The following is a 922,746-nucleotide window of genomic DNA, read 5'->3' on the forward strand; positions in this document are numbered from 1 at the left end:
GAAAAAATGGCAACCAGACCGCAACAGATCGAACTTCCACCAAAATACTACCTTGATTATTTTCGCTACCTGACCGGTTTTGTCCGTCGCATGTACGGCCATTTGCTGAATGAAGCGGAGCAGGAATTCATTCGCCGTTTCGACGAACTGACCGAAGATGCGCAGTGCCTCTATGTGCGGTTCAGCAACCGGCGGGGAACGTTTTTTCGGGTGCAGAAACTGCAATACAAGGAAATTGACGACCTCCCGGCGGCTGTAGGCGAACTTCTCATCAACGGTTTTATCGAACGGCTGAACCCGCACCACGAAGTGCTGGGCGACGAGGTGCTGAACACCTTTACCAAACCGGAGTTGCTGGACTTGCTGCCGCTGGAACCGGAGGAAATCAAACCGCTGGGGAAAGCCAAGAAAGAAAACATCGTCCGGTATGCCCTGCACGAGCTGGATTTTACCCGGATTGTTGAAAGCCTGACCCGGCTTGAAACGGTGGTGAAACCGCATTTCGACGCGGAGGTGATGATGTTGAAGTACCTGTTTTTCGGAAACCGTTCTGGTGACATGACCGAGTTTGTGATTCGGGATCTGGGTATGGTGACCTTTGAACGCTACGACGAATCGAAGCTGACGGCCCGGTTTGTGAACCGCAAAGAGGTAGAAGACAAGCTCCTGATTTCGCTTACGAACGAGGAATTTCGTGAGCTGCGCGATTCTGTAACGCCACCGGAAGATGTGTTCAACTGGTTTATGAACTGGGACGACACCCGGCCTGAACTCAGCGAAATTGCCAAACCCGGTTATGCCAAACTGGTGGCCCACGTCGGCGGTTTTCTGGAACGGCAGAAAATGCCGGAGCAGGCCATGCAGGTCTATTCCCTGACCGACCGGGTGCCGGCCCGCGAACGGCGCGCGCGGCTGCTGTTCCGGTCGGGGCTGACAGACGAAGCGCTGGCCCTCTGCGACGAAATTGCGCTCAATCCACAGAACGCCGATGAACGGTATTTTGCCAACGATTTCCGGGAGAAAATTCTGAGTGCCGGGGAGAAAAAACGCAGCCGGAAAGCCACCACCCGGTTTTTGTCCGATGCCGAAAGCGTCGGTATTCCGGCCATCTACCGGCACCACGTCGAAGCCGGGGTTATGAATCACTTTCTGGAAACCGGTTGGGAAGCGTCGTTTACGGAGAATTATCCCTGGCGCGGCTTGTTCGGGCTGGTGTTCTGGGACATCATTTACGATGCCAACGTGCAGGCTATCCACCACCCGCTGCAACGGACACCCTCGGATTTTTACCTTCCCGATTTTTACGTCAAACGCGAAGAGTTGCTCAAAAAACGCCTGGCCGACCTGAAAACCCGCGATGACTGGAAGAAACACATTGAGACGGTTTTCTTCGAAAAATACGGAATTACGAATGTGCTGGTCGACTGGAACGAGGAATTGTTGAGCCTGAACTTGCAGATGGCGGACTTGCTGGAACCGGCGCAACTGGGTCTGATCATGCTCGAAATCTCGCGCAATCTCCGCGAAAACACCCGCGGTTTTCCCGACCTGCTGATCTGGAACGAACAGGGTGCGTATGAATTTGTGGAAGTAAAATCCCCAACCGATCACCTCGGTGCCCAGCAACTGCACTGGCTGGAATTTTTCCAGCTCATCGGCGTCCGGTCGCGGGTGTTGCGGGTAATTTGGACGGTTTAGTTGCCCCCAACCCCCTAAAGGGGGCTTAAAAAAATCCGGGTTTAAGCCCCCTTTAGGGGGTTGGGGGCAACTAAACCGTCCCCGCGCGCAGAAAAACCGGAAACCGGACTTCCCGTTCGCCAGCGCCCCACACGGTTTTCAATTGATCGGCCATCCAGAGAACCGGGTCGTTTCCGTGTTGGCGAATGTATTTCTGCACACTCGACCACGTTCGGAGATAATTCAGGAAGCGATCCAAATCCCAGTTTCGCCGGATGGTAAAGTTCTGATGAACAACCCCATCGAACGGAAACGGGATGCTGGCGTACGCTTCATCAACGTGTTTTCGCTTGTTGTCCCAATACGGCCCGATGATGACCTCGTAGAAATGGTAGAAAACCGGATCGATAACGGGATTAATCTGCGCGTTTCCGTACCCCCACTCGGCCAGAACCGCCCCCGGTTTTGCCACCCGCCGAACTTCCCGGTGAAACGCGTCGGTATCGAACCAGTGCAGCGCCTGGGCGACGGTTATAACATCGAAAAACTGGTCCGGAAAAGGGGTTTGCTCAGCCGCACAGAAGGTATAGGTAATATTGGCTTTCTGAACGGCTTTCTCCAGTTGCTGCGCGCTGATGTCCGTAGCTTCCACCTGGTCAAAATGAGTAGACAACACGCTGGCAACCTGTCCGTTGCCCGTGGCGCAATCCCACGCTTGTTGACGACCGCCGGTTAGAGAAAACAGAAAATCATAGAGTTCGGGCGGATAATCGATCCGGTATTGCGCATACAGATCGGCGTGGCCCGAAAAAAGGTCGATGGTGGCCATAGTTGAATTCAGGAAAACAGGATTCTCATTTTTTTTCTTCTTTTTCTGCCATTTCGGCGGTAGCCATTAAACTTTCGGTTTTCTACCTTGTCAAACGGGCAAGATATTTATGGAAAAAGCCGGTAGAGTGTTGGCGTATATTAGCATTGCCGTATAACTTTGTTGGCCCAATCACAGTTTTTAGTCTTAACTCATTAAGCTTTTAATCGAATTTACATGAAAAAAACGTTTGGAATGCTCATTGCGGTTGCCCTGACCGCCCTTATTTCCGTCAGCAAAGCGCAAGCTCAGACCGTAATACCCGACGACGTTAAAGCTTTACTTCAGAAAAACATCTGTCTGGCTTGCCATAACCCGGACACCCGTCTGGTGGGCCCTCCTTATAAAGAGGTTGCAAAGAAGAAATATACCGATGCGCAGATTGTCGAATTGATCTATGAACCAAAGCCGGAACACTGGCCAGGTTACCCCCCGATGGCTGCGTTGAAAAACGTTCCGAAAGACGAAGCACTGAAAATTGCCGCCTGGATTAACTCTCTGGATGGTGGTGCGAAAAAAGCTCCGGCGAAAAAACCGGCTGCGAAGAAAAAGGCGTAATGTTCGCTACAATAAAAAAACGGAATCCCTGCTTTTGGTGGGGATTCCGTTTTTTATGACGTGTGTTTTTGAATTATTTTATTCCAGATTGCGATGATGCGTTGTGATTTGCGATTCGCGAATTGCAAATCATACGAAAACAGCATAGAATAAAGGGCTTTCACTTGCTATTCGACAACAATCCCCTTCTTCACCAGGAAAGCCCCAATGTTGAATTCCTGCCCGTTCATCAGCTCAATGTCTTTATCCCAGTTAAAGGTCTCCATCCGCTCCTTGGTGGCAACCAGTACAACCTGTGCTTCGGTAAGAACCCAGATGACTTTTTCAACACCAAAGTCCAGTAATTTGCCGGTTTTCTTGTAAATATAACCGGTTTCAGTAAGTTCTGAAATCGCAATATTGATGTCAACTTCAATGACAATTTTTGGTGGGACATTGGTGTATTTTTTCGAAATCTTAGCCGGTGTCAGAATAGCCTGATCATAAATACCGATATCATTAGATAGATTATCCCGGTTATTAAGATGAACACCTGGTTCACTAATGAGAACAAAGTATTTCTCATCGTCAATAAATGAGAAGATAATTTTTGCTAAGTACGAAATAAGCAAGGCTTGTAAGCTACTTGAACCCATAATTTCTTCCAACGTTTTTTTTCCGGCCAGCACGTCTTCATAGCCCCTGTAATACAGGGGTTTGCCATCCAACACCTCACAAATCAGGTAGTCCGGAATTTTACGTTTTGAACGGGAAACCGGTGTCTGCCGGGCTTGTCCTATCGCTACTGCCATTGCTTTAGTCTATTAATACTCAAATCCCTTCATCAACCGGCGGCTCGTTGTCACTGAAAATCCTTTGCCGGACCGCTTCGTATAACACCACGCCCGTGGCCACCGACACATTCAGCGACTCGACCTGCCCCACCAGCGGAATGCGGGCGTGGTGGTCGGCCAGACGGAGTAATTCTTCCGAAATTCCGTCGTCTTCCGAACCCATAACAATGGCTGTCGGGCCGGACATGTCAATGTCGTACAGGTAGTTATCCGTTTTTTCGGTACAGGCCACGACTTTAATGCCCGACTCTTTCATGTATTTTAACGTCTCTTCGAGATTGACTTCGCGGCAAACCGGCAGGTGACTCAGAGCGCCCGACGAGGTTTTCATGGCGTCGGAATTGATGAGCGCAGCCCCCCGTGCGGGAATCACAATCCCCTGCGCACCCGCACATTCCGCCGTCCGGGCGATGGCCCCGAAGTTGCGCACGTCCGTAATCCGGTCCAAGACCAGCAAGAGCGGCACCTGCCCTTTTTCGTAGACACCCACAATTACGTTCGAGAGTTTGGCGTAAAAAATCGACGACACGAAGCAGATGGCCCCCTGGTGGTTTTTCCGCGTAATGCGTTCCAGTTTCTCAACCGGCACGCGCTGAATGGTCACCCGGCGCTCGAACGCGAGTTGCTGAATTTCGGGAAAGCTGCCTTCCTTGACCAGATACAGCCGGTCGATGTCTTTCCCGGAACGCAGAATTTCGGTAACAGATTGAATGCCAAACACCATCTCATCGCTGGAGTACTGTTTGGGCTTTTTGGTATGAAACGTATTTACTCGCGAATTGCTCCGGTTCTCCATGCTTCGACTACGGGATACCAGACGGGTTGATATTCGACATATCGCACCAGTTCATAGTGATCCTCAACAAATTGATTAGGTTTTCGATTAAAGGTAAAGTTAATTTCCGAGACATTCGCACGTTGGTTATACACCCACACCTCCCGGTCGCGGCTGCGCTGAACCCGGTCGGGCGGTCCCAGCACGATGTAGATCATCCCTTTGTCAGTTTTCCAGCCTTCCTTGTAGGTCGTAAAAAGGCGGTTGGCTTCTTCTACACGGCCATAATACGCCCGAATGGCTCCTTTTGCCAGACTCTGATCACCGGCCATCAGCGTCAGCCAATACCGGTCGAGTGCTTTTTTATAATCCGCAGCCGTATTCAGGCTATTGATTTCGGTATTGGTGCTGACGTACAAAATGGGCTTGATCAGTTTTTCGGGCCGGGTCATTTTCGGAAAGCGATTGTCGGCCACGACCAGACCCAGACCGAAGGCATCGGCGGTATCTTCCACGAAATAATACAGGCCTTCGTCGGGCAATGAAAACGGCTGGTTGGTCATCACCGTCATGGCCGAATCGACGCCCATCACTTTGGTCGGCGCGCGGGGTGTCGTGTTCATCGGCGACTGCGCCGGATCGAAATCATGCCGGTACCGGAATAAATGCAGTGGTTTGGAAACTGCCCCCAACACATCCCGCACCACCACCGTATCGCCGGCATTGACAAAATGGTGCTGCTGGGGCAGGTTGGTTTTCGGATCGAAAAAAGCAAACCGGTCGCTCAGTTTGACGGTCTTAAACCGGATGGGTAAATCGTTTAACACCTTGCGTCCCGTACTGATTTCGGTAATTTCGAGCAACATAACCCCGTTGACGGTGTTGGCCGGTTTCTTGGCGTCGAACGCGACCGTCAGCACGTCGCCCGCTTCGGGGGAAGCTTCCCGGATCACCGACTCGGCCGTCAGCGGAACGTTGCCGTAAGCCAGCCGTTCGCGGCTGTTGTAGTCCGGATAAACGACGTAATTCAGCATAAACCGGGAAGTAAAATCCTCGACCGTGGCATGTTCACTCCCCTTCCGAACCATCAGGTTCATATACACCCGAATCGATGACGAATCTTTCCCCAGAAACCGTCCTTTGGTCGAAACCACCCGCCAACTGGTTTCCGTCGGTCTGGCTGGTGCCGAAGCACTGACCGGTGCCGACCTCGGCGCCGACCGATCCGCCGGTCGTTCGGTCTGGCTGGTGCTGCTTTCCGGATTTTTGGTACGCTTGCCGGAAGCACAGGCTCCCAGCAAGGCCGCACAGAGTATGATAATGACTAGTCTCATATGGCTTAAATTCTATTCATACCTAAAACGAACAAAACGCCCAATCCCATCAATTCCAATTCGTTTTTTCAAAGCTACCGCAAATCAAGTAACTTTACCGAAAAAAAGAACGATGAAGGCCCGGTTTATTCGAACGCTATGGCTTTAAGCACGCGTTCGTTTTAGCCGAATCCTTCTTCCAACTACCCGAGTCACCGCTCAGGCATCCTATGTATAAAACCACCGAAATTACCTCCGCCGAAATTGCATCCGACAATCCCGTTCATCAACGGTTGTTGTTTCCGTACGTCGAAGCCGCCAGAATCGTGCGCGGCAAGGTGCTGGAAATCGGTTGCGGTTGGGGACGCGGACTCGAATTACTAACCAAAGCGGCTGACCACTACACCGGCATCGACAAAAATGAGGAGTTGATTCAATCGCTCCGTCAGGAATATCCACAATCTACGTTTATTCAGGCCAATATCCCCCCATTGAGCGGATTAGCCGACAACAGCTTCGATTATATTGTCACCTTTCAGGTTATCGAACACATTCAGAATGATGACCTCTTCATTAAAGAAGCGTTCCGGGTTCTGAAACCGGGTGGAACGCTGCTGCTGACCACTGTCAACCGCCTGTTTTCGCTCACCCGCAATCCGTGGCACGTGCGCGAGTACACCGCCGACGAGTTGAAAAAATTGATGCTGCGGTATTTTCCAAAAGTCGACACCCAAGGCATTCACGGCAACGGAAAAGTGATGACGTACTACGAGCAGAACAAGAAATCGGTCGAGAAAATTACGCGCTACGATGTGCTGAACCTACAACACCGTCTACCCCGCTGGATGCTTCAGGTGCCGTATGATCTATTGAACCGGCTGAATCGCAATAAATTACTGGAACAGGACGGTTTGGCCGCCGAGATTCAGTACACAGATTATGAACTGACCAACACACCCGCCGGAAGTCTGGACTTCTTTTATCTGGCCCGGAAATAAGTTTCGCCCCCCACCCCCTAAAGGGGGCTTTCAAAAACCGAATGCAAAAAGCCCCCTTTAGGGGGTGGGGGGCGAAACCGCTACTCCTTCCCAGCCCTATTAGATTCCTTGATCGCCTGTCCGATTTCATCCCATTGTTCGGGGGTCACGCTTTCGAGGTGATTGAACTCCCCCGCCGACAGCACTTCCCCGCCGTCGATGGTAATGCACTCGCCGGTGATGTACGCCGAATAATCGGACAGTAAATAAGCCGCGACGTTCGCCAGTTCCTGGTGTTCGCCCACCCGTTTGAGCGGGATGCGGCTAATGGGATCCATCATCTTAACCAGCGGTTCGGGAAAAAGCCGGTCCCACGCCCCTTTGGTGGGAAAAGGGCCGGGCGCAATCGCATTCAGGCGTATCCCGTATTTTGCCCACTCAGCCGCCAGCGATTTGACCAGGATCAAAGCACCCCCTTTGGCGACGGCAGAGGGAACAACGTAACCGGAACCCGTTGTGGCATAAGTCGTTGAGATATTCAAAACCGTTCCCGGAATCTTGTTCTCTATCCAATATTTCCCCACCGCCAGCGTGAAATAATACGTCCCGCGCAACACGATATCGACCACTACATCGAACGCTTTATAAGATAAGCGTTCGGTTGGGCTGATAAAATTTCCGGCGGAATTGTTCAGCAGCGCGTCAATCCGCCCGAAACGTTCGACGGTTTGGGCAATCACCTGCTCGATTTCCAGCGGTTTGCGCACGTCACAGGCCAGCGGCAACACCTGCCCGCCCGTTTCGTCCATCAATTCAGCGGCAGTGGCTTCCAGAACGGGTAATTTTCGGCTACAAATCACTACGTTTGCGCCCAGTTGCAGAAAATACCGGGACATTGATTTCCCCAACCCTGTACCTCCGCCCGTAACAATAATTGTTTTATCTTTCAACGCGCCTTCGCGCAGCATGCCTTCCGCTTTGATCATAATTAGTTGGACAGTTTAAGGTCTACCATGTCGGTTTAGCGTTTCAGAAGGGACGCATCAGGAATGAGCGTCCGGGCCTGCAAACCTACACGTTAAACTATAAACCAACATTACTTATTTTAGCGCATAAACCAAAACCGTATGCATCCCGAAACACTCGCCATCTACCAAAACCGGATGGCCGACGCCAACGCCGGAGCTGTCGTCCCCCCTATTTCGCTCAGCACCACTTTCGAACGGGAGGCCGATGGCTCGTTCCCGCACGGACATATTTACAGTCGGGCCAGCAACCCAAATCGCGACCTGCTCGAAACCGCCCTGGCCCAACTGGAAGGCGGTTTTGCCGGACTGGCTTTCAGTTCGGGACAGGCCGCCACGATGACACTGCTGCTGGCCCTCCGACCAGGTGATCACGTCATTCTCGGCGATGATGCCTACCACGGAACCCCGGCCCTGCTCGAAGAACTTTTTCATCCCTGGGGGCTGACCTACACCCGCGTCGATTTTACGGATCTGGAAGCCATTCGCAGTTCCATCCACGAAAACACCAGCCTGATCTGGATCGAAACACCCTCCAATCCATTGTTGAAAATTGCTGATATTCGGGCGATTGCCGATCTGGCGCACCAGGCCGGGGCTTGGTGTGCCTGCGACAATACGTGGGCAACGCCGATTCTGCAACGCCCGCTCGATCTGGGCTGCGATGTGGTAATGCATTCCACGACCAAGTACATCGGCGGCCACAGCGACGTGTTGAGTGGCGCGTTGATTTTTAGGGAAGACGGTGATTTCTACCAGCGCGTTCGGCGGTATCAAACCCTGGGCGGTGCCGTGGCGGCTCCGTTTGATTGCTGGATGCTGTTACGTGGCATCAAAACCCTGCCCACCCGGGTGAAGGCGCAATCGGCGACGGCTTTGCAACTGGCGCAGTTCCTGCACCAGCATCCCGCCGTTGAAGCGGTTCATTATCCGGGTCTGGAAAGTCATCCGGGCCACGCCATCGCGCAGAAACAGATGACGCAGTTTGGGGCCATGCTGTCAGTTCAGATCAAAGGCGGTTCCGACGCAGCCATGACGGTGGCAGCTCGCGTCCAGCTTTTCACCCGCGCCACCAGTCTCGGCGGAATCGAAAGCCTGATCGAACACCGGGCGTCGGTGGAAGGCCCCAATACGACGACACCCCAGAATTTATTACGGATTTCGGTTGGTCTTGAACACGCCGACGATTTGATCGCCGATCTGGAACAGGCGTTGAATGCAATGACTTAAACCGTTATCTGGTGCTTTTTTAAATGGGTCAACTGTTCACTCAGCGTCCAGAGCTTCGTGGCGTTGAACCGGCTTTGAGCAGCTTCACTGGGCAGCTTGGGGCGGTTTTTGGCAAAATACAAACCCGTCACTTTGTCCACTTCGGCCGACGAGGCCAGGTAAATACCGGTTCTGGCCCCTTCTTCCGGGCTGATGAAAAAAGGACGCGCCAGGTTAAAAAGCAGACCTTTCAGGTTGCTGTAATTCTGGGCAAAATTGGTTTTCACCACACCGGGGTGCAGGCTGTTGGACGTGATACCGTCATCGGCCAGACGTTCGGCTAATTCGTTGGCAAAGAGAATATTACACAGCTTCGAGGCTCCGTAAGCCTTCATGCCTTCGTACTGCCGTGGTTGGGCCAGTTCATCGATTATGAAACCCCGGTCCCAGCGGTGCGCTTCGGAAGAGACCGTAATGACGCGGGAATTGGTTCCTTTCCGAAGCAGGTCTATCAACAGGTTGGTCAGCAGAAACGGACCCAGGTGGTTGGTGGCAAAGGTTAGCTCGATGCCTTCGGGCGTATATTGTTCTTTCTCAATGTATAAACCGGCGTTGTTGATCAAAACATCCAGTCGGTCGAATCGGTCGATGACTTCCCGGGCGGCCTGAATCACCGACGACTGGCTGGCCAGATCGCACCAGAGCAGATCGACATACCCGGTTTTGCTGACGCTCTTAATCTCCTGACGAACGGGCCGGGCCTTTTCCAGATTCCGGCAAAGCATGATGATATTGAAACCTTTTTTAGCTAATTCTAATGCGGTTATTCTCCCGATGCCAGAATTGGCACCAGTAATCAGACACGTTCGGGACTGCATGGTGGTTTGTTTGGGTTACTTCTCCTGTAAACCGCTGAGGAAGGAAGAAGTTTTGGGAATGGGGTAATAACGAATATTGAATGTTGAATAACGAATAACGAAGTGATGCCTCCTCGCTGGTCAGCGTCCCTTCTTTCGATATTCAATATTCGTTATTCAGTGTTCGACATTTACTTTAATAATAAATGTAAAATGGTGAATATCAAATGTAAAAGTTAGAAGAACCAGCCACTTTTACATTTAATATTCACCATTTTACATTTATAATTCCTTATTTCACAACCGCCTGCTCGCGTTTGAACAACTCGACCAGCGTATCAACGGCGTAATCGACTTCTTCGACGGTATTGTATTTGCTGAACGAAAACCGGATGGCTCCCCGTTCGGCATCGTTGTGGGGCAGGGCCGAAAGCACGTGTGAGCCAAGGTTAGAACCACTGGTGCAGGCGCTGCCGCCCGAGGCCGAGATGCCCGCAATGTCGAGGTTGAACAGCAGCATATCGCTCATTTCGGACGATGGCAGACCGACGTTCAAAACCGTATACAAACTTTCGGAAAGACTGGCCGACAGCCCGTTGAACGATACGCCCTCCAGCCGTTCGCGCAGTTGACCAATCATGCGGCTTTTCAGACTTTCGATATACTGCCGGTGGCTTTCCATCTCGGCATACGCAATTTCCAGCGCTTTGGCCAGCCCCACAATCCCGTAGACATTTTCGGTTCCGCCCCGCATGTTGCGCTCCTGCGAACCGCCGTGAATAAACGGATGAATCGGGCCGCGACCGGATTTGGTATGGGCATTGACATATAGAAAACCGACGCCTTTGGGGCCGTGGAATTTATGGGCGGCTCCGACGATGAAATCAACCGGAAGCTGTTGTAAATCATGCCGGTAATGCCCCATCGTCTGCACCGTATCGGAATGAAAAACCGCTTTGTGTTCCTGACAAAGATGGCCTACGGTTTCCAGATCGAGCAGGTTGCCGATCTCGTTGTTGCCGTGCATCAGCGACACGAGGGTGTTGGGATGCGCCAGGAGCAACTCTTCCAGATGCGCCAGATTGATGCGTCCCTCCTCATCTACTTCCACCAGATTCAGCTTGACCGCGCCCTGCTTATGCAGATGTTCGAGCGTGTGCAAAACCGCGTGGTGTTCGAGTGGCGATGTGATGGCGTGCGTCAGTCCATAGGTTTCGATGGAACTGCGGATGGCGGTATTGTCGGCTTCGGTGCCGCCGGAGGTAAAGAATATTTCGGCCGGGGATGTGTTGAGCAGCGTAGCGACGGTTTTCCGGGCCCGCTCGATGGCCGTCCGGACTTTCCGTCCGTGGGAATGAATCGAAGAAGGATTGCCGAATTCCTCAGTCATGAGCGGAAGCATGGCTTCCAGCACCTCCGGGTCGAGTCGGGTGGTGGCGGCATTGTCAAAGTAAGCGCGCATTGTGATGTTGTGTAATACACCACAAAGGTACGAAATTAGAAATTGCCCCCAACCGTGCGACGGACCGTCGCACGGTTGGGGGCAATTTCGATTATAACTTGGCGGCAATCACCTCTTTAATGTCTGAAATGATTTTATTGGCCAGGTAATCTGCCGTTGAAAGCGTATCGGATTCGGAATAAATCCGGATGATGGGCTCGGTATTGGATTTGCGCAGATGCACCCACTCTTTGTCAAATTCGATCTTGACGCCGTCGATGGTATTGATGGGATTTTTGGCATATTTGGCCTTGATCCGGTCCAGCACCGCGTCGACGTTGATGTCGGGCGTCAGTTCAATTTTGTTTTTGGAAATGTAATAATTTGGATACGTCCGGCGCAGCATCGAAGCCGATTTGCCAAATTTGGCCAGGTGCGTCAGGAAAAGGGCAATGCCCACCAGCGCATCACGACCCAAATGCAAGTCGGGATAGATAATACCGCCGTTGCCTTCGCCCCCAATGGCCGCGTCGACTTCCTTCATCATTTCCACCACATTGACTTCACCAACCGCCGAAGCCGAGTGTTTGCCGCCGTATTTCTGCGTCACATCGCGCAGGGCCACCGTCGACGACAGGTTCGAAACCGTATTGCCCGGTTTTTGATCCGCCGACCGGTTTTTCAGCACATAATCCGCCACGGCTACCAGCGTATATTCTTCGCCAAACGGAGAACCGTCTTCGCAAATGAGCGCCAGCCGGTCGACATCCGGATCGACCACAATGCCGAGGTCGTATTCATTTTTCTCAATTTCGACGATGATGTCGCGCAGATTTTCGGGCAGCGGTTCCGGATTGTGGGCAAACTGTCCCGTGGGTTCGCAGTGCAGTCGTTGAATCGACTCCACGCCCAGGGCCTCCAGCAACATCGGCACGACAATTCCGCCGGTTGAATTAACAGCGTCGACGATAAGCCTGAATTTTCGGGCCGCAATGGCTTCCTTGTCCACGAGCGGCAGGGCCAGAATGGCGTCGATGTGCTTCTGGAGCCAGGATTCGTCGGTTCGGTAAGAACCTAACTTTTTGACGTCCACAAAGTCGAATGATTCTGAATCGGCCATTGCCAGTACATCGGTGCCGTTTTCTTCGGAAATAAATTCCCCTTTTTCGTTCAGCAATTTGAGTGCATTCCACTGAATCGGGTTGTGGCTGGCCGTCAGGATAATCCCCCCGGCGGCTTTCTCACCCGTTACGGCCAGTTCAACCGTCGGTGTAGTCGATAAACCCAGATCGATCACATTCAGCCCCAGCCCCTGCAGGGTGGCGGCTACCAGTTTTGAAACCATTTCACCCGACAACCGACCATCCCGCCCAATCACGACTGTGCGGTTATCGGGATGGCGTTGCCGTACCCACTGTCCGTACGCTGCTGCAAACTTCACTACATCCAGGGGAGTAAGGCCATCGCCACTACGCCCACCAATGGTTCCACGAATTCCGGAAATTGACTTTATTAATGCCACGTTGAAAGAAATAATGAATATACTGAATGGTTTACGTACAAATGGTTTTATTTATTGAACGGCTTGATTATTAAATGATTACTCAGTAGTAACGAATGTATAATCCTTTTAACCATCCACCCATTTCCAACCACTCAGCCATTGAAACAAAGATAACTCCTTTTTCCGATCCTCAGTCTATTCCGTTCCGGTTATCGAAACGGTAGTCGTCATGGTCGAGCGGGCGGGCCCCCGAAAGATACCGGCTAAAGGTGCGAGCCGATCGTGGAAAAAGGAAGCTGCCAGAAAAACATGGTGATTGATGACCACCGAGCCTTCTGTCGGATCGAAACCGCGCCAGCCTGCACCGGGCAAATACACTTCGGCCCAGGCGTGTAGCTCGTGGTCCTGCTGCGGATTTCCGTACAGATATCCACTGACAAACCGGGCGGCCAGTCCAATGCTCCGACAGGCCGCAATGTACAGCACGGCATAGTCACGGCAGGAGCCTTTGCGCGAGATCAGCGTCATCTCGGCGGACGTCGCCGGTCCTTCATCGCGGGTTTCATACACAAAATTATTGCAGATCGTTGTGCAGAGGTGCGACAGAAACGGTACGGTTTGCCATTTGGCTTCCGACGCGATCTGCCGGGCATACTGCTCAACGAGCGTGGTAACGGCGGTTCGTTCGAGATACGGTTCCAGCATTTTCCGGTCGGCGTCCGAGTAATTGAACGGAATGCGCTGCGTTTCGAACGGAAAAAGAAAAAAGTCGTAGGCGTTGTACAGATCCGATTCAATTTCGGTTTCGGCCCTCACGACCAGCGAATCGGTCTGGCTGGTGAAATAGATTACCTGCTGCGTGTTTCCTTCGATATCGACATTGCTGACCAGCTTGCTGGGCAGCGGATCAATATGCAATTCGTAGCTATTTAACCGTTGGTGCGGGTAAATTTTGGGGTATAAATACAGCGTATGCGGTTCCAGAAATACCGCTGCGGAGTAGTCATACCGGAGTTCATGCCTTACCCGAAGTTTCATTGGTGCGTAGAGGTGGTTAACGCGTGGCTTTCCGAATTACAGGATTTTGTCAAATATGGGATTCATCCAGGCCGTTGGGAGTTTACGAACTGAATTGTTCAGTAACGCACTCCACTGGTTCGACACGCCTTCCATATCTTCCTTTTCGAGTCGGTGCTCGGTCAGATGAAAACTATCTTTCGCGTAGACCACCACATCGAGCGGGTAATCCACGTCGTTGGCGCTGACCCGCGTGGCATCGAACGCCAGAAAACCCATTTTCAGAGCATCCTGCAGGGAGGATTCGTAAGTCAGATTCCGGTACAACAGCGGTTTTCCATAACCCGAATTACCGATGATTTTGAACGGAGAACCGTGGTCGACTTCCACCCAGTTTCCCTCCGGATAGAGCAGAAAAAGTTTGTGTTCTTCGTCGTCTTCCAGTTGCCCGCCCACGATGGCGTTCAGGTTAAAGTGCATGCCCGATGCTTCCAGCGCGGCTTTATCTTCAATGGCCACGCGCCGGACCTGCTCACCAAAGGCATTCACCGCCTTATACAGTTTGTTGAAAGACCGGTCTTTCTCCCCAATCACCTCCCGAAAGTAGGTGATGGCCTTGTCGCGGACGGAGCGCAGACCGGAGGTCATGATAAACAGAGAGTGATTTTCCAGTTCGTGAACCGAAATCTTACGATTACTCGAAACTTCGGAGCCGGAGGTCAGTCGGGTGTCGGCAATGGCGACTAAGCCGGAGGCTACTTTGATACCTAAACAATACGTCATTGAATCAGTAAACTACAAGCTATGGCGAATGGCAAATATACACGTTTCCGAAATTTGCCCCCCGATTTAAACCGCTTTTTACAAAAACAACTCGTTTTTGTTTTGACAAGGCGGTAAAAAACAGCAAAAGATCTGGTCTGAATTAAAATTTGCCGGACTTTAAAAAAGGGTTTGTTACTTGCATATCGGATGCGGTACGGGCACTTTGCCGGGCCGCAATAACCGAAAACAATCCCTGCAAAACGAATAAATATGAAAAAAGAATCGCTTGCTGATGCGCCCAAATACCGGTTCTGGAAACAACAGGCCGAAAACAACGGACTGATCATCAATAAAATAGATGAGTTTTACATCCGCCGACGCCACAACGGTGAGGTGCTTTTCGCGATGCTGGAAGTGGATGCCAACACGCCGGAAGGCGACAAAATACCGCCCGCACTGTTTCTGAAAGGGCATGCAGCCTCGGTGCTGGTGTGTCTGATCGACCAGGAAACGAAAGACAAATACGTGGTGCTGGTGCGCCAACGGCGGATCTGCGACGGCTCGCACACCTACGAACACCCGGCGGGCATGGTCGACGCGGCCGATGACCCACAGGAGGTGGCCGCCCGCGAGGTGGGCGAAGAAATCGGTCTGGACGTCAAACCGGAAGAGTTGACCAGACTCAACAACCGGCTCTGGTTTCCCAGCACCGGCACCAGCGACGAAGCCATGCACTATTTCTTCGTGGAGCGCGAACTGCCGCGCCAGCAAATCATGGATTTTCACCACAAGGACATGGGCGTGGCCTCCGAATTTGAACGCATCACCACCGCCGTGACGACCCTGCCCGAAGCCCACAAGCTCATCACCAACATCAACGGGCTGCTGATTCACTTTTTATACCTGCACGCGGTGGGTGATTATGACACCATGAAGTTGCTGTAAGTGAGGGAGAAAGGTGCCAACGCACCCAAAAAAAGGGGCAAATGAATAAAAAAGAAAAAGCCGGGCTTGCGAAAAAGGCGTAACAATCACTATATTTGCAACCCGAAACGGGCAGTAGCCCGCGAATGGACCCGTAGTTCAATGGATAGAATTTCGGTTTCCGGTACCGACGATAGGGGTTCGAATCCCTTCGGGTTCACGAACTAGTATAAAAACCGCCAAATTAGCTCAATTTGGCGGTTTTTTTGTTTCACAGATATTTCCTAAAACTTGATCCATTTTACGGGATCAAGTGCAAAAGTTGTGGAGGGCGTAGGATTTTTTGGATCAAGTGCAAAAGTTGTGGAGGGCGTAGGATTTTTTTAGGTTTGTGTTTTTAATCAAACCTGACCGTCTTGGAGAGTTTCTTACCTTTAGTCGAATACCTGTTACCTGATTTTATCGTAGCCTATTATGAACTGACCCGTGTCGAGAAGTCTTCGGATCTGCTTCATGTTTATCTGGAAGAGAAAAACTACCCGGAGTCCGATCCCGCTAAAGCATTTCTTTTATCGAAGGGTTTCTTACCTGAAATTACCATCCAGGACTTCCCCATCCGTGATAAACGGGTTTTTCTTCATATTAAACGTCGTCGCTGGCCACCGTGGCGCGGCTCAATACCCAGACCGGTCACATCCAGCAAAGAGATTGGTCACAGGTAGCAGAGGGAACGCGAATGACGAAAGAATTCGCGCTTTTTTTAAACCAGCTTGACGGATTTATCCCCCCACAGTACCAATAGCCTGGGTCGTTTATATGGCGTTGACGGAAAACGTTTGTCCCGCCAGTATCGGACCCATTTGAGCCATTTTCAGAACTGGTCCCAGCTAAAACATGCTAAACAGTGGCTGTTATATCCCCAAAATATAGGAACGCATTTGTCAATTGATGAGACTAGCCTTTCGCATGGCGAGTTATATACGATTCTGACCAATAAAGCAGCCAAAGGCCAAAAGGGCAGTATTGTAGCCATTATCGCCGGTACAAAAGCGGAAACCGTGATCGCTATTCTCCGGAAAATCCCCGAAAAGCTCCGCAAAAAGGTGACCGAAATCACCCTGGATATGGCGGGCAATATGAGCCTGATCGCCAAAAAAAGCTTTCCACGCGCCACTCAGGTCACCGACCGGTTTCATGTTCAGCAATTAGCCCTGGAAGCCGTCCAGGAGATGCGTGTCCAGTACCGGTGGGAAGCTCTGGATGCCGAAAATGCAGCCCTTGAACAAGCCAAATCAGCTCAAAACACGTATGAGCCGGAGCTGCTTTCCAATGGCGATACGCTCAAACAATTGCTGGCCCGCAGTCGGTATGTGCTCTATAAAAAACCGGGTGATTGGACTGAAAGCCAACGGGAACGGGCTGAACTGCTCTTTGATCGTTATCCTGCTCTAAAACAAGCCTATGAACTGAGTCAAAGCCTAAGCCACATTTTTGAGAACACCACCGACAAACTCTATGGCTTGGCCCGCCTAGCCAAATGGCATGAAAAGGTCCGGCAATGCGGTTTTAAGGCTTTCAACACCGTGGCCCGTTCGATTCAAAATCACTATGACACGATCCTGAACTACTTTGACAACCGCAGCACGAATGCCTCGGCCGAATCTTTCAATGCCAAAATCAAAGCGTTCCGAGCTCAGTTCAGAGGGGTAAGAAACGTTGAATTCTTTCTTTATCGATTAACGCAGTTATATGCTTAATCCAACTTGATCCACAACTTTTGTAATTGATCCATTTTACGTCGGTCAAAAGGTATCGTATTGTCCCTGCCTGCACAAGCCCCTCAACAACAAAGCCCAGGCGCTCATCGAATCAAAAAAAGGGTTATTGCTGGATTGTATGAGTGATCAGAAAATGAATGATCACCTGAAGGAGATCGCTATGCGGACGAATGTGGAGAAAAATCTAACGATGCACGTCGGCCGCCATACGTTTGCAACTCGACTCCTGTCGAAAGGAGGTAAACTGGAGCGGTTGAAAGAGCTACTGGGGCATTTGAAGATTGAAAGCACCATGATATACGGGAGTGCTCGCTGAACTGTGTCAGTGGGTTTAATCAAAGCGATGTGGCTGAATTCGTTCAGTAAATATAATAGAAACTTGGGCTAAGATCTCCTTCCAATTATACGTGGTGGTTTCCCACTTGATTTGCAGATTTTGAATCACCAAATACACCAGTTTTTGTAAAGCGATATCGGAGGGAAAAGCCCCTTTCGTTTTGGTTACGTTACGCAATTGACGATGGTAGCCTTCAACTGTATTGGTCGTATACATGACCTTGCGGATAGCCGCCGGATAGTCAAAGTAAGGCGAAAGTAACTCCCACTTGTCCAACCAAGGCTGAATGGCTTGTGGATAACGCTGCCCCCAGGTTTCCTGTACCAGCAATAATTGCTCCATAGCTTGCTCACGATCCGATGCCTGGTATACCCCCTTAATATCTTTAACAAAGCTCTTGAGGTATTTGTCAGGGATAAACCGAAAGGAATTACGGAGTTGATGGACAATGCAGAGTTGAACGGTGGCGGCTGGAAAAACGGTTGCAATAGCCGTATCAAACCCTTTGAGCCCATCCACACAGGTGATCAGCATGTCTTCGACCCCGCGCTGCTTAAGGTCAGTTAGCACTGAGAGCCAAAACTTGGCCGATTCACTCTCCGCTGTGTAAATCCCTAGTACCTGCTTACGACCCGCTAAACTCAGTCCAATGACGCTGTATAGGACGCGGGTCACGACCCGGCCTTCATGACGAACTTTGTAGTAGATACCATCCAACCAGACCAATACATACAAGCTCTCCAAAGGTCGATTTTGCCACTCCCGCATGGCCGGGATTACTTTGTCGGTAATGGCTGTTAACTCGCTGTCGGATAGCGAGTAGCCATACATCTCTGAAAGATGTTGGCTGATATCCGCGTAGCTGCTACCCATTCCGTAGAGCGAGAGAATTTTCTGTTCCAGTTGTGGAGTCAGTACAACTTGCCGTTTAGGGACTAATTGGGGCTGATAACTACCGGTGCGGTCTCGGGGCGTTTGCAAGTCCAGCAAACCAGCACTGCTTTTTACTTTTTTGCTGGTTTTACCATTGCGTCGATTTTGCTCAGGCAGACGAGTTTGAACCAGATGGTGGCTCATTTCGCCTTCTAAAGCTGATTCGAGGAAGTGTTTAAGTAAAGGGGCAAACAGCCCACCTTCGCCTGTTAAGGGTTTGCCTTCGTAAAGGCCTTTGATAGCGGCCTGTTTGAAGGCCTCGAAATCGAAGTCGTTGTTCATGATAGTGAAAATAAGGTTTTTTCCTTTTTATTCACCCTTGACACAGTTTAGCGAGCAGTCTCTGATATACGTCCACGTCTCGGAAACGGATTTGCAATATGATGTGAATTTATTGTAGAAGTTTATGTTTAAAACAACTCAGGAACTCTCAATATCTTTCAAGAGTCTTATGTTTCTCTGCATCATATAGAAGTTTTGCACCATCAGGTATTTCAGACAAATCTGAAACATGTGTAAAGTCGACACTTTTTAATTTTTTTCTAACATTCAAAAAGATTCCTAGTGGATAATAAAAAATATAAAAACGGATTTCAGTTCCAATTGTATAATCTGTCGATGACAATAACGATACTGCACTAGATTCTTCCCTGAGTAAATGTCTTCTTTTTTCGTAGGGGAATAGTGGGGGTTGGCTTTTGTGGTATCCCATTTGAAAAAGTATTTTGCCCCAAGCATTTAAGACATTAATCATTACCTCTAATAAGTCCCTTATTGAACCATCTACTAAAAAAATAGTGATTTCTTTTTCTTGATTTGAATAAGATCCTTTGTGATCTCTGAATTTCGAGCTGACAATATACTCTCTAATATCTTTTCTACCTGAAATCAGAGGTTTCCTTTTTTTGTATTTTTTTTGATCCAGTACAGTATGCTTAAATGAATTGGCTACATCTTGTAGTAAGGTATAGTCGGGACAGATTTTTAAAATGTCCTCATGTATTTTTTCAGGATTTGAAAATTTCTCTTTAAAATGATAAAGGTTTAAAGTAGCAATTTCTGCCGCTATCATTTCTTTCCCCGTCCAGTTTCTTTAACACTTTTAATTTTTTTATATTCAAGCAACGGCAATACTAGTTTATGATAGTAGTCTTTTACAATGTTATCATTGAACTTCATACCAGAATTTGTTTATTAATTTACGTTTCGAAATTTAAGATAGTTATAAACTGTTGTCCGATTAATTGACAATTGCTTTGAGATTTCGGCTACTGATACATTTTCGTTAAATAATGATTCGACAATACGAGCCTGTTTTTTCGCTTCGAGAGACAGTCCTTCTGGGCGACCTAATACAACTCCTTTTGCTTTGGCAGCGGCAACGCCGGCCAACGTACGTTCACGGATGACATCGCGTTCAAATTCAGCCAGGCTCGCAAAGATTCGGAACACTAATCTTCCCTGGGCGGTGGTCGTATCGATTGGATCGTTCAGACTGATCAGACCGACTTCACGCTTTTCCAGATCGCCCACTAAATCGATAAGATGCTGGACGCTTCTTCCGAGTCGATCTAATTTCCAGAATACAATAGTGTCTCCGGCGCGAACATGCTCCAGCATTTTGCTCAGCTGCGGCCGATCTTTTTTTGTACCACTGATCTTCTCTTGGTAGACTTTTTCACAACCTGCTTTCTGGAGCGCGCCTAACTAGAGGGAAAGGTTTTGGTCCAATGTTGAGACCCGTGCGTATCCGATCTTCATGAAGTAGAATCATTGTGATTTTTTCACAATGTCCAAAAAATGGGTTTAAATAGAAAATAACTGAACATAATTTATTGAACAGCTATTTTGAACATTTTTGTCGCTGATATGAAAGTTGCCCCTATTGAAACGGAGTGTGCATTTAAATGGTCAATTTATTTAACTATTTCTCGACAGAAAGTGCTCCTAGCAGATTATTTCTGAGTAAATTCCACATTTTATGGCTCGTATCTTCCAACTTTTGAACATATATTAGGGTCATAATTTCAGTCTATTCGTTGTCAACTATTCGCTAAAATGTATTCCCTATGAAACTTCTCTTTACCCGCTTTGCCATCCCTGGAACCTTTTTATTTCTATTTGGTTCCTGCTCGGTACAGGATCACCTGGTACCCGCTACCAGTCAACACTGTAAAGTTGTGGATATAGTTTACCAAAGCTCTACGATTAACCTGAAAAATCCGGACGAGAACCTTGAAATCGATGGGCAAAAGGTTGAAATAGGAATCTATGCTCACGAGCAGTATGAATACGATGACCAGGGTCGGGTTACAAAAGTGAGTTACTTGCCAACCCCAACACAATTGAAGGATATTCGGACAGACCGCTATGAATACCCCCCCAATCAAGTCGTCCATACAATAACGTATCCCAACGGAACAGAAAGCAAATCTACCGTTACGGTTAATGAGCACGGTAACACTGTAACTCCTACATCTTCCTATCAATACGAGTATAATTCTGAGGGCTTTATAGTAAAATCCACTTTCCCTTATTCCTGGAACAAACAATCGTTTGGTGATGGCGTAGCGGAGTATTCAATAGAGAATGGTAACATCGTCAAATATACCACCTTTCAACCCCAGTCTGGTCTCAAAAGTACCACCCTATATGAATATGATCTTTCCAGACCCAACCTTCCGTCGATTTATTGGTTTAACAGCAAAGAAAGCACAAACCTTCTTACCAAAATCACGCTGTATTACGGTTCCAGCCCGTCGGAAGGCTACAAAGTTTTCGAATACCGTTATACATTCGACAGCAATGGTCAGGTCAATCGTAAAATTGAAGTCGGTTATGATTACGCGGCTGACGGTGCGAAAAGCCGGACCTCGGTTCAGGTAATCGATTATACAGTTAACTGCCAAAAGTAGGCTTACTAGTTAAGGATAAAATAAAAACCGGTTGTGTCACAACCGGTTTTTTCGGACCATTTAAGTATATGCCCCCTGCAATTACTCATCACGGATTACCTTTTAAAGGTCTATCACCACCTCATTTATAATACCCCCAGACCTCCCGGTTTTTTGCTCCATCTTTCCCCATTTTCTGGTTCACCACAAACTCACTCAGAACCGTACGTCCTTTTAAAAGATCAGCCGACAACGTGTTCACCGGCACGAATTTATCCGAAGCCGTAGTATACGTAAACGTTACTGGTAAAGCATATCGACCCGCGTATTCCGGTTTGGTCTTAGGTAGCTTGCTTAAAGCGTTTGTAACCTCCTGCCCAAATCCATACCCCACATTTTCAGGACTTAGTAACTGGATAGTAGCCAGTTGTCCCGCTTCCGTGATCTCAAAACCGACGTACACCCGAGCGTATACCTGCGCATTCCAGGCCTGAACGGGATAGGTGATTTGTAACCGAAGCCCCTCTCTGAAAGCGGCATCCGTGGACAGGGAGGTTGAATGGAGCTGATTTGATACCGTCAAAGAATCATACAGGCGAACGACTTCAATCACCTGTTCGACGGTAAGCTGTCTGTTTGGCAATTTGGAATCAATGATTTCTTTTTGATCCCCCAAAACCGACAATAGGGCGTTTTTTGTCAAATTTATGGGTTGCGGGACCGCATCCCCTTTTTGAAGGTAATAGCGCTGATCGACTTGGTAATAACCGGCAAATGGTCTGTCTTTATCATACCCATTGTTGATTGGTGTTTTAACGAAACGGCCTTTCAAACTTTTTAAAAGCTTTGTTTGCCCGCTGCTAAGCTCCGTCGTATACAACGTATAATTGATGCCCATCGCGCTCTTTGACTGACGAATGTACTCAATCCCATTGAGGACGAATGCGTATGGGACAACCGTTTTTACTGTCAAGTCGTCGGCGAAGCGATACAAAACTTCGTGGCTGACGACATTATAGGCAAGCTGGCAAGCCAGTTCCTGCCCCGACTGGTCTAATCGAATCCGGCCTTTCTGAAAGGCAGGAAAGCTGATGTATTCACTCCCCAAAAAGGTAACCTGTTTGTTGAGCGGGGCGTTTCCCGACGCATACTCATTGACCTGACAAGTCGTGATTACCTGACCATATCCATCTTTAGTCACCGTACATTGCCCCAGCGTAGTGACAGCACTACCAAACAGAAGGCAGGTAAAAAGGGGAAAGAATTTCATCGCTTTGGGTTATTAGAACCATAAAGTCCTTTTAGACAGAATGTTACTCAAGTCACCTTTGAAAAACGAACCCATTATCCGGGGTGGGGCAAGCGAACGGCAACCTTATTGCACCCGAACCAACTGAACACCCAGCACCGGCCGACCATCGGCCGTAATGCCTTGTATGACCACGCGTACCGTCCGGACAACGTCCGATAACGGAAACCGGAGCTGGCTGTGCCCCTGACCATCAGTTTGTATCATGGGTTTCCAGTACAAGACGTCCCGGTGATCGATGGGGCCGGAAACCGGGCCGGCCGCTGCATCCGCATCATAGCGGGGTACATAAAATTCGCGCTGCACCGACGGATACCCAATGAATTGAATTGGCGTCATGCCAGCCTGAGGTTTGGCTTTGCCCTGCATCGAACGTTTGCTTTTGGAGTAAAAAGCAATCACGCCATTCCCGCCCCGAACCCCGTAGATACCGGATGTACCCCCGTTTTTCAGCAATTCGACCCGTTCAATATCCCCGGAATTGAACTGCATCAACGCGGTTCCATCGGGGTCCTGAACGGGAATCCCGTCGATCAAATACAAGGGCTGCATGCCACTTTTGAAACTGTTTACACCCCGCATAAAGACCTTATAGCTACGCGCCTGCGCGGCTCCTTCCCGTGTAACCGTCACACCCGCCAACCGCCCCTGAATCATTTCGTACAGATTTGAATAGGTTGGCGATTTATCGTCAAACACCAGAACGGCATCCGCTTTTGTGTGCAAACTACGCTGTTGAATATCGTCGGGTCTTTCTTCGGTTTTTTGCGCCCGAACCGTTACTTCTTCCAGCACTTTCGTCGTTTTATCCCGGTACAAATCGGCGTTTGCTCCCTGCCGAATGCGGGCCGCTTCCAGTTGAGCGCGCAACATCGACCAATTGGGTGCACTCGTTAGTTGACTGACTTCCCATTGTTGGCCGGGCCTTTCCTGAACCAGAAAGCCTTCTTTGGGAGAAAGAATATTTCTCTTACGGTCAGCGAGTTGCGTCATTAATTGAATGGTATCCGTAATGGCCAGCCCCGCCAATCGAAACCGCCCCTGCTCGTCAGCGCCCGTCGATTTTACGAACGATTTTCCGGCTCCTGTCGACGCTACGGTAAGCTGCGCGCCGGGAATGGGCTGATTTTTCGCATTCAAAATGCGGCCCCTGATCGATACTCTGCCCAGCGAATCCGTTCCGGGCGTGCCACTCACCCGTCGCCAACCCTGGGTCAGCAGCAGGTCGTCCAACGCCCGGCGGGTTTCGGCCGAGTGGTTCACGACGTAGTCGTTGGGGTTTTCGATGCGTCCCCGAAGCTCTCCCGTTAGCAACAAGTGGGTCTGTAAGGTAGCATCCACGGTATCGTCCGGCACCTGGCCAGCATCGGTAATCGATGCCGACAAAGCGCCGGAGGCCGGTGATCCATTGTCGGTCAGATTGATGCTCAGGGTAACCAGTTCGCGGGGCTGATAGCGGTTTTTGTTGAAACCCATCCGTACACGAATCGGCGCAGTGAACTCAGACACAAACACCAGTCGCTCGGCTTGGGGCCGGGCGGTGGCATCGTACAGGGTGATTTGCGCCAGACCAGGCAGCCAGGTCATCATCGGTAAATTCACCTTCGCCACTCCGTTTTGCAGGAGAATTTTTCGCTGATCGACCAGTTGGCCGCGTTGCTGAATCAGAATATATACTGAGTCGCTAACGGCCCGGTTGGCATTCATGATGGTCAACGCCAGATGGGTTGTATCGCTGATCGCATCGGCCGAGAGCAACAGCCCTTGTGTTTCGGGTTTGGGCAACGGAACGCGTTGCGGCTGGTCGTTATCCATTACCTCGGCATAATACGTCCGCTGCGGTTTGGGCTCCATCGACACGCTGGTCATGCCCTGTTGATTGGTCTTGAAACGAACGATTTCAGCGCCTGAATCATCCACAATCCGTCCTGCGATGGACAAACCGTGCCCGTTGGGCCGAACCACCTTTACGCCCAGACGCGCCGGAAATCCCGCAATCCAGCGACCGCCTTCGGGCAAAATCTGAACGTCTAATGGCTGAGAAACAGAATCCCTACGGATAGAGACCTCGTTCCGAACCAGATTATAGACCGCGACAGATCGCTCGAAAGCGGGGCGTCGCTGGGCATCATCTTCATCAGTATAGGCACGCAGTTGATACGCTCCCGTCGTGAGGGTATCCGACAGGCGGAAATGACCCTGGCCACGCCCGTCCACGATCCGTACCCACTGGTGCTGCACGAGTTTCCCGCTTGCCGTCAGCAGGTCGACCTGCAGGGCGGTTTCGCCACCGGCTCGCTGGTGACTGGCCGCGTCGAGTAAGTACGTACTCATCCAGAGCCGGTCGCCCGTAGCGTAAAAGGGTTTATCGATGTGTACAAATACGCTGGGAGCCAGAAACTTAAATCGCTCATTGAAAGCCGCCGTGATCCCTCCCAGGCAAGAGTCGGGTGGGGCTAGTTTCCCCTGGGTAGCCAGGGAACCGTTTGGTAGAGATTCCTTCTCACTGCCTTCAGGTTTCCAGTCGGCGGGCAACATTGTCGACAGCCGGTCATTCCCCATCGACCCTTTCGCTTCCATCCCTTCCGGCATCGTAATCACCCCGTCGACAGTCATTTGAAGTTGACCGCCAGGTAGTCTCATTTCCGTATAGGCGTAACGGGCGTCGGGATAGGGCGAAAAGTTCGAAACCGCATTCGTATAGAACACGATCAGTTTCATGGGGGAAACCAACCGGCGTTCGGTTGCTAATCGGCCGGGTTGAATCAACGCAGAAGCCTGAACGGGAATCAGACGCTTGTAGTCGCCAACCGCAGCGGCCAATGTAATGGTCCGGCGTTCGGGGGGGATCAGCCGGGTGACATCTTCCTGATAAATCTTAAAACCGGCCTGCTCGAACGTATTATCGATCAGGCTGGCCATCAGGTGCCTGATCGATCCCTGGTAAGCCATCAGCCGGTTCCGCCGAAACCGGCTGGCCTGCCGCTCGTTTTCGGCTTTTACTTCTTCAAAACGGGCCGTACCGGCCGAAACAACATTTCCGGACGGAGCGGCATCGAAATGTTGCAAGGCATAAATCAGCCGATATCCTAACGCCTGATTCTCAATAATCAACGGTTCACGCGCTGTTGCATACAAATGACCTTTGTCCTCTTTAAAATCAAGAACCTCGCCGTTTACCAGCAAACATTGTCCGCCAAATGGTTCGCCGAAGAGTAACTTCTTAAACTGACGCAGGTGCCGCTCCCAGCCCTTTGGATTGCCCCGTACGGTGACGGCGTCCAGCAGTTGTTCACTTTCTTTTAGCTGAAAATTGCCTTTTTGCGGAGATGCATTTTCAAATCGTATTTTTTGCGAAATAGGCTGGTAACCAACGAAGGAAACGGCGATTTCGGTCGTACCCAGCGGAATTCCGGTCAATGTATAATAGCCCTTTTCGTCGGTGACTGCCCCCCGCGTCGACCCATTGACATAGACGTTGGCCAACGGCATGGGTTTTCCCGTCGTGGCATCGGTGACATAACCAGTCAGTACAGCAGTCGTTTGTCCATGAGCCAGCCGGGGCAATCCCAGAAGCAGAACGGCTGCGATCCAGCCGATAAAGAACGAGCCACGCATAGTTACTAAATTACCTTGTCTGTCTATAAGTTAACGCAGGGCTAGTATTGATTAAAACTAAATACCCCCGGATTCATCAGCCCACTGCTTTAGCTGTGGGTATAGCAAAAAGTTCTACCTACTGCAAGAACCGTTTTAACGGTTTTATCGGCCAGAAAACCGTTAAAACGGTTCCGGGACGATTCGGTTTCGTTTCAACTTCCCACAGCTAAAGCTGTGGGCTGATAACCGTTCAATCCGGGGGTACTTTTTTTAAATCAATTATAACCCTGCGGTTTCCGTTTTATACCATAACTCACGGCCACTACCAACAACAGCACGGCCAGACAGCCCAACGCAATACGCAACGAAGCATGTTGCGCGATAAAACCCAGTAAAGCCGGACCAGCCAGCATACCGGTATAGCCCATGGTCGTAATGGCTGGTAGACTCACCGTTGGCGAAATCCCCGGCAACCTGCCCGCCTGGCTGAAAAACACAGGCACAATATTGGCGGCTCCCAGGCCTAGCAGGACGAAGCCAATTAGCGCCCCCACAACCCACGGACTCAGGACGGCGATGCCCAGGCCCACGGCCCCGATCAGACTACCTCCCACCACGACCGCTTTTTCGTTCAAACGGGCCACCAGCTTATCCCCCACCAACCGCATCGTCGCCATGGCAATCGAGAAGGCCGAATAGCCCACGCCCGCAAACTCCGCTTCAATCCCTTTGTCATCCCGCAGAAAAATGGCACTCCAGTCCAGCACGGCACCTTCGGCCAGAAAAATTGCAAAGCACATCAGCCCCAGAAAAATGACCCTGCCGTCTAGCCAACTAAACCGCTGCTTAACCGCCGTTGGTTTCTCATCGGTTGCCGAGAAGCGGGCAATCGCCTGTTGCTCTACTTCCAAAGGAAATAAGGACTGGAATTGAGTCAGCGTAATCAGGATCATCAGGGTGGCAATACTGAGGGCGGCATAAACGGGGTTGAGTCCCAGCTTAATCAAAAAACCCAGGCCGAGCGACCCCAGCAGGCCACCCACGCTGAAGAGACCGTGTAGGGACGACATGATGGGCTTTCCGTAGAGGTTCTGCACCTGAACGCCATGTGCATTCATCGCAACGTCAATGGTGCCAATGCTGGCCCCGAATATGAACAGCGTTATGGCGATCGCCGATGTGGAGGGCAGAATGACCAGCAGCGGCAAAGCCAGCGCCATCACCAGCGCTGAACCGGCCATAACGATGCGGCTGCCAAAGCGTCCTACCAGCCAGCCGGAGACGGGCATCATCAGCATAGACCCACCGCCCAGCATCAGCAGTAAAAAGCCCAGGTTGGCGTCATTCAAGGCCAGGCGATCTTTGGCAAAGGGAACCATCGGTGCCCAACTGGACATGCCCAAACCGCAAACCAGAAAAATCAATTGAGTGGCCAGACGGGCTTTTAACACCTGCCCTGACGGTAGGGCTACATTCATGGAATAACTAGAAAAAATAACGACGTCATCGGTTGGCTTTTGATCGAATTATAAAGTCATTTTGGGCAGATTTTTACTCAGGATGCGAGTGCAAGGCGTTGATCAGAAGCGATACGGGAGGGGGTGCCGACCGGAAAGAAAATACAGCAAAAAACCGCTCTAAAAATGGTGGCCATTTCCGGAGCGGTCTCATTAGCAACACCTTTGCCGCTTTTTATCGGGACGTATCAGCGCATTTATACTGTTGCCAGTGGATGGCCGTCGTAATCCGCAAGCTCGTGTTATTTTCAAACGGTTCGATCAGGTTCCCTTTGTAATAACATCCGTCTTCCCCACTCATAATATCACCCGGCGCAATCACCAGCGGGGTGCCCGTAGCGGAAGTGGCATTGCCTGTTGATTTAACAATTTCAGCAAATAAAGTAAAGCCGTTCGGACATCCTTCGATCAGCGAACTTACCGCCAGGCAGTTGTCCGGCCGGTGATCAGGCCGGGAACAGCTTCCAAACAAACCAGTCAAAAGTATAACACTGAGGCTGGCACCGGCGACACGTGTAAAAGTTTTTTTCATTTGATACAGAAAGGGGAGTTTAGTTGCGCTATTAAAAACGGAGTTTAACCACTAAAGTACTTATTTTTATATATAAATTACTAAATACGGTAACTTAGCTCGTAAAATAAGATGGCTCCCCCCTCAAACCCGTTCCGTTCCTTTCTACCTCAACGAATCCGCTCTTTCCATTGAAAATTTTTCCGCATTTTGAGTATCTTAAGGCTGGAAATTAAAACCGCTTCGTTTATTCCTGTGACCCTTTTCGGCTGTTCTTATGATGTATCGTTCTCTGTTCCTGATTGGCTTGCTGGGTAGTCTTTCTCTTCGTGGCCACAGCCAGTGTGTCGTTACGCAGGATGCACAAAAGCGGGTGATTACCACCTGCCGGTATTATGACTCCAAAGACGGGTTTCTTATGAACCGGCCGGATCGCAGTCAGAGCATGACGCAGGTGACCTACCTGGGCAGCGAGTATTTAACTTTTCCAGTATGGCAACCCGGTACGCTGGAAACCGGTGATTCGAAGAAGCCCATCCCGTGCCTGATCGCCTTTAACATCGCTACCAACGTGGTTAAATGCCGGTTTGAGGGCGATGAGCAGGAATACGAGGTTCAGCCGGATGCGTTTACGGTCAATGACATGCGGTTTATCAGTCAGGTCAGCGAGAAAGGTGTCCAGACCAGCCGGATCTATTACAAGGTTTTATATGCCGGTAAAACCCGGGTGCTGAAACAGCTCCGCTGCAACCTGATTGTGCCGAAAAGAGAAGCATACACCCTCGATGATCCGTTCGACGGGACGTTCCGGCGCCAGAAAACCTATTTTATTCAGCGGAACAACGACAAGCCCCGGACGGTGAATTTGTCCCGAAAATCCGTTCTCAGTGTGCTGGACGATCCAACCACCCGGCTCAATCAGTATCTCACCCAACGGAAACTGGATGTCTTACAACTCGTCAATGCGGTTGCGTATTATGACGGATTTCAGTGAGAAAGTGACAAAGATAAATAGCCAGGACAACCCCGAGTTTTCCTGGCTTCTCTCAATCATCTATCAAAAATGAAAAAACTGTTTTTCTTTCTGCTGATCGGGTTTCTGGCTTGCAAGCATGATGTTGATTGCGAAACAATGAAGGATGAAACAACCGGGATTGTTACCGCCGTTTTGTCTGAGCGTGTTGCTTATGATCAGAAAATTGGCGATTTGGGCCGGTTTGGCCTGCGGATTTCAACAGCGGAGGAATTCCAGCGGGTATTTGACCGTTGCTGTGCCGGGCGTCTGGAAACCATCGATTTTTCCCAAAACGACGTCCTCGGCCTTTCGACCGTCAATCGGGGATGCAAAAGCACTTATCAGTTGGATGTGCAACGTGACGACGCCACCAAACGCGTCATCTACACGGTGACCGAGCGGTATTGCAGACGCTGCTCCCCCTCAGATGGACGCGGGAACTACGTGGTGATTCCGAAAGTGCCGGAAGGATATGAAGTGAAATTTGTGCGGAAAAATTGATTTCAATCACCGGTTTCAAACAACTCTACATGGTTCACCGCCCATTCGCCCGCAATCATGGGCATACCCCGCAGAACGCCCCGGTTATTCGTACAAATCAGGTAGAGATCGCCGGATTGAAAAATGGCCACAATCGTTTCGCCGGAAGTCTCAGACGGTTTGCCCACAGTTTCCGTAATCCGCATTCCATTATCATCGAACGTGATGGAATAAATGCGTAAATCAGTGGTTTCGTACCGGTGTTTCAGCATGGCTTTCCGCAAAATGTCATGCACTTTTTCGGCTTCTTCCGTATTCTTGGTGGCGGGAACAAAAAATTTCATCGTTTGAAATAAGTTTACGGTTTTCAGTATACGGTTTTCGGTAGGCTGGCGCACGAGGGCTAACGCGTCAGCCCCCGAAAACCGTATACTGAAAACCGTAAACCTTAATCAGGTTTCTTCCACGTCAGCGTACTCCGTTCCTGGTCGACAAAACCGGCGGACTCGTACAACAGTTTGGCACGGGGGTTGTACTTCTCGGTTTGCAAATGGATGACCGACACACCCAATTCGTCGGCGGCTTTTTGCAGATTTTGTAAAACCTGTCGACCCTTCCCGCCACCCCGGTGGCCTTCTTCAATGAACAGTTCGTCGACCAACGCGGTTTTTCCGCCGAACTCGTAAGCAAAACCGTAGGTCAGGGCCGCGTAGCCAACTGGCTCCTCTTCCGGCCCAATCAGCCAAAGCGATCCGAATGACGGATTTTCCAGGACTTGCCGGATGAGCATCTGACGCAACGGCCGGTCAAACGGGTAGTTGAAAAGCCCGCAAAACGTTTCCATCATCCGCAGAACGGCATCGGCGTCGGCGGGTGTTCGGGCAAGTCGGATCAGGTCCGGAACGGGTGTCTGGGTTTCCAAGTCGTTAAAAATACGGGAATAAAATTAATTTTTGCCCTTAAATCCCGAAACACCAGCCTGAACTAAAGCGGGGTTGGGCTTAAAATAGCCGGATGCAAGAACTCCCCTTTAGGGGTCGGGGGCAAAAATACTTCATTTTTTTCTTGACTCTCCCCTTGCGTCATAGCCTACCTTTACAACGTCAACATCGGCAACGTCCTGAAAATGAAAACGTATTCGGTCAAAAAACTGGCGGGTCTGGCGGGTGTCAGCGTGCGCACGCTCCACCACTACGACCGCCTGGGCCTTCTCAAACCGTCCGTTCGCACGGAAGCCCGGTACCGGCTTTACGGCGAAAAAGAGCTCATCCGACTGCAGCAGATTCTCTTTTACAAGGAACTGGATTTTCCGTTACTGGAAATCCGGCAGGTGCTGGAAGACCCCGACTTTGATCTGGTCACCGCGCTCAAAAGTCACCAAAACGCGCTGAAAGACCGACGCGACCGTCTGACGACCTTGCTGAGTACGATTGACAAAACCATTTCTAAACTAAAAGGAGAATCCATTATGCTAACAGACAAAGAATTATACGAAGGTTTCCCGAAAGAAAAAGCGGAAGCCTACCGACAGGAAGCCGTCGACACCTACGGCGCCAAAGTCGTGGAAGAATCGGAGAACAAAATCCGTCAACTCAGCAAAGCCGAATGGGCCGATGCCAAAGCCGAGGGTGAGGAAATTGCCCGAAAACTGGGCGAGCTCATGCACAAAGACCCGGCTGATGCGGCTGTTCAGCAACAAGTCGCCCGGCATTATGCCTTTATTGAACGGATGTGGGGCAATTCGGTTTGCAACGGCGACAGGCTATCGGCTTACCGGGGACTCGCCCAGTTGTATGTCGATGACCCCCGCTACACCAGCCACAACGGCGTCTCCAACCCCGACTACGCCCAGTTTCTGAGCAAAGCGATGACGCATTTTGTGGACGGGAGGTAGTGGGCGGTTTACAGTTTTCGCTAGGCCGAAAACTGTAAACCTTACGAGCTGTTTGAGTTAACCGGGGAGAGCCCTGGAAGGGCGGTCTGTCAATAGTCCACAGCAGATACAACGCGTGGTAGCTCCGGAGGAGCGGTCCAAAAACATCTTCAGGCCGCTCCTCCGGAGCTACCACGCGTTGTATCTGCTGTGGACTATTGGCAGGACAGGCCTCCGGCCTTCATTCAAACAACTTCTTAGCTTACCCCTTCCGATCGAAATACATCCGCATGAACAGAAACTGGTAATGAACGGCGCTGTTCCAGTAATTCCAGTTGTGAGCGCCGGGGCGGGTGATATAGTCGTGGGCGATGTTCATGTCCAGCATTTTCTGGTGCAGGTTGGTATTGACCCGAAAGAAAAAGTCGTCCGTGCCGCAGTCGATGATCAGCGCCTGCGAACCGGGCGTCAGCAAATGAAGCAGGTTGATGACAGTATGCTGTTCCCAGCGTTCCGGGTTTTGGGCGTAGGTTCCCAACCACTTCGCCATGTCCCAGTTGTTCGGAAACGGCCGGATGTCGACGCCCCCGCTCATGCTGCCCGCGGCCCCAAACACATCCTGGTGCTTGAAGGCGAGGTATAACGCGCCGTGTCCGCCCATGCTTAGCCCCGTGATGGCCCGGCCCTTGCGGTTTTTGATGGTTTTGTAATGACTGTCCACCCAGGCCACCAGTTCCTTCGAAACGTAAGTTTCGTATTTGGAAGACGGATCGACCGGGCTGTCGAAATACCAGCTTGAAGCGTTGCCATCAGGGCAAACGATAATAGCCTGATAGGTGTCGGCCAGACTGTGTGTAGCGGGAGCCTTTTTGACCCAATCGCCGTAAAAACCGCCGTGCCCGTGTAGCAGATACACCACCGGGAATTCCTTGCCAGCCGCATACGAATCCGGCGTAAGCACCACCGCCTTGATGGTTTTCTTCATGGAGGGGCTGTAGGTTTCGACAGTATCGACTTTGGACGCTCGAACGGATTGGTGGAGACAAACAAAACTGGTCAGCAGGAATAAAAAACGGGAAACGGTCATGTTGTAGCTGGTTCGATATGGGAGTAGTTTCATTCGTTAAAAGGCTGCAAAATAAAACCATTTCCAAACTTTTTGTATCTTCATGGGCTGATTCCTCTTCAAGACAAACGCATGAAGTCTATTTTCTTTCTTTGCCTGCTGACCGGCACGGTTCTGGCGCAGTCGCCCGCCAAACGCCCCATTGTTCCTTCCGACATCCTGAGGTTGCAAAACATCACCGACCCGCAGGTTTCGCCCGACGGCCAGTGGGTGGCCTACACGCTGTCGTCGGTAGACAAGGAAAAAGACAAACGCAATTCCGACATCTGGATGATTAGCTGGGACGGCAAACAGTCGGTCCAACTGACGAGCAGCCCCGACGGCGAATCATCCCCCCGCTGGAGTCCCGACGGACGGTTTCTTTCGTTTGTGGCCACCCGCAATGGCGACAAAGACAGCCAGTTGTGGCTCCTCGACCGCCGGGGTGGTGAAGGCAAAAAACTCACCGACCTGAAAGGAGAACTGGAAGGATACGAATGGGCTCCCAACGGCAAAACCGTTGCGCTGGTCATTCGCGACAAAGACTACTCGGATTCGGCGAAGACCAAAATCCGCACCCCATACGTCATCGACCGCCATCATTTCAAAGAAGATCGGAAGGGGTACCTCGACCGCCGGACCGCTCACCTCTATTTATTCGACGTCGAATCCAAAAAAATCGATACGCTTACGGCAGGCACCTACAATGAAACCGCCCCGGTTTGGTCGCCCGACAGCAAGCAGATTGCCTTCGTCAGCAACCGCACTGCCGATCCTGACAAAAACGAAAACACCGACCTGTTCGTGATCGAAGCCCGGACCAAAGCCCCGATGAAGCAACTGACGAACTGGCCCGGTGTCGACAACAACCCGGTCTGGAGTCCCGACGGCACGCAACTTGCCTACCTGCGCTCGACAGCTTCGACCAATTTTATTATGTATGACCAGCCGGTTCTTGCGGTTATTTCGGCCGACGGCGGAGAACCCAACCTGATTTCGGCGGCTTTGGATCGCCCGGTTTGGAACCCACGCTGGTCGGTCGATGGAAAATCCATTGCGGTTCTGGTGGACGACGACCGCCGGACCTACGTCGGCGCGTATGAACTGGCGTCCGGCAAACTCAACCGCGTGGCCCACGACGATTGCGCCTACGCCGATCTGGAGCAAAATCCGAAAGGCGGCTGGGCAACGCTGATGAGCAAACCGCAATTACCCGCCGAACTCTACGCCCTTGAAAACGGAAACGTCCGGCGGCTAACCACCATCCAGGATGCGTTTGTCGCTCCGCTTCAACTCGCTACGGTAGAGGGATTTACGTCGCGCAGTAAAGACGGAACGCAGGTCGAAAACATGCTATTCAAACCCTCCGGCACGTCGGCGGGTCAAAAATTGCCGACAATTCTCTTCATTCACGGTGGCCCGGTGGGTCAGGACAATTTCGGTTTCGACCTTTCGCGGCAAATTCTGGCGGGGGGTGGCTACGTGGTCGCAGGCGTGAATTACCGGGGCAGCAGCGGACGCGGACTGGCGTTTTGCAAGGCCATTTACGGCGACTGGGGCAACAAAGAAGTGGCGGATATTCTGGGAGCGACCGATTACCTCGTTGCCAAAGGCATCGCCGACCCGGCGAAACTGGGCATCGGTGGCTGGAGCTACGGCGGTATTCTGACCAACTACACCATCGCCACCGATCAACGGTTTAAAGCAGCCGCCAGCGGGGCCGGAAGTTCGTTGCAGATGACGATGTACGGTTCCGACCAGTACGTCAATCAATACGAAAACGAGTTGGGAGCACCCTGGAAAAATAATGATAAATGGCTGAAAGTCTCCTACCCGTTTCTTAAAGCCGACCGCATCAAAACCCCGACGCAGTTTATGGGGGGCGAAAAAGATTTTAACGTGCCGATTGCCGGCAGCGAGCAGATGTACCAGGCCCTCAAGTCGTTGGGTGTCCCGACGCAGCTCATTGTCTATCCCGGCCAGTTCCACGGCCTTTCGATTCCGAGCTACCAAACCGACCGTTTCGACCGATATTTAAAGTGGTTCGACCAGTATCTGAAGACGTCGGTAGCGGTTTTAGGAACCGGTAAGTGATTTGCACAGGGGTATTTTTCAGCCCCGTCAGGGGCTTCACAGCGCAGCGTCGGTAGAAAAATGATAATTCCTACCGCCATCGCGTGCCTTTGGGCACGCAACCGTGCCGGGATTTGTCGCGTGCCTGACGAGGTAAAAACCGCCACCCCATGATTTGAATTGTAAAGGCGTATCCTTCTTCCCCGTTAGGGGCCGAAAAGAAATCGTCCATTTATCAACCCATCCTTAAAATCACCAAAGAACACTACCGGCAAAATCCAAAATATCAAATTGTAATGTACTCCTTAAAATTAGTACAAATTCAATAAGCTAGCCTTCAAATTGCCAGGTTTGAGCAAAAACTCCTAAGTTCGGGCGGATTTTGCCAACTAACAGGAAATCTGTCGTATGAAAACTTTAGACTCTTACAATTTTTCCGGTAAACGCGCCCTGATTCGGGTCGATTTTAACGTTCCGCTGAACAGTAAATTTGAAATTACGGACGATACCCGGATGAAGGCTACATTGCCGACCATCTCTAAAATTCTGAAAGACGGCGGTTCGTGCGTGCTGATGTCGCACTTAGGCCGACCCAAAGGCGGTCCTGAAGATAAATATTCGCTGAAACACCTCGTGGGACCATTGTCCATCATGCTGGGCGTTTCGGTAAAATTTGCCGACGATTGCATTGGGGAGTCGGCCAAAGAAATGGCGGATTCGCTGCAACCGGGCGAGGTGCTGCTGCTGGAAAATCTGCGGTTTTATAAGGAAGAAGAAAAAGGAGACGTGGCTTTTGCGGAAAAGTTGTCGAAACTGGGCGATGTCTATGTGAACGACGCCTTCGGAACAGCCCACCGCGCGCACGCTTCCACGGCAGTGATTGCCCAGTTTTTCACGGACAAAGTTTGCGGTTATGTCATGCAGGCCGAACTCGACAACGCCCAGCGCGTGCTCGACAACGCCGAACGGCCCTTCACTGCCATCATGGGAGGAGCCAAGATTTCGGATAAAATCCTGATCATCGAGAAACTCCTCGACAGTGTCGATAACCTGATCATTGGCGGAGGAATGTCGTATACATTTACCAAAGCCCAGGGCGGTAAGATCGGTAAATCACTGCTCGAAGCTGATAAGCAGGAACTGGCGCTGGAACTGCTTGAAAAAGCAAAAGCAAAAGGTGTTCAGGTGTATTTACCCGTCGATAATGTTATTGCCGACGGTTTTTCGAACGATGCCAATCGCCAAATCGTTGCAACCGGCGAAATCCCGGACGATTGGGAAGGGTTGGACATCGGCCCCGAAACCATTGCACTGTTCAGCGATGTTTTGTCCAAGTCGAAAACCATCCTCTGGAACGGCCCGATGGGTGTGTTCGAATTCCCCAACTTCGCCATTGGCACCAACGCCATTGCGGATGTGGTCGTGAAAGCCACGGAAGACAATGACGCGTTCTCGCTCATCGGCGGTGGCGACTCGGCTTCGGCCGTCAACAACGCCGGGTATGGTGACCGGGTGAGCTACGTTTCTACGGGCGGAGGAGCTTTGCTGGAATACATGGAAGGCAAAGTGTTGCCGGGCGTGGCGGCTCTGGACTGAGAACCCGCAATTAATTGAATAACAATTATCATTTAGGAAATCACAAAAAAGGTCACCAAAAGTGACCTTTTTTTATGACATTTTAATTAAAAAACCGCATATAATGCAAATATATTAAATGTATATACATCAGGTCGCCAAATGAAATTTTGAAATGGGTGAACGTTGCCGTACTTTTAAGCATCAAAAAAGCCACTCCTCAAAGTGGGAATGGCTTTCTGCTTTCTTAACCTAAACTAATTATCTATTAAAGTAACGGCGGACGGACCAAATACCGTCCGCCGTTTGCTTTATTTAACTTTTATTTAATTATTGCCCCCACCGGCCCGGTTGCGCTCGGCCTCTGTGCTGGTGCTGCGTTGACGGGCCGCCTTCACATTCTGGTTGCCAAACCGGTACGTAAACGTCAGACGGGCAATGCGGCTTTCCCAACGGGCCCGCACCCGGAAATTAATATCCTGATAGACCGCTCTTCCTTCAAACTTATTCAGCCAGAACGGGTCGTTCACGTTCAGTTTCAGCGTCGCCTTCCGGTTCATCAGCGTTTTCTGAACACCCAGACTAAAGGCTCCCTGCGGCTGGGCGCGGTAAAAACCATAGACGCTTTTCGAGTTATACCACCCGGCAATTTCGGCACTGAACCCTTTCGGCAGCACAAAGTTCTGGGACGTGTAGATGTTATACGACACAAAACTCACGTTGTACTGCGCTCCCAGGTAAGGCGAATCATACTGGTTGTAATTGACGCCGATGTTGTTCTGCATGTTCCACCACTTGGTCACCGCCACCGGAAAGCTCGCCGTCAGGTTGACGTTGTTCTGCGTGGCCAGGTTGTCGGTCGTCACGTACGTGATGTTCTCTTCAGCAATCTGCCCCGGTACTTCATTTACAATCACATCCGTTGTCCGGCTATAGCCCAGCGTCGTCGAAAACTTGCCCTTGTAAACGTGCGTCAACTGGAACGAATTCGTAAACTGCGGTTTCAGGTACGGATTCCCCTGCTGGTAGGTGTAGGGATCCAGATAAAACCGGAACGGGTTCAGATTCTGGTAGTTCGGACGGTCGATCCGGCGGCTGAACGAAAGATTCAGGACGTTGTTGGTATCGATTTGTCGGGAAATAAACATCGTTGGAAACAAATTCGTGTAATTCCGGTCCACAATTTTATTAAGCGTAACGGAATTGCCCCGGGAGTGCGTGTTTTCCAGCCGCAAACCGGCCTGAATGCTGGTTTTGCTGTTCAGTTTGCCCGCGAAATTGACGTAAGCCGCGTTGATGTTTTCGGTGTATTTGAACTGGTTACTTTGCTTGGCATTAAACACCCAGCGACCGTCGATGTAGTCTTCATACGTCAGGTTATTGTCCGAGTTCACAAAGCTGGTTTTCACCCCGGTTTCCCATTTTCCGATTTTGGAAGGATGCACGTAATCCGACTTGAACGCCCAGATTTCGATGGTCGACGGCATGTCGTTGCGAACCTTGGCCGTGGGCTGAACGATGCTGTCGTTGGCGTTGGTGTAGGTTGTGCTGAGGTTGTTGTACGAATCTCCATTGAAGCGGGAATAGTCGAGGTCGGTCGTCAATTCACGGCCCTTGCCGTCGAAATCATACTTGTAGTTCAGGTTCCCCGTTACGTTCGACCACTTGTTTTTTACCGAAACATCGGTAGTCGGTTTCAGCGTGATCTGGCCCAGTTCGTTCCGGATAATCGAGTTGTTGATCCCGTTGTCCTGTCGCCAGTCGTTGATAAAACCGGTCGCCAGTACGCCAATCGTGCTTTTCTTATTGATGAAGTAATCGACACCCGTCCTGAATGTATGTCCGTCGAAGCGGTTGGGGCGGAAGGAAGACTGGTCGAAATAAGTAATTTTTCCGTCGAAGGGAATGATCCGATCCAGGCTGTTTTCCTGGAAACGCCGGTTGTGAAAGTAGCTGTAATTGCCGAAGGCATTGATTTTGCCGACGCGGTGGTTCAGATTCAGGCTGGCGTTGGCTTTCTCATACCGACCGTAGCCCACCCCGGCGATGGCCGTTCCGTTGGTGCCGAAATTTTTATTTTTCTTCATCCGGATGTTGATAATTCCCACGTTTCCGGCGGCATCATATTTGGAAGAAGGATTGGTGATGATCTCGATTTTTTCGATGTTATCGCTCGGCGTATTTTTCAGCAAATTGGACACTTCCTGACCCGACAGGTAGGTTTGTTTACCATCGATCAGAACAATAACACCTGCTCTCCCTTTTAACTGGATGTTGTCATTCTGGCGGTCAATGGTAACTCCCGGTGCTTTTTCCAACACTTCCAGGGCCGTGCTGCCACTGGCGACGATGCTGTTTTCCACGTTGACCACTGTCCGGTCGATCTCTTGTTCGATGAACGGTTTTTTGGCCACGACCTTCACTTCGTTCAGGCTTTTGGCTTCTTCCATCATCGTCAGCGTTTTCACCTGCACCTCCGGATTGGCGGCATCGATCACGAACGGTTCTGAATATACTTTCCTGAAACCGACCAGTGAAGTGGCCACCCGGTAGCCGCCCTCGGCTACGTTGTCGAAATCGTACTGCCCTTTGTCGTTGGTAATCACGCCTTTCACCAGCGTCGAGTCTTTGGCTTTTACCAACAGAATGGTGACGAATTCAGACGGTTTTTGAGTGGGGTCGATAACAAGCCCGCGAACTTTGCCTTTCGTCGGAGCCTGGGCGATTGCCGCCGTCATAACCAGCCACGCACACACAGCGGTGATAAACGTTTTCATAGTGATGTATTAGTAGGTTGTTGTTTACGTAGTACGCTTCAAAAGTGTTGTTTACAGTTCGGATCAGATCCGGGGTACGTGGCAAAGTTAAGTAGTAGGTATTACATAGAACCTTATCTTACATAGATGGTTATTTTTTGATGATGACTGGTTCGGAGAGCCCTTGTATGTTACCGGCTGTGATTGAATGATGCAAAGATGAGCCGGGAGGTTGCATTCCCCAATCAAAAAGGTGCCAACGGGCGGTTTTCTGGTTTAAACGGGTGTATTCTGCCACACCGGTCTGGGCTCAGCCCGTTGTCCCAACACCCGATCGGGGTGCGGTTTTATCCTATAATGCAAACGCTTTTAAAAATCAAAGGCTGAGAGTGACCTGACGACGGGTTCTGCGTCAAAATGAAACAAATGGTTACATGCGTCTTACCGGCGCCTACTGATATGGCTCTAAACAGTTCCCGAAACAAAATGCACCCCCTGGGTGTGTCGGCGGTCGTAGCCTTTCTTGCCTTCGTTGGTTCGATGTTCTTCAATTATGTACAGCAGAAAGCGGCTGTTCAAAAAGAGTTGAACCGACCGAAAATAGAAACGGATTCTCTTCGGCGGTAAAATTCATTTTCTCCGTTTCAGGGTGATTACACCGGTGAGTGCGCTCCTCCCGGCAGCCTATTTCTTCCCAAACTGGCCGTCCGACGTGCTTCGTCGGCCCAAAGCAGTCGGATTACCGGCTAAGCCTGCCCTCATCCGATCCGGAAAGCACGCACCCTGCTTTGCTGAATTGCGCCATTCCCTTTACTTTGCGGTTCTACGCTAAAATCACACCAACTTAAGTGCGATACAACGTGTTCATTCAGTAACCCCTGACACGAAGCTAAAAAGTCGTAGGGTACCCGATCTAAAATTCGTTCAACAGAAAGCCCCATTCATGAAACTGATAAAAGTTGCTGCTGGTGTTGTCAACCAGATCCCCATGGCCTGGGAACACAACCGCCGAAACATCATCGACGCCATCGAGGAAGCGAAAAATCAGAAAGTCAGCATTTTATGCCTCCCCGAATTGTGCATTACGGGCTACGGCTGCGAAGACATGTTCTTTTCCCACGAGCTGCTCGAACAAGCCAAACAAAGTTTGCTGGAAATTGTGCCGCATACCGACGGAATCATCGTGGCCGTCAGTTTACCGCTGCGCCTGGCCAACAACCGGACCTACGACACGGCCTGTCTGATTGCTAACAAGCGCATTCTGGGCTTCGTCTGCAAGCAGGTGCTGGCCAACAACGGCATTCACTACGAAACCCGGTGGTTTCAGCCCTGGACGCCCGGCGTGCGCGACGAAATCCAGATCGGCGAATTTTCGTATCCCGTGGGCGACCTGCTGTTCGACGTTTCGGGCGTAAAAATCGGCTTTGAAATTTGCGAAGATGCCTGGATTTCGAACCGGCCGGGCCGCAGTCTCCACGAGCGTGGCGTCGATATCATCCTGAATCCCAGCGCGAGCCACTTTGCCTTCTACAAATCGCATGTTCGTGAACGGTTTGTGATCGACGGATCACGGGCCTTCGGGGTAAGCTACATTTACTGCAATCTGGTGGGCAACGAATCGGGCCGCGCCATTTTCGACGGCGATTCTATGATTGCGTCCAATGGCCAATTGCTGGTGTCGGGAACGCGCTTCAGCTACGCCGACCACCTGATCATTACCGCCGTCATCGACGTGGACGACACGCGGCTGAGTCAGGCCCAGAACAAAGTCAACCTGGCGTATCTGTTTCCCAACCTGCGGGTGGCGGCCCAGTTCGATTTTCCGTACGTCAAACCGGTGGTGCAGAGAGCGGAACTGGAATACTGGGAACACGGCAATCATTTGAAAGAAGAGGAATTTGCGCGGGCCGTTGCACTGGCGCTGTTCGATTATTTGCGCAAAAGCCGCTCCCACGGTTTTGTGCTGTCGCTGAGCGGTGGAGCGGATTCGTCAGCCATTGCGGCCCTGGTGTCGCTCATGATCCGGATGGCCGACGAAAGCATCGGTCTGGACGCTTTCAAAAAGAAACTGGGGTATATTAAAAGCATTCAGAAGCTAAAAACCGTGGAAGAAATCTGCGGGGCCTTGCTGACGACCATCTATCAGGGAACCCAAAACAGTTCAAAAGACACGTATGAGTCGGCGGAATCGTTGGCCAAATCGGTGGGTGCCACGTTTTACAACATCAACATCAATGGGCTGGTCGAAACGTACACGAAGCTGATCGAAGACCAGTTGGGCCGTCCGCTGACCTGGGAAACCGACGATGTGGCTCTGCAAAACATTCAGGCGCGGGTGCGGGCTCCGAGTGCGTGGCTGCTCGCCAACATCCAGAACGCGCTGCTGCTCTCGACCTCCAACCGCTCGGAAGCGTCGGTCGGTTACGCCACGATGGACGGCGACACGGCGGGCAGCATCTCCCCCATCGCCGGCATCGACAAACACTACCTGCGCGGCTGGTTGCGCTGGCTCGAAACCATCGGCGTCGGCGGTAAAATCAAGGTAGAAGGCTTGCAGAAAGTGAACAATTTGCAACCCACGGCGGAGCTACGACCGCTCGACAAAAAGCAAACCGACGAAGAAGATTTGATGCCGTATGACGTGCTGAATGCAATCGAGAAATTCGGAATTCGGGACAAATTGTCGCCGAAAGAAGTGATGCAACAGGTGGAAGTGGTGTTTGAAGGCCAGTATGACCGCGACAAACTCTACACCTCGGTCGACCGGTTTTTCCGGCTCTGGAGCCGCAACCAGTGGAAACGCGAACGGTATGCGCCCTCCTTCCACGTCGATGACGAAAACGTAGACCCCAAAACCTGGTGCCGCTTCCCGATTCTGAGCAGCGGTTTCGAAAAAGAACTGGCCGAATTGAAGGAATACGTCGAAGGCAACGAAGGCCGGGGACGGAAGGGGAAAATTGGGTTTTAATCACCAGCAATCAATTGCAGGATAATTCTGTATTCGACGTTCATCTTGCCCTGTATGCTAAATTCCCACGAACAATCCACTTAAACAGAATGTAAAACAAATAGCTGGATCAACCTTGTTACATGTTCAGCGGTAAGGAGCGCTTCATTTAACCCGTTGGTATGAATTCAGATTCGGTTGAGCATTTTGATGCGATTGTGATTGGAGTTGGCCAAGCCGGAAATCCGCTGGCGACGGCCCTGGCCGGAAAAGGCTGGAAAACCGCGGTCATTGAACGGAAATACGTAGGGGGTACCTGTGTCAACGACGGTTGCACGCCCACCAAAACCCTGATTGCTTCCGCGCAGATGGCCCACCAGGCCCGGCGTTCGGCCGAATTCGGGATCGACACCGGTCCCGTTCGGGTTGATCTGAAACAGGTCATGGCCCGGAAAAACTGGATGGTGGAAACCTCCCGCAAAAACATCGAAACGAATTTTGCGGAGACGGAAAACCTGACCCTTATTTTTGGAGAAGCGCGGTTTAGCGGCAAGAAACAGATTGACGTCCTGCGGCCCGACGGAACTCAACAAACCCTGACGGCTGACTCTATTTTTATCAATACCGGTTGCAGCCCGACAAAACCGGATCTGGCGGGTCTGGATACGGTTCCGTGGCTGACCTCGACGTCGATCATGGCGTTGGAGGAAGTCCCCGAACACTTGCTGATCCTCGGTGGCGGTTACATCAGTCTGGAATTTGGGCAGATGTTCCGGCGATTTGGTAGTGAAGTCACGATCATCGAACACGGTTCGCAATTGCTGAGCCGCGAAGATGCCGATGTGTCCGACGAAATGACCAAAATTCTGGAAAAGGAAGGCATAACGGTTTTTCTGGATACGGACGTTCACCGGATAAGTCGGGCGGAGAACAACCTCATCGAGTTGCAGGTATCGACGGATAAACTGGCCAGCCGACTCCGCGGCACGCACCTGCTGGTGGCCGTTGGCCGAACGCCCAATACCGAAGCGCTTCATTTGGAGGTGGCCGGAATTGAAACAGACGAAAAAGGGTTTATCCAGGTAAATGACCGGCTTGAAACCAGCCAACCGGGTGTTTATGCGCTGGGCGACGTCAAAGGCGGGCCGGAATTTACCCACATTTCGTACGACGATTACCGGATTGTGAGCCAGAATTTGCTGGAAAAGGGCAACGCCAGCAAGGCCGACCGCCCGGTTCCGTATACGGTTTTTACGGACCCGCAACTGGGACGCATCGGTTTGAGCGAAAAAGAAGCCCGGCGGCAGGGAAAAACCATTAAAATTGCCCAAATACCGATGTCTTTGGTGGCTCGCGCCCAGCAAATGAGCCAGTGCGAGGGTTTGATGAAAGTTGTCATCGACGCTCCCACCAGCCAGATCCTCGGAGCGGCTATTGTAGGCCCGGAAGGCGGTGAAATCATGACCATTCTTCAGGTTGCCATGATGGGTCATCTACCCTATCAACAACTCCGGGATGCCATTTTTGCCCATCCGACGCTGGCCGAAGGACTCAATACATTATTCACGAGGATGGACTAAATGATGTTACAGGAACCTGTTTTACCCCAAACCGTTACCCTGACTGAAGCCTACCAGCGCGTCCGAAGCTGGACGGAACAGCTCTGCGCTTCGCTGGAAACGGAGGATTATGTTGTCCAACCAGCCGCCGATATCAGCCCGCCCAAATGGCATCTGGGCCATACCACCTGGTTTTGGGAGCACTTTATTTTGACACCACACGCTCCCGGTTACCGCATTTTTCACGACGATTTCAGCTTTGTTTTCAATAGCTACTACGAATCGGTGGGTCGGCGGGTGCTGCGGACCCAGCGCGGGAACCTGAGCCGCCCAACGGTGGCCGAAGTTTACCGGTACCGGGCCTATGTCGATGAAGCCATGACCCGGTTTTTAGAGGACGGACTCGTAAACGCTGAACTCGAAAACCTGATCGAACTGGGCCTGAACCACGAGCAGCAACACCAGGAATTGCTGATCACCGACATCAAGTATATTCTGGGCCACAATCCGCTCTTCCCGGCCATCCACATGCCAGTCAATGAGCAGCTCGCGGATTTGCCAATTCCGGCGGTTAATATACCGGAAGGAGTCTATTCCATTGGTTTTCAGCCAGAATCGGGCGGTTTTTGTTTTGATAATGAGCTGGGTTCCCATCGGGTTTACCTGAACGAAACCACTCTCGACGGCCAACTGGTTACCAATGCCGACTACCTGGAATTCATCGAAGTGGGCGGTTACCGTCAGTTTCAGCACTGGTTATCGGACGGCTGGGGCTGGGTAAAAGCGAATGGGATCGATGCACCCCTGTACTGGCACCGAGTCTACAATCAATGGCATACCTACACATTTTCCGGCCTTCAACCCGTCGATCTGACGTTGCCGGTTTGCCACGTCAGCTACTACGAAGCCGATGCGTACGCCCGATGGCGCGGTCGGCGTTTGCCGACCGAAGCGGAATGGGAAACGGCGGCCCTCCTGCCCACCAATCAGCGACTGGCCTGGGGTCTGCGCTGGGAGTGGACGGGGTCAGCCTATCTGCCCTATCCCGGCTTTAAAACCGCCGAAGGCGCTGTGGGTGAGTATAACGGCAAATTCATGAGTGGTCAGATGGTCTTGCGCGGGGGATCTATCGCCACGCCGGAAGGACACAGTCGCCCCACCTACCGAAATTTTTTCCAACCCGACAAACGATGGCAGTTCACCGGCATTCGGCTGGCAGCCTTCTGAATGCTCAACGCATCATGACCAAAATAAATCCATTATTGAATGACTCGCCGGTGCTGCAAAGCGACCTCGCGAATGAAGTGAGCAGTGGCTTGACCAAAACGCCGAAGCGGTTGCCGTCGCGCTTCTTTTATGATGACGAAGGAAGCCGCCTGTTTGCGGAAATCATGCACCTGCCCGAATACTACCTGACCCGCTCCGAATACGAGATTCTGGATACGAACCAGGCGGAACTGCTCCGGCTCTTTGCCGCCGACGGACGGCCTTTCGAGTTAATCGAACTGGGAGCTGGCGATGGTCTGAAGACCAAAATTCTGTTGAACCATTTCTGGTCGGAACAGGCTGATTTTACGTACGTTCCGGTCGACATTTCCCAGGCTGCCATCGACAACCTGACGGCTGACATTCGGAAAAAGTGGCCCCAAATGCCGATTCAGCCGCGACACGACAACTATTTCAACGCCATCGAACAGTTATCGAACCGCTCGGAAACCGCCCAAAACCGTCCCCGGCTGGTGGTGCTGTTTCTGGGATCGAACATCGGCAACTTCTCCCCCGCCGAAGCCCGCGATTTTTTTCGGCAAATCAGCCAGTCGCTGCAACCGGGGGATCTGGTGCTGACGGGTTTCGATCTGCAAAAACATCCGGCGGTCATTCATGCCGCTTACAATGACCGGCAGGGCCTGACGCGCGCCTTCAACCTAAATCTACTTCGACGAATCAACCGCGAACTAAACGCCAATTTTGACCTCTCGGCCTTCGATCACTACGAAATGTATCATCCCGAAACCGGTGAGGCCCGGAGTTATCTCGTCAGCCAGAAAGAACAAACCGTAGCGATTCGGGATCTGAATCTGACCGTTCCGTTTGGATACGGCGAGACCATTCACACCGAAATTTCACGCAAGTTTACCCGGGAGGGCATTGCGCAACTGGCCGAACAAAGCGGTTTTGAACTGACCAACTGGTTTACGGATTGCAAACACTATTTTGCCGATGTCATTTTCAGGAAATAAAACACCCCAGGAAGCGACGGTTTGCAATCGTCTCCGGGGGTGTTACGGTATCAATTATACGCAGCTCATCAGACCAATTCAGCCGCACGACGGAACGCACCCGCGTGCTCTTTGACGAAATCCCCATACGACCGGGGCGCTCTTCCCAGCAGTTTAGTCAGCACATCGAGTTGATCCGCAGATGCTTTCAACCCTTGCGTTTGGAAAAGATCGTACATCTGAACCCAATCGTCTACCAACCAGCCCGGCAACCATTGTTTCGCCTGGGTGGCCCACGCCTTAAGGTCATTGCCCGCATATTGGACATCGTATCCGAGGTTTTCTGTCAGAATCCCGGCGGTGGATTCTCCCGTTAAAATTTCCGGCCCTGCCAACGGAATCCGCTGGCCGTCGTATTCATCCGTCAGCAGCACCCGGACGGCTGCCTCCGCAATGTCGCGCACATCGACCCGGCTCAATCCACCACTTCCGTAGGGCTGGGTATACAATCCGTAGTTCGTGATGCCGTCTTTGAAAAAGAAATCGTTCTGGAAAAAGTTATTGGGGCAAATGAAAACATAATTCATATCCGACCACAGAATGGCTTTTTCAATGGCGATTTTCGTGTGAAAGTGGGGAATGTGTGCGCCTTCGTGAACATTGTGAATGCTTTGGTACACGATTTTTTTTACCCCTGCCCGCCGGGCTGCGGCCACAGCGTAGGAGCCTTGCGCGATTTCAGTGTGACCTTGGCGGTTGAGCAAAAAGACGCGGTCGATGCTGTCAAACGCTTTGGGCAAAGTGGCGGGTTCGTCCAGATTTCCGATGACAGCTTCTACGCCTTCGGGCAACAAAGCGGCTTTTTCGGCGGAGGTAACCAGCACGCGGACGGCTTGCCGGTGGCGCAGGAGTTCGTTGACAATCTGGCTTCCGACGGTTCCCGTTCCGCCGATGACTAAGGTTTTCATGGTGTTTGGCTTGTGTTGTTTACGGTTTCAAAGGTGGGCGGTTTTGCCCGCCAGCCCAATTAGCAAACCCACGAAACGGAAAAAGCCGGGGTTGAAGCGTCGTTCTATCCCGGCCGGTTATCCCGAATACATCCTGTATCGGATCGAAATTAAAAAGGTTAGCTGGCACAAGCGAATGCTTCGCCGTACCTTTGCGGCATGAAATTTCTCCTGCCCGGCCTGCTGTTTGCCGCTTTGTGGGCTTCCGCTTCTGCGGCCACCAAATTTGGCGTTCTATCGGCCGACCCGCTCATCCTGGCCAACGTCCGATTCCTGATTGCCGGGCCGCTGATGCTCCTCGTAGCGCACGGTCTTCAACGCAAATCGCTTCCCAACCGCACCGAATTCGGGCGTTTGACGGTTTTTGCCCTCCTGAACACCACAATCTACCTCGGTGCTTTCGTGCTGGCCATCAAACAGGTTTCTGCCGGAATCGGCAGTCTGTCGACGGCCACCAGTCCGCTGTTCATCACGCTGCTTTCTGCGGTCTGGCTCCGGCGACCCATCCGCTGGTACGAAGCTGCCGGTATTGTGTTCGGCATGGCGGGGGTTTGGGTAGTCACCTATCCGCTTCTCCAGAACAGTTTTGCCACCATTCCGGGTTTGTTGATTCTGCTGGGGGGAATGGTTTCGGTGTCAGCGGCAACGGTTTATTACGCGCGTTTTACCTGGACGCTCCCGAGTCTGGTCATCAATGGCTGGCAGGTGCTGATCGGCGGACTGTTGCTGCTGCCTTTCACGCTTCTTTTTGCCGACTTCGGCCAGTCGCATTTCGACGCCCGATTTTGGTGGTCCATTTTCTGGCTGATCATTCCGGTTTCCGTCGTTGCCCTGCAACTCTGGTTCTATCTGGTCCGGCAGGATGCCGTTCAGGCGTCGCTCTGGCTCTTCCTTTGCCCGATTTTTGGTTTCGGTTATGCCGCCGTTCTGCTGAACGAACCCCTCTCGATTTACACGTTGATCGGCACGGGACTGGTATTAATAGGCTTGTATCTGGGGCAGCGCGACAAATTCAAGCGGCCCTGACAGCACCGGCCCTGACAGCGGTCGCAGAACCTGTCAGCGGCCGAAACCCCAACAGTGGTTAAGCAGATTTGGAACGGGCGAAGTGGCGAACAAAATGTATAACCCTGTCAGGGTCTCCGACCGCTGACAGGGTTGTGATCCCCGCTTTTCCAGAAAAAAGCGGGATCAAAACAAAACCCTCTTATTCCCTAAAAAATCTCTGACAATCAAATACTTACACTCCTAAAATAATTACAAACCCAGGAACACCAAACCGTCTTTTTTTGTTCTTAATGTATGAACGAGAACACAGAAAAAATGACGACTCAAGAGGGCAAACTGGTGTCGTTTGTGCCAGCCCAGCCCGTGGACGAAACCTGGCGGAAATCCATTCCGGCGCAGGTATTTCTGAACCACTTCTTCGCGATTGATTTTCACATTCAACGACAAAACGATCTGTTCGATCTGCGTCGTTTTCCGCTGTTTCAGGACTTTGCACCCGCTATTTCCGACGAGCAGCGCAAGGCACTGGAAAAGTTGTTACTCAATAGCTGGAGCGCCGAATATGCGCTCCGGATCACGCCGGTGGTGAATGACAACCAGTACCTGCAAAGTTCGCTGCACTGGACGTTCCCGCAGGCCTATTACAGCGTTTTGTTCAGCGTGAGGGCTTTCCTGCACACGATGGGCGAACCGGTCAGCAACGAAGAGATCATTCGCCGGCGCATCGGAAACATGGTCGTACGGGGCTATTACCCGGCTTCGGTGGGTTTCTACGCATCCGGTCCCTTGAATGGTTACCGGACGATGCGGTTGCCGCTGGCGAAGTTCGACATTGCGAAACCGGATCTGACGCTGCCTTCGCGCGAGTCGGCCGCCCAGATCGAGATTGCCCAGTTTCTGAAAACCTCCCGCGACCGGCGCATCAAAGCCCTGCGGCAGGCGATTCAGAATAACCCAAAAACCGCCTTGCGGAGTGCGCGGACGGGCAAGATTCTGCAAAAATTTGGCGTTGACCAATACAAGCAACTGGGAAAGCAGATTGGCTATACGACCTATTTCGATGCGCTGAGCCGGTTGCGGATTTCTTCGAGCAATCGCGAAATCGAGCGGTTTGTCGAATCGGAGATTGACGTTCGGTTGTTTCACGAGAGCCTGGTCAACATCGTGTCGCACATCAATGCCGTTCACGAAGCCTACATTGCCAAAGCGCTCGGTATTCAGGGATACAAAAATCTGATTGCCAAGCTGCCCTCCTACCTTCAGGAAGGGTTCCTGCGTGATCGGCTGAACACGGTTATCGAACCGATGCTGCGGCCTGAACAACAGGAACTGCGCATTGCGGCATAATGTAAATATCGAATATTGAACAATGAATGTTGAATAACGAAGGATTGCTATTTCAAAATTCTGTATTCGTTATTCAATATTCGATATACTTTCCTTCATGATCCAAAAGCCCCAACTTCTACATTGGGGCTTTTTATTTATCAACGGTTTTCCAGATACGTCTTACATATTTTCAGATACAGCTCCACCGGCGGCATGTCAACATCCGTTTCCTTGGCCAGTTCATCCCAGCCGCGGACCTGCAAAATACCCCGGAAATACGGATTGGCTTCAAACGCCTGGGCTTCTTCCGCCGACATCGGCCCGCCCTGAAATTCCAGCGTTTTCAGGCTGGCTTCCGAGAGCTTGTTGAAATACGCCGGATTTTTATACGTCAAATAGCGCTTTGCATTGACGTGATGCTCAATCAGTTGGGCGACTTTCTCCGAAAAACCGCGTTCCCGCAGCCAATCCGCGCCCAGCTTTTCATGATCGACGCGACCGTAGTCATCCATATGATCTTCCGCCAGATCCGACGGCAACAGATGACCAATATCGTGCAGAAAAGCTGCAATGATCGTTTCATCGTCGGCCCCGGCCCGCTCGGCCAGCATCGCCGATTGCAACATGTGTTCCAGTTGCGAAACGGGCTCCCCGTAATAATCATCCGACCCATGTTGATCAAACAGTTCGGTGATTTCAGTAATCGTCTGCTCGGTGTTCATTTTTTGAATGATAGAATGAGTGAATGATAGAATGAGTGAATAACCTGCCGGATTCTCGGCACTCTATTCACTCATTCTATCATTCACTCATTCAAAATTAATCATTTGTCCCACCACACGGCGGTGTTGATATCGTTAACGCCCTGGCGGGCGATGGCTGCTTCGACGGCGGCTTTGTTCAGACTCAGTTCCGAACTTGGATACGGAAACCGGACCGGAACCTTGTTGCCGTTCAGATTCGACGGACCGGGCGTAATGGTGGGATAACCCGTCCGGCGCCAGTCGAACCATCCTTCCAGACCGCTGTAAAATAACGCAATCCATTTCTGAGTTCCAATCAATTCGAGGGCTTTTGCATCATTGAAAGCCACATTTGCCTGGGCCAGATAACCTGCCGGAACCTCCAGACCGTAATAGCCGAAGGAAGCTGCAATGCCTTTTTCGTAATAGCTTTTGGCATCACCGGTGATCAGTTTTTTCTGGGCGGCTTCGGCCAGAATGAACTGCAATTCGGCGTAGGTCATGATGATGCCTTTGGCGATGTTCAGGTTGGCCTCGGTCGGCGTACCAAAACCGTCGATGTAATAGGTGGATCCTACCCGCGAAACGTTCTGAGCACCACCGTTATAGGTCAGCGCCGAGTTATCGTCCAGCCCATTCGGCACGCCGACGTAGGCCGGTTTTCCGGCGGCTACCGACGCCACCGTCGGGCGGGCAAACACTGCCAGACGCGAATCATTCAACTGGGTCAGTCTGTCACCCAGCGTTTTGCTCAGCCGAAACTCATCGAACGAACCCACCCGCGCGGTGTAGAGCGGAAACTGGTTCGGAACCGTCGGCAAATAGCGCAAAGCCGCATTGTCCGTATTGCTCGTAAAAACCGGCGTTGTCGTTGGGTTGCTCACAATCGCCTGCAAATCCGCCTTGATGTCGCGCTTGTTTGAAATCCGCATCAGATACCGCACCCGGAGCGAGTTGGCCATTTTCTTCCATTTCGTCACATCACCACCGAACAGAATATCCCCGTTGACAACGCCATTTTCCGGGGCCAGCAACGCACTGGCGTCGGCCAGGTCTTTCAAAATTCCGTTGTAAATCGTTTCCTGGGTGTCATATTTCGGAAAATAGGCCATGTCTTTGCCTTTGGTGGCTTCCGTATAGGGCGCATCGCCGTAGGCATCCGTCACCAGCGACATCATCCATGACTTCATGATCAGCGCAACGGCTTGGTAGTTTTTCTGAACCGGCGTCGTACTGGACGCGATGTTGTACATATTCTGCACTTCGCGAAGCGTCGAGTATGTCGTGTTCCAGATTCCGTTCTGTTCACCCCACAGATACCGGTCTTCATTTACAAACTGAATTTTGGCCGTATACTGCATCACGCTGTTGCCGATGCCCCAGGCCGTTCCCATATTCTCGTTGACCGTCGACCGGATGATATTCGGCAGCAGCAGATCCGCCGTGACGGTATTCGGAACGTTGGGGTTGGTATTGATCTCTTCAAACTCGTTGTCGCAGGACGTGCTGCCGACAATCAGCAGGGTCAGGCAGGCGACTAATTTTAGATATGTTTTTTTCATAAGAATGTTATGGTTGAATGGCTGAATGGTTTTAATGGCTGGATGGTCAAATGGTTAGAATGGTTAAATGGCTACCGGAATCGTAAACTATCCAACCATTTTTAACCATCTTAACCATCTAACCATTCTTAACCATCTAACCTTGAACAGCTTACAGGTTGAAAGATAAGTTTACACCGTAGTTACGCGCCGACGGAATGGCAACCGATTCCGAACCCGGAATGATGGTTCCACCCGATACCGAAGCGGTTTCCGGATCGATGTGCGGCACTTTGGTCCACAGGAACAGGTTGCGACCCACCAGCGAAACCGTCACGTTCCGGAACGGCAGTTTTTTGCCCATGATCGAGTTCGGCAGCGAATACCCCAGTTTCACTTCGCGCAACTTGGTGAACGACGCATCGAAAATCGCGTCTTCCAGCACCCGGCGACCCAGCGTAAAGGCCGAATGCCACTCGCGGGCCGAAATCCGGCGGGCATTGGCGGCAAACTGGCCTTCCCCGGTTTTCACCACGCCCGGCACCACATAATACGTACCAGCCGGTGCATTGGTAAACGTCTTGTCAACCGAGTTGTCGTAATAGCCATTTTCGCGGCCCTGCAGGGTTTCAACCAGTTGACCTGCCTCCCGGCCCACAACGTAGGTGTGCGAATAGACCTCTCCGCCTTTGCGGATGTCGAACAGGAAGCTCAGGTTGAACCCTTTGTATTTGAACGAGTTGTTGATCCCCGCCAGCCAGTCCGGGTTGTAATTCCCAAGTTTTTGCAGGGACGTCGTTGAAATCGGCCGACCGTCGGCGGTGATCACCATCTGGCCCACATTCTGGCCGGTCGGATCGTAATACGGGCTTTTCGGATCGCTGCTGACGCGCTCGTAGGCGTATCCGTACATGTCGCCCATGCGCTCGTTGACGCGGGCCTGCACCGAGAAATACCGGCTGGCCAGTTCATAGGTCGAAACGCCGTTGGCCAGTTCGAGCACTTTGCTGCGGTTGCGCGAGAAATTGACATTCATGTCCCAGCGGAAACCAATGTTGTCCATCCGGATCGGCGTCAGGTTCAGCATCACCTCAATCCCGTTGTTCTGAATCCGGCCCGCATTCTGCACAATCTGGCTGTAGCCCGTCGTACCCGAAAGCGGCAGGAAGATGATCTGGTTTTTACTGATCGTGTTATAGTAGGTGAAGTCCAGGCCCACCCGGTTTTTCAAAAACCGCAGATCAAAACCGTATTCCTGCGAACTGCTGATTTCCGGTTTCAGGCTCAGGTTCGGAATCCGCGTCGATTCGCTGAAGGTTGGCGTCGTACCCCAGGGCGTTCCCGGATTGAAGGGCTGCGAAAACTGGTACGGTTCAGTGTCATTACCAACCTGCGCATAGCCCGCCCGAACTTTGGCGAACGATACCCATTCCGGCAGTTTTACCCAGTCGCTCACCACCGCGCTCAGCGTTCCCGACCAGTAGAAATACGAATTATCAGCCATACCAGCCACACCCTGTGGCAAGGTCAGCGTGCTCGACCAGTCGTTCCGGCCCGTCATTTCCAGCGTTAATTTATCGAGGTACGTCAACTGGGCCGACGCAAACATACTGTTGATCCGGCGATCGGAACGGTTTTGCGAATATTCGAGCGGAACCCGGCTGTTGTTCAGGCTATACACGCCCGGAACCGTCAACTGGGGCGCAAAATTGTCGATGTAATCGTACTTGTTCAGCCGTTGATTACCACCCAATGTGCCGCTGAGTGTAAAGGCATCGTTGAGTCGTTTGTCCACCAGAAACAACAGGTCGGTGTTGCGTTCCATCGTTTTCACCGCTTCGCGCCGGTACGAACCATACGGATACCGCTGCGTGCTGAACGCCCGCTGGCGCACCCGCAGTTCATCCTGGTAATCGACCTGCGTCCGGCCCTGCACCGACAACCAATCCGTCAGTTGATACGACAGCGTGACGTTTCCGATCACACGGTTGATGTCCTGACCGTTGGTGTTTTCGTACATATTAAAATACGGGTTGTCGTGGTAGTTGTAGTTGAAGTTGAACTGCTGGATGCCTTCCAGACCCGGTTGCCAGTAGTTCCGCATCGACGCCATGTCAATGTGGCGGCCCCACCAGCAGTTGAGCAGATACATGATGTTTTCGGTTCCGTAGCTCAGGTTCGGGCGGTTGTCGCTGTGGTTGCGGATGTAACTCACATTCGTCCGCGCCGTGAAGCGGTCGGTGAGTTTGTAACCGGCATTGACGTTGAAGGTGTTCCGCGTCAAATCCGTGTTCGGAACAAAGCCTTTCTGATCCAGGTTGGTAAACGACATCCGGAAATCGCCCTTGTCGTTGCTGCCCGTTACGGCAACGTTATTGGTTACAATGCGACCGGTTTCGAAGAAATCACGGATGCTGTTCGGGTGGGCAATGAATGGCGTAGGTGTTGCCACACCGGGACCACCCGGCACTTTGGTATCACCGGCGCGGTAGCCTTTGTCGGTGGGCGAATCGTGCTGAACGATCAGCCGACCGTCCATTTTAGGCCCCCAGCTTTCGTCGACACCATCGCGCAAACCACCACCGGAACCGTCTTTAAAGGAAAATTCGCCGTTCAACCCCTGACCATAAACATTCTGGTAATCAGGCAGTCTCAGAACGGATTCAAACGTCACGTTGGAGTTGACACTGACGCCGATGCCTTTGGTGCCCTTGCCGGTTTTGGTCGTGATGACCACCACACCGTTGGCCGCCCGCGAACCGTAGAGCGCCGTGGCGCTGGCTCCTTTCAGAACCGTCATCGTTTCAACGTCGTCCGGATTGATAAAACCGGCCCCGTTTCCGTAGTCGGCGTCCTGGTTATTCCGCCCCGATGAACCGACGAAGTTGTTGTTGATCGGCAAGCCGTCGATCACAAACAGCGGCTGGTTGGCGTTGATGTTCAGCGACTTTTCGCCCCGGATCGTGATCCGCGACGAGCCGCCGATCCCGGATGGGCTGTTGACGACGGTCACCCCCGCAATTTTCCCCGCCAACTGGCTGACCAGGTTGGTTTCGCGGGCCTGCGAAAGCGCCGAATTGTCGATTTTCTGGGTCACGTAGCCGAGGTTGCGTTGCTGTTTGGAAATCCCCAACGCCGTCACGACCACTTCGTTCAGGGCTTGTGTGGAAACCGTCAGCGTAACGTTGATCGTCGTTTTGGAACCAACCGGTACTTCCTGCGCTTCAAAACCGATAAAAGAATAAATTAAAATCGACGAAGCGTTCGGAACGCTTAGTGTATACGTCCCATCGGTGCGGGTGGTCGTACCGGACGTGGTGCCTTTCACCAGAATCGAAACGCCCGGTAGCGCCTGCCCGCCTTCCGACGATACAACCTTGCCGGTAATGGTCTGGGCCAGCATTGGCAAGCCCATCAATAAAATAGCCAGAGTCAGGACGGCCCGACGAGAACTGACCCTTCCTGACCGAATCGAAGAAGGTAGCTTTTGTGTCATAGTGTAGTTTGGATGTTCCGGTTTTTCGGAAAGTTGAACGATGGATGAGAAACGATGGACCCTTTTACGAAGCCGCAAAAGTACCCGGCACTTGTGTCGGAATTGTTACCGAATTATGAACTTTATACTACCCAGGGAAAGAATAATACAAAATTTGCTATAACCCCTGATTAGCAGCATAAATAAGGGGTTATGTTTTAAAATTAAAAATAGTATATCGAATTACTAAAAAAAATATTTGAATAATTCGGAAAAGCCTTTGGCGTAAAATGACCGCTTAATTAACGGTTTGCCGTTAAATAAATGCTTCATGGGTTCTGAGCGGCAGGATGAATACCTTTCTGCCCGGTCCTAAACCTCTGTCGTGCGATGGTCTATGAAGCGTTAGAATTGATCCGCTCCGAACTGGAGACGTACGTAAAACCGCTCGCGGATGGCATAACGGTCAATCTGGGCAGCATTGCCGCGGTGGCCGGTACGCAGGCCAACACGATTCTGATCGGTTTGGTCCATCTTGAAGAAGAAGCAACGCTCAAAAATACCAGCCCCTACCAGCGCAACAGCATCACCGGTGGTTTCGACGTTCGGAACCCGCCCGTTTTCCTGAATCTCTATGCGTTGATCAGTGCCAATTATTCGGGAATCAGTGACTATGAAACCGCCCTGAAACTGCTCTCGCGAACGGTTCAGTGTTTTCAGCAAAAAAATCAGTTTACGATTGCCAACACCCTCACGGACAAAATTTTCGACGACCCGCAGGCCCTGATGCTGCGCATGACCGTCGAGTTGTACAGCCTCTCGTTCGAGAAACTGAATCAGCTTTGGGGAACTCTGGGCGGCAAGCAGGTGCCATCGGTCGTGTATAAGATCCGGGTCGTGGAAGAACAGGCCGAAGGGCAACTTGGTGCCGGAACCCAAATTCTGTCGATTGAAGGCATCCGAAAACCGATCCCGATTTCTTCAGAGTGAACGTTCTTCCCCATCCTGACTCCTTTACGTCCTCACCTCTTCACGCTATTTTCCGATGAAACCGCTTCTTCCCGAGTCGTTTGGCATCAGCTACCAGGTTCTGTTCTCCGTCCGGGTGCTGCACCGGTATTTCCTGGATTTTGGCACCACCCCTTTCGATACGAATGCGCCATCGGATGAAGCCCGGAAAAAAATTGAGCTGATTCGGCAGGTGTATGACGTCTCCCAATTTCTGGCTTTTCTGCCCGATGCCCCGACCCAACAACGCCTGAAAAACCAGCGGATGCTCTTCAAGAAACAGGCTGACGGGTTTGTGGTGCTGGCGGCTACCGACAATCCCCGCAGTCAAACGCCTTTTTTGCCCCTTCCCGCGGGCCTCAAGTTCGTTTTTGCCGTCTATCCGACCGATCCGTTTTTCATGCTCTATACGAACCTAACGCCCGAAGTCATGAACGACTTGAAACGACCGACGCGCGGTTTCCGGCTCAAAAACCGCAACGCATCGGCCGATCCGTTGAAAAACCGATTGAATACCGGAGAAACGATCCGGATGGCCGATCTGGAAGACCAGCCTCCGGAACACGCGGTGGCCGGGCGGCTGGACCGACCCCTGGGCTTTATCGAAATCGAGCATGCCCCGGCGAACCGCAGCCTGCTGACGGCGGAGGATGTGCTCCAGCCCACGCTCACCTACACGCTGACGCTGGGAAACCGCACGACCCGCTGGCGATTGAAAACCGATGCGCCCGGTGACTTTGCGGGCGAACACCAACTGGTGAAAAACGGATTGATTCCCGCGGTGAAAGGAACGACCAAACTAGTCAATCCGACACCCGCGACCACCACCTTCGAAAACGACGGACACTTTTATTCCACCATTTACTAAACCCCAGTCAAACCTCTTCTGCTCATGGCAAGTACACTCAATTTAGCGACGCTGAAAACCCCGGGCGTCTACATCGACGAGGTGTCGCTGTTCCCGCCATCCGTGGCCCAGGTCGAAACCGCCATTCCGGCGTTTATCGGCTACACCCGGTTTGCCGAAAAAGATGGCAAAGACATTACCGGGAAAGCACTGAAAATCAAGTCAATGGTCGATTACCGGACGTATTTCGGCGGTGGGCCGGATCGGAAAATCACGGTCAGTCTGGGTCCGGCCAATGCCGTAAAAACGGTCGACATGCAACCGGCCTGGTACCTGCACGACAGCCTGATGCTGTTTTTTGCCAACGGCGGGGAGAAATGTTACATCCTTTCGGTGGGCGGATACGACACCAACCCGGTTTCTCAGACTCACTTTTCGGACGCCATCGACGAACTGAAAAAACACGATGAGCCGACCCTGCTCGTCATGCCCGACCTGATGCTGCTGACCAACCCGGCTCACATTGCCGCGGTTCAACAGGCAGCCATCGACCATTGCAACAAATTGCAGGATCGCTTCGCCATTCTGGATGTCAAGGTAAATGATCTGACCAAAACCGCCGTTGACGATGCCGATATTACGGCCTTCCGGGGCAGCGTTTCCAACTTTCTGAAATACGGAGCGGCCTACTATCCCTGGCTCAAAACCTCCCTGCCGTTTGACATGAGCTTCGCCGGTCTGACGATCACCAAAGGCGGAAATCCAACCACACTGGGTGCGCTCCTGGACCCGGGCGCCCCCAACAATGCCCTGCTGACCGAAGCAAACACCCTGGCGACCGATGGATTTGCCGACGCAAAAGCCATTCAGAATGTGGCCGTTCCGGCAATCGTGGACTACCAGGCTTCGACGGACAAGGAAGCAAAAAAGACGTTCATCTCGACCGCCATCACCGCTTTCGATGGCATTGATGCCGACACGGTTTTTAAAAACAAACCCGTTCAGGATGTGTTGAAAGCCTTTACCGATGCGGGCAATGCCGAATGGCTGGCGATCCAGAACGATACCACGGCACTGGTGGTTACGGGCGATCCGGGTACCCATTCCACGGATGCCGCCATCGACGCGGTTTTTAACCGACTGGTTGCCTACATCACGCGATTCAAAACCGAAGCCAAAACCGCCCTCCCGGCTTTGCTGACGGCCAAGCAGCTCGAAATCCAGCAAAAAATCCCATTGTTTGCACTGGCCCGCAAAGCCGAGACCCTCGTCGCCGATCAAACGATTGTCAATGATTTGGTGGAAAGCAGCACGACGGCGTATGAAGCGGCCGGCACAACGGCCACCAAAAAAACGGAACTGCTGAAGGCACTTAACGCCTTTATCGGCTCCCCTAATGCGCTGGCCTTTACGAATACTGACGTTCGGATGAGCTATCAGGACTACACGGATCAGGCAACGCCTTCGGCCGCCGGAAAAAAACTGACCGATCTGCTGGCCAGTGCAACGGCTCTGGCGGGTTCCAATGCGTCGGCCTACGACGACAAATTTGCGGAAGTGATGGTTTACATCGCTGAATTTCAGTCACTCCTGACCGCGCGACTGAAATCGCTGGAACTGGAAATGAAGTCGAAAATTCCGGTGTATGCCGCTATCGTTGCCGCCACCGAAGCGCAGGGCATCATCCTGCCGCCCAGTGGTGCCGTGGCCGGGGTATACGCCAGCGTCGACGAAAACCGGGGCGTTTGGAAAGCCCCGGCCAATGTGGGCATCTCCAGCGTCGTCGGGCCAACGGTTTTGATCACCGATTCCGACCAGGAAAGCCTGAACGTCGATGTCGATGCCGGTAAATCCATCAACGCCATCCGGTATTTTACGGGCAAAGGAACGCTGGTCTGGGGCGCGCGAACGCTGGCGGGCAACGACAATGAATGGCGCTACGTCTCGGTTCGGCGGTTTTTCATCATGGTGGAAGAGTCGGTCAAGAAAGCGTCCGGCCAGTTTGTTTTTGAACCCAACGACGCCAATACGTGGGTGAAAATCCGGGCCATGATCGAGAATTTCCTGACGCTGCAATGGCGGGCCGGGGCATTAGCGGGGGTCAAACCAGAGCACGCGTTCTACGTCCGCGTTGGCCTGGGTCAAACCATGACCGCCCAGGACATCCTGAACGTTTTCTGATTGTCGAAATCGGCATGGCGGTGGTTCGTCCGGCCGAATTCATTGTCTTACGCTTCTCCCACAAAATGCAGGAATCTTAACGCATAACCGATCATGGCAGCAGTCTATCCATTACCCAAATTTCATTTCCAGGTTGAGTGGGGCGGAGTCCGCCTGGGATTCTCGGAAGTAACCGGTCTGAACGTCGAAACCGACGTGATCGAATACCGTGAAGGCGCATCGCCCGAGTATCACAAAATCAAAATGCCCGGTTTGCAGAAGTTCCCCAACATCACCCTGAAACGCGGGACGTTCAAAGCCGACAACGAATTTTTCACCTGGTGGAATACCGTGGCCCTCAACACCATCGAACGGCGCAACCTGATTATCAGCCTGCTCAACGAAAATCACGAGCCGGTGGTGGTCTGGAAAGTCAAACAGGCCTGGCCGTCGAAAGTGATGTCGGGCGATTTGAAAGCCGACGCCAACGAGGTGTTGATCGAGAGCATCGAGCTGGTGCACGAAGGGTTGACCATCCAGAACGAATAAGGTATGGCGGGTCAAGTCTATCCACCGGTCGGCTTTCATTTTGTGGTGGAATTCGAACTATTCCCGAAGACGGATCAGGACACCCGGTTTCAGGAAGTTACGGGGCTGAACGTCGAAATGCAGATGGAAAGCATTCGGGAAGGGGGCGAAAACCGCTTTGAACACCAGTTGCCGGTGCGCACCAAATACAGCGACCTGGTGCTGAAACGGGGTCTTTTCGTGGGATCAGACGTGTACCGATGGGCGAAAGACGCGTTCGAAAACTTTCAGTTTCAACCCGTTAACCTGTTGGTAACGCTGCTCAACGAGCAACACGCTCCGCTGGTTTCGTGGCATGTGGTGCATGCGTTGCCGAAAAAGTGGGACATCTCGGCTTTTAATGCCGAACAGAACACCATTGCCATCGAAACGCTGACGCTCACCTACCGCTATTACACCACCATCCCGAACTGAACCATGCCCATCATTATTCGTGAACTGGTCATCACGGCCACCGTCGACGGCAATGCCACCCGACAAGTCACCTCAGCCGCCACCCCACCCGCCGACGCGCAGCAGCAACTCGTCCGCCAGTGTGTCGAGCAGGTGCTGGCTATTTTAAAGGAGAAAACCGAACGATAAGACGGTTTACGGTTTTCAGTTTACGGTGGCTGACGCATTAAATGGCATAAGCGTGCGTCAGCCACCGTAAACTGAAAACTGAAAACCGTAAACTGAAAACCATAAATAGCTTAACTATGCTGGGGGAACTGGTTAAAATGAAGCTGACGGGTTATCACGATGTCGGTTTTAAAGAACGAACGGGTGAGGAATACACGGCGGTGGTTAACCCCGAAACCTACACGCTGAACTACGAAATTCAGGCGAATCAGGAAAGTGCGGGCGGCACGAGCGCGAACCAATCAACGTTCAACAAAATCGCCCCCCGCAAACTGGAGTTTGAATTTCTGTTCGATTCCACGGGTGCCCTGACGCCGACGGGAGCCGCCCCGCCCCGGTCGGTCGGCACCAGTCAGGGCGTTTGGGAGCAGGTGGAGCAGTTGAAAAAAACGTCGTTCGATTTTATCGGTGAAACCCACCAGCCGCCGTACGTCGAACTGGCGTGGGGCAAGCTGATTTTCAAGTGCAAAACCGAAAAAATCAACATTACCTACAAACTGTTCAAGCCCGATGGAACGCCCGTCCGCGCCATCGCCAAGGTCAGTTTTGTGGAGGTGATCAACGACGAGCTTCGCACCAAAAAAGAAAAAACCGCATCGCCGGACCTAACCCACCTTCGTACCGTTCAGGAAGGCGATACGCTGCCGCTGATGTGTCACCGGATCTACGGCGATTCGACGCTTTACCGGGAAGTCGCCCGCGTGAATAAACTGCTGAATTTCAGAAAGCTACCGACGGGGATGCGGCTCTTTTTTCCGCCCATCGACAAACAGCAAAAGCCAAAAACCGTAAACCAAAAACCGTAAACTGTAAACGATACACCGTCCCCATGCCTGAGAATCCGCGCATACTCGAAACCCCCGCTCCCCGCGACCTGCCCACCTACACCCTCTTCCTGGAAGAGCAGGCGCTGGAAACGTCGTTTCAGGTGTTGTCGATCCGGGTTCAGAAGGAAGCCAACCGGATTCCGACCGCCTACCTCACATTGAAAGACGGCGATCCGGCGTCCGGGAATTTTCCGGCCAGCAACGACAACCGGTTTGTTCCCGGAAAAAAGCTGGAGATCAGGGCGGGGTATCACAAAACGGAGAAAACGATTTTCAAAGGCATCCTGGTTAGGCAGGGAATCGAAGCGCAGTCGACCGGAACCACCCGGCTGAACCTGCTCGCCAAAGACGTCTGGGTTAAAACGACGCTCGTACCGAAACGCCGGTATTTTACCGAAAAGAAAGATTCGGAAGCCGCCGAAGAAATCGCGCAGACCTATCGCGGGCTGGAAATCGACGCCGAAGACACCGGCTTTCAGCACGAAGAACTGATTCAGTATGACGCCACGGACTGGGATTACCTCGTGATGCGGGCCGAAATCAACGGCAAATTGTGCCTGACCGACGACGGAAAACTGACCATTCAAAAACCGGATCTTGACCAGGAACCGGTAGTCGAATTGCAATTCGGGGCCACCATGCTGAACTTCGACGCCGAAATGGACGCCCGCGACCAGGTCACGACCCTGAAAACCACCACCTGGAATTACGCCGACCAGGAACTGGCCGAAGCCGAAGCCGCCGAACCGGCCGGGACGGAATCGGGAAACCTGTCGGCGCAGGATCTGGCCGAAGCTTTGACCGCCGAAGCGGTTTTTCAGCACGGCGGAAAACTCGATGCAGAGGAGTTGCAAACCTGGGCCGATGCCGCACTGCTCAAACGCCGGATGGCCAAAATCCGGGGTCGGGTGCGGTTTTACGGCAATGCCGACGTCAAGCCGGGCCTGATGATCAGCCTCGGCGGGCTGGGCGACCGCTACAACGGCAAGGTGTTCGTAACGGGCGTCAGTCACCAGTTGGCGGAAGGCAGTTGGGAAACGAACGTTCAGTTTGGGCTGAGTCCGCAGTGGTTTGTGTCGGAAATGAACGTCGGCCAGCCGCCAGCCGCCGGGTTGCTGCCCGCCGTGGGCGGTCTACAAATTGGCGTGGTGGCCGGTCTGGAAGGCGATGCAACGGGCGAGGAGCGGATTCTGGTGCGCCTGCCGGTAATCGATCCGGCAGCCGAAGGCACCCGCGCCCGCGTTGCCAGCCTGGATGCGGGCCAGGAACGGGGCTTCTTTTTCCGGCCCGAAATCGGCGATGAGGTGGTGGTGGGTTTTCTGAACAACGACCCACGCGAAGCCGTGGTGCTGGGCGGTTTGCACAGCAGCCAGAAGGCTTTGCCGGCCCCCTTCACCACTACTGACGATAACCACCGGAAGGGCTACGTTTCGCGCAGCAAACTGAAACTAATTTTTGATGACGAGAAGAAAATTCTGACCATCGAAACCCCCGCCGGAAATCAGTTCAAACTGGACGAGGATGCCAAAAGCATTACGCTGCAGGACCAGAATGGCAACAAAGTGGTGATGAACGACCAGGGAATTCAACTGGAAAGCAGCAAAGACCTGACGCTGAAAGCCGCCGGTAACGTCAAAATCGAAGGCGTTGGCGTGGAAGCGAAGGCATCCGCCCAGTTTAAAGCAACCGGTTCGGCGGGTGTGGAAATGAGCAGTTCCGCAACGGCGGTTTTGAAAGGGTCAATCGTACAGATCAATTAACGAAACGATGGTATCGGAAAACGATTTTTTAGGCCGGGGCTGGAGCTTCCCACCGGCATTCAACCCGCAATCGTCGCCCAAAAGCGTGGCGATGACGGCGGGGCTGGCCGACATCGAGTGCAGTCTGCACATCCTGCTGACCACCCGGCCCGGCGAACGGCTGATGGTGCCCGATTTCGGTTGCGACCTGCAGGATATGCTCTTCGAACCGATCAGTACGGCTTTGCAGGCGCGGGTGAAAGACCGCGTCGAAACGGCCATTCTGTATTTCGAACCCCGCATTGATCCGCTTGATGTCACGATCGAAGAACCGCCCGAACAGCCTGGCTTGCTGCTGATTACGGTCAACTACCGCGTTCGCAGCACCAATACCCGGTACAACTTTGTGTATCCGTTTTACAAAAACGAAGGAACCGAACTTTCGAATTCAGCCGACGCTTCCAGTCTGCCATCCTTTAGCCGTTAACGAACCGCCCCCATGCCGCAGCCGTGTCCCGACAAAAATCCGCTCCAACGCAGTGGAATCAGTCAGCCCCAGCGCCGACTCCCCGCGTTGCAACCGGAAAATACGCTCCTCGATGAGCGCAAGCCGGAAGACTTGCTGCGGTTTCTGGCTTTGTATGCCCAGGAAGCCCGAATCCGGTTTTTCGACGCCACCAACACGCCCGACAATGGTGCCGTCTGGGCCGACCTGATGAATTTTGAGCGATATTTTACACTGGATGAACTGGAGACCCGCCACGACATCGAGCCGCATTTTGCGCTGGTTCTCGCTTTTCTACACCTGTTTGAAAAACTCCAGGCCCACCAGAATACCTTAACCAAACGACACCTCGACTTTTATTACCGGGAGGTATTGCAACTGAGTCCGCTGGCTCCGGTTCCCGACCGCGTTCACGTTCTGTTCGAGCTGGCGAAAAACGCTGCGGAGCAGATTGTTCCGGCAAAAACCGAACTGGATGCCGGAAAAGACAAAGAACCACCGAAACAGCCGCTGATCTACCAAACTGCCCGCAACCTGACCGTAAACCGGGCCAGAATCAGCCATTTGCGGACGGTTTTTCGGTCGGGTTCGAAAGTCTATTACGCGCCGGTTGCCAATACCGCCGACGGCGTCGCCGAAGCCCTCTCCCCCGAGAATCCGGGCTGGAACGGATTTGGTCCCAGGGGCGGTGCCAGCAAAAACCGGTTTCCCGAGGCCCGGCTGGGGTTCGCGCTGGCGTCGCCCGCTCTGCGGCTGGCGGAAGGTTTCCGTGAAATTACGGTGCAGATTTTTCCACTGACGGACTTCATTTTCAAGAAAAAGACGTTGAACCTCCGCGTTCAACTCAGCGGCACCCAGGCGTGGCTCGACGCCAGTGCGGTAACCACGGAGGTAAGTGAAAAAGTCATCACGCTGGTGGTGACGGTATCGGCCACCGTAAAAGAGGCCGTTGTGGCTTTCGACCCGGCGAAACTCGACGGCGGTTATGCCACCGATGCGCCGGTTATGCGCTGCTGGCTGGCAGACGATGAAGCATATGGCGACTGGAAACACCTGAGAATCCGTTCCGTACAAATCGATGTCAAAGTCGATGGCTTGAAAAAGACGCTGGCGTTGGAAAATGACCTCGGTCCGGTCAGTGCCGAAAAACCTTTCATGCCCTTTGGCCCCACACCCGCTGTTGGCTCAACCCTCTCGGTGCGCAGCGACGAAATCCTGGCCAAAACGCCGGAAACCGTTACCGTTCATCTGACGGAATGGGTTGGGTTGCCCGCGAATTTGGGCAGCTATTATGAAGCCTACGGAACGCCGTATACGACACCAACCGCCTTCACGGTAACCGGAGATATTCTGGCCGTTCCGAAAAAAGGACGGGTTTTGTTCCCGGCAGGAAACGCAGAATTCAAACTAACCACCTCTCTAACGGGCACTTCAATAACTGAAAACAATCCCGACAACCTCCTGAAAATCAGCTTGGAATCCGATTTTGGCCATACTGTTTATCCGCAGAAACTGACCCAGGGGGTGATCGACCAGGCCAAACCGGCACCCGGTCCGCAGAAAATTCCGAATCCGCCGTATACGCCGGTTCTGAAAAGCCTGACGGTCGATTATACCGCGACGACGGGGCGGGTTTCGCTTCTGGAGTCTGAATCCGGCAATGCCAAAGCGTCGTTTGCCACTCGCGCCCTGCAATGGTTTCATCTGGCGGCATTCGGGCAGGCCGAAGAACACGGTTTTTTAAAGCAGTCGCAAGCCGTTTATTTGCTGCCGCAATATGACCGCCACGGTGCGTTTTTCCTGGGCTTACAGGATGTCGGTCCACAGGAAGCCGTCGCTATTCTGTTTCAGGTGGAGGAAGGAAGCGCCAATCCGGAAAACCAGGTCCCAACGGTGGAATGGAGCGTACTGACCAAAAATCAATGGCGTTTGCTGACGAGGGACGAAATTCTTTCCGACACCACCAACCACCTGCTGACGTCCGGCATTATTCAATTTCTCCTTCCGAAAGAAACAACAACCGACAACACGCTGTTGGAAACCGGTTTTGTCTGGCTGCGTGCCGAACTGAAAACCAGTTCGGGAGCCGCGCCGATCGACAGCGTGTGTAATTTCGTGGGCCTGCACCCCCAGGCCGTTCTCGCCAATTTCACCGACCAGAACAACGATCCGGCGCACTACGATTTGCCACTGGCGGCCGAAACCATCCAGAAGTTGCGCCGGAGCCTGGCCGCCGTGAAAACCATCAAACAACCGTATGCATCGTTTGGCGGTCAACCGCAGGAATCGGACGCAGCGTATTATACCCGCGTCAGTGAACGGTTGCGACACAAACAACGGGCTGTCAGCATTTGGGATTACGAACACCTGGTTTTGCAGACATTCCCCAACGTGTATAAAGTCAAATGCCTGAACCACACCAAAGTGAATGCCGATGGTCAGACCTTGACGGAACTGGCCCCCGGTCATGTCACCCTCGTGGTCGTGCCGGACCTGCGGAATTTGAAAGACGTAAACCGGTTTGAACCCCGGGTTGACCTGAATACACTGAGTGCGATTGCCCGATTCCTGCAACACCGGGCGGGTAAACCGGTAACGATTCAGGTCACCAACCCCCGCTACGAACGGGTGAAGCTCCGATTTCAGGTGGCCTTCCGACCCGGTTTTGAGCCTGCGGTTTACAAGAAAATACTCCAGCAGGATCTGATTGCCTACCTGACGCCCTGGGCGTTCGATACGCAGGCGGAAATCGCTTTTGGCGGAACGATTTACAAAAGCACCCTTCTCTATTTCATGGAACGAAGAGATTACGTGGACTTTGTCACGGAACTGAAAATGCAGCATTTCGTGGGCGACACCAGCAGCGGGGAAGATCAGGACGTCATTTCGGCATCGGATGCCCGGGCGGTTTTGACCTCATTCAGCGAACATGACATAACCGACTTTACGGGCTGTTAAGACCCACCAACGACCGATGACCACCGCTTCCATCACGATATCGCCCGCTCCTCCCCTGCAACCGGCCTCCGATTATGCGGCCCTGCGCGAAGCCGGATTGGCCTACATCGAACGCTATGCGAACGCGAACTGGACGGACTACAACACCCACGATCCGGGCATTACGCTACTGGAACTGCTTTGCTACGCGATTACCGATCTGAGCCTCAGGACTTCGCTGGACATGAAAGACCTCCTGGCGTCGTCGTTTGGCAGCGGGGACGCGATGCAGGCGAGTTTTGTGACAGCCGGAAAAGCCCTGCCGACCAGCCCGGTTTCGGACCTGGATTACCGCAAACTTTTCATCGACATCGACGGCGTCCGAAATGCCTGGATCGAATCGGCTTCGCCAACCGTTTTTGTGAATTGTCAGGCAAAAAATGGGGAAGTCCAGCTAAGTTACCACCCCTTCCCGGCGGTTTTGCCCAATCACCAGACTTCGTTTGCGCTGAAAGGACTCTACGACATTCAGGTGGATTTCGATGCTTTTTTCATTCAGCAGCAGGTGCGCACCGGGGCGTTTGCTGATGAAGACACTGGCCGTCAGGCGGTTTTAAAGCAGGTGCGGGAAACTTACCTCGCCAACCGAAATCTGTGTGAAGACGTGATGACGATCGGCGCGGTGCCTGTTCAGTACGTCATGTTTTGCGCCGACATCGGCTTGGACAATGAAGCCAACGTCAGCGAAGTCTACGCCGAAATTCTGTTCCAGGTTCAAAACTACCTGGCTCCGCCGGTCCGGCGGTATTCGCTGGCAGAACGGCAAAACCATATTGACGCGGCCGGAAACCGCCTGACCACCGACCAGATTTTTGACGGTCCCCGGCTGGTAAACGGATTCATCGACGACGACGAACTGGCGCAATCGGAACGGCGCAGCCGGGTGTATGCCTCCGACCTGATCAACCTCATGATGCGTGTAAAGGGTGTGAAAGACGTCAGGAAAGTGCTGATGAACAAGTGGAAAGCGGGCGATGCCTGTCTGAATGGCCCTCCCCTTGCCAACGGCGAACAACGCTGGTGTTTGCACATCGATCCGCTCCATCAGCCGCAACTCTGTGCCGAAAACGTCGCCCTGTCGTTTTTTAAAGACATCATTCCGGTTGGCAGCCTGCGGGATAAAACGGCGGCATTGAGTCGGTTTCAGGAATTGCAGGAAAAAGCGTACCGGGAAAACCGCAAAACCGTGGACGATCTGCCGGTGCCAACGGGTGAACTGTACGACCTGAAAGCCTACTCGTCCATCGCCAACGACCTCCCGCAAAACTACGGCGTCGGGCGGTTTGGGCTACCGGCCTCCGCTTCGGCCGAACGCCGGGCGCAGGCCCGTCAACTGAAGGGCTATCTGCTTTTTTTCGATCAGATGCTGGCCAATTATCAGGCGCAGCTCGCCAATCTGAAATCGTTTTTCAGTGCCGATCAGGACGTCCGGACCTATTTCGGACAAGCGGTTACGGACCTGGCCGGGATTGACGAACTGTATGTCGACCCGGCCGGATTACCCGATACCATCGATACCGTGCTGGCAAAACTGGAAAATTTTGAGGACAATCCCGTTCGGAAAAACCGCTTTCTGGATCACCTGCTGGCCCGGTTTGCCGAAAATTTCAACGATTATGCGCTCCTGATGCATTCCCTGTTTGGGGAGCGGGGAAGCGAAGAAATTCTGGAAGACAAAGTACATTTTATCCGGGAATACGGCGAAGTCTTCCGCTCGAAAGCCTATACGTATTGCAAACCGGCCTGGGAAACCGAGAATGTCGCGGGCATCACCCGCCGACTCGCCCGGCTGACCGGTATTCGCGGCAACAATTACCAGACATACGCAGCCTCTTCGGTGACCGTAATGACCGCTTTGCCTTCAGTCGATAACCCCGCGTTGTTCCGATTTCAACTGGAGTCCCCGGAAAACGACACCCAATACCTCATCTCGACGAACGAATTTGACAACCTGGCACTTGCCGAAAAGGCAATGAAAACCGCCTTTCAGAAAGTGCCTGCCAAAGGCCGTTTCAGGATGGAAACCGTCGATAACCGCTTCACCTATGCCTTGCTCGATGCGGTGAACCAGCCGATTGCGCGTTGTCCGCGAACGTTTCCGACCCGAAAAGGGGCCGACCAGGATCTCGAAACCGCCCTGGAGACGCTGATTTACAGCGGAGAAGCCCTGTTTCTGGTTGAACACGGCCTGCTCCGCCCGGCCACAGACCCGTCGGATGCCTGGATGGCGGTTTGCGTGGAACCCGGTTGTGACCACTGCGAACCGCTCGATCCGTATAGTTACCGGGTAAGTATCGTTTTGCCCGGTTACACCATGCGATTCCGCAACATCGACTACCGCCGGTATATTGAAAACCTGATTCGCTCGGAACTCCCCGCCCACGTGCTGGCCCGCATCTGCTGGGTGAGCCGCGAGCAGTTGCACCATTTCGAGGCCGTCTATCAACCGTGGCTTGATGCCCAAATGGCCACCTGCGCAGACCCAACCCTGACCAACGACAAAACAAAAGCGTTGATCGAACGACTGGAACACCCTGACTTTCACACCATTTATGAAACGGGTGTGCTACACGATTGCGACAACGAAGACGAAGAAACCCCAATCATTCTGAACCGTACGGCTCTGGGTACGCTACCCCTGTCCAAACCGGAAGACCCTCCAACCCCCGACTCCTAACACCATGGCGAATCCTTATTTTGACGAGGTATATCCGGCAACGGGCACCCAACACTTCGATCTCAGCCAGTACGGACTGACCATTTTTCGGCCGGATTCCATTCTGACCGCCGAGCAATTAAACCTGTTGTTTGGCTTTTTGCTCAATCAGGAACAACTGACCCGAACCCGGCTGCTGGGCGTTGGTGTGGTGTGCGGCCTGAAACCCAACCTGAATCCGGACAACACCATCACGGTTTCGGCGGGCTATGGTGTCACCACCGACGGCGATTTGCTGAGTCTGGAAACGACGGTTTACACGAAGGCGGTCGATTACGTCCTGACCGACCATCCGGACTACAAGCCCTTTGACGACATTCCGGATTTGAATCTCTGGGAAATTTTTCCGGCGGACTACACGAACAGCACGCAAACGATCCGGCCCCTGACGGACCTTGATTTGTCGGATAAAGTAGTCGTTTTGTACCTGGAAAGCGAAGCGAAAGTTGACGACAAATGCACCGGTGTAGCCTGCGATGCAAAGGGGAAAGTGTTTCAGAACCAGCTTCGGGTGATGCTCGTTCGAAAGTCCGACGCTAACGCGTTGATTTCGAGCAGTCTCCGTCAGGCAGCCGCTGCCTGCACCCGACTGCCGGTTTTGACCATGACGCGCGTGCGGCTCGACGACCGGCCCTATACGCCGTCGCTGCAACGGTTTCAGGTGTTTCTTCGCAGAACCGCCGTTCGACTCGCAGACGGTTTGCGCGACGCGTATGAACTGATCCGGGCGGTTGATCCGATCAACCTCACGTCCATGACTGCTCCAGCCAACTCTTTGCTGACGTTGACGCGCAAGGTCAGTGCCAATTACAACAGCCAGTATGTCTACGACTGGCTGAAGGATCTGCACGAAGCCTACATGGAGTTTCGTGAAGCGACCTGTCACTGGCTGGTGGCCTGTATGCCCCTGAACGACTCGTTTCCGAAACATTTGCTGGTCGGCGAACTGGTCACCGAACCGGGCCTTGGCCAACCGCAATTCCGGCACGAATGGATCCGGTCGCAGGCCATTGCTCCCGCGGCCGATTCGCGCCGGAAAGCCTTCTGGCTGTATCAGCGAATTCTTAAAATGATCGAGCGGTTCGATGTTCCTGAGACCCGCTTCGACCGGTTTTCCATCAAAGGCCGTGGCACCGTCACCTCGCTTATCTCTCTGAAAATCACACCCGATCCCTACCGAAAATCGCCGATCGACCGGCGGGCCATGCCATTTTATTACCAACCGGCCATGCGGGAATTCTGGAGTTATGAGCAACACAAACACGGCCGGACCGGGTTCATCCACTCCTATCACCGCCCCCAGCCGGCACTGCCCGAAATCCAGAATCCGTTTGCTTACGCCCTCGAAACCTATTCGTTTTACCGCATCGAAGGATTTGTTGGCGCCGGAGTTTTGACCACGCTGAACGAGATTTTATCCCAGCGACGCACCCATAACCTGGCGTTCGATGTGCTGGCGCTGCGGCTGGATGCGGAACAAATGCTCGTGACACAAAACGAGCCTTTCACTTTTAACGACTTAAGCATTGATTTTGAGGACATTCTGAGTCAAATTCATTGCCATGAAGAAGAAGCGGACGGAAGACCGGTTTCGCTGGAGATTGCCCTCAAGATGACGCCGTCGGAATTTACCAAACGACTGAAAAGCTATGAACTACACATCAGGCGTTTGCAAGGCCAGCGACCGATCAAGTGCATTCTGACCAAGCTGCCTTTGTTGCTAAATTTGAAAGAGACCTACGAAAAACGCAAAGCCGCTTTTGAGGCTAACCTGACGTTTGGGCCGTTTTTACTCCAAAATCCGGGTCTGGAACACGGTGCGGGCGTTCCGCCCGGCGGCACGTTTGTGCTGGTCTATAAAGATCCGGTGATCGTCAGAAAAGACCTTCGGCTGCGCAAAGGTGGTGAATCCATCGTGGTGGCCGATTTTTACCTGCCCTACCGCTGCTGCAGCTCCGGCAACGGCGTGCAGTTCATCCTGCCCGAACCGCCCCCCACCGTCGAAATGCGGGACTCGTTCTGTTTGAATTCGCCCAAAGAGAAAATTGACGTCTCGCCCGACACCGGCTCGTTCGACAGCCCGCTGGTCACGAAAGAAGACGGGACATTCTTCTTCAATCCGACGACGGTTGGTACGCACAAGCTGACTTACACGGTGCCAAACCGGATTCCGGTTTTTGTTGAGGTGCGGGTGCTGGCGCTTCCTACCGTCAGTTTCAATTCGGACAGACTAGCTAACAATGAGGTTGTATTCGTCTACCAATACACCGATGCCAACGTGCTGACCTTCGACTTTGGCGACGGTTTGGAACCGGAAAAAATAGCGGTAAACGGCAGCGGTGAAGGCCGGATCAATCACAAATTTGTACTGAGAGAAGACGGTTCCGGGGAGTTTATCGTCACGCTGAAGGCGACCAACGGACGCTGCGAAACCACCGAGCCAGTCACGAACCGCGTCATTTTTGAACCGGCTCCGCCAGAACCGATTGAACTCAAAGCCGAGGAGTTTGTCTGTTTTAGTAAAGAAGTTAAACTGAAAGTTACGGGGAAACCGGCAGGGGGAAAATTTACTTCTGACAGCCTGGAAATCAGCGCCCGAACGGGTTCGTTTGTCCCCAATGTCGAAGGGCCACACACCGTTCAGTACACGCTGGGGAATCAGACCGAAGGGGTCAAATTTTTCATTTTACCGGAAACGTTTGCCATTGAAAACATCAGCAGACCGGTCGTGAATGTGTCCGTCACCTTCGATGTCGTCGTTCTCAGTCCACCAGCGGGCGTCACCTACCAATGGAAACTGGATGAACGGCCAATCGAACCCAGTGAAAAATCGCCCGATCGCACCAACATGACCCGCTTCAAATTTGGCCGGGCCGGGCGGGGTGGCCGTCAGATGACCTTACAGATTCTGGTCAATCAAAATCCGGTCTGTGACCTGAAAACCGTGTTGTTAAATGGATAAATAACCATCAACTCCCATCCCGTGGCCCAACCCGCTTCCCATATCATCCAGCGCCAGACCGTCCGGCTGCACCTCCGCGAGCAGACGGATAGCTGGGCTGTGCAGGAACGGGCAAGCCGAATTCTCCGACAAGCCGATCTGCTAACGGCCCTCGATGCGGTGCTGTCTGCCTTCGGTTCAGCAGATGAATGGATCGAACTGGAACGGGTTGAGGTGGATCTGGGCGTGCTGCCGGTAGCCGGTTTTGAGGACCAGATCGCCCGGAACCTGCCGGATTTGCTCCGTCGGCAATTGGCTGAACTGATCCCGGAAGCTCTTTTTCACCACCCGAAAACCGCCGTTCGAAAAACCGGCGAGGTGGTTTTTGAAACGTTTCTCTATTTTCTGGAAACTGGTTTGCTCCCACCCACCACGCTCTGGCCCGAATCGAATCCGGCCTTTGAACAGGAGATTCGATCCGTCCTGTCGAGCCTGAATACCCCGCAAAGAGAAACATTACGGGCGGTTTTGGTTCATCCCGCAACCCGGTCTCGGTTGGTAAATCAGTTTTCGGAGGACGTGCTGGCTGCGGTTTTCCGGGCATTGGGTTCTGGTCAGGAATCCGTGAGTCTACGGCTCTTGAAGCATTTGCAGGCCTGGCGCGACAGACTCCCGGCGAGTCACTACCGGGCGCTGCTGATGGCGCTGACCGAAAAAACCGTTCAGAACCCGGAAGCGGTTTTACCCGCGATCGAAAACCGCTGGGTCCACCTCAAACCGTCGGACCCGGCGTTCAATGCAGCCCTCGAACTCCTCCTTCCTGCGTTTCAACAATCGGATTTCAAGTCGGGCAATTCCCACCTGAACAGCCCGGGCTCAGGAAATCAGCTAGTCGAAAACGTTCCGGAAAGAGCGAAAAGTAGGTCCGAAAAGTCTTCTTCAGATCACCCGAATGCGAACGAAAACCGCCGGGAATCACCGACTGAAGCTCCCGCTGATGCGTTTTTTTACGTTCGAAATGCGGGCCTCGTGTTGCTGCACCCGTTCCTGCGGTTTTGTTTCGAAGCCTGTGGCTGGACGCAGGATGCGGTTTTCAGCAATACGGAAAGTCAGGAAAAAGCCCTGACCATGCTCCATTTTCTGGCAACCGGCGAACCCATAGCGGCCGAATATGACCTGTTGCTGCCTAAAATCCTCTGCGCGATGCCCTGGAATTCGCCCGTTTCCGGAAAAATCAGCCTGACCGATGCCGAGCAGGAAGAGGGCGTTGGTTTGCTGAATGCAGCCATCGGGCATTGGGCGGTTTTGAAAAATACATCACCCGACGGGTTTCGGGAAGGTTTTCTGCAACGGGAGGGAAAACTGGCGCTCCTGCCGAATGGGCTTTGGGAACTGACCGTTGAGTCGAAGGCGCAGGATGTTCTTCTGAATCGCTTGCCGGTCGGTTGGGGCGTCGGGACGGTTTTGCTCCCGTGGATGAAGAAACAACTGACGGTCAACTGGGAATCATGAAAGCGACACGCCAACACCAGCCCCTCGTTCAGCCGAAAACGACCAGCTCGTCGTCGAATCACGCGACGACATCCCAACCTTTTTTTGCCAAAACCGGCACCCCGTCGTGGAGCCAGCCGGAACCGTTTTTCAAATCGTCCGTTCAGACCAAACTGGCGGTGGGCCGCGCCGACGACCGTTTTGAACGCGAAGCCGACGCCACCGCCGACCGCGTGATGCGGATGCCTGATCCCCAATCTTCCACCCGCCCGTTCTTTCCCGCTTCCAGGGTATTGCAACCGAAATCTGAGGAAAAAGAAAAGAAGGACGTTCGGCGCAAGGAAGCGGATACGCCAGTGATTCAGTTGAAAACCGAGGAAGATGACAAAAAGAAAATCCGGAAAAAAGGCGACTCCGCCACCCCGGCCGTCACTGGCGGTTTCGAATCGCAGCTTTCGGCCAGCCAGTCGGGCGGGCACCCGCTGAGTGCCAACACCCGGCAGTTTATGGAACCCCGCTTCGGTGCCGACTTTTCGGGGGTCCGCGTGCATACCGACGCGCCAGCCGTTCAGATGAGTCAGTCCATTGGTGCACAGGCCTTTGCGTACCAGAATCACGTTTATTTCAACGAAGGAAAATACAGCCCCGGCACCAGTTCGGGGCAGCATTTGCTGGCGCACGAACTCACCCACGTTGTGCAGCAGGGGGCAGCCGTACAGCGAAAACCCCTGATTTCAGCGGCAACGCCAACGATTCAGCGGCTGTTCGGGATTGATGTGGCCGGTACCATCGACGGCTGGCTGGCCAACTTGCCCGGCTGGCGTCTGCTGACGGTTCTGGCTGGTTACAATCCGGTGCTCCAGCGTGACGTTCCCCGCTCGACGACCAACCTCATCGAAGGGTTTCTGACCCTGGGCGGTCCCATCGGAGTATTGCTCTTCAACAAACTTCGCACGGAAGGCATCGTTGGCCGGATGGCCGACTGGATCGATACGCAGGTAGCCGCGCTGGGTATTTCGTATGCCTACATCCGGGGGCTGTTCAGCCAGGCCTGGGACGCAATGGGCATTACGCTCGGCATCAGCGGCAATCTGGACATCATCCGCCGGGTATTTGCCCCACCCTTTGGCCGAATCGTGGCCTTTGTCGGACGGGTGATCAGCCAGGTTGTTACGTTTATCAAAGAAACGATTGTTCGTCCTCTGAGCAACCGGGCCAGGCAAATGCGCGGTTTTACGCTGCTGACGGTCATTATCGGCAAAGATCCGTTCACCGATGAGGTGGTAGAACGCAGCCCGACCAACCTCGTGCGCGGTTTTATGAGTCTGATGGAAAATGGCGACGAACGGTTTCTTCAGATGCAGCAATCGGGAGCCTTGCAACGGGCTTTTACGTGGTTCACTGTCGAAACTACCCGCCGAAACCTGACCTGGGAGCGTATCAAGGGCATTTTTACCGCAGTCTGGGATGCGCTCACGCCCGAAGCGGTTTTGCATCCGCTGGAAACCATCAGCCGGATTGCGGGTCTGTTTTTCGGTCTGGCTGCCGACATCGCCGGTTTTGCGGGAGCCGCCCTGCTACAAATGCTGGAGTTCATTTTTGAAGCCGTTATGGGTGCGGGCGGGGCGCGGGTGCTGGCCATTCTGAAACGGGCGCGGGCGACGTTCCTGATCATCATCCGCGATCCGGTACGGTTTGTCGGCAATCTGGTGCGGGCGGGGGTGCAGGGGTTCCGGCAGTTCATGCAAAATGCCCTTACGCACCTTCAGCGCGGATTGGTGGGCTGGCTGCTGGGTGCGCTGGAAGGGGCCGGACTTACGCTCCCACAAACCTTTGATTTGCAAGGCATTTTATCACTGGTTCTGCAAATTCTGGGGCTTACCTACCAGAACATCCGCGCCAAACTGGTGCGGGCGACGAGTGAGCAATTCGTCGCCCGAATGGAGCAGGTGTTTGATTTTCTGCGGATTCTGATCACGCAGGGACCGGCAGCGGCCTGGCAAAAAATCGTGGAATACCTCGGCAACCTGCGCAACATGGTCCTCGACGGGGTCATGGCCTGGGTTCGGCAAACCGTGATTGGTCAGGCCATTATTCGCATCGCCAGCATGTTAAATCCGGCGGGAGCGGTGATTCAGGCCATTATGGCGACCTACAACACGGTGATGTTTTTCATCGAGCGCATCAACCAGATTGCCGCCGTGGTGGAGTCCTACGTCGATTCGATGGCAGCCATTGCTGCCGGCAACATTGCCGCAGCCGCCAACCGCGTGGAAACCACAATGGGGCGAATGGTACCGGTCATGATCAGTTTTCTGGCGCGGCTGCTGGGGCTGGGCGGCATTTCCAACACCATCCGGAACACCATCGCCCGCATCCGTCAGCCGGTCGACCGGGCGTTGGACCGGGTCGTGGATTGGGTCGTAGCGCAGGGACGGCGGCTGGTGGGGGCCGGGCAACAGGCCGTGGGAGCCGTTTTGGGCTGGTTGGGATTGCGTAAATCATTCACAGATGCCACCAATCAAAACCACTCGCTCCATTTTGAAGGTCGCGATCAAAATGCCGAACTGATCGTTGCTTCTCGCCCACGTCCGGTACTGGAGTTTCTCAATGAAGTCGCACAAGCCGAACCGGCCAAGCGTCCGATTGTGGAACAGGCGCGGGAGAAAGTCCGCGCCGTTAGCCGTATCAAGCGGGATACAACCCTAAATGATGCCCAAAAGCGAACCCAGATAGATACCGAATTAACCGCGCTGGCTGGTATTTTACAGGGTCTAAGTGCGGGGGATGATTTGTTTGCTCCGCCCATCCCGACCCGACGGAATCTGCCACCGGGTTTCGATGTCCGAAATGACCTGTACATAAATGGGAGTGGTTTTGGTAGTGCCCGCACAACCGTATCTTCGCATAGTAAAACCGCCATCATCAATGATCTTAAAATCATGCGAACCAACGGTTCGGAGGCCATCTGGCAACGATTGGTTCGAGATGGGCAGGTTATGGAAGTACCGGGCGAAAAAGCCCGGTATCGGGCCATGACCGACGCCCAGATTACCTCCGATATCAACGGACGTGCTTATGATGTTGACCATACCGTGCCTCTGGCTAAACATTGGAAAGATACCGGTTTTAATTCGGACGATGGCGCACGACAGCGGACAGCCGGGAACCCTTCCAATCTGAAACTGATGCTTGCATTTTATAACCGGCAGGCCGGGGCGGATGGTCACCATTACGCCGACAAATTCTACGTTGGCCCTAATTTTACCAGTGTCTATAACAACAGCGTCGCCGGAGCGAAGAAAATAAAAGGACAGGCTTTCGCGAGTACAACGTAGTTTTTCAGTATGAAGAAAGAGACGCTTTTGCGCTATCAATCGGTTTCCCACACACCAGCCAATGCAGTAGCACTGGATGACACGGGGCAAGCGTTCGCTATGGCGCAGGATTACCGGAAAGCAGGCAAGCCAACTCTGACGGTTTTCTCGCAAAAAATGCCTGATGAATCACGGGAAATCGTACAGGGTGAACAGCGGGCCAATAGTGTGTCTTCGGTCTATTTTCTTGAAAATAAGGCACTGGTTTATCTGGTGAATAATCCCGATGATACCTGGAAACTGGTGATTTATCTGCTCGATAAGGATTTAAAATCGGTTGATTTACCCCTCTCAACAATACCACCCCACCTGTTTAAGAGGAATCAGCAGCTTTGGGTAATTTTATCAAATGAAGTTCGCCTTTACAACGTAGCGGACTTACAACTGGCAAACACCTATTCACTTCCGAACCAGACCCGCCCGGTTATTACTGATGGCCATCAAATATGGTGGGCTAATGAGCAGGGCCTTTGGGCAAGGTCTCTTACTGCGACTGAGCCGATCCATGTAGCTACGGACCTGATTTTGAGTCAGCTTCAGGTATCGGCCAACTTCATTTGGGGCGTTGGCGAATTTGGCCAGGGATTGTTTGGCTGGCAGAAAACCGGTCAACCTTTGCCGGCCAATACCGTTTTGAATAATCCGGAAACCACCCTTACGGCTTTTGCCGTAAGCCCCGACGAAGAGTGGATTGCGTTCGGTAACACGTCAGGATATGTAGTAATAGTTGAGCGGGAAACAGGCACCCAACGCTGGGGAAACCGCCTGCACAAAGGCCATGTATCAGCTATTACCTTTAGTGCCGATGGAAAATGGCTCGCTACCGGAGGTAATGCTGGCGATGGAGCCCTACTAAAATTTGAGCATGACTAAAACTACCTATCCACAGACAACGCCTTTTCCGATGCGGCCGACTCCACTCCATCTGGCCCTTGATTTTTTATGCGCGTTTGTTCACTGGCGGCTCAATTCCATAGCCGATTCTACCGATTCGCGCCCGGAATTCCCTGATCTCAATGCCGGGACTGTGGTTCCACTCACGCAATTTATTGTAGAAACTCAGCTCGATGAAGCCGAATTACTTTTTCTCCTGCTCGCCCTCGCCCCCCACCTTCAGCCCGGTTTTTTCGATGCCCTCATCCGCGAACACCTGCCCGACGGCGGGGATTTTCCGGAATTCGGCGGGGTGCGCGGCTCCAACCACCGGGGGATTTTGCCCACCGGCGAAACCGCCCTGTTTGTGCTGGCGGGGAATGACATGGAGAAACGACTGGCCCTGTATGACCTTTTCAGCCCCGACCATTTTTTTGCCCGCGAGCGGATTCTGTCTCTCGAAGACGTCAAACCCGGCGAACCGCGCCTGAGTGGACGGCTGATTCTTGATCCTGACTATGTGGAATTGTTTACCACCGGACGGGTGTCGGCCCCGGCCCTGAGTATGAATTTCCCGGCGCAGCGCATCCGTACCGACATGGAATGGGAAGATCTCGTGCTGCCCGCGCCAACCTTTACCCAAATCCGCGACATCGAACACTGGATTCAGCATTCCGACACGCTGCGAACGGACTGGAAGATGGGACAACGGCTGAAACCCGGCTACCGCGTGCTGTTTTACGGCCCACCCGGCACCGGCAAAACCCTGACCGCTACCCTGTTGGGAAAATACACGAACCGGGAGGTCTACCGAGTGGATTTATCCCTGGTGGTTTCCAAATATATCGGCGAAACCGAGAAGAACCTGGCCAATCTTTTTGACAAAGCCCACGCCAAAAACTGGATTCTGTTCTTCGACGAAGCCGACGCCCTCTTCGGCAAACGCACCGAAACCCGCGACGCCCACGACCGCTATGCCAATCAGGAAGTGGCGTTTCTGCTCCAGAAAATCGAGGAATTCGACGGGCTGGTCATTCTGGCATCCAACCTGAAGAGCAACATCGACCCGGCATTTGCCCGGCGGTTTCAGGCCATGATTCATTTTCCGCTGCCCAACGCGGCCGAACGCTTGCTGCTGTGGCAGAAATGCCTGCCACCCTCTGCCCGGCTGGCTCCCGAACTTCCGGTGGAGCAACTGGCGGGTCGCTACGAACTTTCGGGCGCGTCCATTCTCAACATCATTCAGTTTTGCGCCCTGCGCGCACTCAGTCGAAAAACCGACATTCTGGCAACCGCCGATGTTGTGGAAGGCATCCGGCTGGAATTTCAGAAAGAAGGCAAACTGGTCTGATCGACAAAACCGCCCGGAATTTCGCCCGCAACCGTTGAACCGCGAATGATCAACCGCGTTGGCAACACGACCAGCTCCGGTTCCGGGCGTTCGTCGTCGGCGGCCAACTGATTGAGCAACAGACGGGCCGCTTCCCGGCCAATTTCGTCGACCGGTTGGGAAACCGTTGTCAAGCCGGGTTCGATGAGGGCCGAAATCGGGTCGTCGCTAAAACCGACAATGGCAATGTCCTCCGGAATGCGCAGCCCCCGGCTTTTAATCACTTTCAACGCTTCGATAGCCGTGGGGTCGTTGATCGCAAACAGGGCGTCGGGCGGCTGGGGCAGATTCAACAGGTGATTCACGTAAATATTGGCCTTGTCAAGCGTCAGGTCGTAGGAAATAATCAGCGCCGGATCAATCGGAATCTGGTGGTTCGTCAGGGCATCCCGGTAGCCGTTCAGGCGCGAGCGGCTGTTTTGCAGCGAATCCGGCCCGGAAAGGTGCGCAATCCGCCGTTTGCCGGTTTTGATCAGGTGTTCGACAGCCTGGTAAGCGCCTTCATAGTCGTCGACAGCGACTTTCGACACGCTCATTTCCTCGACAATCCGGTTGAAAAAAACCACCGGAATTCCTTTGCGCTCGAAAACCTTGAAGTGTTCAAAATTCCGGGATTCTTTCGTGTGCGATACCAGAATACCGTCTACCCGACTGGCCAACAGCAGTTTGGTGTTAACAATTTCCGTTTCATACGACTCATTCGAGTGGCAGATCACAACATTGTAGCCCGCTTTGGCCAGAACCTCCTGCGCACCGATAATCACTTTCGGAAAGAAAGCACTCAGAAACTCCGGCACCATGATACCGATGGTCTGTGTCCGGTTAGTTAGCAGCGAAATCGCCAGTTGGTTACGCTGGTAATCGAGTTCGGCCGCCAGTTCCAGCACCCGCTCCCGCGTTTTTACTTTCACGTTCGGATGCCCCGTCAACGCCCGCGAAACCGTCGACTTCGACAGATTGAGCGTGTTGGCAATATCGATAATGGTAATCTGATGATTCTTCATAAATAGTACTATTCAAATAAACAGAGCCTTTTCAGGGCAATAATCCAACATGATTCCCGCGAATTGCGCCTTCTTTTTGGGAATGTTCCCATGATTTTGGGAACATTCCCAAAAATATAATTCAATTTTTTCTTTTCAAAATTATTATTCAGTCGTAATATCAATCAGGAAAAGCAAAAAAACCAGATTTAGTTGGTTTTAACCCGGCAAAAGACTTATTCAACGGTCAAACCGCCTTCTCAAGCTAAACTGGCTGGCTCTTTTTCTTAAATTGTAAATTTTCAATACCACCTTTAACCATAAGGACAATGTCCAGATTTACGTATGCGGCCTCTTAAACCAAACTGGCTGGCAAGCGGGCTTCTCTGTCTTCTCTTGCTGCCCCTCTCGTTCTCATCTTTTGCTCAGGCTGGCCGGGGTGCCGCCATCCGCGGTCGGGTCACGTCCGGTACGGAAGCGTTGCCGGGTGTTAACGTCATTTTGAAAGGTACCCAACAGGGTACGACCACCGATGTCAATGGCCAGTATTCGCTGACCCTGCCGGATGGGGCTGCCGAATCGGCTACGCTCACGTTTTCGTATATCGGCTACGCTTCGCAGGAAGTGAAAGTCGGAAACAGCACCACCATCGACGTATCCCTGGTGTCGGACGACCGGGCGTTGAGCGAGGTCGTGGTCGTTGGGTACGGAACCCAGCGGAAAGTGGAAACCACCGGGGCTATTGCATCGGTGAAAGCCGCCGATCTGGTGCAGACGCCAGTCGCCAACGTCGCGCAGGGTTTGCAATCGCGGGTGGCCGGGGTTCAGGTTAACCAGAATACCGGCGCGCCGGGTGGGAACATCAGCGTCCGGATTCGGGGAACGAACTCGATCAATGGCAATTCCGAACCGTTGTATGTTGTCGACGGTATTCAGATTTCCAACAGTGGCGGCATCAACGACGTCAGTCCGCTTTCGACCATCAACCCCAACGACATCGAGTCGGTGGAAATACTGAAAGATGCCTCGGCGTCGGCGATTTATGGGTCACGCGCGGCCAATGGCGTCGTGCTGATCACGACCAAGCGCGGAAAAACCGGTGCAACCCGGGTTACCGTCGACAGCTATTACGGTGTTCAGAAGGTGAATAAAACCCTCCCGGTTTTGAATGCGTCGCAATTTGCGCAACTGGAAAACGAGGTATTCAAGAACAATTATTACCCCAACCCCTCCTCGCTGGGTGAAGGCACCAACTGGCAGAACCTGATTTTCCGCGAAGCACCCATCCAGAATCACCAGTTGTCGATCAACGGAGGAACAGAAAAAACGCAATTGGCGCTGTCGGCCAATTACTTTGATCAGGACGGGATTATCATCAATTCCGCTTTCAAACGTTATTCGTACCGGTTGAACGTGGATCACAAAGTGAGCGACCGCGTCAAGATTGGCACCAGTATCCTGGGCAGTTACGCGATCAACTCCGGCATCACGACGGGTTCACAAACCATCGGCGACGCGGGTGTCGTAACGGCTTCCATCCTCGGCGCGGCCATAGGCGCTCCGCCAACGCTGGTGCCATACCGGACCGATGGCACCTTGTTTCCGTTCGGCGAGCAGGCCGGGGGGCAATACCGGGAGGTGACCAATCCGCTCAACTTCGCCAGCGTTCTGAACCGGAACGCCATCAAGCGGACGCTCGTTAACTTCTACGCGGATTTCAACATCCTGAAGGGACTGAACTACCGGGCTTCTTTTAACGCTGATATTCAAAGCAATTTGCGCGACGGCTACACGCCCCGCTCCATCGTCAACCGGTCGGATCTGAACGACAATTCCGGTTCCGGGTTTAAAGTCAACGGTAACGGTCTGGCACTGCTCCACGAAAGCATTCTGACCTACAGCACGAGTTTCGCCACCAACCACACCTTTAAAGCCACGGCGGTGATTGCGTCACAATCGGAACAATACAATTCCAACCAGATCAACGCCAACGGGTTTCCGAACGATGCCACCCAGAATGAAGCCCTTCAACTGGCTTTGAACCGGACCGTTACGAGCAGCCGGGACCGGCAGCGCCTGGATTCCTACCTCGCCCGGGTCAATTATGGCTACAAGGACAAGTTCTTTCTGGATTTGACGGCGCGGGTCGATGGATCGAGCAAGTTTGGCGCCAACCACAAATACGGTCTGTTCCCGGCAGTTTCGGCCGCCTGGCGGATCATCGAAGAACCGTTTGCCAAAGACCTTTCCTGGCTTTCGGATCTGAAACTGCGGGGGAGCTACGGAATAACCGGGAATGCCGCCGGGATCAATCCCTACCAATCGCTGGCGACAGTGGCGGCTTCGGGCAGTGATTACAACCTGAATCACCTGTTCGTCACCGGCATCAACCCGTCGGGTATTGCCAACCCCGATTTGCGCTGGGAACGTTCGGCTCAGGCCGACATTGGCCTCGACATCAGCCTGCTCAACAACCGGATCAGCTTCATCGTCGATGCGTACCAGAAAACCACGAAAGACTTGCTGTACGTGAAAGCCCTGCCGTTGAGTTCGGGCTACAGCACCATTACCGGTAACTTCGCTTCACTCGAAAACAAAGGATTGGAGTTCGCAGTGAACGCCCGGATTCTGGACGGACCCGTAAAATGGTCGGTATCCGGTAACATGACGTTCAACCGCAACAAGGTGGTGGATCTGGACGGTGGCACCACGCAGGAACGGTTCATTACGGCCTATTCCGTGCTGAAAGTCGGTGAACCGCTCGGCTTATTCAAAACCTATGTGTATGACGGCATCAACCAGACCGGCGAAACCATTCTGCCCGGCTACGACGGTCGGCTGGGTGGCCTGAAAGTGAAAGACATCAACGGCGATGGCGCCATTTCGGCCGCCGATCAGATGATTACCGGCAATCCGAACCCGGATTTCATCTACGGTTTTTCCACCAATGCCTCTTTCAAAGGCTTTGATCTGAGCATGTTCCTGTCGGGTTCACAAGGCAATGACATTTACAATGCGGCCCGGCTTTCGTTCGAGATGCCGCTGGGACAACGGAATCAATTTGCGGGGCTTGCCAATCGCTGGTCGGCCACCAACCCGAGCAATACGTACGTGAGTGGTGCCCAGGCGGGTCGTTTGCCGGTCACCAGCCAGGTGATTGAAGATGGTTCGTATTTGCGCTGCAAAAACTTGACGCTCGGCTATACGGTGCCCCGCATCAAGGGAATCCAGCAGATCCGGGTGTATGTGAGCGCCAACAACCTGTTCACACTCACCAACTACAGCGGTTTCGATCCGGAAGTGAATACGTATGCCGGTTCAAATACCGCCATTGGTATCGACAATCTGGTGTACCCACAAGCGAAATCATTCCTGGGCGGTTTACAGGTCACGTTTTAATCGTTGCCCCTAAATCCCCTAAAGGGGACTTGGACACAGAACTCCGTATCTAAAGTCCCCTTTAGGGGATTTAGGGGCAATAACCCACAAATGAAATTATGAAGAAGATACTCATCCCGATACTAGCCGCCCTCTGTCTGACGGGCTGCGAACTGGACGAAACGATTTACTCGTCCATCTATACCGAAGCGTTCTACAAAACCGCTGCCGACGCCGAGAAAGGCCTCATTGCGGCTTACGATCCTTTTGCGGATATGTACAGCGGCCCGGCCGGAACCCTGATTGCGGATTTCAGCGACGACCAGACCTATCCACGGGGGGTGGTGGGCCGAAACACGCTGACCCTCTTCACCTACGACGTCAATTACACCACGCAGAAAAGCAATTCCCGGACCAACGAATCGCCCCAGCAAATCTGGGCGTCGGGCTACGACGGGATTGAGAAAGCCAACTGGATCATTGCCAAGGTTCCGGATGCGGTGATGGACGAAACCCGCAAAAAACAGATCATTGGTGAGGCCTATTTCCTGCGGGCATTCTACCACTGGATGCTGACCAAAAACTTCGGTGATGTGCCCATCAAAACCACGCCCAGTTATTCGGAAGCCGACGCGGTGGTGGGAAAAAGCCCGAAAGCCGAAGTTTACAAACAAATTTATGCCGATCTGGACCTGGCTTTTGCCGCCGGTTTGCCCTCCTATCCGGCCGTTGACAAAGGTCGCCCGGCCAAGGAAGTGGTGAATGCGCTCTACGCCAAAGCCGCTTTGTATAACGAAGAATGGGCCAAAGCCCTCGAAAAAGCGCAGGCCGTGATCACATCGGGAAAATATTCCCTGATGCCGGATGTGCGAAACGTCTACAAATACGACCAGGAAGATGCCGCCCGCATCGAAAACATGTGGGCCTATGAAGTCGATCCGATTTCGCCGGGCCGGTCGCACCAGTTGGTGGGTCTGTGCGGCCCGGCCGCCAGTGCCGGTGCGGAATACGGCCGGACGACTTTTGGGTCGATGTTCGCCTACCAGAAATTTTATAACTCGTTCAATCCTGCCGACAAACGCCGGTTATTACTCGACACTACGTTTGTGGACAGAACGGGCAAAACCGTCCCGCAACGCAGCGTAACACCCATCACAACCGAAGGTGTTTTGATCAAGAAATACCAGGACCCGATTTCGACGCAAAACCTGATTCCGAACATTCCCATCCTCCGGCTGGCCGACATGTACCTGATTGCCGCCGAAGCCGAAGCCCGGCTGAACGGCGCAACACCGGCTGCTTACGGCTACATCAACACCGTTCGGAAACGCGCGGGCCTGGCCGATCTGGCGACGGGTTTGAGCAAGGACGCGTTTATCGAAGCGGTTTTGCAGGAACGGGCGTGGGAGTTTTTTGCCGAAGGCGACCGCTGGTATGACCTCACCCGCACCGGCAAATTCCTGACGGTGATTCCGAAAGCGGTCAACCCGGTGTATCCGGTTCGGAACGTCACGGCGAAGAACAAATACTTCCCGATTCCGCAGGATGAACTGAACGCCAATCCGAAACTGGAGCAGAATCCGGATTGGAAATAGTGGCGGTTTACGGTTTTTGCCCCCAACCCCCTTAAGGGGGCTTAAACATCCAGATGGCGAAAGCCCCCTTAAGGGGGTTGGGGGCAAAAACCGTAAACCACAAAAAAACACAACGTTAATATGAAAGGATTGGGTGGCTTGTTTTTCGGAGTAGTGGTCTTTCTGCCGCTTTTTCGGTTTTCGGACGTTGCTTCTGCAGCGATGCCGAAACCGGAAAACGTCCGGGAATTTACCATCACCGAAAACGACACCACGACGTATACGCTGAAACTGGCGTTGGATGAAAACGACCAGCCGTCGTATTTCTTCCGGAATATTTTCACACCGGTTTGCCTCACGGGCGAGTGCAAACCGGTGTATATCAATTTTTACTGGGATCTGCTGGGCAATTACACCCGCTTCGATTTTCCAACCGGCGAGGTGCTGACCAAAATGGATCACCGGGAATTCAAACAGGAAGACTACGACAAGTTGCAGGACATTCTGAGCCGTCCGAACTCGCTGCTCAAGGATATTGCGATGGAAGATCTGGTCGGGAAAGGCACCGAAAACCTGGCCGATTCGGTGGATGCCAAAGCCGGAGCGACCCTGAAAACCGTGAAGAATGAAGTGATCGACGGAGCGGTTTATACCTGCTATACGCTCTGGCACATCGCCCACGGCAACGTGGTCGATGAAATGCTCAAAATTACGGAAAGCTACAAAAGTGAGCCGTTGCTGCACCGGTTTCTGACCGGCACCAACCATTTTTACCAGTATTGGGCGATGGAGCGGGTGATCGACAAAACCGGAAAACTCGCGGAACCATTCAGCGCGGATGTGCTGCGGATCATTCGCGGGAAGAACGTTTTCACGGCGCGGTTTGCGTTGCAGAAGATCGGCGATCCGTATTTTTTCGACCCGAACCGGCAAGTTTGGTTGTGGGAAACGTATCGAACGGCCCCCTACCCTTTGCAACTCGTGATTCTGAAAAAGCTGGCAAAAATCCCGTTCCGTGCGCCATTGGCCGAAATGACGGCGAAAGAGTTGACCAAAACCAATTCCGAGCAGTTTGCTTTGCTGTTGAAACTGCTGGCCGCTCAACCGAAATTATCGGAAAAAGCACTGCAAAATCTGGCCGCTCATCTGACAAATCAGAATGCTGACTATACCACCGAAATTTACCGCGTCCTGGCATCTTTCCACCCGAAAAACCGGGATGTTGTTGCAAAGATGAATGCCTATAAAATCGCTGGTCGGGATTTGCAATCCCGACCCTAACTGTCTCGGATTTATAATCCGAAAACCTTAACTGTTGTGGATTTGTAATCCGAAACCCTGAATACTCAATAACACAAGCAAAAACCGTATGAAAACCCTATTCCGAACCCTCCTTTTCCTCCTGATCTCCCTGCAACTCGTTGCGCAGGACCACGTTTTCGTCGAAACGGAATCGTTTGAAAACAAAGGCGGCTGGGTCATCGACCAGCAGTCGTTTGTGGTCATGGGTTCCTCCTACCTGATGGCGCACGGCATGGGTCGTCCGGTGAAGGATGCCGCCACGACCGTTCGACTCCCCAAAACCGGCAAATACCAGATCTGGGTTCGCACCAAAGACTGGGCGCCGTTTCCAAAAGGGCCCGGCAAATTTCAGGTCGTCGTGGATGGAAAACCGCTGAAAACCGTTTTTGGCGAAAGTGGCTCGGATGCCTGGAAATGGTATTCTGGGGGCGAAATCGATGTAAAAAGTGATCAGTTAAAACTGGCGCTGCACGACCTGACCGGTTTCAACGGACGTTGCGACGCCATTCTGTTCACCAACGCACCGAAGTTTACGCCGTCGGACAAACCGGAAGAACTAACCGCTTTTCGAAATAAACTACTGAACCTGACCGGCAAACCCGCCGAAGCCGGAAATTTCGATCTGGTGGTCGTGGGCGGTGGCATTGCGGGAACCTGTGCGGCTATTTCGGCGTCGCGGATGGGACTGAAAGTCGCCCTGATTCAGGATCGGCCGGTGTTGGGCGGCAACAACAGCTCCGAAGTTCGGGTGCATTTGCGGGGCGATGTCGATAAAAACCATTATCCGAAACTGGGCCGGATTGTCCGGGAAATGGACAACGGTGATCCGGGAAATGGCCACCCCGATGGGCTGGAATACGGCGATGCGCGGAAAACGGACATCATCAAGGCGGAACGAAACATCACTTTGTATCTGAATACCCACGTTTATAAAATTGAGAAAAAAGGCAATACCGTTGCCGCCGTCATCGGGCGGAACATTGCCACCAACCAGGAAGTCCGGTTTACCGGCACCTACTTCTCCGACTGCACCGGCGATGGCACGCTGGGCTATCTGGCCGGGGCCGACTACCGGTTTGGCAGGGAAAGCAAGGCCGAAACCGGCGAGTCGCTGGCGGCCGATAAATCCGATAATTTTACGCTCGGCACCTCGAATTTGTGGGCGTCGCTGGAACGGGACACCGCTTCGTCGTTTCCCGAAACACCCTGGGCACTCCCCTTTTCGGACGAATACCACATTGACGAAGCCCGCGCCGACTGGCAGTGGGAAACCGGTTTCGGGAATCTCAACACCATTACCGACGCCGAGAAAATCCGGGATCACAACCTGCGGGCGGTTTACGGCAACTGGTCGTATCTGAAGAACAACAAGAAAGCCAAATACGGCAAGCGCGAACTGGCCTGGGTGGCCTACATCGGCGGCAAACGCGAATCCCGGCGGCTGCTGGGCGATCACATTCTGACCCAGATGGATATTCAGGACGGCAAACAACACCCGGATGGCACCGTCACCGCCACCTGGACGATCGATCTGCACTTCCCGGACGCCAAAAATAGCAAGTATTTTGAAGGTCAGGAGTTTTTTGCCGGAACGAAACACATCAAAGTGGCTCCCTACACGATTCCGTACCGCTGTCTGTATTCCAAAAACATCACGAATCTGTTCATGGCGGGCCGGAACATCAGCACGACGCACGTCGCGTTTGGCAGCACCCGTGTCATGCGAACCTGCGGCATGATGGGCGAAGTGGTCGGTTTTGCGGCTTATGTGGCCAAAAAATACAACACGACACCGCGTGGCGTTTACCAGGAACACCTGCCGGAATTTATGGCGATTATCAAAGACGAACCGACCGCGGCAAAGCCGTAAAATGACGATTGACCACTGACCATCGACGATTGACGATGGTCAGTGGTCAATCATCAATCATCCATAGCTCCTCCACGCAACGATGCTTTCAACGTTCCCCAACATCCCGGTTTACCTGCGCATGCTCACCCTGACAGTGGTGCTGCTTTTGCATCGCGATGCAGTCCAGGCTCAGTTGGTCAATCTGGCCAAAGGGAAAGCGGTTTCGGGGTATCCGGTGATTGCGGACAACCCGTTTCAGCACCTGGTCGATGGAAACGACGCGACGGTTTGGAATACCTCACCAGCGGCTCCGGTCAATCATTTTGAAGTGAATCTGGGAAAACCGTATGCCATCGACCGGGTGTTGCTGCGCGGGTTTCGCGGGAAAGACAAGGTGCGCATCCAAGTTTTGACCGGCGGAAGCTGGAAAGAGGTGTTCAACAATCCCCAGCCCGATAAAGCCCTGATTGCATTCGAGCCCGTTACGGCGGATCAAATCCGGGTAGAGTATTCCGCCAAACAAGCCACCGGTTTTCCCGAATTTGAAGTATATGCCTACGATCCGCAGCCGGTTTTCGTCAATCAGATTGGCTATAACCTGAAAGCGCCCAAACGGTTTACGGCCCCACTGGCGGTGGATGGCACGGCGTTTTCCGTCTTGGATTCGGAGGGCAAAAAACCGTTTTCCGGAACGATTAAAGGGCACATCGGGGATTTTACGGCCTTTCAACCGACAAACGCCGGCCCGTATACCATTGTGGTGGATGGCGAGAAAAAAGGCAGCTCGTTTCCGTTCGACATTGCCCCCTATGTGATCGAGCAGGCTTCGTATGGGCCCGCGCTGGCGTTCATGATCGACGATCGTTGCTGGTACGGAAATTCGGACGGGTATTCGCCGACGGACAAAAGTGCGGACTGCCCGTCGCTGGGTGTGGCCTGGCGCGACAGCCACCAGTTTTCGTTTGAACTCCCGGCCCTGATCGCGCTGTATTCCGCGAATCCGGAAGCGTTTTCGACCGAGCGGATGCCCGTCGAGGGAATTTATACGGGGGTACGTGAAAAACTCCCTGAGAATACGCCCGAGATCGTCCGGCTGATTTACTGGGCCGTCGACGTGTATCTGCGGGGTCAGGTGAATCACACGTTGCTGAAAGAGCAACTGGCGTATTTTGTCTATGCCTATCCCGACTTGAGTCCGTATATTCCGCAAAAAGTGTATGTCGAAGCCCGCGATTACCTCTTCAAAATTTGGGGGAATGACAACAAAGACCGCTGGCATTGGTATGACCTCGATCATTCGGCCAACCTGTTTCAGACCTATACATTGATCGGAACCGGCAAGGGGCAGTTTCCGCCGGGGCATTCGATTGTGCCGAATCTGATGCTGTATGAAGTGGCCAAACGCGAAGGCCGGAAGGATGCCGATGCGTATTTCAATGCCGCTTTCCAGCAAACCGACTGGCTCATCAAAAACCTCGACTGGCAGGACCCAACCTCCACCAAAGGCCAGCGGATGAACGAGTACGTCACGATGGATGCCCTGGCCTATTTCCTGAAAAAATATCCCCAAAAAGCACCGAAAGGTTTGTCCGAAAAAATTCAGGAATGGGCGAAAGTCGCGATTTCGCGATCAGACAACCTGTGGGATTACCGCAAATACGCCGACAACAAATGGGTGATTGCCGACATCAAAGCCACCTCTGATCCCACCTACAACCCGACCGGGAGTTTCAACGAACCCGGTAACATCGCCGGTTTTCCGGCTCCGGCCCTGGCCGCTGCGTCGGTGCTGACGGATGCAAAAACCCGGAATCGATTGCACGAACTGGCAACGGCGCAATTGGACAACGTCTACGGTCGCAACCCAACCGGGCGGCATTTCTGCTACGATGCCCTGACCGATTTCAAAGGGGCCGATTTGGGCTGGTTCAAGGAACTGGAAGGCGGAGCCGCTTTGCTTCAGACGGTTCGCGGTGTGTTGGATGGCTCACCGAAAGAGGGTGTTTATCCCTACGATCCGTATTCCGGTGACCCCGGCCACACGGAAGGCTGGGTTACGTTCAATACCGCCTGGATCGCCGGACTGGCGTATCTGGCGGCTGATGTCACGAACGTCGAGTTCTATGACGCGACCTTCACAAACCGGATTCAGGAAGCCAAAACGGGCCAGAAAGTCGGTGTTCGGTTGACGGCTCCGCTCAACCTGGACCCGCAGAAAGCCGAACAGGCAGCGGTTGTGTTGACCGACGGAAAAGGAAAGCAAAGCCGGTTTACGCTGGACGAGCAGGGTGCGAACGGTGTGGCGTTTCAAGAGGTGATCGATCTGGCAAGTGGCCCGGTTTCGGTTGGTAAAAACGAGGTTCTCCGGGTTTCGTACGGATTGGGCGCGTTTAAAAAAGAAGCCGTTTTGAAGATTAAATAAGTGTCAAAAAACCAGCCCACGATTTCAATCGTGGGAATGAATGAAAATCGCAACCCGGGTTTCAAACCGTTTCAACGGTTTTGTTCACGGATTTCAAAACCGTTAAAACGGTTTCCGGGGATTGGGTTTCTGGCGGGTTGTCCCACGGTTAAAACCGTGGGCTGTTGTTAATTCAAAAATCGTAGGCCGCTTGCTTTTACCCGCAGGCGCAGTCTTAAACGAATTTCCATAGTATCATGAAATACAGCCTTAGTGTAGTCCTTGGATTAATCAGTCTGACCGGTTTTGCCCAGACGGCAAAGCAACTCAGCCTGTCGAACGGGAAAGTTCAGTTGGTGTGGGAATCGACGGCTGCGGGCTGGCGGTTGCAGAAAGTGGCCGCTCAGAAAGGAAAGCAATGGCAGACTTTCGCCCAGGCGTCCGGTGAAAACACGGTGTTGTATGCCGCCGAAAAACCGTCGGAACTACCCCAGCAAACCTTCAAAACCATCACGGGCGAAGAGTTTCCAGGTGAACACTACCATTATCAGACGAAACAATGGGCCGAAAGCACGAACCCGGTTTCGCTGAATACCGCCGGACAGGCCACCCATTTTTTTCCGAAAGAAGGCAAACAGGCCGGTAAAAACAGCCTGACTTTTCGGCAGGAAACGGAAACGGCCACGGTCAGCACCGAATGGAGTCTGGACCCGAAATTCCCGCAGGACATTGTCGTTAAGCAAACGCTGGTCGCGAAAAAAGGCGGGTATTTCTCGCTGGCGAGTCCTTCGATTGCCACGGTTGCCGAACCCAATCTGGCGTGGGCGACGGTGCCGGGGTATTTTCAGGGGAATGCAATGCAGCCGAATTTTGTGCTGGCCTACGCCTACGGACACGGCATTCCGAGCCTGCCCGTCGTCTACCGCGAACGTTGTGCCAGTACGCTCAGTCCGATGATTAGCACCAAAAACGGGTTGACGCTTTCAGTGATTCCGGAACCCGGTCTGGCCCGCGATCCGTGGGCGAACGACAAAATCACGCAAATCGACTGGAACATCGGCCTATCGCACATGAACCGCAAAGCCCAGCTTTCGCCGACGCTGTATTTTCCGGTTTTGGGCGAACCCAAATCGTCGCTGAAACCGGGCGAAAGCATCAGCTACACGTTCCGCTACAGCCTGACCAACGGCGACTGGTTCAAGGCGCTGAACCACACGGTTTACGATATTTATCAGTTTAAAGAATCGCTGGCGTTGCGGCAAAGCAAACAATCGCTGACCGACCGCATCCAGAAGATGCACCACTACCTGACCGACCCGAAAACGTCGCTCTGGAATGTGGAAGAATTTGAAGGCAAGAAAATCGGAGCACAGTCGTATCTGGGGGGCGTGGTTGGCTCGAACAAAGACGCCATGAAAAACTCCGATTACGGCGCCATGTGGATGCTGGCAACGGCCACCGGCGACTCGCTGCTGACGAAAAATGTGCTGCCCTACGCCGAAAATTTCAAGCTGGTTCAGCAGGAAACCAACAACGGTTTTTTCAAAGGAGCCGTTGAGGGTCAGTATTATCTGGCCAAATCGAAAAAGTTTGTCGAAGAGTGGGGCGCGGTGGTTGAACCGATTGCGCTGACGTATTACACCTTGCTGGACATTGGGAACATGCTGCTGTTCGAACCAGAGGATCAGGAATTGAAGGAGCGGTTGCGGTTTGGTGCCGAGCGCCTGCTGACCTGGCAAAAACCGGATGGCAGTTGGGCGGTGGCCTACGACAAGAAAACGGAGCAGGAAATTTTCAAGGATGTGCAGGATGTTCGACCCACGTTTTACGGAATGATTGTCGCCCATCGCATCCTGAAAGACCCCAAATACCTCGCGGCAGCCCGGAAAGGAGCCGATTGGCTGATCAAAAATGCCGTCGAAACCGGGAGCTTCCTGGGTGTTTGCGGGGATGCCCGATACGCGCCGGATTTTGCCACCGGCCAGTCGGCGCAGGCGTTTTTGGATTTGTATGATCTGACGAAGGACGAGCGGTACAAAGCAGCCGCCATCACGTCGGCCAAGCTGTATACCACCTCGATTTATACGCACCCGATTGCCAGCCACAAACTGAAAACCGTGAATGGCACGCAAAAAGAAGATTGGGAAATCAGCCAGGCGGGTTTGAGTTTTGAACACGGCGGTATTTTCGGCTCGGCCACGCGGCTCGGCCCGATTCAACTCGCCAGCCACGCCGGGATGTTCATCCGGATGTACGGGTTGACGAAGGAACCGATTTTTGCCGATATGGCCCGGGCCGCAGCCATTGGCCGCGATGCGTTTGTCGATCCCAAAACGAGTGTTGCTTCGTATTACTGGCAGGCCATGAACCGGGGCGCAGGGCCATATCCGCACCATGCCTGGTGGCAGGTGGGCTGGCTGACGGATTATTTACTGGCCGAAGCCGAGCTGCGTTCGGAGGGAAAAGTGGTTTTTCCGCGCGGTTTTGTAACGCCCAAAGTGGGGCCGCACCAGACGTACGGTTTTGCGCCGGGGATGGTGAATGGCGAGAAGGCCAGTTTGCTGATCGACGAAAAGCTGGTCAAAATCAATAACGCGTCGGTGGATTACATTCTGGCGAAATCAGAAAACAAGGTGTTTGTGATTTTGCTGAACAACAGCGCCCAGCCTTCCGATTTTCAATTCACAGCGGGAAGTCAGAAAACCGTGTCGAAAAAATTGCCGCCTTTTGGGCTGGAAGTGGTGACGCTTGAGAACAAGAAATACTAAGCAGAACGAAGCAATGTCCCGACTCTATTCTTTTGTGGGAAACTTAGGAAGTCCAGATTTCTTGAGTACCGCATTGACTCGTTCTAACTTTTCAGCGAAGAGTGGTTTTCCATCTTCTCTGATTCTGGTTACAACAGTTTCTGTTCTGTTATCCACCGATTGATCTTTCGTTTTCATCGAACCGTTTTTAAGTGAAATTAATGATTATTTCTTCTGTACCAAAAAAAACTCGTACGAACGATTGGGTTGAAAAACCTCCCATTCATCATTTTGAAATCCAAACAATGAAAACAATTCAGAAAGTTCTTGAAAACTATGATTGATTGACATTCGATAAAGTCGGTTACGAGCCATCGAATTTCCGGAAAAAACTATCCATCGTTCCGGAAACTGTTCAAGGTATTGGTTGACAATTTGAAAAATAGTAGCCAGAATTTTGATGGTATCTCCATTATCACTTATGCTACGATCATCAAATTTTCCTGTTAACGTGTTGAAATCGGCCAAAGCGAGATTGTATATGTGCTCAACACCTGTTGGTGTGAATGATACCAATTTTTGAATGACGCCTTTTACACCGATACTTTCAAAGAAAAATTCAGAAACGGTGAGGCTTTGCCGGAACGAATAGCTTGGATAATGCATCAATTGAATTTTTACATACAAATATAGGAAATCTTGAATACAACCATTGATACCGCCGTCATCCTCGTTTTCTCGGCTTTTGTGCTGGGCATCGGGATGCTGTTTGCCCGCACCGGACGAAACCTGAAATCGTTCTTCGCGGGTGGCGAAGCCGTGCCGTGGTTCATCGGCGGCTTGTCGCTGTTCATGAGCTTTTTCTCCGCCGGAACATTCGTGGCCTGGGGTTCCATCGCCTATAAACACGGCTGGGTGGCCATCACCATTCAGTGGACCATGTGCATCGGGGCGTTGATCACCGGTTTGTACCTCGCCCCCCGCTGGAAAGCCGCCGGAGCGTTGACAGCCGCCGAGTTCATCCGTGAACGGCTGGGGCTGACGGTCCAGAAAGTGTACATTTTCATTTTCACCCTCGTATCGGTTTTCATCAAAGGATCGGTGCTCTATCCGGTGGCCAAGCTGGTCAGTTCGTCGCTGAACCTGCCGCTCGTTCCCTGCACCATCGGACTGGGAATTTTTATGATTGCCTACACCGCCGTCGGCGGACTCTGGGCGGTGATGGTGACGGATATTCTGCAATTTGTGGTGTTGTCGGCCGCCGTGTTCATTCTGTTACCGCTTTCACTTGATAAAGTCGGCGGTTTTGACGGTTTTACGAACGCGGTTCCGGACGATTTTTTCAACCTCCTGAACGGCGAATACACCTTCGGGTTCGTGGCGGCTTTCGTGATTTACCACATCTGCTACATCGGCGGCAACTGGACATTCGTGCAACGCTACACCAGCGTCGACAGTCCGAAATCGGCCCGGAAAGTGGCCTTTCTGTTCGCGGGATTGTACCTCGTCAGCCCGGTCATCTGGATGTTACCGCCGATGATCTACAAAGCCATCAACCCCTCGCTGACCGGTCTGGATACCGAAAATGCGTACCTGATGATCTGCAAACTCGTGTTGCCACCGGGACTTTTGGGGCTGATGCTGACGGGCATGTACTTTTCCACCTCCGCCAGTGCCAACACGGCCTTGAACGTGGTTTCGGCGGTTTTTACCAATGATATTTACAAAGGACTGATCAATCCGAAAGCGTCGGACAAACAACTCATGCGGGTGGCTCGCGGGTCTTCGTGGTTTTTCGGTGTCGGCATGATCATCATTGCGCTGATGGTTCCGGCGGCTGGCGGCATTGTGGAAGTAGTCCTGAGTATTTCGTCCATTTCGGGCGGTCCGCTGCTGGCTCCGCCCCTGTGGGCCTTGTTTTCCAAACGCCTGACCGGAAAGGCGACACTCTGGATTACGGGTATTGGCCTGACCGTCAACCTGTTTTTCAAAGCAGTTTCGCCCTGGCTGCTGGATTTCAAACTGACACGTGGAGCCGAAACGATTATTGGCGTCGGCTTGCCGCTGCTGCTACTGCTGGGGTATGAACTCTGGGCAGCCTCCCGCAACCGGATAGCCGACGAAGAACTGAATTACCGCGCGGTTGGCAAACAAAAACGGATCGATGCCGCCGAAGCCGTCAGTGAAGAAGAAGCGATTGAAGTGAAAAAACAAAACCGCTTTGGCTTGCGGGTGATTGCGGTCTCGCTGGTTTTCACCGCCGTCATGCTGTTCGGACTGAGTTTCCTGACAACCCAAGGGGCTGGCATCACGGCGGTCATTTCCGGCGTGGTTCTGGCGGGCTCGCTCATTCCGTGGCTGGCGTCAAGACGGGTTCAAATCCCTTCAGGGCTGCAACAACCGGAGAAAATCATCAAAACACATTGATTCCTCACATGAGACACCCTCTGATCATTCTATTTTTAGTACTCCAGTTCGCCACGGCTTCATTCGCCCAATACAGCATCCGCGACCCGAAAGCCATTCCGCTGCACGGCGAATGGGTGTTTGCAATGGACCCCAATGACGTCGGCGAAACCGGGAAATGGTACCGCGAAGACGCCCCGCTCAACCGCTGGAATAAGGTGACGGTGCCGCATTGTTTTTCGGTCGATCCACGCTACCAGTTTTATACCGGCACGGCCTGGTACCGCCGGACGTTTCCGTGGCAACCGACTACCGGAAAACGCGTGTTGCTCCACTTCGATGCCGCGTATTATGAAACCGTCGTCTGGCTCAACGGGCAGAAAGTCGGCACGCACGAAGGCGGGTACACGCCGTTTCACTTCGATGTAACGGATTTCCTGAAAGCAGGTACCAACACCATTGCGGTTTCGGTCGATAACAACACCTGGAAGGTCGGCACCATTCCCGGCTCGAAAGACAACAACGAACCCAACGACCCGTTTCCGGGCTGGGTCAACTACGGGGGCTTGATTCGTCCGGTGTACCTGACCGTCGAACCGGCCGTATATGTCGAAAATGTAAAAATCGAAGCGATGCCTGACTTGGCGAAAGGAACCGCCACGCTGAAGATCAAAACCAGGATTCGCAACACCACCGGCCAAACGAATGCGCCCAAACTGGCATTCCGGGTCGAGCAGGCCGGTAAAGTGATCCCGCTTAGCTGGAAACAGCAAGCTGGTAGCGCTGCGAATCAAACCGTGGTGCTGGAGGCCGAAACCGCGCTCAAAGCCGCCGATGTCAAACTCTGGAGCCTCGACCAGCCGACTTTGTATGACGTTCAGGTGATTGCCGGAACCGATACCGTCCGGACTCATTTTGGCATTCGCAAAGTGGAAGTTCGCAATGCGCAACTGTTGCTGAACGGCCAGCCGATCAAGGTTGCGGGTGGCAACCGCGTGGTCGATTACCCGGCCCTGGGATCGCTGGAACCGGACTGGCTGGTTGAAAAAGACCTGCGGCTGATGAAGGAAGCCGGGATGGAACTCCACCGCCTGACGCACTACACGCCCTCCGAAACCGTCTACGACTGGGCCGACCGCAACGGGATGCTGATCATCACCGAAGCCGGCAACTGGCAGATTACCCCGCGATTGATGGACAACGATACCATCCGCACCAAATTCCGCCAGCAATTCCGCGAGATGGCCGAGCGCGACTGGAACCACCCCAGCGTCATCGCCTACAGCGTGGGGAACGAATATCTGTCGGAGCAACCCGCCGGGCAGCGCTGGACCAAAGACATGATTGCCTACGCCCGCGAACTCGATCCAACCCGGTTGTACACCTTCGCGTCGATGCGGCTGAACATTCTGCCAAAAAAACCGGAAGACGAAGCCAGCCAGTACTGTGATTTCATCTCGACCAATACGTACGGCAACCACCTCAACGTCCTGAAACATATTCACTCGCTGTATCCCGACAAACCGATTTTCATCAGCGAATACGGCACCCGGGCCGACGGCAACAATGGCGAAGCGGGTCAGGTGACGCACCTCGAAAAATTCCTGAACGATGTCCGGCCACTGCCTTACGTGATCGGTGCCTCCTGGTGGTCGTTCAACGATTACCTCAGCCGCCACGACGGCACCAACCCCGACGGCACCCGGCCCTGGGGACTCGTCCGGCACGACCGCTCGAAACGGCCGCTGTATGCGACCCACCAGACCGGCATGGCTCCGTTGACGATTGAAAAAATACGCTGGAAAGCCGGCCCCGAAGGCACACACACACTCACGATCCGGCTAACGGCCCGGCCCGATTTTCCGGCGTATGCCCTGAAACAATACCGCCTGAAAACCGGTGCAGCCACCCAACTGATTCCCGATTTACAACCGGGCCAAACCACTGATATTATACTTACGGTAACCGGTTTTGATAAAACAATGACCGTTGAGGTTACAAAACCCACGGGCTTTTCAATTCTTACGCAAACGATTGATCTGACGAATGATACGCGAACAAGCAACCGATAAACGAAGTCCGAAAACCGTCCGGTATGAGGCTGATTTGGTGGTGGTAGGCGGAGGACTTTCCGGTACCTGTTGTGCCATTACGGCGGCCCGGGCGGGCATCCGGGTTGTGCTGGTGCAAGACCGGCCCGTTCTGGGCGGCAACTCGTCCAGCGAAGTCCGGCTCTGGGTGCTGGGAGCCACCTCGCACATGGGCAATAACAACCGCTGGGCGCGCGAAGGCGGTTTTATCGACGAACTCCTGCTCGAAAACCTGTACCGGAATCCGGAAGGGAACCCGCTGATTTTTGACACGATCCTCCTCGAAAAAGTCGTCAACGAGCCGAATATCAAGCTCTTGCTGAACACCGCAGTTTACGAAGTAGAGAAATCTGCGGCCGGCGCTCCGGATGCCGAAACCATTACCGGACTGAAGGCTTTTTGCAGCCAGAACAGCACGGCCTATGAGTTGGTGGCTCCGCTTTTCTGTGATGCCTCGGGCGACGGCGTCGTGGCGTTTCAGGCCGGGGCCGCGTTCCGGATGGGCGCCGAGTCGCGGGAGGAGTTTGGGGAGAAGTTTGCACCCACCGCCGAATATGGCGAACTGTTGGGGCATTCGCTCTATTTCTACTCGAAAGACACGGGCAAACCGGTTCGGTTTGTGCCGCCTTCCTACGCATTGCAGGACATCACCCAGATTCCGCGCTACCGGCGATTCAATACCAAAGAATTTGGTTGTCAGTTGTGGTGGATCGAATACGGCGGTCGGCTCGACACGGTTCACGAAACCGAAACCATCAAGTGGGAACTCTGGAAAGTGGTTTATGGTGTCTGGAATCACATCAAGAATTCCGGGCAGTTTCCTGAAGCCGAAACGATGACCCTTGAGTGGGTCGGGCAGATTCCCGGCAAGCGCGAAAGCCGCCGGTTTGAAGGGGATTACATGCTGAAACAACAGGACGTGGTCGAGCAACGGACGCATCCCGACGCTGTGGCATTCGGTGGCTGGTCGCTGGATTTGCACCCCGCCGATGGCGTTTTTTCCGAAAAACCGGGCTGCAACCAGTGGCACAGCAAGGGGCTTTACCAGATTCCGTACCGCTCATTTTACAGCCGAAATATCAAAAACCTGTTCATTGCCGGACGGATCATCAGCGCGTCGCACGTTGCGTTTGCTTCCTCGCGGGTGATGGGAACGAGTGCGCACGGCGGACAGGCCGTGGGGATGGCCGCAGCCTTGTGTACGCGCGACGGCCTGCTACCCCGCGACCTGACCGAACCGGTGCGTATGCACGAACTGCAACAGGAACTGCTGAAAACCGGTCAGCACATTCCGGGTTTAGTACTGCACGACGAGCGCGATTTAACCCAAAAAGCCACCCTTTCGGCTTCCAGCGAACTGGTTTTGAATGTGTTGCCAGCCGACGGGCCTCTGGTGCCGCTAACGGCCTCAGCCGCTCAGATGCTGCCATTGCCCGCCGGGCCGGTTCCCGGTGTGACGGTTTGGGTCAGTGCCGACCAGGCCACTACCCTGACGGTTGAACTGCGTCGCAGCAACAACCCGGACAACCACACGCCGGACGTCACCCTTCAAACCCTGACCCTTTCGGTACCCAAAGGCAAACAGGAACTCGGTCTGAATTTTGAAGCCGCACTGGAAGAAGCGGGGTATGTTTTTGTAACCTTTTTGAAAAACGAGCACATCCGGCTGCAATACAGCACCCTACGGGTGACGGGTGTTCTGTCGGTATTCAACAAAGTCAACGCGGCTGTTTCCAACTTTGGCAAACAGGAACCGACGGAAGACATTGGGGTAGATGCATTCGAATTCTGGACGCCCGAGCGACGGCCCAAAGGACAGAACATCGCTTTGAAAATTGCTACCGGGATTGCGCTGTTTGGCGTGCAGAACCTTCGCAACGGGATTCAGCGACCAACCAACCAACCCAATGCCTACGTGGCAGACCCGAATGATCCGAATCCGACGGTTACCTTAAGCTGGCCAACGGCCCAGCGCATCGGTCGTGTGGAGTTGTTTTTCGACGGTGACTTCGACCATCCGCTCGAAACCGTGATCATGACGCATCCGGAGACGGAAGTGCCGTTTTGTGTTCGCGGTTATCTTCTTTGCAACGACCGGAAGGAGCGTATTTACCAGGAAAATGACAACCACCAGACCCGCAACACAATCCGGTTTGAGCAGGCCGTTGAAACCCGTAGGCTGACCATTCACCTGAAAGCCATGAATGGGCCGGTTCCGGCTGCCTTGCTGGAAGTCCGGTGTTATGCCGACTAGCCAACCGCTCTTTTCCATTTCCCGGTTATTCCCGGATCGGATTAGGCGGTTCGGGAATAACTCTTTATAAATCAGCTAAAAGAAATAAGTTGTTTTCGTAACTAATAAAGCCTATCTAGCGTTATATCCAGTATATGGTGCCGCTTCTCCATCATCGATTTTGGCTTCCTGATTGACAAATACCTGTAGGCAGCCACTCTTCTTTTTTGTAAAGCACTGTATTTCAGAGTATATACTATGATTATCGAGTTGGTCTGATCATGGTAAAACGACCGCCTGGTACCTTTATCAACCGGTTTGTTGACCGCTCTTTCACTATTAAACAACATAGAGAAAATGGTACATGCGATTCAATTGCTGAAAGAAAAAATTAAAACGATCGGAGTAACGCAATGGAACAACCTGCTTCATCGGGTTTTCCGGCCGGTAATCGGCCCCTCACAATCCATTTACAATTCAGTGGGAAACGGCCTGTTTGGATTTGATCAGGCACCTGCTAAAAGCTATCAGATGATTCCCGTCGCAACGCCTAAAACCGCTTTTCAACCCCGGCAACCGAAGCGCTATCTTCTGGAAGATATCCGCTAAACAACCGACCGTGTGTTGAAAACGATTTCGGTAGGCGATTCTCCATTGAAGAAATCCGCCTACTGGCTCATTTGTCTCGAAAATTCGGGCGAATGCAATAATTTTTATTTTACGAGATGAAGGAATTAGCCACCAAACTCCAGAAAATGCAGGAATTTGGCACACCCACCGTCGGTGGTTATGTCATTACAAATTTTTACCGGTCGAACGCTCACAGTGGGCCGACTACCTATCGATTGCATTTTAAAAGAGAAAAAGACCTGACTCCTCCTTCGTTTGACGTTGTTATTCAATACATCGAATCATTTCAGGTAGACTACAAAGATCCGGGGCACGATACGGAGCGGTTTTCGTTTCCTAATTATGAATCCGTAATGGCCTATCTGGCGGCTAAGTAAGAACCCCATCCATACAATTTACGAACGCGAAATGGAGTCGTGGCAAAATGATCGGATCGTTTTGCCACGATTCCATTTCGCGTTTCTTTTTCAAATCATCCACTAAATCATTGTTATATTTATATTTTCTCCTTATTGTAAATAATATAATTTTTTATACAATTCTACTACACCATTCAAATATCTCTTGAAAACGAAGGAGTTAAAAACCGCATTGATTTTATCTATACCGCATCAATAAATCGAATTTACATCCTAGCCGGTTTTTTTGCATTTTTGTATTGAATTTAGATTTTACAACCTGTATAAATATTTGAAAACTATGAAAAATCAAATCGTTTCCGTCGGATCGACCTTTCCGGACTTCAAGAAACTGGCCGTTGTATCGCTGGACAAAGGCAACGAATTTTATGAAATTTCTTCCGACGATCACAAAAACGCCGGCAAATGGCTAGTGATGTTCTGGTGGCCGAAAGACTTTACGTTCGTATGTCCCACCGAAATCGCCGAGTTCAACAACAAGTTCGAAGATTTCGCCGACCGGGATACGATCGTGATTGGTGCTTCGACCGACAGCGAATTTGTTCACCTGGCGTGGCGCAAAAACCACGACGATCTGCGTGGTCTGAAATTCCCGATGCTGGCCGACACCTCGAAATCACTGGCGGAAGAGCTGGGTATTCTGGAAGCCAACGAAAAAATTGCTTACCGCGTCACGTATATCGTTGATCCTCAAGGCATCATCCGGTGGGTTTCGGTAAATGACCTCTCGGTAGGCCGGAACGTAAACGAAGTCATCCGCGTTCTGGATGCCCTGCAAACCGACGAGCTTTGCCCCTGTAACTGGGTAAAAGGCGAAGAAACGCTAACGGCTTAATTTTAATTGTGAATGATAGAATGAGTGAATGAGTGAATAGCTCCGCCAAATCAAACTCCCTGCGGAGCTATTCACTCATTCTATCATTCACGCATTCACGCATTCAAAAAATGACCACGTCCATTCAAAACGAAACCATACTGTCGCTGCTGACCAATCTGGGATTGGATACGGCGGCTTCCTACCCGGCGCTCGAAACGCTGGGGCAGGTTGACCACCGGTATTTGCGCGATCTGAAGATTAACATTGGCAATGTGCTGAACAGCAGTCAGCATCTGTCGAAGAAACACGCCTATCTGCTGGCGTTGTCGGTTGCTGCAAATGAAAAATACCAACCATTGATCGACAGTTTTTCAGCCATTGCCCGTCAGGAAGGCGCCACAGACGCCGAAATCGCCGAAACGCTAGCCTGTACGTCGCTGTTGAGTACCAACAATATTTTTTACCGCTTCCGGCATTTCACCGGCAAAGACTACTACCAACAAACGCAACCCGGTATTCGGATGAGCATCATGATGAATCCGGTGCTGGGGAAAGAATTTTTCGAGTTGGTTAGCCTCGTTGTCTCAGCCGTCAATGGGTGCGAATTGTGTGTGCGTTCGCACGAAGAAAGCGTCTTGAAACATGGTGCCACGGAGGCCCGGGTATTTGATGCCATCCGGCTGGGATCGGTTGTAAAAGGACTGATTACCATTTTATAACGCATTACCTACACTTCATTGACCAACCTGCGGGACTTTAAAAGTCTCGCAGGTTTTTTTTTGCCAAATAATAAAACAAGCTCCTTAATGTAACCACTTCCCGCACATTTTAAATAAGTTTACCTGTCAGAAATACCTATTCCCTCCTAGATCACTATAGCATGAAAAAGTTACTACGAATTTTATTAATCGCCGTTGGCGTCATTGTACTGATCGGTATTGGCGGTTTCGCCTATGTAAAACTGGCCTTGCCCGATGTCGGCCCGGCACCGGAGCTAACGGTTCAGACCGACTCGGTGCAAATCGCCCGGGGCCGCTATCTGGCCAACCACGTGGCGGTTTGTGTCGATTGCCACTCCGAACGCGACTGGAACATCGTGAGCGGCCCGGTGATTCCGGGAACTGAAGGCAAAGGTGGTGAAGCGTTCACCCGCGAAATGGGTTTTCCGGGTGTTTATTATGCCCGTAACATCACCCCGGCCCACCTGAGCGGCTGGAGCGACGGAGAAATCTACCGCGCCATTACGGCCGGTGTCAGCAAAGACGGCAGTCCGTTGTTTCCGGTTATGCCCTACGGTAATTTTGGTCAGGCCGACCCCGAAGACATCAAGGCCATCATTGCGTATGTGAGAACCCTGAAACCGATCGAAAACAAGTCCATTCCGAGTCCCGAGTCGGACTTTCCGATGAGTTTGATCATCAACACCATTCCGACTAAAACCGAAGGTGGCAAGCGTCCTGATCCGGCCGATTCTGTCGCTTATGGAAAATACCTGACAACATTTGCCAGTTGTGGCGACTGCCACACGCCCGTAGACGACAAGGGGCAGCCGCTTCCGGGGATGGCATTTGCCGGTGGGCGGCAATTTCCGATGCCCGTCGGAACCGTTCGCGCGATGAATCTGACGCCTGATGCAGAAACGGGACTGGGTTCGTGGACAAAGCAGGCTTTCATTGCCCGTTTCAAAGCTGCCGAAAAAGATTTCAAACACCCCTCAACCGGCGAATTTGAAGGGTTCAACACCATCATGCCCTGGATGATGTATGCCGGCATGAGCGAAGAAGATTTAGGCGCTATTTATACGTACCTCAAAACCGTCGCACCGGTGAAGAATGCCGTTGTGCGGTTTACACCGAAAGGCAAAGAAGTCGCCAGTCGGTAAATCACATCGGTTTATTTGTGTTTACTGAGCCGAAAGGGCAGTGTAGTTGACAAAAACGAGTGAAGGCCCGCTGTTGAGCGGGCCTTCGTTATTCCGGGTCTTCCTGAACATCGACGCCCAGGTAAATTTCGCTCATGGGAATCTCCGCATCGACGGACTCCAGCCGGACGGTATCTGTTAGTCTCCAGTAGGTAGCGATTCGCCAGAGATCATCTTCCACTTTGGTAAATACATCCACCAGAACGCGATCGGGGCTTATTTGAACGTATTGTTGAAACGACGGAATCTGGCGGTACAACCGAAATTTCCAGCGTTTATCGTATCCTTTCGTGGATGGCGAAAATACCTCAATGATTACGATGGGGTTATTAGCGGCATTCTTGTTAATCCCAAAAGTCTGCAACGGGCCGCAGATGATGCTGGCATCGGGATAAACATATTGACTCTCCGACAGGGCGAGGGCCAGATCAGAATTATAGACGCGGCACGGTTTCCCTTTCAAACTGTTTCCCAGTTCACGCGTTGTGTTCGTTCCAACCAAACTGTGAGCGGGAGTCCCACCCGCCATATCATAAATGACACCATTGATGTATTCATGTTTGACATCTGATTCCTGCTCCAATGCAAGGTATTCCTCGACGGTATAATGAGTTTTTTCAACTACCTGACCCATAGTTTATTTGCTCTAAGATGTCAATATACTAATAATCTGGCATTAGGCCGTCCGCTTCACCAGGTCGACCAGCGTTTCGATCCAGATGGGGCTGTCGTTCAGGCTTTCGACCAACTGCCAGCGTTCTCCGCCGTGTTTTTCAAACAATTCCCTGTATTCAACGCCCACTTCAATGATGGTTTCCAGACAGTCGGCAACGAAAGCCGGGGAGAAAGCCAGCACACTCTTGACGCCTTGTTTGGCCAGTTGCGGGATCACATCATCCGTATACGGCTGAATCCAGGGATTTTTTCCCAGTCGGGACTGGAAACAGGTCGTGTATTTCCCTTCCGGAATACCCAGTTCCTTCACCAGTCGCCGGGTGGTATCGAAACACTGCGCCCGGTAACAATACTGGTTCATGGCGTGCAGTGAATCGCAGCAATCGCCCAGTTTACACACCTTTCCCGTCACGTCGCCTTTCAGGATCTGGCGTTCAGGCAAACCGTGGTAGCTGAACAGTACATGGTCGTAGTCTTCCTGCGCCAGGTATTTTCGACCCAGCCGGACAAATCCTTCAATGAATTTGGGGTGATCGGAAAACCGGTTGGTAAACCGGATCTGCGGAATTACCTGCCATTTCCCAACAATTTCCATCACTTTCTCGTACACCGAACCCGTGCTGGCCGACGCGTATTGCGGAAAAAAGGGAATGACAATGATTTCCGTCAAACCCAGTTGCTGAAACGCCGAAAGACCGGCATCGATGCTCGGATTCTGATACCGCATCGCCAGTTTCACCACGTAATCGTCACCCAATGCTTTTTGCAATTCCCGCTCCACCACCTCACCGTAATATTTTAAGGGAGAACCATTTGCGGTCCATACTTCCCCATATACCTTTGCCGATTTGGGAGCGCGAAACGGTGCAATAATCCCATTGACCAGGAACGTGCGGGAAACCACCGGAATGTCGATCACCCGACCGTCCATCAAAAACTCGCGGAGGTATTTACGGACATCCGGCACCGACGGGCTGTCGGGCGTGCCGAGGTTGACAATCAGAACGCCGGTTTTACCGGGCTGTTTCTGAACGGAAATTGATTGCTGCAAAACAGGCAGGGCCTGACCGGGTACTTCCATAGTGAATAACTTGATTGACAAATCAAAATTACAACGGAATTGGTATCAACTCAATCACTATCTTTTATTTTTGTATCGAAATTATTGATAAAGAAGGGTTGTGATGGTTGTGATGGCTTGAATGGTATAAAATGGTTAATAAACTGTTTGAGTTAACCGGGGAGAGCCCTAAAAGGGCGGTCTGTCAATAGTATCATCCGTTAGTAGTAGCTCCGGAGGAGCGGCCTGAAGTTGTTTTTAGACCGCTCCTCCGGAGCTACTACTAACGGATGATATTATTGACTATTGACAGCACAGGCCTCCGGCCTTAATTCAAACAACTTTTAAGAGTTACTTGCTGCGAAAACCGCCTGAGCCATTCAAACCATCACAACTGTTTTTAACCATCACAACCATTTAATCATTCAAGCCATCACAACCATTTATGACCCTTTCACAGTTAGAATACATTGTTGCCGTTGATACCCACCGCCATTTTGCCACTGCCGCCGATCATTGCCACGTTACCCAGCCGACGTTGAGTATGCAAATCCAGAAACTGGAAGACGAATTGGGGGTGTTGCTTTTTGACCGGTCGAAGCAACCGGTGGTGCCAACGGAAACCGGTCAACTCATTCTGAATCAGGCGCGTGACGTATTGCGAACCGCCCGGCGGATTCCGGAAATTGTGAAAGAGTCGAAAGAAGATTTTAGTGGCGAGCTACGATTGGGCATCATCCCGACGCTGGCACCTTATTTATTGCCGTACTTCATTGGCCAGTTCATCGACCGCTATCCGGCCGTGACGGTCCACATTCAGGAGATGATGACGGAACAGGTGCTGGAACGACTGAAAAACGGACTGATCGACGTCGGGATTGTGGTTACTCCACTGGACGAAAATGGTCTGCTGGAAATTCCGCTGTTCTATGAGCCTTTTGTCGTCTATACTTCCGACTCCCATCCGCTATTCCAAAAAACCGCTATTTCGGCAACGGACTTAAAAACCGACGGTTTGTGGTTGTTGACCGAAGGCCATTGCTTTCGAAACCAGGTCGTTAGTCTGTGTGGAAACGACAAGCGACTGAACGGCAGCCAACCGTTGCGCTACGAAACGGGGTCGCTCGAAACACTCATCAAACTCATTGACAAACAGGACGGTTTTACGCTTCTCCCCTACCTGGCGACCCTTGATATGGACGCTGTCCGGAAGGCCCGCACCCGGCCTTTCGAGGCTCCACAACCGGTGCGGGAAGTCAGTCTGGTGATGCACCGCAGCTTTCTGAAGCGGAAGCTGATCGATGCACTGAAGCAGGAAATCGTCACCCACTTGCCCGCCGAACTGACCACGAAGAAAAAAAATACGATCGTTAGTCTTTAACGCCGTCCAAACCGCCGGCGGCTACCACCCCGAACATGAGTACCGGCACCTTCGCTCCGGCTTCCGTTGGAACTGCTGCCCGTCTGCGTCCGCAATGACTGCCCCGTTCCGGACGAAGCCGCAGCGGTTTCCATTGGATACGGATGGTTATCAACCACTGGTATAGACTTGGTAATCAACTTGTTAATGTCACGCAAATATTCTTTTTCTTCCGCATCGCAAAACGACAGCGCAATCCCATCGTGACCCGCCCGACCCGTCCGGCCAATCCGGTGAACGTACGTCTCCGGGACGTTGGGCAGTTCGTAATTGATCACGTGCGACAGTTCATCAACGTCGATGCCCCGCGCGGCAATGTCTGTAGCGACCAACACCCGTGTTTGCCGGCTTTTAAAGTTCGTCAGGGCGCGTTGGCGGGCGTTCTGCGACTTATTCCCGTGAATGGCTTCCGCCTGAATACCGGCTTTCAGCAAATCTTTGGCCACTTTATCGGCACCGTGTTTGGTGCGGGCAAACACCAGAGCCGATTCGATGGCTTTGTCGTTGAGCAGGTGGATGAGCAGTCGTTTTTTGTCGGTTTTGTCCACAAAATAAACCGCCTGCTTCACTTTCTCTGCTGTCGAAGAAACCGGTGTTACTTCCACTCTGACCGGTTTCCGCAGAATTGTATCGGCTAATTTGGAAACGTCCGGCGGCATGGTAGCCGAGAAAAACAGCGACTGGCGTTGGGCCGGTAATTTGGCAATCACCTTTTTGACATCGTGAATAAAGCCCATGTCGAGCATTCGGTCAGCTTCGTCGAGCACGAACAATTCGATATTTTGCAAATGCACGAACCGCTGGTTCATCAGATCCAGTAGACGGCCCGGCGTGGCAATCATGATGTCGACACCGGCTTTCAGGGCGAGTGTCTGCGAATGTTGCGGAACTCCGCCGAAAATAACCGTATGGCGCAGGTTCAAATACTTTCCGTAGGCGGCAAAACTTTCACCGATCTGGATCGCCAACTCGCGGGTAGGCGTTAGAATAAGGGCTTTGATGGGGCGGGGACCGCGTTCCGGACCTTTTCCGGCTTCCAGAATTTGCAGGATGGGAATGGCAAAGGCGGCCGTTTTTCCGGTGCCGGTCTGGGCGCAACCCAGCAAATCCCGGCGTTCCAGCAAAATGGGGATAGCCTGTTCCTGTATGGGGGTGGGGGTAGTATATCCTTCGGCGCTCAGGGCCTTCAGAATGGGCTCGATGAGCGCTAATTTGGTAAAAGACATGTGTTGAATTTAATACTTGTACCTGTACAACCCTACCAGGACAAATAAAGTGCCATTACACCATCAACAACCGCCAAATGCCTTTATTCGCTCCAGTTATCGACAGATAATCCGGGTATCCTGCCGAAATGATTAACATTGTTTGTCACTAACACCAAATCATTTACAATAGCCGTACCGGCAATCAAAACATCATTGTGGCCAATGATCTGTCCTTGTTTACGCAATTCTGCAAAAATTTCAGCCGCACGCTGGGCACAGTTTGGCGTGAGAGGAAGAACTGTATTCAATTTAGCAAACTCCAAAAACCGATCCAATTGCTTTCTGGTATCCTTGTAGTAAAGTCCATTAAGAACCTCATAATACGTGACTACACTTAGATTCAAGCTGCCATATTCTTGTAAATACGTATCCAGTTTAGAAACGACGACAGGATGATTACGAAAAAATAAGAGAGTGTATCCGTGTCAATAATAGGCTGTTTCATAAATCAACCTCCCGGCTGAACAGTTCATTCCCGGCTTTTTTAGATTCGCTGCGAAATTCATTGAAATCCTGCTCCGACATATCGCCCCAGGAACCTGCCAGGCTTAAAACAGCCTTTCGGTGCTCCTCTATTGCCTGTCTATTATGACTGAACTGGGCCAGGAATTCGTCAACCTGTTCCAGATGTTCAACCGGAATAGCACTCAGTTTCTGGAGGATTGACTGGTATGTTTTTTCAGTTGTGGTCATGGCAACACATTTTTCATTGAACAAACTTGATCACCTTATTGGTTGCATACTGCGTTTATTTACATACTCATACCATCAACAACCGCCAGATACCCGAAATCAGCAGCAGAATCAGGCCAATGGGCGTCAATACTTTCCAGCACAGAAACATCATCTGATCGACCCGAACGCGGGGGAATGTCCAGCGCACCCACATCTGTACCAGCACCGCCAGCATAGCTTTCGAAAATAGCCAGAATACGCCGGTGATGTTGCCCCAGGCGGTTCCGGGCAGGCCGCTCGTCCAGTCGGCCAGGCGCAGGGGGCCGATGTTGGGCAGGGGCGTATTCCAGCTTCCCAGAAATAAAATGGCTCCCAGAAAGGAAACCAGCAGCATCATGGCGTATTCGGAGAGCATCAAAAGGGCAAACCGCATCCCGCTGTATTCGGTATTGTAGCCACCGACTAATTCGGATTCACCTTCGGGCAAGTCGAACGGGGCGCGGTTGCTCTCGGCCAGCGTCGTGATGAAAAAGACGATGTAGGCAATCAGCAGAAATGGATTGCGGAGAATATTCCAGCTAAAAATACCGCCCCAGTTTGTCACCTCGACGCCCAGTGCCTTCAGTCCGAACAGGTAATTGGTTTCTTCGGTGTAGATGCCCTGCTGAAAACTGATGGTCTGTAAATTCAGCGTCTGGCAAATCATGACCGCGCAAAGAATGGTCAGGCCGAGCGGTATTTCGTAGGAAACGATCTGCGCCACCGAACGCATGGCGCCAAACAGCGAATACTTGTTGTTGGACCCCCAACCCGCCATCATAATACCGATCACATCGACGGAAACGATCGCCATCAGGTAAAATACGCCCACTTCCGTTGCCGAGCCCTGCAAGTCGGGGGTTAGCGGCATCACGGCATAGCCCGCAAAAACCGAGGCAAAAATGATCAGCGGAGCCAGCAGAAACAGCTTCCGGTCGGCGGCTTTCGGCACAATATCTTCTTTCTGAAGCAGTTTCAGCAAATCTGCAATCAGTTGCAGCAGCCCGTATTTGCCCACTTCCATCGGCCCCAGCCGGTCCTGAATGAAAGCCGAAACCTTCCGTTCGAGGTAAACCCCAACGACCACAAAACTAACTGCAATGACTAAAAATATCGGAAGAGCGAGCATACTATACCCACGGACTTAAATCCGTGCTTGAATCCTAAAGGCAGCCCCCACCCCCTGAAAGGGGCTTTCTCTGGATGCTTTAAGCTCCCTTTCGGGGGTGGGGGGTATTTAATTTTTCAAATATAGGCAGGACTGGGTTATTATTACCGGCTAAATTCTGCGGCTCCGCTAAACATTTCCGTTCAACCAGCCGTTGCCCAGAAAAATCTTTGTATGTCAAAAACCTCTTCTGACCCCATCGCGCTGTTCTGGTACCGCCGGGATTTGCGCCTGAACGACAATGCAGGCCTCTATCACGCCCTCCGCAGCGGTTTTCCGGTTTTGCCCGTTTTCATTTTCGACCAAACCATCCTGGATGCGCTCGACGACAAGCACGACCGCAGGCTTGAATTCATTCATAACACCATTTTGGAAATGCAGGAGGAGTTTCGCGAGATCGGAACCTCACTCCTGGTGCGATATGGAAAACCGCTGGAGATCTACCGTGACCTACTGAAAGAATTTAATATTCAGGCGGTTTTTACGAATTATGATTACGAAGGCTACGCAAAAGAACGCGATAAAGCGGTGGCCGAATTGCTCTCCGAAAACGGGGTGGAGTTCCATGCCTACAAGGACCAGACCATCTTCGACCGCGACGAGGTGCTGACCGGCAGCGGGTCACCCTACACGGTTTTTACGCCCTACAGCCGCAATTGGCACCACAAACTGACCGACTTTTTCCTCAAATCGTATCCCACCAAAAAATATTACGCCAACTTCCTGAAAACCGCTGCGCTGCCCATTCCAACCCTGGAAGAACTGGGTTTCAAACCAGTGAAAGAACCGTTTCCGGGAAAAACCGTGCGGGCCACCCTGCTGGACCACTACAAAGAAAACCGCGATTTTCCGGCCGTTAAAGGCACGAGTGAGTTGAGCATTCACCTCCGTTTTGGCACTATCAGCATCCGCGAACTGGCCCGGAAAGCTCGGGAACACAATTTCACATTTCTGAATGAACTGGTCTGGCGGGATTTCTATTTTCAGGTGCTTGACCATTTTCCGCACGTCGAAAAAAACTCGTTTCGCCGGGAATATGACCACATTGAATGGCGCACCAAGGAAGACGAATTTCAACGCTGGTGCGAGGGCCGAACGGGCTACCCGATTGTAGACGCCGGGATGCGCCAACTAAACGAAATTGGCTGGATGCACAACCGCGTCCGAATGATTACGGCCAGTTTTCTGTGTAAACACCTGCTGATCGACTGGCGATGGGGCGAAGCCTATTTTGCCAAAAAACTGCGGGATTACGACTTGTCGGCCAACAACGGCGGCTGGCAGTGGGCGGCTGGTTCGGGAACGGATGCGGCACCGTATTTCCGGGTTTTCAATCCCACGCTTCAGGCCCAGAAATTTGACCCGAAAGGCGAATACATCCGTCGGTGGGTTCCCGAATTCAATTCACTCGATTATATGGAGCCAATGGTCGAACATACGATGGCGCGAAACCGGGCCATCGAAACCTATAAGAAAGGGCTGGCGGCCGCGAAATAGCGCAAAAATTGCATTAATAAAATTGTATCCTGGATGATTACAACCTAATACCTGGTTTTGGTGTCTATATGACTACAACTTTTTGCTGTGCATGCCGAACCGTTTCTTTTTCTGCTTTGCGTTTTTTCTGCTTGTTTTTCAGGAACTTATTGCTCAACGGGTGACTCTTAATGCCACCGTCATGCGGGCCGACACGGCGCTTCCCATTGTGGGAGCCAGTGTGTTCGTAACCGAATCCGGTGCGGGAACAACCACGGATGAGCAGGGCCGTTTTTCCGTTTCGTTGCGGCCCGGTTCCTACCACATCAGTCTTTCCGCCGTCGGGTTCAAATCAGATCGTCCGTTTATCGTCGTCAATGCAAACCGGACGGCGGTTTTCCGGCTGATTTCCCAAACGTTTGAACTGGATGAGGTGGAAGTCCGCGACCGGCGCGCCGATCAAAACGTGAAAGATGTCCGGATGAGCCAGATTCAACTGGATGTCCGGCAATTGAAGAAAATGCCGGTGGTGCTGGGCGAACCGGACATTCTGAAAGCCCTGACGTTGCAAGCCGGTGTTTCGACGGCGGGCGAAGGCGCGGGCGGTTTCAACGTGCGCGGGGGACGAACCGACCAGAATCTGGTGCTGCTCGACGGCGCACCCCTATACAACACCTCGCATTTGCTCGGTTTTTACACCAACGTCAGTTCGGATGTAGTACAGGATGTCAACCTCTACAAAGGCAGTTTTTCATCCCAGTACGGCGGCCGGATTTCGTCCCTGCTGCTCGTCAACACCAGAGCCGGCAACAGCGAACGCTGGCGGCTTTCGGGCGGCATCAGTCCCATCAGCGGACGCGTGGTAATCGACGGCCCGATCGCCAAAGGACTGACACTGATGGCCGCCGGGCGGGTGGCCTATCCCAACTGGATTCTGCAATCATTTCCGGAACGCAGTGCAGCCAAAGAAAGCCGGGCTTTTTTTTACGATGGCAACCTGAAACTCAACTACGCGCCCAATGCCGCCAATACGGTTTCATTGTCGGCCTACCGCAGCGCAGACCGCTTCAAATTTCCGGGCGATACGACCTACGGCTGGCAGTCGAACATGGTGTCGGGTCGCTGGAGCAGCTTGCTGCGCCGGAACCTGCAACTGAATATCAATGCGTTATACAGCGGTTATCAATACCATGTCGATGGCGAAACCGAGGGCTACACCTTTCGGCTGACGTCCTACATCCAGCACCGTGAAGCCAAAGCCGACCTGTTTTACACCCTCTTCGATAAACACAAACTACAGGTGGGCGCGAACGGGATTCTGTACCGGATTCAAAAAGGCAACCTGATGCCAACTGGCAGTAATTCCAGCATTAACCCGAAAACGCTGGACCCCGAAAACGCCCGCGAACTGGGTGTTTATGCCAACACAGAATGGATTCTAACACCGGCGATCACGCTCCAGGCCGGGCTGCGGTATTCGACGTTTAGCCAATTGGGGCCGCAGACGGTGTATCGCTATGCCGAACAGACTCCCCGAACGCCCGAAACCGTGGTCGATTCAACGGTTTTTACCGGTGGAAAACCCATTCAGACCTATGGCGGCTGGGAACCCCGGCTGGGGGTGCGGGTACAACTTTCGTCCAGCCTGTCCCTAAAGCTTAACTACAGCCGAAACCGCCAGTACATCCACCTGATTTCGAACACCACGGCCATCACGCCCTCGGATTTCTGGAAAGTCAGTGACTCATACGTGCCCGCTCAGGTGGCCGATCAACTGGCCATTGGCTTTTTTAAGAACCTGAACGACAACACCATCGAACTCGCCCTGGAAGGCTATTACAAGACTATCGACAACCTGGTGGAATACCGCAACGGAGCGACCCTTCTGTTGAACGAACGACTGGAAACCGATCTGCTCCAGGCCCGGGGCAAGGCGTATGGCGTAGAGTTGAGTGTCGCCAAAAACAAGGGAAAACTGACGGGGCAGTTCAATTATTCCTATGCCCGGTCGCTCGTGGCGGTTCAGACGGTGTTCAGCGAGTTGCAGGTCAATCAGGGCGACGATTACCCGTCGAATTTTGATAAACCGCACAACCTGAACATTCAAACCCGGCTGGCAATGCGCTACAACTGGACGTTTACGACCAATTTCGTCTACAGCACCGGCGTTCCGGCAACCTACCCCGACGGGCAATACGTGTTTGCCAACCAGCCGACGCTTAACTATTCCAAACGAAATGCTGACCGGATTCAGGATTACCACCGGCTGGATGTGGCCTTCTCGAAAGACACCCGGTTGAGCAACCGCCAGACGCGTTACAGCATCTGGACCATCGGCATTTACAACGTCTACGCCCGCAAAAACCCGTATTCGGTGTATTTCAACCGCTCCAATTCCCGAACGGACGCGTATCGGCTGGCCGTGTTTGGCACCCTGATTCCGTCGATTACCTATAATTTCAATTTCTGATGAAGCAGTTGGCCCTTGTATTGGTGATTTTGAGCGGGTTGTTGTCCTGCATCGATCAGGTTTCGTTGCCCATCCGCAATGAAGCTCCGCAACTGGTGGTCGATGGGCTGATTACGAATGAAAAACCGCCTTACAGCGTCCGGCTTTCGTATTCAGGCAGCTTTACATTCGATCAGGAAAATCCGCAGGACCAAAAGGTAACGGATGCAGTCGTGACGCTGAGCGATGACGCGGGGCATACGACGCCAATGGCGCACGATGTACTGAATGCCGGTTTTTACCGAACAACGGACGCTGCGTTTGTTGGGCAACCGGGCCGCAGTTACACCCTGACGATTCGTTTGGCCGACGGAAAAACGTTCGTTTCGGCACCCGAAAAAATGCCCGCCGTTCCCGGGATCGACAGCGTATACGCCCGGTTTACGCCCACCAAAAGCATCACCCTACCCTACCAGTATTATTTTTACCTCGATGCGACTGACCCCTCTGCGCAGCAAAATTTTTACCGCTGGACGGCATACGCCTACACCGCCCGACGCTCGACCGGGGTGCCGTGTTGCCTGGGCTGTACGGCCATTTGTTTTGATCGCTGCTGGGTGCCGTATTCCAGTCAGGATATTAACATTTTGGCCGACAATGGCATCAATGGAAACCGGCTGCGCCAACAGCTCGTCATGCGTACACCCATTTATACGCCCGGCCCCACGCTGGTCGAAGTGCAGCAGTACAGCCTGACGTCGGCGGCTTTTCAGTTCTGGAAACTTTTCAAGGAGCAGCAGTCCCGAACCGGCACCATTTTCGACCCCTTACCTGCTTCGGTAATCGGGAACATTTCCAATGCCAGCAATGCGGAAGAGAAGGCACTGGGTTATTTTGGTGCATCGGCAATAGTCCGGAAGCGGTTTCGGGAGCGCGGGGATGCGACCTACGGCACGGCCATTTACGGATACATCAGTTCCGTGATCGTTCCGCAGGGTGACTGTCGACAAACCTACGGCTGGCTTACTCCCGTGACCGAGCCCAGCGGCTGGTGATTATTACAGGACTTTCCAGCCCACCATCCAGGTTCGGCCTCCCGGTTTGAGCTGGTCGGCTTTCGGGAGCGGCACCCCCGCCAGCCCGGTTTGCGGATTGAGGCAGATCAGCGTGAGTTTATACGCTTTTTTATCGGCATCGGCCACCAGTTTGGTCGAGCGCAGGAAAATCTGGCCCGACTGACGATCCACATCATCTACCGTCGCATAGAGCACATCGTTCTTGCCCAGTTTCTGATCACCGATTACCACGTCTTTTGTCAGTTTGAATTCCCAGGTTTGCCCGACAGCCACTTTACCCGGTTTGGTCAGTTCGGCTTCAACTTCGCCCCTGAACAAAACCGCATTCGACGCTTTCAACTTCGTCAAAGTGCCCAGCAGGCTATCGACCGAAGCGGTTTCGAACCGCAATTCCAGGCTTTCTTTCGGCTCGATGGCCAACCCAACCGGTTCCGGTTCTTCGGCCGGAATCAACCCTTTTGCGATGGCTTCGGCCCGTTCCCGTTCGTACGAATTGCCCGCCGATGCCATCAGGTTATTGGTCAAGTATTGACCGGGGAATTGGAAAAACTCCTTAACAGCCACGATTTTGTAGAGGTAATCGCTCGTCTCGGCGTTCATCGACAGAAAGTAGTAGTTGCTCTCCTGCTGCTTTTTCATGTGCGATTGCATCCGGCCAATCCCGCCGTTATAGGCAGCGGCCACCATCGTCCATGAGCCCAGATTTCGGTACAAAATCCGCAAATAGCGACAGGCAGCATCGGTCGATTTAAGCAGGTCTTTGCGCTCGTCCACTTTGTCGTTCCGTTTCAAACCCAGTTCATCGGCGGTTTCGGGCATGAGTTGCCAGTAGCCCGTCGCGCCCTTGTGGGAAACCGCATCGGCTTTGAGGCCACTTTCGACCACGGCCAGGTATTTGAAATCGTCGGGAATGCGGTGTTTTTTCAGAATCGGCTCAATGATCGGAAAATACTGGGCAATGGCCCGACGGCGGAAATTGATCAAATGATTTTGAGACGCCACATTCCGCATCAGCGCCATCGACAGGTTGTGCGCAACCGCCCCGCTTTCCACCGGAACCGGCTCCCCGCAAAAGTTTACGCCCATTGGTTTGGGTACGGCCACCGACCGGGCGGGCAATTTACGGGCCATTTTGCGGGAAGACCGTTGGGCAAAAACCGTCGTTGCCAGCGTAAAGCTGAAGAGACTAATCAGGGTAATCGAAAAAAAGAATCGTTGTTGATGCACGCCTATAACCTTGGTTGTCAATGGATAAAACGATCACATACGGCTTTGTGTTCATTTTAGACGCGGTTTTTAGTCAAAGGTTACAGTCTGCTGGTCGAGATTTAAATCTGATGCTGGTCAAGACCGGGCGGCCGACGCCGTTGCAATCTTGACCTACCCTGTAGCGGATTAATTGATTTAAACATTCAATACGGTGGTTATTTTATCCGCAGCGCACTGAGGCCATTTCAACCGGAATAAGTCAATATCTCAACCCATCGCCCATCACACCTTCTGCAAAAACTGCGTTTTCAGCACCATCACCGTCCGGTCCACCTTTCCTTCAATCTCCTCCGCATCGTCCGTAAGCCGGATATTTTTCACGACCGTTCCTCGTTTCAGCGTCGTTGAACTGCCCTTCACTTTAAGATCTTTGATCAACTTCACCGAATCACCTTCGGCAAGCGTTGTTCCATTGCTGTCTTTTACGTCCATTTCGTTTCCGTTTTGAATTGTGGCCGCGAAGATAGGACTTCTACGTTCAATCATTTCCTGACCAAGTAGAAAAAGACCATCCAATGATTTTTAATACATTCGTGTTTTCCGGCGGTTTTGAACGTTTCTACGCCGAAATAGCACCCAACCAACCATACGTGTTAATGAAGAATCGATTTACCGCACTTTTTTTTCTCAGTTTACTCCTTTCCGTTGCCGGACATCCGGTGCAGGCGCAACGACCTCCCGCCTACCCGTTGGTCACCATCGATCCGTATACGAGTATCTGGGCGTTTACCGACCAGCTCAACGAATCGCCAACCCGCCACTGGACGGGCAAAAACCAGCCGCTCGACGGCCTGGTGCGCGTCGATGGCCGGGCCTACCGGTTTATGGGTGCCGAAATGACTACGCTCAAAACGGTGATTCCAACAGCCCTAACGGCGGGCTATGCATTGCAGTATACTTTTCAAAAACCGGGTGACGGATGGGAAAAACCGGGTTTCAAACCCTCCGGCGACTGGAAAACCGGTCAGGCACCCATCGGCGATGGAGCCTCCAGCAATCCCGTCAAACCCGCCACACTCTGGAAAACCAAAGAAGTCTGGTACCGCCGAACGGTTTCGGTATCGGATCTGAACTTCGAAAACCCGGTTCTGTATTTGAGTCATGACAACGATGTGGTCGTTTATATCAATGGTGTGAAGGCGTTTGAAAGCGGCCCCGGTTACATCGGTGATTACAAGACATTCCCCCTGTCTCCGGCGGCCAAAGCGGCCTTAAAAAAAGGAACGAACCTGCTGGCGGTGAGCTGCATCAACCCCGTCGGCGGTGGGTATGTCGATGTGGGTTTAGTAGATCAGCGGAAAGTAAATCTGGGTGCGCCGGTGATGCTCGCTCAACAACAGAGCGTGAAGGTTCAGGCCACCCAAACGGAATACCGGTTTGCCGCCGGACCTGTGGCACTCACCGTCAATTTTACGACGCCCCTGTTGCTGGACGATCTGGATGTGGCCACCCGCCCGGCTTCGTATCTGACCTACACCGCCCAATCGACCGATGGAAAACCGCATACCGTCGAAGTCTACACGGCGGCTTCGGGCCTGTTGAGTGTGAACCAGCCCAATCAGGAAGTAGTCGGCAAACGTTCCTCGGCCGAAGGGTTGACGGTTTTGTCGATCGGCACGACGGAACAGAACATTTTGGGGCGGAAAGGCGACGATGTCCGGATCGACTGGGGCTATGCGCTCCTGGCGGCTCCAACGGCCTCGACCACGCAGACCGGCATCGGCCAACCGGCGGCTCTTTTCCGCAGTTTTGTCCGTACCGGAAAAGTGATCGATGAAGCCAACCAGCCGACCGCAGCGGACAACCGGTCGCTGGCGGTTTCGCAATCGCTGGGCTCAGTGACGCAAACGCCGAAAACCGCGCACGTGATTCTGGGCTACGATGACCTGTATTCCGTTCAATACTTTGGAAAAAATCTGCGGGCGTGGTGGCGCCGGGACGAATCCATGACCACGGAAAAAATGCTGGCTGCGGTGGAGAAAGACTATGCCCAACTCACCGAAAAATGCCGTCAGTTTGACCAGAAACTACACGCCGAAGCCGAAAAATCGGGCGGAAAACCGTATGCCGATCTGTGCCAGTTGGCCTACCGGCAGGCGATTGCGGCCCATAAAACCGTGGCGGGTCCGAAAGGTGAAGTGCTGTTTCTGTCCAAAGAAAATTTCAGCAACGGTTCCATCGGAACGGTGGACGTAACGTATCCGTCGGCTCCGCTTTTCCTGATCTACAACCCGATCTTGCTGAAAGGCATGATGGAGCCAATTTTTCAGTATTCCGAAAGCGGGAAATGGACCAAGCCCTTTGCCGCCCACGATGTGGGAACGTATCCGCTGGCCAACGGCCAAACCTACGGTGAGGACATGCCGGTGGAGGAAAGTGGCAACATGCTTATTCTGACGGCCGCCATTGCTGCCTCCGAAAAGAATGCCGACTATGCCAAACAACACTGGCAAACGCTGACTACCTGGGTCGATTACCTCAAAAAAGACGGTTTTGATCCCGCCAACCAGCTTTGCACCGATGATTTCGCCGGTCACCTCGCCCGCAACGCCAACCTCAGCATCAAAGCCATCATGGGTATTGCGTCGTATGGGCATCTGGCAAAACAACTGGAACAGCCGGAGGTCGGTGAGCAACACCTGAAGCTCGCCCGCGAGCTGGCGCAAAAATGGGTGCAGATGGCGCAGGATGGCGATCATTTCGCCCTGACATTCGATAAACCGCAGGGAAGCTGGAGTCAGAAATACAATCTGGTGTGGGATAAACTCCTGGATCTGAACATCTTCCCGAAGGACGTGGCCGAAAAAGAAATCCGGTATTACCTGACCAAACAACAGCCCTTTGGTCTGCCGCTGGACAGCCGCAAGACCTACACTAAATCCGACTGGATTATCTGGACGGCCACCATCGCCGACCAACCGCAGGACTTTCAGCAGTTGGTACTGCCTGTTTTCAAGTATGCCGACCAGACCCCCAGCCGGGTGCCGCTGGGCGACTGGCACGAAACCACCAACGGCAAGCAGGTCGGGTTTCAGGCCCGTTCGGTGGTGGGCGGTTATTTCATTAAACTGTTACACGATAAACTCCATTAATTCACTTTTTAACTAGACCCATGATGAAAAACCGATTTTCCCTTGTCTTGATTACGGCCCTGCTGCTGGATTTCAGCAGCGGTTTTGCCCAAAAGAAAATCTACACCTTTCCAATTGGTATTCAGTCGTATACGTACCGAAACAGCTTCCCGAAAGGCGTGGCTGCCACTCTCGATACGATTCAGTCGCTGGGCATTACGGAAATGGAAGGTGGAACTCCGAAAGGCGTGACCACGGAAGAATTCAAGAAGATGCTAAAGGACCGAAACATTTCGATTCCGGGCACGGGCGCGGGCTATGAACAACTGGTGAAAGACCCGATGGAAGTGGTGAAGAATGCCAAAGAACTGGGATCTCAGTTTGTGATGTGCGCCTGGATTCCGCATCAAAAAGGCAATTTCACGCTGGAAAACGCAAAGAAAGCCGTGGAAGATTTCAACCGGGTGGGCAAAGTGCTGAAAGAAAATGGTCTGACATTCTGTTACCACAACCACGGTTTTGAGTTTCAGCCGTATGAAGACGGAACGCTGTTCGATTACATGGTAAAAAACACCGATCCCCGCTACGTTTCCTTCGAAATGGACATTTTGTGGGCGACCCACGGCGGGGCTGATCCGGTCAAGTTGCTGAACAAATACGGCAATCGCTGGAAACTGATGCACTTGAAAGACCTCAAAAAAGGCGTTAAAGGCGATTTCACCGGCAACACCCCCCAGGAAAACGACGTAATTCTGGGAACGGGCCAGATCGACATGCCGATGGTGTTGAAAACCGCCAAAAAAGTCGGTATCAAGCATTATTTTATCGAAGACGAAAGCAACATCTGGAGTCAGCAGGTTCCGAAAAGTATCGCGTATTTAAAGAATCTGACGGAATAACGTTTTTCGGTACCGGTGAAAAGGACAGGACGAAGTGGCGCAGGCGGCTTCGTCCTGTCCTTTTTTATGCCTGCCGTCTTTTCACAGAGATACTCTTATTTACTGACCGGTAACCGCTTGTTATTTATTGGTGACAATAACTCCATAATTGCCTTTACTTTTGTTTCAGACATCAAAGCGCTGTTTTACCACATCGCTCAGTAGTTCTTCCCTGAAAAACTTAATAATAACCGCTAAATAAGTACAAAAACGTCCTGCTTCACGTTTTTAACCACGGAACGCAGGTGACATATTGTTACTAAAATCACAAGGCCGGGAAACAAATGGCACAAAGTTTGAGATTAAATAGCTATCTGTCGCAGGACGGTATACGCTATACTTAGAACGATCTTATGATTACGAAAGCTGTTTTCAACGAAGCCTTTAATCAAATCGGGGTAAACCGAGTCGAAGCAATACCGGATACTCATAAAATGGCAAAATACCGTAAAAAAACGCCTTACAGACTCAGTGTACAGAAGGCAGCCCTCTGGTTTGTGATTCTTTCTGTTGCTGCGGGTTTTGCGTTTTTGTGGTATAAATTGATTGCCCGGATGATTATGGCGATTCTGGAATAGACCGAATTTTTTGGCCTGAATCTTGCTAGACAGGCACACGCTGTTTTCTTAATCGGCCTCTTCAACCGCTCCCGGTATTTCTACTGCTACCAATTCCTCCGCGTAATACATATCCAGTGCTCCTTTATTTTTCACGGCAATCTTCCCGCGGTAGCTGCACCGAATCTGCTCTTTCACGAGACGAAAGGTGGTTTCGGAAATGTTGACTTTTCCCGCTTCGCCATATTGCTCCATCCGGGCTGCGGTATTGACGGTGTCGCCCCAGATGTCGTAGGCAAACTTGCGATCGCCCACAATGCCAGCCACCACCGGCCCCGTATGAACCCCGATCCGAAACTCGAAATGCTGCTGCCCCCTGGCCTGCCGCTCGTGCTGGTTTTGAAGCAGAAACGCCCGCATTTCCAAAGCCGCCCGAACCACCTCGACCGGATTTTCGGGGTACACCACCGGCAATCCCCCGGCACACAAATAGGCATCGCCGATGGTCTTGATTTTTTCGATGCGGTACTGGCTCAGAATCGCGTCGAATGAGCGGTAGTAATAATCGATTTCACTGACCAGTTCTTCCGGCGAAAGCCGCTCGCCCATGCTCGTAAAATTGACGATGTCGGTGAACAGCACCGTGACCCGATCAAACCGGCGCGGCTTCGAACGTCCGGTCTGTTTCAGTTCGTCGACCACCTCCGCGGGCAGAATGTTGAGCAACAGTTCCTCCGACCGCTGTTTGGCCACCTGAAGTTCTTCGGTGCGCTGCTGCACTTTCTGCTCCAGGATTATATTCTGCTCGCTCACCAGTCGCTTGTTCTCGACCAGCAACCGAATTTTCTCCTGCTCGGCCTCCTGACGCCGTTTTTTCAGCAGATTAACGCTATACGTAAGGGCTAAGGCAAAGAAAATGATTTCAATACCAACCCCGAGGTGAATACTTTCGTACGTCCAGAAACCATACGCCAATTGACCGAATGAATAAAGGAGAAAAACAAAAATACCAACATAGAAAAACACATTGCCAACAATGTAAAACAAAGCGGGACGAAACCCTTTGCGCAACACAACAATCCCGGCGATAACACTAAAAACACCTTCCATCAAAACGATTACAGGCACGATGTCGAACTGTTCACCCAAACTATGGTTCAGGCTCACATTCAAGGAATTGATTACGAAACTAACCAGGTAAAGCACCAGAATACCAATGCCAATTTTGTAATACCGGGACGCCAGTGACCGCAGTTGAAGAAAGGTGAGTGTGAATAGAATGTGTAACACCCCGGTAACCGACGCCAGGGCTGTGGCATATCGCTCGATGGACGGGTTTGATGGCCAAAGAAATTCACTGGTATGCCCGCGAAACAACGCCATCTGCAATCCGATAAAGAATACCCAGATGGCATACCGTAGATTGCTCGCTTCCTGCAAACGAGCATACATGATTAGACTGTAGACGATAATAATTAGAATAATACCATAATAAATTCCGTAAAATAAATCGGAGTGGTGCTGGCTTTGTAGGAGCCTGGCCGTGGAAAGTACATAAATTGGCAAAGCTGTTGTATTGATACCCCGCATGTACACATAAACCGTGTGCGTTTGCCCATTACGGGCCTGAATCGGGCAAAAGAGAATGCTTTTACGAAAAGGTTCTACCGTTTCAGGCTGAAGAGTCCCTAGTTTGTGAACACCTAGTACCCGGTTTTCGACCGTTTCAAACACCTCAATAAACTCCGTTCCGGCGTAGATAAATTGCAAAAACAGCTCCCGATCGGTTTCATTCGTAATCTGAAACCGGAGCCAATAGCCAACCTCATGAACCTTAGGTTTGATTAAACGGTTTTCAGTAGTAACAAATTGGTATTTGTTTGAACTTTGAAGTAGATCATTAATGGACACCGTTCCCGTTTTCACCTCCAAAAGATCGCTGGCTTCAAATGCATTGTAGGCCTTGGCCAGGTTGCTGATCCGAATCGGTTCTGCTCCGGCCCGACAAAAAAACATCGCACCCAGTAAAAATATCAGGATAAGTCGGTTCATAGTCTGACAGATTACCATTCATTGAACGGTCGGCAAGAGGGCTGTTCGTAACATCACATCGACTTTATGGGCCGTCGTTCCAAATTCTTTCCGGGCAACATAGGTCAGCGGCAATCGCAGAAACCAGGGTGGCCGGGCAACCAGGTTTCCCATTTTTGCCGAATCGGCTTCCAGCTTAGTCAAAAGCAACTGTCGTTCGGCTTCATTATTAGCTTTATGCAACCCAACACTTTTTTCCCAGGCCAAATCACGTCCCTGCTTCATAACCGACCGTTCGATGTTTTTAATTTTGTCTGAAAAATAGGTTACCAAGGTTCCAAACGGACGGAAAACGCGGCCTACATTATCATTCATCTGATCGTACATGTCGTCAAACAATTCGTTCATCTGCGCGAAATCGTTCTTGAACAAATCGATATCTTTTCCTTTATAAACTTCCGCAACCACAATCGGCAAATCGAACGAAATATGAGCATTGGCTGCCGAAAAGATGTATTGATCCGTAGTAATTACCGTTCGGGCGGCATCGAAAGACAATTGCCAGGGTGCCGAAGCGGGTTTGCCATCGAAATACTGGTTGATAGCCTCAAAATACCGATTGCCAAAACCGACATCGACCCGCTCCATTTCCTCCGGATTTTCGAACAACCCCAACCGTATTCCTTCAGCAACCCGCTCTGTGACCAGTTTGTAAATAGCGGCAAACAACCCGACCGGATTGTTCTGTGACCGCAGGTGCCGGGCCACTTTATCCAGGTAAAAAATCACTTCATCAATGGTCTGTGCGGGCGGAATCCGGAAGTCCGGAGCCTCCGACTGCCAGGTGTCGGTGAGGGCCGAGGGCAGGTAAAACTGCTCGCTTTTGGCCCCGTTGTGATACGACATCACGAGATCGATCATCTGGTTGCTGAACGCCCGGCCCACCGCACCCATCAGCAAATGACGGTCGCCAACGGAGCGAAACCCTTTGTCGAGCCACTGAATGGCGTTGATCACCGCCGAATCATCCTTGTCATCGTTTTTGGGAACCTCGAGCAGATCGGCGTAGGGGTCGCCAATAAAAAACCGTACAAACAGAGGTGACAGGTTTTTGAGTGGTCCAAACGACAACCGGGAGTTCATCAGGTCGATGCACGCATCGGTCAGTTCGGCGCCTTCACGCCCCCCATCGGGCGACCGACCGGACTGCTGCGCCAGAATCGCGTTCATCAAATGGCGGCAGTCGTCCTCGTTTTCCGAATTCAGGTCATCATCGACGCCGATCATGAACCCCACCACTTTCCAGAGGTGCAGATAGGCTTCACTTTCCTCGGGCGTCAGTTCGATGTCCATCTGCTTCAGCCCGTCGATGATCACGACGCCAAACGACAGCAGGGTGCCAACCAGATCCTGCTGATTGATTGGAATCCCGTAATTATCGACGTCCCAACGATGTTGCTGGGCATGATACCGGATTACGGCGTGAATTAGCCGGACTTTCTGGATGGAAACAACGGCCAGGCCATCATGTTCGAAACTGTTCAGCGTCAGAATATTAACCACAAACTGAGCGGTTTCCATCAGCCGCCGGGTAAACGAGTCGAGCGAACCGTCGTGAACCCGCAGACGGCCGGTTCGGTATAGCACCTTGGCCCCCCGCCAGCAGGTGTAGCACAGCGGCAGCGATTTGCACAGCAGCAACAACAGAATTTTGGGGCCGTACTGTTTGAAAACATCGGCCGCCACCATGAGTTTAAACGGTTCGGCCCAGTCGGGAAGCTGGCGGGTTTTGACAAAATAATCTTCCACGATCTGCTTCAGCCGATCCGGCAACACATCGAAAGCCGGATTGGGGAAGTTGCGGTTTTGTACCAGCATCTGAAAGATCTGATCGATCTCCCCTTTCTGATTGTCCAGCAAAATGGCGGCAATGGTTTCGTCGGCGAGCGGGTCGCCCATCCGTCGTTTACTCCACAGAAAATCATCGGTCCAGGTAGCAATGGAAGGGGTATTCATCAGGAGGAAGGACAAACGTTAACGTTACCACAAATAACTATATTAGTAACTCATTTGCAATTTCTCCGGCACATTCACGCTTTCTACCGCAAGCATTTTCACCCGGTTACGGTGTTTCGTAGTTTAGGCTGAAAATCAATTCCATGAAACGAACCATTCCGCCCATCCTGATTCATATTCTGCTTGGTCTGGCCTTTCTGTCTCTTCCTTATCTTTTTGCGCCCGACGGTTTTTCGGGCCTCACCAAACTGACCAGTAACCCGCACGAACGAACCAATTTTCTGTCTTACCTCTTCATGCTGGTTTTCTTTTACGCCAACTATTATTACCTGATTCCAAAATTGTATCTGGAAGGAAAATATATCCTTTATGTTGCCAGCCTTGCGGGAAGTTTTTTGCTTCTGATCGGGGCCATTGTGCTGGTCGATCGCGGGGATTTGCTTTCTGCTCCGGCACCGGGTCCACCCCATCACTCCCAGGCTCACGGTCCGGGTCCGGGTGGCTCGAACCCAAAACCGCCTTTCGGATTCGAGCTGAGTCATGCCCTGTTTCTGTATCTGGTCGGCATTTTTGTTTCCCTGTATCTCCAGATCAAAAACCGCTGGCGACAAACGGAGCAGGAAAAACTATCCACCGAATTGTCGTACCTGAAAGCCCAGATCAACCCGCATTTTCTGTTCAACACGCTCAACAGCATCTATTCGCTGGCCATCGAAAAGTCGGACAAAACCGCCGACGCCGTCGTAAAACTCTCGTCATTAATGCGTTATGTAATTCGGGATGCCGGAAGCCACGCGGTACCGTTGGCGAAAGAGGTGGCCTACATCAGTGATTACATCGCCTTACAGCAGTTGCGGCTGGACGATACCGTCCAGATTGAGTACGCGGTCAGCGGCTTTTTTAATGGGAAACAGATTGCACCTCTGATTTTGATTTCGTTTATTGAAAACGCGTTCAAGTACGGCGTCAATCCGGAAGAAAAATCGATCATTCACATCACGATTTCGCTGAACGAGAACACCTTGCGCTTATATGTGTTCAACAAAAAAGTGCGGTTATATCACAATGACGAAACCTCGGGCGGAATTGGCATCGACAACACCAAAGCCCGGTTGAAACTGGTGTATCCCAACCAGCACGTCCTGACCATCAACGACGACCCCACCGGGTTCGCCGTTGACCTAACCCTGAACCTGGCATGATCCGAGCCATTGCGTTAGACGATGAACCCCCTGCGCTGCGGGTATTGACCCATTTTTGCCACCAGCTCAACACCATCGACCTGCAAAAGACATTTTTGCGCCCCGACGAAGCACTCACGCATCTGCACGAGGTACCTACCGATCTGCTTTTTCTCGACATCAACATGCCGTCGGTATCCGGCATTGAATTTCACAGGGCGATTCCGGAACAGATGCTGGTGATTTTTACCACGGCCTACGCCGAATACGCCGTGGAAGGGTTTACGCTCAATGCCGTCGATTACCTGTTGAAACCGTTTACGTTCGAGCGGTTTCAACAAGCCGTTCAGAAAGCAACGACGCAGCAGAAATTCCGGCAGACGACCGATCCGGCGAAGGAAGCCTATCTCTACATCCGCGCCGATTATACGCTGCACAAAATTGCGTTGTCAGACATTCTGTTCATCGAGGGATTAGACGATTACCTCAAGATTCACCTCCATCAGGTCAACCGCCCGATTGTGGCCCGGATGACGATGAAAACCATGCTGCAAAAACTCCGGGAAGCCGACGAGGGAAGCGAGCGGTTTATTCGCGTTCATCGCTCCTATATTGTGGCTTTCAACCGGATCGAAACCGTCCGCAACCGCATGATCACCCTCGCCGGGGAAGAAATACCGGTCGGCATGAGCTACGAAACCGAGTTTTTCAAGCGGTTTCAGGGCTAACTCAGGCGCGTTCTTTCTCCATTTTCCCGATCAGTTGGGCGTATTTGGTGGCAATGCTCAGAAACCCTTTGTCGTTCGGGTGAAATTCATCGTACCAGTATTTCAACTGGCTGGTGGCCGGTCGGATACTCCCGCGCAAGTCGATGTAAATCACGTTATCATACGCCGATGCGGCCCGTTGCAATCGCTCGTTGAACCCGTCGATCATAAACCGGATCAGGTTTTTTCGTTCCACGGCGCCGGTTATTCCCTTTTCAGTCAGGCACTTCTCCAGATTCCCCGGCTTCCCGGATTGCGTTTCACTGGCGTCTGGCAGGAGGTAATCATAGCCGTGGACCAGCACCCGAACTTTCGCATTTTGCAACCGGATCAGGCGAAAAAGTCGTTGAAAATCCGTTTCCAGTTCGTCCAGCGCAGCCGCGAATCCGTCGGCTACATACCGCTGTGGCGCGGGCAGGCTTTCCGCTGCCTGATCCCGGATGTAGGTCGGAAATTCGTCGCCAAAGAAATGCGTTCCTCCGCCACTCAGCAAAAAATACCGCGGACTGACCTGCGCAATGGTTTCCAGAAACTGCGATTTTTCAATGTAATTCTTCAGCGATTTTCCCACCGCCGGGGTGCAGTTCACCGAATACACCCGCGCCAGGTAATCGACAATATCACTTAGAAGCGGGTATTGAAACCACGAATCCCCACCCGCCACCAGCCGAACCCGGTCCGGGTATTTGATCAGATTCTGCATGTACTGCCGGTTTCGGATCTGGTAGGCAATCTGGTTGCTCACGAACGTTTTCACATCGCCCCATAGCCCGCGCTGTTCCTCGCCCGTCACGGTCAGATCGTCCCGCAAAACCAGCTCCGAATCGATCGGGTCCGGCTGAAAATACAGTCCGAGCGCGAAATCAGCCATCGGATTAGCCACCGGCACGCCATCGACCAGCACCGGTTCCAGCATCCGGTTCAGTTCGCCCAGATCGATCCGGTTGAAAACCGGATTCGGAATGCGGAGCGTGACCAGTTGCGTGCTCCAGTCCGGAAACTCCTCCTCGTCTTCTTCGGTATCGAAAGCCGACGCGCGGTTCTCGTCAGAATCCAATTTTTCACCCAGCGTGTGGGGCGACGGCAAGACATCCAGCGCCAGCATTGCCAGCGTCGATTCGGAAAGGGGATTCACGGAAACGATGACTTTAAAGTATTCCGTCACCTCCGGCCAGTTGTATTGCCGAACGGTTTCTTCCAGGCTCATTCGCACAAAATCATTCCGCCCCGTCAGCGATTTCCGGCTGGGCAATCCCAGCAGTTCCGATTTTCCCGGTTCGAGTCGGTAGTTTCCCGCCTGAAGCCGCTCGTTCACCGGCAAAAAATCCTTCATCGCAATGAAATCACGGGAAAGGTATAACACCGTGCAATACAGCACCTGAGCCGTGGGATTGATCAACTGGATGCTGACTTTATTGGCCCAAACGGTTTTGCCGGACGGCGTCGTGCTCTCCTGCAACGGAATCGTGACCGGCGTCGGTTGTGCGCCTTTCAATACCTCCGTTTGCGCAGTTTCGGGCGTTACGGCAATGGTCAGAATCGGTTCAGGGGCTTCGGGATTGCGCAGTTCTTTCAGATATTTCCAGGCGGCCAGGTGCCGCAAATACTGGGTCAACTGCTCATACGCCCGCTCCAGATTATCTGCCGGAACGGTGCGGATGAGCGGACGGTTTTCGTCACCGGGCCGGGAAAAGTACAAAAGACCGTTGCGAACGTGCAGCGTGTAATCCGCTTTTTGTTCGTCTTCTTCCGGGATGAAAAATGCCCCGGCTTTTTCGGTCAGCGTTTTCAGCAACAGCGCCTGCTCGGCCACGTCGCCGTTGTGGTTGATGAAATGGAGTTTGATGGGTTCGGTGAGCAGGCCTTCCACTTCGGCCCGGTAGGCCTTGCCCCGGTCGAGTCCGGCTTCCTGTTCCGCACCGATTTTCAACAACGTGTAATCGGCCCCGATTTTCAGCGGTGTCACCGAAAAAGCCGGTTTTCCGGTGTCGTCCAGCACCTGAATGGATTTCGTCGTCCGCCCTACCCCATGAATGGCTCCGACATCGAGCAGCCACTGCCGTTTGTCCGGATTGAAGGTAATTTCGGCGACGGCGGTTTGGGTATCGATCGGTCGGTTCAAAAAACCGGTCAGCAAGAGCTTGTCCGACGCATCGCCCGCGGCCGAAATGCGGGGGCGTTGTTCGTAGGCAAACCGCATATACTGCCGCACGCGGTTATGCAGGGCCTGGTAGGAAATGGCTGAATTGGCGGCTTTCAAAACCGCCACCAGATTTTTGGTAAAAACGCCCTCCTTGTTTTCCCGGTCTTCCACAGCCGCTTCGTCCGATTCACAGGCCGCTAGCTGAATATGGGTTCCCAATGGGATGAGCTGGTCGAGTCCCTGTTGGCGGAAATCGTTTTCTGTAAATTGCTCCTGAAAAATAAAACCGGCGTAGGGCCGCATGGGAGCTGATTGCGACAACCGGCGCTCCTGCATTTTCTGCCCTTCGGATGTTGCCGCGAGCAGATCAAAAAACCGGGTGTTATCCCCGGAATGGCAACAATCGAAGATCGTAACGACGTGCGCCCCGGTCTGGCTCAGGTCCGCAATCAGATACCTTAACTCCTTGTCGGTCAGCAAATAATCCCAGGTATGGGCCGCATCGCCGTCAAAACAGACAATGCTTTCGAGTTTCCCGTCGGCTTCGGTTGGCCAGAGCGTCGGGTCGGCGGCTTCCTGCGCACCGTGGCCCGCGAAATAGAACAAAGCCGTATCATTCGGTCCCGCTTTTTTCAGGTGCGTTCGGAAACCCGCGACGATGGCGGTTTTGGTGGCCTCCTGATCAGTGAGGTGGAGCGGAACGTGCTCCAGATCGGTGAGGCTTTCGAGGTAGTGTTCGATGGTGGCCGCGTCCTGTACGGCACCGCTCAACGGGCGAACCTGCTGGTAGGCGTTGATACCCACCACGAAAGAAAAAAGTTTAGGCAGAACTGCGGAAGGCACAGAGGTTGAAGGGTTCATCGTCAGAGTTTGGAGGAATTTCGTGGTACCACGGCCTAAACCGGTGATCGCCAGAAATATAGGAAAATAATCACAAATCCCGTCTTTCCGAAAAAAACCGCTTGAAAACCAAGCCGGTTTTTCCGGAAAGACGGGATTTGCCCAACGATGCCTTCTATCATAAAGGCAAGATGCTCAGTCAAATACGGGACAGAGACCCTTATTTTTTATCGATTCGATACAGCCTTCCCTGGTCGGTAATCGCGTACAAAGCGCCGTCGTTGCCCTGTGTTACATCCCGGAAACGCTGCGATTCACCCGAGAGCAGCCGCTCTTCGCCTACCACTTTGTTGTTTTCAATTTTCAGCCGCACGATGTGCATGCCACTCAGCGAACCCACGAAGAGGTTGTTCTTCCATTCCGGAATGCGGTTACTGCTGTAGAACGTCATCCCGCTTGGCGAGACGGAAGGGTCCCAGTAATAGACCGGTTGTTGCAGGCCTTCTTTTTGCTGAATGGCCTCCCCGACTTGCTTGCCACTGTACTCGATGCCGTAGGTGATGGTCGGCCATCCGTAATTTTTTCCGGGTTCGATCCGGTTGATTTCATCCCCTCCTCTGGGGCCAAATTCAGCCTCCCACAGATCGCCGGTAACCGGATGGAAAGCCAGACCCTGCACGTTGCGGTGTCCATAAGAATACAATTCGGGCCGGGCATCGGCCTGTTTTACAAACGGATTACCGGCGGCAGGTTTGCCCTCTTTCGTAATGCGGATGACTTTCCCTAGTCCTGAATTGACCGACTGGGCCTGGGGCCGGGTGACCAGATCCGACCGTTCGCCGGTGCTGATCACCAGATTACCGGCTTTGTCGATCAAAATCCGGCCACCGTAGTGCAGATTTCCTTTGTAGGCGGGGGTAGCGCGGTAGATAACCGTCGCTCCTTCCACCGTTTTTTCATCGGCCGACAGTTTCCCCTTGCCAACCGCCGTCAAATTTCCTTCTTCCAACGGTTCGGCAAATACCCAGTAGATCATGCGGTTGGTCGCAAAGGCGGGATCGACCCGGATGCCCAGCAAGCCACCCTGTCCTGCGGAATTTACCTTTGTCAGACCCGTGATCGGTTCACTCAGCTTGCCGTCGACGGTGGCGATGCGCAGCGTTCCCTTCTTTTCCGTGATGAGCAGCCGTCCATCGGGCAGGCTCGTAATGCCCCAGGGGCTCTTGAGGTCTTCCGTCAAGACCTTGCCTTCGTAAGGGGTGGCGGATTTGATACCGGCAACCCGAGTTTGTCCGGCAAAAGCCGATTTGTAGGCCGAATTGGGTTCTTTGGTTTCTACCGGCGCCTGTGCAGACGATGCGGTTTGAGCGGATACACTTGAACCACAAGCTAAAAAAGCGAGTGAAGTACCCGTCAGGATCATAATAAATCGATTGCTCATGTTGGTTTAGCCCGAAGGTTTCTTTCTGTTCTAATATAATTTACTACAATATTAAACCTGGTAACGCTAAACACCTAATTTGGTTTCTTTCCGCTGAACTACTTCCTGTAGACCTGGGCTTGCAGGCCTTTAAATTTCTCTTTGGTAATCATAGTGGCGGCTCATGTCAACCCAAATTAATTAGAGTGGAGCATCCGGTATTCGTTGGGGGATTGCCCAACCCGCTGTTTGAACAGGCGGTTAAAGTGCTGGGGATACTTGAAGCCCAATTCAAAGGCAATTTGACTGATGGATTTGGCAGGATCAAACACGCGTTCTTTTGCTACGTCGATCACCTTCCACTGAATGTATTCCTGCGCGGTTTTGCCGGTTTCTTTCTTGATCAGGTCGCCAAAATAGTTCGCCGACAGATTTAATTCACTGGCACAATAGGCGACTGAAGGCAAGCCAATCGTCTGGGGTTTATCGGTCTGAAAATACGCGTTCAACAAATTCTCAAACCGTTCGATAACGCCCTTATGTGCATATTCCCGGGTAATGAACTGGCGCTCGTAGAACCGGACGCAGTAGTTCAGAAACAGTTCAATAGTGGAGACGATTAAACGCTTGCTGTGCTTGTCGATGGCATGTTCCAATTCGTAGTCGATTTTGGAAAAGCAATCCAGCACAATTTCCCGTTCCCGTTTGGATACATGCAGGGCTTCGTAGAACTGGTAGCCAAAGAAGGTATACTCCTGAATGTGTCGTCCCAGAGCCGTACCGTGGAGAAGATCGGGATGAAAGACCAGCGCATACCCTTTGGGCTGATAGGTTTCGCCATTGCTGTTCACCCCGGCGACCTGTCCCGGTGCCAGAAAAACCAGGGTTCCTTCCTGGTAATCATACGTATGGCGACCATATACCAGATCCCCGCATTTGACCTCTTTTAAAAAGATGGTGTAGAAGCCGAAAAACATCCGGGAGCCTTGCCGGGGATCGGACCTGGACAAGTCCACCACGCTCACCAACGGATGACGGGTTTCGTTGTTGTTGAATGTATTATAATCACTGATGGTCTCAAACCGGCGCAGCGTGTCCATATCATGATTGGTTTAGTTACCTAAAATTACCGCTTTATTCACCCTTCACCAATTGGCATGCTCTAATCAGGAATATTGGTAGATAAAACCGTAATCTGTATACCATTCGGAAGAAGAAATGCAGAGACCTTTGCGAAACCAACTGAAGCAACCGATGCAAGCGGTTCGATTTACAAATGGGTGACTTACCCATTAAATCACGTAAACAATAAACGCAATTAACAACCCTAAACGGATCAAAACCGGTATGAAAGCCTCAATTCTCGGATTGTTTTTCTGTGCCATTGGCCTCCTGTCGTCCTTCTCCCAAACCAGTCAAGTCACTTCTTCGACAACAACCCCCACAAAGGCCGGGCAGGAAATCATTGACCTTTCGAAGCAAAAGTGGCAATGGATGGCCGACAAGAATGTGGATAAACTTTACGCTGGTGGCCATGGTTCGGGGCAGTGAGGTAAAAACAGAGTTTACGGTTACTGAAGTCTATAAAAAACAACGGAATGCCTGGAAACTGTTAGCCTTGACATTCAGCAGTGTACGGGATACGCACAGTATCAAGCACTAAAACCAGTGAAAATGGTAGAAAAATCCGTAATTTGTATACTACCCTATTCCAATGTAAACAAGACCTTTGCCGTTAGTAAACGCATCCTGTCACCCGTAAACCCTATTCACTGTGGCCACCTATAATCTCAAAATTAACGGAAAAATCAGGCAGGTGAACGTCGACCCTTCGACGCCCCTGCTTTGGGTACTACGCGATCACCTGGACTTACCCGGCACCAAATACGGCTGCGGTGTCGCCCAGTGCGGGGCCTGCACCGTGCATTTGGATGGAACGGCGGTTCGCTCCTGTCAACTGCCCGCTTCGGCAATTGGCAAGCAGGCCATCACCACGATTGAAGGCCTGTCGGCCAAAGGCGACCACCCCGTCCAGAAGGCGTGGCTGGAACACGACGTGGCCCAGTGCGGCTACTGCCAGGCGGGACAAATGATGAGTGCGGCTTCCTTGCTGAAAACCAATCCGAAACCCACTGATGAGGAAATCGATGCCTACATGAGTGGCAACATCTGTCGATGCGGCACCTACCTGCGCATCAAAGAAGCCATCAAATCAACGGCAAAGAAGTAATCCTCGTCCACGCGTAAACCAGACCTTGACCATGAACACGACCAAAACAACCCATAACCGGCGTTCTTTCTTAAAAACTTCCCTCCTTTCGGGTGGCGGCATGATGCTCAGCGTTAGCTGGTTATCCAGCTTCAAATCCGCCGACAAACGACAGATCCTGAACCTGCCTGAGCAATCGGCCATGCTCAATGGGTATATTCAGATTACTGCCGACAACGTGGTCAAACTCCTGTGCCCCAATCCTGAATTTGGGCAGAATGTAATGACGGCACTGCCCATGATCGTCGCCGAGGAGTTGGATGTGGATTGGAAAAACGTGGTCGTTGAAATGGGTCCGCACGACAACACGAAGTTAGGTCCCCAGTTTACGGGGGGCAGTAATTCGATTCGCATGTACTGGAAACCGCTCCGGGAGGCCGGGGCAGCCGCCCGATATCTATTGCGCCAGGCAGCCGCCCAGACGTGGAATGTGCCGGTCGGGGAAGTGACCACGAAAGCGGGGGTTTTGCATCATGCCAACGGGAAATCGGCGAACTACGGCGAAATGGCCGGCAAAGCCGCCACCCTGGAGGTGCCGAAAGACCTTAAACTGAAGTCCCCGAAGGATTTTACGATTGTCAGAAAATCGAAGAAAAATGTTGAGGGCCAAAAAATAATCACCGGCAAACCGCTCTTCGGATTGGATTACCGGGTCGACGGAATGCTGATTGCCATGATTCAGCATCCACCGGCCTTCGGCATGAAACTGAAATCATTCGATGCGTCGCAAACCCTCAAAATGCCGGGCATCAAAGAAGTTTTCAGCCTGAAATTGTATGAAGACGGTTTTGAGCAAGGCGGTTTCGACACGCGGACCTTCAACGATTTGCTGGTCGTGGTGGGCAAAACCACCTGGGAGGTGATGAATGCCCGTAAGAAGCTCGTTGCCCAGTGGGAACCGGTCGGCGACACCAAAGATACGATGAGTGGTCGGGGCGGAAAACGGGAGGTTGTGGTTCCGGGCGGACTGGAAAGCACCAGCACCCAGCTTGAAAAAATGCAGGAACAGGCCCAAAAACCGGCGCAGCAATTACGGAAAGACGGCGATCCCGAAGCAGCTTTCCAGCAGGCTGCTCAGGTGATCGAACGCACCTACAACGCTCCGTTTCTGGCCCATAACTGCATGGAGCCGATGAATTTTTTCGCCCATGTGACGGAGGAAAAAGCGGTATTGGCTGGTCCTTTGCAGGCTCCCGGCTGGATCGAACCGACGCTGTCGAAAATCCTGAACCTGCCTGCCGACAAGATCGAAATCCAGATGACGCGGATGGGTGGGGGCTTTGGTCGCCGGGCCTATGGCCATTACCTGACTGAAGCAGCCCTGATCTCCAGAAAAGCAAAAGCACCCGTTAAACTCATCTACACCCGCGAAGATGACATGACCTACGGCATCTACCGCCCGATGTACACGGCGACGTACCGCGCGGCTCTGGATGCCAATAAAAACCTGATCGCGTTTCATGTAAAAGGGGGCGGCATTCCGGAACATGCGATCCATGCCAACCGGTTTCCGGCCGGGGCCGTGGAGAACTACCTGGCCGAAGGCTGGCAGATTCCGTCCAACATCACCATCGGGGCCTTCCGGGCTCCGCGCTCCAACTTTAACGCAGCCGCCGAGCAATCGTTTCTGGATGAGGTGGCCGAAGCCATGGGCAAAGACCCCATCGCGTTTCGGCTGGAACTTTTAAAACGGGCGAAGGAAAATCCGGTGGGCAAAAACAACGAGTATGACCCCGACCGGTATGCGGGAGTCCTCACGTTGGTGCGGGACAAGTCGGGCTGGAACAAGCCGGGAAATGAGAAATATAACCGGGGCGTAGCCGCTTATTTCTGCCATAATTCCTACGCGGCCCATGTGGTCGACATCGTTACCCGGGACGGGCAACCGTATGTCGAGCGGGTATTCAGTGCGATGGACTGTGGCATCGTGATCAACCCCGATGCGGCCACGAACATGGTGCAGGGAGCGGTGGTCGACGGCATCGGCAATGCATTTTACGGGGCTTTAACCCATAAAAACGGGGCCGCTGAGCAAAGCAACTTCCACAACTACCGCCTGATTCGCCATAACGAAGCGCCGAAATCGATCGACGTCCACTTTGTCGAAAATGACCTCGACCCGACTGGTCTGGGAGAACCGCCCTTCCCGCCGGTTTTTGGCGCCGTGGCGAATGCGTTGTATAAAAACAAGGGGAAACGGTTTTACAATCAGCCCTTTCAGAACGAGATGGATAAGCGGATGTAGCACGAATCTTTCTTCACCCTTCGCCAATGGGCCTGCCTTAATCATGAATATTGGTAGATGAAACCGTAATTTGTATACCATAGCTGAAAATACCATGAACAAAGAAAAAACCGTTTTCAAAGCCAAAGCAGCGAAGGCAATCATCTCTTTTTTAGCAGTTGTGTACCTTTTAGTTCGCTATCATCCTGCTTTAGCGCAGCAACCAGAGAGGATGGTAAGGATTTCGGAAATAGAAATCGATCCGGCATTTCTGGAAGAATATAAAGCCATCCTGACCGAAGAATCGGCGGCATCCGTAAAACTGGAGCCGGGAGTCATTGCCATCTTTCCGATGTACCAAAAAGAAAATCCCACATCGGTACGGATTTTGGAGATGTATGCCAGCAAAACCGCCTACGAGCAACACCTGAAAACACCGCACTTCCTGAAATACAAAGCCACGACTCTTAAAATGGTAAAATCACTAAAGTTAGTGGATATGGGCGTGATCGATGCGGCCACAATGCCCCTGTTGTTTAGAAAAGTAAAGGAAGATAAATGATGAAGATTCATGACCTGTTGGGAACACGGTGCGACAGCCTCGTTGAGCGTGATTCCGGGTAAAATGGTCAGAACCGGGTAAGTACGTCTCCAACGAATGGAATGGTTTTCAATAAAACCGTGTTAAGCTGTATCTTTGCAATCAACCAATCAAACCAGTTATCACAAGGCTTTGAATTTTGTGACGTCGTATCAAATTTACTTCGTAATAAATTGACGGACAAGCACTTAAATATCCCATTTACTTCTAATTATTTTTTTGGGTACAACATAGGTACAACATTTTATTATATAGGTATTAATTTCACAACACTTTTTGAAATAGTATAAAGCCAATGTTTCTGTTTGAAATGAATTAATAAACAATTGCTCTTCAATTCGTTTAATAATAATTGAGAATCTTGCTAATTGTATATTTATCCTTTGTATTATTATCCTCGAAATACAATCAATGGCGATTGATTAGTTCGACATCAATATCTAATTAGGAAAATATTGAAATAGTTATACAAATGATTGAAAAATTACTATCTAGAAGAATGCTCAATTCGTTAGTTATACCCCTTGTAGTGCTCGGCACCCAGCTATTCTTCAAATTTTTGCTTGACAAAGAGATTGCCTATATTGGCATTAGTTTGGCTGCAATTTCCTTTGGGCAAATCTATCCATACATATCCTACGATCATTTTTTCACAAATAAAATTTTGGTTCTTAAACCTGTTCATAAAGGCATTAGAAACGTTTCTACTCGCTATGTCCCGACCAAAATTGTTGAAAACCACAATGTTGATAGATATAAGAGTTATACAAATTTTATGGTTGTTATAGTATTTGTTCTTTTTTTAATAACTACTGGCCTTGGTTTGAAAGGCGAAGAATGCCTACATAACATTTTCGGTGTCTCAGCCGTTATTTTAAGTACAATTTATCAAGTATGGCTTTAATCGTTATCATTTTTGTAGCTATCGGGGTTATTTCAGTTATTGCTTTTTTGATTTTATTATATAAATCAGCAAAATTGAAATTAACTGAACCTCAAAAAATATTCAATTTTTCAATTGAGGAAGAAAAACCGTTTGACCAATATCCTATATTATATGACACAACCTATGCTAAGAAAAAATATTCTGGCCCTAAATTTCTTTTATTAAACGAAAATTACAATGAGTATTATATACCAGCACAAAATCAACATTTGATTTCACTATTTGGCTCTCCTTCTGCTGGAAAAAGCTCTCTTATAGCTTCAATGCTATACTACATGCATGAAGATTTGAATTTAACTATAAATGATTCAAACTTAGAAAAGAAATTTGAGACGATTTTTGAAAAAATTAGCCATAATCAATATCAATTAAATAAAATTGATCAAGAATTCCGTCTCTTAAATTTAAAATTAAAACCGAAAAAAAAACATTCTTCTTCAATAGATATGTTATTATCAAATTTTGAAGAACTTAATTTATCTACTCTAAAGCGAACAAATAAAAGTTTTAGTTTTATGTCAAATTTTTTTGACTGGAATCCAAAATCAACTCACTTACTTTTCACCTTTGATTACCTCACAATGAGTGAAGAAGATAAAGCCGTTTATAATTTTTTAAATTTTTATAATAGCAAAGTATCAAATAGGATAACAAAAATAATAATTATCATTATTGTTGATTCTGAGAGTTATATCGAAAATTTCGACATAGAAGAACTAATAAAAAATAAAATACCATTGACCTACGAATTTTCAAAATGGAACGATCAGTTTTCAATGTTTTCATTTTTGTTTTATCCATTTGAAAATAAAATAAATCAAACAGATTCAATTAACCTTCCTGCTGCAAAAAAACTCATTGGGAAAATATATAAAGATATTACTGATACTAATATAAACTAAATATTAGTAATGCTTTTACTTTAAAATGATTTGAAGTTTATTAGAAATTTATTATTATGCAAGTTATATGCCTTGAAGACGCGGCTTTTTACGCTTTAGTTGAGAAAGTTGTTGCAAGACTCAAGGATAAAAACAGCGTCGAAAAAGATAAATGGATAGCTGACGAAGAGGCCATGCAGCTTCTCAACATCAAATCCAAAACGACTTTGCAGAAGTTACGGGACGAGGGGAAAATTCGGTTTTCTCAGCCCCAGAAAAAAATTATCCTTTACGATCGGGATTCTATTAATTCGTATCTTGAAAAAAATGCCAAAAATCCCTTTTAGAGATGGAATATGAGGAAAAGGTTGAGCCCGAATATCTGAAAGGCTTCAATGAAGGCTATATCATGGCTCAACATGAACCGGAGCTGGCTAAGAAAATTGCTAGTATCGAAACTGATTTCATCCGTGCAGTTGCTTTTCGGGAAGGCTACCAACAATTTGAAAAGGAAAAAAATCGAGAACGCCTGCCTTCCTGGTTAAAACAAGACCGGCTTTCAAAAGATAAACCATCGCCCGATAAAAATAAGGAGCGAGATATTGATCTGGATAAAGAGTAAGCAGCCTGTCAGTCTCTATCTTTATCTAAAGTGCGGTTGTCCTTAGTGGGTGGTTTTGCCGTTATATCAGTTTTGTTATGATGAAATTTCCCCATGAACCGTTGCGTTAATGATAAATCCTGTTGTCGTGGGCCTTTATCATTCTCCGGCTTATTTTTTTCCTGAGCAGATTTTTTCGTCACGAAGTCCATATACTCTTGTGACTGTTCAATATCTTTTGGTGCCTTGCGAAAATCGGCTCGCTGCTCAGCCGTCATCTCTTTAACCGGGTTCGGATAAAAGCTTTCTAAGGCCGCTTCACGTACTGTTCTTGCGGTCTTGGGGTCGGCTTGCCGAATATCTTTTTCCACCTGGTCAAGCACCTCTTTCCTCAGGTTCTCGATCCCCTTATTCAACGATGCTATCCGTTGATCGTGACTTCCCGGTTGTCTTGAGCGGAGAAAACCAGGTGTATTGTAGGCAAGGGTCGGGCCAGCATCTTTTGGGACGGTCTTGGCTTGCTCCTGCATTCGATCAATCTGTTCTTTTGCCTGACGGACTTTATCTTCGACATGGCTATATTCAGGAGGAAAGCGCGTCTCCTCATCTTTTTTGTGATCCATACCTCCTATACTATTTTGTCTTGATTTTCAGCGTTGTTATGCTAATATAAGCAATTATCACCTGGTTTTATCCGGGAGCGTGCTATGACGGTGTGGCAATCGATCATTGAAGAACAGTACGATGGTGATCCCAAAGCGTTTCAAGAAGCCTGGGACCTGGCTACTCTGGAAGGTCGCTTATACGCCATTGACTGGAACGCTCTTTCGAAAGCCAGCGTAACGCTTCCCCATTTTGCTGAAACTGGCCGAAGCCTGATCGAACAGCGTTTAGGCTATCTGCCCCATGACAGTGTCATTCTTCACTATGAACCACAGGTGCGTATACTTGTTCGTGCTTATCAATATGAGCTTATGAGCCAGAATGAGTTTGAAACTGAGACGGATGCTGTCATCAAGCAAATTCGTAACCGTGACATGCGATACAATACCGGCCTAGACTATGACGCCAGGCTATACGAGAATTATTATAACTATTTTGTACCCTACGGTTATGCCGTTCGTGACCGGCTGAGTAACTTCTTAAGTTATATACCCGACATCAAGCATTCAGTTGTCGCCGAGCTGTGGATGAGGGACCTTATTGCCCGCGATGACATTCGCTTACCACCCTGTTTAACGGCGGCTGATTACAAAGCAATCACCTTGATAAAGTATCGGGAAGTCCTGTTGAAAAAGGGTAAGGACGCAGCCGATCAATCACCGTTGGTTACATCAATTTTATAGGTGGCGTCTTTGACGGCTTTCGACTTTAGGATGCCTACTAATCAAGCAATTGCAGCTTTCCTTTAATAGTATTCCTAGCATTTCTGATTTTCTGCAATCGCTTCCGTCATATTCCCCAACGAGGGTGAATGATCCTCATTTCAAAAATTCTCATCCCAAATTTGTTCGGAAGTAATCGATCGTAAACTCCTGAACACCACAGCTTCTTTTTTATGATCGCGTCGTCTTTAAGCCCTTATCTGTCAGCGTCTTTTTAGCCGGACTAACTAAATTTTAAACGAAATCTGTTCGAATATAATCGATCGTTTACTGCTGAACAAAAACGTGGTTAACCCGCTATGAAACAGGCTATTGCTTACTACCGCGTTTCCACGCACCGGCAGGGACGGAGTGGATTAGGGCTGGAAGCGCAACAATTGGCCGTCGCCAACTATTGTCGGCTCAATGGCTATGAGCTTGTGAATGAAGTCGTAGAGGTTAAATCCACGCGTAAACAACAGAATAGGCTCTTACAGGCTCTGGAGCAGTGCAAAGGCTTAAAAGCTACGTTGATGGTGGCTCGGCTAGACCGCTTAGGACGCGATGTTGAAAAAATTGCCCGACTGGTCAAATCCGATGTTGAAATCGTAGTGACTGACAACCCGCATGCCACTCGGTTTACCATCCATATTTTGGCCGCGGTCGCCGAAGAACAACGGCAGCGCATTAGCGAAACCACCAAAGATGCGCTGAAAGCCGCTCGGAAACGTGGAGTTGTTCTCGGAAAACAGGGAAAGATATTGGCTACCCGAAATAAAAAGGCCGCCGAAGCATTTGCACACCAGCTTTCGCCGATGCTTCGAAAACTAAACCATCGAGGAATTACCACCGTGCGAGGCATTGCTCAGGAACTCAACAAACAAGGCATTCCCACGTTTCGCGGGGATAGCCAATGGCACCCCAGTACGGTTTACACGATTTTGAATCGACTCAAAGAAACCAAAACCATGAAAACAGAATCTGCTATGATCCCGACCAATGAATCCGACATCCTGTTCGATGATGGCTCCTTCTTTGAACAAGCATTTGGCAAGAATGCCTTGAAGGTTTCCTCGATCAACGCTAATTGCGATTGTTCCTCTTATTATTCGACTGAAGATGATGACGCCGTTGATTCCGGTCAAATCACCGTATCTGCTGCTGAGGCCTATTGAGCCGGGGTACTCTTATGCCGTCAATTGCGCGTATCCGCATTCGCTTCGTCTTCTCACGCAGACGCAAGCGGATATCCTGTCGGCTATTGATGGCTATTCCACGATCTCCGTGCTAAGCGACCGACTAGCCATTCCCCCGACGGTTTTAGAAGAATTTTTAAAACTCCTGGCTCAAACGGACCTCATTCGGTTTGATGCTGCGTTTCGCAAACCTGAAAAACCTACTACCCCTCAATCGCTCAATTTTTGGATTCACACCACCAACCGCTGTAATCTGGCTTGTAGCTACTGCTACATTTCGACCTTGAACACGACCGAAGGTATGCCAGATAGCACCAAACAGCAATTGTTGGAGAAGGTGGCGGAAACGGTCGTCAAGCGAAAGCTCAAGCATATCAAATTTCGGTTGGCGGGTGGCGAGCCGTTAACCCAGTTCAAATCCTGGAAAGCCTTTATCCCAATCATTCGGCAACGATTGAGTGAATTGGGCTGTCGTTTTGAAGCCTCTTTCATCACCAATCTGACTATTCTAACCGACGAAATCATCGCGTTTTGCCAGGAGCAGGCCATTGGCTTTGGCATTTCATTGGATGGACTGGAAGCCAATCACGATGCCAGCCGACCGTTCAAACAAGGCGCGGGAAGTTTCCAACGCATCGACCGCAACTTGCGGACGTTACTGGCTCACCACATTCCGGTCATGGTCAACACCGTGGTCAGTAACCAGAACGTAAAAGGACTTCCCGATTTAACCCGCTACTTGATCGCGCTGGATGTACCGTTTCGCTATTCAATTGTCAAAGGAGAAACCATTGACGCGGAGCTTTTAGAAAACAGCCTGTTGGAATCCTATGCGATCATGCAGGAAGCCATCCAAGGCGGTTGGTCCTTCTCCTGCCGGCATCAATTCTGCGATCTTAAGCCCCAGGAGTTAGGGTTTCAGACCTGTGCCTCCGGGTTTTCCGGGGGAGCTATCTATGTCGATGGGACCCTGAATTATTGCCATGTCCACTTCGGCGATGCACGTCAAGCATCCCACTCAATATTCAACCCCGATTTAGATCTGGTAGATATGATCGAGCAGGGCAGTCACGAAGAAGACAACCGGTCGAAGGATTGTCAGGCTTGCCGCTACAGTGCGGTTTGTACCAGCGGTTGCCCGGTTTACCGGGTGAATGGGAAAGACCCGCAATGCAGTCTGTATCACCGCATCATTCCGCTCTTATATGACTTGCAAGCCCAGGAACGGTTGAAATCCCTGCGGGATTTAAAACCCGTTAACCCCTGATCGGTATCCTCTTTTCAGACAGGAAAGGCTGGACTGAATGACAGGGTATATTGCGGTGCTGGTTTCGTGGCTTGCCTTATTAGCCACGCTTTATCAATTACGCCTTCAGCGAACGCACAACGAAAAATCACTCCAACCCTTAGGGCAAATTGATCTGGAGGATCGACAGGGCCATCTCTTCATTCATGTCACGAACAACGGCATGGGCCCGATGATTATCGAGAAACTCCTTTTTTGGAAGGATGGTAAGATGCATACCACGATAGAAGCCTGTTTGGATCTGGCTCCCCAATCCTATACGGCCATTGGCGTGAATGAATCCGTGCGAAAAGTGATTTTGCCCAATGGCCGGTTGGTCATTTTTGAAACCCGCTTTGAAAACGGGGAAGAAGACCCGCATCGGGTCCGACAGCAACTCAGCCCCATTCGTTTGCAGGTTGCGTTCCGCGACATCTACGGCAACAAGACGACAATCGAGCGCGACTTTCAATGGTTCGCCAGATATGAAATGAAAGAGGGACAGCAGTAAGGGCTATTTTGGTGACGATTCATCGCTCATTAGAGCAGATATTTTAATGATTGTCCTGACATTATGAATAGATTTGACACGAAAAACTAATTATGGTACAACACAAAAAACTAATTTTAGTACGACATAAAAAACTAATTTTGGTCCAGCATGAAAAACGAATAGAAGGACGTTATGGCAACTCCGACGGAAAAACTGGCTCAATCGCTTGAAGCGTTGCACACTCTACAACAAACCGAAAAGACAGTTGCCATTCGAAGCACCGATTTGACCCGGACCCACAGGGAACGGCTGCTTAAACATGGCTTTTTGAAAGAGGTCATAAAAGGCTGGTACATTGTGTCCCGGCCCGATGAACGGCCCGGTGACACGACCGGTTGGTATGCGTCTTTCTGGCAATTTTGCGCGTCCTACCTTCAGGAGCGTTTTGAAAAGCAGTGGGTACTTTCGCCCGAGCAGTCGTTATCCCTGCACAGCGGCAATTGGGTAGTCCCGGGACAACTGCTAGTCCGGTCTCCCGAGGCCAACAATAATGCCATCAGGCTTCTGTTTGGCACCTCGCTGTTTGATATACAGGCTACTTTACCCGCCGATGACGAAATCGAAATCAAAGAAGGGCTGCGAATTTACTCTTTAGCGGCTGCGCTGGTGTTCTGTTCACCGGTTTATTTTACGCGCTCGGCGATGGATGCTCGCAATGTCTTATCTCTGGTGCGGGATGCGTCCGATTTGTTGGCAATCCTGCTGCGGGGAGGGCACACGGTGGTGGCCGGACGACTGGCTGGTGCCTTTCGTAACCTGGGCAATGACCGCCTAGCCGATGATTTAATCCAGACAATGCGATTGGCCGGATATGATGTCCGGGAAGAAGATCCCTTCACCTCAAAGCTGCCCACGATTTTATCGTTTCGGGAAACTTCGCCATATGTGAACCGGATTCGGTTGATGTGGCAGAGCATGCGTGAAAACATCCTGGAACATTTTCCGGCGGCTCCGGGACTGCCGCCGGACACCGATGCGTACCTCAAACAGGTGGACGATGCCTTTGTAACGGATGCGTATAACTCGCTTTCGATTGAAGGCTATCAAGTTACTCCAGCCTTGATCGAGCGCGTGCGCCAAGGGCAATGGAATCCCGATCAGGTAGAATCCGATCAAGATCAAAAGAATGCGCTGGCGGCCCGAGGCTATTGGCAAGCCCACCAGGCCGTCAAACAAACAATTCAGGCTATTTTACAAGGTCAAAACGCCGGGGAAGCGGTCGAAAATGACCACCGCACCTGGTATCGGGAATTATTTGCTCCGAGCGTCAGCATTGGCCTGTTAAAGGCCAGTGATCTGGCGGGTTATCGCAATGGGCAAGTGTATATCCGGGGCTCCAAACATGTGCCGCTGAACCGGGATGCAGTGCGGGATACAATGCCGGTGTTTTTTGAATTACTTCAGGCCGAACCGGAACCGGCTGTTCGGGTGGTGTTGGGGCATTTTATTTTTGTCTACATTCATCCGTACATGGACGGCAACGGACGAATTGGGCGTTTTTTGATGAATGTAATGCTGGCTTCGGGCGGTTATCCCTGGACGATTATCCCCTTAAGTGATCGGAGCCGCTATATGCAAGCCCTGGAAAAGGCCAGTGCGGAACAGGAAATTACCGATTTTGCGGCTTTTCTAGCCGATCTGGTCAGAAAAAGCGAAACGAAATAAAACGGATTTATTGGGCTGGTTCAGTAGTAGTCAATCGTACCATACCGGTTATAACGTATAGATTTTTTCATTCCGATATAATTGATGTCAGACTAACCAACGATTGAGCTAACGTAAAAATGACTTTCGTTGCCTAGAAAATAGTTGCATAATGCAACTTATTCCAGGCTTATTAATTCATCAGTGTGAACGTGGAGGAGGGGCAATGCTGGGGTATATTTCGATACTGATTTCGTGGCTCGCCTTGTCTGCAACGTTCTATCAATTACACCTGCAACGAACGCACAACGGAAAATCGCTCCAACCATTAGGGCAAATCGATCTGGAGGATCGACAGGGCCATATTTATGTTCGCATAACGAATAATGGCATGGGGCCGATGATCATCGACAAACTCATTTTTATCAAAGACGGCAAGCAATACATGACAATTGTAGATTGCATGGAACTCAGTGCACGGTCTTATACCCAAATTGGTGTTAGCGAGTCCATACAGAAAGTCGTTTTGCCCCATTCCCATTTGACTGTCTTCGAAACCAGAGTTGAAGAACAGGATAGTGAGGATCAGGTTCAGCAGATTAGACAGCAGCTAAGCTCTATTGCATTGAAAGTAGAATTCCGCGATATATATGCCAACAAAACTACCGTGGAGCGTGCCTTTCATTGGTTTTCCCGGTAACCTCCAAAAGAGATATTAAGCAAGAATCCGCAATCGGAAATAAGTAGACTCGCAATTGTAAGCTTCCCGTTGAGGCTGTAATTAGTTAATATGGAATCAGATTGGCAGGCTCGAAAATCATCTCCACTAAAACTGTCAAGAATTACAAATCAATTTAGGGTACTTCTGTCAGATGCATTTAAATGTTGGTCCACGATATCTCTAATCGTTAGAAACAGCTTTTCTGCAGCCACTGAAGCAGTTTCAATGTTAAATTTTATTCCTAGCCAATCGTATGTTGTCCCATCCCATACAGCTACTTCCAATTGTTGCCTCTCAATCCAGGTATGTTTACCATTATCTTGGGCATAATCATCAATATGTTCTAGAACGTCACGCATATGAGTAAGGTTTGGTACCGCATTTTCGAAGTCTGTGATAGCACGCCTAATGACTTTTTTAACAGATGGCGCTTTAGTGGCTATCTCTGCGGATTTACGCAGTCTCATGAGAGCGGTAATAAAAAATTGAAAATCCGCCAAAACGCGAAACATAAAGTTTCCATCTTCCGGCTCCTCTATTCGCATACGTCTGTACTGTAAAACGACTAGGAAGCTGGCAGTGGTGCAAAGCCGCTTGGCTCTTTCAAGAGTAGATATCTCAGTAGGTTTAGTGATATTCATTTAGGCAATTGTAATGTAAATCAGCAGCATATTAGTTTTATCAGAATGGCAAGTTTTTTAGCCCCTATGTTAAGTTAAAATTCCGATATTTGGAACTATATGTTTATTCAATTCATAAATACTAAGTTGCTTTATGGCTTTTAAATATTTACAGTTGTTTCTGGACGCACGGCTTTTTACCATCGCTGAAGAAAATTCAAATTATCAGTTTTTAACAGCGACCATTCCTCTTTTTGAAAAAGCGATCTCTAAAAATAAAAGTAAGATCATCGCTGCAACCTTAGTAGCTCTGGATCAACACATTCCTCAGGATGAGCCTATCCTTGATGAAGTGGAAGAATTATTAAAAAAGAAATGGCCTTTGGTTCGTAACAAATATACAGATAGGCCATCTACCTTATTAAGGGCGATAATTCTGGAATCGTTATACAATCTGAGGCAGGAAAACAAAGTCACCGCAAATTTGATATGGCTTACCGGCAGCAATTTTTTCCCTTTTGTTAGCGCAAGTAATGAAACGCCAATCTTGCAAGAATGGCTTAGGGAAGCCGGAGAGCTAGCGGAAAGCAATGCCACATCAGAATGGGAACTGAGCACCAATATTAAAGCCATTAATATTCCTGAATTTACATTGGGAAAAATATCGCTTCCGAATGTTAAATTCGAAAAAGAAGCATTGAAGAAAGGATTGGGCGAGGCTGTGATGAACGGCGAGCAACAAATACAAATTGTTAACCAGGGTTATAGTAATGCCCACAGTAAATTACGACAGGAATGGGCCACAGAATTTTCAACTAAAGCTGCTGAAAGTTTTTTTACTGTTTTTTCAAACGCGTACACCACCTTAACGGCCTCCTTGAACGCGATGAATATCGACAAGCCGATCAATGAATTTTTCACCAGTTTTAAAAATGACTTAGCAAATACCTTAGAAAGTTCTTTGAAATCAGGTGAAAAGCTGCGGCTAAGGAGTCAAATTCTATGGTGGAAAGAAGCCTTATATTCTGCCTCCAATCAAAAGAGTTACCGTGACATGGACGCAGCTCAGGTTTCACTAGCAATGGCTATTGATCTGGCAGCAAGTACCCAGGCTGTTTACCCAATAAGTATCGATTACATTTTAAAGGAGACGGTATTGTCATGCCTTGGTACCGATGAGACCGATAGAAGCATAGCCAAGGTATTAAGCGAACTGATAGACGCTTCCAGCAAAATGCCAAACAGTATTGATCTACCAGAACGGGGACGCGTTTCGTTTGGTGCATTTGTAGTTGGGATGGTTTCAAAAAAAATTACTCCTGATGAGTTGTTAGCTAGAACTGGCATTTCTCCCGAATTAAAAATCAGTTATAGGCAACTGGCAACGCTACTCTTTCATGATATTCAGGCATCTCAAATCAACATAAAATAATGAAGGACTGCCAACAAGAAGATTGTATGCCGGAAATTATGGGTTGTATGCATGGCTATCCCCTAAAAGCGATCAACAAATGTAAATTTTATAATCCGGAGCGAACACAAAAAGATAAACCGGAAAAAATGCAGGAAACCGCCCAACTCATACCATGGGCCGGTGTTAGCCTGGGACAACGAGACATTGCTGACTTGGCCGCCAGCCGCTCCCTTTCTGTATTCGGCATTATTGGCGTTCAAAATTCGGGTAAGACGACTTTATTAACCGTTCTATACTGCTTGTTAAGGCAAGGTCATAAAATTAGGAATTACCGTTTCGCTGGTTCGCTAACCCTTCCTGCTTGGGAAACCTTGGCCTATTATATGACTTGGAAAGCCGGAAACCACATTACTTTTCCACCCCATACACCCGGTACAGTTGGTCGGATCCCAGGTCTTTTACACCTAGCCTTAAAAAACGAAAAGGGGAATCTACGAGATATCTTGATTACCGATGCCAAAGGAGAATGGTTTAAAGATTGGGCGGTAAATGAGGGAGCAGAAACCGCTCAATCACCGAACTGGATTCACCAGTACAGCAGTGCCTTCGCTTTGGTTGCGGATTGTGATGAGCTTTCTGGTTCAAATAGAGGTACAGCACGGGATGAGATTAAAGACCTGTTTAATAGACTTGTCAATAAGCTGAATAATCGACCTGTCGTGCTGGCTTGGACAAAATCGGATATTCCAGTTCGCCCGGCAATGAGAGAAAATCTACTTGACCATTTGCAAATAAACGGTACTCCCATTCCAGATTTTAAAGTCAGCGCCTATAAAAATGCGAGGCAGCCCACGGATTTTTGGCAACAGCAAGTTCTATCGCTGTTCGCCTACCTGCTGGCAGCAACAGAAGGTAAATTAGTTGACTTGCCGGTCATTGGTCTGCGTCAACCAAAAGACCTGTTCCTTTCTATAAGAACGTAGTCAGTATGGAAGAAAATATATTAGTACTCGGCGATAAGGATACAGGGAAAACACATTTTGCGGTTCAGCTATTCGGACGGTTGTTCAAATCTCCCAAAGCCAGTTGGAAGCCAAAATCCACACCAGAAAATTTGGAAATCTTTAAAGCCGGATTCGAGCGGCTTTCCAAAGGCTTGGAAATCGAACATACCCCGTCTGCCTTTCACCAAGATATTGCTTTCTGCGTGGTGAATGGGCAAGGTACCGAAATTAATTTCACCTATCCTGATTATGCAGGAGAGCAACTTCGAAACTTAGTCACCGAACGTCGTTTGAATGATGCTTGGCAACAACGAGTTACCCAAAGCACATCCTGGCTTTTGTTGATTAAAATAAATAATATCAAAGAGATTGAAGATATTATCACGCGCGGAATGCCAGAATACGGTGAAATCAGTAAAATTCGTGCTAAAGAAAACCAAGATAGCTTTCAAATTGGTGATCAGGCATTTTATACCGAACTCTTACAGATGCTGGTTCGAGTAAAAGAAGCAAGTTTTTTATCCCCAAACTATCTGCCCCAATTGACCATCATGCTATCGTGCTGGGACGAATACAAGGCAGCCAATCCCGAAATGCAAGAGCCGGATAAGGCTTTAATGCAAAAGCTACCCATGTTTCACACCTTCTTGCATGCCAATTGGCCAAATAAAAACTTGACGATCATCGGTTTGTCATCCACCGGCAAAAAACTCGATGAAAAAATACCCGATGAAGACTACCTGGATTATGGTCCTGAAAAGTTCGGTTACTGGGTCAATGAAAACGGACTGGAGGATACAGACCTGACGGGTATCATTTCCCTAATACATCATGGATGAAGGGACATTGATTACCGCAGAACAGTGTTATTTTGGGGAAATGAACCGCGGACATGGATTGTTAAGCGTCAGTTTTGACGATAAACGTTTGCTTGCCTTTTTATCAAGGGTGACGGATATGCCTGTTAGCAAGCCGGCAGATGTCAATCCCGGAGTTTTTTACGGTTGTCATACTTATGAAAGCTTCGTGATTTTCACTAAGACTTTTCCAGATTCGCAAACAAGTCGTTCAGGTATGGTATTTACCCATGCTATAATCGTAGAAGCAAAATCGTTGGCGAAGCTTTGCAATCTGGAAGCAATTTTTTCTCTGTTTGTAGCTGAGATACCGGCGGTAAAGCCGATTAGGCTTCAATCGTTGCAAATTTCCGAGGCCTCCACTCCCTCATTATTAATCAAAGACAGCCAGGACGCGCTTTTGCCAATTCTAGAATTCTTATTATCCGCAAAAGCGGATCAGTACCTCGTTATTCCGTTGGATCATCAAATGCCTGCCCTATACATCAGCCTATGGAATACTATAATACCCTCGCTCAGGTACCTGCTCACGTTTCGTTTATCATTTAATCCCAATGATATCCAGACTGCTAATTACCAGCTTTATTTTACACCAATTGCTTTATTGCCCCGATGGCCACAGAAATTTCTCTACGATAATAATAAATCTGCTCATAACCCTACACCACATTCAATCAAGCTTTTGCTGCAAGATGACGAAGCTGCCCCACTTGCGCTTTTTCTGCAACAATTAAACTATACAATCAATGATTTCAAGAGCTTTCAGCTTTGCGAATTGGCCTTTACCAATTACGTTAATTTGACGCATATTAGTAATAGTAAATTGCTACAACTTTTGCGGTTGATCATAGTTTTATCGCCTTCCAAAACAGACGGTGAGCCGATAAAAAAAGCAGTTATCACAAAATTAATTCAACAATTAGATCAGCCTCAGGTCGACAATTTCCTTCTGTTATCGCTTGCAAATATTGATTTTAAGGCTCTTCACATTTCCCCATCAGTACTAAGCTCAAAAGTGACTTTCATGCTGACTTCCTGGTGGAAGGATGAAAAAGCAGACCTATTACAGGAAACGTTACAAAGAAGGTTAGAAACTCAGGAGAGTTCCTGGTGGATCACTGCCATTGACACCAGTGTTGAACAACAGTTCAATAAGATCAGCGCTGCTGATGCGAAAATGAGCTGGATACTGTGGCAGACAATCGAAAAAGCAATTGCCTATTTTTGGAGATTCATCAAGCGTGACCAATCCGCCGAGAATAAATTCATAGACACTCTACCTAAAAAATTGAATAAGCAGGTTAGAGTACAACTGCTGCCATTAGTTAAAAAACAAAACTGGTTTCGACTTCATGCCTCACTTATTGTTCAATATCTGCGGCCAGAACAGGCTATAGAAGAACAAATCGCGCTGACCAGCACCGATAAACCATCACTTACAATTATCGCTAACCAATTTTTACCGACTGCATTTATTCAGTCCGCCATTACATATAAAAATCAAATACTTATTGAGATTGCCCTGGGCTTGCCGGTCGAGATGTCTGAGCTGGAGCGAGATATAGAAGTGGAGAATCCTCAATGGCAGGAATTCATATTAGCAAAGCTAAATCAGGCGGCCAAACAAAAAAGGAGTATCAGCGAGTTTCAATCCATTTTAACACGTGTGCTAGACAGTTTAGTTGATGGAGTCCCCATGTCGGACATGCTGCTGTCAGGGTTTGCGGAGACAACCTTAGCCGATTTGAGCAATTATAATCAACGGGCAAGTGTCTGGGAAAAACTATCTGTATCTGTTAGGGAAAAGTTTTTAAAAGCGACGGGCAGCTCACTGCTTGAACATTTGATCACTACTGCTGATCTAGAACCGGTATTGAAAGAGGCAATACTTTCGCTCAATATCGCAGAAGATTATATGCGCAGCCATGCTAAAAGCTGGCAAGATATTCTGCGTATTTTTGAACTTTTCCCTTCATTACCCGAACAATTTCTTATCGATCATATAAATTATTCGCGTCAGATCGATACGAATGTCAATGCAATCCGCCTAGGGAATCTGATCAAGCGAAATAACTGGCGCAATTGCGCAACAGTAGTTTATCAAAAGGCGGGCTATAACGACAGCTATAAACCGGCTCTAAGCCAATGCTTGGACCTACTGGATCTTTGGAAAAGATTAAAAGTCAAATATACCTTTTCTAATATGCCAGGAACTTGGTCTATGACCGAGTTGGAGTGGTTATCTCATTTTGAGAATTTGTGTAGTGAAATTTATGAAGAAGAAACCGAGATCCGGATCATTTGGAAGAAAGCTGGAGGTGACTTAGCAGAATTAAGAAATAAAGAAAGTGCAAAGGTGATCTGGCATTATGCCTTGCAAGATTTGAAAAAAGGGAAAATGAAAAGCATAACTTTTGAAAAACTTGTACAGGAAATGATAATCAACGTGCCTGCCAAACGCGAACAACTCCGAATACTACTTAGTGAGCTGAGCGCGATAACCACTATTAGATAAAATGGATCTAACAAGTATTATCAAAGATGGTTCCATTATGGAATCCCTTGAAAACTATGCCAAAGCCGACCAACTGGTGGGAAGCGGAGTAGTAGATGCCGAACCTCAAATAGAGCAAAGGTTTCATAGCAGCTCTCAGTTTTGGCGTCGAGTGATCAATGCGCCGGAAAATTATTGGAATAGATCATTGCAATTTTACAAGTTTGCTTTTTCAGATTGGGTGCCACGCGTTCCTGGCCTTGGATTTACGCGCGGAGCTAGAATAATTAGTCGTCAACTAAGTAATACTACTCCCTTAAACATTGATCGACGCATTTACAGGCCTAATGATAAATCAGGTTTTGTATTGAGCGGGGCCGGAAGTTTAAAACTTCCGCCCGATTATGATGGCTATTCATTAGCTTGTATTACTTCATCTTCTATTAGTTCTGAAGGTATACCGTTGCTTATCAGTCCTGAAGTTGCCTCTCACCATCACTTTAAAAATGGCGATCTGCTGAAATCTGTTCAAGGGGTCTGGCAAAAAATGACAATCGATTGGGTTAAACATTTTGCTATCACCGACCTGTTGCCCCGTGGATATCTTGTGGTGAGACATCCTAATCAGGTAAAGAAAGCGAACCGGTTTTCAGATCTTTATTATGATCCCTGTTCCATCATGGAATATGAACAGGATGATACACTGAAATGGGACTATGTATTTTGTAATGTTCCGGTCAGTGGTAAGAATCAGCAAAAAGGCATTCAGGATTTTTTCGAGGACTATCGAACTATGGAAGGCATTCACGGCAAATATTTAATTAATCCAGATGTTGGCGAGCCACTATTTGATACGGTATATCAAACGCCAGCCGATCTTAAATCCGACTATGCTAGGGCACAATTAGCGTTAATTAAGGAGAGGATGAACCAAACGGCCGTTGAGAACCTGAGGGTTGATCAGCTGACTGCTAAAATTGCCGCAGCTTATCAAGATCCCTACAGCCTGCGCGTCTTTGCCCAGAAATGTGGAATAAACATGGGCTTGATTATAGAAGATGCCCCAGTAAAAATGGCGGTGCAGATTGTTCATCTATCCATCACATCCAATTTGCTATTAGAACTTACGCAAAGATTATTAATCGAACAATCCGATATTTATGAGCTGGAATAAAAACCTTACTCAATTAAATGATGCCCTTAGTATACTATTACCCTTCAAAGAAGATGTTTTACCTTTTCTGGCACAAGCCGGCATCAATGTCAGCCAGATCAGGTTTGATTCAAAATCTGCAAATCTTTGGTTCAGTATACTTGATACTGCTGACCGGAACGGAAAATTAGAGGCATTAGTCAATGCATTAATAGCAGCCTTTCCAGAAAACCCCTATTTGATATCATATAAATCAAATGCTCTATATGATCTTGGAGTTGACATTAAAACGGCTCCTTGGCATAGAACTCTTCCGGATGCGCAATTCGAGAAGATACTTGGAAATACTTCCACTTTATTACCTATTCATTTTTTAACAGAAGGTATCGAGGCAGCTAAATGTGTAGTGAGAATTGTGCTTCCAACAGCCAAAGGCACACGGCTAGGGACCGGATTTTTAATTGATTCAAATTTGATAGTGACCAATAACCACGTAATATCTAATGAACACGATGCCAGCAATGCGGCTATCGAATTTGATTATGAAGAGATAAAACCCGGACATCTTAAAGAAGTAAGGGCTTTTAAACTGTCTCCGCAGTCTATATTTCTTACTTCTGAAGCTGATGACTGGACTATTGTAAAGATTGATGGAGATGCAAATAAAGAATTTGGTTCTTTGAAGTTACAGGCTGAGTCATTACAAATAGGCTCCTTTGTCAATATCATTCAGCATCCCGGAGGCCGTTATAAGCAAATAGGATTGTACCGAAACATCGTAACCTATGCGGATGACCGTACGATCCAGTACCTGACCGATACTGAGCCAGGCTCCTCAGGGTCGCCAGTATTTAATAGTAAGTGGGAGGTAGTAGCCTTACACAACAGTTCCGGTACTGCGAAAGAAACCGTTAGTTCCAATGTTTACTTACGCAACCAAGGCATTAACATAGAAAAAATTATAGTAGCTTTAAAAGAGATCCAGCCAGACAAATTTTGATTAACAATCTTTAGCTCTCGAAAAACGATTAAGTTGACTGGAATATTATTATGACCAAAAACAAAGTACAATGCAGTAAGTAAATGACCGCCTATATTTAAAGAGGCCATCTTTAGTATAGAAAATAATATTTTTCAAGTCAAAAACGCCACATGTAAAAACTTAAATAATATGGAAAGCAATAATTTTGATTCATTTGATCCACTAAAGTATAAGTCAGTTGCAGATACTGAGGCAGCGACAAAAGCATTAAGAAGAGAGATAAAGGAAATTTTAGGTTCATATGTTGGCTGGTATGATCCATTTAGTGAATTAATTCAGAATGCACTTGATTCAGTTGAATCAAGAAAGAAAAAGAATGAAATAAATTATGAGCCTAAAATTCGTATAATTATAAATCTTCAAAAACAAAATATAACAGTAACTGACAATGGAATGGGCTTAAATAAGTCTGAGTTTAACCAGTTTTTGATTCCATTTTATTCTTTTAAATCAGGCGAGACTAGGGGACATAAAGGTGTTGGTGCTACATATCTTGCATATGGTTTTAACTATATTCAAATCGCGGCCAAATCAGATGATTTTTCAGTATGTGGCAAAATGATTAATGCGAGGAATTGGCTATTTGACGAAAATCCATCTGGAAATCCTGAGGTAGAACATGACAATAGCGGCCCGAATGATAATGAATTCAGTAGTTTTAGTCAAGGCGTATCAGTAACGTTACATGTCGATTCGACAACACATCCTAAAGATTTAACATGGATTGGTATTACCTCAGCAGCCTCCTGGTTTTCTGTCCTTTCTATCAAAACCGGCCTAGGAGCCATTTTTGAAAATAAAGGAATCGAAATCTATTTAGAAATTATAGACCCAAATGATGTATCAGACACATTGATAAAGAAAGGTATAAGTTATTTATACACCGAATATTTACCTAATGTAAAAAGATCCATTAGGATAAGAGATTTGCAACAAAAGACTGATGAATACTATAAGAAGAAGGGATTACAGGCTAGGTTACCAAGCGCTCTCCAAAATTTTGATTGTATTTTTGAATATTGGAAGACAGATGAGATAAATAATATTATTGAATTAGACGAAGATGATAATGCTATTATGCGAAAGCATATGCCAACTATTTATTGTGGCTATACATATTCAGCCCGTATTTTTTCAGATTTCAATGATTCCTTGGGTTTAAGATCAAATTATAAAATTATTAGCGGAGGGTTTCAAATCGCTTCAAATAATATGCCACAAGGCGAAATATTTACCATTCCTCTCCAACGTTATATAGGAAGACAAAATCAAATTCATTTTTTACTTCATTTTGTTAATTATAGTCCTGATTTGGGTAGGAAGGGTTATAAGAAAGATATTGTTGATTTTTGCAAAAATGTTACTGAGAAAATAAGTACAAAATTTTTAAATAAATTTAAGCCGTATCTAAAACCATCCACAGGAACTGTGACAGATATAATAAAAAGTAAGAAAATATCTGATTGGAAAAATGAGATGAATATTTATGAAGAAAAAAACCCTCTAAATTTGTTAAATGATAAGTTTTTTCTACCTACAAGAAAAATAGGGATTACATCTAAACCAACTCGTGAACAAGATGTAATAGCGTTATTTAATCAGCTAATTGCTGGAGGTGTTATTCGGGGTATTAGGTTAATGTCAACAAATGAGCGATTTACTTATGACGGTCTTTATAAGATTATAATTGATAAACCTGTACAACATCATATATATGAATTTAATGAAAACCCTTTAGGAATTTTATCTGAAAAATTTAGTGAGAATGATCTTCCATTTTACTCTAATCCGGAAATATTAGAATACAAATATTCATTAGATGGCCTTATTGAAGATATCTCTGATGAAACAAAAAACTCTAATGATATAAGCTTGGTGATTGTTTGGGAGACAGGTAATCTTTATAAAGGCAACTTTCATATTACCTCCTTATTGGACGATTATAATATTCATTATCGCCATTATCATGGTGTAACACATGTTGTAACCAATGTTACAACTGATCAAAAAGAAATGGATTTAATAGTTTTGTCAGAACTTATTTCATTTTTAAATGATCCTACTTTAGAGATAGAAAATCAAAGGAGAAAATATGAAGAGTAATCACATATACTTTATTGAACTATAGGATACCCCAACTTTCTACATTTGCAGGTTTCGACCAATAACCGAATTCCGGTTGCTACGCTTGTCCAGGCGGCATCTCGGTCATTCCAGGCAGTAATTGGTTTCATGTCTTTAGGGAATCCTTGTAGTTTGCTAAAGGGCGTACTTTGCCAATCACACGCCCGTAATAGAATAGGAATGATTGTAGTCTCACCTTGCTCGTGCCGCTCTAAAGCTTAATGCATATAAGGAGCAGCGCCTGGAATTTTACTAAGCGCTGCTGCGTAAAAATGTCAATCTATTAACTTCATCAGCCGATTAATCCCGGTTTGCTGTTTACCTTGTAACTTGGCTGCCAATCATCACCAGATTCTTAGCCATTGGACGATTTGCCGATTCAGCTCGCTGGGGAGGGGAATCTTCTTGCCTGTGTTAGCCTAAGGCCGATGCCTGCGCTGTATATTGCAATAACTATTTTCAACTTCAGGCGGCTTATTAGGCTGGGAAAAGAATCGAAAAATGTAAGTGATTTTTCATAACGCCCCGGAAACTAACCATCACCAGCATTCCCAGTCCGACGGCTTTGCTGCGCGACCGTTTTCGGGCTAAAAAGCAGCGCAAATACCGCCTGCCATCGCTCTCGTCGATTTTATTTAAACTAATAACAATTGGGAATAAATGCTTCTTCGTTACAAACCTGTAATGGGCATTCCTGGTTTGTTACTCTCTTTCCATGATAAGTGTTACAAACCTTTAAAGAAAACATCCAGCATAATATAGTCATAAAATGTAATATCGAAATATTTTTATTATACACTTGGCGAAATTTTTACACTTACCTTTAATTCTCCTTGATTATCACCTTGCTCACTGTCATTAATTTGAAATATTAAATACCCACTTTCCTTTGCAATAAATTCATTTTTTGATCCTACTGCAATCCAGGAATCATTGTTACCAATTCTATACATTAAAACACCAAAATTAAATTCTGATACAATCCTGTAGCTGTTACTAATAGGAAGACCTAAAACTCCTGATTCTATACCATTAGGCCCTGAAGCACCAGTAAATTTACCCAGTTCTATTACTCCAGTAGCTTCTAAAGAAACTTTGTCATTTTTATGAACAAAGAGTTTGGTTATATAAATACCTCGTATTTTAAAATTACTTTTAATCACATATCTATTATTTTCTTTATTTAATGATGCTAATATAAGTAGAAGGGAATCTCTTTCGTTTTTAATACGTTCTGTTTGATCTAACAAAATCTTCTTCACTTCCATTTTAGCACTATCGGCTCTCATTTTCTCTTGAAAACTTTTTTCCTTCTGAGCAAGGGCCATTTCTTTTTCGTTTACTGCCTTTTCCTTATCTATATATTGAAGAAATGCTATTATTAAAGCAATTACAGCTGTAAGTGCAGAAATTGAACTAGAAAAGAAATTACCCCATGCATGAATTACATGTACTTTTTCATTAGTTATCTCATTTTTAATCTGTTTTGATATTAAGCTATTAGTTATAACAATCTTGCCTTGTATCGTTGCGTTTCCAGCAAAAATTGATTTTGCTCCATTCGAGCTTTTTTTTAACCCTAACATCATCTTTATCCTTCTTCTTAAGCAACTCATTTCGATATTTTAAGATCTTATAATATATATTATAATTACAATTTTAATAACATAAATAATTATGCAGAATTAACCTGGGTATTATTCAGTGTATTTTTGGTAATAAGCTCACTGAAATTAATCGTGTGTACTGCTGGATGCGTCGCCACGAATAATTATTTTTTTAAAAAGCGTTTCACCGTGTCTGAACTTATGGGGTGGTCAATTCTTTGACCAAGTCCGCTTGAATAGCCTTTATGTTTTGAGCGTGGGCTTCAACTGCATTCTCTAAATAGCGAGTATGTATTGCATTGTTGATATTTAAAATCGGAGCACGCCCTTGTCCTGTTTTCCGATTTAAATCAACAATACCGACGGTCTGCCATATCTTGATCCAACTACCCACTGTATTTGATTTACCGCTTGATGGATGACTATTTGTTTAAGCGTAACCCCGACCTGATTCAGCAGGAGCGCCCGGCATTTTTCTCTAAACTAGGTTTAGGATGATATTTTGATCCTTCCCGCAAGGTAACAATCTCGGCTTCAGTTAGATCAATATGTTTTTCTTTACGGCCCATTCCGCTAATATAAAAAATCTAATATAAATTTGCTTAACTACGTTTCATTAAACGACAGTGGGGTATAAATAGGGGTATGATCCTGATTTAAAATTATCATCACTATATAAATCAATTGTTTAAATTTTACTTTAGAATCCTAGCACCCCAGCCATTTAACTCTCTAAGACAATCTAACCAAGTCTATAAAAGCCTTGAAATACAGGCGTTTTTGCTGTTTAATGGTCTAACGTAATCCAACGTAAAATAACTAAATCTGACCGTTTTGGGGGTAAATTCTGGGGTATCATTTGAGTGCCCCAAAATTATACCCCCAGATTCAGGAGGAACCATGTCACTCTCCGATCTGGCCTGTCGCCAAGCTAAACCGAGTCCTTCGGCTTATCGGCTATTCGATTCTGGTGGGCTGTACCTGCATGTCATGCCTACCGGCAAGAGGGTCTGGCGTTTGAAATACCGATTTTACGGAAAAGAGAAACTCTTAACGCTAGGCACTTACCCTGGTGTAACGCTCATTCAGGCCCGGGAAAAAAGAGACATCGCGAAACAAACCCTAGAAACGGGTGTCGACCCCGGCCAACAAAAAAAAGACGAAAAAGTGCTCGCCCAATTCAAACAGGCACAGACCGTGCAATTAGTCGCCATGGAATGGTACAACCGCAATTTACCGACCTGGTCGGCCAGTTACGCTAAAAATGTGCTCAGTCGTCTGCAACAAAATATTTTCCCCTTTATTGGTCAGCAGCCGGTTGCCTCGCTTACCGTTCAGCAACTTCTGACGTGCCTGCAAAAGGTCGAAGATCGAAACCGTAATGATCTGGCCCACCGCGTCCTACAGATGATGGGGCAGATCATGCGCTACGCGGTGATTACCCAGCGAGCTGATCGCGATATGACTGCTGACATGAAAGGGGCTCTAAAGAAATACATCAAAGGGCACTTTGCCTCCATTGAAGTCGATGAATTGCCGAAGTTGTTAAAAGCAATGGAGGTCAACGATGCCCGACTTTTTAAACAAACTATCCTAGCCCTCAAACTGATGCTGCTCACTTTTGTCCGAACCAGTGAACTCATCAACGCAACGTGGGAGGAAGTTGATCTGGTGAATCACGTGTGGCGTATTCCACCTGAGCGCATGAAAATGCGCAAAGCTCATATTGTTCCTCTGTCTCATCAGGTGATTTCGATTCTTCAAGAACTCAGCGAACTCTTTGGAGAACAAGGCTATCTCTTGCCCAGCGCCTTTCGGAAAAATAAGCCCATCAGCAACAACACGCTTTTAAAAGCCTTAGGGCGGTTAGGGTATGAAAAAGTGATGACCGGGCATGGGTTTCGGTCATTAGCCATGAGTACCATCAAAGAGAAGCTGGGTTATCGCCATGAGGTGGTTGATCGTCAACTAGCTCACCAGCCGAAAAGCAAAGTCGATAAAGCCTATGATCGAGCACAATTCCTGGCCGAGCGTACGCAAATGATGCAGTCGTGGGCGGATTATATCGATTCGGTTTCTGCTTCAGCGAGAGTTACCAAAATTGAACAGCGTGTTTTTGCTAGCCGCCCAGCAGCCTTAATTCGTTCTTGAAGCCTTCGAATTCTCAACCTGTTCGATCCATTGGTGAATATCACTGGCTTTCCAAGCCGTGATGCGCGGAGCCAATTTAAAAGGTGGTGGAAAGCGACCCGATTTGCAGCCGTTCCACCAAGTCGCTTTGCTCACCGGAATGAGTTGGAGGACCTGCTCCAGTCGTAAAAAACCGGAAAGCGATGGAGGATGCGTGGTCAACTCGTTCATGCTGATTCCTGAGATTAGAATAGGGTTTTCAGAAACGTTCTATAAAACGCTTCTGACAAGGATGGACAAAGGAACGCGTTTCGTTAACGGGCATTAGCCAGCAATAAACTCCAAAAAATATAGATCGACTCAAATCGATACATCCAGCAGTAGTGGTGAGACTAGAATGAAAATTTGCGGGAGCGTGAGACATAATTTCAACCCGAGCATAAACCGAATTTATCATTTATTAATCAACCTATAATTAAATTGACAGGCTCTCCTAAAATGCTTTAGCTGTCGGGTCTGTCATCAAAACCGGTGCAGATTCCCGATCAAAAGGAATATTAAATGCCTCATAAACCGCCCGAGCCGCTTCTGGATCGAAAAAGTGCCGCTAAATACCTCCGCGTTTCTCCCGGCACCCTGGCCGTCTGGGATTGTACCAAACGTTATGATCTCAAACCCATTAAAGTAGGCCGTTCCGTTCGGTATCGGTTATCCGATCTGGACAAGTTTCTCGAACAACGCCTGAGGGCGTAGAAATCAGATCATGAATCGTTCGCCTTAAACGGTTCATAAGATTCGGCAACCCACATTATCCGTCATTGAGAGATCGCATGAATATAGAACAGGCGAATAGAATACCTATGCCCGAAATTCTGGACAAGTTACAGGCAGTGAGAAAAAGGATTACTCAGCATACCGCCTGGTATCTGTCCCCATTACGAGTTGAAAAAACGGCCAGTTTCCAGGTCAATCTGCAAACCAACCAATGGCACGATTTCGGCGAAGGCATAGGGGGTGATCTAGTTGATTTTGTCTGTGCTTACCTAAAAGCTACGCGTGAAGAATATACCGTATCAGATGCGCTACGCTGGATTAACAACATGGGTTTGGTTCCCTATGTCGGTGCGCCAATCTATCGACCAGAAGACCTCAACAAAGACAGTAAAGCTTTAATCCTTAAATCGAAAAAGCCGATCCAGCATGTGGGACTGATGCACTATCTCCAAAAGCGTGGCATTCCGCTTGACATCGCTTGCCGCTATTTGAAAGAATTTCGCGTTCACAATACACGAACCGGCAAGTATTTCATTGCGCTCGGCTTTCCGAATGAAGAAGGTGGCTTTGAATTGCGTAATCCATTCTTTAAAGGCTGCTTACGTCCCAAAGCTATCAGCTTTGTACGTGGTCAGGTACCGAAGCCCGAAGGAATCCATCTTTTTGAAGGCTTCATGGATTATCTGTCGGCCGTTTGCCAGATGCAGAGAAACGGCTTGACAGACGATGCAATCATTCTCAATTCGTTGTCCTGTCTGAAACAGGCCATATCATATATCCAGAATTACGGCTACCAAGCACTTTATAGTTGGATGGACCATGATGAGGCTGGCACCAAAGCCACCGCTGTTTTAACGGAGTTCTGCCAGACGCAGTCGGGTTTGCGCCATATAACAATGAATAAGGTCTATGCCCCGCATAAGGATGTCAATGCCTGGCATATGCATAAACTGGCTTTGATGTTGTGAGGTGATGATGTCTCAACTTGATATTCAATCGCTCTTTACAGTCAACGAAGTTGAAATCAGCTATCGCAACAAAACACCGTATCAGGATCGGATTCAGATTACCCGTTCCGCTACCGCTTACGAAATTCTCCGCCAAGCCTGGGATGAAAACAAGCTGGAATTGTTGGAACAGTTTAAAATTTTGCTGTTGGATCGGAAAAATAACTGTCTGGCGGTTTCCGACATTGCCACGGGCGGTATGGCCGTTTGTATTGTCGATCCCAAAGTGATTTTTGTGACAGCTCTCAAAGCCAATGCTTCTGGTATCATTCTGGCGCACAACCACCCCTCCGGTAACCTGCAACCCAGTGACCAGAATTTGGTCCTGACCCGCAAACTGTCCGAGGCCGGAAAGTTGCTCGTCATTACCATTCTGGATCATCTGATCGTCACACCGCGTAATTACTTCTCCTTTGCCGATGCGGGCTGTATGCCCCGCTAACGGTGACTGGTTCAATTTTCATTCTGCCAAGGGTTGGGTTGCTTTTGAGTATATACCCGACGCCACTTGCTCACCAACTACAATTTTCCCCGGCCTGCGGCCTTCCTCGCGAAACAAAATTCTAGCCGGTTCGCTCGCTAAGCCGCCGTGTTTTTCAGTCCCTATAACCCAAACCATTGGAGCATAACACATGACCAAACCGATTATCCGCAGAACTGCATCAACATCAGTCAAACAGCCTCAACAAGATATTTACGCCCGGGTCACGGCCAAGATTCTGGCCGATCTCGAACAAGGCAATCTCTCGTGGCGTAAGCCGTGGAATTCCGGACAATTAGCCGGTCAAGTCATGCGCCCACTACGCTGGAATGATATTCCTTATTCCGGAATTAACACGCTCATTCTCTGGAATGCCGCCAGTGAACAAGGCTATACGTCGCCCTATTGGATGACCTTCAAACAAGCTTCTGAGATGAAAGCAAAAGTCCGCAAAGGCGAAAAGGGCACTCAGATTGTCTATACCGACAAATTCACCAGGGAAGAGGAAGATGCCAATGGCGAAGTCAAATCCAGCCAGATTCCCTTTCTCAAATGTTACACCGTTTTCAATGCGTCTCAGATCGAAGGGCTCTCCGATGCCTTTTATAAAACCCCGGAACCGGCTGTTATGCAACAGAATTGGCGTGATCCGAAACTGGAATGTTTCTTTGCGCAAACGAAAGCCGATATTTATACTGGCTCCAAAGCGTGTTACATACAAGCGACCGACCGGATTCAAATGCCGCCATTCGAAAGCTTTGAAACGGCCATGCGATTTTACGCCGTGTTAGCGCATGAAATTTGCCACTGGACGAAAACCCCGGCGCGGTTGAACCGGGATTTTGGCAAAAAACGCTATGGTGATGAAGGCTATGCCAAAGAAGAACTTGTCGCTGAACTCGGAGCCTGCTTCCTGGCCGCTGACCTTGGTTTTGAACCGCAGCCGGAAACGCATCATGCCGCTTACATCCAATCCTGGCTGCACGTGCTCAAAGACGATAAACGCTTTATCTTTCAGGCCGCATCCCACGCACAAAAAGCTGTTGAATTCATTCACCAGTTACAGGTATCTTAAATGATTATTTACTCAACAAAACCAGTGGGTGAACATCGAACGGGTTCGGCTTCAGTAGAAAATTCGCGTCAGAACTGAAATAGGACTGCTCTTGCCCAAAATAATCTGCCTAATAATCCCTGCTCATGAAATAAAGATAGAAAATATGCAGGGCCAATTCATTATCTTTAATTGTTCAAATAGACTGTTTTAACAGCTAATTTTCACCTTATCGATTGGATTAATGCGGACTATTCGATGATATTTGGCCCGCTTGGTAGTTGAAACTATCTATTTTTAAGACTGGGTTAGCTAATTATAAGCATAAGCTTCGTGATAGCCCAACAGCATTGGCCCAATTCCCGTCATACATTAATAAAAAATATGTTGAGCAATTAAGAGATATTCACCCAAGTTTGTATGACCAGACTATAGCGGAATTTAAAAGCAGAAAAAGTTAAACAAACTAACAGTTATTCACAAATATTATGATATCCATAAATTGGGTCTTTATAGCTTTTTTATTCATTATTTTATTTATAGTATCTATCTATATTATTACAAATACACGTAGAGATAAATTTTTTATAGAAATACTTACATATTTAATGGGGGCTTTTATAGCTTTTCTATTTTTTACTATTTCAAGCTATTTAATGTATAATTTTATTGATTCTTCAAAAACACAATTCGAAAAGTTAGAAAAATCTTTACAAGTTGGAGTTTCAGTGGCGGGCTTTCTATCATTGATTGTATCTATCAAAATTTTTAGAGACACTGATAGAAGGCAATTGAGTCAGGCTACATTAAATTTATTTGAAAAATTCACAGATACAAAATTTGCTGAGATAAGATACGCAGCGTGGGAAGTTCGACGAAAATGGTTTCACGAAAAAGGTTACAAAGAAAAGTACATCGCGTCTGCTTTTCCGCCTAATGATGTTGAATCAGAAATGTCTTCAGATAATGATTTCCGAGAAGATATAAAAAATGTTCGAGATCTCTTTGACTTCTTTTCTACCTTAGTGGCATATGAAGATAGTAAAGAGACTATAAGAATATGTCGGTTATTTTATTATGGTTGGTGGCGCAATTTTTTATATGAAATAGCGAAGGTTAGTGATCAATATTATACGCCAAACATAGAAATCAAACAAAAATATAAATATACATTTAACTACAGCTTATATGCAAAAACAGTATCCTACGTAGCCATACTAAAAAAACTCGATATCATTTTTGAATTTGAAGGGGTAAAAGAAGAAGAAATTTTTCACAAATATTGACAGCAGACGATATTTTCTATAATCTTTTGTTAAAATGATCTTTACAAGGATGATAGAAATGACAGAAATTATAACTGAACACATCGATAATAATCATAAAATCATAAAAAAATATTATAATAATGGGCAATTAGCGTGCGAAATCCCGTTTACTGGTAAAGATAGAGATGGTTGGGTTAAAAGTTATTATGAAAACGGTAATCTACATAGCGAATGCTCTTATAAGAATGATCTAGAACAAGGTATTGAAAAAATATATTTTGAATCAGGTGATTTATCGAGTGAGACCCCATTTATAAATGGGCAAAAAAACGGGCTTGCCAAACACTACTATGGTGATGGAATATTGTCCTCAGAAATAAACTATTACAAGGGTTATGAACATGGGTCATACAAAAGATATGATGGTGATGGTAAACTCATAGAATATACTCACTATAATTTTGGTGAAGAAGTTGATTTTTTTTCCCACCTATATAACGCTTTTAAAGAAAATATCGAGGTTGTAAAAAGAGATTTGTCTACATTTTGTCAAAACCGAATATCGATATCAAGATTAAAATTTTAATCTTGATATCGATGAATTAACCGTTGCATATGAGATGTTGGTAGAAGTGGATTATCATCAAAAAATATCGTAAAAAAATTATTTTTCTGCCAAAATTCTGTTGCCCCCTTTAAAAAAGGATGTGTGTGTAAATAAAGTATTTGGTAATCGAATTTCTCGGCAATTTTAAATATGTGCTCGAATAACTTATTTCCCAAGCCTTTCCTTCTGAAAGATGGCTCTACATAAAGCCTAACGATTTCGGCTGTTTTAAAATTAGAATAATCAAACATAGCAAACCGATTATTATAAGGAATACAACCAATTGTCCCTATAATTTTATGTTTGTCTGTTGCAATTAAAAAAGCTGATTTCTCATTACTTATGTATGTGTCTTCAAAATACAATAAATCATTTGGTATTATATTGCGGGGTAGCATTGGATATAATATATTTCTATAGCTCAAAATATAATCAACAACCTCTTCTTTATCTTCTGCTTTTGCGTTCCTTATTTCCAACATTGTTTTTTTAAGATTATTCATTATAGTCTAATCATGCCAACTATCTCAGGACTTTATATTTTTGACTTATGCTTATCGTGCTAACGCCAGTTTTCGGCCCTCAACGATGTATCATATACATTGTGAATGGGCTGTGTGGTGTTTCTGAATACCACTGTTGTCCGTTAACGTTCAGCCAGTGGCATCGCTGTCCAAAGTTCATTTAGATTTTTGCGATCTGGATAATGGATTTCCATCGTGCCGATGGAGTAATCGAATGACACTAGGCTATCGGCCTTCATCCTCATTTTCGTTGCAAATACCAAGCGGGCCAAATATCATCGAATAGTCCACATTAATCCAATCGATAAGGTGAAAATTAGCTGTTAAAACAGCCTATTGAACAACTAAAGGTAATGAATTGGCCCTGCATATTTTCTATCTTATGTCATGAGCAGGGATTATCAGGTAGGTTATTTTGGGCAAGAGCAGTTTTGTTTTCATTCCTAGCGCGAATTTTCTACTGAGACCGAAGTCCGCAATTTTGTGAACGCCTGTTATTTTGAGGATAAGACGACGAGTTGCCTCAGAGCGTGGCCATTCTTTACAAAACCAGCTTCTCCTCGACGGTCGACTATTGGGCTTAACTAGGTGCAACAGCTTTAACAAGTGGAAGCCTACATTTCCGTTTGCCTATAGAGTAACGCAAAAGGGAGGTTTACCCCTACAGGCCGTTTTTCCAGTCACTGAGTTGGTTGAATCACTTTGGGAGCTACAGCGCGTTCAAGCCATTTCACAGCTTTAAAAAACGGCATAGCGTGATACGAAGATCTAGCGCCCCAGTTCGATCACATCGTCTTCTGATTAATCCAAACCGTAATCAATGAACTTTTGCAGATGCACATTAATTTTTAGGATAGAATGAGTATCTTCCTGATAGGAAGCAAGATAGGTGTTCAGCAAACAGGTTGACGTTACTCCACAATGACAAGCATTTCATTTTTACGGCGGGCATACTAGGCACAAAAAGTGGTTGAATTCATCGGTTACAAGTGCCTTAAGCGGGGATTTACTCAACAAAACCAGTGGGCAAGTATCAAACGGTTTCGGCTCGATCAAAAATACTCCTTTGGGTTGTCCGTTGAATCCTGCTGTCAGCGTAGCTCAACCGGCTGAGTAACGCTCATCCCTCTTTTTTACGCTGTAAAAAAGATCTGCGACTTCGGCAAAAAATAGACACTGCGTATCGATTTTTTGCCTTCGGGGAGCTATCTCAGCCAGTTGAGCTAAAGTCGCTGCCATCATCAACACCAACCAAAGGAGATTTGCTGATGACAACACCAAACGAAACCCCTTCCAAAGCTCCAACCCACCAGATTAATGTGGTAGTCCCCAAAGAGGGCACTGATAAATCCGATTGGTTCAACGTGGGAGTTGCCTGGGAACACAGCGACCAAAACGGCTTAAACTTATCCATTAATCCGGTCGGAGTCGCTTATTTATCAACTAAAGGCGCGGAAACAATCTTGAAAGTCCGTCGAAATAAACCTCAGGAATAATCCAACGAAGCCGGGTGGAATTCGTTCTACCCGGCTTTTTTATTGAACCAATTGATCAAAAATCTAATTGTCATTTTTCTCAATGACCATTTCTACTACAATCGCTTCTTTGCGATCGTTTTCTAAAACATAGCGTTCATCGACGGCATAAATCAGCCGGGGCAAGTGATCCAAAAGTGCCATAAATAGGGATTCGAGGCTGTACCCTTGGAGGTTCGCAGTATGCGACGAGAAGCTTAGCCGGATGACATTTTTCTCATGCTCCGGGTCAAACTCTCCCCCGACCAGATACGCATAATTAAGAAAAAACCTCCGTCCATCAGGCCAAATCAGGCACAAATTCCGGGTATGTCCTGGCGACGAGTAAAAATTTTCACTATCTGGTATTTGACCAGGCGCGGAGTGATCCGTGGGATCGTTTTCCCGAAGTTGATCAAATCGGAGCTTAAATCCGTGGCTCATAATCGCGCTCTATTTTACGAGTTGGCTGTGCTTTCTCTTTTGGCTTATCTTTATTGATCGGTGCTCGCTGCATATCCATGCGGATTTTCTGCTGCACCACGTCCGACGATTGCTTCTTTTGATTGACCAGTTCCAGGGCCGATTGCCGGTCGCCCAATCGTTGGGCATAGGTCATCAGTTCCTCTTTGTCATCCGTATAGATACGGGCACGGTCTCGCCCGCGCGAGACAGACACGTAAAACTGTTTGGCGTCAGTCGCTGGAAACGTCGCTGCCGGTTGCCAGATCAAGATCTCATCCACTGTTTTCCCTTGAGATGCATGTGAGGTCATGCAGTAGCTGTGGGCAATATGTCCGAAATCTTGATTTAGCCGGTATTCCGTTTTGCTGATGTCATTGCGCAGAACAAGCGGCCCGTTTTTACTCGCCTTGGCGACTTCCAGCATTTGGCCGTTATTGAGCCGGTTTTTATCCAGATCAAACCCATTGCGGGTAATTCGGATTTTATCTCCTTTGGCCAACGCAATTTCGTTTTTTTGGAACACATCAAAGTGGTTGGATTTATCCATTGGCAGGAAAACCGATTGGTTTTCCGCGTTTTGGATTATGATGCCATCTTTGGAGCTGGCTTCAACCTGCCAGACACTACCCCGTTTGATACCCGGCAAATTTTGATTGAATTGAACAACGTTGCCTACTTTGATATTGCGCCAATCGCCCCGTTCGGCTTCCGTTAGGTTAAGGTTCATTAGACGTGTAGCCTGAATTTCTTTCTGACTTAAGAGACGGTCGGATTTCAGCTTTTCACGAATACTTCGCGTTATGGCATCGCTTTGTTGATGGGTGGGCGAAACAACCAGGGCCGTTTTGCCTTTTCGCATGGCGTCCGTATAGGCATTGACTAAGCCCGCATGCGGTTTCTCCGGATCGACAGTTTCAATGAAACCGATTCCCTCCAGCTTAGAAATCCCCGAGGCTATATCCCCTTTCGCCAAATCTTCCACCGCCTGGCGATAATCTTGATTACGCTGGCGGTATATCTTATTAACCTCAGCGGTCTGAATACCGGCAACTGTGTTCAATATACGCAACGCATCTCCACGGACGACCGCTGAATGTTGGCGAGTGTCTCCCCCTAAAATTAAACGTGCATTCTGCTGGTTCGCTAGATCGAGCAGGGCGGTCATATCTTGCGTACCCAGTAACCCCGCTTCATCAACCCATATGATCTGATTTTTCAAGGCTTCCTGACGGTGTTTGTCGGTTAGGAGTTGGGCCACAGTCTCAGCCTGCCCAAATCCTTCCTCCCGCAACACGCCCCGAGAAGCTTGGGAGGTCGGCGCGACAACACTAACCTGCATTCCTGCTTTTTCCATCTGAGCAATGGCTTCTTTCATCAGGGTAGTTTTACCCGAACCTGCCGCCCCGCGAATAATGGAAACGCGGTGTGTTGTCGTTAGAATATGACTGACCGCATCAGCTTGCTGCCCCTCCAAAGTTAGCTCTGGCGCTTTCGTATAAAGCGGTTTAAGCTTACCCAGACCTTGACGAGCCAGATTGACCATACGTTGTTCCTCCGCCAAAACCTGTTTGGTGGTCGAGAGCGTTTTTCCGTTATCAGTGACATGGATAAGTCGGTTGTCGTCTGCAAATGCTTTGGTAATATCATCAATCGTTACCGACCGATGGCCGATAGCATGTCGATACGATTGAGCCAGTAACCGTCGATCCTGAACAACGGAGGATCGCTCAAACCCATGGTCCAAAGCGTGATCGACACACAATTGCGGAGTCAAATCGTCCTTACTTTTGTCTTGGGAAAACCGGACAATCTGCTTTCCATCTTCGTGCCCGTCTTGGCTAAGTTCGCTAACCTGTCGCCGCCAGTCGGCCTTAAGCTCCGCCATCGTATGGCCTTTCTGCTTTTTGGCGCGGGTGCGGGCCCCCAATTCGCTGAGTTCTTTGGCGTTGGTAATGCCTTTTTCTTCAGCGACCCGTTCGATTTCTTCAGTCCGTTTGGAGAATAGGTCGATGACTTTTTGCGGAACGCCCACCACCTCAAATGATTTTGCGGTCCGCTGGATCTGGTACCCTTCGTCCATTAATCGGTCTGACAAACGTTTAAAATATAGCTCCTGATAGTAGGGCATATCCCGTTTGATATCGGTAAACCGAGCAGCTTTAATCCGATCTTCAACAGGGTCAAACGTCGCGTTCTGCACAAAACAATGCGCATGAAGCTGGGGATCGGGCAGGGAGCCGTCCTTTGGGCGACTGGTCTGGTGGACGAATTCCGACCAGATCAGTTCGCCAGTCTGGCGGTCTTCATCCAGACCGTTGCGACGGACCCGCGTTTTGCTGTCCCGTTCGATGTCCTGCATGGTCCGCCGGACGGCATCCTGAAAGGCTTTCAGGATATGCTCGTCATTGGAGAACGCATGCAGGATCGAAACGGATTTCGGACAAGAAAAGGAAATATCATAACCCGTGATCCGGTTCTTGTCATGACGCGGGGTAAGGGGCCCGCCGGTTGCTGGGTTGATGTTATCACACAGTTTGTGAAACACCTCCTTCTCAACGGGACCGGGCAGGCCTAACCGATCCGCTAGCTTTCCCATCATCCGTCCGGCCAGTTCCTGGTCGTCCAGATAATAGTCAGCCTTCGAAAGCGCTTCGTTAAAATACGCCTTTGCGTGCCCAGCACCGTTTGCCTGAATCATTCTAATCATACCCGAAAGTGTATAGTCGAATGGCTTACCGGAGTGCTTGTTTTGCGATTGATTAGCGTCTGTAAGGCAGGGATAAACAGAATGAAGCAGTGCAAGGGCAGATGGGTCCGGCTTAGCGACTTTTTGTGACAGGCATCTGCCCTTAGCAGTGCTGAGGTGTTTACATTGCTTCCACTATTTCCTCTTCTTCGAAGAAGGTTTTTACAATTTGCTCCCGCATTTCAGGATTGGCAGGCCTGTGCCCACGGAATTGAAAACCAAGCGATTCATTGGCATTGCGTCCCTCTAGAAAAGCAGGTGCCAACACCCTGTTGCAGATCCATTCGTCCGTTTTATCCCATATATAGTGATCGCCCCTTCGGTAGGCGGCTCGGTAACTCAAGGAATAAAAGATGCTGCATATGGCTAAAAGATGGCCTAAGGGTTGTCCAAATATCCACAGATTGAAACCGATTATAAAGAAGAAACCGGGTTCCAGTACCGTTTCAATTGTCCGGGGAGTAACCTGTTTTCCTCGAAAATGAAAATTCAAAAATCGGGGATGAACGAACCCACTTGATTTGGTAAAGTAGGTTAGATCCAAATTGCCATGCCTTTTCAATTCCTGGCGCCGCTTTATGGACATATAGAGGAAACCAGCTAAATAAGCGTACCATGTACTGAATAACCCAAAAAATAATACTGTACTGTATTGCGGCAAATAATCTCTGAAAAATAAAAGGGCTATTAGTGGCAATGTCGCTAACACTAGAAAAAGGAACATCGCGCTTGAAAAACTGAAATACCTGCGACCAAAATCACGTCGGATAAACACTTCCAGAAGTAAACGCGGATAAGCGCAAAAGGCGATAAAGAAATTATCAAAAGCATCTCGAATGGGATGTTTCCGCATAAACATGTAGCGGAAATACAGATTTTTTCCTGATTTCATGATAGTTAGAATTAAAGTGAATTGAATTGATTAAGGTTGATAATCCTGATTAAAAGCCATCTTAATATGGTTCTTTCCATAGATGAGCCAACCTCCTTGGCGATGAAGATAAGCTTCTACCCGAAGGTCGTTTTCAGGTCCGCCCGTACGTAGGCTCTGAAATTGTTCCGGACGAACGATACGTTGCAGTTTAAGCGAACGACCACTGGTTTGGCTAATATTAGCAGACACTGTAGTACTTTCAGATCGATCTTCGAAATATGCTTCGCCAATCAATTCCGAAGCATATTTATTAGTGTCCTGGTCGGAATTTGCCATGAACCATTTTGATGCTAATGTGCCCAAAAATGATTTGACACGGGATTCACTTTTTGGCCCTCCCATAGCAGCAAAAAGATTTGATATGTTTTGAGTGATGTACACCGTGGCTATTCGACTACTGCGTGCTGTGGTTTGGACCTCCTGGTCAGTAGGGTGAATCATCAAGTGTGCTTCATCCACAAAAATGAAGACCGGCTTCCCATTTTCCCTCACGTTCCGGGCTTCCATGGCTTTTTGCCACAGGAACTTAAAAAGGATTTGCACGTCAATTCCAACCCTGTGGAAGATCTTCGCTGGAAGATTAAGGAGAATGATTTTTCCGCGCAAGCTATCTTCTGGAGTGAATGTGGGGGGATGCTTGCAAAAGAGTGAATAGATAGGTTCACGGAGAAGCCGAAAAAGCAAGCCAGAGAACGAGAAATCTATTATACCTCTCGTCTTGTCACTTAAAGGTATAAACGTATCGAAGAAGAAGCTATCGAGCATTTTAAGCAATCTGGCATCGGGCACAGTCTGTAACAACTCTGCTTCGAATAGAGCCTCATCTTTTAATCGGCTTTGTTGTTCCAGCGTCCAAGACTCAACCCATGTTTCAATTTTTGCTGTTACATTGGTGCGAGCAGCTTCAAAAGCCTTCTGAAAAGCTTTAAGCTCACTTCCCTCAGGTTGAGGGTGTACGTTTCCTTTGGGTATCGCTTGTACAATGTCATACATCAAAGGGATTGACACCTTGCCATAGGCCAATTTGCTGAGATCAATGACATTGAAAATCAGCATCTCGAGCGCATTTTGCCAAAATGGATCTGTGTTTGAGCCACCCTCCTGTAAGGCTCCGGCATTTATGACCGTAGAGAAGACATCTACGATATTCTCTGTAACGGACCGGGCATCAGATGATACCGTTGACAAATATTCCAGAAAATTGAAGCTCTCTTTACCGCCAGGCTCTAGAATGATCAGATCTTTCTCACGACCTGTCATTTTACAGTAGGATTGCCATGTTTCCTTTTCATCCGGTTTTACGGTTAATACCAGCCCACCCCATTGGGCTGCCAAATACTTTAAAGCCAAAAAACGGCCTGGTCCGCTGGATTTCCCCGATCCAGTTCCGCCGAATAGCATGCAGCCCTCTACGGCCATTCTCCACGTAAATTTGCCATTGCCTGAATTGGCGTTCAGCTCAATCAAGGGCTGATCAAGATCAAATGAATTCATAATATTTATATGAATGAAGTGAAATTCTAACTGAATAATGATAATGTTTCAGGTGCAGGTAGGTGATCAATCCACCTGCTCGCTGAAATAACCGGCAGAACATAGCCGGGACTAACAGGGTGATCATTTCTGTAAGCCGGAAGCGCAAACGTTAAACGGGGGCCCAATAGGTCTGGCCGTTAACGGGAACGTAGGTACGTCCGTTGGAAGCGACCACGGATACAGGAGAGCCATTACTGTATTCTACTTTGGCAACAGTTTGGATATTTCCTGCATTATCTCTGATCTCTCTCATGTAGCTTGAGGTTAGAGGGTGAAGCCAGAATCTTACCGGTGTCTGACGTGACCTATCTCATTGACGTGGTTAATGAGAATATCAATTGGGTTATGACTTGCAGGCCGACCCATTTTCTTAAATGGAAAAGTAAAATCCTTCTGGATTACGCTGAAAAATCCCTAAGTGGGTTGATACCAGAAAAGGACCACTCCTATCCTCTCCCCATTCAATAACAAAACCCCATACTTTTCCGTAAATCGTCTCAATTTGAACCATCATAATATTTAAGATTTAAGCTGTTTAATTAACTTTTGATTTTATATACTTCAAAAATTTTACTTGACAATAAACCAGTCTATTATTATGTATTAGGTAACAGACAGGGGGATATTATGCCTACATTTAATGACTTTAATGAAAATGGTAAACTGGTTAGTACACGCCAAGAACCGCTAAATTCTAGAAATATAGATCGGTATATATCTGATCATAATGTGGATAGAGTTAAAGGTTATATTGACGCTTTATCTGACTTCTTGCATGAATTAGGTCCTGTAATCTGGACAGATTTCAATCCTGAAAAGGATGCTAATAGGCAAAACTCTACACTGCGTCGCAGTATGCTTCCTGCTATTGATTTAATCAAGGACAAGGAAAAACTCATCAGTTATTTAAATAAGGTTATTGAAGAACCTCCAAAGCCAAATGGTATAACGCCTTGACGAAGGTAGCGCTAAAAAAACCATTGATCGACATAACTTTATAAAAATAATTATATGCATTATATGTATAATTATACTGTTATATTTGCAGTATATACAGTGTAGATGTAATTTTATACTGTATGATTCATCTTCTCTAAAAAGAATGGAAATTTCTGCTGCAGAGTATCAAGTATTCTACAAAGTCTTTGCCAAGGCATTTACTTTAAAATATCACCGTGAAGAAGGCAATAGAAAACGAAATTTGTGGCCTAAAGATAAAGAGGTGTTAAAAACTGAAGTTTTCAATAATAGAAATCCACCTAATCATGATTACTTTTATCGACTGCAAGTCAGTATAAATCTAGAAAAAGTAATTAAGGCAAAAATTGAAGATGAGCCATTTTACTTTGCTCTGAGATATATAGGTTTTGACGAATTGAATTTGCCAGAAATTACCACAATTCCACAAATAAGAGTAGAGCTTCCCATTCTATACGAAGCATTTCAGAAAAAATATGCGAAACTGATTGAAAATGAGATTGATGAACAAATACAGACTTATATCCAATATACTAATGAATTAAAAAATAAGATATACTTGAAAGAAAGATCAAACAATTTATTCCAGACAATTGAAAATGCAAGCAGTAATATTGCACAAGCAGAAACGAATTTAATTCAAGAAGACAAAGCAATAAAAATAAACTATATTTCTAGTCAGCATTCGAGTATTCTTATGTCGTCACCTTTTTGGTTTTATTTTCATTCATTCAACAGATACCCAAACCTTAATGATCCGACAAATGATAATTGGAAGCTCATGAAGTTATTAATTGAATTTACAGGGGAGCCTGGTGAAGATTTTTCTGTGAAAATTTCAAATTTAGGATATCAGCCTTACGATGATTATTTGGGAAAAACAAACTTTTATGAGTCACGAGAGTCAGTTGTTGTAATTGATTGCCAAACTGTCAACGTGGCAAAATCCCGGCATTTAGATGTAATGCTTCAGGTGACCACAGGGTCCCTTCTTTTTGGGCAATATCTAAACGATAATCGATCTGGGGAAATTGTTAGCGGGAATATGATTTTGGAAAGAGTAAAAAATGGAGAAAAGCTTGAGCCAGCCATCTACTACATACCTAAATTAAAACCAGGGGAACATGAATACAAGGAAGATATTAATGGAATAAGCAAACATATTCTTCAGTTTTTGCATGATGAGAGTTTGAGTCATAGGCGCATCCCATCTTTTGAAATACCTAACACTGATATTTTAGGCGAATGGCTTAAGTTCAATAGAAGATAAAATAAAGACATTGTCAGTAAACAACTTCTTGCATTACCTAGAGGGTAAGATACAAAAATCCCATCATCTATACACAGCTACGCATGACAATAGATAATTTATTGCCGTTATGCTTTTTGAGGAACAGTCGCACATAAGCATTGCAAAAAACACAATGCAGGTTATTTCGTACTTGGTCATTTTATGAAACTTGGTGAAAATTTTACATTAACTGTTTAGCAACAGTCCAGTCTTACACACCATTTATCTATATTCAAATTGAAGAACTGAGAGATTGGGATGATAGGGCCATGTAATTGCTGGCAAAAATTCATTGACAATGATACTTGATAATTTCTTAATTAGTATGCTTGCAAAACTGTTAGAAGAGATAGTATACTTGTGGGACATTAAGATAAGAGTATTAGAGCAAAATGATCTGACATCCATTGTACAAAAAAATGTTGTACCTATGTTGTACCAAAAGAAAAAGGCAGCTACAACATTTTGTCGTAACTGCCTGATTTGGAGGTGGTGATGGACGGAATCGAACCGCCGATACAAGGATTTTCAGCCTTTGCTGTACAAGTAAGGCTATTAGTTTCCAAGAACTACATCAAGTGCATCATCAGCGTCTTTGTGAATGAAATGCCCTTGATAACCAATCGTCGTCGTAATAGACGTATGGCGATATAGTTTTTGTAAAAGTTGAATAGGAATTTTGTCGCCGGAAAGGTTCCCAAAAGTATGCCGGGCGATATGCATCGTCAGCTTTTTATTGATACCTGCAAATCTTGCAATCTCCTGCAAATTCCGGTCGAGTCGTTTTACGGCAAATGAAATCTTGCGCTGTACTTCAAATCGATTGTCAAAATCATCCAGTTCCTGTAAGTCCGGAAATACCAAATCATGTTTGCCGCCCTTTGGGTATTGCTCAATGATACTAAGTACCTTTTCAGATACTTTAAGCGATCCTGTTTTGGCGTTCTTTCCCATTGTGTAATGGAGTCGATCATTCTGGAAGTCAGCCTGCTTTAGCCGCAATACATCTGATACCCTCGCTCCTGCTAGGTAAAACGAAATCAGCCATATGTTACGTGCATGTGTCCAATACGTTGGAGAAGCCGATAGGTCAAGAGTTTCGAGCAATTTCACTTCTTCAGCATTCAGGCCAATTTTAACAGACTCCGGAATTTTGATGCCAGTTTTCCCTTTGCCAAATGGGTAGTATTTCTGGTCAACCAAGTTATCGGCAATAGCCTGGTTGAAGATAGTTCTGATTAAAATGAGGTGATTTGCCACGGTACGTTCACTTATACGCTGCACACCTTTCAAATAGGCTTTAAACTTATTCAGGAGCGACACTGAGATCTCAGCGAATGTAATATCTCTGCCATCCAAAAAAGCTCGGAAATGATTGATATAAGGCTGTTCCGCTGAAACGCGATTATACTTCCCTTGCTTGCGCATATTTTCAATAAAAATATCAGCTTGCGAAAAAAATGAACTGCTGGCTTTCGATTTTATCTGTTTACGAACGACGTTTGAGGAGACATCTTTTTGCTGGGAAGCCATATCCAATAGCTTGTCGTTAGCCTCGGCTCTTTTTTGAAGAATGAAGTTATTCAGGCGCGTGGAATTTGGATGAGACTTTTTGACTTTTTGTTGAAGTGCGTCCCAATCTGACTCTCGTAAACTTTGGCCTAAATAGATATAAGATGATTTCCGGTCAACGGTGACACGAATAGCCAGGGGGAAGGTGCCATCCTGATTTGCTTTCATTCGCAGGACGACTTTCAGAGACGATGCCATGAAATTGTGAGATTATTCCTGAATGGATTTCGCTAAAGAATTGTTAGACTGTATCTTTGTGCATGTTTCAGCCAATACAAAGATACGAAATTGGTACAACATAGGTACAACAAATGGCGGTTTTACTTGATTTTTCGTGGTTTGATCTATTCTGTAAAACACTGATTATTAAGATAAATCAATACAAACAACACTATATAAAACCAGTTATCGCAAGGCTTTGAACCTTGTCTGATACGTCATGAGCAAACACGGACGCATTTTGGTCGCCATGAGTGGCGGCATCGACTCCTCCCTGGCAGCGGTTCTGCTGCACGAAGAAGGCTACGAAGTTATCGGCATGACCATGAAAACATGGGATTATGCCTCTTCCGGTGGCAGTAAAAAAGAAACCGGCTGTTGCAGCCTCGATTCCATCAACGACGCCCGCAACATCGCCGTCAACCTCGGATTTCCGCATTACATCCTCGACATTCGGGCCGAATTTGGCGATTCCGTCATCGACCACTTTACGGGTGAATACCTGGAAGGCCGCACGCCCAATCCGTGTGTGCTCTGCAATACCCACATCAAATGGGATGCGCTGCTGCGCCGGGCCGACCGCCTTGATTGTGAGTCCATTGCGACCGGCCATTATGCCAACATCCGGCAAATCAATGACGACAGTTCCGCCAACGGTCGGTTTGTCATTTCCCGCGGCATCGACACCCTGAAAGATCAGTCGTATGTACTGTGGGGCGTTTCGCAGGATAGCCTGAGCCGGACCAAATTACCGTTGGGGCACCTCCGGAAATCCGAAATTTATGCGATGGCGACCGAACGTGGTTTTACGGAACTCGTCACCAAGTCCGAATCCTACGAAATCTGTTTTGTGCCTGATAACGATTACCGGGGCTTTTTGAAACGGCGCGTTCCAGGACTCGAACAGGAAGTGGCCGGTGGCAATTTCATTCTCGAAGACTCCTCGACCGGCACCCGCAAAGTGGTGGGCAAACACGAAGGCTACCCGTTTTATACCATCGGCCAACGGAAAGGGCTGGGCATTGCCTTCGGATACCCGGTTTTTGTCACCGACATTCGGAAAGATACCAACGAAGTCATTCTCGGAATTGATAAAGATTTGTACCGCGACGGCATGATGGTCAGCCGGTTGAATCTTCAAAAATACACCTCGATCGAAAAACCGCTCGAAACCGTTACCAAAGTTCGGTACAAGGACCCCGGCACACCGGCGGTTATTTCGCAGGACGGTGACAAAATCAAGGTGCTGTTCGAGCAGGGCGTTTCGGCCATTGCGCCGGGCCAGGCTGCGGTTTTTTACGAAGGCGACGACGTAATCGGCGGTGGCTGGATCATGAAAAGTTTCCGCCAATCCGACGCAAATCAGGAAACGGCAGAGGTGGCTTTCCCATTGTTTGCTTAAGCCGCTCGCTGTCTTATAATTCCGAAAAACCGTTCCTGATCAGGAACGGTTTTTCGGTTTTCACCAGTTCAGTTGAATGTAACAATCGGATCGTGGCGCGGCCGGGGCCTGCGTGGTGACCGGGAACTTTGTTTTCGTCACATCATTTTCCAGTAACAACTCGCGCATGCTCCCCGCAAAACCGCCGGTTGTAGATGCCCTCATGAGTTCAACCGGAATGGTAAACTCCTTGCCCACGGTTCCGTCAAGTTGCAGACCCGTTACCATCGGAGGGTGCGAATCGACTTCAGCGTTAAAATCCGATCCCGACTGCCCCCACATCACCTGATACCCTTTTTTAACCGCGTAATTTGGTTTGTGGATTCGTTTGACAATCCATCTGGCGTCAAAAACCACATTGGGTCCCACGGTTTTCTTGGCTTCCTGATCGGCAATCTTGATCGGCGCACCTTTCACTTCGCTGGTCTCGTACAGCACGTTTCCATTTTTTCCCAGAATCTGGAACCTGACGGTTTGAAACTCGCATGGAATCGGTCTGATGACCTCGAATTTTACCGCACAAGTGTTTGCCAAAATCGCCGACATAGGAATCGCTACCCGGACCGCATCGTGTGGATACACCTCGGTCGTACTTATTTTTGGCGTTTTCTCGCCGGGTTTGAGCTTGCCAATCACCTTTTCGGTTCGCCCGATCCGGTATTCGAGGTGGGTGGCATTCATCGAAATCGGCAAATCAGCCAGGCTGGTGGCAGCGGAATTTTTGTTGATCGGCAGGTGTGTCGTTTGCAACACTTCGGTTTTTCCGTCTTTGACCCGTAGAACCTGCCGCCGAACAAACCAGTTTCCCTGCGTGGGTGGTTTGGTAATCGGATTGGCGGGCTTGAATGTCGGGTTGACCTGCACAACTTCCTGATAGAAAAGGATTTGATATTCTACCTTCTTCGGATAAACCAGAGACGGCATCGTGAGGTTGGTAACGCCAACGGGAACCGGGGATGCGCTGGTTTGCTTATCAAAACCGATCCAGGTGATGGTGGTTACTCCCGTGAAGGGCGCTTTGGGGGCAATTTCCGGTTTTCCGGCGAAACCGAAGAGGCTAATAAGCAGCAAGCCATAGGCCAATACGTTCATGTGCGAAGCAGGATTTAGATTTTAAGGATACACGCAAGAAAGCATACCGTTCCTATATACGTTCTGAAAGGATTATTTAACGGTTGTTAGGCCATTGAATCGGAAACTTCCCTCCTGTTTTCGGCTCCCCTGTTTTCCCGTAGACCATTTACGACTTGCAATACAAGAAACACGTTTACCGTTCTGAATCAGACAGTTGCCTGATAGACTATTCTTTCCCAACAAAATGGATTCTGTCTGGTTAATCAGGAGATACAAGTAAAAGTCAATGAGGTGTGGATGAAAGTTAAAAACCGTGCAACTTTGTACGTCAAACCAAACACGGTCGATAGCCCAGCCGTGGTCCATCCATTCCATGCTGTATCTGATTTGGACTTTACTGAACATTGCATTAGGTGTTTATTTCATTATTTTGTGTTTTCAGGCCGCCCGCTTACTAAAAGAACGAATCGGTCTGTACGCTGCCGTTATTTTCACACTCGGGCTGATATGTTTTGCTGGTAATTCAGGCAAAAAAAATGATAGTTTCAGTACAAATCCGGATGTAAAAAAGTGGACTTACGTTCCAAGAGACAGCATTATACCAGGTGGTTTAGAATTTGCTCATGCCACGATTGATAAAACCTGGATTTCCGAAATTGATTTGACGGTTTTGTATGGGGCTAAAAAATCGTCGAACCAAACCGTACCTGTCGAAGCTACTTCGGTCTGGTCGGGTTTTGTCTCGGGTTATGACTGGAAACCAACATCTATTTCGGTTCATGCAACAACAGGCCAGCAATACGCGTATACGGTAACAGGGATTTTGCAGTGGAAATTGCTGGGAATCCCACTGTATTCGCAACCAAAAATGTATGAGGGGCGTATTGAATTAAAGTAAGTGACATTATCCATCCTGAAAAAAGCCGGGTGGAAATGATATACTGAATCGACGTATGAAAAAAACCGTACTTCTCCTGCTTATTCTGGTCACCATCGGATTGTCGGCCCAGGCCCAAACCCGCAAATACCTGATCCTGCTGAAGGATAAAACCAACACGCCCTATTCGATCAACCGACCGGAGCAATTCCTTTCTCAACGAGCGATTCAGCGACGAAGCAAACAGGGCATTTCGGTTCAGGAAAAAGATCTGCCCGTCAATCCGGCTTACGTCTCCGCTCTTCAGCAAACCGGGGCCAGAATCTGGTTCAGTTCGCGCTGGGCCAATGCCGTGCTGGTCGAAACAACCGAAACGAACCTTGCCACGATTCGGGCGCTGGCCTTTGTGCAGGGCGTCGAGGGCAACCGTTCCATTGGCAACGCCCGGGTTGGCTATGTCCAGTTAACTTCCAATCCCCAAAAGAACAAACTCGAACAGGCCGATCCGAGCGTCTACGGTATTTCGAGCGAGCAGTTGATACAGATTGGGGTCGATAAAATGCACGCGCAGGGCTACCACGGCGAAGGCATGATGGTCGCCATTCTCGATGCCGGTTTTCGCAATGCCAACCAGGTGCCGTTTCTGAGCCCTTTATTCCAGCAAAACCGCGTTGTTGGTACTTACGATTTTGTTCGGAAAGAAACCAGCGTTTACGAGGATGACTCCCACGGTCTGAATGTGTTATCGATCATGGCCGGGTATCAGGCCAATCAGTTGGTAGGCCCGGCTTATCAGGCATCCTACCTCCTGCTCCGGACCGAGGATGCCGCCAGCGAAACGCCGGTTGAGGAAGCGAACTGGCTCTTTGGGGCCGAGTATGCCGACAGCACCGGGGCCGATGTCATCAACTCCTCCCTGGGCTACACCACCTTCGACGATCCGACGCAAAGTCATACCTATAATGATTTGAACGGACAAACGACGCTGGTCAGCCGGGCCGCCCGCTGGGCCGCTGAAGCCGGTATGCTGGTGGTCAATTCGGCTGGTAACGAGGGCAATGACACCTGGCGTTATATCGGTGCTCCCGCCGATGTGCCTACGGTTCTGGCCATTGGCTCCGTCGACCGGAATGGCGTCAAATCACCGTTCAGTTCGTTTGGCCCCTCCGCCGACGGGCGCGTCAAACCGGATTTGGTCGCCCTGGGATCCGGCACAGTTTTAGGGTCGCCCGGTGGCACCGTAGCCACCGGAAGTGGAACGTCCTACTCCGCCCCCCTCGTTGCGGCTTTGGCAACCGGTTTCTGGCAGGCCAATCCACGGCTGACCGCCCAACAGGTGATTGCCTGCCTGCGCCAGTCGGGCAGTCAGTTTGCCCAACCCAATAGCGAATTAGGCTACGGTATTCCCAACTTTGAACGGGCCTCGGCCATTGCTGCCACCGACTACTCCCTGCTGATTTATCCTAACCCGTTTACCAACGCCGACCGGCTTACGGTGCAGTGGAATGAAATTCCGTTGAACCAGACCATCGATGCGATGGTGACCAATTCGGCGGGTCAGGTGGTCTGGCAGCAGAAATACTCGTCCGACCGAATGGCTACCTTTTCCTTGCAGTCGCTGAGTTTATCGCCCGGCCTGTATTTTCTGACGCTTTCGAGCGAAAGTACCAAACGAACCGTGAAATTGATGAAGTACTGACGTGCACGGAACGGTTAACGGCCAAACCGGTACCACTGCAATTCGTCGGCTTTTTTGCCCTGCAACACATCCCGAATCAGTTCAGCCGCCGTTACGCTGAACGTGATGCCGTTGCCGCCAAAACCGAGTGCAAAATAACTGTGCGGAAAAGCCGGATGTTCGCCAATGTAGGGCAAGCCGTCTTTGGTTTCACCGAAGGTTCCCGCCCACGCCAAATCCGGAATAAACGGCAGATCCGGGTACAATTGCCGCACTTTTTCGGTTAGCATTTCGCGTTTTTTGTCGATCAGTTTATCGCGCAGCAACGCATTTTTGAACGGTTCGTCACCCCCGCCCACCAACACCCGATTGTCGTCGGTAGTCCGTAAATAGAGGTAGGGACTTTGCGTGTCCCAAAGCAAAACCGACCGCAGTTCAGGGGGCAGTTCAGGAAGGGGTTCGCTCACGACAGCGAAGGTACTTTTCAATTTGACCACTTTTTCCGGCAACATTTCCTGGGCTTCGTACCCGGTACAATACACCACTTTCCGGGTTTCGATCAATGCCAGATCGGTGGTCAACACCCGAACGCCGTTGGGCTCATAATCCGTGGCCTTGATTTCAACGTGGTCAAAAACCCGCAAGCCTTTGGCGACAGAAGCCCGCAGCAGATCATGGGCGAAGTGATAGGCATCGATCTCGGCCGCGTCTGACGAACAAATGGCCGCAACGGCCGCCAGTCCAAACCGTTTCCGCAGACTGGCCCGGTTGAGCCACTCCACCTTAAAACCGTGTTTCCGGCGGGATTCAAACTCTTTTCGCAGAAATTCTTCATCGTCCGGGATGGCCGCGAGGTAGATACTTTTCTTCGGTTTGAACCCGGAGCGGCTTTTGAGTTTTTTCACCAACTGGTCAATTTTACCGATTGCATCCCGACACGATTCGTAAGCCCGGAGGGCTCCCTCCTCGCCAATCATCGGAATCAGTTCGTGCAAAGCCGTGTCGATTTCGTATTGCAGCATGGCCGTGCTGGCCGATGTGCTGCCCGTTGCCACATCCCGTTTGTCGATCACGACTGTATCGAAACCCGCCTGAACGAGAGAATGGGCCATAAGAGAGCCCGTAATGCCGCCCCCCACGATGAGTACATCGCACGAAATGGGTTGGCGTAGAGATGGATACGTGTGTAACAAGCCGTTTTTCAACAGCCAGAAAGGTTCCTGAGAATGAACGTCCATAAAAGGGAGAAATGAGAGAATAGACGAGAGAAATGAGACAACGTCTCTATTTTTCCTGACCTAAGGCATAACCGCTTGAGAAGGCTTAGGGTTTAAAGAAAAAAGCCACCCCGTTTCGGAGGTGGCCTGGATTCGGAAGGTTCATCTTAATTCCCAACGCTTTCGTCGGCTTCAGCCCGGTTGGCAACTTCCGGTTTGTTGGCCGGTGGGCTGACCATCAAGTTCTGCTGCTTATAATTTCGGTTGGCCATCGAGGGTTTCGCCGGAATGGCAATGGCCGGGTCTCCAATGCCGCCCCGGCGCTGCTGCTCGCGGTAACTGGCGATGTTCTGCGGCTGGCGTTTCCGAATCCGGAAGGAGATTCCCGACTCGGGTTCCCACTCGCGGGCGGCTTTCGCTTTATTCGGATGTTTGTAATTACCCGTTGAGTAAGTTGGGTCTTTTTTTAGTTTATCGTTATCCTGTGAAGTTGCTGGTATAGCCAAAGCTATCGCCAGCAGGCCCAGACAGGTCTTCCATATCGTCTTCATAGGAGTTGTGGTTTTGTTGTACCGGGAAAACAATAAAGTTGTTTTCGTTGCCAATATAACACCACAAACAATAACTATATTTTTCGTTATTCTATTTTTTCTTACTATTCATCCGAATTATCGATTTTTCAGTTGTCAATTTATCAATTTCATCCTCTTTTACCCATCGACCCCCTTTCGTTTCCGCTGTCTGAACGAAAGGCTGGTCTGTTGTGGCTTCCAGCAAAAACCGGATGTCGTAGTGAAGGTGTTCAGGCTCCGAAGCGCTCGCGGGAATCGTGTGAACGTCGACATCATAAATGGCCGGGCTAACCACTTTTATAGTGTGAAGACCGGTTTCCTCTTCGGCTTCCCGCAGTGCCACCCCGAGTAAATCCGGATCACCATCGGCATGTCCGCCGGGTTGAAACCAGCGGTCGAGTTTGGCATGATGCAGCAGAACCACCTGCCGCCGGTCGGGGCTGACGATCCAGGCCGAACCGGTTACATGGCCAATGGCCAGATGTCGCTCGAAGCAGTCGCTGTGGCTCTTGACAAACTGAATAATTTGTTCCAGCATGGTGCCTTCTTCCTCATTAAAGGGCTGGTGACGCTGTAACAATGCTAATAAAGGATGACGGTGCATATTTGAGAATCGAGTTGGCAATGAAGAGAAAAAACTGCAATTTCGTCCTGATTTTACTACGACATACAATTAACTGAAACCATGAAAAAAATTTCCTTTCTAGCCACACTGACGCTTATTGCCCAGCTAGCCATTGCCCAGATTAAATTGCCGCAAGCTAGTCCGGGTGCAACGGTCATCCAGACGGTTGGGACCACAGATTTTACGATAACCTATTCGCGGCCCAGTTTAAAAGGACGGGCAGCCCTGGGTGCGCAAACACCCCTGGCGCCATTTGGCCAGCTCTGGCGGACGGGTGCCAACGGCGCTACCAATTTTAAAACGACAACGGACGTAGTGGTGCAGGGCCAGAAGTTGCCCGCTGGTACCTACTCCGTTTTTACGATCCCGAACCAGAGTGACTGGACGCTGATCTTCAATAAAAACGCGACCGCCAGCGCGGAAGAAGGCATTCCGAACGGTTACAAAAAAGAAGAAGATGCCATTCGGGTGCAAATAAAAGCAGAAAAAGTGTCCCGCCCCCGCGAAACGTTCACCATCGACATCAGCGACCTGACCGACAGCACCGCTAACCTGAACTTCTATTGGGCAGATACCCGGGCTATCGCCAACCTCAAAGTCGATGTGATGGCCAACGCCCAGGCTAACATTGAAAAAGCCGTTGCCGACAAACCCGAGGATGCCGGTATTTTGCAAGCGGCTGCCAACTGGAACCTTTCCAAAAACCGCAACCTGGACCAGGCACTGGCGTGGGCCGATAAGTCGATCGGGCTGAAAGAAACTTATTCAAACCTGTGGATTAAAGCCCAAATCCTGTCAAAAATGGGCAAAGTAGCCGAGGCATTACCCCTGGCTCAAAAGGCATTGACGGTAGGCGAAGCGTCCAATGATCCGGTTTTCAGATTCTACAAAGAGGGTATCCAAAAAGGAGTTTCCGATTACCAGGCTCTGATTCCGGTGGATACCAAAGTCCTGAAAGGAAAGAAGAAAAAAGCGTAAGATTTTGACAATCAACACCCATAAAAAAAGCTTTCAATCACCAGGATTGAAAGCTTTTTTTATTTTTACATACAACTATACATCAAAAAATAGTTTTGAGTATATTTGGTCATGCCAACTGAACGCGTCCGTATTCAACAACTAGAACATCTCGCCACCGAGCAGGGACATGCCATCGAGAGTGTGGCCCGGGGTTTAGCCAATCTGACCGTTACGGTTAAACAGGAATTCGCTCAGGTTAACAACCGGCTTAATAGAATAGAAGGTGATGTCGCTGTTCTAAAAACAGATGTCGCCGTTCTAAAAACAGACGTCGCCGTTCTAAAAACAGATGTCGCCGTTCTAAAAACAGACGTCGCCGTTCTAAAAACAGACGTCGCTGTTCTAAAAACAGACGTCGCCGAACTGAAAACAGATGTCGCCGAACTGAAAACAGACGTCGCCGGATTGAAAATTGATGTCGCCGAACTGAAAACAGACGTCGCCGGGTTGAAAACCGATGTCGCCGAACTGAAAACAGACGTCGCCGGATTGAAAACTGATGTCGCCGGATTGAAAACTGATGTCGCCGAATTGAAAACAGACGTCGCCGGATTGAAAATTGATGTGGCTGAAATAAAAACCGATGTCGCCGGATTGAAAACCGATGTCGCTAGTTTAAAAGTTGGACAGGGTCGTATGCAACTGACACTCGATATGCTCTTGGCGTACCTTCGAGAGCGTCTTTAGCCCCCCAAATTAAGAGGGAGTCGCCGTTTTCTTTAAAGGCATCACCTGTTCCAATACCCAGGCAATCCCGATTAACAGGACGCAACCGATCACATTCAACCACAAAAATGCGGTCAGTTCAGCCAGCCAGCACCAGACGACGAGCCCCTCCGTAATCACCGCAGCCCAGAAGGTGGCCTTCCCGCCTATGGATTTGACGTAAAAAGCCACCAGAAATATCCCCAGAATAACGCCGTAGAAGAGCGACCCCAGGATATTGACGGCTTCGATCATGCTCCCTAATTTGCTGGCAAATTGGGCCACAATGATGCAGAACACCCCCCAAATGATGGTCGCCACCTTGGACGCCTTCAAGTAATGCCCATCGGAATAGTCTTTGCAAAATAGCCGTTTGTAAATATCGACCACGGTGGTGGATGCGAGCGAGCTGTAGGCCGCGGCAATCGACCCCATCGAAGCGCTGAAAATAACGGCAATCAGCAACCCAATCAAACCGTGGGGCAGAAAGTCGAGAACGAAACGGAGAAAAACATAATTGACGTCACTCGTATCGCCCACCGGATTGTTCTTTTTAATGAGATCGACCACCTGCCCTTTCACCGCTTTGGCTTCCTCATCGGTTTTCAGAATCATCGCCTTGGTTTGCTCAACGGAAGCGTCGTTTTCTTCAGAAAGTGCCTTATTTAATGTCAAAACCGCCTTTTGGCGACGGGCCGCAATGGTCTGGTGTTCCGTTTCCAACTGCCGGTATTGATCCGCATATTGACTTTTCAGCAGTTGATCGGTTTCTACTTTATTGAAAAAAACCGGCGAGGGGTTGAACTGGTAAAATACAAAGACCAATACGCCCACCAGAAGGATCAGGAACTGCATCGGAACTTTCAACATCCCGTTGGCCAGCAGCCCCAGTCGGCTTTGGCCAATCGATTGCCCGGTTAAATACCGTCCCACCTGCGACTGATCGGTACCGAAATAAGAAAGCTGTAGAAAAAAACCGCCAATCAGTCCTGACCAGAGGTTATAGCGGCTATCGGGGTCGAATTTGAGGTCGATGGTATTGAGCCGCCCGGCTTTTCCGGCCACTTCCAGGGCATCCATAAAACCGACATCCGCCGGAAGCAGATGGACCGTCATCCAGCCCGCAATAAACATGGCCACCGTCACAATCAGCATTTGCTGGAGGTGGGTGTAAGAAATGGCTTTGGCCCCACCCGTCACGGTATACACCAGCACAATGCCGCCCATGATGATGTTGGTCCAGAAGATGTTCCACCCCAGAATGGTCGACAGAATGATGGACGGCGCGTAGATGGAAAGGCCCGTCGATAACCCGCGCTGCAGCAGGAATAGCAAAGCCGTAAAAACGCGAACCCGGGCGTCGAACCGGGATTCGAGATACTCGTAGGCAGTAAAAACTTTCAGCCGGTGAAAAATGGGAACGAACGTGACGGCCAGCACCACCATCGCCAGCGGCAAGCCGAAGTAAAACTGAACAAACCGCATGCCGTCCGTAAAGGCCTGCCCCGGCGTGGAGAGAAAAGTAATGGCACTGGCCTGGGTGGCCATCACAGACAGGCAAACGTGGTACCACGGCAATGACTGGTTGGCCAGCAGATAGTCGCCCATATTGCGATTTCCCCGGCTACGAACCACCCCATAAACAATGATAATTGCCAGTGTGCCGGCCAGGATGAGCCAATCGAGACTGCTCATGAAAAATACCGCATAAATCCGTAAAACAAGATTATTTCGAGCAGCAAACTGCCAATGACAATGCTGTATAACTGGCGCCAGGAACGCACGAAGGGAGGTAAATCCGTAGAGTTTTGGGTCATTGCAGAACGGTGGTTGGTTCTTTCTTCTTTATGGCAACGAAAATAGGCAAATCTCTCGTATACAACTTACCCATCCAATCATTAAAACTATCCTACCTTGTTTTTGAATTATTCAATTTTAAAGATAGTTTGCAGACAGACTTTCCTCGATCACCCCACAAGATACGGTCAAATATGGCAAAACTACCCGGAAATGACGCAGAGAAATCCGTTTTTGGTTTGGACGGCAAAGTGGCACTGATCACGGGAGCCAGCAAAGGAATCGGCGAGGCCATTGCCCGCATTTTCGCCCGGTTTGGAGCCAAAGTCGTGATTAGCAGCCGTCGGCAAAGCAGCCTTGACGGCGTTGTTGCCAAAATCCGGGAAGAAGGTGGAGAAGCCTGCGGCATTGCCGCCCATGCCGGTGACCAGGACCAGCTTCGGCACCTCGTCGACAAAACCGTGTCGGTATACGGCGGCATCGACATTCTGGTCAACAACGCGGCTACCAATCCCATTTTCGGACCAACCATCGACTGTGATCTGACGGCTTTCGATAAAATCATGCAGGTGAACGTCAAGGCTCCTTTTGAGCTGAGTAAAATGGTGTACCCCATTATGAAAGCCCGGGGCGGAGGCAGCATCATCATGATGAGCAGCATTGCCGGCGAAACGCCCGACCCCGGTTTGGGCATGTATAGCGTCAGCAAAGCGGGTCTGAACATGCTGACCAAAGTTCTGGCGAAAGAATGGGGACCCGACCACATCCGTGTCAACGCCATCTGCCCCGGTTTGATTAAAACCAAATTTAGTCAGGCGCTCTGGCAGGACGAAGCGATTCTGGCCCATTTCACCCACCGTTTGCCCATCGCCCGCATGGGAACCACCGACGAAATCAGCCCCCTGGCCCTCTTTCTCGCATCCGACGCATCGGCGTATTGTACAGGCAGTCTGTTCCACGCGGATGGCGGAACGTTGATTTGAAACATGATTGGGTTACCCCCTTCCGAATATCCGAAAACAGGCATTACACCATTAACCTTTACTTTCCAACCGCTTCGGGACGATTGCCCTGAACCGACACAATCTTGAACTCCGTTCTTCGGTTTTTCTGGTGTTTACTTTCGGGACAGGCTACATCATCCGTACAGCCATTCAGGATTTCGGTTTCACCATACCCCTGAGCATCCAGCCTTGAAGGGTCTATCCCATGGTTAACCAGATAATCGACCGTGGCTCTGGCCCGGTAAGTCGACAATTGCAGGTTGTAAGCATCGTTGGCGCGGCTGTCGGTGTGCGACCGAAGTTCAATTTTCATTTCCGGGTATTTTTTCAAAAGCGCGGCTAAATGGTCTAGCTCCCGGGCGGCATCCGGGCGGATGAAAAACTTGTTGTAGTCGTAATAGATGTTCTTCAGCTCAAATACATCGCCCTCACCGTAGATTCCCTGCTGCTTTTCAATCAGTTTGGGATTTTTTCCGGCCTTCATTTTCGGGATCTGTTCGCTGTTGGCCGTATAGCGGTTTTTCTGGGTTGTCAGCGTGTAGGGAGCCCCCGGTTTCATCTCAAATTCATATTTCCCATCCGTTCCGGTCACAACCTGCTGTTCCGATTTGTCTTTATCGTTCCGCAAAGTCACCGTTACGCCCGGAGCGGGTTGCTGGTTTACTTCGGTTTTCACCGTTCCTTTCACCAGCGTATTTTCACTTTTTTCCAGATAAATCGACACCGTCATCACCGGTCTTTCCGACTGTGTCATGGTCGAAAACCGGATGCTGTTGGGCGAATACCCTTCCTTGATGGCCTTAAATTCATAATCGACGTTGGCATCGAGACAAAAGCCGGTTTTGCCATCGACCCCGGTAAAGCGTAAATCCTGATTCACCCCGGCTTTGATCACCCGAACATCCGCCACGGCAATGGGCTCGCTTGTTTTGGCATCGTACACAAAAATGTTCAGTTGCTTACAGGTTCGGCGGAAACTGTAAATATTGTCGTCACTAACCCCCCGTTTCCGATTGCTGCTGAAATAACCGGACGTCCGGTTTCTGGTGGTAATCAGGCCAAAATCATCCTTTTCAGAATTAATCGGATACCCCATGTTCTGAACACCTTTAAAAGCGATTCCTTCCCGCAGTTCGGCATAAAACAGATCGAGACCGCCCAAGCCTTCGTGGCCGTCCGAGGAGAAATAGAGATTGCTGTTTTCGTCAACAAACGGAAACATCTCGTTACCTTCCGTATTGATTTCCTTGCCCATGTTTACCGGCGGCGACCACTGCCCGTCCCTGAACTCGACCACATAAAGATCGGTTCCGCCAAAACCGCCCGGCATATCCGACACAAAATACAATTTGGTATCATCCGGTGATAAAGCCGGATGTCCGACCGAATAATCATTGCTGCAAAACGGAAGTTCCTCAACCTTCTGCCAACTCCCTTTATTGTTTTCAGCGATGTATAGTTTCAGTTTCCGGATGCCATCGTTACTTTTTCCGCCTTTCCCTTTTACTGTGTTGTTGCGGGTGAAAATGATCCGGCTCTGGTCTTTGAAAAACGTCATCGGTCCCTCGTGGTATTTCGTGTTGAGCGTCCGGCTGAATAATTCGGTTTTAGAAAGCGACTTTTCCTCCACAGGTGCTACCTCAACCGCGTCAGCCGTCGCATTACTTCCGCCCAGCGAAGCCGCCCGGGCCGCGAGTTCCGCGTTATTTTGCAATTCTGCCGTATCGGGATAAAAATACAAGTCCAGAAACGGGGTTTGATTCCAGCCAAAAACCCGTTTGACCGGTCCCGTTTCGTCGCGTGCTGATACAAAGGCCAGGCCGTTCTGGTAATACATGGGGCTAAAATCGGCCTGGCGGGAGTTGACCGGCAGAAATTCAACTTTATAGGAAGAAGAATCCTGAAAAAACCGGCTCATGTCCATGTAGGAAACCGTGAATTTCCGGCCCCGCACGTCCTCATTCTGCTTTTCTCCGTATTTGCTATAAAGTTTTTGCGAATCGCGGTATTTACCATTGGCGGCCAGTGCCTGTGCGTAGTAGAGGTAATTTTTGGAGTCAGTTTCGGGGAATTCCCGAATCAAATCGGCGTAGATTCGTTCGGCATTTTTCGTATCCTGCAACGCGCGATAACTATAGGCCAGTTTGGTGTAAGCCTCCTGCACTTCGGCGGGGTCTTTCTTTTTATCGAGCCGCAAAAAATCCTCATACGCCCGGGCCGCATTCACATAGGCCAGATTCTCAAACTGTTTGTTAGCCGCTTTCAGTCGTGCACTTTGCGCCTGGACGGCAAACGCCACGACACTCAGGATGGCACTCAGCAGGAAAAGTCGAACAAATTTCATAAGGAATGGAAAGGGTTACCCGGATGGAGCATCAAAACAAGTGCCAAAAATTGCTTGTACATCACATTAAAATATACTAAAATCGCATTCCACCGTAATCGTGGGCAAAAAACAGAGACGGTTTTTGAAGAATAAAAGGGTTATTGACCGACAAGCCGACGCTCAATTTTCAGAATTTTCCGGGTCTGATCGGTGACCCGAAACCGGTCGTCGGGCCGGTATCCAATGAGCCAGGCGATGGCATCACCCGCCACAATGACCCAGGCAGAACGCCGGTCGGTCAGGGAGACTTTCTGGTTGGTGAGAAAATTGCCAACCGACTGTTTGCCTTTCATACCCAGCGGCTGGAAGCGATCACCGGTTTGCCAGCGCCGGATGACCAACGGCCAGGAAATCCGGTCGGCATCCAGACAGGCGATCTCGTGATTTGACGGAATCTGAAAACCGTTTAAAGACGCAATGATTTCGAACCGCAAAGAAAAGTGGTCAGAAACTGACAGATCGCCAGACGGCAGCTCAACTAATCGAATCTCCTGATTGGCAACTGCTTGTAATGATGAAATCACCAAATAGTCACGGTCGCGAAGCACCTGATGGGTAGCCGACTGGAACTTTTGCCCAAACCCATCGGCCCGAACGGCTTCAGCAAGCGGGGCAATCTGAACATACTGAAAACCGTATGGTTTCAGCCATTCGGACAACCGAAACACCCACTCCCGCTGGTTGAGGAGTTGTTGAAGCGAAAGAAAGACGCCTTCCGGACGGTTTTCGGCCATCTCCTCCCACGACCGGCGCATTTCCTCTGCAAGCAATTGGTCCGCTGATTGCAAGCGCGCAACGGTGGTTTGCAGGGTTTGCAACAGGCTGGGATTCATCTCTTTCAGAATGGGAATCACCTGATGGCGAAGGCGGTTTCGACGGTATTTGTCGGACACATTGGAACTGTCTTCGCGCCAAACCAAGTCCTTTTCCCGCGCATAGTCGCCAATGGTTTCACGATCAGCAAACCACAGCGGCCGGATGATGCGTCCCTGCCGGATGGGAATTCCCCGCAACCCGGTCAGGCCCGTACCCCGAACGAGGTTGATCAGGATCGTTTCCAAAACATCATCCTGGTGGTGAGCCGTCGCAATTCGGGCGTAGCCAAACTCGTCAGCCAGTTGTTCAAACCACGCATACCGCAGGTGCCGGGCCGCCATTTGGGTCGAAATCCCCTGCTCTTCGGCCTGCTGCTTTGCCGGTAAACGAGTGGTATGAAACCGGACGCTATGCTGCTCCGCCAGGGCTCTCACAAAGGCTTCATCCTCATCGGATTCGGTCCCGCGCAACTGAAAATTGACGTGAGCGATCACGTATTGAAGACCCGCCGTTCGAAACAACTCCGCCATCACCACCGAATCCAGCCCGCCACTAACCGTCAGCAGGATGCAATCAGTTTGGCTAAAAAGTTGTTCTGTGTTAATAAAGCTTAAAAACTGGCGTTCTATCGCCCGGTTTTGCGCTAAAGCCATAATTTTGTATCCAAAATGGTCTGAAATGCCGTTACGTCGGTAAATAAGAAAAGGATTCCTAGTTAATCATTTAATCCGCGTAATCCCAGTTCAGATGATTCAGAAGATTTTTTTCCATGCATCGCAACCCTTTGAATAAAACGAGCGTCTATAGCCATAGAATGAGTTACAAGCTTCTGGTAGTGCTTCTGTTTTTGCTGGCCGGTTCAGCAAACGCCCAGATTGGCAGTCCGGCAGCGGGTGGCGCAACCGATATTGTGATTCTGAAACGGGCCGACCAACTGGAAGGCGTGCAATCGGGAACCGAAGAGATTCGTAAACTGACCGGTAACGTCGAGCTTCTGCACAAAAATACGCTGATGTTTTGCGACCGGGCGGTTCAGAACCTGACCACCAACGTCATTGAAGCCTACGGCAATGTGCGGATGATTCAGGGCGATACGCTGAGTGTCAGAGGGGATACCTTGTTCTATTACGGGGCCAGCCGACAAGCCAACGTCACGGGTCGGACGGTGGTGTTGAAAGACCGTAAAATGACTTTGACCACCCGCCGGCTGGATTATGACATGGCCAACGGAATAGCTCATTATCCGGTAAAGGGCCGGATTGTTGACCGGGAGAACATTCTGACGAGTCGGGAAGGCTATTACAATACGCAGACGAAACTGTTTACGTTTCATGAGAATGTCAAACTGGTCAATCCACAGTATACCCTGACCGCTGATTCGTTGCTTTACAACTCGTTGAGCAAGATTGCTACGTTTCAGGGGCCAACCAAAATTGTGAGCAAGGAAGGAACGCTGCTGGCCAAAGACGGCGATTACAATACCGTCTCGCGCCTGTCGAACTTCCAGCGCCGGGCCACGATTGAAACGGAGAAATATACGCTGACGGGTGATACGCTGTTCGGGAATAATGCCAATGATTATTATACCGCCCGTGGCAACGTCGTTCTGTTTGCGAAGGGAGATCAAACGATTTTGACGGGCGATTTCGGTCGATACAATCGAAAAGCCGGTGTAGCCCGCATGATTGGGCACGCCCTGGTCAAAAGCATTTCGAGTTCGGATACCTTGTTCATGCGGGCCGACACGCTCTGGTCGTTTGAACTACCGAATCCGAAATACAAAAAGGGGAGGATCAACACGGATTCAACATACCGTCGGTTGATCGGGCAGCGGAATGTGCTGGTTTTCAAGAATGATTTGCAAAGTAAATGTGACTCAATCGTGTATGAAACCGCAGACTCGACCATCTACTTTTTCAAAGATCCCATTGTCTGGAGCACAAATTATCAGATGGAAGGTGACTCGATAACGGCATTGATGAAAAATAATCGCATCCATAAAATGTTACTTCGGGGCCATTCTTTCGTCATATCACAAGATACCCTGCTCAACTTTAACCAGGTGAAAGGCCGGACGCTGACCAGTTATTTTGCGTATGACAAGCCAAGAGACCGCTCCGACATCGATCATGTGGTGGTTGAAGGCAACGGGGAGAGTCTGTATTTCGCCGTCGATGACAACAATAAAATGGTGGGGATGAACCGGGTATTGTGCAGTAAAATGACGATCCGGTTTGCAGACCGGAAGGTTAATAAAATTAGCTTTTACGGACAACCGGACTCCAAACTGGTTCCTCCCCAGGAATTGAAGGAAGCCGACAAACAACTGGACGGTTTTAACTGGCGGATGGCCGAAAAGCCAACCAAAGCCCGGATTCTGGGATTACCGGAACCAACGACGCCAGCCTCAGCAACCGTTTTAAGTGCAAAAAACGTCAAAAAAGCGGCAGCTCCCATTTTACCCGAAACGTCGGCGACGACCAAACGGGAGATTCCCGTAAGTGAATCGAAGATGAAGGGGATGATCCGGAAAACAACAGAAAATTCTGTTGGAACCGCACCCGTCAAAGAAGCCGTTTCGGTGAACAAACCGGCACCCGTTCCGACGGTTGAACCGAAAAAAGAACTGGAAAAAGTGAAAACGGCGGCCGTTCAGCCCGTTGATAGCGCGACCACCGAAGCCGTAAACCCTATACCGGTAAAAACGACACCTGAGGTAACGAAACCAAAAAAAGTGATGGCTGTCGAATCAAAAAAACCGACCGTTGTCAGTACGGAGAAGCAAGCGAAACCGGTGGACAGTTTATCGACAGAAACCTTGAAAAATACCATTACAAAACCGGCGCTTCGTACCACACCAGCGCCGTTGGAAGAGAGCGATCTGGAAAAAGAACTCAATAAAAAACCGGTTCGGAAAACCGGTAACTGATTGGGTCTCCAGCGGTTTACAAAATAATTTTTTGAATCTGTTTTAAACCTTTGGGGTATCATCCGGTTCTAACTGACAAAAAAGAGTTTGAATTGCAATTTTTTGAGGAAGTGGTCGTTGACTTTCTCGTTTTTTTAAATATGTTTGTGATGGGGTATTATATCCACCCAGTTACCGAATGAAATTATATGAAACAACCTGTACGTTTATATGCCTGGTTAACCGGATTGGCACTTCTGGTATCGCAGAGCCTGATGGCTCAGAGCGATAGCAGCAAGCCCAAAAGCCGGTTGGAGTTGGGGCAAAAACCCGCACCGACGAGTCGTGTGATTCACTCCCGCAACTTCCCTTTCCTGAAGCACCCCAGCGTTTCCAGTCTGGATCGTGGCGTCACTGCTCAGAAAAATACCGCCATCAACCAATTTTACCGCAACCAGCTTTTACAGACTTCGGCGGGTAAAACCCCGGCTCGCAACGCCAGTTCGGATACCGGCAACCTTTCAACCCCTGAAGCCCGCGTGTCGGCGGAAGAAACCCGGAAAGTAGATGATTGGATGTATGCCAATGAACGGATCACGGTTTCGAATATTTACCCGAATCCAGCCAACGAAAGAGCCGAAATTGATTACCAGATATTTGGTGGCGTAAAAGACGCTAAGCTCATCTTCTACAATGTGTTAGGCGCTCCGGTGAAAGAGTATGTACTGGACCGAAACGAGCGAAAAATTCGGATCGCAACCAGCGAAATGAATTCCGGTATGTACTTTTATCAACTGTCTCTGGAAGGACAGAAAATTGCAACCAAAAAGTTAATGGTCAGTCATCAATGATTGTTAATGTAAAGTTTGATAGGCAGTAGGCAGTTTTTCTGTTTACTGCTTATTTTTTTGCCAGACAGTACCCTCAACGTCAGCACTATTTACGGGGAATGATCGTTAGTCTTACAGAGATTTTTATTAATTTTGCATCCTTATGCAGCATTGTTTGAAAGCAGGTACATTAGCGGTTGTGTTGTTGGTGATGATTACGTCATGCAGCCCATTTCAGAAATTACAGAAAACGGGTACGGATGATCAGAAGTATCAGGCGGCCGTCACGTATTTTAAAAAGGGCGAATTTTACCGGGCGGGTCTGTTGTTTGAAGAACTGATTCCCATTCTGAAAGGAAGCACGGAATCGGAAATGGCGCAGTTCTACCGGGCTCACTGCGAATACCAGCAGCAAAACTACCAGTTGTCATCGTTTCACTTCAAGCAATTTTACGAAACCTTTGCCCGAAGCGATTACGCCCACGAAGCGATGTATTTCTACGCCCTTTCGCTGTATAAAGATTCGCCGAACTACAACCTGGATCAATCTAATACGCTGACGGCCATGGCCGCTTTGCAGGATTTTATCAATGCCCACCCGCAGAGCCCTTTCCGGCAGGAATGCACGCAGTACATCGCCGTTCTACGCGATAAACTGGAACTGAAGGCCTACGATAAAGCCAAACAATACTACAAAACCAGTTCCGCCAACATTGCCAATTACCGGTCGTCGGTGGTTTCCATTACCAATTTTCTCCGCGAATACCCGGATTCGAAATACAATGAAGAACTGGCCTACCTGCGCGTGGATGCGCAGTACAACCTGGCTAAAAATAGTTTTGCCGACAAACTGAAGGAGCGACACCAGGAAGTGGTGACCTATTATCTGGCATTGGTGGACAAATTCCCGAAAAGCCCGGATCTAAAAAAAGCCGAACGGATGTATGAAGACAGCCGTAAAGAACTGGAAACCATTGCTAATCAGGAAAAAGAGAAATTGAATCAGCAACAAAAACCGGCCAAAGTCACGGCGACAACGGCCAATTAAACAATACCGGCGGGCCGAATTCACCAGCGTTCGGTGGCTGAAATTTGAGAATAGAAAACCAAAAAACTATGGCAAATAATCCTTCGATCATCACCCGCGATACCGATAAAATTGCGGCAGCAACGGGTAATCTGTACGAATCAGTATCGATCATTTCAAAACGGGCGCGGCAGATTTCGAGCAAAATGAAAGAAGAACTGAGCAACAAGCTTTCAGAATTTGCCTCGGCTGTCGACAACCTGGAAGAAGTGTTCGAAAACCGGGAGCAGATTGAAATTTCAAAATACTACGAACGTCTTCCTAAACCGACCACGGTGGCAACAGACGAGTTCCTGGAAGGGAAACTGCAATGGCGCACGGTTGAAGAAGACACGAATAGCTCGCTGTAATTCTCTGCATTAGATTTAAAACGAACCGGAAAAGCACAGAGACCACGGAGAAAATCGCACCGGCGACCTCTCTCTGTGTCCTTTGTGCTTCTTCGGTTCGTTTTGTTTATCCTGTTTATCATGTCCCAATTGACCGGAAAAAAAATTCTGCTGGGTGTAACGGGGAGCATCGCTGCGTATAAAGCCGCCCTGCTGATCCGGCTTTTGATCAAGTCGGGAGCCGAAGTGCAGGTGGTCATGACATCCGCAGCCAAAGACTTCATTACGCCCCTGACGCTGGCCACGCTGTCGAAACGACCCGTTTTTTCGGAGTTCATCCAGGTTGGCGGGCAGGGCGAAGGGCAGTGGAACAACCACGTCGAACTGGCTCTTTGGGCCGATTTGCTGGTCATTGCACCGGTGTCGGCACACACGCTGGCGAAATTGGCCCACGGGTTTTGTGATGATTTGCTGTCGGCGGTGTATCTGTCGGCGAAATGCCCGGTTTTTCTGGCACCCGCCATGGATCTGGACATGTACCGCCACCCTACGACCCTGGAAAACCTCCGGCGGCTGGAATCCTTTGGCAATCACCTCATTCAGGCCGAACACGGCGAACTGGCGAGCGGACTGGTGGGCGAAGGCCGGCTGGCAGAACCGGAACACATTGTGAATGAACTGGAACGACATTTTGCCCACCGCCCGGTTTTCAGACACAAACGAATACTGATTACCGCGGGACCTACGCAGGAACCCATCGACCCGGTTCGCTTTATCAGCAACCATTCGAGCGGCAAAATGGGCTATGCCATTGCCCGCGCTTTTGCCCAGGCCGGAGCCGACGTTACGCTCGTCAGCGGCCCCACGGTGCAACCCCTCCCCGATCCAACCATCCGGCGCATAGCGGTACGCTCGGCCCGGGAAATGTTTGAAGCAACGGCGGAAGAATTTCCGAAAGCGCACGTGGTGGTGCTGGCAGCCGCTGTGGCCGATTACACCCCATTGCAACCCGCCGACCAGAAAATCAAGAAAAAGGAAGCGGTTTTTGGGTTGGAAATGACCAAAACCGTCGATATTGCCGCCACCCTGGGACAGCAGAAACGCCCGGATCAGATTACAGTCGGTTTTGCACTGGAAACCAACGATGAACTGGCCAATGCGCTGGGAAAACTTCGGGCCAAAAATTTCGATCTGATCGTTCTGAATTCTTTGCGCGATCCGGGAGCCGGTTTTGGGCACGATACCAACAAAATTACCGTTATTGACAAAGACGAGCGGATGTATGAATTTGATCTGAAATCGAAGGACAAAGTGGCCGAAGATTTGCTCAATCTCGTTCAGGAACAGCTATCGATGGTATGAAATTTCAATCCTTATTACGAAGTGTTGCGGTATTCATCGGCCTGTCGACCCAAACCGGTCTGGCCCAGGAACTCAATTGCCAGGTAACGGTGAATTTCAACCAGGCGCAGTCGACCCAAATCACCGACCGTCAGGTTTTCCCCCAGCTTCAGAGTTTCATTACGGATTTCATCAATACCCGCCGTTGGACGACCGATGCGTTCAATCCGGAAGAACGCATCAACTGTAAACTGATCATTGATATTCTGAAAGTTCCCGCTCAGAATGTTTACCAGGGTCGTGCGCAGGTCATTGTCACCCGCCCCGTATATGGCACTAATTATGAAACCGTTACGCTGCGTTACATCGACAATTCGTTTGATTTCCCTTACCGCCCGAACGATGCAATGTTTTTTAACGAAAATACCAATTCCAGTGAATTAACGTCTTTGCTTGCTTTTCACGCGCTCATCATGCTGGGTGTCGATTACAATACGTTCAGCAAGCAGGGCGGGAAACCGTTTTTTCAACGGGCCTATAATGTGATGACCCTGGCCAATCAACGGGCCGACGCCGGCGGGGCGTGGGCGGCCAAGGGGGACATTCGAAACCGATACTGGCTGATCGAAAATCTGCAAAGCCAGCAGTTTATTCCCTACCACGAAGCCTTGTATACCTACCACCGCCAGGCGTTGGATACCTTCACAACCAACCCTGCGGGAGCGCGCCAGCAGGTTTTAGGCGTTTTATCGACCCTCCAGCAGGTCAGCCAGCAGCGGCTCAATTCCGTGGTGATCAACACATTTTTTGACGCCAAGGGCGAAGAACTCTTTAACATCATGAACGAAGGGCCGCGCGATGAACGGCAAAAGGCCTTCACGCTTCTTTCCACCCTCGACCCGGCCAAAACAGAAGTTTACCGGAAGTTACTCAGATAATTCATGGGTAAACGTTTAATTCGCATTCGGGCTACGGAGCTTCTTAACCAGTGGACATCCGAATCGGCCACCGGACTCGTAAATGCCGAAATCAATGTGGTTTTCCTTGACGGGCGAACCTTACACGGTCGGCTGATCGACATCCGGGGGTCTGAATTATCGATTCGAGACAACATTGGCCACGGTCATACGGTCCTGATCCAAACGGTTGATGAAGTCATCCTGGATGAAAAAGCTCCTTTTTAGACTCTTACCATGCTTTCGCATTTACTGATTAAAAACTACGCCCTGATTGAACATCTGGAAATGGATCCCGATACCGCCCTGAACACCATTACGGGTGAAACGGGGGCGGGAAAATCCATCATGCTGGGTGCCATTGGTTTGCTGATGGGTAATCGGGCCGACACCAAGGCACTCTACAATCCGGACGAAAAATGCGTAATCGAAGGTTTTTTCAAGGTATCAGGCTACCTCATCGAGAATTTATTTGAAGAGGCTGACCTCGATTACGATTCAACCTGCGTGGTTCGGCGGGAGATTAGCCCGAGTGGAAAATCCCGCGCTTTTGTGAACGACACACCAGTGACGCTCGATATTCTCCGGCGGGTGACGAGCCATTTAATGGACATTCATTCGCAGCACGATTCCATTCTGCTGGGATCAAATGAATACCAACTGGAAATCGTCGATACCTACGCCCAAAACGACGCCCTGTTGCGCCAATACCGCATCGATTACCGCACGTATCGACTCAAACAGGAAGCTTACGAGCGCCTGCTGACCGAAACGGCAACCATGAAAAAGGAGTTTGATTACAACAGTTTCCTGTACGAAGAACTTCACAAACTGGAGTTGCAAGCCGACGAACAGGAGTTGCTGGAACAGGAACTCACGATTCTGGAAAATGCCGAAGACATCAAAGAGCGGCTTCAGCTCTCGTCTGATTACCTCGACAATGCGGAGCAATCGGTCGTCGTTTACCTCAAAAATGTGGTTAACAACCTGAACTACGTCACCCGCCTGACGGACCGGTTCAGCCAGCTTCGGGACCGGGCGCAAAGTGCCCTGATCGAACTGCGTGACCTCGCCAATGAAATAAACACCGAAGAAGACAACATCGAGACCAATGATGCGCGGGTCGAGGTCATTCGGGAACGACTGAATCTTATTTATCAGTTACAAACCAAACACGCGGTAAAAACCGTCGCCGAACTGCTGGTTATTCAGGCGGATCTGGAGAAAAAAGTTAGTAAAATTCTGAATTCCGATGCCGAACTGGCATTGGCCAAAGCCGAAAGTGAAGCGGCTTTTGAGCAACTCATGACGAGTGCCGATGCGCTTTCGGCCTCCCGCCGGGAAGCAAACCCCGAGATTGAGGAGCGGGTGGGCAGTCTGCTGGCCGACCTGGGCATGCCGAATGCCTCGTTAAAGATCAGCCAGGACACCGGCAAGCCGACCGACACGGGTGTCGATACGGTTTCTTTCCTGTTCAGTGCCAACAAAGGCGTCAAGAACCAGCAATTGAAAAATGTCGCTTCAGGGGGTGAATTTTCCCGGTTAATGATGGCGATTAAATACATTCTGGCCAGCAAACGTTCGCTGCCGACGATTATCTTTGACGAAATTGATACGGGCGTCTCCGGCGAAATTGCGATCAAAATGGGAAACATGATGCGCGATATGGCACACAGCCACCAGATCATCGCCATTACACACCTGCACCAGATTGCCGCACAGGGCAAAGCCCATTACTTTGTGTATAAAGACAATTCCGGCAATCGTACCGTGAGCCGGGTGAAAAAACTTAGTTTTAACGAACGGGTTCAGGAAATCGCCCAGATGATCGGCGGAAACAATCCGTCGGCCAGTGTCCTGAAAAATGCGAAAGAACTGCTTTCGCAGAAAGCGTCGTCCTGAATGAAAACCCACCGATTTAAAATACGCCATCAATACCATGAAAAAACTAGTGATTTGCCTTGTTGCACTGGCGGGTTGTCAGTCATCCAACGATAAAAAAAGTATTGAACAAATGCAGGACCAGGTTATGGTCGTTCATGACGAGATCATGCCCCGCACCGATGATCTGATGGATTTGAAGGAAAAAATAAGCCATCAAATTGATAGTCTTTCCAAAATCACACCCGCTTCAGCCAGCGTCAAGGCCCGTCAGGAAGAAGGCCTGACTATCAATAAAAACCTGACCGAAACCGACAGCCTGATGTTTGCCTGGATGAATCATTACAACGCCGATACCGTCAAAGGCATGGATGAAACGCAGGCAAAAGCATACCTGGATCTGGAATTGAAGAAAATCAGTGAGGTGAAAGCCAAAATAAACAGCGGAATGACACAGGCGAAGAAATTTCTGGGTAACTAATTCCGGACGCGGGCTGTTGATTGAGTAGGCCCCTTTGCTGTCTGGTTTTTTGCAATTAAACTAAATTTCAGAATGTATTCAGTGCTAAAAAGCAGCCTGTCGCTGGCCGTTTTCCTTTTTTTAGCGGCTTGCTCATCCACCGAATCCCGGTTGCCCATCATGGGCGAACGGGATGTCATCACGAAAGAAGTAGACGGTAAAACCGTCACGGATACGGCCTATTATCAGATACCGGGTTTCCAGTTTACCAATCAGGACAGCCTGCCGGTAACGGATAAAACCTTTGATGGAAAGATCTACGTTGCCGACTTCTTCTTCATCACCTGCCCGACGATTTGCCCGAAGATGAAAACCCAGATGAAACGGGTTTACGACCAATTCAGGAACAATCCGGACGTGATGTTGCTGTCATACACCATCGATCCGAAACACGACACCCCGGCGGTGCTGAAAGAGTTTGCGACCAGTCTGGGCATCACCGGATCGCAGTGGCAATTTGCAACCGGCCCGAAAGAAGAGATTTTTAAAACCGGCAAGAGTTATATGGTGGTGGCTCAGGAAGACGCCGGAGCGCCAGGCGGTCTTCTTCACAGTGGTCACTTTGTGCTGGTAGACAAAGAGAAACACGTTCGGGGCATGTATGACGGCACCACGGAAGAAGGTGCAGACAAACTGATGGCGGACATCGACCGGTTACTCGCCGAATATAAAACGAAATGAGAAGACGAACGCTGGGATGTTTGCTCGTACCGCTTCTTTTCCAAACCGCTTGCCAGAGCCAGGAGGAGTTAAAGCAGGAGAAATATTTTGTGGAGGGCTACCAGCTTTACACCGAACATTGTGCCAATTGCCACCAAACTGACGGTAAGGGTCTTGAAGCGCTGTACCCGCCCATCAACGGGTCCGACTACCTGAAAAACAAAGAAAAGGTCATCTGTCTGATTCGATATGGGCAGAACGAACCCATTGTGGTGAATGGTCGGCGATTCAACCGGCCGATGCCCGCCAATCCGCAATTAACCGACATCGACGTGGCGGAAATTACGACTTATATTTACAACAAGTGGGGCGGAGAAACCGTGATTACGGATGTAAAGGAAGCCAGCAAAGTGCTGGATACGTGTCGGGTGCAGCGTCAACGCTAAGCGGGTGATTCAGCATTAATTCCCACTGCCCGACATCTGGAAGACTCCTGACGGTTTTCGAATAAAATAGTGGGAGAACGTTTGATCCGTGTCCAGGCCCACCCCTTCCAGCCGTTCGTTTGAGTTTTTGCTCAGAATTTTGACCTTTTTTTCGGTGTAAACCTTCTTGGTGGTCGGGTTCCAGTTGAGTTCCGGCGTGTAGAGTTCCTGATTTTTTTTCTTGTTGACCACCACCACATTCCCCATGACGCGGTAATAATTCTGGGCTTGCACGTAGCGGCCCGAATCCGCCCGCAAGGTGGTCTCGATCTGCTGATCGGGACCATAGAACTCGATGTTGACGGTTTTGGGGTAAACGCGGTCGTTGGATTGGTACTTGTACTGCAAGGGCGTTTTCATCTTGACCTTCAACAGCCCCATTTCGCTGTACAGAATCTGAACGTCGTTGATTTCTTCCAGCGGGCCGGTATACGGTTTTGATTTTTTCGCAGCCGGTTCTTCCGTACAACTCATCAAGGCACTCCCAAACAGGCCCAAAAGGATGGCCCGAAAAATGTACTTACTCATCATGGTTTTCAGTGTGAATCATTCCAACTCTTAGAACGAAAGTCTGAGGGCCCTGGTTCGCAGCTTTGACTAAACGGCAAGGCTACGCAGTGAAACCATCGGTTAATCGATTTTCTGCCGCTGGAACCAGGGCTGATTGAGCGACAGACCCAGGCCAATTTTGAAGTACCGTTCCTGAATCTGACCATTCGTAACCGTTCCCCGCTGACCACCGATCAGGGAGATGCTAACCGAATTCACGTATTGGCCTACGGGCAACGAAACGCCTAAACTGACGTTTACATCGTTGGGTTGTTTTCCGCCTACCGAATACGGCAGCTTGGAATAATTGAACCCTAACCGGTAGGGAATGAGGTCCAGGTAACGCGTCGATCGGGTTTTCGGCGTGTATTCCAGCCCGGCGCCAATCGAATAACTATCTTGTAGACTCCCAGAATTACCCTCCAGATCCGAAAATTTCGACCAGGGCTGGTACCCAAACTCAACCCCAACCGCTAGTTTTTGCGATTTTTCCAGCACAATACCGCCCCGGAATTGAGTAGGCAGCGTAACCGAACCGCCACTGCGGGTGCTCACCGTATCTGGATTTGAAATCTGCGTGCCACTGGCATCGATTTGCTGGTACGTATCGATTGAATTGCCGCCCAATTTCGTCATCGGATCGATGGTGGCACCGATGTTCAGGAACCAGTCATTTTTCAGTTTCGGTCGCCAGGCCGCTCCAAATCGCCACACCACATCGCTGTAACTCGTTTGTGTCGAACGCTTTACGGTAATATCATCTCCACCAATCAGCAGGCGGGAATCGGAATCTTTGGTGGTGTTGCCAAAAAGAAAAGCGGCTTCAAAACCGAAGAAAAGGCTCTTGGTCAGGCTAAAGCCGTTGGTAAACGTTGCCTTGTTGAGCCCACCCCGTCCCCGGTAAATGTATTCGGATTCGTAAATGGTGCCCGGCACTTTCTGGTATTGCGTGGTTTGGTAGTCCACGTAGCTGTAGGGCCGCAAGCCAATACCCGTCGACCAATAGCGGGTGACGGGAAAGGTAAACGTCAGGTAACTGAGGTTGGCCCCAAAATCCTGTTGTTTTTGTCCACGGCCATCGGTAAGTCCTTTGCTTTGTCCCAGCAAACCCACTTCAAACAGGGTGTAGCGGTTCCGAACCAGCAAAGCGGGGTTGACACTATTCAGAAAAAAACTGTTGGCATACGCGGTTCCCATGCCGCCCATGCCCAGGTTGGTGACGTTGCTGTTGCCGTAGATTTCACCAATACCCAGCGAAGAATAAGGAGAATTGCCTAAACCTTGTGCCTGAGCGGTCAATTGAGCCGTTCCAAACAGGAAAAGGCCGGTAAATAAGACGGAATACCATCCGTTACGAGAGGTCGACATTATGTTGTAAAATACGATTCAATCCGATCAGTACCAGTTCCGGTACTGCAAAGATGGGTGGTTTCAGGCTACTTTCAAAAAACGGAGCGTCTCCCCCGCAGATTAGTACCTTCACATCGGGGTGTTCCCGGCGATGCGCATCGATAATACCGTTCAATTCGGCCAGCAATCCATTGACCACCCCGGCCTGCATGGCCTGCCGGGTATTTTTTCCCAAGAGCGAGGGCCTCAACTCATCCGGCTCGACCATCGGTAACCTTTCTGTAAACGAATGCATCGCCCGGAATCGCATACGGAAGCCGGGAGAAATCATTCCGCCGTGAAAGACCGAAGCTTGATCGACGTAGTCATACGTGACGCAGGTTCCCATATCGATCACCAGACAGGCATCGTCTGGAAACCGGACTTTGGCCCCAACAGCCGACGCAATCCGGTCGGTTCCGAGCGTGTTGGGCGTGTCATACCGCTTTTCCATCGGCACCGGCGTATAACCATCGACCGCCAGCCAGAACGTTCCCGGTTTTAGCGAAAGTTGGTCCCGCAATTGGTCGGCCGGGCGGTTGGTCGACGAAACGACGACCGCATCGGGCGGAGCATTCTGAATCAGGATTTGCAGGTTCTCGACCGATAATTGCGAATAGACTCCCACAGGCTTTCCCTGCTCGAAAATTCCGGCTTTGATGGCACTGTTCCCCCAGTCGATGGCGATGTTCATTCCTGCAAAAATTGCAAATTGAGACCAGATTCCTCACGCTTGTGTGTTAAAAATGCTTAAAATGCGGCATGGAATCGGTAAAAACGTGGTTTGAGCAGCAGTTGATGGGCAATTCCGTCGGCAATCTGGTCCTGTTCGCTCTCCTTATTCTGTTGGGTTTGTGGTTAAAACGCATGCTGTCGATGCTGCTGAGCCGGTTTTTCTACCGGCTCGTCAAGCCCGAATCCAACTCCATTCCGATCAGCGATTTTCTTCGGTTGATGCGCCAGCCGATCGAATTCCTTATTCTGCTGATCATGCTTTTTCTGGCTTTCGACCGACTGGCCACTCCCGAACAATGGGAATTTGTGCCCCGCACCGAGTTTGGCTACCGCCTGGTGGTGATTCGGTTATACCAGACGACGCTGATGATCACGCTGGCCTGGATTGCCATCCGGTTTGTGAAGTTCGTGGGCCTGATTTTTCAGAAACGGGCCGAACAAACGGAAACGAAGCTGGACGACCAACTGGTGCCGTTTGTTCGTGATCTGATGATTCTAACCGTTTCCGCGATTGCGTTTTTTTCGATTCTGAGTGTTGTTTTCGACGTCAACGTCATTGCGCTCGTAACCAGTCTGGGCATCGGCGGTTTGGCCATTGCCCTGGCGGCCCGCGAAACGCTCGAAAATTTATTTGCCTCGTTTGCCATTCTACTCGATCGTCCTTTTGTTACGGGCGATACCGTGACCGCCGGAACCGGCCCCAATCAAGTTACCGGCACCGTGGAGAAAATCGGTTTCCGAAGCACCCGTCTCCGCACCGACGACGGCAGCCGAATCGCCGTTCCCAACCGCCTGATGATTTCACAGTCTCTCGATAACCTGACCCAGCGAAGCCAGCGCCGGGCCAAGTTCTACCTCCGGCTTGCCCTCGACACACCGGCCGGGACGCTCCGGAGCATTGTTGACGATACCCGCCAATGGCTTGAAAACCAGCCAAAAACTAACCAATCTCCTCCCCTTATTCAGTTTGATACCTTTGGCGAAAACTCGCTGGATATTCTGATTCAATATTACGTGGCGACCAGCGACTACCGGGAATTTAACGCAATAAAGGAAGAAGTGAACTATCAGTTGATGGCTATTGTTGAGAAACATAGCGGACGGTTTGCATTTCCATCAAGAATCGTTTATCTTCGATCACAGGCTGAGTTCCCGCTCGAAAATCAAAAATAATTCCTGGCTACTTTTGAATACTTTCTAAAACATTTGCATCTTTTGGTCGTTCTTGTTGACAAAGCGGGATTAATCTATTAACATTGTGGTCATATAGGTTCTGACCCGATATCACAGGTGTTCTGCCTTTATCCATGTAATCTGAGGCCGCAAGCCAAATCCACCTGAACAAACTGTCCTGTTGTACCCTACCACGCACCAGCGTAGTTGTGTTACTACACTAAACAGTTGCTGCAAGTGCATAGGTCAAGCAAATATCTGACTTGTAATCAATCGTATCATTAAAGCACTACTTTTCCTCATTTGGATTCATTCATCCACGGCTTGCCGTAGCGACAATTATCTCACACATTTTCAAGTAAAGCCCCCTTTGCTTACTCTGGCTTTTTATGTACAATAAGGAAGAACTCGATCTGAAACTCTTATCAGAATTGAAAGCGATTGCTGAATCATTCAGTATTCGTGACATCAGTAAATTCAACAAAAAGGAATTGGTTTATAAAATTTTAGACCAGCAATCCTTACTCCCCGACCCCGTTCCCGCTCCCACTGAAAACGGCAAAAGCGCGGAAGCCACCCCCGTGGTGGTCGCCGAAGCCCCGCGCCGTGGACGGCGTCCACGCCCGGAACCAACACCGGCAGCCGAGACGGCTCCTGCTGCGCAACCCGCTCCTGCTGACCTGGAAACGCCGGCTTCGGCTCCCGAACCCGTTCAGCCCGAAATGGCAACCCCCACGCCGGAAGCCCGAACTGAAGAACCGCGCGTATCGGTCGTACGGCCCAATCGCGACAATACGGCCCGAAACGGCCGACCTGCCGATGCTGCTGCAGGCACCCGCCCGCAAAACCGGCGTGGTCCGGAACAAACCGGCCCCATTCGCCCCGCCCGAAACGAAAATTCAGATTCTCACGATCCACGGCGCGTGCGTCAACGAATTCGCAAAGACGAAGAGGTGGGCGAAGATATTATTCCCGCAGCCCCTTCTGCGGAGAAATCCAATGAAAAAAAGGGACTTCCCAACCAACCCCAGCGCCCGGAACAACTCCGCAACCGCAAAGGAGAACTGGAACAACCCGCACTGGATCTGTCGATTGAAACCGACACCGACGACTTTTTTACGGCACCCGCCGACGGCGAACAGCCTGATGTAGCCGCTGTTAGCCCGGCCACGCCGGAAACCCCGGTTCAGGCCGATCAGCCCGAAGCAACCCAAACCCCGGCACAGCAACCCGAACGCCAGCAGCGTGACGTGGTGCGCCCGGATGAGTATACCAACCGCATTCGCCGGCAGTATAACCAGCACGTTCGGGAATTTGACGGGATTATTGAAAACGAAGGCGTTCTGGAAATTATGTCCGATGGTGGCTACGGCTTCCTGCGCTCGGCCGATTACAATTACCTGGCCAGTCCGGACGACATATATGTATCACCGTCACAAATTAAACTCTTTGGTCTGAAAACCGGGGACACGGTACGCGGTCAGATCCGTCCACCCAAAGAAGGTGAAAAATATTTTGCCCTGCTTCGTGTTTCATCGGTCAATGGCAAAACGACCGAAGAAATCCGCGATCGGATTCCCTTTGAATACCTGACTCCGCTTTTTCCGGAAGAAAAACTGAACCTGAGCTACCGTTCCGATCAGTATTCGACCCGGATTGTAGACCTCTTTGCGCCGATTGGAAAAGGGCAGCGGGGGATGATTGTGGCCCAGCCCAAAACCGGTAAAACCGTGTTGCTGAAAGACATCGCCAACGCCATCACCAAAAACCACCCGGAAGTTTATCTCATCATTCTGCTGATCGACGAACGCCCGGAAGAAGTGACGGACATGGCCCGGAGTGTGAACGCAGAAGTCATTTCGTCCACCTTTGATGAACAGGCCGAACGGCACGTAAAAGTGGCCTCGATGGTGCTGGAAAAGGCGAAACGGATGGTTGAGTGCGGTCACGATGTGGTTATTCTGCTCGATTCGATCACGCGTCTGGCGCGGGCCTACAACACGGTAGTGCCTTCGTCCGGGAAGATTCTGTCGGGTGGTGTCGATGCCAACGCCCTCCACAAGCCGAAACGTTTTTTCGGAGCCGCCCGAAACGTTGAATTTGGCGGCTCGTTAACGATCATTGCCACGGCGCTGATTGATACGGGTTCGAAAATGGACGAAGTAATCTTCGAGGAATTCAAAGGGACCGGTAACATGGAACTCCAACTCGACCGGAAACTGTCCAACAAGCGCGTTTATCCGGCGGTCGACGTTCTGTCGTCCGGCACGCGTCGGGAAGACCTGCTGCTCGACAAAGAAACCCTGCAACGCATCTGGATTCTTCGCAAGCACATGGCCGATATGAACGCGATGGAGTCGATGGACTTCCTGCTCGACCGCATGCGCGGAACCCGCAACAACGAAGAATTTCTGGTGTCGATGAACCGCTAACGTTCATCTTCCGTCCTTCTTTTTATACACAAAAACCGTGTTGCACCCCAAAAGGGTCGCGACACGGTTTTTTAGTTACCAGACAATCCCGTCGCATCTGAGAAAGACACAGCCGCGCAAGGCGTTTCTCAAAAAATAATTTCGGGTTTGCATGACTTCACGGCCCTTTTCGAGTCTCAATGAAGGAATATAAACTTCAAACCCGTCGTTATTTCATGTTCACCAATAAAACACCCTGGGTTGTGCTGCTCCTTGTCTGGATGGGCGGTTCAACCTATTGGCACGTCTGCCACATCAAACAATTGTGCGCCGACGACGATACTTCCCAGTCAGCCCTTTCTGCGGATTCAAAAACAACTCCTGCCTTCACAGTCCCCGGTTTGCAGTTTGCGGATGGCACAACCGCATCCTTCCAGTCAGCGGGTCATCTGGCGTTTGCCAAATCCGGGGCCGAAGTCAACCCGGCGGGCGTTCAGTCTTTGCTGGATTCCCTGGCACTCTATATGAAAGCAAACCCCGGCAAACGCGTACAACTGACGGGTTTCTATGATCCAAACGAGCAAAACCCTTCGACTGATGCCAATCTGGGACTAGCGCGTGCCAACAGCGTCCGCACTTATCTCAAAACGCTGGGTGTAGCGGATACGCTCTTCACGATACAAGGCGAATCGACCACCGATCTGGCCTTTACGCCAGCCGGTGATTCGCTCTACGGCGGGATTCGGTTTGCATTTCTGGAAGAAGTACTGGTGAAAGCCCCCAAACCGGCCGAAGAAAAATTAGCTGACAGTCAGAAATTTGCATCCATTTTTGAGCCCATGGACTTGTACTTCAACACCGGCAGAATCGATTACATCAAAACCGCCGGTACCCGTGAATTTCTGGAAAAGACCCGGACCTATCTCAAAGAGCATCCTGATCAGAAACTGGTCATTACCGGCCATACCGATGATGTCGGCCCCGATGCACTCAATCTGGCACTGTCTAAAAAGCGGGCCACCGCCGTAAAAATGCAATTGGTGAACGAGGGTATTTCGGCCCGGCAGGTGGAAGTCCAGGGCAAAGGCGAAATCCAGCCCGTCGGCACCAATAAAACCGAAGACGGTCGCCGGGCCAACCGCCGGGCCTCGATCGTTGTGAAACCCTAATGTCCTCCGCTACCAAAAACGCATTACCACTATGTTTGAAATGAATCCCCATCAGTTGCCCGACGCCGTTCTGCAACACTGGATTATGTTACTAGTTTGTGGAACGCTAGGTTTCATCATCGGTTACATCGGTCGAAAAGTTACGATTCGCCGGCTCGAAAGTCAGATCAATGCCACCGAAAGCCAGGTGGAAGAGTGCCTGAAATCCAGTCAGGCCCAGCAGGAAGACATCGTGCTCCAACGCATTTCTTCCCGGGCAAATGAACTGAATTTCACACGAATCGGCCATTCCTCACTCGCTAAAGCCGATGACTTGAAGGAAATTAACGGAATTGGCCCGTTTTTCGAGAAAAAACTGCACAGCCTCCGAATCTATACGTTTCAGCAGTTGGCCAATTGTACGACGGAAGACACCAACCAGATTGCCAACATCATTGAGTTCTTCCCCGACCGCATCGAACGGGAAGACTGGATCGGCCAGGCAAAAAAGTTACACCGCAAAAAATATGGCGTTTAGAATTCAACTGTTCGACCTAAAAAAGCACAGACACTATGTTCAATTTAGATCCGTTTAGCCGGGGCGTTGCCATTACTGAAATTCTGATCTTGCTGGCCTTTGCCGCCCTTGTGGGTTATTTCCTCGCCCGGTTGATCACCAACAACCGCATCAGCGAATTAAAAGCTGCTTTGGCCGATCAGGAAGCGGCCCTGGATGACTGCCACCGCAAGCGGAAAGCGACGGTAGCGATGGCTTCCTCTCCAGCAACAAAAACCGTCGAGTATACAAGCACCCGAACAGTTGCACCGACAAGCAATGGTAACATAGCAACAGAAAGCGATGAAGAAACCGTTTTCCGTAAAATTGCGTCACGTGCTTCGGAATTGAATTTTAGCCGCATTGGCTACGCCACCCTGAACGATGCAGATGATCTGAAAGAGATTGTGGGCGTCGGTCCGTTTTTTGAACGCAAACTGCACACACTCGGCATTTTCAGCTTCCGGCAACTGGCCAATTTTACGACCGAGGATGTAGAAAAGGTGAGTGATATTATTGAATTTTTCCCCGACCGCATCGAGCGCGAAGACTGGGTTGGACAGGCTAAACAACTGTATAAGAATAAATACGGCCGGGAGGTTTAAAGACGGTATTCGGTATTCGGTGGCTGACGCATTCAGATGCACGCGTCAGCCACCGAATACCGTATACTGAAAACCGAATACCCATTTTACAACGTCTCGACCGTGCGACGGATGAACGCGGTCAGGTCGGAGCCGGAAAGCATGCCCTGTGCCAGTTTGGCCAGATCCAGGCTTTGTTTAACCAGTACCTTTTGCTCGTCTGCATTATCCAATTTCAAAATGCGGTCGGCCAGCGGGTGGTTGGCGTTCACGGCAATGTTGTAACTATCCGGCATGGCACCGAACATACCCCGTTCGCCACTCAGCGCGGACATATCTTTCATCCGGCGGAAAAACTCGGGCAGGGTGATGATCACCGGCAGTTCGTCGGTTGGCATGGCTTCGACGGAAACCGTACCGGTTTTGCTCTCCAGCGCTTCCTCAAACAACGTTTTCAGTTTCGTTTTGTCGTCTTCCGACAGCACACTTTCGTTGTTGATCCCCTTGTCGATCAGCTTGTCAAACGTATCGGCATCGACGCGTTTCAGGCTGGTTTTTTCGAGCTTGTATTCCAGTTGATTGATGAAATGGCTGTCGATCACCGTATCGAACAGCAAGACTTCATACCCGCGTTTCCGGGCCGATGCGATGAAACCGTCCTGTTTTTGCAGATCGTTCGTATAAAGCCAGACAACCGAACCGTTTTTATCAGTCTGATTTTCCTTAACGGCTGCGCTAAACTCCTCAAAGGTGAAGTATTTCCCGTCTACGTTTTTCACCAGACAGAAGTCCTTGGCTTTTTCGTAGAATTTCTCATCGCTGATGATACCGTATTTGACAAACAGGCCGATGTCATCGAATTTCTGTTCAAAACCGGCGCGGTCGTTGCGGAACAGTTCTCCCAGTTTATCAGCAACTTTCCGCGTGATGTACCCGTTGATTTTCTTGACATTGCTGTCGGCTTGCAGAAAACTCCGCGACACGTTGAGCGGAATATCCGGCGAGTCGATTACGCCGTGCAGCATCATCAGAAAGTCCGGCACGATGTCTTTGACCTCGTCAGTGATGAACACCTGGCGACTGTACAATTGAATTTTTTCACGCCGGATCTGAAAATCATTTTTAACCCTTGGGAAATACAGCACGCCCGTCAGGTTAAACGGATAATCGACATTCAGGTGAATCCAGAACAGGGGCTCTTCCGACATCGGATAGAGTTCCTTGTAAAAATTCAGGTAATCTTCGTCGGTCAGATCAGAAGGCGACTTGGTCCAGATCGGGGCAGTATTGTTGATGGTTGCGCCATCGAATTCGATGTCGATGGGCAGAAACCGGCCGTATTTATCCAGAATTGACCGAAGGCGGTCTTTATCCAGAAACTCTTCCGAATCAGCGGCAATGTGCAGAATGATGTCCGTTCCGTGTTCCGCGCGCTCGGCTTCCGTAATTTCAAACTCAGTCGAACCATCGCAAATCCAGCGGGCGGCTTCCGAGCCTTCCCGATACGATTTGGTGATAATTTCGACGTGATCAGAAACCATGAAGGCCGAATAGAAGCCCAGGCCAAAATGACCGATGATCGCGCCTTTTTCGTCCAGCTTGTCTTTGTATTTTTCCAGAAATTCAGAGGCACCGGAAAACGCAATCTGGTTGATGTACTTCTTGATTTCTTCCGCCGTCATCCCAATGCCCCGGTCGCTGACGGTGATGGTTTTGGCTTCTTCGTCGAGGGTGACGGTCACTTTCAAATCGCCCAGCTCACCGTTAAATTCGCCGAATCCGGCCAGTTTTTTCAGTTTCTGGGATGCATCGACGGCATTAGAAACCAATTCCCGTAAAAAGATCTCGTGATCGGAATAGAGAAATTTTTTGATGATCGGAAAGATGTTTTCCGTATGAATCGAAATTTGACCTTTTTCCTGAATGGTCGAGCTCATGACAATAAAAATTAGAGTATGATTGACGCAATAAACTGATGCCCACCCGGCACCAACAACTGTTCCAGAGCATCAGAATGTGACAAGTTGGCAGTAAAAAGCCGGGAAAAGGTCAAGGGAAAATAAAAGATTGCGGTTCCTCTACTATTTTCCGGCCTGAGAAAACACCCTTTCCTATTTTTGTGTTTCGTATGCAATGACACCGCATGAGCCACCCATCTACACCGCCCTATCGCCTGTGAACCCGAAAACATATACCGACATTACAACGGAAGAAATGGAGTCACTGGTGATGGAACCGGAAACCGTCATTGTCGACGTGCGCGACGAATGGGAATTTGAAGAATTCAACATCGGCGGCCTGAACATTCCACTGGCCGAAATCCGCAGCAAACGGCATTATCTCCTGCCATATGACAATGTCATCGTGGTCTGCACCAACGGCGTTCGAAGCCGGGTGGCGGTGAAGGATTTCTGCCGCCATCCCGAAATGGAAGAAAAACAGTTGTACCACCTCAAAGGCGGCATTCTCGGAGCCGAAGAGTGATTGTTTAAACCTCTACCGAACCGGTGAATACCCGAACCGCAGGGCCGATTAAATAAAGATTGCTAAAACCGCCGTCGGCAGTGGTAACGAAGGATACCCGCAAATTACCGCCCAGCGTCTGAATTGAAACCGGACTGCTCATGCCGAGTTGCTGGTGTGCAACCAAAGCCGAAGCCGTCACGCCCGTCCCGCAGGAATAAGTTTCGTCCTCAACACCCCGCTCGTAGGTTCTGACAAACAAGGCATTAGCACCGATGGGTTGCATAAAATTGGCGTTGGTGCCACCGGGTGCAAACCGACTGTCATAGCGAACCGGCCGGCCTTCCGCTACGACATCCATCGACTCAACATCTTCCACCACTTTCACGTAATGCGGAGAACCGGTATTCAGAAAAGCATAATCCGCCTGCTGGTCGATCCCGGCAATTTCATTCATTTTCAAGGACACTTCCGCTTCGGTGACCGAAGCCTGGTGTTCACCATCGACGGCCAGAAAACGGGTTTCTGTTTCGAACAAGCCTAAATCGTGCGCAAACCGAACAATGCAGCGTCCGCCATTGCCACACATGCTGCCTTCCGCGCCATCCGCGTTGAAATAGATCATCTGGAAATCATACTCCGGATGATTACGGAGCAGAATCAAGCCATCGGCGCCGATTCCGAACCGACGGTGACAAAGCCGGGCAATGCGTTCCTGCGAAACCGGGAAGGTTTCGGCACGGTCGTCGATCAGGATGAAATCGTTGCCCGTTCCCTGGTATTTGAAGAAATCGATCATTTCGTGAGTTAAGAATTAAGAGTTGGCTGACGCATACAAACTCTTAACTCTTTTTTTGGGGTACAAAAAAAGCCGTCCGGACAGACAGCTTTCTTACTGAGAAGAGGGGCAGTACTACGCCTGTGGCTGTCTAACTTTAGCCTTGCGTTCCTTGATCCGTGCTGCTTTACCCTGACGACCACGCAGATAGAACAAACGTGCCCGGCGAACGCGGCCCAGACGAACCAATTCAACTTTGTCGATATTCGGCGACAGAATCGGGAAAATCCGTTCTACACCGATACCATTTGAGATCTTGCGTACTGTAAACGTTTCTCCGTTGGTGTTCGGATTCCGGCGTTGGATCACCGTTCCCGAATAAACCTGAATCCGCTCTTTGTTTCCTTCACGGATTTTAACATGTACATTGACTGTGTCGCCTGAATTGAAGTCCGGAAAATTGTTCCGCCGACCTGCATTCTCAGCTTCGACCAGTTTAATTAATTCACTCATGACCGTAGATATCTTCGGGGGTATGAAATTTCCTAATAAGCCGCAAATATAGCCAAAAGATTCCGTTTTATAAATAGTTGCCCTTAAAATAAATTGATTGCCACCCGAACCGTGGAAAGTTAACGGGTTTTTAGCTAATTCGCCATCGAAGACCTGAACTCGTTAGTCCCAGTTGATCCAGCCTGATGAAAATTCTAACCGTTGAACAAACCCGCACCCTCGATCAATATACCATTGAGCATGAACCCATTGCGCCCATCAACCTCATGGAAAGGGCTGCTCAGGCATTCACCGACTGGTATACGGCCCGGTTTGACAAAACCCGTCCCGTTCGGGTTTTCTGCGGATTAGGCAACAACGGCGGTGACGGTTTGGCGATTGCGCGTTTGTTGACCCAGTTGGAATATGCCGTTCAGACGTATGTGGTCCGATACGCTCCCCGCGAATCCGACGACTTCATGCATAACCACCGGCGGATGAAGCTGATTTCGTCTATCAATTACATTGAAAATGAACGCGATATACCGATTATCCGAAACCGGGAAGTGGTGATCGATGCCATTCTGGGATCGGGGCTTTCCCGAACCACGGAGGGGATTGTTCAGGCCGTGATCGACGCCATCAACCACAGTCCGGCCACAGTCGTTGCGGTTGACATTGCCAGCGGTCTTTTTGCCGACACGGCCAACGGTCCCAATTCGACCATCATTCAGCCGGATTACACCGTCGCGTTTCACCTGCCAAAACTGGCTTTCCTGCAACCGACTTTGGGGCTTTACGTGGGCGAATGGCACTGGGTCGACATTGGATTGAGCCGGGTATTCATCGAACGGACACCGACGACCTATTTTTACACCACCGAACAGGAAGCCCGGCATTTGCTGCGTCCGCGTAAGCGGTTTTCGCACAAAGGATCGTTCGGGCACGCCCTGTTGCTGGTCGGCAGTTACGGGAAAATAGGGGCTGGCGTTCTCGCGTCCAAAGCGTGTTTGCGGTCGGGGGTTGGATTGCTGACGGTACAGATGCCCCGTTGTGGCTACGAAATCCTGCAAACCACGGTTCCGGAAGCCATGTGCCTGCCCGATGGCCATCTGCACATCCTGTCGGGACAGTCGGAACTGGAAGCGCCCGAGCCAGGCAGCTATTCGGCCATCGGTGTTGGCCCCGGCATTGGCACCGCTCCCGAAACGCTGACAATGTTGCGCAAATTGCTGTCGGAAGCCCAAAAACCGATGGTGATCGACGCCGATGCCATTAACCTGATTGCCCGGAATCGCGACCTGATCGATAAAATTCCGAAGAACAGCATTTTAACACCCCACCCTAAAGAGTTTGAGCGCCTGACGCGACGCTGGACGAGTGATTATGACAAACTGGGAATCCTGCGGGATTTTGCCCAGCGCAATCAGTTTGTCGTCGTTTTGAAAGGTGCCCATACGGCAATTGCCACGCCGGATGGCACTACCCATTTCAATTCGACCGGGAATCCAGGCATGAGCACCGGCGGAACGGGCGATGTTCTGACGGGTATTCTAACGGCCCTGATCGCTCAGGGCTACGACCCAGTAGAAGCGGCAGTACTGGGTGTTTTCGAACACGGGCGGGCGGGCGACCGCGCGGCCGAACAACGCGGCCCCATTGGTCTGACGGCTTCCGACATCATCGAAGCCCTGCGGTGGGATTAACACCCGTGGCGGTTTTTGATGGTAGAAATACCCGCCTTTAAAAAAGATTTCTTCCAGTCCATCGATTTTCTTACAACCATCGTAGATACGAGCGGGTCTAACGCTGTGTAATACGTTCCCAATGGGTGTAGAAAAAAATCTACACTTACCCATCAGCTCTTGTGTATGAAAAACTAGAAAAATGCTTTCCGGCTTTTTTTACAATACATAATAGACTGATAATCAGACAAATTTTCCTTTTGGTAAGTCAAGTCAAAAAAACGGTATTCACTGGAATAGTATTTGACTGAAGATTAAGTAGTCCACTACAACTTGAAATGTAGAAACTACCTGTTTTGAAAATCGCGTAGTTGTACGCATTTCAGAACCACCCGAATTGCCGAATTTTGTAGCCTATATCCAGCATATCCTATATCAACACCATAATTGACCATTGCCATGAGAAACGTTGTCCCAAAAGAATGGAGAGCAAATCGTACAGGAGGCCGCCGTGCTCGATTTGAAATTGACCAGATTTCATTGTTAGGCGTCTTGACCGTTATGATATTTGCCTATATTCTCTTCCACTTCGTTTACCCAATCATCTCGAAAGGGTTATTCTGGTAATGTAAACCGGGTAATCCACACCAAAGAATCATCCACACCAAAACAGATTTCATTAGGAAAAGCGGATTTCAAAACCGGCTGCTCCCGATGAAATCTGTTTTTCATTTCATCAGTTGGTAAACTAAAAAAGCGGCCCCATACGCCAGAACGCTCATGTAGGCCAACTGGATCATGGGCCACTTCCAGCCTTTGGTCTCGCGGTAAACGGTTGCAATCGTGCTCATGCACATCATTGCGAATACGTAAAAAACCAGTAACGAAAAGGCAACCGCAGGCGTATACATGGGTTCGCCCGTCTCCGGATTGATTTCTGCCGCCAGTTTTTCCCGAATCGTACTGTCGTTCCCCTCGTCGGCACTCCCGATGCTGTAGATGGTGGCAATGGTTCCAACGAACACTTCGCGGGCCGCAAACGAACTGATGAGGGCGATGCCAATTTTCCAGTCGTAGCCCAGCGGTTTGATCACCGGCTCCAGAATTTTCCCAAATCGACCGGCATACGAGGCTTCCAGTTTCCCGGAAGCGACCCGGTTTTCCACCTGTTCAGCCGGCAGGTTGGCATATTCGCTCCGAACCCGGTTTTCGGCCTGCTCCAGCGCATCACCGGGGCCGTAGGAGGCCAACACCCACAACACAATCGAAATCGCGACGATGACCCGTCCGGCTTGCCAGACGAACGACGTGACACTGTCCCATACCGTGATGCCGACGTGGTTCCAGAGCGGCCATTTATAGGTTGGTAGTTCCATCACAAACAGGCTTCGTTCTTTGGCTTTGATGATGAGTTTGAAAGCATAGGCCGCCACCAGAGCCGCCACCAGCCCGAGCAGATACAAACCCATCATTACGATTCCCTGTAGATTCAGGAAACCCAGCACGGTTTTTTCCGGCACCACCAGCGCGATCAGAATGGTGTAAATGGGCAATCGGGCCGAACAACTCATCAGGGGCGTCACCAGAATGGTAATCAGTCTCTCGCGCCAGGAACCGATGCTGCGGGTGGCCATAATAGCCGGAACGGCACAAGCCACGCCCGAAATCAGCGGCACCACACTCCGGCCATTTAGTCCAAACTGCCGCATGATGCGGTCCATCAACACCATCACCCGCGACATATACCCGGATTCTTCGAGCAGCGAAACCAGCAAGAACAGAAAGGCAATCTGCGGAATAAAAACGACGACTCCGCCCACCCCGGCAATGATTCCATCCGTTAACAAATCTGTAAGCGGACTGTCGGGAAGTTGATCGTGGAGAGTGCCATTGAGCCAGGCCACACCCGCGTCGATGCCATCGACAAAGGGTTGCGCCCAGGCAAAAATGGCCTGAAAAATCAGGAGCAAAACCGTGGCAAAAATGGCGTATCCCCAGACCGGATGCAGCAGAATTCGGTCGATTCGCTGGCTCCAGGTCGACTGGTTGAGGGGCCGTTTGTCCGTCACGACGGTTTTGACCACTTCGCCAATGCGCTGGTACCGCCCAATGGTTTCTTTCGCCTGAAAATCGACCTCGTCGAACTGGTATTTTTCAATCAGACCGTCCAGTTTAACCCGTTGCGGTTGTCCGAGAAATGAAAAACCGTCGTGTTGGATGAGGTATTGCAGCGCGACGTAGTTGTTAGTAAGCTGGTATTGTTGCCGAACATCGGAAATCAGCCCCTTCATGTCGTGTCCGGCTAAGACCGTCGGCTGGGCGGGATCGAAAAAAAGCGTTCCCGAAACCGTCGGCTGGCCAACTTGCTGCTCGATGGCTACCTTCAACAGCTCCAGCCCCTCTCCGATACGCGCATTAATTTTCACCACCGGAACGCCCAGTTGCATCGACAATCGCACGGCGTTTATTTCCAGGTGCTGCTGCCGGGCAATGTCCAGCATATTCAACGCCATGATAACCGGCACGCCCAAATCCTGAATCTGACTGAACAACAGCAGGTTGCGGTTTAGATTGGACGCATCGACCACCACCACGGCCACGTCCGGATAATCCGGGTGCTGCGGGTTGGCCAGAATATCCGTTACGACCTGTTCGTCGACGGACTTGGGATAAATACTGTAAACACCCGGCAAGTCGATGACCGAAATTTCGGTGTTCTCATTCAGAAAAGCCGTTCCCGATTTTTTGTCGACGGTTACACCGGGAAAGTTGCCCACTTTCTGGCGAAGGCCGGTTAATTGATTAAACAGCGATGATTTTCCGGAGTTCGGATTGCCCACGAGGGCGATGACAGGTTTTGATTTCAAGGAAACTATGGAATGAAAAAGCCGGGAACTGTCGTACAACACCCGGCCCCCTGACGATATTATTGTTCGATTAATATGGTAGCCGCTTCTGATTTCCGCATCGATAAACAGTACCCGGAAACATTCAGACAAATGGGATCTCCCAACGGCGCTTTGCAGTGAAGACACACTTCCGTGCCGGGTAAACATCCCATTTCAAGCAACTTCAGCGACATCCACTGGTCACTAAATGACTCGATTACCGCTTTTTCGCCAACCTTTAAATCGGCGACACTGCGCTTCTGTATTTTTCGGTGGGGCATTCGCGTACGATATTTAGACTCATTACAAATTAATGCAAGTTAACGGATATCCGTTCGTTTTTACAAGAAATGTTTCAAAAAAACCGGGCTTTTCTGGCAGAGTGCGTAAACGAAAAAACTAGTTCCAATGGGTGGATTACACAAACCGGACAAATTTTGGGAGCCTTCTTCCCTGTCCGTGAAAAAACCACCTTTGTATCAAGCTGAACTGGGGTTTGTGTTGTAATTTTGTAGAATCTGGTACAAACACTCGAAATTCATACATTTTGACCGGATGACGGAGGGTAAAATCCCTCAGGCAATAGCGCGATGCAACAGCTCAGAGTATTAATCAGCAAAGAATTTCGGTTGGAATGGCGTCAGCGATATGCCCTGAACGGGATGCTGCTCTACATCGTCAGCACGGTTTTCGTCTGTTTTCTGAGCTTCAGCCTGCGCCGGAACCAACTGACGCCAATGGTCTGGAACGCTTTGTTCTGGATTATTCTGTTGTTTACGGCCATCAATGCCATTGCCAAAAGTTTTGTTCAGGAACGCGCCGGGCGGCTTTTATACTACTACACGCTGGTCAGTCCGCAGAAAATCATCCTGTCCAAAATTGTGTATAACACCCTGCTGATGCTGGTGTTAGCCGGTTTGGGCTTCGGGATATACACGCTGGTGATGGGCGTTCCCGGTGAGGGAATGGACATGCCGCTGTTTGTGGTCAATCTGCTGCTGGGTGCCATCGGCTTTGCGGCCTCGCTGACGCTGGTTGCGGGCATTGCCTCCAAAGCCGAAAATAGTGCGACGCTCATGGCGGTTTTGAGTTTTCCGGTGGTGCTTCCTATGCTGCTTATGCTGATTCGGGTGTCGAAAAATGCACTTGATGGCTTAGACCGTAGCGTTAGTCTGGACGAAATCGGAACTTTGCTGGCGATCGATGCCATTGTTTTGGTGTTGTCGGTGTTGTTATTTCCCTATCTGTGGAGAAGTTAAAATGACTATGAAAAAAAACTGGTGGAAAGCCCTGGCCGTCGTCATCATGACGTATGTGATCTGGGTCGGCCTTCTGGGAACGGTTCCCCGTCAACCCATTCTGAATGAGAGCATTCGCAACGTCTATTTTCACGTTCCGCTGTGGTTTTCGATGATCATCCTGATGCTGACATCGATGATTTACTCGATTCGGTATCTGCGAAAAGGACGAATGGACGACGATCATATTTCGGTGGAGTTTGCCAATAGCGCCATTTTATACGGTATTCTGGGCTGTGCCACCGGTTCACTCTGGGCCAGCGTCACCTGGGGAGATCCGTGGCCCAACGACCCCAAACTGAACAGCGTCGCGGTCGGCATGCTGATGTATTTTGCCTACCTGATTCTGCGGAACTCGTTCGACGACGAACTGCGCCGGGCCCGGATTTCGGCGATCTACAACATTTTTGCCTTTGCGGTTTTTGTTCCGCTCATTTTTATCCTGCCCCGGCTCACCGATTCACTGCATCCGGGCAATGGCGGCAACCCGGCTTTCGGCAAATACGACATGGACAGCGGCATGCGGCTGGTGCTGTATCCGTCCGTAATCGGGATGACGTTGCTGGGCGTCTGGATTACCCAACTGCGGGTGCGGCTGCGTCGGTTGCGCGACCGGCTGGATCATGTCAACGATGCCCTACCCAAAGCCCATTCCACCGCGGAATGATTACCTGTTGAAACGTGTTACCACTTTACACTACTCACTACTATGATACCTAAATTCCTAGTCTTTTGCTTTTTGGTATTGCTGTCGTTCAGCAGTCAGGCACAGGAAATTGAGATGGCTGACCGGCTTCGGGCCGATGGTAAAATCTGGGTTGTTGTGGCCGTCTTTCTGGTCACCTTTGCGGGGGTCATTGCGTACCTCATCCGACTGGATACGAAAATTAGTAAACTGGAAAAAGAGATTTCTAAATAGACAAGAGAGCCGCGACGGCGGACCGTTTAGACAAGAGAGTAAAGAAAAACCGGATGCGTTTTTGTCTTTACTCTCTTGTCTAACCTCTTTATTCTCAATCATGAAAAAAACACATATTCTCGGTATTGTCGTGATTGCCCTGGCAATCGGTATCATCATCTCCACGGCGGGGGATGCCAGTTCCTACGTGACTTTCACCCAGGCGGCTGAACTGGCGAAAAGTGGCGAATCCGACGGCGTTCACGTCGTGGGCACGCTGACCAAAGACGCGCAGGGCAAGATCATCAACATGGTGTATCAACCCCAGGTCGACCCCAACCGCTTTGAATTTACGCTGGTCGACACCGAAAACCACCTTCAGAAAGTGGTGTATAACTCGCCCAAACCGCAGGATTTCGACCGTTCCGAACAGGTGGTGGTCATCGGCAGCATGCAGGGCGATCATTTCCGCGCGGACAAAATCCTGCTGAAATGTCCGTCGAAATACCAGGATAACAAGCTGGAAACCAAAGAATACGAAGCGAAAACGGCAAAGTTATGAATGAATGGTTCTGCTGGCTGAATAGGGTTGAATGGTTAAAAAACCGTCAACCATTCAACCATCAGAACCATCTAACCATCCCTTTAGCCATTCGAACCATTCAATCATGATTCATACAACCGTCGGTAATATCGGCCACCTTTTTGTCATTATCTCATTCGTTACGGCGCTGATGTCCACGTTTGCGTACCTGCGGATTTCGCTGGCGGGTAACGAGCTGTTGCAAAACAAACGGGAAATCACGCAGTGGCGCTGGCTGGCCCGGGGTGCTTTCTACCTCCACGGCGTGGCCATTTTTGGTATCGTCGCCTGTCTGTTCTACATCATTTCCAATCATTATTACGAATACCATTACGCCTGGAGTTACTCGTCGCGCGCGTTGCCGGCCGAATACATCATCTCGAGTTTCTGGCACGGACAGGAAGGCAGTTTTCTGCTGTGGCTGTTCTGGAACGTCATTCTGGGTATCGTTCTGATTCAAACCAACCGCGACGACCGGGCGAAAAGCCTGAGTTCACGCCAGTGGGAAGCGCCCATGATGACGGTTTTTGCGCTGGTTCAGGCGTTTCTGGCATCCATGATTCTGGGTGTGGTCTTTGGCGATACGTTCAAGATTGGCAGTTCGCCGTTCCTGTTGCTGCGGGATGCGATGGCCGATGCGCCGATTTTCACCAGCAATCCGAATTACATTCCGGAAGATGGCAAGGGTATGAACCCGCTGCTGCAAAATTACTGGATGGTCATTCACCCGCCGACGCTGTTTCTGGGCTATGCCACGACGCTGATTCCGTTCGCTTTTTGCATCGCCGGTTTGTGGAAAAACGAGCCGAAAGAATGGATGCGGCCCGCCCTTCCCTGGGCGTTGTTTTCGGCGATGGTGCTGGGCGTCGGGATTCTGATGGGTGGCTATTGGGCTTACGAAACGCTTAATTTCGGGGGCTACTGGAACTGGGACCCGGTCGAAAACTCGGTGTTGGTGCCCTGGATGGTGCTGATTGCCGCCATTCACGCCATGCTGATTGCCAAAAAGAGTTCGACTGGTTTGAAAACCGCCATCATTCTTTCCGTAGCGACGTTCCTGCTGATTCTGTATTCGACCTTCCTGACCCGCAGCGGTATTCTGGGCAATGCCTCGGTTCACTCGTTTACGGATCTAGGACTTTCCGGCCAGTTGCTGGTTTACATGCTGGTTTTCGTGGCCATGGCCGTGGTGTTAATCAGTTTCAAGTGGAAATTGATCGAGAAAGACGAAGAAGAAACCTCCGTGTATTCCAAAGAATTCTGGCTTTTCATCGGTGCCATCGTGCTCTGTCTGGCCGGTTTTCAGGTTCTGAACACCACCTCGTTTCCGGTTTATAACAAAATTGGCGAAGCTTTCGGATTTAGCCCCAACATCGCCATGCCCGCCGATCAGGTGGCGCACTACAACAAATTCCAGATCTGGTTTTTCTCGGCCATTGCGCTTTTGACAGGAATCGGACAATTCATCTGGTGGCGCAAAGTGGGCAAAGGCAACCTGAACGCCCTTATCACTTCCGGCATCCTTACGATGTTCATCAGTGGCGGTTTGATTGCTTATGGTGATATTACCAAACCGGCCTTCATGGTGTTGCTCACCACTTCGGTTTTTGCCATTGTTGCGAATTCCAGCATTTTTTGGGGCGTCGTTCGGGGGAATTACAAGCTGTCGGGTGGCGCGGTGGCCCACATTGGTGTGGCATTGATGCTGGTCGGGATTTTGTTTTCGTCGGGCTATTCCAAAATTGTCTCCCTGAACAACACCGGTTTGCTGATTTCGAAAGGGGACGATTTTACGAAAAATGATAACAAGGAAAACAAGGAAAATGTCATCCTGTGGCTCAATCAGCCGCAGAAAATGAGCGGTTATTTGCTGACCTACCGGGGCCAGCGGATCGAGATTCGCGACGTGCCGGACTACGTTCCCCGCAACTGGGTCGAGCCGATTGTGGGCGCCACGCCTGAACTGAGTTTCCACGGCATTGCGACACGGGATATTGAACAAAACGGTAAGCTGTACCACAAAAAAGGCGATACCGTTGCCCTGCACCCCGAAAACACCTATTACGAAGTGGAATACCGCGAACCGGGGGGCAAAATTTTCACTTTGTACCCGCGCGGTCAGATCAACGAGCAAATGGGCGCAGGCGGTTTTCTGCCTTCGCCGGACATTCGCCGGATGCCCGACAAAGACCTGTATACTTACGTAGCGACCGTTCCGGACCCCAGCAGCGAAGGCACCTGGAGTCCGACGGAAACTTACCGGATTGCGCCCAAAGACACGTTCTTTGTGAACGATTACGTAGCGGTTTTTGACAATGTGATCCAAACCCGCGAAATTGAAGGAACGCCCCTCGGACCGAACGATGCGGCCGTCAAAGCCGTGGTTCGCGTGCTGGACAAAGAGCGGGAATATACCCTGTCGCCAGCCTTCATCATCAAAGACCGTATGGTGGGCCGCAAAGCAGAAACCAACGAAGAACTTGGTTTGCGGCTCCAACTGAACGAAATCGATCCGCGAACCGGCCTGTTTACCTTCACGGCCAACACCACCCAGCGCGATTACATCGTAATGAAAGCCAAGGAAATGCCGCTCATCAACCTGCTCTGGATCGGGACGTTTGTGCTCGTGATCGGTTTCTCAATGGCTGCAATCCGTCGCTACCGGGAATTCACCAAGATGCGGGACAAAAAGAAGCCGACGCTGGTGGGCAGTTCACAGTAGGCACTTTATGAAAATCAGAGAAACCGTTCTTATTTCCCTTTCCATCGGCTGCCTCATTCTCTGGGTTCTGGAGTTCCGGCGGACGCGTACGTTTGGCGAACATTACTGGCTAATTATGCTGTGTCTGGCGTTTTTGCTGGCTTTTATGTATGTTCGTGGCGTACACCTGAATTCGGTCAAACAAAAACCAACCGTTCCGGTGAAACCAACCCGAAAAAAGAAGAAAAAGTCTTGAACTCGGATTACCAGGATTAAAGGATTAACCAGGATTGCTGACGCGGTCTTTTAATCCGCGTAATCCAAGTTCAGAAACCTTATGGAATCCTACAGTATTCTCCTCGGAGCATTCGTGGCACTGGTGCTGGCCGGTTTTTTTTCGGCGGTCGAAATGGCCTACCAATCGGTGAACCGGCTTTATTTTGAGCTACACAGTAAACAGGGACCGCTGGGCGAGAAGCTGGTGTCGGCCTTTCTGAAACAACCCATTCTGTTTGTTGGCACAACCCTGACCGGGAATACACTCTTTCTGGTTTTATACGGTGTGCTGGGTGTGACGGCGCTCAACCCGTTTCTGTCGGCCTATCTCCCGGAAGCGTTTAACCACCCCGTTACTCTGATCGTCATCGAAACGCTGATTCTGACGGTTGTCTTCATGCCCTTTGCAGATTATGTACCCAAAAGTCTCGCCCTGATTCATCCTGATGCGTTCATGGAAAGACTGGCGATTCCGATCTGGGTCATCTACAAAGCCATTGCCCCCATCGTCCGGCTGATGGTCTGGCTCACCAAAGGCATCGTCAAGATTATTCCGGGAAGTCAGTACTCCGAAGTTCGGCCGGTTTTTGGCCTGATCGACCTGAACCATTACCTCCAGCAGTTCAACCAGCAGAAACAGCAGGTCGATTCGAGCCAGGAGGAAATCGACATCGATACCGAAATCCTGAACAACGCCATCGATTTCCGCAATGTGGCCGTGCGGGATTGCATGATTCCACGGACGGAAATCACGGCGGTGGATGTGGAAGACAGCATTGAGGAGTTGAAAAACTGTTTTCAGGACAGCGGTCACTCAAAAATTATCGTATACCGTGACAACATCGACGACGTAATTGGCTATTGCCACGCCCTCGCCCTGTTTCAGAAACCACAAAGCATCGAGAGCATCCTGACGCCCATTCGGGTCGTGCCGGACAGTATGCCCGCCCGGTTGTTGCTCGAAAAGTTTCTGGCCGAACGCAAAAGCCTTGCTTTGGTGGTCGATGAGTTTGGAGGGACATCGGGCCTGGTTAGCGTCGAGGATCTGGTCGAACAGATTTTCGGGGAGATTCAGGACGAATACGACACCAACGAAGACTGGGACGAACGGCAACTGGACGACAATACCTGGCTCCTGAGCGCCCGGCACGAGATTGAAAATTTGAATGAAAAATACGGCTGGGGCATCCCTGAAGGCGATTATGACACGCTGGGTGGCTTGATTTTATCGATTAACGGCGAAATTCCGAACGTAAACGATGTGATCGAAATGCCGCCGTTCACGTTCACGATTCTGTCCATGACGGAAGCCCGGATCGATCTAGTGCGGGTTCAGATTGTTCAAAAAGAAGACTAGATGCAAGAGTAAAGACAAGAGAGTAAAGACATCCTCTGAAATTCCGTTACCACCTCTCTATTCTCACTTCTCTATTCTAAAATCACCCCTGCTCAAACCACTCCCGAAACACGGCGGCTTTTTCTTTGCTGATGGTCAATTCGGTCGTAGCCGGTTTTCGGATTGTAACAATCAGCTTGCCGCTGTAATGCGATTGATAACCCGCAATCGCATTCAGATTGACCAGACACTGGCGGTTGGCGCGGATGAAAACGCCCGGGTCGGTGAGTTCCTCCAGTTCGTCCAGCGAGCCGTAATCCGTCACCAGTTTCTGGCCGTCCATTGTGTAGAGGTAAATCAACTCATCCCGGCAGAAATACGCCACGTTTTCTTCCAGAACCGGCACGATGTTTCGGAGGTAATGCGCCATAAACCGGTGTTTGTACTTTTTGCTCGGTGCCGACACATCCGCCAGTAAATCCCGGATCTGATCCCGAAAATCGGTCGAAGTACCGCCCTGCCGCCAGCGGTGGTATTTGTCGAAGGCAGCTTTCAATTCATCCGGTTCGACCGGTTTCAAAAGGTAATCGATGCTGTTGAGTTTGAACGCCCGAATGGCATACTCGTCGTAGGCCGTCGTAAAAATGATGGGACACTTTGGATTTATTTCACGGTAGATGTCAAAACTGACGCCGTCGGAAAGTTGAATATCGGACAGGATCAAATCCGGCTCCGGAAGATCGGTGGCGCGGTGGCGGCCAAACCACTCCATCGCCATCTGCACACTCTCCAGCGGGCCTTCGAGATGAGCCTCCGGCTCCAGTTGCCGAACCAGTCGGGCCAACGTTTTGGCAACCAGCGGTTCATCTTCGATCAGTAAAATAGTCATGCCTTTTTTACGCTCAAAATCGCTTTTTGTTAAACATTCGCTGAATGATCCAGTTAAAATAGGTAATAATCAACACACCTTGCAATCATGACAAACGACGAAATAGTTGACTCTCTGAACGATCTGGTTAAAATAAACAACGACCGCATTAATGGCTTTGAAAAAGCCGCCGAGGACATTGAAGACGCCGAACTGGCTTCTCTCTTCAAGAACCTGACTTCACAGAGCCGGAAATTCCGGAGTGAACTGGCCGACAGCATCGTTCGCATTGGCGGAGTGGTTCCCGGCGTTGACGAAACCAGTACTGGCAGCAAAATTCACCGCGCCTGGATCGACATCAAATCGGCCTTTACGGGAAAAGACCGTAATACGGTTCTCGAATCCTGCGTTTTTGGCGAAAATGCTGCGGTTGAAGAATACGAAGAAACGCTGGAAGACGAAAGCATTCCATCCTACATCCGCCAGACCCTCAGCACCCAACTCGACGAACTCCGCCAGACCCGCGATCAAATCGCGACGCTGCGGAACGTTACAGAGTAATATTTAGCAAATAATGAATGTTGAATAACGAATATCGAATAATGAAAAAAGAAGGCTCATGCGTTCAAGACTTCATTATTCGATATTCGTTATTCAATATTCATTATTATCCTTCTTCTTTTATTTTCCTTTTCTTCCCAATCCCGTCGAAACCGCATCCAGCGTGGTCGCCAGTTCCTGAAGTTTTCCTTTCATCTCCTCCTCCGCATTTTCCAGACTTTTCCGGGTCAGCTTCGCCAGTGAATGCAGCGACTCGGCAATCAGCAAGCTTTTTCCGGTGGCCAGAGCGGCTTTCAGTTGCTCCAGTTCATCCGAAATATCATCCAGAACCAGGTGTCCCGATCCCAGCGCCCGGACCCATTGATCAATAAAGCTGTTGGCCATCGGTTGCAAATGAACCGGATCGGTTGTCAACTCCCGGAGCGTGATGTCCAGCAGTTGGTCGGCATTGTGTGCGTGCGTCATAGTTTTTTACGAAATGATGATTGCGCACAATGTACGACGATTGGCCATTCATTTGTTATTTTTCAGGGTTCATTTTTCATTAAACCAAGGGAACGCTCACCCGAAACCGGTCTTCATGCTCTTCCACTTTTACTTCCTTCTCACTCAAAAAATGGTATAAGGCTTTCAAATTCGTCAACCCTTGCCCATTCGACGTTTCAACCCGCGGTTTTCGCTGCAGGTTATTTTCGACGGAGATGTAGTCTTCATCCACCACGATCTGAATGGTCAGCGGCTGCCCGGCATTGGCGACATTGTGCTTGATGGCATTCTCAATCAGAATTTGTAAAGTTACCGGCACAATGGCTTTGTCAGCGTAGGCTTGTGGAATTTTTACCTGAATATCAAGCGATCCGTTAAAGCGGGTTTTCAGGAGCAGAATATAGTTATTTATAAAGTCGGTTTCGGTGGTTAAACTCACCAGATCCTTGTCTTTGTGCTGGATGACATACCGGAATACTTTCGATAACTGCCGCAAAAACTGAGAGGCTAAATCCGGGTTTTCATGAATCAAGCCGTCCAGCGACGACAAACTATTGAAGAGAAAATGCGGGCTGATCTGATTTTTTAAGCTATCGAGCTGCACCTGAACTTTTTCCTTTTCAAGTTGCGTCGCCCGAATGGCATTCTCCTGCCATTGTTTCAGAAAATGGCTGGCGATAAAGCCCAGACACACCACCGTATTCGCTAAAAAAACTGTCATCCCAATGATAATGACACTGAACCGGTTGAGTAAGGGAATGCTGATTAGTTTAGCCGATAAAAACTCGGTATAAACGAAATAACTAATTACCAGATACACGGTTTTTACAATGCCCCAGCCACCAATGATCTGAATCACAACGCGTAATTTGATATTTTTCTCAAAGGGTAATCGCTGGTTCAGGTAGTCGTTGAACCAGTAATGAAAAAGCCAGATGGCGTTCAAAACAAAAAAAGACAAAAAGAATAATTCAATCTGAACCTGCCACGTAATATCAGGCATCAGCCACTGGCGACCCACCACGCCACCCAGCGCTCCCCACAGCAATAGCAGCTCGACGTATTTGTTAAACTTGATTTTCATGGCTGGAAATAATCATGCCGTCCGACATCTCAATAACCCGGTCGCAACCAGCCGCAAAGTCGGGATCATGGGTGACTGCAATTATGGTTTGGTGGTTTTCCTGCGCAATTTCGCGGAAAATATCGAAAACAATCCCGGTATTGGTCTTGTCCAGGTTTCCCGTTGGTTCGTCGCCCATCACGATGGTCGGATCGTTGATCAAGGCGCGGGCAATGGCCACGCGTTGCTGCTGTCCGCCCGATAACTTGCTCGACAGCTTGCGGGCGTGGTCTTCCATCCCGATCATTTTCAGCTTTTCGTAGGCCCGGTGTTCCACTTCTTTTTCTGAATATTTCCCCAGTTTTAAGGCTGGGAGCATTACGTTTTGTAAGGTGGTGAATTCCGGCAGCAAAAAGTGAAACTGAAACACAAAACCGAGGTGTTCATTGCGAAACTTCGACAGATAATCCTGACTTCGCCCCGTTAACGTCTGCCCATTAATTTCCAGCGTTCCTTCATACTCCGTATCCATCGTCGACAGCAAATACAACAACGTCGATTTGCCACAACCCGACTTGCCAACGATCGCCAGAAATTCACCTTTATCGACCTCGAACGTCACATCTTTCAGCACCTGAAATCGATCGGGTTCGGTGAAGTACTTATTGAAATGGGACGCTTTTAATACCTTTTCCATCGTTATCCTCTTAATATCGAAACCGGGTCCACTTTTGAAGCTTTGCGCGAAGGAAAATAACCGGCTAAAACAGTCGTCATCAACCCGAAGAGCAGCCCCATTCCATAGTATTTCAAATCAAAAATAACCGGGAACGTTTTGAGGCTTACAAAGCCTCCCGTATCGAAGGGGGTGATTGATAATAAATAACTGAGCGTAAAACCAATGGCTAATCCCATAAAACCGCCCAATAAACCAATAAAAACCGCCTGGAACAGAAAAATCAGGACGATATCTTTTCCCTCAAAACCGGTCGCTTTTAGAATGGCGATGTCCTTTATTTTATTGATGACATTCATGTTCATGATGTTATAAATGCCAAACCCAGCCACCACCAACAGCGTCATCGATACCACAAACGTCATGACATTCCGGATTTTTTCGCCTGCCAGGATGGCCGAGTTTGCCGTGGCCCAATCTTCTGTATAATATCCGTACATGGCCCGCAGTTTTTTACCCAGTGGCAGTGCCCGCAACGGATCGAACATTTTGATGTGAATATCGGTCACGTAGCTGGCATCTTTCTGCAAAATCTCCTGCACCGTCGACAGATTGGCGTAACTCTTGGTGTTATCGACCGTTCCGATGCCAAACCCAAAGGTTCCGACCACCCGCAGAATCATCGTCCCCCCCGTCGGCGTGGTCACACTCACCTTATCCCCCTCGCGAACGTTGAGCTTCCGGGCCAGCACATTGCCCATAATCAGGCCATTCGGGTTGCTCCGCAAGGCTTCAATGGTTCCGGATTTTAACCGGCTTTTCAGGTTGTACAGGCGGTTTTCACGATCAATGTCAACCCCGGAAATCGTGCCGGAAATCTGAATGGGACCATTGTTATAGAACGCCTGCGTGCTGAGTTGGGGCGAAACCCCCAGCACGCCCGGTTCCTGCTCAATCCGGCGGGCGATCAAAAAACCGTTTTTCAGCCGTGACAACTGTTCCTTCGGTTTCTGGTGGTGGATGACGTTGAATGCCGAGTCGCTCCGATTCAACTGGTCGATCAGGGCGGGGCGTTGCGTGTTCACCTCGTTGTACATCCGCACGTGCGGACTGGCGTCCAGCGCCGAGTCTTCCAGAAACTGGTTGACGCCCTGCATGAACGAAATCATGGTGATGAACATGGCAATCCCGAACGTCACGCCCAGCATGGCAACGAGGGTTTGCCGCTTCTTCGACAGCAGGTGCGTTTTGGCAATCTGGGTGGTGATGCTGAGATTCATGAAATTTAAAGGTGGTTGTTGCACAGAGTTAATCAGAGGGTATCAGAGAAAATCGTTGATTAACTCTGCTATCCTCTGATTAACTCTGTGTAATTACTTCATTCTGGATTAACCACAACAGACTTCTCGTTCAAACCGCTTTTCACCTGAACCAGATCGAAATTTTCGGCGCCCTTCACGATTCGAATCTTCTTTTTTTCGCCGTTCTCACTCACCCAAACGCTATCATTTCCAACCACATACGACTTCGGAATCGTCAGTACCCGGTTGTTCTGGCTGATGATGATGTTGGCTTCGACCGTCAATCCGTAATACGCATCGGGCCGTTCACCGACAAAATCCGCATCGACCCGGAACGACTGATCGACCCGGTTCAGCTTCGGATAAATCTTCCGCACCCGGGCTTTGAACACTTTATTGGGATAGACATCCGCTTTGACGACCACGTCCTGCCCCTGCCGCATCTTTCCGAAATCGCTTTCATCGACCGCCAGTTTCACATACACATCATGACCGCTTCCAATCAGCGCAAGCTGGTCGTTCCGGCGGATGACTTCGCCCGGTTCTTTCAAAATCTCGTACACCTTACCATCCACAAAACTCCGGACGCGGGTATTGCCCTGCTCCTGCCCGCTGGCCACGTACTGACTCCGTGAGTTTTGCAAGTCGACATACAACTGATTCCGGGTGCGTTGCAGCGAACTTCGCCGGGCGGTATAGTCGTTTCGGGATGTCTGGTAGGCCAGTTGAACCCGCTCCAGTTCGGCTTTGGAAGTCGCGTTTTGCTGGTACAAATCCCGGTAACGGGCATAGTTGACCGAGTCGTTGGCCAGGCGGGTTTGCGCCGTGCGAACCTGCGCTTCGAGTTCGGCTAAAACCGGCGAGTTGTCGCTCAGGTTGGCCTGCGACTGCCGGTAAATGTTGGCCGTAGCCTGTTCACGTGCACCCTGCGTAATGCCTTCCAGCACAAACAGCAACTGACTGCGTTTGACCGAATCGCCTTCGCTGACGAGCTTTTGTTGCAAAATACCGTCGGCATTGGCCAGCACTTTGTACTCATTCCGCGGGTAAATACCGCCCGATGCATAAACCGCTTCCGTCAGGTCTCTATAAGTCGGCGAAGTGCCTTCTTCTTTCCGGTTACAGCCGGATAAAACCGCTATAGCCAGCAGAATGAGTCCCTTTCGCTTTCCCGCAACGGATGAAAGCAGGCATCTGTGTGCAGTTCCGGGGTGTGCTTTATTGTCCATTTCTGATCTGCAAAATCGTCTGATTAATAAACACATTCGACAACGTATTCAGGTAGCGGTTCTGGGCGTTCAACGACTCATTGAATACGTTCAGATACTGGTCGTATGCAAAAACTCCCGCCCGGTATTTCACCAGGGCAATCTGCGTATTCTGCTCGTTCAATTCGAAATTCTGCCGGTTAAAAACCAGCGAACGAACGGCCTGGTTATACGCATTCAGAATATCCTGATTGTCGACTTCCGCGCGCATTTGTTCATACGCCAGTTCGGTCTGGGCCTGCTCGATCCGCAGCCGGGCGCGGCTCAGGTTAGCCGTTCGCAAGCCGCCCGTATACAGGGGAATATTGAGTTGTAAACCGGCTACACCAATAGGAAACCACTTTTCGCTAAAATCCAGAAAGTCGAACTGTTTCCGTTGCGCCTGGGCCGAATACCGGGCATATACCGACAAAGTTGGCCATCGTAAGGCATTTTCCCGGTTCAACTGCTGTTGAAACAGCGCCAGTTGCGAACGGCGAACGATGATCTGTGGGCGTTCGACGGTTCCGTTCAGGGCCGCAAAACCGGTTTGCGCAGACGACCCAATAAGATCCTGCTCCAGCACCAGCGAATCCTGCACGGTAAGCCCCAGCAACACTTTCATCTGGTTTCGGTTGCGGACATAACTCAGTTCATTTTGCCGCAGCACATCCTCGGCCGTCAGCCGGATGGATTGCAGGCGGTTGTATTCCAGCGGTTCGATCTGGCCTTTTTCCAGCCGATACCGGGCAATGGTCGCGACAGTATCGGCGTTGGCCACGTTTCGGCGGGCAATGTCGATGGCCGAACGGGTCAGCAGCGTGGCGTGGTACACCCGCGCAACCTGCGTCGCCACCTCGTCCTGCAACACCAGATTCTGGTCGTCGATGATCCGTAAATTCTGGTTGGTCAATCCAACATCCAGGCGGTTCGGGCGACTCAGCAAGGGCATCGAAACCTCCACGCCCGCCGTCAGGTTGAATGGGACGCCAAATTGCAGTGACCGGAATTCGCCGGGCTGACCACCCAGAAACTCCGCCGGAATCAACTGCGTCGGCAGGGCATAATTATAGTCGAGGTTGGTAAATGCCCGGGCCGTTGGCATCAGGCCGGCGCGGGTGGCGGCCCGTTGCTGCTCCTGCGTGATGCGGTTTTGCCGGGCAATTTTCAGATCGGGATTTTGCTGCCGGGCCAGTTGAACGGCCTCCTGCACCGTCCGAACGACGGTTTGCGCCCCTCCTTCACGGCAGACTAACAACAGGATGACGATGAACACCTTTTTCATACACGAATCGAAATTCCTGTACAAATCAAAAAAAAAGGTTTCTCCTTGTCTTTTTTACCTCCGCGAACCGGAAGAATAAAGCCCCAAACCGGACATTTAGGCGAGCGAATGAATCAAAAAAGGCAACCCGCTGCGGATTGCCCTCTGGTTCGGTTTTATTTTGCGAAACCGGTCTTCAATACGTATACCGGATAATTCCTGCAATCATCACGCACAGAAAGGGATTGTTCACCTTGGTTTCTTCGGTTAAAATCCGCCCCTGTTTATCGTAGATCTTTTCAATTAGCGCAATTTGATCGCTGCTGTTGGGTAAATGTTCGCTGATTTGCCGGCGGTTTCCGGCGAACGTATGCGTAAACAAGCGAAATGCTTTATCGGTATCCAAATACCATGTTTCGCGGATCAACACATTCTCCTGATATTCATAGACCACTCGCCGACTCAGTTTTTGGTTGGAATCGAACCACTTTTGCTCTGTTTTTTTTCCGTCTTTATACGTGTATTCGACCAGACCGGTCAGCACGCGTTGCTCCGGATTACGCTGGTTGAAATAATTTCGCTCGGTTTTCAGCACCCCATCGGCGTACTCATACTCGGTTTCTTCGTAAGCGACCCATTCGGAAGCACTGCCGTATTTGCCAAACCGGGTTTTTCCAACCAACTGACCATTCGAATTATAACGGTATTCATAGTACGAATACGTCTCCATTTTCCCGCTGGCGACCCGGCCAACGTAATCGATTCGTGTCAACTTTCCGGCCGAGTTGTAGGAGTACTTTTCAATGTTGTTGGGGTTATCACAGTTGGTGCCGTTGCAATAGAGCTTTTGGGTCGGCGACGCTTCGTCGTTGTAGGTATTGCCGCCGGGTTCGATGCCAAATTCAGAAGAGTCACCGGGCTGACAGGCTAGCCACAAGGATGCCGAAAGCAACAGAAGTAGTCGGTTTTTCATAAGAGAACGGGGTTTGGTCATTTGGAGGGTAGACCCGATAGTCACCTGAACCGTTGGAAGTTACCCTCAAATTATTATCATCATCACACGTATCGTAGCCCAACGGGCTACCATCACTAGCCCCGGACATCGTCCGGGGAACCCGGGGCGTCGTTCGGGGAACCCGGGGTGTCGTTCGGAGAATCCAGGGTGTCGGGAAATTCGGGCATCCGAAACAGGTACGATTAACCGCCTAGCACCCTGAAAAGATATATTCCAATTCTATTCAACCCTTTCAGGGTTCTACTCAGACCAGCATAAGCCATTAGCCCCGGACGATGTCCGGGGTTAATGATGAAGAGCCCTTCGGGCTATATAATCGCCCCTCACCAACAGCCCAACGGGCTGTCATCATTAGCCCCGGACATCGTCCGGGGAATCGGGATGGTCGGGGCGTCCGGGTATCCGGAAAATCCGGGGCGTCCGGGGAAATCCGGGACGTTCGGAAAATCTGGGGTATCCTGGAAATCCGGGAAATCCGGGGCGTTCGGAAAATCTGGGGTATCCTGGAAATCCGGGAAATCCGGGACGTTCGGAAAATCCGGGGTATCCTGGAAATCCGGGGTGTTCGGAAAATTCGGGGTGCCCGGAAAAATCCGGGGCGTCCGGGAAATTCGAGGAATCCGGAGCGGTTTTATTCAAAAAAATCCTCCAAACAAAAAATGCACAGATGGTGTATGGTATTACACCGATGCTGTAATTTCCGGAACGAATACCGGCCCAATTGCCTATACTTGACCCCATGAACCAACCCCTGCAATCCCAGATCAGTGAGGTCCTACAAAAACTGGAAACCTTGCTTGATCGTGTCCCGGAGTCTGTCGCCAAAGACGTCCGCCAGGAAATCCGCGAATTCCGCCAGTTGCTCGTTGAAACGCGTTCTCCCCGTTTTGCCCTCGTCGGACGGCGGGGCAGCGGCAAGTCATCCCTGATCAACGCGATTTTTGGGCGGAAGGTCGCGGAAGTGGGTCACGAAAAAGCCCAAACCGGCGAAGCCACCTGGTGGCCGTATTCGAGCGACATGGGAACCCTCGACATTCTGGACACCCGCGGTTTACAGGAGGGTTCGCGCCCCGACGAAGCCGATGCCGCAGCCTCTCCCATCGAGTCGATCCTCAACGCCTTAAAAGAGAAAGCCCCGGATTTAATCCTGTTTCTGATCAAGGCCACCGAAGCCGATGCCGGGATCAACCCCGACCTCGAAGCGCTCACGGAAATCAGTAAAACCGTTGAAAAAGTCCACAATTACCGCCCGCCCATTCTGGTCGTCGCCACCCATTGCGATACGCTCGAACCCAAAAATGTGCGGTTGCACCAACCGGAAGACGAAGACCCGGACGACCTGAACGAAAAGCTGGAACGGGTCAAGGTCATTGAAAATCTGCTCAAAACGAAATTCGAAGCCGACCCGTATCTAAAAGAATCGCTGATTACGGTACTGGGCGTCTCATCGTACCAGTCCTGGAAAAATGACGCTCTTCGCTCCGACGAGCGCTGGCGGATCGATGAATTGCTGGATTATATTTTCAATGAACTGCCGAAAGAAGGCAAACTGGCTTTTGCCCGGCTGAGTCAGGTTCGTACGCTCCAGGAGTCGATTGCCAACCGGCTCACCAAAGTGGTCGCAGCCATTTGTGGAGGCATTGCCGCCGTTCCGATTCCATTGGGCGATATCATTCCGATCACTTCGTTGCAGATCACGCTGATCATCGCCATTGCCTACGTCGCTGGTCGTCAGTTGAGTCAGGATACCGCGAAAGAATTCCTAACCGCCATCGGGGCTACAATCAGTGCGGGTCTGGTGCTGCGCGAACTGGCCCGGGCTTCCGTCAAAATCTTCTTTCCGGGGGTGGGCAGTGCGGTTTCCGCCGGTATTGCGACCACCGCAACCCTGGGCATCGGCAGAGCGGCAACCACTCACTTCATTCAAAAGAAAAGCATTGAGAAAGCCAAAGCGGTTTTTGAAGGGGAACGAAGCAAGGCATAAGCCCCTAAATCCCCTGAAGGGGACTTGGACTCGCCAATTTAGGATGCAAAAGTCCTCTTTAGGGGATTTAGGGGCGTTTTCACTTCCGGTCGATTCCCTCCAACACCCGACGGATCTGGTTGGCTTTGGCCATAAATTCAAATGAATCGTCCAGGTTCTGATCGTCGATAATGGCTTTAAACTGCTGCAAAAATTCGATGTAATCGGCAAGAGCCTGGGAGACATTCGTCCGGTTCTGGTCGAAAATGGGGGCCCACATTTGCGGAGAACTTTTCGCCAGCCGCACCGTGGAGCTAAAACCGGTGCTGGCCATGTCGAAAATGGCCTGTTCGTCTTTTTCCTTTTCCAAAACCGTCAGTCCCAACGCAAAGGCACTGATGTGGCTCAGGTGCGAAACGTAGGCCAGGTGCAAATCATGCTCCTGTGGGTTCATGTAAAAGAGCTTCATGCCGATGTCGCTGAACAAGGCCTCCACCAGTTTCAGACTGTCATGGTCGCTTTTCTCCCGGTCGCAAATGATGAGGTTTTTACCGGGCAGCAACTCCCGGAAAGCCGCCCCCGGCCCCGAATTTTCGGTCCCCGCCATCGGGTGAACAGGCACAAACTGCGACCGTTTCGGATGATTATCAACCAATTGGCAAATCAGTTCTTTCGTTGATCCCAGGTCGGTGACGGTGGCTCCTTTCGGCAATTGATCCAGAATCCGGGGCAGCAATTCCAGAATGCTGTTGACGGGTGTAGCCAGCACAACCAGGTCGCTGATGTCCACGGCCTCGTCCAACGGTTTCATTTCGTCGACGATGCCTTTAGCCAATGCCAATTTGCCATGCACAGGAGACGCATCCACGCCGATAAATTTCGCCTTCGGGTATTTCTCCCGAACCGCCAGCGCAAACGACCCACCCAATAAACCCACTCCAATGATTGTGATTACCATATTATTTTGCTCCGCTTCCCTCTGATGTACTCTGATCAACTCTGTGTAATCGTTGTTTCACAGAGTTGATCAGAGTACATCAGAGGGAATCAGGGTTTATTTAGAGATTCTTTGAACAGCTTCCCAGATTCGCTCTTTGGGCATACACAACGACACCCGGATGTAACGGTTTCCTTTCGGGCCAAAGATAAAACCGGGGGCAATGAAAATGTGCTTGTTGTAGAGCAGGTCATCCACCAGCGTTGCGGCCGATTCAATAGAATCCGGCAGTTTGGCCCACAAAAACATGCCCTCCTGATCGTTGGTGTAGGTGCAATTCAGGGCTTCCAGAAAAGCGGTAGCGGCTTCCAGACGGCCTTCATACACCGCGTTTCGCTCCGCGTGCCAGGCGTCCGAATTGGTCAATGCTTCGGCGGCCGCGTCCATAACCGGTTTGAACATCCCCGAATCGACGTTACTTTTGATCGACAAAACCGCATCGATGTACGGTTTCGACGACGCCATCCAGCCAACCCGCCAGCCTGCCATGTTGTGCGACTTGCTCATCGAGTTCATTTCAATCACCACCTCCTTGGCCCCGTCAATGGAAAGCAGGCTGATGGGCGGTTTTTTATTCAGAACCAGGCTATACGGATTGTCGTGGCAAAGCAACAGACTATAGTCGTAGGCAAACCGAACAGCCTGCTCGAAGAGTTTTTGCGTGGCCGGAGCGCCCGTTGGCATGTGCGGGTAATTGAGCCAGAGAATCTTGGCATTGTCAGACACCAGTTCTTCCATTGCTTCCCAATCCGGTTGCCAGCCCCGGTTTTCCAAAAGCGGATAGTTGCGCACATGGGCACCCACCATTTTGCTCACGGCGTTGTAGGCCGGATAGCCCAGTTCCGGCACCAACACTTCGTCTCCTTCGTTCAGGAAGGTCAGCGAAATGTGCGTAATGCCTTCTTTTGATCCCAGAAGTGGCAGGATTTCCGTTTCGGGATCAAGCGAGACGCCGTACGTATGGGCGTAATAACCGGCAATGGCGTTCCGAAAACCGGGCGTTCCTTTGTAAGACTGATACCCGTGTGCATTCGGTTGCTGCGCCGATTGCGTCAAGGCCTGAATCGTATTGTCGGACGGCATCATATCGGGATTACCGATGCCGATGTTGATCACATCGTGCCCGGCAGCCAGCAGTTTACGAACTTCGGCCAACTTGACCGAGAAGTAATATTCCTGCGTTTGTCCGGCACGGTGGGCTAATGGAATAATCATTGGTTAATTCGGGTCGCCAAAGCGATCATTACACGGATAAAATAACGAGACCGCAAAAGTACGCTATTTCCGTGTAATTACTCGCTCCGCAACGACTTCACCGGATTCATCAGGGCCGCCCGGATGCTTTGGAAACTGATCGTCAACAGAGCGATGAAAACCGCCAGGAGACCGGCCAGGGCAAAGACCCACCACTCGATGTCTACTTTGTAGGCAAAGTCTTTCAGCCATTCGTTCATGGCCCACCAGGCCACGGGCGCGGCCAGCATCAGGGCAATGAACACCAGTTTCAGGAAGTCCTTCGACAAAAGGGCAACAATGCCGGCTACCGACGCGCCCAGCACTTTCCGGATGCTGATTTCTTTGGTGCGCTGCTCGGCAGTAAACGTCGCCAGACCAAACAGTCCCATGCAGGAAATCAGGATGGCAATGGCCGTTGCGGTATTAACTAATCGACTGGTTTTCTGTTCCTTTTCGTAGAGTTGAGCAATCCGGTCGTCCAGAAAATCGTACTCGAATTTTTTATCGGGATGCACGGTTTTCCATTGGGCTTCAATGCTTGCCAGCGTCGCTTTCAAATCGTTGGCGGACTTGCCTTTCGTCGTCATTTTGACACCGATATTTCGGGCTTGCGGCAGGAGACCGATAAAAGTCGGATCAATTTTGTAGTGAAATGACTGCTCATGAAAATCGGCCACTACGCCGACAATGGGGTATTTTTTACCGTCAAAATCCAGGAATTGATTTAGCGCATCTGCCGGTTTTTGGAAACCCAATCGTTTTGCGAATGTGGCATTAATGACCAGTTCCCGGAGCGAATCGCTTTTGTGGAAGTTTCGGCCAGCCAGTAACCGAAGGTTGTAGAGCGGAATAAAATTCGCATCGCCCACTTTAGCTGACACATCCAGTTCAATTTCTTTTTTGTAGTGGTACTTCATTTTGGTCATCATGTAGCCCATGCCCATCGGCGGAAACCACTGCTTCGTCACCCGTTCGACGCCGGAAAGCTGTCTGATTTTTTCGGCCAGCAATTCGGTTTTTCCCACCCGCGCGGTCTTTACTTCAATAATGGCGTCGGTCGAAAAGCCCAGGTCTTTATTCCGGACGTAATTGAGCTGGCGTTCAACGATCAGCGATCCGCTTATAAAGGTCAACGAAACCGAAAACTGAAAGACAATCAATCCTTTGCGCAGATATCCTTTATTTCCACCTTTCAGCGCACTTTGCCCTTTGAGCGTCAGCGCGGGCAAATAAGACGATAGAATCAGCGCAGGATAAAAACCGGCCAGCAAAGTCGTTGTAATCGTGACGATCAATAAAAACACCAAGGTTTGCAGACTGAATAAGTCGAAAGTCAGGCCTCTGGGCGTGAGCGATTGAAATGCGGAAAGGATTGGATTGACAAGCACCAACGCAATACCAACAGCCAGAAGGGTCAGTAAAGTTGTTTCGCTCAAGAACTGAAAAATCAGGCTTTTCCGGCTACTTCCCAGCACCTTCCGAACGCCCACTTCCTTCGACCGCTGCACCGATTGCGCCGTTGCCAGATTGATGAAATTGATGGCGGCAATCAGCAGGATAAAAACTGCCACGCCCATCATGCCATATAAAGTGGGTAGGTGGGCTTTCCGGGCATAATTATCGGCATAATCCGCATTAAAATGCAGATCGGAAAGCGGTTGCAAGCCAGGTACAAATTTGAATTTATTCTGAAAATGACGACGGGAAAATTGTTGAAAAGAAGTCGAAAACTGCTCGGGTTTCGCGCCTTCGGGTAATTTTACAAATGCCTGCGACGCCGACCAGAGGGCCTCCCACTGATCGAGGTCAATGCTCCCTTTCATCATCTGGTTACTGCGAATGGTTGCGAAAGAAATGAAATCCGTAAACGTGAAATCGGTCGGTCTGTCCCATTCCTTCACAATACCGCTCACCCTGACCCGAAGCGAATCCCAATAAATGACATCTTTCCCAATGATTTGTTCGAGTGGCAAATCGCCGAAGTATTTGCGGGCTTTTCGCTCAGAAAGCACGAGTTGATACGGTTCTTTCAAAGCGGTTTTCGGATCACCGACCAGCCATTGGTACTTGAAAATGTCGAAGTACTGGGGTTCGGCAACGATAATCTCCTCATTGTCGACATTGTGTTTTCCGGCTTCAAACCGCTTCGGCTTTTCCTGCCCATTCGGAATTAAAACCGCTGAGTTGATATTGTGAAAAGCCGCGACCGTTCCCAGTCCCGTAACCTCGTTCCGAACCGCCAGCGGCATGCCATTGGGAACGAAACCCGCCGGTCGGGTTTCTCCTTCGGGGTCGGACTTTTCAACCCCAACCAACCGATAAATCCGTTCCCGGTCGGGGTGAAACGTATCGTAGCTCAATTCATAATTGGTAATCAGGTATATCACCAGACAGGCGGTTACGCCCAGACTCAGGCCGAAAAGATTGATCAGCGAACTAACCTTGTTTTTGGTCAGGTTTCGGAACGAGGTTTTGAGATAATTGCGAATCATGACAGGATGCAGAAAAGAGGGTGACGGATACTGATTGGTCTGACGTTTCAGCGCAAAAGGCTTAATAAATTTCAACACATTAGCCACATACCGGTGGTTGGCTTTTCGGACGCCCACCTCCGCCAGATCCCGCCCGTAGCGTTCGTACAAATCGCCCTGCACCTCCTCCAGCAAGTGAGGAGCGCAAAAGAATTGCAACAATTTATCAGCATATCCAGGCGGCTTCATATCATTTTAATATCGAATACTGAATGTTGAATAATGAATATCGAAGTAATCGGACCGCACTTCGATATTCGTTATTCAACATTCGATATTCAGTGTTACTTTTCATTCCGAACGCAGACTCTTCACCGGATTCATCAACGCGGCTTTGATGCTTTGGAAACTGATGGTGAGCAAGGCAACGCCGACCGCCAGCAAGCCCGCCAACGCAAACACCCACCATGCGATGTCGACTTTGTAGGCATAATCCTGCAACCACCGGTTCATGGCATACCAGGCTACGGGCGTGGAAAAGACGATGGCGACCCCTACAAGTTTGAGAAAATCCTGCGAAAGCAGACCCACAATGCTCGTCACCGAAGCACCCAGCACTTTCCGGACACCAATTTCTTTCGTGCGCTGTTCGGCCATGAAAGCCGCCAGCCCAAACAAGCCTAAACAGGAAATAAAAATGGCCAGAAACGCGAAGGAGTTGGCCAGCGTGCCGACCACGGTTTCGCTGCGGTACAATCGCTGAAAGGCCTCATCAGCAAACTGGTAGGTGAACGGAAACTTTGGATTCAGTTGTCGCCACATCATTTCCAGACTCGCCAGGGCTTGTTTGGTTTGGCCCGGCTGGGTGCGAATGATGATGTTTTTCCCCCCGGCGGCCGGACTCAATTTAGCAATGAACGGTTCGATGGCCACGTGCATGGAATTCTGGTGGAAATCGTCGACCACTCCGATGATCAAACCGGGTTTGCCCCACAAAGTCAGCGGTTTTCCGATCGGGTCCCGGTAGCCAATCCGGCGGGCTGCGGTTTTGTTGATCAGATAACTGACCGAGTCGGTGGCAAAATCGCGTGAGAAATCGCGCCCGGCAACCTTGACTTTCAGGGTCTTCGTGAAATCATAATCGACTTGTGAAAACTGAAACTGGACGTTGGTGGCCGGATCTTTACCCGGCCATTGGACGTTGCCCGTCGTGCCGAAACTGGTAGTTGGCGTTCCGTTCATGAACGTTACGGTCTGAATGCCCGGCATTCGGAGCAGTTCCTGTTTGAACGTTTCGTATTTGGCGGCCAAATCCCCCTCAGCCTGGAGGTAAATCATTCCCTCCCGGTCGTAGCCCAGGTTTTTGGTCTGGATAAAATCGATTTGCCGGTAGACCATGATGGTTCCGATGATCAACAGCATCGACAGGGCGAACTGAAAAACCACCAGGCTCTGCCGGAAAAGTCGCGCCCCGGAACCAAACCGGATGCTTCCTTTCAAGATCCGAACCGGATTTAGTGACGATAAGAAAAGGGCGGGGTAACTGCCCGCAATCAAACCCGTGGCCAGGGTCATGACCAGCAAGGTTACCCAGAACGATGGGTCCGTAAACTGGAACGTGATGTGCTTCTCGGTCAGTGTGTTGAAGGTTGGCAATAGCATCCAGACCACGCCCACGGCCACCACCAGTGCCAGCGACGTCAGCACCATTGCCTCGCCAATGAACTGCCCGATCAGCAAGCCCCGACCGGCGCCAACCACCTTCCGAACGCCTACTTCCCGCGCCCGCTTCACCGACCGGGCCGTGGCCAGATTCATGAAATTGATGCAGGCAATCAGCAGGATAAAAACCGCCACGACGCCAAACAACCGGACGTATTCGATGCGCCCGCCATCCTGATAGCCGTTTTTGAAATTGGAATAGAGATACGCTTCCGGGTAGGGTTGCAGAAAAAGCTGAATATCCAACCCCTCCTTTTCCATTTTCGGATTGTACTTTTTCAGAAAAGCCTTCATCTTGGCTTCCAGCCGACCGGGATCGGCGGCTACACCGTTGCGGTCAGTTCGAAGTTGGATGCGGGTTTGAAGCGCGTTGGTGCCCCATTCTTTGAGCCATTCATTGTGCCGCATAAAATCGGCCCAACTCAGCACATAATCGTAGGTTTCGGAGCTGTTTTTCGGCATCTCATAAACCGCACTGACCTGATAATCGTCTTTGTTACCGAGTCGAATGCTCTGTCCCATAGCCGCCTGCGGGCTACCAAAATAATTCTCCGCGAGTTTCCGCGAAATGGCAATGTTTGTCGGCCCGTTTAAGGCGGTTTCGGCCGTTCCGGCTAACAAGGGAAGACTGTACATTTTAAACCAGTCGGCACCGACAGCCCGGCCTTTTTCCTTGTTCAGCTTTTCGCCCACCGAAAACGTCAGTTCCTGCTCCCAGGAAAGGCCGGACGCGTAGACAATTTCCGGGAATTCTTTTTTCAGTTCATCAGCCAGCAAAGCGGGTGTTCCCGGGCTTGCCTCCACTTTGCCGTCGTAGAACTGGCGTTCCATGACGTTGTAAAGCTGCGGGCCATTGGCGTGATAGGCGTCGACGCTCCATTCGTCCTGAATCCAGAGCAGAATGAGCAGGCTGCACGCCAGGCCAAGCGCCAGGCCCAGAATGTTGATGGTCGAAAACGATTTGTTGTGGGCGATGTTCCGCCAGGCGATTTTCAGATAATTGCGAATCATACCAGGATTCAGGAAAGAGATGGATGGATGTTCGTTCGCTTGTCGTTTGAAGAAAAAGGGCAATCCAGCCCGGGGTTTTAGAAAACTCAGCACTTCCCGCGCATATTGCCGCCGGGCGTAGGGGAGTCCAAATAGCTTCGCATTTCGCAAAAACCGCTCGTATAAATCCCCCTGAATCTCCTCAAAAAGATGAGGAGCGCAGAAGAATTGTAACAGTTTATCAGCGTATTTTGGCGGTTTCATGTGGTTTTAATATCGAATACTGAATGTTGAATAACGAATATCGAAGTAATCGGGCCGCTTTTCGGTGTTCGATATTCAACATTCAATATTCGTTATTCAGTGCTATTTTTCACTCCGAACGCAGACTCTTCACCGGATTCATCAACGCGGCTTTGATGCTTTGGAAACTAACCGTCAGCAGCGCGATGGCCAGCGCCAGCACCCCCGCCGTGGCAAACATCCACCAGTGGATAGCAATGCGATACGCAAACCCTTCGAGCCACGAATCCATCGCATACCACGCCACCGGAACCGCCAGAACGATGGCGATCAACACCAGCTTGACGAAATCTTTGGCCAGTAACCCGATGATGCCCGGCACGGTGGCTCCCAGCACCTTGCGAACGCCAATCTCGCGGGTGCGGACCTGCGCCGTGTAGGCAACCAGACCGAACAAGCCCAGACAGGAAATCAGGATGGCAATGGTGGCAAACACGTTAAAGAGTGTGCCGGTGCGTTGCTCGGTCTTGTAGAGGTCATCGAAGGTTTCGTCCAGAAAAGCGTAGTTGAAGGGAAACTCGGCATTGTATTGCTTCCACAACCGTTCGGCCGAAGCAATGGCCGAAGCAGCATCCTTTCCCGTCGTTTTTATAAAAATCCGTCCTTCATCGTTGGGGTAATAAAAAAAGATTGACGGCTCGATTTTTTGCTTCATAGAAGCGAAATGAAAATCTTTTACGACGCCGATAATGGTTCCTTCTTTGTTCCAGAGTTTAAAACGTTTTCCTACCGGATTGGTAAGACGAGCCGCTTTTACGGCCGTTTCATTTAAAATAAAATGCGTTGTATCCGTTACGGAACCGGTGAAGTTTTCACCCACCTTTAGCTTCATTTTAAAGAAGGAAATAAAATCCTTATCGATGGCCATGGGTCGCATCATCATGGTCTCGCCCGCTTCTTTTCCATCCCATTCATTGCTACCGGTTTGCATACCAATCGACACAATATTACCATTTGATCGGGTCACGTCCGATATGCCCGGCTGATTCAGCAAATCGGCTTTTACCACCTCATAATGGCGTTGCATATCCCGCATATAAAAAGAAAATACGTAACTTTTATCATAGCCTAATTCCTTCGAGCGGATGTATTCCAACTGATTGCCGATGATCAAGGTCCCGGAAATCAGAATGACGGTGAACGCAAACTGCGTTACGACCAGAATCTTCCGAAAAACCGCATCGGTCAACCGCGCCGAGACTTTCCCTTTTAAGGCTTTCAGGGGTTCGAATGAAGAGAGCAACAGGGCCGGGTAGATGCTCGACACCAGCAGGGTGGCCGTGATGGTCAACCCGATTACCAGCCACATCCGAAGGTCTGTTAAATCGATGACGAGCTGTTTTCCCGAAAGCTCGTTGTAGAAAGGCATCAACACCCTCATCAACCCAATGGCCAGCAGTGCCGAAAGCATGAAAAGCAGGGCGGTTTCAATGATGAACTGCAGGAATAACTGCCCTTTGGCCGCGCCGACGATTTTCCGCATACTCACCTCCTTGGAACGCAGCATGGAGCGGGCGGTGGAAAGGTTAACGTAATTGATGCAGGCAATGACCAGAATCAGCAGGGCAATGATGGTAAACATGCGAACGGTCTCGATACCGCCATCACTGCCGTCCGACTTGTACAAATGCATGTCGGGCAGGGCTTGCAGCAGATACGTCAGATCGGTATCATCCGCTTTGTTCCGCAGGTGAATGTTCCGCAGTTTGGTGGCCAGAACCTCCGTGGAAACGCCCGGTTCGAGCAGTAAAAACGTGACATAGTTGAATTCATGAAAATCGTTATCCTTGTTTCGGCCATCCTTCCGTTCCGCATAAATGGTTTTAAACCAGAGCGAAATCGGTAACAGCAGATCAAGTTCTCCGTTAAAAGCGGTGTTTTTCGGAAAATTCCGGATCACGCCGGTGACAGTAAAGCGGTTTTTTCCGTCGGCCGTAATCACTTTTCCAATGGGTTCGGCATCGCCAAAATACCGCCGGGCGGTGGCTTCCGTCAACACAACCGACTGGTCATTCGGGAACGGATTCGCCGGATTTCCTTTGATCAGCCCAAAATCGAAGATTGAAAACAGGGAAGGATCGACAAAGGCCGAGCGTTCGCTGGTGAAGGTCTTTTCCTCATACTTGTATAGGCTGTAGAGACTGCTTTGGGTGATGCGAACGGCATCTTTTATTTCGGGCAGTTCCCTTCTTCCCATTTCAGCGATGGGCGCAACGGTGGACCGCCAGATTTGCTGGCTGCTTCCCGTTCCCACCCGGTTTTCAAGCCGGTAAATCTGGTCGGCTTTGGCATGAAACCGGTCGAAGCTCAGTTCGTCCTGCACCCACAGCAGAATCAGCATTCCAACGGCCAGCCCGACCGTCAGGCCGGTCATATTGATGAGGGAGTAAAACCGGTTTTTCAGCAAATTACGCCAGGCGGTTTTGAAATAGTTACGGATCATAGCAGGTTGAAATAGATATACTTGTGAATACGCTAATGACGTTTTTTTCCGGATTACGCCCGACGTTCGGCCCGGTCGCCGTCGCACAAACCCTAGCACTTCCCGGACATACTGCCGACGGGCGTACGGTTCTCCGAACAGCCGGGCATTCCGCAAAAACCGCTCGTACAAATCGCCTTCCATCTCCTCCAGCAAAGGAGGAGCGCAGGCCATTTCCAGCAGTCGGGTAGCCCAGCGGGGCGGTTGTTTGGAGTTCATACGTTAAAATATCGAACAATGAATATTGAATAACGAAATGATGTCAGTAACGAACGCTGATGGCTGGCAGAGCCACTTCGTTATTCAATATTCATTGTTCGATATTCGTTATTCAGTATTATTCCTTATTCAGAGCGCAATGACTTCACCGGATTCACCAAGGCGGCTTTGATCGATTGGTAACTCACCGTGAGTGCAGCAACGACAAACGTGACCAGTATGGCAATCAGGAAAATCGACGGTCCAATCTGAATGTGGTAAGCGTATTCCTGAAGCCAGGCATCCATGCCATACCAGGCCAGCGGGGCGGCCATGACGAAGGCAATCAGCATCAGCCACACAAATTCCCGCGAGAACAACACGACGATGCTACCCACCGATGCGCCCAGTACTTTCCGAATACCGACTTCTTTGGTCCGCTGAACGGCCATCAGTGAAACCAGCCCGAACAGGCCCAAACCGCCGATGACGATGGCAATTCCAGCAAACAGCCGGAACGCGTTGTACATTTTTTCTTCCTGCGTATATAATTTCGCAATGTGCTCATCCACAAACTCATACCGAAAGATCGATTCCGGATTCAATTCAGTCCAGTCTTTCTCGATAGTCGCCAGTGTTTCACGCAGGTTCTGCGGACGCAGCTTGACGCTCACCTGCCAGAACGCCCGCGAATTGTAGGTCAGCACACAGGCGCGGATTTTTTTATGCTTGGATTCGCTCTGAAAATCCCGGACCACACCGCGAATCAGGGCCGGTTCGCCCGCGAGCCGAAACCGCTTGCCAATGGCCTCGGTTTCGTTCTGAAAACCCAGTCGTCGTATCAGTGTCTGGTTGACAATCACACTACGGGCCGTATCACCCTCCGCCGTTTTGATAATCGGTTCGCCTGCCAGCAACGCCAGCCGATACATCGGAATGTAGTTTTCGTCCACCATTTTAAACTCGACCACATCGTTTTCCGGCATCCCGAGTTCAGGCGCCGAAAAAGGAGCAAAATTGAAATTATAGGCTGGCCCCGCTGACGCAAAACTGATTTGCTCAACGCCGGGATTATTCTGTAATTTCTGCCGGAGAACATCGGCCTTCCCACCCGTACCGAATGATACAATGGCCTCTTTGTCGAAACCCATGTCCTGGTTCTGGAAAAAATCCATCTGGCTGGCCACCACCAGTGTACCGATAATCATCACCTGCGTGATGGCAAATTGCAGGATGACCAGTCCTTTACGGACGGTCATTCCGCCAAACGATGCCTCCGTAGAGCGGGCTTTCAGGGCTTTGATGGGCTGAAATCCGGACTGAACAAAGGCCGGGTACAAACCCGCCAGCAGAATCGTTGACAGGACAACCCCAAAAATAACCACGATCACCTGGGGTTCAATCAGTTGGCTGGCATCGATTCGGATGTTCAACAGCGGTTTGGCCAGAGGCAGAAATGCCCAAACCGCACCCAGGGCCAGAACCGTTGCCAAACCCACCAGCAGGGTGGTTTCACCCAGCACCTGACCCACCAGTTGCCGCCGAAAGGCCCCCAAGGCTTTCCGGATGCCCACTTCCTTCGACCGCCGAACGGCCTGGGCCGTCGCCAGGTTGACAAAATTGATGCAGGCCGTCAGGATAATGACCAGGGCGACACCCGCCAAACCGTAAATGGTTTCTTTGGAACGCGGCATCGTAATCTGGGTGAGGTAGCGTTTATCGAAATGAATTTCCCGTAACGGTTGCAAAATCAGTTCTCCCTTGTCGCGTATCAACTGATCTCCCCAGTTTTTCTGAACAAAAGCTGGCAATCGGGCTTCTACACGCTCAGCCCGTACTTTCTCCGGTAACACCACATAAAGATAGCCGCCATTAATCGACCAGAAATTATTGGTATTAACCTCTTTTCGGATGGTTTCCCACGACACCAGAAAATTAAAAACCAGGTGCGTATTCGGCGGCAGATCTTTCATAATGCCGGTTACGCGTAGATCGTGTTCGTTGTCCAGCCGGATGGTTTTACCCAGCGCGTCCTGATCACCAAAATATTTTCGGGCGATGGTTTCCGTCAAAACGACGGTATTGGGTTCCTGCAACGCGGTTTTAGGGTTGCCAGCCAGCCAGTTAAAATCGAAAACCTGCGGAAAATTTTGGTCGGCATAGGCATAACTTTCTTCCAGATACCGTTCGTTGCCAACCTGAGTCTGGCCTTCTCCCCGGTAATAATATTGGGAAACCTGCTCCATTTCCGGGAAATCAGTGCGAAAAGTCGGCGCAATGGCAAACGAAACGCTTGGATTGTAGTCTAAACCATGAACCGTTACGCGGTAAGTCCGGTCGGCTTTCCGGTTAAACGCATCGTAGGTCAGTTCATTCCGAACGACCAGAAAAATGACAATGCAGGCCGACAACCCCAGGGCCAGGCCCATTACGTTGATGAAAGCGTAACTTTTCTGCTGAAGAATGGTCCGGTAAGCAATCGTAAAATAGTTGCGTAGCATAGCAATCGTTTGCGGTTTTGGAGAATAATCCGGTTTCCTTTTCAAAAATTGGGGTTGCATAAACTTCAGCACTTCCCAGGCATACTGCCAGCGGGCATCCCGCTCCCCAAACAGCCTGGCCCGGCGGACAAACCGCTCGTGCAGATCTCCCTGGATCTCTTCGATCAGGTGCGGAGCGCAAAACCAGGCCAGAAGTCGGCTGGCCCATTGTGGCGGTTTTGGGGGGTTCATAATCGCGGGAATATCGAATAATGAATGTTGATATTTCGAATAATGAAGGAATCGACCCACCTTTCGATATTCGATATTCGGCGTTCGACATTCATTATTATTTATTCATTTCTTCTTACAAACTCACTGCCGGCAGCCCCTGCGGAGAGATCGAATCCCAAAGCTGATCGCGGACGGCGCGGATGTCGTGCAGCGTCCGGCTTCCCAGCACCGTGACCGAAAACAGGCGCTTTCGTCGCCCACCCCGTTCGGCCGTGGCCTCGCCGAGGTGTGACTTTAACATGCCTTTTTCTTCCAGCCGGTGTAAAGCCGCGTGAACGGCGCTGATGCTGACGGCCCGGCCCGTCTGTCGGTCCAGTTCGTCGGTGATGGCCACGCCATAGGCACCGGTTCCTAAAACCGCTACCGTCAGCAACACCACCTCTTCAAACTCGCCTAAATACGATCGTCTCATGGCAAAGAGATATAATTAACTTCTGTAGAACAAATCTGCTGCCAGAAACAAAAAATGGCCCAATCAGGCCATTTAAGCACTTTCCAAAAAAGAACCTGTCCGAATTCGTACACTCCGGTTGTCCGAACCCGAACAGGTTTACGGTTTTCGGTATACGGTTTTCAGTTTACGGTTTTCGGTGGAAGACCGTAAACTGAAAACCGTATACCGAAAACCGTAAACCGCTCTACTTCTCTGCTTTCAGCTCGTAGCGCTGATACGGTTTGTCGATGGTCAGCCAGTAATTCATCGTTTCGCCAGCTCCTTTTACCTGAAGACGGTATTTGCCACTCAGCAAGTGGGTTACATCAAAATAGCGGTTGTAGCCCGCCTGCCGGTTCAGTTCGCGGTAATGAATCAGGTTGGTCGACTCGTCGGTCAGTTCAATAATAACCTGCTTCCGGTCGGGATTGGCAAAATTGATGCGGAGTTTGCCGTACGAATTTACCAGCGGGTTGACCAGAAATTTCGCATTGAATTCCGGCATAACCGACGGCGAATGATCTTCGTAGGCATACACCCGGGAGGTTTTTGACAACCCGGACTCATTGGAAGCCAGCAACTCCGACGAACGGACCTGCGATGCCAGCAACTGGTTGTTCACGACCCGATCCAGCATTTCGTCGAACAGACGAATATTGCGTTTGGTCAATTTGACATACTGGCCCCGCAGCGTTTCCTGATAGACCGGTTCCTGCCGGGCGTTGAAAAACCGGATGACCGTGCTGCGGGTGTTGTAATCAGTCTGGATTTTCCAGTATCCTTTGCTCACATCCGGGCCGGAATGATAATCCGGCTGGGCATAACCGACAAGCGTGCTGAACAAAAGAAGCAGAACCAGGAGGGTTTTGAATCGGTTGGCGGTTTTTTCTTGAACAGTTTTCATGGGAATTGTGCGTGTTGTTTACAGGTTGTTAAATTGGTTGACATTTATTCAATCTTTGCAAAACAAATCTCTTACCAGAATCTAAAACGCCGTTTTGAATGAATAGAGGCCCTTTTTAGATAATCGTACTGTCCGAAACCGTACAAAGTCTGTCCGGTTTTGCGGGCAGTGATTTCTTTCTGCAAAGCAGCGAAATTGCCGGTAAACACGTCAATGTAAGTGACGAATGAGGGGAAAAGTGGGACAGAAAGCCTGTAGAGCCTTTCCAAGCTTTTGGTGTGTCCTCAGGGAATTGCCCGTAGCTGATACGACTGCGGATTGGCCTGAATGATTAACCGGTAGGCATACCGCTTTTGTGTTCCTTCTACTTCAAACCGGAACTTTCCTTCCGGCAAACGGGTCAGATTCAGCGTCCGGTTGTAGGCTGGAACCGAGTTTTTTTCCTTGAACACATATCGCCCCTGATCGTCAAGCAACGCAATGAGCATCGGCTCCTGCCGAAGATTCACGACGTGAACTTTTAGCCTGCCGGTGCTGCTGATGGCGACATCGGAGCGCAACGGATTGACTTCCAGGGTTTCTTTAGGTGATGCCAGTATGTAAAATGTAGAAACCGGAGTTGACAACGGCGTCGACACAACGTGATAAGGCTCACTGCTGCTGGTGGCCACTAACTCATGACTTTTGACTTCGGCCGACAGCAATTGGTTGGTCGACAGCCGCTCCAGCATCGTGTCGAACAAGCGGATGTTCCGATTCGTCAGTTTTACATACCGGTTCGACAGCGATTCTTCATAAATCGGTTCATGCCAACGGTTAAAAAAACGGATCCTGGTTTGCTGGGTCGTGACGTCGGTCTGAATTTTCCAATATCCCCTGGCCGAGTCGGTTCTGGCATAATAATCGGACTGGGCGGTCGCCGTCAAACCGTACAGGAAGAGACTTACAACCAGCCAATTCTGGCATCTGCGGACTGTTTTTTGAAGGAGGGTTTTCATGATTTGTGCATTTGTTGTTTACGAGAGATAAAAGGGCAAAGTATTATTTCAATGTTTGCAGAACAAATCTGTTGCCAAACCTGATAAAGTCTGCTTAATCGATCAAAATCACGGTATTTGCGTTTAGGTTGAAGGCGACGCGTCCATTAGTGGACACCTTTTGTCCCGGAATGGACAGTAGAGCAAGGTTCTCCGGGCCGGTTTGATGCGTATACCCCATAGAGGAGCAAAAAGCGGTCACCGTTGCATGAACAACGTCCGGCCTTTCTGATTTTCGCGTAAGTTTGCAGCATGAAGATCCTTTCACTGACCGAATTAAATCAGGAACAATACCTGGCCGCTCAGGCTCTCGAAATAAAATGCAAGGCTGATGATGGGTTGATGGGCCACATTCACTGGGATAAATCCATGAATTATTTCCAGTCGATGTGCCACTGGTTTCTACTCTACAAAAATGACGTGTTGATGGGCCTTTTATCGGCTTTTGCTCCAACGACCAGTGTGGTTGAATTTTGCGGCTATACGCTTCCCAAAGCCCGGCGGAAAGGTTGCTTTTCGACCCTGCTCGAAGTGGCTGCGGACGCAGCCCGAAACTACGGCTACGAGCACATGCTGCTGATTACGGAACGGGCTTCCGAATCGGGACAGGCCTTCGTCAGGCAGTTGGGAGCCACCTATTCCAACACCGAGTATCAATTGCGCTGGGAACCGCTGCCGTCGGTGGTGCTTCCGGTTTCCGCGCCGGCAATTCACCTCGTCAAGGCCGGTTTGGCGGACCTGGAACCGTTGTCGAAATTGAGTCAAACGATCTTTGGGGGCACCGTAGACGAAGCCCGTAAGCTCCTGGAAACCACCATCACAACGCCCCATCTGACGCAGTATATTGCCACGCTGGACGGAAACCCGATCGGCATGGTGGCCATTAATTTTGTGCAGAACGACGCCTGGATTATTGGTTTAGGCGTTTGCCCGGCGTTTCAGGGGCGGGGAATCGGCAAAACCATTTTGTTCCGTATTTTGGACATTCTACAGGAGTCCATAGCCGAAACCATTCTAATCGAAGTAGACTCCGGCAACGAACCGGCCCTCAATCTGTACCAGAAATCCGGTTTCACGATTCAGATGGGCCAGGATTATTTCCGGTTACCGCTACGGTAACGATGCTCTTACACAGAGTTGATCGGAGGACATCAGAGGGAATCAGAGTTTACAATAATTTCTCTGATTCCCTCTGATGTCCTCCGATCAACTCTGCGAAACAACTCCTCTCTAAAACTCACTGATTCGCGTCTTTGCCCTCTTCCAGTTTCTTGATCATCGCCGTGACGCCATTCTTATTCAGCTCGTTCGGTGCCTGGGGCAGAGCCGCCTTCAGGTAGGGCAACGCTTTTTTGAAATCGCCGAGGGCCGACAACCCCCTTCCCATTCCGACGTTGGTCGTAAACTGGTTCGGGTTCTTGTCGTAGTTCACCTTAAAAACCGCGTATGCATCTTTCGTCCGGTTTTGCTGAAGCAGCGTGCGGGCATACTGATGGAGTTCGTTCAGGTTGCCCATCGGAACGGCTTCCTTCATCACCGCATCGGCGTTGGCCTGCTGGTTGAGAGCCGTCAAAACCAGGGCTTTCGTGCTGAGTGTCTGGAAGTTTTTCTGACCAATGAACGGCAAACCAACGGCCTGATCGGCCCAGACCAGCGCCTGATCCAGATTGGTTTTGTTCTGGAGGCAATACGTAGCCGCCTGAACGTACGACTGCCACGTAAAGCCCTGCGAATTGCGCAATTCGTTTTTAAAAGACGCTAACTGAATCTTCACCACATCGGCTTCAACCTTAAATGGGATCTGGCGTTTTTCCCACGAAAGTGCCACCGTTGCCGCGTTGTCCGTTTGGTCGATGAACTCGTATTTGAGCCACTCCACGCTCTTTTCCAACGGCTGGTTTTTGACCGTTACACGCAGCGCGTCCTCCGACGGTTCGTAGAAAAAGCTACCCCAGGACGTCGAATTTTTGGAGAAAATAACCGTTGTTTCGGCCTCGCCCAATATCATGTGCAGCCCGTACGTTCCGGCGGGGAGGTCTTTGCCCTCGACTTTAACATCATTCGAAAACGAAATGAGGGTATTTTCGTTGGCACCTGCCCGCCAGGGAGCGGCTTTGCTGGTGCCGAAACCGAGGTCCACCAGCCCGTAATGGGCTACCGGTGTTCCCCAAACTTTTCCCTCCCGCCCTTTCAGACCGGGGCGGCTGTAGTGAATGGCGATTTTTGTCAGACCAATTTGCTCCGAAACGGAGGCTTTTCGGTTGCCACCGTCGGGGATGGCGGTGAGTTGCTGGGCGGAAACCAGCGTTGCATTGAGAGCCAGAAGGAATAAGATAAACCGTGCTTTCATGGTGTTGTCGATAAAGTGTTTACCGTCAAAATAAACGCATGAAAACCGGGTGTAGCTCCCGCACTCTGGGGGATTTTAAAGCGCGTTACACAGGGTTGATCGGAGGACATCAGAGGTAATCAGAGTTTTAAATTATTTCTCTGATTACCTCTGATGTCCTCCGATCAACCCTGTGTAACAACGCTTTTTACTCTGAAACCTCCCGCTCCACCAACCGCTCGGCCATCGGCAGCAACGTTTCTTCCAGCGGCAGACGACGTTTCGATTCCACCATGAACGTGGCCGGGTTGGGCAGGAACGGCCGACGGCGGATCAGTTCCAGTTTCAGCGTTTCGTAGGTCCGCCCGACGCCCTTCCGCACGGAGTCAATGTAGCGCGTCCGGATTGGCTGACGGCCGGTTTGCGTCGTCGACAGGGCCAATCCCGGCAGGGCCAGGCCCGTCCAGGTCAGGTTGAAATAATAGATATGGGTCTGGGAATGCGACGACCAATGGAGGAAAATGTAGCCTTCATCCCGGCGCAGCGGCAACATGCCGACGGGAGTCAGCGTTAAAGTCGCGGCCAGTTCATCGGCCATTTCCTGCCCTTTCGTCAGGGTGTGACCAAACCGGGGCAGGGCGAAATTCATGATGGAGTCGATTTCTGACATATACTCATCGTCTTCCTGCCGGGACTGGTACCGTACCGTAAGACTTTCGGGGTCAATTCCGGTGGCGTCCTTGGGGAATGAAGCAGAAAGCGTACCTTTGCGGTTCCGAAAACGGAGACCGGTCTCGTAATGATCCCGCAATTCCGTCAGGTCAGGGTATAACTTTTTGTCAGAGAAGTGTTGCTGAACGTTTTGCAGATAGGCCAGAACGACAAATTTTTTGTACTCTAAATCAATCAGTCCTTGCGTCAACCAGTCTTTCTGAAGTTTTTTCATAGTGAAAACGAATGAAGAACAGACAGTCTTGTTGTTTAGTAAGTTAACGAAAAATCCCAATCTGCCAAATAGTGTTTGGCGTTTTTTTTCTCCGACCAAAAAGGCTTTGCCCTAACCCATTGATTACCAAACTGACATCATAAATCGGAAATTTTGTCAGTATTACCAGAAAAAAGTGGTCTGGCACAATAAGTGACCAAAATCGACCGTCAGTTCGACAGTATGCGGTTCGCCGTTGCAACGGTTTGCCGATACCGTCGAACATCTAATCAAGCATAAAACAATTTAACTTCTAAAACACAAGCCCATTATGGAAGCACTAACGGAAAGTAAAGTAAACGTAAGACCGTTGGCTGACCGGGTGCTGGTTGAACCAGCTCCTGCTGAAGAAAAAACCGCATTTGGTATCATCATTCCCGACACCGCCAAAGAAAAGCCACAACGCGGAACGATTGTCGCCGTTGGCACGGGCAAGAAAGATGAGCCTCTGACCGTTCAGGTTGGCGATACCGTTTTGTACGGTAAGTATGCCGGTACCGAAATCACCGTTGAGGGCAAAGAATACCTCATCATGCGTGAGTCGGACATTTTTGCCATTATCTAAGGTTCTCCCGCCAGCCCCGATTCAGTTTAATCTGACACTGGCTGCCCGGAAACCCGTTTGCATTACTCGTTAAAACCATTAATTCCTTTTCACTCATGTCTAAGAAAATATTTTTTGATATCGACGCCCGCGATCGGATCAAGAAGGGTGTTGACACCCTCGCCGACGCTGTTAAAGTAACGTTGGGACCCAAAGGCCGGAACGTTATTCTGGATAAGAAATTCGGCTCACCGGCCATCACCAAAGATGGTGTTACCGTTGCCAAAGAAATTGAACTGAAAGACGCCATCGAAAACATGGGCGCTCAGTTGGTGAAAGAAGTCGCTTCCAAAACCGCTGACTCAGCCGGTGATGGAACGACGACCGCTACCGTTCTGGCCCAGGCGATCTACTCGATCGGGGTGAAAAACGTAGCGGCCGGTGCCAACCCGATGGACCTGAAACGCGGTATCGACAAAGCGGTTATTGCCGTTGTCGACAACCTGCGTTCACAATCCCGCGCCATCGAAACGTCGAAAGAAATTGCTCAGGTAGCAACGATCTCGGCCAACAGCGACGAGGAAATCGGCCAGATGATTGCCGATGCCATGGAGAAAGTGGGCAAAGAAGGTGTGATCACCGTTGAAGAAGCGCGTGGTACGGAAACGGAAGTAAAAACCGTTGAAGGGATGCAGTTTGACCGCGGTTATCTGTCGGCTTACTTCGTGACCAACACCGACAAAATGGAAGTTGAACTGGACCGTCCGTTTATTCTGATCTCGGAGAAAAAAGTTTCTTCGATGAAAGAATTGCTGCCGGTTCTGGAGCAGGTTGCTCAAACTGGTCGTCCGTTGCTGATCATCGCTGAAGATGTCGATGGTGAAGCACTGGCTACGCTGGTTGTCAACAAAATCCGTGGTGCCCTCAAAGTGGCCGCTGTGAAAGCTCCGGGCTTTGGCGATCGCCGGAAAGCCATGCTGGAAGACATTGCTATCCTGACGGGTGGCCAGGTCATTGCCGAAGAGCGTGGTTTCAAACTGGAAAACACTTCTATTGAATTTTTAGGCACTGCCGAAAAAATCATCATCGACAAGGATAACACAACTGTTATCAATGGTGCAGGTGAGAAAGAAGATATTACGGGCCGTGTCAACCAGATCAAATCACAGATCGAAAACACGACTTCTGATTACGACAAGGAAAAACTGCAGGAACGTCTGGCGAAACTGTCGGGCGGTGTAGCGATTCTGTACATCGGTGCTGCGACCGAAGTAGAAATGAAAGAAAAGAAAGACCGCGTTGATGATGCCCTGCACGCAACCCGCGCTGCGGTTGAAGAAGGAATCGTGGCCGGTGGTGGTGTTGCTTTCATCCGGACCATCAAGGCTTTGGATGCGGTTGAAACCCGCAATGAAGACGAAAAAACCGGTGTAAACATCATCCGTGTTGCGCTGGAATCTCCGCTGCGGACGATTGTTTCCAACGCCGGTGGCGAAAGCTCCGTGGTTGTGAACGCGGTGAAAGCCGGCGAAGGCGACTACGGCTACAATGCCCGCGAAGATCGTTACGAAAACATGGTGGAAGCCGGTATCATCGACCCGACGAAAGTAGCCCGTCTGGCGCTGGAAAATGCCGCTTCGATCGCTGGCCTGTTGTTGACCACCGAATGTGTGATCGCCGACGAACCGGAAGAAGCACCGGCTGGTGGTGGTGGACACGGTCACCCAGGTGGTATGGGCGGCATGATGTAATCATCCCTCCCCTTACGCATACCAAAGCCCCCGGCAGTCTGTCGGGGGCTTTTTTGTTTTTTTTCTTCTGCCAATCGCACATCCAGGCGGTTCGATGACGCATTTCAAACAAAAGAATACAAAAACAAACTAGCACCCTAAACCCTAAAATGATATAATTTTCCGGCTATTAAGTTTTAAAATGCCGACCTATTTTTACGTTTACTATTTTTTACTTTCGTTTATTTTGTAAATTGCTTCGATTTATAAGATTACTGGTACCCGAAAACCGGTAATTCCCTCAATCATTGCCCTTACCTCACTATGAGCAAAAAAGAAAGCGCCCCCATCAGTCTGGGTGTTATTATCGGAAACCGTGACTTTTTCCCGGATCGGCTGGTGGCCGAGTCGCGGGTTGAAATCATCGACATCCTGAAAAGCCAGAACGTCAATCCCATTTTACTGGAAACGGAAGAAACCAAACTGGGCGGTGTCGAAACGTTTCAGGATGCCCGGAAATGTGCGGATTTGTTCAAGAAACACCGCGACGAAATCAGTGGCATTCTGGTTATTCTGCCCAATTTCGGCGATGAACGGGGCGTTGCTGAAACCCTGAAACTGGCCGGCTTGAGCGTTCCGGTGCTGATTCAGGCCTACCCCGACGATCTGAACAAACTGGATGTGGCCCGCCGACGGGATTCGTGGTGCGGAAAGATTTCGGTTTGCAATAACGTCTACCAGTTCGGCATCAAATACACGCTGACCACCAAACACGTCGTGCATCCAACCGATCCGAGTTTTACGCAGGATTTGCAGAATTTCATCGGGGTTTGCCGGGTCGTGCGGGGTTTGCAGAAAGTCCGGATCGGTGCCGTGGGTGCCCGGCCCGGCGGATTCAATACCGTTCGTTACAGCGAAAAAATCCTCCAGCGCCACGGCATTTCGGTGGTGACCGTCGATTTGTCCGAAATTCTGGGCAATGCCAACAAACTGACCAAAGACGACAGCAGCGTCAAAAACCGCCTGGAGGCCATTAAAGCCTACACACCAACGGGCCGCACCCCGGATGAGAAGCTGGTGCAGATTGCCAAACTGGACGTGGTGCTGAACGACTTCGTGGAACAGAATTCCCTCGATGCCACCGCCATCCAGTGCTGGACCTCCATTCAGCAGAATTACGGCTGCAACGTCTGTACCAGCATGAGCATAATGAGTGAAAACATGCTGCCGAGTGCCTGCGAGGTCGACGTGACGGGAACCCTGAGCATGTACGCCATGCAACTGGCCTCCGGTTCGCCCAGCGCCCTGGTCGACTGGAACAACAATTACGCCGACGACGAAAATAAGTGCGTGCTGTTTCACTGTGGCAACTGGGCGAAGTCGTTTTTACCGGACATTGAAATTAGTACCGCCCCGATTCTGGGAACCAGCGTCGGGGAAGAAAATACGTACGGAGCCCTGTCGGGTCGCACTCCGGCCTCTCCCCTCACCTTCGGCCGCATCAGCACCGACGACTCCAAAGGCATCATCAAAGCCTACATCGGCGAAGGCCGTCTGACCGACGATGCGTTGAATACGTTCGGAAACCGGGCGGTGGCCCAAATTCCGAATTTGCAGGGACTCATGCAGTACGTTTGCCGTAACGGTTTTGAACACCATGTGGTGATGAATGCCTCCAAAACCGCCGGGATTTTGAAAGAAGCCTTTGAAAACTACCTGGGTTGGGACGTGTATGAACATTGAGAAACCATGACTGAACAGGAACTAGCCCGCAAGTCCGTCGACTACCGCCGGAAGATTCTCAAGTACATCGTCGAAGCGAAAGCCGGGCATACCGGAGGAAGTCTGTCGTGCGTGGACATTCTGAATGTGCTGTATAACCACGTTCTGAACGTCGGCCCGGACAACTTCAAGTCGCCCCTCCGCGACCGGTATATTCAGAGCAAGGGCCATACGGTGGAAGCCCTGTACGTCGTATTGGCAGACAAAGGTTTTTTTCCGGAAGCGGATTTGATGACCCTGTGCAAATACGGTTCGCATTACATTGGTCACCCAACCCGCAAAGTCAACGGCATCGAGCAGAATACCGGTTCGCTGGGACACGGCCTGTCGCTTAGCGTCGGAACCGCCCTAGCTGCCAAACTGGACGGACTCTCCTACCGGGTTTTCACAATGCTCGGCGACGGCGAATTGCCCGAAGGTTCCAACTGGGAAGGGGCGCTGTTGGCGTCTCATTACAAGCTTGATAACCTCTGCGCCATCATCGACAACAACGGTTTGCAAATCTCGGGAGCCACGACCGACGTCTGCAATACGGACCCGATCGACCGGAAATTTGAAGCATTCGGCTGGGAAGTCCGGCACGTCGACGGACACGATTTGGGAGCGTTGAAGGAAACCTTTGCGGTTTTGCCTTTTACGGTCGGCAAACCCAGCCTTGTGATTGCGCACACGGTCAAGGGTCGGGGCATCAGTTACATGGAAAACCAGTTAAAATGGCACCACGGTGTGCCGAATCCCGATCAATATACCCACGCGCTGGAAGAATTGGCGGAGGCTGAGGCTGTTCTCCGCTGAGAAACGAACGATTGATAGATTATGGCAGAAATCACGCAAAACGAACTGGTTACGTATAAAGCCAACCTCGATGTTTTTTCGGGAACGCTTCAGGAACTGGCCCGCACCGACAAAACGATTCTGGTGGTGACCAGTGACTCACGGGGTTCGGGAAAGCTGGTACCTTTTGGCCAGAAATTCCCGGCGCAAATTGTCGAAATCGGAATTGCCGAGCAAAATCTGGTGGGCGTCGCGGCCGGTTTGGCTTCGACGGGTAAGAAAGTGTTTGCGGTTTCTCCCGCCTGTTTTCTGACGGCACGTTCGTTTGAACAGATCAAAACCGACGTGGCTTATTCCGACAACCCAGTCAAACTCATCGGCATCAGTGCTGGTGTGAGCTACGGTGCCCTGGGCTCGACCCACCACAGTTTGCACGATTTTGCGGCTTTACGGGCGGTTCATAACCTAATGATTGTTGTTCCGGCGGATAATTTTGAAACGGAGCAGGCCATTCGATTAGCGGCCCAAACCGAACATCCGATTTACATCCGGTTCGGCAAAAAAGCGATGCCCTTGCTGACCGAAGAACCAAACCGCAGATTTGAATTCGGGAAAGGCAGTGTAGTTCGGGAAGGGAATGATCTGGTCGTTATCGGAACAGGCGAAACCGTCTATCCGGCCGTTCAGGCGGCCCGGCGGCTGGAAACATTGTACGGAATTCGGTCGACGGTGGTCAGTATGCACACCATCAAACCGCTGGATTACGAACTGTTGGCGCAAGTTGCTTCAAGCGGTGTTCCGATTGTTACGGTGGAAGAACACAGTGTTTATGGGGGCCTGGGTGAAGCCTGCGCTTCGTTCCTGATGCAAAACGGCTTTCGTAATCCATTCAAAATCATGGGCATACCGGACGAATACACCGTTACGGGTTCCCAGATCGAGATCCTGAATCACTACGGTTTGTCCGAAGAAGGCATTGCCGAAACCGGGCTTAACCTGGTTCGCAAAACGGCTTAACCTTTCCTACCCATGAAAAAAGTATTCCTACCCCTCCTCTCCTTCATCGTATTGCTATCGTCAGGCATTGCTCAGGCGCAGGACGCCAAAAAACTCCGGGTGCTGGTATTGACCGACATTGAAAACGAACCCGATGACGCCCAGTCGATGGTGCGGTTTCTGACCTATTCCAATCAGTGGGATGTGGAAGGGTTGATCGCTACGACTTCAGTGCATCAGCGAAACCGGGTGGCACCCGAGCGGATTCAGCGGATTGTTCAGGCCTACGGAAAAGTGCGGAACAACCTGCTGCTCCACGAAAAAGGCTATCCCGAAACCGACTACCTGCTTAGTCGCATCAAACCGGCGATTCCCAAATATGGTATGGACGCCGTTGGGCCGGGCAATGACTCGGAAGGTTCGGAACACATCATTGCCGTGGTGGACCGGAAAGACAACCGCCCGGTCTGGATTCCGATTTGGGGTGGAGCCAATTGCCTGGGACAGGCCCTCTGGAAAGTCAGACAAACCCGCACCCCCGAAGAGGTCGAGCGGTTTGTGGCCAAAATCCGGGTCTACACCATTTCCGATCAGGACGACGCCGGGCCGTGGATTCGCAAGACCTTTCCAACGCTGTTTTACATCATCAGCCCCGGTTTTCACGCCCGGGGCGGCTACCATTATTCCACCTGGCGCGGCATCAGTGGCGATGGCTTCACGCGGGGTTTCGATGGCGCGGATTCCAACCTCGTCAACAACCGCTGGCTGGACGAAAACATCCGGAAAAACCACGGGCCGCTCGGTGCCGAACATCCGCACACGGATTTTATCATGGAGGGAGATACGCCCAGCTTTCTCGGGCTGATTACCAACGGCTTGAGCGACCCAGAACACCCCAACTATGGTAGTTGGGGCGGCCGTTACGAGTTGTATACACCCCGCACCCGCAAGTGGTTTCTGGAACCCGAAACCCGCCCCATCTGGACGGACACCGAAGACGAGGTGGTGGGCATCGACGGAGCCTGGCACAACAGCAACAAAGCGACCATCTGGCGCTGGCGGCAGGCCTACCAACACGACTTTGCCGCCCGCATCGACTGGACCGTCAAACCGTACAAGGAAGCCAACCACCCACCGGTGGCGGTTTTGAAACACGCCAATCAAATGCGGGTAAAAAGTGGGGAGAAAGTGGTTTTAAGTGCGGATGGATCAACTGATCCCGATGGAAATTCGCTCTCGTATGAATGGATTTATTACCGCGAACCGGGGACTTTTGAAAGCAACCGGCCACTCGAAATTCAGGATAACCGGCAAAAGTCGGCTTTTTTGACGGCCCCGAAAGTGACCCAACCGGAGACACTGCATGTCATTCTGGCCGTAACCGATAATGGCAAACCGGCTCTGACGCGCTACCAACGGGTTATTGTGACGGTATTTCCGTAATTTTTTGCCCCGTTCAAGGCTGTTAAGTTCTTCCGCTTTTGCCCCGTTCCCCTAAAGGCCGGGCGGCCGGTGCCGGGCTTAAACATCCGGATTTCGAAGCCCGGCACCGGCCGCCCGGCCCTTAGGGGAACGGGGCAAAAGCGGAAGCGCAACGAATTATCAGACATAAGTCCTAATGAAAAAAGTTTTCAATTTCAATCCAAAAGGAATTCCGGTAATTCTACTGGTGATGGCCCTTCTCATCGCTGGTGGATGTCAGAAAACGGCCAGCGAAAACCAGCCTAAACAGGTTGCGGTTATCATTTCGACGCTTAACAATCCCTGGTTTGTGGTGCTGGCCGAAACGGCGGCTGCTCAGGCGAAATCGCTGGGATACGAAGCCAAAATCTTTGATTCCCAGAACAATACGGCGCTGGAAACCGATCATTTCGAAAACGCCATTGTCTCCGGTTTCGACGCCATTCTGTTCAATCCAACGGATGCCGACGGTTCGGTTGTGAATGTTCTGAAAGCCAAAGAAGCGGGTATTCCGGTGTTTTGCATGGACCGTGAAGTTAATTCGAGCGGGGCGGCAACCTCCCAGATTCTGTCCGACAACTACGCGGGCTGCGTGGCCATCGGGAAATATTTTGTTCAAACGATACCGAAAAAACCGTCGGGCGACGCGATCAAATACGTCGAAATTCTGGGTCTGGTGGGCGACAACAACACCTGGAACCGGTCGAAGGGATTCCACAGCGTCGTGGATTCGTACCCGGCTTTCAAGATGGTAGCCCAGCAAAGTGCCGATTTCGACCGAAACAAAGCCCTGGAAGTGGTCGAATCGATCTTGCAGGCCCACCCCGACATCGACGGGATTTTCTGCGGGAACGACGCGATGGCGATGGGCGCTTACCAGGCGGTGATGGCGGCCGGAAAAACCCGCGACATCAAGGTCTACGGTTTCGACGGCGCACTGGATGTAATCGAGTCGATCAACAATGGAAAAATCATGGCGACCGGTCTGCAATCACCCGAGACGATGGCGAAAACCGCTGCGCTCTATGCCGGCGACTATTTCAAGGGAAAACGGAATTTTCCGCAAAAAATGCCGGTGGCCGTCGAGCTGGTTTCGCAGGCTAACATCAAGGATTACAGCGCATTGATAAAATAAAACTAAACCATGAATAGACCGGGGTTAAAGTACGGAGCGTTGCTTTTGCTGCTGGCGGTAGTGGTGTACAATTCCGTTTATTTCAAAAAACTGGATGAAGTAAAGGCCAAAGGTGCCCGGACGGAGTTCGATGCCGCAGCCTACGCCGATGCCTTCTGGAAAACCAAACTACTGCCCGCAACCACCAAAGCAGTCGATCTGTCCACCTTGATTCAGGCCTTGAAAACCGACAAAGACCAGGCGTTTGCTGCGCATTCAAACGCGATGAGTATCGGCAACATCCGGTATTTTCTGGTCAAAGGGCAGGGTAAAATAACCGCAGTTCGCGATCAGGACGTCACCGTTTCGCTGACCAACGGGCCTGACATCATCGTGGCCACGGAATACATTTTCGGGAATGCCGCCCGCGATGCGTCGGGGCTAATCAGCCTGACGGAATTTACCAATACGATGGATTTGAACAACGTCTCGGCGGAAATCAACCAGATCATTCGGAAGCGGGTGGTGGCTCCGTTTAAAACCCGCGCCAAAACCGGTGTTGAAGTGGAATTTACCGGAGCCATCGAACTGAACCGGACTCATCTGCATACCGAAGCCATCGAAGTTATTCCGATTTCTATCCGGTCCGTGGGTACATGATATGCTAAGAGCGGAAAACATAACGAAGCGATTTTCGGGGGTAACCGCGCTGGACGCCGTTTGCCTGGAATTTCAGGCCGGAAAAGTGACGGCGGTGATTGGTGAAAACGGTGCCGGTAAGTCCACGCTGATGAAAATCCTGTCGGGCGTTTATCCAGACTACGAAGGTCAGATTTGGTATAAGGAAAACCCCGTTCGGTTTGCCTCTCCCCGCAACGCGCAGGACTGCGGCATTGCCATCATCCACCAGGAACTGAACCTGATTCCGTACCTGACTATTACCGAAAACATCTTTCTGGGCCGCGAACTGACCACCCGCTGGGGAACACTCGACAAGAAGGCTATGCGACTGCGGACCGGGCAACTGCTCGACCGGCTAAATCTGTCCATCAGCCCCGACACGCTGGTTTCGGAGCTAAAAGTGGGACAGCAGCAGGTGGTCGAAATTGCCAAAGCGCTGCTGATCGACTCGGAAGTGATCATCATGGATGAACCCACCTCGGCCATCAGCGAAAGCGAGGTCGACGTGCTGTTCAGAATCATCGCGGATTTAAAAAAGGAAAAGAAAGCCATCGTTTACATCTCGCACAAACTGGACGAACTGTTCAAAATGGCCGACCGGTTTGTGGTGCTGCGCGACGGAAGATCCATCGAATCCGGCGAAATGCAGGGCATGACCCACGATGACATCATTCGAAAAATGGTTGGGCGGGCGGTTCACACGATCCGTCGGCAAGCCGGTTTTCTGCCTCCCAAACCGCTGCTGTCGGTGGAGAATCTATGCCTGAAGCACCCCGAACGAACGCAGGAAAACCAGCTCAAAAACCTTTCCTTCACGGTGGGGCGGGGCGAAATCGTTGGCATTTTCGGGCTGATGGGCGCGGGACGAACCGAATTGCTCGAAACGCTTTTTGGTCTGCATCCGAAGCGAACCACCGGCAAAATCTGGCTGGATGAGCAGGAAAAGCATTTTAAATCGCCCGGCGACGCCATTGCAGCGGGTTTGGCGCTGGTGCCGGAAGACCGCAAAAAAGACGGGCTGGTGTTGGGGCTGGATGTGCGGACGAACATCAGTTTGACCAACCTCAACAACATCGAACGGGGCGGTTTTCTCAGCAAATCGAAAGAGTCCAAACTGGCGAATAAGTATATTTCCGAACTGAAGATAAAAACCTCGTCGGAAAAGCAAACCGCCCGGAATCTGAGCGGGGGCAACCAGCAGAAAATCGTTCTGTCGAAATGGCTGGCGACCCAACCAAAGCTCCTGATGCTGGACGAACCCACGCGCGGCATTGATGTCAACGCCAAAAATGAAATCTATAAGCTCATTCTGCAACTGGCCGACGAAGGCATGGGCATTCTCGTGGTTTCTTCGGAACTCCCGGAAATTCTGGCGATTTCCGACCGCATTCTGGTCATGAGTGAAGGAAATTTGACGTCCGAACTGTCTGCCAATGCCTCGGAAGACGAGATTCTGAAAGCCGCTATTCCTCAAACCCTTTAACGAAGGCCCCCATGCAAATCTCCTTGCAAACCTACCGACCCGTTATTCTTAAATTTCAATCACTGATTGCCCTGCTCCTGCTTTGCATCGTGATCGGTTTACTGTCTGACAAGTTTTTTACCGTGGCCAACGGCTGGAATGTTCTGCGGCAAATCTCAGTCAACGTCTGCATTTCCGTCGGCATGACGCTGGTGGTGCTGACGGCCGGCATCGACCTCTCCGTCGGTTCGGTGCTGGCCCTTTCGGGGGCCATTGCCGCCGGTTTGCTGCGGAACGGAATTGAACTCCCCGCCAATAATCTGTACATCGGTTTTACGGTTTTCGGAGCCATCGTCGCCGGAATCCTGACCGGCAGTATGCTCGGCTGGTTCAACGGCTGGGCGATCACCCGGTTTAAACTGCCGCCGTTTGTCGCTACGCTCGCCATGCTCACCATCGCCCGGGGCTTAACGATGCTCTGGACCGAGGGATTTCCCATCACCGGTTTGGGCGATTCGTTCACCTTTCTCGGAACCGGCTGGTTCTTAGGTATTCCGCTCCCGGTCTGGATTTCCGGCGGAATTGTCCTGGTCACGGTTTTACTCATGGATCAGACCCGGTTTGGCCGGTACGTCTACGCCATTGGCGGCAGCGAAAGTGCGGCCCGGCTTTCGGGTGTCAACATCAACCGCATCAAAATAGGGGTCTACACCCTGGCCGGTGCGCTGGCGGCAGTCGGTGGATTGCTGGTGACGTCCCGGCTGGATTCGGCGCAACCCAATGCCGGAACGAGCTACGAACTGGATTCCATCGCGGCTGTGGTGATTGGCGGCACTTCGCTGTCGGGCGGACGGGGCAGCATCCTCGGCACGGTGCAGGGCGCGGTCATCATCGGCGTGTTGAACAACGGTTTGGTGCTACTGAATGTCTCGCCGTTCTGGCAGCAGGTTGTCAAGGGAATCGTCATCCTACTGGCCGTTATCATCGACAAATCCAGCACCAAAGGCGAATAAGGACATGGAAAACCGCTTTATTCTGGCAATTGATCAGGGCACGAGCAGTACGAAAACGCTGCTCTTTAACGAACACGGAGAAGCCGTTGCGCGGGCGTCGGAACCGCTCAGAACCCGGTATTACGGCGACGGCTACGTCGAGCAGGATCCTGAACAGCTATTCGCCAATGTGCTGGCTTCCGTCAGAAAATGCATCGAAACGTTTGCGGCTCAGGGTGGTGATCTTCAAGCCATTCGGGCGTGCGGCATTTCAAACCAGCGCGAAACCTTCGTGGTCTGGGATCGGGCCGGCGTGCCGCTCTACAACGCCATCGTATGGCAGTGCAAACGCTCGATCGACGTTTGCGAGCGACTCAAATCCGAAGGGCTTGAAGAGCAGGTAAAAGCCAAAACCGGCCTGTTCATCGATCCTTATTTTTCGGGAACAAAATTGATCTGGCTCTACGAAAACAACGAAAAAGTGCGGCAGGCCGTCGATGCCGGAAACGCCTACTTCGGTACGGTCGATACCTGGCTGCTTTATCAATTAACCGACGGCCAGGCCTATTTTACCGACTACACCAACGCTTCCCGAACGTTATTTTTCAACCTGAAAACGCTGGACTGGGACACGGAACTGCTGGCGGCTTTTGGTTTGTCCCAACTGAATCTTCCCCAACCCAAACCGTCGGCTTTTTTGTTCGGCGCGTCGAACTTCAACGGCTTGTTCGATCATCCCCTTTCAATTACGGCTCTCATTGGCGATTCCCACGCGGCTGCATTTGGCGAGGGCTGTTTTGAACCCGGCACGGCCAAAGCGACCTTGGGAACCGGCTGCTCCATCCTCATGAACATTGGTTCGGAGCTTCAGGAGTCGAAACGCGGAATGGTTTCCACGGTTTGCTGGAGCACCGAAGACCGGGTAGATTACGCCCTGGAAGGCGTCATCGTCACCTGCGGAGCCACCATCGAATGGCTAAAAAACAGTTTGAACCTCTTTGTTGAAAGCCAGGAAACCGAAGCGATGGCTACGGCCGTCAGCGACAACGGCGGGGTTTACATCATTCCGGCGTTCAGCGGTTTGGGGGCGCCCCACTGGCAGATGGCGCGCAAGGCAACCATTTCCGGGCTCACCTTTGGTTCCAGCAAAAACCACCTGGTGCGGGCGGCCCTGGAGTCGATTCCCTACCAGATTAAGGATGTCATCGTGGCGATGGAAGCCGACACGGGAATCCACTTGCATGAATTGATGGTGAACGGCGGGATGACCGCCAACGGGTTTCTCCTGCAATTTCTGACCGATTTGCTCGGCAAAACGGTCGGCCACGGCGGCATGCCGGATGTGTCAGCCCTGGGGGCCGCTTACCTCGCGGGGTTGAAGGCCGGTGTTTATCCAAGTCTGACCCACCTCAAAAGTCTGAATAGCGCGAAAAAGTCGATCCACCCGGAAGACTCTGCTACCACACAACTTTATTATGCTGGCTGGCTGGCTGCTTTGGGCGAAACACCAAACTGATCCTTTCTTCTCTTCGTCCAGAAACCAGCCTGCTGCCAAACAGAAGTGGGTACTATTTTCTACACTATGACACCAATTTGTGTCATTTATGGGTACAACTTTCCGCTAAAAAAGTTAAAAACAGCCGTTTTCTGCTTAAAAAACGCCTTTTTCACAATTGGCACGCATTTTTCTAATGCTTAAACGTATCACAATTACATTCAACCAAAACAGGAAACGTCATGGGAAATTTGCTTTATGTCATTGCGGTGATTTTAATCATCATTTGGCTGGTAGGATTATTGGGCTTTGGTAGTTTTGGTATGGGTAACATCATCCACGTTCTGCTGGTGATTGCCGTCATTGCCATTATCTTACGATTGATTCGCGGAGACCGGGTTGTGTAGAGAGCCGAAATCAACAGATTATATAGGTAAAGCCTCCGGAATTTTCCGGGGGCTTTTTGCTTTTCCATCTATTTTACATTCCCCATTAAACCTTCGCTGCCGATATGCATCCAAAACACATCAACGAACAACAATTCGATACGAACATGAAAAAGATACTGATCATGGTAACGGCTGTGGCCCTGATGATTGGCGGTTGTACGACGCAAAGGCCCACCGTGAACGACCGCTACGACCGCAATGATGACCGCTATGGACGAAATGATGATCGCTACGGCCGTTACGATAACCCCAACGTTCGGGAGATTCCCCTCGAAAATAAACTGGAACGCTGGCAGAACGAACTAAACCTGACCAATCGCCAGAAACGCGAAATCAGGAACATTCAGGATCGCTACGAGCGCCGGGGCCTGACCCGCAACGAACGCAACGACCGTCGTGAATACCGGCAGTTGCAGCAACAAAAGCGGAAAGACTTGCTCTCCGTGCTGACCTCCCGGCAACGCGACCGGCTTTATCAACTGGAACAACGAAACCGGAGCTAAAAACCGGCACAGACTGATGAACGCAGGGCACCCGAACGGTGCCCTTTTTCTTTTTTCGGGAAATGAATACCTTGCTGCCCAACTCCGTTCCTGAACCTTCATGAAAAACCGTCCCTTTGCCCTCTTGTCAGCCTGTGTTTTGTTTGTTTTCTCCCGCACTGGTCGGCCGGGCAATCCAAACCGCCCAAACGCAAAACGACGGTTTCCATCGTGGGCGACCAGTTCTACATCAACAGCAAACCCACCTTCCAGGGGCGCACCTGGAATGGCCACAAGATCGAAGGCCTTTTGCCCAATTCCCGCATGGTACAGGGTATTTTTGACGACCGCAACCCGGAAACCCGCTCCAAATGGGCCTATCCCGACACGAAAACCTGGGACCCCAACCGCAACACCGCAGAGTTTGTTGCCGCCATGCCGGTTTGGAAAAAACACGGTTTGCTGGCGATAACGCTCAATTTGCAGGGCGGCAGCCCGGAAGATTACTCCAAAGACCAGCCGTGGATCAATTCGATGTTCAACTCCAATGGCAGTTATGAACCCTACTTTGCAAACCGGCTGAAGCGAATTCTGGACAAGGCCGACGAGCTGGGCATGGTGGTTATTCTCGGTTTGTTCTATTTCGGGCAGGATGAGTACTTAAAAAATGAAGCGGCTGTCGTCAATGCCGTTGACAATACAATGGAAATTTTGGCAAATGGCGGTTATCGGAATGTGTTGGTCGAGATCAACAACGAGTGTGACATCCGGTATGACCACGACATTTTGAAAGCGGAGCGGGTTCATGAACTGATCCGGCGCGTGAAAGCACAGAAACGAAACGGCCACCGGTTTCTGGTTAGCACGAGCTATAGTGGCGGAAAAATCCCACAAGAGAACGTGGTGCGGGAAGCCGACTATCTGATTCTGCACGGCAATGGCGTGAAAGAGGCCGTCAAGATTGCCGACATGGTTCAGCAAACCCGCGCCGTGGCCGGGTACCGCTCCATGCCGATAGTCTTTAATGAGGATGACCATTTCGATTTTGACAAACCCGCCAATAATTTTCAGGCCGCCACCAGCGCCTATGCTTCCTGGGGGTTCTTCGACTACCGCATGAAAGACGAAAGCTTCAACGACGGTTATCAGTCGATTCCCGTCAACTGGCAGATCAGCTCACCCCGAAAGAAAGCGTTTTTTGATTATTTGAAGGAAATTACGGGCGGTTTGCCCTGAAAACGGATGGTTCCAAAAGAAATCACAGCCGTTTCAAAAAATATATTCTTTGGCTTTTAATCGGTCATCCCTACGGGATTCTGGACACACCTCATTAATCTTACCCTACCCGGTTGAAACCGGGGGCTACAAGATGATTCATCCCTACGGGATTGCGGGTTTTGATCATCCGCGAAGGGGTAAAATCCCGTAGGGATGATCCATTTTTGTAGCAATGGGTTTTAACCCGCCGAATCACAGGCAACCAATCCCGCAGAAAATCCCGTAGGGCTGAAACATCTTGTAGCGGTGGGTTTTAACCCGCCGAATCATCAACGATCAATCCAATGGAAAAATCCCGTAGGGATGAAACATCTTGTAGCGGTGGGTTTTAACCCGCCGAATCATCAACGATCAATCCCGCAGAAAATCCCGTAGGGATGATCCATTTTGTAGCGGTTTTAACCCGCCGAATCATCGGCAATCAATCCAATGAAAAAATCCCGTAGGATAGAAACCTGATCAACGGCGGGATAACTCAATCTTTACTAATATCAATGATACTGCATTCCAATGGACCGCACGACCCCGTAGCCCTGTTTTTCACCGAAAACGCTGAGGCCGACGCGCGGGGCACGATCCCAGCGGGGCAGGTAGCCGCCATTGACCGGCATCGTTAGCAATGGTTCGGGCTTCCCTCCTTCCGTCGACCAGGAAAAATCATAGAACTGGCCGAAACGGCTTTTTAGCTGCAAATGAACCACAGCGGTCGTTGTCGGCAACGGTTGCGATTTCAGGATTTGCCGGACACCCTCTTTCACCTGCCAGAGTTCCAGCGTTCCCTGGCGAACCCCGAACCCCAGTGCATTCGCGGCATCGCCATACAGCGTGATGCTTTGCAACACATCCGGTTGCGGTTCAACGGTAGTTGAAAACGTGTAAGTGCCTTTTTTGAGGACGAATCCCAGAAAATTTCCGGTTGGCGTAGCAACGTTGTTCTGCATTTTGAACGAACCATCCGCCACGCTAAACGCCGGTTTTGGCAAACTGACATCCCAGACCCAGGGCAAATCACCCACCGGTTTTCCAAAATCGACGGCTAAATTGACATCCGTTTTCTGCCCCATTCGGGTGGGCGATTCGGCCTGCGCGGGCGTCGTGGTTCCGTAGCGGAAAACCGGCCACTGCGTTTTTTCGTCCCAAACCAGCTCACTCAGAACGCCCTGGCGGCCCGTAAACGTAAAATCGGTGCCGTTATAGGCGTGATGCAAATAGAAATAGCGGTTGTCGGGGGTCGTCACGACGGTTCCGTGTCCGGGACATTTCCAGGTGTCGTCGCCCACCAGCACCGGGTTACCGGCATATTTTTGCCACGGCCCCTGCAGTTTTTCGGCCCGCGCAAAACCAACCTGGTAGTTACAATGGGCTCCGCAACAGGTATTACCCGAATAGAGCATGTAGAAATACCGCCCCCGTTTAAACAACGCCTGCCCTTCCGCGCCACCTGCTTCCCAGTTGTCGCGTTCTGCCGTTAATAAGGTGAATTCTTTGCCGGTCACCTTCAACCCATCAGGCGACAGTTCGGCGCCCAATAGCTCGATGGCCTTTCCTTTGTCCAGCCCGTAGGCTTTCCAGGTGATGTAAAGTTTCCCCTGATCTTCCAGCACAAAGGCGTCGATGGCTTCGGATGTCCATTCGAGCAGAACGCCATGATCGGTGAAGCCTTTCCGCAGGTCGCGGGTGGTGGCCACGCCGATGAACGAGCGCTGGTCTGATTTCCGGCGGGCAGTGTAATAGACGTAAAAAATGCCGTTGCGGTGGTACAGTTCCGGTGCCCAGAAACTTCCCATCGTCCACTCGGGCAGGGCGGTAAAAACCGGCCCGACATAGGCCCAGTTGACCAGATCCTTCGACGAATAAATCGGGTAGGCAGGCGCCCATTCGGACGACGTACCGGCCGCGTAATAGGTATCGCCCACGCGAATGACCGACGGATCGGCAAAATCACCGGCAATGACCGGATTGCGGTAGGTAACCGTCGGACCGGGTTGTGGACGCGACTGCGCCAGACCCTGAAAAAATAAAAAAAATGTAGTAATGGTTATATAAATGGACTTCATGCGTTATTTTTAGTTACTGAATGAACTGGCCGACCCGATTCCCTTGAACAAAAGTACGCGTTCGCAGCTATATAGTACGTGAAAAGTAAAATCCATTCCGCGCCCGATGAACAGCTTCTTTCTTATAGCCCTGGCCACCTTGCTGGTCGCCCAGCCCGACGACGAAAACAAAAAAAGTCGCCGGATGAAGAACCGGATCGAACGCCGGGAATTACAGAATTCGATTGAGGAAGTCACCTACCACGATCGCTGGAAACGCGTGGCTACCTTCCGCGTGTATGACAAAGCCAACCGGCGGCTTTTAGAAGAACATTACCGGGATTTTCAGCTCCGAATCCGCCACGGACAAACCCGCGCCTGGTATCCGAACGGGCAGTTGCACTGGACCTGCGATTTTAAAGAAAGCCAGATCAACGGGCCTTATTTTTCGTATTATGAAGATGGCTCCCCGAAACGCCGGGAATTATATAAGCTGGGAACAGCCCGGAAAGGCGAATGTTTTACGCCCGAAGGAACCCCGGTCGAGTGCCAGCCGCTGATCAAAAAAGCGGAATTTGAAGGCGGTAAGAAGCAGTTTATCACGGTATTGAAGGAGCGGCTTCGTCACATTCAGCCCACCGAACCCTCGGTTTTTTTCACCCTGGAAGGAACCCTGTCGGAAGAAGGCATTCTGTTTGGACTCAAGCCGCTGGCCTACATCCAGAACCGCCCCCCGGCCGAACGCGAACTGGCCCGTCAACTCGTAACGGCCCTGCGGGATATGCCCCGCTGGCAACCCGTTATCGTCGATGATCAGCCCATTGCCAGCGATTTGCTGATTAGCATCTACTTCAGCAATGGCAAAGTTTTTGGCGGCAGTTACGACATCCAGTAATGCCTGTTCTGTAAGGACAACCGCCCAACCCGTTCAACCTACTTTCGTGGGTTATATGCCTTTTGCAACTCAGCTTGAATTTCCGGAATTTGAACACCTGACCGACGATACCAGCAAACTCACAATGCACATCGTCTGTCGATCTGTGGCCCTAAAACCATCCACCCATAATGAGTACTAAAACCGAATTGTCGCCCGAACAAAAGGAAGAACTTCTTACCCTGTTAAAAGCCCGTTTTGAGAAAAACAGAAACCGCCACGCCGGGATTGACTGGGCGAAGGTGCAGGCCAGACTGGAAGCGAATCCGGCTAAATTATGGTCGCTCGACGACATGGAAACCACGGGTGGTGAACCGGATGTGGTGGGCTATGATCAGCAGACGGACGAATACATTTTTTACGATTGCTCGGCAGAAAGTCCCAAAGGCCGCCGAAGCCTTTGCTACGACCATGCAGCGCTGGAATCCAGGAAAGAATACAAACCGGCCAACAGTGCAGTTGAGATGGCGTCCGATATGGGCATCGAGCTTTTAACGGAAGAACAATACCGGGCGTTACAGCAATTGGGAACGTTCGACACCAAAACATCGAGCTGGATACAAACCCCTGCCGAGATCCGAAAACTCGGCGGTGCGCTCTTTTGCGACCGTCGCTACAATACGGTTTTCGTCTACCACAACGGTGCCGAATCGTACTATGCAGCCCGGGCGTTCCGCGGCTCGCTGAGGGTATAGCCAGCCTACAAAACCGCCATCATGCACTAGTCGCCCAAAACCGGCAGCGTCATCTGAATCTCGGTATACTCCCCTTCTTTCGAGTTGATTTCGATTTTTCCCCGGTGGAGTTGCACGATGTCTTTGGTCATGAACAGGCCGAGGCCAGTGCCTTTGGAGGTAGGCTTGGTCGTAAAAAACGGGTTGAAAAGGTTGGCGATTTCCCGCTGCGGAATGCCTTTGCCGTTGTCGCGGATGCGTAAAATGACCTGATCATCTACCCGACTCGTGACAATCCGCATCTCGGGCATGAAATCTTTGGTAAGCTTACTCTTTTCGAACAGGGTATAATACGAATTGCTCACAATGTTCTGGACCACCTGCCCGAATTCGTTCGGCAACAGGCTGGTTCGGACGGGCTTCTGGTCCAGATTCAGCACCAGATTGATGGCAAAATCCGGGTAATCGCCTTTCATTTCGCGCAACGCAAAACGGGCTTTGGTTTCGACAAACTGGTTGAGATCGGTATCCTGAAAGTCCCGGGATTTCTCCCGCAGCAACACCTGCATGTCTTTCAGAATCCGGGTCGTGCTGGCGCTATGTTCCTGAATTTTAGCCAGGTTCATCTTCAACACGTCCAGATCATCCATGATGTCGTCCCGCACATTGGCACTGAGCGAATCCTGTTCCTGCTTGAGCCGGTCGGCAAATTCGTGGATGATTTCTTCCGACAACTGGGAGAAATTGCTGACGTAATTGAGCGGGTTCAAAATCCGGTCCACGATGCCTTTCGTCAACTGTCCAACCGACGCCAGCCGCTCCTGGCGGATCAGTTCGTTCTGCGTATTTCGGAGATCGTGCAGGGTATTTTCAAGGTTTTCCAGCAGCCGGGTTTTGATGAAAGCCGCAATCAGGTGTTCCCGCAGATTCCCGATCATGCTGATGTCGCGCTGGTCGAACGCACCCGACCGGGTGGTATTTTCGAGCGTAATGAACCCTTCGATGTGGCCTTTGTTTTCAATCACAATGGTAATTAACGACTTGGGTGTATCCAGATCATCAATCGGGCTGTTTAGCGGTTCGTAATAAACGTCATTTTTCAGGTAAATATCTTCAAAGATTTCGACGGTTTGCGACAGGTAGCGGTTTTCGGCCTGTTCGCGCGTAAGCCCAACGGACGCAACCTGCGCCAGCTCCAGATTACTCCGCAACGCCTTAAAACGGTATGAATCCGTCGGTTTGTCATACACCAGAAAGCTCGCACTGGTCATGTTCCGAATCACCGAAAACTTCGTCAGAATGGTCTGAAAAAGGTTAGCAAAGTCGATTTCGGCATTGATCGACTGCACAATGAGGTCAATTTTTTCGAGCTGATCGTTCTTGATCGCCAGTTCCTCCGACTGCTTTTCCAGTTCCGATTTCTGGCTGACTACCTCTTCCGTCCGCTCCTGAATCAGGGTTTCCAGCGCCTGCTTTTCCCGCATCAACACCTTCAGCCGCCACCGCACCAGGAGGTAAATGAGCAAACCGGCAGCCAGAACAAACAACGTGATCACCCACCAACGACCATACCAGGGCGGAAAAACCCGGAAGGAATAGGTCGCTTCCCGACTCGGGGTTTCGTAAATATTCCGGGCGCGCACCCGAAACACGTAGCGGCCCGGCGGCAGGTTGGTATATTCTTTCTTGCTTTCCGACGTCCAGTCCGACCATGCTTTGTCGTAATTTTCGAGCCGGTATTGAAAATTCAGGCCTTTTGCAATTGGAAAACTGGCCGCTGCATACTCGAAACTCACATCGCTGAACCGGTTTTTCTCGTCCAGTGTCTGCACGTTCCGAATCAGAGCCTGATACGGCAACGCGTATTTTCTGGCAATGCCCGCATTGTAGCGAATCACGCCATCGCGCCCGCCAAACCACACCAGCCCCTGCTGATCCAGGTAAATAACGTTGACCGGCGAGGTGGAAATCGGCAGAAATGGCGTCGTGAATTCCTTGAAACCGTTGCCCTGTTTTTGATAGAGCGTCACGCGTTTTTTATCGCCTTCCACCGTCCAGATATTCCCGCTCCGGTCTTCCATCAGGTTATTTTTCCAATACGCCGTCCCCGGTTTATCCGTTCCAAACGGATTATAAGCAGCAAAGCGATTTTGCTGCGGATTGTACCGAAAAATGCCTTTTTCATTGAAAACCAGCACACCCTGCGTCGTAACCGCAACGCGGTTGTAAAACAAGGTAGGCAAACCCTGCTGACTTTCCACCACCTGAACCCCTTTCGTCGTAGCGATCAGCCGGTGTAAACCCGCCGTCAGTGTTTCGAGCCAAACCGTGCCGGTCTGATCTTCGTGAATCCCCACCACGCGCTCCGAAAAACCGGAAATGGGCCGGTAAGACGCCGGTTTTCCGCGGGAAACCGTCAGCATGCCCGCACCGTTTTCCGTTCCAACGTACAGACGCGACGGATCTTTTTGGGACACCGACAGGCTGAGTGCATACGCCTGCGTCAGAGCCTGTTTCTGATTACCGGTCAGTTGATAAACGCCTTTGCTGGTGGCCACAAAAAGCGAACCGGCAGCTTCGGCCAGTGAAAAACAGCTCATGTTCAGGCCCGGCACCGGACGAACGACCGAATTGGTCAGTTGAAAAAGACCGTTCACCGCAGCCAGATAAACCGTGCCGCCTACCCGCCGGATGTCCATGATTTCGCCCGTCAGCCGCGACGACGTGCCGAACAAAGTCAGTTGCGAAGGCACCTCCATCTGCGCCAGGCCGTTGTTGAGGGCCAGCCAGACGTTCCCTTCGCGGTCAGTAAACATCGCATTGACAAGCTGGTCGGTCAGCCCCTCGATGCCCCGAATGGCCTGTTTGAGTTGTCCGTTGGGGTCAAGAATCAACATGCCGCCCCGCAACGTGCTGATGGCTATGGTGCGATCACTCAACACCACGCCACTGGTGGCCTGGTTAGCCGAAAGAAAGGCGTTGACCGGGCTGCTGAAAACGTCGATGGTGTTGTCAGACAACTGAAACAATCCCTGGTTGCTGGTGATTAGCAGCGACTTATCCTTACTCAAGGGCAGGATGTCAAGCAAGTCAAACAACAGCGGCACATTCCCGCTCTGGCTGACCGGGCTGATCGAACCGTTCCGAAACACGCCTAAACCGCTTTGTTTCCGAAACAGATAGAGCGATTGATTGACCTCAAACGCCGACAAAACTGCCTGCTCCACCGCCCATTCGTTGACGGTTTTTCCGTTCCAGCGAAACACCCGGTTTTGGGTGATGAAATAGATTCCATCCGGCATTTCGAGCACCGACAGAACCTCGTTAAACCGGCTTTTGACCCGCTGACTCAGACTGACAAACCCGAGTGTTCCGGTGCTGTCGGCTTTCAGAACGCCAAATTCACCATTGGCTCCCACATAAAGGGTTCCGCTTTTGGCCCGCAGCAGCGCCGACACTTTCGTGATGTTGGCGGTGGGGATGGTCCGCCAGTTCAATCCGTCGTATTCGAGCACCCCGGCAAAATTACCGACGTAAATGACGCCCCGCTGGTCCTGCGTTACGGCAAAATTTTGCCCGTTCGCGTTGTACTGTTCGGGCAAATACAGTCGCGTCGGCGGCACTCCTTCATCTGCCCCGACAGACTGGCCAACCGCCATCCCGGCATTTACCAGCATGAACAGGGCAATCCAGCAAAGGCATGATCCAAACCGACTCATTGTTTTCAGCAATTGATCCTATTAAGTTACACTCACTTCCTCCACCGCAACGGTTTCGTTCCGGCTTACCAACAGTTCGGCTTCCGACCGAAAACCGGCTACCCGACTGGCAAGACGGCCCCGTTCCGAACCGGGCTGTAGCTGCAACAGTCGGTACAACTCCCCAAACCGCGTCGGGTTCAGCTCTTTCAGGACAAAGAAAGCCGTCTCGGCGATCTGCTCGGCCGATGACGAGACATTGGCCACCAGAATGGCCGTCGGATCGGTTTCGTGCCAGACCAGCAGTTCGCGAATGGCGACGGCTTTGAGTTCCGGCGTAATTTTGTTAAAATCCTTGTTGATGATGTCGTGCAGCCGGGCTTCCACCATCAACTGTTGCTGCGGGTGATTGACCGCACTTCTCCGCAGTCGCTCGGCGAACGAGATGTCCGAAAAGAGTGGTAACACGCTGCCTTTCACCTCTTCCGGTAAAGCCGTACTGAGCAATTCGATCAGGTAGCCCTTGATTTCGTCGTTTTTTTGCGTGATCAACTGACTGATCAGATCGAACCGGTTGTCGCCGTAGAGCGTAGCCAGCAGGTTGAAAACGGTGGGAACAATCCGGTTTTTCTCGTTCCGCAACGCATTGATAATCGGCGCATTGCGGGGGTACGCGTCCAGATCAAGCCGGGCCGCCGTTAGCCAGACCAGCAAGCCCACCTGCTCGTCGAGTTGCAGCAGCACGTGGGGACGTTCCAGAACGGTGGCGCGGTGGTTCAGGTGATTCAGTCCTTCAAACACTTTGTCGCGCACGATCTGAACGGGGTGGTTGATCCGCGCCCGCAAAAACCGCAAAGCCGCGTCGCCCCCCATTTCGTTGATCATCCCGACGATGTGTGCCTGTTGTTTTCCCGACAAATTGGCCTGACTGAAAAACCGCGCCAGTGCCGGAATCACGGCATCGCCAACCGATAAAATCGCCGAGGTCGCCGTGTCGCGGTAGGTTTCATTGAGTAAGTGTTCGAACAGACGGGGCCACAATTCCGGTTTTCGCAGTGCCCCGGAAGCCAGCAAGGCCGCCTTCCGAACAGCCGGATTTTCGTCGTACAACAAGGTCTGTAAATGCGTATAGGCATAATACCGCCCCGAATAGCCCAACTCCGTGGCCGCCAGCGCCCGGTCGTCGGGGTTGTCCGATTCGGCCAGCCGCACCATGCTGGAGAACGCCTGGGCCGAACTGAGGGATCGCTCGGCTTTGGGCCGAATCGTCGTGTGATCGATGGTATTTTTATACGCCAGCGTGGCCGACCGGATCACGGCGGCATTCAGAGTGGCCCGGTATTCGGCTTGAATCCGGAAGGAAACCACCGCCCAGAAAACCAGAATGGCCAGAAATAGATAGCTCAGGTGAACGAGCGTAATGGCGCTGAAGCTGGTCAGAATCAGCAGCAAAACGCCCGGCAGAATGCTTCCCAGGGCCTTCGGACCACCTTCAATCCGGCTTTGGATCAGCGTCCGTTCGGCCGACGGGATGGGTTGAAAGAGCACCTGAAAAGCCGGTTCGCTGATCGACCTCCGTATTGAACTCAGAAAAAAGCGACTTAGGGCAATCAGCGCAAAAAACAAGGAGGTCGTTCCGTATAGGGTGCCATAAACCGCTCCAACGGTGTAGCTGATCAGCAAAGCAATGGGTAACAGCACAATGCCGGCCCGGATGGAATACGCACTGATCAGCCGGTTATACAGAAACGACTTGATAATCAACTCAATAACCGCACAAATCCCGAAGAAGGTCCCCAGGAAACCGGCAAGCAGTTCCTTGTTGGGGAAAATCTCTTTCGACAGTACCGTGAACATGAATTCGACGTAAATCAGGCCAAAAACCGTGAGCAAGGCAATGATTGCCAGCATCGACTCATACGAGCGACTCGCCATCGCACTGGTTTCGACTGGCTGAGTTGCGGCAACGGGCGAAGACGGGGCCGTTGTCAGCTTGGGCTGGAAGCGCTTGTAGATGTAGGTCATCAGCAAGGCGCAGAGCACCAGCAACACCAGGGCCAGCACCAGCAAATCGTCGGTTGAAACGAACGTCAGCAGCAGCGGAACCGAAAGATAACTCAGGATCGACGCAATGACATCACCCGTCGTGATGAAACTGAGCAGTCGTTTGCTTTGCCCAAAATTAAAAACCCGCCCGGCGGTGGCCCAGAACGTGATGCCGTGGATGAACACGAAAACGCGGTTCCAGAGATACAGCACAAAATAGACCCACTTGTTGTGCAGGGTGCTGGAGGCCAGCAGCAAACCGGCAACCGACAGGAGCATAAACGCCAGCAAATAGCCGTTGACACGCAGGAAAGAGGCTTTTCGCCGGAGGTAACGAACGCCCAGGCCGAGGGCATAGACCAGCGATCCACTGGCAATGAAGGCCATCGGCAATTGATTACGGTCGAAATTGACCAGAAAAAGAGAGGTGGTGCTGGCAAAAAACAGGGCGACCGCTCCTCCCATCAGCAGGGAGTAAACGACGAACAGCAACACGGTTTTGCCTTCGCCCGACTGGAGGTTGAGAAATCTATAGACTGCGTCCCGCCGGAACATCCGCAAAGTGTTTTTTAAGGTCGTACTGCATGAAATACAGGGGCCAGTCGGGTCGTTCGGGGGCATTTTTCAGTTCGCAAACCGTCGAAAAACCCAGTTTTGTCAAGGCTCTGATCCGAAAGTTGAGCTGTGTCGAAGCCACAATCACATCGACATTTTTCTTTTCGGCCATCCGGATGCGCGCCCGGTCCAGTTGTTCGGCAAATCCGTTCCCGCGAAACTGCGGGTCGATCACCATCCGGCTAAACGACGCAATGGTCTGATTTTCAAACCGAAACCGGCTTTCGTTTTTGGGCAGCAGAAACGAATACGGAGCGGTTTCGATGGTTTCGTGAATATTCATCCGGGCGGCCGCCACAACGACGCCATTTCGGGTGATGACCCAGTGGTAAGCCGTCTGGTCGAGGGGTTCGATCCAGGTTCGTTTGGAAAAGAAAAGAGGATTGGCACCCGGTTCGTTGATCCAGGCCCGCACGCGAAGCACACCAATTTCGTCCATCCGATCCGGATACGTTACCTTTTCCAGACAGTACTTTTCAGCAATCATTGATTCCATGACACAGGGCCCGACTCCTTGGGTTTGAGGGTGTAAAAAACCGCCAGCGACAGAATCCGGCGATCCATCAGGAAACGGGAAGCGTACGTAAAATTATCGGCTTCCCGGATTCCCGGAACGAAATATTCCTTGTTGAGCAGGTTGTTCACCGACAGTTGCAGCGACAATCCATTCAGCAAATTGTGGTACGTAAGGTTCGATTTCAGCACCAGAAACGGATCGAAACGCCGGGCCGGGTTGTTGCTGCCCGCCGTTCCCGCACCGGTTTTCCGCGCACTGACGTAGTTGCCCGCCAGGTAGAAACTCAGCCGGGGCGTTAACTGGTAATCGGCACCGGCGTTGGTCATAAAATCGGCGATGTCGCTGATGCGCAACTTGGCGTCTTCGTCATACGGATTCGTGTACGTAAAATTCCACCAGATGTTCAGTTTGGCAGACCGGTAGTTGCCTTCGCCCTGCAACCCCCAGATCCGGCGTCGGCCGATGCCCTGAAACTGCTGCGTCATGCTGCCATTTTCCTGCATGACCTGGGCGGTTCCAACGGCGTTGCTGTAGTTGGCAAAATAACCAACCACATTGAACGACATCTGCTTCGTGGCCTGGAGGTACGCGCTCATTTCCAGGTTGTTCACCCGTTCGGGCAGAAGCGTCGGGTTCGGGAGCCGCCGGGTGGCCGTGGTGCCGTATTTCTGCAAAAACGACGCATCCTTGAAGGCTTCGGCATAAATGGCCTTGAAAATCACTTTACCCCGGTTATAGATGGCCGCCAGCCGGGGTGTCGCCACGGTGCCGTAGCCCCCGTTGCTCCGGATCCGGTTGTTATCGACCCGCAAACCGCCCACCAGTTTCAGGTCTTTGAGCGGGCGGTAGGTGACCTGCGAATACACCCCAATGTCATTGGCTTTGAAGTTGTTGCCCCCCGCCAGCCCGGACGCGTTGGCCACCGAACCGGTTTCGTCGGCAAAGGCCAGCGTCGAGGTGATATAATTGCCCTGAATCAACCCGCTCCGCAATTCAATGCCACCGCTGACGTCGAGGTTGAACAAAGGACTCCAGAACAACCGGAGTTCGTTCCGGAACTGGGTCGAAATGCGGTATTGATACGTGGCTGTCGCTTTCGGAACCGAGTCTTTTTCGAGTTCCAGAAAACCGAGTCTCCCGTTGAAATAACCGTTGTAGGTCACCAGGTTCGTGCTGCCCTTAATCTCGTGCAGGAGGTACGACGAGATGTTCATGATCTGAAATTTATCGCTGAACGCCTTGTTGTAGGTAATCGAAAACGCCCGGTCCTGCGTTACCCAGCGCGGGTTTTTCTCCGTCGAAATCGTGGATTTGTTGGTATACCAGGGCGTTCCGCCTTCGTCGGTTTTCCAGTTCAGAAACGAAATGGTCAGGTCTTTGAACTCCAGTTTTCCCCGAAAAAACCAGTCGCGTTTGGTATTACTGAACCCTACTGCATTGCCGTTCAGGGCGTTACCGAACAGATTGTTATCCAACCGGGCGGCTCGTTGAGCTCCTTCGGGTGTCAGGCGCAGGGCCGTGGCCTTGCCATCCGGCGCGTAATCGACTTTGTATGAGGTACTGTTTGGATAGAGTTTGGTCAGGTTCGTTCGCTGGAGGTACTGCTGCGCCCGGTAATTACCGCTGGCATCGGTGCCAATCTGATCAAATTGTCCGGTGTAATCCCCCGCCGTCCGGGCATCGAAATTCCATTCCGGATAGTCCGACAAATCGAGTTCGCTGGCCTGGTAGACGCGGCCCGTTACCGACAGGGCGACGTCCGCGTTTTTGGCCGTCAACACGCCATCGACCTGATTCCGACCGAGCGCACCCGACCGGGCATGCCCATTGAACGCCACCTGTTTGGCCGGTCCCGGCAGATTCCGGAAGTTTTTGGTGATGATGTTGATGACGCCCATGAAGGCATTGGCCCCATACAACGTCGAAGCCGGGCCGTAGATCACCTCCACCCGTTCGATGTCCGACAAAGGATACTGCGGAGCGATCAAAACCGTATTTGAAACCAGGTCATTCTCCTCCACTCCATCGATCAGAATCAGCGTCCGGTCGTTGGAGGTGGAGCGATACCCCCGCTGGTAGAAATTGGTCGAGCCGATACCGTTGCCCCGAATGACGTCAAAACCGGGCAGATCGTGCAGAATGTCCTCCAGCGATTTGTAGCCCCGCTGCGCAAAATCCTTGCTGTTCAACACCGCCACCGTGGCCGGTACATACAACAGATTTTCCGCTTTTTTGGAAACCGACGTCACCTGCAAAATCTGCTCTTTCGATTCCCGCACCTGCTGAAAAAGCGTTTTATAGCGCGGAGAGGCCGAGAAATCGGGTTCAAACTTCGGATTAAGTGTGAGAAGCTGGCTGATCGACCGCGCACTTTGCGGCAGGGAATCGATGGCCAGATAGGTCATCGACAGAATCTTGTAGGCCTGCACACGGGCGTATTCGCTGAACCCCTTCTCGACGCAGGGATTCAGGAGCGCAAACACCTCATCGAAATTACCGGTCGCATACCGCTTTTCGGCTTCCGGGATCACGGCCGCTTCGTCGCAGTTGGCCTGCGCCAAGGTTGGCAGCCGAGCCCATCCCAGCAGCAAAAAACTCAGTAGCAGACCAATCGGGTAAATTTTAGTCATGTACAGTTAATCAGGCTTCGTTTTTTCGTAGGGAATATCCTTCCCGATGTACTTCTCCCACTCTTCCGTGCTCAGGTTGCGCTTCACTTTCCGGGCCAGCTCGGCATACAAATCCGCCGGGTCGATGTTGCGGATGCGCACCGTCCGGTCGGCCCCGCAGGCAATCAGCCGTTTGCCGTCGTTGCTGAACCGGATGGCCATCACCCAGGAGTCAAAATCGTTGATGACGATGGGTTGCTGCTGTTTAATCAGGTTGTTGTAATCCCAGATGTGAATCGACCAGTCGGCGCTGCTGCTGGCCACCAGTTTGCCGTTGGGCGAGAAAACAATATCGCTGACGGTGGACGAATGCCGCCCCGACAAGAGGCTGCCCACCGCTTCGGGGGCATTTCCGGTCAGTTTCCAGGCATAGAGCAGGCCCGTTGAGGTGCCGGTCAGAAGCTGCGTTCCATCCGGGCTGAACGCCAGAGCCGTTACCCGATTGCCAAACTGCCGCCGGGCAATGACTTCCGGTTTTTTCGTCAGATCGGCTGCGTCGAAACTCAGAATCTGCCCGTTGTTCGACCCACACACCAGCCGTTTGCCGTCGCGGGTGAGCCTGGCGCAGTAGATCGCAAAACCGGAATGTGTATTTTGCAACGAATCGAGCCGGTTGGCCGCTGGTTTCCAGCTCCGAACCTGCCCATCGCCACTGACGGAAATCAGCCGGGATGAGCCATCGGTCGGCAGCAACGCCAGCACCGGAACCGCATGAGCCTTGATGGCCGATGGAATGGCCTCCGGTTTATCCGTATTCCAGCCATACAGCCAGCCGTTTTCACTGCCACCAAACACGGTTTTCCCATCGGGACTAACCGCCACGGAACGGACGCCATTGGCACTTCGGCGGGGCGTTTTCAGGGATATGGGCGCACGGTTTAGTTCACCGTTTGCCCACAGTTTAACCGTACCATCGTCGCTCCCCGTCGCCATGAGCGGTCCGTTGGAACCGGGTTGCATCGCCACCGTTCGCACCACATCGGCGTGAGGGCGCAGCACGGTATTGGCATCCGACGATTTGGATAAGGCGTTGAAAATGTCCGGATTATCGGGCAAACCGCCATTTTTCACATTCAGGCGGTAGGCTTCCAGCGCCAGCAAAGCCGGCAGATCATCCTGCGTGTTTTCGTTGAGTTGATACGACTGAATCGCCACCGTCCGGGCCACGGCCTTTCCGCGTTGCTGCTCGGCAAATTGCTGGGCCGTCTGCGCCACCGACCGCTGTGATTCGGCTTCTTTCTGCGAGCCTTCGGCCCGGCTTTTCTGCTGTTCGGCTTCTTTTCGGGCTTCCTCAGCCTGATGACGTTGCCGCTGCGCATCATTCCGGGCTTCTTCGGCGCGTTGGGTCTGGGCCACGGCCAACTGGCGGGCGGTTTCAGCCTCCTGGCGTTTTAGTTCAACGGTTTGCTGTCCACGCACGGCAATCACCCGCTGTTCTTCGGTCAATCGCTTCTGCTGCTCGGCCATGATTTCCTGCTGCTCGGCGATTTTCTTCTGCGTGATGGCTTCCCGGGTCTGGGCTTCAGCGCGGTTTCGCTCAAAAAGGGCAATCTTTTTCTCGGCAATCGCCGTTTCTTCGCTCTGGAGGGCTTCGGTGCGCAAAACCGCCGAAACAATCAGGAAAAAGAGCGAGATCAACGAACCCACACCCAGGAAAGCCGCAAAAAACCGCGCCCGTTTCAGTTCCCGTTTCTGCCGTTCTTCCTTGTTTCGGATCTCAAATTCGTATTGATTCCGGCTGTACTCCAGAAAGTTGACCGCCCGTTCGAGATACGGGTCGTAGCGATTGGCCCAGGCCGGTGTCGGGCGGTTTTCGGCCAGCCACTTCAGGCCAATCTGTAGCTCGGGATTGACCCACAACCCGGTTTTTCCTTCGTGGTATAAGGTCGCCGATCGGCTGACCTGCTTGTAAAATTTCGCAGAATCGGTTTCTTCCTTGACCCAGGTTTGGAGTCGTTCCCACAAAATCATCAGCCGTTCGTGGCTAATATCAATGATCAGTTCGGGGTCGGCGTGCAGGGCAATCGACGGCGTTAAAAACGCGACATCCCGCTCCCGAAACCGGTTCAGGACATCGATCAACAGGTATTGATTAACGCCCGAAATTTCGCTGATGGTGCCTACGGGAATGGGCCGGATTACGCTCGTGTTGCCCGCTCCCAGCACGATCAGGGCTTTGAACAGCTTTTCGGTTGCCAACTGGCTTTTTTCATCCGGCAGATTCCCGTACACCTCCTCGGCGTGCACGGTGATGGCCTTCTGCATCGTACCAATGGCTTCGTAATCAGACAGATCAATGGGATTATCGGTATTGCGATTAAGCTGCCAGTAGTTCCACGTCCGCATGAGTGCGTGTTGCAGAATCGGCAGTTGATCGGCCCGGTTTCCAAGGTCGGAGAGCAGCCGGGTGGTAAGTTCTTCGGAAATACCGGCCCCCATCACCTGAATCGGCGTCACGATGGCCTTCCGGATTTCGTCCCGGTTCATTTTGGGCAACAGATACGAACCGTGGTTGATGGCTTCCGTCAGCCCTTCATAATCCGTGCAATCGTCCAGATAATCGGAGCGCATCGTCAACACGACATACACCGACTCACTTTGACGGCGGCTCAACCCCAGAATCAGGTTGATGAAACCCGTCACTTCTTCGTGGCCCTCATCGGTTGCTTGATAGCGAAACACGTCCTCAAACTGATCGATCACGAGCAGCAGGTTCGCATTTTTGCACCATTCAAAAAGGGTTTCGGGCTTGGCTCTCAGCCACGTCTCCACATCTTCCGGCGAAAACCGTTCGGCAAACGGGCGGTTTTGGCGGCCAAAAGTCTGGTGAAGTGCCAGGGCAAAATTCCGGTTCGGTGTTGCTTCAGGATTGAACGAAATTACCTGCCAGGTCTTGAACGGGGCCGATGGCAGGTTGTTCGTCAGCAGGCTCGGAACCAGACCGGCCTTGACCAGCGACGATTTCCCGCTCCCGGACGAACCCACAATGGCTAAAAAATGCGCATCGGCCAGCCGCTCTTTCAGGTCGTGAATCTGGTTTTCACGTCCAAAGAACAGCCGGGAGTCTTCCGGCTCGAAACTTCGTAAGCCCGGAAACGGGTTTGCAAAAGCAACTTGATGGTACGTTTCAATCATTCCCAGTCACAGCGGACTCCTGACAGCCCGGTTGTCATTTTAGTGTCGGCCTTCAAAACGGCCATTCGCTTTCGTCCCAGGTGTGTGTTTTGTTGTCTATGGCCGATGGAAATGCTGTTTGAAGCAAATGTAGGGGGCCTTTTCTAAAAAGAGTATCGCAATTCTCCCAACCACTATCGTATTTGTACCAAAAACAACTCAATTTACGTTCAGAGCCGATTGTTACCAAAAAAATGTATGTTTTTACTTAGTAATCTATCATTCGGTAGAAATCAGGCAAAAATCTAAGTAAAAACCGCTACCAGTCGTTCTCCTTTCCAATCTAAGAATTAGACAATTTCGCGGATCGTCGTTGCGAATAAAAAAGCAACTCTTTATACTCAATGTTACCACAAATAGCGTACCAGTAAACGGATTCAAAAACCGGGTAGTTTCGCGGAGTTGAGCGGAGGCCGAGTAGAGTTAAGCGGAGTTTATTACTTCTCCGCTCAACTCCGCGAAATAACTCTTTACGCTTTACTCAGCCTTTACGCCTTCAGATTGGTTCTACCAAGATGAGTCTACGAATAGTTGGGTGGGTATCGGTATTCTGGCTGGTGTCGATGGTCAGTTTTGGTCAATCAAAGCGCGTCATTGACCGCAACGCCATCGGTTGGTTTGTTTACAATGGCGATTACAAGCTGAGCAAAAAATGGTCGCTCCACACGGAATATCAATGGCGTCGCATCCAGTACGTGAAAACCTGGCAACAGTCGCTGGCACGATTGGGAGTCAATTACAAGCTGACCGACAAAGTCCAGCTTGGTGGCGGTTACACCCATTTTGTAACCTTTCCCTACGGCGATCACCCGGTGGCGGATCAGGGCGTGCCTACGCCGGAACACCGGTTGTATCAGGACATTCAACTCAACGACTCCGTGGGTCGGTTCCTGCTCTCCCACCGGTTCCGGTTTGAGGAACGCTGGCTCAGCCAGATTGCCGAAACGGGTTCCCGGCGCATCAGCGGCTGGGAATACGAAAACCGGGTGCGGTATCAGATTATGGTCGAATTACCCCTGCAGGGCGTCACTATTGATGACAACGAATTTTACCTGACGTTTTTCGATGAGCTATTCATCAGCTTTGGTAAAAACGCGGGGGTCAATATTTTCAACCAAAACCGGATTCTGGGCGGGCTGGGCTACCAGTTCCGGGACCATTTCAAGCTGGAAATGGGGTATTTGAATCAGATCACGCAGCACGCGGAAACCGACCCGATGTCTGGCAATCCGGTTTTTGAGTTCAATAAGGGTTTTCGGGTGAATGTGGTGTTTGAGTATTGATTTATTACACAGAGTTGATCAGAGAGAATCAGAGGTACGCAGAGAAAAATTTCCTCTGATAACCTCTGATCAACTCTGTGTAACAACTATCACTTGCCCGGTCCGGAGATCACCCCCAGATACCGCCCCATCCAGTACGGCAACAAAAACGAATCACCGGCGCTGAGTTCGCTCATGCCGTTGCCGCCGGGCCGGTCGAGTTTGAAGAGGTTGCGGTTGTGTTTGAGTTCCGGGCGCTCGTCGGGCGGCAGAACGGAGGTGGTGGTTTGTTCGCGGAAGTTTTCGGGCACGAAGTCCAGGTCTTTCCGGTGGCTGTTCACGACGCTCCACTCGATCATGTCCAGCGGAAACTCTCGCAAATGCCATATACTTTCGTCCAGATCGAAGGCGTTGGCTCCTGTCGATGCATAAATGAAGTTCCAGAGGCTGTTTTTCTCGGGCCGTTCAAATTCCCAATGCTCTTTGATCGTGGCCCCGAATTGTGTTTTCAGTTTTGAGTCAAACGCGTAGCGGTATAGACTCCCGTACGCCAGAAAATACATTTCGTCGTCGGAGTGATTCCACTCTTTCGAGAGCATTTTGGCCCAGTCGCTGGCGTTGGGCGGGGTTCTGCCAATATCACCCATCGGCCGCAGCAGGTTTTCGAGGTAGCCGTGTTTCTGCATCAGCTCATATGCTTTCTGCCTGTAGAGCGGTTTTTGGGTAAAGTGATAAGCTGCCTGCAAAAACGCAATGATGTTGGAGGAGTTGATTTTTCGGTCGCCCACCATCGTCGGGAAACCGTTGACATAATCCGGATGCCACTTTCCCCAAAGCGTCGGTTTGCCGTCAAAATCAATCAGATACCAATCGTTGTTGATGATATTCGTCATCAGTTTATCAATCAGATCGATGGCCCGTTTGCGGGTATCGCCGTCCGTTAATTCGGCAATCTGGGTGAGGGCAAAGAACTGGCCGACGGTCTGGTCGCTGCTGGTCGTGCCGCGCCAGTCCCAGTTACCATCTTTGGCGTGGGTCCAGCCGTTGGTCAAACCGCCGTCCCACTGTTCCGGTTTGAACTTGAAATACCCTTTCCGCTCGAATCCCCGGGCGAAGTAGCCTTTCATGCCGGTGATGGTAAAGAGCCGCTCCATGGCGTCGAACGACTCCATCCAGTTTTGCTGAGCCTCGGGGTCGCCGGTTACTTTATGGCGATACAACTGGCTGACCAGATACATGGCTGTCCAGAGGTTGTCGCTGTCGCGCTGGCCCATTTCGAAGGTGGATAAATCGCCGTTTTTGAGCGTCGAAACGTCGCAGTTGAAACCGTAACGGATGTGTCGTTGACGCACCTGTTTTTCATAGACCAGCGATTTGTCGTACAGCGTCATCGGCTTGAACCGGATCTCGCCCAGCCCTTTGTTCGTCAAAATCAAGACACCGCTTTCAGGCCCTTCCGAAATATGAATAATCCGATTTCCCGGCACCCAGCGTTCGCCATAATAATAATTAAATTTTCCGTCCGGGCGCAGCATAAAAGCACCTAATTTGGTGCCAAACCAGAGGTTACCGTGCGCATACGACATGGTGGTCAGATCCGTCACCGGCAGTTTCTTCTGCATCGGCCCAACGGTTTTATTCAGGGCCGGATCGAAAACCAGGTAGCCGTCGTGCGTTCCGAGGTAAAGCTGGTTTTTCACGATTTCAAAACAGGTCAGTCCAGGTTGCCGGAAGACGGTTTTCAGGGATTTGTCCGCCAGCGAAAACGCACTCACGGACTGTTCACCCAGAATCCAGAAGCGGTTTTGAGCCGCTTCGAACCGGATCTCCCTGACCTGATCCGCGGCCAGTTTTCCCGTCCAGATCACCGCCGAATCCTGAATCATTTTCAGCGTGCTACCATCCGAAACCAGAAACGAAAACCGGTCGACGCCCGGACAGAAAATCCGGGCATTCGGCAAACCGTGCCGCGACAGTAGCTTCCCGGCCCAGGCATTGCTCAGGACGGTTTGATCGTCGAGGTACACGAATTGCTCCTGAACGATGGCCAGACTCGCCAGCTTTTTATCGGCCATGGGGCGGTAGGCCCGAACCGGTTCCAGCGTTCCCGGATACTGAAACTGACCGCCATTGGGTTGCAGTAATCCTTTGGCCGAGAGCACCTGAATGATGCCATTTCGGTCCGCAAAAACCCGGGAGAGTTCGAGCGTCGTGTCTTTCAGGTAGTGCTTGACGCTGTAGTCCTGATTATAGGGAATATCCTGATAAACTGACTGTTGTGCATTCGCTTTAAAGACAACTAAAAGAAACAAGAAGTAAAAACCTTTCATAAATCTTGCGTTAGGGTTAAAGAGTTATTTCGCAGAGTTAAGCGGAGGAAATCAGAGTTTATCAGAGTTTTTTTTCTCTGTGTAACTCTGATTTCCTCCGCTTAACTCTGCGAAACAACCCTTTTTTATCTATTTCACCGGCGCAGAAATCACCCCCAGATACCGCCCCATCCAGTAGGGCAGGAGCCAGATATCACCCGCGCTGTGTTCCGAGCCACCAGTCCGGCCTTTGCGGTCCAGATTGAACATGTTGCCGTTGTGTCGTTGGATGGGCCGCTCGTCGGGGGGCAGCACTTCCTTCGTCGTTTGCTTGCGGAAGTTGTCCGGCAGCAGTTCGATGTCTTTGCGGTGGCTGTTCTGAATCGACCAGTCGATGAGGTCAAGCGGGTGTTCGCGCAGATACCAGGCGGCTTCGTTCAGGTCAAATTCCTTCGTGCCGGTCAGGGCCGTGAAGATGTTCCAGGCACCCTCCTTTTCGGGCCGTTCCGCCTGCCAGTGGTCAATGATCTGCTGTTTGTATTTGGCTTTCAGGGTGTCGTTGAGTGCATACCGATATAGTCCCCAGTAGCCAACGAAATACATCTCGTCGTCCGAGTGATTCCAGCCATCGGACATGTGTTTGGCGTGTTCGTCGGCATCCGCCGGGGCTTTCCCGATTTCGTTCATCGACCGCATCTGGTTGGTCAGATAGCCGTGTTTCTGCATCAATTCCAGAAGCTTCTTTTTGTACTTTTCCTTTTTCGTGAAATGGTAAGCGGTTTGCAGCATCGCCGTGATGTTCGACGAATTCAGCTTCCGGTCGCCCACATTAGTCGGGAACGAATTGACGTAGGTCGGGTTCCATTTGCCCCACATCGTCGGTTTTCCGTCGAAATCGATGAGGTACATATCATGGCTGATGATGTGACTCATCAGCGTGTCGATGAGCGTGATGGCCCGGCTTTTCAGGTTTTTATCCGGAATCAGTTCGGCCATTGCGCCGAAGGCGAAAATATGCCCAATCACCTCGTCACTGCTCGTGGTCGATTTCCAATCCCACTCCTTATCACTGGCGTGTTGCCACCGATCCGAATCGGATAGTTCCTTCATGTGTCCACTGCGTTCGAACGAGCGGGCCGGAAAACCCGGCACCGGCGTGATGGTGTAAAGCCGCTCCATCGCATCGAGCGACTCCCGGCAATTTTGCAACGCTTCCGGATCTTTGGTGGCCGCATAGCGGAAAATCTCCCCGCCCAGATACATCGAAGTCCACAAACCGTCGTTGTCGGAATCGTCCAGATACCCCGTCGCCAGATTGCCTTTTTCCATCCGGTCCAGCGTCGAATTAAATCCCACCCGGATGTGACGGCTCCGAACCTGATTGTCAAAAAAGACGGCTTTATCATAAAGTGTCATCTGCTTGAAACAGATTTGTCCCAATCCGGCTTTAGTCAGAATCAATACCGAATTTTTGGGACCTTTCGAAATGTGCGTCACCTCATCGCCCGGTAGCCAGCGTTCACCGTTGTAGTAATCAAACTTGCCGTCCGGGCGCAAGGCAAACGCGCCTTTGGTCGAGCCAAACCACAATTTACCGTCCACTTCCGCCACGGCGGTAATTTCGGTCCACGGCAATTTCCGGCGAATGGCTCCCAATTGCTTTTTCGTGGCCACATCGAATTCCAGGTACCCATCGTTCGTTCCAACAATGACTTTTTTACCCTGACTTGTCACATCGAAAGCCGTAAAACCGGTTCCGCCCAGCACTTTCATCAGTTTTGTACCCGAAACCGACAGGGTGTACAACGATTTTTTTCCCAGAATCCAGAACTGATTCGCGCCAGGCTGGTAGCGAATCGCCACGGTTTCATCACCTGGCAAACTGCCTTTCCAAAGGCTTTTAGCGTCTTTTACCAGATTTAGAGAAGAGCCGTCGGATACCAGAAACGTAAAATCCGGCCCACCCTGAAAGAATTTGGCATTCGGGAGATCGTGTGCGGAGAACAGCTTTCCCGCCCAGGCATTGGCAAATACCACCTGATCACTGAGGTAGACAAATTGCTGCTGGTAGCTGCCCAAGGCCACAAGTTTTTTATCCTTCATAAACCGGTAGGTGTTGTCGGGTTGCAGGGTGCCGGGATAGAGAAACTGGCCGTCGTGCGGGTGCAGCAAATCGCCTTTGGACGTCAGAATCTGAATGGCGCCGTTGCGGTCGGCCTGCGCTTCCATCAGGTCGCCACTGGGCTTGTCCGCATAAAATTTAATGCTGTAATCCTGCCAGTAGGGTTTGTCCTGGTAAACCGGCTGCGTCTGAGCGGAACAAACGCTGGAGAAAATGACAAAAAGAAAACTGTAAAGTGGTGTTCGCATGAGGATTGTGATTTTGTCCACCCCGTCAGCGGTCGGAGACCCTGACAGCGGTGATCGTAGAGGGGTGGTATTAGTTTAAAAATCTGCTTGATGCTTCCACCGCTGTCAGGGTCTCCGACCGCTGACAGGGTGCGTTACTTGATCGCTTTCCGACGTTGCATCATTTCGCGCCAGGTCGTCAGCACGATGCCTTCGGACTCGATAAATGCTTTCAGTTCGGGGTCCATCATCGACAGCATGTCGGCATACCGCGAACCGCCGGAACCGCTGATGTATTTGAAGGTTTCGTTCAGGTCGTTGCTGTGGATGATAATCATGGCCACGCCCGGCTTCATTTTTGTCAGAATTTCTTTAAACCGCTTCGTTTTGTATTTCCCCCAGACTTCCGGACTCGGGTCCTTCACGTCTTTCGGTTTCCACTGTCCGGTATCGGCGTAGAGATCATCGAGGACGGGCAAGCCCGATTTCCAGATTTTTTCGCCGATGGCCGGAGCCTGTTTGAGCGACTCCGGAATGGGCAGATTCATGCCTTCCCGGTATTTCCCTTCCGCTTTCAGTTTGTCGATCACCGGCTGAATTTCGCTGTCGACCAACAATGTGTTGTTACCACCGGGAAACATGATCGGAATGCCGTAATCGACGCCCACTTTGATGTATTTTTCCAGAAAAGCCGGGGTGGCAAACAGCGTTCCCATGTGCGAATCGAGGTGCGTCGGTTTCAGGCCCATTTTGATAGCCCGGTCGATCTGCGCCCGCATTTCCAGTTCCAGTTCGTCGGGCCTGGCATGCTTCACCACGTCGGCTACTTCCGGCCACAGAGCCCCTTCCGAATCGGTCAGGCTCGGCACCTGCTTGATACCCGCCAGGGGCGACCAGCGGTAGTCTTTCCATTCGGAGGTGAGTGTCAGGTGAATACCGGCATCGACCGTCGGATTTTTCAGGGCGTATTTGATAAAACTGGCCGACCACGCACACGGCATCATGATGCTCGTCGAGGTCGCCACACCCTGTTCGATGGACTTGATGGTTCCCTGATTGGCCGACAGAAACATGCCCGCATCATCGACGTGGAAGATGACGATTTTCTTGCCCTTCGGGTAGCCAAGCTGCTCGGCGTAGGTGGTTTTCGGCTGTGCAACCCCGTAGGAACTAGTTACCAGAACGAGGATGCTTGTTAGTAATTTGTTCATATCGTTATTTAATTGTTTCACAGAGTTGATCAGAGGAAATCAGGGTTTATCAAAGTTTTTCTGGTAAACTCTGATTTCCTCTGATCAGCCCTGTGTCATAACCTCTCATTCAATCATTTTCAAATACCGCCCCATCCAATACGGCAGCAACCAGAAAACCGGTTCGCGTTCGATGCCGGGATCGCCGTTGATGGCCGACCACGGGTTTTTGTCCCAGCGAACGACGGTTCGGATGCTGGCGGGCGGCAACTCATTGATCTGCAATTCATCCAGAACCGGGTGTCGCGAAATCCGAACGTCTTCCCGCTTCGTGTGATCGAACGGCCAGTTGACCAGATCCAGGGGCGTATCGACCAAAAAATCCACGGATGCCGCCAGTTCGGTTTTCTTGTTCCGGGAAAAACAATAAAAGAAATTGACCAGCGGATTGTGGTCACCCCGGCGTCGTTCCATCCACGCGTCCATGTGTTTTTCGTAGAACGCCCGCAGCTTGGGATCTTTCTCGCACCGGATCAGAATCGGATAGACATATGCCTGCAACATGACATCGAAATAGATGAACCAGGCCGGATTCTGCTGCGCAATCTGCGCCATGTTGTCGAGGTAATGCTCCTGATCAATGAGCCGCCGGTATTCTTTTTCGTACTTCGCCTGACCCGTGACGTGGTGCGCCAGCTTCAGAAACGACAGCATTTCCATCGAATTCTGGCTGCGGTCGGGCGTCCACTCCGGGTCGTGGTTCAGTTGCTCCGGCGACCAAACCGCCCAGCGCGTCGGCTTGCCGTCGACATCGACCAGGTTATAATTGTGTTTGATCAGGTAGTCCACAATCCGGGCAATGTGCTGGCGGACGACGGTTTTTTCGGCCTCATCCGCCACCAGTTCATAATAAAGGTAGTAGCCAATCATGTGGCCGCACAGTTCATCGCTGCTCGTGTCACCTTTCCAGAGCCACTTTCCGTCTTTCGATTTCCGCCAGCGGGTTTCCACCGGTTTGAAACGCGGTTCTTTCACCAGTTCGTCGGCCCGTTCCCGCGCCGTGAAGGTGCGGTTTCCGTCGTGAACGCTGGTCCAGTTCACCGGCACAAGGGTTCGGGCAAAAAAACCGTCGGTGTCTGTTACTTCCTGCAACAGTTTCAAAAACCCGAAAGCTTTGGCGGCCTTCGCCTTCGCGTCCGGGCTTTGGATGGTGGCATACCGGAAGCATTCCATTGCCAGGTAGTTGCCGGTGTATTCGCCGTCGTTGTCGTCGTCATCGGGTGCCCAGGTCGTGGTGTCGCCGGGCGTCAGCAGCTTACACTGCCCCGCAATCCACGGTTCGCGGATGTGGCGTTTCATCAGGACGTCGTAGAAATAATTGTTCTTTTGCGCCAGATTCATCTTCCGTTTTTTGATCGCACTCACACCTTTCGCCGTGGCAATCCAGGCATTTCCGGCGGCATCGAACGCCAGGTCGTTGACGTGATCGTCGAGCAACCAGCGTCGGCTGAACCGCAGCGAATGACGACCATCAGGTTGATACCGCACGACACCCACCTCGGTTCCCACCCACATCGACCGGTCGGGCGCTTGTTCGACACAAGTCACAAAATTGGATGGAATGCCTTCCTCCTGCCGCAGTGTCTTTACTTTCTGATGCTGGTTCACAACGGTCACCCCACCCAGTCCGCCCGCCCAGAGGTTTTGCGCCGAATCGAAGGCAATTCCCTTGATGTAAGCACTGATCAGCCGATCGGTTTTGTACAGATGGACGGTCGAGTCGGCCTGGCTGTGGTATAAACCGACATCAGTGGCCACCCAGATACCGCCCTGCCGATCCGATACCACATCCCGAATCGAGCGGGCTATCGGGTATTTTTTGGGTTGCCAACCCGCAGCCGTATGCAGCCAGACGCCGTGGGGACCGAGGGCATAAATGCCTTCGCTGGCAACGCAAAGGGCCGAAATGGGCGCGACCGGCCCGTTCATCCGTTCCAGTTTCCGTTCTTTAAACCGGTAAACACCGTTCCAGGTCCCCAGCCAAACCGCCGAATCGGTAGCCACTTCAACGGCAAAAGCCGGGCCTTTGTCGGCTTCCGTCATTACAGGAGTCCAGGTGTTCTGGTCGGCCGGTTTTCTGAAGATCCCGGCGGCTGTAGCGACCCAAACCGTCGATTCACGGTCGACGGCCACACTCCGTACCTCGTTTTCGTCGGGTCGGGTGCCGATCGGATACGCTTCGTGGTATTCCTGCCAGAAAGCCGAATCCTGGTAAACGGCTGCTTCTTCCACAACCCGATTGCCCGATCCACACGACCAGAACAGGCCGAGCAGCAGGTACAGCGGGAGTGTATAGAGACTTCGTTTTGGGTGCATGAACGATCCGGAACGGTTTCTGCTGTAGTATACTCCGCAATCGGAATTCCGGGCTATCGGGCCGGGGACGCAAATTTCAGGTTTTCCGAAAACGAAAAGATTAACGCAGCGGTAATAGTCCTTTTCGCAATTTTGGCAGTATTTCCATTGGTAAAAATGAGTCCCTATGAAATTTCACCTGCCGTTTACGCTGCGTTCTGCTTCTTTTCTATTCCTTTTCCAATCCTTCCTGCCTGCTCAGGCCCAGGAACATAAATCGTATCTCCCATCGGTTTACCCGGACCGGTTAACGTTGGGATGGCAGGACAATCCGGCCACCTCGCAGTCGGTCAACTGGCGAACCGATTCAACCATCACCAATGCCGTGGGTATGATTGCGGAGGCTGATCCTTCGCCCGATGTGGCCGCGAAAGCCATTACTGTTCCCGCTACGACCCAGGCCGTCAAGCTGGATGGCACCACGAAGCTGTATCATACCGTTCATTTCAAAAACCTGAAACCAGCCACGAAATACAACTACCGCGTGGGCAACGGAACCTATTGGACCGAATGGTTCCAGTTTACAACGGCCAGCGACAGTCCGGTTCCGTTTTCCTTTATTTACTTTGGTGATGCGCAGAACGACATCCGCTCGCTCTGGTCGCGGGCCATTCGCGGGGCGTATTCCACGATGCCGAAAGCCGCTTTCATGATTCACGCGGGGGACCTGATCACGACATCCAACGCCGACTGGCAGTGGGGCGAATGGTTCGAAGCCGGTGGCTGGATCAACGGCATGGTGCCGACATTGGCTACGCCCGGCAATCACGAATATTTTAAGGATGACGACGAGCAGCGGAAGGTGTCGCGGCATTGGCGACCATCGTTTGTGCTGCCCGAAAATGGCCCCGAAAAACTGAAAGAAACCGCCTATTACGTCGACTACCAGGGCACCCGGTTTGTTTCGCTGGATTCGCAGGGCGCCTTGCTCGACTCGACGGTTTTGGATCAGCAGGCCGACTGGCTCGTGAAGGTGTTGACCAACAACCCCAACCGCTGGACGGTGGTAACGCACCACCACCCGATTTATTCGACCAAAAGCGGGCGTGACAACCAGGAATGGCGCGACAAAATGGAGCCTCTGTATAAAAAATACGGCGTCGATCTGGTGTTGCAGGGGCACGACCACACCTACGGACGCGGATTGAACATGCCCCTGGGAAAAAGCCGGAAGTACCCCGACGGGCCGGTGTATGTGGTGTCGGTGAGCGGGCCGAAGATGTATGACATCGGTTTGCAGGACTGGATGGACCGGGCAGCTTCCAACACGCAGTTGTACCAGATCGTTTCCATCGACGGCGGGAAGCTTGCTTACCAGTCGTTTACGGTAACGGGCGAACTCTACGATTCGTTTGAACTGGCTAAAAATGCCAAAGGCAAGAACCAGCTCACCGACCGGTCGCCCGCGCTCAAACCCGAGCGGCTCGACCTGCCCATTGAATACCAGAAGCGATTCAAACCGGAACAACTGGAAGAATACAACCGGAAATACAAGGAATATAAAGCCCGAAAAAACCAGTAAAATCACCTAAAAACCGCCTTGCGCAAATTGAGGATAGATTTACGTATTTTGCGACGGATCTATCAAAAAAAATGACCAATTTTAGCTTAACAACAGCCAGTTGCTGAACAGGTCACACCACTGAAGAGAACGAGTACCCAATCGCCCGTAATTTTTAACGTTTCCTAATCACCCACGACAATGGATTGTCTAAATGAACGTATTCTCCGCAGAGTGATCCAGGGCGATCAGGCTGCTTTTGCGGAGTTATATAAGTACTACCGGACACCGGCTCTTAAATTCTGCATCACGCTTCTGAAGGATGAAGAAGAAGCCGAAAACATGATTCACGAAGTTTTTATCAAAATCTGGGATCGACGCTCGCAAATTAACCCTACCCTTAACTTTACCTCGTATCTGTTTACCTGTCTGCGGAATATGGCCTTCGACCATCTGAAAAAGATGGAGAAGAACAACCAGCTTAAACAGCAGTATATGGAAAAAATGGCAGCCGCCCGCGACGAAGAACTGGAAGATAAAGAAATGAAGTTCCAGCTTCTCTACACGGCCGTAAACCTGCTGTCTGAAAAACGGAAGCAAATTTTATTTCTCAACATCGAGGAAGGAAAATCTTACCAGGAAATTGCGGAAATGTTGATGATTTCAAAAAATACCGTTAAGAACCAGTTGGTAAAAGCGAAGCAATTTCTTCGCGAAAAGGTTGACATGGCGGCTTTATAATCCGGCTTACTCCTATTCCCGGTTTTTGTTCAGAAAGCCATTCGACTCCCACCGTTCGAATGGCTTTCGACTTTTATAAGCCCCCGATTCCGACCGGTTTTATCAAAAATATTTCTCTGATCAATAGTCTTTTACCAAGTCGGCACAGTATTATAGGCAACTTACCAAACTACCGATAGAATGGTACGGTCCCGCGCCGAATATTTGATTAACAAACTCATCAGCAACACGCTGACGGGGAAAGAATTGGATGAATTGCTGGAGGGGCTGGGAAAAGATGAGACACTACAGGAGTATTCGCCGATTCTGGAAAACTATTTCAATGAACTGGTTGAAGAAGAACGTTCACCTTCCAACTCAGAACCAACTATAAAACCGGATGATGAGACCGCCCTCACGCGGTCGAAACGGCCGTCCCTGCCAATTCGAACATTCTATACCGATTACCGGGGCATAGCCGCCTTCGTCACCCTTTTGTTTAGCCTGGGTACCTTATACTACTTTTTCGCCACCGGCAATTCGACGCTCCCGATTGCCCTAAACCAACCCAAAACCGCCACTTTTGCACCGAACACACCTACCAAAGAAGAAACCGTACCACGCGGAAAACGGAAAAGTCTGCGCCTGAGCGACGGCAGTGTGGTGAAACTCAATTCGGACACCAAAATACGGTTTCCAAATGCCTTCGGTCAGGCCGTCCGGACGGTTGCTTTGCAGGGAGAAGCTTTTTTTGACGTGGAACGGGACGAATCAAAACCGTTTGTCATTTCGGTGGGTAATCTTCGTATAAAAGTACTCGGAACGTCTTTTAATGTAAAGAATTATGACGACGAAAATGAGGTAGAAATAACCGTCCGATCCGGCCGGGTTAGCGTCAATTTAAATGCCCAATCATCGACACCCATTATTCTGATAAAAGATCAAAAATTAATCTATTCCAAATCGACTGAATCGTTCCGGATTACCGATGTCAATGCTGTGCAGGAAAGCAGTTGGGTAAACGGCTCGCTGCAATTCAATAACACGCCCATGATTTCCGTCGAGCGGACGTTGGAAAAGTGGTATGATGTCGATATTATCATTGAAAACAAAACACTTTATCAGACATCATTTACGGGAGTTCATCTGAACGAAAGTCTCGATTCTATGTTAGAATCAATCACTTACGCAATCGATGCACAATACGAAATAAACGGCAAAACCGTGATCATTCGAAATTAACAATATCATAAAAAGGGAAACAATGAAAATGAACGAAAACACCTCTTAATTTGATGTGGCAAGCGACCTTACGGATAAAATTAAATTCATTTTTATCTACAGATAATTCCTACTTAATTAATACTTCTATGAACTCGAACTCTATTATTCCACGAATGCTAAGGCATTTGTGTACAGTAGCACTGTTGGCGGGGTTGTGTTTCTCGGCAGCATGGGCAGATCGACCGGAAATCGATCTGGAAAACGTTAAAATATCCCTGGTCCGGGAAGAAGGATCGATCCAGAAAATCATCGGCAAGATCACCAAAATCACCGGTTATGTATTTCTGTATGAAGACAACCTGAAAAGTGAACTCGAAAAGCGTGTCAAAATCGAGAATGGCAACAATCTACAAAGCATCCTGGCCAGCATTTCCCAACAATCGGCGCTGGAATTCAAAGCGGTAAACAAGAACATCGTCATTCGGAAACGTTCCGGGCAACCATCGGAACCGACTGAGATCAAGCAAGGCCGCAAAGTCAGTGGCCGGGTCACCTCCAGCGTCGACGGCGCTTCCCTGCCCGGTGTGAACGTGGTTCTGAAAGGCTCACAAACCGGTGCCAACACCGACGGAAACGGCCAGTATACCATTGATGTAACGGGTTCAAATCCGATCCTGGTTTTTTCGTACATCGGTTTTGAGACCCAGGAAATTGCCGTCGGAAGCCGCAGCTCGGTTGACCTGACGCTGACCGAAAGCGGTGTAACGTTGAATGAAGCCGTTGTGACGGCCCTCGGTATCAAACGCGAAAAACGGTCCCTGGGCTATGCCGTTCCTGAATTGAAAGGAAACGATCTGACCAATGTAACCCAGGAAAATGCCATGAACTCGCTGGCGGGCCGGGTGCCGGGGGTTGCCATCAACCAGACCAGCGGGGTGGGCTCTTCCATCAGCGTCGTGATCCGGGGTGCCAAATCGCTGACGGGCGACAACCAGCCGCTGTTCGTCATCGACGGAGTGCCGGTGGCCAACGGATTGAACAACCTCCGTTCGATGGGCGACCGCAACAACGTCGACTACGGAAACGCCATCTCCGACCTGAACCCGGAAGATATCGAAAGCATTTCGGTGCTGAAAGGCCCCAGTGCAGCCGCTCTGTATGGCTCACGCGCCGGGAACGGGGTTATTCTGGTGACGACCAAAAAAGGCACCAAAGGCAAAGGCGTTGGCATCACCTTCTCAACCAGCAATGTATTTGAACGGCCTTACCGCTACCTGGATTTTCACTACAAATACGGCAACGGCGACCGCAATAACCGCCTGGACGAAAGTTCGGCCTACTGGGGTGGCCCGGCGCTCGATGCCGGCATCAACGCCGTTCAGTGGAACAGCCCGGTGGGTGCCGATGGCAATAAAGTCGCTGCGCCACTGGTGTCGTATAAAGACAACATGAAGAACTTCCTGGAAACCGGAATTACCTCAACCAACAACATTGCGCTGGCGGGCTCAGGGGACAAAACAACCTACCGGATTTCGTTCAATAACATGACGAACAAGGGCCTGATTCCGAACTCGGACTTGTTCCGGAATTCGCTGGCAACGGCGGTGGCGTTCGACATCAGCAAAAATTTCAAACTGAGCACGAACCTCAACTTCGTTCGGTCGAAATCGAACAACCGCCCTTCCACCAACAACCGGGGTGCTAACCCACTCGAAGCGGTTTACCTCTATCCACACGTCGATGTTCGTCAATTGACCAACTATTGGGTGCCGGGGAGCGAAGGCATTCAGCAACGGTCGGTTTCTTCCAACGGCGATAACCCCTATTTTCTGGCCTACGCCCTCAACAACGGCTTCGTCCGCGATCGCGTTTTCGGAAATATCAAACTCGACTGGACCATTTCGCCCGAACTGTCGGCCTACGCCCGGGTTTCGCACGACCAGTTTGCCGAAAACCGGGAAACCAAAATTCCCTGGAGCTACTCCCGGGGCCGGAATGGTGGCTATTACCTGCAGGACATTGCCCGGTATGAAACCAATGCCGACGCCATGGTGACCTACCGCAAGAAAATCAGCGATTTCGACTGGAGCATCTCCGGCGGTGGAAACGTCATGAAGCAAAATTACCGCGATTCCTACATGGGCGGAGCCATCCTGACCATCCCGAACCTGTACCGGATTTCCAACATTCCGAATACCGCCCTGCAATTCTCCAACAGCACGTATGAAAAGGCTATTTACAGCTTGCTGGGAACGGCCTCGCTGGGATTCAAAGACCAGCTTTACCTGGATTTGACGGCCCGTAACGACTGGTCGAGTACTTTGCCTGCCGCCAACCGCTCCTATTTCTACCCCTCGGCATCGCTGAGCTGGCTGGCCAACTATACCTTCAACCTGCCGTCGGAAATTTCGCTGCTGAAATTCCGGGCCAACATCGCGCAGGTCGGGAACGACACCGATCCTTATCGGCTGGTTCCGGCCCTGGGAACCGGTTCGTGGGGAAGCCTGATTACGACCAATGTATCGGGAACCCTGCTGAACCCGCAACTGAAACCGGAAATTCAGACCTCGACCGAATTCGGGGTGGAATTGAATCTGTTCAATAACCGCCTGCGGTTCGACGGAACGTATTACAACGCCGAGAACAAAAACCAGATTCTGACCGTCACGACGCCCGCGTCCTCGGGTTTTGGCAGCAAGCTGATCAACGCCGGGGCGCTGGTGAGCAAAGGCTGGGAAATCGTGTTGGGCGGAACCCCCATCAAAAGCACCAATGGCTGGAACCTGGATCTGAACGTCAACTTCACCCGCAACCGGACGACCATCAAAGAACTGGCACCGGGCATCGATTTCTACCAATTGTGGGACGACAACAACGGGGGAGCCTTCTCCTTCGTAGGTGAAGAAATCGGAAACCTCTACAGCCGGGGCTTTGCCACGGTGCAAGATGCGTCTTCGCCCTATTACCGCTGGCCAATCCTGACCCGCAACGGCGAATGGACGGCCGTCAACGACCGGGACAAGCGGGTGAAAGTCGGCAACTTCAACCCCCGGTTTATGATGGGGATGCAGGCATCGCTTTCCTACAAACGCTTTACGCTGAATGCCAGCTTCGACTGGCGGAGCGGAGGCAACTTCCAATCGTATACGTACCGCTACGGCGAGTCGGACTGGCGGTCACAACGGCAGCTTGACAACCTGATCCCGGGCGGAACGATGTCATCGACGGACCTGGTGAACCTGCTCAAGTCGGACCCGGAAAAATACATCATCCCGCAAAACGGCAACTTCCCGCGTGTCGGGGGGCATACGCAGGCGACGGGTGGTATGGGCTTCGATTCCAACGGCGACGGTGTGCTTGAATACGACGGCGGTTTTATTCCGGGCGTCATCCAGAATGCCGATGGCACGTATACCGAACACCTGGGCGGCACGGGAACCAACATTTACCCGATCACCGACACCTACCCGTGGAGCTTTAACCAGCAGATCACCTTCGACGCTTCGTTTGTCAAACTGCGGGAAATCTCCCTGGGCTATAACATTCCGAAACTGTTCGGACTGCGCAATGCCAACATTTCGGTCTATAGCCGGAACATCATTCTGTGGACGGCGGCTAAAATCGGGATCGATCCCGAACGGGCTTTCCAGGCCGATGGTGGCCGGTTCCGTCAGGGCATCGAATTGCAGAACGTCATGCCCTGGACCATTCCGGTTGGCTTTAAAGTAGGCTTCAGTCTGTAATCGTACCAACATTCTACTTACCATGAAACGATTTCATCTTTTTTCCAAAGCGGCTTTCATTCTGGCGCTGTTCCTGTTCTCCTCCTGCGAAGAGCAACTGACCGAACTGAACGAAAACCCCAATGTGGTTGACCCCGCTACGGCCAACCCAAATATGTTGATGCCAACGGTCACTACCGGCCTGGCTACCAGTTATCTGGGACTTGGCTACGGCGATATTGCCGGGGTTGTACAGCACACCCAGAAAGACGGCTGGTTTGGCGGACATAACCACTACGACTGGACGCCCAATGACTGGAGCAACTATTACAACCTGCTGCGTAACAATGCATTCCTGCAACAGCGGGCAACTGAACTAGGTTTTAAGTTCCACCAGGGTGTGGCACTGACCATGAAAGCCTACATTTTCGGGCTGATCACCGACCTCTGGGGCGATGCGCCCTACACCAATGCCTTGAAGGGCGACGTGTCCAACGACTACATCCTGCCGACGTATGACAGCCAGGAGGTCATTTACAAGGGCATTATCGAGGATCTGAAAGCCGCTTCGGCCCTGTTTGCCACCGGCGAAACAACGGGCTACCTGACCAACTACGATGTGTTCTACAAGGGCAATGCGGCCAACTGGCACAAGTTTGCCAACTCGCTGCTTCTGCGGTATTACATGCGGATTTCGGCCAAATTGCCGGACATTGCCAAAGCCGGGATCGAGAGCGTTTACAGCTCCGGTGTTTACATCAAAAGCCCTAGCGAAGATGCTGTCATGGACTACATTGGTGCCACTGCCGCCAACTCCTGGCCCGGTGCCGTTGCGTTTGAAGCCGACCCCTCGGAATACCGCCGTCGGAAACCCGCTAAACCGCTGGTCGACAAACTGCTGCAACTCAACGATCCGCGTCTGAAAGTATGGATTGCGCCGGTTTACGTGCAGTGGGTGGCTGATCCGACCCTTGCCACCCCGGTCGATCCGTTTATCCGCCGAAACGGGGTGATTCAGACGGGTACGGTTTCGCTGACCGATGCCGCCTTCCTGCCGCTGGTGAAAGCCGGTACAAAGTTTACCCGGAACTTCAACCCCAACACCTTTTCCGTAGCGATCGACACGCGTGAATACGTGGGTGTTCCGCCCGGTTTGATTGACCCAAGCTCGTACAACTACAACCCAACTACGGGACAAGTTGTTCAGAATCAGCACGTTTCACAACTTGCCGAACTCTATCGCGGAAGCAGTGGCGGTTTGTTGAAAGCCCGGCTGATGTCGGCTGCTGAAACTTCGTTCATTCTGGCCGAAGCGGCCATGAAAGGCTGGGCAGTCGGAAGTGCCGAAACCCACTACAATGCCGGGGTGAAAAATTCACTCGAAACCTGGGGTGTGGGAACGCAATACAACACCTACATCGCCACCACCGGTGTTAAATTTGACAACACCCTGGCCCAACTCATGGATCAAAAATGGATTTCCAGTTGGACGGCGGCTCCTGAAGCCTGGTTCGATTACCGCCGGACCGGCCTGCCCGCCTTTAAACCCGGCCCGGCTGCGGCTGAAAATGTGTTGCCGGTTCGTTTCATTTACGGCGATAACGAAACCAACTACAACAACGCCAATGTGACGAGCGCGCTGAGCAAACTGGAAGAAAACTCCCATACCAAAATCCGGGGCAAAAACAGCCAGTGGGCCAAACCCTGGGTAATTCAGGGAACCGGTAAACCCTGGTGATGAAATTACCTTGAACAAGTTGAAAAGGGTGGACCGTATTCCACCCTTTTTCACGTAAATTATTTATATTTCAGCACTTTATTTTTATAAACCGTATACTCAATTTAATACCTCCTCTTTTCTCCTTTTCTGTAAACTCTTATGCAAAAACTATGAACCGAACCTCTATTTTTTCGAAAACGCTTCGGTGTTTGTTTGTCACCACATGGTTGCTGGGAATGGTTCTCGCACCAGCCCGGGCGCAGCAATCCCGCCGGGTAAGCGGCACCATCAAACTGGGTACCGACAACTCCCCCATTCCCGGCGTCAATGTGCTCATCAAAGGTTCCACGCTCGGAACTACCAGTGACAACAATGGCCGGTATTCGCTGGAGGTCAGCGGAGCCAATCCGGTTTTGATTTATTCCTTCATCGGTTACAAAACCGAAGAAGTGCCCGTTGGCAATCGCAGCACCATCGACGTGACGATGACCGAAAATGCGGAAATGTTGCAGGAAGCCGTGGTGACGGCCCTCGGGATCAAACGCGAAGAACGCTCGCTGGGCTACGCGGTTGGAAAAATTGACGGCAAAGACCTCACGCGCGTTGTTCAGGAAAATGTGCTCAACAGCATGGCCGGCAAAGTGGCCGGCGTCAACATCAGCGCCACCGGCGGAACCGGCTCGTCGGTCAGCATGGTGATCCGGGGTGCCAAATCGCTCAGCAGCGACAACCAGCCGCTGTTTGTGGTCGACGGCGTTCCGATTGCCAACACGCTCAACAACGTCAGCCAGGTCGGCAACGACAACCGGGTCGATTATGGCAATGCCATTTCGGGCCTGAACCCCGACGACATCGAGAACATTTCGATTCTGAAAGGCCCCAGCGCAGCCGCACTCTACGGTACGCGCGCGGGAAACGGCGTGGTGCTGATCACGACCAAAAACGGCTCCAAAGTCAAAAAGCTGACGGTAACGATTACCTCGAACACCGTGTTCGACAAACCGTATAAGTTTCTGAAATGGCAAACCAGTTTTGGCTCGGGCCAGTTTTCGGCCATTCCGGTTTCCATCAGCAAAAACCCGCTGACCAATCCGTTCGGCAAACTGATTCAGGAGGAAATTGGTGCCACCTACGGCGCAGCCCTGGACAAAGGCTACGAAGAAGTGCAGTGGAACAGCCCGCTGGATGCCAACGGCAAACCGATTCCGATGCCGCTGGTATCCCATAAAAACAACGTCAGAAACTTCGTTCAGACCGGCATCACCACCACCAACGGGATTTCCATCGCTAACAGCACCGACCAGATTACGTACCGGATTTCGTATTCGAACATGCAAAACCGGGGGATTATTCCCAATTCGGATCTGTTTAAAAACACGCTGAATTTCAGTTCGTCGCTCAAACTCAGCGAGAAACTGCGGATGAGCACCAACGTCGACATCAGCCGCAACAACTCCAACAACCGCCCCGCCGGAAACCGGGGTTCCAATCCGTTGCAGGCGGCTTACAACACCTCGCCCCACATCGACCTGCTCGAACTGAAGAACTACTGGATGCCGGGTCAGGAAGGATTGCAACAACGTACACAGTATAACGGTATTTACAACAACCCGTATTTTCTGGCGTATGAAGTCAACAACGGTTTCACCCGCGACCGCGTTTTCGGTAACCTGCGTGCCGACTGGCAAATCACGAAGGACATCAGCTTCATGGGCCGGTATTCGCTCGACACCTACCAGGAACAGCGGGAAACCAAGATCGCCAACAGCTATACCAATGATCCGCGCGGAGCCTACGGTCTGATCAACATCGGGTCCTTCGAAAGCAACGCCGACTTTCTGGCCACCTACAAAAAAGACATCGGCAACTTTGGCCTATCGGTTTCGGCGGGTGGGAACTACCGCCACCAGAAAGGCTCGAACCTCACCAACGCCACCCGCAACGGCACCGGTTTGATCGTTCCGGGTGTTTTCACGATTCAGAACATTGCCCCGGCCAACCTCGACTACAGCAGCACGAAATTTGAACGCGGCATCTACAGCCTATACGGCCTGGCCAACCTGAGTTTCAAAGACATGGTGTACCTGGATTTGACGGCCCGCAACGACTGGTCGAGCACGCTGCCAGCCGCCAACCGGTCCTACTTCTACCCCTCGGCGTCGCTGAGTGTGTTGCTGAATGAAATTCTGCCGGTTTCCAACACCATCAGTTTGCTGAAACTGCGGGGTGGAATTGCGCAGGTGGGGAACGACGCCAATCCGTATATGCTGCTCAGTACGCTGGGCAACGCCGGAAGCTGGGACGGAATTCCGCGCCTGAACGTGCCGGGAACCCTGCTTATTTCAGACCTGAAACCGGAAATTGCCACCTCCACGGAGTTTGGCCTCGATGTGAATCTGTTCCGAAATCGCCTGAGGGCCGGTGCCACGTATTACGTGTCTGAAAACCGCAACCAGATTCTGAGCACCAAACTGCCGCCGTCATCGGGTTATACCCTGAAAAATATCAACGCTGGATTGCTGGTCAGCAAAGGGATAGAGCTAACACTGGGCGGAACACCCCTGGAAAAGAACGGCTGGCGGCTGGACCTCAACGCCAACCTGACCCGCAACCGCACCACCATCAAAAAACTGTCGGACGACCTCCCCTACTTCACGCTCTGGACCGACGCCAAAGGCGGTGCCTGGACGTATGTGGGTGATGAAATCGGCGATTTATACGATGCCAAAGTCGTGACGGTGGAAGACAAAAGTTCGCCCTACTACGGTTATCCCATTCTGGATCAGACCGGCAAGTGGCAGTCTATCGACGCCATCAATACCAAGAACAAAATCGGAAACTTTAACCCCCGGTTTATTCTGGGTATGCAAACGTCGCTCAGCTACCGCGGTTTCAGCCTGAACATGACGTTCGACTGGCGGAATGGCGGGGATTTTGTCTCGCAAACCTACCGCTACGGCGAAGAAGACGGCCGCTCGCAATTGTTTCTGGATAAACTCATCAATCCCAACGGTTTGACCGGCGACGCGCTCCGCAACTACCTCGTGGCCAACCAGGACAAAATGATTCTGATCAATGGCAACAACTTCCCGCTGGTGGGTGGCCCAACGCCCGACTACAACGGTTATCCGTTTAAATACGGCCCCTACACCCTTCCCCACGGCGGGGTGTTTATCCCGGGCGTGGTGGCAACCGGCTACGACGAAAATGGCAAACCGACCGGCTATAAGGAGAACCTGGGCGGCCCCGGCACCCTGATGCTGCCGTTTGCCGGTTCAACCTCCTGGGCCTTCTCGCGGGCGGTTACGTTCGATGCGTCGTTCCTGAAACTCCGCGAAGTGTCGTTCGGCTATGATCTGCCGCAGAATTTTGTCAAACGAATCGGGCTGCAAAACGCGAACGTTTCGGTCTATAGCCGGAACATCATTCTGTGGACAGCCGCCAAAATCGGCATTGATCCCGAAATGGCGTTCCAGCTCGAATCGGGGGTTCAAAGCTCCGGCATTCAGTTTAAGCAGGGCATCGAACGGTATAATGTCACGCCCTGGGTTATTCCGGTTGGCTTCCGGCTTGGTTTAACATTTTAAGCAACCCGATCTTTCCAAAAACCATGAAAATCGTCACGCATAAAGTTATCGGTCTCATTGTTCTGTTTTCCCTGACGGTATTTTCCTGCAAGGACTTAACGGACCTGAATGTCAATCCCAACGGGGTCGAGCCCACGACGGCGCACCCCAACCTGGTGCTCTCGACCGTCCTGACCGAAGCAGGCAAAGCCTTCGTAAACCTGGGCTATCAGGATATTGCCGGGGTGATGCAGCACACCCAGAAAGACGGGTGGAGCGGTGGCCACAACGATTACGACTGGGGTGGCAGCCAGAGCTGGAGCAACTATTACGATGTTCTGCGGAATAATCAGTACGTCTACGACCGCTCGGTTGCGCTCAATTTCGAATTGCATCAGGGCATTGCACTGGTTATGAAATCCATGCTGTTCGGGCTCATTACCGACCTCTGGGGCGATGCGCCCTACAGCCAGGCCCTGAAAGGGGAAGTGGGTGGCGCGGCCAATACGTTCCCGGTTTTCGACACGCAGGAAGCCATTTACACCGGCATCCTGGCCGATCTGGAAAAAGCCAACACGCTGTTGTCGAAAGCCAAAAGTGCGTATACCAGCACCGCTGACGCAGCCGATGTGTATTACAAAGGCGACCCGACCAAATGGCGGAAACTCGCCAACTCCCTCGCCCTGCGGTATTACATGCGGATTTCGTCAAAAAAACCGGATGTAGCCAAAGCCGGTATCGAAAAAATCGTCGCCAACGCCACGCAATATCCGATCATTACGGCTTCGGCCGACGATGCGGCCATGGCCTTTGCGGGCAACAGCAACGACGATTCTTGGCCGGCCAACGCGACTTACGACGCCAGCGAAAGCAATTACCGCCGGTTGAAAATGAGCGATACCTTCGTCAAAGCCCTGCTGGCAGTGAACGACCCCCGGCTGGCGATATGGGCCAATAAAGTACAAATTCCGCTGGTGGTCGATGCTACACTTCCGCCGAAAACCGACAAAATTGTCGATGGCAAACGGTACCTCTCGCCCGACATGGTGGTGGGGAAAGAAGTCAATACCAATCCCTTGTATGTCGGTCTGCCCACATCGATTGTCGGCGGCTCGGCCTATAACCTGAGCCCGACGGCCGAACAGGCCGCTAAGAACCCGCACGTTTCTTGGCTGAACGACATCTACAAAGCCGCCAAAGGGCCTTTGCTGAAAGCACGTTTGATGTCGGCGTCGGAGGTGAACTTCATCCTGGCCGAAGCCGCCCAGAAAGGCTGGGCCGCCGGTGATGCCAAAGCCCGCTACGAAGCCGGGGTGAAAACGTCGCTGGAAACCTGGGGATTGGCCAGTGCCTACCCGACCTACATTGCCCAGAAGGATGTGGCCTACAACGGAACCCAGAAGCAGATTATCGAGCAGAAGTGGATTGCCAGTTGGACAGCCGCCACCGAAGCCTGGTTCGACTACCGCCGGACCGGTTTCCCCGAACTCAAAACCGGCCCCAATGCCAAACGCAAAGTGTTGCCCGTCCGGTTTTATTACATGCTCGATGAGCGGAATCTGAACAAAGCCAACTCGGATGCCGCCCTCAGTCGACTGGAGTTGACGCCCAACTCGGAAGCCGACGGCAAAAACAGCCCCTGGTCGAAACCGTGGGTTCTGCAAGGCACCGGAAAACCGTGGTAGTTTTTTGAGAAGAAAGAGAGGAGACAAGCGGTATGGTTTTACATAATGACGGAATTAGCGAATTCCAGCCCACCGTTTTAACGGTGGGTTTGCGAAAAAAAATCGGGGAGAATTTTAGGAACCGTTTCAACGGTTTAAGGGCCTTGAAACCGTTGAAACGGTTCCTAAAATTCTCCTTTCCGTTAGACCCACGGTTTCAACCGTGGGCTGGATTTTCTCGTCTCTGATTTATAAAAAACACGCGCAATGAAGAAAAACCATCTCGCTGCCCTCCTGTTCCTGTTTTTTGCCATCACCACACACGCACAGCAATTCCGGGCGGGGGCGGCTTTGCGGGTGATTACGCCGAATCCGCTGTTGCCCATTTCCGGCGGGATTGGCACGCCCAAGAAAGCGACGGAGAAAAAGGGCGACCTGTTTGTTCGGGCGTTTGTGCTCGAAAAAGGCCCCACCCGGATTGCCATCGTCAGTGTCGACAACCTCGGCTGGCCATCGGTTTTGGGTAATAAATCCCGGGCGCTGATCAGGAGTGTTCCGCCCGGTAATGTGCTGATCGGGGCCACCCACACCCACAGCGGCCCGGATGCCTACGGTTTTCCGGATCAGTCGGGCAAGGCGCTGGCGGATTTGCCGTATCTGGAGAAATGCGTGGCCCAGATTGCCGAAGCCGTTGAAGAAGCCGTCAGGAAACTGCAACCGGCGAATTTGAAAGTGGCGGTGGGTGAAGCGAAAGGAAAAATTGCGTTTAATTATTACGCGGCCGACTTGTACGATCCGCGCTGCGGAGTTATTCAGGCCATTGCTTCCGCGGGCGCTAACAAAGGCAAACCGATTGTGACGCTGGTTAATTACGCCATCCACCCCGAGGTGATCGGGTCGGGACGCGGCATTCTGAGTCCGGACCTGTGCGGCCCGTTGTACGACAAAATCGAGTCGAAAACCGGGGGCATGGCGATTTTCATGAACGGTGCGCAGGGCGGTATGGTCACGGCCGACGTTCGGCGCGAGGGCGGAACCGAAGCCAATACCTGGGAAGAATGCATTCGGATTGGCGAACTGCTCGGCGACGAAGCCCTACGAATCGTCAGCGCGGCCCCCACGCTGGAAAATCCGTCGATTTATTGCGCCACCCGCAGGGTCGAATTTCCGATTGAGTCGGACATGATGAAATACATTATTAAAAACTCCCCGCTCGGGTATCAACTTACCGGTTCGGACAAAGTGACCACCCAACTGAATTTGCTGAACATTGGCCCGGCGCAAATCCTGACGGTTCCGGGAGAAGCCTTACCAAATATTGGGTATTACGTCAAACGCCACATGAACACCAAATTTCCGTTCCTGTTTGGCTTAACGAATGATGCCTTCGGCTACATGCTCACCAAAGTTGACTTTAATAGTTTCAAACGGTATGAGTACATCAGCCGAACCAGCCTGGGCGAAATGACGGGCGAGATTTACATGGAACAGGCGTTGAAAACCGTGGCTGAAAGTCCGAAACCGGAGTAATCATATTGCCCCTAAATCCCCGAATCACTAAAAACCAACTATACGAATGAAACGATTCACAACACCATTACTTGTCCTGTTAACCTTGGCTTTTTTGTCATTTGATTCTCCTAAAAAAGCACCCATTACCCCCGCTACAGCCCTTCAAAGTTATTTAAACAATGGCGATAAAACGTATCAGTGGGAACTGAAAGACTCGTACGAAATGGGTGATGTAAAAGCCTATAACCTGCTGCTCACCTCGCAGAAATGGCGCGAACATACCTGGCGGCATCAAATGACCATTCTGGTTCCGAAAGAAAACAACTACGACGGTTCGCTGCTGTTTATCACTGGCGGTTCCAACAAAAATGAACAGCCCAACTGGAACGCCAAAGGCCAGGAAGATAAAGTAATCAAGGGGCTGGTGGATATTGCCACCAAAAACAAGGCGATTGTTACCCTGTTGAAACAAACCCCCAATCAGCCGCTGTATGACAATTTAACGGAAGATGCCCTGATTTCATACACGCTCCATCAGTTCAAAAAAGACGGCGATTATTCCTGGCCCCTGTTGTTTCCGATGGTGAAAAGTGCGGTGCGGGCCATGGACGCGGTTCAGGAGTTTTCGAAGCAAACGCTGAAACACGACATCTCCCGGTTTGTGATTTCGGGGGCTTCCAAACGCGGCTGGACCACCTGGCTAACCGGTGCCAACGACAAACGCGTGGTGGCCATTGCCCCCATGGTGATCGACATTCTGAACATGCCGGTTAGTCTGGATTACCAGGTCAAAGTGTGGAAAGATTATAGCGTTCAGATCGAGGATTATGTCAAACTCGGGATTCCGCAAACGGCCAAAACCGAGAGTGGAAATGCGATCAATACGATGGTTGATCCGTACTCGTACCGCAAAAATCTAACGATGCCGAAAATGATTTTCATGGGGACGAATGATGAATATTGGGTGGTGGATAACGTCAAAAATTATTTCGACGATATTCCGGGTGAAAATATGATTCATTACGTGCCGAATGCCGGCCACAGCCTGGGCGATGGCAAGTCGGCCTTCGAAGGATTGGGGGCTTTCTTCGGGATGACAATGGCGAAAAAACCGTATCCGGTTTGTAAATGGAATGCCACAAGCACCAAAAAAGGTGTCGATGTGTCGATCAAAACCACGGCGGATGCGCTGGTCGATGTGATTGTCTGGTCGGCCAACTCGACCGATACCGATTTCCGGAATGAAACCTGGACGAGCAAAAGCCTGGGGGTTAAAAACAAAGCCAAAGTCGATGTTTCGGAAGCCTACCCGGCCTCGGGTTACCACGCCTTTTACGTAGACCTGAAATATGCCAATCCCAACGGCGGCACCTACACCGAAAGTACGCGCATGTTTGTGTCGGACAATGACGAAGTATTCTTGAAACCCAGTTCGTTTTGACAATCTAACCCGTTTGGCCGCTGTCAGGGTCTTCGACCGCTGACAGGGCGCCGTAACCCTGTCAGCGGTCGAAGACCCTGACAGCGGTTACAGTCCCTTAACGGCGGTTATTTCACATTTCCAAATCAACCAATGAAGTCAGTACAATCCTTCTTATTCTGCTTTCTTTCACTCAGTTTTTCAGCCTGCCGAACCACCACCAACCCATCCACGGCCTCGGTCAAAGACGTTATGGATGGGGCCGTCACCCGGCTCTATCAAACCCTCAAACCCGAACAACTCGACACAATCAGTCAGGCCTACGTGCTTCAGTTTCTGACCGAAGCGGAAAAAACTGCTCTGGCAACCCGGTATTTGACTTTTGATGTCGATGTGCCGGTAACGGTTTCGCTGATGCGCCATCAGGAGCAGAAGGTGCTGCCATTCTGGCTGGAAGACAGCGGTTTTCAGAAAACCGCTCAGGTTGTTAAAAACGAAGAATACACCTACGAAGTCTGGCAAAAACCCTTCCCGGCCGGCAAAATAGAACTGGGAATCAACGGGTTTGACAAACACCGGCCGGTTTATTTCATCAGCGTGGGAGCGCAGAAACCGGGTGAGAAAGTCACCATTTCCAACGTATTTCCAGCCCATCAAACGCTCGACACCGTTCGGGTGGGAGCCTTTACCTACCACGACTGGAGTGACCTGACGCTAACTGAAGTGCCAGAATCCTTGCGCGGGCAAACGCTCTTCCAGACCATTCGCGGACGCGCCCGGGAAGCACATCTGGTGGGAGCGTTTCGGAAAACCATCGCCCCTTCTTCAGACCAGCCGGATCAGGTGCTGCTCACCTGGAGCGGTGATCCCAAGACTACGATGGATGTGCAATGGCGGACGTCAGTCCCGGTTTCGGTTGGGCAGGTAAAATACTGGCAAACCGGCACAACAGATACGGTGACGGCTCCGGCAACGGCGTTTCGGATGGAAGACCGGCTGTTGCAGAATGACCGGTATGCCAACCGGTTTACCGCGAATCTTACCGGCCTGAAGCCGGGTGGTTCATATGGCTATTGGGTGGGCTCGCCGTCCGGCAAATGGTCAAAACCGGCCACGTTCAAGACCCAGAGCGCCACCGCCGACGGTTTCTCGTTCATCTGGTTTGGCGATACGCACAAGTCGCCGGATTGGGGGGCAATGGCCCGGAAGACGTTGGCAAAACACCCCGAAATTGCTTTTTATTCCATCGCCGGCGACCTGGTCAGCACCGGTTTGCACCGCGACGAATGGGACGAATTGTGGCAGTATTCCGGCGGTATTTTCGAGCAAAAACCGCTGATGCCGATTCCGGGCAACCACGACAGCCAGGACGGTTTGGGAGCGTGGATGTACCAGGAAATGTTCAGTTTACCGAAAAATGGCCCCAAATCGCCGGACGTTCCAGCGGAGCAAACGTATGCGTTCACGTATCAGAATGCCCTCTTTCTGATGATCGACGCGACCTCGCCGATTGAGGCCCAAACCGCCTGGATCAAAGACCAGCTGGCGAATTCGAAAGCGACCTGGAAATTTGCCTTTTTCCATTTTCCGCCCTATAATTTTGAAGAAGATTACGCCGATATCCGCAAAGAATGGTGCAGCCTCTTCGATCAATACCACGTCGACATGGTGATGAGCGGACACGTGCATTATTACCTGCGAACCCAACCCATGTTGGCCGAGAAACCGGTTTCGTCCCCCGCTCAGGGTACGATTTACACGATATCCATCGGCATTCCGAGCGATCATAAGGTCTGGCCGGACGAAAAATACGCCGTGATCCGGCACAAAAACGGACCGCTGTACCAGCACTTGAAAATGGATGGCAATACCCTGGTTTACCAGAGTTTTGATCAGGAGGGTAAGATGAAGGATGAATTGAAAATTGTGAAATAATGCGCCTACTTCCATTCCTGCTTCTAGCCTTCGGTGCCATTTTCCAGAGTACCGCCAACGCCCAACCCTTCGTTTCGGCCCACCGGGGGTCGTCGCTCGTGGCACCGGAAAACACGATGGCGACGTTCCGGGCGGTTTTGGCGATGCGCGTCAGTTACATCGAAATCGACGTTCGGACGACCAAAGACGGCCAGTTGATCATCCTCCACGATGGCAAACTCGACCGAACAACCAGCGGTTCGGGACCGGTTGAGAACCTGACGCTGGCGGAAGTGAAGCAGCTTTCGGCCGGAAAAGGATTTGATGAACAATTCAAAGACGAACGGATTCCGACGCTGAAAGAAGTCTGCCAGTTGATCCGCGACTGGAACGCTGGCCATGCTGCGAAAGTAAACCTGTACGTCGATTGTAAGGCCGTTGCGCCGGAACCGTTAGTGGCAGAACTCGCCGAATCTGGCGTGCTGGCCGATGCGGTTTTCTACGGTTCCGACGACTATTTAGCGGCCTTGAAACAGGTTGCTCCGCAAGCCAAGCTGATGCCTTCGTTGAAGAATGCCGACGAGTTATCCGCCAAAATTGAAAAGCTTCATCCGTATGCGTTTGACGTGCGCTGGTCGTCACTCACCAAAGAGCTGGTTCAGCAAATTCACGGCAACGGCATTCAGGTGTTTTCGGATGCGCTGGGCTTTTTTGAGAATGCGGAGCAATATAAGAAAGCGGCTCAACTGGGTATCGATGTCATTCAGACGGATTATGTGATAAAAGTCCGTCAGGCGCTCGATGAATTGAAAGGGGGAAAAAAATAGCCAAAATACCGGACGTCCTGCTTATCACCGCATTACAATATGAAAAATTGCTTGATCATACATTTAATTAATACAACGTTTTTATCGTTCGTCATAAGTTGTACTTTTACCGGGAACATACACTTGAGGTTTATCGATTTACAAATAAAACAACTTACGCATGATACACACCTTTTACCGAAAAACATTTTTGCCACGCCTTCTCCCCCAACCCAGTACTTCCCGTTCAGGACTGACTCGCCTGTACCCCTATTGTTCACTGGTTCTCGTTTCTTTGCTGCCCAATAAATTGCTTGCCCAAACACCTTTCACCTGTGGCACATCAGGCTACCAGGTATCGGCTCCAGGTGGTGGCAGCAACTCTACCTTGTATGCTTATGAAATGAGCACCGGAGTCCGAACCACCATTGCGGCCCTGACCCGCAACATCAACGCCATTGGCTATAATACACTCGACAACCTGATCTGGGGGTATGACACCAATTCACACGAGGTGGTCCGGATCGATGCCACGGGTTCCGTTTCGGCCTTCACCATTCCGAACCTGCCAGCCGGTGCTTTCAATACGGGTGATATCATTGGCAATGGCTATCTAATTCTTTATCAAGGCAATGGCACCGGCTATTTTGTCGTCGACATCAATCCGGCCCGCCCGGCAACGTATCTCCAGGTTGTCAATCCCACCACCGGTTTCAACCTGTTCTCGGTCTCGCCCTACGGAATTCCCACGGCCGCCATCCCGGTGAGCGATTGGGCCTACAAACCCGCCGACGGTTTGCTGTACGGACTCGCCAACACCTCCGCTCTGCTCACCACCCTGAATCCGGTTACGGGCGCCATCACGACGGCAGCCACGCCGGTCACCGGTGGCGGAATTGAAGCCGATGCACCCGGCGGTTTTGGGGCAGCTTTCATCGATAACGCGGGCGATTTGTACGTGTTTGCCAATGGCAGCGGTAAGTTCTACAAGATCGATGTTTCTGCCAACACCGCCACCCTCCTGTCGACTTCCACGCCCTCCGGTTTCAACGACGGTGCCCGGTGCAGTTCCGCAGCGCCTGTCATTTCTGCCCCCACCCCGGTTCCGTTCTCCTGCACGGGTAACTACTACCAGGTGGCCGCTGGCAGCGGAGGGACCCCTTCCACCCTGTACCAATATGACGTGGTGACCGGTACACGAACGGATGTGGCCACGCTGGACCGCAACGTCAACGCCATTGGCTATAACACGGTCGACAACATGCTGTGGGGGTATGCGCCGAACTCAAACGAAATCATCCGAATCGATGCCGCCGGCACAGTAACGGCCTTCACCGTTCCGAACCTCCCAGGCTACTCCTACAATGTCGGTGACGTGGTGGGCGATGGCTATCTGTTTCTTTATCAGGGCAATACCGACGCCTATACCGTTGTCGACATCAATCCGGCGCGTCCGGCCACCTATCTGCAAGTCGTAAAACCGACTGCGGGTTACACCCTGGCCACCAGCGCGCCCTTTGTGACGGGAATTCCGATTACGCCCCTGACCGACTGGTCATACAGCTCAACCGATGGTCTGCTGCACGCGATCGTCAACGGTTCCCGTCTTCTGATGACCCTGAATCCGGCAACGGGTGCTACTACGACCTCGGCCGTTGCCGTCACCGGCGGGGGCATTGAGTCGGAAACCGGCTTTGGTGCTTCTTTCCTCGACAGCGAAGGGCATCTGTACGTTTTTTCCAACAGCAGTGGGAAGTTTTTCCGCATTGATCCGACGACCAACACGGCCAATTACTTGTCAACCTCCATTCCCTCCGGTTTCAACGACGGTGCCCGCTGCAATCTGGCGGCTGCCCCCCTACCGGTTTCGCTGATCAGCTTTTCGGTCAAACCGCTGTCGCCCGTCACAGTGGAAGTCAACTGGGTAACGGCTTCGGAAACCAACAACAAAATGTATGTGGTTGAACGCAGCATCGACTTGAGGACGTTTGAAAAAGTGACCCAGATAGAGGATGTGGCCGGTACAACCCCGGGCGAACAACGTAGCCAGTATCGCATTGTCGACCAGGCACCTTACCGCGGAACGAGCTATTACCGATTGACGCAGGTGGACATCGACGGCAAAACCACCCGCTTTCCGATTCGCTCCGTCATTCTGGACCGAACCTATGGTGTATTCCCGAATCCGGTGGAAGGCTCTACCTTCACCCTGCAACTGGACGAACCGCAAACGGCCAAAATCACGCTGAAAACCGTGGATGGCCGCAACCTCTCGTTTACCAAGTCGGCCACCAACGAAAACGCCCTGATCCACGCCACTTTAGCCAGCGGGATATACGTTATTCAGGTAACCGAGCGCGGCCAAACCCGGGTACATCGGGTACTGGTCAGGTAATCCAGAATTTTGACTACTATTTACACTGAGAACCAAACCGGTGGTCGATCGATCACCGGTTTTTTCTTATGAATCGTTCCAGGCGTGGTTTATCATTCCCACTCAAACCATTGTTAAATCAACTATCCGCCAGGTTTTCTATCTTTAACCATCAACATCCGGGCTGACAGCCGTCAGTCCACTTTAAATTGTCGGAAAACCGTCGAAATGATCATTGAACCACTGGCAATAGCTACCGTCAAACCACTAACGGAACTGGCTTTAGAACTCTGGCCGGACTGTACGTTTGACGAAGAATACGAATACTATACGGGGGTTGTGAAGGCAGAGAATGAGATCTGTTATCTGGTCCGGGAGCTCGATCAGTACATCGCCTTCATCCATTTGTCTATCCGTACCGATTACGTTGAAGGCGCCACGGAATCACCCGTTGCTTACCTGGAAGCGATTTATGTTAAACCGGCTTACCAAAAGCGCGGCATTGGCCGTGAACTGTTGCGAATTGGGGAAGAATGGGGAAAACGAAACGGGTGCCGACACTTTGCCTCCGATGCGGAACTGACGAATGTGGCAAGCATCGACTTCCACACAAAAACCGGTTTTACCGAAGCCAACCGCATCGTTTGTTTTATTAAAGACTTGTAGAAACCGACTTGGGTGGTTAATTTTTCGCCTGTGTTGGCAGCGGCAACGCCAGAAAAAACGTAGTTCCAACCTTTTCCCGGCTTTCAAACCAGATGGCTCCCTGCTGGGCTTCGGCATATTCCTTGCAGAGAAACAGGCCCAACCCCACGCCCCGCTCGTTGTTGGTTCCGAAAGTGGGCTGGGCTTTCAGCGAAAAAAGCTGGGGTTTGTCCGCTTCCTTAATGCCCCGGCCGGTGTCTTTCACCGTAATCAAACCGCTCGCATCGGTTCGCGTGGCTTCAATCGTGATGAGTCCGCCAGTGGGCGTAAACTTGATGGCATTTCCGACCAGATTCCGAACAATCAGTTGCAGCAAGTTGCCATCCGCCAGCACGTTCGGCAAGCCATCGACCCGAAAAACCAGTTGGATTTCTTTTTGAGCAGCCAGCGGTCTGTAAATTTCGATGATGGGCTTCAGACACGCGCCGACGTCGACCGGTGCCAGCGAAACCGTCGTTCCCCGCATCTGACCTGTCGACCACGACAGCAGGTTCACCAGCATTTCCTGCGTGTGGTTGATGCCCACCAACAGTTCCGATTCGATCTTTTTCCGCTCATCAGAATCCAGTTCAATTTGTTTCAACACTTCCAGATACTGCTGAACCGAAGCCAGGGGTGACCGCAAATCGTGCGAAACAATCGAAAATAGCTTGTTCTTTTCCTCATTCAGTCGCTCAAACACCACCGACCGTTCCTCCACCCGCTTTTGCTCCAGTTTGTAGGCTTTGGTAAAAAAAAGCGTGCCGAAGTAAAGAAAAAAAACGTTGACGCTATACGTCGAAGCCAGATCGACAGTTTGCGCCAGCCGGGTCGGATAGATTTCAACAATAAATTGCGGATACAGGTATTCAATCGTTAACAGAGAAAGTACAATCGTTAGATTGAACAAAACCCAGAACAGGGCGTGCCGGGATGGTCCGGCAATCAGAAGTAAAAACAGCGTAATGGTAAAACTCAGGAGCGAAGCCCCGCTCATGCCCGAATTGAAAAAGTAGTTTACCGCAAACAGGATCGTGATGGTGACCCCGGCAATCGTGAGAGCGGCAACAAACTTTTTCCGGATCCGCGTCAGGTAGTACACATAACCGCTGACCCCAAAAAGCACCGTGCAAATCCACCCGGTTTCGGGCAGTCCGACCGAAAAGCTGAACGGGATGTTATACCCCATTACAACCAGAATCAGCACACAGATGGCATTAAAAATCCGCGCTTCGAGTGAAAACCCGTCCGGACTACCAATTAGTTTGTATAACGTTTCTTTAACAACTCTCAATGGGTTCGGCTCCCTTAAATCTCGCTTTTGCGGGGCAAATATACCAACAAAAAGGAAGGAAGTGCTGATCCGGTCATCCGTCCTACTCAAACCGCCGGTTCATACCCTTCAGTTCACCGTGCGAATGAATCGCCACGAACGCGATCACCGCGATAAAAACCAGCACCAGCGCAAAGCCCATCGCCCACTTGCCTGCATACAGCCCCCGGTTTGAAAACCCCGGTTTTGTTTTCCCGATCAGCAGCGAAACCACGAACAGATTCACCACATACAGGTATTGTTCAATCCGGTAGGTGCTCAGGAAAGCACCGGTTATCAGAAAGCTGTAAGCGATGTACAAACCAAAATGCCCGAGGAAAAACGTCCGGACATCGTTGTAATCATAACTCACCCATTCGTTTTTCCGGGTCTGGTAATACGTCACAAACCAGATCGCGCTGGTGGCTAACACGGCCAGGAGTGCCACCCACCGCACCGTTTGTGCCAGCGCGGGAATATCTCCCGTTGTAATTTTAATAAAGTTTTCTTCCAGCTTTTTCAACTCAAAGGTTTGATCCCAAACTACAAACGGGATGAACAACACCAGCATCAACAGCGGAAACCAGATGTTGGCGCGCTTCTCCCGGTTTTCGGCCGGTTCCCAGGACGAGGTAAACGTACCATACGCCATGCCGATGCCGCCGAAAAAGCCCAGGGTGTATTCCATGACATTCCAGAAATTGAATTTGATGCCCGACAAACCGCCCATTACTTGCAGGAAGTTTCCGAAGGCAAAGCCAAAACCGCCCCCCAGTCCGGTAAAAACCGCCACGCGCAAGGCTGAATACTGCCTGGTCCGGTATAGATACCAGGTCAGGGCCACCGCCATTCCCAGACAGGCCGCCCACATTTCGGAGCGCGGGGGCGTCATCAGCCAGCTCCATTCTTCGATCAGGAAAAAGTAAACGACAATCGCGCCTGCTACCATTTCAACGATCAAATGGGGCCACGAAACGCGTTTCTTCGGCGAATCGGCCAGGGCCAGCCCGAACAAACCGCCCCCAATAAAACCGTATAAACCGCCGATGATGAACAACATCAGCAGCCCGTAATAAACATTCACGAAGTCGATGCCCCGCCCGTAGCCCACCACAATGCCGTAGCTCATGATGCCGCCGATTCCCCAGCCAATGGCAGCCGCCAGCGTTGCTTTGAACACCTTGGAATACCAGTCGGCCCGCTTGGCCACCAGCAGCACACTCAGCGCACCGATGGCACCGGCCCAGGCCGCGCCCTGTTCGTGACCAAACTGACCCCGGATGGCCCAGGCTGTACCCATCGACATCCCCGCAACAAGCAGGCTGGTAAAAAGCGACTTCAAATTCATGGTGGTTTCGGGAAAGGTTTCTGAGCTAATACGTTACAAGTTGCCAAACAGGCTATTCGCTCGAAAATTTCTCCCGAACAATAGCCCGAAACCCAACCGCAGCCGTATTGTAAAAGGTTTACGGTAGTCGGTTTACAGTTTACGGTATTCGGTTTACGGTGCTGACGCGTTTCAAGCGTGCGCCAGCTACCGTAAACCGAATACCGAATACCGTAAACCTTCTAAAACAGCGTGGAAATGAAAAGTACACTGGAAACCCTGGCCATCGACGGCGGTGAGAAAACCGTGCAGACGACCTTTCCCTGGCCCATCTACGACGAAAATGAAATTCAGGCTGTGGCCGAGGTGATTCGGAGCGGACGCTGGGGAAATCCCGACTGCGGGGAAGCCGTGGCCGCTTTCGAGCAGGCGTTTGCGGCTTATTGCGGCACCAAATACGCCGTCAGTTGTGTCAACGGCTCCGTGTCGCTCCGGCTGGCCCTGATGGCCTGCGGAGTCAAACCCGGCGATGAGGTGATCGTTCCGCCCTATACCTTTATTGCGACAGCGTCTACGGTTCTGGAAGTCAATTGCGTACCGGTTTTCGTGGACATCGACCCGGAAACCTACAACCTCGATCCCAACGCCATTGAGGCCGCGATTACGGAACGGACCAAAGTGATCATTCCCGTTCACTTCGCCGGTTTGGGTTGCGATATGGACGCCATTCTGGACATTGCCCGCCGACACAACCTGCGCGTGATTGAAGACGCGGCCCACGCCCACGGTGCCGAATACAAAGGGCGAAAACTGGGTTCCATAGGCGATGCGGGCAGTTTCAGTTTTCAGTCGTCCAAAAATCTGACCAGTGGTGAAGGCGGCATCGTGGTTACGAACGACGAAGATCTGTACAAGATGATGGCGTCGCTGCGTAACGTCGGGCGGATGGAAGGCGGCCAATGGTACGACCATTTCAACCCCGGATGCAATTACCGCATCACCCAGATGCAGGCGGTTTTGCTCTCCCAACAACTCGACCGGCTGGAAGAACAAACGGTTTTACGCAACGACAATGGCCTGTATCTGAACGAATTACTGGCCGGCATTCCCGGCATTACGGCCCTGAGCCGGGGCACGGAAGCGATTCGGCATTGCTACCACCTGTACATTTTCAAGTACGATGCCACGGCGTTCGGTCCGCTTTCCCGCCACGAATTTGTGGCCCGGCTGGCAGCCGAAGGCGTTCCCTGCTCGACCGGTTATCCGCATCCGCTCTACAAACAGCCGGTTTTTCAGAACAAAAACTTTATGTGTTACGCCATTCCGGAATCCGTCGATTACACGGCAGTGCATTGCCCGGCTGCCGAACGGGCGTGCAGCGAAGAAGCCGTCTGGATTTTTCAGCACGCCATGCTGGGAAGCCGGGAAGACATGCGGTTGTTTGCGGAAGCGATTCGTAAAATTCAACGGGTTATTACACAGAGTTGATTAGAGGACATCAGAGGTTATCAGAGAAAAAATGGGTATAAAATTTCTCTGATAACCTCTGATGTCCTCTAATCAACTCTGTGTAATAACTCACATTTCCTAGATACCCAATGACCTCTCGCTTAACACTTTTCCTTCTCTTTCTCGCATTCCAGCTTGCTGCTCAGTCGATTAGCCTGAAAAATGCAACGCTTCTCGTTTCGCCTTCGATTCCGTCGCCCATGCGGACCACCGCTCCGCAGATGCTGGTGGAGGAAATTGCCAAACGAACCAAAAACACCCTGAAACAATCACAAGCCTGGCCCGGCATTACAACCCCGACGATCGTTCTGGCGTTGGCATCCGATCAGGAAGTCGCCGGAAAACCGGTTCCGGTCCGAACGGGAACGGATTTGCCGGAGCAAAAACCGGAGGGTTTTCGAGTTGTCACCGCAGGCACAACACTCTGGATCATCGGGGCCGATGCGCGGGGCATTCTGTTCGGCTCCGGCTGGTTGCTGCGGACTGTAAAAATGGATGCGAAACGATTTGAACTCCCCGGACCGGTCGAATTCGCCAGTGCGCCCGCCTACCCGATTCGCGGACACCAGTTGGGCTACCGAAACACCGCCAATTCGTACGATGCCTGGACGGTGGCCCAGTTTGACCAGTATTACCGCGAACTGGCCATTTTCGGAACCAACGCCGTGGAAGGCATTCCGTTTCACGAAGAAGGAAAAGGCAGCCCTCATTTCCCCATACCGGCGGCCCAGATGCGGGTGCGAATGAGTGAATTGTGTCAAAAATACGACATGGATTACTGGGTCTGGACGCCCGCCGAATTTGAATTAACCGATGAAGCGAAACGAAAAGCCGAATTGGAAAACCATGCGGCTTTTTACAAATCCTGCCCCCGGCTCGATCACATTTTCGTCCCCGGCGGTGACCCCGGCGACAACCACCCGCGCGAGGTGATGGCATTCCTGAAAGACCTCCACGGCAGGCTGGTTCAGTACCACCCGAAGGCTAAAATCTGGATTTCATTGCAGGGATTCAACACGGAGCAGATCGATTATTTTTACAAGTACCTCGAACAACATAAGCCCACCTGGTTGCAGGGCGTGGTGTCGGGGCCGAGCAGTCCGCCGATGGCCGAAACCCGTTTCCGCTTGCCCAAAACCTACCAGCACCGCGAATATCCGGACATCACCCACAACGTTCGCTGCGAATTTCCGGTGGAACGCTGGGACCAGGCTTACGCCCTGACGCTGGGCCGCGAAGCCATCAACCCACGGCCTTTCTTTTTTGCCGGTATTCACGGAAAATACGCGCCGTTCACCGACGGTTTTGTGTCATATTCCGACGGTTGTCACGATGATATCAACAAAGTGGTGTGGAGCCAGCGGGGGTGGGACCCAACCAAAGACGTCAACGAGATCCTGAATGACTATTGCCGGTTTTTCTTCGGCTGGCCCCTGGCAAACGATGCCTCTGCTGGTATTGCTGCCCTCGAAGCCAACTGGAAAGGCCCGTTGGCCCAAAATGGCGGGGTCGAAGCGACGTTCTCCTTCTGGAAAAATCTGGAAACCGCTCATCCTGAACTGAAAACCAACTGGCGCTGGCAGATGCTGGTTTTGCGGGCCACCTACGATGCCTACACGCGTCGCCGGTTGCTCTACGAACAGGGACTGGAAAAAACCGCCAACGCCTTTCTGGCCCAGGCCACTGAAAGCGGTATCGAAAAAACGCTGGCCCTGGCGCTGGCTACGGAAGAGAAGGCAGATAACGAACCGGTTTCGGTGGAGTTGCGGAAGAAAATCGAAACGCTGTGCGCCGATTTGTTCGCATCGATCGGATTACAAACCAGCGTTCCGAAATACAAAGCCAAGAACTACGAACGGGGCTGTTTGCTCGATTTTGTCGATTATCCGCTCAATAACCGCTGGTGGCTGGCCGACGAATTTAAGAAAATCCGGGCCATGAAAACGCCGAAAGAGCAACTGGAACGGATGCACGTCATCGGCAACTGGGAAACGCCCGGCGTCGGCAGTTATTACGACGACGTGTCGAGTGGCGGAAACAGCCCGCGTGTGAAAACCATTTCCGAAGACGCCACGGACATTGCCTGGTGGGACAATGGCTCCAGCCGCGCCCGGCTGTCGACACAAACCTTCCAGAACGAACCGGCCCTCGACTACGACAACCTCGACCCCGGCGCGCGCTACATCATCCGGGTGACGGGTTCTGGTGACGCCCTGCTGCGGGTCGACGGCCAGCGCCTGAAACCCCTGATTTACAACAAGACAACCGAAACCTTTAAGGAGTGGATTGTGCCGCTCTCGCTCACGCAGGATGGCCGCATTTCCGTAACCTTCGACGAACCGGAAGAATCGCACCTCAACTGGCGCCAGCATTCGAAGATTTCGGACGTGTGGTTGCTGAAGCAGTAAATTTTCGGTTTACGGTTTTTAGTATACGATAACGCGGTGGTGCAAAGAAATATCGTGATTAGAAAAGGATGTATGGGTTCTGGGGTTGAGGATTAGAAAAAGAGGTTATATCGCAGAGTTTATCAGAGGAAATCAGAGCTAAGCGGAGAAAAATAAATACTCTGTTTACCTCTGATTTCCTCTGCTAAACCCTGTGAAATAACCTCTTTTTTCTATTTCCCCGCTACGTATTGATTCCGGAATTCGCTGGGCGAACAGCCCTTCACCTGCCGGAACTGGCGGGCAATGTTCTTGCTATCGGTCAGTCCCATATCGAGCGCAATTTCAAACACCGTCATGTCGGTTTCCAGCAGTTTCTGGGTAAATTTCTCGATGCGCAGGTTAAAGATATACTTGTAAATCGGATAACCCGTAATGGTCAGAAACCGCTTTTCCAGTGCCCGGCGCGACAGCGGAACCTGTCTGACAACCTCATCCACCTGGAGGTTTTTATCGATGTTCTGGTGAATGTATTTCAGCGAAGAGGCAATGTAATGGTCGTTGGTGGCGTAGATGTCAGTCGAGTGACGCGTTACCACCTGCGTCGGTTTCACCACAATATCGTAAAAACCGGTCACCCCCGTCCGGATCATGTGGTCGAGCAGTTTGGCCGAATCGTAACCGCCCTTCTCCGCATCCAGCGCAATACTCGACAGGGGCGGGTCAGACAGTTCGCAGATCATTTCATCATTGTCGACGCCCAGCACGGCCACCTCTTCGGGAATCCGAATGCCGGTTTGCCGACAGGTCTCCGTAATATGCTGGCCCTGACGGTCATCGCAGGCCATAATCGCAATCGGCTTGGGTAAGGATTGCAGCCAGTGGCTCAATGCACTGGGTTTATAATACCACAATTCGCTGGACTGCGCCTTCGTATGTTCGAACGAATGGACGTCGTACCCGGCACTTCTGATCCGGTTTTCAAACCCCTCCGCCCGCTCCCGCGACCAGACAATGTCTTTAAAACCGTAAAACGCAAACTGCGTAAAGCCTTTTTTCAGGAAGTAATCGGCCGCCATCGCCCCGGCTTCGTGGTAGGCTCCGGTGATGTTCGGGATGTCGTCAAACCGCTCCTTGAAGTCCTGGGCAATGACGGCAATCCCGGCTTTGATGATTTCAGAAATCTCTTTATCATTATAAAACTGTCCGATAATCCCGTCGGCTCCCCACTCTTTCGCCCATTGCAAAATGCCTTTAATCCCGATGGTTTCGCGGTAAAAAAGCGGCATTCGGCAAAACACCCAGGGACCGTGTTCGCGTGAATACCGGGTAACACCTTTCAACAGACTTTTGCTGTAGTCCTCGGCAAAGTCGATCAGGAGGATGATTTTATACATGAGATTTGTTGTTACACAGAGTTAATCAGAGTATATCAGAGTTAACCAGAGGTTCTTTGATTATCTCTGATGTCCTCTGATTAACTCTGTGAAATAACTCTATCTTTCAAACAAATAACTCTTTTAAACTCTTCACAGTTGCATTGTTCACCAACGGCCTGGCCCAAATACCGATGCTGAAAATGTAGCCCAGCGTTAGCAACAGAAACAACATCGCCAGCCGCAGACCGACCAGCTCGCCCAGACCGCCTATGATCAGCGGCACGACGGCTCCACCCGCAATGCCCGTACACAAAATCCCCGAGAATGTCCCGTGGTGGTGCGGCACCGAATTGAGCGCCAGCGACACCGTGATCGACCACATGACGGATGCGAAAAAACCGGTGAGCGGAAAGGCATAAATCGCCAGTTCCCTGGTACCGAACAAGCCCGCCAGCAGGGAGAGAATGGCCCCGGCGGCAAACAGCATCAACACCCGGCGGCTGTCGAAAATCTTGAGCAACAACAAGCCCAGCAGGCATCCGACCGTCAGCAAACCCCAGAAATACGCGATCACAGAAGCGCCCGTGGTGGTCGGATCGACGCCGTGGTAGGTTTGGAGAAACTGGGAAGTCCAGTTGGCGATGCCCTGCTCCGTGCCGACATACGCGAAAATTCCGCAGAAAAACAGCCAGACGGTTTTGTTGCCGAGCAGGTCTTTAAACGCTTTGCCGGTATCGATTTTTTCGTCTTCCTTCAACTCCACTTCGGGAAACCGGACGAAGTAAATGACAATCACCATCAGCAAGGCCGTCAGGGCAAAAACCCAGTACAACGACACCCACCGCAGACTGACCGGAACCAGTTGATTCAAGAGGGCAATGACGGAGGAGGATTCTGTATCCGAATGAACATGACTTACTAAATAACTGTATAACAGCGGACTCAGAAACGAGGCCGCGCCAAAGAAAAGCTGCGCCAGTACGGAATTGAACGCAAACTGCGCTTCGCCACCCGCCACCCGCAATAACGGATTGATTACCACCTGCAACATCGCCATCCCAAGACCAATCAGGAAAAGTGAGAACAGCGCAATGGAGAATCCGGGTATCAGCGCGAAGAGCAAAGCACCCACAAAAGCCAGAAAAAACGCCCCCAGCAGCACCGGTTTTTCCCGGTATTTTTCGACCAGCAGGCCCGACGGAATCGACATCACCCCATAGGCCACGAAGAAGGCAAACGGCAGAAAACCGGCCAGACCGATGCTCAACTCAAAACTTTTGATGATGTCCGGGATCAGCGGACCAAGGATATTGGTCAGAAAGGAAATAACGAAAAAGATCAGCAGAATCAGAATGACAATCAGGGAGTTGTGCTTCATAAAGAACAGATTTTACCCCTAAATCCCCTAAAAGGGACTTGAACACGGAATACTCCGGATGTACAAAGTCCCCTTTAGGGGATTTAGGGGTTGAGACTAGGTTATTTACCTGCAATCACCACCGTCCGGCTCGACCGGCCAGCCGCATCGAAACTCTTCAGTTTTATGGCCCCCGAAACCGCCACCGGTGCCGTATACAAAGTCGATTGCGCTGTTGGTTCGGAACCGTCGGTTGTATAGCGAATCGCCAGACCCGGATATTCACTGTTTGCTTTCAGTGTTCCGTTCTCCAGAATAGCCCCCGGCATCGGAATGCGGTAATTATAACCGCCATTCAGAACCGCCAGACGCGGCAAGTCCTTTTGCCCCAAGGTGTTGGCAAATACATTCCAGCCCGACTGGATGGACTTTTCACGCGCGTCCCGGTTTTCGATGGTTTCCCACGGACGCTCGGCGGCCCAGGCGCTTTCCACGAATCCGAGCAGTTTCGGCAGCGTGTAATACTCGAGCATGTCACGTCCTTTCACGGTTTCGCTCCAGAGTTGTGCTTCCAGACCAATGACATTTTTGCGGGCTTCGGGTTTCATCTTCTCCAAACCATTGAATACCAGCGGTTTTCCCATCGACGTTTTGTAGGTGGTTTTGAACATGTCGAACGGCGCGAAGGCCCAGTTGGCCCGTGTGTCGACAAAACCGCCCCAATACAGGCCCGGTTCCTGCGGATCGTTGTTGTAGGCCAGGTCAAAATAGAAGTTGGTCACGTTGCACAACACCACCGGATAGCCCGCGTTTGCAAGCCGGTTGCCCAGATCCAGATCGTAAATATTGTTCCAGATGTACGGCACCACCTTGCGACCCACGAACTCCGGATTTGGAATGTATTTCCCGTCCGCCGATTTGTTCAGGGCTACTTCTTCCCAGCCGTGAATTTCCAGATTCCGCTTTTCGAGCCGTTTCAGCAATCGGCCAAAAAAGTACGTTTGCAGGTTTTTCGGGTCTTTAATCGCCGGATTCTCTTTCAGCAACTGAGCCGCCAGCGGTGATTTTGTCCAGGCTCCTTCGGCCACTTCATCACCACCGGCGTGGAAAACATCCAGTTTCAGCCCGGCTTCCGCGTACATTTTGGTGATCTCGTCCACCACTTTCTCGTAGAAGTGATACGTCGATTCCTTCGCCACGCTCACCACGTTATCGGTGTAGGCCTGTGCCGACAAATAAACGGATTTGTCATCGGGATCAATCAGGCGGTATTCGTTCGCTTCGGCTTCCTTGCCTTCCTTCATCAACCGTTCATACCGCGCTTCCATGGCCTTGATGGCTGCCCGCGCGTGTCCGGGAAAGTTCAGTTCCGGGATTACCTTGATATGCCGATCGTTGGCATATTTCAGGATTTCGATGAAATCGGCTTTCGTATAAAAACCGCTGCCATATTTCCCCTCTTCTTGCGCTTTCGGCCCCGATCCGTAAGAAGGGTGCAACACGGATGTTTCTTTACCGGTTGTGTGTTCGCGCTGCGCACCCACTTTCGTCAACTCCGGCAAACCGTCGATTTCCAGCCGCCAGCCTTCGTCTTCGGTCGTGTAGAACAGAAAATGATTGACTTTGTAGGTCGCCAGCAGGTCGAGGATGCGCAGAATGGTTTCCTTGGTCTGGAAATTACGACTTACATCCACGTGCAAACTCCGGAACTGGAACCGGGGTGCATCCTCCACCTGAACGTAATTCAGGGCCACCGCAGCCGTTGGTTTCAGGTGTGTTGCCGTTGGAATCAACGCCAGCAAACTCTGCGTGCCATAGAACACCCCGGCGGCATCGCTTCCGGTGATGGCAATTCCGTTGCCGTCGATACTCAGTTTATACGCTTCCTTAGCAATCCCGTTCACCGAAACCGGCCCGGTTTTGAGCACAATGCCTCTTCCGGAAGGCGCGGTAGCTGAGGTGGTAAAGTCGGTGCCGGTCAGCACTTTCAATTTCTGACTTAGCAACTTCGCTTCATTTTCCAGACCGGCTCCGTAATAAATGGAAAGTTTATTGTCGAGACTGAATGTTCCGGTGCCAGACGTGATTTTAACCGGCGACGGAATGATTTTCTGCAATTGTGACGCATCGATCAGGCTGAGTGCCAGGTTGTCCTGATACCGTTTGGCCGCTGTCTGGAGGGGCATCAAATCGTTTTTCCCGCGCAACTGCTGCTCTTTTCTGGCAAAAGGCAGAACAGTATATTCCGTCACCTGAACGATATTTTCTTCCTTGCCGTCCTGGTCGTAAAAAACGAAATACAGCCCAAGCGGTGAATCCGTATTTTTAATAATTGCTTCGGTTCCGGCATACCGGATTTCGGTCGAATCGCCAGCCGCCAGCGCAAAACCGGCATTTGGTGTCATCTTATACCAATCGCCGTTAATATGTTGAACCGTAGCCGGTTGTGGTGTTTTTGATGCCAGAATGGGCCGGGGCGACATGTTAAAAAATAGGGCCCAGTTTTTGTCAGTAAGGGCCGATTCGCCGTGATTTTTCAGGATAAACCGGGCTTCAAAACCGCCTTCGACATCGGTAAAATTGCTCACCAATTCCCAGGAAACGGCAATTTTTCCCGCTTCTTTTTCGGATGATTTGCATCCGTTCAGCAGGAGTAATACGGCGAAAAAAGCCGTGAGGCAAAAAAAGTTACGCATGGAAGGGGTCGTTAAGTAGCCTTAATAATACGGAATAGCGTATTAAAAATACCACTGGCTTTCAAAGACTTTTTCAACTTCCGTTTCGATGACCCCTCCAACGAACCAGTTGCCCCAGCCTGCCCATACTCTGGAGTCATCTCCCAACCGGTTGATCTCGCTTGATGCCCTGCGTGGATTTACGATTGCCGCCATGATTCTGGTGAATTTTCCGGGCGATGGCGACCAGGTTTACTTCCAGTTGCAGCACACCAGGTGGAACGGTTTGTCATTCACCGACCTGATTGCACCGGTTTTCCTGTTCATCATCGGCGTTTCCATCACCCTTGCGTACGCCAAAAGACTGGAACGGGGCGATCCTAAAGGAGAAATGTACCAGAAAATTGTGGTCCGTTCGCTGAAGATTTTCGCCGTTGGCATGTTCCTCAACCTGCTGCCGACCTTCGATTTCTCAGACATCCGCTGGACCGGAACGCTGCAGCGAATTGCGCTCGTTTTTCTCCTCTGTGCCTTGCTTTTTCTGAATACCAACTGGAAACAGCAAGCCTGGATTGGTGCCATAATGCTCCTGCTCTACTGGCTGGCTCTAACGCAAATTCCCACACCCGGCGTTGGAAAAGCCATGCTGGAACCGGGGGTAAACCTCGTGGCCTGGTTCGACAATCAGTTTCTGCCAGGACGGATGTGGCAGAGCACCTGGGACCCCGAAAGCATTTTGAGCACCTTTCCCTCGGCGGTTTCCGGCATCACCGGTATGCTGGCTGGTCGTCTGATGATCAGCTCATTAACCCGAAATGAGAAAGTAAATTACCTGATGACGGCCGGTTTGTTCACAGCCGCGGTCGGTTTTCTCTGGAACCTGACGTTCCCGTCCAACGAAAACCTCTGGACGAGTTCGTTCGTGTTGATCACCTCCGGTTTTGCCGCCCTGCTGCTCGGTGCGGTCTATTTTCTGGTGGATATTCTGGGCAACATAAAGGGTACAAAACCCGGTATTATTTTCGGAGCCAACGCCATCACGGTGTTCGTGCTGGCAGATGTCCTTTCCATCCTTTTCTACTACCTGAAGTTTGACGGCCGCTCCTTAAACGAACACGGCGTGACGGCCTTAACGGGTTTGGGGTTCGATCCGCGACTAGCTAGTATGCTCTATGCTCTGTTCTTTGTTTGTGTCAATTTTATTCCGGCGTATCTGCTCTATCGAAAAAAAATCTTTATCAAGCTTTGAAAGTATTCAAAATGAAACGTTTCCTGCTTTTCCTGGCGGTTTTTTGTCTGACTACTACCCTTTCGTTTGCGCAAACGAAAGGCGTCAGAAAGGTAAAAATCGGGATGTTTTCCGATGTACATATTCCCACCATGCACGACGGCGAATCCCGGCTGACGGCTTTTATGGACAGCATGAAAACCGCCAAACCCGACTTTATCATCGAACTCGGCGATTTTGGGATTCCCGCCGAAAAATACGCTCCGGCTTTTGCGATCTGGGATGCCTACCCCGGCCCCAAATACCACCTCATCGGCAACCACGAAATGGACGGCGGCACCTCACTCGCACAGGCGCTGGCCTACCGAAAAATGCCTTCTTCCTATTATACCTTTGACCAACAGGGCTTTCGCTTCATTGTGCTGGATGGCAACGACAAAAAATCGCCGGAACTGAAAGGTTATCAGGAACACATCGGAATCGTTCAATTAGCCTGGTTGAAAGAACAGCTTGAGAAGGCCACCTCCCCCATCGTCATCTTCTCCCACCAGGGTCTGGGACCCGACGGTGTCGATAATGCCGCCGAAATCCGGGCGATCCTGGAAGCGCACAATGCCAAAACCAGGAAGGCCAAAATCATCGCCAATTTCTACGGCCACATCCACTACGACCGGGCCGAAGAAGTGAACGGCATCTGGTATATCTGCATCAACTCGATGTCTTACAAATGGCTGGGGGAAGAATACGGACACATTCGGTACAGCGCCGAAGTTGACAAGAATTTCAAGTGGATCAAATACACCGCGCCTTACAAAGATCCGCTGTATACGGTTGTGGAAATTTCGACCGATGGCTTAATCAACATCGCTGGTAAAAAATCCGAATGGGTTGGTCCGTCGCCCTGGGATGTGGGCTTTCCTGACAAAAACAAGGCGTATGACCGACCCGAAATCCGGGCTAAAAAGCTGCGCTTTTCGCCCGTGAAACTGTAACGAAACCCCTAAATCCCCTAAAGGGGACTTCTACATCTGGATAATTCTGCGTCCAAGTCCCCTTTAGGGCAGGGCTGTTAAGTTCTGGAAATTAGGATCGTTGAAGTTAGCAATATCAATCCGCTTTTCGCCCCCAACCCCCTAAAGGGGGCTAAAACATCCGGATTTCGAAGCCCCCTTTAGGGGGTTGGGGGCGAAAAGCGGAAGAACTTAACAGCCCTGCCCCTTAGGGGATTTAGGGGTACAATTCTAAAAATATGACTTTCCGAAACCCTTTACCTTATCTTGCTTTTTTTTTGTTTTGTAGCTTTATCACTCATTCACAAACCGGTAGCCCTGCCGAACCAGTCCGGTACATCGGTGGCGAAACCGTCGATCCGAGTGTGCACGAGGGGCGTCTCCGGTATGCCGTCGGCGTAGAAAGCCGCCAGACATTGCGCGTCAATCGCACCCATCCCGAACTGGCCGATGATCACGGCTGGACCTACAACCACGCTTCCAATCTGTGCTACTGGAACAACACCTTTTACCAGCAATACCTGAGTAACCCCGTCGACGAACACATTGCGCCCGGACAAACGCTGGTGATTACCTCCAAAGACGGTCGGCAGTGGGGCAAACCCGAGGTGGTTTTTCCGCCTTACGTTCCTCCCACTGGCGTTACGATCCCCGACAGTTCCAACGGCTACATGATGAACCAGCGCATGGGGTTTTACGTCGCTCCCAATGGTCGGCTGCTCGTGCTGGCGTTCTACGGGCATACGGAAGATCCGTTCGGGCAGGGCGGCATCGGGCGGGTGGTTCGGGAAGCTTACAAAGACGGCACGTATGGCCCGATTTACTTCATCCGCTACAGCAGTCACCCGACCCGCAACAACATCATATGGAACGAAACCAACACCAGTTATCCCTTCTATAAAGAAGCCACCGACGCCGGTTTTCTGGACGCCTGCAACGCGCTATTAGCCGACAAACTCATAACCTTTCAATGGTGGGATGAAGACCGGGGACTCGACGGTTTTTATGGCAGCAAAAAAGCCCGGGAAGCCCTGTCTTATTACCACCGGAAAGACGGCAAAGTGGTGGCCTTGTGGAAACGATCACACAGTGCTTTGTCATCCGACAACGGCCTTACCTTTTCCGATCCGGTCAGGGTGCCGACGCTCATCATGGCGGGTGGCAAGCAGTGGGGACAACGCACGGACGATGGCCGGTATGCCATTTGTTACAACCCCATCGAGATGGATGAACACCGGTTTCCACTGGCCCTGATCACCGGTGATGACGGTATTTTATTTGATAACCTGCTGATTATTCAGGGCGAAGTGCCACCCCGCCGTTTTTTTGGTCGCTGGAAAGACTTTGGCCCCTGTTACGTGCGCGGCATTGAAGAAGGCAACGGCAATCCGCCGGGCAACGACCTGTGGCTGACCTACAGCATGAACAAGGAAGACATCTGGATCAGCCGGGTTCCGACACCGGTTCGGTATGCGGTGAGCGGTCCGGTTTCGGATTCTTTCGACGGTTTATCACTCAACGGTGGGGTTCCCGACTGGAATATTTACGCGCCGAAATGGGCACCGGTTTCGGTGGTCAACACGCCGGGAGCGACCGGAAAATGCCTGGAATTAGCCGACAAAGATCCGTACGATTACGCCCGGGCGATCCGGGTTTATGAAGAAGGAAACCGCATTGAAATGAAGCTGAGAATCCGGGCTTCCCAAAATACAAACGGCACGCTGGAAATCGACCTCACCGACCGCTACGGAAACCGCCCCGTCCGGCTGCGATTTGATGAAAAAGGGAGTATTGTAGCGACCGACGGCAGCACCGAAAAACGCCTGCAAGCGTATCAGCCGGGGCAATGGTATGCCCTCACCTTTCGCGTAAATGCCAGCCTGAACGGGAGCTATGACCTCGCCATCGATGGCAAAACCGTGTTAGAAAAAGCGGCTTTGGCCGAAGCCGTCAAGTCCGTGGAACGGCTCTCGATTCGGACAGGACCTTACCGTGATTTACCCAATCGAAAAACGCCCAACGAGGAGCCTGGGCCTCCCCTGCCGGGTGCCGATGAAGCCGTGACACCCGCCGTCTATTACCTGGACGATGTACTGGTTAAACCTATCAAGTAGCCTGCGGTTTTAACCGTGGGGTATTAAACCCGAACTGAGTCCACGGGAGCAACCGGTTCAACGGTTTTGGTGGAAGATGACGGAGAATCTACCCTTACAATGCATATTTCCTAACCCTTTGAATGAATCACATGCGTACGTGGAATTTATTTTTTTCTATGCTCATCACGCTTTTCGGACTGTTATCCATTTCGGTAAAAGCGGACCCCATCGACTTGTCCAAAGCGCAGATCTACTGTCCGGTAAAAGACCCCAAAGTGCTGCTCCGAAGCCTGGAAATTTTGCAACAGGAAGTGGAAAAACGGAGCCAAATTCAACTGCCCATCGGAAAGAAAATCCCCAAACCCGGACAGGCTGCCCTCTATTTAACTACCGAAAAAGAGCTGGCCGCACTTCCGGAATGGCTTCGTTCGGCCGCGAGCAAAATGCCCGCAACCCGAAGCGAGGGGTTTAAACTGGTGATTGATGAAAGCACGAATGCGGTTTTGATTGTGGGGAACGATGCGCGGGGATTGCTGTATGGCGTGGGGCGGCTTTTGCGCAAACTGGACATGCGGCCCGGTAAAATCATGATCTTGGGTGAAGCGTCGATTGCCACCAGCCCGACGTATCCGATTCGGGGGCATCAACTCGGGTATCGTCCGAAAACGAATGCCTACGATGCTTTTTCGGTGGCCCAATTTGATCAGTACATCCGGGATCTGTCGTTGTTTGGAGCCAACAGCATCGAAATTATGCCCCCGCGGACGGACGACGACTTTACGAGTCGGCACATGAAATTGCCAGCCATCAAAATGATCGCCGAGCAGTCACGGATTTGCCGGGAATACGGCCTGGATGTCTGGATGTGGTACCCAAACCTGGGCAAAGATTACGTCCATCCTGACTCGATTCAGAAGGAACTAAAGGAACGGCATGAAATTTTTGCCGCCGTTCCGAAGCTCGATGCGGTGTTTGTGCCGGGCGGTGACCCCGGCGATCTTGAACCGGACGTGCTGTTTGCCTGGCTCGAAAAAGAAGCGGCTGTGTTGACGAAATATCATCCGAAAGCCAAAATATGGGTTTCTCCGCAGGTTTTCCGGCCTACACAAGCCTGGTTCGACGCCTTTTACAAACACGTTAACAAGGAATATCCGTGGTTTGGCGGAGTGGTTTTCGGGCCGTGGGTGAAGATGACCGTGCAGGAAATCCGAAAGGTGGTAAAACCGTCGATCCCGATCCGGCATTACCCCGACATCACGCACAACTACAGCTCCCAATACCCGGTTCCGCACTGGGACCTGGCGTGGTCGATGACCAGCGGCCGAGAGAGCATCAACCCGCGCCCCCACGACGAAAAAGCCATTCATAATGCGCTCGACGAATTTGGCGCGGGCAGCATTAGCTACTCGGAAGGCACCAACGACGACGTCAACAAGTTTGTCTGGAGTGATCAGGACTGGAACCCCGAAACCCCGGTCGTCGAAACCCTGCGCGATTACGCCCGTCTGTTTATTGGCCCGGATTTTACTGAAACCGTCACGCAGGGCCTGCTTTCGCTGGAACAAAACTGGCGCGGCAATCTCCTCACCAACCAGGCCGTTTACCAGACATTGATGCAATGGCAGACGATGGAAAAACAGGCTCCGCTCCGCGTTTTGCAGAACCCCCGGTTTCAGATGGGCCAGATTCGGGCTTACTACGATGCTTACACGAAACGACGGCTTTTGTACGAAACGGAACTGGAACAGCAGGCGCGGGATATTTTGGCGGGTGCCGAAACGAGCGGTTCTTTACCGGTCATCAAGCGGGCGAACGAGATACTGGAAAAAGCCTGGAAAAACCGTATTCTGCCGGAATACCGGACGAAATGTTTTGCCCTGGCCGACTCCCTTTTCAAGTCGATCGGTGCGCAGTTGACGATGGAAAAGCACGGCGCAATGTCGGGACGGGGAAATTTTATCGACAACATTGACATTCCGCTCAACGACTCGCCCTGGCTGCTGGATCAGATGGCAAAGATTGAGAAACTGACCGACGAGAAAGCAAGAACCCTGAAAATCAAGGAAATACTGCACCGCACCGACCCTGGCCCCGGCGGTTTTTACGACCACCTGGGCGCCCCGGAAAGCTGGCACCGGGTGGTTTCAGGCCTGAACTGGGAAGCCGACCCCGGCAGTTTGAAATCGCCCCGGATTGGGTTCGGCGTGGGATTGGTCGGTGTCGAATGGGTGGATGAAATCAAAGCGACGGGTTTTAAAGGACAGATTACGCCCCGGGTCTGGATGAAACAGGCCAAAACGCTGTATGACCAGCCGTTAAAAATCGCTTATGACGAACTCGATCCGAAAGCTTCTTACCGCATGCGGATTGCCTACACTGGCCGGTTTCGTTCCCGCATGAAACTGACAACGGACGACGGATCGGTGATCCACGACTTCATTCAAACCGGCGAGCAACCCATCTACGAATTTGACCTGCCGAAAGCGGCTTTGTCAGACGGAAAAGTAACGTTTATCTGGACTTGTGGTGAAGGCGAACGCGGTTCGCAGGTGACGGAAATCTGGCTCATTCGGAAGTAATCATACGAAACCTGCAAGGTCTTGAAGACGGGGTCGCCCAGACGGGGTCGCCCAGACGGGGTCGCCCAGACCTTACAGGTGTCTGTTAGCGGTTTTTGGCAGCCCATGAATTATCTTAATGCGATGAACTCTATCCTGACGGTTTCCTTCTTTTTGTTACTGCTGACGCAGCTTGCCAACGCCCAAACCACCGCCACCGGAACGGTGTATAACGACCTCAACAAAAACCGCATCCGCGACAAAAACGAACCCGGACTAGCCAACGTCTGTGTATCGAACGGTCGGGAAGTAACCACAACCGACCAGTCTGGCAAATGGAATCTTCCGGCGGGCGACGATACCGGTTTTTTCGTCATCAAACCCGCCGGTTTTGGTGTTCCGGTCAATGGCGATCAGATTCCACAGCACGCGTATCTGCACAAACCCAACGGCTCGCCAACCACCCAGACGGAAGGCGTCGCGCCCACCGGGCCGTTGCCGAAATCCGTCGACTTTCCACTCTGGTCGCAGAAAGAGGAAAAACAGTTTTCGGCCCTGTTGTTCGGTGATCCGCAGGCCCGTGGCATGACCGAAGTGAACTACGTCCTGCACGATGTGGTGGAAGAATGCATCGGTACGTCGGCGAAATTTGGTCTTTCCCTTGGTGATATCGTCGCCGATGATCCGAATCTGTTTGCCCCGATCAACGCCGGTATTGCCCACATCGGAATCCCCTGGTACACGACCTTCGGCAACCACGATTTCAACCGGGGCGCCACTGACGACCGGTTTAGCGACGAAACCTTTGAACGGTTTTATGGCCCAAGTTCCTACGCCTTCGAGTATGCTCAGGTGGCGTTTATCGTCCTGAAAAACATCTATTTCAATGCGGATGGAAAATATAAGGCGCACTTTGTGGACACCCAGTTCGATTTCGTCCGCAACTACCTGGCTCGGGTGCCGGAAAACAAGCTGGTGGTGCTGGTGATGCACGCGCCGATTGTGATTTGCGACAACCGGAAGGAGTTATTCAAGATCATCGAAAACCGCCCCCATCTCTTTTCCATTTCCGGCCATACGCACACGATGGCGCACCTTTTCGTGGATGAAAAATGGGGCTGGACGGGTGCCAGACCGCACCATCATTTCATCAATGCGACGGTTTGCGGAAGCTGGTGGGCGGGAATAAAAGATGAAACGGGAATCCCGCACGCGACCATGAACGACGGCGCACCCAACGGCTATTCCCTCCTGACCTTTGACGGTAATCAGTATTCCATCCGGTTCAAAGCCGCCCGCCGACCGGCTGATTATCAGATGAATATCTACCTGCCGGAAGAACAGACCCAAACCGACTGGGATACGACCCACGTCGTCGTCAACGTGTTTGCCGGATCATCGCGTTCGACGGTGGAGATGCAACTTGCCGGACAAACCAACTGGATTCCGCTTACATTCACCCCCTCGCGCGACCCTGCCGTTGCGGCCATGCACCAGTTGGACCCCTACCTCGACGCCACCGTCGACGGCACTAAAGTTGAAAAAGTGCTGGGCTGGAAAATGGACGAACCGGAGCTATCCAACCACATCTGGCGGGGCGTCCTGCCGAAAAACCTGCCACCGGGAACCCACCGGGTCACGATTCGAACCACCGATCAATTTGGACAAACGTACGCGGCCCACCGGCTTTTCAGGGTAAAATAAAGGGGATAGAAGAGAGAGGTGAGAGTAAAGAGTCGATTGCTGACACTCTTTACTCTCACCTCTCTTGTCTCTATTCTTTTATCATATCTGGCCGGAATTTTGCTTTATTTTTCAATTAGTTGTAATATTTACTAGGGCTTTCGCTTTTGCCCCTAAACCGTTCCGGAAAGTATGGATACGCTCACGTTAAAATATCCGAAAGTGCAGCAATTCATCAATGGACACTTTGTCGATTTCCCTGATGAATCGCATCTGGAAGTGATTTCACCGCTGGACGGCTCGCTGCTCTCCACGGTTCCGCTGAGTACCGCCCAAACCCTGAATCAGGCCGTGCAGGCCGCCAAAACCGCCTTTCCACTTTGGTCGGGCATCCCGATCAAGGAGCGCGTTCAGGTATTTTACGAATACATGAATTTGCTGAAGAAAAACAGCCGTGCGCTTTCCGAACTGATCTGCGAGGAAGGTGGAAAAACGCTGATCGAAGCCCGGGCCGAAATTGACAAGAGCATCGAACTGACCGAGTTTGCCTGTTCATTGCCCCAAATCATTGGCGGTGAAGTACTGGAAGTCAGCCGGGGTGTCGAGTGCCGCAGCGAGCGGTATCCGCTGGGTGTCGTCGCCAGCATCGTTCCGTTCAATTTCCCGAGCATGGTGCCCCACTGGACGATTCCAAACGCGCTGGTGCTGGGGAATACGATGGTGATCAAACCGTCGGAGCAGGTGCCGCTGAGTGTCATGCGGATTGCCGCCCTGCTGACAGAAGCCGGTTTGCCCGATGGCGTTTTCAACGTCGTCAACGGCGATAAAACCATCGTAGAAGCGATTTGCGATCACCCGGATATTGCGGCCATTTCGTTTGTCGGATCTACCAAAGTAGCCAAACTGGTGTACACCCGCGGCACGGCCAGTCTGAAACGCGTGCTGGCGCTGGGCGGTGCCAAAAACCACCTGATCGTGTTGCCGGACGCGGTTCCGGACATGACGGCATCCAATATCGTGGCTTCCGTAACGGGCTGCTGCGGTCAGCGGTGTATGGCGGCTTCCATCATGCTCGGCGTTGGCGAAGTCGATCACATTGTCGATCAGATTTGCGAAGAAGCGCAGAAGGTGGTTCCGGGCCAGAACCTGGGCGCGGTCATCAGTCGGCAGGCCAAAGACCGCATCGAAAACTACATCACAGAAGCCGAAAAACTGGGCGCTCGTATACGGGTCGACGGTAGAAATACCGTGGTTTCCGGGAAAGAAGACGGGTATTATGTCGGCCCCACGATCATCGACAACGTAACGGCGGATATGGCCATTGCCCGGGAAGAGGTGTTCGGGCCGGTTCTGGCGATTGTCCGCACCCAAACCGTATCGGAAGCCATGACCATTGAAAACAGCAATCCGTACGGAAATGCCACCGGCGTTTTTACCCAAAACGGCAGTGCCGCCCGGTATGTGGCTGAAAGAGCCAGCACCGGCATGGTGGGCATCAACATCGGGGTGCCGGTTCCGCGCGAACCGTTTTCGTTTGGCGGCTGGAACGAATCGAAATTTGGTGCGCTCGACATTACCGGCAAAAGCTCGATTGAATTCTGGACCAGACTCAAAAAAATCACCACCAAGTGGAACGCCGAAGCGGGCGTCAACTGGATGAGTTAACTGATCATTTCCCATGTATATCCATACCCCTCATGATCGCTGATTTCGCCACCGTTTCGCAGGAGGAAAGAGACGAAATTCTCCGGAATAACTTTGATTACACCCTCTTTTCGTGGTCAAAACAAAAAGGACTCAGTCCCCTGAGCATCGAGCGGGGCGATGGGGTTTATCTCTACGATTACGACGGCACCCGGTTTCTCGATTTTTCATCCGGCTTGATGAACGTCAACATCGGTCATGGAAATCAGCGGGTTACGGAAGCGGTGGTTCGCCAAATGCAACAGGTAAGTTACGTTACGCCCAGTTGTGTGACCAAAGTGCGGGGGGAGTTGGGCAAAAAACTGGCCGAAATTTGTCCCGGTGATTTGAACAAGGCTTTCTTCACGGTTTGCGGAGCTACGGCCAACGAGAATGCCATCAAACTGGCCCGTTTGTATACCGGTCGGCACAAGATTCTGACCCGCTATCAATCGTTTCACGGCGCTTCCTACGGGGTCTTTTCGGCCGGTGGTGATCCCCGGAAATTACCGGTTGATTCACAGCAGGCGCCCAATTTCGTTCACATCGACATTCCGAATGCCTACCGCTGGCCCCACGCACCGGAAACGCTGCTGCCCGAATCGGTGGCGCAACTGGAGCGCATCATTGCTTACGAAGGCCCCGACAACATTGCCGCGATTATGCTGGAAGGTGAATCAGGCACCTCCGGCTGTTTGAAATACCCGGACGGTTATCTGGTCGAAGTGCGGAAAATCTGCGATAAATACGGTATTCTGTTGATTATCGACGAAGTCATGAGCGGTTTTGGCCGTACCGGAAAATGGTTTGGCGTCGATCATGCCGGTGTCGTTCCGGATCTGATGGCGCTGGCCAAAGGTGTGACTGCCGGGTATTTGCCGCTGGGTGTGCTGATGGTTTCCGATAAAATTGCCGCCCGCTACGACGATGCGATGCTGCCCCTGGGACTCACTTATTCTGCCCACCCGGTTCCGTGCGCGGCTGCGCTGGAGGTGATCAAAATTTATGAAGACGATCACCTCATCGAGAACACCGTGGCGATGGGAAAATACCTGGAGGAGCGCGTTGAGGAGATGAAATTGCATCACATTTCTATTGGCGACTTCCGGAATACCGGCTTGCTGGGTTGCCTGGAACTCGTCAAAAACCGCATGACCAAAGAACCGATGGCTCCGTTCAACGCCAAGCCGTCCGAAATGGTCGTCATGAACAAAGTAGCCGCCAAATTACGCGAACTGGGCCTTTACACGTTTGTACGGTGGAACCTCGTCTTCCTGGCTCCTCCTCTTTGTGTGACCCGCGAGCAAATCGACGACGGATTAGCCATCATTTCCGAAGCCCTGAAAATTGCCGATGCGGAGTGTTTAGGCTGAACACATAAGCTGATCGGGATTTGAAATCCCGATCCTTTCTGTAGCGAATTTGCAATTCGCTACAGATCACTTCGCCGTAATCCAATCCATGATCAAATTGGCCCGCGCTCCGGTTTCGCCCGAACTCGGTGACTGGCCTTCACCGCGCAATTGCTGAACAATGGTCTCGATCAGCGGCTGTTGAACATGGGGCGGATAGGGTAAATTAAACTCCTCCACACCGGCCGCCGTTTCGACTTTGATGGTAAATTTCTCGAAGAAATGAAACGTGATTTTTCCCTCAGAGCCAATCAGTTGCGCTTCGTCAATGCGCTGTTCTTTGTTCACGGTATAACACCAGCTTCCGGTGCCGAGAACGCCGGATTCAAATTCAAAATTGGCAATTACAATGTCATCAGCGTTGTATAAACCGGCCTGATTCCGGGCCATGCCGCGGGCGGTTTTGACCGGTCCCAGCGCGAATTCCAGAAAATCGAACTGGTGCGACGCCAGATCGTGGAAATGCCCCCCACCGGAGATTTCCGGAAAAACCCGCCAGCGGGGTTTCGGATCCGGCCCCACTTCTTCCGCGTACGGCTGCCAGTGCAACTGGATGTTAACCAGCCGAATATCGCCAATTGCCTTCTGATCGATCAGTTCTTTGACCTTCAGAAAGTAGGGCAACGACCGGCGGTAAAAGGCGACAAATACCGGCAAACCGGTTTCCTGCCCCATCTGGTTGATGGCGTCGCATTCTTCCCAGTTCCGAGCCATCGGTTTTTCGATATACACCGGTTTCCCCGTCCGCATGGCGCGAATGGCATAATCGGTGTGCACATCCGGGGGTGTGGCGATGTAAATGGCGTTGACCTCCGGGTCGTTGATCAGATCGTCCACATCGTCGTACCAGCGTGGCACGCCGTGGCGCATGGCATAATCGGCGGCCAGTTCGCCATCTCTTCGCATCACCGCCACCAGCGACGAATTGGGCACTTTATTAAAAGCCGGGCCGCTTTTGACTTCGGTCACATTGCCGCAACCGATGATTCCCCATTTGATCTGATCCATCATACGTTAAGAAGGTTCATAAACCCGGAATTTACTGGTTAGTCTATCGTTTTTGCCCCAACCCCCTAATTGATTTAAACTGAATAACCGCCAGATTAATATTTTGGCTTATCAACCCACTGCCGCTCGGGCGACCCCGTTTAGCTGTGGGTAAAACGAAAAGCAACCCCATACTGACAAAACCGTTTTAACGGTTTCATCATCCGGCAAACCGTTAAAACGGTTCAGTAATGATTCGGTTTAGTCCGCTTTACCCACAGCTAAACGGGGCCGCCCTAGCGGCAGTGGGCTGATAAACATCATTTCGGCGGTTATTCAGTTTAAATCAATTAGGGGGTTGGGGGCAAAAAAGCGATACCATTCGTTTCAAATAACGAGCGAGGAACCGTCCTCCGTTGTCGCGTCGTCGCCGACGGCTTTTTTAATTATGCCAATATCCTGGCGCAACCGCTGCCCGAACAGCGCGACGTCGAAACTATGCACGATGATGTTGACGCCCTGTTTCACCCAATGCACCTGCCGCTCCGGCGACTGCGAAAAGTGAATACCAATGGCAAGGCCCTTGTTCCGCGTCGTTTGGATGATTTTCAGCACAGCCGCTTCAAAATCTGGGTGATCGTACTGCTCGGGAATGCCCAGACTGACCGACAAATCGTGCGGACCGATAAAAACCGCATCCAGACCCGGCACCGACAGCAGGCTGTCCAGCCGTTCCAGTGCCGGAACACTTTCGATGTTGGCGATGCAGATGTTTCCGGCGTTGTGGGCGTCGATGTACTGCTTCAGGTCGTCGGGCATTTGCTCTTTTCCACTCAGAAACCGGGCCAGTCGTTCGCCTTTGAGGGGCCGGTATTTTGTGGCACCCACCAGATCGATAATCTGATCGACCGATTCGAGATACGGCGCAATCACCCCCACCGCCCCACCATCGATCACCTGGCAAGCCAGGTACGGATCGGGTTTCGGAATGCGGACGATGGGCGTAATGTGGTAGGCCCGGAAAATCTGGCACAGACGGGCCAGTTCGGCCCGATCGAGCGGAATGTGTTCGGTGTCCAGAAAAACGAAGTCAAGACCGGCGCGTTGCAGCGTCACCGGCCACATGGGTGCCGTGGAGGTGATGCAGGTGCCGTAGACATTATGCCCGTTTTTTAATTTCTGAAGTAACGTTGAATGCGATGCCATGATGCTCTTTTGCCAAATGTGGTGTGAACCGTTCCTATCCACTGAACCGCGCACAGATATAGTACTTCGGAGTCTGCAATTCCGACTATTTTGCAGGGAATTATTTATAGAATAATGGCCTTTTTCGCAAAAAAATGAGTAGTCATGGAGAAAAAAATGCTATTAGTACGTAGCTCCCCTTTTACACAACCTTCATTCAATCCCGTTAATGAAACCCATTGTTCAAATTTCCCTCGACCTCACCAACATCGATGAAGCCCTCGAAACCGCTGCCCTGGCCATGCGCGCCGGCGTAGACTGGCTCGAAGCAGGCACCCCGCTCATTCTGGCGGAAGGCTTACACGGTGTCCGAAAATTACGGGAAGCGTTCCCGAATGTCCCCATTGTTGCCGATCTAAAAACGATGGACGGCGGTTACCTGGAGGTCGAGATGATGGCGAAAGCCGGGGCCACGCACGTGGTGGTGATGGCCCGCGCCCACGCCGAAACCATCAAATGCGTGGTGAAAGCTGGCCGTGATTTTGGTGCGCAGGTAATGGGTGACAACATGGTTTGCCCGGACATGGTCGAAGGCGCGCGCTGGCTCGAAGATCTGGGTTGCGACTTCATCATTCACCACATCGGCTACGACGAACGCCGGGGCATTGCCGCCCAGGGACACCGGATGCCCAGCCCGCTCGACCAGTTGCGCGAGGTGGTTCAGGCGGTTCAGATTCCGGTGCAGGCCGTCGGCGGACTCTCGCTCGAACAGGCCATTCGCTGTCCGGAATTTGGCGCTCCGCTGGTCGTTCTGGGTGCACCCCTAACCATCGATGCCGATTCGTTCAAAACCGCCGATGGCGACCTGGAAAGCTCGTTGCGGCTGATTTGCGAAAAAATCCACGCCTATGGCGATGTGGTAGTTGGAAGATAAAAACGAAAAAGAAATACGAAGATGGCGTAAAAACCGTCATCGCGCTTAACCCCTTTACACAATGACGTCTGCTGCTGTTGTCAATTTTGCTCCCGAGAAAGGCTCGGTTGAAATTCGTGAAATTCCGAAACCGACCATCGGTGACGACGATGTGTTGCTGGAAGTCGCCAACGTCGGCGTCTGTGGCAGCGATCTCCACCAGTGGACCGCCGACCATAGCTGGCCGGTCAATTACCCCGTCGTGCTTGGTCACGAATTTGGCGGTCATATCGTCGAAGTGGGAAGCCGGGTGGTGGGTTGGAAAGAAGGCGACCGCGTTGTGAGCGAAACGGCCGCTATCATCGACCCCAACAACCCCATGACACGCCAGGGACTGTATAACCTGGATCCCACCCGCAAAGGCTTTGGCTACGGCGTCAATGGCGCCATGACCAAATATGTTCGCGTGCCGATGCGTATTCTCCACCACGTGCCAGACTCGCTGGCGTTCGAAGAAGCCTGTCTGACCGAACCGTGTTGCGTGGCCTTCAACGCCGTGGTCGAAAATTCGCGGCTCAAACCCGGCGACCGGGTCATCGTGCTCGGCCCGGGCACCATAGGCATTTTGTGTGCCGCCATGGCGCGGCTTTGCGGGGCCGAAGTAGCGGTTGTCGGTCTGGAAGCGGATCGCCATCGTCTGGCCATCGCCCAGCAATACGGCTGCGAAGCGATCATCGGCGATGCGAGCGAATGGGCCAAAAAACGCGACGGTCTGGGAGCCGATTGCATCATTGATGCCGCCGGAGCCAGCATTACGCTCAAAATCGCGCTGCAACTGGTGCGCCCCAACGGCCACATCACCAAAGTGGGCTGGGGACCCCAGCCTCTCGGTTTTTCGCTGGACGCGCTGGTGCAGAAAAACGTCACGCTTCAGGGCAGTTTCAGCCACAACTGGCCGATCTGGGAACGCGTTCTGGCATTGCTGGCGAGTGGTCAGCTCGACGTCAAACCGATCATCGGGGGCGTTTGGCCCATCACCGAATGGCACGAAGCCTTTGAAAAAATGCACCACGGCGAAGTGATCAAAAGCGTTTTGAAACCAGTTTAAAATAGAATAAAGCGATGATACAAGAGAAGTGAGACAGAACCGGCGTCTAGTTTTTTGTCTCACTTCTCTTGCCTCACCTCTTTCCTCTCAGAATGCGCTTACAGGATAAAGTTATCATCATTACCGGCAGTTGTACGGGCATCGGGAAAGCCATTGCCAAACGCTGCGTCGAAGAAGGAGGCCGGGTCGTCGTTCACGGCTTGGAGCCGGAGTTGGGTCAGGAGGTTGTTGCTGAACTGGGTGCCGAAAATGCTGTTTTGCACATTGAAAATCTGGCCGTCGAAGGCGTTGCGAACCGAATGGTTGCCCTCGCCGTTCACACGTTTGGTCGGCTGGATGCCGTGGTCAATAACGCGGCCTGGGTCGCGTCTTCCAACATTCACACCACCGATCTGGCGTTTTTCCGGCAAATTCTGGAGGTAAATACCCTTGCTCCGTTTGCCCTGATCCAGGCCGCTTTGCCCCACTTGAAACAGACCAGAGGCTGTGTGCTGAACATTGGCTCGGTCAACGGCTGGAGCGGAGAACCGGATCTAATGGCTTACAGCGTGTCGAAAGGCGCGTTGATGACGCTGACCCGCAACCTCGGCGACACCCTCCACCGCGAAGACGGCGTTCGGGTGAACCAGATCAATCCCGGCTGGGTGCTGACCGAAAATGAGGCCCGGCGCAAACACGAACAAGGCTTGCCCGTCGACTGGTATAAGGACGTCCCCCCGGTTTTTGCGCCCTCCGGCCGCATTTTGTGGCCCGCCGAAATTGCCGCTGCGGCTGTCTACTGGCTGGCCGACGAGAGCGGCCCCATCAGCGGCCAAATCGTTGATCTGGAACAACATCCGCTCATCGGGCGAAATCCGCCAAAGAATTAACGGTTGGTTGTTTATGAATTTCGCTTTTTGCCCCTAAATCCCCTAAAGGGGACTTTTAGCATCCGGAGGATTCCGTGTCCAAGTCCCCTTTAGGGGATTTAGGGGCAAAAAGCGAAAGCGAAAATCCATATACCGTAAACTCTAAACCATAAACTATTAAAATGCCCAAACTCGCTGCTTTTCCCAAAGCTTTTATGCAAGCCCTCTGCAAAGACGGCACGATGACGGTTTCTGAATGGATTGAACTCGCCGTCCAGCTCGACATCGACGGTCTGGAGTGGTACGCCGGTTTTCTCGAAATGGCCGACGAAGCCAACTGGTCGCGGTTTCGCCAGCAGGTCGAATCGCACGGCAAAGTGATACCGATGATGTGCTGCTCCCCGGATTTTACGCACCCCGACCCGGCGTTTCGCGCCAACGAAATTGCAAAACAGAAGCGCTGGATCGATATGACCTACGCGCTGGGCGGTTCCTATTGCCGCGTTCTTTCCGGTCAGCGTCGCCCCGAACTCACGATCGATGAAGGCGTGAGACTGGCGGCTGAATGCATCGAAGCCTGTTTGCCCTACGCCCGCGAGCGCGGCATTACGCTCATCATCGAGAACCACTACAAAGACGATTTCTGGGAATACCCGGAATTTGCGCAAAAAATGGACGTGTTCTGCCAGTTGGTCGATGCCATTCATGACCCGAACTTTGGCGTCAATTACGATCCGAGCAACACCTTTCTGGCGGGCGAAGAACCGCTGGAATTGCTGGCCCGCGTGGCTGATCGTGTGGTGACAATGCACGCCAGTGACCGGTTTTTGCTTTCCGGCACCATCGAAGACCTGCGCAATGAAGAGGGCGGTGCCGTGGGTTACGCCAAACGCCTGAGTCATGGCGAAATCGGCAAGGGATTGAATGATTATGATGCTATTTTTACGATCTTGAAGGGCGTTGGCTTCGACAGTTGGATCAGCATCGAAGACGGTGTTGATGGCATGGCGCAATTGGAGCGCAGCGTAGCGTTTCTCCGGCGAAAAATGGCGGAATACTGGCCGGAATCGGTGGATTAAGGCTCAAAATCGGGTAGCGGTTTTTACTACAAATCAACGCTTTATGACCAACTGGATTGGGCTTTTTCTCTGCTTTCAGGTGATGACCGTCCGGGCGCAAACCCGGTTTTACGTCGCTCCGTCGGGAAAAGACGCCAATCCCGGAACGATGGCTTTGCCGTTGGCCACGGTGTCGAAAGCGTTGGAAAAAGTAAAAACCGCTCCGCAAAATACCGTTCAGATCTTTCTGCGGAAAGGCACCTATTATGTAGCCGAAACCGTAGTCATCAGGCCGGAAACCGTGAACGGAAAAAGTCTGACGATCAGTGCTTTTCCGAATGAAACGGTTCAAATCAGCGGAGGTCGAAAACTGACGCTTCGCTGGCAGAAAACCGGTGCAACGACCTGGACCGCCCGCGTTGACGGACCGGTTTTCGAGCAAGTATTTCTCAACGGGAAAAAGCAGATTCTGGCCCGTTATCCAAACTATGACGCCAACGCGCGGGTCTTCAACGGCACGGCTGCCGACGCCCTGAGTGAACAGCGGATCAGCCGGTGGAAGTCGCCCGAAGGCGGTTTTATTCATGCGCTCCACCAGGGCGAATGGGGCGATTTTCATTACCGGATTACCGGAAAATCGGGCGGACAACTGCAACAGGAAGGCGGCTGGCAGAACAATCGTCCCGCTCCGCTGCACAAGTCGGAGCGGTTTGTCGAGAATATTTTCGAAGAACTGGACGCGCCGGGCGAATGGTTTTACGACCAAAAGACGCACCTTCTCCATCTGATTCCGCCCGCTGGTGTCAATCCGGAAACCGCCACTGTGGAGGTTTCTCACTTGAAAAGCCTGATCGAATTGAGGGGAGCAACGGAAAAACCGCTGCAACAGATTCGCATTCAGGGCATCCGGTTTGTCAATGCGGAACGGACGTTCATGGAACCGTATGAGCCGCTGCTACGGAGCGACTGGATGCTGTACCGGGGTGCTGCGGTGCATCTGGAGAATACCGAAAACTGCCGGATCGAAGACTGCGAATTTGCCGATCTGGGGGGAAATGCGCTGATTTTGAGTCGCTACAACCGAAAATCGGCCGTCGAAGGCTGTCATTTTCACCACATCGGAGCGAGTGCCATCAGCTTCGTGGGCGATTCGTCGGCGGTTCGTTCGCCCGCTTTTCGGTATGAAAAGTTTGTCCCATACGGCCGGATGGATTTGACACCGGGGCCAAAAAATAACCGGTTTCCGTCCGAATGCGTGGCGGCTGATAATCTCATTCACGACATCGGGCAAATCGAAAAACAGTCGGCGGGGGTGGAAATCGCGATGGCGTCCGGAATCGTTGTTCGGCACAACACAATTTATCAGGTTCCCCGCGCCGGGATCAACATCGGCGATGGCACCTGGGGCGGTCACTTGCTGGAGTTTAACGATGTCTTCGATACGGTGCTGGAAACCGGCGATCACGGTGCCTTTAACTCCTGGGGCCGCGACCGGTTCTGGCACCCCAACCGGCAGACCATGGACAGCCTGGTGGCCGTTCATCCGGAAATGATTTTACTCGATGCCCGGAAAACCACGATCATCCGCAACAACCGGTTTCGCTGCGACCACGGCTGGGACATCGACCTCGACGACGGCAGCAGCAATTACCACATTTACAACAACGTACTATTGAACGGCGGGCTGAAATTCCGGGAAGGTTTTTACCGCATCGCCGAAAATAATATTCTGATTAACAACTCGTTTCACCCGCACGTCTGGTTTGCCAACAGCGGTGACGTCTTCCGAAAAAACATCGTCATGCGGCCCTACGCGCCCATCGGCATCAAAGACTGGGGCAAGGAAGTGGATGCGAATCTTTTTCTGGATCAACCTGCGTTAAAAAAGGCGCAAAAGGACGGGACTGACCTTCACAGCGCTTATGGCGACCCGGCTTTTGTTCAGCCTGAAAAAGGAAATTATCAGGTCAACGCCACCAGTCCGGCGCTGAAAACCGGTTTTCAGAATTTCCCGATGAACCAGTTTGGCATTCAAAAACCGGCTTTACGCGCCTTGGCACGCTCGCCCAGGCTGCCGGTTTTGCTGGACAGCCGGTTTGAAGAATCGGTGCAGGAAATGAACTGGCTGGGGGCTTCCCTCCGCAACGTGCGCGGTTTGGGCGACCGCTCGGCTTTCGGTTTACCGGACGAAAACGGCGTCATCGTGGTGACCATTCCTAAAGGAAGTCTTCTCGAAACATCGGGGCTGAAACCCGGCGACGTGATCCGAACGGCGAATCAGGAAGAAACGCCCAATGTGGGCCGACTGGTCGCGATTCAGCAACAGGTCAATTGGATGGGCCGTCTCGATATAACGGTGATTCGAAACCAGCAAATGGTGAAACTAGCGGTACCGCTGAAATAGCCCAAAGGGCTTCTATACACTAGCCCCGCACACCGTGCGGGGGGCGGTGTTCCAACGGACCCATCCCAATGAATGGTGATACGCGGTTGGGATAATCACGTCGATTGGTATACGCGTCAATGGATACACACGGTTCACCCAATCCCAATGAATGGCGATACGTGGTTGGAACAATCAACAATGATGGGTGTGCGTGGATAAACCCCGCACGGTGTGCGGGGCTAGTGTATGGAAGCCCTTCGGGCTATGGCCTATTCGCCCGTTTTCACAAACGTGATATTCCGTTTCAATCCTTCGAGTTTCGTCCGTTTAACGGCCGACCGGCGAAAAATCTCCTGAAAAATATCCTGCGTTATTTCTTCCCAATCGGTTCTTGTAAATTCCGCCAAAGTCGGATTGGGGTCGAAAGCCGGGGTGGTGTGTGGGCGGGAAAACCGGTTCCAGGGGCATACATCCTGACAAATGTCGCAGCCGAAAATCCAGTTTTCAAATTTCCCTTTGACCTCGTCCGGGATGGCGTCTTTTAGTTCGATGGTAAAATAGGAAATGCACTTGCTGCCATCCACAACGTACGGATCGGTAATGGCGTCGGTCGGACACGCGTCGATGCAGCGGGTGCAGGTGCCGCAGTAATCAGCCATGGGGCCATCGGCTTCCAGTTCCAGATCCAGAATCAGTTCGCCGATGAAGACAAAGCTGCCCATGTCGCGGGTGATCAGGTTGGTGTGTTTGCCGACCCAGCCCAGCCCGCTGCGTTTGGCCCAAACTTTGTCCATCACCGGGGCCGAATCGACAAAAAACCGCCCGTTGACATCGCCGATTTCTTCATGGACATACGCCAGTAATTCCTTCAGCTTATCCTTGATCACAAAATGATAATCCGTGCCGTACGCGTATTTCGAGATTTTGTAACCGCCTTCCTCCTGCGCTACGGTTTTTTCGGGGTAGTAATTCAGCAAAACCGTCACCACCGACTTCGCGCCGTCCACCAGAAGCCGGGGATCGAGCCGTTTGTCGAAGTGGTTCGCCATATATCCCATCTTGCCGTGCATCTGCCGGTTGAGCCAAGCTTCCAGCCGGGGGGCTTCTTCTTCCAGAAATTCGGCGTTGGAAACTCCGCAGAAATCGAAGCCCAGTTCAGCAGCTTTGGCTTTGAGCAAGCGGGTGTGTTTTTGAATCACTGAAATCATAGTCGGCTGAACCCAAGGCCCTATTTCCGGGGTTTTATCCGTACCGAAGCTGACACTTTACCGGGTTTTCTGTCAAATTTAACAGGCTCGGGCCACGAATAAAAATGCCATCTTGTCAGTATTCTGAAAATTGGCAACTAATTTGCGACTTTCTCGGGTACTATGTGGTGGCGACGAAATACAACCAAGCGTATGGAAAATAAAGAAACTTTGAATAGCGAAGAGCAGGAAACAACGCAGCAACCTGACAATACCGCCCATGAAGCCAGTGTCGTTTCGGAAGCTCCGACTGACAATACGTCGGACGACGTCGAATCCGCTGCAACGGGCGAACAGGTGATTACCGAATTCGATAAAGTTAGTGTCGAACTGACTGATTTAAAGGATAAATACCTGCGGCTGTATGCCGATTTTGAAAATTTCCGCCGGCGCACAGCCAAAGAGAAGATCGACCTGATCTCCAACGCCAACGAGGGATTGCTGGTGGCCCTGCTGCCGGTTCTCGACGATTTCGAACGGGCGCTGAAATCGGCCGAAAACACATCGGATGTCGAAGCACTAAAAGCCGGAGTGAAACTGATCTTCAATAAATTTTATAAAGTTCTGGAATCCAAAGGCGTGAAGCCGATGGACTCGCTGGGCCAGGTTTTCAACCCGGATCTGCACGAGGCCATTACCCAGTTTCCGGCTCCCAGCGATGATCTGAAAGGAAAAATCATGGACGAAACGGAAAAAGGATACCTCCTGAATGACAAGGTGATCCGGTTTGCGAAAGTGATTTTAGGCTCCTGAACGATGACGATAAGCTAGAACGAGTAGACTGAACAGGACGGCACCCGCCCCTCCCCGTTCAGTCTACTCGTTTTTCAACGAACAATACATGGCTACGAAACGAGATTATTACGAAGTATTAGGGGTCGACAAAAACGCTACGCCGGAAGAGGTCAAAAAAGCCTACCGGAAAATGGCGATCAAACACCACCCCGACAAAAATCCGGACGATCCCACCGCCGAAGACAAGTTCAAGGAAGCCGCCGAAGCTTACGATGTGTTGAGCGATCCGCAGAAAAAGGCGCGGTATGACCAGTTTGGTCATCAGGGCATGAACGGCGCGGGCGGTGGTGGCCAGTCGATGGACGACATTTTCTCGCAGTTCGGCGATATTTTCGGCGACGACAGTCCCTTTGGCAGTTTCTTCGGCCGGGGTGGTCAGCAGCAGGGTCGGCGCGTCCGGCGCGGTTCGGATTTGCGGATCAAACTGAAGCTGAACCTGCAGGAAATCGCCAATGGAGTTGAGAAAAAAATCAAGGTAAAACGCCACGTTTCCTGTACGACCTGTGGGGGTAACGGCTCTAAAAACGGCACCGCCGTCACGACCTGTAACACCTGTAACGGTTCGGGTCAGGTTCGGAAAGTAGTCAATACGATGCTGGGCCAGATGGTTTCGACCAGCACCTGCCCGACCTGTAATGGCGAAGGTAAAATGGTGACCGACCGTTGCGACACCTGTTTTGGTGAAGGCCGTCTGTTGCAGGAAGACGTTATTCCGATCAAAATTCCGGCGGGTGTTGCCGAAGGCATCCAGCTTTCCGTAACCGGCAAAGGCAACGTTCCTCCGCGCGGGGGCGTGGCCGGGGATTTGCTGATTGTGGTGGAAGAAGAGGAAGACGACAACCTGAAACGCGACGGCAACAACGTGGTTTTCGATTTGCACGTCAACTTTGTCGATGCCACGCTCGGAACCTCCGTAGAAGTGCCAACGATCGACGGTCGCGCCCGGATTACACTGGAACCAGGTACGCAGGGCGGCAAAATCCTCCGTCTGAAAGGTAAAGGCATCAAAGAGTTGAACGGTTACGGACGCGGTGATCAGCTCATCCATATTAACATTTGGACACCCAAAACACTCAGTTCGGAAGAGCGAAGCATACTGGAACGACTACGCAACTCGCCGAACTTTCATCCCAAGCCGGGAAAAAACGAAAAGGGGTTCTTTGATAAAATGAAAGACTTCTTCCATTGATACGGATTGAACATGAGAAAGCCCGGCCAGAAGACCGGGCTTTTTTGTTTGAAACTCTATTAATTTAGGATTTACCTCTGATAATTCCATCACACTTTCGCTTTCTGCCCTCAATACTCTAAAGGCCGGACGGCCGGAGCCAGACTTTTGGCATCCGGATTGAGCCGCGTCCAAGCCCTCAAATTGATTAGCCACACAATTTTTTTCAACAATACCAAATAGGTTGTATGAAGTGTAAAATGGTTGAGATGGCTTGGCTTAGTCATACTTAGTAGTAGTACTCAGGAAAAATACCGGTAATTTTTCTAAATTTGTCTGTTAAACGATTTGTAATAAATTTAAAAAAAATACTATCATTGCACCATGAGTAATTTACGCATGAGTACAGCGCGAAAAAGCTTACAATAGTTGTATGTTATCAATGAAAAATATAATTATTTATGAATTTCTCGTAAATAATTATGAATAGCTAAAGAGTCTTTTTCAACATCGATCCATTTTTGAATCTGTTAATAAACATTTTTTTGTCTGTTAATTAACAATTCTATTGAGCTGGGTATAAAAACTTGCTTGCTATTTTACCAGATGACCGACAGGGTTTATGAAAACCCTGATGATAAATTATGGGTCTGCGTTTTGTTCTGATGCAACGCCTTACCCTCTTTAAACAAGCGAAATTCCTCCAACCATTAAAAGCAACTAGTTGCACATCCAGTTTATGAATAAAATCCCTCTACTCTTTTCGGTATTCATTCTGATCGCCTATACCTCCCTGGCACAAGCCCCTTCTACCACCAGCGATAATTCGTCCCAGGTTGGCGTGCTTGCCAAAAAACTTGATCATTTCCAAAAAGAAAACCAACGTTTATCAAGGTATTCGAAAAAATTAAAGTACAGAGTTTCCTCCGTTTCCACTTTGAATAAAAAGCTTACAATTCGGGTCGAAAAATTACAAATAGACAGTATGCAACTGTCCGTAAAGTTAACAGAAGCCCTTACCAATAATCAAAAGCTGATTCAATCCTATGAAGCTCGTGTAAAAGGAATGTCGGGTGAATTACAGGCTCTTCACGATACGCTCAGTACGTATAAAGTTGTAAAAAACGATTTAGAAATTATAAAAAGTTATATTTCAACACTTTCACTTGCTCCACGCGAATACCGACAGCCTTATTCGCGGGTATTAAAGATTCTTTTGGAATCCTTTTCAAAAAGTCCATCACCTTATGAAGTAAAGAGAAATTCAGAACAGGGAATGACCCTTTTGGAAAAATACACTGAAAAGAAAAAGGTGTTTTTCTTTCTCAATAAGACCGTTAATCTCCAGGCTACATACCTTTTGACGTTCAATCCTAACCCCGTTAATGATACAAAAACCTTGGTGAAACTACGAACTGTTATCCAGAAAATTAAAGGTAGTGACGCAATTGAAGTTGAAGACAGCAAAGAAGAGTCAAAAGCAGAAAACCGGTTGTTTAGCTACATGGATAAAGTTATTGTTCAATATAATTAAATGGAAACGCTATGAAGAGCAAGTATTTACTACTGCTTTTACCATTTATCTTGTTATTCACTACTGTATGCCGGAGCCACAGTGAGGTAATAAGCAAAGTCTACTTTCAATGTTCAGTTGATAGTCTGTTGACAGGCACACGAAAGCGTCTGGCGGCTTCATTCAATGAAACCGGGATTCAATACTGGAAGAAGGGCAACTACGGAAAAGCTGCTGAGAACTTCAAAAAATCAGCCGACCTGGGATATAGCTGGGGACAGTATAGTTTATCGTTGTGTTTCTGGTATGGAAAAGGCGAAAAGAAAGATCTAAATGAAGCGATTAAATGGATTTTATTAGCATCTAACCAGGGAAACGCCGATGCACTAAACCATCTTGGCTATGTATACCAGGCAGGTGTAGGCATCGAAAAAGATTACCTGAAAGCGTTAAAATATTTCAGTAAAGCAGCCGAAATGGGGCATGTTGAAGCACAGGGTTCAATTGGTTATTTGTATCAGTATGGGCTGGGTGTTGATCCTAATTATGAAGAAGCACGAAAATGGTATCTCCTGGCAGCTCAACAAGGAAACGCCACTGCACAGGGCTCAATAGGTCAGCTATATGCAGCCGGGTTGGGCGTAAAACCCGATTACAAAGAAGCAATAAAGTGGTATCAATTGGCCGCAAACCAATCCTATGTCCCTATCTACTCTTACCTGGGTGATTTGTTTAAAGATGGCTTGGGAGTCAATAAAAATTACGATGAAGCTTTAATTTGGTATAAGAAGTCAGCAAAAAGTGGCAATGCCAGAGGCATACTTCAATTAGGGCTTATGTATGAATACGGCTATGGCGTAGCCAGCAGTTACACTGAGGCCTTAAAACGATATAAAGAAGCGTATGAAAGAGGAGAACTAAATGCGCTTGTTCAAATTGGCAGGGTTTATGAAAAGGGGTTAAATGGCATACCCAATTATGATGAAGCTATAAAATGGTATCGGCTGGCAGCCGATAAAGGTTCTGCTTCAGGACAATATCACCTTGGCAACTCCTATTACTACGGAAGGGGGCTTACATTAGATTACGTAGAGGCCATGAAATGGTATCGATTGGCCGTTAAACAAGATAACCCTGAAGGTGCACTGGGATTGGGCCTTCTTTATGGAGAAGGAAACGGCACGGAAAAAGATTGCTACCAGGCCTTGAAATGGTTTTTATTAGCAGCAGAAAAAGATAATTCCGAAGGATCTTATCAAGCTTACAAAGTATATTATTATTGCCTTACAGACACCAAAAATGCTTTTAAATATTTAACAACAGCCGTAAACCAGCAACATCCTGACGCTATTTTCGAATTAGCGGAAGCTTATTATTTAGGGTTACTGGGCTTGAGTGTCAATATTCAAAAGGCCCACGAACTGTATGTTAAAGCGGCAGAAAGTGGAAATATACTAGCTAAAAATGCTTTACAGGTAAAAGGGTTTAATTTATAACGATCATTTTTGCCCCAAACACTGTGTACCAGATTTATATACATTCTGGCGTTCAAATCATTGGATTCAGTATTTCGTATATATATCCCCGTAACCCATACATGTTGATCAGGAAATACTTACTCTTCAGGTAAGTATTTCCTGTCTGTCATCAAGTCGTCCACCTCTCGCATTGCTTCGTATATTCTATACAGTTCTGACTGATGTAACTCCATTAAACGACTTGCGGGGTTGGCATTGAAAACAAAATTTTCAATGCCAACCCCGCAAGTCGTTTAATCCGCAGTGCTTATCCTAACGCATTTAAATGCTTCTGAAACAATGCGTCGTATTTCTTCGCCAGCGCTTCGTTTTTCGTTTCCCGGAACGCGTTCACGATGGTTTGAAGGTTGTACAGATCAAAGTTGGCGTCGTCGCTGCCACCACCGGTTTGCTTGATGTAGGTCAGACTTTGATCGGCCCGGTTCGCCACCACGTCGGCAATAGCCTGGGCGGTTTTCAGATCACCCACTTCCAGCAGAATCCTGATGTAGTTGGTTGAAATCTGGTCGTACGGAATGCTTTTGTCGGGAATGACCTGCAACGAGTGGTTCAGCACTTCTTTGGCCTGGGCATTTTTGCCTTCGCGCATCAACTGATCTGCCAGCCGCAGGAACGCAATCCGGGCCGAAATAACCGGCGAACCGCGGTACGTATCGTCGTAATACGAATCCGGGTTGTTCATTTCCCGCCAGAAGGTTTTCTTCATCATGTTGGTGTACATCACGTCAGAATTGACAAACCCGTCGGTTGCGCTCGGTACCTGCACCGGCATCAACCGGAACGCATACCCTTCCAACTGCATGTGGTCCTTCAGATTCAGGTAGTTCGACTGTCCCAGCGTGGTAGAGAAATAGATGGGTCGCTTCCAGTTGTTGGTCGCGATGATATCGAGCATGATCAGATCCGGTTTGTAGATATCCTGTTTACCATAATTCCAGACCACGGTATCTTTCACCATCGGCAGCAGGTTAGCCGGCACAAAACCGAGTCGCTGCACTTCCGCCTTATCAACCGGCAGGAAGAACGTAGTCGATGGCAGGATATTCGTCATTTCGCCGGTCGTCAGCGGCACCTGAATCGCCTGGTTGTTCTGTTTCACCAGCCCGATGTATTCTTTCAGGTTGATGCCATTTTTCACCGCCGGGATTTCGTAGAACGGAATCACATCGTTTTTGCCTTTGTTGAACTGGGCAAATTCCAGCGAAATCGGCAACGCTTCAGACTCGTACGTTTTGCGTTTCATTTGCTGAATGTACCACTCGGTGCCGAGCAGGCTCAGGTTACAAACCCGTACGTCGGTCCGGAAGCCTTCGACTTCCTGGGCATACCACAAGGGGAACGTGTCGTTATCGCCCCCCACAAACAGGATGGCGTTCGGGGCGCAGGAATTCAGGAGGTTTTTGGCAAAATCAACCGAATGGTAACGGTTTGACCGGTCGTGGTTATCCCAGCTTTTGGCCGCCATCATCACCGGAACCAGCAAACACAGACCAACGACCAGCCCTACGCGCATCTTTTCACTCTTCAAATAGGCCGCCAAACCGTCTACCAGTGCCACCACACCCAGACCGATCCAGATGGCAAAGAAGTAGAACGAACCGACGTAAATGTAATCCCGTTCGCGCGGTTCGGAAGGCGGAGAGTTCAGGAAGATCTGCAACGCAATACCGGTAAAGAAGAACAACATGCCCACAATCAGCAGGTCTTTGGGTCGGCGGAAATACTGAATGACCATCCCGAACAAACCCAGCAAAAACGGCAGCATGTAGAAATTATCGCGGGCCTTGTTATCCTTGATCAGATCCGGAACGCCATCGTCGCTTGACCAGGGCAGCAGATAACCCGACCCTTCCTGATCACCGGCACGTCCGGCAAAATTCCACATCAGATACCGCCAGTACATATGCCCCAACTGGTACTGAAAGAAGAATTGCAGGTTATCCCCCATCGTCACTTTCCGCGTGGGCTGCCCCTGCGCATCGAGTGGAATGTTCAGCATCTTGGAATACAGTTGCGGGTGGTTATTCTGATTGCTGTAAATGCGCGGAAACAGCATTTGCTTGTCGCTGTCGTAGATGTACTCCGGCGCATAATCGAAGATGGCGTATTTGCCGTCTCGCTTCTCGTACTGCGGAGCGCCCTTTTTCTGGTCGACAGGGCGCGAGAAAAACAGCGGACCGTAGCTGAGCGAGCGGTTTCCGTACTGTTCACGTTTCAGGTACGATACGAAATTGACCACATCGCTCGGGTTGTTTTCGTTGATCGGCGTATTGAAATCCGACCGGATCAACACCTGAATGTAGGACGCATAGCCAATCAAAACGAACGCCAGCCCCAGCAAAGCCGTGTTCAGAATCGGCCGGTTTTTGCGCGCCGACCAGATAATTCCGTAGATCAGCGCCCCGATAAAGACAATCGTGAAGATGATAATACCGGTCGTAAAGGGCATTCCGAACGTATTGACAAAAAACCGCTCAACGGCAAAAGCCGCGGTGGGAAGACCCGGAATAATCCCGGAATTAATGATCCCCAGTATGACCATCCCGACACCGAAGGAAATGACACCACCCCAAAGCGTAGTTTTAGGGTTCTTCTTGAAGTAGTAAATCAATGCCATGGCGGGCAGCGTCACCAGGTTCAGCAAGTGAACGCCGATGGAAAGACCGATCAGGTAGGCGATAAAAATCAGCCAGCGGTTGGCGGCAGCTTCGTCTTCGATCAGTTCCCAGCGGAAAGCCGCCCAAACGACAATAGCCGTAAAAAATGACGAAACCCCGTAAACCTCTGCTTCGACGGCCGAAAACCAGAAAGTATCCGAAAACGTATAGACCAGCGCGCCAACGGCACCGGCACCAATTACGGTCCAGATTTCGGTCTGGGTCAGTTCATTGAATTGCTTGTTGATCAGTTTGCGGCCCAGCATCGTGATCGTCCAGAACAGAAACAGAATGGAGAAGGCACTGGCGAGCACCGACATCATGTTGATCCAATAGGCCACCTGGGTGACATCGCCGAGGGCCAGCATCGAGAAAACGCGGCCTGTCAGCAGGAAAAACGGCGCTCCCGGCGGGTGAGGCACCTGAAGTTTATAGGCACAGGCAATGAATTCGCCACAATCCCAAAAGCTGGCCGTCCGCTCGACCGTCGACGCATACGTAAACAGCGCGATGGCGAAAAGCACCCAGCCGGTTATGTTGTTGATGCGTTGATACGAAAAACCGGACGCTTGCGGGGGCGTCCCGGAACGCACTGTAGATTCTGTTCCTCTGATGGTCTGCATTGGGGTAAGCGGTATATTTTCCCCAAAATTAACAAAATAAACCCCGCTTGACGCCGGTTAGGCCCGTTAAAGTTTGTTAAAGCCGTTTGGGAGGTCTACTACCAGCTATTCCCGGTTCCTGCAACTTATGGACTAAAACCCGCCAGGTATGGGTTCGGGGTAGCGAATTTGTAACCAAATTTGGTATTTCAACCCGCTATTCAACGACCGTGAGGACAATCGGTGGTTCATTCCGGCGGTTCTCAGCCCGTTCACCAACCAACCCAACTACTTCTATGAAATCTCTTTTCAGACTTGGCGTTGCCATTGATTGCATGGCCGTTCTTTATGGCATTATATGATGCGCTGGCGGGCACCTTTTTGTGGCCGGAACTCTACGCCGGTCAAGGACTGCTGGCGATTGCACTCTGCGGCACCTTCGTGGCCCTGGCGATTTATGTAAAGACCCGCGACCAGATTTCTCTGTCTACGGTCACGGCCCGGCTTCCGGCTTTTCCACTCCTGGGCTTCGGCCTGATGATGTTGCTGATCGCGGCTTCCAACCGGATGAGGGCGAATAGGTGAAAAGTTATTACACAGAGTTGATCAGGGAACATCAGAGCTTATCAGAGAAATACTCTGTTTAACTCTGATGTTCCCTGATCAACTCTGTGTAATAACTTAGCTTTTTAAAGCGTTAGTCCACTCCGTCGGAGCATGGCCTGGGGCGACGGTTCGCGGCCCCGGAATTTCTTGTAGAGCTCCATCGGTTTTTCCGTACCGCCTTTTTCCAGGACATTCTTGCGGAATTTGTCGGCCACTTCCCGGTTCGACAGTCCTTTTTCCCTGAAGAACTCAAACGCGTCGGCGTCCAGTACTTCTGACCATTTGTAGCTGTAATAACCGGCTGAATACCCACCGGCAAAGATGTGTGAAAACGCCGGACTAAGAGCCGTTCCCGGCACTTTAGGAAACAGATTCACCAGCGAGTCGATGTGGGATTCGACCTGCTCGACGGTCTCCCCTTTCGGCGCACCGCCGTGCCAGTACATGTCGACCAGCCCGTAGCGCAGTTGCGTCAGATTGGCCATACCGGCCATGAAGTTCTGGCTCGCCCGGATTTTCTCGATCAAATCGTTCGGGATCACTTCGCCCGTCTGGTAGTGTTTGGCAAACAGTTTCAGCGCTTCCGGGTCGTAACACCAGTTTTCCATCACCTGCGAAGGCAACTCCACAAAATCGCGGTATACGCTCGTTCCCGACAGACTTTCATATTTGCTATTTGCCAGCATGCCGTGCAAACCATGCCCAAATTCGTGGAAGAGCGTGATTACTTCGTTGAAATTCAGCAGCGACGGTTTGGTTTCGGTTGGACGCGTAAAGTTGCAGACGTTGACAATGTGCGGGCGAATGTTCACGCCGTTTTCCACTTTCTGCCCCTGAATATCATTCATCCAGGCTCCGCTGCGTTTGCCCGCCCGCGGGAAGTAATCGCCGTAAAAAACCGCCAGAAACTTGCCGTCCTGATCAAACACATCGTAGGTTTTCACCTCCGGGTTGTAGGTCGGCACATCTTTCCGCTCCTTAAACGTCAGGCCGTACAGCTTGTTGGCAATCGTGAAAGCCCCTTCGATGACGTTTTCCAGTTTAAAATACGGTTTCAGAATTTCGTCATCGAGGGCATATTTCTCCTTTTTCAGTTTTTCGGAATAGTAGTTGTAATCCCAGCGCTCCAGTCGTTCATCCTTAAAACCGTTCTGCTTCGCGTAAGTGGTCAGTTCGGTCATTTGCTTTTCGGCCACAGGTTTGGCATAACCGGCCAGTTCGCTCAGAAACTGCTTCACTTTCTCCGGCGAACCCGCCATGCTTTCTTCCAGAATAAAATCGGCGTGTGTCTGGTAGCCCAGCAATTTGGCACGGTCGTAGCGAAGCTGAACCAGTTTGCCGATAATCTGCTGGTTGTCGTTTTTATCGCTGTGAAAACCCCGTGAGTTATAGGCCACAAACAGCTTCTTTCTCAACTCCCGGTTGTCGGCATATTGCATAAACGGCTGATAGCTAGGGGCCTGCAGGGTAAACACCCAGCCAGTTTTTCCCTTCTGCGTCGCCGTGGCTTTGGCGGCTTCCCGCGCAAAGTCCGGCAAACCTGCCAGGTCTTTCTCGTCGGTCACTTCCATCAGGTACTCGTTCGTTTCGTTCAGCACATTTTCGCCAAACTGCAACGACAACTGCGACAGGTCTTTGTTGATGGACCGAAATTTATCCTTATCGGCGGCTTTCAGGTTGGCACCGTTGCGGGCAAAACCCTTGTATGATTTTTCGAGCAGCATCCGGTCTTCGCCTTCCAGTTTCAACTGATCCCGTTGGTCATACACGGTTTTGATGCGCTTGAACAGTTTCTCATTCAGGGAAATATCGTTGCCGTATTCCGTCAGCAAGGGCGAGGCTTCCCGGACAATTTTCTGCAATTCGGGGCTGGTTTCTGCACTGTTGAGGTTAAACAGCACCGACGACACCCGGTTGACCATATGACCGGCATTTTCGAGCGCGACCACGGTATTTTCAAACGTCGGCGCGGCCGGATTCGCCACGATGGCGTCGATTTCCTTCCGGCCCATCGTCATGGCTTCTTTCAGAGCGGGCAGGTAATGGTCATTTTTAATCAGATCAAACGGCACCGTCTCATGCGGTGTTTTGAACGGTTGCAATAGCGGATTTTCACTCATTTTGGCTTTTTCGGGAGAAGGCTGTGCTCGAAGGGCCGGGGTTAAAGCCGCCAGCAGCACCGCCGTTTGGGTCATTTTTCGAAGTGTAAACATTTTGATTTGCTGATGGAGTTTCTCGCAGTATACAAAAGTACGGAAATTTAGAAAATGAATTTCGGACGAGCGGGATTTGTGTTTGAGCAGTGGTAATCAGGGAGTCACGTCCTGCCGAACGTAAACATCGTACTCCCCCGCCGACGTTTTTCGGTATGGATAAGCCGACGTAGCCGCCAGAAAACTGGCCGAACTACCCGGTTTCATCCATTCGTGGAGTTCGACCACCAGTGCCTGAACCGTGGGAAGCCACAACTCGGTATTGGTCCGAAACACTTCTGATTCGCTGCCTTCAATATCCAGCTTGACGACATCGAACGGTTTGCCGCCATTCTGCTGAATCAGGCCGTCGATGGATTCGGCCCGCACCGAACCGGGCGTCGGGGTGTCGGTTTCTTCCACCGTAAAACCCCACGCTCCGCCCCCCGCATCCCGGATTTCCAGGTGCGTCGGACGCGACCATAAACCGGCTTTTACGGCGCGAATCGTTTCATAAGCCGCAATATTCTGCTGAAGAATTTTGAAGTTTTCGCTTTCCGGCTCCACCGAAAGAATCTGCATCTGCGGAAAACGATTGGCAAAATAAACGGCCGCCAGACCGATGTTGCCCCCGCCATCGAGAAAATTGACCGGAGCGAACCCCAGTTCGACTGCATCGTATTCACCATACACAAAAATGTTGTTGAATACGTTGCGGTCCGAGGTACCGAGCCGGACAAAAATCGGGTGTTTCACCTGCGGAATCCGGATCCGAACAACGCGCTTTCGCTTCGATTTGAGCAGGAAATAGAGCGTCAGTCCTTTAAAAAAACCAAATCGATTGAGATAGAGAGGTAGTTTGCTTTTCATTGTGCGATAAAAGGGCCAGGGTGTTGGCTCTGTTCAGCAAATAAAATGAATTATTCAAAAGTGGAATGAAAGACAAGTCAAATTCAAACATTTATCTTGCAGCCACTTATCTACTTCACGATGAACACCGAGTATTCGCCCCCCCTCACCCGCGCTCAGGAATCCCGTCTGGCCATTGAAAAACTATACATCACGATGCGCCACCTGTTCAACCGGGGGTTTTATAAACCGTCCGGCGTATCGGGTGAAGAAATCCGGCAGGCCCTGCTGACCCTCCGACCCGAAATCTATGGTTCAGTCAACGATCCGCAACGGGTTGAATTAGACGGCCTTGTCTACGTAATGGACCGCTTGCCAAAGGGCATCGAAGCCTGCCGGGTCATTACGCTGGTGTCGCGCGAAGGGTTTGAGCATTCGCGGTTTCCGGTGCTGGTGCCGGCCAAACGCCGTCGGAACTGTTACCGCGTCGATGGCGAGCAAATGGTGATCGAGGTCACCAACGGCCGCAGCGAGATTTACGACATTCTGACCCACCTCACGTTTCTGTTCATGGAAGCGGACAAAATCCGGCGGAATGTGTTCATCGAACGGGGCAACAAACTCCGCGAATGGGAAAAACTGGAAGCCATCATTCAATCAGGCGGCACTGTCAAGGAGGAAGAGCAGGAACTGGCGCTGATGTATCTGAGTTCGATTCTGGGCCGGACGTTTGAAGAAACGCAGCAGGCCTACCACCGGTTTGCGGAAAATGCCGGAACCAACAACGGGCTTTTCCAGATTGTCTATGGCTTGGGCTGCGTGTCGGTACGGGAAATTCAGGAGAAAAAAGTCGACCGCGAAATCAACTTCACGCCCATGCTGCGGGAGCGCGTCGGGCAGCATCTGTACGGTGAGCGCTGGGCCACCCGCATCAAACATTACATTCAGACCAACGGCTGGCAAAACCGCCCGATTCACGTTATTAGCGCCAATCCGCACAGCGTTGTCAATTGCCTGTATGCCCCGGCCGCGCTGGCCGAGGTGACGTCCTGGGAAAACCTCTACGACCTGGCCTACAAACTCAGCCAGCCTGCGCAACAGGAACTCCGCCAGCAGGTGACCGAATTTGCCGAAGCCCACGGCTTGCACGAACTGGAGGATCTGGGCGGCACGAATCTGCTGGTGCAGGTGATCGATACCGCCCAGCTTGATGCCACGAAACTGTCGCCCGAAATCGCCCACGACCCGGTTTTGATTCAGGAAACCCAACCGCTGCTGCTGGTGATGGACTACGCGTTTGGCGAACAGGCCTTCGAAACGATGGACGAATTGCTGAAACCGTATGACCACGCCGACGAGTCGTTCGCGCTGAATGTAGCCTCCATCTCGATCATGGGCAAAGCCGGTATTCTGACCGGCGACAAGGGCGACCTCATGATTCCGACCTCGCACATTTTTGAGGGAACCGCCGACAACTACCCACTGGAAAACGACTTTTCCATCGCTGATTTTGCCGGTTTTGGCATCGATGCCTACGAGGGCGCGATGATCACGGTGTTGGGAACGTCGTTGCAGAACAAAGACATTCTGTCGTACTTCAAAAACTCGTCCTGGAAAGCTGTCGGGCTTGAAATGGAAGGTGCGCATTACCAGAAAGCGATTCAGTCACACGCCAAAATCCGGGGCAGCGTACAGCCCGGCATCAAGGTACGGTATGCCTATTACGCGTCGGACAACCCTTTGCTCACGGGTGCGACACTGGCTTCCGGAAGTTTGGGTACGCTGGGCGTAAAACCGACGTATTTGATTACAATGAAATGTCTGGAGAAGATTTTGGGATAAGAATGCGGATTGAACGGATTTAAACGGATTATCACAGATTAAAATCCGTTCAATCCGCGTTCCCATCCAGGCTTTTCCAGACTTCATGAATAGAAACCCCTTTTTCACAGATGAACAAACCAGCCAGCATCGATGTTTACATCGCCGGTTTTCCTCCCCAAATACAGGAACGGCTGCAACAAATTCGGGAAACCGTTCAGAAAGCGGCCCCCGATGCGGAAGAAATCATTAGCTATAACATGCCGACGTTCCGGCTGAACGGTTATCTGATTCATTTTGCGGCCCACAAAAACCACATCGGCATGTACCCGGCCCCCAAAGGCAACGACGCTTTTCAGGAGGCCCTTGCGCCTTACAAAGGATCAAAAAGCACCGTTCAGTTTGTGTATAATAAACCGCTACCGCTGGCCCTGATCACCGATCTCATCCAATTCAGGATAGCGGAAACCGGCGGAAAGGTGTTACTGTAAAAATCTCCAATCAACGTTTACGATGAAAATTCACACCACCAACTACACCAACACGCTCATCGCCATTGCCGACGATTGCCCCGCCAGTCGGGGAGAAACTCCACCGCAGAAAGGCGATGCCAAATCGGTGGCCAGGCTACAGTTTGAGATGCTGAGCCAAAAGCCGTATCACTATACCTCGGATGATGTCCTGTTTCAGGTATATGCCGACCGGAACGACCTCACGGAAAGCGAACGGCCAGCCGCCCGGCAGCAGTTCTTTTCCAAAGGACAGCCGTGTTTTCGGGCTTCTCCCCTGACCAAACGCTACGGCTGGGGCGTTCACAGCGACGAAAATGGGCGAATTGCCCTGCTGGGTTGCGAAACGGAGGAGTATGATAAATTAGCCAGCGACGGAAATCTTCAGGTCGTAAAAGCCATGAAATCAAGCCGGTAAACGCTGTGATTTTCAGCCACAGGATGAGATGCGAACGAAAAAACAAATCCCGGCAAGCTGTCGGGATTTGTTACGTAAAATCTAAATCGTTGAAACAGAATCTGTCGGAAATCCCCAGCCTGTCTGGATTACCCAATGAACATGAGAATACGAAAGAATTGCAAAGCTACCTCGAATTCCGCTGCGGGTGGGTTATCAAATCGTGAAGGATTTGCGATGGTTACTTCAGACTCACTTCACGGTGTGCCACATCTACGGGGGTGCTAGTTTGCACTTTCACCGTTTTGACGTTGGTTTTGACCCCGTCGGAAACTTCCACTTTGTAAATCCCGTCTTCCAGGTTGTTCAGGTCGAACCGGATAATAGAAGATTCGTTGTCTTTGCCCAGTTTCAAAACCGTCAGCGTTTGCCCGGCTTCATTCACCAACCGAATATCGACTTTGCTGTCTTTCGGTTTGTTGACGTTCACACTCACCTTCATGCTGTTGATGACCGGATACACCGCCGATTGAAACGTGGATTTGGGCTCGGCATTTTCTTTGTTGTCGGCGGCAAACGACACAGTAGACGTACTCAGGGCCAAAGCAAGCAGAGCGGAAGCGAATAAGGTTTTCATCGTATTGGTTGTTTAAGGATGTTGTTAGCGTTTGTTGTTACTGCCGTTTTCCGGCTGGTGCGACGTTGCCGCCGTTTTGATGATTCAAAGGTAGCCACTTCATAAGGTACCTTGCTATACATAGTACTTTGGCGGTATAAATACCGGGATGAGTGGTTGATAGCCTGGATAAACAAAAAGAATCGCCCGCACCAACAACCGGCGGGTTGTCAATACGGGCGATGAGACCTAAAAAACTCTTAAAATACGGGTTCTTACTTGACCCGAACCGGAAGATCTTCCAGTTGGGCATAACTAAGCTTCCAGGTATTGTCGGCTCCTTTTTTCCAGAGCAGCATATAGTTCCCTTCACCGGTTCCGTGTGGTTCATCCGGGTTGGCAGGCAACACGTCTACGGAGAACGTTCCGGCTTCGTAGGCGGTTTGCTGATCGGTTGATGAACTGACCGCGAACGTTTTCAGATCGTCCAGCGTCGGCAAAGTGGCCCGGACCCATTTCGTGGCGACTTCGGACTTGCCCTGCCAGTGGCTGTTTCCCTGGACAAACTGGACATCGTCGGCCAGAAAACCGACAATCTTATCGGTTTCTTTTGTATTCCAGGCGGTAATGAACTGCTTATTCAGTTCCTGTACATTGACAGGTTCATTGGCTGGCGAGCAGGCCGTAGTCAGCGTTGCCAGCATCAATATTGCGATGAATGCTTTCATAGTGTTTGCGATTTTAGGGTGTAATGAACCAATACGAAATGAGGTTACCAGCTCTTCTGGCGGTATTCCGTTGCTCCATAGGGTGCTGCCTGATCTCCGTAGTACGGGTTGGGCAGATAGCCCTGGTTCAGGATATACAAGGCCGGATTGCTCTCAGTTTCCGGGACAGATACCGGTTGAACGGCACTGAAGACCGGTTTCGTAGTCGACGCGGCAGGTCTGGCGGCCAGGGCGGTGCGCTTCGTAATGGAAGGCGCAGCTCCCTTGCTGGAAGCCAATGGCTGCTGCTCTGCCGCCCGGCGACCGGCTTCCTGCCAGGCCGCTTTCTTGCGTTTGTTGTCGATGTGTTTGCCGACGGCGTACCCGGCAGCACCACCCACTACGCCACCGATGACTCCACCCACCACGCGGTTCCGTTTGTTGATAATGGCTCCGGCGGCCGCCCCGGTTCCGGCCCCAATGGCGGTTCCTTTGGCTTGAGGGCTCCAGCTTTTCAGAATTTGAGCCTCCATCGAATGCCCCGCCAGCAGTGCAACCAGCAGGATCAGGATAAAACTATTATGATTCGTTTTCATAGCGTTCTACATTAAGTTGAATGCACTATAGACACGCTTATGTCACAATAGTTTAAAAAACGGTAACATTAACAACTAAAATCGGGCGGGAAAGTAGGTATGATCCTACAAGGATCATGCAGAAAACCTACTAACAGGAATACATAGTATACTGATTATCAACCAGTATCCTGAGCACCTTGTTCATACGGGGAACAATTACTGTATAAAAATAAGCATCAAACTCCGGGGTTCGCTTTCATTTGCCCCTGAATAGCGGTAACAAACTCTAAGCTCACCTCATTGTCTTCCGCAATCTCTTCAAGGGAAAGCTTACCCCGCTCCAATAATTTTTTCACGATTTCAGTTTTCACAAGCAGATTCTCCTCTTGCCTTGCCTCTTTTATTTTCCTCTTCTCCGCGTAGACAGCTTCTGCATTGATTGCCGTAATCCGGGCAAATTGAAAGCGCTCCTCAGGTGTCATCCTTCGGGTATCCAATTCCTCAATAGCCTTTTTTAACCACTCCTCATCCCAGAAAAGAGGGTATTTGGTAGTTTCGGTAACTTTATGCAAGGTTTTCATGGTGTAAATTAGCTTTTCCAGGTCGGTTTGAACATCTGCCGCTTCCTTATCAAATTTAGTCATTTCCACGATAATAAATGTCATCTGACTGTCAATCTGCCTACCGAATTCGTCACGCAGATTAGCAATGGTATGGTACTGCTTTGTGGACAAAATATTTTTCTCTAAAAAAGCAATGCAGTAAATACTTGGCAAATTTGAGTAATCGAATTGACCGCGCTCCACCAGCGTATTCAGTTTATGTAATGCATAAAATTTTATGCGCTGCAAAAAATAAGGAGAATGAGCCAACTGCATTTCGACAATAAAATGGTTGCCTCTTTCATCCGTACATGCCAGATCGAAAATACCACTACGCCCATCGACAGTAAGCGCTTCAAACGCATTTTTGTCAAATCGAACCTCTTTAATGGGTACCGCAGACTTGATCAGTGCCTGTAAAGCTTTTCGAAGAAAGAGTGTGTTGGCTTCATTACCAAAAGTAGCTTTGAAACCGTAATCGGAGACTATGGGAATAAACACTATTGGGTTATTTATATTGTTTGCACAAAATACAACTATTTGCCAATATATCGAATCAGACCAACTTAAGAACGGGAAACAGACATCATTTTTTTGTCGCATTCGACCCGCACAATGTCGCAGTCATACACCCCGGAAAACCGGGATCGGCGGTACCTTTGTCAGGTAAACTTTAAACCACAAATACACATGGCCACGAAAATTTTTGTAAATCTGCCCGTTAAAGACCTGAACAAATCCGTCGCGTTTTTTACCGAATTGGGCTACCGCTTCAACCCCCAGTTTACGGACGAAAAAGCCACCTGCATGATCATCAGCGAGGATATTTTTGTCATGCTCTTGGTGGAACCGTTCTTCCAGTCATTCACAAAAAAAGCGATTGCCGATTCGACCAAAACCACCGAATCGATCATCTGCCTTTCTGCCGAAAGCCGGGAGGCTGTCGATGACCTGGTTAGCAAGGCGGTGGCCGCCGGTGGAAAAACGCCGAATGAAAAACAGGACCAGGGCTTTATGTACGGACACGGTTTTGAGGATCTGGACGGACACCTCTGGGAAGTGATGTGGATGGACCCCAGCGCCGTCGAACAGGAACAACCAGAGGCCGAAGCCAGCAAATAAGCATAGAAAGACTTCAGTTTATAACGGATAAAAAAACCGTAACGAGGCTCGTTACGGTTTTTTTATCCGTTCGGTAGAAACCGATCTTACAACGCCACTTCTGAAAGCGACTCTTCAAAACCGGCTTTCTTCGCCCGGTAATGAATCACCCGTTGTCCTGTCATGAAAATAACCAAACCACTGACCACACAAATCAACATCGTACCCACCATCGGAATGGCGGTGTGGTTGTGAAAAACACTGACGGCTGCGGAGACCAACGCGCCAAAGCCCATCCGGAAACTGCCCATCAGTGCGGCCGCGCTGCCTGCGTGTCGGGAGAAGGGAGAAAGTGAAAGTGCCGAGGCATTCGGGCCGGTCAGTCCCTGACCCGCAAGAAACAAAAACAACATGGCGATCAAACCGTAGGGGCCAAACCAGCCCGCCCAGGTTCCCCAAACCATCAGCAAACCGACAATAGATTGATAGGTCAACGTGGCATAAATGATCTGCTCGCTCCGAAACCGCTTCAACAGAACGTGATTCAGTTGCGTCGGCGCAATCATGCTGATGGCTAAAAAGGCAAACATCCAGCCGTATTGCTGCTCACTGATCCGGTAGATGTTCATAAACACATCGGGAGAACCGGAAATATAGGCAAAAGGGGCCGACGTGGCAATCCCACCCACCAGCGTGTAAGTCAAAAACTGTGGATGTTTTGCCACCGTCAGAAAGCTGCTCAGGACCGCTTTGGGCCGGAGCGACAACGAGGGATCGGCTTGTTTTCCATCGGGCAAAATGAAATAAATAGCCACCAGAATGAGCGCGGTTATGCCCGCCAGAATCAGGAATATGGAATGCCAACCCAGGGCTACCGTGGCATAACCGCCCACAGTGGGTGCAATCATCGGCGAAATGGCCAGTACCAGCGTCAGCAACGAAAAAACCTGGGCAATCTGCGATACCGGAAACAAATCGCGCACCAGTGCCTGAGCCGCCACCAAGCCAACACAGCCCCCGATAGCCTGCAAAAGCCGCATCAAAATCAGGGTTTCGATCGACGTCGTTTGCGCACACCCAATCGAGGCCAGTAGATACAGCACCAGCCCCGCATACAAGGGGCGTTTCCGGCCATAGCGATCCAGCAACGGTCCATACAGGAGTTGCCCCACCGAAATACCAATCAGGTAAGCCGTCAGGGAAAGCTGCACCTGTTCGATGGTGGTGTTGAGGCTTTTCGCAATGGCCGGAAATCCCGGCAGATACATGTCGATGGAAAATGGACTGATCGTCGTGAGCGTTCCTAAAATCAGGATCACAATAAAATGTTGTCGGCGCGTCATGAACTGCGGAAGAGGTTCATACTAAAGTACGCTCAACAGCGGATGATTGTTCCAATTTTTGCATTTTTTTTAGAAAACCGCCCAAAAACTTCCGTTATCATGATCATCCGGGTGCCTCAAAACTTGAATCCGAGGCTGGCACTGACCATCCGAAGCTTGGCATTTTCGGCTTTATAAACGTCCTTAATGCCGTGATGGTAGGACACATCGAGGGTGACCGGCCCCAGATCGAAGCCAACACCGCCCAGCAAATTGACAACGGTTTTGTTGTAATCGTCGTCGGTTAAGTTGAAATCATTTTTGTCCGCATTCAGTAAATACGATAATTCGGCCCCCGCCTGAATCCGGATTCCCGTCCGCTTGGTCTGGGTCATGGCCGGCCGAAAACCGATCTGGAGCGGAATCTGAACATAATGGGTGTTGATGGTACTGTTGATCTGGTCCAGCGAAGTCCCCTTGTCGTCCTTGCTGTAGAGTTTCGACGAAACACCCACATATTCGACGCCCAATTGCCCGAACAGCCGTCCTCCTCCGCGAACATAGACGCCAAGCTGGTAGCCCACCCGGGCTTTGGATTCCAAGCTATCCTGATCGGTCGAGTATTTCGAGAAGTTGGGTCCGGCGTAAACGCCAATCGAAACATTGTCGCGTTTGAGGGTTTTTTCCGGCTTCGATGGTCGGTTTGGCGAAGCGGCTGTGGTGGCTCCTTTCAATTGCCCCAGATCCGTTTGCATGCTGTCGATTTTGATGTTCTGAGCTTCGATCATCTTGCGCAAGGCCCGCATTTCATCCGGGTTCGATGCCGGAAAAACCGCAGCACCCGGCGTTATCTGGCCATCGCGAGGCAGGCTGACCGACGATTGGGATTCATAGACGGGCGGTTCAACAGCAAGCGACACCGTCGATCCGGAAGCGGGTGTCGTGATCGAAAACGCATTGTTCAGGCGTTTTTCCGTTACCCGTTTTTCGTAAATGACAGACTCGGTACGTTCGATCACCGGCGCTTCGGTTCGCAGGTCGGTTTTTTCGGATGAAACTGTCGGCTGTTGCGCCCACGAAGGAGCTTGAGTGGCAAATGCAAGGGTGGCTACAAAGAGAATCCGATTCATCGGTCTTGGTCGTGAAAGTGAGAAATCATTTTCCTATTGGAAGGATTTCGGATCAAAAAGTCACTTTCAGGAATAGAGGACGGGCATACGAATTAATATTATTCAATAAATTCTTGAAATAAACAATTTTAATAACCAAAAAACCGTACTGAAAACAGACTGATTTACCGACCTTCCTGCAATGGAACCACCCACAAGCGGTGTCGTCCCTGTATCTAAATGAACGAACCCGCTTGCGCCACAGGAAGGATTTATGGATTGGTCAGGACCTTCAAACTCTGAAAAATTCGCTCGGCCACTTTCTGATTTCCCTTCTCATTGAGGTGTAAAGGGTCGAACCGCAACGATCTTGGCACCACATCATCCGTATGATCGACAATATCCAGGTAGCTCGACCGATCATATTGCGACAGCAAATACGCATGAATATTGACGTAATGGTCGCCGTAGATCATGTATAATTCCCCGTTCAATTTCATGATGGCGTCGTGGCCTGCCCCAAAAACATCTTCGTTCTGGCCGAAACTGCCGTTCACGATGCTCAACACCAGATACCGGTCGTGCCCTAATGCTTTCACCATCGACGCGATGTCGGCTTTGATTTGTTCGGGTTCCAGGTAATTGTTGCGACCCGCCCAGATGATTGTATTATACGAATGTTTGTCGGTTGCAGCCAGCATCCGCTTGGCAATCTGGTAGCTTTTTTCTCCGGAGATGCCCTCATTGACAAACGTATATTGCGGAGCCAGTTTCTGCAGTTCGATCAGGTAAGAACTGCCGTTGCTGCCCTCCGTCATGCTATCGCCCCAGCCCACAATGACGTTGGAGCCTTTGTCTTTGGGCGACAAGCCATCGAACAGCGTGCAACCCAAAACCGTGTAGATCACTAAAAAAAAGCTCAGTCGGGAAAAAATACGAATTAAGGAGGTCATGGTATGCGGAAACCAATGCTGGAAAAAATACGAGATTCAGAAATTGATCTGTGCCGAACCCAACCGACTTCATCGGCTGCGACATGGTGATTTCGGTCGAATACTAAACGGCTGATTCAATCCCGAAATTGTATTGTACGGAGAATTGCCAAAAATGCGGCAGGAACTATACCGGACTGTTGGGGTGCAAACAACTCTGCCAATATTCAACGAGAAGTTTCATTTGATGTTGAAAACCGGCATAATCCGTTGCTTTCTGGAAAAAACCCTGAACTTCCTCGCCATATGCTTCCCGTATGATGTCGATATTGGCGGCAGTTGTCAAATACACAAACGGAATGGATTTCTCGCGCAGGTATTCATTCTGGTTGATCCTTCGGCGCAGCTCCAGTCCGTTCATGATGGGCATGTTGATGTCACACAGAATCAGAAAAGGCTGTTCGTCAGTTACTTCCAGATACTGCAACGCCAGTTGACCATTGGAAAAAAACCGGATTTCGTTGGGAATGTCCAACTGCTTAATAATTTGCGCCAGTAGAAACTGGTCGTCGTCATCATCCTCGATGGAAATAATGGGGCCTTTCAATGACAGGTTACGTTGAGCCATACGGGGTCAGTTACATACGGTTGTTTACAAATATACATCAACATTTGTACGAATATTGTAAACAGAACCGACCAACTGCCGGAAGAACCGTTCTCAGGCTCCCGGATACGGCGGGTATTTTTCCAAAACCGGCTTCGAAACGTCCGGAAGTTTTTGCTAGATCAAGCGGTATAATTCGGCCAAATCTTTGAGCATGATGACATTATCGACCCGGAGTTTGTTATAAATCCGGGCTTTATGGGTCCCAACCGTGGAGGTGTGAATATTTAAATAATCGGCAATGGTGCTCACGGACGTTCCCTTGAACAAATGCTGGGCAATTTCAAACTCCCGGTTCGACAGCAATTGGAAGGGATCCAGTTCATCCGCCTGGTGCCGGTCTTCCTGCGTCTGATCCAGCAACGAGGGATCCATGTATTTTCGGCCCGCCAGAATACTCCGCACCGCTGTCAGAATTTCCGGGTCGCCCGCTTCTTTGCTTAAATATCCCATTACCCCCATTTGCAGATACCGCTTCAGGAACGCATACTTGGTGACGGTCGTAAAGAGGAGGATGGGCAGTTCAGGCACCATTTTGCGGAGATTTTCCAGAAAACTGAACGTGTCCGTGTTCGGCAGGTTCAGTTCCATGATCACCAGATCATAGTCGGTGTCCATGATTTTCCGGAAAGCCACCCCGCCACTCTGGGCCTCATCGATCTGGATCGTGCCGTAATAGTCTTTCAACAACAGACGGATGCCCGAGCGCACAATAGAATGGCCATCGACAACTACTAATTTATGCATGATTCGGTTGGTGTTTGTTCCGGATCGACCGCCCAGGGGACGGTCTCAATAATCCAGCGTGCTGAATTCGGAATTGTTGCTGATGAATTCCGGAATGATTCGTTTGATGCTGCTCACCAAAGCCCGGTCATTGCCTTCGGTGAGTTGGTGACGGAGTTGTTCCAGACAAAACCGGATTTCCTCCGCATGAAGTGCCGCCACCCGGGCAATCATAATTTTGGGATGATGGGTGGGCAGTGTTCGTTCGTTCGTATGCAGCAGTTCTTCATACAGTTTCTCGCCCGGTCGCAGCCCGGTAAAAACAACCTTGATGTCGTGCCCGCCCGGCTCGCGCGACAGCCGGATCATCTTCCGGGCCAGGTCCACAATCCGAACCGGCTCGCCCATGTCGAAGACGAACACCTCTCCACCCTGCCCCATCGCCCCGGCTTCGAGCACCAGTTGACAGGATTCCGGAATGGTCATAAAATAACGTCTTACCTCCGGATGGGTAACCGTCACCGGACCTCCCGCCTGAATCTGCTGCCGGAAAACCGTCACCACCGAGCCGTTGGAACCCAGCACATTGCCAAACCGGGTGATCATAAACCGGGTCCGGCGCAACAGCGAATCCGAATGGTTCAGGCTCTGGACATACAACTCGGCCAGCCGCTTGGTGGCTCCCATTACATTGGTCGGATTGACGGCCTTGTCGGTCGAGATCATCACAAACCGCTGCACGCCGTATTCCAGTGCCAGATCGGCCATGACCTGCGTGCCGAGCACATTGACCCGCACAGCCTCAAACGGATGTTCTTCCATCAGCGGTACGTGCTTGTAGGCTGCGGCATGAAAAACGAGCGTGGGCCGGGTATCCCGAAACACGTGCTGCATCCGCGTCTGGTTAGACACATCGGCAATTTTGATCACCAGCCGGATCTCGTTCAGGGCGGTTTTAAAATGCTGGCGGAGTTGAAACTCCAGGTCGAACAAGGCCGATTCGGCCTGATCGACCAGCACAATCGTACGCGGGTGATGGCTCAGCAACTGACGAACCAGTTCGCTTCCGATGGAACCGGCCGCGCCCGTCACCATCACCACCTGGTCTTCGAGTTGTGCCCGCAAGGTGTCGTTGAAAAGCTGAATCGGGGCTCTTTCGAGGAGATCTTCGATGCGAATGTCGCGGATTTGCAGCGTATCGAGCCGACCATCCATCCACTGCCGGACGCCCGGAACTGTTTTGAGCGGAATGTCGTATTGCAGAAAAAAGTCAGTGATCTGCGCCCGTTGGTGGGGCGTACCGGATTCCATCGCCAGAATAACCTGGGGCAGCACGGTTTGTCCTTTGATAAACCGCTGGTAAGCCTGCTGGCGCGACAGTACTTCAACGCCTTCCAGCACTTTATCCCGTTTGGCGGGATCGTCATCCACAAAGGCTAGCATCTGATACCAGTGATCGGGGTCCTGTTCCAGGGCTTTGCGGGTGAGCAGTCCGGTTTGTCCAGCCCCATAAATCAAAACGGGCTGGCGACGACCGCCCCCCACCAGGAGCAGATGCCAATAGAGTGCCTTCGCACCAAACCGACTGGCGGCCAACATAACCAGACAGCAGCAATAGTCGATGAGCAGAATGGAAACCGGTATGTAGAGCGGCCACGGCCCACTTCCCAAAGCCAGCAGGCCCGAAACCAGCGCCGTTAGCGCCGTACTCATCGTAACCGCCAGCCCCAGCAGCCGCAGGTCTTCCAGGCTGGTGTGACGGATAATGCCCCGGTAAGACCCCACCAGGACGAAGCAGGTTAACCGGCAGAGCATCGTGATCAGCAAACCGGCCAGCAGATTATCTCCGTTCATGGCGCTGAAATCAAAATTAAACCGCAGACCATACGCAAGGGCAAAGGCAATACCGGCAATGATCGTATCGGTCAGCAGAATCAGGTAGCTGGACAGAAAACGATTGGTATGCGTTCGGAGGTAGTTCTCGATCATTCGTGATACGCAGTATAAGGGAGCCAAAAAGTTGGAATGACCGCACAAAGCCATGCCAGGGTGAACCGAAATCACCGTTAAATTGCTCCGAAATGGACTATTGAGAATCAGTGGCCGGCCCGGAATGAGGACTAAAAACCGGCCAATCAGGTAAACAGCCGGTTACTCCACAATAAAGCGGTGCTGGCGTGTCTGCCCCCGTTCCTGCACCTTGAGGATGTAGGCACCGGACGACAGTCCTGTCGATTTCAGCAGCAGATTTCCCGACTGAATGCCGGTTTTCTGAAGAGACTGCAAACGACCATCAGCACTGTAGAACCCGAGAATGGCGGTTTCCGGCTCATCCAGCCGCAGCACAAAGCGCTCTCCGCGAGCCACCGGATTGGGATATACACCATAGGGATCATCCCGCAACACCACCGAAACCGCCCGGTACACCGTCGATCGACCGTTCAAATCAGTCTGCGTCAGACGGTAATAACTGGTGCCTGAATAGGGCGTCTGGTCGGTCAGGCGGTAGGTTTTCAAGGTGGTGCTATTCACCGAGACATCACTTACTTCACCCACTTTATCAAACCGTTGCAGATCTTTGCTTCGCTCAATCAAAAAGCCTTTGTTGTTGATTTCCATCGAGGTCGTCAGGGCCAGTTCAACCGTGCGATTGGCTTGTGCTTTCGCCGTGAAGCTGACTAGGGTTACCGGCAAAGGGGCTGCCGACGGAACGATAACCGTGCTGGCATTGATGGTAATGGCTCCCGCGGTTGAAAGGGCTCTCCCTTCCAGCAAAGTGGTATTCAGCACGATGGCGTCCAGGGCAACGATGGTTCCTCTAAACGTCGAGCCGGTTCCCAGGGTGGCGGCTCCGTTGATTTGAAAAAATACGTTCTCAACCGTGGCGCCGTTCGTCAGCACAATGTTTGAATTGGTACCGGTTACCAGCGCACTGTTTAACTTGATGATAAAAATACCGGCTCCACTTAAGATTAGCGTTCCGTTCAGCGTGGTAGGGCTGGCGCTAGTTTGGCAGGAAACACCCGGATTAAGTGTCTGCCCCCCCAGTTCAACACCGATAGCCGTCGGATTACAGGAAGCGGCAAGTAGGGAGTTGTAGGCCAACGCGACATCAGCCGCTGCCTGAATCGATTCCGGACTCCCGGCGGTGCGCGTGTTGCCCGTCACGGTGGCCGTTTCAAAACCGCTGATGGCTCCAACATTGGTACCAATATCACCTGTAATCTGGGAAGCTCCGTCGTTGGTAAGGGCCCCATTAGCGGTAAATAAAGCAAACGTTGACGTGGTTCCCAGGGGGGGCGCACTCTGCCCGAATCCGATCATCGGAAATGCCAGCAGCGTGCTGCAAGCCAGGCTAAAGAGTAGTTTTCGATTCATAGTCATTGAGTGATCATGTAAGTAATATTTTTACAGTGCTAAGATGAGTCTTTAAAAACCTGTTTATGTTACACAATTCACTAATAAGGTTACATTATTCACACATTCTCGAGAGCGGTCCGTTCATTTTGTTTGAGTTGTTTGTAATAGGTTGGCGTTAAGCCGGTTACTTTTTTGAACTGGTTGGATAAATGAGCGACACTGCTGTAGTTCAATTTGTAGGAGATCTGGGTCAGATTAAGTTCATTATACAGCAGCAATTCTTTTGCCCGTTCAATCTTGTGGGCAATGATGTATTTTTCGATGGTCGTTCCTTCCGCTTCCGAAAACAGGTTAGCGAGGTAGGTGTAATCATACTGTAGTTTTGAACTGATGTAATCCGAATTTTTTATTTTGGGAAGCTCGTCGGAGACTGCTCGCTAAACTGTGTCAAGGGTGAATAAAAAGGAAAAAACCTTATTTTCACTATCATGAACAACGACTTCGATTTCGAGGCCTTCAAACAGGCCGCTATCAAAGGCCTTTACGAAGGCAAACCCTTAACAGGCGAAGGTGGGCTGTTTGCCCCTTTACTTAAACACTTCCTCGAATCAGCTTTAGAAGGCGAAATGAGCCACCATCTGGTTCAAACTCGTCTGCCTGAGCAAAATCGACGCAATGGTAAAACCAGCAAAAAAGTAAAAAGCAGTGCTGGTTTGCTGGACTTGCAAACGCCCCGAGACCGCACCGGTAGTTATCAGCCCCAATTAGTCCCTAAACGGCAAGTTGTACTGACTCCACAACTGGAACAGAAAATTCTCTCGCTCTACGGAATGGGTAGCAGCTACGCGGATATCAGCCAACATCTTTCAGAGATGTATGGCTACTCGCTATCCGACAGCGAGTTAACAGCCATTACCGACAAAGTAATCCCGGCCATGCGGGAGTGGCAAAATCGACCTTTGGAGAGCTTGTATGTATTGGTCTGGTTGGATGGTATCTACTACAAAGTTCGTCATGAAGGCCGGGTCGTGACCCGCGTCCTATACAGCGTCATTGGACTGAGTTTAGCGGGTCGTAAGCAGGTACTAGGGATTTACACAGCGGAGAGTGAATCGGCCAAGTTTTGGCTCTCAGTGCTAACTGACCTTAAGCAGCGCGGGGTCGAAGACATGCTGATCACCTGTGTGGATGGGCTCAAAGGGTTTGATACGGCTATTGCAACCGTTTTTCCAGCCGCCACCGTTCAACTCTGCATTGTCCATCAACTCCGTAATTCCTTTCGGTTTATCCCTGACAAATACCTCAAGAGCTTTGTTAAAGATATTAAGGGGGTATACCAGGCATCGGATCGTGAGCAAGCTATGGAGCAATTATTGCTGGTACAGGAAACCTGGGGGCAGCGTTATCCACAAGCCATTCAGCCTTGGTTGGACAAGTGGGAGTTACTTTCGCCTTACTTTGACTATCCGGCGGCTATCCGCAAGGTCATGTATACGACCAATACAGTTGAAGGCTACCATCGTCAATTGCGTAACGTAACCAAAACGAAAGGGGCTTTTCCCTCCGATATCGCTTTACAAAAACTGGTGTATTTGGTGATTCAAAATCTGCAAATCAAGTGGGAAACCACCACGTATAATTGGAAGGAGATCTTAGCCCAAGTTTCTATTATATTTACTGAACGAATTCAGCCACATCGCTTTGATTAAACCCACTGACACAGTTCAGCGAGCACTCCCGCTCGTCGGTGTAGTGCACCAGCTCAACGATCACGTTTTTCACTTTTTCGATCAGCACACCTTTTTTGTCATCAATCAGTTCGAGCCCGGCTTCCAATAAACCGGTTCGCAACTGGTCCATCTGTGCGGCAGAAATGTCCCCGGTCACTTCTACTTCACCAAGTTCAATCACCTCACATGGCAAACTTATTTTATCAAAAATTGCCTGTACAATCATTTTACAACGCACACTAACCATATACCGAATAAAGACTTTCACTTTGATTTTGCTGAACAGCGTATGAAGAAAACTCACTAAGAGAGGGGGCCGAATCACCAGTGTGGTGACGAGAGAAGAAGCAGAAGAGGGGAAAGAAGAGGGAATCTTTACTAAACGGTCCTTGGTATTGTATATGCAAAAATCGGTCCAGAAATGCCAGTTTATCAGACAAATAATATTTAATTTTCAAACTGGCCGGACTGGTCAAGATATGCAATCGGGCTGGTCAAGATTTGTAATCTTGACCCACTCTGTGGCGGATTTGTAATCCGCACTCAATCTACTGAGAACTTCAGCCCCCAATCCACTGCGGATTACAAATCCGCCACAGAGTGGATCGCGATTGCAAATCGCGATCAGCCATGCTAGCACACCTGAATCACCTCCACCTTCAGCAACGCCCCCAGTTTCGCCAGTTTGGAAGCAATATGCCCCACGCCCACCGCACAATGGTGCGCCGGGCCGTGGCTGTTCCAGGTCTGTACGAAGTTCCTGGCGCCCGGCGAAAACCGGTAGCGGCTGTTGGTATTGCCAATGTGCAGAATCGGTCCCGGCACGGATTCGCCTTCGGCCACCAGCAGGCTGATTTTCCCATTCCCGTTTTCCACCACCGACAGGAGCGTGACCGGCCCGTTTTTCACCGACATTTCCACCGAAAGCCCCCGACCTACTTTGCCATGATACACATAGAGCGGACGAACCTTGGTTTTTCCCTCGGCAATGCGGATGTGGCCGGGACCGTCGTGGCCCATCAGCACCACATCGTCGGCAAAATCCATCGCGTAATATTCGGTGAAAGAACCGCCAACGCCGAAGCTGTCCATGATTTTCATGGCCTGGGCATTCTTGACTTCATATTCACCCGCCACCGGAATACCGCGCGCCGTCAGCAGCGAATTACCGAGAATCACCGAACTCATCGTGTCTTCATTTGCCAGATTGCCGCTGCCTTTGTGGTAATACGCCAGCGATCCCAAACCGTGGGTTTCCACCAACTGATCCAGCGCCACGGAGGTGCGGGCAGCGCGGGCGAGTTCCTCGGGTAAACAATCGGCCTGAACGTCGAAAATATCGGCAAAAACCGCTGTTCGTTCGGCAACCTGTTCCGGCGAAACCGCTTCCCGCAAAGCGGATAGCTCATCGACTTCCACGATTTTCATGTGGCCGCCGAACGTCGCATTTTGCAGCGTCAGATCGGAGTAAATGTCGAGCATGCCGCTGTAATAATTGCCCATCAAACCCAGACAGTTGTGCGCCATGACGTGGGCCACCCGTCCGGCTTCGATCCACTCATCGATTTCCTGCCAGCCCTCGGGGTCGTTATCGAGCATACCAGTGACCTGATGAAACGGGATCTGGGCGCGCCGAAATACGTTGGCGATTTCGGGAACGGGGCAGGCCGAGCAGTAGGCCAGCCACTCGCCGGTCATCCGGGTTCGGTCGTTCAACTGATTGAACCACTCGTAGTTGATGGCCGGTTCGGGTGCCAGGTTCAGGACGATCACCGGCACTTTGGCCCGCTGCACCACCGGCAAAACCGTCGCCGACAGTGCATAAGTCGTCACGTAAATGAACAACAGATCAATGTCGGCCTGCCGGAACTGGTGACCGGCCACCAGGGCTTTTTCCGGCGAATCGACCAGGCCGAGATTGACCACCTCGACACCCGGGCGACTGAACCGCGACTCTACGCGCTGCAAATAACCCTTCAACCGGGCTTCCAGCCCGTCAAATTGCGCCCAGTAGGTATCCAGCCCAATTCCGAGTAAACCGACTTTAAACGGAAACGATGGTGTGTTCAACGTGGATACGGTTCCATTAGCGGATTGACCGGTTTCGGCTCCCTGATTTGCTTTCATAGACCATTTATAATTGACGTATTGGCTCGTTTTCTGAAATAGTATTGGCAAGTAAACAGCCAATCGATACTTTCTTCAAAGTATTTTTCAATTCTGCCAAATAAATATAAAATTACGGTAAGTGTTTTTTCGTCCCTGAAACGTCTCCCTGTACCGAAGCAGTGATTTCGCCTTTCTGACTAGTATTTTCACCATTTATCGAACATGGGAGAGGTTAGACGTTTAGTACCGGACCCGAATGGCACCCCGGGCAGTCCATTCTCATTCGGCGAGTATCCACCCGGAGAGCGTCCGCTCAGTGATCATCCCCCATCCCATTTTCAGCGACCGGCGGTGGCCCTGGACGCCGAACGGCTGATTCATCTGGCGTTTGAACAGAACCCGGATTCGGGCATCGCGCTGCTGTTTCAGCACTATTACCAGTCGCTGTGCAGCCACGTTGTCCGGTTTGTATCGTCCAAAGAAATTGCCGAAGATATTGTTTCGGACATTTTCTATGAGTTCCACGTCGGCCGGGTTTACCTCACCATTACCACCTCCTACCGCGCCTTCCTGTTCACCGCCGTTCGTAACCGGGCTTTCGACTACGTCCGGGCCGAGATGAAACGCAGCACCTCACTCGACCAGGCCGAACGGCTTTCGTTTCCCAGCGAGCAGCAACCCGATTCCGTTACGCAGTTCGAAGAACTGTATCACGACGTGGAAAAAGCCATCGACGCCATGCCGATGAAGCAGCGACAGGTCTACGTTATGCACCGGTTTGAAGGCCGGAAATACAGCGAAATCGCTACTGAGCTCAATTTATCGCTGCGAACCGTCGAAGTTCACATGTACCGGGCGATTCACCACGTCCGGACTTTCCTGAAAGACAAATGGCTGATTTTGCTCCTCAGCTTCTGCCAGTATCCGCAATAAAACCACAACAACTTCCTGAAACATGGGTTTGGCGTGGCGGTTTTTGCCACCCCGAAACCGGTCTTACTTATGAAAACACAGGTAACGAAAGAACTTTTGTTCAACTACTTTGCGGGCCGCACCACGGCTTTCCAGAAGCAGTTGATCGACGAATGGGCCAAAGATACAGACAACCGGGAACAGTTTTTCTACTGGCTCGAAATCTGGGAAAGCCAGCATCCGCAGTATGTAGCCGATGTCCAAACCGCCCTCGACCGGCACCAGATGCGGATGACTCAGGACCCGCAGGAGGACGAACCGGCTGGTGTCGATCGGGCCATTCCTATGATCCATCTGCCCTGGTTCCGGTGGGTTGCTGCGGCCTCGGTGGCGCTGCTGGTCGGAAGTGGCTGGGTGTATCGGGACGACCTCATGAACGAAAAATATACCACGACCTACGGCGAAACCCGGCAACTGACACTGGCCGATGGCAGTGAGGTGACGCTGAACGCCAACTCGACGCTGAAGGTGCCCCGGTTTGGATTTGGGTATCAGACGCGGGATGTGGCTCTGTCGGGTGAGGCCACGTTTTCGGTTACCCACACGACGGACGATCAGCGGTTTGTGGTCAAGACAAACCGCAACTTCGAGGTGGTCGTACTCGGCACTGAATTTACGGTCTACAACCGGGAACGGGGCGGCAAAGTGGTTTTGAACAAAGGGAAAGTGCAGCTCCGGTATCAGGAGGGTCAATCACCCCGGCAATTGATGATGAAACCGGGCGATCTGGTGACCCTCAACCGGCGTGATGGACAGGTCCAGCTCCGGAAACTGAGTCAGCCCGAAAACGCTTCGGCCTGGCGCGAAAACCGCTTTGTGTTTGAAGAAACGACGCTTGAGGAAATCACCCATCTGTTCAAGGAAAACTACGGTCTGGTACTGGAAATCACCGATCCCAAACTGGCCAAATGGACCGTTTCCGGCTCGTTTACAGCCCGCAACGCCGAAGAACTCCTGGAATCGCTGATGGAAGGGTCGGCCCTGACCTACAAACGCACCGGCAACCACATTGTCATCCCGAACCCTGCGCATTAACCCACCGTACGTCTTCTCATTTCTGCTTACTAACCCATTCTTCTTATTTACCTCCATGAAAAAAAGAATACCACCACTGCTGATTCTGCTGCTGGGCGTTATCCAGCCGGGTTTTGCCCAAATGCTCGCGAAGGCCCAGACCTCAGCCCACCAGCCACTGTCTGTGAGGCCCGAAAACCGCCAGTTGAAAGAAACCCTGCGGGAACTGAAAAACCATTATAAAGTAGACATCCTGTTTTTCGACCGGATTGTGGAGGGCTACGTCGTTTCGTCGGACGCCATTCACTGGGACGACCGCCTGGAGACCAACCTGGAAACGGTGTTGAAACCGTTTGGATTAAGCTATAAAAAATCGAAAAACGGGGGCTACGTGATCACCGCCAAAGAACCGCAGCGGAGGTCGGAAATCGAGCCGAGTCGATTTCCCGAAGCCCCTTTCGCCCGCCAAACCGAAAGCCGACCGACCGCCGAAGCAGCAGTACTAGACGTTTCAGCCGCCCGTTTGGCAGAAAAACCGGTTGTTGCCGACATCACCATCCAGGGCCGCGTGACCGATGCCGGAAAAGGCGAAGACCTGCCCGGCGTCAGCATTGTCCTGAAAGGATCGACGCGCGGAACCACCACCGACGGAACCGGCACCTACAAGCTGGCCATTCCCGGCCCGGAAGCGGTTCTGGTCTTTAGTTTTGTAGGCTACGAACCGCAGGAAGTGCTGGTGGGGAGCCGTACCGAAATCAACGTCAGCCTGAAACCCGACATCAAAGCACTGAGTGAAGTCGTCGTGGTGGGTTATGGGGTTCAGAAGAAAACCTCGGTGACAGCGGCTGTTTCGGCCTTGAAAGGAGAAGAAATTGCCTCCGTTCCTGTCACCAACCTGAGCAACAGCCTGGGTGGCCGTCTGCCCGGCGTCATCGTCAAACAGGCTTCCGGCGAACCCGGTCGCGACGGTTCCAATATCTACATTCGCGGGATTTCCTCCACGGGTAACAACCAGCCGCTGCTGATCGTAGACAATATCCCCCGCAGTTTTCAGCAGCTTGATCCCAACACGATTGAAACGTTTACGATCCTGAAAGATGCCGCAGCGGTGGCACCCTACGGCGTGGCAGGGGCCAACGGGGTGGTTCTGGTGACGACCAAGCGCGGCAAAACCGGTACGCCTTCGCTGACGTATAATGCTTACGTCGGCTTTCAGAATCCGACGGTCATGCCTGATTATCTGTACGGATACGATTTTGCCTCGCTGAAAAACGCAGCCGCCAAATACGCCGGGTTGCCAGAACCGTATTCAGCCGAAGCTTTACAGAAATTCAGAGACGGTTCCGACAACGATTCGTACCCGGCCGACAATTATGTCAAGGAAATTGTCAATCGCAACGCCGTCATCACCACCCACAACATCGAATTGTCGGGCGGAGCCGAGCGGATCAAATACTACGCCAGCCTGGGGTATCAGTACCAGGCCGGAATGTGGCCATCGACCAGCAACAAACGGTATAATCTGGCCATCAACCTCGATGCACAGGCGACCAAAACCACCAAGATTTCTTTTAATCTGAACGGAAGGGTGCAAAAATCCCAATATCCTTCCATCGGAACACCGCGTCTTTTTGAACTGATTGCCTATTCCCACCTGCAAAACGGCCCGCTGTTTTTCAGCAATGGCATGAACGGCACCTACGTCACCGGCAGCATTTACAACAGCGGCTACCAGAAAACCAACACGACGGCTCTGTACTCACAACTGTCGGTGGAACAGGAGATTGCGTTCATTCCGGGGCTGGTCGCCAAAGGCACGGTTGCCTACGATCCGACCATGATCCTGGATAAAATCTGGACGACCCCGGTTCACCTGGCCACGATCAATACAGCAACAAAAGTGATCACCGACGGCATTTTCGGTCAGGCCAAATCGTCGCTGAACCAGACCTACAACCAGACCCAGCAGTTGACCTACCAGGCCAGCCTGAACTACGTGCGGTCGTTTGGGAAAAGCACCGTGGGTGCGCTGGCGGTTTTTGAAGCCAAAGCCAACGACGCCATGCTGCTGGGCGCCACCCGCCGGAACTACAACCTGGGCATCGACGAACTGGACATGGGGAGTTCGAGCCAGGCCGACATGACCACCACCGGAACCTCGAACTACGGCCGTCAAATGGGTCTGGTTTACCGGGTTACGTACGATTACGCCGATAAATACCTCTTCGAAGCCAGCGGTCGCTACGACGGCAGCTATTACTTTGCCCCCGAAAACCGCTACGGTTTCTTCCCGGCCTTTTCACTCGGCTGGCGCTTGTCGGAAGAGAATTTCATCAAAAACAACGTGCGCTGGATCGACAACCTGAAACTGCGGGGATCATATGGCGAGGTGGGCGCGCTGGCCGGGAGTGCCTTTCAGTACATGAGCACCTACAGCGTGGTGGGTCCGGCCTATGTGCTTGGTGGCAACGCCGTTCAGGCCCTCCGCGAACGCAATGAACCGAACCCGAACATCACCTGGGAACGCGCGAAAAAGACCGACATCGGGATCGAAGCCACGTTATGGAAAGGCCTGCTGAACCTGGAAATGGATTATTTCTACGAAAAACGCTCCAACATGCTGGTCAATCCCGACGTCATTGTGCCGTCCGAATACGGCATCGGGCTGAGTCAGGTGAATGCGGGCATCATGCAAAACCAGGGCATCGACCTCTCCATCGGCTCGTCGCACCGGTTTCCGTCCGGTCTGCGCGTTTCGCTGAACGGTAATTTCACCTACGCCAAAAATGAACTGCTTCAGGTGTTTGAAGCCGGGGCAACCTATAACAACCTCAACCGCCGGTTGACCGGAAAACCGCTCGGAACGCAGTTCGGCTTTCAATCACTCGGCTTGTTTCAGGTGGCCGATTTCGACGAGGCTGGCAATCTGAAATCCGGTTTTGCCACCCAACCCTGGGGCAAAGTACAACCCGGCGACATCCGGTATCAGGACATGAACAACGACGGCAAAATCAACGACGACGACCTCACCCGGATTGGTGATGCCGTAGCCACGCCCCGAATCATTTACGGGATTGCGCCCAACGTCCAGTACAAAGGTTTCACGCTCGACCTGCTGTTTCAGGGCGCGGCCAAAACCAACTTCTATTACTCGGGCAGTGCCGCATGGGCATTCAGCAACGGCATGGGCGCGGTTCGGGAAACACTGGATTACTGGACACCGGAAAATCCGGATGCGACCTATCCGCGCATCACCAACGCCCCGACGACCAACAACACGCAGGTGTCCTCCTACTGGATCGGCGATGCCAGCTACCTGCGTTTGAAGAGCGCCATCCTGTCGTATTCGATTCCGTCAATGATCACGCAGAAAATAAAAATCCAAAATGCGCGGGTCTACGTGTCGGGGCAGAACGTCCTGACGTGGACGAAGTTGCGCAATTTCGACCCGGAAATCACCCAGGCCAATGCCTGGAGTTACCCGCAGCAAAAAGTAATTTCAGTTGGCTTGAATATTACCTTTTAATCCTGAAAACAAACATCCACGATGACCCTGTCTAGGCTAATGAAGTTGAATGGCAAAGTAGCTTTGCTGTTCCTGATTCTGGGAGTTTTCTCCTGCAAAGATTTTCTGGACGTGGCCCCCAAAGACCAGATTTCGGACAATATCGTCTGGACCGATGCCGCCACGGCCGACCTGTTTCTGAATAACGTCTACTCCGGAATTCCGGGGCCGTTCAACACCTTCGATCCGTGGGAAAACTTTACGGACAATGCCATGAACGGCGTCAACGGGCTGCCCAGCCGGGTTTTATACTCGCCCTCGGTCTATACGGCCAGCAACGCGCCCAACTGGTGGGGCCAGTATGCCAACATTCGCCGGGCCAATCTGTTCATCGAAAAAGTAACGGCGTCGGCCTTTCCGGATACGTGGAAGAAGCCCAAAATCGCGGAAGCCCGGTTTTTGCGCGCCTACTACTACCAATTGCTGTGGACCGCCCACGGCGGGGTTCCGATCATCACCAGTTCACTGAATCAGAACACGCAGGGCGACGCCATTTTCCGGGCGCGCAACACCGATGAGGAAACGTATAAATTCATTGTGGACGAGTGTGCCGCCATTGTCGATGACCTGCCGCTCAAGGCCGAAGCGGGCCGGGTTTCCAAAGCCACGGCGCTGACCCTCAAAGGCTGGTGCGAACTGTTCTGGGCCAGCCCGTTGAAAAATACCGCCAACGACAAAAACCGGTGGGTGTTGGCGGCCGCTACAAATAAAAAAGTAATAGATTTAGGTTCACACAGCCTGTTTTCTAATTACGAAACGCAATTTTACGAGGACAACAACAACAATGTGGAAGTGCTTTTTGCCAAGCAATACCTCGGTGGTACGGCCCTGGGCAGTGGCAAAGAAGGCCTTTGGGGACCCTGGATGGTCGGCGGGGTTCAAAAAGCCTACGGTGGCGTCGATCCGACGCAGGAACTGGTAGACGAATACGCGATGGCCAACGGCTTGCCGATTTCCGATCCAGCTTCGGGCTACGATCCACAGAACCCGTATGTGAACCGGGAAAAGCGGTTTTATCAGTCCATTGTCTATGACGGATCGACCTGGGTGGGGGCCGAAATGGTGATGAAACAGGGCGTCGGTAGTCGGAATGCGACGGATTTGAGTAATACCAATGAAGCGACCAATACCGGTTATTATTTACGGAAGGGACTGAATCCAAAATACACCATCAACGGCAATCACCTGTTGAACAGCGGCAGTTTCATTATTTACCGCTACGCGGAAGTGTTGCTAAGTTTTGCCGAAGCGCAAAACGAAGCCGTCGGGCCGGATGCGTCGGTGTATGCCGCCATCAACCAGGTGCGGACGCGGTCGGAATTACCGAACCTGAAAACCGGCTTGACGCAGGCCGAGATGCGGGTGGCCATTATGCGGGAACGCCGGGTGGAACTGGCATTTGAAGAACGGCGCTGGTTCGATCTGATGCGGTTGAAGCTGGCGGAAAAGAACCTGAACGGAACCTTGCACGCCATGAAAATTGAGCTGGTGGGCGGAAAACCGGTGTACACGGTTATTGCGGCACCGGAAGGCGGCAAAACGTTTTTTGCCAACAAAAACTATTTGCTGCCGATCCCGCAATCGGCGTTGAACCAGAATACGAAGCTGACCCAAAACCCGAATTACTGACCCAATGGTAATTTCATTGACTAAACTACAGCAGTACCTATTTTACAGTCTGATCACTGCCAGCCTGGTGATGGTGCCGGGTTGTCAGAAGTCCTCAACCTCTTCGGGAACCTCGCCCGAAGAGGCTTTGAAAACGTTTGAACTCGAACCCGGTTTTCAGATCGAACTGGTGGCCAGCGAACCGCTGGTAGCCGATCCGGTGGCAATGGAAATCGACGAGGACGGGCGGTTTTACGTCGTGGAAATGCACGGCTACCCGCTCGACAAAACCGGTACCGGAAAAATTAAACTGCTCACCGATTCCGATGGCGACGGTCGCATGGACCAGAGCACGGTTTTTGCCGAGAACCTCGTGTTGCCCACCGGCATCATGCGCTGGAAAAAAGGCGTGCTGGTCACCGATGCGCCCAACGTCTATTACCTGGAAGATACCGATGGCGATGGTAAATCAGACGTCCGCGACACGGTTTTGACCGGTTTTGCCCTCTCGAATCCGCAGCACAACGTCAATGCTCCCTTGCTGGGTCTCGACAACTGGATTTACCTCGCCCACGAATCGGCGGTGACGGCGCAGGTGTATAAAGAAGAATTTGGCGACCGGGGAAGTGATGTTTTCTTCCCCCAAAAGCCCGACGGCATCCGTCTGCCCGACAACGCCAGTGGCCGCAGCGTCCGGTTTCGGCCCGACCGCTACGAACTGGAACCGGTGGCCGGTAATACGCAGTTTGGTCATACCTTTGACGCCTGGGGAAACCGCCTGCTGGTGAGCAATGCCAACCACGCCTTCCACGAAGTCATCACGACGCCGTATCTGAAGCGCAACCCGGATTTGCTGGTTTCCAACGTCACCCAGTCGATTTCGGACCACGGCAATGCCGCCGAAGTGTTTCCGATCACCAAAAATCCGCAGATGCAGTTGCTCACGGATATTGGCGTGATCACGTCGGCCTGTGGCATAACGGCGTATCTGGGCGGTGCTTTTCCGGCCTTGTACGACAGCGTGACGTTTGTGGCCGAACCCGTCAGCAACTTGGTACATTTTGATAAAATCCATGAAAAAGGAGCCAGTTTTACGGCCAGCCGGGTCCACACCGGCAAAGAATTTCTGGCTTCAACGGACGCCTGGTTTCGACCCGTCAATATGTACATCGGACCCGATGGCGCGCTGTATGTCATTGATTATTACCGGCAAATTGTCGAACACCCCGAATGGATGGCCGAAGACGTTATCAAATCCGGGGCCTTATACAACGGAACAGATCAGGGCCGCATATACCGCATCACGCCCAAAGGAACCAAACCCGCCGTCCTGAACAAAGACCTGCTGGGGAAGGCGTCCAATGCGCAGTTGATCGAAAAACTGGGTGATCGGAATGTTTGGTGGCGCCGGAATGCGCAACGGCTTTTGCTGGATCGCGCGACGCCCCAGGACGTGGCCGGGTTGGAAGTCATGGCAAAAAAACCGTCGTCGCCCCTGGGTCGTCTGCACGCCCTCTGGACGCTCGAAGGGCTGAACAAACTTCGCCCGGAATTGATTACGGCGGCCCTGAAAGACCCGGTTCCGGGCGTCCGAACCAACGCGATCAAACTGGCGGAATTACATTTAAAAACCGCCCCGGCGCTCGTTCCGGCGCTATTGGCGATGCAGTCCGACAGCGATCCGAAAGTACGTTTTCAGTTGCTTTGCACGCTCGGTTTTGTTGAAACGCCCGAAGCGGCCAGCGCCCGGCAGAAACTGCTGTTCACCGACATCGACGACCAATGGATCCAGATCGCGGCCCTTTCTGCGCCCGCGTCGCAAAAAGGCGATTTGCTCAATGCGGTTTTGACGCGTTACCAGTCCGACCAACCGGCTTATGGTTCGCTGGTCGAGCGACTCAGTGCCATGACCGGGGCGAGTCAGCCCGCAACAACCATCAACGCGCTCCTTCAGAAAGCACTCGTACCGGTTTCGGCGGAAAAAGAGACGTGGCAACCGTCCATCATCAAAGGCGTCGCCCAGGGGGTGAAACGGCGAAACTCGACGCTCGACTCGAATTTTCTGGCAGAACAATACCTGCTGATCCGATCTTTTTTCAATCACTCCTCCCCTTCCGTTCGCTCGGCCTGCCTTCAGTTTTTGCAGGTAACCGGGCTGCCGGACGACGCCCGGACAACGGCGGCTTTTCAACAGGCGGTGCAGACGGCGGGTGATCCGAAACAGTCGGAAGAGAAACGGTCGGAAGCCCTCGGTTTTCTGGCCCTGCGCGACGCAACGCCCCAGATCCCGCTCCTGAAAAAAATGATTGCGCCAAATGAGCCGCTTTCGGTTCAGGTGGCCGCGCTGAAAACCCTGAGTTCGATCCCCGATGCCACGGTTAGTGACTACGTGTTGCAAAAGTGGCCGGTCATGACCCCCGACATCCGCGAACCGGCCATTGCCACGTTTTTCAGCGGCCCAGACCCGGTACGACAATCCCGGATCAAGTTGCTGCTGGATGCCGTCGAAAAAGGAACCATCGACCAGAACAGCATCGGCTGGCCCCGCAGCGTCGGTTTAATGGCGAACTCGAACGTCGAATCGCGAAACCGGGCGCGGGTGCTGCTCACGAAACGCGACAAACAGCGGGATGAGGTCATTAAACAATACCAGACTTCGCTGGAACTACCGGCTGATGCGGACAAAGGCGCGCTGGTTTTCCAGCAGAACTGTGCGCTCTGCCACCAGATCAGCAGCACGGGTGGGATTGCGTTCGGCCCCGATCTGGCGACCATCCGAAACCGGCGACCGGCTTCCATTCTGGGCGATATTCTGACCCCGAACCTGTCCATCGCCGACGGCTACGACCTCTGGACCATCACGCTGAAAAACGGCGAAACCCAGCAGGGATTGATCTCGACCGAAACGCCAACGGCCCTCACGCTGCGCAACCAGGGCGGCCAGGAAACCACCATTGCCCGGCAGGACATCGAGACCCTGAAAGCCATGAACATGTCGGCCATGACCGCCGGTCTGGAAAAGCAGATCAACCCGCAGCAAATGGCGGATCTGCTGGCATATATCCGGAAGGCGAAATAGTTATTTACCCCTAAATCCCCTAAAGGGGACTTGGACTCGGCTGATCCGGATTTAAAAAGTCCCCTTTAGGGGATTTAGGGGCGAAAGCGTTGAAAATAAGTCGATTCAAAAATATTCTAATTCTTTAACCATGCTTTTTTTTCAAAACCACATACCGACTTTTAAACGCCAGACCGGCCTTTGGGCGGTAGCTGTTCTATTGCTTTTTCCGATAAGGAGTCAGGCCATCAACCCCAAAGCTACCGGTTTTCGGGCGGCTGTGGTCAAGGTGGACGTGACGCCGGAAGGTCACCAGATGCTGCTCGGCTACGGTGCCCGCCGATCGACCGGGGTTCTGGACCGGATTTACCACCGGATCACCGTACTGGACGACGGCAAAACGCAGTTCGTGCTCGTATCGTCGGATTTTGCCGTGGTTTCGCCTTCCGAATACGACAAAGTGGCCGCTAAGTTGAAGAGCCAGTTGGGCATCGATCCGGTCAACTTCTGGTGGACTTTAACGCACACGCATTCGGCACCCGAGGTGGGGCCTCCCGGTTTACCGGCCCTCTTTATGGGCGAACGGTATCAGCACAAATTCGATTCGGATTACACCGATGTGGTCGAAAAGAAACTGATCGATGGCGTCGCCGAAGCCCGGAAAAAACTCGAACCGGCCCGGTTGGGCGTGGGCTGGGGCATGGCGCAGGCCAACATCAACCGGCGGGCCAAGGGCGTCGACGGCAAAGCGTTTCTGGGGATGGACCCGGATGGCCCGGTCGATCGCCGGATCGGGATGATTCGAATTGACAAAGCAGACGGCACTCCGATGGCGTTGATTTCCAACTATGCGATTCACGGAACGGTGATGGGGGGCGAAAACCTGCTCATCAGTGGGGATGCCCCGGGTGTGGTCGCTCAGTATGTGGAAGAAAAACTAGGTATTCCGTTGCTGTTCATCAACGGAGCCGCCGGCAATATTGCACCAATCTACAGCCAGTACGCAAACCACAAAATCGGTCGGCTCCACCAGTTCAAGACCTTACTGGGAGACAAAATCATTACTGCCAACCAGTCGATCAAGGCCACCACGGCGGATGTTAGTCTGAAAACCGCCAGCCTGATGGTTGAAACACCCCGGAAACCCGAACTGGGTTGGGTCGATGATTTGAAAGATTATACCCGCACCACCAAAGCCGGGGTGAACATGGTCAAACTGCCGGTGCGGTTTCTGCAAATCAACGACGACATTGCCATCTGGAGCGCCCCACTCGAATTATTCTGCGAGATTTCCAACGAGGTTCGCGACCGGTCGCCTTTCCCCTATACCTTCTATTTTGGCTACGGAAATGGCTGGCTGGGGTATTTGCTCACGGCCGAAGAAATTACGCACGGCGGGTATGAGATAACGGTTTCGCCCTACACCCCCGCTGCCGCCAAAGATCTGACGGAGTCGGTGGTCAATTACTTGCAGTCACACCCTCCCATCGTTAAAAAACCGTGACCGGAGCTTTTCGTATCTTTGCTTCTCAGACTTTATTCCGATGAAACTAACCCCGATCCTGCGCGCATCCACCCTGTTCTGCGCCCTCCTCAGCCTTTCGTTTTCGAGCGAAATGCCGTCCGCCAAACCGTCGGCGGCCCCCATTGTCTGGCCGAACGGCAAGAAAGTAGCCCTAAGCCTCAGTTTCGATGATGCCCGGCTGAGCAATGTCGACAAAGGCACGGTTTTGCTTGATCAATACGATGTCAAAGCCACGTTTTCGTCGTACCATCGGCGGTAAAAAAACGGCTGGAAGGCTGGAAAAAAGCCGTAGCCAGTGGTCACGAAATGGGCAATCACTCGGTCAATCACCCGTGCAGCGGCAATTTTACGTGGTCGCGGGAAAAGGCGCTGGAGGACTATACCGGCGAGAAAATGCGGGCGGAACTGATCGAAGCCAACCAACAGGTGCAGGAACTGCTGGGCGTTAAACCGGAAGTGTTTGCCTACCCCTGTGGGCAGATGTTTATCGGGCGCGGAAAAACCACGCAGAGCTACGTGCCGATTGTGTCCGATCTGTTCATCAGCGGTCGCGGCTGGCGGAATGAAGCGCCCAATGATCCGGCGTACTGCGACATGGCCCAGATTTACGGGATGGAAATGGACGGAAAGGATTTCAATGAAATCAAAGACCTGATCGAAACCGCCCGCAAAACCGGGCAGTGGCTGGTGCTGGCGGGTCACGAAACGGCCGAATCCGGGGGCCAGACCACGCGCCTGGCGATGTTGAAGCAACTCTGTGAATACGCCAAAGACCCCGCCAACGGCGTCTGGATCGCCCCCATCGGCACGGTGGCCAAATACGTTAACAAACAACGAAAATAAAATAGAGATGGTAATTTTTGTCACCCTCCGGTTTATGGCCGGGGGGTGATTTTTTATGAGAAAATCACCCCCGAAGCCTGAAAGGCTTCCATAACTAGCCCCGGGTTATACCCGGGGACGGGGCGATATGGGGACACGGGAATATGTGAACGCGGAAACACGTTGATACGCCCCGGAAAACCGGCAGAAAAGAGTAGAAAAGAACCGTTTATCGCTTCCGGTTTTGAGTCGATCTTCCGTTCCTATGCGTTCCCTCCCGATCATTTTTACCCTCTTTTTCACCTTCACTGCTGGTATTCTGCTCGCTCAGCCGAACGAAAAAACCGCCTTGTGGCACAGCTTTGAGAAAGTAGAATTCAAGCTCAACGACGTCCCGGCCCGGTACATCAAACCCCGAAAACCACTGCCCGGCAATCCGTGGGTCTGGCGCGCCCACTTCCCCGACTGGCACATCGAGATGGACAGCGTGTTGCTCGAACGCGGTTTTCACATTGCCTATATCAACACCAACGACTTGTACGGCAGCCCCAAAGCGATGATGATCTGGGATGCTTTTTACCAGCACCTCGTTTCGGAAAAAGGTTTTGCGCCGAAGGTGGCGCTGGAAGGCGTCAGCCGGGGCGGTTTGTATGTCTACGGCTGGGCCAAACGGAATCCTGCCAAAGTGAGCTGTATCTACGCCGAAGCCCCCGTTTGTGATTTCAAAAGCTGGCCCGGCGGAAAAGGGAAAAGCAAAGGTGACGCCAAATCGTGGCAGCAACTGCTCGACGTCTACGGGTTTTCGGAACCACAGGCGCTGGCGTTCGACGACAATCCGAAGGATCATCTGGAAGGAATGGCAGCTTACAAAATCCCGATTTTGCACGTCATCAGCCTGAACGACAAGCTGGTTCCGTCCGACGAAAACACGTTTCCGCTCGTCGAACGGTATCAGAAACTCGGCGGTCCGACCACGGTTTATGCCATGTCGCGGGGGGCGCAAACACTCGAAGGCCATCACTTCCCAATTGAACATCCCGAATGGTGGGCCGATTTCATCACCCGGCATTCCGTTCCCGTTCAAAAACCGCTTTCCTCGTCGGCGTATGTCAACATCCGGGCCGGTTTGCCGAATGCGTATCGGGTAATCACGGCGCAGAAAAAGGCCACAGTGGCGTTTCTGGGCGGTTCCATCACCCACAATCCCGGTTGGCGCGACAAGGTGAGCCGGTATTTGCAGGAGAAATTTCCGCAAACGGCCTTCACCTTCATCAAAGCCGGGATTCCGTCGCTCGGGAGTTTGCCGCATTCATTCCGCATCGAGCAGGATGTGCTGAGCCAGGGCAAGGTCGATTTGTTGTTCGTGGAAGCCGCCGTCAACGACCGCACGAACGAAACCGATAGCCTGACGCAACTTCGCGCACTGGAAGGCATCGTCCGGCACGCCCGAAAAAGCAATCCGGCCGTTGATGTGGTGCTGATGGAATTTGCCGACCCCGACAAATCCGGTGATTTCCGACAGGGCAAAAAACCGGTGGAACTCGCCAACCATGAGCGGGTAGCTGCCCACTACCAACTGCCTTCCATCGACTTAGCGCGGGAAGTGTACGACCGAATCGCAGCGAACGAGTTTTCGTGGGAATACGATTTCAAGGATCTGCACCCGTCGCCGTTCGGGCAGGAAGTGTATTTTCAAACCATGAAAAGTCTCCTGAATACGGCTTTCCAAACCGCTTCATCAACTCCGGCCAAACCATCATCCGTGGTGCCTCCGCTGGTACGCGGCAGTTTTGACAACGGCCATTATGTCCCGATCAACGAAGCGTCGCTGGGAACCGGCTGGAAGCTGGTCGAAAACTGGGAACCGGCGGATGGCGTTTCGACCCGCCCCGGTTTTGTCGACCGGCCCATGCTGGAAGCCACCACGCCGGGAGCCGCTCTTTCGCTCAATTTTACGGGTACCGCCCTTGGCATCGCCCTCATTTCGGGGCCGGATGCGGGGGAGGTCGAATACCGCATCGACAAAGGCCCTTACCAGAAAATGGATCTCCAGACCCAGTGGAGCCAGCAATTGCACCTGCCGTGGTACAAACTTTTCGCCAGCAACCTGCCCAATAAAAAGCACGTTTTGCAACTCCGAATGGCGGACACCCAAAACCCCAAAAGCAAAGGAACCGCCTGCCGGATTGTGTATTTTCTGGTGAATTAATCCCTTAAAAAAAACCGGTCAGGTCTTGAAGACCTGACCGGTTTCTCTACCACGACGCCGGCAGAAAGGTGCTGACGTTGCTGTCACTTTCCTGAAACCGCACCACCATATTCGGCTTGCCATTGCTGCCGGTTTTCAGTTCGTAATAGTACGTCTGCGTTTTCAGCTCCGAACGATTCATTTTCCGGTTCACGTTTTGCTTCGGAAAGCAGGAATAAAAGCCCCGGTAATGGCCCTCCGCGGGGGTTGTCGTAAACGATCCGTCGGTTTCGCTGAAATCCACGCTTCCTTTTTCGAAGGTAAACGCTTCAGTTTTGCAGCCCGAATAATCGCGGGTGGTGGCCACGAAATACTTCTCGTAGGTGCCATCGGATTTGAAGTCAAACACGACCGCCAGTTCAAAGGGTTTGCCCTGGTAGGAGCCGTCGTAGGCCCAGAAGTCACCCATGGCAAACGAGCCATACATCCATTTCCCGGCGGCTTTGGTCGGTACGTGCCCCCCCGGCAGAACGGCATCCGTGTCTTTTTTGCAACTGCTCAGCAGGATCACCGCCAGCAGCGTCATCACTAGTGTTTTCATTTGTTCCGTTTGATTTGTGTTTACTGGTATCGGCACCAAAATTGGCACGTCGTCGGGCTTCGGCCAGTGGTCAGGCGGTTGAAACGGAAAAAGCCGCCCCTGAAGCGACCGAAGGGAGCGGATTTTGAAAAGCTGCCGATAGTAAATCCGGAGCGGTTTTGGCTTTCTAGTTGGAAATCAAGCTCAATTTGCCAGACCCTCATGGAAAAAGAACCTTTTAGTGCCTTGTCCCGTCGAAAATTCATAGGACAGGCGTCCGCAGCCCTGTCGGCCTTCATGATCGTCCCCCGGTTTGTGCTGGGCGGTCGGCGGGCCGACGGAACCGGCTACCGGGCTCCGAGCGACATCATTACGCTGGGTTTTATCGGAACCGGCAAGCAGAGCCGCGGGCTTTCCCGGAATTTTCTGGCCACCGGCGAAACCCGGATTCTGGCCTCGGCTGAGGTATACAAAGCCAAACGCGATCTGTTTATCGAACAGGCCAAAGCCTATTACACCAGCGAAGACGGAAAGGCCAAAGTGAACGGCGCGTATTCGGAAATTCAGGCGTATAACGACTTCCGGCAACTCCTCGACCGCAAGGACATCGACGCCGTGGTCATTGCCTCGCCCGACCACTGGCACGCCGTCATGGCCGTGAAAGCCGCCGAAGCCGGGAAGGATATTTACTGCGAAAAACCGCTCGCGCTGACGATCAGGGAAGGCCGGGCAATGGTGAACGCCACCCGCAAACACAAGCGGGTGTTTCAGACGGGCAGCATGCAACGGTCGTGGCCGGAGTTCCGGCAAACCGCCGAACTGATTCGCAACGGCTACATCGGCGACATCAAAGGCATCAAGGTGAATGTGGGACCTCCGCCGAAACGGTATGATTTACCGGCTGAACCCATTCCAGAAGGACTGGACTGGGCCATGTGGCTGGGCCCCAACGAACCGGTTCCGTTCAATTCCGAACTAGCCCCGCCCCTGTCGAAAGATGTGTTCCCCAACTGGCGGAATTACAAGGAGTTTGGTGGCGGCATGGTGACCGACTGGGGTGCGCACATGTTCGACATCGTGCAGTGGTCGCTCGACATGGACAACAGCGGCCCCGTGGAGGTGATTCCGCCCGATGGCAAGGAACACAAATTCCTGACGTATCGCTACGACAACGGCATCACGATGACCCACGAACCCTGGGAATGGAACAACGCCATTCAGTTTGTTGGCTCGGAAGGTACGTTAAACATTCAACGAAAGAAACTGGAAACCACCCCGGCTACGCTCAAAGACAAGGTGATTGGCCCGGACGAGAAACACGTCTACCACAGCGACAACCACTACAAGGACTTCCTGAACGCCATGCGGAAACGCAGCGAACCGATTTGTGACGTCGAAATCGGCCATCGCACGGCGTCGGTTTGCACCATCGGCAACATTGCCTACCAGCTCAAACGCCCGCTGAAATGGGACCCGAAAAAGGAAAATTTCAAGAAGGACAAAGAAGCCAACGGCCTGTTGGAAAGGTCGTTGAAAAGCGAATGGGCCATCAAAGTGTAATCGAATACCCGGCCTAAAACCGTTGAAACGGTTTCCAAAATGGACGACTCTTGTTCCTAGCCCACGGTTTAAACCGTGGGCTAATCATACCGTATCAACCATTTACCCCAAACGGTTTTAACCGTTTTGATTTGCTCAACCGAATTTAATATTCCGATAAAAATGCCAATCTCTATCAAAACAAGCACCATCGGCGCCACGCTCCTCGTCATGGCGTCGGTAGCCGGAAGTTTTTACGGCTGCAAGACGCCCCAGAAAGCGTCGACGCAGACTCCGTCTTCTGCCCCTGAAACCGTGGCGACGGTTCCGGCACCCAAGCCAAAAGTGCCGCGCATTCTGGTTTTTTCGCGCACCAAAGGCTATTACCACGAGTCGATTCCGACCGGGATTGCCGCCATTCAGAAGCTGGGCCAGGAGAACGGTTTTCGGGTCGATACCACCAAAAATGCCGACTATTTTGTGGAAGACAGCCTGAAACACTACACTGCCGTCGTGTTTCTGAGCACCACCGGCAATGTGTTGAACCCCGATCAGCAGGTGGCGTTTGAACGCTACATCCAGGCCGGGGGCAATTTCATGGGCATTCACGCGTCGGCGGATACCGAATACAACTGGCCGTGGTATAACAAACTCGCCGGGGCGTATTTCCTGCACCACCCCAAACAGCAGAAAGTCGCCATCGACGTGATCGACAAAAACCACCCGTCAACGAGTTTTCTGCCCGACCGCTGGGAGCGTTTCGATGAATTGTACAGCTACCGGAACATCAACCCCGACATCAAGGTGCTGGCGAAACTGGACGAAACGACGTACGAAGGTGGCCGCAACGGTGACAATCACCCGTTTGTCTGGTACCACGAGTTCGACGGCGGCCGCGCGTTTTACACCGGCGGTGGGCATACGAACGAAAGCTACAGCGAACCGCTGTTCCAGCAACATTTGCTCGGCGGGTTGAAATACGTGATCGGCGACAACAAGGACCTCGACTACTCGAAGTCGTACGCGGTGAAGACGCCGGACGAAACCCGGTTTGTGAAAACCGTGCTATCCAACGACCTCAACGAACCGATGGAACTGGCCGTGGCACCGGATGGCCGGGTGTTTATGGCCGAACGCAAGGGCAAGTTTTACATGTATGACCCCAAAACCAAAAGCACGAAACTGGTCTATGATTTTCCAGTAAAAGCCGTCGAGAAGTATTTGAACGGCCTGTTGGGCATGACCATCGACCCGAATTTCGCTAAAAACCACTACCTCTATTTCTTCTACACGATTCAGGAGGGCGAAGACACGCGTCAGCGGATCGGGCGGTTTGTGATGAACGACGACGGCACGCTGGATCTCAAATCGGAGAAATCGATCATCGAGTTTCACATCGATCTGGAAGTGAGCGCCCACACCGGCGGTTCGATGGCCTGGGACAAACACGGCAATCTGTTCATTTCGACGGGTGACAATACCGTGCCGTTCGAGTCGAGCGGTTTTTCACCCACCGACTGGCAGGCGGGTCGGCTGACGTTCGATGCGGCCCGTTCGGCGGGAAATACCAATGATTTGCGCGGTAAAATTCTGCGGATTCACGTTGAACCCGACGGTTCTTATACGATTCCCGAGGGCAACCTGTTCCCGAAAGGCATGGCGCAAACCCGGCCCGAAATCTACGTCATGGGTTGCCGGAATCCGTACCGCATTTCGGTCGATCCCGAAACCTCGATTGTCTACTGGGGTGAAATTGGCCCGGATTCCGGCACCGATGGGCCGCAGGGACCGCGCGGCTACGACGAGTTTAACCAGGCGAAAAAAGCCGGGAATTACGGCTGGCCGTTTTTTGTCGGCGACAGCAAACCGTACAAAGCCTACGATTTTGCGACCAAGGCCGTGGGTGCCGAGTTCGATCCAAACGCGCCGGTCAACAATTCGCCCAACAACACCGGGTTGAAAAACCTGCCGCCGACCACGAAAGCGATGGTCTGGTATCCCTACAACAAATCAACTGAATTTCCGGAATTGGGAACGGGCGGACGATGCGCAATGGGTGGCCCGGTGTATCACTTCGATCCTAGTCTGCAATCCGATGTGAAACTGCCGCAATATTACGACAAGGCGCTGTTTATGTACGACTGGATGCGGAACTGGGTGTATGCCGTTCGGATGGACGATAACCAGAACTACAAACGACTGGAAGCGTTCATGCCGGTGCGGGGCGATTTCCGCCGTCCGGTCGATCTGGAAATTGGCCCGAAAGGTGAGATGTATATGCTGGAATACGGTTCTGTCTATGGCATCGACAACGACGATGCGCGGCTGGTCAAGATCGAGTTCAACCCCGGAAACCGCACGCCCGTTGCGAAGGTGACCGCTCGGGACACGATTGGGCTGGCTCCGTTTAAAGTGGCCTTCAACAGCCGCCAGAGCTACGATTTCGACGAGGACGATAAACTGAGCTACGAATGGCGTTTTGAAGGCAATCAGGTGGCTTCGACCGAAGCGAATCCGACGTTTACGTTCCAGAAAAACGGCATTTACCCGGTGACGCTGAAAGTGACCGACCCGACCGGAGCCAGTTCGCTGGATACGCTGGAGATCAAAGTCGGAAACACACTGCCGCAGGTGGCCATTGCGACCACCGACAACAGCACGTTCTTTTTCGCCGACCAGACGCCGTTCAAATACGCGGTCAACGTGAAGGATAACGAGGATAAAGTGATCGATAAAAAGAAGGTGAAAGTCGCGCTGAACTACATCCCGAAAGTCGCCGGAAACGACCAGTTGGTGGGTCACCAGCAGATTACGAGCACCTTCAATCTGGGAAAAAACCTGATGCAGGCCAGCGATTGCAAGGCGTGTCACCAGATCAACGGCAAGTCGGTTGGCCCGGCGTTTGTCGAAGTCTCGAAAAAATACCGGGGTGACAAGGGCGCGGCCACGCGGCTGGCCAACAAGGTGATCACCGGTGGTGGTGGTGTCTGGGGCGAACACGCGATGAACGCCCACCCGCAGTTGTCGAAGGAGGATGCTACGGAAATCGTGAAATACGTGCTGGCGTTGGGGAACGAACAACCGGACGTAACGCTGCCGCAGCAGGGCACGACGGTTTTGAAAGAGCACGTCGGCAAGGACCAGACGGGGCGTTACATTCTGTCGGCGTCGTATACCGACAAAGGCGGAGCCATCACGCCCCTGACCAGCAGCGAGAGCCTGATTCTGCGCCCCTCCAAAGTGCAGGCCGGTGATGCCGACGAGGTGTATAACATGAACCGCCAGCGCGGACGGCTGGGCGCCAACAAAAACAAAGCGTATTTCGTGCTGAAAGGCGTGGACCTGAAAGGCATCCAGAAGCTGACGTACCAGGTGGCCTCGAAAGACCACGACGGCACGATTGAAGTCCACACCGGCTCGGCAAAAGGCCCGGTCATCAGCACGGTGGCGTATACGGCCACGGGTGCCTGGAACAAAACCGCCGAGCTCAGCGCCCCGATTCAGGACCCCGGCAGCAAACAGGATTTGTATTTCGTGTTTGTAAACGCGGACCCGAAAGCCGAGAATATTGGCGGGGTGAGTTGGGTTGAGTTTGGGAAGTAAGATTAGTTTTAAATGAGGGAGCCACCGTGGTTTTTAGGAACTGCGGTGGCTTTTGTTTGCTATTGGCTGTTATTTTCAATCTAATCTAAAGTAGGACTTTCGTTTTCGCCCCTAAATCCCCTAAAGGGGACTTTCTGATCCTGATTAAGCTGCGTCCAAGTCCCCTTTAGGGGATTTAGGGGCGAAAACGAGCAGAATTATCAGACAAAAGTTCTATCAAGGCGAGAAATGGAATGACGTCCACACCAATTTGCTCAAAAAAGCACTACAGTTATGAGAAAATACTTGCTTACTCTCGCTTGGCTTTGTTACTCCATTACGGGCTTTAGTCAGGATGGATTTATCGAAGGAAAGCCTAGGCTAGCCTATTGGCTGCTTGGTAGTAAACCCCAGGTTGTGATTGTCCTGCATGGAGGAGCAGCTGCCCAACACTGGTACCTCCGACCGGAATTTGACGCGTTGCAGGAGTCAGCGCGAATCATCTACTATGATCAACGCGGGTGCGGTGAAAGTGAAAGGGATAGCTCATATCTTTGGCAGGACCATGTAACCGATTTACATCGGCTCATCAAAACACTGTCACCCTTGCAGAAAGTGGTTCTAGCCGGTTCTTCTTGGGGTAGTCTGTTAGCGATGTTGTACGCTTATTCCCATCCGGAAGATGTCAAAGGCTTAATTTTGACGGGCACGGTGGAATGGAAAGGAAGAGAAGAATCTTTTTTAAGAAATGGAACTGGGTATGGCCAACTTTCCAAACTTACTATGCAAGAAAAAAGACTGGTCTTTAACTATGATACAAATAGATTAATAAAAGTAGATACGATTACAGTTAGCAAGCAATTTGAAATACAGTTTGGTAGCCCTCAGCATGAAACTCTATTAAGCATGCAGTCTGCCCCAAAACCGGAACGCTTAAGGAAGTTACGGATGCCTATTCTGATCTTTTCCGGGACATCAAATTATAATCGCAAAACCGGTGAGCGTAGTGACTGGCTGGATCAATATGTTAATCTATTTCCACATGCACAATTTCATACCCTCAATATGGCAGGACACGACCCGTGGCTCAGTGATCCTAATCAATTCTTTACCATTAGCAATCAGTTTATCCGTACTATAAGTCAATCCAATATCAATAGCAAGTAAAATAGTGCCCCCGTTATTGCTCGCGTGTCGCGATGTGATTGCTATTCAAAGGGTCCCTGCCCTCGGAATCATTTAAAATTCACAAAAAAACCGGCTTTGGGTCAGGTGTATTGTTAATCTCTCTCACTTAAGACATACAAATGACGAACTTTCATAAACAAAACGTCAAAACCAAAATAACCGGAACAATTCCCGGTCATAAAGATTAACAAACCAACAAATTCCGTAATTACCAGTTCGCCGGAATGGTGGTCAACTCATTCAAATCATCAACAGTGATACGACCTTTGATACGGCTTCGTTCTAGCAACGCTTCAAATTCCTCGTCGCTGGTTTGCCGCTCTGGAACGTAGTTTTCAAGATGCTCAACCTCTTCTGGGCTCAGCGTCGGTTTCAGAACGTATTGTCCATGCGGTTTTGATGAGCGAGTTGATATTTTACCGGCTTCTTTCATTTGTATAACCAAGTTAAAGTAAATTTTGAATATTCCGAAAACCGTTAGAATAGTGCTTCATCTCACCTAAACTTACAACAAACCTGAGACAAGAATATGAAAACGAAAAATAATACCCTCACCACGCTCGAACAGTTCAAGAGCAAGCACTACGGCGAACGGGGCAGTGCGAAGCGGGAAGAACTGGAAGCGGGCTACGAAAACTTCAAAATCGGTGCGTTACTGCACGAAGCCCGTCTTGAAAAAGGATTGACACAGGAGCAACTTGCCGAAAAAGTGGGAACGACCAAGTCCTACATTTCCAAAATTGAGAACAACATTAAGGAAGTCCGCCTTTCGACACTTCAAAAAATCGTTGAACGTGGTTTAGATGGGCATTTGGAGCTTTCGATCAAACTTTAGAATTTCACCATGGATGGTGGCACACCCGGAGCCTATTCACATCTTTGGGGCATGATTCTCGGTCGCGTAGCGACTAAATGTTTGTAGCATCACAGCCCAATGGACATTCTTTTTGGTCGCGTAGCGATCGAACATGCCTTTTATTCGATCGCTACGCGACCGCAACGAGGTAAATTCGACTACTTTTCCTACAAACATTCGGTCGCTATGCGACCGCTCCACCTGAAAAGATGTGCCACAGACTTAGGAACGAGCTATAAAAACGAAAATTGATCTCAACGATGAGTTGGAAGAAATCAAGCGGGGCTAGCAACAAACGCTGGGTTTTCTGAAATCGCACAGCCAGGAAATGGATCTGGACGAATGGCTGTCGGTGCGGGATTACGCCAAAAAATACGGTGTTTCGATTCAGGTGGTGGTCAACTGGATCAACCGGGGCATTATTCCGGCTGACTGCGTGGAAGACCTGCCGATGTTCAACCACATTCGCATGGTTCGGGACAAGGTGTATAAATGAGACGCTGCAGGGCTTTCGATCAAACGCCAGAACCGTTTCTGCCTTCTCCAACCAGGGCATAAAGAAGACAGAAACGACTGGGCTTCAAATTCTGCCATTACTCTTCCACGAGTTCTTCTTTTTTAAGACAGGCAAAGACTTCGCGATAGAACTCAGGGTGTGATTGCCAGGTCTGTGCGGTGACCATATTTCCGTCGCGGACGGCCTGTTGGGTCAAATAGGTGCCACCACCCATCTCAATTTCGGTCCGCACATGTTCATACGCGGTTAGCTTCCGGTTGTTCGCCAGACCGGCGGTGACCAGAATCTGGATGCCGTGGCAGATGGCGAAAACCCATTTGCCCTGCCGGTCAAACGCCCGGACGACCTCCAGCAGCCCGGCGTGGTTGCGCAGGTATTCGGGGGCGCGGCCGCCCAGGAGCAGAATGGCGTCATAGTCGTCGACGACCACCTCGTCGATCGTCAGATCGGAAACCAGACAATAGCCGGGCCGCTCGATGTAGGTATCCCAACCGGGTTCAAAATCGTGCATCACCAGGTTCAGCCGACGTTTGCTGGGCGCGGCAATCACCGCAATGTCGCCTTCTTCCTGAAAACGGTGAACGGCATAGAGGGTTTCGTAACTTTCGCCACCATCACCGGTGACAATCAGGATTTTGCGATTCATGGTGTAACGAATTTAGAACAGGGGGTGTTGATAGAGTCCTTTTACCCCACTAAACCACCAAAAGCCAACAATCCGGCCTTCCTACCTATCAATTAACATTCTGATCACCTTCCTGATCATCCGCTCCTGCTATACGCGGGCGATAATGGAAGTCTATCTCTTAACCCGTCAATAAACCGTTCTTTTGGGTCGCGTAGCGATCCGACAAAAGGCAATGTCCGATCGCTACGCGACCCAAAAGAACGGAATCCGGCTATTAGGCTACAAACATTACGTCGCTACGCGACCAACAATACGGGCAGAGCGATCGGTATGTCAGCCCCAAAACCACCAATCCGTCCATTGCAACCCAAAAACCGCAAACAGTAACCAGCTCCACGGTGTTGTATGGGTTCACCTCACGCTTGCCAATAGACGCCATGAAATATGCGGTTTCCTACAACATCGAACAATCCACTTTTGAACTTCGGGTCGACAACCACACCCCCATCGTCTTCACCAATCACTTTCAGGTGATCGAGTACCTGGAACAAGCCGGGCTGTCGGAACCCGACGGGGATTACGTATACGATCCCGTTGAAAAGGGGTTTACTTTTTCGGAAGCCTACGCGCTCGATTAACTACCGGTTATGAATAAAGAAAGAACCAGTCATCTATATTTACGAATCAATGCCTTGGCACAACCAACATCTGTATGCCGGTCAAACGACTTCTGCTTGTAGTTTCGGTTCTGGTTCTATCGAAAACAAACGTTTTCGGCCAGCCGCTGGCCGACACCTCGGCCATTCTGACGCAACTCAACCAGGCCGAGACCATTGAAATGCAACAGCCCGAAAAGGCCCTGCGCGACTACCGGGAAGCCCTGACGGTTTCTCAGAAAACCGGCTACACGAAGGGGTATTTCGAAAGCGTGCGGCTCATCACCTACCTGCTGGATGTGCTGGGTCGGCACGGCGAATCGGAAAAACTGGCAACTGAAGCCCTGCAAAAGGCCCTGCGGGAACCGTCCGAACAATACCGGAGTCAATGCCATTTTGCGCTGGCACAGTCGGCCAAGTGGCAGGGCAACAACAAGGAAGCCATTCGTCACTTCAAGCTGGCGGCACCCTACATGCTGGCCCACCAGAACCGGAAAAAAGCTGCGGTTTTGTCCCAGAATCTGGGCCTGATCTACGAAGCCGAAAAGCTGTATCCGCAGGCCCTGGCCTACTACAACCGGGCTATTCGGTATGACCAGATTGCGAAAAGCACCAACCAGGAACTGGCGGTTGACTACCACAGCGTGGCCTCTGTGTACGTCAAACAAAACCGGTTGAAAGAAGCGCTGGTGTATTACCGGAAAACAAAAGCCCTTCTCGACACGACGAAAGACCTTTCGCTGCTGATCAATTTATACAGCAACATCGCGAATCTGCACAACGAAGAAGCCCGGTACGACTCGGCCTTGTTTTACTACCAGAAAGCGTTGCGGCTGAATCGCCGGTCCAACAATCCTCTCCAGGAGTTGCATTTGCTGGCCGGTCAGGCGGCTACCTACAATGGACTGAACCAGTTCGCCCGCGCCAAACCGCTGCTGGACCGGGCGCACGACATGGCGAAAACCAATCGCGTGGGCCTGTCGGAATTCCGGAACATTTACCGGGAATATGCCAATGCCAGCCACGGTTTGGGCGATTACAAAACCGCCTTTTCCTGGTATCAGCAGTATGCAAAAGCCAACGATTCGCTGTCGACGCGGGAGGCCAAAGAACTGCTGGGCGAATATGAAGTGAAACTCCGGCAGGCCGAAGCGGGGCAGCAACTGGCCGAAAAACAACGCCGGATCGAGCAGTTGGAGCAGGCGCAGCAACGTCAGAAGCTGTGGTTGCTGGTGGCGGGGCTGGTGGGGCTAAGCGTGGTGAGCGGTCTGGTGTTCGCCTACTTCTACATGCGCCAGCGTCGGCGCACGGCCGACAACGCCCTGCTGGCGGCCGAGCGCGCCCACGAACTCGCCGTGGTGCAGTCCGAATTGCAGGGCCAGCAGAAAGAACGGTTGCGGATTTCGAAGGAAATGCATGATGACCTCGGCGCATCGCTGACGACGATCGGTTTGTTGAGTGAGGTGGTCAAAACGCGGATGAATGCCGCAACGCTGCCTGAAATTGCAAAGATTTCGGCGATTTCGGCCGACATGGTGACGGCCATGAACGAAATCATCTGGTCGCTGAACACCAAAAACGACAGCCTCAACGGACTGATTGCCTACACCCGGGCCTTCGCCAGCGAGTTCATCGAGGATACCGCCTTGCTCCTGCGGACGCAGGTGAGCGAATCGCCCCGGGAAATTGCCATGCGGGGTGCCGACCGGCGGAATGTGTTTCTAACCGTAAAAGAAGCCCTTCATAATGTGGTCAAACACGCACAGGCCATGCAGGTGTGGCTCACGATCCGGCCCGAAACCAACCGACTGGTGATTGAAGTCGCCGACGATGGACGCGGTTTTGCACCGCATGAACGAAGCCGGTTCCGGAACGGACTGGGCAATATGAAAAACCGCATGGGTGAATCGGGTGGCACCTGTGACATTTCTTCGTCGCCGACGGGTACCCGCGTGACCATTTTGTATCCATACCCGACTGCACCGACGGCCAAAAATACTGCATTTGCAGTATGGCAGAAAACCCAAAAAAGTGCCAATATTGCCGGATGAACACCACCATTACCGTCGCCATTGTAGAAGACAAGGAACTGATCCGGCAGTCGCTGGCCATTCTGGTCGATGGCGCCGACGGTTTCGCCTGTCAGGCTACGTTCGAAAACGCCGAAGCGGCCCTGGATCAGTTGCCGGGCAGTGTGTCGATGTGGTATTGATGGACATCGACCTGCCGGGCATGAACGGCATCGACTGTGTGCGGCATCTGAAACAGCTTTGCCCTGCCACCCAGTTCATGATGTGTACGATGTATGACGAAGACGAGACGGTTTTTGAAGCGCTCAAGGCGGGGGCAAACGCCTACATCCTCAAGCGAAGCCCGCCCCACAAACTCCTGGAAGCCATTACCGAACTGCACGAAGGCGGGTCGCCCATGAGCAGCACCATTGCCCGCAAAATTGCCAGTTCGTTTCACATCAGCCCAACAGCCCCCAACGAACTGGACGTTCTGACACCCCGCGAGCGGGAAATTCTGGATCGGCTGTCGAAAGGTCACAGCCACAAGGAGGTGGCCGCCGAGCTGTTTGTCAGTCCCACCACCGTCCGGAAACACATCTTCAATATCTACGAAAAACTCCAGGTCCACTCCAAAGTCGAAGCGGTCAACAAGTACCTGGGACGGAAATAAAGCGTAAAAAATCATACAAATGCGGTATTGTCGGCCCCGGTTAGAGCCGATAGTTTTGCCCCGGTGATTGACGGTAATCACCCCAAAACAACGCACGATTATGAAAACGCTCCTTCTGTTCCTCCTGGTAATGCTGACTTTTACGGCCTGCAAAAAAGACGATGACGAAGTCGCACCAGCCAAACCGGCGGAAGCCGTAGCGGGTACGTATAACCTCACTTCCTTCTATTACGTATCGGGAGACGACCGCATCAATCTGCCGACGCTGCCATATACCCAGAACGGCCAGACCGTATCCGGCACCGCCAGCCTGACGCCCCAAACCACCGACGATCAGGTGACGCTTCGACTGACGCTGAAAATAACGGGAAGCGACGATCAGTCCATCGAGCTAAAAAACCTCACCGTACAGCAAAACGGATCGGGCTATAACCTTACCGCCGGAAACCAGACTATTGCCAGTTCCGACGGCAAAAAAATGAATCTGGCGATTTCCGAAACCGACCCAACCACGAAGGAAACATCTGAACTCAAGTTCACCGCCGAGAAATAACTCCACGTGTTCCACCCATTTAACTAACACCTTGATTATGTGCAAGAAACTCGCTTTTATCTTCAGTGCGGCCTTCCTGATGCTGCTGAGTAGCGGTCGTGTGCAGGCGCAAAAAGCCTTTGAGCAGGGCCGGATTGTCGGCACCGCCGGTTTGCTTCTGGAAAGCAATGCCACGCCGGTTACGGTGGCCATCGAATATGGCGTTACGGATGAAATTGGAGTCGCCGGTAAAGTAGTGTATCAGTCGAACAAGGGCTACAGTGCCTATTCGATTGGCGTGCTGGGCAACTACCATCTGGCGAAAGCCTTTTCGGTCAATGGGAATAAACTCGACCCTTTCCTGGGCGTTCACATCGGTAAACCGTTTGCCTCGCGGGATGGGCGAACGCAATCAGGAACCGTTTTTGCCGGTGCCCAACTCGGCGCCCGGTATCTGGTCAACGAACGGATCGGTCCGTATGCGCAACTCAACCTGGGACTTGTCAATTCGGCCGGATCGAGTTTTGAACTCGGGGCGGCTTTCAAATTCGGGAATTAAACCGGAAGACCATCGCACCTTTTAGTTCTAATTGTAACCCCAACGCAATAGATATGAAAATCTGGATTTGTTTTCTCCTCCTCGTTTCCTCAGTGGCCCTGGCCCAGTCCGGAGAACCGTTCAAAAAGGGAAATACCGTTTACATCGAATCGTTGTCGAAAAACGAAAATAGTCAGGAAACACACAAAGCCTTTGTCGATCAGCTTCAGGAATGGGGCTATTGGAAAGTAACGTTCGACAAATCCTCGGCCGATTTCATCATCAAGTTAAATCTCGAAGCCAGCAAAGGCATCACCGCCACGTCCTGGGGCGGTACGTCGATGGCCTGCAGCGCCCGGTTTTACGACAAATCCGATGCGCTGCGCTGGGAAACCGACACCTACAAAGCCAGTCCCAACGGCACCAACGGGTTTAACGCCAAAAGAGCAGCGGTTCGTAAACTGGTAAATGCCATCGAAAAGAAGTACCGGTAAGTCCACACCACCGCCTTTGCCAGAATCGGTAAATGCCTGCCCAGGTGCTTCCGGTTAGTACATAAAAACCGGCCTGTTCCAGGTCGGTTTTTTCTATGTCAGACCCAACGTTTCCGCTCTGCTCACGTCTGTTCAAACGTGCGAATTATTTGTATTTTCCGTAGTTAAACCGATCGTTTTGCGATCTAAATGTATACTTATTTTGTTATTTAAGCGTACCCTAATTCATGCGATGATTTGAACCCGAACGGCTTTTTTCAGGAGCCGGTTTTCACGGTTTCATGATGGGGCTGACACGTCTTTACGTTTCTATTAAAACAACAACAGATACCATGAAAAAGCGCATTGAACTTGAGTTAACGGCAAACGAAGCGCAGATGCTGGCCTTTCTGCTGCACACGGTCACCGACCAGTTCCACGCCAGCAGGGTCCTTCGAGAACGGGCCAAAATCAGTCTCAAGGATTTACGAACTGCCGAAACGGTACGGAGAAAGCTGACGCACTGAATAAAAAACGGTTGGAAGCCTGTGCCTGACGTTGGAAAAAGCGAAATCGCATTTTACCCGGAAACCACCAAAATCGATACCTTTGCGGGTATGAATCATCGTTTGATTGCCCTTTTTCTTCTATTAACGACTCCGCTTTTTGCGCAGGAGCCATCGGCCAGCCGCATCACCCGGCACATCGAAAAACTGGCTTCCGACCAAATGAAAGGCCGCGGAACGGGCAGCCGCGAAAATGCCAAAGCCGCGGCCTACATCGCCCGGCACTTCCGGAAATACGGCCTGAAACCGCTGGGAGAAGACGGTTTTTACCAACCTTTTACGGCCAAAGTCCGGCGCGTGGTGGTGCCCGACAGCCTTCGCAAAGCCGCCAACGTGATCGGATTTCTGGACAACGGCGCGGAGCATACCATCGTGATCGGCGCGCATTATGACCACCTGGGCCTGGGCGATCAGGGCAGTTCGCTGGACGCCAACCCGCAGGGACAGATTCACAACGGCGCCGACGACAATGCGTCGGGCGTGGCCGGTTTGCTGGAACTTGCGCAGTATTACGCGAAGAATTCAGTGAAAGAGCCATACAATTTTCTGTTCATGGCCTTCGGTGCGGAGGAGTTGGGGTTGCAGGGCTCCCGCCATTTCCTAAACCACCCCACCCTGCCGCTGGATCGAATGAACTTCATGATTTGCATGGACATGATTGGCCGGTATAACCCGGAACGCGGCATCGGCATCGGGGGCTACGGAACCGCCGACGCCTGGCCGACGGTTTTCAAAGACGTTACTGCCGGGATAAAATTCTTCACCGACCGGGCCGGCAACGGCGGTTCCGACAATGCGGCTTTTTACGCCAAAAAAATTCCTGTGCTGTTTTTCCACACTGGTGGTCATCCGGATTACCACAAACCGGGCGACGATCCCGAGAAAATCGACGCCAAAGCTGAAGAGGAAATTCTGAAGCTGGAGATCAAGCTGATCGACAACGCGATGACGCGGCCCAAGATGACGTTCACCCCGGTTCAGTAAGCCACCTGGCAAACGATTCTGTTCTGGCAGAGTATGGCCCGAAGCAAAGCGACTTTCTACTGTAAATACGCTATTGACAGCGTTGCCCCACGTAGAAAGACTTCCGGCATGACCTTCCTCCAACCAATTCGGTATACGGTTTTCCTTTTTTGCTTTCTTTTTATTCATCTGACCGGAAGAAGCCAGGAAAAACCGCAGCCCCCCAAAACGATTGCAGCGCTTCAACGGGCGATTGAAAACGTGCTGAAAGAAACCGGAACCCCGGCGGTTGGGGTGGCTTTGGTGAACGGAGACAGTACGGTTTGGGTGACCGGTTTGGGAAAAGCCAATCTGGAGAAAAACACGAAAGCTACCGCTACGACGCTGTTCCGCATTGGTTCGGTGTCGAAAATGTTTGTTTCGCTGGCGATTCTGAAGCTCCAGGAAGAAGGCCGGATTCGTCTGAAAGACAAGGTCCGGGACTTGGCACCCGAAATCGCTTACGTTAACCCCTGGGAAAAAACCGCTCCGATTCTGGTGGAGCATCTGCTGGAACACACCACGGGCTGGGACGATATGCACATGGCGGATTACGCCCTCAACGATCCAACCCTTACGCTGAAACAGGGACTCGATTTTCTGCCCGGCACCCGGACATCCCGCTGGATGCCCGGTACCCGAATGGCCTACAGCAATTCGGGTCCGCCGGTGGCCGCCTACATCATCGAAAAGCTGACGGGCCAGCGTTTTGAAGACTACATCCAGACTCACTTTTTTCAACCGCTGGGCATGACAACCGCGACGTATTTTGCGTCGGCGCTTTACCGGCAACGGGGAGCCACCCTCTACGTGAATAACGATCCCCAGCCGTATTGGAACATCAGCGTTCGTCCGTCGGGGGCCATTAATGCGTCACCGCTGGATATGGCCCGGATGCTCCGTTTTTTTGTCAACCGGGGTCGGGTTGATGGTCGGCAACTCGTGGGTGAAGCCTCCCTGAAACGCATGGAAACCCCCACCACCACCACCGGCGCCCGGGCGGGTCTGGACTACGGATACGGTTTGGCCAACTATTCGACTCCGTATCAGCAGTTTGTGTACCGCTCCCACTCAGGCGGGGTCAACGGCGGCCTGGCGGATTTTGCATATCTGCCGACACACCGGGTGGGCTATGCCATTATGATCAATGCCGCGAATGGAAATGCCCTGGCCCGGATTGGGAACCTGATCCGGAGTTTTCAGACCGCCCCTTTCCAGACCGACTCGACCCGCAAAAAACCGGTGGACCAACAACTCGATGATGCGATTTCGGGTTATTATGTTCCGATCAATCCGCGGGTGCAAAAGATGTATTTTCAACAGCGGATTGTGGATATAAAGCGCCTTTGGCGGAACGGAAATTTTCTTTTTAGCCGAAACCTGTTCGGGGGTGGTTTAGAAACCCACGTCGCCGTGACCGACCGGCAGTATGCCTCGCCCGAAACCGGAAAAATCAGTGTTGTGCAGGTACAGGACCCGCTGGCGGGGGAAGTCGTTCACATGGGAAGTCTGGCTCTGATGCGGATTTCACCGGTTCTAGCCTATGGTCAATACCTGCTCAGTATTCTCTGGATCCTGTATCTGCTGGGTTCGGTGATTTTCGGCAGCGTCTGGTTGATCCGACACGGACGGGCCAGACAGGGCCGTAAGGAGACGCGCAGCGTTATTCTGTGGCCTTTTCTGACGAGTCTTCTTTTTGTGGTGACCTCGGTTCTGGGCATCATCGGCGGACAGGATCCAATGGAACGGCTGGGAAAGATGGGATTTCTATCGGTTTCCGCGCTGATATTGTCCATTCTTTTTGCCCTGGCGGCCGTCTGGTCCGTCATCAGGCTGATTCAGAAACGGAAAGCTAACGTGAGCAGAATCCTATACTGGCACATGGTCGTGCTGTCGGTTCTGCATGTCATGGCCACCGGTTATTTAACGTGGTTTGGAGCCATTGGCGTACCAAGCTGGCAGTAACGCACATCCGTCGGCCGGGCAGAACGAACCACCAGAAATCCGTTCGATACCTTTCCCCGTTTTGGATACAACATCAAGAGATCTGGCTACTTTTTCGGAGCTGAACTGCCGCACCTTTGCAGCGTCAATAGTTGACTCCGATCAAACACGAGAACTTATGAGCAGTATTCAAAAAACGAAATTAGGCAGTCAGGGGCTGGTCGTCCCCAAAATTGGCCTGGGGTGCATGGGCATGACGCAGATTGCGGGCATGGATATTTACGGAAAAGCCGACGAAGCCGAAGCCATTGCCACCATCCACCGCTCGCTCGAACTGGGCGGCAATTTTCTGGACACGGCGGACTTGTACGGCCCGCTCGCCAACGAGCGACTCGTGGCCAAAGCCATCCGGGAAAACCGGGATCAGTATGTGATTGCCACCAAGTTTGGCTACGAGATCGACGACAACGAGCAACTGACCTGGCGGATCAACGGCCAGCGGAGCTATGTCAAAAAAGCCGTCGAGCGTTCGCTAAAAAACCTGGGAACCGACTACATCGACCTCTATTACCTCCACCGCCTGGACCCCAACACGCCGATTGAAGAAACCGTGGGGGCCATGTCCGAACTGGTTCAGGAAGGAAAAATCGGGTACATCGGGCTGTCGGAAGTGGGTTCGGAAACCATTCGGAAGGCGCACAGCGTTCATCCCCTGACGGCGGTTCAGACCGAGTATTCCCTGTTTGAACGCAGTGTGGAGGAAGACGGTATTCTGGCAACGATTCAGGAACTGGGCATCGGTTTTGTGGCCTATTCGCCGTTAGGACGCGGATTTCTGTCCGGCGACATTCAGACACCGGATGATTTTCCTGCCAACGATTTCCGCCGGAGCATTCCCCGGTTTCAGGGGGAGCAGTTTTACAAAAACATTGAGCTGGTGAACGAGATCAGGAAACTGGCCGCTGAAAAAGACATTACGCCCTCGCAACTGGCCATTGCCTGGGTGATTGCCAAAGGTTTTCTGCCGATTCCGGGGACCAAACGCGTGAAATATGTGGAGCAGAACATGGCTTCGGCCAACCTAACGTTAAGTACCCGGGAATTGGATCGCCTGGAAGCCATTGTTCCGTTGGGTACCTCGACCGGCGACCGCTATGATGCCACCGGAATGGCGATGGTTAGTTTATAAAAAATAGGATTGCAACCCGGAAAAGCCATCAGTAGAGCGGCTTTTCCGGGTTTTTAAAATCGAAATCGGCATGAAAAAGAACGACCATTCTCCCTATTTTATCCATTCAATCGCTGAATTACACCGGATCTTGGCGTTACCCAAACCGGAACATCCGCTGGTGAGCGTAATTAATTTCGAAGAAATAACCTGCTACACGGATGAAAGCATGAGAAGCCTTATTTACAATTTTTACTCGATCTGCATCAAGAAAGGGTTCAAAGGAAAATTAAAGTATGGTCAGAACTACTATGATTTCGACGAAGGCATCATGACTTTCTTTTCACCGGGGCAAGTAATTTCCACGGATATCACGGATGAGCTGGCGCTTTCGGGTTGGTGGCTGGTTGTCCATTCCGATTACATCCGGAATTATCAGTTGGCAAAATCAATCCGTAATTACGGATTTTTTTCGTATGCCGCGAATGAAGCTCTGCATCTTTCCGAAAAAGAAGAAGCAATGGCCGCTACCATTATGAAGAATATTGAACAGGAATATCGTTCGAATATTGACTCCTACAGTCAGGATGTTATTGTGTCGCACATCGAATTATTGCTCAATTATTCAAACCGGTTCTACAACCGGCAGTTCATCACCCGCAAGGCTGCCAACAATGATTTGCTGATCAAGCTGGAAACACTGCTGGCAGATTATTTTTCCGGCGGGAAAGTGCAGGAACTGGGCCTGCCGACGGTGCACTACATTTCGGAACAACTCGCCATTTCGCCGAACTATTTAAGCGACCTGCTGCGCAACCTGACGGGCCAAAGCACCCAGCAACACATCCATAATAAACTGATCGAAAAAGCGCAGGAAATCCTGACGACCACTTCCCTCTCCGTAAGCGAAATTGCGTATCAACTCGGTTTTGAATACCCGCAGTCGTTTAGCAAACTGTTCAAGAATAAAACGAATCTCTCTCCGCTCGAATTCCGGCATACATTCAACTAGGTTTCCGAAGTAATAGAAATACATTGCCGGAGCGGATCATAATCGAAGCCGATTACGATCTGCACTTTATTTGTTCTTTCTGCCCCTACATTGTGTCTTGTAACAAGTCAATTTAAAATTGTTTTTACAAGCAATAAAACTATATACAAAACACTATTATCAGACAAAAATATCCATTTCTACAATCGGAATAAGTATACCGTTTGATAACTTAACCCGCATTACCCTTTTAAATAATGCAGTTCCTGGTCATGCGGTCACGCCATTTAGCCCGCCGGATGAAGCTTTTGGGTGTAGGCCGATAATTCACTTCCTCTCCTGATAAAGAATCAATGTACCATCCTATAAATAAATTCTATATTTGTAGTAGCATATGACGCAGAAACAGAACTTGTTCCGTTTGAAAAGCCTGTTTAGTCGTTATATACCTTCCAACCCCTTTTATATCACTTCTTACTTAAATTTTTCTCGCGTTATGAAGCAAACCTTTACCGCTATTAAATCACTGTATTCGTGTTTTTTGGGAATATTCCTGCTGATTTCCTTCCTGGAAACCACGGTAGTATCTGCACAATCCATTGGTGTAGAGCCTGAGAGCTTTCAGGTTGATAAATCAAGAAAGCTCATCGTCTGCAATCGAATTCCGACCATTCCACCCGGACAACCGGCACGTCCGAAAATCATCTTCGATAAGGAATATACCTTTTCAGAAGCGACTGCGACTTTTGAAAAGGGGAAGGCCTACAAGATTAACAACAACGGAGCCATCTTTACCCTGTTCTTTACTAGCCTGCCGATCCTGAATGTTAAAACCGTTAACAGTAAAGCTATTAACGAAAAGGAAGACGATGTCCGGACGCCGGGAACGATTACCCTTTCTACCGCGGATAAGCCGCTGGTGACGTCTTACATGGGCATTCGGGTGCGGGGTAATTTCTCGAGAGGTTATCCGAAGAAAGGGTATAATATGGAGTTGTGGAACGATATAAAAGGGGATGAAAGCCGGGATGTTAGTCTGGACGGTTTGCGCGAAGACAGTGACTATTATCTCCTGGCCATGTACGGCGAATCCATGCGACTTCAGAATGCAACGGCGCATTCGCTCTGGCTAAAAACGCATACACTGCCGTATATCGCGAAAGAGCCGGAAGCCATTGGCGGAATCCGATACCGGTATACCGACGTATTCATCAACGGTTCTTATAATGGAGTTTATTTGCTGACCGAAAAAGAAGACCGGAAGCAATTAAAACTTAAGAAAATCACCGATGGTGGCGAAGTTCGGGGCGAACTCTACAAGACCAACCCGGGAAGCGCGACGAAATATACCGGCCCGTTGCCCGGCTACGATCCCAATGCAGGGCTGAGCTGGGGTGGGTTTGAAATCGATTATCCGAAACAGTCATTCTGGTTTAACCTCTATGACTTTGTGAACTTTATCGTCAATTCATCCAACCAGAACTTTAAAGCCGGTATTTTCAATCGGGTGGAAATTACCAGTCTGATCGACAATTTCGTCTTCATTAACGCCATCCGCGCTGCGGATAACATGTCGAACAATCAGGTACTGGCGAAATACAAAGAAGGTGAAAAATACTTTTATCTTCCGTGGGATTTGGATGCTTCGTTTGGGTATGATTTTACGGGAAACAAAGAATACCATACGAACGATGTCATGACCAACGGGCTCTATAACCGGCTCCTGTCGCAGGACCCCGATGGGTTTAAATCCAAACTCCGGAAACGCTGGTTTGAGCTGAGGGGCACCATTTACAGCCTGGAAAGTATCAAACAGGAATTGCGGAATAACTATAACCTGCTTCAGAATGAAGGCGCCTACGCCCGCGAAACCCTGCGGTGGCCCGACCGACTGGCATTAGCCGACTTCTCCTATATCGACCCCTGGCTCGAAAAACGCCTGGCTTTTCTGGACAAATATTTCGGAGCTTTTCCAGCCGACGCACCCGCGCCCTTCGTGGTCACATTGACGTCGTTTACGGGCGTCATCGACGGAGCGCAGAAAAAACTGGACTGGGCCACCAGCAAAGAGCAAAATTCCCGCCGGTTTGAAGTGGAATTCAGCACCAACGGCAATTCCTACAGCAAAGTGGGTGAAGTGGCAGCAGCCGGTACCAGCGACGGCCCCCAAACCTACAGTTTCACCCATTCGAATACCGCTTCACCGGCATATTACCGCCTGAAAATGATCAGTACGAGCGAAACTTCGCAGTACAGTAGCGTTGTCCAGATTACGGCACCAGGCGGTTGCACGCCACCGGAGGCTCCCTCCGTTAGTGCCAGTTCCACGACGGCGACATCCGGCCAAAGTGTACAATTGACGGCTACCGGGTGTGCGTATACGGTGGCCTGGAGTACCAACCAAACCGGATCGCCGATCACCGTGAACCCCGCCATAACGACCAGTTATACCGCCAAATGCCGGAAAGAAACCGGTTGCGAAAGCGGTTCCTCTGCCGCCGTTACGGTTACTATTAATAATCCAACCACTGTAACCGGCAATTTTGAAGGGTACCTCGATAAGGTCGAATGCGGAACGATACGGGGCTGGGTCTGGGATCGGAACAAACCGAACACCCCGCTGACGGTCGAGTTTCTGGAAGGCAACACCTCCCTGGGAACGGCCCTGGCCGATATTTACCGCGAGGACATCAAAGCCGCCGGTAAAGGCGACGGTCGGCACGTCTACAGCTTTCCGACGCCCGAGTCCTTGAAAGACAACCGGACCCACACCATTTCGGCGCGCGTGCTGGGCAGCACCTACACGCTGAAACAGGCACCCAAAGTGCTCGGTCCCTGCACCCCCGGCGCCCGCCTGAGCGCTTCGTCCGACGAAGAATCCGGCATCAGCATTTCCATCGCGCCGAATCCGACAAGTGGCGAATTTGAGGTGAGCTTCCACACCGCCACCTGGCAGCAGTCGACGGTATCGGTTGTCGATTTACTGGGTCGCAACTGGTTTACAAGCACGCTGGAAGGCAGTGGAATTCAGAAGCAGAAAGTACGGTTAGCCGGTGCCACCGGGCTGTATATGGTTCAGGTTCAACAGGGGAAGGATGTTCGCACGAAAAGTCTGGTTCTGCAGAAATAAGCGGTTTTAATCCATGCATTGAGGGCCTGTCAGGAGTTGTTCCGGGCAGGCCCTCGGTGTGTGTAAATCTGCGTAGTTTTAAAATTGCCCCCGAAACCGAATAAACTCAGGCATTTTTAGCCAAATTGCGGTTCAAAAACCCACACAGTCGGCAGGTATGCCACCAGCGTAAGCCGTCACCCTTGCACGACTGTTCATTCCCTGATTGGTATGTTTAAAACAATTCCCTTTCTGGCTTTCCTCTTCTCCCCGTATCTCGTCCAGGCGCAGCAACCTTTGCACATTTTGGCGATCAAAACGCCCAAAGAATTACACAGTTTTTTCCGGTGGACCGGCAAAGACCGGCCGATCATCAGCGGGCACCGGGGCGGCATGGTGAAAGGATTTCCGGAAAATTCGATGGCGACGTTCGAGAACACGCTGAAACACACCCCGGCTTTTTTCGAGATCGATCCGCGTCTGACCAAAGACAGCGTCATTGTGCTGATGCACGACGCAACGCTGGAACGAACCACCACCGGAACCGGGAAAGTGGGCGATTATATCTGGGCCGAACTGAAAAAATTGCGTCTGAAAGATGCGGAGGGCAACGTGACTGAACACCGCATTCCGACGCTGGCCGAAGCCATCGACTGGGCGCGGGGAAAAACGATTCTGAATCTGGACAAAAAAGATGTACCGTTTCGGATGATTGCCGCGCTCATCAAAGAACACAAAGCCGACGCCTTCGTGATGCTCACCGTTCACACCGCCGACGAAGCCTTGTATTACTACAAAGGAAACAAAAACCAGATGTTTTCGGCCTTTGTGAAAACGCCCCAGGCGATGAAGGACTACGAAAAAGCTGGGATTCCGTTTTCTCAGCTGATCGCCTACATTGGCCCGGATGTCAAACCCGAAAACCAGGAAATGTACCGTTTGCTGAACGCAAAAGGTGTCATGTGCATGATTTCGGCGGCTCCCACCTACGACAAACTCAAAACGCCGGACGAGCGGGCAGCCGCTTACCGGGCGGTTTTCAACGACGGCGCCAGTATTCTCGAATCCGACCTGCCCATCGAAACCGCCGATGCCATTCAGCCGTTGGTTCCCGCCAAAAGTGCGAAGAGCATTTATTTTAAAAAAGCTGTGGTCAGTGACCGGTTCTGATAGCAGCAATGCCGGGACCTGATTAAAGAACCGGCTTTCGGCAGAACCGGATCAGGGTTTATCGCTTCGCAACGGTTTGCCGCGTCAACCCCGCCAGCAGCAGCATGGCCACGGCACAGATTGCCAGACCGCCGGATTCGCGGGCCAGTTCGACGTTGAGCGTTTTCATGCCCATTTCGTCCAATAAAAACCCTTCAAATTGCGGGGGCCACCAGTAAATGGCCGAAACCAGGTAGATGGCACCGGCCGCCAGATAAAACCACGGACGACCGGCGGTTCCGAACGCCATAAAACTGGCAATGGCGGCAAATCCATAAATGGGAACCCACACCTGTGGGTCGGGGTCGTTGTATTGAAAAGCCGCAAAGAGGGTGAACAATAAGCCGAACGTGATGGCAAGAATCTTCCGCATGGATTTAGAGTTTAAGAATTGTAAAGAAACGTCTTTTATTGACAGTATTCCGTTAGATACGCCTGGGCTTCGGAATAGCCCAGTTGTTTGGCCTGTTTCAGACTCAGACATCCATTTTCGCGCTGGTTCATCATGACCTGAGTCACGCCGAGGGCGTTGAACGCTTTGCCAAATTTAGCGTCCAGTTGCACGGTTTTCGTAAAATCGTTCAGGGCTTCGGGGTATTCTTCCTGCTGAAACCGGATGTTTCCCCGGTTGAAGTACGCCAGTGAATTTTTCGCATCCCGCTGGATGGCCTGGTTGAAGTCCGACAAAGCCGAGACCAGATTCCCGCTGTTGGCAAACAGTTGACCCCGGTCGAGGTAAATGTCGGAGGAATCGGGTGCCCGGCGGATGGCTTCGGCGTAATCTTTCAATGCCGAATCGGTTTCGCCCCGGGCGGTTTTCAGCTTCGCCCGGTTGTAATACGGTTTATAAAAATCCGGTTTTAACTGAATGGCCTGTTCATAATCCAGCAGGGCGTTTTCGTAGTCCTTCAACTCAAAATAGGCGACGCCCCGGCTGTTGAACGCTTCATAATTGTCCGCATCCGCATCAATCGCCTGATTCAGGGGCTGAATGGCTTCGCGAAATTTGCCCTGCTGCATCAAGGCCCGGGCCTCCGTCAGTTTGCCTTCCGACGACGTGCAGGATTGCAGGATGAGCAGGCAATAAACAACAAGGCCCATTCCGAGCGATCTGCTGCTGTTTCTTAGGATTTTGTCGATACGGTAACGGCCTTTTAGGGTATTTAAAACGGTCTTTCTCATAGGATCAGCGTAAAATTGCTACAAAAGTAGCCAGCGGCTTTTATTTTCCTGCATAAATTACTAATTTTGCACCCGGCAAACAGGCACTACCAGCTCCTGCTGAATCCCCCAGGTCTTGACAGAAGCAAGGGTAGGCGGTCGTAGCGGTGAGATGTCGGTTTGCCTTTTTTTGTTTTCCAGCATTCTGACCGCGGCCCAATCGCTTCAGAACCTGATTCGCTCAACGGAAAATCAAAAATCCGATCGTCTGATTGAACGATTATCTTTGTTGTTGAACGCATTCTAATCACTCATATCATCTCTTTTCTTTCAGTGTAGACTCTATGAAATTTTTCATCGATACCGCCAATTTAAACGATATTCGCGAAGCGCAGGATCTGGGCATTTTAGACGGTGTGACCACCAACCCGTCTCTGATGGCAAAGGAAGGCATCACCGGCAAAAACAGCGTCATGCAGCATTACAAAGCCATTTGTGACATTGTCGATGGCGATGTAAGCGCCGAAGTGATCGCGACTACGTTTAACGAAATGATTGCCGAAGGCGAAGAACTGGCCGAAATCGATGATAAAATTGTCGTGAAAGTACCGATGATCAAGGAAGGCATCAAGGCCATCAATTATTTCACGGAAAAGGGCATCAAAACCAACTGTACGCTGATTTTCTCGGCGGGGCAGGCTCTACTGGCGGCCAAGGCGGGTGCCACGTATGTGTCTCCCTTCGTTGGTCGTTTGGATGACATTTCGGTCGATGGGGTTGCGCTGATCGAGCAAATTGCCCTGATTTACCGCAATTATGGCTACGGCACGCAGATTCTGGCGGCTTCCGTTCGGCACCCGATGCACATCATCCAGTGTGCCGAAGTGGGCGCCGATGTCATGACCGGGCCGCTGAGCGTCATCAACGCCCTCTTCAGCCACCCCCTCACCGACATCGGCCTGGCCAAGTTTTTAGCCGACCACAAGAAAGCTTCCACTAAATAAGTTAAGAGTGATGAGTTAAGAATGAAGACGAGGCCGCCCGTGCGGTTGGCTGTCCCTGCGGTAAAATGCATCAGCGGATTCTTAACTCATCACTCCTAACTGATCACTCTTAACTGCTAGTTATGTTCTCTACCGAACCCGTTCTGTCTCTGAATCAGGCTGATATCTACCAGGGAGGTCGGATTGTCCTGGCTGATGTGACGTTTGACGTCAACAAAGGGGATTTTGTGTTTTTAATTGGCCGAACGGGTAGCGGCAAAAGCTCGCTGCTCAAAACGCTGTATGCTGATTTGTGGCTGCAAGCGGGCACTGGTCGCGTGGCCGGTTTTGGCCTCGAAAAACTGAAACCGAAGGATGTGCCGTATCTGCGCCGGAAAATTGGCATCGTCTTTCAGGACTTTCAGCTTTTCATGGATCGCAACATCGAGGAAAACCTGCGGTTCGTGCTCAAAGCCACCGGCTGGACGGACCAGACCAAAATGAAAAGCCGCATTTCCGAGGTGCTCATGCAGGTGGGTCTGGGAACTCTGCAGAAAAAAATGCCCCACCAGCTATCGGGCGGGGAACAGCAACGCGTGGTGGTAGCCCGCGCCATGCTCAATGAACCCATGATTCTGATTGCTGATGAACCCACCGGAAACCTCGACCCGGCGGTTGGCGAACAAATCATGAATGTTTTCCAAACCATCAACAATTCCGGCACCGCCATCCTGATGGCCACCCACAACTACGACTTCCTCCGCAAGTATCCCGCCCGGGTGCTGCGCGTTGAGGATGGGAAGGTCATTGAGCAGGGGCTTTGATTTGAATTTAAAATGTAAAATGACGAATGCTAAATGTAAAAGTTAAAAAGCACCAGCTTAATACGTTTACATTTAGCATTCGTCATTTTACATTTTAGATTAGTTATTTATCCTCTTCTCATTTCGGTTTCAAATACACAAACGGAATAATCATTTCTTCCAGCGAAACTCCGCCGTGCTGGAATGTATCCCGGTAATAATTGACGTAGTAATTGTAGTTGTTCGGATACGCGAAGAAGTAATCTTCCAGCGTGAAGACGTAGGCCGTGGAGACGTGAATCCGGGGCAGGAAGAAGTTTTCCGGTTTGCGGCAAACGAACAGGTGGTTGTCGTCGAAACCCAGGTTTTTGCCCTGTTTGTAACGCAGGTTGGTGTTCGTATCCCGGTAGCCGACAATCTTGGCCGGCTTCTGCACCCGGATCATGCCGTGGTCGGTGGTGATAATTAACCGGCCATTCTTTTCCGAAATCTTCCGCACCAATTCCAGCAAAGGTGAGTGGCTAAACCAGGACCGCGTGATCGAGCGGTAAGCCGCTTCGTCGGGAGCCAGTTCCTTGATCATCGCCATGTCTGTCCGGGCGTGCGACAGCATATCCACGAAGTTGTAGACGATCACGTTCAGATCGTTCTGCATCAGGTTGCTAAAGTTGTCGACCAGGTGTTTGCCCTGGTTGATGTTCAGAATCTTGTGGTACGAAAACTTGATGTTCAGGCGGCTGCTATCGATCTGGCGTTTCAGAAACTGGTCTTCGTTGTTGTTCAAACCAGCTTCTTCGTTGTCGTCATTCACCCACAGGTCGGGATGTTTTTTCTCCATTTCGCTCGGCATCATCCCCGAGAAAATGGCGTTCCGGGCAAAAGCCGTAGTGGTCGGCAAAATGGAATAATAGGATGATTCTTCTTCTACCGTAAAATATTCGGATAGAATCGGCTCGATCACTTTCCACTGATCATAGCGCAGGTTGTCGATCAGCACGAAGAAAAGCGGGTTGTTCTGCTCGATCAGCGGAAACACTTTCTTGCGCATCAGTTGGTGCGACATCACCGGTTTGTCGCCTTTGGGTTCGTTCAGCCAGTCTTCGTAATTGTTCATCACGAACTTGCAAAACGTCGCATTGGCCTCACTCTTCTGCATGTTGAAGACTTCGCCCATGCTCTTATCCTGCGCTCCGTCCAATTCCAGTTCCCAGAAAATGAGCTTCTTATAAATATCGACCCAGTCGTCGAAATCCACACGGTCGTTGTATAGGTTCGATAAATTCCGGAAGTCCTGCTGGTAGCTCTGGTTCGTTTTTTCGGTTACCAGGCGTTTGTTGTCGAGGATTTTTTTAACCGACAGCAGAATCTGGTTGGGATTGAGCGGTTTGATGAGGTAATCGGCGATTTTAGCCCCGATGGCCCCTTCCATGATGTGTTCTTCCTCGCTCTTGGTAATCATCACAACCGGCAGGTTGGGCCGCATTTGCTTGATTTGCTGGAGCGTCTCCAAACCCGTCATGCCCGGCATCATTTCGTCCAGAAAAACGAGGTCGAAGTTTTCCTGATCCACTTTTTCGAGCGCGTCGGCTCCGCTGTTCACGGGTGTAATGGTATATCCTTTGTTATTCAGAAAAAGAATATGCGGTTTCAATAAGTCAATTTCGTCATCGGCCCAGAGGATGGAATAATTTTGCATGATACGGTTTTCTGTGTGGTTAGATTGAATAGTTTACTCTAGTTCAACTTGGTAACGACCGAAACTGTTCAGGTGGTTCGATTTTAACAGTCTTTAACACCCCTCCCACTGAAGTTATCGGCATCGTCCTGCGGGCAAGTTACCTTTTTCAGCTTACCTTTTCGAAAGATGATTAGTTTCCTTGCAGTTTTTGACAGATAAAGGTGTCGCGCAGGGTCTAATTTTGGAAGAAACCGGTTTTGGGAGTAACTGGCTTGCTCATCCCGTAGGGATTAAACAGCGCAGCGTCGGTAGAAAATGGGATTACGTTGGGCGCCCGCGTGCCGTAAGGTACGCGACCAACCATTCACAGAAATCCGACGGTCGCGTACCTTACGGCACGCAAAAAAAACAATCATCCTTTTGCTGCGCTGTTGAATCCCTACGGGATAAAGGGATGGTTTGGTTGCCATTTGCTACCGACGCTGCGCTGTTGAATCCCTACGGGATAAAGGGATGGTTTGGTTGCCATTTGCTACCGACGCTACGCTGTTGAATCCCTACGGGAAACCGCGTTTTCTAGTAACCTTGCTACTTTACTAACCGCTCCAGATCCTCCGGCGTATCGATCCCGTAGCTGTCCAGTTCCGTCACGACGCAGCGAATCCGGTAGCCGTTTTCGAGCCAGCGGAGTTGTTCAAGGGCTTCGGCTTTTTCAAGCAACGAGGGCGGCAACTGCGTAATTTGGCCCAGAATATCAGCCCGGTAGGCGTAAATACCGATGTGTTTGTAAAAGATATGGTGCTCCAGCCATTCCTCCGACGGCCAGCCGCGCAGGTACGGAAGCGTCTGGCGACTGAAGTACAGGGCTTCTCCCCGACTGTTCAGCACCACTTTCGGCGTACTCGGATTGAACAGCACGTCCGGATCATCGATCCGCTTCACCAGCGTGGCCAGTTCCGTCTGTCCATCCAGCACCGAAGCCAGCAGATCAATCTGCTCGGGTTTAATAAAAGGCTCATCACCCTGAATATTAATCACATAATCGAACGTTTCCCCAACGGCCCGCATCGCTTCGTAACACCGGTCGGTTCCGCTCTGGTGGTTCTCGGAGGTCATGATGACCTCTCCGCCAAACGCGCGGACCGGCCCCGCAATGGCTTCGTGGTCGGTCGCAATCACGACCCGTCTGAGTGAGGTCGCCTTTTGGGATTGCTCCATCACGCGTTGAATCATGGTTTTTCCACCAATATCCGCCAGGGCTTTGGCCGGGAAACGGCTGGAGGCATAACGAGCCGGGATAATTCCGAGGATGTTCATTCGTCGATTTTCGGTATTTTTGGCGCAAGATACGCGGAACTCGGTTTACACGGGAAAAAATGGCGTGTTGATTCTGGCCCGATCCCTATTCTGAATGACCAACGCAAACCCCAATTCGTTGCCTATCGCTTTCCAACTACGATTTTCGGACCCGGTTTGGCGACTGGTTTTTGAACAGGTCGATACGAGCCCCGGCCTGTTTGTTGCCGAATTGCGAAACCGGGACTCCCAGACACTGACCTTCGCAACCGTGGCATTACCGGATGGGAAACTCGTTTCCGAAATAAAACCCTCGCTGCCGTTTCATTCATCCCTGATTGGCCTCTGGAACGGCCAGGCACTCTACCACCGCTTCGATAACAACCGGTTACCGGTCCCGACGGCCCTGGGAAATGTGAATCTGAAAACCGGTCAGCCGCGCTGGGAATGGCCCCAACACGTTTTGACCGGAGCCGATGCCGAACAGGTTTGGGCGCAACGGGCCTCGCTGACCGACCTGGCCACCTCCCCCGTTGTGGCCTTTCGACTGGCCGATGGCGAACCGGTTGAAACCGCTGAAAATCCACCGGTTTTTAACAATTCGCGCCTGTCTTTCCCCGTTTCTTACACGACGACCAGCACCTGGTGGCCCGTTATCGACCGGTTTATAAAAAAACAGACGCAGCGGCAGCCGATTGGCCCGGTCGAGTATTTGGAAATTGGCGATAAACTTATTTTTTCGTATTATTATCGTGAAACAAACGATCAGCTACACGCATCCGTGTTGATCACCGACCGTCTACGAACGACCTGGTTGCACCAGAAAACCGGCCAGGACCCCGAAACCGCCCGGCCGCTCTCCGACTCGAACGCCCAGCCGTTGGTCGGAACCAGCTCTTTCTGCGTCTGGCAAAACCAGATCATCATTCAAACCACTTCAACTTGTCTTACAAGTTATTATTTGAAACCAATGCCATGAAGCGACTGATGCCGCTGTTACTAGCTGGCTGGCTGACCAGTATCATTACGCAAGCCCGCCCTGTTCTGCCGGATTCTCTCGGAATGGAGAAGAAAGACGGTAAACTGTATGTTCTGCACCGGATCGAACAGGGGCAAACGCTGTATTCGCTCGTTCGGAAATACAACACCACCGTTCAGGCCATCAAAGATGCCAACCCGGGCCTGGCCGATGGCGTCCGCTACGATCAGGTGGTGCGTGTTCCGGCCCGTAATTTGTCGCGGAAAGAAGAAAAAGCCGTGACAAAGGCCATCAAAAAAGAAGAAAAAGAATCGCTGAAACGCGAGGAGCGCGAAGTGAAACAGGAAACCGTTCGGGAAGCCAACAGCGGAATTCACCAGGTGGAACCGGGGCAAACCCTGTATAGCCTGGCGTCGCGCTACGGGGTTTCAATGGATGAGGTTCGTAAATGGAACAATCTTTCGTCCGACCACATCGTGAGTGGTCAGGCGCTGATTGTCTCGGAAAAGGCTTGGCGCGTTCGGGAACCGCTGGCCAAACCCGTCGCCGTTGCGCCCACCCATCGCTCCGACTCCTCGACCGAAGTTTCGCGAACGTCCCGCAATGATTCTCCCAAAACCGAGCGACCGGCGGCTCCGCCCCGTACGGTTCCAACGCCCCCCCGGGAAGAGCCCAGCCGCCCCGTCGAAAGCGAACGGCCAGCCGCCGAACCCACCAGTTCGGCCCCTTCAGAACCCCGCATCATTCGCCCCGGCGATTCCGGCCCGCTTCCGAACCCCGGTGGCAATACGCGTCGCATTGCTGAAATCGGGATGGCCGAAATCATCGAAAATTCCGGCAACTCGAACAAGTACCTGGCTTTGCACCGCTCCGCCCCCATCGGAACGCTGGTTCTGGTGCGAAACGACATGAATCAGCAGTCGATCTGGGTGAAAATTATCGGTCGCCTGCCCGACACCAGCGTCAATGACAAAGTGATCGTGAAAGTTTCGGCGCGGGCCTTCGAGAAACTTTCTCCCGCCGATCGGCGTTTTCGGGCTGAGGTCAGTTATTTAGTACCTTAAGAATGTGTATTGAAAACCGAAGCCATGGACACTTCGTTATTCGATATTTATCATTCATTATTCGCTATTCAAAGTATCCATGCTTACACCAGAACAAAAAGCCGAACGCATTGCCCGCCGGCATAAAGAACGGGAAGAGAAGATGAAGGCCACCACGGGCTACAAAGTCTGGAGTGCCGTTTTTACCCTTTCCTACCCGATCATTGCCCTGTTTACGGCCCTGTTTTCCGTTGTTGTTTCGTTTTTTTCCAAGATCTCACAAGGCGTGGTTTACGTGTTGAGTGGCGGAAAAAGTAAATAAAAGTCTGCCCATCCGAAATTTCCCGGTGCGTTCAGAAGCCATTCGAATGTTGCCCTCTGCCTTTGTGGTTCAAACCGTCCTCATGTACGATTCCGTATCCGTAAAAGAATTACTCGATCGAAAAGTCGGGCAGTATAACCAGCGTTCGTTTATCGAAAAAGATCCCGTCAGCATTCCGCACCGGTTCAGCCAACGGCAGGACATCGAAATCATGGGATTCTGGGCGGCCGTGCTGGCCTGGGGACAACGTCCGGTCATTCTCAAAAAAGCCAGCGACCTGATCGACCGCATGGACAGTGCCCCCTACGATTTTGTACGAAACCACCGGGACACCGATTTGAAGCGGTTTTTAGACTTCAAACACCGCACGTTCAACGCGACGGACACCTTGTATTTCCTGCATTTCTTTCGCCAGTTTTACCAGCACCACGAAACCCTGGAAGATGCCTTCGTTCCCGCCCCTACCCCCGAACAAGGGCCGAATGAAGTCAACCGGCACCCGGCAGGAATCTTCCTGGAAACGTTTCACAACCGGTTTTGTGACGATCCTTTTTTTCCGGACCGAACCCGCAAGCACATTGCCACGCCCTCCCGCAATTCGTCGTGCAAACGACTGAATATGTTTCTGCGCTGGATGGTTCGGCGTGACGAACAGGGCGTTGATTTCGGCTTATGGAACCGCATCCGGCCGGAGCAACTCATCATTCCCATCGACGTGCATGTGGAACGCGTGGCCCGAAAACTGGGCCTTCTGGATCGTCCTCAAACCGACTGGAAAGCCGCCGTTGCGTTAACCGAAACCCTGAAACAATTTGATCCGGCCGATCCGGTAAAATACGATTTTGCCCTGTTTGGGCTGGGTGTGGAAGGCGAAATGTAAGCCCGATTTGGGTTAGTCCAGTTTTAATCCGGGAAGGTCGATCTGGTGAATAAACCACCAGTTGTTCTCATTACCGTAACAAACCAATTTTCCTTTGTTGGTAAACAACGGTTTTCTGTTTTTCTCCCGGCCATAATGAAGGGCGAGCTGAACAATTCCCTTCCGTTGGTTTTCGTTCAGGTCAATACCTTCGATCGTCCAGCCGACAAGCAAATACTTGCCCAGATAGGCCCGGTAGGTATCAAACTTGATAATCACATGCTGATACAATTCTTCCAGCGGATTGTTGTTGATGTAGAAATGAGGAGACAGGCAGCTTTCTAACCGTTCATAATCACGCTCGAATAAACCGGTAAGCAACTCGTCGGCAATAAAAATACAGGAGTGCGTATAATCCGGACAATAATAATTGTAGTCGATGCTGTAACTGATGCCCGGCAGGCGAATGTCTTTCACTTCCCGCTTAAAAACCAAATCGGTCAGAAACGAGTAGAGTTTCCGATCGTCCGCGTTGCTGTGTGGATCCGATATGGCAATTTCAATTCCGTTGTGGGCCAGCAACAGCAGAAGCCGATCGACTTCCCGACTCACCTGACTATCCGTCAATTCATGGGATGGCCAATAAACCGGACGCCCGATGAAATCATAAATCGGTAAGGTACGGGCGGTAAGTGATAGTTGGTAGTAGAGTAAATTGTGCCTTCTTTCCTTATAGTCTACTACCGCTTTCGGTAATCGTCCTTCTCCAAACACAGCCTCGCGTTCCAGGGCCTGTTTGAGCTGACTGATTTCGTTATGCGCTTTGTATATTTCATCAGGGGAAAGCACTTCTTCGGATGCAAACACGGCGAACGACAATTTTAGGTAGTTACATAGTATGGTATTGCTCACTAAATACTATACGATGAAAAACCTCAAAAGTCACTTTTTCTCTTCCCATTTCATCAAATAATTATTTTTTATACCTGGTTACGGACCCATGCTGCAACGGCAGGCATTCCGGGGATGGTTTACAGACTGTAGCCCGCCATAACGCTAAAGCCTTTCGTATTTTCGCCGTAGGCTTTCACGCTCATTCCCACCGTAATACCGTTGTGCAACCGATAGAGCAAATTATAACGCTGATAGGAGGCTGGCTTGTAGCGAAGGGGACGGATGATGTTCCAGCCGTGGTGCGCTGCAAAAATAAAACGCCCCTGCCAGAATTCGTACCCCGCCAGAATGGTAGCCTGACGGGCATCAGTGGCTTTGCCTTTGGTCCAGGTTATAAGCTGTTCCTTGAAATACCGGTCGTCTACCAGTTCGAATCCCGCCGAGAAAGTATGATTTCGCGTCACCCGGTATCCGCCCACCACATTCACCCCAAATACCGGCAGTGCCATCTCCGGCTTTGTATCCGTTTCAGGCAACACCCGCACGGAACCCATCATCAATACCCGGCTCATCCACCGCCGGGTTAAGGGGGCCGGAACCCACAGGCGGGTGTCGGGAAAAACCGCCGGATGCAGTTGGTATTGCGCTCCCAGGGCAATGGTCGGAACATTCATGCCCTGGTTGGGCAATCGCGTGCCAGCATTGGAAATATGGTTGTAGGTAGCACCGAGCGTCAGATCCCACTGCTTCGTCAGCCGGTAGTGGCCCGTAAAACTGGCGGCAATCAAAGCACTAACGGGCATACTGAAGTGGTCATTGGTCGGATTGTCGACGGGGTCGTAAACCCGGGTCAGGTAGGTAAGCCCGGCCAGGCCCCGAACCGAAAAATACAACCGGCTGCGGTAATTGATCAGGGGTTCAAAAAACAGACCGGCGCCCATCGTGCGTCCCAGCGGATCGGGATTGCGGAACGTGATGTAGTTGATATAACCGCCCACCTGCGCAAAACACTGGCAGTTTTCCCAGGCCCGCCGACGCAAACTTACCTGACTATATGCCAGTTCAACGCCGATTGGCGTTTGCCGGGAAGCCGGAACAACTTGATTGGATTTTGAGATTCCCTGCTGCCAGGTTAAACCAAATTGCCGCTGAGCCGTTAAAGTATCTGTACTTACCTGTCCGAACGCCGACGTTATAAAAACCGGTAAAAGCACGAAGAGCCTATAAAAATGACGCATAAACCTTTGTCTTACAAATAGTTTTTTAATTGCTATTTTTCAACAAGTTACATGCCATTTTGAATCTTTTAAAAGTTATTTTATTCAAGACGATTACTTTACTATTTCGTACAATTTGTGATGGTTTTAATCCAAAAAAGGCCCTCTTTCGGGGTCTTCTCAATGGACTGAGGACCCACAAAAAATAAAAAGTGTCTATCTTCGTGTTTGCGACCTAGTACACAAAGCGTACCCGACTATCCCCAGTTGACATCTTAATCGAATCGAAAAATGCCTTTTGAAATCCACCACCAGCCTTTTGGCGCGTTTACCGAATATTCCATTCACAACATCGAAACCGGCGAATTTGTCAGCCTTCTGCCCGCCCACGGTGCCATGGTCCGACAACTGGTGCTGCGCCACCGGAGCTCTACTCAGGAATCCAAACTGGTTTCACTCATCCGGGCTCCCAAATCGCAGCAGGCGGTGCTGGCCGACGAAACCCACGCCAGCGCCCTGCTTTTCCCGTTTCCCAGTCGCATCCGGCACGGTATTTACGCTTTTGAAGGTGAAATGTTTACCCTGCCGATGAATGAAGCCCACCACGATAATGCCATTCACGGTTTTGTCTTTGGAAAAGCTTTTGAACTGTTTGGGCAGGAAATCAGCGAATCGGAAGCCTCGATGACGCTCCGCTACTTCCACGATGGCTCCTACCCCGGCTATCCCTTTCCGTTTGAATTCAGAATCCGCTACACCTTGTCATCAGCCGGTCTGACGGTGACTTACGAAGCTCAGAATACCGGCAACAGAACCGCCCCCGTCAGCTTTGGCTGGCATCCCTACTTTACCCTGAACGAAGAACCTGTCGATCAACTGACCATCGAATTGCCCGTCGCCAAACAGGTTTTGCTGGATGACCGTCTGCTGCCGGTTGGCGAAGAACTCTTCGAACAGAAAGGTGAACTGGCCCTCCGCGATCGGGTGCTGGATGCGGCCTTTATCGTTGAAGAAAATAACGGAGCGGGCGTTACGACGGTTTTGCGGTCGGCCCAACAAGGGCTGCAACTGAACGTCTGGCAGGAAACCGGCCCGAAAAAATTCAACTATCTGGTTGTGTATACCCCCGTTGGTCGCGACAACATCGCCATCGAATCGCTCACCAGCAACGTCAACGCCCTCAACAACGGCCAGGGTCTCATCGTTCTGGAACCCAACGAAGTGGCCAAAGGCACCATTCGGGTTAGCTTGAGTTAAAAAATTATGAATGATGGATGATGGATGATGAATGAAATAGGATGTTTATTCATTCATCGTTCATCATCCATCATTCATAACTCAAATTTGATTCCCTGCGCCAGCGGCAAGGTGGTTCCGTAGTTGATGGTGTTGGTTTGACGGCGCATGTAGGCTTTCCAGGAATCGGAGCCGGATTCGCGACCGCCCCCGGTTTCTTTTTCGCCCCCAAAGGCCCCGCCGATCTCGGCACCCGACGTCCCGATGTTCACGTTCGCAATGCCACAATCCGATCCGGCGACCGAAAGAAACCGTTCGGCTTCGCGCAAATTGAGCGTAAAAACCGCTGATGACAAGCCCTGTGGAACGCCGTTTTGCAATTCGATGGCTTCTTCCAATGTCCGGTATTTCAGTAAATACAAGATTGGCGCAAACGTCTCGTGCTGAACAATGTCGGTCTGCGCGGGCATCTCGGCAATGGCGGGCCGGACGTAACAGCCCGATTCGAAAGCGGGGCCTTCCAGCACTTCACCATCGATCAGCAACCGCCCCCCCTGCTCCTTAATCTGGAACAGGGCCGATTGATAAGCCGACACAGCCGCCCGGTCGATCAACGGCCCGACGTGGTTTTGCTCCTCCAGCGGATTTCCGATGCGAAGCTGTCCGTAGGCTTTTACCAGACGCTGCTTGACATCCTCATAAACCGATTCCTGAATAATCAGCCGTCGCGTGGACGTACACCGCTGACCGGCGGTTCCCACCGCCCCAAATACAATGGCCGGAATGGCGACGTTTAAGTCGGCATGTTGTGAAATAATAATGGCGTTGTTTCCGCCCAGTTCGAGCAAATACCGGCCCAGCCGCCCGGCAACGGTTTGTGCCAACGCCTTGCCCATGCGCGTGGAACCGGTGGCCGACACCAACGCAATCCGCGGGTCTTCTGCCAGCCAGGCACCCACCTCACGCCCTCCCGTTATCAGACACGAAACGCCTTCCGGAACCTCGTTTTGCTCCAGCACGTCTTTGATGATTTGCTGACAAGCCAAGGCCGTGAGGGGTGTTTTTTCCGACGGTTTCCAAATGCAGACGTTGCCACAAACCCAGGCCAGCATCGCATTCCACGACCAAACTGCCACCGGAAAATTAAAGGCGGAAATAATACCGACCACGCCCAGCGGATGCCACTGTTCATACATCCGGTGGTCGGGGCGCTCGCTGTGCATGGTTTGGCCGTAGAGCTGGCGCGACTGACCCACGGCAAAATCGCAGATGTCGATAATTTCCTGCACCTCACCCATTCCCTCCTGCAGCGATTTTCCCATTTCGTAGCTAACGAGCGTGCCGAGTTCTTTTTTGTACTGCCGGAATTGTTCACCCATCTGTCTGACAATCTCGCCCCGTTTCGGTGCCGGAACGCTCCGCCATTCCAGAAATGCCGCCCGGGCGGTTTCCACCACCTGGTCGTAATCTTCGTGCGTGGTGGGAAAAACGCGGGCCATCAATTGCCCATCGACGGGTGAATACGAATCCAGCAGGTGTTCTTCCGCTGCCGAGTGCCAAAAGGCCTGGCCGGTGCTAGTGCCCGACATCACTGGCTGTGTTTTTAGTTTTTGAAGGAATTGTTGCATGCCCGTAAATTATTCAAAAGCCATCCGTTCGACACAACCAACATTGCCCCGGCTAAGTTGGAACAAAATTATTATAAAGGAACCTGCTAATGTGATAAATATTTTTCAATCCCGACCAATTACTAATATTTCATATCCATTTCAATTTTGTTGTCTGATAATTGCTTAACTTCCGATAACAAATCTGTTTACTAACTAATAAGTGCGTATGAATAAACCAGTTACAGCTTTTTTACTATTCTTTTTAATCACCACCAGCACGATGCGTTTAGCCGCGCAATCGGTTCGTGATTCCATCCGGTTACAACCTGCTCCGTACGCCGTTGGTTTGCAGTTGGGCTCAACCGGTTTGGGAATTCAGCTCGCCAAAAACCTCCGCCCCGACGCCCGAATTGTGGGTCGTGTCGGCGTCAGTTACTTTGCTTACGACGGTGTTTTTCGGGTAAAAGCCGGGGAAGGCAAGCTAAACATCACGCCCGATCTGGTGGTGGGTATTGCGCTGGCGTCCGTCAAGTGGCACCCGTTCAAGCGGAACCAGCTATTCGTAACCGGTGGGGCAGGCTATACATGGCGACCCGATTTGACCGCCAATGTGATTGCCGAGGGGAAAGTAAAATTCGGTGGCATTGAGATTTCGGAAGAAAACGTTGGTGTGGTCAATGCCTCGCTGAAATGGAACAGCGTACTGGGCTACGCCGGTTTCGGCTACGGCCGCTCGACGCCCATCCGCCGGTTGGGTTTTGCGGTGGAATTAGGCGCATATTACCTCGGCTCACCCAAAGTCGATCTGCAGTACACCGGTTTTCTGGAAACGACTACAATCGGCGAACAAATACCGGTTATTCAGCAAAATCTAAAAAGTTATCGCTTTCTGCCCTCTCTTCAATTTTTATTGACCTACGGTTTATTCAACAGAAAATAGAGTATAGATGAAAGAAATAAGACCTGTAGCCAGGGTGTATCTATAAGCCAGGCTTCGTCTTTCTTCTCTTGTCTCTCCTCATTACTCAACAAAATCATCTCGTTATGAAACGCTTGTTATCCATGGTATGTGTGCTGGTGGTGGGGTTGCTCGATGCATGCCAGAATCCGGTCGAAAATGTTGAACTCAAATTTAAAGACCCGCTGGCGGTAGCCGTTCAGGTCAAATATACGATTCCAGCCGGTTTGACGCCCGATAAACTCACCGTCAAAATTGCGGGGCCGGAGGCCGAAAAAATTGTTACGACGCTCAATACCAAAAAATTCAAACTGACTTCCGACGGCAAATTGTTCCTGTGTTTGTCACCTTCCACAACGGTATCTTCTACGGCTCCAATTCGGTTCAATATTGTGACTTTAGGCGATGAACTGGTTGATAACATTCAGGAAATCAGGCTCGAAAACACTACCCCCCGCAACCTGATCATTCCGCTGCTGAGTACGAAAAATAACGCCGAACCGGCCCAGCAGTCCTTCAAGAGCAGCGACAACGGAACGGTGCAAACGGCGGCCACGGTGCAGACGAAAGCCGAACCCAATGTGACGCAGGCCACCGTCACGGTGCCGCAGGGCAGTGAGGTGAAAGACGTAGCGGGCCAGCCGGTGGGTGGCGACCTGACCGTGACGGCCGATCCCATCAACAACAGTTCCACGTCAAAGGCGGTTTCTGAATTACCGGGCAATGGCATCATCAACGCATCGACGCCCGCCGGTAGCTATCTCGGCAATCAGCAGGTGCTGTCGGTAGCCGGTGGGGCCCACATAACGGTCTATAACGACGACTATCAACTGGCAAAAACGTTTTCGAAACCGATCCGGATTGCCTTTGCCCTGAATTCGCAGATGATGAACCCGACGCTGGGCCGAAACATCCAGCCGGGTGATGTGATTCCGTTGTTCAGTTTCGACGAAGTTGCCAATAAATGGACGCGGGAAGAACCCGGCAAGGTGCAGCGGGCCACCAATGGCAGTCTGGAATACGTAGCCGACATCAGCCACCTTTCACTGTGGGTGGCGGCTTTCACCGAAGAGGTTTGCGCCGATGGTCCGACGTTCAAATTTGTCAGTAGCTATCCCGACCGCAGCCCGGCCTACCGTGTGGAAGCCATCGACCAGGACGGCAACATTGTGGTACGTGCCGGAAATCCGCTCACCTTCTCCACGGCCATCAACAACGGCAGTTCGGTTCGGCTGACCAACCTGAAAAAAGGGTTGAGAATCCGGCTTCGGTTGTACGACAATACCGGTAAAGCCTACATTTCGCCCGAAATCGACGCCTGTGCCAACAGCGAGGTTTCGTTCGATCTGAAAGCGGTTCCCTACACCCCACTGCCGCCCGCAGCGCCCGACAGCCGTCGGGAAGTGACGATTTTCTTCAACTTCAAGTGTGGCCCCAACGGTGTGAACCCGGACAAATTACCGTTTAAAGTCCTGTATGCGCAGTATCGCGCTGCCGGAAGCCAGGACGACTGGCAGGACCTGCCCACGCTCGCGTTTCCTTCGCTAAGTGCGAAAGTGATGATTCAGCTCAACAAGGCGTATGACTTGCGCGCCGGTTCTATCCCGGATCGGCTGGATATTGAAATCAATAATTACACCGTCACCAGCACGAGCTGGCCAATTAATTTCACGACGGAAGAAAGCAAACAGTATTGCAATCCGTAAGGTCAGTTTAGGGTTTACGGTATTCGGTATTCAGTTTACGGTGGCTGACGCATTCTTTTTTATGCTTGCGTCAGCCACCGTAAACTGAATACCGAATACCGTAAACCCGCTTAAACCGCCTGGGCTTTCGCGACGCGCCGATGCGGTTTGAGAGCCTTTTTTTTCCGGCGTCCCCACCAGATGATGAAGCCGGTAACGGGCAAACTGGCGCAGATCAGGCTGGCACAAAAGGCAAGAATCTTGCCGGGTAAACTCAGAATGGCCCCCACGTGAATATCGTAATTCATCCGCCGGAGTTTATCACCAAAACCGGCGGTTGCGTATTCACCAAAATAAGGGCCTTCGCCGGTTAAGGCTTTCAGCGTGTATTGATCGAAGGTGTAATAATCCGTCTTGTAATACGTGCCGGGCCGGTGGTTGATCGAAACCGATATGGATTCCGACGCCCGTTCGGGGCAGGAAATATACAGGCTGGCGGTTTCGGTTTTGTTTTTGTAAAACTGCTGCCAAAGCCGGTCCGTGGGGTTTGCATACCGCCGGGTTTGGGTCGAATCCGACAACGGAAGCTGGTAGTCCGGCATGGTTTTCCCGCCCGAGGTCGTCCAGTAAATCGAATTGCCCAGCCACTGAATCCCGAAAATCATTCCCGTAATGGCCAAGGTCAGGGAAATGAACAGAGCGTAAAAACCGGGCACGTTGTGGAGGTCGTAATTAACCCGTCGCCACTGGGCTTTCCACTTGACTTTGAAGCTCTTATCCCGATTGGATCGACTCCATTTTTTCGGCCACCACAGCACCATTCCGGTAATCAGCAGGATCGTAAAAACCAGCGTCCCATACGCCACCACCGGTTGCCCGATTTCTTCCGGCAACCACAAATAATAATGCCCGTGGAGAATGAAATGGAAGAAATCCGTTTCTTCATCCACCACGCTCAACACCTCGCCGGTATAAGGATTCAGATACACCTGAAAATAATAATCGGGATTCGCGCCGTAAAACGGCACGTTGACGCTGTGACCCAAAGCCCCGTAATTGACGCCTTTCGCCGGTTTTCCCGGAACCTGCTTCTCCGCAATAGCCTGTAATCGGGAAGGCGGCAAAACGACGCCATTGGCTACCGGCTCAACATACTGAAACGGGCGAACGATGCTTTTGATTTCCTGCTCAAAGGCCAGAATGCAGCCCGTGATCGCCACCACAAACACCAAAAGCCCGGACGCCAGTCCGAGCCAGAGGTGTAGTTTTCCAACTAACTTTTTTACCATCATTCGATCCATCTGTCAAAATTTATACCCTAAACTCAACCGGAAATTGCGGGGTGCCTCGGCCTGCCAGTAATAGGCCCGGCTCCAGGCGTAATAGGCCCCCGAATACAGATACGCATCCAGAATATTGTTCACATTCAGCGCAACACTCATGCGGTTATTCTGCCAGGAAATAGCGCCATCCAGCCGGAAGGTGTTGGGCAGTGTCGGCTTGTCGTCGACGGCATCCGAAAACCAGCCGTAGCGGTCGAGTTGCCACTGATACCCGAGCGAAGCACCCAATCCCTGCAAGACACCCTTCCGCAAGCGGTGCGACAGCCAGGCGTTGGTCACGTGTTTGCTAAAACCGGGAACCGGCAGTCCCACGTTTTCCGACTTCGTATCTTTCGTAATCTTGCCATCGGTGTAGGCATAATTGATCACCAGATTCATACCGGGCAACAGTTCGCCCCGAACGTCCACTTCAACCCCTTTGGTTTGGGTCTCGCCCAGTTGAATTGAATAATTGGGGTTGGTCGGATCGGTCGTCAACACATTGTTTTTCGTGATCTGATACACCGAAACCGTCGAGTTCCAGCGACCGTCGGCCCAGTCTTTCTTCAAACCGGCTTCAAGGTTGTTGCCGGTAATCGGATCGAAGGCTCTGCCCTGCCGGTCGGCACCCGACTGCGGCACGAAGGCCTGATCGTACAAAGCGTATACCGAGGTTTGTTTATTGATCGAACCGCTGATCCCGACGCGGGGGGTGAACTTCGTTTCATTCGTTCCGGCTCCGTACTGGCTGTCTTTCACCGATGTCAGCCGACCCGCCAGTGTCAACCGAATCCGGTCCTGCCAGAACCGCAGTTCGTCCTGGACGTATAAACCGGTGAATGACTGACTCATAACGTTGACACCGGCCCGGGCGCGCAGACTGGCCGAGCGGTCGAATTTCGGAATCAAATGCGCGGGCAGGTAATAATTCGGGGTATTGGAGTTGAACACGAAGGTGCTGTCATAGAGCGGAAAACTCTGACCCCAGTCGGCCACGTATTTCTTGTTTCCCAGATCCAGCCCGCCCAGAATCCGGTGAACGACCGGGCCGGTTGTCACTTCGCCATTGACAAAAATCTGTCCGAATTTGCTTTCGTTGGCGGCATCCCAGATTCCATTGTAGCTGTAAATCCGCCCGTCGGTTTTCGCCGAATCGGCCCAAAGCGAACTTCCCACCTGGTTATAATTGAAATACGCCAGTTGACCCGTCAGTTTCCAGTTGTCACTGATTTGGTGCTCAAAAATCAGGAAAGCGCTGTGGTCATGAATAACCGTGGGGTCGAGGTTGGCAAAGGAGTTGGTCGCATTGCGGGGCTGTTTGGCCAGGCCATTGGCGTCGAATACATACGCGGAACCAATCGCCGACATCTGGGAATACTGGTAGGTATATTCGGCCGTAATCGACGTCTGCTCGTTGATTTTGTACTTCACCACCGGCGCAATCGTATACCGGTTATTGAATTCGAAATCGCGGTGCGAGCCTCTCGACTGCCCCATTACGTTCAGCCGATACAACAGACGGCTGTCCTGACTCAGTTTACCGTCCAGATCGAGGGTGGCGCGGTAGGTATCAAAACTTCCGACCGAAAAGGCGGCTTCGCCCCGGGTCACACCGGTCGGCTTTTTGGTCACGACGTTATAAAAACCACTCGGTTCGCCGTTGGCCATCATAAACCCGGCCGGGCCTTTCACAAACTCGATCCGTTCCACCATCGACAGATCTTCCGCCAGCGGCCCCCAGGTCGATTGCACGTTCATCCCATTGCGGAAAGGTGCCACCCGCGATCCACGCATGTTCAGCCGGGCGTAATTGTCCCAGTGCTCCTGCCGGGTGACGCCACTGACGTTCCGGGAAACGCCTTCCAGCATGTCGAAAATCTGCTGGTCAGCCAGCAACTGCCGGTTTACCACCTGAATGTTTTGCGGCACTTCCAGCAAGGGTGTTTTCAGTCGCAGACTGGACGAAGGCACATCGGTCTTATACGTATTTTTCCCTTCGACCACCACTTCATCCAGTTGTTCGGCGTTTTCGAGCACGGTCAGATCGGGCACCTGAGTGGTTTCACCGGCCACCACCGTCACGGCCTGGCGAATGCGGGCGTGACCCACGCGGCTGATGACCAGCACCTGCGGACCAGCCGGAACATTCGGGATGAGGTATTCACCGGATTCGTTGGTGATGGTTCCCAGGCGGGTTCCCGCCACGCGAACGTTGACCTGGGCCAGTGGTCGGCTGTCGGCAGTGCGGGTTTTTCCGGTAATCGAACCTGTATTTTGAGCCATTGCCGAAAAGCAAAACAGACTCATACAGAGTACAGACAAGGGTATAAAGAGACGGTTTTTTAACGTAGATCTGGTCATTACGATTGTATTCACAAATATTATTTAGACTAATTATCGATTACAAAGGTATATCCGAACGGATTGCGTCCCAATATTTTCATCAAAATTTTAGTCGAATTTGGCGAAAACCGGCTCCAGCCTGTGAAAAGCGCATTTTTTCTGGTGAAAAACTTATGGTTTGCTCACAAACCGGTTGCCTTTCACATAAAACCGGTAGGGCAATTCTGCGCCCTGCGTGATGCCAATGCGCGTAGTCGTCACCATGTCGATATCATTCAGCACACTGGGGCGAATGTAAATACCGGATCCGGTGAGTGAGTGGAAGTTGTGATCCCGCGAGATGCCCATGGCAATCACCAGTTTCCCGGGGCCGCTGGTCAGTCCGCGCAAACCGGCTTTGGTAGCGGGATCGAGGTTCCGCCGGTCGCCCATCAGGCCGATGCCTTCAGTGGGTTCGAGCGCCCGAATCAGAACGGCCTCCCCCACGTCTTCCGGCCCCGTAACGACGTTCAGGCAATGGTAAAACCCGTAAATCAGGTACACATACAGCGTTCCCGCCGGACCGAACATGGCCGCATTGCGGGCGGTTTTGCGTCGGTAGGCGTGGCAGGCCGGGTCGCCGGTCAGGTAGGCTTCGGTTTCCACGATGATGCCCGCCGTGGTTCCTTCCGGGCTTTCGTGTACCAGTTCGCAGCCCAGCAAACGCCGGGAGAGCGTGAGGGTATTGTGATTTTCGTAAAATTCGGGCGGGAGTTTGGATAGCATAACGACAACGTCAAAAGATAACAGGATTTGCAGTCAGGCTTCATAGGTAAACTGCTATACCAACAACGACTTTTCTACACAAAACTCCCAGAATTTCCAATATTTCAGACAGTTCAAACTTTTTTTGCTTTTACAAGCATTAATTTAGCTAATGTACCGTGAAACAGAGCCGTCAGGTCAATCAATACGACAAAATTTTTCGCGAAAACCTGGAAGCAGTTATACCGAACTTTGTCAATCAGGTATTAGGCATCACGGTGGTTGTTGCGGAAGAAATTCCGGATGACATTCAACATACAAAAGAGCGAAAACCCGATTTGCTGAAGAAAATAACCGATGACAAAGGCAGAACCTTCATTTTACACCTGGAATTTCAGGTATTCGATGAATCCGAGATGGTTTACCGGATGGCTGAATATGACATTATGCTCTTGCGTAAATACAGGCTTCCGGTTGAACAATACGTTATTTATTTAGGCGCGGGGCAGCCTAAAATGCCGGTACGCTTTTCGGGCCCCAAACATCAATTTGAATTTTCATTAATCATCTTCTCCACAATTGACTACCGCCTGTTTCTGAAATCGAACGAAGCAGCAGAAATCGTTTTAGGGATTCTGGGTAGTTTTCAGGGAGAACCGCCCGAACAAGCACTTCGAAACATTGCCAATCGAATTGCAGAAATTTCTCATAGCGATTTCTCGTTGAAAAGGTATTATGCGCAATTGCGTATATTAGCCCAATTACGTAGCTTAGAATTAGAACTTACAAAAGTCATGATACGCGCTTCGGATTTTTTTAAGGAAGAAAGAGACCCACTCTATATGCGTGGAGTTGAAAAGGAAGGTCTAAAAAAGAATATAGACTTTACCAAAGCCTTACTGGCGGAAAACAAGTTCAGCATCGAGGATATTGCCCGTTTGGTGGACGTATCGGTTGATTTTGTCAAGCAGATGAAGAAAGAGATGGAACAATAGCATGGAAAAAGTTCTTGTGGTTGGCATGGGAAAAGTCGGCTCGCTGGTCGGGATTCTCCTCAACAAACGCTTCACAGTAACCGGTTTCGACAAACTGCCACCGGCCTACGACCTTCCCTTCCAGGTCATTTCTGGTGATGTTACCGATGAAACCACCCTCCGGCAAAACCTTGCCGATTTCGACGCCGTGGTTTCCTGCCTGCCCTACAACCTGAACCTGCCGATTGCCACCACCGCCTGGGAGTTGGGCCTTCATTATTTCGATCTGACGGAAGACGTTCCGACCACTACCGCCATTCGCCTGATGGCCGAAACCGCCAAAGCCGTTATGGCCCCGCAGTGTGGGCTGGCACCGGGCCTGATCGGCATTGTAGGCGCCGACCTCGCCAAACGGTTCACCAAACTGCGGGATATCGAACTGCGCGTGGGCGCTCTGCCGCGCTATCCGAACGGCCTGTTGGGCTATTCGTTTACGTGGTCGCCCGCCGGGGTGATCAATGAATACCTGAACGATTGTGAAGTAATTTCAAACGGCGTTTTCAAAACCGTTCCGGCCCTTGATGGCATCGAAGTGATTAATATTGAAGGGCAGGAATTTGAAGCCTTTAGCACCTCCGGCGGCCTGGGAACCATGTGCGAAACCTACGCCGGGCAGGTCGATACGCTGAATTACAAGACCATTCGCTACCCCGGTCACGCCAAACTGATGCGGTTTTTGTTGTATGAACTGATTCTAAAAGACAAACGCGTTTTGGTCGAGCAGATTCTGACCGAAGCCAAACCGCCCGTGCAGGCCGATGTGGTCTATGTGTATGCTGTGGTCGAAGGCTGGAAAGGAGCGGTTCTCGAACGCGAAGAGTTTTACCGCGCCTATCATCCCCGCGAAATCGACGGACAAGCCTGGCGCGCCATCTCCTGGACCACCGCCGGATCGGTAGCCGCCGTCGTTGAGCTGGTGGCCGACGGACTTCTGCCCCAAAAAGGCTTCCTCAAACAGGAAGACATTCCGCTCGAACACCTGCTCGCAACTCAGAACGGAGCGTTTTTCAACTAGCCGGGCCCTGACAGTGCCGGGCCGTCGAAACGGTCGAAGACCCTGTCAGCGGCTTGAAAGACGCTCTGAAAACCCGGACTAAGCAGGAATGGCCGCTGACAGGGTCTTCGACCGCTGTCAGGGCCCGGCACTGTCAGGGCTTAGATCACATTCAGCGTCTGCTCCTTGATTTTCTCCAGTTCGTCTTTCATCTGCACCACCAGCCGCTGAATGGCGGCATCGTTGGCTTTGGAACCGATCGTGTTGATTTCCCGGCCAATCTCCTGCGCAATGAAATTAAGTTTTTTACCATTGGCCTCCTCAGCCGCCAGCACTTCCATAAAGTAACTCAGGTGGTTTTTCAAACGGACTTTCTCTTCGGAAATGTCAAACTTCTCGATGTAATAAATCAGTTCCTGCTCAAACCGGTTCTGGTCAAATTCGTCACTGCCCATCAATTCGACCACCATGCCGCGAACCCGTTCGCGAACCGCCGGAATGCGCTTCACATCCTGCACCTCGATCAGCGTCAGCCGGTCGGTAATGATCTGGATGTATTCTCTGAACTTGATTTCCAGTCCGTTGCCCTCCTGCTGCCGGAATTCGTCACATTTCCGAACGGCTTCCAGGGCGGTCAACTGAATCAATTCCCAATCACTGGCGGCCGTATCCGACGCACTGGAGGCTTCCGAATTGAAGGCATTAGGCTGTTGCAAAGCCAGTTTGAACAGATCACCATCCGACACATCCAGCAAGAGCCCCTGCGAGGATTCGCGGAGGTCTTTCAGATAGGCTTCAATCAGCGGGCGGTTTACGGTCACACCCGGCCGCACATCCGACAGGCGGGTCACATTCAGCGACAGTTCCACTTTGCCGCGCTCCAGTTTCTGCGTGAGCAGATTTCGCAATTCAACTTCTTTATCGGAGAACACCCTCGGTAACCGGCAATAAATATCCAGAAACTTAGAATTCAACGTTTTTACTTCAGCAGTTACCGTCAGCCCATTGGCTTCCTGGGTGGCGCTGCCGAACCCGGTCATCGATTTTAGCATAATTTTTTAAGCAGACTGCTCACTTATTTTACCACTTGGCGTTTTCTTATTCAAGGCATTCCGTTCAATTTCCGCCATTTCTTTGCGGTATTTCGACACATCGCAGGCCACATAAATCGCCTGAATCATCGAAGTTTCGTCGGCCAGGTTTTTTCCGGCAATGTCGTACGCCGTGCCGTGGTCGGGGGAAGTGCGAACCACCGGCATCCCGGCCGTAAAATTGACACCCTCGTCGAACGCAATGGTTTTGAAGGGAATCAGCCCCTGATCGTGGTACATGGCCAGCACGGCATCATACTTGCGATACGCCCGGGTCCCGAAAAAACCGTCCGATGCAAACGGCCCGTAAATCAACTGCCCCTTGTTGCGCAATTCCTGAATCAGCGGTTTCAAAATTTCCTGCTCCTCGTTGCCCAGCAACCCCTCTTCGCCCGCGTGCGGGTTGAGCCCCAGCACGGCAATGCGCGGTTTTCGGATGCCAAAATCGCCCCGCAAGGATTGGTACATCAACTGCAGTTTCTGCAACACTTTCTCTTTCGTGATGTTCGACCGGATCCGACCCAGCGGAATATGGCCCGTTACAACACCAACCCGCAACACGTCGCTCACCAGAAACATCAGGTTTTCTTTCACCCCAAACGCTTCGGCAAAATATTCGGTATGACCCGGAAATTGAAAAGTTTCGGTCTGAATGTTATTTTTATTAATCGGAGCTGTCACGATGGCATCCAGATGACCCGCCTTGAGGTCTTCCGTCGCCCGTTGCAAACACGCCAGCGCGGCCTGTCCGGCTTCGGGCGTCACTTTGCCCGGCTGGACTTCCTGCCCCTGCCGATCGCCCCCCGGATTGCCGCCCTGGTCGTTCCAGCAGGTGATGACGTTGGTAAACTTCGGATTGGCCTGCCCAACCTGCTGAATCCCGTTCAGGTTCCAGTCTTTCAACGACAGGCCACTTTGCTGCAACATATTCCGATAACGGTTCAAAACGCGCATCGAACCATAGATAACCGGGGTGCAGATTTTCTGCAAGCGGTTGTGTTGCAGGGCTTTCAGGATGACTTCCGGCCCAATCCCGTTGTAATCCCCGAGGGTGATTCCGATGACTGGCCGACGGGTTTGGGGTTCCGGTTGGCGTTCGTTATTTTTCTCCGATTGGCGCGGTTCCATTTAAGTTATTAGTTTCGCCCTTGTGTTCGATTGAACGATGAACAACGCCTGCTGAACAGCGGTTTTTCTGCCCGAAGCACCTCGCAAGCGTTCTCAGATCGTGTTCATTAGTCATGGTTCATGGTTCATTTTTTTGCAAGTTACAAAAACCATACGGATGTCCCAGATTCAGCCCATAATCCTGATTGCCGACGAAATGCACCCCTCGCTGTTTCCCATGCTCGAACGGGCGGGGTTTGCCTTTCGGTATGAACCCAAAATCTCGCGAAGTGCGCTTATTGAGCAGATCGCCGATTACGAAGGGTTGCTGATCCGGAGTAAAACGCCGGTCGATGCCGAAGTGCTGGAAGCGGCCCAACGGCTCCTTTTTATCGGCCGCGCCGGGGCCGGGCTCGACCTGATTGATCTCGAACAGGCCCGCCAGCGAAACATTCAGGTTTTTCACGCGGGGGAAGGCAACCGCGATGCCGTGGCCGAACACACGGTGGGCATGCTGCTGGGCTTGCTGGCCAACATTGCCAAAGGCGACCGGGAAGTGCGCCGGGGCGTTTGGGATCGGGAAGGAAACCGGGGCTATGAACTGGGCAGCCTGACCGTCGGCATCGTCGGGTTTGGCAACAACGGCCGGGCCACGGCGCGTCGGCTCAGCGGTTTTGGATGCCGGGTGTTGTGTTACGACAAATACCTGACGCAGTATGCCGGTGCCTACGCCCAGGAAGCCGAAATGGAACAAATTCTGGAAGAAGCCGACGTGCTGAGCCTGCACGTTCCGCTGACCGACGAAACCCGGATGATGATCGGCGATGCGTTCATCGAACGCGTTGAAAAGCCGTTTTTTCTGATCAATATTGCCCGGGGTGAAATCGTATCCCTGCCTGCACTGGTGCGGGGACTGGAAAGTGGAAAAGTCCGGGGGGCGTGTCTGGACGTATTGGAAAATGAAAAACTCGCCAAACTGACGCCCGATCAGCAAGCGGCATTCGATTACCTGCGAAATTCGGACCGGGTTTTGCTGACGCCCCACGTGGCGGGTTGGACCCACGAAAGTTACGTCCGCATCAATGAAGTGCTGGTGAGCCAATTGAAAACCGTACTTCCTGACAACCACCCTGACTTTAACGTTCAAGCCCGGTAATGACACTCGTTTTACGTTCCCTTTTCGTTTTCTCCTTCATTCTGGCTCCCATATTGGCAACGGCCCAGCTTCTGCCCGAAAAATTAACCGGTTATCTCCAAAAATTACCGGCTCAGGCTCGGGTGAACGTAGCCTTTGAATCGTTGGTCGACGGCACCCAATTCGTTCAGCGACCCGACGAACTGGTTCCCTCGGCCAGCGTCATCAAGATTCCGATTCTGATTGAAACGATGGAGCAGGTAAAAGCCGGAAAGTTCGACCTCGAAAAAATTCATGTGCTGCTGGCGTCGGAAAAAACCGGCGGTTCGGGTGTTTTGCAAACCTATCCCGACGAAAGCAAGATCACTAACCTGGAGGTCCTGACCCTGATGATGACCCGCAGCGACAATTCTGCCACCAACATTCTGATCCGGGAACTGGGCATGGACAACATCAACCGCCGAATGCAAACGCTGGGCCTTACGCAGAGCCGCCTGAACCGCGTGATGATGGACACCCTGGCCGCCAAACAAGGCCGGGAAAACCGGGTAACGGCCCGCGAGATGAACCTGCTGCTGAAGAAAATTTACCGCAACGAAGTAGCAACACCGGCCCTCTGCGCCCAGATGATCGACATTTTGAAGCGCAACGCCGACCAGACCACGTTCCGGCTGTTTCTGCCCCCGTCGGCCGTCATTGCCCACAAAACCGGGGAGCTTACCTACGTTCGGGGAGATGCCGGTATTTTTTACGTCACCAAACCCTTTCTATTGTCGGTTTTTGTGCAGGGAACCACCACCCCGGAAGCCGAAAAAATCATTGGCGAAATCGCTGCCATTTGCTACAACCAGTATCTGTAAAATGGAAACCTTTGCCGACCGCGCGATTGCCTACTACCTGGGTTTGAAGGAGCCGGAAAACCTCCCGCCCGGGGTTAGTGCGCTCAATCCATACCGGCAACCGGAAGTACAAGCTATTGTCAATCAGTTTTTTACCATCTATTTCTCGGACAACGCCCCCCGGGTATACATCCTGGGCATCAATCCGGGCCGCTTTGGTGCGGGGGTAACGGGCATTTCATTCACCACACCCCAAAACCTCCAAAAATACTGCGGAATCGACAACGATCTGCCGCCTTCGCCGGAACTTTCGAGTCGGTTTATTTACCAGATTGTCGAAGCCTTCGGCGGAGCAAAAGCGTTTTACGGGCAGTTTTTCCTGACGTCTCTCTATCCGTTAGCGTTGGTAAAAGACGGGAAAAACTACAATTTTTACGACGATAAAGCGACAACAGCAACCCTCTGGCCCGCCATTGCCGATACCGTCCGAACGCAACTTTTATTCGACCAATCCGGTCAGGAGAAAAACCGGCGGGTGGCGGTTTGTCTGGGGCGAAAAAATGAAGCATTCTTTCAAAAACTCAACAAAGAGCACCGGTTTTTCGACCGAATCGTAACCCTCGATCACCCACGCTACATTTTGCAATACCGCAGCCGGGACATCGAATCGTATGTCGATCAGTACGTGCGCACACTGGCCGATTGCCTTTCGTAAAAAAAGGAGAGCCGGAATACGCATCAATGGACATCTTTTTCTATCTTTCAAACGGCTAGTTTTTTGACTATCAATCCCCAACCATTCCTTCCTTTTTCTACATGAAGCAATACTACTATCTGGAGGGCAACCAGCAACTCGGCCCGTTTACCCTGGAAGAACTACGGTCGAAGCCCCTCAAACCGGACACCAAAGTCTGGACGCAGGGTTTGCCCGACTGGGTTGCGGCCCAAACCGTTCCCGAAATCAACGAATGGCTTTCCCGCCCACAGGCACCCCCGGTTTACCCGGTTCAACCCCCAACGCCAAACCCACCGGCGTATCAGCCTTTTCAGGAGTCCTACACGCCAAACCAGCCGTTGTCGGCAGGCATGGGCAACCGGCCCAAAACCTGGCTGGTGGAGTCCATTCTGGTCACGCTTTTCTGCTGTCTGCCCTTTGGCATCGCCGGCATCGTCAATGCCTCCAATGTTGAAACCCGTTACAGCAACGGTGATTTTGCCGGGGCGCAACGCGCTTCCAACGAAGCGGCCAAGTGGACCAAAGTGAGTTTTTTTGTGTCCATAGGCTTTTGGGTACTGTACCTGGCCGCCATCTTCATCGGTATTCTCAGTGGGGTCTCTAACTCGTTTTTTTAACCGATCCGGACCGGCTATCCTCCTGTTTTTGCTAATTGGCATGGCGGGGTTCTACTTCCGGTTCGATCCGGCGCGGGTGTCGTTTTTCCCGCCCTGCCCCTTCCGGTTTCTGACGGGTCTGGAGTGTCCGGGATGCGGTTCGCAACGCTGTCTCCACCAGTTGATGCACGGCAACCTTCGGCAGGCTTATCACCACAATCCGCTGCTGGTTGCATCACTCCCCTACGTTCTAACGGGGCTGGTGCTGGAATACACACCTTTGCGGAAAAGCCAGGCCGGTTTTCACAAGCGGTTCTACGGCAAAACCGCCAGCCTGATTGTGCTGGGAATCGTGCTTGTTTACTGGATCGGAAGAAATGTGATCTGACTAAAACGCTTCCCCCAGCGAGATGTAGAAACCGGTGCCTTCGCGGGTGACGCCCAGATCAGCCCGCAGGAAAACGTCTTTTTTCTGGAAGAACAAAAACCGGACACCCCCACCCGCAGCCCACCGGACCTGATCAACCTGTAACGAGCGCAGGGTGGGCGAAACCGTCCCTAAACCGGCAAATACCGTTGCACCCCAGCGTTTGCTGAAGCCGAACGGAAGCCAGCGCACCTCGGCCTGCCCCGCCAGCACATTTTTGTCGCGGTAACGCCCCAGGTAATAACCGCGCATGAGCGATTCGCCACCAATCAAACCCAGGTTGTTGAACGGAATATCGCCGGTCATGAACGTACCGGCCATTTGTAGGGCCAGCACCCGGTTGGGTCGGCCCAATGGCCGGAACAGGCGGCTGTCGAGCACGACACTGCGGTATTTGAAATCACTGCCGAAACCGGGTTGGTACCACAAAATACCCGTTTCCAAAAATTTCCCTTTCCGAACATTCAGCACATTTTTCCGGTCGTCGTACACCACGGCCGCACCCAATCCCATCGTGGTAGAGCCTTCATGTCCCAGTGGTAATTCAAAGTTGGGCTTGTTTTCGGTTTCGAACGAAACGCGTCCAATGTTCTGAAAATCGGCTTCTGCACCGGCATACCAGTTGTTTTTGACCTGCCGAAGAATCCGTTGGCGAATCTGGACATAATTGGAATTGACCAGCACCGGATTGCCCGACGAGGTGGATGGCCCAATGCCGTAATAGAGCAGCGGAAATTGTTGATAACGCGCCCTTCCCAGAAAAAAATACCGGTTTTTGTTGGTATAAGCCGCATTTTCGAGCAAAGCACCAAACTGTCCCCGGAATGTAACGAAGGTATATAGAACGATCTCGCTGAGCCGGTTGACGACAGTGTCTTTTTTGGCGTAGAACAACGAAAACGTCCGGATGCCCACTTCGACGCTCGTTTCAGGGGCAAAACCGGCGGTAGGAAAAATCAGTAATTTTGACGTGGCGGCCGAAGAGGTATCGTTCAGGACCCGTTTTACATACCGAACAAGCGACCCCTGCGCCCAGGCGGAAGAAACCGTTAAACCAAAAAACAATACCAGTAAACTACTTTTCAGGTGGATTCCCATCGTTCGTTTTTGCATTCACCTCTTATAACTGGAAAAACCGCCAGAATGATTGAGCGGTTCCAGCCGGAAAACCGATTGGCCCGAACGAACCGGTTTATTTTACTCCGCCAGATTGAAGCGAATCTGAACCCCACCCGCCGTGGTGGCCCGCCGGAACGAGTTGGAAACCAGCGGGTCATTGAACGTCCGGTCGAAATAAACCTGAACGTTCAACCGGCGATTGACGACGTAGCTCACCTGTGGCCGCAACTGGAAGTTGACGTTTCCGGCGGTAATAATTTGCTCGCCAACGCCATTTTCATTTTGGGCAGTATCGTCAAATTTCCGTTGAACGGTTCGCGTGTCGCGGAAGGTCAGGTTGCAGTTGAAAGTCAGATCGTTTTTCAGCCGTTGGTAGGCCCCGTTGATTTTAAAGGGAATCCGGAAATTCGTCTTCGTGAAACCAAACCGGAACGTGATGTCCTTATTGCTGAGTTCGGCGACCTGCGCATTGGACAGGTTGAGGGCAACGCTGCGATCCTGGTTGTATTCCAGCCCCCCGCTGATTTTGCTCTGCGTCCGGAAGGTCACGCCCAGCAAAGGCGAAAACCGCTCGGTCATGGTGATGGTGCTCATCACAAAAATCGGAACAAACTGGTTTTGCTCGTTGAACAGCGTGGCCAGCGGGTAGTTCATCACGGCCAGATTCACGTAAGCCGCTTCGTAGTCGAGCGAAGAGGTAAAGTTGCCGACGCTGTAGGTCGAGTTGTAACTGTGCGTTAAGGTGAAGGCACTGAACAGTTTGCGGAACGGTTTCAGTTGCGACAAACCGTTGTAATCGACCCGCCAGTTGGGCAGCGGAAACCGCAGAAACGGATTGATTTTCACCGTATTGGGATCTTTTCCGCTGTATGCCGCGAAGAACGCGGGAATCAGCACGTCCTGTGAGGTCAGGTTGTATTCGCCAGTACTCCCCACGGGTCGGTTCAGCATCAGGCGGTTCAGAATGATCTTGCGGTATTCGGCAAACCGATCGAAGATTGGCGAGGAATTGTCGCTGTTGAGCTTGGTAAACGCCGTTTTGAACGACAGGAACGACATGCTGAACTGCCCGTTGCGGTACGGACTCAGGCTCGTAAAGGAACCGCCGGTGGTGTCGACCCGGTAGACTTCCTGGTAGCTATCCTGGCGGGTCAGCCGGGCTTCGACCGTAATGCGAAAATCCTTGAAGGGTTCCAGCGTCGTGCGGGCGTCGAACTTCTTGCCGAGCGTTTGCGTAAACGGCTGATTCAACACCGTGCTTTTGGATAACCAGCCCCGTTCGGCAGATTTCCGGTGAATGTTCCGATCCTGACTTCCCAGCACGAACGGCAATCCGGGGGCGTTTTCGCGCGAAAGACCGAAGAACCGGGGCGTCGGCAGGAAGCCCGGCAGCAGCGTCGATTCCTGCACCGTGTAGTTGAAATTAATGCCCCGAATCGTCAGCAACGTTCGCACAAAACTCTTCAACACCCGGCTTTCCGTGCGCTGAATATCCTCGATATCACCGGGGTTTCGCGTGAAGTTTTTGCGGGGAACCGACGGCGTGTTGGCAAACCGCAACGACTTGATTTTGTTGTATAACCGGATGAAATCCACCCGCCCCTGAACACCCCACTCCCGGTTGTTGCGGATGGTGTTTCCAAACGGCACATTCAGCGTATCGGTAATGCCGAACGAGTTGGCCTGAAACTGGTAGCCCACGTTGTAGGTCAGATCGGCGGCAATCCAGTCGAGCAACGGCAGCTTGTCCAGCGGCATCCGGTAGGTGGCCCGGATGTTCTGCTCGTAGTTTTTCGTCCGGCCAAACCGCCGGGCGTTGGCCCAGACCGAGTCGACTTTGGCCTGCGTGTTCAGATCCCCGGCGGGTTCGTCGATGATGGCGTTGGAACGGGCGTTGTAGGTTAAAATCAAGTTTTTGGTCAGGTTCCACTGCAAATCGTAGTACCGGTTGAACCAGAAATACTTTTCAAACTGTGGAACCATGCCCTCGGTTGTGAGTTCGGAATTGCGGAGCTGGGTTTTGATAAAACTCCGGTCCACCTCACCCCGAACGGCCACCTGTGTCGGCAGCAACGTCAGGTTGAAATCACGCAGCCAGCGCAGATACGGGCGTTCCAGCGACTGAAACCGTTTAAACGGTTCGAACGGTTTCGGCTGGGCACTGTAGACGTAGGCAATGCCTCCGCGCGTTTGTTTTTGAATGAATTGCTCGGTCAGAATATTCGTCCGGGTCGCTTCGTTGAATGCATACGTAAACGACAGGTTTTCAACGTCATAGAAATGACTTTTGGCATTCGGATTGGTTTTCACCTTCCGGAAATTCGACAGATTGATTCCGCGCCGGATGGAACGGTCTTCGACCAGCCTGCGGTATCGATCCCGGTCATTTTCATTCAGCGTCGATAGGGTGGTTTCCAGTGGCGTATCGGGGTCGAGCGGATCGAAATGCGGCTGAATCAGCCGCTGGTCGTAATTGACATACAGGGGAATCTTCAAACCCCATTTTTCGGGCAACAGTTTATCGACCGCAATCTGCGACTGAACCCCGTATTCGGTGGAGGTTTCCCGCGACCGTTCCGAAATCCGCTGCTGGACACCGCCGAATCCAAACGTCGTTATTTTCCCCGAGGCCGTAACGGTGGCCACGTCCGCGAGCTTGGCATTGAGCACCCCAACGGCAGCCCGGCCAGCCGTCTGGTCGAAGCCGTTGGCGCGTAATTCATTCACCCAGATGGTAAAACTTTTCGCCTGCTCATCGGCCGACTTCGGATTACGGACGCCAATCATGATGATCTGCACCGCGCTCAAATCCGGGTTTCCGACCACGGTCAGTTTATACCGCCCGTCGAGGCTGTTCATCGTAAACGGTTGGGCCGATGTTCGCGTAAACTGGCGGTTTTTCTCCGCCTTGAGGTTAATCAGTTCATCGATGGAAATATCGAGGTCGTTGGCTACCGGCCACACCACATCGTCAGGTTGGCTACCGTCGGGGGTTGAGACCAGATTGGGAATCTCGATTTCGTAGTAGTTATCCGTAAAATCGGTTCCAAGCCGAACGAAAGCCGATACCTGGCCATTTTCGTTCTGCTCATTGTGCATGTGAATGAACATCTTCAGCCGCTCCCGAAACAATAGGTCGAGGTTCGTATTTTTGAAAGCCGCCCGCGAGTCACCATCCCGCAGGTTGGTCACGCTCAGGCTCATCGACTGTTCGTTGAGTTCCACCTGGTTGATCTGCGTAAAATCGCGGTCGCGCTGAAAACCGGGAGGTACGCGGTAAATGTACTTGTTGTTACCGGGGGCGCTGTTCTCCTCCACGTTTACGGCGCTCACTTTGAACTGCGCATCGTAGGGTTCCGGCACCTCCTGCAAACCGCGCACCGACAGGTCGCCCGTATACTTCCGGTATTGGTTGGACGTCATCTGCAACTGCGCAAACCGCAACACCACCGGTTCTTCAAATTCCGTCAGGTACATCCGCGCAAACCGCACCGATTTAAACCCGTTGATGTTCCCAACTTTTTTGGGATTATCCCGTACCGGAATCCGGAACAGATACCAGGTCACCGGTCGGCCGGCCTTGGTTTGCACCTCTACTTTATCGACAATGTAGCCCCGGCCCACCGCCAGTTGCCCCGGTTTCAAGTCGATTTCGTATTCGTAATAGGCTTCGTTGTCGTTGATGGTGTTGTCGGAATTCAGGTCCTCGATGTCCGGCAATGTGGTCGAAGCGGGCGTTACTAACTGGTTGCGGTCCTGCGATTCGGGCGAGTTGTTCTCCATGCCCATATACTGTTTGTACCGACTGACAATATGCCGGACCGAATCGGCGCGTTGGCCGTAATAGAAAATAAAGTCATCGTTGGCGGGGTCGCTCAACAGCCGTTCGCGGGCAGCGGCATTGAGCCGGGGTGAAACCTGATCGATGTAACTTTTGAAATACGCATTCTCGTCCTGGTTGCTCAACCCGTCGAGACCGATGTCCTGTTGCGAGCGCGTGACGTTATCGAAAGCCTGGGTCACAAACTGCGAGCGCGTCACCCGCCCCCAGGCCGTCGAATCTGGTGAGAGTCCGTTCGGAACCGCCAGCCCATTTTCAAAATTATACCGCCCGTCCTTGATCACGTCTTCCGACATATCACCCAGGTTGAAGACCAGCTTTCCGCCAGTGCGGTTGGCTTTGTTTTCAAAACCGTCGTGAACCGTGGCGAAGGTCGAATCCGTAGCACCCACGAAAGGGTCCATCAGCCAGAAATCGATGTTTTCGATGTTGGCGTTGTCAAAGTCGGCATCGGATGTGATGGCCCGCATCACCGATCCAAAATTCTTTTTGGGGTCACCGGCCAGGCGTCCGTCGGCGGCCAGGTTCGGGTTAAAGTTGTACATCCCGCGTTCCCGGGGGAAGTAGGCTACGTCCAGAATGTTCTCCGGCAGGTTGACCAGCCGCACCGAGCGCCCCGGAAACAGTTCATTGGAAAGGAAAAACTGTTCGTAAACATTCCTTAAATCGTTCTCGGTCAGGTTACTCTGGGGTGCCCGTCCCCCTCCCACCGTGTTGGCGGTGCTGAAGGTATTGTCGACGGTATAAACCGAAATCCGGGCGCGGTTGTAGGCATAGGCCAGGGGTTCGGCAAATGTGCCCTGCGGAAAAGCCCGCTCCGGCGTCGTCGGCGTCGATCCCAGCCGCCAGCGCGTGGGTTGGCGGGTGAGGTCGTAGAGCGTGCGGGCGGCTTCAAAATCATCGATGAACGCGTTGTTGTTCACGCGCGGAGCCACCCCCGGAAACAACTGGGCCACTTCACCCTGAAAAGCAATGTTCGACAGCTCCTTGGTCTGAATCAGTGGCAGTCCATCCAGCATCCGGGTCAAAAACCGCGAGTCTTTCCGAATCATGGCGTCGAATCCCAGAATGGTGTTGTTCACCGGCTCATTGCCGATGGCCACGCGCGTCAGAAAACCGGCGGGGGTCTCCCGCATGTTCATGGCGGTCATCCCGATGTTCACTTCGGGGCTCAGTTTATAATCCAGCCGCGTTCCGATCAGTCGCCGAATCTGGTTCTGGAACAGATCGGGGCGCTCATACCGCACTTTGATTTCCTGACCCGAATTCATCAGGCTTTCGTTCAGAAACCGTACCCGGCCAATCTGCGACTCCACCACAAAGTCGGTTCCGGGCGATAAAGGCACGCCACCCGCCGTCACCTGCACCGATTTTTCATCGACGCCATAAGGCAACGTCACTTCCCCGCCCGTCGACGATTGGTAACTGCCTTTCAGGAAAAATTTGTTTTTCCCCGCCACCTGTTGCGCATCCACCAGGGTGGTTCGGTATAGTTCGTTGTAAACGTACTTGGCTTTGAGGGCATCGTCAGTCCCAAACTTGTTGGCCAGATACGACCCAAAGGGTTCCAGCACCGGAAAGATTACCCGGCCATAGCGGCTGTCGACCGTGACGCCTTCGACAAAGTCAAAATTACCGTCCCGCTGCGGATCAAGCTGGGCGTTCACCTGGTCCATGTTGAAGACCTGCACCAGCGGGATGTCCTTGATGGTTCCCGGCCCTTCCTGCAAATTGGGGTTGTCGATCCCGGTCAGGTCATCTTTATAAATAATCCGCAACTGGAAGTTCTGCTTGTTGATCTGTGAGGTGTTGAGCGAATAAATGTTTTTCATCATCAGATTCCACATCGGCAACTGGGTGTTGTTGCGGATCGTCGATGATTTCAACAGCTTCAGAATCAGCACTTCATTATCCTGCCGGTTCTGGTAATCTTCGGTCAATTCCCCCACCTGGTATTTCCGGCCGCGGTAGGTATATTCGTAGGAAACCGCCAGCACTTCGTCGTTGCGCAGGGGCGTCACCAGCGAAATATACCCCAGTTCCGGCTGAAACTTGTACTCGGTTTCGGTCAGGCGTTTGGCCCCCCGCAGCAATTCGTAGTCGACACCCTTGGCAAAACCAAAGGTGCCGTCCAGCAAAAAGTTCACCTGATCCACCTGCCGGATGCCGTTGTTCGCTCTCAATCGGGCAAATAAGCCGTTTCCGGCGGTGTTGTCGGCCGCGCTGCTGGCGTCCGGATTGATGGGCTGGAGGTTCGGATTGGCGGTATTGAACGGTCGGGGTTCACCCAGATCCGCAAAACCGACAACGTTCCGCAGGGTGGTGGTGGTGTTGGTCCGGTTGGTTACGTATACCTCTAAACGCGTTATGGTTACACCCGATATGATCTGGGGGAGGCTTTTCAGCGAGCGTTCGTAGTTGTTCCGAAAAAATTGTGACAGAAAGAAATGGCGGTTTTCGTCGTAGGTATCAACCCGGATTTCGTAATTTTTCTGCAGCGATCCGCCTTTGATCGTAATTTCTTCCTGCTTCGATCGCTGCTGCGATGCCACCACGGTGGCGTATAGTTTTCCGAAACGAAGCTGGGTTTTCACCCCGAACAGGTTTTGCACCCCCGGAATCAACTGGCTGCTGAGCGGCCAACTGATGTTCCCGGCTTCCAGCCCCTGAATGATGCTGGGGTCCTGGGGCTGAAACTGGGGAATGGCCGAAGGCGTCATGCTTCCCAAACTGGGCAGACTGCCCGGCAAGCCACCGGGACTGGGTAAACCGGGAAGTCCGTTCGTCAATCCGTTGGCACTGGGCAAGTTCGGAACCGGCGGACGGTAATTCAGCTTCAGGACATTTTCAAAATTGAAACTGGATTTGGTGTCGTAATTGGCCGTAATGCCCAGACGCTCGCCGATCTTGCCGTTAAAGCTGATGTTGATTTGCTGATTAAACGCAAAATTGCCGTTCCGACGCTGCAAAACCGGAATAATCGGGTTGTCGATAAACTGGTAGAGATAGCCGAAATCAAGCATCACAAACCCGTTCGGCTTGAAATCCACCAAAGAGCCACCAAAGAGCCGGTCGAAAACCGGCGGCAGTTCCAGCTTCGGAACCAACCCCCGCCCACTCACCGCACTCTGTCCATCGTTCCGGGCCGCGTATTCGCGCCACAAACTTTTTTGAACACGCTGGTTCTGCAAGCGGTTATAATCTTCGTAGGACATGGTTTCGGCCGGCCGATAGGGCAAACCAGGCGCTGGCCTTGTCGGCGCGGGCGCAACCGGGATGGCTCCGATGGCGGAATTCCCGGACGTGGCTGCGGGTGTGGTGGTCGATCCGGACGTTGGACGCGAAGTTTCCGGCTGACCGCCGATGCGTTCCAACACGGAAATCTGACCCGGGCCATTGAGCTGAACCTCGGTCGAAACCGCCCGTGGATCGCGCAGCAAAAAAGGAGACTTGGGAATGGTTACGGAAAAGGGGCTTACATACCGGTCGCGCCAGCGAATGATGGGTCGGCGCTCGGCCGAGCGCGTGGCCCGGATGCTATCCTGACGGACGCGGGCCAGCGAATCGGCCAGCGAAACCGTCCGGCGACGCGCGGGTGTCTGGGCTGTTACCGGCATCCAGGCCGACCCAACCAGTAACGCACACAACACAACCATCCAGGGCTCAATCCGGCCATCTAACAACCGCAACCGGGTCAATCGGTGGGACTCAACACATTCCAAGAGAGGCACGTATAATTTGATTCGGTGGAATAGGTAGTTAGTTTATTCAGATACATCTCTATCACCAAACGGCGAAAACCTTGCCAATATTTTAGTGAAGAGTGAAGAGTTATGAGTGAAGAATTCGCCAACGCGTCTTTTTAACCGCCGGGCGGCCCCGTCTTCACTCATAACTCCTAACTCTTAACTCATAACTATTTCAGAGCCAGACGTATAAGCTGTTCAACGTTGAGTTCGTCGCCTTCACGTTTCAGGATTGTATCGAGGCTTTTTTCGGCCGCAGCCTTCGGAATACCCAGCGTAACGAGTGCCGCCAGGGCTTCATCCCGAACGGGGTTGACGGTCATCCGGTAGTTTGGTGTACCGGCCTGGGCCATAATCCCCGCTTTTTTCATCTTGTCACGCAATTCCAGAATAACCCGTTGAGCGGTTTTACTGCCAATGCCTTTGATCTTCTGAACCGCCCCGACGTTTTCCATCAGAATGGCCTGACGGAGTTCAACCGGTGTCAGGGTCGAGAGCATGGTGAGCGCGGTATTGGGGCCGATGCCCGATACGCCGATCAAATCCAGAAAAAGATTTTTTTCATCGAGATCTCCAAAACCGTACAGCGTCTGGGCGTCTTCACGAATGTGCTGATACGTATACAGTTTCGAGGGTTCGCCCAGCTTTGGCAAAACGGTAGACGTGTACAGGGAAACATGGATTTCGTAGCCGACTCCGTTGGCTTCCAGAATCACAAGGGTCGGGTCTTTGTGGGTAACTTTTCCGCTAATATAAGCAATCATAAAGTGCTTTTTCAACCGGGTGTAATCCGGTTATAAAAAGACAAATATACGAAAGAGTGAAGAGTTAAGAATGAAGAGTTAAACCTATATTAACCAATACATTATTTTCAATTCTTCACTCTTCATTCTTTTCTAACCTACAATCAGACGCTGACCGGGTTTGAGTGAATTTCCCTTGATTTTATTCAGTTTTTTCAGTTCATCGACGCTCAGGTCGCTATACCGCTTCGAAATATTCCAGAGCGTGTCGCCATCCTGAACCCGGTGGTACTTCGGTTTGTAGGTTTTGGTCCGTTTTGCCACCGTCGGTTTTTCCAGGCTTTTGGTCACTTTTGCCACCCGGGACGATGTTTCCGGCAGTGCCTGTTCCCGGAAAATAACCAGTTTCTGTCCTTTCTGGATACGGGTCGAACGCAGGTGATTCCACTTTTTGAGGTCATACACGTCCACGTCATACTTCTCTGCAATGCGCGACAGCACCTCGCCCCGTTTCACGACGTACACGGTTTTTTTCGGCTTTCGACGAACCACTTCCTCCACGTCATCCTCATCGGAGGCAATGGCGTTGGCGGCTATCACTGGCTGCGATTCCCGGGCCTGCTCTTCATTGGCATCGGTAAAAGGGAAATGATCCCGTTTTCCCGCGGAGTCGGAACGGTAGTCGACGCTTTCTGTCGATGCCAGCAACATGTTGGTCGAAATCGTCGGATTTCGACCGGCTGAATCCAGAATAGCCCGCCGATTGGACGCAAAATAATCGAAATGGGCTTTCGGCACCCGAAGCACGAAACTGCGGGTTTGATCAGACAGCACACCCGTCATGATCGACGGATTCATTTTCTGAATTTCGGCCAGTGGCACCCCGCTGTATTGGCAAAACCGCTCGATCGACAGGTAGCCGTTGACGTGAATCGTATCACAGGGAATGGGATATTCGGGCTGTTCGGCATAAATCCCGTGGTCGTTGGCGAAGTTCATCATGTAGGTCAACGCAATGAATTGCGGGACATACGCACGGGTTTCTTTCGGCAGGAAATTATAAATGGTCCAGAACGAATCGCCCCCGGACCGGCGCATGGCACGTTTCACCGTCCCCGGCCCGCTGTTGTAGGCCGCCAGCGCAAGGTGCCAGTCGCCAAATACCCGGTACAAATCTTTCAGATAGCGACAGGCGGCATCGGTCGACTTGACCGGGTCCATGCGCTCATCGATGTACTCGTCCTGGTAGAGTTTGAAATCCGCGCCCGTATACGGCATAAACTGCCACAAACCGCCTGCGCCGACGCGCGAAACCGCTTTGGGATCGAGCGACGATTCAACAATCGAGAGGTATTTCAGTTCATCGGGAATGTCGTGCTGGGCCAGCAAGCGTTCATACAAAGGGAAGAACATCGGCATCCGCTCCATCACCTTTTTGGTGTAACTCGGTCGCCGGAAGGTGAAGTAATCGATAAAACCGTGGACGGTTTTATTGTAGTTCAGGGGAATGGTCTGTTCCAGTTTGGCCAGTCGGTCACGCAGAACGGGTTCCGGGATGGACAAGACCTCCGGCACATCGAGCACCTGGATGGTTTCCTGTGTCGTGTCGGCTCTGACACCATTGGTGTCGGCCTGAAAAAAAGCGCCCCAACTGCGGGAAGAAACGCTCAGTAAAAGCAATACAGTACAAGCCAATCGGAGGCCGTGAAGGGTCTTCTTCAGGTTCGACATGAGCAGGTTTTGGGTTACATGTTGGTTAAGTAATTATCAAGGCAAGAACGGTCTGGTCGATAAAAATAGGACAAAAAATAGTTTTCGTCAAACTTTTCGGCAAATTAGGTCGATAAATCTCTTAAGCTGTCCGGCAGAGTTGGTTCAAGGTTTTGGAACTAAGTCGATTAAATCAGAGATGTGACGTAGTCAATGTATCTTTAAAAACGGTGACAAAGTAAGGTTCCATATACTTTGTCACCGTTTTTGTTTTGAGACGATTTCATTCCGGATGCGTCACGGTTTTGTTTCGAAAGAGGTCGGTACCAGGCTCCTTCCAAACCAAACCGTTAAGGAAAGAGGGTCTCATGCGCCGTAGGAGACTCAGTAACTTTCATACACGTAGGTTAGGGTTTCCTGTGGTTTAAAGGGCTCGGTTGTAATGCGGGTCGCCGGCAAATCTCCGACGTAGGTATACGCATACGTGGTGGATCCGGCCGACAGCACATTGTTCCGGCTTAGATGGAGAACATTGTCAACCCCGCCGTAATAAGTATAAAAATCCAGAATTCCGTTAAAAGGCGTCGACACCCCCGCCGTGGCATAGGGGGCCGGAATGACGGCGACGTTATAGAACGGGTTTGTTTTGGAATCGTGCGTAAAATTAGTTGTATAGCTGTTATTCAATGGAGAAGGGATTCTAAAAATGCTTGTAGCTGTAGCAACCAATGTCAGGTTGTTGCCAGTGAACGTATAGTCACTGTCCTCCGTATAGGAAACCCCACCGGTTGCGAAGGATTTATGGCTATGTTTCACCGTATTGTCGGGATTGTACTGAAACGTTAAATCCCAGACGTTATCGCCCCGTCCATCTTTATCGTTGGTATAGTAAAGCCGGGTCATCTGGCTGTTGACATATGTATACGAATACGTCTCGGTTATTTTCGATTCGCCCGCCGGAGTGATTTCGCGCTGGAATTGGGTAACCTGGTTCTGGGCATTGTAGGTAAAAGCACCGGTTTCGACCGGAGCATTCGGGTCACTGGGATTTTGAGTGGTCGTAATGGTGTTCAGACGGCCCTGCAAATCGTAGCCGAAGGTGCTGATGTATTGTACCAAACCAGACCGGCCGACGACATCCGCCAGCTCCTGCGTTACGGTTTTAATCCGCAAGCGGTCCGGAACGGAACCCGGTGAAACGTTTGGAAAAAGATGATCGCCACAGCCTGTAAACTGAAAGACGACCATTCCGTAGAGCAACCCCCGAAGTACATGGATCATTTTCATAAGAGGACGTTTGTTTCGTTGTAACTATATAAGTAAATATATCACTATATCTGGAAAAATTATATTATTAACGTATATACTTATACGGTATTTATTAACCGGTAATCGCATCAGATTAAAACTTTCTTTATTGAATTTTCGAAGAACGATAATATCTGCTTCACGGCCGTTTTTCCTTTTCTTTTAATTTTTTTTCCTGGTGGTTTAAACGGGATTTAGAATGATGTTTGTGGCATTTTCTGCATTGATATTAGAAGAGATGCTCCACCCGGTCAATCTATTACAAGCAGCAATTGAAGTGGAAACTCGTTTTTTTACTTTTACCGGAACGACAGCCGACCTGTCCTGACCCGCATTTCGAAAGTTGTGGGTTAAATTGTTAAACCAGCGGGTAGACTTCCTGAACTACAGCGCTTTTGAGGACAATGAACGGGCGATTGTCGCCTGACTTTTCCAGCCTGCGAAAGCCCCCGACCGCGACATGAAACTGCCCCTTTACCCGCTCCTCTTTTTTTGCCTGCTTGGTTTCAAGACCTGGACCGCCGAACCGGTTCCGCTCACCCGGCTTCGGTGCGATTCCCGGGATCATCCGCTCGGTGTCGAAAGCCGTCAGCCCCGGTTAAGCTGGCAGTTGGTGTCGGATGTTCGGGGTCAAAAGCAAACCGCTTACCGGATTCTGGTGTCCGACAATCCGCAGACACTGGCGGCCAGTCAGGGCAACCTCTGGGATTCGGGCAAACGCATTTCCGACCAGTCGATTCAGGTGCCGTACGAAGGAAAACCGCTCCTGGCGAGCCGGTCGTACTACTGGAAAGTGCAGATTTGGGATAAAGACGGCCAGCCGTCGGGCTGGAGCGCACCCGCCACCTGGCAAATGGGCTTGCTAACCCGGGCCGACTGGGGCAAGGCGCAGTGGATTGCGCTGGAAGAACTGCCGGCGTCGGAACGGATCGTTCCGTTCGTCCACGACCCCAATGCGGCCAAACCGCTGGGAGACCGGAAATCGGCTCAGAATGCGCTACCCCAGTTCCGGAGGGAGTTTCGGTTTGAAAAACCGCTGAAGCGGGCCACGGTTTTTATTTCCGGCCTGGGTCATTATGAACTGAGCCTCAACGGACAACGCGTAAAAGACCATTTCATTGATCCCGGCTGGACTAATTATGATCACTACGCTTTATACGCGACTTACGACATAACGACCGCGCTCCGAAAAGGCGCAAACGTGTTGAGTGTGCTCCTCGGCAACGGTTTTTATAACATCCCCGTTGAACGCTACCGGAAAATTGTAGGCTCTTTTGGCTATCCAAAACTGATCTGTAAACTGCAACTGGCGTACGAAGACGGGACACACCAGGAAATAGTTACCGATCAATCCTGGAAAGTAACCCAAAGTCCGATCACCTATTCGAGCATTTACGGCGGTGAAGACTGGGATGCCACCAAGGAGATTTCGGGCTGGATGGAAGCCGGTTTTGATGACACGGGCTGGCAAACCCCGCTCGTGGTGCAGGGATCACCCCTACTGCGGTCGCAAACCGCTCCGCCGGTCAAAATCATGGAAACCTTCAAACCGGTCCGGATCACGCAGCCTAAAGCGGGTATTTACGTAATCGACCTGGGACAGAACATGTCTGGCATTCCACAGATTTCGGTGTCGGGAAAAACCGGTTCCGTCGTCAAGATAACCCCCGGCGAGTTGTTGGACGACGACAGTCTGGTGACGCAGCAATCGAGCGGCCAGCCGCATTTTTACCGGTATACGCTCAAAGGAACCGGCACCGAAACCTGGCATCCGCGCTTCACCTACTACGGTTTCCGATATCTGCAAATCGAAGGTGCCGTTCCCGCCCAGGGCCTGCTGAGCACGATCGCGATGCCCTCCGCCAATATTCCGGTTTTGAAAGCCGTCAAAGGACTGCATATCCGGGGTTCGGCCGAAACCGTCGGAACGTTTTCATGTTCGAATGAGCTGTTCAACCGCATCGACCGACTCATCGACTGGGCCATCAAAAGCAACATGGTGAGCACACTGACCGACTGCCCGCACCGCGAGAAACTGGGCTGGCTGGAAGAGACGCACCTCATGAGTGGTTCGGCCCGCTATACCTACGATCTGGCGACGCTGCTGCCAAAAATCATTCGGGATATGCAAACGGCGCAGTTGACCAACGGCCTCATTCCCGATATTGCCCCCGAGTATACCGCCTTCGCCAGCGGTTTTCGCGACTCCCCGGAATGGGGCAGTGCCGGGGTGATTCTGCCGTGGTATACCTACCAGTGGTACGGCGATAAAAGCATTCTGGTGGAAAGTTACGACATGATGAAAAAGTATGTGGCCTATCTGGGCACCAAAGCCAATAACCACATTCTGACCCACGGTTTGGGCGACTGGTGCGACCTGGGGCCCAAACCACCGGGCGAATCACAGTTGACGCCCAAAGGCATTACGGCCACAGCCACCTACTTTTACGACCTGACCATTCTGGAAAAAACTGCCCGTTTACTGGGCAAAACCGCCGACGCCGATCAGTTTCAGCAATTGGCTGGGGCCGTCAAAAAGGCGTTCAATGAAACGTATTACGACGCCCAGAAAGGGCAGTATGGATCGGGGAGCCAGACTTCCAACGCCATGCCGATTTACATGAAGCTGGTGACGCCCGACAACCAGGCCGCCGTGACAGCCAGTTTATTGAAGAACCTCAAAGACAACCACTACAGCCTGACGGCGGGCGACATCGGGTTTCGGTATTTGCTGCTGGCGCTGGGTCAGGTCGGCGCTTCGGACGCTATTTATGCCATGAACAACCGCGCCGATGTGCCGGGCTACGGTTACCAACTGGCCCACGGCGCCACCGCCCTGACGGAATCCTGGCCTGCCCTGCGGTTTGTGTCCAACAACCACTTCATGCTCGGGCACCTCATGGAATGGCTTTACGGCGGTCTGGGCGGGATTCAGCAGGATGAAAGTGTGCCGGGTTTCAAAGCCATCGTCATCAAACCCGAGGTTGTAGGAGACATCACCCACACCCGCGTCCGGTATCTTTCGCCCTACGGCCCGATCAAGAGTGAATGGAAAAAAAACGGCACCCAACTGGAACTGATGGTGAGCATTCCGGCCAATACCACCGCCACGGTGTATTTACCCAATGCCAACGGAAGTCCGATTCTGGAAGGCGACAAGTCCCTTGATCAACAGAAAGAGATCAAGGTGCTGCGAACGGAAACCAACCATACCGTCGTGGCTATTGGCTCGGGCAGTTATGTGTTTAAAATCAATAATCTTTAAATAACTATGACTATCGCTTTTTGCCCCTAAATCCCCTAAAGGGGACTTGGACGATACCCCCCCGGATGCAAAAAGTCCCCTTTAGGGGATTTAGGGGCAAAAAGCGATAGTCTTACGTTCATTTACCACCCCGGATTCTGCGTCAGATTCGGATTGAGCTGGCGTTCTTTGGCGGGAATGGGAAACAGGTAGTGCTTCTTTTCATCGAAAGGACGGCCTTTGGAGGTCAGTTCCAGATACGCTTTTTTCCAGCGAACCAGATCCCGCCAGCGGTGACCTTCCAGCCCCAGCTCCACCACCCGTTCGTGGGCAATCCACTCCATGAAAGCGGTTTTCGACAAACCGGGGTCGAGTTCCTTCAGTCCCGCCCGTTTCCGAACGCGGTTGACGGCGGCATAGGCTTCGGCGGTTGGCCCAGAGGCCGAATTGGTGGCTTCGGCAAATAGCAGCAAAACATCCGCAAAGCGAAGAAGCCGGATGTTGACGTCCGACCCCGTTGTCCAGTCGAACTCGTTCCCACCATCTTTCTGGTATTTTCGAACGGCAAAATCGGCCGGTAAAACGTCGAACCAGGAGGTATATTCCAGCACTTTATAATAATCCAGTCCGTCGAATTTGCTCCCCTGTGGCCCAAAAACCGACGCCAGCAAGCGCGTATCGCCCACTTCAAACTGCTTGACGTACCACTCCGACGGAATCACGTTGTTGTAGGCCCGGCCCCGAACGCCCATTTCGAGGGGCCGCAAACCGCCCGTTCCGCATTCATCACAGAACGCACCGGGATTGACCGTCGCCGAAAACTGGACCTCAAAAAGGGACTCCTTGTTGTTCTCGTTCACATTCGTGTGATTGTCGCGGTAATTCGGCACCAGATCGTAGACATTCGAGTCGATAATCTCCTTAAACAGTTTGGCTGCGGCCACGTAATCGGTCTGGCTGTTGGTCAGGTTGGCCCGATACAGCAAGGCTTTGGCCCGGAATCCTTTGGCAGCTCCGCGCGTGGCCCGGCCAATTTCGTCGCCTTCATACAAAACCGGCAACCGTTTTTCAGCCTCCTCAAAATCTTTCAAAATGGCCTCATACACCTGCGGAACCGCAATCCGGGTCGGTTGCTTCTCTTCGGGTTTGCTCACATCGACCACCTTCAGAATCAACGGCACATCGCCGAAATTCGTCACCAGCGTGAAGTAATACATCGCCCGCAGAAAATACGCTTCGCCCAGCAAACGGCTCTTTTTCGCTTCGTTCATCGGAACGCCCGGAATGCGGGTGATCGCCAGATTGGCCCGGTAAATGCCCTGGTAACAGCCCGTCCAAAGAAAATTGTATACTTCCGTGCTGGCATCGGCTTCGGCTTCGCGCATCAACACCAGACTCGGACTGGTCGACACCGTGGCCTCGGTTTCATCCGACATCAGTTCCTGCGTCAAATGCATGATCTGCGAATACAGATCCGGCGACGCCAGGGTTGCATAAGCCGCATTGACGGCCTTGAGCGCATCTTCCTCCGTTTTGTAATAGTTATCCGTCGTCAGCACATTCACATTCTGAACGTCCAGTGCCTTGTCGCTGCAACCAGCCACCAACCCGGCCACCAGCAAAAGCGTGCTTATCTTTTTCATATGAACTCGGTTTTCGGTTTTCAGTTTTCAGTTTACGGTGGGCTGACGCGCGTACAGGCTGAATGCGTCAGCCCACCGTAAACTGAAAACCGTAAACCATTAAAAATTAAGCTGTAATCCCCCCAGGAACATTCGTGACTGCGGTTGCTGAGCGACATCGATGCCTTCACCCAGCGCCTGGTTGCTGGCAAATTCGGGATCGAAACCGGAATACTTCGTTTTTGTAAACAGATTCTGCGCTCCCACATAGACCCGCAACCGACTGGCGCCAAAGGTCGAGGTCAGCGTTTCGGGCAAGGTGTAGCCCAGTTGCAGGGATTTTAACCGAAAATAACTGCCATCTTCCACAAAGCGGTCGGACGGACGAAAATTCCGGGTGCCGGACGCATCCGCGCGGGGCTGCGTGGTCGACGGTTTTTCGCGCGTCCAGCGGCTAAGGACCTCCGTTCCGGCGTTGTACCGGCCCAGATACCCGTTCAGCCAGTAGGCCGTGGCATTGTAAAGCTGGTGGCCCGACGCTCCTTGCAGCAAGACCGACAGGTCAAAACCGGCCCCGCTCACCGAGGCTGAAAAACCGTAATAAACCGTCGGAATCGGACTGCCGAGGAAGGTTTTGTCCGCGTCCGTAATTTTGCCGTCGCTGTTCAGATCCGCGTAGCGAATGTCACCGGGTTCGGTGCCGGTCAGGCTGGGGTTCTTGATGATTTCGTCGCGGGTCTGAAAAATGCCCACCCGCTGAAAACCGTAGTAACTGCCCACCGGCTGCCCTACGGCTGTGGCCGTTACCGTTTCTTCATGCACCAATCCCCCCAAAACCGGATCGGGCCGGTCGCCCAGCGAAACCACCTTGTTTTTCTGCCAACTGGCAAAACCGGTCAGGCTGAAACTGATCCAGTCGTTGCTGCGTTCGCCCGTCAGACTCAGATCGATTCCGGAATTATCGACCACCCCGGCGTTGGTGAGCGGTGCCGCAGCCCCCACCGACGCTGGCAACGGCACCTCCACCAGCAAATTCGTGGTCTGTTTCCGGAAATAATCGACCCGCAGTTTCACACTGTTTTCCAGCGCACTAACATCCAGCCCAACGTTGCTGGTCGTGGTCGTTTCCCAGCGAATACCGGTGTTGGGCAAGGTGCTCGGAAACGCCCCGACGCCCAGAAATGAGTTGGTGGGACCGAACGGATAATTGTAGTTTTGCGCAATCAGCGATGCATATTGAAAATCTCCGACGTTGTCGTTGCCGCTTTTCCCCCACCCGACCCGGAGTTTGACGGTATTCAGGTACGGCATCGATTCCAGAAACCGCTCTTTGTTCAGATACCAGGCCGCGCCCACCGACGAAAACGCGCCAAAGCGATGACCCGGCCCAAAACGCGACGAACCATCGCGCCGGACAATCGCCGTCAGCCAGTATTTTTTCTGATAATCATACGACAATTGACCCATCAGACTCACCACCCGGTAGAACGCGTAGGTGCCGCCCACAGTCCGGTTGCGCGACGACTGACCCGCCGTCAGCGATCGAATGTCGTTCCCCGGCAAATCATCCGCATAGGCCAGAATGTCGTCGTTTCGGTAGGTCTGGCGACTTCCCGCCAGCAAAACCGTCAGCGAATGGGCATCCAGCGTGTGACTGTAACTCAGTTGGTGATGCAGTAAAGTGTTGTAATTGGTCTGTTTGGCCCGGGCCAGCGAAGCCGTCAGGTTGATGTTGTATTCGCCCATGTTGAACGCGGGCATGGAATAGGCGCGGTCGAAATTGCGCAGATCGAAGCCAAGGGTTGCGCGGTAGGTCAGGCCGTCGAACAACGTCCATTCGCCGAACAAATCACCGATCAGATTCAGGGAGGTGTGCCGGTCGTTGGTCAAAACCGACAAACCGATGGGATTCAGAGCATCGTTCCCGGCGTCCAGGTAGGTGGTGCCTTCGTAGCCGCCCACCCGTCGCGGGTTGGTAATCGACAGATAGGGCGCACTTTTCAGCGCCTGTTCAATGGGGGTCCGGCCCCCGGTTCCGTCGTTGGCGTGCCGAACCGACTGGCTGAGGGTCAGGTTCTGCCCCACTTTCAGATTGTCGGTCAAATCGAAATCGGTGTTGAGCCGCATCGATAACCGCTCGAAATCGGAGCCCAGAATAACGCCGTCCTGCTTGAAATAATCCGCAGCGATCAGATACCGCGCCGACTCCTTACCCCCCGCTACCGACACATACGCACTCCGAACCGGAGCGGGCCGAAACAACGCGCCAAGCCAGTCGGTACTGGTGCCCAGCAGGGTATCGAGCGACACCTGATTGGTCAGTTTAAAGGCCGGAATCAAGCCGCCGTTCGAGCGGCTGTCGTTGATGTAACTGATATACTGGCGGGTGTTGAGAAGCTGGGGTTGCCGGGTCGTTCGCTGAACGCCGGTATACAAATCGACCATAACGCGGGGCTGGCCGGTTTCACCTTTTTTGGTGGTGATCAGAATAACGCCGTTGGAACCCCTCATACCATATTGCCCCATCGAGGTGGCATCTTTCAGCACTTCGACGGTTTCGATGGCGTTTGGTGCCAGCCAGTTCAGGTTATCCGCTTGTCCGATAATCATCCCATCCACCACCACCAGGGGCGTGGTATCGCCAAACCGCCCCGGCCCGTGCATTTGCAGGGTTGCCGCCCCCCCCGGTTCGCCGGAACTGGCCCGAACCAGCAGGCCGGACACCTGCCCCTGCAAAGCTTGCAGGGAATTTGCGGTCACGATCCGGCGGAGGTTTTTAGCCGAAACCGTATCCGTCGAACTGGTGTGCCGAAAGGCCGTCAGCCGCCCATTTCGGGCTGAAAGCGAATCATCGGATGGGAAGGCTGCAGTGGCACGGGGGGGTAACTGAAGTGTTAAAGTGAGGACAAAACTATTGAAAATGAGTGAATTGATCTTTATCCATATTGTTGAGAAACACCGGATAGTCGGTGGGTGTATCATATACCTGGACGGGTTAGAGGAAGTAATGCCAAAAGTTAACTACCTCTTCCGTATCAAGAATAATACCAATCCGAAAAATAAAAAAGCCTGCGTAGTCTTTACAGCTACGCAGGCTTCTTCTACCGGCCAACTTTTTGCCATTTCCAGAGAAATGGCTATCCGAAACGGACTGACTGTTACGGACTAAAGCTCGTTGTTAGGGCAAAAACAATTGTCTGTTTATTTTTTTGCAAACTCCCGGTGGTAGGCGGCCTTGTACAATTCTTCTTCCGGCAAGCTGCGGAAATAATCATACGTAATCCGTAGGCCCTCTTCCCGCGAAACTTTGGGTTCCCAGCCCAGAATCTGCTGCGCCCGCGTAATGTCCGGACGGCGTTGTTTGGGGTCGTCGGTAGGCAACGGCTTCACGATCAGCTTCTGCTTGGTTCCCGTCAGCTTGATGATTTCTTCGCCAAATTCCCGGATGGTGATCTCGCCGGGGTTACCGATGTTGACCGGGTAGGCGTAATCGCTCAGCAACAACCGGTAGATGCCTTCAACCAGGTCATCGACGTAACAGAACGAACGGGTCTGGCTGCCGTCGCCGAAAACCGTGAGGTCTTCACCGCGCAGCGCCTGGCCGATGAAAGCAGGCAATACCCGGCCGTCGTTGAGTCGCATCCGGGGACCGTAGGTATTGAAAATCCGCACAATCCGCGTTTCCAGACCGTGGTAGGTATGATACGCCATCGTGATCGCTTCCTGAAACCGCTTGGCTTCGTCGTATACCCCACGCGGGCCAACGGGGTTTACATTGCCCCAGTAATCCTCGTTCTGCGGGTGAACCGCCGGATCGCCGTATACTTCCGAGGTGGAAGCGATCAGCACCCTGGCGTTTTTAACCCGCGCCAGTCCGAGGCAGTTGTGAATGCCCAGCGACCCGACTTTCAGCGTCTGGATCGGGATTTTCAGATAATCGATCGGGCTGGCAGGCGACGCGAAATGGAGAATATAGTCCAGATCGCCCGAAACGTGGATGAATTTCGATACGTCGTGGTGATAGAACTCGAAGTTGGGCAGGTGGAACAGGTGTTCGATATTGCGAATGTCGCCCGTAATGAGGTTATCCATCGCAATGACGTGGTAGCCCTCTTTGATAAACCGATCGCAGAGGTGCGACCCCAGGAAACCAGCCCCGCCTGTAATGAGTACGCGTTTCATAAAGTGAGAGTTTCAGATTTTTTTAGTTGATCCGTTTACGCATTTTGCGTGACTTCCGGCGTTACGGTTTCGCGCCCGATGCTGTAATAGGTGTAGCCGACTTCCTTCATCTGGTCAAGTTCGTAGACATTCCGACCGTCGAAAATCAGCTTATTTTTCAGCAGCAGGTTCATTTTTCCGAAGTCCGGCGTGCGGAACAGCGGCCATTCGGTCATGATCACCAGGGCATCGGCATCGTCCAGGGCAGCATACGACGTATGGGCGTAGTTGATCTGATTACCCAGAACATTCCGCACATTGTCCATTGCTTCGGGGTCGTAAACCGTTACTTTGGCGCCTTCGTTCAGCAACGCCCGGATGTTTTCCAGGGCCGGGGCTTCCCGAATGTCGTCAGTATACGGTTTGAACGCCAGGCCCCAGACGGCAATGGTTTTCCCTTTCAGATCGCCGTCGAAGTGGTTTTTGATGATCGGCAGCAGTTTGCTTTTCTGCCTGGTGTTCACGTCCATCACCGACTTCAGAATTTTGAAATCGTAGTCGTATTCCTGCGCGGTTTTGGCCAGCGCCTGCACGTCTTTCGGAAAGCAGCTTCCACCGTAGCCAATCCCGGCGAACAAAAACCGCTTGCCGATCCGGCTGTCGGTTCCGATGCCCCGGCGAATGTCGTCGACGTTCGCACCGGCTTTCTCACACAGGTTGGCGATTTCGTTCATGAACGAAATTTTAACGGCCAGGAACGCATTGGCGGCATATTTGGTCATTTCGGCCGAACGCTCATCCATGAAAATCACCGGATTCCCCTGCCGAACGAGCGGGGCATACAGCTTGTTCAGAACGGCTTTGGCTTTGTCTGACCGGGTCCCGATCACGACGCGATCCGGTTTCATGAAATCATCGACGGCAACGCCTTCCCGCAGAAATTCGGGGTTCGATACCACGTCGAAGTCGATTTTCGCACCCCGCGAAATGTGAAGCCACACCTTTTCGGCGGTTCCCACCGGCACGGTACTTTTGTCAACAATAACCGCGTATTGCTTCAGCAACGGGCCCAAATCATCCGATACTTTCAGAATATATTTCAAATCGGCGGAGCCATCTTCGCCCGGCGGTGTGGGCAATGCCAGGAAAATAACTTCCGCTCCTTCAATCCCTTCGGCCAGGTTAGTCGTAAATTTCAGACGACCTTCGGCGGTATTCCGGTTGAATAAAACATCCAGACCTGGTTCGTAAATCGGAATGATTCCGTTGTTCAGTTTTTCAACTTTACGCTCGTCGATGTCGACGCAGACGACCTGATTTCCGGTTTCGGCAAAACAGGTCCCCGTAACGAGCCCGACATACCCGGTTCCAATAACGGCTAATTTCATAGAGAAGTGACTGTATTTATGTTAAGATAGGTTGATAGAAGTCAACTGATTTGTACTTTTTGTATACTTTGAATGCAGGACACAAAAATAGATTTTTTTACTCAATTCCGACTGTTCCTGCCGGAATTTGTGATTCAGAGGTCGATAATCTTCGGGTATTACACTGGCTTAATGTCAGTTAACCCTCTGTTCAGACCGCACGGTAAATTGCTAAATCCACTGCGGACGGATTTGCCAGCCTGCTTGGGTCTGTCGATAAATTTTTGTAAATTATTATTAAAATCATCGTAAAAGTGCCACACAGCATAGCGCGTTCATGACTTCAGAAATTGTAGAAAACCAAGTAGACGATAGTTCGCAACTGATTGCCCAAACCGTCCGCGATTTTGCCACCCGCCACATCCTGCCGTTTGTTCGGGAATGGGATGAGTCGCAGCATTTTCCGGTCGAAACGATGCGTCAGTTGGGCGAATTGGGGCTTTTGGGCCTTCTGGTCCCGGAAGAATACGGCGGTGCGGGACTCGGCTACCGGGAATACGTCGGTGCGATCGTTGAACTAGCCAAAGTAGACGGGGCCATCGGACTGTCGATGGCAGCCCACAATTCCCTCTGTACGAATCACATTCTGCTCTTTGGCAGTCCGGCGCAAAAGCAGTTGTATTTACCCAAACTGGCCTCCGGCGAATGGATTGGCGCCTGGGGGCTGACAGAACCCAACACCGGTTCCGATGCCGGGAACATGCGAACTGTGGCTGTTCGGGACGGGGACGACTGGGTGCTGAATGGCTCCAAAAATTTTATCACCCACGGGAAAAGCGGGAATGTGGCCGTGGTCATCGCGCGAACGGGCGAACCCAACACCCCCCACAATGCCACGGCTTTTGTGGTCGAACGCGGTACACCCGGTTTTTCGGGCGGCAAAAAAGAAGACAAACTCGGCATGCGGGCGTCCGAAACGGCGGAAATGCTGTTTCAGGATTGCCACATTTCCGACCGCCAGCGACTCGGCGAGGTGGGCGACGGTTTTGTGCAGTCGCTGAAAATTCTGGACGGCGGGCGGATTTCGATTGCGGCCCTGAGCCTCGGCATCGCGCTGGGTGCCTACGAACACGCCCTGAAATATGCCCAGGAACGGGAGCAGTTTGGCCAGGCGATTGCCCGGTTTCAGGCCATTGCGTTCAAACTCGCCGATCTGGCCACCACCATCGAAGCCGCCAAACTCCTCACCTACCAGGCCGCCGATTTGAAGGATGCCGGAAAACCGGTCACGAAGGAATCCGCGATGGCCAAACTCTACGCGTCGGAAGTGGCCGTGAAAGCCGCCGACGAAGCCGTTCAGATTTTCGGGGGTTACGGTTATACGAAAGATTTCCCGGTCGAGAAATACTACCGCGACGCCAAGCTTTGCACCATCGGCGAAGGAACCAGCGAGATTCAGCGGCTGGTGATTTCGCGATTGATCCTGAAATAGAAACGGCGGGGAAGTTCCCCGCCGTTTCTGCCTTTTTCACAACTAAATTTACTGCTAATTACCCTTCTTTTCGGTCTTTTTCACGGTCGTTTTTTTGACAACAACCTGGTGTTTGCCGTGTTTACCCTTCATTTTACTCCCCTTCGTTGCCGTAGTACTGGTGGCTGAGGTCGTAGCCGGTTTTTCTTGCGCATACGCAGCCGGTTCGGCAAATACAGCCGCACACAAGGCTATCCAAAGTATCTTCTTCATAATATCAGCTTGTTAAAAGTTTCAATCCTTCTGCTAACTTTTTTCCTGATAGAAAGTTCGAACAATTGTATTAAAACCCTATTAAGTTTGCTTTAAAAGTGAATTAAAGCGCAGCTATTGACGCGATATCAGAAGTTGGTTGTGGCCTACCAAAAAGCCCCGGCTCATTGCTTCACGCTACACCACCCACGGGAGCTTCGTTGTAACCGCAAAACAGTGCTTTCAACCCCTAATTTCTCCATCCAGCCCCATAACCTTTCATTTACGGTTTTTTCTGCCTATCATCACAGTGCTTGGAGATATGCGTCTATTTTTCCGAGATTTAGTCAAGACAAAAGACGTGAGACAAGAGAACAGAGCCACCCCTGTCTTGCATCTCTTGTCTTGCATCTATCCTCTTTTATTCACTTAACCTTCACTCTCGTATGGGATATGTTTTTTTAACCCTTGTCGTTCTGGCCCTTCTGGTGGTTTTCATGACGGTCAAGGTCGTGCCGCAGCAAACCGCCTACGTGGTGGAAAGGCTGGGAAAATTTCTGGCGGTTCTGCAGCCGGGCATCACGTTTATCATTCCTTTTTTCGACCGCGTCGCCTACAAGCACAATCTAAAAGAAACCGCTCTTGACATTCCTGAACAAATCTGCATCACCCGCGACAACGTGCAGGTGCGCGTCGACGGCGTCATCTTTATTCAGATTGTCGATCCACAGAAAGCGTCGTACGGGATTGCCGATTACCGGTTTGCGGTGATTCAGTTGTCGCAAACCACGATGCGGAGTGAAATGGGAAAAATCGAGCTGGACAAGACGTTTGAAGAACGGACGACCTTGAACCAGGCGGTGGTTCGGGCCATCGACGAAGCCGCCATTGGCTGGGGTGTCAAAGTGTTGCGCTACGAAATCAAAAACATCACGCCCCCCCAGTCCGTTTTGAACGCGATGGAGAAGCAGATGCAGGCCGAACGCGAAAAACGGGCAGTCATTCTGCAATCGGAAGGCGAAAAGCAATCCGCCATCAACATCGCCGAGGGGCAAAAACAGAAGGTTGTGCTCGAATCGGAAGGGGTGCGGCTGCGGCAGATCAACGAAGCTTCGGGCGAAGCCGAAGCCATCAAGTCCATCGCCGATGCCACCGCCGAAAGCATCCGGAAAGTGGCGGCAGCGATCAACGACGAGGGCGGTATGGATGCCGTCCAACTCCGGGTGGCCGAGCAACTGGTCGATCAGTTTGGCAACCTGGCCCGCACCAACAACACGCTGATTCTGCCCGCCAACTTTGGGGATCTGTCTTCGATCATTTCAACCGCCATGACGGTGGTTAAACACCAGGACAAAAAATCATAAAGCTATGGACTTCATCACCTGGCCTCAGTTATGGGTCGTTCTGGGCATCTTGTTTTTGATTGCCGAACTACTCAGTGTTTCGTTTGTCTTCGCCTTCCTCAGCGTGGGCGCGTTCGTTACAGCCCTGGTCACCTGGCTGGGCGTAACACCGGAAGTCAGCGCCCAGTTGTTCGCGTTTGCCGCCATCACCCTCTTGACGCTGGTCACGGGCCGAAAACCGCTCCGGCGCTGGTTTGAATCGCGCACCCGAAAACAGGAATACGTCGAATCAGTGGGCGACAAAGCCACGGTCGTCGAAACCATACCGGCCTCCGGCGAAGGCCGGATTTTCTACCGCGGCACGGAATGGTCGGCGGTTTCGGACAACGACGAGTCGATTATGGCGGGGCGGGCTGTAGTGATCAAAAAAATGGAAGGCAGCCGGGTTATTGTTGCGCAGGTTCCGGTGGAGAGTTTTCAGTAGAAGAGTTTAAAAAACCAGAAAGTCGATACTTTTTGAGAATTTTTCTCAAAAAGTATCGACTTTCTGGTTAAATAATGATATTGCAAAACATTTGAAGTAAACGTTATGCTCATCGAATTCACCGTTGGCAATTTTCTCTCCATCAAAGACCGCCAGACTTTGCGGCTGGATGCGTCATCCATCAGTGAACACCGCGAGCAATTGATTGATGCTGGACGCTATCAATTACTCCGTAGTGCCGTCATTTACGGAGCCAACGCCAGCGGAAAATCTAATGTGCTGAATGCGTTGGGAACGATGCGCCAGATTGTAACCCAATCCGCAGAACGCTCCTCAACAGCCGCAATCGAAGTTGAACCATTCTTACTGAGTACCGAAACTGAGGATGAACCCAGTTACTTTGAAATACTATTTTTACTAAATGGCTTCCGGTATCGCTACGGTTTTGAAGTTGATCGCCAAGCCGTGCGGGCAGAATGGCTTTTTGAGTCAAAAAAGAGACAGGAAAAATCTCTTTTTGTTAGAGAAAACGATGCTATTGATGTAACGAAGGACTTCAAGGAGGGGAAAGATTTGGAAGAGCGAACCCGAAATAATGCACTATTTCTGGCAGTTTGTGACCAGTTTAATGGCATTATATCAAAACAGATTTTAAGTTGGTTTGGAAAGCTTAATTCCATTTCAGGTTCATCACATGAAAAGCTTAGAAGCCTTACAATTAAACATTTAGGAGAAAGTAAGAAAGCCGATCTTCTAATATTCATTAATGAGATTATTGGAATTGATGAAATTGGTATTGGAAATGAAACTTCTCCAGTAGAAAGCTCAACAAGACTTACATATGATTTCAAACAACTTTCGCCTATTGGATCGAAAAACAGTGATCTGACAGTAATTGAAACCTATCATCCAAAATATGATGCGGAAAAAAAGTTGGTTAATGAGGTTGTGACGTTTGATATGGATAAGAATGAGTCATCTGGTACAAACAAGCTCTTCGATCTATCTGGGCCTATTTTTGACACGTTGCAGAATGGTGGCCTTTTAATCGTAGATGAACTAGACGCCAAACTGCACCCTTTGATGACACAGTCCATCATTCGCCTTTTCAATCAACCCGAACTAAACCCGAATAACGCACAGCTAATCTTTGCGACGCACGACACGAACCTACTGACCGGTAAGCTTTTCCGTCGCGACCAGATTTATTTCACCGAGAAAGACCAATACGGGGCCACCTGTCTATATTCGTTGGTAGAGTATCAGGAAGAAGATGGCACGAAAGTACGCAAAGACCGTTCGTTCGAGGAAGACTACATTCAGGGGCGATACGGAGCCATTCCGTACATTGGTGATTTATCGAAAATTGTACCGGCATGGCTCGAAAAGCAAAAATAGACAATGCCGTACAGAAGCGGTTTGCCCGTCAGGAAACGAGCCGCAAACAGGATACGAAAGCGAAACGAAAATACTATCTGATCGTCTGCGAAGGGACTAAAACGGAGCCAAACTACTTCGAAGGATTGAAGAAAAACCTCCCCCTGGGTGTGGTCGATACTATAGACCTGGAGATTGAAGGAACGGGGCACAATACGCTGACGGTCATTGAGGATGCGCAAAGAGCTCGAGTTCGTTTAGAACGGTTTGGCAGAACTTTCGATGAAGTTTGGGCGGTATTCGACCGGGATAGTTTTCCGGATCAAAACTTCAACAATGCCATTTTTAAAGGACAAGCGGTTGGCATTCAATGCGCCTGGACGAACGAAGCTTTTGAGTTGTGGTATTTACTGCATTTCCAGTTTTTTCAGCACGGAATGTCGAGAGACCATTATAAAACATTACTGGAACGGGAGTTATCAGCCAAAATGGGAAGTGCTTATTTCTACCAAAAAAATAGTGCAGAACTGTTTCTGCTGCTGCAACAGCACGGTGACCTAAAACAAGCCATCGCCAGAGCAAAAAGACTGGAAGCTGAATTTGCCGATCGAACCGATTACGCCAATCATAATCCCTGCACCAAAGTGCATGAGTTGATCGAAAAACTGCTTTTCCCAAACCCAAACGACGCTACGCCGGGTGAGGCATAGCGTCGTTTGGGTGTTACTTGCTACCGATTATTTCATCGCTTCCGCCACCGGATCGCCAATGTTTCCGCTGGGTTCCAGAATGTGCAGGAGGGCCGAAACCGTGGAGGCAATGTCGGCAATGTGTGTCCGTCGGGTGGTTTCGCCGGGTTTGATGCCCCAGCCATAGAAGACCAGCGGGACGTGGGTATCGTAGTTATAGAGTGTGCCGTGCGAGGTGCCGCCTTTCCGGTAGCCTTCCAGCCAGCCAGGTTGCGTCACCAGGTACAGGTCACCGCTTCGCCGGGGATTGTAGACATTCCGAAGCAGAGGCAACCAGTATTCCGGTACGGAATTCGAGTTGATGTCGTGCAGGTTGAGCACGTTCTGGATGCCCGGATTTTTCAATAAGGCCATCCGCACCACTTCGGTAGCCTCGGCCACTTTCACTTTCTTTTCCCGCAGCAGGTCGTGGTTCAGATACACCTGTGAGTTAGAATTGCCAATGACCCATTTTCCGGGACCAAACGCGTCCGTGAGCGCCTTGTCGGTGGCCGCATTAACGTCTTTTGCTTCCAGAAAACCGCCCGGTATATTCAGGCTCTGCGAGTAGGCCGGGTTATCGGCGGCACCGTGGTCGGCGGATAGAAACGTGAAATAATTCCCCTTACCGACCTGCGCATCCAGCGCATTCAGCAGGTCCGCCATCACTTTGTCCAGCCGCAGGTATTCATCCTCGATTTCAATGGAGGTCGGACTGAACCGGTGTCCAATGGCATCGGGTGACGAAAAACTAACGCAAAGAAAATCGGTCTCGCTGCCTTTCCCCATATTCTCGCCTTTCAGGGCGGCTATCGCCATTTCTTTCGTCAACACATCGCCAAATGGGCTGGTGCGCAGGGCTTCGTATTTACTGCCGAGCGACGCAATGGCCTGGTGCGGGAACACGGCTTTGGGTTCCCCCGCCAGTGGATTCTCAAACGGCGTATCATCGGCCGTGCTTTCCGTGTATTGATCAATTGGCAAGGTGGTTTCCCAGGTTTGTGTCAGGTATTTGTCCGACAGCTTGAGGGCGTTGAAGTCCTTTGCCCACTGAGGCTGTTCTCTCATATAAAACGTGCTGGAAATCCAGCTTCCGTCTTTTGAGTCGAACCAGTAAGCAGCATTGGCGGCATGACCCGCGGGCAGAATCGCGCCCCGGTCTTTCATTGCAACGCCAATGACTTTCGAACGGCCCTGCGTGGCCACTTTCAACTGGTCCGTCACGGTCGTTACCAGCAGGTTGCGCGGAGACATCCGCCCGGCTGACGACGTGTTTCCGACCGATCGAACCGTCGAATCTTCGACGCAATACACCGTCCGTTCAGCGGCCCGGTCGTACCAGTCGTTGCCCACAATCCCGGAAATGGCCGGGGCCGAACCCGTGTATACGTGCGTGTGACCGGGGGCCGTGATCGTAGCGGCATAATGGTAGTGATTATTGCGGGCATTGAAGCCGTCCCGCATCATCCGTTTAAAACCGCCTTCGGAATATTTGTTGTAAAACCGGTACAAATAATCATACCGCATCTGGTCGACGATGATGCCTACCACCAGTTTCGGGCGGCTCAGGGAGGTTGAAGGGCTAGCTGCTTTTTTGGGAGCAGGTTGCGCAAACACCCAAATCGGTGCGAGCAAAAATAAGGCTAAACGGACTAGTTTCATGCCAATTGGAAGAGACTATGGAGAATGAGTCGGGTTATAAACCCCAAAAGTAGTGAACATTTCTGGTACGCGGGTCGTTAGCCGGTAAATGAATTGTTAAATGGTAACTTCCGCAATTTCGTTTAAACCCACCCAAATCGGCAACCGGGGCCTGTATTTTGCTGCGGCCATTCTGCTAAGCTGGCTGGGCATGCTGATTTTTCTGCTGAATTACCCGATCAATTGGCAAAATCCGCTGGTGTATGTTTTCGTGCTGGTTCAAACCCACCTCTACACCGGTGTTTTCATTACGGCCCACGATGCCATTCACGGCGTCGTAGCCCCCCACAACAGGCGATTGAACAACGCTATCGGCTTTCTGTGTGCCACGCTTTTTGCCTTCAATAATTACAACCGGCTCAGCCGCAAACACCACCTGCACCACAAACACTCGGCCACCCACGACGACCCCGACTACCACGACGGCAATCCCGGTTTTCTGGCCTGGTACTACAGTTTTCTGAAAGAATACATTTCGGTGCTTCAGATCGTCCTGATGGCGGTTACCTACAACATTCTGAAGCTCTGGTTTTCGATGGAAAATCTGATCGTGTTCTGGATGGTTCCGGCGGTGTTGAGCACGTTCCAGCTCTTTTATTTCGGCACCTACCGCCCCCACCGGGGTGAACACCACAACCCGCCCCACAACGCCCGGAGCCAGAAACCCAACCACGTGCTGGCCTTCCTGAGCTGTTATTTTTTCGGCTACCACGCCGAGCACCACGCCTGGCCGTATCTGCCGTGGTGGAAGCTGCCGGAAGCTAGAGTTAAGAGTGATGAGTTAAGAGTTAAGAGTTAAGAGTTACATACATATACGGATACTCATAACTTTTCGGTTTCAACTCATTTGTTCAGCTCGCTTATGTAATTCTACTGGCCTGATTCGCTGTAACATCGCCCCTAAATTATTCGATTCTTCTTCTATCCATTGATCCGACTGTATTAACCTCTGAATTAGCTTTTTTGCCTCATCAGAAAAGTCGGTAAGCTCCAGCCCTGATAATTTTTTGGCATGTTGCCATTTGCTATAATGGTTGTCTGAATTAACAGGCAGATGTCTATCTTCAGAGGCCGAAGGATATAGTAATTGTATTTCAAAACCCTTCGCATTCAGTCTGGCTTTCACTCGCGAATAAATGTGCAAACCCGCATCGTCCCAATCACAAGAATAGTACAATGGCAACTGGACTTTGTGATTAGGAATTCTGTCAATGGCTGCAATATTATTTCCTCCTATTGACCACAAATCAACCCGAAGTTTACGAGCAGTCTCGGGCAAACGCAAAAAATGGTAGTTTTCGCACAAGACCAACACTTCGGCATCATCGCATTCAATAGCTAATCGCCATTGGTTATCTTTCCTATCTTCTCCAGGGAAATTAACGTCAATTTTTAAAATAGCCTTTACAGCTTTCTTCAATGATTCATGGTCACCTAAATATTTTGCGCCTTTATTTTTAAAAAATTGGTTTGAGAAACTATTAAGGGTATAGGTATCGAAGTCCCGCAAAATATCTTCTTTTAATACAGCTATAGCCATTAAAGAGTCAATATCTTCGGAACGATAAGGATGGGTGCCTTCATCAGGGATATCATGATCATCGAAGAATTGCTGGAATCGATCAATTTTTTCTTTATAGTCCTCTTCATACCAGGCATTGTATTTTGATCGTAAGTATTCCGCTATAAAATAACCCTTTTCTGACCGTAATTTTGGCTGAATCCAAGATTTACCACCAATTAAGCGCTGTTTAATAAAGTCATTACTGGTAATCTGGAGATTAGTTTGCCCATCTGTGTACAACTGCCTTAACGCACGATAATGTGGCCATGTGAAATTATACCGATGGTCAAGCGGTAGGCTCTTCTTTGCCTTCTTCTGGTTCATCATCTTCGTAAGAATTATTATCAGATTTACTTTCCCCTGTTTCTTCGTTTTCTATATTATTTTCGGATGACTCTTGATTTAAGCTATCAGTTTCGTTGGGGTCATCCTGTACATCTTCATCCAGCAAACGGTCTAAATCCGCTTTGCTAAAGATTGAATAGGGGGTGTAATTGATCGGCTCTGAAGAATCCAAGTCACGTTGTAGCATGTGAACATATTGATCTCCTTCTTTAAATGAACCCACTAAATTGATAGACATCGAAATCAATTGGTAATCATTGTTTCGGGCAATATCATACAACATATCGTAGTTCGAGCCAAGTCCTTCCGCTTCGTCAATCGACATAAACCGTATCCCTTTTCTACGAACACGACCAATGAGTGATAAACGAGCGATGCAAAGTAGTGCAATAGCGGCATAAGTCTGTCCCGTACTCCCGTCATTTTTCTTTCCATTGTCAACTGAAATAATACTAAAGTTCAGGCTAAAGTATGAATTAGGGTTAAGCAAATCACGAATTTCAGGAGTAAAATTACGGACGCCACTGCAAGCCTTAAAAACAGCTATTAGCTTCTCCTCAAATGTAATTTGGTTAATAAACTGATCTGCAAAATCATGCGAAGTAGCTAACTCTCTTCTGAATTCATTAATCCATTTAATTGGAAAGGTTGCTGATTCTTCGAATGTTAATTTAACCCGATGTCCACCTGTAATATGATGTTTCGGGTCTTCGAAGAAGCCAGCTAATCTCTTTAAGTTATTTCTTAGTTTACGCCAATCTTCAACCACTTTTTCTAAAACTTCGCTGATCTGATTAAGTCGGCGTTTGTTAAGATTGCGTATATGATTCAACACTTCTGTTAGTCGTTGAGTAACGCGAACTAATGCCGTTTCTTCATCGGCATCAGGATTGTCAATTAATTTAGTAAATACATAATTGACAAGAATTACATAATCGTAAATTCCTTCTAGTTCAAAGGTATAATCTCCCAAGAATCTTTTAGCAACTCCCTTATATTCTGCCTCATAAAGCGATTCTGCTTTTGTATAATAATTCCAACACTGTTCAATACCTCCCAAATTTTGTTCTATAGGAAATAAAGGTAACTTGTCATACAGGGCTTTATACCTACTTTCAACTTTATTATAATGTTTTTCTGCGAGCTGACAAATTTTGTCCAAGTTTTCCCATTCATCCAAAGGCAACATATGCAACTGTCCAGTAAGCAAAGCGGTCTTTGCTGACTGAAAATTGATCGTAAACGGGAAGTCTGTTTTCGGAGCTTCCCACATTGGTCTCACGAAGTCGTTGGCACGTTCTCGAATATATTGCTCTACAAGATTTGCTGTGTTTACATATGGCGTATGCAAAGAATCATGATCCTCCGTGTGACTAATTAAGAGTGAAATATTTGTTTTGAGTGTTTGTAGATTATTCAGTGCGGTTTTGTACGTTTTATCGGCATTCTTATACGCTGCTTTAATACTCTCCCGGTTCGTATAGGAGTTATAATAGGTATCAAATTCCTTCTGACTTAGATGAAATGGTACGTAGTCGTCCAAATCATCTTGCTGATCCCGTTTCGCATAAGCATTTAGAATTTCGACCTTCCGTTCTCCCAACGCATCTATTTGCTCTCTCAATGCTTTTACCTTCTTTATCTTATTCCTAATATTTTGCAAATTAGTCCCTAGAAATTGACTCTGTTTCTTTAAAAACAATTGGCGATTAGAATGGGTGGTTAATTTATCAATAAGGTCATATCTAAATTGAAAATATTTTGACAAACCCTTAAAATTCAAATAGAACCCATTTGAATCTTTGTCTGGTCTTGAATTATTAACATGTTCAAATAATTCTGTTGGATTTGATAGATATTCGGTCCCAGTTTTAGCAAACGATGGTTTTACAGAATACACAGTCATAAGGCCGATAAATACACTGATATCATAAATATCAAAATCATATTCACAATGATACGCCCAATGACAGAGTGTGGTTGAATCATTTACATCACTAAAATCCCGCAATACCTCTGTGTTATATTTATCATCTTCTAACCCTTTTATGGTAACCGCTGACCACTCTACTCCCTGTTCCCAGCCGTTTACCCATCCTGAATTTTCATACTCCTGCCAACTCTCTTCAGAAACAAAAACTTTTCTAAGCTCCTGATGCGCTTCCCGAACACTCTTGGCCTCACTGTATTGTTTGTAGTGTTGTGGCAGCTCCTCAAAATTACTGTTCCAATCCACCATCCATTGTTTAACCTGCTGAATTTGGTGAAAAGGTGGGAGTTTTTCTGTATAAACCGTTAATGCATTTTGCTCCGCTTCTACCAATGGAGCTTCGCCTTTTTTAAAATTGGCACGTTGCTGTTGGCAATAAGCTTGCCAATGCTCCATCGTTTGTTTTGAAATCGTAAAATTTTCAAGCGCTTTATATAACTTCTGTTTCGTCAACCGTCGCCGTTCATATGCATCCTGAAGCAAGGCCAGATTGTACACGCGCTTCGCTTCTAAAAAGCGTTTTTGAGTTACCCGAAGCGCTTTTAACTCTTTTTCTTTTTCTTTGATTTGCTCAACTTCTGACTGATTTAGTCTGTAGTCTTCATCATCCCGTTCAACAGACCGCATCAATTCCTCATACTGCCGGTAGTTTTCCTGCCCTTTGTCGTTACCAAACAAAAAATCGATTAACTCCTTGGGCTTTTTAGGATCGAGCGATTTGCGACGCGAAAACGCCTGAATAATTTTTGCGTACGTTTTTAAAGACTGCTCACTGGAAGCCAGGTCAAAAGGTAACAACTCACTCCGGTACAATAGGGCGTGATACGCCTTTGTCGACGGATATGGTTTTACCAGAAGTCCTCTTTTTTCCAGATGGTTAGCCAATTCAGCGAGAGGAAGCACATCATCGTCCAAAAGGAGATCTTTAACCTTAATGGGATCGGCAAACGGAGTAAGTCGGCTTAAGTCATCTAATTCAAAACCTTGTTGAATGGCAAACAAACGGACGCCGTGATGAACATCTTCTATTTGAACGCCAATGACTACATACTCCCCTTCTGCCGTTTCAATATTCAGAAAAGCATATCCCAGCATGGCGCTGGGAAGAAGAAGTGTTTTGGGTTTTCGCTCATCGTCTAATGATTGCGTTGCAGAACGGTATTCGCGCGGCCCAACAAAAATCAGTTGTAGCAAATCGGCAATTATACTCTTACCGGCCCCACTTTCACCAATAAAGTCGGTACGCAATTGATGGAGTAAATAGTCTGCATTCTGATGGTGACGGATATTCAGCGTATGCAGACTATGCAGGCGTGGAAAATCTTTCATGACTATGAGTTATTCAGTGGTCTGCCACCGACCAATCACATTAATAGGGTCCCCGTAAACCAGCGTTAGCCGACCAAAAGCCGGTAAGGGCTCGAAGTAGTCGTTTTCCAATAGTATCCAGCCGATACGCCCAAACTCACGCATAGCAGCTAAGACAATTCCGTTCAATTTATCATCGTCCATCTCGCTCGGTTTTTTCCGGGTTACCTGAGCTAGTTTTTCGTAAATCAACGGTTTCAGGTCTTCATACTCTTCACGAAGCATTTTTTGAAAACGCCTGACCGAATCGAGTTCGATTTGCAAATCGTTGTAGATTACTTTGTAGAGCAAAAAACCAACAATGATGTGTTCAGGAGCCAAAAAATACCGGTGTTCAGCGACAATGCTCCCGCGCGAATTAGCTTCTACAAAGTCAAGGTAGAAATAGCGATCCGAACCGTTCTGGCTTCGTTCAAGCTTTACTTCGAAGAGTCTCTCGTAATAATTTGATAAATCGGTGTGATTCTTATCCACAAAGAAATAGAAGTCAGGATTCAGCTTTTCCTGAATGTGTAACCCGTCCTTGAGTGCATAATCTAATTTTCCAAAAAACCGTTCGGCCTCGGGTGTGGTCAGGAAAGCGTATCCGTTTGACGCTTTTGTACGATCATCTGCCATGATGAAAGGGAAGGTTGTGTTTTGTATTCAACAAGTGTTTGATTGTCGACAGAAAGGCTGTAGTGCGGGTTATTGGTAAACTGCCGGAAGACTCTATACGCAACCCGCACGGCTAAATCCACATCGTTGTTTTCTTCAATCAATATTGCTTGGAAAAAAGAATCGAATTGCGCTTCACCCTGTTGTTGAACCAATTGTTCGAAGCGACCTACCCAGCGCTCTACAACGCTTTGCCGACGAATCCGTTCGGCAGAAGTCGCAAAAGCATTTCGGCGGTCTGACTGGTTTTGCTGTGACTTCTGAGCAATAGAAAACCTTTTAGTAGGAAATTCTTTCCGCTCAATGATGGGTAATGAGGGTGTGCTAATGTGAATCAATAGTGGATGTATATTCTCCGGTAATTGAAGCTGTCGACGGCCAGAACTGTCACGGACAAACTCACTCTCAACTAATAAATGACGCAGAAAACGTTCAACTCGCCCATTAAACAGGGGTTGATTCAAGGTTCCAAAAAGTTGCCTCAATTTGGGTTGGATGCGATCAATCCGTCGATCAACGATCCGCAAATCACGGAGCATTTCCGCAAAAAAGACAAATGCATTATCAATTGGCTCCTGAAGGGAGGGCCATTGGTTATTCGCTTGAAGTTCGTCCAGATGGATCTTGATGCGGTCGATTTCGTGAAAAGCCGCCGTTAGTTCTTTATTCTGCTCTCGTATCTCGTCAAGCCGCTGAACAACTTGTTCGAGTGCCTGTTGAATTGAAGCGTCACTTCGGTAGGCATGTTTTCGCAATTCATCGACCGACTCCTGAATCTGTCGTTCCAGGAAATCAATCTGGCCTTTCATTCGAGGCTGGAAAGCAGGCAGGTTCGTTGCAAACCAGAATTCGTATCCTTCTACTGTGTGAGCACCTTCCAGGTCGCGACGCAATTTGGCACAAATCTGCTCAATTTCGGTTGGATTAAATGTATTGAGTAGCACATCATAGGCACGCTGGCAAAACTCGATGGCGTAATTTTTAAAGGAGTAAACCTGAAGTTGTTCGTCATACCGCAGGAAAAACTCGTTTAAATCGCTGATCTTATTGGCATAGTCCTGCCACTGTTGCCGGTTATGCCCAAACAATTCACGAAACGCTTGGTTGATGGTATCTTCCTTAAATGTCTTTGCCGGAAACGCTCCACTCAAATGCCGATCATAAAGCCACATGACCACCATTCCGAGTTGAGGATCAGGATACAGCAGTTTATACGTGCGAAGATTATCTCGTTGGAGGGTCCCAAGAAAATCAAAATCATCTGTCATGCCTAAATGTAGATGAACAACATACATTTAGCAACATTCCAACATAGATTTATATTTTACTATTTAGGCAACGGTAATTCTACTCAAAATTGAACAGTGTATCCAGCCAAGTTATGAACCGTTGACACAAGTCAGAATTATGGGTGAGGTAGGTCTTCGTAATAGCCAGGCCCATTGGCGTACCAGGTGACTCCTGCCAGGCCAACCAGGTATAGATCAAAGCTTTGCTTTTGTGGATTGATTTATACTTATTGAGATTACTCACTTCTAACTCCGTGAGAATCCGGCTAGCTTCTAGTATAAGCCCATCATCAGGTGGAATCAGTGAAGCAACAAAGTGTTCCAGCATTCCCGGTTGCTGAAGATTATCTGGCATTAACCAGACACCAATTCGGGGGTTTCTTCCACTGGCCGGAATGATCGTCCCATCTCTTCGTACATGTTCAGGCACCGCATAGCCTTGCTCAAGCATGAAATGACGCAGACTTTGCCAGCGGGAGTCTAATTGGTCGTCAGCATCGACAACTACACCAATAACATCTTGCCGGTTTTTAATCAACGAAAGCAACTTATCAGCTATGTTGTCAACTCCCTTACAATCAACAATTTCAAAATTATCGGGTAATTGATAGCGATCCCTAATATTTGCGATGACATGCAAATCATCATTCCCTTCAACTAATAGCTTCTTAGTCCAACGACTACGGTTTTTGTAAGTACTCATCGGGGGTCTACCTGGACGCGGGTTGTAGCCTGAATTTCGTCAGCATTGTATAAGGTTGCCTCAATATCTCCTTCGTAATTATCAAGGCGAATCATACAACCCGATTCTTTGGGATATCGTCCACTGTTTAGAATAGCAGAAAACGCATCAATACAGTCGTAGCTGTGGGTCGTCGCAAACACCTGAATATTCAGCCGCTCCGCTACACTGAAAATAACCTCCCACAGTTTCTCCTGAACCGAATAGTGCAGGCCATTCTCAAATTCATCAATAAGAAAATAGCCATTTTCACAATTAACCATCGCCAGAATAATGGTCAGGATCCGGTTGATCCCATCACCCATTGAGCGCAGCGGCACAACGTCATTAGATGACTTTAGTTTGACAACTGGAACACGCTCACGTTCCCGCTCGTTACGAAACGTGATTCTATCAATATCCGACTCAATTATTTTGAGCGCATTAACAACCTCATCCTCGCTTTCAGTCAATGCTATTTTATCCCAGAGCGCTCCGTTGATCTCTCTCTCAATATTTTTTGTCTTCACAAACTGATAGCTCGCTAGGCTATCATCCAATGAAGAAATTTGGAGTGAATTCAATCCACGCGCGGTTCGATCAATATTTCTAAAAGGAGTGATAACAGTAGATTGATTGAATCGTACCTCTATCCCTAATAAAGCTTCTGGATCATCTGTATCATCCGGCAATGATATTCGTCTCCTGTGCACTGGTCCTGATAATTTCTCATCAGTATCTAAATAATCATATTTCTCCAGGAAACGGACAAATCTTAAACCAATACGGTTTACTGAAGCCGTTTCAGGGCCAAATAAGGTGCTTTCGTGCTCTCCTATTAGTATGGTGCTTTTTTGATTGAATTGAGCAGCTCGTCCTGTAAATAAAGCAGCTAATGTTTTTAATATTGTTATCTCTTTTGCGACTTCGGAATTACGACGCTCTGTATCTTCAGCACGGATATAGTTTTCACCTCTTTCGTTTAGTAGTTGAAATAAAAAATCAATGCTACCGCGATTGATATGTATTGCAACTGCTTCCAACACCGATGTCTTGCCCGTATTATTTTTCCCTAACAGCAAATTCACTCTCCCCAGTCGCTCTATGGTGAGGTGCCGTAAATTGCGATAGTTATGAATTTCTAAAGATCGTAGCATCGATTGAATAGTGCTGAATGACCAAAACTACAGCTTTTCAATTAATTCTGTGAATTAAATAAAAAAGTCACTGTTGTATAGAGCAGTTCTTGAGCAACTATTTACTCCGCTCAATCGTGTATTGCACCAACTGCTCCAATGAGGTCCGGTAGCGGGAGTCGGGCAGGGTGAACAGGAGGGCTTTGGCTTCGTCGACGTAGCGGGTCATAACCGTCGTGGCGTATTGAATACCGCCCGATTTCTTCACAAAATCAATGACTTCGGCGACGCGTTTTGGGTTTTCACTTTCATTCTTAACGATGTTGATCATCCGCCGTTTTTCGACCCATTTCGCGTTGTTCAGCGCGTAAATCAACGGCAGCGTCATCTTCTTTTCCTTGATGTCGATCCCGAGCGGTTTGCCCACTTCTTCTTCCCCGTAATCGAACAAATCGTCTTTGATCTGGAAAGCAATCCCCACTTTTTCGCCGAATAGTCGGGCGGTTTCGATCATTTCGGCCGTCGCATCCACCGAGCGGGCGCCCACGGCACAACAGGCTGAAATCAGCGATGCGGTTTTCTGGCGGATGATTTCGTAGTAAACCGCTTCCGTAATGTCCAGCCGCCGGGCTTTTTCGATCTGGAGCAATTCACCCTCGCTGATCTCACGAACGGCCTTTGAGACAATTTTCAGCAAATCATAATCGCCGTTGTCGACCGACAGCAGCAGCCCCCGCGAGAGCAGGTAATCGCCCACCAGAACGGCAATTTTGTTCTTCCAAAGGGCATTGATGGAGAAAAAACCGCGACGGTAGTTGGAGTCATCGACCACATCGTCGTGAACGAGCGTCGCCGTGTGCAGCAGTTCGATGAGGGCCGCGCCCCGGTGAGTCGATTCGGTGACGGTTCCGCAAACCCCGGCCGTCAGAAAAACGAACATGGGCCGAAGCTGTTTGCCCTTCCGGCGCACGATGTAGTTCATGATCTGGTCCAGAAGCATGACTTCGCTTTTCATAAACTGCCGGAATTTGTGCTCAAATGTTTCCATTTCGGCAGCAATCGGCGCTTGTATGTCCCGGATCGATAGTGGCATCATTCACATCAGTTCATCGGGTTGGATGAACCGCATTCAGGGCGCAAGTATACCACTCAAACGCGAGATCAGGACAAAACTTCGTAAAAACTTCGCGCCGGTTGCAAGATTGGCTCTAAAAATGTAATGTTACGGTCAGTAAAAAATACGGCTAATTTCAAATGTAAAATGATAAATATTAAATGTAAAAGTGCCGAATTCCAGTCATTTTACATGTAGCGTTCATCATTTTACATTTTACATTCTTTTCTTATGCGTGCACTGGTACTAGGGGGCGGTTCGCTCAAGGGGGCTTTTCAGGCGGGGGCCATTCAGGCCATTCTGGAATCCGGTTTTGAGCCCGAAGCGATTTATGGCATATCGGTGGGAAGTCTCAATGCGGTTTTTCTGGTTCACGAAGCCGGCAAACAGTTTGCCGAGCACGGTGCCGTCGATTGGCCCAAAGCCGGTCGGCAACTGATCGAATTCTGGATTCGGAACATCACCCAGCCGAAGGACGTGGCCACGGTTCAGTCAACGCTGGTGATGGGCTACAACACCCTGCTGAGTCGTTTCGATGGTTTGCTGGACACCACGCCCCTTCAAAACCTGATTCGAACCCACATCAAGCTCCCGGTTCTGGTCAACAGCCCGATTAAACTGAAAGTGGGTGCGGTCGACATCATCAAAGGCGACATTATGTATACCAGCAACGACGACGAATCGATTCTGGATTACGTCATCGCCAGCAGTTCCCTGCCGTTTCTGATGCCCGCTGTCTGCGTGGGTGGTGATCGCCAGAAGATGTTTCTGGACGGCGGTTTGCGGGAGGTCGCCCCGCTGCGGGAAGCCATCGACGACGGTGCCAACGAACTGGTGTGCGTTGCCTGCCACGCCAAACGGATTTTTACGGAAAATTTCAATTACCGCAGTTTGCTGAATTTGATCGAGCGGGTGAAAGACATTACGGTCAACCAGATTGTCAACAACGACATTGCGTGGGCCGAACGCTGGATTGAGCGTGAGAAAATGCGGGGCAACGCCATGCACCTGACGCTCGTCCGCCCGAACGAACCGCTGTATTTGAACCTGATGCGGTTTTCGTCCGATGACATCGGGCGGCTGATCGTGCAGGGCTACCGCGATGCCACCATTGCGCTGCGGACGCAGGGGATTGAGCGGAAGGTGTAAGGTTCGCTAACTAAACAGTTGAGTGCCCTAACGGTCTTTTTTCTCATAAAAAACACCCCCGTCGAATCGCTTCGGCGGGGGTGTTTTCTGACTATACACGTCCTAATTAAAGATATACCGGATGCCGATCTGCGCCTGATACACCGCGTTGATGTTCTGAGCAGGCACAAACGAATCTTTCAGCAGAACCGTCCTTTTGTCAATCACCTGCGTGGCCAAGCGGTAGGAAGGCACGCCCGTCGTGGTGTTGATGCTCGCCAAGGCCAGCGGGTTAAACGTCGTTACGGAATTGCCCAAACCCCAGCTATTGTTGATTAGGTTCCCCACGTTCAGAATGTCGGCGCGAAGTTGAATCGTGTTTTTCTTGCCTTTGGCGCCAACCGCTACGTAAAACTCCTGAATCACGGTGAAGTCGAAACGGGTTAACCACGGATACTGACCACCGTTCCGCTCGGCATACTGGCCGCGACGGGTTTTCAGGTAGTCGTTGCCTTCGATGTAGGCATCAAAAGCTGCCTGCTGTTGCTCCGGGGAATACGTAACCGCCGGATAGGCGGGCGTGTTTGCCGTAGCCGCCTGGGCCGGTACGGTCAGCGGAACAAACGTCAGCTCAGAGGCATTTCTCGGCACATACAACAGGTCGTTGGTAGTCTGGCCGTCCAGGTTCACGTCCTGGTTGTAAGTATACGAAATCTTGCTGCCACTGCTGGAAAGCATCCCGAGCGTGAAGGTGGTAGAACCGCCGAATTTGCCACCGTAATTGATCCGGTAATTAGCATAACCCACAATCCGGTGACGTAGATCCTGATCCGAATACGCCGTTGTCAGGTAGTTCTGACCGTAGATTGTCGGCACGTTGGCCTGAACCGTGCTACCGACAAAGGCCAGATCCCGGGCTTCACCATAAGTATAGGCAACCATTCCACCCAGACCGCGGGTGGCCGGTTTTTCCAGTTTCGCCGTGATGATGTATGAGCTTCCTTTGTTGGTATTTCTCAGCACAAACGCATTTCCAATATTAGGGTTATAATACCGGGCAACGTTCACCAGATTGGCTGCGCCCGAACCCGTGTTGGCAACCCCAAACGCCGGGAACAGTTGGCGGTTGTCGGGGCCACTCAGCGTTTTGCCGGCAACGGGTGCTTTCAGGTTGGCGTCAATGTAGCGCAGAGCCTGGATGTTTTTATTGAAAACTACTTCCAGCGATCCGATCAACCCCCAGGGCAACCGTTGGTCGATGGCCACGTTCGTCTTCCAGATTTGCGGGTATTTCAGGTCCTGGTCTTCGGCATTGATCTGATACGGAGCCAGTTTGCTGAGATCAACAGAGGAAGGATCGGGCGGACGAACGGCGGCAGGCAACTTGCTTGGATCCGTTACGAACGGATATGCATTCGTACCGGTCACGGTAATGGCGGCCGTATTTACCCCGTTATTCCCCAACTGATTGGAAATCAATACTTCCGGAATCCGGGAAACAAAAATCCCGCTACCACCCCGGATTTGCGTCATCTTATTTCCTTTAACGTCCCAGTTAAAACCGACGCGGGGCGACAGCAGCAAACGTGGTTTCGGAAAAGCACCGGTGGTAATTTTGTAATCCTGTCCGTTTTCGTTTTTGAACGTCAAACCGGCCACAATCGGGTTGTTAAAATTCTTGGCCGTTTCGTTGTCATACTGGAAGATATCACCCCGCAAGCCGACGGTCAGTTTGAAGTTTGGCGTGGCCTGGAACTCATCCTGAATGTAGGCACTGTAAAGGTTTCTTTTCAGCGTCTGCAACGGTTCGCCACCGCCCGGAATCAGCGAATACCGCAGGTTGTAGCGAGCCACTGTCACCGGCGAGGTTGTGCTGGTGGGATTACTGATCGACGCTAAAGCCGCTGTCTTAAAATCTTCGATCGAGTTGTAGACGTAAACGCCATTCGACGACGGGAAAAACACGTTGTTCGACGTATAATGTTCAAACACCAACCCGGCGGTGAGCGTGTGCTTACCGGCAAAATAGCTGAAGTTGTCGGTGATGTTCATCGTCGAGTAATTCAGCTTGTTGTTCGGCGTAAACGGATCAAAACCGATGGAGGTATACGTGCTTCCGTCCTTCAAAATATCGATGGTCGGAAAAAGAGCGGTTTTATACGTCCGGTCTTCGATCTGTTTGTTGTAGGTCGCCACCAGGTTGTTGGCAAACTTACCGCCGAAGTTGGAGGTTAATTCAGCCGCAATCGACCGGGTGTTGTCGGCAATGATGTAACCGGAGTTTTCCGGCGAAATCGCCAGGTTGCTGTTCGTCCGGTTTCCGTTCCCCGCCGTATTGCTACTGTTACTGTTGCTGATAATCGAGCCCGTTTCGGAGTTGTGGTGTGAATACCGCACCGACAGTTTGTGCTGATCGCTGATGTTATAATCCAGGCGGATCAACCCTTTCCGGCTTTTTACCTCGTTGTTGAAACCGTCATACGCTCCCAGACTACGGCCAAAATTTGTTTGCATGAACTGATCCAGATCTTTCATATCGGCTTCCGTAACCCGCGACACGTTCGTTCCCGACTGCCCCCGGTTTATGCTCCAGGTCAACGCCGGTGTGCTGCTGTCGAACATCTCGCCGTTCACAAAGAAAAACAGCTTGTTCTTGATCAGCGGACCACCCACCCGAAAACCGTACGTTTTCTCGTTAATATTGGGTTTCGGTGTAATTTCTACGCCGTCGGCTTTTTTACCCACCAGGCTGTTATTCCGAAACAGGTGATAAACCGAACCCGAAAATTCGTTCGTTCCGGAACGGGTGACGGCGTTGATCCCAGCGCCCGTAAAACCCGACTGACGAATGTCGAACGGTGCTACGTTCACCTGAATCTGATCGATGGCGTCCAGTGAAACCGCCGTTGTTCCGGTCCGGCCACCGGCCAGTGCCGAGCTACCCAAACCAAAACCGTTGTTAAACACCGAACCGTCGATGGTAAAGTTGTTGAAACGGGGATCCTGACCGGCAAACGACTGGCCGTTTCCGTACGGGTTGTACTTGGAAATATCGGTAATCGACCGGCCAATGGTTGGAATCGTGTTGATGGCGTCCCGTCCGAACGAAGCAGCCGCCCCGGTCCGGTCCGAACTGAAAATATCGCTCCGGCTACCTGACACGACGATTTCGGAAAGCTGGGTACTTTCGTCAGCCATCGCAAAATCAACGTTGGCGGCCGTTCCCAAACTCGCAAAAATATCGGCTTTCGCCTGTTCTTTAAAGCCCACGAAAGTCGAGGTCACCGTATACGGCCCACCCACCCGAACGTTGGGGAATGTGTACCGCCCTTCACCGTTGGTGATGGTTCCGTAGCGCGTACCGGAAGGCGTATGAATCGCCACGATCGTCGCGCCCGGAAGCCCGTCTCCCTTTTGATCTTTTACAAACCCCGCAATGGAAGAAGAAGTCACCTGTGCCTGAACATCTCCGCCAGACAGCACAAAGACCAGCCCGCACAGGAACGCTACCAGGTAGATAGACAGTAATTTTCTGTTCATAAAAATGGTTGATTTGGTTAAATTTGGTTTGAAGTGTATCCGACAACCTGCTACAGTTCTCCACAAAGAAACGATATTTTTTTTTGTGACTCAAGTAGCAGTTCTTAGTAAAGTACCAAAATAACATTTATACAAACAAGCTTTCTACAAAAACTCCATAAATCTGTTTTTATCGTTCAATTTCGCCACATTATTTTTATGTTACCCTTTTGTTAAGCCAGCGTCTATTTTTGCATCTATTTTAGACAATCTTCTACTATTCAGGTATTTACTACATTCTCAGCGCATGATCTTCCGCCCCGAAAGTGCAGCTTTTTAAACCTTTCTATTTATCTTTCAGTAGTATTAAAAAGAAAACCGCACAGCGGTTACAACACGTACGGACATGATTCAACAAACGGAAATATACAAACTGGCTCAATTCAGTCGTGGCGCTGGTTTTGGCGGCAAAATTGACCCAAACGTTCTCCACACCCTCCTGAACGCCCCAACGTCCTCCCTCCCCGACTTCCCCAACCTACTGGTGGGTGCCGATCACCTCGACGATGCCGCCGTTCTGGAAACGGGCCACGGTGAAGCCGTGGTCAGTACTGCCGATTTCTTCGCGCCCTTCATTGACGACGCCTACGATTTCGGTCGGATTGCCTCCGCCAACGCCCTCAACAACATCTACGCCATGGGTGGAGAACCGCTGCTGGCGGTGGCCATTCTGGGCTGGCCATACGATAACATTCCGGCGGAAATTGCCGGTCAAATCCTGGATGGCAGCCTCGCCCTCTGCGCCGAAGCCGGTATTCCGCTGGCGGGCATTCACAGCATCGAAAGCACGGAGCCATTTTTTGGTCTGGCCGTCACCGGCAAGGTGCGTCTGAACCATCTGAAACAAAACAGCACGGCCACGGAAGGCTGTTGCCTCTATCTGACCAAACCGCTTGGCACCGGTATGTTAGCCACCGCAATGCAACGGGAAACCCTGAGCGCCGAACACAGCGAACTGGCGCTGGGCCAGATGTCCAAACTGAATACGTTCGGAAGCTTCCTGGGAAAACTGCCGTACGTCAAGGCACTGACGCACGTTTCAGGCTACGGTTTGCTGGGGCACCTGATTACAATGGCCGAAAACAGCGGACTGAGTGCCGAAATCGATTTTCATAAAGTTCCGGTTTTGCCGATGCTGGACGACTACCGGACACCGGAAAACATTCCGGATGGCACCCACCGGAACTGGAACCTTTTCGGCGAAAAAACCAGCGAACTGACGGAGGAACAACGGTTTTTGCTGGCCGATCCGCAACGCAGTGGCGGTTTGCTGATTGCCGTCGATCCCCGCAGCGCCACGCTGTTCGAACAGGTGGCTTTCGAATACAAACTTCATTTAAAAGCCTTCGGGCAATTGATCGAAAAAAGCGAAAAAGTCGTTTACGTTCGGTAATCATCCATCGTAACTACGGCGGTTCGGCCGTGAAATATCAGGCAATATTCTGTAATTTGGCCCCTGAACCATCCACGGACGAACTTCCTTGGGTACGATTGCTATGAAACTCTACTATCGACAGACCGGCGAAACCGGCACTCCCATCATCATTCTACACGGCGTTTTCGGCTCGTCCGACAACTGGCTGACCATTTCGAAATCCATTGCGGAACACAATCACCGCGTCTTTCTGGTCGACCAGCGCAACCACGGGCGGTCGCCCCGCAGCGAGGTGTTCAATTACGACGTCATGGCCGCCGATTTGCAGGAATTTATCACCGAGCACCAGTTGGAACAACCCGTCGTGATCGGTCATTCGATGGGAGGAAAAGCCGTTATGCAGTTTGCGATGGACTATCCCGGGCACTTCAGCCGGCTGGTGATCGTGGACATTGCGCCCAAATTTTACCCCATTCACCACGCCGAGTTGATCCGGGGATTGAAGGCCATTGACCTCAAAACAATCAAAAGCCGCAACGATGCCGACGACATTCTGAGCCAGTATGAACCCATTCTGCCCGTTCGGCAATTCCTGCTCAAAAACCTGTTTCGCACCGACGACGGACAGTTCGACTGGCGGCTCAACCTGCCCGTCATCGAGCAGGAATTACACGCCATTGGGGGCGAGTTGGCCCACGTCCGGACCGTAACCGAGCCGACGCTTTTTATCCGGGGCGCCAAATCCCGCTACATAAAAGACGAAGACGAGGCCGAGATCAAGCGCATTTTCCCGAACAGCACACTCGAAACCATCGAGGATGCCGGGCATTGGGTGCAGGCCGAAAAACCGGCGGAGTTTGTGGAAATACTGATGCGCTTTTTAGAAAAGTAGTCGCCTAATTCGGTTCTTTGCAAACCGGTCTGCTCAGTGTGGATGCGGTTTGCTTTCTCTTCCATCATGCCCGCTCTGTATCTTATTCCCACCATACTGGCCGAAAATACCGCCGACCAGGTGCTGCCCCCCCAAATCCGTGAGGTGATTAGCCAGACGACGGTGTTTTTTGTCGAAAACGTCCGCACGGCCCGACGGTTTATCAGCGGTCTGAAAACCGGGGTTGTTATTGATGACTTACTATTTTACGAGCTCGACAAAGACACGCCCGAAGCCGAAACCAAACAGCAGTTAGCCCTTCTGAAACAGCAAAACCGGGATGCGGGCGTTCTGTCCGAAGCGGGTTGCCCCGGCGTGGCCGACCCCGGCGCGGTGGCGGTGCGGCTGGCCCACCAAACGGGCTGGCAGGTTCGGCCGCTGGTGGGGCCTTCGTCCATTCTGCTGGCCCTGATGGCGTCGGGCATGAGCGGTCAGTCGTTCGCGTTTCACGGGTATTTATCCATCGAAAAACCGGCCCGGCTTCAGGAAATCAAGCAGTTGGAAATGGACGCCCGCAAACGCCGACAGACGCAGATTTTCATGGAAACACCCTACCGCAACAACCACCTGCTGGCCGACATCCTGACGGCCTGCAACCCCGAAACCCGGCTGTGCATTGCCTGCAATCTGACCGCCAAAGACGAGTTGGTCCGAACGCTGAGCATCCGCGAATGGAAGGCCCAAACCCCGGATCTGCACAAAAAACCCAGCCTGTTTTTACTCCTTTGATGCTGCAAATGGTACAGATTCAGACTTTTACGTTCAATCCGCTACAGGAAAACACCTACGTTTTATACGACGAAACCCGCGAAGCGGTTATCATCGATCCCGGTTGTTACGACCAGTCCGAGAAAGAAGTGTTAACGGCTTTCATTGCGCAAAACGACCTGAAACCAGTTAAACTGCTCAATACCCACGCCCACATCGACCATGTGCTGGGCAATGCGTTCGTCAAGCGGAAATACGGTGTCGAACTGTATCTGCACGAAAGCGACCTGCCGGTTTTGAAATCCAATAAAATTCTGGCTCCTCACTACGGAATCATGGCGTTTGAAGAAACCGAAGTCGATCATTTTCTGATTCCGGGACAAAGCATCACGTTTGGAAATTCGGAACTGGAGATTCGTTTTGTGCCGGGCCACGCGCCGGGGCATGTGGCCTTTGTCGGCCACGCCGACCGCTTCGTCATCGGGGGCGATGTGCTGTTCCGGGGCAGCGTTGGACGAACCGATTTCCCGCTTTCCGACTTCGATACGCTGGTTCGCAGCATCCGGACGCAACTTTACACCCTGCCCGACGACTACACGGTTTACCCCGGTCACATGGGAACCACGACGATCGGCCAGGAAAAACGAACCAATCCGTTTGTCAGGCTGTGAGAGCCGTTGTCGGTTAAACCGTCTTTTCTTGTTCTTGTCGGCATTGTAAGTCTTCTTCTATAACCATCCAATAACTAAGCTTGGTACTATTTTAACATACAGTGGGACTTATTTTCAGGAATTCAGATAATACCCTATATTTGATCAGCAAGGCATCTTCCACCATCCGCAGCAAGGGTATGTCATGAATATACTGAATAAAAACCCGGTTATCCTGGATGAACCTGAACTTTGGACGGAGCTAAAAAAGGGAAACTGTCTGGCTTTTGAGCGGCTGATGGAGCGCTATGGCCGTTTACTTTTCGCGTATGGGCGTAAATATTCCAGTGATCATGAGTTCGTGAAAGACTGCATTCAGGATCTTTTTCTGGACTTGTGGCAGAAACGCGACAGGCTGAACGATACGGTTATGGTGAAAGCATACCTGCTGGCATCTCTCCGCCGTCGTATGCACCGGGCTCTTGAAAACAAACGCTGGCAATCCGGGACTCCACTCGATTGCGTCGACCATTTTTCGGTCGAATTTTCAGTTGAGGAAAGCCTGGTTGAAGGCGAAACATCCCGCAATGTGGTCTACCGGATGAAATCCCTCATCGGGCAATTGCCCAAACGGCAGCAGGAAGTGGTGTACCTCAAGTTTTTTCAGGAACTGGACCGCGACCATATTTCTACGGTCATGAACATGGCCCCGCTCTCGGTCTCGAACCTGCTCCAGGCCGCCATCAAACAATTGAAAGCCCGATGGAAAGCCGAATTCTTTGTCGTTTCGCTGGTTCACCTGCTGGGTTGACCCAAATGCAATCAACCATCCTGGTACCTTCATACAGCAAATACGCTACGAATGCCACAGCAATACGCCCCGAACATCGAAAAATTGATCTGGAATGAGACCTTTCGGAAGTGGGTGTTGCAACCCACGCCGGAGAGCGATGCTTTCTGGTATATCTGGCAAGTCTCCAACCCCGACCGGGTTGCGGATCTGAATCTGGCCCGAACGGTGGTGGCGGCTTTGCAGGTCAACGATGCTTATTTGCCCGAAACCGAACTCCAGCAACTGATTTCGGAAACCATGACGCTCGCCAAAAAGACATCGCCAACCGTCCTGTCGAACCCGGTTTTCCGCTGGTTTCGGTGGCAACCACTGGGATGGACGGCTCTCGCCAGGTTGCTGAAACGTAAACTGAACTGAGATAAGACGGCAGGCTTAGTCCTCCGGGTTGAGGGCCAGTTTTCCATCCGTGCCGAGGTAAATCCGGTAGCGCGATCCCCGGCGAACGGTGTATTTGTTGCTCCGAACCGGGTCGGTTTTCAGCCGGACAAAAAGCTGGGTGCTGTTGGTGGGGTAAATGCTGACGTTGTTGGCCTTGATCGTAAAAGCCGTCCACTGCTTCATGTCCCGGCTGATTTCGAGCATCGCCGGTTTGCCGTAGTCATTCACCAGAATAATGCTTTTCTGGCTGTAACTGATCGTCACTTTGCGGGTCGAGTCCGGAACGGGGGCGTCGATAAAAAACACCTTGATGTAACTCACTTCCAGCGTATCGCCCCTAGCCCGGCTGGAATCCGCCCAAATCCGGCTTCCCACCACCGGAAGGCTGCACCCCAGAAAGACGATGAGCAAAAGCAGCTTCATTCCGATTTGACGGCCAGCCGCAGTTTGCGTTTGAACATAAAATCCCCCGCTCCCGGCGTCGAACCTTTGATGTGCCCATACGTCGGTTTTTGCCGGATCTGCGTTCGGTTGTGAACCTCATTTTTCAGGCTATCGAACAACTCCTCCGATGGCAGATACTCCTCCCCGTTCGTGGCCAGCCGTTTGATGAAATAATCCAGAAAGACGCTGTTGTCGGGCACTTCTTCCAACGAACTGCAACTCATGGCTTTGCGGCTTTTCTGGGTATATTTTTCCTCCCAGGTTTGCAGTTTCTGGTTAGTCATCACCTGATATGATACCACTGTAGCTCCGAAACACGCGTCGACCACCAGCAACAGGTGCTGGGTGCGCATTTCGTTCAGAATCGACACCAGCGCGGCATTCGACAAATAGCTATCCAGATCCTCCTGCTGCGTATCCTGCAAGGCCCAAAAACCGGTATTTTCGTCCGTACTCACGCTGTGTCCCGCAAAGAAAATCAGCAGGTTGTCGTCGCTCAACAGTCGGTAGGAAAGCGCCGTCAGGGTGTCTTTCACCATTTTTTTGGTGGCATTGGGCAGGTTGGTGATCGACGTAAACTCGTATTTCTGCCGCAACACACTGTCCAGCCGGGCCATGTCGCTGCGGGGGCGGTTGAGTTTGATCCGGGCATCGCTGTAATCGTTAACGCCAATCAAAATCGCGTGGTAGCGGGCAGTCGCCAGGGTTGGCCGTTTCACTTTGGCGGGCAGCGGATATTCGTTGTTTCGTTCGGATTTTCGAATAATCGAAAGCTCCAGGTCATATTCCGCCAGGGCCATATTCGGGTTCGAAATATAAACGAAAATGAATTTCAGGCCCGCGTTATCCAGCGACAATTTGTTGCCGGTTTGGTCGGTAAACGCAACGGTTTGGGTGATCGGCACTTTCAGCGTTAACTCCCTGAGGGTGTCGACGTTGGCCGACGAAACGGAGTAAGCCGTGGTCTTCGATCCGCTGGTGGCCCGCTCGTCGATGGTGCAATTTCCGTAACAGTTCCGGATGGAAATAATCAGATTGCGATTCGACTTGATGGGCGTCACCTTCACCTGCAGCGTGTCGCCAATACGGAGTTTAACGTTATCGACATCGATGGGATAAAACCGGTTGAAATGACGCCCGGAACCCGTCACACTGAACGCCATCGCCGGTATCGAATCGTGTTTGAACTGAACCAGCGGCTCCACCACAGACTGCCCGCGCGTTGGCAAACACGCCACCCAAAGGCAAATCCAAACCAGGCCAACGAAGGGTTTCATAGGAATAGACACATTTTTCTGCGAATTAAGGTACGGAATCGGGCATTCGGATACAATGACTTTTGTGTAACTGGGCAATTTAGACCCGATCAAAGCGAAAAGACGTTTACCCGGTTTGCTCCCGGGAAATAGCAAGCCCCCCGGTTTTTTACTCCCGGAACGATTGCCAGATGGCTTCCCAAAACGAGGTTTGCAGCCGGTATTGTTTTTTCACATCGGCCAAAATCGTCTGCCGTTCCGCTTTCGGAATATGCTGATCCAGCCAGTCGGTGATAAAATCCGGGCCGGGCCAAACCAAAACCCGGTGCCCCTGAATGGCAGAATAAAGGGCACCACTTTTTGAAAAGCTGAACTGGTCCACACTGCCCCGCCAGTCGAGAAGCCGCTGCCCGTCGGTGCCCCACCAGAACGATTTACCGTCGCCCTGAAACGTAGCGATGAGGGCTCCGCCCGGTGCAAATTCGGCGTTTTCCACTTCCTTGCTGTGTGTTAGCAAATTGAAGGATTTCGCTTTCACATGCCACAAAAAAGCCTGATTTTCACCCGCCTGTGTAATCAGCGCCTGTTGACCGGAGGGCGACAGGGCAAAAGACCGGATTTCATACCCGGCGGTAAACCGCCCGGATTGCAGCGATTGTGACAGAAAGGACTGCCCCTGCTGATTCCAGCCCGACAGGGTGTCATTGTTGCCTTCGGTTAGCGCATAAACCGACGTTCCATCCGGCGAAATCGTGGCCTGCAGGTGGTTACCCGGCAACGCCAGCAGCCGCCGGTTTTTGCGGCTCCAAATGTGCATCTTGCCCCCCGTCGACCGCAACGACCGGATCACCGCTTCCTGCCCGTTTTCCGACAAATAAATGAGCTGCCCGTTTAGATTCATCGGCAGGCTGTCGATTCGCTCGCCCTCGAAATTCCACAGATAACCTTTCCCGGTTTTCGTGCGTGTCAGAAACGTGCTCCGGTCGGCCGAGGCCGTGACAAACTCACCGGCCAGCGGCTTCATCCGCCGTTGGGTGCGGTTCCACACCACCGCATTCGTGTCCGGGATGTCGAGCAACAGGTGCCGGGCGTCAACGGACACCAACACCCCCACGGTTCCGAACGGAGCCAGCACCGAATCGATCGGTTGACCGGCCCGGTTCCAGAAAACCACCTGATCTTCAACGGTTAACGTCACCAGCGTCTGGTCGTCGGACGACACCGATACGTCCAGCACGATCTCTTCGTGGGGCAACTCCAGCAAGCGGTCGTCCTTCAAATTCCAGAGAAACGCTTTTCCATCTTCCGTTCGGGTCAGAATCGATTGTCCATCGGGTGCAAAGGCCACCGTCGAAACGGCTGCCGAATGCGATAAAAAGCCTTTGGATCGTTTATCCTGATCCCACAATTCGACTTCCGTTCCGGCAACGGTCAGCATCATCTTCCCATCGGGCGCAATTTCAATTGACTGCACAAGCCGGTCGACTTTCAGCGTATCCACCAGTTCTCCGTCCGAATTCCACCAGTAAATGGCCTGCCCGACACCCGCTGCCAGGATATGACCGTCGCGCGAAAGCTTGAGATTGGGAAATTGAAAATCCCCGCCGGGCTGTTGCAGGGGGCGGATCTGCCGGGTTTTCCGATCCCACCGAAACACCCGGCCATCTTCGGTGCCAACGAGCAAAATGCGCCCGTCTTCAATCGTTTCGGCCCAGAAAACCGCACCCGGTAACCGAACCGAATCCAGCAACCGCTTTCCCTGCGGGTCCCAAAGTAAAATCTGGTTGCTCAGTTGCAGGTTGCCCTGCGTAATTTTGGGTTTCGGGAAGCCCAAAATCATCGAACCATCCGGCGAATAGGCCGCCAGTTCCATCGGTGGAAGAGCCGTCAGCACCTCGGCCTTGCTGCCATTCTGCGTCCAGAGCGTCACCGTCCCTTCGCCGTTGACGGTCAAAATCGTCTGGCCATCCTTCGAAAATTCAGCAAAAAAAACCGTAGAATCCGCACCGATCGGTTTGAGCGTTTGATCCCCGAAGTCGGCCAGAAAGACGTTCCCCGGCTCCGTCAGGGCCAGCACACGCCGGTTATCGGGAGCCAGTTCCACCGACAGGTAAATACCGGGAATTTCTAACGCATCGACTTTCAGATCCTTCTGGCTCCGATCCCAGCGGTGAACAAAATTGCTTTCGGTGGTGGTCAGCACATACCGGCCATCCTCCGAGAAATCAGCATCCCGGATCGGCATAGCCTCCAGTTCCAGCTTCGATGTATACAGCCGGTGGTTGTAGAAATGGTTGTAGAGGGATTTCCGGTTCAATTCGTTCGGGTCCTGCTCATACGCGCCAGCCACTGATACCAAAGCCTGTACGGGGTCCATCCCCTCGGCCTGTAATACGATGCGGGTACGGTTGGTTTTGTCCCATTGATTGACCGCAAACCAGACCGACGCCAGCGCCACCGCCAGAAACACCGACACAACGGCAACGGTGCGTTTCAGCCGGGCATTTTTTCGCTGCTGCTCCTCCAGTTCCCGGCGCTGTTCCCGCTTCTGAAAGGCGCGGCTGGCTTCGATATAGGCCCATTTGGCGTCACTTTCGGGCTTTTCCAGGCTGCGATCCAGTTCGTCGTGTACCGCTTTTTCGTAGAGCCGGATTTCGGACAACCGGCGCGAAGAGAGCAGCAAATCCTCGGCCTGGTTTTTCTCCATATATTCGCGATACGCGTCTTTCAGCCGCCGGATGATGTCGTTGATCTGTCGCTGTTCGGCCGAACGCCACTTGTCGATCACCTTGGCCAGACTGTCGTGGGCCAGTTCGTAGGTTCCTTCGTCCGGGCGAACCAGACGCGTGCGTTCCAGCTCGGACAGGATTCGCAGGAGCAGCGGAACGGGTAGGCGCGTGGCTTCTTCGAGCGACGCCAGGCGGTGTTCCCGGCGGGTGCCTTCGTAGGTCACAAAGGTTTCGAGCACCAGACTCACGGCGGGTTGTTCGTCCGGAGCCAGCAAATCGGTGACGGATTTCTTCTGTTCGGCCAGAAAAAGCTCCAGCACATCGTCGATCCGGCCCACCTCCTCCACCAGTGCCGGGGTAATCCAGACCGGCGGCTGCGGATCTTTTTCGTTTTCCATCCGCCAGAGCCGATCCAGATACACCTGAAGATAAGGCAGTTGAAACGAATTGGCCGAACTGCGGTTGTTCTCCAGAATCAGTTTGACCGTCCGGGGTTCTTCCACAAGCCGAACCGCGTCGATCTGGCTGAAGGTGCCGACGATGACCTCTTCCAGATTCCGTTCGCTCATCGGTTCCACCCGCATCCGAAAATCGAACAAACCGGGCAGTTGTTCTTCATAGGTGTACAGAAACGCCAGAAAATCTTCGCGCGTGACCAGAATCACTTTGCAGGCAATCGACGAATGTTCGATCGCTTTCAAAAAACCGGCAAACCACTGCTGTTCTTCCGCCGTGCCGCTGATAAAGAGTTCTTCGAGCTGGTCGAAAACCAGATAAATCGGGCGCAGGGCGTAGCGAATGCATTCCGCCACCAGAGCGACCGGATCGGTCAGGGCGGTTTCTTCCAGCATACCGCTCAGGATCGTCACCAGCGTCTGCCGCAAATCGCCCCTGCGCCGGATGGACACCAGAAAATAGTCGGAAGCCGGAATCGCTTTCGCCAGTCCACACTGCACCAGGCTGGTTTTTCCGGTTCCCGACGGCCCGTAGACCAGCACCAGCCGGGACCGGAAGAGGAGTTCGACCAGCCGTTTCTGCTCCGCATGCCGGCCAAAAAACCGGGATTGGTCGGCGGCTGTGTAGGCGTCAAGAAATTTAAACGGACTGCTTACGGACGGGTGAGCGGGCATGGTTTAGTCAGACAGAGAAAGCAGATCGATGTTGGTATCGGTAGTTGAAAGGTTCGGTTCATTTTCGGCAGTCGCCAGCGGATCGGGTAACGAAAGCAGCGCCAGCACCGTGCTGAACTGTTCGCGCAGGGTCGTAAAATCCTGCTTCTGAAGCAGTTCGGTCTCGCTGGGCTTGAACGACACACTCAACAGCGGATCTTCGGGCCGGGCGATGTGCTTGAACCGCAGCGTTCCGGGTTGGGACGAATGAAAACTATACGGATCGAAAACGTTGCTTTTGATGTAGACATTCTGGTCGATCAGCAAAGGCGAAAGGTTCAGGAAATCAGCCACTTCGGGTTCGCCCGTAGCGGTTTCCCGCCGGACCTTCACCAGCAGCACGGATTGCGACGCCCACGGATTGGTCAGGTTGATCTCCTGAAATGATTTGTCTTCGTACGGATTCTGGGTGGTTCGCAAAACCGCCTTTTCGTGTTTGTATTCTTCCTGGCGGTAAAAAAACCGCACCACCCGAATATTTTTGTAGGATTCAAGCTGGTAGTTGGCCCAGAAACCCAGCCGTTTACACAACTCCACCAGTTGATCTTCGCCCACCTGACAAAGCGACGGAATGCTGGCGACTCCGGCGTTGCCCGCCAGCCGTCGGCGCAAATCGTCGAAAAATAGAAAGCATTCGTAAAACGTCTCCCGTTCATCGAACTGACGGGCGAGTTCCTGCATTTCCGGGACAAAAAGGTTAATTTGACGATCGGTCAGAAACTGGCTCAGCATCCGCAGCGACCGCCCTAGTTCATGCGGTTCCAGATTCGACCAGCCTTCCGTCACCAGCCGCTGCATCAGTGCTGTAGTATCAGCTGTCATCGGTGGCTCTGCTCCTTCTTTCCGATACCGGATCAGCCGGTCGAGCACCTGAGCCAGCATGGTAATGACCAGCAAATCGAGGGCCGATTCGAACAAAGCCGTGTAGTTCAGCAGCCGTTCGCGCGTACTCGGAATCGGCAATTTCTTACCTTCCGGACTAAGTGGGGGCGTGAATAACCGGCGGAGCGGTTCGGCAATCGGATACGGCAACCGACTTAGTATGGCGTCGTTGATCCAGAGAATCTGCGACTCCGGCGACTGCTTGCTGACCTGCATAAACTTGTCCCGCAAGCCCGGTTCGTATTTATTGAGGGCATTGAACAGGGCATTGCGCAGGGCGGTATTCGGCTTGTATTCGACGGCGGTTTGTTCGGCCGCCGTAGGCAGCTCCCAGCGGGCGGCTTCGTCGGACGGGCGGTGAAAATACCAGAGGTTCCGAGTGACTTCCTCTTCCGACAGGTCAATCATCGCGCGGTCAACCACCTGAATGGTCGTCGCTTCGCTCACCTGCAAGGTCAGTTGGGCCCTATCCAGCGCTTCTTCCACCGAATGCTGATTGACCAGCGCGCGGTAGAAAGTGAGGGCAAAAGCAGACGCGGCTTTGTCTTCAATCGGGGTACTGGTGGCAATGATGGCCGCTTTTACATTCTGGGCCACCAGCAGCCGGATGTGCTGGAGCGTGGAGCAGCCGTTGAGGAAAACCAGCCTGAGGTTGGGGCAGCGACCGAGCAACTGGGCAATCCCCGCGCCCCGCGCCACGGTGTCTTCGAGTTGTAAAACCGTGCTGCCTGCATGACCGCTGAAATGAAACAGACTCAGGGTGTTCTGGTAGGTAGCCAGTTTATCGGCCACCGAACTGGTAGTTGCAAACGATTCCCGCACTTTTTGAAAGTGACCTTTGCTACTCCGTAAATCCAGCAGCCGGTCGATGCCGTCGTCTTCATCCCGCAGAGACGGCAACGGATGATCCCGGTCGTTGGCAAAACAAAAAAGCAGGGTATCCATCTCGGTGGTTACAAATGCGTAGCGAGAAGCGATTGGAGCCACCCGCAGCGGCCCGGCCACTACCACGGTCTGAACGAATGATCACGGGTAGTGTAACCGCTTCTATCGATCGGAAGGTAAGTAATAACTGCCTGTATTCAAAATAAGCCCGGAAACGCCCGAAATGTCCGGATTTTTACCGTCTGATAATTTAGTCACCCGATAAAAAGTTTATTCATTCATTTGACGTATCATTGCCTAAGATAATTCGTCTATTTTCCATACAAAATACTATTTATTACACTTTTAAAACCAAGTCTACTGGATAGAAGTGTGAAATTCAAGCGAATCCTTTTGTCTGATAAAATTTGGAATAACTATTGATGTAACCGATATAGATTAAGAATAAACAACAAGTATTTGTCTGGTTATTATTTCAGTATCCGCCCTTTTTTGCGTACCGGGTTCCGCCCTGGGAAAAGTTGTACGAACCAAATGCATCACCATCTTACGAATTTAAACGGAAGTCTATGAATTGGATTCTTTACGGATTAGTACTCTGCCTGTCGTTTCCCGCCCTGGCGCAGCGGAGCATCACGATCTCCGATCTCCACACCGAAAACCTGGCCAATCCCGAAGGCCTCACCGCTTCGTCTCCCCGCCTGAGCTGGATCTTGACCAGCAATCAAAGGAATCTGAAGCAGGACAAATACCAGATTCTGGTTGCGTCGACGCTGGAAAAACTCAACCGGAACGAGGGTGATTTGTGGAATTCCGGGCTGGTAACCAGCGACCGTTCGCAGTGGGTTGCCTACGCGGGCCAGACGCTGACCAGCCGCCAGAACTGTTTCTGGAAGGTTAAAGTCCGGAGCAAAGACGGCGTCGAATCCAACTGGAGTTCTCCGGCGCGTTGGTCGATGGGCCTGCTGCAAACCGCCGACTGGACGGCGCAGTGGATTGGCCTGGAGCAGGCTTTTGAGTGGGATGCGCCCAAAGCCGTCAACACCCGGCTGTCGGCCCGCTATTTCCGAAAACAGGCGACGCTTTCCAAACCCATCAAACAGGCCACGGCCTACATTAGTGGCCTGGGGCTGTACGAACTTTCACTGAACGGCCGAAAGGTGGGCGATGCCGTGCTGGCACCGGGGCCAACGGAATACGACAAACGGGTTTTGTATAACACCCTGGACGTCACGACCTATCTGCAATCGGGCGACAATGCGTTCGGGGTGACGCTCGGCAACGGCCGCTTTTTTGCCATGCGGGTCGGACTACCCAAGGTGCCAGCTACCACCCACTATGGTTATCCAAAACTGCGGCTGCAGATTGAGGTGACCTATACCGACGGAACGACCGAAAAAATTGTAAGTGATAACACCTGGAAAGTGACCGCCGATGGCCCCATCCGGGCCAACAACGAATTTGACGGCGAAGAATATGACGCCACCCGTGAACTAACCGGCTGGGATCAAACGGGTTATAATGCTAGCAACTGGCTCACGGCGGCCACCGTCAACGCTCCGGCCAGCCGACTCGAATCGCAAATCAATCCACCCATTCGTGTGATTCAAACCCTGACGCCGGTTTCGGTTCAGCAGCCCGAACCGGGAAAATACGTTTTTGACCTGGGTCAAAATATGGTGGGCTGGGCCCGGCTTAAGGTGCAGGGCGCCCGCGGAACGCAGGTAACGCTGCGGTTTGCCGAAAACATCAAAAGCGATGGCACCCTGATGGTCGACAACCTGCGGTCGGCCGAAGCGAAGGACATGTATACCCTGAAAGGCGGGGAAGAAGAAATCTGGGAGCCCCGGTTTACGTACCACGGTTTTCGCTACATCGAAGTGAGCGGCTACCCCGGCACGCCAACGGCGCAATCACTGGAGGGCCGGGTGGTGCACGACGACCTGCCCCAGACGGGAACGCTGACCACCTCGAACGACCTGCTGAACCGGATTTACAGCAATGCCCTCTGGTCGGTTCGGGGCAATTACCGGGGTATTCCAACCGACTGCCCGCAGCGTGACGAACGGCAGGGCTGGCTCGGCGACCGGACGACGGTTTCGACCGGCGAAAGTTTCATGTACGGCAACCAGAGTCTGTATGCCAAGTGGCTGGACGACATCGAGAGTGCGCAGAAATCGGACGGCGGTATTCCGGACATTGTGCCAAGCTACTGGAAATACGCAACGCCCAGCGTGACCTGGCCTTCGGCTTATGTTCTGGTAGCCAAGATGTTGTATGAGCAATTCGGCGACGACGAACCGATTCGGAAGCACTATGCCTCCATGAAACGCTGGGTGACTTACCTCGAAAAATACAGCACCGACTACATTCAGCAGGCGGATGAATATGGCGACTGGGCCTTGCCGCCGGAGTCGATGTATCTGACCAAAACGGAAGATCCCACCCGCAGAACGGACGGAACGCTGATGAATACTGCCTATTATTTTTACGTATTGAAACAGATGGAGCAGTTTGCAGAGATAACCGGCAACGAAGCCGACCGTGCGGCTTTCAGCAGCCGCGCGGCCCTGGTTCGGACGGCTTTCAACCAGAAATTTCTGAATCCCCTTACGAATCAATACGACAACAATACCGTGACGGCCAACCTCGTGGCGCTGGCCTGCGGGCTGGTTCCCGACGAACGGCGGTCGGCGGTTTTCAACCAGATTACGGCGGTCATCGAAGGGCGATTCAACGGACACATCAGCACCGGCGTCGTCGGAACCCAATGGCTGATGCGAACCCTGACGGCCAACGGACGCCCGGATCTGGCGATGCGGCTGGCGACGAATACCGGTTATCCAAGCTGGGGGTATATGGTGCAGAACGGTGCCACAACGACTTGGGAATTGTGGAACGGCAACAAGGCCCCGGCCTTCATGAATTCGGGCAACCACGTTATGCTGCTGGGCGATTTACCCATCTGGCTATACGAGAACCTGGCGGGTATCAAATCCGGAGAAGCCGGTTTCAAATCCATCGTGATGCGCCCCGTTCCATCGGGCGATCTAAATCGGGTCAATTCGACATTCGCTTCCGCTTACGGCACCATTGCCAGTGAATGGACGGTTACGAATCAGCAATTCCGCTGGAAAATAACCGTACCCGGCAACACCACGGCCCTGGTTTCGATTCCCGCCGACAATCTGGCTTCGGTTCGCGAAGGCAACCAGCCGGCCGAAACCGCAACGGGGGTTACGTTCCTGCGCATGGAAGACGGTCGCGCCCTGTTTCAGGTGGGCTCCGGCTCGTACGATTTCCTGTCGGCCCCCGGCAATTATGAAAACCGGCCACCCGTGGCACCCGGTTTTAGCCCGCCTTCCGGCATCGTCAGCAAATCATACACGTACACGGTTCCGGCGTTTACGGATCCTGAAGGCGGAACCGTGACCCACGCCCTCAGCGGCACCATTGCCGGCCTGAGTTTCAACCCCGCAACACGGCTGTTGAGTGGAACGCCCACCAAAGCCGGCACCTATCCCCTGGTCGTTGAAGCGACCGACACGGAAGGAGCTTCTACCACGGCCACCCTGTCGATCGTCATTCATAACAACCTGAATGTCTACGACGGTTATCTGGATAAAGTTCGCTGCGACAGCATCACGGGCTGGGCCTGGAATCGGGACCGGCCCAATTATGCCGTAACGATCGAATTTCTGGAAGGGCCGACGGTAGAAACCGCCAGTCTCATAGGGACGGTCGTAGCTGATTTTTTCCGGCAGGATCTGAAAAATGCGGGAAAAGGCAATGGCGCCCACGGGTACCGGTTCAAGGTTCCGGAGAGTTTGAAAGATAACCAGACACACACGATCTGGGGCCGGGCCGAGGGTATCTATACCCTGAAATGGTCGCCCAAAACCCTGACGTGCGAAGGCACAGAGACACCCCCGCCCGCGAACATACCGCCGGTTGCGCCGGTGATTGCCTCGCTGGAACTAACCAACGGGCAATCGTTCTCGACCACGCTGGCTCCTTTCACCGACGCCGATAGTGACCCGCTGACCTACAGCCTGACGGGTTCGGTGCCGGGTCTGGGATTCAATGCTTCCACCCGCGTGTTGAGCGGCACGCCCACGACCTCCGGAACGTTCAGTCTGACGTATTCGGCCAACGACGGAACCGCATCGACTTCGGTGGTTGTCAGTGCTTCTGTCGCCAGCCCTCCCGTGGTCAACACACCGCCGGTTGCGCCAGTGATTGCTTCGCTGACTGCGATGGTCGGGCAGTCGTTCTCGACCACGCTGGCTCCTTTTTCTGACGCTGACCCGCTGACCTACAGCCTGACGGGTTCGGTGCCGGGGCTGGGATTCAGTTCCAGCACCCGCGTGTTGAGCGGTACGCCAACCACCAGCGGAACGTTCAGTCTAACGTATGCCGCCAATGACGGAACCGTATCGGTCACCACCCCCGTCAACGTGGTTGTCGCTAGTCCGCCAGTCGTGAATCAGCCGCCGGTAGCCCCATCCCCTATTTCGGTTTCGGCTACGATTGGGCAACTGTATACCACCACGCTGGCCCCGTTTACAGACCCCGAAAACGGCGCATTGACGTACAGTTTGTCGGGAACCGTACCGGGTTTGGGATTCAATGCTTCCACCCGCGTTTTGAGCGGTACGCCCACCTCGGCCGGGACGTTTAGCCTGACCTATACCGCAACGGACGCCCAAAACCTGGACGAACAAGTCGGTGTCACAGTCACGGTTTCGAACACGGCGACCGCTCCGGCATTGAGCCTGGCGGGCTACGACGGGTATCTGTCGACGGTCAACTGCGATATTTTTTCGGGGTGGGTATGGCACCGGGACCGACCGAATCTGCCGCTTACGGTTGAATTTCTGGACGGTGCGACGCTCGAAACCGCCCGGCTTGTGGATACAATTATAGCAGACGTGTTTCGGCAGGATTTGAAAACCGCCGGAAAAGGAAACGGCAATCACGGGTATGTCTTCATGGTTCCCCAGAGTCTGAAAGACAATCAGGCCCACAAAATCTGGGCGCGGGTGGAAGGCTCAACCTACGTGTTGCGGCTGTCGCCCAAGTCGTTGACCTGTGAAAGCACCACCACGCCCCCACCCCCAACCAACCAGCCCCCCGTCGCACCGTCCATCGCGACGCTGGCGGCCACGGTGGGGCAAGGATTTACGACCACGCTGGCTCCCTTTACCGACGCCGACAACAACCCGCTGACCTACAGTGTTGCAGGAACGATTCCCGGCCTTACGTTCAATGCCTCGACCCGCATCCTGAACGGAACGCCAACGCAGGCGGGTTCTTTCAGTCTGACGTATTCGGCTAATGACGGAACCGTAACCGTTCCAATGACGGTTCGCATGACGGTTAACAATGCAACGCCTGCCAACCGTGCTCCGGTTGCGCCTTCGATTGCCTCCCTGACGGCCACGATTGGGCAGGCTTTCACGACAACGCTGGCGGCCTTCTCCGATCCCGAAAACGGGTCGTTGTCCTACGCCGTGACGGGCTTGCCGGCCTGGCTGGGTTTCAATCCCGGTACCCGCGTCCTGAGTGGTACGCCCAACGCCACCGGCACCCATTCGCTAACCTACTCGGCGACGGATAACAAAAATGCCAAAACCAATCTTACCGTGACTTTAACCGTTAATCCGGTTCCGGTTACCGGCAACTTCGAAGGATATCTGGATGTGGTCAACTGCTCGACGTTCTCCGGCTGGATCTGGAACCGGGACCGGCCCAACGCTGTCGTTACGATCGATTTTCTGGAAGGCAGCTCCCTCGCAACGGCACAGGTTGCCGGAACGGTTTCGGCCGATATTTTTCGGCAGGATTTAAAAAATGCCGGGAAGGGAAACGGCATACACGGCTACGCGTTTACCGTACCGCAGAACCTGAAAAACAACCAGACCCGCACCATCTGGGGTCGGGTTCAGGGCGGCAGTTACGTTCTGGTCTGGTCGCCCAAAACCATCACCTGCGCCCCCGGCCAACGGATTGGAGCGGGGGCCGACAGCGAATCGCTTTCGGGCTTGTCTCTGACACCCAACCCCACAACCGGCCTAGTAACGGCCCGCTTCCAGTTGGCCGAAAATGAAAAAGCCCGGCTGATTGTCACGGACTTATATGGCCGAACGCTGCACCAGCAGGAGGTGCTGGGAACCGGGCGGCCGCAGGAAGAAACCGTCGACCTCAGTCAAAACGCAGTCGGTATGCATTTTATTCACCTCAAAACCGATCAGAAAACGTCGGGTGGGCGGGTGCTTTTACACCGGTAAAGCCCTGGAGCCGGCCTGTCCAATCGACACGCCGGTTCCGGGTTCCGCATCGTCATCGTCGGGTTCGAGCGTATCGGTTTCGTCTTCCTGGGGCGAATCGGCAGGGTTCATCAGCTCGGGTTTCATTTCCAGACCAATGGCGTCCCGGTGGATTTCTTCGTCGGTTTTCGGCAGTGCAGCATCCTGATTGTTCATAAAGTCATCTTGTCGTGATTGTTCAGGAAGTAACCCTACCCCGCCCGAAATGTTTGCACGTCTTTCCCTAGCCACGAATTTCCCATCCTCCAACACCCGTTTTGAAACGAATCGTTGTGTAAAAACCGTGCTTCCTAAAACCTCAGCGCGTCGGCGTTCGTTATATAAGCATGAAGTTATTTTTGCGCGTCCTCCGTTGGACTTTAATCATCATCATTATTGTATGTGCCGGCTTACTTACCGCAGCCCATTGGGTCGAATCGCGGGACAGTGACGAAGAACTGGCCGAAACTTTTCGCAATAACCCCGTTCAGACCGTGGTGCATCGGTATAAAATCAAAGACCGAACCATCCGCTATCTGGAAACAGACGAGGCTGGTCAGGATACCCTGCCCGTTGTTCTTTTTGTGCATGGGGCACCGAGTTCGCTGTCTTTTTTTAAGAAATTTTTCAAAGATACGACCCTGCTTAACCGCGCCCACCTGGTAGCGGTCGACCGGCCGGGCTACGGATATTCCGATTTTGGCCGCGTCGAAACGTCGATTGTCAAACAGGCACAACTGCTTCAGCCGCTGATTGACCGGTACCGGAAAGCGTCGTTTCTGATGCTGGTCGGATCGTCTTACGGCGGTTCGGTGGCCGCACGGCTGGCAATGAACAACCCTGATTTAGTCGATCAGGTCGTATTTGTATCCTCCGCGCTGGGGCCGGGGCTGGAACGCACCTACCCCATCAGCCATTTCATCGACAAACCGCCTTTGCGCTGGCTCATTCCCCCGCTCCTGCTGCTCGCCAACGACGAAAAACTGGCCCACCGCAAAGCGCTGACCGAAATTCTGCCCGACTGGTCGAAAATCAAAGCCGGGGTGACGTTTCTGCACGGCCAGCGCGACGACCTGGTGTATCCGACGAACGTCTCGTTTGGGCGTTCGCACCTCGTCAATGCGCCCTCCAAGGAATTTCTGTTGCCCGAAAACCGCCACGACATCGTGTTTAACAAGCGGGAATATATGACGGAGATTATTGTCAACATTCTGACGACCTACGCCCATTCGATCCAACCGGAAAAAAGTCATCCGAGAGAATACATGACGGCCAACCCCTGAGATGAAGAACTATCAACTCCGCCGGTTATCGGATCAACCCATTCTGACGGCCGCCGATGTCAAACCGTCGCATCCGCAGTTTCGGGTGATGGGAGCTTTCAATCCGGCGGCCTGTCGGTTTGGCGATGAAATCCTGCTGCTGTTGCGCGTGGCCGAAGCCGTAGACCCCAAACCGGGTTTCATTCAGGTGCCGGTGGTTCAGCAACAGGCGGGGCTTTTTCAACTGGTTGTCAAAACCTTTCCCGAACCGGCGGGCGATTACGACCCGCGCGTCGTTCAAATCGGCGATCAGGCTTATCTGACCTCGTTGAGTCATTTGCGACTGGCCCGGAGTAAAGACGGTATTCGGTTTACGGTGGATGAGAAACCGTTCATTTTCCCGGAACGGGCCGACGAATCGTTCGGCGTGGAAGACGCCCGGATTACGTTTCTGGACGGCCAGTACTGGATTACCTACACGGCGGTTTCGGAAAACGGCCCCGGCGTGGGATTGATTATCACGAAAGACTTCGTAACCTTCGAACGGAAAGGCATGATTATCCCGCCCCCGAATAAGGACGCCTGTCTGTTTCCACAACAGATCAACGGTTTTTATTATATGCTGCACCGGCCGATGGTTTCGGACATCGGAAAACCGTCGGTCTGGCTGGCGCGGTCGCCGGATGGCGTGCATTGGGGCGACCACCGGTTTTTGTTCGGAGCCGCCGGAACGCCCTGGGAACACCTCAAAATCGGCGCCGGTCCCGAACCCCTGCTCACCGACGAAGGCTGGCTGCTTTGCTACCACGGTGCCAGCGTCGACCACGCCTATTCCCTCTCCCTGGCTCTCCTCGACCGCAACGACCCCAGCCGCATTCTTGACCGCTCAACGAAACCGTTGATGGTTCCCGAACTGGAATGGGAGAAAATCGGTTTTTTCCCGAATGTCGTGTTCACCAACGGCTGGGTCCGAATGCCCGACGGCCGAATTCTGGTGTATTACGGCGCGGCCGATTTTTGCGTGGGCGTGGCGGAACTGGTCACAGATTAACGGGTTGGCACCGGTTGCCCGCCCACTACGGACGAGCCTTTTGCCGCTTCAGCCGCCTGTTTTTTCACGACATACTGGTTGATGAAATACATCATCACAATTGTCACCACCATCGTTGCCGCCACGATGTAACCCAGCACATCGTACCGCCCCAGCGAACCATCCTTGCCCTGCACCACAATCAGCCCGGCAATCAGGGAAGCAATACCGCCCGAAATTTGCTGCACCGATGAGTTGATGCCCATGTAGGCCCCGCGATCCTGCGGGTCGGGAATGCCCGAAACCAGGGCCGAGGACGAAACCATCCGGGCCGAAATCCCGGCAAACAGCAGCACATTGATGACCATGATCTGCCAGAGGGGCGTTATGCCCAGGTTGCAATAGACGATAACGACCACCATTCCCCAGAGCGACGCGTACGTAAACAGGGGAAACTTGCCGATTTTGTCACTAAGCCGTCCCGCAAACGGGCCGATGATCATGGCCGAAATGCCGGTGACCATGTAGATCAGCGGCAGGTCGGTTTGCGGAATGCCCAGGTTATGAATGGCGAACGCACTGCCAAATGGCATCAACATGAAACCGCCGGTGGCCAGCAGCGCGGTGCTGGCAAAACCGCGCAGGTAACTCGAACGGGAAACCGTATGCCGCAAATGCTGGAACGGATTCCGCTCCGATTTGAGTTTCAGGTGGGCCGTGATCGGTTTCATGTAAACGACAATCGCCAGCCCGGCCAGCACACTAACGCCCACGATCAGCAGGAAAGGCGAATGCCAGCCCAGCGTATTGGCCAGATACAAGCCCACCGGAATGCCCAGCACCTGACTGGCGGCAAACGCCGATTGCACGACGCCCATCACCCGGCCCCGCATCTGAAAGGAAAACAGATCGGTGATGATCGCAAACCCAATGGAACCAATGACGCCCCCGAAAATCCCGGTGACGATGCGGGCCATGAGCAGAAAATGATAATCCGGAGCAATTCCACACAGGAGCGTGCCCAGTACGAACCCGGTGTAAAAGAACAGCAGCAGTTTTTTCCGGTCGTAACGGTCGGCAAACCCGGCGGTCAGCAAACCGGCAATCCCGGCACTGAAGGCATAGGCCGACACCACCCAACCGAACTGGGCCGTCGTAATGTTCAATTCCATCATCAGTTGGGCGCCCAGGGGCGAGAGCACCATAAAATCCAGAATCACCGTAAACTGGATGAAGGCCAGCATCGCAATGATGGCTTTTTCGTAGGTCGTAAAAGGCGTTGTTGGTTGGGCGGTAGTCATATCGTTTGATTTCGAGGGTAATTTAGTCTTCAGAGGTTAATTCAGGATTAAAACCGGGTGCGGTTTTACCTTCATTTCGGTAACGGAAGCCATCAGGGTTTCAGGGCTTTCAGAACCAGTTCCAGGGCTTTTTCCAGCGTTTCATCATCGAGTACAAACTTTCCCCAGCCCGGCATACCGTTTTTGGATTGATGAAATTTAATCAGTTGATACAAGGGTGCATAGGCAATCGACCAATAGACTTCAAGTGGTAGTTGGATCAATTCCTTTCGCTCGATGGCATTCAGCACAAACGTTTTCATAGCTACCGAAAATGGATTCCGAGCGTCGCCCTGAAATTTTTCGTGGAAAGGTGAATGGCGCATCTGCTCCATAAAATGCATCCGTAGTGGGTATTTTAGACAATACCGGGCGCGGTTCATCCATTGCACGCGCATGCCCTCCTCGAAATGCATCCCGGGATCAAAACCGGCGAGCGTTTCGGCACTCATGGCCAGCATTTCCTCGTAATAAATTTGCCGGATCAGGTCTTCCCGATCTTGAAAATAGATGTAGATCGTGGCCGGTGATACACCCGCAGCCTTCGCCAGCTTCTGCATGCTCAGGCCGTCGAATCCCTCCCGCACAATCATCTCGATGGCTTTCTCACGAATGGTCCGCTCTTTTGTTTCGTCTCGTAATCGCATAATGGATACAAAAATAAACGAACGTTCTTTTATTTAAAAATGGATTTGGATTTTTTATACGGCCCTACACAGGAATCCGAATGCCCGGTTTCTGACCCCACCCATGATCCCGTCCCAGGAAAGAAGCCCAAAGGGCTGCCATCATTAGCCCCGGATTTAATCCGGGGAATCGGGATGCAATCCGGGGAATCGGGATGCCACAATCCGGGGAAACCGGATTGCATCCGGGATAAAGAGAACACATACGCGACGCCGAACCCTGAAAGGGTTCAATACGAATACCCGAACTGGATTCAACCCTTTCAGGATTTGGGCGGTCTGGTTCGTTCTGGTTCCCCGAATTACCGCCCGGTTTCCCCGGATTGCGGCATCCCGATTCCCCGGATTGCATCCGGGGCTAATGAAGGCAGCCCTTTGGGCTTTTCTGGAGGACTGGCGTCCTGCGTTGGATTAAGGTAAGGGGTGAGTTTTTCGCTTGTTTTGACTGGTTTTTGCTTAATTTAGTACGTTGTTAACCCACTCGAACCATGCGTCTCCGGACTTTCCTGTTTGCTTTTTTTACCCTTTCTTTTCAAGCGTTCCTGTTCGCACAATCGCCCAAACGACCGCTTACCCACGCCGACTACGACCGCTGGCAAACTGTTCGCTCCGAAAAGCACGCCAACAATGGCCGATGGCTGAGTTATCAGATTGACCCTCAGGAGGGCGACGGGGTACTGGAATTGATCAAAATCGGCGGGAATGCACCTACTCAGGCTTCCGAAAAAAGTACCGAGACCGTGGAGGCCAAATCCGGGCCAAACGTTCCCGCAGACCGTCAGACGGCGGCTATCAACCCGCTGGCTCCGAAAAAATACACCTTTGCCCGGGGCTATCTGGCACAGTTTACACCCGACAGCCGGTTTCTGGTGATGCGGTTGAAAGCGCCTTTCAAACTTGTGCGGGAGGCCAAAAAGAAAAAAGTCAAAGCCGACCAGCTTCCGAAAGACAGTTTGCTGGTGTTCAACCTCGAAACCGGCAACCGCATCGGCTTTGCCAATGTCAAGTCCTTTACCTTGCCGAAAGAGAGCGGTTCGTGGGTGGCGGTTTTGCAGGAGCATCAGGAGGTGAAAGGCGTGAAAAAGGATTCGACTACCAGTAAACCAGCCAGCCGGGGTCGGGCATCCGCTTCGGCGAAAAAGCCGAAAGGCGACGATTTGATTCTACTGAACCTGGAAACCGGCGCCACTCAGTCGTTTCGCTACGTGACCTATGTGACGGTTTCGGATAACGGAAACACTATTTTCTACACCAAAGACGCCGTCAATGATACGCTGAAAAAAGCCGGGGTATTTGCGTTCGACACCAGAAAACAGAATGAGATGCTGATCGACACCAGCTCGAAACACCGGCTTTACAAAGGGCTAGCGGTCGATAAAACCGGCTCGCAACTGGCCTGGATGGCCACCGCCGACAGCGCCGAAGCCGATGTCCGGGCCTATGCGCTGTATTACAAACGCCTGGCCTCCCCCCCGCCCCCTTCATCTCGAAAAAAGAAAACCGCCGTTCCTTCTTTCTCCGAACGAACGGCGATGAACCCGGTGGTGCTGGCCGATACGCTCACCAAAGCCTATCCCAAAGGCTGGAATGTGAACGAATACCGGACGCCCTCGTTTTCGGAAGATGGTCGACGGCTCTATTTCGCCACCTCGATTCTTCCCCCTAAACCCATTAAAGACTCAACCGTGCTGGACGAGGAACGCGTCAAAGTGGACGTCTGGAGCTGGAACGACCCCACCATTCAGCCCATGCAACTCAAGCAGTTGAAGCAGGAAAAAGAACGCGGTTTTCTGGCGGTTTGCGATTTGACTACCGGCGGTATTACACAACTGGGAAACCGGGATATGCCGAATGTCCAGATCGACCCCAAAGCCGATCAGCCGTATTGGCTGGGACTGAGCAATTTGCCCTACCAGATCAGCAGCATGTGGGACCCCGGCCAGACGGATCTGTATTTGATCGATGCCAAAACCGGTCAGAAAAAACAGATTGCCAATGAGGCCCGGGTATCATACGCCCAGTTGTCGCCCGGCGGTAAATATGCCTGGTGGTATGACGAACGGGATTCGCTCTGGCGGGCGTGGTCGATTGCAGAAGGAAAACGGATCGACCTGACGCGCGGGATTCCGGCCCGTTTTTTTGACGAAGAACACGACACACCCGATTTGCCCGGCAGTTACGGAGCCGCTGGCTGGAGCCGCGACGACCGCTATGTGCTGATTTATGACCGGTTCGACCTCTGGCGCATCGATCCGACGGGGCAGGAAAAACCGGTGAACCTGACGGCGGGTTACGGCCGCCAAAACCGCATCCGCCTGCGACGCGCCAATCTCAACCCGGACGAAAAAGTCGTTCCGCTGACGGGCGACCTCTGGCTGACGGGTTTCTGGGAAATCAACAAAGCCACCGGAATTCTGCGAAAACCGATGGAAAAACCGGCGGTTGAACCGGTGGTGCTGGCCAAAGGCGACTACCGGTTTTCCGGTTTATCCAAAGCCAAAAACGGCCCGGCGCTGACGTTTCTGAAAGGCAATTTTCGGGAGTCGAACAACCTGTATCTGACCGACACCACCTTTGCCGAACCGCAGCCACTGACCCGGATCAATCCGCAACAGGACAGCGTCCGCTGGGGCAAGGTCGAGTTGGTCAACTGGGTGGGTAACAACGGCGTCCGGCTGGAAGGGCTGCTCTACAAACCGGACGATTTCGATCCGAAGAAAAAATACCCGATGCTGGTGTATTATTACGAACGCAACGCCGAAACCCTGAACGACTACAAAGCCCCGGCGCCCAGTCGCTCAACCATCAACATGGCGTATTGCGTGTCGAACGGGTACCTGGTTTTTGTTCCCGACATTCTGTATACCACCGGAATGCCGGGCCAGAATGCCTACGACTGCATCGTGCCGGGCGTTTTGAGCCTGATCGAAAAAGGGTTCGTGGACCGCGACCGCATCGGGTTGCAGGGCCAGAGCTGGGGCGGTTATCAGACAGCGTTTCTGGTGACGCGGACGAACCTGTTCAAAGCCGCCATGGCTGGGGCGCCGGTGGTCAACATGACCAGTGCCTACGGCGGCATTCGCTGGGGAACGGGCATGAGCCGGATGTTTCAATACGAAAAAACGCAAAGCCGCATCGGCGGAACGCTCTGGGACAAACCGATGAACTACCTCGAAAGCTCCCCCCTTTTCTACGCCAACCGCATCCAGACGCCCCTGCTGTTGATGGCCAACGATCAGGACGGCGCGGTGCCCTGGTACCAGAGCATCGAGTTTTATTCGGCGCTCCGGCGACTGAGCAAACCGGCCTGGCTGCTGGTTTACAACGGCGAAGACCACAACCTCACCCAGCGACATAACGCCAAAGACCTCAGCATCCGGATGTACCAGTTTTTCGATTACTACCTGAAAGACGCCCCCGAACCCGCCTGGATGAAAGACGGCCGCTCGGCGGTGGAGAAGGAATTGGGGGTAATGAAATATTAATAACAAATCAGGAATCCCAGCCCACGGTTGAAACCGTGGGATCTCGGGGGGACAACCAATAGGCAGTAACCGTTTTAACGGTTTCGGGACCTCAAAACCGTTAAAACGGTTCCAGTAAATCGATTCAATTTTCAGCCCCCGGTTTTAACCGGGGGCTGGTTGTTGTCGTTATTTCGCTGATCAGACTACTTTCTGCTTTACTGGGCAACAACTTCGCCCCGAATCGACAATACTTTCGTGCCGCCCTCGGCGTTGGATTCCACGGTGACGGTTTTGTTGAACGTTCCGACCGCAGCGGCATTGAACGTTGCTTTGATCTTGCCGGCTTTTCCGGGCAAAATGGCTTCTTTCGGGTACTCGACGCCCGTACATCCGCAGGAACCGCGGGCATTGCTGATCACCAGCGGAATACCGCCGTTGTTGGTAAAGGCAAATTCGGCCACCACCGGTTTGCTTTGCTGAATTTTACCAAAATCATGGGTCGTTTCGTCCCACTTAAAAACCGCCGACAGCGAATGGGCAATCAGAACGCTGGCGGCAACCAGCCACAGGCAGGACGCGATAATCAGAATGCGTTTCATGAGGTTTGTGTTTAATGGTGAAGCGTTGGAGAACCCAACGGCACAAAAGTATCTTCCCGAAAGACAGCAGGCTGTTAACGGGTAGCGAACAGTTGTTAACGAGATGTTAATGAGTTGACTTTTAGCCGCCGGAAGCCGACTTTTGACTCTCGGTTCACCCTTTTTCCAGGAAACCACAAGCGATCATGTCCAGACGCGTTTTCCGCATCCTGATTATTCTGTCGGTTATTTCGATCATCGGCATCATTACCGTCCAGATCGTCTGGGTGCGCAAGGCCTACGCGCTGCGGGAACGCCAGTTTCGGCAAACCGCTTTCATTGCTCTCCAGGACGTGGCTGATCAGGTGGGCCTGCTCAACGGAATTACGCAAAGTTGCACGGCGGTCACGCAGCTTTCGCCCGATTATTTTATCGTGAACACCGATTCGCCGGTCGATCCGGGCATTCTCGAACATTACATCCAGAACTCGCTGCGCAACCACAACCTGATCACGGATTTTGAATACGGTATTTACAACTGCGAAAGCGACCGGATGATCTACGGCGCGTTTGTCAGCCTGAACGCCAATCCCCAAACGGTGCAGGCCAGCCGGAATCTGCCCAAGTTTTCGCGGAGTCCCTACTATTTTGGCATTCACTTTCCGAGCCAGTCCAGCTTCATCGCCGGTCACCTCGACGGCTGGATTGCCTCGTCGGCTGCGGTGTTGCTGGTGGTTCTGTTTTTTGGATATACGCTGGTGGTGGTTTTGCGGCAGCGAAAACTGACGGAAGTGCAGCGGGATTTTATCAACAACATCACCCACGAGCTGCAAACGCCGGTGGCTACCCTCCGCATTGCCGCCGACGTGCTGCAATCCGACGCCATCCTTGACCAGCCCGAACGCCATCGCCAGTACGTCCGGGTGGTGCAGGAAGAGAGTCTGCGGCTCCAGAAACAGGTGAGCAGCGTTCTGCAACTCGCCCGCTCGGAACAGATGCAGTTTACCATTACGACCACGGAAATTAACCTGCATCAACTCCTGGCGGAAGCCGCCGAGGTGTTTCGTCCGCACGTCAGCCTGGAGCTTTGGGCCGAAAACGCCATGATCCGGGGCGACCGGTATCACCTGGAAAACGTCATCAACAACCTGATCGACAACGCCTTGAAATACAATGCCGCCAGCCCACACGTCGTGTTGGAGACCCATACTGAAGCAGACCGGCTGGTGTGGTCGGTACAGGACAACGGCATTGGCATTGATCCGGAACACCAGCCGTATATTTTCAACCAGTTTTACCGCGTTCCGACCGGAAATGTTCACAATGTGAAAGGATTCGGATTGGGTCTGTATTACGTCAGCAAGGTCATCAAAGCCCACCGCTGGCAAATTTCCCTGCAAAGTATACCCGGTTCCGGAAGTATCTTTACGGTAAAAGCCCGGACGACCAAGCCAGCCACCCTGGCTCCTAAACTGCCGACTGTGCGATGAAACCGCTTTTGCTGTACGTCGAAGATGACGTAAATCTGGGTTTTGTCACCAAAGATAACCTGGAACTGGCACATTTTCGGGTGGTTCATTGCACCACCGGCCCCGAAGCCTGGCGGTGTTTCGAACAGCACCCTTTCGACCTGTGCATTCTGGACGTGATGCTGCCCCAGACCGACGGTTTTACGCTGGCCCGGCAAATCCGGCAGATCGACGACAAAATTCCGCTGCTTTTTCTGAGTGCGCTGGCCGACAAAGACGACCGCCTGAAGGGGCTGCGGCTGGGGGCCGACGACTACCTGACCAAACCGTTCAGCATTGAAGAACTGATTCTGAAAATCAACGTATTCCTGCGCCGGAGTAAGCCGCCGGTTTCTACGTACACCGGATCGGTACAATACGTCGGATCATATCAGTTTAATTTTCAAAATCTGACGCTGGAAATAGAGGGCCACTTCCAAACGCTGACCCACCGCGAAGCTGAAGTGCTGCACTACCTGTTGGCGCGACCGAATACGCTGATCCGGCGCGACGAGATTCTGAAAGCCATCTGGGGCGACAACGATTATTTTATGGGCCGCAGTCTCGACGTGTTCATCTCCCGCCTGCGGAAACGGTTGGGAAACGATTCTTCAATTCGCATCGAAAATCTCCACGGCATCGGTTTTCGGCTACTGCTGCCTGGTTGAAATAAAGTATAGACAAACCCCGATGCTGTTATTAAAATGAAGGCTTTCGGCTATATTTGTGTAATATCCAAAGCTATAACCTTCTATTTGCAGCATGAAAAAACAGAGTTTGGTTGCCCTTGCCTCTTTATTGACAACGGGGGTCTTCGCCCAGCAGGAACCCATTCAGTTTACCGCCAAAGGAATTGTTGTTTTGTCCGATGCCGATATGGCGGCCTCCGCCCTGGCCGACGGTAACTTGTACAAAAGCAAAACCAGCCGTGACGCACTGACGGTTGTAAAGTTTCCCCTCGACCGAAACGGGCAAAACATTACCACCGCCCCCATTTCCAACTCCTCGGCCTTGTATGACAAAGCCGCTGTCGTAACCCCCAACGGACGCTTTGCCTTTGTACTGGAAGGACGCGGCCAACTGGGCGACAGCGTCTCCACACTGAAAGGCGGTGTGAAGGACTTGCCGGCCGCAGCCCGGATGTTTATTGTCGATCTGGCCCCGGCCAAACCGACGGCCAAAGTGGTTAGCGTCGGCAACCTGCCGACGGCCATCACCATCAACCCGCAGGGCAACACCCTTGCTGTGGCTTCGGGTGATGCCGGTAAAGAAATGCGGCTGATCGAAATCGACAATACCGGTACGCCCAAGCGGGTGATCACGGCCCCTTCTCCGGTTCCGGGAGCGCGCATTACGGATCTGGTCTGGAGCCCGGCCGGTGATTTTATTGCCTACGTGATTGAAGATACACAGGAAGTCGGTTTGATGAAATATTCACTCGATGCAGCCAAAAAACCGAATATCATTCCACACGGCAAACCCATCAAAGTAGGTGGTTTGCCAGCCACCGGCAAATTCTCTCCGGACGGAAAATTCTTTATTGTATCCGACATCAAGAAGGGAGCCAACGCGCAAGGTGCCGGTAAAGGTGAGTTGTTTGTGGTTCAGTTCAGCACTGAAGACACGCCGGGCGAGCACAAGGTAATTTCCCAAACGGCAGCGGGCGAAAGCGCCGAGGCTCTGACCATCAGCCCCGATGGCTCCATGGTGATTGTGGCCAACTCCGGGCAGTCCTACCAGCCGTTTGGCAACGCGGGGGCCGGAAAAAGCTCCCTGTCGGTGTATGCACTTGACAAGGAAGGAAAGCTGACCCTGGCGAATGAATATCCATTTGAAGGCATCATGCCCCAGAGCATTGAATTCGACAAGAGTGGCAATGCCATTGCGGTGGCGGTTTCCGAATACCTCGACTACGGCGACCGTTCCGGTGGTATCGAGTTCTGGAAAGTAACCAAAGGTGACAAACCATCACTGGAGAAAATGCCGGGCAAAATCAGCGTCGCCCGCGGCAGCCACACAGTGCGGGTTTATTAGTTAAGAATCAAGAGTTAAGAGTTGGCTGACGCACGCTAACTCTTAACTCTACACCCTCTCCCAGCGGAATTGTTTTTTGACTTTCTTCTGTTTTCCGTTGCCTTTTTCTTTTTTTAGCCCTTTGCGGTCGCTGGCCATGGAGGAAGAAGCTCCGGCTCCTTTGCGGTTGGAGAGCCACCAGGTCGGGCTGTGCATGGTGCCTAAAACCGTTCCCCGATACACCCGTCCACCGTGCTGGTGTTCCAATCTGACATGGCAACTTTTGATTGGACAATGGGACGCCATACATCCCGCCAGAAGCCAACTACTCACTAAGCTCACCCACAATCCCTGAGGTAGTTTCATCTCGGTATCGGTCTAAAGCAGAAGGGGTGAAAGTAGAAAAAGTTTCGCTCTTTTTCTACTTTCACCCCTTCTGCTTATTGTAAGGTCCTATCTTCCGAAAGCCAACTCATACCCGGCGTTTACCAGATACTCGGCCACTCGTGGCCGAACAACCCAATACACGCCGTTATCTCCGCGCAAAATCCAGTGGTCACTTCCCTTTACATAGCGATTATTCGCGCAATCAATTGCCTGCATCAATGTCTTAAATTCGGATTGCCGTGCTTCTTTCAACATCTCAGCAAGGCGCGGAAAAGCCACGCTCCGCCGTAACCGTAACGTAATTGTTGAATCTCGAGAATACATACACGTAGAGTAAACAGTACACTATGGGTTGTCTACTTGCACAAATCAGGCCAATTATTTTCCTTTTGTAACCGTTTAGTAAAATAAGGCAATATTACTGAAATTATTCAGCCTGCAATCTACCAAAAACTAACATTTTCTTTCAACATACTGAGTAATTATTCTTTCTATAAAAATATGATTATATCGTTATTAATCAACCCCCGTACTGTAGAAAGACTTCCCCAGCAACCGGCTTTTGTAGCCCCTGTTCCCCACTAAAAATCGACGCAGGGAATGACAGAACGTCGAGCCTCTACCAAACAAAAATCATTGATTATCAATTACTTGTGGTAGATATTAATACTCTACTGACCTCTCCTTTTGCCTATGGTACAGCTTTTGGCACTGGCAAAACGAACCAATGTTTTATTTTACCATGATCAAACACAGCCATTCTTTACAATTGCGTACAATGAGAGCGGTGGCACTGGTAGTAGCCGGGAGCATGCTTGCGGCTGGTACAATGACAGGATGTAAATCAATTCGAAAAAACACGAATAATACCCAGCGCGGAGCCATCATCGGAGCCGGGGCGGGAGCAGTAGCAGGTGGACTTATTGGCCGCAAATCAGGCAATACCGCCGTGGGTGCTATTCTGGGCGCTACCGTGGGGGGTGCCGGGGGTGCATTGATCGGTCGTCAGATGGATAAACAGGCGGAAGAACTTCGCCGGCGACTCGAAAACGCCCGCATTGAACGCGTGGGCGAGGGAATCAAAATTACCTTTGATTCCGATTTCCTGTTCGATGTCGACCAATACAACCTGAAGTCGGCGAATCGGGAAAACATGACCAAACTGGCCGAAACGCTGAAGAAATACAACGATACGGAAGTACTGATTGAAGGCCATGCCGACAACACCGGCTCCGATCAGCACAACCTGAAGCTGTCGGAACGACGGGCCAAAACCGTGTCCAAACTGCTGCAGTCGGAAGGGATCAAAGGCAACCGTTTGACGGAGAAAGGTTATGGCGAAAGTCAGCCGCTGGCCGACAATGGCAGCGTTTCGGGTCGTCAGCAAAACCGCCGGGTCGAGGTGGCCATCTATGCAAACGATAAGCTAAGAAAAGCCGCCGAACGCGGAACAATTGGAAATATTAACAGTTAAATCTATATCCCGCCCTGTTGAAGGATCGGGGACACTCTATTCACTTTTCTTTTTAAACGTTATGGAAGTAGGAAACACACACAGCGAAATTCTGGACCGGTTAAACACGCTATTGACGCGTACACGTGACGGAGAACGAGGCTATCAGGAAGCCGCTGAGAATGTAAAAGATGCTGAACTGAAAAGTTTGTTTCTGACGCAGTCGCGGCAACGAAATGAATACGCTACGGAGATCGACCGCGAAATCCGTACCCTGGGCGGAGATCCGGAAAATAGCACGAGCCTCACCGCCGATCTGCACCGCGCCTGGATCAATATCAAAACCACCTTCACGGGCAACGACGACAAAGCCGTGGTGGAAGAATGCAAACGCGGAGACGGACAGGCTCTGGAAGATTACCAGGAAATTCTGCAAAGCACCAGCCTGGCAGCCAGTACCCGTGAACTGCTGCTGCGTCAGAAAGAACGGATCGAATCGGCCCATGCGTCGATGGCCCGTCTGGCAAATGTCGTATAACCCTTTCAGACGAAGTATAAAAAGTCCCGGATCCGGTGGATTCGGGACTTTTTTTTGTATCCAAAAACAATCTAAATCCACGAATGGTTGATCAATAGGCCGGCCAGCCGTAGACAGGATTGACTTAAAAACCGCACAAGCATTTTAAAAACCGTAGCGGAACCTGATTCAATGGCCCCGGAAACCGAATTATTACTATGGAAACCACCAATACTGTAGAAAACCCGGATGAGATTCATTCCAGACCGGGAAAACCCTATCCACTAGGTGCCACATGGGATGGCGAAGGCGTTAATTTCGCCCTGTTTAGTGAACATGCTACCGGCGTTATGCTATGTCTGTTCGATGCGGAAGACCCGGCAAAAGAAACCCGGCGAATTCCGTTGACGGAACGTACCGAACAAATCTGGCACATTTACCTGGATGCGATCCAGCCCGGACAATTGTACGGATACCGCGTGGAAGGGCCGTTTGAACCCTCCCAGGGCTTCGTGTTCAATCCGAACAAACTGTTGCTCGATCCGTATGCCAAAGCCATCAGCGGGCCTATTGAAAGCCATCCGGCTCAACTGGGCTTCGATCCGAATAACCAGGATGAAGACCGGTTTTCGAAACCGCAGGAAGATGACAGTGCCCCTTTCGTACCGAAGTCAGTGGTGATTGACTCCACATTCGACTGGGAAGACGACCAGCGCCCGGACATTCCGCTCAACCGTACTGTAATGTACGAACTGCACGTGAAAGGGTTTACGAAACTGCACCCTGAACTGCCGAAGAAAATCCGGGGCACTTACGCCGGTCTGGGTCGGCCCGAGGTTACGGATTACCTGAAATCGCTGGGGATTACGACGGTAGAACTGATGCCGGTTCACCAGTTTACGGGCGAAAGCTACTGGGGATACAACTCGATCGGGTATTTTGCCCCCCACAGCGAATATGCCTCGAAAGACAAAATCGGCCACGCCGTCAATGAGTTCAAGGAGATGGTGAAGGCTTTGCACAAGGCTGGTATCGAGGTCGTTCTGGACGTTGTCTATAACCACACCGCCGAGGGCAACCAGCACGGGCCAACGCTGTCGTTTCGGGGCATCGACAACCCGGCTTACTACTGGCTCGTGGAAGGCAATGAAACCTACTACATGGATTATACCGGCACGGGTAATACGCTGAATATGAACCACCCGCGTACACTGCAACTCGTCATGGACAGTTTGCGTTACTGGGTAAACGAAATGCACGTCGACGGTTTCCGGTTCGACCTGGCCACGGCTCTGGCCCACAGCCTGACGGCCGCCGGGCAATTGTCTTCCTTTCTGGAAACCATTCAGCAGGACCCGGTTTTGTCGCAGGTCAAACTGATTGCCGAACCCTGGGATGTGCAGTCGTATCACGTCGGCAATTTTCCGGTCAACTGGTCGGAGTGGAATGGAAAATACCGGGATTGCGTTCGCGGATTCTGGAAGGGCGATACCGGACTGGCGGGCGAACTGGCCGCGCGGGTTTTAGGCAGTCCCGACCTCTACAACGACGGTCGCCAGCCCGCCAACAGCGTCAACCTGATTACGGCTCACGACGGCTATACGCTCAATGACCTGGTCAGCTACAACGACAAGCACAATGAGGCCAATGGTGAGAACAACAAGGACGGCGCGAACGATAACCTGAGCTGGAACATGGGCGTGGAAGGCCCAACCGACGACGAAGCCATTGTGCGGGCGCGCGAACAGCAAAAACGAGCCTTTCTGGCGACTCTCCTGCTGAGCCAGGGAACACCGATGCTGGTGATGGGCGACGAATGTGGCCGGACCCAGCAGGGCAACAACAACGCCTATTGTCAGGACAATGAAATTAGCTGGTTCAATTGGGAATGGAATGCCGACCAACAGGCGTTGTTCGACTTCACCCGCCAGCTTTCGACCTTGCGCCGGGAACTGCCGTTGCTGCGTCGCCGGAAATTCTACCGCACGGATGAGATGGTCTGGCTCCGCAACGACGGGAAACCGATGACCGACCAAAACTGGAACGACGGTATTACCCGCTGCCTGGGCTTGCTACTGGATGGAACCAAGGTGGATGAGCAGGACGAGAACGGTGATGCGATTGGCGAAGGCCGGTTGTTGATTCTGTTCAACGCATTCTGGGAACCGCTGCCATTTCAACTCCCAAAACCCGGCCGGAAATCCAAATGGCAGGTTCTGGTCAATACCGCTGCGGACGCGTCTGTTCCGCAGGAAGTATCTGCCCGGGAACCCTTCGAAATCAAGGAGCGATCGCTGGTGCTTCTGAAATTGAAAGAATGATGGGTTATTGAATGATGGCGGCCCCGCCATCATTCTTTTTTAAACCGCCATTCCTTTTCTTCAATCGGTGCTTTTTGAATGCACTCGTACAACTCGGCATCGTCCTTAAAACGAAGCTGCTGCAAGGGGTGCGCTTCGATATGCAGGGTAAATTCGGGGCTCTCGAAGGGCCAGGGATCAACGCCCACGGTTTGGTCAGGACGTTGGGAAATGTAGTAGATCACCCCATCCGGACCGGGACTGATTTCAAGCCGACGGCCATACTCCGGAATCAGGCCCTGACAAAGAATAAGCGACAGGGCATCACACCACTGAATGAAGGCATACGCATAATCAACCTCCTTTTTAGAAAGTTTCAACTGCCGCAGCCACGTCTTCTGGTTCTGTTTCTGCTGTTCCAGAAACGCTTTCAACTCTGCACTTTGGTCGGCCAATGACTCATAGAGAAAGGTGGCATGTTTCGACACCATCAGGGCATTCCAGCGGCTTTTTTCCAGCGCAATTTCGACCATTCGCCGGGCCTGACCAACGGCGTATTCTTCAATCCGAAAATCCATCGGTGCGCCCGCTGCCGTGAGGTGGTTGCGGCCTTCCCAGGGTTCCTGCCCATCGTCGTGTTCGGTCAGCGCCACCAGCGTTTCCACCCAGCGTTCCGGTCTTTTGGCCGATTCCCAGTGCATCGCAATCTTGACAGCCAGCAACCCATGCGCCTGCTGGTGAATCAATTCCCAACCTAAGTCGGTATTTTTGACAATCATATCGGGTTTGTTTACAGAGGAGTAAGCAAAAAAAGCCGGTCTTTCGGACCGGCATTCCGTTTTTTTAAATGAAAATTCTACCGGTTTTCAACCAGTTTGTTTTCACCTTCCTGGTAGGTATCGCCGGTCAAAGCTGCCCGCGCCATTTCAAATAGCCGCACCATCCGGCTCGAACTGGAATCCCAGTATTCGGCGGTTTCGGTATGCACTTTCAGCAGGGACAACGACGGGTCATCTTTGCCTTCGGGAAACCACGGTTTGGCCATAGGCGACCACAGTTCTTCGATCTTCGCCCGATCCTGCAACTCCTGGGCCGTGCCGCTTACGGATACATAGGAAGCATCCGAGACGTTGGCAAAAGCGACGTTCACCTGATAATTCTGCTCAATTTCGTTGGTTTTTGGCGAGTTTTCTTTAGTCAGAAACCACAGATCGCCATTTTCGTCCACCTGCATTACAGCCATCGGACGGCTCACCAGCTTTCCGCTTTCATCCTGGGTGGTCAGCATGCCAATCCGAATGTCGTTGATCAGTTTGCTCACCTTCTCCATCCCCGCACTCCGTTCTTCTATCGTATCCATATTGTCGTTGATTTAAGGAAGAATAAAAGCCGGTTGTTATTCAGCTTTCGCTAAAACAACCGGCTCATCGCTTTTGAATATCGGTGTTGATGACCAGTCCAAGGTCTTCATCGGACTATACGCTTTGGAAAGACTGGCGCAGCTTTCGTATAGCCAGTTTCCAGTTGTTTTCTGCACCGGGGATTCACAATCCGTTTTTAACGCGTCCACTATCGTTACCCACCTGAACGTATGTTGTCTTTCTCGCCACTTCCATACTGCTCACAACGACCCGTTTACCGACAGAATTTCCCGATGACCGATGGCCCGGCTGGTTGAAGTACCAGCACCGTTTTTGTTACCGGTTATGCCAGTTGCCTGACCAACTAGTTATAGAGCATTTCCTGACGACCGAGCGCAACAAACAGGGTGCGCGACGTCTCAGTTTCCGTATCGGGCCGGAGGGTCATCTCCAGAATGGTCATGCACACACGAATGCACTGGCGGCAGGTTGTGGCAATCTGACAGGCGCGGTCGGCACTCATCCTTTCACACTCTTCAGCGCACTTTTCGCATACCTCGATGCAGGTTCGGGCCAGTAGCCGCGTGTTTTCAGAACCCCGGACGTACAAAACCGCCACCTGACGACAGAGATCCGAGCAATCCAGACTCAGAAAAATACAGCGATACAACTCCTCAATGTCCTGCTGACGTGACAATTCCGTGGCATACTCATCACAGGCCGTTGCGCAGCCTACCAACGTGTCGTAAATGTTTTTCTTCCAGATCATAACGCTTCAATTTTCCTGGGTTAAACGCCTTCTACAAAGTGAACTGAGACTAAAAAATAATGGTGTGGAGTACGAATTGCTTTTACCTTAGGCCACCTGACGGGATTCCATAAACCGTTGGCGTGCCCAGGCGCGGGCTTCGTAGATACTGGCCGAAATCGCTTCTTTCTTGTCAGACACCTCCTGTTCCAGAAGCGAGTTGGCAATCTCAATTGCCTTGGCGCGAACGCTGGGCGGTAGCGAACGCATTGCTGCGGGGAAATGGGTTTGATTCCAGACCATGTTCTTTATCGCTTGTTGATGCCAGATACATTGAGATAATTATGCCAGATTAATATTCCCATCAGACGAACAATTTCCAGAACCTTATCACACTGACTATCAATTGTGTTTAAGTATATATTCTCAATAAAACACAAAACCACGCCGTGCCAATTCCAGCGATTTGTAGAAAATGGTTTCCTCACTGTGTATGAAACTCCACAGCTAAATCCATAAAAAATGGCCTCCGAATTTCTCGGAGGCCACGTGCACGCTGCGTTGTCGAATTACACCTTGATTACTTGGGGAAAATGAGTCGGAACGTTGTCCCCTGCCCTTCCTGGCTTTCGACCTCAATCGAACCCCGGTGGCTGTTAATGATGTTTTGCGTGGTCGTTAAACCCAATCCCATACCGCCCTGTTTCCCCGTAAAAAACGGGTCGAACAGCCGTTGGCGATTGGCTTCGGAAATCCCCGAACCGTTGTCTTCTACACAAACCATAATGGCCCGTTCGTTGATGGGAATGGTTTTCACCGTCAAGACGCCGGTCATTTCTTTCATGGCTTCCACAGCGTTGATCAAAATGTTAAGCAAGGCGGTTTTAAACTGTTCTTTATCGAGTGGAACGGCACAGTCTTCGGTGGTGAAATCGGTCACCAGTTTCATTCCTTTGAGCTGTAGCCGGTCATGAACCAGATACAACGTATCCCGCACGGCGTCGTTCAGGTTGTGGGACGTCAACTCCAGATCACGCGGTTTCGATGAGTTGAGCATCTCGGTGATCAACTGGCCAATGCGCTCGGCGTTTCGGCGAATGATGTTGATGTAGAGCGATAAGCCCGGGTCGTCGGGGGGTAAATCTTCTTTCAATTGCTCGAGGGCCAGGTGCAGGTTGGTCAGCGGATTCCGCACCTCGTGGGCTATGCTGCGGGCAATCTGTCCGGTCATGCTCAGTTTTTCGGCAATCAACAGGTCGCGCTGGGCTTTCTTTTGCTGGGTTACGTCCCGCACAATGGCCTGATACCAGTTGGTAACGCCACCCTTATCGGGTATGGCAACCACCGAAAGCAGGCAGTCGATCCGTTTGCGGTCTTTGCTGATCAGCACGATTTCGGTATCTTTCACCTGCTCCGACCCATCAATCTGCCGTCGCAACTGCTCATACACCTCCGCTTTATCAAACAGTTCACGAACGTTCATTTTCCGCAGTTCTTCGTCCGAATATCCCGTCAGTCTTTCCAGGGAAGGATTGATTTCCTGAAACTCAAAATTACGGTCGGTAACAAAAATGGCATCGATCGAACGTTCGAACAACGAACGGTATTTGTTTTCCTTTTCAGCCAGTTCGCCTACCACATTGGCCTGTCGCAAGGCATAGCGAATGCTTCGGCCGAGCAGTTGGGCATCAATCCGGCCTTTCACGAGGTAATCGGCTGCGCCCAGTTTGAGGGCCGAATAATCTACTTCCAGATCATCCTGCCCCGTCAGCAATATCATCGGCGTCTGGCACCCGGCCTTAAACGCTTCGTGAATCAGTTCGATACCGGTTCGCTCGCCCAGGCGGTAATCGACCAGATACACATCGTAGGCATTTTGGTAGATATGCTCGAGTGCCGAGTTAAAATCGCTGACCCAATCGAGGTGGATGTTGGCATTGTCGCGGGTAGAAACCAGGGATTTTGTCAGCACAAAATCGTCTTCATCATCCTCAACCAGCAGCACCCGGATGGGTTTTTCCGAGAGTTCATCGGGTTGAGTCATCAGGTAGGGAAACGGTGTCAATCCAGTATTTTTTTATGGTGGTTGTGATGTCGAGTAACGTACTAAAATCAAACGGTTTAGAGATATAGGAACTAACTCCCAAATCGTAGGTTCGCAGAATGTCTTCTTCGGCGGTCGAGGTTGTTAATACAACGACGGGGATTTGCCGGAATTGCTCGTTGGCTTTGATTTCACGCAGGGCCTGAATCCCGTTTTTTCGGGGCATATTCAAATCGAGCAGAATCAGGCTGGGGCGCAGGGCCGATCCATACGGCTCCCGCTGGTATAGAAAATCCATCAGTTCCTCCCCATCTTCCACAAAGTGTAATTCTGATGTCAGGTTACATTCCCGAAACGCCTGTTCGATCAGCAGGCGGTCATCGGCGTCGTCGTCAGCAATCAGTATGCTGGTATTCAGAGATTTATTCGTCATTTGAGTGGATATCGAATGAGACCACAGGGCCTTTGTCCCAGTAAAGACAAAATTACGCCTACTTTCCTCGTATTAAGAAACAAGTTTCTATTTCTGGTGTTTTCCGAAACGGGCAAATCTTACTGCCTGTCTTCTACACTTTGAGTAGGATCTTCCACAAAAACCGATTCCTGCCAACGTGCAAACCGGTTGAAACCAAATTCTACACCCCACTAAATATAACTGATTGTCAGCAGATTACCACTGAATCTTGCTACACCCTACGCTTTGGCACAGAATTATTAGCAATTGATGCGTATAACAAACCTATTGTATGCCATGAAAAACTCGATTGTTAGAGTGTTAGTTGCCTCTGTTCTGGTTAGCAGCCTGTCGGTTTTAAAAATTTCGGCCCAGACAAAGCCCCGAACCGGAATTAAAGGCGGCTTGAATGCCAGCACGCTCTATTTGGACAACGTCGATGATCGCAACGAACGGATTGGTTTCCACGTTGGTCTTTTTACTCAGATCCCGGTAACTTCTTTCTTCGCCATTCAGCCCGAACTTCAGTATACCACCAAAGGGGTTTCGGCCAACTATAATCTACTGGGAAATACCGGCAAGAACAACTTTAACCTGAATTATGTGGAACTGCCGGTTCTGGCCACGTTCAAGCTGGGCAACTCCGTCGATCTGCAAGCCGGTCCGTATGCGTCCTATCTGGTGAATTCAAAAATAACCACAGACGGTGACTTCGGTTCTGATTACCGTAACATCAACCGCGACAATTTCAACACCTTTGACTATGGCATCGCCGGTGGTCTGAACATCTATTTTGGAAAAGCGCTGCTGGGATTGCGTTACGGCCAGGGGCTGCAACCGGTAGCGAAAGATGGTGCGGCCCGTTTGCTCATGGGAAAAGCTAAAAACGCCGTTGGCCAGGTTTCACTGGGGTTTGCGATTTAATGTCCCGTTTGCCCCTGCATGCTCTGATGAATGCAGGGGCAAACGAGCTTATCACAGGTGAATATCGTATGCTTTTAGCTTGTTATACAGGGTCTTACGGTCAATATTCAGGACTTCGGCGGCTTTGGTTTTGTTGTAGCCGGTTTTCTCCAGAACTTTGATAATAGCGGCCCGTTCGGCGTTTTCCGATACGGATTTGAGGTTGTTGGCCGGTGCAACGGTCGAAACGGCCGAACCGTTCTCTTCCATCACATACGTAGGAGAGATAATCTCATAGGGCAGGCAATCCAGCGTTATGAAATCGCTTTGTGACAGCAAAACGGCCCGCTTCACAACGTTTTGAATTTCACGCAAATTACCGTGCCAGTAATACTCTTTTAGTTTATCTTTTACTTCATCATCGAATCCCAGAACGTTTTTCTCCAACTGGTCGTTGGCAATTTCCAGAAAGTGATCGGCAAATAGCAGAATGTCGGCTTTGCGTTCACGCAGGGGAGCCAGTTCGATGCGGAATTCGTCCAGACGGTGGAAAATATCTTCCCGGAAACGGCCTTGCCGAACGGCTTCACGAAGGTCTTCATTGGTGGCAACCAGAATGCGGACATCGACAACAATATCGGTGTTACTGCCAATTCGTCGTATTTTTCGCTCCTGCAAAACGCGCAGGAGTTTGATCTGGTTCTCATACGATAGATTACCAATCTCGTCCAGAAACAACGTACCGCCGTTGGCATACTCGAAGCTGCCCATCTTGTCAGACATCGCGCCCGTAAAAGCACCTTTGGTATGGCCAAACAGTTCACTCCCCGCCAGTTCTTTGGACAGGGCTCCACAGTCGATGGCAACGAACGGTTTGCCCGCCCGCTTGCTTTTCTGGTGGATGGCATTCGCGACAAACTCCTTGCCTGTGCCGGTTTCGCCGGTAATGATCACCGACATGTTGGTGGGCGCAATGAGGTCGATGTGTTTCTGAAGCATTTCGGCCGACCGGCTTTTTCCGAAGATAAACCGTTTGCCACCACTAACAAGGGTAGCGGTTTTGGCGGCCCGGGCGGGCTGTTTTACCGGACTGGTTTCGAGCGCGTCGTCTGCATCGTCGGAAGAAGTACCACTGATCGACCGGACGTCAACTTTTTGATTGCGTCGGTCGAGAGCACTTTTAATGGTATACAGGATTTCGTCCGGATAAAGCGGTTTGGTAACATAGTCGTATGCACCGTGCTTCACCGTTTGCACTGCCATTCGAACGTCGGAATACCCGGTGATGATGATAACCGCCGTGGTAGGGTCGAGGATTTTGATCCGGCGCAGCATTTCAAGACCGTCGACATCGGGGAGCTTGAAATCGCAGATAACCAGTTCGAACGGGTCTTTTCGCAGCAGAGTCAAGGCGTCATCTCCTCGTTGAACAGAAGCCGTCTTATATCCTTGTTTTGACAAAAATCGTTCTAAAAGCAGGCATATATCCGTATTATCATCAACGATTAAGATTCTTTCCATAGAGGGACAGTTACAGTGCCCAGTTACTTAATGAAGGGATAAAGTTAACTAAACTTGGATATATTGTAAAGCTTGTTCGATGGTCTTACGATTAAAAGGTTTGCCGATAAAATAATCGGCCCCTTCCTGCGAAGCACGTTTGCGTTCTGCAATTCCATCAAAAGCACTGATCATGATCACTTTCGTGTTGGTTGTGCTGGTTCGGATGTGAGACAACAATTCGAAACCAACGCCGTCGGGTAAACTCAAATCCAGAAATACGGCATCATAAGCCTGTTGGGCCAGTCGTTGACGGCCCTCTTCCAGAAAGTTTGCGCAGGTCGGCTGATACCCCATTCGCTTTAATAAACCGGAAAGCAATAGACAAATATCTGCTTCGTCGTCGACGATAAGTACCCGTTTCGTATTCGTCATATTCGATATTACCGGCTTATATTGACTCCCGGTTTGCCAGCCCCTCATGCTCTCCACAGTTTTATCCCGTTTTTCATCTTACAAATGTTACGTCAGGTACACTATAGATAATAATGTGCCTAAAATTTGCCCATTATATCAAATACCGCTCAATAACCCGATTTAACACAAAATTAATGCTCAAGTAATTAAAAAAAAGTGAACCATTCCTTTGCAAGACCAGAATACGTCGATTATACTTTTTGCAATCAGACGTTTTTTCTCTACACTAATTTCTACACCTGTAGATATTTCTCTACACTCCCTGTTTCATGCGCTGAAAACCACGAATCAACAGAGAATCATTTTTCAAGAAATATCAATATTAATCAAACAATTTTTGCACTTTTTAACGATAGTAGCCGAATTAGAATGCCTTTGGCATAAGATTTTCATACGTAGGAGACAGAAGCAACGATTATTTAACATTTTGACTCTGAACCGAACGCTATGGGAAACTTACTTTATACAGTCGCAGTAATCTTAATCATTATCTGGGCTTTAGGTTTTTTTGGCATACTCGGTGCCGGCATCGCTGGCAATAACCTGATCCACATCTTACTGGTAATCGCAATCGTTGCCATTCTTCTCCGTGTTATTCGCGGCAGGGGAGTCTGATATTCTCACATCATTTAAAAACGCCGTTGGCCTTTGGGTCAATTAAACATCGATACAATCGCTTCAAAAAGTTCATGAGCGACACGTTTAGGTTTAGGTGGTTTCATTTTAGGTTAAGTACAAGTTACGGTGGGTACGGAATCCCTGCATCAGATTTGAGTGCAGGGATTTTTTGTTGTTTTCGCTCCCGGTTGCCCACTCCCCCTTCATGAGGCCCCCGGCATCAGCTTTAAGCCAGAATAACCGGGCAGCAAGCAGGTAGTAAGTCGGGGTCGATCAGCAAGCCAATTCTACAATCTGTAGAAAATATTCCTCAACCCTTCGGGAATCAGGCAAATGAACCATCTTCAAAAATAAAATTAAATCAGACTGGTAATCAAACACTTATCTCCCTATTTTAGGAAAGGAAAGGGAGTATGGTACGAATTTTTCTATACAGAAGAGTAATATCCGCCGTGAGCGGTAGTTTTTCACTTAAACCGTTTGAAAGGTTATGAAACCGAACTTCAGTGGACTGGTAGTTGCGATATTAACAGGTGCAGCCCTGGGTCTCTTATTGGCACCGCGTAGTGGGAAAGATACCCGCAAAAAAATCACGAATGATTCAGACAAGTTTCTGAAAGACTTGCAGGACACTATTTCGAATGGCTTCAACAGCATCCGGAATCAGTATGACGATGCCCGGGATAACCTGTCGTCGAAATACAATGATGCTGTCGATACAGTCGCTTCCCGGACAAAAGGAGCGGTTGAACGGGTGGAACGCAATTCTAAACATTAATTACTAATTTGCTACCTTTAAAAGTCGCAAACATAAATTAGGAAACACCATGAAAAGTTCAAGAGATTTTCTGTTAGGGTTCATCACAGGCGTAGTAGCAGGCATTTTGACGGCCCCCAAGAGTGGCCAGGAAAGTCGGCAGTGGATTCAGGATGAAGCCGACAAACGCACGAAAGATCTTCAGGATCAATGGAACAAGGGCGTCGAGCAGGTGAAAACCCAGGTTGAGCAGGTAAAATCACAGGTAAACCAGTGGACTGGAAAACTGCAGGATGAAAGCGAAACCAAGAAAGAGAAGTTCAACGACACCGTCGACAACCTGGCCAACAAGGCACACAGTGGCGTAGATTCTGCCAAGCAGTCGTTCAAAGTCGACTAAGCGGACTGTCGCCCGCGGATTCAAACCAGGGCTTCCATCCCACTCATTTGATTTACTCAACGCTATGAAATAGAGCGAAACGTCGGGAATCCTGACGTTTCGCTTTTTTGTTACTCAATTTATCTGCAACTTGTGGTTGTCAATTCACCGGCAGATTTTGGCAAACGACAAAAAAACGGCATTTCTAACAGCAGAATCGCGGTTTTCCAACAAAATCGAACTGGTTTCCGGAGAAGCCAGAAAATAACTAAGTAGTTTTCTTCGATTTTTTGGATAAATTTTAATGTCTATGCTGTAAACAACTATTATATTTGCATACTAATTGTAGAAACAACATATTAAAGATATAGATCCGATTGACAGTCGGGTCGCAACTAAAGACAGCCTAAGCCTGAACGGGCGGCTGTTTTTAAATGGTGTGGATATAGTCGGAAAGCTATTCGGGCAGTCTCGGATAGCTTTTTTGTTTTGTATGTGTCCGGCTTTTCACCTGATTTTAACCTGTCTTTAACTTCGGTTTAATCTACCCCCGCTACTTTTGATCATCAAATTTCCGCTGTAAGTCAGCTAGTTTCTTACAACAGGGAGGTTGAACTTCAAAGCTGATGCGAATTAGTTTTGAATGGTGTGGATAGGATGAAAAAAGCTGCCTGAACATATATTTCGGGTAGCTTTTTTGTTTTATTGCGTTATATATGGTATTTCGACCTTGATTTATTCACTTCGGAATAAGCTAGTCTCAGCAAGTATGAAAATTCTGGTAGTAGAAGACGAACCTAAACTGGCTTCATTCGTAAAAAAGGGCCTGGAAGAACAGTCGTTTGAGGTTGATGTGGCATTTGATGGGCAAATTGGAAGAACGATGGCCTTGAGCAACAATTACGATGTGATTGTTCTGGATGTGAATGTTCCGAAAATAAACGGCTACGACCTGGCCAAATCATTACGATCCGAAAACATTAAAACGCCCATTTTGATGCTAACGGCAATGGGTTCGCTCGATAACAAAGTGGCCGGTTTTGAAGCCGGAGCGGACGACTATCTGGTCAAACCCTTCGAATTCCGCGAACTGCTGGCCCGGCTGCGCGCTTTGAGCAAACGAACGATCGACACAAGCCAGCAAGCGAACCTTCTGAAAGTGGCCGATCTGGAACTGGACCTGAACGAAAAAATTGCCCGGCGGGGCGGCAAGCGAATTGAACTCACCGCCAAAGAATTTGCGTTGCTGGAATACCTGATGCGCAACCGGAGCCGGGTTGTTTCCCGAATCGACATCGCCGAAAAAGTGTGGGACATCCATTTCGACACCGGCACGAACGTCATTGATGTGTATGTCAATTTCCTGCGCAAAAAAGTGGATAAAGACTTCCCGGTCAAACTGATTCATACCGTCATCGGGATGGGATACATGTTAAAAGAGGAATAGCGACCCGCAGCCTCCTGTCGCCTTACTGCCATGAACATCAGAACCCGGCTCACTGTCCTTTTTGCGCTGCTGGTTGGTTCCATCATCCTGCTGTTTTCCCTCACGATTTATTATTTATTCGATCAGTACCGCGAACGGGAGTTCTACGACCGTCTCCGACAGAACGCTTTTGCAACCGCCCAGTTGCTGGAAAATGTAGAGGTGAGTGGAATTACGGATAAAATGCTGCAGCAGATCGAACTGAATTACATGTCGCTCTACAAAGGGCATGTAACCATCTTTTTGCCCGATAACCGGATTCTGCACTCGACCGATTCCAAACGGGAGGTGGTTTCGCTCCAGTTTCTGGAACAGGTTCGGAATGGCAAGGAAATTTTCAGGCGCAACGGCATGGTAGAAACCCTCGGCGTCCGGTTTACCGACCGCCATAACCGCATTCTGGTGGTGGTGGCAACGGCCATCGACCGCTACGGTTTTACCAAAATTGAGTGGCTGCGGGATATTCTGGTAATCAGTTGGGTTGTCAGTATGGGCATTGTGCTGCTGGCGGGGTGGTTTTTTGCCGGCGATGCGCTTAAACCGGTTTCCGACATCATCGATCAGGTCAACGACATTTCAGCCACCAACATCTACGCCCGGCTGCGCATCGGACGACCCAAGGACGAGCTGGCCAAACTGGCGGCCACGTTCAATGAAATGCTCGAACGACTGGAGCAGGCGTTTATTCTTCAGAAAAACTTCGTTTCCCATGCCTCACACGAACTGCTCACCCCGCTGACGGTGATGATGGGTCAGGTCGATGTGGCCCTGATGCAGCCCCGCAAGGAATACGAATACAAGCAGGCCCTGGAAAGTGTTCTGGAAGAAGGCAAAAAAATGAACAACCTGGTCAATGGCCTGCTCGAACTGGCGCGGGTGAATGCCGACGCAGCCACGCTGTCGTTCAAACCGGTGCGGGTCGACGAAGTGCTTTGGCAGGGGCGCAGCCGGTTGCTGCAAAAGAATGAAGAATACCGGATCGATATCGAATACGAAAAACTACCCGGTAACGAGGAAGAACTGATTGTGATGGGCGAAGAATCGCTCCTGCAAATGGCTTTCCAGAACCTGATCGAAAACGGCTGTAAGTATTCGAAAGACCGGCACATGGTGGTGACGCTCAACGCGGGCGAAGACGACATCAGACTGACGTTTACCGACCACGGCTACGGCATTCCGCCGGAAGACATTCCCCATTTGTTTGAGCCCTTTTTCCGTTCCGAAACCACCTCCGGCATCATCGGCCACGGCATCGGGCTAGCCCTCACCCACCGCATCATCACCATTCACAAGGGTCAGATCCGGGTGGAATCGGAGATCGGAAAGGGCACTTCCGTGGAGGTAACCGTACCGGTTCGCAAAACCGTCACCATCGAAAAACCGGTGGCCTTTGAACTGGACGAATAAGCCCTACCGGCCAATTTAACCTGTTTTTAACTTGACCTTAATTCACTTTTAACAGCGTTTCGTCAACTTTGACTTCAGAGTTACAAGCCACTTGTACATGGAGTCTGCTGTTTTCATCCTTACTGCTGCAAGTAGCCTGGGCGTTTTTTTGTTCCGGGGGCAGACGAAGTACTACTTCAGCCTGTTTCTCCATATTCTCCTCATTGTTACGGCTTCTTCCTGGGCTTTCCGCGCGCTGTCGGCCGGTGGGCTGATGCAATTCAATCTGCTGGAGCGGGCCGGTTTTCTTTTGCCCGTCAATATCGATAGTCTGTCAGCCTTTTTTCTGGTTGTCATCAACCTGACCATTCTCATGGGCGTGCTGTATGCCAACGGGTATCTGAAGCTGTACCGGCAAACCCAATCGGAGCGTCAACTGTCGTTTCACCACCTGGCACTCCTCTGGCTCCATCTGTCCATGATTCTGGTTTGCACCCTGCGTGGCAGAACCGCTTTTCTGATTTCCTGGGAGCTGATGGCCGTGGCCGCATTCGGGCTGGTGGTATTCGAGGGCGAACGGAAAGATATTCTGAAAACCGGTTACGCGTATCTGCTCCAGATTCAAATGGGGTTTGCGTTCATTCTGGCGGCCCTGCTGATCGCCGGTTCGCAAGGATATTCTTTCGGTTTCGATAGCCTCGGTGCCTATTTCACGACCCACAAGCCGTTACCGGTTTTTCTACTCTTTTTTATCGGATTCGGCAGTTACGCGGGTTTCGTTCCCTTGCATAGCTGGCTCCCTCAAACGCAGCTAACAGCACCAACCCACGTTTCGGCCATCTTGTCGGGCGTACTGACCCCGATGGGTCTTTACGGCATCCTGCGGGTGTTGACGTATATCCATACCGATCTGGCTCCCATCGCCTTGCTTCTGCTGGCCTTTTCGCTCCTGTCGGGGCTGGTTGGTAGCCGGAACACCTTTCTCCAACACGATGGCAAAAAACTGCTGGCCTACAACAGCATCACTAATACGGGAATCATCGGAATCGGAATCGGGGCCGGATTACTGGGCCTTGCTTTTAATCTTCCCGCCCTGGCCGCGCTGGGGTTTACGGGGGGTATTTTACACATCGCCAACCATGCCTTGTCCAAGTCGCTGCTGTTTTTTGGTGTCGGCGCCATTTACCGGTCTACGCACACCCGGAATATCGACCAGTTAGGCGGTTTGATCCGAACCATGCCCAAAACATCGTTTCTATTCCTCCTCGGTACACTGGCCCTCTGCGGATTACCACCCTTCAACGGTTTCGTGTCTGAATTTTTGATTTATCGCGGGCTTATCAAGGGCCTTACCCTGCATACTGGCGTGCTGAATCTGGTGATCTGGGCGGTTTTTTCGGGACTTACCCTGCTCAGCGGCTTCACGGTGATGGGTTTCAGGAAAGTCTTTGAAACAGTATTTCTGGGGACTCCCCACTCCGATTCTGCAGCGCGCGCCCAGGAAGTAACCGACGACCTGCTGGTTCCGCAGTGGCTGGCAAGCCTTTTCATTCTAACGATCGGCATCTGGCCTACGTTTTTCCTGAAACTCACCGGCAACGTGGTAGCACTGTACGTTACCGACCTGCATCCGATCGGCGCGGCTGTTCCCATGCTGGTGTATGTCGGCAGTATGGGAGCCACGCTGGTCGGAGCCGCGCTCTTCGTCCTGTGGATTCGGACAAAACCGCAGAAGCCTGTCCACATCGATTGTCATTCGCCCAACTCGTTTCGCAAACCCAAAAAAGAACACGAGTTTGGGTAACCCTCAATTATCTGTAATTTATTTAGGTTATTTCAAGCTCAGGCCGGTCAATCGACCGGCCTGACTTTTGTAACTTATTTCAGAAACCCTTCCAGCGAGGCCGGTGAATAGTTGACGTTTTTCAGTGTTTTGTTGTCGGCTGTGCGATACACCAGGTACTTGCCGTCCGACTCCACGTAGTGGCAGTCAACGCCTTTTGCCTGGTAATGCTGAACGGTTGCCTCGGCTTCTTCCACCGTCAGACAGGCTTTGCTGAGGTTCGAACGCTGGACTTCGTCAAACAAGGCTTTGAAGCGGTCACCCAGCCCGAATTCCAGAATAGCACCGGCCAGCACATACTGCAAATCGCAGAGCGCGTCGGCCACTTCCACGAGGTCTTTTTCCAGAATGGCGACTTCCAGTTCTTTCAATTCCTCGGTCAGCAGCGCAACGCGAAGCTGACAGCGGGTTTCGGACGGAATCTGGGGGGTTTCTAAAACCGGGTGGTGAAAAGTCCGGTGAAATTCGGCAACAGCGTTTAATGAATCGGGCGTTTGCATTGACCTGGATGACAGTGATTAAAAATTATTTTTGATGAGTTTGATCGAAATAGCCAGCAAAATAATGCCGAAAACCTTCCGCAGAATATTGATTCCGCCCGGCCCCAGCCGGTTTTCAATCCAGGCCGACGACTTCAGAACGGCGTAAATCAGCACCAGATTGATCAAAATACCGACCAGAATATTGGCCGTTGCATACTCCGCTTTGAGCGAAAGAATGGTTGTCATGGTGCCGGCCCCGGCAATGAGCGGAAAGGCAATCGGGACGATGTGGGTGGCACCGGCCCCATGATCATCGGCTTTGAAAATGTTCCGGCCCAGAATCATTTCCAGCCCCAGCAAAAAGATGATCAGCGCACCCGCCACGGCAAACGACGACACATCGACACCGAACAGCTTCAGAATGGATTCCCCCACGAACAGAAACGCCACCATGAGCAATGCCGACGCCAGCGTAGCTTTCTCCGACTCGATTTTGCCGGTTTTCTTGCGCAGGTCGATGATGACCGGCAGCGAACCGACCACATCGATGACCGAAAACAGAATGAGCGTGACGGAAATGATTTCTTTAAAATTCAGCATAAGTAGCCCCGCAAAAACTGTTTTAACGCATCTATTTCCCATTCCTCAATTGCCGGGAAATTGGCAATCCGGAAGGTGTTCGCTTTCCAGTCACCATACCCATTGCCGAGCGTAATCCCGGCTTTTTGTGCAGCGGTTTTCACGGCCCGAATGGCTTCTTCACTCCCCTGAACGGCAATCACGGTGTCCGACCGCAGCTCTGGATTTGCGATCAGCAATTCCCAGGCGGTTTCCTTTTCGATCAATTCGTACCAGTCAGCCGCCCGGCTGCGCACCAGGGCATCGATTTCTGAAATGGGCGAAACCTGCTGCAATACCCTCATTAACAGATAAATACCCAACCCATTCGGCGTAAACTGCGTCTGGTATTTTGTAATATTTTCGTGGATGAACAGCAGGCTGTTGTAATACTGCCGGTCGGCGATGATCTCCGCCTGTTTGAGCGCATCAGGCGAGTAAATCAACACGGCCAACCCCGCGGGCAAACCCAGGCACTTCTGCACCGAAGCAAACCAGACATCGGCCAGCGACCAGTCGAATGCCAGACCGCCTAACGACGAAACCGCGTCGACGGCAATCAAACCGCTGAATTCCCGCCGAAACTGAGCCAGGGTATCCATCCGCACCTGTGTTCCGTTGGACGTTTCGTTCTGCAACACACACAACACATCCGCTTCGCCCGGCAAAATCATCGGTTTGATCCGGTGGGCATATTCCATCCATTTCTTCCCGAAAGCGCCCCCGTAAGGATGCAGGCTCGTGGTCACCGTCAGCGACTGGGCGACGATTTCCCAGCACTCCGTGGCCGATGAGACAAACGCAATGTGATAGTCCGCCGGAATGGCCATTTTATCGTGCAGCAACAGCAGCGTTTCCTTCACGATGTCCATAAAACCTTCAGACCGGTGATTCAGACTCACGACGCCCGACCGAATGGCCTCCTGCGCGTAGTCGGCCACCTGCGGATATACTTTAGACGGACCGGGATAAAAGGTAATCATTGTTACTATACTGAATTTCTGGTTGTTACTTTTCCAAACTCAGCAAATACCGCACCGCCAGATCGTACCCCAGCAACCCCAATCCAAGAATAACGCCCTTGCATTTCGCGGACAAATAGCTGTGGTGCCGGAACGATTCGCGGGCGTGGACATTGGAAATATGCACTTCGACCGCCGGGGCCGGAACCGCCGACAGCGCATCGGCCAGGGCAATGGAGGTGTGCGTATACGCCCCGGCATTGATCACAATGCCGTCGATGGTGAAGCCCAGTTCGTGAATTTTATCGATCAGCTCGCCCTCGTGGTTGGATTGGAAATACCGGATTTGCACGTCGGGAAACGCCTGTTCGATGGTTTCCAGGTAGTCGACAAAGGTGCGGCTGCCGTAAATTTCGGGTTCACGTTTCCCCAGCAGGTTGAGGTTAGGGCCGTTTAGAATCAGAATCTGTTTCATGAATAGAAGGGTAAAGCCGCCGGATGACGAATTACGGATGCCGATGATGGCGGTTTCGGGAATTAAACCGTACTTCGCAATCTGTACTCCGTCGATGATACTGTGTGGCAAAGTTACATTAACGCTTTTAAAAACTACCTGAAACTGGAACGTTCGCTGGCCGAAAATTCCGTGGAAGCCTATCTGCATGATATCAGCAAGTTACACGAATTTCTGGCGTTAACCGGCGATCCGGTGCCCCCGACGCAGGTCACAGAAGACCTGATTTTCAATTTTCTGGCCTATATGACCGATCTCGGCTTGTCGGCCCAGTCGCAGGCCCGGATTCTTTCCGGTTTGAAAGCCTTCTACAAATTTCTGCTGCTGGAAAACGAGATTCAAACCGACCCGACACAACTCATTGATGGCCCCAAACTGAGCCGAAAACTCCCCGACACCCTGAGTTTTCCCGAAATAGAAGCCATTCTGAGTGCCATCGACCTGTCTACGCCCGCAGGCACCCGCGACCGCGCCATGATCGAAGTGCTGTACAGTTCCGGGCTGCGGGTTTCCGAACTCCTGGATTTACGGCTGACCAGTTGTTATTTCGAAGTCGGTTTTATCCGCATCAGCGGAAAAGGCAACAAAATGCGGCTGGTGCCGATTGGAAAAGACGCCATCAAGCACACCACGCTTTACGTCGATCACGTTCGGAGTCAACTGGAAATCCAAAAAGGAGCCGAAGATACGGTTTTCCTGAATCTGCGGGGGAGTTCGCTGTCGCGGGTGTCGGTATTCAAAACCATCAAAAAACTGGCCATTGCGGCCGGTATTCAAAAGGAAATCAGCCCGCACACGTTCCGGCATTCGTTCGCGACGCATCTGATCGAAGGCGGGGCCGATTTGCGGGCGGTGCAACAGATGCTCGGCCACGAATCCATCACGACCACCGAGATTTACACCCACCTCGACCGTGATTATTTAAAGCAGATCATTACGGATTTTCACCCCCGATCCTAAAAATTACCAAGCCTGGAAAACAAAAGTACCCGCCATCAAAAATAGCGGGTACTAATCTCGTCGGTTAACCCTAACCCAAATCACATTAGCTTTTAATAGTTAAGAAGATTCCCCGGCGGTTTTGTCACCGGAAAAGTACTGTTCAGGTTGTTTGAATAATACGTTAAATGACGTCATACTGCCATAAATACGGGTAATGTATTGTTGTATGTTGACTTTTTCTTCATCATCTATCGAGCTGGCGTTGATGCGTTGTTCCAACACCCGCAACCGGTCGCGCATCATCACAATTTTGTGAAAGAACGCATCAATCGGTATTTCCTTCGACGCCAGATCCGTTCGACCCGGTTTTAAAATCATCTTCCCCCCTTTCCACTTATCGCCCAGCGGCACAACTTCCGAAAGATCCGCCCATTTCTGCAGGATTCGGGAAAGGGACTGCTCCACGTCGAACAGGCTCACCAGATCGTTGTCCAGTTCCACCAGTTCGATCACCTCCAGTGGGGTGGTCAGCTTTACTATTTTGACGCCGGATTCGACAAAAGTCACAACATACCCGTTCGATTTTACATTAATTATTACACCGACACCAAACTCGGCGTGTTGCACCCGCGATCCTATTCCTAAAATAATATCCATAAAAAGTTTTTTTGCATGGCTATACACAAACGGTGTACCAGAAAAAATGATGAGTGATGAACGATGAATTAAAGCGGAGCTATCACGATCTAAAGCACATCGGTCTTTTTAATTCATTGTTCATCATTCATCACCCATCATTTCTCTTCGGCAGCAACACTTTGCAGACGCAGGTGGATTTAGACGTGATGGTGGTGGCTTCGTCCATCAGTTCAAAACCGTCTTTGATACTCTGCCAAAGCGTGTCGCTGTGTTTGTGATCGTTGATGGTAACGATGAGTAAACCGTTCGCTTTGAGGTAGGTAGCAAACCGTTGGAGGGTCTTGAGCGGGTGCTTGCTGTAATAGATCGACTCGTTGAAAACAATCATGTCAAACTGCCCGGTCGGCACATATTTGTCCATATCGGCCACCAGATACGTACACTTTTCGTCGGCCTGGGCCTGCGCGTTTTTGATGGCGCTATCGGAAATATCGAAAGCCACAAACCGGCCGTAGTTCTGGGTTTGCAGCCGCTGTTGCAAAAAGCCTTCCCCACAGCCAATTTCCAGAATTTCCGGCTGACCGGGTTTCAAAAATTTAATGTAGCCCACAATGACACTGAACCGGGCCAGTTCGTCGAGTCCTTTCAGTCCATCCCACAAGCCTTTGTCATACTGATAATTCCAGCGGTCGCGATCGATACGAAGTATTTTACGTTTGAAAAATGAAGTGAGGGCTTGCATACGGTTTTGGATGGGTTCGGCAAAAAGGGAGAAATTCAGGCGAAAAATGCCGCCCTAGCGACTTGTGCTGTCCTCAACAAACAGCGTATCGGCCACATCCAGCGCGGTCGAGTCCAGGGCCGTTCCGTCGGGCTCAGTGGGCAAAGCGCGTTCGAGCTGGCGTTTTTTGTTCCAGGGCGCGGTCGTTCGTCTTCCCATGTCGATGGCTACAAAAATAACAATGAGGGTAAAGATGAGGGCCGCGATAAACAGGATGCGACGATTTTTATTCATAATTCTTTCAATTTTTTGGGCGAAACCAGATCCACCAGATGCCCCGTCCGACCGGATATGGCCGCCCAGTCCAGGTTCTCAAATTCGATGATGGCCACGGCTCCCTTGCTCATTGAACCCACATCAGCGTGCGTCAGGTACTCCGCGAAATACGAAATATCGGGGTTATGACCGAACAGCATCACGGATTGGCAGTGTTTATCTACGCCGTTAATGGCCGCAATATACGCTTTTGGCCCGCCATCGAACAATTTCGGCTCCAATACCATTTGATCCGGATCAATGTGGAACTGTTCGGCCATCACTTTTCCGGTATCCCGGGCGCGGTTGGCAGTGCTGCTGATCAGACAGTCCGGTTTTATGCCTTGCCCGGCCAGATGATGTCCGACGCGGGCGGCTGCCATAATGCCTTCCGGAACCAGATCGCGGTCGTGGTCACGCTGGAAACTCGCCCGATCTTCCGCTTTGGCATGACGGACGAGGTATAATGTTTTCTTCATGTGCTTAGGTTAAGCTAAGTCGTTTTTTTCCAAAACTACTAATTCTGTCGAAAAGACAATCAGTCAACTCGCCGAGTCTTTGGATTGTTGCTGAACCCGCCCCTGAAAAATTCGTATCTTTGTGTTTTAACGCCAAATTAAGCACCATACATGGCTTGCTACTGCGGCCATTCTGACCATAATGAGTACGACACAGGAAATCAGCCGTCGCCGAACGTTTGCGATTATCAGTCACCCGGATGCCGGAAAGACGACATTGACCGAAAAACTGCTGCTTTTCGGGGGCGCTATCCAAACCGCCGGCGCCGTTAAGTCGAATAAAATCAAGAAGTCGGCCACTTCCGACTTTATGGAAATTGAAAAACAACGCGGTATTTCGGTCGCCACATCGGTGATGACATTTGAGTATAAAGACCTCAAAATCAACATTCTCGACACGCCGGGTCACAAAGATTTTGCGGAAGATACCTACCGCACCCTGACGGCGGTCGACAGCGTTATCCTCGTCATCGACTGTGTGAAAGGCGTGGAAGAGCAAACCGAGCGGCTGATGGAAGTGTGCCGGATGCGCGATACGCCGGTGATCATTTTCATCAATAAACTCGACCGCGAAGGCCAGGACCCATTCGATTTGCTGGACGAACTGGAATCCAAACTCAACCTCCGCGTTCGACCGCTGACGTGGCCGGTCAACATGGGATCGGATTTTAAAGGTGTCTACAGTCTGTATGACAAAACGATGAATTTCTTCCGTGTCAACAAAACGAAAGTGGAAGAAGACATTCTCGAAATCGACATCGATTCGCCGGTTCTGGAACAAAAAGTGGGCGAGCGCGATGCCCAACAACTGCGCGAAGACGCCGAACTGATTGAAGGCATTTACGATCCATTCGACCGGCAAACCTACCTGGCGGGCAAAGTGGCCCCGGTATTTTTCGGGTCAGCGGTCAATAATTTTGGCGTCAAAGAATTGCTGGATACGTTCTGCAGCATTTCGCCCGAACCCATCGCCCGCGCCACCGACAAACGCGTTGTGTTTCCGGACGAACCGAAATTCACCGGGTTTGTCTTTAAGATTCACGCCAACCTCGACCCCCGCCACCGCGACCGGATCGCGTTTCTGCGCATCTGCTCGGGGGTTTTCGAACGGGGGAAATTTTATCACCACACCCGGCTCGACAAAGACGTGCGGTTTTCGAGCCCGTTTAGTTTCATGGCCGACAGCAAAAGCATTGTGGATGAGGGATTTCCGGGCGATGTTGTCGGTCTGTACGACACCGGTTCGTTCAAAATCGGGGACACCCTGACCGAAGGCGAAGACATGCGTTACGTCGGCATTCCAAGTTTCTCGCCCGAGATTTTCAAGGAGTTGATCAATTCGGACCCGATGAAATCCAAGCAACTGGAAAAGGGAATTCAGCAGTTAACCGACGAGGGAGTCGCCCAGTTGTTCACGATGACGAGCGGGAACCGGAAAATTGTCGGAACCGTGGGTGAACTACAGTTCGACGTGATTCAGTACCGGCTCGAACACGAATACGGGGCCAAATGCCGCTGGACCACCATGCCGGTTTCCAAAGCCTGCTGGCTGACGTCGGACGACAAGAAGAAACTGGACGAATTTATCCGGCTGAAGGGCCTGGCCATTGCCTACGACAAAGACGCCAACCCGGTTTTTCTGGCCGAATCGGACTGGATTCTGCGGATGAACATGCAGAATAACCCCGACATCAAGTTTCACTTTACCTCGGAATTTAAGACGGCGGTGGAAGCCTAACGTTCTCCGCACTCAACTTTAGCCTTTACACCATGTTCCAAAATACATCCGTTACCAGTCGCTTTCTTCGTTACGTCCAAATTGATACCCAGTCCGATCCACGGTCAACGACCAATCCATCGACTGAAAAGCAGAAAGATCTGGGCCGGATTCTGGTTGAAGAACTGCACGAAATCGGTATTACGGATGCCGAACTGGACGAGTATGGTTACGTTTATGCGACCATTCCGGCCAATACTGACAAACCGAATGTGCCGGTTCTGTGCTTTTGCGCCCACATGGATACGTCGCCCGACGTGACGGGCGAGGGTGTAAAACCGCTGACGCACCACGGCTGGGATGGCTCCGATATGGTTTTGCCCGACGACCCGACGCAGATCATCCGGCTGGCCGATCACCCGGATTTACATGATCAGATTGGCAATGACATCATCACCGCCAGCGGAACGACCCTGCTCGGTGCCGACAACAAAGCCGGTGTCGCCGAAATCATGGCAGCTACGGAGTTGATTGTTAATCACCCGATTATCAAACACGGAACCATTCGCTTGCTGTTTACGCCCGATGAAGAAGTGGGGCGCGGAACGGAAAAAGTGGACATGAAAAAGCTCGGTGCAGACTTTGGCTATACCATCGACGGCGAGCAGCTCGGCACGCTGGAAGACGAAACGTTTTCTGCCGATGCGGTCAAAATCGTGATTCAGGGTGTAAGTACCCATCCCGGTTTTGCGAAAGGCAAGCTCGAAAATGCGCTAAAAATTGCCGCCGATTTGCTGGCCGCCCTGCCCAAAGATTCGCTCTCGCCCGAAACCACCGAAGGCCATGAGGGCTTCGTTCATCCGGGCCATCTCGAAGGCAATCAGGATCAGGCGGTGGTCGAGTTCATCATCCGGGATTTTAGCGTGAGCGGTTTGCACGAAAAGGAAGAGAATCTTCAAAATCTTCTACATGCTGTTCTGACGAATTACCCCAACTCCAGCGCCACCTTTGAGGTGCGGGAACAATATCGAAACATGAAGGAAGTGCTGGATCAGCATCCGGCGGTTGTTGACAATGCCCTCGAAGCCATCCGCCGGAGCGAGTTGACGCCCGAACGGCGAAGCATCCGGGGCGGAACAGATGGTTCGCGGCTGTCGTTCATGGGTCTCCCCTGCCCCAACATTTTCGCCGGCGAACACGCGTTTCACTCCCGTCTGGAATGGGTGTCGGTTCAGGATATGGAGAAAGCCGTCGAGGTGATTGTGAATTTGTGCCAGGTTTGGGAGGAAAAAGCAGAATAGACGCCTGACATAAAAGAGGGTTCGGAAGGAGTAAACATCCTTCCGAACCCTCTTTTATGACTGTCAATCTGGATCAGGCAATCGTCTTCGTCACGCCCCCATCGACCCGAATTGCGGCCCCGTTGGTCGCCGATGCCAGCGGACTGGACAGATAAGCCACCATATTGGCGATTTCCTGCGTGGTCGAAAACCGCTGAATAATGGACGTCGGTCGGGCATTCTTGAAGAAATCCTTTTCCATATCTTCCACCGAAACCTGGTTCATTGTCGCCATATTTCCGATAAAATCGCCGACGCCTTCGGAGAAGGTTGGCCCCGGCAAAATGGAGTTGACGGTTACGTTCGTTCCTTTCGTCAACTCGGCCAGTCCCCGCGAGATCGCCAACTGGGCGGTTTTGGTGGTGCCGTAGTGAATCATTTCGGTCGGAATCTGAAGAGCCGACTCACTGGACACAAAGATGATGCGGCCCCAGTTTTTGGCCAACATTTTCGGGAAATAATGACGGGAAAGCCGGACGCCACTCAATACATTCACCTCAAAAAACCGCATCCAGTCTTCATCCGGAATGTCCGCAAAGTTTTTGGGCTCGAAAATTCCGACGTTATTGATCAAAATATCAACCTCGGGCAATTCCGCCAGCAAGGCGTTCACCTCTTCGATCTTACTAAAATCGGCGGCAATGCCCCGAAACCGGGTGCCGGGCAATTCGTCCGATAACTGCTGAACTACGGCATTGACGCGCGCCCGGTTTCGGCCATTGATGGTTACTTCGACCCCTTCCTGAGCCAGTGTTTTGGCAACAGCCAGACCAATACCGGCCGTTGAACCGGTTACCAGGGCGGTTTTTCCGCTCAATTGCAAATCCATACTTTCGTTGTGTTTAAGAATACCGTTCCGTAATCGTTCTGGCTCGCTCCCGGGTTTCCAGAATCAGCGGATGTATCGGTTTAGCCAGTGCTTCCAACACTTCAGAAACCGTGTCCTTGAACAACAAATTAACCGGCAATGCGTGCCGATCCTGAGCGGTTTTTAGCACAACCACCGGTTTGGTTTGGCCCTGCGCACCGTGGAAACCATACCAGGTTTTCGCTTCCAGCCAGGCCGCATCAACGGCTTCGGCGGTGGTGTCCACCAGAAACTCCTCCGTCGGCAGATGCAGGTTTTTACGGTCTGCCATCCGACCATCCAGATCGGCCAGTTGCTGGCGCAGGCGAATGGTATCCTTGCCCGTCCGGATGCGCTCACGCAACGACTGGCGAATGAAATAGGTAATAGCCTGCGTGACGTTTAGGCCAATCTCGGCCATTTGCTTGAAAATAAGCGAGGTGGGCGACATGCCGGGAATAGTGTTCGGATCGTGGAGCAACACCCGCCCCGGTTCGTTGGCCTGATCAGGCGTCAAAAAACCGTCGATTCGGGCACACACGTTCATGCCCAGACGCGTAAAGACCTCGGCGACACTCAACTGAATGGCCCGGTTGTGTTCCAGACTGGTTTCAACCGGAATCCGTTTTTTGGTCGTATTGGACTGGTATTTTGATTTAAAATCGAAGCTCGTAACGTTGTAAATTTCGGTTGGGGGCAACGCAACCGCCGTTCCATCGTCGTCCTGAATCACCCCGCAGGAAAACTCCTGACCACTGACAAATTCCTCAAACAGCACATCATCTTCGGAATTCGCCGATCCAATCACAAGCGTTTGATAACCCGAAGATGCCCAGGAATCCGCTTTTTCGAGCAGATCCTGGGGATGGTCAATAAATTCGCCGGTTTCTTCGATCACAACCGGATAGCCAATGCCGGAATCCAGTTCAGTCACCTCCTGCACAAAGGCGGTTTTCTCCTCTTCCGAAAACTGCTTCCAGCGTTCCAGGTCGATTTCCTGCCGGAAGAAACACTGATCGACGGCTTTGATAAACTGGCGCAGGTCGTTTTCCCGAACAATCACCACCCCGATCGACGAGCCCTGATGCGGAGCTTTCACCACGATGGGCAGACCCAGCAACCCTTGCAACGACTCAAATACCCCGGCTTTGTCCGCCTGATCCCAATCGGGTCGGCTGATGACCGACATTTTTTTCTGCTGCCCATTGACGAGCGCAATCAATTCATTTTGCAGAATCTTGTTGATTCCCACCGCCGAACCCATCAGACCCGGTCCGGTATACGGTATCTTGTACCACTCCAGCAAACCCTGAATACCGCCGTCTTCGCAGTCGGGGCCGTGCATGGCCAGAAAGGCCAGATCAAAGTGCTGGCTGAATTCCTGCGGCTGGATGCGCTGACCGATTAACCGGATTTGCTGTTCCCGCTCTTCATCGGATAAACCGGCTAACGATTCGATGTAAACGCTGAACGTGGGGTCGGTTTGCTGCGGATAAAACGCCCGAATCGAGCCTTTGCTGAGAAACTCTTCCCGAATCAAAATAAAATTACCCAACCCATCCACAAAAACCATGACGGGCTGAAACAGCGATTTGTCGATATGGGCCAGGGCCGTGCGACCGCCCGCAAACGAGACTTCCCGCTCACGCGACGGGCCACCGAAGAAGATTCCTATTTTCATTGTAGGTACCCACGGACTTCAGTCTGTGAGTGAATTAAGAATGGGTACTAGGGCGCAAAATAACAAAAAAGCCGCTCTCCCGATGGAAAAGCGGCCAAAAGTCTTAAAAGATAGCAAGTACACTAAAATATGGTTTAAAACGCCGGGGTCAGATTGACGGCTTCGACCCGTGTAATTTCCGGAACGGCTTTCAAAATTGCTTCTTCCAACCCGGCTTTGAAGGTCATGGTCGACATGGGGCAGGAGCCACACGCGCCGACCAGTTCCAGCCGGACTACTTTATCGCTCGTCACTTCCAGCACCTTTACGTTGCCACCATCTGCTTCCAGATACGGCCGGATGCCATTCAGCGCTTTTTCGATACGATCGATCAATATTTCGTTATCCAGTACGGTTTCCATGCGAACAATAAACAAAAGGTGGTCAAATGACTGATGGTAAAAATACGTTTTTTCCCTCTTAAATCCAATCAAAACGGCTTATTGGCGAACAATTTCAACGGGACGGGTTTTGTCAAGGGTGGCATTCCGCACCGAAATCTGCTGCGCCAGGGCTTCAGCCGCCGACCGGAAAGCCCCCGAGGTTACCGGATCGTTTTCAGTCACAACCGGTTTGCCGTCATCACCCGCTTCCCGGATGCTCTGCACAAGTGGAATCTGGCCCAACAGCGGCACGTCGAACTTATCAGCCAGCAACTGACCACCGCCTTTGCCAAAAATATAGTATTTCGAGTCAGGCAGTTCGGCGGGGGTGAAATAGGCCATATTTTCGATGACGCCCAAAACCGGCACATTGATCTGCGGTTGCCGGAACATCGCCAGCCCCTTCGTCGCGTCGGCCAGCGCCACTTTTTGAGGAGTGGTTACAATAACCGCGCCGGTCACGGGAACGGTTTGCACCAGCGTCAGGTGAATATCGCTCGTACCGGGCGGCAGGTCAATCAGCAGGTAATCGAGTTCGCCCCAGTTGGTGTCCGCAAAAAACTGCCGCAACGCCTGGCTTGCCATTGGTCCCCGCCAAACGATGGCGTTGTCCTTCGGCGTCAGAAAACCGATCGACATCAGCTTAACGCCAAATTGCTGAATCGGTTGCAACATATTCTTGCCGTCTACCTGCCCTACCGCGGGTTGCAGTTCCTCCGCTCCGAACATGACGGGAATCGAGGGGCCAAAAATATCCGCATCGATAATCCCGACTTTCGCGCCGGATTTGTACAAAGCCACCGCCAGATTGGCCGTTACGGTTGATTTACCAACTCCGCCTTTGCCCGACGCAATCGCGATGATATTCTTCACACCCGGCAAAACCGGTGCGTTGAAACGCGTCGAACTCACATCCGCCGTGAGGTTGACAATCACTTCAATGTCGGGGCCGATGTGGGTATGAATGGCATCGACACAGCGTTTGCGAATCAGTTCTTTTAGTGGGCAGGCCGGGGTGGTGAGCACCACCGTAAACCGCACCTGATCAACGCCTAACTCAATGTCTTTCACCATATTGAGCGTAACCAAATCACGCTTCAAATCCGGTTCTTCGACGTGCCCAAGGGCATTTAAAACACTTTCTTTGGTAAGTTTATACGTTGACATAAGTACAGGTCTGTTGGGTAAACAGCGAATCAGGCGGCCTGGTTCGCGCCCGGGTCAATCGTTTTGAATGCCCGCAACCGGCTTTCTATTTCCTGTTTCTCCCGGGTAACATCGGCTTTTGGGGAAACCGCATCGAGTTGTTGAAGCAGCTTTTCCAGAAATCGCCGGTGCGATTCTGTTCCTTCGTGGAAAGGCCGGTGCGCCATCGACTTCCGCAGGGTTTGCCACTCGGTTATAAAGCTGCGAAGTTCGTCATCAAACGCGCATTCGGCAAATTTTTCAAAAATATAGGTTTCGGCCACTGCATTGGGATGAATCAGATCGGCCTCATAAAACCGGTAATCGCGCAAATCATCCAGCATGATCTCGTAAGCCGGAAAATAATGCACCTGTTCGCTCCAAACCGTCAGTTCGTGACTAACGGCCCTCAGAATGGATTTGCTGGCCTGATTCAGCGGCAGGGTGTCTTTGGTATGCCGCACCGGACTAACCGTCAGCAGGATCTGCAAACCCGGATTGACCCGTTTCAACTTTTTCACCAGATCGGTCAGCGTTTGCTGAACGTGTTCGTAAGCATACAGGTATTTTTCAAACAGAAAACCGGGCATTTTCTGGCAGTTGGCCACCACTTTGCCGGTTTCGAGATGTCGGTACACGGTTGCTGTTCCCAGCGTCAGCACAAGCCAATCGGCGGTTCGGAGTGCGTCGCCGGTTTGAGTCAGCAAGTCTGTGAGCCGATCCCGCAATTCATCACGGCTGCGGCCCCAGAAGGTAGAATGAAAGTCGTAATGAAACCACAAGCCGTCGCGTTCCACATACAGATCCGGATCAGGCCCGGCATTGTGCAGGGAAGCCAGCAGGAGTTTAGCGATGGAAACCGGGTTGAACAGGGTTCCGAACGGATTGCTCCGCACAGCCACTTTGTTGTCGGTCAACTGGCGGCCCAGCACGTCGGCGAAACAGGAGCCAATGGTCACCACCCGGGCGTCGGGCCGGATCAAAGCCGGTAGTTTTTCCGGCGATAGTTCAGTACGAAAGTCCATACTATACTAACAAAAAAGCGGTTCGAAAAGCTCCGAACCGCCTTAAAAAATTCACACGATAACGTGCTGATTATCATCATTTATTCAGCCGCAATCACGTCAAACTTAATCGTTTGTTTTACGTCTTTGTGCAGGTTGACGATGGCGTTGTAGGAACCCAGAACTTTGGCTTCATCGATCGTAATTTTCTTCCGGTCGATGTCGTATCCTTTTTCTTTCAGGGCATCGGCCACCTGGGTGTTGGTAACCCGTCCGAAGATTTTACCGCTTTCGCCCGCTTTCGCCAGAATCTTCAATTCCAGTTGTCCGATCGCTTCGGCGATGGCCAGGGCGTCGTTTTTGGTTTTTTCGGCTTTGTGAGCGGCCTGGCGAATGTTTTCGGCCACCACTTTCTTGTTCGAATCCGTTGCCATCACGGCATATCCCTGCGGAATCAGGTAATTACGGCCATAGCCGGGTTTAACTTCAACAGTGTCGTTCTTAAAACCCAGTCCGGCGATGTCGGTTTTCAGTATGATTTGCATAATATGAATGAGTTGTCAGTTTATGGAATACGGTTTTCAGTAAACGGTTTACGGTTTTCAGACAAGCAGAACTCCGTAAACTGTATACCGTAAACCGAACACCTTAAACTTATTTCAGTGAATCGCCTACGTACGGTAATAAGGCAAGGTGCCGAGCGCGTTTAACGGCCTGACCCACTTTGCGTTGGTATTTCAGGCTGGTTCCGGTGATCCGGCGGGGCAGGATTTTGCCTTGCTCGTTCAGCAACTTCAGCAGGAAGTTGGGATCCTTGTAATCGATGTATTTGATGCCGGATTTTTTGAAACGACAGTATTTCTTCCGGTTTTCGTTTTTGCTAACGGGTTCGTTCTGCAGACTCATGATTATTTGGCCTCCTCTCCTGCTTTTTCGGTTTGTTGTTTGCTTTTGCCCAGTTGTCCTTTGCGACGACGTTCGTTGTACGCCAGTGCGTGCTTATCGAGAACCGTGGTCAGGTTGCGAATGATGCGCTCATCCCGACGGAATTCGATGTCCAGTGCTTCGGGAACCTTCGTTTCAGCCGAAAACTCAAACAGGAAATAGTAGCCTGTATTCTTGTGTTGGATCGGGTACGCCAGTTTGCGCAGGCCCATACTCTCTTCGTTAACAATTTCCGCACCGTTATCGGTTAAAATCTTGCGGAACTTGTCGACAGTGTCCTTTATCTGAACTTCAGATAAAACGGGAGTTAAAATGAACACCGTCTCATAGTTCTTTGTGAACTGCATGACAATTGTGTTAAATGGATAATGATTTCAAAATGAGGACGCAAAGGTAGTAAGAATGCCTGAAAAGAGAAAGGGACGAACGGTTTTTTTTATCCCGCGTCCCTTTCTCTTTTCAGGCTGGTTTTCAGCCGGTTCGTTATTTCACCGTGAACTCGCCCTGCCCGATTTTGAACCCTTCCGAATACAGTTCGATCTGGTGAGCGCCTTCTTTAAACGGGATGTTGCCCCGGCCATAGATGAAGGCCACCTGCTGCCCGGTATTATCGTAGGCAATGGTTTGTTTGGCCGTATAGACCATCTCCTGCCCGCTGAAAATAAACTGACCGGAACCGGTGGCCATGTCCGCAATAACCGACCCGCTGGGGTCCAGAATCCGGAGAAAAATCTCTTTTTCGTTTTCCTGCGCCAGTGGATTAGTCGAAAGCCGGAACGAAATCTTTATTTTTTCGATGCGCCGGGCGCGGTATTCACCGCCATCGCTTTCCTTACCCCGCCGGTTGATGGCGTTCACCGCCAGGTTTTCCGCTTTCAGGGCCGATGCCAGGGTTACTTTTTCGGCCAGTTCCCGGTTTTTTTCGGCAATTGTCGTCACGGTGTCGTTCAGCGCCTGCCGTTCGTTTTTCAAACTGGTGTTCTCTTCCGTCAGGGTCTGGTTTTGCGACGTCAGGATGCTGTTTTCTTCCTTGAGCTGGCCAATTTCCTTGTCTTTTTCGTCCAGAATAGCCAGGTATTCCTTGATTTTCCCTTCGTATTTCTTGATGTCGAAAGCCGCCACATTCCGCAGGTTTCGCTTGTCGGCTTCCAGTTGCTCTTTCACTTTCAACAGCGAATCGACCCGGCCTCCGAGCGATTGAATTTCGGAAATTTTTGCATCCAACTGCGTCGAAATGGAATCCAGGCGGGTCTTGGTCACCAGCATTTCCTGGGTTTTATCAGTCAGGGTAGTTTGCTGGCTCTTATTGGTTTGTCTCTCCTGGTAATAGAAATAGAGGAGCAGCAAATTCAGGGCGGCCAGAATCCCTAAAGCCACTAATAAGTAATTTTTACGGTTATTACGTCGGTCCTGGTTATACGACTCCATCGATGAGTATTACTTGATTTGTTTCGCGTTATTTGGCGTAAAGTAAGGCTTTCCTGTACTTTTTTCAATAAAACCGGCCATTATTTTCCGGCAACTGTCCCTTAAATTACCGTCGAAAGGATTTAGGTTGCATCCGTTATCTTTGCCCAAAATTGAGTAATCAGACAATGACCATCGCCACGAACATCCAGCAGATTGAACAGCAACTGCCCGAACAGACCAAGCTGATCGCCGTTACCAAAACCAAACCGGTCGCCCTGCTACAGGAAGCCTACGACGCGGGCTGTCGGCGTTTTGGCGAAAACAAGGTGCAGGAAATGGTCGAGAAACAACCACAGTTGCCCGCCGACATCGAATGGCACCTCATCGGGCACCTGCAAACCAACAAGGTGAAATACATGGCGCCGTTTGTCAGTCTGATTCATTCGGTCGATAGCCTGAAAGTGCTGGAAGAAATTAACAAACAGGGCGTCCGGCACGCCCGCGTCATCGACTGTCTGCTCCAGATTCACATTGCACAGGAAGAAACCAAGTTTGGCTTTGACGAAGCGGAAGCCGACGCCCTGCTGAATTCCCCGGAACTCGACCAACTAACCAATGTCCGCATTGTGGGCCTGATGGGCATGGCGACCAACACCGACGACGAAGCCCAAATCCGGCAGGAATTTCGAACGCTCAAGCAGCTCTTCGACCGGCTCAGCACCCTTCAGAAACCGAATGTGGTTTTTCAGGAGCTTTCAATGGGCATGAGCAGCGATTATTTGATCGCAATTGAAGAAGGCAGCACAATGGTACGGGTTGGAAGTGCGATATTTGGAACAAGAAACTGACACAACCCATTATCATGCATAAAATCTTTTTGCAATCCGGTGCCGTTCTGGGCTTTCTGGGCGTCGCCCTGGGGGCCTTTGGAGCCCACGCCTTCCGCGCCATGCTCGAGCTTTCAAAACGAAGTGATACGTTTGAAACCGCCGTAAAGTACCAGTTTTACCACGCGCTGGCGCTGGTTGCCATCGGAATCCTGTTGCAGATACCTGCGACAACAGCGGTTTCGGCAAAATACTATTCGTGGGCAGGCTACGCCTTTCTGTTTGGCGTTCTTATTTTCAGTGGCTCGCTGTATGCCATTTGTTTCACCGGCATCACCAAATTCGGGGCCATTGCCCCCATCGGCGGTTTGCTGATGCTGGCGGGCTGGGCATTGCTGCTGGTCGGTGGGCTGAAAAGTTAAGTTTCGGTTTAATCGGGCAATTCAAAGGGTTAAGGAGCGTCCCGAAATGGGAATTCAATGCATTTTAAAGAGTTCCGAATCGATTTTTAATACCAAAACCACCCTACGTTTTGTTATCCCGTAGGGATTTAACAGCGCAGCGTCGGTAGAAGGAGATGCTCCCGAGCGGCCAGCGTGCCGTCAGGTACGCGACGGGTTGCCAGGATAGGTTTCGTGCCGTCAGGCACGAAGGGGTCAGGGCAGGGCTTCTTTTTCTACCGACGCTGCGCTGTTGAGCCCCAAAGGGGCTAAAACCGTTCGGCTTGTTATTGAAATAGTATGTTCAAAATGCGGTTCTGAGAGACGACTCGAATCAAACATTCAACATCTGATGTGCCTATGAAAAACATGACGATCATTACAGGACTGGCGGTTTTACTGGCGGGCTGGTTGACGTTGTCGGCTTTGCGCCCGGCGACTTCCCCGCCAACGGCTGCGGTATTAGCGGACTCGCTGAAACACGACCCCACAACCGGTCTGGTGGTCGATGAGCGGCTAACGCTGGTGGTGGCCCAATGCACGGCCTGCCATTCGAGCAAACTGATTCTGCAAAACCGCTTTACCCGCGATGGCTGGAAGGAGAAAATTCGCTGGATGCAACGCACGCAGAAACTCTGGGATCTGGGCGAAACGGAACCGGTGGTGCTGGATTACCTCGTGAAATATTACGGCCCGGAACAAAAAGCGTTCGATGGTCGCCGGAAACCGATGCCGGCGGTGCAGTGGTATAAATTGTAAGCTCGCAAGATGAAAAAAAACGCTTATCACTATCTTTTTGGGCAGGACACGCTGTATCAGGTCGACGAACCGGAGCCGGTCGTGCAGCCGCTAGTGCGACCCGAACCGCCGGTTGCTCAACCCGAAAGTATAGTTGAACAAGCCGTTGCGGAACGGGAACCCGTTGTAGAAATGGCAGTGGAACCAGAAGCGGTTCTGCCCGAAATCATTCAGCCTGTACGATTGGTTGAACCGGAAATACCTTTGGTGGCTTCACCAGAACCCAAACCCGTTCCAATTACCATTCCCATCATCGAATCACCGGAGCCACTGCCCGCGGCTCAAAAGCCCAAAGTGTTGCTGCTGTTCGATGAAGAACTGACGCCCGGCGAACTGATTTTCCTGGAAAACATCCTGAAAGCCATCCATCTGAACCTCAGCGACATCGACATGCTGAACCTGGCCGGCTCGGGAATGGTCGATTTTCATGCGGTTTTGGAGAACAAAACCCTGCACCATTTTATCTCCTTCGGCGTCCCCTTCAAAACCATTCATTTGAACATTCAGATGGATCGGTACCAGCCCATCCGGATTTTCGGCATCACGTTCCTACTGGCCGACCCACTTTCGGCCATTGAAGCCGACTCCAAATTGAAACGAAAATTGTGGGAAGTACTGAAAAAAGTATTTTTGGATTAATCCAGAAAATGACTTTTATTTAGATTGTAGTCCCGAATCAGCGAGATTCGGGACACCGTCTTGTACTATTCCCGTTTCTTTTTGACAGATCAGATGGTCGAATCTTCTACCGATTCCGCGTCGACACAGGCCGGCGAATCAACGAGCCAGCCCGGCTTACGAAAAGTAATCACCACCGCCCAATTGTGGTCAATCGCCGTGGGCATGGTCATTTCCGGCGAATACTTCGGCTGGAATTACGGCTGGGCTGTGGCCGGAACCATCGGTTTTCTGGTGGCCACCCTTGTGGTAACGGTCATGTACCTCGCCTTTATCTTCAGTTATACCGAACTCACAACTTCCATTCCGGACGCGGGCGGGCCGTTTAGCTACGCCAACCGCGCCTTCGGCTCGACGGCGGCTTTCATCGCCGGTTTTGCCACGCTCGTCGATTTTCTGATGGCCCCTCCCGCCATTGCTGCGGCTTTGGGTGCTTATGCCAATTTCCTGCACCCGGAACTGCCCGTCCTGGGCGTGGCCATGGCCACTTACGTTGTCTTTATTACCATCAACATTCTGGGCATCAAGGAATCCGCCAATTTCTCCATGATCATTACCGTCCTGGCGGTGGTGGAATTGCTCGTTTTTATGGCCCTGGTGGCTCCCTCCTACCAAACCCGGAACTTCGTTGCCCACAACGAATCGTACGGCGCAGGCGGGGTATTTGCCGCCCTCCCGTTTGCGATCTGGTTCTACCTCGCCATCGAAGGCGTGGCGATGGTGGCCGAAGAAGTGAAAAATCCGAAGAAAACGATTCCGCGCGGTTATCTGCTCAGCATCGGCACCCTGGTTTTCCTGGCCCTCGGCACCATGATTCTCACGGCGGGCGTTGGCGACTGGCGCCTGTTGAGCAAGATCGACTACCCGCTGCCCGAAACGCTGGCGATGGTCTGGGGTCGCAACAGCCCGTGGTCGAAAGTCTTCGCCAGTCTGGGATTATTTGGACTCATTGCGTCGTTTCACTGCAACACCATCGGTTATTCCCGCCAGATTTTTGCCCTCGCCCGGAGCGGTTATCTGCCCGGTTTTCTGGCAAAGGTCAACCGGCGGTTCCAGACGCCCCACTGGGCACTGATCTGGGGCGGTATCATCGGCTTTATCGCCCTGTTTTCCGGCACCACCGGCGACATCATCATCCTGTCGGCCCTCGGCGCGGTGGTCATGTACATCAGCAGCATGGTGAGCCTTTTTAAACTTCGTCAGAAAGAACCGGATCTCGAACGTCCTTTTATCGCCCCTTTTTACCCCTACATTCCGACCATTGCCCTCGTCTTATCCTGTGTCTGTCTGGTTGCCATCGTCTATTACAACGTCTGGCTGAGTGTGATTTTTGCCGGATTGCTGGCGGTTTCGCTGGCGCTGTTCCGGGTTATTGGCATTCGGTTACCGGATAGCTCAAAGATATAAGACGAGAGAGCATAGACATGAGAGAAAAGATACAGTCTGTCATTTACGGAGGCTATTTTCTTTTTTCTCCTGTCTCATGTCTAACTTCTCTACGCTAACGCAAACCTTTCAGAAAAACCGGTTGTTAGACAATATTATGACGGTCAGGCCGGTTTTTATACAACACCTTTTGCCGGTAGTTAACGTTTTGATATGACGTTCGAAGAGCAGCTAAACAACAACCCAACCGTACCGGATTTCCCAGCGCATTCGCCAGAGCCCCTGCCGGACTGGCTGAGCGATGACAATCTGCTGCGCGACGAAGCCGCTCTTCTCGGCTTATCTCCTGCTCCGCTGGAAGAAAAAACAAACCTGATTCGTCTGTATTTTAAACAGCAAACGATTCCATTGGAACGAGAGCGGGAAGAATTAGGCGAAAAAATCGGCGAGTTGAATTTAGAGATCGAACAAAAGACCAACCGTATTGAAGAACTGCGGCATAAAATCACGCGACTTGAAGCAGCCCAACCCGATGGGGAACCTCACTTTCTCAAAACCGCCACGGGCTTAATCGCTTGCCTGGGTGTGCTGATCGGAACGTATTTTCTGATTCGGGAAACCCTGAAACCCCATTTTGAAGAAAACCGCCTGATTTCCCTGGGCGTATTTTTAGCCGGTTTTCTGGGTTTGTATCACCGCACCACGAATCCGGCCGAAACCGAGCCCCCCATTTCCGCCCGGCAACTTCTGGCCGACGCGGGTTTGCCTTTTGCGGCTTCTTTTTTCGTCTTCATCTACGCTTTTCAAACCCAACCGGCTCTTCTGGCACTGGGTATTTTTCTGTTTCTTTTCTTTCTGTTTTTGTCCATCGGGAAGCTCATTCCCGGCCTGTTGTCGGCTTTACAGAACGATTTTCGGTATCAGAACCAGGAAAAAAATCTGAAAATTGAGCGAAATTTGAAAACAGTAGACTGGGAAAAGGAGGTTAATGCATTAAAAATCAGTGTCGATGCGATTCGCGTGCGGAAGTGGCAGCTACTGCCTTTCCTGAATCGGATCGAGTTGGAACTATCCCGTAGCAACACGCGACGGGATTTGTTGATTGAGTTGTTTGAAAATGAATTTAACCTGGCCCGCAGCCTGCGCGACCGCCTTTCGGAGCAACAGATACGGGCCATTGTGGCCAATTAACGAGTTGCCGGCATCTCTGACGCCCACAACTTCTAAACGGAAAACGATATGAACGAGCAGCAGCCAAAAGATAGTCAGGATTTTCAGCACGGGTATACGAGCGGAGTCGAAGGAACCGACCGTCAGAACTACGAAGGCTATTTATCGAGTCAGGTCAGCGACGAGTGGATCAAGGAGCGCGTGGCGAGCAAGCAGGACGAAATCCGGCAAATCGACCAGAAATTAGCGGATACGACGGCCCAGCGCCGGGCCGCCTTCGACCGGCTTCAGGACCACATTATGCAGACAACGCTGGCCGGCAAAGAGGCCGAGCATCTGGAATCCGAAATCAAAACCGTCGAGGACGAACGCGGGCAACTGAAAGAACGCCGGCAAAACACGGCATCGGAATATTCGCTGCTGGCCGGGCTGATCTTTGTAGCCGCCGGTCTTTCGTTCGTTGCCGGTGATTTGATCATTTCCCACGAAATTGTGGCTTATGCGCTCAACATCCGCAACAATGTGGAAGCCTGGATGTTTGCGGTGGGTCTGGCGATGGTTTCCATTCTGTTGAAACCGGCCTATGACCGGCTCATCGAGGAACCGTATCTCACCAACTCTTCGCCCGAAGCATCCCGCCGATACGGCTGGTTCAAAATGGGGCTGGCCATTCTATCGATTGTCACGCTGGTGATTCTGGGCTGGTTTCGGTATGATGCCTACCGGACCGATAAATTGAAGGAAGCCATTAACAAAAGCATTAAAAACATTCAGCTAAACGCAACGCCCCTGGACCCGACCAACCCCAACCCGGTGGCCGATCAGCGGGTTTTGCAGAAAATTGAGCGCCAACTCCAGCAGTCCGACGAATTGAATCTCCAGTTGGTCAACAGTCCGTGGGCGTTGCTGTCGTTTGTGTTGAGTGGCGTTCTATTTGCGCTGGCCGGGGCGGTCTGTCTGGGCATTGGCCTGCCGGTTTTGCAGAAATTCTGGTTCCGCTGGCTCCAGATTGATCCACGGCTGTGGCGGCTGCGTCGCCGTCGCCGGAAGCTGGAAAAACAGTACCAGGCCGTTCAGCAGGAAGTGGCGAAACACCTGACGCAGAAGAACATCATGGATCACGAGCTGGAGATTCTGGCTTCGCTGGACGAACTGCGACAACGTAAACAGCAACTGACGAATGAGATCGACCAGTTGATCGACGACCGCAAACTGGCCCGAACCGACAGCCGGATTGCCTCTTTCAATGATGGATATGAGAAAGGCCAGGCGGCTCGTCAGGCCATGACCGAAGAAGAATTTAACCAGTATCGAAACGGTTTTTTCTCCGTTTCCAATCTGGCCACGAAAGCCCGCTCCTCGTCCGATCAGGAACGCTTGCCAGCCGCTGCCGATAAAACAACCTATGCCAACCAACGCCCCGTCAACGGCCTGCGTCCCCACCAGGCCGTCCGCCAGCACCTTGCCGATGGCCTAGATAATGAGTGAATGCCTCAATGAGTGAATGAGTGAATAAAAAAAGGGATGCTCGATTTTCTATTCACTCATTCACTCATTGAAGCATTCACTCATTGAATCGGTGAATAGTCCGTAGCTTTCATGTAAACCGACTCTACTTTCGTGGTCAGAGAGCCGTTTTTCTCGGAATCGGCTTTGGCTTTTACCCATTTCGGATCGACCCGGAATTCATCGAAATGCTTCTTGCCTTCCGCTTCACTCGGGTGCGCCAGAATGTACACCAGTTTCGACTGACCGCTTTCGTCGGGCTGCGTCGTCAGCCAGTAGCCGATGTGGGTCATGCCGTGTTGTTTAAACAGCTTGAGAGTGTGGTTTTTAAACCGGGCCAGCAGGTCGTTCAGTTTGCCGGGAGCCGGTGAATAGGTACGCAGCTCAAACACCCGTCCCGGTTTTTTCGACGGTTTGATTTTGGGCGAAATTTCGGCCTCCGTCATGAAAATCTGGTCGACTTTAGCGACGATTTTGCCGTTCGCTTCCGTTTTGGCTACGACTTCCTTCCATTCCGGGTCGCTGCTAAAGGCTTTCCAAGACGCATCGCGGGCTTCGCGGTTCGGATACGACAGGATGTAAATCAGCCTTTCCTGCGACGCATCGGTTGGTGTCCAGTAGCCAACGTTGGTCATTCCGTGTTTTTCAAAAATTTTGGTCGTGTACTTCCGGAAGCGGTCGACAATGTTCTCGTAATTTCCGGGCGTCGGGTAATAAATCCGGACTTCATACAAGCGCGAGGGCTCGGCCGGTTTGGTGGATTTCGGGTTCGAATTAGCTACCGAAAGACTCAATGCAGTTACAACAAGGCTACAGGTTAATAGGAAATTTCTCATTGGTACGCGGCTGTTAGTTGAAGTACAAAAATAGAGAGAGAACTGACAGGATTAATTGATTAATCATAATTTCGACAAAGGCACTTTTTTCAGATAAAAAACTATCTTTACAAATCAAACATCCCTATAAAATTTTGATTTTATGCTGAGTCGCGTTGCAAACTCTATCTATTGGATGAACCGCTACATTGAACGGGCTGACAATTATTCCCGTTTTATGAGTGTCAATTTTAATCTGGCGTTGGATTTACCGCCCAATGTCGACGAACAATGGGAACCACTTTTAATTGCCACCGCTGATAATTACCTGTTTTACAACTACTACCAGGAGCCCACCCGAGAGAATGTCATCGATTTTATGACCTTCGACAAGCGAAATCCCAACTCCATCGTGAGTTGCCTGAACAACGCCCGGGAAAACGCCCGGACGATCCGGGAAAGCATTTCGAAGGAAATGTGGGAAAACATCAACGATCTGTATTTGCGCGTTCGGGACACGACGACGAAAGGCGAATCGAACTTAAACCGTTTACAGGAATTTTTAAATAACGTAAAAAACGGCTGCCAGCATTTTTACGGCGTCATCGATTGTACCATTACCCGCAACGAAGCCTGGCATTTCGGGCGGGTGGGGCGGTTTCTGGAACGCGCCGACAAAACCTCCCGGTTTCTGGATGTGAAGTACTTCACGCTTCTCCCCGACGCCGACGCCGTGGGTTCGACGCTCGATCTGATGATCTGGACTGCCGTGCTCAAATCGGGCAGTGCCTACAACATGTACCGACAGCAATACAAAATGATTAGCTCGTCGACCATCGTTGAATTCCTGATCCTGGACAAACTTTTCCCCCGTTCGGTTGCTCACTGCATCCGCCAGGCCGAATTGTCGCTCTACGAAATATCGGGCAATCTGATCACCAACGGTTTTAAGAATGATGCCGAAAAGGCTTTGAGCAAGCTCCGGTCGGAAATTGAGTTTACCGAAACATCCGAGCTTTTCAAAACCGGCCTACATCAGTACCTGGATCGTTTCCAGATTCGCACCAATGAGGCAGCCAAAGCCGTTTACGAAACGTATTTTAGCCTAAAACCAGTCGAAGCCTGATGAACGCTCAACGGCTTGAAAAACTTCCCGTGCCGGTAAAAGTCCTTTCAAGCCGTTGAACTATCGTTATTTATAAAACGGAAACGTCAGGGCGACGTAACCCATGGCGGCCCGGTTGCGAAACCGCCGGTTGTCATCGTCAATGTTCAGATTGCTGGCGCGCATTTCGGTCGTAATCCAATGGTAACCAACCTTCACGCCCATCCGTCGCAGCATCGTCAATCTGACGTAGACTTCACTGGAGAGTGATCCCAGATCATTGTCGCCCAGCAATCGCACATTCAACCGCTGAGGTTGAGCGTATTGCAAGGGGGAAACCCGAAAGCTCACGGTATCAATTTCTGAATCGGCATTGGTGTGCTCAAACCGACCGGTTGTCGACCGGTAGCGTCCCTCCCGGCTTTTGCCAAAGCCCAGGCCGATCAGATCGGCACCAGCCCCAACTTCCACCGGCCCCAGCCGAACCTGCGCCCGTAAACCAAAGTTGACGGTAGAAACCGTTACCCAATCGAATCGCATGGTATCGATGTTGGCCGCCACCTCGGGAGCGCCAATAGCCCCAAAGCCGGTTTTTTCACGGGTGAGCCGGGCGGGGGCCGTCGTATAATTCAGGTTATCTCCGTAAAAATTCCCCCCTTTGATCGTCCAGCCAATCGAAAAAATCCTATTGGCATCCAGATTTAGCAGTTCATAATAGGTGATGGACGGAGCCAGATAATTCTTTTTAAAAGCGGCACCCACGTCCACTCCGCTGCTGATCCGGCTGGCGGTGGGCGTTTGTGAGAAAGCGACGGCAGACGTAAAAACCAGTACTAATGTTACTATTTTTCTCATACAGGAAACTTACTTTGTAAAGCAAAGTTAATGGGATTAACTGAAAGCTGGAGGTTTTGTTTTGTGCCGACAGCATCATTTTTTTGGCAAAAATTTGTTCTACGGCCAATCCGATAACATTCAGGCAACTAAATGGTTTAGAAAACTTACGTGTAAGGGTCACAACGGATGGTTCGTGAAGCCTGCTTTGATACGTGTAAAAACCCGGCGTCAATGGCCTGAAATTAATGATTGTCCAAACAAGGATTTACACAAAAAGTATGCCCCGCTTGGGGCATACCTGAACTTTATGCTTCATTATTCTGATACTTCAGTACTACCGCTCCCAACGGCGGCACGGTGAGCACGATAGAAGCCTGACGCCCTTGCCACTCCTGCGGTTCGGAGACAAGCGGCTGGCTATTCAGCAGACCACTCCCAAAAAACGCCCGATCATCGCTGTTGAACAACTCGACCCAAGTGCCTGCCGCCGGAACACCAATGCGGTAGTCGGTGCGGGGAATGGGCGTCATATTCAACACAATAACCACCTGCTCTTTGGTGCGGGTGCCTTTCCGGGCGTAGACAATCATGCTGTTTTCGCGGTCCGTCGTGTCGATCCACTCGAAGCCTTCGGCCACAAAACTCTGCTCATACAGGGCCGGTTCGCTGCGATACAGGCGGTTTAAGGCTTTCATGCACTCCTTCATGCCCTGATGAGGGGTATAATCGAGGAGGTGCCAGTCGAGGCTGCCGTCGAATTTCCACTCCGAGGTTTGCCCGAATTCACAGCCCATAAATAATAATTTGGTGCCGGGATGTGTGAACATATACGTAAACAACAGCCGCAGGTTGGCAAACCGCTGCCATTCGTCACCCGGCATTTTGCTGATCAGCGCCTTTTTGCCGTAGACCACCTCATCGTGCGAAAACGGCAGCATGAAGTTTTCCGAAAACGCATACACCGTGCTGAATGTCAACTCATCCTGGTGCCAGCGACGGTAGTAGGAGTCGCGCTGGAAATACCGCAGAGTATCGTTCATCCAGCCCATCATCCACTTCATGCCGAAACCCAAACCGCCCGTATAGGTGGGTCGCGTCACGCCCGGAAAGGCCGTCGACTCCTCGGCAATCATCTGGACTTCCGGAAAGTCCTTGTAAACCGCTTCGTTCAGTTCCTTGAAGAGCGAAATGGCTTCCAGGTTTTCCCGGCCACCGAATACGTTTGGTTCCCATTCGCCGTGATTCCGCGAATAGTCGAGGTACAGCATCGACGCGACGGCATCGACCCGCAACCCGTCGGCATGAAACCGGTCCAGCCAGAACAGGGCATTGCTGAGCAAAAACGCCCGAACCTCGTTGCGACCGTAGTTAAAAATGTAGCTTTTCCAGTCGGGATGATAGCCCTTCCGCATGTCGGGATGCTCATACAGGTGCGAACCGTCGAACTCATACAAACCGTGGGCATCACCCGGGAAGTGCGAAGGAACCCAGTCGAGGTACACGCCGATGTTTTCCTGGTGGAGCCGTTCGATCATGTTCATGAAGTCCTGTGGCGTACCGAAACGGCTGGTGGGTGCAAAATACCCGGTGATCTGGTAACCCCAGGATGGGTCGTACGGATGCTCCATGACGGGCATAAACTCGACGTGTGTGAAGCCCAGTTCCTTGATGTAGGGCACCAGCGCATCGGCCACTTCGTTGTACGACAATTGCCGTGCGGGCTCCGACGGATCACGACGCCACGAATTCAGGTGAAGCTCGTAGACGGAAAGGGGTTTGTTGAGGGCATTGAATTTGCCCCGGTTCCGCATCCAGTAATCATCTTTCCACTCATACCAGTTGTCCCAGACCACCGAGCCGGTTTTGGGCGGTGTTTCCCACCAGAGCGCAAACGGATCGCCTTTTTCGAGTTCACGGCCGCTGTCGTGCGTGATGGCATATTTATAAATCTCACCCCGGCCAATATGCGGCACAAAAGCTTCCCAGATGCCCGAACTGTCCCAGCGAACTTTCAGCGGATGGCTTCCTTTGTTCCAGCCGTTGAAATTGCCAATGACCGCCACATACCGGGCCGACGGTGCCCAGACGGCAAAATACGTACCGACAACCCCGTCGACCTCGACGACGTGTGAACCCAGCTTTTCATACAGACGGGTGTGTTTTCCGGCCCGGAAAAGATAAATGTCAAATTCGGTTAATCGACTGTAATCCCCGGAACCGTTCGAAGGTGTCGTCGGTTCCGGTGTCTGATCGACAGTTTCCGGTTTTGGGTCAGTGGTAACAGGACTCTGTTTGGTCGTACGTTTCGCCATAAGAAAGCTATATCGTTTAGCTCGTGAAATATAGACAAATTTTCACCGATGAATCCAATGCATTCAACCGGTTTTATTCTTCGAAAACTTCGTGGAGATCGATTTGGAGGTTCGGAAAGATCAATGGTGACAAGGTATCGCTCTCATCGTACGGATGTTGCCCGATAAACTGACCCTGTTCGCTGAGCGTATAGACCAGAACGTTATCGTATTCGGGCTGAACAATCCAATATTCCCGAACACCGGCTTCCTGGTACGCATCAAACTTCTCCTTCATTTCTTTCTTCGTATTGCCTTTCGACAACACTTCAATCACCAAATCCGGTGCGCCAATGCAACCCGCATCGTCCAGTTTAGCCGGATCACAAACGATGCACAAATCCGGCTGAACCACGGTGGTGATCGTTTCATTCGTAATCTTATTCTTGCGGGGCAGTCGCACATCGAACGGCGCCATGAATACCTGACAGGGTTTGCCCTTCATGTAATTGCCAAATGGCAAATAGAGCTTACCGACCAACTGCTGATGCCGGCGACTGGGTGCGGGCGACATTTTCCAAATGTAACCGCGTATCAATTCGAGCCGCTCCTGAACCCGCCACGTCAGGTAGTCGGCATAGGTGTATTGCCGGGTTAAATCCAACTGATCCAAACTGGTTATTTCCATAGAAATGCGCGTTTAGCACAAACTTACTCTTTTTTCGTCTGCAACAACCCCATTTGCAGCAGCGGGAGTTCCGAATTTCGGGTCGGGTCGGCAATCCGTATTTTTTCAATTTCCCGGATCACATCCATAATTCCTTTCAACGGAATCTTCACCCAGGCCGGTCGGTAGCTGATTTCATAGCCTAGTTCATATACGGCTTTTTCGAGCAGATACACCAGCAGCAAAAAGTTCACCTCGTTGCTGTTCTTAAACAGCGGATGCGGGTTGCCAATCGTTTCCAGATAAGCGTCCATGTACGTGTCACGAATCAGTTTAAACCAGCGTTCGGAAACGCGTTGCAGATGATCCGGCTCAATACCGGCGGTTTCTGTGCTGCCAAAGAGCTTGGCCGAAACCGCGTAATGGTACGAACGGATCATGCCGGCGACGTCTTTCAGGGGTGAATGCTTGATCTTTCGCTCGCTGATGCTGCTTTCCGGTTCGCCTTCAAAGTCGATGATAATGAAATCGTTACCCGTTGCCAGCACCTGCCCCAGGTGGTAATCGCCGTGAATCCGGATGCGCAGCGAATCGAGCGGTCGGGTCCGGAAATCGTCGACAAACTCGTCGATCATCTCCTTGGCTTCCATAAACACCCAGGCCAGGCTCTGCGCCAGCGGATCGAGTTTCGTGTAATTGTCGATGAGCAGATTATACCGCCGTTCGAGCAGGTTTTCAAACCGCTGGATGATGAATTCCCGGTAGTCGTCGGTGAAGGGTTCGGCGGCAAACGCCGGATCGCCCACGTCCGGGTCGTACAGCGCCAGGTGCATTTGCCCCGTCCGTCGGCCCAGCAGTTCCACCCGGTCGAACACGTCTTCCCGGATCGTAAACAAGCGGTGCGGAACCGCGTAGAGAAAATCATTGAGGTAATCCCCCGTTTGGTTCCAGCTATCCTGCTGATTTTCAACCATGCGCTGCATCATCCCGAGCGTAATGTCCGGCATACCCTCCTGCTCCCAGCTCACGCTTCCGGCGTAGGCCGGAATGTGACTAAAATTGCTTTTTTCGGTCAGAAAACTGACGAGATCTACTTCCGGGTTGGTTTCCTGAAAAAGCTTGCGGTAAAGTTTCAGGAAATACTTCTCTCCCTGAGCCGGAACGCCAAAAACGAGTGCAGAATTACTTGAGTCAACTGGCAATACACGACTGGTAATCAATCCACTGGTATCTTCAATAGCCATTCCCTTTCCCCGGTGAAAGGTTAGTTTGCCACTTGTTTGACCCAGCGTTTGCTGATGGGCCAGGTTGAAATACAGTGCTTGCCGGAACCGTTCGTCGTAAATGGCATCGACCACCAAACCGCTTTCCCGGTCGAAATCCGCACGCGTCAGAATCCCCTTCGGGACCATGGAAGCTGCATCAGGATGACCAGCATCCACAAACGACAAGGGAAGTAGATACCGTTCGGTTTCGCCGTCAGCATACGCTGCTTCCACGATAAACAGAAATGCCTTGTCGTCGGATTGACTAGCGGAAGGAAACCCGATTTCGTGAACAAACTGAATGCGAAAGCCTGCCTGCTGGCGGGCTTTACCGGCAAACCACCGGCACGCGTTCATATAAGGAGGCAAAATCGCCGTTTCCAGAAACCGGATGGCATCCTGATCCCGGGTCAGATTATTCCAGGCATGGGGGCTGCTCAGGTTGGTTGCGGTTGAGTCGAACATGGAGACAGATCGGTGGTACAGGCAAAGCGATTCTACCCGTAATAATACAAAGTGATTCCGTAAATAAGCCTATTTATTGAGCATAAATTGAAAACCGTCGACTATTCCAGCAGATAATCCATGAGCGTTTTCCACTGGATCTTCTGGTAGAAAAGCCAGCCGGTGGTGGCAATCACGGTGTTGACCACCGCACGGCCTCCGGCTTCCGGATGCTGGTTGTTGATCCGTTCGTTTTCACCAAACTGACAGGCCGAAAGCGTATTTCCCACCCGTTCCACACGAAACGTGCTGGTCGATTCAGCGGTAAAAAAGTGCTCGGTCCGATTTTCATTTTCGTTCGGATCGGCACAGGGGCGGGCGGCAAAACCCGCTTTTCGTTCTTCATCGATAACCTCGATAACCTTTACCCAGTTTTCGGGCGTCGGGCCGGGAAGTTCCAGACAAATAAAATCACCAACTGTCGGCCAGCCCGACGGTTTTGGCCGACCGGCAGCATCGTGCAACACAAATTTGGCGGTCAGGCTGGATACGTCGGACCAGCGGTTTACATCAAATACTTTCTCTCTGGCGCGGGCAAAGGCCGGTTGGGCGGTTTCCTGATCCGGGCAGTTTTTCTGGCTGCAAAACGTTTTGTCCACCGAATCCTCGCCTTTTAAAAGATCGATGCCATGTTGAAAGGCATCTCCGATGTTGCGGGTTTTCATACGCTTTGGATTAAAGGGTTTACACGCTATGTATTAAAAACCCATTCCGACCGGTTGATCGGAATGGGTTTTTCACGCGAAGCAGAATGCTAAAAGCCTTTACTGACGGGAGTCAGGCTTTTTACGGGTGGTATCCGTACCGGTGTTGCCAAACGTGCGCCCGTTGCTGCGGTCATTTTTGGCTTTTGGATACGATCGGGACCGGTTTTTTTCGGACACCTTGCCATCGGCCGATGAAGGCGAGCGTGCTTCCCGACTCGCCTGCTTGCCCGAACGGCCAAATTTATTGGATGTACTGTTGCTGTCCGGACGAACGCCGGTTACATTGCGGCTGATGCCCGCCCGGGTTTTGCCGGGCTCCGTTTTTTGTTCTTTCACATTCCCGTTTCTGCTCTGGGCCGGATTGGCGGCATTGCCTTCCGAACTGGTTGTCTGAGCCTGGCTTGGCAGCGTGAAAATCAATCCTGTCAATACTGCTGCTACTAAGAGTGTCTTCTTCATCGTTGAGTTGATTATTTGACGTGTTCCCGTCCACAAAATAGCTGATAAAGCCCGGTAATGGCCCGACATTCGGTCTCATTACCGGCCAAATTCTACGTCGTTAACTCCATTCGATTCGTCATTGTTATCGAAAATAAGCCAGGACGCCCAACTTCACAGGTAAAAAAACGCATCCATTCGGGTCTCGATCACAATCTAAAACCGTTTATTCTCTTCATTGAGTTTGCTCTCCTGGCAGGCATCCATGCCCGAAAACCATTGGAAGGCTGAAAGAAGACTGGTCTTGGTATAGATTTCTGCAGACGTATAAGCACATCCGTGAATACGTATTTTTGTGTTCCGACCGACTGAAAACAGCAAAAAAAACAGAAAATGTCCGGTATTTCTAAACACCTGGTGAGGATAGCGGTTTCGATTGTATCAACTCGCAACTTCCAGGAAACGCAACATTGAAAATAATGAATGATTCCAAAAACATTACAGGCCCAAATCGGCTCCGGAAAGCCCGCATTCTGGTCATCGAAGACAGTGCCGACCACCTGCTGCTGGTTAAAAGTGCGCTCCAGCAGAGTTTTGCCGATGTCGAAATCGTCATCATGACTGATGAGCACACCGCAATCAGTTACCTTGACGAATGTGAACAGACCGGGCTGCGCCTGCCCCAGTTGATTTTGCTGGATTTATACTTACCTGCACGGGAGAATGGTTGGGCCTTTCTGACAAAAGTTAAAGAGCTGAGTCCGGAGGTTAACCAGATCCCGATCGTGGTTTTCAGCAATTCGTCCGACTCCAACGACATTGCCGAATCCTATGACCGTGGGGTGGCTTCCTACGTCGTTAAGCCCATGAATTTCACGGAATGGACCGATTACTTTCTGACCCTGAAAGAATACTGGTGGGAAACCGTATCGTTACCCAATACCCATTCGATCTATTAAACGTCTAGTTCCGAAACCGGGCTATTCGGCTACACCGGAACGGAGCTGACGTTCCCAGCCTGTGGCGCAGATGCGACCGAGAGCCAATACCGAAACATCTTTTCCAGTACCTGAATAAACCGGGGCAGATCGGTGGGATAAACAATGACCGAATTGGCCCCCGATGCGTAGCCCTGTTGAGCCTGGTCATAATTGCCGGCCGATGACAGCAGAATGGTGGGAATAAACCGAAAGCGGGAACTGTTTTTGAGGGTTTGCAACGTGAGCAAACTACCCGGCTGGCTCCCGTCCAACACAATCACGGCGGGCATGTCGGCCTCTCCGATACCGGCGATCACTTTCTGAAGTCCGTTGCCGGTATCGAACAGTTTCAGCCCCCATTGCGACCATTTTTCGCCCATCAGTTGCTGCACCAAACCGCTTTTCAGCTCATCGGCCATCACCATCCACATTCGGCGGGAGGCCACAGACGGGCGTTTTTTCTCGATTCCAACCTGGGCTGCTAACGGAGAATGAACCGGCTCGCCATGGGTCGGCAGTGAAGACGGCAACATCGTAACCAGAAGCGGATCGATGATCAGACTCCAGCGCCGACGGCTAACGGGCAGCGTTTCACCATCCCGCAGGCTAACCGAACCTGCCATTTTATGTCCCGGAGGAGCCTGAAAATCAGCAATGTAATGGGGGTTGACCAGCGCCGTTTTATGAACCCGAAGAAAACCGGAGAGTTTCTTTTCAAAAAAAACCAGGGATTTCGCCAACAAAACCTTGCGCCCGTCGCCGTAATGCACCCACGTATAATTGCTGAACCCTTTCAAATATTTGATTAAAGCAGGGTATTGAATCGCTTCCTGAATCATGTTGTTTACCAATAAAAATGCTGTTGCTGCATGTCTTATAAAGTAACCGCATTCAGGGCAATTGTAGCCGCATTTCTTAGGCAACGGCACTTCTTTTTAGGATACCATCAGCCGCAAAAACGATCAGGCTTCGATTTTCAGCAAGTGCATGGGCAACAGGTACGGATCAAGTTCGACGTAGTTCCACTGCCCTTTCCAGGTATATTGCGCCCCGGTCAGTAAATCGTGCACCACATATTCCTGTCCTTCGGCGATGCCTAACTGCCAGATCGGCACCTGCACCATGCCCGCCCGCCGGTTGTAGGCATCCGTGTTGATCACCATCAGCAGCCGGTTATGGCCCGTCACTTTCAGATACGCCATCAGCGCGTCGTCGTCGATGCGGCAGAACGTCAGGTTGTTGGTGGTTTGCAAGGCCGGATTTTCCCGACGGATGCGGTTGACCAGCCCGATCAGGTACGTAAGCCGGTTGGTGCGGTGCCAGTCCCAGTGGCGAATCTCGTACTTTTCCGAGTCGATGTACTCTTCCTTGCCCGGAAACGGCAGGTGCTCCATCAACTCGAACGACGGCCCGTAAATACCGTAGTTGGACGATAGCGTGGCTGCCAGCAAAAACCGGATCAAAAACTGCGGCTCGTGGCCCGATTGCAGGATGTAGGGGTTGATGTCGTGGGTAGTCGGCCAGAAATTCGGGCGATAATAACTTTTCATCTCGCCCTGCGTCAGTTCCGTCAGGTATTCTTCCAGTTCCTGTTTGTTGTTGCGCCAAGTGAAATAGGTGTACGATTGGGCAAAACCGCGCTTCGCCAGTTGCTGCATCACCTTCGGTTTGGTGAAGGCTTCGGCCAGAAAAATCAGGTCGGGATAGATCTTCCTGACTTCCGCAATCAGCCATTCCCAGAACTGAAACGGCTTGGTATGCGGATTGTCGACCCGGATGATCCGAACGCCCCACGACGCCCACGTCAGCATCGTCTCCTTCATTTCGATCCAGAGGCTCTGCCAGTCGTCGGTTTCAAAATAAACCGGGTAAATATCCTGGTATTTTTTCGGCGGATTTTCAGCGTATTGGATGGTGCCGTCGGGTCGTTTTTTAAACCATTCCGGATGGTCTTTGGCCCAGGGATGATCGGGCGACACCTGAATGGCCAGATCCATCGCCACCTCCATGCCGTGGTTTCGGGCAATGGCAATCAGGTGTTTGAAGTCATCGAGGGTTCCCAACTCGGGATGAATGGCCGTGTGGCCGCCCAGTTCCGAACCGATACCATACGGAACGCCCGGTTCGCCGGGCTGCGAAACCACATTATTATTTTTTCCTTTCCGAAACGACTGTCCAATGGGGTGAATCGGCGGCAGATAGAGCACGTCGAAGCCCATCGCTTCAAGGCGCGGCAGCAGCTTTTCCACATCCCGGAACGTGCCGTGGACGGGCGCGCCCCCGGCACCCAGTTCCTGCGAAGCAGATCGCGGAAACAGGCAATACCACGTACTGAAACCGGCTTTGGGCCGATCGACATCCACGATCAGTTCGCGGGAATACCGGGCCGGGTGTTTCCGCTCGGGATACCGCTGGATGAGATCTGTAAACAGGTCGCTTTCCACAAACTGAACAGACTCCTGGTAAGCTGCATCGTTGTATTCATCGGACCCGGTTTCCAGCAAACCGGCCAGCCACTCCAGCGTGGGTTTATCATCCCCTTCGGCCCGTTGCACCATGCCTTCGACGTAAACGGCCCCGGCTTTGAGTTCGCTCGTCAGCCGTTGACCAGCCGCCACTTTCAATTCGACTTCATGTTTCCAGGAAGCGATGTGATCCACCCAGCCTTCGATGGTATAGGCATACAATCCCGGTTTTTCGACGGTAAACGACGCGCCCCAGCGGTCATTGTTGATAAAAACCATCGGCACTTCGGTCCAGGCCGGATCATCGGGATGTTTATAAAGCAGTCGGGCAGCCAGTTTATCATGACCATCCAGAAAAATATCCGCTTCAACGGCAATGAGATCACCGGGAACGCCCTTGATCGGAAAACGTCCCGCATCGAGTTCGGGCGAAACCCGCTCGATCATGACACGAATCTGACCATCGGAAGGCAGATTTGCTAACTTATATGCCGCAGCGGCAGAACGGGAAGTTTTGTTACGGGTGGCCATAATCAACCTGATTAGCAATCGTTTAGCTAACGGACACACGTCTGCATGCCGCCAGAATTTCGTTCATCATCTCGTTGTAACCGTCCTTCGAAACGGGCTTGGATTTCACCAAAATCGCCCCCAGTTTCAGGCACTCATCAATCAGTTCCCTCCCCACGTAAGTGGAATAAATCACGACGGCAATCTGCGCCAGCCAATCTGTAGCTTTGATGGCTGTCAGCGTTTCTTTCCCCGTTAGCTTGGGCATATTCTGATCCAGAATGACAATATCCGGCAGTTCGTCGGGCGAGGTGATTCGATGCAGGTAGTCCAGCACTTCTACTCCCGACGTTACGCCGGGCAGCAGTTCAATATCGGTGCGACTCCCTAAAAAGTCAATGAAAAATTCACGGTCATCCCCATCATCTTCAGCCAGTAAGATTTTCTTTCTGGATAGGTCAAAAGCCATTTCAAGCCGGTTTATGTTGCCTCAAAGGTAAGCTAATAATGAATGTAGAACCCATTCCTTCCTTACTTTGTGCTTTAATCCGGCCATTATGTTTGTCGATAATGCGCTTGGTCACTGCCAGCCCGATGCCCGACCCTTCGTAGATATCCTTGGTGTTCAATCGCTGAAACAGTGAAAATATTTTGTCGACGTATTGTTCATCGAACCCAATCCCGTTGTCGGTGATCAAAATGGAACACATCGGCTCCTCATCCTTTGCTTCGGATTCGGCCGGACGAGTCGCCTTGATTTCGATTACCGGCGGCTGACCGGCTTTGGAAAACTTCAGCGCGTTGCTGATCAGATTCTGGAAAACCTGCCGGATCTGCCCCTGATTCACTTCCACTTCGGGTAATGGATCGATCTGCACCCGGGCTTTTTTCTCCTGAATCCGGAGTTCAAAATCTTTCAATACCTCATTGAGCAGCTTGTTGAGATCCGTCAGAACGTAGGTATCCGAATGCGTCGATAGCCGGGAATAACTCAGGATGTCGATGATCATGGTGCGCATCCGGTTGGAAGAATCGATGATTTTTTCCAGATACCGCACGCTGTCAACGGGGAGTTCGTCAATGTGTTTGTCTTTCAATAATTCCGAAAACATCTGGATTTTGCGCAACGGTTCCTGCAAATCGTGCGACGCCACCGACGCAAACTGCTGCAGGTCGTGGTTGCTGACTTCCAGCGCCGTGTTCATTTCTTCCAGCCGTTCGTTGTTGGACTTGAGCAGCCGCTGGGTGGCCTTCTGAACCGTGAGATCGGTTACGATGACGCTCATCGAAATGCCGCCATCCAGTTCCAGCGTCGTTACGGAAAGCTGGCAGGGCACTTCCCTATCCGTACTCAGGATGCAGATTTCAACTTTGCGGTCTTCTGTCCATCCATCGTTAAACAGACTTTTGTAGCGGTCTTTGTATTCGGCAGGAATGAACGTATCGAACGACAGGGCAATCACCTTCGACAGCGGCATTCCCACCATCGATGCAAATTTCGAATTGCAGTAGAGAATCAAGCCTTCTTCATTCAGGGTTACCGCTCCTTCGTTCATCGTTTCGATAAACACCCGGTACGTCTGATCGGCGGTTTTGAGGCTGTAGAGTTCATGGCCGTCCTTTCCCTGTACCACCAATGCATCGACCTGCCCCGTTCGTATGGCATGAATGGTCTCGGTGGCCTCCTCCAACTGGATTTGCAAGGCTTCGTTTTCCTGGACGAGTTGTTCGTAGGTTTTAACCGGCTTCATTAACTGGTATGAGCAATGCCCAGGCCTTTAAGCACCTTTTCGGTGTCCGACATATCGCCGATCAGCCTACGCTGGGGCAAGGGCATTTTTTTTATCAATAAAGGTAAAGCAATGATCTGCTCACTTTCGGCAAGCATCCGTTGCTGGTAGACATCAATAATTTCCAGGGTATAGTTTCCCGCCAAATACGTTTCGCAAATGTGTTTCAGGTTGGCAATGGCACGGATTGAATTGATCGAAGCCCCGGTTACAAACAGGCGCAATTCGTACTTCTGCCCGTCGCCATCAGAATCTGTATCCGGAGTTGTTTTTTGTTCAATCATGCTATTTTTTTGCCGGACGAATGTTCAATCCAACCAGTACTTTTTCTTCGTTCGACAAATCGCCGATAATTTTCCGAATGGGTTCGGGCACCTTCTTGACCAGCGTCGGTATGGCCAGAATCTGATCTCCTTCAGCCAGTTGGGGCTGCACCAGCAAATCAATCACCTCGATGACGTATTTGCCCTTCAGGTGTTCCTCACAATACCGTTTCAAATTGGCCAGTGCCGTCACGGATTTTGTCGTTTTACCGGCAACGTATAGTCTTAACTCCCAAATTTCCTCTTTTGTTTCCATTCCGTTTCGGTGGTTATTGCTCGTTATGGCGGTTTTTAATTTGCTGATCGCGGTTTTTCTCCAGCACATCCTTTCGCAACTCCTCTTCCACGTAGGCTTTATTCAGTTCGTCCTGTACGGATTCGAACTCTTCTTTCAAACTGGCAATCTTCGACTCCAGCACCACCCGCTTGCGTTCGATTTCGCGGTCTTTGCGGTTGACTGCGTATTCGCGCAACGCCATTCCGGTCACTTCCTGCAATTGCTGGGCTTCCCGCGCCGAACCGGTCAGCACCCCGTCGGAACTTAAAAAGACATCCACCAGATGCAGGCCCTCGTCCGTGATCACAAACTCACGAACCTGGTTGGAATGCTTCATGCCGCGCGATTTCATGACGTACATGCCCCGGTTGCGTTCGCCGTTCGATTCAATATCCCGAACCAGCAACCAAGCATCCACCAGCGACGAAACGCCCTCGTCCGTTTGCTCACTCACGATGGTATTCAGCGACAAGGCCGTAAACATCACCGTAATTTGCCGGGATTGCAGAAAATCGATCAGCCGAATCAGCATCGACTTCACCTCACTGACTGAACCCACCGTAATCAGGTTGGTAATCGGATCCAGCACAACCAGGTGAGGTTTAAAATCTTCGATTATTTTATGAATCGAGACCAGGTGCATTTCAAGCCCGTTGAGCGTGGGCCGCGATGCGTGAAACTTCAACAAGCCGGTGTCGATGTGTTGCTGCAAATCGAAGCCGATCGAGCGCATGTTCCGGACGATCTGCTGCGGTGACTCCTCAAAAGCAAAGTAAACACACCGCTCGTTCCGATTACAGGCTTCGTGGGCAAAACTGGCGGCAATGCTGGTTTTGCCCGTTCCGGCGGTTCCCGAAACCAGAATACTGCTCCCCTTGAAAAACCCTTTTCCCTCCAGCATTTTGTCCAGCGACGGAATGCCCGACGAAATCCGTTCCGATGTCACATCGTGCGTCAGGGTAAGCGATGTAACCGGCAACACCGAAATACCGCTCTGGTCGATCAGAAAGGGATATTCATTGGTGCCATGCACCGATCCCCGGTATTTGACGATGCGCAGCAGCCGCGTGGAAATCTGGTTGGCAACCCGGTGGTCGAGCAGAATCACGCAGTCGGAAATGTATTCTTCCAGCCCGTGGCGCGTCAAAGCGCCGTCTCCTTTTTCGCCGGTAATGATGGTTGTCACTTTTTTGGCTTTCAGCCACTCAAACAACCGCCGGAGCTCGGCCCGCAAAATTCCCTGATCGAGCAAGCCCGAAAACAGGTTCTCGATGGTGTCCAGCACCACCCGTTTCGCTCCAATGCTGTCGATGGCGTGTCCGAGCCGGATAAAAAGACCATCCAGGTCATATTCGCCGGTTTCCTCAATTTCGCTCCGCTCAATCCGTACGTGGTCGAGTTTGATGAGCTTGTCCTGCTGAAGCTGGTTTAGATCATAACCGAGCGAAGCCACATTCAACACCAGCTCTTCGGCCTTCTCCTCAAAGGACATAAAAACCCCCGGTTCTCCATACTGCATCGCTCCGTGAACAATGAATTCGATGGAAAATAAGGTTTTGCCACAACCCGCCCCCCCGCAAATCAGCGTAGGCCGGTCTTTTGGTAATCCTCCGCCCGTGATCTCATCCAGACCAGCAATTCCGGTCGGGGCTTTGGGGAAGCGAGGAAGCGAGAAGGACGTATTATTTGAGGAAGTCAGGCTCATCGATCGTGCAATATTTCAAAATGGGTGGTGGAAAAGGGTATTTAATTTTCAAAAAACATAACCGGATTTCCCCACAGAGTGTTTGACAATCCAGCCAGAATGATGCGTGTAGGGTTCGAAAATATACTAAAAAATGCACGATTATGGCAATTTCTTCCAAGCCCCTGACTTCGAATTAAAAATAAAGGATAGAAACAAACCGCTCCTACCCTTTACGACTTTTCACCTAAAATAATGAGATAGACGTGAGAAGATAGACAAGAGAAAAAAGACTCAAAAAGTCTCATTTCTCACATCTAAACTCTCTTGTCTATCTTCTCTTATCTATCCTCACAAATACCGGGTCGTGGCCGGATGAAACGTTTCCCACGAATGCAGGTATTCCTGTGAGGCCGGAATCCGGGCCAGTTTCTTGCCTTTCAGCAGCCCTTCCGTGCAGATGCCGTGCCGGTTCCAAACCGACCCGGTTTCCCGGTCCCGAAATGAATCCGTCGAATCCGCCGTAAAATGCAGGATCTGGCCGTTCACGTTCCGGTTCCAGACGTGGAAAGTCGCGCTGTCGGACGCCACCATGAGCAGCAGCGCTGTTCCTGCCAGACTGTCGTTCGTGACTTTCTGTTTCAGCAACTGACTCCAGTCGTAGGCTCGGGCCGTCCGGTTGCGCTCCACGCCCACCACCCACGATTTCGGCTTCCATGATAAGCTATCGCGCCCTGTGAGTTTCCGTTTCACTTTTCCTTTTTCATACGGTTCCATGCTGGCATACTGTTCCCTGAAGGTCGAATCCGGCTGGAGCACCAGCGTTTCGGGATGCAGTTCGGTCCAGGCCTGCAACGTCATTTGTTCGGCCTGAAAACCGGGTAAATACTGGCCTTTCAAGGGGCCGGTGATGGCTTCGCCGTTGACCTGCCGCCACCAGCTACCGGTCGTTTTGTCTTCAAACATCGCGTTAAAATGGTCCATGCCCACCAGCCGGAACTCTTCCATTTTGTCGCCCACCAGCGGCCGAAACACCCGGCCCGTGCGACAAACCGTGCAATACGTGATCATAACCGGCTCCCCGCCCACCGTGTCCCGAACCTGGTGGTGATAGCCAATAAACTGGATCGGATAAGCCCGCGCCTGCCCGTTTACGACCAGTCCCAGCACCAGCTTGTCGGGCGGGATTTTACTGGCTTTTAAATCCAGCATCACGGTTTCTTTCGGCTGGTAAAACATTTTCTCGGCCAGCAACCGGAAGTTGAAAAGGTAAAAAACCACGCCATAAACGGCCAGCAGTGCCAGCACGACGGCTTTCTGTCCCCTGCGTTTCGGTGCCGCCAGCAGGCGGTAGGTCGGATAGGCGATGAGCAGCCAGCCGACAATCCGGATGATCCAGCTATTCTGATGAATCCAGTAGGCAAAATCAATCGTATCGGCTTCCTGACTGCCCGGCATTGGCATGATGAAGTAGACTTTCGCTATTTCAGTCGCCGTCAGCAGCAGAATACCGAAGATAAAAAAGAGCATGGTTTTCATAGGAACATAGGTTTAACCCTAAACTTCTATACTACCGGTTTTGGCATCACATACCCCAGGGTGCCCATGCGCTCGCCCATGGCTTCATAAGCGGCCGGGTCAGTCGGGGTCAGGCTGGCCAGCCCGTCGACATACCGGTTAAACAGGCAGAACGTGGCGGCAATTAAAACCGTATCGTGAATGTCGCGGTCGGTGGCCCCCTGCTGGCGGGCGTCGGCCACCAGTTCCTCTGAAACCGTGCGGGCATCCTGCTGAACGTGTTTGGCAATCGTCAGCAAGGCTTTCAACTTGTCAGAAACCGGGGCGGTCTGGTAATCCGCGATCACCTGATCGACCAGTTCTTTGTCTTTTCCCAAAAGAAACCGGGCCGCAGCCGCGTGACTCCCGGCGCAGAAATGACAGTCGTTGAGCGACGACACAAAGGTCGCGATCAACTCGCGCTCGGATTCGCTCAGGGGCGATTCGTTTCGCAACAACGCCTGCGCCAGTGCATACAGATGCTGACCGGTATCAGGCCGGTACATGACCAGACTGCGAATGCCGGGAATACCTTCAGGAACTTGAATGTGTGCCATTTTTTGATGATTTATTTTTGCCCCCAACCCCCTGAAGGGGGCTTTTGTCGGACGATTGGAGCCCCCTTCAGGGGGTTGGGGGCAGTTTTGATGGCTGCGGACCACTCCAGATAGCAAAAAAGCCCAGGACGAACGTACCGGAAAAGGCAAAAATTGCCGATCCATACCCGCCCAACACCGCAACCAGCGTACCAATAAAAAGGACCGCCGTTGCCGTCACCAGCCGACCGATGTTGAAACAAAAACCGGTGGCCCGGCCCCGCAACGGGGTGGGAAAAAGTTCGGGCAAATAGGCCGACAGGGTGCCCTGGCTGATGCCAAAAAGCAGTGCCAACGTTGCCATTTCGATATACACCACGAGAGAAAGGGTCGTGTTCGTTTTGAAAACCACCGCGGCCATGACGAAACAGGCGACAAAAACAAACAGCATGGTTCGCCGGTGCCCTAACAACTTGACAATGAAACCCGACAGGATTCCGCCCAGAACACCCCCGCTGCCCATCAGCATCATCGATAAACCGCGCTCTTTCTGCGCATCACCCACCACCAGGCTCTGCACCCAGGTCGGCACCCACGAAAAAACCGCCCACAAACCCACCAGCATCGCCCCAAACGCCAGCGAGCCCAGCCACAACGACCGGCGGTAGGCCGGATCGAACAGGCTGACCTTGGCATCGGCGGATTGCTGATGAACCCGTTTCCAGCCTTCCGGTTCCTGAACCAACCCTGCGATCAACGCGCCCAGGATCAGCGGAATACCGCCGATCCAGAACGCCTGCCGCCAGTCGGCAATCAGGTTATTAACCCACCCGGACAACAGAATCCCGACAGGAAATGCCACCGCCAGAATGCCCATCGCAACCGGCCGGTTGCGCTCCGGCCAGATTTCGGCCACGATGACGGTCGTTAACACCAGCACGCCCCCGATGCCGAAACCGGTGGCAAACCGCAGCGCAACGACGGTGAGCCAGTTAGGCGCAAAAGCCGTCAGCAGGGTACAGCCGCCATATAAACACACCGCCCCGACCAGCGACGTCACGCGCCCCAGCCGGTCGCCGAAATAGCCGAAACTCATGCCGCCCAGCATCCAGCCGTATAGAAACGTGGCCCCGACGTAGGCACTGACCCGGTCGTATTCGGCCTGGTCGGCCTGCCCCAGCAAGTCAGGAACGACCACCGGCAGGTAGGTTGCCATCAGGGTCGAAACCGTGCCGCTGAAAATATACACCAGCATACAGAGCGCAAACACCCGGCTGCGGTAGGCCGATGTCGTTGGAGCGGCTGTGAGTTGAATCGTTTCCATCTTAGCGCATTCCCTGGTCAAACGTTAACGAAATGTAATACAGACCGCCCACTGCCGGAGACCCGTAAGCCTGCACCACGTACTTGTTGGTCAGGTTGCTGGCTCCCACTTTCAGGGCGGTTTTCAACGACGGAACCCGGTAGGTGACCTGCGCATCGAGCAGATGATAGGCCTGAATCTTCCCCGCACGCAGGTCGTTGAATGACCCCACCCAGTCGAAAGCATCCTGCCAGTGCCAGGCCATATTGAAGCCGAGGTTTTTGGTCAGATTGCGGTTTCCAACCGTCACGTTCGTTTTGTATTTCGGCGTGTTGAAAGCCGGAATGTTGTTGGGATTAGCCCCTTTCAGGTTGAAGGCCGACCAGGTACCATTGCCGCCAATCGTAAAACCGCCCGGTACATAATACGTCAGGCCCAGCGTGGCTCCCTGCGCCGTTACGCGGTCGGACGCATTGGTATACAATTGAAAGACCTGGTATTTGGTGTTCAGAATGTCCTGCGCGGCTGCGGGATTGATTTTTCCGTCGCTGCCCAGAACCGGATTATCGGGCCGGATTACGACTTGGTTCAGGATAAAGTTCTGGTATTCACCGAAGTAATAATTGGCATCGACGGCCAGCCGGTTGTTGATCAGCCCGCGGTAACCGACTTCAAAGCTCTGTACTTTTTCGGGTTTGATGTAGGCCACATTCGATTTTTGCAGTTTGTCCTTGTGGTTCATCACCGCCTGCTGGGGTGTTTTTCCAGCCTGCACATCGGCGAGAAAACCGTTGACAAAACCACCGACAGAGGGCGAATTGATCGAATTTTCGTAGACGTTCATGCCCGCGCTGTTGGCAGGAGCGCCCCCCAGAATCGTAATCGGGCCGACATTCAGCTTGATAAACTGGTCGCTTGGTGTCGGGTTGCGGAAACCGGTTTGGAACGAGGCCCGGAAATTATGCGCTTCGGTGGGAGAAAAAACCAGCGACGCTCTGGGCGTGAAATACCCGGCAAAATTCTGGTTTTTATCGTACCGCCCCGACACCGTCAGCTTCAGTTTATCGGCCAAAAGCCGCTGGCTGGCCTGGACAAAGGCTCCGAACTCATTGTACAGAATGCGCCCTCCTTTGTCGTCGAACAGCGTTCCGTTTGTAAACAGACTGAACTGTCGAAAATTGCCCCCGGCCAGCACTTCGGTTTTCGACAAACCGGCGGCTTCCAGAGCCGACGAAAAATTGTACTGGGCATCGGCATGGTACATTTTCGTCTGGCTCAGAATACCGGCGCCGTTCAATCCCTGAATCGTTTTTAGTCGCGCCTTCTCGCGATCAAATTCCGCCGAACCGGGCAGATACCGCCCCTGATCGGCAAAGCGCCGGGCGGCTGTGTGATCGGCCGTCGTGACACCCTGCACCTTGCCCTGATAAGCCGCCGTGTAGCGTGTAAACCACATTTCATCGGCCTGATTAGCCGGAACCACCGTGCCATTCAGGTCGCGCACCCACGTCCGGCCCACCTGCTGACCCAGCGAACGGGAGTTGAACGAATCGTGCGAATCTTCCTGATTGGTGTAGCCCCGGACAAAGAAATTGGCTCCCCGCAACTCAATGCGGTGCTGAAGCAACGAAAAACCGTTTACCGAAAACCGGTTGCTGCCCGTGTAATTAGCCGTTCCTTTGGAATAACTGTAGGAATAAATCGCTTCCAGATTGGGTGTGATCCGGTAATGCAAAGCTCCGTTCAGTTTCAGGCTATAGACGTTGTAATCCGTCAAATACCGCTCTTCGTAGCCGGTGCGGGCCACTTTTCCGATGCCGGTGATGGTGCGGTTTACCTCGTCGCCATACACATTCAGGCCGTTGTAAGCCGGGTTGTTTTGACCCCGTTTTTCGATTGGTGTGGTGGCATCGACGTCGGTATAATCCGTGGCAAACCAGTCCAGCCCCTTCATGTACGCAACATTCAGCTTGAAAGCCAGCTTATTAGTAAACGCCTTCGCATACCGCAGGGCATAATCGTGATACAGCGCGGCACCGGTGTTCGGGTCGCTGACGTGGTTGACGCCCACTTTGGCCTGCGCACTCAGCCCCTGAAACTGAAAGGGATCTTTCGAATGCATCAGCAAGGCCCCGTTGAAAGCCGTAGGGCCGTACAAGGCTGAGGCCGATCCCGGCACCAGTTCGACGCTTTCGACATCGAGGTCCGAGAGTCCAAACATGTTGCCAACCGAAAAACCGAAACCGGCGGGCTGGTTGTCGATCCCGTCGATCAGTTGCAAAAACCGGGTGTTGCCGGTGCTGGCAAAACCGCGCGTATTGATCTGTTTGTAGGTCAACCCGCTGGTGACCATGTCGACGCCCTTGAGATTATTAATACCCTCGTAAAACGTCGCCGAGGGCGTTTCGCGAATCGCCCGGTTGTCCATTTTCTCAATGCTGACGGGGGCTTTCAGGATGTTTTCTTCCACCCGCGAAGCGGCCACCACCACATCCTGCAACACCTGCGTGCTGACTTTCAGCGATATGGCGACGGGTTGGCCGGCATTGGCTACCGGAACCAGTTGGCGTTCATACCCCACCATCGTGACGACCAGCGTCCACGGTCCGCGCCGGTTGGTGGTCAGCGTAAACTGGCCTTCAGCATCGGCGGTGGTGCCGGTCAGTTGGTCTTTGATCAGGATGCTGGCCCCCGCCAGCGGGGCTTTGGTATCGGCGTCGGTGAGGGTTCCCGACAGCCGGGTTTGCTGGGCAAAAGCGGTGCCGTTCAGGACAATCAATGCGAGAAGGCTGTATAAAAAAGGAAACGGTTTCTGCTTCATCAGTTTTGGTCTTTTGGAGGAAATAACTGCGTATTTCGGAACGATTTCGGACGGTCAGGGCGCACTTCTGTCAAAGACAGGGCGTTAAAATCCTGAAGAGAGACTACATTTTGGGTGGAACCGGAAAACCGCCGGGGGGCCGTTTATACCCCTGAACGATGCGTTCGCCGAGTCGCTGGTAATACGCCGGATCGGTCGGTGTTACGCTGGCCAGCCCATCGACGTACTTGTTGTACAGACAGAACAAGGCCGTGATCAAAACCGTATCGTGGATTTCCCGGTCGGTGGCCCCCGCCTGTTTCGCCCGTTCGACGGCTTCGGGCGTTACATCCTTTCCGCTGCGCTGGGCGCGGGCCGCAATGGCCAGCAAGGCTTTCATTTTTTCGCTGACCGGAGCGGTTTCAAAATCCTGTTTCACGGCCCGGGCGGTTTCATTTTCACCCAGCAGCAAATCGGCCGCTTTGGTGTGCGCGGCTGTACAGAACCGGGTTTCGTTCCGGGCCGACACCAGTGTGGCAATCAATTCGCGCTCGCCCGGCGTTAAAGTCGACTCACCCCGCAACAGGATCTGGGTCAATTCCCGGATGGGCATAGCCGTATCGAGACGGTATTCGAGCAAACCGGTGATGCCGGGCAAATGCTCTGGAAGAGATATATGGGGCATTTCTGTAAGGTCAAAAAGTGAACGAATTGCACCGAAAACGGCTGCTTTCGGCTTACAACTTGATTCCCAGCGTTAACACGCCCGTCCGACCGTCGGAGGGCCAGATTCCCGGCCCCGGATAGAAGGTGGGGCGCTTGGTGAAATACGCCGTATTCAACAGGTTATTGATACTCCCCCGCAGCGTAAAACGCCGTCCGATCCGCCAGGTGGTGTTCAAATCCCAGATGCCGTAGGCCGGAACCGGGCCTCGGGCGCCATTGGCCGTCGGTTCCGCGGTGTTGAGCGCGTCAGAAAACGTCTCACTGACGTAGCTGAACTGGGCGGTCAGACTGAAGGTGCGGTAGCGGGCCGTCAGGCCGTTGCGGCTGGTCCAGCGCGGAGCCGATTCCACCCGGTTGCCATCGATGGTTTGGTTATCCGCTCCCGTCGAAACGCGGGCGTTGTGATACCGGGCATCCACAAAGGCTGTCGAGGTAAAACCGGTCAGCGCAAACTGGTTGGTTCGGTAAAACTGCGCTTCAACCAGAGCTTCGACGCCTTTGGTGCGACTGTCGCCGACGTTGGTTCGGAACACGTAACTTTCGCCCGCCGGGTTGGTCAGCACCAGGCTCCCCAAGCGGTTTCTATACGGCAGATAAAACGCACTGACGTTGACGTGCAGTCCCTGCCAGTAACCTTCCAGGCCGATTTCCGCGTTATATCCCGTCGCATCTTTCAGGTTCTTGTCGACCTGTTCGTAGACCGAGGTCGGAATGATGTCCTTGAAAATCACCGGGCGATAGGCCTGCGACCAGCCGCCGTACACTTTCAGTTCCGGCCTAAACCGATATTGGGCATTGATTCCGAGCAGGGCAAACCGGTGGTCGATGTCGTTCGGCAACTTCAGCGGATCGTAGTAGCTGATGGTTCCCCGCAGCCGGGTCAAGCCACTTTCCACCCGAATCCCGGGCGAAACGGTCAGTTTTGGCGTCAGGTGGAACTGGCTTTCGGCAAAAACCGCCACATTGCTGGTGTAAAAGTGCAGATCACGCCCGAATGGGCCGGTGATCGACAGGTCGAAATCGGAGCCAGTCGTGCCTTTTCCCTGCTGCCGCCGGTTCAAATCGTTGTTCATCACCTGTACACCCACTACGCCGGTAGCGGCCACATTCCCAAGCTGATACGCGTGCAGCAAACGCAGCTCGGACGTATAGCTGTGAAAGTTGTCGATGTCGACCTGCCGGTTTCGCGGCTGCCCGGTTGCCTTGATGAGCGTATCCGGCACGTTGGCCAGCGCGTCGAACAGGACACTATTTCGCTGGCCCAATACCGCCGACGTCAGCCACATCAGCCGGGTTCGGTCCGTCATCTGCCAGTCGAGCCGCAGCGACGGCACCCAGATGTCGGGGTTGAAGTAGTTGCGGTTTCGGGTGGCCTGCTGCGGATTTTGCGCAAACTGGGCTTCCGTCAACGGACCCGGAATGCGGTAAACGTATTCCGATCGACCCAATTCGACACCGATCCGGAGCCGTTTCGTAGCCTGATACTGCAAGCTCATAAACTGGGCCTGGGCGTTTGAGGTCGCACTTTCCCGATAACCGTCCGAATGCTTCCGGTAATAATAGCCGTAATAAGTCAGCTTCCCGATTCGCCCGCCAATGGCGTTGTACGTACTCCGCAAGCCGTATGAACCCACCGAATTGACGGTTTCAAAACCAAACCGGCGGGTCGTGTCGCCCGACTTCGTCACATAATTGAGCATGCCGCCAAACTGCGCGCCGTATTGCAGGGAAGCCGTTCCGCGCACCAGTTCGACCCGTTCGATGCTTTCCATCGGGGGCGAAAAGTGGCTGGCCGGATAACCGTACATGTCCGAATTGGTCAAAACCCCGTTCTGGCGACTGTTGTATTCCCAGGACCGGTGCGGGTCCAGCCCGCGCGTGGCAACGTTCACCTGGTTACCGGTTCCGTCCATGTCATAGACAAACAAACCCGGAAGCCGGGCGAACACCTGCCGGGCGTTTTTCTCAGCAATGTTGGCGTCGATTTCCCCCAACTGCACCACCTCCGTCCGCTTGCCACCCAGCAGATACGTACCCTGCACATCGGGCAGCGATTGCGTAAATCCCTCCCTAATACCGGTTACGTTTACCTCTTTCAAGGTTTGGCTCCGCAGGGTGTCCACTGCGGTCTTCAAAGCGGTCGATTGGGCAAAACCGGTATCGGTCAGACTGATCATCAAGCCCATAGCGATCCCCAGAATACCCGTATTCTTCTTCCAAGAGTCCATATTACAACGGATTAAAGTCCGGATCCGTCGGCTTTTGCCCGAGCGATGGCATAGTTTCCAACTTCGTTTCCGGCCTTCAAACCAGCCTCACAATCAAAGCGATAGTGAATCAGCCCGTAGATTCGCGACACGGAGGCTTCCTGCGCCTGTTTTGTAAAGGTATCCGCCTGATCGGGAAACAGATAACCCAATACCGTGGCGGCCGCCCCCGAAAACGTCGAGTGCCCGGAGGTGTACGACGGGAAATTGGGCAGTCCCACCGACGTCTTCACTTTAAACTGCTGCGGACGGGGATAGTAGTAATAGTACTTGGAGTCCCAGCAGGTGATGGCTGCATCCATTTCGGCCGTTCCCAGCAGGGCCAGCGTGCGGGCCATCCGGACTTCGCTGTGCCGGGCTTCGTGGCTCACGTTGGCCGCCGTGCGGTGCCAGTGACCGGGGGGCGTGTAGCTCCCGGCTCCGTCGGCCCAGTAATTGGCAATCCGCGCCTGTTCCCGGGTCTGTTTTTTTTGAATATTCTGCAATTCCTCCAGATCTTTTTGGAATGCCGGACTGTCCAGCGCCGGGGGTGGCACGGCACGCAGTTTTTCCAGATCCGCTTTGGTGTAATTCCACGGCAGAACGGCCCCGTAATTCGGCAACATGGGCGGACGAAGCGGCAATTCCTGACTCACCCAGGCTTCGCGAAGACCCCGTTCTTTGGCTTTTTCGATCATACCTGCGGTCAACGTCTGGTTGTTGGCCGCGGCCATTCCATCGGTTCGGGCGCGGCCCATCACCTTGGCTGCCACGGCGTTCCCGAGGTCAACCCCGGCAACCAGATCGCTTTCCACGTTCATACCGGCCCACAATCGGCTTTCGCGGTGTTCCTTCAGGCGGGCTTCCAGATACGGCACTTCACCCGGAAACATCGCCTTCAGAATCGTCACCGAAGCTGCCGCCACGACGGCATCCTCCGAGGGGTAGGTCGGAATGCTGGAAACCGGCAGGGCCACCCGAATTGTAGCGTCGGTTTTCGACGGTGCGGCCCGTTTGAACTGGTATTTGTAGTTCCAGGCGACCACTAACGCGTCATACTGGGCCACACTCAGGTACGCCAGCGCGCGGGAAGCGTACGGCGGATTGGCAAACGGGAACTTCGGGTCAGCCAGCGGATTGGCCGCGTCGGGCACCGGGTATTTCCCCTCGGCATTGTAGGCCGGCGGAATGTTGTAGCGGGCCGCCAGTTCGCGGGCAATCTCGTTCCAGCGGTAAACAGCCCCGGCACCCCAGTAAACGACGGCTTCCTGCTGTTCCTTCGTCAGGTTGACGGATTTCTGTTTCAAACTGGCCAGTTCGGCCACGTATTCGGGGGAAGAAACCGCTTTGGGGGCCGCCACCGGTATTTCGGTAGCGGAAGTTAGCTGATACGTTTTCCAGGAACCCGCCTTTTCGTCGACCGACGCGGGAGCATACCCCACCCGCTGGGGTTCTTCAATGGTTTTGTCACAAGACGTCAAAACAGCCACCGTGGCAAAAATGCCGATCGCTCTTTTCAGCCTGTTGCTATGGGTTTTCATACTTTTTCTTGATTGATCAGGGGCAACGAACTGAACGCCGTTGCCCGTCCATCTTTTTACAACTTAAACAGATACAGCACACCCACCATGAAACTCGTGCTCTGTCCGACATTCCGGCCGTCGGTCACATAGCCCACCCGGGCGTTGATGCCGATGTTTCTGGGCTGCACTTTCCCATACCAGCCCACCGTCGTTGCCTGCATGTTGTTGGTCGGGAACGGCATGTCGTGCCGCCGGATGTAGTCGCCCTGGGTGCAGGAACTGCGCTCGGCCCAGAGTTCGGTCTGCCATTTTTTCCGCAGAATCCCCAGTCGCAGCCCCGCGTCATACGCATTCGGAACACTCACTTCGTTGGTGTTGTACACCCGGTCGTCGGCCTGGTAGGCATCGCGGTCTACGTTGATGTTACTCCGCCAGAGGTAGGTACCGTGTGCGTTGAGGTACAGACCGGTTTTCGGATGTTTGTAATTGGCAATCAGCCGCCCCGAAACCGTCCGGCACTGCAACCCAATCGACATCGGAAGAAAATCCGGGACATAATTACCAACCGGCAGCGAGGCTCCCGCTACGGCGTGCAGCGAAAAACCGTGCGTTTTCAGAATCCGGTATTTCAGCCAGCCCGACAGATCCTGAAGACCTTTCTGGCCCAGCAGGTTACCGGCACTGGTTTCCGTCCAGACATACGGCAGGCTCAGAATGACGTTCAACCGGTTGCTGATGCCAATGGCAGGCATCAGCATCACGTTTTGGGTCGTATGGGTGCCAATGTTGGAGTTGGAGCGTTTGAGCGAATTTTCCCAGTAGTCGGTCCAGGTGCTTTTGCCATACATAGCGGCCACACAAACCGACCCTTTGGACATGTAAATGGCATCGTGCGGCATTTGCGCCTTTACCTCGCCCACGGCAAACACCGCACTGATTACCAGCAATTTGATAAAATTTCTCATGGAATTAAAAGGTGGATACGTGTCGGAAAGACCGATAAGAATTGTCTAAAACCAGCGGCTTAGCGAAACGGACACGGAATAATCGGCAAAAGCCGCATCACCGTGACGAACGCCGAGTGGATCGAGTTTGTCGGAATAACTCTTGATCCGGTTGCGGTAGAGCGCCACCGGGACGGTTGCCGTGGCCGAGAATTTGCCGCGCATGTAGGCCAGGCCGGGTTCAACCGCCACGATGTAACCGGGACGACGGAATCCTTTGCTTCCCCCAAAAACATCGGACGACGGAATACCTTCTACCCGACCACCGAGCATCACGGCCAGACCCGGAATCGCTGAAATGGACTGGCTCAAACCCACCCGGGCGGCAAATTGATCCGCCACTGAGAAATAACCGGTTACGAGATCGATGGTCGTTGCTTCGGGGCTGCGGAGCACGTTGTTCGTTTCGCGGGGATTGAAGAGGTAATAGCCGGAAAAATACGCCGTCAAACCGCCGGTAATCTGCGCATAGCCCTGACCTTCCACACTGAAACCCACCCCGCCATCGCCCAACTGGATCGACTGATCGACCGGTTTGTTCACGATGTAGTCTCGTTTTTCCTTGTCCAGTTTGTGAAAATCGCCGGTTACGCCCGGATTGCCGGTCGGCAGTTTAACCCCCACGCCCAGCGCCAGATTGGCCTTCGAGAGTTTCGCCGGATTCACCAGCCAGTAGCTTCCCGAAATCCGTACATCACCGATGCCCTGCGAACCGGTGCGAAACCGCTTGTGCTCCGGATTGGCCGTTACCGCATTGCCATAATGTTCGTATAAAGAAGAGCGGTCGTTGTACTGAATCGGCAGGTTCACGGAGAAGGACAAGCGGGGCGTTGCCAGGTAGGTGATGCCCAGATCGAGGGCGTGGGAAATGTTAATCACCTCCGTATTTTGCTCCAGGCGTTCTTTCTGCTCAACGTCGCCCTTGAAATGCCGGAACGACCGGAAATACCGGTAGCCCATGTTTACCTGCCATTGGCCGGTGCGTTGTTTGAAAAAATCGGCTGAGGTGGCATTGCCCGGAACCGCACAGCCCATGTGTCGGACGGCTACGCAGCCCTGCGCCGAAGCCTGGGTATACAGAATAGACAGGCACAGAAATGCCATTGAAAGTCGGTAAAACAATTTCATTGCTTTGAGTTGTCTGAGATGGTCATGACGTGGGTGGCGGGTGCGGCCAAAAGGCCCACCAACCGCCCAACGGATGGATAAGAAACCGGTGATGAGTACCCGACAGCGTACGGAATTTCCCGTCGAACCCATTTTGGGGCAACGGAGAGAATAACCAGCACCTGCTTAGCGGGTTACAGGAACGAATGCGCACGATTCAGCCACGACCTGAGGTCGCAGGAAACCGGCGAATCACAAATTCATCAGGACAACAACTCGGGGGGAGGAGAATAAACCGGCAGACTGCGGGTCGACAAATGGGAAGTAAACGACGGAATTCGCACCAGTTTCTCGTTCCAGTCGTACAGGAAAAACCAAGTACGCGCGCGGTTGATGGGCGAATATTCCTTTAAAAACAATTTAAGCAGGTTATTGGCTTTTTTAGCCGATTCGGACGTGCCGGTGGCAAACTGCTCTTTCACGAAGGAAAGCAGATCCCGCTGGAAGAATGATTTGGTCTTGTTGACGTAGCCGGAGATGTGCAGCGTATCGCCCGAGACATCCAGGTTGACAATTTCGTAAAAACTGCCCCGGTATTTGAACCCTTCCGGTTTGTTCTGCGTCAGAATGGCCTCGTTGGGGTGTTTTTGAAGCGGTATTTGAAACTCGACAATGTGGTCGACCGATGAAAAAACCGTAACCCGTTCCGACAATTCATGCTGTTCCTGCCACTGCACACTGACGAGCACCAGCAGATGCCCCAGCATGTGGTACAGCAAAACAACGAATAAACCGAAGGAGATAAACCGTTTCACAAATCTTTATTCGGTAAAATTTACTCAAATATACTATATCCTTGGAATCTTGCTACTGCGTACGAAAATTTTCAAAGTCGAATTTTACGGTTTAGTGGCCTGCAGGTTTACTGAGCCGCCAGTTCCACCGTCAATGCAAACCGGGTCGGAGCCATCGTGGGGCCACTGAATCCTCCTCCACCCCCTCCGCCGTACATGCCGCGTCGGCCATACATGCCGCCACCGTACATACCACCACCCATGCCGCCCATGCCCATATTGCTCGAATTGGACGAGCTTTGTTTGGGGCGTTCGGGAACGCCGGATTCAAAACCGATGGTGAGGGGTTCGCCAGAACCGGCTTTGGCATTCAGCAACGCCAGCGGAATGGTGAGGTGATAGACCAGCCGACCGGCTTTGTCTTCCAGTCGCCCCGTGATGCCCGACGGATCGCCGGTGGCCGACACCAGCATTTCGTCTTCGGCGACCAGGTGAATGAGTTTCATCTCGATTTTCCGGTCAATGAGTTGCTTCGTCATCGTCGACCGATCCGTGGGACCGGCTTTGGCACCCAACGCCACAGGTCGCCCGGTTGCGGGATCCATTTCTTCGGGTAGCGGAAACTGAATGCCGCGCCAGGTTTTTTTCTTGCCTTTCTGATCGAGCCAGATGGTGCTGCCAAACAGCAGGGATTTAAACTGATCCTGGTCGTTGTCCAACTGGAAGGTCAGGAACAATTTATCGGCATTGTTGACGGCCACCACGTGAACTTTCGCATTTTCCAGAAAAACTTCCGGACGCGCAGAACTGTCGGCGGCTGCTCCGGTGGCGGTTGGCACACTGGTCCAGGTGCTTTTTACCGGAACCGATTTTTGAGCCACGGCCATCCCGGCCGCCAGGCATACCATTATACCGATCAATGCGTTTCGTTTCATCGCCTGAGTTGAGGAGTAGGGAATGAACGGATTTCCACCCGTTTTTAGGCCTGCTAAGGTAAGGTTTTTTCGTGGAAAGGCATAGCGAACCACAATCGCTCCGCGTCTTCGCTACTTTTTTAGCCACCGGCCGACACAAAAGACGGTTTCCATTAGTTTATTCCAGAAGGAAGTCGCACCGATCCACACGCTATGAGTTCTACCCCAACCCATTTTAAAAACAGCCCGTCTGCGGAGGAACAGCTTGTCCTGATGCAGGCCATCCTAGATGCCTCACAAAATGTTATGGCGTATTGTATTCCCATGCGCAATGAGCAGGCTCAAATCGTTGATTTTTCGTATCGGATTGCCAACCAGAGTCTCGCTCAGTTGTTGGGTATCGAACAGAGTCAAATCATGGAAAAGCCGTTGATGCACTGGTTTCCGAACGCAAAAGAACTGGGTTTGTTTCAGCAGTACGTCGACGTAATTGAAAAAAAAGAGCCTAGAATTGTTGAATTTCCGTATGGTGACCAGGCTTGTGACGGTTGCTTCCTTATCACGGCCACTCCGCTGCAGGAGGGTATCGTGCTTTCATTTTTGGATATTACTGACCAGAAGCGGGCGAGAGTAACCCAGCAGGAACAGGCCGAACTCCTGCAGGCAACGCTGGACGCATCGTTGAATAGTACCATCGCCATGCGGGCAATGCGGAATGAATCCGGGCAGATCATCGACTTCCTGATGCAAACCGCCAACCGGGCTGTCGAACGGGATTTGTTCCTGCCACCCGAGAAAATTGCCGGACACCGGCTGCTGGAGGTTTTTCCCGGCAACATCGAATCCGGCCTGTTCGAATTCTACCAGCGGGTAGCCGAAACGGGAAAAACCGACCAAACAACGCAGTATTACATCGACGCAAACGGGCTGGAAGCCTGGTTTACGGTGGCCGCTGTCCGGCAGAGCACCGACCAGATTGTGATCACGTTTATGAACATCACCGAGAGCAAATTGCAGGAATTGCGGTTGAAAAAATCCAATGAGGATTTACTGCGATCCAACGAACTGCTCGAACAGTTTGCCTACGGTGCCAGCCACGATTTGCAGGAACCTTTACGGAAAATTCAGGCGTTCGGCGATCTGCTTCTCGATCAGTATGGGAGTCAGTTAGGCGATGGTGCCACGGTTTTGCAGCGAATGCAGTCGGCCGCCAGCCGGATGTCCGGACTGATTCAGGATTTGCTGACGTATTCCCGGCTTTCTACCCAAAAACCCGCTCTGGTTGCGGTGGCACTGAATCCGTTGATCAGCGATGTGCTGTCGGATCTTGAACTGATGATTGAGGATAAAAACGCTATCGTTGAAGTGTCCCCCCTGCCAACCATCAAAGGGAGTGTGAGCCAGTTGCGGCAACTGTTTCAGAACCTGCTCATCAATGGCCTGAAATTTTCGTTCCCGGACACTCCCCCTCACATTCGAATTTCGTTTCGGGAAGTCCGATTGGGTGACTTACCTGCGGGTTTGATCTTTCCGGTTCTGCCGGTTGCACTGAAACCACTTCAAAAGACGATCCGGTTCTATGAAATCAGCATCCAGGACAACGGAATTGGTTTCAAAACCGAATACCGCCACCAGATTTTTAAAGCGTTCCAGCGTTTACACAGCCAAAGCAGTCAGTATGCCGGAACGGGCCTGGGCTTGGCAATCGTAAAAAAAGTCGTCGAAAACCACTTTGGAGCGATTCACGCCGAAAGCCGGGAAGGTCAGGGAGCGGTTTTTCGGATTTTTCTGCCGACGAGTTACTGACCGGTGCAAACCCGGCCCTTCCGTCCGCAATTCGTTATAAGGCCATACGCTATCGTTTTTCAGCACATTTCCGATTCCCATGTTGCAGGCAGCCGCGACCAGCGTCCAGAATCGTGCCGATACCGCAAATACCGGCAGGCCGCATCGGTTGATTTTTGCACATCATCCCGACCAAACCGGGTGGTCAAACCCAGTTCGTGGACGGTGGCCGGTATCAGTTGCCAGTGTCCCATCCCCCTTTCGGCGACACCGCCCGGCTTTAAGGAACGTAACGCCTGTCTTCCTTTCTTACCAAAAGCGATAAACTTTTTCGCCCCGTTAGGGGCATAACAGCGTAGCGTCGGTAGCCATTCCAGAATGTGAGAATTCCGGGCGTGCCGATAGGTACGCGACAGGTTTGTGTCTGGCCAATGGTATGTACCTGACGGCACATGGAAAGACGGAAGCGCCTGATCCATCTACCGACGCTGCGCTGTTGAACCCCTAACGGGGCTTAGCCCATTCCATTTGACCGTGTTTTACAGAATATGAGATCCCTCAACGACCATTCTCTACCTGTTATGTCCCAACGGGGCTTAGCCCATTCCTATCCCTCCTTTTTAACAACTTTGCAAACAGATTGACAATCAAATTTTTACCAATAAAAAAGGGACGCGAACGCCCCTTTTTTATACTGAAATTATTTCGGTTACTACACCCAATCCCAATCGAAGAGGGGTTGCATTTTGCGTTTGGCGGCCAGAAAAACCTGCCACAGCCGTGTTCGGCGGAAGCGCAGCACCCGTAAACCCAGCAATCCGGCCATCGCCGTCGGGGTTTGGGCGGCAGAAGCGGTCATGGACGTGGAACCGGCATCCGAAGCACCGCTGGTATCTTCCGATTCACCGATGATTTGCGCAAGGGCTTCCTCCAGCAGATTCCGGCTGCGCGGCCCCCAGGTGGGCTCCGGCTCGGGACCGGGTTCACCGGAAGTCTGAATAATGGGTTCGACACCCGGCTGGAAACGCTCGCCCGGCAAAGGGCGGGTCAGATCGGCCAGCACGGCGGGGCTCAGCATATCGCTGTACATCCTGGGGCGGGTCAGCAACTCTTTATAGGCTAACACACGGTACAGATACGTACTGGTTTCGCGGTGGAGCCGCAGGTTGTAATAACTCCGGATGCCCTGCTGGTCGATGCGGTTTTGAACGTGCGTCACACCACTGTTGTAAGCGGCTGCCACCAGCGTCCAGGAACCCAGTTCACGGTGCAATTCACGCAGGTACCGACAGGCGGCTACGGTCGACTTATAAAGATCCCTCCGTTCATCGAGTCCATGTCTGACAATCAGGCCATTGTCGCGGGCGGTTTGGGGCATCAACTGCCAGTATCCGCCCGCACCCTTGGGAGATGTGCTAGTGCCCGACAAGTCGCTTTCAACCAGTGGCAAGTACTTAAAGTCTTTGGGAATGTTGTACTTGGCCAGAATGGGCTCGATAACCGGAAAAAACTTGACCGCCCGTTTCCGAAGCCGGAGCAGATAATCCCGATGACGGGATTGTTTGAGCAAAACCGTTACCCAACGTCTGGTAACATTGGACTGCCGAAGGGGAACAAACTCCCCGCAAAATTGAACGGGTTGTAAACTTTGGATGGTTTCAGTTCCCGGCAACCTTACACTAACGGTGCCATTGGAGTGGGACGTAAACTCTCTTGAATGGACGTCCAGAGGTGCCGACAAACCAATGGTTTTAAGCGTCGACAGCATCAGAATAATACTTGCTTCTTTTATCAAAACAGACTTAGTTGTTGTTTACGTCAACACGACGGTCACGGTTTAATAAAAAGTCATTCATACGAAGCTAGTTGATTTTCTGCACTTTACCAAATCCAGGTCTGTATAAATTACTAAACGGCAATCCTACTAACGCCATAGAATACTCAGAGAATGCGGCCGAGCAGGGCGGCCACAATCCGGATTTTGGTGTAATCGTAGCGCCCCTGCAACGCGTCGTAAACGGGCTTCAACGCGTTGTTTTCCACGCCCACCCGGGCAATGGTCCGCTCGATATCAAGGCGGTCGGCGGTATCGACCAGAGCAGCCAGATCGACCTCATACCCGTTGCCGGCGAGGTAAATTAAATGCATCGCGATGGTCGACGAAGACAGCTTCCGTTCCTCCGCAATTTCGTCAATGGTCTTGCCCTGCTGGTAGAGTTCGAAGGTTAGCAAATGCGTCGAGCCTTTCAAAGTCGTGCCTTCGCGCGCCTGTCCGGTGAGGAATCCGGCAATGACTTCCATGAACCGCTTGCCAAACAATTGCAGCTTCCGGTCGCCCACCCCGCTCACGTTTCGGAATGCTTCGGGCGTAGTGGGGCGCAGGCGGCTCATTTCCTCCAGCGACGAATCCGTGAAAACCACATACGGCGGTACATTCTGCTCGTCGGCCAGTTGTTTCCGCAACACCCGCAACCGCTCGAAAAGATCGTCGCGAACGGTCTCTGTTTTGGTCTTCGGTTTTTGTTCAGCTTTGAGCTGGGCCGCATCTTCCGGCTTGATGAGTTGAATTTTACGGTCCTGAAACAAAACCGCATCCGCCAGAATCCCGCGTCGCAACGAATAATGGTCGTCGTAGGCAATTTCAATGACCCCGATGTTGATGAGTTGCTGGATGTAACTCCGCCACTCGTCAAATTTCAGATCACTGCCCGCGCCGTAGGTTTTAATCAGGTGGTAATTGTTCTGCATTACCGTCTGGTTCCGCGAACCGCGCAGGACGTCGATCAGCGTGTTGACCGGCACTTGTTCCTTCAAGCGGACCATCGCCGAGAGGGCTTTCTGGGCCAGCACGGTGCCGTCGAACATCACCCGCGGATTCTGGCAAACGTCGCAGTTGCCGCAGGGTTCGCTCAGTTCTTCCGAAAAATAACTCAGCAAAACCTGACGCCGGCACGAATGCGCTTCGGCATACTGTTGAATCCGCTCCAGTTTCGCCATTTGCAACCCCAAATTGGCCGGTGCATTTTCGGACAGCATTTCCTTCCAGCTTGCCACGTCGGCAAAGCTGTAAAACAAAACCGTATCGGCAGCAGAACCGTCGCGCCCGGCCCGGCCGATTTCCTGGTAAAAGCTTTCCAGGTTTTTGGGCATGTTATAATGAATCACCCAGCGCACATTGGATTTATCGATGCCCATGCCAAAGGCAATGGTGGCGCAGATGATCCGGATGTCGTCACGAACAAACTCTTCCTGCGCCTGCGAACGGCTTTCGGCACTCATCCCGGCGTGGTAATACCCGGCCCGGTAGCCTTTTTCCTGCAGTTTGGCCGCCAGGCTTTCCGTCGATTTCCGGCTCTGGCAGTATATAATGCCGGAATTGTCGGGCTGCAGGGCCAGAAACCGTTCGATCTGCTGAATCCGTTTCAGTCCGGGCAACACCTTCAGGCTCAGGTTCGGGCGGTTGAAAGAAGCCACAAAAACCGCCGGATCGTTCAGGTGAAGCTGGTTGATGATGTCCTGCCGGGTCAGTTTGTCGGCGGTGGCCGTCAGGGCAGCCACCGGCACATCGGGAAAATGCTTTTTCAGCATCGCCAACTGCGTGTATTCCGGGCGAAAATCGTGTCCCCATGACGAAATACAGTGGGCTTCATCGACCGCGAACAGACTGATTTGCAAGGTCTTCAGAAACACGAAAAACGATTCCGACAGCATTTTTTCGGGCGAAACGTAGAGCAGTTTCAATTTGCCAGCCTGGCAATCCTGCTCAATTTCCCGTTGCTCGCGGCTGCTCTGCGTGCTGTTCAGAAAAGCCGCCGGAATCCCGTTCAGCAACAGGGCCTCGACCTGGTCTTTCATCAGCGCAATCAGGGGCGACACCACCAGGCAAACACCCGGTTTCATCAGCGCCGGTATCTGAAAGCACACCGACTTCCCTCCGCCCGTCGGCATCAGCACGAGCGAATCGCGGCCGTCCAGCAAGGTTCGGACGACAGTTTCCTGCATGGGCCGGAACCGGTCGTAGCCGTAATATTGCTTCAGAAAATCAACGGGTTTCAGTGTCTCTGTTTCGTTCATTGGTTTTGTTATCTACTGCCCCCGCCCCCTAAAGGGGAGAGGACGCTTCTTACTCCGGATGGTTTCGCGTCCTCTCCCCTTTAGGGGGCGGGGGCAAAATCAATCGCTCAGCATCCGTTGGCAGAATGGTGTTGAAATTCCCCCAAAAGCGCTCATCCAACTTTCCGGTCTGCTTCGGCAGGTTTTCGGTAGTGGTCAGCACTTCCGTTTCTTTAACGGTCTGACCGTTGGATTTGGCGTATTCACCGGTACCAAAATGCAAGTCAATGACGGCCGTCATCGGTGGATTCGTAGCAACCGAAAACTGCGTTTCCAGCACCAGTCGCGCGTCCTGCAAAAACCACTTGCCATTCAACTGACGGTATTGGCTATGGCTGTAAATCCGCTTTACTTCTTTTTTTGAACGACCGGTGAGGTTCTCAAAAACCGCTTTCAGGTTGGTCTTCAACACCTCCCCTGCGGCTTCGGGCGTAAATTCATACGCAATCCGGACAATAGCCCGGCTGGCCGTATCGATCAACACCTCGCCTTTCCGGGCCGCCCGAACGCGCCGACCCGCCACCGGGGCAAACGCCAGCCGGTAAGCCGGGCGGTTGTCGCAGCCGGTCAGGACAGAATCCAGCCGGAATTCGTAATCGTTCAGGTTGTCACCGTCCCAGTATTCCGGCGGCCCCAGGTCCATGCTCCGTGTTACAATGGCGGCTCCGTTCGGAAACGCGTAGCCTTCCAACGCTTTCGGCAGCGGATTCCGTTCAGCCTGCCGCCCTTTCACCAGCTTTGCTTTTTCCGGCAATTCGGTTTGCACGCTGGGTAGTTTTTCCACTTTCAGGATCGCTTCCCGCACGTTCCAGCAAGCGGTATCGGTCGAAAGGACCTCGCGGTAAAAACCGGTCAACACGGTGGGTGTCGCCTGAAAATTGGTACGAATGGCCTTCAGCGCCGAAAAAACCAGTAACCGCCCGTCGGTCTGCTTCCGGAACGAAACAGCCAGTGGGGTCCCAACCACAGGTTCCAGCCTGATGACAACAGAATCGACCGGTTTCAGGTTTCGGAGGGGCAGAACGGAATTCTGGTAGTCTGCCGCCGAAATGACGCCCTCCTTCTGCGAATCGATTTTAGGGTAGTTCAGCAAAAACCGCCCTTCCTGATTCGCCAGGGTTCCCCAGGCTTTGCCACTGACGCTGACATAGGCAAACCCGACCGGTTTTCCCGTCGATTGGTCTACGACCTGCCCCTTCACCTGCTGATAGCCCTGGCCGAATGAGCCTTGTATCCCCGTCAACAGGAGGTAAAAAAAGCTTACAAACCGCTTCATCCGGTAAATGGTAAAGAACTTAAAGCCGGGTTTACGGGGTCAGAACGGAACTGGTTCAGTTTTCAAAAATACAAAATCCGACCCGTTTTTCCCCCAAAACTGGCCGTAAACATAAGGCAAGTTTTCGATTGCCTGTACAAAAAATAACAATAGTTTTTCCAAGTAACGACCTACTTTCGATCAGTTACACCCGGCGATTCCACAGACCGGAAACGGGTCGATGGGTGCGCCGTCCAAAAATGCCGGATTATCCGTATGTTTGAAGCCGAAAGACTTCTTCTAATTTCTCATGAAAAAAACAGGATGGCTTGGCGGCTTTTTGCTGCTCTCACTGGCTACGCAGGCACAAAATCCGCTCACCCCCGAACAACTCTGGAAATGGGGCCGGGTGTCGGGACTGGGCATTTCCAAAGACAAGAAATCGGTTATCTATTCCGTCAGTACACCGAACGCGGAGGAAAACAAAAGTGCGCGAAAAACCTACACAATACCGCTAAGCGGGGGCTCGGCAACCGAAATTCCGAACGCCGACAGCTTGCTGGTCAACTCAAAAATTTCGTCCGACGGCAAGTTTATCCTTAGCAGTGAGGCTGTAAAACTGGAAGACATTGCCAGCACCGACAAATATCCCGATCTGAAAAAATCGAATGCGTACGTCTACACCTCGCTGAATTACCGCCATTGGGATACGTGGGAAGACGGCAAATACGACCACGTTTTCGTGGCTCCGCTGGTGAATGGAAAAGCCGGAGCGGGCAAGGACATTATGCCGGGCGAAAAATTCGATTGCCCGCAAAAACCGTTCGGTGGCGACGAGGATTATATCTGGAATCCCGACGGTAAACACATCGTCTATGTGACCAAGAAGAAAACTGGTACGGATTACGCGATCAGCACCAATACGGATTTGTTCGAATACGATATCACAACGGGAACGACAAAAAATCTGACCGAAGAAAACAAAGGCTACGACTTCAATCCTGAATACAACGCCAAAGGGCAACTGGCCTGGCTGCAAATGAAACGCGACGGCTACGAAGCCGACAAACAGGATTTGATCGTCTGGAACGGCGTCACCAAAATGAACCTGACCGGCCAACGGGACGATCTTCATGTTCAGGGGTTTAAATGGAGCCAGGACGGTTCTGCGCTTTTCTTCACGGCGCCCATCGACGGCACGATTCAGTTGTTCAAAGTGACGTATCCGGGGCTCACGAAAATGATGCCGATCATTACGCAGCTTACCAAAGGCGATTTCGACGTCACCGGCATCGTCGGGCAAGCGGCCAATACCCTCGTCGTTTCCCGCACCGACATGAACCACCCGGCCGAATTGTTCACGGTCGATCTGGCGAACGGCGCGATGACGCAGCTCACCCACGTGAACGATGCTGTGCTGAAAACCACCGGAATCTGCAAAACCGAACGCCGTTTTGTGACGACCACCGACAACAAAAAGATGCTGGTGTGGGTCATTTATCCGCCCGGTTTCGAAGCCTCTAAAAAATACCCCACGCTGCTCTATTGCCAGGGCGGTCCGCAGTCGGCTTTGACGCAGATGTATTCATACCGCTGGAATTTTCAGTTGATGGCATCGCAGGGGTACATCGTCGTGGCCCCGAACCGCCGGGGTATGCCGGGCCACGGCACCCAGTGGAACGAGCAGGTCAGCAAAGACTGGGGCGGGCAGGTGATCCGGGATTATCTGAGCGCCATCGATGCGGTTTCCAAAGAACCGTATGTGGACAAAAACCGCCTGGGGTGCGTCGGTCCGAGTTTTGGCGGCTACTCGGTTTTTGCGCTGGCGGGGGCTCACAACAAGCGGTTTAAGTCCTTCATTTCGCACGACGGTGTCTTCGATTTCAAGAGCATGTATGGCACCACCGAAGAGCTGTTTTTTGTCAACTGGGATTTTGGCGGATCGTACTGGGACAAAAAGAACGCAGCCGCCCAGCGGACTTACAGCCAGTCGCCGAGCAACTTCGTGGACCGCTGGGACACGCCGATTTTCATCATTCAGGGTGGCCGCGACTACCGCGTTCCGATCGAGCAGGGTTTACAGGCTTTCCAGGCGGCCCAGTTGCGGGGCATTAAAAGCAAATTGCTGTATCTGCCCGACGAAAACCACTGGGTGCTGAGTGCGCAGAACGCGCTGGTGTGGCAACGGGAGTTTTTTTCGTGGCTGACGGAGACGCTGAAGTAAAACCGCTCAATCCATATTCCCTTTGACTTTCAAACCGCTGGGAACGCGGGTCGGCACGGTTTTGTCGAAATTGTCGTCGTTGAGTGTATTCAGGAATTCGACAATGCTGGAAATATCCTTGAATTTCAGGTTCAATTCGTAAACCAGCGGGTCCATTTGTCCGGCGGTTACGTGCGGGTTTTCGATTTTGCCTCCCGCAATATCTTCGTAAAACATCAACACCTGATCCAGCGTCTGGAACTTGCCGCTGTGCATATACGGCGCCGTGAACCGGAGGTTGCGCAGCGAGGGCGTCCGAAACGCGTAGTCATTGTTGATGCCCGTATCCGATTCTTTCCGGTTTTGTGTGTCGGGAACGCCAAGGGTGTGGAGTTTAAAATCGGACAGCATCGGGCCATTGTGGCATTTGGCACAGCCGGTTTTCAGAAACAGATTCAGCCCATCTTTTTCGCTCAGCGAGAGCGCGTTGCTGTCACCCCGCATATACTGATCGAAGCGGGAGTTGTTGGCCACCAGCGTTCGTTCGTAGGCGGCAATCGCTTTCGCCAGATTTTTGGCGTGAACCGGATCGGTTTCGCCCGAAAATGCTTCGGAAAACAGGGTCTGGTATTCAGGAATTCGGAGGATTCGGGCGATAATTTCGTCCAGAACCGCTTCTTCCGCGAACGAATGGCCGCGCATTTCTTCCAGCGTTGTGATGGGCAGCAAGGCTTGTTCTTCCAGGCTTTTGGCCCGCATATCCCAGAACATAGGAGCCAGCCGGGGATCATAGTCCCCGTGGTTTTGAATTCCGTTAAAGGCGGTATTCAGAACGGATTGGGAGTTGCGTTTGACAAACGGAATGGTGTTCGGAAGCCGGAACTGCCGTTTGCTGTCGCTGCCGGTTCCATTAACACCAATGGACGTTTCCAGAAATTCGGCGTAGTTGAATTCGGGCTGGTGGCAGGTGGCGCAGGCAACATCCCGGTTGCCGGACAAAACCGGGTCGTAAAACAGAAACCGCCCCAGCTCGACTTTTTTCGCATTCGTCGGGTTGTCCGGTGGATCAATAACCGATTCCGGCAAAGCTCCCAACACGGCGATGGATTCCGAGATTTTCTTTTCCCGCTTCTGATCCGCATCCTGATTACGGCCACAGGAGGTCATAACAAGAAGCAGAACACTCAGAATCGGCGCGGAAAATTCATTAAAAAAAGAGCACCTCATTGGCAATTCATACGGGTATTCACACCTGACTAAAGCCGCCGGTCTTCAGAATTTACTACTTCAATGGCCGATTTTTCATCGCGCTTTCGCCTAATCCTGATCTAAGCTTTCGAAACGAAAAGCCGATTGGCAAAGAAATGCTACCTTGAATAAGGTAAATAATTAAACTACATATATTTCTATTTTATATAATTTCAAATCACGTTTTATAAAAAATCAGTCTACAATTTATTACAAATCATATATATTTATTTTTAACAAATAAATTCCACTATATTCACTATATTTTTTAGGTTAATGATTTTTTAAAGCTTAGACTTTTTGGGTTTAAGCTTTATTTTTTATATGTATATAAATGTATTCATAAAATCTTTTTATAAAGGAAATTTAAAATAAAAAAAGGCAAATCTTACTAAGAAGATTTGCCTTTTAAAAAAAATTCAATATTGCTAATTTACTACGTTCAATCGGTAAGCAAAGGGGGAGCTGTAAAAGGCCCCGCCGGTAATATTAACACCGGTGTTGCTGGCCGTATACGATTTTCCGTTCGTCAATTTCATTACAGCCGTTATGTCAAACCGATCACCGGCTGTAATGTCCGTTAAGGCCAGTTTTGTAGCGGCCAATGCTTCGGCTCCCGTTACGGAAATGGTGGCTCGCGGATACCCCGTCTTGGCATCTTTCGCAAAGGCCGAAGCAGCAATGGACTTCAGGACGACCGCCGTCGTGGTTTTGGTCCCGTTGGCCGGGGTCGCGTCCACAAACGCAATGGACAAATCGTAGGAAGCAAACAAAGCACCCTGATTCGGAGTGACTGCTTCCGCCACAATCTCCATTTTGGTGCCGCTCATGTTGGCTTTGCTGGCACTAAACGTCGCGTTGGTAACGGGATAGGGCGTCACCGTTCGGACATACCCGCCCTGTTCCATGCTGGGTTCATCGATCCGATCAATTACGTCTGTTTCACAGGCCATTGCGAACAGCCCTAAAAACAGAAAGACCATGTATTTTTTCATCTATGTTGTGTTTTTGAATGAATGATCAAAGCTCTTTTGTACGATTATTGGGTTTATTTTAGCATCCCGGCCGGGTTGTTATCCCAAAAAACGGAAGTGGTTACGTTGGCCTTCTGCACCGCTTTGGCATTCCGGGTGATGTAGGAAGCCGGATAATAGTACGAGCGGGGAAAACCGCCCGGACTGGGGTCGAGTGCCGGTTGCTGATTGGACGGTTTGCCCGTCCGGCGATACAGGTTGTAGCTTTCGATGCCGTTTCCGTGCAAGGCCAGCCAGTATTCCGTTCCGATCACGTTCAGCTTTTGGGTGGTGGTCGTGGCGGCATCGTAGTCGGCCAGGACTTTAGTGACGTACTTCGTCACTTCCGTAGCCCAGACCGTGCCGCTTGCTGCTTCGAAGGTGGCGATTTTGCCGGCTTCGTTGGTGCCCAGCGCCAGGGTGCGCACGTCCGCCATCGATTTTTCAATCGCCGATTTCAGCAGGTCTTTCGCCACGCCGGTTGTGCCTAAGGTCAGCGCCGACTCGGCCAGCATGAAGTCCACAAAAGACCGCATCAGGATGGGATGAATGCCCGCTCCGCCCCCACCGGCTCCCAGCGAAACCGGGACACCCGCGTCGTTGTCGAAGGAACCACCTGCCGGATAAACGCCCCAGGCCGTCCGCAGCAATCCATCGGGCGGAATACCCTCGTTGCTCAGGTGATCGCGGCCCCAGTAGCCCACCGTCGACGGCAGACAGAACACATCCGAGTCTGAATAATGCGCGGGTTTTGAGTTATTTACACACCGCAAGGCATTGACATCCGTCGGATTCTTGATCGTCTGGCGGTAGAAGTAATACCGAATGCGCGGATCCGGAAAACCTTTGGATGAATACAGCGTTCCCATGTACGAATTCGACTGGTAATCACCGCCCCCGGTCGACGAATACTGCCCTCCGTAGCGGGGATGGCGGGTGTCCGGATTGGTCAGGTTGGAACCGAATTTGAACGCAAAATTCTGCGTCGCCGTCGAAATCAGTTTCCCCCCGGCAATCAGTGCATTGATGGCCGTGGTTGAACCGGCAGCGTCGGTCAACCGCATATTGAGGTAGATTTTCAATTTCAGCGTGTTGGCAACCCGCGTCCAGCTATCGGCATTCCCGGCATACAACAAGTCATTGGTCGCTCCGGCTTTGGAGGTAGCAGCAAAGTTCTTGATGGCTTCGTCCAGTTCTGTCAGCGCCGATTTGTAGATGGTGGCTCCCGCATCGACACCCGGATTGAAGTTGGTCGGGTCGATCGCTTCCGTGTAGGGCACATCCCCAAACGCATCCACCAGATTGATCAGAACGGAGGCCCGCAATGTCCGGGCAATGCCGGCATGAACGAACAATTCCGCCTTTTCGGCCAGGGGAATGATGGTTTTCACATCCGTCAGAATGGCCGCGTAGGCCGTAGTCCAGGCACCGTCGAAGTTACCCGGCGAAACCGCATTGTCATAAATGGCCGACCCCTGGTTGAGCATCCGGGTCAGTCGCATGCCCGGATCACTCAGCGAGTTGAAGTGACCGGCATAGCTCAGCTCGATTTGATTGAGCAGGTAGTTGATGTCGGTATTACTGGTCGTTACCGCGTTCGGATTATCCAATAAATCCAGTTTGCAGGAATTCAGTACGACCAGACACAACACCAACAAGGTTGTGCTTATTTTCTTGATCATCGGTTGATTGATTTATTTTTTGAATGAATGATGAAGCACTCAACGTGCGTCATTCAGCGTCTGTAGCCGGTTTTTGGATTAGAAAGTCAGCCGCAACGTTCCACCGAGCCGTTTGGAACTCGGTCCCGTCAGAAATTCGAAGCCCATGCCGTTGCCAACGCCCAACCCCAGGTTATCGGTGTCGAAGTTGAGTCCTTTCGGAATGTGGATCGCTCTGTACCACAGGTTGTTCCCCGTCAGCGAAACGGAGATTCCTTTGAAAAACGTCTTGCCCAGCAGTTTCTTGGGTAACTGGTACGACAGCGATACTTCCTGCAAACGGATGGTAGAACCGTCGTAAATCCGGCCTTCATCCCCGAAGAAATAGTAGTTGTTAAAGTAAAAATCCGACGCCGTGATCTGAATGTCGTTCGGAGTTCCGTCGGCCAGTTTGACGCCCGGAATCACGAGTGTTTGCGCCCGGTCGAACCCGGTTTCCAGACCAATGTCGGTGGTCATCCCCCGACCCAGCAACGCACCCGCCGTGGAGGCATACATGGCTCCGCCGTGCCGGTACGACATCATCACGTTGAGCGATAAGCCTTTAAAACTAAATTCGTTGATGAGGCTGCTCGTAAAAGCCGGGTTGGGATCGCCCAGGACAATCGGCGAGGTAGTCGCCAGCAAATACCCACCGGCATCGATCAGGTACTGTCCCTGGTCGTTCCGACGGAAACCGGTGCCTTTGATAACGTTAAAAGGCTGACCCACAACGGCATAATTACCCAGCGTTCCGCCAAAACCGGCCACCTGAACTTCCTGTAACGTACCGCCCAGATCGAGCACTTTGGGCCGGTTGCGTGAGAAGACGCCCGTTACGCCCCAGGAGAAATCGCCCACTTTGACGGGCGTCGCCGACAGGCTGATTTCGATGCCTTCGTTCCGGATTTTTCCGATGTTGATCGTTGTGGCGGTATAGCCCGTCGATGCATCCAGGGGTGTACTGGTGATCAGATTCCGGGTGTTGCGCTGATACGCCGTAACGTCAAAATTGAGGGCGTTGTTGAATAGCCGCCCTTCGATGCCCAACTCCACTTCGGTGTGCAACTCAGGTTTCAGGTTGGCATTGCCGAGTCCGTTGTCGACCGAGTGGGTCTGCACCGTTGCCCCGGAGGAGGTCAGCCAGGCTCTGGCGTTCTGATTCAGCACGTTGCGGGTGCTATACGGGTTGGGAAAACCGGCAGAGGTTCCGACGCCCGCCCGCACTTTCAGGAAGTTGACCAGGTTGCTGGATTGCAAGCCTTTAAAAGCCGAGGTCGGCACGAACGAGACGCTGGCGGAGGGATAAAAAATCCGGCGGTTTGGGGTTTCCACGGTCGAGGTCCAGTCGTTCCGGCCGGCCAGGTTCAGGAACAAAAAGTCCTTGATATCGGCGGTTATCTCACCAAAAATCCCGATCCGGGTTTGTTCGGTCATACCATCCGCAGCTACGTTGTCGATGAAGTTGTTGTGGCGGAACAGATTTCGCGCCAACTGATTCTGGCTCGTCACGAAAAGGCCGTTCGTCACGTCATTCCGCATGTTACCACCAATCCGTCCCGACAAAACGACTCCGTCGTTGATCGATTTGTTGTAGGACAAAATCATGCTGTTATCCCAGATCGTATTCTGGATATCGAACGTATTATAAAAACCATTTACGAAATCAACGCCCCCCTTGTTGAACTTGTATTCCTGTTTTTCAGTGTAGGTATCCAACCCGACTTTGTAGACAAGGATCAGATCTTTCGCAATATCATAGTTAATAGAGGTGGTAGCAAAAAGCCGGTTCACAACGCCGGTTGTCTTGTAATTTTTCAAAATCCAACGGGGGTTGGGAATGTCATTTCCACTGCGGAAATAAACCGAACTGGCATCGACCGGATTCTCGTAAGGCCATCCCATCAAATCCACCTGACGCGGTGTATACATCACGTTGGCCAGCACGGACGGATATCCACCCAGCGAGTTGTTTCCGGTTCCGGCGTTGAGGGGGGGCGAATACTGATCGGTGCGGGCAAAGTTGAACGACGAAATGATGTTCACTTTCTTGCTCAACTGCGCGTTCAGGCCCAGGCCCAGGTTCAGCTTGGTCAGCCCGTTTTCCGGGATATAACCTTCCTCCTTGTTGTAACCGGCCGAGAGGTTGAAGCTCACTTTTTCGCCCCCGCCCGACACGTTCAGCGACGTATTGGAAATTTTGCCGGTGCGGAAAAAGTCCTTCACGTTGTTCGGATACACCTGCATCGCATAGGGGCTCACCGACGCAACATACGGAGCCATGGCCGCGCGCGTGGCCGCCACACTCAGGAAAGCGTAGGGATGCTGGGTCAGGGCTGTGTTGGTGTTCTGCGACGGATAGATGGCAGCTTCGGCCAGCGTGGGCCCCCAGTTGCTGAAGAAGTAACCCAGGTTTTGCTGAAAACCGCCGACGTAACTATTCTGGTAATCAGGAAGGTGGGCGGTGTTGGTAAAGAACGATTGCGTCAGACTCACCTGGGTTACCCGGGCCTTTCGGCTGCCATTTTTGGTCGTTACCAGAATCACCCCGTTTCGCCCCTGATCGCCGTAGGTAACGGTGGCCGCCAGCCCTTTCAACACGCTGATGTTTTCGATGTTGTTCGGGTCCAGGTCCAGAAACCGGCTGGAAGCAGACTGACCGCCCCCCGTAAAACCGCCCCGGGAGTTGGTGCTGGAGTTGAACGGAATCCCGTCGACCACAAACAGCGGCTGGGTGGAGCCCGTGATGGACGAATAGCCCCGGATCGTGATGTTGGTACCGGTTCCGGACACGCCCGAGGTGGCGGTGATGTTGACGCCCGGTATTTTGCCCTGCAAAACCCGCCCGACGTCGGCCTGGGGGCGGTCAGAAATCTGTTTGCTTTCTACGGTAGTGACGGCGTATCCCAGTGCTTTTTTCTCCCGGACAATGCCCTGAGCCGTTACGACGATTTCCTGCAACTGCCGGGCGTCCGATACCAGAACCACATCGACCGTCGAGCGGTTTCCGACCGGCACCTCCTGGGTAATCATGCCCACAAAACTGAAGACCAAAACCGGATTGCTGCCCGATACACTCAGGGAGTAGGCCCCGTTTCCGTCGGTATTGCCGCCGATGGTGGTTCCCTTGCTGACAACCGAAACGCCGGGGAGTGGCGTCCCGTCTTCGTCCGACCTGACGACCCCGCTGATCTTTCGATCCTGAGCCTGGGCGCATACCCAGGTCGTACAAGCCATTAACAGGCTTAACAATAAATGTTTTTTCATCATTAGTTATGGTTAAGATTAAGCGACTGTTAAAAACAAACGCCGTTAAATGTAAAAATTAAAAAAACATTAAAACAAGGAAGGCACGGTTTCCAAATCAAACTCGTCAATTTTGTACAAGTCTGTGCAAAATATGTATAAATACGATCGGTCGGCAACTATTAAATTTTGCAATTTCAGCAAAATGCAAAATAAAATCCAATAGACACACTTCTCCTGTTTTCCCGAATAAAGACAATTTTTTCGGGAATTAAGCAAACGAAAACAGCATGATAAGGATGGGACTTTGTGCTCGTATGTTTAAATCAATAAATGAATAAAAGCATTTGTTTTTTGCATTATTTCTGCTTTTATCGATTATAACGAGCGTACATTAATCTCATAACGATACAACATATGGGTATAAACAACCGCTATATGCAGTAATCCTCATGAGTTAATCAGGCAAAAAAGGGGTTTAGGAAAGCAGGATTGGACGCAGTTTCTCAGCATAAAAGACGCCAAAAGTCTCTTACTGGAAATCCCGTCAAAGTATTTAAGACATACCCATAGGTTAAGGGCATCGGTAGATTCCGGTTCGTCAGCAAATACGAACGGATTTGAAAAAGTGTTGCACTGGATTCACTAAAAGTAATAAAAAGGAAACAATTTGTCAAGATAGGGAAGACTACCCTGCGGCAGGAACGGGGCCAATGGGAGCAAAAACGGCAAAATAAGCCCAAAAAAAAGAGAGAAGCCCGAAAACCGGCTCCTCTCCCCTTCTGATATTCAGGCGCTTTCGCTTAAAATTCGGCACTCTTGGGTGTTCTGGGGAATGGAATGACATCGCGAATGTTGCTCATCCCGGTCACGAACAACACCAGCCGCTCGAAGCCCAGGCCGAAACCGGAGTGCGGAGCAGAACCAAACTGGCGGGTTTCGAGGAACCACCAGATCGTGGCCGGATCGATGCCGACCTCCTGAACCCGCGCCAGCAGTTTCTCGTAATCGTCTTCGCGTTGCGAACCGCCGATGATTTCACCGATGCCGGGAAAGAGCACGTCCATCGCCCGAACGGTTGGCCCCGGAGCCGCCGACGACTCTTCATCCTGTTTCATGTAGAACGACTTGATTTCGCGGGGATAGTTGGTCAGGATCACCGGTTTTTTAAAGTGCTTCTCGACCAGAAACCGTTCGTGTTCTGATTGCAAATCGATGCCCCAGCCGACCGGATACTGGAATTTCTTCTCTTTGTGCGGTTTCGACTGCAACAGAATGTCGATGGCTTCGGTGTAGGTCAGTCGCTGGAAATCGTTTTTTACCACAAAATCGAGCTTTTCGAGCAGCGGCATGGGGCTGCGTTCGGCCTGTGGTTTGGCTTTTTCTTCGTCGATCAGGCGGTTTTGCAAAAACGCCAGATCGTCGGCGCAATGTTCCAGGGCGTAGCCAATGACGGATTTTACAAAATCCTCGGCCAGATTCATGTTGTCTTCCAGTTCGTAGAACGCCATTTCCGGCTCAATCATCCAGAACTCGGCCAGGTGGCGCGTGGTGTTGGAGTTTTCGGCGCGGAAGGTCGGCCCAAACGTATAGATTTTTGACAGCGCCAACGCGCCCAGTTCGCCTTCAAGTTGCCCCGAAACCGTCAGGTTGGTTTCGCGCCCGAAAAAATCCTGCTTATAGTCAATAGCACCTTCGTCCGTCCGCGGCAGTTTGTCCAGATCCAGCGTCGTGACGCGGAACATTTCACCCGCCCCTTCGGCATCCGAAGCGGTGATGATGGGCGTATGGAGGTAGAAAAAACCGTTGTCGTTGAAGTACTGGTGAACGGCAAACGCCAGCGCGTGCCGGATGCGGAGCACGGCGGCAAACGTATTGGTGCGGGGGCGCAGGTGGGCAATTTCGCGCAGAAACTCCATCGAGTGTTTCTTGGGTTGCAACGGAAATTTGTCCGGGTCGGCGGGGCCGTAAATATGAATATCAGTTGCTTTTACTTCCACTTTCTGCCCCGAGCCCATCGACTCTACCAGCGTTCCGGTGATGGCGACACACGCGCCTGTGGTGACCAGCCGGATGATTTCTTCACTGAACTGCCCCGGTTCGGCTACCGCCTGGAGGTTGTGGATGGTCGAACCGTCGTTGATGGCGATAAAAATGGCATTTTTGCTTTCCCGCTTGGTTCGAACCCAGCCCTTGACGGTGATGGTGTGGCCGGTCGTTTCCGACGCGAGTAATTGTTTGACAGGTAGAAGACTCATTCTGAAAAGTAATAAGTTAGGACTTACGTCTGATAATTCTGTTGCACTTTTGCTTGTCGCCCCTAAATCCCCTAAAGGGGACTTGGACGCGTCAACAGCCGGATTCAGAAAGTCCCTTTTAGGGGATTTAGGGGCGACAAGTGAAAGACGGGGTAAAGTTACGCCATTCGGTGAAATATGAAGCGGTTGCTTCCAGAATGAAAAATCCGCTTACTAGAAATTTCAATATCCAACCACCTGATTGTCAGACATGCTATCTGATTACTGCAAAATTAAGTAGGACGTAAAACATTTTTTTTTAAAATTGGTCTGGAATTTGATAGGCGCGACCACGAGTACCCGAGTCAGGAATTTGTGGTCTCCGAATATAGTATGTGATTATGCAAAGACTCAGCCTTACCCAATCTCTTCAGCAAAAGCTGTCTCCGCAACAGATTCAGTTTATAAAACTGTTGCAGATTCCGACGGCCGAACTGGAAACCCGTGTTGAAGAAGAACTGGAAATCAACCCGGCACTGGAAGAAGGGCCCGATACCGAATTTGAGGAAACCAACAACGACGACCCGTTTTCGGATGACTACGACGATGATTACAAGGAACGCAATGACGAGGTCGATCTGGGAAGTTATCTGAACGAAGATGACTACAACGGGTATAAAATGCAGGGCGACGGGAATTATTCCGAAGAAGACCGTGAAATGCCGGTGGCAAACCGCTCGACGCTCACCGACACCCTCATGCAGCAGTTTGGGTACCTGAACCTCGACGAACGGCAGGAGATCATTGGCATGCAGCTCATTGGCAGCATCGAAAACGACGGTTACATCCGGCGGTCGATGCAGGCCATTGTGAACGACCTGGCGTTTTCGCACAGCATCTTTACCGACACGGACGAACTGGAAACGGTTTTGAAACGGATTCAGACCTTCGATCCGCCGGGCATTGCCGCCCGCTCGCTCCAGGAATGCCTGTTGCTGCAATTGCACCGCAAAGACACCGGCGACCCGGCCGTTCCGCTGGCCATCCGGATCATCGAAGACCTCTTCGAAGAGTTTTCCAAGAAGCACTACGACAAGATCCAGAAACGACTGAACATCAGCGAAGAGCAGCTTAAAAAAGTCATTCAGATTATTACCAAACTGAATCCGAAACCGGGGTCGGTCGAGGGCGAAGACGGCGCGGTGCAATACCTGATTCCGGATTTTATTCTCTCCAACAACGCCGGCAAAATCGAGCTGACGCTCAACTCCCGGAATGCCCCCGAACTCCGCATCAGCCGGTCGTTTGCCGAAATGCTGGATACGTACGAGAAAAGTGACAAAAATAACCGGTCGCTGAAAGAAACCGTGTCATTTGTCAAGCAGAAGCTCGATGCCGCCAAGTGGTTTATCGACGCCATCAAACAACGGCAGGCTACGCTGCTGAAAACGATGAACGCCATCGTGAAATTTCAGTATGATTTTTTTCTGGAAGGCGACGAAACCAAGCTTCGCCCGATGATTCTGAAGGACATCGCCAACCTCATCGACATGGACGTTTCGACGGTTTCGCGGGTGGCCAACAGCAAGGCCGTTCAAACGGAATTTGGCATTTACCCGCTCAAATATTTTTTCTCGGAAGGCATCGCAACCGATTCGGGCGAAGACGTCAGCAGCCGCGAAGTGAAGAACATTCTGAAGGAATTTATCGACCACGAGCCCAAAGGCAATCCCCTTTCGGATGATAAACTCGAAAAAATGCTGAATGAACGCGGTTATAACATTGCCCGGCGAACCGTTGCCAAATACCGCGAACAATTGAATATACCGGTAGCCCGGTTGCGGAAACAATTGTGAGTATTTTCAGTTTTTGGGTTTTACAAAGTCGATGCGCTCAAATCGCCAGGCTTTGTTAATTTTGCGAAATGATTGACGAGCAACGGTTGGCCGAAGACCGAAAACCGAATACTGAAACGTTGAATACGACGCTTGCCCGGGCTTTATCGGCGGTTTTTCATCCGCTGCTGATGCCCACGATTCTGTTCAGCATCCTGCTGTTTGTCGTGCCGGGAGCGCTGGGTGTCAGCACGTTTGGCACTCCACTCAAACTAAGCCTGTTGCTGTTGATCGCCATCAGCACTTTTTTTGTTCCGGCTTTCCTGATTTATTTTCTTTACCGAACGGGCTACGTCCGCAGCCTGCACATGAACGAGCTGCACGACCGCCGGTTGCCGTATTTCATGACGGCCCTGCTCTACACCACCGCGACCTTGCTGTTCGCCTTCCGGCTGCCCCAACTCTCGGACATGGCACCCGAAATCGGCATCGTGCTGGGGAGCATCACGGTGTCGGTGACGCTCGTCGGCCTGATCAGTTTGTTCTGGAAAATCAGCGCCCACAGTGTCGGCATCAGCGGCATGGTGGGGGCTTTGCTCGGTATGGCCATCAAATCCGGTGAACTCACGCTGCTCTATCCACTGCTGGCCCTCATCATTCTGGCGGGACTTCTGGCCAGCGCCCGGCTGCACCTGAATGCCCACACCCCCCCGCAAATTGCCGCCGGTATGGGCCTGGGGCTGGTCGTGAGCCTGGCGACGGTGCTGTGGCTGGTTTAAAACTGGTTGTCGGTTTTCGGTTTTCAGTTTTCGGTGGCTGACGCAAGCTGCCCCGAATGCGTCAGCCACCGAAAACCAAATACCGTATACCGAAAACTTAAAAAATATGTACGAACACCTTCTTTTCTCCGTTTCGGACGGCATTGGCCGGATCACCCTCAACCGACCGCAGGTTCACAACGCGCTCAACCCGGCGCTGATTCAGGAAATCACGCGTGCGGTGGAAGCCGCCGGAGCCGATGAGGCTGTGCGGGTGGTGGTGCTGACCGGTGCGGGCGACAAAGCGTTTTGTTCTGGGGCAGATTTGAAGGAAGCGGCTGGTCAGCTCCAAAACGAAGGCGGTTTTTCGATGGGCGACCTCCTGCGCGCAACCTATCACCCGATGGTTCGGGCCATTCGGAACCTTCCCAAACCGGTGATTTGCCGGCTCAACGGTGTGGCCGCCGGCGCGGGCTGCTCGCTGGCGCTGGCTTGTGATATAGTCATTGCGACGAATGAATCGTATGTATCGCTGCTGTTTGTCGGCATCGGTCTGATGCCCGACGCTGGCTCGACGTTCTTTCTTCCGCGCCTGTTGGGGTCTCAAAAAGCGTTTGAATTGTGCAGCACGGGACGACGGGTTTATGGCCCGGAAGCCGCGCAACTCGGCCTGGTAACGCGCTCGGTTCCGGCGACGGAACTGGATGCGGTGGTGGCCGAAACCGCCGGGTATTACGCGACGGCTCCCACACAAGCCATCGGTTTAATGAAATTAGCGTTGAATCAATCCGTTCACACCGATCTGGAGACGCAACTGGAGCAAGAAGCTCAGTATCAGAACCAACTGGGTCAGTCGCACGATGCGACCGAAGGTATTCTGGCGTTTCTGCAAAAGCGGAAACCGGTTTTTACGGGCAAATAAGCAATAAATTTCCGGCTGGCTTTTTGAATCTTATCTTTTTTATCTTACTTTTGCAGTCCCAACACGGGAATAAGCATTCGTAGCTCAATTGGATAGAGCACCTGACTACGGATCAGGAGGTTTGGGGTTCGAATCCCTACGAGTGCACACTGACAATCAGCCACTTACGAGATAAAACTTGTTAGTGGCTTTTTTATTTAATGCACTGTTTGATACACAATTTATTTGGCAGTCTGGGCATTCATAGGTTTGATGATGGTATTTTGAACTTACCCAACGGACACACCTTACTCTCTATCCAATTAGAATGGCACTTTCAATCCCATCTTATTGAGCCAATTCGTTGAATTCCCTCAACCGGTCCCACAGCGAATCGATGTCCACCACCTGCACACCCGAACGAAATGGGTAGCTTCCGGCTGAGGGCGTTACCAACAGGATGGGCAATTGGCCCAAATCTTCCTGAGCCACCGATGTCCCCGCTTCAGGGTCGGAGAATTCGACAGCTTTACTTCCACCGCTACTACCGGATGGTTGCCCCGAACCATACCAGATCCCGTTCAGCACCTTGCTGCGTATGATAAAAACAAGGCTGAATAGCGTCCTGGCTGAAGGATGGAAAACATCCCGATAAATCTCGCCAGGGGCCGAATGCTCACTAAATAAAGTCCCTGCTGTTTTGAGGTTGTTATCCATTCGGAAGCCAGTTTCAAAAACACAAACGTAAAAGCGATTGCTATGCTAGCCATGAATTACCGCGGCCCGCAACGGGTACGCGTCAGCCACAAACCCATGCCCGAAATCAAGCATCCCGAAGATGCGATTGTGCGGGTGACCCGCTCCTGTATCTGCGGTTCTGATTTGCACCTCTACAATGGCAATGTGCCGGATACGCGGGTCGGCATGACCTTCGGACACGAATTTATCGGCATTGTCGAAGAAATTGGTTCGGAAGTACACAAGGTAAAAGTCGGTGATCAGGTTCTGGTTCCGTTCAACATTGCCTGTGGCAAGTGCCATTTTTGCCGGCAGGGGTTGTTTGGAAATTGCCATGAATCGAACACACAGGCGACCGCAGTGGGCGGCATTTTTGGCTATTCACACACCGGCGGTGGATACGACGGCGGACAGGCTGAATTTGTCCGGGTTCCCTATGCCAATGTAGGGCCGACCATCATTCCACCGGGCATGGACCCGGAGGATGCCGTCATGCTGACCGACGTGGTGCCAACGGGTTACCAGGCTGCCGAAATGGGCGGTATTCAGCCCGGCGATACGGTGGTTGTTTTTGGTGCCGGTCCGGTGGGAATCATGGCCGCCCGCTGTTGCTGGCTGTTTGGAGCCGGTCGGGTCATTGTTCTCGACCAATACGAATACCGGCTCGAGTTCGTTCGAAACTACGCCAATTGTGAAGTCTACAATTTTAAAGAAATGGACGATCCGGTCGTGTTCATCAAGAAAATCACCGACTGGATGGGGGCCGACGTGGTAATCGATGCGGTTGGTGCTGAAGCCGCCGGAAGTGCCCTGCAAACCATCACGGGGCGAAAAACGCTGCTACAGGCGGGTTCGGCTACGGCCTTGCACTGGGCCATTAATTCCGTCAAAAAAGGCGGTATTGTTTCCATCGTGGGCGTCTATGGCCCCACAGACAACCTGGTTCCGATCGGCAATGTCGTTAACAAAGGACTAACGCTGCGGGCCAATCAGGCTTCGGTCAAGCGGTTGTTGCCGCGGCTTATCGAGCACGTCCAGAATGGGGTTTTAAACCCCAAAGCCCTGATCACCCACCGCATCCCGCTGGAAGAAGCCGCCGATGCATATCGCCTGTTTTCCGACAAGCTCGACAATTGCATCAAACCCGTTCTTATTCCACCTTCAGCCAGAATGTAACGAGCAATCTTATGAAAAATCCCAACAAAGAGGTATCTGCAATCGCCAAAAACTATTCGCATATCAACGGCTGGGGCATCGATGCCGATCCGAAAAACAACCCGACCTATCCGATAAAACACCGGACCAATGATGAACAATCGGGCTATAGCTGGGAACGGCCCACGCAGCAACCGGTGGACGTGGAAGTGTTGTGTTCCATCGAACGGCCCACCATCAGTGCGGTTTTCGGTACGTCGGCACCACCGTCCGGATTGAGTGGCGCCATCCGCCGGTATGCCTTCAAATACAGTGAGTCCGAATACGGTCACTGGCTCCCGCTGCTGCTGGCCGACCGCGTTAATATGGTAGAGGGCATCATCGATGATTTCAAACGGGGGCATGTTCCCAATATTTTTGCCGAAAGAGGCTGGAAAGCGGAGTGGAAACATGACCCGCAGGGACTAACCAGGAAAGTACTCATCGGAACAGCGGTCACCGTGGCGGTTTTTATGTTTTTCCGAAGAAAGAACTAACAAGCTGTTAGAGTTAACCGGGGAGAGCCCTGGAAGGGCGGTCTGTCAATAATCAATAGTATCCATTAGCTCGTGGTAGCTCCGGAGGAGCGGTCTGAAGATGTTTTTAGACCGCTCCTCCGGAGCTACCACGAGCTAATGGATACTATTGATTATTGACAGGACAGGCCTCCGGCCTTCATTCAAACAACTTCTAAGAAAACCGCTACGGTGTCTACTAAAAAACGGTGCCAACCGGTTGCGGCCCGGTGGTTTTCCCGATTTTAAACCGTGGGGTTCATCGATGTTTTGAAGTAATTCGACCAGTATTTAAAAACCGGACGATTCAAGGGCAATTGCGGGCAGAATCAATAGATTGGGGCTTCTCCCTGGTTCGCTTCGTCGTCCACCTGCCTGGTCAGCAACGCGCCAAGTTTGGTGGCATTCAGGCTATCCATTTTCGCCGTCGGGCCGTGGCTGACCGTGATATGAAAAACGTGTTGCAGATTCAGGATGTGCAGCGTTCTGCTTTTTGCATCCCATACGGCTTTTTCCCACACACCCGCTACGGGCTGCGGTCCGGCTTGCTGTTCGTCACTATCTTTCAATTGAGCAGATGCCAATTGACCCGGAGCCGCGTGGACCTGAATCGAATCGTTCGGAGCACCCGCTACGGCGCTGTTTCCGGCCGACGAATTAGTTCCTGCTCCGCCAACCGGACTTTCAGCACCAGTTCCCTGGGGTTCAGGGCCCGTATACGGTTGTTGAGGGCCGCGACGATCCAGGGCTTCGGGTTGATACAGGCGGTTAAAATAATAATCGGCATGAAAAACCGACTCAAACGGACGGTCGGTGGTGGTGGAAAGAACCACCAGCTTTTTATTGTTCAGGACGACTTCACAGGTACTCTCGGTTTCCTTCCAGATCAGGGGCACGGCTTCCTCCAGATTGAACATGGATTTGAGCGACGCTTCACCGATGTAATAACACGGCATGTTGTATTTGTAGTACTCGCTCAACAGCCGGGTGCCACTCACCTGGCGCCCTAGTATATTCGAAGCATGACGCGCCCCACCACCACTATCGATATCGGCGGTGCCGGAACTCCCTCCCCCACAGGCCAGCAGCCCCAGGAGGGAAATTGAAATCCAATAGCTTTTCATGGATACCTTGTTTACATAAAAGTTGTTACCGTTACCCTGAGAACGGGATTATTGCCGCAACAAAACAGACAGACCCGGCTTTAGTGAAACTGCGCCGGGCAGAGGTTGATGAAATTCATCTTTTAAAATGAGGTTTCGGCCCGGCGCAGCCACCAGCCCAGACCGGGGGGAACCAGTTTGCCGGGATTCTGTCCTGTAGCCAGTCGTTGTATCAAACGGGCTAAAGGGGTCGTTCGCAAAGGTCCCGATTGCACATCGAAAGCCCCCGGTTCATACTGATCTTCCTGGCGGGTCAACAGGCAATGCCAGTCGTAGGAACCGAAAAGAGCCCAGGCGGTTACTGCCCGTACGTCAACGCCGGTTTTGCGCACTTCCTCGGTTTGCTGCCAGACATCCAGAAGCCAGCGCATCTGCTCATCGACCGTGCAACCCAAATGAGCTTCGGTAACGGCGATGGGAATTCCATAGCGTTCCCAAGCCTGCTTCAACAAGCCATTCAAGCCAATGCGCAGCTCCGGTGCCGCCCGAACCACCTCCGTGTCCACATACCGGTGTCGGCCATTACCGCCCCACAGCTGAGCCGGATAGCACCAGAACTGCTCATCCAGGTATCGCTCACTGGTAATATAATGGTTAACCCCAATCAGGGAAGGCGGACTTGGGTTATCACTAAAAAAGGCCAGATCTTTCTGGTCAATGCCCACCCAGCGGAAATAATCCCAGAGCGGATGCTGCTCCGTAACGCGTCCGCAGAGTAAATCCCAGGTTAGCCACCGGCGATGATTTTCCCATTCCGCCTGATAGGTTAACCGGAGCGTACCATGCACCTGCCCCAGATCATCGGTTTGGATGAGTTGGGCATCCGGCCTCACTTGCCGGATTTGCTGCATACTCAAAACCGTAGCCTTGCATTGTCGGAGCAAAATTTCAGCAAACACCCGGTCATTGGTTTTATGCGGAAACCAGTGACCGTTCAAACCCGAGAAGCGGGCTGTCGTCAACGGTTCGTTTACGGGCGTATAGGCATCGACCCAGGGATAGCGCTCCGCTACCTGCCGGGCATAGCGGGGCAATTGCTGCTCAAAATTTGGCCCGGTAAAGGTGGCATAGCGCGGACCACAGCCGTGGTGGACCAGCCCAACGATGGGCCGGATCTGGAGTTGCTGCAACATCCCCAGGCGCTCATCCGCCCATCGCCAATCCGGCTGGTCGACCCGTTCAGAGGCCGTACGCTCCCAAAGTATCGGGTATCGCAGGGTTTTCAGGCCCAATTCAGCGAGTCGAATCAGGTCATCCGAACGGTGATGATGCCCGTTACGCAGAAGCTGATCCTGGTAGCAATCGCCCACCCGGTTAACGGTACACTCGATTCCGCCCCAGAGTGCTAACGGCCGCAGCACCGACAGATTCGGTGCTGCGGATCCGGTTTGCGCACTCATAGGGACAGGTGAATGGTCGGCGAAACCGCTTCATTGGATCTTGATTGCCCGGCCAACAGGCCCAACATCGCATGCCAGGTCCGCTGCCAGGATTGTTGCCGTAACTGGAGATCGACGCCCGCCCAGTCAGGTTTGGGATGATTTTGCAGGATTCTGTCAATCGCTTCTTCAAACGCCAGCACAGAATCGGCAATCTGAACGGGACTGCAGCCACCGTAAGTAGTGACCACATCCCGAATGGGTGTTGAAACAACCGGGAGACCACCGGCCAGATACTCCGGTGTTTTCGTCGGGCTAATGAAACGGGTGGATTCATTGAGCGCAAAGGGCAGCATTCCGATCTCCCAGTTGCTAAAATACGCCGGTAACTCGTCGTATGATTTCATACCGAGGTAATGCAGATTCGGAGCCTGAGGCAGGGTAGCCGGATCAATTTTAACGACCGGCCCCAACAGGATGAACTGCCAGATGGGCTGACGCTGAGCAAGTTCCCTTAAAAGAGACAGATCAACCCGCTCGTCAATCACACCACTGTAACCAATGCGCGGATGCGCCAGCTCCTGTTGATCGATTGGATCAGGCAAGCCCTGACGGGCTTTGGCAAAGTGAGAAAAGTCGACACTGCTGGGAAAGGCGTGGACGGATGGATGGAGCTTCTTCTTGGCTTCGAATAAGCTATAACCGCCCGTAAAGACCAGATCAGCCCGTTGTAACAACTCCTTTTCCCGTTCCCGAAGCTGGGGCGAAGCCCCCTGAAAGGCTGACAGTTCATCCATGCAGTCATAAAGCGTAACCCGGGGCTGCAGATGATTGGTAAAAGCCAGGGCCATTGGTGTATAATACCACATACCGTAATCCGTGATCCCGTATTGCATCAGCAAACCGCTCAACCACCGCCGTTGCTGATCGGTTTCCGCTTCAGGCCCGGTAGTCGGTAACAAATGAGGAGTAAGGATATGAAGCTGTGGCGTAATCGAACGGACTTCGAGCCATTCGTGATCATCTCTGACGGGTTCCTCCCAAAACCAGACCCGAAAGTGTTGACTTGCCCGACTCAAAAGGTGCTGAGGGCGTTGATAGACAAAATTCCAACGCAGATGCGAAAAACAAAGTAAATCCTGTATCGGATAAACGGATGGGATGGATTGTTCCTGTTGTGATACTGCTAATTTGGTCAAAGGTTCGGAACCCGCCTGGAGTTCGGCAATTGTTGGATGAATAGACATAGTGTGATGATATAAAGACCATTGATAAACCTTGGCGCTCCATGCATGTACTGGATTCGTTGGCAGGAAACGCGGTTCACTTACTCAACCCGCTTCCACACGGGTGCGCCTTTTTCGCGGCCTCACTAGTGAGGAAATGGTCCCAAAGCTGATCCTCGCCATTATCATTACCACCCTTGCCAAATAAAATTTTAAACCATACGCTTCCTTACGGTGTTTACCCCACAACCGCAATGCCTTATCGTACTCTTCGCCTGGTCGCCCAGTAGGGATGTCTCACTTCCGGAACGAACCGTCCAACCGGATGTTGAACCATAACGAAACCCGTATGGAGTCCCAGGCTTTTAATCCCCTTCAATCGCTGATTGATTTGTCAGCCTATTTAGCAGCCCGTCGGGAAGCGGTTTTAAACAACTGGCAGACCGCTTGTCAAACCGATCCGACGTTCAATACGACGGCCAAACTGAGCCGCGAGGAATTTAACAACAAGGTTCCTGCGATGATCAATGTATTTGAACGGCGGCTACGCCAACAACCGCTGGAAGGCGATGTGGAGTTGCTGGCCGAAGAACACGGCTTACACCGCTGGCAGAAGGGCTACGTTTTGCACGAACTGCTGGGCGAAGTTCAGCACCTGAACTGGATTTTGCTGGAAGAACACCGGCAGTATTGGCTCCTGAATCCGATAGCCTTCCCCGAAGCGATTGTCCAATCGTATGAGCATCTGGCCTGGTTTACTACGCTGTGTATGAAAGGCAGCATCGAGCAGTACACCGAATTGCAGCGTATTGCCGCCAGCAGCCGGGCACAAACACTGGAAAAAACCCTGGCGAAACTCAATAAGCTCATGCGCCAGCGGGGCGATCTGCTGCGTACGACTTCTCATGATCTGCGCGGCAGTTTCGGGGTAATTCAAGGTTCTGCTTCGTTTTTGGAGCTAATGGATGTCGATGAATCCGAACGTAAAGAGCTGGTTGCCATGCTTAATCGCAACCTAACGACCGTCCGGAATATGGTCGTTCAACTCATGGATCTGGCCCGGCTGGAGGCCGGTCAGGAACCGGTTGTCATCAAAGCTTTCAACGCCGGCGAATTGCTGCATTCGTTTGTGACCTGCTATCAACCCCTGGCCCAGGAAAAGGGACTGGTACTGAAAGCAGATGGCCCTACAGAGCTACTGGTTGAAAGCGATCCCATACAGGTACAGCGCATCGTACAGAATCTGGTGCTGAACGCCCTGAAGCACACCGAATCGGGCTGGGTGTCGGTCTCCTGGTCTCATGAGGATCAGTACCACTGGATGATCAGTATCCAGGATTCGGGGCCTGGTTTATCCTACCAACAAGCGAATGCAGCGGCCCAGCTATTGTCGCCCGATTTGGAATCGACAGCGTCTACAGGCTTGGTCAATCCGCCGGCCGACGCCCGGAAAGTGACCGCGGTTCAAACCTCCAAAGCGGAACTGGGGGAAGGGATTGGCCTTTCAATTGTCAAAAAATTGTGTGAGTTGCTGGGAGCCAGCCTGGAAATCGAAACCAGGGCGGGCTGGGGAACCTTGTTCCGGATCCGCCTGCCGGTTTGTTCAAAACCCTGATCGCTGCGGTACTTGCAGCCTTCAGCATCGACTAACAACCGTTTACGGTTCAACTACCAGAACCGTACCCTGAGCCAGACTTTTACTTTTTTTCCGGTACATGATCCAGTTGCGTATACCAGTGAGCGGTTGTTTTTAAGTGAATTGAAAAGGAAGTTTTTTGACCCGGTGGTTTTGGATTGGCTCTGGTCAATCTATGATTTTAGAATGGGCCAAACTGTATAAGAATACCAGCCCAAAACCGACCGCCAGCATGGAGTGAAAAACCAGCATACTATACTGGTGAAAATAAAATCCCAGGCCAATTCCGAACAGAAAATAAACCATCAGGATGCCTTCGGAAAGGATCAGCCAGTTGATGGCCGGGTTCAGATCGAGGTGCACGTATTGGTTGGTACGCCAGTTTTCGCCAACGGCATTCACATTTCATAAACACTTCCATTTGCCCCTCCTCCATTCAACCACTCCGGAAGAACCTCAAGGCCTGTACTTTGTTTGCTGCTGAAAAATAGGGTTATCACAGGCACCCGGTTATTTGACACATCGCTCCGCCCGGTGGGAAAAGTGGGGCCGTTTTTTGAGCTATCTTGTGGCCGGTCTTCCTTCCAATGCTTCTCCCGGAGTTAATTCAACCTCAGGATTGGTTTGGGAATGTGGGTAATCCGACACGCCAGATCGCATTCACCCGAAGCGACTATATACTGATTACCCGCATCAATGATGCCCGTCGTAAAAACCACATCGGAAAGGTAGAGCTGGTCTTTCAACGGCCCGGTCAGATCCGGATTCGCTTCCAGAATGGGCGTACGGTCTTCCCAATGCAGGATTTTTCGCGGATCGGCAGCATCCAGCAAGGCCCAGAAGGTGCGGTAAACGCCCACCAGTTCCCTCAGTTCGACTCCGTGGTAGAGCAACAGCCAGCCCTGATCGGTCAGAATGGGCTGGGTTCCACCCCCGATTTTCAGGGTCGAAGCGGAGCCTTTCCGGGCGCGGATCAACGGCTCTTCCACCGGTTTCCAATGCAACCCATCGGGCGACGACGCCAGGTTGATCGATGGGCCGGGATAATAGGCACTGTCCGGGCGGGCGGCAAAATACAAATCACCCAGTGGTCGGGTAAGGGCAAAAAACCGTCCGTCAATCTTGCCTTCAAAAAAAACCATGTCTTTGTTCTGATGGTCGAGAAGGATGCCCTGCAACGCATAATTCAGACCATCGGTCGAGGTATACAACGTAGTCGAATGGCGTTCTGAACTGACCGAACAGGTCGTCATGTAATACGTACCCTCAATTTTTGTAATCCGGGCATCTTCAATACCATATTCCTGGTAAGACCGCTCGGGGGCAATAGTTTTGTCGTAATGCACCGTCACAACGCGGGTTCCGTCGGGCGTCAGTTCAACGGGCAGCAGCCACGACAGGGAGGTCAGCGCCATGACTTTGCAGGGATGTCCGAGCACCTGAAACTTGCGCGGATCGGCGGCATTGACACTCGCCAGCGGGTAACTATCCAGCACATATCCTTTTGCCGCATCCCAGCGAATCGCGTGGATCTGTTCCCCGATGATGGGCTGGTTGAGCGCTTCGGCAACCCGGATCATCATCAGCAGATTGCCGTTGGGCAGGCGGGTAAGCCCGGGATTGAACGCCCCCAGAACGTAGGTATCCGCCTGGATGGTCCGACGCAAAGGGGAATACTGCAGATCGACATCGTTGGGCGAAAAGACGAGAAGATCGGTTGAAAATGCCATGGGATCGAGCGGTTAAATCCGTTGAAGATGCGGGCGAATCTGAATGGAAACCACATCACACCGCAGCGGTTGCGTCAGGATGTAGTGTACGCAAACCGCAATATCTTCCGCCCGCAGCATTTCGCCTTTTTCCTGGTTCGCCCGCTCCTCCTCCGGGGTAGTTGCCTGCATGTCCGACCCCACCGCGCCCGGTTCGACCAGGCTAACTTTGACCCCGTCGCCGTTGACTTCTTTGCGCAGGCTCTCGGCAAAGCCCTGGATGGCCGACTTGGTTGCCACGTATACCGAACTGCCTTCTTCGCGCACATCGGCGCTCATCGACCCGACCAGCACAATATGTCCCCGTTTTTGCGGCTGCATACGCCCAAGGGCTTCTTTGGTGGTGGCCAGATAACCGACCAGATTGGTTTCGATCACGTACCGCCAGTCCGCATCGTCCATCGCGCTGAGGCCTTCTGCGCCCAGGGCCGCACAGTTGATGAGGATATCCAAACCGCCCAGCTTCGCATCGACCTGTTGAAAAAACCGCCGGACATCCTCGGCTTTGGCACTGTCGGCCACGATGCCATCGGCCTGACCTCCGGCATTTCGAATGGCAGTCAGGGCTTCGTCGAGTTGCTGCTGATGCCGCCCGAACGTAACGATTCGGGCGCCGTATGAACCCAGTAAGATGGCGATGGCCCGGCCGATTCCGGTCGTGCCGCCCGTGATGACAATTCGTTTCCCGTTCAGCGATTCGACGGCCGTGTGTGCGTTTGCCTGCTCCATAACGTTCGTTTGTAGGGGTAATTTTTGAATAAATGAATAGGTGTTCAGTCCTTATTGCCCGGCCTCCATTCCACCCGAAGCCGTTGATTTCCCTGGACCCGGTACTCAGAATACTGACCCGTTTTTTCGACTGGTTTGAGGGCTGAACCGCCCGGATTATCCTCGTCAAAGAGTTGCACGGTTGGCAGCTTCCGGTTTTTGGGCAACAACCGAACCCGGCACTGGCTGTCGGCCGTACCCGCCAGACGGATCACGGCGTAGCCGCTGTGTTTGTCCGAAAGCTGGTATTCAGCCTGGTAAATGGGATAGTCTGAAAAAACCACGACGGGCATATCGGCAAAGGCCTTGTAGGCATAGGTGGTCAGAATATACGCCAGCGCGCCCCCGTACACTTCCTGACCGACTTCACCGGCCTGTTTCCAGCCGGTCGAAATATCCTCCAGGGGCATGGGCAGATCCCGAATGATCCGCCCCTCACGGGGTTGCTCACAAACCATCTCCGCTGGCAATTCCGACGGATAATAATACCGCCCCCGGTGCAGGAGGTATTTCATGTATTCTGAAAACAACAGACGGATCGAATCAGGTACATCCCGACCGACCTCCTTGAGGTAATTCAGCATGGTAGCAAGAATTTCGGCTTCTTCGTAAGCGGCCAGATAGGGGGCATTTTTCAATGGCGCCACGCCCATAAACGTGCTGCGGGCCTGCCCAAAACCAAAATTGCACTCCCACATCCACAGGCTCGCGATCACGTTGGCAATGCCCAGTCGGCTCAGATCGAAATACAGCCGGTTTCCGGTGATCTTCCAGAGTTTGGCCAGCGTCAGCGAACTCATGATGGTGATGTTCGTCTGGTACAGCAGTTCAAACCCTTTCCCCCGCAGCCGGTCGGCCGAGGCTATGGCTTCCTGCAGGTAACGGGGTTCCCGGGTTAGTTCGTAAGCCTGAAGCATTACGTGGGTATACAACCCGGCCACATCCAGTTCGCCCCCTTTCCCTTCATCCGTTTCGGCCTTGACAATTTCCAGCGTCCGAATGTCGTAAAAAACCGGCCAGTCATACGTAAACGCATGAGCGGCTTTGATCGCAAATTCCAGCGAACGAAACAACAGCGCTTTGGCTTCGGTATCGCCCTTCTCGGCCAGCCGCCCCAGATTCATCAAGGTGTGCAGCAGATACCAGGAGTCGATTTTATTGGCATCCTGTTCCTCATTGCGGTTTTCGTCTTTAAAGGATTCTCCTGGTAACCACCGCATGATGACTTCATGGTGGTCATCATAGAATGACGGTAAATTCTTTTGGAGCTGTTCAGCCAGGGAAACCGGTTTTCCAAGCCATTCCTTATACTCCCGAAGCGGCACCAGAATGGCCAGTTGCACCATGCTTTCGGGCGGTTTCCGGGTCGCATCGACGTAGGCGTTGAGGTAGTACTGCTTCTGAATCCGGCGTCCGCAGTGCGGGGATTCGGTCAGGGCCTGAATCGTCCGTTCAGCGATCTTGGGCCAATCAAAATAAGCGGTTTCGGGTTTGGGCAGGTGTTTGTAAAGGCAGGCCATGGCCTCCAGAAACTGGTCGGCGGCTTCAAATTCGCTCTGCGGAACCGATTCACGTTGATAAATGAAAGCATCCGATAGCACAACCTCCTTGCCGGCTTCCAACGGTTTTTCAGAAGATGGCAGGGCAAAACCGGCTTCCGGCCACTGTACATTGACCGTATCAGATGGTTCGGTCTGGGTGGCCTGGCAGTAGTCGTTGAGCGCCGTCAGGTTCTGAAAGTATAAAATTGACCCTTCCGCAGGCTGGGTAGTAGACAGATAGGTCAATCCGGCGGTCGGTCCGTGCTGCGTAACATACACCATTCCCCCGGTTGTCAAGGGGTCATAATCGGTATCCAACAGATACAGATCCCGGGGAAAAGCCTGGACGGTGAAAGGCTTTTCTGGTTTCAATGAGGTGGTATAACGCAGCAGGGGTTCATCCGAAAGCGGTCGTTCAATCACCACCCGGAACGTTCCCAGAGCGCCCTGCACCCGGTATTCGACCCCCGTTTCCGTCGTCCGAAGTTGTTTATAGCCCTGAATTCCCTGCGGATCGAAGCAGGTGCGAATGGCCAGTTTACCCCCCTTCCCCCATGCTATGATCAGCCAGAGGGAGTTGGTCGTCAGTCCGATTTTGAGCGAGCCCGATTTAAAGGGCAAAGGAACGGCAGCCCAGCGGGTAGCCTGTTTAAGTTGCTGGCCCAGCCCATTGACCCACTGGGAGGTTTCTTCCGTTTCTGTAAAGGGTTGCCAATAGGTGGGGCTGTTGTAGGGTTTCGTTTGCATGGTTTTCTTCAGGTTTAAGCCTGCTTTTCCACTCTAACCCTTATACGTCAAACCGGCCTGCTTTTTAACCAAAAAGTAAGGGAACGGGGCTTTTCCGGCATTCATCGGCGCACCGGCGGCAGGCTTCCGCACATTGGTCGCAACCAGACAGGCCTGGTAAGCTTCAAGACAGGATTGATACGGATGTTGGTTCGTCATCATGTGAGTGATTTATATGAATTTACAGTACAAACAGAACCGGGTCCAGCCTTCTTACCCGGCCGCAGACAAGACCTTTCGACTTAAGGATTCCAAATCGAGCCGGGATGAAGGCGTGGTATCGGCTCCCAGAACCCGTTCCATATACGTCAGGGCCATTTTGGTGTGGGCCGTTGTATCGGACGCCAGGCAATCGCCCGGAACGCTCAGGCTAAACTCCCGCATGTAGGCATCTTTGGCCGAAAAAAGAACGCAGATATCCGCACTGATACCGGTTAAAATCAAGTGCCTGACATGCAGGTACTCCAGTAACGTGTCCAGGGTGGTGGCAAAAAAAGCGGAATGCTTGGGCTTCAGTACAAAATAGTCATCGGAGGCCGGATACAGCAGTTCGACCAGCGGCTGACCCCGCACGCCATCTTTCAGACAATGCTCCACCACTTCTTTAAAATCGGATCGCCAGCGGCCAAAATTGTCATTGACGTAAATAACCGGAATAGTCAAATCCCTGGATCGCTGTTTCAGGGCCGCAATCTGTTTGGCCGCCTTTACAGACGGTTTTAAAAACCGCTCCCCATCCGGAAATTCCAGGTCATTGATCATGTCGATAATCAACAGCGCTACGGGGAACTGATCCGGAACATTGCCGTGTAAATCTTCACTTTTGTTCATAGTATGCATTCAAAAAAAGGCTTCGGTTAGCCCGAAGGAATTGCCTCAAAACCAATCGAATTGGGGACGAAATTCAACACCTTCGTTCGCAAAAACGGTATCTGCGCTGGCGATTTAGCCTTTGAACCTGAAAAAGTCAGCATTGTTTCTGAAAATTAGAATCGTTTCCTGCACATAAAACCGGCACAATCCAGACGAGAATTCCATAACCAGAAGCGTCACTCCGATTGGGCATTGGTCTCGGGGTTTGCCAAAGCGATTTCCCCTGGATCATCGGCATGCAGAATTCAGGCTCGGATTTGCTGTTCAGAAAATCGATTTGTCGAACGAATCGGCACCTGGCAATCGTCCGAAAGCCCGCTGCAGGTTGATTTTACACCAGTAAAAATTTGCAAGTCACTCATCTTTAGGGTAGTTTTAGGCACATCCACCACACCCGTTGATCAGGGTGGATCGACATTCGCTTACTCCTAACTCTTCCCTGATGAAACCGGCCTTATTGTTGCTGACTACCTGGCTGTATGCTTCTGCATTATACGCCCAGTCAGACGTTCAGAAACGCTACCAGACAAAATTGATCATGGCCGATGACGGCAGTACCATCGAGCTGGATGCGGGCCACTTCACCTTCACCGGTAGTCTGTCACTCCAGGACAAAAAACGCATCGTCATTCGCGGTAAAGGCATCGACAAAACCGTGCTCAGCTTCAAAGGCCAGACCGACGGTGCCGAGGGCCTGCGCGTATCGGACAGTGAAAATATCGTCATTGAAAATTTGACCGTTCAGGATAGCAAAGGCGATGGTATCAAAACCATGAATGTCAAAGGCATTACCTTCCGCAACGTCAAAGTCGAGTGGACGGGACCTCCCAAGTCGACCAATGGCGGCTACGGGCTGTATCCGGTTCAGTGCGACAACGTGGTGATTGAGGGTTGCACGGCCATTGGGGCCTCCGACGCGGGGATCTACGTGGGTCAGTCGCGCGGGATTGTCGTTAAAAACAGTAAAGCGTACCACAACGTGGCCGGCATCGAAATCGAAAACTCGCGCGACGCCGACGTCTTCGACAACGAAGCCTATGAGAATACGGGCGGTATTCTGGTATTCGACTTGCCCGATCTGGTTCAGAAACAAGGGGGAAACGTGCGTGTATTCAATAACCATGTACACGACAACAACCTGCCGAATTTTGCTCCCGAAGGCAACATCGTCGCTACCGTCTCTGCCGGAACGGGCCTGCTCATTCTGGCGGCCAACGGGGTTGAGGTGTTCAACAACCGGTTTATCCGCAACCAAAGCACGGGTACAGGCATCATTAGTTACTTGTTTACCCAACGGCCCATTACCGACAAAGCTTACTACCCCTTCCCGACGGCTATTTCCATTCACGACAACGTCTACGAACGGAACCCCGGCCCGGCTAATGCCCGCAAAGAGCTTTTTGCGTTAATTCTAAAAACAGGGTCTGAAATTCCCCATATTCTCTACGACGGTATTACCGATCCGGCCACGCTGGACAAAAATGGGCAGCCCCTTCCCGAGCGTCGCATTTGCATTCGTAACAATAAAAACCAAAGCCTGATCGCCCTGGATGCCGGTCAGGGCTTCAAAAACATGTCCCGCGATGCCGCCCCATTTAACTGCCAGTTGCCACCACTCAAGGTTCCGGCCCTCAACGCCCGCTAACCAATGCGCACGTACCTGATTGCAGCCGGGCTTCTGGCCCTGTGGCTGACGCTGGTTAGTTGGCAAACGGCAACGGTTCCCGAAAAGCTATCGGACTACGGCTTTTTTACCGGCGATCCTGCCCACCAGCGACCGGCCGCCGGGGTAGTACCCTACGCGTTGAACACGCCTTTGTTCTCGGATTACGCCGAAAAACTCCGGTTCGTTCAACTCCCGCCGGGTCAGTCGGTGACGTACAACGATACGGCGGTACTCCATTTTCCGGTTGGCACCACGCTGATCAAAACCTTTTACTACCCGCAGGACTTCCGTCATCCGGACAAAGGACGTCAGTTGCTGGAAACACGGTTGCTGATTCATCAACCCAACGGTTGGAAAGCACTGGTGTACGTGTGGAACCCCGAACAGACCGACGCCTGGCTGGAAGTGGCCGGTGATACCAAAACCGTTCAGTACGTGGATGCGCAAGGAACCGCCCGTCAGCACGCGTACGGGATTCCCAACCTGAACCAGTGCAAAGGGTGCCACAACCGCCAGGAAGTGCTGACTCCCATCGGTCCGTCGGTGCGCCAACTCAACGGTGATCTGGCGTATGCAGGGGCAGAAAAAAAAGAAAATCAACTCCGGCACTGGCAGCGTAGCGGGATGCTAACAGGCCTGCCCGCACTGGCAGACTGTCCCAAAACACCCGTGTGGGACCAGCCGGAAACCGGTTCGCTCAACGACCGGGCGCGGGCCTGGCTCGACATCAACTGCGCCCACTGCCACAACCCGCAGGGCCCGGCCATGACGTCGGGGTTAAACCTGAGCGTCGGCGAAACCAACCCCACGGCGTTGGGAATTATGAAAACGCCGGTTGCCGCGGGTCACGGGTCGGGCGGTCATGCCTTCGACATCGTACCGGGCAAACCCGAGGCTTCGATTCTGATCTACCGCCTGTATTCAACGGACCCCGGGGATCGAATGCCCGAACTGGGTCGAAAAACGGTGCATACCGAAAGTCTGGAACTGCTTCGGGCATGGATCAAAGCGATGAAATAAGCTCATATAATGTTCTCACCGCGTTGTTTACGGCAACGCAAACGCCACGTACCGATCCCCCGATTTTGTTTTGAGTTTGCCACCCCCGCAGGCAATTACCACGTATTGCTTGCCATTGACGGCGTAGGTACTCGGCGAGGCATACCCGGCAGCGGGCAGTTTGGCGCGCCAGCGTTCATGGCCCGTTTTTCGGTCGAAAGCCCGAATCAGTTCGTCGCGGGAAGAAGCGATGAAGAGTAAACCGCCCGCCGTAACCGCCGGGGCGCCGTAGTTGTCGGTGCCCGTCGGGGGAATGCCCTTCGCCACCAGTTCGGGGTACTCACCCAGCGGCACCTGCCAGCGGTGTTCGCCCGTATTCAGGTCGATCGCCGTCAGCGTGCCCCAGGGTGGGCGGCTCACGGGATACCCGGCCCGGTCATACCAGCGGGTAAACCCGGTATGGTGATAAGGCGCGGTGTTCAGGCCCGCGTTGCTGGCAACAGACGTTGTTTTGCCGAACAGAAAATCCACGATGGCCCTGCGCTCAACTTCCTTCAGGTGGGTGAAGGCCGGCATCATGCCCTGCCCTTTGGCCAGAACCTGAGCCACGGAGGTCTCGTTGCGTTTTTGGGCAATGCTGGTCAGGGCCGGATAGGTACCGTCGTGACTGCCTTCGCGGTTGGGGCCGTGGCAGGCGGCACAGTGGGTTTGGTAGAGTTGGCTCCCGCTGCGGTTAACGGTTCCGGCTGACACCGCAGCGGTTTTGGTCGGAACCAGCGCCATGGTAACCGGAATTTGCTTGGCGGGAACGTACATAATACCGGTTTCGTCCACTGCGGCCCCGCCCCACTGCGCGCCACCGTCGGTGCCGGGAAAAAACACGGTCCGGTTGGGACTCAGCGGCAGCGGAATAAACTCCTTCCCCGATTGCCAGCGCCGGAGTTGGGCCAGCACCGTATCGCGGTCGGTGACAAAGTCATTGATGTCGCTTTCCGAAAACGATTGCCGGGTAAAGGGAGCAGGTTTGAGGGGAATCGGCTGGGTGGGCCAGGCTTTTTCCCCCGGAACGGTAGAAGCAGGCATGGGCCGTTCTTCAATCGGAAACAACGGCTTTCCCGTGACCCGGTCGAAGACAAACAGAAACCCCTGTTTGGATAAAACTGAAACCGCATCCACCTTTTTGCCGTCATGAACAACGGTGAATAGATTGGGCGGAGCCGGAATATCACGGTCCCAAATGTCGTGGTGGATCGTCTGAAAATGCCAGCGTCGCTTGCCCGTGGCCGCATCGAGGGCGATCAGGCTATTACCGAACAGGTTCTGGCCGGGCCGGGTACTGCCGTATAAATCGAAGGCCGCCGTTCCCGTGGGTACGTAGACGATGCCGCGCTGGCGGTCGATGGCCATGCCCATCCAGTTGTTGGCGCCACCAAAGTTGAGGTGGCCGTCTTTCGGCCAGGTGTCGGCCCCATACTCGCCGGGGTGTGGAATGGTGTGGAACGTCCAGACGAGCCGCCCCGTGTGCAGGTCGTAGGCACGGACGTCGCCGGGCAGGGCCGGGGCAATCTCCGACACCCGGTGTCCCATGATGAGCAGGTTTTTATAGACCACGCCCGGCGTGTTGCTCACCACATACTCGTCGGCGCCGGGGCGGGCAAGCCCCTCTTTCAAGTTGATTTTTCCGCCTTTTCCAAAACTGGGTACCGGTTTTCCCGTTCGGGCATCGAGAGCGTAGAGCAGCGAGCCGTATGCGAAGAAAATCCGGGCCTGTCGTCCATCGGTCCAGTAGGTCACCCCCCGGCTATTCATGGCGAACGTATCGTCGGTGAAGGCGGTTTTCCAAAGCTCCCGGCCCGTGGCCGCATCGAGCGCAAAGGCCTGCGACCCGGCCGAAACCCCGTACAGCACCCCGCCGACGATGAGCGGATTGCACTGAATCTGGGTGTTGTTTTTGAGCGTATCGACTCCGCCCGACGCGTATTCCCAGGCGACCTGCAAGCTCCCTACGTTGCCGGGATTTAGCTGCGTGAGGGGCGAAAAATGGTTGCGATCGGGCCCGCCGTTGTATTCGGGCCAGTCGGTGGTGGCGGTTTTTTCGGTCAGGCTGAGCAGACCAGCCATCAGGAGTAAGGCGGGGTAGGTGAAACGTTTCATGGGCAGGGTTCAAGGAAGAACAAATAAACACAAAAGGACCGAAAGTTGCGGTAACCGTCCGGCTTATGTGGCTCAGAATCACCAAAATTCCGTATTTGTCCACGAGCCCCCATGCGCCGAATAAGGCAAGTTTGCTACTACCAGCGCAAGCCGCTTACGGCCATTGTGGCCAACAAGAATGTAAGATCATTTTTCGTAGAATCGCGTTAGCTGGCCCAACCGCGGTTGAACAAGCACATTCTTCATGGGCTCGAATCGGGCCAGTTCAACGCCGTCTTTGGTGACGACCACATAAAACGGCTGATGCAACCTGGTGGTGAGGTGATAGATGGTTGCCAGTTCAGCGATGTCCTCCGACCAGGCCGCCATGGCATACAATGAGGCATACGGCGTCTGCGCGAGCTTTCGGTATACTTCCGGTGCCAGGCTGACCGGCACGGCTTTGCCGCTTCGGAAACGGGTTTGTTCCAGCAGCGAATCGATGTAGGGCTCGACGGGCACGTTCATCGTGCGCCAAATCCCTTTGGTAAATGGAGTCGGTTCAACAACGGACTGGTTTTCGGCCGCGTGCGGGGTAATCTCTGTGACGGCATCGACGATGTGGGTAGCCTCGTGCAGCAGCACGTAAATGATGGCATCCAGCTTACCGCCTTCGACGCGTACCTTGTAGCCAGCATCCTCTGCCGGTTTGAAGCACGTCTTTTCTTTCCACGATGCCCATTCTGAAATGGTCTCGTCCAACAGTCCCGCCCGAAAGGTAATGTTGAACTGCTTCGGGACGCCAGCGGAATCAACCGGGGATGTCAATGCCGTGTTCGGCATGTTATCCATAAAGCTGATGCTGTGTAGATGCTGTTTCAAAATCCGCTGATGCAGGGGTGGCAACAGGCCGAACGCATTTTTCACCTTGTCTTTTTGGGCGGGCGTCAGGTCATGATCGACGGGCTTCATACCGGCTTCACGAAACATTTTGAAAACGCTTTCAGGTGCAATCCGTATCCGCTGAGACGGGTCATTTCTGTAGGTGACGTCCAACTTTTGCGCTTTGGTAAGTGCGGAGAAAAACAGCAGGACCAATGCCGGTATTGCCCATCTCAATCCCGATTTTTCGATTATCATTGGTAGGATACTTTTAAGGTTTCGCAGGAGGTTCCGCCACAAAAGTATGGGTTTTCCCGCAGCAACGCTGACGAATATGTGGTTTTGTGCCTTGATAAGGCCTTCAATCGTGCCGGGAAGTTTCATAAAATTTAAGGTTTGTGTTGATTAAACTGGTTGTGTTGCAATAACGGTTTGATAAATGCCCGCCTATACCGTGGGGATGGTACCGCCGTCAATCACATAGTCGGTGCCGGTGAGGTAGGTTGCCCGGGGCGAAACCAGAAAGCCAACCAGCTCGGCCACTTCTTCGGGCCAGGCCGGTCGGCCGAAGGGAATGCCGCCCAGTGCCTCCATGACCCCAGTGGCCGCCTGTTCAGTGGTGATGCCCGAACTCTGGGCGATACGCTCCATCATCCGGCTGGATGCCGTGGTCATAATCCAGCCGGGCGATACGGTGAGCACGCGTACGCCTTTCGGTGAGACTTCATTGGAAAGGCTTTTGCTGTAATTCACCAGGGCTGCTTTTGCCGCTGCATAGGGGAGCGTGGAGTCATACAGGGGCAACTTCGCCTGGATGGACGCAATGTGGACAATAACCCCTTCACCGCGCTTGATCATGCCGGGCAAAAATCCGCGGTCCAGTCGCACGGGCGCCAGAAAATTGGTCTGGATAGATGACTCCCAATCCTGATCAGAAAGCACCGCAAAACCGCCACCCGGTGTTTCAGAACCACCCATGTTATTAACGAGGATGTCCAGGCGGCCGAATTGTTCCAGTACTGTGTCAACGACTTTCTGCGTTCCTGCGGTCTTGCTCAGATCGGCCGCGATAAAAAAGGTGCCGTTGTTGTCAGGTTCCGGTTTGTTTCTTGCCGTAATGATCACCGTTGCCCCCGCTTTCATCAGGCGATCGGCAATCGCTTTACCGGTGCCTTTGCTGCCGCCGGTTACCAGCGCAATTTTGCCCGCCAGTTCATTTTCAAAAGTAAAGTCCATTGACCTGCTGATTTGTTTAGGGCAAATTTCGGGCGTAGGACACGGGCTGACAAGTACGGACTTACGATTCAGATAGGGATAAATTTATCCCTATTGAACCGCCCAAAGCCTATGATTATCTTTGTAGGATGTACGAAAGAAAGACATTGCCCGACCTGAACTGCGGGCTCGACCTGATCGGCGAAGTACTTTACGGGAAATGGAAGATGCGGCTTTTGTGGTTTATCAACGAAGGATTTAAACGTCCCAGCGAGTTGCAGCGAAAAATTCCGGGGGCGTCCCGGCGCGTGCTGAATGTGCAGTTGAAGGAACTGGAAAGCCACGAGCTGGTGGGAAAGGTGATTTATCCGGTTGTTCCCCCCAAAGTGGAATATTATCTGACCGATTTTGGTCAATCCCTGATCCCGGTCATCGGCGCAATCGGGCAGTGGGGTGATGCGCATGACCAGCGTTTGCGGACGCTCATTCTGAAAGATTTATAACCAGAAGGGTGTCAAAAATAGAATCCAGTAATAGGCTAACTCAAAACACCGATACTCACCAAGCACAAACGGTATAGACTTCCAATATATATACAGGTGAAAGTAAATTTATTCACTTGCCAATAAATACCTGAAAATCAAAGGTTTTCACTTGCCCCTACGAGTACCCCAAAACCCTCTCTCAAAATCAAAAAGAGCCCGCAACCTGCGGGCTCTTGCCATTTCCTATTTCCAACGTTCGCACTATCAAACAAACCTCCCCGGTATTTTTCACGGTACACCTCTGATTCTCTGGAATACACTTCTGCCAAGTTCCTTCGGATGGCTTGCCGCACAGGCAGCAACACCCGGGTCATCAACGGGCGAGCGACTTGAATTTTCGGGTCAGTTCCGTCAGGGATTCTTCAACGCCCATTCGCTCCAGCGACGATGCGCCCACAAACCCCTGCACATTCGTCCGTTCCAGCACCAGGCGAACATCGTCCGGGGTGTTGATGGGGCCACCGTGCGCCAGGAAAAAAATGTCGGAACGGACTTCTTTCGCGGCATCGATGATTTGCTGGGTTCGCTCGACGGCTTCATCCATGGAACAACTGGCATCCGTCACCCCGATAGAGCCGCCGACCGTGGTGCCGACGTGGGCAATGATCGCGTCGGCACCGGCTTCGGCCATATGCCGGGCATCGTCGGGGGTGGCGACATAGACGATGGAAAACAGGTCCATTTTGCTCGCCAGCCGCACCATCTCGACTTCCTTTTGAAAGCCCATTCCGGTTTCTTCCAGCACCCGCCGGAAGTGACCGTCGACGATGCAGTGCGTCGGAAAATTGTTGATGCCGGAAAAGCCCATGTCCTTCACTTTCAGCAGGTGGTGCCACATCCGCCGGCGGGGGTCGGAGCCGTGTACCCCGCAAATCACCGGAATTTCTTCGACAACGGGCAACACTTCAAACTCGCCGATTTCCATGGCCACGGCGTTGGCATCGCCGTAAGCCATCAAACCGGCGGTAGAACCGTGCCCCGCCATGCGAAACCGCCCGGAATTGTAAATGATAATCAGATCGGCACCCCCTTTCTCGATGAATTTGGCACTGATACCCGTTCCGGCACCCGCGGCAATAATGGCTTTCTGGCTGTCCAGCGTAGCCTGCATACGCGCTCTGACTTCAGCTCTCGTATAGGGGTTTCCTTTTCCCGTCCATTGGTTCGGCATACGATATGTCTTGGTTTATTTTGGTTGTACTAATTCCAGTAAATGAGCAACCAGCACGTCGGCAAACGCCGGGTCGTTGATGTGCGTGGGGGACTCGATGAGTCGCACCGCTTCGGATACATTCGTTTTGATAGCCGAAAACAGGACGCGGTTAACCTCGGGCTGATAAAAAACGTGTCCGGGCGCGTCGATCTGCGAAATGCCGTTCAGCGGCAAAACCACCGTGACACCCGCCTTCGACTGATTCACTTTCCGGGCCAGCAACCGGCCCAGTTGCTCGTTTTCGGCGGCATCGGTTCGCAGCAACGTAACATTCGGAGCCCAACTATACAGTTGCCGGTGCCGGTAATGCGCCGGAACCGTGTCCGGCTGGCTGAAATTAACCATATCCAGACAGCCCGGTGCCACCACTTGGGGCAGGTTCATCCGGGCAGCCGCCGTTAGACGGTCCGGCCCGGCGCTGCACACTCCTCCGCATAAGTCATCGGCCAGTTCGGTGGTCGTTACGTCCAGAACGGCATCGAAATGGCCTTCCTCGATCAGACTTTCCATGGTGCGCCCCCCGGTGCCGTTGGCGTGAAAAGCGACCACTTCATACCCGCGTTTTTCCAGCCGTTCGGTACAGTAATTCACACAGTCTGTGGTGTTCCCAAACATGCTGATGGCAATGCGCCCCACCGGTTTGTGGCGTAAGGCCGGAACCACCGCCCCCATCGCACAAATGGCCGCTGCGGCCTGTTCGATGAGCGGAGACAACATGCCATTCAGACCGGCCACGTCGACGACCGATGCCATCAGCGTGATGTCTTTCGTACCCACTTGCCGGGACAAATCCTTGGCGGCCATGGTCGACAGGCAGAGTTTGGGGACGCCGAACGGAATGGGTTGCATGGCCGAGAGAGACACGAATGTGCCGCCCCCACCGCCCATCCCAATGGCCCCCTTCACCCATCCCAACTGAACCAGCCGCCCCACGATGGTGGCCGCTCCCAGCCCCATGACCTCGATGGCCCGACCCCGGTCCCGGCTTGTCCGCAGATCCGCCAGGGATTGGTTCGCGGCTTCGGCAACGGCTTCGGAATCGTAATCAATCGGAAAATCGACGGCGGTTTCCATGACGCCGGAGTTGATGGTAATGACGGATTCACCCCGCGCCAGAATGCAATTCCGCAAAAAGGCAAAGGCCGGGCCTTTTGTGTCAAAACACCCAATAACGACGATAGATGGTTGCATATACTACTGAAAGAGCGATTTGTAAAAATCTAATCCTTCAGTGGCTAATATATCGGGACTTTCGGCCAGGGGTCGCCAGATGGACGCGGCTTTGGCAAGTTCGGCGGAGGGAGCCCCAAAGGTTTCGATGACGACGGCGCCCTCGTAGCCAATGTCCGTTAAAGCGGTTTTGATGCCGGGCCAGTCCACATTGCCGGTGCCGGGGGTGCCACGGTCGCTTTCGTTGCCCTGTACATGACACAGCAGGTCTTTCCCGACAGCCCGGATGGCAGCCGGAATACTTTTTTCCTCAATGTTATTGTGAAACGTATCGAGCGAGATTTTGAGAAACGGGTGACACAGTTCGCGCACCAGCGACAGTGCCTGTTCAGCGGTGTTCACCATGTCGGTCTCGAAGCGGTTCAACGGCTCCAGGCCAATGATAACGCCACACATCTGAGCGACCCCGGCGGCTTCGTGCAGGTTTTCGAGGCACCAGGCTCTTTCTGCTTGTTTGCGTTCGGCCGAAACAAGGCGGGTTTTCCCCACGGCGGAATAAACCGGCCCCGTAAAAATCGGACTTTCCATCGTTTCTGCCAGGCGCAGGCAGTCTACGATGTAGGCAAGACCCTGTTTGCGAATGGCGGCATCGTCGCTGGAAATATCACGGTTTGGCCCAAATGCCCCGCTCAGGGTAATTTTCAGCTCCGTTTCGCGGGCCAGTTGTTTGAGCCGGACCCAGTCAATCAGGTGTTGGTCTTCAACGGCCACTTCAATAATATCGTAGCCCATATCCGCCACTTTATAGAGCAGGTCGAACGAGGAGGTCGTGAACGGGGAAACCCAGACGAAAGTACTAACGCCAAATTGAATCATGTTGTCGGGGACTAGGGATTGAACGCCGTCCGGCAGCCAGGCCGAACCAGCAAAAAAGTGGGGCAAAAAGCAACGCCTTCGCCCCACTTTTCAGAGTACCTGGGATTGATTTAATACGCTGGAATGGTGATGCGAACCCCTCCGTTCATGGCCGATTCGTGGGCGCAGATCCCTGCAAGGGTGTAGTTGGCGGCCAATTCGGCATCGACCGCCGAGTCGCGACCTTCGATGATGGCGGCCAGAAACTCCTGCACCAGATGCGGGTGTGATCCGCCGTGACCCGCGCCCTGCAGGAACGAAACGTGGTTGGGGTCGTCGATTTTTTCGCGCTTGGTGAAGTGCTTGATGGGGTCGATCAGCAATTCGTCCGTGTCGGGTACGTTGATGCGCCGGGCATTTTCCCCCCCGTCGAAAATGACGTGTTCCTCATCCTGCAACTGTTCCCATTCAAACGACATTTTGGTGCCGTAAACATCGTAGCTTTCCCGGTATTGCCGCACGACATCGAACAGCGATCGCGTAGCCTCGGCCACAACGTCGGAGTCTTTCAGCGTAAACGTTGCCGTTTCAACGGCAAAGGGCGAACCGTAGCGACTGGCCAGGTCTTCGCTCAATCGCCCGGAACCGTGACAGACGACCGTTTCGGCCCTAGTGTTGTTGATGCGCAGCAGGGGTGAGATGGCGTGCGTACCATTGAGCATCGGCGGATAGCCTTTCCAGTATTCGCCCCAGCCTTCCATGCTCATGTCCTGAATGTGTGATCCCCGAACAAACTGAATGCGACCGAGTTGGCCCGTTTCAGCCAGGTTCAGGCCGTAGAGAAACTCGCGGGTGTAAAGGGCGGTTTCCATCATCATATATACTTTGCCGCTCCGCCGTTTGGCTTCTACAATGGCCTGGCAGTCTTCCTTGGTCATGGCCATCGGAATGGTGCAGGCCGTGTGTTTGTTGGCGTTGAGCGACGCCAGCGTCATCCGGGCGTGATCGGGTACGGGCGTAACGACGTGGATGGCGTCAACATCGGCGCGACCGGGTATATCCTCAAAATGCTCAAAACAAAGGTCCGGGTCGAGGTTGTATTTGGTTCGCAGGTCATCGAGGGTCTGCCGGTTGCGGGTACAGATGCCCACCTTGTTGATGTTGGGATGTTGCAGGTAAATGGGGATAAACTCCTTGCCGAAGCCCATACCCACGATGACAACGGTAATTTTCTGGTCACTCATAACGACTTTGGTTGATTGATTAGTAAGAACGTTGTTAAAATCAGTTTACAAGCTGTTTGAGTTAACCGGGGAGAGCCCTGGAAGGGCGGTCTGTCCATAGTCAATAGCATCCATCAGCTCGTGGTAGCTATTGACTATTGACAGGACAGGCCTCCGGCCTTAATCCAAACAGCTTCTTAGAGTTTATCGTTAAATGATTACGACCAACTAAAAACCATACACGCTAAACCACAGACTATTTGCGGGCCGCCCAGGCAACCGAATTCCGCAGGAGCGTCTGATACACCGGCAGGTTGTGCGACTCGGCATCGTGGCCCAGCGCCAGACCGACGATGCGGGCTTTGGGGTGATTGACCACAAACACGGAGGGATAAATCACGTCAGACGTGGCGACGCTCGAACTGGCCAGCACCGAGATGCCCGGCCCGGCCGGGTCCGGAATAAAAAAGTAGCGCTCATCCTTCAGGTTGAATTTGGGTTCAACGCCCTTTGTAACGGGGTGTTTCGGGTCGGTCACGGTCACATCGAAAGAACCGTATTTATCATGTTTGCGCGTGCCGCCACTCACCAGGTTCTGGTTGTATTCCGGCCAGTCTTTCCAGTTGTACCACAGGGCCGCGTGGGCAAGCAGCAGGCCTTTGCCCGCGTTGGCGTGGTCCATAATGGCCTGACGAACCGCCGGGTTGGTGATGGGCCGGTTGTTGCTCAGATACAGCACGTCGGCCTGGGGCAGAAAGGTCAGCATGGAATCGGGATCGCCCACGTAGTTGACCGTTGCAAAACCGTCGCGGCTCAGGGTTTGGCCATCCACGTTGCGGTACCACATTCCGAAATTATGCGACGTTCCTCCGCCCACCACCAGCACCCGAATGGGTTTGCCGGCTTGGGCGGTTTTGGGTGAACCGACCTTGCATTGTGTCAGCGACAGGCTTACCGCCAGTAGCAACAGAAGAAAAGGAAATGCTTTCATGGTGTATAACTTTAGTAGTTTATTGCTTATGGTTTACTGTTTGTAGTGTTTAGGACTTACAACTGATAATTCATCACACTTTCGCATTTTGCCCCTAAATCCCCTAAAGGACGGTCGGCCGCTGCCGGACTTTTAGCATCCGGATTAAGCTGCGTCCAAGTCCCCTTTAGGGGATTTAGGGGCAAAATGCGAAAGTCCTATTGGTTATCTCCCGAACCGTTTCCATTCCGGTTAGCGGCTCTTGACGGTGTCCGCACCCTCGACCCGCATCACGCCCCGCATGATGCTCCAGTGGCCGGGGAAAGTACAGATAAAGGGATAATCACCGGGTTTGGCTGGAGCGGTAAATTCGAGGGTGTACGACTCACCCGGGTTGACCAGAATGCTGGATGCCACCACCTCCGGCAGTTGCGGAACGTAGTGTTTCTCCACACTTTTAGGGTCCTGCGCCATCTTGTCGGCGGCTTTCCCCACCTTCTCGGCGGTGCCGGGTTTGCAAATCACAATGTTGTGTTGCATGATGTCGGGGTTTTCGAGCGTCAGCACTACGGGTTGCCCGGAGCGAACCGTAAACTGTTTCGTATCGTATTTCATTTGCTCTTCCACCACCTTGATGGTCAAAACCGTCGCCTTGTCGGAAATGATTTTCTTCGGCGCAGCCGGGCGGGCTTCGCCGGTTGGTTTACGAACTTCGAGGGTGGCGTTCTGCACATTACCCATAAAATCAAAGGAGGATTTTGTGTCGTAGGCACCGGCGTAGGCCCCCATCGAGCTTTCATCGACAAAGTCGCGCTGTACCCGAATACTACCCGTCAGCGGTTTGGTAAATAACGAGGGAGCCTTGCCCCTGGCGGCTTCCTGCCCGTTTACGAACAACAGCATTTCGCCATCGTTCACCAGTCGTCCTTCAAATTCAAAATTGTCGGGCAGCGGTTCCGTGGTGCTGGTCGCATACACCTGCCCGTTTTGCTTCACCACCATCGTCAGGCGACGGTCTTTCACATACAGCCCATAACCGCCCTCCTGACCACCATGTCCGACAATGAAGCCCTCCATCGTGCGGTTTCCTTTAGCCGCCGATCCTTTCAGAATAATCTCCTTGCCCGTCACATCGGGGGGCAGGGTGATGACCGCCCGTCGTTGCAGCGTATACACCTCTTTGTTGATGCCCGCCAGCAACCGGCCGACCAGTGCGTTCTCTGCGTTTTTGGCGGGAGACTTGGCCGCTTCGGCCAGAAAACCGTCACGGTGAACGGCCGCAGCGGCAAACAAGGCGCGGCCAATCCACTCATCGCTATCGTTTTCGGGGCGGAGTGCGGCCCGGTAAAGGGCGGCTCCGACGGTTTCGGAAGGAGGCAACGGCACCAGCGCCAGCATGGCCGCCAGTCTGACATTCAGGCTGGCGTCGTCCAGCAAACCCACTTTCTGGAGAATATCCAGGGTTTGGGCCGTGGCAGGCAACACCTCGACGGCGGCTTTCCGCACACCGGCGGCCTTGTGGGTCAGGGCTTTAGAAGCGGCCTGAATCGCTTCGGCGTTCGAGCCCGCCAAAGCGCCCAAACCGTGCAGCGTCCACAGGGCGTGAACGGCGGGGCTGTTCAGACCGATTTCGTCTACTTCGGGATTGGCAATGATTTTATAGAGTTCCGGCAGGAGGCTGGTATTTTTCGACTCCACAATCAGCCGCTGTCCGTTCATCCGCCAGAACATATTGTCGCTCTTGAGGGCCGCAATCAGTCCGGCCGGGTCATTTTTCAACAAGGTGATGGGCTGGTACGGTTTTGCTTTTTTGTAAACGATGCGGTAAACGCGCCCAAAATTGATGTCGCGAAGCGGGCTATCGAAGGCGTTACCCTGCCCGCGTGGCTGGTCTTTGAACGGCAATACCATCTCCGACGGCGCCTGCCGCTCCACAAAGACATTGTGCTGAATAATGAAGTTGTACCAGTCGGCCACCCACAACGCTCCGTCGGGGCCAACCTCGGCGTGAACGGGGCCAACCCACTCGTCGGAGCTGGCAAGCATATTCCAGCCATCGTGTTCGGCAAAACCGGCTCCTTTCGGCTCGATGACGGCGTTGTGAATCAGCCGAACGGTCGGTTCACACACAAACGCCACCCGGTTCCAGTAGGACTTCGGAAAACTGCGGGCGGTGTAAAAATGGTGTCCGGCGGCCGACGTAAAACCGCCCACGACGTCCACCTGGCGGAGGTTTGGCGTCATGGTGTGCGAATCGTAATGCCCATCGATTTTTTGCACGGACAGCACCGTCGAGCCGGGCAGGTTGCGCTGCATGTAGCGGGCGGGCATCGAATAGAACGCGCTGTGGGTGTTGTTGGCGGTGGAAATAAACACGTTGTTATCCTCCGTAAGTCCCAACCCCCAGGTGTTGTTGCTCGTATTGGCCAGAAAGTCGAAACCGGTTCCGTCGGGATTGACGTTATAGACGCCGGTTCTGAAATTCAGGTTTTTACCGTCGCGAGTCGTGCCGGAAAAACCGGAGCCCACCACGCCCCAAATCTTGTTGTTAAAGCCGTATTGCAGATTCGAGGGTCCAAAATGCGTGTCATTTTTATCCCATCCGGTCATGATGTTCTCCCGCACATCCGCTTTGTCGTCGCCGTCGGTATCTTTCAGAAAAACGAAATGCGGAGCCATCGAAACCACCACCCCACCGTTGGCAAATACCATGCTGGTAGGGATATTCAGCTTGTCGGCAAACACGGTAAACTTGTCGGCCCGTCCGTCGCCGTTGGTGTCTTCGCAAATCTTGATCCGGTCGTTGGCGGCTCCGTCGGTTTCCAGAAACGTATTCGGGTAATCGACCGACTCCACAATCCAGAGCCGCCCGCGTTCATCCCACGACATGGCAATGGGATTCGTAATGTCGGGTTCGGCGGCAAACAACTGAATGTCGAAATCGGCCGGCACCTGCATCAGTTTTTTGGAATCGTCGGGCTTCAGCGCCACCTGCATGGCCGGAACGCGGTGCCGTTTGGTGTAATCTTCAATGGCAATGTTGGCCGACTCATAGATGTCCACGTTCGGAATAGCCAGTTTCGCAATCTGTTTGGTTACCGGCTCCCCAATAGCCCACAACACACCCCGGTTGACCAGTTCGCGAAAACCGGGATTGGTCCAGGTGCTGTCGTTGTGGCCATAAGCGGTATAAAAAACCCGCCCTTTGCCCTGTTTCCGGACCCAGGTGTACGGTTCCTGCCGGTCTCCCTCCTGCCGGGTTGTCAGCACGGTCATGTCGGGATTGAGCCTCTGGTGTACGTAGGTTTCGTCCCAGGCGGTCGTAAACGGTGCCAGGCCCTTCATCACCGGGTGGTTTTTGTTCACGATGGTTGTCGCAATCGCTCCCGCCTTGTGCGACTTGAACTGCCCGCCGATGGTGTTGATGTACCAATCCGAATTTTTGAAACAGCCCGAGGCCGAATGCAGCGGAATGAGCCCTTTTCCGCCTTCCACAAACGCCTTCAAAGCCGCTTCCTGCGCGGGCGGCAGGCTGTCGTGGTTGGCGTAGATCACCAGGCCATCGTATTTAGCCAGGTTTTCGGTGTTGAGGTCGTTGACGTTAACCGTATAGGTCAGATTGACGCCTTTTTTGAAAAGGGAAATGGCGAGCCAGGGTGCATATTTCCCCGAATCATGGTGCTTGCTCCGATGGCCCAGAAAAAGCACCTCGCCCCGGCGGGCAGCTATTTCTGTGGTGGAACGACTCGGTCCCGATCCGTTTGTTTGTCCGGACTGGGCAGTTCTCGTACAGCCCTGATGCAGCACGAAGGCCAGCAGGAAGGCAAAAATGGCTAATTTCATAGCGTAAGAGTTGAGCGATTAGTTGGGGTTTTCGAGCCAGACCTGCTGGGTGAAGGCCCCGTTGATGGCGGCATCCCATACTTCGACCCGTACCCACGTACGGTTTTTGAGATTGGTGTCGAACCGGTATGCTTTTTTGCCGAAGGGCAAGGTGTTTGTTAAATCGATGCGTTCGCGGTAGACCTGTTTGCCATCACCGGAAATGATTTCGGCAAACGACAGCGGGAAAGTCCAGTTTACGTTCAGGTTGATCGTTGCTTTTCCACTGGCCGGTACGGTCAGCGTTTCGCCGGCCCCTTTGCCATTGACCGTAAAAGCGGGCAGCATGACTTCCCCCGTGGTCACAAAAAATTTCCCCTGTTTCATGACATCCAGAACCGGTTGCCAGCCCGCGCTGTAGTCGGGCAGCTTATCCATCTGCATATAATTGACGTTCAGGTGGGCGTAGGTTTCGTTTTCGGGCTCCATTGTAAAAATGTCCGACTCGGCGATGGCGTGTTTTTTGTGCCCCCAGTTCGAATAATCGTCCAGCAAATCCAGCACCCGGCGACTCAGTTTCGGTTCCGATAAATCAGCGGGAATATTCTTCCAGGCCGCTCCGAAGAAATGGTCGGACTTAAAAAAGTCTTCCTCCTTGTATTTGTCCGGATAGCCCGTCGAGCCTTTGGTGCGGGCGTGGGCTGTCCAGGCCAGGCCATTTTCGGCTTCCAGCAGCTTCAGCATATCGTGCTTGTCGGCAATGCGGTAAACCTTTCCGTAGTTGGGGTCTTCGGTAACAAAGGGCATGTCGGGCTTACGCGACATAATCCAGTACACATCCTTCGGAAAAAAAGACAGCCAGTGTCCGCCGAAAAAATTATTGGGTTCTTCGCCGGGTAACAACAGAAAGTCTTTGTCCGACAGTCGTTTGCATTGTTCATGCAATGCTTTCAGTTCCCTAAGCCGCAGGCTGTCGGGGCCTTTGGGGTGGCCGGGACCGTGAAATTCCGCCAGGTGAACAATATCAACCCCGTGGTCTTTGAACACCTTCACGAAGTTGGGATTTTCCGGAATGGGCTTACCCGCCAACACCACCTTCATCGTAAATTCATTATGAAAGTGGCTCGACATGGTTTTGTAGCCCGGTACCACCGGATACTTGTCGTTGTGCGTAAACCGCTTCACCTCGGCCAGTGTTTCGGTGGGTTTATCCGTACTGAGCAGGCAGAAAAAGTTGAGCCGCTGCTGGGTGCCGGGGGGCGCATTCACCCAGGGGACCCACCGCCGGTCACCCATCAAATCCTGCCGGATGCCGATGCCAAATTCCGGAACCAGACTCCGGTACCTGGTACCGTACCACGTAAAATCGAGGTTGTAGGCTTCGTCCAGCGGGTAGAAATATTGGTGTGGGGCCGGAAAAACCGCCAGCGTTCCCCTGGGGCCACTGCCCATAATAGTTCGGTATTTAACCGCCTGGGCCTTGTTGGGAACGGACAGGTCGACGGGAATGGACTGCATTTTATTATCCGTATCCGACCAGTCCAGCGTGGTCCAACCGGGTCCGCTACCGGTTTTGCTCACCAGACCCGCGTCGTAGAGAATGGCGGTCGAGTCGACCTGCGTCGCCATCACAGCCGCCACGTTGAACAGCGGACTGCCCTGATACACGGTAATTTCAATGGCGCCTTTGAACGATGCGGCTGCGACTTCACCAATTCGCAGCACGGTTCGGGTGCCAACGGTGCTGACGCTGGCCGACCGTTTCGCCAGTTCAACGGCGTAGGCTTTGTGAGGCAACCGGTTGGTTTTATCGAAAAAAATGTTCCAGCCGTTCTGCGAGACCAAATCCCGTTTGCCCACCGTGAGCACGAAAGCCGGGTTCAGGTCGGTGGCTATTTCACTAAACTTCCCGACTTTCGACAGTTGAATATGGCTAAAAAGGGGCTTGTCCGCGGCCAGGTTAATCACCAGCCGCCCTTTCTCTTTACCCGAAGCGGGCCAGGTCACCACCAGGTCATTCCCCTGCTGCGAAACCGTTGTGGGACCACTTTTGGCAAATTTCGACAAATCGACCGGAACCTGAGCGTGGGCCACTGCGCCCAGAAAGACAAACAGGAAAAGAAAGTATCTCATTGAATCGAGGCTAAGTACTGAGTTAAAAATAGTTTATAGTTTAGAGACTGTTCAAAAATCATATTCTCTCTTTCGGGTTTGCCCCCAACCCCCTGAAGGGGGCTTAAAACTCCGGATCAGAAGCTCCCTTCAGGGGGTTGGGGGCGGCATAGAAAGCATGATTTATAATTTTTGGACAATCTCTAACCATAAACTAAAAACGATTTACGATTTACTCTGTCCATTGTTGGTGCTTATCCGAACACTAAGCACAAAGGTTCAGTCGATTCCGAACCTTTGTCGCTTAGTAGGCATTACTAACCAACCTATTACAAAGTAATTTTCTGAACCGGCGTATAGATCATGTCTTCTACACCCGTAATTTTCAAGCCAATGCGGGCAAACACGTACCCTTGTGACGGAACCAGCGCGGGCAGTTCGCCCGTGGTCAGGCTCACATTGGCCAGATCCTTGATGTCGGCTCCGGCCAGGTCGGCTTTGTTCAGGCTATTACCCGCATCGACAAACTGGGTTTTGTTGACATACAACGAAACCCGCTCGACCGTTTTGCCATTGGCCGCATCGGTAATCACTTTTTCGAGGGAAACAGTACCGGTTATTTTCCGGGCATTATTCGAAATTTTCGGATTTCGAAGCATGTAATAAGGCATCACCTCGATGTCCATCGCTTGGCTGCCCTGAATCTTGATGTCCAGACTATCCGGCGTATTAGTGGCTGTTCGTTTCCAGAGAAACGGTCCCTGTCCGTTGGGGACAATCAGTTTGTAGTCGCCATCGAAAAGCAGCGACGAGAAGGTGCCGTCCTGCTTGATCGGTATGCGAATCGAACTGCGGTTGTTATACGCTTTCTGCCAGAGTTCCAGAAAAACCGGAAAATCGGAGTTGTTGGCCACCGCAACGTTGGCACTTTGGATCAGCAGGGGTTCGCCCTTGTACACAATCCGCCCTTCGAACGTGGATTTGGGCGGTTCAAAATTATCTAATTCGCACCCGGTCAGCCCAACGAGGAGCAGCAGGAAGAGGTAAATGAAGGAGATTTTCATGGCTTTAAGTAGGTCGCGGAGCGGAGCGAAATACCAGACGGTATTTCGCTCGTTCGCCCATCCGCTTATTGGTTAGGGTTACGGACAATCGTGGGGTTGTTGTTGATAATGGCATCCGTGATTCGCGAGTAGTAGTTGCCCAATCGGAAAACGTGGCTTTGCGTTACCCGGCCCGACAGCACCTTCCGGAACACCCATTTGTTGTGGTTGGCCGCACCCGGATTATATACTTTGTAGGGCCAGAGGCTGTAGACCCGCGTGCTGGGTTCGGTGGCTTTGCCGGGGAGGGTGGTCAGGTCGGAGTTGCTGCCGTCCCAGACGATATGGGCAATGCGCCACCGCTTCATATCCCAAAGGAGGTGGTTTTCGTAGGCCAACTCCACTTTGCGCTCGTGAACGATCCGGTCGAAGGTCACTTCGCCGGGGGTGAGCGGTTGGGTTAAACCAGCCCGGTCACGCACCTGTTTCAGATACCCGGCGGCCACCGCATTCTGCCCCAGTTCGAAAGCGGCTTCGGCGGCATTGAGCAGCACTTCAGCATAGCGATACCGTACGTTCCAGACTTCGCTCTGTGTTCCGATCTGCCCCGAACCCGTTACAGGATCATTGTATTTCCGCATGTAAAAACCGCCCTGGGCCGAGCCATCGTAGCCGTCGATGGGCCCCGACAAACCCACCACCTGCACCGAAACGCCGTTGACCGGCTTAAGCTGGCCCAATTGGTCGCCCGACAGAATGCTGCCATTGGCCAACACCAGCCCGGCGAAGATGTCGATGGGCCGGTTTTTGAAGATCGCCCCCGGCACCAGCACCGTTCCCTGCAAACGCGGGTCTCGGTCGGCGAAGAGGTCTTCGGGCTTATCGTAATAAATATAGTCGTTTGGAGTACCCTTATTGATGGCTAAAGGCGCAAAGGAGTTGTCTAATTTTTCGAACGACTGCACCAGGTTGAGCGACGGATTCAGACGTCCCCCGCGTTCGCCTTCTTCGGTGATGGCGCGGGGCTGATTGTCGAGCGCGAAGCTGTGAATCTTGCCACTTTGGAGCTTGTAATCTTCGACGAAAATGACCTCCGGATTATTGGCTTTGTCCAGAAAAATATTGGCAAAATTGGTGGAGAGGTCAGGCGCTTTCTGATAGAGTGAATACTGCCCGGAGGTAATCAACTCCTGAGCCGAGGTCAGGGCGGTTTGGAAATAGGCGGTTGCTTTGGTCGCCGGAATGCCCACCTCGCCGTTCGGCAGCGAAACCGTTGGCGTATTGACCCCGTATTTTGCGATGGAACCGGCGTAGAGAGCCGCCCGGACTTTCGAAGCCAGAGCCAGCCCGTAGGTAGCGCGGGATTTTTCATTGGGGGTTTTCGGCAAAATCGATTTGATGGCCTCAAACTCGCTGATCACGAAATCATACACCTCCGATTCTTTGGCGCGGGGTTTACGGAGGTAACTCGCATCACCGCTGTAATCATAGGTCAGCGACTCGGTAACCAACGGCACACCACCCATCCGTTTGACTAACTCAAAATACGCATTGGCCCGCAGAAACCGGCCTTCGGCTGCGAACCGGGCCTTGTCGGCCGCACTCAGCCGGGTAGCCGCGTTGACCCGCTCGATGAACAGGTTGATTTCGCGGATGTAGCCATAGTCCCACAGGCTCCAGTCGTCGTAGCTGTACTCCCGGTTTTGGTGCCGCCCGTAGTCGCCCGAGGCAAACGCTTCGTCGAAGCTGGCCATGATTCCAAAGTTAGCGGGTTCAACCAGGTCGGGAATGCGGTTATACAGATCCGTTGCCGCCGACAACACCAGCCGGGGGTCACTATAGACCTCGTCAACCAGCAAAATGTTCGTGGACTTAATATTCAGAAATTCAGCATCTTCCTTGCAGCCGGTCGTTAATGAAAAAAGAGCGACGAGCGATAAAATAGTTTTCTTCATGGTGGGGTCGGTTTAGAAGCTCAGGTTCACGCCAAAATTGAACAGCTTGGTTTGCGGGTATTGCAGCCCGTTTTCGTCCTGCACTTCGGGGTCGATGCCGTAGGGGCGGGTGTTGTCGATGGAGAACAGGTTGTAGGTGTTCACAAACAGCCGGGCCTTCTGAATCTTCACTTTCTGGGTCAGCAGCGCTGGCAGGGTATAGCCCAGTTCCATTGTCCGGTTGCGGAGGTAACTGATATTCAGAAGCCACCAGGTCGAATTTTTATTGATGTTGCTGTGTCCGGTATCATTGTAGCGGAGGGGAATTTCGGAACCGGTAATCCACGGACTATCCGGGTTGAGCGGATCGGCCCGGCGCCAGCGGTCATCGAACAGCAGGCGCGGTACGTTTCCCGTATTCTGGTAGGCATTACGCTGCTCAAACTGCCGGTTGATGGCCATCATCGTGCCGCCGGAGAAGTCCATTGCAAAATCAAAGCCTTTGTATTGCAGGGTGAAGTTCAGACCACCCGACAGAATCGGCGTGTTGTTGATGCCGTAGCCAATGGGCCGTTCGTCGCGGCTGTTGATGACCCCATCGTTGTTCTGATCGCGGTAAATCAAATCGCCCGGAATCATGGTCCGGTTGCCCTGTCCGTCGTTGTTGACCACGTAGTTGTTGATCTCTTCCTGCGACTGAAACTGACCGACGGCTTCATATCCCCAGAAAATATTGCTCCAGCGGTTTTCCAGCGATTCGCGGTATTCGAGCAGCGAGTTGCCATAGCGCGGATTATAGGGACTCAGGAACCGGTTTCGGGCGTAGGAAATATTGGCACCGATGGTGAACCGGACGCCCCGGATGTCGCCGTTATACACCAGCGAGGCCTCGCCACCCACCACCGCATCGCGCTCCAGGTTCTCCTGCGGCAGGGCATAGCCCAGTTCGCTGGGTACGAACACGTCGCTCTTCACGGCGGGCAACCCGTCGCGCACCCGCCGGAAATAATCAAGTGTCCCCGTGATTTTGTTGTTCAGCAACGAGAAATCCACCCCAATGTCGGTCACTTTGGCCTTCAGCCACGAAATCCGGTCGAAGGCAATCCCCCGGTCGCGGGCCGCAACGGTCGTTGTTCCCGACATGATGCCCACACCGGTATTGTAGTTGTAGCCGGGGTTGTAGGCAAAGGGGTCGAGGTCAGCGTTGTTGGGCCGAACGTTATCATCGCCCAGCATCCCATAAGATGCTCTCAGTTTAAGGTCATTCAGGAAGGCCCCGTCGTTGGTCCATTCCTTAAAGAAGGGTTCCTCGGTAATTCGCCAGGCCAGGGAAACCGATGGGAAGGTGCCCCAGCGTTTGGTGGGGGAGAATTTCCAAGAGGCATCGCGCCGGGCGGCCACTTCCAGGAAGTATTTGTCGGCATATCCGTAATTCACCCGGCCGATGTAACCGACTCTGGCCTGTGTGAAGTCGGCATCATTGTAGGCAACAATGTCGGCAAATTGCATCACGGGCAGCGAATTGGTCTTAGGCACGGTACGAGCCTCTACGTTCCGTTCGCGCTTCTTGAGCCGCTCGGTCAGGGCAATGGCGTTGATGGAATGTTTGCCAAAGGTGTTGGTATACAGAAGCTGCAACTGCCCGATATTTTCGTCAATCTTGTTTACCACCCGCTGCCGGTACGGATTCTGGCTGCCACCCGTCCGGTTATATTGCTGGGTGCTTGGATTGTAGGTATAGGTGTCGTAAGTATACTCAAACACCTCACGTTGCGAATCCCGGAACATATACGAATACAAACCCTTGACCGACAAGCCTTTGATGGGTGTCTGGTATTCGACCGTCGCCTGGGGGGTTATCGACGAGTAGACTTCATTGAGAAAACCCGACCGCGCATAGTTGAGGTAGCCCCAGTTGGAGGCCGGATTGCTGATCGTATTGATGTATTCAGGGTTATCGTTGGCGTAGGGGCGTTCGCCGGGCCGGTTGCGGAGAATGGCAAATTTGGGTGCCACGTAATCGTCGCCACCCGGCACACCCGGATTTTCGCGGGTTTCCTGACGCCCGGCAATCGTCAGTCCAACTTTGATCCGGTCCGTAACCCGGACGTCGATGTTCGACTGAATATTGGAACGGTTGAATATGAACTCGCGGCCCATCACCGAATTCTGGTCCAGGCGGGTAGCGGAGATGTAGTAATTGATCCGGTCCGAGCCGCCACTGGCACTCAGGTTGATGTTCGACTGGGGCGAGTTGGGCTGAATAATAAAATCATACCAGTCGAAGCTCTGGTAGCCGTATTCGGTACCGGCTTTATACTTGTCCAATTCAGCCTGGGTGATGGCCGTGGTGCCGTTGCGGTTTACTTCGGCTTCGGCCTTGCCCAGGTTCCATTCGTAGGCGTTTACAACCGTCGGAAAACGGGTCCAGTTCTGAAAACCGTAGTAAGCATCCAGGTTGATGGTGCTTTTCTGCCCAACGACCCCGCGCTTGGTGGTCACGATAATCACACCATTGGCCGCCCGTGAGCCGTAGATGGAAGCGGAGGCATCTTTCAGAACAGTGATGGTTTCGACGTCGTTCGGCGAGAGGTTGTCAAACTGGGTTTTGTCCTTCGGCACCCCGTCGATGATGAACAGGGGATTGCCGCCCATGTTCCGAATCTGAATGTTGGCAGCAGCACCCGGCCGTCCATCGGCTTGACGGAACTGCACGCCCGGAATCTTACCGGCCAGCGTTCCGGTTACGGTAGCCGCATGAACCCGCCCCACATCGCGGGACGTCACGGACGAGATGGCCCCCGTAATCGATTCTTTTTTCTGGGTACCATACCCCACGACGACAACCTCCTGCAAGCCTTTGGAGTCCGGGTCGATGGTTACGTTCAGCGTGGACTGATTCCCGATGGGTACTTCTTTTGACAGGTAACCAATGAACGAGACCACCAGCGTGCCGCTCGTCTGGTCGGCCGGAATCGGGAGGCTGTACATACCCTCGGCATTGGCTGAAGTACCGGTTGTGGTCCCTTTCAACAGAACGGTAGCTCCCGGCAGCACCTCCCCCTTATCGCCCGTAATCTTTCCTGTCAGAGTACGTTGCTGCGCCAGCGCAGGAACCCCAATCAGAAGCAGCAGCAAAAACCCAGACAGGCCAATTGCCTTCATGATGGAAATGTTCTTCATAGAAATGAATTTAATTAGAGGATTTTGTGAGGAATAGGCATCTCCTTTGTAATCTGGCATAATTCAAAGGAATGATTTTGCAATTATAAGAAGTAGAGAACGGCGTCATCTTTACTTTTGACCAATTAACCAGGACGGCTGTTCAATTTTTGCCTGTTTATGTCCTATTCTGAATAATTGTGCGAATCACAATACATCTAGCTGAATTTATGACAATGTCAAAAAAGGGCTATTTCTCGCTGTCCATCATTAAATCTATCAGCCTGATTTTCATTTTATTAACATTATTGTCTACGAGGAGCACGGCCCAAAAATTTTATTTCAACGCACTCACCTCCAAGCAGGGTTTGTCGCACAATAGTGTATTTAGCATCACCCAGGACCACAAAGGCTTCATTTGGTTCGGTACGCGGGGTGGTGTGAGCCGTTACGATAGTCAGCAGATAAAAAATTATCCGCTGAATGCCTTCCACCCCAACACGGAATCGACACGGGTCAGATGTTTGTATGCAGTCGGGGATGAGTTGTGGGTAGGAACCGCCGGTGGCCTGTTCAGCTATCTTTTCGATAAAGATGAATTTGTACCGGTGTCGCTCGGGAAAAGTCCGGTCAATGTTTCCGTCATTCAGCGGGTGTCGTCGGGTGAACTCTGGGTTGGCTGCCGGGATGGGCTGTATATTCTGTCAAAGAACGGGTCAGTCCGTCGCATTCTGCCAGCGCAGAACGTCCACGCCATTCATGAATACCGGAAAGGTTCTTTTCTGATTTTGCAAAACAACACGCCCTGTGTCATTAACGACGCCGGTGAAACCATCATCTCCCTGGCAATCGAAGGCGGAAACCCTAAAAAAGCATTCACGTTCCGTGACAACAAGCTTTTCAAAAACCGGCGGGGGGCGATCTGGCTCAGTACAGAAACCAATCTGCTGCAGTTGGACGAGAAAACCATGACCTTCAGGCCAATGGACTGGTTTGTCCGGCTGGTCAAAGACCAGGTGAGGGTCATGCGCACGGTTTCTGAAGACCAGGCCGGCAATGTCTGGATTGGTGGTGAATCGGGGGTGATGATGATCGACAGCCAGCGCCGGATGGTGCAGGAGTACGATAAATCATTTACGGCCTCGCCCTATGGACTCACCGACCGGGCCGTTTATTCAAGCTTCGTCAGCCGGGACGGAATGGTTTGGCTGGGTACGTATTTTGGGGGTGTCAATTACACCAAACCCGTCGGAATTTCATTCGAGCATCTGTTTCCGGCTACCGACGGACAAACCATTGCGGGGAAGGCCATTAGTCAGCTTGCCATCGATGGGCAGGAACGGCTCTGGATCGGAACCGAAGACGGCGGCATTAGCATTCAGGACCGGGCTACCGGCCGCTACACCTACCACAACCAGGCGAATGGACTGAGTGACAACAATGTACACGCTATTTCGATTGATAAGTCGGGGGCGGCCTGGGTAGGAACGTTTTTGGGAGGGTTAAACCGCATTGACCCGGTTTCGGGAAAAAAGCGTGTATTTCTCCACAATGCGGACGACTCTACCTCGCTGGCCAGCAATTTTGTCAATTCCCTGTTCCACGACAAAACGGGCCGTCTTTGGGTCGGTACGACGAAGGGAGTCAATATTTTTGATGAGAAAACGGGCACCTTCCGGCTGTTTAAACCCAATGCGTTAGGGACTCCGTTTATCATTGATATCATGGGCGATGCGTCGGGCCGGATTTGGTTTGCGACCGAAAACTCGGGAGTGTACCAATACGAACCCGTCCTTGACCAATTGACCCATTTCCACGCTGGCAACACGCCCGTTTTGCGGGGCAATCAGATCATCAGTATTTACGAAGATTCAAACCATAATATGTGGTTTGGCAGCCTGAATGCGGGGGTATATCAATGGAATAACCGGCAGAAAAAGTTTGTTCCCCACCCGGTACAAGCGCATCTGTTAAACCAGACCGTCTACGAAACACTGGAGGATAACCACGGCACCTTCTGGTTTTCGACCAACAGCGGTTTGCTGTCCTATAAGCCGGACCAGCAGACGCATCGCGTTTTCGACGGCAGCAACGGGCTTCAGGCCACACAGTTTAATTTTAAATCGGCCTTAAAAGACCGGCAGGGTTACCTGTATTTCGGTAGCGTGGATGGCCTCTGCTATTTCAACCCCGATAACATTACGAAACGGGTTTTTGACCCGCCGGTTTATTTCACGGACCTGAAACTATTCAACAAAGAAGTGCGGCCCGATGGCGAACTGATGCTCACCAAACGCCTTGACGAAACCAGCGAACTGGTTTTTAAGTACGCACAAAACGTGATCACGCTGGATTTTGTAGCCATCAATTATTTCTCGAAACGAACGAATTACTACACCTATTACCTCGAAGGCTTTGAAGAAACCTGGGGGCCGAAAACCACCGTAAACTCGCAGACCTATACCAATCTGTCTCCCGGCCAGTACACGTTCCATGTTCGGTCCTTTCAATCGAACGGCGATTTGTCACCAACCGAACGGACCCTTCGGCTGATCGTGAAACCGCCCTTCTGGCGTACCACTTATGCCTATTTGCTCTACGCGCTGTTTGGCATTGGTTTATTGGTAGTCTACCGGCGATTCATCACGTATCTGAACCGCCAGAAAATGGCCGTGCAGGTGGAGCGGGTCGAACGGGAAAAAAGCCGGGAATTAAACCAGCAGAAGCTGAATTTCTTCACGTTTCTTTCGAACGAATTCAAGACCCCCATTACGCTGATTATCGCGGAGATTGACGAACTGATTCAAAATAACCAGGCCTGGCGGGCCGATTCGGCCACGAATTACAGCGTGATCAAGAAAAACGCCCGCCGGTTACAGGCCCTGATCGACCAGATTACGGAACTCCGGAAAACGGGCCACGAAATTCAGAAAATTCACCGCACCGACGCCGATGTTATTGCTTTTATCAAAGAAACCCTGAAAGGATTCGACCCGTTGTTGCGGGCAAGGCAGATTCAGAAGCGGCTCACCTTTTCGCCCCCTTATCTGATGGCCTCCTTCGATGCCGGAAAGTTGGAAATGATCATTGGCAATGTGTTCTTTTACCTGATCGACCAGTTGAACGAAGGTGACGAACTGAACTTCGACGTTGAGGTGGTGAACACGACGGAATGCGAACCGGCCGAATTGCGGTTAACCTTCACCTTCGAGGGGCAACCGGAACTTTTGACCAGTATTGAAACCAGCTATCAATATGCCGGAAACTCTGAAGAAATTTTTGGGCAGGACAACTCCCCTAATATCGGTATCCTACTGGCTTTCAGCTTGTTAAAATTACAATCCGGCCGGGTGTCTGTTTTCGACGCCAACAATCGGAGCCGGCTTTCGCTCCAGATTCCGATTCAGAAAACACCCGTCAGCAAAATCGCTCCGGATGCTAAACTCCAGCATTCCATCAGCCGGCATATCGTGGATTCGCCGGAGGTGAGTCTGCTGCCGGATGGGGAGTGGTTTAGCCCTCCGGCGGATGAATCCCTACGAAACGATAAACCCAATCTGCTGATTATCGAACGTTCGAAAGAGCTGGCTCAGTTTCTGAAACGCCATTACGGGGAAATTTACCGCATTAGCGTGGCAAACACCTTCAACGAAGCCCTGAAAAAAGCCGAAACGATGCTGCCTGAAATTATTCTGTGCGACAGCGATATACACGATAAAGAACACCGAAGTGTGTGCCTGGTGCTAAAAAGAAACCCTCAGACTCAGCACATTCCGGTTATTCTGTTACTGGACGATGAAGATGACAGAAAAATCATTGAGGGGCTGAACAATGGTGCAGACGGATACATCGGCAAACCGTTCAGTCTGAAAGAACTGGATTTGATCATTGGCAATCAATTGAATACCGTTTCGCTGCTGAAAACTAAATTAACGGACAGCCTGGCTGGTTCCTTACGGGGTGCCCTGCCCCGGCGAAACAAAGACCAGGAATTTGTCCTGAAGTTTGCTGCCCTGGTGAATCAGCAGTATAAAAATAAAGAGGTAACCGCCGATGAGCTGGCCCGGCAGATGAATTGCAGCCGGTCGCAGCTTCATACAAAACTGAAGACCCTCACCGGCCTGAGCACCAAAGAGTACCTGAACGATTATCGCCTGGGGCTGGCCCGGCAGTTGCTCGAAGGCGGTATGAGCGTGACCGAAGCGGCCTTCGAGGTTGGTTTTAACGACCCCAATTATTTCGGTCGGGCCTTCAAAAATAAATTCGGGATTATCCCCAGTAAAATCTACTGATCAATGGGGATGACTTTCGCTACCATTCAGAATTGTGACCAGCCGCAACAACTCCTCGCTAATGGGTTTAGAACGGGAAACAGCCTCATACAAATCACTGTAAACCAGCAGATTATTCACCACTCCCACCATCACATTCTTTTTGCCTTTCAGCAGACCTTCCACGGCACCCAACCCCAACCGGCTCGCCAGAATCCGATCACCGGCACTTGGCGCCCCGCCCCGCTGGATGTGTCCCAGGGTTGTTACCCGCAAGTCAAATTCAGTACCGGACTGCTTCTTGATTTGTTCCGCGACCACCGTTGCCGTCCCTCTTCCCTCCCCTTCGGCCAGCACCAGGATGACCGACGACTGGGAGCCATTCCGGCCCTGCTGGAGTCCTGCAATGAGTTCCGTAGCCGACACCCCGGTTTCCGGAATCAGCACCCGCTCAGCGCCCCCCGCAATGCCCGACTGAACGGCAATGTAGCCCGAATCGCGGCCCATGACTTCAATTAGAAAGATGCGCTCGTGCGAATCCGCCGTGTCACGAATTTTGTCGATTGCCTCCACGGCGGTGTTCACGGCGGTATCATACCCAATGGTATAATCCGTGCCAAACAGGTCATTATCGATGGTTCCGGGCACACCAATAACGGGAAACGAAAACTCATCGACGAATTGCAAAGCCCCTTTGAAGGTGCCGTTTCCGCCAATGACAATCAGGCCGTCGACCGCCAGACTCGTGAGGTAATCGTGCGCTTTTTGCCGACCCTCAACCGTCCTGAATTCAGGGCTGCGGGCCGATTTGAGGATGGTTCCACCGCGTTGAATGATGTTGCTGACGGTCGATGAAGTCAGTGGAATACCATCCCCCAGAATCAATCCGCTGTAGCCCCGGCGGATGCCCATCACTTCAATGCCATGGTAGGCCGCTCCCCGGACCACTGCCCGGATACAGGCATTCATCCCGGGCGCATCTCCGCCGGATGTCAAAACTGCCAATCGTTTTATCATAACGCGTACTTTAAATGAATTTTACCGGGCTCACGCCCGAAACCATTTCCTTGATTTTCAACCCGTTCAGGCGTAGGCCCGCGTAGCCAGGTGATGAAACACCCGCTCGTCCAGCCGGTAGCGGTCGTTGAGGGTCAGGCTGCTGCGGCTGGTGAACAAGGCATAATTGACGGCGTTGTACAACAACCACAGCGACGGCCCCGTATGGAGCAGTTGCTCTTCCGTCCGCAAACGCTCGTAGGCTTGTTTAGCCAGTTGAACCGGAATGGGCAACTCCCGTACGATTTCGTTGGGGCGGCCCGGTATTTCCGTTTGCTGCAACTGCGAATAGACGGTGGTGGTCAGCGTCAGCTCCGGTTTGAGGTGATCCACCAGCAGGTTATGCAGGTGCTGCCGGAAGACCTCGATGGTGAGCTGGCTGTGGTGAATTTTGCGGATGGCCGGGCCGGGCCGGTCGGATCGGTTTTCGGTCGGGCGGTTTTTGGACGAACGACCCTTGGCACTTTCTCCCGACCACTGCCCCAGCCAGGTCTGGTAGCTCGACACCTGATCGAAGTGATCGGCCCAGCCCAGCAAACCGTTCTGACACAGCTTCCGGAACATGCTGCTGCGGAGGGCCACCATCGGGTCTAACAGTGCCATCAACGACTGCCCCTGAATGCTGAAAGGCGTTTTTCCGTTGTAACTATTGGTCAGGATCAGGCAGCGTTGCAGCGGCTCCCCGCCCAGCATAAACACCTCCGGCAACACAATGTTGATGTTGAACTCCCCGGTTGGCGTATACTTGATCAGGAGCGTATACTGCGGAATCAGCGCGTCGACCACGTCCCGAATCACCGCGTTGGGAATAATGGAATAATCGGCACTCTGAATGCCAAAGATGGTATTCCGCCCCCCTTTCACCTGCCCAACGATCAATTGCTGCCGGTCAGTCGCCACGATGTCGTAGTCCGGCAATAAGTCGGTTAGCCAGACGGGTTGTACCGGATAACAGATGTCGTCCCAGGAATTGGTCAGTTGGGGCTGTGCGCTGATATAGGTCATTTTATTTGTTTTCTATTTTTACAGTTGTAAATTTACAGTTGTAAAAATTAAGAAGCAACTTTTTAACAGAAAGGGCGGACGTATGAACAGATCCGGCATTACCCAGCAAAAAATCAAGGCAACGTTGTTGCTTTTGCCCGTCATGGTGGTGGTCATACTTACGTCGCTGAGTATGCGCAGTACGATGCGGGAGATGGATCAGGCGCTGGGTTCGGTCCCTTCACTTTTATGCCAACTCCACTTTACAGGTGGCGGTGGCAATCATCATGGGGCTCCTTATTCTCAGCACCCTGTATAACGTAAACCTTGGGAATCGTGATCCGAAAGCCTGGCATCTCAATTAACAGACAGATGCCATGCCGGATAAAACGGTTCTTTCAATTCCTTAAAACCGGTTAAGACATGAAGAATTTAATCATCAATACGCTGGATTATCAACGACTGATCGACCGGGTGGCGCAAGCCAAATCCGATCCGACCGCTTCTTTCAAACACATCCGAACTTTGCTGCTGGGCGTGAGCCAGGCCACGTTGCTGGAGCCCTCCGACATCCCGGCGGATGTGGTGACCATGAATTCCCTGGTAAAAATCCGGTACCTCGACAACCAGCATACGCTGAACATCCGGCTGGTGTATCCCGAACAGGCGAATATTTCCCAGCGCCAGATTTCGATCTTTGCCCCGCTGGCCACCGCTCTGCTAGGCTGTAAAAAAGGTGATTTGGTCAGCTTTGCAACCCCGGCCCGAACGGTAAAAATTCAGATCGACGCCATCTTGTACCAACCCGAAGCCGCCGGTGATTTATCACTTTAATGACCCCGGTCCGCGAACAATCCACTCCTGAAACGTGCATCCGAATCACCCGAAAAAACGAAGTACCCTGGTTCATTCCACTTCCATTCTGGTAAAAGCAACCGATCAGGAACCCTCCTTGCAACAGGTGGGGAACCTGATTCGGGAAGCCCGCTTAAAAGCCGATCTCACCCAGAACGATCTGGCCCTGAAACTGGGCGTGTCGATCTCTACCGTCAATAAGTATGAAAAAAAGGGACAACACGTCACCATCGGCACCCTGTTGAAAATCGCCAGGGTGCTGGAAATCGATCTGATGGTCGGGTTTTTGTCCTGAAAGTATCACCAGACTTGCGCCGTGTCAGGTCTGGTGACGATATTTGTATCCTGATTTTTTAGGCCCTGCTTTCAGGCGAGCCTCGTACGTACTCTTCCGTTTGTGAAAAAAAGAATTAAGCGTCGTTATCGCATTGCCCGTTACGTCCTCTACCGTCAAACGATTCTGGCACCCGTCGATCATTTCTGGACTTTTCTGGGTGCTTTTACCGCCATCGCATCCCTGGGGTTGATTCAGCAATCCCGCTTTACCCCGCAGGATGATGTTTTTCTGATTGGTTCTTTCGGAGCTTCGTGCGTCCTGATTTTCGGAGCAACGCATAGCCCCCTGGCGCAACCCCGAAACCTGGTTGGAGGACATTTGCTGGCTTCCCTGATTGGCGTTGCCATTCAGAAGCTGGTTCCCGACCAGATTTGGCTGGCATCCGCTCTGGCCGTTTCGCTATCCATTGTGGGCATGCAGATCACCAAAACCATGCATCCACCGGCCGGTGCCACGGCTCTGATCGCCAACATTGGTTCAGAAAAAATCAAAAGTTTAGGATTTGGATATACCGTGGCCCCCGTCATGACCGGCGTTCTGATCCTGCTTACAATCGCTCTGATTGTCAACAATATACCGAAAGGCCGATCCTATCCGGTGGCTCCGCTACCCTGGCGAAAGGTGACCAGAAAGCTCAGAAGAAATCCGCCCCGGCGACTTCATCGGGACAAGGTGGATGCGCTGGACGTACCCTAAAACAGCTTGCCGTCACCCGGTCTTGGATCGTTGCCCGAGAGATTGACCCCGGAATCCGTGTGAACGAAAAAGCCCATTTTATCAATCAGAACAACCAGTTGCTAGCGAATATACCCAACCAGGCTCGATGAAAAGTTTTATTTCGCGGAGTTGAGCGGAGGAAATCAGAGATACGCAGAGGTTATTTACACTAATTTTCTCCGCTTAACTCTGCGAAAGAACGCTCTTCAAAACTACCTGGCAATAAAAAACCTCCGGCGTAAAATCCGGAGGTCGTATTCCTATTTCTTAAAAGTCTGTATCCGTTATTTTTTGGCATAAATCAACTGAACCGTGTAATTGACCGTCACCGTATCTTTCTTCGCATTCAGAAACCGGCCGCTCTGGGCAAGCACTTCACCCAATAACTGATTGGGGGTCGTCGTGTTGTCATATGTATACTTAAATTCGCTGCCGGCATCCTCTTTTAAAACCAAGTTATTGTTGGTTAAGGTCCAGGTTCCTTTGTAGTCAAAAACGCTTCCATTTGACCTTTCTGTTCCGGAAAACGTATTATCACTTTTAATATCTATATCGTCGCGATAACCGGTCACGGTTGGGTTCGACAAATCTTCATCACCGTTGAGCGATACAAAATCACCAGTAAAGCCCGCATAGCGCGCCCGGTCAACAGACCACTGCCCTACCACTGGTGCAGGTGCCGGGTCATCGTCTTTGTTACACGAACTCAGGCCAGCCGCAAACACCACCACGCAGATCAAATAAAGTAAACGCTTCATAATTTTCAGGTTTTTGTGAAATATTAGTTTAGTGTGACTGGATGAGATGACCGTTGGAAACGAAATCTACAAAAAAAAATGTCAGGTTGTAAATTTCCGGACAAAAAGCCCGTGTTTTCTCTTCACCCCTACGCAAAAACCGGTCAAAGCGTTGCGTCAGGGCATAAAACTTCAGAATCAATTACCGCAAACCCGGGCGGGGAATCACCGGCAAACTCTCGTTCCCATCCTCGCTAACGGCCTGAACGGCAAAGAAATAATTGTCTTTTGAATAGGGCAACGTCAGCCCCACCTTTTCCGTATAAAACTTCTTTTGCCAGAACGGCCAGTGGGTTTCGCGCATCAGCACATAATACCCTTTTATTTTCCGGCTGGCCGAATTACCGGCTTTGGGCGCCTGCCAGAACAGGCTCGTGGAATTGGTCAGACTTCGAGCCTCCACCGTAACGTTCTGCGGCATCGACGGTGCTTTCGCCAGATTGGCCAGCACAGCCAGGTTCATGGCGGTATTCTTTCTCAGGTAATCGAAGTCCATAAACTTCACGTAATCGCCGTATTCAACCCCGTCCTGCGTACGCAGATCCTGGTGCTGGTGGGCAAAATTCTCGTTCATTTCCGTAATGCGAACCGCCGGAAAACCGCGCGTCACAAACGGCGTGTGGTCGCCCCCGCGCAAAAACCGGTCGTTGCGATAGACCATCACCACCTCCAGTTGGTCGACATACCGCTCGCCTACTTCTTTGGTATACCGGGCCAGTTGCCGCGATTTGCCGTCGTTTTCCAGGCCATACTGCCGGATGTTGGCCGCCAGCGAATCCGTCTGATAACCGGGCAAGCCCTCGCTGAATACCCGGACGCGCGTGTTGTCGGTAATGTGCGTATCGGGGCTGTGGTTCGACCCCATGATGTCGTTGTTCAGCAATGCTTCCAGGTTCCATTTTTCGTCTTTCGCCCGTTGCGCCAGGTGGTTGGCACCCAGCAGTCCCTGCTCCTCCCCACAAACCGCCACAAAAATGATGGTGGCCGGAAACGGCACTTTGCTCATCACGCGGCAGAGTTCGATCACGGCGGCCGTTCCCGAACCGTCGTCGTTGGCCCCCGGCGCATCGGCGGTGCGGTTCATAACATCACTAACGCGGCTGTCGATGTGGCCGCTCACCAGAAAAATCCGGTCGTCGTTCGGGTCGGTGCCTTTGAGCGTCGCCATCACGTTGCCCATTTGCGTCACGGCATCGATCCGCCGACCGTCCGGCTGTAGGGTCCAGCTATCGATCTGGGCCGTCAGCCGCCCGCCCGACTGTTTGGCGTAGTGTTGAAACTTGCCCAACGTCCACTGCCGGGCCGCGCTCAACCCGCGTTTGGGCGTTGCGCTGCTCATCGTGTGCCGCGTTCCGAAACTAACCAGATTGGTAACGTGCGCCCGCAAACTATCCGCCGACACTTCGGCCACGAGTTGGGCAATGGCAGGATCCCGGTTGACGGTGGTCTGGGCTTGTAAACCAAGCGAAAAAAGAAGGAGAATACCCGGAAGTGTACAGTTTTTCATTCAGTAAGTCGATGAGTTAAATAAACGGGAATACAAACGAAGATACACCACCGTGTCGATTTTACGGCGTTTAACGGGGTGTAATAATGATTTTTTGCCGGAACGCGGAACCGCCTTCGGATGTAGCACCGGACGACTGCGTTCGTTCAGCGAAGAAAGCACCAGGGCTCCCGCCAGCAGAAAAGACAAGCCCAGCGACCAGAACGCAATTTGACGCGTCGGCACTTTTCGCACCGGCTGATAGAATTCCCGGGTTTCGTCTTCCGAAAACAGTTCGCGAAAGGGAAAACCGGTTTCCTCGTCGTCTGAAGGCCTGTTTTTCATAACCGTTGGGCCAGGCTTATGCCGAAGGCGGTTTGGGTGGTGCCGGGGAGGGGTTGCGCCGAAAAACCGAAGCGGGCAGCGGCCAGCGCCCGGTTGTATTGCGTCACTGCCTTGCGGGCCTGGGAATTGCCAATGATGCTTAACCCCAGCGTGGCCCCGATCGAGCCAAAATATACGGCCCAATAGTCGCCCGAACGGGTGTAAGTGCCCTTGTTACGCGTCAAAACGTAGACCAGCGGAACCAGCGCAACAACCTGTCCGGCCAGCACAAACGTCCGGTAGGTGCGGAAATGGCGATTGACGATGGGGTCGTTCAGCTCGTTGAAGGGGATTTCCAGCGAATTCGGCGATCGCAACCGTTTGCCCCCGTAGAAATACGACCCATACGACCGCTCGATGGGTTTCAGATGGGCCGGAACCGCAGCACCGGGCCGGTAAAAGGTGGAGTCGGCAGGGCGTTGCGCACAGGCAACCCCTCCTACAAGCGTGCAGAACAGGAGTACAGAAAAGAATCGCATAGTGAATTAACGCACAAATTCGGGATACAACTCAATTTTTAGGCCAACGACAGAAAATTTTTCGATCAAACCTTGGTTTCATCTTCAAATACGACTACTTTTGTACTGTAATAAAATTTATTACAGTATGAACAACAGCCGGTTTTCGATCGCCATTCACATCATGACCCTCCTGACGAAGGCGGATGGGGAACTGCTGTCGTCTGACTTTATGGCTGGCAGCGTCAATATCAATCCGGTTTTGGTTCGGAAAGAGATCAGTAATTTGCGAAAGAAGGGACTCATTATCAGCAAGGAAGGCAAAAACGGTGGCAGTAGTTTAGCCAAACCCGCGGAGAAAATCCTGCTGTCGGCGATTTACGAGGCTGTTCGACAAACGCCCCTGCTGGGGCAAAACCGAAACAGCCCGAACCCCGATTGCGAAGTGGGTCGTCAGATCAATACCCATCTGGACACCCTTTTTCTGGATGCGGAGAAAGCCCTCATTGCACGGCTCAACCAAACGACCCTGGCCGATTTTACCAACCAGTTTAACTAATTTTTTTTGAACAAAACTGTAATAAAAATAATTACAGTTAAAATGTACCAATTAACTAATTCTGAAAAACCATGAAAATTGCATTGATTGGAGCCACAGGCTTCGTAGGTTCAGCCCTGTTGAAAGAAGCCCTGCACCGCGGGTATGATGTAACGGCGATTGTCCGCCATCCGGAGAAAGTAACGGTAGAAAACCCACAGCTAACGGTCGTAAAAGGCGATGTATTGAATGAAACGGAGGTAGCCGGGCTCGTGGCTGGCCATGATGCGGTCGTGAGCGCGTACAATGCGGGCTGGCAAAATCCCAACCTCTACAACGAGTATCTGGCCGGTTCGCTGGCGATTCAGAACGGCACGAAAAAAGCCGGTGTAAAACGGTTGCTGGTGGTGGGTGGAGCCGGTAGTCTGGAAATCGCGCCAGGCGTTCAATTGATCGATACCCCGCAGTTTCCGGCCGAATGGAAACCGGGAGCGCTGGCCGCCCGCGACTATCTGAACACGTTGAAAAAGGTAGAAGACCTGGACTGGACGTTCATCAGTCCCGCCATTTTGCTCGAACCCGGTGAGCGCACCGGGCAATTTCGCCTAGGAACCAACCAGCCGGTATTTGATGAACAGGGTGCCAGTAGAATTTCCGTCGAAGATCTGGCCGTTGCGCTGCTCGACGAACTGGACGAACCCGCACACGTTCGCCAGCGGTTTACCGTGGGGTATTGAGTCTGATAATCACCCGAAACCGTGCTGATTAAGCGGCTTTGCCAATCAGCACGGTTTCGGGTAAAAGAACTAAGGGCAACGACAGGTAAAACGTGGTTCCCACGCCCGGTTCGCTTTCAAACCACAGCTTTCCCTGCTGAACCTCCGCGTATTCTTTACAGAGAAAGAGCCCCAGCCCTACTCCTTTTTCGTTATTCGTACCGTAGGTTGCCCGCGATTTCAGTGAAAAAAGGGACGCTTTATCCTCCGGTTTTATTCCGCCCCCATTATCTTTTACAACAATGATACAATTGGATTGCGACTCCCGCACTTCAACGTCAATCGCGCCACCGGAAGGCGTAAATTTAATCGCATTTCCTACCAAATTCCGAACAATAAGTTGCAGCATATTGCTATCGGCAACGACCTCGAAAGGCGTGTGAATTGAATACATTAACTGGATTTCTTTTTTTAAAGCCAGCGGTTTATAAATTTCAATGATGGGTTTTAAAACGGTCGAAATGTTGACGTGCGTAAGCTCCACTTTGGTTCCGTTCATCTGCGTAGTCGACCATGACAGGAGGTTAAAAAGCATCTCCTGGGTGTGGTTGATCACATCCAGCAAATCCGATTCAATCCGCTTCTTTTGCGCATCGTCAAGATCGGTTTCTCGCAAGATTTCGATGTATTGCTGAACGGAAGCCAACGGCGAACGCAAATCATGCGAAATAATGGAGAAAAGCTTGCTTTTTTCGGCATTGAGACGTTCCAGTACCACGGATTTTTCTTCAACCAGCCGCCGTTCGGCCCGGTAGGCTTTCTTGAAAAAATAAGTAGCCAGATAAATCAGCACCGCCCCGACCAGGTACGTCGAACCCACGTCCAGGATATGATTCAACCGACTTGAGTAGCCGGCGACCACACTGGCAGGGTAAACATATTCGAGCGCCAGAAGACCAAAAACAACAACGACATTAAAGCAGAACCAGAAAACGTGCTGCCGGGATGGTGCGACAATAGCCAATAAAAAATAAATATACATAAACAGGAGAATGGAGGGACCAATAACGCCTGCATTAAAAAAATAATTTCCCGCCAGAAGCAGAGTAATAAAAACGCCACCAGTCGACACACTGATGTAGAATTTATTTTTAATCCGGGATAGATAATAGAGAAATGAAAAGGCAATAAAAAGCAGTAAAGAAACCAGCGAAGCTTCGGTTAGTCCGATAAAATAGTTGAAAGGAATGTTGTAGAGCATCGCCACAATGCCCACCACACAGATAGAATTAAAGATCCGGCTTTCCAGCGTAGTTTCCCCCGGCACGCCAACCAGTGCCGTAAAATAGCGTTGAATGGATTTGAAAAGTAGCGATTTTCCCAACGTCGTTTTTCTGTGAGTAGCTGAAAAAATAGGTGATTAAACCCATAGTCTAACCACCTATTCACAAAAATACTTAAAATTTTTCTACTTATTTCACCACTTTCATCACACCCTGCATGAGCGATGCATGTCCGGGAAAGGTGCAGACGAACTGGTAATCGCCGGGTGTAGCCGGAGCCACAAAATAGAGTGATTCCGAGCTTTCGGGTTGCATCAGGTTCGTGTGGAACAACACGTTTGGCGATACCGGGACATACTGCATCCGGGAACCATTCAGGTTCAGTTTCAAAGCCGCATCGCCAACGGCGTTGGCTGTGGCCGGTTTCACAATCACGCAGTTGTGCAGCATGTCGTCGTTGTTGTTGAACACCCACCGGATGCGGCTGCCCGCTTTCACTTCGACCTGCGTCTTGTCAAATTTCAGACCCGGCACGGTGCCGATCGTAATCACCTGATCGGGACCGTTGGTCCAGTCGGCGGGTTGTTCGGTCACGCGTTTGGCACTCGCAGCCGCCGGTTTTCCTTTGGTTCCGGCAACGGGTGGTGCGGTTTTGGCAGACGCCATCGCCATGTCGGCATGGTTGTGTTTGGCGGGAGCGGCAATGGTCAGTTTCGTTCCGGGCGCAATGTGGTTGAGGGTGTAATACCCGGTATTGTGCAGCAACGCCAGCCCTTTGTCCGACCGGATGCCCTCGGCTTTCACCTCATGAACATACCCTTCGCGCAGCACCGTGTCGGCCACAATCCGCACTTTCAGGCCATTGTCCGACACCACAACACCCCGGATGGGCACGGGCCGGGCATCTTCAACCGGGCTGCCGTAGATTTTGTGGTATTTATACGTAAAGCTGTTCAGGCTGTAGGAAGCCAGGTCTTCAGCGGTTTTCTTGTCGACCGGCTGCGTAAATTCCACCTCGAAACCGTCGGGCATCGAGCGGATTGCTTTCATTTCAAACGGCGTCAGGCCCGTCCACACCAGCCGCTGAACCCCAAACGGGTCCTTGCCGGTGGCCGACCAGCCCCGGCTGGTTTGCCCCACAAACATGGAACCGTCCAGCCCCCAGGCCATCCGCAAAATGCCGGACTGAAAACCCGACCGGAACGGAAAACAGGCGCCCTGGTATTTGCCATCCACTTTTTCCAGAAAAACCCGCATCACCTTGCTGTGGCCCTGATCGCCTACGAACAACTGCCCGTCAAACGGGCCAAACCGGTTAGCGGTGGTGTCTTCCAGAATATCGGAAGTCGAAATGCCCATCATCGTATGCGGAAACCAGATGGCCGGCTCTTTCAGATGCGGAATCGACTTCACCATTTCGTGCATCGGTTTTCCCGTACTTGGCACATCTTCCAGCTTCAGTTTTAGGGGAGAATTCGGTTCGGAGGTCCATTTCAATCCCTCTGGATTTCCGGCAAAATCGCCCAGTTCGAGGTGCGTCATCCGGCCCGAACCCACCCAGTCACCCTGGTTTTCGGTGTAAAAAATGCTGCCGTCGCGCAAGGCCCGGTAGCTGGAAGGCGACCGCAAGCCGGTGGCAAACGGTTTTATCTCGCCTTTTTCGTTGACTTTCAGCATCCACCCCCGCCATTTGGCCAGGCTGGCTCCCTTTCCAATCCAGCCGAGGTTGAGCGTAATGAGCATATCGCCATCCGGCAGAAAAACCGGTCCGTACGAATATTCGTGGTAATTGCCGGACAGCGGCCATTTCACAATCGACTGGTATTCGTTGGCTTCATCGTCGCCATCGGTATCGATCATTTTGGTGAGCTCACCGCGTTGCGTGGCGTAAATGGCGCCCTTGTGATACGCCAGTCCGAGCGGTTCGTGCAGGCCGTAGGCAAACCGTTTGAACTGCGGCTGGCGGCTGCCTTTCATATACGGATTGCTGATGAACCAGACTTCACCCCGGCGCGTCGAAACGCCCAGCCTACCGTCGGGCAGCACGGCCATCCCACCCACTTCCAGTTGCACCCCTTCGGGCATGGGAATGGTGATAAGCCGGTAATAATCGTCCTCCGTCAACGGGCGCTGGGCCACGGCGAACGAGGAAATAAAAAGAGAGAGAAAGAGAAACGAGAGTCTGTTTTTCATGATCTTTATTACTAGGCAATTCGGGAGCCGTTTTCAGTTTTGCGTTCGGTTTGCAGTAAAGTTACTTCTCCGTCGGGGCCAATGGCGCCCAAAACCAGGCACTCGCTTTTGAAGGTTGCGATCTGTTTGGGCGGAAAGTTGATGACCGCAACGACCTGCATACCAGGCAAATCCTCGGCTTTATACAATCGGGTTAACTGCGCGGAGGAGCGTTTGATGCCTTTTGCGCCAAAGTCAATGGTGAGTTTGTAAGCTGGTTTGCGGGCTTCCGGAAAAACGTCGGCAGCCACGATGGTTCCGGTTACGATCTCGACCTTTTCGAAGTCGGCCCAGGTGATGCTGTTTTCCATAACGAATTACCACAAAAGCGAATACTGAACCGTTGCAGAACCGCCTTTCATGGGAACCGGCATCAATAATTCCTGCCGCCCGGAACTGGTTCGCATCGTCGGTTTGAGCTTCGGATCAATCCGGATGAAATATTTTCCATCGACCGAATACAAGCCCTTCGCCACTTCGTCCAGCGACGCCCCAACCGCCAGCCTGCAGTAGAGTGACTCGTTGTCCGGCCCTTTTACGCTCAACGTCCGCATGATGGATTTGCCGTCGGCATCGGGCAAAACCGCATCGGTGACGTCCAGATCCCGCATGCGATACTGTGGGATCGGGAATCCTCGCCCATCCATTGACAAACCGGTGTATTTCCATTCATTGTCGGACAAACTATCGGGCCAGTACTGGTTGGCATTGGCCATCAGCGCCAGCGGACTCTGGGCCGACAAAACCGCTACCGTTCCCAGCGGTTTCAGCAATTGCGGTTCTCCGCGTTCGTACCACATGTCGGTTACATCGGCAAACTGCCCGCGCCAGACTTGCAGCAGCGCGCCCTGGTTCAGATCGACGGTGTAGTTCAGGCCCGTCGGGCTGCCTACGGAGAGGCAATGGGTTTTCTTTTTGGAACCAAAATTGACGAAGGAACGGATCACCGCCGGTTTGGTGCCGGGTTCTACCGCAATTTCGCCAACGGGATCGGGTTCGGGCAATGAAGCCCGGGGGTGCAGGGCCTGAAACTTGGTGTCGGGAGCCGAGATGAAAAAGCCCAGACCCGGCCGGGGCCACGAGCGGCCGAAAAACAGCGTAAAAGGATGTTTCCCCGCAGTCAGGTTGATTTTGGCCGTATTCATATAGCCCAGGTCAAGCCGCTTGTTGGCAATGATTTCCTTGCCGTCGATTTGCAGGGAAGCAAAACCGCCCTGCTGCAAGGCGATGGTATAGGGACCGGTTTTGTCGACCACCAGATCACCGGTGTAAACAATGCCGTGCCAGCGCGGCTGACCGTAGGAAACTTCGTAGGTCAGGGCCGAAACCGTATCTTCCTTGACCAGTTTGAGATTGGCTAACTCGGCCTGCGAAACCGTTTCCGTTTTGTTCTCGTATAATTTGTAGCGGATGTTGGTCAGTTTCGCCACCGGACGATCCGTAATTAGCTGATAACCAATATTCCGAACCGCCACCGTACCGGTTTTAACGCTCAGACTCACCGTACCGGCAGTTCCTCCGGTGGCTTTCGGCAACACCAGACTTTCCTGAATCAGTGTGCCGTTGAGCGTCATTTTTTCCAGTGTGGCCGGGCCTTTGCCTTCGCCCTGAAGCAGAATTTCGAGTTGCTGCCACAAACCCGGTGCTTTTCCGGCATTCTGTAAGGGCAAGAGGGTGCTGCCTTCAACGGCACCAAAGGTCGTGGTGTTGACCTCCGGTTTTCCCCAATGGTCGGCCAGGTGAATGCCCGTTGCACCAAATGAAAGGGTGGCCTCCGCACCCGGCGAAAGCATCACGTCCATCACCAGCCGAACATCGTTGGCATTGGTGAGCAAGGTGAGCGGCTGACCGGGCGTTCCGACCAGAATACCGCTCCCGGCCTTCGTTTTCTGATCCGGTCGGAGGGGATTTACCAGAATGGAAGCCGCCGGTTTCCAGTTGCCGGGCACCGCCTGCAACCGGTCGGTGGGAAGCAGCGTCAGGGATTCATCAACGGATTGGGCCCAAACCGGTAGCGTCCCTGCCAGGAGCAGGAGGGCGGTTCCACGGTTGAACCATCGTAGAATGGGATTCATCGAATAGGTAAAGTTTCAGTGGTTAAAGCAATGGACTGCTTACGTTACAAAAGGGAAAGTAACGTCTTTTTTTACCCGAAACCAAACCCGAACAGTTCAGTCTGGCAAAGGGCTGGAGAGCAAAAATAGTGTATTCCGGTTGTATATTCAGCAATTCCTTCGGCAGATCTTAAATCCCCTGTTTCTATGAAAAATGCCGTAAATTTGACCAATCAATTTCGAAAATATGAATCAGGAAGTTCGCTGGGAACAGCGTTTCGGGAATTTTAGGAAAGCGCTGTCTCAGCTCAATAAATTTATTAAAAAAGGTGAATTGAATGAACTGGAAGAGCAGGGCCTGATCAAGGCGTTTGAATATACCTATGAATTGGCCTGGAAAACTCTTCAGGATTTTTTAAGAGAAAAAGGGTATGCCCAAATTGCTGGCCCAAAACCGGTGATTGAGCAGGCTTTTCAAGATGGTTACATCGACGGTTTTGCCTGGGTAAGAATGCACAAAAGCCGCAATCTAACTAATTCAGCTTATGAGGAAGAAGTTTCCAGTGAACTAATAAATGATATCCGCTCTGAACACATTCAATCATTAAGCAATTTTGCTTTTCGTTTAGAAAAGAAGCGTTTAATTCAACAATCCTAGCATTCGTCACTCGTATAACGCCTTCACGTCTAGGTTCGCCAGTTCGACCAGAAAACCGCCCAGTTTCTGCGTAACATCTTCAAAATACCGTCTGCCTTTTTCCGCCGTGGCCCGTTTCGGATTGCCAATCCCGGTGTCTTCCGTCACCTGCGACCACTTGCGTTCGGCCCACGCCCAGCCTTCGCGCAGCGCCTGAACCTTCCATTTTTTGGCCGCACCGTCACCCGCTTCGTCCAGCGGTAAGACCAGATCCGGACGAAGGTGCAGCAACAGGCTCGTCTCCATTTCGTCGGCATGGTCGCCTTTGGGTTCGTCGAAATACTTCGATTTATCAAGCGTATTGAACCACGAACAGGTGCTCAGAAACATGTTGGGATACTGAACGCCCAGTTCACGCAGCATGGTTTTGAAGTCATTGCCGCCGTGGCTATTCAGAATCAGAAGCTTGTGAATCCCCTGCCGGTTCAGCACTTCGATGATGTCGTTTAGAATCGCTTTCTGGGTGCTCGGATACAGGTTGATATCGAGCAGAATATCGGTCTGACCGGTGTTGACGCCAAACGGAATGGTGGGCAACACCATTACCTTCGCGCCCTGCTCCCACGCCAGCCGTGCCGACTCAGCCGCAATCGTGTCGGCTTCAATCACGTCCGTCGCATAGGGCAAGTGGTAATTGTGGGCTTCCGTAGCCCCCCACGGCAGTATGACCAGGTCGATCGGTTGGTCGTGAATGTGTTTCCAGTTGGCTTCAGCAAGAATGTAAGGACGCATATTTTAAGGGGTTATTTCACAGACGAGTTATTTCGCAGAGTTTATCAGAGAACATCAGAGTTAAGCGGAGGAAATCAGAGTTAAGCAGAGGGAAAAAATAAAAAAACTCCGCTTAACTCTGATGTTCTCTGATAAACTCTGCGAAATAACTCTTTTTATTACACACTCGAAAATCTTGTTCAAAACCATTATTTCGTGTCCCGTTCCGTAGTAACTTGCCCCCATTCCCATCTCCACCGGCTATGGACCATGTTGAAATTCTTTCCCGCATCCAGTTCGCCTTCACGATTGCTTTCCATTACATTTATCCGCCCCTGAGCATCGGTCTTGGCGTGTGCCTCGTTTTCATGGAAGGCCTGTATTTGAAGACCAAAGACAAGGTGTATGAAGAACTGACCCGGTTTTGGGTCCGGATTTTCGCACTCATTTTCGGCATCGGTGTTGCCACCGGCATTGTGATGGAGTTCGAATTCGGCACCAACTGGGCGGTCTACTCCCGGTATGTCGGCGACATTTTTGGCAGTGCCCTGGCCGCTGAGGGCATTTTTGCATTCGCCCTCGAATCGGCTTTTCTGGGGATTTTAATATTTGGCTGGAATCGCGTCAGCCCGCGCGTTCACTTTCTGTCGACGGTTTTGGTAGCGCTGGGCTCCATGTTTTCGGCTCTCTGGATTGTGGTCGCCAACTCCTGGCAGCAAACACCGACGGGCTACCGCATCGAAGGCGAAGGCCTGAAAGCCCGCGCCGTGGTGACCGATTTCTGGGAGATGGTCTTCAATCCGTCGTCCGTCGAACGGTATTCGCACGTCCTGATCGGTGCTTTTCTGGCCGGGTCATTTCTGGTGTTGAGCGTCAGTGCGTGGTATATTCTGAAACGCAAATATTTGGTTCACTCCCAAAAAGCCTTCACGATTGCGTTGTGGGTGGCCGCCGTGTCGTCGCTGGGGCAATTGTTTACGGGTCACAAATCGGCAGAAGTGATCACGAAATACCAGCCGGCCAAACTGGCCGCGGTCGAAGGGCATTTTGAAACCGCCCCCGCCGATATGTACCTGCTGGGTTGGGTCGATGCCAAAAAACAAACCGTGACCGGGCTGAAAATCCCGGGCGGTTTGTCGTTTCTGGTTCACCAGGATTTCAAAAAGCCCATTCCCGGTCTGAACAGTTTCAAACCCGAAAACCGCCCGGGTGCCATCAACTTTGTATTCCAGACCTACCACCTGATGGTCGCCATTGGCATGACGCTGATCGGGTTGTGCTGGCTGGCGATCTTTCTGCTCTACCGAAAAAAACTATTCCAGAACCGCTGGCTGATGGGCATTTTCGTCGGCTCGGTTATGCTGCCCCAGATTGCCAACCAGGTGGGCTGGTACACCGCCGAAGTCGGCCGACAACCGTGGGTGGTTTATGGGCTGCTCCGAACCTCCGACGCGCTTTCGCAAGCCGTCAAAGCCGAGCACGTCCTGATTTCGCTCATCCTGTTCACGCTGGTTTACGTCATCCTGTTCGTGCTGTTCATTTACCTCCTGAACAAGAAAATCCAGCACGGAATATCAATTGTGAATGAGCGAATGAGTGATTGAGTGAATAGATGGGCCAGATTCTCAGCACATTATTCACTCAATCACTCATTCGCTCATTCACAATTAAACTGATCACTCATTGCATATGGACACAATCCTCGGTCTCGACCTTCCCACCTGGTGGTTTTTGCTGATCGGTGCGCTCATCAGCGGGTACGGTATTCTCGACGGTTTCGATCTGGGTGCAGGGGCGTTGCACCTGTTTTTTCGGAAAGAACAAAGCCGCCGGGTTGCTTTGAACGCCATCGGCCCGGTCTGGGATGGCAACGAAGTCTGGCTCGTGATTGGCGCAGGGGCTTTGTTTGCGGCTTTTCCGCTGGTGTATGGAACGCTCCTGTCGGTTTTTTACCTGCCGTTTATCCTGCTGCTGGTCGCCATTATTTTCCGCGCCATTTCGATTGAATTTCGGAGCAAGGAAGAAATGACATGGTGGCGCGCGCTGTGGGATGTGTGCTATTGTCTGTCGAGCAGCACCATCGCCTTGCTGTTCGGCCTGATTCTCGGCAACCTGATTCAGGGCATTCCGCTCGACAAAGACCACCAGTTTGTCGGACGCCTGCGGGACTTCTTCAACCCCTACGCCCTACTGATTTCGGTGACGGTTTTGTCGCTGTTCATGCTGCACGGGGCCATGTACCTCGCCATGAAAACCGAAGACCGACTCTACGCCAAAATGACGATACTGATCAATCAAACCAGTAAATTTTTCATACTCTGCTTCATCACGGCATCCATGGCCACGCTGATTTACGTACCGCACATGGCCGCCATTTTTCACAAATACCCCATTTTGTTCGCCTTGCCGGTCAGTGCGGTGCTGATCGTGCTGAACATGCGCCGGATGATCGAAAAACGGCGGTATTTGCGGGGGTTCATTTCGTCGGCCGTCACCACGGCCCTGCTTTTGGTGCTGTTTGCGTCGGGATTGTATCCCAATCTGGTGCTTTCCAATTATGACATGCGGGGCAACATCAGCATTTACGAAGCGGCTTCGACGGACAGTTCTTTGCGGACGATGCTGCTCTTTGCCGTCATCGGTATGCCCCTCGTGCTGACCTATACGGTTTTCGTTTTCTGGACGTTTCGGGGAAAAGTGAAACTGGAGGATACGAGTTATTGATTTTGAGTTGTTACACAGAGTTGATCAGAGGTAATCAGAGTTAATCAGAGAAAAAAATACTCTGTGTGACTCTGATTACCTCTGATCAACTCTGTGTAACAACTCAAAACAGCAGCATGATTTTCATAAGTCGGTCATATTTGTTTTGAATTAATGGGTACTGATGATCCTGGTAGCGGGTGCGGACGTGTTCTGAAGGAGTTCGAGAGCCTGCTTCATCGCCCGGTCGTTGTCCGTTAACACATCATCGACGGTCGGTACGACGGTGTGATCCGGGATGATTCCCTGTCCGGGTTTGAGGTTGTTCGGAAGATTTGCCATGCGGAAGCCAAACATGCCGATGCCGAGATCAATTTTGGAATTTGGAAGTTGGGTGACAGTAAAAATCCCGCTGTTGTCGCCCGCGTAGCCGCCCCCGGTTTCCTGTCCGACAAAAACCGCTCGTTGGTCGGCGTGCATCCGGGCCGCCAACTCCGAGGTTACCGAAAAGCTCAAGCCATTGACCAGCACCAGCAGCTTGCCTTGAAAAGCATCGCGCTTCGGCTTCTGGATTTTCAAACCGGGCTGTTTGGTAAAGAAATACCCATCGCCCCGCTTCCGGACGACAAGCCATTTGAATTTCCGGTAAATCGCTGGCGTCCAAGCCGAAAACGAGTAACTTTTCTTTTGCCGAACGCGGATGTGATCGTAATAGCGGAACGGTTTTTTGGCCAGGTATTGGTACAGTGTAACGCCGTATTTCTCGTCTCCGCCTTCGTTGTTTCGCAAATCGAGCACCAGATTCTGCACTTGCTTTTCTTTCAGTTCCCGGAACGATTCTTTTAGAAACGCCCGGTAGTCCTGCTCTTTTTTGTCGTCCCAAAAACGCTCGATCGTCATCACGGCCGTCGTCCCCTTATCGATCAATGCCAGCCGAAAAGGCCGTTGTTTGGCGGGTTTGTGTTTTTCGTTATAAGCTTTAATCCGGGCAAGCGTTACGGACGAAAATGATATCGTTTTTACCTCATTTTCAGCCCTATACTGAACCTCATGCACATCCGGTGCGGCAATAAAAGTCGCATAATAACCAGCAAAAAACTGATTCAGGTCTTCGTACTTCCCGTTAACGGTATGGCCATCCGCAAAGGTCATATTGGGCAACAGTTCCTGAATAATGTCCGCGACGTCTTTCCCATTGATTCGGGTCAGTTCAGCCCCGTTCGGAATGGTTTCGGCCCCATAATTTCCAACGACCCAGGCTCTGTTTTCCACCACATACAGTTTTAATGGAAACAGCTTACCGGTATGAAACGGATAATGTTCATCCTGCCCTGCCGGAATCCATTTGACGTGGCCATCTTTCAGCGCCACCAGCAGCGGAAGCATCGTTTTGTAAAACGCCTGCTGCGTCATCGGACGATTTAACAGGGCTTCCGTAGCCGTAAAAAGGGAGTCGAAAGTAGCTTTCGGTGTGTATTGGTACGGGGCCGGATGGGCTTCATTCAGGGCCGTTTGGAAGCGGATGAAGTCGGTTCGTAGTTGTTCCGGCGTCAGCGTTTGGGCCATCGCCACTGAACACTGAACAAGGAAGACTAAAATGAGTAGCAAGCTGGTTTTCATCGTATTTGTTGTTCGCTTTAACGACACAAAACTGCCTGTAATAAACCGCTAACCCAACGCTGTATCCACCGAATTGTTGAGTTTTGCCTCCGAAACGTCGGATTTCACTCCCCTAACCAAACCCGGAACTCCCCGGCTTTTTCCCGGCTGACGATCACTTCTTCTTCAAAAACCGGGCGCAGGGTCACTTTGAGTTTCCCGTTAAAATAGAGATTCACTTTGTCGATGGCCCGAAGTTCGGCAATGACCTGGCGGTTCAGCCGAAAAAACCGGTTGGGGTCGAGCAGGGTCGAGAGTTCATCCATCGTATAATCGATCATCCATTCGTGTTCGTCGCGGGTTTTGAGAAACGACAACTTGTTGCGGGTGAAAATGTAGGCCACATCCGACAGGGGAACCGAAAAAAGCCGTTGGCCCTGCTTGACCAAAAACCGGTCGCGATACGCGGGTTCGGCTGATGCAGTCCGCTCTTCCGTAGACGGAGAGTCCGCCAACTTCCGCAGCAGCGTCGCCAGCGACGTTTTCAGACCGTCAGGCTGTTCAAGAAAAGCCTCTTTCATCCTTCGCAGTTTCATCAGGGCAGACCGCAGATCGTCTTCTTTGACCGGCTTCAGCAGGTAATCGATGCTGTTGACTTTGAAGGCTTTAATGGCGTATTCGTCGTAGGCCGTCACAAAAATAACCGGACTCGTCACCGACACCCGGTGAAAGATTTCGAAACTCTGGCCGTCGGCCAGTTCAATATCCATCAGAATCAGATCTGGTTTGGGGTGGGTTTGCAGCCATTCCACCGACTCGTCCACGCTGACCGTGATGCCGGCAACGGTCGCGTCGGGTTCAACTTCCAGCACCAGCCGACGGAGTTTGCGGGCGGTGGCTTCTTCGTCCTCAACGATGAGAATAGTCATAGGCAGTCACTTCAATCAATGGAATCATCACCTGAAAACAGTCGCCGGTTTGACGAACCACCACCTCCGGTTGTTTCAGCAGCCGGTATTTGGTGGTGATGTTCGACAGTCCGGTACGGTTTGAGGGAATTACATTCTGTTTCTTCTGTAAACTATTGACTACAAACAGGTTCTGGGCTTCATCGGTATAAATCCGGATCAGCAGCGGTTTGGTGGGCAACGCAACATTGTGCTTCACGGCGTTCTCCACCAGCAGTTGCAGCGTCAGCGGTGGCACCAGAAAATCATCGTACCGCTTATCGACGGTTATTTCAAGCTCCACACTTCGTCCAAAGCGCATTTGAAGCAAATTGAAATACGCCCGGATAAAGGTTAATTCATGGTCTAAGCTCGTCAGCAGTTGCTCGTTGGTCTGCAGCACATAGCGATACACCGACGCCAGTTCTTCAATAAACCGCTCGGCTTGTTTGGTATCTTCGGTCACCAGCGACGACAGCGTACTGAGGCTGTTGAATAGAAAATGCGGATTGATCTGCGCCTTGAGCGAATCGAGCTGGCTTTGCAGGTTTTCTTTTTTGAGTTGCTCGGCTTCGTAATAGGTCGTCCACCACTGGCGGTAGAGGTGTTGCCCCTCATAAATAGCGGCAATGGGCAAGGTGAATAAAAACGAGACGAGGGTCGTCACCAAGTAGGTTCCACCCGGCAAGGGATAGCCCCAGAATTGGGTTACGTCGTAAATATACGTCACCGTTACCCGCTGAATAATCGTAGCGCCTACAAACCAGCTCAGTTCCAGCAGAATCCGGTTCGTGGTCTGGTTAAGTCGGGGAAATTTTCGGCGGGCCAGCAGAATTCCCTGCCGGTTTACTTCGAGCAAAACCGTCCACTCGATCAGACTAATGAACAGGGCCTGGAACCAGGTGATGTCTTCGGGACCATTGTCCGGCTGATAAAAAACAAACGTAGCGACCACCGCCACCACCAGGATGCCGAGCAGACGAAGCCATCTGTCGTTCAGTTTCTCCATTGTTCCGTGAATATGCTACGAAATTCGCTGAACCGAAAGATGGGGTCGCTGAAGTGTCGAAAATGGAGTCTGGATGATTGGATTTGCAAACCGGGTTGTTATCCAACGGCCCGGCAGCGGACTCCTGAAACCATTCACGCAGACATGATCAATCCGGATTTCGCTCCCCGCGTCGCAGGGCGTTGACGAGGTTGTGCGTCAGGCGGGTGGGTTCGGGGATCCGATAGCCATAGCCCCGCCGGGCGCCGTCACACTGCAACGTCAACGCGATGGCGGTTTCCAGATCGATCAAATGACCGGGCGACACGTAGACCGGATTGACCTTGTTTTTGGTTCGCAAAGCCGCCCCGATGGTTTCGCCGTAGTGTTTCATCGGTGACCACGCCCCCCGCTCCGGCGCTGGTTCGTCGTATCGACCAACTAACACCGACTTGGCACAGCCGAACGTGGGGCGGTTGAGAAACAAACCGCCGTGCGAGGCAATGCCAATCCGGCGCGGGTGGGCGATGCCCTGCCCGTCGAACATCACGACGTCGGGCTCAGTTTTCAGTTTCGACCAGGCTTCGAGCAGCGACGGTATTTCCCGAAACGACAGCAATCCGGGAATGTAGGGAAACGTCGCCGAACTGATCACGCCCACTTCTTCAACCACTTCCAGCGTATCGAGTCGCATGACGACGATGCCCGCATACACCGTCTCCTCGAATTTGTTAAAGGAAATATCACAACCGGCAATGGTCTCTACCGGTTTGGTCAGCGGTTGAATCCGGATTTCGTGCCGCAGTTGTTGTTGCAGGGCGACGGCTTCGGCGGGGGTCACGGTCCAGTCGTGAAGAAGTTGGTAAGTAGCCATAAATTGGGTTTTGTTGTGTATCCCTAACGCCCATCGCCCTTCTGAAGTTTAAAGACCCGCATCCATGACTGTATTTCTGCTTGAATATCTGCTTTTTTCCGTTAGTTTTGACGCCAAACCTTCTCGATGAAATCATGAAAAAAGCAATCCTCACCTTCCTCCTGCTGCCTTCCCTCTCCTTTTGGGCCACAGCCCAAACCACACCCACCGCCGATGAAATTATTGCGAATTATCTGACGGCCGTGGGTGGCAAGGATTTCCTATCCAAAATCGACAACCTCGTCGTTGAATTGTCGACGGAAATGCAGGGCAACCCAATGGTAATCACGTTCAAACAAAAAGCGCCTAACAAGTTTTCCCGGGTGATGATTGCCGGCGGTATGGAAGTGTTCAAGATGACCAGCGACGGCACCAAAGTGGCGATGGGCGGGATGCGCGGAAATGGCCAGGTACTGGAAGGCAAAGACGCCCAGCCAATCATCATCCAGAGCGCGCTCTGCCCGGAACTACATTTTGCGGAATTAGGCGTGAAAAGCACCGTTGAAGGAACCCAGAAAGTGGGCGGAAAAGAGGCCTATAAAGTCCGGCATTCGGCGGCCGACGGAACGGTTTTGTGGACGGATTACTATGACGTAGCATCCGGTCTGAAAACCCAGGCGGAATCGATCCAAAAGTCACCGCGCGGAGAGATGCAGCAAACCACCCAATACCTTGACTACAAAGACTTTAAAGGGCTGAAATACCCCACCATGCTGGTGCAGGGAAACGGGCAGTTTCAAATGCAGATGACGGTTGATAAAGTTAAAATCAACGACGGCGTCAAGGATTCGGAGTTTGTGGTCAAATGATAGCCTTTCAATCCGATCACCCTGTCAGCGGTCGCAGACCCTGACAGCGGTGAAGGGATTCGATGCTCACTTCCCGTCAGCGGTCGTTGGCATCCTTTCACCGCTGTCAGGGTCTGCGACCGCTGACGGGGTGATCGGACGCCAATTCCACGACTTTTACGTAAAACCGGGTATCGTCGACGTCAAAGTCATCAGCGGTCAGTTTGGGGAGCATCATCGTTTGCCAGACGGTCGTGGGCGTGATGAAATCGTAGTGGTTTTCTCTTTTAGTCACCCGAATGGGCATCCGGAAGTTGGGAACATCGGCTTTCCAGCGATACCGCACGACTAAAGCCTGCTCCTTTTCCGTCAATTGAATCTCCAGCGTGGGAATGGTCGTATACTTCAGGTACTGATCAAAAAACCAGCTGTAATCCGCCCCCGTTTTTTCGTTGATATACCCGACCACATCCTGGGTCGTCACGGTTTGTAACCGAAACCGTTGCTGGATTCCTTTCAAAATCGCAGCCCAAAGTTGGTCGTTGTTGAGCATGTGCCGAAACGTATACAACACCAGGCTGCCTTTGGAATACATATCACCAATGTCGTAATGAATGTGATTCACATCCCGAACGCCGATGATCGGCTCTTTGCCAATGACCTGCGGTGGCAGTGTTGCGATGTAGCCCAACTCGCCGTCTTCCGGAACCGCCGAGTCCAGGTAAAAGCCTTCCGAATAGGTGGCAAAGGCTTCGTTAATCCACATATCGGCCAGATCGCGGCAACTCACGTTGTTGCCCCACCATTCGTGCGACACTTCGTGCCAGGCCAATTGCATGATTCGCAGGGAATCCGCCAGTGTCAGCGAATCGGCGCGTTCAGCGGGTAATTTCCCAAACGAAACCGCGCTCTGGTGTTCCATCGGATAGAGCGATTCCATCAATGTAAACCCGTCGCGCGGAAACGGATACGGGCCGTAGTGTTTTTCCAACGTCGCCAGCATCGGTTTAACGCCATCGAAAACCCAGCGGAATTTCGCCTGGTTGTAGGGCATGCAATAGTAATCCAGCGTCAGCGAATCCGGCCCGTAGGTTTCGCGTCGGTGAGCATATTTCCCGATGTTGAGCGTCACATTGTAGTTATTGATCGGATAACTCACGTACCAGTCATATTGCGTCTGGTTGCCGGGCAAGGCGGTTATTTGCAGCAAACGACCGTTTGAGATATTCATCAGATCGCCCGGCACGGTCACGCTGATGCGCATACTGTCGGGTTCGTCGGAGAGGTGATCTTTGTTGGGCCACCACAAACTGGCACCCGAACCCTGACAAACCACCTGCACCCACGGATTACCTGCCTGGTCTTTGTCCCACAAAAAACCGCCCATCATCGGCACCGAAAAATCCGGAACCTGGGGTGTACCCGAATACGCAATTTCCAGTTCATGTTCACTGCCCGGCCTTAGTGTTTCAGTAAACTGCACATAAACCGCATCGTATTCCCGGGTGTAGGTTAACGGTTTTCCGGCGTACGAAATCTGGTGAATCTGCATGTTGGCGTATAGATCGACCTGCAGTTTGTCCAACGGATTCAGCACCTTAAACCGCATCCGGTTTTTGCCGCTAATCGCCTTATTTTCAATATCTACCTTGACAGCCAGATCGTAGAACGTCACGTCGTAATTGCTGCGCAAAGGCGTGAGTTTGCCGCGCAGGGTATCGGCCCGGTTAAAACCGTTCTGCCGGTTTCCCACCTGGTTTTTCAACGCGTTCGACGGTTTGGTAACCGGAACAACCGGGATGTTCTCCAAAACCGAATCGACCGAAGCCGCCTTTTGAATGTTGTAGTTTTCCCAGAAATTCGGGTCATTTTGTTCACCGATCAGCGTGTTCATCGAGTTGCGGTTATCAGCGATGTCACCTTCGGCAAAAGGAGCAATGCCTTTTGCCACCACATCCGTGACCGTAAAACTGGTGGCGACTTTCCAGATTTTATCGACGATTTTCCGGGATGAGCTGTTAATCCGGGCTTCGTAGCGTCGTTCGACATTGTTCAGGTGCCATTTACCGCCATTCGACGTATACGTTATAACTTCTTTAAAATCAGACATTTCAAGACTCTGTTTATACACAACAGACGCTATTTTTTTCATCAGCCAGTCGTTGCTGTTTTCCTTGTCCAGCCCAGCCTGGCTGATTTGCAGTTCGCACCGAATAAACGCCAGGGTCTCCGCATCAATGTAAAATTTACCCGTTCCGTATGATTTCCGCTTCCGCTTTCCCGGCCCAAAGTCGATAACGTACGTCGGTCGGTCACCCGTCAGCATACTGAGTTTGAAATCATAATTTTTGAAATTCCGCTCGTTCATCAGGCTGTTTTTGTGGTAAGGCTGCTTGATAAAATCGGCCATCAGCGAGTTTCGGGCGCCGTTGCTCAGGTTGACAATGGGCGGCAGGTTATATCGGGTTAATTTGTAATTCTTTTTGCGGCCTTTTAGCAACTTCATCTGATCTTTCTGCTCTGACTGGTTATAAGCCGCTTTGTAAACCGACAATACGGCTTCGTTGAACGTCATTGGGTCGTTGTCAAACCGGGCGTCTTCCCGGTAGAAAGCGGTCAGTTGCACCGAGGTCGTGTCGTAATTGCGCGGGATGGCGGCAATCGCTTCCCGCAACATATCGACGGCGGTTTTCTGCCGGGCTTGCACCCGTACTTCATCCAGCGTAATGGCAGCCGCCTTTAACCGGATGACCAGATTCTGATTTTTTGCCAGTACAATCGGTTGCGTAAAGGATTGATAGCCTACACTGGAAACTTTCAGGCTGTCACTGACAAACGCATTCGGCACCTTCAGCAAAAAAGCCCCGACGACGTTGGAAACCGTACCGATGCTCCGCCCCTTCACCGAAATCCCCGCAAACGGAATGGGTTCGCCGTTCTCCTGATTGATGACTTTCCCGGAAAGCGTCAAATAACCGGGCTGGGCATTGGCAATTGGTGTCAAAAGGGTAAAAAAGAATCCGAAAATAGACAATAGGAGGAAATTTGCTGAATACTTCATTTGGCTTGTTGTTTGCATCAAAACAAGCCAAAGGCAAGATCGCAGTCTGCTCAAATCCGGATTTGAGAGGTAATATTCCTTGAACAGGCAGTATACACCACCCTGAAAGGGTGTTTTGTCGATCGGGCCCTCGCCGGGTGTGGTCATTTGATGTCCACGGAAAAACCGTGGGCTAATGATTTCACCCTTTCAGGGTGTTTTGTAGGGCGGGCTGTCGCCGGGTGTGGTCATTCGGCGGGATCATGATCCTATCTCTTCGAGGTGTTTTTGTCTTTACACCATCTGCCGGTTCAAATATTCTTTCGGCGAATGCCCGGTCATCTGTTTGAACGTCCGCTGGAATGTGGCCTGGGAATTGAAACCGCATTCGAAGGCAATACCGGTCAGCGTCAGGTTGGCACTGGCCGCATCGTTCAGCCGCCGTTTGACCTCCTCCACCCGGTATGCATTGACGAACGTGTTGAAGCTCTTGCCGAGGTGTTGGTTCAAAACCGCCGAAACCGTTTTGGCCGGAAGCCCTAAATGCCGCCCGACTTTCTCGACGGTCAGTTCCGGGTCGAGGTAAAGCTGGGCGGTTTCCATCGCTTTGACCAATCCATTCGTCGTTTCCTGAATCAACTCGTCGGGCAGGGTCACGGGGCTGGGTTTCCGAACGGGTTCGGGCAAAACCGCATGACGGGCGTGAAAATAGCCTCCCAATCCGAGCCAGTAAATCATCACGGCAATCGGAATATAGAGCGGATACCAGCCAAACGCATCCAGCAGGGCGTTGCTGGTTTGGGGAAGGATATACGGAATCAGGTGAAGAAACCAGATCGTTTGAAAAGTCGCAAAAACCAGGAGAAACTGCCGCAGCCAGCGCACGCTCGCCAACTGTTGTGTCGTCAGGTCGACATTTATTTTCTGAAACCGGGCCAGCCAGCGGTAAGACACCAGCCCGTAAAGACTCACGGAAATCCAGCGCGGAATATCAGCGTATTTATCGTAGTCATCCATCAAAGCGCCCACTTTCCGATTGTCGCTGTGTTCAAAAAAGCCAAACAACAAGCCGAAGAGGAAAATCCAGGCCATCAATTTGCTCCCAAAGTCGATAACAACCGGCCAAAAATGCCGCCGTTCGCGTTTGCCCAGCCGAAAGTCGGGTTCCAACAATGAACGGGTGTAAAAATACAGCAGCGGCCCCAACGGCATAATAATGATCAGCGGAACAAAATCGACAAACAGATTGATCCACGGATTCACGATCGGAATCCCAACCGCCAGACTGGCCGACGCCAGCAACCCAACCAAAACCGCCAGCAGGCGGTTTGAAAGCCGGATGCCTCTGGGATTAAGCCACAACAAAGCCGCCAGGATGAACCCCTGCGCCGTACCCAACAAAAGAATTAAATCCAGTGGCGGTATAGTCATATGGCAAATTACCGAAAAGATTGGCACCGCTCAAGGTTCCCGAACTGACTTTTCTCACAAAAAAGAAAACCCGCCTTCTGCAATGAGAAGGCGGGTTTGAGATCATACTCAGGGCGGTTAACGACGGCCATATACCGGACCACGATTGGATCGGTTGGATTGTTGAAAGGCAATCCATTTTTGAAGCTGCGATTTGTTCAGTACATCCAGCATTTCATTCTGCTTTTGGGCCTGAATCCGTTGGTACATCTTTGGATTGCGACGTTGCAGGCTGATGTTTTCGCGGGTATCGTAGCGGTCTTCGATGCGTTTCAGTTCCTTTTCCTGTTTCCGCGACAGGTTGACGATGGCGTCCAGCCGGTCGATCTTGATGTCTTCCTTTACATCGTCGTAACGCGATCCGGGGTTGGTGTTGCTATAGGGGGCCTGATTACGGTTTGCGTTGGGGTTGTATGTGCGTTGAGCCATTGAAACGCCGGTACTTAACAGGGCTGCAGTTGCGAGGGCAATGATGGTCTTTTTCATGTTCGTAATTGTTTATTTGTTCGTTACTGAAGGTTAGAAGCACAATCGGGGGCTGCGTTTAACCCGCCTTTTGCCCATTCGACCGGGAGCCGGTTTTTCCCGATCAGCCGGGCGGTTTCACCGATAAGCATCCTGTGAGCTGTAGGCGGGGGGCGGGCGTTGTTTCCGAAACCCGACCACTTACCAGTTACCGCTGGCGGTTGCCATCAACATCCCCCAACTTTAGGTTGCAAAGGTTTGTCAAGGGCGATCACTTCGTGTATATTGGAATCGCTTTTTACCCTTCGCTCAACCGCCTAAAAAACTGATTACGACGACATAAGCTCCACCGAAACCATCCTATGGAAGCGTTCTTACTGGTTATTGTCATTATCCTGATCCTGGTTGCCTACAGCCGGTTTGCAGACGTCAAGCAACTGATTCTACGGCAAAGTGATGAGATCAATCAATTGCGGGCCGATTTCAACGCCTTCCGGAATGTCGTCGGGTCAACTGACCAGTCGGTGAAGCCCACGATACTGGACGAACGGGGGGCGATTATCGAAGTCGTAGAACCGCTGGCGTCACCCGTAGCGATTCGGCCCGAGCCCATACCGACGCCCGAACCGGAACCAGCGCCCGCGGTCGAACAACCGGCCTTTCGGATCGAAAGCACCCTTCTTCCGCCGATTCCCAAAGACATTGCCGAGCCGTCCATTCCGGTTTTGCCCCCGCCCCCACCGGTTCCGGCCGAACCACAACTGTCGTTCTTTCAACGCTTTCTGCGCGACAACCCCGATCTGGAAAAATTCATTGGCGAAAACCTCATCAACAAAATCGGGATCGGCATTCTGGTGTTGGGCATTGGCTATTTTGTCAAATATGCCATCGATCAGGAGTGGATCAACGAGATTGGCCGCGTATTCATCGGTGTGCTGGCGGGTGGAGCGCTCATCGGCATCGCCCATCGGCTCCGGAAATCGTTCGGCGCTTTCAGTTCCGTGCTGGTCGGCGGGGGGCTGGCGGTTCTGTATTTCACCATTGCCATTGCTTTTCACGATTACCACATTTTCAACCAGACGACGGCTTTTGTGCTGATGGTCGTCATCACCGGTTTTTCCATCCTGCTGGCGATTTCCTACGATCGCGTCGAACTGGCCGTCGTGTCGCTGATCGGCGGTTTTGCCACGCCGTTTATGGTCAGTTCCGGCGAGGGCAACTACGTGGTTTTGTTGACCTACATTCTGATTCTGGACGTGGGTATGCTCGTGCTGGCCTATTTCAAGAAATGGAATCTGGTGCACATCGTCGCCTACGGGTTCACGGTTCTGCTCTACGGGGCCTGGCTGTCCGACAGCATTCTCGAAAACAAACCGCATTATTTCGGCGGACTGGTTTTTGCCGCCTTGTTCTATGCGGTTTTCATGGCGATGAATCTGATTAACAATCTGAAGGAAAAAGCCCGGTTTTCGGCCGTGGAAATCAGTTTGTTGCTGAGCAGCACGGCTTTCTTCTTCGCAGCCGGGATGGTGATTCTGCTGCATAGCGGCCATCAAAACTACCAGGGTTTGTTTACGGTGGCACTGGCCGTCGTCAACTTCGGGCTGGCGGTTTTCCTCTATCGCCGGGAGGCCGTGGACCGCACGCTGATTTACCTGCTGATCGGTCTGGTCATTACGTTCGTGAGTCTGGCAATTCCGGTGCAACTCGAAGGCAATTTCATCACCATGTTCTGGGCGCTGGAAGCCGTCTTGCTGTTGTGGCTGGCCCAAAAATCCGGTCTAACGCTGGTTTCGACGGCTTCCGTGCTGGTGTTGGGCCTGATGCTCGTGAGTCTGGGCATGGATTGGGAGGATCTGTACGGTGGCGTTTCGACCTCGCCCCTGCCCATTCTTCTGAACAAAGCCTTCATTACCAGCCTGGTTTCCATCGTTGGCCTGCTCGGTGTCAACCGCTTATTGAACACGCAGACCGACCCTTTCCGGTTCTGGATTGGTCAACTGGAGGTGGAAAGTTACCGCCGGTTTCTGAGGTTCATCACGGTCGTGGTGCTCTACCTGAGTGGGTTGTTCGAACTGGACTATCAGTCGGCGCTGCGGATCGGGTTTGGCCCCAATCAGACCATTTTGCTCGGTTGCTACAACCTGTTTTTCGGGGCCGGTTTGCTGTTCAATGCCCAGCGTTCCGGCAAACGCGGTTCGCTCTGGATCGCCGTCGGTCTCGGACTCTTGGGCCTCATCGCCTACCTGTCGACCTACAGCCCGGCGACGATGACGCTGCTGAACGATTATTTTTTAGGCGACGAACCGAACCTGATTGGCTTCCCGGTCCATTATGTCAGTCTGCTTTTTACCCTCGCGATTCTCTGGCTCATCGACCGGAACAAAGCCCGGCTGACGCCCCTGCCGCCGGTTCTGCTGCGGATCTGGCCCTGGTTTCTGGGCTATGTTATCGTGTATGTTGCCACGTCGGAATTGTTTGCGCACGTCATTTATTTCAGTTTTGCGGGATCAAAAACCGGTGGTTTGGCCAGCCAGCCAGCACTGGTGCGTTTCGATGACCTGCTGATCCAGACCAACAAAGTGGGCCTGCCGATTCTCTGGGGCGTCTGTGCCTTTGTGTTTATGTGGATCGGATTGAATCGCAAAAACCGCCAGCTCCGGATTCTGTCGCTCAGCCTGTTTGCGCTGACCATCCTGAAGTTGTTTATTTACGACATCGAGGGCATTTCGGAAGGCGGAAAAATTGCGGCCTTTATCTCGCTGGGCGTACTGCTGCTGATCATATCGTTCATGTACCAGAAAATCAGAAAGTTAATCCTCATCGACGACGCCCATGCGACGCATGAACCGACTGCTTAGTCTGACGACGGTTTTCATATTGACCTGTGGAATAGGCCGGACGCAATCCTTCGACTTTCGGGCGGGGATTCCTCCGGTGACGCAACCCGGTTATTACCGGATTCTGTTGCCCCCCGTCGTGGTCGGGCGACTGAATACCGCCAAAACCGACATCCGGCTGTATGATGACAAAAACCGGGAAATACCGTATCTGCTGACGCAACAGCAACCCGGCGAGCAGGTTCAATTCCGGGAATATGAGCTGGTTCGCAAAACCACCACTTCGGTATCGACCCAATTGGTTTTGCGCAATGGCACTAAAACGCCGATCAATTCCCTGAGCCTGATCCTGAAAAATACGAACCTCCGCAAAAAAGCCCGGCTGAGTGGCAGCAACGACGGCAAAACGTGGTATGGTATTGAAGACAACTACTGGCTCGAACCGGTTTCCAACAGCCGGGCGACGTCCGAAGCGAAAATCCTCGGTTTTCCGCTGAGCGATTATGAATATTACCAACTGGAAATCAACGACTCCCTCAGCGCCCCGTTGAATATTCTCGAAGTCGGGTATTATACAACAACCGCCGAAGCGGGTAGTTACTCCGATATTCCCGGTATTTCGTTTTCGCAACATGACAGCACCGATCACAAGAGTTACGTCCACATCACCTTCCCGACGCCATCGCGCCCGGACAAACTGATTATTTCCGTACAATCCCCGGACCACTACCGCCGAAGCGCGGAGTTGGGGCAGTTCCGGATTCAAAAGAAGAAGAGGAATCGCCGACACCGTTTTTTCGAAACCTTGAGGAGTTTCGAACTCAACTCGATGGACAGCCTGCACACCGTTCTGCTGCCAAACCAGCCCACGAGCGACCTGTTCCTGATCATCGAAAATCAAAATAATGTTCCGCTGACGCTGGGTAGCATCAAGGCCCGGCAGGTAACCACGGAAATGCTGGCGGAACTGAAACCGGGCAAATCCTACCATCTGGCGTTCGGCAATCCTGCCGTGGGTGCGCCGAACTACGATCTGGTGTATTTCAAGACAAAAATACCGCCTAATCCGCCGGTGATTCAGGCCCACCAACCCGAGTCGGTTCGCGCTTCCAGCAGTTCTTCTCCTTCATTTTTCACCGCCAACCCCTGGCTCATCTGGCTGGCAATTGGGCTGGTTGTGGTGCTGCTCAGCTACTTTTCCTACCAAATGGTAACGGATATGAAAAACCGCTAGCCGGTTTTCAGACCGATTCAGGAGCCACATCTCTCCCTGGCCCCGGACTGCATCCGGGGTTATCCACCCCTTACCCTGCTGGCTGCTTTACACAAATCTTGACTAAAACATTTTCTTTAAATTCAATATAAATGAATTTAAAGAAAATGTTGATTCTATTTCTATTGCAAGCGATATGACAAACCTCCTTCTTTATTTACCAAATTAGGCTCTTTTAGCTATTTTATAGTAAAATATCAGAAATAATTTTGAAAAAACCGATAAATTATATAGCCTTGCAACGAAATTATTCCTAATCATAATTCAATATTATTGAATATTATGAGATCCTTAAAACTCTACTTCAAAAAAATAGGTTTGTTGCTTTTAGTAAGCACCTGGCCTGTCCTGGGATGGGCGCAAGTGACCATTTCGGGTAAAGTCACCGAAGAAAATGGACAGCCGTTACCCGGCGTAACGATCATCGAAAAAGGCAGCACCTCCGGCACAACCACCCAAACGGATGGCACCTACAGCCTGAAAGCAACCTCCACCCAATCCGTACTGGTTTTTTCATTCGTAGGCTATACGCCCGAAGAAAGGGCCGTCGGTAACCGATCCACCATCAACATGGTCCTGTTGCCCGACACCAAGCAACTGGGCGAAGTCGTCGTGGTTGGCTACGGAACCCAGCAAAAGAAAGACCTGACCGGCTCCGTAGCTTCGATTTCGGCCAAAGAACTCCAGCGCATCCCGGTTTCCGGGCTCGATCAGGCGTTGCAGGGGCAAGTGCCGGGTTTGCAGATTTCCACCACCTCGGGCGCGCCGGGCGGGAACACGAACATTCTGGTACGGGGGATTGGCTCGGTCTCCGGTGGAGTCGAACCGCTGTTTGTGGTCGATGGGTTTCCGATCAACAACTCTGGAGTCGGCAATCCGCTCAACACCATCAACCCGGCCGATATCGAATCCATTGAAATCCTGAAAGACGCATCGGCCACCGCCATTTACGGTTCGCGGGGCTCCAACGGCGTCATCATCGTCACCACCAAACGCGGAAAAACCGGTCAGGCCCAGATCACCGTCGATGCCTACGTCGGCATCCAGGAACCGGCCCGGCTGCTCAAAATGATGAATACCCGGCAGTTTGCCGAATTTGTCATCGAAGGCCACAACAACGGCTGGCTCGACAACGGCGGCCCCAATGCCAAAATCACCGACCCGAACAGCGTCCGCTCCGCGTCGTACCGGATTCCCGAAGCCTGGCAGGATCTGAACAACCTCCCCAAGGTCGACACCGACTGGCAGGACGTCATTTTCCGCACCGCTCCGATCCAGAACTACCAGGTTTCGGCCACCGGCGGCACCGAAAAGTTGCGGTATGCGATCTCGGGCGGGTATTTCAACCAAAAAGGAATTCTGATCAGCTCCGGTTTCGAGCGGTATTCGGCCCGGCTGAACCTCGACGGACAACTGACCAAACGGCTCAAGGTGAGCATGAATCTGGCTCCGACGTATACGAGTACCGACAACGTTCCCTCCACCGGTCACTACGGAGATTACAACATCGTCGCCGAAGCACTCTCCATGCCCCCAATGATTCCGGTCTACAACCCAGATGGTTCGTATGGCAACACCTTCGACCTGACGAATGTGGGCATGGGCGCGATTGCGAATCCGCTCAAAACCGCCAATGAATACAAAAGCACCAATGCCCAGTTCCGGATGCTCGGCAATGTTTTTGGCGAATATGAACTGGCCACCGGTTTGAAATTGAAGGTTAGCGTGGGGACCGATTTTAATTATTATACGACCAATACCTTCAAACCTTCGACGCTGTCGGGGAGTGCTTCGCTGTCGCCCGCGACGTCCAGCATCGTCAACACCTCGGACGTCAACTGGCTGAATGAGAATACGATCAACTACCGGCGCAGCTTTGGCAATCATTCCTTCGACGCCCTGGCGGGGTTTACCATCCAAAAATCGACGACCACAGCAACCACCACGGCGGCCACCAATTTTGCCGACGACCTGCTTGAAAACATCAACGGCGGGCAGATTACGGGCGGGAGTTACACCGTCGGGCAATGGTCGCTGCTCTCCTACCTGGGCCGCGTCAATTATTCATACAACGACCGGTATTTGCTGACGGCCACCATCCGGACCGACGGCTCCTCCCGCTTCGGATCGGCCAACCGCTGGGGGACGTTTCCGTCGTTCTCGGCGGGCTGGCGGTTGTCGGAAGAACCGTTCCTCAAGAACCTCAACCTGTTCGACGACTTTAAAATCCGGGCGGGCTACGGGTTTTCGGGCAACAACGCCATCGGAAATTACCGCTATCTGGGCCTGCTTTCTGCCACGAACTACGTATTGGGCAACACCCAGGTCCCGGGGCTTTCGCAGGGCAGTTTCACCAACAACCAACTCGGCTGGGAAACCAGCAAACAAATCGACATTGGCGTGGATCTGGCCTTTTTCAACAGCCGGCTCCAATTCACGGGCGACTATTACAACCGCCGGAATACCGATATGCTGCTCAACAAAGCCATTCCGGCCGTTACGGGCTACACCACCGCCTGGGTTAACATTGGTGAACTGGAAAACAAGGGCGTTGAGCTGGCGCTGTCCGGCAAACCCGTCGCCACCCGGGATTTTCAGTGGACGAGCAGTTTCAACGTGACCTTCAACCGGAATAAAGTGCTGCGGCTCGGTTCGGAGGGCGAACAGCTCTTTTCCGACGGTGGACGCGGAGATGTCAGCATCACGCAGGTAGGCCAGCCCATCGGGAGTTTCTTCGGCCATGTTGCCGAAGGTGTTTTTCTGACGCAGGAACAGCTTTCGACCCATGCCAAACAGAACGGAGCCAAGCTGGGAGATTTAATGTACAAGGATGTGGATGGCAACGGCACCATCACCGACGCCGACCGGACCATCATCGGCAACCCGCAACCCCGGGCGTTCTACGGTTTCAACAACACGTTCACCTACAAAAACTGGTCGCTGAGCGTGCTGCTCAATGGCGTTCAGGGCCGCGACGTGTTCTGGGCCGGGGCGGTTTTTGTGCGCGGGTATCACGGGGTGCAGAACAACCTCAGTGAAGTCATTGACAACTACTGGAAATCACCCACCGAACCGGGCGACGGCAAATCACCCCGCATCATCCGGGGTGCCCTCAACAACAACCTGCGCTACAGTTCCTTCTTCAATTTCGACGGTTCGTACCTGCGGGTTCGTAACGTGACCCTGAACTACAACCTGCCGCAAGGGCTGGCGAAACGGCTGGGAATGCAAACGGGCCGCGTTTACCTGACGAGCAACAACCTCTTCACGTTTACGAAATACCCCGGCTACGACCCCGAAATCAGTAACTCCGGCGACAACATGCTGGCCGCCGGGATCGACTACCTCGGCTATCCGCCCGCCCGCACCTTCACCCTTGGTTTAAGCCTCACCTTCTGACCAAACCCGACCTCATGAAAGCCAAAAGCCTTTTTCTTTCGCTGTTCAGCCTGCTCATTCTGGCCGGTTGTCAGGATGATTTTCTGGCCCTTTCGCCCGAAACCGACCGCAACACGGTTAATTTTTACAAAACCGCTGCCGATTTCAACAATGCCGTGGTGGGAACGTATGCGTCGCTCAAACTGGGTGGCACCTACAACACGTCCTTATACTGGATGGGCGAAGTGTCGACCGATAACGCCAATTACGGTGTAACGACCCGGCAGGCTGTCAACGTCGATAACTTCCAGTTCATCGATCATTCCTACACCTCGCTCAACGACATCATCTACGCGGCCTGGCGCGATCATTATCGGGGCATCAGCCGCGCCAACGCCATTCTGAGCCGGATCGAAACCGCCGGCATTCCCGATAACCTGAAAGCGCAGTACCGGGGAGAAGCCCAGTTTCTGCGGGCGTTGCTGTATTTTAACCTCGTCCGCCTGTATGGCGATGTGCCGCTGGTGACAACCGAAATCACCGACGCCGACGGGGCCAGCAGCCTCACCCGAACCCCAGCCACTGAGGTTTACAACTTAATCATCAGTGATTTGCAAAGTGCCGAACAGGTTTTGCCCGTCACCTATGGTTCAACGGATGTCGGGCGGGCACCGCAGGGCGCGGCCAAAGCCCTGCTTGGCAAGGTGTATCTGACCCGAAAAGAATGGGACAAAGCCGCCACCAAACTCAAGGAGGTGATTTCGTCGGGGCGGTTTCAGTTGCTGCCCAAATACGCCGATGTCTTCAGTTTTGCCACCCCAACCAATGCCGAAATCCTGTTCAATGTTCAGTATAAATCTGGCAATACGGGCCAGGGCAGCAATTTTGGGCCGGTTCAGGCCAGTGAAGGCGCACGGATTACGGGTGGAAGCATGCGGTATGTGACGGCAGACATGGAAAACGCTTACGAGACCGGCGACCTCCGCAAGTCCTTTTCGATGAAATCCTCCTATCTTGATGCCACCGGGCAACTGGTGACGCAGCGGTATGTCAGTAAATACGTGCAATTCGGTGCCCTCGCCGGTGATTCGGACATCGACTTTCCCGTCATCCGCTATGCCGATGTGCTGCTGATGTACGCCGAAGCACTCAACGAAATGGGCTTCAACCCCGAAGCCGTGACGAATCTGAATCTGGTGCGCCAGCGGGCGGGACTGGCAGCCACGACGGCCACCAACCAGAGCAGTTTCCGGTTGGCCATCGAACAGGAACGGCGGGTCGAATTCGCGTTTGAAAACCACCGCTGGTTTGATCTGGTCCGGACGGGGCGGTATACGACGGTGATGAACGGCAAAGGGCTGACTGTGCAGGATTTTCACACCCTCTACCTGATTCCGCAACGGGAAATGGACCTGAACAAAAATCTGATTCAAAACTCAGGGTATTAACGGTTCCATTTGGCTTTTAGGAGAAGAACGAGTTCGCCCGAATTCACTCATCCAACCCCAAACACCTAATCCCCTTGAGACATGAAACACCTGGCAGTCTTCGCAATTTTTCTCTTGATCGGCGCGGCCCCGTCCCTGCCGAAACTGTACGTCATCGGCGACAGCATTTCGATGCGGTATGGTCCGTTTCTGGAAAAATATGTCCAGGGCGTTTGGCAATATGACCGAAAAAGCGACGACGGACAGGCGGCCAAAAACCTGGATGTGCCGGTGGGCGCCAACGGGGGCGACTCGCGCATGGTGCTCGAATATTTGAAACTGAAAGCTCCCGACAAAACCTTCCAGCCGGATGTGCTGCTGCTGAACTGCGGTTTGCACGACATCAAACGGCTCCCGGAAACGAACGCCATTCAGGTCGATTCGGCCAGTTACCGGAAAAACCTGGAAGCCATTTACCAACTTCTGAAAAAACGCAACATCCGGCTGGTCTGGATGCGGACCACCTCCGTGGAAGACGAACGGCACAACACCCGCTCGAAAGCCTTCAAACGGTACGCCCGCGATCTGGATGACTACAACCGGATTGCAGACGAAGTGATGCAGAAACACGCCGTTCCGGTCATCGATCTGTACACCTTTACGCGAAGTTTGGGTAGTGAGCATTTTGTCGATCACGTGCATTACGACGACTCGGCGATGCAGTTACAGGCCGCATACATTGCCGGGTATTTACAGGCCAATCGTTCCCTAATCCTGAAAAGAAAATGAAATTCCTAAGCCCTTTCCTTCTGTCAATCAGCCTTTTTTCGGTCGAGCTACCAACAGCAGCGGCCCAAAATCCGGCACCCGGCCTAACGGTTTCAGCGCCAAAAGGTTTCCGGGAAGTGGCGCAGCTTCGGCCGCGTTCCACCAAAGAAATCAAGTCGTCGACCTGGTCCATCGGGGGCGAAACCCTCGACCGGGACTATACCGACTACCAATCGTACCGACACTACCTCGGGCCGCTGGGGGCTAAACGAATCCGGTTGCAGGGCGGCTGGTCGAAGTGCGAAAAAGTGAAAGGCCAGTACGATTTTGCCTGGCTCGACGCCGTCATTCCCGATGCCTATTCGCGGGGTGTTTCGCCCTGGGTGGAGCTGTCATACGGCAATCCGATTTATCCCGGTGGTGGCGAACCCAAACTGGGCGGGCGGATTCCCACCTCGGAGGAAGCGCTGACGGCCTGGGACAACTGGGTTCGGGCGATGGTAAACCGCTATAAAAACCAGGTGACGGAGTGGGAAATCTGGAACGAACCCGACCTCAACAAGCTGAATACCGGCGAAGAAGTAGCGGTTTTCTACATCCGCACGGCCAAACTGGTGAAGGCCATTCAGCCCAACGCCAAACTGATTGCCCTCGGCGTCGCCGGGGTTCCGGCAACGGCCTTCATGCGCCCGTTCCTCGATCATTTGAAGAAAGAAAATGCGCTCGATCTGGTCGATATTCTAACGTACCACGGCTACGCGCCGAACCCCGACACCTCGTATCCCAAGATCGAAGAGATGCGGAAACTGGTCTGGAGCTACAACCGGAGCGCCGGCCGCCCAAAAATCACCTTCATGCAGGGCGAAAACGGGGCACCTTCAACCGCCAGCGCGGTCACGATTGGGGCTTTGCGGCAATACGACTGGACCGAACTAAGCCAGGCCAAGTGGGATTTGCGCCGGATGCTGGCCGACCACGGACGCGGCATTGCCACCAACCTCTTCACAATCAGCGACATTCACTATGCCGCCGGTGACCACATGACGGGCGTCAACACGAAAGGTTTGCTGAAAACGAATCCCGACAAAACCATCGAACGGCCCAAGCTGGCCTACAAAGCCGCCCAGCACGTTTTTTCAACCTTTGACGACCAGCTTGAGCTACTCGATCAGGCCAAACCAACCGTCAGTCAGGCCACGGTTTCGGCGTTTCAATACCGCCAGCGCAAAAACAGCGGGAGCCTCGTCACGCTCTGGAGTGCCGAAGCCCGGCCCGCCGAAACCTATGAACCAAAACCCACCGATGTGACCATCAAGGGAAAATTCGACCAGCCGGTTTTTGTCGATCTCGTGTCTGGTAAAGTGTTCGAAATCCCGAAAAACCAATGGAAGAAATCGGGCGACAGCTACACGTTTACGGCCATTCCAGTGCCGGATTATCCGGTTTTGATTGCTGACCAGGCGACTTTAACACTCATAAAATAAGACCAATGTCATGACAGAAACACCAGGCTATCAACGAATTAAACAATCGGCACTGCGTTTTGTCGATGCCATGAAAATTGGCAACACGCCCGGCGTCTACCGCAAGGAACGGGGCGAAGGCGAAAGTTTTTACGGTTCCTACCATGCCGCCCACGTCCTCGATCTGTTCGGCGAATTGCAAAACCGCCCGGCGGCTGATCTTGACATTTGGGCCAGACAATTCCAGGGTCGCCAAACCGAACAGGGGTATTTTTCGGGCAAACCCGCCGAGTTCGGGCGCATCCGGACGCTGGACGAACTGGAACCGGTCTGGCACTACACGCGCGGTAACATCTGGGCCTTGCGGATGCTGAACCGCCAGCCCGAACGCGAACTGCGGTTTCTGGATCCCCTGCTCGACGCCGACCGGCTGTATCGCTGGGTGAAACATTACGACTGGCGCAATTCGTGGGCGGCTGGGAATCAGGTACTGGCAGCGGCAACGGCTTTATTCGCCCTGCGCGATTGGTTCGGCGCGTCGGAAGTAGATTCGTTGATGGAAAAGGCGGTTTTTCCGGCGCTGGAAGAATTGCAGGACCCGAAAACCGGCTACTGGGGAACGCAACTGGGCGCCGACCCGGCCAATGGGTTGTTCGGAACCATCCACGTCGTCCCGATTTACTTTGCCCTGGGCTGGCCGCTGCGCCACCTCGAACGCTCCGTCGATTCGACCCTGGCGTGTCAGTTGCCCGACGGCTCGTTCTGGCCCGGCGGTTCCGACTGCCCCGATTTCGACGGCGCCTACCAACTGGTGAACCTGATGGCCCTGACCGACTACCGGCGCGACGATGTCGAAGCCGCCTGCCGACGGTATCTGGCCCACGCCCTGCAACACGAAAGCGCCGACGGCGTTGGCTGGCTGTTGCACCGCCGGGACAGCAAACCCACCGACTGGGTGCCGCGCCCGCACTGGATCTGGAAAGAAGGCGAAACCACGGCCTCGGCGGAGTTGCGGGATGAAGACCCGAACCGCACGCACATCATGCTGGGGTCCTGGTTTTACCCGCTTTCGATTGCGCTGGTCAGCCACTTCCTCGGCGATACCGGTTACGAAGGCCCCTATCATTTCAACAGCCATTCGCTGCACGTTTGCAATGTGTTCAACGAGCCGCTGAGCTATCACCCCTAAATCCCTTAAAGGGCAGAGTTAATGCAATCCTAAACCCAACCTGATTATGGAAAATAACCGCCGGAATTTCCTGAAAATACTATCCATTCTGCCGTTTACGACATCCCTGAAAATGGATTCAGAACCGGTTTCGGTGGTTTCTGAACCCGCCAACCCGCTCAAAAAACTCGGTTCGGTTCGGTTGAAAAAACCGTCGGAGATCACGAGTTCGCCGTTCGGCATTGGCTGCGAAACGCTGGACCGGGACTTGTGGAAACCGAAGGAAGTGTATCCGTGGATCGATAACCTGCCGGTGAAATGGGGGCGCTTGCAAACCGGCTGGGGCCGCGTAGAACGCGAAAAAGGGAAGTACGACTGGGCCTGGCTCGACGAAAGCGTCGATGGGCTGGTCAGCCGGGGTGTGAAGCCATTTTTCAATGTTGGATACGGCAATACGAATTATACGACTGGCGAGGTGGGCCACCATCCACTGGATATTCCGGTGGCCAATGAAGCCTGGAAACGGTATGTAACTGCTCTGACCAAACGCTATAAGGATAAAATCAAGCATTACGAAATCTGGAACGAACCCAATCTGGGCGGTTTCTGGGCGCCTGATAAACCCAATGCCAAAAAATACGTACAACTGGTCCGGGAAACCGCGCCGATTATCCGGAAGAACTGCCCCGATGCCGTCATCGTCGGCGGGGTGGTTTCGCGGATGCCCGCCAAATTCATCCGGGAGCTTTTCGAAGCCGGTCTCGCCGATCTGATCGACATTTTTTCATTCCACCCCTACACCACCATTCCCGAAAGTTACTCGGAACGGACGCTGGCGTTGCGCAAACTGGTCGATCATTACAACCCCAAAATCAAAATCTGGCAGGGCGAAAACGGTTTTCCATCCGACCCCAACAGCACTGGTTTTCCGGGCGAAGGGCCGTGGACGGAAGCCATTCAGGCCAAAATCATGCTCCGACGGTTGCTGACCGATTGCTCCCTGGATTTACCGATGACGTTGTGGTTTCTGATCGTCGATCTGCACGATTATCCGAAGGGTTCCGGCAAAGTGAATTACAAGGGAATTTTACGGCAAAAACCGGAAATCAAACCCAAGATTGCCTATAAAGCGCTGCAACATTTGGGGAGTCTGGTTCACGGTGATGTCCATACCCGCGGCTCCATCATTCATGCGGTGTCGGGGAAAGAGCCGGTTGCGGAGAAAGACTACCAGCTTTTCGGCGATGGCACCAAGAAGAGTCTTTCGGGAATCTGTTCAACGGTTTTGAATACCGACAACGGCCCGGTGCTGGCCTACTGGTCGGGCGAGAAAGCCGCCGACAGTAAGCCTGCCGACAGCATCCACCTGTATCATTGGGACTGGGAAGGCCCGGGGTTTCAGGAACCGGTTCTGGTGGACTTGATTACGGGCGACATTCTCGAATTAACGGGGCAGGAAAAGCTCTTCGACAACGACAAATACCGCGTCGGGTCGGAGGCTCAGCTTTTCCGGCAATTGCCTTTGCAGGATTACCCGATGTTGATTATGGAAAAGAGTAAGGTGGTGTAATGCCAATCGGTTAAAATTCCGGCAATTACACGGTTCATTGGATTTCAAAAATGAATGATTCTTGGGCATTAAATGGGTCATCCCTACGGGATTGGGTACATGGGGGCCATTAAACCTTTCTACAAGATGGGTCATCCCTACGGGATTGTTAAATCCGAAAATCCCGTAGGGATGACCCATTTTGTAGACCCCGGTTCAACCGGGGGAAAACGAACGAGACAGGGTCAAAATCCCGTAGGGATGACCCATTTTGTAGGCCCCGGTCAAAACCGGAGGAACGAACGAGACAGGGTCAAAATCCCGTAGGGGTGATCCATTTTGTAGACCCCGGTTCAACCGGGGAAAACGAACAAGACAGGGTCAAAATCCCGTAGGGATGACCCATTTTGTAGACCCCGGTTCAACCAGGGAAACCATAACCGAGCCTGATTATTCCTAAACCGCCTGAAAATGAATTCGTTTTTAAAAATCCTTCTGCTCTGTCTGGTCTTTGTAACCACCGGTTCGGCTCAAAAACCGCCGGGGGTGTGGGATGTTTTCGACACGGGCGCGAAAGGCGACGGCAAAACGATGGATACGAAGGCCATTCAAACCGCCATCGACCGTTGCCACATGGCTGGGGGTGGCAAGGTGTATCTGCACAACGGGCGGTTTTTATCCGGGACGATCTATCTGAAAAGCCACGTGACGCTGTATGTGGAAGCCGGGGCAGTTTTATTGGGCAGCGAAAAGGCGACGGATTACCCGGATCAGGCGTCAGAATACCCCACCTACGACGAACATCCGTTGACCAGCAAAGCATTTATTTACGCCGAAAACGTCCAGAATGTGACGATTGAAGGGCGCGGAACCATCGACGGCCGGGGCGATTTGATCGATAACCGCAAGCTGACCGATCCGTATGTACGGCCCTCGTTCAAATACCGCCCCCGCATCATCCACCTGCGCGGTTGCGAGAATGTTCAGGTCCGAAACCTGACGCTGCGCAATGCGGCCTCCTGGCTACAGACCTATCAGGCGTGTAAAAATCTGGTGATCGATGGGATCACCGTCGACACCCGGGAGAACAAGGACGTCGAGAATCCAAACCGGGAACACGCCGTTCGTCACCGCAACACGGATGGCCTGGACGTGGTCGATTGCGAGCAGGTGCGCATTGCCAACTGCCTGATCAGCAGTGGTGACGACGGGATTTGCCTCAAGAGTTTTTCGCCGGACCGCGGCTGCCGGAACATTACCATTTCCAACTGCATCGTCAGTTGCGGAGCCAGCGGCATCAAAATCGGCACCGAAACCGCCGGGGCTTTCGAGGACATTACGATCCAGAACTGCACGGTTTTCGACACCTTTGGCGAAGGGCTGGCCATCATGACCGTCGACGGGGCGCGGATCGAACGGGTCACGATTTCGAACATTACGCTGCGAAACATCAAACGGTCGGCGCTCTTCATCCGGCTCAACACCCGCAATAAGAAATTCGGCCAACCGGGCACGGTCAACAAACCGGTTCTGAAAGACATCATCATCGAGAACATTCAGGGAAGCCGGCTCGCGTCGCTGGGGTGTTCGATCACCGGACTGGCCGACTATCCGCTTGAAAATGTGCAAATCCGATCGATCAATTTTGAATTTGAGGGTGGGATTACGGACGTAAAACCAGACGCTCCGGTGCCGGAAAAGGTCGATGCCTATCCCGTCGGAACGATGTTTGGCCCTACTCTGCCCGCGTACGGTTTTTACGTCCGACACGTCAAAAACAGCACATTCGGCCAGATCCACCTGCGCTTTGCCAAACCGGATCACCGGCCCGCGTTGGTGATCGACAGCGTGGAGGAGGTAGAAATTCGGGGCCTGAAAGCGCAAACAGTGGCCCAGACGCCGGAATTTATCCGGGTGGTCAATGCCCGAAAAGTTACCATTGCCGACTCCCGGCCCACAGCACCGGTCGGTTCTTTCCTGTCGGTGTACGGTGACCAGTCAGCCGCCATTGTCCTGAACAACAACCAGTTGGGGGAAGCAAAACAAGCGTTTAGTTTTGAAAAACCGGCGCTGAAAGCCACCATCAAAGAATACGGAACGATTCAGTGAATTCCCAAAACGGATTATACACAATGCAGGGCTTCTTCAAAATCATGCTGCTCTTTCTGGCGTTCGCAACGACCGGTTTTTCCCAGAAAACCACCGGCGTCTGGGATGTTCTGGCGTTTGGGGCGAAAGGGGACGGCAAAACGATGGATACGAAGGCCATCCAGACCGCCATTGACCGCTGCCACGCGGCCGGGGGTGGCAAGGTGTATCTGCACAACGGGCGGTTTTTATCCGGGACGATTTACCTGAAAAGCCACGTGACGCTGTATGTGGAAGCCGGGGCGACACTTTTGGGAAGCGCGAATGTCGACGATTATCCGAGCACGGCGTCGAAATACCCGGCGTATGGCGGTGAGCTGGTGACCGAAAAAATGTTCATCTACGCCGAAGATGCCCGGAATATTTCCATTGCCGGAAGCGGAACCATCGACGGACGCGGGGATGATTTCAACGGGCCGTACCTCTCCCCCTCCTTCAGCGGTCGCCCCCGGATTCTGCACTTCCGGAATTGCGAGGATGTGCAGGTTCGGGGGGTGACACTCTACAATTCGGGTTCGTGGGTGCAGTTTTATCAGTCCTGCAAAAACCTGGTGATCGACGGCATTACGGTGGATAGCCGCGAGAACAAAGACATTGAAAAATTCCGGCATGCCGACGCAAAAGGTCGCAACACCGACGGCATGGACCTGGTCGACTGCCAGCTTGTCCGGGTCTCCAACTGCCTGATCAACAGCGGAGACGACGCCATTTGCCTCAAAAGTCTGTCGCCCGGCGAAGGCTGCCGCGACATTACCATCACCAATTGCACGGTCAGTTCCAACGCGTCGGGCATCAAGATCGGCACCGAAACGAGCGGTTTTTTCGAAGACATCAGCGTTCAGAACTGCACAGTTTTCGACACGCGGGTCGATGCCATCAGCCTCATGACGGTGGACGGCGCGCGCATTGAACGCATCAACATCGCCAACATCTCGGTGCGCAACATCAAGGGGACGGCCATTTTCATCCGGCTGGGTGCCCGAAACCGCCCGTATCGGAAAAATGCCAAAATCAATACCGGCATCCTGAAAGATGTGCTGATCGAAAATGTGCAGGGAACCCGCATTGGCGGCTACGGCTGTTCGATTACCGGCATTCCGGGTTTTCCGATTGAAAACATCGCGCTCCGGCAAATCAGGCTCACGTTCGACGGCAGCAACAAACCATTGCTGGGCGACGATGACCGCCGAACACCCGTTCCAATCAAGCCACCAGCGGTCAATGAGGTGGTTCCCGAAAAAACCGAAGCCTACCCGCGTGGTGAAATGTTCGGGCGTTTGCCGGCCTACGGTTTTTACATCCGGCACGGAAAAAACATTACCCTCGAAAATCTTACACTTGATTATGTGGACGAAGAAAACCGCCCGGCGATTGTCGCCGATGATGTCGATGTGCTGGAAATCAACGGTTTGAAAGCCAAAGCCAGCCCGACTGTGCCGGAATTGGTGCAACTGAAAAACGTTCGAAATTCACCCAAAATCCCTAAACCCAACTAACCGTGCAAACCCTTCAACAACTAGACTACTGGGCCATTGCCATTTACATGCTGCTGATGGCGGGCATCGGGCTGTTTCTGGGCAAATTCGTCAAAAACATCAGTGATTATTTCAAGGGCGGCAACGCGATTCCGTGGGTGTCGGGGGCGATCAGCAATTTCATGACGAAGTTCAGCACATTCATTTTTGTGGCCTACGCCGGGATTGCCTACCAACACGGTTTTGTGGCCCTGACGCTGATCTGGAGTACGGTGTTGCCCGCGCTGGTCGGCGTTGCCATTTTTGCCAAACGCTGGCGCCGGGCGGGGGTTCTGACGCCCCTGGAATACCTCGAAACCCGGTTTAACGCGCCGGTTCGGCAGGTGTTTTCGTGGATGGGCGTGTTTTTCAAAATCCTCGACAACATGGTGCGGCTCTACGCCCTCGGCCTGTTTGTCAAAGCCGCCACCTCGCTTTCACTGGAAACCTCGATTCTGGTTTGTGGGATCATCGTCGCGCTGTACACGGTGGTCGGCGGGTTGTGGGCGGTCGTCGTCACGGACGTCGTTCAGTTCATTATCCTCATCGTGGCCACGCTGATTCTGGTACCACTGACCATTCAGGCCGCCGGAGGATTGCCCAAGATGATGGCGACGATTCCGGAACATTTTACCTGGTTCAACGGCCCGAAAGGCATGCCACTCTACCTGATGGTGTATTACCTCATGATTCTGGTGAAATACAGCGGCAACTGGACGTTCATCCAGCGGTTTTACAGCGTCCGCGACGAGCGGGCCAGCCAGAAACAGGGGATGCTGACGGCGGTTTTCTTTTTCCTGTTTCCGATCATTTTCCTATTCCCCTCCATTGCTGCCAAAGCACTGATTCCCAACCTGGAAAATCCGGAAATGGCCTACGTCAGTGTGTGTCTGAAACTGTTGCCGGAAGGCATCATGGGACTGATGGTGGCGGCCATGTTTGCGGCTACGATGTCGGTTTTGAGTGGCGAATACAACGTGACGGCGGGCGTGCTGACCCGCGACATTTACCAGCGGCTGTTCAATCCGAAAGCCGCCGACAGGGAAATGCTCTGGGTCGGTCGTATGATGACCGTGGTACTGGGCTCGCTCATCACGATTGGGGCACTGTACGTCGGCGGGTTTGGCGGGGCGTTTGAAGCCAACAAACTGTTTACGGGCTTGTTTGCCATTCCGATGACGCTGCCGCTGGTACTGGGCATCGTCCTGAAAAAACCGCAGCCCTGGGGCGCCTTCGCAACCTTGATCGTCGGCATGGGTTTGGGTTTGATTCTGAATGCCATGCCGCAGATTTCGTGGGAATGGGCGACGTTCATCGAGATTGTGGCCTGCGTGCTGGTGTTCCTGCTGTCGGGCATCACCTCCGTCCAAACCGATGCTTACCGCCTTCGCGTGGAAGCTTTTTTCCGACGATTAAATACCCCCCTGACCGAAGCCGAAAAACCACAGGAGAACCCGGCTTTCATGCAGGTTATGAACCGCTTGTACGCCGTGGCGCTGACGGTTACCGGGTCGCTGTTCCTCGTGATGAGTCTCCCTTCGCTGTCTGAAACCAGCGGCAGAGTCGCCTGCGGTGCCGGTCTTCTCTGCCTGTTGCTGGCCCCGCTGATGTGGTACCGAACCCGGAATTTGTCGAATGCGGGTTCGGATTTGCAATCGGCTGCTGATCGGGATTTGCAATCCCGATCGTCCTCTGTCGCGGATTTGAAATCCGCAGCCAAAGCCCAGTCAGATATAAAATCTGAATGAGAAGGCTGGCATCAATCGGATCGGACGACTGCGGATTTCAAATCCGCAACAGAAATCCATTCAGATTACAAATCTGAATGAGCAAACATAAGAAATCAACTGATTATGAATAACGTAAAAGACAAAACCATCCTGATCACCGGCGCATCCGGCGGCATTGGAAAAGCCACCGCACTGGAACTCCTCGAACAGGGAGCGAAGGTGTTCGACTTCAGCCGGACACACCAGCTAGCCGATGAAATCAGTCACGAAAACCTGCGGTCATTCAAGGGCGATGTCAGCCAGGAAGCCGATGTGCTGGCCGGTTTTGCGGCTTGTGCGGACGCCTTCGGCCCGGTCGATGTGCTGATTAACAACGCCGGCATCGGGCTGCTTTCCACGGATCTTTCGACGACCGACCTCGACACCTACGAACAGATGATGAACACCAACGTTCGGGGCGTTTTTCTGTGCAACCGCGAAGCCCTGAAGGTGATGAAACCAAAAAAACAGGGCCACATCGTCACGGTTATTTCGATGGCTGGGTACCGCACCAATCCAAACGCACCGATCTACTGTGCCTCCAAATTCGGAGCGCGCGGACTCAGCAGCGGGCTGGCCGATCAGGTGCTGAAAGAAGGCATCAAGGTCACCGACGTAAACCCCGGCCCAACCGACAGCAACTACTGGGGCGACCGGAAAGTGGCCCGCGAAAAATTCCTGAGCGTGGAGGATGTCGCCCGCGTCATCGTCTTCGTACTCAACCAGCCTGACTACGTCGTCATTCGGGAAATCAATTTTGACAACATGAAATTTTTAGCAGGATGAACACCATCGAATCCAACGGACATAAGCAGGCAAAAACCGCGTCGATTTACCCCATTTCCATTGCCGAAATGCGGGAGCGGTATCTGAAACTCTATACCGGAGCCGTCAACGACGTGCTACGGTTTCGCTACACCATGCAGGCCAGCAGTCTGCCCGCGCAGTTTGCGCCCTTGCGGGAAGAAATGAAGCTGGCCGGGCAGGCTTTCACCATCAAAGGCGGGCCCGACATTACGACCGACGGCGAAATGGAAACCCGCGCCGAAATGCTCGAAGCGCTGCACCAGGATTCGGTCGTCGTCTGGGACTGCACCGGCGACACCGTGACCTCGCAGTGGGGCGAAGTGATGACGATGGCGGCCCTGCGCGCGGGGTGTCGGGGGGCCATCATCAACGGCATTCGGGACACGCAAGCCATTCTGGAACAACACTTTCCGGTGTTTTTCAAATACAAAGCCAACACCGGGATGCTGGGGCGGTTTCGGATGTATCACTACCAGAAGCCGATCCTGATGGGCGAAGTCGTGGTGCAGCCCGGCGACTGGATTTTCGGCGACATCGATGGCGTCATTTCGGTTCCGCAGGCCATTGCCTACGATGTTTTGCTGGCAGCCGAGGACATTGTCCACAACGAAGTGAACATCAAGGAGATGGTGGAAAGCGGCATGCGCCCGACGGAGGTGGTTCGTAACGGCGGCTATTTCTGATGGAAACCGTCGACACCCTGCGTCTGTTTTTGACCGACTCTGAAAAAGAAGCGATTCTGACCAGCACCGACGCGACCGTCAAGCGGTTTCGGAACGCCCTCGAACAACGGGTAACGGAGCGATTGGCGACACCCGGTTTGCAAGCCGAAAACCCGGCACCTGGCCGGGCCTCGCTGGGTTGGTGGTATCCGGCGGCCGAATACCTGTCCGACGCAGCCATGCAGTATGCCCTCGCCCCTACCGACGAGTTGGCCAACTGGCTGCGGAGCGCGACGCTGTACATCGCCCGCCGTCCTGCCAGCGACTGGGTCGGCCCGTGGTTTCGGGATCATTCCCAGCCGTTTACGGGTCATCTGGAAACCGCTCACCTTTGCTGGGGCGTGTCGGCGGTTTTGGATCTGGCCGGAACGGTTTTCACCGAGGCAGAATGGGAAGAAGTGGGCGAAGCCTTGTCCGAAAAAGGCATCGTTTTATGCCGCCGGTGGTTGCAAAAAAACAATCACCTGGCCAACTGGCGGGGCATTCTGGCATCCGGGGCGCTGGTGGCTTCGGCTACACTGGGCCGGGAAGACTTACTCGATGAATTGACGCCCGAACTGGCACAGATGGCCCATGCCTTCCAGCCCGACGGTTCGTATGGCGAGTCGTTGCAATACGGAAACTACCTCGCCAATGCGCTGATGCTGGCCTACGAGTCGCTGGTTCGGAAATACCCGGTTTATGCCCGGCAACTGGATATCGACGCCTATGGCCGGGGCATGAGTTTGCTGGCGCAGAGTATGCTCTACCGAAAACCAATGGCAAACTGGGGGGACGAACCGCGCGCCCGGGCCGTCAACTTCAACGATTCGGCGGCTCTGTTCCGGCCCTCGGGCGATTTGCTGCTGCACGTCGCCGTCCGTTCCAGCAATCCGGAGCAGGCGGGTTTGGCGCGCTGGCTGTTTCAGGAATACTACGAACCCTGCCCGACGCAGGGCCCACACGATCTGGCGACGTTCGGCATGCGGAACGACTGGGGATTTCTGACCCTGCCGCTGTTGATTCCCCAAAGTCAACCCATCAGCCCGCAGAAAACCGGGTTGCCCCTGACAACCTCGTTCAGCAACGGCCATGCGTTTATGCGCGATGCCTGGGACGGCCGCACGGTCGTTGCCATCAACGGCGGGGGCGACGGTTTGCACGGCCCCGGCCACCTGCACGGCGATCTGAACAGTTTCATGTTGGTTCATAACCGCGAGCGGCTGTTGGTCGATCCGGGTCATAGCTGTTACCGAAATCTGATTCATGGGCTGGAAAGCAGCACGCAAACCCACAACACCTGCACGTTTCTGGTGGAAAGTGAATCGCTGGGTTTGCAGGAAGACCTCGCGAAAGCGTCCCTGCTCGAACAGAAAAGTGTGCTGCCCCGGCGGTTGCTCGTCAACGGAACACCCGGCCCACCCATCGACCGGGGCAACCGGCGACGGGTGGTGGAACGCGACGGACCGGTTTCCGTCATCGGCTCGGAGGTCGGAAGTGCTTATGGCTCACCCATTCAGCGGTTTACGCGGCTCTGGTTGCTGGCGGGCAGCCACGTTCTTTTTGTCGTGGACCGGATCGAAGCGACGCAACCCGTTACGACGGTCTGGAACTGGCTCGTCAACAACCGCGACGGGCAGGCCCGGGTAGACAATCCGGGCAATGGGCTGACGGTTTGCCGAAATGATGCCGGCATGAAACTATTCCACACGGGGTCGGGCCGGTCGGGCCATCCGGTCTATGGCTACGTTCACGACGCCTACCACGTTGAACCCGATCAGTTGGGCGAAGGACGACCGGGAAGCGGTTTGCTGTATCGCTGGACCGAAACAAAACCGGCCCTGAACCGAACCGTCGTTCATGCAATCGCCCTCGATGACGCTTTCCACCTGGATCAATGGCAGTTCCAATCGAACGATGCGGTTTTTACGCTCACCAACGGAACACAGCACTGGACGTTCCAAATTCTGGACGAAACCGCCAGCCACCTTTCGCTAACTTCTGGACAGGGGCAATCGTGGACCATTCGGCAACACGATGAAATATACACCTTAACCCGACCCTATCCACATGGCTAACCCTCTGAAAATTACCGGCATCGATCACCCCGGCGTAGCGGCTAACGATGTTGAACAACTGGCCGACTGGTATTGCGAGGTCTTTGGCTACGAAAAATGGTTTCGCCACGAAAAGCCGGTCTGGATGCTCAAAGCCCCCGACGGGACGCTGCTCGAAGTGATGCCCAAGGACGACACTGCCCGGCCCGAACGCACAACCTGGACACCCGGCTGGTCGCACCTGGCTCTGCGGGTTGCCAATCTGGAGGAAGCCATTGCTTTTTTAGATACCAAAAACGTCGTGTGGGGCGGATCGGTCATCAACGCCATCGGGGGCGGCAAAGTCCGCACCCTCTACGACCCCGACGGTAACATGCTCCAGATTCTCGAGAGAATACCTGGTTGACACGATATGGCATTCACACATTCGCTCATTTACTCATTGAAGGATGAAAGCACTCCATTTTACAGGAAACAAAACATTTGATTTACAGGAAGTTGACTATCAAGAGGTGTTACCCGGCGAGGTTCGTCTGAAAGTGGCCTACTGTGGCGTTTGCGGAACCGACGTGCATATTTACCACGGTGCAATGGCCCAGCGCCTTTCGCTGCCGCAGGTCATCGGTCACGAGGTATCGGGTGAAATCGACGCGGTGGGCGAAGGCGTTACCGGCTGGCAACCGGGCGACCGGGTGACGGTTCGCCCTCTCAAACCGGGGCCGGAAATGCCCGTCGATAACGGCGTTCGGCACATTGGACAGAACCTGAAATTCATCGGCATTGACACGCCAGGCGGGATGCAGCAATACTGGAACGTACCGGCCTATACGCTCCACCGGCTCCCTGACCAGTTGCCACTCACGATCGGTGCCCTGATTGAACCGCTGGCGGTGGCCTGCCACGATGTGCGGCTTGGCGACGTAAAACCGGGGGAAAACGTCGTCATCATCGGCGGTGGCCCCATCGGTATGCTGGTCGCGCTGGTCGCCCGGCAGAAAGGTGCCAACGTCCTGATTTCTGAGGTCAACCCGACGCGTCTGCAACTGGCCGAATCGCTGAAACTGGCGACGGTGAACCCCAAAGAAACTGATCTGGTGGCCCGCGTGGAGGAGTTTACGACTGGCGCAATGGCCGATGTCGTTTTCGAGGTGTCAGGCGTACAGGCGGGGGTGACGGCCATGACCGCGCTGGCGCGGGTGCGGGGCCGGATTGTGATGGTGGCCATTCACGCCGAACCCAAAGCCGTCGATCTGTTCCGGTTTTTCTGGCGCGAACTCAAGCTCATCGGTGCCCGGGTCTACGAACCCGAAGACTTCGAAGAAGCTATTGCATTGGCCGCCAGCGGGTTGCTGCCGCTCGACGCGCTCATTACGCAGGTTTCTCCCCTGGCCGACGCGCAGGCGGTTTTTGAAACGATCGACAACAATCCGGCCGGGATGAAATACCTGCTGCAATGTGACGTCTAGTTCTCTCTTAATCAACAAAAAAAGCTACCGGGTAAGGATCGTCGACCAGACGAATCCTTACCCTTTCTGTTGCGTCAGCCTGGAAACAAATAGGCGTTTTAAACGAAAAATACAGTATAACTGGCGCTCCTGTGAGTTTTATCCCAAATTAGCCCCATGAAAACACTCGTCAAAGCCGCGTTTTTCGCGCTGGTTCTTGGTATTGCCCTGGCGTTCAGGCAGGACGCTCCGCCCCGTTTGCAACTTTTCCTGCTCATCGGCCAGTCGAACATGGCGGGTCGGGGAGTTCCCGAAGCCGAAGACCAGCAACCCAATCCACGCATCTGGATGCTGACCAAAGAGCAAACCTGGGTTCCGGCCCGCGATCCGATGCACTTCGACAAACCAGCGGTGATCGGCGTTGGGCCGGGGTTGGCCTTTGCGAAACGGCTGGCCGAAACCGATCCCAACCTGAACATCGGGCTGGTTCCCTGCGCGGTGGGCGGTTCGGGTATCGACGCCTGGAAACCGGGAGCTTATTACGAACCGACGAAATCCTATCCGTACGACGATGCCATGCGCCGGGCTAAAAAAGCGCTTGAAAATGGTCAACTGGCCGGTATTCTGTGGCATCAGGGCGAGTCGGATTCCAAACCGGGCAACACGGCAGTTTATGGCGAAAAACTGGCGGAGCTGGTGCAACGGTTACGGAACGAACTGAACGCGCCGAAGGTACCGTTTGTGGTTGGAACGCTGGGCAATTTTGTCGTGAACCGAAATCCGAATGCCGGACTCATCAACGAGGCCTTGCAACGGGCCACCAAAACCATCCCCAATTCATACTTTGCCGTTGCCACCGGTTTGACGCACAAGGGCGATTCTACGCATTTCGACACGCCTTCGGCCCGAACGCTGGGTCGCCGGTATGCCGACGTTTTTATTCAGCATAAACTCCTGAAAACCAAACCATGAGTATCTTCTTTTCTTCTCCGGTGCAGCGATGGGTAGCCTTTCTCGTTCTCGTTTTAACGACTGGCATGGCCAAAAGCCAGCTCGTGAGTGACTCCGTGTCGATCGAAGGTCATTCCCGAACCTTCCACTTTCTAAAACCAGCCCGGTCGAATGCGACGCTGGTGTTTGTGCTGCACGGTTCGGGTGGAAACGGCCAGGGTGTTCGGAATGGCGCGAAGAAACTGGAAGAAATTGCGCCCGCTGAAAACATCCTGCTGGTGTATCCCGACGGGTATAAAAAATACTGGAACGAGTGCCGAAAAACCGCCCAATCGGCGGCTAATCAGGAGAATATCAACGACAATGCTTTTTTTGAGACGATGATCGGGTACTTCCGGAAAAACTACCAGATTGACCCCAAACGCGTTTTTGCGGTCGGCACGTCCGGCGGTGGACACATGGCCTACAAACTGGCGTTGACGATGCCCGAACAATTCCGGGCCATCACCGCCCTCATCGCCAACCTGCCCGACACGAACAACCTGGACTGCCCCGAAAAACGGATGGCGGTTCCGGTGCTGATTGTAAACGGAACGGCAGACCAAACGAATCCGTACGAAGGTGGGGAAGTCAAAACCAACGGCATCAGTCTGGGAATGGTGCGGTCGACGGACCGGACGTTTCATTACTGGTCGGAACTGGCCGGTTATGCCCGGAAACCGAAGAAAAGCCGTCTGCCCGATACCGACCCGACCGACGGGAAAACCATCGAGCAATATACCTACAAGCAGAAAGGAAAACCCGAAGTAACGCTGCTGAAAGTGCTGGGCGGTAAGCACGATTACCCCAACGACATCAATGTCTACCTGACAGCCTGGGCATTTTTCAAGCGGCAAATGGAACTGTAACAGCAGGTTCAACCCGCCAGTCGTTTGTTGATCTGCCCGGCGGCTTCCCGAACGGCGTTGATAATGACGGGGATGCGGTTGGGAGTGTAGCGGCTTTCGGGCAAAAACACGCTCAGACTGGCAACCACCTGCCCGCCTTTCCACAACGGAACGGCAATGCCCACAATGTGTTTGAGCGAACGCGTGATGACCATCTCTTCCCGGCGAATGGCGTCCAGAGCCGCCAGGAATTGCTCCCGGGTTTCGATGTTCGGCCAGATCGGTGGGGCTGGCAATCCAATGACTTCGATCAGGGCGTCGATTTCCTTCAGGGACAAAAATGCGACTAGCATGCGCCCGGTAGCGGTCGAGTAAATATCGGATTCGGTACGGCTCCGAACCTGCAAATCCTGGTCACTGTTGGCAATGTGGAGCAAAAACCGCTTGTTGTTGCGCAGAATTCCCAGCAGGGAGGTCTCGTTCAATTGGGCCGTCAACTCCTCCATGATATCTTTGGCCGCCAGCACCAGATGTTCGTTATACGCTACATTATCAGTCAGTTGATAAGCCATTGCGCCCAGCCGGTAGCCCTTTCTGCGGCCCACGTGATCTAAATATTTTTTATCGACCAAAGTCTTTACAATATTTGCACAGGTGGGCTGATTCAGGCCGACAGCCGCAGCCAGCTCCGTCAGCGTTGTGGGGTCATTCTCTTTCTTGGCCACATACTCTAAAATTTCTAACGCACGGACAACAACCTGAATCATCATGAGAGGGAATTTGGGGCCGTAATTTACGAATAATTCAACCATCCTAACGCGTTGTGAGAAACCGCTCCTTTTCATTTTCCACCCTTCGTTCGGTAGCCGCCCGGGCGGGTCTGGACTGGTTTTTACTGGCCCTGCTCAGCATGATCGGTCTGGCGTATCTGTGGCCCACACCCGGCATTCAGGAAGGGGCGTTTTCGCTGTCAAATCTGGCCAATCTGGGCGTTTCGGTCATTTTCTTTTTCTACGGCCTCCGGCTCAGTGGCGACAGACTTCGGGCGGGACTGAGCAACTGGCAACTCCACGCAACGATCCATCTGACCACGTTTGTGGTTTTTCCGCTGGTGGTCTGGGCGGCCATGCAGGTGTTTGGCACCGCCGAAACCCGCCTGCTGTGGCTCGGAGTGTTCTACGTAGCCGCCTTGCCCTCAACGGTTTCGTCGTCGGTGGTGATGGTTTCCCTGGCGGGCGGAAACATTCCGGCGGCCATTTTCAACGCCAGCATTTCCAGCCTGATCGGCGTCTTTCTGACGCCCTTGTGGATGGGCCTTTTCCTTTCGACCGGTTCGGGTGATTATGATCTGGCGAGTGTCATCGGCAAACTGGCGTTGCAGGTCATTGCGCCGGTTGTTCTCGGCATTCTGCTCAACCGCTGGCTGGGTGCCTGGGCCGAGCGGTATAAGAAAGCGTTGAGCACCTTCGATAAGATTGTCATCCTGGTGATCGTTTACACCTCATTTTGCGAATCCTTCGAGCGCCGGATGTTTCATAGCCTGACGGCTTCGGATTTGCTGATTCTGGGTACCTGCATGCTCGGATTATTTTTCCTGATCTACGGCCTGGTCAATGGCGTCAGCCGCCTGCTCGGTTTCAACCGCGCCGACCGGATCACGGCCTTGTTCTGTGGATCTAAAAAATCACTGGTTCAGGGCAGCGTGATGGTTACGGTTTTGTTTCCGGCCAACGTCGTCGGCATCGCCCTGCTGCCCATCATGATGTACCACGCCCTGCAACTCATTGCCGCCAGTGTGCTGGCCCAGGCCATGGCCCGGCGGGGTGCGTAATGGTTATTCCTCCAGGCAAAAAAACTTTTGCACTTTCTCCCCTACGCTCCCGCAACTTTGCAGAGCCCTTTTAGTTGTTAGGGAATGTCATCTTTTCCCTCACTGGCTGAAAGCGCCCGCTTACGGTATGCCACTTTCTTTTATTTGTATTTTATGCAGGGTATCCCCTCCGGATTTGCCCTTACGGCATTGGCTAATTACCTGGTTGGACGAGGATTGCCGGCGGCAGCCGTGGGCAGCTTTGTTTCCGTTGTGGGGCTGCCCTGGATTCTGCAACTGGTATGGGGGCCGCTCATCGACCGCTACCGCTATTCGGTGGTGGGGCATTACATACATTGGATCGTTCTTACCCAATGGGCGGCAGCGGGAGCGTCACTGGTGCTGGTACTGGTGCAAGATCCGGCGGTTCAGACAGGGTTGCTGGGGGCGCTTTTCTTTGCGCATTCGGTGGTGGCGTCTGTGCAGGACGCAAGTGTCGATGCTATGGCAATTCTGATAACGCCGGAACGCGAACGGGGACGCGTAAATGCCTTCATGCGGGGCGGTCTTCTGCTGGGCATTTCGTTCGGTGCGGCTGCCTTGTCAGTGGTGTTGCATCGCTACGGTTTTCGGGTGGCGGTGGGCGTGCAATCGGCTCTGCTGGTGATTTTTTCACTGCTGTTTTTTGTCACGAAATTACACCGCGCCGATCCGCTTTTGCCCCGGTTTGGTCAGCCAGCCACCAGCGGCTCCCGGGCTGAAGAGCCGAGCTTACGCAACTTGTTTGGTCAATTGGGAGCCGCCTTGATCAACCGACTGAGCCTGCGCATCTTCGGGGTCATCGGGCTATCGTACCTTAGCTTTGCGGTTTTTATCCGATCGCTGAATTTTTACCTGATCCGTACGCTTCATTGGAGTGATCAGGACCTTTCCGTACTTACCGGGGGTTGGGGAAGCCTGACAACCCTGGCAGTTGTTTTTGCCGGCGGTTATCTGGCCGACCGGCTGGGGCCTGGTCGGCTGCAAATCCGGGTGTTGCTGGTGCTGGCGATTTTTCTGATCGGATTCAATGTGCTGCTCTTTACGCTGACAAACCGAACGTTGATAACAGCCGGCCTTCTGTTTTGGGGCATTGCCGATCCGCTGTACAGCATTGCCGCTTTTCCCATTTTAATGACGCTATGCCGGAAAGAAATTGCCGGTTCGCAGTTCACCGCGTATATGGCACTGATCAACCTCTCGGACATTGGCGGAGCCTACGCCAGTGGCTGGTTGCTGGAAGTGGTGCCCGGACCGGTTTTGGGTCTGTCGGCGGGCTTGGTGCTGCTGATTTTGCTGGGATGGCTCGCACGGCGGCAGAACAAAGAAGCAGCGGTTTAGAACATGCCGGATGATAAGCCCTCTTTTCGCTGGCTAATCTGCACTTTCGTCCTTAACTTGAAACCGCATTAAAAACAGCACCCTTATACGCCCCAATGATGAGAGGAAGTCAACTGGATTTGTACCTGAGCCTGGGTTATTTTCGGATGCATCAGAAGCTGTTTACATGCCGGTATTTGCTTTCCTACGACTCTATTCTGCCTGTTCACTGGCTGCGGTTTACGCTGGCAAAGGTGAATTACGGGAGTAAACAACGCAGTTTGCTGCGACGCAACGAGAAATTCTCGCTAACCGTAAAGCCCTTTGTACTGACAGCCGAAGCCGAAGCACTTTTCAGCCTTTACCGGGCCACCGTCGACTTTGAAGCCCCGGAATCGGTCGAATTCTGGCTGTTTAACGAGGCCATCTACCCCTACAATGTGTTTGATACCTACGCCATCGAAGTTCGGGATGGCGAGCAGTTGATTGCGGTCGGCATTTTCGATAAGGGCGACCAAACCATTGCCGGGATCATGAATTTTTACCATCCCGACTACCGCAAATACAGCCTGGGAAAATACCTGATGCTGCAAAAAATCAACTACGCCCGGCAGCAGCACATGCAGTTTTATTACCCCGGCTACATTGTCAGCAATTATCCCAAGTTTGACTACAAATTGTTCCCCGGCGAAGCGGCCAGTGAGGTCTACGATGACAACAGCGGGGATTGGCTTCCGTTCTCCTGGGAAACCGTTCACGCCCTGGCGGCCGTGATTCTGGACGAACCGTAACCAGCCGTCCCCGGCAACAAAAAAAAGCGGATTGCTCCGCTTTTTCAGTCAAGAAATGGTGGGTATATAAACGCTGGAATTGATGGGAACGAGCTTGCAATTTACAGGACCCGTAAACCAAAAACCGTAAACCGATTTAGTACCGGCGACCGTAATAACCGCGGTCGTTCCGGCGGTATTGTTGTTGGTACGCAAATAATCTTTCGCGTTGGAACGGCGTCAACACCGCCATCATCTCCTGATTTTTCCGACGCAGCGTATATTGGTAGGCCTGTGGATCCCGGCGTCGGGAGGCTTCCATTTCGCGGTAATCATACCGGTCTTCGATGCGCTTCAACTCCCGTTCCTGACGACGCGACAGGCCGACAATGGCGTCCAGGCGGTCAATTTTAATATCTTCCTGAATATCGTCCCGACGCTGGTTGTCATAACGGCCGTTGCCGTAACGGTCGTTGTCGTAGCGCGGGTTGGGGGCCGGGTAGCGGTCGTTGTCGTATCCGCGTTGGGCCATGGCAGTTCCGGTGCTTAAAAAGGCTAAAGTGACGAGGGTGATGATGGTCGTTTTCATGGTTGGTCGTTTTTATTTGTTGTAATATGCCTCTTAGAGGGGCAACCCCACCCAACGTTTAATGCGGTTTTATTTATTTCTTTCCACCCCCGCCTTTTATCGACCAATGGCTGGTTTTTACCGATGAATTCTATTTTTTAACCGATTAATTTTATTTTCAACCCCACTACCACGGGTTTCTCGCTGTACACGTACGCCGGAATACCGCCGGGGCAACAACATTCCGTTCCGAAGCGGGTTGAATAAAGAAGGACTGAAAGACAAACGAACCATGAGATTATCCAACACGAATAGAATGGGACTGTGGGGATTGGCGGGCATTGGTGTCGCGGTGGCGGCCAAAACGCTGATCGACCAGTGGCGCAAGACCGACTTTCACGGCAAAACCGTCGTCATCACGGGCGGTTCGCGCGGGTTGGGTCTGGTGCTGGCGCGGGAATTTGCGCAGGAAGGCGCCAACCTGGCCATTTGCGCCCGCGACCCGGAAGAGCTGGAACGCGCCAAAGCCGACCTCGAACTGAACGGCGGCACGGTTTTTACCTACGCTTGTGACGTTACTGAGAAAGAGCAGGTTGTCGCTTTTATTCAGGCCGTTCAGCAGGAAGTTGGGCCGGTGGATGTACTGGTGAACAACGCCGGAACGATTCTGGTGACTCCCATCGAACACGCAACGGAAGCGGACTTTCGGGAAGTGATGGAGACCAATTTCTGGGCGGCTTTTCACACCATCAACGCGGTGTTGCCCCAGATGCGCGAACGCCGGTCGGCGGGGGGACGCATCATCAACATTGCGTCGTTCGGCGGAAAAGTGGCTTTCCCGCACCTGCTGCCCTATTCGACCAGTAAATTTGCATTGGTTGGCTATTCGGAAGGACTCCGGGCCGAACTGATCAAGGACGGTATTTATGTCACCACCGTTTGCCCCGGTTTGATGCGAACCGGAAGCCCGCGAAATGCCCTCTTCAAAGGCCAGAACGAAAAAGAATACGCCTGGTTCAAGATTGGCGACTCCCTGCCGGTTTTGTCGAAAAGTGCGGAAGAAAGCGCCCGGCAAATTCTGGAAGCCTGCCGGTATGGCCGCGCCGAACTGATCATTTCACTGCCCGCCAAAGTGGCAGCCGCCGTGCACGGATTGTTGCCGGGGCTGACGGCCGAAGTGCTGTCGGTCATCAATTTGCTGCTCCCCGCTCCCGGTGGCATTGGCGAACAACGGGCCAAAGGAAAAGACAGCGAATCATCCCTGAGCCGCTCGGTTTTCACGACCCCGACCGACGACGCTGCGGAAGCAAACAATCAATATACCTGGTAACTTCTTTCGGCCATGACTTCAGGAATGCTTTGTCTTTGTTCAACTTACCGATAAGTTGCTGACAAAAGCATTCCTGAAGTCGTGGCCGAAAAAGTCATGTTCTCCTGATGAGAACGCAGATGGAGCGGATTGAACTGATTAGCGCAGATTAAAATCCGTTTTTGATCCGTTCAATCCGCGTTCCTATCCAAAACTGGAAACCGCTTTGCAGCCAGTTTCTTATTTTTGCTTCGGATCTTTTTTCAGTTCCCGGTAATCCTGACGGGCCGAATCCAGTTCAGCCTGTTCTTCCTGAACATCGCTGCTGTCTCCTTCCTGCTGAGCCTCAATCACATCTTTGTATTCGTCACCGACTTTCTCGGCTTTATTTTCGGTTTTGGAGTCACACGCCAACTGCGTGGTGGCCGTGAGCAGGGCCAGCGAAAGCCCCCAGATCCATGATTTAGTTTTCATACGTTAAAGATTGTTCTTTCGAAAAGAACCGCTTGCGGGTTGGTTTGTTCGAAAAAATCCGCCGATGGTATCGCACCCTTGTCGCAGCGTTGTGATTTTCAGGCCATCGACCGGTTGGCTCGGCATCGAGTGATAACGATTGGTCTTTCATCGATTCAGGCAAAACCTGCGTAGGTAAAGCAAATGCGTTCGAAGGATACGGCTTAAAAAGCCATGTTACCATTTATCTTAAACAGACACAAAGATGCGGTTAAAAAGTTGGAGAAATGGTCCGAAAAACTTATCATTGAAACACTATTCTACGCTTTTTATCCAGAATTGATAAGCCAATCGTTTGATCGTCAAGCGAAATCCTGCCTTTTTTATCCCGGTATTGCCGCGGATGCAAACCTAAAAATTACGATTTCTCTGAGCCCTATTTTGAAATGTAACCCGTTTGAAAATGCCGATTCACGTATTGGTCATCGAAGATGAAGCACAAATCCGGAAAAATTTACAGGAAATGCTGGTCATGCGGGGCTATGAAGTGACTGCCGCTGCCAACGGCCAGGGAGGCATCGCCGAGGCCATTTTGCAGCCCCCGGATGTAATTCTGTGCGATATTATGATGCCAAAACTGGATGGCTATAAGGTGCTGGAATCGATCCGTACCAACCCGACCTTAGCCCATGTTCCGTTTATTTTCCTGACGGCAAAAGCCGATATGGCTGACCTGCGCCGGGGCATGACGCTGGGCGCGGATGACTACCTTGCCAAACCTTTTGGCATGAAAGAACTGGTGGCCGCCATCGAGAGCCGGCTCAAACGGCAGCAACAGAACCAAAAAGCTCCCCCGCCGACTCTATTTATGAAAACCATTCATGGGCACGATGAGCGGGGCCACATGGTGCTCCAAACGGAGGACTGTCTGTATTTTTTCATCCGGAACAAAAAGAATTTTGTACGACACCTGCTGGGCACGTTCCAAATTCATGTCCCTTTTGAGAAGCTAGCGATCGAACTGGACCCGAACCTTTTTTTCAGGGCCAATCGAAACAGCATTATTCATCGGAAAACCGTCCAGAAATACGCGTATTGGGAAAATGGTAAATACTGTCTGTTTTTGCAGATCGATGGCCAAAACCAGGAAGCCATTCTGCCCAGAGCGCGGTATAATTCGTTTAAAAAGTGGCTGGCCGAATAGCCTGCCCGCCCCTCCTAAACCCGGTCTGATGTGGAAAAGCTTTTACAATACTGGTTCAATCGTTCGCAGCAGGGCGTGGCTATTCTGGAGCCGATTCGCAACGAACAGCGAACCATCACTGATTTTCGTTGTCGCCTGGTCAATACCGCTTTCGCCCAGATAGCCAGGCTATCGGTCGAGGAAATAACCGGAAAAACCGTCAGCAGGTGCTGGCCAACGGCCGATGCCACCCGGCGGCTGGAGCGAATGGTATCGTTTCTGCAGTTGGGGCATCCTCAGCAACTCGATGAACACTATCAAAATACAAATCTGAACGTTTGGGTCCACATCACCCTCACGCCCATTGAAGACCAGTTTCTCGCTGAAGTTCAAGATATTACGGAACAAAAAACCGCCGAGTTGGAGCTCCAGCGACGGCTGTCTATGGAATCCATCATTTCGGCTATTTCGAGTCAGTTCATCACCCTCGACGGTTTTGAACTCGATGCCTGCATCACCGACGCGCTGGAACAGATCAGTCGATTTAACGGGGCCGACCGGGCCGCAATTTTCCGGTATTCAGACGATCAGCAGCGGGGGAGTTGTTCGCACGAATGGTGTGGTCCGGGCATTACGTCCAGCAGCCACCGATTTCAAAATTTGCCGCGAGCCGTTTTCGCATGGCTCTACGACCGGTTGGAAAACCGGCACGTAATCCAGTTGACCACCGACAAACTGCCTCCCGAGGCAGCAGAAGAAAAAGCCATTTTCGATTCCGTTGCCATTCGGTCGATGATTGCAGTCCCCTTGGTTCTGGATGATAAAACACAGGGTTTCATTGGTTTTTACGCCATTGATCAACCCAAAGCCTGGGACGAAAACGACATCCATTTGCTCCAGACTTTCAGTACCCTCGTCGTAAATGCCCAGCACCGTCAGCACCAGGAGTCGGCCATTCGCCGGGCGAATCAGCGGCTGCAGGGCCTTCATACGATCGACCAGGCGCTTCTGAGCCACCAACCGATCGAACAGTCACCCCTGCTGAACGCTCTGCATCACATCAACGCACTCGTCCCCTGTGAACGGCTAACCATTTTTCGTTTCCATGAAACCTCGGGCCTGGCCGTAGCCGAATACCGGCTGGCCGAGGGCGTGCTGGAAGTAAACCCTGGTCTGGCTTTTTCAAGCCATTTTATCATGGATATGCTCCGGCAGTCGAGCCACGTTCAGTATCTTCCCAATCTGCAACCTGACGATGACGGCTTTCCGCCGGGACTTGACCTGTACGAACGGGGTTTCCGCTCGCTGGTAATCCTTCCGCTCTACCGCCGTCAGGTATGCATCGGCGCGTTCACCCTCGTATCGACGGTTCCTCATTTTTTCACGGAAGAACACCTGCAGATTGCCCAGGAAGTAGCGAGCCAGTTGGCATTTGTGTTGAATCAGCAACTGGCTGATACAGAACTGAAAAAACAGAACGAACACCTCGAACAGCGGGTGGAAGAACGTACCCGGGAAATCGGGCAGTTGTCGGCCCTGCACCAGGCGGTGCTCCAACACGCCGGTCAGGCCATCGTCTCGACCGACATCAGCGGGGTTGTTCAGACGGCGAACCAGGCAGCCGAAAAATTACTGGGCTATCAAAACTATGAACTCATTGGCCGGGTTCCGAAGATCTACCCCGGCCCGCCCGACAATCCCCTCCCCTTTATTACCTACGAGTTGAAAGACGCGGACAGTACCCCGGCCGATCTCTTTCAGGTGGCGCTAAAGAACAAGGACTATTCCTACCAGGAATGCATTGCCGTCGGAAAAGATGGCCGACAGGTACCGGTTCTGCTCGTCACCACTACTTTAAAAGAGCAGGATGGTACGGTAGTGGGCTACGTGGGCATCTGCACCGACATTTCAGCGCTAAAAGCCGCCGAAACCCAGTTACGAAGCCTCAACCAACGGCTCCAGTTGGCGACGCAGGCCGCAGGCCAGGGAATCTGGGAGGACGATCTGGTTAATAACCGCCTGATCTGGGATGATCACCTCTGGACGATTTTTGGAATGAAACCAGGCCGGACCGACTGGACTTTTCAGAAATTCATTCAGATGGTTCATCCGGACGATCTGCCTGCTTTTCTGGAAGGAACCCGGCACGGAAAACACCAGAATACCCGGGACGATCGTTTTTCGAACGTTTGCCGGATTATAAAACCGGATGGGACCATCATGTATCTGGAACAGGACGGGCTGGTGGTCCGGGATCACCAGGGCCATCCGGTCCGGGCCATCGGCATCGCCTGGGATGTTACGGAGCGAAAACTGGCCGAAGAAGCCCTTCGGGAAAGTGAACAGCGGTTTCGGGAAATTGCCGAAAATGTCGACGAAGTTTTCTGGATTCATTCCGTCGAACCGTTCCAATTGCTGTACATCAATCCGGCGTATGAACGTGTATTTGGCAGTTCATCGCCCCACACCGCTTCGTTTCTGAATACCATTCTGGAAGAAGACCGGGGGCTGGTCAAAGCCGAATTTAAAAAATACCGGCAGGGCCAGGAAGTAACGCTCCAGTGTCGGGTGCTGGATACCCACCAGGAAATCCGCTGGCTTCACGTTCGGACCTTCGTTATGAAAGACAACCGGGGCATTCCGGTACGCTACATTGGCATCGTCAATGACATCTCCAGCCAGAAAGAAAAAGAGATCGTGCTGCTGAAATCCCTGGAACGGGAGCAGGAACTGAATCAACTCAAATCGCAGTTTGTCAGCACGGCCTCGCATGAATTTCGAACGCCCCTGACGACCATTCAATCCAGCGTCGATCTGGTTCGGCTTTACCTGGACAGTCCGGCAACCACCGCTCAACCCACCATCCGGAAGTATTTGAGGGTGATCGAAAAAGAGGTCGAACGTGTGAGTGAACTGCTCAGCGATCTGCTGACCATCGGTACCATCGAGGCTGGAAAAGTCAGTTTCAAGCCCCGGTGGGTCGATGTCACCGCGGTTTGTATGGACATCATTGCCACCCATTTTCGGCAGCGAAGCGATGAGCGGGCCGTCCAGGTGCTGATCGAGGGAACCCCTTATCCGGCGTATCTGGACGAAAAACTGATGAACCATGTGATTGTCAATCTGCTGTCGAATGCCTTTAAATTTTCCAAAGACGATCCGCAACTGCGCATTCAATTCAGAAAAGACAGCCTGATTTTGCAGGTAATCGACCGCGGCATCGGCATACCGGCCAAAGATCTGTCGATGCTTTTCCAGGGCTTCTTCCGGGCCAGCAACACCGCCGGCATTCAGGGAACCGGTCTGGGCCTGGTCATCACCCGCCAGTTTGTGGAAATACACGGGGGACATCTGGACATTCAGAGCGAGGAAAACAAGGGAACAAGCGTTACGGTCACCCTGACAAAGGCGCTGAGTGACCTCTCGGCGTCGGCCAGTCTCCCGAAAGTCGCAGAAGCGGCTTCGATCAGCGACTCAGCCTTTTAACTGTAGATTTCCATCCCTTCCTTTCCGGGGCGCACGACATAAACCCGCTCCATAAAATTCATCGTTTGCGGAAGTTTTCAAAAGTTTACTCGTACCTTTGCGCCCCTTTATCCAATCACAGCCGTGCTTTCCTGCTTCGGTCAGGCTTTTTCCTGACGGTGACAGGCTTTTGCACGCTACATTTTGAGCTAAAACCGGGATGACAACACTCTCTTGCGGAATCGACTTTGGTACGTCTAACTCCAGCATTGCCCTTGCCAACGACGGCGAAATCAGCCTTGTACCGGTTGAACAGACGCACGTAACCATTCCGAGTGCGATCTTCTTCCAACGCGCCGACAACAAGGCGTTTTATGGCCGAACCGCCGTCAACCTGTTTTTCGACCGCCAGCAGGGCCGCTTCATGCGGAGTCTGAAGCGGGTTTTGGGAACACCCCTGATGAAACACGGCACCGTAGTGAACGGCACCACCATGAATTTTTCCAGCATCATCGCATCTTTTCTGAAAAAGATGAAGGAAAAAGCGGATGCCGTGGCGGGTCAGGAAATTGAAAATGTGGTGATGGGCCGACCCGTTCATTTCGTCGATCATTCGCCCGAATCGGATGCCCAGGCACAGGCCGAACTGAGAGAAATTGCGTTGCGGATTGGCTTCAAAACCGTCGAATTCCAGTTTGAACCCATCGCAGCGGCCTTTGCCCATGAAGCCCGGCTGACCGGCGAAAAGCTGGCGATTGTGGCCGATCTGGGCGGTGGAACTTCCGATTTTACCGTGATCCGGTTATCCGGTCAGTCCGTCCGGAAAACGGATCGGTCGTCGGACATTTTAGCCAATACCGGGGTGCGGGTCGGGGGCAACGACTTCGACAAAGACCTCAGCCTGGCTGCCATCATGCCCGAACTGGGCTACCGGAGCCGGTATGGCGATAAACAACTGGAAGTTCCGCTAAAACCGTTTCACGATCTGGCCGAATGGAGCAAGGTCAACTTTCTTTACACCCCCAAACTCATCATGCAAACCCGGCAGTTGCTGTTCCAGTCGCACGACAAAAAACGGTATAAGCGCCTGCTGAGTGTTCTCGAAAACGAAACCGGTCACGCCGTTCTGGCGGCTACCGAAGGTGCTAAAATTGCCCTGACGGACCAGGATGCGCACGACACGCCCTTCGATTTTGTGGAAACCGACTTTGTGATTCCGATCCAGCGGACGCTGTTTGAAACGGCCATTTTCGGCGAAGTTGAAAAAATTGTGGTTTCGGCCAGGGAATGTTTGCAGAACGCCGGGGTGCGGCAACAGGACATCGACCTGGTTATTCTGACCGGCGGCTCCACCGAAGTACCGCTGATTCAGGCCGAATTCAAGCGGCTTTTTCCGAACGCAGCCATCGCCGACGAAAACAAGCTCTCCAGCGTTGGCCTGGGGCTGGCCTACGACAGCCAGAGCAAATTCGGACGGAATTCGGCCCGCCCGATCGCATCGGTCTAACCCGCTGAGTTACGTTAAACCGGAGTAGACATTCCCTTTGAACAAGCCCCGGTTTTTATCGAACGGTCAATAGTAGCACCTACATTATCAGGTATTTATCAAAAAAAGGTGGAATTTTAAGGTGTATATCCTCACCCGTTCAACCTTCGCTTTGATGAAAACTTTGCTACGCATTTTCCGACCGAATCAGGGTCAATGGCTGCTGCAGGTTTGCCTGTTCCTGACCAGCCTGACGGTTTACAGCCAGGAGATTTATTACGTTACGCCGGGCGGTGGAGCCGTTACCAAAGACGGTTCTTCATGGGCCAACGCCTTCGACGGCACCCAACTCCAGACCGCCATCGAAGCCGCCAGCACTTATTCACAGTCCAACGGCAATGTGGACGTTCAGGTCTGGGTGGCCGCCGGTCTCTATAAACCTACCGGCTCTGCCGACCGCACCATCAGTTTTTCCATGCGAAACCACGTCGCGGTGTATGGCGGTTTTGAGGGCGACGAAACGCTGTTGAGCGAACGCCTTCCCCTCAGTTTGTCCACCCCTTCCAGCACCACCCTCAGCGGTGAAATCGGGGGTGCCGGTAACACCGACAATTCCTACCACGTCGTCAGCAATCTGTCCGGATCGCTAACCACCAGCGCCGTACTCGACGGTTTTGTGATTACAGCAGGCAATGCCGATCATGCCGTCGAGGACGTTCATAGGGGTGGCGGAGGAATGACCAATCTCAACGACAGTCCCACGGTTCGTCACTGTTTCTTTGTTGAAAATACCGCCAAATCGGGCGGAGCGGTGCACAATCTGGCCAATTCGGGCGGCATCTGCAGTCCGGAATTCATCGACTGCCATTTTATGAGCAATATGGCAGGCATCTCGGACGGGCCGGGTGGGGCGATGTATAACTATGCCGACCTGGGCAGTCAATGCCGTCCCAAGCTGACCCACTGCAGTTTTACCCTGAATACCGCCGGAAACGGTGGGAGCCTTTTTAATGGAACCAACGCCGGAGGCACCTGTAGCCCGGTGATCACCCGGTGTCAATTTACCAGCAACACCTCCACCGGTAACAGTGGTGTACTGGCCAACGATGGCGGCAGCCCGACCGTAACGAATTGCAGCTTTGCTGACAATTCGGCATCACGCGGAGGCATATCCGTGAATTATTCGATTCAGCTTTTCACCAATTGTAGCTTTTCGGGCAACTCGGCAACCCTGGGCGGAGGAATCGCGTACCAAACCGGCGGTGGTACCACCTTTAAAAACTGCATCATCTGGAACAATGGAAATTCTCAAACCTTCTTTAATTCAAACGGTTCCACCATCACCGGTACCTACAGCCTGTTCGATACGGAAGTAACGGGTTACGGCGGAGCCAACAACCTGACCACCGCAGTCCTGCCTTTCGTCAGCGAAACCGACCTGCAACTCGCGCCCGGCTCGCCCGCCATCAACGCCGGAGATCCCACCAGCACCACCACAACCAGTGGCACCACGGACCTGGCTGGCAACGCCCGTTTCTTCAACGACGGCCGCATCGACATCGGCGCTTTTGAATTTCAGGGAGAATTGCCGACGCCGGTGAGCGGCAGTTTCGACGGTTATATTTACGGAGCCGATTGCGAGAGCTTCCGGGGCTGGGCCTGGAATCGTGACAAGATCAATACCGTCGTTTCTGTCGACATCCTGGATGGTGATGCCGTGATTGCCACACTGCCCGCAGGCGATTTTCGTCCGGATCTGCTCGACGCGGGCAAAGGCAATGGCCAGCACGCTTTTCGGTATGTCCTCCCCGAATCGCTCAAAGACAACCTGCCCCACCTCCTGTCGGCCCGGGTGACGGGCAGCGGTTTTATCCTCAAAAATTCGCCCAAGGCACTCATCTGCCAGAACAGTACGGAGCCAGTGGGCAACCAGCCCCCCGTCCCTCCCTCGCCCACGGCGCTGATTACACCCCTGACGGCGCAGGTGGATGTGCCCTTCTCGGCCACCCTGGTCGCCTTCACCGACCCCGAAGGCAGCACCCTGACGTATGCCCTTAGCGGTTTACCGGCGGGTCTGAGCCTGGGTTCGGCAAACCGGGTCATCAGCGGAACACCCACCGAACCGGGGAGTTTCCTGCTGACGTATTCGGCTACGGATGAGCCCGGTTCAACCAACAGCGTGAGCTTTGTTTTAACCGTCAACCCCGCGTCAACCACCACCGTCACCGGTAGTTTCGACGGCTACCTGGACAAAGTCGAATGCGGTACGATCCGGGGCTGGGTGTGGGATCGCAATAAACCCAACACGCCGGTGACGGTGGAATTCTACACCGACGACGCAGTTTGGGGCAGCACCGTCGCCAACATCTACCGGGATGATTTGAAGAATGCCGGGAAAGGCAACGGGGCGCATGCCTACCGGTTTGAGGTTCCGGTCGTGCTGAAAGGAACCGGCCCGCATCTGATCTCGGCGCGGGTACAGGGCAGCACGTTTGTCTTGAAAGACTCTGGTAAACTCCTGAACTGCCCCCTGCCCGTCCGGAAAGGTGACGAACAAACCGAAAAGCTGGACATGATGGTTTTAGGCAATCCGGTTTCCGGCCCGACGCTCGGGGTGGAAGTCCGTGGGGCAGAGGGACGCCCCCTGCGGTTGCAACTGACGGATGCGAACGGGCGGATGGTGGCCGATTGGGCGGTAGAAGCAGCCGCTAACGTCGAACAAAAAACGATGTTCCTCGGTCATCAACCTGCCGGACTGCTGTTTCTGCGGGCCACCAGCGGGTCACGAACGGCAACGCTGAAAGTACTCAAACCGTAGATTGATCCGGTCGGGGCGGTTTTCGTGTGGGTCGAAAACCGCCTTAGTGCAATCCCAGCGTCTTTGCATACGCTTTCCCCCAGTCCACCATCGACTGCAAAACCGGCAGGGTGGCTTTTCCCTGTTCCGTCAGGCTATATTCGACCCGGGGCGGAATTTCGGCGTAGATTTTCCGGTTCAGGATTCCGTTTCGCTCCAGATCCCGCAGTTCCTGCGTCAGCATTTTCTTGCTGATACCGGGCATGGCGCGCTGCATTTCGCCGAATCGGTTGATCCCCCTCGACACATTGTAAATAATAACCGGTTTCCATTTTCCGCCAATAATCAGGCTGGTGAGCGTCACCGGACACTTCGTCAACCCATAAGCCGCTAAATCTTCCGAACTATTTCCTTTTTCAAGTACTTCATTATCAATTATGGTCTCCATATAGACACTAAGAAACATTAAAGTGATTACTTGACAAATATAAACCATTGGCTCTAGCTTTGGCAAGATATATTTCTAAAAAGTAATCAACTGAAGTGCTATGTACGTCATCACAGGAGCCAGCGGCAATACGGGCACGCCCATCGCCCGGCAACTTCTAAAAGCCGGAAAACCGGTCAAAGTCATCGGTCGTTCAGCCGAACATTTGAAAGAACTCATCGACAGCGGTGCCCAGGCGGCCATCGGAAGTCTGGAAGACCCGGATTTTTTGATCGAAGCTTTTCGGGGCGCTACGGCGGTTTACGCCATGATTCCCCCCAATTTTACAACGCCCGATTTTACGGCGTATCAAAAACGGGTCGCCGACGCCCTGACAGCCGCCATTCGGGCCAATCACGTTCCCTACGTGGTCAGTTTAAGCAGTTTCGGGGCGCATTTGCCTGACCAGAATGGCGTCATTCAGGGCATGACCTATCTGGAAAACCAGCTCAATGCGGTGGAAGAGCTGCGGGTCGTTCATCTGCGGGCGGGTTTCTTTTTCCAGAACCTCTTCAGCAGCATCGGTTTACTGAAAGCAACGGGTTTGCTGGCGGGCTTTCCCATCGTAGGCAATCAACCACTGGCGCTGGTTCACACCGACGACATTGCCGCCGTTGCCGCTCACCAGTTGCTGGCGTTGGATTTTGAAGGAAAAACCGTCCGGTTTGTTGCCGGACCGCGTGACCTTACCTTCGATGAAGTGGCGCAGATTGTGGGGCAGGCCCTGGGAAAACCGGATTTGGCCTGGACCGCTTTCCCGTACGATCAGGCGCGGGCGGGTATGATTCAGTCGGGTCTGACCCCCAGTCTGGCCGATAACTACGTGGAGTTCTGCCAGCGCGTCAACGATGGCGGCCTGATGGGCGATTTTGAACGCAACGCCGACAACACCACGCCGACGACGCTCGAAGATTTTGCCCGCAACGAACTGACACCCGCCTACCAGGCGAACTAAGTTGAAGCGAAAAATCCTGCTCACGATCCGGCATTTTGTGCGCAATGAGCCGGATCGTGAGTAGGATTTACGTCGAATCGATTTTAGGAAGAAGAAGCCGACTAACCGTTCGATCATGCGTACCCTGCTTGTTGCCTTTTTTCTGCTGTTCTCTCTGCCTGCTTTTGTCACGGCCCAAACCCGTCCCAACATCATTTTCATTCTGGCCGATGACCTGGGCTACGGCGACCTGGGCATCAACGGTCAGAAGCTGATCAAAACCCCGAACATCGACCGGCTGGCGGCCGAAGGGGTGCGGTTTACGCAGTTTTACGCGGGAACATCGGTCTGCGCGCCCTCCCGTTCGTCGCTCATGTCGGGCCACCACACCGGGCATACCTACATCCGGGGCAACAAAGGCGTCGACCCCGAGGGACAGCAACCCCTGGCCGATTCGGTGGTGACGATGGCGGAAATTCTGAAGAAAGCGGGCTACACGACGGCGGCTTTTGGCAAATGGGGCCTGGGACCGGTCGGTTCTGAGGGCGATCCCAACCAACAGGGCTTCGACCGCTTCTACGGTTACAACTGCCAGAGTCTGGCGCACCGCTATTACCCGAATCACCTTTGGGACAACGGCCAGAAAATCGTTCTGGCTGAAAATGAAAACCTGTTAAAAACCAGCCAGTATGGCCCTGATCTGATTCAGCAACAGGCCCTGGGTTTCGTCAAAAACAACGACCCGAAAAAACCATTTTTCCTTTTCCTGCCGTATACCCTCCCCCACGCCGAACTGCTGGTTCCCAACGACAGCATCTTCCAATACTATAAAGGAAAATTTGCCGAAAAACCGTACAAAGGTGCCGATTATGGCCCCAATGCCAACGTCGGCGGCTATACCTCGCAGGAATATCCCCGGGCTACGTTCGCAGCGATGGTCACCCGGCTCGATCTGTACGTTGGTCAGCTTCTGGCGACCTTGAAAGAAAAAGGACTGGATCAGAACACGCTCATTATTTTTTCCAGCGACAACGGCCCGCACCGCGAAGGGGGTGCCGACCCGGTTTTCTTCAACAGCGGGGGCGGTTTTCGCGGTTTCAAACGCGACCTCTACGAAGGCGGCATCCGGGAGCCAATGATTGCCCGCTGGCCCGGCACCATCAAGCCCGGCACCCAAAATGAGCACGTGGGAGCCTTCTGGGATCTGCTGCCCACCTTTGCCGAACTGGCCGGAACGAAAGCCCCCGCAGGCATCGACGGGATTTCGTTTGTACCTGCTTTGACGGGGAAAGGGAGTCAGAAAAAACACGCCTTTCTCTACTGGGAATTTCACGAACAGGGGGGCAAACAGGCCGTTCGGCAGGGCAACTGGAAAGCCGTCCGGTTGAATGCCGCCGGGAACACCGCCCAACCCGTCGAACTCTACGACCTGGCAAAAGACCCGGCTGAAACCACCAACCTGGCGGCCAAACACCCTGCGAAAGCCACCGAATTAGGGCGATTGATGACGGAATCCCATACGCCCTCGGCTTTATTCCCGTTCGGGAATGCAGGGCGGTAACCCGATTCTAGAGAATTTAACATCCGATTTCCATCTATTTACATTTTTAGGACTTTCGCTTTCTGCCGATTGATTTAAACAAATTAACCGCCGGATTCATAGTTGGCTTATCAGCCCACTGCTTTAGCTGTGGGTATAGCGAAAAGTTCCACCTACTACCAAAACCGTTTCAACGGTTTCATCGTCCGGCAAACCGTTAAAACGGTTCCGTCATGATTTGGTTTCTTTGCAATTTACCCACAGCTAAAGCAGTGGGCTGATAAGCCAACTATGAATCCGGCGTTAAGTATAAATCAATCAGGGAACGGGGCAGAAAGTGAAACAGAATTATCAGACGTAAGGTCTAATTCTATATCCCTTCCCTGGAAACCAGAGCCGTTTCCGGGACTCCGAACGCGTCAATCGTAACAATTCCATAAAACAGCGGTAATCCTCAACTCATGTGTAAACGCTTCTTTTGCGGTGAATTTACCAGCCGGTGACGAAGCGAGTGCTACCCTTGATTTCCTTCCCCTTTCTACGACTACGACGGTTTTTGTTTGCTTCTGTAGGTCAACGGCTATCCCTTAATGCATTGACCATCGGTGTATGAAAACAGGACTTTTACGGACGCTCTGTAGCCTTCTTCTTTTAGCATTCACGCACCTCGCCTGGTAAATTCTCCCGTTCGCGTTTCCCAAATCAATTCACCATACAACCTGCTTAAAACGTATCGAAATGAATCACTACAACAATCGTTTTGTCCGGTATTTCCGCTGCCTGCTCCTGCTGGCCCTGGCAACCGGACTAGCCAACCGGCCCGCATCGTATGCCGACGACCGGCGGAGCCAGGCAAAAACCGCCCGGTTGCTCGTCAAAATTACGGGAACCGTCACCGATGAGGACAATCAGCCGCTGCCGGGCGTCAGCATTGTGGAGAAACAAACCCAGAAAGGAACGGCGACGGACGCCAGCGGCCAGTTTACGCTCGACGTCAATGCCGGGGCAACCCTGGTGGTTTCGTCCATTGGCTTTGCTTCGCAGGAAGTGGCCATTGGCAACCAGACCACCCTGACAATCCGGCTGAAAGAAGATGTCAACCAACTGAACGAGGTGGTGGCCGTCGGGTATTCGACCATGCGAAAAAGCGATGTGACGGGCTCCATCGCCAATGTAAAAGCCAAAGAACTGAACCTCTCGGCTCCGTCGCTGGGACAGGCCCTGGTCGGAAAGCTGGCGGGTGTTCAGGTCAACCAGGTGAGCGGGGCACCTTACGTGGGTACTAAAATCCGGGTGCGCGGTATTGGCTCGATCAATGCCAGTTCGGACCCGCTGTATGTTATCGACGGCTATCCGGCGGGCAACGACGTGTTTATCAACCCGAATGACATCGAGTCGATCGACGTGCTGAAAGATGCGGCATCGGCGGCTATTTACGGTTCGCGGGCGTCGGGGGGTGTGGTGTTGATTACGACCAAACGCGGCAAGGAAGGCAAAGGTCGGCTGGAATATGAATACCAGTATGGCATCAACCAACTGGCTAAAAAAGTAAAACTGCTGAACGCCGAACAGTTTACCCAACTGTTGATCGACGCCCGCAACGGAACGTATCGCGATTTGACGCTAAATGCTGGCAAGCCCTGGAACGACGGCATGTATTCCGACGACAATGCGACCCGAATTGCCAAAGTCAATAATGCCAATTCGGTTAGTATACCCGCCGACCTCTACAATTTTGCGACCCAAACCATGATCCAGCCGAAATACAATACCGACTGGCAGGATGAACTGTATCGCAACGCGCCGATGTCGCGGCACAACCTGACGTTTTCGGGCGGCAGCAACGGGTTGCGGTATCTGCTGAGTGGCGGGTATCAAAACCAGCAGGGCATCATCGTGGCCACCAAACAGGAACGGGTGAACCTGAGGGCCAATGTGGACGCTGATGTAACCCAAAAGCTGAAAGTGGGCGCCAGTATTTTTTTGACGTCTACCAACAACCGCGAAGCACAGGAAGGCCGTTTCAACCAGGGCTCAATTCTGGGTGCGCTCATTTATGCCCCCATTTTCCGGGCTCGTGATGACAACGGGAATCTGATTAAAAATGAAATGGCATCGCAGCAACCCCTGTATGGTTACCAGACCATCGAGAATCCGGTGGCACTCGCCCTGGAAACCAACATCACCCGCCGGGGGATGCGCGACACGTACAACGGAACGATGACCTACGAAATCATTCCCGGTTTGGCGGCCAAAGCCAATTTGGGGATGCAGACCTACAACGAGAAATACGAGTATTACCTGCCCACGAGCCTGAGCAGCGGCAACAACCCGCCATATTCTCCGCAGGCACTGGCAGCAGCGAAGGCCACCGCCCAGACGCTGTCGACCACCGATGTGCTGGCCGAATTTACCCTCAATTACAGCAAACAGTTTGGTCAACACGGGTTGAATCTGCTGGCGGGTTATACGGCCCAGCGGCAGAAAAGTGATTTGATCAGTGTGTCGTCGCAGGGATTTCAGAATGATCTCATTCAGGAGATTACGGCCAAAGGAGCCGATCCGAGCAACTTTTTCCTGAATTCAGGCACCCGGAAAGTCGAAGAATCGCTGTTGTCGTATCTGGCCCGGGCCGAATACCATTACGGCGAAAAATACTTTCTGACGGCCGCTTTCCGGCGCGATGGTTCGTCGCGGTTTGGCCCCCTGAATCGCTGGGGAAATTTTCCTTCTATTTCCGGCGGCTGGAGCATCTCGAACGAACCGTTTTACCACGACTGGCTGGGACAGGCGTCTTCGCTCAAGCTGCGCGCCAGTTGGGGCCTCACCGGAAACTACAACATCGGGAATTACAACTACCAGCAGGTGATGTCGTCGCAGGGCGGGGCGGTTTTCGGCAACGGAACCATTCAGACGGCCCTGTGGGCGGGTGCCATCAAAGATCAGCGGCTGGGCTGGGAATCGACTTCGCAGTATAACATCGGGCTGGATGCGGGTTTGCTCAACAACCGCCTGTTCGTGATTGCCAACTACTACATCAGTAATTCCTACAACCTGTTGTTTAACCAGCCGATTTCGGCGGTTTCGGGATCTTCGACCATTCTGACCAACCTGGCCGATTCAAAAATCCGTAACCGGGGTGTTGAGCTGCAACTGGATGGCCGCTTGATTGCTACGCCGGATTTCAAGCTGAACCTGAGCGGTAACATTTCCGTCAACCGCAACAAAGTTCTGGACATGGGGGGTGCCAGCACGATCATCACCAGCGGTGCCGAGCGGTCTTATCTGACCCACATCACGCAGGAGGGCCAGCCGGTCGGCATGTTCTACGGTTTCAAAGTAATCGGAATGGTTCGGGAAAAAGACATGGAGAATCTGGCGGCCGACAACGCGGTTTACAACTCTGCCACCCAATCCTTTCCGGCCGGTTACGTCCTGAAAGGCCCCGCCCGTTCGACGGCGTCGAGCAACCCGTTGAAACCGGGCGATCTGCTTTTCGAAGATGTCAACGGCGATGGCGTGGTGACCGATGCCGACAAACGGGTGATTGGCAGTCCCTATCCCAAATTCATCTACGGGGCGTCGCTGTCGGCCAGTTACAAAGCCCTGGATCTGAATGCGTCGTTCAACGGTTCGAAGGGGAATCAGGTGCTCGACGGACAGGATTATTACGTCTACAACATGGAAGCCTCCGGCAATCAGTATGTGAGCGTAACGGATCGCTACCGCTCGGAATCGCAGCCGGGCGACGGCAGCGTATACCGGGCCGCGCGGGGCGGAACGCAGAGCAACAGCACCCGGCTTTCGAGTTTCTATTTGCAAAACGGCTCCTTCTTCCGCTGCACGAACATCACGCTGGGCTACAATCTCCCGGCGCAATGGCTCGCTAAAGTCAAAGTCGGTGGGTTGCGGGTTTACGCCAACGTCAACAATGCCTTTACCATCACCAAATACAAAGGCTACAACCCCGAGGTGGATTACAACAACGGAGCCAACCTGACGCCCGGCGTCGACTACGGTATGTATCCGCTGGCCCGTGGCTATAACCTGGGTGCCAAACTGACTTTCTAATTCTTACATGACATTTACGATGACTTATAAACACATTTCAGTCCTTTGTCTGCTGGCGCTGCTTCCGCTGGCGTCCTGCAAAGATGATTTTCTGGTTCAGACCGACCCCAATTCCGTGACGACGTCCGACTATTTCAAAACCGAAAATGATGTATTCATTGCGCTGAACGGGGCCTATCAATCGCTCCGCAGTTCCAATTCGATTGGCGAAGGCAGCGGTTTGTTTTCCGAAGAACGCTCCGACAATACCGGTCGAAACGATAACCAGTCGAACGCGGGCGAGCCGTTTCAGTTCAATGATTTTTCGCTTCTGCCTTCTAACACGAACCTGAAAACGCACTGGCTGGCGTTGTATCAGTGCATTACCCGAACCAATCAGGTGCTGTCGGGGATCGAAACCGTGGCTTTCAGCAAGCCCGAAACCAAGGCGCAGTACAGTGCCGAAGCGAAATTTATCCGGGCGTTGATTTATTTCCACCTGGTTCGCAAATGGGGCGATGTGCCGCTGGTGACCAAACCGCTGACGACGGCGGCTGACGTGACGGCCAGCACCTTCCGCGAAAAGAAGGAAAAGGTGTACGAACAAATCGTGGCCGACCTGACCGAAGTCACCAGCAGCCCACTGCCCGATCATCAGCCGCTGGCATCCAAGGGCCGGGTATCGAAAGTGGCCGGATTTGCCCTGCTGGGGCAGGTGTATCTGACTATGGCGACTACGCTGGATGCCGCCAACCGCACGGCCAACCTGAATGCTGCCAAAACGAACCTGACCAGTGCCTACACGAAACGGACGTTTGGGGCTTTGAAGGAAATCCCGTATGCCGATGTGTTCGATGTTGCCAAGAAATCGACGAACCCGGAAATCATTTTCCAGATTGTCAACAAACAAGGCGACATCAACTATTCGTCGAGCATTGCCGCCAACAACCAGGCCCAGGGCGAAACCATCAACTCGCTGAGAAACAATACGGGTATAGGTGGCAATGTGACGCCCGATCTGGTGAAGGAATACGAGGAAACAGATTTGCGGAAAGCGTTTTCGATTAAATTTGCCAATGCCGCCACGGTGAAAGATTACTTCATCACCAAATACCGGGATGCCAGCGCGGCCGCCGGAACCAACGGCTATGGCGGCAACGACTGGATTCTGATCCGGTATGCCGACGTGATGTTGATGCTGGCGGAGGTCAATCTGCATCTGGGCGACGAAGCCTCGGCGGTTTCGTTTCTGGATCAGGTTCGGGAGCGAGCCGGGATGCCGAAATACGAGGTCGCCAGAACCAATGCCACCTACAGCAGCCAGTTCCCGACGCTCAAACTGGCCATTCTGCACGAACGGCGTGTGGAACTGGCGTTTGAAAACCACCGCTGGTTTGATCTCCTGCGGTTTTTCACCCCCACCGAACTGGTTACGTACATTCGTGCGAAGTCGCAGGCCGACTTTGGGGTGGCAAAACTGTCCAACTTCGGAACCAAGGATTATTACTACCCGATTCCGTTCGATGAGAACAAGTTGAATCCGGAAAAAATGTACCAGAATCCGGGGTATTGATCCGCCTGACCGGCACGAATGCGAAAGAGGAGTCATCCGGGTGGTGACTCCTCTTTTTTTTGTTAACTGCCGGAAGAATTATTTGGTCTTCTGCGTGTTCCGATAACGGCCCAAAACCGCCATAATCTTATGGTGAATGGCGGTATTTTCGTAGACGCCCCGAAAGTCCAGCGAATGCGGGCCATATGCAAAAACCGGCACCATCACGCCCGAAAAACTGTTGGTGATAAGCCTGCCAGAAAGGAATCGATTGCTCGTAATCGTTGTGCGAATGGGCCTGGGCCGTCGTATAGAGGCCATTCGGTTGGGCAAAAGTAGAGTGGATTGACATAAAACCGGCCACTAAACGAACAATCAGGCTTTTCTTCATCGATTGAAAATGAGCTTCAATTTGCTTTGGCAAACGCTACCGGCCTTACTTCAAAGGGGTTGCTAACGTTACGAAGTAAATCCGGTTCAAATCCGCTTTGCCCGTAGCCGGTAAAATCTTGGTGGTGAAGCCATTCTGTCCGTTGTCGACCACTCCAAAATCATCGTCGTTGGAAATGGCCAGCAAGTTTGTTCCCAGCAAGGCCACGCCCTCGGCTTTGTCGTGCGGATAAACCGGTGAAATTCCCGTCAACAGATCCAGCACCAGTGTTTTCGTAACCGGTACGATGCCGGCCGTCTGCAAGCCCGTTTTATCTTTCAGTTGTTCGACCGTCATCCCGTTAAACAGTTTTCCGCCAACACCGTTGGCCGGATCAGAAATGTCCGTGGCCCCCGCCAGATCAAATTTGTAGATCCGTTTGAACGTTGCAGGTTTGGCCGGATTACCGCCGTAATCACCATCCCGCTCCAGGGCCAGAAATGTCGTATTCGTGATCGCGGCCACTTCGCTGCACCCGGTCAGGCTCGCATTTTCCATCAGGTAAACGTACTGTTTCGTGGCCCCCGTAGCAATATCGAAGGTCAGAACCCGAATGATCGTTGAACCGGAAACCGCAGACGGATTATAGAGTGGCGATTGCATCAGCCCTACCAGGGTTTTGCCGTCGGGGGTCATCGTGAGTCCTTCCATACCCCGGTTCGGGCGACGCCGGGCCAGCACCAGCGGCAGGGTGCGCCCGCCAGTTCCGGTGCCAAACGGATTGATGCGTTCCAGGGTTTTGCCGGTCGCATCAAAATGGACAATGTGCGGACCGTATTCGTCGCTGACCCAGAACGTGCCGTCCGAAGCCAATACCAACCCTTCCGAATCCAGCCCGTCCGCGCTGGGAGTTAACAACTGACCCAACAGGTCGAAGGCGGTTTCGCCGGTGCTTCCTTCTCCGCTGGGGTTCGGCAGGCCCGTCAGCAATTGGCCTGCCGCATTTTTCAGTAAAATAGTTTCTTCCAGCACCAGTTTACCGCCGTCCACCCGGAATTTACCGATTTGAGGGGTAAAATCAGCTTTCCCGAAAATAATGGAATTGGCCTGTGATCCGGCAGCATTCGGCCCCCGGTCGGTCAACAGATAAAATACATTGGGATCATTCGGGTCGGCCGCAATAGCGGAGCCAAAACCCCCGTTGGAAATAACCGTGTTGTTGGGCGAAATCGCTAAAACTTTGGGGTCGGTTGCTTCCGCGAAAGCCGGATACAAAACCGCCGGAATGCGATGGTCATCGCAGGAAGTAACGACGAATCCACTCGCCAAAACCAGCAGCGTAGCTACCGAAACAGGTAAAGATAACTTGTTCATAATCAGAGAAAAGGTTGTTTTATTAAGTATCAGGTTGCGTTTATACGGAATGGTACGGTTTGATCCGGTTTAACCTCAGACCAATTCATAGGTTGCTTCTTCCGGAACCCGCCGGTAGTTTAATTCCTCCAGAACCGCCCGGGCAAAAGCCGATCGGTCGGATTTACGATACTGGTCGGGCGTCAGAGCGCCGGAAGGCGCGACGAAAACCTGGCTAACCCGTTGGCAGGCTGACCAGAGTGTCCGGTTTCTTTCAATTTTGAATTGCCGAATTGGCGTGTCAGCGCCAAACCACAGGCTGATGATGTTGTTCGAATTGCCTTTCATGACCTGAAGGTCGTTACGAGTTGGGTTGCGTGTCCTGGCTGGAGATTCGGTCGGATTGCGGAGCCGGATGTGGACTGAACAAAGGTAAAAGCAAGGCGCAACAAGCGGATTACGGTACGATCAAGTCTGAAACAGTTTTGTTAATCTTCCGGTAACACCACTTCGGCTTCGTTCAAAAAAGCGACGAACGCTTACCATAAATACCTGTTAAAAAGCCTGTTAAATAATTATTAAGCTTTTCCGGCGCATGGTTTCTGTCCCTGATCGGCTCCTATTTTTGTTTCTTTCACCCCTCATAAACACGAGCATGATTCAGAACAAATGGCGGATCGGACTGGCCCTTTTGGCAGTATTGACCAACGCCTGTATCAACGATCACCAACCTCCCGGGGTGTCGCAGGAAAACCCGGCCACGTTCAAGGAAATTTCCTCAACGGATTTAGGCGGTGAGGCTTCCGCCGAAATTGCGACCTACGACCCGATCAGCAAACGCCTGTTTGTGGTTAACAATGAATCGGCTCCCAAAGTCGATGTTCTGGATTTGACGGCTTACCCGACCGTCACCAAATTACCACCCATCGATCTGACGACCCTGGGCGGTGTGGCCAACAGCGTGGCGGTTTCCGGCGGGAAACTAGCCATCGCCCTCGAAGCCACCAACAAACAGGCAAACGGGAGCGTGATCGTTTTGAACACGACGAATTTGACTTCCGTCAAACAGATTACCGTGGGCGCGCTGCCCGACATGGTCACCTTTAGCCCCAATGGTGCTTACATCGTTACGGCCAACGAGGGCGAACCCAGTGCCGACTACACGAACGATCCGGTGGGTTCCATTTCGATCATCAACGTCGCCGACAACTACAGCGTCAAAACCCTCACCTTCGAGTCGTTTGCGGCTTCGTTGCCGCAGTTGTCGGCAGGCGGTTTTCGGATCTACGGCCCTGGTGCAACCTTTGCGCAGGATGTGGAGCCGGAATACGTAGCGATTTCGTCGGACTCCCAAAAAGCGTGGGTAACGCTCCAGGAAAACAATGGGATTGCCGAGGTTGATCTGGTGACGGGAACGATTTTGAAAATCAACCCACTGGGAACCAAGGACATTAGCCTGGCCAACAACGCCATGGATCCCAGCGATCAGGACAGCAAAATTAGTTTGGGGACCTGGCCCGTCAAATCCTTTTTCCTGCCCGACGCGATTTCCTACTTTTCAACCAGTGGCAATGGGTACCTGATTACGGCCAATGAAGGCGACGCCCGGGAATATTCGGCTTTTGATGAGCAGGTACGCGTCGGTAGTCTCACCCTGGACCCCACGGCTTTCCCAACCGCTGCGAACTTGAAACTGCCCGCCAACCTGGGCCGCCTTCGGGTGACCAAAACGGCCGGCAATACCGGTGGCGTCTACACCGAGCTTTACGGCTTTGGTGGCCGGGGCTTCAGCATTTACAACGCATCCACCGGAACGCGGGTGTATGACTCGGGCAAAAGTCTGGAAGAGCAGGTCATTGCCGCTAACCTCAACCTGTATGATGATGGACGCTCAGACGACAAGGGTGTTGAACCGGAAGGCGTTACCGTCGGCCTGATCAACGGCAAACCCATCGCGTTTGTTGGCATGGAACGGGCGGACGCGATTGCTATTTATGATGTCACGAACCCGGCGGCTCCCCAATTTCTCCAGCTTTTCAAAACCGGTGATGCCCCGGAAGGCGTGTTGTTTGTTCCGGCCGAAAACAGCCCAAACGGCCGCAGCATGCTGGTTGTGAGCAGCGAAGGCGACGGAACGGTTAAGATTTATCAGCCCGATAAAGTATAAAACACGTTTACATTTTCTGATTGACGCTACAGAAGTGATGTCCGCATCACTTCTGTAGCGTATCAAACGCAGGATAGGTATCCCCTCATTCTACATCCTCCCGCCCCTCCGGCGTAAACCTCATTAATGCATCCCCAAGCATCCCGTCCTCCTTTTTCGTCACGCGTTTTAAGCGGGCAAACGCATCTTTCCGCACTTTGATCGAGGCATCATCGAAGCGTTTGAACGTGGCCCAGTCGACGTAAGCCCGGTTGGAGTCGGTATCCAGAAAACCGCCGTATTCGAGTTGGTGTTTGTCCAGTTCCAGCACGTAAATCACGGTCAGCGTAATGGGCTGGTTCGTTTTGGAGTAGAAAGTCCAGGTCAGTTTCATACTGTAAGGTACGTCCCGGTTTTGTAGAAGCCATTGGTTTGCGCCCACTTTCTGACTACTTTTATTCTTTTCTGCTTTCCATCAGCCCATTCCGTTCCCGTGAAAAAACCGCTTCTCCTTTGTTTGGCTTGCTTTCTGTTCTCGTTTACTGCCGGAATTGCCCAAAAAAACGCTCAGCCAGTCCCATCCGTAAAATGGCCGGACAACCTGCCGTGGTGGAAAGCCAACAACCTGCGCGTGATCCAGACCAACTTGCCAGCCTACGAAGCCGCCACCCTCCACCCGGATTCGCTGCTGGAAGACCTGCTGGCGTGTTCGGCCAACACACTGCTGATCAACGCGGGCGGCATCATGGCCTTCTACCCCACCCAGCTCGATTTTCAGTATACCAACCCCTACATGAAACCGAATACGCTGGCCCAAGTCATCAAAAAGTGCCACGAAAACGGCATCCGCGTGGTGGTACGGTTCGACTTCAGCCGGGTTCATGAAAGCATCTTCAAAGCCCACCCCGACTGGTGTTATATTTCGCCCAAAGGTGAACGGATCATCAACACGGATATGTACGTGGTGTCGATTAACGCACCGTATGTGCAGGACCGGGCGTTCAAAATCATCGCCGAGGTGATTGACCAATTTCCGATCGACGGTATTTTCTTGAACATGCCGGGCTACCAGGTCAACAACCCGTACGAGGGCAAGTACCACGGCATCGACCAGAACGAAGCAGACAAAAAAGCCTTCGCAGCCTTCAGTGCGGGCATGACCTTGCCCACCGTCGAGAACAAAGCCGACCCGGTTTTTCAGAAGTATCTGGCCTTTAAAAAAGCCACGGTCGAAGACTGGTCGAAGCGGTTGCACGAACTGGTAAAGTCCAAAAACCCGCAGATTGCGATCTGCACGTATATGGACAAATACGTCGACATCATCCGGCACGAATCCCAGTCGAACACCAGCCTGCCGTATTGGCCTTACACGGCTTCCGACAACGTGAGCAATGCCGTCAACTCCTTTCCCGATCACATCGTTAGCAACGCCAGCATTCAGCAAATTTCGTTTCAGTCGCGCTACAATGCCGTGGAACCGGAGGAAGTCGGCATTCGGCTCTACGAAAACATCGCCAACGGTTCGGGCCTGGATATCAGCCTGATGGGCGACATGCGGGGGTACGAAGACGAACGCAACTTCGACATCGTCAAAACCATTTATGCCCACCACAAGAAGCACGAACCGTATTTCGGGAACTACCAATCCGTCGCTAAAATTGCCGTCGTGGCCCCCGGCGCCTGGCCAAGTGGCGAACCCATGCAGGAATACCGGGGCATCGTGCTGATGCTGAAAGAAGCCCACCTGCCATTCGACATCATCGAAGACGGTCAGATCGGCAACCTGGCCGACAAAGTCAAAAAATACAAACTCCTGATTTTGCCGGAAATCACCTACCTGAGTGCCGAAGACATCCGGGTTTTGAAAGAAGCGAGCCAGCAAGGCACCCACCTCATTGCCACCAGCCGGACGCTGTTCGACAGTCTGGAAACCTTGCAGGACTTGTTCGGAGCCAAAATTATCCAGAAAGACCACGACGGAGCCGGTTTTTACCTCAATCCTGAAAACAAAACCGTCTTCAAACGTTTTCAGAAACAGTCGATGCTTTTCTGGAAATTCAATCTGGGGCTTTATGATCTGAAAGCCGCCGATGCGGTTTTTCTGCCCATTCTGGCGAAGGGTCGTCCGGGTCCACCGGAGATCATCGGCGGCCACGACCCCACCGGGTATTACGCGATGGGTGTTAAAAAACACGCTAAAAGTCAGGCGGTTATCTTACCAATCAATCTGGGGCGGCTCTATTACATGCACGGCTACGAACAGCACAAAAACATTTTGCTCGACGCCATCGACTACCTGTTACCGGAAGCCAGCCAACTGGTTCAGACCAACGCGCCCGAACGCATCGAAGTCATTTTGCAGGAATACACGAAAAACATCCCGGCCAACGTCACGAAGAAAACCACCGACGGCCTGATTCTGCACCTCGTCAACCTGACCGGTTTCAGCGGAAACACGTATTTCAAACCACTGCCGGTTTACGAGCTGACCTTCAAAATCAAGTCGAATTTCAAGCCCTCGAAAGTCTTCTCGATGGTGACCGAAAAACCAGTTCCGTTTACGTGGAAAGACGGTTTTGTGGAATTGAAAGTGGCCAAACTCGGCGACTTCGACGGCCTGGTGCTGGACCGGTAAATATATCGGCTCCTCGCCGAAGGCTACTGACATAGGGCTGTCACCGGGTCACGTTTACTTTGTATCGTAAACAAACCCCAACAACTATGTCACAGATCGAAATGCTTTTGAAGGAAATGGACCAGGAAGCCAAAACCACCCGGAACATGCTCGGCCGCGTTCCTAACGATAAGTATGACTGGCAACCGCACGAAAAAAGCATGACCGTCCGGGCGCTGGCCACCCACATTGCCGAATTGCCGTCGTGGGTGACGCTGGCGTTGACCACCGAAGAACTCGATTTTGCCACGACTCCGTATCAGCCCGTAGCGATTAACGACACGGCCCAGTTGCTGGACTATTTTGAAAGGACGCTGGCCGACGGTAAAGCGCATCTGGAACAGGCTACTGAAGAACAACTGGAAGGCCGGTGGGTGCTGCGTGAAGGCGAACAGATTTACAGCGACACCTCGAAAGGCGAAATGATCCGCATCGCGTTCAGTCAGACGGTTCACCACCGGGCGCAACTGGGCGTATACCTTCGTCTGTTGAACATTCCGATTCCGGGCAGCTACGGCCCAAGTGCTGATGAACCTGGTTTTTGATTGAGCGATGAAAGAGATGAGACAAGAGAAGAAAGACATACATCTGCACCGGATCATTATCGGTTCGATTTCTTTTTCCCCTTGTCTCTGCTCTCTTGTCTCTATTCTTTTTTCCGGTCAATACCCCTGCAAACTCAATTCCTCGGTATCGACCATTTCAACGCGCTTGCCCATTTTTTTCTGGATGATTTTAAAATGGTGTTCGTCGTCGGGGCAGATGAGGGAAATGGCTTCCCCTTCGGCCTCGGCGCGACCCGTTCTGCCAATCCGGTGAATGTAATCTTTGGGGGAACGCGGCAATTCGTAGTTGATCACAAACGGCAATAACTGAATATCAATCCCCCTGGAAATCAGATCTGTAGCCACCATTACCGGCAACTTCCCGGATTTGAATTTGCTCAACGTTTCGGTCCGCGCGCCCTGGCTCTTGTCGCCGTGAATGGCTTCGGCCAGCACGCCGTTTTTCCGCAACTTCACCACCAGATTATCCGCCGTCCGGGTCGATGAAACGAATACCAGCACCTGCGTCATCTTCCGTTCTTTGATCAAATACCGCAGCAACGGTCCTTTCCGCTCCGGGTCGATCCGGTAGGCAACCTGTTTGATCAGATCCAGATTCTGCGGTTCTTCGGCAATTTCAATTTTAATCGGATTGCGCAACAGATTTTCCCGAATTCCCTGAATCGCATCGCCCAGCGTGGCCGAAAACAGAATGTTCTGACGGTTTTTGGGCAACATTTCAAAAATCTCATTCATCTCGCCGGCAAAGCCCAGATCCAGCATTTTATCGGCTTCGTCGAGCACCAGAATTGCCACTTCCCAGAGGTGTAAGGCGTTGGACGATACCAGATCCAGCAGACGGCCCGGCGTTGCGACTACAATTTCGGCACCCAACAGGGCAATCATCTGCGGATTGATGGACACCCCGCCGTAGACCGCCAGCGTTTTGACTTTTCGGGGCAGGCTGGCGCTTAAGCTTTGGAAGACCTCGGCCACCTGAACGGCCAGCTCGCGGGTGGGCACCAGCACCAGTACTTTTACATTGCGGTCGTTGGTGGTCTTTCGGCGCTGAAACATTTCCAGAATCGGCAGCACAAAGCCGGCGGTTTTGCCCGAGCCGGTTTTGGCAATTCCCAGCACATCGTGCCCTTTCAAAATGGTCGGAATGGCCTCCTGCTGAATGGGATAGGGTTCGGTATACTGCTGCTCCGCGACGGCTTTCAGGAGCGGTTCGGATAATCCAAGCGATGAAAAAGACATAAGGTGCTAAAAAGAGGAAGGAAAGTAACGGCTTCCGGCTTCAAATATACCACTAAATACCGGGGCAGTGGTTTTGTAAGGATGAACTTACTATGTTTACACGTACAATTTCATCTTTCCGTATGGACAGGAAATTAACGCTGAAGCTCGATGAAGACGTGATTCAGCAAGCTAAAATCTACGCTGCTTCGCAAAACAGAAGCATCTCAGGGTTGGTAGAAGGGTATTTGAAATCGCTGGTCAGTCAGAACGATTCAGGCAATGAAAACGAAGAAATCAAAATTTCTCCGTTCGTTAAAAGCATGACTTCGCGGACAATGATCCCGGCAGATTTGGATCCAAAGGAAGAATACAGAAAGCATCTGATGGAGAAATATCGATGAAAACTCGGCTTTTCTCGGCCCTTTCGTTTGCCACGGTGAATTATTTTCTATCCAAGTATGAAAGTAGAGAAAAAGCGAAGGATCTGCTTCGAAAATTTCGGATCATAGCCCGGATCATTAGCGTCGATGACTTGATTATTGAAAAAGGATTGAATTCCAATTTCTCCGATTTTGAAGATTCCCTGCAATACTTCTGTGCCTTAAAAGGCGAGTGCAACATGATACTAACCCGGAACCCAAAGTATTTTAAGGAGTCGGAGCTTCCAATCATGACCGCCCAGGAATATCTGGTCAGCATCGGAAGAAAATGATCATTTATCCTTACCCTATAAAACACTATCAATCAGCCACTTTATCCCTGAAAAAGCTTCATGATAGTATCATTTGATACTATCAAAGGTAAGACGCCCGCTTCAAATGTAGCCTTCCCTTCAGTTATTTTTCCGCGTTTTCCTGATCGGTTTTCCGTACTTCTTCATCATCTCCTCCGCGTGGTTCCGGCGCACATTCACCTTCTTGTTTTTCTCGATTTTCTCGTGAAATGCCCCGCCGAAGGTATCGCTCAGGTGAATTTTGACACCCGGGTTTTTCATATTTACCTTCGGTTTTTCATCGTCGGTCAGCACGTCCGAAATGACAAGGTCTTCGGGAAGCGGCAGCATCGGAATGGGGTAATTCATCAACTGCTCGATGGTGGCCTGCTGCTCCTTTTCCTTTTCGGCGATGAACGCAATGGCGATCCCGTTCCGGTCGGCGCGGCCCGTCCGGCCAATCCGGTGGATGTACATTTCGGGTACGTCCGGAATATCGAAATTGACGACGTGCGACACCTCGGCCACATCCAGCCCGCGGGCAATGATGTCGGTCGCAATCAGGATGCGGTAATTCCCCTCCTGAAATTGCCGGACCGAATTGAAGCGATGGTTTTGTTCCTTGTTGGAGTGAATGACGCCGATTTGCTCGGGAAACTTCGCTTCCAGTTGCTCATAAAGCTGGTTGGCCAGATTCTTGGTTGCCACAAAAACCAGCACTTTCGTCATGTCGGCATCCTGACGGAGCAGCAATTCCAACAGGTTGATTTTGGTATAAAAATTCGGAACCGCATACGCCGTCTGGCTGATGTTTTCCAGGGGCGTTCCCACCGGAGCCGCTTCGACCCGAACGGGGTTGTTAAAATACGTTTCGATCAAGCCCTCCACCTCTTCGGTCATGGTGGCCGAAAAAAGCAGGTTCTGCCGCCGAACGGGCAACAAATCCAGAATGGTGGTCAATTGCGTCCGAAATCCGAGGTTCAGCATTTCGTCCACCTCATCGATCACCAGCCGCTTGATGGTTTTGGTTTTCAGTAACCCCTTGATGGACAAGTCGATCAACCGACCCGGTGTGGCCACCAGCACATCCATTCCCTGCTCCACTTCGGCAATCTGCGGTTTGATGTTCACCCCGCCGTAGATGCCCACCACCGCCAGATTCATATAGGGTGTCAACTGCTTCACCGCTTCCACGACCTGCACCACCAGTTCCCGCGTCGGAACGATGATGAGGAGTTGCGGAAGGCGGTCTTTCGAAAACTGGATTTGCCGCAGACACGGCAGCAGGTACGCAAACGTTTTGCCGGTTCCGGTTTGGGCAATGCCACACACATCTTTTCCCGACATCACCACCGAAAACACCGTCCGCTGAATGGGCGTGGGCGTGGTGTAGCCCAGATCCGTCAAGGCATTTAAAAGCGGTTTATTCAGATTTAATTCTTCAAAAGTCATATCCTTTTCTATAAACGAAACCATTTAGGCTCTTTCACTCTTTAGTAGAAACGCTTATGCGCAACCTTCATGAAAACACAAAATTACGAAAACCACGTTCGGTATTACCCTCCGCACCACTTTGTATTTTATCCGGTCGTTCTTATTCTGCTGGGAATCAGCCTTTACTATACGTTTAAAGGCGATGAACCGACTTTGATCTGGTTGTTCATTTCCCTTCTGATTGTCCTGATCACCTGGGTTGCTTTCATGCTGCGGCAACATTATGCGCTTAATAATCAGAACCGAATCGTTCGGCTGGAGATGCGGTTTCGGTATTATGTACTGACCAACCGGCGATTGGAAACCATCGAAAACCAACTTTCGTTCGGCCAGCTTCTCGCCCTGCGGTTTGCATCGGACGACGAACTACCGGATTTGACCCAACGCGCTATCGCTGAAAACCTTAGCCCGGACGCGATCAAAAAGTCGATTGTCCACTGGATGCCCGATCATATGCGGGTTTAAAATGGTTAACCAGTTTATGGTTTTAGGAAAATGCTGGGAGCGCTTGTATGAGAATCAAAACAATCCCGTAGGGATGACCCATTTTGTATGAACCGTCCCGACGGGACTCATCCTCCTATCAATGCCCGTGGTTTCTACAAAATGGACCATCCCTACGGGACGGATGGCAAAACCGGGGCTCCACGGGAAAATCCAAACAATCCCGTAGGGATGATCCATGTTGTAGAAACCACGTCAGCAGAATTCCAAATAATGCCGTAGGGATGATCCATGTTGTAGCAACCGCGTCCGCAAAAATTCAAAAAATCCCGTAGGGATGACCCATTTTGTATGAACCGTCCCGACGGGACTCATCTTCCTATCAATGCCCGTGGTTTCTACAAAATGGACCATCCCTACGGGACGGATGGCAAAACCGGGGCTCCACGGGAAAATCAAAACAATCCCGTAGGGATGATCCATGTTGTAGAAACCGCGTCCGCAGAATTCCAAACAATCCCGTAGGGATGATCCATGTTGTAGAAACCGCGTCCGCAGAAATCCAAACAATCCCGTAGGGATGATCCATTTTGTATGAACCGTCCCGACGGGACTCATCCTCCTATCAATGCCCGTGGTTTCTACAAAATGGACCATCCCTACGGGACGGATGGCAAAACCGGGGCTCCTGCAAACACCTTTGGGGCTACAGAAAGAAATGGATTCCTGCCTACGAACAGGACAGACTTCCGGCCTTCATTCAAATACTTCTAAACGATTGAAAGGGTATTACTGCGCCATTTCTTTCTTCAATGCATACACCAGGGCATGGTAATCAGTCACTTTTTTGGTGATCAACCCCTGCTTATTGATCACGAAATGAGTCGGATACGCGTTGATTTGCAGTTGGTCGGTCAGATAGTTTTCCTGATCCGGTATGACGGCGTAATCGAATTGTTTTTTCTTTAAAAACGCGGCCACCTTCTGCCGGGAATCCAGACAAAGGCTGAGAAACAGCACGTCCGGGCGGTTTTTGTAGTGGCTCTTCAGTTCGTTCAAAGCCGGCATTTCCTGCACACACGGCAAACAGGCAATAAACCAGCATTTCAACACCATTATTTTCCCTTTCGTACTCTGGTTGATGTAAACGTTTCCATCCATGTCCGTAAACTGATAGGCTGGCAGTGCCGTCCCTTCCTTCTGAAAATGCTCCAGTTCTTCCAAGCCCCAGTACTTGACCGTCGTTTTAATATCCTGACTGACCGCACCCTCCAATTTAGACAACTGATACACCGCCGTCGAATCGTCCGATTTCAGCCGCAAGGGAAAATACCGTCCGGTGGAAATAGATTTCAGAAAACTCCCCTGCGTCATGGGGTTGGAGAGCGTATCCAGCGCCTGGTAATCGTCAGATAACTTTACGTTTTTTTCGCGATAAGCCAGAAAACTCGTGATGTCTTTCAGAAGGATAGCAGGTTCCGCAACGGGGTCGCCGTATCGTTTATTTTGACGACAGGAAATCGTGAACAGACTCACCAAAACAATTCCAAAAACAAGGCTCCATTTCATCGTGGCAACGTACTGATTATCGATCATTTTTTACTCCTTTTTGCCAGAAAAATCCTACTTTTGTAGAAATAGGTAGTTGTGAGCTATCCGGACCATTCTGGTTAGAACGCAAACTACACCCATTTCAAGTAGTTAAGGCCATCTCTTCCCAATTTGCGAGCAGTATCACATCGCCGACCCCGAACCAACCGGAGTCGATCTCACCATCTGTGCGTATCTAAAGTAAAAAAAGCACCAAACGGCCTTTGTTGTCTATACGAAATAAGCGAATGAACCGAACCTTTATCTCCCTTTTCCTGCTACCGGGCATGTCTTCCCTAAACTTCAAAAAATACATTTTTTACGCAAGTCATCTGGCAATTTTCTGTGTCTTTACCTGCTCGTCTGGCTACGCCCAGGATGGGAAACTGAAAGTAAAGGGAAAAGCGATGGATGCCCAAACCAATGCTCCGCTTATTTTCGCCAGCGTCCGGCTGTTCAAACCGGCCGACAGTTCATTCGTTGCGGGGGCCATTACCACCGAAACCGGCGAATTTTCGGTTGATGCCGTGGCCGGAAATTACTACGCCGTTCTGGAATTTATTGGCTACAAACCGCTGAAAAAATCCGGCATTCGCCTGACCCGCGACAATTCTCCGCTCGACATCGGTACGCTTAAACTCGCGGCTTCGGCCAGCACACTGGATGAAGTAGTGGTGCAGGGTGAAAAAAGCTCGATGGAATTTTCGCTGGATAAAAAGATCTTCAACGTGGGGAAAGACCTCGCCAACGCGGGTGGAACAGCCGCCGATATTCTGAGTAACGTGCCGTCGGTGGCCGTGGATGTCGAGGGCAACGTCAGCCTGCGGGGCAGCAACAGCGTCCGGATTCTGATCGACGGAAAACCGTCGGGCCTGGTTAGCATCAAGGGCGGCAGCGGTTTGCAACAGTTGCAGGGCAGCAGCATCGAACGTATCGAGGTCATCACCAACCCGTCGGCGCGCTACGAAGCGGAAGGCATGGGCGGTATTATCAACATCATTCTGAAGAAAGAACGGAAAGAGGGTTTCAATGGCTCTTTTGACGTCATTGTCGGACACCCGACCAATTATGGCCTGGCCGCCAACGTCAATTACCGGCGCAAAAACCTGAATTTTTTCGTCAATTATACCGCTGCCTACCGGAACACACCCGGCCGCAGTACCCTGTATCAGGAGCTGTACCGCAACGATTCGACGTTCCTGACCGAGCAAAATTCGACCAGCAAACTTAAGGGGCAAAACAACAACGCCCGGGCCGGGATCGACTATTTTTTCAACGACAAAAACGTCCTGACGGGTGCCTATACCTGGCGGATCAGCAAGGGTAAACGGTTTACGGACATCCGCTACCGCGATTACCTTGCCAGCCTGAGCAACCCGCAAAGCATCACCTACCGCACGCAGGACGAAACCGAAACCGAACCCAATTCCGAATACGCCCTGACCTACAAACGGTCGTTCAAACGCCAGGGCCACGAACTGACCGCCGACCTGCGGTATCTCGATAACTGGGAAAAATCGGATCAGTATTTCGGCCAGCGGACGGTTCTGCCCGACGGCGGTCCTTCCAGCATCCCGAGTTCGCTGCAACGGTCGATCAACGACGAAACCGAGAAGCAGTTTCTGGTGCAGATTGACTACATCCAGCCGTTTGCGAAAGATGGCAAGTTTGAGGCCGGTTTGCGGAGTAGCACGCGCGACATGACCAACAACTACTGGGTGCGGGAACAGACTTCCGACGGCGGCTGGATTCCGGTTCCGGGCCTGACCAACGACTTTCTGTACGAAGAAAACATCAATGCGGTTTACGGGATGATTGGCAACAAAACCCGCAAGTTCTCATACCAGGCGGGGTTGCGGGCCGAGTGGACAGACGTCACCACGACGCTGAAACAAACCAATGAGGTCAATCCCCGCAGCTACGCCAACCTGTTTCCGAGCGTTCACGTCACCTACGACATGCCGCAGCAGAATGCGCTGCAACTGAGCTATAGCCGCCGGGTTCGCCGACCCAATTACAACGACCTCAGCCCGTTTTCGACCTTTAGTGACAACCGGAACTTCTGGAGCGGCAACCCCGATCTGAACCCGGAATTTACGGATGCTTTCGAAATTGGCCACATCAAATACTTCGCGAAAGGTTCGATCGGGTCGTCGCTGTACTACCGGCATACCACCGGAAAAATCGTGCGCATCCGCCGGGTGGACGAAAACGGTTTTTCGAATACGCGCCCCGAAAACCTGGCGACGGAAGACTCCTACGGAGCCGAATTTACCAGTTCGTTTACACCCGTTAAATGGTGGAAAATGGACGGCAGCTTTAACTTCTTCCGCGCCATTACCAACGGCGACAACCTCGACGCCAACTTTCAGAGCGATACCTATAGCTGGTTTGTGCGAGCCACCAACCGGCTGACGGTTTGGGAAAAAACCGACGTTCAACTGCGCGCCAACTACGAAGCGCCCCAACTGACCCCGCAGGGAAAACGGAAGGCCATTGCCACGCTGGATTTTGCGGTTAGCAAAGACATCATGAAAAACAACGCCACGCTGACCCTGAACGTAATCGACGTGTTTAACTCCCGCCGGTTTCGCTCCATCACCGAAGGTACCAATTTCTACACCGAAACCAACTCGCAGGGGCGGCTTCGGCAAATCAACCTGACGTTCAATTACCGCTTGCGGCAGGCCAAGAAGAAAACGAAAGACGTCGGCGAAGGCGACTACTAGCATTCAATTGATCGGACATGAGCACCCTCCAGATCCGCCGGATGACGCTGCCGGACGTACAGGACATTGCCGTGGAATGGGCGGCTGCCGAAGGCTGGAATCCCGGTTTGGGCGACGCAGCCAGTTTCTACGCAGCGGACCCCGACGGTTTTCTGGCAGGCTGGATTAACGACCAGCCGATTGCCTGCATCTCGGCGGTGCGCTATGCTCCGAATTTTGGGTTCATCGGTTTCTACATCGTTCGGCCCGGCTACCGGGGGCAGGGCCACGGTCTGGCCCTCTGGAAAGCCGCCATGCAGCACCTAGAAGGGCGCATCATCGGTCTGGATGGCGTGGTCGAACAGCAGGACAACTACCGGCGATCCGGTTTTGCGTTGGCCTACAACAACATCCGTTTTGAAGGCACCACACCCCTGCCCATTTCCGCAGAAACCGGTGCCACGGTCGTTCCGGCCGACCAGCTTCCTTTCGAATCCCTCCTGGCCTACGACCGGCGTTATTTCCCGGCTGATCGGGCGGCTTTTCTGACGGCATGGCTTCGTCAGCCCGAGTCCAGGGCGTTGGCGATGGTAGCCGGTGAGAAAATCCAGGGGTATGGCGTGATTCGGCCCAGCCGCGAGGGGTATAAAATTGGCCCCCTGTTTGCCGAAACGCCCGTTTTTGCCCATCAGCTTCTGACCGGACTCGTTCAGTCCATTGCTCCCCAAACCCGGTTTTATCTGGATGTTCCGGCAGTCAACCCGGAAGCCTTGAACCTTGCGCACCGGTACGGAATGCAGCCGGTTTTTGAAACCGCCCGGATGTATGCTGGAAACGCCCCCCGAATCGATGTGAACGGCATCTTTGGCGTAACCACTTTCGAACTGGGCTGAAGCCTATCATTCCCTAGCTCACAGGTATTATGATCCTGAAAGAGCCCCATTATGTACCCAATCCCGCCAGTTACCAGTTTGGCTTACCGGAATTGCTTCTGCCTTGCGACCTTTGAATACCAATCCCAACGACTCTGGTCGGCGGGAGCAAACGCTAACGAACACAACGCATGGCCCTTACACACCCCTTTAACACAGCTCCACAACCGTATGCTCAGGAATCCACCAACGTCATTTACGAACTGTTGTTCTGTGACTCCCTGGCGTATTACAAAAACCGCATTCAGTCGCCGTACGAGTATCCGTGGACGGTTTTGCTGGCAGATACCGCAGACGCTTCCGATTTGCAGAACGTAGCGGCTGATCCGGACGTTGAAACCCGGATCAAAGCCCTTGCCTGTCACCGGTTACGGGAAAACGGATTTCCCATCGAAAAGAGAGAATTGCTGGCGGTTGTCGTCGAAGTCGGTTTGGATACTGGCCTCGATGTGCTGGCTTCGTATCAGGACGGAACCGCCCGCTACATCAATCATACCGAACGGATGGTGATTTGGGAAGCTTCCGATTCCCGTTCCAATATCCTGACCTCCAACCTGTTCAACGCCAGCATCAACATCGTGACCAAAATTGGTCCCTGGGACGGCCCCCGGCGGCCTCATCCGGTCGAAGGAAATGTCCGGATTTCGTTTCTGGTTTCTGACGGACTTTATTTTGGCGAAGGTCCCATCAACGTTTTGTTCAGTGACGCCCTGGCGAGTCCGGCCCTGACAGCCGCCACCGAACTCATGCAATATGTAACGGAGAAAGACCTCGCCAATCAGTGACGTTTTTTTTACCAGCTTGTCCAACCACCATCGACCAGTAAATTCTGCCCCGTAACAAACGCTGACGCATTAGAGGCCATGAAAACCACCGGGCCTTTGATGTCGTCATCGTTGGCAAACCGACCCAGGGGCGTCAGGCGTTTGTAGTTTTCGACAAATTCTTCCTTCCCGCTCATCTGCTCCACGCCGGGGCCATAACCGCCGGGGCTGATGCAATTCGCCCGGATGTTGTCTTTCCCATAGTAATTCGCCAGCCATTTGGTAAAGCCCACCATGCCCCATTTGTCGTACGTATAATTGACCGGACTGGTCATGCCGGTAGTTCCATACACCGGAAAATGCGGGCCGACCGCGCCCTGTATCGAGCTGATGTTGATGATGTTACCTGATTTTTGCGGAAGCATCACGGCAATCACGGCCTGGGTGATCAGCACCAAACCGGTTGAATTAATCCGTTGGGCTTTTTCCCAGCTTTCCCGGTCAATATCGGCCAGATTCTGGAAGCCTTCGCGGGAAACCGCATTGTTGACCAGCACATCGATCCGGCCAAAGCGGTTTTTTACGTCGTCCACAAACGCGCGAATCGAGTTTTCATCTTCCAGATCCAATGCCATGCCCTCGGCCCGCCAGCCCTTCTCCCGAATGGTCGCGGCAAATTTCCGGCATTTTTCACCATCCCGCGACGCAATGATGACCTCCGCACCGGCTTCGGCCAGAGCCCACGAAATGGGCGTCCCAAAAAAGCCCGCGCCACCGGTTACAATGGCAATTTTGCCCGAAAGACTGAATAAGTTTTTCATTTGTTTTCCTTCAATATTCGTTGTTCGACATTCGTTTTTAAATTTCGTTATTCAATATTCGTTATTCAATATTCGCTATTCAATATTTAATTTATAACTAACAGACAAACAGCATCTTAATATCGAATAATGAATGACGAATAGCGAATAATGAAGTTTAAAAACGCCACACCGCCGGTGTTACCACTTCTTCCTCCACCGCCTGAAACACGTCCTGGATTTCGGCCAGCACGTCGGGCGGAATCGCCGGGCCTGCCAGCAACGCAATATTCTGCTGGATTTGGGCCTGATTGACCGCTCCGAACACGATGCTATCGACCGCGGGCAAATCACGGACGAACGAAAAAGCAAGTTGGGCTACGGTCATCTGCGCCCGCTGCGCCAGCTTTTGCAGGGTAATGAGGTGGTGTTCTGCTTTTGTTAAACTGCCTTTCAACTGCGCCGGATCCATAAAAAACAACCCCTGCAAAAACACACTGCGCGCAAAAACCAGCTTCGACTGGCTCCGCAATGAGTCGAGCAAGCCGGTTTTCAATAGCCGCTGATCGAAAACGTTCACCGGAATCTGCGTCGCTTCCAGTTCCTCTTCATCCAGGATATACGTCACATCCTCAGGCTCATACGCCGAAACGCCCCCGATGTCAATCAGCCCTTCTTCTTTCAGTCGGCGCACCATCGTCGGCAGAATTTTGATCACTTCCGCCATTGGTTCCGCGCCTTTGTGATGTAGGCAAACCGGCAGTCGATCGACTTTCAAAGCGGCCAGGGATTCTTTTACACTCCGATGCACCTCGTCCCACGCCCGCTCCGGATGGCCGAGGTTGGCCGGGTTGATTTTGAATTTTGACACCAGATTCAGGTCGTGCAAGTGGGCATTTTCTTCCAGAAAATCACCCAGCACCTGCTCCGAATGGCCGTATTGACGGGCCGTATCGAGCGTATTGATCCCGGCCTGTGCGGCAAGTTGAAGCATTCGGAAACTCTCCGCCCGATCCGGCATGCCTTCCGAATTCGAGATGCCGTAATTCAACCCCAACTGAACGGTTCCCAGCGTCAACTGCGAAAACCGGTAGTCCTGAAAAATGCGATACGTCATGGGAGACTTATTTTTATAACCCGGGTAACTATTTTACACTCACCACCGAAGGCGTTCGAATACCCGGTTTTATTTCTCCGCTGACGTACACCCAACGGTTGTTCCAGAACACCACCGGCAAGGTTACCCGGGCTTCGAACCGGGTTTGCTGACCGATGTATTCCCAGCTATCGGTTTCGGGAAAATAAAAAAGCAGACTTTGAATAATTCCGGGATGAGTGGCTGGTGTTTTATAAGCCGCCGTTACCGCATCGACCCCGCCCCAGAACAAAAACCGGTCGTTGTTCAGAACGGGCAAAACCGTTCCGCCGGCCGACATTCCCCGGGGCATCGGAGCCAGCGTTTCCCAGACACCAACCCATTTGTTGTTCTTTTGTTCCAGACGTAAGCGAAACGTATCCAGCAAAATAGACCGATATTGAGCACCTTTGGAATTAAGTCCGACGGTTTCTCCGCCAAAAAGATAAAAATGATTCTGGTAAACCGTACAAACCGGAAACTGCCGCTCCGGCCCCGGCCACGAATCGATTTCGAACCAGCCCTGCGAGCGGTTTTTCAAGTCCATCGCATAGCACTTTTTCAAGGGCGTCCCGGTTGGTGTGCTAATTCCTCCGGCAATCACAATCAAGTCGCCCAGTAGCGTTCCGGCCATGTTCGCCAGCAAAACCGGCAACTTCGGGTAACTGGATTGAATCAGTTTTTTTCCGTTCCATTCATACCCGATTACCCGGTTCAGATGACCACTTTCCGTGCTTCCACCAACCAGAATCAGGGTATTCTGGTACGAAACCGTCACGCCGTAGCCTGAGCCTTCGGGCAGTTTTTCATCCGCTTTCAGCCAATTTTTTCCGTCGGCCAGGACGTAGATGTCGTCGTACCATTTCTTTTTTCCGCCTTCCCAGGGGTATTTGTCGGGGAAATTGGCTCCGCCCAAACAAACCAGCGCGCCGTGGCTAACGCCCGCGTACATGCCCGCCCAGCCTTTTCCACCCGGCAGCGGTGGCAATTCCGACCAGTCGACCGTAGGCTGCGCTACGGTTTTCAATGCTAATGTCATAAGTAAAAACAAACCATAAAAAGGTAACTTCATGTTCGTTGGGTTAAGGATAAACCGTGATCAAAACCACCCCGCCCGGCCCCGGTTCGCCATAGCCGCCGGTTACGAGCAGCGTCTGACGTTCCAGCTGATCTTCCAGAAAGCACAAATTGCTGGTCAGCGGCAAGGTGGTATCCAGCGAAAAAAGCCACTCACCCCGCGCCGACACCACCTGAATAGCCTGCATTCCGTAATGCGCCACCCAAACCCGGCCCTGCTGATCGAGCGCCAGACCATCCGGCAAATTGCCAATCGGATTCCCGGAGGGATGGGCCGGCAGGTTCGCAAAAACCGTCGCCGGGCTTTTCGGAATTCCCGGTTCGGCCAGTTCGATCACCAACACCCGGTTTTGGTAACTTTCGGCCACGTACAATTTCGTTTCGTCAGCCGACAACACCAGCCCGTTGGCGTAATCGATGCCGTCGGCAACCAGCCGTTCGGTTCCGTCTGCCCCAACAAAAAAGACTTTCCCATCCCTTCGGATCGAGTCGGTAAAGTAGAGATTGTGCCGGGTGTCGATCACCAGATCATTGGGCGACTGCACATCCAAACTCGCACAAATACCTTGAATAAGAGAGCCTTGAAACGCCCCATCCGAACCAAACCGGCTGATGGCAGCCTGCTTAGGATCACACACCCAATGTTCGCCATTCGGCAAAACCACCTGCCCGTTGGGGCAGGCGGTTTTTGCCCAGACGGTGTAATCCCTCGTTCTATCCAGCCGAATAATTTCCCCACCGGTGAGCGTCGTAACGTACCGGTTTCCAGCCCGATCCACCGCCGGGCCTTCGGTGTAAAAAGGCAGATTAAGAAGCTTTTCGACGGTATGGTTCATTCCTTTCTGTATTTCATTATTCAATATTCGATATTCATTATTCAATATTTAATTCATTGATTAAAAGTGATTTAAGAATAAATATCGAACACTGAATGTTGAATAACGAATGATGAAGTTTAGGGGAACTGGCAGGTTCATTCAAATGGAAACAAGGGCTTTCTCCGGTTTTGATACCTAAACAGCGTCATATCGGCCTGGGTCACGCCCGGCGTATCGACCTGCACAATGGCCGGGCAAACCGGGGCGTAAGCGGCAATCGGGGCGTTGACCCCTTTGGCGATGATGATGGCAAACGCGTCCGGTTCCAGGCCGAAAGCCGTCATCTGGCGCAGGCTGTAAGGCGGTGTCCGGCGGGTGGTCAGCATAACGGTATTGCCTTTTTGGGTTTCCACAAGCACGGTTTCGCCCATGTCGTAATTCACAAAACCGCCGTGTTTGGGCGTCGACTCCGTGAATTTGCCGTCCGATAACTGCGTGAGCCGCACCTCCGTTTTGTAGGGTTTTCCGGCTTCACCAATCGCCAGTGAAAACGCTTCACCAACGGCATGTTGACTCGCTTCCTTCACCGCCGACGGGTCATACAGGCAGATAAAAACCGGACCAATGTCCTCCGCTTCCAGGGCTTCCAGCAGATGGGTGCTGTTGCCGGGTGCGCCCCCACCGACGTTGTCGCCCATGTCCAGCATCAAAACCGGTTTGGGCAGGGTTGCCAGCGACGGCAAGACGGCCTGAATACTGGTTTTTTGTCCGTTAAATTCCTGTTTTCGGTCGAGGATATAGTCGGAAAGTTGCTGCCCGGTTTTCCGGATCAGCTTCTGGGCGTCGGCTTCCTGTTTTTGGTCAGCAACCAGAATAAAAGCCGAACCCATTTCGGCCACATCGGCATACGGAAACCCCAGCAGCAAACTCGCCGACAGCAGCCGGTTTCGCGCCCCCGTTTCCGTCAAATGCGCCAGCAAACTCCGGCACGGGTCCTGCGACGTATATTGCTGCTCAATGCTGATTGCCATCGGAAGTTGCACCAGGTGCTGCACCGGCTGAATCTTGCCCCGAAGCGTTTCCACCAGCATCCGGGCGGCTTTCCGGCCCGTGGCCCGCTGATCGATGTGCGGATTGGTGGCATAGGCGACCAGCGCATCCGTAGCCGCCACCATCGCCGGGCTAACGTTGGCGTGTGGGTCAAGCGTGCCGGTTATCGGTAGTTCAGGACCCAGTTTTTCCCGCAGCAAACCCAGCCAATGCCCATCCAGATCGGGATACAACTCGGCCACCCCAGCCCCATGCGGAACCACGATGCAGCCATCGACCGGCAAAACGGCCTCAAGTGCCGACCACATTTCGGCCAGCAGAGCCTCGTAAGCTTCTTGCCGAATCAGACCACCCGGCGTGGCGGAAGCATACAAAACCGGCACGAGTTCCAGATCGGGGCAAGCATCAATCACGTCGATGACGCCACTGATTTCGTGGTGTGCTCCCTCGTATTCGGCCCGAATGGCCTCCCCCGCCAGCCAGTAGCCCTTTTTGAAATCGTCCAGCGTAGTGGGCGTTTCAATAAAGGTGTTGGTTTCGTGGTAAATGCCCAGCAACGCAATCCGTTTTCGCATTGGTACGGTTTTATTTTCCGACGTAAATCACCACATCGACTTCAAACTTCAGCAAATCGCCCAGGCACCCGATCAGCGTGGTTCGGGCCGGAAACGGGGCGTTGAAATACTCCCGGTAAATGGCGTTGAACTCGGCCAGATACTCCTGCTTGCCAACGTAGTTGCGAACCTGAACGGCATCGTCCAGACTGGCTCCGGCGGCTTCTACAATCCGTTTCAGGTTTTCGAACGACCGGCGGCATTCGCCTTCAAACGTGTCAACGACAATGGCTCCGGTGTCGTCCACCGAGGCTTGTCCCGACACAAACAGGTAATCGCCCGAAACAATACCGGGCGAAAAAGGGAGGTGACTTTTCGGGATATTTTCCCCGCTTACAACGATTTTCCTGCTCATAATACCCCAAATTTTTGATACGCTTCCCAGGCTTTCATCCCGTTTTTAATAGCGTCACGCGTGACGTTTTCGGCATCCACTTTCTGAATGGCGGCTGCAATAACCTGTTCCTCCACTTCCTTCGGTACCACCACGATGCCGTCTTCGTCGGCCATGACCAGATCGCCGGGTCGGAATTTTACGCCGTCGATTTCCACCGTCACGTCCAGATCAACCACCCGCTGGCGGTTCTGGCTGTCGTACGGATTTTTGGAGGTCGCAAAAACCGGAAATTCCATCGCCCGCATTTTGTCGATATCCCGAACCCCGCCGTGAACGATGACGCCCAGACAACCACTGTTGCGGGCCGCCGTCGACAACAACTCGCCCCAGATGCCGGAGCGCGTGGAACCGCCTGCGGCACAGATCAGTACATCGCCCGGCTGGCAGGAATCGACGGCCTGTAATTCCAGTTCGTAGGGATTCGGGTCGGCGTCGTACATATCCGCCCACAAGCTGGTTTTGCAACGACCCAGCAACTTCGGAATGCCGGTATAGGCGTGAAACGGAATGCGCGTGGCCTGGTGTGTATAGCCCAACTGATCGAGTACATCCGACAGCACGGCCACGTATAATTTGTCTTTTAATTCTTCCAGATTCATTTTAAAACAGGTTTATTTATTAGCCCCTAAAGGACGGTCGGCCGCTGCCGGACTTTTGCATTCGGTTTAAGCTATGTCCAAGTCCCCTTTAGGGGATTTAGGGGCTAACTGCGGGTTAATGTCTTCCGGTTTCGGTTTGATGGTGTATAGCAGTCCGGCAGAAATCAGCATTGTAACGGCGGCAAACTGGAACATCCGACTCAGATCCACGTCCGCATCCCGCAACATACCGCCCGCGTACAGCCCCACGCCCCCGACGATGCAGGCCACCAGATTCAACACGCCATAACCCGTGGCGCGGTAGCGCTGATCGGCAATCAGGCACAGAATCGGCATCATGTTCGCATCCAGGAAGGTACGCGTAAAGGCGTAAAGCATGAAACAGACGATGGCGACGGGAAGGATGCTCGTACTGCTGGCGATGAAAATACCGGGAGCAGCAATCACCAGCCCGATGAATGGCACCAGAATCCGCCCGCGCGGGTTGGTCCGACTCCAGCGGTCGGCCAGAAAACCGCCCGTCAGAACGCCCACCAGCGAGGCTGTGTGGAAATAGCCCGTGGCATACAGCCCGGCGACGGTTTGGGACAGGTTGAAATGTTCTTTGTAATACGTTGGTAACCAGCCGACCACCAGCCAGCTCACGATTCCGCCCAGCCCCCAGAAGGTCAGTGCTACAACATAATTCCGTCGACTGAACAGATCCCGAAGGGCCGCCGTGAAACGAATGGTCGGTTCCGGTTCGGTCGAAATCGTATGTTTTTCGGGTACAACCGGATCGCGCAACACCAACGCCAGCAACACCGCATACGCAACGCCAATGAGTCCAAAAACGCCAAATGCGTAGCTCCACGTCCGGCTTTCGGCCAGCCAGCCGCCCACAAAGCCCAGGCTCTGCCCGATCATGATCCCACCCATGTGAATGCCCGTCGCCAGCGAGCGCGTGGCGCCCCGGTGGTAGTCGACAATCAGCGCCAGAGCCGCCGGAATGTAACACGCTTCGCTGATGCCCATGAGTGCACGGGTCAGCAAAAGTTCTTCAAAGGTGGTAGCCCGGGCGGTAAACCAGGTGACAATTGACCAGACAAACAGGCTCCCGACAATGACCCGGCTGCGGTTAAACCGGTCGGCCAGAAAACCGGCCAGCGGACTCAGCAAACCGTAGACCCACAGGAAAACCGAGGTCAGCAAGCCAAACTGCCCGTCAGTCATCGGAATTTCGGCCAGAATAGAACTCCGCATGGTGGTGATCATCATCCGGTCGAGGTAGTTCAGGCAGCCGACCACACAGAGTAAACCCACGATGAGCCACGGATAAAAAGACGGTCGCGATAGAGTCATTACTTTCATAGATTGATGATTTAATTGCCCCTAAATCCCCTAAAGGGGACTTCTAACATCTGGAGGGGCGCGTCCAAGTCCCCTTCAGGGGATTTAGGGGCGAAAAGCCTACAAAAACGGCTGAATCAACCCGATGGCCCGGCCAACGTCCACGGTTTCCACGGGCGGCAAGCCAAAGTTTCTTTCAACCGAAGCCATGTCCTTAAAACCGCTGCCGGTGACCAGGCAAACCACGGTTTCGTCGCGGCTCACTTCGTTTCGGGCCACAGCATCTTCCAGACCGGCCAACGCGACCGCTCCGGCGGGTTCGCTGAAAATCCCTTCTTTCTGAGCCAGTGCCTTCTGCCAGGCAAAAACCCGTTCGTCCGTTACCACATAGCCCGTACCACCGGTTTTTCGGCAGTTTTCAATCACGGCATCGCCATCCAACACCCCCGGAACCTGCAATCCGCTGACCGCCGTGGTGGATAACGCCACCGCGCTAGCTTTCCGATTCTGGTTCCGCAAAGCACTTGCGATCGTATCGTTCCCTTCGGGTTGAACACAGTTAACTTTCGCAAAACCGGCATCCGGTTTTTCAGACAGAACGCCCCGGGTAATGGCTAATGTTAGCCCTCCCCCACCGGCTGGCGAAAAAATATGATCGACCCGACCTTCCAGTGTCTCCAGAATTTCGGAAGCCATCGTCTGCACGCCCTGCATGGCGGACGGGCAATACCGGTAGGCACTGATCGGCAGCGGTAGTTCGTGGGTTCGGCAGAGGGCTTCGAGTTCATCGAAAACCGCCGAAGTGATCGCCGGATCTTTGCCAAAACCGTGTACCATAAAAATGCTGGCTCCGTATAACTGCATCTGCCGGATTTTGGGCAAGGGCGCCCCGTCTACAACGACCAGAATGCACTGAATGCCCGCAGCCGCGCAATAGGCCGACAAAGCCGCGCCGGTGTTGCCGCTGGAGGTGGCAATGCAGACTTTCTGGCCTCTGGCATTCAGCTCACTGACCAGAACAGCCGCGAAACGGTCTTTGTAGGAACCGGTCGGATTCAGGTTTTCCAGTTTGAAATACAGGTTGTTGAGTCCCAGCGACGCGCCAATTGACCGGGAGCGGACGAGTGGCGTCTGCCCTTCGCCCAGCAGTACGCGGTGCTGGGGTGCCACGGTCGGCAATTGATTTTGGTATTTCCAGATCGTGTTCAAAACTCGGTGGGAAATTGGGTTTTCTTGACGGAATAGTTACTAAAATTGGGCCGAAAACCGCCGTCGATGGTCAGGGTGGTGCCACTGATGTAAGATGCCTGCGGGGAACACAGCCAGAAAATAGCTTCGGCCACTTCGCGGGCATGACCACCCCGGGCGAGCGGAATAAAATCGGTGAGTTCGGCGGTCAACCGGGCGCTGATGTTTTCCCCTTCCGGATCGACGTAATCGTTGCTGAGTTCCGTATCGATGTAGCCCGGCGCAACGCCCACCACCCGAATACCGTTCCGACCGTAGGTAATGGCAAATTCCGCCGTCAGGCTTTCCAGTGCTCCTTTGGCCGCAATGTAGGCCGGGCCGCAGCCCGCTGGCCGGGACGCCATGACGCTGGAAACGTTGACCACCACGCCCCCATCGGCCTGTTTTTCCATGTGATTCGCGACCCCTTTCGTCAGAAAAACCGGGGCCGTCAGACAAACCCGGAGCGTTTTTTCCCAGGTTTCAAGGTTCATGGTCCGCAGTGTTTCCAGCGTTCGCCAGGCGGCATTATTCACCAACGCGTCAATCTGCCCACCCCATTCCACAGTCTGATTGACCAGCTCTTGCAGATAGGACGACTGTTCCAAATCGCCCGGAATCACCAGGCAATCAGCACCGTATGCGGTTTTCAGCTCAACCGCCAACGCCTTCAGCGGTTCTTCAGCAATGTCGGAAAGTACCAGACGAAAGCCTTCTCCGGCGAATTTCGTGGCCGTTGCCCGACCGATTCCGCCAGCGGCTCCGGTGATGAGCACGACTTTTTTATTCTTCATAAATCATCATTTTACCGGGTTTTTCGATGGGCAGAACCCCGCCCAACGCATCGCCCTTTTTCACGTTTACCGTCGTCCGCAGCAAAAAAGCCAGTCCACCGGCTTCCGCGATTACCTCCGTCATCCCTCCTGAAAACGGATCAAGAATTCTCCCCCAAATCTGGCCTCCCTGGATAAGATCGCCCGGTTTTACGGCGGTAATAAAAATACCGTCGGCAGGGGAAGGCATTTTGGCCTGGAGATAGCCACTATCCGGGCGATGGTCCTCCACCCAATACCTCCCGGAGGCCGGAATGGTTTGCGCGGATTCATCGATCATTTTCAACTGCCTCAGCAGATTAAGAAAACCGTCCTGGTAGGCCGTCACGACCGGTTCCCGCAGGCCGGTTCCTCCGCCGTATTCCAGGTAAATGGCCGGAATGTTGGCGTCACGCGCCACGGAAAGGGTGCGTCCATTCGGGCGGTGATCGGTTCCCCAAATGATGGGGAGGTTATAGGCCAGTGCCATTTCCCGCTGTTTTTCAAGCACATCCGGCGACGGATGGAGCATGTAACCGGCCAGGGGATAAATGTCGTATGCCAATCCGCCGGTGTGCATGTCGACGTAATAATCGGCTTCCCGGATGAGCGCACTGATGCGGTCGGCGGTTTGCTCCGACACCGAACCGGCGGGATTTCCCGGACAAATTCGGGCCAAATCCAGCCCGTCTTCCCCGCAACGACTGGCGAGCGCGTAGGCCGATTCGTTCACCACCGGCACAATCGTCACACTGCCGGACACCACTTTCCCCGCCAGCACCCGGATTAGCGCACGAGCCGCCAGCATCGGTTCGTATTCATCCCCGTGAACACCTGCTGACAGCAACACGTTTGGCCCCGGTGAGGCTCCATTTATTCGTTGATAATCAATCATTTTAGTGCTCCCCTTCATAATAAGGACCTCCGCAAGTGGGTTCTTTGGGATCAAAAATGGCCAATGCTTTGAACATCTGGCGGGCGATTTCCTGATGACCCCGCGCCCCCGGATGCAACGGATCGTTGAGCCATTCGCGGTTCACATCGACGTCGGTCGTGGTTTGCCAATGGTGGTAGTTATCAACCAGAATCACCTGTTTCGTTTCTGCCACGGTTCGAATTACCGGAATATAATCCGGCAGCGTTTTTCGTTCCGGGGCTTTCTGGATGATGATCGGATTCGGCGTGTGCAAAATCGGAATGGCACCCAACGCGCGGATTTTCCCGACCAGGCTGATCAGGTTTTGCTCAAAAACGGCGGGCGTGATTTCTTTTCGCGCGCAATCGTTCGTTCCGATCATCAGCGACACCACCGCCGGTTTGAACTGCGCGACCCGCCAGTCGAAATCGCTCAGAATGTTGCTGGTGGCGTTGCCACTGATGCCCGTGTTGACCACCAGATCCCGCACACGTTTCAACTCCCAGCGAAGCCGCTCGGCGAAAATTTCGGGGTAGCTGCGAAAACCGTGCGTGTGCTTGGCACCGTGCGTGATGCTGTCGCCGGTGAAAAGCCAGACACTCGGCTCTTTCTGAGCGAACAGCCCCTTGACCCGTTCCAGATCCGGAACCGCTGTCCGGCTTTTCCCATCTGCTGACGCCATTGCGGGAAAAACCGACACTGAAACCGTCGGCAGAACCACACCCAGCCCGGCCATTTTGATGAAGTTCCGACGGGAAAAGTCCGACTCTTTTTTCATGCGAAAACCGGTTTATTGGTACAAGGCCGCCAGATTCAGCCGGTTGATTCGGGTGGTCGACAAATGGGTTTTGGCTTTCTGGCTACCGGCGCAGTAGCTCAACAGGGCCTCTTTTTTGGTAAAATGAATAGCGATGTAGCAGTACCAGCCGTCGGGGTCGGTTTCGATGTTGCGGACGTGTTCCCAGGTCTTGCCGTCATCTTTCGAAATGGCCACCGACAGCGGGGTGCGCTTGTCTTTGATGGCGGGAACGCTGCCGTCGTTGTTGTTCCAGACTACCAGCAGGTCGCCGGTCGAAGGAATGCGGGCGATGGAAGCGGGCGACAGGGGTGATTTCAGTGTACTTTGCTCAACGTGGCTCCAGGTCTGGCCTTTGTCTTTGGAATACGAAAACTGCTGAAAACCGCCACTGGCGCGAATGAACATCAGGATCGTCCCGTTTTTCAACTCGATCAAACCGGGTTCCTGCGTGACCAGATCCGCCGGTTTCGGAACCGCTTCACTGCTTTTCCAGGTGGCTCCGTTGTCGTCGGAATAATAGCTATACAGCGTTCCGTTGCCCTGCCATTTGCCGCCCGGGGATTTGTGCTGAGCCACAGCCATCAGCAAACGGCCATTTTTCAGTTGAATGACACGGCTGTTGTTCAGCACAAAATAGCCCTCCCGATCGGTAATGCAGGGCGTGGGCTTACTCCAGGTTTTGGCTTCGTCGGTCGAAATCCGCATCTGCGGAATGCAATCCTGCTCGGAATTCTTTTTCAGGTAAAACAGGGCGATTTTGCCGTTTTTCAGCCGCAGCAACGAAACCGACATCACGTTCATGTCGCCTTCTTTTTCCACAATGAGCTGGTCCTGCTGCGTCCAGGTTTTGCCGCCGTCTTTCGAAAACCGCCCCGCCAGATAGGCCGGGGCGTGGTCGCTGGTGCTGCCACCGGTGTAGTGGCTGTAGACAAACAGAATGCGGCCGTCTTTCAGCGTAACGAAATCGCCTTCGCTGTTGCGGGGGTTGTTGTCGCCGGGGTTCAATTCCAGGGCAACCGTGGCTACGGATTCGGTATCGGGCTGCGCCCGGGCGGCTCCAAAAGACAGTAATAAGAATAACAGGATGAACAGTGGTTTGGTCATGGGTTTAGTAATTAGTCGTGTCTCTTGTCTTACTTCTTCGTATTATAAATCCAGTCCAGGTTCAGGCGTGTGACGTTAGTGACCGACAATCCCGTGCCTTTGGGGCGGTTTCCGGCGCAATAGCTCAGCAAAACCTCTTTTTTGCCCACGAAATGAATGGCGGTGTAACAATACCAGCCATCGGGATCGGCTTCCAGCGTTTTAACGTGCTGCCACGTTTGGCCCTCGTCTTTCGAAACGGCAATGTTCAGGGGCGTCCGTCGGCCTTTGATCGGGTTGCCTTCCTGGTTGCCGTTGTTGTTCCAGACCATCAGCAGATCGCCGGTGGCCGGAATGCGGGCGATGGTGGCGGGCGAAACCGGCGACGCGATGGTGGTCGGCTGCGACGGACTCCAGGTCTGCCCCTGATCAGTTGAATAGGCCGCATACTGCACCCCGGCATCTGTCCGGATCATCATCATCAGCCGGTCTTTCAAAGCCACCAGTCCCGGTTCCTGCAGGGTAATTGCATCCGGATTGGCCACTTCCTGACTCACGTTCCAGGTTTTGCCGGTATCGTCGGAATAATACGAAAATAAGCGCCCTTTTCCATTAAACCGGCCACCGGGTGGCGTTTCGTGCAAGGCGACCGGCATCAGGAGCCGACCGGTTTTCAACTGAATCACGCGGTTGTTGTTCAACACAAAATAGCCTTTCCGGTCGGTGATGCAGGGAATGGCGTCGCTCCAGGTTTTGGCCTCGTCGGTCGAAATCCGCACCATCGGAATACAGTCGTCCATAGAATTTTTCCGGGCGTAAAACAAAGCAATTCGGCCATCCTGCAACCGCAGCAGCGAAACCGACATCACATTCATGCCGCCTTCATTGCTGACGATGAGCTGGTCGTCCTTCGTCCAGGTTTTTCCGCCGTCTTTCGAAAACCGCCCTACGAGCGTTGCCGCAGCAAAATCGCTGGAGGAGTTGCCCGCAAAACGCGAGTAAATGAACAGAATCCGACCGTCTTTCAGCGTCACAAAATCGCCCTCGCTGTTGCGCGGATTGTCGGGACCCGGATTGAGTTGCAGAACCAAACTTTTCTCACCGACCTTGTTCTTTCCGTTGAGTTTGGTCACCCGCAGAATTTCGTCCACCATGTTCCCGGCAATCAGTTCGTGGCCCTTGTCGTTGGGGTGAACGCCGTCGAGCATCAGCGAATCGAAACTCACGCCCGTCCGGTTCTGGTAATCCACGAACGCTTTGTAGTTATCGACCAGCCCGGTCCGGTATTTCCGGGAATGGTTCCGCACCACCTCGACGTACTGCAAAAGCCGCTCGTTCTGGTAGTCGGCGTATTTTTTACCCAGCAGATTCGGAACCGTCAGAATGACCTGACTCCCGGTTTTTTGCAGCGATTCGATCATGTAGGCCAGATTCTGCCGGTATTTTTCCAGCGGAATCCGCGAGGGGCCCGTGGCTCCTCCGCTGTCGATGTGGGCGTCGTTGATGCCAAACCCGATGATCACCAGATCGGGGTGAACCGCCAGCACATCCGACTCAAACCGGTCGAGTGCGTGCCTGATTTTGAACAGATTATGATCCGTCTGACGGCCGGTATGGCTACCGGGAATCCCGGCATTGATAACCGTAGCACTCACGCCTTTCTGCGCCAGCAGGTGGGGCAACCGCTGCGCAAAAACCTGATTGACGGTTTTTCGGGTGGCTGTGATGGAGTTGCCGAAAGCGACAATGGTCAAATTGCCATCCCCCCTTTTCGGCGGTTTTTCGGCAAAAACCGGAAAACCGATGAAAAAGCAGAAAACCGTTATTAATAAAAATGCCCCCAACTCTTTAAAGGGCAGAGCTGTTAAGTGCTTCCGCTTCTCGCCCCCAACCCCCTGAAGGGGGCTAAAACATCCGGACTTCGAAGCCCCCTTCAGGGGGTTGGGGGCATTTTTCAAATCGATCTGAATCATTCTTCGACAGTTTTGTATACCGATTGATCCGTTTATTCAAACACGATTACCGTAAAAAGTCTTTTTCGTTCAGCTTCACCCGTAACTCGCCCTGCATGACGGTGATCCAGAGCACACCCGGTTTTTCTTCGAAAACGTACGGGTACGAAATCCGGGGCTGCTTTCCGCGTTCGGCAAAGACGACCGGTTTGCTCCAGGTCTTGCCTTCATCGTCAGAAAACGCAATCGACAGTTCATCACGGTGGTTGCTGGCCGGAAGTTCCGACCATTGGTTATCGCCCCCGCTCAATTTATACGATACCTGGCCATCCGGAAAACGGCGGTTCCAGACCAGCACCAGCTTGCCATCCTGCAACCGTTTGAGCAGACCGGGGGCCGAACTCGCGCTGATGTTGGTGGGGTTAAAGCTATTCCAGGTCACACCGTCGTCTTTGGAATAGGCTTCCCAGAACGTTCCCCAGTTGGTGCGCAGCAGCAGCCACAGGCGTCCGTCTTTCAACTGTTCCAGCGTGGCTTCCGTAACGCCCCCGTGGTGGCCGGTTCCGCCCAGGTCGATGATGGTGCTGCGGGTCCAGGTTTTGCCGTCGTTCTTCGACGAATACGTCAGCACCGAATGCCGTCCGGGGTTGTGCCTCATCATCATGGAGGTGAAAACGATGCTGCCGTCTTTGGTTTCGATCATGTCGCGAATGGCGCCGGTCCAGTCGTCGTGCAGCTTCTGGGCGTCCTGCCAGGTTTTGCCGCCGTCGAGGCTGCGAACGGCGTAGGTCGGCAGTTTGGCGTCGGGTGAGTCCGAGATTTCCTTCTGCCAGTTCCAGTTGGCCCGTTCTTTCAGGTTCATGCAGGCCAGAATGATCACGTTCCGTTTGGTGCGGATCAACGCCCGTTCGTCGCTGATTTCAAATTTCGCCGGGTCTTTAAAAATCGTGTATTCCGTCCAGGTCTTGCCATCGTCTTTACTAATCAGGCTCTTGGTTTTGTCGACGGTCAGAATACTGCCGTCGGCCAGCCGCACAAACGGCCCCATTTTCAGGCCCGGCATTTCCTGAACATTTTCGGCAATCCAGGACCCCGACGCGGTGGTTTTTCCGGCGTCTTTATTGATCTGAGCGAGCAGAGAACCGCTGGCCATTAGCGTCAGCAGGCTAGCTACTTTTAATCGATGCGCTATTTTCATACAAAGCAGGTGGTTTAAGGTTTAGGATAGTCAGTTTGTCTTTTTTGCGCCCGTCATCGCGACCGCGTGAAGCGACACACCGACGGGTTTTCCCCGTTGGTCGCGTAGGCTGATCCGCAGGTAATTCACTCCAAAATCCGGTTGGCGACGAAAATTCGTCCGGGCTACGATTCGGTTATTCGTCACGAAAAGAGCCTCTTGTTTCTGGCAATCCCACCGGATTTCTACCATCATCCGGGACGGCTTCGCTCCGGTTTTGGTTAGTTCGGCGGATTGAACCTCGAATTCAGCTACCGCATGGTCGGCCGCCAGCGAGTCGTCCGGTACCGAAAAATGGTCGGTTAATGACAGTGAAACTATCTGCGCATCGGGCGGGATATCCAGGTTGGCTTTCAGCGTTCCCTGCCGCGTTGCCGGAAAATTCCAGACGAGGGCCGGGTGTTCGGTTTTCAAAATCGGTCCGGTTTCCCCCTCATCGCGGGCTTCGGTTTGTTCAAGCCAGTCGGGGTCAAACAGCACCACGGATTTGGCATCTCCCTGTCCGGTCACCAGCGCCACCTTGCCCTCCGCCGTTTCCGCTGCCGATGCGTAGGCGGTGCCCCGGTCGCTTTTCTCAACCCGATCCGGTTTGGCCACCGGCATCGTCAGCACTTCCCGAAAGCCCTGCCAGGTTTTTCCCTCATCGCGGCTGATGGCGGCATGCAGCATTTCCCGGCCCCCGGCGGCATAACTCCGGGGATTGTCCCAACGCTGGTTACTATTCAACAGCAGCACCAGACGGCGGTCCGACAGCCGGAGCAGTTCGGCCGGGGAGTCCGACGAAATAAACCGGGTTGGCCGGGCCGCCTGCCAGGTTTGGCCCTGATCACCGGAAAAGGATTCATACAAATGTCCTTTGTTCGTCCGAATCAACATCCACAACCGCCCGTCGGTTAATTCCACCACATCCGGCTCAATACCGCCGTAGCGAACCGGCATCGTGTTGTCAATTTCCACCCGGACCGAATTAGCCGACAATTGCCAATTTTGCCCGTTGTCGTCCGAATAAAGTGAAATGATGTCGTTCCAACCGTAATCAATCTGCTCCGCCCCCGGTTTTTCCTGCCGCTCGGGAACCGCTCTGGCAAAAGCCACCAACAGGCGTCCGGTGCTGAGCCGGAGGAAACTACGGATTGAACCCACGTAGCCGTCGTAAATCTTCTGGGGCTGACGCCACGATTTTCCGGCACCGTTCGTCTGGCAATACCATACATCCAGATGCCGCCCGCGGTAGCCGTTGCTGCCGGTTCCCCACAAATGGAAAATGCCGTGCAGCTCACCCTGCGGGTCTTCGAGCACCCGGTTGGCGTAATACGCCTGTCCCGGCAAATTGAATTCGGTCACCGCTGGCTCCCAGTAAATACCGTCTCGCGACGATATGGACCGGAGTTGATTGGCGTCGCCGGGGCGGTTGATGTAAAAGATGGTCAGTCCGCCGTTCTTCCGCCGGATCAGGGTCGCTTCGTTGCCCGGTGCGGGGGCCACCCACACCGGTTCGTACAGATCGTTTACCCGCTTCGGCACCGGACGCAGCCGCATCCTGGAAGAGGCTTCGGCAACTTGCGCATAGCTTTCCTGTAATGACATCCCAAAAGACACCGTGAGACCACACACCGCAACTTGGAGTGTCCGTTTCAGGGCTGTATTTAAAAAGAAAGCGGTCATTTCTCTGATACTAAACCTGTGTATTAAACCTGTAAGGTCTTGAAGACCTTACAGGTTTAGCGGTTTTCTCAACTAGTTACTAACCAACCCACTAACCGCCGAAATCCGGTCGCAGATTTCCAGCACTTCTTTTTCGTTCCATTCGCCATTGCCCAGGCCCAAAGGCGGGTTGGGCAGTCCGATGTTGATGTCGTGTTTGAGCAGCATGGCCTGGTGGAAGAACGACCAGATGTTGGGCAGCACGTCGTGAATAATTTCCTGGAAGGTTAGCATAAAGCGGTTTCCCAGCTCAAAATTCCCCTTGATAAATTCCTCCCGCACAAATTTGCACTCTTCTCCCCAGAGGTTGAAGAAGCTTCCGATGGCGCCCACGGTTCCGCAAAGCGTGGCCTGACAGAACAGTTCGTCGGCCCCGCTGAACAGCACCAGCTTGTCCTGCGACAGAATGTGAATCAGGCTCACTTCGTACAGATTCTGGGTGGTGAGCTTCATACCGGCGATGTTGGGCAGGGTCAGAATTTGCTCAATGTAGTGCCGGGCATCGCCCCCAAACACGCTGTGGTTGCCGATGTGGTACGGAAAAAAAGGAATGTCGATGGACGAGCCAATGGCCTTGTAATGCTCCAGTGCATTGCGAACCCCGGATTGGTAATAAATCGGGCCAACGGTCGAAATACCGTATACACCCTGTTCCTGAGCGGCCTGCGCGAGCCGGATCGACTCCCGCGTGTTCAGCGCGCCCACTTGGGCAATCACCGGCATGGCTCCGTTGACGGTTTCCATCACGGTTTGGGTGATGGCCATTCGCTGTTTTTCCGAAAACAGAAACCCCTGTCCGGTGGAGCCCAGCACATACAGACCGTCCAGTTTTTGTTTGATACAGAGTTCTACAATTTTTTCCAGTTGTTGAAAGTCAGGGTTGCCGTTCTGATCGACCGGTGTGAACAAGGCTGGCCACAGGCCACCGATTGGTGAATGCGTCATGGTGTTTGTGTACTTGAAGGTAGTTTAATGTTTGTGGTTTTTGGTGAATGGTTTACGGTATTCGGTTTACGGTTTACGGTAGCTGACGCAATGCATATTTTCAGAAAGCGTACGTCAGCTAGAACGCATCAGTCCCGGCGGGGAACCGCACCGTAAACCGAATACTGTAAACCGTAAACCGTTACTCATATCCCGGATTCTGGACGAGTTTGGAATTCCGGCTCATCACGGTTTCGGAGAGCGGGAACAGCAGCAGGTTGGTTTGTCCTTTGCGGTCGGCGAGTGACGGAACGAGGTCGAATGCTTTGTTAAACCGAACCAGATCCCACCAGCGTTTGCCTTCAAAAGCCAGTTCGAACAGGCGTTCTTTCAGAATGGCATCGTCGTTGGCGGCTTTGGTCGTCGACACAAACCGGTGTTTCTCAAACTGATCGCCGTAGGCCCGCTGCCGAACCAGGTTGATTTCGGTGGCCGGGTCCTGCCCCAGCGCGTTTTTGGCTTCGGCAATCATCAGCAGCACATCGGCGTAGCGGTAAATGATGACATCGTCCAGAAACCGCCGGCCATTGGCATCGATAAAACCGCTGAACTTGGTCATGATCGACGTGTAGAAGGTTGCTTTCCCCTGGGCATCTTTGCCGTAGATTTCCACGAACGATTTGTCCTTGCGTTTGTCGTCCGCAGTAAACTGTTTCCGCATGGTTTCGGAAGGGGCCCACCAGTTCATGCCACCACCCAGACCGATTTTCTGGAGGGTGGCCGCATCCGTTCCCGGTGGCAGGTCGCTGTCGCGGATATACATATCGCCACTGTAGTTGTTGATGGCTTCCAGATCCTGGTAGCGCACGGCAAACACGATTTCTTTGTTGCCTTTGTTGGTATAACTGAACACATCCGCAAAATTCGGCAGCAGGGCGACGTCGCTTTTCTGCACTTCCTGCAAAGCCGCCAGGGCGGTATTGAGGGCCGCATCTCCGCCGTTTCTCCGTTTGGCAATCCAGAGATACACATCGCCTTTCAGGGCGTTGGCCGCCGGTTTCGACCAGGCTCCGCGCCGGGTTGGGTAGGTATTGGCCGGAAAAAGCTCCAGTGCTTTGGCCAGATCGTCGGTGATCAGTTTAAACATCTCCTCTTCCGAAGCCCGTGGTTTGTAGATCGTTTCCGGGTCTGACGATTCCGTCGGGTCCAGCAGCAGCGGTGTTCCGCCCCAGGTCCGCACCAGCACGAAATACAGATACGCCCGCAGGGTATACGCTTCCGCCAAAATGGTGTTTTTGGCACTTTCTGACGTAAACGCGATGGCTGGTGTGTATTTAAGAATCAGGTTGATGTCGTGGATCACCGTGTAAATCGTCCCCCAGTCAGGACCGGGTGCGGTAATTTTGTGCAGGCGGTTTTGAAAGTAGGGAATCCGGAAATCCGCATTCAGGATGCCGGTTCCCATGATTTCGCTGCGGGACTCGCCAAGGTAGTAGAGGTTAAAATTGGTGAAGGCTCGAAAACGGGCATACATCCCACTTTTGGCACCCACCACGTCTTCCTGCGTTTTCCAGTACGAAGCCGCCGTGATCTGGCTTTCGGGTTGAACATCCAGTTCTTTGTCACAGGAAGTCAACAAAACAATAAACAACAGGGTGATGAGGTTGTTTTTCATGATCGTTTCTTGATTAGAATGACACGTTCAGACCTACGATGAAATTTCTCGGAACCGGATAGCGGCCATTGTCCTGCCCACCTTCTTCGGGATTGAGTCCGGAGTATTTCGTGAAATACTTCAGGTTGTTCGCCGTCACGTTCAGCCGCAGGTTGCTCAGGCCGAGTTTCGACGTCAGGCCGGAAGGCAGGCTGTAGCCCAGCGAAATTTCCCGGATGGCCAGAAAATTGCCTTTCTCGAAATAGTAGGAATTCTGCCGGAAGAGGTTGCTCTGCACCTGCTGATCGGCATAGTAATAGCGGGCAATGTCGGTCTGATCGCCCGGTTTCTGCCACGAGCGCAGGATGTCGGTGGAGGCATTGTTTTCGCCCACAAACTGGCCGTTGTACAACGCCCGGGTGTAGTTGTAGATGGTGTGTCCCAGCGTGTAATCGGCCCGGGCCGTCAGGCTGAAATTCCGGTACGCCAGCGAGGTCGTAAAACCGCCCGTCACCGTCGGATATATGTTGCCGAGATAGACGCGGTCGAACGAGTTGATTTCACCGTTGCCGTCCACATCGAGCCAGTTGACATCGCCCCCAAACTTCGTTTTGCTGGCCAGTGGCACAATAATGTCGCGCGGGGCGGCAGCCGCTTCTTCGTCAGTGGCAAAAATGCCGAGCTGTTTGTAGGCGTAGTAATCACCGATCCGCCCCCCTTCCTGAAGCCCCCCGCGCCATTCGTTTTTGCCGGTTTCCGGGTCATAGACCAGCACCCCGCCAACCCGGTTCCGGTCGTTCCCGTTGTCCGGCAATTTCAGAATTTTTTGCTGATTGGTGGCAATGTTGAAGCTGGCGTTCCAGTTGAAACCCGACTCCGAACGGATGATCGTCCCCGCCACTTCCACTTCGATGCCCTGATTTTGCAGACTGCCGTAGTTGGTCAGGATGGACTGAAAACCGGTTTCCAGCGGCAATTCCAGGTTTGTGAGCAGATTGTCGGTCCGTTTCCGGAAGTAGTCCACCAGCAGATTCACCCGCCCGTTGAACAGGCCAATGTCCATCCCGACGTCATACGTCTGGGTCTGTTCCCACTTGAGGTTCGAGTTCGGAATGACGGTATTCTGAATGGCCGCCGTGCCGTCATACCGTGACCCCACGCTGTAGGTCCCCTGCGCCTGAAAATCACCCAGTTGCCCCAGGTTTCCATTGACGCCGTAACTGGATCGCAGTTTCAGCGTGTTCACGACCCGCGCCAGCCCGGCTTCTTTCCAGAATGATTCGTTGTGGATATTCCAGCCCACCGAGGCTCCGGGAAACAAGCCCCACTTGTTGTTCTGACCTAAATTGGACGCACCGTCGTAGCGGGCGTTCAGCGAGAGTAGATACTTCTGGGCGAAATTGTAGTTGGCGCGTCCGAAAAAACTCAGAATCCGCTGCTGCGTAACCGAACTGCTGACGGCGGTTGGAGTGGCCGAAGCGTTGAGGGTCGGAATAATGTCCGTGGAAGCGCCCTGACCCGTCGCCGATAAAGCCGATAGTTTCCGGTCAAAATACGAACTGCCGAGCATAAAATCCAGGCCGTGCTGGTTGAAGCTTTTGGTGTAATTCAGAATGGCATCGACCTGCTGCTGCCAGTGTGTCGAGCGGGCTCCGGTGGCCACCCGCGAATCGATGAAAGCCAGTGGACCGTTCAGATAGGATTTTTGGAAGGAGTTTTCATCGGTTTCGATCACGTAGAGCGAGGTGGAAGGTTCAAATGTCAGCCCCGGCAGAATGTTCCAGGTCAAACCGCCCCCCAGGGTTAGCCGATACCGTTTGTTGTCGGTCGCATAGCGGTTCAACTGGTACAGCGGGTTGCCAATGGATCGGTTAAAACCGGGCGACATCGTGCCGTCTTCAAAATACAGTTTGGCCGTCGGTGGCAGGGCCAGCGCGCGCTGAAAAATCTGATTATCGCTGAAAACCTGGTTGTTGCCCGAATTGGTAAAGTTGGTAAACGCGTTGACTTTCAGCTTTTCCCGCACCTTCAGATCACCGCTGAAATCAAAGGTAAACCGCCGAAAATCCGTATTGATGGCAATGCCCTGTGATTTGAGGTAGCCGACGCCCAGGTTGTAGCTTCCCTTGTCAGTGCCGCCCATGGCGCCCAGGTAATAGTTTTGGGAGATACCGGTTTGGAACAGCACATCCTGCCAGTCGGTATTCTTGAAAATCAGCGTTTTGGTCGGATCGGCGGGGTCGGCAATGCTTTCCCAGCCTTCGCCCAGTTTGTATTGATTCTGCGGGGTGAGGTACTGAACCGTCGAATAGGTGCGGTTGGACAGATCGTTTCCGGTTCCGAAACTGTTGGCGAGGGTCAGCACATTCATGCGTTCCGGAATCTTCCTGGCAGAGTTCAACACCCCTAACCGACCATAGTATACGTAGTCGCGGGCCGACATCATGTTGTAGCGTTTGGCCAGTTGCGAAAACGTGGTATTCTGCCGGAAGGTGATCAGCATTTTGCCGGATTTACCTTTTTTCGTTGTGATAATCACCACGCCGTTGGCACCTCTGGCCCCGTAAATGGAGGTGGATGACGCATCTTTCAGGACTTGCAGCGTTTCGATGTCGTCGGCATTGATGTCGTTCATGTCAGACCGGATAACACCGTCGATGATGTAGAGTGGCGAAGAACCGTCGGGATTGTTGATCGATGTTCCGCCCCGGATGATGACCCGCGGAGCCGCTCCGGGCTGACCCGTCGTCGTTTGCACCCGCACACCCGGCAAGGTTCCCTGCAAGGCCGAAGCCGCATTGGCGTACGGAATGTTTTCCAACACCTTGTTATCGAGCTTGGAAATCGAGGTCGTCACGGTTTCGCGGGACTGGGAACCGTAGCCGACCACCACCACTTCGTTCAGCGTTTTCAGATCGGGTTCCAGCACCACACTCACGTCTGTCTGGTTGCCGACAACGACCTCTTTGGTCTGGTAGCCGATGTAGCTAAAGACCAGCGTTTTGTCGCTGGATGCATTGATCGTGAATTTTCCGGTCCCATCCGTTGTAACCCCGATCTGGGTGCCTTTCACCACCACGGTAACAAAAGGAAGCGGGGCCTGGTCGGCACTGGATGTAACGGTTCCCTTGACCAATTGGGCCTGGGCTTTCGCACAATACCCCATTACGAGCCAACAACACAGAACGAGGACTCTACAATAGATTTTGGGCAGTGTCTTCATGGAAGTAGATGATTAAAATCATAGAAGAAAGGAATGGAATCAGGGTCTTTGAGCGAATTATATTCTATCTTTACATTTGTCCTACAAATATAATAGTCGTATTTTAATTATAATAGAATTGTATCAAAAAAGATATAGTACTTCAAAAAGTGCCAAAATACCGGGGTATTGCATTACATTTGCACCAAAAAATGAAACATGAATAGTAAATTAGGGTTGCTGGAACCGTTGGAGAGCCTGTCGATGACCGACCGCGTTGAAAATATCCTGCGTGAATATTTTACGGAAAATGCCTTTAAACCCGGCGATGCGCTTCCGAACGAACTGGAAATTGCTCAGAAACTGAATGTAAGCCGGAATGTGGTTCGGGAAGCCCTGAGCCGGCTTCGGATGCTGGGCATGATTGAAGCCCGGCCCCGGCGCGGCATGATTATGTCGCAGCCCGATTTGCTGGCCGGGATCGAAAAAGTGTTGAATCCGTTTATTCTGAGCCAGAGCAACCAGAAAGATATTTTCGAACTACGGCTGATCCTGGAAATGGGAATCGCCGAGTTTCTCTTTGCCCGAAAAACGCAGAAGGATCTGGACGAACTGGAGCAGATTGTTGAAAAGCAGAAAACGCTGCCGGTTCTTTCGAAAGAAGATGAGATTGAGTTTCACGGCAAACTGTACGATATGACGGGTAATGAGACGTTCCAGCGGTTTCAAAGCCTGCTGTTCCCGGTTTTTGAACACGTTTTTGCTTCCATGACCAACCAGAAAGACAACTACGTGCTCATCGACCCGGTTTCCCACGCCGACCTGTTCAGAATTCTCAAGGACGGAACGCCCGAAGCGTTCCGGAAAGCGATGCACAAACACCTTGAGGTATATTATAATTCCCTTCCTCCTTACTTCAAAAGTCCGTCTCCGGTTTTTTCAGATCCAGTTCCTTGATCCAGATGTTGCGGTAATAGACATCATGCCCTTCGGCCTGGAGCTTCAGGCCGCCCGGTGTATCGGTGATGCCTTTGCCGCCGTCATTCCCGCCATCGATGCCCGAATTGGGTCCGCCCCATACCTGGTTGATTTCCTGATTGGTATGCACTTTTTTACCGTTGAAATACATCGTCAGCCGGGCTTTTTCGGTGCGCTTGCCATCCTTAAACCGGGCCGCCCGAAAAACAATGTCGTAGGCATTCCATTTTCCGACGCCGTTGTAAGCATGATACGGTGACGGCGTTTCGTTGATCACGGCTGCCATCCCGTGCGAAGTGGTGTCGCCATCGAGCACCTGAATTTCGTAGCGGTTTTGCAGATAGACCCCACTGTTGCCACCCGGTTTCAGAATATAAAACTCGATATGCAGCCGGAAATCCCGGAACGTTTGCTTCGTCACGATGTCGGCGGTACCGTATTTGCCGCCCGCGGCCGTGGGGTCGTTGGTATTCAGAACCGTGCCTTTTCCGTCCGGATCTTTTTCAATGGTCCATTTGATGGGCGGAGTGGCGGCATACCGGGGGCCTTCCCAGTAGATCCACTTCGAATCGAGCATCTGGCGCGAGCCGTCAAACAGGACTTCAGCCCCTTTGGGCGCGTTGGTGCCGACGCCCACCTGAGCCTGGACGTTGATCGAAAGAATTGAATACAAGGCAATTGCCAGAATAAAAAGAAATCTAGAAGCAACCGTCGAAAGGCGAAAAGCAGAATAGTTCATCAGAAAAAGGGGTTTGGAATCGATCCGTAAAGGTGCGCTAAAGATAAGCGGGTTTCTGTGAATTGCCGATTGGATTTTTTCGATTATCCAATTAATTTACATCGGGTTAACGCGCCGGAATGGAGTAGTTGACCCGTCGGTTTTGCTTACTGAATTCTAAACCTACTCCCTTTGAAAATGAAAGATAACGCTTTTACCGTGTCCCGGCGGGATTTCCTGCTGGCGGCTGCGGCCACCGCACTGGCTCCTCCGCTGGTGCTTCAAGCTTCCAAAAGAAAAACCGGCCCAAACGACAAACTTAACCATGCCTGCATCGGCGTGGGCGGTATGGGCTGGGGCGACCTCAACCAATTCGGCAAGCATCCGCGGGTCAATATTGTAGCAATCTGCGATGTGGATGCGATCCGGCTGAAAAAAGCTTCCGACGCCTACCCGCAGGCCCGCACGTATACCGACTGGCGCGAACTCCTTGAAAAAGAAGGTGATAAAATTGACTCGGTCAATGTAACCGTGCCGGATCATAATCACTTTGCCATTGCCATCCAGGCCATCCGCAACGGCAAACACGTGTATTGCCAGAAACCGATGTGCCACGATGTGGCCGAGGTTCGGGTGCTGACCGAAGCCGCCGTCAAAGCCGGCGTCGTGACCCAGCTCGGCACGCAGATAGCCGCGGGCAAAGGCGACCGCACCGCCGTTCAGTGGATCAAAGAAGGAGCCATCGGCAAGGTAAAACACGCCTACCTCTGCTCCAACCGCCCCGGTGCCGTTGAACATTACCGGCTCGTTGGCCCGCGACCGACCGAAGCTCAGGAAGCTCCCTCGACCCTGAACTGGGACCTCTGGGTGGGTACGGCCCCGATGCGCCCTTTTTCGCCGGACATCTACCACCCGACCAAATGGCGGGCGTGGCAGGATTTTGGCACTGGCTGGTCGGGCGACATTGGCTGCCACATTTTCGACGCCGTGTGGAAAGGGCTGGGCCTGAGACCGCCCAAATCGGTGATCGCCGAAGTGCAGAAATCCTGGGAAGACTCACCGGCCCGGCGGGGTGACACCTGGCCGCAGGGCAACCACATCACCTGGTCGTTTCCGGGCAACAAAATGACCGCTTCCCGCACCTTGCCGGTCGAGTGGTTCGACGGAGAATTTTACCCGCCGGAAGAAATCCGCGCCTTGTTCTCGGTAACCGACTATCCCGCTGAATCGGCGATGTTGATCGGCACGAAAGGTGCCCTGCTGATTCCGCACGGCAAGATGCCCGTTCTGCTGCCGGGCGACCAATTCAAGGACTACAAAGTGCCGGAACTGGAAGAACGCAACCATTACCATCATTTTGCGGAGGCTTGTCTGGGCGGCCCGAAAACCGAATCCCATTTTGCCCAATCCGGCCCGATGACGGAGGCTATTTTGTTGGGTACCGTTGCGATTCGGGTGCCAGGTCAACTGCTGGAATGGGATGCTGCCCGGATGAAATTCCCGAACAATCCCGACGCCGAGCGCTACCTGAGCCGAATTTACCGCGATGGCTGGCGCATTGCCGGGTTGTAAATTACCACTTTCTCTAACCCGGTTAAAAGAATTACAAAATGATTCATCCCTACGGGATTCATTTTCCGTAGAAGCGGATGTGGTTCCTAAAAAATGGATCATCCCTACGGGATTCCCCTTGGCAACCAATCCCGTGGGGATGAATCGTATTGTAGCAATAGGTTTCAACCCGATAACGAAGGCAATCAATCCCGTAGGGATGATCCATTTTGTACTCCCCCGGTTCAACCCACCGACGAATGCAATCAATCCCGTAGGGATGAATCATTTTGTAGCCTCCGGTTTCAAACCGCTGACGATTGCAATTAATCCCGTAGGGATGATCCATTTTGTAGCCTCCGGTTCAACCCGCTGACGAAGGCAATCTATCTCGTAAGGATAATCCATTTGTAACCTCCGGTTTAACCCGCTGACGAAGGCAATCAATCCCGTAGGGATGATCCATTTTGTAGCCTCCGATTTAACATTGCTGGGCGGGATTTGCAATTCCGCCCTTTTCTGTTCCGGATTTAAAATTCGATGCGCTTCATAATCAGGCTATTCCATTTTCCAAATCGCTCACTCTCCCGACAACGCCAGCTTAATGTGCGCAAAATGGTGTTGTACATGCCAGGCCGACATGGCAATAGCCTGCGCCTGGCTGAACCAGAGTTTCCGAATGGGGTGATAGTATTTGATCGCCAACTGCTCATCCGTCAGCGATTTTAACAGGTAGACATACCGGCGCGTGATGCCATCGAACGACACCAGCGAATCGTCAATCGGCGCGTTCAGCGAATCTGGCGTGGTCACCCAGGCATCCATATTGATCAGGGTGACGACCTCATAATCAGGCTCTGTGAGGGCTTTTTTCATCCGCAGAAAATGCAGCAGTTGAATATCGCTGACGTGGTGAATCAATTGCTGAACGGTCCAGCTTCCCTCGCGGTAGGTCTTGGTCAACTCCTCCGGCGACAGGTTTTCGACCAACTCCCGGTAACGGGCTGGCATGGCTTCAACGATGGCAATCAAATGCTGTAATTCTGCCGGTGAGTAGGTTTCCTGCGTCGTAAGCTTGCCGATGGGGTATTTCCGGTTTTCCATGGTGGTTCAAAAGCTGTGGTTTTGTATCCGTTGAACCGGCAAGTTCTAAAAAAAGAGGCAATATGAACTGCAAAATGGGCATTCCATTGAAATAAATGACCTGGAACCGTCTTCATTCATTTCATAAACGGGTTAAAATTGGCATCTCAACACCTTACGAGAAAAGATCATTTTTCTTCTTGATTCTGGAAGCCAAACCGGCAATGATGATGATGAAAACAGTACAGAAAACGGCGGCACTCATATTGATCGCGAGATTGCTTAGTGTGAAAAATCGAGTTGCTCCGTGAGCAGACGGACTTTATTGTCTTCCAAAGTATAAATGCGGGTTGCTTCGCTGGCAATGTGGTGCTGATGCGTGATCCATAAAATCCCCATCTGCTCCCGGAGTTGTTGAATTAACTGGATCACAAAGTCGGCCGTGTGACGATCCATCGAAGCGGTAGGTTCATCCAGCAGCAACAACTGCGGTTTTCGGTATAACGCCCGCGCCAATGCCACCAACTGCCGCTGACCGCCCGACAGCTTAACCCCATCTTCGCCCAGCAACGTCAGATAGCCTTGGGGGAACTGTTCAAAATACCGGTGGAATCCGTATTCACGACAAAAGTTCACAATTCGTTGGGCTTCGTCAGCGGTATTGCCAAGCCCAATATTATCCAGTAAGGTACCGCTGAATACCTTGATATGCTGGGGAACCACCCCGATCATACTGCGCCAGTCCGTTGTATAAATGTCTGCCCAATTGATGTTATTGACTTTAATCTGCCCGCTTTCGGGTTGATAAAATCGTTGAATCAGTTGCATCAATGTACTTTTTCCCTTGCCGCTTTCACCCACCAGTGCAACCAGCTCGCCCCGCCGAACCGTCAGCGTTACCTCATTCAATAACACCGGTCGGCCCGGAAACCGGAATGATACCTTTTCCAGTTTCAATAGCTCGAATGGCACCTTCTCCGCGTCAGTCGGAAGAGAACTTTCCGGGGGAAGACCCGTGATCTGGTATTCCGGTTCCAATTGTGTGAATTCATACATCCGATCAAACGCAACCTTGGCTTCCTGCAATTGCATGTTGGTCATGGTCAGATTGCTTACCGCCGGAATGATGCTGCCGGCCATCGTCAGCAAGGCCATCATTTCACCCACCTGCAATTGTTTCTGTAACACTAAAAAGGAAGCATAGGCGATGATACCGGCTACCAGGACTGCACCCATCAATTCGGCTACTAACCCAAACCGTAACCCAGTCTGCGTAAGTTGGTACACTTTTTCCTGAAAAAGCCCGTAAACCGTTCGATTGATCCGGGCAAAAAACGGTTCCGTGTGCGTCGCCTTGATGACATCAATTCCCTGAATCGCATCCACATAATTACTCTCGGTCTGCGCCGAGGCCGCCATCATATTCCGCTGTCCATTCAAAATAGGCCGATGGAAATACCAGGCCAGACCTCCGTATAAGGGAATACTCACTAGGGTCAACAAACCGATGGGCACCGAGTAGGTGAAGATGTAAACGGAAGAAACCAGTACGACCAACCCATTAATGATGACCGCTCCCGACAGATGACTGATGGTTCGCTGGATTCGGGCCGTGTCGTTCATCCGGGCGATTAGTTCACCGGTTTTCCGGCTATCGAAAAATGACTTGGGCAGATACAATAATGATTCGTAAAAGCGATTGATGATGCGGTTGTTGAACAGTCGGCTTTGCTGATTGAGCAGGATGCCTCTTAAAAAGGCGACCAAACTTCGGGCCATCAGCAAAACCGCCAGCAGGATCAGGCCAAAAACGAGCCGTCGGGTATCGGCTTTCGGCAGAATTTCGTCGATCAGTTTTTGGGAGAAAATGGCGGTTGACAGTCCCAGTGCGGCTGTAACAACGCCTAAGCCCGTGGCAATACCCAGCAAGGGCGCGTCTTCCCGAACCACCTCCCACAACCACCGCCGTTTCGCCCGTTGTTCGTCAGCCTGTAACTCCAGTTTATCGTTGGGTGTCAGCGCGAGCAGCACCCGTGATGACCAGCGGTCCGACAGTTCGGCTTCGGTGTAGGTGGTGAGGCCCCGGGCGGGATCACCAATTAAAAAATGGCATTTCTGTTCATTCCAGCCATAACAAACCACGTAGTGTAGCAACCGGTCTTCCAGCAGCAAATGCAGAATAACCGGCCCTGTGACATCGGTTTTGAGGTTTTCGATGCGCTCGGCTTCCATGCCTTCAGCGTCGAAACCGATCTGACTCGCTGCCTGGTATAGCCCCAGCAAAGTGGTTCCCTGCGGATCGGTGCCGCTGAGTTCGCGGAGTCGTTCGAGCGGGCTGTTTCCGCCGTAATACCGAAGAATGGACACCAGACAGGCCACGCCACAATCGGACTGCCCCTGCTGGAAAACGAGCGTCCGTTCGATGTGCTTCAGCGATTTCATGGGAAAAGGTTTAAATACCCGATTATAAAGTCATTTATCCGTTATAGGGATGCCGTCAGAGCTTCTATTTTGGTTTCACCTTTGTACGTTTTCACCAATTGCCCTTCGGTATTGTAAATCAAAATGCTGGGTACGGTCGTAAAACCGAAGGTTTCGTAGACGGTTTCTTTGGAGATTTGACCAACCGTCACCTTCGGCAGAGCCGTCAGTCCGTAGGTCCGGGCGAAGTGTTGTAGTTTCTGCCGGGGCTGTGACGATACCCAAATAATTGCCATCTCTTTTAACTGACCGGCCTGCCGACGAAACGCCCTCGCTTCCTGCTGACAATGTTCACAATCCGGATCGAAATAAATGATCGCGATTGCTTTTCCGGCCAACGATTTACTACTGAAAGCGTGGTTGTGGATGGTTTGCATCGTAAAATCCGGCAGGGTCTGAATGGTTTTTTCCACCTCCTTTTTATGCTGCGCTTTACTCAGAATACCAACGCCAAAATAGGCCATTAATCCAACGACAACCAGCAAGACACTCCATTTTATGGACTTTCTCATGTGAAACTAATCGTTAAGAACATGACAAAAACAACCCAAAGCAGCAAACCCAGACCGTAGGAAGACGCCACCAAACCAAACGCTTTTTCCATCGGCATTTCCAGGGTTTGGGCAATACCGTAAGCCAGCGCAAACCAGTACAAAAGCTCAAAGACGTTGAGGAGTTGAAGGGGATAAGTGAGCCAGGGCTCTAAAGTTGCTGGGTCAAACAAATTAAGAAGGCTAAGTGGGTAAAAATATTGCAGATCGTGTAGATGATAGTCTGTCTGAATAAAAAGAAACCAGATTAGTTTGACCAAAGCTGGCAAATACAGGATCAATTCGGATTTCATTGAAACAATGAAAAAGAGCCGAAATAGAAACCGATTCTCAGAGAAGTAATAGCCTAATCCTAAGCAACTTGCTAGTACTGTAAACTTGATTAAACTGAAAAGAATTAATATTGGATAGGGTGTCCAAGCCCATTTCCGGTTATTATCAATCAAAACTTCAATTTGTTCGTAACTCAACTGGTCGACAAAAGAGTTGAAGTACAATTCATCAGAAATTAATAAATATTGACTAAGTATAGTTAATAATGTGGAAACAGCGCAAACGATTCCAAATAAAAACCAAGTATTGTTTCTATAATTTATAGAAAACTCTTTTTTTTCACGAACAAGTTCAACAGATCGGAGCATACGGACTAAGCCATTTGATTAAATTGTCCAAATATTTAACTTCCCCTTCTTAACAAGTAATTAATTGTCCAACGTATTTTTTGTCAACATTGTGAATTACTGCCAATATATATTTGATAGGTCTGGATAAGAAATTGTATCTTTTGGTAAAGAGATGTCATATATAACACAATGTTAAAATCTAGAATATAAAAATTACTATTATACTTAGATATTGATTATATTTTCCAAAATTTGATTTAAAAATAAAATTTCTGTTGTTAAATCAAATTTGACCTAACAACAAATAAATAATTATCGAACTAATTATTATCATAAAATAACCTATATTAGTCAAACTGTACTTATAATTTTTTATCAAAAGAAATAAAAGAACTAAAATTACAAGTATTTGAGAGACAAATCCTACAACTTGTATTCTTAAGGAATGAATATTATAGTTAAATATATAAGCATCTAATAACAGATAAAGTAATGACAAAATAAAATAAGAACTTACAATAAAAAACGAAAGCTTATAATAATTTTCTATTTTTTCACTTTCTCTTATTGTATCTATTCTACTAATTATATCATTGCTAAGTAAAAGGGAAGGAGCAAGCATGCCAAATTCTGGATTTATTTTTGAAACTATAATGTACATAAGCAGTGGAATAAAAAACAATGTACTGAAACTATAGCATCTTAAAAGTAATGAAGTTAAATTTTCCATGTTAATAGTTTTCATGTAAATTGGATATTAATAAAAATTAAGAGCAGTACTATATAGTAATATAGTACTGCTCTTTAACCCATTACTAATCTTTAGCAATTATACAACCTACTGTCATGAGACCAAATGCAATTCCACCAATTGCTGGCATAATTGCAGTTGCAGGCCAACATGCTGCTGCCGCTGCAAGGCCGCACGCTGCAGCAACGGTTGCCTTAGTTCCACCAGAAAATTTTACTAGTGAGTTTGGATCAAGTGTACGCATAATTAAAAGTTTAAGAAATTTAAAAAATTACAGGATATTCCTTGTAATGACTAAGAATCTAGTAAGCACGTAGCGCCTGCTATTGCAGCGGCCCCTAATGCTCCAGGGCCAGTAACCCATGCTATAAGTCCAGCACCGGCCGCCATCATGCTGCACCCTATTATAAGCTTCGCGGTTTTCGACAATCCTCCTTTAATAGATGCAAGCTCGTCTAATTCTATCTTTTTCATAAATTTTTGACCTTTTGCCTACTCTCTCCCAGGCTTTTCGGCATCCGCCCTTTGTTCATTACAAAATTGCTAAACCAAACAAAAAAAGTAAATACCCGTATCCGGGCAATTTGCGGGTATTTTACGGGTAGAGGTTGTTACCGAAAATGCAATTCAAATTGCCTTAGCAGCCGTTGCAGGCCTTTTTTGCCTTTCACGCCCGCTTTTTTCAACACATTCTTCCGGTGTTTTTCAACCGTGCCTTTGGTAATGCCCATTCGAGCCGCAATCTCCTTGCAGGTGTGGTCCTGAGCGGCCAACTGAAGGATAGTGCGTTCCCGGCTGGTCAACGATTCAAAAACGTGGAAAAACGGGTTCGTCATTCCGGATTCAACAAATGGTGGTACCTGGCTCATACGGTGTCAATCAGTTTTACGTGACAAAAAGCATTCTCAACGTCCGGCATCTTTTTTACATTCATGTAACCATTCTACAACACCCGGTTCATTCAAGGATGGCGCTTCAAAAAACCTACGGAAAACCGGACCACAAAAGCAAACCCAATCGCGTGAAATCAACACTATTCTGCGCGAAACCACCAGCTTATTTTTCTAATTTACAGATACTTAAGAAGCAGTTACATCTAAAAATGTTTACCAAATACTGCCTTTCGTAACCTTATGATTTACGACCAACGGATTGTCTTTTTTACTATTTTTGTACGTAACCACGTTAAAACCGCATCAGACAAACTATGAAAACGTTAGCCATCCTGACCCTCGCCATCGGCATCTCGCTCAACGCCGTCGCGCAGGACAACGTCAGCTACCACGGCAAGAAAATCACCGCCGACCACGCCACGCCGACCACCGAGCTGCCCGCCAAAATGGGCGATAAAACGAAACTGGACACCAAAGTGGAAGGCACCGTGGAGTCAGTTTGTCAGGTGAAAGGCTGTTGGATGCGGGTCAAAGCCGCCGACGGTCAGGCCATGCTGGTGCGGTTCCGCGACTACGGTTTCTTTGTTCCGAAGGACATCGTCGGCAAAAGCGTCGTTTTTGAAGGCACCGCCGAAACCAAAACCACTTCGGTAGCTGAGTTGCGTCACTATGCCGAAGATGCCGGGAAAAGCAAAGAGGAAATTGCCAAAATCACCGAACCCGAAAAAGCCATCACGTTTGTGGCCGATGGGGTCATCGTGAAGAAATAAAAAGCCCGATTAAACCGCCTTCGGGCGTTCGATAAATGTGTATCTTGAAAGCCGCAACCTCTGCGGCTTTTTTGCTTTTTAAAATCCAACTGCATGAAAAAAAACTACCTTTCCGCCGTACTTCTTCTCGTATTAGTCGCGTCGCCCCTGCTAACGCTGGCCCAGCAACGCACCCTGATTCACTGCGGCAACCTGCTCGATGGCGTACGCAACGAACTCCAGCGCGAAATGACCGTCGTTGTCGAAGGCACGAAAATTACCGCCATTCAGAAAGGGTATGCCAAACCAGCCGCTTCGGATCGCGTGATCGACCTGAAAAGCAAAACCGTGTTGCCCGGCCTGATCGACATGCACGTCCACCTCGAAGGCGAAACCCGCCGGGGCGGCACCCTCGACCGGTTTACGATGAATGTACCGGATGTGGCTTTTCAGTCTGCCAAATACGCCCAAACGACCTTGCTGGCCGGTTTTACGACGGTTCGGGACTTGGGCGGCAGCGGGGTCAATGTGGCTTTGCGCAATGCCATCAACCGGGGACTGGTCGACGGGCCGCGTATTTTTACGGCGGGTAAAACCATCGCCACCACCGGCGGCCATGCCGACCCGACCAACGGCTATCGCAAGGATTTGATGGGTGATCCGGGTCCGCTGGAAGGCGTCATCAACAGCCCCGAAGAAGCCCGCAAAGCCGTTCGGCAACGCTACAAAGACGGTTCTGACCTGATCAAAATCACGGCCACCGGCGGAGTACTGAGCAACGCGAAAGACGGTTCTGGGCCGCAGTTTACCGAAGAAGAAGTCCGGGCGGTGGTAGAAGCCGCTAAAGATTACGGTTTTGCCGTAGCCGCCCACGCCCACGGCGCCGAAGGCATGAAGCGGGCCATCCGCGCGGGAGTGACCACCATCGAACACGGCACCATGATGGACGACGAAGCCATCGAGTTATTCAAAAAGCACGGCACCTACTACGTCCCAACCATCATTGCCGGGAAAGTGACTTCCGATTCGGCCAAAATATTCGGTTATTATACGCCTTTTGTTACCCGCAAAGCCCTCGCCATCGGCCCGCTGATTCAGGCGACCTTCGCCAAAGCGTACAAAGCCGGGGTCAAAATTGCATTCGGTACGGATGCCGGTGTTTTCGTTCACGGCTATAATGCGAAGGAATTTGAGTACATGGTTGAAGCGGGAATGCCGCCCCTGGAAGCGATCAAATCGGCGACGATGGTCAATGCCGAATTGCTGGGGATGAAAACGCAGATTGGCTCGGTCGAAACCGGCAAACTTGCCGACCTGATTGCCGTCGACGAAAACCCCGTCCAGAACATCAAAACCCTGCAGCAGGTGCGGTTTGTGATGAAGGAAGGAAAAGTGTATAAACAGTAAAATGGGAGTTGTAATGATAAATGCAAAATGATGAATGCTAAATGTAAAAGTCAGAGAGCGCAAAGCACCCACCACTTTTACATTTAACATTCATTATTTAATATTTGAAATTCCTTACTTAAAACTTAAAATACTCCTTCGCATTGTTGTAGCAAATATCCTGCACCAATTTACCGATCCAGTCGATGTCGTTGGGCAGTTCGCCGTTTTCGACGTCGTTGCCGAAGATATTGCAGAGAATCCGGCGGAAATATTCGTGGCGCGGATACGACAGAAAACTGCGCGAATCGGTCAGCATCCCAACAAACCGGCTCAACAAACCCATGTTCGACAGCGCGTTGATCTGTTTCTGCATTCCCTCCTTCTGATCCTGAAACCACCAGCCCGAGCCGAACTGAATTTTGCCCGGCATCGATCCATCGTTGAAATTACCGATCATCGTGGCCATCACTTCGTTATCGCCGGAATTGAGGTTATACAGGATGGTTTTCGCCAGTTGATCGCGGTCATCCAGCCCCCCTAAAAACCGGGCCAGCGGACTCGCCTGACGGAAATCGCCGATGCTGTCCCAGCCCGTATCGGGGCCGAGGGTTCGCAACGCACGTTTGTTGTTGTTCCGCAAAGCCCCCAGGTGGAATTGCTGCGTCCAGCCTTTTTCCCAGTCCCATTCCGCAAACCGGTCGAGCATATACGACTTGAATTGCCGGTTCTCGGTTTCACTCAGCGCACCATTCGACAGCAATTTCTGGAAGACACTGCTCACTTCCGATTCGGTATACGGCTCGGCATAAATCAGTTCCAGACCGTGGTCGGACAGGCGACAACCCGCCTGGGCAAAGTAGTCATGGCGTTGTTTCAGGCACTCCATGAACGTGTCGAGCGAGCGAATTTCCTGGTTGCACACCTCTCCCACCCGCTTTACATACGCCTGAAAAACCGCTACGTCGTCGATTGCCATCGCTTTGTCGGGCCGGAACGTGGGCAGCACTTTGATCTCAAAACCGTCGGCGGCAATCCTTTTATGATGCTCCAGCGAATCCGTCGGATCGTCGGTAGTACAGACGGTTTTCACATTGAAATGCCGCAGCAACGTGCGGGTCGACATGCCGGGGAGTTGTTCCGTACAGCGGTCATACACCTCGCGGGCGGTGGTGCCATTCAGAACCGTGTCTACCCCGAACGGGTTTTTCAGTTCCATGTGCGTCCAGTGGTAGAGCGGATTCCGCATTGTGTAGGGCACGGTTTCGGCCCACTTCTGAAACTTTCCGTAATCCGACGCATCGCCGGTGCAGTACTTTTCGGACACGCCGTTGGTGCGCATGGCCCGCCATTTGTAGTGGTCGCCGTAGAGCCAGATCTGCGTCAGGTTCTCGAACGTTTTATCGGCAGCAATCTGATCGGGTGGCAGGTGGCAGTGGTAATCGATGATGGGCATCGCCTTGGCGTAGTCGTGGTAGAGCCGCCGGGCGGTATCGGTCTGGAGAAGAAAATCTTCGTCTAAAAAGGATTTGATGGGTTGATCAACCAGCATGGTCGTACGGGGTTGCGTTCACCCAACAAAGACTAAGGCATCGGCTTTTTACCCGTCAGCAGCGCATCAAGTACAAATGAACAGCCCGGCAATACGTCGATGGGCTGATCCCAGTTTTTCAGAATCCAGTCTTTTCCCGGTTCTGCAATCCAGATTTTTTTTGATTCAGTAAAAATCCAGATGACCTTTTCGGTACCAAAATTCAGCAACTGCGTGGTTTTTTCCTGGTAATAATTAAAATCGGAATGAAAGCGGGTGAAGTCGGCTTTGGTGTCCACTTCTATCGCAATTTTCGGCGGGATCCAGGCGTATTTGGTAAGATCTTGATCTGCTAATTGCGTCGTGGAAAAAATCGCCACGTCGCAGGCTCGCCAGTCGTTCTTTTTAAATTGAATGCCCAATTCGTTGGTAACGACCGTAAACTCATCCTCACTCAATGCATTCATCAGCCGCGCAACCAATTTGGCGACTAGAATCCCCTGTAATAAACTCGAACGCATTGCTTCTTCAACCGATTTAGTTCCGTTCAATACATCCTTGTATCCGGCGTAATAAACCGGTTTGCCGTCCCACATCTCATAGACGAGCGATTCGAGCAAACGAGCCCTGGCAATCCGGGCCTCGCGTTGCTCCGGACTGCTTTTTTTATTCTGTTTTTCCTGAACCAATGGCATGTCGGTTTACGGTATTCGGTTTACGGTTTACGGTTTACGGTGGTTGATGCATTTCCTTAGCTCGCGTCAGCCACCGTAAACTGAAAACCGTAAACCGTAAACTTATTTTTCTCCCACCAAGATACAAAAAAACTACAGACTCGACCGCTCGATTCCCAGCATCAGGCCGCGCAGTTCAGCGAGTCCGCGCAGTCGTCCGATGGCGGTGTAACCGGGGTTCGTCCGTTTGCCGGAATTCAGGTCATCGAGCATTTTGTGACCGTGATCAGGGCGAAACGGCATTCTGAAATCTTCCAGCCCTTCTTCTTCCCGCCGTCGCTGTTCACCCAGTAACGCACTAATCACACCGAACATATCGACATCCCCATCCAGGTGATTGGCTTCAAAAAAGTTGCCCTCTTCGTCGCGTTTCGTACTGCGCAGGTGAATAAAATGAATGCGGTTTCCCAGGCGATCCACCATGCCCACCAGATCGTTGTCGGGCCGGACGCCGTAGGAGCCGGTGCAGAAACACAGGCCGTTGGCGGGCACATCGACCGCATCCAGCACCATCCGGGCGTCGGCTTCCGTACTCACCACGCGGGGCAGCCCCAGAATCGGATATGGGGGATCATCGGGATGGATCGACAGCCGAACGCCCGCATCCTGCGCAACGGGTGCAATTTCCCGCAAAAACGCATACAGATTTTCGCGTAATTCCTTGTCGCCGATGTGCTTGTAGGCATTCAGGGTTTCCTGAAACTGCTCCACCGTGTAGCTCTCTTCCGAACCCGGCAAACCCGCCAGAATATTTAACTGCAAACGCCGGGCTGCGGCTTCGTCCAGGGCTTCAAAGCGATTTCGGGCTTTCAGAAGTTGTTCGGCCGTATAGTGCGCTTCGGCACCGGGGCGTTTCAGGATGAATAATTCAAAAGCCGCAAACTCCGTGGCATCAAACCGCAAAGCCGTCGATCCGTCCGGCATCAGGTAGTCCAGATCGGTGCGGGTCCAGTCCAGCACCGGCATAAAATTGTAGCAAACCGTGTCGATGCCGCAGCGGCCCAGGTTGACAATCGACTCTTTGTAATTTTCAATATACTGCTGAAAACCGTCGGAGCGGGTTTTGATGGCATCGTGAACCGGAATGCTTTCGACCACCGACCACGTCAGGCGGTGTTCGCCGGGAGCACCGGCTTCAATGATGGATTTGCGGGTGGTAATTTCATCGACGGACCACACCTGTCCGTTGGGAATATGGTGCAACGCCGTTACAATGCCCGTCGCTCCGGCTTGTTTGATGTCGGCGAGACTAACGGGATCGGCGGGACCGAACCATCTCCAGGTTTGTTCTAATGCCATTTCTTTGCGCGTATTTTTGATTGAAAAAGCAGGCCATCGAATGGCTCTACTCATTTCGCCTTCCGGCCGTTCGATCTACTATTTTTTCGTGACATTTCGGTAAGTTTGGCAAAATTTTGTCTTTATAGCATCGCTAACCCCTTTTCATAATGTCCGCCCCCTCCGGAAATTATCGCTGGCGAATCGTGCTGCTTCTGTTTTTCGCGACCACCATCAACTACATCGACCGGCAGGTGTTGTCGTTCACGATGATCGATGAAACGTTCCGGCGGGAAATGATGGGCAAGGCAGCCGATGAAGCGCTGACGGAGAGTGATCTAGATCAGTTTAAAGTGCTGTATAGTTACGTCGACACGGTTTTTAAGGTGGCCTACGCGCTGGGATTTCTCCTCATCGGCTGGCTCATCGACCGGGTGGGTACGAAGCGGGGGTTTTCCATTTCGATCATTCTCTGGAGCATTGCCGGTATTTTGAATGCGTTCATCGGATCGTTGCGGGGGCTGAACATCGTCCGGTTTATGCTGGGCGTCGGCGAAGCGGGTAACTTTCCGTCGGCGATCAAATCGGTGGCCGAGTGGTTTCCCAAAAAAGAACGGTCGTTTGCCACGGGTCTCTTCAATGCCGGTACCAACGTCGGGATCATTGCCACGGCAGTTCTGATTCCGTGGCTGACGATTCAGTTTGGCTGGCGGTTTTCGTTTGTGGCTACCGGTCTGCTGGGTTTTCTGGTGTTGATTGCCTGGCTCCGAATCTACCACCGCCCGGAAGAACACCCACGGGTGACCAAGGCCGAACTGGCTTATATTCAACAGGATTACCAAGAAGACCTTCCGGAAGAAAAACTATCGTGGTGGCGTCTGCTCGGTTTTCGGCAAACCTGGGCGTTCATTGTCGGCAAATTCATGTGTGACCCCATCTGGTGGTTTTACCTGAGCTGGCTCCCCGATTTTTTCAACAGCAGCGAATCGCTCGACCAGCGGCTCGATTTGAAGAATGTCGGCCTGCCTTTTCTGGTCATTTACATCGTTTCGGATGGCGGCAGCGTGCTATTCGGGTGGCTGTCGTCCAAGTTCATTCACATGGGTTGGTCGGCCAACCGAGCCCGCAAAACCACCATGCTGATCTGTGCGATTTGCGTCGTTCCAATTTTTTTTGCGGCTCAGACCAGTAGTATTTACGTAGCAATTGCCTTGATTTCATTAGCGACGGCGGCCCACCAGGGCTGGTCGGCCAATATTTACACGTTTGCCTCGGACCTATTCCCTAAAAATGCCGTGGCTTCGGTCACCGGTATTGGCGGGATGTTTGGGGCGATGGGCGGTATTTTGCTGGCGGCTGTGGCGGGGAACATCCGCGTCAGTCTGGGCTATTTACCGCTGTTTATCATCGCCAGTTCGACGTATCTGATCGCGCTGGTGATCATCCATTTCCTGTCGCCGACCCTGGAGCCGGTGACGAAAAAGGAACTGGAAAGTATCGGGGTTTAACATTGAAGGATGGTTTTGAATGGTCAAATGGTTGAAAATGGTTTGATGGTTAAATGGTTAAAATGGCTGGAAGTGGTTAAAAGGTTAAAAATGGTTGTTAGTCACCCGTTTTCAGCCATTAACCATCCTGAACCATTCAACCATTTTTAACCATAAAACCATTTAACCACCAGTCCATTTTCAGCCATCAAAAACCATATCAACCATTCAGTACTTGAAAAAAATTGTCACTTTCGGTGAAGTCATGATGCGTCTGGCGCCACCGGGTTTTGCAAAATTTACGCAGGCGCATTCGTTGAATGTGGTCTATGGCGGAACGGAAGCCAATGTGGCGGTTTCGCTGGCTTGTTTCGGTTGCCAAACCGCCCACGTCACCCGTTTTCCAGACCATGCGCTGGGCCGGGCTGCGGCCGCTACGTTGCGGTATCACGGCGTCGATACATCGAGCATCAGCTTTGGCGACGGACGGCTGGGGCTGTATTTTCTGGAAACCGGGGCCGTGAGTCGCGCCAGCCAGATCATTTACGACCGCTACGACTCGGCTTTTTCGCTCATTCGACCCGGCGATTTCGACTGGGAAACGATTCTGGCCGGTGCCGACTGGTTCCATTGGTCGGGCATTACGCCCGCCCTATCGCAACAGGCCGCTGATTGTTTGCAGGAAGCCATCGAAACGGCCAACCGGCTGGGGGTGATGGTTTCGGGTGATATTTATTTTCGAAGTAACTTGTGGAAATACGGCAAAAAACCGCAGGACATTTTGCCCGCACTGACCGCCGGTTGCGATCTGGTGCTGGGCAATCAGGAAAACTTCGAGGAACTCTACGGCGTGAAAGCTGACTCCTTCGAAGATGCCTGCCGGAAAATGCAGATCCAGTTTCCGCGGATTCAGTATTTTACCGACACTGAACGGCAATCGCTGAGCGCATCGCATAACCGGCTGATGGCCAAGTTTTTCGACGGCTCCAGGACCTATTCGTCGGACGTTTATGACATTACGCACATCGTCGACCGAATCGGGGGTGGTGATGCGTATCTGGCCGGATTGATCTACGGATTGTTAACCAAAAACGATCCGCAATACGCCGTTGAATTTGGCGCGGCTGCTTCGGCCCTGAAACACACCGTCGAGGGCGACGCCAACCTGGTTTCAGTTCAGGAAGTAGAAGCGATGGTCGGTGGCGACAAGTCGGGACGACTGAGAAGATGATTTTATAAACGATGAACGATGAATGATGAACGATGAGTGTATGGCGGAAGCCCATTCATCGTTCATCATTCATCGTTCATCATTCCAAAAAAACCGTGGCTCGTTTTTCAAGATTAGAAGTTTATCAGGCCATTCGGCAGGTGCCGGTGGTACCGGTTTTTTACCACGCCGACGCCGACGTTTGTCGCGAGGTGCTGGGAGCCTGCTACCGGGCTGGCATCCGGGCGTTCGAATTTACGAACCGGGGTGATTTTGCGCACGAACTGTTTGCGGAACTCGCCAAAATAGCCGCCCGCGATTTCCCGGAGCTGGTGCTGGGGGCCGGAACGCTGGTGGAAGCCGCAACGGCGGCCCTTTACATCCAGTCGGGAGCCAATTTCATCGTGGGGCCGTCGTTTCACGAGTCCATCGCCCGAACCTGTAACCGCCGAAAAGTGGCCTACATGCCGGGCTGCGCAACGCTTACCGAGATTTCGACCGCCGAAGAGTTTGGGGTGGAAGTGGTCAAGGTCTTTCCGGGCGACACGCTGGGACCCGGTTTTGTCAAAGCCGTGAAAGGCCCGATGCCGTGGACGAGTGTCATGGTAACGGGCGGTGTCGAACCCACCCGCGAAAGCCTCAGCACCTGGTTCAAGGCGGGCGTAACTGCCGTAGGCATTGGCTCCCAGTTGTTCCCGAAAGAAGTGCTGGCCAACCGCCAATACGATCAGATCGAAACAAAAGCCAAAGAAGTGCTGGCCATTCTGGCGGAATTAAAATAGGCCTTATGCCTGATAATTCTGTTACATTTTCGCATTCTGCCCCGTTCCCCTAAAGGACGGTCAGCCGCTGCCGGATTTTAGCATCCGGATTGATCTGCGTCCAAGTCCGGCAGCGGCCGACCGTCCTTTAGGGGAGCGGGGCAGAATGCGAAAGTCCTATAAAAGTGATGAGTTAAGAGTTACTTAAATTGCGCTCTATTCATTTAGGATTTACTTTTACACAATACTGGTAACATTTGACGCCTGTCCAGGCAACCAAGCAACGTATCCATCATCATGACACCACTGAATCGTTCAACTCATCCGGCTACCATTCACCCTGAGCGCGTGCTGCAATTTGGCACGGGCGTTTTGTTGCGCGGATTACCCGACTATTTGATCCACAAAGCCAACCAGCAGGGTATTTTCAACGGCAGCATCGTTGTGGTGAAATCCACCGGGGGCGCAACGGATGAGTTTGCCGAACAGGACGGTTTGTATACGGTGGTGACGCGAGGCATTCAGAAAGGGCAAACGGTGGATAAACACATGGTGGTGTCGGCCGTCAGCCGCGTCATTTCGGCGAAGGAAGACTGGAAAGCCGTGCTCGATATTGCCAAAAAACCGTCGTTGCAGGTCATCATTTCCAATACGACCGAAGTCGGAATTCAGTATGTAGCCGAGAGTATTTTCCAGAATCCTCCGCAGTCATATCCGGCCAAACTGACGGCTTTTTTATACGAACGATTCAAGAATTTTGGCGGTGGCCGCAGCAAAGGGCTGGTGGTCATTCCCACCGAGCTGATTACCGACAACGGGCTGAAACTGCGCGACATCGTCGAAAAAGTAGCCAAACACAACGAACTCGGCAAGCTATTTATGAAGTGGCTGAAATACCACGTTCGCTTCTGTAACTCGCTGGTCGACCGGATTGTACCGGGAAAACCCGACGCCGAAACCCTGCTCCGGAAACAGGAAGAACTGGGTTATGAAGATAAGTTGCTGATCATGGCCGAACCGTATCGGCTGTGGGCCATCGAAGGTGACGACCGCGTCAAAAGCGTGCTGACCTTTGCCAAAGCCGACCCGAGTGTTGTGATCGACGAAGACATCAACTTTTACCGCGAGCGCAAACTCCGCGTTCTGAACGGAGGCCACACCATCAGCGTGCCGCTGGCGTATCTGCTCGGTCTGGAAACCGTCAACGAAATGATGCTGCACCCGCTGATGGGTCGTTTCGTGGAAGAGGTGATTACCCAGGAGATTGTGCCGACGCTACCCGAGTGGATGATTCCGGAAGAAAATCCGGATGCCGTGCGCGAGTTTGCCGCCGACGTGCTCGACCGGTTCCGCAATCCGTATATCGAACACCTCCTGCTCAGCATCACGATGCAGGAAACCTCCAAAATGCGCGCCCGGAATCTGCCGACCATTCAGCGGTTTGTGGAACAGCAACAGCAGGTGCCGCAACGAATGGTGCTCGGTTTTGCCGCTTATTTACGGTTTATGAAGGCTGTTCGGTTCGAAAAAGGAGCCTATTTGGGCGAAGCGACTACACCCGCCGGTGGCATCATCACCTACCCCATCCGCGATGATTACGCCGAATATTTCTTCAACATGTGGCAGAAAGTCGATGTACACGATGCGGCATCGGTGCGCAATTTCGTTCACGCCATCTGCGACGATTCGGCACTGTGGGAGATGGACCTGCGGCCTCTGAGCGGTTTTGCCGACGCCGTTGCCGAACAGCTCAACAATCTGCTCACGCTGGGCGTTGAAGCGACCATCGAACGCCAGGTGGCAACCGCCGAGTCTACGACCAGCGGCTCAGGAATTGATTAAACGCATCCTTGTGCTGGTCACTGACGGGAATGGTGGCTGCACCAATCTGGATGGTGTTGCGCGTTACAGCCTCGATTTTGTCCAATGCGACGATGAACGAGCGGTGAACGCGCATAAACCGCCGGGAAGGCAGTTTGTCTTCCAGGGCTTTCAGACTCGTTAGCGACAGAATCGGCTTCGGAACGGCTTCGGGGCGGTCTTTCCGCAAATGCACTTTCACGTAATCTTTCAGGCCTTCAATGTAGAGAATGTCATTGAAGGCAATCCGAACGAGTTGGTACTCCACTTTTAAAAACAGGTATTCTTCTTCCGGTTCGGGCACAACCGGCAAAGCGATGGCGGGCCGTTTAATGAGTTCAAAATAGGCCCGGGCCTTGTTGGCCGCCCGCAAAAATTCTTCGTAATTAAATGGTTTGAGCAGGTAATCCAGCGCATCGACCTTGTAGCCTTCGAGCGCAAAGTGATTGAAAGCCGTTGTGAAAATGATTCGCGGGGCGCTGCCGGTTTGGTTCCGCTCCAGTACGCGGGCAAGCTCCATGCCCGTCAGATCGGGCATTTGAATATCCAGAAACAACAGATCGACCGGGTGATCGTGCAGGCCCTGTAAGGCTTCAACGGCGCTGCTGTAGCGACCGGACAGAGAAAGAAACGGCGTTTTTTCGACAAACGCACACACCAACCCAAGGGCCAGGGGTTCGTCGTCTACCGCAATGCAATTGAGGGTCATGTGAGTTGCAGGTTCAGATGAACCAGGTACTCGTTTTCGGGGGTGTCTTCTTTCACCGAAAGCTCATAGCGCTCGGGATAGAGCAAATCAAGCCGCCGACGCGTGTTGGTAAGGCCGATGCCACTGCCGACTTCGAGTGACTGATTTTTTTCGGGAAAGATCGTGTTTCTCACTTCCATTTCCAACTTTGCCCCTTCCTGGTGAATAACAATACTGATCCGGCTGGGTCGCATGGCACTGACGCCGTGTTTAAAAGCATTTTCAACAAAAGGCAACAGCAGCATCGGCGCAACCGGTACATCCTGCAAGGGCGTTGGCTGTTCGAGCGTCACGGTTACTTTATCCGTCAACCGAAGTTGCATGAGTTGAATGTAATCCTGAACGAAGTCGATTTCCTTGCTCAGCATGGTGGTATCGTTGCCGGTTTCGTAGAGCACATACCGCATCATGCGCGATAGCCGATGCAGGGCTTCCCGCGATGCTTCCACATCAAGGAGCGTCAGGGCGTAAATGTTGTTGAGCGTATTGAAAAAAAAGTGGGGATTGATCTGGGCTTTCAGAAATGACAGTTCGGAACTGACCCGGGCCTGTTCCAGACTCAGCCGCAGCCGGGCGTCTTCCTGCCACTTCTGAACGGAAGCAATGCTGGTGCCGATGCCTAACATCAAAAACGTGGTAACCAGCACCGACTGACTCCAGCCCCAGATATTCCGGGGTTTCCGAACACCGCCCTCGGGGTGAAACGCCCTGAACATCAACTCCGGAAGATTGAACCAGGTATCGATGCTAAACAGCAGAATCAGGACAATGGCCGCCGTCAGAACAAGCGATCCAACATACATCCCGGTTTTGTCGCGGAAAAGCAATTGAGGCACCAATACCAGTGTGTTGAGATAAAAGGCACCGACCAGCAGGCAGAAGTAAATCCCCTGTTTGATCCAGAATAAGGTGGGCAACGTAACGTCCCAGTTCAATGGCTGATAAACCAGCAGGGCAAAACCCAGCAAGCCCCAGGCCAGAACGTGCGTCAGGACCGGGACATTACGACGTAACGTGAGTAAATTCATGGGATGATAGGATGATTGTGAGCAAAGCGCTCAGGTTCAAAAATCTTCTGAAACGACAAAACAACCTGGTATCAAATGAAACCAGGTTGTCCAACTACCATCTCTATTAAAAAATATCTGTGCAGCAAGTGTATCTATGTATTGATCGTTCGACGGAAATCAAGGAAGAGTGTCAAACGGGTAACGGTGTCAATTGATTTACAATCATACGGCGCAAAAGCCAAAACCGACGGGAAGAATCGACAAATTGCCAGCTTGTCCCGACCAATAGCCGATTTTTACCTATTAGCCACCTCCGAACCCCTTTTCGAAACAAAACCGGTTTGTTTTTGGCATTAATCGGTTGAAACACGCTTTTAGTCGACATCCGTAACTTGCTGGTATATCGCGTTTTGCGGGCCGTTTTTTCCGCTGTTGCTTTGTATCGTTGATCAGCCGAAACCGGCCACCAACCCACCAATCAGTTCATTTCACACAAAAATACATATCCGTATGAAAACCGCATTTGCTTCCATCGTTGCCGCTCTTTTGGTCAGTGCCTCATCCCTTACTTTCGCCAACAGCAACCCCACACCGGGCGATCAGGCCCCCTTCGAGTCGTCGGTCATTGCATTTTCGTCTACCATGAAAATTGACGTAATCGTTCAGAATCTGGAAGGTGCCAACCTGACGATCCGGCTCGTCGACCACCTGGGCAATACCCAGGCCACACAAAGACTCGGCAAACACGAGAAAGCCCTCCGTACCCGCTTCGATATCAGTGCCCTAACCGACGGTATCTACAAAGTGGTGGTGTCGGATGGTGCCAACACCCGGACGCAGGAAATCAATATTTCGACCAACGTGCCAACCCCCACGACCTACCGGACGGTTTCCATTGGGTAATTTGAAGATCAGGACAACCGCCGACGGGTAGTTGTCCTGATCTTCATGGCAAGAATACCATTTGGATTCATCGGTCAAAAGACGTCATCCGGCGACGTTTTCACGCCCTTAGTCTATTTCGTTTTCCAGAATCCCCCCACAATAGTTGATTTGCATATTCATTGTCTAATGAACTCGAAATCATGAACAAATTTTCCCTCTCTCTATTTGTTACAGTACTATGCAGTCTGGCGGCCGTTCAGACATTCGCCCAGTTTCCGGGCGGTGGCGGTGGTGGTTTTGGTGGCGGCCGGATGGGACAGCCCGGTGGTCAACGAAATGGTGAAAAAGAAAAAACATTCATTCCCGGAACGGTAGACGACGACAAACCCCGCGGCAACGGCAAGATTTCCGGTCTGGTGATGGACTCGACTTCCAACAAACCCGTTGAATATACGACCATTGCCCTGCTCGACATCAAAACCGGCAAGCCCATCGACGGAACCACGGCCGATGGCAAAGGGAAATTTACGTTATCCAAACTTGCTCCCGGCGAATACCGACTCCAATACTCTTTCATTGGTTACCAAAATAAAGTGTCGGCTCCGATCAAAATTGAGAAAGGGTCGGATATTAACGTGGGCGTCATCAAACTGTCGCAGGACGTGCGGCTGCTCAACGAAGTAACCGTTACGGGTCAGGCGGCTTTGATCGAAGAGAAAGTAGACCGGCTGGTGTATAACGCCGAAAAAGACATTACGTCCAAAGGGGGCGATGCCGCCGACATCATGCGGAAAGTACCGATGCTGAGCGTGGATCTGGACGGCAACGTCAGCCTGCGCGGCAGCAGCAACGTCCGCGTTCTGATCAACAACAAACCGTCGACGATTGTGGCCAGCAGCGTGGCCGACGCGCTCAAGCAGATTCCGGCCGACATGATCAAGTCGATTGAAGTCATCACCAGCCCTTCGGCCAAATACGACGCGGAAGGTTCGGCCGGGATAATCAACATTGTCACGAAAAAGAACACCCTGCAGGGCGCAACCCTGAACATGGATCTCGGCACGGGCAACCGGAGTTCGAACCTGAACCTGAACGCCAGCTATCGCCAGGGCAAAATGGGCTTCAACCTCGGCGGTTTTGGCCGGGCGATGTACAACATCAGAGGAGCCTTCAACAGCACGCAACAAACCATCGGCCAACTGGGCACGACCACCACGATTCAGAACGCCGATACCCGCCAGGCCGGTATGTTTGGTAACTACCAATTGGGTTGGGATTACGACATCGACAAAAACACCTCGCTGTCGGCCAGCCTGCGCTACGGCATGCGGAACATGATCAACTACCAGGACAACCTGCAAACGCTGTCGTATATCAACCTGCTGGCGACCAGGACCGGTCGCAACGTGGAAACCAAAAACCTCTCCGGTACGGTCGATGCGAACGTGAGCTACACCAAAACCTACAAGCCGAACCAGGAATTCAGCGTTCTGGGATTATACAGCCGCAATAACAACACCAACAACTTTGTGGCGGAGCTGCTCAATGGTGTCGACATGCAAACCATCACCAGCCGCCAGCGCAACGACAACCTGAGTTACAACCAGGAATCGACCCTGCAGATGGATTATCAAACACCCATCAAGGCGAATCAGTTGCTGGAATTTGGGGGAAAAGGCATTTTCCGGAACGTCAACAGCGATTACCAATATTTTACGACAACCGGCGATAACGAGAACTACCAGATAAGCCCCATCCAACCAGCCAATACGCTGAACTACGACCAGAACATCATGGCGACCTATGTTGCCTATACCTACGCTTCCAAAACGAAATGGACGCTGAAAGCCGGTGGTCGGTATGAGTACACGTTTATCAACGCCAAGTTCAGCAACGAGCAGGGCAGCGATTTGAGTGATATTCCGGATTATGGTGTGTTTGTACCGAGTGTGAACCTGTCGAAAGGGCTGAAAGGCGGCAAAATCGTTAAACTGGCCTACAACCGCCGGATTCAACGGCCGGGCATTCAGTTTCTGAACCCCAACCTCAACGCGGCCAACCCCCTCAACACCAGCCAGGGGAACCCGTATCTGAAACCGGAATACACCGACAACGTTGAACTGGGCCTGAGCGGTCAGATCAAGAAATTCTACATGAATGCAACGCTGTTTGCCCGCCAGACCAACAACTCCATTACGAGTGTCCGGGATGTGACGCAGATCAACACCGGAACGGAAGCCAACCCGGTTTATCAGCAGGCCATCAGCAGTACCTTCCAGAACATCGGAAAAGAGCAGGCCTACGGCGTAAACTTGTTCACGAATGTGACCCTGTTCTCCAAATGGCAACTGGGTGGTGGTGTCGATCTGTACCATACGTACCTGACCAACAACAATGCCAGTGCCATCTACGGCGCGTCCAATTCGGGCTGGGTCATTGGGGGCCGGTTGTTCACGAGCGTTACGCTGAAAAACGGCTGGGGCCTTCAGGGCTTCGGTGGAGGACGCGGACGGCAGATCAATCTGCAGGGTTACCAGGGCAGCTTTGCGTTCTACAACCTGGGCGTCAAGAAAGATTTCAACAACAAACGGGGCAGCATCGGTCTCGGTGCCGAAAACTTCCTGAATCACCCCTTCAAAGTGCGTTCGGAATCTTCGTCGCCAATCCTGACCCAGCGAAGCGTCAACAGCATGTACAATGCCGGGGTTCGCGTGAACTTCTCCTACCGTCTGGGTAAAATGAGTCTCGACGGTTCCGGATTCAGCTTCGGCCGCAAGAAGAAAACCATCAACAACGACGACCAGAAAGGTGGTGGTGGTGACGATGGTGGTGGAGCCGTACAACAGGCTCCCGCTACCGGTGGCGCAACGGGCGGACGTCCCCGTCAAAAATAAGCTTGAATACACCTAAATCGATTGCCGCACTTTCAGAGTAAACACTTCTGAAAGTGCGGTTCAGTTAAAACATTATCATTTAACCAACCTCTCTATTTTTTATGAAAACGAAGCAAATTTTTGCCGGTCTGTTAGCCCTGGGTATGCTGGCTTCTACTCCACTGACCATCATCGCCGGAACGCCGGGATCGGATAAACGTCCGGGAAAAGTCGTCGCCAAAACCGTCACCTACGCGGTCGATACCGAACAGAGCACCGTGGTTTGGAACGCCAAAAAAGTAGGCGGTGAACACACCGGAAATATCAAATTGTCGAAAGGCGAATTCGTTTTCAACGGCAACAAGTTGACGGCCGGTGCCTTTACCGCCGACATGACGACGCTCAGCGAGAACAAAAACAGCGAGCGCGTGGTGAACCACTTGAAAGGCGATGATTTCTTTTCCGTCGAAAAAAACCCAACGGCTGCTTTTAAAATCACGAAACTGGATGCCATTTCGGGAGCCAAAGCCGGAGAAGCCAACTACAACGTAACCGGCGATCTGACCATCAAAGGAAACACCAACCCCATTACGTTTCCGGCGGTTGTGAAAGTAGCAGGTGATGCGGTAGAAGCCACGGCGAAACTGGTTGTCAACCGGTTGGCTTACGACATCAAATACCGGGCTGCAGTTATCGGTACGGCGGCTGATAAAATCATCGAAGATACCTTTACGCTCGATCTGAAACTGGTTGGCAAGAAATCGAAACCGATGTAATTCAAAACCGTGCAGCTCCTGCTCACAGTTTTAAGTCATTCCCTGTCAAAAGAATTTACGCATTTTCATTAATTAATATTATTTTTAATGAAAATCGCTACATTCTAATGGCAACGAATGACTTTTTTTATGGCGTTCGCTGCTCAACAACAAACCACAAAATACCTGACCAATTAGCATGAACTATAAAGACTATTTACCAAAACCGCTTTCCATCCTGCTGAATACCGGGTTGCTGATCGGACTGGTTTCGTTTACGATACAAGACAACCCCAACGATCAAAAACCGGATGAGAGCCGGTTTACGCCCGTCGTCATTGCCGAGAATTTAGACGAACCGATGGTGTTTGAAGTCCTGAAAGATGGCACGGCCTTCATCATCGAACGCAAAGGCGCTTTCAAAAAATACGACCCGGCGACCAAAACCGTCAACCTGATTGCGACCATTCCTGTCAACACCAAATACACCAGTGCTGAAGGCGTCTCACGCGAAGCCGAAGAAGGGCTGATGGGTCTGTCGCTCGACCCCAATTTTGATAAAACCCACTGGGTGTATCTGTATTATGCCCATCCAACCGAAAAGAAGCACATTCTGACGCGCTGGAATCTAGTCGATGACAAACTGAGTTCCGAGAAAGTGATGCTGGAAGTGACGACCCAGCGCGAAGTATGCTGCCATACCGGTGGTGGCATGACCTGGGACAAAGCCGGGAATCTCTACCTGACCGTCGGCAACAACACCGGCAACCAGCAGGCGGCCCAAACCGACGAGCGACCGGGTCGCGCCAGTTGGGATGACCAGGGACACGCCGGTAACACCAACGATTTACGCGGTAAAATTCTGCGAATTCACCCCGAAGCCGACGGTTCTTACACCATTCCGGAAGGCAATCTGTACCCGAAAGGAACCGACCCGTCGGACCGCGCCAAAACCCGTCCCGAAATCTATTCGATGGGCCACCGGAACCCCTGGCGGATTTCTATTGACAGCAAAACCGGCTTTCTCTACTGGGGCGAAGTCGGCCCCGATGCGGGTGAAGACACCGAAATTGGCCCGCGCGGGTACGATGAACTGAACCAGGGCCGCAAACCAGGCAACTTCGGCTGGCCGTGGTTTGTCGGCAACGATCAGGCGTTCCCGGTTTTCGATTATGCAACGAATAAACCGCTGGACAAAAAAGACCCCAAAAAGCTCATTAACAATTCGCCCAATAACACGGGATTAACGGAACTACCGCCCGTAGCGCCTTCTTTTATCTACTATCCATACGGTATTTCGGAGAAGTTTCCGCTGGTCGGCAGCGGTTCGCGCAGTGCGACGGGTGGGCCAATTTACCACCGCTCTGATTTCAAAGATCCCAAGCGTCCGTGGCCAGCCTATTATGAAGGCAAATGGATTGCGACCGACTTCTCGCGGGGCTGGATTATGGCCATCACGATGGACGAAAACGGCGACTATAAATCCATGGAACGGGTGCTGCCCAACTACCGCCCGGTTGAACCGATCGACATGAAATTTGGGCCGGATGGGGATTTGTATACGCTGGAATATGGCAGCAACTGGTTCCGCAAAAGCGACAATTCGCGGCTGGTGCGGCTGGAATACAACGGCGGAAACCGCAAACCGCTCGTTCAGGCAACCGCCAGCAAAAAAGGTGGTACGGTTCCTTTTCAGATCACCTTATCGTCGGAAGGCAGCAGAGACTTCGACGGCGACGCGCTGAAATACCAGTGGAAAGTGGCTTCGGCCGGTGGGGCCGCCCGGGTGTTTACAACCGCCAACCCGACCGTATCCTTTGATAAACCGGGCGTTTATACCGCCACCCTGACGGTGAGCGATCCGAAAGGCGCCAGCAACAGCCAGTCGGTCAAAGTCATTGCGGGCAACGAACCGCCCGTTGTGGCCGTGAATTTAACCGGCAATAAGTCCTTTTTCTTTCCGGATAAACCGATTCAGTACGCGGTTCAGGTAAGCGATAAAGAAGATGGTAAACTGGCCGGGTCGAACGCAACATCGGGGCAAATCAGCCCGTCGCGGGTCGCCATCAGCATCGATTACACATCCGAAGGATTCGATTACGCCGAAGTGATTCAGAGTCAGCGCAGTGTTGATGCCTCGACGCAATTCGCCGTGGCCCAGACCCTGATTGGCCAGAGCGATTGTAAAGTCTGTCACCAGGTTGCTACTAAATCCGTTGGTCCTTCTTTCCATGACATTGCCAACCGTTACAAAGGCAAGTCCGAAGCGTCGGGTCAACTGGTTAAAAAAATCATCAACGGTGGTGGCGGTGTCTGGGGCGAAGTGGTGATGCCCGCTCACCCGGCGATGTCGGCGGGCGATGCCGCTGCAATTGTCAAATACATCCTGAACAGCACCGAAAAAACCTTGAGCACCTTGCCGACGCAGGGCAGTTATGCGCTCAAGATTCCGGAAGGCGACAATGGAAAAGGGACGGTTCTGGTGCGGGCGGCTTATACCGACCGGCCGGTCAAAACCATTCCTTCACAGACCTCGGAAAGTCAGCTAATTCTGCGCAACCCGGAAGTCAGCCCGGCCGATGCCGAAGTGACCAAAGGGGTCGACATCAAAGCCCGGGGCATGGGGGCCGGGGTGAGTTTGGTGGCTTTTTCAAAGGGGTATATCGGGTATAAGAAACTGGACCTAACCGACATCAAACAACTGGAACTCATTGCGTCGGCTCAGAAACGCGATGGCAGTGTCGGCGGAACGATTGAAATCCGGCTGGACACTCCAACGGGTGATCTGATTGGCCAAACCGTCGTGGAGGTGGCGCAACCGAGAGCACCGGGGGCCGCACCCACGGCGACGGCCATTCAAACCGCCGGTGGCAATGCGCCCACCGCCGGAACGGGTGCTGCGACTCCGCCAAAATCGACCACAGCGGCTGCTCCTTCTTACACGCCCCGTGGCCCGGTTCCCCTGAAAGTTGCGTTGAAAGAAACCAACGGCGTCCATGATGTCTATCTGGTGTTCAAAAACGACCAGGCTAAAGCCATTGAACCGCTTCTTTCTCTGGTTAGTATCAAGTTCAGCCCGGTAGAACAATAGGCAGATTTTTGTTCAAATGAAGCGAGCCCGAGCCGAGAAAACCTCCGTTCGGGCTCGCTTCATTTTGACCTTTAGCTAAAAGCGAGATTGCCTTCCTGCAACGCTTTTTCGTATTTTTCTTTGTTAAACCGGAACAGGTACGGCGACTTGAAAGCCCCGCCTTTCCGTTGTTCTTCCAACCGTTCGATGATGCCCAATGCCCGCATTTTCTTGGAAAAATTGCGGGGATCCAGCGGTCGATTCAGGATGGTTTCGTAGAGCCGCTGGAGTTCGGGCATCGTAAACTTTTCGGGTAGCAGATTATACCCGACCGGCTGCCAGCTCAGTTGAACGCGTAACGTCCTGAGGGCCACGGTAACAATATGATTGTGATCGAAAAGTAAGGAAGGTAGTTTTTCGACATCCCACCACCGGCATTCGTCCGTCAGAAAATCAGCGGTGGGAGTTACTTTCGAAAAATCGACCAGGGCAAAATAACCAATCGAAACCGTGCGGTCGGGCCATTGTCTGGACGAGATATCCGGCCAGCTCAGTTTCTGGCTGATTTCCTGCCGGTTATACCGCACGTCTTCGCCAAAGGTGTGAAATTGCTGCAGAAAAAGCTCCTTGATCCCGGTGCGTTCTTCCAGAATGCGTTGAGCCGCCACATCGACCGATTCGTTCTTGTAGATAAAACCGCCCGGCAATCCCCACTCCTCGGTTTGCTTCCATCGTAATAACAACACTTTCAACTGGTTATCATAAAATCCAAAAATCACGCAGTCGATTGAAAGGCCCAACACACACCGTAGGTCGACCTCTTTGAAATACTCCTCCAGTTGTTTTTTGTAATTCATAGAGAAAAAATAAAAAATAAGCTTTATCTATTCCTTACATATTCACTATTTATTTTTACACCCTGTCAGCAGTCGTAGACCCTGACAGGGTGTAAACCTACCCATGATGAAATCACTACCGCTCCACTTGTTTCTGGGCTTTTTGTTTTTGACCCGGTTTCCATCCGCTCAGGCGCAGCAAGCGCACGTTAATTTAGACTGGAATCCGCATAAAAACACCCAAAATCTGAATCCCTTTGGTGCTAACGTCATCTCACCGGAGGTTAGCGACGACCGCATGGTAACGTTTCGACTCAAAGCACCCCGCGCTCAGGAAGTGCAGTTAACCGGCGGCCCGATGCTGCTGGCACTCAAGGCCAGTAAACCGATTCCGTTTAAAAAGGACAATGATACGCTGTGGACGCTGACCGTCGGTCCGGTAAAACCGGATATTTACGTCTACAAATTTATTATCGACGGCGTAACGGTGGTCGATCCAAACAACACCCTCACCGGTTTTTCGGACCAGCCCGGCTACAGCCAGTTGGTCGTTCACGGCGATGGCCCGGCGTATTACGATGCCCGCCAGGTACCCCACGGAACCATAAGCCGCCACACGTACCACTCGGATGTGCTCAAGGGCGAACGTGAATTGTACGTCTATACACCACCCGGTTATAACCCGAAGAAAAAATACCCGGTTTTATACCTGTTGGGCGGAAGCGGGGAACTGGCTTCGACCTGGTCGCTGGACGGGCGGGCCAACTTTATTGCCGACAACCTGATTGCCGAAGGCAAAGCCGTTCCGATGATTATTGTTATGCCGAACAACCAGGTGATTCACCGCAGTGACCCGAAACATACTGAATTGACGTTCAAGCTGTTTGAAGAGGAATTGCGGAAGCAGATTGTTCCGTTTGTCGATAAGAATTACCGTACGCAAACTACCCCGAAAGGCCGGGCGTTGGCGGGTTTGTCGATGGGCGGACGACACACGCAACTGGTGGGTTTCAATTGCCTGGATTTGTTCAGTTCATTCGGTTGCCTGAGTTCCGGGGATCTGAACACGGAGCAGGCCAGCGCATCCTTTCTGAATGATCCGGATATCAATAAGAAAGTAGATTATCTCCTCGTTGGACAAGGAACCGGCGAAGTAGCCACGATTGGGCTACGGGCGGTTGCATTACATGAGGCTTTGCAAAAACACAATGTGAAGCACGATTATTACGTAGGGGGCGATGGTGCTCACGATTGGGCAACCTGGCGACATTTGCTCTATTACCGCTTGCTGCCGAATCTATGGCGAAAGAAATAGTCTAGTTTCCTCCTACCCTGCAGGCTATCAACCCGGCCATGTTTTATTGGTACGGCCATCGATGGAGTGCTTACCGGGTCCTACAAAGTAGAGTGTAAAATAAACTAGAAAATAGAGCAACGGCATTTCTTTTTTCCCAAACGGATCGGCGCCGTGCGCAAAAAAAGTGACCACCAGCATGTTGATCATCAGGATGATGGCTGCTATCCGCGTTTGAAAGCCAAGAAGAATCAGGATAGAGCCAACAAATTCGGCCAGCATAGACAGGATCAGCGATGGCATACTACCGATGCCGATGGGGTCACCAAAGGTAAAATTACCGGCTAATACTTTTGTAAATTTAGGCCAGCCGTGTGTCAACATGAGGGCCGCTACGCCAATTCGCAGTATCAAGAGTGAAATATGCACCATGGATGGGCTAGCCTTTGTTCCTAACAGTGGTCTCATAGCAGATTGTCCGGTTACTTACCTAAACGGTCTTTCGCGGGTGTCTGTTTAGTTTTTATTCGCAAAAATCCGTTTCTCCCGAATCCAGAAGCCTATCCCATTTGGTTAGGTTTCCTGTTTAAATCTTCTTTTTCTGAAAGTTATCAACAAATTCTCTATTCGCAAATTAGTCTCTGAATCAAGACTTTATATACGATCCAGCACATCGTAAATTTTCACACGTACCAACAACTCGTGTTTATATTAACGCCAATTAGTCACTTTTGTATCTCAAAAATTACACTATATCATCTGGCATGTTATTGGCATATTGCATATATTAAAAACAAAAAAAACAGGCCTTATGAATACAATAATTGGTATACCATCTAATCACTTTATAGCCTCTTACATGACCGAAATTGCCAGATCGGTATGTTTAAGTATAAAAATTATTTTTGACATTCAACAAGTTGAAAGGACCATAAAACAGCAGCCTGTTGATTGGATTTTATTTGATATTTACGAAAAATCGACAGTTTATTTTGATGTTTTGCAAGAATTACGATTGCGGAACCAACGTTTCCAATTAGCAATATTGGTAGACAATAGCGTTAATTATACAAAAATTATCGATTATCATATTCAGCATTTAAAACCCGATTTGGTGTGCGGTTTTCATGAATTACCACAATGTTTAAGATTAATTTCTCTGGGACAGCGTTTTTTGCCCTCATTGCCCCCAATATCGAGAACGCATGTTATACAAGGATGGAATGAATTGACAGGGCGTGAAAAGGAAATAATATGGGAATTAGCGGAAGGAAAATCTGCAGCAGAAATAGCCGGCCTACTATACATTAGCCCCAAAACAGTCGAAAACCATAAGGCAAATATTTCTTCGAAGCTAAATGTAAATGGAGGACCAGGTTCTTTATTAAGATTCATATTTAAAAATAAAGTAGACATTTTATCAACTAAATATTAATTACGGAAACAAAAATAGGTAACATACCCTAAAAATAAACACAATATCACTCATGTAAGCAAGGAAAGACTTAGTGAATTTTACAAAAACACTATCGTAAAGTTCACATCCTTGCTATCATGAAAAAAAGAATCTACCTTGCAGGAAGGAATCATACCTTCATAAACTTAATAGCATTATTGGCGCTATTAAGTTTACCATCTTTTCGATTTAGTAACATAAATAGGGAAGGAAAAAGAACGTCTATTTTGCTGAAGAATATGGATAACCCCGCGACATTCGCACTTGAAAAGAGCCGAAACCCGGGAAGCGGTAAATCCAGAAGACCGATTCTTCCTCCTTCCTATCCATCCCCCAATCGAAAATCAGCCTCCCTGGGTAGTGATCCGATTCGTTTTGTTTTTTACACCAATAAAAAGCAGGTCGGCCTTGGTGAAGAAGTGGAATTAACGATAACGGCTCATTACATGGCCATCCATCCCGGTTTATTAGCGACCTTTCCCGGCTCAAATGCGTTCAGTCTCAAAGTGATCGTCCCGGACGGTTTCGTTCAAACAGGTGGTGACTACATCGACCTCATCGGTACAGAGCTTTCAACCCACCGGAAAACGGTTACTTATTCTCTCAAGGGTAAGTTTGTTTCAATTTCCAGCAATCCCACCTTCCGCTTGTTGCGAAGCCACAAGGATGCCGGTGCTGACAGCAAGTTTGTAGAAAAAGGCAAATTTCAGATTCATTGTCAAAACTCCGCCGAAAGTCTGGCCAATGCTGGTTCTTTGAAAGGATCACGAATTGCCGCGGAATCAGCTTCACTTACCGGCTGTTACGTTATTCGCTCCAAAAAAACCGGTCAGTTGCTCCAATCTCTAGCTGGTGATGTGGTCGAACAACGAGCCGCCAACAACCAGACGAACCAGATCTGGAAAGCCGAATCTGTAGGAACCAATCAATACCGCTTCACCACGCAGGATGGCTCCGGCAAAAGCATGCAGGTTAATACGGCCAGCAATGGCGAATTAATCCGAATTGGAACCTACACCGGATCCGATTTACAGAAATGGACAATCCAAAGCGACAACAACGGTAGTTATCGAATCAACACCTCCAATGGAATTACCTGGGATATGCGAAGTTACGGTGTTGAGCCACAACTTCAATTGTGGGGTAACCTCACTGAAGGTTTTGCCGACCAGCGTTTGTTTACATTCGAGTCCACCGGTTGTCCTACTACTCCGGCAACCGGTTCCTGCACCACCTTGCGCAGTGCCGACTCTCCTGCCAACCTGACTGGCGGTTTGGCGTATAAGTATTATCAAAGCATCGCCAACAACGACTGGTGTTCGGCCACCGGACTCAGCGGTCAGGCTGTCGTTAGTTCCGGCTCGGTCGGCACCATTAGCCTCACGCCCCGCCAGCGCGAGGACCATTTTGGCTTCGAGTTTGCCGGATACATTCAAGTCCCGGCTGATGGACAATATACCTTCTTCATCACCAGTGATGATGATTCCCAACTCTTGATTGGGGGCCAGTTGATTGCTGCCGACCGGGGTTGCCACGGCATCAACTCGACAGGCCAGGAACCCAGTGGCAGCATTTGCCTACGGGCTGGTTATCACCCCATCCAGATTCTTTACAGCCAGGGAACCGAAGGCTGGGGATTGAAAACACTTTGGCAGGGTCCCACCTTTGCCAAGCAGGAAATCCCCGCCGGAGCCTTGTTTCGCAGTGGAAGTGCTACTGTCGCCTGTGACTTTGTCGTCAGTGCGACAGCGCCGACTACGGCTAATTGCAGTAGTGCCATAATTCTCAACGCCCCCTGCACAGGAGTTAATTGCGACGGGGTTAGTTATCAGTGGAGTACGGGACAAAATGGCCAATCGGTCAACATCACGGCCGCTGGCAATAATGGCACGACAACTTATGCAGTTACAGCCAGTAAAGCCGGATGCGATAATAAAATCGCTCAAACATCGGTCACCGTCAACGGGTGTGGATCATCACTTACGGGCTGTTACATTATTCGCTCCAAAAAAACCGGTCAGATGCTCCAATCTCTAGCTGGTGATGTGGTCGAACAACGAGCCGCCAACAACCAGACGAACCAGATCTGGAAAGCCGAATCTGTAGGAACCAATCAATACCGCTTCACCACGCAGGATGGCTCCGGCAAAAGCATGCAGGCCAATAGTGCCAGCCAGGGTGAATTAGTCCGAGTTGGAACCTACACCGGAACTGACTTGCAGAAATGGACAATCCAGAGCGACAACAACGGCAGTTATCGAATCAATACCTCCAATGGGCTTACCTGGGATATGCGAAATTATGGCGCAGAACCTCAGCTTCAATTGTGGGGAAATCTTGCCGAAGGTTTCGCCGACCAGCGTCTGTTTACATTCGAGTCTACCGGTTGTCCTACCACTCCTCCGCCAGCCGGTTCCTGCACCACCTTGCGAAATGCCGACTCTCCTGCCAACCTGACTGGCGGTTTGGCGTATAAGTATTACCAAAGCATCGCCAACAACGACTGGTGCTCAGCCACCGGACTCAGCGGTCAGGCTGTCGTTAGTTCCGGCTCGGTCGGCACCGTTAGCCTCACGCCCCGCCAGCGCGAAGACCATTTTGGCTTCGAGTTTGCCGGATACATTCAAGTCCCGGCTGATGGACAATATACCTTCTTCATCACCAGTGATGATGATTCCCAACTCTTGATTGGGGGCCAGTTGATTGCTGCCGACCGGGGTTGCCACGGCATCAACTCGACAGGCCAGGAACCCAGTGGCAGCATTTGCCTACGGGCTGGTTATCACCCCATCCAGATTCTTTACAGCCAGGGAACCGAAGGCTGGGGATTGAAAACACTTTGGCAGGGTCCCACCTTTGCCAAGCAGGAAATCCCCGCCGGAGCCTTGCTTCGCAGTGGAAGTGCTACTGTCGCCTGTGACTTTGTCGTCAGTGCCACAGCGCCTGCTACGGCTAATTGCAGTAGTGCCATAATTCTCAATGCCCCCTGCACAGGAGTTAATTGCGACGGGGTTAGTTATCAGTGGAGTACGGGACAAAATGGCCAATCGGTCAACATCACGGCCGCTGGCAATAATGGCACGACAACCTATGCAGTTACAGCCAGTAAAGCCGGATGCGATAATAAAATCGCTCAGGCCACTGTAACTGTTACTTCTTGTCCCAATAGTACAAACGTAGCCACTAAAACGTTTATGATGACCTCTATAGTTGGTGAGGAATGGAGTGACGGAAAAGACTATGGCACACGTAAATACGTAAACATGCCTGAACCCGGATCTAATTTGCCCTCACCCCATCGTTTAGTACCTCCTAACAACTCAAATCTTAAAGTAACAAAGATTAGGAATATTGCAAAAATAATGAATTACTGGCAACAACTGGGCGGAACCCATGTGTCAATGCCTATGAAATGGGATGATACTGAAATGAGTCCAGGGGAGTTTGAGTTCCGTCATTGGGACTATATATTTGCTAAAGCCGATAGCCACGGACTTAAAGTAAATATTAACATCTGGCCATTATTGGATTTTAGTCAACCTCCTGCTAATTCGCAATATAATACCAGCGCACCATGGCGCTATGAGGGAACAGATGCTGCCCAGAAATTTGTATCAGATGCCAATGGGGGGCATACTGAACCTATAAATCATTTCATGAGCTACCATTCATCCAAAATAGCGAACTACCGACGATGGCTGAACGGTGTGGCCAATTACCTAGCGACGAAAGCTAACTTGATTGGGTATGTTGCTGTTGTAGTCAACCACCACAAAGAGGCAAATTATTACCTTAATGCTTATACAGATTACCACCCCAGCACGGTAAGTGCCTGGCAAGATTGGCATGATATTACTTATTCAGGACGTCCGAATCCTCCTGTTGATGGAGGGTCAAGTTTAAATCACAAACGCTGGCTTCAGTTCCGATCGAAGGTTCTTATAGATTTTGTTAAGGAATGGGTCGGAATTTTTAAAGCCAAAAATATCAAAACAGTACTTGACGTCGGAAGCTTTACCGATAGTAATGACAAACGGGGTACTTGGGCTTTGTTAGGAATGCTTCCTCCGGAGTTGGATGGGGTAAAACATAACCCTGGCTATAACTATCAGTCGGCTTTTGAAACCCGTATCGTAGCAACTGCACGACCTTCACTTGCGTCAGTGGAATGGAGCAACGAATGCAATGAGCAACCTTGTCCGTCTACTCTTGTACCTACCTTAATTGACAAAATCAAGACTAGTATCGACGCAGGAGCAACTGATATTTCATTTGCTATCTTTGATTTACCTCTTGATTATTTCCCCCCTGGAAATGATTTAGAGCAAGTTGTGAATGCGCTCAAAAGTTCAGGGTATTGGAATAAAACTATATCATCACTTCCGACTAACTGTGTGATGGAGGTAAAGGTAACTGATGCACTCAATAATGGCTCTTACAATGGGGGAAGCATTATCAATATTTTTAACAACTTCCAGAACAATAATAATGGCTGCATGACGTGGCCAGCCATTAAAGTAATCGACGATTTAAAGAACTTGAATTAATTCTTTGAAGGTATCGGATCAATAAAAAACACGATATATATCGTGTTTTTTATTGATCCGATTTAGTATGAAACGAATCCCCTCTGATCTATCTATCCCCTATTTCTGCCATCGAAAAAAAGTATCCCCCAAAACCAACAAACTTAATCACGGCCTAAATGAGTCTTTTACCGCAAACCATACTGAATAAGGCCTTCAAGGAAAAAAAATGGAATGAAACCTACTTCTCTCCTCTAAAAAAAATACAAATTTCAACTGACGTTGGGTACAGAAAACTGGTTCGACTGAACATGATTAATGATCAAGTTAACCCAGTCCGGCATCTCGATGAAGGCTATGCATTAATTATGGCTTCCCAGAAAGATACATTTCTTCTGTGGTCAATAGTCTCTCCAACTGGTTTACGTAATTTTTTTAAATCCGGAGATCACTGCTCAAAAGGATACCGGGTTGAGGTTGAAATAGACCCAAAAAAAATACCAAAGGGAGTCTATTTTTTCCATCAATTTTATTACTCAAGTGAAAATGCGATTGCGAGGAAAAAACCTGATGGGAAATTTACTATAACATAAAATGCATGAACAAGCAATTGCCAATATAAGCCTGATTCTTTATAAATACTTAGAGACTGTTGTCACTAATCAAAGCTAACTACATGAGAAATTTATCTATCAAAAACAAATCTTATCCACCAATCACCACATCTCCATTTCTATCATCTTATGAGTATTCGCTATTAGCAGTGTTGTCAATACTTTTATTAGCGCAAAAATTGCCATATATTTTATATAATGGTCAGATAAATCCTGATGAAAGCCAGATACTGACTCAAGCAATTACATTGGACTATGACCCGGTTTTTTGGCGATCAGTTGATGGAACAACTGGTGGCCCAATCAACAGTTATCTTATCTTACTCTTAAAGCACATCGGATTTTCATTTGATTATTTTACGCTCCACTTGCTATCGGTCGTTCTGATCATCATATCCCTTTTTATAACGTATTGCACATTGCGTCTTTTTTACGATTCTAAATCGTCATTTTTAAGTTTATTAATCCCATTTCAATTTTTCTTTTTTACAAAACACGGCGACTTCAACCATTACAATAGTGAATTACCTTCCGTTACATTACTTACCGTAGGTGTCTTTCTATTGGGTAAAATTTTCCGCTCTGCGAAGAAATCCATTTTACTAGCAGGAATATTTGGCCTTGTTTGTGCCCTCGTTCCGCTCGCAAAATTACAGGGAGGGCCACTTGCTTTCCTATACATTTTGTGCGCCTTCCTGGCTATCATAAATGGCAAAACCCCAATTTTACGAAAATTCTTATTGATCACATCAATGGGATTCGGGATAATAATCGTGGCTGGATCACTATTTATTTTTCTCAATTATAATCATCTCATGTACGATTTTTACATCATGTACATTAAAACAAATCTTAGTCATTATAATCCGGGAAACGGCTTTCAATCATTCATAAAACTATTCTTTAAATCCTCGTACGACTACGTATTCTTTCTGATTTCTTGTTTTCTTCTATGGATTGTAGCGATACTTATGGCTTTTAACGATCGGATGTATTCTTTTTTTTACAATAAAAAACTATGGTTTTTACTTTTGAATGTTACCACATCATTGGTTGTCGTAACAAAAACTGGTTACATATTTGAACATTATCTTTTTTACACTATTTTCCCAATCACATTACTCACCGCCTACAGTATACATCGAATCCTGGAATCTGATCAGGAACAGGCTTACCGGAAAGTGGTTACCCTCAGCATAGGATTGCTCATTGGTTCCACTTTAGTACATGCTTTAAAGCTCCCCAGGAAAAATCAAAACTTTACAATGACCTCCACTCCCCTCCATGAAAGGCAAGTAGTCAGTTTAATCAAAAAATATTCAAAACCAACCGATTGTCTGGTGGTCTGGGGGTGGAATATGCGGTATCATACCTTGAGCGGATTGAGGCAGGGCACAAAAGAAAACCATTCGATTCGCTGTATGACCACAAATTCGTTGGGAGCGATTCATGATCCTCAACTCATTGCCTATTACGGGAGAGCGTATGTAGATGACCTAAAACGAAACAACCCTCCCGTTTTCATTGACGAAGTAAAAGCAAACCGGTTTTTTGAAAATCCCGAATGGGTTGTACACCAAAAAAATCCAGAGTTAAAGCAGGTTATCGCCGATAAGTACCGGTTATTGTCTCAAGAATCCGGCGTTTCGGTTTACGTGCGCAAAGACCTTTTATAGACCAACCTTCAGGCCACATTCCGTTATAAAACCGCAGTCTGCGCACTCCTAAAACTGATACAACAACCGCGCCCGCACCCCGGCCGAAGTCCGATTTAAGCTAAATTGCGTCGACAGTAAAGGGCTTGACAGATACGGATTGGCCTGAATCACCCAGTGACTCCATTGCTTCTCGACAGCCACCCCCACGAGCCAGTTGTTGTACACGCCGGGAGAACATTTTTCGTAAAACTTTTGCGCCATAAATTCATACGGCCCCATGCGGTTGGTGTACGAAATTTTCTCGCGGGCTTCCAGGCTGAAACTCGCGCCAACGGAAGGCGTTATGGTAACCGAATTCCCGACTGGCAGACGATACCCAAAAGTGACCGGTAACTGCCAGGTTTTCCCGCTACGGGCGATATCCAGGATCTCAATGCGCTTGTCGCCGGGTACTTTGCCCGGATAATCACGCCGGAAATCACTCTTTTTCTTGATGAAATACTGCCCCTCCGTAATGTACTCTTCGCCCGAAACATTCAGGCGCGTCAATCCGATGCCAATCGTCAACCGATCTCCCATCAGAACTTCACTCGCCAGCCCATAACCCGACTGACCGCCACTCAACTGCGCACTGCCTCCAATCCGGACGTGAACAAACCGCTGCCGTTCTTCCACCACCGGTTTTGAACCCGAAGAGGTAGCTACGGCCGAATGCGTTGCCAACGGCCGAATGCGCCGGACCCGGCGTTGGTAGTTTTCGACGTAATAACTGGAATCAAATTTCAATGGCCGATTCAACACCGGCTCCCAGGAAATAGAAGCTGACGAGGACGAACCGGCTGTCGAACCGGCATTCCCCGGAACATCTACCGAACCCGAAGCACCGCTTGACAACGGCCGGGAGGTTTCTAAACCGGCGGGTTTCTGCCGTCCCGAATACCGGTCCGGGTTCCGATTCCAGCGGTCCGTGGCAGATTTCGGCACACGACCTGAAGGAAGCGTGATTCGTTCCGATTGCTCCGAAGGCACACGACCAGTTTTTGAAGGATCCGATTCCGATCCATTCAACCCCGCTTCGGATTCTGTCAGGCGCTCTTGCGAGCCGGATTGACCCGATAAAGTACTCCCTTCCAGATGGTTGCGCTTCCGATTTGGAGTTGATTCGATTGACGGGTTTCCGTCGGAGCGATCCGTTGCCGATGGATCAGTTTCTGACCGGTTGGCCAACTCACGATCATCGTTCTGCTGACCTCCTGGGGCAGAAGGCGATAACCGGGGTGATGGAATCAGGACTTCGCGTGTAATATACACCGTATCGGTTTTGGGTGCCTGGGCGACCGGGGCTTCCAGTGGGGCCTGTTGCAGAATCGTGACGGTATCCTTCAGAGACTGAACGGTTTGCACCAGTTTCTGATTGGTACGGTATTGCCACACGGCCAGAATAACCAGCCCGGCCACCGTGGCAGCACTCATCATCGGCACAAGCCACTGCGTAACCGCCCCGCCAATGGAAGGCACACCATTGCGACGCAGAACAGACCGAAGATGCACCCAATCCGTCTCCTGGAACGGAGGGTCTATCCCCTCCAGCTTTTGTCGTATATTTTCCTCAAATTTATCAGTTTTCATAGTAACGAATAGGAATCGCGGGGTCGGATGGAAACAGGTGTGGGTACGCAGACCGAATGGCCTGTTGAAGACGTTGCCGCGACCGTAAAAAATGCGAACGGATCGTGGCTTCGTTGCTCTGTAACACCTCGGCAATTTCCCGAAGACTGTAGCCATCTACTACATGCATCGAAAACACAGTACGGTAAGCTGGTGGCAGTTGCTGCACCAGCGCCAGAATTTCATCGGCCGAAATCTGGCCAATCACATCGTCTTCGAACGGCACATCCTGACCGGCCTCCAACGAACTCATGTCCAGTTTGTGGTATTTACGGTAATAACTGATGGCGGTATTGATCAGAATCGACCGCAGCCACGCTTTGAAAGGATGCGTGGCATCATACTGATGCAACCGTTGAAATACTTTTAGAAAGCTCTCATTCAACACTTCTTCGGCTTCTTCCGTCGTAGCCGAATACCGCAGGCAAATGCTTTTGGAATAGCCATAAAACTTTTTAAATAAAACACGTTGAGCCTGCGCATCATGGTTGCGGCAGGCTTCAATAACACTATCAATATCGTTTTCCGCGAAGGAGGGGCGCTTTCGGAAGAACAAGGCCGTAACGATTTAAGTAAATAATTCACTCATACCATCCCAATACGTCAAAAACCGGGCGACTGTTGCAGCAACCAGACGCTTTTTTTTATTTTTTTTCACTCCCCCAATTCCTACTTTTTTTTCGATTTGGTCTGCAACGGTGCCGGTTTTCCCGGCGTAATGTCAATTGTATCGTCGGAAAAACCGGTTTGCTCCCGAGTGAACTATCCTCTTTTTCCGGCTTTGAACCAGAAATTCTAAAGCAATGAAAATACATCTGTTGGTCATTGCGGATAGTCTCCATTACGACTCGGGCCTCAACTCCCGGCAGAGCTACATCGATCAGTTCGTGCAGCAACTGGAACGCGGGGGGCAGGAAGTAATCGTGACCTACCATGCGCCGATGGCCATCAGCACCATCGCCGAAGTGTTGCAGCGGGTTCCGCTCCGGCGCTATGACCTGATCATTCTGCAAATTGCCAACCGCCACCTGCGCGATTCGCGGCTGGCCCTGCGCCCCACCGCCGGAACCCGGTTCGTGGAGCATGTGATGGCCTGGAAGTGCCGCATCCAATCCATGCTGGGTGCCATTCGGCCCCTCAACGAAGTATACGCCCATTTGTCGATGATCCTGGAAACCCTCCGGTTTCACCGCAGCCGGGTTATTCTGATGACCCCTTTCCCCCACCGCGAACCGGTCAGTGGCTGGTTGCGACGCAAGGGCAGTGCCATCCTTAAAAGCGAAGGCCATCACCGGGGGTTCCGCGTGTTCGATGTGCAGGCCCTGGTCGATTCCCGCGAAGAGTTTTTCAGTACCGGCGACCGCGAACGGCTCAACGCCATCAGCCACGAACTGATCGGACGACGGCTGTACGATTTCTACCGAACCGAACCCAGCATGACCACCGGTCCTTTGAAACAGGACACCTAATTTGTTACTCTGCATTACCAACCACCATCATATATAGACAGCAAAACCATGAAAAAACCCCTGTTCATTGCCTTGACCGTTATCGTCGCCGGCCTGTATGGCTGCAACCAAAGCCAGCAAACCGTCACACCGGACACCGATTCGGCTATCTCGGCCACCAGCACCGCCCGGCTGGCGTCCGACAGTTCCGGATTCTTTTGCAGGAAGAACATTACGAAAATCGCCGTAACCGATCTTCCAACGTCTGTAAGCAACTACCTCTCTACCAATTATGCAGGTGCCACCGTTGACTATGCCGCCAAAGATGACACTGGCAACTTCCTGGTAGCCATCACGCAAAATGGCGAAACAAAAGCCCTCTTATTCAACGCCGACGGCACCTTTAACGAAGAATTGGCGCTGAAAGGCGGCCCCGGCCGGAAAGGCGGTTCGCACGGAAAAGGCGGTGGCAAAAAAGGATCGCTGGAACAGATTGCCGTCGCTGACCTGCCCTCCGCCATCACCAGTTACATCAGCACGAATTATGCCGGAGCCGAGGTGAAAACCGCAGCCAAAGACAGTACGCGTGGCTATCTGGTAATGATCGTGGTGAGTGATCAGGCCAAAACACTGCTCTTCAACACCGACGGAACCTTCAACAAGGAAGTTTCCAAACCGTTGCGCGGCAACTTTACGTCGGTTGCCGTGGCAGATTTGCCCGCTGCCGTTACAACCTACATCACGACGACGTATGCGGGTTCGACAATTAAAGATGCCGCCAAAAATGCCAGCGGGCAATTGGTGGTCGTTGTAAAAACCAGTGATGGAAAACCGGTAGCCCTGCTTTTTGAGGCCGACGGCACCTTCAAGCAGGTGTTGAAACAACGGCGTTGAAAAATTAATTGGCATCCTTCTCCGAAAAACAGGATGCGAGCGGTGGAGAAGGGTGCCAATTGATTTGGTAAATGACTTTTACTTTTTGAATACAACCTGAATTGAAAACGCTATGAATAATAAACTGCGCAGTGTCCCTGCCTGGTGGGGAATGGTTTTGCTTTCCGTTACGCTGCTGGCGGGTTGCCGCAAGGAAACCGACCTCGTTGAACCAACCACTACGACCACAACTGCCGAAAACCAGACCATCAACAAATGGATTCTGGAAAACATGCGGGAGTATTATTACTGGAATGACAAAATCCCGGCCAGCCCGGATCTGACGCTCGCACCCTCCGATTTTTTCGATTCCATTCTCTACTCTTACGACGCCACCGCCCGACCCGACGGCGACCGGTTTTCGTGGATCGAGGAAAATGCCGAAGATCTGTCGGCGTCGCTGAGCGGAGAATCGACCACCACCGGCATGGAATTCATGCTCTACCTGCGCTCGCAGGGTTCTACCAACGTGATTGCGCAGGTTTTGTACGTTTTGCCCAACTCCCCGGCAGCCGCTGCGGGCTTCAAACGGGGCGACATCATCAGCAAAGTGAATGGTCAAACCATCACGACTTCCAACTACGTTTCGTTGCTCTACTCGGGCGGCACAACATTCTCTTTTGGTCTGGCCGAAGTGCAAAACAGCACCCTGGTCGATACGGATCTGACCCGCTCCGTAACGGCGACGGTTTTTCAGGCCAACCCGGTTTTCATGGATTCGGTCTACAGCGTTGGCGGAAAAACTGTGGGCTATTTGGTTTACAATCAGTTTGTTCCGGCGCCTAACAACAGCAACGGTTCGGAATATGACGATCAGGTCGATGCCATTTTCAGCAACTTCAAAGCCAAAGGCGTTAACGAACTGGTGCTGGATCTGCGCTACAATCCGGGCGGTTATACGTCCTCATCCGCCAATCTGGCCAGTCTGATTGGGAAAAACGTCGACCGAACGAAAGTCTATTTCCGCGAAGAATGGAACGCCACCCTGACGCCTTATCTCCAGCAGGAATACGGCGATGAGTTCTTCATCCAGCGGTTCGTTACCAAATCGCAGAACATTGGCAGCAACCTCCAGCGGGTTTTTGTGCTGACCACCGATGGAACCGCTTCGTCCAGCGAATTGATTATCAACGGCCTGCGCCCTTATATGACCGTAACGACCATTGGCACTACAACCTATGGCAAAAATGTGGGGTCTATTACGATAGTCGATGATTCCGGAAACATCAAATGGGGTATGCAGCCAATCGTCTTTAAGTCATTTAACAGCCTCGGCCAGTCCGATTATTCCACCGGGTTCACGCCCTCCGTGGAAGTGCAGGAGCCGCTCAATTTGCAACCATTGGGTGACGTCAACGAACCTTTGCTCAACGAAGCGCTTTACCAGATCACCGGAAGCCGCATTGCCCGGCGGGGTGTTGCCGAACCCAACCGCCTGCCTGCCCTGGGGTCGTCGATCCAGCGCAAAGCTGGCGGAGGACGCATGATCAAAAGCTTACCAACCTTTAAACCCAGTACCCTATAAAACACCTTTAAGCTGCCTTTTTCCATGAAAACTGCTCTGACTACGTTCTGGCTCTCCATCCTCGTCTACCCGGCTATTGCCCAGGGAATCACCGACTACTATCGCCCGCCGGTGGAGTCCGCGGATGCATTCACGCCCGAACTCCGGTCGAATAAGGAACGCCGGGCCGAAATGACGAAGCTGATCGCCCGCTACGGCGAAACGTATATCCGGGAGCGTTGGTACATTGGAGGGGACGGTTTTTTCCGAACCGACAAAGGGCAGCTTGACCAAACCTTCAACGGATTGATTAGCACCAAAGGAACTACACAAACCGGCTGGAGCGCCGTTATCGGCTGGGTTAGCAACGAACGCTGGGCGGTGGAAGGCGGCTATGCCCGTTCCCCCATTCACAACACGCTGGTGGTGGGCAGCGGCTCCAACGCCCTTGATCTGCGGTTCGAGAACAACAAGCACGGTTTTGTGGTACGTGGCAAACGGCTGATGCGGTTTGGCAACCGGGTCGCCCGTCGCTCTGGCTTGTGGCTCGGAGCCGGGGTCTGGATGGTCCCGAACAATGGGCAGCAAGTCAGCAACTTTCTGGTGGAAGGCTACAGCTACAGTGGTTCCGGGGGCGGTTTTGGCCGCGCCAGCCGGGTCCAGGTCGACACCCTCCAGATCTTTGGTGCCACCCGCCTGAGCCCGCGCCTGAACGGCATGGCCGAAGCCTCGGCGGAATATACCGTCAAGCTGGGCGGAAAAGCCGAACTCAGTCTGTTTGCCCGGAAATACTGGGGACTCAGCAACTCAATCACAACCAACCTATTATACACCGTAAACCGCGGAGAGTCGCAGTCCGCCGTCCTTCGGGCCGACGGCAGCGGCTGGAGTGTAGGCGTATCCTTGCGGTACGTCTACGCCCTCCGCTATGACCTGCGAAAAATGCCGGGCATTTTTAACCTGCGGGGCAACCGACCGGAACCGGTCAACGAAAAACGACGACGTACTCAATTGTAAGTTCATGCGTATCGATACCGAAAACAATCACCCTTTCTATTCTTTCACCGTTGCCCCATCGGTAACGGGTTTTTCTGTTTACTCACTTTCCCCTTTTTTTCTATGAAAATTTCATTCCCCCGCGTGTTGCGCTCCAAACCCTCGACGGTAAGCTCATTTTTTAAGAATCGTTTCTCGATCCTGATCCCGGCTTTTTCCTACACCTTAATCTGGGTGTTGTGGGGTGCTATGCTGAGCAGTTGCTCCAACGAAGACGACGTTGCGGTTTTGGGCGACTGGAACCGCCGGTCCGACTTTGAAGGCGTGGCCCGCAATGCCGTGGCCGGTTTTGTGCTGAACAATGTGGCTTACATGGGTACCGGCACCAACGCCGATAACGACCGGCTGAAGGATTTCTGGTCGTATGACCCGGCCCGCAACACCTGGACGCAGTTGGCCGATTTTGGCGGAGAAGCCCGCAATACCGCCGTTGGTTTTGCCGTCGGCACGAAAGGCTATCTGGGTACCGGTCTGAATGCCAACAGCGACCGGCTGAAAGATTTCTGGGAATTTGACCCGACCGCCAACGCCTGGAAACGCATCGCCGACTTCGGAGGCACCGCCCGGCGCAACGCCGTGGCCTTCTCGGTGGGTAACAAAGGCTACGTCGGCACCGGTTTCGACGGCAATTATCTGAAAGACTTCTGGGCTTACGATCCCACCAAAGATACCTGGGAGAAAACCGCCAGCTACGGCGGAGCGAAACGACTGGGAGCCATCTCGTTCGTGATCGACGGACTGGCGTATGTCGGAACCGGTAACAACAACGGATCCGCCGAAAAAGACTGGTGGGCCTACGATGCCACCAAAGATGAGTGGATTGAAAAAGGCGATTTTGAAAGTGATGAACTGGTGCAACGCAGCTACGCCGTTGGCTTTTCGATTGGGAACAAAGGCTATGTAACCCTCGGGGATGGCAGCACGGCGGTTTGGGTGTATGATGCGGTCACCGACGATTGGTATGAGCAGGGCATTTTTGAAGGATCGGCCCGGCAATATGCTTTTGGATTTTCCATCAACGGCAAAGGCTACGTCACCACCGGCAGCAGCGGTTCCGGCCGGTTCGACGACATCTGGGAATTCGACCCGACCGTTGAACAGGACACGGATACGAATTGATGAGACGTATGAGAGGCAAAAAAATTCAGTCCCTGGCGATCCTGCTGATCGGGCTGGCCATTGTCACGACCTACAGTTTGTTCCGTCAAAAATCGCAATATGAGCTTCAAACGACCCGCACACCGACGGGCTGGGGGTATCAGGTTATGCTGAACGGCAAAACCGTGATCGACCAGCCGACGGTGCCGGGTCTGCCGGGGCAACGCGGTTTTGCCAGCGAAGACCTGGCCCGAAAAGTGGGTGAATGCGTTGTTTCCAAACTGCATCAGGGGCAATTCCCGCCCACGCTCACCCCGCCGGAACTCAGCCAGCTAGGCGTGTCGGTTCCGTAATCGGTTTACGGTTTTCTGTTTACGGTTTACGGTGGCTGACGCATTCTGGTTGAAGCATGCGCCAGCCACCGTAAACTGCAAACTGAAAACCGTAAACCACTATACCTTATTTAGTCCCCTACTTTAGAAAACATACATGCAAACCTTACTGCGCTTAGCGCTACCGATGGTGGCCGGAATGTTGATTTCCGGCTGCATGTCGGGGGATCTGGACGTCGGCCAGAATCTGATCAATCCCGACGAAATGGAACTCCAGTACATCGACACGGTGACGGTCAACCTGTCGACCGTTATGGCCCCCGACTCGTTTGTTACTTCGTCCGACAGTACAATTCTGGTGGGTCGCTGGACCGACACGCAGACGGGCCAGATGGAAGGTCGGGGATTTGCGTCCTTATCGTACGTCACCAACGATTTACCCGATCAAAAGGGCATCCGGTTCGACTCGCTGGTGCTGGAAATGGTGTACGGTTATTCGGTGGGCGACACCCTGAAACCGTTTACGCTTCAGATTCACCAGCTTCGGCAGCCGCTCGATATTGGGGCGGTTCATTACAATACACAATCGGTTGCCTACAACACGACCCCGCTGATTACCACCAGCTTTCTCCCTCAGTTTAAAGAAGAAATCCGGCAGGTTCGGGTTCGGATACCCGACGCCATGGCGCAGGCGTTCTATGCCAGGCTGGTCAGCAAGGAAATCAACAGCAGCGAAACCATGTCTGATTACTGGAAGGGATTTGCGTTTTTGAGTCCAGCGGCCAGTAATGTTTTTCTGGGGTTAAACCTCACCTCGTCGCTTTCAGGCATCCGGTTGTATTACCGGGGCAACGACATCAGCCAGACAGCAAACAACCTGCTCTTTCCGTTCCAGGCGTCGCAGTTTACCCAACTGACCAACAACCGGAGCGGAACGCCCTTGCAGGCTTTGCAGCGCGCATCGGATGCGGTTTCCAGCCGAACGACGCAAAATTCATCGTTTGTCGTACCCGGTGCATTTTTGTCCACCCGGCTCGAAATCCCGTCGCTGAGTGAGTTCATCAAACCGGAAAACTTCATTGGTCTGAACCGCGCGGAACTGATCATCGAACCCATCCGGCGGGATGTGCGTGACAACAATGCGCCCCCCGGCCAGTTGGCGTTGTATTTCACCAACAACCAAAACGAAACGGTGGAAGCCGTTCCCGGTTTTTCCACGGGTGCATCAGCCGCCGTCGCCAGCTATTCGTATTTGCCAAACGCCATCGAACTGGAGGACGCCTACGTCTTCAACATCACGCATTACGTCAACCAGGTGATGAAGGGTTTGTCGGTCAACCGGCCGATGTTACTGAAGGTTCCGAGCGGTGAAAGTACGATGAAGACCATGATTCAACGCGTTGCGTTCGGAAACCGGCAAAGCACCACCGACCGCATCCGATTGAAATTGTACATTACGTCGGATACGTAACCAAAACGGTGGGCGATTGGGAAGTCCAAATTTAATCGCCGGATTGCATATTTATCAGCCCACTGCTCATTGATTTAATCAAAATAACCGCCGGATTCATAGTTGGCTTATCAGCCCACTGCTTCAGCTGTGGGTAAACTGACACGAAACCGAATCATTACGAAACCGTTTTAACGGTTTTTCGGACGATGAAACCGTTAAAACGGTTCTGGTAGCAGGGGTTACTTTTCCCTATACCCACAGCTAAAGCAGTGGGCTGATAAACCAAAATAATAATTCGGCGGTTATTTTGTTTAAATGATAAAGCCGCCCGCCCTTTAGGGGAACAGGGCAGTAGAGAAAATCCTATTTCTAAATCTTTACAAAAATTTAACAGCTTGAAAGCCAGCGGTTCTAATGGCTTTTCAGTATTTTACCGGTTCATCAGCTCTTTCTTCTTCCCGGTATGAACCAACCGATACGAATTTTCACGCTGGCTTTTTTTCTAATCATCAGCAGCCTTTCTTTCGCCAGAGCGCAGCAAACGCAAAACGTCATTCTGGTTACGCTCGATGGGGTTCGCTGGCAGGAAGTGTTTTCTGGTGCCGATTCGACGCTGCTGTTCGACCCGGCTTATTCGCCCGACACGGCCACGGCCCGGAAGTTTTTCTGGGCGGCTACGCCCCAGAAACGACGCCAGCGGTTGTTTCCGTTCTTCTGGAATACCGTCGCCAAACAAGGGCAGCTTTACGGGAACCGTCTGAAAAACAGCCGCGTCAATGCCTCGAATCCGTACTGGTTCAGCTATCCGGGGTACAACGAAATTCTTTCGGGGTATGCCGACGACCGCATCAAATCGAATGATAAAATCGACAATCCGAATACCACCGTTCTCGAATTTCTCCACAACCAACCCGATTACAAGGGTCGGATTGCGGCTTTTTCATCCTGGGATGTGATCGAAGCGGCTGTCAACGAGAAGAAAACCGGTATTTTCGCCAGTGCGGGTAACGAGCTGATTCCGTCTCCAAAAACCGCCACCGATTCACTGCTCAACAGCATGATGGCCAGCATTCCGGCACAGGTTTGGGACAAGTCTGTCCGCAGCGATTTTCTGACTTATTATGCCGCCAAGAATTACCTGCTGCAAAACCGCCCCCGGGTGCTGTTCATGCAGTTTGACGAAACCGACGGGCTGGCCCACGCCGGGCGGTATGCCGACGATTTGCGTATGGTGAACACCGCCGATGCGTTCATGGCCGACCTCTGGAAAACCATCCAGCAAATTCCGCAGTACGCCGGAAAAACCACGCTCATCCTGACCACCGACCACGGACGGGGCCACACGCCGAAAGCCACCTGGAAAGGCCACGGGGCCAAAACGCCGGATTCTTACCAGATGTGGTTCGCCGTGATCGGCCCGGACACGCCACCCACCGGCGAGCAAGCGGGCGGGCCGGTCTTGTTTCAGAATCAGTTGGCGGCCACGGTGGCCAAGCTGTTAGGCCAGACCTTCACCTGCGAACACCCGGTTGGGCCACCGGTTCTGACGGTTTTGAAACCGTGAATCTATCATAACCGGCTTTTCATTCGGCGGTTAGTCCGGCGGCAGAACGACCCGCTCCATCTTCGGAACCAGCAGATGAATGATTCCCAGCGCCAGCAAATACGAGCAGGCAGCAACCACAAACAGCGGGAAATAGCCATACCGGACGCGGATGATACCCGCCACCAGCGCCAGCAGAACGCCGGAAATCGCCCCGACGGCCCCCCCGATTCCGGTGACCCGGGCCACCAGCGGTTTGGGGAACAGATCGGTGACACTGGTAAACAGGGTCGCCGAAAAACCCTGGTGAGCGGCCGTCGCCAGCGAAATTAACCCAATGGCAACCCAGAGACTGTGCGTCTGAGCGGCCAGCACAATCGGCACCACACAGAGGGCACAAATCAGCCAGGTGATCTTGCGGGCGCGGTTGACCGACCAGCCGATTTTGAGAAAGTAGCTCGATAGCCAGCCGAAAAAGATACTGCCCACATCGGTAACGAGATAAATGACCAGAAACGGTAACCCCAGATTTTTGAGGTCGAGCTTCTGGTCCAGGGCTTCGCTACTGTTGAAAAAATCGGGCAGCCAGGTCAGGTAAATCCAGAAAACCGGGTCGATCAGGAATTTGCATCCCGCATATGCCCAGGTCTGGCGGTAGCGCAGCAGTTGCCACCAGGACACGGAAGCCCGCTCCGGCTCGGGAACCTCATCGGCCCGAATCAAAGCGTGTTCGTCGGGCGACAAACGGGGATGTTCCGCCACCGGGCGGTAAATCACCAGCCAGGCCACCAGCAGCCCGATACCGAGTAAACCGGTGAGCAGAAAACAACTTCGCCAGCCATATTGCAGCGTCAGGAACGGCACGAGCCAGGCCGTCAGAATGATTCCGATGTTGCCGCTGGCGTTAAAAATACCAAACGCAATCGAGCGTTCCTTTTGCGGAAACCACTCCGACACCGTGCGCGTAGCCGCCGGAAAATTCCCGGCTTCACCAACGGCCAGCCCCGCTCGTGCCAACGCCAGCGACCGGATCGAGCCGACCAACGAGGTCAGCATGCCAGCCAGGCTCCAGATCATCACAAACAGCGAAAAGCCCCGCCGAAGCCCCAGCCGTGTGGTGAGCCAGCCCGTCAGCAGAAAGCCCACCGCATAGGCCGCTTTGAAAGCCGCATCGACAAAACCCATCTGCTCCTTAAACTGCCCGTCGAGCGCCGGGGTCAGAACCGCATCGGCGGGCAGGCCGAGCATGTCGCGTTTGAAGGAAGGATCAATCATAGTGAACGACAGCACGTTGCGATCCACGTAGTTGACGATCCCCGACAGAAACAAAACCGCCAGCACCCACCAGCGCAGGTTCTTCCAGGGTCGATACCCGGTGGCCGGTTTCAAATCCGGTACGTTGAGGGGTTGATTCATGGTTTTGCGGGACTGGTGATGAGTACCCGGTTGGTGCGCAGGCCGGGTCGGACCTCGCCACCGGGCAGAATCCATTTTCCGTCCCAAACCACGGCTGGCGTCGTAACGGGAGCCCATAACACCGGTTTCCTGTTGTCGTGATTCGCCCCGGTTTTGGGGCTGACGTTCCCGGCAACCGTCCAGGTATTGGTCGGGATGTGATACGCGAGAACCTCGGTACGAAAACCGGGGTGGTTTTCTTTCAGAATCAGATTGCGGTCGGCATTGGCCCCATCGTCGCCACCTGGCACCAACAGTTGATCTTGTCCGGACGGAAAAGCGGGTGAGGGCGCAGCAACGGTGGGATTCGGCAAATCGGCCAGGCGCGTCCAGCTTCGTTGTTCCGGGTCGTAGGCATACGCATCGGCCAGATACCGGCGTTTGATCGCTCCGGTTTTTGGCTCCGCGAAAACTTCCGTACCGCTGAAGAGAAAGAATTTTCCGGCCTGCGCACCCGCTACGGCCAGCATTCGGCCCGGCCCCGGCCAGGGTGGTAACCGCTGCCAACCGGCTTCGGGTTGGCGCAAATCCAGGCTCAGAAAAAGATTTTCGGCGGTGGTATCGGTCGGTGTTTCAATACCGCCAGCTACGTAAACGATTCCGCTGAGAACCGCCCCGCAGGCATTGGCCAGCGGTAACGGCAACGGACTCAGACTTTTCGTCGTCACCTGTCCATGCTGGTATTGCAATACAAGTACGTCCGGATAATGCCGTTCCCCGTCGGCACCACCGATGCACAAAACACCGCCAGGCACTGTCAGGGCCACGCTGTATCCCATTTTTCGCGGCAGTTTGCCCACCTTTTTCCAGGAACCATCCGGTTTTTCCAGCACAAACAGGTCGTCGTACCAGGTTTTCGGCGTTTTGCCCCAGGGGCCTACGTTATCGGGAAAGTTAGCCCCCCCGCCTACCAGCAAAGCCCCGTTGCTGATCCCGGCGACAGAACCCGCAAACCCCACTGGATCGGGAACGGGCGGTAACGTTCGCCAGGTCAGCGATTGCGCCAAAGCAAGATCATATACCATTGAAAAAAGAAGAACAAGAAACCCGTTTCGATTCATAACGTCTGTAAAAAACCGCGTTGATGGGCCATCCAGCCCGTTCAAAAACCGACTCAGGGTTGACCGTTCGGCGTGCTCACTGTCGGCAGAACAACCGGAATTTCTGAAGCCGCACGGAGCCGTTGCCAGAAGCCAATCGATTCCAGATCGGTATACAACTCGTCATACTGCTTCTCCGAAAGCCGGGTCAACGGCAGACGGCACGGCCCTACGTTGTACCCCAGCATGTGCATGATGGCTTTCTGGGCCGGAATGGGCGGAAATCTGGTCATCACCCGGATCATCTCGATCAGGTGGGCCATGCTCTCCTGCGCCTGCTCCATCTGCCCGGCCTTGTAGTGCCGCTGGACTTCCAGATACAGCGGGGCAGCAAAATTATACGTACTGCCAATGGCTGCTTTTGCCCCAATGCTCAGGGCTGGCAGCAACATTTCGTCGTATCCGTACAGAACGTCAAACCGGCTGTTGGCATACCGCAGACACACCTGATATTCCCAGATCGTCGTGGCCGTATACTTAATTCCACGCAAACTGGGAATCTGCTTTTCGCTCAACCGAAGAAATTCAACCATGTCCATGCCTACGCCGGTCAGCGTTGGAATGTGATAATAGTAAAACGGCATTTCGGGCGCTGCCGACGCGATTTCGGCCATGCTATTGACCAGATTCTGAACCGATGTGGGTTTGAAGTAAAACGCAGCGACCGACGAAGCCGCATCGGCCCCGATCGAATGGGCGTGTTGCAACAGGGCCTGCGATTCGCGAATACTCGAATGCCCGACGTGTACCCAGATGGGCAACCGTCCCGCTGATGCCTGCACGAAGGCTTCGGCCACGGTCATGCGTTCCTGCGTCGTCATATTGGGGCCTTCGCCATTGCTGCCACAAATGAAGGCGCCACTCAGCCCATCGGCAACCATTTTATCGATTAAAACCGGTATCAATTCCAGGTTGAGGGAACCGTCTTCGTGAAAGGGGGTGAATGGTGCGGACAACAGTCCTTCGGTTTTTGGTACGTTCATGGTGTTTTGGTCAATTCTACGCTCATTAATTTTACAGCCTCTTGTCGAAATCGTCGAGCTTGAACCGCACGGAGACGACCGAATGCTTTTTTGTTCCGGGTTCATATTTGATGTAGGTCGTCGCCAAGAGCGTACCGTCGGGCAGGAGTTCCAGACCGGGATACCCACAATCGGTTCCGGCGTAATTATGCAGCAGTTTCACCCGGTATTGCCCCGAAAGCCCGTTGACAATGTCGTTGTACGTTCCTACCCAGGCCACAAAATGCCCCTTGGTGGGGCTATTGGGTGCCATATCCCGAAAAACCGATACAATCCGGCCGTCCGGCGTATACCGCACCATATGGCGGTCGCCGGTCAGGCCCCAGGGCGTTTCGACGGGCTTCGACCAGGTTTTTCCCTCGTCCTCCGACGTCATCATCAACGCCCGGCCTTTCCGCTGGTTTTCCCGCATCAAGCACAGCAATTGTTTGCCGTTGGGCGACCGAAACACGGCGGGTTCGCAGGGCGAGCGGCCTTCCATTTCGCCCACCATTACCGATTCGCCCCAGGTCACTCCGCCGTCGGTCGAGATCGACTGCCAGATTTTCAGCGGGGATTTATCCTTGTCGTCCGGCCCCCGGTGATACAGCCCCAGGTAATCGCCGTTCTGTAGTTTGACGATGCTCGAAAAGGCCATCACACACGGTTTTCCCAGACTTTTGACGGGTGTCCAGGTTTTGCCACCATCTTCGCTCCAGGTTTGGGACATGCCCGGACGAGCCGTAAACACCATCAGACGCGCCTTTCCGGTTTTGTCGGTTAAATGGTAAATACTAGGACAATTGAAGGTGGTGCTCCAGTCGGCAGGCGTCGGAATCATTTCCCACTGAACACCGCCGTTCGTGCTCTTCGCCAGCGGACCGCACTTGCCCCCGTGATCGAACGACCAGGCACAAAACAGAGTCTTGCCGTCGGGCATCAAGACCGTTGTCGGGTGGCCCTGGTAGATTTCCTCCGTTCCCCGGGCGACTACTGTTTGCCGGTTTTTCTCGCCGGACACATCCAGAATCGGGAGATTTGGATAGTAAGGCTGTGCTACCGCAGACAAAGTCGCACTAGACAGTAAAACCGTTACTATACAGCACTTTATCGATTGTTTCAGGAAGTAACTCATAAAATTTAGCGGGTAGAAGACACCATGTTGACCTGATCTTTCTGATCCGTGAGCCAGGCCAGGTTGAAGCGTTTGAGCACAATGCGATACCGCCAGGTTTCGGTTGACCCTTCATTGGTTTCGTAAAGGCAGTACATCATGCCGTCCGGACCAACGGCCAGATCGGAATACCCCGCCTTGCCCGCATCGATCACTTTCCGTACCGGCCACGACTGTCCATCGTCGTAACTCAGCTTCGCCGTCAGGTTCTGCCGTTTGCGAAAATCGTTGCGCTTGTTGAGGTATTCCGGATCATTTTGGCTGTCTGGATTCACGAATAAAATGCGGTTTTTGCCGCCCTTGCCGGGGCTGCTCACGCGAATCAGGCTGGCCATACAAACCGGGTCGAAAAGTTCCTCGTCAAAAACCGGCTTCGTCCAGTTCGTAGCACCGTTCGGGCTGTAGGCAATCATCCGTTGGTGCGGTGCGGATTCGGTGCGAATGTTGAGCATTACCCGCCCGTCGGCGGTTTCGATGGCAACGTGTTCGCTCGGATTTTTGATTTCCGGGGTGGTGTTGGCCACTATGGCACCCCGTTTCCAGGTCTGCCCAGAATCGTCGCTGTAAATTGTGGCCACGCACGATGGCCGGTGGTCACCGCCCGGAATTTTCGGATTCGGTTCACAGAGCCAGACCGGCACCACCAGCCGCCCCTTGTGCTGCCCGTTCTGAAGCTGAATAGCGTGGCCGGGGCCGGGAGCCAGCACTTTCCAGTTGTATTCGGGCCGGAACTGGTCAAAAGCGTAGGTGATTTCTTTCGGTGCCGACCAGGTTTTGCCGTCATCGGTCGAGCGGACGTAATAGCAATTGCTGTAGTTTCGATGATAGAGCACATGGATGGTTTTGCCATCGCGGTCGACAATGGGCGTGCAATTGGATGTCGGACGTTTGGTTTCACGGGCGGCAATGACCACGTTCTCTTCCCAGGTTTTTCCACCGTCCGTACTCCGGCGCATGATCATGTCGATGTCGGCCCAGTCGCTGGAATTATTGACGCGGGCTTCACAAAACGCCAGCAGCGAGCCTTTGGTGGTCATCACCAGAGCCGGGATGCGGGTCGTCGCGTAGGACGTTCCGGGATCGAAAACCGTAGCGGTGGTTTCAAAAACCGGCTGCTCATTTACCTGAGCGGGGCGGTTCGCGGTCCTGCAATTCGCCAGCAACACACTCAGAAACAGGAAATAAATAAAGGGCCTCATGTTTTAAAAGTAAGAGTTTAGGAAGTCAGTTTACTTAGCCTGTGCATCAATAGCCTTCGGTCTGCTTAATCAGATTATTCAGCGAAAGCACGCGCGTGGCTACCGGCCAATACAAAGGTGTGGTTTTTCCCCGCAGGTTCGGTACGAGTTCGTAGACGTTAATGGTGCCGCCTTTGTGGAAGCGGACCAGATCCCACCAGCGTTTGTTTTCGTGGAAAAACTCCCGGCCTCGCTCGTCCAGAATTTCTTTTTCCAGCGTCTTTTTATCAGCCGCGGTGAAGTCGGCCACACCGGCCCGTTTCCGGACTTTGTTCAGTTCAACCAGGGCCGGAGCTGACTGCCCCAGAGCCGCCAGTGCTTCAGCTTTTAGCAGCAACAGGTCGGCGAAGCGATACAGAATCACGTCATCGTCGGCCAGCCGGTCTTCGGCATACAGCGTCCCCCGGAACTTATTGGGCCAGGCAATGAGTTTTTTGGTGCCCTGCAATTCCCAGATGTAGCTCACCTCCCGGCGAACATCTGCCGGATAGGTGTCCAGCAATGCCAGGGCTTCCGGACTGGCGGCATAACCCGCCTGGGCGTTTCCCGGCTCTTTCACCAACGGCAAATCGGCGGCATTGGCGGCTGTACCCGAGTAGTTCGTCAACGGCAGAGCCGACCGGGCGTACATATCGCTCCCCGTTTCGTTGCGGTTGAAATACAGCGAAAAAATCACCTCGGCGTTCTTTTTATTGGTCGACAAAAAGACATTCCGAAAAACCGGCAACAGACTCACACCCGATTTTTCAACCTCCGCAATGGCCGCCAGAGCCTCGTTCAAATCAGCATTGCCGCCCCCCATCACTTTGGCCGTCCACAGCTTCGCGTCGGCTTTGAAGGCATAGGCGGCCGGTTTTGAAAACCGGTTTTTATCCAAATAACCGGCTTCGGGGAAGAGCGCGATGGCCTGATCCAGATCCGCAAACACCTGCTTGAATACGTCGGCAACGGGGGTTCGAGCTACGAGCGGGACCTTCTCATCGACCACCGGTTCGAGCACCAGCGGCACATCGCCCCAGATTTTGGCCATGTAATAATACAGATAGGCCCGAACGCAAAGGGCTTCCGCCTGCGTCCGTTTTTTGACTACCTCATTGGTGAACGAAAAGCCCTCCATTTGTCGCAATAGCAGATTGACATGCCCGATGGTGCCATAAAAAGCCGTCCAGTCGCGCGAGTTGCCCGCGTTGATGACCTGCGACCAGTAGGCCGAAAACCGGGGCAGCGAGCCCTGAACATACAATTCGCTCCGGTCTTCGCCGAAAGCCTGTTCGTTCATATGCCCCCGAAACCGCTGGTAAATGCCGGTCATGTAGGTGGTGAAGTCGCCTTCGCTCTGCCAGAACACCTGGTTGGTGATCTGCGAACGGGGTTTTACCTCCAGAATATCCTGACAGGAGGAGCCGAGCCAGCCCGTCGCCGTCAACAAAAGGAATTGAATGAATGTCTTTTTCATGCGTGCAGCGATTGAATGCCTGATTAAAACCGGATGGTGGCTCCGAACGTAAATTGACGCGGACGCGGATAACCGCCCTCATCATATCCTTTGTAGACTTCCGGATTCAGTCCCTTGTATTTCGTCAAATACCCGATGTTGTAGACCCCGGCGTTGAGCTGAACCGAGCCCGCAAAAATCCGGCGGGCGATGCCGGTTGGCAGTTGGTACGAGAACGAAAGCTCCCGCAGAGCCAGCCAGTCGCCTTTCGAGTAATAAATGGAGTTGTCGCTGCCGTAGCCGTCGTCCAGCCCCACCTGGTTGTAGCCGACCTGCGTCACCTGCCGCAGGTGGTTCCGGTAGCCAAAGTCGGCATCACCGAAACTGAAACGGGGGTAGTATTTCCCGGTTTCACCCGGATTCTGCCAGGTTTCGTTGCTGAGTGCTTCGCGGGGCGCCCCTTCGTTGGAGGCTCTTGCCTGTCCCATCGCCCGGGCCAGCGCACCGTCGCTAATGACGTGTCCGAGGGCGTAATCCATCGTAAACCGGGCCGATAAGCCTTTCCAGGTAAAGGTATTCTGCATGCCCCCAATCTTGTCCGGCACCCGGTAGCCGATGAATACCAGGTCTTTACCGTCGATTTGACCGTCGCCGTTCAGGTCGGCCCAGTTGACATCACCGCCGTGTTTGGGTTTGCCGAGTGCGACGCTGGTCACGAGCAAATCCCGGGGTGCTCTCTTGGCCTCTTCGTCGGTGGCAAAAATACCGTTCGACTGAAAAGCCCACAGACCGCCGGGACGCTCGCCCTCGGCGTAGCCACCGACTTCGATGTCTTTGCCTGTGGCCGGGTCATAAATCAAGCCGCCGTTGATGCGGTTTTTATCGCGGCCGTTGTCGGGCAATTCAACGATGGTGGTTCGGTTGAAGGCAAACGAGAAATTGGTGTTCCAGGCAAAGTTGCCTTTTTTCAGGACGGTGGCCCCCAACTCGACCTCGACGCCCCGGTTGCGGAGCTTGCCGACGTTGTAGCGAATGCTGTTAAACCCGGTTTCGGTGGGCAACGGCAGATTATCCAGGCGGTTTTTGGTCAGTTTGTTATACACATCGACGATCAGCGTCACCCGGTTGAACAGATTCAGATCGATGCCGCCATCGATGGTTTCGGTGGTTTCCCAGAGCAGGTTCGGGTTGGCGAGCGTGGTCCGCACAATACCGCCGTTGCCGCCGTAGGGAGCCGAACCGTAGCCGCCGTAGGTGTCGGTGTAACTCAGTCCGGATAAGCCGGTCTGCCCGTAGCTTGCCCGCACTTTCAACTGGTTAATTGCCTGCACTTTCCAGAAATCTTCCCGGTGAACATTCCAGCCCGCCGAAACCGAGGGAAACAGTGCATACTGGTTGTTGGGCGCAAAGCTCGAAAAACCGTCGTAGCGCAACGAAGCCCCCACCAGATACCGGCCATCGTAATCGTAGTTGACCTGTCCGAAAAGGCTGGCGGTTTTGGTTTCGAAATAGCCCGAAGTGATCCCAAAATTCGGTTGCTGAACGCCGTTGATCACCGTCGTCGGCGGATTGCCGTTAAAAGTCGTCTGGTAATCATCCGTTGACCGTTGCCCCGTTCCCCGCAAATTGTACTCGACCCGGCGGGTGAAGTTGAAACCGGCCAGGGCGGTCAGGTTGTGTTTTCCGCCAAAAGTGTTGTCATACTGCAAAATCTGGTCGGTCATAAACTGTTTGTCCTGCGTCAGTTCTTCCGCCTTATCGCGTTGACGTTGTTGTCCGGGAAAAGCCCGTTCAAAAAACAGAGAGCGGTTTTGAACGATATAGAGCGAAGCCGAGGGGCGGAAATGCAGCCCTTTGGCGATTTCCAGATCACCGGCCAGCCGGAACGTTGTCTGGTCGTTGTTGGAGCTTAAATCCTGGTAATACAACTCGTGGAGCCGGTTTCGAACCGAAACGCTCTCGCCCAATGCTGGCAAACCGTTGTCGTAATACAGGCGGTTCAGGGGCGGCACCCGCACGCTGCGCGTCAACTGCACCTGGTTGTTGGACAGAAATTTATTGTCGTTCCAGAGGTAAGAAACGTTGGTTTCCAGCCGAAACCGGTCGCTCACTTTGAAATTGGCGTTGGCCAGCGAACTGAAGCGTTTGTAATTCGTACCCAGAAAAACCCCGCCCTGATCGATGTAGCCCAGTGATACGTTGTAACTGGCGCGTTCGGTTCCGCCATCGATTCCGATGTTGTAGTTGTTGGTGGCAGCCGTATTCCAGACCACATCCTGGTACTGACTGTCTTTAAAAATAATGGTCCGACCCGGATTGACCGGATCATCCATCGTTTCCCAGCCGTTGGCCAGCAAATTGTCGACGTAGGGCTGGCCTTCAACCGTCACCAGATTGTCCCGGTAAGCGGTCGTAAAAACCGCATTACCATATTGTCCTTTTTGCGTGTAGGTGGGCGTAGTGGCCGAATTACCGGCGGAATACAGCTTCTGGTTGATGTCGAAAATGTCGAGACCACGCGCCCAGGTCCGGCGGGCCAGATTCAGGTATTCTCTGGCATTCAGATAGTTGTAATTTCTAGCCTGGGTTTCCACCCCGTGCTGATACCGGAAGGTCACGTTGCTTTTTCCGCCATTGAACTTACCGGTTCTGGTTTTGATGATGATGACACCGTTGGCACCGCGCGCACCGTAGGCAGCGGTCGAAGCCGCGTCTTTTAACACCTGAAGCGACTCGATGTCGTCGGGATTGACGTCGTTGAAGCTCCGGAAAACGCCGTCGACAATGACCAGGGGATTGCTGGCCTGGATGCTGGAAACCGGGTTGGTGCCGCTGCCAGTCGAGCCGGTTCCGTACGGATTCAGGGTTGTGCCACCCCGGATGACAATGCTGGCGGCTGCTCCCGGCTGCCCGGACAAAACCGGTACCGAAACCCCGGCCAGTTTTCCCTGCAAGGCCTGAACCGGGCTCGCCGACGGAATGTTGCGGAGTTCCTGCACATCGATCTTCGATACGGATGCCGTGGTTTTGGCTCGCGACTGTTCGGCGTAGCCCACAATGACCACTTCATTCAGTGCTTTTACATCTTCCAGCAGTTTCACGTCCAGCCGTGTCCGGCCGTTGACAGTGATTTCTTGACTGACGTAGCCGATGAACGACACGACCAGCGTGCTTTTCGGATCGGGAACGCTAACCGTATAATTGCCCTCGGTGTCCGTAACCGTGCCGGTCGACGTTCCTTTGATGACGACGCTGACACCCGGCAGGCCGTCGCCATCTCCGCCGACGATGCGCCCCTGCACCTGAAGCCGGGCCTGTGCCAACGCGACTGGTCCGCTCAGCAGCAATGCCAGCATTCCAATCAAGCTCATGGCTCGAAATAGAGGATTGATCATAATCGAAATTAGGTAAGGTTGTGTTAGGAAAGGACTTTTGTTGTTATGTAAATAAGTAGTACATAATTACACAATATTGAAAAGAAAGAAAGAAAATTCCAAGAGCAGTCCCGGTTTTTTGTATTTCTATCAGAAAAAATAATACGGGTTAGGGACTTCGTAGGATTGATTCAATACCCGCATCCCCGGATCACGTCGACGGTATGGTTATCCAGCCAATCCCAATCCAGGTCGACGCCCAGACCCGGACCGGTGGGACAGTGCTGGCAACCATCTTCGCGAATTTCCAGGGGATCGGTTTTCAGTCCAAACCGGAACATCGGATGGTGGCTTTCCAGAAAACGCGAGAGCTTCGTAGCACAGCCCACGTGGAGGTTCGCCACATCCAGCAACGGGGCCCCGGCGGTGTGGATTTCCAGCCCGTAGCCCATCATCTCGCACATGCCCATGGCTTTCATCAGCCCGGTGACGCCACTTTTGTGGTGAACATCCGCCCGGATGAGGTCGATGGCACCTTCGGTCATGTAGTGCGGCAGTTCGAACAGGCCCACAGTTTCGGCGGCTAAAACCGGGGTCCGGATGGCTTGCGATAGTTTTTTCAGCAGCACAAGGTGCGCATCCGGAAACGGCTCTTCAAACCATTCATACCGAAGTTCGTCCAGTTCGTACCCGATTTTGAGTGCGTCTTCAAACGTCAAAACCGCCGACGAATCGAGCATGAGGGGAAAACCGTCCCCCGCCACTTCCCGCGCTTTCCGCAGGCGGGGAATGTCCAGGGCCGAACCACCCGACAGTTGCAGCTTGATTCCCCGAAAACCCTGCCTGATTTTCAGGCGTACTTCCTGTTCCACCTCGTCAACCGTCAGAATGGTTTGGGGCGGGCAGGTGGCATAGGTAGGCACTTTATCCCGGTATTGACCCAGCAATTTGGCAATCGACATTCCGGCGGCTTTGCCTTTGATGTCCCACAACGCCACATCCAGATTCCCCCAGATGGCTTCCCGGAGGTTGTACAAATGCCGCTGTTTCGACCGCATCGCCTGCCAGATGGCTTCGTGATTCAGCGGATCTTTCCCCACCAGTTCGTGGTAATAGACGTCATGCACGGCGTGGGCCGACGCCCGCCCCTGCCCCAGTGGCCCATAATCCATCGTGTAGCCTTCAAGGCCGTCGTCGGTGTGCAGGGTCGTCAGCGGAAATTCCCAGTAGGGAACATGGCCGGGCGGAATCGGGCGGGGATGAAACCAGGCTTCGGCGCTTAGGCGAATCCGGTGGGTCGTAATATCCGTGATTTTCATCAGCTTAATGTACTTATGTGGTACATATATGAGCAAATAAAAAAGAAAGTCGTTTTATTTCCTAGTATTTCACAACAAACTTACCGAAAAATGAAAATTAAGTAATCGTTCAACCCTTCATGATCCTTCGCATCAGGATGGTACTAATCAGCAGTCCTCCCGCGACACCGACGGCATCAGCCGCCAGATCGAGCCACTCAAAATCGCGGTTGATGGGCATGACCAACTGATAGATCTCGATTAAAAAACCGTATACCACACCAATTACGAAAAGCCGCAGTGGAAACCGGTAGACGGTTCCCCAGAGCAATCCCCACAGGCCGAAGATACTGACGTGCAGAAACTTATCATTCACCGTTAACCCCGGTGAGGGATAATCACTCGGCCAGGCACAGCCAATGAAAATGATGATGGTCCAGCCGATGGCAGCCCATTTAACCAGAGCTTCGAGTCGCATATCAACGGGTGAGGGCGGTCATTCGCCACTCGGTCAGAAACAAAAAAACCGTAATCACACTGAGCAAATAAAATACATTTCGGGAGTCGATCAGACCGCGCCCCAGTGCCTGGTACTGCTCATCGAGCGCCAGCCAGGTGAGTGGATACGAGAGCGTGCCCCAGAACGACAAACCGGCTACCGAACTGATTCCGACGTACAGCAAAAAACACAGAAACACGCCAACAACAAACGCAACTACCTGATTTTCATTGATGGAGGATGCGAACAGACCCACCGCCACAAAGACGCCCCCCAGCAACACCAGCCCGATGTAGGAACCAAATACCGAAGCCGAATCCAGATTACCCACCGGATTACCCAGTTGGTAAACCGAATAATAGTATAGTAAAGTGGGGAGCAATAACAATACCACGACCAGCCAGTTGGCCAGAAATTTAGCCAGAACCAACTGCCAGCGGGTCAGCGGTTTGGTCAGCAGCCACTCGATGGTTCCGGTCCGAACTTCTTCGGCAATGGACCGCATGGTGATGGCCGGAATCAGAAACAGCATGACGTAGGGCGTCAGGTTGAAGAAAACGCCCAAATCGGCATAGCCATAGTCCAGCAGGCTGGTGTCCGGGAAAACCCACAACATGAGCCCCACCGCCGTCAGGAAGACGACCATGATCACATACGCGACCGGTGAGCTAAAAAAACCGTTGATTTCTTTCCGAAAAACAGGGAGCATGGTTTGATTAGACGAGAGAGGTTAGACAAGAGAGAAAAGACGTACGTTTTATCAGGTTTCGGTATAGTTTTATCTCATTTCTCCTGTCTAATGTCTTCTTCTCTCCCATCAATTTTGAAAATCTGAAAAAGGCGGGCGGTTCCGGCGGATAAAGGCGGCTGCAATCAGCGAGATGAGCGCTCCAAAAATGGCGGCAACCAAAATACCGATCAGAAACTGCAGGCCGGGGCCCTGGAGTTTTTCGGTAAATTCCATCGCCTGTTCGATCTGCTCGTCGGGCATCCCCCGGTTTTCCATCTGCTCCCGGGCATTATCCAGAATTTGCTGACGAATGGTAGGATCGATGAAGGAGGTGTAAATCAGGTTGTAGGTGACGGAGATCAGGCCTGAAATGACCGATACCAGGGTGCCAATACTAACCCCTTCACCGTAACTCATAAAACCGCCGTTCAGCGTGCGGAATTCGCGCATCGCCATCACGATCATGGTAACGGAAATCACCAGACTAAGCCAGGGCAATACCGTGTTGGCAAATTGACCGGTGACGTTGACGGCGGTGGTGTAGACCATAAAAATAACACCGGAAATCAATCCCCATTTCAGGGCCAAACGAGCGGTAGAGGGTTTTTCTTCCATTTCAGTGCGTGTTTTATCAGTTTGATTTAGGGGATTCGGAAGGATTCGGCAAGTCGGGGGTTGGATTGTAGAGGCTATAGTCCTGTCTCCTGAAAAGTAACGAAATGATCAGGACGGGTAAAATAGCCAGCACGGTTTTTTTACTGATTTCGTCACCAACGAGGGTTTCGAGTGTAATCAAATCGACATTTTTCAGCATTTTCACATATTCCGCCTGCCCTAATGTTTCCACCAGCCGCCCTTTGGTCGAAACGATCAACTGCCGCATTTCGTCGAGATACTGGGTAAAGATCGTTGGGTCGATGTATTTCAGGAAGAGGTAAATCAGCCAGGCCGTCAGCATTGCGCCTACCGTATTGACTACATAACAGATGCTCAACGCTTCCCAGAGGTGCAAAAATCCCTTCCCGATGTGCTTGCGGTAGTACCAGACTGCCGCCACCATCATGATAATTTGAAAGCCAAAATCCAGCACTTTATGGTTCCCCAGCGGCATGATGCCCAGCGCGTAGAGCGCCAGAAAATACCCAAAACACAATACCCCCGCCAACAGCCCGAAAAATACCGGCAGTTTCAACAACGGGTGGTTAAAAAACGAAATAAGTTGCTTCACTGCGTGTTATAAAGATTCAACAAAGCTTTTGTTAATAATCCATAACGCCTTTCCCCGTAAAGTCTTGCCAAAAAACGGCGAGTTTTTTGACCGGGAAGCCGTCCGCTCATACGTCCACGCCAAGTCCGGATCGAAAACCGTCAGCGTGGCCGGCTGGTTTACGTCGATGGTGTGCGACGGCAATCGCAGAATCTGGCGCGGACGGTGGGTCAACGCTTCGACCAACGACGCCAGTGGCCATTCCGGAAAGTGCGTGCGGACGACCGCAAAAGCGGTTTCTAACCCGATGATGCCAAAATCGGCGTGGTCAAATTCGATGTTCTTGCTTTCGTCGTCCTGCGGATTGTGATCCGACACGACGGCGTCGATGGTGCCGTCGGCCAGCCCCTGCTTCAGCGCTTCGCGGTCGGCGGGCAATCGAAACGGCGGGTTTACTTTCAAATTGGTATCAAATCCCATCAAATCCGAATCGGTGAACGCCAGTTGGTGGGCGGCCACGTCGCAACTCACCGGCAAACCCTGCTGCTTGGCCTGCCGAATCAACTCGACCGAACGCGCCGTGGAAATCGTGGAAAAATGCAGGACGGTTTCGGCAGGCCGTTCGGCAGTCTGCGGAAACAGGTATTCCAGAAGCCTCAAATCCCGCTCAATCATCATTTCTTCGGCCATAGCGGGCATTCCCTTCAACCCCAGCAGGGTGCTGGAAAGTCCCTCGTTCATCTGTCCGAAATGCGTCAGGTTCTGCTCTTCGGGGCGGTTCATGAGCAAACCGTTGAAAGGTCGCAGGTATTGCAGCGTTTTCAGCAGCAGATCGGGATGCGTCAGCGGTTGTTCGCCATCCGAAAACGCTACCGCCCCGGCGTGGTGCAGGTCGATCATGTCCGTAAAATCCTGACCTTCCGTCCGTTTCGTAATGGCCGCAATCGGATGCACGTTTACGGCCTGTCCCTGGGTAGCCTGCCGGACATACCCGAGCGTGTCTTTTGAATCTAGAACCGGTTTGGTATTGGGCAACACGGCAATATCCGTAAAACCGCCCAGCATGGCGGCCCGGCAAACCGTGGTCAGGTCTTCTTTGTGTTCATAGCCCGGATCTTTGGCCGAAACCCGGAGGTCGACCCAACCCGGAGACAGGCATAAACCGGCCTGCTCGATGCGTTGAATCGAGGAGTCGTCCTCATCGACCGGGAGGGCTTCGCCGATCTGGCGGATGAGACCATTTTCAAGGAGTACGTCACGAACCAGTCCGTCAAAGGGCGACTGTGGGTCTATGATTCGGACGGCACGAATGAGTAGTTTCATGGAAATGCAAAAAAAAAGCCCCGGCTGGAGCTTCCTGATTCAATCGGGGACTTAGGCCCCCACCAATTCTTTATAGGCTTCGGCCGACATCAAATCGTCGGATTCGGCACCGTCGGCCAATTTCACTTTTACGATCCAACCCCGGCCATACGGGTCATCGTTGACCAGTTCGGGTGATTTTTCCACTTCCGGATTAATTTCAAGAACTTCACCGGCAACGGGCAGAAACAGGTCCGAAACCGTCTTGACAGCTTCGATGGAACCAAATATATCTCCCTTCGCCAAACTCTGTCCAACACTCGTGATGTCCACAAAGACAATATCACCTAATTCACTCTGGGCAAAATCCGTGATACCGACGATGGCCGTATCTCCTTCGATGCGAATCCACTCGTGATCTTGCGTATACTTTAGTTCTCCGGGAAAATTCATACGTGACGTTTCGTTTAGCGCTGCAATTTACACAGGTAAAACGGTTTTGCAAACCTTCACGTCGGCCTTTCCCGACCCTAGCTGCCCGTGAAGAGTCGAAAAAGGCCGGCGAATTCCACCGGCACTTGCATATGAACCCGATCTCCCCCATCGCCGTACAAAAACCGGGTGTTCCCGTACGGCGATGGAGGGCTAAGTTCAATGTTGCAGGAGTAATTTGGCGGTTTGGTTCATGGTGTCATTCGCTAAGCGGATCAAATACAGACCATCGGCTTGCTGGCTCAGGTCGATGCTTACCGCCTGTTCGTGCCCCGTTCCGGCAACCGGTTTTGCATAAACCGTTCTGCCATCCACTGCCACGACGGAAAGCGTCGCTTCTTTGCCTTTATCCAGCGTGAAACGAACCCGGGTCAAACCATCGGTCGGATTGGGGTTGACCCGCAAACGCTCCGCAGGTTCTGAACTGGAAATGGCCGATAGCCGCCCACCACTACAGGCCGTCAGGAATGAATAAGGAGACGCTTCGGTGCCCGACTGCCGTACCTGAATCGTAAAGGTTGTACCCGTTCGCTGCCAGGAGGGTACAGTAAATGTGGAGTTCGTCGTCCACGCAGCCAAACCCGGAACCTGGTATTCAAGGGTGGTCCCGTTCCCTCCCGAAGTAGCAATCGTTAGATTGCCCGTATTACAGTTATAAGTTGGGGTTACGATTGTCAAAGTACCACCACCCGTCGGTGGGTTCGTGGGGGGATTGGGCGTCCCTCCATCACAGGTCGTCAGGAAGGCATATGAATTGGCTTGCGTACCCGATTGCCGTACCTGCAGCGTAAAGGTTGTACCGGTCCGTTGCCAGGATGGGATCGCAAACGTGGAATTCGTAGTCCAGGCGGCCACGCCCGGAATCTGATATTCAATCGTACTTCCATTGCCCCCCGACGTATTGATTGTCAAATTGCCCGTATTACAGTTGTAGGTTGGGGTTACGATCGTTAAGGAGCCTCCGCTTGGTGGGTTCGTCGGCGGATTGGTGGTGCCGCCCGGACAGCCCGTCGACTCGAAACGGAACAAACGTTGATTCTGAAAGCCTTCACTGGTCGATCCCCAGAGTTGCAATTGAGGGTCGTTGCCGTAATTTTTCATGTCCCAGGTCACGCCGTTGCTCCCATTGATGCGGTAGGCTCCGCTGCCATTGTCCTGAATCGTCCACAGTTGCCGGTTATCCCCGGAAGACGCACTCAGGCGCAGGAGTTCGCCATTGTTTAGATCGTTGACACTCATGGCAAGCCCGCTGCCATTTTGCGTTACGAAGCGATACTGATTGGCGGATGTCGTTTCGGCTTTCCAAATCTGATTGTTTGCTCCGTTGGCGCCCCGTTGCTCGACGGTGTTGCCCGAAATGGCTTCCATGAGCTGATTGGTCTGGACGGAGCGAATCACATAACAGCCACTTAACGAACCGGTAGGCGGATTGGTGGGCGGAGGGGTCGTACCGCCGGAACAGCCGGAAGCCTGGACGTAAAACCGCTGGCTATCCCCGCCGTGTGGGCTCCACAAATGCAGCCCCGCGCCATTGTCCTGACTGGGTCCCTCCACATCGGCGGCCAGGGCGCTGGAATACGAGGGCACGAGTTTGTAGGTACCGTCACCGTAGGCTTCCAGCCGCCATTTCTGTTGCGCGCTATTGGCCCAGTCATGCTGGTTGACCGTGGTACCACTGCCCGTACCGGCCCCATTCGCATCCATTACTTTGTTGCTGAATTGGGAGATCATGCGGTAGAGGGAGCCATCGACCACTTCGAGTTTGAAAATCTGGTTGGTAGAACCATTGCCGTCCTGCTGACGAATGCGGGTGCCAGCATTTCCATCGGCTACCTGCAGGAACTTGTTGGAGTGTTTGGCTTTGAGGGTGTAGCAGCCGGTGGCGAGGGGGGCTGAACCGGTGGAGCCATCGTTGGTGTCGTCGACGATCGTATAGGGAAAATCAACCGTTTGAGTAATCACATAGTTTCCGCGATCATTCTGCATAATAGCCCTGTGAGTTCCCACGCACTGCCCTGGCAAAGTTTGGACATTACACACCGGCGCATCAGCATTGGTAGAAGAGCCATTGTCCGTACTCCAGGTATAATTCGAGTATCCGCCCGGCGCGGATACCGTACGGCCATCATCACTGATGTCTACGCCTTGTGGCTCAGTGCCTAAATCCTGCACGGTAACCGGAAATGTGTTCTCACAGACCGTTTTTAGTTTGTCGAACCAACGGTCGGCAACAACATTCAATCCATCGTTATTGAAATGAACCGGCTCATCAGCACCGGAGCCGGCAGGGCGTCGAAAATTCGTTCCTAAATCATCGGTGTACGGTCCGGTGTACACATTGCCGGGTGCTCCGACACTGGCCAACCGTGCATTTAAATCATTGGCATTCTGACCATCCCGAACGACCGATGATGAATGGTAATTGCGGTTAGGCGTATAATCATAAATGTAGGAGGTTTGGGCAACGACCCAGGGAACAGCCGGGCCACTATAAAATTCACGGGATTTTTTAATTACCTCAGCGAGTTTCTGACGATAATCACCGGCATCCCGTACCCAGCGTTTCTCATTGCTGCCATTGCCGAACGGGGCAGAAGGCAATGGGTTGAAGTTTTTGTCTAACAATACTCTGTCACTCCAACTTTCACGTTCTCCCAACTCACCAGACGTGGCATCTCGATACGCCTTGGTATCGGTTTCCCCTTGCATCCACAAAACCGCCCGAACACCATAGGCATTGGCGTAGAATTTGAGCATATTGGCAAAAAAGTAAAATGGTGAACCAGCAGGATAACGTCTGAAAGTAATGTCCGATGAATTGGTCTGGCTCGAAGCACGAGCATTGGGATTGGTGGAACTGATCCACTGCGTAACGGTGGTTCCGCCATACCCTGCATTAAAAAAAGCCACTGGCGCCTGGCACTCATTCGCCAGTTTTGCCCCCAGCGATGCCCAATACCAGAGGGAACCGCCGGTAGGACCTATGCCGCCAAAGTGATCTTTAGTGCCGACCAGACGCTGGATTTCCCGATAAGATGAAGGCAATTTCGGGTCATTCGGATCATAACTTCCAAGATTAGCTTCCGGAATGACATCTGGCGAAACCCGCACGGCATCCATTCGCTGGGTGTTGGAAGCTGTCAATCCAAAACCGCCCTGAGCATTGGATTGCCCGGCGATGACAAATACTTCCCCGACGCCCACCTTGCGTTTGGTTTCGTAATTTCGTTTGATCAACGGGAAGGTAGTGATCTGTGTGGCCTTCACTGTTAATTCATACCATCCCTTCTCAACCATAACCGATCCGTTAAATACGGTCTTGCTGCGGGAAATAGGGATGGAAATAGGTGCAGCACCCGTTGGATTGCCGTTGACCAAATCCAGCTTCTGGAGCGATGCCGAAACGACATACCCTCCAATCAACATATATTTGGTGTTCAAATCGCCCCGGACAATAATCTTACCCTGATGGTTCGAATTTTGCTGATAGACGGCTCCATCTATGGGAATACTGACGGTGAGTTTCTGGGCGATGCTACAAGTAAATAACCCCAGACTAAGTAAAAAAGTAAGTAAGGTTTTAGTCATGATAATACCAATTTATTGTTTGTACATTCACTATTTTGAGTAAAAATTATTAGGGGCACTCATATTCAAAATCGGTCACACCCACTCCATACAGATCATCCTCAATCAGCCAGCCACCAATTAAGGGTTTGCCATGAACGATTCGACGTCTGACCTGCCCTTGCTGGTCGTACCAGTAGGTGTACGTTTTCTGATACACTTTCTGGGTGCCAAAGTCAGGAGAGGATTCTAACTGCCAGACTTCTTTCAGTGGCAGGCTGCGGCTTTCGTTGCCCCGAAACTGGTGGATAACCGGCAGGTTAGGTCGTGGCAAAATGTAGGTAAAATACTGTAGGAAACGGTCGTACGGAAACCACTCCCCATCCCTCATGCCCCACGATTGGTATTCCACTCGTTCAACCATATTGCCGTCTACAAATACCTGAGTATATCCCGGACGATTTGGACTGTCATCAACCAGTTGGTAATCCTGATTATATATTAGGTAAGATTCACCTGAACCCCGGTATCGGTTGATTAAACCTTGTCCATTTAATGAGGTTGAATCAATTTCAATCGTAGGTTTAGTTGCTCTTAGTGCTAAATATTCCTGATAAGTAATAACAAAATCAGTTGTATAAGTGTATTTATAAAGCCAATACAAGTTGTTCAACAATTGGGTGTGTATTTCAATAATTCTTCCTTGCTTATCATAGGTATAAACCGTTTTGGCAACACAACTGATCGGCATTTTCCGGCCATCGTCCAGCGTAATGGTTTCGGGTTCCCAGAGCAGATCGCCCGTCCGGCCATCAGATGGGTCTTTGTACGTGGTTCTAACAATTTTACAGCCTTTTGGTGGCTGCGGCAAATTCGTCGGATCGGTCACCCAATCGTTGGGATGCAGATCCCGGTCTTTCTTGCAGCTTATGGCCATCGCCAGCAGACTGAGCAAAAACAGGATGGATAAGAAAGAAGTCTTCATGGGTGATCTAAAAGGGATGGGACAAACCTATCGTTTACCAGACAAACAAACAAGAATTGCATGCACTTTTTTACATAAGTTTCCAATATAAAGACCCTGTAAATCAATTAGTTATTAGAACAAAGAATCAGTAACATGATTCTAAATCGCTAAAAATGAGGGTCGTAAATTTCAACTACACTCATATTCATAATCCGTCACCCCTACTCCATACAGATCATCCTCAATCAGCCAGCCACCAATCAGCGGTTTGCCATGCACAATCCGTCGTTTGACCTGACCTTGCTGATCATACCAGTACGTGTAGGTCTTCTGGTAAACGGTTTGAGTCCCAAAATCCGGCGAAGATTCTAGTTGCCAAATCTCTTTCACCGGTAGGTTGCGGCTTTCGTCGCCCCGAAACGGATGGGTGACCGGCAGATTAGGGCGCATGGCCAAATACGTGAAGCGTTTTAGAAAGCGGTCGTAGGCAAACCACTCCCCATCCCGCAGGCCCCAAGATTGGTATACGACATATTCAACCAAGTTGCCATCGATAACAATATGAGTTTCTCCCGGACGAGTAGGACTATCATCAACTAACCGACGATCTTGGTTATACAAAAGATAGGGGTCTCCTACACCCCCATAGCGGCTAACCAATCCCTGATCGTTGAGCGAGGTGGTGTCAATCCTAATCGTCGGTTTAGCATCACCCTTGGCGAAAAGTTCGTAATAATCGATTAGATAATGGGGCGTATACGTGTATCGGTGGAGCGTATACTGATTAAATAACAGCTCTTCATGTACCTCCATTAATCTATTTTGAGCGTCATACTTATAGGACATTTTACCCACACAACTGACGGGCACTTTTTGTCCATCATCCAGCGTAACGGTTTCAGGTTCCCATAGTTGATCGCCCGTCCGGCCCACCGAAGGAGTTTTGTAAGTGGTTTTGACAATCTTACATCCCTTTGGTGGTAGCGGCAGGTTGGTCGGATCGGTTACCCAACCATTGGGATGCAGATCCCGGTCTTTTTTGCAGCTTAAGGCTATCGCCAGCAGACTGAGCAAAAACAGAATTGATACGAACGAAATCTTCATAAATGATCTAAAATGAACGAGGCAAACCTATCGTTTACCAGACAAACAAATAAGGATTTTATGAGCTTTTTTACTCACGTATCCAATATAAATATTCTGTAAATCAATTAGTTATAATACCATATAATCAGTAACATGATTGTAAATCGCTTAATATGAGGGAAGTAAATTTTAACTACATTCATATTCATAATCAACAACTGCTGTTCCTTCATCCCTGTACCACCCAAATCCCACATCTTCACCGTGGACAATTTTTCTATTTACACGCCCATCAGAATCGAATCGATATTGATAAGTAGTTTCAAAGATAGCCTGTCCAATAAAGGAGTCTCCTCGTTCAATCGATTCTTTTTTAAGCAGATTACGACTTTCAAAACCCCAATAAGTGTAAATTGGAGACAGACCAGAACGGGTTAAATCATATTCGTATTTATAGACATACAACCCATCCAGGTATTTATACTCTTTTACTAAATTACCATTCACTACCTGACCTACGAATTGAATCGAACCACTTAACATCTGTTCGGTCAAATATCCTTCCGAATCATATTTGACTTTTTGCTGATAAAATTTGGATTCAGCCAACCCTTGTGTATTTAAGACTATACTATCATTAAATACATGTGTACCCAATTGGCGGGAGTATGAAGTAGTCTGCTTAAGCATTAATCCCGGCGAATAATCATACTCGACGACCATAGAGTCCCCGGTTATCACCCGATCTTTTTCCCGAATCAGGCGTCCCTGTGGATCATAAGTGTAAAAACTTTCTTTGTAGAAACTCACTTTTACGTCTTTGCCGCCTACGCTTATTGTTTCCTCATCGCGAATTAAACGATCACTAGTTGAGGTAGACTTCAATACGACTCTAACAATCCGGCATGAGGGAATGGGGGCGGTTTCTTCGTTTCGCCGTGTGCAACAAAAAGTTGCTACTAATAGGGTGAGTATCAGCCCAAAATTTGTTACCGTGTTTTTCATATACTATAAATTATCTTACCGCTGTGCAGTGAAACCTTCTGCGGATTAATGCTTACCGCCTAAATGCTTGTGCAATAAAACACCTATTTCATACCGGGTAAACCATTCCCGTACTATTTTTTTGTGACCGACAAATTCAGTTTACGGATCATTAAAAAAAGTCAACAACATGTTTTTACAGTTACCTGATTGGTAACGAATTTTGGCTTTCCCTGTGGATTAGCCGGGTGCGATGATGTAGCACTTGTAGAACTAAATTTTCACAACACAAAAAAACCGCCCGTCGAATGTCGACGGGCGGCTCCTTTACTATTCTGCATCGGCAACTTACGCCTTCTTAAATTCAATCGTCATGGTATAGGTGTCAACTTTTCCGTCGCCGTCCAGGTCGTCTTTTTCCGTGATGCTCCACTTCATCGTGCTGCCTGATGTTTCCAGATCATAAACCTGGGCACCGTCGCTATCGGTAATCGTCAGTTTATTACCATCTACCGACCATTTGGCGTTGTTAGTAGCCGGATTGAAATCATCCAGATCATCCGATTTGCAATTGGGTGAGGGCGTGCCGGTAATGGTTCCGTTGGAATTAAACGTCATTTTGGTATCCGTCAAACACGCAACGGCCTCTTCTCCACCATATTCCTTAAAAAACGCCAGCAAATCGGTCACTTTTTGACCAGTACCAAAATCAAAACCCGGATTCACTTTCATGCCTGAAATTTTCCAGCTTCCGCTTACCGCCGATGGTTTCACATCCGGCTCGCCATTGCCATCTTTATCTTTGCTGCAGCTTGCAAACCAGAGCGGTAGGGCCAGCAACATAACCATAGTCCATCCATAACGGAAATTTACGCGGTTCAAAAGTACGGTTGTCTTTTTCATTTGTTGTTTGATTTGATTGTTAGAAAAGTTTGATTTGTGATTCAAAATTGGGCAAAATTGGTTCGGCCACCCAGTGCATTACGCCTGAATTGCCTATATTGAGGTTTAAACAGGTACTTCCTTCTGCTGAAGTGCGTTCACCGGTTTTTTGGGCTTTTCGGAGATCGTTTTTGAAGGTCGATACCCGTTCTGCACCCGAATTTTAATCATACCGACTACCGCCTGTAAGGCAAAACAAATACCCCATCCATTAAAAATAATCTTCTGTGTAACTCTGTCATTTAGCATGTTCCCGGTATTTAATTTTGAGGAACAAGTCATCATTCAAACCAGGAACCGCCCGACGGTTACACCGAGATCAAGTCTATGCTGATAACAACTACTTCGAATATCGAAGGCAAACGGATCACCAAATACCTGGGCCTGGCCAACGGTGAAGCCATCATTGGCTCCAACCTGATTAAAGATTTCTTTGCCACCGTGCGCGACGTAGCGGGCGGACGGTCAGCCGCTTATGAACAGGCCCTGCGCGAGGCCAAAAGCATTGCCATGAAAGAAATGATCGAACAGGCCCAACGGCTGGGTGCCAATGCGGTTATCGGCGTCGACTTGGATTATCAAACCATCGGGAACAACGGCGGTCTGCTCATGGTCAGTGCCAATGGCACGGCGGTAGTGATCGAGTAACCGGTCGGCCTAGCGTCTTCCCAGCGGGAAAACATAGCCCAGCGAGAACGTTGCCACCTGCTGGCTGACGTATTCCACCGGTTGAGGGTCGGCGTCGGTTCCCAGGCTGTAGTTGTACCGTCCTTCGATCAGCAACCGGCCCGGTCCGGCCGGAATCGATACGCCCAGGCCACCGGTTACACCGTATTCGAGCCGCGCATCGTCGCTGGTTAGCTTCTGTTTTTCGTCGGCCAGGGTTTCGCCATCCACGACAAACTTGTACCGGGCATCCAGGCCGTAAGCCACATACGGGCCCGCATTCACGAAAAACCGGGTTTTTCGACCGAAGGAAAGTTTCAGCAGCAGCGGAACTTCAATGGCGTTGGCGGAAGCCTGGAGCGAGAATTTCTGGCCTTCCACTTCCCCGGCAAATTTCACCGACCGGCGCGTATACAGGATTTCCGGTTGAATCGAGAAAACGTTGCCAATCCCGTAATTGATGACCAGACCACCCGTAAAACCCGGAGCGGTTTCGGACGCACCACCAACGCCGTCCAGATCTCCGCCCGGCGCATATTCGTTCAACAGCGCATTGACGCCCCCCCGAATACCGATCGAAAAGCCCCGGCCCGAATACGCCGATTCGGTTCTGACGCGGGCCGGTTTCTCCGGTTTAGCCACTTTCTCAGCCTTTGGTGCCTTTGCCGGTTTTTCGGCTTTCGCTTTTTTCGAGCGTTTCGTCGCTTCTTTCGATTCCGTCTCCGGTTGCGGTTTGGTCTCCACAACGGTTTGCTGCGCCAGCATCGGTTCGGCTTCGGCCGTCGCCGTTGCGGATTCCACCGCCGTGGTCGTGGCTTTTGGAGCCGTTGCAACTGCCGGTTTCGGGGCCGGTTTCTTCGCTGCCGTGGCCGTGGTTTTCGGCCTCGAGGTGGTGGTCTTCTTTGGCGCAGTGGCCACCGGTTTCTTTTGTACGGCGGCAACCGGTTTGGCCGCCGTTGTCGTCTTGGGTTTGGTGGTCTGCGCTTCCGCCAGCAGGCCGACCGCCACCAGGCACACGGTAAATAGTGATGCTTTCATCGGGTGTTCAATCTGTGTGTATATCTGTTGTTACTGATGCTGCAAAATTAGATCCTTGAACAACGCCCCGAAAGAGAAGAACTACGTGATTTTGATCGCGTAGTTTCCCTGTAGCATTTCACGACACAAAAAAAGGCAACCCGTTAGCCAGGTTGCCTTTTATGGGTATAAGGTTTACGGTTTTCAGTTTACGGTGATTGACACGCTCTTAAGCATGCGTCAGCCACCGAAAACCGTAAACTGAAAACCGTAAACTATTTTAAAACCGATCCTCGTCGTCATCATCGTCGTCTTCGCCGAAGGCCGTTCCGGGGCTGAACATGCTGCCTAACAGGTCTTTAAACTGCTGACCCGTATCCATTGCCTTCTTGCCCACGAGCGAATATTCCGCCAAACCGTGCAGGGCAAACTCCATCATGAACAGCTTCTCCTGTTTCCCCAGACGCGAATGCAACGAATCGACCACATCGTCCAGACCGTCGATGGCTTTCAGGCGGTTTTCGTAATCGCGGGTCGGCAGGTCGTTCAGGAAATCCATCACGTTGCCGTCGCCAAACCAGTCGGTTATCTTTTTGTAGGGGTTGCCGCCCTTCTGTTTTTTGGCTTTTTCGGGATTCGGGAAATAATTCAGAAACTGCGTCCGAATGGCTTTTCCGATCAGGTTCTGCGCCACAATCACCGGGCCTTCCACTTCGCCTTCGTACACCAGTTCCACTTTTCCGCAAATCGCCGGAATGACACCATACAGATCCGTAATCCGAACGTAGGTCTCTTTCTCACTGTTCAACAACGCCCGGCGTTCGGCGGCCGACAGCAGGTTTTCAAAAGCCGCGATGGTCAAGCGGGCAGAGACGCCACTTTTTGCGTCAACATATTCACTTTCACGGGCTTCCAGAGCTACTTGCTCAATCAGATCCGCAATCAGATCGTTGGTTTTCACCATGCCTTTCTGCTCGGTTTTAACGATGGCTTCCTGCTGCGTAATCTTCTTCCCGATTTCCAGCGACTTCGGATAGTGGGTCACAATCTGGCTGTCGATCCGGTCTTTCAGGGGCGTTACGATGCTGCCCCGGTTCGTATAATCTTCCGGATTGGCCGTAAACACAAACTGAATATCGAGCGGCAAGCGCAGTTTGAAACCGCGAATCTGAATGTCGCCTTCCTGCAAAATATTGAAGAGCGACACCTGAATCCGGGCCTGCAAATCCGGTAATTCATTAATCACAAAAATACAGCGGTGCGAGCGCGGAATCAGACCGAAGTGAATAGTCCGTTCGTCCGAATACGGTAACTTCAAGGTTGCCGCTTTGATCGGATCGACGTCACCAATGAGGTCGGCCACCGACACATCGGGCGTCGCCAGTTTTTCGGTATAGCGATCGTTCCGGTGCAACCAGGCCACCGGCGTCGCATCGCCCTTTTCCGCCACCAGATCGTGGGCAAACCGGGAGAGCGGCACCAGCGGATCATCGTTCAGTTCCGACCCTTCCACAACCGGGATGTATTCGTCCAGCAGATTGATCATCAACCGGGCAATCCGGGTTTTGGCCTGCCCGCGCAACCCCAGCAAATTGATGTGGTGCATCGACAGAATCGCCCGTTCGACATCCGGAATAACGGTATCTTCATAGCCCCAGATTCCCGGAAAAACGGTTTCTTTCGCCTTAATCTTCTCGATTAAGTTGTCACGAAGTTCTTGTTTGATGGACTTGGATTGGTAACCGGCAGCTTTGAGTTCGCCGAGGGTTTTTATTTTTACTAACTCTTTACTCTTCAGGGATGAATAGCTCATGAAATCGTTGTGAATATAAAAAAATGATTGTTGCCTTTAACAGAGTTTCATAAGTTTTTATCGAGACTCTGTATGGTTTTTAATCCAACTCAAAATGCCATTATATTCCAGATTGCCCTCGGCTATTTGGATTACAAAATTATAACGCTCTTGTTGGCTGGCGTTAATGAACAAATTATTTGAACGGAGTATGATCTCCATAAGTACATAGCCTGTGCGCTTGTTTCCATCGATAAAAGGATGGTTTTTTACAATGCTTTCGATAATTGCGGCTGCTTTCTCTACGGGCGTCTGGTAAAATTCCGTATCACCGAAACCCGAGTATGGCCTTGCAATAGCTGAAAGCATGATACCTTCGTCACGAACCCCGTCACTCCCTCCAAAATCCTCAATTAGTCGGCGATGAATCAGTAATACTTCATCTGTGGAAATCATTGAGCTAATCGTTGAAGTAACTCCCGGTTTTCGTTAATAATATCATCAAGCAAGACACTGCGTTCGGGTGATAGTGCCCTTTCTTTTTGAAAAGAATCATCCGAGTCAATCACCTGTTCAATGATCTGCTTAGCCAATTCACTAACCGAAGGTAGATTCATCGCCTGCGCCTTTTCCTGCAATTTGGTTAAACGGCTGTCATCCAGCGAAATACTAATCGTTGTCATACTTTTCCGGTTATTTCATATTCTTCCGGCGGTTGCGCTGGAAGTCTTCAAACATCATGTTTCCCAATCCCTGCAAACCGCTGTAATAGGCACGGCCGTTGTTCACTTTCGTGAATTCGTGAACAAACTGCTTCAAGTAGGGATCGGAGGCAATCATAAAGGTCGTAATCGGAATGTCGAGCCGACGGCATTGGGCCGCCAGCGTCAGGGTTTTCGATACGATCTTGCGGTCCAGTCCGAAACTGTTTTTGTAATATTTGATGCCTTCTTTCAAACAGGTCGGTTTTCCGTCGGTGATCATGAAAATCTGCTTGTTCTTGTTCTTGCGCCGACGCAGCAAGTCCATCGCCAGTTCGAGCCCGGCCACGGTATTGGTGTGATACGGCCCCACTTCCAGATACGGCAAATCCTTCACCTGAATCTGCCAGGCATCGTTGCCAAACACAATGATATCGAGCGTGTCTTTGGGGTATTTCTGCTTCACCAGCTCCACCAGTGCCATGCCGACTTTTTTGGCGGGCGTAATGCGGTCTTCGCCGTATAGAATCATCGAGTGGCTGACGTCGATCATCAAAACCGTCGAGGTCTGGGTTTTCTGCTCTTTCTGCACCACCTCCAGATCGCGCTCCATCAGCGTAAACTCATTGACGCCACTGTTGATCTGGGCGTTGCGGATGGATTCGGTCATGGAAATCTGTTCGAGCGAATCGCCAAACTGAAAATCGCGCAGGTCGCTGCTCAATTCGTCGCCCACACCGGTGAAAGGGGTGTGGTGATTGCCGCCGGATTTCGAGCGTTTCAGTTTCCCAAAAATTTCTTCCAGTGCCGACTTCCGGATGGATTGTTCGCTCTTGGCCGTCATCGCGAGCGTGCCTTCTTCGTTCTGCTCGGTCAGATACCCTTTTTCTTTCATTTCCTCGACAAAATTACCAATCCCGTATTGGTCGTCGGTCAAGTTATACCGCCGGTCGAGGTCGTTCAGATAGGCCAGCGCCTGTTCGACATTGCCCGATGTCATCAGCAACAATTGCTGGAAAATATTGAACAACTGGTCGAATTTGCTGCCTTCTTTTTTTTCGGGCGGAATATAATTGGAGAATTGGAATCCTTTCATGAAATACGGTCGTTAGGTCAGCAGTTCGCGTTGATGAAAGAACAGCGCGCCCGCCGGATTTGTTCGCTTCCTGAAAATACGAAATTTTCGGCAATTCCACCACGACAAACAACCACCAGTGGCCTCTATGCACGGTTTTGGGGCATTTCGGACCGCAATCCTATGTTTTTCGTTTCGATTTCTTTGCTGTACACAACCTGCTTTTTCCCTATATTTGCGCTCCTTTTCTCTTCATCACCAAGACAGCATCCGAATTGTTGATTCACTACGACCAACAATTCAATAATTCAATAATTTCCCACTGTATGAACGTATTGAAATTTGGCGGAACGTCGGTAAAGTCCGTTGAGAATATTAAAAAAGTCATTGCCATCATTCTTAACCACCGCCAGAACGGGGATACCATCGGAGCCGTCGTGTTGTCGGCCATGAGCGGGGTCACCAACCAGTTGATTGAAATCGGCCGGATGGCCGCCACCAATAACCCCGATTACCTGGAGTTGATTCGGGGCATCGAAGACCGCCATTTCAACGTCATCAAGGGATTAATTCCGATTAAAGAACAAAGTAAGGTGTTCGGCAAAGTCCGGGGCACGGTCAACGAACTGGAGGATCTGCTGCGGGGCGTGTCGCTCATCCGTGAATTATCAGACCGGACGATGGATCTGGTGATGAGCTTCGGCGAACGGCTTTCGTGCCTGGTCATCAGCGAATGCCTGAAAAGCAAGGGCGTTCCGGCCCGGTTTTGCGACGCCCGCGAACTCATCAAAACCGACGCCCAGTTCAGCATGGCCGAGGTGGATGAAACGACGACCAACCAGTTGATTCGGGAGTATTTTTCAACCATTGGAACCGATCTGCCGATTGTCACCGGTTTTATCGGTTCTACGGCCCACAACGAAACCACCACGCTGGGCCGGGGCGGTTCCGATTATACGGCGTCGATTCTGGGCGCTGCCCTGAACGCCGACTTCATCGACATCTGGACCGACGTCGACGGCATGATGACCGCCGACCCGCGCAAGGTTCCGAATGCGTTCAACATTCCGACCATTACCTACGCGGAAGCGATGGAACTGAGCCACTTTGGGGCCAAAGTGATTTATCCGCCCACGCTGCAACCGGCATTTTCCAGAAACATCCCGATCCGGATTCTGAATACCTTCAACGCCAGTCATGAAGGCACGGTGATCAGCCGTACCGCCGACCGGCGTGATTTTACGATTACCGGTATTTCGTCCATCGACGACATTGTGCTGGTCAACATCCAGGGTAGCGGGATGATCGGCGTCGCCGGGGTTTCGGCCAAGCTGTTCAGCACGCTGGCACATTATAAAATCAGTGTCATTCTGATTTCGCAGGCATCGTCGGAACACTCCATCTGTTTTGCCATCGAACCCCGCAACGCCGAGCGCGTCCGCGACATTCTGGAAGCGGAATTTGCGACCGAAATTGCCCACGGTCACGTCGACAACATCGGCATTGAAAAAGACCTGTCGATCATTGCCACGGTGGGCGAAGGCATGAAAAAGAGTTCGGGGATTGCCGGGAAGCTTTTCTCGGTTTTGGGCAAAAACGGGGTCAACATCATTGCCATTGCGCAGGGGTCGTCGGAAATCAACATTTCGGTGGTGATCAACAAAAACAACCTCTCGAAAGCGCTCAATGCGATGCACAACGTCTTTTTCCAGTCCGAAGCCCGGATTCTCAACCTCTATCTGGTGGGGGCGGGCTTGATTGGCCGCACGTTGCTGCAACAGATCGAATCCCAATACGAATTTCTGCGAAACGAAAAGCTGCTCCGGATTTGCCTCGTCGGCGTGTCGAACACGAAGAAAATGCTGCTCGACCCCAAAGGCATCGACCTGACCAACTGGCAGGACCGGCTGGCCAATGAAGGTGTAACGACTTCACTACCAGCCTTTGTCGAGAAACTGAAAGATTACAACCTGCCCAACAGTGTGTTCATCGACTGCACGGCGGATAAAGACATTCCATTATTTTACGAACCGTTGCTCAACGCCAACGTGTCGATTGTCACCCCGAACAAAGTAGCCAATTCCGGGCCATATGCCGAATACAAGCGGTTGCAACGGGCGGCCGTTCGGCGGGGTGTCAAATTCCTGTATGAAACCAACGTAGGCGCGGGATTGCCGATCATCAACACCTTGCAGGGACTGATGACGTCGGGCGATCGGTTTCTGAAAATCGAAGCCATTTTATCCGGGACTTTATCCTATATTTTCAACAATTTCAAACCCGGCGTCTCCTTTGCCACCATTGTGAGAGAAGCCAAGGAAAAAGGATTCACCGAGCCCGATCCGCGCGAAGACCTGAGTGGTATGGACGTAGGGCGAAAAATCCTGATTCTGGCCCGCGAAGCCGGTTTTGAACTGGAACCGTCCGACGTAACGATCAACAACCTGTTGCCCGAAAGCTGCATCACAGCGCCGAGCATTCCGGCGTTTTTCGAGGAGTTGGAGCAAAATCATGCGTATTTTGACAACTTGCTGCTGGGAGCGGAAGGTCGCAACGAAAAACTGCGGTATGTCGCCACGTTTGAAAATGGGAAAGTGACCATCGAACTGCGGTCGGTCGGTTTCGACCATCCGTTTTATTCGCTGTCGGGTGCCGACAACATCATCTCGTTTACAACAGAGCGGTACAAAGAACGCCCGCTGGTGATCAAAGGCCCCGGTGCGGGCGCGGAAGTGACGGCCACGGGTGTGTTTGCAGACGTGGTCAGCATCGGAAGTTACCTGGCGTGAACCACACGCCCATAGAATTTGTATAGATAGACAAAAGATTGGGATTGCCGTGGCAATTCCGTACAGACTGTGGATTCAATAAAAGTATTTGCCCCTGCGACCGTCGCGAATGTTGCCTGCGGTTTTGACATTTTCGGTTTTGCCGTCGATAGTCCCGGCGACGAAATCATTGTTCGGAAAAGCAATTTGCCGGGCGTCCGAATTAAAGCCATCGTTGGCGATGAAGGCCGGTTGCCGAAAGAGGCCGAACGCAACACCGCCGGTATTGCCATTCAGACCTACCTGAAACACATCGAATCGGACCAGGGGCTGGAACTGATTCTGCATAAAAAAATGCCGCTTGGCAGCGGTTTAGGTTCCAGCGCGGCCAGTGCCGTTGCGGGCGTGTTTGCCATCAATGAGTTGCTGGGCCGTCCGCTCAAACAAATCGACCTCCTCCCTTTTGCCATGGAGGGCGAGCGTCTGGCCTGTGGTTCGGCCCACGCCGACAATGTAGCACCGTCGCTGATGGGCGGTTTTGTGGTCATCCGGAGCTACAACCCACTGGATATCATCACCATCAGCACCCCGGCGCAGCTCTTCGCCACCATCGTTCACCCCGAGATCGAAGTCAACACGAAAGACGCCCGGCACATTCTGAAAAATGAGGTGTCGATGAAAAACACCATCATCCAGATGGGCAACGTCGCCGGACTGATTGCCGGATTGATGAAACCTGACTACGATCTGATTGGCCGCTCGATGGTCGATGTGATTATCGAACCGATCCGCGCCATCCTCATCCCCGAATTCACCGAAGTAAAACAGGCCGCACTTGATGCCGGTGCCCTCGGTTGCAGCATTTCCGGCTCCGGCCCGTCCATGTTTGCCCTGAGTCGCGACCAGCCTACGGCGTTGCGGGTCGGCAACAGTATGCAGGCCGCTTTCCAGTCCGTCGGAATCGGAAGTGAATTGTATGTTTCCGGAATCAATCAGGAAGGGCCAAAGGTGCTTGGATAATTGCAAAACTGGAACAATATTTGCATATACAACCTTTATCACTTCAGGTCATCCGTCCGGGGCAATCACCGTTGAAGTCCTTCGATCCGTGATCCGGTTCAACCCCTAAGCAGGGTTAACGGATCAGTCGTTGCGATGACTTTCCTGTCGCCTGTAGTGCTCAATGAAACGTGGAATCTATTTTCAATGAGACATGATAAGAGCGCTACTCCTGACTCTTTTTCTTCCGCTTTTTGCCTTCAGCCAGCCCGTTATCGAAACCCGGCCCAGGCATTTTTTTGCCGAAATGGGCGGTTTTTATGCCTCCTCCAAACAAACTCCATTCTGGCTGCGAACCAATCAATATGGCATCGTTCCCACCACCCTGCCGTATGCAACCCTTCGGGCGGGCATCCGGCAGGATTACCGGTATTCGCCCCTGACCGATATTACCGCTCCCCTCCGGCGGGATCATTTTGGCATTGGTTACGGTTTTGAAGTAGTTTCTAATTTTGATGCTCAAACAAAAAACAAAACACTAATTCCTGAAGCGTACGTTAAAATTCGCGCCGGAGCTTTTGAAATCATGGCAGGACGACGTCGCGAAGTAGTCGGTTTGGTCGATTCAACGCTCAGTTCGGGTTCGTATAGCTGGTCGGGGAACGCCCTGCCCCTGCCCAAAATCCAGATTAGCCTGCCCAACTACACGCCCATCGGCTTTACCAAAGGGCTGCTTTCATTCCGGGGCAATTTCGCCCACGGCTGGTTTGGTAGCCAGCGCAAGGTTCAGCATTATTTTCTGCACCAGAAATCGTTCTACGGACGGCTGGGAAAACCGCGCTGGCCCGTTAAACTCTACGCCGGTTTCAACCACCAGGCTCAATGGGGGGGCGTTACCGATCAATTGCCGGAATCCATTGTCAAAAATGGTCATTTTCCTGCCAGCCTGCAGGACTATCTTTTCGTGACGGTGGGCAACAGCCTCGGTCGCCTGTCGGATGTCGACACGACCCAATACAGCAAGTTCGACCGGGAAAACCGGGTTGGCAACCACCTGGGTACCATTGATATAGGAATAGAATTCAGCTCGCGCCGAACATCTGTTTTGCTCTATCACCAGAGTGTCTACGAAGACGGTTCGCTTTATTACCTGACGAACCTCGAAGATGGCCTGACGGGCATCCGGTTTCGAAATCTGAAACCGGCCTCATTCGGCCTGCGGATAACCGGTGCCGTTGTGGAGTTATTGTACACAAAAAGCCAGGGCGGGGGTGTATTTGACGATGGCAACAAATTTCGGGGGAAAGACAATTACTTCAATCACACGCAGTACCAGGACGGCTGGTCGTATTTTGGCCGTGGCATCGGCACACCTTTCATCACGCCGGTAACCGACACCCGCCCCAACCTGTCTCCCTACGGTTTTTTCAGCAACAACCGCGTTCGGGTGTATCACACTGGTATTCAAGGAAATTTCGCCCGGAACTGCCAGTTTCAGTTCAAATTTTCCTACAGCGAAAACTACGGCACCTACGATTTTCCGTTTCCTGAAACCCTCCGGCAGTTTTCGTCCGTTATGTCACTCGATCTGCCGGTGAATCAGCGGGGGCTGCTGGTCACATTTTCCGCCGCCGCCGACCAGGGCGATTTGTTTGAAAACCGCAGTGGCGTCTACGCCGGCATTCGAAAAACGTGGGATTATTACACATACCGGGTGCGGAAGTAGTATACGGTTTTGCCCCGTTCCCCTAAAGGGGACTTGGACACGAAACCCTCCGGAGCTAAAAGTCCCCTTTAGGGGAACGGGGCAAAACCGACTAATCCTCCGGAAAAGGGATGAAGATAAAACCGGCAAAGTCGCCGTCGACAACGAAAAGACAGCAGTATTCGTCGGGATTTTTGTAACTCTCTTTGAATACATCCACCGACTCCTCCGCAACCAGTTTCCGCTGCACAAACTCATCGAGCAGCGACGCCCGGTAGCTCCACGCATTGGCCGCCAGTTCGTTCGGCCCGAGCAGCAACTGACCAATATCGACCGGCCGACGGGATACGACAAAAATGGGATTTTCGGTAAACCCGCGTTTCCGAATGACATACGACGCTTCACGCAGCGTTTCCGACACTTTCACAAAATCCGTCGAAACCGCACTCATCAGCTTCCGGTTGACATCCGGCGAATTGGCGTCGTCGAGCAGGAAATTTTCATTGCTATTGTTGATCATATTTTTACGGTTTATGGTTTACAGTTTTCGGTATACGGTATACGGTGGCTGACGCGAGAGAGTGAATGCGTCAGCCACCGTATACCGAAAACTGTAAACCGTAAACAATTTAAATTCTGGCCGCCAGCAACAGACTCAGGTCTTTGTAGCGCATATTGAATTTCTTGGCGATGTAGGCGTTGGTTAACAGACCGTTATGGCTGTAAACGCCCTTCATAAACCAGCGATTGGCAAACATCATTTCTTCAATTCCGCCGATGGTTCCGGTTTTCAGGAGAAAGGGCAGAAAAATGTTGCTTAGGGCCAGGCTGGCCGTATGAGCCACGCGCGAGGCAATGTTCGGCACACAATAATGAATGACGTTCTGGTATTTATACGTCGGCTCCTTGTGCGTCGTCATCTTGGACGTTTCAAAATTGCCACCCTGATCGATGGAGACGTCGATAATTACCGCGTCGAGTTTCATGCGCGAAACCATCTCCTGCGTCACCACAATCGGACTCAAACCGTCTTCCGCCCGCATGGCCCCAATCACCACGTCGGCCCGCTGAATGGCTTCCGAGAGCGTATCGGTTTCAATGATGGAGGTATAAATATGCTGTCCGATGGCATATTTCAGCCGCTGGAGTTTATAAATATGTTTGTCGAAAATCTTGATTTCGGCACCCAGCCCCAGCGCCGTCCGGGCTGCATATTCGGCCACGGTTCCGGCTCCGAGAATAACGACTTTGGTCGGTGGAACGCCCGTAATACCGCCCAGAATCACGCCCCGGCCGTTGTTGGCACTGCTCAGGTATTCACCCGCAATCAGCATGACGGTGCTGCCCGCAATCTCGCTCATCGCCCGGATGATCGGCATTCCGCCCACTTTATCCTCAATGTATTCGTAGCCCAGCGCGGTGATTTTTTTGCTGTTCAGCCGCTCGAAGTATTTCTTCTCGTGATTGGGCAGGTTGACCGCCGAAATAAGGGTGCTGCCGGTTTTGATGTAGTCAAACTCCTGCTCAACCAGCGGTTCCACCTTCAGAATCAGGTTTGCATCGTACACCTCTTTGGCCGACGGCATGATTTGCGCCCCGGCTTCGCTGTAGTCGTTATCGGAGAATTTTGCGCCCGCGCCCGCGCCTTTTTCGATAAGAACGTCGTGGCCGTGGCGCACCAGAATGGTGACCGCTTCGGGCGTCAGGGCAATCCGGTTTTCCTGTAGGGAGACCTCTTTGGGCATCCCAATCATGAGACTGCCCTTGTGCTTTTTAACAGCGGCAGGAGCTTCCTGCGGATAAAGTGCCGTTTGTTTTGCTAGTTGTTCAAACCCAGTCACTATAAACGGGATTTATGAATTATGAACTGCGAATGACGCGTTCCCCGGTGGAGATGGTTTCACCGAAAACCGCCCGAAAGCGTTGCGTCCGTTGTTCTTAATCCGTCATTTTTGTCAATTGGTTTCCAGTATTCGTTCGCCTTCTTCCACCCGGAGGTGAAGGGTCCAGGCGTCGGGGGGTAACAAACCGGCAATTCGTTCCGGCCACTCGATGAAACAGCGTTCTCCCGAGTCGATGTACTCTTCGAGGCCACTGTCCAGGGCTTCTTCTTCATTGCGAAGCCGGTAACAATCAAAATGATAGACCGGTTCACCTAAATTTGTAACGTACTCATTCACAATTGAAAAGGTTGGACTTTGAACTACGTTCACTACGCCCAGACGCCGACAGATCGCTTTAATCAAGGTCGTCTTGCCCGCTCCCATCTCCCCGTCGAACAGCCAGACCGAATGCGATCGCCCGGCGTCGATCAATTGTCCGGCAACATCGTCCAGTTCAGTAAGGCTTTGAAAGCGGAGAATCATTCTTTTTACTTAATTCCAATTTCAAAGATAATACTTTTCTTGGTCTCCTACAGGCCGTTATCGAGTGGGTAGGCCGCACAAATTTGACCGTTGGCTCAATTTATCCAGTTGACCTTCTGGACAAAATTAGTCATCTTCGGCCCTCAACTCTTGATTTGTCATTCATATGTCTCGTACTATTCAGGTTGGATTAATCGGTTTCGGACTATCGGGCCGGTATTTTCACGCGCCTTTCCTAACCGTTAACCCGCATTTCAAACTGGCCAAAGTGGTGGAACGTCACCGCAATGAAGCTGAAGCCTTCGACCCAAGCATCCAGACCGTCCGCAGTCACGAAGACTTGCTGGCCGATCCGGACATCGACCTCATCATTGTTGGCTCGCCCAACGACACCCACTTTTCGTATGCCAAAGCCGCCCTCGAAGCCGGAAAGCATGTATTGATTGAAAAACCGTTTGCCAACACCCTCGAACAGGCCCGCGAATTGCTGGAACTGGCGAAACAGAAAGGACTCGTCGCCATTCCGTACCAGAACCGGCGTTACGATGCCGACTTCCTGACCATTCAGCAGGTGCTGCGGGAAAATCAGTTGGGCGATGTCGTGGAATACGAATGCCGCTACGACCGCTATCGGCCGGACATTCTGGATAGCTGGAAAGAAAAAGACCCCGAAGGCGGTGGAAACCTCTTCAACCTGGGGCCGCACCTGATCGACCAGGCCGTAGCGCTCTTTGGCGTTCCACAAGCCGTTTCGGGCGATGTTCGCATCATTCGGAAAGGCGGTATTCTGGATGATTATTTTGACGTAAAGCTATTCTACGCTGACAAACGCGTCATTCTAAAATCGTCGATGCTGGCGGTCGATAACAGCCTGCGCTACATCATTCACGGCACCAAGGGGTCCTTTATCAAACACGGACTGGACATTCAGGAAGAAACCCAGCGCAAAAACATTCTACCCAACACCCCGGACTGGGGCGCCGAACCCGAAAGCCAGTACGGCACGCTCACCACCCCCAACGGCCGGTTTACGTTCCCGAGTCAGCCGGGCAATTACCACCATTTCTACGACAATCTGTACCGCGCCATTGTCGGCGAAATTCCACAGGAAGTAACCCCGGAACAAGCCCTCGCGGTCATGCGCATTATTGAGCTGGCGGGGGAAAGCAGCCGGACCAAAGCGGTTTTGGCATTTTGACGTACAGACCAACGAACTCTGACGTTTAGAAGCCTTTCGAAGGCCGGAGGCCTGTCCTGTCAATAGTCGACAGCCGATAGCAACTGGTGGTAGCTCCGGAGGAGCGGCCTGAAGATATTTTTAGACCGCTCCTCCGGAGCTACCACCAGTTGCTATCGGCTGCCGACTATTGACAGGCCGCCCTTCTAGGGCTCTCCCCGGTTAACTCAAACAGCTTGTCAGGAAAGGGATGCTCCGGGGGCCAGCATCCCTACGAAATTTTTGACCCACCTTTTCATCTATACCCCGGTTAAAACCGTTGGAACAACCGATCACTCCAGATTCAAATCCGTCATCACCGACTGAACTTTCTTTTTCAACTGGTCATACACCGCATCGAACTCTTCCTTGCTTTTCAGGGGTTCGTTGACGCTCACGTAGAACTTAATTTTCGGCTCCGTACCCGACGGGCGGGCCGATACTTTCGTGCCATCAGCAGTGAAAAACTGCAACACGTTTGACGACTCGATGCCCATCTTCCCGGCTTCAATGGCGTTTTTTTCACCGGTGGACAGATCGGTCCGTTCCAGACTCGCGTAGTCATCGACCCGCAAAACCGGTGAACCGGCAATCTGTTTCGGCGGATTGGCCCGGAAGTCGGCCATCATCTGCTGGATTTCTTCGGCCCCGGTTTTCCCTTTTTTGGTCAGCGAAATCAGCCCTTCGTAATAGAAGCCGAATTTCTGATACATTTCCATCAGCAAGTCGAACAGGCTCAGGCCTTTGTCTTTGGCATAAGCCGTCAGCTCGGCAATCATGGCGCAGGAAGCAATGGCGTCTTTATCCCGGACAAAATCACCGATCAGGTAGCCATAGCTCTCTTCACCCCCACCGATGAACTGCTGCTGGCCTTCGAGTTCGCGGATAATCTGGGCGATGTATTTAAAACCGGTCAGGGTATTGTAGCAAAAAACGCCGTATTGATCGCACATCTTGTCGATGAGGTCGGTCGTCACGATGGTTTTGGCCACAAACTCTTTGCCGGTCAGTTTGCCGTTGTCTTTCCAGGCCTGGAGCAAATAATAGATGATCAGGCTGGCCATCTGGTTGCCGTTCAGCAACTCAAACTGGCCGTGGTGGTTGCGGGCGCCCGAACCCACGCGGTCGGCATCGGGGTCGGTGGCCATGATCAAATCCGCATTGATGGCTTCGGCTTTTTCCAGGGCCAGCCGCATGGCGTCACGTTCTTCGGGGTTCGGCGATTTCACCGTCGGGAAGTTGCCATCCGGTTCGGCCTGCTCCTCCACGATGTTCACATTAGTAAAGCCCAGGGCTTTCAGGACGCGCGGAACCAGCGTAATCCCGGTGCCGTGGATGGGTGTAAAAACGATGTTCAGGTCTTTCTGCCGCGCAATTACATCCGGATTGATGGAATTCGATTTGATCCGTTCGACGTACACGCTGTCGATTTCTTCGTCGATCAGGTGAATTTTTTCAGGTACACCGTCAAATTTTACGTCGTCGATCGACGTGATTTTATTGACTTCGGTAATGATGTTTTTATCGTGGGGCGCCACCACCTGACCACCGTCGTTCCAGTAGGCTTTGTAGCCATTGTATTCCGGCGGGTTGTGCGAAGCCGTCACGACGATCCCGCTCTGACAACCGAGTTGGCGAATGGCAAACGACAGTTCCGGCGTGGGGCGCAGCGCGCTGAATAGAAACACTTCGATGCCGTTGGCCGAGAAAATATCCGCCACAATCCGGGCAAACTCCGGGCTCATCCGGCGGCTGTCGTGGGCAATCGCTACTTTAATGTCAATGTCGGGAAAAGCCGCATTCAGGTAATTCGCCAGTCCCTGCGTGGCCGCACCGACCGTGTAGCGGTTCATGCGGTTGGAACCCACGCCGATGACGCCCCGCAAACCGCCGGTACCAAATTCCAGGTTTTTATAGAACGAATCGGTCAGTTCGGTCGATTCGCCGTTGTCCAGCAATTTTTGAATTGCCGCTTTGGTTTCGGAGTCATAATTGCCGTTGAGCCAATGGTCGATGGTAGCCTGGGTTGCAGAATCAATTGCAGTTGTCATAAAAAATGAGTGTTTGAATCGGTTGCCAATTTACAGTTCTAAATGACGTAGTCAAATCCTTTTGGTAAAAGGTTTTAAAACCGTAAAATATTGGACAAAACAGGCCCGAAACAGACCTCCTTTACTTCCACCCGCCACCCAGGGCGCGGTATGCATTGACCATGGCGTTCATTTGCCGCATCCGCGTTTCAATCAGCTCCATTCTGGATTCCAGCACATCCCGTTGCGTCAGCAACACTTCCATATAATCGGCTCGGGCTGAGGTAAATAGACGAAGAGAAATGTTGGTCGACTGCGTCAGCGCCTGCACCTGGTTATTTTTGGTACTGTAACTTTTTTCCAGGTTATCGATGGCCGACAACTGATTGGCCACCTCGATGTAGGCATTCAGAACCGTTTTTTCGTACTGGTAAACCGCCTGAATCTGCTTTGCATTCGCATTTTTGTACATCGCCGTAATGGCATTCTTGTTGATGACCGGACCGACCAGATCCCCAATCAGCGACGCAATCAACGATTCCGGTGTATTCACCAGATAGATTGGATTGAAGGCCATCAGTCCCAGCGAAGCGGAAAGATGCAGCGAGGGATAGAAGTTGGCCCGGGCCACACTGACATCGAGTTTAGCGGCCTCCAGTTGGTGTTCAGCCTGTCTGATATCGGGCCGGTTTTCCAGCAGTTGTGTGGGAGCGCCCGCATACATTTTGGTTGGACTTAGCTCGTTGAAATTTACAGAGCTTCGCTGAATCCGCTGCGGAAACCGGCCCACGAGGAAATTAATCCGGTTTTCCGTTTCAACAATCTTCTGCTGAACGTCATACTGAAGATTCTGCGTTTTATACACCTCGGCCTCAAACCGGCGAACCGCCAGTTCGGTCACCTTGGCGGCTTCTTTCTCCTGCTTGATGATCGACAGGGCGTTGGTCAGAATATCGATGTTTCGCTTGATAATTTCCAACTGATTATCATACGCCATCAGCTCATAATACGAATTGGCGATCTCGGCCACCAGATTCGTCACCTGGAAATTCCGGCCTTCAATGGACGCCAGATAGTTGAAAACCGCTACTTTCCGGGCGTTCCGCAGTTTATGCCAGATATCGACTTCCCAACTCGCAAAGGCACCAACGTAGGTGTTTGGTAACACATCGGGGGTGTGCCGACCCGGTTTTATATCGGTTACGGCATCAGCCGCTCCCTGGCTGGTATAGCGGGAAACCTTTTCGACGCCGGAGCCACCGCCCACCGTGACGAATGGCAGATATTCCCCTTTGCGGGCCATGATTTCGTTGTTGGACACCGCAATTTCCTGAAGCGTAATGTTTAATTCCTGGTTGTTATACAGGGCCGTATCGATCAGAGCCGCCAGATTGGGGTCGGTAAAATACGCTTTCCAGCTTGTGTTTGCCGTGTTGGTCGTGTCCGACGCGTTATTGTAACGCGTCGGTACGGTTTTATTTTCGGCTTTCGGAACCAGGTGGGGAACGCTACAGCCGCTCGTGAACAGGGTAAGAACCGTTATTCCTACACAGGCTACTCGTTGTCTATTTCTCATTGATTTCACTTTCTTCAGGTTGTGGAAACTGGTCTACGGAATGGACGAATACGTCGGTCAGCGAATCTTCTTCTTCTCCTTTGATCAGCTTCCGGCCATCGGCCAGCTTGCCGAATATAAAGTACAGTCCGGGAATGATGATGACCCCGAAAATGGTTCCGAACAACATGCCACCCATCGCCGAGGCACCAATGGTCCGGTTTCCAATCGCTCCGGCACCGGTCGCGCTGATCAGCGGGATCAGGCCGGCCACAAAGGCAAAGGAGGTCATCAGAATCGGGCGGAAACGAACCCTGGCTCCTTCAATGGCTGCGTTCAGAATGGTTTCGCCCTGCTGCCGCTTCTGAACGGCAAATTCGACGATCAGTACGGCATTTTTACCCAGCAAACCAACCAGCATGATGAGCCCGATCTGGGCGTAGATGTTGTTTTCCAGCCCCATCAGTTTGAGCAGCAAAAACGAACCGAAAACCCCCACCGGCAGCGAGAATACCACGGCCAGCGGAATGATGAAACTTTCATACTGCGCGGCCAGCACAAAGTAGACGAAGGCCAACACGATCAGGAACACGTACAGCGACTCATTGCCCCGGCTCGCTTCGTCATAGGAAAGACCCTCAAAAGCAATGTCATACCCTCTGGGCAAGGTCTTGGCGGCCACCTCCCGGATGGCCTGAATGGCATCGGCAGTGGTGTAGCCGTTGGCCGGAAGACCCTGAATGGCGGCTGAATTGTACAGGTTAAACCGGGTAATTTCATTGGGTCCCTGCCCTTTTTTGAGCTTCATGAAGGCCGAGTAGGGCACCATTTCGCCTGCGTCGTTTTTGACAAAAAGCTTCAAAAGATCGGTTGGCAGCCGTCGGTATAACGGATCCGACTGCACATATACCTTGAAGAACTGGTTAAACTTGATAAATCCCTGCTCGTACGTACTCCCAATCATGATGTTGAGGTTGTCCATTGCTTTGCCAATCGACACGCCTTTTTGCATGGCCAGCTTGTTGTCGATCTCCAGTTCGTATTGCGGATAATTCGCGGCAAAGAAGGTGAACAAGCCGGTCAGTTCTTTCCGCTTGCCCAGGTTATCCATGAATTCCTTGTTGATCTTGTCAAATTCGCGGTAGTCCGTATCGGTGGTTTTGTCCAGTAAGCGCATGGAAAAACCGCCGGACGTACCGAAACCGGGGATGGCTGGTGGTTCAAAAAACTCGACCACGGCCCCAAGACCCCGCGTCTTCCCTTCCAGTTCTTCCATGATTTCCTTCACGTTTTTGTCGCGATCCGACCACGGTTTCAGGTTGATCAGACAGGTCCCGGCGTTGGAGCCACGTCCTTCGGTCATGATCTCGTAACCGGCCAGCGAAGACACCGATTCGATGCCCGGAACTTCTTCGCAAATTTTCTGAAGCCGCCGGGAAACCTCGTTGGTCTTTTCCAGCGTCGAACCGGGTGGCGTCTGGATAATCGCGTAAATCGTACTCTGGTCTTCGTTCGGAATAAAACCGGCGGGCAGAATTTTATTTACGTAGAGTATTCCAAAACAGAAGGCCAATAATACGCCCCAGGTAACCACCCTCCGGCTGACGATTGATTTTAACAGACCCACGTATCGCCCGGTCACTTTATCAAAGCCCCGGTTGAAACCGTCGAGGGCTTTGGTGAGCAGGTTTTTCTTCCGGGTATGTCCGTGGTGGTTTTTCAGCAACATGGCGCACAAAACCGGGGTGAGCGTCAGCGCGATCAGGGCCGAAATCACAATGGAACTGGCCATCGTGATGGAGAATTGCCGGTAAAACGTACCCACCGGACCCGACATGAAGGAGATGGGCAGGAAGACCGATACCATAACCGCTGTGATGGCGATAATCGCCCCGCTAATCTCACCAAGCACTTTCTTGACGGCGGCAAACGGGGATAGATGCGGCTCTTCTTCCATTTTGGCGTGAACCGCTTCCACCACCACAATCGCGTCATCCACCACAATACCGATGGCCAGCACGAGGGCGAAGAGCGTTATCAAGTTGATGGAAAGTCCAAACGCCTGAATTACAAAAAACGCCCCGATCAAAGAAACCGGAACGGCCAGGATCGGGATCAGGGTCGAACGCCAGTCACCCAGGAAGATGAAAACAACCAGCGCAACCAGAATAAACGCGTCGCGCAGCGTATCGATGACCTGCTCGATGGACGCGTCCAGAAAGTTAGACACATCATAGCTGATTTTATAATCCACGCCCGGAGGGAAGGATTCTTTCATGACGTCGAGTTTCTCTTTTACCTCCTCGATCACCTCACTGGCGTTGCTCCCGTAGTTTTGCCGCAACACAATGGCGGCCGAAGCTTTGCCATCCAGATTGGAGTAAATATCAAAGAACTCGCTTCCCAATTCCACCTTGGCGATGTCTTTCAGGTGGATGCTTTCACCGGCCGAATTGGCCCGGATAATAATGTCTTCGTATTCTTTGGGATCGCTATACCGCCCTTTATACGTAAGCACGTATTCCAGCGACTGGGCCGCAATACCGGAGCTTTGCCCAATCCGGCCCGGTCGGCCAATGATGCTCTGCTCCCCGATGGCCTCCATCACTTCTTCGGTGGAAATCTTGTAGGCCCGCATCCGGTCCGGATTGAGCCAAATGCGCATCGCATATCGCCGACTACCCAATATCTGCGCCCGGGCAACCCCCTTGGTTCGCTGGATTTCGGGGATCATTTTAACGGTCGCGTAGTTGAACAGGAATTTCTCGTCGATACTTTTATCCTTGGAATAGAGGTTGACGTACATCAACATACTGGGCTGAACCGGCGTAATAATAACCCCTTCCCGTTGAACCAGTTCGGGCAGAAGCGGCATCACCTGATCCACCCGGGTTTTCACCCGGATCACGGCGACGTTGGGGTCCGTCCCCGGTTCGAAAATAATCCGGAGGGTTGCTTCTCCGGCGCTGGTGGCATCGGTGGCGATATACCGCATATCCTGGACACCGTTGATGGCTTGTTCGAGCGTAATCAGCGTGGATTTCACCAACACATCAGCACTGGAACCGGGATATGCAATGAAGATATTGACGGTGGTGGGGGCAATGTCCGGAAATTGAGAAATCGGTAACTTCTCGATCGCCAGAATGCCGATGAAGACGATCATGATCGAAATCACGATCGCAAATACGGGTCTGCGGATGAATTGATTGAACATATCTTTGCAGGTTGGAAAACCGGGTTATTCGGCGTAGAGGCTTAACTTGGACAAAACCGAATCCGGCTGTACGAAGGTGTAGTGGATTTTTTCGTTTTCTTTAACCTGACGCAAGCCTTCCAGCAGGATTTTATCGTCTTTTGTCAGACCAGATCTAACCACAAATATGTGGGGCATTTCCGCAGCGATGGTAATTTCCCGGGACCGAATCTTGCCTTCTTTATCCACCAGATAGACATACTTTTTGTCCAGAACCTCGAAGGTCGCTTTCTGCGGAATAATCAGGGCATTTTTGAGTGGCAGGGTCATCTGGATGTTCCCGGTTTCGCCGTGCCGGAGCAGCCCTTTCGGGTTTGGGAAAGTGGCCCGAAACGCGATATTTCCCGTTTCGTTGTTAAAATCCGCTTCGATGGTTTGAACTACGCCGGGATAATCGAACACCTGCTGGTTGGCCATTAACAGGTTGACATTCTTCAGGTTTTCCTGCTGGGCGTGAGTTTTATAATTCAGGTATTCCGCTTCCGGCACATTGAAATACACCCACATTTTGCTATTGTCAGACAGCGTCGTGAGCAAGTCGCCCTCATCGACGAGGCTTCCCAGCCGCACCTGGAAGTGGTCCATGATGCCATCGAAAGGCGCTCTTACTTCCGTGAAGCCGAGGTGAATCTGCGCAACGGTGACTTCTGCTTTGGCCTTATCCAACTTGGCTTTGGCCAGGGCCAGCTCGTTTTTCGAAACGATGTTGCTGTCAGCCAGGGATTTGGTGTTTTTATATTCCACTTCCACGAAATTGGCTTCGGCCTGGGCTTTCTGGAGTTCGGCCTGGTATTGGATCGGCAGAATCTGAAACATGAGCTGCCCTTTTTTGACCACCTGCCCTTCGTCTACAAAGATTTTTTGGAGGTAGCCCCGTTCCAGTGCTCGTAATTCGATGTGCTGGATGGAATGAATCTGGGAGACGTATTCATTCGTGACGGTGGTATCGGTTTTTAAAGGACTGGTCACCAGATACTTGGTTTCTTCCTCCTTTTCTTCTTTCTTCTCGGAACAGCCTGCCACACCCACCAGGGCACACAAACTCACGAGCATCAATACTTTATTCATAAGGATCTATTTTTTCACGTTACTGGTTTGAAGGGGATGCTGAGGGGGGACGATCTGACCCGGCGGTGCGTTGGGGCCCTGGGCCAATTGCCGAATCAGGCTGTCTTTCTGCTGGTTGGTACGTTTGCAATCCAGAAGCTGCTGTTGCCAAACCACGAGATCGACCGGAGGAATGGCGTTGCCTAATTCATATTCGTAAATCATTCGCTGGCGGCTTTGCTCATACAGCAGAAATCCATTGAACACCAGGGAAAGTGCCAGGGCCAGTCCAAAGCCGTAAAGCAAAATCGAGGGGAAAGTCCGGCGCTGCATCGCTTGTGTCTGTCGAAGATTGACACAAAGCACGCTCCGCCACATTAGAACGGTGTGAGAAGGAAATTAAAAGATCGTAGAAAAGTTTAATATGGCCGATCAGGCCGTTTGAGAAACCTCCTGGCTCTACCTCTAAAATTAGAATAATCAGGGGAATTATGCGGTTTTTGCCAGAAATCAAGTCCACGCTCAGACTTGTGGATCATTAAAAAAGTACTATTCGTCGGATACAGAAAGTATTTTCCTTAACCCGTTCTAACGACCTACCCCAAGCCGGGCAACTGAATTGTCACCGAGGTTCCCCGGTTTACGTCGGAGGTGATCTGGAGAACGCCCTGGTGCAGATCAATGATTTTCTGCGTGACGGCCAGGCCAATGCCATAGCCCGGCACGTCATCAACATTGCCGCCCCGGTACAGCGGATTGAGGATGTGCGCAACATCCGTTTCGGAAATGCCGCGCCCCTGATCGGCTATGGTCACGGTAATCTGGTCTTTTGTGACTTGCAAGTGAACCGAAACCGCTTCGCTCGAATATTTGCAGGCGTTATCCAACACATTCAGAAAAGCGGTTGTCAGCAACGTCGCATTGCCTTTCACAGTAAATGATTCATCCTCATCCGTTCTGAATTGGAGGTTCAGGTTCCGGCCCGGATACTTGGCCTGTACGTGCCCGATGGCGTTGAGCAGGCAATCGTCCACCTGAACGGCGGTCAGCGCAACGGGGCCATCGGTCACTTTGGCCAGGCCCAGCAAACCGTTGGTCAACGCAATCACTTTTTTCAGTTCTTCAACCGCCACTTCCATGCTCTCACGCCAGTCGGCGGGGTTCTGGTCATACCGCAGGGACGTTTCCAGCGTACCGAGGGTATTGGTGAGCGGGGTGCGTAGTTCGTGGGAAGCGTGGGAAACAAAGCTGCGCTGGGAAACAAACGCATCTTCGAGCCGAAACAGCATCTGGTTGAACGTCATGGCGAGTTGCGCAATCTCATCCCGGCGGTTTCCTTCATGAACCCGTTTATGAAGATGCGTGGCGGTGATCTGCTCCACCTCGTCCACAATCTGGGCGATCGGTTTCAGCACTCCCCCGGAAAAATACCACCCGGCCAGCACAATCAGCGCAAACCCCAGCAGATTGGCCAGCAGCAGGATTTGTTGCAGGGTTCCGAGTTTGGCCAGGCCGATCCGGTCGTAGCCCGAGGCAAAAATGTAAAAAAGTTGTCCGCCATGCCGATACGGAATCACAATCGACTCGAGGTGACCACTTTTGAATTCAAACAGCGATTCGGTGGTCAGCAGCGGTATTTTTTCTTTGTAATACTCCGATTCTTTCAGCGTCCGGTTGGTAAAAACCAGATTGTGCCGCTGATCATAAATGCTGATTTGCTCTTCCACGATGGTGAGCAAGTCGGTCCGCACCATGTTTTTAAAAAAGTCATCGTGGAGATGCCGCCGGGAAATGAGCAGACGTCCGGCCACGCGGGCTTTCGACTCCAGCCGACTGTAAAACTCCTCGCGCCGGTACAACGAATAGAAATACCACACCAGCAGCGACAGCGTGAGCTGGATGGCCGTAGCCAGCAGGGTAAAGACGATCGTCAGGCGGTTTCGTATCAGCATACTGTATCGCGTTAATCTTCCCGCAGAACGTACCCCATCCCAACAATGGTATGCAACAACCGGGGCGAAAAATCTTTGTCGATCTTTTTGCGCAGGTAGCTGATATACACATCGATCACGTTGCTGTTCGTATCGAAATTCAGACTCCAGACCCGTTCGCTGATGTCTACCCGCGAGATGATTTTTCCTTTGTTGAGCATGAGGTATTCGATGAGGGCATATTCACGGGTGGTCAGGTCGATGCGTTTGCCCGCCCGGGTCACGGTTTTGGTATCCAGGTTCAGTTCCAGATCGGCCAGCCGAAGGATTTGCTTCGGCCGGGAACCGCTCCGGCGCGTCAACGCCCGAAGGCGCAATAGCAGTTCCTGAAACTCAAACGGTTTGGCCAGATAGTCGTCGGCCCCGGCATTAAAACCGTCCGACTTGTCGGCCAGACTGTCGAGCGCGGTGAGCATCAACACGGGGACAGCCTCATTTTCCGAGCGAATCAGGCGGCACAACTCGAAACCGTTGAGTTGCGGAAGGTTGACATCCAGAATGATGAGATCGAAAATCTCCCGGCGAAACAGGGCCAGCCCGTCCCGTCCATCGTAGGCAACTTCCACTTCGTAGCCCTCGGCCGATATGCCTTTGCGGATAAAAGACGCCAGCCGCTCTTCATCTTCAACAAGCAGGATTTTCATCAGCGTTCATCGGTTGAGTAGTATCACACCAAATTATTAACAAGCTGTTTGAGTTAACCGGGGAGAGCCCTGGAAGGGCGGTCTGTCAATAGGCAATACCATCCATCGGCTAGTGGTAGCTCCGGAGGAGCGGCCTGAAGATGGTTTTAGACCGCTCCTCCGGAGCTACCACTAGCCGATGGATGGTATTGCCTATTGACGGGACAGGCCTCCGGTCTTCATTTAAACAATTTCTAAAGAATCAAACCCGGCAGCCAAAACACGCCGTCGCCGATCCAGCGGTAGCGTTCGTTGGCCAAAAACCGGTTTGGATATCGCTGAATGGTGTACAGCACGGCGCTCATCATGCCCTGAATAATGGCCGCACGCTGGGCAAACCGGTCGTCGGCCATGAAAAAAATCACGAGCGCCAACACGGTTATCACCACCGTCAGCGTCCGCAGCACCACATCGCTCCGGTCGAAGCCCCAGAGGGTCGCCAGCGAATAGGAGGTGTCCGGCAATTCGTAGGCTTCCATCACCGAAAACAGCAACAGGTTCTGGAAAACGATGAGCAGAAACAAAATTCCCAACCCGATTTCGGACCAGCCAATGGTCGGTTTTTGCGCCCACGAACTACCCCAGACGCCAATGGTATACACGAACGTCACCGCTGGTTCTTTCCACGCCAGCCGGGCATTGGAACCCGACAAACGCGAAACGCCCCAAACATACGCCCCCGAAACCAGTGCCAGCCCGGCTCCAAACCACAACACAGACCGGGGTAACCAGAACAACAAAACGACGGAAATCACCGCCAGTCCCATCAAAACCCGCAGCAAAACCGCCTGGTTTTCAGCATGAAACCGGTGACGACGGGTGAGCGGAGCGTTAACCGCCAAACCCTTCCGGACATCGTACAGGCGGTCGGCAGCATAAATAACGAACACACAGATCGCCAGTAAAACTGTTGTTGCCCAACCAACCGGCTGGTGTCCGTCGGGCAAACGGGCCACCATGATATGAGAAATCACCGCGCCGGCCACCACATCGAGACTGAGGTAGTGAAAGCGGTGCAGATACTGCCTGATCGAATCAAAAAACTTCATACAAGGATTTCGATCCCGTTTTCGTGGACGGAACAGAAAATGAATGGTAAAGAGGAACAGAGCCCGCTTTCATGAGCAAGGCAATTCCGGTGCAAAGCTACCTTTTACCGGGTAAAGTCGGCTTTGCATGCCCTAAAAAATGGTGTAATTTTGAAAGAAGCTTTTTCGGGGCGTATTCATCACAAGAACCACGCGCTACCGAAATCGCATTCGGCACACCGTAAAATTTGTATTAACTTTCTGTTAGGTTATACGCCAAAAGTGCGTGATTCCTTAATAGACAAAAGGTCGATAAAACTAAAAAATGCCCGAATTTTGTAAAAAAGCCTTTTAGTTCACCCCAAATGAACTGAGGAAATGCAGGATATGAACCTAACGTATAGCACCTGTTCCGATGAAACCCTCTTGATGTCAATGGGCGACAACGACGACGAACGCGCGTTTGCCGAACTTTACAACCGGTATTTCCGGCCGTTGTTCAATTATGCATACAGCAAGGTAAACGATCAGTTCATTGCCCAGGAAATTATTCAGGAACTGTTTGTCAGTGTGTGGCAACAGCGCGACCGCCCTCCGGTGCAATGCACCCGGTCGTTTTTATTCTCCTGTGTCAAAAACCGTGTCATCTCCTATTACCGGAAAGAACTGACCCGCCGGTATCATTACAACCGGTGGGAAACCCAAACGGACGACTCCAATGCTTTGACGGATCAACAAATCCTGACTTCCGATTTGCAACACCGGTATGAAAAAGGCCTTCACCAACTCCCCCCAAAATGCCGGGAAGTGTTTCTACTGAGCCGGAAAGGCCTTTCAAACCGGGAGATTGCCCTTCAATTAACGATTTCGGAAAAAACCGTTGAACAACACATCACCAAAGCCCTGCGCGTTTTGAAAGCGTATCTGAAAGAGCATTTTGTATACCTGTTCCTGTTGTATCCGATTTTCTAAACTTTTTTTTCAACCGACTAAGGGTTATCCTTCCGGCAGGCGACTTTGGCAGTGAACCATTTCCCACGCTATGCCGCCACCGAACATATCCCCTCTTTTGCTGGATAAATACCTGCGAAATCAATGTACTGAACAGGAAAAAGAATGGGTAGAAGCCTGGTATGCTTCGTTGCGCGGAAACCCCGATTACATCGATTCGCTGCCTGAACCCGAGCAGCGACATTGGCAGCAGGAAACCTTTTTAAACATTCAAAATCAACTGAATCAAGCCGAAAAACCGGTGGCCAAAACCTTCTCCCTGGGCTGGCTCACCGGATTGGCCGCATCGATCGCTCTGCTGATTGGTTTCTATTTCATTTATACCTATTCCGGCCGTCAGCATCGATCCGTTTCAGCACCCGCAGCCCTTGCCAATCAAGCCCCGGGAAAAAAACAGCCACCCCTGATTCATTTCGTCAATCATGAAGCCCGGCCGGTGAAACACCAGCTTCCAGACCACAGCTCGGTCTGGATGCACCCGGGGGCGTCGATTGCCTACCCGGAAACGTTCGGTGCCGACCAGCGGTTGGTCACGTTTGCCGGTGAAGGCTTTTTCGATGTGCGCAAAGATCCGGCGCGCCCGTTCCGGATCCAAAGCGGGGAAATGCAGATTAAGGTATTAGGCACCAGCTTTAACGTGAAGGCCCCGGCAACCCACCCGGTTTTTCAGATTTCGGTCGTAACAGGCCGGGTTCAGGTTAGTGCCCCCGACCGCCAGCAGAATGAGCAGCAAGTGATTCTGAAACCACAGCAGCAGGCCACCTTCGAAACGGCTTCAAAACGGCTGGTGTCTTCGGCCATACCGGTGAAGGCCAGAAAGCCGATTTACGAACCCGTTACGATCACCTTTGCCGATACTCCGCTGGATCAGGTCGTAAAAAAACTCGAAAAGCGGTTTGCCGTTCAGATCCGGCTGGCCAATCCGAAAGCCGCTTCCTGTCTGTTCAGCGCCGATTTTGAAAACCAGCCGTTGCCGCTGATTCTGGAAATGCTCTGCACGGCACTGGAAGCAACGTATACCATGAACGGGAATGTAATCCTGCTCGATAGTCCACCCTGTACGGAATGAACCCAATCCCAACACTCATAAACCGACTGCGATGAAAAACCGCTACCCGCTACCTCCTTAATGCCAAAAAACCGGGAGTGTACCACCACCCCCGGCTCAGGTAACCCCTTCGGCTTCGTACCACCGAACGAAGGGGCAGTATCCAACAGTTCTCAACTATCAGACAACCAAAAGTATGCAAATTTTCATCCCTAACAAGTCCGTCGACTGGCGAAAAATCATGCGTATCGGATTACTGCACTGGATTCTTGCCGTATTGCTGACGGGTATCGCCAATGCCCGGGAAATCGCGGCACAGTCGATTCTGAGTAAGGATATGACGCTCCAGCTTACGAATGTTACGCTCAAGGAAGCTCTGGACCGCATCCAGGAAAAAGCCAACACAAAGTTTGTTTACAGCAGCCGGGTGTCGCTGCGGGAACAAGTTTCGATTAACGCTAAAAACCAGAAGCTGGCCCGGATTCTCGACCAACTGCTGATGCCGCGGGGCATTACGTACAAGGTGATCAACGAACAGATCGTGCTGGCCCGCGAACGGGGTTTTAAACCGGAAACGGTGTTGCCGAACCTCGACGAAAAAATGGAAACCTACCTGAGCCGACAGGAAATCCGGCTGAAAGGAACCGTGCGGGCGGCCGACGGGCAGGGCGAAGCGCTGGCCGGGGTGACGGTCGTGCTGAAAGGCACCACGCGCGGAACGACCACTGACGGCAGCGGCAATTATGAACTGGTGGTGCCGAATTCGTCGGCAGTCCTGATTTTCAGTTTTGTTGGCTACACGTCGCAGGAAATTACCGCTGGCAACCGCTCGGTCATCAACGTAACGCTGAATCCGGACAGCAAGAGTCTGGAAGAACTGGTGGTGGTGGGCTACGGAACCCAGAAAAAAGTAAACCTCACGGGCGCCGTGTCGCAGGTACAGGCCAAAGACCTGGAAAACCGCCCCCTGAACAACATGTCGCAGATTTTGCAGGGGATGATTCCAAACCTGAACATCACGTTCGGCACCGGCCAGCCGGGGCAGGGCGGTAGCCTGAACGTGCGCGGAGAAACCTCCATCAACGGCGGTGGACCGCTGGTGCTCATCGACGGCGTGCCGGGCGACATCAACCGCATCAACCCGAACGATGTGGAATCGGTATCGGTGCTGAAAGATGCTGCAGCCTCGGCAATCTACGGCGCGCGGGGTGCGTTTGGGGTGGTGCTGGTGACAACCAAAACCGCCAAAAATGGCAAAACGAGCATTTCGTACAGCAACAACTTTGGCTGGTCGAAACCCACGGTGAGCACCGACTTCCTGACGAATGGATACGAACACACCCGGCTGAACGACGAAGCGTTTATCCGGGCAACGGGAAACAGCTATACCCGGTATTCGGAAGAAGATTATAAGGAACTGGAAGCGCGCCGGTACGACAAAACCGAAAATCCGGCCCGGCCCTGGACCGTCGTCAAAAACGTCAACGGAAAAGATATTTACAATTACTACGGCAACTACGACTGGTGGAACACGGTATTTAACATGTCGCAGCCGTCGGCCCAGCACAATCTGAACCTGTCGGGCGGTACTGACAAAATCAATTATTACCTGTCGGGCTCGATTTTTCAGAAAGACGGGATCATGCGGACCAATACCGACAAGTTTACCTCGTATACGCTGCGCAGCAAGATCAACGCCCAGCTAACGCCCTGGCTGCGGGTGAGCAACAATACGCAGTATTTCGATTCCAAATACACCTATCCGGGTCTGGAAGGGGGCGCCAACGCCAACTTCGTCGCCATTACAGTGCACGCCCTTCCGGCCTATGCGCCCCGCAACCCGGACGGTACGGCGACGTACAACACGCTGAAAAACAACTATTCCATTGGCGACGGTTTGTTTGCCAACCTGCTGAAAGGCGTTGCAGGCGGCAAAAAAGGGGTTCACGAACTGACGACGATCAACTCGGTCACGATTGACTTTACCAAAACCTGGAACCTGGTCGCCAACCACTCCTATTCGTTCTATATCGCCGATGACTGGTACCGTTCGGCCGTGGCCCAATACTCGATCCAGCCCGGTATTCTGACCACGGTGCCGAACTACAACACCGACCAATACCGGCAAACCATGTGGTTCGATCCGATGAATGTCACGAACCTGTATTCATCGTTTAACCACACCCTTGGCAAGCATTACGTGGCGGCAACGGCCGGGATCAACTACGAATCGAAAAAACACCAGCGGTTGTTCGGTGCCCGGAAAAACCTGCTCTCCGAAAGCCTGAATGACCTGAATCTCGGAACCGGCGAGCAATTGTCGGCGGGCGATTCGTACCGGTATTCGCTGTTTGGCGCTTTTTTCCGGCTGAACTATGATTACGCGGGCAAATACCTGCTGGAAGTCAACGGTCGCTACGACGGAACCTCCCGGTTTGGTGAAGGTCGCCGATACGGTTTCTTCCCGTCGGTGTCGGCGGGCTGGCGGATCAGCGAAGAATCCTTCTTTGAACCGCTACGGAACGTGGTGAACAACCTCAAAATCCGGGCTTCGTACGGAACCCTGGGGAACCAGTTGCCGTCTAATACCGCATCAGCCAGTTTTTATCCGTACGTGTCGATCATGCCAACGGCGCAGTCGAGTTGGATCAACAACGGCCAGAAACTGTATTACGTCGATAGCCCGAACCCGATTTCGGCCGATCTGACCTGGGAAAAAGCAACCACCTCAAACCTTGGTCTGGACGCCGATCTGTTGAAAAACCGCCTGAATCTGACGTTCGATGCCTACATCCGAAACACCACGGACATGCTGGTGCCGGGTCAGGTGCTTCCAGCGGTGTATGGCGCGACCGTGCCGACCCAAAACGCCGGGGATTTGCAGACCAAGGGCTTCGAGCTGTCGCTGGGCTGGCGGGATCAGTTTAAAGTAGGCGGCAAGACGCTGTCGTACAATGCTTCCTTTATTGTGTCCGATTCAAAATCAACGATTACGAAATACGACAACCCGAACAAAATTCTGTCGAGCCGTTACGTAGGCCAGGTCATTGGTGAAATCTGGGGATACTCCATCGACGGTTTCTTTAAAACCAACGACGAAGCCCAGGCCTATACGGTTGACCAGACGCTCGTAAACCGCCAGCGGCTGAGTGCCCCCGGCGAATGGAGCAAACTGCGGGCCGGTGACATTAAATTCATCGATCTGGACGGCAACGGGAAGATTGACCAGGGTGCCAATACGCTGGCCGATCACGGCGACCTGAAAATCATCGGTAACAGCCGGGCGCGGTACCGCTATGGAATGAACCTCGGCGCATCCTGGAACGGTTTCGATCTGTCGATGCTGGCGCAGGGCATTCTGCGGAAACACTGGTACCCAGGGAACAATGCCGACAAGTTCTGGGGACCGTATTCCCGCCCGTATTACTCCTTCATTCCGAAGGACTTCGAGCAGGATGTCTGGACGCCGGAAAATCCGGATGCCTACTTCCCGGTGTTGCGCGGCTACACGGCGCTGAACAGCGGGGGCGATCTGCAGGCGGCCAACGACCGCTACATTCAGAACGTCGGCTACCTGCGGCTGAAAAACGTGGTCATCGGCTACACCATCCCGGAACTGCTGACGCGTAAAATCCGGATTCCCCGGGCGCGGGTCTACGTCAGTGGCGAAAACCTGCTGACCTACACGCCCCTGCGGACCAAGTACATTGACCCGGAACAGTTTGACGGCGACGCAACAAACGGCCGGACGTATCCGCTGTCAAAAACCGTATCCGCCGGTCTGAGCATTACTTTCTAACTACGACTTTCGATGAAAAAAATAATCAGTCTGATCGCTCTGGCCGTGGGCCTGAGTTCCTGCGATCTGGACCTGCTGCCGCAGGACGCCATCTCGCCCGAGACCTTTTTCAATACCGAAAACGATTTATTGCTGTACACCAATTCGTTTTACAACGCCCTGCCGTCGGCCGAGGATGTGTATAACGAGGACGTGGATAATGTCGTAAAAAACAGCCTGCGCGACGAGTTGCAGGGGACGCGTGTGGTGCCTACGAGCGGGGGCGGCTGGTCGTGGTCCAACCTGCGGAACATCAATTATTTTCTGGCTAATTCCAACAAGTGTCCCGACAAACGGGCCGTAGCCAGATACAACGGGCTGGCGCGGTTTTTCCGGGCGTACTTTTATTTTGGCATGGTGAAGCGGTTTGGCGATGTGCCCTGGTATTCGCACACCATCGAAACCACGGACCTGGACCTGCTCACCAAAGCCCGCGACCCGCGTACGATGGTGATGGATTCCGTGCTGGCCGACCTCAACTACGCCATCGCCAACCTGGATGCCTCCCGCCAACTGAACACGGTGACGAAGTGGACTGCTTTGGCACTGAAATCACGGATGGCGCTGCACGAAGGCACGTTTCGGAAATACCACCCGGAATTTAACCTGCCCAACTCGGACAAATGGCTCGATGAGTGCATCACGGCTTCGGAGGAATTGATGAAAAGCAGTGGCTATACGATCTACAAAGCCACGCCCACGACGGCTTATCTCCGGTTGTTTTCGTCGGACAATGCCATTCCCGACGAGGTGATTCTGGCCCGCGATTTCAGCGACGAACTCCAGGTATACCACAACCTGAACTATTACACGATGACGGCTTCGTATGGCCGGCCGGGGTTAGAAAAGCGCCTGGTGAACAGTTATTTAATGGCCGATGGAACGCCCTTTACGGATATCAAAGGCTACGAAACCAAGCAGTTTGCGGAGGAAGTACAAAACCGCGATCCGCGTTTGGCCCAGACCATCCGGACGCCGGGTTACACGCGCATTGGTGAAAACAACCCGCTGGTGCCCGAATTTGGCGCAACCGTGACGGGCTACCAGTTGATCAAATTTGTTTCGGCCCCGAAATGGGATACGTTCAACAAGGACATCACCGACATGCCGATTTTCCGCTACGCCGAGGTGTTGCTGAACTATGCCGAAGCCAAAGCCGAGCGCGGCACGCTGACCCAGGCTGATCTGGACGCATCCATCAAGTTGATCCGCGACCGGGTAGGCATGCCAACCATCAACCTCGCGGCCGCCAACGCCAAACCGGACCCGTACCAGGCGCAGCAGTATACCCAACTGAAAGGCACAAACACGGGCGTGATCCTGGAAATCCGGCGCGAACGGCGCATCGAACTGGTGATGGAAAACTTTTTCCGCTGGGACGACCTCATTCGCTGGAAAGAAGGGCAGGCGCTCACGAAGCAATACAAGGGCATGTATTTTCCGGGACCGGGCAGCTATGACCTCGACAAAAACGGGAAAGTCGATCTGGTTATTTATGAAGGTACCAAACCGACCGTGCCGGGGGCGCAGTTGCTGAAGTTGGGCAGCGAAATCCTGCTTGAAAACGGCAACAAAGGCGGTAACATCGTGATCAACGGACACATCAACAAGAAGTTCAACGAAGCCCGGGATTACCTCTACCCCATTCCCAAACAGGAGCGATTGTTGAACACCAAGCTGACGCAAAACCCGAATTGGGAATGAGTCCTGATTGAATTTAAAATGTAAAATTCTAAATGCTGAATGTAAAAGTAGAACGTCTGATTTGGTCGGACACCTCACTTTTACATTCGACATTTAAAATTTTACATTTTAAATTAAAAAAGCTTGTCTATTCCTAAATCTTTCTTCCAATGCTATCAGACCGACGTTCGTTTCTGGAAAAAATGGCACAGATCGGGGTGCTGGGCCTGATGCCCGGCCTCTCGGCGGCTGCTCCAACCGGAGAGAAAAACCACTTTGTGGTGGGCCCATACCTGCAAAACCTGGGCAACCATGAGGTAACCATCATGTGGATTACCCACAAAAACTGTTTTAGCTGGGTGGAATACGGTGCCGGGACCTACACCAGCAAACGGGAATTCGGGTATACCAACGGCTTGATCGAAGCCAATAACCGCATCAATAAAATTACGCTGACCAGCCTCAAACCGGGAACGGAACATAAATACAAGATCGTTTCTACCGAAATTTTGGGGTATAAAGGCTCAAAAGTCGAGTTTGGCGAAACCATCAGCAGTCCATTGTTCGGTTTTAAAACCCCGCCGGAAAATGAAGAGGAATTCAAAATGGTGGTGTTTAACGACATTCACGACCGCCCGCAGATTATTCCGCAACTCCTGTACCGGCACGGTTATTCGGGCAATAAACGCGATTACGATTTTGTGGTTTTTAACGGTGACTGCTTCGATTGGGTAACGGACGAACAGCAAATGGTCGATCACCTGATCAAACCGGCGGTCGATATTTTTGCGGCCGAAATACCCTTCATTCTGACGCAGGGAAATCACGAGTGCCGGGGCAGCTTTTCCCGCCATATTCCCAATTATTACGCCTATCCCGACGGAAACTATTATTATGCCTTTACCCGCGGCCCGGTGCGGTTTGTCGTGCTGGATTCGGGCGAGGACAAATCCGACGACAGCGTTGAATACGGCGGTTTGTCGGCTTTTGACCGGTACCGGGAAACGCAGAAAAAGTGGCTGGAAAAAGAAATTGAAAGCCCCGAATTTAAAAAAGCGCCTTTCCGGATCGTGCTGATTCATATTTCGCCCTATCATTCGGGCGACTGGCACGGCCCCATGCATGGGCAGCAAGTTTTTGGACCGTTATTGAATAAGGCAAAAATCGATCTTCAGCTTTCGGGACACACGCATCGCTACGGCACCCACGACGCCGATGCCAACCACAATTACCCCATCGTCATCGGGGGTGGACCGCTGGAAGGAAACCGCACCCTGATCAAATTACACGCGACATCGAAAGAGCTGAACCTGAAAATGATCCGTGACGACGGTGAAGTGGTGGGCAAATACACCATTCCGAAAAAGGCCAGAACCTAAACCTTAACGCGCATCCATTCGTAAATCCACTGGCATGAAAAACCTGCTGTTTTTAGTTATTATTTCCCTCACCGCTTACGCCAACGATGGTGCCGTGAAACCGGCCGGCCGACCGGCGAAGAAGATTAAAAACCTGACGGTGATGACCTACAACATCCACCACTGCAATCCACCTTCGGCCGGGACAACAATCGATGTAGCGGCCATCGCCAGGGTGATCAAAAAGGAAAAACCGGATTTCGTTGCCTTGCAGGAAGTCGATGTCAATACCGAACGCTCCGGGAAAGGTCTGAACCAGGCGCGGGAGTTAGCCCGACTGACCGGAATGAATTTCTTTTTTTCCAAGGCCATCGACCACCAGGGCGGGGATTACGGTGTCGCAGTTCTTTCCCGGTTTCCGATTCTGGACTCCACCCGGTTTGACTTGCCGGTTGATGCCACCATCGGTGGGGAACCCCGAACCCTTGCGGCCGTTACGGTGGAAATCGCGAAAGGAAAAAAAGTCATCTTTGCCAGTACGCACCTGGATCTAAAGGAAGTTAACCGCCTTACGCAATCGAAGCTGATTGTCCGGCATTTCGAAAAATCCAATCTTCCCGTGATTCTGGGCGGTGATTTCAATGCCCTGTCCGATAGCAAAGTGATCCGGTTTCTGGACCAGACTTTCGTTCGGAGCTGCCAGGATTGCGCACCGACGATTCCGGTAAAAAATCCAAACCGGGCCATCGACTTTGTTATGTTTAAACCGGAAAGCGCTTTTAAAACCGTATCGACAACGGTAATCGATGAACAATATGCCTCCGACCACTTGCCGGTTATCGTGAAGTTGCAGGTAAAATAAGCCTAAATTCTGGCGTTTGTTAACGAGAAAATGGCAGTCGGGCCGGGCGTTGTTCGAGGATCGTCACCGGGTCGCCGACGCGCAGCAGTCCCGTGGTTTCAGCCAGCACATTCTGGCCGAACAGGATTTTGCTGTCCAGCTTCCGATAGGTCGCCAGCGTTTTGAGCGGTTCTTTTCCTTTTTGACCCGATTCGGGGTCGATGGTCGTCAACACACAGCGGGCGCAGGATTTCACACCGAAGAACGCCAGTTCACCAATTTTAAAGTGATACCAGGTGTCTTCGTCGTGCGGCAAAACGCCCTCCACCACCAGATTGGGCCGAAAACGAACCATATCGAGCGGTTGTTCCACCCGGCGGTTCAGTTCATCCAGCGAATCCGTGCTGATGACCAGATACGGAAAACCGTCGGCAAAACTGACCACATCGTCGGGCTGGGCGTATCTCGGATCGACCGGCCGCAGCGAGTTGTCTGGCATATAAACCAGGCGGCACGGAAAACCGAGCAACCGGCTGAACCACGCGTCCGCTTCCGGGCTAACGACCAGGGAATCAACGGCCTGACGATCCCACACATACGCCATCAGGGACTCTTCGGTTGTTTTGTCCAGGGGAATTTCCAGCACGTCATCCGGGCGATGGCGGTGGTAAACCCGCAGATGCCGATCGGCCAGTTCGACCTCGACCAGCGCCATGACGGTATTTTCCCGTTGCGTCAAAAACGTCCCGTCGGGTTTCACCAGCATCCACCGCCGGTCATAGCGAAAGCCTTTCGGTTCGACCATCGCTTCGGAAAGCGAAATACCGCCCAGCGATTTGATGGGGTAAATCCGGATTTCTTTTAAAACAGGTGTATTCATGCGTCAAGGGTAAGGTGGTGTTCGATGGGTAGCAAAACCGTTTTACCAACGCGGCAGCGGGCTCACCTCCTGCGACGTAAATTCACCCTTCAAATACTTGAAATGGGCCGCCATCGCAATCATGGCCGCGTTATCGGTACAGTATTCGAACTTCGGAATGTAGACGTTCCAGCCCTCCTGCCGCCCCAGTTCAGCCAGCGAAGCCCGCAACCCGGAATTGGCCGAAACCCCGCCCGCCAGCGCAATGTCCCGAATGCCGGTTTGCCGGGCGGCTTTCCGCAGTTTGGTCAGCAGAATTTTGATGAGCGTGTGCTGGATGCTGGCGCAAATATCCGGCAGATTCTGCTCGATAAAATCCGGATTGGCCTTCACGCGGTCGCGCAGGAAGTACAGAAAGGCGGTTTTGATGCCACTAAACGAAAAATCCAGTCCCGGCATTTCGACCTCCGGAAACGGATACGCCAGCGGGTTGCCCTGCTGCGCATACCGGTCAATGAGCGGACCACCCGGATAGGGCAAGTTGAGCAGTTTAGCGGTTTTATCGAAGGCTTCCCCCACGGCATCGTCCTGGGTCTGGCCGATAATTTCCATGTCCAGATGATCCCGGATAAGCACAATTTGCGTGTGGCCGCCACTGACGGTCAGACACAGGAACGGAAACTGCGGAATGGTCTGTTCGTCAATGAAATGGGCCAGAACGTGGGCCTGCATGTGGTGGACTTCGATGAGCGGAATGTTCAGCGCCAGGGCCAGGGCTTTGGCAAAGGACGTACCGACCAAAAGTGACCCTAATAAACCCGGTCCGCGCGTAAAAGCTACCGCATTTAGCGCGTTTTTCTCTATATTTGCTTCATGCAGCGCGCGTTCGACCACCGGCACAATCCGTTGCTGATGCACGCGTGAGGCCAGTTCGGGGACGACTCCGCCATACTGTTCGTGGATTAACTGCGTAGCTACAACATTGGATTGTATTTTTCCGTTAACACATACAGCAGCCGACGTCTCGTCGCACGAAGATTCAATTGCCAGAATTGTCATTTTTCAAAATTACTGAATATTAGAAGCAATGAAAAATGAACAATGGATAATGAATAGGGAAACCGTCTTTCATTTCGATTGATCAAACCCAGAATCAGGATGTCTGAACCGGTAGGTAATATTCATTGTTCATTTTTCATTGTTCATTGAGAGCCAATGCGTTCATTTTTCACCATACTTCTCAAAACCCTGCTCTACACCGTTCTGGTGGTCTTGCTGGTGGTCGGAATTGTGGGGGTCAGTCTGCAAATACCGGCAGTTCAGACGAAACTGGTGCGCTATGCCGCCCAACGGGTTTCCGAAAAACTACTGTTCCCGGTCGACATTCAAAAAATTGACATTAATTTCTCGTTCCCCAACGTCTGGGTCAACTCCGTGACGCTGGAGGAAGTCACGATCCGCAACCGCGATCTGAAACCGATGATCCGCGTCGGCCGTCTCGAAGTTACGCTCGCCCTCGAAACGCTGATCAACAATTCAGCCACCGACATTCACCTCGATGAAGTGCTGCTCTACAAGCCCCAGGTCGATCTGGTGAAAGACGCCAAAACCGGCAACCTGAACATTGATGATTTCCTGGAGCGGATCAACGAGATGACCCGCGATACGACCAAACCGTCCATCGCCAATCAGAACATCCCGTTCACCATCGGAAAAGCCACCCTGATCGATGGAAAGTTTACGTACCACGACATGCGGAAACCGACGATGGGCGGGCGACTTTTCGACTACAACCACTTTCTCGTCAGCGGTTTAAGTGCCAACCTGAACAGCTTTCTGCTGCTGGGCGATACCATCGCCGTCAACATCGGCCGCATGAAAGGCTTTGAAAAACAGGCGAATCTGCGGATTCACCGGCTGGACACGAAGTTTCTGTATTGCGCCAAAGAAATGCGGCTCGACAGCCTGTTTGCCCGCATCAACGGGTCGACGGTTCGCAACCGGCTGGTTTTTTCATACGACAGTTTTTCGGCTTTCAACGAGTTTAACGACGAGGTGGTGATGCGGGCCAACCTGCGGAACGCTGTCGTTCGGGCGCAGGATCTGGCTCCGTTTACGTCGTATTTCAACAACAACTTTGACGTCGCCCGGGCGACGGGCGATTACCTGGGCCGGATTCGGAATTTCAAAGTAACCAACGCCGACATCCGGTTTGGCGCCAACTTCCGGAGTCGGCTGGTGGGCGATCTGGCTTTCAAGGGCTTACCGGACAGTGATGTCAATACCGTGGTGGATTTTCGGTTTAAGCCTTCGCAGGTCAATATGGCCGACATCCGGCCGTATTATTCCGATTCGGCGTTCAACTCCATTGCCAGAAAGCTCGGAACGGTCGATTTTGCTGCTACGTATGCTGGCCGCTTCATCGATTTCAAAACCGTCGGGACGTTTAAAACCGGCATTGGGACGGTTTCGGGAGACCTCGCACTGCACCTGAACGGCGATCAGCGGACCACCTACAGTGGCAATCTGAAGCTGTCGGACATCAACGTCGGCTCGCTCATCGACCAGCCGGATCTGGTGCAGAAGGTCGACGGGCAGGGCAAGTTCGTGGGGCGCGGATTGACGATCAAAGACGGTTCACTCGATCTGAATGCGCAGTTTACCCGCGTCGGTTTTCAGAAATACAACTACCGTAACCTGGTCGTGCAGGGAAATTTGCAGCAGTCTTTTTTCCGGGGGCTGGTCAGCGTCAAAGACACGAACCTGACCTTCAACCTGAATGGGGCCTTTGACCTGCGGGGACCGAAAAACCTGTTCGATGTGCGCGGCACGGTTCAACAGGCGAATTTCCTGGCCACGAATCTGCTCGACGACAGCCTGATTGTTCGGAGCGATCTGGATGTTCAATTGCAGGGCAACACGCTCAACGAACTGGTCGGCAATGCCCGGCTGCTGAATACGTTTGTGACCTACGGAAAACGCAGTCTGGTGCTCGACACGTTGTTTATGTCGTCGGTTATTACCGGCAATGAACGGTCGATCAGCATCAATTCCGATTACCTCGACGCCGACCTGAAAGGCAATTTTCAGCTAACGCAGGTCGCCGACGATCTAAACCGCATTGCGAAGGAATACCGCCTTAATTTTGCCGGAAATGCCGCCGGGCTAGCCGCTTATTACCAAGGAAAACTAAAAAAAACGCTGTCGGTTACGCCCTACAACATTGATTATTCCTTCCTGCTAAAAAATTCGCAGCCCCTGCTCACCCTCGTCTATCCATCGCTTTATGTGTCGCCCAACACGAAACTGGAAGGCCGGTTCGGGGTCGATCAATCTTCTTTATTGACGCTGAACGGCACGATCGATACGCTGAAATTTGATGACTACAATTTTTACAAAAGCACCGTCGACCTCAATACCTCCAAGTTCGTCAACTCGCCGGATGTGCTGGCGTCGCTGATCATCAATTCGACCCAGCAACAATTCGGTTCGCTGGCGGCCACCGAAAACTTACAGGCCGAAGCTTCCTGGGATGTGAATCACATTGATTTCACGACCAGCCTGCAACAACAGAAAAGCACCAACCGGGCCGATCTGAATGGGTCGCTGACGTTTAAGGGCGATGCCATCGACATCGAACTGGAACGCTCGAAGTTTCGGTTGCTGGACAGTACCTGGACCATTTCGCCCGAAAACCTGATCCGGGTGGTCGGGCCGGAAATTACCGTCCGGAATCTGGCGGTTTCTAACCGAAACCAGTTGATCTCGGTCAGTGGAAAAGCGTCGCAGGACTCGTTGCAGACGCTGGATATCGAGACCAAGAACTTCCTGCTGGAAACCCTGAACCCGGTGCTGAAAACCAAGGTTTCGGGCGTTGCCAATGGGAAAGTGGCCGTGCGGGGGCTCTACGGTTTGCCGTTGCTGGACGGTGCAATCACCATCGATTCGCTGAAATACAATGATTTTCTGATCGGAAACGTCGTCAACCGCAGCACGCTCGACCAATCGAACCGGATCAATCTGGACACGCGAATCCGGCGGCTCGACCGCGAAGTGCTGGCCATTACCGGTATGTATACGCCGGGCGAATCGGCCGCGAATCCGCTTGATTTAAAGGCGGTTCTGGAAGGGACCGACCTGCGGCTGGTAGAACCGTTTGTCAAAGACCTTGCCTCGAACATCAGCGGAACCGCCACCGGAGTTGTTACGATCAAAGGGAAAGCCGGTAGCCCGGTGCTGGGGGGAACGGTCGACATTACCAACGGAAAACTGACCCTCGATTACCTGAAAGCGGACCTCGGTTTTTCGGATAAAATCTACTTTGGACCCAGCGAAATTGTTGCCAAAAACATGGTTCTGACGGACCTGAATGGCGGGCGGGCCACGTTGCAGGGCGGGGTATTTCACGACGGTTTCAAATATTTTACGGTGGATCTGAACGTCGTGGACATGAAGAATTTCAAGATTCTGAACACAACGCTCAAAGACAACGACCAGTTTTATGGCACCGCCGTGGTGAGCGGACGGGCGGGAATCGAAGGCCCGTTCGACAACCTGGCCATTCGCGCCAATGTCACCAGCAACCGGGGAACGCGGATTTACATTCCGCTCGACCAGGCGGCTTCGGTTTCCCAGGAAGAAGTGATTCGGTTCATTAACGTCAATCCGGCCCATCGCGATAGTGCCAACACCCAGCCAGAGGTTGACCTGTCGGGCATTCGAATGGATTTCAACCTGTCGATCACGCCCGATGCCTACTGCGAAATTCAGTTGGACCGCCAAACTGGCGACATCATCAAGGCCTACGGCAGTGGTCAGTTGGCGATGCGGATCGACACCAAGGGCGATTTCACGATGACGGGGGCCTACGAAATTCAGCAGGGCGAATACACGTTCACGTTTGAAAACGTGATCAACAAACGGTTTCAGATGCTGCCCAACAGCCGCATCACCTGGACCGGCGACCCATATGAAGCAATGGTCGATGTCAAAACCGCCTACACGCAATACGCTTCGCTGGCGCCGATTCTCCAGTATTATTCGTCCAATTCGTCTAATAATCCTGATCGCACCCGCCGGTACCCGGTCGACTTGCTGATCAACCTGAACGGTCGGCTGCTGGCTCCGGATATTTCGTACGATCTGAAAGTCAAAGAATACCCGCAACAACCGGATTTTCGGCAGGCGGTGGCGGCTTTCGAGTCGCGCCTGCAAAGCAATGATCAGGAATTGGGCCGTCAGGTGAGCAGCATTCTGTTATTCAGCCAGTTGGCTCCCGGCGAAGGCCTGGGCCTGATCGATCCGGCCTCGCCCACGAGCAGCAATGTAGTCGGTTCAGGATTGACCAATAGCCTGAGCGAATTGCTTTCGAACCAGATCAGCCGCCTGGCTTCCACGCTGGATAAGAATTTGGATGTGGGCGTTTCGCTGAATGGTCTGGATCAAAATCTGGTCAACAACCTCCAGGTTCGGCTTTCGTACCGCTTCAACGACCGGTTCCGGATCAGCCGGGATGGCGGTTTTACATATGGCCAAAACCAGACCAGCGTGGCCAGTTTGCTCGGCGAATGGACGCTGGAATACTGGCTTTCGCCCGATGGTCAGCTCCGGTTGAAAATGTATAACCGGAACCAGAATCAACTCGGCTCGCTGAATGCCACGACCTACGGAACGCTGACGACCGGGGGCGGAATGAGTATTCAGTACACCCGCTCGTTCAACCGGCTGTTTGGCCCGGCCCCGGAGCCGCCCCGCCCCGGTATCCAACCAATTCCCACACCCGGACAACCCACCACCCCACCCCTTCCCTCGCGGGCTACCTCCGCGCTTCGGGAGCGGGACGATCATCAATTGTGATTAATTAGGTTACAAAAAAAATACAATAGATTATTTGGCAATACGAAGAACTTACATAAATCTATAGAGTTACCGAAACCTTTTTAAAGTTAATAGCTGTTGTTACAGCAATTCGGTTCCGCGCCATCTCTCCTTCGATTTGTTCAATTTTCAGTCAAAGTAGCCCTCTACTTTTCCCGACCTGCTCTGGCTTTTGTTCTGACGCATCCATCTTGAGCATTCCGTCGCTGAGGGGTGCCATCAAGAGCATCGGGGTAGCCACTACGAATCGTATTTTATTGATTAGCTTTGCAAAAGAACACTTACCGGTTACTGCGTTTTCAGCCCATCACCCGGGGGCGCGATTTGGGTACGAACCTCGAAGTATTGGACGGCCTGCAAGGGCAGGAACAGGTAGTGACGAACCCCAACGACCGGCTCAAGGACGGGCAGCAGGTTCGGATTAAGGTGCAGGGACAGGCTTCTGCGACAAAACAAAAAGTATGAGAAAATCGGCGCTTTACAGTTTAATGCTTTTAATGCTTGGCAATGCGGTTGTTCACGCCCAGTCAGCGGCTTCTTCGGGAAGCGCTTCGGGCGGTTCGGTGGCTTCCGCATCCTTTCAAACGAATACGGTTCGCGACGGTTGGGCGGTTTTTCGGGACCGGACGCTGGATTCCCTGATCGATCTGGGCCTGACCAGCAACCCCGACATTCGGGTGGCCGTCAGCAGGGTTGAGGAAGCCCGGATTCGGGTTCGGGTGGCCGAGTCATTCCTGTCTCCGTCGGTTCGCAGCAGCCTGAATTTCAACACCCAAAGCTTATCACAATACCGCCCGATTGCCATTCCGGTTGCCACCGACAAACTGCCCCGCTTGCAGCTCAACTCGCTGCAGGTTTTGCCCATCGACGCCAGCTACGAAGTGGATCTGTTCAAGCGGATTCGCAATACCGTGCGGGTTACCGACCTGCAACGCCAGGTGACAGAATCGGATGTGCAGATTACGCAACTGATTGTGGCTTCGGAAGTGGCCCGGCTTTATTACCTCATTCGCGCCAACGACAGTGAGCAGGCCGTTCTCCGGCGCAACATCGGCCTTCGCGATTCCACCATTTCCATCATTCGCGCCCGTTTTCAGGCTGGTTTGACCAACGAAATCGACGCCAAACGGGCCGAAACCGACATTGCCAACGTGCGGGTCCAGCTGCTGGGTCTGGAGCGAAACCGGACCGAACTCGTCAACGGTTTATCAGGACTCTGCGGGCAGGACCCGGCCACGTTCACGGTGTCCGTCGGACGGCTGGGAACCGGCTTGCCCGAATTGCCTTTCACCGCCATTTCGGCCGATCAACTGCGCCGTCGCCCGGATTTGCTTCAGTCCGAACAGCAATCGCAGGCCGCCAACGTTCAGATTCTGGTCAACCGGTCGGCCCTGTATCCCCGCATCAACCTTGTGGGAGCCGGAGGAACTTTGACGGGCCGCATTGGTACGTTGTTTTTCCCGGCCAGTATGACCTATTTACTCGGGTTCAACGCCAGTGTACCGATTTTTGAAGGAAAACGGAATCAGCAAAACATCCGATTGGCTCAACAGCAATTCAAAACCGCCGATGCCTCCTATCAGCAACGGATGCTGGTGGCCCAGCGCGAAGCCGAAACCGCCCTCGACAATCTGCAAAGCATGCGTGCGCAAATCGACGCTCAAAATCTGGCCCTCGAATCAGCCCGGTATACCGAACGACTCAACCGGGAACTCTATACCAAAGGCCTGACGACGTTTCTGGAAGTGCTCGATTCGCAGCGCACGGTTCTTGACTCCGAACGCCAGTTGGTGCTGTTACAGGGCCAACGGGCGTCGTTCACCGTCGCTTTGCTGAAAGCCCTGGGAGGAAGTTTTTAAGAACAGAACTTACGTCGGATAATTACTGCCACACTTTCGCTTTTGCCCCGTTCCCCTTTAGGGGACTTGGACGCAGCTTAATCCGGATTCAGTAAGTCCCCTTTAGGGGAACGGGGCAAAAGCGAAAGTCCTAAATAAGTAACGACCGACAGTGTTCCGTTTGTTTTTTAAATGCTAGCCTTTTACCTGCGGAGCCCAGTAGGTACAGTTGGCCGTGGCATACACCGGGCCTTTGAACAACATGCAACCGCCACAGGCCTTGCCCGCAGCGGGCGGTAACCACAGGTTGCAATTGCTGCACTGCTTGTCGGTGCTGGGCGATTGGGTTACGTAGCCCAATCCCTGGCGGGTTTTCAGATCGCCCTCACTCAGTCCGGAATAATCTTCACAGGGATTGGTTGCCGGTTTTTTCGTTTCATCGGTTTGGGTGGTTGGTTTGGAATCGCAGTTGGTCAGCAGGACGGTTCCGCTGGTTAGTGCCAGACCGACCGTCGCACAGCGTTGCAAAAAAAAACGGCGGGATTTCAGTACATTCATCAATGACAAGGCGTTTGTAATCAGATCGAAAGCGGTTTTGCTAATGCTTCCCGTACGGCCCGGATCGCTTTTTTGACGTCTTCTGCCGGGGCGGTATTTTCCAGACTTTGAAGTGCTTTGGTTACTTCGGCGTTGCCGCCGGTTCTGACTTCCGCTTTGGTTATTCCTTCGGCCAATCCGGTTAAACCCGCCACCTGCCAGCTTTCTTTTCGCTGGGTTGGGCTGTTTAAGAATTCCAGAAACCGGGTTACTTCGGCGGGTTGGTTCCGACGGCCTACGATTTGCGAAAAATCCGCCAGAAACGTCATTTTTCCGGCAGTTGTATCACTAAAAAAGGTCTTCTGATTCAGGAGCGTACGCAGCAATTCCGGCGACGAACCCGCCGGAGAACTCAGCACCGCGGTTCGGAACCAGCCGTTTTCGCTGTGCTTCTGAACCACCTGCGCCAGTGTCGCACCAACGGCGGGGTTCGTGAATTGACCCGCACTCAAACACGCCTGCAACGCCACCTGCACGGACGAATCGCTGGTCATCTTCAACAACTGAGGCAGTAAATCAGGATAGCGTTCGGCCAGCATCAGGCCGTGTTCACGAACGCCGGGATGCGCATCCTGCAAGGCTTTCTGAACCTGCTCCCGGCTGAGGGCGTTCAGACCTTCGAGCGTATAGAACGCGTGCAGCCGGACGCGCGGATCCTTGTTTTGTGCAAATAAAGTCCTGAGTTGCGGAACCACCGACAGATCCCGGCGTTCGAGCAGCAGGCGTTGCGCCTGCAACCGCCACCACCGGTTTGGATGCGCCAGCACCTCGACCAACTCCGCCGGTTTCCGGTTTCGCAGATTGGGCGAAGCAGCCGGGCGGTTTTTCGCCGTCGTCGGCAGAATCCGGTAAATCCGTCCTTTGTCGTTGCCATTCAGGAAATCCATGTCTTCTTTCAGATCCTCCGGAATCGAAACCGGGGTTTCAATGTGCTGGCGGTAAAAGTCGACCACATAAAGTGCGCCATCGGGGCCGGTGGTCAGATTGTCGGGCCGGAACCAGGGGTCGGTGGACGCCAGAAACTCGCGGTCGGTTTCGCCTTCGGCCCGTTTGGCCACGAAGACGGGGTTGTCGGTCAGGGGCATCAGCACATCGCGGTGAATCAAATTTCCGGCCACATCACCCGTAAAAACCGACCCGTAATAGTCGGTCGGAAAGGCGTCTCCGTCGTAAAACATGCCACCGGAAGAACCGGTAAAATGATCCTCAGCATATTCCTGACGATCCAGTTTTGCTTCCGCATATTGCTTCTGCCGCCGTTCGGTACGCTCCTTCCGCCAGTACGGGGGCGGGGTTTGCTGAAACATCACCAGATCATGGTCCGAAATATTGAGGGACGATTTAGAGCCGGGCAAGTGCGGATTTCGGTGCAAATACCGTCCGGCAATCGGTGCCTGCTGAATGTGAATGGTATTTTGGGTAAAGAAGCGATGTCCCCAATCGTCGATAGCCAGCCCAAACTGACCGGACCCCGACTCCACTTCAAACAGTCCGCGATCCAGCCGAAACCGGAAATCCCCGCCATTGACGGTCAGCAGGGGTGCGTCGGGTTTCCGGTTGAACCGGATCTTTCCTTCCTGCCCGTTGTTGTTGGCATAAATCCAATTGTCAATTCCGTAGCGAAGGCTCGTGATCTGGGCTTCGGAATTGTTCGCAAAAAAACCGGTAAAAAGCACTTCCCGGGTGTCGGCCCGGAAGTCGCCATCGGTGTCTTTCAGAAACAGAATATCGGGCGCAGCGGCCACAATCAACCCGCCTTCCCAGGGCAGCACGCTGGTTGCATCCGCGATGGAATCAGCAAAAATCACCGACCGATCCATCCGGCCGTCGTTGTTGGTATCGGCCAGCATCCAGATTTTACCTTTGCCTTTCCCGGTTTCCGGTTTGCCCGGATAATCGCCCATTTCCACCACGTAGGCAACCCCCTGTTCATCGAATACCAGGTCCACCGGGTCGGCGATGAGCGGTTCGGCAGCAACGATCTCGATTTTGAAACCATCCCGAAGCTGAAAACTTTGAAGCGCTTCCTCGGGCGACAACGGATCGGCGTACCGCTTTTTTGAACAGGAAGCAAAAAGGACGATACTCAACAGGCAGGCAATCGATACCAGACGATTGGGGCGGTATTTATTCATGTTTAAGCGGGTAAAGGAGTCTTAACAGATTAGGGGTGTCGGCTACAACCGGAATAACTTCTTCGAATTTTCGTACAGAATTTTCCGCTCGATGGTTTTGGAAGGCGAAAGCCGTCGAATGGCCGCGATGGTTTGCGACCCCTGGCAAGTGGGTCCGTGACCGGCGGTATCCAGACAATCACTGCCGTACAGAATCTTGTTCTGGTGGCGGTCCAGAAAACCCCGGGTGTGTTCTTCATCCCGCAGCAGGGCATTCAGTCCCGAACCGGCCGACATATCGGCATAGACATTGGGGTAATCGCTCAGCAGCCGATCGGTGATGCCGCCGGGGGTTACGCTGGTTTTCGGATACAAAACCGTCTGGTCCTGATGCCCCTTGTCGATGTTGGCCCACCAGGTTTGGGCGTGTCCGATAAAATTGACTTTCGGGTATTTTTCCACCATCGTATGAAACCGGGCGAAATCATGGTTATACATGCCGTATTGCCAGTGCATCAACACCGGAACCCGGTAGCTCTGAGCCAGTTCGTAGATTCGCTGCATCTCGGGCGAATCGCATTTGACACCGAATTTGGATTCTCCGATGATGGGGGCACCCCGCTTCAGGTATTTTTCAATTTCCACCGTCGCATCCGGTAAATCAGGCACTTCATTGGCTCCGAACCGGAATTCGGTCGGGTGCTGCCGGGCCAGGTTGTAGCAGGTTTCATTGCCGCTACACTTGGCCTGCAGTCCGTTCGACTCGCCTTTGTGCGTCGACATCCCGAAAGCCGGAGTGCCTGCGGGCAATAAAATCGTGGTGGTAACCCCCATCGCCCGCTGGTGTGCAATCAACTGGTCGTGGGTTCGGCCCATATAATCGGTATGCTGGTGAATGTCGATGATGGGTTCGGACTGGACTCCGGCCAAACCGTTCAGGCTGACAGCCGTTCCGGCCAGTAAAATACCGGAACGGGCTAAAAATCCACGGCGGGAAACCGATGCGGGATTCTTCATACTGGGTTAAGGAAATCTTTTAGGATTTGCCCCCAATATAGTGAACTTTCCCCGGCTCTCCCGCTCTTTCAGGATGGAATCAATAAAATCGGTTACGTACCCGAAATTGCCGTTCAGGTAAATAACGTGGTAACGACTTCGCAAACGAACAGCCATTCCATCAATGGACAAAAATCTTTCAAACCTTCTTTCCCAAGCCGCGTTTTAGTGATATTTCCACGCTAACCCCATTAATTATGGCACTTGCAACCAACCTGAGTGAAACCGACATCAACTCTACTGCGAACGCAGAGTACCCCGAAAACATGCATACCAGCGGTTACGGCGGTTCTGCGGCCCTGACTGACGGCCCTGATGAAGACGAAGAGTATGACGAAGAAGAGCTAACCCTCACCGACGATGATGACGACGACGATCTGACCGACGATGAAGAAGAGCTAACCCTCGAAGAAGACGAGGAGGATGACGTGTAGCCGTTGGGCAGGCCAGAAAAGAGAATAATAAAGGCTAAATGTAGAATGTTGAATGACAAAGTGCGTGCATGGGTTAGCCCACTTTATCATTCAACATTCTACATTTAGCCTTTATTATTTTAGGGCTTTCGTTATAACCGAAAGCATTGTATCGCATTTCAACTCCGTCTCGCGCCATTCTTTTGCCGGAGAAGAGTCTTCCGTTAACCCGGCACCGGCGTAGAGCGTTCCCGCCTGCCCTTCCAGCTTCATGCAGCGCAGATTGACAAACAGGTCGGTTTCGGGACCATCCTCGCGGGCGATGTTGACGGGGCCGAGAAAACCGCTGTAGAACTCGCGCTGGTGGGCTTCGTGTTGCAGAATGAAGGCCTGCGCCGTTTCGCGGGGCATGCCACAAACCGCCGACGTCGGGTGCAACAACCGCAGCATCACGGTGCCGAGCTGGGGAAAATTAACCGCCTGCGTATCGACTGAATAATCGGACCGTAGGTGCATCAGGTTACCGGCAACAACGGTTCGGGGGCCTTCTTCGAGGTATTCCCGAACGCGGATTTTCTTGAAACAACCGATGATGTAGCGACTGACCAGCGCCTGTTCTTCAATTTCCTTTTGCGTCCAGGGTGCATCCGCCGTCCGCTTCTGCCGACCTTCAGAATCAAAAGCCGACTGGGTACCGGCCAGGGCAACGGTGCGAAAAATACCGTCGGCATCGACGCTTACCAGTCGTTCGGGCGTGGCACCAATCCAGACCTGGTTGCGATCCGGCAAATAAACCGCAGACACAAAGGCATTCGGATAGGCCTGACACAGGCGATTGAACAGCGTTGGAATGTCGGGCTGCTCTTCAAACCGGATGGTTTTGGTGCGCGACAACACCACCTTCCGGAACGTTCCGCGCTCCATCTGGCGGATGGCCCGGCCTACGGTTTCTTCAAAATCGCGCTGCTGATCCAGGTCCGACTTTATTACCCTGATGGATGGAATGTCCACCTTCCCGGCGGTTTTCGAATTGGTCTGAAAGAGCGAGTCAAACGCCGGATGATCCGTTGGCAATTTGTTCCGGGCGGCCAGTATGGTGCCATTTTCGTCGAAACGCCAGTAAAAATCAGCTTTTAGAAAGAAGGTACTTTCCACGTCCGGATTGACAAACGGGCTGACGGCAAAGCCCATCGGCAGTTCTTCAAAATCCATGACAACGGTGGCCACCGTGCCGGAAGCGTCAATAATTAATTCGCGGTCAGTTCGATTGGGAAGACGCCAGAGGGCTGCGGGATAACCCGCCTGAACAGCGCCCTGCCAAATGGAATGGCTGGTTTGCTGCGTTTGTACGGTTGATGACAAGTGTGTTGAAAATTGCATTATCGAAATCGGGTCGATGCAAATTTAGCTGTATCCGAATAACAGTTTGTTCTTCTTTTTTGTGCGGAAAAAGCGACTAAATCCGCAAAAAATCTGCCTGAGAAATCGTAATCTTCCCCATTTCAAGTCAGAAAAACAACAATTCGTGCCAAAAACTTTCCGGTTTGCTCCCTGCGCTGTTTTTATTGGATTTTATTGATTCGTACTTCCACTCCTTTTAATTTGGCAGAACTATGGACATTCTAATCATTGAGGACGAACCATTGGCAGTTCAGAAACTGGTCAAGCTCCTGAACCTGGCAGATGCTACCAGCCGGGTGGTTGGCATTACGGACGGCATCGAGTCGACCGTTGCCTGGCTGAATACCCATCCCCGCCCCGATCTGATTTTGATGGACATCGAGCTGTCCGACGGGCAGAGTTTTGAAATTTTCAATCTGGTTTCGATCGATTGTCCGGTTGTTTTCACGACCTCCTACGATGAGTTTGCCGTTCAATCTTTCCAGGTAAACCGCTTCGATTATTTATTGAAGCCCATCAAAAAAGACGAACTGGTGCAGGTTCTCAACCGCTACAAACAGCCCAAATCGGCCACCGTGCGTTCGGCCGACATTGGCGAGTTGGTCGACGACCTGCGGAAACAGACGCGCCAGCCGGAATTCAGGAGCCAGTTTCTGGCCAAATACCAGCAACAGCTCGTCTCGATCGATGCCACCGACGTTCGTTTTTTTTACACCCGGGAAGGTACGACTTACCTTTTTAGCCGTAATAACAACCGCTATGGAATTGATTACAGTCTCGACACGCTGGAAGGGTTTCTGGAGCCTCACCATTTTTTCAGAATCAACGAGCAGTTTATCGTCGAGCGAAGAGCAGTTTCGCAAATTCATTCCTACCTTAACGGTCAACTTACCATAGACCTGGATTCCGGCGGCATCGCCCAGGACATCGTCGTCAGTCGTGACCGCATCCGGGCTTTCAGGGAATGGATTGGACGATAAGATGCAGAAACTGAATGACAAGTGGATGCGCATTCTGGGCATCCCGTTGCTGTCTTTTACGGGTCAGTGGGCCATGTACGGCTACACGAATGTCCCCTACCCGGACGACTGGCGCATTCCGTTTTTCTTCATTCTGGGCAGTGTGGTGGTCTGGGAAACCAACCGCCGGGGCATCATCCTTTCCCGCCGAAAATACCCCGACCTGACCCAGACCCGGCAGCGGGTTTTGTACCAACTGATCTGGTTTGCCTTTTTTGCCAGCCTGATCCGCATCACCCAGACGTTTGTTTACGAACTCATCGGGCTCTGGCCTGCCGAGGATTACCTGCAATTCAGGCCGTATTTTTTCAATACGCTCGTTTCCTTCGCCGGAACGGTGCAAATAGCCGCCTATTACGAAGGCGTTTACCTGTATCAGCGCTGGAAAGTTGCCTATACCGAAGCGCAGGAGTTGAAAAAAGTGAACCTGCAAAGCCAGCTCGATTCGCTCAAAACCCAGATCAATCCGCATTTTCTGTTCAACAACCTGAATTCGCTGTCGTCGCTGATCACCAGCGATGCCCAGCAGGCCGAGCTTTTTGTGGATGAACTATCGTCGGTCTACCGGTATTTACTCCAGCAGAACAACCGGGATTTGTGTCCGCTCAACGACGAAATACAATTCATCAAAGCCTATTTCCATTTACTGAAAACCCGGTATGGCGACGGTATTTTCATGGAACTGGATCTGGATTCAAAGCACCTCACCCACCTGATTCCGCCTTTAACGCTTCAGATTTTGCTTGAAAATGCCATCAAGCACAACATCATTGCCGTCAGCCGTCCCCTAACGATCAAGCTTTATACGCTGGAAGGGCACCTGTATGTAGAGAACAATCTGCAAAAGAAGAAAATGGCCGTTCCCTCCAACCAGATCGGTTTGCAAAACATCATGATCAAATACAAACTCCTCGCCCATTCGCCGGTAACGATCTATACTGACGAGCATAAATTTCTGGTGGGCGTGCCGCTGCTGATGCCGACGAGCGAGGGAGCAGGGTAACTTCCCAAAAACGATACCGTCTGTCAGGCCCTTACTGCATGATGCAAGCGGTAGATTTACGTGTATTTCAGCCAATGCTCACACACCTCGACAAGCTGCGCCGTGATGCCGTGAACGGAAATCTCCTTGCTAATGAAACCGTCTGCACCGGCAGCAAAGCAGTGTTCCACGTCTTTTGGTGAGGTTGAATGCGTAAAAATTATGACCGGGATGTGCTTCCAGTCCGGGTGCTCTTTCAACCGGGTCAACAACTGAAATCCGGTGATGTGAGGCATCTTCAAATCCAGCAAAATCAGATCCGGTTTCGGAGCGAGGGCGTTTAAACGCTCTTGCAGAAAAAAACCGTCCGAATAGAGCTGAAAGGTGTAATCAGGCAGGTAGCGCGCATTGATCCATTCGTACAGAATCAGATTCTCGTCGTTATCTTCAATAAAACAGAGCGTAGGATTTTCACCTACCGGCCCCGGATGGGGAGCCATAACCGACCGCTTATCTGATCCAGAATTTTCCATAACGTTTCCGTGAGTTTATTTAAATGGATGCTTTCAACGACTCACTGGCAAACAATTATTATGCAAAACTTTTCAGAATAAATACTTAGTTATTTTCCGGTATTCCGCCGTATTACTTACTTATTTTCCAGTACTGCCACTGTCAGTCGGCTGATGCAGACGAGTTTCCCCGCTTCGTCCGTAATGCGAATGTCCCAGATGTGCGTCGTCCGGCCCACGTGGATCGGCGTTACTTTGCCGTAGACCCACCCTTCTTTTACGGAACGAATATGGTTGGCATTGATTTCCAGGCCCACTGCCCGCTGGCGGGTCGGGTCGTCGAGTTGCGTCACCGAGGCCACGCTGCCCAGGGTTTCGGCCAGCACCACCGATGCGCCCCCGTGCAAAATCCCGAACGGCTGGTGGGTCCGGTGGTCGACAGGCATCCGGGCGGTTATAAACCCGTCGCCGAGTTCGGTTAACTCAATTCCCAGGTGATGAACAATGGAATTTTTATGAAATTGTTGCAGGGATTCTAAAGTCCAGTCCGGCTTCATTGTGTGAAGATTTTTTCGTAATTTTGCAGGCGTTTTGCCAGACAGGTCGAAGCTGTCACGGCGCGCAATAGCAAATTTAAAATGTAAAATGAGAATTAATAAAGTATTCTAGCGGTCGGTTTTTCATTTTGCAGACCGTTCAGCTTTTCCATTCTACATTTACCGGAATACCTATTACAACCTCAGAGGATTGGAACAAAAAACGATATATCTCATTCGCCACGGCGAAACGGATTACAACCGACAGGGCATTGTTCAGGGCAGTGGCGTAGATTCAGATCTGAATGCGATGGGACAGGCCCAGGCCCAGGCTTTTCATCAGGCGTATCAGCACATCCCGTTTGCCAAAGTGTACACCTCCAAACTTCGGCGCACGATGCAGTCGGTGCGGTTTTTCATCGACGCCGGCATTCCCCACGAAAGCTACGAGGGCCTCAACGAAATTAGCTGGGGTGCGCGCGAAGGCAAAACGCCCAACAGTTTCGACAACGAATACTACCGGACCCTGATTGAAAACTGGGCGGCTGGCCATACCGACTATCCGACCGAAGACGGCGAAAGCCCGGAGCAGGTTGCCCGACGCCAGAAACCCGTTATCGACCTCATCCTTTCCCGCCCCGACGAAAACCCCGTGCTGGTTTGCATGCACGGCCGGGCCATCCGCATTTTGCTGTCGTGGCTGATGAACGAATCTCTGGCAACCATGGATTTATACGAACACAGCAATCTGTGTCTCTATAAACTGATCTACGATTACGACACCAGCGAATTTACAATTGAAGTTTCCAACGACAGCACCCACCTGCTGGCGCTGGTCATGCATCAGTAAGGTGTTCATTTTTTGTCATCGGAAAAACGTCAGCGGTTACATAACTAAAAACCGTCAACTGACAATTCTATATTACCACTCCTGTAATAATAGCCCCACTTCATCCACAAACTTGTATATTCGTTATAGGTACAATGTTTTTGGAGTTGATTTCTGAAGTGAGCGCATGTCTAAAAATAGAATATATTGGTTTTGTCAGATAGTCGGGTGGACGATGCTCATCATGGCAGAGTTCGCTATTTTTACATTTGGAGAAGGATACAAGTCTGATTTTTTTTACGAAGCGATTGCCACCATCATTCTGTGTATTCTGCTAACCCACCTGTACCGCCTGATGATCAAGCGATGGCGGTGGGTTCAGTTGCCTTTTTTTCAGTTAGTGCCACGGGTCATTTTATCGGTTTTTGTGCTGGCCGTCATCATGACCATCATCAACCTTCCCATCGATAAGCAGGTGCTTCCGGAATACCTCTCCGACGAACCGTCCATCGTTTTAGGCTATCTGTTAAACTGGGGAAAATGCATGTTGGCGTGGGTACTGAGTTATACGGCTTACCACTATGTGGAACGCTCCCGCGATGCCGAAATTGAAAAAATCCTGCTGAAAACCTCCATTCGGGAGTCCGAAGCCAAGGTGCTGCGGTCGCAGCTCAACCCGCATTTTGTCTTCAACGCCCTCAACAGCATCCGCGCGCTGGTGCTCGAAAATCCGACCAAAGCGCAGCAAAGCATCACCCAACTCTCCAATATTCTCCGCAACTCGCTGCTGGCCGACCGCCGGAAAACCGTCGAACTGCGGGAAGAAATCAAAACCGTCGAAGATTACCTGGCCCTCGAAAAAGTCCGCTACGAAGACCGGCTGAACTGCCGCCTGGAGATCGATCCGAAAACCCAGTATTTGCAGGTGCCGCCCATGATGTTTCAAACGCTGGTTGAGAACGCCATCAAACATGGCGTTCAGAAAGCCATTTCCGGCGGTTTTGTCGAACTAACCACCTGGCTGGAAGACCGTCTGCTCTATATCCGCATCCGCAATACCGGCGTGCTGGGCAACACGGAAGCCTCGTCCGGCTTCGGACTCAAAAATACCTCCCAACGGCTTGAGTTGCTCTACGGCCCCGAAGCCACCTTTCGCATTCAGCAGGAATCCGCCGACGTCGTCTGTGCCGATGTGGTCATTCCGCTGCAATCCGCCGGTGTATTCAAACGAACGGAAGAATTGAAACGGGTTTAAAGTGTATCGTTTAAAGTTTAAGGTTGCAGGTTTAACGATTTAAATAACCATCTTACACCTTAGACGATAAACGATTTAAACGTTAAACCTGCAACCTTAAACCAAAAAAAATGAAGACCCTTATTGTTGACGACGAGCGGCTGGCTCGGAACGAACTCCGCCGGTTGTTGGATAATTTTCCTAAAATTGAAGTGATCGGTGAGGCTGCCAACGCCGACGAAGCCCTCAAACTGATCGATGACCTTCAGCCAGAATTGCTGTTTCTGGATATTCAGATGCCGGGAAAAAACGGTTTTGAGTTGCTCTCAGCCATCGACGGCAAATCGCCGGAGGTTATTTTCACAACGGCCTACGATGAATACGCCATCACAGCTTTTGAATATAATGCCCTGGATTACCTGCTCAAACCGATTGAATTAAACCGCCTGTCGGAAGCCATCAACCGTATCGAGGAGAACAGCCATGCCCCCGAAACGGAAGCCCCGCGCCGGGACACGAACAAGGTGCTGGGCGAAAATGACCAGGTATTTGTCAAAGACGGCGAGAAATGCTGGTTTGTCAAACTCGGTAAAGTCCGGTTGTTCGAGTCGATGGGCAATTACGTCCGGCTGCACTTCGATGATCAGAAACCGCTGGTGCTGAAGTCATTAAACAGCCTGGAAGACCGCTTAGACCCCAACACGTTTTTCCGCGCCAACCGCAAACACATCATCAACCTGCCGTGGATTGACAAGATCGAGCCGTGGTTCAGCGGTGGTCTGCTGGTGACCCTGAAAGGGGGCGACAAGATCGAAATCAGCCGCCGTCAGGCCATCCGGTTCAAGGAACTAATGAGCCTTTAAAGAGTTATGAGTTATGAGTTGGCTCCGCCGTTACCTCGTAATATGGCAGCGCTAACTCTTAACTCATAATTCATTTAACGCGGCCCGGGCTTTGTTGTCGATGCTGTTTTTGTATTCGTGTTTTTTGTAACTCAGTGCCTTCTGAAAATACTGCCGGGCTTTGGTCAGGTTGCGCTTTTGCTGGTAGATATAACCGAGTTGCAGGGCCGCCGTCGCGCCGTAAGAGAACTGATCGGTTTCGCTCAGACTCACGGCCCGCTCAAAATACGGCAACGCTTCGTCTGCATCGCCCGCGCGCTGGTAGATCCGGCCTTTGCGGTAGTTAAACTCGGCCTTCTCGTTTAAAAGCGGAAACGAGGATTCGGTGTAATTTTTTAAAGTTATCAGGGCGGTTTCGTAAAAACCGCCGTCCGTCGCCAATCGGGCCTTCATCAAAATTTTCTGCTGGGGCGAAACGCCTTTTTTAAAATACGATTCCGCGAACTTCTGAGCTGCTTTGTCCGATTCCACGACGGAACCGCCTGCCTGACTAACCTGCCGGAGATACGGCAGGGCTTTGGCGTCGTCGTCCTGGAGCCAGTAGCACAGAAACAGTTTGTAATACGTGTCTTTCAGGAAGTTAACGCCTTTGTACTGATTCAAAAAGGTACGATAAACCGTAGCCGCCTGTTGATAGTCGGCTTTCTGGAGCAGGATGTCGGCTTTTAAATTCTCCAGAATCGGGAAGGCCAGGTAATCGGGGCCGGTGGGCCGGTCGTTCAGAAAAGCCAGGGCATCCTCACTCCGGGCGTCTTTCATGAATACGGAGGTGGCAAAAAAACTCAGCAGCAGGTTATCCGGATTGTCCTGCACCATCTTTTTAAGATTGGCGGCATCCGCGGCCGTAAATTTCAGCACGTAGGCCCGGATCAGCAGATCGATCAGCCGCGCTTCGGTTTGAAAAATGGCATCTTTCTGGGAAACCGTCCGAAGTTCCTGCATCCCCTGTTTGATGTTTCCGCGCAGGCCCAGCATTCGGGTCACCCAGGTGTAATTATCAGGAACCGCGCCAATCATGACGTGCAACAGCCCGAGGGATTTGTAGGTGGGCAGAAAGCCGGGGAATTTTTTGCGGTTTTCTTCCAGCAGTTTATACGCCCGGATCACATCCCAGCAGGCGCTGACTTCCTGCCCGAACTTGAGTTTGACGAACGCCCAGTGCAACCGCACTTCGGCCTGCGCAAACCGCTGCCAGGGTGAATTTTCGTCCAGATCCCGGAGCTGGTCGAGCCGCTGATCCTCCCGATCCGACCATTGGCTGTAGAGCTTCCGGTCGTCTGAAACCAGCAGGGTGACCATATCGGCCAGATTATCGACGTAAATCGCCACGCCATTTTCCCGCGCCAACTCACCCGCCAGCATCCGCCGTCCGTCCTGTACTTTCAGTTTCAGCACGTCGGCATAAGCGCGCTGGAGCGTGGGTGTAAAGTCAAAACCGGCGGCCTGGAGCGGGGTAAACGTTCCAATGAAAGCCAGCAAAAGCAATAAAATCCGCATGGTGCGAAAGTAAAATTTCCGGAACCGGTTTCGGGGCCATTTCCGGGACAGGGATACAAAAAAAGGCCACCAACCCGGCGACCTTTTCACGGAAAAGAATGCGATCAATTACCGACGCGACGAAACCGGTTCGGGAACGCCTTCGACATCGGCGAAGACCCGTCCGCAATGCTCGCAAACGATGATTTTCTTTTTATCCCGGATATCGGCCTGCCGCTGGGGAGGCACGACGTTGAAGCAACCGCCACACGCACCGCGTTTCACGACCACAACGGCCAAGCCGTTCAGGGCATTTTCCCGGATTTTATTGTAAGACTTCAGCAACCGCTCTTCGATGTGCGTTGCCTGGTCGTCACGGTCTTTCAACAGTGCTTTCTCCTCATCCCGGCTTTCGGACGTGATTTGGTTCAGCTCCTGCATTTTCGCTTTCAGATCTTCCTTGCGTTCGTCCAGCGCCGACTGCGTTGCTTTAATTTCTTCCTGCTTGTTGCGGATTTTGAACGAGGCTTCGTTGATCTTTTTGTCGGCCAGTTCAATTTCCAGGGTTTGCAGTTCCACTTCTTTCGAGATGGCGTCAAACTCGCGGTTGTTGCGAACGTTCATCTGCTGATCCTTATACCGGGTAATCAGCTTCTCCGAATCCTTTTTAATCGCTTTGTTCCGGTCGATTTCCTCCTCTAACACCTGAATATCGGCATTGAATTTACCGATTCGGGTTTCAAATCCGGCAATATCATCTTCCAGATCACGCACCTCTTCCGGAAGGTCACCGCGGATCTTTTTTAGTTCATCAAGCTGAGAATCAATTGATTGAAGTTTAAGAAGTGCTTCGAGTTTTTGAGCAATCGTCAGTTCCATTCGTGCGGTTTTATCTGCCTATAAGTAGTATAGCACCGGGTTGGTGTCTATTTCGGACAAAATTACCGCAAAGGTATCATTTTTTTTCAACAAATACTGCTGAATCAAGTCTTTAGTAAATACTTCGCTTTCGTAATGTCCAATGTCTGCAATGAGAATACGCGAGTCGGCGTCAAAAAATTCATGGTATTTGTAATCCGCCGTAATAAATACGTCGGCCCCGGCCCGCAGGGCGTCATTCAGTAAAAAACCGCCCGCTCCTCCACACACCGCCACCCGACGCACCGGCTGGCCGCGCAACGCCGTATGGCGAATCACCGACAGGTTCATCTGCGTTTTCAGATGGGCTAGAAAATCCCCTTCGCTGCGTGGTTCCGGCAGTTCACCCACCGCTCCCGAACCCACTTCCTGATTTTCGTTCGTCAGGGCGGTCAGATAATGGGCCACTTCTTCGTAGGGATGCGCTTTCCGCAAAGCCGCCAGCACTTTAGGCTGAAGGTAGGCTGGAAAGAGGACTTCAATCCGGTTTTCGTGCGCCCGGGTGTCTTTCTCCGATTTTCCAAGCGCGGGCTTTGATGTGTCATTTCCCCTAAATGTCCCCATCCCTTCGGTCCGAAAACTACAGTGGTCATACTGACCGATCTGTCCGACGCCGGCTTCGTATAGCGCATTTAAAACGGTCTGCGTGGCTTCTTTGAATGCCGGTCCCTCCTGCTCATTTGGCACGAACGTGACCAGCTTCATCAGCACGTCCGATTTCGGGGCCAGAATCCGTACCTGCTGCAATCCCAGTTTTTCAGCAATCTTAAAGCTAACCCCACCCGCGATGTTGTCCAGATTGGTGTGGGCAGCATAGAGAGCCACGTCATTTTTGATGGCCTTGATCACCACCCGCTCGACGTAATTCCGACCGTTGAGCTTTTTCAAACCCCGGAACACAATCGGGTGATGCGCCACGATGAGGTTGCAGTTTTTCCGGATCGCTTCCTCCACCACGGCTTCCGTAACGTCGAGCGTGACCAGAACACCGGTTATTTCGGTGGCGGCATCCCCGACGATCAGCCCCGCATTGTCGTAGCTTTCCTGATAGGCCAGCGGAGCCCAGGCTTCCAGGCAGGTCGTGATGTCGCGTATCGTCATTTTAGGCCATAGCGTTCCGCCAGGATATTCAGGTGATGCCGTTCGTGTCCGGCCAAGATGGAGAAAAAGGCGCGGGCCGACAGGGGCGAACCGTTGGCGGTTCCGATCCGTTGCTGGGCTTCTTCCGTCAGGCTTTCGGCCAGGGCCAGGGTCGATTGCCGAACGAAGCCGTAGTGCGTCACCAATTGCTGCTGTGACTGCGCGCTGAAATTGGCGTTGTCGACATACACGTTTTCGTCAAAACCCGGCAGCGATTGCTTTTCGCCCCGTGCGATGCACAGCGCACGGTAGACAAAAATCCGCTCGGTATCGATCATGTGGCCCAGCATTTCTTTCGGCGACCACTTGCTTTCAGCATACCGATAGTCCTGCTGAACGACGGTTAAATTTTTATATAAACTTTCTACCATCGCCTGCTGCTGCCGCAAAAGATCAATAACGTTCTCGGTATCAACCAGATCGATGTATTTGGCAAAAAAGCTCCCTACCGGGTACTCAGTCGGAAATGGTTTTTTCATCCTTTTTTATCTGTTTTTTTTGGCAAAGGTATTGCGTAATGTCTAAAAGCAGCTACCTTTGCACCACGTTTTCAGGAAATGAAAGCGGAATAAAAATGGATCGGTAGTTCAGTTGGTTAGAATGCCGCCCTGTCACGGCGGAGGTCGCGGGTTCGAGTCCCGTCCGATCCGCCAACTACAAGACCAAAACGCCAGCTTCAAAAGAGCTGGCGTTTTTTTATTCAACCCAAACCGGGGCATCGGCGGTGGCCCGGGATCAAGTGCAAAAAATGTAACGTTCTCCACAACTTTTGCTCTTGATCCAAAGTCACTTTTTCATCCCACGTTTTATGGACTTTCAATCTTTCACGATTTGAGTAGGGACTAATGGGTAGACAGTCGTAAAATTATCTACGCCTGGTACATAGCATGGTGACTTCTTTTGTCCACTAAGGATAAAGTTGTACGTGGTTGAAGGTTGCCAAGTTGGATCAACTAAGGTAGTGTCACAAAGCTGTACCGGTACAATTTTACTTGAACTTTGAGGATCAATATAAAGGAAAGTGCCATGTCCTGAATAAGAGGCTTTCACCTTAACTAATTCCTGATAAAGCTTGCTGTCACAGCCGCATTCTGGTGTGATGTCTTTCTTATAACAGGATGCCGACAAAGTTAAGATCATTATAACAAAAGTTGACTGTCTCATTGCGCAAAAGGGTTTGACCTTACAGACCTAAAAAGGGTATACTCCGTTGTAAGGCACTTGAAAATTAATCAATTATGATTGTAAAGAATCCGTCCTTTTTTTGGAAAGATCTCTTATGAATTTTTAGATTAGCCTTATGAATACAACACTAAACCTGAAATAGCAATGCTGAAACAACACAGCTTAACCGTACTTGTTACCTTGTTTTTTACTCAAGTGGGAATTGCCCAATCTACCGGTACCTTCACTGACTTGCGTGATGGTCAGACGTATAAAACGGTCAGCTTTAAAGAAGCTTTGACGGGCAAAACCGTTACCTGGATGGCACAAAACCTGAACTACAAAGTTGAAGGTAGCTATGCTTATGATGACAATGAGAATAATCGAAAAGAGCTGGGCTTGCTTTACACCTGGGAGGCAGCGAAAAAAGCCTGTCCCAGCGGTTGGCATTTATCAACTGATAGCGAATGGGCTATACTTGTGAATCAATTTGGCGGTACGGACCAGGCCGGTGAAGCGCTAAAAAGCGTCAAAGGCTGGAATGAAGACGGTAACGGCACTAATAGCAGCGGGTTCGATGCTCTTGCAGGAGGTTTTCGAAGACCTGATGGCAGTTATATGTTCCAAGGTATTCTCGGTAACTTTTGGACGTCTTCACTTACTAACCCGGTCGATAAAGCCTGGGAGTGGAACTTTCACTATGGTGGTCCTCCCAGTAGCAATAAACAAAATTTAAAAAAAGCGTTCCGTTGGGATGTCGATGTTGCTGTCGGACTCTCGGTTCGCCTGGTCCGGGATTAAGTTATTTGTCTGCGGTTATGGAGATAGAAACAAAACCATACACACAGAAATTAGAATAAATCTGGATGCTAATGGAAGGGCATGACTATGAGATAAATTACTTTGAATCAATTAAGGCCGCGTAAGGAATTCACAAAACGTCACCGACCCACGTCCACTTTTACCTCCCTAAACATCAACGGATTATCGCTAACTCTAAGTACATTTCCGCTGGTAGTGGTTACGTTCCGAAGAATGACCTCTTTGGTTTTGACGTAGGGAAATTTCTCCTGATAGGAATGGTCGGTCATTTCCGGATTGAAATTGGCGAAAATGGCGGGGCCCTGGTAATTATCGGGATGCCGGGAATCTTCTATTCGGAGATTTTCAATCGTAATGCGTTCCGGCATGTAGCAGGTGTAACCAAAATCATGCTGACCGGAGTTGTATCCGTTGATCAGGGCGGCACTGACTGGTTTGCCATCTGCCGGTACGAAAACACAATTGCGAATTACGAGTTCTCCCTGCCAGGTACTGCCGTAGTCGGAGCGCAGATTTACGATACTTCTGCCACGGATGGTGCAGTTCTCCACCAGTAAGAGTCCACTGCCGATGGCATTGATTCCCATATGCCCCAGGGTCGAGTTGCGGATGGTGGCATTGGCAACCCCCTGGTGGGCATCAAACCGGGAGAGCGTACACTGGTCATACAGCAGGTTTTTGCAGAAGTTAGAACCCAGAATACCCCAGTACCGGTTGTCGTTGATGTCATTGGTTTGGCGGCAATTCACGAAAGACACGTTCAGTGCGCGATTGGCCGAAAGGTCGTACGTACCCATCGTGACCGGCTTACCGGCCGCGCCAATGGTGCTGTAGGTCCGGTGTCCGGTCAGAATGCTGTTTTTAATCGTCACATAGGAACAGTCTCCGATGTTGATAAAACCGCCATAGGGCGCGCCGTGGTCTTCTTCGCCCGTAACGCGGTGTTCCAGCCCTTCCACCAGCACGTTGGACCGCCGGATGGCAATGTTCCGGTTGTAATACGTATACTTCGATTCGGCTTTGTTGGCAATGGTGGTGAATCGTCCCCCGGTAATCTTTAGCGGTTTCTCATCGATGGGCAGCGCGGTGATTTCCGTAATCTGGTCGAAATCCCAGATGATGGGAGCATTCTTATCCACGTTGCCCTGTTTGTCGACCACAAAAATATCGGTCTGCGACGACCCGTTGTTTTGATTGAGCCCAAACCGAATGTATTGTTTTACATTCGAATTGCTAACCGTAATCAGGCAGGGACCCGGCAAAGATGCGTCGATTTTTTCCTGATTTCGCTTCAGCGAAGCTATCGTTTCCAGTTTAAACGGTTTAAGGTCTGAGCCAACCGTGAAAACAGACGCATTGCGATTTTCCACTTCCGTATCGTCAATGATGAACGCTGCCGTACCGAAATCGGTGTCCGTTCGGATGACTGCGGTGCGCTCTTCCCCTCCAATATAGTAGGTTGCTCCCTCATCGGCTTTCACCAAAAGACCGTGCAGGTTGGCAAAGGCATGGGTGGCAGCGATCGCGTCTGAATCATCGGTTTTGCCCTTGCCGCTGGCACCGAAGTTGCTGTAATGCACCAATCCGGCGGCTTTAAACCGGCGGACCTCCTTCGGGGGCACATTGACGTACACGGCTCCGTTTTCCGAATATACCCGGGGTTTCTCCTTTTGAGTGGTAATTACGACACGGTCCAGCGGGTCTTTACTTTGCCCATTTGCCACAAAGGCACTGCTAAAAAACAGGAACACCGGGAGTGCAAACTTCATCATGCGGTTTAGGATCATTGTGATTCAGGTCAAAAAAATAACTTACAGACACGCAGGCAGATAAGGCCGGCGAAAATGGGCCAGAAATTCTACTGCACAATGGCGGCTCCGTACCACAAAAGTGGCAACAGCTCATTTCTTACCCAACGTCGGGCAACGATTGATCAGCCGCCGACCCGGTGCCTGTGTCAATTTCGCCTGCTCTACGGAATTGAGATTACCCGGTGCGGTTGTGTCGGCTCTGTTGCGCATTCGAAAACCGGCGGATGAGGTGATGATGGCAAGATAGCAAAACCGGGTCAAAAAACAGGGCGAATGCAATCCAACGGAATGACCCATTGCAGGGTCAATGATAAACCCATTACCGGATAATGGGTCAAATGGGCAAAATTTGTAGTTTAGGGTATGATTCGCCTGGTTCTGTTTTTCGGCTTATTCGCTCCGCTGCTGACAGCGTGCAGCAGTGGCAAAACCG

At 51.9% G+C, this 922,746-nt stretch carries 727 protein-coding genes, 3 tRNA genes and 2 pseudogenes (1 of these 732 cut by a window edge); 377 read left to right on the forward strand and 355 right to left on the reverse strand.

Annotated features, from left to right (window positions below; all coding sequences use genetic code 11):
- Positions 1 to 6 precede the first annotated feature (6 nt).
- Entirely contained in the window at positions 7 to 1,698 is a 1,692-nt protein-coding gene (locus ACO064_RS02310) for a VRR-NUC domain-containing protein (RefSeq protein WP_421825803.1), read from the forward strand.
- A 70-nt stretch (positions 1,699 to 1,768) separates the two neighbouring features.
- Here the strand turns inward: ACO064_RS02310 and ACO064_RS02315 are convergent, their stop codons facing one another.
- A complete protein-coding gene (locus ACO064_RS02315) occupies positions 1,769 to 2,506 on the reverse strand; it encodes a class I SAM-dependent methyltransferase (protein ID WP_421825804.1) in 738 nt (245 codons plus the stop codon).
- Positions 2,507 to 2,722: 216 nt separating this feature from the next.
- Between ACO064_RS02315 and ACO064_RS02320 the strand changes: the two genes are divergently transcribed.
- Entirely contained in the window at positions 2,723 to 3,103 is a 381-nt protein-coding gene (locus ACO064_RS02320; RefSeq protein WP_150880352.1) for a c-type cytochrome, read from the forward strand.
- A gap of 167 nt (positions 3,104 to 3,270) precedes the next feature.
- Here the strand turns inward: ACO064_RS02320 and ACO064_RS02325 are convergent, their stop codons facing one another.
- The 3 genes from ACO064_RS02325 to ACO064_RS02335 are packed head-to-tail and all read right to left on the reverse strand — an operon-like array spanning position 3,271 to position 6,045.
- Complete coding sequence (locus ACO064_RS02325) at positions 3,271 to 3,894, reverse strand: Uma2 family endonuclease (RefSeq protein WP_421825805.1); 624 nt, start codon at positions 3,892 to 3,894, stop codon at positions 3,271 to 3,273.
- Between the two features lie 19 nt (positions 3,895 to 3,913).
- On the reverse strand, positions 3,914 to 4,732 hold the full coding sequence (gene rlmB / locus ACO064_RS02330; protein ID WP_421825806.1) for a 23S rRNA (guanosine(2251)-2'-O)-methyltransferase RlmB: 819 nt from the start codon (positions 4,730 to 4,732) through the stop codon (positions 3,914 to 3,916).
- On the reverse strand, positions 4,705 to 6,045 hold the full coding sequence (locus ACO064_RS02335) for a GWxTD domain-containing protein (RefSeq protein WP_421825807.1): 1,341 nt from the start codon (positions 6,043 to 6,045) through the stop codon (positions 4,705 to 4,707). The genes rlmB and ACO064_RS02335 overlap by 28 nt, the downstream gene beginning before the upstream one ends.
- A gap of 209 nt (positions 6,046 to 6,254) precedes the next feature.
- Here ACO064_RS02335 and ACO064_RS02340 point away from each other — a divergent pair, with 209 nt between their 5' ends.
- Positions 6,255 to 7,022: a class I SAM-dependent methyltransferase gene (locus ACO064_RS02340; protein ID WP_421825808.1), complete on the forward strand. Its 768-nt coding sequence runs from the start codon at positions 6,255 to 6,257 to the stop codon at positions 7,020 to 7,022.
- Between the two features lie 80 nt (positions 7,023 to 7,102).
- Here the strand turns inward: ACO064_RS02340 and ACO064_RS02345 are convergent, their stop codons facing one another.
- Positions 7,103 to 7,987: an SDR family oxidoreductase gene (locus ACO064_RS02345; protein ID WP_421825809.1), complete on the reverse strand. Its 885-nt coding sequence runs from the start codon at positions 7,985 to 7,987 to the stop codon at positions 7,103 to 7,105.
- Positions 7,988 to 8,128: 141 nt separating this feature from the next.
- On the opposite strand from ACO064_RS02345, the gene ACO064_RS02350 reads away from it, so the two are divergent.
- Positions 8,129 to 9,256 (forward strand): trans-sulfuration enzyme family protein, encoded by a 1,128-nt coding sequence (locus ACO064_RS02350; RefSeq protein ID WP_421825810.1) that lies wholly within the window; start codon positions 8,129 to 8,131, stop codon positions 9,254 to 9,256.
- Here the strand turns inward: ACO064_RS02350 and ACO064_RS02355 are convergent.
- The 5 genes from ACO064_RS02355 to ACO064_RS02375 all read right to left on the reverse strand — a co-directional run bounded on the left by ACO064_RS02355 (position 9,253) and on the right by ACO064_RS02375 (position 14,837).
- Positions 9,253 to 10,113 (reverse strand): SDR family oxidoreductase, encoded by an 861-nt coding sequence (locus ACO064_RS02355; protein ID WP_421825811.1) that lies wholly within the window; start codon positions 10,111 to 10,113, stop codon positions 9,253 to 9,255. The two genes, ACO064_RS02350 and ACO064_RS02355, sit on opposite strands and share 4 nt — an antisense overlap.
- A 271-nt stretch (positions 10,114 to 10,384) precedes the next feature.
- Positions 10,385 to 11,554 (reverse strand): cysteine desulfurase family protein, encoded by a 1,170-nt coding sequence (locus ACO064_RS02360; protein WP_421825812.1) that lies wholly within the window; start codon positions 11,552 to 11,554, stop codon positions 10,385 to 10,387.
- 91 nt (positions 11,555 to 11,645) lie between these two features.
- Positions 11,646 to 13,055, reverse strand: a complete 1,410-nt coding sequence (glmM, locus tag ACO064_RS02365; RefSeq protein WP_421825813.1) for a phosphoglucosamine mutase — start codon at positions 13,053 to 13,055, stop codon at positions 11,646 to 11,648.
- Between the two features lie 177 nt (positions 13,056 to 13,232).
- Positions 13,233 to 14,075, reverse strand: a complete 843-nt coding sequence (locus ACO064_RS02370) for a transglutaminase family protein (RefSeq protein WP_421825814.1) — start codon at positions 14,073 to 14,075, stop codon at positions 13,233 to 13,235.
- Positions 14,076 to 14,111: 36 nt separating this feature from the next.
- The gene (locus ACO064_RS02375; protein ID WP_114406081.1) at positions 14,112 to 14,837 is read right to left on the reverse strand and encodes a peptidase; all 726 of its coding nucleotides are present in this window, start codon (positions 14,835 to 14,837) and stop codon (positions 14,112 to 14,114) included.
- A 252-nt stretch (positions 14,838 to 15,089) separates the two neighbouring features.
- Between ACO064_RS02375 and ACO064_RS02380 the strand changes: the two genes are divergently transcribed.
- From ACO064_RS02380 to ACO064_RS02400, 5 genes are all read left to right on the forward strand, one after another.
- Positions 15,090 to 15,764 (forward strand): NUDIX hydrolase, encoded by a 675-nt coding sequence (locus ACO064_RS02380; protein ID WP_421825815.1) that lies wholly within the window; start codon positions 15,090 to 15,092, stop codon positions 15,762 to 15,764.
- Between the two features lie 127 nt (positions 15,765 to 15,891).
- Positions 15,892 to 15,963: transfer RNA gene (locus ACO064_RS02385), tRNA-Arg, on the forward strand.
- A 196-nt stretch (positions 15,964 to 16,159) separates the two neighbouring features.
- Complete coding sequence (locus ACO064_RS02390) at positions 16,160 to 16,465, forward strand: ISAon1 family transposase N-terminal region protein (protein WP_421825547.1); 306 nt, start codon at positions 16,160 to 16,162, stop codon at positions 16,463 to 16,465.
- A gap of 48 nt (positions 16,466 to 16,513) precedes the next feature.
- Complete coding sequence (locus ACO064_RS02395; protein WP_421825679.1) at positions 16,514 to 17,500, forward strand: ISAon1 family transposase; 987 nt, start codon at positions 16,514 to 16,516, stop codon at positions 17,498 to 17,500.
- A 139-nt stretch (positions 17,501 to 17,639) separates the two neighbouring features.
- The gene (locus tag ACO064_RS02400) at positions 17,640 to 17,837 is read left to right on the forward strand and encodes a tyrosine-type recombinase/integrase (protein WP_421825816.1); all 198 of its coding nucleotides are present in this window, start codon (positions 17,640 to 17,642) and stop codon (positions 17,835 to 17,837) included.
- Between the two features lie 15 nt (positions 17,838 to 17,852).
- On the opposite strand, the gene ACO064_RS02405 is transcribed toward ACO064_RS02400, so the two are convergent.
- The 3 genes and pseudogenes from ACO064_RS02405 to ACO064_RS02415 all read right to left on the reverse strand — a co-directional run.
- Positions 17,853 to 19,073 carry an IS256 family transposase gene (locus tag ACO064_RS02405; protein ID WP_114410211.1) on the reverse strand — a complete coding sequence of 407 codons (1,221 nt, stop codon included), beginning with the start codon at positions 19,071 to 19,073 and terminating at the stop codon, positions 17,853 to 17,855.
- Between the two features lie 148 nt (positions 19,074 to 19,221).
- Positions 19,222 to 19,863: a hypothetical protein gene (locus ACO064_RS02410; RefSeq protein WP_421825817.1), complete on the reverse strand. Its 642-nt coding sequence runs from the start codon at positions 19,861 to 19,863 to the stop codon at positions 19,222 to 19,224.
- Between the two features lie 122 nt (positions 19,864 to 19,985).
- Positions 19,986 to 20,480: pseudogene (locus ACO064_RS02415) on the reverse strand (recombinase family protein); the annotation flags it as partial.
- Positions 20,481 to 20,860: 380 nt separating this feature from the next.
- Here ACO064_RS02415 and ACO064_RS02420 point away from each other — a divergent pair.
- Positions 20,861 to 21,706, forward strand: a complete 846-nt coding sequence (locus ACO064_RS02420; RefSeq protein ID WP_421825818.1) for a hypothetical protein — start codon at positions 20,861 to 20,863, stop codon at positions 21,704 to 21,706.
- A 121-nt stretch (positions 21,707 to 21,827) separates the two neighbouring features.
- Here ACO064_RS02420 and ACO064_RS02425 read toward each other — a convergent pair whose 3' ends face one another.
- From ACO064_RS02425 to ACO064_RS02440, 4 genes are all read right to left on the reverse strand, one after another.
- Positions 21,828 to 22,955 carry a hypothetical protein gene (locus tag ACO064_RS02425; RefSeq protein ID WP_421825820.1) on the reverse strand — a complete coding sequence of 376 codons (1,128 nt, stop codon included), beginning with the start codon at positions 22,953 to 22,955 and terminating at the stop codon, positions 21,828 to 21,830.
- A 105-nt stretch (positions 22,956 to 23,060) separates the two neighbouring features.
- Positions 23,061 to 26,612 (reverse strand): carboxypeptidase-like regulatory domain-containing protein, encoded by a 3,552-nt coding sequence (locus ACO064_RS02430; protein WP_421825821.1) that lies wholly within the window; start codon positions 26,610 to 26,612, stop codon positions 23,061 to 23,063.
- Positions 26,613 to 26,869: 257 nt separating this feature from the next.
- Positions 26,870 to 28,072: an MFS transporter gene (locus ACO064_RS02435; RefSeq protein WP_421825822.1), complete on the reverse strand. Its 1,203-nt coding sequence runs from the start codon at positions 28,070 to 28,072 to the stop codon at positions 26,870 to 26,872.
- A gap of 214 nt (positions 28,073 to 28,286) precedes the next feature.
- Positions 28,287 to 28,643: a hypothetical protein gene (locus ACO064_RS02440; RefSeq protein ID WP_421825823.1), complete on the reverse strand. Its 357-nt coding sequence runs from the start codon at positions 28,641 to 28,643 to the stop codon at positions 28,287 to 28,289.
- Positions 28,644 to 28,899: 256 nt separating this feature from the next.
- On the opposite strand from ACO064_RS02440, the gene ACO064_RS02445 reads away from it, so the two are divergent.
- Both ACO064_RS02445 and ACO064_RS02450 read left to right on the forward strand, forming a co-directional pair.
- Positions 28,900 to 29,616: a hypothetical protein gene (locus tag ACO064_RS02445; RefSeq protein WP_421825824.1), complete on the forward strand. Its 717-nt coding sequence runs from the start codon at positions 28,900 to 28,902 to the stop codon at positions 29,614 to 29,616.
- 69 nt (positions 29,617 to 29,685) lie between these two features.
- Positions 29,686 to 30,138, forward strand: a complete 453-nt coding sequence (locus ACO064_RS02450; protein WP_421825825.1) for a hypothetical protein — start codon at positions 29,686 to 29,688, stop codon at positions 30,136 to 30,138.
- 2 nt (positions 30,139 to 30,140) lie between these two features.
- Here ACO064_RS02450 and ACO064_RS02455 read toward each other — a convergent pair whose 3' ends face one another.
- Together ACO064_RS02455 and ACO064_RS02460 are read right to left on the reverse strand one after the other, a co-directional pair.
- Complete coding sequence (locus ACO064_RS02455) at positions 30,141 to 30,461, reverse strand: hypothetical protein (protein WP_421825826.1); 321 nt, start codon at positions 30,459 to 30,461, stop codon at positions 30,141 to 30,143.
- Positions 30,462 to 30,565: 104 nt separating this feature from the next.
- A complete protein-coding gene (locus ACO064_RS02460; protein WP_421825827.1) occupies positions 30,566 to 31,039 on the reverse strand; it encodes a GNAT family N-acetyltransferase in 474 nt (157 codons plus the stop codon).
- A gap of 204 nt (positions 31,040 to 31,243) precedes the next feature.
- Between ACO064_RS02460 and ACO064_RS02465 the strand changes: the two genes are divergently transcribed.
- Positions 31,244 to 32,011, forward strand: coding sequence for a MerR family transcriptional regulator (locus ACO064_RS02465; protein ID WP_421825828.1), 768 nt, complete (start codon positions 31,244 to 31,246; stop codon positions 32,009 to 32,011).
- A gap of 241 nt (positions 32,012 to 32,252) precedes the next feature.
- On the opposite strand, the gene ACO064_RS02470 is transcribed toward ACO064_RS02465, so the two are convergent.
- Positions 32,253 to 33,077 (reverse strand): alpha/beta hydrolase, encoded by an 825-nt coding sequence (locus ACO064_RS02470; RefSeq protein ID WP_421830982.1) that lies wholly within the window; start codon positions 33,075 to 33,077, stop codon positions 32,253 to 32,255.
- 111 nt (positions 33,078 to 33,188) lie between these two features.
- Here ACO064_RS02470 and ACO064_RS02475 point away from each other — a divergent pair, with 111 nt between their 5' ends.
- Entirely contained in the window at positions 33,189 to 35,189 is a 2,001-nt protein-coding gene (locus ACO064_RS02475) for a S9 family peptidase (protein ID WP_421825829.1), read from the forward strand.
- Between the two features lie 387 nt (positions 35,190 to 35,576).
- Complete coding sequence (locus tag ACO064_RS02480) at positions 35,577 to 36,764, forward strand: phosphoglycerate kinase (RefSeq protein WP_421825830.1); 1,188 nt, start codon at positions 35,577 to 35,579, stop codon at positions 36,762 to 36,764.
- A gap of 305 nt (positions 36,765 to 37,069) precedes the next feature.
- Here the strand turns inward: ACO064_RS02480 and ACO064_RS02485 are convergent, their stop codons facing one another.
- Complete coding sequence (locus tag ACO064_RS02485) at positions 37,070 to 39,520, reverse strand: outer membrane beta-barrel protein (RefSeq protein ID WP_421825831.1); 2,451 nt, start codon at positions 39,518 to 39,520, stop codon at positions 37,070 to 37,072.
- Between the two features lie 922 nt (positions 39,521 to 40,442).
- On the opposite strand from ACO064_RS02485, the gene nadE reads away from it, so the two are divergent.
- The 4 genes from nadE to egtD all read left to right on the forward strand — a co-directional run bounded on the left by nadE (position 40,443) and on the right by egtD (position 46,245).
- A complete protein-coding gene (gene nadE / locus ACO064_RS02490; protein ID WP_421825832.1) occupies positions 40,443 to 42,467 on the forward strand; it encodes an NAD(+) synthase in 2,025 nt (674 codons plus the stop codon).
- Between the two features lie 161 nt (positions 42,468 to 42,628).
- On the forward strand, positions 42,629 to 44,026 hold the full coding sequence (locus ACO064_RS02495) for a mercuric reductase (RefSeq protein ID WP_421825833.1): 1,398 nt from the start codon (positions 42,629 to 42,631) through the stop codon (positions 44,024 to 44,026).
- Between the two features lie 3 nt (positions 44,027 to 44,029).
- The gene (gene egtB, locus ACO064_RS02500) at positions 44,030 to 45,232 is read left to right on the forward strand and encodes an ergothioneine biosynthesis protein EgtB (RefSeq protein WP_421825834.1); all 1,203 of its coding nucleotides are present in this window, start codon (positions 44,030 to 44,032) and stop codon (positions 45,230 to 45,232) included.
- A complete protein-coding gene (gene egtD / locus ACO064_RS02505) occupies positions 45,196 to 46,245 on the forward strand; it encodes an L-histidine N(alpha)-methyltransferase (RefSeq protein WP_421825835.1) in 1,050 nt (349 codons plus the stop codon). The genes egtB and egtD overlap by 37 nt, the downstream gene beginning before the upstream one ends.
- A 68-nt stretch (positions 46,246 to 46,313) precedes the next feature.
- Here the strand turns inward: egtD and ACO064_RS02510 are convergent, their stop codons facing one another.
- Complete coding sequence (locus tag ACO064_RS02510; protein WP_421825836.1) at positions 46,314 to 47,192, reverse strand: SDR family oxidoreductase; 879 nt, start codon at positions 47,190 to 47,192, stop codon at positions 46,314 to 46,316.
- A gap of 198 nt (positions 47,193 to 47,390) precedes the next feature.
- Between ACO064_RS02510 and ACO064_RS02515 the strand changes: the two genes are divergently transcribed.
- Positions 47,391 to 48,257: a DMT family transporter gene (locus ACO064_RS02515; protein WP_421825837.1), complete on the forward strand. Its 867-nt coding sequence runs from the start codon at positions 47,391 to 47,393 to the stop codon at positions 48,255 to 48,257.
- A 297-nt stretch (positions 48,258 to 48,554) separates the two neighbouring features.
- Positions 48,555 to 49,586: a hypothetical protein gene (locus ACO064_RS02520; RefSeq protein WP_421825838.1), complete on the forward strand. Its 1,032-nt coding sequence runs from the start codon at positions 48,555 to 48,557 to the stop codon at positions 49,584 to 49,586.
- Between the two features lie 140 nt (positions 49,587 to 49,726).
- On the opposite strand, the gene ACO064_RS02525 is transcribed toward ACO064_RS02520, so the two are convergent.
- The 3 genes from ACO064_RS02525 to ACO064_RS02535 all read right to left on the reverse strand — a co-directional run bounded on the left by ACO064_RS02525 (position 49,727) and on the right by ACO064_RS02535 (position 55,348).
- Positions 49,727 to 50,290 carry a phosphonate degradation HD-domain oxygenase gene (locus ACO064_RS02525; RefSeq protein WP_421825839.1) on the reverse strand — a complete coding sequence of 188 codons (564 nt, stop codon included), beginning with the start codon at positions 50,288 to 50,290 and terminating at the stop codon, positions 49,727 to 49,729.
- A 101-nt stretch (positions 50,291 to 50,391) separates the two neighbouring features.
- Entirely contained in the window at positions 50,392 to 51,873 is a 1,482-nt protein-coding gene (locus ACO064_RS02530) for a SusD/RagB family nutrient-binding outer membrane lipoprotein (RefSeq protein ID WP_421825840.1), read from the reverse strand.
- A 151-nt stretch (positions 51,874 to 52,024) separates the two neighbouring features.
- Positions 52,025 to 55,348: a SusC/RagA family TonB-linked outer membrane protein gene (locus tag ACO064_RS02535; protein WP_421825841.1), complete on the reverse strand. Its 3,324-nt coding sequence runs from the start codon at positions 55,346 to 55,348 to the stop codon at positions 52,025 to 52,027.
- Between the two features lie 369 nt (positions 55,349 to 55,717).
- Here ACO064_RS02535 and ACO064_RS02540 point away from each other — a divergent pair, with 369 nt between their 5' ends.
- The 16 genes from ACO064_RS02540 to ACO064_RS02615 all read left to right on the forward strand — a co-directional run bounded on the left by ACO064_RS02540 (position 55,718) and on the right by ACO064_RS02615 (position 79,368).
- Positions 55,718 to 56,317, forward strand: coding sequence for a DUF4255 domain-containing protein (locus ACO064_RS02540; protein ID WP_421825842.1), 600 nt, complete (start codon positions 55,718 to 55,720; stop codon positions 56,315 to 56,317).
- Positions 56,318 to 56,372: 55 nt separating this feature from the next.
- Entirely contained in the window at positions 56,373 to 57,203 is an 831-nt protein-coding gene (locus tag ACO064_RS02545) for a hypothetical protein (RefSeq protein ID WP_421825843.1), read from the forward strand.
- A gap of 24 nt (positions 57,204 to 57,227) precedes the next feature.
- The gene (locus tag ACO064_RS02550; RefSeq protein ID WP_421825844.1) at positions 57,228 to 59,363 is read left to right on the forward strand and encodes a phage tail sheath C-terminal domain-containing protein; all 2,136 of its coding nucleotides are present in this window, start codon (positions 57,228 to 57,230) and stop codon (positions 59,361 to 59,363) included.
- Between the two features lie 93 nt (positions 59,364 to 59,456).
- Positions 59,457 to 59,891: a phage tail protein gene (locus ACO064_RS02555; RefSeq protein WP_421825845.1), complete on the forward strand. Its 435-nt coding sequence runs from the start codon at positions 59,457 to 59,459 to the stop codon at positions 59,889 to 59,891.
- A gap of 3 nt (positions 59,892 to 59,894) precedes the next feature.
- Positions 59,895 to 60,344 carry a phage tail protein gene (locus tag ACO064_RS02560; protein WP_421825846.1) on the forward strand — a complete coding sequence of 150 codons (450 nt, stop codon included), beginning with the start codon at positions 59,895 to 59,897 and terminating at the stop codon, positions 60,342 to 60,344.
- A gap of 3 nt (positions 60,345 to 60,347) precedes the next feature.
- The gene (locus ACO064_RS02565) at positions 60,348 to 60,512 is read left to right on the forward strand and encodes a DUF5908 family protein (protein ID WP_421825847.1); all 165 of its coding nucleotides are present in this window, start codon (positions 60,348 to 60,350) and stop codon (positions 60,510 to 60,512) included.
- Positions 60,513 to 60,628: 116 nt separating this feature from the next.
- A complete protein-coding gene (locus ACO064_RS02570) occupies positions 60,629 to 61,357 on the forward strand; it encodes a CIS tube protein (RefSeq protein ID WP_421825848.1) in 729 nt (242 codons plus the stop codon).
- Positions 61,358 to 61,380: 23 nt separating this feature from the next.
- Positions 61,381 to 63,138 (forward strand): type VI secretion system tip protein VgrG, encoded by a 1,758-nt coding sequence (gene vgrG / locus ACO064_RS02575; RefSeq protein ID WP_421825849.1) that lies wholly within the window; start codon positions 61,381 to 61,383, stop codon positions 63,136 to 63,138.
- 7 nt (positions 63,139 to 63,145) lie between these two features.
- A complete protein-coding gene (locus tag ACO064_RS02580; protein WP_421825850.1) occupies positions 63,146 to 63,604 on the forward strand; it encodes a GPW/gp25 family protein in 459 nt (152 codons plus the stop codon).
- A gap of 12 nt (positions 63,605 to 63,616) precedes the next feature.
- Positions 63,617 to 66,580 carry a baseplate J/gp47 family protein gene (locus tag ACO064_RS02585; protein WP_421825851.1) on the forward strand — a complete coding sequence of 988 codons (2,964 nt, stop codon included), beginning with the start codon at positions 63,617 to 63,619 and terminating at the stop codon, positions 66,578 to 66,580.
- A gap of 16 nt (positions 66,581 to 66,596) precedes the next feature.
- Entirely contained in the window at positions 66,597 to 69,296 is a 2,700-nt protein-coding gene (locus ACO064_RS02590) for a hypothetical protein (RefSeq protein ID WP_421825852.1), read from the forward strand.
- A gap of 4 nt (positions 69,297 to 69,300) precedes the next feature.
- A complete protein-coding gene (locus tag ACO064_RS02595) occupies positions 69,301 to 72,297 on the forward strand; it encodes a hypothetical protein (protein ID WP_421825853.1) in 2,997 nt (998 codons plus the stop codon).
- Between the two features lie 21 nt (positions 72,298 to 72,318).
- A complete protein-coding gene (locus tag ACO064_RS02600) occupies positions 72,319 to 73,788 on the forward strand; it encodes a contractile injection system tape measure protein (RefSeq protein ID WP_421825854.1) in 1,470 nt (489 codons plus the stop codon).
- Positions 73,785 to 77,105: an eCIS core domain-containing protein gene (locus tag ACO064_RS02605; protein WP_421825855.1), complete on the forward strand. Its 3,321-nt coding sequence runs from the start codon at positions 73,785 to 73,787 to the stop codon at positions 77,103 to 77,105. The genes ACO064_RS02600 and ACO064_RS02605 overlap by 4 nt, the downstream gene beginning before the upstream one ends.
- 9 nt (positions 77,106 to 77,114) lie before the next feature.
- Positions 77,115 to 78,017 (forward strand): WD40 repeat domain-containing protein, encoded by a 903-nt coding sequence (locus tag ACO064_RS02610; RefSeq protein WP_421825856.1) that lies wholly within the window; start codon positions 77,115 to 77,117, stop codon positions 78,015 to 78,017.
- Entirely contained in the window at positions 78,010 to 79,368 is a 1,359-nt protein-coding gene (locus tag ACO064_RS02615; protein ID WP_421825857.1) for an ATP-binding protein, read from the forward strand. The genes ACO064_RS02610 and ACO064_RS02615 overlap by 8 nt, the downstream gene beginning before the upstream one ends.
- Here ACO064_RS02615 and ACO064_RS02620 read toward each other — a convergent pair.
- Positions 79,344 to 80,411, reverse strand: a complete 1,068-nt coding sequence (locus tag ACO064_RS02620) for a LacI family DNA-binding transcriptional regulator (protein ID WP_421825858.1) — start codon at positions 80,409 to 80,411, stop codon at positions 79,344 to 79,346. The two genes, ACO064_RS02615 and ACO064_RS02620, sit on opposite strands and share 25 nt — an antisense overlap.
- Positions 80,412 to 80,735: 324 nt before the next feature.
- Here ACO064_RS02620 and ACO064_RS02625 point away from each other — a divergent pair, with 324 nt between their 5' ends.
- The 6 genes from ACO064_RS02625 (at position 80,736) to ACO064_RS02650 (ending at position 93,665) form a co-directional block, all read left to right on the forward strand.
- The gene (locus ACO064_RS02625) at positions 80,736 to 83,789 is read left to right on the forward strand and encodes a SusC/RagA family TonB-linked outer membrane protein (RefSeq protein WP_421825859.1); all 3,054 of its coding nucleotides are present in this window, start codon (positions 80,736 to 80,738) and stop codon (positions 83,787 to 83,789) included.
- 98 nt (positions 83,790 to 83,887) lie between these two features.
- On the forward strand, positions 83,888 to 85,363 hold the full coding sequence (locus ACO064_RS02630; protein ID WP_421825860.1) for a RagB/SusD family nutrient uptake outer membrane protein: 1,476 nt from the start codon (positions 83,888 to 83,890) through the stop codon (positions 85,361 to 85,363).
- Positions 85,364 to 85,483: 120 nt separating this feature from the next.
- Entirely contained in the window at positions 85,484 to 86,623 is a 1,140-nt protein-coding gene (locus ACO064_RS02635; RefSeq protein ID WP_421825861.1) for a hypothetical protein, read from the forward strand.
- An 88-nt stretch (positions 86,624 to 86,711) separates the two neighbouring features.
- Positions 86,712 to 88,514: an FAD-dependent oxidoreductase gene (locus ACO064_RS02640; protein WP_421825862.1), complete on the forward strand. Its 1,803-nt coding sequence runs from the start codon at positions 86,712 to 86,714 to the stop codon at positions 88,512 to 88,514.
- An 82-nt stretch (positions 88,515 to 88,596) separates the two neighbouring features.
- Positions 88,597 to 90,918, forward strand: a complete 2,322-nt coding sequence (locus tag ACO064_RS02645; RefSeq protein ID WP_421825863.1) for a discoidin domain-containing protein — start codon at positions 88,597 to 88,599, stop codon at positions 90,916 to 90,918.
- A gap of 236 nt (positions 90,919 to 91,154) precedes the next feature.
- Positions 91,155 to 93,665 (forward strand): glycerophosphoryl diester phosphodiesterase, encoded by a 2,511-nt coding sequence (locus ACO064_RS02650; RefSeq protein WP_421825864.1) that lies wholly within the window; start codon positions 91,155 to 91,157, stop codon positions 93,663 to 93,665.
- 204 nt (positions 93,666 to 93,869) lie between these two features.
- Here the strand turns inward: ACO064_RS02650 and ACO064_RS02655 are convergent, their stop codons facing one another.
- Positions 93,870 to 94,310, reverse strand: a complete 441-nt coding sequence (locus ACO064_RS02655) for a DUF6934 family protein (RefSeq protein ID WP_421825865.1) — start codon at positions 94,308 to 94,310, stop codon at positions 93,870 to 93,872.
- Positions 94,311 to 94,343: 33 nt separating this feature from the next.
- Here ACO064_RS02655 and ACO064_RS02660 point away from each other — a divergent pair, with 33 nt between their 5' ends.
- The 8 genes from ACO064_RS02660 to ACO064_RS02695 all read left to right on the forward strand — a co-directional run bounded on the left by ACO064_RS02660 (position 94,344) and on the right by ACO064_RS02695 (position 104,121).
- Entirely contained in the window at positions 94,344 to 96,071 is a 1,728-nt protein-coding gene (locus tag ACO064_RS02660) for a sodium:solute symporter family protein (protein ID WP_421825866.1), read from the forward strand.
- Positions 96,072 to 96,079: 8 nt separating this feature from the next.
- Positions 96,080 to 98,122 (forward strand): glycoside hydrolase family 2 protein, encoded by a 2,043-nt coding sequence (locus ACO064_RS02665; protein WP_421825867.1) that lies wholly within the window; start codon positions 96,080 to 96,082, stop codon positions 98,120 to 98,122.
- A complete protein-coding gene (locus ACO064_RS02670; protein ID WP_421825868.1) occupies positions 98,097 to 100,394 on the forward strand; it encodes an FAD-dependent oxidoreductase in 2,298 nt (765 codons plus the stop codon). The genes ACO064_RS02665 and ACO064_RS02670 overlap by 26 nt, the downstream gene beginning before the upstream one ends.
- A gap of 297 nt (positions 100,395 to 100,691) precedes the next feature.
- Positions 100,692 to 100,982: a hypothetical protein gene (locus ACO064_RS02675; protein WP_421825869.1), complete on the forward strand. Its 291-nt coding sequence runs from the start codon at positions 100,692 to 100,694 to the stop codon at positions 100,980 to 100,982.
- A 116-nt stretch (positions 100,983 to 101,098) separates the two neighbouring features.
- Positions 101,099 to 101,380 (forward strand): hypothetical protein, encoded by a 282-nt coding sequence (locus ACO064_RS02680; RefSeq protein WP_421825870.1) that lies wholly within the window; start codon positions 101,099 to 101,101, stop codon positions 101,378 to 101,380.
- Positions 101,381 to 101,702: 322 nt separating this feature from the next.
- Positions 101,703 to 102,257, forward strand: a complete 555-nt coding sequence (locus ACO064_RS02685) for a peroxiredoxin (protein WP_114406186.1) — start codon at positions 101,703 to 101,705, stop codon at positions 102,255 to 102,257.
- Between the two features lie 110 nt (positions 102,258 to 102,367).
- Positions 102,368 to 102,958, forward strand: coding sequence for a carboxymuconolactone decarboxylase family protein (locus ACO064_RS02690; protein ID WP_421825871.1), 591 nt, complete (start codon positions 102,368 to 102,370; stop codon positions 102,956 to 102,958).
- Positions 102,959 to 103,119: 161 nt separating this feature from the next.
- A complete protein-coding gene (locus tag ACO064_RS02695) occupies positions 103,120 to 104,121 on the forward strand; it encodes a c-type cytochrome (RefSeq protein ID WP_421825872.1) in 1,002 nt (333 codons plus the stop codon).
- An 88-nt stretch (positions 104,122 to 104,209) separates the two neighbouring features.
- Here ACO064_RS02695 and ACO064_RS02700 read toward each other — a convergent pair whose 3' ends face one another.
- Together ACO064_RS02700 and hemH are read right to left on the reverse strand one after the other, a co-directional pair.
- The gene (locus tag ACO064_RS02700; RefSeq protein WP_421825873.1) at positions 104,210 to 104,794 is read right to left on the reverse strand and encodes a Uma2 family endonuclease; all 585 of its coding nucleotides are present in this window, start codon (positions 104,792 to 104,794) and stop codon (positions 104,210 to 104,212) included.
- Positions 104,795 to 104,836: 42 nt separating this feature from the next.
- On the reverse strand, positions 104,837 to 105,916 hold the full coding sequence (hemH, locus tag ACO064_RS02705) for a ferrochelatase (RefSeq protein WP_421825874.1): 1,080 nt from the start codon (positions 105,914 to 105,916) through the stop codon (positions 104,837 to 104,839).
- A 424-nt stretch (positions 105,917 to 106,340) separates the two neighbouring features.
- Between hemH and ACO064_RS02710 the strand changes: the two genes are divergently transcribed.
- Positions 106,341 to 107,276 (forward strand): hydrogen peroxide-inducible genes activator, encoded by a 936-nt coding sequence (locus ACO064_RS02710; protein WP_421825875.1) that lies wholly within the window; start codon positions 106,341 to 106,343, stop codon positions 107,274 to 107,276.
- Here ACO064_RS02710 and ACO064_RS02715 read toward each other — a convergent pair.
- From ACO064_RS02715 to nuoH, 4 genes are all read right to left on the reverse strand, one after another.
- Positions 107,273 to 108,541 carry a DEAD/DEAH box helicase gene (locus ACO064_RS02715; RefSeq protein WP_421825876.1) on the reverse strand — a complete coding sequence of 423 codons (1,269 nt, stop codon included), beginning with the start codon at positions 108,539 to 108,541 and terminating at the stop codon, positions 107,273 to 107,275. The genes ACO064_RS02710 and ACO064_RS02715 overlap by 4 nt on opposite strands.
- 83 nt (positions 108,542 to 108,624) lie before the next feature.
- Positions 108,625 to 108,927, reverse strand: coding sequence for a type II toxin-antitoxin system VapC family toxin (locus tag ACO064_RS02720; RefSeq protein ID WP_421825877.1), 303 nt, complete (start codon positions 108,925 to 108,927; stop codon positions 108,625 to 108,627).
- Between the two features lie 97 nt (positions 108,928 to 109,024).
- Positions 109,025 to 109,276, reverse strand: coding sequence for a hypothetical protein (locus tag ACO064_RS02725; protein WP_421825878.1), 252 nt, complete (start codon positions 109,274 to 109,276; stop codon positions 109,025 to 109,027).
- A gap of 67 nt (positions 109,277 to 109,343) precedes the next feature.
- A complete protein-coding gene (gene nuoH, locus ACO064_RS02730; protein ID WP_421825879.1) occupies positions 109,344 to 110,426 on the reverse strand; it encodes an NADH-quinone oxidoreductase subunit NuoH in 1,083 nt (360 codons plus the stop codon).
- Between the two features lie 213 nt (positions 110,427 to 110,639).
- Between nuoH and ACO064_RS02735 the strand changes: the two genes are divergently transcribed.
- From ACO064_RS02735 to ACO064_RS02745, 3 genes are all read left to right on the forward strand, one after another.
- Positions 110,640 to 111,962: a cryptochrome/photolyase family protein gene (locus ACO064_RS02735; RefSeq protein WP_421825880.1), complete on the forward strand. Its 1,323-nt coding sequence runs from the start codon at positions 110,640 to 110,642 to the stop codon at positions 111,960 to 111,962.
- A 91-nt stretch (positions 111,963 to 112,053) separates the two neighbouring features.
- Positions 112,054 to 114,411: a TonB-dependent receptor gene (locus tag ACO064_RS02740; protein ID WP_421825881.1), complete on the forward strand. Its 2,358-nt coding sequence runs from the start codon at positions 112,054 to 112,056 to the stop codon at positions 114,409 to 114,411.
- On the forward strand, positions 114,411 to 115,445 hold the full coding sequence (locus tag ACO064_RS02745; RefSeq protein ID WP_421825882.1) for a DUF4249 domain-containing protein: 1,035 nt from the start codon (positions 114,411 to 114,413) through the stop codon (positions 115,443 to 115,445). Before ACO064_RS02740 ends, ACO064_RS02745 begins: the two co-directional genes overlap by 1 nt.
- A 3-nt stretch (positions 115,446 to 115,448) precedes the next feature.
- Here the strand turns inward: ACO064_RS02745 and ACO064_RS02750 are convergent, their stop codons facing one another.
- Both ACO064_RS02750 and ACO064_RS02755 read right to left on the reverse strand, forming a co-directional pair.
- Complete coding sequence (locus ACO064_RS02750; RefSeq protein WP_421825883.1) at positions 115,449 to 116,693, reverse strand: lytic transglycosylase domain-containing protein; 1,245 nt, start codon at positions 116,691 to 116,693, stop codon at positions 115,449 to 115,451.
- 264 nt (positions 116,694 to 116,957) lie between these two features.
- On the reverse strand, positions 116,958 to 117,167 hold the full coding sequence (locus ACO064_RS02755) for an alkylphosphonate utilization protein (RefSeq protein ID WP_138992127.1): 210 nt from the start codon (positions 117,165 to 117,167) through the stop codon (positions 116,958 to 116,960).
- A gap of 164 nt (positions 117,168 to 117,331) precedes the next feature.
- Here ACO064_RS02755 and ACO064_RS02760 point away from each other — a divergent pair, with 164 nt between their 5' ends.
- From ACO064_RS02760 to ACO064_RS02770, 3 genes are all read left to right on the forward strand, one after another.
- Complete coding sequence (locus ACO064_RS02760) at positions 117,332 to 119,827, forward strand: glutaminase domain-containing protein (protein ID WP_421825884.1); 2,496 nt, start codon at positions 117,332 to 117,334, stop codon at positions 119,825 to 119,827.
- 20 nt (positions 119,828 to 119,847) lie between these two features.
- Complete coding sequence (locus ACO064_RS02765) at positions 119,848 to 120,705, forward strand: sugar phosphate isomerase/epimerase family protein (RefSeq protein ID WP_421825885.1); 858 nt, start codon at positions 119,848 to 119,850, stop codon at positions 120,703 to 120,705.
- 473 nt (positions 120,706 to 121,178) lie between these two features.
- Positions 121,179 to 121,322 (forward strand): hypothetical protein, encoded by a 144-nt coding sequence (locus ACO064_RS02770; protein WP_421825886.1) that lies wholly within the window; start codon positions 121,179 to 121,181, stop codon positions 121,320 to 121,322.
- A gap of 48 nt (positions 121,323 to 121,370) precedes the next feature.
- Here ACO064_RS02770 and ACO064_RS02775 read toward each other — a convergent pair whose 3' ends face one another.
- Together ACO064_RS02775 and ACO064_RS02780 are read right to left on the reverse strand one after the other, a co-directional pair.
- On the reverse strand, positions 121,371 to 123,371 hold the full coding sequence (locus ACO064_RS02775; protein ID WP_421825887.1) for an adenylate/guanylate cyclase domain-containing protein: 2,001 nt from the start codon (positions 123,369 to 123,371) through the stop codon (positions 121,371 to 121,373).
- Positions 123,372 to 125,363, reverse strand: a complete 1,992-nt coding sequence (locus tag ACO064_RS02780) for a DUF5995 family protein (RefSeq protein WP_421825888.1) — start codon at positions 125,361 to 125,363, stop codon at positions 123,372 to 123,374.
- Positions 125,364 to 125,491: 128 nt separating this feature from the next.
- On the opposite strand from ACO064_RS02780, the gene ACO064_RS02785 reads away from it, so the two are divergent.
- Both ACO064_RS02785 and ACO064_RS02790 read left to right on the forward strand, forming a co-directional pair.
- Positions 125,492 to 126,550, forward strand: a complete 1,059-nt coding sequence (locus ACO064_RS02785; protein ID WP_421825889.1) for a sensor histidine kinase — start codon at positions 125,492 to 125,494, stop codon at positions 126,548 to 126,550.
- Positions 126,547 to 127,257, forward strand: a complete 711-nt coding sequence (locus ACO064_RS02790) for a LytR/AlgR family response regulator transcription factor (protein ID WP_421825890.1) — start codon at positions 126,547 to 126,549, stop codon at positions 127,255 to 127,257. The genes ACO064_RS02785 and ACO064_RS02790 overlap by 4 nt, the downstream gene beginning before the upstream one ends.
- Before the next feature lies 1 nt (position 127,258).
- Here ACO064_RS02790 and ACO064_RS02795 read toward each other — a convergent pair whose 3' ends face one another.
- The 3 genes from ACO064_RS02795 to ACO064_RS02805 form a co-directional block, all read right to left on the reverse strand.
- Positions 127,259 to 130,282, reverse strand: coding sequence for a caspase family protein (locus ACO064_RS02795; protein WP_421825891.1), 3,024 nt, complete (start codon positions 130,280 to 130,282; stop codon positions 127,259 to 127,261).
- Between the two features lie 217 nt (positions 130,283 to 130,499).
- Positions 130,500 to 131,720: a PQQ-dependent sugar dehydrogenase gene (locus tag ACO064_RS02800; protein ID WP_421825892.1), complete on the reverse strand. Its 1,221-nt coding sequence runs from the start codon at positions 131,718 to 131,720 to the stop codon at positions 130,500 to 130,502.
- A 176-nt stretch (positions 131,721 to 131,896) separates the two neighbouring features.
- Positions 131,897 to 132,799 (reverse strand): helix-turn-helix domain-containing protein, encoded by a 903-nt coding sequence (locus ACO064_RS02805; RefSeq protein ID WP_421825893.1) that lies wholly within the window; start codon positions 132,797 to 132,799, stop codon positions 131,897 to 131,899.
- Positions 132,800 to 133,046: 247 nt separating this feature from the next.
- Between ACO064_RS02805 and ACO064_RS02810 the strand changes: the two genes are divergently transcribed.
- The 8 genes from ACO064_RS02810 (at position 133,047) to ACO064_RS02845 (ending at position 139,242) form a co-directional block, all read left to right on the forward strand.
- Complete coding sequence (locus ACO064_RS02810; protein WP_421825894.1) at positions 133,047 to 133,250, forward strand: hypothetical protein; 204 nt, start codon at positions 133,047 to 133,049, stop codon at positions 133,248 to 133,250.
- A 223-nt stretch (positions 133,251 to 133,473) separates the two neighbouring features.
- Entirely contained in the window at positions 133,474 to 133,929 is a 456-nt protein-coding gene (locus tag ACO064_RS02815; protein WP_421825895.1) for a (2Fe-2S)-binding protein, read from the forward strand.
- Between the two features lie 31 nt (positions 133,930 to 133,960).
- Positions 133,961 to 136,213, forward strand: a complete 2,253-nt coding sequence (locus ACO064_RS02820; RefSeq protein ID WP_421825896.1) for a molybdopterin cofactor-binding domain-containing protein — start codon at positions 133,961 to 133,963, stop codon at positions 136,211 to 136,213.
- Positions 136,214 to 136,307: 94 nt separating this feature from the next.
- Complete coding sequence (locus tag ACO064_RS02825) at positions 136,308 to 136,754, forward strand: putative quinol monooxygenase (protein WP_421825897.1); 447 nt, start codon at positions 136,308 to 136,310, stop codon at positions 136,752 to 136,754.
- Between the two features lie 511 nt (positions 136,755 to 137,265).
- Positions 137,266 to 137,697: a hypothetical protein gene (locus ACO064_RS02830; RefSeq protein ID WP_421825899.1), complete on the forward strand. Its 432-nt coding sequence runs from the start codon at positions 137,266 to 137,268 to the stop codon at positions 137,695 to 137,697.
- On the forward strand, positions 137,688 to 138,641 hold the full coding sequence (locus tag ACO064_RS02835; protein WP_421825900.1) for a hypothetical protein: 954 nt from the start codon (positions 137,688 to 137,690) through the stop codon (positions 138,639 to 138,641). The genes ACO064_RS02830 and ACO064_RS02835 overlap by 10 nt, the downstream gene beginning before the upstream one ends.
- 56 nt (positions 138,642 to 138,697) lie before the next feature.
- Positions 138,698 to 138,967, forward strand: a complete 270-nt coding sequence (locus ACO064_RS02840; RefSeq protein WP_421825901.1) for a helix-turn-helix domain-containing protein — start codon at positions 138,698 to 138,700, stop codon at positions 138,965 to 138,967.
- A 2-nt stretch (positions 138,968 to 138,969) separates the two neighbouring features.
- Positions 138,970 to 139,242, forward strand: a complete 273-nt coding sequence (locus tag ACO064_RS02845) for a hypothetical protein (RefSeq protein WP_421825902.1) — start codon at positions 138,970 to 138,972, stop codon at positions 139,240 to 139,242.
- Positions 139,243 to 139,250: 8 nt separating this feature from the next.
- Here ACO064_RS02845 and ACO064_RS02850 read toward each other — a convergent pair whose 3' ends face one another.
- Positions 139,251 to 139,844 (reverse strand): hypothetical protein, encoded by a 594-nt coding sequence (locus tag ACO064_RS02850; protein ID WP_421825903.1) that lies wholly within the window; start codon positions 139,842 to 139,844, stop codon positions 139,251 to 139,253.
- Positions 139,845 to 139,928: 84 nt separating this feature from the next.
- Here ACO064_RS02850 and ACO064_RS02855 point away from each other — a divergent pair, with 84 nt between their 5' ends.
- The 6 genes from ACO064_RS02855 to ACO064_RS02880 all read left to right on the forward strand — a co-directional run bounded on the left by ACO064_RS02855 (position 139,929) and on the right by ACO064_RS02880 (position 145,963).
- Positions 139,929 to 140,567: a hypothetical protein gene (locus tag ACO064_RS02855; protein WP_421825904.1), complete on the forward strand. Its 639-nt coding sequence runs from the start codon at positions 139,929 to 139,931 to the stop codon at positions 140,565 to 140,567.
- A gap of 338 nt (positions 140,568 to 140,905) precedes the next feature.
- A complete protein-coding gene (locus ACO064_RS02860) occupies positions 140,906 to 141,760 on the forward strand; it encodes a recombinase family protein (RefSeq protein ID WP_421825905.1) in 855 nt (284 codons plus the stop codon).
- Positions 141,705 to 143,048 carry a radical SAM protein gene (locus ACO064_RS02865; protein ID WP_421825906.1) on the forward strand — a complete coding sequence of 448 codons (1,344 nt, stop codon included), beginning with the start codon at positions 141,705 to 141,707 and terminating at the stop codon, positions 143,046 to 143,048. Before ACO064_RS02860 ends, ACO064_RS02865 begins: the two co-directional genes overlap by 56 nt.
- A 37-nt stretch (positions 143,049 to 143,085) precedes the next feature.
- The gene (locus ACO064_RS02870) at positions 143,086 to 143,577 is read left to right on the forward strand and encodes a hypothetical protein (protein WP_421825907.1); all 492 of its coding nucleotides are present in this window, start codon (positions 143,086 to 143,088) and stop codon (positions 143,575 to 143,577) included.
- Positions 143,578 to 143,751: 174 nt separating this feature from the next.
- Positions 143,752 to 145,284, forward strand: a complete 1,533-nt coding sequence (locus ACO064_RS02875) for a Fic family protein (protein WP_421825908.1) — start codon at positions 143,752 to 143,754, stop codon at positions 145,282 to 145,284.
- Between the two features lie 151 nt (positions 145,285 to 145,435).
- Positions 145,436 to 145,963 (forward strand): hypothetical protein, encoded by a 528-nt coding sequence (locus tag ACO064_RS02880; protein ID WP_421825909.1) that lies wholly within the window; start codon positions 145,436 to 145,438, stop codon positions 145,961 to 145,963.
- Between the two features lie 149 nt (positions 145,964 to 146,112).
- Here ACO064_RS02880 and ACO064_RS02885 read toward each other — a convergent pair whose 3' ends face one another.
- The gene (locus ACO064_RS02885) at positions 146,113 to 146,625 is read right to left on the reverse strand and encodes a hypothetical protein (RefSeq protein WP_421825910.1); all 513 of its coding nucleotides are present in this window, start codon (positions 146,623 to 146,625) and stop codon (positions 146,113 to 146,115) included.
- Between the two features lie 133 nt (positions 146,626 to 146,758).
- Here ACO064_RS02885 and ACO064_RS02890 point away from each other — a divergent pair, with 133 nt between their 5' ends.
- The 7 genes from ACO064_RS02890 to ACO064_RS02920 all read left to right on the forward strand — a co-directional run bounded on the left by ACO064_RS02890 (position 146,759) and on the right by ACO064_RS02920 (position 156,671).
- Positions 146,759 to 148,036: a GTPase-associated system all-helical protein GASH gene (locus ACO064_RS02890; RefSeq protein WP_421825911.1), complete on the forward strand. Its 1,278-nt coding sequence runs from the start codon at positions 146,759 to 146,761 to the stop codon at positions 148,034 to 148,036.
- Positions 148,036 to 149,001 carry a TRAFAC clade GTPase domain-containing protein gene (locus ACO064_RS02895; RefSeq protein ID WP_421825912.1) on the forward strand — a complete coding sequence of 322 codons (966 nt, stop codon included), beginning with the start codon at positions 148,036 to 148,038 and terminating at the stop codon, positions 148,999 to 149,001. The genes ACO064_RS02890 and ACO064_RS02895 overlap by 1 nt, the downstream gene beginning before the upstream one ends.
- 5 nt (positions 149,002 to 149,006) lie before the next feature.
- On the forward strand, positions 149,007 to 149,861 hold the full coding sequence (locus tag ACO064_RS02900) for a hypothetical protein (RefSeq protein ID WP_421825913.1): 855 nt from the start codon (positions 149,007 to 149,009) through the stop codon (positions 149,859 to 149,861).
- Positions 149,854 to 152,394: a hypothetical protein gene (locus tag ACO064_RS02905; RefSeq protein ID WP_421825914.1), complete on the forward strand. Its 2,541-nt coding sequence runs from the start codon at positions 149,854 to 149,856 to the stop codon at positions 152,392 to 152,394. Before ACO064_RS02900 ends, ACO064_RS02905 begins: the two co-directional genes overlap by 8 nt.
- 1 nt (position 152,395) lies before the next feature.
- Positions 152,396 to 153,547 (forward strand): hypothetical protein, encoded by a 1,152-nt coding sequence (locus tag ACO064_RS02910; RefSeq protein WP_421825915.1) that lies wholly within the window; start codon positions 152,396 to 152,398, stop codon positions 153,545 to 153,547.
- The gene (locus tag ACO064_RS02915; RefSeq protein ID WP_421825916.1) at positions 153,534 to 154,526 is read left to right on the forward strand and encodes a trypsin-like peptidase domain-containing protein; all 993 of its coding nucleotides are present in this window, start codon (positions 153,534 to 153,536) and stop codon (positions 154,524 to 154,526) included. The genes ACO064_RS02910 and ACO064_RS02915 overlap by 14 nt, the downstream gene beginning before the upstream one ends.
- A gap of 171 nt (positions 154,527 to 154,697) precedes the next feature.
- Positions 154,698 to 156,671, forward strand: a complete 1,974-nt coding sequence (locus tag ACO064_RS02920; protein ID WP_421825917.1) for a hypothetical protein — start codon at positions 154,698 to 154,700, stop codon at positions 156,669 to 156,671.
- An 812-nt stretch (positions 156,672 to 157,483) separates the two neighbouring features.
- Here the strand turns inward: ACO064_RS02920 and ACO064_RS02925 are convergent.
- The gene (locus ACO064_RS02925) at positions 157,484 to 158,308 is read right to left on the reverse strand and encodes a hypothetical protein (protein ID WP_421825918.1); all 825 of its coding nucleotides are present in this window, start codon (positions 158,306 to 158,308) and stop codon (positions 157,484 to 157,486) included.
- Between the two features lie 891 nt (positions 158,309 to 159,199).
- Here ACO064_RS02925 and ACO064_RS02930 point away from each other — a divergent pair.
- Positions 159,200 to 160,450 carry a tyrosine-type recombinase/integrase gene (locus ACO064_RS02930; protein ID WP_421825919.1) on the forward strand — a complete coding sequence of 417 codons (1,251 nt, stop codon included), beginning with the start codon at positions 159,200 to 159,202 and terminating at the stop codon, positions 160,448 to 160,450.
- On the opposite strand, the gene ACO064_RS02935 is transcribed toward ACO064_RS02930, so the two are convergent.
- A complete protein-coding gene (locus ACO064_RS02935; RefSeq protein ID WP_421825920.1) occupies positions 160,436 to 160,660 on the reverse strand; it encodes a helix-turn-helix transcriptional regulator in 225 nt (74 codons plus the stop codon). The two genes, ACO064_RS02930 and ACO064_RS02935, sit on opposite strands and share 15 nt — an antisense overlap.
- Before the next feature lie 330 nt (positions 160,661 to 160,990).
- On the opposite strand from ACO064_RS02935, the gene ACO064_RS02940 reads away from it, so the two are divergent.
- The 6 genes from ACO064_RS02940 to ACO064_RS02965 all read left to right on the forward strand — a co-directional run bounded on the left by ACO064_RS02940 (position 160,991) and on the right by ACO064_RS02965 (position 165,599).
- Positions 160,991 to 161,182, forward strand: coding sequence for a helix-turn-helix domain-containing protein (locus tag ACO064_RS02940; RefSeq protein ID WP_421825921.1), 192 nt, complete (start codon positions 160,991 to 160,993; stop codon positions 161,180 to 161,182).
- 107 nt (positions 161,183 to 161,289) lie between these two features.
- Positions 161,290 to 162,171: a toprim domain-containing protein gene (locus ACO064_RS02945; RefSeq protein WP_421825922.1), complete on the forward strand. Its 882-nt coding sequence runs from the start codon at positions 161,290 to 161,292 to the stop codon at positions 162,169 to 162,171.
- Between the two features lie 4 nt (positions 162,172 to 162,175).
- A complete protein-coding gene (locus ACO064_RS02950; RefSeq protein ID WP_421825923.1) occupies positions 162,176 to 162,652 on the forward strand; it encodes a JAB domain-containing protein in 477 nt (158 codons plus the stop codon).
- Positions 162,653 to 162,842: 190 nt separating this feature from the next.
- Positions 162,843 to 163,766 (forward strand): ArdC family protein, encoded by a 924-nt coding sequence (locus ACO064_RS02955; RefSeq protein ID WP_421825924.1) that lies wholly within the window; start codon positions 162,843 to 162,845, stop codon positions 163,764 to 163,766.
- Positions 163,767 to 164,233: 467 nt separating this feature from the next.
- Complete coding sequence (locus tag ACO064_RS02960; RefSeq protein WP_421825925.1) at positions 164,234 to 165,031, forward strand: hypothetical protein; 798 nt, start codon at positions 164,234 to 164,236, stop codon at positions 165,029 to 165,031.
- A 58-nt stretch (positions 165,032 to 165,089) separates the two neighbouring features.
- Positions 165,090 to 165,599 carry a toxin-antitoxin system YwqK family antitoxin gene (locus ACO064_RS02965; protein WP_421825926.1) on the forward strand — a complete coding sequence of 170 codons (510 nt, stop codon included), beginning with the start codon at positions 165,090 to 165,092 and terminating at the stop codon, positions 165,597 to 165,599.
- Here ACO064_RS02965 and ACO064_RS02970 read toward each other — a convergent pair.
- The 5 genes from ACO064_RS02970 to ACO064_RS02990 all read right to left on the reverse strand — a co-directional run bounded on the left by ACO064_RS02970 (position 165,596) and on the right by ACO064_RS02990 (position 173,297).
- Positions 165,596 to 166,123: a GNAT family N-acetyltransferase gene (locus tag ACO064_RS02970; protein WP_421825927.1), complete on the reverse strand. Its 528-nt coding sequence runs from the start codon at positions 166,121 to 166,123 to the stop codon at positions 165,596 to 165,598. The genes ACO064_RS02965 and ACO064_RS02970 overlap by 4 nt on opposite strands.
- Before the next feature lie 1,580 nt (positions 166,124 to 167,703).
- Positions 167,704 to 168,102 carry a hypothetical protein gene (locus tag ACO064_RS02975; protein ID WP_421825928.1) on the reverse strand — a complete coding sequence of 133 codons (399 nt, stop codon included), beginning with the start codon at positions 168,100 to 168,102 and terminating at the stop codon, positions 167,704 to 167,706.
- A complete protein-coding gene (gene mobF / locus ACO064_RS02980; RefSeq protein WP_421825929.1) occupies positions 168,086 to 170,830 on the reverse strand; it encodes a MobF family relaxase in 2,745 nt (914 codons plus the stop codon). The genes ACO064_RS02975 and mobF overlap by 17 nt, the downstream gene beginning before the upstream one ends.
- A 160-nt stretch (positions 170,831 to 170,990) precedes the next feature.
- A complete protein-coding gene (locus ACO064_RS02985) occupies positions 170,991 to 171,761 on the reverse strand; it encodes a hypothetical protein (RefSeq protein ID WP_421825930.1) in 771 nt (256 codons plus the stop codon).
- Positions 171,762 to 171,791: 30 nt separating this feature from the next.
- Positions 171,792 to 173,297: a type IV secretory system conjugative DNA transfer family protein gene (locus ACO064_RS02990; RefSeq protein ID WP_421825931.1), complete on the reverse strand. Its 1,506-nt coding sequence runs from the start codon at positions 173,295 to 173,297 to the stop codon at positions 171,792 to 171,794.
- 588 nt (positions 173,298 to 173,885) lie between these two features.
- Between ACO064_RS02990 and ACO064_RS02995 the strand changes: the two genes are divergently transcribed.
- Both ACO064_RS02995 and ACO064_RS03000 read left to right on the forward strand, forming a co-directional pair.
- Positions 173,886 to 174,296, forward strand: coding sequence for a hypothetical protein (locus tag ACO064_RS02995; RefSeq protein ID WP_421825932.1), 411 nt, complete (start codon positions 173,886 to 173,888; stop codon positions 174,294 to 174,296).
- Positions 174,297 to 174,441: 145 nt separating this feature from the next.
- A complete protein-coding gene (locus ACO064_RS03000; protein WP_421825933.1) occupies positions 174,442 to 175,587 on the forward strand; it encodes a hypothetical protein in 1,146 nt (381 codons plus the stop codon).
- A gap of 576 nt (positions 175,588 to 176,163) precedes the next feature.
- On the opposite strand, the gene ACO064_RS03005 is transcribed toward ACO064_RS03000, so the two are convergent.
- Positions 176,164 to 177,348 carry a phage integrase SAM-like domain-containing protein gene (locus ACO064_RS03005; RefSeq protein WP_421825934.1) on the reverse strand — a complete coding sequence of 395 codons (1,185 nt, stop codon included), beginning with the start codon at positions 177,346 to 177,348 and terminating at the stop codon, positions 176,164 to 176,166.
- A gap of 271 nt (positions 177,349 to 177,619) precedes the next feature.
- Here ACO064_RS03005 and mnmA point away from each other — a divergent pair, with 271 nt between their 5' ends.
- Entirely contained in the window at positions 177,620 to 178,801 is a 1,182-nt protein-coding gene (mnmA, locus tag ACO064_RS03010; protein ID WP_421825935.1) for a tRNA 2-thiouridine(34) synthase MnmA, read from the forward strand.
- Between the two features lie 60 nt (positions 178,802 to 178,861).
- On the opposite strand, the gene ACO064_RS03015 is transcribed toward mnmA, so the two are convergent.
- Complete coding sequence (locus ACO064_RS03015; RefSeq protein ID WP_421825936.1) at positions 178,862 to 179,932, reverse strand: hypothetical protein; 1,071 nt, start codon at positions 179,930 to 179,932, stop codon at positions 178,862 to 178,864.
- 355 nt (positions 179,933 to 180,287) lie between these two features.
- Between ACO064_RS03015 and ACO064_RS03020 the strand changes: the two genes are divergently transcribed.
- Together ACO064_RS03020 and ACO064_RS03025 are read left to right on the forward strand one after the other, a co-directional pair.
- Entirely contained in the window at positions 180,288 to 180,812 is a 525-nt protein-coding gene (locus ACO064_RS03020) for a hypothetical protein (protein WP_421825937.1), read from the forward strand.
- A 55-nt stretch (positions 180,813 to 180,867) separates the two neighbouring features.
- Positions 180,868 to 182,490, forward strand: coding sequence for a S8 family serine peptidase (locus tag ACO064_RS03025; RefSeq protein WP_421825938.1), 1,623 nt, complete (start codon positions 180,868 to 180,870; stop codon positions 182,488 to 182,490).
- A 14-nt stretch (positions 182,491 to 182,504) separates the two neighbouring features.
- Here the strand turns inward: ACO064_RS03025 and ACO064_RS03030 are convergent, their stop codons facing one another.
- The 3 genes from ACO064_RS03030 to ACO064_RS03040 form a co-directional block, all read right to left on the reverse strand.
- Positions 182,505 to 183,707: an NAD(P)/FAD-dependent oxidoreductase gene (locus ACO064_RS03030; RefSeq protein WP_421825939.1), complete on the reverse strand. Its 1,203-nt coding sequence runs from the start codon at positions 183,705 to 183,707 to the stop codon at positions 182,505 to 182,507.
- Between the two features lie 146 nt (positions 183,708 to 183,853).
- Positions 183,854 to 184,237 (reverse strand): hypothetical protein, encoded by a 384-nt coding sequence (locus tag ACO064_RS03035; protein WP_421825940.1) that lies wholly within the window; start codon positions 184,235 to 184,237, stop codon positions 183,854 to 183,856.
- A 91-nt stretch (positions 184,238 to 184,328) separates the two neighbouring features.
- Positions 184,329 to 184,838 (reverse strand): NUDIX hydrolase, encoded by a 510-nt coding sequence (locus ACO064_RS03040; protein ID WP_421825941.1) that lies wholly within the window; start codon positions 184,836 to 184,838, stop codon positions 184,329 to 184,331.
- Between the two features lie 105 nt (positions 184,839 to 184,943).
- Here ACO064_RS03040 and ACO064_RS03045 point away from each other — a divergent pair, with 105 nt between their 5' ends.
- Together ACO064_RS03045 and ACO064_RS03050 are read left to right on the forward strand one after the other, a co-directional pair.
- Complete coding sequence (locus ACO064_RS03045; RefSeq protein WP_421825942.1) at positions 184,944 to 185,861, forward strand: DUF2911 domain-containing protein; 918 nt, start codon at positions 184,944 to 184,946, stop codon at positions 185,859 to 185,861.
- 111 nt (positions 185,862 to 185,972) lie between these two features.
- Positions 185,973 to 186,590 carry a hypothetical protein gene (locus ACO064_RS03050; RefSeq protein WP_421825943.1) on the forward strand — a complete coding sequence of 206 codons (618 nt, stop codon included), beginning with the start codon at positions 185,973 to 185,975 and terminating at the stop codon, positions 186,588 to 186,590.
- Between the two features lie 9 nt (positions 186,591 to 186,599).
- Here ACO064_RS03050 and ACO064_RS03055 read toward each other — a convergent pair whose 3' ends face one another.
- Positions 186,600 to 188,303 (reverse strand): sodium:solute symporter, encoded by a 1,704-nt coding sequence (locus ACO064_RS03055; RefSeq protein ID WP_421825944.1) that lies wholly within the window; start codon positions 188,301 to 188,303, stop codon positions 186,600 to 186,602.
- Between the two features lie 296 nt (positions 188,304 to 188,599).
- Here ACO064_RS03055 and ACO064_RS03060 point away from each other — a divergent pair, with 296 nt between their 5' ends.
- Positions 188,600 to 189,388 carry an SDR family NAD(P)-dependent oxidoreductase gene (locus ACO064_RS03060; protein WP_421825945.1) on the forward strand — a complete coding sequence of 263 codons (789 nt, stop codon included), beginning with the start codon at positions 188,600 to 188,602 and terminating at the stop codon, positions 189,386 to 189,388.
- Positions 189,389 to 189,446: 58 nt separating this feature from the next.
- Here the strand turns inward: ACO064_RS03060 and ACO064_RS03065 are convergent, their stop codons facing one another.
- On the reverse strand, positions 189,447 to 191,753 hold the full coding sequence (locus ACO064_RS03065) for an OmpA family protein (protein WP_421825946.1): 2,307 nt from the start codon (positions 191,751 to 191,753) through the stop codon (positions 189,447 to 189,449).
- Between the two features lie 140 nt (positions 191,754 to 191,893).
- Complete coding sequence (gene tilS, locus ACO064_RS03070) at positions 191,894 to 193,264, reverse strand: tRNA lysidine(34) synthetase TilS (RefSeq protein ID WP_421825947.1); 1,371 nt, start codon at positions 193,262 to 193,264, stop codon at positions 191,894 to 191,896.
- Positions 193,265 to 193,425: 161 nt separating this feature from the next.
- Between tilS and ACO064_RS03075 the strand changes: the two genes are divergently transcribed.
- From ACO064_RS03075 to ACO064_RS03125, 11 genes are all read left to right on the forward strand, one after another.
- Positions 193,426 to 195,540: an OstA-like protein gene (locus ACO064_RS03075; RefSeq protein ID WP_421825948.1), complete on the forward strand. Its 2,115-nt coding sequence runs from the start codon at positions 193,426 to 193,428 to the stop codon at positions 195,538 to 195,540.
- Between the two features lie 188 nt (positions 195,541 to 195,728).
- Positions 195,729 to 196,370: a T9SS type A sorting domain-containing protein gene (locus ACO064_RS03080; RefSeq protein ID WP_421825949.1), complete on the forward strand. Its 642-nt coding sequence runs from the start codon at positions 195,729 to 195,731 to the stop codon at positions 196,368 to 196,370.
- Positions 196,371 to 196,512: 142 nt separating this feature from the next.
- Complete coding sequence (locus ACO064_RS03085; protein ID WP_421825950.1) at positions 196,513 to 197,397, forward strand: outer membrane protein assembly factor BamD; 885 nt, start codon at positions 196,513 to 196,515, stop codon at positions 197,395 to 197,397.
- Between the two features lie 68 nt (positions 197,398 to 197,465).
- The gene (locus tag ACO064_RS03090; protein WP_421825951.1) at positions 197,466 to 197,786 is read left to right on the forward strand and encodes a DNA-directed RNA polymerase subunit omega; all 321 of its coding nucleotides are present in this window, start codon (positions 197,466 to 197,468) and stop codon (positions 197,784 to 197,786) included.
- A gap of 120 nt (positions 197,787 to 197,906) precedes the next feature.
- Positions 197,907 to 199,127: a bifunctional phosphopantothenoylcysteine decarboxylase/phosphopantothenate--cysteine ligase CoaBC gene (coaBC, locus tag ACO064_RS03095; RefSeq protein ID WP_421825952.1), complete on the forward strand. Its 1,221-nt coding sequence runs from the start codon at positions 197,907 to 197,909 to the stop codon at positions 199,125 to 199,127.
- Positions 199,124 to 200,044 (forward strand): DUF4835 family protein, encoded by a 921-nt coding sequence (locus ACO064_RS03100; RefSeq protein WP_421825953.1) that lies wholly within the window; start codon positions 199,124 to 199,126, stop codon positions 200,042 to 200,044. The genes coaBC and ACO064_RS03100 overlap by 4 nt, the downstream gene beginning before the upstream one ends.
- 3 nt (positions 200,045 to 200,047) lie before the next feature.
- The gene (locus tag ACO064_RS03105) at positions 200,048 to 200,290 is read left to right on the forward strand and encodes a hypothetical protein (protein ID WP_421825954.1); all 243 of its coding nucleotides are present in this window, start codon (positions 200,048 to 200,050) and stop codon (positions 200,288 to 200,290) included.
- A gap of 9 nt (positions 200,291 to 200,299) precedes the next feature.
- On the forward strand, positions 200,300 to 201,964 hold the full coding sequence (gene recN, locus ACO064_RS03110) for a DNA repair protein RecN (protein WP_421825955.1): 1,665 nt from the start codon (positions 200,300 to 200,302) through the stop codon (positions 201,962 to 201,964).
- Between the two features lie 37 nt (positions 201,965 to 202,001).
- Positions 202,002 to 202,424: a hypothetical protein gene (locus ACO064_RS03115; protein WP_421825956.1), complete on the forward strand. Its 423-nt coding sequence runs from the start codon at positions 202,002 to 202,004 to the stop codon at positions 202,422 to 202,424.
- Between the two features lie 72 nt (positions 202,425 to 202,496).
- The gene (locus ACO064_RS03120) at positions 202,497 to 203,144 is read left to right on the forward strand and encodes an SCO family protein (protein WP_421825957.1); all 648 of its coding nucleotides are present in this window, start codon (positions 202,497 to 202,499) and stop codon (positions 203,142 to 203,144) included.
- Positions 203,141 to 203,569, forward strand: coding sequence for a c-type cytochrome (locus tag ACO064_RS03125; RefSeq protein ID WP_421825958.1), 429 nt, complete (start codon positions 203,141 to 203,143; stop codon positions 203,567 to 203,569). Before ACO064_RS03120 ends, ACO064_RS03125 begins: the two co-directional genes overlap by 4 nt.
- A gap of 15 nt (positions 203,570 to 203,584) precedes the next feature.
- Here the strand turns inward: ACO064_RS03125 and lptC are convergent, their stop codons facing one another.
- The 3 genes from lptC to ACO064_RS03140 form a co-directional block, all read right to left on the reverse strand.
- Positions 203,585 to 204,139 (reverse strand): LPS export ABC transporter periplasmic protein LptC, encoded by a 555-nt coding sequence (gene lptC, locus ACO064_RS03130; RefSeq protein WP_421825959.1) that lies wholly within the window; start codon positions 204,137 to 204,139, stop codon positions 203,585 to 203,587.
- 99 nt (positions 204,140 to 204,238) lie between these two features.
- Positions 204,239 to 205,525: a hypothetical protein gene (locus ACO064_RS03135; protein ID WP_421825960.1), complete on the reverse strand. Its 1,287-nt coding sequence runs from the start codon at positions 205,523 to 205,525 to the stop codon at positions 204,239 to 204,241.
- Entirely contained in the window at positions 205,509 to 206,240 is a 732-nt protein-coding gene (locus ACO064_RS03140; protein ID WP_421825961.1) for a type III pantothenate kinase, read from the reverse strand. The genes ACO064_RS03135 and ACO064_RS03140 overlap by 17 nt, the downstream gene beginning before the upstream one ends.
- A gap of 68 nt (positions 206,241 to 206,308) precedes the next feature.
- Between ACO064_RS03140 and ACO064_RS03145 the strand changes: the two genes are divergently transcribed.
- From ACO064_RS03145 to ACO064_RS03165, 5 genes are all read left to right on the forward strand, one after another.
- Positions 206,309 to 207,454: a mechanosensitive ion channel family protein gene (locus tag ACO064_RS03145; protein WP_421825962.1), complete on the forward strand. Its 1,146-nt coding sequence runs from the start codon at positions 206,309 to 206,311 to the stop codon at positions 207,452 to 207,454.
- Positions 207,455 to 207,843: 389 nt separating this feature from the next.
- Entirely contained in the window at positions 207,844 to 209,886 is a 2,043-nt protein-coding gene (rho, locus tag ACO064_RS03150) for a transcription termination factor Rho (RefSeq protein WP_421825963.1), read from the forward strand.
- Positions 209,887 to 210,101: 215 nt separating this feature from the next.
- Positions 210,102 to 211,034, forward strand: a complete 933-nt coding sequence (locus tag ACO064_RS03155; protein ID WP_421825964.1) for an OmpA family protein — start codon at positions 210,102 to 210,104, stop codon at positions 211,032 to 211,034.
- Positions 211,035 to 211,065: 31 nt separating this feature from the next.
- A complete protein-coding gene (locus ACO064_RS03160; protein ID WP_421825965.1) occupies positions 211,066 to 211,551 on the forward strand; it encodes a hypothetical protein in 486 nt (161 codons plus the stop codon).
- A 35-nt stretch (positions 211,552 to 211,586) separates the two neighbouring features.
- Positions 211,587 to 212,174, forward strand: coding sequence for a hypothetical protein (locus ACO064_RS03165; protein WP_421825966.1), 588 nt, complete (start codon positions 211,587 to 211,589; stop codon positions 212,172 to 212,174).
- Between the two features lie 86 nt (positions 212,175 to 212,260).
- Here the strand turns inward: ACO064_RS03165 and htpG are convergent, their stop codons facing one another.
- A complete protein-coding gene (gene htpG, locus ACO064_RS03170; RefSeq protein WP_421825967.1) occupies positions 212,261 to 214,090 on the reverse strand; it encodes a molecular chaperone HtpG in 1,830 nt (609 codons plus the stop codon).
- A gap of 238 nt (positions 214,091 to 214,328) precedes the next feature.
- On the opposite strand from htpG, the gene ACO064_RS03175 reads away from it, so the two are divergent.
- Entirely contained in the window at positions 214,329 to 214,637 is a 309-nt protein-coding gene (locus ACO064_RS03175; RefSeq protein ID WP_138992170.1) for a rhodanese-like domain-containing protein, read from the forward strand.
- A 4-nt stretch (positions 214,638 to 214,641) separates the two neighbouring features.
- Here ACO064_RS03175 and dapF read toward each other — a convergent pair whose 3' ends face one another.
- Both dapF and rplS read right to left on the reverse strand, forming a co-directional pair.
- On the reverse strand, positions 214,642 to 215,412 hold the full coding sequence (gene dapF, locus ACO064_RS03180; RefSeq protein ID WP_421830983.1) for a diaminopimelate epimerase: 771 nt from the start codon (positions 215,410 to 215,412) through the stop codon (positions 214,642 to 214,644).
- 117 nt (positions 215,413 to 215,529) lie between these two features.
- Positions 215,530 to 215,907, reverse strand: a complete 378-nt coding sequence (rplS, locus tag ACO064_RS03185; RefSeq protein ID WP_421825968.1) for a 50S ribosomal protein L19 — start codon at positions 215,905 to 215,907, stop codon at positions 215,530 to 215,532.
- A gap of 185 nt (positions 215,908 to 216,092) precedes the next feature.
- Between rplS and ACO064_RS03190 the strand changes: the two genes are divergently transcribed.
- On the forward strand, positions 216,093 to 217,592 hold the full coding sequence (locus ACO064_RS03190; protein ID WP_421825969.1) for an NAD(P)H-hydrate dehydratase: 1,500 nt from the start codon (positions 216,093 to 216,095) through the stop codon (positions 217,590 to 217,592).
- Positions 217,593 to 218,299: 707 nt separating this feature from the next.
- On the opposite strand, the gene feoB is transcribed toward ACO064_RS03190, so the two are convergent.
- Together feoB and ACO064_RS03200 are read right to left on the reverse strand one after the other, a co-directional pair.
- Positions 218,300 to 220,438 carry a ferrous iron transport protein B gene (feoB, locus tag ACO064_RS03195; RefSeq protein WP_421825970.1) on the reverse strand — a complete coding sequence of 713 codons (2,139 nt, stop codon included), beginning with the start codon at positions 220,436 to 220,438 and terminating at the stop codon, positions 218,300 to 218,302.
- 59 nt (positions 220,439 to 220,497) lie between these two features.
- Positions 220,498 to 220,725 carry a FeoA family protein gene (locus ACO064_RS03200; protein ID WP_114406273.1) on the reverse strand — a complete coding sequence of 76 codons (228 nt, stop codon included), beginning with the start codon at positions 220,723 to 220,725 and terminating at the stop codon, positions 220,498 to 220,500.
- Between the two features lie 324 nt (positions 220,726 to 221,049).
- On the opposite strand from ACO064_RS03200, the gene ACO064_RS03205 reads away from it, so the two are divergent.
- The 7 genes from ACO064_RS03205 to ACO064_RS03235 all read left to right on the forward strand — a co-directional run bounded on the left by ACO064_RS03205 (position 221,050) and on the right by ACO064_RS03235 (position 227,572).
- On the forward strand, positions 221,050 to 221,718 hold the full coding sequence (locus ACO064_RS03205) for a heme exporter protein CcmB (RefSeq protein WP_421825971.1): 669 nt from the start codon (positions 221,050 to 221,052) through the stop codon (positions 221,716 to 221,718).
- 7 nt (positions 221,719 to 221,725) lie between these two features.
- Positions 221,726 to 222,424: a cytochrome c biogenesis protein gene (ccsA, locus tag ACO064_RS03210; protein ID WP_229317299.1), complete on the forward strand. Its 699-nt coding sequence runs from the start codon at positions 221,726 to 221,728 to the stop codon at positions 222,422 to 222,424.
- Positions 222,425 to 222,466: 42 nt separating this feature from the next.
- Positions 222,467 to 222,676 carry a CcmD family protein gene (locus ACO064_RS03215; protein ID WP_421825972.1) on the forward strand — a complete coding sequence of 70 codons (210 nt, stop codon included), beginning with the start codon at positions 222,467 to 222,469 and terminating at the stop codon, positions 222,674 to 222,676.
- Between the two features lie 100 nt (positions 222,677 to 222,776).
- Positions 222,777 to 223,217, forward strand: coding sequence for a cytochrome c maturation protein CcmE (locus ACO064_RS03220; RefSeq protein WP_138992176.1), 441 nt, complete (start codon positions 222,777 to 222,779; stop codon positions 223,215 to 223,217).
- 106 nt (positions 223,218 to 223,323) lie between these two features.
- On the forward strand, positions 223,324 to 225,960 hold the full coding sequence (gene ccsA / locus ACO064_RS03225) for a cytochrome c biogenesis protein CcsA (protein WP_421825973.1): 2,637 nt from the start codon (positions 223,324 to 223,326) through the stop codon (positions 225,958 to 225,960).
- A 7-nt stretch (positions 225,961 to 225,967) separates the two neighbouring features.
- Positions 225,968 to 226,195 (forward strand): hypothetical protein, encoded by a 228-nt coding sequence (locus ACO064_RS03230; RefSeq protein WP_421825974.1) that lies wholly within the window; start codon positions 225,968 to 225,970, stop codon positions 226,193 to 226,195.
- Between the two features lie 81 nt (positions 226,196 to 226,276).
- Positions 226,277 to 227,572: a hemolysin family protein gene (locus tag ACO064_RS03235; protein WP_421825975.1), complete on the forward strand. Its 1,296-nt coding sequence runs from the start codon at positions 226,277 to 226,279 to the stop codon at positions 227,570 to 227,572.
- Between the two features lie 82 nt (positions 227,573 to 227,654).
- Here the strand turns inward: ACO064_RS03235 and ACO064_RS03240 are convergent, their stop codons facing one another.
- Complete coding sequence (locus tag ACO064_RS03240) at positions 227,655 to 228,440, reverse strand: LytR/AlgR family response regulator transcription factor (protein ID WP_421825976.1); 786 nt, start codon at positions 228,438 to 228,440, stop codon at positions 227,655 to 227,657.
- 87 nt (positions 228,441 to 228,527) lie between these two features.
- Between ACO064_RS03240 and ACO064_RS03245 the strand changes: the two genes are divergently transcribed.
- A complete protein-coding gene (locus ACO064_RS03245; RefSeq protein ID WP_421825977.1) occupies positions 228,528 to 228,980 on the forward strand; it encodes a ferritin-like domain-containing protein in 453 nt (150 codons plus the stop codon).
- Between the two features lie 120 nt (positions 228,981 to 229,100).
- On the opposite strand, the gene ACO064_RS03250 is transcribed toward ACO064_RS03245, so the two are convergent.
- From ACO064_RS03250 to ACO064_RS03280, 7 genes are all read right to left on the reverse strand, one after another.
- Positions 229,101 to 229,445 carry a hypothetical protein gene (locus ACO064_RS03250; RefSeq protein ID WP_114406251.1) on the reverse strand — a complete coding sequence of 115 codons (345 nt, stop codon included), beginning with the start codon at positions 229,443 to 229,445 and terminating at the stop codon, positions 229,101 to 229,103.
- A 79-nt stretch (positions 229,446 to 229,524) separates the two neighbouring features.
- Complete coding sequence (locus ACO064_RS03255; protein WP_421825978.1) at positions 229,525 to 230,550, reverse strand: sensor histidine kinase; 1,026 nt, start codon at positions 230,548 to 230,550, stop codon at positions 229,525 to 229,527.
- Complete coding sequence (locus ACO064_RS03260) at positions 230,534 to 231,226, reverse strand: ABC transporter ATP-binding protein (RefSeq protein WP_421825979.1); 693 nt, start codon at positions 231,224 to 231,226, stop codon at positions 230,534 to 230,536. The genes ACO064_RS03255 and ACO064_RS03260 overlap by 17 nt, the downstream gene beginning before the upstream one ends.
- A 2-nt stretch (positions 231,227 to 231,228) precedes the next feature.
- Positions 231,229 to 232,485 (reverse strand): ABC transporter permease, encoded by a 1,257-nt coding sequence (locus tag ACO064_RS03265; protein WP_421825980.1) that lies wholly within the window; start codon positions 232,483 to 232,485, stop codon positions 231,229 to 231,231.
- Between the two features lie 98 nt (positions 232,486 to 232,583).
- Positions 232,584 to 233,735: an efflux RND transporter periplasmic adaptor subunit gene (locus ACO064_RS03270; RefSeq protein WP_421825981.1), complete on the reverse strand. Its 1,152-nt coding sequence runs from the start codon at positions 233,733 to 233,735 to the stop codon at positions 232,584 to 232,586.
- Positions 233,725 to 235,038, reverse strand: coding sequence for a TolC family protein (locus ACO064_RS03275; protein ID WP_421825982.1), 1,314 nt, complete (start codon positions 235,036 to 235,038; stop codon positions 233,725 to 233,727). Before ACO064_RS03275 ends, ACO064_RS03270 begins: the two co-directional genes overlap by 11 nt.
- A 175-nt stretch (positions 235,039 to 235,213) precedes the next feature.
- Positions 235,214 to 235,990, reverse strand: a complete 777-nt coding sequence (locus ACO064_RS03280) for a hypothetical protein (protein ID WP_421825983.1) — start codon at positions 235,988 to 235,990, stop codon at positions 235,214 to 235,216.
- Positions 235,991 to 236,825: 835 nt separating this feature from the next.
- On the opposite strand from ACO064_RS03280, the gene ACO064_RS03285 reads away from it, so the two are divergent.
- Positions 236,826 to 238,016: a GTPase family protein gene (locus ACO064_RS03285; protein ID WP_421825984.1), complete on the forward strand. Its 1,191-nt coding sequence runs from the start codon at positions 236,826 to 236,828 to the stop codon at positions 238,014 to 238,016.
- Positions 238,017 to 238,095: 79 nt separating this feature from the next.
- On the opposite strand, the gene ACO064_RS03290 is transcribed toward ACO064_RS03285, so the two are convergent.
- From ACO064_RS03290 to ACO064_RS03330, 9 genes are all read right to left on the reverse strand, one after another.
- Positions 238,096 to 238,953, reverse strand: a complete 858-nt coding sequence (locus ACO064_RS03290) for a prephenate dehydrogenase (protein WP_421825985.1) — start codon at positions 238,951 to 238,953, stop codon at positions 238,096 to 238,098.
- Between the two features lie 96 nt (positions 238,954 to 239,049).
- On the reverse strand, positions 239,050 to 240,207 hold the full coding sequence (locus tag ACO064_RS03295) for a pyridoxal phosphate-dependent aminotransferase (protein WP_421825986.1): 1,158 nt from the start codon (positions 240,205 to 240,207) through the stop codon (positions 239,050 to 239,052).
- A 77-nt stretch (positions 240,208 to 240,284) separates the two neighbouring features.
- Complete coding sequence (locus ACO064_RS03300) at positions 240,285 to 242,948, reverse strand: ABC transporter permease (RefSeq protein WP_421825987.1); 2,664 nt, start codon at positions 242,946 to 242,948, stop codon at positions 240,285 to 240,287.
- 102 nt (positions 242,949 to 243,050) lie between these two features.
- On the reverse strand, positions 243,051 to 245,675 hold the full coding sequence (locus ACO064_RS03305; protein WP_421825988.1) for an ABC transporter permease: 2,625 nt from the start codon (positions 245,673 to 245,675) through the stop codon (positions 243,051 to 243,053).
- A gap of 109 nt (positions 245,676 to 245,784) precedes the next feature.
- Entirely contained in the window at positions 245,785 to 248,415 is a 2,631-nt protein-coding gene (locus ACO064_RS03310) for an ABC transporter permease (protein ID WP_421825989.1), read from the reverse strand.
- 125 nt (positions 248,416 to 248,540) lie between these two features.
- The gene (locus tag ACO064_RS03315) at positions 248,541 to 251,126 is read right to left on the reverse strand and encodes an ABC transporter permease (RefSeq protein WP_421825990.1); all 2,586 of its coding nucleotides are present in this window, start codon (positions 251,124 to 251,126) and stop codon (positions 248,541 to 248,543) included.
- Between the two features lie 115 nt (positions 251,127 to 251,241).
- A complete protein-coding gene (locus ACO064_RS03320) occupies positions 251,242 to 251,580 on the reverse strand; it encodes a PadR family transcriptional regulator (protein WP_114407927.1) in 339 nt (112 codons plus the stop codon).
- 226 nt (positions 251,581 to 251,806) lie between these two features.
- A complete protein-coding gene (locus ACO064_RS03325) occupies positions 251,807 to 252,505 on the reverse strand; it encodes a hypothetical protein (protein WP_421825991.1) in 699 nt (232 codons plus the stop codon).
- A gap of 284 nt (positions 252,506 to 252,789) precedes the next feature.
- Positions 252,790 to 253,503 (reverse strand): hypothetical protein, encoded by a 714-nt coding sequence (locus ACO064_RS03330; RefSeq protein WP_421825992.1) that lies wholly within the window; start codon positions 253,501 to 253,503, stop codon positions 252,790 to 252,792.
- A 291-nt stretch (positions 253,504 to 253,794) separates the two neighbouring features.
- On the opposite strand from ACO064_RS03330, the gene ACO064_RS03335 reads away from it, so the two are divergent.
- Entirely contained in the window at positions 253,795 to 254,661 is an 867-nt protein-coding gene (locus ACO064_RS03335; RefSeq protein WP_421825993.1) for a GNAT family N-acetyltransferase, read from the forward strand.
- Between the two features lie 118 nt (positions 254,662 to 254,779).
- On the opposite strand, the gene ACO064_RS03340 is transcribed toward ACO064_RS03335, so the two are convergent.
- Together ACO064_RS03340 and ACO064_RS03345 are read right to left on the reverse strand one after the other, a co-directional pair.
- A complete protein-coding gene (locus tag ACO064_RS03340) occupies positions 254,780 to 255,892 on the reverse strand; it encodes a DUF2911 domain-containing protein (protein WP_421825994.1) in 1,113 nt (370 codons plus the stop codon).
- Between the two features lie 187 nt (positions 255,893 to 256,079).
- Complete coding sequence (locus ACO064_RS03345; RefSeq protein ID WP_421825995.1) at positions 256,080 to 256,817, reverse strand: hypothetical protein; 738 nt, start codon at positions 256,815 to 256,817, stop codon at positions 256,080 to 256,082.
- Positions 256,818 to 257,127: 310 nt separating this feature from the next.
- Here ACO064_RS03345 and ACO064_RS03350 point away from each other — a divergent pair, with 310 nt between their 5' ends.
- The 14 genes from ACO064_RS03350 to ACO064_RS03415 all read left to right on the forward strand — a co-directional run bounded on the left by ACO064_RS03350 (position 257,128) and on the right by ACO064_RS03415 (position 272,054).
- Entirely contained in the window at positions 257,128 to 257,421 is a 294-nt protein-coding gene (locus tag ACO064_RS03350; protein WP_114407921.1) for a co-chaperone GroES, read from the forward strand.
- Between the two features lie 95 nt (positions 257,422 to 257,516).
- Positions 257,517 to 259,151, forward strand: coding sequence for a chaperonin GroEL (groL, locus tag ACO064_RS03355; RefSeq protein WP_421825996.1), 1,635 nt, complete (start codon positions 257,517 to 257,519; stop codon positions 259,149 to 259,151).
- A gap of 303 nt (positions 259,152 to 259,454) precedes the next feature.
- Positions 259,455 to 260,873: an L-fucose/L-arabinose isomerase family protein gene (locus ACO064_RS03360; protein ID WP_421825997.1), complete on the forward strand. Its 1,419-nt coding sequence runs from the start codon at positions 259,455 to 259,457 to the stop codon at positions 260,871 to 260,873.
- 6 nt (positions 260,874 to 260,879) lie between these two features.
- Positions 260,880 to 261,707, forward strand: a complete 828-nt coding sequence (locus tag ACO064_RS03365) for a transketolase (RefSeq protein ID WP_421825998.1) — start codon at positions 260,880 to 260,882, stop codon at positions 261,705 to 261,707.
- A 21-nt stretch (positions 261,708 to 261,728) separates the two neighbouring features.
- A complete protein-coding gene (locus tag ACO064_RS03370) occupies positions 261,729 to 262,703 on the forward strand; it encodes a transketolase family protein (RefSeq protein ID WP_421825999.1) in 975 nt (324 codons plus the stop codon).
- 12 nt (positions 262,704 to 262,715) lie between these two features.
- Positions 262,716 to 264,125, forward strand: coding sequence for a nucleoside hydrolase-like domain-containing protein (locus ACO064_RS03375; protein WP_421826000.1), 1,410 nt, complete (start codon positions 262,716 to 262,718; stop codon positions 264,123 to 264,125).
- 175 nt (positions 264,126 to 264,300) lie between these two features.
- A complete protein-coding gene (locus ACO064_RS03380) occupies positions 264,301 to 265,278 on the forward strand; it encodes a D-ribose ABC transporter substrate-binding protein (protein WP_421826001.1) in 978 nt (325 codons plus the stop codon).
- Positions 265,279 to 265,287: 9 nt separating this feature from the next.
- Positions 265,288 to 265,917, forward strand: a complete 630-nt coding sequence (locus tag ACO064_RS03385) for a DUF2291 domain-containing protein (RefSeq protein WP_421826002.1) — start codon at positions 265,288 to 265,290, stop codon at positions 265,915 to 265,917.
- 1 nt (position 265,918) lies between these two features.
- Positions 265,919 to 267,421 carry a sugar ABC transporter ATP-binding protein gene (locus ACO064_RS03390; protein ID WP_421826003.1) on the forward strand — a complete coding sequence of 501 codons (1,503 nt, stop codon included), beginning with the start codon at positions 265,919 to 265,921 and terminating at the stop codon, positions 267,419 to 267,421.
- Between the two features lie 11 nt (positions 267,422 to 267,432).
- The gene (locus ACO064_RS03395; protein WP_421826004.1) at positions 267,433 to 268,413 is read left to right on the forward strand and encodes an ABC transporter permease; all 981 of its coding nucleotides are present in this window, start codon (positions 267,433 to 267,435) and stop codon (positions 268,411 to 268,413) included.
- Between the two features lie 4 nt (positions 268,414 to 268,417).
- Positions 268,418 to 269,908 carry an FGGY family carbohydrate kinase gene (locus ACO064_RS03400; RefSeq protein WP_421826005.1) on the forward strand — a complete coding sequence of 497 codons (1,491 nt, stop codon included), beginning with the start codon at positions 268,418 to 268,420 and terminating at the stop codon, positions 269,906 to 269,908.
- 221 nt (positions 269,909 to 270,129) lie between these two features.
- Positions 270,130 to 270,294 (forward strand): lmo0937 family membrane protein, encoded by a 165-nt coding sequence (locus ACO064_RS03405; protein WP_114407910.1) that lies wholly within the window; start codon positions 270,130 to 270,132, stop codon positions 270,292 to 270,294.
- Positions 270,295 to 270,398: 104 nt separating this feature from the next.
- Positions 270,399 to 270,839 (forward strand): hypothetical protein, encoded by a 441-nt coding sequence (locus ACO064_RS03410; RefSeq protein WP_421826006.1) that lies wholly within the window; start codon positions 270,399 to 270,401, stop codon positions 270,837 to 270,839.
- Between the two features lie 210 nt (positions 270,840 to 271,049).
- Positions 271,050 to 272,054 carry a hypothetical protein gene (locus ACO064_RS03415; protein ID WP_421826007.1) on the forward strand — a complete coding sequence of 335 codons (1,005 nt, stop codon included), beginning with the start codon at positions 271,050 to 271,052 and terminating at the stop codon, positions 272,052 to 272,054.
- A 533-nt stretch (positions 272,055 to 272,587) separates the two neighbouring features.
- Here ACO064_RS03415 and ACO064_RS03420 read toward each other — a convergent pair.
- Positions 272,588 to 274,153: a glycoside hydrolase family 43 protein gene (locus tag ACO064_RS03420; protein ID WP_421826008.1), complete on the reverse strand. Its 1,566-nt coding sequence runs from the start codon at positions 274,151 to 274,153 to the stop codon at positions 272,588 to 272,590.
- 106 nt (positions 274,154 to 274,259) lie between these two features.
- On the opposite strand from ACO064_RS03420, the gene ACO064_RS03425 reads away from it, so the two are divergent.
- Entirely contained in the window at positions 274,260 to 275,027 is a 768-nt protein-coding gene (locus tag ACO064_RS03425) for a toxin-antitoxin system YwqK family antitoxin (protein WP_421826009.1), read from the forward strand.
- Positions 275,028 to 275,197: 170 nt separating this feature from the next.
- Positions 275,198 to 275,761 (forward strand): DUF4256 domain-containing protein, encoded by a 564-nt coding sequence (locus tag ACO064_RS03430; protein WP_421826010.1) that lies wholly within the window; start codon positions 275,198 to 275,200, stop codon positions 275,759 to 275,761.
- A 26-nt stretch (positions 275,762 to 275,787) separates the two neighbouring features.
- Here the strand turns inward: ACO064_RS03430 and ACO064_RS03435 are convergent, their stop codons facing one another.
- From ACO064_RS03435 to ACO064_RS03455, 5 genes are read right to left on the reverse strand one after another with little or no spacing between them, the layout of a single operon-like run.
- Positions 275,788 to 279,459 (reverse strand): sensor histidine kinase, encoded by a 3,672-nt coding sequence (locus tag ACO064_RS03435; RefSeq protein ID WP_421826011.1) that lies wholly within the window; start codon positions 279,457 to 279,459, stop codon positions 275,788 to 275,790.
- 21 nt (positions 279,460 to 279,480) lie between these two features.
- Entirely contained in the window at positions 279,481 to 282,039 is a 2,559-nt protein-coding gene (locus ACO064_RS03440) for a HEAT repeat domain-containing protein (protein ID WP_421826012.1), read from the reverse strand.
- A complete protein-coding gene (locus ACO064_RS03445; RefSeq protein ID WP_421826013.1) occupies positions 282,014 to 282,586 on the reverse strand; it encodes a GNAT family N-acetyltransferase in 573 nt (190 codons plus the stop codon). Before ACO064_RS03445 ends, ACO064_RS03440 begins: the two co-directional genes overlap by 26 nt.
- Complete coding sequence (locus ACO064_RS03450) at positions 282,583 to 285,246, reverse strand: TonB-dependent receptor plug domain-containing protein (protein ID WP_421826014.1); 2,664 nt, start codon at positions 285,244 to 285,246, stop codon at positions 282,583 to 282,585. The genes ACO064_RS03445 and ACO064_RS03450 overlap by 4 nt, the downstream gene beginning before the upstream one ends.
- A 6-nt stretch (positions 285,247 to 285,252) precedes the next feature.
- Entirely contained in the window at positions 285,253 to 288,420 is a 3,168-nt protein-coding gene (locus ACO064_RS03455; protein ID WP_421826015.1) for a hypothetical protein, read from the reverse strand.
- Between the two features lie 554 nt (positions 288,421 to 288,974).
- Between ACO064_RS03455 and ACO064_RS03460 the strand changes: the two genes are divergently transcribed.
- Positions 288,975 to 289,742 (forward strand): DUF2490 domain-containing protein, encoded by a 768-nt coding sequence (locus ACO064_RS03460; RefSeq protein ID WP_421826016.1) that lies wholly within the window; start codon positions 288,975 to 288,977, stop codon positions 289,740 to 289,742.
- 89 nt (positions 289,743 to 289,831) lie between these two features.
- Here ACO064_RS03460 and ACO064_RS03465 read toward each other — a convergent pair whose 3' ends face one another.
- The 4 genes from ACO064_RS03465 to ACO064_RS03480 form a co-directional block, all read right to left on the reverse strand.
- On the reverse strand, positions 289,832 to 292,051 hold the full coding sequence (locus tag ACO064_RS03465; protein ID WP_421826017.1) for a hypothetical protein: 2,220 nt from the start codon (positions 292,049 to 292,051) through the stop codon (positions 289,832 to 289,834).
- Between the two features lie 129 nt (positions 292,052 to 292,180).
- Positions 292,181 to 294,400: a hypothetical protein gene (locus tag ACO064_RS03470; RefSeq protein ID WP_421826018.1), complete on the reverse strand. Its 2,220-nt coding sequence runs from the start codon at positions 294,398 to 294,400 to the stop codon at positions 292,181 to 292,183.
- A gap of 134 nt (positions 294,401 to 294,534) precedes the next feature.
- A complete protein-coding gene (locus tag ACO064_RS03475) occupies positions 294,535 to 295,590 on the reverse strand; it encodes a polysaccharide deacetylase family protein (protein WP_421826019.1) in 1,056 nt (351 codons plus the stop codon).
- A gap of 105 nt (positions 295,591 to 295,695) precedes the next feature.
- Positions 295,696 to 297,945 (reverse strand): ligand-binding sensor domain-containing protein, encoded by a 2,250-nt coding sequence (locus ACO064_RS03480; RefSeq protein ID WP_421826020.1) that lies wholly within the window; start codon positions 297,943 to 297,945, stop codon positions 295,696 to 295,698.
- A gap of 166 nt (positions 297,946 to 298,111) precedes the next feature.
- Here ACO064_RS03480 and ACO064_RS03485 point away from each other — a divergent pair, with 166 nt between their 5' ends.
- From ACO064_RS03485 to aac(6'), 13 genes are all read left to right on the forward strand, one after another.
- Positions 298,112 to 299,506: a metallophosphoesterase gene (locus tag ACO064_RS03485; RefSeq protein WP_421826021.1), complete on the forward strand. Its 1,395-nt coding sequence runs from the start codon at positions 298,112 to 298,114 to the stop codon at positions 299,504 to 299,506.
- Positions 299,507 to 299,686: 180 nt separating this feature from the next.
- Positions 299,687 to 300,226: an RNA polymerase sigma factor gene (locus ACO064_RS03490; protein WP_114407891.1), complete on the forward strand. Its 540-nt coding sequence runs from the start codon at positions 299,687 to 299,689 to the stop codon at positions 300,224 to 300,226.
- 180 nt (positions 300,227 to 300,406) lie between these two features.
- On the forward strand, positions 300,407 to 301,447 hold the full coding sequence (locus ACO064_RS03495; protein ID WP_421826022.1) for a FecR family protein: 1,041 nt from the start codon (positions 300,407 to 300,409) through the stop codon (positions 301,445 to 301,447).
- Positions 301,448 to 301,614: 167 nt separating this feature from the next.
- Positions 301,615 to 305,172, forward strand: a complete 3,558-nt coding sequence (locus ACO064_RS03500; RefSeq protein ID WP_421826023.1) for a SusC/RagA family TonB-linked outer membrane protein — start codon at positions 301,615 to 301,617, stop codon at positions 305,170 to 305,172.
- Positions 305,173 to 305,194: 22 nt separating this feature from the next.
- Positions 305,195 to 306,889, forward strand: coding sequence for a SusD/RagB family nutrient-binding outer membrane lipoprotein (locus ACO064_RS03505; RefSeq protein WP_421826024.1), 1,695 nt, complete (start codon positions 305,195 to 305,197; stop codon positions 306,887 to 306,889).
- A gap of 152 nt (positions 306,890 to 307,041) precedes the next feature.
- Complete coding sequence (locus ACO064_RS03510) at positions 307,042 to 310,458, forward strand: SusC/RagA family TonB-linked outer membrane protein (protein WP_421826025.1); 3,417 nt, start codon at positions 307,042 to 307,044, stop codon at positions 310,456 to 310,458.
- Positions 310,459 to 310,481: 23 nt separating this feature from the next.
- Positions 310,482 to 312,122, forward strand: coding sequence for a SusD/RagB family nutrient-binding outer membrane lipoprotein (locus ACO064_RS03515; protein WP_421826026.1), 1,641 nt, complete (start codon positions 310,482 to 310,484; stop codon positions 312,120 to 312,122).
- Positions 312,123 to 312,368: 246 nt separating this feature from the next.
- Complete coding sequence (locus ACO064_RS03520) at positions 312,369 to 313,631, forward strand: hypothetical protein (protein ID WP_421826027.1); 1,263 nt, start codon at positions 312,369 to 312,371, stop codon at positions 313,629 to 313,631.
- A gap of 46 nt (positions 313,632 to 313,677) precedes the next feature.
- On the forward strand, positions 313,678 to 315,054 hold the full coding sequence (locus ACO064_RS03525; protein WP_421826028.1) for a PhoPQ-activated pathogenicity-related family protein: 1,377 nt from the start codon (positions 313,678 to 313,680) through the stop codon (positions 315,052 to 315,054).
- Positions 315,055 to 315,186: 132 nt separating this feature from the next.
- The gene (locus tag ACO064_RS03530; RefSeq protein WP_421826029.1) at positions 315,187 to 316,968 is read left to right on the forward strand and encodes a fibronectin type III domain-containing protein; all 1,782 of its coding nucleotides are present in this window, start codon (positions 315,187 to 315,189) and stop codon (positions 316,966 to 316,968) included.
- Complete coding sequence (locus ACO064_RS03535; RefSeq protein WP_421826030.1) at positions 316,968 to 317,774, forward strand: glycerophosphodiester phosphodiesterase; 807 nt, start codon at positions 316,968 to 316,970, stop codon at positions 317,772 to 317,774. The genes ACO064_RS03530 and ACO064_RS03535 overlap by 1 nt, the downstream gene beginning before the upstream one ends.
- A 160-nt stretch (positions 317,775 to 317,934) precedes the next feature.
- The gene (locus ACO064_RS03540) at positions 317,935 to 320,148 is read left to right on the forward strand and encodes a DUF6923 family protein (protein WP_421826031.1); all 2,214 of its coding nucleotides are present in this window, start codon (positions 317,935 to 317,937) and stop codon (positions 320,146 to 320,148) included.
- A gap of 207 nt (positions 320,149 to 320,355) precedes the next feature.
- Complete coding sequence (aac(6'), locus tag ACO064_RS03545) at positions 320,356 to 320,793, forward strand: aminoglycoside 6'-N-acetyltransferase (protein ID WP_421826032.1); 438 nt, start codon at positions 320,356 to 320,358, stop codon at positions 320,791 to 320,793.
- Positions 320,794 to 320,809: 16 nt separating this feature from the next.
- Here aac(6') and ACO064_RS03550 read toward each other — a convergent pair whose 3' ends face one another.
- Positions 320,810 to 322,105, reverse strand: coding sequence for a sensor histidine kinase (locus ACO064_RS03550; RefSeq protein WP_421826033.1), 1,296 nt, complete (start codon positions 322,103 to 322,105; stop codon positions 320,810 to 320,812).
- An 82-nt stretch (positions 322,106 to 322,187) separates the two neighbouring features.
- Positions 322,188 to 323,471, reverse strand: a complete 1,284-nt coding sequence (locus ACO064_RS03555; protein WP_421826034.1) for a hypothetical protein — start codon at positions 323,469 to 323,471, stop codon at positions 322,188 to 322,190.
- A gap of 237 nt (positions 323,472 to 323,708) precedes the next feature.
- On the opposite strand from ACO064_RS03555, the gene ACO064_RS03560 reads away from it, so the two are divergent.
- A complete protein-coding gene (locus tag ACO064_RS03560) occupies positions 323,709 to 324,938 on the forward strand; it encodes a DegT/DnrJ/EryC1/StrS family aminotransferase (protein WP_421826035.1) in 1,230 nt (409 codons plus the stop codon).
- 110 nt (positions 324,939 to 325,048) lie between these two features.
- The gene (locus ACO064_RS03565; protein ID WP_421826036.1) at positions 325,049 to 327,367 is read left to right on the forward strand and encodes a hypothetical protein; all 2,319 of its coding nucleotides are present in this window, start codon (positions 325,049 to 325,051) and stop codon (positions 327,365 to 327,367) included.
- Positions 327,368 to 327,579: 212 nt separating this feature from the next.
- Here the strand turns inward: ACO064_RS03565 and ACO064_RS03570 are convergent, their stop codons facing one another.
- The 3 genes from ACO064_RS03570 to ACO064_RS03580 all read right to left on the reverse strand — a co-directional run bounded on the left by ACO064_RS03570 (position 327,580) and on the right by ACO064_RS03580 (position 332,778).
- Positions 327,580 to 328,743, reverse strand: coding sequence for a DNA-binding transcriptional regulator (locus tag ACO064_RS03570; RefSeq protein ID WP_421826037.1), 1,164 nt, complete (start codon positions 328,741 to 328,743; stop codon positions 327,580 to 327,582).
- A 106-nt stretch (positions 328,744 to 328,849) separates the two neighbouring features.
- A complete protein-coding gene (locus ACO064_RS03575; RefSeq protein WP_421826038.1) occupies positions 328,850 to 330,103 on the reverse strand; it encodes an MFS transporter in 1,254 nt (417 codons plus the stop codon).
- A 101-nt stretch (positions 330,104 to 330,204) separates the two neighbouring features.
- Positions 330,205 to 332,778, reverse strand: a complete 2,574-nt coding sequence (locus ACO064_RS03580; protein ID WP_421826039.1) for a family 20 glycosylhydrolase — start codon at positions 332,776 to 332,778, stop codon at positions 330,205 to 330,207.
- Positions 332,779 to 332,866: 88 nt separating this feature from the next.
- Between ACO064_RS03580 and ACO064_RS03585 the strand changes: the two genes are divergently transcribed.
- The 7 genes from ACO064_RS03585 to ACO064_RS03615 all read left to right on the forward strand — a co-directional run bounded on the left by ACO064_RS03585 (position 332,867) and on the right by ACO064_RS03615 (position 344,388).
- Positions 332,867 to 334,006, forward strand: coding sequence for an acyltransferase family protein (locus tag ACO064_RS03585; RefSeq protein ID WP_421826040.1), 1,140 nt, complete (start codon positions 332,867 to 332,869; stop codon positions 334,004 to 334,006).
- A gap of 11 nt (positions 334,007 to 334,017) precedes the next feature.
- The gene (locus ACO064_RS03590; protein WP_421826041.1) at positions 334,018 to 334,977 is read left to right on the forward strand and encodes a metallophosphoesterase family protein; all 960 of its coding nucleotides are present in this window, start codon (positions 334,018 to 334,020) and stop codon (positions 334,975 to 334,977) included.
- A gap of 296 nt (positions 334,978 to 335,273) precedes the next feature.
- Positions 335,274 to 337,109, forward strand: coding sequence for a hypothetical protein (locus tag ACO064_RS03595; protein ID WP_421826042.1), 1,836 nt, complete (start codon positions 335,274 to 335,276; stop codon positions 337,107 to 337,109).
- Between the two features lie 131 nt (positions 337,110 to 337,240).
- On the forward strand, positions 337,241 to 339,670 hold the full coding sequence (locus ACO064_RS03600; protein ID WP_421826043.1) for a hypothetical protein: 2,430 nt from the start codon (positions 337,241 to 337,243) through the stop codon (positions 339,668 to 339,670).
- Positions 339,671 to 339,775: 105 nt separating this feature from the next.
- Positions 339,776 to 341,353 (forward strand): calcineurin-like phosphoesterase C-terminal domain-containing protein, encoded by a 1,578-nt coding sequence (locus ACO064_RS03605; RefSeq protein WP_421826044.1) that lies wholly within the window; start codon positions 339,776 to 339,778, stop codon positions 341,351 to 341,353.
- A gap of 171 nt (positions 341,354 to 341,524) precedes the next feature.
- Positions 341,525 to 342,997 carry a CoA-acylating methylmalonate-semialdehyde dehydrogenase gene (locus ACO064_RS03610; protein WP_421826045.1) on the forward strand — a complete coding sequence of 491 codons (1,473 nt, stop codon included), beginning with the start codon at positions 341,525 to 341,527 and terminating at the stop codon, positions 342,995 to 342,997.
- A gap of 32 nt (positions 342,998 to 343,029) precedes the next feature.
- Positions 343,030 to 344,388: an aminotransferase class III-fold pyridoxal phosphate-dependent enzyme gene (locus tag ACO064_RS03615; protein WP_421826046.1), complete on the forward strand. Its 1,359-nt coding sequence runs from the start codon at positions 343,030 to 343,032 to the stop codon at positions 344,386 to 344,388.
- A gap of 66 nt (positions 344,389 to 344,454) precedes the next feature.
- Here the strand turns inward: ACO064_RS03615 and ACO064_RS03620 are convergent, their stop codons facing one another.
- Both ACO064_RS03620 and ACO064_RS03625 read right to left on the reverse strand, forming a co-directional pair.
- Complete coding sequence (locus tag ACO064_RS03620; RefSeq protein ID WP_421830984.1) at positions 344,455 to 345,435, reverse strand: Gfo/Idh/MocA family protein; 981 nt, start codon at positions 345,433 to 345,435, stop codon at positions 344,455 to 344,457.
- Positions 345,436 to 345,801: 366 nt separating this feature from the next.
- Positions 345,802 to 346,620 carry an HpcH/HpaI aldolase family protein gene (locus tag ACO064_RS03625; RefSeq protein ID WP_421826047.1) on the reverse strand — a complete coding sequence of 273 codons (819 nt, stop codon included), beginning with the start codon at positions 346,618 to 346,620 and terminating at the stop codon, positions 345,802 to 345,804.
- 208 nt (positions 346,621 to 346,828) lie between these two features.
- On the opposite strand from ACO064_RS03625, the gene ACO064_RS03630 reads away from it, so the two are divergent.
- From ACO064_RS03630 to ACO064_RS03650, 5 genes are all read left to right on the forward strand, one after another.
- Complete coding sequence (locus ACO064_RS03630) at positions 346,829 to 347,533, forward strand: orotidine 5'-phosphate decarboxylase / HUMPS family protein (RefSeq protein WP_421826048.1); 705 nt, start codon at positions 346,829 to 346,831, stop codon at positions 347,531 to 347,533.
- Between the two features lie 61 nt (positions 347,534 to 347,594).
- Positions 347,595 to 348,620 (forward strand): zinc-binding dehydrogenase, encoded by a 1,026-nt coding sequence (locus ACO064_RS03635; protein WP_421826049.1) that lies wholly within the window; start codon positions 347,595 to 347,597, stop codon positions 348,618 to 348,620.
- Between the two features lie 92 nt (positions 348,621 to 348,712).
- Entirely contained in the window at positions 348,713 to 349,489 is a 777-nt protein-coding gene (locus tag ACO064_RS03640) for an SDR family NAD(P)-dependent oxidoreductase (RefSeq protein WP_421826050.1), read from the forward strand.
- Between the two features lie 161 nt (positions 349,490 to 349,650).
- Complete coding sequence (locus ACO064_RS03645) at positions 349,651 to 350,547, forward strand: sugar phosphate isomerase/epimerase family protein (RefSeq protein WP_421826051.1); 897 nt, start codon at positions 349,651 to 349,653, stop codon at positions 350,545 to 350,547.
- Positions 350,548 to 350,590: 43 nt separating this feature from the next.
- Entirely contained in the window at positions 350,591 to 352,930 is a 2,340-nt protein-coding gene (locus ACO064_RS03650; protein WP_421826052.1) for a right-handed parallel beta-helix repeat-containing protein, read from the forward strand.
- Between the two features lie 251 nt (positions 352,931 to 353,181).
- Here the strand turns inward: ACO064_RS03650 and queG are convergent, their stop codons facing one another.
- A complete protein-coding gene (queG, locus tag ACO064_RS03655) occupies positions 353,182 to 354,120 on the reverse strand; it encodes a tRNA epoxyqueuosine(34) reductase QueG (protein WP_421826053.1) in 939 nt (312 codons plus the stop codon).
- Positions 354,121 to 354,312: 192 nt separating this feature from the next.
- On the opposite strand from queG, the gene ACO064_RS03660 reads away from it, so the two are divergent.
- From ACO064_RS03660 to ACO064_RS03675, 4 genes are all read left to right on the forward strand, one after another.
- The gene (locus ACO064_RS03660) at positions 354,313 to 354,912 is read left to right on the forward strand and encodes a nucleotide exchange factor GrpE (protein WP_421826054.1); all 600 of its coding nucleotides are present in this window, start codon (positions 354,313 to 354,315) and stop codon (positions 354,910 to 354,912) included.
- 88 nt (positions 354,913 to 355,000) lie between these two features.
- Complete coding sequence (gene dnaJ / locus ACO064_RS03665) at positions 355,001 to 356,143, forward strand: molecular chaperone DnaJ (RefSeq protein ID WP_421826055.1); 1,143 nt, start codon at positions 355,001 to 355,003, stop codon at positions 356,141 to 356,143.
- 718 nt (positions 356,144 to 356,861) lie between these two features.
- Positions 356,862 to 357,656 carry a hypothetical protein gene (locus ACO064_RS03670; protein WP_421826056.1) on the forward strand — a complete coding sequence of 265 codons (795 nt, stop codon included), beginning with the start codon at positions 356,862 to 356,864 and terminating at the stop codon, positions 357,654 to 357,656.
- A gap of 11 nt (positions 357,657 to 357,667) precedes the next feature.
- Complete coding sequence (locus tag ACO064_RS03675; protein ID WP_421826057.1) at positions 357,668 to 359,131, forward strand: tetratricopeptide repeat protein; 1,464 nt, start codon at positions 357,668 to 357,670, stop codon at positions 359,129 to 359,131.
- Between the two features lie 289 nt (positions 359,132 to 359,420).
- Here the strand turns inward: ACO064_RS03675 and ACO064_RS03680 are convergent, their stop codons facing one another.
- On the reverse strand, positions 359,421 to 362,453 hold the full coding sequence (locus tag ACO064_RS03680) for a DUF2723 domain-containing protein (protein WP_421826058.1): 3,033 nt from the start codon (positions 362,451 to 362,453) through the stop codon (positions 359,421 to 359,423).
- Positions 362,454 to 362,780: 327 nt separating this feature from the next.
- On the opposite strand from ACO064_RS03680, the gene ACO064_RS03685 reads away from it, so the two are divergent.
- A complete protein-coding gene (locus ACO064_RS03685; RefSeq protein WP_421826059.1) occupies positions 362,781 to 363,017 on the forward strand; it encodes a hypothetical protein in 237 nt (78 codons plus the stop codon).
- 104 nt (positions 363,018 to 363,121) lie between these two features.
- Here ACO064_RS03685 and ACO064_RS03690 read toward each other — a convergent pair whose 3' ends face one another.
- Together ACO064_RS03690 and ACO064_RS03695 are read right to left on the reverse strand one after the other, a co-directional pair.
- On the reverse strand, positions 363,122 to 365,251 hold the full coding sequence (locus ACO064_RS03690; protein ID WP_421826060.1) for a M3 family metallopeptidase: 2,130 nt from the start codon (positions 365,249 to 365,251) through the stop codon (positions 363,122 to 363,124).
- 96 nt (positions 365,252 to 365,347) lie between these two features.
- Complete coding sequence (locus ACO064_RS03695; RefSeq protein ID WP_421826061.1) at positions 365,348 to 366,100, reverse strand: FkbM family methyltransferase; 753 nt, start codon at positions 366,098 to 366,100, stop codon at positions 365,348 to 365,350.
- Between the two features lie 120 nt (positions 366,101 to 366,220).
- Here ACO064_RS03695 and ACO064_RS03700 point away from each other — a divergent pair, with 120 nt between their 5' ends.
- The 3 genes from ACO064_RS03700 (at position 366,221) to ACO064_RS03710 (ending at position 368,827) form a co-directional block, all read left to right on the forward strand.
- The gene (locus ACO064_RS03700) at positions 366,221 to 367,921 is read left to right on the forward strand and encodes a DUF6909 family protein (RefSeq protein WP_421830985.1); all 1,701 of its coding nucleotides are present in this window, start codon (positions 366,221 to 366,223) and stop codon (positions 367,919 to 367,921) included.
- A gap of 110 nt (positions 367,922 to 368,031) precedes the next feature.
- Positions 368,032 to 368,391, forward strand: a complete 360-nt coding sequence (locus ACO064_RS03705; RefSeq protein ID WP_421826062.1) for an iron chaperone — start codon at positions 368,032 to 368,034, stop codon at positions 368,389 to 368,391.
- 22 nt (positions 368,392 to 368,413) lie between these two features.
- Positions 368,414 to 368,827 carry a DUF6157 family protein gene (locus ACO064_RS03710; RefSeq protein ID WP_421826063.1) on the forward strand — a complete coding sequence of 138 codons (414 nt, stop codon included), beginning with the start codon at positions 368,414 to 368,416 and terminating at the stop codon, positions 368,825 to 368,827.
- Between the two features lie 220 nt (positions 368,828 to 369,047).
- On the opposite strand, the gene ACO064_RS03715 is transcribed toward ACO064_RS03710, so the two are convergent.
- The 4 genes from ACO064_RS03715 to ACO064_RS03730 form a co-directional block, all read right to left on the reverse strand.
- Positions 369,048 to 369,443 (reverse strand): T9SS type A sorting domain-containing protein, encoded by a 396-nt coding sequence (locus ACO064_RS03715; RefSeq protein WP_421826064.1) that lies wholly within the window; start codon positions 369,441 to 369,443, stop codon positions 369,048 to 369,050.
- Between the two features lie 254 nt (positions 369,444 to 369,697).
- Positions 369,698 to 370,150, reverse strand: coding sequence for a YybH family protein (locus ACO064_RS03720; RefSeq protein ID WP_421826065.1), 453 nt, complete (start codon positions 370,148 to 370,150; stop codon positions 369,698 to 369,700).
- Positions 370,151 to 370,194: 44 nt separating this feature from the next.
- Positions 370,195 to 370,725 (reverse strand): glycine zipper domain-containing protein, encoded by a 531-nt coding sequence (locus tag ACO064_RS03725; protein ID WP_421826066.1) that lies wholly within the window; start codon positions 370,723 to 370,725, stop codon positions 370,195 to 370,197.
- Between the two features lie 218 nt (positions 370,726 to 370,943).
- On the reverse strand, positions 370,944 to 371,810 hold the full coding sequence (locus ACO064_RS03730; RefSeq protein ID WP_421826067.1) for an Rpn family recombination-promoting nuclease/putative transposase: 867 nt from the start codon (positions 371,808 to 371,810) through the stop codon (positions 370,944 to 370,946).
- Between the two features lie 189 nt (positions 371,811 to 371,999).
- On the opposite strand from ACO064_RS03730, the gene ACO064_RS03735 reads away from it, so the two are divergent.
- Entirely contained in the window at positions 372,000 to 372,431 is a 432-nt protein-coding gene (locus tag ACO064_RS03735) for a VOC family protein (RefSeq protein ID WP_421826068.1), read from the forward strand.
- Between the two features lie 86 nt (positions 372,432 to 372,517).
- On the opposite strand, the gene ACO064_RS03740 is transcribed toward ACO064_RS03735, so the two are convergent.
- From ACO064_RS03740 to ACO064_RS03775, 8 genes and pseudogenes are all read right to left on the reverse strand, one after another.
- Positions 372,518 to 373,753 (reverse strand): multidrug effflux MFS transporter, encoded by a 1,236-nt coding sequence (locus tag ACO064_RS03740; protein ID WP_421826069.1) that lies wholly within the window; start codon positions 373,751 to 373,753, stop codon positions 372,518 to 372,520.
- Positions 373,754 to 373,869: 116 nt separating this feature from the next.
- Positions 373,870 to 374,862 (reverse strand): porin family protein, encoded by a 993-nt coding sequence (locus tag ACO064_RS03745; RefSeq protein WP_421826070.1) that lies wholly within the window; start codon positions 374,860 to 374,862, stop codon positions 373,870 to 373,872.
- A gap of 251 nt (positions 374,863 to 375,113) precedes the next feature.
- Entirely contained in the window at positions 375,114 to 375,794 is a 681-nt protein-coding gene (locus ACO064_RS03750; protein ID WP_421826071.1) for an SGNH/GDSL hydrolase family protein, read from the reverse strand.
- Positions 375,795 to 375,960: 166 nt separating this feature from the next.
- Entirely contained in the window at positions 375,961 to 376,401 is a 441-nt protein-coding gene (locus ACO064_RS03755) for a response regulator (protein WP_421826072.1), read from the reverse strand.
- A 156-nt stretch (positions 376,402 to 376,557) separates the two neighbouring features.
- Entirely contained in the window at positions 376,558 to 377,187 is a 630-nt protein-coding gene (locus ACO064_RS03760) for a response regulator (RefSeq protein ID WP_421826073.1), read from the reverse strand.
- A gap of 45 nt (positions 377,188 to 377,232) precedes the next feature.
- A complete protein-coding gene (locus tag ACO064_RS03765) occupies positions 377,233 to 379,155 on the reverse strand; it encodes a polysaccharide biosynthesis protein (protein WP_421826074.1) in 1,923 nt (640 codons plus the stop codon).
- Positions 379,156 to 379,317: 162 nt separating this feature from the next.
- Positions 379,318 to 380,544 (reverse strand): ice-binding family protein, encoded by a 1,227-nt coding sequence (locus tag ACO064_RS03770; protein WP_421826075.1) that lies wholly within the window; start codon positions 380,542 to 380,544, stop codon positions 379,318 to 379,320.
- A 98-nt stretch (positions 380,545 to 380,642) separates the two neighbouring features.
- A pseudogene (locus tag ACO064_RS03775) lies at positions 380,643 to 380,954 on the reverse strand (helix-turn-helix domain-containing protein); the annotation flags it as partial.
- A 60-nt stretch (positions 380,955 to 381,014) separates the two neighbouring features.
- Here ACO064_RS03775 and ACO064_RS03780 point away from each other — a divergent pair.
- The gene (locus ACO064_RS03780) at positions 381,015 to 382,235 is read left to right on the forward strand and encodes an IS256 family transposase (protein WP_114410211.1); all 1,221 of its coding nucleotides are present in this window, start codon (positions 381,015 to 381,017) and stop codon (positions 382,233 to 382,235) included.
- On the opposite strand, the gene ACO064_RS03785 is transcribed toward ACO064_RS03780, so the two are convergent.
- Together ACO064_RS03785 and ACO064_RS03790 are read right to left on the reverse strand one after the other, a co-directional pair.
- Positions 382,201 to 382,524, reverse strand: a complete 324-nt coding sequence (locus ACO064_RS03785; RefSeq protein ID WP_421826076.1) for a hypothetical protein — start codon at positions 382,522 to 382,524, stop codon at positions 382,201 to 382,203. The two genes, ACO064_RS03780 and ACO064_RS03785, sit on opposite strands and share 35 nt — an antisense overlap.
- A 365-nt stretch (positions 382,525 to 382,889) precedes the next feature.
- Positions 382,890 to 384,383, reverse strand: coding sequence for an arabinose isomerase (locus ACO064_RS03790; RefSeq protein ID WP_421826077.1), 1,494 nt, complete (start codon positions 384,381 to 384,383; stop codon positions 382,890 to 382,892).
- Positions 384,384 to 384,587: 204 nt separating this feature from the next.
- Between ACO064_RS03790 and ACO064_RS03795 the strand changes: the two genes are divergently transcribed.
- The 9 genes from ACO064_RS03795 to ACO064_RS03835 all read left to right on the forward strand — a co-directional run bounded on the left by ACO064_RS03795 (position 384,588) and on the right by ACO064_RS03835 (position 399,138).
- Positions 384,588 to 385,298 (forward strand): RNA polymerase sigma-70 factor, encoded by a 711-nt coding sequence (locus ACO064_RS03795; RefSeq protein ID WP_421826078.1) that lies wholly within the window; start codon positions 384,588 to 384,590, stop codon positions 385,296 to 385,298.
- Between the two features lie 69 nt (positions 385,299 to 385,367).
- Complete coding sequence (locus ACO064_RS03800; RefSeq protein WP_421826079.1) at positions 385,368 to 386,372, forward strand: FecR family protein; 1,005 nt, start codon at positions 385,368 to 385,370, stop codon at positions 386,370 to 386,372.
- Positions 386,373 to 386,427: 55 nt separating this feature from the next.
- Positions 386,428 to 389,877, forward strand: a complete 3,450-nt coding sequence (locus ACO064_RS03805; RefSeq protein ID WP_421826080.1) for a SusC/RagA family TonB-linked outer membrane protein — start codon at positions 386,428 to 386,430, stop codon at positions 389,875 to 389,877.
- Positions 389,878 to 389,898: 21 nt separating this feature from the next.
- Positions 389,899 to 391,545, forward strand: a complete 1,647-nt coding sequence (locus ACO064_RS03810) for a RagB/SusD family nutrient uptake outer membrane protein (RefSeq protein ID WP_421826081.1) — start codon at positions 389,899 to 389,901, stop codon at positions 391,543 to 391,545.
- Positions 391,546 to 391,549: 4 nt separating this feature from the next.
- A complete protein-coding gene (locus tag ACO064_RS03815) occupies positions 391,550 to 394,603 on the forward strand; it encodes a PVC-type heme-binding CxxCH protein (RefSeq protein ID WP_421826082.1) in 3,054 nt (1,017 codons plus the stop codon).
- A gap of 130 nt (positions 394,604 to 394,733) precedes the next feature.
- Positions 394,734 to 396,086 carry a neutral/alkaline non-lysosomal ceramidase N-terminal domain-containing protein gene (locus tag ACO064_RS03820; protein ID WP_421826083.1) on the forward strand — a complete coding sequence of 451 codons (1,353 nt, stop codon included), beginning with the start codon at positions 394,734 to 394,736 and terminating at the stop codon, positions 396,084 to 396,086.
- Between the two features lie 40 nt (positions 396,087 to 396,126).
- Positions 396,127 to 396,366, forward strand: a complete 240-nt coding sequence (locus ACO064_RS03825; protein ID WP_421826084.1) for a hypothetical protein — start codon at positions 396,127 to 396,129, stop codon at positions 396,364 to 396,366.
- 8 nt (positions 396,367 to 396,374) lie between these two features.
- On the forward strand, positions 396,375 to 396,950 hold the full coding sequence (locus ACO064_RS03830) for a polysaccharide deacetylase family protein (protein WP_421830986.1): 576 nt from the start codon (positions 396,375 to 396,377) through the stop codon (positions 396,948 to 396,950).
- A 244-nt stretch (positions 396,951 to 397,194) separates the two neighbouring features.
- Positions 397,195 to 399,138, forward strand: a complete 1,944-nt coding sequence (locus ACO064_RS03835) for a GDSL-type esterase/lipase family protein (RefSeq protein WP_421826085.1) — start codon at positions 397,195 to 397,197, stop codon at positions 399,136 to 399,138.
- Between the two features lie 46 nt (positions 399,139 to 399,184).
- Here ACO064_RS03835 and ACO064_RS03840 read toward each other — a convergent pair whose 3' ends face one another.
- Positions 399,185 to 399,718 (reverse strand): hypothetical protein, encoded by a 534-nt coding sequence (locus ACO064_RS03840; RefSeq protein ID WP_421826086.1) that lies wholly within the window; start codon positions 399,716 to 399,718, stop codon positions 399,185 to 399,187.
- A gap of 201 nt (positions 399,719 to 399,919) precedes the next feature.
- Between ACO064_RS03840 and ACO064_RS03845 the strand changes: the two genes are divergently transcribed.
- From ACO064_RS03845 to ACO064_RS03855, 3 genes are all read left to right on the forward strand, one after another.
- Entirely contained in the window at positions 399,920 to 401,257 is a 1,338-nt protein-coding gene (locus ACO064_RS03845; RefSeq protein ID WP_421826087.1) for a Gfo/Idh/MocA family protein, read from the forward strand.
- 162 nt (positions 401,258 to 401,419) lie between these two features.
- Positions 401,420 to 404,839, forward strand: a complete 3,420-nt coding sequence (locus ACO064_RS03850; protein ID WP_421826088.1) for a ThuA domain-containing protein — start codon at positions 401,420 to 401,422, stop codon at positions 404,837 to 404,839.
- Between the two features lie 273 nt (positions 404,840 to 405,112).
- Entirely contained in the window at positions 405,113 to 405,985 is an 873-nt protein-coding gene (locus ACO064_RS03855) for an alpha/beta fold hydrolase (RefSeq protein WP_421826089.1), read from the forward strand.
- Between the two features lie 229 nt (positions 405,986 to 406,214).
- On the opposite strand, the gene ACO064_RS03860 is transcribed toward ACO064_RS03855, so the two are convergent.
- Positions 406,215 to 406,439 carry a hypothetical protein gene (locus tag ACO064_RS03860; protein ID WP_421826090.1) on the reverse strand — a complete coding sequence of 75 codons (225 nt, stop codon included), beginning with the start codon at positions 406,437 to 406,439 and terminating at the stop codon, positions 406,215 to 406,217.
- A 96-nt stretch (positions 406,440 to 406,535) separates the two neighbouring features.
- Between ACO064_RS03860 and ACO064_RS03865 the strand changes: the two genes are divergently transcribed.
- Positions 406,536 to 406,841 (forward strand): helix-turn-helix domain-containing protein, encoded by a 306-nt coding sequence (locus ACO064_RS03865; protein WP_421826091.1) that lies wholly within the window; start codon positions 406,536 to 406,538, stop codon positions 406,839 to 406,841.
- A gap of 349 nt (positions 406,842 to 407,190) precedes the next feature.
- Positions 407,191 to 407,358, forward strand: a complete 168-nt coding sequence (locus ACO064_RS03870) for a hypothetical protein (protein ID WP_421826092.1) — start codon at positions 407,191 to 407,193, stop codon at positions 407,356 to 407,358.
- Between the two features lie 97 nt (positions 407,359 to 407,455).
- Here the strand turns inward: ACO064_RS03870 and ACO064_RS03875 are convergent, their stop codons facing one another.
- The gene (locus ACO064_RS03875; RefSeq protein WP_421826093.1) at positions 407,456 to 408,025 is read right to left on the reverse strand and encodes a DJ-1/PfpI family protein; all 570 of its coding nucleotides are present in this window, start codon (positions 408,023 to 408,025) and stop codon (positions 407,456 to 407,458) included.
- Positions 408,026 to 408,444: 419 nt separating this feature from the next.
- On the opposite strand from ACO064_RS03875, the gene ACO064_RS03880 reads away from it, so the two are divergent.
- The 14 genes from ACO064_RS03880 to ACO064_RS03945 all read left to right on the forward strand — a co-directional run bounded on the left by ACO064_RS03880 (position 408,445) and on the right by ACO064_RS03945 (position 422,838).
- Positions 408,445 to 408,645 (forward strand): hypothetical protein, encoded by a 201-nt coding sequence (locus ACO064_RS03880; RefSeq protein WP_421826094.1) that lies wholly within the window; start codon positions 408,445 to 408,447, stop codon positions 408,643 to 408,645.
- 74 nt (positions 408,646 to 408,719) lie between these two features.
- Positions 408,720 to 410,714 (forward strand): tetratricopeptide repeat protein, encoded by a 1,995-nt coding sequence (locus ACO064_RS03885; protein WP_421826095.1) that lies wholly within the window; start codon positions 408,720 to 408,722, stop codon positions 410,712 to 410,714.
- A complete protein-coding gene (locus tag ACO064_RS03890) occupies positions 410,711 to 410,875 on the forward strand; it encodes a hypothetical protein (RefSeq protein WP_421826096.1) in 165 nt (54 codons plus the stop codon). Before ACO064_RS03885 ends, ACO064_RS03890 begins: the two co-directional genes overlap by 4 nt.
- The gene (locus tag ACO064_RS03895; RefSeq protein ID WP_421826097.1) at positions 410,875 to 411,345 is read left to right on the forward strand and encodes a LuxR C-terminal-related transcriptional regulator; all 471 of its coding nucleotides are present in this window, start codon (positions 410,875 to 410,877) and stop codon (positions 411,343 to 411,345) included. The genes ACO064_RS03890 and ACO064_RS03895 overlap by 1 nt, the downstream gene beginning before the upstream one ends.
- Positions 411,346 to 411,445: 100 nt before the next feature.
- Positions 411,446 to 411,898: a hypothetical protein gene (locus ACO064_RS03900; protein ID WP_421826098.1), complete on the forward strand. Its 453-nt coding sequence runs from the start codon at positions 411,446 to 411,448 to the stop codon at positions 411,896 to 411,898.
- Between the two features lie 37 nt (positions 411,899 to 411,935).
- Positions 411,936 to 412,436, forward strand: coding sequence for a hypothetical protein (locus tag ACO064_RS03905; RefSeq protein ID WP_421826099.1), 501 nt, complete (start codon positions 411,936 to 411,938; stop codon positions 412,434 to 412,436).
- A gap of 53 nt (positions 412,437 to 412,489) precedes the next feature.
- On the forward strand, positions 412,490 to 412,909 hold the full coding sequence (locus ACO064_RS03910) for a hypothetical protein (protein ID WP_421826100.1): 420 nt from the start codon (positions 412,490 to 412,492) through the stop codon (positions 412,907 to 412,909).
- A gap of 332 nt (positions 412,910 to 413,241) precedes the next feature.
- A complete protein-coding gene (locus ACO064_RS03915) occupies positions 413,242 to 413,415 on the forward strand; it encodes a hypothetical protein (RefSeq protein ID WP_421826101.1) in 174 nt (57 codons plus the stop codon).
- Between the two features lie 90 nt (positions 413,416 to 413,505).
- On the forward strand, positions 413,506 to 414,438 hold the full coding sequence (locus tag ACO064_RS03920) for a M20/M25/M40 family metallo-hydrolase (RefSeq protein WP_421826102.1): 933 nt from the start codon (positions 413,506 to 413,508) through the stop codon (positions 414,436 to 414,438).
- Positions 414,439 to 414,546: 108 nt separating this feature from the next.
- On the forward strand, positions 414,547 to 416,421 hold the full coding sequence (locus tag ACO064_RS03925) for a serine hydrolase domain-containing protein (protein WP_421826103.1): 1,875 nt from the start codon (positions 414,547 to 414,549) through the stop codon (positions 416,419 to 416,421).
- A gap of 157 nt (positions 416,422 to 416,578) precedes the next feature.
- Positions 416,579 to 417,589: an aldo/keto reductase gene (locus ACO064_RS03930; protein ID WP_421826104.1), complete on the forward strand. Its 1,011-nt coding sequence runs from the start codon at positions 416,579 to 416,581 to the stop codon at positions 417,587 to 417,589.
- Positions 417,590 to 417,659: 70 nt separating this feature from the next.
- Complete coding sequence (locus ACO064_RS03935) at positions 417,660 to 418,580, forward strand: helix-turn-helix domain-containing protein (RefSeq protein ID WP_421826105.1); 921 nt, start codon at positions 417,660 to 417,662, stop codon at positions 418,578 to 418,580.
- Positions 418,581 to 419,055: 475 nt separating this feature from the next.
- The gene (locus ACO064_RS03940) at positions 419,056 to 421,689 is read left to right on the forward strand and encodes a CotH kinase family protein (RefSeq protein ID WP_421826106.1); all 2,634 of its coding nucleotides are present in this window, start codon (positions 419,056 to 419,058) and stop codon (positions 421,687 to 421,689) included.
- A gap of 210 nt (positions 421,690 to 421,899) precedes the next feature.
- On the forward strand, positions 421,900 to 422,838 hold the full coding sequence (locus ACO064_RS03945; protein ID WP_421826107.1) for a glycerophosphodiester phosphodiesterase family protein: 939 nt from the start codon (positions 421,900 to 421,902) through the stop codon (positions 422,836 to 422,838).
- Between the two features lie 58 nt (positions 422,839 to 422,896).
- On the opposite strand, the gene ACO064_RS03950 is transcribed toward ACO064_RS03945, so the two are convergent.
- The gene (locus ACO064_RS03950) at positions 422,897 to 423,250 is read right to left on the reverse strand and encodes a transmembrane 220 family protein (protein ID WP_421826108.1); all 354 of its coding nucleotides are present in this window, start codon (positions 423,248 to 423,250) and stop codon (positions 422,897 to 422,899) included.
- 35 nt (positions 423,251 to 423,285) lie between these two features.
- Entirely contained in the window at positions 423,286 to 423,978 is a 693-nt protein-coding gene (locus tag ACO064_RS03955; RefSeq protein WP_421826109.1) for a tetratricopeptide repeat protein, read from the reverse strand.
- A gap of 404 nt (positions 423,979 to 424,382) precedes the next feature.
- Here ACO064_RS03955 and fsa point away from each other — a divergent pair, with 404 nt between their 5' ends.
- The gene (gene fsa, locus ACO064_RS03960) at positions 424,383 to 425,042 is read left to right on the forward strand and encodes a fructose-6-phosphate aldolase (protein ID WP_421826110.1); all 660 of its coding nucleotides are present in this window, start codon (positions 424,383 to 424,385) and stop codon (positions 425,040 to 425,042) included.
- A gap of 122 nt (positions 425,043 to 425,164) precedes the next feature.
- Positions 425,165 to 425,845 carry a cell division ATP-binding protein FtsE gene (locus tag ACO064_RS03965; protein ID WP_421826111.1) on the forward strand — a complete coding sequence of 227 codons (681 nt, stop codon included), beginning with the start codon at positions 425,165 to 425,167 and terminating at the stop codon, positions 425,843 to 425,845.
- Positions 425,846 to 425,963: 118 nt separating this feature from the next.
- Here the strand turns inward: ACO064_RS03965 and ACO064_RS03970 are convergent, their stop codons facing one another.
- Positions 425,964 to 427,520, reverse strand: a complete 1,557-nt coding sequence (locus tag ACO064_RS03970; RefSeq protein ID WP_114407800.1) for a bifunctional response regulator/alkaline phosphatase family protein — start codon at positions 427,518 to 427,520, stop codon at positions 425,964 to 425,966.
- Positions 427,521 to 428,090: 570 nt separating this feature from the next.
- The gene (gene kdsB, locus ACO064_RS03975) at positions 428,091 to 428,819 is read right to left on the reverse strand and encodes a 3-deoxy-manno-octulosonate cytidylyltransferase (RefSeq protein ID WP_421826112.1); all 729 of its coding nucleotides are present in this window, start codon (positions 428,817 to 428,819) and stop codon (positions 428,091 to 428,093) included.
- Positions 428,820 to 428,913: 94 nt separating this feature from the next.
- Here kdsB and ACO064_RS03980 point away from each other — a divergent pair, with 94 nt between their 5' ends.
- The 4 genes from ACO064_RS03980 (at position 428,914) to ACO064_RS03995 (ending at position 432,022) form a co-directional block, all read left to right on the forward strand.
- Complete coding sequence (locus ACO064_RS03980) at positions 428,914 to 429,777, forward strand: hypothetical protein (protein WP_421826113.1); 864 nt, start codon at positions 428,914 to 428,916, stop codon at positions 429,775 to 429,777.
- Complete coding sequence (locus ACO064_RS03985) at positions 429,741 to 430,841, forward strand: LysM peptidoglycan-binding domain-containing protein (protein ID WP_421826114.1); 1,101 nt, start codon at positions 429,741 to 429,743, stop codon at positions 430,839 to 430,841. Before ACO064_RS03980 ends, ACO064_RS03985 begins: the two co-directional genes overlap by 37 nt.
- A gap of 79 nt (positions 430,842 to 430,920) precedes the next feature.
- On the forward strand, positions 430,921 to 431,142 hold the full coding sequence (locus ACO064_RS03990) for a hypothetical protein (protein WP_421826115.1): 222 nt from the start codon (positions 430,921 to 430,923) through the stop codon (positions 431,140 to 431,142).
- A gap of 82 nt (positions 431,143 to 431,224) precedes the next feature.
- Entirely contained in the window at positions 431,225 to 432,022 is a 798-nt protein-coding gene (locus ACO064_RS03995; protein WP_421826116.1) for a TIGR02757 family protein, read from the forward strand.
- A gap of 12 nt (positions 432,023 to 432,034) precedes the next feature.
- Here the strand turns inward: ACO064_RS03995 and ACO064_RS04000 are convergent, their stop codons facing one another.
- Together ACO064_RS04000 and ACO064_RS04005 are read right to left on the reverse strand one after the other, a co-directional pair.
- Complete coding sequence (locus ACO064_RS04000) at positions 432,035 to 432,868, reverse strand: hypothetical protein (protein WP_421826117.1); 834 nt, start codon at positions 432,866 to 432,868, stop codon at positions 432,035 to 432,037.
- 164 nt (positions 432,869 to 433,032) lie between these two features.
- Positions 433,033 to 434,133 (reverse strand): acyloxyacyl hydrolase, encoded by a 1,101-nt coding sequence (locus tag ACO064_RS04005; RefSeq protein ID WP_421826118.1) that lies wholly within the window; start codon positions 434,131 to 434,133, stop codon positions 433,033 to 433,035.
- 270 nt (positions 434,134 to 434,403) lie between these two features.
- Here ACO064_RS04005 and ACO064_RS04010 point away from each other — a divergent pair, with 270 nt between their 5' ends.
- Positions 434,404 to 435,369 carry an aldose 1-epimerase gene (locus ACO064_RS04010; protein WP_421826119.1) on the forward strand — a complete coding sequence of 322 codons (966 nt, stop codon included), beginning with the start codon at positions 434,404 to 434,406 and terminating at the stop codon, positions 435,367 to 435,369.
- 74 nt (positions 435,370 to 435,443) lie between these two features.
- On the opposite strand, the gene ACO064_RS04015 is transcribed toward ACO064_RS04010, so the two are convergent.
- Positions 435,444 to 436,937 (reverse strand): aldehyde dehydrogenase family protein, encoded by a 1,494-nt coding sequence (locus tag ACO064_RS04015; RefSeq protein WP_421826120.1) that lies wholly within the window; start codon positions 436,935 to 436,937, stop codon positions 435,444 to 435,446.
- Positions 436,938 to 437,184: 247 nt separating this feature from the next.
- Between ACO064_RS04015 and ACO064_RS04020 the strand changes: the two genes are divergently transcribed.
- Together ACO064_RS04020 and ACO064_RS04025 are read left to right on the forward strand one after the other, a co-directional pair.
- Positions 437,185 to 437,898 carry a hypothetical protein gene (locus tag ACO064_RS04020; protein ID WP_421826121.1) on the forward strand — a complete coding sequence of 238 codons (714 nt, stop codon included), beginning with the start codon at positions 437,185 to 437,187 and terminating at the stop codon, positions 437,896 to 437,898.
- 104 nt (positions 437,899 to 438,002) lie between these two features.
- Positions 438,003 to 439,622: a hypothetical protein gene (locus tag ACO064_RS04025; RefSeq protein WP_421826122.1), complete on the forward strand. Its 1,620-nt coding sequence runs from the start codon at positions 438,003 to 438,005 to the stop codon at positions 439,620 to 439,622.
- Between the two features lie 110 nt (positions 439,623 to 439,732).
- Here the strand turns inward: ACO064_RS04025 and ACO064_RS04030 are convergent, their stop codons facing one another.
- The 3 genes from ACO064_RS04030 to ACO064_RS04040 all read right to left on the reverse strand — a co-directional run bounded on the left by ACO064_RS04030 (position 439,733) and on the right by ACO064_RS04040 (position 444,031).
- Positions 439,733 to 440,893, reverse strand: coding sequence for a PepSY-associated TM helix domain-containing protein (locus ACO064_RS04030; protein WP_421826123.1), 1,161 nt, complete (start codon positions 440,891 to 440,893; stop codon positions 439,733 to 439,735).
- A 12-nt stretch (positions 440,894 to 440,905) separates the two neighbouring features.
- Positions 440,906 to 443,230 carry a TonB-dependent siderophore receptor gene (locus tag ACO064_RS04035; RefSeq protein WP_421830987.1) on the reverse strand — a complete coding sequence of 775 codons (2,325 nt, stop codon included), beginning with the start codon at positions 443,228 to 443,230 and terminating at the stop codon, positions 440,906 to 440,908.
- A 207-nt stretch (positions 443,231 to 443,437) separates the two neighbouring features.
- Positions 443,438 to 444,031, reverse strand: coding sequence for a DNA-3-methyladenine glycosylase (locus ACO064_RS04040; RefSeq protein WP_421826124.1), 594 nt, complete (start codon positions 444,029 to 444,031; stop codon positions 443,438 to 443,440).
- Positions 444,032 to 444,189: 158 nt separating this feature from the next.
- Here ACO064_RS04040 and ACO064_RS04045 point away from each other — a divergent pair, with 158 nt between their 5' ends.
- Together ACO064_RS04045 and ACO064_RS04050 are read left to right on the forward strand one after the other, a co-directional pair.
- Entirely contained in the window at positions 444,190 to 445,005 is an 816-nt protein-coding gene (locus tag ACO064_RS04045; RefSeq protein ID WP_421826125.1) for a hypothetical protein, read from the forward strand.
- 1 nt (position 445,006) lies between these two features.
- Positions 445,007 to 446,059: a saccharopine dehydrogenase C-terminal domain-containing protein gene (locus ACO064_RS04050; protein ID WP_421826126.1), complete on the forward strand. Its 1,053-nt coding sequence runs from the start codon at positions 445,007 to 445,009 to the stop codon at positions 446,057 to 446,059.
- 140 nt (positions 446,060 to 446,199) lie between these two features.
- On the opposite strand, the gene ACO064_RS04055 is transcribed toward ACO064_RS04050, so the two are convergent.
- Entirely contained in the window at positions 446,200 to 447,090 is an 891-nt protein-coding gene (locus ACO064_RS04055; protein WP_421826127.1) for a YicC/YloC family endoribonuclease, read from the reverse strand.
- 6 nt (positions 447,091 to 447,096) lie between these two features.
- Positions 447,097 to 448,257 carry a 4-hydroxythreonine-4-phosphate dehydrogenase PdxA gene (pdxA, locus tag ACO064_RS04060; protein WP_421826128.1) on the reverse strand — a complete coding sequence of 387 codons (1,161 nt, stop codon included), beginning with the start codon at positions 448,255 to 448,257 and terminating at the stop codon, positions 447,097 to 447,099.
- A 157-nt stretch (positions 448,258 to 448,414) separates the two neighbouring features.
- Here pdxA and ACO064_RS04065 point away from each other — a divergent pair, with 157 nt between their 5' ends.
- The 5 genes from ACO064_RS04065 to ACO064_RS04085 all read left to right on the forward strand — a co-directional run bounded on the left by ACO064_RS04065 (position 448,415) and on the right by ACO064_RS04085 (position 451,930).
- Positions 448,415 to 449,392 (forward strand): NAD(P)-dependent oxidoreductase, encoded by a 978-nt coding sequence (locus ACO064_RS04065; protein WP_421826129.1) that lies wholly within the window; start codon positions 448,415 to 448,417, stop codon positions 449,390 to 449,392.
- Positions 449,392 to 450,231 (forward strand): serine hydrolase, encoded by an 840-nt coding sequence (locus tag ACO064_RS04070; RefSeq protein ID WP_421826130.1) that lies wholly within the window; start codon positions 449,392 to 449,394, stop codon positions 450,229 to 450,231. The genes ACO064_RS04065 and ACO064_RS04070 overlap by 1 nt, the downstream gene beginning before the upstream one ends.
- Position 450,232: 1 nt before the next feature.
- Complete coding sequence (locus tag ACO064_RS04075) at positions 450,233 to 450,925, forward strand: uracil-DNA glycosylase family protein (RefSeq protein WP_421826131.1); 693 nt, start codon at positions 450,233 to 450,235, stop codon at positions 450,923 to 450,925.
- A gap of 101 nt (positions 450,926 to 451,026) precedes the next feature.
- Positions 451,027 to 451,563: a CD225/dispanin family protein gene (locus ACO064_RS04080; RefSeq protein WP_421826132.1), complete on the forward strand. Its 537-nt coding sequence runs from the start codon at positions 451,027 to 451,029 to the stop codon at positions 451,561 to 451,563.
- A 40-nt stretch (positions 451,564 to 451,603) separates the two neighbouring features.
- Positions 451,604 to 451,930 carry a DUF2752 domain-containing protein gene (locus ACO064_RS04085; protein WP_421826133.1) on the forward strand — a complete coding sequence of 109 codons (327 nt, stop codon included), beginning with the start codon at positions 451,604 to 451,606 and terminating at the stop codon, positions 451,928 to 451,930.
- Here ACO064_RS04085 and ACO064_RS04090 read toward each other — a convergent pair whose 3' ends face one another.
- The 5 genes from ACO064_RS04090 to ACO064_RS04110 all read right to left on the reverse strand — a co-directional run bounded on the left by ACO064_RS04090 (position 451,931) and on the right by ACO064_RS04110 (position 464,409).
- Positions 451,931 to 453,082: a BamA/TamA family outer membrane protein gene (locus ACO064_RS04090; RefSeq protein ID WP_421826134.1), complete on the reverse strand. Its 1,152-nt coding sequence runs from the start codon at positions 453,080 to 453,082 to the stop codon at positions 451,931 to 451,933.
- 84 nt (positions 453,083 to 453,166) lie between these two features.
- Entirely contained in the window at positions 453,167 to 460,546 is a 7,380-nt protein-coding gene (gene sprA, locus ACO064_RS04095) for a cell surface protein SprA (RefSeq protein ID WP_421830988.1), read from the reverse strand.
- Positions 460,547 to 460,845: 299 nt separating this feature from the next.
- Complete coding sequence (gene ruvA / locus ACO064_RS04100; protein WP_421826135.1) at positions 460,846 to 461,439, reverse strand: Holliday junction branch migration protein RuvA; 594 nt, start codon at positions 461,437 to 461,439, stop codon at positions 460,846 to 460,848.
- A gap of 132 nt (positions 461,440 to 461,571) precedes the next feature.
- On the reverse strand, positions 461,572 to 463,149 hold the full coding sequence (locus ACO064_RS04105) for a LysM peptidoglycan-binding domain-containing protein (RefSeq protein ID WP_421826136.1): 1,578 nt from the start codon (positions 463,147 to 463,149) through the stop codon (positions 461,572 to 461,574).
- Between the two features lie 363 nt (positions 463,150 to 463,512).
- On the reverse strand, positions 463,513 to 464,409 hold the full coding sequence (locus ACO064_RS04110) for a hypothetical protein (protein ID WP_421826137.1): 897 nt from the start codon (positions 464,407 to 464,409) through the stop codon (positions 463,513 to 463,515).
- 487 nt (positions 464,410 to 464,896) lie between these two features.
- On the opposite strand from ACO064_RS04110, the gene ACO064_RS04115 reads away from it, so the two are divergent.
- A complete protein-coding gene (locus tag ACO064_RS04115) occupies positions 464,897 to 467,701 on the forward strand; it encodes a glycoside hydrolase family 78 protein (RefSeq protein ID WP_421826138.1) in 2,805 nt (934 codons plus the stop codon).
- Positions 467,702 to 467,823: 122 nt separating this feature from the next.
- On the opposite strand, the gene ACO064_RS04120 is transcribed toward ACO064_RS04115, so the two are convergent.
- Both ACO064_RS04120 and ACO064_RS04125 read right to left on the reverse strand, forming a co-directional pair.
- On the reverse strand, positions 467,824 to 469,323 hold the full coding sequence (locus ACO064_RS04120; RefSeq protein WP_421826139.1) for a RagB/SusD family nutrient uptake outer membrane protein: 1,500 nt from the start codon (positions 469,321 to 469,323) through the stop codon (positions 467,824 to 467,826).
- Positions 469,324 to 469,422: 99 nt separating this feature from the next.
- Positions 469,423 to 472,284 (reverse strand): SusC/RagA family TonB-linked outer membrane protein, encoded by a 2,862-nt coding sequence (locus ACO064_RS04125; protein ID WP_421826140.1) that lies wholly within the window; start codon positions 472,282 to 472,284, stop codon positions 469,423 to 469,425.
- Here ACO064_RS04125 and ACO064_RS04130 point away from each other — a divergent pair.
- On the forward strand, positions 472,223 to 472,471 hold the full coding sequence (locus ACO064_RS04130; RefSeq protein ID WP_421831086.1) for a hypothetical protein: 249 nt from the start codon (positions 472,223 to 472,225) through the stop codon (positions 472,469 to 472,471). The two genes, ACO064_RS04125 and ACO064_RS04130, sit on opposite strands and share 62 nt — an antisense overlap.
- A 32-nt stretch (positions 472,472 to 472,503) precedes the next feature.
- On the opposite strand, the gene ACO064_RS04135 is transcribed toward ACO064_RS04130, so the two are convergent.
- Positions 472,504 to 473,484 carry a UDP-glucuronic acid decarboxylase family protein gene (locus ACO064_RS04135; RefSeq protein ID WP_114404976.1) on the reverse strand — a complete coding sequence of 327 codons (981 nt, stop codon included), beginning with the start codon at positions 473,482 to 473,484 and terminating at the stop codon, positions 472,504 to 472,506.
- Between the two features lie 35 nt (positions 473,485 to 473,519).
- A complete protein-coding gene (locus ACO064_RS04140; protein ID WP_421826141.1) occupies positions 473,520 to 474,851 on the reverse strand; it encodes a UDP-glucose dehydrogenase family protein in 1,332 nt (443 codons plus the stop codon).
- Between the two features lie 316 nt (positions 474,852 to 475,167).
- On the opposite strand from ACO064_RS04140, the gene ACO064_RS04145 reads away from it, so the two are divergent.
- Positions 475,168 to 476,322, forward strand: a complete 1,155-nt coding sequence (locus tag ACO064_RS04145) for an acyl-CoA dehydrogenase family protein (RefSeq protein ID WP_421826142.1) — start codon at positions 475,168 to 475,170, stop codon at positions 476,320 to 476,322.
- 54 nt (positions 476,323 to 476,376) lie between these two features.
- Here ACO064_RS04145 and ACO064_RS04150 read toward each other — a convergent pair whose 3' ends face one another.
- On the reverse strand, positions 476,377 to 476,574 hold the full coding sequence (locus ACO064_RS04150; RefSeq protein WP_421826143.1) for a hypothetical protein: 198 nt from the start codon (positions 476,572 to 476,574) through the stop codon (positions 476,377 to 476,379).
- Positions 476,575 to 476,999: 425 nt separating this feature from the next.
- Here ACO064_RS04150 and ACO064_RS04155 point away from each other — a divergent pair, with 425 nt between their 5' ends.
- The 4 genes from ACO064_RS04155 to ACO064_RS04170 all read left to right on the forward strand — a co-directional run bounded on the left by ACO064_RS04155 (position 477,000) and on the right by ACO064_RS04170 (position 480,467).
- Positions 477,000 to 477,917 carry an SPFH domain-containing protein gene (locus tag ACO064_RS04155; RefSeq protein ID WP_421826144.1) on the forward strand — a complete coding sequence of 306 codons (918 nt, stop codon included), beginning with the start codon at positions 477,000 to 477,002 and terminating at the stop codon, positions 477,915 to 477,917.
- 4 nt (positions 477,918 to 477,921) lie between these two features.
- Positions 477,922 to 478,380 carry an NfeD family protein gene (locus ACO064_RS04160; protein ID WP_421826145.1) on the forward strand — a complete coding sequence of 153 codons (459 nt, stop codon included), beginning with the start codon at positions 477,922 to 477,924 and terminating at the stop codon, positions 478,378 to 478,380.
- 105 nt (positions 478,381 to 478,485) lie between these two features.
- The gene (locus ACO064_RS04165; protein ID WP_421826146.1) at positions 478,486 to 479,778 is read left to right on the forward strand and encodes an AAA family ATPase; all 1,293 of its coding nucleotides are present in this window, start codon (positions 478,486 to 478,488) and stop codon (positions 479,776 to 479,778) included.
- Complete coding sequence (locus tag ACO064_RS04170) at positions 479,757 to 480,467, forward strand: RloB family protein (protein WP_421826147.1); 711 nt, start codon at positions 479,757 to 479,759, stop codon at positions 480,465 to 480,467. The genes ACO064_RS04165 and ACO064_RS04170 overlap by 22 nt, the downstream gene beginning before the upstream one ends.
- Positions 480,468 to 480,494: 27 nt before the next feature.
- Here the strand turns inward: ACO064_RS04170 and pafA are convergent, their stop codons facing one another.
- Positions 480,495 to 482,147, reverse strand: coding sequence for an alkaline phosphatase PafA (gene pafA / locus ACO064_RS04175; RefSeq protein WP_421826148.1), 1,653 nt, complete (start codon positions 482,145 to 482,147; stop codon positions 480,495 to 480,497).
- A 100-nt stretch (positions 482,148 to 482,247) separates the two neighbouring features.
- On the opposite strand from pafA, the gene ACO064_RS04180 reads away from it, so the two are divergent.
- A complete protein-coding gene (locus ACO064_RS04180; protein ID WP_421826149.1) occupies positions 482,248 to 482,985 on the forward strand; it encodes a fatty acid desaturase in 738 nt (245 codons plus the stop codon).
- Between the two features lie 39 nt (positions 482,986 to 483,024).
- Here ACO064_RS04180 and ACO064_RS04185 read toward each other — a convergent pair whose 3' ends face one another.
- From ACO064_RS04185 to ACO064_RS04215, 7 genes are all read right to left on the reverse strand, one after another.
- Complete coding sequence (locus tag ACO064_RS04185; RefSeq protein WP_421826150.1) at positions 483,025 to 484,077, reverse strand: hypothetical protein; 1,053 nt, start codon at positions 484,075 to 484,077, stop codon at positions 483,025 to 483,027.
- Complete coding sequence (locus ACO064_RS04190; RefSeq protein ID WP_421826151.1) at positions 484,037 to 487,414, reverse strand: hypothetical protein; 3,378 nt, start codon at positions 487,412 to 487,414, stop codon at positions 484,037 to 484,039. Before ACO064_RS04190 ends, ACO064_RS04185 begins: the two co-directional genes overlap by 41 nt.
- Positions 487,415 to 487,423: 9 nt before the next feature.
- Positions 487,424 to 488,071 (reverse strand): condensin complex protein MksE, encoded by a 648-nt coding sequence (locus tag ACO064_RS04195; protein ID WP_421826152.1) that lies wholly within the window; start codon positions 488,069 to 488,071, stop codon positions 487,424 to 487,426.
- Positions 488,026 to 489,378, reverse strand: a complete 1,353-nt coding sequence (locus ACO064_RS04200; RefSeq protein ID WP_421826153.1) for a hypothetical protein — start codon at positions 489,376 to 489,378, stop codon at positions 488,026 to 488,028. Before ACO064_RS04200 ends, ACO064_RS04195 begins: the two co-directional genes overlap by 46 nt.
- A gap of 79 nt (positions 489,379 to 489,457) precedes the next feature.
- Positions 489,458 to 490,102: a DUF3226 domain-containing protein gene (locus ACO064_RS04205; RefSeq protein ID WP_421826154.1), complete on the reverse strand. Its 645-nt coding sequence runs from the start codon at positions 490,100 to 490,102 to the stop codon at positions 489,458 to 489,460.
- The gene (locus ACO064_RS04210; protein ID WP_421826155.1) at positions 490,099 to 491,277 is read right to left on the reverse strand and encodes an AAA family ATPase; all 1,179 of its coding nucleotides are present in this window, start codon (positions 491,275 to 491,277) and stop codon (positions 490,099 to 490,101) included. The genes ACO064_RS04205 and ACO064_RS04210 overlap by 4 nt, the downstream gene beginning before the upstream one ends.
- Before the next feature lie 97 nt (positions 491,278 to 491,374).
- Entirely contained in the window at positions 491,375 to 492,349 is a 975-nt protein-coding gene (locus tag ACO064_RS04215) for a polyprenyl synthetase family protein (protein ID WP_421830989.1), read from the reverse strand.
- 252 nt (positions 492,350 to 492,601) lie between these two features.
- Between ACO064_RS04215 and ACO064_RS04220 the strand changes: the two genes are divergently transcribed.
- Positions 492,602 to 493,519: a patatin-like phospholipase family protein gene (locus tag ACO064_RS04220; RefSeq protein WP_421826156.1), complete on the forward strand. Its 918-nt coding sequence runs from the start codon at positions 492,602 to 492,604 to the stop codon at positions 493,517 to 493,519.
- A 102-nt stretch (positions 493,520 to 493,621) separates the two neighbouring features.
- Here the strand turns inward: ACO064_RS04220 and ACO064_RS04225 are convergent, their stop codons facing one another.
- Complete coding sequence (locus ACO064_RS04225) at positions 493,622 to 497,038, reverse strand: TonB-dependent receptor (protein WP_421826157.1); 3,417 nt, start codon at positions 497,036 to 497,038, stop codon at positions 493,622 to 493,624.
- A 385-nt stretch (positions 497,039 to 497,423) separates the two neighbouring features.
- Between ACO064_RS04225 and selD the strand changes: the two genes are divergently transcribed.
- From selD to ACO064_RS04255, 6 genes are all read left to right on the forward strand, one after another.
- Positions 497,424 to 498,470 (forward strand): selenide, water dikinase SelD, encoded by a 1,047-nt coding sequence (gene selD / locus ACO064_RS04230; RefSeq protein WP_421826158.1) that lies wholly within the window; start codon positions 497,424 to 497,426, stop codon positions 498,468 to 498,470.
- A gap of 103 nt (positions 498,471 to 498,573) precedes the next feature.
- Positions 498,574 to 499,344, forward strand: coding sequence for an alpha/beta fold hydrolase (locus ACO064_RS04235; protein WP_421826159.1), 771 nt, complete (start codon positions 498,574 to 498,576; stop codon positions 499,342 to 499,344).
- 66 nt (positions 499,345 to 499,410) lie between these two features.
- Positions 499,411 to 500,112 (forward strand): SAM-dependent methyltransferase, encoded by a 702-nt coding sequence (locus tag ACO064_RS04240; RefSeq protein ID WP_421826160.1) that lies wholly within the window; start codon positions 499,411 to 499,413, stop codon positions 500,110 to 500,112.
- A gap of 8 nt (positions 500,113 to 500,120) precedes the next feature.
- Positions 500,121 to 500,762 carry an MBL fold metallo-hydrolase gene (locus tag ACO064_RS04245; RefSeq protein ID WP_421826161.1) on the forward strand — a complete coding sequence of 214 codons (642 nt, stop codon included), beginning with the start codon at positions 500,121 to 500,123 and terminating at the stop codon, positions 500,760 to 500,762.
- A gap of 184 nt (positions 500,763 to 500,946) precedes the next feature.
- On the forward strand, positions 500,947 to 501,552 hold the full coding sequence (locus tag ACO064_RS04250) for an RNA polymerase sigma factor (RefSeq protein WP_421826162.1): 606 nt from the start codon (positions 500,947 to 500,949) through the stop codon (positions 501,550 to 501,552).
- Positions 501,553 to 501,603: 51 nt separating this feature from the next.
- Complete coding sequence (locus tag ACO064_RS04255; RefSeq protein WP_421826163.1) at positions 501,604 to 501,951, forward strand: hypothetical protein; 348 nt, start codon at positions 501,604 to 501,606, stop codon at positions 501,949 to 501,951.
- A gap of 15 nt (positions 501,952 to 501,966) precedes the next feature.
- On the opposite strand, the gene ACO064_RS04260 is transcribed toward ACO064_RS04255, so the two are convergent.
- From ACO064_RS04260 to ACO064_RS04275, 4 genes are all read right to left on the reverse strand, one after another.
- The gene (locus tag ACO064_RS04260) at positions 501,967 to 502,395 is read right to left on the reverse strand and encodes a hypothetical protein (protein WP_421826164.1); all 429 of its coding nucleotides are present in this window, start codon (positions 502,393 to 502,395) and stop codon (positions 501,967 to 501,969) included.
- On the reverse strand, positions 502,392 to 503,693 hold the full coding sequence (locus tag ACO064_RS04265) for a caspase family protein (RefSeq protein WP_421826165.1): 1,302 nt from the start codon (positions 503,691 to 503,693) through the stop codon (positions 502,392 to 502,394). Before ACO064_RS04265 ends, ACO064_RS04260 begins: the two co-directional genes overlap by 4 nt.
- A 148-nt stretch (positions 503,694 to 503,841) precedes the next feature.
- Positions 503,842 to 507,531, reverse strand: a complete 3,690-nt coding sequence (locus ACO064_RS04270) for a hypothetical protein (RefSeq protein WP_421826166.1) — start codon at positions 507,529 to 507,531, stop codon at positions 503,842 to 503,844.
- 3 nt (positions 507,532 to 507,534) lie between these two features.
- A complete protein-coding gene (locus ACO064_RS04275; protein ID WP_421826167.1) occupies positions 507,535 to 509,397 on the reverse strand; it encodes a CHAT domain-containing protein in 1,863 nt (620 codons plus the stop codon).
- A gap of 509 nt (positions 509,398 to 509,906) precedes the next feature.
- Here ACO064_RS04275 and ACO064_RS04280 point away from each other — a divergent pair.
- Positions 509,907 to 515,627 carry a family 78 glycoside hydrolase catalytic domain gene (locus ACO064_RS04280; RefSeq protein ID WP_421826168.1) on the forward strand — a complete coding sequence of 1,907 codons (5,721 nt, stop codon included), beginning with the start codon at positions 509,907 to 509,909 and terminating at the stop codon, positions 515,625 to 515,627.
- Here the strand turns inward: ACO064_RS04280 and ACO064_RS04285 are convergent.
- Entirely contained in the window at positions 515,616 to 515,822 is a 207-nt protein-coding gene (locus ACO064_RS04285; protein ID WP_421826169.1) for a hypothetical protein, read from the reverse strand. The genes ACO064_RS04280 and ACO064_RS04285 overlap by 12 nt on opposite strands.
- Before the next feature lie 170 nt (positions 515,823 to 515,992).
- Here ACO064_RS04285 and ACO064_RS04290 point away from each other — a divergent pair, with 170 nt between their 5' ends.
- The gene (locus ACO064_RS04290) at positions 515,993 to 516,928 is read left to right on the forward strand and encodes an alpha/beta fold hydrolase (protein WP_421826170.1); all 936 of its coding nucleotides are present in this window, start codon (positions 515,993 to 515,995) and stop codon (positions 516,926 to 516,928) included.
- Position 516,929: 1 nt separating this feature from the next.
- Positions 516,930 to 517,958, forward strand: coding sequence for a glycoside hydrolase family 130 protein (locus tag ACO064_RS04295; RefSeq protein WP_421826171.1), 1,029 nt, complete (start codon positions 516,930 to 516,932; stop codon positions 517,956 to 517,958).
- On the opposite strand, the gene ACO064_RS04300 is transcribed toward ACO064_RS04295, so the two are convergent.
- Positions 517,955 to 519,238 (reverse strand): MFS transporter, encoded by a 1,284-nt coding sequence (locus tag ACO064_RS04300; protein ID WP_421826172.1) that lies wholly within the window; start codon positions 519,236 to 519,238, stop codon positions 517,955 to 517,957. The genes ACO064_RS04295 and ACO064_RS04300 overlap by 4 nt on opposite strands.
- Positions 519,239 to 519,330: 92 nt before the next feature.
- Positions 519,331 to 519,924, reverse strand: coding sequence for a TetR/AcrR family transcriptional regulator (locus ACO064_RS04305; protein ID WP_421826173.1), 594 nt, complete (start codon positions 519,922 to 519,924; stop codon positions 519,331 to 519,333).
- 527 nt (positions 519,925 to 520,451) lie between these two features.
- Between ACO064_RS04305 and ACO064_RS04310 the strand changes: the two genes are divergently transcribed.
- The gene (locus ACO064_RS04310) at positions 520,452 to 523,448 is read left to right on the forward strand and encodes a S9 family peptidase (protein WP_421826174.1); all 2,997 of its coding nucleotides are present in this window, start codon (positions 520,452 to 520,454) and stop codon (positions 523,446 to 523,448) included.
- 197 nt (positions 523,449 to 523,645) lie between these two features.
- Here the strand turns inward: ACO064_RS04310 and ACO064_RS04315 are convergent, their stop codons facing one another.
- Positions 523,646 to 524,029 carry a DUF1573 domain-containing protein gene (locus ACO064_RS04315; RefSeq protein WP_421826175.1) on the reverse strand — a complete coding sequence of 128 codons (384 nt, stop codon included), beginning with the start codon at positions 524,027 to 524,029 and terminating at the stop codon, positions 523,646 to 523,648.
- Between the two features lie 185 nt (positions 524,030 to 524,214).
- Here ACO064_RS04315 and ACO064_RS04320 point away from each other — a divergent pair, with 185 nt between their 5' ends.
- The 3 genes from ACO064_RS04320 (at position 524,215) to ACO064_RS04330 (ending at position 527,550) form a co-directional block, all read left to right on the forward strand.
- Positions 524,215 to 525,498, forward strand: a complete 1,284-nt coding sequence (locus tag ACO064_RS04320) for a sensor histidine kinase (RefSeq protein WP_421826176.1) — start codon at positions 524,215 to 524,217, stop codon at positions 525,496 to 525,498.
- Positions 525,495 to 526,184: a response regulator transcription factor gene (locus ACO064_RS04325; protein WP_421826177.1), complete on the forward strand. Its 690-nt coding sequence runs from the start codon at positions 525,495 to 525,497 to the stop codon at positions 526,182 to 526,184. The genes ACO064_RS04320 and ACO064_RS04325 overlap by 4 nt, the downstream gene beginning before the upstream one ends.
- Positions 526,185 to 526,278: 94 nt before the next feature.
- On the forward strand, positions 526,279 to 527,550 hold the full coding sequence (locus tag ACO064_RS04330; RefSeq protein WP_421826178.1) for a lactonase family protein: 1,272 nt from the start codon (positions 526,279 to 526,281) through the stop codon (positions 527,548 to 527,550).
- A gap of 48 nt (positions 527,551 to 527,598) precedes the next feature.
- Here the strand turns inward: ACO064_RS04330 and ACO064_RS04335 are convergent, their stop codons facing one another.
- On the reverse strand, positions 527,599 to 527,796 hold the full coding sequence (locus tag ACO064_RS04335; protein WP_421826179.1) for a hypothetical protein: 198 nt from the start codon (positions 527,794 to 527,796) through the stop codon (positions 527,599 to 527,601).
- Between the two features lie 949 nt (positions 527,797 to 528,745).
- On the opposite strand from ACO064_RS04335, the gene ACO064_RS04340 reads away from it, so the two are divergent.
- The 3 genes from ACO064_RS04340 to glgX all read left to right on the forward strand — a co-directional run bounded on the left by ACO064_RS04340 (position 528,746) and on the right by glgX (position 532,207).
- Positions 528,746 to 529,390, forward strand: a complete 645-nt coding sequence (locus tag ACO064_RS04340; RefSeq protein ID WP_421826180.1) for an OmpA family protein — start codon at positions 528,746 to 528,748, stop codon at positions 529,388 to 529,390.
- 61 nt (positions 529,391 to 529,451) lie between these two features.
- Positions 529,452 to 529,907 carry a ferritin-like domain-containing protein gene (locus ACO064_RS04345; RefSeq protein WP_114405012.1) on the forward strand — a complete coding sequence of 152 codons (456 nt, stop codon included), beginning with the start codon at positions 529,452 to 529,454 and terminating at the stop codon, positions 529,905 to 529,907.
- Between the two features lie 197 nt (positions 529,908 to 530,104).
- Positions 530,105 to 532,207: a glycogen debranching protein GlgX gene (glgX, locus tag ACO064_RS04350; RefSeq protein WP_421826181.1), complete on the forward strand. Its 2,103-nt coding sequence runs from the start codon at positions 530,105 to 530,107 to the stop codon at positions 532,205 to 532,207.
- A 29-nt stretch (positions 532,208 to 532,236) separates the two neighbouring features.
- On the opposite strand, the gene ACO064_RS04355 is transcribed toward glgX, so the two are convergent.
- The 6 genes from ACO064_RS04355 to ACO064_RS04380 all read right to left on the reverse strand — a co-directional run bounded on the left by ACO064_RS04355 (position 532,237) and on the right by ACO064_RS04380 (position 536,772).
- Positions 532,237 to 532,965 carry a DUF3891 family protein gene (locus ACO064_RS04355; RefSeq protein ID WP_421826182.1) on the reverse strand — a complete coding sequence of 243 codons (729 nt, stop codon included), beginning with the start codon at positions 532,963 to 532,965 and terminating at the stop codon, positions 532,237 to 532,239.
- 77 nt (positions 532,966 to 533,042) lie between these two features.
- The gene (locus ACO064_RS04360; RefSeq protein WP_421826183.1) at positions 533,043 to 533,546 is read right to left on the reverse strand and encodes a pyridoxamine 5'-phosphate oxidase family protein; all 504 of its coding nucleotides are present in this window, start codon (positions 533,544 to 533,546) and stop codon (positions 533,043 to 533,045) included.
- Between the two features lie 365 nt (positions 533,547 to 533,911).
- The gene (locus tag ACO064_RS04365; protein WP_421826184.1) at positions 533,912 to 534,316 is read right to left on the reverse strand and encodes a four-helix bundle copper-binding protein; all 405 of its coding nucleotides are present in this window, start codon (positions 534,314 to 534,316) and stop codon (positions 533,912 to 533,914) included.
- An 87-nt stretch (positions 534,317 to 534,403) separates the two neighbouring features.
- On the reverse strand, positions 534,404 to 534,565 hold the full coding sequence (locus ACO064_RS04370) for a hypothetical protein (RefSeq protein ID WP_421826185.1): 162 nt from the start codon (positions 534,563 to 534,565) through the stop codon (positions 534,404 to 534,406).
- Between the two features lie 310 nt (positions 534,566 to 534,875).
- A complete protein-coding gene (locus ACO064_RS04375) occupies positions 534,876 to 536,339 on the reverse strand; it encodes a PAS domain S-box protein (RefSeq protein ID WP_421826186.1) in 1,464 nt (487 codons plus the stop codon).
- On the reverse strand, positions 536,323 to 536,772 hold the full coding sequence (locus ACO064_RS04380; RefSeq protein WP_421826187.1) for a response regulator: 450 nt from the start codon (positions 536,770 to 536,772) through the stop codon (positions 536,323 to 536,325). Before ACO064_RS04380 ends, ACO064_RS04375 begins: the two co-directional genes overlap by 17 nt.
- A 318-nt stretch (positions 536,773 to 537,090) precedes the next feature.
- Between ACO064_RS04380 and ACO064_RS04385 the strand changes: the two genes are divergently transcribed.
- Positions 537,091 to 537,717, forward strand: coding sequence for a porin family protein (locus tag ACO064_RS04385; protein WP_421826188.1), 627 nt, complete (start codon positions 537,091 to 537,093; stop codon positions 537,715 to 537,717).
- Between the two features lie 51 nt (positions 537,718 to 537,768).
- Here the strand turns inward: ACO064_RS04385 and ACO064_RS04390 are convergent, their stop codons facing one another.
- Both ACO064_RS04390 and ACO064_RS04395 read right to left on the reverse strand, forming a co-directional pair.
- Entirely contained in the window at positions 537,769 to 539,217 is a 1,449-nt protein-coding gene (locus ACO064_RS04390; RefSeq protein ID WP_421826189.1) for a sigma-54-dependent transcriptional regulator, read from the reverse strand.
- Between the two features lie 48 nt (positions 539,218 to 539,265).
- On the reverse strand, positions 539,266 to 539,631 hold the full coding sequence (locus ACO064_RS04395) for a response regulator (RefSeq protein ID WP_114405021.1): 366 nt from the start codon (positions 539,629 to 539,631) through the stop codon (positions 539,266 to 539,268).
- A gap of 489 nt (positions 539,632 to 540,120) precedes the next feature.
- On the opposite strand from ACO064_RS04395, the gene ACO064_RS04400 reads away from it, so the two are divergent.
- The 6 genes from ACO064_RS04400 to ACO064_RS04425 all read left to right on the forward strand — a co-directional run bounded on the left by ACO064_RS04400 (position 540,121) and on the right by ACO064_RS04425 (position 546,103).
- On the forward strand, positions 540,121 to 540,288 hold the full coding sequence (locus tag ACO064_RS04400) for a lmo0937 family membrane protein (protein ID WP_138992380.1): 168 nt from the start codon (positions 540,121 to 540,123) through the stop codon (positions 540,286 to 540,288).
- A 493-nt stretch (positions 540,289 to 540,781) separates the two neighbouring features.
- Positions 540,782 to 541,069, forward strand: a complete 288-nt coding sequence (locus tag ACO064_RS04405; RefSeq protein WP_421826190.1) for a YtxH domain-containing protein — start codon at positions 540,782 to 540,784, stop codon at positions 541,067 to 541,069.
- Between the two features lie 49 nt (positions 541,070 to 541,118).
- Positions 541,119 to 541,448 carry a YtxH domain-containing protein gene (locus ACO064_RS04410; RefSeq protein ID WP_421826191.1) on the forward strand — a complete coding sequence of 110 codons (330 nt, stop codon included), beginning with the start codon at positions 541,119 to 541,121 and terminating at the stop codon, positions 541,446 to 541,448.
- A gap of 748 nt (positions 541,449 to 542,196) precedes the next feature.
- The gene (locus ACO064_RS04415) at positions 542,197 to 542,874 is read left to right on the forward strand and encodes a response regulator (RefSeq protein ID WP_421826192.1); all 678 of its coding nucleotides are present in this window, start codon (positions 542,197 to 542,199) and stop codon (positions 542,872 to 542,874) included.
- 30 nt (positions 542,875 to 542,904) lie between these two features.
- On the forward strand, positions 542,905 to 544,320 hold the full coding sequence (locus ACO064_RS04420) for a HAMP domain-containing sensor histidine kinase (protein ID WP_421826193.1): 1,416 nt from the start codon (positions 542,905 to 542,907) through the stop codon (positions 544,318 to 544,320).
- 97 nt (positions 544,321 to 544,417) lie between these two features.
- Positions 544,418 to 546,103 (forward strand): proton-conducting transporter membrane subunit, encoded by a 1,686-nt coding sequence (locus ACO064_RS04425; protein WP_421826194.1) that lies wholly within the window; start codon positions 544,418 to 544,420, stop codon positions 546,101 to 546,103.
- 74 nt (positions 546,104 to 546,177) lie between these two features.
- Here the strand turns inward: ACO064_RS04425 and ACO064_RS04430 are convergent, their stop codons facing one another.
- Genes ACO064_RS04430 through aroQ form a run of 4 tightly spaced genes read right to left on the reverse strand, consistent with a single transcriptional unit; the run spans position 546,178 to position 548,679 of the window.
- The gene (locus ACO064_RS04430; RefSeq protein ID WP_421826195.1) at positions 546,178 to 546,642 is read right to left on the reverse strand and encodes a hypothetical protein; all 465 of its coding nucleotides are present in this window, start codon (positions 546,640 to 546,642) and stop codon (positions 546,178 to 546,180) included.
- Between the two features lie 18 nt (positions 546,643 to 546,660).
- On the reverse strand, positions 546,661 to 547,224 hold the full coding sequence (locus ACO064_RS04435; protein ID WP_138992385.1) for a MarC family protein: 564 nt from the start codon (positions 547,222 to 547,224) through the stop codon (positions 546,661 to 546,663).
- Positions 547,218 to 548,225 (reverse strand): aminotransferase class V-fold PLP-dependent enzyme, encoded by a 1,008-nt coding sequence (locus tag ACO064_RS04440; RefSeq protein WP_421826196.1) that lies wholly within the window; start codon positions 548,223 to 548,225, stop codon positions 547,218 to 547,220. Before ACO064_RS04440 ends, ACO064_RS04435 begins: the two co-directional genes overlap by 7 nt.
- Before the next feature lie 25 nt (positions 548,226 to 548,250).
- Positions 548,251 to 548,679, reverse strand: coding sequence for a type II 3-dehydroquinate dehydratase (aroQ, locus tag ACO064_RS04445; protein WP_114405031.1), 429 nt, complete (start codon positions 548,677 to 548,679; stop codon positions 548,251 to 548,253).
- A gap of 102 nt (positions 548,680 to 548,781) precedes the next feature.
- On the opposite strand from aroQ, the gene xerD reads away from it, so the two are divergent.
- Positions 548,782 to 549,678 (forward strand): site-specific tyrosine recombinase XerD, encoded by an 897-nt coding sequence (gene xerD, locus ACO064_RS04450; protein WP_421826197.1) that lies wholly within the window; start codon positions 548,782 to 548,784, stop codon positions 549,676 to 549,678.
- Between the two features lie 99 nt (positions 549,679 to 549,777).
- Here the strand turns inward: xerD and ACO064_RS04455 are convergent, their stop codons facing one another.
- The 4 genes from ACO064_RS04455 to ACO064_RS04470 all read right to left on the reverse strand — a co-directional run bounded on the left by ACO064_RS04455 (position 549,778) and on the right by ACO064_RS04470 (position 551,814).
- Positions 549,778 to 550,317, reverse strand: a complete 540-nt coding sequence (locus ACO064_RS04455; RefSeq protein ID WP_421826198.1) for a hypothetical protein — start codon at positions 550,315 to 550,317, stop codon at positions 549,778 to 549,780.
- 130 nt (positions 550,318 to 550,447) lie between these two features.
- Positions 550,448 to 551,041 (reverse strand): class I SAM-dependent methyltransferase, encoded by a 594-nt coding sequence (locus tag ACO064_RS04460; protein ID WP_421826199.1) that lies wholly within the window; start codon positions 551,039 to 551,041, stop codon positions 550,448 to 550,450.
- A gap of 54 nt (positions 551,042 to 551,095) precedes the next feature.
- Positions 551,096 to 551,314: a hypothetical protein gene (locus tag ACO064_RS04465; RefSeq protein WP_421826200.1), complete on the reverse strand. Its 219-nt coding sequence runs from the start codon at positions 551,312 to 551,314 to the stop codon at positions 551,096 to 551,098.
- Positions 551,311 to 551,814, reverse strand: a complete 504-nt coding sequence (locus ACO064_RS04470) for a SixA phosphatase family protein (protein WP_421826201.1) — start codon at positions 551,812 to 551,814, stop codon at positions 551,311 to 551,313. Before ACO064_RS04470 ends, ACO064_RS04465 begins: the two co-directional genes overlap by 4 nt.
- 181 nt (positions 551,815 to 551,995) lie before the next feature.
- Here ACO064_RS04470 and ACO064_RS04475 point away from each other — a divergent pair, with 181 nt between their 5' ends.
- Positions 551,996 to 553,591: a peptide chain release factor 3 gene (locus ACO064_RS04475; protein ID WP_421826202.1), complete on the forward strand. Its 1,596-nt coding sequence runs from the start codon at positions 551,996 to 551,998 to the stop codon at positions 553,589 to 553,591.
- Positions 553,592 to 553,623: 32 nt separating this feature from the next.
- Complete coding sequence (gene pepT / locus ACO064_RS04480; RefSeq protein WP_421826203.1) at positions 553,624 to 554,871, forward strand: peptidase T; 1,248 nt, start codon at positions 553,624 to 553,626, stop codon at positions 554,869 to 554,871.
- A 73-nt stretch (positions 554,872 to 554,944) separates the two neighbouring features.
- Here the strand turns inward: pepT and ACO064_RS04485 are convergent, their stop codons facing one another.
- From ACO064_RS04485 to ACO064_RS04525, 9 genes are all read right to left on the reverse strand, one after another.
- A complete protein-coding gene (locus ACO064_RS04485) occupies positions 554,945 to 555,739 on the reverse strand; it encodes an SDR family NAD(P)-dependent oxidoreductase (protein ID WP_421826204.1) in 795 nt (264 codons plus the stop codon).
- Positions 555,740 to 555,752: 13 nt separating this feature from the next.
- Positions 555,753 to 557,438 (reverse strand): D-alanine--D-alanine ligase family protein, encoded by a 1,686-nt coding sequence (locus ACO064_RS04490; RefSeq protein ID WP_421826205.1) that lies wholly within the window; start codon positions 557,436 to 557,438, stop codon positions 555,753 to 555,755.
- 134 nt (positions 557,439 to 557,572) lie between these two features.
- Positions 557,573 to 557,839, reverse strand: coding sequence for a NifU family protein (locus ACO064_RS04495; RefSeq protein WP_138992395.1), 267 nt, complete (start codon positions 557,837 to 557,839; stop codon positions 557,573 to 557,575).
- Between the two features lie 78 nt (positions 557,840 to 557,917).
- Complete coding sequence (locus tag ACO064_RS04500) at positions 557,918 to 559,027, reverse strand: Mrp/NBP35 family ATP-binding protein (RefSeq protein ID WP_421826206.1); 1,110 nt, start codon at positions 559,025 to 559,027, stop codon at positions 557,918 to 557,920.
- A 29-nt stretch (positions 559,028 to 559,056) separates the two neighbouring features.
- A complete protein-coding gene (locus ACO064_RS04505) occupies positions 559,057 to 560,070 on the reverse strand; it encodes a GSCFA domain-containing protein (protein WP_421826207.1) in 1,014 nt (337 codons plus the stop codon).
- Positions 560,071 to 560,150: 80 nt separating this feature from the next.
- Entirely contained in the window at positions 560,151 to 560,594 is a 444-nt protein-coding gene (gene rplI, locus ACO064_RS04510; RefSeq protein ID WP_150879981.1) for a 50S ribosomal protein L9, read from the reverse strand.
- Between the two features lie 109 nt (positions 560,595 to 560,703).
- The gene (rpsR, locus tag ACO064_RS04515) at positions 560,704 to 560,955 is read right to left on the reverse strand and encodes a 30S ribosomal protein S18 (protein WP_038117645.1); all 252 of its coding nucleotides are present in this window, start codon (positions 560,953 to 560,955) and stop codon (positions 560,704 to 560,706) included.
- 2 nt (positions 560,956 to 560,957) lie between these two features.
- Positions 560,958 to 561,341: a 30S ribosomal protein S6 gene (gene rpsF, locus ACO064_RS04520; RefSeq protein ID WP_114405045.1), complete on the reverse strand. Its 384-nt coding sequence runs from the start codon at positions 561,339 to 561,341 to the stop codon at positions 560,958 to 560,960.
- 136 nt (positions 561,342 to 561,477) lie between these two features.
- Positions 561,478 to 562,422, reverse strand: coding sequence for a hypothetical protein (locus ACO064_RS04525; RefSeq protein ID WP_421826208.1), 945 nt, complete (start codon positions 562,420 to 562,422; stop codon positions 561,478 to 561,480).
- 167 nt (positions 562,423 to 562,589) lie between these two features.
- Between ACO064_RS04525 and ACO064_RS04530 the strand changes: the two genes are divergently transcribed.
- The 7 genes from ACO064_RS04530 to ACO064_RS04560 all read left to right on the forward strand — a co-directional run bounded on the left by ACO064_RS04530 (position 562,590) and on the right by ACO064_RS04560 (position 569,191).
- Positions 562,590 to 563,252: a YggS family pyridoxal phosphate-dependent enzyme gene (locus ACO064_RS04530; RefSeq protein ID WP_421830990.1), complete on the forward strand. Its 663-nt coding sequence runs from the start codon at positions 562,590 to 562,592 to the stop codon at positions 563,250 to 563,252.
- 14 nt (positions 563,253 to 563,266) lie between these two features.
- Positions 563,267 to 563,653, forward strand: coding sequence for a DUF423 domain-containing protein (locus ACO064_RS04535; RefSeq protein ID WP_421826209.1), 387 nt, complete (start codon positions 563,267 to 563,269; stop codon positions 563,651 to 563,653).
- 387 nt (positions 563,654 to 564,040) lie between these two features.
- Positions 564,041 to 564,430, forward strand: coding sequence for a hypothetical protein (locus ACO064_RS04540; RefSeq protein ID WP_421826210.1), 390 nt, complete (start codon positions 564,041 to 564,043; stop codon positions 564,428 to 564,430).
- 9 nt (positions 564,431 to 564,439) lie between these two features.
- A complete protein-coding gene (locus ACO064_RS04545; RefSeq protein ID WP_421826211.1) occupies positions 564,440 to 565,108 on the forward strand; it encodes a hypothetical protein in 669 nt (222 codons plus the stop codon).
- 93 nt (positions 565,109 to 565,201) lie between these two features.
- Positions 565,202 to 566,554 (forward strand): ethanolamine permease, encoded by a 1,353-nt coding sequence (gene eat / locus ACO064_RS04550; RefSeq protein ID WP_421826212.1) that lies wholly within the window; start codon positions 565,202 to 565,204, stop codon positions 566,552 to 566,554.
- A 192-nt stretch (positions 566,555 to 566,746) separates the two neighbouring features.
- A complete protein-coding gene (locus ACO064_RS04555; RefSeq protein WP_421826213.1) occupies positions 566,747 to 567,724 on the forward strand; it encodes a hypothetical protein in 978 nt (325 codons plus the stop codon).
- 48 nt (positions 567,725 to 567,772) lie between these two features.
- Positions 567,773 to 569,191 carry a hypothetical protein gene (locus tag ACO064_RS04560; RefSeq protein ID WP_421826214.1) on the forward strand — a complete coding sequence of 473 codons (1,419 nt, stop codon included), beginning with the start codon at positions 567,773 to 567,775 and terminating at the stop codon, positions 569,189 to 569,191.
- A gap of 80 nt (positions 569,192 to 569,271) precedes the next feature.
- On the opposite strand, the gene ACO064_RS04565 is transcribed toward ACO064_RS04560, so the two are convergent.
- On the reverse strand, positions 569,272 to 570,045 hold the full coding sequence (locus tag ACO064_RS04565) for an NIPSNAP family protein (RefSeq protein WP_421826215.1): 774 nt from the start codon (positions 570,043 to 570,045) through the stop codon (positions 569,272 to 569,274).
- Positions 570,046 to 570,187: 142 nt separating this feature from the next.
- Between ACO064_RS04565 and ACO064_RS04570 the strand changes: the two genes are divergently transcribed.
- Positions 570,188 to 571,150, forward strand: a complete 963-nt coding sequence (locus ACO064_RS04570; protein ID WP_138992408.1) for an alpha-E domain-containing protein — start codon at positions 570,188 to 570,190, stop codon at positions 571,148 to 571,150.
- A 66-nt stretch (positions 571,151 to 571,216) separates the two neighbouring features.
- On the opposite strand, the gene ACO064_RS04575 is transcribed toward ACO064_RS04570, so the two are convergent.
- From ACO064_RS04575 to ACO064_RS04600, 6 genes are all read right to left on the reverse strand, one after another.
- Complete coding sequence (locus ACO064_RS04575; RefSeq protein ID WP_421826216.1) at positions 571,217 to 571,984, reverse strand: hypothetical protein; 768 nt, start codon at positions 571,982 to 571,984, stop codon at positions 571,217 to 571,219.
- Between the two features lie 287 nt (positions 571,985 to 572,271).
- Complete coding sequence (gene glgB, locus ACO064_RS04580; RefSeq protein ID WP_421826217.1) at positions 572,272 to 574,278, reverse strand: 1,4-alpha-glucan branching protein GlgB; 2,007 nt, start codon at positions 574,276 to 574,278, stop codon at positions 572,272 to 572,274.
- Positions 574,279 to 574,351: 73 nt separating this feature from the next.
- The gene (locus ACO064_RS04585; RefSeq protein ID WP_421826218.1) at positions 574,352 to 574,945 is read right to left on the reverse strand and encodes a Uma2 family endonuclease; all 594 of its coding nucleotides are present in this window, start codon (positions 574,943 to 574,945) and stop codon (positions 574,352 to 574,354) included.
- 23 nt (positions 574,946 to 574,968) lie between these two features.
- Positions 574,969 to 576,654, reverse strand: a complete 1,686-nt coding sequence (locus tag ACO064_RS04590; protein WP_421826219.1) for a putative maltokinase — start codon at positions 576,652 to 576,654, stop codon at positions 574,969 to 574,971.
- Positions 576,655 to 576,755: 101 nt separating this feature from the next.
- Positions 576,756 to 577,358, reverse strand: a complete 603-nt coding sequence (locus ACO064_RS04595) for a hypothetical protein (RefSeq protein WP_421826220.1) — start codon at positions 577,356 to 577,358, stop codon at positions 576,756 to 576,758.
- Between the two features lie 99 nt (positions 577,359 to 577,457).
- Positions 577,458 to 577,859: a hypothetical protein gene (locus ACO064_RS04600; RefSeq protein WP_421826221.1), complete on the reverse strand. Its 402-nt coding sequence runs from the start codon at positions 577,857 to 577,859 to the stop codon at positions 577,458 to 577,460.
- A gap of 458 nt (positions 577,860 to 578,317) precedes the next feature.
- Here ACO064_RS04600 and ACO064_RS04605 point away from each other — a divergent pair, with 458 nt between their 5' ends.
- Positions 578,318 to 578,797, forward strand: coding sequence for a response regulator (locus tag ACO064_RS04605; protein ID WP_421826222.1), 480 nt, complete (start codon positions 578,318 to 578,320; stop codon positions 578,795 to 578,797).
- 29 nt (positions 578,798 to 578,826) lie between these two features.
- Here the strand turns inward: ACO064_RS04605 and ACO064_RS04610 are convergent, their stop codons facing one another.
- From ACO064_RS04610 to ACO064_RS04695, 18 genes are all read right to left on the reverse strand, one after another.
- Positions 578,827 to 579,657: a response regulator transcription factor gene (locus ACO064_RS04610; protein WP_421826223.1), complete on the reverse strand. Its 831-nt coding sequence runs from the start codon at positions 579,655 to 579,657 to the stop codon at positions 578,827 to 578,829.
- A 123-nt stretch (positions 579,658 to 579,780) separates the two neighbouring features.
- The gene (locus ACO064_RS04615) at positions 579,781 to 581,730 is read right to left on the reverse strand and encodes an alpha-1,4-glucan--maltose-1-phosphate maltosyltransferase (protein WP_421830991.1); all 1,950 of its coding nucleotides are present in this window, start codon (positions 581,728 to 581,730) and stop codon (positions 579,781 to 579,783) included.
- A gap of 106 nt (positions 581,731 to 581,836) precedes the next feature.
- Positions 581,837 to 582,262 (reverse strand): response regulator, encoded by a 426-nt coding sequence (locus ACO064_RS04620; RefSeq protein ID WP_421826224.1) that lies wholly within the window; start codon positions 582,260 to 582,262, stop codon positions 581,837 to 581,839.
- A gap of 1 nt (position 582,263) precedes the next feature.
- On the reverse strand, positions 582,264 to 583,544 hold the full coding sequence (locus ACO064_RS04625) for a sensor histidine kinase (RefSeq protein ID WP_421826225.1): 1,281 nt from the start codon (positions 583,542 to 583,544) through the stop codon (positions 582,264 to 582,266).
- On the reverse strand, positions 583,544 to 583,867 hold the full coding sequence (locus tag ACO064_RS04630) for a circadian clock KaiB family protein (RefSeq protein WP_421826226.1): 324 nt from the start codon (positions 583,865 to 583,867) through the stop codon (positions 583,544 to 583,546). The genes ACO064_RS04625 and ACO064_RS04630 overlap by 1 nt, the downstream gene beginning before the upstream one ends.
- A gap of 1 nt (position 583,868) precedes the next feature.
- Positions 583,869 to 584,162, reverse strand: coding sequence for a circadian clock KaiB family protein (locus ACO064_RS04635; protein WP_421826227.1), 294 nt, complete (start codon positions 584,160 to 584,162; stop codon positions 583,869 to 583,871).
- A gap of 13 nt (positions 584,163 to 584,175) precedes the next feature.
- The gene (gene kaiC, locus ACO064_RS04640; protein WP_421826228.1) at positions 584,176 to 585,888 is read right to left on the reverse strand and encodes a circadian clock protein KaiC; all 1,713 of its coding nucleotides are present in this window, start codon (positions 585,886 to 585,888) and stop codon (positions 584,176 to 584,178) included.
- 330 nt (positions 585,889 to 586,218) lie between these two features.
- The gene (locus ACO064_RS04645; RefSeq protein WP_421826229.1) at positions 586,219 to 587,406 is read right to left on the reverse strand and encodes a DUF3179 domain-containing (seleno)protein; all 1,188 of its coding nucleotides are present in this window, start codon (positions 587,404 to 587,406) and stop codon (positions 586,219 to 586,221) included.
- A 26-nt stretch (positions 587,407 to 587,432) separates the two neighbouring features.
- Positions 587,433 to 587,981, reverse strand: a complete 549-nt coding sequence (locus tag ACO064_RS04650) for a carboxymuconolactone decarboxylase family protein (protein ID WP_421826230.1) — start codon at positions 587,979 to 587,981, stop codon at positions 587,433 to 587,435.
- Positions 587,982 to 588,048: 67 nt separating this feature from the next.
- Positions 588,049 to 589,284: an MFS transporter gene (locus ACO064_RS04655; protein ID WP_421826231.1), complete on the reverse strand. Its 1,236-nt coding sequence runs from the start codon at positions 589,282 to 589,284 to the stop codon at positions 588,049 to 588,051.
- A 1-nt stretch (position 589,285) separates the two neighbouring features.
- Positions 589,286 to 592,084, reverse strand: a complete 2,799-nt coding sequence (locus ACO064_RS04660; RefSeq protein ID WP_421826232.1) for a TonB-dependent receptor — start codon at positions 592,082 to 592,084, stop codon at positions 589,286 to 589,288.
- Between the two features lie 103 nt (positions 592,085 to 592,187).
- Positions 592,188 to 592,748, reverse strand: a complete 561-nt coding sequence (locus ACO064_RS04665; protein ID WP_421826233.1) for a carboxymuconolactone decarboxylase family protein — start codon at positions 592,746 to 592,748, stop codon at positions 592,188 to 592,190.
- Between the two features lie 52 nt (positions 592,749 to 592,800).
- A complete protein-coding gene (locus ACO064_RS04670) occupies positions 592,801 to 595,017 on the reverse strand; it encodes a TonB-dependent receptor family protein (RefSeq protein ID WP_421826234.1) in 2,217 nt (738 codons plus the stop codon).
- 11 nt (positions 595,018 to 595,028) lie between these two features.
- Positions 595,029 to 596,576: a phosphatase PAP2 family protein gene (locus ACO064_RS04675; RefSeq protein ID WP_421826235.1), complete on the reverse strand. Its 1,548-nt coding sequence runs from the start codon at positions 596,574 to 596,576 to the stop codon at positions 595,029 to 595,031.
- 56 nt (positions 596,577 to 596,632) lie between these two features.
- Positions 596,633 to 597,523, reverse strand: coding sequence for a hypothetical protein (locus ACO064_RS04680; protein ID WP_421826236.1), 891 nt, complete (start codon positions 597,521 to 597,523; stop codon positions 596,633 to 596,635).
- A 45-nt stretch (positions 597,524 to 597,568) separates the two neighbouring features.
- A complete protein-coding gene (locus tag ACO064_RS04685) occupies positions 597,569 to 598,666 on the reverse strand; it encodes a hypothetical protein (RefSeq protein ID WP_421826237.1) in 1,098 nt (365 codons plus the stop codon).
- 266 nt (positions 598,667 to 598,932) lie between these two features.
- Complete coding sequence (locus ACO064_RS04690) at positions 598,933 to 599,484, reverse strand: hypothetical protein (protein ID WP_421826238.1); 552 nt, start codon at positions 599,482 to 599,484, stop codon at positions 598,933 to 598,935.
- Positions 599,485 to 599,591: 107 nt separating this feature from the next.
- Positions 599,592 to 600,398: a hypothetical protein gene (locus tag ACO064_RS04695; RefSeq protein WP_421826239.1), complete on the reverse strand. Its 807-nt coding sequence runs from the start codon at positions 600,396 to 600,398 to the stop codon at positions 599,592 to 599,594.
- Between the two features lie 192 nt (positions 600,399 to 600,590).
- Here ACO064_RS04695 and ACO064_RS04700 point away from each other — a divergent pair, with 192 nt between their 5' ends.
- A complete protein-coding gene (locus ACO064_RS04700; protein WP_421826240.1) occupies positions 600,591 to 602,183 on the forward strand; it encodes an ATP-binding protein in 1,593 nt (530 codons plus the stop codon).
- A gap of 59 nt (positions 602,184 to 602,242) precedes the next feature.
- Here the strand turns inward: ACO064_RS04700 and ACO064_RS04705 are convergent, their stop codons facing one another.
- The 4 genes from ACO064_RS04705 to ACO064_RS04720 form a co-directional block, all read right to left on the reverse strand.
- The gene (locus ACO064_RS04705) at positions 602,243 to 602,416 is read right to left on the reverse strand and encodes a hypothetical protein (RefSeq protein WP_421826241.1); all 174 of its coding nucleotides are present in this window, start codon (positions 602,414 to 602,416) and stop codon (positions 602,243 to 602,245) included.
- Between the two features lie 458 nt (positions 602,417 to 602,874).
- Complete coding sequence (locus ACO064_RS04710) at positions 602,875 to 603,957, reverse strand: lytic transglycosylase domain-containing protein (protein WP_421826242.1); 1,083 nt, start codon at positions 603,955 to 603,957, stop codon at positions 602,875 to 602,877.
- Between the two features lie 146 nt (positions 603,958 to 604,103).
- Positions 604,104 to 606,236 (reverse strand): DNA helicase RecQ, encoded by a 2,133-nt coding sequence (gene recQ / locus ACO064_RS04715; protein WP_421826243.1) that lies wholly within the window; start codon positions 606,234 to 606,236, stop codon positions 604,104 to 604,106.
- Positions 606,237 to 606,285: 49 nt separating this feature from the next.
- Entirely contained in the window at positions 606,286 to 607,551 is a 1,266-nt protein-coding gene (locus ACO064_RS04720; RefSeq protein WP_421826244.1) for a hypothetical protein, read from the reverse strand.
- Positions 607,552 to 607,840: 289 nt separating this feature from the next.
- Here ACO064_RS04720 and ACO064_RS04725 point away from each other — a divergent pair, with 289 nt between their 5' ends.
- Entirely contained in the window at positions 607,841 to 609,754 is a 1,914-nt protein-coding gene (locus tag ACO064_RS04725) for a S9 family peptidase (protein WP_421826245.1), read from the forward strand.
- A gap of 6 nt (positions 609,755 to 609,760) precedes the next feature.
- Here ACO064_RS04725 and ACO064_RS04730 read toward each other — a convergent pair whose 3' ends face one another.
- The 5 genes from ACO064_RS04730 to asnS form a co-directional block, all read right to left on the reverse strand.
- Positions 609,761 to 610,960 (reverse strand): cytochrome-c peroxidase, encoded by a 1,200-nt coding sequence (locus tag ACO064_RS04730; protein WP_421826246.1) that lies wholly within the window; start codon positions 610,958 to 610,960, stop codon positions 609,761 to 609,763.
- Positions 610,961 to 611,409: 449 nt separating this feature from the next.
- Positions 611,410 to 611,976 carry a hypothetical protein gene (locus ACO064_RS04735; protein WP_421826247.1) on the reverse strand — a complete coding sequence of 189 codons (567 nt, stop codon included), beginning with the start codon at positions 611,974 to 611,976 and terminating at the stop codon, positions 611,410 to 611,412.
- 53 nt (positions 611,977 to 612,029) lie between these two features.
- Positions 612,030 to 613,676, reverse strand: a complete 1,647-nt coding sequence (locus ACO064_RS04740; protein ID WP_421826248.1) for a SusD/RagB family nutrient-binding outer membrane lipoprotein — start codon at positions 613,674 to 613,676, stop codon at positions 612,030 to 612,032.
- A gap of 78 nt (positions 613,677 to 613,754) precedes the next feature.
- Positions 613,755 to 616,961 (reverse strand): SusC/RagA family TonB-linked outer membrane protein, encoded by a 3,207-nt coding sequence (locus tag ACO064_RS04745; protein ID WP_421826249.1) that lies wholly within the window; start codon positions 616,959 to 616,961, stop codon positions 613,755 to 613,757.
- Between the two features lie 782 nt (positions 616,962 to 617,743).
- Positions 617,744 to 619,198, reverse strand: coding sequence for an asparagine--tRNA ligase (asnS, locus tag ACO064_RS04750; protein WP_421826250.1), 1,455 nt, complete (start codon positions 619,196 to 619,198; stop codon positions 617,744 to 617,746).
- A 380-nt stretch (positions 619,199 to 619,578) separates the two neighbouring features.
- On the opposite strand from asnS, the gene rpoN reads away from it, so the two are divergent.
- The 4 genes from rpoN to ACO064_RS04770 all read left to right on the forward strand — a co-directional run bounded on the left by rpoN (position 619,579) and on the right by ACO064_RS04770 (position 622,839).
- Positions 619,579 to 621,033, forward strand: coding sequence for an RNA polymerase factor sigma-54 (gene rpoN, locus ACO064_RS04755; protein ID WP_421826251.1), 1,455 nt, complete (start codon positions 619,579 to 619,581; stop codon positions 621,031 to 621,033).
- 119 nt (positions 621,034 to 621,152) lie between these two features.
- Positions 621,153 to 621,791 carry a hypothetical protein gene (locus ACO064_RS04760; RefSeq protein ID WP_421826252.1) on the forward strand — a complete coding sequence of 213 codons (639 nt, stop codon included), beginning with the start codon at positions 621,153 to 621,155 and terminating at the stop codon, positions 621,789 to 621,791.
- Between the two features lie 106 nt (positions 621,792 to 621,897).
- Positions 621,898 to 622,692 carry an enoyl-CoA hydratase/isomerase family protein gene (locus ACO064_RS04765; protein WP_421826253.1) on the forward strand — a complete coding sequence of 265 codons (795 nt, stop codon included), beginning with the start codon at positions 621,898 to 621,900 and terminating at the stop codon, positions 622,690 to 622,692.
- Between the two features lie 73 nt (positions 622,693 to 622,765).
- Positions 622,766 to 622,839: transfer RNA gene (locus tag ACO064_RS04770), tRNA-Arg, on the forward strand.
- A 180-nt stretch (positions 622,840 to 623,019) separates the two neighbouring features.
- On the opposite strand, the gene ACO064_RS04775 is transcribed toward ACO064_RS04770, so the two are convergent.
- Complete coding sequence (locus ACO064_RS04775) at positions 623,020 to 623,388, reverse strand: hypothetical protein (RefSeq protein WP_421826254.1); 369 nt, start codon at positions 623,386 to 623,388, stop codon at positions 623,020 to 623,022.
- Positions 623,389 to 623,430: 42 nt separating this feature from the next.
- Between ACO064_RS04775 and ACO064_RS04780 the strand changes: the two genes are divergently transcribed.
- Together ACO064_RS04780 and ACO064_RS04785 are read left to right on the forward strand one after the other, a co-directional pair.
- The gene (locus tag ACO064_RS04780) at positions 623,431 to 624,585 is read left to right on the forward strand and encodes a zinc-dependent alcohol dehydrogenase (protein ID WP_421826255.1); all 1,155 of its coding nucleotides are present in this window, start codon (positions 623,431 to 623,433) and stop codon (positions 624,583 to 624,585) included.
- Between the two features lie 11 nt (positions 624,586 to 624,596).
- Entirely contained in the window at positions 624,597 to 625,100 is a 504-nt protein-coding gene (locus ACO064_RS04785; RefSeq protein ID WP_421826256.1) for a hypothetical protein, read from the forward strand.
- Positions 625,101 to 625,447: 347 nt separating this feature from the next.
- Here ACO064_RS04785 and ACO064_RS04790 read toward each other — a convergent pair whose 3' ends face one another.
- The 3 genes from ACO064_RS04790 to ACO064_RS04800 form a co-directional block, all read right to left on the reverse strand.
- Positions 625,448 to 626,242: a hypothetical protein gene (locus tag ACO064_RS04790; protein WP_421826257.1), complete on the reverse strand. Its 795-nt coding sequence runs from the start codon at positions 626,240 to 626,242 to the stop codon at positions 625,448 to 625,450.
- A gap of 122 nt (positions 626,243 to 626,364) precedes the next feature.
- Positions 626,365 to 627,681: a family 1 glycosylhydrolase gene (locus ACO064_RS04795; RefSeq protein WP_421826258.1), complete on the reverse strand. Its 1,317-nt coding sequence runs from the start codon at positions 627,679 to 627,681 to the stop codon at positions 626,365 to 626,367.
- Positions 627,678 to 628,739 (reverse strand): glycosyltransferase family 1 protein, encoded by a 1,062-nt coding sequence (locus ACO064_RS04800; protein ID WP_421826259.1) that lies wholly within the window; start codon positions 628,737 to 628,739, stop codon positions 627,678 to 627,680. The genes ACO064_RS04795 and ACO064_RS04800 overlap by 4 nt, the downstream gene beginning before the upstream one ends.
- A gap of 496 nt (positions 628,740 to 629,235) precedes the next feature.
- Here ACO064_RS04800 and ACO064_RS04805 point away from each other — a divergent pair, with 496 nt between their 5' ends.
- Positions 629,236 to 630,501 (forward strand): sensor histidine kinase, encoded by a 1,266-nt coding sequence (locus tag ACO064_RS04805; protein WP_421826260.1) that lies wholly within the window; start codon positions 629,236 to 629,238, stop codon positions 630,499 to 630,501.
- 189 nt (positions 630,502 to 630,690) lie between these two features.
- Here the strand turns inward: ACO064_RS04805 and ACO064_RS04810 are convergent, their stop codons facing one another.
- The 6 genes from ACO064_RS04810 to ACO064_RS04835 form a co-directional block, all read right to left on the reverse strand.
- Positions 630,691 to 630,924 (reverse strand): hypothetical protein, encoded by a 234-nt coding sequence (locus tag ACO064_RS04810; RefSeq protein ID WP_421826261.1) that lies wholly within the window; start codon positions 630,922 to 630,924, stop codon positions 630,691 to 630,693.
- 200 nt (positions 630,925 to 631,124) lie between these two features.
- Positions 631,125 to 632,252, reverse strand: a complete 1,128-nt coding sequence (locus tag ACO064_RS04815; RefSeq protein ID WP_421826262.1) for a glycosidase — start codon at positions 632,250 to 632,252, stop codon at positions 631,125 to 631,127.
- A 12-nt stretch (positions 632,253 to 632,264) separates the two neighbouring features.
- Positions 632,265 to 633,020, reverse strand: coding sequence for an SDR family oxidoreductase (locus ACO064_RS04820; protein WP_421826263.1), 756 nt, complete (start codon positions 633,018 to 633,020; stop codon positions 632,265 to 632,267).
- 44 nt (positions 633,021 to 633,064) lie between these two features.
- A complete protein-coding gene (locus ACO064_RS04825) occupies positions 633,065 to 635,347 on the reverse strand; it encodes a hypothetical protein (protein WP_421826264.1) in 2,283 nt (760 codons plus the stop codon).
- Between the two features lie 33 nt (positions 635,348 to 635,380).
- Complete coding sequence (locus tag ACO064_RS04830) at positions 635,381 to 635,548, reverse strand: hypothetical protein (protein ID WP_421826265.1); 168 nt, start codon at positions 635,546 to 635,548, stop codon at positions 635,381 to 635,383.
- Between the two features lie 51 nt (positions 635,549 to 635,599).
- Positions 635,600 to 636,217, reverse strand: a complete 618-nt coding sequence (locus ACO064_RS04835; RefSeq protein ID WP_421826266.1) for a cysteine hydrolase family protein — start codon at positions 636,215 to 636,217, stop codon at positions 635,600 to 635,602.
- Positions 636,218 to 636,701: 484 nt separating this feature from the next.
- Here ACO064_RS04835 and ACO064_RS04840 point away from each other — a divergent pair, with 484 nt between their 5' ends.
- Both ACO064_RS04840 and ACO064_RS04845 read left to right on the forward strand, forming a co-directional pair.
- The gene (locus tag ACO064_RS04840) at positions 636,702 to 637,904 is read left to right on the forward strand and encodes a parallel beta-helix domain-containing protein (protein ID WP_421826267.1); all 1,203 of its coding nucleotides are present in this window, start codon (positions 636,702 to 636,704) and stop codon (positions 637,902 to 637,904) included.
- A gap of 3 nt (positions 637,905 to 637,907) precedes the next feature.
- On the forward strand, positions 637,908 to 638,945 hold the full coding sequence (locus ACO064_RS04845; RefSeq protein ID WP_421826268.1) for an SO2930 family diheme c-type cytochrome: 1,038 nt from the start codon (positions 637,908 to 637,910) through the stop codon (positions 638,943 to 638,945).
- A gap of 27 nt (positions 638,946 to 638,972) precedes the next feature.
- Here the strand turns inward: ACO064_RS04845 and ACO064_RS04850 are convergent, their stop codons facing one another.
- From ACO064_RS04850 to ACO064_RS04860, 3 genes are all read right to left on the reverse strand, one after another.
- Positions 638,973 to 641,078, reverse strand: a complete 2,106-nt coding sequence (locus ACO064_RS04850; protein ID WP_421826269.1) for a PQQ-binding-like beta-propeller repeat protein — start codon at positions 641,076 to 641,078, stop codon at positions 638,973 to 638,975.
- Positions 641,079 to 641,264: 186 nt separating this feature from the next.
- Positions 641,265 to 642,047, reverse strand: coding sequence for a hypothetical protein (locus tag ACO064_RS04855; protein WP_421826270.1), 783 nt, complete (start codon positions 642,045 to 642,047; stop codon positions 641,265 to 641,267).
- 339 nt (positions 642,048 to 642,386) lie between these two features.
- Positions 642,387 to 643,175, reverse strand: coding sequence for an SDR family oxidoreductase (locus ACO064_RS04860; RefSeq protein WP_421826271.1), 789 nt, complete (start codon positions 643,173 to 643,175; stop codon positions 642,387 to 642,389).
- A 128-nt stretch (positions 643,176 to 643,303) separates the two neighbouring features.
- Here ACO064_RS04860 and ACO064_RS04865 point away from each other — a divergent pair, with 128 nt between their 5' ends.
- On the forward strand, positions 643,304 to 643,657 hold the full coding sequence (locus ACO064_RS04865; RefSeq protein ID WP_421826272.1) for a winged helix-turn-helix transcriptional regulator: 354 nt from the start codon (positions 643,304 to 643,306) through the stop codon (positions 643,655 to 643,657).
- A 355-nt stretch (positions 643,658 to 644,012) separates the two neighbouring features.
- Here ACO064_RS04865 and ACO064_RS04870 read toward each other — a convergent pair whose 3' ends face one another.
- From ACO064_RS04870 to ACO064_RS04915, 10 genes are all read right to left on the reverse strand, one after another.
- Entirely contained in the window at positions 644,013 to 644,870 is an 858-nt protein-coding gene (locus ACO064_RS04870) for a phosphoenolpyruvate hydrolase family protein (RefSeq protein ID WP_421826273.1), read from the reverse strand.
- Between the two features lie 15 nt (positions 644,871 to 644,885).
- Positions 644,886 to 646,103, reverse strand: coding sequence for a Tm-1-like ATP-binding domain-containing protein (locus ACO064_RS04875; RefSeq protein WP_421826274.1), 1,218 nt, complete (start codon positions 646,101 to 646,103; stop codon positions 644,886 to 644,888).
- Between the two features lie 3 nt (positions 646,104 to 646,106).
- Positions 646,107 to 647,024: a sugar phosphate isomerase/epimerase family protein gene (locus ACO064_RS04880; RefSeq protein ID WP_421826275.1), complete on the reverse strand. Its 918-nt coding sequence runs from the start codon at positions 647,022 to 647,024 to the stop codon at positions 646,107 to 646,109.
- 44 nt (positions 647,025 to 647,068) lie between these two features.
- Positions 647,069 to 648,181, reverse strand: a complete 1,113-nt coding sequence (locus ACO064_RS04885; RefSeq protein ID WP_421826276.1) for a Gfo/Idh/MocA family protein — start codon at positions 648,179 to 648,181, stop codon at positions 647,069 to 647,071.
- A 235-nt stretch (positions 648,182 to 648,416) separates the two neighbouring features.
- Positions 648,417 to 649,151 carry a ThuA domain-containing protein gene (locus ACO064_RS04890; protein WP_421826277.1) on the reverse strand — a complete coding sequence of 245 codons (735 nt, stop codon included), beginning with the start codon at positions 649,149 to 649,151 and terminating at the stop codon, positions 648,417 to 648,419.
- Positions 649,152 to 649,382: 231 nt separating this feature from the next.
- Positions 649,383 to 652,973, reverse strand: coding sequence for a PVC-type heme-binding CxxCH protein (locus tag ACO064_RS04895; protein WP_421826278.1), 3,591 nt, complete (start codon positions 652,971 to 652,973; stop codon positions 649,383 to 649,385).
- An 18-nt stretch (positions 652,974 to 652,991) separates the two neighbouring features.
- Entirely contained in the window at positions 652,992 to 655,085 is a 2,094-nt protein-coding gene (locus ACO064_RS04900) for a hypothetical protein (RefSeq protein WP_421826279.1), read from the reverse strand.
- 308 nt (positions 655,086 to 655,393) lie between these two features.
- A complete protein-coding gene (locus ACO064_RS04905) occupies positions 655,394 to 656,128 on the reverse strand; it encodes a DUF3823 domain-containing protein (protein WP_421826280.1) in 735 nt (244 codons plus the stop codon).
- A gap of 65 nt (positions 656,129 to 656,193) precedes the next feature.
- On the reverse strand, positions 656,194 to 658,062 hold the full coding sequence (locus tag ACO064_RS04910) for a RagB/SusD family nutrient uptake outer membrane protein (protein ID WP_421826281.1): 1,869 nt from the start codon (positions 658,060 to 658,062) through the stop codon (positions 656,194 to 656,196).
- A 12-nt stretch (positions 658,063 to 658,074) separates the two neighbouring features.
- Complete coding sequence (locus tag ACO064_RS04915; protein WP_421826282.1) at positions 658,075 to 661,224, reverse strand: SusC/RagA family TonB-linked outer membrane protein; 3,150 nt, start codon at positions 661,222 to 661,224, stop codon at positions 658,075 to 658,077.
- 287 nt (positions 661,225 to 661,511) lie between these two features.
- Here ACO064_RS04915 and ACO064_RS04920 point away from each other — a divergent pair, with 287 nt between their 5' ends.
- Positions 661,512 to 665,495 carry a two-component regulator propeller domain-containing protein gene (locus ACO064_RS04920; protein ID WP_421826283.1) on the forward strand — a complete coding sequence of 1,328 codons (3,984 nt, stop codon included), beginning with the start codon at positions 661,512 to 661,514 and terminating at the stop codon, positions 665,493 to 665,495.
- Here the strand turns inward: ACO064_RS04920 and pfkA are convergent, their stop codons facing one another.
- Together pfkA and ACO064_RS04930 are read right to left on the reverse strand one after the other, a co-directional pair.
- The gene (pfkA, locus tag ACO064_RS04925) at positions 665,496 to 666,488 is read right to left on the reverse strand and encodes a 6-phosphofructokinase (protein WP_421830992.1); all 993 of its coding nucleotides are present in this window, start codon (positions 666,486 to 666,488) and stop codon (positions 665,496 to 665,498) included.
- 69 nt (positions 666,489 to 666,557) lie between these two features.
- Positions 666,558 to 667,535: a hypothetical protein gene (locus tag ACO064_RS04930; protein ID WP_150880064.1), complete on the reverse strand. Its 978-nt coding sequence runs from the start codon at positions 667,533 to 667,535 to the stop codon at positions 666,558 to 666,560.
- 402 nt (positions 667,536 to 667,937) lie between these two features.
- Between ACO064_RS04930 and ACO064_RS04935 the strand changes: the two genes are divergently transcribed.
- The 3 genes from ACO064_RS04935 (at position 667,938) to ACO064_RS04945 (ending at position 669,402) form a co-directional block, all read left to right on the forward strand.
- Positions 667,938 to 668,348, forward strand: coding sequence for a GreA/GreB family elongation factor (locus ACO064_RS04935; RefSeq protein ID WP_421826284.1), 411 nt, complete (start codon positions 667,938 to 667,940; stop codon positions 668,346 to 668,348).
- A 34-nt stretch (positions 668,349 to 668,382) separates the two neighbouring features.
- Positions 668,383 to 668,664 carry a helix-turn-helix domain-containing protein gene (locus ACO064_RS04940; protein ID WP_421826285.1) on the forward strand — a complete coding sequence of 94 codons (282 nt, stop codon included), beginning with the start codon at positions 668,383 to 668,385 and terminating at the stop codon, positions 668,662 to 668,664.
- A 102-nt stretch (positions 668,665 to 668,766) separates the two neighbouring features.
- Positions 668,767 to 669,402 carry an HPP family protein gene (locus ACO064_RS04945; protein WP_421826286.1) on the forward strand — a complete coding sequence of 212 codons (636 nt, stop codon included), beginning with the start codon at positions 668,767 to 668,769 and terminating at the stop codon, positions 669,400 to 669,402.
- 305 nt (positions 669,403 to 669,707) lie between these two features.
- Here ACO064_RS04945 and ACO064_RS04950 read toward each other — a convergent pair whose 3' ends face one another.
- From ACO064_RS04950 to ACO064_RS04965, 4 genes are all read right to left on the reverse strand, one after another.
- Positions 669,708 to 670,181 (reverse strand): hypothetical protein, encoded by a 474-nt coding sequence (locus tag ACO064_RS04950; protein ID WP_421826287.1) that lies wholly within the window; start codon positions 670,179 to 670,181, stop codon positions 669,708 to 669,710.
- 181 nt (positions 670,182 to 670,362) lie between these two features.
- Positions 670,363 to 671,727, reverse strand: a complete 1,365-nt coding sequence (locus tag ACO064_RS04955; protein WP_421826288.1) for a M28 family metallopeptidase — start codon at positions 671,725 to 671,727, stop codon at positions 670,363 to 670,365.
- Positions 671,728 to 672,051 (reverse strand): hypothetical protein, encoded by a 324-nt coding sequence (locus tag ACO064_RS04960; protein ID WP_421826289.1) that lies wholly within the window; start codon positions 672,049 to 672,051, stop codon positions 671,728 to 671,730.
- Positions 672,048 to 672,569 carry a hypothetical protein gene (locus tag ACO064_RS04965; protein WP_421826290.1) on the reverse strand — a complete coding sequence of 174 codons (522 nt, stop codon included), beginning with the start codon at positions 672,567 to 672,569 and terminating at the stop codon, positions 672,048 to 672,050. Before ACO064_RS04965 ends, ACO064_RS04960 begins: the two co-directional genes overlap by 4 nt.
- Before the next feature lie 127 nt (positions 672,570 to 672,696).
- Here ACO064_RS04965 and ACO064_RS04970 point away from each other — a divergent pair, with 127 nt between their 5' ends.
- Positions 672,697 to 673,107, forward strand: a complete 411-nt coding sequence (locus ACO064_RS04970) for an Rrf2 family transcriptional regulator (protein WP_421826291.1) — start codon at positions 672,697 to 672,699, stop codon at positions 673,105 to 673,107.
- Between the two features lie 71 nt (positions 673,108 to 673,178).
- Entirely contained in the window at positions 673,179 to 673,823 is a 645-nt protein-coding gene (locus ACO064_RS04975) for an NAD(P)-dependent oxidoreductase (protein ID WP_421826292.1), read from the forward strand.
- A gap of 28 nt (positions 673,824 to 673,851) precedes the next feature.
- Here ACO064_RS04975 and ACO064_RS04980 read toward each other — a convergent pair whose 3' ends face one another.
- From ACO064_RS04980 to ACO064_RS04995, 4 genes are all read right to left on the reverse strand, one after another.
- Positions 673,852 to 675,186, reverse strand: a complete 1,335-nt coding sequence (locus ACO064_RS04980; protein ID WP_421826293.1) for a sensor histidine kinase — start codon at positions 675,184 to 675,186, stop codon at positions 673,852 to 673,854.
- Between the two features lie 88 nt (positions 675,187 to 675,274).
- Positions 675,275 to 677,278: a plastocyanin/azurin family copper-binding protein gene (locus tag ACO064_RS04985; protein ID WP_421826294.1), complete on the reverse strand. Its 2,004-nt coding sequence runs from the start codon at positions 677,276 to 677,278 to the stop codon at positions 675,275 to 675,277.
- Positions 677,279 to 677,289: 11 nt separating this feature from the next.
- Entirely contained in the window at positions 677,290 to 677,628 is a 339-nt protein-coding gene (locus tag ACO064_RS04990; protein WP_421826295.1) for a tRNA-binding protein, read from the reverse strand.
- 6 nt (positions 677,629 to 677,634) lie between these two features.
- A complete protein-coding gene (locus ACO064_RS04995) occupies positions 677,635 to 679,392 on the reverse strand; it encodes a hypothetical protein (protein WP_421826296.1) in 1,758 nt (585 codons plus the stop codon).
- A 226-nt stretch (positions 679,393 to 679,618) separates the two neighbouring features.
- Between ACO064_RS04995 and ACO064_RS05000 the strand changes: the two genes are divergently transcribed.
- Complete coding sequence (locus ACO064_RS05000) at positions 679,619 to 680,029, forward strand: HI0074 family nucleotidyltransferase substrate-binding subunit (protein ID WP_421826297.1); 411 nt, start codon at positions 679,619 to 679,621, stop codon at positions 680,027 to 680,029.
- A gap of 6 nt (positions 680,030 to 680,035) precedes the next feature.
- On the opposite strand, the gene ACO064_RS05005 is transcribed toward ACO064_RS05000, so the two are convergent.
- Positions 680,036 to 680,800: a creatininase family protein gene (locus tag ACO064_RS05005; protein ID WP_421826298.1), complete on the reverse strand. Its 765-nt coding sequence runs from the start codon at positions 680,798 to 680,800 to the stop codon at positions 680,036 to 680,038.
- A 242-nt stretch (positions 680,801 to 681,042) separates the two neighbouring features.
- Between ACO064_RS05005 and ACO064_RS05010 the strand changes: the two genes are divergently transcribed.
- Together ACO064_RS05010 and cydB are read left to right on the forward strand one after the other, a co-directional pair.
- Positions 681,043 to 682,383 (forward strand): cytochrome ubiquinol oxidase subunit I, encoded by a 1,341-nt coding sequence (locus ACO064_RS05010; RefSeq protein WP_421826299.1) that lies wholly within the window; start codon positions 681,043 to 681,045, stop codon positions 682,381 to 682,383.
- An 85-nt stretch (positions 682,384 to 682,468) separates the two neighbouring features.
- Positions 682,469 to 683,503, forward strand: coding sequence for a cytochrome d ubiquinol oxidase subunit II (cydB, locus tag ACO064_RS05015; protein ID WP_421826300.1), 1,035 nt, complete (start codon positions 682,469 to 682,471; stop codon positions 683,501 to 683,503).
- A gap of 150 nt (positions 683,504 to 683,653) precedes the next feature.
- On the opposite strand, the gene ACO064_RS05020 is transcribed toward cydB, so the two are convergent.
- From ACO064_RS05020 to nfi, 4 genes are all read right to left on the reverse strand, one after another.
- Complete coding sequence (locus ACO064_RS05020; protein ID WP_421826301.1) at positions 683,654 to 685,090, reverse strand: S41 family peptidase; 1,437 nt, start codon at positions 685,088 to 685,090, stop codon at positions 683,654 to 683,656.
- A gap of 116 nt (positions 685,091 to 685,206) precedes the next feature.
- The gene (locus ACO064_RS05025) at positions 685,207 to 686,010 is read right to left on the reverse strand and encodes a LytR/AlgR family response regulator transcription factor (RefSeq protein WP_421826302.1); all 804 of its coding nucleotides are present in this window, start codon (positions 686,008 to 686,010) and stop codon (positions 685,207 to 685,209) included.
- Complete coding sequence (locus ACO064_RS05030; RefSeq protein ID WP_421826303.1) at positions 685,991 to 687,037, reverse strand: sensor histidine kinase; 1,047 nt, start codon at positions 687,035 to 687,037, stop codon at positions 685,991 to 685,993. The genes ACO064_RS05025 and ACO064_RS05030 overlap by 20 nt, the downstream gene beginning before the upstream one ends.
- Positions 687,038 to 687,185: 148 nt before the next feature.
- Positions 687,186 to 687,890: a deoxyribonuclease V gene (gene nfi, locus ACO064_RS05035; RefSeq protein WP_421826304.1), complete on the reverse strand. Its 705-nt coding sequence runs from the start codon at positions 687,888 to 687,890 to the stop codon at positions 687,186 to 687,188.
- Positions 687,891 to 688,024: 134 nt separating this feature from the next.
- Between nfi and ACO064_RS05040 the strand changes: the two genes are divergently transcribed.
- On the forward strand, positions 688,025 to 688,738 hold the full coding sequence (locus tag ACO064_RS05040; RefSeq protein WP_421826305.1) for a hypothetical protein: 714 nt from the start codon (positions 688,025 to 688,027) through the stop codon (positions 688,736 to 688,738).
- 106 nt (positions 688,739 to 688,844) lie between these two features.
- Here the strand turns inward: ACO064_RS05040 and ACO064_RS05045 are convergent, their stop codons facing one another.
- The 3 genes from ACO064_RS05045 to ACO064_RS05055 all read right to left on the reverse strand — a co-directional run bounded on the left by ACO064_RS05045 (position 688,845) and on the right by ACO064_RS05055 (position 693,713).
- Entirely contained in the window at positions 688,845 to 691,778 is a 2,934-nt protein-coding gene (locus ACO064_RS05045) for a carboxypeptidase-like regulatory domain-containing protein (RefSeq protein ID WP_421826306.1), read from the reverse strand.
- A gap of 273 nt (positions 691,779 to 692,051) precedes the next feature.
- Positions 692,052 to 693,188 carry a helix-turn-helix domain-containing protein gene (locus ACO064_RS05050; RefSeq protein ID WP_421826307.1) on the reverse strand — a complete coding sequence of 379 codons (1,137 nt, stop codon included), beginning with the start codon at positions 693,186 to 693,188 and terminating at the stop codon, positions 692,052 to 692,054.
- 117 nt (positions 693,189 to 693,305) lie between these two features.
- The gene (locus ACO064_RS05055) at positions 693,306 to 693,713 is read right to left on the reverse strand and encodes a hypothetical protein (protein WP_421826308.1); all 408 of its coding nucleotides are present in this window, start codon (positions 693,711 to 693,713) and stop codon (positions 693,306 to 693,308) included.
- Positions 693,714 to 694,054: 341 nt separating this feature from the next.
- Here ACO064_RS05055 and ACO064_RS05060 point away from each other — a divergent pair, with 341 nt between their 5' ends.
- The 18 genes from ACO064_RS05060 to ACO064_RS05145 all read left to right on the forward strand — a co-directional run bounded on the left by ACO064_RS05060 (position 694,055) and on the right by ACO064_RS05145 (position 719,858).
- Entirely contained in the window at positions 694,055 to 696,553 is a 2,499-nt protein-coding gene (locus tag ACO064_RS05060; RefSeq protein ID WP_421826309.1) for a DUF2339 domain-containing protein, read from the forward strand.
- Positions 696,537 to 697,766 (forward strand): hypothetical protein, encoded by a 1,230-nt coding sequence (locus ACO064_RS05065; protein WP_421826310.1) that lies wholly within the window; start codon positions 696,537 to 696,539, stop codon positions 697,764 to 697,766. Before ACO064_RS05060 ends, ACO064_RS05065 begins: the two co-directional genes overlap by 17 nt.
- Before the next feature lie 321 nt (positions 697,767 to 698,087).
- Positions 698,088 to 701,204 carry a SusC/RagA family TonB-linked outer membrane protein gene (locus ACO064_RS05070; RefSeq protein WP_421826311.1) on the forward strand — a complete coding sequence of 1,039 codons (3,117 nt, stop codon included), beginning with the start codon at positions 698,088 to 698,090 and terminating at the stop codon, positions 701,202 to 701,204.
- Positions 701,205 to 701,218: 14 nt separating this feature from the next.
- Complete coding sequence (locus ACO064_RS05075; RefSeq protein WP_421826312.1) at positions 701,219 to 702,631, forward strand: RagB/SusD family nutrient uptake outer membrane protein; 1,413 nt, start codon at positions 701,219 to 701,221, stop codon at positions 702,629 to 702,631.
- An 81-nt stretch (positions 702,632 to 702,712) separates the two neighbouring features.
- The gene (locus ACO064_RS05080; protein WP_421826313.1) at positions 702,713 to 703,399 is read left to right on the forward strand and encodes an SGNH/GDSL hydrolase family protein; all 687 of its coding nucleotides are present in this window, start codon (positions 702,713 to 702,715) and stop codon (positions 703,397 to 703,399) included.
- Complete coding sequence (locus ACO064_RS05085) at positions 703,396 to 704,862, forward strand: GH39 family glycosyl hydrolase (protein ID WP_421826314.1); 1,467 nt, start codon at positions 703,396 to 703,398, stop codon at positions 704,860 to 704,862. Before ACO064_RS05080 ends, ACO064_RS05085 begins: the two co-directional genes overlap by 4 nt.
- 10 nt (positions 704,863 to 704,872) lie before the next feature.
- On the forward strand, positions 704,873 to 706,030 hold the full coding sequence (locus tag ACO064_RS05090) for a hypothetical protein (protein WP_421826315.1): 1,158 nt from the start codon (positions 704,873 to 704,875) through the stop codon (positions 706,028 to 706,030).
- Positions 706,031 to 706,076: 46 nt separating this feature from the next.
- Entirely contained in the window at positions 706,077 to 707,579 is a 1,503-nt protein-coding gene (locus tag ACO064_RS05095) for a GH39 family glycosyl hydrolase (RefSeq protein WP_421826316.1), read from the forward strand.
- 450 nt (positions 707,580 to 708,029) lie between these two features.
- On the forward strand, positions 708,030 to 709,667 hold the full coding sequence (locus tag ACO064_RS05100; protein ID WP_421826317.1) for a glycoside hydrolase family 28 protein: 1,638 nt from the start codon (positions 708,030 to 708,032) through the stop codon (positions 709,665 to 709,667).
- Between the two features lie 23 nt (positions 709,668 to 709,690).
- A complete protein-coding gene (locus tag ACO064_RS05105) occupies positions 709,691 to 711,202 on the forward strand; it encodes a glycoside hydrolase family 28 protein (protein WP_421826318.1) in 1,512 nt (503 codons plus the stop codon).
- Positions 711,203 to 711,204: 2 nt separating this feature from the next.
- Positions 711,205 to 712,968, forward strand: a complete 1,764-nt coding sequence (locus ACO064_RS05110) for a sodium:solute symporter family protein (protein WP_421826319.1) — start codon at positions 711,205 to 711,207, stop codon at positions 712,966 to 712,968.
- Between the two features lie 105 nt (positions 712,969 to 713,073).
- Complete coding sequence (locus ACO064_RS05115; RefSeq protein WP_421826320.1) at positions 713,074 to 713,775, forward strand: SDR family oxidoreductase; 702 nt, start codon at positions 713,074 to 713,076, stop codon at positions 713,773 to 713,775.
- On the forward strand, positions 713,772 to 714,479 hold the full coding sequence (locus ACO064_RS05120) for an RraA family protein (protein ID WP_421826321.1): 708 nt from the start codon (positions 713,772 to 713,774) through the stop codon (positions 714,477 to 714,479). The genes ACO064_RS05115 and ACO064_RS05120 overlap by 4 nt, the downstream gene beginning before the upstream one ends.
- Complete coding sequence (locus tag ACO064_RS05125) at positions 714,479 to 716,575, forward strand: heparinase II/III domain-containing protein (protein ID WP_421826322.1); 2,097 nt, start codon at positions 714,479 to 714,481, stop codon at positions 716,573 to 716,575. The genes ACO064_RS05120 and ACO064_RS05125 overlap by 1 nt, the downstream gene beginning before the upstream one ends.
- Entirely contained in the window at positions 716,568 to 716,960 is a 393-nt protein-coding gene (locus ACO064_RS05130; protein ID WP_421826323.1) for a VOC family protein, read from the forward strand. The genes ACO064_RS05125 and ACO064_RS05130 overlap by 8 nt, the downstream gene beginning before the upstream one ends.
- Positions 716,961 to 717,003: 43 nt before the next feature.
- Entirely contained in the window at positions 717,004 to 718,020 is a 1,017-nt protein-coding gene (locus ACO064_RS05135) for a zinc-dependent alcohol dehydrogenase (RefSeq protein WP_421826324.1), read from the forward strand.
- A 156-nt stretch (positions 718,021 to 718,176) separates the two neighbouring features.
- Positions 718,177 to 718,971 carry a sialate O-acetylesterase gene (locus tag ACO064_RS05140; protein WP_421826325.1) on the forward strand — a complete coding sequence of 265 codons (795 nt, stop codon included), beginning with the start codon at positions 718,177 to 718,179 and terminating at the stop codon, positions 718,969 to 718,971.
- 65 nt (positions 718,972 to 719,036) lie between these two features.
- A complete protein-coding gene (locus tag ACO064_RS05145) occupies positions 719,037 to 719,858 on the forward strand; it encodes an alpha/beta hydrolase family esterase (RefSeq protein WP_421830993.1) in 822 nt (273 codons plus the stop codon).
- A gap of 8 nt (positions 719,859 to 719,866) precedes the next feature.
- Here ACO064_RS05145 and ACO064_RS05150 read toward each other — a convergent pair whose 3' ends face one another.
- A complete protein-coding gene (locus tag ACO064_RS05150) occupies positions 719,867 to 720,607 on the reverse strand; it encodes an IclR family transcriptional regulator (protein ID WP_421826326.1) in 741 nt (246 codons plus the stop codon).
- 53 nt (positions 720,608 to 720,660) lie between these two features.
- Here ACO064_RS05150 and ACO064_RS05155 point away from each other — a divergent pair, with 53 nt between their 5' ends.
- The 3 genes from ACO064_RS05155 to ACO064_RS05165 all read left to right on the forward strand — a co-directional run bounded on the left by ACO064_RS05155 (position 720,661) and on the right by ACO064_RS05165 (position 723,797).
- Positions 720,661 to 721,668 carry a bile acid:sodium symporter family protein gene (locus ACO064_RS05155; protein ID WP_421826327.1) on the forward strand — a complete coding sequence of 336 codons (1,008 nt, stop codon included), beginning with the start codon at positions 720,661 to 720,663 and terminating at the stop codon, positions 721,666 to 721,668.
- A gap of 84 nt (positions 721,669 to 721,752) precedes the next feature.
- Complete coding sequence (locus ACO064_RS05160) at positions 721,753 to 723,027, forward strand: MFS transporter (protein ID WP_421826328.1); 1,275 nt, start codon at positions 721,753 to 721,755, stop codon at positions 723,025 to 723,027.
- A 95-nt stretch (positions 723,028 to 723,122) separates the two neighbouring features.
- Positions 723,123 to 723,797: a GNAT family N-acetyltransferase gene (locus tag ACO064_RS05165; RefSeq protein ID WP_421826329.1), complete on the forward strand. Its 675-nt coding sequence runs from the start codon at positions 723,123 to 723,125 to the stop codon at positions 723,795 to 723,797.
- A gap of 136 nt (positions 723,798 to 723,933) precedes the next feature.
- On the opposite strand, the gene ACO064_RS05170 is transcribed toward ACO064_RS05165, so the two are convergent.
- Entirely contained in the window at positions 723,934 to 724,365 is a 432-nt protein-coding gene (locus tag ACO064_RS05170; RefSeq protein WP_421826330.1) for a hypothetical protein, read from the reverse strand.
- Positions 724,366 to 724,636: 271 nt separating this feature from the next.
- Here ACO064_RS05170 and ACO064_RS05175 point away from each other — a divergent pair, with 271 nt between their 5' ends.
- Positions 724,637 to 725,674 (forward strand): SDR family NAD(P)-dependent oxidoreductase, encoded by a 1,038-nt coding sequence (locus ACO064_RS05175; RefSeq protein WP_421826331.1) that lies wholly within the window; start codon positions 724,637 to 724,639, stop codon positions 725,672 to 725,674.
- 219 nt (positions 725,675 to 725,893) lie between these two features.
- On the opposite strand, the gene ACO064_RS05180 is transcribed toward ACO064_RS05175, so the two are convergent.
- The gene (locus ACO064_RS05180) at positions 725,894 to 726,127 is read right to left on the reverse strand and encodes a hypothetical protein (protein WP_421826332.1); all 234 of its coding nucleotides are present in this window, start codon (positions 726,125 to 726,127) and stop codon (positions 725,894 to 725,896) included.
- A 442-nt stretch (positions 726,128 to 726,569) separates the two neighbouring features.
- Here ACO064_RS05180 and ACO064_RS05185 point away from each other — a divergent pair, with 442 nt between their 5' ends.
- The 4 genes from ACO064_RS05185 (at position 726,570) to ACO064_RS05200 (ending at position 735,058) form a co-directional block, all read left to right on the forward strand.
- Entirely contained in the window at positions 726,570 to 727,310 is a 741-nt protein-coding gene (locus ACO064_RS05185; RefSeq protein ID WP_421826333.1) for a response regulator, read from the forward strand.
- 30 nt (positions 727,311 to 727,340) lie between these two features.
- On the forward strand, positions 727,341 to 730,775 hold the full coding sequence (locus ACO064_RS05190) for a PAS domain S-box protein (RefSeq protein WP_421826334.1): 3,435 nt from the start codon (positions 727,341 to 727,343) through the stop codon (positions 730,773 to 730,775).
- A gap of 199 nt (positions 730,776 to 730,974) precedes the next feature.
- The gene (locus ACO064_RS05195) at positions 730,975 to 732,261 is read left to right on the forward strand and encodes an Hsp70 family protein (protein ID WP_421826335.1); all 1,287 of its coding nucleotides are present in this window, start codon (positions 730,975 to 730,977) and stop codon (positions 732,259 to 732,261) included.
- A gap of 154 nt (positions 732,262 to 732,415) precedes the next feature.
- Positions 732,416 to 735,058 carry a putative Ig domain-containing protein gene (locus ACO064_RS05200; RefSeq protein ID WP_421826336.1) on the forward strand — a complete coding sequence of 881 codons (2,643 nt, stop codon included), beginning with the start codon at positions 732,416 to 732,418 and terminating at the stop codon, positions 735,056 to 735,058.
- Between the two features lie 43 nt (positions 735,059 to 735,101).
- Here the strand turns inward: ACO064_RS05200 and ACO064_RS05205 are convergent, their stop codons facing one another.
- Positions 735,102 to 735,485 (reverse strand): winged helix-turn-helix transcriptional regulator, encoded by a 384-nt coding sequence (locus ACO064_RS05205; RefSeq protein WP_421826337.1) that lies wholly within the window; start codon positions 735,483 to 735,485, stop codon positions 735,102 to 735,104.
- Between the two features lie 100 nt (positions 735,486 to 735,585).
- Between ACO064_RS05205 and ACO064_RS05210 the strand changes: the two genes are divergently transcribed.
- From ACO064_RS05210 to ACO064_RS05225, 4 genes are all read left to right on the forward strand, one after another.
- Positions 735,586 to 736,479 carry an NAD(P)H-binding protein gene (locus ACO064_RS05210; protein WP_421826338.1) on the forward strand — a complete coding sequence of 298 codons (894 nt, stop codon included), beginning with the start codon at positions 735,586 to 735,588 and terminating at the stop codon, positions 736,477 to 736,479.
- 115 nt (positions 736,480 to 736,594) lie between these two features.
- A complete protein-coding gene (locus ACO064_RS05215; RefSeq protein WP_421826339.1) occupies positions 736,595 to 738,019 on the forward strand; it encodes an arylsulfatase in 1,425 nt (474 codons plus the stop codon).
- A 717-nt stretch (positions 738,020 to 738,736) separates the two neighbouring features.
- Positions 738,737 to 742,069, forward strand: coding sequence for a SusC/RagA family TonB-linked outer membrane protein (locus ACO064_RS05220; protein ID WP_421826340.1), 3,333 nt, complete (start codon positions 738,737 to 738,739; stop codon positions 742,067 to 742,069).
- 19 nt (positions 742,070 to 742,088) lie between these two features.
- Positions 742,089 to 743,621 (forward strand): RagB/SusD family nutrient uptake outer membrane protein, encoded by a 1,533-nt coding sequence (locus ACO064_RS05225; protein WP_421826341.1) that lies wholly within the window; start codon positions 742,089 to 742,091, stop codon positions 743,619 to 743,621.
- Positions 743,622 to 743,699: 78 nt separating this feature from the next.
- On the opposite strand, the gene ACO064_RS05230 is transcribed toward ACO064_RS05225, so the two are convergent.
- The 3 genes from ACO064_RS05230 to ACO064_RS05240 all read right to left on the reverse strand — a co-directional run bounded on the left by ACO064_RS05230 (position 743,700) and on the right by ACO064_RS05240 (position 745,671).
- Entirely contained in the window at positions 743,700 to 743,921 is a 222-nt protein-coding gene (locus ACO064_RS05230) for a hypothetical protein (protein WP_421826342.1), read from the reverse strand.
- Positions 743,922 to 744,036: 115 nt separating this feature from the next.
- Entirely contained in the window at positions 744,037 to 745,344 is a 1,308-nt protein-coding gene (locus ACO064_RS05235; RefSeq protein WP_421826343.1) for an esterase-like activity of phytase family protein, read from the reverse strand.
- 75 nt (positions 745,345 to 745,419) lie between these two features.
- The gene (locus tag ACO064_RS05240; protein WP_421826344.1) at positions 745,420 to 745,671 is read right to left on the reverse strand and encodes a hypothetical protein; all 252 of its coding nucleotides are present in this window, start codon (positions 745,669 to 745,671) and stop codon (positions 745,420 to 745,422) included.
- Between the two features lie 307 nt (positions 745,672 to 745,978).
- On the opposite strand from ACO064_RS05240, the gene ACO064_RS05245 reads away from it, so the two are divergent.
- Positions 745,979 to 747,490: a choice-of-anchor I family protein gene (locus ACO064_RS05245; RefSeq protein WP_421826345.1), complete on the forward strand. Its 1,512-nt coding sequence runs from the start codon at positions 745,979 to 745,981 to the stop codon at positions 747,488 to 747,490.
- An 85-nt stretch (positions 747,491 to 747,575) separates the two neighbouring features.
- Here ACO064_RS05245 and ACO064_RS05250 read toward each other — a convergent pair whose 3' ends face one another.
- Entirely contained in the window at positions 747,576 to 747,863 is a 288-nt protein-coding gene (locus tag ACO064_RS05250; protein WP_421826346.1) for a hypothetical protein, read from the reverse strand.
- Positions 747,864 to 747,986: 123 nt separating this feature from the next.
- Here ACO064_RS05250 and ACO064_RS05255 point away from each other — a divergent pair, with 123 nt between their 5' ends.
- Positions 747,987 to 750,104: an alpha-amylase family protein gene (locus tag ACO064_RS05255; RefSeq protein ID WP_421826347.1), complete on the forward strand. Its 2,118-nt coding sequence runs from the start codon at positions 747,987 to 747,989 to the stop codon at positions 750,102 to 750,104.
- A gap of 86 nt (positions 750,105 to 750,190) precedes the next feature.
- A complete protein-coding gene (locus ACO064_RS05260; RefSeq protein ID WP_421826348.1) occupies positions 750,191 to 750,688 on the forward strand; it encodes a DinB family protein in 498 nt (165 codons plus the stop codon).
- Positions 750,689 to 750,805: 117 nt separating this feature from the next.
- On the opposite strand, the gene ACO064_RS05265 is transcribed toward ACO064_RS05260, so the two are convergent.
- Entirely contained in the window at positions 750,806 to 751,948 is a 1,143-nt protein-coding gene (locus tag ACO064_RS05265; RefSeq protein ID WP_421826349.1) for a DEAD/DEAH box helicase, read from the reverse strand.
- 122 nt (positions 751,949 to 752,070) lie between these two features.
- Here ACO064_RS05265 and ACO064_RS05270 point away from each other — a divergent pair, with 122 nt between their 5' ends.
- Positions 752,071 to 752,331 carry a DUF6364 family protein gene (locus ACO064_RS05270; protein WP_421826350.1) on the forward strand — a complete coding sequence of 87 codons (261 nt, stop codon included), beginning with the start codon at positions 752,071 to 752,073 and terminating at the stop codon, positions 752,329 to 752,331.
- Positions 752,328 to 752,642 carry a PIN domain-containing protein gene (locus ACO064_RS05275; RefSeq protein WP_421826351.1) on the forward strand — a complete coding sequence of 105 codons (315 nt, stop codon included), beginning with the start codon at positions 752,328 to 752,330 and terminating at the stop codon, positions 752,640 to 752,642. The genes ACO064_RS05270 and ACO064_RS05275 overlap by 4 nt, the downstream gene beginning before the upstream one ends.
- 120 nt (positions 752,643 to 752,762) lie before the next feature.
- Here ACO064_RS05275 and ACO064_RS05280 read toward each other — a convergent pair whose 3' ends face one another.
- Positions 752,763 to 754,094 (reverse strand): DEAD/DEAH box helicase, encoded by a 1,332-nt coding sequence (locus ACO064_RS05280; RefSeq protein ID WP_421826352.1) that lies wholly within the window; start codon positions 754,092 to 754,094, stop codon positions 752,763 to 752,765.
- 69 nt (positions 754,095 to 754,163) lie between these two features.
- Here ACO064_RS05280 and ACO064_RS05285 point away from each other — a divergent pair, with 69 nt between their 5' ends.
- The gene (locus tag ACO064_RS05285) at positions 754,164 to 754,601 is read left to right on the forward strand and encodes a DUF6526 family protein (protein WP_421826353.1); all 438 of its coding nucleotides are present in this window, start codon (positions 754,164 to 754,166) and stop codon (positions 754,599 to 754,601) included.
- Between the two features lie 768 nt (positions 754,602 to 755,369).
- On the opposite strand, the gene ACO064_RS05290 is transcribed toward ACO064_RS05285, so the two are convergent.
- Positions 755,370 to 756,176: a TlpA family protein disulfide reductase gene (locus ACO064_RS05290; protein ID WP_421826354.1), complete on the reverse strand. Its 807-nt coding sequence runs from the start codon at positions 756,174 to 756,176 to the stop codon at positions 755,370 to 755,372.
- 242 nt (positions 756,177 to 756,418) lie between these two features.
- Between ACO064_RS05290 and ACO064_RS05295 the strand changes: the two genes are divergently transcribed.
- The 3 genes from ACO064_RS05295 to ACO064_RS05305 all read left to right on the forward strand — a co-directional run bounded on the left by ACO064_RS05295 (position 756,419) and on the right by ACO064_RS05305 (position 760,595).
- The gene (locus ACO064_RS05295; protein ID WP_421826355.1) at positions 756,419 to 758,899 is read left to right on the forward strand and encodes a TonB-dependent receptor domain-containing protein; all 2,481 of its coding nucleotides are present in this window, start codon (positions 756,419 to 756,421) and stop codon (positions 758,897 to 758,899) included.
- Between the two features lie 17 nt (positions 758,900 to 758,916).
- Positions 758,917 to 759,771 carry a GNAT family N-acetyltransferase gene (locus ACO064_RS05300; RefSeq protein WP_421826356.1) on the forward strand — a complete coding sequence of 285 codons (855 nt, stop codon included), beginning with the start codon at positions 758,917 to 758,919 and terminating at the stop codon, positions 759,769 to 759,771.
- A gap of 170 nt (positions 759,772 to 759,941) precedes the next feature.
- The gene (locus ACO064_RS05305; protein WP_421826357.1) at positions 759,942 to 760,595 is read left to right on the forward strand and encodes a hypothetical protein; all 654 of its coding nucleotides are present in this window, start codon (positions 759,942 to 759,944) and stop codon (positions 760,593 to 760,595) included.
- Positions 760,596 to 760,603: 8 nt separating this feature from the next.
- On the opposite strand, the gene ACO064_RS05310 is transcribed toward ACO064_RS05305, so the two are convergent.
- From ACO064_RS05310 to ACO064_RS05400, 19 genes are all read right to left on the reverse strand, one after another.
- Positions 760,604 to 761,395, reverse strand: coding sequence for an SDR family NAD(P)-dependent oxidoreductase (locus ACO064_RS05310; protein WP_421826358.1), 792 nt, complete (start codon positions 761,393 to 761,395; stop codon positions 760,604 to 760,606).
- Positions 761,396 to 761,552: 157 nt separating this feature from the next.
- Positions 761,553 to 762,491: an aldo/keto reductase gene (locus ACO064_RS05315; protein ID WP_421826359.1), complete on the reverse strand. Its 939-nt coding sequence runs from the start codon at positions 762,489 to 762,491 to the stop codon at positions 761,553 to 761,555.
- A 28-nt stretch (positions 762,492 to 762,519) separates the two neighbouring features.
- Complete coding sequence (locus ACO064_RS05320) at positions 762,520 to 763,548, reverse strand: hypothetical protein (protein WP_421826360.1); 1,029 nt, start codon at positions 763,546 to 763,548, stop codon at positions 762,520 to 762,522.
- 43 nt (positions 763,549 to 763,591) lie between these two features.
- The gene (locus tag ACO064_RS05325) at positions 763,592 to 764,422 is read right to left on the reverse strand and encodes an SMP-30/gluconolactonase/LRE family protein (RefSeq protein WP_421826361.1); all 831 of its coding nucleotides are present in this window, start codon (positions 764,420 to 764,422) and stop codon (positions 763,592 to 763,594) included.
- Positions 764,423 to 764,559: 137 nt separating this feature from the next.
- Positions 764,560 to 766,029 carry a M81 family metallopeptidase gene (locus ACO064_RS05330; RefSeq protein ID WP_421826362.1) on the reverse strand — a complete coding sequence of 490 codons (1,470 nt, stop codon included), beginning with the start codon at positions 766,027 to 766,029 and terminating at the stop codon, positions 764,560 to 764,562.
- A gap of 10 nt (positions 766,030 to 766,039) precedes the next feature.
- The gene (locus ACO064_RS05335; protein ID WP_421826363.1) at positions 766,040 to 766,423 is read right to left on the reverse strand and encodes a RidA family protein; all 384 of its coding nucleotides are present in this window, start codon (positions 766,421 to 766,423) and stop codon (positions 766,040 to 766,042) included.
- Positions 766,420 to 767,064, reverse strand: coding sequence for an RraA family protein (locus ACO064_RS05340; protein ID WP_421826364.1), 645 nt, complete (start codon positions 767,062 to 767,064; stop codon positions 766,420 to 766,422). The genes ACO064_RS05335 and ACO064_RS05340 overlap by 4 nt, the downstream gene beginning before the upstream one ends.
- 66 nt (positions 767,065 to 767,130) lie before the next feature.
- Positions 767,131 to 768,405 carry an MFS transporter gene (locus tag ACO064_RS05345; protein WP_421826365.1) on the reverse strand — a complete coding sequence of 425 codons (1,275 nt, stop codon included), beginning with the start codon at positions 768,403 to 768,405 and terminating at the stop codon, positions 767,131 to 767,133.
- Between the two features lie 108 nt (positions 768,406 to 768,513).
- Positions 768,514 to 769,602, reverse strand: coding sequence for a pyridoxal-phosphate dependent enzyme (locus tag ACO064_RS05350; protein ID WP_421826366.1), 1,089 nt, complete (start codon positions 769,600 to 769,602; stop codon positions 768,514 to 768,516).
- Positions 769,599 to 770,414 carry an SDR family NAD(P)-dependent oxidoreductase gene (locus ACO064_RS05355; RefSeq protein ID WP_421826367.1) on the reverse strand — a complete coding sequence of 272 codons (816 nt, stop codon included), beginning with the start codon at positions 770,412 to 770,414 and terminating at the stop codon, positions 769,599 to 769,601. The genes ACO064_RS05350 and ACO064_RS05355 overlap by 4 nt, the downstream gene beginning before the upstream one ends.
- Positions 770,404 to 771,327, reverse strand: a complete 924-nt coding sequence (locus ACO064_RS05360; RefSeq protein WP_421826368.1) for a succinylglutamate desuccinylase/aspartoacylase family protein — start codon at positions 771,325 to 771,327, stop codon at positions 770,404 to 770,406. The genes ACO064_RS05355 and ACO064_RS05360 overlap by 11 nt, the downstream gene beginning before the upstream one ends.
- 1 nt (position 771,328) lies before the next feature.
- The gene (locus tag ACO064_RS05365) at positions 771,329 to 772,126 is read right to left on the reverse strand and encodes an SGNH/GDSL hydrolase family protein (protein WP_421826369.1); all 798 of its coding nucleotides are present in this window, start codon (positions 772,124 to 772,126) and stop codon (positions 771,329 to 771,331) included.
- A gap of 12 nt (positions 772,127 to 772,138) precedes the next feature.
- Positions 772,139 to 773,251, reverse strand: coding sequence for a sialidase family protein (locus ACO064_RS05370; RefSeq protein ID WP_421826370.1), 1,113 nt, complete (start codon positions 773,249 to 773,251; stop codon positions 772,139 to 772,141).
- A gap of 29 nt (positions 773,252 to 773,280) precedes the next feature.
- Complete coding sequence (locus ACO064_RS05375; RefSeq protein WP_421826371.1) at positions 773,281 to 775,203, reverse strand: exo-alpha-sialidase; 1,923 nt, start codon at positions 775,201 to 775,203, stop codon at positions 773,281 to 773,283.
- 46 nt (positions 775,204 to 775,249) lie between these two features.
- Positions 775,250 to 776,380, reverse strand: a complete 1,131-nt coding sequence (locus ACO064_RS05380; protein WP_421826372.1) for a sialidase family protein — start codon at positions 776,378 to 776,380, stop codon at positions 775,250 to 775,252.
- Positions 776,381 to 776,410: 30 nt separating this feature from the next.
- Positions 776,411 to 778,006 (reverse strand): sialidase family protein, encoded by a 1,596-nt coding sequence (locus tag ACO064_RS05385; RefSeq protein WP_421826373.1) that lies wholly within the window; start codon positions 778,004 to 778,006, stop codon positions 776,411 to 776,413.
- A gap of 150 nt (positions 778,007 to 778,156) precedes the next feature.
- Positions 778,157 to 779,068 carry a dihydrodipicolinate synthase family protein gene (locus tag ACO064_RS05390; RefSeq protein ID WP_421826374.1) on the reverse strand — a complete coding sequence of 304 codons (912 nt, stop codon included), beginning with the start codon at positions 779,066 to 779,068 and terminating at the stop codon, positions 778,157 to 778,159.
- Positions 779,069 to 779,249: 181 nt separating this feature from the next.
- Complete coding sequence (locus ACO064_RS05395; protein ID WP_421826375.1) at positions 779,250 to 780,722, reverse strand: RagB/SusD family nutrient uptake outer membrane protein; 1,473 nt, start codon at positions 780,720 to 780,722, stop codon at positions 779,250 to 779,252.
- Between the two features lie 13 nt (positions 780,723 to 780,735).
- On the reverse strand, positions 780,736 to 783,924 hold the full coding sequence (locus ACO064_RS05400; RefSeq protein ID WP_421826376.1) for a SusC/RagA family TonB-linked outer membrane protein: 3,189 nt from the start codon (positions 783,922 to 783,924) through the stop codon (positions 780,736 to 780,738).
- Positions 783,925 to 784,122: 198 nt separating this feature from the next.
- Between ACO064_RS05400 and ACO064_RS05405 the strand changes: the two genes are divergently transcribed.
- A complete protein-coding gene (locus ACO064_RS05405) occupies positions 784,123 to 784,860 on the forward strand; it encodes a FadR/GntR family transcriptional regulator (RefSeq protein WP_421826377.1) in 738 nt (245 codons plus the stop codon).
- On the opposite strand, the gene ACO064_RS05410 is transcribed toward ACO064_RS05405, so the two are convergent.
- Positions 784,820 to 785,620 carry a 3-keto-disaccharide hydrolase gene (locus tag ACO064_RS05410; RefSeq protein ID WP_421826378.1) on the reverse strand — a complete coding sequence of 267 codons (801 nt, stop codon included), beginning with the start codon at positions 785,618 to 785,620 and terminating at the stop codon, positions 784,820 to 784,822. The two genes, ACO064_RS05405 and ACO064_RS05410, sit on opposite strands and share 41 nt — an antisense overlap.
- Before the next feature lie 177 nt (positions 785,621 to 785,797).
- Between ACO064_RS05410 and ACO064_RS05415 the strand changes: the two genes are divergently transcribed.
- Both ACO064_RS05415 and ACO064_RS05420 read left to right on the forward strand, forming a co-directional pair.
- Positions 785,798 to 787,171 carry a Gfo/Idh/MocA family protein gene (locus tag ACO064_RS05415; protein WP_421826379.1) on the forward strand — a complete coding sequence of 458 codons (1,374 nt, stop codon included), beginning with the start codon at positions 785,798 to 785,800 and terminating at the stop codon, positions 787,169 to 787,171.
- Positions 787,146 to 787,526 carry a hypothetical protein gene (locus ACO064_RS05420; RefSeq protein ID WP_421826380.1) on the forward strand — a complete coding sequence of 127 codons (381 nt, stop codon included), beginning with the start codon at positions 787,146 to 787,148 and terminating at the stop codon, positions 787,524 to 787,526. Before ACO064_RS05415 ends, ACO064_RS05420 begins: the two co-directional genes overlap by 26 nt.
- 203 nt (positions 787,527 to 787,729) lie before the next feature.
- Here the strand turns inward: ACO064_RS05420 and ACO064_RS05425 are convergent, their stop codons facing one another.
- The 5 genes from ACO064_RS05425 to ACO064_RS05445 form a co-directional block, all read right to left on the reverse strand.
- Positions 787,730 to 788,254 (reverse strand): YfiT family bacillithiol transferase, encoded by a 525-nt coding sequence (locus ACO064_RS05425; protein ID WP_421826381.1) that lies wholly within the window; start codon positions 788,252 to 788,254, stop codon positions 787,730 to 787,732.
- A gap of 261 nt (positions 788,255 to 788,515) precedes the next feature.
- On the reverse strand, positions 788,516 to 790,675 hold the full coding sequence (locus ACO064_RS05430) for a peptidase domain-containing ABC transporter (RefSeq protein ID WP_421826382.1): 2,160 nt from the start codon (positions 790,673 to 790,675) through the stop codon (positions 788,516 to 788,518).
- 41 nt (positions 790,676 to 790,716) lie between these two features.
- A complete protein-coding gene (locus ACO064_RS05435; protein ID WP_421826383.1) occupies positions 790,717 to 791,226 on the reverse strand; it encodes a peroxiredoxin family protein in 510 nt (169 codons plus the stop codon).
- Positions 791,223 to 791,906, reverse strand: coding sequence for a hypothetical protein (locus ACO064_RS05440; protein ID WP_421826384.1), 684 nt, complete (start codon positions 791,904 to 791,906; stop codon positions 791,223 to 791,225). The genes ACO064_RS05435 and ACO064_RS05440 overlap by 4 nt, the downstream gene beginning before the upstream one ends.
- A gap of 1,344 nt (positions 791,907 to 793,250) precedes the next feature.
- Positions 793,251 to 793,508, reverse strand: a complete 258-nt coding sequence (locus ACO064_RS05445; protein WP_421826385.1) for a LuxR C-terminal-related transcriptional regulator — start codon at positions 793,506 to 793,508, stop codon at positions 793,251 to 793,253.
- A 338-nt stretch (positions 793,509 to 793,846) separates the two neighbouring features.
- Here ACO064_RS05445 and ACO064_RS05450 point away from each other — a divergent pair, with 338 nt between their 5' ends.
- Positions 793,847 to 794,302: a DUF4920 domain-containing protein gene (locus ACO064_RS05450; RefSeq protein ID WP_421826386.1), complete on the forward strand. Its 456-nt coding sequence runs from the start codon at positions 793,847 to 793,849 to the stop codon at positions 794,300 to 794,302.
- Positions 794,303 to 794,395: 93 nt separating this feature from the next.
- Positions 794,396 to 795,688 carry an amidohydrolase family protein gene (locus ACO064_RS05455; protein ID WP_421826387.1) on the forward strand — a complete coding sequence of 431 codons (1,293 nt, stop codon included), beginning with the start codon at positions 794,396 to 794,398 and terminating at the stop codon, positions 795,686 to 795,688.
- 118 nt (positions 795,689 to 795,806) lie between these two features.
- On the opposite strand, the gene uxaC is transcribed toward ACO064_RS05455, so the two are convergent.
- The 3 genes from uxaC to uxuA all read right to left on the reverse strand — a co-directional run bounded on the left by uxaC (position 795,807) and on the right by uxuA (position 799,231).
- Positions 795,807 to 797,219, reverse strand: coding sequence for a glucuronate isomerase (gene uxaC, locus ACO064_RS05460; RefSeq protein ID WP_421826388.1), 1,413 nt, complete (start codon positions 797,217 to 797,219; stop codon positions 795,807 to 795,809).
- A 32-nt stretch (positions 797,220 to 797,251) separates the two neighbouring features.
- Positions 797,252 to 797,893, reverse strand: coding sequence for a hypothetical protein (locus ACO064_RS05465; RefSeq protein ID WP_421826389.1), 642 nt, complete (start codon positions 797,891 to 797,893; stop codon positions 797,252 to 797,254).
- Positions 797,894 to 798,025: 132 nt separating this feature from the next.
- On the reverse strand, positions 798,026 to 799,231 hold the full coding sequence (gene uxuA / locus ACO064_RS05470; RefSeq protein WP_421826390.1) for a mannonate dehydratase: 1,206 nt from the start codon (positions 799,229 to 799,231) through the stop codon (positions 798,026 to 798,028).
- Positions 799,232 to 799,380: 149 nt separating this feature from the next.
- Here uxuA and ACO064_RS05475 point away from each other — a divergent pair, with 149 nt between their 5' ends.
- From ACO064_RS05475 to ACO064_RS05490, 4 genes are all read left to right on the forward strand, one after another.
- A complete protein-coding gene (locus ACO064_RS05475; protein ID WP_421826391.1) occupies positions 799,381 to 800,718 on the forward strand; it encodes an MFS transporter in 1,338 nt (445 codons plus the stop codon).
- A 214-nt stretch (positions 800,719 to 800,932) separates the two neighbouring features.
- Positions 800,933 to 801,928 carry a PfkB family carbohydrate kinase gene (locus tag ACO064_RS05480; protein ID WP_421826392.1) on the forward strand — a complete coding sequence of 332 codons (996 nt, stop codon included), beginning with the start codon at positions 800,933 to 800,935 and terminating at the stop codon, positions 801,926 to 801,928.
- A 95-nt stretch (positions 801,929 to 802,023) separates the two neighbouring features.
- A complete protein-coding gene (locus ACO064_RS05485; RefSeq protein WP_421826393.1) occupies positions 802,024 to 802,689 on the forward strand; it encodes a bifunctional 4-hydroxy-2-oxoglutarate aldolase/2-dehydro-3-deoxy-phosphogluconate aldolase in 666 nt (221 codons plus the stop codon).
- A gap of 276 nt (positions 802,690 to 802,965) precedes the next feature.
- Positions 802,966 to 804,510 (forward strand): tagaturonate reductase, encoded by a 1,545-nt coding sequence (locus ACO064_RS05490; protein ID WP_421826394.1) that lies wholly within the window; start codon positions 802,966 to 802,968, stop codon positions 804,508 to 804,510.
- Here ACO064_RS05490 and ACO064_RS05495 read toward each other — a convergent pair.
- Together ACO064_RS05495 and ACO064_RS05500 are read right to left on the reverse strand one after the other, a co-directional pair.
- Positions 804,482 to 805,237 (reverse strand): LytR/AlgR family response regulator transcription factor, encoded by a 756-nt coding sequence (locus ACO064_RS05495; RefSeq protein WP_421826395.1) that lies wholly within the window; start codon positions 805,235 to 805,237, stop codon positions 804,482 to 804,484. The genes ACO064_RS05490 and ACO064_RS05495 overlap by 29 nt on opposite strands.
- Positions 805,234 to 806,304 (reverse strand): sensor histidine kinase, encoded by a 1,071-nt coding sequence (locus ACO064_RS05500; RefSeq protein ID WP_421826396.1) that lies wholly within the window; start codon positions 806,302 to 806,304, stop codon positions 805,234 to 805,236. The genes ACO064_RS05495 and ACO064_RS05500 overlap by 4 nt, the downstream gene beginning before the upstream one ends.
- A 492-nt stretch (positions 806,305 to 806,796) precedes the next feature.
- On the opposite strand from ACO064_RS05500, the gene ACO064_RS05505 reads away from it, so the two are divergent.
- The 4 genes from ACO064_RS05505 (at position 806,797) to ACO064_RS05520 (ending at position 813,890) form a co-directional block, all read left to right on the forward strand.
- On the forward strand, positions 806,797 to 807,189 hold the full coding sequence (locus tag ACO064_RS05505) for a hypothetical protein (protein ID WP_421826397.1): 393 nt from the start codon (positions 806,797 to 806,799) through the stop codon (positions 807,187 to 807,189).
- Between the two features lie 182 nt (positions 807,190 to 807,371).
- Entirely contained in the window at positions 807,372 to 810,065 is a 2,694-nt protein-coding gene (locus ACO064_RS05510; protein ID WP_421826398.1) for a TonB-dependent receptor domain-containing protein, read from the forward strand.
- 101 nt (positions 810,066 to 810,166) lie between these two features.
- Positions 810,167 to 810,820, forward strand: a complete 654-nt coding sequence (locus ACO064_RS05515) for a YceI family protein (RefSeq protein WP_421826399.1) — start codon at positions 810,167 to 810,169, stop codon at positions 810,818 to 810,820.
- A gap of 178 nt (positions 810,821 to 810,998) precedes the next feature.
- Positions 810,999 to 813,890, forward strand: coding sequence for a PQQ-dependent sugar dehydrogenase (locus tag ACO064_RS05520; RefSeq protein ID WP_421826400.1), 2,892 nt, complete (start codon positions 810,999 to 811,001; stop codon positions 813,888 to 813,890).
- Positions 813,891 to 813,961: 71 nt separating this feature from the next.
- On the opposite strand, the gene ACO064_RS05525 is transcribed toward ACO064_RS05520, so the two are convergent.
- Positions 813,962 to 814,726 carry an NUDIX hydrolase gene (locus ACO064_RS05525; protein WP_421826401.1) on the reverse strand — a complete coding sequence of 255 codons (765 nt, stop codon included), beginning with the start codon at positions 814,724 to 814,726 and terminating at the stop codon, positions 813,962 to 813,964.
- A gap of 103 nt (positions 814,727 to 814,829) precedes the next feature.
- Between ACO064_RS05525 and ACO064_RS05530 the strand changes: the two genes are divergently transcribed.
- A complete protein-coding gene (locus tag ACO064_RS05530) occupies positions 814,830 to 816,020 on the forward strand; it encodes an esterase (RefSeq protein WP_421826402.1) in 1,191 nt (396 codons plus the stop codon).
- 27 nt (positions 816,021 to 816,047) lie between these two features.
- On the opposite strand, the gene ACO064_RS05535 is transcribed toward ACO064_RS05530, so the two are convergent.
- On the reverse strand, positions 816,048 to 816,467 hold the full coding sequence (locus ACO064_RS05535) for a DoxX family protein (protein ID WP_421826403.1): 420 nt from the start codon (positions 816,465 to 816,467) through the stop codon (positions 816,048 to 816,050).
- Between the two features lie 343 nt (positions 816,468 to 816,810).
- Here ACO064_RS05535 and ACO064_RS05540 point away from each other — a divergent pair, with 343 nt between their 5' ends.
- The 4 genes from ACO064_RS05540 to ACO064_RS05555 all read left to right on the forward strand — a co-directional run bounded on the left by ACO064_RS05540 (position 816,811) and on the right by ACO064_RS05555 (position 824,271).
- Complete coding sequence (locus ACO064_RS05540; protein ID WP_421826404.1) at positions 816,811 to 817,434, forward strand: helix-turn-helix transcriptional regulator; 624 nt, start codon at positions 816,811 to 816,813, stop codon at positions 817,432 to 817,434.
- A 119-nt stretch (positions 817,435 to 817,553) separates the two neighbouring features.
- Positions 817,554 to 822,002: a PA14 domain-containing protein gene (locus ACO064_RS05545; RefSeq protein WP_421826405.1), complete on the forward strand. Its 4,449-nt coding sequence runs from the start codon at positions 817,554 to 817,556 to the stop codon at positions 822,000 to 822,002.
- Positions 822,003 to 822,160: 158 nt separating this feature from the next.
- The gene (locus ACO064_RS05550) at positions 822,161 to 822,574 is read left to right on the forward strand and encodes a hypothetical protein (RefSeq protein WP_421826406.1); all 414 of its coding nucleotides are present in this window, start codon (positions 822,161 to 822,163) and stop codon (positions 822,572 to 822,574) included.
- A gap of 83 nt (positions 822,575 to 822,657) precedes the next feature.
- The gene (locus ACO064_RS05555) at positions 822,658 to 824,271 is read left to right on the forward strand and encodes a hypothetical protein (RefSeq protein WP_421826407.1); all 1,614 of its coding nucleotides are present in this window, start codon (positions 822,658 to 822,660) and stop codon (positions 824,269 to 824,271) included.
- 48 nt (positions 824,272 to 824,319) lie between these two features.
- On the opposite strand, the gene ACO064_RS05560 is transcribed toward ACO064_RS05555, so the two are convergent.
- Positions 824,320 to 825,882: a hypothetical protein gene (locus tag ACO064_RS05560; RefSeq protein ID WP_421826408.1), complete on the reverse strand. Its 1,563-nt coding sequence runs from the start codon at positions 825,880 to 825,882 to the stop codon at positions 824,320 to 824,322.
- A complete protein-coding gene (locus ACO064_RS05565; RefSeq protein ID WP_114409068.1) occupies positions 825,872 to 826,477 on the reverse strand; it encodes an RNA polymerase sigma factor in 606 nt (201 codons plus the stop codon). The genes ACO064_RS05560 and ACO064_RS05565 overlap by 11 nt, the downstream gene beginning before the upstream one ends.
- Positions 826,478 to 826,724: 247 nt before the next feature.
- Here ACO064_RS05565 and ACO064_RS05570 point away from each other — a divergent pair, with 247 nt between their 5' ends.
- From ACO064_RS05570 to ACO064_RS05605, 8 genes are all read left to right on the forward strand, one after another.
- Positions 826,725 to 827,390: a hypothetical protein gene (locus ACO064_RS05570; RefSeq protein WP_421826409.1), complete on the forward strand. Its 666-nt coding sequence runs from the start codon at positions 826,725 to 826,727 to the stop codon at positions 827,388 to 827,390.
- Positions 827,391 to 827,438: 48 nt separating this feature from the next.
- The gene (locus ACO064_RS05575) at positions 827,439 to 828,263 is read left to right on the forward strand and encodes a PepSY-like domain-containing protein (protein WP_421826410.1); all 825 of its coding nucleotides are present in this window, start codon (positions 827,439 to 827,441) and stop codon (positions 828,261 to 828,263) included.
- A 112-nt stretch (positions 828,264 to 828,375) separates the two neighbouring features.
- Positions 828,376 to 829,827, forward strand: coding sequence for a S41 family peptidase (locus ACO064_RS05580; protein WP_421826411.1), 1,452 nt, complete (start codon positions 828,376 to 828,378; stop codon positions 829,825 to 829,827).
- Between the two features lie 24 nt (positions 829,828 to 829,851).
- On the forward strand, positions 829,852 to 830,823 hold the full coding sequence (locus ACO064_RS05585; protein ID WP_421826412.1) for a hypothetical protein: 972 nt from the start codon (positions 829,852 to 829,854) through the stop codon (positions 830,821 to 830,823).
- Positions 830,824 to 830,925: 102 nt separating this feature from the next.
- Positions 830,926 to 831,981, forward strand: a complete 1,056-nt coding sequence (locus tag ACO064_RS05590; RefSeq protein ID WP_421826413.1) for a Kelch repeat-containing protein — start codon at positions 830,926 to 830,928, stop codon at positions 831,979 to 831,981.
- An 8-nt stretch (positions 831,982 to 831,989) separates the two neighbouring features.
- On the forward strand, positions 831,990 to 832,313 hold the full coding sequence (locus ACO064_RS05595) for a DUF4907 domain-containing protein (protein ID WP_421826414.1): 324 nt from the start codon (positions 831,990 to 831,992) through the stop codon (positions 832,311 to 832,313).
- A gap of 136 nt (positions 832,314 to 832,449) precedes the next feature.
- Positions 832,450 to 833,763, forward strand: coding sequence for a DUF4270 family protein (locus tag ACO064_RS05600; protein ID WP_421826415.1), 1,314 nt, complete (start codon positions 832,450 to 832,452; stop codon positions 833,761 to 833,763).
- 445 nt (positions 833,764 to 834,208) lie between these two features.
- Entirely contained in the window at positions 834,209 to 835,309 is a 1,101-nt protein-coding gene (locus ACO064_RS05605; protein ID WP_421826416.1) for an alkaline phosphatase family protein, read from the forward strand.
- Positions 835,310 to 835,339: 30 nt separating this feature from the next.
- Here ACO064_RS05605 and ACO064_RS05610 read toward each other — a convergent pair whose 3' ends face one another.
- From ACO064_RS05610 to ACO064_RS05700, 19 genes are all read right to left on the reverse strand, one after another.
- Positions 835,340 to 836,704 carry an MFS transporter gene (locus ACO064_RS05610; RefSeq protein ID WP_421826417.1) on the reverse strand — a complete coding sequence of 455 codons (1,365 nt, stop codon included), beginning with the start codon at positions 836,702 to 836,704 and terminating at the stop codon, positions 835,340 to 835,342.
- On the reverse strand, positions 836,701 to 837,768 hold the full coding sequence (locus ACO064_RS05615; protein WP_421826418.1) for a hypothetical protein: 1,068 nt from the start codon (positions 837,766 to 837,768) through the stop codon (positions 836,701 to 836,703). The genes ACO064_RS05610 and ACO064_RS05615 overlap by 4 nt, the downstream gene beginning before the upstream one ends.
- 89 nt (positions 837,769 to 837,857) lie before the next feature.
- Positions 837,858 to 838,826, reverse strand: a complete 969-nt coding sequence (locus ACO064_RS05620) for a dihydrodipicolinate synthase family protein (RefSeq protein WP_421826419.1) — start codon at positions 838,824 to 838,826, stop codon at positions 837,858 to 837,860.
- Between the two features lie 31 nt (positions 838,827 to 838,857).
- Positions 838,858 to 839,913, reverse strand: coding sequence for a sialidase family protein (locus ACO064_RS05625; RefSeq protein ID WP_421826420.1), 1,056 nt, complete (start codon positions 839,911 to 839,913; stop codon positions 838,858 to 838,860).
- 71 nt (positions 839,914 to 839,984) lie between these two features.
- Entirely contained in the window at positions 839,985 to 841,217 is a 1,233-nt protein-coding gene (locus tag ACO064_RS05630) for a sialidase family protein (RefSeq protein WP_421826421.1), read from the reverse strand.
- Between the two features lie 46 nt (positions 841,218 to 841,263).
- Positions 841,264 to 842,712 (reverse strand): RagB/SusD family nutrient uptake outer membrane protein, encoded by a 1,449-nt coding sequence (locus ACO064_RS05635; RefSeq protein WP_421826422.1) that lies wholly within the window; start codon positions 842,710 to 842,712, stop codon positions 841,264 to 841,266.
- A gap of 23 nt (positions 842,713 to 842,735) precedes the next feature.
- Entirely contained in the window at positions 842,736 to 846,062 is a 3,327-nt protein-coding gene (locus ACO064_RS05640; RefSeq protein ID WP_421826423.1) for a SusC/RagA family TonB-linked outer membrane protein, read from the reverse strand.
- A 194-nt stretch (positions 846,063 to 846,256) separates the two neighbouring features.
- Positions 846,257 to 847,384, reverse strand: coding sequence for a mandelate racemase/muconate lactonizing enzyme family protein (locus ACO064_RS05645; RefSeq protein WP_421826424.1), 1,128 nt, complete (start codon positions 847,382 to 847,384; stop codon positions 846,257 to 846,259).
- 109 nt (positions 847,385 to 847,493) lie between these two features.
- Positions 847,494 to 847,841, reverse strand: a complete 348-nt coding sequence (locus tag ACO064_RS05650; RefSeq protein WP_421826425.1) for a VanZ family protein — start codon at positions 847,839 to 847,841, stop codon at positions 847,494 to 847,496.
- A gap of 1 nt (position 847,842) precedes the next feature.
- Positions 847,843 to 848,571, reverse strand: a complete 729-nt coding sequence (gene gldF, locus ACO064_RS05655; protein ID WP_421826426.1) for a gliding motility-associated ABC transporter permease subunit GldF — start codon at positions 848,569 to 848,571, stop codon at positions 847,843 to 847,845.
- Positions 848,572 to 848,679: 108 nt separating this feature from the next.
- Entirely contained in the window at positions 848,680 to 849,207 is a 528-nt protein-coding gene (locus tag ACO064_RS05660; protein ID WP_421826427.1) for a DUF4199 domain-containing protein, read from the reverse strand.
- Between the two features lie 16 nt (positions 849,208 to 849,223).
- On the reverse strand, positions 849,224 to 849,820 hold the full coding sequence (locus ACO064_RS05665) for a DUF4199 domain-containing protein (RefSeq protein ID WP_421826428.1): 597 nt from the start codon (positions 849,818 to 849,820) through the stop codon (positions 849,224 to 849,226).
- Positions 849,821 to 849,826: 6 nt separating this feature from the next.
- A complete protein-coding gene (locus ACO064_RS05670) occupies positions 849,827 to 851,122 on the reverse strand; it encodes a dihydroorotase (RefSeq protein ID WP_421826429.1) in 1,296 nt (431 codons plus the stop codon).
- Between the two features lie 51 nt (positions 851,123 to 851,173).
- Positions 851,174 to 851,554, reverse strand: coding sequence for a glycine cleavage system protein GcvH (gene gcvH, locus ACO064_RS05675; RefSeq protein WP_421826430.1), 381 nt, complete (start codon positions 851,552 to 851,554; stop codon positions 851,174 to 851,176).
- A 198-nt stretch (positions 851,555 to 851,752) separates the two neighbouring features.
- Positions 851,753 to 855,181: an RICIN domain-containing protein gene (locus tag ACO064_RS05680; RefSeq protein WP_421826431.1), complete on the reverse strand. Its 3,429-nt coding sequence runs from the start codon at positions 855,179 to 855,181 to the stop codon at positions 851,753 to 851,755.
- A 49-nt stretch (positions 855,182 to 855,230) separates the two neighbouring features.
- Entirely contained in the window at positions 855,231 to 856,145 is a 915-nt protein-coding gene (locus tag ACO064_RS05685; protein WP_421826432.1) for a hypothetical protein, read from the reverse strand.
- A 171-nt stretch (positions 856,146 to 856,316) separates the two neighbouring features.
- Positions 856,317 to 857,231 (reverse strand): hypothetical protein, encoded by a 915-nt coding sequence (locus ACO064_RS05690; RefSeq protein ID WP_421826433.1) that lies wholly within the window; start codon positions 857,229 to 857,231, stop codon positions 856,317 to 856,319.
- Positions 857,232 to 857,402: 171 nt separating this feature from the next.
- The gene (locus ACO064_RS05695; RefSeq protein ID WP_421826434.1) at positions 857,403 to 858,218 is read right to left on the reverse strand and encodes a hypothetical protein; all 816 of its coding nucleotides are present in this window, start codon (positions 858,216 to 858,218) and stop codon (positions 857,403 to 857,405) included.
- A 327-nt stretch (positions 858,219 to 858,545) separates the two neighbouring features.
- Positions 858,546 to 859,100 (reverse strand): lipocalin family protein, encoded by a 555-nt coding sequence (locus ACO064_RS05700; RefSeq protein ID WP_225309613.1) that lies wholly within the window; start codon positions 859,098 to 859,100, stop codon positions 858,546 to 858,548.
- A gap of 366 nt (positions 859,101 to 859,466) precedes the next feature.
- Here ACO064_RS05700 and ACO064_RS05705 point away from each other — a divergent pair, with 366 nt between their 5' ends.
- On the forward strand, positions 859,467 to 859,787 hold the full coding sequence (locus ACO064_RS05705) for a heavy metal-binding domain-containing protein (protein WP_114409040.1): 321 nt from the start codon (positions 859,467 to 859,469) through the stop codon (positions 859,785 to 859,787).
- A 9-nt stretch (positions 859,788 to 859,796) separates the two neighbouring features.
- On the opposite strand, the gene ACO064_RS05710 is transcribed toward ACO064_RS05705, so the two are convergent.
- From ACO064_RS05710 to ACO064_RS05730, 5 genes are all read right to left on the reverse strand, one after another.
- Positions 859,797 to 860,843 carry a porin family protein gene (locus tag ACO064_RS05710; RefSeq protein ID WP_421826436.1) on the reverse strand — a complete coding sequence of 349 codons (1,047 nt, stop codon included), beginning with the start codon at positions 860,841 to 860,843 and terminating at the stop codon, positions 859,797 to 859,799.
- A gap of 259 nt (positions 860,844 to 861,102) precedes the next feature.
- Positions 861,103 to 862,635 carry a magnesium chelatase gene (locus ACO064_RS05715; RefSeq protein WP_421826437.1) on the reverse strand — a complete coding sequence of 511 codons (1,533 nt, stop codon included), beginning with the start codon at positions 862,633 to 862,635 and terminating at the stop codon, positions 861,103 to 861,105.
- Between the two features lie 57 nt (positions 862,636 to 862,692).
- Positions 862,693 to 863,070, reverse strand: a complete 378-nt coding sequence (locus tag ACO064_RS05720) for a type II toxin-antitoxin system death-on-curing family toxin (protein WP_421826438.1) — start codon at positions 863,068 to 863,070, stop codon at positions 862,693 to 862,695.
- Positions 863,067 to 863,297, reverse strand: coding sequence for a ribbon-helix-helix protein, CopG family (locus tag ACO064_RS05725; protein ID WP_421826439.1), 231 nt, complete (start codon positions 863,295 to 863,297; stop codon positions 863,067 to 863,069). Before ACO064_RS05725 ends, ACO064_RS05720 begins: the two co-directional genes overlap by 4 nt.
- A 10-nt stretch (positions 863,298 to 863,307) precedes the next feature.
- Positions 863,308 to 864,411, reverse strand: a complete 1,104-nt coding sequence (locus ACO064_RS05730; RefSeq protein WP_421826440.1) for a vWA domain-containing protein — start codon at positions 864,409 to 864,411, stop codon at positions 863,308 to 863,310.
- 305 nt (positions 864,412 to 864,716) lie between these two features.
- Between ACO064_RS05730 and thrA the strand changes: the two genes are divergently transcribed.
- The 3 genes from thrA (at position 864,717) to ACO064_RS05745 (ending at position 869,883) form a co-directional block, all read left to right on the forward strand.
- The gene (gene thrA / locus ACO064_RS05735; RefSeq protein ID WP_421826441.1) at positions 864,717 to 867,179 is read left to right on the forward strand and encodes a bifunctional aspartate kinase/homoserine dehydrogenase I; all 2,463 of its coding nucleotides are present in this window, start codon (positions 864,717 to 864,719) and stop codon (positions 867,177 to 867,179) included.
- Positions 867,180 to 867,248: 69 nt separating this feature from the next.
- On the forward strand, positions 867,249 to 868,178 hold the full coding sequence (locus ACO064_RS05740; RefSeq protein ID WP_421826442.1) for a homoserine kinase: 930 nt from the start codon (positions 867,249 to 867,251) through the stop codon (positions 868,176 to 868,178).
- Positions 868,179 to 868,371: 193 nt separating this feature from the next.
- Complete coding sequence (locus ACO064_RS05745; RefSeq protein WP_421826443.1) at positions 868,372 to 869,883, forward strand: capsule assembly Wzi family protein; 1,512 nt, start codon at positions 868,372 to 868,374, stop codon at positions 869,881 to 869,883.
- Between the two features lie 91 nt (positions 869,884 to 869,974).
- Here the strand turns inward: ACO064_RS05745 and ACO064_RS05750 are convergent, their stop codons facing one another.
- The 3 genes from ACO064_RS05750 to tsaE all read right to left on the reverse strand — a co-directional run bounded on the left by ACO064_RS05750 (position 869,975) and on the right by tsaE (position 872,228).
- On the reverse strand, positions 869,975 to 870,382 hold the full coding sequence (locus ACO064_RS05750; protein ID WP_114409096.1) for a hypothetical protein: 408 nt from the start codon (positions 870,380 to 870,382) through the stop codon (positions 869,975 to 869,977).
- Between the two features lie 109 nt (positions 870,383 to 870,491).
- Complete coding sequence (locus ACO064_RS05755; protein ID WP_421826444.1) at positions 870,492 to 871,703, reverse strand: alanine dehydrogenase; 1,212 nt, start codon at positions 871,701 to 871,703, stop codon at positions 870,492 to 870,494.
- Positions 871,704 to 871,817: 114 nt separating this feature from the next.
- A complete protein-coding gene (gene tsaE, locus ACO064_RS05760) occupies positions 871,818 to 872,228 on the reverse strand; it encodes a tRNA (adenosine(37)-N6)-threonylcarbamoyltransferase complex ATPase subunit type 1 TsaE (RefSeq protein ID WP_421826445.1) in 411 nt (136 codons plus the stop codon).
- 166 nt (positions 872,229 to 872,394) lie between these two features.
- Between tsaE and ACO064_RS05765 the strand changes: the two genes are divergently transcribed.
- Positions 872,395 to 873,426 (forward strand): oxidoreductase, encoded by a 1,032-nt coding sequence (locus ACO064_RS05765; protein ID WP_421826446.1) that lies wholly within the window; start codon positions 872,395 to 872,397, stop codon positions 873,424 to 873,426.
- Positions 873,427 to 873,737: 311 nt separating this feature from the next.
- Here ACO064_RS05765 and ACO064_RS05770 read toward each other — a convergent pair whose 3' ends face one another.
- The 8 genes from ACO064_RS05770 to ACO064_RS05805 form a co-directional block, all read right to left on the reverse strand.
- Positions 873,738 to 875,495 carry a phospho-sugar mutase gene (locus tag ACO064_RS05770; protein ID WP_421826447.1) on the reverse strand — a complete coding sequence of 586 codons (1,758 nt, stop codon included), beginning with the start codon at positions 875,493 to 875,495 and terminating at the stop codon, positions 873,738 to 873,740.
- Between the two features lie 121 nt (positions 875,496 to 875,616).
- Entirely contained in the window at positions 875,617 to 877,050 is a 1,434-nt protein-coding gene (locus tag ACO064_RS05775) for a TolC family protein (protein ID WP_421826448.1), read from the reverse strand.
- The gene (locus ACO064_RS05780) at positions 877,040 to 880,246 is read right to left on the reverse strand and encodes an efflux RND transporter permease subunit (RefSeq protein WP_421826449.1); all 3,207 of its coding nucleotides are present in this window, start codon (positions 880,244 to 880,246) and stop codon (positions 877,040 to 877,042) included. Before ACO064_RS05780 ends, ACO064_RS05775 begins: the two co-directional genes overlap by 11 nt.
- Positions 880,247 to 880,270: 24 nt before the next feature.
- Positions 880,271 to 881,353 carry an efflux RND transporter periplasmic adaptor subunit gene (locus ACO064_RS05785; RefSeq protein ID WP_421826450.1) on the reverse strand — a complete coding sequence of 361 codons (1,083 nt, stop codon included), beginning with the start codon at positions 881,351 to 881,353 and terminating at the stop codon, positions 880,271 to 880,273.
- Positions 881,354 to 881,359: 6 nt separating this feature from the next.
- Positions 881,360 to 881,665 (reverse strand): hypothetical protein, encoded by a 306-nt coding sequence (locus tag ACO064_RS05790; RefSeq protein WP_421826451.1) that lies wholly within the window; start codon positions 881,663 to 881,665, stop codon positions 881,360 to 881,362.
- Positions 881,666 to 881,928: 263 nt separating this feature from the next.
- A complete protein-coding gene (locus ACO064_RS05795) occupies positions 881,929 to 883,284 on the reverse strand; it encodes an ATP-binding protein (RefSeq protein WP_421826452.1) in 1,356 nt (451 codons plus the stop codon).
- Positions 883,285 to 883,295: 11 nt separating this feature from the next.
- Entirely contained in the window at positions 883,296 to 883,967 is a 672-nt protein-coding gene (locus ACO064_RS05800) for a response regulator (RefSeq protein ID WP_421826453.1), read from the reverse strand.
- A gap of 233 nt (positions 883,968 to 884,200) precedes the next feature.
- Entirely contained in the window at positions 884,201 to 885,055 is an 855-nt protein-coding gene (locus ACO064_RS05805) for a hypothetical protein (protein ID WP_421826454.1), read from the reverse strand.
- Positions 885,056 to 885,421: 366 nt separating this feature from the next.
- Here ACO064_RS05805 and ACO064_RS05810 point away from each other — a divergent pair, with 366 nt between their 5' ends.
- The 6 genes from ACO064_RS05810 (at position 885,422) to ACO064_RS05835 (ending at position 894,834) form a co-directional block, all read left to right on the forward strand.
- Positions 885,422 to 886,006 carry an RNA polymerase sigma-70 factor gene (locus ACO064_RS05810; protein ID WP_421826455.1) on the forward strand — a complete coding sequence of 195 codons (585 nt, stop codon included), beginning with the start codon at positions 885,422 to 885,424 and terminating at the stop codon, positions 886,004 to 886,006.
- Positions 886,007 to 886,076: 70 nt separating this feature from the next.
- Complete coding sequence (locus ACO064_RS05815; RefSeq protein WP_421826456.1) at positions 886,077 to 887,114, forward strand: FecR family protein; 1,038 nt, start codon at positions 886,077 to 886,079, stop codon at positions 887,112 to 887,114.
- A 175-nt stretch (positions 887,115 to 887,289) separates the two neighbouring features.
- Positions 887,290 to 890,892, forward strand: a complete 3,603-nt coding sequence (locus ACO064_RS05820) for a TonB-dependent receptor (RefSeq protein WP_421826457.1) — start codon at positions 887,290 to 887,292, stop codon at positions 890,890 to 890,892.
- A gap of 12 nt (positions 890,893 to 890,904) precedes the next feature.
- On the forward strand, positions 890,905 to 892,635 hold the full coding sequence (locus tag ACO064_RS05825; RefSeq protein WP_421826458.1) for a RagB/SusD family nutrient uptake outer membrane protein: 1,731 nt from the start codon (positions 890,905 to 890,907) through the stop codon (positions 892,633 to 892,635).
- Between the two features lie 149 nt (positions 892,636 to 892,784).
- On the forward strand, positions 892,785 to 893,993 hold the full coding sequence (locus ACO064_RS05830; protein ID WP_421826459.1) for a metallophosphoesterase family protein: 1,209 nt from the start codon (positions 892,785 to 892,787) through the stop codon (positions 893,991 to 893,993).
- A gap of 34 nt (positions 893,994 to 894,027) precedes the next feature.
- On the forward strand, positions 894,028 to 894,834 hold the full coding sequence (locus ACO064_RS05835) for an endonuclease/exonuclease/phosphatase family protein (protein WP_421826460.1): 807 nt from the start codon (positions 894,028 to 894,030) through the stop codon (positions 894,832 to 894,834).
- Between the two features lie 19 nt (positions 894,835 to 894,853).
- On the opposite strand, the gene ACO064_RS05840 is transcribed toward ACO064_RS05835, so the two are convergent.
- Both ACO064_RS05840 and tsaD read right to left on the reverse strand, forming a co-directional pair.
- Positions 894,854 to 895,693 carry an MOSC domain-containing protein gene (locus ACO064_RS05840; RefSeq protein ID WP_421826461.1) on the reverse strand — a complete coding sequence of 280 codons (840 nt, stop codon included), beginning with the start codon at positions 895,691 to 895,693 and terminating at the stop codon, positions 894,854 to 894,856.
- 42 nt (positions 895,694 to 895,735) lie between these two features.
- Complete coding sequence (gene tsaD, locus ACO064_RS05845) at positions 895,736 to 896,731, reverse strand: tRNA (adenosine(37)-N6)-threonylcarbamoyltransferase complex transferase subunit TsaD (RefSeq protein WP_421826462.1); 996 nt, start codon at positions 896,729 to 896,731, stop codon at positions 895,736 to 895,738.
- Between the two features lie 156 nt (positions 896,732 to 896,887).
- Here tsaD and ACO064_RS05850 point away from each other — a divergent pair, with 156 nt between their 5' ends.
- From ACO064_RS05850 to ACO064_RS05860, 3 genes are all read left to right on the forward strand, one after another.
- Complete coding sequence (locus tag ACO064_RS05850; RefSeq protein WP_421826463.1) at positions 896,888 to 901,528, forward strand: translocation/assembly module TamB domain-containing protein; 4,641 nt, start codon at positions 896,888 to 896,890, stop codon at positions 901,526 to 901,528.
- A gap of 288 nt (positions 901,529 to 901,816) precedes the next feature.
- Positions 901,817 to 902,014: a hypothetical protein gene (locus ACO064_RS05855; protein ID WP_421826464.1), complete on the forward strand. Its 198-nt coding sequence runs from the start codon at positions 901,817 to 901,819 to the stop codon at positions 902,012 to 902,014.
- Positions 902,015 to 902,037: 23 nt separating this feature from the next.
- A complete protein-coding gene (locus tag ACO064_RS05860) occupies positions 902,038 to 903,408 on the forward strand; it encodes an efflux transporter outer membrane subunit (protein WP_421826465.1) in 1,371 nt (456 codons plus the stop codon).
- 174 nt (positions 903,409 to 903,582) lie between these two features.
- Here ACO064_RS05860 and ACO064_RS05865 read toward each other — a convergent pair whose 3' ends face one another.
- The 3 genes from ACO064_RS05865 to ACO064_RS05875 are packed head-to-tail and all read right to left on the reverse strand — an operon-like array spanning position 903,583 to position 907,115.
- Positions 903,583 to 903,945, reverse strand: a complete 363-nt coding sequence (locus ACO064_RS05865) for a high-potential iron-sulfur protein (RefSeq protein ID WP_421826466.1) — start codon at positions 903,943 to 903,945, stop codon at positions 903,583 to 903,585.
- Between the two features lie 20 nt (positions 903,946 to 903,965).
- The gene (locus ACO064_RS05870; RefSeq protein WP_421826467.1) at positions 903,966 to 906,119 is read right to left on the reverse strand and encodes a PVC-type heme-binding CxxCH protein; all 2,154 of its coding nucleotides are present in this window, start codon (positions 906,117 to 906,119) and stop codon (positions 903,966 to 903,968) included.
- Between the two features lie 42 nt (positions 906,120 to 906,161).
- Complete coding sequence (locus tag ACO064_RS05875; RefSeq protein ID WP_421826468.1) at positions 906,162 to 907,115, reverse strand: amidohydrolase family protein; 954 nt, start codon at positions 907,113 to 907,115, stop codon at positions 906,162 to 906,164.
- A gap of 236 nt (positions 907,116 to 907,351) precedes the next feature.
- Here ACO064_RS05875 and ACO064_RS05880 point away from each other — a divergent pair, with 236 nt between their 5' ends.
- Entirely contained in the window at positions 907,352 to 907,588 is a 237-nt protein-coding gene (locus ACO064_RS05880) for a hypothetical protein (protein WP_421826469.1), read from the forward strand.
- A gap of 114 nt (positions 907,589 to 907,702) precedes the next feature.
- On the opposite strand, the gene ACO064_RS05885 is transcribed toward ACO064_RS05880, so the two are convergent.
- Entirely contained in the window at positions 907,703 to 908,929 is a 1,227-nt protein-coding gene (locus tag ACO064_RS05885) for an isochorismate synthase (RefSeq protein WP_421826470.1), read from the reverse strand.
- A 251-nt stretch (positions 908,930 to 909,180) separates the two neighbouring features.
- Here ACO064_RS05885 and ACO064_RS05890 point away from each other — a divergent pair, with 251 nt between their 5' ends.
- Together ACO064_RS05890 and ACO064_RS05895 are read left to right on the forward strand one after the other, a co-directional pair.
- Entirely contained in the window at positions 909,181 to 909,948 is a 768-nt protein-coding gene (locus ACO064_RS05890; protein WP_421826471.1) for a LytR/AlgR family response regulator transcription factor, read from the forward strand.
- 1 nt (position 909,949) lies between these two features.
- A complete protein-coding gene (locus ACO064_RS05895) occupies positions 909,950 to 910,990 on the forward strand; it encodes a sensor histidine kinase (protein ID WP_421826472.1) in 1,041 nt (346 codons plus the stop codon).
- A gap of 56 nt (positions 910,991 to 911,046) precedes the next feature.
- On the opposite strand, the gene ACO064_RS05900 is transcribed toward ACO064_RS05895, so the two are convergent.
- Both ACO064_RS05900 and ACO064_RS05905 read right to left on the reverse strand, forming a co-directional pair.
- On the reverse strand, positions 911,047 to 911,502 hold the full coding sequence (locus ACO064_RS05900) for a response regulator (RefSeq protein ID WP_421826473.1): 456 nt from the start codon (positions 911,500 to 911,502) through the stop codon (positions 911,047 to 911,049).
- Between the two features lie 116 nt (positions 911,503 to 911,618).
- Positions 911,619 to 912,038, reverse strand: a complete 420-nt coding sequence (locus ACO064_RS05905) for a hotdog fold thioesterase (RefSeq protein WP_114409003.1) — start codon at positions 912,036 to 912,038, stop codon at positions 911,619 to 911,621.
- 190 nt (positions 912,039 to 912,228) lie between these two features.
- Here ACO064_RS05905 and ACO064_RS05910 point away from each other — a divergent pair, with 190 nt between their 5' ends.
- The 3 genes from ACO064_RS05910 (at position 912,229) to ACO064_RS05920 (ending at position 914,943) form a co-directional block, all read left to right on the forward strand.
- Positions 912,229 to 912,867 (forward strand): histidine phosphatase family protein, encoded by a 639-nt coding sequence (locus ACO064_RS05910; protein WP_114409002.1) that lies wholly within the window; start codon positions 912,229 to 912,231, stop codon positions 912,865 to 912,867.
- 166 nt (positions 912,868 to 913,033) lie between these two features.
- A complete protein-coding gene (locus tag ACO064_RS05915; protein WP_421826474.1) occupies positions 913,034 to 914,101 on the forward strand; it encodes a sensor histidine kinase in 1,068 nt (355 codons plus the stop codon).
- A gap of 110 nt (positions 914,102 to 914,211) precedes the next feature.
- A complete protein-coding gene (locus ACO064_RS05920; RefSeq protein ID WP_114409000.1) occupies positions 914,212 to 914,943 on the forward strand; it encodes a LytR/AlgR family response regulator transcription factor in 732 nt (243 codons plus the stop codon).
- A gap of 63 nt (positions 914,944 to 915,006) precedes the next feature.
- Here the strand turns inward: ACO064_RS05920 and ACO064_RS05925 are convergent, their stop codons facing one another.
- The 4 genes from ACO064_RS05925 to ACO064_RS05940 form a co-directional block, all read right to left on the reverse strand.
- Positions 915,007 to 916,479 (reverse strand): tetratricopeptide repeat protein, encoded by a 1,473-nt coding sequence (locus tag ACO064_RS05925; RefSeq protein ID WP_421826475.1) that lies wholly within the window; start codon positions 916,477 to 916,479, stop codon positions 915,007 to 915,009.
- Positions 916,480 to 916,587: 108 nt separating this feature from the next.
- Positions 916,588 to 917,337 carry a zinc ribbon domain-containing protein gene (locus ACO064_RS05930; protein WP_114408998.1) on the reverse strand — a complete coding sequence of 250 codons (750 nt, stop codon included), beginning with the start codon at positions 917,335 to 917,337 and terminating at the stop codon, positions 916,588 to 916,590.
- Positions 917,338 to 917,355: 18 nt separating this feature from the next.
- On the reverse strand, positions 917,356 to 918,477 hold the full coding sequence (locus ACO064_RS05935) for a Nif3-like dinuclear metal center hexameric protein (protein WP_421826476.1): 1,122 nt from the start codon (positions 918,475 to 918,477) through the stop codon (positions 917,356 to 917,358).
- Positions 918,474 to 918,995, reverse strand: a complete 522-nt coding sequence (locus ACO064_RS05940; protein WP_421826477.1) for a DinB family protein — start codon at positions 918,993 to 918,995, stop codon at positions 918,474 to 918,476. The genes ACO064_RS05935 and ACO064_RS05940 overlap by 4 nt, the downstream gene beginning before the upstream one ends.
- 97 nt (positions 918,996 to 919,092) lie before the next feature.
- Between ACO064_RS05940 and ACO064_RS05945 the strand changes: the two genes are divergently transcribed.
- Positions 919,093 to 919,169, forward strand: a tRNA-Asp gene (locus ACO064_RS05945).
- A 676-nt stretch (positions 919,170 to 919,845) separates the two neighbouring features.
- Positions 919,846 to 920,481 (forward strand): FISUMP domain-containing protein, encoded by a 636-nt coding sequence (locus tag ACO064_RS05950; RefSeq protein ID WP_421826478.1) that lies wholly within the window; start codon positions 919,846 to 919,848, stop codon positions 920,479 to 920,481.
- A gap of 140 nt (positions 920,482 to 920,621) precedes the next feature.
- Here ACO064_RS05950 and ACO064_RS05955 read toward each other — a convergent pair whose 3' ends face one another.
- Entirely contained in the window at positions 920,622 to 922,271 is a 1,650-nt protein-coding gene (locus ACO064_RS05955; RefSeq protein ID WP_421830994.1) for a hypothetical protein, read from the reverse strand.
- 121 nt (positions 922,272 to 922,392) lie between these two features.
- Here ACO064_RS05955 and ACO064_RS05960 point away from each other — a divergent pair, with 121 nt between their 5' ends.
- On the forward strand, positions 922,393 to 922,560 hold the full coding sequence (locus ACO064_RS05960) for a hypothetical protein (RefSeq protein WP_421826479.1): 168 nt from the start codon (positions 922,393 to 922,395) through the stop codon (positions 922,558 to 922,560).
- 116 nt (positions 922,561 to 922,676) lie between these two features.
- On the forward strand, positions 922,677 to 922,746 hold the beginning of the coding sequence (locus tag ACO064_RS05965) for a hypothetical protein (RefSeq protein ID WP_421826480.1). It continues 1,127 nt past the right edge of the window; 70 of the gene's 1,197 nt are visible here — the first part of the coding sequence; the start codon lies at positions 922,677 to 922,679; the stop codon falls past the right edge of the window.

The organism is Larkinella sp. (assembly GCF_965227735.1).
Taxonomy (GTDB): domain Bacteria; phylum Bacteroidota; class Bacteroidia; order Cytophagales; family Spirosomataceae; genus Larkinella.

Bases quoted from the DNA above. Each gene is read 5' to 3' on its own strand.
- ACO064_RS02310 (WP_421825803.1), top strand. From the start codon at position 7: ATGGCAACCAGACCGCAACAGATCGAACTTCCACCAAAATACTACCTT.
- ACO064_RS02315 (WP_421825804.1), bottom strand. From the start codon at position 2,506: ATGGCCACCATCGACCTTTTTTCGGGCCACGCCGATCTGTATGCGCAA.
- ACO064_RS02320 (WP_150880352.1), top strand. From the start codon at position 2,723: ATGAAAAAAACGTTTGGAATGCTCATTGCGGTTGCCCTGACCGCCCTT.
- ACO064_RS02325 (WP_421825805.1), bottom strand. From the start codon at position 3,894: ATGGCAGTAGCGATAGGACAAGCCCGGCAGACACCGGTTTCCCGTTCA.
- rlmB (WP_421825806.1), bottom strand. From the start codon at position 4,732: ATGGAGAACCGGAGCAATTCGCGAGTAAATACGTTTCATACCAAAAAG.
- ACO064_RS02335 (WP_421825807.1), bottom strand. From the start codon at position 6,045: ATGAGACTAGTCATTATCATACTCTGTGCGGCCTTGCTGGGAGCCTGT.
- ACO064_RS02340 (WP_421825808.1), top strand. From the start codon at position 6,255: ATGTATAAAACCACCGAAATTACCTCCGCCGAAATTGCATCCGACAAT.
- ACO064_RS02345 (WP_421825809.1), bottom strand. From the start codon at position 7,987: ATGATCAAAGCGGAAGGCATGCTGCGCGAAGGCGCGTTGAAAGATAAA.
- ACO064_RS02350 (WP_421825810.1), top strand. From the start codon at position 8,129: ATGCATCCCGAAACACTCGCCATCTACCAAAACCGGATGGCCGACGCC.
- ACO064_RS02355 (WP_421825811.1), bottom strand. From the start codon at position 10,113: ATGCAGTCCCGAACGTGTCTGATTACTGGTGCCAATTCTGGCATCGGG.
- ACO064_RS02360 (WP_421825812.1), bottom strand. From the start codon at position 11,554: ATGCGCGCTTACTTTGACAATGCCGCCACCACCCGACTCGACCCGGAG.
- ACO064_RS02370 (WP_421825814.1), bottom strand. From the start codon at position 14,075: ATGAAACTTCGGGTAAGGCATGAACTCCGGTATGACTACTCCGCAGCG.
- ACO064_RS02375 (WP_114406081.1), bottom strand. From the start codon at position 14,837: ATGACGTATTGTTTAGGTATCAAAGTAGCCTCCGGCTTAGTCGCCATT.
- ACO064_RS02380 (WP_421825815.1), top strand. From the start codon at position 15,090: ATGAAAAAAGAATCGCTTGCTGATGCGCCCAAATACCGGTTCTGGAAA.
- ACO064_RS02400 (WP_421825816.1), top strand. From the start codon at position 17,640: ATGAGTGATCAGAAAATGAATGATCACCTGAAGGAGATCGCTATGCGG.
- ACO064_RS02405 (WP_114410211.1), bottom strand. From the start codon at position 19,073: ATGAACAACGACTTCGATTTCGAGGCCTTCAAACAGGCCGCTATCAAA.
- ACO064_RS02410 (WP_421825817.1), bottom strand. From the start codon at position 19,863: ATGATAGCGGCAGAAATTGCTACTTTAAACCTTTATCATTTTAAAGAG.
- ACO064_RS02420 (WP_421825818.1), top strand. From the start codon at position 20,861: ATGAAACTTCTCTTTACCCGCTTTGCCATCCCTGGAACCTTTTTATTT.
- ACO064_RS02425 (WP_421825820.1), bottom strand. From the start codon at position 22,955: ATGAAATTCTTTCCCCTTTTTACCTGCCTTCTGTTTGGTAGTGCTGTC.
- ACO064_RS02430 (WP_421825821.1), bottom strand. From the start codon at position 26,612: ATGCGTGGCTCGTTCTTTATCGGCTGGATCGCAGCCGTTCTGCTTCTG.
- ACO064_RS02435 (WP_421825822.1), bottom strand. From the start codon at position 28,072: ATGAATGTAGCCCTACCGTCAGGGCAGGTGTTAAAAGCCCGTCTGGCC.
- ACO064_RS02440 (WP_421825823.1), bottom strand. From the start codon at position 28,643: ATGAAAAAAACTTTTACACGTGTCGCCGGTGCCAGCCTCAGTGTTATA.
- ACO064_RS02445 (WP_421825824.1), top strand. From the start codon at position 28,900: ATGATGTATCGTTCTCTGTTCCTGATTGGCTTGCTGGGTAGTCTTTCT.
- ACO064_RS02450 (WP_421825825.1), top strand. From the start codon at position 29,686: ATGAAAAAACTGTTTTTCTTTCTGCTGATCGGGTTTCTGGCTTGCAAG.
- ACO064_RS02455 (WP_421825826.1), bottom strand. From the start codon at position 30,461: ATGAAATTTTTTGTTCCCGCCACCAAGAATACGGAAGAAGCCGAAAAA.
- ACO064_RS02465 (WP_421825828.1), top strand. From the start codon at position 31,244: ATGAAAACGTATTCGGTCAAAAAACTGGCGGGTCTGGCGGGTGTCAGC.
- ACO064_RS02470 (WP_421830982.1), bottom strand. From the start codon at position 33,077: ATGACCGTTTCCCGTTTTTTATTCCTGCTGACCAGTTTTGTTTGTCTC.
- ACO064_RS02475 (WP_421825829.1), top strand. From the start codon at position 33,189: ATGAAGTCTATTTTCTTTCTTTGCCTGCTGACCGGCACGGTTCTGGCG.
- ACO064_RS02480 (WP_421825830.1), top strand. From the start codon at position 35,577: ATGAAAACTTTAGACTCTTACAATTTTTCCGGTAAACGCGCCCTGATT.
- ACO064_RS02485 (WP_421825831.1), bottom strand. From the start codon at position 39,520: ATGAAAACGTTTATCACCGCTGTGTGTGCGTGGCTGGTTATGACGGCG.
- nadE (WP_421825832.1), top strand. From the start codon at position 40,443: ATGAAACTGATAAAAGTTGCTGCTGGTGTTGTCAACCAGATCCCCATG.
- ACO064_RS02495 (WP_421825833.1), top strand. From the start codon at position 42,629: ATGAATTCAGATTCGGTTGAGCATTTTGATGCGATTGTGATTGGAGTT.
- egtB (WP_421825834.1), top strand. From the start codon at position 44,030: ATGTTACAGGAACCTGTTTTACCCCAAACCGTTACCCTGACTGAAGCC.
- egtD (WP_421825835.1), top strand. From the start codon at position 45,196: ATGGCAGTTCACCGGCATTCGGCTGGCAGCCTTCTGAATGCTCAACGC.
- ACO064_RS02510 (WP_421825836.1), bottom strand. From the start codon at position 47,192: ATGAAAACCTTAGTCATCGGCGGAACGGGAACCGTCGGAAGCCAGATT.
- ACO064_RS02515 (WP_421825837.1), top strand. From the start codon at position 47,391: ATGAAATTTCTCCTGCCCGGCCTGCTGTTTGCCGCTTTGTGGGCTTCC.
- ACO064_RS02520 (WP_421825838.1), top strand. From the start codon at position 48,555: ATGACGACTCAAGAGGGCAAACTGGTGTCGTTTGTGCCAGCCCAGCCC.
- ACO064_RS02525 (WP_421825839.1), bottom strand. From the start codon at position 50,290: ATGAACACCGAGCAGACGATTACTGAAATCACCGAACTGTTTGATCAA.
- ACO064_RS02530 (WP_421825840.1), bottom strand. From the start codon at position 51,873: ATGAAAAAAACATATCTAAAATTAGTCGCCTGCCTGACCCTGCTGATT.
- ACO064_RS02535 (WP_421825841.1), bottom strand. From the start codon at position 55,348: ATGACACAAAAGCTACCTTCTTCGATTCGGTCAGGAAGGGTCAGTTCT.
- ACO064_RS02540 (WP_421825842.1), top strand. From the start codon at position 55,718: ATGGTCTATGAAGCGTTAGAATTGATCCGCTCCGAACTGGAGACGTAC.
- ACO064_RS02545 (WP_421825843.1), top strand. From the start codon at position 56,373: ATGAAACCGCTTCTTCCCGAGTCGTTTGGCATCAGCTACCAGGTTCTG.
- ACO064_RS02550 (WP_421825844.1), top strand. From the start codon at position 57,228: ATGGCAAGTACACTCAATTTAGCGACGCTGAAAACCCCGGGCGTCTAC.
- ACO064_RS02555 (WP_421825845.1), top strand. From the start codon at position 59,457: ATGGCAGCAGTCTATCCATTACCCAAATTTCATTTCCAGGTTGAGTGG.
- ACO064_RS02560 (WP_421825846.1), top strand. From the start codon at position 59,895: ATGGCGGGTCAAGTCTATCCACCGGTCGGCTTTCATTTTGTGGTGGAA.
- ACO064_RS02565 (WP_421825847.1), top strand. From the start codon at position 60,348: ATGCCCATCATTATTCGTGAACTGGTCATCACGGCCACCGTCGACGGC.
- ACO064_RS02570 (WP_421825848.1), top strand. From the start codon at position 60,629: ATGCTGGGGGAACTGGTTAAAATGAAGCTGACGGGTTATCACGATGTC.
- vgrG (WP_421825849.1), top strand. From the start codon at position 61,381: ATGCCTGAGAATCCGCGCATACTCGAAACCCCCGCTCCCCGCGACCTG.
- ACO064_RS02580 (WP_421825850.1), top strand. From the start codon at position 63,146: ATGGTATCGGAAAACGATTTTTTAGGCCGGGGCTGGAGCTTCCCACCG.
- ACO064_RS02585 (WP_421825851.1), top strand. From the start codon at position 63,617: ATGCCGCAGCCGTGTCCCGACAAAAATCCGCTCCAACGCAGTGGAATC.
- ACO064_RS02590 (WP_421825852.1), top strand. From the start codon at position 66,597: ATGACCACCGCTTCCATCACGATATCGCCCGCTCCTCCCCTGCAACCG.
- ACO064_RS02595 (WP_421825853.1), top strand. From the start codon at position 69,301: ATGGCGAATCCTTATTTTGACGAGGTATATCCGGCAACGGGCACCCAA.
- ACO064_RS02605 (WP_421825855.1), top strand. From the start codon at position 73,785: ATGAAAGCGACACGCCAACACCAGCCCCTCGTTCAGCCGAAAACGACC.
- ACO064_RS02610 (WP_421825856.1), top strand. From the start codon at position 77,115: ATGAAGAAAGAGACGCTTTTGCGCTATCAATCGGTTTCCCACACACCA.
- ACO064_RS02615 (WP_421825857.1), top strand. From the start codon at position 78,010: ATGACTAAAACTACCTATCCACAGACAACGCCTTTTCCGATGCGGCCG.
- ACO064_RS02620 (WP_421825858.1), bottom strand. From the start codon at position 80,411: ATGAAGAATCATCAGATTACCATTATCGATATTGCCAACACGCTCAAT.
- ACO064_RS02625 (WP_421825859.1), top strand. From the start codon at position 80,736: ATGCGGCCTCTTAAACCAAACTGGCTGGCAAGCGGGCTTCTCTGTCTT.
- ACO064_RS02630 (WP_421825860.1), top strand. From the start codon at position 83,888: ATGAAGAAGATACTCATCCCGATACTAGCCGCCCTCTGTCTGACGGGC.
- ACO064_RS02635 (WP_421825861.1), top strand. From the start codon at position 85,484: ATGAAAGGATTGGGTGGCTTGTTTTTCGGAGTAGTGGTCTTTCTGCCG.
- ACO064_RS02640 (WP_421825862.1), top strand. From the start codon at position 86,712: ATGAAAACCCTATTCCGAACCCTCCTTTTCCTCCTGATCTCCCTGCAA.
- ACO064_RS02645 (WP_421825863.1), top strand. From the start codon at position 88,597: ATGCTTTCAACGTTCCCCAACATCCCGGTTTACCTGCGCATGCTCACC.
- ACO064_RS02650 (WP_421825864.1), top strand. From the start codon at position 91,155: ATGAAATACAGCCTTAGTGTAGTCCTTGGATTAATCAGTCTGACCGGT.
- ACO064_RS02655 (WP_421825865.1), bottom strand. From the start codon at position 94,310: ATGCATTATCCAAGCTATTCGTTCCGGCAAAGCCTCACCGTTTCTGAA.
- ACO064_RS02665 (WP_421825867.1), top strand. From the start codon at position 96,080: ATGAGACACCCTCTGATCATTCTATTTTTAGTACTCCAGTTCGCCACG.
- ACO064_RS02670 (WP_421825868.1), top strand. From the start codon at position 98,097: ATGATACGCGAACAAGCAACCGATAAACGAAGTCCGAAAACCGTCCGG.
- ACO064_RS02680 (WP_421825870.1), top strand. From the start codon at position 101,099: ATGAAGGAATTAGCCACCAAACTCCAGAAAATGCAGGAATTTGGCACA.
- ACO064_RS02685 (WP_114406186.1), top strand. From the start codon at position 101,703: ATGAAAAATCAAATCGTTTCCGTCGGATCGACCTTTCCGGACTTCAAG.
- ACO064_RS02690 (WP_421825871.1), top strand. From the start codon at position 102,368: ATGACCACGTCCATTCAAAACGAAACCATACTGTCGCTGCTGACCAAT.
- ACO064_RS02695 (WP_421825872.1), top strand. From the start codon at position 103,120: ATGAAAAAGTTACTACGAATTTTATTAATCGCCGTTGGCGTCATTGTA.
- ACO064_RS02700 (WP_421825873.1), bottom strand. From the start codon at position 104,794: ATGGGTCAGGTAGTTGAAAAAACTCATTATACCGTCGAGGAATACCTT.
- hemH (WP_421825874.1), bottom strand. From the start codon at position 105,916: ATGGAAGTACCCGGTCAGGCCCTGCCTGTTTTGCAGCAATCAATTTCC.
- ACO064_RS02710 (WP_421825875.1), top strand. From the start codon at position 106,341: ATGACCCTTTCACAGTTAGAATACATTGTTGCCGTTGATACCCACCGC.
- ACO064_RS02715 (WP_421825876.1), bottom strand. From the start codon at position 108,541: ATGTCTTTTACCAAATTAGCGCTCATCGAGCCCATTCTGAAGGCCCTG.
- ACO064_RS02725 (WP_421825878.1), bottom strand. From the start codon at position 109,276: ATGACCACAACTGAAAAAACATACCAGTCAATCCTCCAGAAACTGAGT.
- nuoH (WP_421825879.1), bottom strand. From the start codon at position 110,426: ATGCTCGCTCTTCCGATATTTTTAGTCATTGCAGTTAGTTTTGTGGTC.
- ACO064_RS02735 (WP_421825880.1), top strand. From the start codon at position 110,640: ATGTCAAAAACCTCTTCTGACCCCATCGCGCTGTTCTGGTACCGCCGG.
- ACO064_RS02740 (WP_421825881.1), top strand. From the start codon at position 112,054: ATGCCGAACCGTTTCTTTTTCTGCTTTGCGTTTTTTCTGCTTGTTTTT.
- ACO064_RS02745 (WP_421825882.1), top strand. From the start codon at position 114,411: ATGAAGCAGTTGGCCCTTGTATTGGTGATTTTGAGCGGGTTGTTGTCC.
- ACO064_RS02755 (WP_138992127.1), bottom strand. From the start codon at position 117,167: ATGGACGTAAAAGACAGCAATGGAACAACGCTTGCCGAAGGTGATTCG.
- ACO064_RS02760 (WP_421825884.1), top strand. From the start codon at position 117,332: ATGAAGAATCGATTTACCGCACTTTTTTTTCTCAGTTTACTCCTTTCC.
- ACO064_RS02765 (WP_421825885.1), top strand. From the start codon at position 119,848: ATGATGAAAAACCGATTTTCCCTTGTCTTGATTACGGCCCTGCTGCTG.
- ACO064_RS02770 (WP_421825886.1), top strand. From the start codon at position 121,179: ATGGCAAAATACCGTAAAAAAACGCCTTACAGACTCAGTGTACAGAAG.
- ACO064_RS02775 (WP_421825887.1), bottom strand. From the start codon at position 123,371: ATGGTAATCTGTCAGACTATGAACCGACTTATCCTGATATTTTTACTG.
- ACO064_RS02785 (WP_421825889.1), top strand. From the start codon at position 125,492: ATGAAACGAACCATTCCGCCCATCCTGATTCATATTCTGCTTGGTCTG.
- ACO064_RS02790 (WP_421825890.1), top strand. From the start codon at position 126,547: ATGATCCGAGCCATTGCGTTAGACGATGAACCCCCTGCGCTGCGGGTA.
- ACO064_RS02800 (WP_421825892.1), bottom strand. From the start codon at position 131,720: ATGAGCAATCGATTTATTATGATCCTGACGGGTACTTCACTCGCTTTT.
- ACO064_RS02805 (WP_421825893.1), bottom strand. From the start codon at position 132,799: ATGGACACGCTGCGCCGGTTTGAGACCATCAGTGATTATAATACATTC.
- ACO064_RS02810 (WP_421825894.1), top strand. From the start codon at position 133,047: ATGAAAGCCTCAATTCTCGGATTGTTTTTCTGTGCCATTGGCCTCCTG.
- ACO064_RS02820 (WP_421825896.1), top strand. From the start codon at position 133,961: ATGAACACGACCAAAACAACCCATAACCGGCGTTCTTTCTTAAAAACT.
- ACO064_RS02825 (WP_421825897.1), top strand. From the start codon at position 136,308: ATGAACAAAGAAAAAACCGTTTTCAAAGCCAAAGCAGCGAAGGCAATC.
- ACO064_RS02830 (WP_421825899.1), top strand. From the start codon at position 137,266: ATGATTGAAAAATTACTATCTAGAAGAATGCTCAATTCGTTAGTTATA.
- ACO064_RS02835 (WP_421825900.1), top strand. From the start codon at position 137,688: ATGGCTTTAATCGTTATCATTTTTGTAGCTATCGGGGTTATTTCAGTT.
- ACO064_RS02840 (WP_421825901.1), top strand. From the start codon at position 138,698: ATGCAAGTTATATGCCTTGAAGACGCGGCTTTTTACGCTTTAGTTGAG.
- ACO064_RS02845 (WP_421825902.1), top strand. From the start codon at position 138,970: ATGGAATATGAGGAAAAGGTTGAGCCCGAATATCTGAAAGGCTTCAAT.
- ACO064_RS02850 (WP_421825903.1), bottom strand. From the start codon at position 139,844: ATGGATCACAAAAAAGATGAGGAGACGCGCTTTCCTCCTGAATATAGC.
- ACO064_RS02855 (WP_421825904.1), top strand. From the start codon at position 139,929: ATGACGGTGTGGCAATCGATCATTGAAGAACAGTACGATGGTGATCCC.
- ACO064_RS02860 (WP_421825905.1), top strand. From the start codon at position 140,906: ATGAAACAGGCTATTGCTTACTACCGCGTTTCCACGCACCGGCAGGGA.
- ACO064_RS02865 (WP_421825906.1), top strand. From the start codon at position 141,705: ATGATGACGCCGTTGATTCCGGTCAAATCACCGTATCTGCTGCTGAGG.
- ACO064_RS02870 (WP_421825907.1), top strand. From the start codon at position 143,086: ATGACAGGGTATATTGCGGTGCTGGTTTCGTGGCTTGCCTTATTAGCC.
- ACO064_RS02875 (WP_421825908.1), top strand. From the start codon at position 143,752: ATGGCAACTCCGACGGAAAAACTGGCTCAATCGCTTGAAGCGTTGCAC.
- ACO064_RS02880 (WP_421825909.1), top strand. From the start codon at position 145,436: ATGCAACTTATTCCAGGCTTATTAATTCATCAGTGTGAACGTGGAGGA.
- ACO064_RS02885 (WP_421825910.1), bottom strand. From the start codon at position 146,625: ATGAATATCACTAAACCTACTGAGATATCTACTCTTGAAAGAGCCAAG.
- ACO064_RS02890 (WP_421825911.1), top strand. From the start codon at position 146,759: ATGGCTTTTAAATATTTACAGTTGTTTCTGGACGCACGGCTTTTTACC.
- ACO064_RS02895 (WP_421825912.1), top strand. From the start codon at position 148,036: ATGAAGGACTGCCAACAAGAAGATTGTATGCCGGAAATTATGGGTTGT.
- ACO064_RS02900 (WP_421825913.1), top strand. From the start codon at position 149,007: ATGGAAGAAAATATATTAGTACTCGGCGATAAGGATACAGGGAAAACA.
- ACO064_RS02905 (WP_421825914.1), top strand. From the start codon at position 149,854: ATGGATGAAGGGACATTGATTACCGCAGAACAGTGTTATTTTGGGGAA.
- ACO064_RS02910 (WP_421825915.1), top strand. From the start codon at position 152,396: ATGGATCTAACAAGTATTATCAAAGATGGTTCCATTATGGAATCCCTT.
- ACO064_RS02915 (WP_421825916.1), top strand. From the start codon at position 153,534: ATGAGCTGGAATAAAAACCTTACTCAATTAAATGATGCCCTTAGTATA.
- ACO064_RS02920 (WP_421825917.1), top strand. From the start codon at position 154,698: ATGGAAAGCAATAATTTTGATTCATTTGATCCACTAAAGTATAAGTCA.
- ACO064_RS02925 (WP_421825918.1), bottom strand. From the start codon at position 158,308: ATGAGTTGCTTAAGAAGAAGGATAAAGATGATGTTAGGGTTAAAAAAA.
- ACO064_RS02930 (WP_421825919.1), top strand. From the start codon at position 159,200: ATGTCACTCTCCGATCTGGCCTGTCGCCAAGCTAAACCGAGTCCTTCG.
- ACO064_RS02935 (WP_421825920.1), bottom strand. From the start codon at position 160,660: ATGAACGAGTTGACCACGCATCCTCCATCGCTTTCCGGTTTTTTACGA.
- ACO064_RS02940 (WP_421825921.1), top strand. From the start codon at position 160,991: ATGCCTCATAAACCGCCCGAGCCGCTTCTGGATCGAAAAAGTGCCGCT.
- ACO064_RS02945 (WP_421825922.1), top strand. From the start codon at position 161,290: ATGCCCGAAATTCTGGACAAGTTACAGGCAGTGAGAAAAAGGATTACT.
- ACO064_RS02950 (WP_421825923.1), top strand. From the start codon at position 162,176: ATGATGTCTCAACTTGATATTCAATCGCTCTTTACAGTCAACGAAGTT.
- ACO064_RS02955 (WP_421825924.1), top strand. From the start codon at position 162,843: ATGACCAAACCGATTATCCGCAGAACTGCATCAACATCAGTCAAACAG.
- ACO064_RS02960 (WP_421825925.1), top strand. From the start codon at position 164,234: ATGATATCCATAAATTGGGTCTTTATAGCTTTTTTATTCATTATTTTA.
- ACO064_RS02965 (WP_421825926.1), top strand. From the start codon at position 165,090: ATGACAGAAATTATAACTGAACACATCGATAATAATCATAAAATCATA.
- ACO064_RS02970 (WP_421825927.1), bottom strand. From the start codon at position 166,123: ATGAATAATCTTAAAAAAACAATGTTGGAAATAAGGAACGCAAAAGCA.
- ACO064_RS02975 (WP_421825928.1), bottom strand. From the start codon at position 168,102: ATGAGCCACGGATTTAAGCTCCGATTTGATCAACTTCGGGAAAACGAT.
- mobF (WP_421825929.1), bottom strand. From the start codon at position 170,830: ATGATTAGAATGATTCAGGCAAACGGTGCTGGGCACGCAAAGGCGTAT.
- ACO064_RS02985 (WP_421825930.1), bottom strand. From the start codon at position 171,761: ATGAAATCAGGAAAAAATCTGTATTTCCGCTACATGTTTATGCGGAAA.
- ACO064_RS02990 (WP_421825931.1), bottom strand. From the start codon at position 173,297: ATGAATTCATTTGATCTTGATCAGCCCTTGATTGAGCTGAACGCCAAT.
- ACO064_RS03000 (WP_421825933.1), top strand. From the start codon at position 174,442: ATGGAAATTTCTGCTGCAGAGTATCAAGTATTCTACAAAGTCTTTGCC.
- ACO064_RS03005 (WP_421825934.1), bottom strand. From the start codon at position 177,348: ATGAAAGCAAATCAGGATGGCACCTTCCCCCTGGCTATTCGTGTCACC.
- mnmA (WP_421825935.1), top strand. From the start codon at position 177,620: ATGAGCAAACACGGACGCATTTTGGTCGCCATGAGTGGCGGCATCGAC.
- ACO064_RS03015 (WP_421825936.1), bottom strand. From the start codon at position 179,932: ATGAACGTATTGGCCTATGGCTTGCTGCTTATTAGCCTCTTCGGTTTC.
- ACO064_RS03020 (WP_421825937.1), top strand. From the start codon at position 180,288: ATGCTGTATCTGATTTGGACTTTACTGAACATTGCATTAGGTGTTTAT.
- ACO064_RS03025 (WP_421825938.1), top strand. From the start codon at position 180,868: ATGAAAAAAACCGTACTTCTCCTGCTTATTCTGGTCACCATCGGATTG.
- ACO064_RS03030 (WP_421825939.1), bottom strand. From the start codon at position 183,707: ATGGACGTTCATTCTCAGGAACCTTTCTGGCTGTTGAAAAACGGCTTG.
- ACO064_RS03035 (WP_421825940.1), bottom strand. From the start codon at position 184,237: ATGAAGACGATATGGAAGACCTGTCTGGGCCTGCTGGCGATAGCTTTG.
- ACO064_RS03045 (WP_421825942.1), top strand. From the start codon at position 184,944: ATGAAAAAAATTTCCTTTCTAGCCACACTGACGCTTATTGCCCAGCTA.
- ACO064_RS03050 (WP_421825943.1), top strand. From the start codon at position 185,973: ATGCCAACTGAACGCGTCCGTATTCAACAACTAGAACATCTCGCCACC.
- ACO064_RS03055 (WP_421825944.1), bottom strand. From the start codon at position 188,303: ATGAGCAGTCTCGATTGGCTCATCCTGGCCGGCACACTGGCAATTATC.
- ACO064_RS03060 (WP_421825945.1), top strand. From the start codon at position 188,600: ATGGCAAAACTACCCGGAAATGACGCAGAGAAATCCGTTTTTGGTTTG.
- ACO064_RS03065 (WP_421825946.1), bottom strand. From the start codon at position 191,753: ATGAAATTTGTTCGACTTTTCCTGCTGAGTGCCATCCTGAGTGTCGTG.
- tilS (WP_421825947.1), bottom strand. From the start codon at position 193,264: ATGGCTTTAGCGCAAAACCGGGCGATAGAACGCCAGTTTTTAAGCTTT.
- ACO064_RS03075 (WP_421825948.1), top strand. From the start codon at position 193,426: ATGAGTTACAAGCTTCTGGTAGTGCTTCTGTTTTTGCTGGCCGGTTCA.
- ACO064_RS03080 (WP_421825949.1), top strand. From the start codon at position 195,729: ATGAAACAACCTGTACGTTTATATGCCTGGTTAACCGGATTGGCACTT.
- ACO064_RS03085 (WP_421825950.1), top strand. From the start codon at position 196,513: ATGCAGCATTGTTTGAAAGCAGGTACATTAGCGGTTGTGTTGTTGGTG.
- ACO064_RS03090 (WP_421825951.1), top strand. From the start codon at position 197,466: ATGGCAAATAATCCTTCGATCATCACCCGCGATACCGATAAAATTGCG.
- coaBC (WP_421825952.1), top strand. From the start codon at position 197,907: ATGTCCCAATTGACCGGAAAAAAAATTCTGCTGGGTGTAACGGGGAGC.
- ACO064_RS03100 (WP_421825953.1), top strand. From the start codon at position 199,124: ATGAAATTTCAATCCTTATTACGAAGTGTTGCGGTATTCATCGGCCTG.
- ACO064_RS03105 (WP_421825954.1), top strand. From the start codon at position 200,048: ATGGGTAAACGTTTAATTCGCATTCGGGCTACGGAGCTTCTTAACCAG.
- recN (WP_421825955.1), top strand. From the start codon at position 200,300: ATGCTTTCGCATTTACTGATTAAAAACTACGCCCTGATTGAACATCTG.
- ACO064_RS03115 (WP_421825956.1), top strand. From the start codon at position 202,002: ATGAAAAAACTAGTGATTTGCCTTGTTGCACTGGCGGGTTGTCAGTCA.
- ACO064_RS03120 (WP_421825957.1), top strand. From the start codon at position 202,497: ATGTATTCAGTGCTAAAAAGCAGCCTGTCGCTGGCCGTTTTCCTTTTT.
- ACO064_RS03125 (WP_421825958.1), top strand. From the start codon at position 203,141: ATGAGAAGACGAACGCTGGGATGTTTGCTCGTACCGCTTCTTTTCCAA.
- lptC (WP_421825959.1), bottom strand. From the start codon at position 204,139: ATGATGAGTAAGTACATTTTTCGGGCCATCCTTTTGGGCCTGTTTGGG.
- ACO064_RS03135 (WP_421825960.1), bottom strand. From the start codon at position 205,525: ATGTCGACCTCTCGTAACGGATGGTATTCCGTCTTATTTACCGGCCTT.
- ACO064_RS03140 (WP_421825961.1), bottom strand. From the start codon at position 206,240: ATGAACATCGCCATCGACTGGGGGAACAGTGCCATCAAAGCCGGAATT.
- ACO064_RS03145 (WP_421825962.1), top strand. From the start codon at position 206,309: ATGGAATCGGTAAAAACGTGGTTTGAGCAGCAGTTGATGGGCAATTCC.
- rho (WP_421825963.1), top strand. From the start codon at position 207,844: ATGTACAATAAGGAAGAACTCGATCTGAAACTCTTATCAGAATTGAAA.
- ACO064_RS03155 (WP_421825964.1), top strand. From the start codon at position 210,102: ATGTTCACCAATAAAACACCCTGGGTTGTGCTGCTCCTTGTCTGGATG.
- ACO064_RS03160 (WP_421825965.1), top strand. From the start codon at position 211,066: ATGTTTGAAATGAATCCCCATCAGTTGCCCGACGCCGTTCTGCAACAC.
- ACO064_RS03165 (WP_421825966.1), top strand. From the start codon at position 211,587: ATGTTCAATTTAGATCCGTTTAGCCGGGGCGTTGCCATTACTGAAATT.
- htpG (WP_421825967.1), bottom strand. From the start codon at position 214,090: ATGAGCTCGACCATTCAGGAAAAAGGTCAAATTTCGATTCATACGGAA.
- rplS (WP_421825968.1), bottom strand. From the start codon at position 215,907: ATGAGTGAATTAATTAAACTGGTCGAAGCTGAGAATGCAGGTCGGCGG.
- ACO064_RS03190 (WP_421825969.1), top strand. From the start codon at position 216,093: ATGAAAATTCTAACCGTTGAACAAACCCGCACCCTCGATCAATATACC.
- ACO064_RS03205 (WP_421825971.1), top strand. From the start codon at position 221,050: ATGCAACAGCTCAGAGTATTAATCAGCAAAGAATTTCGGTTGGAATGG.
- ccsA (WP_229317299.1), top strand. From the start codon at position 221,726: ATGAAAAAAAACTGGTGGAAAGCCCTGGCCGTCGTCATCATGACGTAT.
- ACO064_RS03215 (WP_421825972.1), top strand. From the start codon at position 222,467: ATGATACCTAAATTCCTAGTCTTTTGCTTTTTGGTATTGCTGTCGTTC.
- ACO064_RS03220 (WP_138992176.1), top strand. From the start codon at position 222,777: ATGAAAAAAACACATATTCTCGGTATTGTCGTGATTGCCCTGGCAATC.
- ccsA (WP_421825973.1), top strand. From the start codon at position 223,324: ATGATTCATACAACCGTCGGTAATATCGGCCACCTTTTTGTCATTATC.
- ACO064_RS03230 (WP_421825974.1), top strand. From the start codon at position 225,968: ATGAAAATCAGAGAAACCGTTCTTATTTCCCTTTCCATCGGCTGCCTC.
- ACO064_RS03235 (WP_421825975.1), top strand. From the start codon at position 226,277: ATGGAATCCTACAGTATTCTCCTCGGAGCATTCGTGGCACTGGTGCTG.
- ACO064_RS03240 (WP_421825976.1), bottom strand. From the start codon at position 228,440: ATGACTATTTTACTGATCGAAGATGAACCGCTGGTTGCCAAAACGTTG.
- ACO064_RS03245 (WP_421825977.1), top strand. From the start codon at position 228,528: ATGACAAACGACGAAATAGTTGACTCTCTGAACGATCTGGTTAAAATA.
- ACO064_RS03250 (WP_114406251.1), bottom strand. From the start codon at position 229,445: ATGACGCACGCACACAATGCCGACCAACTGCTGGACATCACGCTCCGG.
- ACO064_RS03255 (WP_421825978.1), bottom strand. From the start codon at position 230,550: ATGAAAATCAAGTTTAACAAATACGTCGAGCTGCTATTGCTGTGGGGA.
- ACO064_RS03260 (WP_421825979.1), bottom strand. From the start codon at position 231,226: ATGGAAAAGGTATTAAAAGCGTCCCATTTCAATAAGTACTTCACCGAA.
- ACO064_RS03265 (WP_421825980.1), bottom strand. From the start codon at position 232,485: ATGAATCTCAGCATCACCACCCAGATTGCCAAAACGCACCTGCTGTCG.
- ACO064_RS03270 (WP_421825981.1), bottom strand. From the start codon at position 233,735: ATGGACAATAAAGCACACCCCGGAACTGCACACAGATGCCTGCTTTCA.
- ACO064_RS03275 (WP_421825982.1), bottom strand. From the start codon at position 235,038: ATGAAAAAGGTGTTCATCGTCATCCTGTTGTTAGTCTGCCGTGAAGGA.
- ACO064_RS03280 (WP_421825983.1), bottom strand. From the start codon at position 235,990: ATGAAAAACCGACTACTTCTGTTGCTTTCGGCATCCTTGTGGCTAGCC.
- ACO064_RS03290 (WP_421825985.1), bottom strand. From the start codon at position 238,953: ATGGTAATCACAATCATTGGAGTGGGTTTATTGGGTGGGTCGTTTGCG.
- ACO064_RS03295 (WP_421825986.1), bottom strand. From the start codon at position 240,207: ATGATTATTCCATTAGCCCACCGTGCCGGACAAACGCAGGAATATTAC.
- ACO064_RS03300 (WP_421825987.1), bottom strand. From the start codon at position 242,948: ATGAAGCCGCCTGGATATGCTGATAAATTGTTGCAATTCTTTTGCGCT.
- ACO064_RS03305 (WP_421825988.1), bottom strand. From the start codon at position 245,675: ATGAAACCGCCAAAATACGCTGATAAACTGTTACAATTCTTCTGCGCT.
- ACO064_RS03310 (WP_421825989.1), bottom strand. From the start codon at position 248,415: ATGAACTCCAAACAACCGCCCCGCTGGGCTACCCGACTGCTGGAAATG.
- ACO064_RS03315 (WP_421825990.1), bottom strand. From the start codon at position 251,126: ATGAACCCCCCAAAACCGCCACAATGGGCCAGCCGACTTCTGGCCTGG.
- ACO064_RS03320 (WP_114407927.1), bottom strand. From the start codon at position 251,580: ATGAGACGATCGTATTTAGGCGAGTTTGAAGAGGTGGTGTTGCTGACG.
- ACO064_RS03325 (WP_421825991.1), bottom strand. From the start codon at position 252,505: ATGAAAACTGTTCAAGAAAAAACCGCCAACCGATTCAAAACCCTCCTG.
- ACO064_RS03330 (WP_421825992.1), bottom strand. From the start codon at position 253,503: ATGAAAACCCTCCTTCAAAAAACAGTCCGCAGATGCCAGAATTGGCTG.
- ACO064_RS03335 (WP_421825993.1), top strand. From the start codon at position 253,795: ATGAAGATCCTTTCACTGACCGAATTAAATCAGGAACAATACCTGGCC.
- ACO064_RS03340 (WP_421825994.1), bottom strand. From the start codon at position 255,892: ATGAAAGCACGGTTTATCTTATTCCTTCTGGCTCTCAATGCAACGCTG.
- ACO064_RS03345 (WP_421825995.1), bottom strand. From the start codon at position 256,817: ATGAAAAAACTTCAGAAAGACTGGTTGACGCAAGGACTGATTGATTTA.
- ACO064_RS03350 (WP_114407921.1), top strand. From the start codon at position 257,128: ATGGAAGCACTAACGGAAAGTAAAGTAAACGTAAGACCGTTGGCTGAC.
- groL (WP_421825996.1), top strand. From the start codon at position 257,517: ATGTCTAAGAAAATATTTTTTGATATCGACGCCCGCGATCGGATCAAG.
- ACO064_RS03360 (WP_421825997.1), top strand. From the start codon at position 259,455: ATGAGCAAAAAAGAAAGCGCCCCCATCAGTCTGGGTGTTATTATCGGA.
- ACO064_RS03365 (WP_421825998.1), top strand. From the start codon at position 260,880: ATGACTGAACAGGAACTAGCCCGCAAGTCCGTCGACTACCGCCGGAAG.
- ACO064_RS03370 (WP_421825999.1), top strand. From the start codon at position 261,729: ATGGCAGAAATCACGCAAAACGAACTGGTTACGTATAAAGCCAACCTC.
- ACO064_RS03375 (WP_421826000.1), top strand. From the start codon at position 262,716: ATGAAAAAAGTATTCCTACCCCTCCTCTCCTTCATCGTATTGCTATCG.
- ACO064_RS03380 (WP_421826001.1), top strand. From the start codon at position 264,301: ATGAAAAAAGTTTTCAATTTCAATCCAAAAGGAATTCCGGTAATTCTA.
- ACO064_RS03385 (WP_421826002.1), top strand. From the start codon at position 265,288: ATGAATAGACCGGGGTTAAAGTACGGAGCGTTGCTTTTGCTGCTGGCG.
- ACO064_RS03390 (WP_421826003.1), top strand. From the start codon at position 265,919: ATGCTAAGAGCGGAAAACATAACGAAGCGATTTTCGGGGGTAACCGCG.
- ACO064_RS03395 (WP_421826004.1), top strand. From the start codon at position 267,433: ATGCAAATCTCCTTGCAAACCTACCGACCCGTTATTCTTAAATTTCAA.
- ACO064_RS03400 (WP_421826005.1), top strand. From the start codon at position 268,418: ATGGAAAACCGCTTTATTCTGGCAATTGATCAGGGCACGAGCAGTACG.
- ACO064_RS03405 (WP_114407910.1), top strand. From the start codon at position 270,130: ATGGGAAATTTGCTTTATGTCATTGCGGTGATTTTAATCATCATTTGG.
- ACO064_RS03410 (WP_421826006.1), top strand. From the start codon at position 270,399: ATGCATCCAAAACACATCAACGAACAACAATTCGATACGAACATGAAA.
- ACO064_RS03420 (WP_421826008.1), bottom strand. From the start codon at position 274,153: ATGAAGTCCATTTATATAACCATTACTACATTTTTTTTATTTTTTCAG.
- ACO064_RS03425 (WP_421826009.1), top strand. From the start codon at position 274,260: ATGAACAGCTTCTTTCTTATAGCCCTGGCCACCTTGCTGGTCGCCCAG.
- ACO064_RS03430 (WP_421826010.1), top strand. From the start codon at position 275,198: ATGAGTACTAAAACCGAATTGTCGCCCGAACAAAAGGAAGAACTTCTT.
- ACO064_RS03435 (WP_421826011.1), bottom strand. From the start codon at position 279,459: ATGAGTCGGTTTGGATCATGCCTTTGCTGGATTGCCCTGTTCATGCTG.
- ACO064_RS03440 (WP_421826012.1), bottom strand. From the start codon at position 282,039: ATGTTCCGGCGGGACGCAGTCTATAGATTTCTCAACCTCCAGTCGGGC.
- ACO064_RS03445 (WP_421826013.1), bottom strand. From the start codon at position 282,586: ATGATTGCTGAAAAGTACTGTCTGGAAAAGGTAACGTATCCGGATCGG.
- ACO064_RS03450 (WP_421826014.1), bottom strand. From the start codon at position 285,246: ATGACTAAAATTTACCCGATTGGTCTGCTACTGAGTTTTTTGCTGCTG.
- ACO064_RS03455 (WP_421826015.1), bottom strand. From the start codon at position 288,420: ATGATTGAAACGTACCATCAAGTTGCTTTTGCAAACCCGTTTCCGGGC.
- ACO064_RS03460 (WP_421826016.1), top strand. From the start codon at position 288,975: ATGAGTCTACGAATAGTTGGGTGGGTATCGGTATTCTGGCTGGTGTCG.
- ACO064_RS03465 (WP_421826017.1), bottom strand. From the start codon at position 292,051: ATGAAAGGTTTTTACTTCTTGTTTCTTTTAGTTGTCTTTAAAGCGAAT.
- ACO064_RS03470 (WP_421826018.1), bottom strand. From the start codon at position 294,400: ATGCGAACACCACTTTACAGTTTTCTTTTTGTCATTTTCTCCAGCGTT.
- ACO064_RS03475 (WP_421826019.1), bottom strand. From the start codon at position 295,590: ATGAACAAATTACTAACAAGCATCCTCGTTCTGGTAACTAGTTCCTAC.
- ACO064_RS03480 (WP_421826020.1), bottom strand. From the start codon at position 297,945: ATGCACCCAAAACGAAGTCTCTATACACTCCCGCTGTACCTGCTGCTC.
- ACO064_RS03485 (WP_421826021.1), top strand. From the start codon at position 298,112: ATGAAATTTCACCTGCCGTTTACGCTGCGTTCTGCTTCTTTTCTATTC.
- ACO064_RS03490 (WP_114407891.1), top strand. From the start codon at position 299,687: ATGGATTGTCTAAATGAACGTATTCTCCGCAGAGTGATCCAGGGCGAT.
- ACO064_RS03495 (WP_421826022.1), top strand. From the start codon at position 300,407: ATGGTACGGTCCCGCGCCGAATATTTGATTAACAAACTCATCAGCAAC.
- ACO064_RS03505 (WP_421826024.1), top strand. From the start codon at position 305,195: ATGAAACGATTTCATCTTTTTTCCAAAGCGGCTTTCATTCTGGCGCTG.
- ACO064_RS03510 (WP_421826025.1), top strand. From the start codon at position 307,042: ATGAACCGAACCTCTATTTTTTCGAAAACGCTTCGGTGTTTGTTTGTC.
- ACO064_RS03515 (WP_421826026.1), top strand. From the start codon at position 310,482: ATGAAAATCGTCACGCATAAAGTTATCGGTCTCATTGTTCTGTTTTCC.
- ACO064_RS03520 (WP_421826027.1), top strand. From the start codon at position 312,369: ATGAAGAAAAACCATCTCGCTGCCCTCCTGTTCCTGTTTTTTGCCATC.
- ACO064_RS03525 (WP_421826028.1), top strand. From the start codon at position 313,678: ATGAAACGATTCACAACACCATTACTTGTCCTGTTAACCTTGGCTTTT.
- ACO064_RS03530 (WP_421826029.1), top strand. From the start codon at position 315,187: ATGAAGTCAGTACAATCCTTCTTATTCTGCTTTCTTTCACTCAGTTTT.
- ACO064_RS03535 (WP_421826030.1), top strand. From the start codon at position 316,968: ATGCGCCTACTTCCATTCCTGCTTCTAGCCTTCGGTGCCATTTTCCAG.
- ACO064_RS03540 (WP_421826031.1), top strand. From the start codon at position 317,935: ATGATACACACCTTTTACCGAAAAACATTTTTGCCACGCCTTCTCCCC.
- ACO064_RS03555 (WP_421826034.1), bottom strand. From the start codon at position 323,471: ATGAATTTGAAGTCGCTTTTTACCAGCCTGCTTGTTGCGGGGATGTCG.
- ACO064_RS03560 (WP_421826035.1), top strand. From the start codon at position 323,709: ATGAAAAGTACACTGGAAACCCTGGCCATCGACGGCGGTGAGAAAACC.
- ACO064_RS03565 (WP_421826036.1), top strand. From the start codon at position 325,049: ATGACCTCTCGCTTAACACTTTTCCTTCTCTTTCTCGCATTCCAGCTT.
- ACO064_RS03570 (WP_421826037.1), bottom strand. From the start codon at position 328,743: ATGTATAAAATCATCCTCCTGATCGACTTTGCCGAGGACTACAGCAAA.
- ACO064_RS03575 (WP_421826038.1), bottom strand. From the start codon at position 330,103: ATGAAGCACAACTCCCTGATTGTCATTCTGATTCTGCTGATCTTTTTC.
- ACO064_RS03580 (WP_421826039.1), bottom strand. From the start codon at position 332,778: ATGCGTAACTTTTTTTGCCTCACGGCTTTTTTCGCCGTATTACTCCTG.
- ACO064_RS03585 (WP_421826040.1), top strand. From the start codon at position 332,867: ATGACCCCTCCAACGAACCAGTTGCCCCAGCCTGCCCATACTCTGGAG.
- ACO064_RS03590 (WP_421826041.1), top strand. From the start codon at position 334,018: ATGAAACGTTTCCTGCTTTTCCTGGCGGTTTTTTGTCTGACTACTACC.
- ACO064_RS03600 (WP_421826043.1), top strand. From the start codon at position 337,241: ATGCGTACGTGGAATTTATTTTTTTCTATGCTCATCACGCTTTTCGGA.
- ACO064_RS03605 (WP_421826044.1), top strand. From the start codon at position 339,776: ATGAATTATCTTAATGCGATGAACTCTATCCTGACGGTTTCCTTCTTT.
- ACO064_RS03610 (WP_421826045.1), top strand. From the start codon at position 341,525: ATGGATACGCTCACGTTAAAATATCCGAAAGTGCAGCAATTCATCAAT.
- ACO064_RS03615 (WP_421826046.1), top strand. From the start codon at position 343,030: ATGATCGCTGATTTCGCCACCGTTTCGCAGGAGGAAAGAGACGAAATT.
- ACO064_RS03620 (WP_421830984.1), bottom strand. From the start codon at position 345,435: ATGGATCAGATCAAATGGGGAATCATCGGTTGCGGCAATGTGACCGAA.
- ACO064_RS03625 (WP_421826047.1), bottom strand. From the start codon at position 346,620: ATGGCATCGCATTCAACGTTACTTCAGAAATTAAAAAACGGGCATAAT.
- ACO064_RS03630 (WP_421826048.1), top strand. From the start codon at position 346,829: ATGAAACCCATTGTTCAAATTTCCCTCGACCTCACCAACATCGATGAA.
- ACO064_RS03635 (WP_421826049.1), top strand. From the start codon at position 347,595: ATGACGTCTGCTGCTGTTGTCAATTTTGCTCCCGAGAAAGGCTCGGTT.
- ACO064_RS03640 (WP_421826050.1), top strand. From the start codon at position 348,713: ATGCGCTTACAGGATAAAGTTATCATCATTACCGGCAGTTGTACGGGC.
- ACO064_RS03645 (WP_421826051.1), top strand. From the start codon at position 349,651: ATGCCCAAACTCGCTGCTTTTCCCAAAGCTTTTATGCAAGCCCTCTGC.
- ACO064_RS03650 (WP_421826052.1), top strand. From the start codon at position 350,591: ATGACCAACTGGATTGGGCTTTTTCTCTGCTTTCAGGTGATGACCGTC.
- queG (WP_421826053.1), bottom strand. From the start codon at position 354,120: ATGATTTCAGTGATTCAAAAACACACCCGCTTGCTCAAAGCCAAAGCT.
- ACO064_RS03660 (WP_421826054.1), top strand. From the start codon at position 354,313: ATGGAAAATAAAGAAACTTTGAATAGCGAAGAGCAGGAAACAACGCAG.
- dnaJ (WP_421826055.1), top strand. From the start codon at position 355,001: ATGGCTACGAAACGAGATTATTACGAAGTATTAGGGGTCGACAAAAAC.
- ACO064_RS03670 (WP_421826056.1), top strand. From the start codon at position 356,862: ATGAATAAAATCCCTCTACTCTTTTCGGTATTCATTCTGATCGCCTAT.
- ACO064_RS03675 (WP_421826057.1), top strand. From the start codon at position 357,668: ATGAAGAGCAAGTATTTACTACTGCTTTTACCATTTATCTTGTTATTC.
- ACO064_RS03680 (WP_421826058.1), bottom strand. From the start codon at position 362,453: ATGCAGACCATCAGAGGAACAGAATCTACAGTGCGTTCCGGGACGCCC.
- ACO064_RS03685 (WP_421826059.1), top strand. From the start codon at position 362,781: ATGGCATTATATGATGCGCTGGCGGGCACCTTTTTGTGGCCGGAACTC.
- ACO064_RS03690 (WP_421826060.1), bottom strand. From the start codon at position 365,251: ATGTTTACACTTCGAAAAATGACCCAAACGGCGGTGCTGCTGGCGGCT.
- ACO064_RS03695 (WP_421826061.1), bottom strand. From the start codon at position 366,100: ATGAAAAGCAAACTACCTCTCTATCTCAATCGATTTGGTTTTTTTAAA.
- ACO064_RS03700 (WP_421830985.1), top strand. From the start codon at position 366,221: ATGAACACCGAGTATTCGCCCCCCCTCACCCGCGCTCAGGAATCCCGT.
- ACO064_RS03705 (WP_421826062.1), top strand. From the start codon at position 368,032: ATGAACAAACCAGCCAGCATCGATGTTTACATCGCCGGTTTTCCTCCC.
- ACO064_RS03710 (WP_421826063.1), top strand. From the start codon at position 368,414: ATGAAAATTCACACCACCAACTACACCAACACGCTCATCGCCATTGCC.
- ACO064_RS03715 (WP_421826064.1), bottom strand. From the start codon at position 369,443: ATGAAAACCTTATTCGCTTCCGCTCTGCTTGCTTTGGCCCTGAGTACG.
- ACO064_RS03720 (WP_421826065.1), bottom strand. From the start codon at position 370,150: ATGAAAGCATTCATCGCAATATTGATGCTGGCAACGCTGACTACGGCC.
- ACO064_RS03725 (WP_421826066.1), bottom strand. From the start codon at position 370,725: ATGAAAACGAATCATAATAGTTTTATCCTGATCCTGCTGGTTGCACTG.
- ACO064_RS03735 (WP_421826068.1), top strand. From the start codon at position 372,000: ATGGCCACGAAAATTTTTGTAAATCTGCCCGTTAAAGACCTGAACAAA.
- ACO064_RS03740 (WP_421826069.1), bottom strand. From the start codon at position 373,753: ATGACGCGCCGACAACATTTTATTGTGATCCTGATTTTAGGAACGCTC.
- ACO064_RS03745 (WP_421826070.1), bottom strand. From the start codon at position 374,862: ATGAATCGGATTCTCTTTGTAGCCACCCTTGCATTTGCCACTCAAGCT.
- ACO064_RS03750 (WP_421826071.1), bottom strand. From the start codon at position 375,794: ATGACCTCCTTAATTCGTATTTTTTCCCGACTGAGCTTTTTTTTAGTG.
- ACO064_RS03755 (WP_421826072.1), bottom strand. From the start codon at position 376,401: ATGGCTCAACGTAACCTGTCATTGAAAGGCCCCATTATTTCCATCGAG.
- ACO064_RS03760 (WP_421826073.1), bottom strand. From the start codon at position 377,187: ATGCATAAATTAGTAGTTGTCGATGGCCATTCTATTGTGCGCTCGGGC.
- ACO064_RS03765 (WP_421826074.1), bottom strand. From the start codon at position 379,155: ATGATCGAGAACTACCTCCGAACGCATACCAATCGTTTTCTGTCCAGC.
- ACO064_RS03770 (WP_421826075.1), bottom strand. From the start codon at position 380,544: ATGAATCGAAAACTACTCTTTAGCCTGGCTTGCAGCACGCTGCTGGCA.
- ACO064_RS03780 (WP_114410211.1), top strand. From the start codon at position 381,015: ATGAACAACGACTTCGATTTCGAGGCCTTCAAACAGGCCGCTATCAAA.
- ACO064_RS03790 (WP_421826077.1), bottom strand. From the start codon at position 384,383: ATGAAAGCAAATCAGGGAGCCGAAACCGGTCAATCCGCTAATGGAACC.
- ACO064_RS03795 (WP_421826078.1), top strand. From the start codon at position 384,588: ATGGGAGAGGTTAGACGTTTAGTACCGGACCCGAATGGCACCCCGGGC.
- ACO064_RS03800 (WP_421826079.1), top strand. From the start codon at position 385,368: ATGAAAACACAGGTAACGAAAGAACTTTTGTTCAACTACTTTGCGGGC.
- ACO064_RS03805 (WP_421826080.1), top strand. From the start codon at position 386,428: ATGAAAAAAAGAATACCACCACTGCTGATTCTGCTGCTGGGCGTTATC.
- ACO064_RS03810 (WP_421826081.1), top strand. From the start codon at position 389,899: ATGACCCTGTCTAGGCTAATGAAGTTGAATGGCAAAGTAGCTTTGCTG.
- ACO064_RS03815 (WP_421826082.1), top strand. From the start codon at position 391,550: ATGGTAATTTCATTGACTAAACTACAGCAGTACCTATTTTACAGTCTG.
- ACO064_RS03820 (WP_421826083.1), top strand. From the start codon at position 394,734: ATGCTTTTTTTTCAAAACCACATACCGACTTTTAAACGCCAGACCGGC.
- ACO064_RS03825 (WP_421826084.1), top strand. From the start codon at position 396,127: ATGAAACTAACCCCGATCCTGCGCGCATCCACCCTGTTCTGCGCCCTC.
- ACO064_RS03835 (WP_421826085.1), top strand. From the start codon at position 397,195: ATGCGTTCCCTCCCGATCATTTTTACCCTCTTTTTCACCTTCACTGCT.
- ACO064_RS03840 (WP_421826086.1), bottom strand. From the start codon at position 399,718: ATGAAAACACTAGTGATGACGCTGCTGGCGGTGATCCTGCTGAGCAGT.
- ACO064_RS03845 (WP_421826087.1), top strand. From the start codon at position 399,920: ATGGAAAAAGAACCTTTTAGTGCCTTGTCCCGTCGAAAATTCATAGGA.
- ACO064_RS03850 (WP_421826088.1), top strand. From the start codon at position 401,420: ATGCCAATCTCTATCAAAACAAGCACCATCGGCGCCACGCTCCTCGTC.
- ACO064_RS03855 (WP_421826089.1), top strand. From the start codon at position 405,113: ATGAGAAAATACTTGCTTACTCTCGCTTGGCTTTGTTACTCCATTACG.
- ACO064_RS03860 (WP_421826090.1), bottom strand. From the start codon at position 406,439: ATGAAAGAAGCCGGTAAAATATCAACTCGCTCATCAAAACCGCATGGA.
- ACO064_RS03865 (WP_421826091.1), top strand. From the start codon at position 406,536: ATGAAAACGAAAAATAATACCCTCACCACGCTCGAACAGTTCAAGAGC.
- ACO064_RS03870 (WP_421826092.1), top strand. From the start codon at position 407,191: ATGGATCTGGACGAATGGCTGTCGGTGCGGGATTACGCCAAAAAATAC.
- ACO064_RS03875 (WP_421826093.1), bottom strand. From the start codon at position 408,025: ATGAATCGCAAAATCCTGATTGTCACCGGTGATGGTGGCGAAAGTTAC.
- ACO064_RS03880 (WP_421826094.1), top strand. From the start codon at position 408,445: ATGAAATATGCGGTTTCCTACAACATCGAACAATCCACTTTTGAACTT.
- ACO064_RS03885 (WP_421826095.1), top strand. From the start codon at position 408,720: ATGCCGGTCAAACGACTTCTGCTTGTAGTTTCGGTTCTGGTTCTATCG.
- ACO064_RS03890 (WP_421826096.1), top strand. From the start codon at position 410,711: ATGAACACCACCATTACCGTCGCCATTGTAGAAGACAAGGAACTGATC.
- ACO064_RS03895 (WP_421826097.1), top strand. From the start codon at position 410,875: ATGGACATCGACCTGCCGGGCATGAACGGCATCGACTGTGTGCGGCAT.
- ACO064_RS03900 (WP_421826098.1), top strand. From the start codon at position 411,446: ATGAAAACGCTCCTTCTGTTCCTCCTGGTAATGCTGACTTTTACGGCC.
- ACO064_RS03905 (WP_421826099.1), top strand. From the start codon at position 411,936: ATGTGCAAGAAACTCGCTTTTATCTTCAGTGCGGCCTTCCTGATGCTG.
- ACO064_RS03910 (WP_421826100.1), top strand. From the start codon at position 412,490: ATGAAAATCTGGATTTGTTTTCTCCTCCTCGTTTCCTCAGTGGCCCTG.
- ACO064_RS03915 (WP_421826101.1), top strand. From the start codon at position 413,242: ATGAAAAAGCGCATTGAACTTGAGTTAACGGCAAACGAAGCGCAGATG.
- ACO064_RS03920 (WP_421826102.1), top strand. From the start codon at position 413,506: ATGAATCATCGTTTGATTGCCCTTTTTCTTCTATTAACGACTCCGCTT.
- ACO064_RS03925 (WP_421826103.1), top strand. From the start codon at position 414,547: ATGACCTTCCTCCAACCAATTCGGTATACGGTTTTCCTTTTTTGCTTT.
- ACO064_RS03930 (WP_421826104.1), top strand. From the start codon at position 416,579: ATGAGCAGTATTCAAAAAACGAAATTAGGCAGTCAGGGGCTGGTCGTC.
- ACO064_RS03935 (WP_421826105.1), top strand. From the start codon at position 417,660: ATGAAAAAGAACGACCATTCTCCCTATTTTATCCATTCAATCGCTGAA.
- ACO064_RS03940 (WP_421826106.1), top strand. From the start codon at position 419,056: ATGAAGCAAACCTTTACCGCTATTAAATCACTGTATTCGTGTTTTTTG.
- ACO064_RS03945 (WP_421826107.1), top strand. From the start codon at position 421,900: ATGTTTAAAACAATTCCCTTTCTGGCTTTCCTCTTCTCCCCGTATCTC.
- ACO064_RS03950 (WP_421826108.1), bottom strand. From the start codon at position 423,250: ATGCGGAAGATTCTTGCCATCACGTTCGGCTTATTGTTCACCCTCTTT.
- ACO064_RS03955 (WP_421826109.1), bottom strand. From the start codon at position 423,978: ATGGGCCTTGTTGTTTATTGCCTGCTCATCCTGCAATCCTGCACGTCG.
- fsa (WP_421826110.1), top strand. From the start codon at position 424,383: ATGAAATTTTTCATCGATACCGCCAATTTAAACGATATTCGCGAAGCG.
- ACO064_RS03965 (WP_421826111.1), top strand. From the start codon at position 425,165: ATGTTCTCTACCGAACCCGTTCTGTCTCTGAATCAGGCTGATATCTAC.
- ACO064_RS03970 (WP_114407800.1), bottom strand. From the start codon at position 427,520: ATGCAAAATTATTCCATCCTCTGGGCCGATGACGAAATTGACTTATTG.
- kdsB (WP_421826112.1), bottom strand. From the start codon at position 428,819: ATGAACATCCTCGGAATTATCCCGGCTCGTTATGCCTCCAGCCGTTTC.
- ACO064_RS03980 (WP_421826113.1), top strand. From the start codon at position 428,914: ATGACCAACGCAAACCCCAATTCGTTGCCTATCGCTTTCCAACTACGA.
- ACO064_RS03990 (WP_421826115.1), top strand. From the start codon at position 430,921: ATGCTTACACCAGAACAAAAAGCCGAACGCATTGCCCGCCGGCATAAA.
- ACO064_RS03995 (WP_421826116.1), top strand. From the start codon at position 431,225: ATGTACGATTCCGTATCCGTAAAAGAATTACTCGATCGAAAAGTCGGG.
- ACO064_RS04005 (WP_421826118.1), bottom strand. From the start codon at position 434,133: ATGCGTCATTTTTATAGGCTCTTCGTGCTTTTACCGGTTTTTATAACG.
- ACO064_RS04010 (WP_421826119.1), top strand. From the start codon at position 434,404: ATGCCTTTTGAAATCCACCACCAGCCTTTTGGCGCGTTTACCGAATAT.
- ACO064_RS04015 (WP_421826120.1), bottom strand. From the start codon at position 436,937: ATGTCGGGCACTAGCACCGGCCAGGCCTTTTGGCACTCGGCAGCGGAA.
- ACO064_RS04020 (WP_421826121.1), top strand. From the start codon at position 437,185: ATGAATAAACCAGTTACAGCTTTTTTACTATTCTTTTTAATCACCACC.
- ACO064_RS04025 (WP_421826122.1), top strand. From the start codon at position 438,003: ATGAAACGCTTGTTATCCATGGTATGTGTGCTGGTGGTGGGGTTGCTC.
- ACO064_RS04030 (WP_421826123.1), bottom strand. From the start codon at position 440,893: ATGATGGTAAAAAAGTTAGTTGGAAAACTACACCTCTGGCTCGGACTG.
- ACO064_RS04035 (WP_421830987.1), bottom strand. From the start codon at position 443,230: ATGAGTCTGTTTTGCTTTTCGGCAATGGCTCAAAATACAGGTTCGATT.
- ACO064_RS04040 (WP_421826124.1), bottom strand. From the start codon at position 444,031: ATGCTATCCAAACTCCCGCCCGAATTTTACGAAAATCACAATACCCTC.
- ACO064_RS04050 (WP_421826126.1), top strand. From the start codon at position 445,007: ATGGAAAAAGTTCTTGTGGTTGGCATGGGAAAAGTCGGCTCGCTGGTC.
- ACO064_RS04055 (WP_421826127.1), bottom strand. From the start codon at position 447,090: ATGCTAAAATCGATGACCGGGTTCGGCAGCGCCACCCAGGAAGCCAAT.
- pdxA (WP_421826128.1), bottom strand. From the start codon at position 448,257: ATGGAACCGCGCCAATCGGAGAAAAATAACGAACGCCAACCGGAACCC.
- ACO064_RS04065 (WP_421826129.1), top strand. From the start codon at position 448,415: ATGTCCCAGATTCAGCCCATAATCCTGATTGCCGACGAAATGCACCCC.
- ACO064_RS04070 (WP_421826130.1), top strand. From the start codon at position 449,392: ATGACACTCGTTTTACGTTCCCTTTTCGTTTTCTCCTTCATTCTGGCT.
- ACO064_RS04075 (WP_421826131.1), top strand. From the start codon at position 450,233: ATGGAAACCTTTGCCGACCGCGCGATTGCCTACTACCTGGGTTTGAAG.
- ACO064_RS04080 (WP_421826132.1), top strand. From the start codon at position 451,027: ATGAAGCAATACTACTATCTGGAGGGCAACCAGCAACTCGGCCCGTTT.
- ACO064_RS04085 (WP_421826133.1), top strand. From the start codon at position 451,604: ATGGCGGGGTTCTACTTCCGGTTCGATCCGGCGCGGGTGTCGTTTTTC.
- ACO064_RS04090 (WP_421826134.1), bottom strand. From the start codon at position 453,082: ATGCAAAAACGAACGATGGGAATCCACCTGAAAAGTAGTTTACTGGTA.
- sprA (WP_421830988.1), bottom strand. From the start codon at position 460,546: ATGCCGGTAACAGCCCAGACACCCGCGCGTCGCCGGACGGTTTCGCTG.
- ruvA (WP_421826135.1), bottom strand. From the start codon at position 461,439: ATGATTGCTTATATTAGCGGAAAAGTTACCCACAAAGACCCGACCCTT.
- ACO064_RS04105 (WP_421826136.1), bottom strand. From the start codon at position 463,149: ATGTCGAACCTGAAGAAGACCCTTCACGGCCTCCGATTGGCTTGTACT.
- ACO064_RS04110 (WP_421826137.1), bottom strand. From the start codon at position 464,409: ATGATCCATGTACTTCGGGGGTTGCTCTACGGAATGGTCGTCTTTCAG.
- ACO064_RS04115 (WP_421826138.1), top strand. From the start codon at position 464,897: ATGAAACTGCCCCTTTACCCGCTCCTCTTTTTTTGCCTGCTTGGTTTC.
- ACO064_RS04120 (WP_421826139.1), bottom strand. From the start codon at position 469,323: ATGAAAAAGATAAGCACGCTTTTGCTGGTGGCCGGGTTGGTGGCTGGT.
- ACO064_RS04130 (WP_421831086.1), top strand. From the start codon at position 472,223: ATGAGTGAATTGATCTTTATCCATATTGTTGAGAAACACCGGATAGTC.
- ACO064_RS04125 (WP_421826140.1), bottom strand. From the start codon at position 472,284: ATGATACACCCACCGACTATCCGGTGTTTCTCAACAATATGGATAAAG.
- ACO064_RS04135 (WP_114404976.1), bottom strand. From the start codon at position 473,484: ATGAAACGCGTACTCATTACAGGCGGGGCTGGTTTCCTGGGGTCGCAC.
- ACO064_RS04140 (WP_421826141.1), bottom strand. From the start codon at position 474,851: ATGAAATTAGCCGTTATTGGAACCGGGTATGTCGGGCTCGTTACGGGG.
- ACO064_RS04145 (WP_421826142.1), top strand. From the start codon at position 475,168: ATGACTTCAGAAATTGTAGAAAACCAAGTAGACGATAGTTCGCAACTG.
- ACO064_RS04150 (WP_421826143.1), bottom strand. From the start codon at position 476,574: ATGAAGAAGATACTTTGGATAGCCTTGTGTGCGGCTGTATTTGCCGAA.
- ACO064_RS04155 (WP_421826144.1), top strand. From the start codon at position 477,000: ATGGGATATGTTTTTTTAACCCTTGTCGTTCTGGCCCTTCTGGTGGTT.
- ACO064_RS04160 (WP_421826145.1), top strand. From the start codon at position 477,922: ATGGACTTCATCACCTGGCCTCAGTTATGGGTCGTTCTGGGCATCTTG.
- ACO064_RS04165 (WP_421826146.1), top strand. From the start codon at position 478,486: ATGCTCATCGAATTCACCGTTGGCAATTTTCTCTCCATCAAAGACCGC.
- ACO064_RS04170 (WP_421826147.1), top strand. From the start codon at position 479,757: ATGGCTCGAAAAGCAAAAATAGACAATGCCGTACAGAAGCGGTTTGCC.
- pafA (WP_421826148.1), bottom strand. From the start codon at position 482,147: ATGAAACTAGTCCGTTTAGCCTTATTTTTGCTCGCACCGATTTGGGTG.
- ACO064_RS04180 (WP_421826149.1), top strand. From the start codon at position 482,248: ATGGTAACTTCCGCAATTTCGTTTAAACCCACCCAAATCGGCAACCGG.
- ACO064_RS04185 (WP_421826150.1), bottom strand. From the start codon at position 484,077: ATGATGAACCAGAAGAAGGCAAAGAAGAGCCTACCGCTTGACCATCGG.
- ACO064_RS04190 (WP_421826151.1), bottom strand. From the start codon at position 487,414: ATGAAAGATTTTCCACGCCTGCATAGTCTGCATACGCTGAATATCCGT.
- ACO064_RS04195 (WP_421826152.1), bottom strand. From the start codon at position 488,071: ATGGCAGATGATCGTACAAAAGCGTCAAACGGATACGCTTTCCTGACC.
- ACO064_RS04200 (WP_421826153.1), bottom strand. From the start codon at position 489,378: ATGACAGATGATTTTGATTTTCTTGGGACCCTCCAACGAGATAATCTT.
- ACO064_RS04205 (WP_421826154.1), bottom strand. From the start codon at position 490,102: ATGAGTACTTACAAAAACCGTAGTCGTTGGACTAAGAAGCTATTAGTT.
- ACO064_RS04210 (WP_421826155.1), bottom strand. From the start codon at position 491,277: ATGCTACGATCTTTAGAAATTCATAACTATCGCAATTTACGGCACCTC.
- ACO064_RS04215 (WP_421830989.1), bottom strand. From the start codon at position 492,349: ATGCCACTATCGATCCGGGACATACAAGCGCCGATTGCTGCCGAAATG.
- ACO064_RS04220 (WP_421826156.1), top strand. From the start codon at position 492,602: ATGCGTGCACTGGTACTAGGGGGCGGTTCGCTCAAGGGGGCTTTTCAG.
- ACO064_RS04225 (WP_421826157.1), bottom strand. From the start codon at position 497,038: ATGAACAGAAAATTACTGTCTATCTACCTGGTAGCGTTCCTGTGCGGG.
- selD (WP_421826158.1), top strand. From the start codon at position 497,424: ATGATTCAACAAACGGAAATATACAAACTGGCTCAATTCAGTCGTGGC.
- ACO064_RS04235 (WP_421826159.1), top strand. From the start codon at position 498,574: ATGAAACTCTACTATCGACAGACCGGCGAAACCGGCACTCCCATCATC.
- ACO064_RS04240 (WP_421826160.1), top strand. From the start codon at position 499,411: ATGCCCGCTCTGTATCTTATTCCCACCATACTGGCCGAAAATACCGCC.
- ACO064_RS04245 (WP_421826161.1), top strand. From the start codon at position 500,121: ATGGTACAGATTCAGACTTTTACGTTCAATCCGCTACAGGAAAACACC.
- ACO064_RS04250 (WP_421826162.1), top strand. From the start codon at position 500,947: ATGAATATACTGAATAAAAACCCGGTTATCCTGGATGAACCTGAACTT.
- ACO064_RS04255 (WP_421826163.1), top strand. From the start codon at position 501,604: ATGCCACAGCAATACGCCCCGAACATCGAAAAATTGATCTGGAATGAG.
- ACO064_RS04260 (WP_421826164.1), bottom strand. From the start codon at position 502,395: ATGAAGCTGCTTTTGCTCATCGTCTTTCTGGGGTGCAGCCTTCCGGTG.
- ACO064_RS04265 (WP_421826165.1), bottom strand. From the start codon at position 503,693: ATGAAACCCTTCGTTGGCCTGGTTTGGATTTGCCTTTGGGTGGCGTGT.
- ACO064_RS04270 (WP_421826166.1), bottom strand. From the start codon at position 507,531: ATGCCCGCTCACCCGTCCGTAAGCAGTCCGTTTAAATTTCTTGACGCC.
- ACO064_RS04275 (WP_421826167.1), bottom strand. From the start codon at position 509,397: ATGGATACCCTGCTTTTTTGTTTTGCCAACGACCGGGATCATCCGTTG.
- ACO064_RS04280 (WP_421826168.1), top strand. From the start codon at position 509,907: ATGAATTGGATTCTTTACGGATTAGTACTCTGCCTGTCGTTTCCCGCC.
- ACO064_RS04285 (WP_421826169.1), bottom strand. From the start codon at position 515,822: ATGAACAATCAGGATGCTGCACTGCCGAAAACCGACGAAGAAATCCAC.
- ACO064_RS04290 (WP_421826170.1), top strand. From the start codon at position 515,993: ATGAAGTTATTTTTGCGCGTCCTCCGTTGGACTTTAATCATCATCATT.
- ACO064_RS04295 (WP_421826171.1), top strand. From the start codon at position 516,930: ATGAAGAACTATCAACTCCGCCGGTTATCGGATCAACCCATTCTGACG.
- ACO064_RS04300 (WP_421826172.1), bottom strand. From the start codon at position 519,238: ATGACTACCGCCCAACCAACAACGCCTTTTACGACCTACGAAAAAGCC.
- ACO064_RS04305 (WP_421826173.1), bottom strand. From the start codon at position 519,924: ATGCGATTACGAGACGAAACAAAAGAGCGGACCATTCGTGAGAAAGCC.
- ACO064_RS04310 (WP_421826174.1), top strand. From the start codon at position 520,452: ATGCGTCTCCGGACTTTCCTGTTTGCTTTTTTTACCCTTTCTTTTCAA.
- ACO064_RS04315 (WP_421826175.1), bottom strand. From the start codon at position 524,029: ATGAAACGCATTCTGATTATCGCGTCCTGCCTGTGGCTGGTTGCCGCC.
- ACO064_RS04320 (WP_421826176.1), top strand. From the start codon at position 524,215: ATGTCCAGACGCGTTTTCCGCATCCTGATTATTCTGTCGGTTATTTCG.
- ACO064_RS04325 (WP_421826177.1), top strand. From the start codon at position 525,495: ATGAAACCGCTTTTGCTGTACGTCGAAGATGACGTAAATCTGGGTTTT.
- ACO064_RS04330 (WP_421826178.1), top strand. From the start codon at position 526,279: ATGAAAAAACAGAGTTTGGTTGCCCTTGCCTCTTTATTGACAACGGGG.
- ACO064_RS04340 (WP_421826180.1), top strand. From the start codon at position 528,746: ATGACAGGATGTAAATCAATTCGAAAAAACACGAATAATACCCAGCGC.
- ACO064_RS04345 (WP_114405012.1), top strand. From the start codon at position 529,452: ATGGAAGTAGGAAACACACACAGCGAAATTCTGGACCGGTTAAACACG.
- glgX (WP_421826181.1), top strand. From the start codon at position 530,105: ATGGAAACCACCAATACTGTAGAAAACCCGGATGAGATTCATTCCAGA.
- ACO064_RS04355 (WP_421826182.1), bottom strand. From the start codon at position 532,965: ATGATTGTCAAAAATACCGACTTAGGTTGGGAATTGATTCACCAGCAG.
- ACO064_RS04360 (WP_421826183.1), bottom strand. From the start codon at position 533,546: ATGGATACGATAGAAGAACGGAGTGCGGGGATGGAGAAGGTGAGCAAA.
- ACO064_RS04365 (WP_421826184.1), bottom strand. From the start codon at position 534,316: ATGATCTGGAAGAAAAACATTTACGACACGTTGGTAGGCTGCGCAACG.
- ACO064_RS04370 (WP_421826185.1), bottom strand. From the start codon at position 534,565: ATGCGTTCGCTACCGCCCAGCGTTCGCGCCAAGGCAATTGAGATTGCC.
- ACO064_RS04375 (WP_421826186.1), bottom strand. From the start codon at position 536,339: ATGACTCAACCCGATGAACTCTCGGAAAAACCCATCCGGGTGCTGCTG.
- ACO064_RS04380 (WP_421826187.1), bottom strand. From the start codon at position 536,772: ATGACGAATAAATCTCTGAATACCAGCATACTGATTGCTGACGACGAC.
- ACO064_RS04385 (WP_421826188.1), top strand. From the start codon at position 537,091: ATGAAAAACTCGATTGTTAGAGTGTTAGTTGCCTCTGTTCTGGTTAGC.
- ACO064_RS04390 (WP_421826189.1), bottom strand. From the start codon at position 539,217: ATGGAAAGAATCTTAATCGTTGATGATAATACGGATATATGCCTGCTT.
- ACO064_RS04395 (WP_114405021.1), bottom strand. From the start codon at position 539,631: ATGACGAATACGAAACGGGTACTTATCGTCGACGACGAAGCAGATATT.
- ACO064_RS04400 (WP_138992380.1), top strand. From the start codon at position 540,121: ATGGGAAACTTACTTTATACAGTCGCAGTAATCTTAATCATTATCTGG.
- ACO064_RS04405 (WP_421826190.1), top strand. From the start codon at position 540,782: ATGAAACCGAACTTCAGTGGACTGGTAGTTGCGATATTAACAGGTGCA.
- ACO064_RS04410 (WP_421826191.1), top strand. From the start codon at position 541,119: ATGAAAAGTTCAAGAGATTTTCTGTTAGGGTTCATCACAGGCGTAGTA.
- ACO064_RS04415 (WP_421826192.1), top strand. From the start codon at position 542,197: ATGAAAATTCTGGTAGTAGAAGACGAACCTAAACTGGCTTCATTCGTA.
- ACO064_RS04420 (WP_421826193.1), top strand. From the start codon at position 542,905: ATGAACATCAGAACCCGGCTCACTGTCCTTTTTGCGCTGCTGGTTGGT.
- ACO064_RS04425 (WP_421826194.1), top strand. From the start codon at position 544,418: ATGGAGTCTGCTGTTTTCATCCTTACTGCTGCAAGTAGCCTGGGCGTT.
- ACO064_RS04430 (WP_421826195.1), bottom strand. From the start codon at position 546,642: ATGCAAACGCCCGATTCATTAAACGCTGTTGCCGAATTTCACCGGACT.
- ACO064_RS04435 (WP_138992385.1), bottom strand. From the start codon at position 547,224: ATGCTGAATTTTAAAGAAATCATTTCCGTCACGCTCATTCTGTTTTCG.
- ACO064_RS04440 (WP_421826196.1), bottom strand. From the start codon at position 548,225: ATGATTACCTTTTATCCCGGTCCGTCTAAAGTATATCCGCAGGTGGCC.
- aroQ (WP_114405031.1), bottom strand. From the start codon at position 548,679: ATGAAACAGATTCTGATTCTAAACGGCCCTAACCTCAACCTGCTGGGG.
- ACO064_RS04455 (WP_421826198.1), bottom strand. From the start codon at position 550,317: ATGGATATTATTTTAGGAATAGGATCGCGGGTGCAACACGCCGAGTTT.
- ACO064_RS04460 (WP_421826199.1), bottom strand. From the start codon at position 551,041: ATGCAAGCCCTCACTTCATTTTTCAAACGTAAAATACTTCGTATCGAT.
- ACO064_RS04465 (WP_421826200.1), bottom strand. From the start codon at position 551,314: ATGAATAAAAATCGTCGCATCCTGTTTATCGCGGCCCTCATCTTTACC.
- ACO064_RS04470 (WP_421826201.1), bottom strand. From the start codon at position 551,814: ATGAAGAAAACATTATACCTCGTCCGTCATGCCAAAGCGGAAGATCGG.
- ACO064_RS04475 (WP_421826202.1), top strand. From the start codon at position 551,996: ATGAGTACGACACAGGAAATCAGCCGTCGCCGAACGTTTGCGATTATC.
- pepT (WP_421826203.1), top strand. From the start codon at position 553,624: ATGTTCCAAAATACATCCGTTACCAGTCGCTTTCTTCGTTACGTCCAA.
- ACO064_RS04485 (WP_421826204.1), bottom strand. From the start codon at position 555,739: ATGGATTTGCAATTGAGCGGAAAAACCGCCCTGGTAACCGGTTCAACG.
- ACO064_RS04490 (WP_421826205.1), bottom strand. From the start codon at position 557,438: ATGAAAATAGGAATCTTCTTCGGTGGCCCGTCGCGTGAGCGGGAAGTC.
- ACO064_RS04495 (WP_138992395.1), bottom strand. From the start codon at position 557,839: ATGGAAACCGTACTGGATAACGAAATATTGATCGATCGTATCGAAAAA.
- ACO064_RS04500 (WP_421826206.1), bottom strand. From the start codon at position 559,027: ATGTCAACGTATAAACTTACCAAAGAAAGTGTTTTAAATGCCCTTGGG.
- ACO064_RS04505 (WP_421826207.1), bottom strand. From the start codon at position 560,070: ATGGACTTTCGTACTGAACTATCGCCGGAAAAACTACCGGCTTTGATC.
- rplI (WP_150879981.1), bottom strand. From the start codon at position 560,594: ATGCAAATCATACTGAAAACCGACATCGCCGGACTGGGTTTTAAGAAC.
- rpsR (WP_038117645.1), bottom strand. From the start codon at position 560,955: ATGAGTCTGCAGAACGAACCCGTTAGCAAAAACGAAAACCGGAAGAAA.
- rpsF (WP_114405045.1), bottom strand. From the start codon at position 561,341: ATGCAGTTCACAAAGAACTATGAGACGGTGTTCATTTTAACTCCCGTT.
- ACO064_RS04525 (WP_421826208.1), bottom strand. From the start codon at position 562,422: ATGGAGTCGTATAACCAGGACCGACGTAATAACCGTAAAAATTACTTA.
- ACO064_RS04530 (WP_421830990.1), top strand. From the start codon at position 562,590: ATGACCATCGCCACGAACATCCAGCAGATTGAACAGCAACTGCCCGAA.
- ACO064_RS04535 (WP_421826209.1), top strand. From the start codon at position 563,267: ATGCATAAAATCTTTTTGCAATCCGGTGCCGTTCTGGGCTTTCTGGGC.
- ACO064_RS04540 (WP_421826210.1), top strand. From the start codon at position 564,041: ATGACGATCATTACAGGACTGGCGGTTTTACTGGCGGGCTGGTTGACG.
- ACO064_RS04545 (WP_421826211.1), top strand. From the start codon at position 564,440: ATGAAAAAAAACGCTTATCACTATCTTTTTGGGCAGGACACGCTGTAT.
- eat (WP_421826212.1), top strand. From the start codon at position 565,202: ATGGTCGAATCTTCTACCGATTCCGCGTCGACACAGGCCGGCGAATCA.
- ACO064_RS04555 (WP_421826213.1), top strand. From the start codon at position 566,747: ATGACGTTCGAAGAGCAGCTAAACAACAACCCAACCGTACCGGATTTC.
- ACO064_RS04560 (WP_421826214.1), top strand. From the start codon at position 567,773: ATGAACGAGCAGCAGCCAAAAGATAGTCAGGATTTTCAGCACGGGTAT.
- ACO064_RS04565 (WP_421826215.1), bottom strand. From the start codon at position 570,045: ATGAGAAATTTCCTATTAACCTGTAGCCTTGTTGTAACTGCATTGAGT.
- ACO064_RS04570 (WP_138992408.1), top strand. From the start codon at position 570,188: ATGCTGAGTCGCGTTGCAAACTCTATCTATTGGATGAACCGCTACATT.
- ACO064_RS04575 (WP_421826216.1), bottom strand. From the start codon at position 571,984: ATGAGAAAAATAGTAACATTAGTACTGGTTTTTACGTCTGCCGTCGCT.
- glgB (WP_421826217.1), bottom strand. From the start codon at position 574,278: ATGGCGAAACGTACGACCAAACAGAGTCCTGTTACCACTGACCCAAAA.
- ACO064_RS04585 (WP_421826218.1), bottom strand. From the start codon at position 574,945: ATGGAAATAACCAGTTTGGATCAGTTGGATTTAACCCGGCAATACACC.
- ACO064_RS04590 (WP_421826219.1), bottom strand. From the start codon at position 576,654: ATGTTCGACTCAACCGCAACCAACCTGAGCAGCCCCCATGCCTGGAAT.
- ACO064_RS04595 (WP_421826220.1), bottom strand. From the start codon at position 577,358: ATGAAAACCCGCAACATCGGAGATGCCTTTCAACATGGCATCGATCTT.
- ACO064_RS04600 (WP_421826221.1), bottom strand. From the start codon at position 577,859: ATGAAGAAGACACTCTTAGTAGCAGCAGTATTGACAGGATTGATTTTC.
- ACO064_RS04605 (WP_421826222.1), top strand. From the start codon at position 578,318: ATGAATGATTCCAAAAACATTACAGGCCCAAATCGGCTCCGGAAAGCC.
- ACO064_RS04610 (WP_421826223.1), bottom strand. From the start codon at position 579,657: ATGATTCAGGAAGCGATTCAATACCCTGCTTTAATCAAATATTTGAAA.
- ACO064_RS04615 (WP_421830991.1), bottom strand. From the start codon at position 581,730: ATGATCGAGCGGGTTTCGCCCGAACTCGATGCGGGACGTTTTCCGATC.
- ACO064_RS04620 (WP_421826224.1), bottom strand. From the start codon at position 582,262: ATGGCTTTTGACCTATCCAGAAAGAAAATCTTACTGGCTGAAGATGAT.
- ACO064_RS04625 (WP_421826225.1), bottom strand. From the start codon at position 583,544: ATGAAGCCGGTTAAAACCTACGAACAACTCGTCCAGGAAAACGAAGCC.
- ACO064_RS04630 (WP_421826226.1), bottom strand. From the start codon at position 583,867: ATGATTGAACAAAAAACAACTCCGGATACAGATTCTGATGGCGACGGG.
- ACO064_RS04635 (WP_421826227.1), bottom strand. From the start codon at position 584,162: ATGGAAACAAAAGAGGAAATTTGGGAGTTAAGACTATACGTTGCCGGT.
- kaiC (WP_421826228.1), bottom strand. From the start codon at position 585,888: ATGAGCCTGACTTCCTCAAATAATACGTCCTTCTCGCTTCCTCGCTTC.
- ACO064_RS04645 (WP_421826229.1), bottom strand. From the start codon at position 587,406: ATGAAAACCATGCTCTTTTTTATCTTCGGTATTCTGCTGCTGACGGCG.
- ACO064_RS04650 (WP_421826230.1), bottom strand. From the start codon at position 587,981: ATGGCACACATTCAAGTTCCTGAAGGTATTCCCGGCATTCGCAGTCTG.
- ACO064_RS04655 (WP_421826231.1), bottom strand. From the start codon at position 589,284: ATGGAAACGATTCAACTCACAGCCGCTCCAACGACATCGGCCTACCGC.
- ACO064_RS04660 (WP_421826232.1), bottom strand. From the start codon at position 592,084: ATGAAGCAGAAACCGTTTCCTTTTTTATACAGCCTTCTCGCATTGATT.
- ACO064_RS04665 (WP_421826233.1), bottom strand. From the start codon at position 592,748: ATGCCCCATATATCTCTTCCAGAGCATTTGCCCGGCATCACCGGTTTG.
- ACO064_RS04670 (WP_421826234.1), bottom strand. From the start codon at position 595,017: ATGGACTCTTGGAAGAAGAATACGGGTATTCTGGGGATCGCTATGGGC.
- ACO064_RS04675 (WP_421826235.1), bottom strand. From the start codon at position 596,576: ATGAAAACCCATAGCAACAGGCTGAAAAGAGCGATCGGCATTTTTGCC.
- ACO064_RS04680 (WP_421826236.1), bottom strand. From the start codon at position 597,523: ATGAGAAATTTTATCAAATTGCTGGTAATCAGTGCGGTGTTTGCCGTG.
- ACO064_RS04685 (WP_421826237.1), bottom strand. From the start codon at position 598,666: ATGGCATTTCTGTGCCTGTCTATTCTGTATACCCAGGCTTCGGCGCAG.
- ACO064_RS04695 (WP_421826239.1), bottom strand. From the start codon at position 600,398: ATGAAACGAAACGCATTGATCGGTATAATGGTATGCCTGGCGGCCGGG.
- ACO064_RS04700 (WP_421826240.1), top strand. From the start codon at position 600,591: ATGAGTTCTACCCCAACCCATTTTAAAAACAGCCCGTCTGCGGAGGAA.
- ACO064_RS04705 (WP_421826241.1), bottom strand. From the start codon at position 602,416: ATGGGACACTGGCAACTGATACCGGCCACCGTCCACGAACTGGGTTTG.
- recQ (WP_421826243.1), bottom strand. From the start codon at position 606,236: ATGAACGAAACAGAGACACTGAAACCCGTTGATTTTCTGAAGCAATAT.
- ACO064_RS04720 (WP_421826244.1), bottom strand. From the start codon at position 607,551: ATGAAGCGGTTTGTAAGCTTTTTTTACCTCCTGTTGACGGGGATACAA.
- ACO064_RS04725 (WP_421826245.1), top strand. From the start codon at position 607,841: ATGAAAAAAACAGGATGGCTTGGCGGCTTTTTGCTGCTCTCACTGGCT.
- ACO064_RS04730 (WP_421826246.1), bottom strand. From the start codon at position 610,960: ATGAGGTGCTCTTTTTTTAATGAATTTTCCGCGCCGATTCTGAGTGTT.
- ACO064_RS04735 (WP_421826247.1), bottom strand. From the start codon at position 611,976: ATGAAAAAATACATGGTCTTTCTGTTTTTAGGGCTGTTCGCAATGGCC.
- ACO064_RS04740 (WP_421826248.1), bottom strand. From the start codon at position 613,676: ATGATCAAGAAAATAAGCACAACCTTGTTGGTGTTGTGTCTGGTCGTA.
- ACO064_RS04745 (WP_421826249.1), bottom strand. From the start codon at position 616,961: ATGAAAAAACATTTATTGTTAAGCCTGTTAATGGCTTGTACGACCTGG.
- asnS (WP_421826250.1), bottom strand. From the start codon at position 619,198: ATGAGTCTTCTACCTGTCAAACAATTACTCGCGTCGGAAACGACCGGC.
- rpoN (WP_421826251.1), top strand. From the start codon at position 619,579: ATGCAAAGACTCAGCCTTACCCAATCTCTTCAGCAAAAGCTGTCTCCG.
- ACO064_RS04765 (WP_421826253.1), top strand. From the start codon at position 621,898: ATGTACGAACACCTTCTTTTCTCCGTTTCGGACGGCATTGGCCGGATC.
- ACO064_RS04775 (WP_421826254.1), bottom strand. From the start codon at position 623,388: ATGGATAACAACCTCAAAACAGCAGGGACTTTATTTAGTGAGCATTCG.
- ACO064_RS04780 (WP_421826255.1), top strand. From the start codon at position 623,431: ATGCTAGCCATGAATTACCGCGGCCCGCAACGGGTACGCGTCAGCCAC.
- ACO064_RS04785 (WP_421826256.1), top strand. From the start codon at position 624,597: ATGAAAAATCCCAACAAAGAGGTATCTGCAATCGCCAAAAACTATTCG.
- ACO064_RS04790 (WP_421826257.1), bottom strand. From the start codon at position 626,242: ATGAAAAGCTATTGGATTTCAATTTCCCTCCTGGGGCTGCTGGCCTGT.
- ACO064_RS04795 (WP_421826258.1), bottom strand. From the start codon at position 627,681: ATGAGTGCGCAAACCGGATCCGCAGCACCGAATCTGTCGGTGCTGCGG.
- ACO064_RS04805 (WP_421826260.1), top strand. From the start codon at position 629,236: ATGGAGTCCCAGGCTTTTAATCCCCTTCAATCGCTGATTGATTTGTCA.
- ACO064_RS04815 (WP_421826262.1), bottom strand. From the start codon at position 632,252: ATGGCATTTTCAACCGATCTTCTCGTCTTTTCGCCCAACGATGTCGAT.
- ACO064_RS04820 (WP_421826263.1), bottom strand. From the start codon at position 633,020: ATGGAGCAGGCAAACGCACACACGGCCGTCGAATCGCTGAACGGGAAA.
- ACO064_RS04825 (WP_421826264.1), bottom strand. From the start codon at position 635,347: ATGCAAACGAAACCCTACAACAGCCCCACCTATTGGCAACCCTTTACA.
- ACO064_RS04830 (WP_421826265.1), bottom strand. From the start codon at position 635,548: ATGATGACGAACCAACATCCGTATCAATCCTGTCTTGAAGCTTACCAG.
- ACO064_RS04835 (WP_421826266.1), bottom strand. From the start codon at position 636,217: ATGAACAAAAGTGAAGATTTACACGGCAATGTTCCGGATCAGTTCCCC.
- ACO064_RS04840 (WP_421826267.1), top strand. From the start codon at position 636,702: ATGAAACCGGCCTTATTGTTGCTGACTACCTGGCTGTATGCTTCTGCA.
- ACO064_RS04845 (WP_421826268.1), top strand. From the start codon at position 637,908: ATGCGCACGTACCTGATTGCAGCCGGGCTTCTGGCCCTGTGGCTGACG.
- ACO064_RS04850 (WP_421826269.1), bottom strand. From the start codon at position 641,078: ATGAAACGTTTCACCTACCCCGCCTTACTCCTGATGGCTGGTCTGCTC.
- ACO064_RS04855 (WP_421826270.1), bottom strand. From the start codon at position 642,047: ATGTTTCGTGAAGCCGGTATGAAGCCCGTCGATCATGACCTGACGCCC.
- ACO064_RS04860 (WP_421826271.1), bottom strand. From the start codon at position 643,175: ATGGACTTTACTTTTGAAAATGAACTGGCGGGCAAAATTGCGCTGGTA.
- ACO064_RS04865 (WP_421826272.1), top strand. From the start codon at position 643,304: ATGTACGAAAGAAAGACATTGCCCGACCTGAACTGCGGGCTCGACCTG.
- ACO064_RS04870 (WP_421826273.1), bottom strand. From the start codon at position 644,870: ATGCCGAACCAATGGACGGGAAAAGGAAACCCCTATACGAGAGCTGAA.
- ACO064_RS04875 (WP_421826274.1), bottom strand. From the start codon at position 646,103: ATGCAACCATCTATCGTCGTTATTGGGTGTTTTGACACAAAAGGCCCG.
- ACO064_RS04885 (WP_421826276.1), bottom strand. From the start codon at position 648,181: ATGAGTGACCAGAAAATTACCGTTGTCATCGTGGGTATGGGCTTCGGC.
- ACO064_RS04890 (WP_421826277.1), bottom strand. From the start codon at position 649,151: ATGAAAGCATTTCCTTTTCTTCTGTTGCTACTGGCGGTAAGCCTGTCG.
- ACO064_RS04895 (WP_421826278.1), bottom strand. From the start codon at position 652,973: ATGAAATTAGCCATTTTTGCCTTCCTGCTGGCCTTCGTGCTGCATCAG.
- ACO064_RS04900 (WP_421826279.1), bottom strand. From the start codon at position 655,085: ATGAGATACTTTCTTTTCCTGTTTGTCTTTCTGGGCGCAGTGGCCCAC.
- ACO064_RS04905 (WP_421826280.1), bottom strand. From the start codon at position 656,128: ATGAAAATCTCCTTCATTTACCTCTTCCTGCTGCTCCTCGTTGGGCTG.
- ACO064_RS04910 (WP_421826281.1), bottom strand. From the start codon at position 658,062: ATGAAGAAAACTATTTTATCGCTCGTCGCTCTTTTTTCATTAACGACC.
- ACO064_RS04915 (WP_421826282.1), bottom strand. From the start codon at position 661,224: ATGAAGAACATTTCCATCATGAAGGCAATTGGCCTGTCTGGGTTTTTG.
- ACO064_RS04930 (WP_150880064.1), bottom strand. From the start codon at position 667,535: ATGACCTATATCAGCGCACAGCCCCAACTGACCAATTCCTGGGACGAC.
- ACO064_RS04935 (WP_421826284.1), top strand. From the start codon at position 667,938: ATGAAGAATTTAATCATCAATACGCTGGATTATCAACGACTGATCGAC.
- ACO064_RS04950 (WP_421826287.1), bottom strand. From the start codon at position 670,181: ATGAAGCGTTTACTTTATTTGATCTGCGTGGTGGTGTTTGCGGCTGGC.
- ACO064_RS04955 (WP_421826288.1), bottom strand. From the start codon at position 671,727: ATGAAAAACTGTACACTTCCGGGTATTCTCCTTCTTTTTTCGCTTGGT.
- ACO064_RS04960 (WP_421826289.1), bottom strand. From the start codon at position 672,051: ATGAAAAACAGGCCTTCAGACGACGAGGAAACCGGTTTTCCCTTTCGC.
- ACO064_RS04965 (WP_421826290.1), bottom strand. From the start codon at position 672,569: ATGCGATTCTTTTCTGTACTCCTGTTCTGCACGCTTGTAGGAGGGGTT.
- ACO064_RS04970 (WP_421826291.1), top strand. From the start codon at position 672,697: ATGAACAACAGCCGGTTTTCGATCGCCATTCACATCATGACCCTCCTG.
- ACO064_RS04975 (WP_421826292.1), top strand. From the start codon at position 673,179: ATGAAAATTGCATTGATTGGAGCCACAGGCTTCGTAGGTTCAGCCCTG.
- ACO064_RS04985 (WP_421826294.1), bottom strand. From the start codon at position 677,278: ATGAAAAACAGACTCTCGTTTCTCTTTCTCTCTCTTTTTATTTCCTCG.
- ACO064_RS04990 (WP_421826295.1), bottom strand. From the start codon at position 677,628: ATGGAAAACAGCATCACCTGGGCCGACTTCGAAAAGGTCGAGATCGTA.
- ACO064_RS04995 (WP_421826296.1), bottom strand. From the start codon at position 679,392: ATGAATCCCATTCTACGATGGTTCAACCGTGGAACCGCCCTCCTGCTC.
- ACO064_RS05000 (WP_421826297.1), top strand. From the start codon at position 679,619: ATGAATCAGGAAGTTCGCTGGGAACAGCGTTTCGGGAATTTTAGGAAA.
- ACO064_RS05005 (WP_421826298.1), bottom strand. From the start codon at position 680,800: ATGCGTCCTTACATTCTTGCTGAAGCCAACTGGAAACACATTCACGAC.
- ACO064_RS05010 (WP_421826299.1), top strand. From the start codon at position 681,043: ATGGACCATGTTGAAATTCTTTCCCGCATCCAGTTCGCCTTCACGATT.
- cydB (WP_421826300.1), top strand. From the start codon at position 682,469: ATGGACACAATCCTCGGTCTCGACCTTCCCACCTGGTGGTTTTTGCTG.
- ACO064_RS05025 (WP_421826302.1), bottom strand. From the start codon at position 686,010: ATGACTATTCTCATCGTTGAGGACGAAGAAGCCACCGCCCGCAAACTC.
- ACO064_RS05030 (WP_421826303.1), bottom strand. From the start codon at position 687,037: ATGGAGAAACTGAACGACAGATGGCTTCGTCTGCTCGGCATCCTGGTG.
- nfi (WP_421826304.1), bottom strand. From the start codon at position 687,890: ATGGCTACTTACCAACTTCTTCACGACTGGACCGTGACCCCCGCCGAA.
- ACO064_RS05040 (WP_421826305.1), top strand. From the start codon at position 688,025: ATGAAAAAAGCAATCCTCACCTTCCTCCTGCTGCCTTCCCTCTCCTTT.
- ACO064_RS05045 (WP_421826306.1), bottom strand. From the start codon at position 691,778: ATGAAGTATTCAGCAAATTTCCTCCTATTGTCTATTTTCGGATTCTTT.
- ACO064_RS05050 (WP_421826307.1), bottom strand. From the start codon at position 693,188: ATGACTATACCGCCACTGGATTTAATTCTTTTGTTGGGTACGGCGCAG.
- ACO064_RS05055 (WP_421826308.1), bottom strand. From the start codon at position 693,713: ATGAAAAAGACCATCATTGCCCTCGCAACTGCAGCCCTGTTAAGTACC.
- ACO064_RS05060 (WP_421826309.1), top strand. From the start codon at position 694,055: ATGGAAGCGTTCTTACTGGTTATTGTCATTATCCTGATCCTGGTTGCC.
- ACO064_RS05065 (WP_421826310.1), top strand. From the start codon at position 696,537: ATGAACCGACTGCTTAGTCTGACGACGGTTTTCATATTGACCTGTGGA.
- ACO064_RS05070 (WP_421826311.1), top strand. From the start codon at position 698,088: ATGAGATCCTTAAAACTCTACTTCAAAAAAATAGGTTTGTTGCTTTTA.
- ACO064_RS05075 (WP_421826312.1), top strand. From the start codon at position 701,219: ATGAAAGCCAAAAGCCTTTTTCTTTCGCTGTTCAGCCTGCTCATTCTG.
- ACO064_RS05080 (WP_421826313.1), top strand. From the start codon at position 702,713: ATGAAACACCTGGCAGTCTTCGCAATTTTTCTCTTGATCGGCGCGGCC.
- ACO064_RS05085 (WP_421826314.1), top strand. From the start codon at position 703,396: ATGAAATTCCTAAGCCCTTTCCTTCTGTCAATCAGCCTTTTTTCGGTC.
- ACO064_RS05090 (WP_421826315.1), top strand. From the start codon at position 704,873: ATGACAGAAACACCAGGCTATCAACGAATTAAACAATCGGCACTGCGT.
- ACO064_RS05095 (WP_421826316.1), top strand. From the start codon at position 706,077: ATGGAAAATAACCGCCGGAATTTCCTGAAAATACTATCCATTCTGCCG.
- ACO064_RS05100 (WP_421826317.1), top strand. From the start codon at position 708,030: ATGAATTCGTTTTTAAAAATCCTTCTGCTCTGTCTGGTCTTTGTAACC.
- ACO064_RS05105 (WP_421826318.1), top strand. From the start codon at position 709,691: ATGCAGGGCTTCTTCAAAATCATGCTGCTCTTTCTGGCGTTCGCAACG.
- ACO064_RS05115 (WP_421826320.1), top strand. From the start codon at position 713,074: ATGAATAACGTAAAAGACAAAACCATCCTGATCACCGGCGCATCCGGC.
- ACO064_RS05120 (WP_421826321.1), top strand. From the start codon at position 713,772: ATGAACACCATCGAATCCAACGGACATAAGCAGGCAAAAACCGCGTCG.
- ACO064_RS05125 (WP_421826322.1), top strand. From the start codon at position 714,479: ATGGAAACCGTCGACACCCTGCGTCTGTTTTTGACCGACTCTGAAAAA.
- ACO064_RS05130 (WP_421826323.1), top strand. From the start codon at position 716,568: ATGGCTAACCCTCTGAAAATTACCGGCATCGATCACCCCGGCGTAGCG.
- ACO064_RS05135 (WP_421826324.1), top strand. From the start codon at position 717,004: ATGAAAGCACTCCATTTTACAGGAAACAAAACATTTGATTTACAGGAA.
- ACO064_RS05140 (WP_421826325.1), top strand. From the start codon at position 718,177: ATGAAAACACTCGTCAAAGCCGCGTTTTTCGCGCTGGTTCTTGGTATT.
- ACO064_RS05145 (WP_421830993.1), top strand. From the start codon at position 719,037: ATGGCCAAAAGCCAGCTCGTGAGTGACTCCGTGTCGATCGAAGGTCAT.
- ACO064_RS05150 (WP_421826326.1), bottom strand. From the start codon at position 720,607: ATGATGATTCAGGTTGTTGTCCGTGCGTTAGAAATTTTAGAGTATGTG.
- ACO064_RS05160 (WP_421826328.1), top strand. From the start codon at position 721,753: ATGTCATCTTTTCCCTCACTGGCTGAAAGCGCCCGCTTACGGTATGCC.
- ACO064_RS05165 (WP_421826329.1), top strand. From the start codon at position 723,123: ATGATGAGAGGAAGTCAACTGGATTTGTACCTGAGCCTGGGTTATTTT.
- ACO064_RS05170 (WP_421826330.1), bottom strand. From the start codon at position 724,365: ATGAAAACGACCATCATCACCCTCGTCACTTTAGCCTTTTTAAGCACC.
- ACO064_RS05175 (WP_421826331.1), top strand. From the start codon at position 724,637: ATGAGATTATCCAACACGAATAGAATGGGACTGTGGGGATTGGCGGGC.
- ACO064_RS05180 (WP_421826332.1), bottom strand. From the start codon at position 726,127: ATGAAAACTAAATCATGGATCTGGGGGCTTTCGCTGGCCCTGCTCACG.
- ACO064_RS05185 (WP_421826333.1), top strand. From the start codon at position 726,570: ATGCCGATTCACGTATTGGTCATCGAAGATGAAGCACAAATCCGGAAA.
- ACO064_RS05195 (WP_421826335.1), top strand. From the start codon at position 730,975: ATGACAACACTCTCTTGCGGAATCGACTTTGGTACGTCTAACTCCAGC.
- ACO064_RS05200 (WP_421826336.1), top strand. From the start codon at position 732,416: ATGAAAACTTTGCTACGCATTTTCCGACCGAATCAGGGTCAATGGCTG.
- ACO064_RS05205 (WP_421826337.1), bottom strand. From the start codon at position 735,485: ATGGAGACCATAATTGATAATGAAGTACTTGAAAAAGGAAATAGTTCG.
- ACO064_RS05210 (WP_421826338.1), top strand. From the start codon at position 735,586: ATGTACGTCATCACAGGAGCCAGCGGCAATACGGGCACGCCCATCGCC.
- ACO064_RS05215 (WP_421826339.1), top strand. From the start codon at position 736,595: ATGCGTACCCTGCTTGTTGCCTTTTTTCTGCTGTTCTCTCTGCCTGCT.
- ACO064_RS05220 (WP_421826340.1), top strand. From the start codon at position 738,737: ATGAATCACTACAACAATCGTTTTGTCCGGTATTTCCGCTGCCTGCTC.
- ACO064_RS05225 (WP_421826341.1), top strand. From the start codon at position 742,089: ATGACTTATAAACACATTTCAGTCCTTTGTCTGCTGGCGCTGCTTCCG.
- ACO064_RS05230 (WP_421826342.1), bottom strand. From the start codon at position 743,921: ATGGCCTCTATACGACGGCCCAGGCCCATTCGCACAACGATTACGAGC.
- ACO064_RS05235 (WP_421826343.1), bottom strand. From the start codon at position 745,344: ATGAACAAGTTATCTTTACCTGTTTCGGTAGCTACGCTGCTGGTTTTG.
- ACO064_RS05240 (WP_421826344.1), bottom strand. From the start codon at position 745,671: ATGAAAGGCAATTCGAACAACATCATCAGCCTGTGGTTTGGCGCTGAC.
- ACO064_RS05245 (WP_421826345.1), top strand. From the start codon at position 745,979: ATGATTCAGAACAAATGGCGGATCGGACTGGCCCTTTTGGCAGTATTG.
- ACO064_RS05250 (WP_421826346.1), bottom strand. From the start codon at position 747,863: ATGAAACTGACCTGGACTTTCTACTCCAAAACGAACCAGCCCATTACG.
- ACO064_RS05260 (WP_421826348.1), top strand. From the start codon at position 750,191: ATGTCACAGATCGAAATGCTTTTGAAGGAAATGGACCAGGAAGCCAAA.
- ACO064_RS05265 (WP_421826349.1), bottom strand. From the start codon at position 751,948: ATGTCTTTTTCATCGCTTGGATTATCCGAACCGCTCCTGAAAGCCGTC.
- ACO064_RS05270 (WP_421826350.1), top strand. From the start codon at position 752,071: ATGGACAGGAAATTAACGCTGAAGCTCGATGAAGACGTGATTCAGCAA.
- ACO064_RS05275 (WP_421826351.1), top strand. From the start codon at position 752,328: ATGAAAACTCGGCTTTTCTCGGCCCTTTCGTTTGCCACGGTGAATTAT.
- ACO064_RS05280 (WP_421826352.1), bottom strand. From the start codon at position 754,094: ATGACTTTTGAAGAATTAAATCTGAATAAACCGCTTTTAAATGCCTTG.
- ACO064_RS05285 (WP_421826353.1), top strand. From the start codon at position 754,164: ATGAAAACACAAAATTACGAAAACCACGTTCGGTATTACCCTCCGCAC.
- ACO064_RS05290 (WP_421826354.1), bottom strand. From the start codon at position 756,176: ATGATCGATAATCAGTACGTTGCCACGATGAAATGGAGCCTTGTTTTT.
- ACO064_RS05295 (WP_421826355.1), top strand. From the start codon at position 756,419: ATGAACCGAACCTTTATCTCCCTTTTCCTGCTACCGGGCATGTCTTCC.
- ACO064_RS05300 (WP_421826356.1), top strand. From the start codon at position 758,917: ATGAGCACCCTCCAGATCCGCCGGATGACGCTGCCGGACGTACAGGAC.
- ACO064_RS05305 (WP_421826357.1), top strand. From the start codon at position 759,942: ATGGCCCTTACACACCCCTTTAACACAGCTCCACAACCGTATGCTCAG.
- ACO064_RS05310 (WP_421826358.1), bottom strand. From the start codon at position 761,395: ATGAAAAACTTATTCAGTCTTTCGGGCAAAATTGCCATTGTAACCGGT.
- ACO064_RS05315 (WP_421826359.1), bottom strand. From the start codon at position 762,491: ATGACGTATCGCATTTTTCAGGACTACCGGTTTTCGCAGTTGACGCTG.
- ACO064_RS05320 (WP_421826360.1), bottom strand. From the start codon at position 763,548: ATGACATTAGCATTGAAAACCGTAGCGCAGCCTACGGTCGACTGGTCG.
- ACO064_RS05325 (WP_421826361.1), bottom strand. From the start codon at position 764,422: ATGAACCATACCGTCGAAAAGCTTCTTAATCTGCCTTTTTACACCGAA.
- ACO064_RS05330 (WP_421826362.1), bottom strand. From the start codon at position 766,029: ATGCGAAAACGGATTGCGTTGCTGGGCATTTACCACGAAACCAACACC.
- ACO064_RS05335 (WP_421826363.1), bottom strand. From the start codon at position 766,423: ATGAGCAGGAAAATCGTTGTAAGCGGGGAAAATATCCCGAAAAGTCAC.
- ACO064_RS05340 (WP_421826364.1), bottom strand. From the start codon at position 767,064: ATGAATCTGGAAGAATTAAAAGACAAATTATACGTGGCCGTGCTGTCG.
- ACO064_RS05345 (WP_421826365.1), bottom strand. From the start codon at position 768,405: ATGACTCTATCGCGACCGTCTTTTTATCCGTGGCTCATCGTGGGTTTA.
- ACO064_RS05355 (WP_421826367.1), bottom strand. From the start codon at position 770,414: ATGAAGAATAAAAAAGTCGTGCTCATCACCGGAGCCGCTGGCGGAATC.
- ACO064_RS05360 (WP_421826368.1), bottom strand. From the start codon at position 771,327: ATGATTGATTATCAACGAATAAATGGAGCCTCACCGGGGCCAAACGTG.
- ACO064_RS05365 (WP_421826369.1), bottom strand. From the start codon at position 772,126: ATGAAAAAAGAGTCGGACTTTTCCCGTCGGAACTTCATCAAAATGGCC.
- ACO064_RS05370 (WP_421826370.1), bottom strand. From the start codon at position 773,251: ATGACCAAACCACTGTTCATCCTGTTATTCTTATTACTGTCTTTTGGA.
- ACO064_RS05375 (WP_421826371.1), bottom strand. From the start codon at position 775,203: ATGATTCAGATCGATTTGAAAAATGCCCCCAACCCCCTGAAGGGGGCT.
- ACO064_RS05380 (WP_421826372.1), bottom strand. From the start codon at position 776,380: ATGAAAATAGCGCATCGATTAAAAGTAGCTAGCCTGCTGACGCTAATG.
- ACO064_RS05385 (WP_421826373.1), bottom strand. From the start codon at position 778,006: ATGTCATTACAGGAAAGCTATGCGCAAGTTGCCGAAGCCTCTTCCAGG.
- ACO064_RS05390 (WP_421826374.1), bottom strand. From the start codon at position 779,068: ATGACGCATTCACCAATCGGTGGCCTGTGGCCAGCCTTGTTCACACCG.
- ACO064_RS05395 (WP_421826375.1), bottom strand. From the start codon at position 780,722: ATGAAAAACAACCTCATCACCCTGTTGTTTATTGTTTTGTTGACTTCC.
- ACO064_RS05400 (WP_421826376.1), bottom strand. From the start codon at position 783,924: ATGAAGACACTGCCCAAAATCTATTGTAGAGTCCTCGTTCTGTGTTGT.
- ACO064_RS05405 (WP_421826377.1), top strand. From the start codon at position 784,123: ATGAATAGTAAATTAGGGTTGCTGGAACCGTTGGAGAGCCTGTCGATG.
- ACO064_RS05410 (WP_421826378.1), bottom strand. From the start codon at position 785,620: ATGAACTATTCTGCTTTTCGCCTTTCGACGGTTGCTTCTAGATTTCTT.
- ACO064_RS05415 (WP_421826379.1), top strand. From the start codon at position 785,798: ATGAAAGATAACGCTTTTACCGTGTCCCGGCGGGATTTCCTGCTGGCG.
- ACO064_RS05420 (WP_421826380.1), top strand. From the start codon at position 787,146: ATGGCTGGCGCATTGCCGGGTTGTAAATTACCACTTTCTCTAACCCGG.
- ACO064_RS05425 (WP_421826381.1), bottom strand. From the start codon at position 788,254: ATGGAAAACCGGAAATACCCCATCGGCAAGCTTACGACGCAGGAAACC.
- ACO064_RS05430 (WP_421826382.1), bottom strand. From the start codon at position 790,675: ATGAAATCGCTGAAGCACATCGAACGGACGCTCGTTTTCCAGCAGGGG.
- ACO064_RS05435 (WP_421826383.1), bottom strand. From the start codon at position 791,226: ATGAGAAAGTCCATAAAATGGAGTGTCTTGCTGGTTGTCGTTGGATTA.
- ACO064_RS05440 (WP_421826384.1), bottom strand. From the start codon at position 791,906: ATGCTCCGATCTGTTGAACTTGTTCGTGAAAAAAAAGAGTTTTCTATA.
- ACO064_RS05445 (WP_421826385.1), bottom strand. From the start codon at position 793,508: ATGAGCCAGGTACCACCATTTGTTGAATCCGGAATGACGAACCCGTTT.
- ACO064_RS05450 (WP_421826386.1), top strand. From the start codon at position 793,847: ATGAAAACGTTAGCCATCCTGACCCTCGCCATCGGCATCTCGCTCAAC.
- ACO064_RS05455 (WP_421826387.1), top strand. From the start codon at position 794,396: ATGAAAAAAAACTACCTTTCCGCCGTACTTCTTCTCGTATTAGTCGCG.
- uxaC (WP_421826388.1), bottom strand. From the start codon at position 797,219: ATGCTGGTTGATCAACCCATCAAATCCTTTTTAGACGAAGATTTTCTT.
- ACO064_RS05465 (WP_421826389.1), bottom strand. From the start codon at position 797,893: ATGCCATTGGTTCAGGAAAAACAGAATAAAAAAAGCAGTCCGGAGCAA.
- uxuA (WP_421826390.1), bottom strand. From the start codon at position 799,231: ATGGCATTAGAACAAACCTGGAGATGGTTCGGTCCCGCCGATCCCGTT.
- ACO064_RS05475 (WP_421826391.1), top strand. From the start codon at position 799,381: ATGTCCGCCCCCTCCGGAAATTATCGCTGGCGAATCGTGCTGCTTCTG.
- ACO064_RS05490 (WP_421826394.1), top strand. From the start codon at position 802,966: ATGACACCACTGAATCGTTCAACTCATCCGGCTACCATTCACCCTGAG.
- ACO064_RS05495 (WP_421826395.1), bottom strand. From the start codon at position 805,237: ATGACCCTCAATTGCATTGCGGTAGACGACGAACCCCTGGCCCTTGGG.
- ACO064_RS05500 (WP_421826396.1), bottom strand. From the start codon at position 806,304: ATGAATTTACTCACGTTACGTCGTAATGTCCCGGTCCTGACGCACGTT.
- ACO064_RS05505 (WP_421826397.1), top strand. From the start codon at position 806,797: ATGAAAACCGCATTTGCTTCCATCGTTGCCGCTCTTTTGGTCAGTGCC.
- ACO064_RS05510 (WP_421826398.1), top strand. From the start codon at position 807,372: ATGAACAAATTTTCCCTCTCTCTATTTGTTACAGTACTATGCAGTCTG.
- ACO064_RS05515 (WP_421826399.1), top strand. From the start codon at position 810,167: ATGAAAACGAAGCAAATTTTTGCCGGTCTGTTAGCCCTGGGTATGCTG.
- ACO064_RS05520 (WP_421826400.1), top strand. From the start codon at position 810,999: ATGAACTATAAAGACTATTTACCAAAACCGCTTTCCATCCTGCTGAAT.
- ACO064_RS05525 (WP_421826401.1), bottom strand. From the start codon at position 814,726: ATGAATTACAAAAAACAACTGGAGGAGTATTTCAAAGAGGTCGACCTA.
- ACO064_RS05530 (WP_421826402.1), top strand. From the start codon at position 814,830: ATGATGAAATCACTACCGCTCCACTTGTTTCTGGGCTTTTTGTTTTTG.
- ACO064_RS05535 (WP_421826403.1), bottom strand. From the start codon at position 816,467: ATGAGACCACTGTTAGGAACAAAGGCTAGCCCATCCATGGTGCATATT.
- ACO064_RS05540 (WP_421826404.1), top strand. From the start codon at position 816,811: ATGAATACAATAATTGGTATACCATCTAATCACTTTATAGCCTCTTAC.
- ACO064_RS05545 (WP_421826405.1), top strand. From the start codon at position 817,554: ATGAAAAAAAGAATCTACCTTGCAGGAAGGAATCATACCTTCATAAAC.
- ACO064_RS05550 (WP_421826406.1), top strand. From the start codon at position 822,161: ATGAGTCTTTTACCGCAAACCATACTGAATAAGGCCTTCAAGGAAAAA.
- ACO064_RS05555 (WP_421826407.1), top strand. From the start codon at position 822,658: ATGAGAAATTTATCTATCAAAAACAAATCTTATCCACCAATCACCACA.
- ACO064_RS05560 (WP_421826408.1), bottom strand. From the start codon at position 825,882: ATGAAAACTGATAAATTTGAGGAAAATATACGACAAAAGCTGGAGGGG.
- ACO064_RS05570 (WP_421826409.1), top strand. From the start codon at position 826,725: ATGAAAATACATCTGTTGGTCATTGCGGATAGTCTCCATTACGACTCG.
- ACO064_RS05575 (WP_421826410.1), top strand. From the start codon at position 827,439: ATGAAAAAACCCCTGTTCATTGCCTTGACCGTTATCGTCGCCGGCCTG.
- ACO064_RS05580 (WP_421826411.1), top strand. From the start codon at position 828,376: ATGAATAATAAACTGCGCAGTGTCCCTGCCTGGTGGGGAATGGTTTTG.
- ACO064_RS05585 (WP_421826412.1), top strand. From the start codon at position 829,852: ATGAAAACTGCTCTGACTACGTTCTGGCTCTCCATCCTCGTCTACCCG.
- ACO064_RS05590 (WP_421826413.1), top strand. From the start codon at position 830,926: ATGAAAATTTCATTCCCCCGCGTGTTGCGCTCCAAACCCTCGACGGTA.
- ACO064_RS05595 (WP_421826414.1), top strand. From the start codon at position 831,990: ATGAGAGGCAAAAAAATTCAGTCCCTGGCGATCCTGCTGATCGGGCTG.
- ACO064_RS05600 (WP_421826415.1), top strand. From the start codon at position 832,450: ATGCAAACCTTACTGCGCTTAGCGCTACCGATGGTGGCCGGAATGTTG.
- ACO064_RS05605 (WP_421826416.1), top strand. From the start codon at position 834,209: ATGAACCAACCGATACGAATTTTCACGCTGGCTTTTTTTCTAATCATC.
- ACO064_RS05610 (WP_421826417.1), bottom strand. From the start codon at position 836,704: ATGAATCAACCCCTCAACGTACCGGATTTGAAACCGGCCACCGGGTAT.
- ACO064_RS05615 (WP_421826418.1), bottom strand. From the start codon at position 837,768: ATGGTATATGATCTTGCTTTGGCGCAATCGCTGACCTGGCGAACGTTA.
- ACO064_RS05620 (WP_421826419.1), bottom strand. From the start codon at position 838,826: ATGAACGTACCAAAAACCGAAGGACTGTTGTCCGCACCATTCACCCCC.
- ACO064_RS05630 (WP_421826421.1), bottom strand. From the start codon at position 841,217: ATGAGGCCCTTTATTTATTTCCTGTTTCTGAGTGTGTTGCTGGCGAAT.
- ACO064_RS05635 (WP_421826422.1), bottom strand. From the start codon at position 842,712: ATGAAAAAGACATTCATTCAATTCCTTTTGTTGACGGCGACGGGCTGG.
- ACO064_RS05640 (WP_421826423.1), bottom strand. From the start codon at position 846,062: ATGAGCTTGATTGGAATGCTGGCATTGCTGCTGAGCGGACCAGTCGCG.
- ACO064_RS05645 (WP_421826424.1), bottom strand. From the start codon at position 847,384: ATGAAAATCACGGATATTACGACCCACCGGATTCGCCTAAGCGCCGAA.
- ACO064_RS05650 (WP_421826425.1), bottom strand. From the start codon at position 847,841: ATGCGACTCGAAGCTCTGGTTAAATGGGCTGCCATCGGCTGGACCATC.
- gldF (WP_421826426.1), bottom strand. From the start codon at position 848,571: ATGCTCCCTGTTTTTCGGAAAGAAATCAACGGTTTTTTTAGCTCACCG.
- ACO064_RS05660 (WP_421826427.1), bottom strand. From the start codon at position 849,207: ATGGAAGAAAAACCCTCTACCGCTCGTTTGGCCCTGAAATGGGGATTG.
- ACO064_RS05670 (WP_421826429.1), bottom strand. From the start codon at position 851,122: ATGAAACTACTCATTCGTGCCGTCCGAATCATAGACCCACAGTCGCCC.
- gcvH (WP_421826430.1), bottom strand. From the start codon at position 851,554: ATGAATTTTCCCGGAGAACTAAAGTATACGCAAGATCACGAGTGGATT.
- ACO064_RS05680 (WP_421826431.1), bottom strand. From the start codon at position 855,181: ATGACTAAAACCTTACTTACTTTTTTACTTAGTCTGGGGTTATTTACT.
- ACO064_RS05685 (WP_421826432.1), bottom strand. From the start codon at position 856,145: ATGAAGACTTCTTTCTTATCCATCCTGTTTTTGCTCAGTCTGCTGGCG.
- ACO064_RS05690 (WP_421826433.1), bottom strand. From the start codon at position 857,231: ATGAAGATTTCGTTCGTATCAATTCTGTTTTTGCTCAGTCTGCTGGCG.
- ACO064_RS05695 (WP_421826434.1), bottom strand. From the start codon at position 858,218: ATGAAAAACACGGTAACAAATTTTGGGCTGATACTCACCCTATTAGTA.
- ACO064_RS05700 (WP_225309613.1), bottom strand. From the start codon at position 859,100: ATGAAAAAGACAACCGTACTTTTGAACCGCGTAAATTTCCGTTATGGA.
- ACO064_RS05705 (WP_114409040.1), top strand. From the start codon at position 859,467: ATGCTGATAACAACTACTTCGAATATCGAAGGCAAACGGATCACCAAA.
- ACO064_RS05710 (WP_421826436.1), bottom strand. From the start codon at position 860,843: ATGAAAGCATCACTATTTACCGTGTGCCTGGTGGCGGTCGGCCTGCTG.
- ACO064_RS05715 (WP_421826437.1), bottom strand. From the start codon at position 862,635: ATGAGCTATTCATCCCTGAAGAGTAAAGAGTTAGTAAAAATAAAAACC.
- ACO064_RS05720 (WP_421826438.1), bottom strand. From the start codon at position 863,070: ATGATTTCCACAGATGAAGTATTACTGATTCATCGCCGACTAATTGAG.
- ACO064_RS05725 (WP_421826439.1), bottom strand. From the start codon at position 863,297: ATGACAACGATTAGTATTTCGCTGGATGACAGCCGTTTAACCAAATTG.
- ACO064_RS05730 (WP_421826440.1), bottom strand. From the start codon at position 864,411: ATGAAAGGATTCCAATTCTCCAATTATATTCCGCCCGAAAAAAAAGAA.
- thrA (WP_421826441.1), top strand. From the start codon at position 864,717: ATGAACGTATTGAAATTTGGCGGAACGTCGGTAAAGTCCGTTGAGAAT.
- ACO064_RS05745 (WP_421826443.1), top strand. From the start codon at position 868,372: ATGATAAGAGCGCTACTCCTGACTCTTTTTCTTCCGCTTTTTGCCTTC.
- ACO064_RS05750 (WP_114409096.1), bottom strand. From the start codon at position 870,382: ATGATCAACAATAGCAATGAAAATTTCCTGCTCGACGACGCCAATTCG.
- tsaE (WP_421826445.1), bottom strand. From the start codon at position 872,228: ATGATTCTCCGCTTTCAAAGCCTTACTGAACTGGACGATGTTGCCGGA.
- ACO064_RS05765 (WP_421826446.1), top strand. From the start codon at position 872,395: ATGTCTCGTACTATTCAGGTTGGATTAATCGGTTTCGGACTATCGGGC.
- ACO064_RS05770 (WP_421826447.1), bottom strand. From the start codon at position 875,495: ATGACAACTGCAATTGATTCTGCAACCCAGGCTACCATCGACCATTGG.
- ACO064_RS05775 (WP_421826448.1), bottom strand. From the start codon at position 877,050: ATGAGAAATAGACAACGAGTAGCCTGTGTAGGAATAACGGTTCTTACC.
- ACO064_RS05780 (WP_421826449.1), bottom strand. From the start codon at position 880,246: ATGTTCAATCAATTCATCCGCAGACCCGTATTTGCGATCGTGATTTCG.
- ACO064_RS05785 (WP_421826450.1), bottom strand. From the start codon at position 881,353: ATGAATAAAGTATTGATGCTCGTGAGTTTGTGTGCCCTGGTGGGTGTG.
- ACO064_RS05790 (WP_421826451.1), bottom strand. From the start codon at position 881,665: ATGCAGCGCCGGACTTTCCCCTCGATTTTGCTTTACGGCTTTGGACTG.
- ACO064_RS05795 (WP_421826452.1), bottom strand. From the start codon at position 883,284: ATGCTGATACGAAACCGCCTGACGATCGTCTTTACCCTGCTGGCTACG.
- ACO064_RS05800 (WP_421826453.1), bottom strand. From the start codon at position 883,967: ATGAAAATCCTGCTTGTTGAAGATGAAGAGCGGCTGGCGTCTTTTATC.
- ACO064_RS05805 (WP_421826454.1), bottom strand. From the start codon at position 885,055: ATGAAGTTTTTTGATTCGATCAGGCAGTATCTGCACCGCTTTCACTAC.
- ACO064_RS05810 (WP_421826455.1), top strand. From the start codon at position 885,422: ATGAACCTAACGTATAGCACCTGTTCCGATGAAACCCTCTTGATGTCA.
- ACO064_RS05815 (WP_421826456.1), top strand. From the start codon at position 886,077: ATGCCGCCACCGAACATATCCCCTCTTTTGCTGGATAAATACCTGCGA.
- ACO064_RS05820 (WP_421826457.1), top strand. From the start codon at position 887,290: ATGCAAATTTTCATCCCTAACAAGTCCGTCGACTGGCGAAAAATCATG.
- ACO064_RS05825 (WP_421826458.1), top strand. From the start codon at position 890,905: ATGAAAAAAATAATCAGTCTGATCGCTCTGGCCGTGGGCCTGAGTTCC.
- ACO064_RS05830 (WP_421826459.1), top strand. From the start codon at position 892,785: ATGCTATCAGACCGACGTTCGTTTCTGGAAAAAATGGCACAGATCGGG.
- ACO064_RS05835 (WP_421826460.1), top strand. From the start codon at position 894,028: ATGAAAAACCTGCTGTTTTTAGTTATTATTTCCCTCACCGCTTACGCC.
- ACO064_RS05840 (WP_421826461.1), bottom strand. From the start codon at position 895,693: ATGAATACACCTGTTTTAAAAGAAATCCGGATTTACCCCATCAAATCG.
- tsaD (WP_421826462.1), bottom strand. From the start codon at position 896,731: ATGACAATTCTGGCAATTGAATCTTCGTGCGACGAGACGTCGGCTGCT.
- ACO064_RS05850 (WP_421826463.1), top strand. From the start codon at position 896,888: ATGCGTTCATTTTTCACCATACTTCTCAAAACCCTGCTCTACACCGTT.
- ACO064_RS05860 (WP_421826465.1), top strand. From the start codon at position 902,038: ATGCTTTTAATGCTTGGCAATGCGGTTGTTCACGCCCAGTCAGCGGCT.
- ACO064_RS05865 (WP_421826466.1), bottom strand. From the start codon at position 903,945: ATGAATGTACTGAAATCCCGCCGTTTTTTTTTGCAACGCTGTGCGACG.
- ACO064_RS05870 (WP_421826467.1), bottom strand. From the start codon at position 906,119: ATGAATAAATACCGCCCCAATCGTCTGGTATCGATTGCCTGCCTGTTG.
- ACO064_RS05875 (WP_421826468.1), bottom strand. From the start codon at position 907,115: ATGAAGAATCCCGCATCGGTTTCCCGCCGTGGATTTTTAGCCCGTTCC.
- ACO064_RS05880 (WP_421826469.1), top strand. From the start codon at position 907,352: ATGGCACTTGCAACCAACCTGAGTGAAACCGACATCAACTCTACTGCG.
- ACO064_RS05890 (WP_421826471.1), top strand. From the start codon at position 909,181: ATGGACATTCTAATCATTGAGGACGAACCATTGGCAGTTCAGAAACTG.
- ACO064_RS05895 (WP_421826472.1), top strand. From the start codon at position 909,950: ATGCAGAAACTGAATGACAAGTGGATGCGCATTCTGGGCATCCCGTTG.
- ACO064_RS05900 (WP_421826473.1), bottom strand. From the start codon at position 911,502: ATGGAAAATTCTGGATCAGATAAGCGGTCGGTTATGGCTCCCCATCCG.
- ACO064_RS05905 (WP_114409003.1), bottom strand. From the start codon at position 912,038: ATGAAGCCGGACTGGACTTTAGAATCCCTGCAACAATTTCATAAAAAT.
- ACO064_RS05915 (WP_421826474.1), top strand. From the start codon at position 913,034: ATGTCTAAAAATAGAATATATTGGTTTTGTCAGATAGTCGGGTGGACG.
- ACO064_RS05920 (WP_114409000.1), top strand. From the start codon at position 914,212: ATGAAGACCCTTATTGTTGACGACGAGCGGCTGGCTCGGAACGAACTC.
- ACO064_RS05925 (WP_421826475.1), bottom strand. From the start codon at position 916,479: ATGCGGATTTTATTGCTTTTGCTGGCTTTCATTGGAACGTTTACCCCG.
- ACO064_RS05930 (WP_114408998.1), bottom strand. From the start codon at position 917,337: ATGGAACTGACGATTGCTCAAAAACTCGAAGCACTTCTTAAACTTCAA.
- ACO064_RS05935 (WP_421826476.1), bottom strand. From the start codon at position 918,477: ATGACGATACGCGACATCACGACCTGCCTGGAAGCCTGGGCTCCGCTG.
- ACO064_RS05940 (WP_421826477.1), bottom strand. From the start codon at position 918,995: ATGAAAAAACCATTTCCGACTGAGTACCCGGTAGGGAGCTTTTTTGCC.
- ACO064_RS05950 (WP_421826478.1), top strand. From the start codon at position 919,846: ATGCTGAAACAACACAGCTTAACCGTACTTGTTACCTTGTTTTTTACT.
- ACO064_RS05955 (WP_421830994.1), bottom strand. From the start codon at position 922,271: ATGAAGTTTGCACTCCCGGTGTTCCTGTTTTTTAGCAGTGCCTTTGTG.